Here is a 913767-nt window from a genome sequence, read left to right on the forward strand (position 1 = left end):
AAATGTTCGCATACCTTTAACCTTCTCGACGCGAAGGGGGCGATTTCCGTCACGGAACGCACAGGATTCATCCATCGTGTACGGAACATGTCGCGCCGTTGTGCGCAAAGTTTCATCGAAGAACGGGAACGTCTTGGCTTCCCATTGATCAAGTCGAAAGCAGGTGAGTCACATGCATGAATTATTACTTGAAATCGGTTTAGAAGAAATGCCGGCTCGATTCGTCCTTCAATCCGAAACACAACTCAAGGAACGCGTGACGCGTTTCCTTGAAGAAGCACGGATTGAGTTCACAAGCGTCGAATCCTTCTCGACACCACGCCGTCTTGCAGTATATGTCAAGGGTCTCGCAGCACGTCAAAGCGACCTCGAAGAGACATTAAAAGGACCCGCAAAACGGATCGCGATGGACGAAGCAGGGAACTGGACGAAAGCTGCAGAAGGATTCGCGCGTGGTAAAGGACTCACGACGGACGATCTCTTCCTTGGGGAAGAAAAGGGAGTCGAATACCTCTATGCGACGCGTAAGGAAACTGGACAAGCGACAGCCGATCTACTTCCCGGATTAAAACAAGTCGTTGAAGCGATGACGTTCCCGAAAAACATGCGTTGGAGCACACAATCGTTACGCTACATGCGTCCGATTCGTTGGTTAATTGCTCTTCTTGACGATCAAGTCATCCCGTTTGAAGTCGCATCCGTCGAAACAGGTCGGACGTCTCGTGGGCATCGCTTCCTTGGGCAAGACATCACGATTCTTCGTCCGAATGCCTATGTCGAAGCGCTCGCAGGAGAGCACGTCATCGTCAGCTATGAAGCTCGTCGTCAATTAATCGAAGAACAAATCGCGGCGCTTGCGGCGCGTGAACAATTCGAAGTACCGATCGATGCGTCTTTACTTGAAGAAGTCACGAATCTCGTCGAATATCCGACAGCCTTGTTCGGTGCATTCGATGAAGCGTATCTTGAGTTACCGGAAGAAGTCTTGATCACGACGATGAAAGAACATCAACGGTACTTCCCAGTCAAACGTGACGGTGCGTTGCTCCACTATTTCGTGACAGTACGAAACGGGAACGCAACCCATCTTGAAAACGTTGCTCGCGGAAACGAAAAAGTCATTCGTGCCCGTTTAGCAGATGCTCAGTTCTTCTATGAAGAAGATAAAAAAGCAGACATTGATGAACAGGCGAAACGTCTTGATAAAATCGTCTTCCATGAAAAATTAGGAACGACAGGTGAAAAAGTCCGTCGCGTACGTCAAATGGCACTCGCACTTGCTAACCGTGTCGGCGCAGACAAAACACGTGTCGAACGCGCGGGTCAGATTTATAAATTCGACCTCGTCAGTCAGATGGTCTATGAATTCACGGAATTACAAGGTCTGATGGGTGAACGTTATGCGAACATGAAAAACGAGGATCCGGAAGTCGCTGCTGCGATTCGTGAACATTACATGCCACGCTTCGCGGGTGATGCAAGTCCGGAGACACCGACAGGGACACTCTACGCGATCCTTGATAAGATGGACAGTGTCGCTGGATTCTTCGGTGTCGGCATGATTCCAAGTGGATCAGCGGATCCGTATGCATTGCGTCGTCAAGCACAAGGAATTGTGCAAATCTTATCGGATCGTAAGTTGAACTTGACATTGACTGAACTGATTGCCTTCGTCGTGTCTGAACAGGTAGCAGCAGGTCTTTATACGAAGGATGCCGAAGAAGTACAAGCCGCATTACAAGATTTCTTTGCACAACGCTTGAAATACCGTCTATCGGAAATGGACTTCCGTCATGATGTCGTCGAAGCCGCTCTTGACCATATGTTGACAGTCGAAGCGAATGAACAGCGTGCTGCCATGCTCGAAGAGGCGACGAAAAAAGAATCGTTCAAGAAAACGGTCGAACAATTAAGCCGTGTCTTGAACATCTCGAAAAAAGCAGAAAGTGTCACAACTGTTAATCCAGCGCTCTTTGAAAATGATGCGGAACGCGAATTGCATGAGGCGATTGAGAAAGCCTTACCAGAGGTCGATCAAGCTATCGCGTCACTTGACTATGCACGTGCACTTGAGGCACTTGAGGCAACCGTTCCATCGATCACAGCCTACTTTGACGGTACGATGATCATGACGGATGACGAAACGGTCCGTACGAACCGTCTTAGCGAAATGAAACGATTTGCAGAAGCAATCGAATCAGTCGCTCGGTTCAATGCACTCACTTTAGCGTAAAGAAAAAGGACGGATGAGCCGATGAAGTTAAATGAACGGCAAAAAAAGATACTCCAAATCGTCAAAGAGAATGGTCCGATCACGGGAGAGCAGATTGCTGCAGCGCTCTCCCTGACACGAGCGACGTTACGACCTGATTTGTCGATTTTAACGATGACCGGCATGTTAGAAGCGCGCCCACGTGTCGGCTATATGTATGTCGGAAAGAAAAATGCTTCCATGCTTCATGAGAAACTGGACACCTTGACCGTCGGCGAATTCATGTCATCAGCAAAGGTCATTCATGAAGGGATGACTGTGTATGATGCAATCGTCCATTTATTCCTAGAAGATGTCGGTTCGTTGTTTGTCGTCAGCAAGGACCATGCGTTGGTCGGTGTGCTATCACGTAAGGATTTTCTACGTGCGGCAATCGGTAATCAAGAATTAGACTCGTTACCGGTCAATATCATCATGACACGAATGCCAAATTTGACAGTCTGTGAAAAATCGGAAACGTTAATTGGTGCCGGCATGAAACTGATCGAAAAACAGATTGATTCGATGCCAGTCGTCGAAGAAGAGAACGGGGTCTTGAAAGTCGTCGGTCGAATGACGAAAACGAACATGACGAAAGTGTTGGTCGCTTTAGCACGTGATGAAGAAATTTAAGGGGGGCTCCTGATGCGTCAACGGATTTATGTCGTGAGTGATTCTGTCGGAGAGACGTGTGAACTCGTCGTCCGCGCAGCTGCTATTCAGTTCCCGGAACAAGCCATCGAAACGGTCCGCATTCCGTTCGTCGATGATGATCAAGTCATTTATGACTTGGTTCTTCATGCAAAAGAAGAACAAGCAACGATCGCTTTTACGATCGTTCATGCGACGCATCGTCGTTTGCTTGCAGACACAGCGCGTGCCCACGGTGTAAAGGCGATTGATCTACTTGGTCCATTGCTTGACACGATGGAAGACCGTTTGCAGATGCAACCGAAGGAAGAACCTGGATTAATCTATCGCTTAGATGAGGAATATTTCCGGAAAATCGAAGCGGTCGAATTCGCTGTTAAGTATGACGATGGACGTGATCCAAAAGGAATTAAACGCGCCGATATCGTTTTGATCGGTGTGTCGCGTACATCTAAAACGCCGCTCTCGCAGTATTTAGCCTTAAAGCGATATAAAGTAGCAAATGTACCACTCGTACCCGAATCGATTCCACCGGCAGAGCTATTCGATATTCCAAAAGAAAAATGTTTTGGACTACTCATCTCACCGGAAAAGTTGATCGATATCCGAATGGAACGATTGCGTTCATTAGGACTCAAACCTGAAGCAGCCTATGCGCAGATGGACCGAATCAATCGGGAACTTGAATACGCACGGAATTTATATGAACGAATCGGATGCCAAATTATTGATGTGACGAATAAAGCAGTCGAAGAGACGGCGAATTTGATTTTGACCGGAATTTCCGGGAAAGCGCATGACTAGTCAAGCAGTCAGGAACATAGTATACTTGTTTAGCTGATAAATGAGATAATGCCCTTTTTCTAATGAAACGGAACGAGTCATCGTTCCGTTTCATTGCGGGTATGGTCATGTAAGGATAAGTTCTCAAGGAAAGGGGAGAGGACGGAATGAAGCGAATTCCTGATGAAATCGTCGATCAGGTCCGCCAAGCAACGGACATCGTCGAATTGATTTCAGAACGTGTAGAATTAAAAAAACAAGGGAATCGATATTCAGGGCTTTGCCCGTTTCATTCTGAGAAATCACCTTCCTTTTCTGTTTCTCCTGATAAAGGGATGTACTACTGTTTTGGATGTGGTGCAGGAGGAAATGCAATTACTTTCGTCATGGAAACAGAAGGAATGAGTTTCAAGGAAGCCGTTTCGAAATTAGCCGACCGAAGCGACGTCACACTTCCAGAGCTAGAACCAGACCGATTCGAGCAGTCGGAATCGACGCCTGAACAGGAAAAGAAGTTCCGCATGCGCGAAGCGCATCGAATCGTCACCGAGCTCTATCACGAGGTGCTGATTCAAACGGAAGCAGGCGACGCCGGAAGAATCTATTTAGAAAATCGCGGTATACGCGAGGGGGCGATGCGTGAGTTTCGACTCGGGTATGCACCGGATCAAGATCGTTTTACAGTGGATTCCTTGGCACGACGTGGGTTTGATTTAGATGAGATGGTCGAAGCGGGATTGATTTCAATCGGACGTGATGGTGATTATCGAGATCGATTCAACGGTCGGGTCGTGTTCCCTATTTCCGATCGTGATGGCACGATCGTCGGATTTAGTGGCCGTTCGATTGACGGTCGTGACCCAAAGTATGTTAATACAGCGGAAACCCCTTTGTTCAATAAAAGTGAACTGTTATTTGGATTTGCTCAAGCACGAGGGGCGATGCGTAAAATTAAACAAGTCGTCCTTGTTGAGGGAAATCTTGATGTTGTGCGTGTTGCTCAAGCGGGTATACCTTATACGGTAGCTTCTTTAGGAACAGCGTTAACGCCTGTTCATGCCCAAAACCTGGCACGCATCGTCGATGAAGTCATTGTTTGTTATGACGGAGACAAAGCAGGACGCGCTGCGACGCTAAAAGCCTTACAGTTGCTTGAGGCCGTTGCTGTCGACTGTTCCGTCATCCGCTTACCGGATGGCGAAGACCCTGACTCTTTTATTGGGAACCAGGGAGAAGAGACGTTTTTACACTGGATCGAACAAAAACGGGTTTCAAGTCTTGAATTCAAATCTTTTTATTTTCGACAAGGAAAAAACTTGCGATTAGAAGGAGAACGCGTTCGATATATTGAAACTATGCTTGAAGAGATTGGTCGAACATCCAATCCGTTGTTACGGGACATCTATTTAGGAAAACTTTCTGAGGAATTTAAACTCTCGAAAGATTCCTTGATCGCACAAGTGCGTCCAACCGTCCAACAACCGAAAAGAGAACAAATCGTTTCCGATCGCCCGACCGCTGTACCGACAGCACCTCCTGATCGAACGTTCGCGAACTGGAAAAAGGCAGAACGCTTCTTGCTTGCCTACATGATCCGTTCCGAAGAAGTATGTCTAGAAGTGCGTGAGCAGCTGGGTGTCCAATTCAATGATCCGGCACATCAATTGATTGCCGGCAAGTTATATGAATTTTACGGGACAGGTACGCAAGGAAGTTCCGATCGTTTTTTGACGATGCTCCATGATGCTTCCCTGCAACGAATCGTAGTGGATCTAGAGTTCATGCTGATGCCTGAATATGATCCTGACTTACTCAGTCATTACATTCGTGCCGTCCAGAACGAACAGCAACGTCGATTGCTCGAAGAAGAAAAATCACGATTGAATCAACAAACAGATATCCGTGCCCAAGCGGAACTGATGCAGGCGATCATTGAACGAAAGCGTCGTTTAAAAGATCGATGACCTGCTGCATGATGTGGAAGGAGTGTATGGTTCGATGGCAGAAAAAGCAAGATCAGAAGCTGAATTACTCCGTCTCGCGAAAGAGGAACTCATCGCGCTCGGACATAAGAATGGTGAATTGTCGCACCAGAAAATCGAAGACAAACTGAGTTCGTTCGAATCAATGGATGCTCAGCAATTCGAGGAATTCCTTCAGTTGCTCGAAACAGAAGGTATCAAGGTTAACAATGACGGTACAGGAGATGAAAAGGAAGAGGCGGATTTGAACGATTTGTCTGTTCCACCCGGCGTTAAGATCAATGACCCTGTCCGGATGTATCTAAAAGAAATCGGACGCGTGGATTTGTTGAATGCAGAAGACGAAGTTGAACTCGCGAAACGAATCGAACAAAACGATGAGGAAGCGAAAAAACGTCTAGCGGAAGCAAATTTACGTCTCGTCGTTTCGATCGCTAAACGGTATGTCGGACGCGGTATGTTGTTCCTTGATTTGATTCAAGAAGGTAACATGGGTCTGATCAAGGCGGTCGAGAAATTCGACTATACGAAGGGATATAAATTCTCGACGTATGCAACGTGGTGGATTCGTCAAGCGATCACACGTGCGATCGCCGACCAAGCACGGACGATCCGGATTCCGGTTCATATGGTTGAGACGATCAATAAATTGATTCGTGTCCAACGTCAACTTTTACAAGATCTCGGACGCGAACCTTCACCGGAAGAGATTTCGAAAGAGATGGAAATCACGCCGGAAAAAGTTCGTGAAATCCTGAAAATTGCGCAAGAGCCGGTTTCTCTTGAGACACCGATCGGGGAAGAAGACGATTCACACCTCGGCGATTTCATCGAGGATCAAGATGCGACAGCACCACAGGATGCTGCTGCATATGAACTCTTAAAAGAGCAACTCGAAGATGTGTTAGATACACTCACGGATCGTGAAGAAAACGTCCTTCGTCTTCGCTTCGGACTTGATGATGGTCGGACTCGAACACTCGAAGAAGTCGGCAAGGTGTTTGGCGTCACGCGTGAGCGGATTCGTCAAATCGAAGCAAAAGCACTTCGGAAACTTCGTCATCCAAGTCGTTCAAAACGCTTGAAAGACTTCCTCGATTAATTCAAAGTGTGAAGAATATATGAAATTTTAGTGGGAAGGGAGAAAAAAGTTTCGTTTTTTTCTTCCTTCCCCGTTTTTTTTACAGTAGAATAGTAACGGGGAATACCATTCAGTCACCAACTTGGTTGGGTATAGAATATGGGGGGAATCCAAATGCGTAATCCATTAGTACCGTTTGCGGCGATCGCAGTCATCGCCATCATCGCAATGATTTCATTGTCTTACTTTGGGGTCGATCAGGTGAAGGAAGCTCGCAAAGGGCCGTCAACTGCAGAAATGAAGCCAGAAGACTTGTTTGCATCTAAAGGATGTACAGGATGTCACGGTGGAAACTTAGAAGGCGGCGTTGGTCCGAACTTAACAAAGATCGGCGCGAAGCTGAAAGAAGATGAAATCAAGGACATCGCAATGAACGGTAAAGGGCAAATGCCTGGCGGTCTTGCGAATGACGAAGAAGCAGCTGTTCTAGCTAAATGGTTAGCTGCTAAGAAATAAGAACAAGAGCATCTATCTCGTTACGAGATGGATGTTTTTTTATGGGCGGATGGTTTCTTTTTTACTGTAAATCCGCTATTTTAAAAGAGAGTTTTCGGAAAATAGGAAGGATGAAGAAGATGCAAATGAACGTCGTATTGGATCAACGACTCCAAAAAGTCGTGTCGTATATTCCACAAGGAGCCATCCTTGCAGATATTGGTTCGGATCATGCATTCGTACCGTGTTTTTGTATCCAACAAAATAAAATCGAACGCGCCATCGCGGGGGAAGTGAATGAAGGACCGATGGAAGCCGCAAAAGGACAAGTGGCACTTGTAGGACTCGAGTCCCAAATTGATGTCCGTCTCGGGAGTGGTCTATCGGTATTGAAACCGGGAGAAGCGACAGCGATCACGATCGCGGGAATGGGTGGAACATTGATTGCCTCAATCCTTGAAGAAGGGAAAGATCGATTGTCGGGAGAAGAACGTTTGATTCTACAACCGAATGTCGATGCAGTCGATGTCCGAAACTGGTTACTCGCACATTCGTATGCCTTATTGTCAGAAGCCATCGTCGAGGAGAATGGGAAGATTTATGAAATCCTTGTCGCGGAACGTGGCGAAGAAACCTTATATTCGGAAGATGAAACAACACGACAATGGGAACTCTTCTTTGGTCCGCAGTTGATGCGAGAGCGAGCGCCAGAATTCATTGCAAAGTGGCAAATGGAAAAACAAAAACGTCAGTATATTTTGGAGCAGATGAAACAAGGACAAACTACGGAAATCTTATCTGAAAAAATCATAGCGATCGAACGATTGATTCAAAAGATGGAAGAGGTGACAAGCTGATGGCGAATGGGAATTATGTCATTGAGCAGTTTGAAGCATTCGCTCCGAAAAAATTCGCGCTCGAGGGTGATCCGATCGGTTTGCATATTGGAACGTTGAACAAGGACGTAAAACGTGTGCTCGTGACACTTGATGTCTTGGAGTCTGTCGTTGATGAAGCGATTGAAAAAAAGGTTGATCTCATCATCGCGCATCATCCACCGATTTTTAGCAAGTTAGCGAATGTGACGGATCGTTCCGCAACAGGACGCATCGTCACAAAATGTATCAAGCACGATATTGCGGTGTACGCTGCGCATACGAACCTTGATGTGACACCAGGAGGGGTCAATGATTGGATGGCAGAGGCAATCGGTCTTGAGTCATGTGAAGTTCTCGCCCCCACATTTGAAAATACGCGCTACAAGTTGAGCGTTTTTGTACCAACAGAAGCTGCAGAGCGTGTCTCGACAGCACTTGCAAAAGCAGGAGCCGGGCAAGAAGGGGATTATAGTGACTGCCAGTTTCATGTCAATGGAACTGGGCAATTCCGACCGTCGCCTGAGGCTACGCCATATATCGGTGAAGCGAATCAACTCGAGCGGGTTTCTGAAGTCCGAATTGAGACGATCGTGACGGAATTGGATCAGAAACAAGTCATTCGAGCGATGAAGCAGGCACATCCTTACGAAGAGGTAGCCTATGATCTCATAAAGCAGGAACGTCCGGCAGCGCCACTTGGTCTCGGACGGATAGGTCGATTGCCGAAACCCATGACGTTGCGAGCATTTGCAGAGCACGTTCGGACGGTGTTTGGTGTTCAAAACTTGCGTTTCGTTGGAGACGAATCACGGGAGATCAATAAAGTCGCTGTTCTCGGTGGCGATGGGAATAAATATGTCTCGACAGCAGCTTTTGCCGGAGCCGATGTCCTTGTCACGGGTGATCTCTATTTTCATGTCGCCCATGATGCGATGGCACTTGGACTAGCGGTCGTTGATCCCGGACATCATGTAGAGTCGGTCATGAAAGAAGGCGTCGTCAACGAATTGAAGCGCCGATTCGATCAGAAAAAAATCGACGTTGAACTACTAATTTCAACAGCGAATACGAATCCGTTTCAGTTTTTGTGAGGCAACGAATCGAGTACGCTAAGGGTATCTTTTGAGCAGTAAAAAACCGAGTCGCGAATGATAATCGCGACTCGGTTTTGCTGTATCGATTGTTAGGATTAAAGTACTTTGACTTTAGGCAAAATCCGTCTTAGTTCAAGGAATGGTGTCTTGTCATGCGTACTAATATCAGTAGGATCATATTGTTGTAAGAAGTCGATGACTTTTTTCGTGATCGGTGTTGGCGTCGATGCACCTGATGTGACGCCGACTTGCTGTACACCTTCAAGCCATGATAAATCAAGCTCCGTTAAATCGCCGATTCGATGTGCAGGAGTTCCTGCGATATCAAAGGATACCTGGGCCAAACGGTTCGAGTTGTTCGAACGTGGGTCACCGACGACGATGACGAGATCACAGTCTCCTGCTTGATCCGCTACCGCTTCTTGTCGGACTTGTGTTGCGTTACAGATTTCATTGTGTACTTCCACATGCGGATATTTTTTCCGAACGTGTTCCATCAAAGCTTGGACATCCCATTGACTCATCGTTGTCTGGTTCGTGACGATGATTTTTTTATGAGCAAGCTGAGGAGGAAGTTCATCGATATCTTCGACTTTTTCGATGAGGTGAACATGTTCCGGCGCTACGCCGACGGCACCTTCAGGCTCCGGATGCCCATGTTTCCCGACGTAGATGACTTCGTAATCATCTGCGACGACTTGACGAATCAAGTCGTGGGTACGCGTTACGTCAGGACACGTCGCATCGACGACGTGTAAGTTCTTCTCTGCAGCACGAGCATAAACAGCAGGTGAAATACCGTGTGCTGTAAAGATGACCGTTCCCTCTTGAATCGTCTCTAAGGCTTCGAGGCGATCAGGACCATCAACAGTGATGACGCCCATGTTTTCGAACTCACGTGTGACGTGAGCATTGTGGACGATCATCCCTAAAATATGGATCGGACGTGGCAAATCTTTATTCAATGCCGCTTGTTGTGCAAGTTTCATTGCGTCGACGACACCGTAACAATAGCCGCGGGGGCTGATTTTTTTTACTAGCATAGTTATAGATTCTCCCTTTGTGAAAAAGAATGATTAGTTAGAGTGTACCATTGATTGAAGCTGAATGAAAATAGAGAAGTCTGTTTCAGCCACAGAACATGCTATACTAATGAAGTTGTCAATTATTCAAAAGGGAGGCGAAGGGATGGAGTCAAAGAAAATGATGCGGTCGTATTTTTTCCAAATCACCGCCGTCTTATTCATCCTGATTTGTCTTGTCATTTCAGCGCTTGCCTTCACTGCAGACCGGGTCACGATTTCCCGAGTCGAACAACAAACAGAGAAACAGAGTGAAAAAAGTGTTGAAGTCTCTGGGAATGCGATTCGCGACAATGTCGGGAATTTGCATGAAGAAATCATGAGCTTGCAGTTGAATGTCAAAAACCCTAAAAAGTTGAGTCGGAAAATTGAGGAGTCTAAATTGTTAGACATTGATACAGGGTTTAAAAGTCTCTTTTATTTTGACCGAAAGACGAAACAAATCACCTGGTTCTCAAGCGATGATCGTCGAGTGGAGAATAGTACCATCCTAAAAGACGATGATTTTGTGCAAACGTTGACGAGTACGGATTTTCATATGAGCAAGCTATATACGATGGAGTCAGATGCTGTCACGTACATGTTCGTCCCGATTCGAGACGGCAATGAGCGTGTCGGAGTCTTTGGTGGTGGATTAAGCGTCATGAATTCGATTGTTTTTCGAAATTCACTTGAATCGTTCGACGATCAGACCATTGCTTACCTCTTCAATAGTAAAAAACAATTGTTAGCCACATCCAGTAATCTCGTGACAGATGAAGAGCGCGTATTATCGAGAAGTGTGGTTGACCGTGCTTTTAAATCGCTAGAACCTTCCGAGATTTTTAGTACGAATCAAGATATGTATTACTTTGCGAAAGATTTGAAAGTGACGGATTGGAAAATACTCGTTCGAACGCCGCGAAATGTTTTTTATGAACCGGTCTATACGACACGACAACAATATTTGATCATCGCGGCTTTAACGCTTGTCCTCAGTCTAATTGTCGGCTATTTGATGTCGAAGCAGTTGACCGCGCCGATGCTTGAACTTGTAAATAAGATCGAGAAAAGCACCTCACCCAAACCGATCGTTCTTGAGCGAGCGGGATCTAATGAGGTCAAGACACTCGTTGCCGCCTATAACGAGTATGCACAACGGATGGAAAATGCGCGTCTTGAGCAATTGAGTCAGCAACAAACGATGTTACATCAAGAAAAATTAGCATCGCTCGGTCAATTAGCAGCAGGAATCGCACACGAAATCCGTAATCCATTGACGCCTGTTAAGATGACCTTACAGTTGTTAGCGACGGAAAAAGATCGTAATGCAGAAATGCTCGTTCTTGCTTTATCAGAACTCGATCGGGCGAATGGTATGATTCAAACGATGCTCGATCTGTCAAAAGGTGAGAACAATGCGCTTCAAAAAACGACGATTGATATGAATGATTTAATGAAGAAATTGACATATATCCTCGAAGCTGAAGCGCATCATTACGAGGCGGACTGCAAGATTTATACACCATCCTTTATGCCGAAGATTTATGCGTCAGAAGAGGGAATCTTACAAATTTTAGCAAACTGTGTCCGAAATGCCCTACAAGCTGTTGCGTTTAAAGGACCGGACGGCATATGTCATCTGCATGTCCATGTCTATCCAGAAGAGGTCGTATTCATTGTTCAGGATAACGGAATCGGTATGGACGGAGATCAAATCGAACATGTCGGTCAAGCATTCAAAACATCGAAAGTCGACGGAAATGGACTTGGGATCTTCATGTCGAAACAAATCGTCCGTGATCATAAAGGGAAAATGATCTTTGATAGTAAGCCGGGCGTCGGTACGACGATTCAAGTTCACTTGCCACGAAAGGAGCAAATGGAATGAAATTCAATAAGGCCTGGTTATTCGTCCTGATTGTCTGGATTTCATCCGTTCTGTTCATTTCCAACTTGTTCGTCAATCCAGATCCTAGTCCACGACGTCATCTCGTTGGATTTACGATCGTGAATGATAAGCATGAGTTCGCACAACGGCTCGTAGATGCGTTTAAAACGCAGGCAAAAATCAATAAATACGAAGCGGTCGTCACGACTTCCCATAACTCACGCATCAATGAACGGGAGCAGATTCAAGAGTTCATTCGGATGAAAGTCGATGCGATCTTCGTGACGACACTAGATGACGTCTATATCGCTAATACATTAGAAGAAGCGGCTCGTGCCGGGATTCCGGTTTTTGCCATCGATCGATTGATTCGTTCCGATGCAGTCGTCAGTTCAATCACTTCAAATAATCAATTGATTGGGGAACAACTTGCATCATTCATTAAACACGAACGTATCAAGCAGACGGGACGAGCTACCGCCAATATCATTGAAGTCGCAGGGACAGCAAACGTCAATACAACGAATGAACGACACCGAGGATTTTTGACTGGTCTTGAGCGTGAGCCGGAACTTCAGATTGTCGAATCCGTGAATGGGGATTATGACCCCATCACTTCAGAAAAGGTTATGACGCAGGTGATTGAGTCAGGAATTCCGTTTGATGCCGTCTATTGTCATAATGACGATATCGCGCTCGGTGTCCTCGAAGCATTGAAAAAAGCAGGCATCAAAGGAAAAATAATTGTCGGCATAGACGGGAATCGTGCTATATTAGAAGCTGTTGACATGAAATCGATGGATGCGACGGTCGTCCAGAGTGCTGATGAGATGATGAAAGTCGCCTTCAGTGCATTGAAGCTTCATACGAAAAACAAAAAGATTCCAAATCGTTTTTATACGTACTCCTATCTGTATGACGGTAGTAGACCCATAACCATGTTGAACTAATCGAGAGGCAGATGCCTCAGCAAATAAGGAAAGGACGGTGTCAATTCATGAATGGATTCAGCCATTATCAATTACACCCGTTCGTCATCGAAGCACTCGATGACGCCCGCATCACAAAACCGACCGACATTCAGTCGCGGATCATCCCAGCTGCAGTAAAGGGACGCGATATCATCGGTCAATCACAAACAGGAACAGGAAAAACGTTATCGTTCCTTCTTCCAATCGTTCAAAACGTCGATCCGAAGCTTCAAGAATTACAAGCGATCATCGTTGCTCCGACGCGTGAACTCGCTTGGCAAATCCATGAAGAACTAAAATCGTTACTCGTGAAAGAACCTGACTTCATCAAAACGAGTCTCATTACAGGTGGGATGGATCGCGAACGTCAAATTGGTCGTGTTAAAGTCTCGCCACAAATCGTCATCGGAACACCGGGACGTATTTTAGATTTATTCAAGGAACAGGCATTGAAGCCGCATTTCGTGAAGCACTACGTCATCGATGAAGCGGATCAAATGCTCGATATGGGATTCTTGCCAGAAGTTGACCGGATTGCTCAAGCTCTTCCAGAACAGCTTCAGATGATGGTCTTCTCAGCAACGATTCCTGAGAAATTGCAACCGTTTTTGAAAAAATACATGAACAACCCGCGTTACGCCCATGTGGATCCGAAACAGCAGACAGCGAAGAAAATCGTTCACCATACGATTCCAGTCAAGCACCGTGAGCGCTCAGAGTTGACGCTAAAAGTCGCGAAAGCGTTGAACCCTTATATCTGTCTGATCTTTACGAACACAAAAGCAGAAGCAATCGAAGTCGAAGCTTTGTTCCTAGAAGCAGGACTTAATGTTGGTTCTCTTCACGGTGATCTCCCGGCTCGTCGCCGGAAACAAGCGATCAAGGAAATCAACGATGCGAAGTACCAGTATGTCATCGTGACGGATCTTGCTGCACGTGGAATCGATATTTCAGGTGTCTCACACGTCATCAACCATGGTATTCCGAAAGACTTGGACTTCTACGTTCACCGTGTTGGTCGGACAGGTCGTGTCGATCAAGATGGATTGGCGTACACGCTGTTTGAAGATCACGAGAACGGTATGATCAATCGCTTAGAGGATCGTGGCATTCAATTTACGAACGTCGATGTCAAAGGCAGTCAAATCGTCGAAGTCAAAGAACGCCGCCGTGCGAAGCCGCACATGAAGACTGCCGTCTCGAAGACAGCGCATAGTCGCCTTTCGGGTGAAGCAGCAAAAGCGAAAAAACGTGTTAAACCAGGTTATAAGAAGAAACATCAATATAAGCTGAAAGAAACAGCAAAACGTGAACGCATCAAAGAACAACGTGGTGTCGGTCGCGCGCAACGTAAAGAAAACGCCCGCAAATCAAAATAACTCCATTGATGACACCCGTGAAATGAAAAAACATTTTTCGGGTGTCTTGTCGTTTTCAAGATTTGGTACACTGTAAAAAGAGAAAGGTGGAAAACAACATGAAAATAGGTTCACACGTCTCCGTTTCGGGGAAAAAAATGCTGTTAGGTGCCAGTGAGGAAGCAGCGTCTTATGGTGCAACGACGATGATGGTCTATACAGGAGCACCTCAAAATACACGCCGTAAGCCGATGGAAGAGTTACGAATTCCGGAAGCGTTGCAACATATGAGTGCGAATCGGATTGAAGAAATCGTCGTACACGCCCCGTATATCATCAACCTGGGGAATACGACAAAACCCGAGACATTCGAACTCGCGGTTTCGTTTTTAGGAGCTGAGATCAAACGAGCAGAAGCTCTAGAGAAAGCACGACACATCGTATTGCATCCAGGTGCGCATGTAGGTGCTGGGGAAGAGGTTGGAATCAAACGGATCGTTGAAGGACTCAATGAAGTATTGACAGGCGAAGAGCAGGTGAAGATCGCGCTTGAGACGATGGCTGGAAAAGGATCGGAAATCGGAAAAACCTTCGAGGAACTTGCTCAGATCATTGAAGGCGTCACACATCATGATCGTCTGTCCGTCTGTCTTGATACATGCCACGTGCATGATGCGGGATACGATATCGTGCACGACCTAGATGGTGTTCTCGAACAATTCGACCGAATCGTCGGACTGGATCGTCTTGGTGTCATCCATGTGAATGACTCGAAAAATGTCCGCGGTGCGCGGAAAGACCGTCACGAAAATATTGGTTTTGGTGAGATTGGATTTGATGCCTTACACCGTGTCGTGCATCATCCTGCCCTGGCTCATTTACCCAAAATTCTAGAGACACCTTACATTGGTCTCGATCCAAAGAAAAAAGTAGCACCGTATAAACAAGAAATCGATATGTTACGTTCGGGTGCATTTGATGCAGACTGGCGTCTACCGATTCTAGGAGCACCGGTCGAATAACTCATAAAGGGGTGTCAGTGATGTGTCATATACTCGTCGTCGATGAGACTAATTTTGCGATACGACAAGCTGTTGTCCACTATTATGAAACAAAGGAACCGTTTTATTTGCCGGCAGATCTGGCAGAGGGAGAAGAAGTATTTCTTGCGACGTCTGATGGAATCATTGCGTATGCAGAAGTCTTGTTCACGGAGTATACGACACGTCCAGAGGATCCGTTTTGGTTGACCGTTGCTGACGATTCGGAAGGGTCTTATGTATGTCTTGATCTCATCAGTGTGGATTTACGACATCCGTTACTTGGACGACCACTCGATCAACTTAGTCTTAAAACCGGACCAGTCGAAAGCGCGTTTCGCACACGTCTGCTTGATTCATGGCAGTATGGGTATTTCGAAACCGATGTGCTGACACTCGAACAATCTAAACAACGTCGAATCGAGCGCTTCAAGGAGCGAAATCATCTAGAACAAATTGCGCGTCAATGTGTTCATTGTGAGGAGTCTAGGCAGTCGTTACTCGAATGGCATTTGACATCAGAAGGATACCAGACGGTGTGTCCGACATGTCACCGGTGGTTACATCAACGGATGTTGCATGCTATGGATACGGCGGTGGCGACGGAAGAGAGTGAGTAAAAGCTTTTTCTATTCAAGCAGAGCTCGTATGACTGATCATCCAATCATTAAAACCTTAAAAGAATCAAAAAAACAGTTCTCTATCTGCGCTGGCAGTAAAGAGAACTGTTTTCATTTAGATTAGAAAAAGCGTTCTACTAAAAACAGATAGATTTTCATCCCAAGGAAGACACCAAAGATCCCGACGACGGCTGGGAAAACGGGTGGAGCAGGGATTGGTAATTTCAATGCGGTGAACACGACTCCGCAGATGACGCCTGCGAGAAGGGATAACAAGATTTGCTGAAGCATACATTTCGTCCTTTCTGCTGTAATCAGCATTTGAAGTAAAGTATATCTTAAATGTCAGGTGGCATTTTGATCAAGAATGACTTTGTCATCCTTCTTTTCGATTGTGATCCACTTTTGTTTCAATGGAGCTGTAAAACTTGGTTTTTGTTTTAATTTGCCGCTCGTATAATCTAGAATCAGCAACTGTGATTCGCAGCTCTGTTTTCCGTCTTTAACGTAATCATAGGATCCAGCGGCTGTCTGCTCACGCGCTTTGACATTATCAGCAAGGGCGAGGGCGAGACAATCCTTTAGATATTGTTTATGTTCTTCGTCCATAATCGGGAACAAGATTTCAATCCGTTTTCGCATGTTGCGTGTCATCCAGTCAGCACTTGACCCATACATCAAATCCTGCCCGTTGTGATGGAAGTAGAAGATGCGTGAATGTTCCAAATAACGATCAACGATCGAGATGACGCGAATGTTCTCCGAAACACCTGGAATGCCAGGACGCAGACAACAGACGCCACGAACGATAAGTTCGACTTGTACACCGGCGCGCGATGCCTTATAGAGACGTAAGATGATGTCTTTCTCCGTTAAACTATTCATCTTGGCGACGATTCGTCCGTTTCCGTGTTTTTGATGATGATGGATTTCTTCATCAATCAATGACAGGAACTTCTCAAGCATCGCGTTCGGTGAAGTTTGGATGACGTTCCATTCGGGTTGTTCCCCGTATCCGGACAACCAGTTAAAGAAGTTTGTCGCATCTTCGGCGATTTCTTCTCGAGCCGTCAATAATCCGACATCCGTGTATAGTTTCGCCGTCGAATCATTATAGTTGCCGGTACCAAGATGGACGAAACGCTGAATCTTTCCTTCGTGGAGTCGGACGACGAGCGTGATCTTCGAGTGTGTCTTTAAATCACTATATCCGTAGATGACATGAGCGCCGGCTTTTTCTAGCTGCTTTGCCCACTCGATGTTCTTCGCCTCATCGAATCGAGCTTTGAGTTCGACGAGGACAGTGACCTGTTTCCCGTTCTCGGCTGCTGTTTTTAAGGCTTTAATGATCGGTGAGTCACCAGATACGCGGTAAAGGGTTTGTTTGATGGCAAGAACGTTCGGATCATTAGCCGCTTGGACGATGAACCGGACGATAGGATCAAACGTATGATACGGATGATGCAAGAGATAGTCGCGTTCCAGTAATTGATTGAACAGATTTTTTGAACTATCGAGTGCGGGTGGGTCGACCGGCATGATCGTCTGATAGATCAAATGATCATATTCAACACCGATTTGACTGTAGAAGGCGAAGGAGAACGTCAAATCAATCGGACCATCCACAGCAAAGATATCGCGTTCCTGCAAATCAAGTACATCACGTAGCATGTTGAGTAGCTCAGTATTGATGGCAGCTTTTTGGACTTCAAGTCGAATTGCTACCCCCCAACGCCGTTTTTTTAATTCCTTTTCGATTAACTTCAATAAATCGTGTGTCCCTTCTTCGTGAAACGGAAGGTCGGCATTCCGGGTGATCCGAAATGGCATGGCAGACAACACGCGATAGCCTTTAAATAAACTGTCAATGAAGGCGATGATGACGTCTTCGAGTAAAATGACAGCCGTCGTCTCGTCATCTTCTACCGGTAAATCGACGAATCGCGGTAAAACAGCAGGTACTTGTACGAGTGCCAAATTTCGTTTCGTCCCGTCTTCTGCTTCAAGAACCGTTGCGATGTTAAGTGATTTTGAAGACAACATCGGGAACGGACGATAGGCATCGACAGCAACAGGCGTGAGTACCGGAAAGACTTGTTCACGGAAAAAGGATTTTACATAGGTCGTTTGTTCTGAAGTCAGGGCGTCGTATTTTAAGAATGTAATGCCTTCATCTGATAACGTCTGATTGATTGCTTGAAATGCTTCGTATTGCCGATCGACTAACTCTTTTGTTTTCAACGCGATCGCACGTAACTGTTGTTTAGGTGTCATCTGTTGTTTATTTTCCGGTTTATTGAACCCAGCGAGCACTTCATCCTTTAAGCCACCGACCCTTACCATATAGAACTCGTCTAAATTGGAACTAAAGATACCGAGAAACTTAAAACGTTCCATTAATGGATTGCGTGTGTCAAAAGCTTCACCCAGTACACGTTCGTTGAACTGGAGCCAGCTGAGCTCACGATTATTGAAATGTTCCGGTATGTCGAGCTTCATGAAGGAAGATCTCCTTTCGTTTCGAAGGTAATCGTACAATCAATGATTCGTTCCAGGTGTTTCTTTTGTTTTTCGGCTTTTTCGACTTCAAATCCATAATCGTGATCGCCTGTATCGAGGACGAATTGGAGTTGGTCCTTTTTAAGGAACAGTTCCAAATGATCGACAGCTTTTCGTTCCGTCACGTCGAGGGCATGGCTTAACTTGAGTAAAGAACCGAGTAAGTCGAAGCGGTCCAGTGATTCTTCCGTGAACCATTCTTTGAACGGCTTTGCTAATTGTTGCATCCGTTTCGCTGAAGAATAGGAGCTGACAAGGGAGAGCGCAACGCGATCCTTGTGCGTCATGCCATTCATTTCGGTGTTCGTCAACAAATAAAACGTTTGGTCTGATCGCGTATCCGGATTAATGTATTGACCGCAATAAAACAAACGACTTGCGGAATCGAGGAGGCGTAAATCGGACGCTCGTTCTGATACCAGGTCTAACGTGACGAGTTGACGGTACATCGATTTAGCAAGTGTTCCGATATACGACGCACGATCACGATTGACCTTATAATCACTTTCAAGCTGATAGAGGCTCTGCTCACGTACGTTTTCAATCCGGCGGTATGCTTCGTCCTGCACGTCGAACTCGTAAACAAGACCTTCACGAAGACCGAGATTGCTCATGATGAATTCTTCCGCTTCGATGTGTTGAGCTAACCCTTGGATCGCAATCAATGCCGGCAGGAAAATATCGATTCGATCCTTTGATAACCCTTCGATTTTCGATAGCTGTTTCGCTGATTTCCCTTCCAGATCATCGACCATCTTCGCGAGTTCCTTCGCCTTGATTTGATATTGATGAACGCTCCGAAGCGGATAATCCTGATTGGATTGATGGATACGAACGAAGTTTCGGGCAGAACCACCGACACCGATTAAAGGAAGCTTTTTATCACTTAGCCATGGTATCGATTCGAATTGTTCCCGTAAGAATTTCACCAACTTCTTCTTATCACTTGCACTAAGTGTCTCGTCGGAAACGAATTGCCGTGTCAATGTGACGGCGCCAAATGGAAAGCTATGATACGCTACCATCTCGCGATTTTCGATCAAGGTGACTTCCATGGAACCACCGCCGATGTCGACAGAAAACCCATCTGTCAGGAAGGTCGAATTGATGATAGCAAAATAACCATAGTATGCTTCTTGTTCGTCTGTTAGAACCTGAATGGAAAAAGGTGTGTTTTCAGTAACGGATTTAACAATTGCTTCTCGATTCGTCGCATTACGAATAGCAGCGGTCGCGACACAAATCGTCTCCTCGACCTCATGGGTGACACCGACTTCGTAAAATCGATGTAACGTTTCTTCGAGTAACGAGATGCCTGCGTCGTCAAGTGCTCCGTCTTTATTGATATGAGCAGATAAACGCGCGACGACTTTAATGTTAATCTTCTCGATGTAACGACCAGAAGCGATCGGATGGAAGATGACATAACGAATTGAGTTGGAACCGATATCGATAACTGCAAGTTCTTGTTTCAAGTGACCTCGACTCCTCTCTGCGATGCGTGCATTAAAAGATTTCCCTTCCTGAACAAGCCGGAAACAGCTAGTTTCTGTCTTTATTGTACCTTGATTATTTTCAAAGGAGGATAGGAAGTTGCTAGAGTTGCACCAATAATTAGCGAACGCTATAATAAGACAGTTGATTAAGACGTAATTATTCCGTTTTACGAAAACGGAAGGAGTGAAAATAAATGGAAACACCAATCATCGAGATTGATCAAGTCAGCTATGATTATCCAGATCGCCGAGTATTGAATCAAGTTTCGTTTCAGGTTCAACAAGGACAATTCTTAGCAATCGTCGGGGAAAATGGATCTGGGAAATCGACGCTGATCAAATGTATCTTAGGTTTATTGCAACCGAAAGGAACGATTCGCTTATTCGGACAACCCCAATCGCAATTCAATGAATGGTGGCGAATCAGCTATGTCTCGCAAAAAGCAGCTTCGTTTAACTCGGGTTTCCCGGTAACTGTCGCAGAAGTCGTCGAGATGGGGTTGTATGCTAAAAAAGGACTTTTTCGTCGTTTGTCACGCGATGATCGAGACAAAGTACGGACTGCCCTTGAAACAGTCGGAATGTGGGAACGCCGTGATTCAAAAGTCGGCGACTTGTCCGGCGGTCAACAACAACGCGTCTTCATCGCGCGTGCGCTCGTCAACGATCCAGACTTAATGATCTTAGATGAACCAACTGTTGGTGTCGATCAGCGATACGTGAAAGAATTTTATGAAATTCTTGAAGAACTGCGTCGAGATAAACGGCGAACGTTCGTCCTTGTGACACATGATATCCATTTCGTCAGCAAACTCGTCACGGATGTCATTCATTTGGTCGATGGACGTTTAGGTTGTAACTGTGGCATTAAAGAGTATTGGGAACTAGATGAACAGACGATCCGCTCCCTCTATCCAGTTCCGGGACGTGTCCTCGTTCACGAAGGGAAGAGTGTCCAATGATCGAAGCATTCATGACGTTAAAATTTTTACAGTATGCTTTAGTGGCTGCCATTTTAATTGGATTCACGGCCCCATTGATTGGCTCGTTCGTCGTCGTCCGGCGGATGAGCCTGATCGCAGATGCACTTTCGCACGTCACGTTAGCTGGGATTGCACTCAGTCTCTTGATTTCTGGTATGGTCGCGCAATTAGCGGACTTAAATCCACTGTACTTAGGAATCGTGACGTCGGTCATCGCGGCACTGACGATTGATTGGTTGCGCGCTAAATATAAGCATTTTCAAGAACTCGCGATTCCGATCATCATGGCAACAGGGATGGGGCTCGGTGCGACATTCATTAGTCTTGCGAACGGTTTTTCAATGGATCTCGTCTCCTTCTTATTTGGAACGGTTTCGGCTGTTGCCTTAACGGATGTGTACACGATTCTTATCGTGACGGTCGTGGTCGTCATCTTCGTCTTTGCCTTTTATAAGGAATTGTTGTTCCTCTCATTTGACGAGGAACAGGCACGTGTCTCGGGAATCCGACTTCGTTTAGTTCACATTCTCTTTATGATCGTCGTTGCGCTTGTGATCGCGATTAGTATGCGAATCGTCGGGATTTTACTTGTCTCGAGCTTAATCACGTTGCCGGTTGCGGCAGCACTTCGAATTGCAAAAAGTTTTAAGACGACGATCTTTTTAGCTATCATCTTCGGTGAGGTTGCAACAGTACTTGGACTCATCCTGGCTTATCAGTTTGATTTAGCACCCGGCGGAATGATTGTCCTACTTGCCGTGCTCGAACTGATCATCGTCATGCTATTAGAACGTTTTTGGATAGGAGGTAAAACACATGAAGACGAACATCGAACAAGCGCGTGAACGAATGAAGGCTTCTGGGTTTAAAATGACACCGAAACGTCTGGATTTGCTATCGTATCTGTTTGAAGTGAATCGGTATGTCAGTGCGCGGGAAGTGGCAGAAGCTCTCCGGACGTCTCATCCTTCGTTAAGTTATGATACGATTTATCGAAACTTGAATGATTTTTCGGAAATCGACTTATTAGAAGTGACGGAATTAGACGGTGAGATGAAATATCGGGCTGCCTGTGCTTCCGGTCATCACCATCATCATTTGATATGCCGAATCTGCGGCAAGACGGAGACGTTGAATGTCTGCCCGATGGAGTGGATTTCACCCGCTCAAGAGACTGGTTTTGAAGTCGAAGATCATAAATTTGAAATCTATGGACGTTGTGCGAATTGTCAACGCTTGACGTCTTAAATAGAAGGGAACGTCCATTCGGGACGTTCTCTTTTTTGTTTTTATACGACTAGTCCTGATTAAAACGGGAATAGTCGAACAGAGGTGATGAGATGATGATTTATGATACACAGGAAGCACGACAAATTGATGAGTGGGCACGGACATCTGGGCTACCGCTCGAGGTGTTAATGGAGCGAGCCGGAAGTCAGATCGCAACACGGATTAAAACGCGCCATTCGAAGAGGGAACGAATACTAATTTTGTGTGGAACCGGCAATAATGGTGGGGATGGTTATGTCATTGGTCGCGAACTGATACGTGACGGATTCGATGTCACGCTATTCACTCCGTTTGGAAAGAGTCGTTCGGATATTGCAACGATTCATACTCATTATGCAGAAGCGTTCGGACTTGTAGCCGAAAAACCATGTGGTCGATATGATGTCATTTTGGATGCCTTATACGGTACTGGATTTGATCCAGGTCGGATTACTCCAGAATTCGAGGCGCAGTGTACATTCGTATCGGAACAAAAGCAGCAAGGAGCACGCATCTATGCAATAGATATACCGAGCGGTGTGCCGACGGACCATACTATAGGATTCAAAGAGATAGCGATTCGAGCAGATGCGACATTTCAATTGCATGCGATGAAACGATCTACCTTTTTGATACGGACGGCACCGTTTTATGGAGAATCAGAAACGCTAGATATCGGATTACCGGCTTTTGGTGAATGGCGCGTCTCACCGAAGGATCTGGCTTCCTTGTTTAAGCGGGAACCATACGGTCACAAGGGGACATACGGAACGGCATTATTGATTGGAGGAAGTGACACGATGCCGGGATCCATTCAACTTGCGACACGGGCAGCCCTAAGAACGGGAGTCGGTAAACTACAAGTCGCGACGACGTCACTTGCGAAACAGGGGATCGTCGTCCAAGCACCGGAAGCGATGGTCGTGGACCAGACGTTACCGGCGATTCAGAACGTGCTATCTTCCATATCAGCAGTTGGAATCGGTCCTGGTTTATCGCAAGAAGTAGCCGAAACATGGGTGGATCATCTACTTGAGAGTGATTTACCGGTAGTATTAGATGCCGGAGCACTAATAAAAGAAAGTTACCCAGAACGAACCGCGCCGATCATCGTCACACCGCATATTGGCGAATTCGCTCGGATGACGAATCAGACTGTTGCAAGTATTCAAGATGATCTATTCGGTCAAGCAACTGAGTATGCCGTCTTGCATCAAGTAACTGTCGTTTTGAAATCCCATGTCATTTTAATCGCTAAACCAAATGGAGGTGGGTTTGTCATCTCTGGTGCATCGAGTGGTCTCGCAAAGGGAGGAAGCGGGGATACCTTGTTTGGAATTTTAACGAGTCTCCTTGCGCAACATCCATCAGGAGATGTCGAAAAAACGCTAGCGCTAGGAGCGGAGTGGTATGCGTGTGCTTCAAAACAAGTTGAACGACGATTACATCCAAGTAGTTTGTTAGCAACGGATGTCATCGAAGAGTTAGGACGATTTGGGTTATAGGACAATAAATGTTAGAGAAAAGTCTTCCACGACATGTATGAGGGAAGACTTTTCTTTTTAGGAAAGAATTGACACATTCGATACGATAGGAGTATCATCAAGCGATGTCGAAACCTATATACGAAAAAACTAATGGAAAGGAGGGAAATACATGGAGGACATTGTTCGGAAACAACAATGGTGGATCGGAAATTTTGCCCTTTTCATGATGCTTGTTGGCGCTTTAATCATTTATACGACGACGGAAGAGACGATAAAGAATGCATATTTAAGTCGTTCTGTCATTATTTCATTTTTAGTCCTCATGGGGATTTTTATTTTTTATATCAGTCGTCGTAAGATGGACGTGGTGTTGCAAACCCACTTATTGTCCTTGATGTTGCTCGTTGTTCCAATCACTTCGATTAGTTTTTTACCTTATGCGGCGGTCACCGTTTGGGCTAGCAGTTTTTTGTTTTTAATGATCGCTTTGATTTCGTATCAACGAATCATGATGTGGTACGCCATCATCATTGCCATCGCAACTAGTTTTTACGTCATGTGGAATGCCGATACCGTGACGGTGGAAATTGATCCGACTGATCATTATGGACGAATTGGCATGATTATAATTGGTGTTTCCATCGCCCTTGTCATCAATCACTTGCATATCCGTAATTTAAATCGTTTGAATGATTTGGCGATACAACTACACGATACGGCACGCTGTGACGAAGAAACAGGTGTTTTGAATCGTCAAGGATTGAACGAAGTCGATTTCCCAAGACCTGAAAAACAGCTCATTTTTGTCGGGATTCATTTAGAAAATTATTATGAGTTGGCACGGTATTTTGGAGAAGACATTCAGTCACAAGTGTTACGAGCATGTATTGAACGGCTCAAGCGAAAACTACCTCCTTATCAAGCGTTTGCTCGAATCGAAGCAGGAACGTTATTGATCGTCATGAAAAAGCCGGACAAGGTGGCATGTAAGGAAGCGATGGAAAAATTGAGTCAAGAAATTTCCATACCTTACGAAATCGAAGGGCATCACGTCTACGTCAACATATCCATCGTCATCGATAATGGAGAAGGGGCGACGGACAATCGGAAGCGTCGAGTACAGCAGTTATTGACTGCGCTACAGGAAGCCGCTCAACAAAATGAACGTGTGATGTGCATTGACCAAGCCTGGCGAAAGGATCAAGAATTGCGAGTCAAAGCAGCACAATCATTAGCACAGGCTAATATTGAAACGGACTTTCACCTCGTCTATCAATTGCAGTACGATGTTCGATCAGAACAATTCATTGGTCTTGAAGCATTGGTTCGCTGGAAGACCTCGTTGCAAGGAGCTGATCGACCATCCGTCTTCATCCCGATTGCTGAAAAAAGTGACTTGATGATTCGTCTAGGAGAATGGATTTTTGAGGAAGGGTGTAAGACGCGTAAAGCATTGATCGGTCTCGTTCCGGATGAATTTACCTTATCGGTTAACGTATCGCCACGACAATTGACGAGTGAGTCATTCATGCCATTCATTGAACGAACGCTACTCAAGTATGCACTAAAGCCGCAACAGATTAAGATCGAGATCACGGAAAGTCAGTCGCTTGATTTTGAGAGTCAATCGATTCATCGAGCGCTCAAGCGCATCAAAACACTCGATTTTCCAGTTTCTCTTGATGATTTCGGGACTGGTCATGCCTCGTATCACGTCCTCGAACGTTTATTACCGTTACGTCAATTAAAGATTCCAAAGCAATTCATTGAACAAATCGGAGCATCAGAGAAACGACAATCGATCCTTGAGTCGATTTTTCAATTGAGTCAGTCGATGCATGTCGAATGTATCGTCGAGGGGGTAGAGACGGGAGAAGAAGTACGCATTGCCAAAGAAATCGGGATTCATTTGTTCCAAGGCTACTTCTTCGCTAAACCGGTACCACTCGAAGAAATCATCTGTCTACTACAAAAAACGAATGAAGGAACGATTCATTAATCCCTAAAAAGCCACTTCAGTCCGAACCTTTCGGAGAGAAGTGGCTTTTTCATACAGTATTTATGATTGGTACAGTCGATATTGATTTCGACCTTGTGTTTTTGCTTCATACAAAGCAATATCTGCTTGCTTGAAGACCGTTTCAGCGGGTTGATGATGAGCGTAAGCAATTCCAGCAGATACCGTGATCGATACAGCGTGATCCTGCATGACAAATGGCGTTTGTTGAACGGCTGCCACGATTGTTTCTGCTAAATGAATAGGTTCGTAAAGGTCACAATCTGGAATGATGACGATGAACTCTTCACCGCCATATCGACCAACCGTGATAGGTGCGGGACAATGTTCATTCAATACAATCGAAAAATGGCGCAAGACGGCGTCGCCGCCGGCGTGACCATGTGTGTCATTCACACTCTTGAAGTGATCTAAGTCAAACAAGATGACGCCCCAAGAAGCTCTGTTTTTTTCAAGCGTCGTGACCTTTTCCAAAATGACATGTCGATTCGCAAGCCTTGTTAATTGATCGGTCGAAGCGAGATAGGATTGATAAGAGTAAAGAACAAAATGTTGTTGCAGGAGTAGTGACAAACGATAAAACAAAAAGGCTCCGCCAATCGTTAAGATGAAATAAGGAATATAAATCGTCCTCCAGGCATCTACAGGGGAATTACTCGTAATCAGTCGCCAAAGAACAAGTAGAGAACCGACTGTCACGATGGCGGTAAAAAAATATCCTTGCCGTGTAATGAACCGACGACAAATAAATGACAGCATCAAAAAACCGAGTAGCGTCATGACAGAACTAAGTAAGGCATTTATAGAATCGCCATTATCGATTAAAAAACGATAAATCAAAAGCATTAATCCCGTCACTGTGATACTGATGTTACCACCGAATAAAGCGGATAAAGCGAGAGGTAATAAACGCAAATCAATCAGTGCGCCGTTTAAATCAATCGCATGATGCATAAGAAGAATACCGGTGATCCCATTAGCAAAACCAAAATACAGCCGAGTAGATATCATCGAGTCGGGTTGAATCGGTAAACGATCACGAAGCAGATAAAAGGCGAACGTAGAAACGAGAAAAATAATACAAATATTAACAAAAAAGATATTCACTGTAGCAAGCATCATGAAGCACTTCCTATTTTAAAATTTAAAACGAAAATCATTGTAAGATATCTCAGAGTTCAATAACATGAAAAACGGAAAAAACAGCCTAATCGGCTGTTTTAACGAATCGGTGCAAATTTTTGAATCTCTTGAACAGCCTCATTCCATGAAGCGACACGAATAACATTATTCGGTACGGCTTTACGGTTATAAGGTGCGTCGAACAAAATCACAGGGATGAATGTATCTTCTGCAATCTGCACAGCATTCTCTAATCGATCTTCCATAAACAAATCGAGTGATAAATCACGGACGACTTGTACTTTGTCGTGTGATCCCGTCATGATTAAGGAATCAAGAGGAAGTTCATGTTGTTTGATCCACTCTTCAGTTACAGGACGAACGAGTTCCGATCGTGCTGTCACGTAATGGAGATCATATTGCTTCCGCAAATTCCATAAGTGGTGGCGAACATGTTCTTGAGGGATGGACTCACGATAAATTCCTGACTCGTGACCGGAGTTCACCATGTAGTCCCAAAATTCGATTTGATTCATATCCGTATACGTATGCAATTCATATTCAGACGCCTGATTGAAGTCAATCGACGTTCCGAGATGTTTATTCATGTAAGTGAAGCAAGAGGATGGATGTGTGATCGTTCCATCGATGTCGATTCCAATTTTCATTTACAGTCACCCACGTTCTAAGAATTTTTCTTCACTTAGTATAACATAGTCGAAATCGAGATACGAAAAAAGACTCCTCATCAAAGAGGAGCCCTATCTTATACGTGATTTGCTTTTTCGGCTTCTTTTTCAGCCTGTTTTTCGAGGACGATGGCATCGATTTCTTTTTTCAATTCTTCGACCATTGTTGCTTCTGGTACTTTACGAATGATTTCTCCGTGGCGGAACAACAATCCTTCGTTGCGAGCGCCGGCGATACCGATATCGGCTTCACGTGCTTCACCAGGACCGTTGACTGCACAACCAAGAACAGCAACTTTGATGTTCGCTTGAATATTTTCGATATAGTCTTCGATTTCTGCAGCGATCGACATCAAATCGATTTCGATCCGACCACATGTTGGACATGAGATCAATGTCGCAGCGTTGGCTGCGAGACCAAATGATTTCAAGACTTCTTTTGCGACTTTTACTTCTTCGACAGGGTCCGCTGAAAGAGATACACGAACCGTATTTCCGATTCCGCGTGAGAGGATCGCTCCAAGTCCTGCTGCTGATTTTAATGAACCAGAACGAAGTGGACCCGATTCCGTAATCCCTACGTGAAGTGGATAGTCAAACGATTCAGAAGCAAGTTGATATGCTTCAAGCGCCAACTGTACGTCTGATGCTTTCAATGAAACGATGATGTCATGGAAGTCGAGGTCTTCAAGGATCTTGATGTGGTGCAAGGCACTTTCGACCATACCACGTGCTGTTGGATAACCGTATTTTTCGAGAATGTGCTTTTCGAGTGAACCAGCGTTTACCCCAATACGGATTGGGATGTTTTTCGCTTTTGCTGCTGTCACGACGGCTTCGACTTTTTCGCGGCGACCGATATTACCTGGGTTGATCCGGATTTTATCGACGCCAGCTTCGATCGCCATGAGCGCGAGTTTATAGTTGAAGTGGATGTCTACGACAAGCGGGATGTTGATTCGGCTTTTGATTTCTGCAAGTGCGAGCGCATCACGTTCTTCTGGACAAGCGACGCGGACGATTTGGCAACCAGCTTCTTCAAGACGTAGGATTTCAGCGACTGTCGCTTCGACGTCGTGTGTTTTAGTTGTCGTCATACTTTGGATGATGACTTCATTATTTCCACCAATGACAAGGTCCCCTACACGAACGGGACGAGTCTTAGAGCGATGGACCATTTTCGGCATATCGAAAATCTCCTTTTGTGGCATACCGCCATATTGTTTATGTTTACCTTTTCTATCATATCGAACTATTCCCTAAAAATCGAGAAACAAGAACGAAAATCGAACATTTACAATTGTTTAATGAAAGTAAGGCGTCCGTCAATCCGTCGGACGCCTGATTTTGATACTCATCGAGATTTACGTGACGCGCGAGGTTTCGGGGAACGGGCAATCCATAATGGCACCAACGTGTAAATGAAGTGCCCGAGGATAAGTAAAGCGACTCCTATTTGATGATGCCCCAATTGGTAAAGAAGCATGCCAAGGGGGAAGGTCCATAGATTCGTTGCAACCGTGTAAGGGAACGTCTGACGATATGCCCATGGGCGGGGGAGTAACAGACGAACGAATCCTTTCGTCAAATATGCCATCAAGAGCAAATACAGTAAGACCGCAATAGCGATGAAGATGAAGTGGAGAACGAACCAAATCACGATTGGAATATTTTTTTGTAAAAAGAAGGAATCGATGATCGTCGTCCATAGTGAAATCCAAGCCAATCCACAGAAATACAAAGAAACATCTGATAGACGAAGTCGTAAAAACGAGCGGTTTGGAATTAATGAAGTTTGTAAGTAATTAATGAGTTGACGTAAAAAAGACAAGAATATCACTCTTTCCATTGTTTTATAACAGATTTTTTGGTTTGTCTATTTGTTCATAAATAAAGGAATTATTGTAGTGGTACAGATTAATAAAACCTTAACAATTGGATGTCGGGAAAACTGTTTACAAGTTCATTAGACCTTTACATAATAGGGGGGGGCGAAAAAATAAACTTTACAAACACATCAATCCACATCAAATAAAGGAGCTGGCAAGATGAACTATGATTTGCAGGAAATGATTTTTACCTTCATCGGTGGACTTGGGATTTTCCTTTTCGGTATTAAGTATATGGGAGATGGTCTCCAAAAAACAGCGGGAGACCGATTACGTTATATCCTCGATAAGTATACGACGAATCCACTATTAGGTATCTTAGCAGGTATCGTCGTCACGATATTGATTCAATCGTCATCCGGTACGACTGTCATCGTCGTCGGACTCGTGAGTGCAGGTCTGATGAATTTACGACAAGCAATTGGTGTCGTCATGGGAGCGAACATCGGTACGACGATCACGGCCTTTATCATCGGGTTCAATGTTAAAGAAGCGGCACTTCCGGCAATCGCCATTGGTGCTTTCTTGATCTTCTTCTTCAATAAAGAACGTGTTCAGTATATCGGACAGATTTTCTTTGGTTTCGGTGCATTGTTTTACGGTCTCACATTGATGGGGGACGGGATGGCTCCGCTCGAATCAAGTGCCTGGTTCCGAGAGTTGACTGTCTCGATGTCGGATAACCCATTGCTTGGTGTATTCGTCGGAACTATCTTTACAGTTCTTGTTCAGTCGTCATCTGCGACGATTGGTATCTTACAGGAGTTGTATGCTGGTGACATGATCGATATCAAAGCGGCACTACCGGTCTTGTTCGGTGATAACATTGGAACAACGATTACGGCAGTACTTGCAGCACTTGGTGCGTCGATCGCAGCCAAACGGACAGCCGCCGCACACGTCATCTTCAATATCATCGGAACAATTTTGTTCTTGATCGCATTACCAGTGTTCTCAAGCTTCATCGCATGGATTACAGACGCGCTTGGTTTAGAACCGAAAATGCAAATTGCTTTTGCACACGGAACGTTCAATGTCGTCAACACATTGATTCAATGTTGGTTCATCGCACAAATCGCATGGCTCGTTCAAAAAATCGTACCAGGTACGGATACGACGATCGATTCAAAACCGCGTCATCTCGATCAAAACATCTTAAATCAATCTTCTGCGCTTGCCTTAAACCAAGCGAAACTTGAAGTTTTGCGTATGGGTGAATTCTCAAAAGACGCACTTGCAAAAGCACACCGTTACACGCAATCGCATGATAAAAAAGATGTTTCAGAATCCGAGCAGATTGAATATGCGATCAACTACCTGAATACAGAAGTGACGAGTTATCTCGTTAAAATAGCAGCACATGATTTATCAGAACGTGAATCAAACGATCATTCGTTATTGATGCACGCCGTCAATGACTTTGAGCGGATTGGTGATCATGTTGAGAATATCGTTGAATTAATCGACTTCCAGATCGTCAACCGGATTCAGTTCACCACATCTGCGAAGCGAGAGCTTGATGAGATGTATGTCCTGACACAAGAAATCGTCGCTTGTGCGATTCGCGCCGTCGAAGAAGACGATGTCACGCGGGCACGAAAAGTTCTTGAACTTGAAGGGAAACTTGATGCATTCGAACGTTCATTCCGTAAACAGCATGTACTTCGCGTGAATGCTGGTGAATGTACAGGACAAGCGGGAATGATCTTCGTCGACTTACTTTCAAACCTTGAACGAATCGGCGATCACGCGGTGAACATCACGGATCTCGTCCTTGAACAGCGGACAGCATTAATGAACTAAGCGTAGACTTATTTTAAAACAGCTGATTTCGAAAAAAATGAAATCAGCTGTTTATTTTTTTGAAATAGCATATTGACAAGTTTCGTCACATCTCGTAATCTAATAAGAGTAAGAAACATACATCATGGCGGTGTAGCTCAGCTGGCTAGAGCGTACGGTTCATACCCGTGAGGTCGTGGGTTCGACTCCCTCCGCCGCTACTATTACTTAAGGACCCTTAGCTCAGCTGGTTAGAGCTGACGGCTCATAACCGTCCGGTCGCAGGTTCGAGTCCTGCAGGGTCCATTTGGTTGAACGCTTCTCGTTGCAAACGGGAAGCGTTTATTTTTGTTCGCTCGGGGAATAGTAAAGGTATTGTAATAATATTCATACTATAGTAACTAAGGGAGAGCGAAGAGAGATGGAACGTAACCATACGATGATGCAGTTTTTCGAGTGGCATGTAGAGAATGATGGAAAGCACTGGCAACGTTTGAAAGAACGAGCGCCTGAATTGCGTGCTGCTGGCATCACGTCCGTGTGGATTCCCCCAGCATCGAAAGGTCAGTCGGATGAAGATACAGGATACGGCATCTATGATGTCTATGACTTAGGCGAGTTCGATCAAAAAGGAACGGTCCGGACGAAATATGGCACAAAGGATGAACTGGTCGAAGCAATCGAAGTTGCCCATGAGAACGATATCGCTGTTTATGCGGATGTTGTCATGAACCATAAAGCTGCAGCAGACGAACTCGAAACGATTAAAGTAGTGGAAGTCAATCCAGAAGACCGATCGAAAGAAATTTCAGAAGAGTTTGAAATCGATGCGTGGACGAAGTTTACTTTCCCAGGTCGTAATGGAAAGTATTCGGATTTCGTCTGGACACACGAATTCTTCAATGGAACGGATTTTGACGCGCGCGAAGAAAAAACAGGGATCTTTAAGATTTCCGGAAATAATAAAGATTGGAACAACCAAGTAGATGATGAGTTCGGCAATTATGATTACCTCATGTTTGCAAACATCGACTACAATCATCCGACGGTACGGGAAGAAATGATCCGTTGGGGACACTGGTTCAAGGACACGATCGATTGCCAAGGCTTCCGTCTTGATGCAATCAAGCATATCAACTATGAATTTGTCCGTGAATTCGCGAAATCGATGATGGAAAGCAGCGAAGGCGATTTTTACATGGTCGGCGAGTTTTGGAAGTCAGATCTCGACGATTGCCGTCATTTCCTAGACAGTGTCGACTACACGATTGATTTGTTTGATGTTCCGCTTCATTATAAATTCCATGAAGCTTCCAAGCAGGGAGAAAAATTTGATTTAACGACATTGTTTGCGGATACGCTCGTCGAGTCGCATCCGACGAATGCCGTGACGTTCGTCGACAATCACGATTCACAGCCTGGCGAGTCGCTAGAATCATGGGTGGATGACTGGTTCAAGCAACATGCCTATGCAGCGATCTTGTTACGTAAGGACGGATATCCATGTGTCTTTTACGGGGATTACTATGGCGTCCAAGGACCGACCCCTGTCGAAGGAAAAAAAGAGATGATCAATGCCCTGCTCTATACGCGCTATCATAAAGCATACGGAGAACAACAGGATTATCTTGATGACCCGCACTGTGTAGGCTGGGTTCGTCTTGGTGTCGATGAAATCGAGAACTCAGGTTGTGCCGTGTTGCTTTCGAACGCCGACATGTGCGAGAAACGCATGTTCGTCGGTGAAGAGCGTGCGGGTCAAGAATGGTTCGACTATACAAACCATCAAGATCATCCAGTCGTGATTGACGAAGAAGGATTTGGTGTCTTCCCGGTTCCGGGCGGAGGCGTCTCTGTTTTTGCTCCGCAAGAAGTCGAGTAAATCCGAGGGTCTTGACTTGCGTCAACACAGGTACTTTTGCTAGTCTTAAAGGGTATTGAAGTTTTCGAAAATAGCACAAAGGGGGACATGAACATGTCAAAATTTGAATTACCAGAACTCGGCTACGCTTATGATGCGCTTGAGCCACATATCGATGCTCGTACGATGGAGATTCACCACACGAAACACCACAACACGTATGTCACGAACGTGAATACGGCGCTTGAGGGTACAGAACATGAAGGAAAGTCACTTGAAGAACTTCTTCAAAACTTGGATGCTCTCCCAGCAAACATTCAAACTGCAGTCCGTAACAACGGTGGCGGTCACTGGAACCACTCATTCTTCTGGAAATTGTTGAAGAAGAACGATGGCGCTGCTCCAACAGGGGAACTTGCAACAGCAATCGACGAAGCATTCGGATCATTTGATGCATTTAAAGATGCGTTCGCAAAAGCAGCAACAACTCGTTTCGGTTCTGGTTGGGCTTGGTTGATCGTTGACGGTGGGAAATTGGCAGTCGTTTCGACTCCAAACCAAGATACACCAGTCATGGAAGGCAAAACGCCAATCCTTGGTCTTGATGTTTGGGAACATGCATACTATCTCAACTATCAAAACCGTCGTCCGGATTACATCAATGCATTCTTCAACGTCGTTGATTGGGACCACGTAGCGAAGCTTTACGCTGACGCGAAGTAATGGAAAGAAGCGTATCGTTCAATTGTGAACGATACGCTTTTTTTAATGCGGAAAATCATGGGATAGGTTGTTATGGAAAGTTTCCTTCTATATAATGAAACAAGATGACTTTTGAACGATAGGGGAGTACGCCATGGCTAAACGAATCACCGTACGAGGAAGACGGCGTAATCATCTGCCGCTTCGTCTGAATTTAATGTTCTTCGTCGTTTTTTTATTGTTTGCGATTTTGATTTTCCGTCTAGGAGTCGTTCAAATCGTCAATGGTGAAAAAATTTCGCGGGAAGTCCAAAAAACGGAGATGACTGCATCAAAGTATGAAGTACCACGTGGTAAGATTTATGACCGGGATGGTCGTCTACTTGTCGATACAATTTCTAAATACTCCATTGTATATCGTCGCGCACAATCGACGAAAGTAGATGAACGTATTGAAATCGCGCAGCGTCTCGCAGCAATCATTGATCTGCCTAAAAAAGACTGGAAAGTCACGGAACGTGACATCAAGGATTTTTGGGTCGCGACGAACACGGAAGAGTCGGATCGTCGTTACCAAGCAGCAGTGAAAAAGAAGTATCCTTCAACGGAAGCACAAAGTAAGCTTTCGATTGCGGAACAAGATCAAATCCGCCTGGATGCGATCACGAAAAAAGATATTGATTACGATGATAAGACGATGGAAGTCATTGCGATCAAACATAACATGGAAGTCGGTTATGCGCTTGATCCACAACTCGTCAAGCTCGGTGCGTCTGCAAAAGAGATGGCAATCATCGATGAAAATTTAGAAGATTTGAAAGGTGTATCGGTTGAACCGTTTTACGAACGCTCTTATCCGTATGAAGGAACACTTCGAAACATCTTCGGAAAGTACTCGAAGATTCCGGCAGAACAACAAGCGGAGTTCAAAGCAAAAGGATATAGTTTGAATGATCGTGTCGGGACTTCGTTCCTTGAGCAACAGTACGAAGATCTTCTGCGCGGGAAACCGGCATACGATGTGTACGAAACGTTTAATGGAGAACCGGTCGGTGATCCAAAACGTGAAGAAGGCGAGTCCGGGAAGGACCTCGTTCTAACCGTTGATGCGGAATACAATAAAAAAGTAGATCAAATCATGCAACAAGCGATCAAAATGGGTCGTGGCATGGGTAGTCGTTATTTAAAAGAAGGATATGCCGTCGTCATGAATCCACAAACTGGTGAGATTTTAGCGATGTCAGGTCAAAAGCTTGATCCTTCGACTGGGAAGTTCACGGATGTAGCGATTAATAATGTCTTGACGTCTCTTCAAATCGGTTCAACGATCAAGGGTGCGACAGTTGCGATGGGACTACAGGAAGGTGTCATTCGTCAAAACGAAGTCATCAACGATGCGCCGATCACAATCGGAGGTACAAAAAAAGGATCATATGTTAACATGGGACCGATTACGGATTTAACGGCGCTTGAGCGCTCGTCGAACGTCTATATGTTTAACATTGCGATGCGGATGGCGAAATATCCGAGCAATGGGATTGCTGGTGCGAGCGTGGATGGAGCAGCTGCCATCATGCAGAATTACTATAGTCAGTTCGGTCTTGGGGTGACGACAGGTGTTGATTTGCCTTACGAAGCAAAAGGTGTTCAAGGGACGCCAGACCGTGTCACGTTGTTGATGGACCGAGTCATTGGTCAGTACGATGCCTTTACGCCGCTTCAAGTCGCGCAGTACATTTCAACACTTGCGAACGGTGGTTATCGAGTTCAGCCTCACTTCTTAAAAGAAGTATTGGCGTCGAACTCGATTGAAAAGGGTACGAAAAAAGTCGATTACAGCTTTAAAACGAATTATCTGAACCGGATTGAAGTCAGTCAAGATAATATTGATCATGTCCGGGAAGGGTTGCACCGTGTTGTAAAAGGTGAGCGTGGTACAGCCAAAGTCATCGCACAAACTGGAATCGATGCTGCAGCAAAAACAGGTACTGCACAGGTCAGCGTCTATGGGGATGACGGAATCGCCTTACGTGACGGAAGCGGGCAACCGGTTCGTTCATTGAACTCGAATCTTGTCGGTTGGGCACCGTATGACAATCCAGAGATGGCGTGGGCCGTGTTCCTTCCTTATATGGAACAAGAGACTGTCAACTCGAAAATCGGTCATGATCTTGTCAAAGCGTACTTCAACGTAAAGGACGTACCGTGGCAGACTAAGCCAAATTAACTAGAAACTAAGCGAGGGTGAGCAATCACTCTCGTTTTTTTTGTTTGTATTGACCTTTTTTTGTAATGGATTTCGAATTGTAAACACTAAAAAACACGCCTTTACAATTCTTTTACGTTGGATTCATTTCGTTTTAATAGTTCATCCGTAGTATAAGTCTTGTAAGGAAAACGGATAAAAAGTCGTAGCATCGTCAGCGACATACTTTCGAGGAGGAAAATTAATCATGTCTTGGATGAAAAAAACAGCACTCATTACAACGGTAGCATCAATCGCAGTAGTGGGGGCAGCATGTGGTAACGATAAAGGCGGTTCTGCTAGTTCATCTGATTTAAAAGGGAAAATCGCAATCGACGGTTCTTCTACAGTCTTCCCGATCATGGAAGCTGTCGGTGAAGAATATTCAACGGAACAACCTGACGTAAATGTCACAGTCGGTGTCTCTGGTACGGGTGGCGGATTCAAACGCTTCGTCGTCGGTGAAACGGATCTTTCGAACGCATCGCGTGAAATTAAAGAAGAAGAAGCAGCTGAAGCGAAAAAGAACAACATCGAATATACAAAACTTTCACTTGCATATGATGGTCTAACTGTTGCAGTCAGCAAAGATAATACATGGGTAAAAGAACTCTCGCTTGATCAACTCGAAAAGATTTGGCTCGACCCAAACGTTAAGACTTGGAAAGATGTTGATTCTTCTTATCCGGCTGAACCACTGAAGTTCTTCAGCCCAGGGAAAGATTCAGGAACATTCGACTTCTTCTCTGAAAAAGTACTTGAGAAGAAAGACATGCGTAAAGACGTTCAACTGTCTGAGGACGATAATGTACTCGTCAAAGGGGTTGAAGGAACGAAAGGTGCGATCGGTTACTTCGGTTATGCCTACTACGCTGAAAATAAAGATAAGTTAAAAGAAGTACCACTTTCAGCTGAAGGAAAAGATGCTGTCGATCCAACACCAGAAACAATCAAGGATTTATCTTACCCGCTGTCACGTGAAATCTACACGTACGTCAACAACAAATCATTGAACGATAAAAAACAGGTGGCAGACTTCGTGAAATTCACGAACGAAAACGCTGGAGATTTAGCTGAAGAAGTCGGTTATATCAAAATGCCACAAGATCGTTACGATGAAAACACAAAAGCAATCGAAGATGCAATGAAATAATCATCGAGTCATGAGGATGGCCCAACCGGGGAAGTCTGTACCGGTTGGGTCCCGTTCTCATGTCAAGAAGGAGTAGGGAGCGAAGAAGGATGAATTCAACACCCAATAAATCGGTTCGCGAGCTGATTCAACAGAACCGACAGCAAAAATTCAGTGTGAAAAACGTCATGGAACGCATCATGCCGATCGTTTTATTTCTGTGTGCGTTCGTCTCGGTCGTTACGACCATCGGCATCATTCTCACGTTAGTCATTGAAACCGAGCATTTCTTTGAAGTCGTTCCGTTCAAGGAATTTTTCGGCAGTACGAGCTGGTATCCACTGAACTCTCAACCAGAGTATGGGATTTGGCCGCTTGTCGTCGGTACACTTGAGATTACCGTGATTGCGATGCTAGTTGCCGTGCCGATCGGCCTCACGTCTGCGATTTATTTAAGTGAGTATGCGTCAGACCGTGCACGCCGTATCTTAAAACCGATTTTAGAAGTCTTAGCTGGTGTTCCGACGATCGTTTTCGGATTCTTCGCGTTGACGTTCGTCACACCACTACTCGTTAAATTAATTCCAGGCATTCAAATCTACAATGCGCTCAGTCCGGGGATCGTCGTCGGTATCATGATCATTCCAATGATCGCCTCGATTTCTGAGGATGCGATGAGCTCTGTTCCTAAAAAAATTCGTGACGGTGCGCTTGCTCTTGGTTCGACACGTCTTGAAGTCGCATTAAAAGTCGTTGTTCCCGCTGCCTTGTCCGGAATCATTGCTTCAATCGTACTCGGAATGTCTCGGGCAATTGGTGAGACGATGATCGTGACGATCGCTGGTGGTTCGAATCCGACAGCTGCTGTTAATCCACTCGAGCCGGTCCAGACGATGACTGCGTATATCGTTCAGGTCGCTTTAGGCGATGCTGGATTTGGAACAGTTGAATATTACAGTATCTATGCGGTTGGTACGCTCTTGTTCGTCTTTACGTTATTGATGAACTTACTCGCGAACTGGATCACACGCCGCTTCAGAGAGGAGTATTAAGATGGCCTTACCAGAAAAGCAACCTGTCACAAAAAAATTCATCGATCCGGTCGCAGTTAAGAAATCCATTAGCCAACGCCTCGTCGTCAACAATGTAACGAAAGTCATTTTCCTCGTCGGTCTGTTTTTCGGTCTCGTCGTCTTAGGTATTCTCCTATTCGGCGTCATCCGTGACGGTGCTTCGTGGTTATCACTTGAATTTCTACAAAACGCACCATCTCGTCGTGCGGAACGTGCCGGAATCTATCCAGCGTTAATGGGATCGATCTTCTTGATGCTCCTGATCATCCCGATGATTTTCATCATTGGTGTTGGAGCAGCAATTTATTTAGAAGAATATGCAAAAAAGAGTCGGATGACATCGTTCATCGAGGTCAATATCTCGAACCTCGCAGGTGTTCCGTCGATCGTCTTTGGTTTACTCGGATTAACGTTCTTCGTCCGTAATATGGGCTTCGGTTCGACGTTGATTGCTGGAGCTTTGACACTCGCATTGATGAGTCTTCCGGTCGTCATCGTTTCTTCTCAAGAAGCAATTCGCGCCGTGCCACAAGCGATGCGCCATGCATCACTCGCACTCGGTGCATCGAAATGGCAAACGACGTTCAAAGTCGTTCTTCCGGCATCACTTCCGGGAGTCATTACAGGAATCATCTTAGCTGTATCCCGAGCGATCGGTGAGACAGCACCGTTGATCATGGTCGGAGCTGCCATTTTCATCGCCCGTGCGCCAGAAGGGATCTTTTCAGAGTTCACGGCATTACCGATTCAAATCTATAACTGGACAAGTCGTCCACAAGCGGACTTCCAAGGTCTTGCAGCAGCAGGAATCATCATCTTGATGGTCATTCTCTTGACGATGAACTCGCTTGCGATCTGGATTCGGAACCGATTTTCTAAACGCTATTAATCGAACGAGATAGAAGGGATTTCTTTTAAGGAGGAAGACAGATGATGGATACGAAGCTGAATACGAAATCAGTCGTCACAGAAGGGGCAGAGCGTATGAACCAACCAGTAGTAGCACGCGAGAGCGTCTATAACGTTAAAAATTTAAATTTATGGTACGGTGACGATCACGCGCTTAAAGATGTCAATCTTGATATCAAAAAAAATGAAGTTACGGCAATTATTGGACCGTCAGGATGCGGTAAATCGACATTCATCAAAACATTGAACCGGATGGTCGAACTCGTTCCGATCGTGCGGACGAATGGTGTCATTGAGTATCACGGACGTAATATCTTTGAAAAAGAGTATGGTGTTGAAGAATTACGGACGTCTGTCGGAATGGTCTTTCAGCAACCGAATCCATTCCCAAAATCAATTTACGATAACATCGCATATGGTCCACGTGTCCATGGCGTTAAAAACAAAAAAATCCTTGATGAGATCGTGGAACGTAGTTTACGCCGAGCAGCGATTTGGGATGAAGTCAAAGATCGCTTAAATGAAAATGCCTACGGTCTTTCGGGTGGTCAACAACAACGTCTCTGTATCGCGCGTTGCCTCGCGATCGAGCCGGATGTCATTTTGATGGATGAGCCGACATCGGCACTGGACCCGATTTCTACATTAAAAGTAGAAGAACTCGTCCAAGAGTTGAAATCGGACTACTCAATTATCATCGTCACGCACAACATGCAGCAAGCTGCACGTGTATCTGACAAAACAGCATTCTTCTTGAATGGTGAAGTCGTCGAGTTCGATCAAACAGACCGGATCTTTGGAAATCCGACCGACAAACGGACGGAAGATTACATTTCAGGACGATTCGGATAAGAAGGGGAGACGAGACGAATGGCAGCGAACCGTACAATTTTTGGAGAAAACCTTGCAATACTCGATCAAAAAGTCTTTTTACTAGCACGAAAAACGATGCAACAAATCGCAACGACAGCAGAGGCGCTCGAAAAATATGATCAAGATATCGCACGTGGTGTCATTGCGAACGACAATGAACTCGATGATCTTGAACTCGAAATCAACGATGATGCGATCCTCTTAATCGCGAAGCAACAACCAGTTGCGACGGATTTACGACGGATCATCACAGCGATGAAGATTTCATCGGATCTCGAGCGGATTGCGGATTATGCAGGAAATATTTCAAAAGCAGTCCTTCGTGTCGAAACATTTCCATACGTCATCGATATCTCCTTGTTGAAGGAAGCGTTTGAGACATTACTCGATATGACGGAAACCGCAATCGTTGCATATCGTGATGGAGATGTCGAAAAAGCAAAAGCACTGTCTGATCTCGACAATGTCATCGATGAGACGACATACAAGGCGCTCCGTCAGTATATGCGTCATATGTCCTTGCAACCGATCGTTGTCGATGAAGTCATGCAATTCACGAACATTTGCCGATATATCGAGCGAATGGGTGACCACTTGACGAACGTCGGGGAACATCTGATCTATCTCGAAAAAGGAAAACATTATGATTTAAATGGGTGAACTAAGTAGGCAGGAGGAATTTCCTCTGCCTACTTTTTTTGTAAAGGGATTCGAAACACGTTTGTAGAATAGGAAAGAAGTGAATAATGACAGAGAGGTGATTGGGAATGCTTGAGCAAATCATTAAAATGAAAGAACAAGGGCTGACAACAAAACAAATCGCAGCTCAATTGGATACGACTGAAGGAAAAATTAAATATGCTTGGACCAAATATCGTAAATCATTGACAAATCAACCAACTGTAGAAGCACCGAAAGTAAAATCAAAAACTGTCAAACAGACCAAAAAGTCGACTGCACCGGTATTAGATGTCGTACCGTCTGTGCAAGTGATGCCATCACTCGAACGTGATGCGTTTGGAATGGCGACGCATTATGAAGATGATATTCTCCATGCAATCGTTCAGTCACCGACTGCGTTATATGTCTACTGGGAATTGTCTGAACTGTCGAAACAGTTGTTAGAAACGCATTATCACACGACATTTGATTCGTTCCGTAAAGAGTTACGCATCATTGACGTCACACTCGTCGATTACGAACAAGGACAAGCGAATCGTACGTATCAGTTCGAACTGCCTGAGATGACGAATGCTTGGTTCGTTCGACCAGTTGCCCCGAATACTACATACATCATTGAATGGGGCATTCAAACGATTGATGGAGATTTCGTTCCAGTACTACGTTCGAAACCAGTCGAGACACCACGTGACGAACCAGTCACAGACGGACGCTTCGCCGAAGTCGTGCATCATTGGCAATACGGTGAGGTCGAACAGCCGGAATGGGTCGAGGTATTACGCCCGTATTCTTATTTCGATCGCGTCCGATAATGGAATTAGAGAGAGGAAAGGAAGAGAAGCTATGCGAAAAGGATATTTTTCACTCGTCTTACATGCACACTTACCATATATCCGTCATGAAGAGGCGCATCGTCTCGAGGAACGGTGGATGTATGAAGCGATTTCAGAAACCTACATTCCATTATTGTGGGAAGTCGACCGCTTATCACGTCCGCTCGGTTGGACAGTCAGTATTTCACCGCCGGTCATCGAGATGCTTGCCGATCCACTGATTCAAGACCGCTACATCGAGCATATCGAGGACACATTACGTTTGATTCGTCAGGAACTGGAGCGAGAGCTTGACCAAAAGGAACGAGATGCTCTTTTATTCTATCAAGACCGCTATCAAGATTTATTGAATACGTTCCTTCACTGGGAAAAAGATTTGAACCGGGCATTCCGCCATTACAAAGAGCAAGGCTATCTTGATTTGATTACCTGTACGGCGACACACGGGTTCAGTCCTCACATGTTGTCTGAACAAGCGGCGCGCTCTGAAATTCAGACAGGCTTGAACTGTTTTGAACGCCATTACGGATTCCGTCCATCAGGTCTTTGGATGCCGGAATGTGCCTATACGCCAGGACTTGATCGGATTTTATATGAGGAAGGCATTCGCTATACGTTCGTCGATGAACATTCGATTTTAAACGCCGATCCAGCACCAAAACACGGAATCGGAGCACCCGTCTATTCTCCACACGGCGTAGCACTCTTCCCGCGTGATCAAATCATTTCCGGAAAAATCTGGAGTTCTGTCATCGGGTATCCGGGACATCCTGATTATCGTGAGTTTTATCGGGATCTCGCGTATGATCGGGAATGGGATCAAATTGCTGAGTTCATGCATCCGGAAGGCTTACGTTATGATACCGGGTTGAAATTGCATCGTGTAACAGGTGAGACGGATCAAAAAGACTATTACGTACGTGACTGGGCATGGCAACGAACAAGTGAGCATGCAGCAGATTTTGCTCAAGCACTTGGTGAACATTTAGATGCATATCAAGGACAAGACTTCCCGCCATTTCTCGTCACAGCACCATTTGATGCTGAATTGTTTGGTCACTGGTGGTTCGAAGGACCTGATTTCCTTGGTAAAGCGATGGAACGTCTAGAGGATCAGGCGATTGAGTCGATTTCACCAGCTATGTTCCTCGAACGTCACTTCCAAGACATCGATACGGCACATGTCGCGATGGGAACGTGGGGACGAAAAGGCTATGCGGAAGTCTGGATCAACGAGCGCAACGACTGGATGATTCGCCATCTCCACCAGCTCGAAAAGAGACTAGCAGGAATCGTTGCGCGAAATCGTCATCAAGATGCATTGACTGTCAAGGCGAAACGCCAGCTCATTCGAGAATATCTACTTGCTGTCTCAAGTGACTGGCCGTTCATTTTAGACGGACAGACGACAGCACAGTACGCTGCGAACCGGTTCCGTGAACATATCTTACGTTTTGAAGAAACCGAACGTCGTCTCGATGCACAAGAATTAACGATGGACTGGTTGGAAGGGCGTTATCAACAATATCCGTTCTTGCAAGATGAAGACATTGAACCAGATGTTTTCTTAACGGCTCATGACTATTATGTTGCGGTCAAACGCGATGCTGCTTTGAACAAGGATGGTATTCTAATGTTCACTCGGGATTACGAACAATCTCACCGTCCAGTTCGTGATGTAGCTAGACGACTAGCGGCAGCGGGAGAGAACGTCTACGTCGTAACGGAACATCCTGAAGCGTATCGATTCGAGGAGGGTGTGCATGTATACGGGGTACAAGTGACAGGTCTACCGCTCGTTCAAACATACAATCAACTGGCTGCGTTAAATCTAGCCTTCTTGCGTCAGGCGCAAGCCTTGGCGAAGATCGTTGACTTCCAAGTCGTCCATAACTTCAATATGGAAACAGCGTCAGCTGCCCAGGCAATCGCCAAGATGAAAGAGTTGCCACTCGTCAGTAATGTTTATGATGTCGAGAGTGAGCGTTCTCCGGATCGTTCAGGTGGTCTGGTCGTTGCGTTAAAACGACTTGAAGGAGACGCATTGCGTCAATCGGCTGTCGTTTATCTAGAACGGGAAGAGTCACGCAACGGGGTGGAACAGGAGTATCACGTTGAAAAGAAACCCCTTCGTTTTGAAGAGAACCTTGAAAAACCATATCAACACGTGACGAATCCGAAAAAGAACGGATGAACAGTTGCAATTCCTTTCCTTTCTTGGTACGATACTTGAGTATGCTTAACCTTATGTAAAGCAAAATCACTTGATACATCGAGAGCTAGATAGGAGGGAATTCCATGCGCGTTAAAATCACATTAGCTTGCACTGAAACTGGTGACCGTACTTATATCACTAAAAAGAACAAGCGTAACAACCCAGAGCGTCTTGAGTTGAAGAAATACAACCCACGTCTCCGTAAACACACACTTCACCGTGAAGTGAAATAATTGAGATGGAAGCCGTCACTTCGTGTGATGGCTTTTTTTGTGGAAAGGAAGACAGTTATGAACAAACAAGAAGTACGCCGTCTGATCAAAGAAAGATTAGATGTGATGGAGAACCGTGCTGAAAAGGAACGGTTAATACACGAACATGTTTTGTTATTGCCTGAATGGCAACAAGCGACTTGTGTCGCAATCACGTTAGCATTTCGAAATGAATGTGATACAAGCATATTGATTAAACAAGCGTGGCAAGAGGACAAGACGGTCTTGATACCGAAAGTAGTCGGAGAAGAGATGGTCTTTTATGAATACAGACCAGAAGATCAATTGCAGCATAATCAGATGGGAATCGCAGAACCAATGGATTCAGCTCGTCGCACTACACTTGATCAAGCGGGATTTTGTCTCGTTCCGGGACGCGCCTATCGACGGGATGGCTATCGCTTAGGGTGGGGAGGCGGTTATTATGATCGTGCACTCGTGACATACACAGGTTGTAAAGTATCCATCGCCTTTTCAGAACAGCTCTTTCCAGATTTTGAAGTGGAAGACTTCGATATCCCAGTTGATCTCATCGTCACGGACCAAGAGGTTATCCGATGTTAAGTGTTACGATTTTATTTTGTCTCATTCTCGCCTGGACTGGACGATATTTTCGCTTGTTGACGACAAGCGGGGCTGTCTTGACAATGCTCGTCGGCAGTGGTGTCTCATTTGGATTCGGCTTGAAAGGTTTAGTGGTGCTCTTACTCTTCTTTGGCAGCTCGAGTCTTTTATCGAAAATTGGGCGTTCTAGAAAAAAATCCGTGGACGCGATCGTCGAAAAAGAGGGTGCACGTGACGGATGGCAAGTACTTGCGAATGGAGGAGTAGCGTTCGTCGCTGCTATAGCCTACGCCATGACGATGAATTTTGCATATCTCTTGTTATTCCTATTCGTCATCGCGGCATCGAATGCCGATACATGGGCTTCGGAAATCGGTCCACTCTCAAGACGTGATCCATGGTCTTTGAAAACATTACGACGGGTACCAGCAGGAACGAGCGGAGCGATGTCGTTAATCGGAACGTTAGGAACAATTGCTGGAGCTGCGTTCATCGCTTTAGCAGCGCAGTGGATCTTCTCTCTTTCTTTGACAGAGGCCTTACTTGTGACAGGTATCGGTGTCCTTGGAAGTCTGCTCGATACACTATTTGGAGCAATGTGGCAACGCGTGTATGAATGTTCAGTTTGCGGGGAACGTACGGAAAAACGAGAGCATCATGGACAACCGACAGCTTACGTATCGGGTATTTGGTTTCTTGGAAATGATGCGGTAAACGTCATGACGAGTGGTCTAGCGAGTGGAATCGGGTTTATCATCGTCCGATTCTGGTAAGTGCAAAGTATGACAGGGTAATTCCTTATGTTAGGATATCGATGACACAAAATGGACAAATGTGATTAATTTCACATATTACAAAGAATGTGAAAGATGTTACAATTTATTTGTGAGATAGTTAACAAACTCTTAGAACGAATGAAAGGGTGGACATAACGAGATGGAATTACATGCGAAAGTAACACGGGTGGCGTTAATCGGAGCAGGTGCGGTCGGTTCAAGCTTTGCTTATCAGATGTCAACAGCCGGACTTTGTGAGGAACTTGTCATCATTGACGTCAATAAAGCAAAAGCAGAAGGTGAAGCGATGGACTTGAACCACGGAACCCCGTTTAGTTCTTCACCGATGCGGATCTGGGCTGGAGATTATATGGACTGCCGAGAGGCTGAGGTCGTCGTCATCACGGCGGGAGCTCCTCAAAAACCAGGAGAGACGAGACTCGATCTCGTCGCAAAGAATGCATTGATCATGAAAGAAATGATTCGTCAGATTATGGATTCTGGTTTTGATGGTCTCATCGTCGTGGCTTCCAATCCGGTTGATATCATGGCACATCTGGCTTGGAAATATTCCGGTCTTCCAAAATCACGCGTATTTGGATCAGGAACGGTGCTCGATACAGCACGTCTGCGTCAAATGCTTGGAGAATACTTTCACATCGATTCTCGCAATGCCCATGCCTACATTCTTGGAGAACATGGAGATACGGAATTCGCTGCCTGGAGTAATAGCCGTATTTATGGAAAAACAATTGATGAACTACTTGCTGAGGACGATCGTTATTCTCAAGCAGACCTTGATCAAATCTATATCAACGTTCGGGATGCTGCCTACCATATTATCGAACGTAAAGGAGCAACTTATTATGCGATTGGACTTGGACTTGTTCGAATCGTGCGTGCCATCCTTGGGAACGAGAACTGTTTGTTGACGGTCGGGGCGTATGTAGATGGGCAGTACGGGATTTCCGGCATTCACATCGGAGTACCGGCGATCATCAATCGTCAAGGTGTGCGGGAAATCATTGAAGTCGCGTTGACGGAAGAAGAAATGAAGAAGTTTCATCATTCTGCTGATGTATTGCGTCAGACACTCGAACCTGTCTTGCAAGATTAACGGCGCAAAGCATGACGAAAACCTCATAAATAGAGAGCTTAAAAACTCAAATGGTGATCCTGTATCTTAGTGTCCACCTTTGAGTTTTTGTTATGAGAAAAAAAGAGGCAAATATCACTACTGTATTTAAGTGAAATTAAAAGAGAAAAAAATCTAGGTTTTATTTTACTAGAAAAGGGTTAAGTAAGAGATAGAAGCGTTTTTCCGTTATTATTTGTACGTCATGAAACCCAAAAAAGGAGAGAATCGACAGTCATGTATACTTTTCGAAAATTAACTAAAGAGGATGCAGAACAATACTGGAATCTACGCCTTGAGGGATTAAAGAATCATCCAGATGCGTTCGGTCATTCGTTTGACGATGAACAGCAAACCCCGCTCCGCGAAGTACGAGAAGGTCTAGAAGGAGAACCCGACTCCGATGAGATTTGGCTCGGTATGTTCGACGGCGATGTATTGTTTGGGTTTGGTCAGGTCAAGCCATATGAACTGTCACGTGAATCGCACAAAGCGATGATTTCCGGAGTATATGTTTCGCCTGCATATCGTGGAGGGACCGGTCGTGCTCTAATGGAGGCCTTGATCGACGAGGCGAAGAAGTTACCAGACGTTGAGCAAGTCATTCTTGCCGTATTATCAGGAAATGAAGCAGCGCAAAGTCTTTACGAATCGCTCGGCTTTGAAGTATATGCCGAAGATCCAGACTCCGTAAAATTAGAAGATGGCACATACCGCGATGATATTTGGATGAAAAAATACGTCTAAGTTCATTATATGGTGTGGACAAAAAGCTGTAGCAAAAAAGTGCTACAGCTTTTTCGCGTAGTTCATGTAGGATATCAGTACCGACAAAGAATGAATATTTGTTATCATGAAAACAAAGCGGATAGCACGTTGTAGTCCGATTGAAAGGGAGCGAATGAACATGAAAGAAGTCATACGTACGATTGAAGAGCTGGTCTCGATTCCAAGTCCGACAGGTTCGACGAAAGAAGCGATTACATACGTAGAAAAGCGATTGATGGCAGAAGGCATCACGTATCGAAAACTCGAGAAAGGAGCCATCTTAGCGACTTTGCCTGGTGCTTCAACTCGCACGCGGTTACTGACGGCACACGTCGATACATTAGGGGCAATGGTAAAAGAGATTTTACCAACGGGACGACTCAGTTTATCACAATTAGGGGGCTATGCTTGGACAGCGATCGAAGGAGAGAACTGTCTCGTGCATAAGATGGACGGTCAAACAATTTCCGGTACGATTGTTTTCCATCATTCGAGTGTCCATACGTCACGCGAGACGAACAAAACGGAACGGTCCGCTGATAATATTGAAGTCCGACTTGATATTCGTTCGACGACAGCCGAAGAGACGCGCGTCGCGGGGATTGAAGTAGGAGACGTCGTGACGTTTGATCCGCGTTTCCTCTATACGGAAACTGGGTTTGTGAAATCGCGCCATCTCGATGATAAAGCATCGGTTGCTTTGTTGCTTGAATTGATTAAAGAATGGAAAACCATCGACCTGCCACACACGGTCCAGATCCTGATTTCAAATTACGAAGAGGTTGGGTTCGGTGGAAATGCTGGATTCACGGAAGAAGTCGCAGAATATGTCGCGGTCGACATGGGTGCGTTAGGAGATGGTCAGCATTCTGACGAATTCACGGTCTCGATTTGTGCAAAAGATGGTTCCGGTCCGTATGACTTAGCGTTACGTCATCAGCTAACACGTCTAGCACAACGCAATAGTATCCCATATAAAGTTGATATTTATCCGTTCTATAGCTCGGACGCTTCGGCAGCAGTGCGTGCGGGACATGATGTTCGACACGGACTATTTGGTCCGGGGATCGAATCGAGCCATTCTTACGAACGAACACATGAGACGTCATTACAAGCGACCTATGATTTGCTACATGCGTATGTAAAGGAGCCGATGGTCGATGAAGACACTGTATGATGTACAACAGTTACTTAAGACGTATGGAACCTTCATCTATCTAGGAGATCGAGCATCAGATATTGCGATGATGATGCTCGAACTTGATGAATTGCAAGAAGCAGGCGTTTTGGAGCAACGTCAGTATGATTCAGCAAAACTCATCTTACGACATGAATTAAAACGTTCACAATCCGATAATGTTTAAGGTTGCGCAACCCTTTGCGCAATGCGAGTGTGTCCGTTAAAATGAACAAGTAGACATTATATGAGCATAGGGGAGACAGAGCAATGAAATGGTTACTCGGCATTGATATCGGTGGAACGACAGTGAAGATGGCAATTTTGGATTTGCAAGGCATCATCGTAGAAAAATGGGAAATTGAGACGGTGATCCTGAATGATGGTGCACAAATTCCAGGAGATATTGCAAAATCATTTTTTGAGAAGTGTCAAGAAAGCAACAAACGACCAGAGGATTTTGTCGGAGCAGGTATTGGTGCGCCAGGATTCATCGACTTTAATACGGGTGTCGTTGAAAAGGCAGTCAACATCGGGTGGCATAATTTTGAACTCGTTGGTGAATTCGAACGGTTGACAGGTTTACCGGCAGTACTTGAAAATGATGCGAACGCAGCAGCGATCGGTGAGATGTGGAAAGGTGCCGGTAGTGGCGCAACAGAATTACTCGCGGTCACACTTGGTACGGGTGTCGGTGGTGGTCTGATCACGAACGGACAAATCGTTCACGGTACGGTCGGAATGGCAGGAGAAATCGGTCATATCACGATGTTGCCTGAAGGTGGCGTCATGTGTGGATGTGGACGTAAAGGATGCCTTGAGACGATTGCTTCAGCAACGGGTATCGCCCGTCTTGGTCTTGAGAAACGTAAAGGACAAGAATCGCTACTGAATGACATTAAAGCAGTGACGGCGAAAGATGTATTTGAAGCGTATGAAAAAGGCGATCGTATCGCAACGGATGTTGTAGAGGATGTGACGTTCCACCTCGGACTTGCGATTTCAAATCTAGCAAATAGTATCAATCCGGAAATCATCGTCATCGGTGGTGGTGTCTCTAAAGCAGGTGAAACACTGCTTGCACCGCTACGTCAGCAATTTGAACGGTTTGCGTTACCCCGTGTCTTTGGATCAACGACGTTCAAGATTGCTGAACTCGGAAACGATGCTGGAGTCATCGGGTGTGCATGGCTTGCTAAGCAAATGTTCTTGAAAAAATGATAATATTCAATTTCAATGAAAGGTTCGCTCCGGCGAATCTTTTTTTTGTTTACAAACGTATAGTAATTGTGTGATTGTTAAGTATCTTCCGGATTCCGGTTGCATTTTTGTAAAACTAAGCGTAAAATTTTCACGTGATATGGGTATATGTACATTATGATGTAAGTTGTGTGAACTGAAAGCAGAAGGCACATGTAAATTAGGAGGCAGGTTTTTATGCAGCAAGACGCAAACATCTGGTCGCGAATGCGCCTAAAGATGGGTCAAGGCGTTCGCAGTACTTATAAAGAGCATAAGCTTTTTTGGATTGCGACCTTATTGATTTGGTTAAAAACGTATTTAGCGTATACACTTTTCTTCAACGTTCCCGTAACGAATTCCGCGCAAGCATTCATTCTACTAATTAATCCAATTAGTTCAGCGCTCTTCATGTTTGGATTTAGCTTCTTCTTCCGAGGAAATGTCCAAAAATGGTTCATCTACGGTACACTGTTCGTCGCAACCATCATTTTATATGCGGACATCATTTTTTTCCGCTTCTTTAATGATTACTTGACGTTGCCAGTATTGTTCCAAACTTCGAATGCAGAGACGGTTTCCGCTTCACTCGCATCGCTTTTAAGTTGGGCTGATTTACTAATCGTCGGCGATTTGATCATCTTACCATTTTTCTTACGGAAAATGGATATGTCCAAAAACGTCGCGTCACGTGGGCGCGCAATTCTTGCATTCGTCGCAGCAGTCGTCGTCTTCCTTGGAAACTTGACGCTTGCTGAGACAGAACGTCCAGAATTATTGACACGTGCCTTTGACCGGGAATTACTCGTTAAGAATATCGGAACATTTAACTTCCATATGTATGACGCACTCATCCAGTCGAAGACATCTGCGCAAAAAGCACTTGCGGATAGCTCTGAGTTATCAGAAGTCCAAAACTTCATCGATTCGAAGCATGCTGCAGCCAATCCGGCGATGTTCGGCAAGTATAAAGGTAAGAACGTCATCGTCATCTCGTTTGAGTCAGCTCAATCATTTGCCGTTGGTTTAAAAGCACCAAACGGTCAAGAAATTACACCGAACTTGAATAAATTGATCAAGGAATCCCATTCATGGGATAACTTCTATCACAACACAGGACAAGGGAAAACGTCAGATGCTGAGTTCATTCTTGAGAATTCGATCTATCCACTTGGTCGTGGATCTGCATTCTTTACGAACGGAGAGAACGAATTCCGTGCAACACCTGAGATGTTGAAAGAAGATGGTTATTACTCAGCTGTTTTCCATGCGAATAACAAGTCATTCTGGAACCGGGACATCGTCTACAACAGTTTCGGCGTAGATCGTTTCTTCTCGGAGACGGATTATGATTTAGGGGATCCAGCAGATTTGACGGAGTGGGGCTTACTCGATGACAAGTTCTTTGAACAGTCACTTCCGATGTTAAAAGATTTACCACGTCCGTTTTATTCGAAATTCATTACGTTAACGAACCACTATCCATTCGAGATGCCAAAACCAGAAGATGAACTCGTACCACCGCTTGAAACGAGTTCTACGACACTGAACCACTACGTTCAGGCGCTAGCGTATCAAGATATGGCACTCGGTAAGTTTATCGAAGGTCTAAAAAAAGATGGTACGTGGGATGATACGATCTTCATGGTATACGGTGACCATTACGGTATTTCAACAAACCATAATGCTGCAATGGCAGAACTCATGAACAAAGATGAGTTGACTCCGTATGATGTTGCGCAACTGCAACGTGTACCGTTTGTCATTCATTTACCGGGTCAAACGAAAGGTGTCAAACACGAAAATGTTGCGAGTCAAATCGATATTAAACCAACATTGCTTCACCTGTTAGGTCATGATTTCAAGAATGAGATCTTGTTCGGTACTGATCTCTTCTCAAAACAACATAAAGACTATGCGTTGTTCCGTGACGGTTCTGTCGTAACAGATAAGACGGTCTACACGCAAGAAACATGTTATGACCGTAAGACAGGAGAAGAAGTGAAGGACGGGGAACAAGCGGAAATGTGTAAACAATCTACGAAACAATCTGAGAAAGAATTAGGACTCTCAGATAAAGTCATCTATGGCGACTTGCTACGTTTCCTTCAAACTTCAAAATAAGTAAGATAATACTGAGAGTAGGTCTACGTTCTAGTAGGTCTACTCTTTTTATAAAATAACAAAAAAGAGAGATGCTCGAGGCACCTCTCTTTTTAGCGTACTCTGATTACGATGGAATACCGCCGTAAATCAATGTCGCAATCCCAAACCAGCCGAATAAGACGACAGTTAGGGCTGCGAATACGAGTGGAAACATTTGGCGTTTCTTAAGTGAACGAACGACGGCCCAAACACCGACGAGTGCGACGAAGAAGAAAAGCCAACCGATTGGTTGATCCAAATGCATGACGTACTCCCCCTTAAACAATCACGTTATGAATTTCACGAAGATTTCACTTAAATCTCACTTTTTAGTTTATCCGACTCTCGGGATAAAGTCGAGAGGGCGTTGCAGGAACTTTCGACAATTTCGTGTATAGTAGGGGAAGAGTCTATTGAAAAGGGGTTTTATAGAATGGAAATCGTCATGATCACTTCCGGTATGGCATCTGAGAATGGCTACTTGTTATTTAAGGACAAGGAGTGTCTCGTCATTGATCCAGGAACAGAAGATATACGTTTTTTCGATGAAATTGAAAGTCGAGGAGCAACCTTAAAAGGAATCCTTTTGACCCATGCTCACTTTGACCACATTGGTGGTGTGGATATGTTACGACGCTTCACGGAAGCTCCTGTCTACGTTCATGCGGAAGAGGCAGGCTGGCTTGGTAATCCAGAATGGAATGGTTCGGCAAAATTCGGCATGCCGCCGATGCGCATGAAGCCAGCCGATCACCTGTTACAACCAGGACAATTGGCAATCGGTAACTTTTCAATGCATGTACTTGAGACGCCAGGACACTCACCAGGAAGTGTGACGTTCTATTTCAAGGGAGAACGAATCGCATTCGGTGGGGATCTCCTATTCCAACAAGGCGTCGGGCGAACGGATCTTTATGGTGGGAATCAAGACGTATTGATGCGTTCGCTTGATCGACTCATTGCGGAACTACCAGCAGACACGACAGTCTATCCGGGTCACGGTCCAAATACGACGATCCGACAAGAGATGAAAACCAATCCGTTTCTATAAGCAAAAAAACTCGCCATCCAAGAGGATGACGAGTTTTTTTCATTACATCTGGAAGTTCGACCAGTACGTAAAGACGATGAAAAATACAGTTAAGTAAGCTCCAAAGATATAGACATACGTTTTTTCAGTTAAACGCAAGTAACCAAGCGCTGCAAAAAAGACAGTTTGTGCCAAGAAGACGAAGCCCATGACTAAAAATGAATCCGTATGCTCACTTGAGCTTGCATCGCCACCCAATGCGCCGATAAATGCCATGACTGCGATGATACCAGTCCAGAAACCGAGTACGCGGTACATTCTCCCCATTCCTATAACCCCCTAAATCCGACAGATAGTCAATATACGTACTTATTTTACCAAGCAAACAATCATTCGTCTATCCTGTTCTAGTGATTGTTAAGGAATAACTGTGAACAAAAGATGAAGTTTCAAAAAAAGTTGTACAATAGTTGTACAAAAGGTGTACAAAGTCAAAATGTCGTGCTATAGTAACTGTAATGAAACCCCACACTTTGAGAGGAGGAGCAAAAATGGCGAATGAGTTAGTCTTTTTCACATATCCAAGCTGTACATCATGTCGTAAAACGAAATCATGGTTAAAAGAGGAACATGTTGATGTAGAGGAACGTCATCTGTTCAGAAATGCTCCAACAGTTGATGAACTCATGGAACTGTTAAAATTATCGACAGACGGGATTGAAAGTTTGCTCGCAACACGCAGTCAAGCCTTCAAAGATCTCGGCATTGATATTGAAGACATGAAACTCAGTGAGTTATTACGCCTCATGAGTGATAACCCGAAGTTGTTACGCCGCCCAATCATCACTGATGGAAAACAACTCGTTATCGGGTATGATAAACCGGGTCTTGAGACATTAGCGAAGCGTAAACATCGGACAATTGCACACGTATCGTAAAGAAGCCGGTTTGGTCGGCTTCTTTTTTTTGTGTATTGTTTGCTGTAGGGAGGTGAGTAGAAATGAAGGAATGGACGACACAACTCATGGAACGATTCGAAGCACTCGGTGCAACAGATGTTCATTTCGTTCCGAACGAGACTCGCGTCCGAATCGTTTGTCGAACGAGCGATGGGCTGTGTGAACAAGATGACGTAGAACTGACACGTTACCGGACGCTTGTCAGCCATATTCGCTATGAGGCGAACTTAAAGGAACAAAATGAACGAATTCCGCAAAGTGGCTTGTATCCACATGGGAAAAAGGGAATGCGTGTCTCGTTGTTACCGAGTCGACAAGGGGATGCGATGTCGTGGCGTTTTTATCGTTCGACAGTCTCTCGAGAAACGGCTTTACAAACGTTACATGATCAATTGGACTTCGCATGGTTAGCTGAACAACGACATGGGTGTATCGTCATTTCCGGATCGACAGGTGCAGGAAAGACGACGATGTTATATTCCTTGATGAGTGCAATGGAAGAAAAACGAATCATCTCGATTGAAGATCCGGTGGAATGTACGGTACCAAACGTCTTACAACTGGAACTAAATGAAAAAGCAGGCTTCACTGCTACGCGATGTTTTGAGGAAATACTGCGAGCGGATCCAGATTGGATTGCTTTTGGTGAGGTGCGGACAAGGGAGGCAGCACGTTTGACGATGAATGCTGCCCTTAGTGGTCACGTCGTGTTGTTTACGCTACACGCTGGAAGTATTGATGAAGCGCGATTACGATTGCGCAGTTTAGGTATCGAAGAGTCAGAGCTAGCTGTCTGTCAACGCATCATTCATCTCGAGCGAAAAGGAGAGGATGTCCGCTGTACCGTCAGAAACTTACAAGCCGCGATCAAAGTCGGTTCTTAAAACGATATCATCGCTTGTTATCAAAAGGAATTTCCGCGAAAGAGACGCTACTCATTTTAAAACGATTCGAGCGTCATCCGTTCTCGGAAGTGGTCGGAGAAATGGAGCAACGTCTTGAAAAAGGAGACTCCTTTGCAGCATCCCTTGAACCGCTTGCGTTAACGAATACCTTAAAACGACTTCTTTTTGTTGGAGAAAGGACAGAGCGACCATTGCTTGTTCTTCGCCAAATCGTGAAACTGCTCGACCTCGAAACAGAAATGCGATCGAAGTTTTGGAAGATGATCCGATATCCGCTTGTCCTAGCGACCAGTCTATTCCTGCTGTTCTTCTTTTACGCCCTCTACGTATTTCCATCTCTCCTCGAGATGTCGGACCCGAAAACTCTCCCCTCATTTCTTCATCTTCTTCTTCACCCTTCTGCGAAATATATGCTCGCAAGTATTCCCGTTATTTTGTTAACCTCCGGTTACCTCTTCTTTCGCTTCTTTCCATTAAACCGTATTTTACGACTGAAACCGTTACAGCGTTTGATTCGTCTCTACTACAGCTATTTATTCACGATCGAAGTAGGATCGTTTATCGATGCTGGCTTTTCGCTCGAAGAGACCTTTCGTCATCTAGAGCAAGGACAAACGAATAAAAAAGGTCATTTGTACGCTCGTTTGCATGCTAAACAACAGGCGGGGGAACCACTTGCAGAAGCGCTTGGCGAAGATGAGATCATCGAAGCCGAGACGATTGGAATCGTCCATTTAGCGCGAGAAAGTGGAGATCTTGGTCCGTTGTTGCTTGAACAAGCGACGCTCTTGCATGAGTCGATGGAAGAGGAGTTAGAGAAAAAGTTGTTATGGATCGAGCCGATTTTGTACGGGGGATTGACGATCATGACAGGAACGTTGTTTCTCATCTTATATTATCCGATTCAGCTAGCGATACAGCAGCTTCCATTTTAAACAGAGGAGACGATACGATGAAACAATTCTTAAAACGACAGGACGGATTCACTTTACTGGAGATGGCAGCCGTCTTATTGATCATTTCGTTGTTACTGCTCGTTTTGATTCCAACGATGACAAGTGGAAAGGATCAGGCGAAAGGTGTGAGTTGTGAGGCGAACATTCGAGTCATTCGTTCGGAGGTCAATTTGTATTACGCCAAAGAGAAAAAGTACCCAGAATCGCTCCAGACGATCAATCGGGGAACCGCCGATAAACCGAATGCCCTCGTCTGTGATCAGGAGACGTATACGTATGATCCGAAGACTGGCGAACTTACGAAGTGAACAAGGATTTACCTTATTTGAGATGACGGCGGTACTGACAATCATTGCTTGTTTACTTGTTTTGTTGTTGCCGGCACTATTTGAAAAACGACCGGACTGGATTCCGCTTGAACAAGAGGTTCGTCTAATGGAACAAGATATTCAGACGCTTCGGCTCATGCAGTACTCGAAACAAGATCAAGCATTAATGCAGTTTCGATTTCGAGGAGACGGGACAGGATACCTTGTACTTGCGGATGACCGGCTGTTATGGCAACGAACGTTCCAGAATGGGCATACATGTGCCGTTCCCCCGTCAAACCGCATCATCTACTTTAAGAGCTATCACTCGATTTATGCAGCGACGTGGTCTTGCCGTTCGGCAACAGCCGAGTATGAAATTAAATTCTTACTTGGGAACTATCAAATGGCAATCCGTAAAGTGAGGTGAGAAGTATGCAGGACAAACGACAAGCGGGTTTCTCTTTGCTCGAAGTGATTCTCTCTATCGTTGCGATGGGTGTCTTCATGATGCTAGCGATCGATCCTTATCTCGATTTACGAACGAAACAAATCAAATGGGAACAAGAGACGAAACAGCTTGAGCAGATGGCGACGGATCAAGTTGAAAACCGAACAGTGTCCTATGTTCTGAAGCAAGGAGCGTGGTGCAATGAAACGACATGTCTTGCGAGCAGAATCCGGAATGACCCTCCTCGAACTATCGTTCGTCCTGTGGATCAGTCCGTTGCTCCTGTTGGCGATTTTGACGCTGACACCACTCGTTCGCCCACCAGAAGTCAATCGAATGAATGAGGAACTGTTCTTTCATACCGTAGAACGGCTTATGTGGCGGAGTACGATGTGTGAACGCGTTGGAGATGAGATTCGCGGAATGGACGTTAATCCGGGAGAGATGGCTGAGAAATGGCGTCTCGTCCGTGTGCAGGATCAACTACGCCTCAAGAAAGAACAAGGAGGTGAACTGACATACGCTCGCGATGTCAAACAATACACTGTGACAAGCACTGCCGAGATCCTCTCAATTCAGTTGAACGACAGCAAACGTTCCTTCCGATGCGTCAAGACGGATTCATCTTGATTCAGACCTTACTGTTACTTCTGGGAATGGGAGTCGTGCTCTTAATCGCTTGTCAGCAAATTGACGAAGAAATGCGCCATCATCAGTTGGAACAAGAAGCACTACAACTCGAATCTCTCATCCGCGCGGCAAAAGCAGATTGTACGAAGGATGAGACCCTCCGCTATCCAATCGGGCAAGTCAGCTGTACAGTGACCGATAAAGGCTTTAAAATGGAAGCGAGATTAGATAATGGTCAAAGAATCGAGGCGGTCGTTACACATGAGTAAGGTTTATTTGATTGGCTTTATGGGAACTGGTAAATCAGCCGTCGGACATCGATTACGTGGACGATACACGGTCGACGAATTGGATGAACACTTCGAACAGAAACATGGACAAACGATTCCTTCTTTTTTTGCTGAGCATGGCGAAGCAGGGTTTCGTACACACGAGAACGAATTGTTAAGGAACAGCAACGCGGAAGTAGTCGTCACGGGTGGTGGAATCGTCGAACGAGAAGAGAACCGACTGTTCATGAAAAAAGCAGGGACAGTCATTTGGATTGATACGCCTTTTGATGTCATCTGGAAACGGATTGCTTCTGACTCGAATCGTCCACTCGTGACAGAACGGGAACAGGTGAAGCATTTATTCGATCGTCGCTATTCTTTGTATGCTGGAGTTGCCACTGTTCGCATTGAAGGAACGACATCAATCGAAGGGTTGGTTCATGCGATTGAAACTGTATTGGAGGAAAAGTCATGATTTGGATTACGTTAGGTATTATTTTATTGTCCATCGTAGGACTTGTGTTGTTCGGATTCATTCTTTATAAAAAGAAGCTATCTCAGGATATTCAACAATTAAAGCAATTGATGGAGCGCTTTACGATTCGTCAGAAAACCTTGCAGACGAACATCGATCATACAACGCACCGAATCGATCAAATCAAAGGGAACATCAACCGGATCACCGAAGAAGGAAATCGTGTGAAGCAGGGAACAAGCCAATTGGTGACGGAAGGGCGACGACTTCAAGAAGAAATCAAGCGAACTGCCGGAATCGATCAATTTTGAAATGGCTTTCATGGGAAGAATATGAAACAATAGGAGAGAAGGGACAGGGTCCTTTCTCTCTTTTTCATGTGTTCCTTTTTCCGAATAATACTAGATAATTATGATTTAAATTGGTAAGATGAATTTGAAAATAGAACATTAATGAGAAGAGAGAGTGAAAACGTTCGTAAATAGGGGGATTTGTATGAGTCAAACGACATTGAAAAGAACACCGTTATTCGAAACGGTTTCGCAAACCGGTAAGATGGTGGATTTTGCGGGATTTGAAATGCCAGTTTTGTTTTCCTCGATTAAAGAAGAACACGTTGCAGTAAGGGAGAATGTCGGCATGTTCGATGTCTCGCACATGGGAGAACTGTTCGTCAGCGGACCGGATGCTCTGACGTTTTTACAAGCTACATTATCGAACGATATTTCGAAGATTGCGGTGGGGCAAGCGCAATATAACGTCTTATGCCAAGAAGACGGTGGGACAGTGGATGATTTACTCGTCTATCGTTTGGCAGAAACGGACTATCTTCTCGTCGTCAATGCTTCGAACATTGAAAAAGACGAACAACATTTACGTCACTATCTAACAGGGGACGTCACGCTTGAGAATCAATCGGAACAATATGGTCAAATTGCGGTCCAAGGACCACGTGCGGAAGCCATCCTTTCCGGCATGACACCACTTGTCTTATCAGAGATCGGATTTTTCAAGTTCCAACGGGGGACGGTTGCAGGAGTGGAAATGATCGTCTCACGCAGTGGGTACACAGGGGAAGATGGATTCGAACTCTACATGGCAGCTGGTGACGCACCTGCTGTCTGGCAAGCACTGCTTGAGCAAGGTGTCGTACCATGCGGGCTCGGGGCACGTGACACATTACGTTTTGAGGCATGTCTGCCACTTTACGGACATGAATTATCAGCAACGATTTCACCAATCGAAGCGGGAATGGGCTTTGCGGTCAAACCACAAGTCAAACCGTTCGTCGGTTCAGAAGTCTTGTTGCAACAGAAAGAACAAGGAGCACCGCGACGCTTGATCGGTCTTGAATTACTCGATAAAGGGATTGCGCGTCAAGATGCACCGGTTTGGCATGACGGGGAAGTCGTTGGTGTGGTGACGACAGGTACGTTGCCGCCGACAGTCGGAAAAGCTATTGCTTGGGCACTCGTTCCTGCAGAAGTAGCGGAACAAGAGCAATTTGAAGTGGAAGTACGCGGAAAACGTTTAGCAGCGAAACGAACAGCGACACCGTTTTATCGTCGCACGAAATAAGGGGGATATTTCTATGGATTTTCGTTATTTACCAATGACAGCAGAAGATGAGCAGGCGATGTTACAGACGATCGGTGCAGCATCGATCGAAGATTTACTCGCTGATATCCCGGCATCCGTCCGTGATAACGGTACATTGGAAGAAGTCGGTGTGCCACTTCCGGAAACGGACTTGATTCGGACGCTATCGAAGCTTGCCGACCAAAACATGAATACGAAACAATATCCATCGTTCCTTGGCGCAGGCATCTATGATCACTATGCACCTGCTGTCGTCAATCATATGTTACTGCGCTCAGAGTTTTACACTGCCTATACACCATATCAGCCAGAGATTTCGCAAGGTGAGCTACAAGCGATTTTTGAATTCCAATCGATGATTTGTGAATTGACAGGGATGGATGTCGCGAACTCGTCGATGTATGACGGTATCACGGCGTTAGCGGAAGCGGCCATGCTTGCTTGTGCCCATACGAAGAAAAAAACGATCGTTCTTTCAGATGGCGTTCACCCGGAAGCGCACGATGTCGTTCGGACGTATGCGAACGGTCCAGGACTAAACGTCGAGACGTTGGCGCTTGAGCAAGGTGTCACACGGATCGATCAACTCGATGCCATCGAAGACGTCGCCTGTGTCATCGTGCAGTATCCGAACTTCTACGGTCGTGTCGAAGAACTACAAGCATTGGCCGATGCGACTCATGCTCGTGGTGCGCTGTTCATCGTCTCTGCGAATCCACTGGCACTCGGTATCTTAGAAGCGCCAGGTAAACTTGGCGCTGACATTACGATCGGAGATTGCCAACCGTTCGGAATTCCACAAAGCTTTGGTGGACCGACATGTGGTTATTTCACGACGACAAAAGCGTTGATGCGTAAGATTCCGGGACGTCTCGTTGGACAGACCGTCGATGAGAATGGGAAACGCGGTTTCGTTCTGACGTTACAAGCACGTGAACAACACATTCGCCGTGACAAGGCGACATCTAACATCTGTTCGAACCAAGCGTTGAATGCACTCGCTGCTTCGATCGCGATGAGTGCACTCGGAAAACGGGGTATCCGGGAACTCGCGACACGTAACTTGCAAACGGCACATGCATTAAAACAAAAGCTGAAACAGGCTGGCTTTACGATCGTTGACGATGGACCGAGCTTCAATGAATTCGTCGTTACGCTACCAATCGACGCGACACGTGCGAGTCAACAATTGCTCGATCACGGAATCATCGGCGGTTTACCGTTAGGATCGTATGACGCAGCGCGTCAAAATGAAATGCTTGTTTGTGCAACGGAATTACGGACGAATGAAGAGTTGGATCAATTCGTGACAGCGTTAGGGGGACTCACACATGAATGAGCAAACATTGATCTTTGAAATTTCTAAACCGGGTCGTATCGCCTATAGCTTACCGTTACCGACTGTCGATGAGGTGGCAGTAGAAGAATTGTTACCGACCTCGATGTTACGGAAGGAAGACGTGGCGCTACCGGAAGTATCTGAACTGGATCTCGTCCGTCACTACACGGCACTCTCGAACCGTAACCATGGTGTGGATTCTGGATTCTATCCACTCGGGTCATGTACAATGAAATACAATCCGAAAATCAATGAAGATATGGCACGCCTCCCTGGGTTTGCACACATTCACCCGCTTCAACCAGTCGAAAGTGTTCAAGGGGCACTCGGTTTGATGTATGATCTGCAAGAAAAACTCGCGGTCATCACAGGAATGGATGAAGTGACGCTTCAGCCGGCGGCGGGAGCACATGGTGAATGGACAGGTTTGATGCTGATTAAGGCATATCATCATGCGCGTGGTGATTTCAAGCGGACGAAAGTCCTCGTACCGGACTCGGCACACGGAACGAACCCGGCATCGGCATCAGTCGCTGGATTTGATACCGTGACGGTCTTATCGGATGAACGTGGTCTCGTTGATCTAGCAGACTTAAAGAAAAAAGTCGGTGACGATACAGCGGCACTCATGTTGACGAATCCCAACACGCTCGGTTTGTTTGAGTCGGATATCGTCGAAATCGCACAAGCGGTTCACGAGGCGGGTGGAAAACTGTACTATGATGGTGCGAACTCGAATGCGATCATGGGCATTGCTCGTCCAGGGGACATGGGCTTTGATGTCGTCCACTTGAACTTGCATAAGACGTTCACAGGACCGCACGGTGGCGGCGGACCAGGATCGGGTCCAGTAGGAGTCAAACAAGATTTGATTCCGTATTTACCGAAACCAATCGTCCGCAAAGAAGAAGAGCGTTATGTCCTCGACTACGATCGCCCGGAAGCGATCGGTCGCGTCAAACCATTCTACGGTAACTTCGGCATCAACGTTCGTGCCTATAGCTATATTCGGACGATGGGTGGGGCAGGTCTCGCTCGCGTCTCGAAAGAAGCGGTCTTGAATGCGAACTATATGTTGGCTCGTCTCAAAGGTGCGTATGACGCGCCATACGACGTCTATTGCAAGCACGAATTCGTCTTGTCGGGTAAACGTCAAAAAGCATTAGGTGTCCGGACGCTTGATATCGCTAAACGTCTGCTTGACTTTGGATACCATCCACCAACGATCTACTTCCCGTTGAACGTCGAGGAGTGTATCATGATCGAACCGACGGAAACGGAATCGAAAGAAACACTCGACGCCTTCTGTGATGCGATGCTCCAGATTGCAAAAGAGGTCGAAGAGACACCGGATGTCGTTTTGAACGCCCCACACACGACGGTCGTCAAACGGATGGATGAGACACTTGCTGCTCGCAAGCCCGTCTTACGCTATGAACCAAAACAAGAAGTACATGTATAAGCAAGAACCATAAAAAAAGGATCTCTCCTTCCGGAGGGATCCTTTTTTTGCGATGAACGAAGCATCAGCTCCGTTTGATTTTTCCTGACCACTGCTTGAATCCGCCTTTTAATTGATACAGATTCGTATAGCCTGCTTTTTTCAAAACTTTTGCAGCTTGTGAAGAACGCATGCTACCTTGACAGTACAAGTAAATCGGCATATCTTTCCGTAATTCCTTCGAGCGCATCTTCATTTGGCTGACCGGGATATTACGAGCACCAACGATGTGTCCACCTTTGAATTCCTGTGTCTCGCGGACATCGACGATTTGTGCTTTGCGATAGTTCGCACGGAATTCTTCCTGTGACAATTTCGTGATACCTTTGACCGGCATGAAACGCCAAGCGATGTAGGCGATCAGCGCGACCCATAGTACGATCGTAACGATAGTTCCAGTTTCCATATTCGACTTCCAACCCCTTCGTTCGTTTAACCTCTGTTTCATTATAGTCAACGAAATCGATTTCGGCAATCGACTCGTGATTGCGCGACCGAGAAAGGGTTTGATACACTAATACGGAAACGTTTTGGGGGTGCTGAAGTGAACAGAGAGTGGCAAGTATTGACGACGCCGGCGATGGAGCCGGCAATGAACATGGCAATCGATGAAGCATTGATTCAGTTCGTCGGGCGGGGGGAGATCGCACCGACGCTTCGTTTTTACTCATGGGAACCACGTGGATTAAGTATTGGCCATTTCCAACGAGCAACCCGTGATATCGATCGAAAGCGGATTGCAGAGCTCGGGATTCCGATCGTGCGTCGGATGACAGGAGGGCGCGCTGTCTTGCATGCAGACGAGTTGACATACAGTGTCGTCATCCCGGAAGATACAGAAGGTTTACCACGCACGGTCATCGAAAGTTACCGAATGTTGACGGAAGGGATTCGCAAAGGATACCATCACCTCGGCATTCCGGTCGAATTTTCCGTTCCGTTGACGGAAGAGGAAAAAGAAGAATTACGGAAGCCGAAATCAGCCGTCTGTTTTGATGCAGCATCGTATTATGAACTCGCTGTAGGAAAACGGAAAGTCGCAGGAAGTGCACAAGTCCGCCATCAAGGCGTTGTCTTACAGCACGGTTCGGTCCCACTCTCTGTCGATGAAGGTGAATTGTTTGATTGTTTCTTGTATGATGATGAATCGACGCGCGAGCGGATGAAAGCGCGTTTTTCAGGAAAAGCTGTCGCTTTGAATGAGCTAGCAGGTCGCGCTGTCGCATTTGACGAGGTACAAGAAGCGTTCACGAAAGGCTTCGAAGAGGCGCTTGATTTGTCGTTCGTTCCGTTGACATTCACGAGTGAGCAGTGGCAGGAGATTGAGCGTCTTGCCGAGAAATACCGTAGTGATGAGTGGAACTGGAAACGCTAATGAATGAAATGGGAAGGTGATGTCGTGCCAACTCCGAGTATGGAAGATTATTTGGAACAAATTTATAAACTGATTGAAGATAAAGGATACGCTCGCGTATCGGATATAGCGGAGTCGTTAGGAGTTCACCCGTCCTCGGTAACGAAGATGGTTCAAAAGCTCGACCGGGAGACGTACCTTGTTTACGAAAAGTATCGGGGTCTCATGCTGACACCTAAAGGACGCAAAATCGGAAAGCGTCTCGTGGAACGACACGCCTTACTTGAAGATTTTCTTCGTCTCGTTGGTGTGGATGAGGAACTGATTTATAAGGATGTCGAAGGAATCGAGCATCATATTAGTATCGAAGCGTTGGATAAGATTAACGGAATGATTCAGTTCTTTGCGGAACGTCCTGGTTTGAAAGAGGAACTGCATCGCTATCAACAAGCCCATCCAGAGGATTGAGGCTTGTTTTTTTATAGTTCCTTGCTAAAAAAAGTTCTCAAACACGAACGATCCATTACATTTTTATGATAAAGTGCGCATTTTAAGGTAGATATGCTATACTGAGCCTGAAAATGGACGAAGGGGGTGGCGGGTGTTCGCACCTTGTCATGGAAATCACGATTAAAGAAAAATTAGTGTCGGAGTCACAACTGAAAGAAAAGGTTCGTGAATTAGCACAACAGATCGAAGTGGATGCGGCTGGGCGTCAAATCGTTCTCGTCGTCGTGTTAAAAGGGTCGATGGTCTTTGCTGCGGATTTGATGCGCGAAATCAAAGGAAGCGTTCAAATTGATACAGTCGCGTGCTCTTCTTACGGAACAAAGACCGTCTCTTCCGGGCGTGTTCAGTTGAAGAAAGATCTCGATCTCGATGTGCAAGGGAAATATGTCGTCGTCATCGAAGATATCATCGACACAGGGCGGACGCTCCATTTCTTATGTGATCACATGAAATTGCATCAACCCGGAGTTCTCAAAGTATGTACATTGCTTGATAAACCGGCACGTCGTGAGGTAAAACTCGACGCAGACTATGTCGGTTTCGAGATTCCGGATTACTTCGTTGTTGGGTACGGAATCGATTGTGCGGAGGAATATCGCAATCTACCGTATATCGGTTGGGTCGAAACGGATTGAACACGAAAAAAGGAGGTTCGTCGCATGACGAATCTCCTTTTTAATGTACTTCTGAAATTAAAAAGCACGTTTTTTCTTTTTGCCTTTTTTTCCTTCGATCACTGTCAGATGAGGCGCTTTTGAACGATCGCGCAACGGTCTGACTTTATTCGATGCCGGCGCTTTTGAGGACTTGACCGGTTTTTTCTTAAAGTCTGTCCGGCGAACAGAATTCGAAGAGCCATGCATTTTTTTTGATTGAGCGACGGATTTTCGGTACTGAGCATTTGCGCCCGTTCCGACGCTTCGATTACGAGTCAGGAACTTAAAGAGCAAGAAGATGATCCCGGCGGTAATCCCGAAGAACAGCAATTGTGAAAACAGACTACTTGGATTATTGACGAGTTTATATCCAAAGCCGACAAAAGCGAACAGTAACACGACGAGTGCAAATGTAGAACCAATGCGTTGTCTGATCATAATATCACCCCTGTTATCGATTAACCCAGTGCATTCTCATGTAGGTTATGTTCCTGTTTTTCCAACGCTTCAAACGCATAAATCGCAACCTCGATCTGTGCATCGTTCGGTTCTTTCGTCGTCAAGTACTGTAACCATAGACCAGGCAAGGCGATAACACGAAGTCCTTTGATATGTTGTGCTTTATTCGTTAGCTGTAAGACTTCAAATGATAGACCGATGACGACCGGTAATAAAGCAATCCGGCAGACGAGACGCAACCAAAGTGGATCCGTTGGCACGATCAGATAGACGAAAAATCCGACGATGACGGTGAAGATCAAGAAACTCGAGCCGCAACGGTAATGAAGACGACTGCTGACGCGAACGTTTTCGACCGTGAGTGGGCGTCCTGATTCGACACAGTTAATGACTTTATGCTCAGCGCCATGGTACTGAAAGAGTCGTTTTACGAGTGGAGTCAAAGAAATCACGTAGAGATAACTAAATAGTAACGTTAATTTAATCACTGCTTCGATGATGTTTTGAACGACATGTCCCGATAAGAGCGGAAACACATCAAACAAAGACGCAAGGAAAGCAGGTAATAACGTAAAGAGTAATTTCCCAAAGAAAAAGGAAAGAATTCCGACGACAGCCACTCCGAGCCATTTCGTCAATGGACTAGCCGTTGACTCTTCTGGTTCTTCTTCACCGGGTTTGACGCCGTAGCGATCACTTGCGAAATTCATGTGACTTGCGCCATTCGCTGAAGATTCCATTAATGCAAAGAGACCGCGCAGGAGTGGAATTCGTTTTCCTTTGGCGATTCGTGGTCGAATCGGTTTTTGTTGTGCAAACGTCTCAATCGACGAATCATTTCGACGAATCGCAGAGACCGCATGGGTCGCATTTTGGAACATGACGCCCTCGACGATGGCTTGACCACCGACCGGCGGATTAGTCGTTTTCATAATAGAACGCATCCCGTCTTCATTAAAATTAGGTGTATCGTCAGTGTACTTGATTTACGACAAAAAAACTATGTTCGACTCGTCAAAACGAGGTAATCTTTAGGAGTCGGAAATCGGGTTATGATACAATGAAAAAGAATTCGAGGAGGTGTTTTTTTGCGTGTCTTGATTTTAAACGGACCAAACTTGAATTTACTTGGAACACGCGAACCGGATACATACGGAACGGCAACGTTAGCTGATTTAGAACACGAGCTTCGCGCTTATTTTCCGAACATTCAGTTTCGGTTCGAGCAATCGAACCATGAAGGACGACTGATTGATGTTCTTCACGAGGAACGAGGGGCGGACGGCATCGTCTTCAATGCGGCTGCCTACACGCATACGAGTATCGCGTTACGTGACGCGATTGCTGCAATCGAAGCACCCGTCATAGAGGTCCATCTATCGAATGTCCATTCACGTGAATCCTTCCGGCATCATTCGATGATCGCACCAGTCTGCAAGGGGGTCATCGCTGGACTTGGCATGACGGGATATCGTCTGGCAACAGAAGCACTCCAAGCTTTACAACAATCGGAATAAGGGGGAAATCAATCATGAAACAACGGATCGAGGCGTTACAAGCAGCTTTAAAGGAACGGGACCTTCCAGGATTACTCGTCACGAAAGCAGAGAACATTCGTTATATTTCCGGCTTCACAGGTTCAAGCGGTGCATGTCTCGTAACAGAAGAGCAAGCGTACTTCGTGACGGATTTCCGTTACACGGAGCAAGCGGCAGACCAAGTCAAAGGAATGGAAATCGTCCAAATTGAACGTTCGATTCCAGAGACAATGGGTGAATTGATGGCAGGGGCACGTGTTCGCGCGGTCGGCGTCGAAAAAGATGCGATGACACTCGGTGCTTTTGAAGCGTATGATCAAGCTTCTTCGATCGAACTCGTTCCGACGACGGGAATCATCGAAAACCTACGCTTGATTAAGGATTCATCAGAGATTAAGATGATTAAGGAAGCGGTGGAGCTCGCAGATGCGACCTTCCAGCATATCTTGACGTACATTCAACCAGGACGGACGGAACTTGAAGTATCAAATGAACTAGAATTCTTCATGCGTAAGCAGGGAGCGACGTCTTCTTCTTTCGATACGATCGTTGCATCGGGCTATCGTTCTGCCTTGCCGCACGGTGTTGCCAGTTCGAAGGTCATTGCGACAGGCGAACTTGTCACGCTTGATTTTGGGGCGCTTCTGAACGGTTATGTTTCAGATATCACACGGACTGTAGCAGTCGGTCCGATCAATGCTGAATTGCAGAAAATCTACGATACAGTCTTACAAGCACAACTAGCGGGTGTTGATGGTTTAAAACCAGGTATTACAGGGATCGAAGCGGACGCATTGACGCGTGATATCATCAAAGAAGCAGGATACGGCGAGTACTTCGGTCACTCGACGGGACACGGCATTGGTCTAGAAGTACATGAAGGACCTGGTCTATCTTTCCGCTCTGAGACGAAACTTGAACCGGGCATGATCGTCACGGTCGAACCAGGTATCTACGTGCCGCAAGTCGGCGGATGCCGAATTGAAGATGACGTCTTGATCACGGAAACAGGTCGAGAAATTCTTTCGTCTTCACCAAAAGAACTGATCACTCTCTAATTCAGAGTGACGGGACATTTTAGGAGGAACCATTCATGGTATCAGTAAACGATTTAAAAACAGGATTAACGATCAAAACTTCAGACGGTATGATTTGGCAAGTACTTGAATTCCAACATGTTAAACCAGGTAAAGGGGCAGCGTTCGTTCGGACGAAAATGCGTAATATCCGTAACGGGAACATCCAAGAGATGACATTCCGCGGCGGTGAGCGTGTCGAGCGTGCGCACATCGAGCGTAACAAGATGCAATACCTCTACCCAATGGGTGAGACATATGTCTTCATGGATACAGAATCTTACGAGCAGTTGGAATTGACGACGGCACAAGTCGAAGCAGCTCTTCCATACTTGCTTGAAAACATGGAAGTTCAAATCGCTGTTTATAACGGCGAAATCCTCGGTCTTGAATTACCTAACACGGTCGTCATGACGATCGTTGAAGCGGAGCCGGGCGTTAAAGGCGATACAGCTTCGAACGTCAAGAAAAACGCGACAGTAGAGACGGGACACATCATTCAAGTGCCACTCTTCATCGAAGCGGGCGAAAAAGTAACGGTTGATACACGTACAGGTGATTTCACAGGTCGTTACAACGGATAAGAACGAAACGACAAGACGTCTTTCACCTTTTGTTAGGTCGAGAGGCGTCTTTTTTCATCCAGCGTGACTTGCATCCAATGGTATGACCAGTTAATATAAGTATTTGAGTAGGCATTAGCACCTGGTATAATAATTGTGAATACAGCATAGATGGGGGAAGAATGACAGATGAAAATCGATCAGTTGAAACAAGTACTCGAAATGCTCGATCAGTCGAGTGTAAACGAACTCACACTTGAGACGGATACGTATAAATTGGAATTAAAGAAACAAGGAGAGACGGTAACGGTCTCACACCAAGCACCCGCTGCACCGGTAGCAACACCTGCTCCTGTGAAACAAACAGCGGCACCTGTTGAAGAAGAAGCAGTCGCTGACGATACGATCACAATCAATGCGTTAATGGTCGGGACGTTCTATTCTCGTCCGAATCCGGATAAACCGGCATACGTCAAAGTCGGGGATCAGATCGAAGTCGGTCAAGTCGTCTGTGTCCTTGAAGCAATGAAACTCTTCAATAACTTAAACTCGGAAGTATCTGGAACGGTCGTCGAGATTCTTGTCGCCGATGGAGATCTCGTTGAATTTGGTCAACCACTCTTCCGGATCCGTCCGTAAACGGGGGTGAACAGCATGGAAAAATTATTGATTGCCAACCGTGGAGAAATTGCCGTCCGCATCATTCGAGCGGCAAAGGAACTTGGAATACAAACCGTTGCTGTCTACTCGACGGCGGATAAGGAAGCGTTACACGTTCGCTTAGCAGATGAGGCATATTGCATCGGTGAAGCAAGTTCTGCTTCATCCTACTTAAACGTTACGAACATTCTTGCGATCGCAACAAATCGTCAAGTCACGATGATCCACCCGGGTTATGGTTTCTTAGCTGAGAACGTCGATTTTGCCGAGATGTGTGAAGCGTGTGGGATTAAGTTCGTTGGTCCGACGTCGGATGCGATTCGTCAGATGGGGATCAAGGATGTCGCGAAGAAGACGATGATCGAATGCGGAGTACCCGTCGTACCTGGTTCAGATGGAACGGTCACAGACGAAGAAGCGGTCGCACTGGCGCAAGAAATCGGTTATCCAGTCATCATCAAAGCGACAGCAGGTGGCGGTGGTAAAGGGATTCGGGTCGCTCGTTCGGAAGAAGAGTTGATCAATGGTCTAAGTGAGACGCGTCGTGAAGCGAAACAAGCCTTCGGAAACGGAGACGTATACTTAGAGCGCTTCATCGAAGAATTCCGCCATGTTGAAGTACAGGTACTTGCTGACCGTCATGGCAATGTCATTCACCTCGGGGAACGAGATTGTACCGTTCAACGCCGGATGCAGAAACTGATTGAGGAAGCACCATCTCCTGCGGTCAGTGAAGCAACACGGTTGAAGATGGGCGAGGCTGCTGTAAAAGCAGCAAAAGCGATTCAGTATACGGGAGCTGGAACGATCGAATTCATCTTCGTCGAAGAGACGGAAGAATTCTTCTTCATGGAGATGAACACGCGCATTCAAGTGGAACATCCAGTAACGGAGATGATCACAGGGTTCGATCTCGTTCAAGCACAACTCCAAGTCGCGCTCGATCATCCACTTGCCGTTAAACAAAAGGATATCAAGTTCCATGGTCATTCGATTGAGTGCCGGATCAATGCCGAAGATCCAGACCATGATTTCCGTCCGTCTGCTGGACGTGTCACACAATATGTGACACCGGGCGGAATGGGCGTGCGCATCGATAGCGCGGTCTATCCAGGGTATATGATTCCACCATACTATGACTCGATGGTTGCAAAGTTGATCGTTCATGCAGAAACACGGGAAGAAGCATGCGCGAAAATGGAACGTGCGCTAGCTGAATTTTGGATCGAAGGTGTTAAAACGACGATCCCGTTCCACGAACGGGTTCTCAGTCACCCGGTATTCCGTCGTGGTACATTTACGACGAAATTCGCAGAGCGTGAGTTAAAAGGTACGATCGTAAACTGAATCAGGACGGGAGTTTGTGCGACGAACTCCCGTCTTTTTTTGGCGTTCTCTATGTTTTTTAAAAGAGGAATGTGCTAAACTAACTGATTGAGAACGACAAAAAAAGGAGCACGCAAAATCATGATGAAACGACACATGGCACGCGAACTCGCAGTCCAATCTTTGTTCCAAATGGAACTTTCGGATCTGACTGCACAAGAGGCCATTGAATTCGCGGTAGAAGGTAAGGAATACGATACATTCGTCGAGCAATTGGTGAACGGTGTCGAAACGAACAAAGAAACAATTGATCAGCATATTCGAGAAGCGCTCGTCAACTGGTCGTTCGAGCGACTTGGAAACATCGAGCGGACGATTCTTCGCTTAGCCGTCTATGAATTGTTGTTCGAAACGAACATTCCGGTTCGAGTAACGATTAACGAAGCCATCGAATTGACGAAGGCGTTCGCAGATGAAGAAGCAACGAAAATTGTGAACGGTGTTCTTGGTAAAGTGGCACAAGGCGTCGTCAAAGAAAATTCATAAACCGATTTAAAACCGAATAGAGACAAACAGACAGAAGAGTGAATCGAACTTTTTGGGGGAGTGGACAAATCATGGCAGTAGTAATCGATGGAAAACAGGTAGCCCATTCATATCGTATGAAGCTGAAAGAAGAAGTCGCACGTCTGAAAGAACAGCGGATTCAACCGCAATTGACTGTCATCTTGATTGGTGAAGATCCAGCTAGTCAATCTTATGTACGCGGAAAAGAGAAGGCAGCGAAGGAAATCGGAATGGATTCAGAGTTGATCCGACTTCCGGCAGAAACAACGGAATCAGAACTCCTTCATTTGATTGAACGCCTGAACGTAGATGCGAGTGTCCACGGGATTCTCGTTCAATTGCCGTTGCCAGACCATATTGATGAGAGCAAGGTCATTTTTGCGATTTCTCCTGAAAAGGACGTCGATGGCTTCCATCCTGTCTCTGTCGGGAAGATGATGATTGGTGAACCGACATTTTTACCATGTACACCAAATGGTATTCTCCATCTCGTAAAAGAGATGAATGTACCGATCGCGGGTCAGCACGTCGTTGTCGTCGGACGGAGTCAAATCGTCGGAAAACCCGTCGGTATGTTGTTCTTGAATGAATCGGCTACCGTTTCATACTGTCATTCAAAAACTGCAGACCTCGGTGCGATGACACGCCAAGCGGATATCTTGATCGTCGCAGTCGGTGTACCGAAGCTGATTACTGCAGATATGGTGAAACCGGATGCTGTCGTCATTGACGTCGGTGTCAACCGTGTCGATGGTAAACTCGTCGGTGATGTTGATTTTGATACGGTACAAGACGTTGCATCGATGATTACACCTGTTCCGGGTGGCGTTGGTCCAATGACGATCACGATGTTACTGCATAACACGATCGAGGCCGCGCAATGAGTGAACCTCTTCACGTTTCCGATTTAGTCCACTATGTCAAACGTGAACTAGAAGGTGACGCCCTTCTACAACAAGTCCAGGTGGTGGGAGAAGTGTCGAACTTTAAACGACACTCTTCCGGTCACCTTTATTTTACGTTGAAGGACGAACAGTCACGGATGAAAGCCGTCATGTTTGCTCGGGATGCGAGTCGGGTCAAGACAGACATACGCGACGGCATGCGTGTCGTCGTCACGGCACGCTTATCTGTCTACGTCTCTTCTGGAGAAATGCAACTCTATGTCGAACGGATGACGGAAGATGGTGTGGGCGCGTTATACGAGGCGTTTTCTCGCCTGAAAATGGATCTTGAAGAACGTGGTTGGTTTGATCCTGCGATCAAACAACCGTTGCCTGCTTTTCCGGATCGGATCGGGATCATCACATCGCCAAAAGGAGCGGCGCTTCATGACATTGCAACAACACTCCGGCGTCGTTATCCGCAAGCAGCCATCGTCTTCGCGCCGGTTCTTGTACAAGGAGCAGACGCGGCACCCCAAATCAGTCGTGCTATTCAACTGATGAACGAGCATGCTGCCTGTGATGTGTTGATCATTGGTCGTGGTGGCGGTTCGATCGAAGAGTTGTGGGCATTCAATGAAATGTCTGTCGTGACAGCCGTGTTTGAATCCCGTATCCCAATCGTCTCTGCTGTCGGACATGAGACTGATTTTACGATCAGTGATTTCGTCGCCGACGTTCGTGCTGCTACACCAACAGCGGCGGCAGAACTTGTCACTCCGGAAGCAGAGGCACTCGTCCGTCGTGTCCAGGATGTAGAGCGACGTTTGGAACGAACGTATACACAACTCCTTAAGAGTAAACAGGAGCAAGTGACACGTCTAGCCGCGAGTTACGGTCTTAAATCGCCACGTGTTTTACTCGGACTAAAGCAGGAACAACTGGACCGGACGGAAATGTTGCTCCAAAAAGAGATGCAGTATATCGTGACTCAAAAACGACAGCAGGTGGAGCGTCTTCACACACGTTTAATGCGAATACCAGTACGTGATCGATTCGTACAACAACGAGCAACGATTGAACAGTCGCGTCGTCGACTCGAAATCGTGCGTCGGCTTTTGCAATCGAAACAACAACAAGTGCGTCATGTGCTCGCGCGACTCGACTCCGTCAGTCCGACGCATGTCCTGATGCGCGGCTATACGTATGTCGAACAGGATGGACAAATTGTTCGTTCCGCGAAGGCATTAACAGCGTCTTCGTTCGATATCCGATTCCATGATGGAACGATTCGTGCCAAACGAGAGGATGGGGAGTAAGGATGGAGACGGAACAATCTTTTGAAGAAGCACTAGAACGACTAGAAGAGATCGTCACGTTACTCGAAGAGGGCGAAGCTCCGCTAGAACAAGCGATGGCTCTTTATGAAGAGGGCGTCAAATTGACAGCTCTTTGCCAAGGAAAGTTATCCGTTGCTGAGAAAAAACTCGATCAGATCCTGGAGCAAGATGGTACGCTGCGGGAAAAAGGAGGAGCACAATGATTGCCTTGCATGAATGGAAGACACAAGTCGAAAACAAAATGGCAGAGTTCATGGAGCGACTCGATGCGCCCGACCGTTTACGTGACTCAATGCGGTATTCACTTGATGCCGGTGGGAAACGGATTCGTCCGGCCTTGATTTATGCAGTACTCGATGCCTTTTCAATCGACCGCTCAAAAGGAGATGCTGCTGCGGCGGCACTTGAGATGATTCATACATATTCGCTGATTCATGATGACCTTCCGGCAATGGACGATGATGATCTCCGTAGAGGTCGTCCGACGAATCATATTGCTTTTGATGAAGCGACAGCGATTTTAGCAGGAGACGCATTGCTCACGAACGCATTCAGCTGCCTCCTTGAGACACCAGCTTCGCCAGAAGTGAAGCTTGCGCTCGTCGAACGATTAGCGGCGGCGGCAGGAGCTTCTGGTATGGTCGGTGGACAACTCGATGATATGCTCGGTGAGCGTGGTGGCATAAATGATGTAGCGGAGCTAGAATCGATTCATCGTCGAAAAACAGGAGCACTTCTCGTCTTTGCGGTCGAAGCAGGCGGGTTGCTCGCCGCGGTTAGTCCGACAGATCTTGAGCACCTGCATCAATATGGTCGCCATCTCGGCATTGCTTTTCAAATTCAAGATGACATCTTAGACGTGACAGGAGATGCTGAAAAAATCGGCAAGCCGGTTGGTAGTGATGAAGAAAATGAAAAAGCGACGTATCCGAAACTCCTCGGTCTTGAAGGTGCGAAACGTGCACTGACAGCTCAGGTGGAAGCAGCAGAACAGGCGATTGAAGCACTATCGGTCGAAGCGACGACACTTAAGGAACTGCTAGACTTCGTGGTCAAGCGTGACCATTAAGCAGGACGACGCATCGTGCGTCGTCTTTTTCTATGCTGACAATGGCGCTCGATAGATTGTTCTAGTACAATGTAGGGTACAAACCCTATAAGATTGTAAGGAAAAGAGGCGGTAAGGTATGAAATTGACAGAAATACAGGATCCGTCATTTTTAAAGCGTATGTCGGTCTCCGAACTCGAAGTTTTCGCAGGCGATATTCGACGCTTTTTGATTGAAGAATTAGCGACGACAGGTGGGCACTTGGCACCGAATCTTGGAGTCGTCGAGTTAACGCTTGCACTGCATCGTGAATTCGACAGTCCAAATGACAAGTTCGTCTGGGACGTCGGACACCAAGCCTATGTGCACAAGATTCTCACAGGACGCGCGAGCCAGTTTGATACGCTCCGTCAGCATAAAGGACTTTGTGGATTTCCGAAACGCAATGAAAGCGTGCATGACGTCTGGGAGACAGGGCATAGCTCGACGTCCTTGTCAGCAGCAATGGGGATTGCTGTTTCAAACGAATTGAGCGGTAAGGATGACCGCGCAGTCGCGATCATCGGTGACGGGGCGTTAACAGGCGGTATGGCCCTCGAAGCATTGAATCACATCGGAGCAGAGCAACAAAACGTCATCGTCATCTTAAATGATAACGAGATGTCGATTGCACCAAACGTCGGTGCGATGCATCAAATGCTAGGACGGATTCGTTCATCGCGAAAAGTACGTTTTGCGCAAGACGAGCTTGAAGCATTGATCAAAAAGATTCCGGTCATTGGCGGACGTTTGGAAAAAGGAAGCGAGAAATTGAAAGAAGCCGTCAAGGGAGCGCTCGTTCCTGGGATGTTCTTTGAAGAACTTGGTTTCAACTATTACGGTCCGGTCGATGGACACGATCTTAATGATTTGATCGAACAGCTCAATTACGTGAAAAAAGAAGAAGGACCTGTCCTGCTTCATGTCATCACGAAAAAAGGGAAAGGTTATCGTCCGGCAGAGTTTGATGGGGTCGGTACATGGCACGGTCTTGGACCATACAAGATGGAGTCCGGCGAAGTCATCAAAGGAAAATCAAAAGCACCAAGTTATTCCTTTACGGTAGCGGATACCTTGACGAAGATGGCACGCGACGATGAAAAGCTGACGTTGATCACACCAGCGATGAGTGTTGGCTCAAAACTCGATTGTTTTGAAAAAGAATTCCCAGAGCGGATGTTTGACGTTGGGATCGCGGAACAACATGCTGTTACGTTCGCAGCTGGTCAAGCGACGCAAGGCATGAAACCCGTTGTATCAATCTACTCGACGTTCTTCCAGCGCGCATACGATCAACTCGTGCATGACGTGGCGCGTCAAAATCTGGACGTAACGTTTACGATTGACCGATCAGGTCTTGTTGGAGCAGATGGAGAGACACACCAAGGGGTCTTCGATATTGCTTTCATGCGCCACGTTCCGAATATTCGAATCGTCATGGCAAAGGATGAGAATGAACTACAGCACTTGCTCTATTCAGCTGTTAAATACGAAGGACCAATCGCCGTTCGTTTCCCGCGTGGCGAAGGACTTGGTGTACCAATGGATGAGACATTGCATGAAATTTCGCTCGATACGTGGGAAGTTGAACGTGAAGGAACAGATGTCGCCATCCTTGCATTCGGACCACAAGTGCAAGACGCGCTCAAAATCGCGGATCTCTTAGCAGGCGAATTATCAGTTCGTGTCATCAATGCCCGGACGATCAAACCGCTTGATGAGAAGATGCTGAACGCTCTTTACGCAGAGGGAATTCCACTTGTGACACTGGAAGAAGCCGTCCTAAAAGGTGGATTCGGATCAGCTGTCCTTGAGCATGCGAACGAGCAGGAAGCATTCCCACGCGTCAAACGCTTCGGTATTCCGGATTGGTATATCGAGCACGGCGGTGTGAATGAGTTGCTGGAAGAAATTGGACTATTACCTGGACAAATCGCAGAAGAAGTACGCGCTTTCGTCAATCAAGGAAAGAAACAGAGTGTGTGACGATTCATGGAAAATGTAAAGAAAATCCGCCTCGACGTTCTTCTCGTCGAGCGCGGTTTGTTTGAAACGCGTGAAAAAGCGAAACGGTCGATCATGGCTGGACTCGTCTTTAGTGGCACGGAACGATTGGAGAAGGCCGGTGAAAAGGTCAAGTCCGATATCGATTTGCACGTTAAAGGTCAGTTGATGCCTTACGTGGGGCGTGGTGGCTTTAAGATGGAAAAGGCACTTCAAGTATTCGATTTTGATGTCACGGGTAAAACAGGTCTCGATATCGGATCGTCGACAGGTGGTTTTACCGACTGCTCCTTACAAAATGGAGCAGCACATATGTATGCACTTGATGTCGGTTCCAATCAGCTGGACTGGAAGCTTCGCTCGGATGACCGCGTGACGGTGATGGAAAAAACGAACTTCCGGCATGCGACACCAGACATGTTCCCTGTCGCGCCGCAGTTTGCGACGATCGATGTCTCGTTCATTTCATTACGTTTGATGCTTCCGCCATTGAAGATGATCCTCGTTGAAGGAGGAGACGTCATGGCGCTCGTCAAACCGCAATTCGAAGCAGGTCGTGAGGATATCGGTAAAAAAGGCATCGTGCGTGATGAGCGGATTCATGTCCGAGTTCTCGATGAGATGATCGAATTCTTCATTCAACAAGGGTTCTATGTCAAGCAGCTCGACTATTCTCCGATTACCGGTGGAGAGGGCAACATTGAGTTCTTGTTGCATGCACGCCTTGGTCAACCAGGGCTTGATCCGTCCGTTCATGCGACGGAGACGGTCAAGCTAGCGCATGCTAGTCTTTAAACGAACAGACGATAACGAAGACGGATCCGGTTCATGGGTCCGTCTTCCTTGTTGTGTGGCACGATGAAAACCGGATAATAAAATGGGAAACGTGGACTTTTGATGATTTATTGGATTACAATAGTAACATCGAAGAATACTGTGAGGTGCAGGAATGACAAAGGGGCAACGGTTGATTAAGATTCGGGAGATCATCACCCAATCAGAAGTAGAAACCCAGGATGAATTGGTAGAGGAATTACGGAATGCAGGATATAAGGTGACACAGGCAACGGTATCACGAGATATCAAGGAACTCCATCTCGTGAAGGTCCCGTTGAATGATGGACGTTATAAATATAGCTTACCCGCCGACCAACGCTTCAACCCACTCGGGAAATTGCGGCGTCTGCTCGGAGATAGCTTCATCTCGATTGATTCTGCTCAAAATCTGATTGTCATGCATGTCCTGCCGGGAAATGCGAATGCAGTCGCTGTCTTACTAGACCATTTGAGCTGGAGCGAACTGCTTGGAACGGTGTGTGGGGACGATACGATCCTATTGATTGCACGAAGTGAGGGACAAGCGAAAGAAGTGACGGAACGAATTTTAGAAATGCTGTAAGGAGTTGACAGGATGCTAGCTGAATTATCGATCAAACAATTTGCGATCATTGACGAGCTACAGATCGACTTTAAAAAAGGAATGACCGTCTTGACTGGGGAAACAGGTGCCGGTAAATCGATCGTTCTCGATGCGATCGGATTATTAATTGGTGGACGTGGATCCGCGGAATTCGTTCGATACGGGGAAGATCGGGCGGAACTAGAAGGATTGTTTCTGATTGAAGACGACCATCTCGTCTATGATCTTGCAGAAGAGTATGGCATCGATATCGAAGACGGATTGATCATCTTGCGACGTGATCTGTTCGCGACAGGAAAAAGTGTCTGTCGCGTCAACAATAAGCTGGTCACACTGACGATTTTACGTGAGTTCGGACGTGTCCTCGTCGATATGCACGGGCAACATGAACATCAGCATTTAATGGACAGTACGTACCATCAAGCGATTCTCGATGACTTCGCGCAAGAGGCGATCGCGCCACTCCTTCAAGCCTATCAGTCCGGTTATCAAACGTATGAAGAAAAACGGACGGCGCTACAATCGCTCGCACAAAGTGAGCAAGAACTCGCCCAACGGATCGATTTGTTATCGTTTCAGACCGAAGAGATCGAGGGCGCAAAACTTCGAGCGCATGAGGAAGATGAGTTACTCGTCGAGCGGAATCGTCTTGCGAACTTCGAGAAGTTATATGCGTCGTTGAAGACAGCCTATGACGCCTTACACGATGAGATGCGCGGCATCGATTCCGTTGGAGACGCGATGCGTGAACTACAACAAGCATCAAGCATCGACGAACAGTTTTCTCAGCAAAGTGACGCGATCGCAAGCGCCTTTTATGGACTAGAAGAAGTCGGTTATGCCATTCGAGATCAACTCGAAACACTTGAGTTCGATTCCAATCGACTCGATGAGATCGAACAACGTTTGTCCGTCTTCCAACAGCTGAAACGAAAATACGGAGCGACGATTGAGGAAGTCATCGCTTACGGTGAGAAAATTCGGATTGAACTTGATACGATGACAAATCGAGATGAACGAATTGAACGCTTAAAAACCGAAGTCGAACAGCTCGAAAGCGAATTGTTTGAAATTGGTGGTCGACTCTCACAACAGCGTCGCAAAGCGGCAGTTCAATTAAGTGAAGCGATTCATTTGGAGTTGCGTGAGCTTTACATGGAGAAGGCGCGGTTTGAAATTCGTTTTCTTCAAGACGGAAAGACACCGATGCTACGCAAGAACGGGATCGACCATGTGGAATTCTTCATCATGACGAATGCGGGAGAGCCATTCAAGTCGCTCGGAAAAGTTGCATCGGGCGGGGAATTATCTCGTATCATGCTTGGACTGAAGTCGATCTTCTCGCGCTCGGTCGGAGTCGCCTCAATCATATTCGATGAAGTCGATACGGGTGTTTCGGGTCGTGTTGCACAAGCGATGGCAGAAAAAATCTATCGTTTGTCGGTAGACGGACAAGTGCTTTGTATTACGCACTTACCACAAGTCGCTTCGATGGCGGATCAACATCTCTATATTCGAAAGATTGAGGAGACGGATCGTACGACGACCCAAGTCAACGTCTTGTCTCAAGCAGATCGAGGGAACGAACTTGGACGGATGATTTCCGGTGCCCATATGACGGATTTGACATTACGGCATGCCGAGGAATTGATGGATCAGGCGAAGACGATGAAAGAATCGCTTAAAAATGGGGTGTAAGGATTGATTAAAGTCGGGATAGCAGATGATAATCGCGAAATGGTCGAACTGATTCGCCAGCATATCTCTGCGCAAGAAGACATGGAAGTCGTTTGCGTCGCCTACAATGGCGAGAGTTGTCTCGAACGCATGAAAGAACATGAGGTGGATGTATTGCTCCTCGACATCATCATGCCTCATTTAGATGGGCTTGGTGTGCTCGAAGAATTGATGAAGAAAAAGAAGAATCCTGCTGTCATCATGTTGAGTGCTTTCGGTAAGGACGAGGTCTCACAACAGGCGGTCACCCTTGGAGCATCATACTTCTTACTTAAACCGTTCAGCATGGATCAGCTCGTTCAAAAAATTCGTCTCGTGACGAATCAAGGACAAGCTCCGGCGATCGAAACGATTGATCTAAAAGTCGGCTCGACGCTTCGAGAAGTGGGGATCGCTCCGCATATCAAAGGGTTTACGTATTTGAAAGACGCTGTCTTAATGGTGCTTGAAAGGGAAGATCTACTCGGATTGATCACAAAGGAACTCTATCCGACGATTGCGAAAAAACATCAAACAACAGCTTCTCGCGTCGAACGAGCGATGCGTCATGCCATCAAGTCCGCCTGGAACGAAGGAATGCAGCAACACGAGTTGTTTAACGGTCGGATCGAACAAGAGAAGAGTCCAAAGAACTCGGAATTCATCTCGTATGTATCGAGTCATATGAATCAAGAACAATCCGGTTGAAGCCATATACCGTCTAATTCATAAAAGGCGCCAGACTGAAGATAAAGTGCAGTTTTTCTCTTGACGAGAAAGATTGCACTTTTTTTGTCCATCTCGAATCGCTACGCTTCTTTCCTCTTTCTTTCTGGTAAAAGGCAGAATCTAAACGATAACGGTTTATATTTGATTCTTATTTCGTTCATAGCGAATGATTGACACTCCGTTATCAAACGTGTGTTGTTCCATGACGTTCCAAGTGAGGGGAATCATTCTTTGATCGGGAAAGAGACGCTTACCGGAACCGATGATGACAGGATAATGGATCAAGCGAAGCTCATCGATCAAATCCGCTTGATAAAGTGTATGAACGAGTTCACTACTGCCCCAGATATGAAATGGTGGGCCATCCTGTTGTTTCAAAAGCTTTAGTTCAGAAGTCGGATGCTTCAAACAAGTTGTCGGCTGCCAAAGGACAGGTAGTGCATGACGCGTGGCGACATACTTCATGGCATGATCGGCAATCGGCCAGACATCTGAGTGGAGTGGCCAATAACTTGCCCATTGTTCGTAAGTCGCACGACCGAGCAACAGAGAGCAGTCCTCATGCATCCATCCGCGAATGACTTGACCGATCTCAGGATGTTGAAAAGGAACGGTCCAGCCACCATGTTCGAAATCGTTGCTTACATCCTCCTCCTTTCCACTCGGTGCTTGAACGACACCATCTAAAGATAGATGTTCGAATACGATGATTTTTCGCATACAAGATCTCCTTTCGAATGCACTCTTTCTACAGCATACGGTAGAGGTCAAAAAAAATAAAAGCGTTTGCAAATAAATATTGCATAAACTGAAATGTTTGTTATAATAAAGGTACCAAATGATTTGGCAAGACGTCAGATGAACGTCGAGTCGGCGAGGACTCCGGAAATCCCGTTGATGAATATCATCTCAGAACGCCAACTGTAAATGGCTCAAGAATGCCGGACGACATTCTCTTGGTAGAAGTCGTACCAAGGTATCTTGTTCATTCTAGATGGGAAATCTCGAATGAATGGGAGCTTCCATGATTTCGAAGCTAGGGAAAAGTGGAAGGTAACGGATCGTCTAAAATGAAAAGTACAGTTCGTGAAAAGGAGTGTTGTCTAGCAGTGATTGTTAGCAACCGAATGTTTGACTGCTTCAAGCGGATGACATTACGCTCCACCTAGGTCCCGAGTACAGTCAGATGATGGAACTGAAATACCATTCTATCGTTAGCTCGATAGCCAGATCTGATTTCTTTCCACCTCTTCATTAAGAGGAACACCTAAGGTTTTGGAGTACACGAATAGTTCTAACTATGAGAGGAGTTCATCCGTAAGTGAAACCAATTTTATACGAGTAAAAGGTCCCGCGCTTGAAATGAGTTCAAGAGATGGGGACCTTTTTCTGTGTTTATTTTTTTTGATAGCGGTCGGAGACTTTTCCACGTTTTCGATCGCGATAAAAGACATATCCTGCGACAAATCCAATACCACCCATCGCAAGAATCAACCCAACGAGACCTTGCAATACATATACGTAAGCCGCATCGCCTAAGTATTTAAACGGCACTTGCGCAATTAGAAAGACACTGTCGCGCATGAGCTTAATACCAATCGCGCCGATGATGCCGGGGATTAATAATGAGAGCAAACCAATGATACGCATAGGACGCCACTCCTTTCCAAGCGTATTGTATCAAAAAATCGATCGTTCTGCGAATCGGGTTTGCTTCCCTTTTTTATTCCGAGTAGGATAGAAATGTAAGCAGTTTCAAAGGGGGAATTTATATGCATCATCTACTCGTCGTCGGAGCAGGTCAAGGGGGAACAGAGGTCTTGCACGCATTTCAACGTTCACCACTATTAACGGTCATCGGTCTTGTTGATCCAAACATGGAGGCGCCTGGGGTAGCGCTTGCACGGCGCGCGGACATTCGGATCGAAACGAACTGGTCAGCATTCGAAGGAGCAGACGTCGATTTCATCATTGACGCTACGGGAGAAAGTGGCGTACTCGAACAATTAATCCATGATTTTCCGGGAGCGGCGGTCTTACCGGGTGAATTCGTCAGAGTGTTACTTGAGCGTCTGACTGAAAAAGAGAAAATGCTCGAAGCAATCATTCATTGTACGAGCGAAGCGATTTCCGTCGCCGATCAAGACGGACAGACGATGCTGATTAATCCGGCGTATACGCGAATGACCGGTTTCACAGAACGAGATGTCGTCGGAAAACCGGCTAGCGCCGATATCGGGATGCAGGAATCCGTTCATTTGAAAGTCTTGAACACAGGCGAGAACGTGCGAGATGTTCGTATGAAGATCGGACAAGATCAACGCGATATCATCGTCAACGCAGCACCTGTCATCGTCGATGGACAAGTCCGCGGTTCCGTTGGAGTCATTCGAGATATTTCGGAAATGAAGGCTCTAGCAAAAGAATTAAAGGCAGCGCGACAAAAAATCCGGACACTCGAAGCTAAATATACTTTCGATGATATCATCGCCGAGAGTGAAGCAATGCGCTTCGTCGTCGATCAAGCGAAGCTTGCGGCAACGATGCCAGTCAACGTCTTGATTCGCGGTGAATCCGGAACCGGTAAAGAACTGTTCGCACATGCGATCCATGCAGCGAGCGAACGCAAATATGAACAATTCGTCCGCGTCAACTGTGCGGCGATTGCACCGACGTTACTCGAAAGTGAACTATTCGGTTACGAGGAAGGAGCATTTTCAGGAGCACGGCGTGGCGGCAAGAGGGGATACTTCGAAGAAGCACACGGAGGTTCGCTGTTCTTAGATGAGATCGGCGAGCTGCCACTCGACGTCCAAGCCAAACTGTTACGGGTGTTACAGGAAAATGAAGTCGTTCGTGTCGGTGGCACGAAGGCAATTCCGGTTGATGTCCGGATCATCGCGGCGACGAATGCGAATCTAGAGCAAAAAATCATCATGAATGAGTTCCGAGAAGATCTTTATTACCGGATTAATCGTTTACCGATTCACATACCGGCACTACGTGAGCGTCCGGATGATATCGCACCGTTAACCTTACACCTACTCCGCAAATTGAATCAAAGTTATGGACGATCGGTCGGACGGATCTCGGATGATGTACTCGAAGCAATGAAGAAGCAACCGTGGAAAGGAAACGTCCGCGAGCTTGAAAATGTCATCGGTCGCGCATTGATTTTTACGGATAAAACAGAAACGGTCTTACGAAAAGGACATCTTCAACTTGTCGTGCCACAAACAACAAAAGTCACGACGAGACAGAAAAAGGAAATCAAACATTTATCCGACGAGATGTCTCACGTCGAAGAACGGTTGATCCGGGAAGCGCTTACTGCTTTTAACGGCAACAAAACAGAAGCCGCAAAACAACTTGGGATCTCTCTGCGGGCACTTTATTACAAAGTGGAACGATTTAACATTTATTCATGAAGCGCAAATTTTTGCGTGCAATATATTGCAAAAAATGCAAAAGCGTGCAAAATTAAAGACGTTCTTGCTTATTTTACCGTCTCTTTTGAATTGGCACGAAAATTGCTATTACTATTTATGTATGACAGGTAAGGGGGGAATACAGTGAGATTCAGTGAAATGGTCGAGCAGGCAGCTCGACTCGAAGATTCCGTCGTTGCGATTGCAGCTGCGGATGACGAAGAAGTGATGGATGCTGTCGCATTAGCAATTGAAAACGATTTAGCGCGTTTTCATTTGTTCGGGGATGCGACACGGATTCAGCAGATGATTCAAAAACGGACATTACGAGAGTCGCAGTTCGTGATCACCCACACCTCTACATCGCAAGAAGCGGCAGAGCGTGCCGCTCATGCCGTTCGCAAAGGGGATGCGAGTGTCTTGATGAAAGGTCTTGTTCCGACAGCGATGTTCATGAAAGCTGTCTTGAACAAAGAAACAGGTCTGCGTTCTGGAAATGTCCTGTCGCATGTCGCGTTGTTCGAAGTGCCAGGGCGTGAATCAGCGATCGGATTGACCGATGCAGCGATTCATATCCAACCGACACTCGAAGATAAGGTAAAAATTATCGAAAACGGTGTCTCCGCCTTACGAGCGCTTGGATACGGATTACCGAAAGTCGCAGTCTTAGCAGCCGTCGAAGTCGTCAATCCGACGATGCAGGCAACGATAGACGCTGCCCTACTGACGCAAATGAACCGACGTGGTCAAATCAAGGATTGCCTTGTAGACGGACCACTTGCGCTCGACAATGCCGTGAATCTCGTCGCTGCCCAGCAAAAAGGCTTGACGGGAGACGTAGCAGGGCAGGCGGATTTACTCGTCGTGCCGCAAATCGAAGTTGGGAACGTTATCTACAAATCGCTCATGTATTTCGCACATGCCTCGGTGGCGGCGATTCTCGTCGGAGCGCGGGCTCCAGTTGTATTGACAAGCCGTGCCGATACAGCAGAAGCAAAAATGTACTCACTAGCCTTTGCGCTATTAAATGCTCAACAGACGAAAAAAGTAAAACAAACAATCTGAGGAGGAACTTAAAATGGTCGAAACAAATGTAGAATCACGCTTCAGTATCTTTGAAACAATGGAGATGGAAGATTACGAACAAGTTGTTTTTTGCCACGATAAAGTATCTGGATTAAAAGCAATCATCGCGATTCATGACACGACACTCGGACCGGCACTCGGTGGACTTCGTATGTGGAATTATGCATCTGATGAAGAGGCATTGATTGATGCGCTCCGTTTATCAAAAGGGATGACGTATAAGAATGCAGCCGCTGGTTTGAACCTTGGTGGTGGCAAAGCTGTCATCATCGGCGATGCGAAGACACAAAAATCAGAAGCACTCTTCCGGGCATTCGGACGTTACGTCCAGTCACTGAACGGTCGTTATATTACAGCAGAAGATGTCAATACGACGGTTGCAGACATGGATTATATCCATATGGAGACAGATTTCGTCACTGGTGTCAGCCCAGCATTCGGATCAAGTGGTAACCCATCACCAGTTACGGCATACGGAGTCTACCGTGGTATGAAAGCAGCGGCAAAAGAAGTGTACGGAACAGATTCACTTGGTGGCAAAACGATTGCGATCCAAGGAGTCGGTAACGTTTCCTTCAATCTATGCCGTCATTTGCATGAAGAAGGTGCAAAGTTGATCGTCACGGACATCAACCAAGAAGCACTTCAACGTGCAGAAGAAGCATTCGGTGCCTTGATCGTCGCACCAGAAGACATTTATAGCGTCGAAGCGGACATCTTTGCGCCATGTGCCCTCGGTGCGACATTAAACGACGAGACGATTCCACAATTGAAAGTCAAAATCATCGCTGGTGCGGCAAATAACCAACTTAAAGAAGACCGTCACGGTGACATGCTCGAAGAACGCGATATCTTATACGTACCAGACTTCGTCATCAATGCGGGTGGTGTCATCAACGTTGCCGATGAACTCGACGGATACAACCGTGATCGTGCCATGAAAAAAGTTGAACTCGTCTACGACGCGGTCACAAAAGTATTCGAGATCGCAAAACGCGATCATTTACCGACATATCGTGCTGCTGAGAAAATGGCAGAAGAGCGTATCGCAACAATGCGTAGTGCCCGCAGCCAATTCTTACGTCGTGATAAAAACATTCTAGGATCACGCGGCTGATCAGAGGAGGATATCCATGAGCGAACGTATTTTGACGATCAATCCCGGTTCGACTTCGACGAAGATCGGTATCTTCGAAGGATCAAACCCGGTGTTCACGAAGACGTTACGCCATCCAGCGGAAGCGGTCAGAGGACCGCTTCCAGCGCAGCTGGAGATGCGTCGTCATGTAGTACTCGAAGTGTTAGCTGAAGAGCAGATTGATTTGAAAGCGCTTACTGCAGTCGTTGGGCGTGGTGGGTTACTCCGACCGCTTGTCAGCGGTACGTATGCGGTCAACAGAGAAATGCGAGAAGACTTACTCAGCGGTATTTTTGGCGTTCATGCATCGAACCTCGGTGGACTCCTTGCGGATGAGATTGCTCGGACACTCGACATCCCATCATTCATCGTTGATCCGGTCGTCGTTGACGAACTAGAACCGATTGCGCGTATTACAGGCTTACCTGAACTTGAACGAAAAAGTATTTTCCATGCCTTGAATCAGAAAGCTGTTGCGAAACGGTACGCGAAGGAAATCGGACGTCCATACGAGGAACTGCGCCTGATCATTGCACACATGGGTGGCGGCATTACAGTCGGCGTACACCATGAAGGGCGTGTTATCGATGTCAACAATGGACTCGATGGAGAAGGACCGTTTTCGCCAGAACGAAGCGGATCGCTACCTGTTGGTCAACTAGTAGAACTATGTTATAGTACCAAGTATAAACTTGAAGAGATGAAGCGTCTGGTCGTTGGGTCAGGCGGACTTGTTGCGCACTTAGGTACGTTTGACGCGGTTGAGATCGAGCGCCGGATTGAAGAAGGCGATGAAAAAGCGGCATTGTTATATGAAGCGATGGCGTACCGGATCGCGAAAGAAATCGCTGGTCAAAGTGCTGTCTTGTTCGGTCAGATCGACGCGATCATTCTAACAGGCGGACTTGCTTATAGTGATCGGTTGACGCGTATGATCGAAGAACGCGTCGCCCACCTTGGTCAAGTCGTGCGTAGTCCTGGTGAAGATGAGTTGCAGGCGCTCGCAGAAGGAGTGTTGCGTGTCTTACGTGGGGAAGAGGAAGTTAAGGAATATGGAGGCGAACCAACATGGCTAGAGAATTCGACGTCGTTGTCCTAGGTGGAGGACCCGGTGGATATGTCGCCGCGATCCGTGCAGCACAAGCCGGGAAGTCGGTAGCAATCGTAGAACAAGGAAAATTAGGCGGGACATGCTTACATCGTGGCTGCATCCCCTCTAAAGCCTTTTTGAAATCAGCAGCAGTCTATCAGACGGTCAAACACGCTACTACATATGGCGTGGACGTACCGGAATCGTTTTTACGATTCGAACAGGTCAAACAACGCAAACAAGAGATCGTAGATGGATTAGAGGCAGGCATTCAGCACCTGATGAAAAAAGGAAAGATTGAAGTCTTTCATGGTCGGGGTTCGATTCTTGGACCAAGTATCTTTTCACCGATGCCCGGAACAATCAGTGTCGAGCCGGAAGAAGGCGAAGGCGAGTTGATTCTTCCACGCCAATTGATCGTTGCGACAGGATCACGTCCACGTCCACTGAACGGTCTTGCTTTTGATTCAGAGTATGTCCTCAGTTCGGATGATGCGCTCGATATGGCAGATTTGCCAAAATCAATCGTCATCATCGGCGGCGGCGTCATCGGTGTCGAATGGGCATCGATGTTGACGGATTTTGACGTCGCAGTAACGGTCGTTGAATTCAGCGACCGGATTTTACCGACTGAAGATGCGGCAGTCAGTCGTGAAGTCGCCCGCCAACTAAAAAAGAGGGGCGTCAAGATTCATACGGGCGCAGCTGCACAAAGTGATACGTTCCGTATGTCAGAAGACGGCGTATCGATCGCGATCGACCGTAACGGAGAACAGACGACGCTTGAAGCGGATAAGTTGCTCGTCGCCATCGGTCGGATGGCGAATGTCGAAGGTATCGGAATCGAAAACACAAATATCGTCGTCGAAAATGGCTTCATCCAAGTGGATGACCATTTCCGGACGAAGGATCAACATATCTATGCAATCGGCGATGTCATCGGTCGCTTGCAACTCGCGCACGTCGCGTCAGCAGAAGGCGTCAAAGCAGTCGAGGCGATCGTAAACGGAACGACGACACCACTTGAATATGCGTTCGTACCACGTTGTATCTACAGCGTACCGGAAGCGGCATCGGTCGGTTTAACGGAAGACGAAGCGAAACGTGCCGGAATGGACGTTAAGGTCGGGAGCTTCTCGTTCAATGGGTTAGGAAAAGCGCGGATTGAAGGAGAAGCAGCAGGCTTCATCAAGCTCGTCTCGGATGCAAAGACAGATGATCTCGTCGGCGTTCACATCGTCGGACCAAAAGCAACGGAACTGATTAGTGAAGGTGGGTTAGCGCTCGTACTCAATGCAACGGCATGGGAAGTTGGACAGCTCGTGCATCCGCACCCGGCCTTATCAGAAGCATTTGGAGAAGCAGCACTTGCAGTCGACGGACTTGCGGTTCACGCCTAAGGAGGAATTACGGATGGAAAAGATAGAATTCAAAGAATTGGTAGAACTCGGATTAACGGAACAAGACGCGATTCACATGTTCGAAACGATGGTCCGTGCGCGGAAAATCGATGAACGGATGTGGAAGTTGAACCGAGCAGGTAAAATTCCCTTCCTCGTCTCGTGTCAAGGACAAGAAGCGGCTCAAGTCGGTGCAGCGTTCGCACTCGAAAAAGGAACAGATTACATTTTGCCGTATTACCGTGATTTAGGTGTCGTCTTGCACTTCGGTCAAACGTCACGCGATATCATGCTATCGGCATTCGCCAAAGCAGAAGATCCGAACTCAGGTGGTCGCCAAATGCCAGGACACTACGGTTCACGTGCCTTGAACATCGTGACAGGTTCAAGTCCGGTTACGACGCAAGTACCACATGCTGTTGGAATTGCACTGGCTGCGAAGATGCGTAAGGAGCCACTCGTTGCTTACGTCTCGTTCGGTGAAGGTTCTTCAAACCAAGGTGATTTCCATGAAGGAGCAAACTTTGCCGGAATTCATAAGCTTCCTGTCATCTTGTTCTGTGAAAACAATAAATACGCGATTTCGACACCACTTTCGAAACAGCTGTCAGCTAAACACGTTGCTGACCGGGCGATTGGCTATGGTATGCCAGGATATACAGTGGACGGTATTGATCCACTTGCTGTCTTCAAAGTCGTCAAAGAAGCACGCGAACGTGGATTACGGGGAGAAGGTCCAACCTTAATCGAAGTTGAAGTCGAACGTCTCGTGCCACACTCATCCGATGATGACGATAAATCATACCGTTCTGCTGAAGAACTCGATGCCTTAAAAGCACGTGACGGAATCAAACTCTTCCGTGCGCGTCTGATTGAAATGGGTGTCTTGACGGAAGAAACAGCGACTGAAATCGAACAAGCGATGGAGAAAGAAGTCGATGAAGCAACGGCGTATGCTGAAGCAGCGGCTTACGATGCGCCAGAAAATGCATTACGTTACGTGTACGACGAGGAGGAAACGAAATGACGACGTTAAGTTTAATCGAAGCGATCAATAGTGCAATCAAAGAAGAGATGGAGCGCGACGAGTCCGTCTTCATCCTCGGCGAAGATGTCGGTGTCCGTGGTGGTGTTTTCCGGGCGACACAAGGGTTGCTTGAACAATTCGGAGAAGAACGTGTCATCGATGCACCGCTCGCTGAGAGTGCGATTGCTGGTGTCGGAATCGGAGCTGCGATGTACGGTATGCGTCCGATTGCTGAAATGCAATTCGCTGATTTCATCATGCCAGCGGTCAACCAAATCGTCAGTGAAGCAGCGAAGATTCGATACCGTTCGAACAATGACTGGACGTGTCCGATCGTCATCCGCGCACCGTTCGGTGGTGGTATTCACGGGGCGCTCTATCATTCCCAATCGGTCGAGGCGATGTTCAACTCGACGCCAGGTCTGAAGATCGTTATCCCGTCTAATCCATACGATGCGAAAGGATTGCTAAAGGCAGCCATTCGTTCGAATGACCCGGTCTTGTTCTTTGAGCATAAACGGGGCTATCGTCTGTTAAAAGGGGATGTTCCTGAAGGCGACTATACGGTCGAAATCGGTAAAGCAGACGTCAAGCGTGAGGGCGAAGACGTGACGATCATCACTTATGGGCTATGTGTTCATATGGCACTTGAGGCAGCAACACGCCTTGAAAAAGACGGAATCGATGTTCACATCCTTGACTTGCGGACTGTTTATCCAATCGACCGCGAAGCAGTCGTCGAAGCAGCGAAAAAGACGGGGAAAGTCTTGCTCGTCACGGAAGACAATAAAGAAGGTAGCGTCATGAGTGAAGTGTCGGCGATCATTGCAGAAGAAGCATTGTTCGATCTCGATGCACCAATCGAACGACTCTGTGGTCCAGACGTCCCAGCGATGCCATACGCTCCGACGATGGAGAAGTTCTTCAACATCTCAAGCGAGAAAATTGAAGATAAAATCCGGACGTTACACGCATACTAAGGGGGAACTGACCGATGAAGACTGAAACACTTACGATGCCACAACTTGGGGAAAGTGTTACTGAAGGAACGATTTCGATGTGGCTTGTCAAACCGGGCGATACTGTCAAAAAATATGATCCGATTGCAGAAGTCATTACCGATAAGGTAACGGCAGAAGTCCCATCTTCGTTTGATGGTGTGATTGAAAAACTGCTTGCAGAAGAAGGCGATACGTTGCAAGTCGGTGACGCGATCGTCACGATGCAAGTCAGCGGCGGATCAACGGAAGTCGCGGCGACTGAACAAGAAGTGCCGGCTGTCGAAGAGACGACGTCGGCTGATACATCGATGAAAAAACGCTATTCACCAGCGGTCTTGAAATTATCAGGCGAACACGGCATTGATCTTGAACAAGTGACGGGTACAGGAGCGGGCGGCCGGATTACCCGGAAAGATCTCTTGAAATTGATCGAGTCTGGATCGATCCCGACACCACAAGCAACGGAACCGAAACCGGAAGCGCAAGCGGCTCCGGTAGCGCCTCCGGCAGAAGCACCACCCGCACCAAAACGTCCGGTCAGTGCACCACAACCGACGGAAACGGGCGACATCGAGATTCCGACTGCCGGTGTGCGTCAAGCAATCGCTTCGAACATGGTTCGCGCGAAACACGAAGCGCCACATGCTTGGTTGATGATCGAAGTCGATGTCACGAACTTGGTCGAAGCACGTAATCGTCATAAAGATGCGTTCTTCAAACAAGAAGGGGTCAAATTGACGTTCTTACCATTCTTCATGAAGGCGACAGTCGAAGGATTGAAGAAACATCCAATCATGAACTCGACATGGGCGGGAGATAAGATCATTCAAAAGAAAGCGATCAATCTATCACTTGCTGTTGCAACGCAGGACGCTCTGTTCGTACCAGTCGTCAAGAATGCGGATGAACTAAGCATCAAGGGGATCGCACGCGCGATTGATGACTTCGGGAAACGGGCACAAGCCGGCACGTTGTCGTCTGCAGAGATGCAGGGCGGGACGTTTACGGTCAACAATACGGGCTCATTCGGTTCAATCCAATCAGCACCGATCCTTAACTTCCCGCAGGCGGCGATTCTATCCGTTGAATCAATCGTCAAACGTCCAGTTTGGGTGAACGGCATGTTCGCAGCACGCGACATGGTCAACCTCTGTATGTCGATCGATCACCGGGTGCTCGACGGACTCGTCGCCGGACAGTTCCTACAAACTGTCAAACAAGCGCTCGAATCCATCGATCCAAACCAACTTTCCTTATACTGAGATTTTCCAGTTGACAGGGAAGTAGAAGCATCGTAATATAAGAAACAATTCAACACACGATAGCAAAGACGAAGAGAAGTAACTTGTGAAACGATTTAAGAGAGCTGATGGGTGGTGTGAATCAGTATCGGGTAACAAGCGAATGGCCTTCCGAGCTTCAGACCGAATCCTTTAAGTGGGTAGTAGGCTCTGACGGGTTCCTCCCGTTATTGGGGTCGACGAATCAGGACAATGGTCCGGTTCGTTTCAAAGGGGACGATGTCAGCATCGTCAACGAAGGTGGTACCGCGGGTCTTCCCGTCCTTCATGTTCTACATGAATGGGCGAGAAGACCCTTTTCGTATACAATTGAATCGAATAAATCGTAGAGTGAGTTAAGTAGCGAGGCAACATTGGCGTTTCAGAGAGCGGAAGAATGGTGCGACTTCCGTACGGCGAGGTTTCGTGAATGGTCTCATGAGAGCGTGGCTGAACGAAGAAGTAGGTCACGACGGATGCCCCCGTTATCGTAGGCTATGATGTCTCTTATTTAGACGCATCAGACAGAGTGGGAACGGTCGAACCGTTCCAATCGAGAGGTGGCACCGCGAGATCATCGTCCTCCATGCAGCATATGCTGTGTGGAGGACTTTTTTTATTCCAGGAGGCGAACAGAGATGGTTCAGACAGACACACTTATCATTGAACAACTTGAACTAAACGGCGACGAAATGACGCCGATCATGATTTTCCAACAACTGAGTGGAACACAGAAATGTTTACTTGAAAGCTCCGCCCATACGGATCATGGACGGTATTCGATCATCGGTGTCGATCCGGTGGAAATGATCCGCGCAGAAGGACGAACCGTGACACGGGAACAGTTGAAGACAGGTCGATTGACACAAGAAACAGGTGATCCAGTACGACTGATGCAACAGTTGATCCTCCGGGAGGGCGTCGAAGAAGATCTTCCGTTTTTAGCAGGCGGGATCGGATATGTCGGTTACGATATGATGCGGGCGTATGAGACACTCGGAGCGATTCCGGAACGAACGCGCCAACTACCGGACGCGCTACTCGCCGTCTACGACCAAATCATCCTGTTTGATCATCTCGAACATCGTGTTCATTTAATTCAAACGTCACTTGGTGGCATCACCGATCGTGATGAATTACGTCAACGTCTAGTAGATCGGAAAGCGCAACTCGAACAATCGCGAGAGCGAACAGACATCGAGCGTCCACTCCGGGATGTCGTTTATGAACCGTTGATGGATCAAGAGACGTTTGAAGGACTCGTCGAACAAGCGAAGAGACATATTCGGCAAGGCGACGTCTTCCAACTGGTTCTTTCGCAACGACTCGATGCGACGTTTACGGGTGACCCGTTCCAATTTTACCGAAAACTCCGTAAGGATAATCCGAGTCCCTATCTCTTTTATATCGACTTAGGCGAAGCAATCGTACTTGGGGCCTCCCCGGAAAGTTTGGTCCAAGTCAAAGGGAATCGAGTGACGACGAATCCGATTGCCGGCACACGTCGCCGGGGGAAGACGAAAGAGGAGGACGCGCGGCTAGCAGAAGAGTTGCTTCACGATGAAAAGGAACGGGCCGAGCACCGGATGCTCGTCGATCTTGGACGCAACGACTTAGGACGGATTTGTCAGATTGGTACCGTCGAAGTGACACGCTTCATGCAAATCGAACGATTCAAGAACGTCATGCACCTCGTCTCCGTCGTTGAAGGGACGTTAGCAGACGGGAAGACTGGAGCAGACGCACTTGTCTCTTGTCTACCGGCTGGGACGGTCACAGGAGCTCCGAAAATTCGAGCGATGCAGTTGATTGACCAGTACGAACAGGTCAAACGAGAAGTATACGCTGGAGCTGTTGGCTATTTCGACATTCGGGGGAATATGGATTTTGCTCTCGCTATCCGGACGATGGTCATCAAGGATGGTGTCGCTTCTGTTCAAGCAGGGGCTGGTATCGTCTACGACTCAATTCCACGCCTTGAGTACCAGGAGACGTTACACAAAGCGAAATCACTACTGGAGGTTTGGAAATGATCGTCCTGATTGATAACTATGATTCCTTTACCTATAACCTATATCAATACGCATCGGTTTATACGGCCGTCCACGTCATTCGAAACGATGCGGTTAGCATCGAAGAGCTCCGCGAGATGAAACCGGACGGTATCATCCTCTCACCCGGTCCCGGTCGCCCGGCTGATGCTGGCATCTGCATCGATCTAATTCGTCAATTATCGGGTCAAGTACCAATTCTCGGTGTCTGCCTCGGACATCAGGCAATCGGCGAAGCATTCGGAGGACGCATCGTCGAAGCACCGGTCATCATGCACGGGAAGACATCAATGATTCGACAATCGGGACAACTCTTCGACGAAATGACAGAAATGTTAGAGGTCATGCGCTATCATTCGCTGATCGTCGCTCGAAACGACTTACCGACGGAACTCGTCATCACGGCAGAAACGGAGGACCGGACGATCATGGCGCTCGAGCACAAGACACATCCGACATTCGGCATCCAGTTTCATCCGGAATCCGTCGGAACGCCTCAAGGGCAGCAGATAATTAAACGATTCATTGAATTGACGAAGGAGTGACGAACGATGAAAGAGACGTTATTGAAATTAGCAGAAGCCAAACATTTACGATATGAAGAGATGCAACAGGCAGCACGCGAACTGTTTGCCGAAGATGTTACTGATAGCGAAATTGCCGCCTTTCTCGTTGCTCTGAAAGCAAAAGGAGAGACAGCAGAAGAACTAGCCGGTCTCGCTTCGATCATGCGCGAAGTCGCGCTCGACATTCCAGTCACCGGTGATTTCATGGATAATTGCGGTACGGGAGGCGACGGCTCGCAATCGTTCAACATCAGTACGACAGCCGCTTTCGTTCTAGCCGGTGCCGGCATGAAAGTCGCGAAGCACGGGAACCGGAGTGTCTCAAGTAAGACGGGGAGCGCTGATGTACTTGAAGCACTCGGAGTGTCACTCGATGCAACACCGGAACACTTAGTAGAGCAACTCGAGACGAACGGAATCGCCTTCTTGTTTGCGCAACGGATGCATCCGCGCGTCAAGCAAATCATGAAGGTCCGACGTGATTTACGGATTCCGACGATCTTTAACTTGATTGGTCCGTTGACGAATCCGGTCCCGCTCAAGACACAACTATTAGGAATTTACCGGGAGGATATGCTCGAGACGATGGCGTTGACTTTACACCGACTCGGACGAAAGCGGGCGATCGTCTTGCACGGTGCGAACGGAATGGATGAAGCGTCCCTTGCCGGAACGAACCAACTCGTCTTACTCGACGAAGGCGAACTGATCCGCTTCAGTCTTCATCCGGAAGAAGTCGGACTAAAGACCGCACCGCTTGAAGCGATCCGCGGTGGAAGTGCACAAGAGAATGCGGCGATTTTACTGCAAGTCCTGAGTGGAGAGAATGGTGCTTATCGCGACACCGTTCTACTCAACGCTGGGATCGCTCTCTTTGCAGCAAATCGGGTGAAGACGATCGAAGAAGGAATCGCCTTAGCAACAGATAGCATCGACTCAGGACGAGCGATGGAACGATTGAACCAATTACGACAAATGACACGGGAGGAAGCAATCGGATGAATATCTTAGATCGCATCATCGAAACGAAACGGACAGAAGTCCTGCAATTGAAATTAACTGGCGTCGAACGGATCGACCGGGAGGCATTGAAGCCGTCGATCAAGCAACGACTATCGGGAACAGATTTATCCGTCATCGCGGAAATCAAACGAGCATCTCCATCAAAAGGTGCAATCGCACTCGATGTCGACGTCGTCGCTCAGGCAAAACAATATGAAGCAAGTGGGGCGACTGTCATCTCTGTCTTGACGGATGAGACATATTTTAAAGGATCGATGACCGATTTAGCGGCAGTCGCTGCAGCAGTCAACATCCCTGTCCTCTGTAAGGATTTCATGATCGACCGGGTTCAGATCGACCGGGCAAAAGCAAATGGAGCACGGTTGATTCTCTTAATCGTCGCCGCTCTCGAGCAGGAGACGCTTGCTGACTTGTATGCGTATGCTTACGCGGAAGGGCTTGAGGTCTTAGTCGAAGTCCATGACGAAGAGGAATTACGCCGGGCAGAGGCGATCGGTGCGCAAATCATCGGCATCAACAACCGGAACTTGAAAAAGTTCGAAGTTGATTTACAGACATCGGTCGGATTACTCGAACAGAAACAACCAGACGTCCGGTACATCAGTGAGAGTGGCATCAAGACGGTCGAGGAAGCACAGCGATTACATGCTGCGGGTGCAGACGGGATCCTCGTCGGTGAGACATTGATGCGGGCAGACGATCCACAAGTCTTCATCCGAGAAGTGAGTGGCGTTCGCGTATGACACGGATTAAGTTCTGTGGTCTCCGGGAAAGAGAACATGTCGAAGCGGCAGTTCGCTTAGCGGACTACATCGGTTTCGTCTTTGCTAAAAGTAAACGACAGGTCACGCTAGAAGAAGCAGCGCGTCTTAGACGCGACATTCCAAGTACGGTCCAAGTCGTCGGGGTCTTCGTCTCCCCGACTTACCAGCAGGTGACCGACGCCGTCGAGCAAGTCGAACTGGACCTCATCCAAATTCATGGGACGATTCCGGACGGCAAGCTACCGGTTCCGATCATTCAAGCGATTCCCGTGACGGACATCGCAGAAGTAGAGCAACAGACGGAGTATTTACTCGTCGACGCACCGGTTGCTGGAAGTGGCGAGACATTCGACTGGTCACGAGACATTCAAGCAGAACGTCCACTATTCATTGCCGGTGGCTTGACAGCAGGAAACGTCGGAGAAGCAATCAAACGATATCACCCGTTCGCTGTCGATGTCTCAAGTGGCATCGAAACGGATGGACGGAAAGATCCCATAAAAATGCAGGCATTCGCAGATGCCGTAAAGGAGAGAGAAGCATGAGTTACGCACAACCGGATACATTAGGGCAATATGGTAAATACGGAGGACGCTACATCCCGGAAACATTGATGCAGGCGGTGATTGAACTCGAAGAAGCTTATGCAATAGTAAAAGAGGATCCAACATTTCAAGCGCGGATGGATGAATTGCTGAAAGAATACGTCGGACGTGATACACCACTTTACTTTGCCGAACATTTGACGCAAACGATTGGTGGCGCAAAGATCTATTTGAAAAGAGAAGACTTGAACCATACCGGTGCCCATAAAATCAACAATACGATCGGTCAAGCGTTACTGGCTGAACGGATGGGGAAACGAAAAATCGTTGCTGAGACAGGTGCAGGACAACACGGTGTCGCGACAGCGACGGTCTGTGCCTTGCTCGATCTCGAATGTGTCATCTTCATGGGCGAAGAGGACGTCCGTCGTCAAGAGTTGAACGTCTTCCGGATGGAGTTACTTGGAGCAACCGTCATCCCGGTCACACAAGGCAGTCGGACACTCAAAGATGCCGTCAATGAAGCACTCCGTTACTGGGTCAAACATGTCGAAGACACGCACTACTTGATGGGTTCTGTTCTCGGACCACACCCATTCCCGCAACTCGTTCGTGATTTCCAAGCGGTCATCGGAAAAGAGACGCGACGCCAAATCATCGAAAAAGAAGGACGTCTGCCGGAGGCGATCGTCGCTTGTGTTGGCGGTGGCAGTAATGCGATCGGCATGTTCCATCCGTTCATCGATGATACAGATGTAAAATTATACGGAATCGAAGCGGCGGGCAGCGGAATCGACACAGAGAAACACGCAGCGACGATGACAAAAGGAGAGGTTGGTGTCTTGCACGGATCGATGATGTATCTCTTACAGGATGCACACGGTCAAGTACAAGAAGCGCACTCGATCTCAGCAGGACTTGACTATCCGGGCGTCGGACCCGAGCATAGTTTGCTCAAAGATATCGGTCGTGTTCAGTATGAAGCGGTGACCGACGAACAAGCACTCGAAGCACTACAGCTGTTGAGCCGCAAGGAGGGAATCATCCCGGCACTCGAGTCGGCACACGCGATTGCCTATGCGACTCAACTCGCTGCAGAGATGGACAAGGAAGAGATTCTCGTTATCTGCTTATCAGGACGTGGCGACAAAGATGTCGTTACTGTCAGAAACGCATTAAAGGGGGAAGAATGATGCGATTAGAAACAGCGATTCGTAACGTTACAAGTAAGGGCGAAAAAGCCTTCATCCCGTACGTCATGGGGGGAGATGGAGGGATTGATCGCCTTCCGGAAATCTTAGCGTTTCTCGCTGAATCCGGAGCGACAGCGATTGAAGTCGGCGTTCCGTTTTCGGATCCCGTTGCTGACGGTCCAGTCATTCAAGAAGCGGGACTCCGGGCGCTAGAAGCGAACGTCGGACTGAAGGATGTTCTTGAGGCGGTTCGCGTTGCCCGTCAGACCGTCGATGTTCCAATCGTCTTGATGACGTACTTAAACCCGATTTTCCGTTATGGATTAACAGCGTTTTTAGCGACATGTCGCGAAGTCGGGGTTGACGGATTGATCATTCCTGATTTACCACTTGAACAGAGTGAACAGTTCTTCGAACAAGAGGACAAGTCGGATATCGCGCTCGTTCAACTCGTCTCCTTGACGAGTCCAATGGAACGGATTCAAAAGATTGCCGATAAAAGCGAAGGGTTCCTTTATGCCGTTACGGTCAATGGGACGACTGGCGGACAGACGACGTTTGATACGGCGCTTGAAGAACATTTAGCAAATGTCGCAGCCCATAGCCCGGTACCGGTACTTGCCGGGTTCGGAATCAGTATACCGGAACACGTCAAACAGTTGAGTCGACCAGTCGCGGGTGTCATCGTCGGCAGTAAGATCGTCGACTTACTCCATCAAAACGATCGAGAAACGATTCAACAGTTGATGGCAGCACGGCTTGCGGCAACGCCTTCACATTAATGAAAAAGAGCAGATGATCATACGATCATCCGCTCTTTTTCGTATAGATGTCACTTTTGAACGAGTGACTTCTGCAAGTTCGTATACAGCGGTTCAAATCCGAGTTCTTCATAAAACGTTGCGGCCCGGTCGTTGACGGTCCAGACATTCAAGCGAACAGCATCCACCTTTTGCTCGAGTGCGAGTTCTTCTGCCACCTGCATCAACTGGCGACCGATTCCTGATGAACGATGGGAAAAGGTGACACCGACGTCAGTGATGTTCAAGATTCGGACAGGCGTAAACCGGTCGGGTGCCGGTGCCGTCCACTTGCCAAACAAGTAACCAATGAGTGTTTCTCCATCGAGCACTGTCAGACAGAGGTGTTGTTCTGCTTCTATCATCTGACTTAAAGACTCTAGCGTGTATGGTGTCGTTACATCTGGGTGAAAGTGAGGCGACAACCGCTTGTGATGCGCGAATGTCTCTGCCGTCAGTGTAAGCAGGGCAGGGAGGTCTGAAGTACAGCTAGTGCGGATCATCAAGAAGCGATCACTCCGATCATCGATTTTGTTTGAGTACTTCGGCGACAAGTCCCGACACGTACGGACTGCCACGATCTTCTTTTTCGACTGACTCGATCATGATGGCAACGAGAAGATCTTTTTTGTCGTTGTCGTATCCAACGAAGAAGCCATTCTCTTTGCCGTCGGTTTCGCCTGCCTTTTTCAATTCTGCCGTACCTGTCTTACCGGCAACATCGACTTCTTTGATATCAGCCGGAAGCGTATAACCGTTATGAACGACATCATACAAATCATCGCGGATCATCTTCGCGTCGTCTGCGTCGAGTAAATCCTTCTTAAAGACTTGCTTCGTTTTTTCCTCTTGTAAGAGTGTCGGACGATAGATTGTTCCATCCGTCAGGAAAATTTCATACATCGATGCTAAGTGTAGAATATTCGTCAACATCTGACCTTGTCCGTAAGACGTGTCCATCAGCTGTCCATCAGAAGAAATCGTGCCGTCGTTTGAGATCTGTGAGGCACGTAATGGATACGTGAACGGTAGCTTTTCACCGTATCCGAGCGCTTCAAGACCAGACGTAAATGCTTTCGTTCCGACTTGTTCGAGTGTCGAACGGGCGAAATAGATGTTGTCGGAATAGACGAGCGCATTATGCAGATTGACCGGGGCCGGTGTCTCATGAATGCGGGTGACGTTAAAACCATCGATCTTATTTTTCAGCCCATTGATTGTGTAGGCTTTTTCCGGGTCGAGCGTTTCGCTCTTTAATCCGACAGCAGCCGTCAATGGTTTTTGAGTCGAACCGGGTGCGAAGGCACTTGTGAATCGGTTCAATAATGGCTGGTCCGGGTCCTGCGTCAGTTCATCGAGTCGTGCTTGTGAGATTCCTGACATGAATTCAGAAGGGTCAAAGCCAGGAGAGCTGAGTAAGACACGGGTCTCGCCGGTCCGCGGATCAATCGCTGATGCTGTTCCGGGATCATCCTGCATCGTTTCATAAGTCTTTTTTTGAAGAGTGGCATCAATTGTCAACGCAATATCTTCGCCATCCGTCGGTTTCGTTTCGGCAACAGTAACGTTTGAGCCGTCTTTTTTCTGTAAAGTGATTGTCGCACCGGCTTTACCACGTAAGCGCTCATCGAGTACTTGTTCAAGTCCACGTTTCCCGACTTGCTCGCCAGCTTGGATTTGATTTTTTGATTGTTTAATCTCGTCTGCTGTCGCTGAACCGATATATCCAATCAAATGAGAGGTTGCTTTACCAAGTGGATACGTTCGGACTTCCGTTTCTTGGACACTGATTCCAGGAATGTCACGCAATTTTTCAACCATTGCTTCGTCGGTCATCGTTTTGAGCGGAACGAACTGTCCATCTTTGACCCAACTTGCCTTTAAGGAATCTTCGACTGAAGAGGTCGGGCGGTCGAGCAATTCGGCAACTTTCTCGATGTCTTTTAATTGTCCGGCTGTCGCGCCGACAGCAAATCCTTTTCCAGAGGTTGCGAGCGGTTTCTCATTCGAATCGAGTAAATCACCACGTTTGCCTTCAACGGTTTGTAGCTGGACTTTGTCATCCTTTTTAAAATCCTTTAGGACAAAAGAAGTATCCCAGTCGATGAACCAGTTTTCGGTCTCTCCTTGTTTCTCAAATGTCAGTGGAACTTGTTTATCGTAGGCAACGGTTCCTGCAACCGTATCAAAGGAAATCCGCACGGGAAGGGACGCTTTTTCGTCATGCGTTGCTTCCTCCGCTTTCTTTCGTTCGACGGATAACTTTTGAATATCAAGTGATTTCGACAATTGTTTCGTTCGCTCGATGAATTCTTTTTTACCGTATTCTTTTTTAGTAGCTGTACTCGCGTACGTATACATTTTATCGTAGTCCTGTTTCTCCCAAAGTTTGATATAGGCATCAAGACGTTCTTCAGGTGTCGGTTGATCTTGGCAACCGGCAAGCAGAGTCACGCCGAAAGATGCCGATAGAATCAAGGGAATGGTTCGTTTCATATGATTCGCCTCCTATATGCATGAGAGCCATGAATATACCGTACCACTCCTGTCAGAAGATTTCATCTGAAACAAAAAACCGGACTTCTCAAGATGAGAAGTCCGGCGAATCTGATTCAGTTGAAGTAATTGAGTGGATTAACGCTGTTTGCTGCAGACGTTCCACTGTAGACGTAAGAGCCGCGGTGCATTTCAAAATGCAAGTGAGCACCAAAGGCATTTCCTGTCGCGCCGACTGTCCCGATTTTTGTTCCTTTAGCAATCGTTTGTCCAACAGAAACAGCACGGCTGTTCATATGTGCGTAAACTGTCGTGTACTGGATGCCGTTAACCGTATGCGTCATCATGACATGATTACCGTATGCACCGTAGTAACGAGACGTGATGACCTTTCCAGCAGCTGAAGCATAGATGGGTGTACCCGTCGGAGCACCGATATCAATACCATTGTGGAACGTGTAACCATAAACACCGCTTGCCGCACCGTATCCTTGTGTGATCGGACCGCTTGCTGGACGCGAAAAACCAGTCGTTGCTTTTGTTGAAGTCGTCGTACTGTACTTTTTAACATATGTAGAAGAAACGTAGCGTGATGCGCCGCCGTATGAAATTTTTGTCCATGAACCAGAAACACCGAGATAATTGAATGTCTGTCCTGTATTGACGCTACCGACGATTTTATAAGCCGTTGATGGACCTGTCCGGACGCGTAGTCCGTCTGCCATGACTTTTACTTTATATGTCGTTGCGGCCTCAACTTTCGAAGCACTCGTTGTAGCAAAACCTGAAACTACCAAAGCTGTCATTGTCATTGTTGTAAGCAAACGTTTCATTAAGTGTATTTCCTCCTTAAAAATCTGAAGCGCCAGAACTGATCATTACAAAATTGTAAGATTTTATGTATATTTATTTATTTTAAAGAATGATTTTTCGCCTGAGATGATTATAGCATCGTCAATAACACAAAAATATTTCAAATATATTTCAAAATTACGCTTTGTTAACATATATTGTAATGGATTTTAAAGTAAAAAAGAAACCGACAAATCGTCGATTTCTTTTTTTACTCGTATAACGTTAGTCAGCAGAGAATGGTGAATATACAGTGAGATGTTGAGGGAGTACCTCGACAGTCACAGGAACATGACCTGCCGTATCACCATCGGCATTGATTGGTAACTCTTCTTTCGAACGAATCTCGACACGTGTCGTCGTGAAGTGTTCGATTTGATCCGCTTTTGATAACCCACCCGTGATGAGTTTAGGTAATGCTTGAAGCGCATCAAAGAATCCGAGCTTCGTAATGATGAATCCATGGAGTAATCCATCGTCGACTTTTGCTTCTTCCGCAAACGATTCGAATCCACCAACGGAATTCGTCAAGGCGATGATTAACAAGTGGGCTTCTCCATCAAATTGTTTTTCGGCAGAGTTGATTTCGATTGGATAAGGACTATGATCCTTAAAGGCTTTCAGACCTTCAATGAAATAAGCGACCGATCCAAGTGACGTTTTCTGTTCGATGCTCACTTCTTCGACGGCTTCCGCAATCAGACCAACCGCAATGACGTTCATGAAGTAATGATCATCATATTTACCGATATCAAGCGGGCGGGCAGGGGCATCAGCTAATATCTGAATCGCCTCTTCGGGGTCCGTCGGGATGTGTAACGCGCGTGATAAATCATTGACCGTCCCAAGCGGTACGATCCCAAGTGTTGGACGATGTGGTTGCTCGGCAATTCCAGTAATGACTTCATTGACCGTTCCATCACCACCCATGGCGATGACGGCGTCGTAATTAGACTGGGCGGCATGACGTGCGAATTCCGTTGCATCGTGTTCTTTTTCCGTGAATCGAACGTCGACGGTTTGAAAGCGAGTAGCAAGCGTCTCTTCAGCGAGCGTCGCGTGTTTTTTTCCGAGTTCTTTACCAGAAGACGGGTTGATGATCAACATAGCTTGAGACAAGATGAATTCCTCCTTTGACGTATCTGTTCCTATTTTCCCGAGTCAAAGAAGGACTAATCATTTTAGTTCAAGTTTCTAAAATTAAACGTTCATACAAACCTTCAATTTTTCGTAACAATGCTTCTTTTTCCATCTCGACCGTCATCCATTCTTCTTCCGCGGATACATGAGAAAGAACGGCATCAAGATGTACGACTTGAAGTTCCAGCTCTTCTATTTGCTGTTCAATGGACTGTTCTTTCGCAGGTGCTTTCGAACGCTTTGAAATTTTCGATTTCTTCTCATGATTTATCTGAGGTGGTGTGTCATGACTGGCATGTCGTTTCTCCACTGCGTAAGCATAGTTTCCAGTATACAAAGTAATTTGATGGTCAAGCCAAATGATTTTTGAAAAAAGACGATTCAAGAAATAGCGGTCGTGTGAGACGGCGATCAATGTACCAGAAAAATTCTCGAGTGCTTCTTCAAGCGTCTCTCTTGATTCAATATCTAGATGATTCGTCGGCTCATCGAGAATCAAAACGTTGATCGACGAATGAACGAGTACGGCAAGCTGCAATCGAACACGTTCTCCTCCGCTTAGTGACAAAATAGACCGAAAGACAGTCGGTCCAAAAAACAGGAACCGGGCAAGAATATGGCGGGCTTCCGCTTCTGGAACGGCAATGCGGTCTCTAAACCAGTCGATTAAGCGAGCATCCTCCTCGAAATGGGCATGCTGGGACAAGTAACCGATCCAGTTCGATGGTCCACGCGTGAGCGTGCCTGCGTCTGGTGACAATTCATCAAGCAACAGTGCGAGCAACGTCGATTTCCCGCTCCCATTCGTTCCGACGATTGCAACCCGATCTTGAGCCATGATTTCGAACGAGACAACATCGAAAATGCGACGGGAATCGTAAGCGAAAGAGAGCTCTTCAGCGCGAAAGACGACTTGACTCGTATGATCGGTAGAAGAAAAAGAGACATCAGCGGTTTTGGCTTCGAGTTGCGGTCGTTTGATCCGTTCGATTCGCTCGAGTGCCCGCTCCATCGATTTTGCTTTACGGAATAATTTCTCACTCGGTGGAGATGCTTCGTTTGCCCACTGCCGTAGTCGACGAATCGCTTCCTTCATCTTCTTGATTTTTTTCTGTTGTTCCTGATAGGCGTGGAACTGTTCCATCAAGCGACGTTCTCGTTCGACGACGAACGCGCTGTAGTTCCCTAGGTAGGAGGTCAGTTCACCATCTTCAAGCTCGACGATCGAGGTGACGACGGCGTCTAAGAAGACCCGGTCGTGAGAGACGAGCAGGATAGTTCCAGTGTAGTCCCGTAAGAATTGTTCTAACCATTCAACGGCAGCTAAATCAAGATGGTTCGTCGGCTCATCAAGGATTAGGAGGTGTGGTTCCATCAGCAACATGCGACCGAGGCAAATCTTCGTTTGCTCACCGCCGCTCAACTGATGGAAAGGGCGAGTGAGTAACGGACGTAAATGTAATCCGTTCACCATGCGCTCGATCTTCGAGTCGAGTAGATAGCCATCTTTTTGTTCGAATGCATTTGTCGCTTCCGCATATCGAACGAGTAGTGCATCCAGATCATCTGGCGCTGTCGCCATCAAAAGCTCCAACTGTTGCATCCGAGAACGGATTGCGAGGATCTCTTCAAACGCCGTCCAAAGGACGTCGAGTCCGGTCATTGTCTCGGCATAAGTGGGAAGTTGTTCCAAGTAGCCAATCGTCAAACCGTTCTTTTGATAGATGACGCCACCGTCCGGTTGGTCAAGGCGAGCAAGTAAGCGGAGTAATGTCGTTTTACCACTCCCGTTTCGTCCAATCAGACCGACACGATCGTGTTCGTTTAAGAAGAGGGAAACGTCCGTTAAAATCGTTTCGCCTCCGAATTGTTTTGTCAGATGTTGAATGTCGCAAATCATCATAATAAGTTGATCCTTTCGCGCGCATTAAAAAAAGGGAGAGCGCAAATAGCACTCTCCCTAGTGTGTGAAAGATGCGCTTTGCTGTATTTTTCAATCATGAAGTTCTAAAAAAGGGCAGACGGGTGCCTTAGAACGCCATTCCATGAAAAATCGCGCGCAACAGATACAATTGTTCCATTAACCAATGTTTGCACGCAGCAAAGTCCATCATTTCACACCACCTTTCGTTTCAGATACAACCAGTTTACCATTATCTTGTTAATTGAGGAAGTCTGAATTATTTGAACACACCAGCAATCGAACTGAAGAAGTCACTCAGACCATCAAATAATTTAGCGAAGAATCCTTTTGTCTCCTCGGACGTTGCAAACGCATGGATGTCTTGACCAGCATTTTTCAGTCCACTCTCGATTTGCCCCCAGTTGATGTTCGCTTGCTCCATTTGATTGAATAGATTCGTCAACCGATCCATCTGTGCATCAGACAGTTGGATGTTGTTGTTTTGAATGACTTGGACGATCAGGTTTTCGATCTCGACTTTTGTTTCCGGTTTTTGATTCGCGATTTCGGCCTTGATCTCATTCATCAAATCAGCGACTTTATCTGTCCCGACTGTCTTCCCGACGTCTGATGTGACCGATAATTCTTGCTGTGCTAAATCTTTCCGTTCGTCACTCAGCTTGATTCCGGTCTCAGCCGAAGTTTGATCATAGGCTTTCATGATTCCTGTCAGTGCCGATGTTCCAGTCACTTTATAAGGAGAAGTGATCGTGATGTCGGCATCTTTGACACCTGCCGTGACGAGAGCGTTCAAATACATATCCTTCGTCACCCACGTGATGTTTTCCGTCGCAACGGAAAGTCCGTCACCTTTTTCCGTCAATTCGATCTTAGCGGATGAATACATGTTGCCGCCCTTTTGTGACTGGGGGATGTTTTTCCCGAGGTATTTTTCTTCGTCTGCAGAGGTTGCGATGATCGGTGTGATACCTTCCGGTGCATTGAGACGTGAAAGCACCCAAGCCTTATCTTTTGCGCCGAGTGACTCACCGAGAGTGACGATCGTCTTATCGACGACCTGCTCGGCGGATGCGGCTGTCGGAAGTAATAAAGCAGAAGCAATAACGGCTGACGCCATGATTTTTGTTGGTGTATGCATAATGAAATCCTCCAATTGTAAGTAACAGAATGAATTATAGTATCAGGTACTAAAATTAGTGTACGAGAACGAAAGAAGTTCGGAATCGGTCTGTAGATGGAGACGATATCCGCCTTCTGACACTCCATAGTATAGCGAAAAGAGGACAACTTGACTTCCACTTTCAGCATGCTATAGTGGATTTGAATCGAATAATGACCACTAGGGGAGTCGGTAGGCCGACTGAGACGAACGAAGACGTTCGGACCCTTTGAACCTGATTAAGTTCGTACTTACGGAGGGAAGTGGCGTCAAGTCTTGTTCTTCTTGCGCCATGCCCGTGTGTTTCGGGGTGGTGTTTTTTTCGTTTCATAAAAACGAGGAGGATGAGATCATGACATTCACACAAGAAATCAAACAAGCAGCACAAGCGTATTGGGACAGTAGTTTTACGCACCCATTCGTTCAAGGAATCGGCGAGGGAACGTTACCGCTCTCGAAATTTCGACATTATGTCATGCAGGATGCGTATTACTTAAAACACTTTGCGAAGATTCAAGCGAAGGCAGCGTCAAAAGCAGATGACTTTGCGACGATCGCGACACTTGCCGAGCACGCGACTTCGACATATGGGGCAGAACTGAGCTTGCATCAATCATTTTTCGAGCCGCTCGGTATCACGGAAGCAGACCTTGAAGCATTTGAACCGGCACCAACGGCATATGCTTACGTCTCACACATGCATCATGCGAGTGAAGGGACGCTTGGTGAGACGATTGCTGCCATCTTGCCATGTTACTGGTTGTATTATGAAGTTGGACAACAATTATTGACGTGTACACCGGATGAAAAAATCTATCAGCAATGGATTGACACATATAGTTCGGAATGGTTCGAAAAGGTCGTCTTTGAACAGATTGCGCGGCTTGATGCGTTGGCGGAACAAGCAAGCCCGACTGAACGAGAGCGGATGAAACGGCATTTCGTGACGAGCTGTTATTATGAGTTGCTGTTTTGGCATATGGGATGGACGGAAGAGACGTTTACGTCGATTTACGAGACGATTCCAGCTCGCCCGGTATCTTCTTAAACCAGTAGATGGTAGAATTAGGAATACCATCTAGTGAAAGTAGGGATTGGAATGGAAATCATAGTCATCGCACTCGTGATCCTCGCGGCATATGTCGTGCAACAGGTGCTCGGAAAAGTGAAAGTTAGATTTGTTGGGTACATCATTCCCATATTGATGGCGGTGTACGGCACATATGCTACGATTCAGAATTTTCAGGTGTTGCTTCAGTTTGGTTTTACAACGGGGAGAACTATCGCAACTGTCCTGGTCGTCGTCCTCTATGCTTCGTTGACTTATTCACTTCATCGTGTCTACGAGCGTGCGAAAGCAGAAACTGAATCTTCATATCAATTATTAAAAGACCGAGGCATCCTTTAAAGGAGTCTCGGTCTTTTGGTGTATCATGTTCTCATTTTTTCCAATTTTTAAAGCCGTCACCGAATTCGAGATGCAGTTGATCGGTAAAGATACCGTTCTGAAAGACCGGCACATCAACTGGTAAGGTGCCTTGCGGTTTGAGCGTTCCGAAGATGGCTCGAATACCGGCAGGAAGATTTGGTCCCGCTGATTTCAGATTGCCTGCTTCGGAGTCCGGTCCGTTCGGATCCCCTTTAAAACCATAGACGAGGACGTGTGCCGGTGCGTCCGGTTGAACGGCGACATCGTATGGATTGCGGAGGCTAAGCAAGACGGATGGTATATCTGTTTGTTTCGCATACCGGAAGATTGAAGCCGGAATCGCTTGTTCTGGTGCAGTAGGCAGTAGTTTGGCACTCGTATTGACGTTTGAACCGACGATGATGTAATCTGCTGCATCGAGTTGTGCCCGTAGTGTCGGGTTTTGGTCGAGCGGTAGCGTAGTAGCCGAGTAATTCGCTGTCGTTACGTGCCAGTTCCGGTTCTTAGACAGGGAAGCAATCGTCTTTTTCATACTGTCCGTTTGATCCGTCGCAGGGGCAATCACAAGAACATTTGCATTTTTTTTCGGCTTGAAGGGTAACGTCCGTTGATCATTTTTCACGAGTGTGACCGCGGCTTCCGTCATCGCGCGTTCTTTTACTTTATGTTCGGGACTACCGACGATTTGGTTCGCTTGCGCGAGTTTATCTGCTAAGGATGTCGTATCCGTCGTGCCATTCCATATTCCGCGTTCTGCCTTCAGCGTCAGGATCCGCTCGACCGATTGATCAATCCGTTCCTCTGACAGACGTCCGTCTTTGACTGCCGCAATCACGTCCTTGAAAATCTGGTCGAGTTTTGTGACATCCTGCTCGGAACGAAGAATCGTTGGCATGAGCGCGATGTCGACACCGGCGTCAAATGTTTTCAGAACGGCTTCTGATTCCGTAAAATTGTCGGCGATCGCCTGCATATTCAATGCATCCGTGATGACGATGCCGTCGTAGCCGAGTTTTTCGCGCAGTACGCCCGTGATGACGTCATCCGACAATGTCGCAGGTAAAGGGAAAGTGCCGTTTTTTGACGTGACGACTTCAGACTCGATTTGCGGCATTCCGATGTGTCCTGTCATGATCATATCGATGTCTTCGGCGATGGCTCGCTTGAACGGGACGAGCTCGACTTGTTCCAGCTCCTCCAGAGACCGGTCGACAACTGGCAAGCCATAATGGGAATCGGTCGCGGTATCGCCGTGACCTGGGAAGTGTTTCGCGGTCGCTGCGACGCCTTCAGTTTGAATTCTTTTCATCAAAGCAGAACCGAGCGTTCCGACGAGCTCCGGGTCACTTGAGAACGAGCGAACACCGATGACGGGATTTCCAGGGTTACTGTTGACGTCAAGAACCGGACCGAAGTTGACATTGATGCCGAGCGCATGCAGTTCGGAACCGATGATATGACCGGCATCATTGGCATACGTGCTATTACGGGTCGCACCTAACGCCATATTGCCGGGTAAGTTCGTTCCTGTTCCGAGCCGAGTGACGATGCCACCTTCTTGGTCGATCGTGACAAAGAGCGGAATATCGTTGCTGTCATCTTGTTTGACGACTTCTTGCAGATCATGAACGAGTTTTGTCGTCTGTTCGGTTTCACTGACGTTCTCAGCAAACAAAATGACGCCACCTAAATCATAGCGGTCGATGATGTTCGCGACTTCCGGAGCAAGCGACGTATGGTTACTGCCATTCCACTGCCGGAAGTCCGGCATGATCATCTGTCCAATTTTTTGTTCGAGCGTCATCGTGTCGATTTTTTGACTGATCCGATCTGCTGAAGATCCTGCCTCTGCCATGACAGGCAAACTACTTGAAACGAGTACTGCTGCGAGTCCTGCTGTTAACGTGAATTGCCCGATCCTTTTCATGATGTACATCCTCCTCTAGTCAAACCACGACTGGAATTCTTTTCAATACGGACAGTATAGCAAGGTGCTTGTTTTAAAACAATATTTTATTTGAAAACGATTACATTAGCAAATAAGTTTTAATAATGTTTTTGTGCATTCCGATTTGAACAAAAAAATGACTCCCCTTAAAGAGGAATCACTTTTTAGTCATTCGATCGATCAGCTATAGCGCTCCACGATGTTTGTCAGCTGGCGTTCGACAAATGACTGATCCTGCAGTTCACTATTGGATAGGCGTAGTTTGATCATCGACTCATCCGCTCCAGCCATTTCACTGAACAATGATCCGAGACTATGCGCACGACGATCGACTTGGACGATTAAATCAATCCCTGAGCTGTCTTGGAGCATGATGATTTCGATCTCATCCAGTTTATGAGCGTAGTGTGTATTGCGTGCTGAGTATTCAAGTTCCTGAGCAATCGGTAAATCTTTACGGAATCGTCCAGGTAATTTTTCTGTATCGGCTTTCTTTAACCGGAAGCCAAGTGACTCCATGGCATCTAAGACCGTCGTTTGGTAACGGTTTGCTTCGACGATGACAGCGTCACGGTCCGACGGATCAACGGATTGTGCGATGTCAAGTCCGGTCTCGATCCATGATTTCGATTGGCTGACGGAGAGTGGCGTATTTAGTGGCACACGTAATGTGAATGGAATTTCCCGCTCGACACCCGCTTCGATCGTGAACTTCGCTTCATTTAAGGCAAACCGGTCGAGCGTAAAGGTCGTAAACGTCGTACTATCATTGACTTCTTGTTTGTACTGCGTGTTGAATTCAAGATAAATCCGGTCAATTTCTTGATCGACGTTTCCACCTTTGATATGGACGACACCGTGGATTTGACCGCCTGGTTCACAGCGATCATCCGTCAACCGTGTGTCGACCGTTGCAGCACCGATTCCGATTTGTGAGAGAATTTTTTTGAACATGATGCATTCCTCCTTTTAATTACGTACGAATGATGAAGCGTGTAAACTTGTCGAACAGGTACGAATTTGCTACAGTTTCGAAAGAACATTAGAAAAGGACGGGACGACTAGTGGAACTACATGAATTAAAAGCGAGCCTTGCTTCGAAAATCACGCAAGGAGTACTGATCCATGCAACGATGAGCAATCCGCGCCAAAAATCCAATGATCTCCGACGAATCAAGGTAAAACCGATTCTATTAAGAGATACGGTGATGATGCAGGTTGAGTTTCAATTTGAACGCGTCATGAAGCATGAAAATATTTTAGTGGAGGATTTCATCGGTCGACTCGATGACTGGTTCACGGAATTCCGGCAATTCCTCTTCCGTTTCGAAGAAGAAGAATGGCAGTTCCAGCTCTCGAAAAAGATGAAAGTCGCGATCAAGACATCCCAAAAGGAACCGATGAAAGCACTCTTGTCGCATGACCGAAAAAAAACCTATCTATTAGAAGACGGTGTACCGGTTCCGTTTCTGATTCGTCTAGGTGTGATGACGGAAGCGGGGCAAGTCAAAAAACAGAAGTACGATAAGTTCAAGCAAATCAATCGTTTCCTTGAATTCGTCGAGGATAGCATCGCCGCCTTACCAACAGGAAAAAAACTGCGGATTTTAGACTTTGGTTGCGGGAAATCGTATTTGACGTTCGCTCTCTACCATTATTTAAAAGTCGTCAAAGGATTCGACCTTGAAGTGACAGGTCTTGATTTAAAGAAAGAAGTTATCGAAGAATGTACGCAAATTGCACGTGATCTGGATTATACCGATCTGACATTCCGCGTCGGGGACGTTCATGATTATACAGGGGAGACGGAAGTCGACCTGATGGTGACGCTTCACGCTTGTGATGTCGCGACGGACGTCGCACTCGCACGAGCTGTCGACTGGAATGCATCAGTCATCCTAAGTGTACCGTGTTGTCAAAAGGAGCTGAATCGTCAATTGGACTGCGCTCCGCTTGATGTCATGCTCCAGCACGGACTGATCAAAGAAAAATTCGCATCACTTGCGACGGACTCGATTCGTGCCGAGTTATTGACGCTTGTAGGATATGAAGCGCAATTGCTTGAATTCATCGATCTTGAGCACACACCGAAGAACATCTTGATCCGTGCGTACAAACAAAACAAGCGACCAACGGAAGAAAAAATCGACCGGTACATCGCGTTCCGTGATCTGTTGCAGGCACGACCATTTTTAGAAAATGAATTAAGCGGCAGACTTGGACAGATTTCACCGAAACTCGTACAATAAGAAGGAGAACGAATCAAAGGAGGCAATACGATGGATTTCCAAATGTATTTTGAAGATGTCGTCCAAACAGCCCGCAAAGAAGCGCAAGCTGCTGGATTTGAAGAATTAACGACGCCAGAGAGCGTGGATGAAGCAATGAAACGGGAAGGTCTGACACTTGTCCTTGTCAATTCTGTTTGTGGATGTGCTGGCGGGATCGCCCGTCCTGCAGCAGCGTACGTCAATCGGAAAGAGGGCATCAAGCCCGATCATTTCGTCACGGTATTCGCTGGACAAGATCGCGAAGCGACAGACCGTGCGCGTGAATATTTCGAAGGTTATCCACCTTCATCTCCATCATTTGCGTTAATGCAAGATGGAAACATCCTCTCGATGGTCGAGCGCTTCGACATCGAATCGTTCACGGCGGAAGAAGTCGTCGAGAAACTTGAATCATTAATTGAAATCTACGCCTAAACGAAGAAGACTCCTGAAAAAGGAGTCTTTTTTTGTGTATTCATAAGACTAAAATAATAAATTTTAAATTTGAAAACGTTTGCAAAATTGTATAAACAGTCATTTATGCATGATTTATGAATAGAAAGTCAAAAAAATTTATATATTTATGCTTTACAGTGAATAAATATTCGTATATCCTAAAAGCAATAGAACAGGTCAGGCTTTTCGGTATTGAATTGGACATACACATAAGTCATACTATTGTTAAAGTTCTGACAATTGAGCGTTGGAAGGGGAAAACTCGAATGAAAAAATTATTAGCAACGGCAATGGCAGGCATTCTGGCAGTCACAATGGCAGCATGTGGCGCGTCGGAAGAATCAACAGGTGGATCAAGTAAGGATGATAAAGTATTAACGATGGGAACATCAGCGGATTACTTCCCATTTGAATACATCGATACGAAAAAAGGAGAAGACATCGTCGGCTTCGACGTTGCGATCGCCAAAGAAGTTACGAAAAATCTTGGATATAAATTAAAAATCGAAGATATGGAATTCGGTAGTCTACTTGGTGCGCTTAGCTCAGGTCGTGTGGATTTCGTCATGGCGGGCATGACACCAACGGAAGAACGGAAGAAAAATGCTGACTTCACGGACATTTACTTCGAATCGAAAAACTTAGTCATGACGAAGGATAAAGCGATCAGTTCAGAAGATGAACTCAAAGGTAAAAAAATCGGTGTCCAGCTTGGTTCGATTCAAGAGGGACTCGCGAAAGACCGCTTTAAAGACAGTGAAACGGTTCCATTGAACAAAATTCCAGAAATCATTCAAGAATTGAATACAGGTCGGATCGATGCCCTCATTATCGAGGATGCAGTCGCCGTCAAATACATGGATCAAGATGCCTCCCTGAAAACGTACCAGATTAAAGAAGATGGTCCAGCTGGTTCAGCAATCGCCTTCAAAAAAGGGGATAAGATGCGTGACGATTTCAACAAAGAGCTGAAGAAAATGATCGACAGTGGTGAAATCGATAAATTAGCAGAAGAGTGGTTCCAAAAAGAAGCAAAATAAGTCAAGTGCATGGGGGTGGGGGTAACCTCATCCCTTTTGTGCGACGTTAGGAGATTGATTATGATAGACTTTACAAAGATTCAAGATTCAATTCCATATATTCTCGAGGGCATTCCGGTCCTCTTCCAAGTCGTCATCGTAGCAGCCATTGCCGGGATGCTGATCGGAATCGTCGTCGCGGCACTAAAAATCACAAAAAGTCGAATCCTCCGTTTTATCGGTCATGCTTATACAGCGATTTTCCGGGGTACACCACTGATTTTGCAACTGGCAATCGTTCACTTCGGATTACCGCAACTAACTGGATATGTCACGACAGGATACCAATCAGCAATCATCGCCTTCTCTTTGAACTCCGGAGCGTATATTTCGGAAATCATTCGGGCAGGGATTCAGGCTGTTGATCGTGGACAATGGGAAGCAGCAGACGCGCTCGGTATTTCGTATTTCAAACAACTGCGTTCGATCATTTTGCCGCAAGCCTTTAAAAATATCCTCCCAGCGATCATGAACGAATTGATCACGTTGACGAAGGAGTCGGCGCTTGTCTCGACGGTCGGCGTGCTTGATGTCATGCGCCGGGCGCAAATCGTCGGAGGAGAAAAGGCAATCTATTTCGAACCGTTATTGTTTGCCGGATTCGTATATTTTGTTCTTGTCATGGGATTGAGCTTGATAGGCCAACAAGTCGAAAAAGCTATGAGAAAGAGTGGGTAATCAGATGGAACCTATGATCCAAGTCACCGATTTGCATAAGCAGTTCGGAAAATTAGAAGTATTAAAAGGTATCTCGACGACGGTTACACGCGGTGAAGTCGTCGCTGTCATCGGGCCGTCGGGATCTGGTAAATCAACATTTCTACGGTGTATCAATTTACTTGAACAACCAACGAGTGGGACGATCATCGTCGATGGTTTTGAACTGACAAAACCAAAGGCGAACATCTCGAAAGCACGTCAGAACATCGGCATGGTTTTCCAACAGTTCAACTTGTTCCCGCATAAGTCTGTCCTTGATAATCTGACGTACGCACCAATCAACGTCCTCGGGATTTCAAAGGACGAGGCGATTAAACGAGCGGAGACGTTACTGGAACGTGTCGGTCTAGCGGAAAAACGCGATAATTACCCGAATCAGTTGTCAGGTGGACAAAAACAACGGGTCGCGATCGCCCGCGCACTTGCGATGGAACCGAATGTCATGCTGTTCGATGAACCGACATCAGCCCTTGACCCAGAGATGGTCAACGAAGTGCTTGACGTCATGAAGCAGCTTGCTGAGAGTGGAATGACGATGGTCATCGTGACGCATGAGATGGGCTTCGCAAAAGAAGTCGCCGATCGTGTCTTGTTCCTCGATGAAGGAATTTTAATGGAAGAAGGTTCACCAGTCGAACTCTTCGACAATCCGAAGACGGACCGAGCGAAAAAATTCCTCGAAAAAGTTTTATGATCACCGTACGCTAACTCTGAAAAGGGGTTAGCGTTTTTCGATTTTTAATATAGAGGGGGATAAGAATGAAAAAACTGCTGGAAGGTCATCTTACTCGTCTGACACGTTTTCAACCGGAAGATACCGAAGTGATGCAACGATTGCTTGACGATGCGACATTCGCCCGTCATTTTAGTGCGACGCCATATCGTCATTTATCCATGGATAAGATTGAAAAGATGATGGCGACGGATGCACCGGAGACGTTTCGATTTGCGATTCGGAACTTTGAAGATGAACGGATGATTGGAGTCGTTGCATTAGAAGATATTTTACCGACACATGGAACGGCGTGGTTGATGATCGGCATCGATCCGGATTGTGAAGGGCAAGGGTATGCGACGGATGCGCTACAGACGATCCTCGAATACGCCTTCTTGGAGCTGAATCTGTACCGGATTCAATTGACGGTCTTTGATTATAATTTGCGTGCAATTAAATTATACGAGCGACTTGGGTTCGTGCAGGAAGGAAGATACCGTGCTTTTTTACGACGAGACGGAGAGCGGCATGACATGTTACTGTATGGATTACTTGAACCGGAATGGAGGGGTCGACAATGATTCAAGAAACGGAAATCTTCGTCCGGTCGTTTCATGCGACGGACTTTTCAGGTCATGATTATGCTCACATTGAACGAGTTCGCCGTTTAGCGTTACATATTGCAAAACAGGAAGGCGGGAATACCCGGATCATCGAATTAGCAGCCTTACTTCATGACGTAGCAGATAGCAAACTCGGGGGAACGGCAGAGACGGTCGCCACCTTTTTGCAAGGAAAGGTGACAGAGGAGGAACAGGAACAGATTTTAAACATTATCACGAGCCTGTCCTATAAAGATGGCACACGTCCACCAATGCGAACGATCGAAGGACAAGTCGTCCAAGACGCCGACCGTCTCGATGCGATCGGCGCAATCGGGATTGCGCGAACGTTTCAGTTCGCTGGTCGGTTCGGGGAGCCAATGCATGTGCCAGGACTAACACCACGAAAGCCGGGTGATCGAACAGGCGAGACAAGTGCCCTGAATCATTTTGAAGAAAAGTTGTTCCGACTAAAAGATTTAATGAATACGAAGACGGCCCATCATTTAGCGGAGGAACGGCATCGCTACATGGAAGAGTTCGTGGCTCGTTTTAAGGAGGAATGGGAGGGGGTTGCGGGAGGAACAGGTGAGTTTTAAATTGTTTAACACATAAGGCGTGTTGTCCGGTTCGTTTCCCAGACAACGCGCCTTATGTTGTATTTAACTAAGGATGATGGCAGTAATTAACCCAAGTGCTGCGAACAGACCAACGATCGCGCCGCCTTCCTCGTGAGCTTCCGGCATCATCGTCGAAGCGAGCATCGCGATGATCCCACCACTTGCGAAGCCACCGATCATGGCGAACTGCATGTCTGGTAGTTCTGCGAGAACCGTATAGCCGGCGAGTGAGGCGAGGGCGGAGATTAACCAGACGACTCCCCACATCAGCAAGACTTTTTTCTTCGAAAAGCCATCTTTTCGTAACCCCGTCGTACTCGATAAACCTTCCGGGATGTTACTGACGAAAATTGCCGCGACGAGTGCCGCGCTGACATTTCCAGATAACAGACTGGCACCGATCATGATTGATTCTGGGATGGCATCAAGAATCGTCCCAAAGAAAATCGCCGTCCCCGTGCCTTCATTCCCACCAGACGAGCGTTTCCGTTTACTCGCGCCGCGTGACGAGACGAACAAGTCAAAGCCCGTAAAGACAAGTGCCCCGACGATAAAGGAAATCGCGACGACGAACGTTGTTGATTTCTTTAATGCCTCATCGAGCAACTCAAATGTCGCTGCTCCAATCAAGATTCCTGTTCCAAACGACATGATGTAACCGATCAGTCGTTGTTTTAAGGGTAAGTACAGTCCAAACAAGGCGCCAATGACAACGGCGCCACCTGCTAACGCACCCCAACCGAACGCACCCCACATATGATCGCCTCCTTCTTGTACTTTCTACCTGTTCTATATAATTCATAAACATAGCGAAAAGAAAGAAAAATAATTCGAGACGAATGTAAGGGGCTGACTCCAAAAAAGAATGCCGCGTCTTTTCACGCTCTTTCCTCAGGCGAGACACAAGCTAGTTTTCCTGCTTCATTCAAGCAGGAAAGCAGATCTTGTTCGTCTCTGACAGCGCAAAAATGCGCTTTTTCCTGTAGGAGTGGCGTGAAACGCGTCATTCTTATCTTTGTGGAGAACGACTTCTTAAGTGATTAAATCTCAATCATCAGAATGGTTGTTTATTTAACCAATGACCACCGTCAAGAGCGATGCATTCTCCGTTCAAGTAGCGGGCTTGATCTGATACCATCCAGGTTGCGAGAGTCGCGATCTCTTCCGGTGTTCCGAATCGACCGAGTGGGACGTTGCGGCGAATTCGTTCCGCGTGTTCTGGTGATAAAGCGAGTTTGTCGGCACCACCCGTTCGTTCGATCGGTCCCGGACTGATCGCGTTGACACGGGCTTGATATTTATAGCCCCATTCGACGGCAAGCGTCCGCGTCAAGTTCAGCACGCCGGCTTTTGCAGCAGCACTCGGAGCGACACCAGCACCGGCCTGCCATGCATAAGAAGCGACGATATTGACGATTTGACCGCCAGCGACTTGATCTTCCTGCCAACCCTTGACAAGAGCGTGACAGCAGTTAAATGTCCCGTTGAGGACGATATCGATGACCGTCTTCCATCCATTCGGCGATAATTCGTCGGTCGGACAGATGAAGTTCCCGGCAGCATTGTTGATCAATGCCTCGAGACGACCGAACCGTTCGCGTGCTTGCTTGACAGCAGCAAGACAAGCGTCCGCGTCACGGACATCCATCTGAATCGTCAGATGCTCGCCTTGAATCTGTTCCAATGCTTCATCCATCAGTCGCAAGCGTTCTGCGTCACGTCCTGTGACGACGACGTTCCAGCCGGCTTCCTTTAAGGCGAGCGCCATCGCTTTCCCCATTCCGTTCGTTCCACCCGTCACCATGATCGTTTGTGTCATATTGCTTCCTCCTTTATGTAATGAATGAACAGCCATTCATATTCTTTATTCAAAAAAGAAGGAGCGAACTCCTTCTTTTTCTGACTTATTGTGTTGCAAGAGCTGTATCTGTTAAGACAGGAACGACTTGTTTCTTACGTGAAACGACACCTTCGAGGTAGACGAGGTTGTTCGTCGCTTCAAGACCGTAAGCACGTTCGACGAGATTCGCTTCTTTCCCGAGGACGAGTCCGACAGAGTTGTTCGTCAAGATATCCGTGACGATGAAGACGAACAGATCAAGTCCTTTTGCAAGGATGACTTCGTTGATCGCTGTTTCGAGTTCTTCTTGGCGAAGCAAGACTTCAGCTGTATCGACCGTGTTGACTTGAGCGATTTCGACTTTGAGTGTTCCCATCGTGAATTCTTTTGCATCAAGTGAGATCAATTCAGGAACGGATTTTTTCGAGAGATCAGCTCCAGCTTTGAGCATCTCAAGACCGTAGACGTTCGCATCGACACCAGCGATTTCTGCGAGTTCACGAGCTGCGATGATATCTTGCTCTGTGCAAGTCGGTGATTTGAACAGAAGCGAGTCAGAAATGATCGCTGATAGCATCAGACCAGCGATTTCTGGTTTGATTGCAACACCATGCTCTTTGTAGAGCTTGTTAAGGATCGTTGCTGTACAACCGACTGGTTCTGCCCGGTAATAGACAGGATCCGATGTCTCGAAGTTTGCGATTCGGTGATGGTCGATGACTTCTGTTACCGTAACAGCGTCGATATCGTTCGCACTTTGCTGACGTTCGTTGTGGTCGACTAAGATGACGTGTGACGCTTCTGTCGCGACTTCTGTCACTAGACGTGGTGCTGAAACTTTGAACGTATCGAGCGCGAATAACGTTTCATCATTCATCTCACCAAGACGGATTGCTTCGGCATTGACACCGAGCGCTTTCTTTAATTCTGCATAAGCGATTGCCGATGTGATCGTATCGGTATCAGGATTTTTATGACCAAATACTAAAACTTTTTCCATGACGTGTTCACTCCTCAATGATTGTTGTCTCGCCCTATAGTGTATCATATCTCGGATTTAGAAGGCGTTCATTTTCACTAGGATACCAGCGATTTTTTCACTCCAGAAGGGGTCTGACGCGTAAAAGACATTCATTCCTTTTTGTTTGTTCCCGAGGTACGCCCCACGGAAATAACGTCCATCCCGATCGAGATAATCTTTTGCGATGAATCGGCCGGTCTGCTCGATTGAATCCGTCAAGGATTTATAAGCAGTCGCATCTTCTCCCGGGGCAGAATCCGTCGCATTGACGCCGAATAGATTATTTTTTTCGCGGGCAATCTCAGACCGTCCATAGTCGGATTCGTGGATGGCGTGTGCAAGCAGGTAGGCTGCGTTGACCCGGTATTTCTTTTCAACGGACTTAAAGACTTTTCCTTTCCCGACCAAAGGGCTGTCCGGCGCTTGCTCCTTGATGAACGCATCGAGTTGTTTGGCACTCAGGCGCGTCGGTTTCGTCAAATCACGTGTCAGTGTCTTCGATTCGACGTATTTGCTCGTCCGAGACGTCGCGTTCGTCGCTTCACCAGCGACAATCAATCCACCAAGTCCACCGTCAGCAACGATGTAGTGAAGGAGTCGATTTCCCTTCGTCTGATAGTACGACGGATTCGAGACACGTTCTGCCGGGAACGGACGTAAGCGATCCGTTGGAACATAACCAGTTGCGCCTGCGACGCTGACGCGACTCGTCTGTTCACCGAACTGAAGCAATTGGACGCGTGTGCCGGAAGCGACATAGGTAAGCCGTTTCTTTAAATCGGCGTCATGATGAATCGACAGAATACCGCGATCATCGACGATCCCGGTACCTTGTCCACCGAGATAGACGTAGCGGTCGTCCGATGAACGCTTGACAGCACCACGCTGACCCGCATACTCCTTTGCCTCGGCGAACGTTTGGAAGTCTTGTTCGTTGATTGTACCTTTCTCATAGCGCTCAGCTGTATAAGGAGCCGGTGGGGATAAAACTGTCTTCGGTTCCTCACGAAGCCAAAAGAACAAGAGAATGCCGATGAGGAAAAAGAAGAGTAACCCTTTTAGTGAGCTAGTCCGGCGCACGGGGCGACCAGGACGGATAGTGCGTGTCGTCAAAGAAAATCACGTCCTTTAAAAAGCAATGGACATTCGTGTCCAACGTAGGTAGTCTAACAAAGAAAAACAAATGGGGAGGTGAATCTGATGCAAATCGGTTATCGAACGCTGAAGACCGCAGTCGCTGCCGCGCTCGCGATGTGGATCGCGGAGCGACTCAAGCTCGATTATTACGTTTTCGCTGCGATCATTGCGATCTTGAGTATCCAATCGACACGAAAGAAGACGTTTCGGTCTTCTTACGAACGGATCATGGCATCATTACTTGCCATCGTACTTGGATTCATTCTGTTCGAAGTCATCGGCTATCGTCCGGTTACGTTATTGATCTATTTCATTTTATTCCTTCCATCCGTTCAACGCCTCCGACTTCAGGACGGTTTCATCACGAGTGTCGTCATACTGACACATTTGTATACGGAACGTCAGCTCAACGCACACATCCTGTTGAATGAATCCTTATTGCTCGGAATTGGTGTTGGTGTCGGAATGCTTGTCAACATGTACATGCCAAGTCTCGATCTATTGATCGACGACCGACGGGAAAAGATTGATCAACGGATCGCGTCCTTATTCTATGAAGTCGCGGCCGCGATCGAGACAGGGCGAGTCAATCATCATGCGTTGACGCTTGACGAGACGGAACGGCTGTTACATGAGGGAAAAGATGCTGCCTTAAAACGGATGGGGAATGCGATCGGTCGACGTAATGACGATGAGGACTATGCCTATTTCCGGATGCGCGAACAACAATTCGAGCTTCTACGTGGCATCGTCCATCATGCGGAGGAACTTGTTCTCGTTGTCGAAGAAGGAAAAAAAGTCGCCGCCTTCTTTCGGACGATTGGCGACAATGTCCGACCTGAAGCCGACGCAATGGTATACATTTTAGAACTAGAAGCGCTATTGACGCGTTTTCGTGCCTCTGCCTTACCCGTCACACGGGAAGAGTTTGAGGTTCGATCTGCCTTGTTGCATATGCTGCAGGAAGCAGAGCAATATTTGCGTCTCAAACAACGCTACGTCAATCAAAAGAAATAGAACATCGTTGAAGCGAATGTTCCGAGTAGGAAAATCGCTAAGATTCCGATCGTCGTCCATTTAATGATCCGTTGTTGTTTCGATGGTCTTGCCATATCGTCATGTCCTCCTCTCTCATATCGACTGATTACTGCCATTGTACAAACAACCTTTCAGAAGTGCAAATAGCTGTCAGGATGGTATACTAATAAAGCGCTATTGGATTGAAGTATATTAGAGGAGGTTTTTGTCATGGTCAATGAACAACGCGTATTGGATACGTTTTTAGAGCTTGTCCAGATCGATTCGGAATCAAAAGAGGAAGCACGGATTTGTGCTCACTTGAAAAAAACGTTTGAGGATCTCGGATGTGACGTTTTTGAAGATGACGCTTCGTCTAAGACGGAACACAAAGGAAATAACTTGATCGTCACGCTTCCGGCAACAAAAGATGGGGTCGATAAAATTTATTTCACTTCCCATATGGATACAGTATTCCCGGGTCAAGGAATCAAACCAATCATCGAGGACGGTTATGTCAAGACGGACGGCACGACGATTCTTGGAGCAGATGATAAAACGGGACTCGCTTCACTAATTGAACTCGTTCATGTACTCAATGAGACAAATCAACCACACGGAAAAATCCAGTTCGTCATTACAGTCGGTGAAGAATCTGGACTTGTTGGGGCGATGGTCCTTGATTCATCGAAAATTGATGCGGATTACGGTTTCGCACTCGATTCAGACGGAAAAGTAGGGGACATCATCACCGCTGCTCCAACCCAAGCAAAAGTCAATGCGAAGATTTTTGGAAAAACAGCTCACGCTGGTGTTGCACCAGAAAAAGGGGTCTCTGCGATTACGATTGCTTCAAAAGCCATCGCGAAGATGCCACTCGGTCGGATTGATGAAGAGACGACAGCTAACATCGGACGGTTCAGCGGTGGTGGTCCATCAACAAACATCGTTTGTGATTATGTAGAAATTTTCGCGGAAGCACGTTCACTTGTTGCTACGAAGATGGAAGCGCAGACTGAGAAGATGAAAGCGGCGTTTGAAGAAGTAGCGGCAGAACTCGGTGGTCGTGCCGAAGTGGAAGTCAAAGTCATGTACCCAGGCTTCAAGTTCGAAGATGGAGATCAAGTTGTCGAAGTCGCAAAAGCAGCCATCGCACAACTTGGACGTACACCACGTCTCTTGCATTCTGGTGGCGGATCAGATGCCAATGTCATCGCTGGTTTCGGTATCCCAACGGTCAACTTGGCGGTCGGATATGAAGATATCCATACGACGAATGAGAAGATGCCAATCGAAGAACTCGTCAAAACAGCGGAACTTTGTGTGACGTTAGTCGATTACATCACGAACAAATAAGCTGATGGAACACAAAAAGAGTGTATCGCGACATTGCGATACACTCTTTATCATTGTACGATTAAACTACTTGAGGACGATCCACATATTCCATAGACTCTAAAACGAGTTCTTCTGTACATAATAAGGTCGAAGCGATTTCATCGATTTGAATCGACTTTCCGTATTTTTGCCGATAACTCTCGTTTAGTTTACGGGCTTCCCGGACGATCCGGGCATATGTCCGTTCAATCTTAGTCATGGAAAAAACCACCTTCCAAATCTGAATAGGTACAGTTTACCATGCTTCGACAGACGAAAGGTGTATTTTGTGTATAAAAAATGCTAATTTTACGAAAAGGGGAAAAAGATGGAATTTTATTTTTTAGGGACAGGAGCCGGTATGCCGTCAAAACAACGGAACGTTACTTCGATTGCCTTGTTACACCCCAAAATGACCTGGTTGTTCGATTGTGGAGAGGCGACGCAACATCAAATCTTACACAGTCCGATTAAACCACGAAAAGTCAACGCGATCTTCATCACCCATTTACATGGGGATCATATTTTTGGATTACCAGGATTTATCAGTACGCGAGCTGCCTTAGAAGGAACGACACCGCTAACGATCTATGGACCGACAGGGATTAAGGAATGGATGGATGCGACATTAAGGATTACAGGAACCTATTTACGTTATCCACTCCAGATCGTTGAAGTCGAAGATGGTCAAACATACGAACAAGATGGTTTCCGCGTGACGGTGCGGTCACTTGAGCACCGTTTTCCGGCGTTCGGGTACCGTCTAGAAGGACCAGAAGAGCGTGGGGCATTGCGTGTCGATGCACTGAAGGCACTTGGAGTTCCTTCCGGTCCACTCTATCGCCGAATCACACTGGAAGAAACCTTTGAATTCGATGGCACGGTCTACGCATCGTCTGACTTTTTAGAATCTCCCAAACCAGGTGTCAAGCTAGCGGTTCTTGGTGATACGATGCCGTGCGAGGCGTCGATAGAGCTCGCGCGAGATGTCGATGTATTAGTCCATGAAGCGACGTTTGCCGATCGAGAAGTCGAACATGCGGGACGCTTCGGTCACTCGACTGCTCGACAGGCAGCTGTCATCGCGGATACGGCGCAGGTAAAAAAGCTCCTCTTGACGCACGTATCTGCGCGTTATGTCGATCAAGAAGAAGTACTGGAACAAGAGGCACGAGAAGTATTTGCAAACAGCCATCTCATGTTTGATCACCGGGTCGTCCCGGTCAAAGGGTAAAAGATGGACTTTCTCATTTTATGGGCACTCTTTTTACTGGCTGCTAGTGGCTTAGCGTTTTTACTTGAACGGCGAACGGAAAAAGAAACATACTTATATATGAAGTTCATTTTTTATGCGTGTCTCGGCGCCGTGTCGTTTCCAGTCTATGATATTCAATTACCGCTCGGCATCATCATCTTTTTGATCGTGTTGCATCCGAAAAAGAATTCACGTTATAAACGATACATGGCATTATTCGGGTTCTTGTTCTTCTTGTTTCAACTGTTCCTCGGACCGTTTGACGCCGGAACGTTGCGGGAAGAAACTCAACAGATTGGTCGCGTGACCATCACGGATGATTCGTTCGATCGCTTTCTCGCACAAGTCGAACGCCGTGTAGGAGAAGACGGATTACGATTGGAACAAAGCCAGCTAATGTTCGATCGAGGCGGGAATCTACGGAATGCTTCGTTTGAGATGCTCGTCCAAACTCCGAAACGGTTCATTCGTTATGATGTCAGTTATCAAGAGTTGACCGGAACGATTTCCTATCGACCACGTGAAGAGTTGGCAACGAAATCATTGATATCGTATTATCAAAAACTGATTGATGCGAACCAATCGTTTGAGACGTTACGAAAACTCTCGATGCATGAGATTTTACATGATTCCAAAACCCCCTATGTCGAGATGGATCTCGATGGGCTCTACGAAACGTTTAGTCTGCAGGATGCGACAGTATTTTTGATTGATGACAAAGGAAAACTTATTCCGTATGTTAATACAGGGGACGATGTCTTAGCGAATGCGATTCGCCTGACCTATCTGCGGTCTGACGGTCAATCATTACGAGACAAAACCATTCTGTTATACAATTACAGCTTTGAGACCTCAAGGCGAAAAGGAGTCGTACGATGAAAAAATGGTTATTTGCTGCAAGTATCGTGTTACTTGCCGGTTGCGCAGAAGCAAAAGAGGAACAACAAACAGCGTCTTGTGAGACCGAAGTCAAGGTGTCGGTCGTGGATCACGTCAAGGATAAGACATTATTCGATAAAGACGTGTGTTTAAATAAAAAAGATACAGCACTGGATGCGCTTGAAGATACAACGCTTGATGTCGTTAAAACAGGTAAAGGTGAGATGGCATATGTAACGGCAGTCGATGGGATTCGTGAAAAGTCAGCTGGAGCAGGGAGTGGCTGGGTCTTCGGTGTCAACGGAAAACCCGGGGAAGTCGGTGCCGGGAGTTATGAACTGAAAAAAGGAGACCGTCTCGAATGGCGGTTTGAAAAAGATGCAATGGCTTATTTTGAGTAAACCAGAACGGGAGCGACTTCACCCAGTGAACGTCGCTCTCTTTTTCATCGGGATGATTACGATCCCGTTCGTCCTCACACACGATCAAACGATCATCGTGGTCTATCATCTACTCTTGTTCTTATTCGTTCAAGAGCGGACTATTTTTCGATATCTCTTACTTCCTGCTCTCTATGCCGTCATGATGTGTGTACCACTCCTATATGGAGCAAGCATCGATTCGTTTGCCATATATGAAACGACGATCCAGGTGACATTATTCGTCACCTCAAGTCAATGGATCTTCACGTTAGTTCGACTTGATCAGATGGGACCGTTGTTTCGTTTCCTACCCCGACTAACACGATTGACGGGTATGGTCCTGGCACTAATTCCCTCGTTTTTACGGACTTGGCCGGAGGTTAAGATGAGTCATCCTGATGCGTCGCTTGGCATTCGTCTGGAACGGATGGCGGCCTATCATATCATCCCGATCGAAGCGGCACCGTCTCGTTTACGACCGTTCGCGCGACGGGATGTTCAGACCGGAGTCCTGCTAACAATGGGAGTCCTGCTTTGTTTCACATCATGGGCAATCGCTTCGGCTCTGTTGCTACCAATATCATTATTAGTTACAAAGGGAGGAATGCGGGATGCCTATCATGTATACCGACAACGATCGAGAAGAGCGACTGCGACATCAGGCAATCGAACATGATCAATCGGTCTTGACACCAGAGCGCCTCCTACATGGACGTGTCCGGGACTTGCTTGCGACCGTCTCCTTGTTTCGAGCCGGAGAACTCGCGACCTTACTTGGCTTAGAAGCCTTTTTTGAAGCGGAGTCGAGTGAACTTTCGGCTGGGGAACAACAGCTCGTCGGACTCGGTCATGCCTTGTCTTCGTCACCGAAGACACTTTTTTTGTCGGAACCGTTTCTCTTTCTTGATCATGTCAGACGCAAGCGATTAATGGGATTGCTTGAAGAAATCGAACGACGGTTTGGTTGTCAGATCCATTGCTCGATGACGATCCAATCCGACTTGGCGATCACGAGTCGCGCCACTGAACTGACAGGTCGTGTCCTGAATCGGATCGAAAACGTCCAACACCGTTATCCGTTACAGACACGCTATGCACTCGTGACAGAAAAATTGTCGTTTCATCAAGGCGAACGGATTGCGATCATTGGTGCAAATGGTAGTGGGAAATCGACGTTACTCCGGCTCGCGCTCGGTGTCGAGCGACCGCTATACGGAAAAGTCCAGCGGTCGGGGGAGACGCATTATGTACCAGCGCATCCGATGCTTGCGCCATTAGACGATCGAAGCGGTAGTTTTACGACGCAAAAAAAACGTCTCTTGGACGGTATCGAATGGAGTAAAGACAGCTATTACTTTGATGAACCGACGGCTGGACTTGATGACAGCGCACGAATGGATTTTGTCGCATCGTGGAAGCAGAATCCAACGAATCTGATCGTTATGGCGACGCATGATCCAGTTCTAATTCGGGCAGCACAGCGGATCATCTATCTCGTGCACGGAGAAGTGGCTTTCGATGGACCAACGAAGCACTTTTTACAAGAAAGTCGGTTGTTCGTATGATCGTCGTAACGGTTCTGATCGTTTCTTTGTTCTTGATCATGTTTGAGAGACTTCAGGTGACAGATCAACGATTACGGTTCATCGCTATCATGACGGCAGCGGCAATCGTTGGACGTTTGTTGTTTTCCAGTTTGCCGAACATTCAGCCGGCAACGGCCCTCGTCTTATTAGTAGCCGTCTTCGTTCATCCAATCGCCGGTGCTATCTCTGGGATGCTCGTCGTCGTATTGACGAGTTTATTTTTAGGAAGCGGTCCGTTCGTCCTCTTTCAGGCACTGGCGTATGCAACGATTGCCAGTCTAGGATTCATTCCGTTTCTTCGATCCCGAATCGTATTAACCGGGTATGGTTTTTTTGCTGGCTTTTTATATGGATGGGTGAGCAATCTCGGTTTCTTGGTATTAACCGGGTTCTCGTGGCAAGCCTTTTTGACATTACTTGTGACCGGGGGAACGTTTGACTTACTTCATGGATTCAGTAATGCGGTATTCATCTGGATATTGTTTCCGATTTTTTTACGAATTTTGCATTCATTCGATGAAAAGAGGGGTACAGAATAGTAACATACCGAACAGGAGGGAAGGCATATGCTGGGATCATCGATTTCGCTTGCTTATGTCGTCATGTTACTCATCGTCTCGAGCGTCGGCTTAGTGTTTGGTAGTATTTTGTTGATGAAAGGTACCATTAGAGGACGCTACGCCGCTTGTTACTTACTCGCTGCCTCCGTTTTCCCGGGCGCCATGTTGATTACCTCATCAGAAGGATTACAATGGCAATATTTACGATTCGAGAGTTCATGGTTCCTCGCGATTGTTTCCTGGTTACTCGTCTTATCGACGGGGTACCTCGTCTCAATCACGGGTGCGCTCGTGGTTCGTTATCTGTATCATTATACGATGACATTTGATCGCGTCAAACGTTATGTGACGCGACGCTTTCGTCATCGCGAAGCGTAAATACAAAAACGGAAGAACCAGCTATCTGGCTCTTCCGTTTTTTCATGAATTCGCGTACAGGAGATCTTCTTCTGTCGAGGATTCTTGCTGACGTGCAGGATTTTGGATTCGTCCTGTTACTTCCGTTAGGAGACGACGCGGCAGGAGACGAGACAAGGAAACCATGGCCCGGTTGCTTACACCTGGAACGACGACGCGGCGTCCTTTGAGCATGCCACGGTACCCAGCGAATGCGACGAGGTGTGACGGCATACTCTTGAACGGTAGCGTGATGTTCGCCCGGTCGAAGAAGTTCGTATCGGTCGGTCCTGGGCAGAGACAAGTCACACTGACACCCGAGCCGTCGACTTCTGTCGCAAGTGCTTCCGAGAACGACAGGACATAGGCTTTCGTTGCATAGTAGACACTCATGTATGGTCCTGGCATGAAGGCAGCAACGGATGCGACATTCAAGATGCGTCCGAAGCCACGTTCGACCATTCCCGGTAAGAGACGTTTCGTCAAATCCGTCAAGGCGACGACGTTGACCTGGATCGAGTTAATGTCTTCTGTTGGATCGATTTCCGCAAAGCGTCCCGACGTGGCGAAGCCGGCATTATTGAATAATAGATCGACCGTCAATTCTTGTTCCTCTAAGTATTGCACGAGATGATCAACGCTGTCGCTTAGTGATAAATCAGCAGCGAATACATAGACCTTGATCTGATAGCGTTTTTCAAGGACCTGTTGAAGCTCCTTCAATTTTTTCTCATTGCGGGCAATAAGGACACAATCAAAACCATCGCGCGCTGCGAGAACAGCGAGATCGAGTCCGATTCCACCTGATGCACCGGTAATCAGTGCCGTTTTTCGTAACATAGGACATTCCTCCATTCGAAATCGTGAATCTGAGTCTAGTGTATACCATTCCATACCGTTCCCGCGAATCCTGTTTCATAAGCATTTACTTTTCTTATCACTGGTTCAACCAGTATGATAGAACAGTAGAGGGGAAGTGGAACAAATGAGGAAAAAAGTAACCGTCGCCTTGTTGCTCGCGACGTTTTTAGCCGCGATTGAGGGGACGATCGTTGCAACAGCAACACCTGTCATGGCGAGTGAATTGAACGGGGCGAAATTAGTCAGTTGGATCTTTGCTGGGTTCTTGTTGTTCATGGCGGTATCAACACCGATTTACGGCAAGATGGCAGATTTATATGGTCGAAAACGGGTTCTGTTATTCGGGATCGGCGTCTTCACCGTCGCTTCGTTAGCCTGTGGACTCGCTCAATCGATGGAGATGTTGATCGTTTTCCGCGCCGTTCAAGGAATCGGGGCAGGAGCTGTATTGCCGATCGCGATGACGATCATCGGTGATTTGTATACATATGAGGAACGAGGGAAAATCCAAGGAGTGCTCAGTGCCGTGTGGGGGATTTCGGGTGTCGCGGGACCACTTGTCGGTGGATTCCTCGTCGAATCGCTTTCGTGGCGGTATATTTTCTTACTAAACGTACCGTTTGCCTTATTATCGTTTTTCATGATCGTCGTTTACTACAAAGAGACGGTCAGGGAAACGGAGCGGAAAATCGATTACCGGGGTGCCTTATTGTTTGCGCTCGGGATGAGTGCGTTTCTTTACGGCTTATTGTCGGGCAGTGAGTCGGAGACGTTCTTGCGGCCGATCATTCTAGCGAGCTTTTTCATTAGTTTCGTATTATTGTTCACGTTTTATCGGGTCGAGAAAAAGGCGAGCGATCCACTCTTGCCACCAGCAGTCATTCGCCATCCGGTCATTCTCGTGATCAACTTAGCGGTCTTCTTTTCCGCCTGGGTGCTCGTCTCGATGTCAGCGTATATTCCGATTTTTGCCCAAGGGGTACTCGGGAAGAGTCCGACCGAAGCTGGTTTCATGTTGATGCCACTGTCGCTTTTTTGGACGCTGACCGCCATCATCGGTGGACGGACGATTGGTGTCGCCTCACCCCGGTACCGGACGATGACAGGAATGGGGCTGCTGATCGTCGGTACAGTAATTTTATCGTTGATCACGCGCGAATCAAGTGATGTTTTCATCTATCTTGCCGTTTCGCTGATCGGAATTGGTTTTGGTCTCTCGCAACCCGTCTTCATGGTCGTCTTGCAGACATCCGTCGATTGGTCACTTCGTGGTTCAGCGACGGCCGTCAACTCGTTCTTGAGTACGACGGGACAGACGCTCGGTGTTGCGATTTTCGGTACGATCTTCAACCTATCAATCCTTCGCTCGTTTGCAGCGTCGGACACGCTTTCAGGGTACGCGATTGATCCATTCTTCCAATCGAGTACGGCAAAAACGTTCGGACAGGACGTGCAGTATGCGGCAGAACTCGCGTTATCACATGGATTACGTTACGTCTTCATCGGTGGAGTCGTTTGTGCCATTCTCGCGTTCGCGATGACATGGCGTTTACCGAAAGTTCGACCTGACGATCCACGATCGTAACGAAAAAGCGAACCAGGATGATCATCATCCTGGTTCGCTTTTGTCATGAGGAAGATTGACTAGTGGCACTTTCACGCTGGGCGAGCTGTTCACGAATATCACGTTCATTGCGTCGGAGGAACAATCCGATTCCAATCAAGAGTAAAGCAGCACCGGTGATTTGAATCCATGTTAACTTCTCGTTAAACAGATAATACCCAAAGATCATGCCCCAAACCGCTTCGCCAAGGATCGTGATGCTGACGATGCTAGCGCTGACACGAGCGAGCGCCCAGTTGAATAAATTGTGACCGAGTAACGTTGGGAAGACGGCAAGAAGAATATACAGCCACCAGTCTTGTTGGAACGCAGCGACGAGATTCGTTGATTGAATCAATGATAACAAAAGCAAGACGAGCGACGCGACAGCGTAGACACCGAACGAATAGAGATTCGTCGAAACGCTTGTGCGGACGTGTTGACCGAGCAACCAGTAACCAGCGACTAAAATCGTTGCGAGCAAAGCAAGACCGTCCCCGATCAAGGCGCGCATGCCGACGGCGATATCTCCGTAAGCGACGAGACCGCCACCGAACAAGGCGACAGCGACGAACAGGAGTGCCTTGCGCGACGGGTGTTGTTTGAAAAATAACGCGTTACCGGCAAGGACAAAAATCGGACTTGCGGTCACGAAGAGCGTTGAGCTCGCAACTGTCGTATAATCAAGAGAGAGAAACCACAGCCAAAAATGCCCGGCGAGCAAAATGCCACTTAATAGCATATGCCGAATCGTCGACGAACTGAGTTGCAAAAGTTCCTTCAAGCGAATGAGTGGGAGCAACAATAAGGTCGAGAACAGCATGCGGTAAAAGGCGACAGCCTCGATCGGGGTCTCCGCCCATTTGACGAAGATTGCCGATGTTGAAATAAAGAATAAAGCCATGAATAACGTAAAATAGGGCATGGGTACCTCCACATGTCTGAAGTAAGGAAATGAGGGTGAAGCGTGTGCAATTGATCATTGCTGAAAAACCAAAACAAGCTGAAAAACTGGCAGCTCCGTATCCGTCTGTGAAGCGGGACGGCTACATCGAAATCAAACCGTGTGACCGATTTCCGCAAGGGGCAAAACTCGCCTACGCGGTTGGACATTTATGCGAACTGCAGGAGCCGGCGCATTATGACGCCAAGTGGAAACGATGGAACTATGACCATTTGCCAATTATCCCGGAACGATTTGATTACCGACTGGCAAAAGGTAAAAGTAAACCGTACCAAGTCATCAAAAAATTATTGAATGAGCGGACGACGACTTCCATCATTATAGCATCGGATGCCGAGCGAGAGGGAGAGGCAATCGTCCGATTGATCTTACGTCTCGCGAACAACGCAAAACCACTGCAACGACTCTGGATTTCGAGTTTGACGCCTCAAGCCGTTGACCATGGGTTTGCGAATCTGCTTGATGGAAAGGAAACAGAGAACATCTTCCATGAGGCGATGAGTCGCGCTTGCGCCGATTGGCTGATCGGGATGAATGCGTCCCGTGCGTATACGACGTTACTGAAGAAGAAGGGCATCGCCGACGTCTTTTCCCTCGGAAGAGTCCAGACACCGACGCTTGCACTGATCGTCGAACGGGAAAAACAGATCGAGGATTTCCGACCGGAGACATATTATGAAGTCGAGGCGGATTTTACGCGATACAAAGGAAAATATATCAATGCGCAGAAACAGACGAAGCTGAGTGATCGGGAACAGGCACAAGCAATCGTGGATCGGACGAAAGGAATCGGAATCGTCGCCTCCATCGAGAAAAAACGGCAGACGGAACGACCGCCATTTTGGTTCAGTTTATCGCTCTTACAAACCGAAGCGAGCCGACGGTTTGGTCTCGGTGCAAAAGAGACGCTCGATATCGCGCAAAAACTCTATATCCGTGGTTGGATCAGTTATCCGCGAACAGACTCGTCCTTCGTGACCAAAGAGGAAGCGGGACAGTTCCCAGTCATTCTTGATCGGTTATTAAAACAAGCGGAATATAGTCCAATCAAGGATGTCCTGACGAACAATCCGGCAAACGATAAACGCTACGTCAATCCGGCAAAGGTCAGCGACCACTATGCGATCATTCCCACAGAAGAGGCGGGTGCCGTCGCGAAGCTCTCTGGACGAGATGCGCAAGTCTACGATTTAATCGTTCGCCGTTTCCTTGCTGCCTTTGCACCGGACGCCGTCTCGGAGAAGACGGAAATCGTGACGACGCGTGAGATGGACCGTTTTTTGACACGCGGCAGTCGGACGATTGATCCGGGCTTTAAACAAGTCTTACAAATCGAATCAAAGGAAGTCGAATTGCCAGCCGTCGAACGAGGACAAGAGATGCCGATCAAAGGCTGTCGTCTGCTCGAGAAACAAACGGAGCCGCCGAAACGCTATACGGAAGGGACACTCATCCTCGGCATGAAAACAGCTGGTAAATTACTCGAAGATGAGCTGCAAGCGATTATGAAGGAAGTCGAGGGACTCGGGACGGAAGCGACCCGTGCCGGGATCATCGACGGACTAAAACGGCGGGAATACATCAAACTCGTCAAAAAAGAGATTCATCCGACGCCAAAAGGTCGGATATTGATCGATGCCGTGACGGGGAGTATTCTTGCTTCGCCAGAGATGACAGCGAAGTGGGAGAGCCGTCTCGAGCAAATCGGTAAAGGGGAAGCGTCTGCCGCCCAGTTCATTGAACAGGCGAAGAAACTGTCGGAGCATCTCGTCGTTGATGCCAAGCAACGGATCGAACAACTCGCTGTTGATCCGACGCAAGTCAAGAGTAAGGCCCCGCGTGGTGCGACGAATCGTCCGGTCGGGCCATGCCCGCTGTGCCAATCAGCGGTTCTTGATCGTGGGAAGTTCTATGGTTGTAGTGGGTATCAAAAAAACAACTGCGGCTTTACGTTACCGAAAACGATCCTTGGTGCTCGATTGACACAAACGGAAGTCAAAAAGGTACTCGCTGGACAAAAAACGAAGCCACTCGAGATGAAGAAGAATGCCCGCCAGTTCAAGGCGATGCTTTATCTCGAACGCGATCAATTAAAATTTGAATTCACGAAAGGGGAAGACTGATGCAATACGAACTGATTCAAAATCAAACGTTTCGTCCTGTCTTTGAACGACTTTTACAGGAAGGGCACCGCTTAACGGTCTGGTTTCCGGATCATATTGAGGTGCAGTCAGCAGAAGGACTCGTCGAAGAAGCAGAAGAACTATTCGGTGTGACAGCAGAAGTCATCGATGATCCACAATCATTCGGCAAGCATATCCTCCTCCCATACTTGACGGAAGTCGAGCACCGGGAAGATGGATTCATCCGCTATGAAGCTGAACTGACGGAGGAGTTACGTCATCTCGTACGCGAATTGACGTTACCGATGTTGACAGAGGGTGACTTTGAGGTGTTGTATTCGTATCAAATCGAGACGGAGACGGAACGGTTCTTCGTTGAAGACTGGTTCCAAGCCGAATTACAAAAACTACCTAACTAGGTGAAACTTTCTTGAAGAGGATGACGTAGGATAAGTGATCGTTATTATTCTATTCATTTGGAGGGCTCATCATGTTCACAGTAGCATTCATGGAAAGCGAATTGGGAGGCGACGGCTTCTTCTCGGGCATGCCGATTTTCATGGTCGGATTTTTTGTTCTCATCATCGGGTTCATTCTGTTCGGAGTTATCTCTGCAGCCTCAAAGGGAATCTCAACGAATTCATTGACGCAACAACTGCGCGAGCATGCGGCGCGTCTCGTCAGTCCGAATGAATCGGATGCACTGAATTACGTCGCTTACTTAGAAACGTTGACAAGTTTTCCGGTGGAAAAGACGAACCTTGAACCGTTACGGATTGCGACCGGTATTTTAAGGCTCATTCAAGGAGCAGATCAGATTTCTGAAACGACTGAAAAACAAGTCTTAGCCCAGTATTTACGACTTGGCATTTTGGATGCGGATCATTTAGCGGATGAACAGCCAGTTCGGAGCCATAGTCACCACCATCATCATTGAAAAGAGTCCTGCTGGGCTCTTTTTTTGTTGGAAACGATTGAATCGTGACATCTAATTGTCATATACAACGATTTAGATTAAAGTTGTATGAAATTGAAATCTTTTTGAGCAGAATGCTGTGTATCGATTGAAAAAAGTTTACAATGAATGGACGGGAATACCTTTATTGCTGGAGAAAGATAAAGGGAAAGGAGTTGAATTCCTTTAATGAAAACATGGCTGAATCGAACGATTGGACGGCAAATCATGTCTGCGTTTTATGTGATTTTTCTGACACTGCTGCTAACGACAGGTGGTGTCTACCTATATACGAAACAACAGGTGGATGAATCACGCCAAGAATTAAAGATGTTAAACGAACATCGGACACGGGCGACCGATTTGTACGAATCATGGCAAAGCATGCAGTACGAGATGCGTGGCTTCGTCTTGCTTGGTGACGAAGAGATGTTAAAAGAAATCGAAGCAAAGAAAAATGGCATCAATCAACAAACGACTTGGTTCGAGCGCAATGCACGCTTCAAAGAAGAACGGCAGTATGCAACGGACGCACGGGAACTCTATACAGCGTATACCCAACGCGTCATGCCGAGCCTCGTCAATTATGTCGCGGCGAAAAAAGACGGCAAAGTGACGGAACCGTTCTTGAAGATGCCGACGCTTGGAAAGGTCACGAAATCAAAACCACTCGATCCACAGCGGAAGTTCAACATCAAGACGAAGAGTGCGGCTGATATGAGTTCAAGTATCGTTGATATGGAGACGGTCTTCACAAAATATCGTAATTCCTTAAACGATCAAGAGATGGCGGCGCAAGAGCGGCTTGGTAAACAAGTCAACTCGTCGCAAATTCTCGGAGCCGTCAATATCGCAATCCTCTTATTGATTACTCTCGTTTTCGTCCGACCATTCGTCCGCCGCTTGACGCGTCAGTTGCGTCAGTTGAACCGGGAAAGTGGACGACTCGCTAAAGGTGAGGATGCGACACCGATCGTCATCACGAATCGTCAAGATGAGATTGGTGAGTTGACGACGACGTTCAACCAGATGGCAGCCGCCATTTCCGGGCAAAAACATCAACTCGTCGCAAGTAACGACGAACTACAAAGTCAACAGGAAGAATTAATTGCCCAGCAAGAAGAACTTCAATCGCAACAGGAAGAACTCGAAGAAGCACTCGACATCACGTTACGTAACGAGACCCATTTGCGTTATCGCAATGAGTTGACCGAGACACTTGCGTCTCGCGAAACGTTGACGGCGTATCCGGCGATCATCGAAAAATTGATTACGATCACCGATGCGGAGCTCGGAGCAATCGTCTTCCTAGAGCAAGACCGCTATACGGATCTCGTCTCTTACGGGATGACGGCAGCTCAGGAGCACCAGTTATTACATGCTTCGACGTCATTACTCGAACGCACACGTCTAAACAAACGCGCCGTTCGCTCGACGAAACAAGTCGCGAGTCATCATCCGCTCCCATATCCGTACGCGATGTACGAAATCGTCGTACCAGTGATGGATCCAGCGACGAACACAATGATTGCAAGCATTTATCTCGTCCGTTACCGGGATGCCTTTACGGAAGAGCAGACGAACGAAATCTGGTCGTTCTCCCGTCAATTGGCACTCTCCTTGCTCCGGATGCGTGTCTTTGAAGAAGTCGAACGAGAACGGGAAAAGACGTCCAAACTTCTCCATTCGATTCGGGAAGCGGTCATCTATATCGAAGGGGAGACGATTTTTGCCAATAAACCATTGCTCGCTTTATTCCATCATCCGGCGCACGATCAAGTGGCGGAAGAAGGATTGATGACGCTCGACGTCAAAATCGAAGAGTTGGCAGTGCAAGTCGATCAACATGAGGCGTTCTTAACCTACATGGATCATGTCTGCAGTCAGGAAATTCCGACGGAGAGCTTGGCGTTGTCCTTGAACAAGGAAGAGCGATTCGTCACGCTGTATGCAGAGGAAATTCATTACGGTGGTTGTTTCCGCGGTACGATGCTCGTCTTACGTGACGTGACGGCAGAGACAGCGATCGACCGGATGAAATCGGAATTCGTCTCGACCGTCTCGCATGAGTTGCGGACACCGCTTGCCTCGATTTACGGCTATACGGAACTGATGCTTGCGCGCGACGTCCAGGAATCAAAACGTCAACGGTATCTCGAGACGATTCATGCGGAAACCGAACGGTTGACGAACCTCGTCAACGACTTCCTCGATGTCCAGCGCATGGAATCGAGTCAGCAGCAGTATGACTTCAAACCGCTTGATTTGACGAAAGTCATTCAGGAAACGGTCGAGTTCCATACGGCTTCGGCAAAAGATCACGAGCTAGTCCTTGATTTTGAAGAAACGACGACGGGGCGGATTCATGCTGACGAACAAAAAATGCGTCAGCTGTTCACGAACCTGATCAACAATGCAATCAAGTATTCACCGGATGGTGGTCAGATCACGATCACGATGCGTCAAGTCGAAGATCGTGTCCAGCTGAAGATCGAAGATGAGGGAATCGGCATTCCGCGTCACGCGTTACCACAACTGTTTAGTAAGTTTTACCGAGTCGATAATTCGGATAGTCGAAAAATCGGCGGTACCGGTCTTGGTCTTGCGATTTGTCAGGAAATCGTTCGTTCGCACGAAGGAATGATTCATGTCGAATCAACGGAAGGTGTCGGGTCCGCGTTCATCGTCGAACTACCGATCGTCCAGTCCGTCGTACCGGTCACGGAACCGGTGGAGGATTGTTAATGTCAAAAACGTTCTTTGATTGAAAAATCAAAGAACGTTTTTTGTTGGTTTCATCTGCAAAACGGGAATTAACTACTATCAAATAGAAAGGAAGTGAGGAGATGCGGCGAAGCAGATGGCCTTGTTAAGTCCGACGATCGTTCATTCTTTGGATCCTGATCGAAGCCAGTAGTTCGTTCATTCCAGCGTATGTGATTGAGCGCTTTTACTGGGAAGAACGGGGAATGAGCATTGCCGACGTCGTCATCGCAGAAATCGTCTTTGCTTGGGTCATGTTGATTGGTGAGGTTCCGTTCGGTTTGTTATCCGACCGGTGGGGTAGAAAGCCGTTCATTCTGGCTGGTTTCGTATGTGAGTGGTTATCGTTTACGGTGTTGCTTGAAGCCTACTCATTACCTGCTTTCCTCTTGGCGATGGTCCTTGCTGGCATCGGTGGCGCAGCACTTAGTGGAGCGCTTGAAGCCCACGTCTATGAAACATTGCGAATGCATAGGAGAGAAGAGCGATTCGAGACGGTCTGGCGAGTGATTTCAATCGGTGGTTTGTTGACGTCTGGACTTGCGGCACTCGTCGGGAGTTACGCCGTGCGATCGGTAGACTTGATCTGGCACTATCACGTGTCTTGGTGGGTTTTGCTCGGAACAGTACTCCTGACGTTTTTCTTAAAGGAAGCAGCGCGAGAACAAGACGGAGAGACGAGTTCGTTGAAGACATTGCTAATAGGACTCTCGTTTCGACGCGTCTACGTCCGAATTCTTTGTCTTGTCTTGTTATACGGGGCGACGATTGATTTCGTTGATGAGTTTTGGCAACTCTATCTACGGGATCAAACGATACCGATGGTCCATTTCGGATTCGTTTTCGTGTTATTTCAAATCATGCAGGCGACCGGCGCGTCCTTATCTCGGTTCCGATCTCCGGTCGGATGGGCGATGATCTATATCGTGTGTCTTACCGGATTGTCGGTTGCCTCTCCGCTCGTCAGTATCGGGTTACTCGGGACGCTGTACTTGTGCTATGGCTGGGCTGAGCCTTATTTGACCACTGTCATCCAAGAAGTTGCGCCGCCAAATGGACGTGCAACGTTTACGTCGCTGATCTCAGTCATTGAACGTTTAGCTGTGCTTGGAACCGGTACGCTATTCGTCTTCGTCGAACGTGTCTTCTCGCTTCAGATGACCTATGCCGCGCTCGGTCTCGTCTCACTTATGTTGCTTCTGTTGTATAGTGTGACGCGCACGCGTCAGAACTGAATCAAAAAAAGGACAAAGGTGCATTGACCTTTGTCCTTTTGACTGTCATTTATTACGACACGTGTCGTTGCTCCTGAGAGGAATGTGCCAATAGCTGGCGAGCCGGTTGCCACATCAACAAGGAGAGGGCTCCTGCGAGCGCATAGACAAGCTCGATCGCAAACACATCGGCAAGCCATCCGAACAATAGACTGCCGAGGCAGAAACAGAGTGCATACACGGTTTGTTGCACGCTATAGACATACGGTAACCGTTCGAGTGGTGTCGTCTTTTGCAACAACGTATTCAGCTCAATCGCCCGGACTTGACTGGCAAACCCTTGGAACAGACAAGCGATCACGGCAAGTGTGACGATTGGAGCGAAAGCAAACAAGAAGGTCGCAGCAATCGAAAAGCCGATACTACGATAAAGCAACGAACGCGTTCCACGACGACGTAACATCATGTAACTGCCGGCAATCATGCTCAGCAGATAGAAGGCATTTAGAATGCCCCACCAGCGTTCCGATAGCTGGAAATGTGTATCGATGTAGACGAGGAACAGAGCAGAAATCCAAGCCGTACTGACGAACGCATCGATTCCGACGAGATACGTGTTGGCTTTCGCGAATGGATGCGCTCGCGTGTAGCGAATACTCGACCGGAAGGAAACGTCTTCCCCTTCCATCGAAGGGTCGGATAGAGAGCGGACGCTTCGATAGAACAGATAGCTGATGAGACTCGCACCTAAAAACAGACCGGCCGAGACGGACAAGACGGAAAGCGGCGATAACCAGCTGACCAGAATGGCGCCGAGCGGCCACATGATGAGCTGAATCACTTGATTCGAACCTTGTACGAGACTGTTAGCCTTTTGGACATCCTGACACAGTCGAGGGATGAAGGCACTTTCGATCGGACGAGCAAATCCGTCGAAGAAAGCGATACATCCAACGAGTGCGAGAATAAGTGGCAGTGGTAAATCAAGTCCCCAGATGATGCCTAAGAGAATCGTCTTGAGGAGTTGACTGCCGAACAACAACGAGGCATGGGGAACACGTTGAGCGACTTGGGCGAATAAGAAGCCGCTTCCTGTCATGCCTGCTGTGACGAGAACGGGAAACAGGGCAGCGAGACTCGCTTGCCCTGTCGTTTGATAGATCATCGCGATCAGAGAGACGATATAGAGCGCATCTCCCGCATTCGCAATCCATTGACTGACCAATAAAAGCGTAAACCGGTTCATTCTGAATGACCTCCATATCGTACGTATTTAGTTAGGAGTGAGAATTCAGAATGATTTACATTGGACGCCCTCATTTCATGTTTTTTTCTAGTGTAAGAGGAAAAAAATGGATTGTCAATCAGAATCGTGATGGGACTTCAGTGCAACGAGTGTAAAGGGATCAACCATCGACGTCGCGGCAGCTTCGTCTTGAGCACGAGATGCCGATAGCTTGATTGGTTTTAGTTGCTGGCGGAATCGGAAAGCCCGTTCGAGTCGACTCATGAATAGATTGCTGAAAAAGACGACTAATGCTAGTCCAATCAGTGGAACGAGGAACATATGGTTGAGCCACGACGTCGCCGAAAACTGATTGTAGTAATAGCCGAACATCGAGGACCACTCAAAGATTGTTGGCATGACACCCTCATATAAATTGACTGTTCCGGCGAAGAAAATACCTAAGAGCGATAAATGGATCAGCAACATTAGCGTTTGGATGAATTGTTGCATGAAGACGATCATCAACGTCGGAATGAGGTGTGGCAAAATATGGCGTCTGAAACGATGCCATGGACTACCACCAAGCGTCTGGGCGACTATCATGAACTCTTGACTAAGCAACTGACGAGTCTCAGCAATCAGGTAGAGTGATAACGAAGGTAGACCGAGTAAAATCAGGATGATCAATTCAAACGAGACACGATCGAATAATGATGGAACCACCGTCGAATCTATGAAAACAAGAGATGAAAATAAAAGCAGTAAAGAAACGAGAGACAGTGGTAAAACTAAAAACCCATCAAGAATAAGTTTCAAGTATCGATTGACACGAGCAGTTCGAAAAGCTAGCGGAATCGCGATGACCAGTGAAAGAAACATCCGACTAAGAGCAACGAGGATACAAATACCGACCGTCCACTTGAACCCTTCAATCATCAATTGAAAGAAGTCGTTGCCGGAACGGTCCGTACCTAGCCATTGATCACTTGACGGTTTTAAGGGAGACGTAGCAAGAAATGTGCCATCTTCAGCGTAACGATTCGAGATTTGATCAACTTGACCATCACGTAAGATCGTATTTCCGAAACTTAGGATCAGTAAAACGGTGAGCAAAAATAGACATAGCCAGAAGACAGGATCTCGCATTAGGGTGCGACGCATCAAATCCCTCCTTTCCAGGCGTTCGGGATCAACCATTCTGCAAGTAAATCCATGATGAAGATTGGTAAATAGATTAAGAACAAGACGACCATTAAAATCGGCATTTGCCCAAATTGAAGAACGAAACGAAACAGGCCTTGGACCTGAAAAGTGTACTCAATGATTAACAAACTTGATAGAATTGTAATAATATTGGCTCTGAAAAATAAATAAAACCGATAGACCATCGTCGGAAGTAAATGTTTCCAGAAAAGAGCGGTTGGCTGAATACCTTTTGCCCTTGCGAGTTCAAGGAACGGTGCAGATTCTTGTTCCAGTACTTGTGTCGTCAGCCATTTGATAAAGAAAAATAATGTTGTCAGCGTTAAGGTGGTAATCGGTAAGAAACGAATCGAGTCAGCATATGTTCCTGCAATCTCGATTTTGCTATATCCTGTCATTTTGAATAAATAGATGACGAGGAATTGCGAAAAAATGATCCAAAATAAGTCTGGAACCATCTCAAGTGTGCGTGTCGCCTGTTTCAATAGTGTCCGTGTTCGTTGACCACTTCGATAAAACAGATAGGCGTAAAGAATCGCACTGATCGCGGAAACGATCATTGCTATTGTAAAGATGATCAACGTCTCTTGAATATAGGGCTGTAAAGAAGGGAGTAATAAGACTTCTTTTTGAGCAGACACATTAAAATAAGTGATCTCATCAAGCTTTGCTAGTTGAGCGAATTGCTGTTTCAGACCTTCTATGTAGCTTGCTGGATTGAATTTCATTTGTGCGACGAGCGCCGGAAGGGCGCTGATCGCAATCAAGACAAAAAAAGCCACGATGAGCTGCATCGATTTTCGGGCGATAAAAGCCATGAAGTGAGAAACTCCTTTCTTTAGGGTCCTCAACCGATGGCGAGGATCCGGTCATTCCCAATTTGAATCAACTGACTATTCATATGCTTACGGCGAAGCACGTAGCGTTCGAAATGTTGCGTCGCGATGAACGAATCACGCGTCGAGACCGTCGAGAGGGTCATTAAGACATGCTTTAATTGTGGTTGGCCTTCTTGTAGCGAAAGATGAGTCATTCGGTTCGCTCCGTCGAGACGATTGAGAAATAGTTCGATCTTGCAGCCTTCCTTGATTAATTCACTGATCAGGAACGCTGCTTGTTCGATGAATGTCTCGAATTGTTGATGGAGCCCGTAACCGCTTGGTGCCGATAAATTCAAGGCAATCGTAAATGTATCCTGATTACTCGTTTCGAACACTTTTGCCTGCAATCGACCGGTCTTCGCTGTCGCATACCAATCGATCTCTTTTGACGGTTCTGCCGTATAGGGCTTTGCACCAAGCTGAACGAGCTTGTTCTTGAGTGGCGAGTACCGATCTGGTCGATCGCCGATACGTAAACGCTGTAAAAGAAGCGGCGTCGCCTGCGCCGTCAAGGACGGTAAGACTGTAAACGACGGATACGTATCGAACGTAAAGAGATAGACGCCCATCTTCCAAGGCAAACGAATCGTCAAGATGATCTCATCGAACTCCGCCGGTCCGCGGCGAACCGTCTGAATCGGTATTGTTAACGCGTCTTCAGAGTCAATCACCGCATGAAACGTCGCCGGGTGCAGCGGGTCCATCTCCGGGAAGATGACCCCACCATCCGTATGCAAACGAAGCGTCGCTTCGAGTCCGAGCTGACTTAAAGATTCGACACCGAAGACTTGTAGATGGAGCGATGTCTGTTCTTGGTTGAACATCAACGCTTCATAATGCTTCCATTCGATTGCCACGTCCCGTCGGAGCTGTTTTTCTGTTCGACCGACGACGAAATGAATCGTCGCCAAGGCGGCGAACAGAAAACCGAGGATCGACAGACGTGGAATGAAGAGGAAGATGAACGTCATCGCGACGTACAGTGGAAAGAGTCGGCGTTCAAGCCAAAACGGGACGGAACGTTCAATCTGCATGATTCGTCACCCCATCTCGACCGGAACCGGCACGTCGTCCAGAATATGCGTCAAGACAGCCGCTTTCGTCGTCTTGATTCCACCTTCAAGTGTCAGTGTCAGGCGATGAGACAGGACGTGTTTTGCAAGATATTTGATATCTTCCGGGATGATGAAGTCGCGTTGATTCAAGAATGCGTAGCTTTGCGAGGCGCGAAGTAATGCAATCGCTCCACGCGGACTGACGCCGACTTCAATGAGTTCATGGTTTCGTGTCGCTTGGACGATATGGAGCAAGTAATCGAGCACGTCTTGTGATGCATGGACGCGGCGTGCCTCTTCCTGCCAGGAAATCAAGTCACCGCCTGACGCGATGCCGACAGCTGACCGACGGACGTTCGTCAGAATCTCAGACAATAAGCGCCGTTCGTTCTCGAAATCCGGATAACCGACTTCAATTGCGACCATGAACCGGTCGAGTTGGGCGTCCGGTAATGGGAACGTTCCTGCTGACTCGATCGGGTTTTGTGTCGCGATGACGAAAAATGGGGCGGGCATCTGATAGGTCGTTCCACCGATCGAGACTTGACGTTCTTCCATCGCTTCAAGCAGTGCCGATTGTGTCCGCGGAACAGCACGGTTGATCTCATCAATCAAGACGACGTTCGCGAACAATGGACCGCGTTTATTCTCGAACTCCTGTGTCTTTAAGTTGAAGAAATCCGAACCGATGACATCGGACGGAAGCAAATCCGCCGTAAACTGAATCCGCGAGAAGGCACTTTCAAAGCTCTGAGCGAGCGCTTTGGCGAGCATCGTTTTCCCTGTTCCCGGTACATCTTCTAATAGAATATGTCCTTCTGCGATGAGTGCCGTCAGACAAAGATCGATGACGTCCGGTTTACCGAGATAGATGGAATTGAGTTGATCTTTTAATTGTTGTAGTTTCATAGGAAATCCCTCCAAGGTCAAATGGTTGAGTAGCGTGCTAGTTGTTGTTCGAAGCGTAGAATCTCATCGTCCGTGACGATCGTTTCCGACATGTCACCGTAGCGGATATTCCGATACAACTGAAAATCGACAGGGACCTCAATTCGACGTAACCAGTCTTCAAGCGTTTCGTTCGGACGACGTTGCTGACTGCGCGGTAAGTGTTGCTCAAAACGGATGACGAGATCACGGACACGTGAAGACGAATACGATGCATACAGATAAGATGATTTTCTTAAAGAAGCAGGATGAAAGATTGATTGAGCGAATGGAACGTCATCCGTTACGTCTCCTGTAGACCTGCGCCGTTTTTTCACGCGACGCGACTGAACGAGTTTCCAGACCATGAAACTAAATAAGCTGATTAAAATGACATATTGTAGATAAGAAAAAGGGGAGTCAGAGGCATCCGCTTTAAGGGATTTCCAGAGCTCTTTTGGACCAGGTCGTGGATCGATTGGTTCAAAAGGCATCTTGCCTTTTGTGTTAGTAGGTGAGTGACCGTTTTTAAAACTAATTTCGCCATTCGCTTCAGTTTCTGCAATCAAAGGCTTTTTAAAAGGATCCGGCATGATGTAATGCGTGTAAATATACGTCGCGGTAGTTTGAAACAAGAACAGACTAATTAGAATGACACCATGCGACATGATAAAGCGTTGCCGTAACACAAGCGATCCTCCTTCCTGTTTTTAAGGAAAAAATATCCATATGTACTTAGGAAGATTTTAGCATACACGCTTAACAAATAAAAACAATTTTCTGAAAATAAAGACAAGGTGAGACGATTCATTTTCAAGTGGTAAGGGTATGATTGAATCAGTGGATCTTGAAAGAGAAAGGATGTTTCGTATGAAACTGATTATTTTTGGAGCGACTGGTCAAACTGGACAAGAACTAGTCAAACAGGCGATTGATCACGGGCATGAGGTCACAGCATTTGTCCGCAGTCCAGAAAAACTGACACTACATGACGAACGGTTACAAGTCGTAAAGGGCGACGTGCTCGATCAAGAAGCGGTAACAGCTGCTGTTGCCGGACAAGATGCTGTCCTGACAGCACTCGGTACGGAGAGTCTTGCGTACAGTGGTTTTTTAGAACGAAGTCTCGTTCGGATCGTGACAGCGATGAAGAAACAGGGGATAGAGCGAATCGGTTATGTCGCGTCTGCCGGTGTCGATGATGAGTTACCGGGTGTGCAAGGGATGCTCGCTCAGCGGATTCTGAAGAATCCATTAAAAGATCACCGTCAAGCGATTTCACTCCTCCAGCAGGCGGATCTTGACTATACGGTAGCCCGTCCACTCCGTTTACTGAACGGTCCGTTGACTGGGCTTTATCGCCAAGCGGATACAGGTGTACCGGAAGATGCGAAACAAATCAATCGTGCAGATGTGGCACATTTCCTCTTACAGGCGATCGAAACAGAAGATCACATCAAGTCGAGTGTCGGTCTCGCTGAATGAAGAAGAAAGGTCTCGCCCGTCATACGGAAGAGACCTTTTTACGTGATTATTGTTGACGATAGACGGAAACCGAACCACCATTAACGAAGAATTGACCGTAGCCATCTTGATTGATCGTGACCGATGCCGTGTTGTTTCCAGTGATATCCGTCCAGACTTCTCCTTTGTTCTGAAGGCCGACGTACATCCATTTGCTACCGCCAGGGCCGTCTGAGAGGATTGTTGCAAGACCGGATTTTGCCCGATCCGAGACACCTTCACGTGTCCAACCGATGATGTCTTGGTTATCGAGATAATCGTTTTGTTTTCCGAACGCGAAGTCCTTCCGTGCTTTGAGCAACGGATCAATCTTCGAAGCAAGTGCTGGAATTTCGCGATTCGACGTACCTTTTGTGCCATAGTAATCGCCGTAGAAGACGGATGGATAGCCTTGTTCACGGGTCAGGATCATCGCGTAGGCGAGTGGTTTGAACCATGATTGAACCGTTGATTCAAGCGATTGTCCAGGTTGCGAGTCATGGTTTTCAACGAGTGTCACGGCTTGGACTGGATTACTCTTGACGAGTGTCCCGTCAAAGATCGTCCGCATGTCGTAGTATCCGCCACCTTTACTTGCTTGCTCGAATTTATAATGAAGCGGGGCATCAAAGACGGATTGTTGGTAATTCGTCCGGCTTAAGTAGTTTTGTAACGTTCCAAGATCGTTCTGCCAGTACTCGGCGACTGTGAATAGCGGTTTGCCCGTCGTCTGACGAACGTTCGCGAGCCAGTCCGCTAAGTAACCATGTTTGATATGCTTGACGGCATCGAGACGGAACCCATCAAGACCAAGTTCGTTGACGTACCATTTGCCCCAGTTCTTCATTTCTTGCTGAACTTCTGGATGATCGAAGTCAAGATCCGCATACATCAAGTAATCGTAGTTACCATTTTCAGTTGAGACATCCGTATCCCATGCTTTACCGGTACCGCGGAACTTATAGATGGCGCTTTTTGAACGCGATTGATCCCAGTCCGTGCCGTCGAAGTGGTACCATTTCCACTTGAAGTTCGAGTAGAGGTTATTTCGTGCTGCAAAATTGAAGCCCGTCCATGCCTGGATTTGATAATCGCCAGAGACTTCCTGATTGCGGTTGCTCGGATTGACTTCGACTGCCGTGACGGCTTCCGTGAAATCGGCGCCACCTTTATGGTTCATGACGACATCACCATAGACATCGATTCCAGCGGTATGCAATTGTCCGATCGCCGTTTTTAATTGCGCCTTTGTGCCGTATTTCGTACGAACCGTTCCTTTTTGGTTGAACTCACCTAAATCGTATAGATCGTAGGCACCGTAGCCGACATCGCTTTGTGAAGTTCCTTTGTAGGCAGGGGGAATCCAGACTGATGTAATACCGAGCTGATCCAGTTTCGTCGCGTCACTTCCGAGACGATTCCAATGGTTACCGTCATTCGGCACATACCATTCGAAATACTGCATCATCGTACCATTGTCAGCTGTTGCACCGACTGCAATCGGTTGCGCAAGTGGCGCTAAAAATGCAGCGGATGCGACGGTTGCTAAAATCCATCCTTTTTGTTTCACGAAAAGACCTCCTTATGATTTATGAAAACGCTTGCATGATTTATTATAGTGAAGCCTTAGAGGAAAGGAATATCGTCCCGGATTCTTATTTGTCAGTGTCTTTCGTTCGTGACTTTTGACCCTAGAATATTTCTTTCGAAGAATTATTTTGATGCAATTGATGTCTTGGACGAAAAAAATCAGGACCATCTAACCGTTGTCTTTCGATAAAGAATCTGAACGACGACTCATCTTCAAAAAAGCAGGTCTATCGTCCATCTTCCACCATGAATGGATTCGATGTGAAAATGAGCGTGTAACATCCGTTTTCATACATACCAATCGAGGGGGAACACGCATGAACTGGAAGTCAAAGGTCACAGGTGCACTTGCCGCAACACTTGCGCTCGGGTCAATCGTCTTTACACCGGTCACTGCAAAAACAGTCGATCCAAAACAAGTAGCGGCAGGTCCGCAGATGGTTACATCTCAATCGACGATCGATGCGTACTATCTACCGGCAGCAGGAAAGACAGGGGCAGCGTTGAAGGCATCGCTGCACGATATCATCGACAACCATACACAAGTGTCATACGACACAGTATGGACAGCACTGAAAGAAACGGATCAAGATCCAAACAATGCGAACAACGTTATCGAGTTATACACGGGGAAATCGATTGCGAAAAGTAGCAATGGTGGAAATGTCGGTCAATGGAACCGGGAACACGTCTGGGCAAAGTCGCACGGTGACTTTGGTACGACGAACGGACCGGGAACAGACTTGCATCACTTGCGTCCGGAAGATGTCGTCGTCAACAGCGCACGTGGGAATCTTGATTTCGACAATGGCGGTACGAAATATAGTGGATGCGATTGCTACCGTGATGGCGATTCGTGGGAACCACCGAACCGAGTCAAAGGTGACATCGCGCGGATGATCTTCTACATGGCAGTTCGTTACGAAGGTGGCGGAGAAATCGATCTCGAAGCCTCAGAAAACGTCAACAATGGAACGAACCCATTACATGGAAAATTATCGACGCTGAAAGCATGGAATAAGCTTGATCCAGTCGATAGCTTCGAAATGCGTCGTAACGACGTCATCTTCGAGAAGTGGCAAAAAAACCGGAATCCATTCATTGATCATCCGGAATACGTGACATCAATTTGGGGAAATTGATGACGAGTCAATCAATAGGAAAATGCGATGTTCTCGATTCAGAGAAGATCGCATTTTTTTGGAGGTAAAGCCCGTCAGGTTGAAACTTTTTGCAAGCATCATTCGTACAGCATACCGTAACCCATTTTTTAGCAGAAAGGTCGTACGGTATGATTAAACGCACGTTCAACAAACGAAATATCAAATGGATGGTTGGTGGAGGACTCGTCGCTTGTGTCGCCTTCTGGTACAGTGTCGGGATTTTCGTCAACAGAGGAGAACGACCACTTGCGGATGGGTCGTCGCCGTATGTCATCGTTCTTGGCGCAGGTGTCAAAGGGGAGAAACCGTCGCAAATCTTACATAATCGGATTCAGGCGGCAGCCGCATATGGGAAACAACACCCGAATGTCCGCTTCATCTTGAGTGGTGGACAAGGACCGGATGAGGATATCTCGGAAGCAGAAGCGATGCGACGCGGAATGGTGGCGTCTGGCATTGAAGCGGAGCGACTGGTTCTTGAGTCCAGTTCGACATCGACGACGGAAAATCTACAGTATTCAAAAGACTTGTTACCAAAGAATGTCCGACGTGTCTCAATTGTCACGTCAGATTTTCATCTGTACCGCGCTCGAAAAGAGGCGAAACAACTGGGGTTACTGACGGACGCGATTCCGGCAGAGACACCCCTTTCAGGTGTCCTTCGTTTCGGGATGCGTGAACGCGTCGCGATTCTTGTTCAATTCCTACGTTAAAAAAACCCCGACGTGTTGAACACATCGGGGAGAATGAAGAAGTACACCAAACGATTAGATGCCTTCACCTTTATTTTTTTCCTCAGAAGATTGAGCATCATTTGCTTGTTGATTAGAAGCATCGTGCTCAGCAGGTGGTTCTTCTTTGCCAAGTGCGACATCTTTCGCTTCGACGACTTTATTGCTGATAGAACTCAGGTCACCTTTTGTCTCATTGACTGTATCTTTCACAGTCGAAGCATCAGACTTCACTGTTTCAAGTTCTGTGTTCACTTTGTCATAGACGTTTTGAACGTCAGACGCCACTTCTTGGATGATACTTGAAGCACTCTTTACCTGATTGATAACTTGCGACGCTTTGCCCGACGGATCTTCCTTGATGGAAGACGCGAGTGTCGAGACGGAATCCTTCGCACCACGTAAGCTTTGTTTCGTGTTTTGACGGGACGAAGAACTAAGTAGCGTTAATAGTCCGCCGACAAGGGCACCGATTAACATCCCTGTGACAAGATTAACTTGACGACCGGATGATTCCTCCTGATCAAACTGACGATTCGGATGTTCTGCGTGCGTTGCGTGTGGATCATGTTGAAGATTCGGTTCCATAATAAACACTCCTTGAGATAGTATTTAACCATGATATGGATATACCCTTGTGAGCAAATCAAAAACATCTAAAAAAAAACATGTATTTGAAATGAATTTAAAAAGACCACCGTGATATGATGGTCTTAGAGGTTCATTTGTTGGATGAATCATCATCATTTTCGTGACGAAGTTTTCGGTTGATTTCATCATAATCGATTTCGATATCGTCCTTGTTGCCCTTATAGCCATATCCTTTTGAAATGACAATGATCGAGGCGACCAAGACGAATACGATGATGAGAATGGAGACGACATATAGCCACATAGTCCACTCCTCCTTTCATTCACTTTCTAGTATGACGGAAAAAGCAGCATCCGTCTAAACGAAATTGTAGGTTGTGTGCTAAACTGATTTCAGATAAACATGTTAAACAGAACGAGGTGACGACGGATGAGTATTTTGGTTGTAGATGACGAATTAACAAATTTAATGCTCTTAGAGCGATTGTTAGAAAATGAAGGATATGACGTCGTCAAAGCCATGAGTGGAGAAGAAGCAATCGAATTGATGGAGGATCCATTGTTCATTGAGCAATTAGATGTCGTCCTGCTCGACGTTGAGATGCCGGGAATCAGCGGAATCGAGGCAACACGTTTGATCCGAAAACGGTTTGGTCTTGATGAACTACCAATCCTGATCGTCTCGGGTCGATCAAACGAAGAAGATATCGTTGATGGATTGAATGCAGGGGCATCTGATTACACGACGAAACCGATTCGAAAAACGGAATTGCTCGCACGAGTTCGTAATGCGATCGGTCTGAAGCAAGCAATCGATGCACGAAAACGATATGAAAAAGTGCTACAAGAAGACTTTGATTTGGCGCAAAAACTGCAACAAAGTGTCCTTAGTGCCAATATCGAAGACGATGAGATCCGCATCATGGCGACCTATATCCCGTCTAAGAAACTAGCGGGAGACATGTATGCCTGGTATCGCATCTCTCAGAATAAATACGGCATCATCTTATTTGACGTCATGGGACACGGTGTCTCCTCTGCATTGATTACGATGGGGATGAGTTCAATCTTGTTTGAACTCGTGCACCGGATTGGTGATCCGGCTCAAGTGCTTGAAGAATTGAATCAACAGATGAGTCGACTGTTTCCGGGAGACGAGACAGAAATCTATTTCACTGCTGTCTACCTTTATATCGACTTAGATGAAATGAAACTCAGCTATGCGAACGCGGGGCATCCACCTGGTTTGTTGCGGATGAACGATCAAATCATTCCGCTTGAGAATACGGGACTTCCTGTTGGTATGTTCGAAGACTCGACGTATTCGAGCAAGACGATCGACATCGTCTCACCAGGATGTGTCTATCTGTACACGGATGGTTTCATGGAATTGTACAGTAAAGGTATTGATGAAGGAATTCACGCCATCCAAAATCTGATTGAACAACAAGGACCGAACATCCATCAGCTGATTCAACCGGATCAGAGCGATGAAGCGGATGATCTTTGTCTCGTGACAGTCGAAATCAATTAACATGTAAATGAAGAAGACTCAGCGACAGAAACACCGTCACTGAGTCTTTTTTGAGTCATACAAGTCTTGCGCTTACTTGAACTAGAAGAACCTTCTCCGCCATAAGATGAATGCAGCAAGACCAGAGAAGAAGATCATCATGCCGAAGACGATCCAAAAACCGATGACTTCTCCTTCCCAAGGGACATGGACGTTCATTCCGAACATCCCAGATATCATCGTCGGAATCGAGATGACGATCGTAATCGAGGCGAGGAACTTCATGACGAAGTTGACATTGTTCGAGATGACGGAACCGAATGTATCCATCGTCGAACTGATGATGTCTTTATAGATTTGTGCCATTTCCATTGCTTGCCGGTGTTCGACGAAGACATCTTCGAGTAAGTCTTCATCGTCTTCGTGTTTCTCAAGACTCGGTGTCTTGATGATTCGGTCGAGGACACCATCGTTCGATTTCAAGGATGTCATGAAATAGACCAATGATTTCTGAAGGTTCATGAGTTGAAAGATTTCTTGATTTCGCATCGAACGTTGTAATTCTTCCTCGAGTTCATCCATCCGTCGATCGATTTGGCGTAGGAAACGGAGATACGAGGAACTGACTTTATAGAGAATCTGAAATACGAAGCGCGATCGATAATTCGTCCGGAATCCTCGCAACTTACCACTCGAGAATAACGTCAGGACATCGAGCTGTTGCGAACAAACGGTGATGAAATGACGGGATGTCACGATGATACCGAGCGGAATCGTATTATAACGGCGTCCTGATGATTCTTCTTCGATGTAGGGAACGTCGACGATCATCAGTAGGCCTTCTTCATCTTTTTCAAAACGTGGTTTTTCTTCCACGTCCAAAGGGTCATAAATGAAATCCTCTGGAATATTCGTAGCAGCGATGACTTGGTCGGCTTCATCCTTGGTCGGATTGACAAGATGGATCCAGGAACCTTTCGTAAACTCCTGTATCTCGTTGACTGCCCCAGTGACATCGCTTCGATAAATCGTCAACATATTGTCTATCCCTCCTGCTCTTCACTGTCTCATTATAGAAATAGAAACGATGGCGTGTAAATGATTCTCCGATTTTTTTTTACGAAGATTAGTGATAAGATGAAAACAGAGGAGGGGAAGACATGCCTTTTTTTAATGCTAAGAAGCTCGAAGAACTTCAATCGATCGCGGGTGGGGATCACGCGTTCCTTCAAAAAATTGGAGAAACGTATATCGCGCAGTTCGATCGAAAGTTTCCTGAACTGAAAGATGCCGTCGCTAAACAAGATGCTGAGCAAACTGAAAAGCTCGCTCACTTGCTAAAAGGTGCTTCCTATTCCGTTGCCGCTGATGATTTAGCCGATGATTTCGAACTGCTTGAAAAAGAAGCAGAATCCGGTTCCATGACCGGTACGCAAGAAATCGTCGATCGGATTGAAGACAGCATGGTTGAATTCCGGGTCATCTGGCTCGATGTGTTTACTGGAAAAAATCTTGACGTACTGCGTTGAGGAATCGAATAGATTAAAAAAGCCGACATCTCGTCGGCTTTTTTTCTTTTTTCTTATAAGACGTATGAATCAACCGTTTCGATCAATCGACCGATTTCCGGTTTCGTGATTTGTGCATTGACACCAACGGACTCGCCTTTATGGCGTAAATCGTCGGAAATCAAGGAAGAGAAGACAATGATCGGCAGTTCTGCATAACGATCATCTTCACGGAGTCGTTTCGTTAAATGAAGTCCATCCATCTTCGGCATCTCGATATCGGTGATCAGGAGATCACAGTTGCTTCCGTTCTCAAACGCATCAAAAGCTTCCTTGCCATTGATGAACCACTTCAGTCCGTGGTAACCGGCTTCCTCGAGTGTTTCGATGATCAACGTCCGGAGCATTTCCGAGTCTTCGGCAATCCAGATGATTTTATCGGACCGGTCACGGGACTGGACGCGACGTCCTTCTTCGCGGGCGAAGATATCCTTGCGTGAGAGCTCAAGTGCGATTTTTTCGTAGTCGAGCAAGATGATCATCTTGTCGCCCGTTTTGACGACACCATTCGTTAACCCTTCGATGCCACGAGCGAGTTCGTTTGGTGTATCAATCTGTTCCCATGAGATACGACGGATTTCCGTCACGGAATCGACACGCAGGACGCTCTTTTCCCCATTGAATTCACAGATGATCAGTCGATCCTCGGTTGCTTCGTCGTGGGGAACACCGATGACTGTAGGCAAATCGATTACCGTCATGACTTCGCCGCGGAGTTCAATCAATCCTTTGACAGCATCCGGTGTACCCGGAAGTGGTGTCATCGGGAGCGGAACGATGATTTCCCGAACCTTCATGACGTTGATACCGAACGTATACGGACCACAATGGAAGATGACGATCTCGAGTTCGTTCGTGCCGGCTTCTAATAAAATATCGTGCTGATTGTACATATGGTTGTGCCCCTTTCCATTACCTTCACTTCACTTCTGACTAGTTATCGGCATGCTACGTTAAAAATTCTAGTTCTGAATCGACAAAAAAAGTGTTGTAATCGCTTTCATAATATGTTAAGCAAAAAGTTTGGCATTTGTCAGACCAATTGATTACAATAAGCTATGCAGCCACACACTGAAATGAGAGAGATAAAAATAAATGGAGGTAGAGTGGAATGACTACAGCAACAACCTACACGTTTTTACTAGATGGAAAATGGCATGAAAGTGAATCAAAAGAGACGATTGAAATCTCTTCACCATATAAAGAGGATCTTGTCGGTCGTGTTCAAGCGATGACAAAACCAGAAGTCGATCGTGCCATCGCTTCAGCGAAAGCGGCACAAGCAGAGTGGGCAAAACAACCAGCGAACAAACGGGCTGAACTGCTTCACGCTTGGGCAACGGAACTCGAGAAACGTGCGGACGAAATCGGTGAAGTCATCATGCGCGAAGTCGGTAAAGGACGTGCAGATGGCGTCAAAGAAGTCAAACGGACAGCTGAAATCATTCGCTACACTGCGGAAGAAGGTCTCCGTTTCGACGGTCAGATGATGCAAGGGGATTCGTTCCCAGGCGGTAGCGCGAAAAAAATCGCGGTCATCAAAAAAGCGCCACTCGGTGTCGTGCTTGCCATCTCACCGTTCAACTACCCAGTTAACTTGGCAGCAGCGAAACTCGCACCTGCACTCATGACAGGGAACGCCGTCGTCTTTAAACCGGCAACACAAGGTTCAATCAGCGGTATCTTAATGGTCGAGGCACTCGTCGCAGCAGGCCTTCCAGCTGGACTCGTCAACATCGTCACAGGTCGTGGATCAGTCATCGGTGATTACTTGACAGCTCATCCGGGAATCAACATGATCACATTCACAGGTGGTACAGGAACAGGACAACATTTATCACGTCAATCGGCAATGATTCCACTTGTCCTTGAACTCGGTGGAAAAGACCCAGCACTCGTTCTTGAGGATGCGAACCTGTCACTTGCAGCAGATCACATCATCAGTGGTGCATTCTCTTACTCAGGTCAACGTTGTACAGCAATCAAACGTGTCTTCGTTCTCGATCACCAAGCGGATGCGCTTATTGAAGAACTTAAGACTCGAATTGCAAAATTGACAGTCGGTTCACCTGAACAAGAAAGTGTCGTCGTACCGCTTATCGATACGAAATCAGCGGACTTCGTCGAAGGCTTGATCACGGACGCAACAGACAAGGGCGCAACGCTCGTCACAGGTGGCGGACGTACAGCGAACTTGATCGAACCAACACTTCTTGACAACGTGACACGTGACATGCGCGTCGCTTGGGAAGAGCCGTTCGGACCAGTTCTTCCAATTATTCGTGTTAACTCGGTCGACGAAATGATCGCATACTCGAACGAATCAGAATACGGTCTTCAAGCAAGTGTCTTCACGGAAAACATCGATGCTGCGTTTGCGGTAGCGGACGCGCTTGAAACAGGTTCTGTTCAAATCAATGGACGTACGGAACGTGGTCCTGACCACTTCCCATTCATCGGTGTTAAATCATCGGGTCTTGGCGTTCAAGGTGTCGGACGTAGCTTAGCTTCGATGACACGCGACAAATTAACAGTCCTCAACTTAAAATAAGTTTTTGACCGACCTTTCAATCTGCGGAAAGGTCGGTTTTTTGTGCATCCATTTCTTATACTCTAGCGTAAGCTAGACAACAAATATCATCCGTTGACGCACAAAGTTTGGCGCTATAGCTTCATTCTCTCTATAATGAAAGAAAATGGACGAGAGAAAAGAGGCGTGTAGGCATGACTGTATCAGACGAAATCATCCCGATTCCGATTCCCACACCATTTCCTGTAGGGGACGTGAACTGTTATGTGTTACGAACGGAAGGGGAAAACATCCTCATTGATTGTGGACCCGATACACTCGAGGCGTGGCAAATGATGCAACAGACGCTTGCGCGACACGATTTGCGGGTTGAGGATTTAGATCGTGTCATCGTGACGCATCACCATGCGGATCATGCTGGGATGGCACATCGATTTTCAGAGAAAGGCATTCCTGTCTATGGACATGCGCGGTTGCGCCCGTATTTGGAACAGGACGAGACGTTCCTAAACAATGGGGACGTGTTCTTACGTCGACTGGCGACTTCATTTGGTGTTCCGTCAGCGATTCAAGAGATGTTACCGAGCTATCAATCTGCCTTAAAATGGCTTGGAAAAGGTCAGCTTGATTTCATATTAAAGGAAGGCGACGCAATTACACCTTCTGGGCGATATCGCGTCATCGAACTGCCAGGTCATGCGAGTGACCAAATCGGAATTTTAAGCGACGATGGTATATTGTTCGCGGCGGACCATTTGCTGGACCGGGTCGAACCGAACCCGTTGCTTGAACAACCGCAACCGGGTGATGACGTGCTCGTGAAACGACCCGTTCTTGCGTATCTCGACTCCTTGGAAAAACTACAAGGAGAACAGATCCGAATTGCGTATACCGGTCATGGTGATCCGATTCGCGATGTCGCGGCACTCGTTGAAGAACGATTGATGCAACGCAAGGCACGCGGCGATCAACTGTTAAAGTATTTTTCAGAAGAGCATACGTTATTTGAATTAGCACAAGTGACGTATGGGAATCGATTAAAAAAATCATTCCCACTCGTCATGAGTGAAATGAAGGCACGTCTTGATACGCTTGTCGCACGTGGTGCGATTACGGTTGAGAAACGATCTGGTATCCTCTACTATTCGAAAATGGAGGAAGTTTAATGCAACTCATCAACCGGACGATCGTCATCACCGGTGCTTCAAGTGGACTCGGGGAGGCACTGGCGCGCACTCTGTATAAAGAAGGGGCAAACTTGATTTTAATCGCACGACGCGAGGATCGATTACAAACGTTAGCATCTGAACTCCAGGCAGACTACCTGGTCTACGATTTGGAAGTGGCGCCCGAAATTCTTGCGAAAACACTCGCAAATCGTTATGGACGAATCGATATTTTGATTAATAACGCAGGTTTCGGGGAATTCAGCTTCCTAGACGATACCTCGATTGAAACGATCGAATCGATGCACCGAATCAATGTCTTAAGTCCTGTTCGTCTAACGAAAGCGTGCCTTCCGTTACTTCGAGAAGGCGGCATGATCGTCAATGTCGCGAGTCAGGCAGGAAAGTTGCCGACACCGAAGTCGACGATCTATTGCATGACAAAAGCTGCTATGTTGCAGTTTTCGAATGCGTTACGTCTGGAGTTACGTCCAAAAGGCATCCACGTCATGACGGTCAACCCAGGACCGATTGCGACGGAATTTTTTGTTCGAGCTGACATCAGCCGAAAATATGAAAAAAACGTGGCTTCGATCGTCTTATCGAAAGAACAACTCGCACTGACCGTCGTTCGGGCGATGCGTCGCCGAAAGCGAGAGGTCAATGCGCCGTGGTGGATGGAGCTTTCCGCAAAAGGGTACGGCGTCATGCCGCGGCTGATTGAATGGTTAGGAAAATCAGGTTTTGACAAAAAGTGATGACGGAGGAGAACAACGAATGAAAACAAAAGTAATGAGCTTTCTTGCCTTAGGTACCTTGCTTGCCGGGTGCGGGACGCCGGATGCGACACCGGAACCGAAAAACGTTTTAGGAACCGCTTACCAGACGATTGAGAAAGAAGCAGAAAAATCAACGGTTCGGATGTACATGTGGGGGGGCGATGACGGAATCAACGCTTATATCGATGAATATGTGACGCCCCGTCTGAAGAAGGAACATAATATTACACTCGAACGCGTTCCGATCGAGACGGCAGATATTATTCAAAAATTACGTGCTGAGAAAAAGGCAGGTAAGGAAAAAGGCGTCATCGATGTCGTCTGGATTAATGGCGATAACTTCTTGAATGCTAAAAAAGATGAGTTACTTTATGGGGAAATTACAAAAGTTCTTCCAAACATGAAATACGTTGATGCTGCCGCCCAAAGTTCAGATAGCGGTACGAAAACAGACGGGCTCGAAGCCGCATGGGGAAAAGTCCAATATACGTTGCACTATGACGCAGCTGATGTAAAGTCGCCACCAAAGGACTTACAAGCGTTAAAGTCTTGGGTCAAGGAAAATCCAGGACGCTTCACGTATCCAGAAGTGACGGATTTTACAGGAAACGCCTTCGTCCGTCACGTCATGTATGGTGTCGAATCGAACGCGACCCTAAAAGACCCAAAAGCAGACTTCAAGAAGACATGGGCTTACCTGAACGAAATCAAACCGTACCTCTGGAAAAAGGGGAAGACGTATCCGAAAACGCTTGCGCAACTCGATCAGTTATACGCGAAGGGAGACGTCGACTTCACGATGGGCTTCAACGAACGACGGGCAGAACAAGAAGTGAAGTCAGGAACGTTTCCGAAACAAACGCGTCCGATTGTTTTGAAGGATGGCTCAATCGCATCGACCCATTTCCTTTCCGTGCCATTCAACGCACCGAACCCGAGAGGTGCACTCGTTACGATCAATACGCTGTTGTCACCAGAGGCACAATTGAAAAAATATGATGCGACTTACTGGGGCGATGGAACGAGTCTCGATTTGTCGACACTTGATCAGGCAGAACAAAAGCAGTTCGCTGATGTACCGGCCGCACCGTCGACACCGAAGCCGAGTGTCTTTGAAGGGAAAGTCCGGACGGAACTAGATCCATCGGTCTTCGAGATGATCCGTAAGGAATGGCCGTCTCGTGTGGCGCGGTAACGTATATCCTGCTGCAATTCTGATGGCAGGGATGGTCTTATACGGGCTGTGGGTCAGTGTTTCATTGACGTCACCCGCCGACTATCATGAGCTACTGACGGATGACGTCTTTTTAGAGAGTCTAACCGCCAGTAGTTACGTTGCCATCGTGAGTACGGGCATTGCCTTGATCATCGGTGTGATGCTCGCACGAATCTTGAGCAGAACACGGCTAGCGGTGTTGCTCGCGATTCCGTTATTCATTCCTCATCTAGGAGCGGCGTATCTTGCAATCCTCTACCTCAGTGATGTGCCGGTCATCGGACCGCATGAAGGGAACCACATCAGTGTCATCTTGACGTATCTATATAAAGAAATTCCGTTCGTCTTTTTTTATCTCTTACCGGTTGTACGACGTCTCGATCCACGTTACCAAGAACTCGGTATGATGCTCGATTTATCGCCAGTGCGCCGATTCTGGCATGCACGGGGTGTGTTCCTGCTCGTTCCCATGCTTGAAGCCGGCTTTATCTTACTTGCCTTTATTTTATTTGCGTATGAAATTCCGGCATTACTCGGCGTGACCTATCCGAAATTACTTGGCGTCTATGCCTTTGACTTATACACACAAGGTGATTTATCGGAACAACCGCTCGCTTTTGCGATGAGTGTCGTCTTGACGGGTGGACTTTTCCTCTTACTAGTGCTCATGACGGGTTTAACCCGCCCGTTGGCAACGAAGATCAGTAGGGGGCGAAGTGAATGAAAAAAACTAGCGTCATCGTATGTATTGTTCTTCTTTTCAACGTTCCATTGATCGGTTTAATTCCGGGAGAATGGAATTGGAATCCGCGTCTTGAAGCAACGCTTGGTACGACCATTGCAATGGTCTGTGCCGTTATATTGTTAAATCATCTCTTCGGATACATGGCAGGAAAAGCGATCGCTTTTCAAACCGGGACACGCATTCGTATAGCAGAGTTCTTGATTAGTTTGCCGCTATTCGTTCCCGTCTTATTGTTGTCGTTCGGTCTCTATTTGACATGGATCCGGCTCGGTCTGGCAGATCGTTTTTTCGGTGTACTGCTCGTGTTGCTTCTGCCGACATTGCCATATACAGTCCGTTTGTACACGAACGGATTTCAGACGCTCGGTGAGCGGATGCTCGAACAGATGGTCTTGCTCGAAGGAAATCGATTCAAACGTTGGTTTTATTTGACGGGACCGATGTTACGATCGACATTACAGTCCGTGACGTTGCTCGTCACCGTGATCACGATCAGTCAATATGCTCTTGTTGCGTTGATTGGAGGCGGAATCGTCCGCATGATCGCACTGGAAGTGTTCCCGGCGTATTCTGGTAATTCCCAGGAGGCAGCTCGTCTGGCGACACTTTGGTTGATTGGATTACCTATTCTTTTTTATGTATTACAAGCCGTTATTTTTTCTGGCTGGATACGAATCGTACGGAGGCGTTTAAATGGAAGTCACGATACAACAAGTCAATAAACGATTTGGAAGCAAACAAGTGTTGTCTGATATCGATGTAAGCATCGCGTCTGGACAATGCGTGGCTTTAGTCGGACCGAGTGGTAGCGGGAAAACGACGCTTCTCCGCCTGATTGCGGGTCTCGAACGTGTGACGAGTGGAGTGATTCGATTCGGGGAACGAGACGTCACGACACTCTCTCCGAATCAACGAGGTGTGACGATGATGTTTCAACGCTCTTTATTGTTTCCGCATTTGAACGTTGAACAAAACATTCGCCTCGGTGCGAAACAGTTAACACCGATCGAACTTGATTCTTGGTTATATCGCGTTGGACTCGAGGGGAGAGGACGAAGTGCCATCCACGAACTTTCAGGTGGTGAACAGCAACGTGCGAGTCTAGCTCGTGCGCTGGCGAGTCAGCCGGACTTCTTGTTGCTCGATGAACCGTTCTCGAGTCTAGATGTACCGAGACGACGAGAACTTCGGACATTGATCCGAAAGTTGACCGAGGAACAAGGCGTCACGACACTGCTTGTCACGCATGACCGGGAAGAGGCAATGGCGATGGCAGATGTCATTTATGTTTTGGAACAAGGACGGATCGTGGATCGCGGCACACCGATCACGCTCAGTCAGACAAGTCCGTTTTTCGGTGAAGGCATCTACATCGAAGCGACTTGGTATCCGTTGACGTCAGTTAACTTGGTCTCAAGACCGACGAAGGAAACGGATGAGCGTGTTACGATTACGAAAGAACTCATTCAATATGGCGTTCGGTTCTACGAAGTGGAACGGCCATCAGGCGAACGGCTCGTACTTTCTTCAGACGAGACGATTCATTCGATAGAAGGGTATATCGTTAGAAAGGAGGGGTGACATGTTAGATACGCGTGCGCGTAAAATCGTTCAACCCCTGTTTGATCAAGGGGCGACCTTATTTAAGAAAATTGGATTATCAGCGACGCAGGTGACGATCATTTCGGGCATCATCGGTGGTGCGACAGGCTTTTTCGTCTATAACGACATGATGGGAACGGCAATTGTCCTATTGTGGATCTCGGGTATGCTCGACGTTATTGATGGCACGATGGCAAGAAAAGAGAAGACAACACCAATTGGTACGATTCTTGATCTTGTTCTCGACCGAATTGTCGAACTGTCAGTGTTAATTGGTCTCGCACTCCGGTTTCCGGAAACGCAGGTTGTGATTCTGTTACTTGTCGCATCATTCGTCATTGGGATGACGATGTTCCTTGCGATCGGAGCAGTTAGTGAGAACTACGGTTACAAGTCGTTTCAATATCAACCAGGACTCATCGAACGAACGGAAGGATTTCTATTCTTGACGGCGATGATTCTGTTTCCAAGTGCTATCATCTGGATCGCAAGTGTCTTCTTGATCGCTGAACTCTATACGGTTGGAGAACGATTCCATCAAGCATCGAAGGTGTTACGATGAGTGAACAAGAGATGATCATGACGGTGGACCGAGCTGGGAATCCGCTCGGACCGCGACCGCGATCAGAAGTCCACGCAAAAGGTCTATGGCATGAAACGTTTCATTGTTTCGTCTATGATCCAACGCGGGACGTCGTGTTGCTCCAGCAACGTTCTGAACAAAAGAAGGACTTTCCGGGAATGCTCGATATCACGGCAGCCGGTCATCTGCTTGCAAATGAGACGGTTGAAGATGGTGTCCGGGAACTCGAAGAAGAGATTGGTTTAGCTTATACCTTTGATCAACTAATACCTCTTGGAGTTCAGGAGGAGGAGTTTCGGGATGCGACACTTTGGGATTGTGAACGATGCCATGTGTTTCTCGCACAAAGTGATCAAGCGTTAGAATCGTATATGCTCCAGGAAACCGAAGTGAAACGATTAATCGCTTTTTCGATTGAGCAGTTGGATCGCATCGCTGACGTGACGATTGAGCGTATTCAGGATAAAACAGGAGAATGGTTCGATCGTCATCAATTCGTTCCGCATCCTTCTTCTTACTGGAAACATGTCCAACAGGGAATCGAAAGATTACGTAACCTAAGCTAATCTTGAGAATCATGACACAGAACGACCTACGATCGAATGTGATGTCGACGTAGGTCGTTTTCATTCGTACATTTGTTCGACACGAGAGTAGCGAAATTCAGGTATATTTGAGATAATTAAGTATATATACAAAAGAAGGAAAGAAGGTGCAGCCAGTGGCATTACGATTTGCACTACTCGGGCTGCTGACCCAAGGGGAAGCGACCGGTTATGATTTGAGCGCGACTTTTAAAAAACAGATGATCCACTTCTGGACCGCACATCATACACAAATATACCGAGAGTTGTTAAAAATGGAAGAGGCAGAACTTGTGACGAGCGTTCATATCGTTCAAGAAGATCTGCCGGATAAGAAAGTCTATTCGATCACGGATAAAGGGCGGACGGAGCTCGTCGAATGGTTACGGACACCGAATGAATTCAAACCGAAGATGAAGGATGAGAACTTGATGCGTGTCTCGCTCTTGCATCTGCTCCCACCAGAGGAAGCTGTCGCTTATCTAGAAGAATCGAAGCGACACCATCAATTTGCCGTCGAGATGATGCAAAGTTGGCGTCACGATCATCTCGAGAACGGTGCGACACTAGGTGAGACCTTGACGAGTGAATACGGCTTGCGTATGATGTTGAATTACTTGGACTGGTGTGATTGGGCGATCGCGGAAATCAAAAAAAACGGAGCGAACGTCTAACAAAACTGGCTCGACTGTCATGTAGATGGCGGATTCGAGCCAGTCTTGTTTTTGATGAGATGAAGTAAGGAGTTAAACCATGTACTTTAATGATTACGAAGACTGGATCGAAGAAGAGGCAGAAGCGTTATTTCACCTACATGAAGAACCGTTGACGCGAGAAGCGACGTCGTATTCGCAATTTACGGCGTATGTAGAGGAGGCACTCCTCGAGCCATTATTACTCAAATTACGCTGGCTCGGAGAAGCGGAAGAAGAGGAGATTCTAGAACAGGCGGATCCAACCGTCTGGAAGAATGCTTCGGGCAATTCGGAAGCCTCACTTCGTCGAGATGTATTACGACGAGTCGTCGAGCGAGACTTGACGGCGCATATCCTTGCGTACCTGACACCGATTCTTGAAGCTAGACAAACAGCTTATGAGACAGAATTAGAACAGCTTCAATTGGCCCATGCTGAACAAATGGATGAGGTCAAACAGCATGAGCAACAGATTGAGATCGGACCACCACCTGAGAAAATTAAAAAGTGGTGGTATTTCAAAGAAAAAGAAGTAGCTCGTTCCTTTACAGAGGAAGAACGATCAATGCTGCGAGCTCAACAGCAACAACTTGAAAACGAGTTAAAGCGGCTTGAACGAAAAAAGCGTGAGACAGAAGCCAATCTCGAACGATTGGATTCACTTCATCGGTTATAATTCACGTGAAAAAATGGAGCAGGCGACATGATGTCGCCTGCTCCATTTTGTATAGAGACTACTCGATTAAGCCTGTGTAGCCAGTTTCGCAAGGACTAGTTTTGCGACTGCTTCACTTGAAGCCGGATTTTGTCCTGTAACGACATTGCCATCGATGACAGCGAACTCTTTACCAGCATCCGATGTCAGGAAAGTAGCCCCTTCACTGCGAAGTGTCGTCTCGAGCAAGAATGGTACTTTATCTTCGAGACCTGTTGATTTTTCCTCTTCATCTGTAAAGCCGTTGATTTGACGACCTGATACGAAGGGTTTGCCATCGATCATGACGTGCGCGAAGGCAGCAGGACCATGACAGACCGATGCGACGACGCCGTCTTTTTTGATGACAGCTTCGATGGCACTCGCCACTTGTGGGTTATTCGGGAAGTCGACCACCGCACCGTGACCACCTGGGAAGTAGACAGCGTCAAATGATGCTGGATCTACTTCAGAAAGTGCTTTCGTATCGTGCAATGCACGGCGAGCATCTTGGAATTTCGGTAAGATTTCTTTGACGATCGATGCTTTATCAATTGGAACATCTCCGCCTTTGATGGACGTGACCGTCACGTCATGTCCTGCATCTTTGAACAGGTTGTAGGGTGCTGCGAACTCCTCGAACCATAATCCTGTTTTGTGACCATTCATGTCATCTGCGCTTGTTGATACGATTAAAATACGTGCCATAATAAAACTCCTCCTCTGTATGAACGTTACAAAGAAGGAGATTCCCGGAGAAATGGAGTGTTAAACCTTACCGGTGTTCGGTATAGTGATGAACTGGCAGTGTAGCAAGCGCCTGGTCGATCTGAGCTTGCGAAACCGGCTCTTTCATCGCTTGGACGTTCGCTTGAAGTTGCGACACGCTTGACGCACCTGGAAGGACGATATCGACCTGTTGATCGATTGCTTGCAATGCAAGCGCTGGAAGCGGGAAGTTTTGTAATTGTTGTAGACTGGCTTCGAGCGTCTCTTTATCGAACTGTTCGAAACGATCAACCGACTGCAGGCGTGAGGCACTTTCGTGTGTCAACAGTCCTTTTGCCAGTGGACCGCGGGCAACGACTTGGATGTTTTTCTTTTTTAAGCGTGGTAACAACTCTTCGATGCGACGATCTAGCAATGAATAAGGCGTCATCAAGTAAGAGAAATTACTATGCTCAAGCCAATATTCGATGACGTTCGGTCGCAATGACGAGAGACCATATTCCTTGATTTTCCCCTCTGCTTTTAAGTCTTCCATCGCGCGAATCGATGCGTCGATATCGTCGTCCATCGTGCCACCATGGACGTAATATAGGTCGAGGTAAGGTGTTTCGAGTCGATTTAAACTTTCAAGACAGGCTTGCTTCAAATAGTCATAACTCGGATCCCAAGTCCAACCGGTTCCGGTCGCATTCATTCGATTGCCACCTTTTGAGGCAAGAAACAATCGACTACGATCCTCTTGCGCGAAGGTTTGACCGATAATCGATTCGACGGCTCCGTTTGCATAGACATCCGCTGTGTCGAAATGGGTGATACCCGCGTCGAGTGCCGTCCGCAGGATTGCTGCCGCTTCTTCCTGTCCGCGTTTTAAGATCGTCATCGTACCTAATCCTAATGACATGTTCAATTCCCTCTTTTCTTAAATGAACTGTAAGTTTGGAACTTCTGCATTCTAGTGTATCATATCTTATGAAAAAGACGGCTTGAAGTCTTGCGGCAATACGTCGGAAACGGCATACTAATCATGACAGAGAACGTAAACTAGGATAGAAGAGGGGAACACTACCGATGGAAGAAAAAACGATTGAACGTGAAGTGATCTATGAAGGAAAAGTTTTTGATGTCGAGAAACATGTCGTCACGTTACCGAACGGTAATACCTCGGTTCGTGAACTGGTCTATCATAATGGTGCCGTCGCCATCATCGCTTTTGATGAACAAGGGGATCTGATTGTCGTTGAACAATATCGGAAGGCGTTCGAGAGTCTATCGATCGAGATACCAGCGGGCAAACTCGAGAAAGGTGAAGATCCACTCGATTGTGCCGGACGTGAATTAAAGGAAGAAACAGGTTACGTCGCGAAAGAGTTACGACATGTCTTTGATTTCTACGGTGCGCCTGGTTTCTGTAGCGAACGTGTACATATCTATGAAGCGATTGGTCTTACTGCCGGTGATCGTCAGCTCGATGAAGATGAGTTCCTTGAGAACAAAACATTGAAGCTTGAACAAGCGCTCGAACTCGTAGCAAACGGAACGATTGTCGACGCGAAGACGATCATGGCGATTCAGCATTGGCAGATCCGTACTTTAAAATGATTCTCATTTAAATGATTTTCAGTTGATAATCATTTTAATTTGAAAAAAGACTGAGTTTCAGCTATGATAATAGCATCAGTTCGAACAAAGGGGGCGCTATGATGGAAAGTCGTGTAGAACGCATCAAAAAACAGCTAAGCGGTAAAGGATATAAGCTGACTCCCCAACGTGAAGCGACTGTGCGTGTCCTGCTCGAACATGAGTCGGATCACCTCAGTGCCGAAAATGTCTTTCTCCTTGTAAAAGAAAAGAACTCCGACATCGGACTTGCGACGGTTTACCGGACGCTCGAATTATTGACGGAGCTCGAAGTCGTCGATAAGGTCAACTTCGGAGATGGCGTATCCCGGTTTGATTTACGACAAGAAGGTGCGAGTCATTCGCATCACCATCTCGTCTGTATCGAATGTGGATCCGTCGAAGAGATTTTAGACGATATGCTTGAAGAAGTAGAGAAAGAAATCGTGTCCCGATTCCATTTCAAAATCAAGGATCACCGCCTGACATTCCATGGCGTCTGCCGTGTCTGCCAAGAGCGTCACGCTCGGGAAGCGTTGGAACAATCGCAAACACAAACAGTCTGACCGTCCGAGGAAATTTCGGATGGTTTTTCTTTTTCGATTTTTATAGGTCAGACCTCTTCACAACGGTTTACACCTTTGATATGATGGGAAAGTAAGCGATTTCGTAAACGAAGAGGATGAGTTCAGTGCGTGAACAACTGGAAGCATTTATCAACTATTTAGTGATTGAACGGCAAATGTCCGCGAATACGGCAGCTGCGTATCGAAATGATTTGAATCAATACTTACAGACGCTCGAAACAGCGGAAGTTTCTTCGTTTGAACAGGTTCACCGACATCATATCGTCGACCACATTGAACGATTGCTTGAAGCACGCAAGTCACGATCGACGGTCCGCCGGGCGACGAGCTCAATCCGTTCGTTCCATCAATATCTGGTCGAAGAGAAACTAACGACGCATGATCCGTCCCGTCATCTTGATTTACCGAAACCGGAGAAGAAGCTTCCCGTCGTCTGGAGTCAAACCGACGTCGAACGTTTACTTGATTCGGTCGTCGGTGTCGATCCGCTTACACGACGAGATGCAGCAATGCTTGAGCTTCTCTATGGAACAGGGATGCGCGTCAGCGAACTGCTACAACTGAAGTTGAACGATTTGCAACTCGAACTAGGGTATCTGTCGTGTATCGGGAAAGGGAACAAGTCCCGGATCATCCCGATGAGTTCGACATCGATTGAAAGCGTCAGGACATATCTTGACCTCGCGCGTAATAGTCTCGGTGGTCAACAGACGGACGATGTCTTCTTGAACAGTCGCGGTGATCGTTTATCACGACAAGGTTTTTGGAAGATGATCAAACGACGGGCAAAGGAAGCCGGTATCGAAAAAGAAATCACGCCGCATGTCTTGCGTCATTCGTTCGCGACCCATCTTCTTGAAAATGGTGCTGATCTACGCGTCGTGCAAGAGATGCTAGGGCATGCTGATTTGTCGACGACACAAATGTATACACACGTCAATAAAGCACGACTCCATGACGTGTATAAGAAACATCATCCACGGGCATGATGGTTCTATCTTTTAAAGGTCTGACTTCAGACAATTAATGCGTTTTGTCTAGTTCCTTTACGGGAAAATTCGTAACGGGAATCGCACAACTACAGCTCGTAATAGGAGGAATAGCAAATGGCTCAATCATTTAAACGTGTATTTTTGATCGTCATGGACTCCGTAGGAATCGGAGAAGCACCGGATGCTGAACAATTCGGAGATCTTGGTTCACATACGCTTGGTCACATCGCGCGTGAACGTAGCGGATTAAACATGCCGAACATGGCAAAGCTCGGACTTTCACATATCGAGCCGGTCGAAGGTGTCTCGGCTGAAGAAGCACCGCTTGCGGCATACGGGAAAATGCAGGAAGTATCTGCAGGGAAAGATACAATGACAGGGCACTGGGAGATCATGGGATTGCGGATTGATACACCATTCCGTGTCTTCGAAAAATTCCCAGATGATTTGATTCATCGCTTAGAAGAGTTCTCAGGGCGGAAGATCATCGGGAATAAACCGGCTTCTGGTACGGAAATCTTAGACGAACTTGGACAAGAACATGTTGAAACAGGCGCCTTGATCGTCTATACGTCGGCAGACTCTGTCCTTCAAATCGCAGCTCATGAAGAAGTCGTTCCATTAGAGGAACTGTACCGGATTTGTGAATATGCACGCGATATTACGCGGGATGACCCGTACATGCTCGGTCGTATCATCGCACGTCCATTCCTTGGTGAGGCAGGAGCATGGGTTCGGACAGCGAACCGTCACGACTATGCCCTTAAACCATTCGACCGGACAGTCATGAACGAACTTGAGACAGCTGGACTTGATGTCATCTCACTCGGTAAGATTGCTGATATCTATGACGGCGAAGGCGTGACCGATGCGATCCGTACGAAGTCGAACATGGACGGCATGGATCAACTCATGAAGCAACTCGATCGAGACTTCAACGGACTCTGCTTCTTGAACCTCGTCGATTTCGATGCGTTGTTCGGACACCGTCGCGATCCGCAAGGTTACGGACAAGCACTCGAAGAGTTCGATGCCCGTCTTCCGGAAGTGTTTGATCGCTTGAAAGAAGATGATCTCTTGATCATCACGGCTGACCATGGAAACGACCCGGTTCATGCTGGGACAGACCACACGCGAGAATACGTACCGTTGCTTGCTTATCACAAAAACAGTGTCGCAAAACCGCTCGGTATCCGTGAGACGTTCGCTGATCTTGGGGCAACGGTTGCTGAAAACTTCGGTGTCAAAATGCCGGCGCACGGAACAAGCTTTTTAACAGAACTATAATTCGAGGGAGCGATTCAGATGACAGTCAACTGGAATGAAACACGTTCGTTTTTAGAAAGCAAGATGCAGGCGAAACCGGAAATCGGATTGATTCTCGGTTCAGGACTGGGTGTCCTCGCTGATGAGATCGAAAACCCGATCGCAATTCCATACCATGAAATCCCGAACTTCCCGGTCTCAACGGTTGAAGGACACGCCGGACAACTCGTCTTCGGAACACTTGAAGGGAAACAAGTCGTTGCGATGCAAGGACGATTCCACTTCTATGAAGGATACTCAATGGATATGGTGACGTTCCCAGTACGCGTCATGAAAGCGATTGGCGTTGAGACACTGATCGTCACGAACGCAGCCGGTGCGTGTAACGAAGCATTCGAACCAGGAGATTTGATGTTGATCACGGATCATATCAATTTCTTCGGTACGAATCCGTTGATCGGTAAGAACGTCGACGAGATGGGACCACGTTTCCCTGACATGTCGAAGCCGTACGATGCGGAATTACTTCGACTCGCACAAGAAACAGCGGACGAGCTCGGTATTCGTGTTCGCCAAGGTGTCTACTTCGGAAACACAGGTCCAACGTATGAGACACCTGCAGAAGTCAAGATGGCACGGATGCTTGGAGGAGATGTCGTCGGTATGTCGACGGTCCCTGAAGTCATCGTTGCCCGTCATTCAGATATGCGTGTCCTTGGGATTTCGTGTGTCTCGAACATGGCAGCAGGCATTCTCGATCAACCGTTACATCATGATGAAGTCATCGAAACGACAGAACGTGTCCGGGCACACTTCCTATCACTCGTTCGCGGTTCGATCAAAAAAATGTAACGACTGTTTATAAAACTCACAAACCACTCCTGAGGAGGAACTAGATTATGCGTATGGTAGATTTGATTGCAACAAAACGAGACGGTGGCGAACTCGCAACAGCTGATATTCAAGCAATGGTAGAAGGATTCACGAATGGTGAAATTCCAGATTATCAAATGTCAGCGATGTCGATGGCGATTTTCTATCAAGGAATGTCAGATCGTGAAATCGCTGATTTGACGATGGCGATGGTCAAATCGGGTGACGTGATCGACCTTTCCCGCATTCACGGAAAAAAAGTCGACAAACACTCGACTGGCGGTGTCGGTGACAAGATCAGTCTGATTGTTGCACCACTCGTTGCGTCAATCGGTATTCCGGTGGCGAAGATGAGCGGTCGCGGCCTCGGTCACACAGGTGGAACAATCGACAAACTCGAAGCGTTCCCTGGTTTTGACGTTGAACTTTCAGAAGAAGCATTCGTCTCACAAGTCAACGACATCAAGATGGCGATCATCGGTCAAACAGGTAACTTGACGCCTGCAGACAAAAAACTCTACGCATTACGTGACGTCACGGCGACAGTAAACTCGATCCCATTGATCGCAAGTTCAATCATGTCGAAAAAAATCGCAGCGGGAGCAGACAGCATCGTACTTGACGTGAAGACAGGTTCAGGTGCCTTTATGAAATCGTTCGAAGATGCTAAAGCACTCGCGACAGAGATGGTCTCAATCGGTAAGAGCGTCAATCGTAAGACGGTTGCTGTCATTACGGACATGGATCAGCCACTCGGCTTTGAAATCGGAAATGCAAACGAAGTCAAGGAAGCGATTGAAGTCCTTCAAGGGAAAGATGTCCGTGACTTAAAAGTCATCGCCTTGACGATTGCATCACACATGGCAGTCCTCGGTGAATTCTACCCAACGTTCGACGAAGCATATGCGGATCTCGAAACACGTCTCGGTAACGGAGCAGCACTTGACGTCTTCAAGAAGTTCATCGCAGCGCAAGGTGGCGACGCATCACTCGTTGACGACATGACAAAAGCACTTGAAACGAAATACGAAAAAACATTCGTCGCTTCAAAAGCAGGTTATGTCTCTGAAATCATCGCTGACGAAGTCGGTGTTGCAGCAATGATCCTCGGTGCTGGACGCGCGACGAAAGCGGATGAAATCGATCACGCAGCAAGCGTCACGTTACACAAGAAAGTCGGCGACCGTGTCGAAGTCGGCGATGTCATCGCAACACTTCGTTCAAACAAAGAAACACTCGATCAAGCAATCGAAAAAATGGATCACGCGTACCACATCAGTGAAACGAAACCGGCAGAACGTCCGCTCGTTCACGCTGTCATCCAGTAAGCAATCCAATCAGCAATACTTGAGTAGTGGACTTCGTCCGCTACTCTTTTTTTGTGATAAAATCGAAAGTGTAAAAATATGGATATATCTAAAGGAGCGATCGCATGAAACGTTGGTTCATAGTAATTGCCAGTTTAGTTGGAGTCATCGGGGGTGGCGCATTGATGATGACGTACGCTTTTACACACGACATGGACTCGGATGAAACGAGAGAGGCTGAAATACAACAAAAAGCAAAGACTTACTTAGAGAAGCATCTTCCGAAAGCGAAGGTGACTGGCAGTATTTACGACAATATGGGTAATTTTTCGTTTGAGTACGCAGCGCGAGCAGTCGATGAAAAAACGAATACTGAGTTTTTCGTATATCAAGATGAGGAGTCGGGAAGGTTCGTCGATACGTATCATGCGTCACTTTGGGAAGATCAGTTAGAACGACGGATCACGTTGCCTACTCTTAATGATGTGAACGCGGAACTAGATATGGTGGTACTGTTTGATAACGATAAGATTCAACAGCTTGGTAATGCGCGTTTTGATTCAAAGGCTTATTTACGTACGGAAGTCGCTCCGACGATTTTAATTAGCGTTCCACGCAAGCAAAGCGAACAGGATAAAACGCAGATTACAGCGTGGGCAAAGTCGTTGCGCGAACAAAAGATCCTTCAATACATGACGGTCAAGGTTGACTATGTCTCGGAAAAAGGTGAGTTACTGGAGGACGGGAATTCGTTGTTCGTAACGCTATAAAATGGATTAAAAAATGAAAGTACGCGGTTCCCTTTCGATTTGTTATACTGGAAATACTTGTAATGAAAAAGGGGGAACTTTCATGAAACCACCACGCTTACAAAAAGGAGATAAGATTGCTATCGTCTCACCTGCGTCTGCTATTGCGGCATACGTGCCACGACGTCTCGCTCGCGGTATTGCAACACTTGAACAAATGGGGTTCGAGGTCGTCATGATGCCGAATGCAACAGCTGTTCATAGTCATACAGCAGGAACGATCGGCGAACGGCTGCAAGATTTACATATGGCGTTTGCTGATCCGTCGATTAAGGCGATCATCTCGACAATCGGTGGGTTTAACTCGCACCAATTACTCGATGAACTTGATTATGAGTTGATCCGAAACAATCCGAAAATCTTCGTCGGATACAGTGATATCACCGCATTGTTTGCTGGCATCTATCAGAAAACAGGATTGACGACGTTCGTCGGACCAGCGCTACTGACACAGTTCGGTCAATTTGATGGTCTTGATCCGTATACGGAAGAGTCGTTTAATCGTACGTTCATGCAGACGGAACCGATCGGTCGAATCGAAGCATCGGAAGAGTGGACGGACGAGATTTTACGCTGGGACGTCGCGGATGATCGCAGACGAGAGCATCAGCCGAATGCAGGGTACACGATCGTCAAGACGGGCGTCGCAGAAGGTCCGATTCTGACGGGGAACACGGGAACACTTTTGCTGCTTGCTGGGACACCATACTTGCCATCATTTGACGGTGTCGTCTTGATGCTTGAGGATGACGAAAGTGAGACACCAGAAACGATCGACCGGTATTTCACGCAATTGCGACACATGGGTGCGTATGACAAGATTGCGGCACTCGTCGTCGGACGCTTCCCGCGCAAAGTCGATTTTGATCCGGACTTCCCGCTCAAAGACATCATTCTGCGCGCGACGCGGGGCTATGATTTCCCAATCGTTCTCGATGCGGACTTCGGACATACGGATCCTGTTGTGACACTCGCGAATGGAATTCAAATTCGTGTCGAAGTAACAAATTCGGTGACACTTGATGTGTTAGAGGCAGCCGTCGAGTAAAAAGGTCTGCACGATGCCCTGAAATTTGGTACACTGTACCATGGAATCACGATCTTGAATCGTGACGAATCTCTTGCTGAAAAGCACGAAAGGTTGGTCAAACATGCAAAAAACTGGTCATATCTTATTAGAAGATGGAAATAAAATCGAATTCGAATTGTTCAACGATGAAGCACCGATCACGACTGAAAACTTCGAAAACCTTGCAAACTCGAACTTCTACGATGGATTGAACTTCCACCGTGTCATCCCAGGCTTCGTCTCACAAGGCGGATGCCCAATCGGAAACGGTACAGGCGGTTCAGGAAAAACGATTCCTTGCGAAACGTCTACATCATACCCACACAAACACAAAGCGGGTTCACTTTCGATGGCACACGCTGGTCGTAACACTGGATCAAGCCAGTTCTTCATCGTACATGAGCCACAACCGCACCTCGACGGTGTACACACAGTCTTCGGACAAGTGACTTCAGGTCTCGAACATGCACAAAAAATGAAGCAAGGCGCTGGCATCAAAGAAATCCGCGTCGAAGCATAAGTTCTTGCTCCTCTTCAAACGTTTGAAGAGGAGTTTTTCTTTTTTTAGAAGCGGGTACAATCAGTAAGGGAACTCAACTTGTAAAGGAGTGTTTGTCATGCGTTTAGAAGGAAAACGAATCATCCAAGTCGTCAGCAATGACTTCGAGGATTTAGAATTATGGTATCCTGTCCATCGCTTACGTGAAGAAGGCGCGATCGTCGACATCGTCGGTGAGAAGGCAGATGAGACGTATATTGGGAAGTACGGTGTTCCGATCAAATCGAATAAGACGTTTGATGAGATCAATCCAGCAGAATACGATGCGATTCTTGTTCCGGGTGGTTGGTCACCCGATCTGTTACGCCGCTTTGACTCTGTCCTGAACATGGTGCGTCACTTTGATCAGAACAAACAACCGATTGGTCAAATCTGCCACGCTGGTTGGGTGTTGATCTCTGCTGGCATCTTAAAAGGTGTTAATGTCACGAGTACGCCAGGAATCAAGGATGACATGACGAATGCAGGTGCGATTTGGCACGATGAAGCCGTCGTCGTCGACGGACATATCGTCTCGAGCCGTCGCCCGCCTGATCTACCAGATTACATGCGTGCTTTCATCCAAGTGATGGAAGAACAAGCATGACTCAGATGCAGGGGACGTCACATGACGGTCTCCTGCCTTTTTCATGGATTATGAAAAAAATGCAGTAATTCTGTGTGAGAAGGTGTAGAATGAATGAGTCTCAGTCGTTCATGCTCCTGAGAGTTGTTGAAATTAGGAAGGTGTAGAATCACATGCTAGTAAAATATAAGAAGTTGAATGAACGGACCGCGATGGGGCTGATCGCCTTTTCGTGCGAAGTGAAGGATCCGAAGTATTTGCTTGAAACGGTTCAAGCCTATGAACAGGAAGAAGACCAACGCTTGTATTTGTACAAACAAGATGAGGATTTCGTCGGTGTCATCGGGTTTCAATTAATGGATGGCCATGCTGAATTGAAACATATCGCATTATCACCGTCTTTCCGTGGAGAACGGATGTCGTATCTCCTACTCGATGAAGCAGCCAAACTTCTTCGAACGGATATTACGGGTGCGACCGAAGAGACGCAACGCCTCGTCGACAAATGGAAAAATCAATAAAAAGACCGGTCCATAGCTCAGATGGACCGGTCTCTTCGGTTTTGTAGCGCTTCTTGTCGTGCCGTGACGACATCCGTACGATCGCGCAAACGATGTTTATGCGTCACATAGTCGAGATCAGGTGCTGTCGCTTCCAGGGCGACGGTTCGGATGACGTCCGGGAAGACAGGTAACGGGATGTGCCGATAGACCTTATCCGTAAAATGGTCGCGATGATCGAGCAAATATGAGACGTCGATCCCGGACGCAATCAGCATAGCTCGGTGACGTTCGATCTTATCAAATGCTTTCGCATATGTCCGCTGTGCCCCAGTCGTATTGCCGCGGCGGTGATGATAGCGGGCGACGGCCAGCTGGATCAGACCGACAAGCGCCTCGTCCTGGCGTTGTCCTTCTTGCCAGACTTCCTCTAAGATTTCATGGCACTCGAAGTAATCGTGCCGGATGTTGAATTCAAATACGAATCGCTCGATCGGATTCATGGAATCACCTCTTCCTTGGAATATAACATAGTCGAACCCACCAGTTGTATGGTATACTAAGGCGCAAAAAACGTTGATGGGCAGGGAGAATCATGGAATCATACAGTGTAAAGATGGATGCGTTTGAAGGCCCGCTGGACTTGCTGTTACACTTGGTTGGTAAATTAGAAATCGATATTTATGATATATCCGTTTCCATGGTGACGGATCAATATGTGTCCTATATCCGTGCGATGCAGCATCTTGAACTAGATGTTGCTAGTGAATATCTTGTCATGGCAGCGACGCTGTTGCAACTGAAAAGCAAACAACTCTTGCCGATCGAACAGACGGAATACGATGAGATTCCTGATTTCGAGGAAGAACCGACACGAGAAGGTCTGATTCAACAGTTGATCGAGTATAAGGCATATAAGGAAGCAGCACTCGTCCTGAAAGAAAAGGAAGAGGCACGTCTTGAGCTATTTTCGAAACAACCAGAGGATTTGATGCGTTATCTCGACACGGATGCACAAGAGTATAATGGTACGTTATCACTGAGTGATTTATTACGTGCCTATGAAAAAATGCGCCAACGGGAAGCTTGGAAGGTACGTCGTTCGAAGACGGTCAAACGGGAAGAACGGTCGCTTGAACAACAGATGGAGTCTGTCGCCCGTTACGTCGCGACGCGTGAGCGTACGACATTCTTTGGCTTTTTTGTGGAGCAGCCGACGGTCGAAGAACTGGTCGTCAGTTTCCTCGCCGTCCTAGAACTCGTGAAGCAACGCGTCATTGATTGTGAACAAATGACCGATGACATTTTGTTGCGTAGCATGGTGAAGGAGGAGAGTCAGATTGGCGTATGAACAAATCATTGAAAGCTTGTTATTCGTCGTCGGCGATGACGGCATCGACCCACGTGGTCTCAGTCAAGCACTAGAGATCAGTGAAGCGGCGGCGCGTGAACAGTTACTGGCTCTTCAGACGACGTTTGAAGCGGAGCAACGGGTGTTGCAAATCGTAGAGTCGGGTGGCGTCTTTAAGATGGTGACACGAAAAGAGATGTCGCCGTATATTCAGGCGTATGCGGGTTCACTTGCAGAAGACTCCTTGTCTCGAGCAGCGATGGAGACACTCGTCATCATCGCGTACAAACAACCCGTCACGCGTGCTGATATCGAAGTCGTCCGTGGCGTCAAGACGGAACGCGTCATCCATACGTTAAGTGCAAAAGGTTTGATTGAAGAAGCGGGACGCGCCAAAGGCGTTGGTCGCGCGAAATTGTATAAGACGACGGATCATTTCCTGGACCACTTTGGTCTGAATAGTATTGAGGAGTTACCACCACTCGAGTTCGAAGAAACGTTCGAATCAGATGGAGATCTCTTCTTCCGGAATGATCCTTCATTAGAGGAGAGAGTGAATTAATGGAACGGTTACAAAAAATCATCGCACAAGCAGGTGTCGCTTCACGGCGTAAAGCAGAGGAATTGATCACAGCAGGTCGCGTTAAGGTCAACGGGAAAGTCATCACGGAGCTCGGAACGAAAGTTGGAGCGCGTGCTGAAGTCGAAGTCGATGGCGTCAAGCTCGAGCGGGAAGAACACGTTTATTACATGCTGTATAAACCAACAGGTGTCGTCTCGACGGTTGAAGACGATAAGGGGCGTAAGACGGTCGTTGATCTCGTACCACCGGGACACCGTGTCTTCCCAGTCGGTCGTCTCGACTACAATACGAGCGGTCTTCTGTTGATGACGAATGACGGTGAATTCTCAAACCTTCTGCTTCACCCGAAGTATAAGGTACCGAAGCGTTACATCGTCAAAATCAAAGGCGTACCGGAATATTTCCACGTCAAAGGTCTTGAAAAAGGCGTCGTCTTGCCGGACGGCTTTAAGACAGGGAAAGCACGCGTAGAGATGCGTGACATCGATAAGAAGAAAAACACGGCTATCCTCGAAATGGTCATCTACGAGGGACATAACCGCCAAGTCCGTCAAATGGTCGAGACACTCGGTTCAGAAGTCTTGAAGTTGAAACGTGAACAGTTTGGTTTCTTGACACTGGCAGGTCTTACTTCTGGCGAGTGGCGTGAACTTTCAAAAAAAGAAGTCAATCAATTGCGTGAGCTAGCGGATCCAGCCGCTCCACCTACGAAAAGACGTAAGAACACAAAAAAACGTTAATTTGTAAAGCGAGAAGCTCATCCTCCGGGTTGAGTTTTCTTTTTTTGTGACAAAACGATTAACGAATTTCACATTTTATCAACGTTTAAGCGATTTCAAGTACAATATGGGTGGAGGCGGTAAAATATGAAAAAAACAAAACAAAATCCGGAAGAACGCTTAGCAGCGGCCCAGCAAAAAAAGAAGAAACGCTCCTTCTGGCGTCTGATGATCATGACGATGGTCTTGTTTGCAGGCGCAGTTGTCATCATGCAATTCGTCGATCAGGCGACACGCGATAAAAACGGACGTGTCATGGCAGGCGATGATGCTCCTGGTTTCGCACTCGTCGATTTATACGGTGAGAAACAGCACTCGATGGATGAATACAAAGGAAAAGGACTTTTACTCAATTTCTGGGGGACATTCTGTGAACCATGTAAGAAAGAGATGCCTTTGATCAATGACAACTATCAGATGATGCAGGATCAAGGTGTCAATTTCGTAGCGGTCAATGTCGGAGAAACACCGGTTCGTGTCTCAAGCTTCATCAAGGATATCGGCGGAACGGACTATCCGATCCTCATGGATACGAATAGTTCGGTCGAGAAGGCTTACGGGATCTATAACTTACCTGTGACGTTCATCATCAATAAAAAAGGTGAGGTCGTCGAGAAATACGAAGGTGAGATTGATCAAGCGAAGCTGGAAGAGATGGTGAAGAAGGCGAACCAGTAACGCATCGAAGGGGGATTTAAGGATGCAGGAGCAAGAAGATTTTAAACAACTGGACATGCGTTACGAGGAAGCAGAACTTCGTTCGAAACGTAAAAATCCATCTTGGATCGACCGGGCATGGACGTTCTTCTCGTCCGTCAAGGTCGGGTTATGGCTGATCGGTCTGATCATCATCGCGAGTGGGGTCGGTACGATCTTCCCGCAAGAGATGTATATTCCGCAGGCAACACCACCGGAAGAATTTTATCAAAAAGAATACGGTACGGCAGGGGATATCTACTATACGTTAGGATTCCACAACCTGTTTGAATCATGGTGGTACATCGGATTAATCACACTGTTACTCTTATCGATCATCATCGTGTCGATTGACCGCTTCTTCCCGCTCTACCGAGCATTGAAGAAACAACCGGTCATCCAGTCGGACCGTTTCATGAATGGTCAGCGATTTGGCGCTGAAGCGACTGGAGACGTCAAAAAAATCGATGCGATCGCACCGTTACTTGAGAAAAAGGGCTATAAAGTTCGTCGGCAAGACGGGGCGCTATTAGCGGAAAAGCAACGTTTTGGACGATGGGGTCCTTACATCAACCATATCGGTCTTGTACTATTCTTCGGAGGGGCGATGCTTCGGGTCGTACCGGGCATGCATGAAGATGAACTGCTTTGGCTTCGTGAAGGAGAAACATTACCGATCGAGGCGACAGACAACAAGTATTACTTGAAGAATGAGGCGTTCAACATCGAGTTCTATGATCCTGAGAAGGTGGACGCAAAATTCAAGAAATCACTTGAAGCAGCGGGCGGAAATGTACCGAAAAACTACGACACGAAGATGACGCTCTATAAAAGAGTCGGAGAGACAAGTGATTTCAAACCGAAACTCGAAGAAGTCAAATCAGGTGAGACGGCAGTCAACCGTCCATTCGAATTCGATGATTTCCAAGTCTTCCAAGAACAATACGCGGCAGATCCAGAATTTAAGACGATGTCGTTTAGCATCGTCAACCAAAAGACAGGTAAAGTCGTGGATACGATCAAGGTCGATTTACGTGAACCAAAAGAGACCTACAAGTTGAAAAACGGCTATGATGTCGAATTGAAGGATTTCTTGCCTGATTTCGTCGTCAAGGATGGACAGCCGACGACCAATTCTGGACGTCCTGTCAATCCGGCGTTCGTCTTTAATATCAAATCACCGGAGCACCCAAAAGGGGAGCGTAGCCTGATTGGTATCAAGCTGAATGTCGGTGGGGATGAGAACCAGTACAAGATGGCGTTTGCCGGTACGGAGCTCTCAAACATCTCAGGTGTCCGAATCAAGAAAGACTTGACGCTCCCATTCCTCTTTGCGGGTGGCATCATCTTCATGGCAGGTCTATTGATCGGGATGTACTGGCCGCACCGTCGTCTCTGGTTACGTGAGAAGAACGGTCGCATTCAGATTGCTGGATTTACGAACAAAAACGCATTAGGGCTTCAAAAAGAAGCCAATCTCGCGTTGACGGAAGTTGGTCTACCAGAACTTGAGGACCGACAAAAGTTGCGGGAAGAGGGGGAAGCTAAATGAACATGCTTCAGTTGAGCAGTAATCTGCTCCTAACGTCATTCATCGTCTACCTCGTCAGTACAGGTTTTTTCGCTGTTGCGACGAGTGGTAAAAAAGGTCCGACACGTTCTGGTAAGATCGCCTATACGCTCGCGATCATCGGTTTTCTTGCTCAGTTAGGGTATTTCTTTACGCGCTGGGCGGGTGCTGGACACGTTCCGGTCTCGAACTTATACGAATACACGACATTCTTTGGTATGATGATGGTCCTTGGATTTTTAATCGTCTATGCCATCTATAAAAACAATGTCCTTGGCTTGATTGCAATGCCGGTTGCCTTGCTCGTCATCGCTTATGCGTCGATGTTCCCGGATGAGGTCCAACCCTTGATTCCGGCACTTCAAAGTGTCTGGCTCAAAATCCACGTTACGACGGCAGCGCTCGGTGAGGGGATTCTCGCTGTCAGTTTTGCGACCGGATTGCTCTATCTGGTCCACGCGACGGATTTCAATAAAGAATCGAAAACACGGACATGGCTTGAGATCGTCATGTTCTCACTCGTTTGTGTCGTTGGTTACATCCTCGTCGGCCTCTTGTTCAAAGCAACAGGTTCTGCATCAACGATCGAATACGTCGCGAAGAATGGTGCGAAGATGACACATGAATACACGATGCCGGTTCTGACAGGTCCTGAGAACGGAAAAGTCTTATCTGGTTCAGGTGCCGTCATTGAATTGCCGAACTTCTTGAATGCGAATAAGGTCAATACGGTCTTATGGTCAGTCATTGGTGGGGTCGTCTTATATGTGTTGCTACGTTTTGTAGTTCTCCGTAAGCGTGTCGCAGAGAGTCTGAAACCAATCGCGCGGAAGATTGATCTAGAAACAGCTGATGAGATTAGTTACCGTGCGATCGCGATCGGTCTTCCGATCTTTATCCTTGGCGGATTAATCTTCGCAATGATTTGGGCGCAAATGGCATGGAGCCGCTATTGGGGCTGGGACCCGAAAGAGGTTTGGGCACTGATCACGATGCTCTTCTACGTGTTCTATCTCCACATGCGCATCCAGCGTGGGTGGATCGGTAAAAAATCAGCATGGTTATGTGTTGGTGGTTTTGCCGTCATCATGTTTAACCTTGTCTTCGTCAACCTTGTCGTAGCGGGATTACACTCGTACGCATAAGGAAAAGAAAAGCAGCGGATCCGGAAACGGTCCGCTGCTTTTTCATGTTTCTCTGACAAAAGAGTATCGTTTAGGGGAAATCAGCCAGTGCAAGCCATTCTTTTCGTTTCATAGTATACTAAAAGAGTAGTAGGATAGAGGAGTAGAGTTTAGTTTATAGGAGGAGACAGCATGTCAGAAGAAGCACGTATTTTAGTCGTCGACGATGAGGAACGAATTCGTCGCCTGTTGAAGATGTATCTGGAGCGGGAAAATTTCACGATCGAGGAAGCAGACAATGGAGAGACGGCGCTTGAAATGGCGCTTGAGACAGAATACGATGTCATTCTCCTCGACTTGATGATGCCGAAGATGGACGGCATGCAAGTTTGTGAAGAACTACGGAAAACGAAAGCGACGCCGGTCGTCATGCTGACGGCAAAAGGTGAAGAAACGAATCGCGTCCATGGGTTTGAAATGGGGGCAGATGATTATATCGTCAAACCATTCAGTCCACGTGAAGTCGTTTTGCGTGTCAAAGCAATCCTTCGCCGAGCGAGTGCAACGAAATTCCTCCATACGGATGCGAAAACAAAAGATGTCATCGTCTTCCCACATTTGACGATTGATAATGACGCACACCGCGTGACGGTTGAATCACAAGAAGTCAATTTAACACCAAAAGAATATGAACTCCTGTATTTCTTGGCAAAACAAACGGACAAAGTATTCTCACGGGAACAACTACTCAAGGAAGTCTGGAACTATGAATTTTTTGGGGATCTTCGGACGGTCGATACACACGTCAAACGTCTGCGTGAAAAGCTGAATCGTTTGTCTCCGAACGCTGCTCAAATGATCACGACGGTCTGGGGTGTCGGATACAAGTTCGAGAATAGTCCGACCTGACGATGAAATGGTTGCAAAGTGTAGTCATCAAACTATGGGGCACGATCCTATTGCTTGTCTCGGTCGTCTTGATCGCCTTGACGATCTTGTTACTTGAATTTTTCAACTCTTTTCATATCGAACAGGAGCGGGGGCACCTTGCAAAGCTCGGTCAACAAGTCGAGACCGTCTTTCAGGCGCACTCCGGTATCGAGGAAGGATCGAGTACTGCTGTCGAAATCACGGATATATATGGCGCGACATTAATTGCGAAGACCCAGGACGATTCTGTCGAAGCGAATATTTCACAAGCGAAAGCGAACCGGATCATCAAGGAGCTCGAACGTCAGAACTGGAAAGCGATCGATGGTGAAGAAGGTGAAACGGCAATCGGTAATTACGAGACCTTCGATGGAAAGGCGGCACTCGCGTATCGAGCACCGCTCATTACGGATAGCGGCAACGGAACGATCTACTTGATCGAACAATTGACGAACATCGAGCAAGCGAATGAAGGCGCACGTCAAATCATTCAGCTCTGTGTCTTGTTAGCGATCATCGGGACGACCGTCTTTGCTTTCTTCCTATCGACACGGATCACCGCACCACTACGGACGATTCGTCAAGCCGTCGTTGAGGCCGGTGAAGGGAAATTCGATCAAAGCCTGACGCAACGTTCACGTGATGAGATTGGTGACTTAGCGCTTGCCTTTAACGAGATGAGTAGCCAACTCAATCAATACGTCACGGATCTTGATAAGGAGCGGCATTTGCTCTCCTCGATTCTGCGCTGTATGGCAGACGGCGTGTTGACGTTCTCAAAATCAGGTGAGCTACTCGCGACGAATCCACCAGCTGAAGCATTTCTTGCAGGTTCTCCCGTACCGGATGAACTGATCGAGCTGTTCCAGACAGTCATGAAGGAAGAGACGGAGATGACGGTTTCGTTTGAACGGGAAGGACGCTTTTACATCATCATCGTCAGTCCGTTACTCGAACAAGAAGAGCAGATCGGAGCGGTCGCTGTCCTGCGCGACATGACGGAAGCACAACAACTGGAGAAGATGCGGGCCGACTTCGTCGCGAATGTCAGCCATGAACTGCGGACGCCACTCGTCATGTTGCAAGGGTATTCGGAAGCGATCGTCGACGGGATGACGGAAAGTGACGAGGCGACGAAAGAATTTGCATCAATCATCTATGATGAATCGCAACGCTTGTCCCGTCTCGTCAATGATCTACTTGATCTCGCGCGGATGGAAGCCGGTTATCAGGAGTTACGGATTGAAGCCATCGAAACGGTCTCGTTTGCACAGCGAGTCATCAAGAAATTCAAACAAATGGGACGCGATAAGCAGGTCACTTTCTCGGTTTCCGGTCCGAACATCACATTTGACGCCGATCCGGATCAGATGGAACAAGTCTTAACGAATCTTCTTGGAAACGCCCTTCGTTATACGGAGAACGGAGAAATCAAGATTAAGATTGACGAAGATAGGGAAAACATTACATTATCCGTCATCGATTCAGGTGACGGGATTCCGGAAGAAGATCTACCTTTCGTCTTTGATCGTTTCTATAAGGCGGACAAGGCACGAACGCGCGGTAAGACCGGTACAGGAATTGGTCTTGCGATCGTCGCGAACGTCGTCCGTGCTCATGGTGGAGAGGTCGAAGTCGACAGCCGCTTAGGAGAAGGAGCGACTTTCCGAATCCGATTACCAAAAAAACAAAGGAAGCGAACATTATGAGTCGCTTCCTTTCGCTATAGGAGTGAATAAAACATGAAAATTTATACGAAATCAGGCGATGAAGGAGAAACATCCCTTGTCGGTGGGAGAGTCAAAAAAAATGATCGATTGATCAGCTTGATGGGAGAACTCGATGAATTGAATAGCTTCGTCGGACTTGCTCGTACCAAAGCATCATCGATCGAAGTACGAGAACAATTGACGGTCATCCAGCATGCGTTGTTCGACTGTGGCAGTGACTTGATGTATGTCGAACCTCGTCCATCACGGTTAAGTCAGGAAGCAACAGTTGATTTAGAAAGTTGGATTGATAGTTTAACGGAATTATCGCCACCACTCGACAAGTTCATCTTACCAGGCGGAACGGAAGCGGCCGCGACATTGCATGTGGCACGGACGGTCTGCCGTCGCGTCGAACGTTCGATGATCGATGTTCCCCAAGCGGCTCATTTGTTACCGTTCATCAATCGGCTCAGTGATTTCTTTTTTACAGCAGCCCGTTATGAGAATGCCGTTAACCAAAAAGCAGATATTGAATACGTTCGCAGTGCGCATGTGTTCAAACGAAAGGATGGAGAGTAATGAGTCAGTCATTTAGCACATGGAAAAAGGAAGGAACGAGCTTCCACCTCGTTCCGACCGATAAATTCAAGACGACGACGATCCTCGTCACGTTTTCAGCACCGCTAGAGGCGAAAACACTGACTAGCCGCGCGATTTTACCATACATCATGGAAAAATCGACAGCTGCTTATCCGTCGATGAAAGCATTACGTGAGCCACTTGAGACATTATATGATGCGGGGCTTTATGCGGACGCGTCGAAGTTCGGAGAAGAGCACGTCATCTCGTTCCAACTTGATGTCGTCCGTGGAGAACTCGTCCATCACCCGTCGTTATTAAAAGAAGCACTTGAATTGCTAGAGCAAATGGTGCTGTATCCAGACTTGACGGAAAGTGGTTTCCGCGAACAGTTCGTCAAACAAGAAAAGCGACTGCATGCCTTACGAATCAGCTCGCTGTACGACGATAAGATGCGCTACGCACAGCAGCGTCTCCTTGAATTGATGGCACCAGGTGAAGCCGTCTCGTTACCATCGCTTGGGACAATCGAAGAACTCGAACGGATCACTCCATCGTCCTTGCGTGATACATACCGTTCGATGATCGAAGACGATCGAATCGATGTCTTCGTCGTCGGACAGGTGACGAAGGAGGAAATGGAAGATGCGTTGTCCTTCTTGCCATCGCACTCAGAAAAAGTCAGCCATTACATCCCTGAACAAAAACCAGTCAACGGTGTGAAACGGTCGAGCGAAACGCAGCCGATCAAACAAGGGAAGCTGCACCTTGGTTACCGGATAGCGGTCGATCCGACGTCTGCCGATTCAATCCGGATGCAAATCGTCAACGGTCTGTTCGGTGGATTCCCACATTCGAAACTGTTCATGAATGTCCGTGAAAAAGAGAGTCTCGCGTATTATGCGGCTTCACGATATGCGGCATTAAACAGTGCACTCTACGTCTATGCAGGGGTTGACACAAAAGAAGCGGAACGTGCCGAGAAAATCATCCTAGAGCAACTCGTTGATTTGAAGGCGGGACAGTTCACGGATGAAGAATTGACACAGACGAAGGCGATGTTGATCAATGCGCGCCGTCAAATTCTTGATCAGCCGGGGCAATTGATTGGTTGGTTGAATGGTTCGAAGATGCGTGGACTGACACTTGAAGATGAGATCCACATCATCGAGACGGCGACACGTGAAGACGTCGTTCGATTAGCAACGGCAATCGATCTAGATGCCGTATATCTATTGCGAGGTGAAGCATGATGGAACAACTGACTTATCACGATACAGACGAAACGGTATACCACGAGCAGCTCGATAACGGCTTATCCGTCTATCTGTTGCAAAAAAAAGGATACGAAAAGACGTATGCGACGTTTACGACACGTTATGGTTCGATTGATCAACGATTTAAAAAAGGAGAGGAATGGATCACGGTACCGGACGGCATCGCCCACTTCCTCGAGCATAAGATGTTTGAATCCGAAAAAGGTGACGTCTTCCAAGAGTTCGGTCGTCTCGGTGCCTCAGCGAACGCCTTTACCTCGTTTTCACGGACAGCGTACTTGTTCTCAGCCACGTCATTGATCGAACAAAACCTCGAGACATTGATCGATTTCGTACAAGATCCCTACTTCACGCCGGAAAGCGTTGAAAAAGAGAAGGGGATCATCACGCAGGAAATTCAGATGTATCAAGATAATCCAGGGTGGCGTCTGTTCTTCGGTCTAATCGAATCGATGTATGCGACGCATCCGGTCCGAATCGATATCGCAGGAACACCGGAATCAATCAATCAAATCACAGCCGATGATCTATACACGTGCTATCGTACGTTCTATCATCCATCGAACATGGTGTTATTCGTTGTCGGAAACATCGATCCGGAAGAGACACTAGCGTTAATTAAAGCAAACCAGGCGAAGAAGGATTATACGGATCGCCCGGCGATCGAGCGGGATTATGGTCAAGAACCGCACGGCGTGCATCGTCCACGTCTCGAACTCGAGCTCGACGTCAAGACACCGAAGGTATTGATCGGTTACAAGGACGAATCTGTCCGCGGCGAAGCACAAGTCCGTCGTGAGTTGACGAGTGAATTATTATTGCACCTCTTATTCGATCAAACATCATCGACGTATTTGGAATTGTATGAAGACGGTCTGATCGACGATACGTTCAGCTTTGATTACTCGAGTGAGGAAGAGTTCGCCTTCGCGACGTTCGGCATGGAGACAGAGGATCCAGACAAGTTTATCCAAGCGTATGAGACACTTCTGCAAACGCGTCCTGACTTCACGGAAGACGAGGTCACGCGCAAACGGAACATGATGCAAGGGAAATTCCTCCGTGCCTTGAATTCACCGGAATTCATTGCGAATCAGTTCTCGCGTCACGCACTTGCCGGTACAAATCTGTTCACGCTTCCGACTTTGATTGCTTCGATTACGAAAGAAGAGATCGAAGCCCGTTTCGACGAGTTGTTCGCCATTGAAAACCGGGCGATCTCAATCGTCAAACCGTACGCGTGATGCGAATCCTCATCACCGGTGCGAGTGGCGCCATTGGTCTTGCGGCAGCAAAACAACTTGCTGCCGCCGGACATGAATTGGTGCTTCAGACGTATCGACAGCAAGCGGTTTTGGAACGGATGATAGAGGAGTGGCAAGGAGAGCACCACATCCTGACGGCGAATTTAGCGGATGATGAGGAGTTGCAGGCATTTTGTACGGCGTTACCTGTCGTCGATGCCTTCGTCCATTGTGCCGGAACGAGTTATAGCGGTCTGTTGCTCGATCAATCGGCAACATCAATGAGTGAACTTTGGAGAATACATGTCGATGCGTTGATGCGCATCAGTCAAACCGTGACGCGGACGAAACCGTTTACGTCGCAGCTGGCGATCGTCGTCATCAGTAGTGTATTAGGGGAACAAGGTGTCGCGGGTGAAGTTGCCTATTCGACGTGCAAGGCAGCACAGCTGGGCTTCGTCAAAGCATACAGTAAAGAACTTGGACCAATGCATGGACGCATCAATGCGATTACGCCAGGATGGATTGATACGCCGATGAACGCGATTTTTTCTGAGGATGAAAAGGCAGAAGCGATTGCTGAAATCCCTGCCGGACGATTCGGAAAAGCAGAGGAAGTAGCTTCCGCGATCCGTTACTTGGTGCAACCAGAATCGAGTTATGTGTCGGGAGCCATCCTTAAAATAGATGGTGCGTGGATGTAAGCATTGGAATTTCAGTTCAGGAATGCTTTTCATTTTTCAAAAAATCATTTAACATGAGGAATGGATAATCGTATCAATAGAGGAGGATGGGCGCGTGAGTGAGTTCGAGCAATGGTATCTCGAATATGAATTAAAGGTCAACCGTCCCGGTATACTCGGGGACATTGCTTCGTTGATGGGAATGTTACATATTTCGATCGTGACGATCAATGGTGTCGATCATCAACGGCGCGGTATGTTGCTCCAAACGAAACAACCGGATCAAATTCCACGACTCGCTGCTATTCTCAAGACGATGTCAACCATAGAGGTCATCAAACTACGAAAACCAAAACTGCGCGATCGGATCGCGATTCGTCACGGTCGTTATATTGATCAAAGCAGTGATGAACGAAAGACGTTCCGCTTCGTTCGGGAAGACTTAGGGATTCTCGTCGATTTCATGGCAGAGCTGTGTAAACAGGATGGGCACTTATTGATTGGTGTCCGCGGTATGCCACGAGTCGGGAAGACGGAATCGATCGTCGCTGCAAGCGTCAGTGCGAACAAGAAATGGTTGTTCCTTTCTTCGACGCTGATCAAACAGACGGTACGAACGTCGTTATTCGATGACGAACGGACTGGGGATTACGTCTACATCATCGATGCCTTGGTGTCGCAACGGAATTTCGATGAACGGCACTGGCAGATTTTACGCGAAGTCATGCGACTACCGGCGACGAAAATCGTCGAACATCCGGATGCATTCGTCAAATCAAGTGAATATACGTGGGATGATTTTGATTACATCATTGAATTACGCAACACGACAGAAGAAATCATTGTGACTGAACTGCCTCGTTCCCATGGGGGAAATGATTGGTTCAACTTTGAATAAGTATGAAAAATGGAAGGTGTGTTACCGATGACCGAGCTCGGAACCTACTTAAAGGAACAACGAGAGGCGCTAGGCGTCTCTCTCGAACAAATTCAAACGACGACGAAGATTCAAAAGCGTTACATCGTCGCGATTGAAGAAGGCAACTATGATCAATTACCAGGTGCTTTTTACGCCCGGGCCTTCATCAAGACATATGCGGAAGCACTCGGTCTTGACGTCGACGAAGTCTTCACGACCTATAAGCGTGATCTTCCGGAACCGGAGGCACAACCGGTCGTCGAATTATCACGACGCGCGACGTATTCGAAATCAAGTGCACCGAAGAAAAGCGTTGCAAAGCGCTGGATTCCGAACATCATCATCATCGTGCTGATTTTTGCGATTGGTGCTGCTTTGTATTATGGACTTCAGATGTTCCTCGACGGTAACGAAGAGGCAAAAACGTCTGCACCGAAGCAAAACGATGTCACGATCGACCAAGGAGACGCACCGAGTAAAGAAACGGATGCGCCTGCGAAGACAGAAGAAAAGCCGAAGGAAGAACCGGCGAAACAAGAAGAAACAAAAGAAAAACCTAAAAAAGAAGCGCTTGCTGCGAAGTCGACATCTGGTCAAGATGTCACCTATGAAGTCGCAACGAAAGATACGATGAGTGTCTCGATTCAAATCAAGAAAGATGCCTCTCCATCACCATTCGTTGGTGTGCGTGATACATCCCTTGAAGGAGAAGCACTCGCGCCAGATCACATCAACGCGTCGGATCCGAATCCGATCGTCGTGAAGGACGCGAAGACGGACTTGATCCGGATCCGGATCGGTTCGATTAAAGGGATTGATAAAATCGTCGTCAATGACCAAGAACTGAAACTGAACCGTTCGCTTCTCGTCCAAAACATCTATCTGAAGAAAGTAGCCACGCCGTAAACCGGCGTGCCTTCTTTTAGATGGCATATTCATCTACATATGAAATGAAGGAGGAGGGCGTTACATGAACTTACCGAATCAATTGACAGTATTACGCGTTTTATTAATTCCCGTGTTCGTCATCGTACTTGCGATTGATCCGAACTGGGGACAGTGGGATGTACTAGGAGCTGAACTTCCCGTCTCACACTTCGTTGCAGCCATCATCTTCCTTATTGCTTCACTGACGGACTGGCTCGATGGGTATATCGCCCGCAAACAAAATCTAGTAACGAACTTTGGAAAATTCATGGATCCACTTGCCGATAAGATGTTAGTCGCTGCTGCGCTCGTCTACCTTGTGGAACTTGAGTTCGTTGCGGCATGGATCGTCGTCATCATTCTCTGCCGTGAGTTCGCTGTCACAGGTCTTCGTCTTGTCGCATCTGACGAAGGCATCGTTCTTGCTGCCGGAAACTCTGGAAAAGCAAAGACATGGGTCCAGTTGACATCGATTACAGCGTATTTATTGCACGATATCGTTTTTGCGATGTGGAATATTCCATTCGCAGATATCACGATGTGGCTTGCTCTTATCTTGACGATCTATTCAGGCGTCGAGTATTTCTCGAAAAACATCAAGTTAATTACGAAATCCATGTAAGTTGGATCAATTTAGACTGTTCGTCATACCGAACAGTCTTTTCTTATACTTCAAGAAGGTGAGGAATCAACATGAAAGCAGAAATCATCGCAGTCGGAAGTGAGCTTCTCCTTGGAGAAATCGCCAACACGAATGCACAGTACCTTTCCGAATGGCTAGCCAGTGCAGGAATTGACGTTCATTATCATACAGTCGTCGGTGACAACCGCGAGCGGATGCAGGAAACGTTCCGTCAGGCGCAACAGCGGGCGGATCTCCTTGTCATCACAGGGGGGCTTGGACCGACCGAGGATGACTTGACGAAAGAGGTGCTCGCTGACCTGCTTGGGCGCGATCTCGTTCTCGATCAAGCAGCGTACGAAAGAATCGAAGGATTCTTGAAGACACGTCAACGGGAGATGACGAACAATGAACGGAAACAAGCATTAGTCATCGCTGGCGCGACGGTTTTACGCAATGATGCGGGTCTTGCTCCCGGTATGTCGGTGCAGACGGAGCACCACCAATATATCGTTTTACCCGGTGTGCCACGTGAGATGAAGCAAATCCTCAAAGATCACTTCAGTCATTTGTTCGGTCAAGAGACAATCCGTTCCCGAACACTACGTTTCTTCGGAATCGGAGAATCGGCTCTAAACGATCGCCTGGAAACGTTAATCAAAGAAGCAACCAATCCATCGGTCGCCCCTTATGCGGAACTCGCTGAAGTACGGTTGCGTCTGACTGCTAAAGCACTCGATCAACAGGAAGCCGCCCGTATGCTCGATGAACTGGAACAACACGTACTGGCTGAAGTGGGCATGTACTTTTATGGATATGGCGAGACAAGCCTGCCGGAAGTCGTACTGAAACGGTATCAAGAAGCAGGATTGACACTGTCACTCGCCGAATCACTGACGGGAGGAGCTGTCGCAAGTGGACTCGTTGATGTCAGCGGTGCGAGTCAAGTGTTGCGTGGGAGCGCCGTCGTGTATGATGATGCAGCGAAGCAAGGCGTATTATCGGTACCGGAAGTTTTGTTACGAGAGCATACTGCTGTCAGTAAAGAAGTCGCAATCGCGATGGCTGAAGGGGTACGCGAACTGTATCAATCCGATATCGCCGTCGCGTTGACAGGGGAAGCAGGTCCGACAAGCAACAGCGGAAAAATGGTCGGAACCGTCTATTGTGCTGTTGCGGACGCACATGGAACACGCATCGTCGAATGGCAATATCCATCGTTCGACCGGGGAATGATTCGACTGCGCGCCGTCAAGGATACCTATTTCCTTCTACTGAAACATCTCGAAAAAGCATCCGAGTGAGAAAATTGGTCAAAATGCAAGTATGCGAATAAATGTTCGTAAAATGCTTGTCATTCGGTCTCAAAAGAAGTACAATAATCTCAGTAAGATAATTAAAAGGAGGCCTGCTACGTGAGTGATCGTAAAGCAGCACTTGAGATGGCGTTACGCCAGATAGAGAAACAGTTCGGTAAAGGTTCCATCATGAAACTCGGAGAAAATGCGGATCAGAAGGTATCAGTGATCTCTTCTGGATCGATTACATTAGATATTGCCCTAGGTGCAGGTGGATACCCACGTGGACGGGTCATCGAAGTATACGGACCTGAATCGTCAGGTAAAACGACGGTAGCGCTTCATGCAATCGCAGAAGTTCAAAAACAAGGTGGACAAGCAGCATTCATCGATGCAGAGCACGCGCTTGATCCAGCATACGCAAATAAACTCGGTGTCAACATTGATGAGCTCCTCTTGTCACAACCGGATACTGGGGAACAGGCACTTGAAATCGCGGAAGCACTCGTTCGTTCTGGTGCGGTCGATATTCTTGTCGTCGACTCTGTTGCGGCACTCGTACCAAAAGCAGAGATTGAAGGCGAGATGGGTGACTCACACGTCGGTCTTCAAGCGCGTTTGATGAGCCAAGCGCTCCGTAAGTTGTCTGGTGCAACGAATAAATCGAAAACGATCGTCATCTTCATCAACCAAATCCGTGAAAAAATCGGTGTCATGTTTGGTAACCCGGAAACGACTCCAGGTGGTCGAGCACTCAAATTCTACTCGTCTGTTCGTTTAGAAGTGCGTCGTGCGGAAGCGTTGAAAAACGGTACGGACGTCGTCGGTAATAAAACGAAGATCAAGGTTGTCAAAAACAAAATTGCTCCTCCGTTTAAACAAGCAGAAGTTGATATCATGTACGGTCTCGGTATTTCGAAGGTCGGTGAGTTGATCGACATCGGAACGGATCTGGATATCGTTCAAAAGAGTGGTGCATGGTATTCGTACAACTCAGAGCGTCTTGGTCAAGGGCGTGAGAACGCGAAGCAATACATGGTCGAGCATCCGGAAGTCGCAGCAGAGGTCGAACGTTTGATTCGTGAACATCACGGTCTCGTCGATCGCGAAGAGCCGGTTGATTTCGAAGCAGAACAACCAGAAGATCTATTTGCTGAATAAACCGTTTCAGAGAGGATTCGTATGCGAATCCTCTCTTTTTTAGTGTAAAAGAGGAAAACAGTGGAATTCTTTCCCGTCCGTTCGTTGACAATGAACGAGTGCTATCCTTACAATATAGATGTACGTTTTTTAGACAGCTTCGATGAAATACCGAAATGAACTAAGAAACACCTTGCAAAGGGGAGGTGAACCCATGAGTACACTGACTTGGATTGTCATACTTCTCCTCACTTTGCTGATCGCATTCATCGTAGGCTACTTCTTGCGGAAATCGATTGCAGAAGCGAAAATTCAAGGCGCAGAAACGGAAGCGAATAAAATCGTTGAACGTGCGCGTGAATCGGCTGAGGCAACGAAAAAAGAAGCCGTACTCGAAGCGAAAGATGAAGCATTCAAACTTCGTAACGAAGTGGAAAAAGAATTGCGTGAACGTCGCCAAGAGCTAGCGAAACAAGAAGCCCGGTTGCTCCAGAAAGAAGAGACACTCGATCGCCGTGTTGACGCTATCGACCGTAAGGAAGATCAAATCAATACACGTGATGCAGAGATCGCGAAACGGAAGCATCAAGCTGAAGAACTAGAGCGCAAAGTAGAGGACCTGTATGAACAGGGACGTCAAGAGCTTGTCCGCGTCGCGAATTTATCGCAAGACGAGGCAAGAACAATCATCATGGATGAGACGAAACAGGCTGCTTTACACGACGCAGCCATTCTTCAAAAAGAAATCGAACAAAAAGCAAAAGAAGAAGCCGACAAGAAAGCACGTAATATCTTGTCACTTGCGATTCAACGGTTCGCCGCTGAACATATCGCAGAGACGACTGTATCGGTCGTCAACTTGCCGAACGATGAGATGAAAGGTCGCATCATCGGACGGGAAGGCCGCAACATCCGTACGCTCGAGACCTTGACTGGGATCGACTTGATCATCGATGATACGCCGGAAGCCGTCATTTTGTCTGGTTTTGACCCAATTCGTCGCGAAGTCGCTAAAATGGCGCTCGAGAAATTGGTTCAGGATGGTCGGATTCACCCGGCTCGTATTGAAGAGATGGTCGACAAATCCCGTCGTGAAGTCGACGAGCGGATTCGAGAAATCGGGGAAGAAGCGACGTATGATGTCGGAATCCACGGCATTCATCCGGACCTTGTCAAAATTCTCGGTCGCTTGAAGTACCGTACGAGTTACGGACAGAACGTCCTGTATCACTCACTTGAGGTTGCCCACCTTGCAGGTATGATGGCAGCTGAACTTGGAGAAGATGTCACGCTTGCGAAGCGTGCAGGTCTTCTGCATGATATCGGGAAAGCGATCGACCACGAAGTCGAAGGCAGTCACGTTGAGATTGGTGTCGAGCTCGGTACGAAGTACAAAGAGCATCCAACCGTCATCAACGCGATCGCATCACACCACGGAGATACGGAAGCGACATCTGTCATTTCTGTCTTGGTTGCAGCTGCGGATGCATTATCTGCTGCTCGTCCAGGTGCACGTCAAGAGACACTCGAAAGTTATATCCGCCGTCTCGAACGCCTCGAGGAAATCTCGGAATCGTTCGACGGTGTCGAAAAATCATTTGCGATCCAAGCGGGTCGTGAAGTCCGCATCATCGTTCGACCTGACGTCGTCGATGATGTACTGGCTCACAAGATGGCGAGTGACATCCGGAAAAAAATCGAAGAAGAACTCGATTATCCGGGACACATCAAAGTCACGGTCATTCGGGAAACACGAGCAGTCGAATACGCGAAATAAGTGGAGTGGCGGGCGACCGCCACTTTTTTTAATGAACGGAGGAACAGCAATGAAGATTTTATTCGTCGGAGACGTCGTCGGTGCACCCGGTCGACATATCCTGCAACAATTTACAGCACGCTTGAAAGCGAAATACAATCCGAACGTCATGCTTGTCAACGGTGAAAATGCAGCACACGGACGCGGCATCACGAAGTCGATTTATCATCAATTCCTCGAACTCGGATTCCACGGCATCACGATGGGGAACCATACGTTTGATAACCGTGACATCTTTGACTGGATTGACGACGCGGACCGGATCATCCGTCCTGCGAACTATCCGGAAGGCACACCAGGTCGTGGGATGATGATCGTTAAGGCAGGCAATAAAAAGATTGCCGTCATCAACGTCCAAGGAACGGTCTTCTTACCACCTCTCGGTGACCCGTTCCGTACCGTTGATGAACTGATTGCGGAAGTCGAAGGAAAAGTCGATGCGATCTTCGTTGATGTCCATGCGGAAGCAACGAGTGAAAAAATCGCGATGGGTTATCACCTCGATGGTCGTGTACAAGCTGTCGTTGGCACACATACGCACGTCCAGACAGCAGATGAGCGTGTTCTTGACGGAGGAACGGCTTATATCACGGATGTCGGGATGACAGGTCCGTTGAACGGTGTGCTCGGGATGCGTCAGGAAGATGTCCTACGAAAATTTAAGACACAGCTCCCAACGCGGTTTGAAGTTGCCGAAGGACGGGAACAACTTAATGGAGTCTTGATTCATATCGATGACACAACAAAAAAAGCAACGAAGATTGAACGGATTCATCTGACGGATCAGTCAGTATTCTTCGACTGATTGCCATTTCTGGATGGGGAGGTACACGCATGGACGTCCTGAAAGTATCAGCTAAGTCGAATCCAAACGCGGTAGCAGGTGCACTCGCGGGTGTCATTCGAGAGAGAGGTTCCGTCGAGATTCAGGCCATTGGTGCGGGAGCGCTCAATCAATCTGTCAAAGCCGTCGCCATCGCACGCGGATTCGTGGCGCCTTCTGGCATCGATTTGATTTGTATCCCAGCCTTCACAGACATTTTAATTGATGGAGAAGAAAGAACCGCCATCAAACTCATCATCGAACCACGATGATGAATTGGACATAGGTCCTATATTTACAAGTAGACCATTTACTCGACTGGAGTAGATGGTCTTTTTGCTGCGTTTTCGAATTTTTCTCACCTTTCCACCGAGGGAGCATTGTACTACTTCCGGTAAATCGGTATCATGAGGGAGGATAGAGAGAACTATCATTTCAGGGGACAGAGAAGGAGCGAACGTCGATGTATAATCAGTTATCATGGAAAGTTGGCGGTCAGCAGGGAGAAGGGATCGAATCAACAGGCGAAATCTTTGCGATTGCCTTGAATCGACTCGGCTATTACCTGTATGGCTACCGTCACTTTTCGTCACGTATCAAGGGAGGACATACGAATAATAAGATTCGTGTCGCGACACAGGAAGTCCGGACGATTTCCGATGATCTCGATATTTTGGTCGCATTCGATCAAGAGACGATCGACGTCAACTTCCATGAATTGCGTCAAGGTGCCATCATCATCGCGGATGCGAAATTCAATCCGACGAATCCGGACGAAGCACGCGCCTCATTGTATGCGATTCCATTTACGGAGATCGCAGCTGATCTCGGTACGGCTTTGATGAAGAACATGGTCGCGATTGGTGCATCGAGTGCGATTCTCGGCATTGCACCAGAGCGTTTCCAAGCCGTCGTCGAACAGATTTTCGGACGAAAAGGTCCAGATATGGTTGAGAAGAACTTAGCAGCAATCCGTGAAGGAGCAGCAGCGTTTGAAGCTCTTGCAGGAGAGGGCGAACGGTTCGTCTTAGAACCGGCTGACGGAAAACAACGGATGTTCATGATCGGAAACGATGCAATTGCTCTTGGCGCGATTGCCGGTGGAGCGCGTCTGATGGCAGCTTACCCGATCACACCATCATCTGAGATCATGGAATACTTAATCAAGAAATTACCGCAGTTCGGTGGAACGGTCGTCCAGACGGAAGACGAACTAGCAGCGGTCACGATGGCAATTGGTGCCAACTACGCAGGTGTCCGTGCTTTGACGGCGTCTGCTGGTCCAGGATTGTCACTAATGGCGGAAGCGATCGGATTATCCGGGATGACGGAAACACCGCTCGTCATCGTCGATACACAACGGGGTGGTCCGTCAACAGGTCTACCAACGAAACAGGAACAATCTGACTTGATGGCGATGATCTATAGTACACATGGTGAAATTCCAAAGGTCGTTTTGGCACCATCAACGGTCGAGGAAGCGTTCTACGATGCAGCAGAAGCATTTAACATCGCAGAAGAGTACCAATGTCCTGTCATTCTATTGACGGATTTGATGCTATCGCTCGGAAAACAATCGGTTGAGCCACCAGATATGTCACGCGTTGAGATCCGTCGCGGGAAGTTGATTCAGGAAGACTTACCGGAACTTGAAGGGAAAGCGTACTTCAAACGCTACGAAGTGACGGAAGATGGAATCAGCCCACGTGTCATTCCAGGCGTCAAGCACGGGATTCATCACGTGACGGGTGTTGAGCACAATGAGGAAGGGCGTCCGTCGGAAGCGACGAAGAACCGGGTCGATCAAATGACGAAACGACTTCGCAAGCTGAATACGTTCCGCTTACAGGATGCCGTTCTTGTAACGGAGCATCATGCAGAACCGGATATCTTATTTGTTGGTTTCAACTCGACACGTGGAACGATTGAGGAAATCATGCCACGACTCGAAACACAAGGGATCAAGGTCGATCACTTGCATATCCGTCAAGTCCATCCGTTCCCAAGTGAACTCGTCACGCCGCACTTAGAGCGGGCAAAACGAGTCATCGTCGTCGAGTACAATGCAACAGGACAACTGGCGAAGCTGATCCAGATGAACTGTGGACATGCATCGAAGATCGAGCATATCCTGAAATTCAATGGCGACCCGTTCTACCCGGCAGAGGTCGTCGAGCAGGTCGTAGGAGGGGTATATCATGGCAACCTTTAAGGATTTTAGAAATGATGTCAAACCAAACTGGTGTCCAGGGTGTGGAGACTTCTCGATTCAAGCAGCGATTCAGCGTGCTGTCGCAAACGTCGGGCTCGAACCAGAAGAGTTAGCATTGATTTCCGGGATTGGCTGTTCTGGTCGGATTTCCGGTTACATCAATACGTATGGCTTCCACGGCGTTCATGGACGATCTTTACCGATCGCCCAAGGTGTCAAGATGGCGAACCGCGAATTGACGGTCATCGCGTCTGGTGGCGACGGTGATGGATTCGCGATCGGCATGGGACATACGATTCATGCATTCAAACGGAATGTCGACATGACGTATATCGTCATGGACAATCAGATTTACGGCTTGACGAAAGGACAGACGTCACCTACTTCTGCACCTGGATTCAAGACGAAATCGACGCCAAAAGGATCGATTGAAAAGAGTGTTTCACCGGTTGAACTTGCTTTGACGGCTGGCGCGACGTTCGTTGCCCAGAGCTTCTCGAATGATTTGAAGGGCTTGACACAATTGATCGAGCAAGCGACGGCACATAAAGGATTTGCGTTCATCAACGTCTTCAGTCCATGCGTCACATTCAACAAGGTCAATACGTACGATTGGTTCAAGCAGAACTTGACGAAGCTGTCCGATATCGAAGGATACGACCCGTCGAACTTGGATCTTGCGAAACAGACCGTTCATGCACACGATGGTCTCGTCATGGGATTGATCTATCAGGATGAAACACGTCCTGATTACCAGTCACAAATCGATGGGTACCAAGAATCCGGTCTCGCATATGCGGATCTTGAGCTAAACGAAGAAACATTCGGTAAACTAGCGGCAGAATTCATGTAAGATAGAGGAAAGATGTGTTTGGTTTTTGGGGATGCTAAACATTTGGAAGTTCGCCACATATAAATAAACGTGAGCTTCCGCGAAGGAGTCGGGGAAAGATGACGAAATTAGTAACAGCGGTAGAAGAGACGACAACGACGAAAACGATGCGTGCACTTGTCAAAGAAGAGCGCGGATTCGGTGCGGCACTGAAAGAAGTACCCGTACCCGTACCGGATCGTGGAGAAGTCTTGATTCGAGTCGAGGCAACATCAATTTGTGGGACGGACGTGCATATCTATGAGTGGGATGCGTGGGCAGCGTCACGTGTCAATCCGCCGTATGTCTTCGGTCACGAGTTCTCGGGCGAAGTCGTCGAGCTCGGGGAGGGTACGAAACGCTTGAAACTTGGTGACCGTGTCTCGGCTGAGACGCATATCGTCTGTCATCAATGTAAACAGTGTCTTCGTGGGCAATATCATATCTGTAAGAACACGAAGATCATCGGTGTCGATACACAAGGCTGTTTTGCGGAATACGTCGTCATGCCGGAAGAAAACCTCTGGGTCAACCCGGAAGATATGCCAGCGGGAATCGCTTCGATTCAAGAGCCGATGGGAAATGCTGTCCATACCGTTCTTGCGAGTGATGTCAGCGCTAAAACGGTCGCAATCGTCGGTTGTGGTCCAATTGGTTTGATGGCAGTCTCAGTCGCTAAAGCAGCCGGTGCTGCGGAAGTCGTCGCGATCGACGTCAATCCATATCGTCTCGAGCTAGCACGGACGATGGGGGCGGATGTCGTCATCGATTCACGTCATGACGATGTCTTGGAGCGGATCGAGCGTATGACCGACGGCGACGGAATCGACGTTGTCTGTGAGATGAGTGGACATCCGGCTGCGATTCGTCAAGCATTCGAAATGGTGACAGCAGGTGGAGACGTCAACATCCTCAGTCTGCCGGTCAAACCGGTCGAAATCGATTTGACGAACCACGTTGTCTTCAAAGGCGTCCGGGTTCAAGGCATCACCGGTCGGAAGATGTATGAGACATGGAGTCAGGTTTCTGCTTTCTTATCAAGTGGAAAAGTTGATGTCCGACCGTTGATTACACACACGTTGCCGCTTGAGCGGTTCGAAGAAGGATTTGAATTGATGCGTCAAGGGAAATGCGGGAAAGTCGTATTACAACCAAGGGGGACGAATTAATGGGATTTGAACACTTACGGACAGAATTAGAAGAGATGAAACAGGCGGGCACGTTCCGCAACCTTGTAGCACTCGAGAGCGCGCAACACAATCGCGTGACGATTGACGGGAAGGAACTGATCCAACTGTCGTCGAACAACTACCTCGGACTCGCAGCACATCCGCGTCTTGCTGAACAAGCAGCGGAAGCAGCGCGGACGTTTGGTGCCGGAACAGGATCGGTTCGAACGATTGCTGGAACGCTCGAGATGCACCAAGCGTTTGAGCGGGAACTCGCGACATTCAAGCATACGGAAGCGGCACTTGTTTTCCAGTCGGGATTCGCAACGAATCTCGGTGTCTTATCAGCGTTACTCGGTCCTGAAGACGTTGTTATCTCGGATGAGTTGAACCACGCTTCGATCATCGATGGGATCCGTCTGACAAAAGCGAAACGCCGGATCTATAAACACGTTGACTTAGCGGATCTTGAAGCAGCATTACAAGAAACACAAGACGCACGGACGCGCCTCGTCGTCACGGACGGTGTCTTCTCGATGGATGGGAACATTGCACCACTTCCAGAAATCGTTGAATTAGCCGAGCGTTATGACGCGCTCGTCATGGTCGATGATGCGCACGCTTCAGGTGTTCTTGGGAAAGCAGGACGCGGTACGGTCAATCACTTCGGTCTTGACGGTCGGGTTGCCTTGCAAGTCGGTACACTCTCAAAAGCAATCGGAGTCCTCGGTGGATACGTTGCGTGTGAACAACACGTCAAAGATTACTTGATCCATAAAGGGCGTCCGTTCTTATTCTCGACATCACATCCACCAGCAGTCGTTGAAGCAAACCGGGAAGCACTTCGTGTCATGGAAGAAGAAACGGTCCTCTTTGATCGTCTGTGGGAAAACACGGAATTCTTCAAACAAGGATTACGGGATCTTGGATTCGATATCGGGACGTCTACGACACCGATCACACCGGTCATCGTCGGTGATGAGGCGCGTTGTCACGAATTATCCGATCGCCTCCGTCAAGAAGGTGTCTTTGCTCAAGGAATCGCCTTCCCGACCGTTGCAAAAGGAAAAGCACGTGTTCGGACGATCGTAACGGCGGAACATACACGCGAAGACTTAACGACAGCTCTTGCAGCGTTCGAAAAAGTCGGTCGTGAATTAAACTTGATCGGTTGATATCGATCACGGACGAACCAGGTCCGCATACTTTCAGGCAGCGGATCAGCGATCCGCTGCCTGAAGTGCGTCATGACGAAAGAATCAAAGTCGACCGTTTTTACTTTTGCGAGATAGGGAATAATAGATGAGGAAAGGATGTGACCTGATGAGTATGAAGAAGAAAGGGATACTGCTCTCATTTTTGATGCTGACACTACTCCTTGGGGGGTGTATTCGCATCCAGTACGATGCAACGATCCATACCGATCAGAGCGTCACCTTAAAAACGACATATGCCGCAAAGGAACATCCAGTGGCGCGTTTACTGAATCTAAATCCGAATTGGAAAGGTTATGTCAAACAGGCAGAAAAGAATGGCTATGCGGCAAAGACGTTCAAGACGAAGGATGATTACGAAGGCATCCGGATGCAGAAGACATTTGCGAACTTCAAGGACATGACGTCGATCAAAGACGAATGGAAGACGGGCATCGGTGGGATTCTCATTCCACCTGATACGAAGTTCGACATGAAAAAATCAGACGGATTTTGGTTTGATACGTATCGACTTGATACGAACATCGATCTCAGTATCGATCGCCTGAACATCAAAGGGTATCAACCGACGGGTCAAGTCAAGAAACTTGCTGATCGTTATATTCGCCAAGCCGATATCGAGATCAAGCTCCACGGTCCGAAAGTGATTGGTCTCCAAAACGGAGAAAAGATCGACTGGTCGAATTACCATGATGTGTCATGGAAATTATACGGAACGAAAGCAAACCAACTACAGTTGATTGCCTATGTACCAAATCCGACAGGCTGGATCATCACCGGTGTTGTATTATTGATCGGTGTTGGCTTATTGCTTTACTGGATCTTTCACCGTGTCCGTCGTTTGCGTCGGCAACAGTTGAAGACAATCAGTATTTCGCTCCTTGTCTGTTTGATTGTCGGAGGAGGGGCATGGTGGCTATTCGCGAAAGATACATCGAGTGCTCCACCGCCAACGCGTCAGATCGTTACGCAAGGAAAGAGTGAAATCGTACCGACGTTCCTCGTCCATGGATTGTTCGGTACAGAGCGGACGTTTGTCCCAATGATTCAGAACTTCACGAAAAAAAAAGTTGCCGATGATGGCGGTCGATGTGACGTGACTCGTTCTGGGAAAGCGACTTGTAGCGTCACACCCTCGCCAACCGGCTACCCGCTTGTCCGAATCGTCTTTGCAGACGACGAGGCGAGCCTTGCCGATCAACAAAAGTGGTTGAATGCAGCGATTGCTGCGTATGATGCGAAACAAAAAGCGACCTTTGCCGATATCCAGCTCGTCGGGCACAGCATGGGTGGTGTGGATGTCGTCGCCTATACGGTCCAAGAAGAGATGCCGTATCACGTCCGAAAAGTTGTGACGCTCGACTCACCAATCGCCGGCTCCGATTACGCAAAACTCGGGTTGACGCTCGCACCGCTTGGCACGAATACGAACAGTCCCGCCATTCGTGATCTCGCGAAGGGCTCACCAGCGATGAACAATTTAAATAAGCGGCTCGAGACGTGGCCGCGCGATGTACTCGTCTATTCGTTTGGTGCCAAAGGAGGCGATTTCAATCTGATTTCGTTAAAGAGTTCCTTTGCACTCGAGAACTACACGGATAATATCCAGACAAAATCGTATAAATATGATCACTTCACGATTCATCGCCGGGAGCCGGTCTTCCGCGAAATCCGCAATTTCCTATTTAAAGAAAATCGGGTCACGGAGGAGGAATCATCATGAAACACGTCGTCATCGTCGGCGGAGGAATTGCAGGTTTAACGGCTGCGGCTCTGATCGCACAAGAAGGCCATACTGTTACCGTCCTTGAAGGAAGTCGTGAATGGGGGGGATCAGCCGGGAAGTTCACGCGCCGGGACCTGACGTATCCGGTAGGGGCGACACTCGGAATGGGGTTTGAGCCCGGTGGTATTCACGCCCGTGTTCTTGATCATCTTGGAGTAACGCATCAGGTCGAGTCGCTCGACGTCGTCATGACGATTCGCATAGCAGGACGGACGATTCATTATTATCAGGATCGTGCTGCGTTTCTAACCGAATTGACGTCACATTTTCCGGAGCAGGCATCGTCGATTCAGGCTTTCTTTGCTGAAATCGAGCAGATTCACGAGATGATTCGTCCGCTAATGGCAGAACTTCCAGCATTACCACTTCAAGATCCAGCAGACGTCCGGCGGTTAGTCCGTCACGCGAAAAGTGTTGTTCTCTTGCCGTATTTTCCGCTGACGATTGGTCATTTGTTACGAAAACATCGACTAGCGGATACGTTATTCGCACAAGTGATCGATGGGATTTTGCTCGACAGCATGCAGACAGGGCAGGAGGCCTCAGCTTTACTAGGAGCCGTCGCCTTATCGATTTACCATGAAGGTGCTTATTATGTCCCGGGTGGATTATACCGACTGGCCGAGCAATTGAAAGAGACAGCAGAGGAGAGCGGGGCAACCTGTCTCCTTGGGCGAAAAGTCACGTCGATTCGAAAGACATCAGATGGATTTTTGATTGAGGATCGCCGAGGACGCTTGATGCTTGCTGATGCTGTCATCTGTGCGGTTCCACTTGAAGGCATCCGGGAAGTCGTCAGCATGGATATGCGACGAACGTTACGACGAACGTACCGACGACAGGAAAAATTACAGCAATGGGCGACCTTTACGTATTATGCGGCGATTCCAGAGGCACTCATTTTGTCTGACGAAGCATTCCGGCAAGTTCATGATCCGTCCTTACCTTCAGGTCATGCCTTCATCTCGCTGTCCCGTCCGGATGATCGATTACGTGCACCAGTTGGTCAGCGGACGCTAACGATGTCATGCCATGTTCCGATTGGTACGTTTGATAAGACGAACCGGAAACGCTATGACGGACAAGTCGAGACGATGTCGGCGATCTTCGAAGCCATTCTCGAACAGCAGTTTCCCGGCTTCGCGCAACAGGCAATCGAACGCCATCCGGGTGGACCAGGTGCATGGGTCCGCTATACGTTCCGTCCGGATGGTGGAGTCGGTGGATATCCGCAACGTCCGAGTACGAGTCTCCTATTCGCGGCACCGTTTCGAACAGGTGTCGATCATTTCTTTGCAATCGGCGATACCATCTTTCCGGGTGCTGGAACGATCGGTGCGACGACGTCTGCGATCCATGTTGCCCGACAGTTTGGAGTCAGATTGTGAGAAATCGTCGTAAAATGATGAAAGAAGCGACGCATCTGTCGCTTTTTTCACATTTGAGGATTATGATGAGGTAGAGTCGGGAACATGATATCCATGAACAAAAAGAGAGAAGGAGTGAAGAACCATGGAGACATTCGAGCAAAAATGTCAGTCGTTCATTCAGGAACGACGACCTGAAGTCGGTCCGATTCAATTCGAGTCGGCGCGTACGTTTCTCAATGCACGCGGTTTAAGTGTCTACGAACGGATTTATCAAGGGAAAGAAGAAGTCCGATTAGCGTTCGTTGAACAGACAAATGGTCAACAACTCGTTTCATTAATGGAAAATACATTCGGCAACGGACTGGTCTATTTTGTCTCAACGGCAACCGCGACATGGGATGGCGACCGTTTTGGTGAATACACGTTTTAAGTACATAGGGAGTCCCAGTCGATGACTGGGGCTCTTTCGTGTCGAAACCTAATCCTTGTCCCGTTCGTAAGGTAGATAAGTGACTCAGTTGAAGGAGGAAACGATGTGTCATCATTTGAACAACCTAAAACATCGACACGGCGGCTTGCAACCGTTTCGTTGATTTTCATGGCGGTCGGATTCGTCGTCTCATTGCCATTTAAAGAAAATGCGTGGGTCTTTTGGCTCCAGAGTGGTTTTGAAGCCGGACTCGTCGGTGGGATTGCCGACTGGTTCGCGATCACGGCGCTGTTTCGTCATCCGCTTGGCTTAAAGATTCCCCATACGAACCTATTGCCGAAAAATCGGGAACGGGTCATCGAATCGATTGTTCATATGCTCGAGACGGACTTACTGAACAAAGAAAGTATCGTTGCGAAGCTGCAACATATGACGCTTGCAGATCGTGTCATCAAAATTTTACGTTCGATTCTGGTCTTACCTGCCTTTCGAGCAACCGTCACCGAGCTGTTGATGGGTTTGATTCGGAAACTACCGAAAGAGGCAATTCTTGAGTTTGCGAATACACGGGTGACGGAGACGATCAAAGCGTATCCGTCCAAACGGCTGGCGGTCCGGGCGATGGAGTTGAATGAGGAACGTCGACTCGACGAGTGGCTGATGGATCAGTTACTCGATTACGGTCAACGTCTTCTCGAAGATCCGATCATTCGCGATCAGATTGGCCGCCTTGCTTATACGGCAATGATTGACCAAGAAAAGAATACGTTTTTGCGGGTGACGGCGCGAACCGTCCAAAAAGTTTATTCGGAAGAAAAACTCAGTCTGGTCATTCAAGGCGTCTTGTTGACGGTCATTCAAGATATGCGACACGTCCATCATCCGAATCGACTCGCGATTCTCGATCATCTGCGTCGTAACTTGGCACAGTTGTCGATTGATGAAGAGCGTCTCGCGAAAATCGATGCTTGGAAGGCAAGTGAGGTCGACCGGTTTGACTTCGTTCCGGTCATTGAACGTGCATATGACGCTGGTCTGATCGAGCTCGAACGCTATTTGACGTCAGACGCTTTCTGGACGGAACGGGCGATGCCGATGCTTTCGCGCGCTTTAGACGACTGGGAACAGCATCCGACGTTCAAGGATAGCAGTGATCAGTGGATGAAGGAGCAACTCGTACGTTTCGTCGAACAAAATCACCAAAAAATCGGCGGACTCGTGCGCGAGAACTTGAATCGGTTCGATACCGAGACACTCATTCACATGATCGAGGATAAGGTTGGCAGTGACTTGCAATGGATCCGGGTCAACGGAGCATTGTGTGGATTCATCATCGGTTTGATCCTCGGTGCCATCAAGGTGTTCGTCGGATGAGTCGGTGGACGTATGATCTGACGTTGTCGGAAGCATTTGATTTTAAAGGAATCGTGTCTCGTTTGACGGAAGACCCGTTACAAATCGAACAGAATGGGCGACTCGTTGTTCCAATCTTCGTTGAAGAACAGGCGTATATTACGACGGTTGAAGATATCGACGGCTTCACGTTACGGATTGACGGTTCAGGACCGCAAGCAGCGGTGTTGGCACAACTCAAGCGACGCTTTCGACTCAGTGAGCCGAATCCTGCGCAGCGTCTTAAGACGACGTCATTACATGCGATCGTCGAACAGTTCGGCGACGAACGGCTCGTTCTTGATCATTCACCGTTCACGGCCTTGATTCGTTCGATCATCCATCAACAAATCAATCTGTCGTTTGCGCATACGTTGACGGAACGTGTCTTTCGGACATTCGGAACGGTCAAAGATGGAATCATCCTACCGCCGACACCGCGCCAACTAGCGGCAGCGCGTCGCGAGGACTTGCTCGCTCTGCAACTATCAGGACGTAAAGTCGATTATCTACTCGGGGTAGCAACAGCAGAGATTAATTATGAGGAATTGACGTCAGCGACCGACGCAGAAATCGCTGAGACATTGATTGCACTGAAAGGTGTCGGACCATGGACGGTTCAAAACGTCCTGATGTTCGGGTACGGTCGTCCGGATCTTTTCCCGGCATCGGACATTGGGATATTACGGGCTTTTGAACGATTACTTGGATATCGACCGACAGTAGAAGAAGCGACGCGACTGGCAGAGGAATTCGCTCCTGTTCGCAGTCACGCTGCCTATCTATTATGGCGTTCGATTGAATAAGGAACTATTCTTGTCACTCTATCGTCAGAACGGTATAATGAATGCGATAGAACGAGGAATCGTTCAGAAATGCTAAGGGAAGCGACGTGTTCGCTAACGATAGAGGGGACGAATGTGGATGTATACAGATGAACAAATCATCGAAAAAGCCAATGAAATCGCCAAAATGATTTCAGAGACACCGGAAGTAGAACGATTCAAAGCGGCAGAAGCCAACATCAATGGGAATGAAAAAGTCCAAAAGATGATGAAACAAATCAAGTTCCTTCAAAAAGAGGCAGTCAACTGCCAACATTACGGCAAAACAGAAGCACTCGCACGTGTCGAAGCGAAGCTCGATAAATTGTTCGCTGAGCTTGATGAGATGCCTGTCGTCCAACAGTTCCAAGAAACGCAAGAAGAAGTCAACGGACTTCTCCAATACATCACGGTGACGATCTCGAACGGGATTACGGATCAAATCATCGAAGCAACGGACGGAGACGTTCTTGCAGGTAAGACAGGTAGCGGCATGGAAGCAGAAAACAAAAGCGGCGGTTGCGGCTACTAATCACGAAATGAACGAAAAGCCGACGGACATCCGTCGGCTTTTTCGACGAATGAGGTGGAAGAATGGAAGCAGTACACAACACACCGATGATGAAACAATACTTCTCGATTAAGGCAGATTATCCGGACGCTTTCTTGTTTTATCGGCTCGGTGATTTTTATGAATTATTTTTTGAGGATGCCAAGAAAGTCGCCCATGAACTGGAGTTGACGTTGACGGCGAAAAACGGTAAAAACGCGGAGCATCCGATTCCGATGTGTGGCGTACCCCATCACGCGGCGAACGGCTACATCGAACAGTTGATCGAGCGTGGTTATAAAGTGGCGCTTTGTGATCAAGTCGAGGATCCGAAGTTGACGAAAGGACTCGTCAAACGCGAAGTCATCCAAGTCATCACACCGGGAACGTTGATGTCTGCGTTGACGGAAAAAGAGAATCGGTACCTAGTAGCGGTCGTCGAACAGGACGGTCGTTTTGGGATTGCCCGCGGTGATGTCTCAACAGGTGAGAGTGCCTTGACAAGCGTTGCAACACTCGATGGTGTAATCAAAGAATTAAGCATTATCTTGCCACGGGAAATCATCGTCACGAAAGAGGAACATGAGACGGCACTTGCGTCCTTACGGATCCCGCTAACGCGCAGTTCACGACGCGAGACACATCCACATGGAGATCGCGCGATTGATACAGCCCAAGCGGAAGCCTTTGCTGTCCTCTATGCCTACATGCACGATACACAAAAACGAGTGTTGACACATCTGCAACCAGCCATTGTCTACGAAGCGAGCGATTTCATGCAACTCGAACCGAATACGGTCAAGAATCTTGAGCTCGTACGCTCGGCGCGGACAGGAGACAAAAAGGGTTCGTTGCTTGGTCTACTTGACGTGACAGGTACAGCGATGGGTGGACGGATGCTGAAACGCTGGCTGGAAAAACCGTTGTTATCGGAGCGAGTCATCACGGAAAGGCTCGACGCTGTCGAGGAACTGTTGCAACACTATTTCGAGCGTCAGCAATTAAAAGATACGTTACGGGAAGTCTATGATCTTGAGCGACTCGTCGCAAAAGTCGGTTACGGAACAGCGTCAGCGCGTGATCTCGTTCAATTGAAGTCGACGTTGCGATTGATTCCCCGTATCCAATCAGCACTTGAAGAGATGATGAGCGAACGTCTCGGTCAACTTAGTCTCGGACTCGATCCACACGACGAATTGAGCGATCTACTCGATCGTGCGTTCGTTGAAGCCCCACCGATCTCAACGAAAGAGGGCGGGATGATCAAGTCCGGTTATTCACCAGACCTCGACGAGTTACTTGTCGCTTCAAAAGACGGCAAGACGTGGCTTGCGACACTCGAAGCAAATGAACGAGCAGCAACCGGCATCAAGACGTTGAAGATCGGTTACAACCGTGTCTTCGGCTATTACATCGAGGTCTCGCGTGCAAATGCCAAACTGTTACCGGAAGGACGGTATGAACGGAAGCAGACACTCGCCAATGCTGAGCGTTATATCACACCGGAATTAAAAGAAAAAGAAGCGCTGATCCTAGGGGCGGAAGAGAAGAGTGTCACGCTCGAGTACGATCTCTTCTGTGGAGTGCGTGACGAAGTCAAAGGACATATCGAAAGCTTACAGCGCGTCAGTCGCCGGATTGCGGAACTCGACGTCCTCGTCGCACTGGCTGAGATTGCCGAAACACACGACTATGTCCGACCAATCACGACGACCGGACGAACGGTTGATATTCAGCAAGGACGTCACCCGGTCATCGAGACAGTCTTACCGCGCGGTGAATACGTCGCGAACGGGATTACCTTAAACGAAGGACGCGAGATGCTGTTGATCACTGGACCGAACATGTCCGGTAAATCGACCTATATGCGACAGTTCGCCTTGATTGCTTTATTGCATCAAATTGGCTCGTTCGTACCAGCTGCTCAAGCGGAACTGCCGATCTTCGATCAAATCTTCACCCGGATCGGGGCAGCAGACGACCTCGTCAGTGGACAGTCGACATTCATGGTCGAGATGGTCGAGACACAAGAAGCCTTGACGCGTGCAACGGACCGGTCTTTGATCCTGCTTGATGAAATTGGTCGCGGGACCTCGACGTACGACGGGATGGCACTCGCACAAGCAATCGTTGAACACATCGCCCGGCACGTTGGAGCGAAGACGCTATTTTCGACCCATTATCATGAACTGACGGTGCTCGAAGAATCGATTGATCGATTAGCGAACGTTCATGTCCGTGCCGTTGAACAAGATGGGCGTGTCGTCTTCTTACATGAAGTACGCGACGGAAAAGCCGACCAATCGTACGGAATCCATGTCGCACGGTTAGCTGATTTACCAGATAGTCTGATCGAACGGGCGCAAGTCCTCTTGTCCGAGTTCGAGCAGTCTGAGCCTGTTCCGGTCGCAGCACCTGTAAAAGCTCCTGTTCAGGAGGAGCCGATTGATCAACTCAGTCTGTTCTCAGATGCGGATCCGCTGCGTGAGACGATGGCGAGTCTTGATTTGATCAATATGACGCCACTCGAGGCATTGAATACGCTGTATCGTCTACAAGCCGAAGCGAGAAAGTGAGGAGAATGCAGTGGGAATCATTCGTGAATTATCCGATAGTTTAGCGAACCGGATCGCGGCGGGAGAAGTCGTCGAACGACCAGCGTCGGTCGTCAAGGAACTGGTCGAGAACGCACTTGATGCCGGTGCGACCCAAATCGATGTCGAACTCGAAGAAGCCGGAATGAAACGGATGACGATCCGTGACAACGGACACGGGTTTTACCCGGATGACGCTGAACTGGCTTTCGTTCGTCACGCGACGAGTAAGATTAAGGATGAGCATGACTTGTTCCGAATCAAGACACTTGGTTTTCGCGGAGAGGCCCTTGCCTCGATCGCGTCCGTCAGTAAAGTGACGTTGAAGACGAAACGCGAGGACGCGGAAGGGATTCAAGTGACGCTTGAGTACGGGACGGTCGTTCAGCGGACACCAGCTGCCATGAACCGAGGAACGGAATTGACAGTCGAGCATCTCTTCTTCAATACACCGGCTCGGCTCAAATATTTAAAGACGACGCATACGGAGCTTGCCGCAATCACGGACGTGTTGAACCGAATGGCGTTCGCCCATCCGGACGTCAAGCTTCGGGCTACCCATGAAGGGAAGACGCTGATTCAGACGAATGGATCGGGAGACGTCCGGCAAGCACTGGCGAGTGTCTACGGTCATCAAACGATCCAAGGGACGTTGGTCGCTAAGGGAGCGAATGCCGATTATCAACTGACATGTCATCTCGTCAAACCGGAAGTGACCCGTGCCTCGAAGAATTACATCACGTTGATTCTTAATGGACGTTCGGTCAAAAACTTCGCCCTGACGCAAGCGGTCTTGAACGGTTACCATACGCTCTTACCGATTGGACGGTATCCGATTGCCGTCATTGAGGTGACGATGGATCCACTCCTGATTGACGTCAACGTCCACCCGGCGAAACGGGAAGTTCGTCTCTCAAAAGAGATGGAGCTCTGCCAGTTGATTCAAGAGACAATCAAGATGACGCTCAGCCGAGAGACGTTGATTCCGAAGGTGACGCCACCGAAACCGAAAAAGGATCCGAGTAGTCAAGAGAAACTCGATTTTTCTTACGTCGCGGAACCGGTCGAGGAGACGTCATCGCGAGCAGTCTGGAATTATCCGATTCCGAAAAAACCGCAAGAGGACGATCGACCCTCTGTAGAGAAACCATTGCCGTTTAGTAACGAGGATGATCTATTCGAGCCCGTCGAACCGGTCAAGCAGGACGTTGTCGAACCGATGGAGGAATCCCACGCGCGTCCGCGCTTTCCACACCTCGACGTCATCGGACAACTTCATTCGTCCTATATCGTCTGTGCCGGAGAAGACGGGATGTATATGATTGATCAACACGCAGCCCAGGAACGAATCAAATACGAGACGTATAAAGTCATGTTCGGTCGACCACCGGAGCAACGGCAGCAATTACTCTTACCATATACGTTTGAAATCTCGTCAGATGACATGAAACGAATGGAGGAAATCCTTCCGTTGCTAAAAGACGTCGGTATCGAGTTCGAAGCATTTGGTCCACAAAGCTTCATCGTCCGAGAAGTTCCGACGTGGTTCCCGTCCCATCGACAGGAAGAGACGATTCAGGAATTACTCGATGAAGCATTGATGAAGCGAAAAATCGATCTCGAGACGTATCGGGAAGATGCCGCCATCATGATGGCATGTAAAAAATCAATCAAGGCGAATCATCCGTTGAACGATGAGATGATGCGCCGGTTGATTGATGATTTAGCGAAGACAGAGATGCCGTTCACATGTCCACACGGACGTCCAGTCATCATTGAATGGACGACATATGAACTCGAGAAGTTATTCAAAAGGGTCATGTGATCAAGAAGAGGAGTCGATCCCATTCAGGTGTCGTCTCAGATTATAGAAAAGGGAGCTGACTCAAAAGTTAGTTTCTACAAAGAATGACGCGTCATACGCAACTCCTACAGTAAAAAGCGCATTTATGCGCTTCAGAGACAAACAAGACCCGCTTTCCTGCTTGTATAAAGCAGGAAAACTGGCTTGTGTCTCGCCTGAGGAAAGTGCGTGAAAAGACGCGTCATTCTTTTTTGGAGTCAGCCTCTTTTTCGTTCGTCTCGAATCATTTATTGTACTGATACACGATTGAGTAGTTTTTGTTTGTTCTAATACAAAAAAAGTGTGGTTTTTCATGAGAACGGTTACTTCGGTTGATTCACTAGATTTCATTGATTGTTGAAGGAAAGAGGCGGATAATAGGACCCGAAACTGTTAACAAGGGGACCTTTATCATGCTGTCACGCGTTATGCGTATTATTCAAATCATTGCTCAAATCGCACTTATTTTTTGTTTTTCACTCAGTGGGGACTGGGTGAGCGAAACCTTTCAATTACCATTACCCGGTAACATCATCGGCTTGATTCTACTGTACCTGGCGTTAAAAAGCCGTCTGATTCCGCTTGTTGCCGTCGAACGGGGCGGGACATTTCTTCTGTTCGTCATGCCATTGTTCTTTGTTCCAGCACTGTCCGGAATCATGGATTATACCGTATTTCTCCGGACGTCCGGTTTACAGGTCGTGTTGATCGTCATCGTCAGTAGCCTTCTGACATTAGTCGGATCAGCATATATCGTCGATCGTTTAGCACACCGAAAAGAGGCGGTGACACGACATGAATGAGGCACTGTTTTGGATCATCCTGTCAATTGCATTGTTTAGTATCGCAATGTTCATCTATCAACGTTATCCTCGTGTCTGGACGTTACCAATCCTGACGGTAACGGTAGTTTTGATCTTAATTCTCGTCTGTTCTGGAGTCTCACACGCAGAATACATGCAAGGTGGACAATATCTATCGAAGATGCTTGGTCCGGCAATCACGGCATTTGCGATTCCGCTCTACCGCGTCCGGCATCACGTTCGGCGTTTTCTACCAGAAATCGGACTTGGTGTTTTGCTTGGAACATGTATTGCCATGAGCTCTGATTTGTTACTTGGTCTATTGCTTCATCTTGAGCGGACAACGAATCTTGCTCTGTTACCGAAGTCGGTCACGTTACCTGTCGCCTTGGCAATTTCACAAAAAGCTGGTGGGACGACGACGCTGACGGCTGCCTTCGTTTTATTGACGGGGTTAACCGGATCGATCGTCGGTCCGAAGCTCATGACGGGATTGAAGATTCGCCACTTCGTCAGCCGTGGAGTCGGTTTAGCATCAATCGCTCATGTCATGGGCGCGACGAAGTCGATGAGTCTCGATCAACGGGAAGGAGCGGTCGGTCTATTGACGATGGTCTTGACGGCCGTCTGTGCCAGTGTCATCGCACCGGTTTTAATCACATGGTTATATGGGTGAACACTCTGTTCTTTAGCAGAGTGTTTTTTTATCGTCGATTGAAACTTGTCGACTGTTTTAGCAGTATAGTACAACAAAAACAGGGTGGAGGAGAACAAGATGATCATTTGGATTAACGGTACGTTTGGCGTTGGTAAGACGACGGCAGCAAACGGATTACAACAACGTTGGAGCGGCTCACACATTTTTGATCCGGAAGAGACGGGTTATTTTTTACGAGCACAGCTGCCGACAAACAAAGATGACTTTCAGGATGAGCCGTTATGGCGCACGTTCAACCGTCAGCTCCTCGAACAGCTCGATACGGAAGAAGCGCGTATCATCGTACCGATGACCTTAACAAATCCGGCGTACTTTCAGGAAATCATCGGAACGTTGCGCGAAAACGGGCATGAAGTTCGTCATATCGCACTGATGGCGAAAAAGACGACTGTCAAACGTCGGTTGATTAGCCGCTTCGAGCGTCCGAACTCGTGGGGCGGTCAACAGGCAGAGCAACGCTTACGTCAACTGACCGATCCATTGTTCAGTCAACAGATTCAGACGGACGATCTGACAAAAGGACAAGTTGTCGATGCGATTGCTCTCGTGACTGGGATCGGACTCTCGCCTGCCCGACCATAAAGGATTCAAGAGAGATGTTTCCGGGAATCATTAGATGATAATAGATGAGGAGGAAACAATCTTGAACGAAGGGCAATATACTGCTAGGAGGATTTATGAACATGAAACACTGGATGACTGAGAAGTTAGGCAGACAGTTGATGGCAATTTTTTATAGTGTCTTTGCACTAAGTGTCATCACATCGGTTGCCAGTTATTTATACGTGGACAATGCAGACGGTCGGACGAAGGAACAAGTACTCGATCAGTTACAAAAGACACAATGGTTTTGGTTTTTGAACTTGATGGTTTTTTTATTTTGTCTATTGTTCATCGTCCGTCCGTTGATTCATCGTGTGACATCACAGCTCCGCGAATTGAATGTCAAAAGTCGTCGTCTTGCGGAAGGAAAGTCTATTTCGCTCGAGCATGATGTCGACAGCCATAATGAAGTCGGTCAATTGACGGCATCGTTTTACCAGATGGCACGGTCGATCTCATCACAACATGCGGAACTGTCAGCAAAGAATCAAGAAATGAAACGCAATCAGGAAGTACTGACGCAAAAGCAGGACGAACTTGAGCACGCTTTGGAAGTGACCCGGACGAACGAGTTGCATCTACAAGATCGGAACGAATTAATCGAAACACTTGCCTCAAAAGAGAGTTTATTTGATTATTCTTCTGTCATCAGTACGATCGTCCGATTGACGAAGACGGAATTTGGTGCCCTGTTGCTGATCAAAAATAATGAGATCGCCCAAGTCGTTCCTAAGGAGATGACGGAGGATCAGCAGGAGAGCTTAAAAACAGAATCATTGCTGCTGAAACGAGTCATGATTTCAAAGGAAACCGCACATTCCTCAAAAAAGGTCGCGAACGACGATCTCATCAAGTATCCGTATCACGTCTATGAAGGCGTTATTCCGATCATGGATCCGGCAAAAGAAGAATTGATTGCCTGTCTCTATCTAGCAAGGTTTGACGCACCATTCAACCAACAGGATCTAGCGGAACTGGAATCGTTCTCGAAACAAATCGCGATCTCATTGATGCGGATGTCACTCTATGAACAGATGGAATACGAACGAAAAGAGACGGCGCAACTGTTGAATTCCGTTCGGGAAGCGATTCTTTATATCAAACATGAGGAAAAGACGATCTTAGGGAATCAGGCATTATTTGATATCTTCCAGTCGTTACAGGTCGAGGAAGACAATGACTCGATGACGTTTCTTGAAGTCCGACCAGAGACGATGTTCGAGCAGATGGACCAGAAAGAAGCTTTTGAAGCGTACTTTGAAGAAGTTTTATCGGGTGAGATCCCTGAGGGCATGTTTTCTTTATCGATCGACCAGGGTGAATATTTCATTCAAGTTTATGCCGAAGCCATCGCGCATGGAGAACAGTCGAAGGGAACGATCCTCGTCTTTCGTGACGTCACGGCTGAGACAGAGGTTGATCGGGTCAAATCAGAACTCGTCTCGACGGTTTCGCATGAACTTCGAACACCGCTCTCTTCGATTTATGGCTTTACGGAGCTGATGTTGAAACGGGATCTGGATCCCGAGCGGAACAAGCGATACTTGCAAACGATTCATGATGAATCGAAACGATTGACCAATCTCGTCAGCGACTTCTTGAACGTCCAGCGGATGGAGTCAGGAAAGCAAGAGTATGATAAACAAATCTTTGATCTGAAAGAAATCGTCAAGGAACAAATTCAGTTTTATCAAGCAGCGACGGAACAACATAGTCTGCAGCTTGATTTGAATGACGAACAGGACTTTATGGTCGAAGCAGATGCGAACAGTATGAAACAGCTACTTGGAAATCTATTGAATAATGCGGTGAAGTACTCACCGGACGGTGGGGATGTCGTTGTGACGCTGACCCATCAGCACAATCAGATTGAACTAAGCGTCCGTGATTTCGGAATCGGGATTCCGAGTCATTCGATGCCGCATCTATTCAGCAAGTTCTATCGTGTCGATAACTCAGACAGCCGAAAAATCGGCGGAACAGGTCTTGGATTATCGATTTGTAAGGAAATCGTTCGAGCGCATGATGGCAACATCGAAGTCGAATCGATCTTGGGAGAAGGGACGGTTTTTCGGGTCAAGTTACCAAGTGCGACGGACGCGTTACTCGAAGCAGAATGAAGAGACGAAGAAGAGGCGATATCATGCGCCTCTTCTTTTTTGTCGTTTCACGTGTGAGATTCGTCCAAATTCATGCGCTTGGCTAAAACGAGTAAGATGCAGACATTTGAACGATAAATCGAACAGATTGATGACAGAACGGCTGAAACAGTTGAAAAAATCGTAAATTGTGCAGGGATTGCTAACGTTTCTCTACTCTCGCTATAGTGATTACAAAAAAGCGTGAGAGGAAGAAGAATCATGGAGAGCTTAGAAGCGTTACTCACACCACCGCAAGAGATCGAACAAGAGAATGCAAACATTGATGGCAAAACACCACTTGCGAAGTTACAACGGATTGCTGGGGAAGCAGCACGGCAGATGATGCGACGACATCTCGAAGCGGATGTCTTGCAGGCGCTTGACGACAACATTTTGTATATTCATGACGCCGATTATTATGTGACTGGGACGACGACTTGTGCCCAAATTCCGCTCGGTCAGTTACTCTCAAACGGATTTCAGACAACGCACGGTTCGATCCGTCCGGCGCAAGACATTCGTTCTGCCCTCGCCCTTGCGGCAATCATCGTCCAGGCGAATCAAAACATGCAGCATGGCGGACAAGCCTTCGCAACCTTTGATGATGATTTAGCGCCGTTCGTCGAAAAGACCTATCAACGGGAATGGACGAAACTAAATGACCTCGTTCCGCATTGGAAGCGGCGTAAGCGGGAGCGACATGCATGGCAGGAGACGTATGAAAAAACGTTTCAAGCATGTGAAGCATTCATTCATAATACGAATTCGATGCATTCGCGCGGTGGTGGACAGGTTCCGTTTTTATCCGTCAATTATGGAACGAATACGACGTATGCAGGGCGGCTCTTCCAACGTGCCTTGCTAACAGCGACGGAGCGTGGGCTGGGCAAGGGAGAGACACCGATTTTTCCGATTCAGATCTATAAAGTGAAACAAGGAATCAATCTGTCACCAATGGACCCAAACTATGATTTGTTTCAACTCGCTACACGTGTAACAGGAAAGCGATTGTTTCCCAACTTTGCATTTCTCGATGCACCATTTAATCACCAGGAGCAACCGGGAAAAGCGGAAGTCGCGTATATGGGATGCCGGACCCGTGTATTCGAGGATCGTGGAGACATACCGTCCGTCACAGGTCGTGGTAATTTATCCTTCACGAGCATCAATCTCGTCCGTTTGGCACTCCAGAGTCAAACCGTCGATCAAATGTTCGAAGTCGTCCAAGATACGACAAGACTTGCATGCCGGCAACTCATCGCACGGTATGAGTTCCAGGCAAGTCGAACGGCTGACGAGTTTCCATTTTTATATCAACACGTCTGGAAAGACGGTGAGACGCTAAGAAATACGGATCAGGTAGGTCCGGTCCTCAAACACGGAACGTTAGCGGTCGGCTTCATCGGACTTGCTGAATGTTTGTCCGTTCTGACGGGGAGTCATCATGGTTATTCCGAACTAGCACACCGGATTGGTCTTGCATTGATTCAAGCGATGCGGACGGTAGTCGACAATTTTGGCGAACAGACAGGGTTGAACTTTAGTTTACTCGCAACTCCGGCCGAAGGATTATCCGGTAAGTTCACACGTCGCGATGTCAGTGACTTTGGTGAGATCGAAGGAGTGACAGATCGACCGTATTATACAAATTCCTTTCACATTCCTGTCGATGCGCCCGTGACGATCCGTGAGAAGATTCAACTCGAAGCCCCGTTCCATGCATTATGTAATGGCGGTCATATCACCTATGTCGAGACGGATGGTGCGCTTGCTGGAAATCCGGAAGCAATCGAAGACATCGTTCGTTTAATGGCGGAGGCTGGAATCGGTTATGGATCAATCAATCATCCCGTCGATCGTTGTCTTGATTGCCGAACGGAGCAGACGATCGAGGATCAATGTCCGGTTTGCGGGAGTGGATCGATCGAACGCATTCGGCGCATCACCGGATATCTCGTCGGTACGCTGGACCGCTGGAATGAAGCGAAACGGGCAGAAGAGCAGAATCGGGTGAAACACGATGTTACGGGTCCTCTCGCTTCTTCCTGACTCCGTCGTCGATGGTCCCGGTTTACGAACGGTGTTATTTCTTGCCGGTTGTCCGCATCACTGTGCCGGCTGTCATAATCCGTCCTCTTGGGATCCTGCAGGTGGCGTAGCTTGGACAATTGACGAGACGGTCGCGCGGATTCAAGCAACCGGTCACCGGCGCCTGACGCTATCCGGTGGGGAACCGTTGTTACAAGCAATAGCGCTCTATCGGCTACTAGAACGACTCGGACCAGACTATGAAGTGATCTTGTATACGGGCTATGTGTTGGAAGAGATCATCAAGCATCGAGAATGGCACCCCTTGTTACGCCAACTAGATGGATTGATTGATGGTCCGTTCATCCTATCGAAACTTGACCGAACGACAAGCTTTCGGGGGAGTACGAATCAACGAATGTATGATCGACAGCATTTAAACAAACGTTTGGATTAGACAAAAACTCCCCCATCTTTTTAGACAGGGGAGAATCAAATCATGCATATTTTTGTTCTTGATCGACGGATTCGACGACTGCGAGTGTCGTTGTCCGTCGTTTTTTGATGAAAAACGATAAGATCAAAGCAGCAAGTGCGAGTAATGTCGCGATAAAGAACGTATCATTGATTCCTTCAATCATCGCCTGCATCTGCAACCATTCCGGATTTGCAGCTTCAGGTTGTGAAGCGAGTTCCGGAACGTGGTGTTTCGTCCGCGATGTCATGATCGTCACGAGCAGACCAGAACCAATCGCACCCGATACTTGTGACAACGTGTTGTTTAATGCCGTCCCGTGAGGTGTCAAATGTTGTGGAATATGATTCAATCCGTTCGTCATGACCGGCATCATGACCATCGAGATTCCAAGGAAACGTAACGTATACATGATGACGAGGAACGCGTATGACGTATCCGCAGCTAGCTGACTGAATGAGAACGTCGTCAAGACAGTCAGTGATAAGCCGATGATGGCAAGGATGCGAGCACCAAATCGGTCGAAGAGACGACCTGTGATTGGTGACATAATCGCCATAACGATCGCACCCGGTAACATCAAGAGACCAGAGTGAAATGGTGAGATGCCACGAATCGTCTGGATGTAGATCGGCATCAAGATCATCGCGGAGAACATTGACATGTTCAAGACCATTGAAATCCCTTGCGATAAAGCGAACATCGGATACCGGAAAATACCGAACTCAAGCATCGGTTCTTCGAGCATGAATTGACGTATAATGAAGGAAGTCAAACTGATTACACCGATGATCAATGATCCGATGACCGTCCAAGATCCCCATCCGGCAGAACCGGCGGAACTAAATCCATACAACAAACCACCGAAGCCGAAGCTTGAAAGGACGAGTGAGAACAAATCGAGCTTAAGTGAACTTTGAACCGTCTCTTTCTTCAATAAGAAAGCACCCGTGAAGAGTACGAGCAATGCGATCGGTGTGACGAGATGGAACAACATCCGCCACTCATAATGTTCAAGAATCCACCCGGACAATGTCGGTCCGATTGCTGGAGCAAAGGTGATGACGAGTCCGAAGATTCCCATCGCTTGCCCACGCTTTTCGATTGGGAAACCGGTCAAGAGAACGTTCATTAACAGTGGCATCATGATCGCGGAACCCGACGCCTGCATCATGCGCGCACCGAGTAGAAGCGGGAAGATGTGTGCTTGTCCGGCGATAATCGTTCCGAGTGAGAACAATGTCATCGCCGTCAAGAACAGTTGACGCGTTGAGAACTTTTGGACGAGGAATGCTGACGTCGGAATCATGATTCCATTGACGAGCATATATCCCGTCGTCAACCACTGGGCGGTGCTTGCCTGAATACCGAACGATTTCATGATCGATGGTAAGGCGATGTTGAGTAACGTCGAGTTTAGGACCGCAACGAACGCACCTGCCATGAGGACAGCTAAAATTAAATAAAGTCGTGATGATTGCTTGCTTGATTGCATTTCGTTATGCTCCTTTTGTACTACGAGTCTAAAATGTTAGACTTGAATTCTATGACTGACTTGGCTATCTTACCAGCAGAAGTCGAATGAGTTCAAATTATTTGCTTCATACACTAAAATAAGTGGTTGTCGAACCAATTATGAACAGAAAAGGACAAGACCATGAATCCAAAAAAGAAACAATTATTAGATGCTGCCTATCAACTATTCGTCGAAAAGGGTTATCAATCGACATCCATTCAGGATATTCTCGAACACAGTAACGTTTCTAAAGGGACGTTCTATAATTACTTCTCCTCTAAAAACGAATTATTCATTGATGTCTTTAATACCGTCTTTGAAAAAATGCGGATCGCGCGTAAGGAAATTCTCGTCGGACGGGATGTCTCGGATTACGAGACGTTCATTCAACAAGGAAACTGTTATTTGGAATTGATGCAAAAATATAAACTATATACATTGTTCGAAGAGGCGATTGCTTCGAACGAAAAAGAACTCAAGACGTTCATGGAAAACAATCGTCTTCTTGAGATCGAGTGGACGTTCGAACGATTACGTGATTTATTCGGTCAGACGAAGGAACCGTACCTTCTAGATTTAGCAGTCATTTATACGGGGATGTTGCAATATGCAATGTACTTCTTCCGTCAATCTGAGCCGAACACTCAACCAGAACGGGTCGTCCGCTATGTGTTCAATCGGTTGACGCATCTCGTCGAAGACGTCAGTCGGACGGAGGAACAGTTGATTCCGCCACGATTCCTATCGGTCTGGCTCGATCGTCCACAAGATGAAGTCGTCATCCGGAAGGATTTATTCGAAAAGACGAGCGCACATATGAAGCGTTTGATCACCTTGTCTTCGATTTCCGAAGAATCGAAGGAAGCACATGAAGAAGTTCTCGATTTCATCTATGAGGAATTGCTCGAACGTAAGAAACCGAAAATCCATCTCCTGCGCCGGGCACTCGAGACGATGGATGAAGATCCGGTCTTTGCGGGCCAGGAAATCATGGCGACTTATAAAACGATGGTCGATGAGATTGCCCGCATTCGGACCAAAACTTCCTAAAAAGGTTGCTTTTTGAAACCGAACCAATTACACTGAGATCATTCATGTTAGAAAAGGGGTCTCAATCATCATATGTTTACTCAATGGAAAAAAGAGTGGTTCTTGCAACCAAAAGCGGATTTGTTGTCCGGAATCGTCGTTGCCTTAGCACTCGTCCCGGAAGCAATCGCGTTTTCGCTGATCGCTGGTGTCAACCCGATGGTTGGGCTATACGCTTCCGTTATCATTGCAATTGTCATCTCGATTGCTGGTGGTCGCCCTGGAATGATTTCGGCTGCGACTGGCGCGATGGCACTCGTCGTCGTTCAGCTCGTCAAAGATCACGGTGTTGATTATTTACTAGCTGCCGGTATACTTGCCGGAATTCTACAAATCGCGTTCGGCTTTTTAGGAATTGCCAAGTTATTACGATTCATTCCTCGAGCTGTCATGGTCGGATTCGTCAATGCGCTCGCCATTCTGATTTTCTCGGCGCAATTGCCACAGTTCGAAGGGCAAAACTGGATTATGTATGCGATGGTCGCCGCGTCACTCGCCATCATCTTGTTATTTCCACGGGTTACGAAAGCGATTCCGGCGCCACTTGTTGCGATCACGATCATGACGGTATTAACAGTCGTCTTTTCGCTCGATACCCGTGTCATCGGGGATATGGGACAAATCGAAGCGGCGTTACCAAGCTTCTTCTTGCCAGATGTCCCGTTCTCACTCGAGACGCTTCAAATCATCTTCCCATATGCCTTGTCACTCGCATTCGTTGGTTTGATCGAATCGTTACTGACAGCACGAATCGTTGATGAAATGACGGATACGACGTCGAACAAAGCGATGGAATCGCGCGGACAAGGAATTGCGAACATTATCGCCGGTATGTTCGGTGGAATGCCAGGTTGTGCGATGATCGGGCAATCAGTCATCAATGTCACATCCGGTGGACGCGGTCGCTTGTCGACGTTGACAGCAGGTGTGTTTTTGATGCTATTGATGTTTACGATGAACGATCTATTGATGACGATTCCAATGGGAGCACTTGTCGGTGTCATGTTCTTCGTCTCGTATGCGACGTTTGACTGGGGCTCATTCAAGATGTTCAAGACGTCACCGAAAAGTGATTCTGCGGTCATGCTCGCGACCGTGCTCGTGACGGTATTGACGCATGACTTATCGATGGGTGTCCTTGTCGGGATCTTGCTTGCAGCGTTATTATTCGCGTCAAAAATTTCTCGCATCCAAGTCGAGCGTGAGGAGCAAACAGAACGAGTCCGTTATACGATCCGTGGACCGTTATTCTTTGCGTCGACGACTGCATTTGCGGAACAGTTCCAGCTCGATGCTGATCTATCATCGATCATCACGCTCGATTTCTCAGCGTGTCACTTATTTGATGATTCAGCCATCGAAGCGATCGAGAACGTCGTCTTGAAATATGAACGACTCGGCAAAAAAGTTGAATTGGTAGGATTAAATGAAGAGTCTCAGGCTCTTGTTGATCGATTAGCGCAACGGATTGCATAATGAATTTTATCAAAGGGGTAGCATTCCTAGGTACATGGGAATGCTACCCCTTTCTATTATCTTGACGAGTCATATAAGTACTATATATCCGATAGTTGTATGATGTGATAAGGTGTAAACTATTAAAGAAAGTTATCTGAACTAACGTTAAAAATATTAATTAAACTCACTATAATAAATAAACGAGGTTCACTAAATGAAAAATTACCACCTGAATAGAATAATCAATTTAAGGTCGGTCGAAGCATATTTTTTGAGAACTGGTTATTTAACACCACCTATTTATTGCATGATACTGATTGATTATCAACGTCCTAGCACAATTGACGATTTTCCTTATTTAAAAAATATTGATGGAATCTCGGAAGACGAATTCGGAGATGATAATTATATTAAGGCACTCATTATTTCATCTGAGGAAGTTACTCAAGAAACGTATGATGAGTTATGTATAGTGGCGGGTGGGTTTTTAGAGGATAAAGAAGAATGTCGATGGAACTTTGATGTTGAAGTTATTGATGATTTTAAACAAAAAAATAATTTGAACGACATTTTTCCATTACTTCAAAACATATTAGAAAAATACAATTGTTCAATAAACGTTGATCATATTCCTATAGAAAAGTTTAATTTCTTATCGCAAGAATAAACAATTTTAGGATGTTTCAATATTTAAATGTACTATTTGTTCAATATGATTCATGAGATAACTATTTATAACGGATGATTTCATAATTTTTCACCAGATAAAACGAACAACAAGATCGAGGAACGATTGAGTAACATGTATAGATGGTGCTCTATCTTTGAAAATAATAGTAAAATGATTTTAGGACTGAATATAGGCTGAAGAGGTTAGGTGCGACGGGTTATCCGTTTCGCTATACTAAAAATAAAGGGGGCATTTAAGATGAAATGGTTTCGATTTGAGCAAGACGGAAAAGTTGGCATCGGGGTTGAACAACAGGGCACTACATATGATGTAACAGGGCAAGTCTACACCGATTCATTGCTTGAAGTGATTTCACGTGAGTTTGATGTTGATCTTGATTTAGATATCGCACCACTACTTAAAGGGGATGTGCGACAACTCGCACCGTATGTACCAGCACGAAATGTCATTTGCGTCGGCAAGAACTATGCTGATCATATCAAAGAGATGGATACGGCGGGAGCAGGGAAATTCGTCTTGTTCACGAAAGCACCGACGTCGATCGTCGGTCCGTTCGAACCAATCGAACGGCATGCGGATTTGACGAAGCAACTGGATTATGAAGGAGAACTCGCCATCATCATCGGCAAGACAGGGCGTGATCTGACACCAGAAAATGCGCTTGATCATGTGTTTGGCTACAGTATTGTCAATGACGTGACGGCACGGGATTTACAAAAAGAACACGTCCAGTTCTTCCGTGGTAAATCACTCGATGGGTTCTGTCCGTTTGGACCGGTCATCGTCTCAGCGGATAGCTTTGATCCAAGTGACGTCCTCGTCGAGACACGTGTGAACGGGCAACTCCGACAGTCAGGATCAACCGCCTTAATGTTGCGTGACGTCGTAACGATTTTAGTGGAAGTGTCACGTGGGATGACGCTTGAAGCCGGAGATGTCATCGCGACAGGAACTCCAGCTGGTGTCGGACATGGTATGAAACCACCGGTCTACCTTCAGACAGGGGATGTCGTCGAAGTATCGATTGAAGGAATCGGTCGTTTACAAAATGAAGTCCAGTGAACGAAGATGACCGAATTGATTGAATTGCATTCACCGCTTTCCAAATTACTTTGGAAAGTGGTTTTTTATTTTGTGAAAATCGTCAAAAATTTAAAAAATGATTGATTTCAAAAAATAAAACAGTCATAAAATGACCGTTTTTGATGTATAATGAAACTATAAGAACGGTTTCATGTCGAAAAAAGTCGTATTTTGAACGTTTTATAAAGAATTTATATAAATTTTGAACGTTTTTGATTGATTTTTATATGTAAACGCTTTATATTAAAGATGCGGAGGGAAACCTTATGTTAACCAAAAAACGCCATCAACTCATCCTTGAGCTTTTAGCCCGAGAAGAAGTCGTCAAGATGCAAAAGATCGTCGAACAAACCGGTGCGAGTGAATCCACGATTCGTCGGGATTTATCACAACTCGAGACAGCAGGTCACCTGCGTCGAGTGCACGGGGGAGCAACAGCAAACCATTTGCAAATTGAAGAACTGAGTTACTTCGAGAAGAGTGATCAGCATGTCGAAGAGAAGGAACGGATCGCGCGAGCGGCTGCCGACCTGATTGAAGACGGTATGTATGTCTATCTCGATGCCGGAACGACGACGCTTGCCATCGTTCCGTATCTCGAAGAGAAGGCGATTACGGTCGTAACGAACAGTCTTCCTCTAGCGAACACGTTACTCTATCACCGTATCCCGACGTTCGTCGTCGGAGGGCAACTCAAGCATTCAACGCAGGCACTCGTCGGTTACAACGCACGTGAAGGAATGTTGATTTACCATTTTGATGTCGCGTTCCTTGGGATGAACGGTGTTCATCCGGCACAAGGTTTCACGACACCAGATCCGGAAGAGGCACTCGTAAAGAAGACAGCGATCGAATTAGCAAAACAATCGTATGTACTCGTCGATGAGACGAAGCTGGATGCGATCAGCTTCAGTCGGGTGGCGTCCTTGCAAGCGGCGACGATCATCACGACGACATCCAGTGAGCAAGCAGCGAAATACAGTCAATACACAGAGGTGGTGAACGCGAAATGATTTATACACTGACACTCAACCCATCAATCGACTATTATGTCACGTTACCGGTATTTGAGGCAGGACAAGTCAATCGTGTCGAACAGGCGGAAAAAGTGGCCGGAGGGAAAGGAATCAACGTCTCTCTCGTCCTAAAAAACTATGAGGTAGAAACACAAGCACTCGGATTCCTTGGAGGAAGTACCGGACAATTCATCCGGACGGAACTCGAGAAACGAGGCGTGTTAACGGACTTCACACCGATTCAAGATGAGACGCGGATCAACGTAAAGATTCGTGCCGATCAAGAATCTGAGCTGAATGCAGCGGGACCGAAGATTCAACCGGAAGAGCTGGAGCATTTATTATCCCGATTCAAGACGATGCAAGCCGGTGACATCGTCGTCTTCGCAGGTAGTATCCCAAGCAGTCTACCGCATGATCTCTATCGTCATATCGCGACGATCTTGAATGAACGGAACGTCCGCTTCGCTGTCGATACGACGAAGGAAGCGATGCTTGAAGTCTTACCGCTCGGTCCATTTTTAATCAAGCCGAATCACCATGAACTCGGTGAAATTTTCGACGTCGAGATTACTTCGAAGGAGATGGCCGTTCCATACGCGCAACAGCTCGTCGAGCGTGGTGCCGAGAATGTCGTCATCTCATTTGCAGGAGACGGAGCACTGCTCGTCAATCGTCAAGGTGCCTACACGGCAAACACACCGGCAGGAAAGCTCGTCAATTCCGTCGGTGCCGGAGATTCACTCGTCGCTGGATTCGTCGCCAGCCACGCGCTCGGCAAATCACCAGAAGAAGCGTTCCGCTATGCGGTAACGACTGGCAGCGCGTCTGCTTATTCCTTCGGTCTTTGTACGAAAGAAGATATCGATCGTCTCCTCGTAGACGTCAACGTCGTTGAACTCATTCAATCCTAAAAGGAGTGTGACTACTCATGAAAATTACTGATCTCTTGACACGTGATACGATTCAACTTGATTTACAAGCGTCATCTAAAGCCGCTGTCATTGATGAACTCGTCAACGTCCTCGATCGGGCAGGAAAACTAAACGATCGCTCGGCATATAAAGAAGCAATTCTCGCACGGGAAGCGCAAAGTACGACAGGTTTAGGAGAAGGTATTGCCATCCCACACGCAAAAACAGCAGCGGTCAAAACACCAGCAATCGCTTTCGGGCGTTCGGCAGGCGTTGACTACGAAGCACTCGACGGTCAACCAAGTCGGTTGTTCTTCATGATTGCGGCGGGTGAGAACGCAGATAATGCACACCTTGAAACACTCTCGAAACTATCCGTTTATTTAATGGATATGAACTTCCGCGATACGATCCTTGCGGCTAAAACGAAAGACGAAGTCATCGCAGCAATCGAAGCGAAGGAACGCGAAGAAGAAGGTCCAGTTGACGTCTCAAGCGACAACGTCGATCAAGACGCACCATATATCCTTGCCGTCACAGCTTGTCCGACAGGAATCGCACACACGTATATGGCAGCTGATGCCCTTCGTCAAAAAGCGGAAGAGATGGGTGTCCGTATCAAAGTCGAGACGAACGGATCGACAGGCGTCAAGAACGGTTTGACACAACAAGATATCAACGATGCGACAGCCATCATCGTCGCAGCGGATAAAGCAGTTGAGATGGATCGTTTTAACGGTAAACACGTCGTTGAAGTACCAGTTGCACAAGGAATTCGGAAACCACAAGAATTGATCAACCGTGCCGTCAAACAGGATGCACCTGTCTACAAAGCAAGCGGTTCAAGCGAAAGCTCAAAACCAGCTCGTGGCGGATTCTACAAACATTTGATGAGTGGGGTATCCGCGATGTTACCACTCGTCGTTGCAGGTGGTCTCTTGATCGCAATCAGCTTCTTCTGGGGTATCAACTCTGCGAACCCAAAAGATCCATCGTACAATGAATTCGCTGCGCAATTGATGACGATCGGGAAAGCCGCGTTCGGTCTCTTGATTCCGATCCTCGCTGGATTTATCGCGATGTCGATCGCTGATAAACCAGGTCTTGCTCCTGGTCTAATCGCTGGTTTCCTTGCAAGCAACGGTAACGCTGGTTTCCTCGGCGGATTGATTGCCGGTTTCCTTGCCGGGTACGTCGTACTCTTGCTTGTTAAAGTATTCAAAGGTCTTCCAGCAGCACTCGAAGGAATCAAACCAGTCTTGCTCTATCCTCTGTTTGGTTCATTCATCACAGGAATGATCATGTTGCTCGTCATCAATGAGCCGATTGCGAAGTTCATGACATGGCTCACAGATTCATTGAACGGACTCAGTGGTGGAAACGCAATCCTCCTCGGTATGCTCGTCGCAGCGATGATGGCAATCGACATGGGTGGTCCAATCAACAAAACAGCATACGTTTTCGGTACAGCTGCTCTTACAGCAGGTAACACGGAAGTCATGGCAGCTGTCATGGCAGGTGGTATGGTTCCACCACTCATCGTTGCCTTCTCATCCACATTGTTCGCACGTAAGAAATTCACGCCGCAAGAACGTGAAGCAGGTATCGCTGCTTACGCAATGGGCGCATCGTTCGTCACTGAAGGTGCGATTCCATTCGCTGCAGCCGATCCACTGCGCGTCATTCCGTCAAGCGTCATCGGTTCAGCGATCGCTGGTGCGTTGACGATCGTCTTCGGCGTCTTGCTCCCTGCACCACACGGCGGTATCTTCGTCTTCCCGTTACTTGATGGTCCATCAGGTACGGTCATGGCAATCGTCGGTTACGCGGGTGCGATCCTCATCGGTTCACTCGTCGGTGCGGCAATCCTATCCTTCCTCAAAAAACCGCTTGTTGACCAATCGGTCGCGAAAGCGGAAATGACAGAAGGAACAGGTACGAAAGCATCATAATTCACCTAAATCTCCTCTCCGTTTTTAAGCGGAGGGGATTTTTTGTTGAATTTTGACGGCTAACGGTGAAGAATAGAGGGCATACTGAATAAGAAGGAGGGATGGACATGGGTGGACAATCCTTACAAATCGGACCACGGACCATTAAGACAGGTCTTGCGGTCATCTTGGCGCTGTTGATCAGTAACCTGTTCAACCTCAGCCCAATCCTGCCTGCGATCTCGGCAGCGACGACACTCTTGCCTTCGGTCTATCAGACATGGAAACAATTTCTCGAGGAAGCAGAGGCCAACTTGATTGGTGCCTTTTTGACGTTACTCGCACTTTGGATTTTAGGCGATAATCCGGCGAATCCGCTTGCGATCGGGATCGTCATCATGGCAGCAATTTCGATTTTGCTAGCTTTTGGTTTCGGGCGGACGATTCCACACGTCGTCTTGATGATCATCGTCATTCTCGAAAGTGTCGCGACTGCGACCGAACCACTTTGGCAAGTCGTCTTGATCCGCTACTTGCTCGTCATGCTCGGGATCGGTTGTGCACTCGGCATCAATGCGTTGATTTTCCCGCCACGTTACGGCAATGTCTATTACCAGAAAGCGACGAAACTCTTTGAGAAACTACTCGTCGTCACGCGAGCAATTGCCTTTGAAGGCAAGGTCACCCCATATCGGGCAGCAATCGATAAGATGGGGCGTTCGCTCCTTGAGACACAAAACCTGTTCAACCTACACAAGGAAGAAATTCGAGGAACGCGTCAGAAGCATGCCTCGCTTCTACGGAACCTGCTGATCCTTAAACATATGCAATCGTGCCTCGAACGTGGCGTCGCGACGGCAGAGCGCTTCAGAGAACGAGAGAAGGCACTCGATTCGATTGCAGACGATCTTCGAAGTGAACTGTTCTATCACTTGATGCATATCGCCCAGCGACAAGAGAAAGTCTTGCTGACATACGATCTCCTGTTGACGGAAGAACCGCTCGCGATGGAGGATCTCGTCAAAGAGAACATTGCCTTCGTCAAGCACTCTTTTCTCGACCGTGATGAACTCGAGGAAGAAGTCATCATGGAAATTTTACCGATCGTCGTCTCGATGAACGAGTGGATACAAGAACTCGAATCCTTTGAAAAACGGCTCAATGGTGGGCTTCGTCGCCATATCACATCATTGACGATCGAACAAAAATCAGTCCGTGATAAAACATTTAATCGATTTAAACGTAAAAAAGCCATTGACGAAAGTAAAAAGTAAGCGTATAGTCCTCCTTAACGATACTTTACTTGCTAAAAGCATAACAGTATAACAGCATAACAGAACGAAAGATTAAGCGATGATGAAACCGAAGTAAAGACCATCTCCCTGTTTCAGAGAGCACGTGGCGCTGCGAACGTGTACACAGATGGTGTTGAATTACAGTTTCTGAGCTTCTTGCGTAAGCGAGCGGAGCAAACCGTTATCCCAATCATGAGTGACTCAGTTGATGACTGGGTAATCAGGGTGGTACCGCGGCTTTCGTCGCCCCTGTCGAACGATACGTTCGGCAGGGGCTTTTTTGTTATCTCACATTCATTCAAGGGGGAACTCATATGTCTACACCAATCATTCCAAGTCACTTACGTCCACATGTCGCACCACAGCACTACGAAGACTACACGCCAACGGATCATGCCGTTTGGAGATACGTCATGCGACTAAATTTAAATACGTTACAAGATACAGCACATCCAGCATACCTCGAAGGGCTTGCTGCATCGGGCATCAGCCCGGAACGGATTCCAGATGTACGTGAGATGACAGCGAACCTAAGCCGTGGAGGCTGGGGAACAGTCGCTGTCGATGGTCTCATTCCTGGCGTCGCCTTCTTCGATTTCCAAGGACATGGTTTATTACCGATTGCGACCGACATCCGGAAGGTCGATAACATTCTCTACACTCCAGCACCGGATATTCTGCACGAAGCAGCGGGGCATGCACCGATCTTAATGAATCCGGTCTACGCGGAATTCGTTCGTCGCTTCGGTGAGATCGGGGCACATGCCTTTAACCATAAAGCCGAGCATGACGTATTCAAGGCACTCAAGAAATTGACGATCGTCAAAGAGAGTCCATTCTCGACGCCAGCCGATATCGAGCAAGCTGAAATTGAGCTTGCGGAGACACGGACACACGTCAAAGGGATTTCGGAAGCGAACGAAATCTCACGTCTGTTCTGGTGGACGGTTGAATTCGGTCTGATCGGTGATATCGACAACCCACAAATCTACGGGGCAGGTCTTCTATCATCAGTCGGTGAAAGTCGCCATTGTTTGACGGACGCGGTCGTTAAACATCCATTCTCGCTTGAGAAAGCACTTGCGACGAAACATGACGTGACGAGCATGCAAAAAGAACTCTTCGTCTGTGAATCGTTTGAACAACTCCGCGACGCACTTGAAGAATTCGCTCAATCGATGTCCTACATTCGCGGTGGCATCCACGGACTGACGAAAGCCGTTGAATCGGGCAATCTGTCAACGCTCGTCTTCGACAGCGGTCTCTCACTCGTCGGTGTTCCTGAAACGCAAGAAATTCACGATTCGCTGCATATCGTCAAACTGACTGGACCGACAGCGTTGGCTGCAAACGGTGAAGTGTTGACAGGTCAAGGACTTGCAGATCATCCGGAAGGCTTTACACTCCTTCACGGCAAGGAATTGAACGAAGTATTGATGCAAGTCAAAGTCGGTGAACGTCTCGACTGGGCGGAAGGAAATGTTCACGTCACAGGTGACATCACAGCAATTCAAAACGTCAATGGTCACCGGGCACTCGTCGTTTTAGAAGCAGCAACGCTCTCGAACGATGGGAAAACGATGACGATGGACCGGATGGAATTGATCGTCGGTGACATCACGTCAGCATTCCCGGGAACGGAAGTTGAAGCACTGAAGCCAATTCCAGAAACGATCGAGTTCGAACGAATCGAGCGTCCGTTGACAGCGGCTGATCCAATCTTTGAAGTTGTTCGTGAGATTCGCGAAGGACGTGCTGGTCGGGAACGGTTGCCGCAACTGATCGACCAGACACTCGTCCAGTTACCGGACGCTTGGTTACTCCGCCTAGAATTACTTGAGTTAGCGGATGAAGTCGATCAACCACGTCTGATTGCAGATCTCGAGCGCTTAAAAGCGACATCTGAGCAGCGAGATGAATTGATCACGCGTGGGATGGCTTTACTCGACGTCGTTCATCAATGAGTCGAACTCCGGTTCTGAACCTGTTAGAATGGAGACATTCGGTAAAAGGGGATGATCGGTTATGACAAATTATTATCAAGACGTAAAGGAATTCCACCGTGTGTTTTCACACCCTGGTGCAACGACGCCAACACCAATGACGGTTGATCGTGGGATTAAACGCTCGACCTGGACGGCGGAAGAAGCGGTCGTTGAGTTCTTGCATCAAACGGCGACGAGTGAAGCAGAGTTCCTCGAGGCGATCGAACGTTTCAAGTCAGGGCTTGATACAGCGGTCGAAAAATCGCTCCAGATGAAACAACCTGAAACAGATGTCGAACGACTCGTTGGACAAGGGGATGCCTTGACGGACGCGCTCTACTTCATCATGGGAAGCTTTGTTGAGATCGGGCTTGATCCGGCTCCATTGTTTGAGATCGTTCAACGTGCCAATATGGCGAAGCTTGGACCGGACGGAAAACCAATCTTCCGAGAATCTGACCAAAAGGTCATGAAACCAGAAGGCTGGCAACCACCGGAACCACAGCTTGAAGCAGAAGTACGTCGACAAATTGCTGCGGCTTCGAGTATGTCAAAAGCTTGATTCAAAACAACAAAAAGAGGGATGACTGGTACATACACCGGTCATCCCTCTATTTTTCATCTATTCACTTCTTACTTGATAACGCGATAAATCGAGTTGACGGATTGTAAGGAACTCGACACCTTCTGCTTCAAGTGCCAGCCGTTGTTCATCGCCTTCGAGCGATAGTTTTCCGCCAGCAGCAAGGACGCGGTGCCACGGTAGACGTTCCGTCGTACTCATGCTGTGAAGAATCCGCGCCACTTGTCGTGCGCTACGCGGATGACCGGCGAGTCGAGCGACTTGCCCGTACGTCATGACCCGACCAGCAGGGATTGAACGGATGATGGTCAGGACATCTTGCGTGAACGGTGTCATGACTCGTCAGAAGCAACGACATACTGTTGAATCTTATCGTCTTCGTCAAAGCCGATCGTCACATCGATGATGCCTTGTTGCAAACGGATCTGCAGTTCAAGGCGGTCCTTGATGTCGTCTGCTTGAGCGATCGTCAACGTCGGATCAACTTCGATTTCAACTTCGACGTGGAAATGATCGCCTTCTTTAATAACTTCCAGTTTACTAATGTCTTTGACGTCTGGGTCTTTCATGATCAGTCCGCCGAGACGTGCTGCCATCGTCTCATCGGCTTCACCAAGTGCACCAGCTGCGTTTTGCAGGAAGACGTTTCCGACGACGTAAAACATCATCAGCCCGATCAGGATAGAAGCAATTCCTTCTGCCTGATGAAACGGTGTCACATGTGAGATGATGACGGCGATCATCGCGACGATTCCGCCAGCCGTTGCGACTAAGTCTTCAAGGAACACAAGGCGTGTCGCTGGTTTTGCTTGCTTCAGTGACCGGAAGCTGTCGAGGATGAGGCGTGGTCCTTTTGAGTCCAATTTCGCATCATGCGCGATTTCCTGCATTGCTTTAAAGAACACACCACTTTCTAAGACGACCCCTGCGAATAAAACGGATAACGTGATCCAGAAGCCTGTCGATTCTGTCGGTTCGATGATGTGGGCAATCCCTTCATGAATCGTTTCGTAGGCCATGATGCCGACAAAGAGGATTGCGCCTAACAAGACGAGATTGACGAGACGACCAAAGCCATTCGGGAACCGTTTCGTTGGTGCTTTTTTACTGAGGGCAGAACCGATGAAGACGAAAAATTGATTGGCAGCATCCCCGAGCGTATGCATCATTTCGGCGAACATCGCGACATTTCCCGTCAGGACGTAGGCAATTGCCTTGATGATGGCGATGATAGAGTTGACGATGCCTGCCGTCAACGCAGACCGGTTACCCCGGCGTAATAACGTAAAAAATTCTCCCATGATTGTACTCCTTTTAGTTAAGTTACGTATTAGTTCATTTTATTATGTTACATCATTTTGAGAAAAACGACTATCTTCACATGAAAAAACCCACGCAAGCTGCGCGGGTTTAACTCGTCAAGATAAGTCGACTGTTTTATTGATTTCGTTCTCATCGTCTTTGCCGACGACTTTCTTCAAGACTTGTTTGACGGACTTTGTCGTGTTTCCTGTTTCCCAGTACTCAGCAGCTTCCGTGTTGACCTTGATCAAGACGACTTTCGGATCTTCGTATGTCGTTCCAAGATATGCTTCGTAACGTGGGCTCCAGAGCTCTTTTTTTCGTTCGATGTCTTCGACGAGTTCTGCTGTCCCACGAATCGAGACGTATGATTTGTCGACGTACGCGACGTTAACACTCGGATTCTTAAGTAATTCTTGATACTTGTCCGTTTCTTTTGAAGTGAGGAACCAGAGGTCACCATCAAATTCAATATCCTGCGTTTGCATCGGACGCGATACGAGTCCTTCTGCTGCAATCGTCGTCAGCATCGCTGTCTCGATTTTATCGATCAGTTTCTTGACCGTTTCGACTGCTTCTTGATTCGTAGTATGCGTTGACATGTAGCTCCACCTCATTCGTTAGATTTTTATGCTCACGTAAGGATTGTTCCCTGAATTTTAAAATAAAAACGTCCCCATGACAGAAAGAAGCAGTTTCGTTGCACGGTACAACGAGGAGGCGTACAGTGTAAGTACGCATTCGAAAGAAAAAGGAGAGACATATATGAAACTTAGTATTTTAGACCAATCCCCGGTCTCTAAAGGACAATCCCCATCTGATGCCTTACACGAAACGGTCGAGCTCGCAAAAATCGCGGACGAACTCGGTTATCATCGCCTGTGGGTATCCGAGCACCACTTTGCAAAAACACTAGCCGGTTCGAGTCCGGAAGTCTTGATCGCGTATATGGCAGCCGTGACAAAACAGATTCGCCTTGGTTCAGGCGGCGTCATGTTGCCACATTACAGTGCCTACAAAGTTGCGGAGAACTTCCGTGTCCTCGAAGGACTTGCTCCGAACCGGATTGATCTCGGTCTCGGTCGGGCACCAGGTGGTATGCCCCTTGCGACGCGTGCGTTACAAGAAGGTTCGTCGCCACGGTTTGGTGGAGCTGATTATGGTGAACAACTTGATGATCTCGTCGACTACCTGAAAGACGGGGCACCTGCCGGACACCGGTTCGCGGGACTCGTCGCCACACCAGAAGTCGATACGACACCAGAAGGCTGGTTGCTCGGATCAAGTGGTGGTAGTGCCTTGAACGCCGCACAACGCGGATTCGGATTTGCTTTTGCTCACTTCATCAATGGACAGGGTGGTCAGGAAGTAATGGATTACTATCGTCATAATTTCATGGCGACGTCGTTTAATGAGACACCACAAACACTCGTTTCGATCTTCGTTACATGTGCCGAAACGACGGAAGAAGCAGAACGTTTGGCGTCAAGCCTTGATTTATCTCTGCTCTTACTCGAAAAAGGGGTCTCGTCAACAGGAACGCCGACACCGGAAGAAGCAGCAGCGTATCCGTATACGTTCCAAGATCAGTTCCGGATTGCTGAAAATCGGAAACGGATGATCGTCGGTAACCCGGAATCCGTTGCGAAACAATTACAAGAGCTTGCCGATTCGTATGGAACGGACGAAGTGATGATTGCTTCGATGATCGCAGACAAACAAGCAAAACAACAATCATTAAAATTAATCATGGACGCTGTCAAAGCGACAGTCTGATTTATACGCACGTCCTTTCTCACGAAGTGAGGGAGGACGTGTTTTTTGCGTCTACTACTGGAATGCGTTCGGATACGATGTCTTTACGCAATCGGAAGAATCCGAATAACGCTGCACCGAACAAGCCGACTGTACCGACTGCAAGTAGCACGATGATAGACACATGATCACTCAGTAAACCAAATAATAGGGTACCAATCGGCATCATCGCCATGGCGACCGATTCAAGGACACCGATGACACGCCCGAGGTAAGCTGGATCAGTCTGTTTTTGCACGATGAGTTGTAGCGGAATGTTCATCCGTAAGACGAGCATGCCGTCGATGAACAATAGAATCATGAAAAAGGGTAGTAGTAGAGCAGAGGGAACGTAGCCGAGTAAAGCAAGTGCAGGAAGCGCATAACAAGAGGCGATTAAAAAGAGCGACTCGAATATCGTCCGTAACGGACGTTTCACCGTAAAGCGAGGTAAAGCAAGAAGCAACGAAGCGACGAGAAGACCGGCACCTAGTGCGGACTCGACCAGTCCAAACCGAAATGGTGTGAATTGCAGTCGATCGAGCAAAATAATCGGTAACAAGATTTCAAAAGCAACAAAAAAGAAGTTCAGGACGATCGCCATCAGGACGAGTGTCGTCAATACTGGTTGACGGAACAGATAGCGGTAGCCTTCTTTAAACTCCGAGATGAAAGACGGAGTATCGGTAGTAACCAGAGGAGAGGTATCCACTGCAAGAAAGCGGAGGCGGCTATTCCACCAGGCAGCAGAAGCAAACAAGAGAAACGGTAAGATCAAGAATTGCGTGATGGAGACAGTGGCGATAAGCAGTCCCGCAACGAGTGGAGCAGTGATCGTTGAGGTCGATTGAATCGTCGAGAAGAGTGCGTTCCCGCGTTGTAACTCCTCTTCTTGTACGAGTCGCGGTAACGAGCTTGATAAGGTAACGGACAGGAACGTCGACAGGCTCGTCAAAAGAACACTAGCGATGATGTAATGAACGGTATGTAGAGGGGCTTGTAACGAATAGAGCAAAAGTCCAAACAAGACGAGTGCACTTAAGCTTTCGGTCATGACGATGATTCGTTTCCGGTTCCAACGATCAGCGAGGACACCAGCAACCGGTGAGAGCAAAATCCGTGGCACTGATCCTGCAAGCAAGACGAGCGCAAACTGAAAACCAGACGACGTTTCCCGTAAGACGGTCAGTCCGGCGACGAACGTAAAGAGACTAGCTGCGAATAATGAACAAAACTTTCCGAATAAGACACGCTTTAAATTAAATGACATCCTGTTCACTCCTTCTGAGTTAAATTTTATTGAACTTTAGTGTAGAATAAAGGAGTGGAAGAAAAATGTAAAGATAAAGTTCAATATAATTTAACTTTTATGATAAAAGGAGTGACCAGTGTGTTAGGGGAACGTATCAAACAGATCCGAAAACAGAAAAAAATGACGCAAACGGATGTTGCGACCGGCATCATCACGAAGTCAATGCTCAGTATGGTCGAAAATGGGAAAGCGACACCGTCTGTTCCCGCCTTACAGGCGATTGCTAGGCGATTACAGGTGACAGTCGAAGAATTAATGCTCGATCCGCGAGATGTTCAGATGCGGGAACTCATCGAAACAATCCGTTCGCGGCATACCCCATATTTTTCAGACGAAAAAATTCAGGAACTTCTAGAACCTTACTTGGTTCCGGAAACGACTTCCTATTGGCAAGGGCAGGTCTATCATAAATACGGCGATGCCCTCCGAGCGTCTGACCCGGAGCTTGGTTTGATATATTATGAGAAAGCAGAGCGGATTTTTCAACAGCTCGGTCGTCAAGATGAGCAGTTGCTCGTTCAGATCTCGAAAGTCTATTTTTTATTCAATCTCAAACGGACAAAGGAAGCGTATGAGCTGATCGAAGCAATGGATGTACCACGCGAGATTCCACTGGCGCCAAAAACCTATTTAAATTTCCAAATCTTGCGTGCGCTCCGAGCAAGTTTGTTCGATGATCACTATACAGAAGCGATCGCCTTATTGCGTGAAGGGGTTCAGTATATGCGGGAGCAAGATGTCTATTATCATGTCATTTCGTTTCAACGTTTCCTCGGATTGTTTTTATATCTAGAAGGGGAAATCGAACAATCACGGCAAGAGTTTGATCGATTGGAGCAGTTTTTTGCATTTAGTGAAACGACTGCCGTCGGACGAATCGAAGTCGATTTGACGAAAGGACTCATCGCGATTTTTGAAAACGATACGGACGGCATGCAAATGGCGTGGGAAAAACTCGTCACTGTGGCGATCGATGACGCGAAACATTACATCGGACAACTCGAAGTCCATCTCCTTGTCAATGGCATCGAATTACCGAATCAGACGCTGCAGCAGAGCGTCGATAAGATATGGGAGATGCAAGATGCCTGGCTTGCTGCGAGTGGATTCGACCAAGCGATGATGCTTCAGACGCTCGTACTGGCGATGCAACGAGGGATTGGTCAGGAACGACTGGAGGATGTTTTACGATTGAAGGATGACCTTCAAAGTGAACGGCTCAAAGGCGATCTTGAGCGAGAGATACAAGCATTGGTTAATGTTCAATGACGAAAAAACAGGCATGAAGCGCACTCGCTTCATGCCTGTTCGTGTGAGGATGTCGTTCTTCTGAAAATCAATAAGACGCATGCGGCGACGGAAACGATCAAGTGACCGATATAGACGTCTCCCGTCTGGATATAATGCAAGAGCATCGAGCCACCAAAAATCAATAAGGCAAGAAAGAGAAGTCGGACATAAAGTGTTTTGTAAGACATGCGGACACATCCTTTCCATATACAGTATATCCCAAAAAGGGGTGTTAAGACAAAAAAACATCCACCCCGAAGGATGGATGAAAAATGTCTTAAAGTGATTTAAAGCCTAACAGCTTTTGTGTCCAGTAACGTTCTGAAAGACGGCTGATGCCAAGAGCTGGTTCATTCGCATGGATGAACTGGTCGTTGTTCAGCATGATGCCGATATGTGTTGGACCAGCGGCATACGTGTTTTCGAAGAAGATGATATCGCCGCGTGTTGGCTGACGAAGTTTCGAAAGTTTCGCCCCAAGATAACGGTCATCATTCCAGTAACCGTTGACGTTCGTCCGTCCGACAGAATAGCCAGCAGCATTCAACGTGTAATTGATGAAACCAGAGCAGTCGAAGCCACCGTTGACTGGATTGCTTGAGCCCCAGCGATATGGCGTTCCAAGATATTGTTGCCCAATCGAAATCGCACGTTCCATCAATGTTGAACCAGGAACAGTCGTTACCGGGGGTGTCGTTGGAGTGACCGGAGGCGTCGTCGTGACGGATCCCGTCGTGATGTAACTCTTCGCGACATAGTAAAGACCAGTTCCAATCTTGATCTGGTACCAGCCGCTATCTTTTCCTGTCGTTTCACCCGTGACATTGACTGTCGAACCGTGTCCGACTTGTGTGAAGACTTTAGACGACGTCGAAGGTAACGTACGGACATTCAATCCAGTTGGTGCGTTGACGCGATACGTCTTCGAAGCATCAACCGGCGTCAAAGAGACTCCAGGCGTCGTCGGCGTTGTTGGTGGTGATGCTTTTGTTGAAGCTTTGACATAGGTCGAAGCGACATATGCTTCTTTTCCGTCGAGCTTGACTTGGTACCATGAATCAACGGCACCTGTGACATCAAGAACCGTTTGATGCGGTAATGTCTTGTAGATTTTTGCATTCGTCGCTGCAGCAGTCCGAGCATTCAAGCCTTCCTTCGCATTAACCGTGTAGACTTTCGATCGATCGACCGCTTTAACGACTTGTTTGACGGGAGTCGTCACTGGTGGTTTGGAATCCGTCATGACGTTTGATGTCTTTTTACTGACTAACGTCGCATGGACATAGGCCGTTTGTTTCTTATATGTGATTTGGTACCAATCACCTGATTGTTTCTGAACAGTCAAGACAGTATTCTTTGCTAGTTTTCCGAGTGATTTCGAACTCGTCGTTGCTTTTTGCCGGACGTTGACGGCATCGGTGTTCGTTATGTAGGTCGTAGTTGTCGGAGCCTTTTCCGTCGTTGCTTTGACGTATGCTGAAGTAATGAAAGCTGGTTTCGACTGATAGCGGATTTCATACCAGCTGTTGACTTTCTTGACAGCTGTCAGCTTCGTACCTTTTTTTAGAGTCGTGATGACCTTCGCGGAAGTCGAGGCAGCCGTGCGAATGTTGACGTTATCCGTCAAAGTCAGTGTCGTTGACGCGGCTGAAACCGGAATTGTGGTACCGACCAAAGCGAGCGTCGTGAGGGCGAGAACGGTCTTTTTCACGTGACATAGCTCCTTCCAAGAGATAGGTGAAAATCGTTGTTACCATTTTGTCATAAAAAGTGCTGATTCCCCTGAATTAAAAATATAATTTTTGTCTGGAAAACTGTAATACCGTTTTTCAAAAAAACGAATAGGTAGAAGGAGTATTTTCAAAAAAGTTCAAGTACACTAGAAGTACTCGGAAGGAGGCTACACATGTTACACCGTTTTTATCAGTATTATATCCCACATAAACGTTTATTCTGGCTCGATTTCACGTCTGCCTTATTCGTCGGGGTTTTAGAACTTGCGTTTCCACTCGCAGTTAAATGGTTCATCGACTCCTTGTTACCAAACGGAGAGATGAACTGGATCATCCTTGTCAGCGTCGGATTATTAGCGTTATACGTCATCAGTACGCTGATGCAATTCGTCGTCAACTATTTCGGACATAAGCTCGGGATTAATATCGAGACCGATATGCGTCGTCAGTTGTTTAGTCATGTCCAGAAACAGTCGTTCCGTTTCTTTGACAATACAAAGACGGGTCATATCATGAGCCGGATCACAAATGACTTGTTCGATATCGGGGAACTAGCCCATCATGGTCCAGAAGATGCGTTCATTGCCGTCATGACCTTGCTTGGTGCATTCTCGATCATGCTGACGATCAATGTGCCGCTTGCCCTCGTGACGATCATTGCTGTGCCATTCCTGATCTGGTTGATCAGTTATGCGAACGTTCGGATGAATAAATCATGGGACCGGATGTACGGTAATATCGCGGAAGTCAATTCACGCGTCGAGGACAGTGTTTCCGGTGTCCGTGTCGTCCAGTCGTTCACGAACGAAGCTTACGAAATCGAGCGTTTTGAAAAAGACAACGCAACGTTCCGTCAGTCGAAGATCAATGCCTACAAGGTCATGAGTAAGAGCCTGTCCGGCATCTACTTGACGACTCGTTTGATGACACTTGCCGTCTTAGTCGTCGGTGCGTACTTGACATATCGCGAAGCCTTAACGGCAGGAGAACTCGTCGGCTTCATTCTCTACATGAATATCTTATTGAAGCCAATCGATAAGATTACGGCATTGCTTGAGATGTATCCGAAAGGGATGGCGGGCTTTAAGCGATTCCTTTCGATGATTGATGAAGATGCGTCCTTACCTGATGCGCCAGATGCGCTCGTCGTTGATCGCTTGAACGGTGGCATCACGTTCAAGGATGTCGCATTCGGATATGAAGCGGATCGTCTAATCTTAGAACACATCAATCTGACGGTCGAACCTGGTCAGACGGTCGCATTCGTCGGAACATCCGGGGCAGGGAAGACGACGATCTGTTCGTTGATTCCACGTTTTTATGATGTTCTAGATGGCGCAATCACAATTGACGGAATTGATATCCGGCAAATGACGAAGGAGTCACTACGTCAACAAATCGGTATCGTCCAGCAGGATGTCTTCTTGTTCTCAGGGACGATCGCTGAAAACATCGCCTACGGTGATCTGAATGCGACGCACGAAGACATCGTGCAAGCGGCGGAACGTGCCCACCTCGGACCGATGATCGCGGATCTTCCAGATGGGTATGCGACACAAATTGGCGAACGGGGACTCAAGTTATCGGGTGGACAAAAGCAACGACTTGCCATCGCACGGATGTTCCTAAAGAATCCACCGATTCTGATTCTGGACGAAGCAACGTCTGCCCTTGATACGGAAACGGAAGCACTCATCCAAGAGTCGCTGGCCGAACTGTCTGAGAACCGGACGACCCTCGTCATTGCGCACCGTTTAGCGACGATCCGGAATGCGGATAAGATTTTCGTCGTCACGAAAGACGGGATCGTCGAAGAGGGCTCGCATGACGAGTTGATGGATCAAGGTGGTTATTTCTCCCGTTTGTTAGAGAGACAACGAGTTTGAATCGATTTGAAAGAATGTAAAAGCAATGGACATGTTCCGTTGCTTTTTTTGTGCGTTTAAAAATATGATTGTGCAAGCCATTTTTAGGGAAAACGATGCATAGAAAAGAAGGAGAGGTGGAAGGATGTACGGTCAATTCTGTGAGAATTATGATGAGAGCTATCCCGTCTTGCGGGAGGAATCGTCACATGATTTCCATCGTTTTTTTGCGCTGTCCTACACGATTCACGATACTGTCTTTGAGCAGAATGTCTACGAACGTCTGATGCGAACGATCAAACACCAGACATCTCGCTTTTCAGCGTTACGGAGCCGCTATACACCATTGCTCGTTGCCCATGTTCAACTGAATAGCACGGATCCTGATATCCTCATCGAAGAAATCATCGTCGCTGAAAAGAAGATTAAACATCGATTGATTCGTGATAAAGGAGTCCGACCATTTTTTGCACTCAATGAAGTACTGAACCGTCGACAAGGGATTGATGCGTTTCCCTACATGGAACGCTTGCATGCGACACGACCACATCTGAATGCTGCGAAGCAGTATGTCGTGACATCGACTTTGCTTGAACAGCACCCACTACCAGATACGTTTTTAGAACGCGTTGATACGTTTGAAGAGTGGCTTGCGCAATATATGGAACGGACGAGTGAACGTGTCATTACGGCGCAGATCTTAGCAGCGCATCCGGATGCGTCAGCGCAACAAGAACGAATCGTTGCTTGGCGGGAACTACTTGAACGGCGAGAAATCATTATTTGGGATCGTTTAATGCCGCTTCTTGCGTTATTACCATCGATGGAACGTGTTGATTGGATTTACGTGACCCGGATCGTCGATCGGGAGCGAGCACGGAATCGTTTTTCAGACGAAGTCAACTGGTTGATTGCCTTTCATCTGTTACTGGCTAAATCAGGAGTGACACGGGTGCAAGCTACGTTATTGTTACTGGCTGCACTAGAACTAACGAAAAAACCGTGACGTGAAACATTGAAATAGACAAAACGGACGAGGTATGGCGCGCACCATACCTCGTCCGTTTTACTGTATGCTCATCTGACTTAATCAAACGTCGTAAACGTCGCATGTTGTTCGACCGGATAAAGTTCCGTACCGGCGACAGCGTTCAAGATCAACTGATTCCGCGAAACAGACATGCCGAGATTATCAGCTGCTGGACCATGTGATAACTCTAAATTAGCGGTTGCGTAAAGATGATGCGCCGTCTCGACGGAACGCACGATTTGATAGTCCGCGTCGACTTTCCAAGCGTTGGGTGCTTCGAATACGATATCGAGTCGATCAATGAAGCTTGGAAGGGATGGCGAAAAGCCGGTTGCCGCGATGACAGCATCTGTTTTGGACGAGCGTTCATCTTCGAGCTCTTGATGTTGCATCGCAATCGTGAACCGTTCGTCATAGGTAATCTTTTTCACTTCAAGATTCGCGCGAATCGCGACTTGTTGCTGTTCTTCTTCCGTCAAATCATAGAGGTGGGCATAGATCGATTGCAGGGTCTCTGGACTGATGCCGTTCTGAGACCGGGCGAATTTCTTGACCGACTCTTGTCTTACTTCGAGTGGGAGTTGGTTGAAATACGTCACATAGCTCGGTGAAAAAATTTCTTCTCCGAGTTTACCGGTCTCGAGTGTCTCAAACAGTGTCGAACGCGCAATCCATTCGAGTTCAGGACGCTCTGGAGCAGGTGTCGTCAAAAGATCAAGGAAGATCTCGGCAGCACTTTGACCGGAGCCGACGATACTGATTTTTTTGCGCTGCAACAGTTCTGCCTTGTTCATGACATACTGTGTATTGTGAATGACACGCTCGTCAAACGTATCTGGAATCGCGGGCTTTGAGCCAGTACCGATGACGACGTTCCGTGCTTCGAACGTTTCCCGTTTCCCGGTTGTGACATCTTCGACGAGGACCTCGAAACTATCACCGGTATCTTGCACATCGACGACGCGGGTTGAAAATCGTAAATCATTAAGCTGTGTCGCCACCCAGCGTAAGTAATCATTGTAACCTTGTCTTGAAATCAGAAGTTTTTCATAGAAGTAAAACGTGTGGAGACGTTGGATCGATCGTAAGTAATTAAGGTAAGAAAATGCGCTCGTCGGATCAGCAAGTGTGACGAGATCGGAGATGAAGCTTGTCTGCATCATCGAGTCCTGAATCATCATGCCGGGATGCCATGAGAATTGTTCGCTTTCGTCAAAAAATAACGTTTTTAAATCTGTCGGATGAGCCAGTGCGCTCAACCCTAAATTCATCGGACCAATGCCGATGCCGATTAAGTCATACATAGAAAAAGCCTCCCAATTCGATATTGTTCTAAAACAATACCCGAAAAGGAAGGCGGACGAAACGTCAGGCTGAAGTTTACAGCTGGTCGGTCGTCGTTGTTTTTGTCTCGACCGTCATCGTTTTTCCGTCACGGATGATTGTCAGTGAGAGTGGACCGTCTGATTTGATGAGTGCCGTTTTGATATCGACGAATCCTTTAATCTCGGAGTCGTTGATTTTCGTGATCACGTCACCTGTTTTCAGTTTAGCCGCAGCGGCTGGACTGTTCGGTTCGACTGACATGACGACGACACCTGTTTTTTGACTCTCTGGTAAGTTAACTTGATCTTTTAAATAACCAGCAGGGAACGCCGCCACATCTTGTAAGGAAACACCGAGTGTCGGATGTTCGACTTTACCGTTCGTCTCAAGTTGTTTGAGGATTGGTAATGCATCATCGATTGGAATACTGAAACCGACACCTTCAACACCCGACTCGGCAATTTTCATCGAGTTGATACCGACGAGTTGTCCTTGTTCATTGATCAAGGCACCGCCTGAGTTACCAGGATTGATCGCGGCATCCGTCTGGATGACTGTTGTATTAAAGTCGTCTTGTCCATCGTTATTCGTATCGACCGGTACAGTCCGGTCTTTCGAACTGACGATTCCACGGGTAACGGAATTTTGGAATTCACCAAGCGGATTACCAATCGCAAGGACAGTCTGTCCGGCTTTTAAGTCAGCCGATTTCCCGAGTGTGATGACGCCTGGAACGTCGTTTGCGTCGACTTCTAACACGGCTAAGTCATACGTTTCGTCACTACCGAGTAATTTGGCTTGCAGTGTTTTACCGTTGTTAAGCGTGACATCAAGTTTTGATGCGCCATCGACGACGTGGTGGTTCGTAATGATGTATGCTTTTCCATTCTCTTTTTTATAAATGACACCAGATCCCGAGCCGGCAGCTGCTTCTTTTTGCGACATCGCATTACCGGTTTGATAATTCGTCACCGTTACAACGGATTTTTGAGCAGTGGCGACTGCATTCGTCACTGGATCATTCGACGTCGTCGAGACTTGTTTTGGCATTCCGTTTGAGAGTGGTGTGTCCGCGACCTGTTGTTCTTGATCGAGTAAAATCGGAAACGCGATCGTTGCCGTCAGAACGGCACCGATGATTCCTCCAGTCAATCCAGGTAAAAGTCCTTTTGTTTTTCCAGCCATAAGTCGTCATCCCTTCCTGTATGATTTCTGACTTCATCATAGCAAATGAAGCGACTTGTCACCTGATTACGGGAGACATTCCGAAATGACTCATCATTCCCCATAATTCGACGACAATTTCTAAAAGTTGAGATAATCGGATCAGTTCGATACACTGAAGCTGTTTCGAATGAATCCGTAAAGTGGAAAGAGAGAGTGAAAGATCATGCTATTACGTTTAGTCTATGGAGCAGGATTATTGTTTGCGGGAGTTGGTCATTTCCGCAACGAGAAAGGGTTTGTCAGCATCATGCCGTCGTTCATTCCGTTCAAGCGCTTTTTCGTCCAAGTAACGGGTGTGATCGAGATCGCTTATGGTCTCATGCTATTGACAGGAAAAGGAGTACATCTCGTTCGTAAGACGCTTCCGGCCTTTTTGTACGCGGTCTTACCGGCAAACGTCAATATGGCCGTCAATCCGAAACCGGTCAATGGGAAGCGCCTTCCATCATGGTTGCTCTGGACACGTTTGCCGCTTCAATGGGGACTCATTGCCTTGGCCAAACGCCTGAAATGAATCGGAACAAAAAGCCGCCATTTAGGCGGCTTTTTGTTTTAGAAACGTTTATTGACAGCAAGTAATGCGGCTTTTGCGATCTCTTCATAGGTAGAGTCGTTCGGATGGAACTGATCGCTTGATAAATCACGTTTGACGTCGCGAACGAGATTGAATGTGTCGATGATTTCGACGTCATATTCAATCCCGAGCGTCCGGGATTTAGCATTCCAGTCTTGCACGATCGCATCGAACGCCTCACCGTTTTCCGTTGCACGGAAAGGATTATAAAGTCCGACGTAGAAGATGACAGCATCCGGATTTTGTTCGCGCAGAATCCGGAACGTCTTTTTTAAGTTGTCTTGAGCCGTCGTAATCGTCGCGGCCGTTTTCTTTGCATCGAAATTCGTGACACCTTCGCCACGATTGAACAAGTCATTTCCGCCGATCGTCACCGAGATGACTTTCGCTTGACTGACTGAGCGTAGGACTTCTTTTTGTTTGAGTTGTTTTAATAAATTTTCCGTCCGGGCACCACTGACGGCAAGATTCTGAAAACGCTCGACCGTGTTCGCTTTGACAAGGTCGCGTCCGACAAGAGCAGCATAACTATTACCGTTCGATGCTCCAACACCACGCGTCAAGGAATCACCAAGCGCGACGTACGTTCCGCCTTTTTTGACAGGTTCTTCCTTTGTTGGTGTGAGGACGGCACGCTTCGGTGGATTGACGACGTCACTATAGGCGTTGACGAAACCGTAACCAAACAGTGCGGTCAGTAAGAGTGAAACGGTTAAAAACAGGGGCCAGCGTAATCGCTTCATGAACGTTCCTCCTTCTAGGTTCTATCCTGATTGTAGCAAATGTAGAAAGAATGTGCGGAAATGAAGTGTTCTGACAAGTCAAATGATTCATTATTCCGCTAGAATAGACAATAAGAGGTGAGAGACGTGAAACCAACAGTTAAATTAGAAGGTGTAACAAAGGTGATCGGAAAAAAAACGATTATCGATAATATTTCGTTTGAAATTCAACCGGGTGAGGTCTTCGGATTCCTTGGACCGAACGGGGCAGGGAAAACGACGACGATCCGGATGCTCGTCGGACTGATCAAACCGACGTCCGGTAAAATCACAGTCTGTGACTTCGATGTCCGCAAACAGTTCGTCCAAGCGATGGAGCGGATTGGTTCGATCGTTGAGAACCCGGAGTTGTATAAATATTTGACAGGTCGTGAAAATTTACAAGTCTTCGCCCGGATGTTACCGAATGTCGACGAGGCAAGGATTCAGGAAGTCATCGATCTCGTCGATTTGACGGCGCGGGTCGACGATCAAGTCCGGACATACTCACTCGGGATGCGTCAGCGTCTCGGTATCGCCCAAGCACTACTCGGACGACCAAGCGTCTTGATTCTCGACGAACCGACGAATGGTCTCGATCCGATGGGGATTCGGGATTTGCGTCAATTCATCCGCCGGCTCGTCGAGGAAACGGGACTGTCGGTCCTCGTCTCGAGTCATATTCTCGCTGAAATCGAGATGCTCGCCGATCGTGTCGCGATCATGAGTTACGGTAAAATCGTCCAAGTCGGAACGGTCAAGGAGCTGGTCGAGTCGCTTGCTCCTGGTGTTGATTGGCGTGTCGACGATGCCTTCAAGGCGAACGAGATTTTATCGGCTTCTGATTTAGTCCAAGTATCCGAAGTCGTCGATGCGAATACGGTCCATACCTTGATGGATGCTAGTAAGACGCCGGCACTCAACAAGCAGTTGCTTGAAGCAGGTGTTGAAGTTTGGACGATCGAACGGAAAGTCCAGACGCTTGAAGATCTGTTCATCACGTTAACGGGAGGCGATCACATTGCGTAATCCGAACATGATCGGTCTCGTCCGAAATGAAGTTACGAAAATCGCTTCGAAACGTCGGTTTGCTGTCGTTGCGATCATCCTCATCGTCCTCGTCTCAATGTTTACGTACGCACAGTATCGAGACATTCAAGAACAGATCAAAAAGCAAGGAACACTCGATTGGCGGGTTGAACTTCAACAAGATATCGTCGATACACAGAACCGTCTTGCTTCTAGCAGTATTCAAGATGAGTTCCGTCAGTTCCTTGAATTCGACCTAAAACAAAACCAATACTATCTCGATAACGACATCAATCCGAATTATCCGGGAGCCCCGACGTTCATCCGGATATTCTTTTCGCAAGGATTGACGCTGATTTTACCGCTGTTCATCATCGTCATCATGGCGGACATCGTCAGCGGGGAACAAAATGACGGAACGATCAAGACATTGCTGTCGCGACCGGTCCGGCGTTGGAAGATCCTCATGGCGAAATGGTTGACGGTGTTACTTTATACATCGATGCTGATGGCATTGACCGTCGTCGTCTGTTATGCGATATCCGGAATCGTCCTCGGTTATGACGGCTGGACCGCACCGATCTTGACCGGATTCCAAGCTTCACCGAGCGGAACGTTCTCGACTGAATTCGTGCATACGTTACCGATGTGGGAGTATCTGTTGATGGCGGTCGGTCTAGCCTGGATCGTCACGGCGGTCGTCGGGACGATTGCCTTGATGGTTTCCGTTCTCGTCAAGAATACGGCGACAGGCATCGGGATCATGATGGCAGTTTTGATTTCCGGTACGTTACTGACGACGCTCGGTTCAAGCTGGACGAGTTCGAAGTATCTCGTCAACGTCAACTTTGGACTGATTAACTACCTCGATGGTCAAGCGCCACCGATCGAAGGGATGACACTTCCGTTCTCGCTTGCTGTCCTCGGTTGTTGGACGGTCGCGGCACTAATCGTTGCCTTCTGGAACTTCACGCAAAAAGATATGTATTAAGAAAAACGGGTCCACCTGAAGAGGGGGACCCGTTTGTCATTATTTGTAAGGCAATTTGTCGTATGTTTCCATTATTTTTTGATACTGAAGCTGTGTTGGTATTGAAGCGTCTAAACTTAGAACGGGGGAAACCGACCGTTCCATTTGCAGTTGGTGTTCCGCGAACGTGCCGATCATCTTCGGGTCCGTCGCCGTATGATACGTCCGGCACCAGTCGAGGAACTCATTTGATCCTGAAAAGTCAGGATAACGTGCTGCTTCGCGTGCGATGAGCCGTTCCATCCGGAGCGATTCGTCGAGCGACAGGAAGACGAGCAAGTCCCGATTGGTGAAACCATCCGGGTGCCAGGCGAAGACGGAACCGGAGACGACGTAATCACGGTAAGACAGTATATCTGCTTCATACATGGAAAATCGCTCGGAGACGTCACGTTTTTCAGTGAACTTCGTATCTTTCCAGAGATAATGGTCGGTATCGATCCACGCAATCCGTTCCGATTGTCCGATGAATGCACCTAGTGTACTTTTTCCAGTACCAGACCCACCAATGATTTGAATGCGCACGAGAACCAGCTCCTTTCGAAATAATCTACTAGCACACAGAACAGGCCCGGGCATGATGCCGGACCTGTTCTGTGGAAGAAGGAAATCTTCCTATGTCGCCTCGTGCCAGCACAAGACATGGAATCGAGAGGCAGTGCCTCTAATAGGAAGCCGATGCAGGTCAGCCTCCGCGCTACGTACCAATCGTACTTTTATCATACTGATTCCAAGAATTGGTGTCAAACCTGCTCGAAAGGGTTTACAAACCATTCAAACCGTCAAAAGAGAGAATAACGATGACTAGAGGAGGAACGACCATGGCAGATTGGGGCATCATGCTGACAGGCGTCGTCATTTGTGGATGGTGCATCTTTAGTGCCATCTATGACGATTTCATCCGTCGCGTATAAGACAAGTAAGTGTGGAACCGTCCAAGGAGGACGGTTTTTTTGTGGATTTTTTTAATCCGAGTAAATGGCTGTGGTACACTCGAATCAAAAATGAAAAAGATAAAGAATGGGTGAAGCAGAATGAAGAAACAACCAGTTATCGTCATCGTCGGACCGACGGCAGTCGGAAAAACGAAGACAGGCATTGAACTCGCAAAACGACTAAACGGAGAGGTCTTATCCGGAGATTCGGTTCAAGTCTATCAAGGGATGGACATCGGATCGGCAAAAGTGACGACCGAAGAGATGGAAGGAGTGCCGCATCATCTGCTTGATCTCGTTACACCGGACGACGAGATGAGTGTAGCCCGTTTCCAAACGGTTGCCCGAGCAACGATCGATGAGATCGCGAGCCGTGGTAAGTTGCCGATCATCGTCGGCGGAACAGGGCTTTACATCCGTTCAATTTTATATGACTACCAGTTTACTGAGCAGGCAGAAGATCCAGCCTTACGGGCTGAACTCGAAGCGTATGCTGCGACACATGGAGCAACTGCACTACATGATCAGTTAAAGGAACTCGATCCGGTGCGCGCAGAAGCGATTCATCCGAATAACATCCAGCGGGTCGTTCGGGCGATCGAGGTCGCGCGGACTGGTCAGACACAAACGACTGGCAGTCAACCGGCACTTTACGAGAGTTTGTTGTTCGTTTTACACATGAAAGACCGGGATCGTTTGTATGACCGGATTGATCAGCGGGTAGACATGATGGTCGACAGTGGCCTTCTAGAGGAAGTGGCGCGTCTGGACGCTGCCGGGTATCGACAGACGAAGGCGTTGCAAGCGATTGGTTATAAAGAGATGTTACCTGTTCTTGACGGAGCACCACTCGATCCTGCTGTTGACATGCTAAAACGGAACACACGACGCTTCGCCAAACGTCAATTGACATGGTTCCGTCATCAATTTGATGGCGTTTGGGTAGATATGGGAAAGTTTTCATTTGAAGAAACGTTCAAAATTATCTATGATAGAACTGTAGAGTTTCTGAAAGCGGTTAAATAAGAGTTGCCCGAAGACAGAAACAGATAAAAAGAGGGGGCACGGGGAATCATGAAAGCGACATACAACATTCAGGACGTCTTTTTAAATCAATTACGGAAAGATGCAGTCCCAACGACGGTTTTCTTAATCAGCGGGTATCAATTACGGGGGCTGATCAAGTCATTTGATAACTTCACGGTCATTTTGGAGTCGGAAGGCAAACAGCAATTGATCTACAAACACGCAATCTCGACGTTCGCACCAGCGCGCAACGTGACGTTATATGAACAAGAAGAGACACAAGAAGTTTCTCGCTAATGAAAAAGACGACCGGGGGGTCGTCTTTTTTTAGGTTTCATTCAGGTGTGGGTCGTATTAAAAATTCGAGACGAATAACGAAAGAAGAATGACGCTTCGCAAGTGAAGCGAAAAATGATAGCTACTTTGCTCTCAGCGTAAATGTGTCATTACAGTAATGGTGTCAGTTCCTCGACCGCCTCTTCATAACGTCGAAGCGAGACATCCTTATAAAGACACGTCTTCTGCAGGCGTTCTTCCTTCGTCATCTCGTTCTGATATGTTTTCAGGATAAAACTGTTGCGTAACATCGACGGTGTCAAGACCCGTTTATTATCCGACCGTTCATTCAACTGACGCATCATCTTCGTGATCATGACGATCGATAGTTGCTTCGGTGCATTCTTACTGTAAACCCAGCGGAACGTCATCCGGGCGAAGTCGAAGGCGACGAAAAAGGGGTCGGTGCTGTGGTAACGGGGACGGACCGGTTCCGGGATCGTCTTCAAGTAACGCAACATGATGTCTTGATCCTCCCGCTCGAGGTGAAGCAGGTAACGATTACCGAGTCGGTCGTGGACGGTCATCTCTTGCTGGGCGAAATTGAGGTCATGCATCTTCAAACCAATGATGTGATGAACACGTAGACCGTAGCGATAAAACAATCGAAGGATCAGTTCGTTTCGATCGATTAAAAACGGACGTGCCTTCAATTGATGTTCCGTCAAGCCGCGATCGGATTGATTCGTTCGGACGAGTTGCTCGTATTCCTTAAAGGAAGCGACGTGTTTTGCCGTCAATTCATGTGTCGGTTGTGCGTATTCGATCAGCTTCGCCTTCGTTTGTCGAATTTGGTAATTGACTTGATTGATGACGGTGACGATTCGGGCGACCGTCGCTTGTTGGTAGAGTTTCTCTTCGATCAAGTACTCATTGATGAACGTCTTCCACGTCTCAATCGAAATCGCCTTGAAATCATCGATCGTCTCAAGTGGTTGATCGACATCCGTCATATAGCGGTGGACTTCGATTAAATCGTACCGATAGCGCCGGACGGTCGAAAGTTGTCGTCCGCTTGTCGTTAAATAAAATAGGTAGCGTTCAATGAACTCTGGAAGCGTATACGACTGTTCGCGTGCCATCGTTTTCCTCCCTTTCGTAATGGTGTTTCTTCCATCATAAACCGAACGGATGTTTCCTGTCCAAAAAAGTTCAGACGAACCGGTGGCTGTGGTATGATAAGGGGCGCAGTACGTCTTTACTCGTGAAAGGAATGATATTATGTCAGAACGCGTCATCGTCGTTGGTTGCCAGCTCCCCGGTGTCCCGGATCATGTCTATGAAGAATCGGTCGCGGAGCTCGAAGCACTCGTAACGACTGCGCATGGTGTCGTCGTCGGTCGTTTGGATCAAAAACGACAAGCAATTGACCGCCGTACGTTCATCGGAAAAGGAAAGGTTGAGGAACTCGTTGCGTTAGCAGACGAACTTGAACCTGATTTAATCATATTCAATGCTGAAGTCACGCCCGGTCAAATGAAAAATATCCGGATTGCCTTATCAGACCCGGAAGCGATCAAGTTGATCGACCGGACGCAGTTGATTCTCGATATCTTCGCTGGACGTGCCCAATCACGCGAAGGGAAATTGCAGGTCGAACTGGCACAGATGAGTTATCTGTTGCCACGTCTTGCTGGGCAGGGAACACAACTGTCACGTCTTGGTGGCGGAATTGGAACACGTGGACCAGGTGAGTCGAAACTCGAGACGGATCGTCGTCATATCCGGCGCCGCGTCGATGAGATTTCGAAACAACTCGAGACATCCGTCGCGCATCGTGCCCGTTACCGGGAACGTCGCAAAGAGAACCAGACGTTCCAAATCGCACTCGTTGGTTATACGAATGCCGGCAAATCAACGATCTTCAACCGATTGACTCAAGCCGACACATACGAAAAGGATGAGTTGTTCGCGACGCTCGATCCGTTGACACGTCAAGTCGATTTGCCAGAAGGTGGGCAAATCCTCCTGACGGATACGGTCGGTTTCATTCAAGATCTGCCGACAAAGTTGATCGCAGCGTTCCGTTCGACACTCGAGGAAGTGCTAGAAGCGGACTTGATCCTCCACGTCGTCGATGCGTCGAGTGAGCATTACTTGAACCAGATGCAGACGACGAACGATGTTCTCGATGAACTCGGTGCCGGTGACATCCCGCAGCTAGAAGTCTACAACAAGAAGGACCAGCTGAACCGTTTGTTTACAGGCGGGAAACTGTTGATCTCTGCACTTGATCCGCAGGACATCGAGCGTTTGATTGAAGAGATCGAACGGTCAATCAGTGAGATCCTCGAGTATCTCGAGATCCGCATCCCGGTTGATGGTTTTGCTCATTACAATCCGGCAAAGGAAGTCATGATGAACTTGAAGGAATCGTTCGAAGAAGATGGTTCTGTCATTCTTAAAGGTTACTTGCGTAAAGATACGCGTCTATATGCGACATTGAAACAATACGAGGTGTAAACATGTTTTCAGAATTAACCCATTACGAAACGCTTCGTCCGCTCATTGACCGGGCGGAGGAACAGATCGCTCCGTACGTCAAGAAGGCGCAAGAGGTCGCGGAATACAATCAATTCCGTGTCCTCGATGCGTTTCGGCGTCACAAGGTCAGTGATTTTCATTTCATGCCGTCAACAGGTTACGGCTACAACGATGAAGGACGCGATACGCTCGAACGCATCTATGCCGACGTCTTCGGTGCGGAAGCCGGTCTTTGTCGTCCACAAATCATCAGCGGCACCCACGCAATCGGTATCGCATTGTTCGGTTTATTGTTGCCGGGCGATGAACTGCTCTATATCACAGGAAAACCATACGACACGCTCGAAGAGATCGTCGGAATTCGTGGTGATGGACGCGGTTCATTAAAGGAACTGGGCGTCCACTATGATGTCGTCGAGATGAAAAACGCCGAGACGATCGACGTACCGGCCGTTCTCGAACGGATCACACCGCAGACGAAGGTCGTCGGGATTCAGCGTTCAAAAGGGTATGCGACGCGACGCAGTCTACCGGTCAACGAGATCGGAGAAGCGATCGCCACCATCAAAGCTGTCCATCCCCATGTCTTGATTTTCGTCGATAACTGCTATGGTGAATTCGTCGAGACGATCGAACCGACGCACGTCGGGGCAGACTTGATGGCAGGGTCGTTGATTAAGAATCCGGGTGGTGGTCTTGCGAAGACTGGCGGTTATCTCGTCGGTCGAACGGACTTGATCGAACGGGCATCGTTCCGGATGACGACGCCAGGGATTGGCGCCGAAGCCGGTCCATCGTTATCCGCACTTCCGGATATGTATCAAGGTTTCTATATGGCACCACATACGGTTAGCCAAGCGTTGATGGGTGCGATGTTCACGTCAAGCATGCTCGGTCAGTTCGGCTTTGACACGGCACCGCACCATACGGCAGAACGGACGGATTTGATTCAATCGGTCTCGTTCCATGCGCCGGAGCCGATGATTGCTTTCTGTCAGGCGATCCAAGCTGCTTCACCCGTCAATGCACATGCGTTACCGATTCCGGATTATATGCCGGGATATGCGGACGATGTCATCATGGCAGCAGGAACGTTCGTACAAGGCTCATCGATCGAGTTGTCAGCGGATGGTCCGATCCGTGCACCCTATACTGCATACGTCCAAGGTGGTTTAACGTATAGCCACGTCAAGATCGCGATTATCTCAGCCGTCAATCACTTGATGGAAAAACAATTAATTCCAGAAAAAAACGTTTAATACTAGCATATCTCGTGAAAACGACCTCTGAACGACTTCGAGTAAAGTGATTAAAAAAGTTGTGTTAACTTTTCTTACATCGCTTGACAAGTTGCCTGACAGAGGTTTATTCTCATGGAGTAAGGAAAAAGGAGGAACCACATGGCAGACTCATCACGCCAGTCCAAGCCACTATTTCCCATCGGAGTCGTTCAAGAGTTGACCGCGTTATCTGCCCGCCAGATCCGATATTACGAAGAACAGGGACTGATTAAGCCGGAGCGGACAGAGACGAAGCGTCGCCTCTATTCGTTCAACGATGTTGATCGCCTGTTGTCGATTAAGGAATACCTGGATCAGGGACTGAATATCGCAGGGATCAAATTGATTTTTGAAAACGATCTCGTCAAACGCGAACGCGTTGCGGAGAGCGTCGTCGAGACGCGTCCGGAACTATCTGACGGCGAATTGTATAAACTCCTGAAAAATGAATTGAAGGAAGCAGGACGACATGGAAAGACGTCGCTCATCCAAGGTGAGCTCGGGCGTTTCTTCAAGTAAGGACCTGTAACCATATAAAAACGAATCGGAGAGGGGATTTGTCACATGACACGTCGCAACATTACACGAGAAGACATTTTGAAAATCGCTAAAGCTGAGGATGTACGCTTCATTCGCTTACAGTTCACAGATATCCTCGGAACGATCAAGAACGTTGAAATTCCAGTAAGCCAATTGGAAAAAGCACTTGATAACAAAATGATGTTCGATGGTTCATCGATCGAAGGATTCGTCCGGATCGAAGAATCAGATATGTATCTCTTCCCAGACTTAAACACATGGGTCGTCTTCCCATGGACAGAAGATGGAACAGGGAAAGTTGCACGTTTAATCTGTGACATCCATAATCCGGATGGCTCGCCGTTCGCAGGAGACCCACGTGGTCAGCTCAAACGGGTACTTAAAGAGATGGAAGAACTCGGTTTCACATCATTCAACGTTGGACCAGAGCCAGAATTCTTCCTCTTCAAGAAAGATGAAAAAGGTCGTCCGACACTTGAATTGAACGACCAAGGTGGATACTTCGACCTCGCACCAGTCGATCTTGGTGAAAATTGCCGTAAAGAAATCGTCATCGAGCTCGAGAACATGGGCTTTGAAATCGAAGCATCACACCACGAAGTCGCTCCAGGTCAGCACGAAATCGACTTCAAATATGCGGATGCGATCACGACAGCGGATAACATCCAAACGTTCAAACTTGTTGTCAAGACGATCGCGGCGAAGCACAACTTGCACGCGACATTCATGCCAAAACCACTCTTCGGAGTCAACGGATCAGGAATGCACGCGAACATGTCGCTTTTCAAAGGCAACGAGAACGTCTTCTTCGATGAAGGCAACGAAGAAATGCAATTGTCGGATGATGCACGTGCCTTCACAGCAGGTATCCTCAAACACGCACGTGCCTTCACAGCGGTTTGTAACCCGACAGTCAACTCATACAAACGTCTTGTTCCTGGCTACGAAGCGCCTTGCTACGTCGCATGGTCAGCCCGTAACCGTTCACCACTCGTCCGTGTTCCTGCAGCACGTGGACTCTCGACTCGTATCGAAGTTCGTTCAGTCGATCCAGCAGCGAATCCGTACCTCGCGCTTGCGACATTGCTCGCTTCAGGTCTCGACGGAATCAAGAACAACTTGAAAGCACCGGCTCCAATCGACCGTAACATCTACGTCATGGACAAACCGGAACGCGTTGCGAACGGAATCGATGATCTTCCATCAACACTCAGCCACGCACTCGAAGTCTTGAAAGCGGATGACGTCGTCATGCACGCTCTCGGCGATCACATCGCAGAGCACTTCGTTGAATTGAAAGAAATCGAATGGGATATGTTCCGGACGCAAGTCACGGAATGGGAACGCGATCAGTACATGGTCTTGTTCTAATCCAACTCAAGCACTTCTGGACTTTTGTCTGGAAGTGCTTTTTTTCATGTCGTCGACAGGAATTGAGTCAAGGATATGGAAAGATACAAGAGTACAAAGAAAGGGAGACGATACATCATGAAAAAAGGATATGAAGGCAAAGAGATCACGGTCTATTTTGATTCGGAAGTCTGCATTCATTCCGGTCATTGTGTACGAAGTCTACCGACCGTCTTTGATGTCAAACGGCGTCCGTGGATTGAAGCGGACGGGGCGCCGGTGGAAGACGTCATGCGCGTCGTCGATGGTTGTCCAAGCGGCGCCTTATCTTACGAATGGAGGGAAGCAAATGGAGCTGAAACGAGCGGAACGTAAAATCGAAGCCCGTCAGGAAGGTGAAGTGATTGGGGAAATCACGTACAGCGATACGAACAACGGCATGTGGATCATCGATCATACGTATGTCGATCCCGCGCACCGGAATCAACAGATTGGGGAACAACTCGTTGCCGAGATCGTCAACTGGGCACGGGAAGTAAACGTCAAGCTACTGCCGTTATGTCCGTTTGCGAAAAAAGAGTTTGAACATCAATCGGATTATCAGGACGTACAAGCAAATACGTGATCACAAAAATCTCCTCCGGTCTCTCAAGACTAGAGGAGATTTTTTCGAGTCATTGTTTGTGATCTCTGACTTTCATTTTGCGAGAAACAACCATCGCACCGAAATAGGCGATGACGTACAACACGACCAGTCCTTGTTTTAGCATATAAGGTAGATCCATTTGATTCACAAGTAGAAAACTAGCGCACGATAAAATTAAAAAGGGTATTAGCCACTTGTTCGGCACATCAGCATCTCCTTCACTATCTATGTATTTCCATTTTAAGGATAACACAAAATATTTACCGAAATATGTTAAAGATGAATAATTTGCTTACAGATAACTCCTTAGAAACGCCATCGTGACGACACCGGTGACGACCGTCCAAGAAAGACTTTTACTGAAAATCGCGACTGCCATCGTCGGTAGGGCGGCGAAGACATGAAGCGTCGAAATCGTCGGGAACGCGTTGTCTTGCGCGATAAGTAAATTTTGAAAGAAGAGGGCGCCAAGCAGGCAGACGGGAATGAACGAGAGCCATTCCGTTACAAGGCGCGGTAACGTCAGTCCATGAAGGACGAGAAACGGTAAGATACGTGGAATCCAAGTGACGAGTCCACAAGCTAAAAAGAGACCGATTAATTCTGGGCGGATTTCCATCGTGTGATCACGACTCCTATGCTAGCGCCACCGAGTGTCGCGCAAAGAACGGCGACTTCCGCAGAAAAGTAGCGCATGGTGATGTAAAGCAAAAGTAAGACGATCAATAAGAGGCAACTATTCACGGCAATGCGGGTACGTTCTCCTTCAAATTGTAAGTACAATAAACCGATGAACATCGCCGTCAGAGCAAAGTCGAGACCGAAGCGCTCGGGATCAGGAAACCAGCTACCGACAAGTGCACCGAGAACGGTTGCGATAATCCAGCTAAGATACGCGGTCAGATTTAAGCCATGCATGAAGGACGGTGAGATCTTCCCTTTTTGCGCAGTATTCATTGCGACCGCAAACGATTCATCCGTCAGTAACGTCCCGGTACCGAGTCGATCACGAAGGTGGCGTGTCTCGACGTGCGGAGCGAGCGTCAGACTCATTAACAAGTGCCTGAGATTGACGATGAATGTCGTCAGAATGATGGCAGAGGCGGGACTATTCAACAGCAAGAGACTCGTGATGATGAATTGAGCGGCGCCGGCATAGATGAAGACGGACATGAATCCGACTTCAAGAGGGGATAAGCCGGAGGCACGACCGACGATCCCTGCCGAGAAGCCGATGCCGATATAGCCAAGGACGGTGGGTAGACAGGCGCGGACACCTGCTTGAAAGGCTGATGACATTCGATTCCTCCTCTTTTTTAAGAGCATAGCATTCGTGCGGTATATCGTCACTAACTGGTCAATATTTTCATCGTTTTTTTCGACATACTCGACTTGATTTGGTGGTAAAGAGTAAGTGGTACGGCAAAATCAGTTAGGTAAAGGAGCGTTTTTCATGCACAAATTAATGAAAGATTCAAACCGGTTCGTTTCAGACATGGTCGACGGACTCGTACTTGCTCACCCTGATTTGTATAAAAAAGTCGAAGGTGTTAACGTCGTTGCGCGGAAAGTACCACTGGACGGAAAAGTCGGTCTTGTCTCTGGTGGGGGAAGCGGTCACGAACCGGCACACGCTGGATTCGTCGGGGACGGTATGCTTGCTGCGGCTGTTTGTGGGGAAGTGTTCACTTCACCGACACCCGACATGGTGCTTGAAGGGATCAAGGCAGCTCATGGGGGAAAAGGCGTATTACTCGTCGTCAAAAATTACTCGGGTGACGTCATGAACTTCGATATGGCGAAGGAACTTGCTGAACTCGAGGATATTGAAGTTGATACGGTCGTCGTTAATGATGACATCGCGATCAAAAAGGAAGAGGATCGTCGTGGGGTCGCAGGAACTGTCTTCGTCCATAAGATTGCCGGTGCTGCAGCGGCAGAAGGAAAATCACTAAGTGAAGTCAAAGCAGTTGCGGAAAAAGTCATCAAGGGCGTTCGTTCGATTGGAATGGCACTCTCACCATGTTACATGCCGGAGAGCGGCAAGCCAGGCTTTGAGTTGCATGATGACGAGATGGAGATCGGAATCGGGATCCACGGTGAAAAAGGACTTGAACGAAAAGCAGTCGCTTCCGTTGATGCGATCGTCAAAGAGTTGCTCGATCGTTTGACGAAAGAAGTACCAGACAAAAAAGTCTCCGTCATGGTGAATGGGATGGGCGGAACACCAGAATCCGAACTGTACATCACGTATAAATATGTCGCGGAAGAACTTGAGGCGCATGGTTACGAGATTGCCCGCTCATTCGTTGGAAACTATATGACATCGCTTGAGATGCACGGGTTCTCAATCACGCTCTTACCAGTGGATGATGAACTGCTCGGATATCTCGATGCAGAAACGAAAGCGATTGGATTCTAATTCAAATAAACGGGGTGTAAAAACATGAAGTTGACGACGGAACAGTTGCAAAGCGCGCTCCTCAAAGCAGCGGAACAGATCGAACAGCATAAGGATGAATTGACGGACCTTGACCGGGAAATTGGTGATGGAGATCATGGAATTAACATGTCGCGTGGCTTCCAAGCAGTCCAGAAGACGCTAGAAGAACACGGCGAATATGAGGATTTAGGAGCTTTATCCAAAGAAGTCGGGATGACGCTGATCAAAACGATTGGTGGTGCATCCGGTCCTTTATACGGGACAGCATTCGTTAAGTTCGCCGGTGCATTCAAAGGGAAAACAGAAGTCGAAGGTGCGGATCTTGCAGACGCTTTCCGCGAAGCGACGGAAGGGATCAAATCGCGTGGGAAATCGGAATTCGGTCAAAAGACGATGGTCGATATCTGGACACCGTTCCAAGAAGCGCTCTCGCAAGAAGGGGACTTGAAAGCGGCAATCGATCAAGCACTTGCTGATACAAAAGCGCGTATCGCAACGAAAGGGCGCGCGTCCTACTTCGGTGAAGCGACGGAAGGCGTCCAGGACCCAGGTAGTTTATCGAGTGCTTTGCTACTCAGCGAAATTGCGGAGGTGCTTCATGGTTAATCTTGTACTTGTTTCTCATAGTGAAAAACTCGCGGCTGGGCTGAAAGAACTGTTGGCAGAGATGGCACCGGATACGCCAGTCTTAGTAGCAGCCGGTCTTGAAGATGGTAGCATTGGAACGGACGCAACACGAATCGAAGAAACACTGAATACACTAGACGACGATGGAGTCGTCTTAACGGATATTGGTTCTGCGACGATGAACACGGAACTAGCACTTGAATTATACAGTGGCGAACGGACGGTACGTTTTATCGACGCACCACTCGTCGAAGGTGCTTTTCTAGCAGCTGTTTTAAGTGGACAGTCGAAATCCGTCGATGAGATTGAAGACGGATTAAAAAATGAGTTTGGCAAATAAGTAATAAATCCCCCATTGCGAATAGGCGAGGGGGATTTATTTCAATTACTTCTATTCATATTAAAACTTAGTAGAGACTCTCATGAATCAAAACGACCGGAGCCACTCTTCTAACCACTCTCTAGGTAAGCAAACTGTAGCTAAATCAAGTGTTTGTAATGCATCCAAAGAATACGTGTTATAAAGAGAGAGATCCCATTGTGCATCGATATCGTTTGCTACTTCAGTCGCTTGTTCACTTAATGGATAAGTTCCACGTCCGTCAGTTGCAAAATGATAGTAATCATTATGGTAGACATTGATCATATACCGGTAACACCAATCTGCCAGTTCTTCATGCGTGATGTTGCCATCAAGCGCGAACTGAATGTATTCTTTTAGCTGTTGATCAGAATAAATGGTATTCATGAGGCACCTCACGCTATATTTTCTATAAGATATCAAAAACCCGGTCCCTCTGTAAAAGGGATCGGGTTATTAATTAACTTATTTCGATGGTTTAAAGACCATTGTCGCTTCCACTGCTTTTTGCCATCCAGCATAGCGTTGTTCACGATCGTCTTCTTTCATCTCTGGTTTAAACTGATGATCGAGCTTCCATTGTTGTTTGATTTCCGCTTTATCTTTCCAGTAACCGACGGCTAATCCAGCAAGATATGCTGCACCGAGTGCTGTCGTTTCGTTGATTTCTGGACGATCGACAGGAACGCCGAGGATATCCGATTGGAACTGCATCAAGAAGTTATTGGCTACAGCACCACCGTCGACACGAAGTGTTTTCAGTTCGATTCCAGAATCTTGTTCCATCGCTGTCAACACGTCGCGTGTTTGATAAGCGAGTGATTCAAGCGTTGCCCGAACGAAGTGCTCTTTATCTGTTCCGCGTGTTAATCCGAAGATCGCCCCACGAACATCTGAATCCCAATACGGTGCACCAAGACCGACAAAAGCAGGAACGACGTAAACACCGTCTGTTGAATCGACTTTCGTTGCATAGCCTTCTGAATCTTTCGCGTGTTTCAACATACGGAGTCCATCGCGGAGCCACTGGATTGCAGAACCGGCGACGAAGATAGAGCCTTCGAGCGCATATTCGACTTTTCCATCAACGCCCCAAGCAATTGTCGTCAAGAGTCCGTGGTCAGAAGAAACGGCTTTCTCACCTGTGTTCATGAGCATGAAACAACCTGTTCCGTATGTGTTCTTTCCTTCACCTTCTTCAAAACACGTTTGACCAAAGAGTGCAGCTTGTTGGTCACCAGCGATCCCAGCGATTGGCACTTCGTAACCGAAGAAGTGATATGGTACTGTTTTGTCGTAGACTTCACTCGATTGACGAACTTCTGGTAACATTGATGCAGGAACACCGAGGATATCGAGCAACTCTTCATCCCATTTTTGCTCATAGATGTTGTACATCAATGTCCGTGAAGCGTTCGTGTAATCCGTGATATGCGTTTTTCCACCAGACAATTTCCAAACGAGCCACGTATCAATCGTACCGAAGAGTAATTCACCGTTCTCTGCTTGCTCACGTGCGCCTTCGACATTGTCGAGAATCCATTTGACTTTCGTACCAGAGAAGTAGGCATCAATCAAAAGTCCTGTTTTATCACGGAACTTCTGATTCAAGCCCTGTTCTTTTAAATCGTCACAGATACCAGACGTTTGACGTGATTGCCAAACGAGCGCGTGATAAACCGGTTTACCTGTTTCTTTATTCCAGACGACTGTCGTTTCACGTTGGTTCGTGATTCCGATTCCGGCGATTTGCTCAGGTTTGATATCTGCTGTTCCGAGTGCTTCAGCCATAACAGCAAGAATCGAACCCCAGATTTCGTTTGCATCGTGCTCGACCCAGCCTGGTTGCGGGAAGTATTGCTTGAATTCCCGTTGTGCCGAGTTGACTATTTTCCCGTCGTGATCGAAGATGATCGCACGTGAGCTTGTCGTACCTTGGTCGAGTGCTAGGATATACTTGTTTTCCATTTCGAAATCCCCCTTGAGCGGTATGTGTTTGTGAAACGTGATCTTAGTAGATCAATTGATAGATGAACACGGCAAGCGCTCCGCCGATGATTGGACCAACAACTGGAATCCATGAGTAGCCCCAGTCAGATGACCCTTTATTCGGAATCGGTAAGATAGCATGTGCGATACGCGGTCCAAGGTCACGGGCCGGGTTGATGGCATATCCTGTTGTACCACCAAGTGATAGACCGATGACGACGACGAGTAAACCGACGATAAGTGGTTTTAAGCCGTCACCGAATGTCGTTAAACCGAGCGCCAAGATACCGAAGACGAGAACGAATGTCCCGATGATTTCAGAAATCAAGTTCGACGGCGTATGGCGAATCGCTGGACCTGTTGCGAATACACCGAGTTTTGCAGCTTGATCATCAGTCGCTTCAAAATGTTTCATGTAATGAAGCCAAACGAGAATGGCGCCGATGAAAGCTCCGACAAGTTGTCCGGCAATATAGACAGGAACGTCTGCCCACGGTAAATCAGAGTTTAAAGCAAGTGCAATTGTTAAAGCAGGGTTCAAGTGCGCTCCACTCTCAGCAGCGACGAATGCTCCTGTCATGACGGCAAGACCCCAAGCGAACGTGATGACAATCCATCCGCTGTTTTCGGACTTCGTCTTTCTCAAGACGACACCGGCGACGACACCATCCCCGAGCAGAATGAGGATCATCGTACCGATCATTTCCAATACAAAGTTATTCATGCAAAAACCCTCCCTTTGGATTAAAGCAAATAATGGTCTTTCTACTTTAAATTACTCCGATTTGATAACGTTTTCAATACATATAATTGAAATATAGGAATGGAAATTTTTTATTTTAATGTTTAAAGATACGAAAAATTGGATAAGAAAACACCTCGTCTTGCCTGCAAGCAAGCAAAAGAGATGTTAACGACGACGCTTTTTTCTTTTTTTAGGTCGAAACCAACTACTGGAATAATCTAGTAGGATATGAATTGTACTCGCCACCATGATACCAATGACAAAAGCGGGTAGGGAAGCGAACCAGGAATCAATGGTCTCTGACGCGATGACTTGAAAATACAAGCTGAGAAATAATAAGGGAATCACAAGTGCAGCACTATAAAGGAGTCGGATGACATCCCCAATGATCAATCCGTGTGACCAGATCGAGCGGTGGGGCATGATCTTCACATAAGGCATCCACAGGACTCGAAATGGTCCAAAGCGATAATACGGTTCTGACTTTAAATCGAGGTCAGGTGACAACCAAAGCGTACCGACAGCGATACCGATGGCAGTTGGTAACCAATCCGTTTGTTGCGTTGCGACCGAATACGCAACGTAACCCGTCAGTGCGACGGTATTGACGGTATCATGTACATTTCCTGAAGGCATGAAAAAAGACCAGCCGTAACTGGTCCCTCCGTCAATGAATCGTCCGATACACGCCGATTACCTTACCAAGAATGGAGACATTATCGAAATACATCGGATCCATCGAGTCATTTTCTGGTTGTAGACGTACCTGTTGATCTTCTAAGAAGAACCGTTTCACCGTCGCTTCGCTATCTTCGGTCATAGCTACGACGATTTCTCCGTTTTCTGCTGTGTTTTGTTGGCGTACGATGACGCGATCGCCGTCAAGAATACCTGCGTTAATCATTGATTCACCATCGATCGTCAACATGAAGACCGTTTCGTTTCCTACATAATGTGCAGGGAGCGGGAACTGTTCTTCGATGTTTTCAATCGCTGTAATCGGAAGACCAGCTGTGACTTTCCCGATGACGGGAACATGAACGATAGCTTCCGTGATTTCTTCAGGCTTATCAAGCAATATCTCAATCGCACGTGGTTTCGTCGGGTCACGGCGAATCATTCCCCGTTTCTCGAGTCGATCCAAATGACCGTGTACCGTCGAGCTAGACGCGAGTCCGACTGCTTCTCCGATTTCACGAACTGATGGTGGATACCCCTTCAGTTTCACTTCAGAGACGATGTAGTCGAGAATCTCTTGTTGGCGCTTAGACATTTTCCGCATACGAATTGCCACCTCTTTCTGGATTGAAGTTTGAAATGTAAGAATATATGTTTCTAAATTCACTATAACATAGAACAAATGAGCGTACAAACAATTGTTCGACATTTTGTGTTGACCGAACACGGGTTCTGTGTTTATTATGAATTATGCGAACAATTGTTCCGCGAACGTTTATTCTAACTCATTCATTTCATATTTGGAGGGATTCATGATGATTCATACGATTCGTACTCATGCTTTTTCTATTCTCTTCTATGCATTAAGTATTGCCTTCGTGATCTTTTTACTCACACCACGCCCAGATGAAAAGGTAGCACAATTGATGACGGCTTCCGTTACGGTCGATGAGAACGCTACAGTCGAACAAATTGCTGAAGTCTACAATGACGGTTCGATGTCAGATGAGGAATACGTCAACTGGTTGATCAAAAATAATGATGTTGAGACAAAACATGTCATCTCAAAAAGCAAAATCGTTGTACCAATCGCACAACAATGACAAAATGGAAAAGTTGTGAAAGAACGAACAGGGATGTGAGGTACGATGAAGGTCGTGATTTATTGTCGAGTATCGACCGAAAAAGAAGCACAAGATAGTTCGATTGAACGCCAACGGATGGAGCTTTCGAAGGTTGCGTCTCAAAAGGGGTTTGATGTCGTAGATATCGTCTCTGAAAAAGAGAGTGGATATGATGTTGATCGGGAAGGGATGCTAACAGTTCTTGATTATGTGACACGCGATACGGTAGATGCGGTCCTCGTGACGGATGATACACGGATTGGTCGAGGGAATGCAAAAATCGCTATTTTGCATACATTCAAAAAACATGGGGTCCGCTTGATGACGCTTGATTCAGATGGAGAATATCAACTTGCGGATGCAGAAGCGATGGTCCTTGAGATCGTCTCACTCGTGGAAGAATACCAACGGAAACTGCATAATGCAAAAATCGCCCGTGGCATGCGGCGAGCAGTCGAACAAGGTTTTCGCCCGGAACGAAATCTCAATCGCCAAGGAGAGAACGCAGGACGTAGTCGAAAAGACGTACCGATCGAAGAAATTGTACGTCTTCGAGAACTCGGATTGACGTTTTCTGATATCGCCATCACCTTGCGGGGGATGGGGCATGATATTTCAAAAGCAACGGTCAATCGTCGATATCTTGAATACCGCGAACTGACACCTAGCCCGGAATGAGAAGCAAGTAACCCGTCGACTGACGCGGTTAACTTGCTTTTTTTTATAAGCTCTTTTACAGTAAGAATACAATTGAACTACTCAAGTTTGAGTCATAAAGAAAGAGGGATTCCATGTTATCACAAGAACAATTAGATCGAATTAATGCATTAGCGAATAAATCAAAAGTTGAGCCGTTATCGGAAGCGGAAACGGCAGAGCAAAAAGAATTACGTGCAGCGTATCTCGCAGCATTCCGTGGATCATTCAAAAACCAACTCATGGGTATGAAAATCGTCGATGAAGAGGGAACGGACGTAACACCTGAGAAATTGAAACAAGCACAAGAAGAAGAACGGAATAAACAATAATCGTTCGTTTCTTTTATAGAAGAAAGAGGTCTCGCGTCAAGCGGACCTCTTTTTTGTTTAGAGCGAGTATCTTTTTTGTTTAGAGCGAGTATCTTTTTTGTTTAAAGTGAGTAGATGAGGAAACATTGTACGATAGCAATACATCTTAATAGCGATCTTTCATGGATTCATGCATCCTGTATGAGTCGACAGAACGGCTATAGATAGCGCATTCATTTTAATGTGACATACTATTTAGAAAAGTTGTATCACATTTAAGAGTGTGCTAAAATGAGTAGGAATTTGTGAAAAAGAGAGAGGATGATTGTTTTGACGAACATGACGACAGTAGAACAATTAGCAATTAATACGATTCGTACCTTATCGATTGATGCCGTACAAAAGGCGAACTCAGGTCACCCAGGTATGCCAATGGGAGCAGCGCCAATGGCATTCTCGCTTTGGGCGGATCATATGAACCACAACCCTAAAAATCCAGAATGGTTCAACCGCGACCGTTTTGTACTTTCAGCCGGACACGGTTCGATGCTTCTCTACTCACTCCTCCACCTATCGGGATACGATCTATCGATGGATGATCTTAAATCATTCCGTCAATGGGGATCAAAAACACCGGGTCATCCGGAATACCGTCACACGGCTGGTGTAGATGCAACAACGGGTCCACTTGGTCAAGGGATCGCGATGGCAGTTGGTATGGCGATGGCAGAACGTCATCTTGAAGCAAAATACAACCGTGACGATCTCAACGTCGTCGATCACTTCACATACGGAATTTGTGGAGATGGAGACTTGATGGAAGGTGTCTCAGCTGAAGCGGCTTCACTCGCAGGTCACCTTGGTCTTGGTAAATTGGTCGTATTGTACGATTCAAACGATATTTCACTTGATGGCGATCTCGATAAATCATTCTCTGAAAACGTCCAGAAACGCTTCGAAGCGTACAACTGGCAAGTCATTCGCGTAGAAGACGGAACGGATATCGATTCGATTTCGAAAGCAATCGCGGCGGCACAAGCAGAGACGACAAAACCGACATTGATTGAAGTCAAAACAGTCATCGGTTTCGGTTCACCGAACAAATCAGGGAAGTCGGCTTCTCACGGTGCACCACTTGGTGAAGCAGAAATCAAATTGACGAAAGCAAGCTACATTTGGGATCACGAAGAGTTCTACGTTCCTGAAGAAGTCAAATCATTGTTTGACGAGCGGGTCGTCCAACGTGGTGCTTCTGCAGAAGACGCATGGAACGAGACAATGAAACAATACGAAGCAGCGCACCCAGAATTGCATGCTGAACTCGTTCGCGCAATCGCAAACGAATTGCCAAGCAACTGGGAAGCAGACCTTCCGACATACGACTTGTCGTCGAAAAAAGCAACGCGTCAAACAAGCGGTGAAGTCTTGAATGGTCTCGCGAAGAACGTTCCGACATTGTTCGGTGGTTCAGCTGACCTTGCAGGATCAAACAACACGATGCTTAAAGGCGAAGCAGACTTCGATATCGATCCAAGCGGTCGCAACATCTGGTTCGGGGTACGTGAATTCGCAATGGCAGCAGCTGTCAACGGTATGGCACTTCACGGCGGCGTCATTCCTTACGGCGCGACATTCTTTGTCTTCTCGGATTACCTCCGTCCGGCAGTTCGTCTTGCTGCATTAATGGGACTTCCATCAATCTTCGTCTTGACGCACGACTCGATCGCTGTCGGTGAAGATGGTCCAACACACGAGCCAGTCGAACACTTGATGAGCTTCCGTGCAATGCCGAACGTCACGATCTACCGTCCAGCAGACGGAAAAGAGACGATCGCAGCATGGAAAACAGCAGTTCAAGCAAAAGATAAACCGACACTCCTCGTCTTGACACGTCAAGGTCTTCCTGAACTTGAAGGTACGACGACAGAGGGTGCTGAAAAAGGTGGTTATGTCATCGCTGGTGACGTTACGAAAGCTGATACACTCTTGCTCGGTACTGGTTCAGAAGTTCACCTTCTTGTCGAAGCACAAAAAGAACTTGGTGAATCAGCAGCTGTCGTTTCACTTCCATCATGGGAAGTATTCGAAGCACAATCAGCAGAGTATAAAGAATTGGTTCTTCCAAAACACATCACGAAACGTGTAGCAATCGAAGCAGGGGCTTCACTCGGTTGGTACAAATATGTAGGAACAGAAGGACAAGTCATCGGAATCGATCGTTTCGGCGCATCTGCTCCTGGAGACTTCCTCTTGAAAGAATACGGCATGTCTGTTGAGAACGTTTTAGCGACTGTCAAGCAACTCGGATAATCATTTCCGGAAAAACGGGTCCGATCTTACGTCGGACTCGTTTTTCATCTATTATCATCTATGCAAACAATTGGAATTATAGTATAGTAAAAAGCGACGTTTTAAGTTAGAGGAGGAAGCAACTTGGCTACATGGATTTGGATTTTAATTGCCCTTCTTTGCTTGGTAGCAGGTGTCGCCCTTGGTTTCTATATCGCTCGTCGATACATGATGAACTACTTGGAGCAAAACCCACCAATCAACGAAGATATGATTAAGACATTGATGATGCAAATGGGTCAAAAGCCATCACAAAAGAAAGTCAACCAAGTGATGCGTTCAATGAGTGGTTCAATGAAATCACCTAAAAAATAAGCTGTACGAAAGGGGACCAAATGGTCTCCTTTTTATTTGCTATTTTTTAGAAAGAGAACTAATCTAAAATGTGAGACTATTTCAAATAATCATAGGATTTAAAAAAGGGAGGGAGACTTGAATGGGAGTCTTCAGGAAACTCGGTTGGTTTTTCCGACGGGAATGGAAAGCGTATAGTCTTGGGGTCATCTGTTTGATTTTTGTGGCAGGGTTAGAACTTATTCCACCGAAGGTCATCGGGACGACAGTCAATGGTCTGAGTGAAGGAAGCTTGACGAAGAATGATTTGATTCGTCTAGCTGGTACATTGTTACTCATCGGGGTCGCGACGTATTTCATTCGTTATTTTTGGCGTTTTCACATTTTCGGTGCATCGATTCGCCTCGGGCGATTGTTACGCAGTCAACTGTATGGTCATTTTTCAGATTTGGATCAATCGTTCTATAAGAAATATCGCAGCGGAGATTTGATGGCACATGCGACAAACGACGTACAAGCTGTTTCGATGACAGCGGGAGCCGGCATTCTAACGCTCGTCGACTCGGTGACAATGGGGAGCTTTGTCATCATCACAATGGTCACGACGATCAGCTGGAAATTAACGCTCGTGTCACTTTTGCCAATGCCACTGATGGTTTATTTGACGTCACGCTACGGTAAGATGTTACATTCCCGTTTTCATGACGCGCAAGAAGCGTTCTCTGATTTGAACGATAAGGTCGCGGAGAGCATCAGTGGTGTCCGTGTCTTAAAAGCAACAGGGGAAGTCGAATCCGACGTGCAGACGTTTACCGATCTGTCTGATGACGTTGTTCAAAAGAATCGTCGTGTGGCGAAAATTGATGCACTGTTTGATCCGACGATTTTTGGATTAGTCGGTCTATCGTATATCATCGCGGTCGGCTATGGCGCCTACTTGTTACGACAAGGCGAAATCCGGATTGGTGATATCGTTTCCTTCACTACATATCTTGGTTTATTGACGTGGCCAATGCTCGCCTTCGGTTGGTTGTTCAACATCGTTGAACGGGGTCGTGCTTCCTATGACCGGATCGAACGGATGCTTGCGATCGAACCAGAAATTAAAGATGCGAAGGAAGCAGCAACGAGTGTCTCGTCACCAGAACTTCATGTCGGGATTAAACGATTCATCTATGACATGCAACCGGTCTTACAAGACATCGATGTGACATTGAAGCCCGGTAAATCGCTCGGAATCGTCGGAAAGACGGGTGCCGGGAAATCGACGTTCGTTCGCTTATTGTCTCGCGAATACGACGTCAAACAAGGCGCCATCACGATTGGTGGACGAGACATCAAACAATTGACGCGTGACACCGTCCGTCGTCAAGTAGCGATCGTTCCGCAGGATCATTTCCTGTTCTCGGCGTCGATTGCTGATAATATCGCCTTTGCAAAACCGGATGCATCAATGGAAGACATCATGGAAGCGGCACGTATTGCAGCAGTCCATGAGGACATTCTCGGCTTTAAGGAGGGATACGCGACGATGGTTGGGGAACGAGGTGTCACGTTATCTGGTGGTCAAAAACAACGGATCTCGATTGCCCGGGCGTTACTAGCAGACTGTCCGATTTTAGTACTCGATGATGCCTTGTCTGCGGTCGATGCGAAAACCGAAGAAGCGATCATCCACCACTTCCGTACAGCGGATCACGATCAAGCGCAAATCATCGTTGCCCACCGATTATCGGCTGTGTCGCATACCGATGAGATCATCGTCCTTGAAGACGGTCGGATCATCGAGCGAGGAACACATGAGCAATTACTCGCTCATGACGGTTGGTATAAAGAGACGTACGATCGCCAGCAACTAGAATCACTTGTTGAACAAGGAGGGCGTTCTGAATGAATCATGATATCAATGAAAAAGCCGTCCTGAAACGATTGCTTGATTTCGTCAAACCGTTCAAAAAGCAAGTCAGCATCGCTTTCATCCTGCTGTTCATTACGACAGCGGCAAAACTCGGGGGACCGTATCTCGTCAAGATTTTTATCGATGAATATGTCGCACCGGGTACGTATCCGGTAAAGGAAGTTGCACTTTTGTTTACGGCGTACTTGTTATTGCATACAACAGGGATCATCGTCGATTACTTGCAAGCATTTGAGTTCCAAAAGATTGCCTTACAAGTCATTCAACGCTTGCGTATCGATGTCTTCCGACACGTCATGCACTTACGACTCGCTTATTTTGATCGAACGCCTGCTGGGGTACTCGTCTCCCGGATCACGAACGATACGGAAGCGATTAAAGAACTTTACATCGGTGTCTTATCGACATTCGTGCAAAGCGGTGTCCAGTTGATTGGGACATATATCTTCCTCTATCTGTTAGAACCGCGACTCGCGACGATTGCGTTATTGTTGTTACCACTGTTTTATTTCATCATTTGGATTTACCGGAAGTATTCGACGAAGTATTACGCGGAAGTCCGCGATTTACTGTCGAAAATCAATGCCCAACTGAATGAATCGATCAACGGGATGGCGATCATCCAGCAGTTCCGCCAAGAAAAGCGTCTAATGGCAGAATTCGAAGAGACGAACGTCGCTCATCAAAACGGTCGTTACAAGAACTTAAAGCTTGATAGCTGGTTACTACGACCCATCATCGAATTGTTACTGGCGATTTCGATTGCGACACTTGTGACGTACTTTGGTGTCTTATCATTCTCGCAAACAGTCCAAGTCGGTGTCGTTTACGCTTTCATCAGTTACATGGAGCGAATTTTCCAACCGGTTCAGCAAATCATGCAACAATTGTCTGAGTTCCAACAAGCTGTCGTCTCGGCAGACCGTGTATTCAAGGTGCTCGATACGGATGAACCGGAACCAACGAAACAGCTCGAAGGGGATGCACGTGTGTCGGAAGGACATATCGTCTTTGAAGATGTTCGCTTTAGTTATGATGGAGAGAAAGATGTTTTGAAAGGAATTTCATTCGAGGCGAAAAAAGGACAGACGATTGCCCTCGTTGGTCATACGGGAAGCGGAAAAAGTTCGATCATCAACATCCTGATGCGATTTTACGCTTACCAATCGGGTCGGATTTTGATCGATGGTCAACCGCTCGAGCAGTTATCGGAGGAAGAACTTCGGAAGCATGTCGGACTCGTCCTGCAGGATTCATTTTTGTTTACGGGTACGGTCGCGGATAACATTCGATTGTTCGACAGTTCGATTTCCTTTGATCGTGTTGAAGCGGCCGCGCAGTTCGTTCAAGCCGACGGATTCATCAATCAACTCGATCAGCAATATGACAGTCCCGTCGCCGAGCGGGGTGCGACATTCTCCGCTGGAGAACGTCAGTTGATTTCCTTCGCACGCACAATGGCACGGGATCCGAAAATCCTGATTCTCGATGAAGCGACAAGTTCGATTGATACGGAAACGGAAGAAAAAGTCCAAGTGGCGCTCGAACGGATGCGCGAGGGTCGGACGACGATTGCCATTGCCCACCGATTATCAACGATTCAAGATGCTGATTTGATTCTTGTATTGCATCAAGGGGAAGTGATCGAGCAAGGTAACCATCAAGAATTGATCGCGCAAGATGGACTGTATAAGAAGATGTATCAACTGCAATCTGGTCATGTCACGGTCTCTTAAAAAAATAGCTATAAAAAAAGCCTGCCAGGCGATCTCGCCCGGCAGGTTGTTTATTTTGATTAGTAGACTGTAACTGTGACGTTTTGGCGACCCCAGTTGAGTGCTTCTTGTTGTGAACCGACGAGAAGATCAAGACGGTTACCTTGGATTGCGCCACCACGGTCGAGTACGATTGCTTCACCAATGCCTTCGATGTGCATACGTGTACCGATTGGATATTGCGAAGAAGCTGCTACGATACGCATACCATTGTACGTGATCGTATTTGTAACGTCATAACCGCTTGCTGTCAACGCACGACCATTGTAGAGTTGGCTACCATTGTTAGATGGGTCGTTCGTGTAAGCACTGACGTTCATCGTCACTTTTGTACCTGATTTTGCAGGTGTTGATTGTTTTGTTGCAGTTGCTGGTTGAGCTGCTGCTTTTGGTGCTGGCTTCGCAGCCGGTTGAGCCGCTGGCTTCGCAGCTGGTGCTTTCGCTACACTACCGAGTGTTGTATATGCACTGTGTACATAGCGTGTTTTACCGTCGATTGTTGTTTTGATCCATGCACCGACTTTACCTTCTACGTTGACTTTTTCACCTTTGTAGAGGTTACCGACATCTTTCGAGCTTGTCGTTGGTTGTGTGCGGACATTTAATACTGCCGTAGTAACTGTAGCTTTTTTAAAGTCGAATGAGCCTGCTGCAGACGTATACGCGCCATGGACATAACGTTTTTGACCGTTAATGTGTGTTTGGATCCATGCGCCAGAACGTCCTTCGACATTTAATGTTTGACCTTTATATACATTGCCTACGTCTGCTGATGCAGTTGTAGGTGCTGTGCGTACGTTGAGTACTGGTGTATTTACTGTTACCGTTTCTGAGGCAGCCTCTGTCTCTTGGGCAAATCCTACTGATAGAGCTGTTGCTGCAAGACCGGCAGCGAAAACTGCTTTTTTCATTATTGATGTCCTCCTGACATATGCTGTGTTTACTGTTCCTACTTTACACGGCAAATCTGACTTGTGCGTTTACAGGTCAATGTCATTCGAGTTACAAACTGAGCTTGTATGACAAGAAGATTGCAAAAGAACGGTTTTTGTCATCGGTAGGACATACTAATTATGAAAAATAGACGTTTATAGGTCTTTTGACTTACTTTCGATGAAATATTCGAACAATTTAAAAGGAAAAAGACTTAAATATAGAAACTATGTCATCCTTTTTATCGTCTAGTGATGAAAAAGTGAAATAGGTGATATGCAGATCAATACTTGACGATCGTCGTCACACCAAACGCTGTCAGATAGGAACGATGGTACAATTCCTGCATCCAATCGTTAGCGGAAAGCTGAAACGTGCCGTGAATCGTTTGGTATGTTCGTTGTTGAATATTGATGTCAATCGGCTCTACTAGTGGAGCGGACGGTAGATGGTCATGCATGCTGTCATTTTGATTTTCAATGTAGAGTAATTCGAGGACATCTCCTTCTTCCATATAACGCTCTAAGTAAATCATGAACTCCCATTGATCAGCACCATCAATCGTATAAAGGTAAGACATCGTGAATCGTCCTTGCTTCAAGGAGACATATTCAAGCGGTTCGACTTCATCTACGTATAATCGAGGAAGATCGTCAGGTACATAAAAGGGACGGGAACTAGCTAAGAACGTAAGAGCAGACATAAAGCACCTCCATCAGAAATAAGAAGTCATAAAAAAGTCAGCATTCGCACTCGAATGCTGACTGGATCGTGCATTAGGATAAGAGCGGTTCGTTTGAACCGTGAATGGTATAGTTTTGGACCGTCCGTGAATATTCTAAAAGTAGGACGTCGAGTTCATGGCTAAGTTGCAAAACACGCGGGGAGGTGAAGCTGGACTGGTCAGCTTGATGATATAATTCGCTACGTTTGGCTTCAATGGCTAACGTCAATAGTTGTTGTGTCGTCATAGCGGTCTCCCTTACATTGGTGTCGTATCCATATTCTAGCAAGTCCATTTACTAGGTGCAACGAGATTTCAGTAAAATTGACGAAATGTAATTTTTTTGTAATTTTGGCGGACACGAATCTTTTGCAACTTTCTATGAGATAATAGGTGCTAAATGCAGAGGAGTTTGGCAAAATAGAGAAGGAACTTCTTCTATAGTAGTAAAGAAAGGGGATGCTCATATGGAGCTCTCATTGTGGTTAGCGTTCGGAGCCGGTTTGTTATCATTCGTCTCTCCGTGTACGTTGCCGCTGTATCCTGTATTTCTCTCCTATATTACAGGAGTGTCGGTCACGGATTTGAAGGAACGAGGGGTACGAGAAAGGCGATCCCTGTTTCACACGTTAGCTTTCCTCGTTGGATTTGCGATGGTCTTCGCTGTGCTCGGACTCTCGACATCCTTGTTCGCAGATGTCTTTATCACATATCGGGATACGTTACGGATGGTCGGGGCACTCGTCATCTTCGTGTTCGGTGTCGTTCTCGTCGGGTTATGGCAACCGACATTCTTGATGCGTGAAAAGAAACTGAATCTTGGGGAACGAAAAGGGGGATACGTCGGAACGGTACTCGTCGGAATCGGTTTTGCGGCTGGTTGGACACCATGTACAGGTCCGATTCTCGCAGGAGTCATCGGATTAGCTGCGACCAATCCGAGCCAAGGTATGTTCTACATGCTCGCGTACGTCCTTGGGTTCTCGATTCCTTTCTTATTAATGGCATTTTTCGTAGGTCGTTCGCGTCTGTTCGTGCAGTATAGTCTGAAATTAACGAAATTCGGTGGAGCTTTGATGATGGTCTTCGGTGTCATGCTGTATTTTGACGGTCTCAGTAAATTCGCGGCATGGATGAGTGACATCGTCGGATTCACAGGATTTTAATCAAGGAAGTGATCGGATGATTTGGATATCAACTGGGGTAGCGCTCGTCATGGGTTTGCTGATCAGCTTTATTCGCGTGAAGGCATCAGCAAAACCGACGAACGCTAAAAAAATCTTGATCCCACCGTTTGCGATGTCAACGGGAATGCTACAGTTTCTATACCCAGCTTCCCGTCTGACATGGACGGAGGTAGCAGAAGCATTGCTCATTGGAGCCATCTTCAGTATCTTTTTGATCAAGACATCCAATTTTTATGAAGCGGAAGGGCAGATTTATCTGCAACGTTCGAAAGCGTTTTTCATCGTCTTATTCGGCATCTTATTCATTCGGACGATTGCGAAATTCTTTATCGGAGGGCAAATCGACATCTTCGAGACGGGTGGGATCTTTTATCTCGTCGCCTTCGGTATGATTGCCCCGTGGCGCTTCGCGATGTATCTCAAATACAAAAAGGTGAAATCGGGCACCGTGTCTGTAGCACATTTACCCCAATAAAAAACCGCTGAAGGTGACTTCAGCGGTTTTTTCGTGCATCCTTCAATTTTGGAAATATAATGCGTAGTCTCGCCAGTCGATGGCGTGCTCCGTCAAAGCTTTTTTCAAGAATTTATGATCGCGTTTCGGCGTCGCAGAAATATACCCTTTGACGACCAGTTCAGATGTCATCTCTGTCGCCCGTTCCTCGAGTGCGAACTGTCCGATCCGCCCGGCAATCTTGCGGCGTGCGACATCACGAAATGCCGATGGGACCGGCATGACGAGAGCGTTCAATAACTCCATCGTCTCATCCGTCCAAAGGTGTCGTGTCTTGTCGATGTACTCATCTTCCCAGTCCATCATCGATTTACCGTCTTCTTTCGGCAACTTCTTGAGGAACTTCCGGAACATGAAAAACCCGCCGATTGCCATGAGTGTAATCATGATAAAGCCCCAGAGCAGAATCCCGTTCATGAACCATTCCATGCGCGACTCATCCCCCTTTCACATCAAATATAGATTAGCATAAATCAGGTGGACGTGCTATGATGAATGACGGAGAAAGTGAGGCGAAAAAATGCTGCAACCATACGTACAATTGGACGAGACCGGACAGCCCCGTAAAGGTGTCTTACCTGAAACAGCGGACGGTCGGATCGTTGAATTCTATTATGATACAAAGGGTGAGGAGATTACAGTCATCTTCGTCACCGTTCCGGCAGAAGATGCGAGCCGGAAGCGTGCGTTTACGGTCGGGAAAACGTTCAAGACGGTCTCGACACTCGAAGACTTCACATTACTTCACTATGAATGGGCAAATGACCAGATTTTTGCGACACTCGAGATGTTCGCGGATGGGTCGAAACGTCAAATCGACGCTTCGAGATTGCTCGACTATTAAAAAAGAAGGAGATGCGGATTGCCGCGTCTCCTTCTTTTGATATTTAAGAAATATGAAGTCGGATGACCTCGTCATGAAGGTCAACCTGTCCACCGATCGGGAACGTAAACAAAGGACTCGTATGTCCAAAATCGACATTCGCAAGGACCGGGATCTGTTTTAGTGATGGGTAAAGTGAAATCAAGTAGCGCAGATGTTCTTCCGTCATCTTCGTCGCGAGTTGGAACCGCCCAAAGACGAGCCCACGAATTGTCTCGGCGCCTGGTTGCGCCATCAAAGAGGCGAAATCACGGGCGAACGTCGCTGGGTGGACTTCGTAATCGTCTTCAAGGAACAAGATTGTATCCCGCAAATCAGGGAAATGCGACGTGCCTTGAAGGAGGTTCAAGGTGCAAAGATTTCCACCGATCAGACGACCGCTCGCTTGTCCCGGAGATAAGAGTATCGGTCCTTTGTTCGGTAACGTGATGACATGTCCGCGATCCGAATCCCGCCAATGAATCGACGGCTTGATTGTAACCGGGTCCGTTGCGAATAAGACTTGTTTGAAATAATCAATCGTATAGGCGTCACGATCACGGAAAGCCCGTAACATTGGTCCAGAGTATGTCACTAAACCTGTATTCGTCAAAATGGCGTGACTGAGCGCCGTGATATCAGAGAAGCCACAAAGAATCTTCGGATGCGTCCGAATCAGTTCATAATCGAGTAAATCGACGAGTTCATTCGTACTGAACCCACCGCGAACGCAAAGGATCGCATCGACGTTCGGATCAGCAAACGCGGCGTGGAGATCTGCAACGCGTAACTCGGGATCACTGGAGCCGAACGGATTGACAGCACGCGCATGTTGACTGATTGAGACGCGTAATCCGAATGATTCGAGTGTCTCGATTGCATCGTCAATGATCCTCAGCTCGACTGTCGAGAGGCTCGAAGCGGGGGCGACTAGGCGGATATGTGAACCATCTGTCAGCTTCTTCGGCGTTAAGGTCGGAAGATGAGCGGAAATGATTTCCAATCGGTTACCGAATGGGTCCGCTGTAAAGAAACGACGGCGCGGAGCAAGTCGTGTATCATGCTCAACGGGATAACCTGCGGCTTGCAAGCGATCACTCATTTCTTCAAATGTAGCGACAGTCAATCCAGGATGCGCTTTTTTAGCAGGAGAGAATGGATCCTCGATGCCGAGGTGAAGCGCTGTACCGTGTTCTTTAAACCAGACACCACCACTTTTTTGAACACCAGCAGGTTTATCGACTTCCTTCATATGTAAAAGCCCGGCATAAAATGCACGGGCGCGATCTTCTTCGTTTTTCGGCATAGCGAGTTGGACATGATCTAACATGAAGACACTTCCTTTACGAATAAGATTTAAGCAACGAACTGGGTGATCCGTTTCAGTTCACGCTCGACGAGGTTCAAGTAGAAGACACCTTCGATCCGACGATCAAGAGATTGAGCGATTTCATATAAGTTCGTCCGGAGCGCTGCGAGATACGACGCTTCCTCACCAAGGGATTGTCGATGGGCAAATGCATAGTGAGCGAGTAGGAACTGGAGATATCCACGATCGGTTAAGAATGGAATCAATTGTTTTTTCTCTTCCATCAACCAGGTATAGTTTGTGTCGTAATACATCTTCGCATATAAATGATAGGGCTCATCGCCACCGGTAAAGAGTGTTTCGCCACGTTTGACTTCTTCAATCAAGCGTTCGCTCCAATCAAAACGCTCTTTTTTGCGACTAAGGAATAATGGCAGGATGTATGGATGAGCCTGATCTGGCATCCGTGAACAACCGCGTTCATGTCGCAGTGCCGCATAAAGAAGTAAGGCGCGATCTTCGAATCCACGTTCGATTGCATACGTCATCCGGCTGAAGGCTTCACAGGATGGGCAATCACTGAGTTCGTCGCTTGGTGCGTCGACCCATTCCGATAAATAGTGATCGGCTTGCTCCTCGTCACCAAGCTTGCTGTAAACCATGAAGCTAATATAGTCGCGTGTGCGCGCGAATCCATGCGCGTCACAAAAATCAATGAAGCGGTCAAGATCTTCTTCGAGAAGCGATACCGTCACGTCTTCTTGTTCTGCCATATAGATCAAATAGGACTTATAGTTCCAGTACAAATCAAGTTCTTGTTTTGGAGTCAGTGTCATCTCGTCTTTTCGGATCCATTCCATTAAGAGTGTGAAGGACACGAGAAATGACCGGAAGTGTCCTAGGTCAAATTGATTTTGTGAAAACGTCCATAAGGAGAGGAAGCGGAGTGAATCATCAGCTGTTTCCTCAAAGATGGCCCATAAGGCCTCACCGCGTGTAACGGAGGGTTCTTCTTCCTTTAAGCGAAGATATAAAAGATGGAGTTCTTCTTGAGGGTTCATCTGTACCCCTCCTTTCTTATATAAGTATACCACGAGCGTTTTAAGAAATCGCAATTGAGCGAGGACGGAATAAAAAAAGATTCCGAACCCGCTCAATTGCGGTTCGGAATCATTTCAAGTATTTGGGGATGAGTATTAGCTGTCGGATGTAGCAAATCATGTACTGTGTAACTATTGAGTACTTGATGGAACGCCGCAATGGCATCATCGAAAGCATCACGTGCCGGATTAAGCGAAGGGACCTCGTGAATGCCTTCTTGCGGATCGAGAAAATGAACGGTTGGTTCAAACAGTTGTACGACGTCACCGATATGAATTGCATCCGGAGGGCTCGCTAATCGAAAACCACCTCCACGACCACGGACAGATTCAATCAGACCACTCTGTCCTAAACGATAGACTACTTTCATCAAATGATTCTTAGAAATGTCGTAACAATCCGCTACTTCCTGGATTCGGACTAAACGATCGGGATGAGCTGCTGCGAACAGCAGGGACCGAATCGCGTAATCCGTATAACGTGTCATGCGCATTTTCATCACCTACTTAACACACATACTAGGGGGGGGCGCAAGCATTTACAACTTTCAATGTGCAAAAAATAAGATGTATTTTAGAGATTGTTTTTGAGAGTGGATTCACGCATAATGGATGGTGAAAGGTAGGTTAAATTATGCATTTCGATCAGGCATTACACCTTTTGCAACAGCTCGGTCCATCGATGGAGCAAAAGGGATTGCGGATCGCGACGCGCTTCTATGACTCGCTCGAGGCGACGTACGAAGAAGAATTGCGCGCGCTTCGAGAAGCGGGAGCTCAGGACGGAACTCGGGCACTGCGGATTTTACGCCTGAGTCAATTATTGAATCAGATTACAAACCAGCATGAATCGAGTGAACTGTTTAAATTGATTTTACTGAATGAAATCGATCAGACGAAATCGTTTCTGTTGACGTACCCTGACATCATCAGTCGTGAAATTCTTCAAGCTATTCAAATCGAATATGACCTTAAAGAAAATGCACCTTTACTTCAAGCATGGGCAATTGTTCACCATCAACTCGTCGATACATGTCGGCATTTTTGTAAATACCGCCGTGCTGAAAATTGGCGGCAACAAGATATCTTATTGATCGCAGAAGAACATCATCTAGGAGCCGTCATTGATGAAGCAAGGCATGCTCTCTTAAGCGGTCGGAAAACGACCTTATTACATGTCTCAGCTGAAGAACTAGCAGAACGAATGTTAGCAAATGTCGTATCCTTGACGACGAAAGGCATGATCGTCCACCACATTCGTCAAGAAGGATGGGAACAGCAGATGCAGGAATTCCTGACGATGATCACAGCGAATGATCCGATCGTCTTCGTCAGTGGATCGACGAACTTCATTGCAGACATTCAGCAACGACTCGATCCGCTACCGGTCCTGTTCGGTCCGTTCGTAGCGGCAAATCAATTACCTTCTTAACGAGAAAAGCGACGTGACATGTTCTGACAGAAGTCGGAGCATGACACATCGCTTTTTTAGGCTGATTTCGTTAAACGTTTCGCTCGTTGAATCGAACGATCGAGTGCGAGATAGACCCCACCTGAGACACAACAGAGCAGTCCGACGAATCCGAGCGCAAAATCACCTTTTCCGGTATCAAGGAATAAGGATCCGAGAAGCGGTGCGGTGACGCCACCGATCAACCACTGAAGACTCGCAGCACCGTTGTATGTTCCGCGGAGATGTTCCGGGGCGATTAAGGCGATGAATGTCATCTGCACAGGGGACATGATCATCTCACCGAGCGTATAGAATGCATAAATCGCAAGCAATACTGTCACGAGAACAACATAACTCGTTCCGAGTGAGAACAGGTAAGACGGCACGAATGCGAGGAAAATCATGCCGATTCCGAAGATCGAGGCACCGAGTAACATGACTTTTCCGAATGCCTTCCCTGACAAGCGAGCAGCAATCGGGAACTGGAATAAGACGACCATGATTCCGTTGAGTGCCATCAAGTAAGGAAACGGATTTTGTTTCGTCGGTAACCCCGGTAGTGCTTCTTTCAAGAAGACCGGTAACATACTCTCGACGAGGGCAAATCCCATCGAAATGAAGACACCCGCACCGATAAAGATTAAAAAGACGTGATCCTTCCGCAATACAGTGAGCGGTGATACTTTGACTTCGTCCGTCTTTTCGATATACTCCGGTTTCGTTTCTTCGATGAAGAAGTAGAGAACGAGTCCATACAGGAAAAAGACGAAGGCAGCGGAGTAGAAGATGAGCGAACGGTCAACAAACAGGACAGCACTTCCGAGAAGTGGACCGAACGCTGCGCCGACATTATGTCCCATCCGCAGCAGACCGAACGATTCATTCAGGCGTTCTGGTGGTGTGACGTCAGCGACCATCGCGCTTGCTGCCGGATGGAACAGTGAACTCGATAAACCGAGCAACGCGTTCAAAGCGAGCAGCGGTCCGAATGAATCGGCGAACGAGAAACCGATTAGCGCGATGACGTCACCGATGATCGAGAGAACCATCAGTGGTTTTCGACCGAATTTATCAGCGAAGTGGCCACCGAGAACGGCGCCGACGAGTGACATGATCGGTCCAGTCGCCATGATGACGCCGACTAGGAAGTAGGAATCGAGTCGATCCGCGTAATAGAGAACTAAAAATGGTGCAATCATGAACATCATGATTCCGGTGATCGTTTCCCCGACGAACCGGATCCAGATGTTGCGATCAAGCTGTTTGAGTGCGTTAAACATAGTGAAAACCCCTTATATTCCGTTTTTAGACAATAGAAAAGACGGATACGCACAAATATGGGCATACCCGTCCAAATATAAGAGGGCAGCATGTACGTATACGCATACGCACACCCTGCTTAATTAAAAATTAAACGATAGGGTGACGTACAGTTGTAGCCGATACAAAGACAGTGTGGACAGATGTCCGGGCTTGATGGAATACCATTGTACGTCTCCTCCTTCTGTAATAGTGAACTTCCTAGTCATCGTAAAGAAGATAGTGATGAATTGTCAACTTTAAATCTGAAAATTAAGTCAATGAAGTGAAATGGACGAGACCTTGAAAATTCGGTATGATAGACTAGTTGCGAAAAAGATTGATCGGACTTTTGAATATATCGGTGAAAGGAACTACCATACATGACAAACATTCTACAAACGGAAGTCGAAAAGCGTCGGATTTTCGGCATCATTTCCCACCCGGATGCGGGTAAGACGACACTAACTGAAAAATTCCTCCTACACGGAGGCGCGATCCGTGAGGCAGGTTCTGTCAAGGCACGGAAAAACTCGAAATTCGCAAAATCGGACTGGATGGAAATTGAAAAGCAACGGGGAATCTCTGTTACGTCTTCTGTCATGCAATTCGAATATGACAAAAAAATCGTTTCCATCATGGATACACCAGGTCACTCGGACTTCGGTGAAGATACGTACCGGATCCTGACAGCTGTTGACTCAGCAATCATGGTCATCGATGCGGCGAAAGGGATCGAGTCGCAAACGAAGAAACTCTTCCAAGTCTGTCGGATGCGCGGTATTCCGATCTTTACGTTCATCAACAAGATGGACCGTCAAGCACGTGATCCGCTCGAATTGATGGAAGAACTCGAAGAAGTCCTCGGCATCCCGTCGGTTGCTGTGACATGGCCAGCTGGTTCAGGTCAACAGTTCGAAGGAGTCTATGACCGTGTCAAAGGACAATTCCACTGCTTCAAAAATGATCGTAAGACGATCGAACTCGGCGAGGAAGGTCTCGCGAACGAAGAACTCGCGACGACGATCAACTCGGAAATGTACGAGACGTTGATGGATGAAGTCGACTTACTCGACGGCGCAGGTAACGAATACGATGAAGAATTGATCGCAAAAGGTGAACTGACTCCGGTCTTCTTCGGATCAGCACTCGTCGATTTCGGTGTCACACCACTTCTTGAACATTACTTGAACTTGTCTCCTTCACCGACACCACGTGAGTCAAACAAAGGAAAAGTCGAGCCGGCGCAAGACTTCTTCAGTGGTTTCGTCTTCAAGATTCAAGCGAACATGAACCCAAACCACCGCGACCGGATTGCGTTCGTCCGGATCTGTACAGGTAAGTTCGATCGTGGGATGGACGTCGTCCTGACACGGACAGGCAAGAAGATGAAGCTGTCGCAATCAACTCAATTCATGGCGGATGAGCGTGAAACGGTCAACGAAGCGTTCGCAGGAGATGTCATCGGGTTATATGACTCAGGCAACTATCAAATCGGTGATACGATCACGAATGGCGATCCATCGTTACAATATGAAGCACTCCCGACGTTCGCACCAGAACTCTTCCTGAAGGTCTACACGAAAAACGCCTTGAAGTCGAAACAGTTCCAAAAAGGTGTCGAACAGCTTGCACAAGAAGGTGCGATCCAGGTCTACAAAACGGAATACAACGAAATCATCCTCGGAGCGATCGGACAACTCCAATTCGAAGTCTTCGAGCACCGGCTCAAAGGTGAGTATGGCGTTGACATCTTGAAGGATGCCGCGAACTTCCAAGTCGCCAAGTGGATCAAGCCAGCAGAAGTCGCTGCTGTCAAAAAATTGACGGATTCACGGACGGTTCTCGTCTATGACCGCTGGGAGAATGCCGTTCTGTTATTTGCGAATGATTTCGTCTACGAGCGATTCGTTCAGAAAAACGAAGGAACGATCACATTGGTCGATTCACCGCAACAACTTTAATGTTTTCACGGACTACTTTTCGAAGTGGTCCGTTTTTTCGTTCTGGAAATCTCGTTTGATGACAAGCGAACAAGGGTAAAAATAGAGCGTGTTTGAATTCATATGAAAAAGGACGGTGTCATGTGATGGCGAAACGGTTTGTTGGGATTTATCAGGATCAATCGAGTCTGGAACGAAAAATTGAAGAATTGAAACAGCAAGGACATCATGATTCGGACTTTTCTGTCGTCGGTCGAGATGACGCAGCAGAAGAAGCATCAGGTGCGAGTTGGATTGATCAAGTCAAATCAACGTTCTCTAAAGAACCTCCGCTCCGTGAGACGTTAAAACGTGTCGGACATTCGGATGATGAGGCAGAACGGCATTACGCGGAAGTCGAGCGAGGTGGTCTTGCACTGTTCGTCAAGGATCGAGATCACGACCATGACCATGACCACGATCACCATCATGACCATGAGCATCATCATAACCATGACCAAGATCATCGGTACGATGATAATAAAGTCGAAAATCCAGGGAACAACGCCTATGAATCCAATCACCGTGAGGAAGGTGAGAAGAGCGACCGGGCGAAATGGAAAGCCGACGATATCGACTAATACCTAGAAGTGAAGACGCCATATTGGTGATCTTCACTTTTTTTCGTATCCGAAGTCGCTGGGCAAGATATGTGAGGAATCGTGGTGCTATACTGAGAGCATCGAAGAGGTGATAATACATGAAAAAAATAGTGACAGCTTTAGCAGGAATCGGTCTTGCCAGTGCTTGGTTCATCAACCGATACCCGGTGTTCGGGAAACGACCAAGCCGTGCAGAGCGGCGGAGTTTCGAACGATCAGATCGTTTTGTTGACGGGAAATTCAAAAATGAGATGGATTTCCAGTTGAAGATGGAATGGGACTCGATGAAAAGCATCTTAAAGGATTACGGACGAAACATTCCGAATCTGCGTCCTGTCAGAGCGTTGCCGACGCTTCCGTATCAGCGACGGCAAGACGATAGTGAGGCACCACGTGTGACATGGTTCGGACATTCGGCGTTTTTACTTGAACTCGATGGACAAACGATTTTCTTTGATCCGATGCTCGGTCGCGCACCGTCGCCGTTTCCGAAACTGGGAGGGGGACGGTTTCAAACGACACAGAAAGTTGACCTTGAACGCCTTCCGTTGATCGATGTCGTCGTCTATTCGCACGACCATTATGATCACCTGGATTATCCATCCGTCCTCGCTTTGAAAAATCGAGTCGGTCGCTTCATCGTGCCACTCGGGGTCGGGAGTCGTCTCCGTGGATGGGGCGTCTCGGCGGACCGGATCACGGAACTCGACTGGCATGAGTCGACGCAAGTCGGTGGCATTAAGCTGACAGCGGCTCCGTCGCGCCATTATTCAGGGCGAAATGGTCTTGATCAATTTTCAACGCTGTGGGCGTCATGGGTCATTGAAGGCTCGCAAAAAGTTTTCTTTAGTGGTGATAGTGGGTATGGTCCACATTTTAAAGCGATTGGCGAACAGTATGGTCCGTTTGATTTAACGATGATGGAATGTGGGCAGTATGATGTCCGGTGGTCCAATTCGCACATGTTACCGGAACAAACAGTTCAAGCACATCGTGATGTCAAAGGTCGCGTCTTGATGCCGATTCACTGGTCTGCCTTCATCCTCGCGTTTCATGCGTGGTTCGAACCGGTCGAACGGTTGCTCAAGGAAGCGAAACGCGATGAGATTCCTGTTCTGACACCAATGATTGGGGAAAGTGTGACACCCGAGAGCACGACACGGAAATGGTGGCGGGAAGTGCGTTGAATAGTTGATTTCCAATCTAATTCACAAGTTTTTATGAAAGAGCGCGGTTTAACAATCGCGTTCTTTATTATATCTAATAAAGGAGTGAGAAGATTGCAAGAATACTTCAAAGTGCTAGATGACTTATCAAGTTTTCGAAATAAAAAACAGATGGATGAATACTATAACTACATAAAAGAAGAAGTTAGTAAAAATCGTCAGATCACTGAGTTAATCAGATTGAAAAAAGGAAGGTTTAAAGAGTTCATCGAGGAATACATTCCAGCTTATATTTTTTCGAAATCAGTTTATTTTCCTGAAAATGCTCAAATTAAGATTATCATTGGGAACCAAGGATATGATGCATTGATGAAATTAGAAGACGGTTTAATCGAAAAACTCGAATTTACATCTTATATAGATGGTCCGAGAGAAGTTGAAATTGCAAAATCCTTAAATGAAAAGGGTATATGGAGAACTCGTTTAAGCAGTTTGGATACATTAGAAGAGAGACGGAAACACTTTTTAGAAGAAACCAAAAAAAACATTGATAAAAAAGCTACAAAAAATTACAGTGATGTAAGTTTAGTTTTTAGTATTCACATCATGGAACTAGAACAAATTCCAGAACATCATGACTATCGTCTTCAAGATAAAGTGAGAGAATATCTTCAAGCGAAAACATTCAATGCTAAGGAAGTATTTTTAATAATCGATGACGGTGGAACAACGGAATCGATAGATGATCGTGTCATTCGAATTAAATAAAATAAATAGCAAGGGAGCTCGATAACCGAAACACATTCGGAATCGAACTCCCTTGCTATTTGAATGATTCAGGACGAGATGCTCATCCTCGATCCTTACAGGAAAGCAAGGATGATGACATCGTCCGGACATACAATACCATTTAGCTCGCCAATCGATCCGCTTGTTTCGCACGACGTGAACGAACCTTTTCGACAATCTCGAAACCGAGCACAAGCATCGTTCCGACGAGTAATCCATTACTGAGGAAGGGACGAAGCGTCAAAGGCAGGACTTCAGCGATGACGGTCGATTGCAACAAAATACTGATGCCGATGACGGCACTGATTGCAAACGCATGGCGACGACGGCTGTTCTCCATGTTACTTTCCGCTGACTGCCAGGCAATTAAAAACATATGCGGCAATGTCGCAAGCAACGCGGCACTCGCGACGCTCCGCGGTAATGTCGCGATGATCCCGATCAAGCTTGGGAAGAAACCAATCAGTGCGATGACAAGTGAGGCAATCAAGAACGGGCGACGTTTCCGGCTTCCCGTTTGTGCGATGAATCCACTCGTGATGGGTAATGGCACAGGAACGAGCGTCGAGAACGTAGCAGCGAGTAAATGAATGACACCTTCGATCGACAAGCCTTGGTGCAGACGTCCTTGTTTTTGAAGTGTTGCTTCGACGGCGCTTAAGGCAGCGATCAAATTGACGACGAGCAAGATCGCGAACGGAATCGCGACAAGGAATGCACTGCCGTCAAACTGTGGCCATCCGAACGGTAACGCTTGCGGTGGTGCAAACAAACTAGACGACGTAGGAAGTGACGGACGGCTGACGAGCCAACCGACGAGAATTCCGATCATCAAGGCGAACGGACGTAAGCGACTCGGTCCGAATTGGCTGAGTCCGAGCACAAGTAAGAACGTGATGATACCAGCGAGACGTGTTGCTTCGACGGCGAGGACGGCACCAAGCATGACGCCTGTTAATTGAATACATAATAAAAGCAAAAATGTTCCGCTGACGAGCGGTGTGAAGACGGGTAATAAGTATTTCGTCCATCCTGTCAAACCGAGAATGATAAGGACGATACCGGCAATTACGACGGCTGCCATCGCAATCGTAAAGGCCGTTTTTGAATCGACCGGTAGTGCGGCGATGACGACGAAGATGCTGACCCATGATCCGGCAGGTCCCGATACGATCGGAAGCCGGTGGCCGAAGGCTCCGTGTAGGAAACAGGCAATCCCGCCTACAAAGAACGACCGTTGGACAAGGGCAGCTGTTTCGACTGAGGAGAGGTCGAACAGACTAGCGACGACGATCGGTAAGGCAATCGTGTTCGCAAGTAAGAAGACGATCCACTGGAAAGTAGAAGTCGTTTGTTTCATGAAAAAGCTCCTTTCTTAAACTGAAGATATTCCTGCATCATAGCATATGATTGATGTTATGATTCATATATCTTTATACATGAAAACATATGAAAGAGATGATGAGTATGGATTTACGTCAGTACCGCTATTTTTGTGCGGTCGTCGAGGAACAATCTGTCACACGAGCAGCGGAGCGCTTAAGAATGGCACAACCTGCCTTGACGCAACAAATCCGACGAATGGAAGAAGAGTTAAGCGTTCGTCTGATCGAGCGGGCAGGGCGCGGAATCCGGATCACACCAAGCGGCAACCGCTTATATGAAAGGGCGGTTTCATTGCTACAGTTTGAGCAGGAGACACGAATGGAATTAAGCGACATCGAAGCCGGACGAACAGGAATTTTGCGGATTGGTGTCAACACGTTATCAGCCAGTCGGCTTGTTGACTGGATCGAACAGATGAAACGACGGCATCCTGGTATTATCTTACAAGTCCACCAAGGAGAATCGAGTGCGCTCATCGAACGGTTAAAAGAGCGGTCGCTTGATGCAGCGTTGGTCCGTTTGCCGATTGATGCGCAAGGCGTCTCGATTGAATGGATGGAGGAAGAACCGTTTCATCAAGTCTGGCACCCTGATCATCCGACAGCGGATCTCATCATTCCAAGTCAGGAAGGACTTGGTGTCTTTCAGACATTAAGTCAACGGCTCGGTGTCGTATCGCAAGAGACATGTTCTGACGTCTTGACGCTGATCGGACTCGTCCGAAAGGGGAAGGCGGTGACCGTATTGCCGGAGAGTACGTTGCGGGAACTGGACACGGCAGGACTGCATCAGACATACCTGTCAGGTGCCGCGAGTACGACAGCCTTTGTCTGGTTGACGGAGACGGGACCGACGACACTGACGAAACAATTCATTGAAATCATGCAAGAAACAGCAAAATAATTAAATGGATAAGAAAGGAATAATCGAATGAAAACGATTCAAGGCACATATGGGGAAGCAAAGATTTTCACGGACAACGTCGACGAACTGACGATTAAGCAAGTAACAGCCATGTTGGAGGAACAATTTGCGACAGATAGTCGCGTTCGGATCATGCCGGATTGTCACGCTGGAAAAGGGTCCGTCATCGGAACGACGATGCATGTGACGGACGAGGTCGTACCGAATCTCGTCGGTGTCGATATCGGTTGCGGCATGTTATGTACACGACTTGCTGGACAGGGACCAATCGACTTTGCAGAGCTTGACGCAACGATCCAGCATCTCATTCCAAGTGGCATGTCGGTGCGTCAGCAAGCCCATCCATTGTCAGAACAGGTACCGTTTGATCAAGTACTTGCACCGTTCAACGAGACACGGGCACGGTTGTCGATCGGGACGCTCGGTGGAGGGAATCATTTCATCGAACTGAACCAGGATGCAGCAGGACAGCGCTATCTCGTGATTCATTCCGGCAGTCGCAACCTTGGGAAGACGATCGCTGAACATTATCAGGCAGAAGCCGAGACGGCACGCTTTCAATTTGATGCGGGTCAAATCATTGAGGAATTAAAGCAGCAGGGGCGCGAATCGGATATTCAGGCGACCTTGCAGCAATTGAAGGAAAAACGATCTACGTTTAACAAAGATTTAGCATCTGTTTCCGGAGAAACGATGGAGCGTTACCTCCATGATCTTAAGATCGCCCAACGATATGCAGCATTAAACCGTCAAGCGATGACCGAAGTCATTTTCGAGGTGATGGGATGGACGGTAGAGGATCAGTTCGATACGATCCACAACTACATTGATCTTGATGCGATGATTTTAAGAAAAGGTGCCATCTCTGCGAAAGCCGGCGAGCGGGCAATCATTCCGATGAACATGCGCGATGGCTCCTTGATCGTCGTCGGAAAAGGAAACCCTGATTGGAATTATTCCGCGCCACACGGAGCAGGACGCATCATGTCACGATCTAAAGCGTTCAAAACAGTTGAACTCGATGCATTCGAAAAGACGATGACCGATGTCTGGTCAAGTTCTGTCGTCGCGTCGACGCGTGACGAGTCGCCTTTCGTCTATAAACCGATGGACGAAATCATTCGCAATACGAAAGAAACGGTCGATGTCGTCGAGATCATTAAACCGCTATACAACTTTAAGGCAAAGTGATATCAGGGTGTTTTCAAAAGGGGAGGATAGTGTATGCTCTATAAGAGAAACATGGCGATCCTATTTTCGAGTGTATTTTTAAGTGTAGGATGTATGGATGAGGCGGTCACGACGGAACAGAAAAAAGTAGAAGTCAAAACTACTACTCATACGAATCAGAAGACAAAACATCATATCTTACATCCTGTTCAGTATGAAAAGCTGTTCAAGTACATGGATGAACACCTGAAGATGGATCAATTTCAGTTGCAGGCAAGTACGATAGGTTCAGATTTCACGGCTGTAGATCGATCATTGAGTTTTGGGAAGAGACGTTGGTTAACCGTTGACGGAACGATAGACACACCGTCGACACAAGAGACACTTTATTTTGAAAATCAAAAACAAGATACGCGATTAGCGATCCATTTTACTTATACAGATCGATACATAGGCAATGACGTGATGCAGTATCAATCAAGTGATGGCTACAAAGGGCTTAATCAAAAGCTATCGAATCAGTCTGATCTTATCATCATCAGCTACAAAAACATCCTCATATCCGTGCAACAAAATGCTTTATATAAAGTCGATCCTGACACGACGCAGGAGGCAGCAAAACAGGTGATTCACGAATTAAAAAACGCTCCCGTTTAAAACGAGAACGTAAAGATGACAACTTTGATTTGATTAGACGGCACCATCCGGCAATGTCTCACCTGTCCGGCGAATCGTCGCTCCGAGTTCAGCGGCAATCGCATTGACGGCTTCTGAATCTTCGTTGACTTCACTGATCAAGATGACACCGTAATGATTGGGATTGATCTGATTCAGTGTCCGGTTAAACAAATCAAACGAATCTCGTTCGTTTTTCTCATCCCGATTCGCACCAATCAAGTAGCCAGCGACGGAACCGACGAGCATCCCGAACGGACCACCGATGACACCAATTGCCATGCCGATCAATGAACCCTTGAACGATTGATCCTGTTGCGTGAAGTCGATCGCATCGATGAAAGAGAACCCCTCTGCTTCGTCGCGTTTTGCGAGAACCATCTGCTCCATGTCGATTTCCTTGATCGCTTCGAGGTCTTTGATCATCGCGAAGCCTGTTTGCGCTTTTTCTAAATCATTGAAAATAATCGTCGTAATGACGTGCGTTGCATCGCTTTTATATTTCGCCATAATAAACGCCTCCACAAGAATCGGATATCATACTACACTTTTTAAGTACCCTGAACATTCTAAATGGAAACGCATGACTGGAAATATGGCAAGAACAGGACAACAGAATAATTTTCTAATATCGGCAATAAGTAAAACTTATCGAAAGTCTTTTGTTCTTTCAAATTGTAACGGAATCCATATTATACTATGATAGAACTGTACAAGTAAGCGGTATCAGGGGCTTGATGTCGTGAACACTTAAAGGGGGAATCACCATGAAGCAAACAGATGTGTCGCAAGATGTCTTTGGCGCACGCCGTTCGTTTGAAGCAAACGGTAAGAATTATCAGTACTACAGTCTTGAAAAATTGGAAGAACTCGGATTGACGGAAGTCAAACGCCTTCCATATTCGATTCGTGTCCTACTCGAGTCAGTACTTCGTCAACAAGATGGTCGTTCGATCACACGTGAACACGTCGAGAACTTGGCGAAATGGGGAACAGCTCAAGTTTCGAATGATGTCGACGTTCCGTTCAAACCGTCACGCGTCATCCTTCAAGACTTCACAGGTGTTCCAACGGTCGTTGACCTCGCATCACTTCGTAAAGCGATGCAAGATCTCGGTGGAGACCCATCGGTCATCAACCCAGAAGTACCAGTAGACCTCGTCGTTGACCACTCAGTTCAAGTCGATGCCTACGGTTTTGCTGGTGCACTTGCAGAAAACATGGATCTCGAATTCGAGCGTAACGAAGAGCGTTACAAATTGCTTCGCTGGGCAACGTCAGCATTTGACAACTACCGTGCCGTACCACCAGCAACAGGAATCGTTCACCAAGTCAACCTCGAGTACTTGGCATCTGTCGTCCTTGAAAAGGAAACAGCAGACGGTACAGTTGATGTCTATCCGGACACACTCGTCGGAACAGACTCACACACGACGATGATCAACGGTCTCGGCGTCCTCGGTTGGGGAGTCGGTGGGATTGAAGCGGAAGCGGGCATGCTCGGACAGCCGTCATTCTTCCCAGTACCTGAAGTCATCGGTGTTCGTATTACAGGTGAGATGCACCCAGGAACGACAGCAACAGACGTTGCTCTTCGTGTAACGGAAATGCTCCGTCAAGAGAACGTCGTTGGTAAATTCGTCGAGTTCTTCGGTCCATCACTCCACTTAATGTCACTTTCTGACCGGGCAACAATCGCAAACATGGCGCCAGAATACGGTGCAACATGTGGATTCTTCCCAGTTGATACAGAGACATTGACGTACCTTCGTTTGACAGGTCGCGATGAAGCATTGATCGAAAAAGTCGAGAACTATTCGAAAGCAAACGGTTTGTTCTACACGCCACAAAACGAAGATCCAACGTTCACGAAAACGGTCGAACTCGATCTTTCAACGATTGTTCCTGCGCTTGCTGGACCAAAACGTCCACAAGACCGGATTGATTTGACGGATGTCCATACATCATTCAAAAAAGCGTTGACGGCTCCACAAGGAAACGCTGGATTTGGTCTTGCAGAAGAAGAAGCAAACAAAGTCGCTGTCGTTCAGTTCGAAGACGAAGCGGTTGAGATGCGTACTGGTGATGTGGCGATTGCTGCAATCACAAGCTGTACGAACACATCAAACCCATACGTCATGATTGGTGCGGGACTCGTCGCGAAAAAAGCGATCGAACTCGGTCTTTCAGTTCCGAAATACGTCAAAACATCGCTTGCGCCAGGATCGAAGGTCGTTACGGATTACCTCGAGAAATCAGGACTCCAAACGTATCTCGACGAACTCGGCTTCAACACAGTCGGTTACGGCTGTACGACATGTATCGGTAACTCGGGTCCACTTGACCGCGCTGTTGAAGATGCGATCCTCGGTTCAGACTTGCTCGTTTCGTCTGTCCTCTCAGGAAACCGTAACTTCGAAGGTCGTGTCCACCCGCTCGTCAAAGCGAACTACTTGGCTTCACCGCCACTAGTCGTCGCATATGCACTTGCAGGAACAGTCGACGTCGATATCATGAACGCGTCACTCGGGACAGGCAAAGACGGACAAGAAGTCTTCTTCGCTGACATCTGGCCTTCACGTGATGAGATCCAAACGATCATCAACACGGTCGTCACACCAGAAAGCTTCCGTGCAGAATACGATTCAGTCTTCACAGGAAACGAACGCTGGAACAACCTTGACGTGCCAACAGGCGATCAGTATGACTTCGACGGTGAGTCGACATATATTCAAAACCCACCATTCTTCGAGAACTTGGCGAAGGAAGCGGGTCAAGTCGAAGCACTCAACGGACTCCGTGTCTTCGGTAAGTTCGCTGATTCAGTCACGACGGACCACATCTCACCAGCTGGTTCATTCTCGAAAACGACACCAGCCGGTCAATACCTCGTCAACAAAGGGGTTGCACCAAAAGACTTCAACTCGTACGGTTCACGTCGTGGTAACCACGAAATCATGATGCGCGGAACGTTCGCGAACATCCGCATCCGTAACCAAGTAGCACCAGGTACAGAAGGTGGCTTCACGACGTACTGGCCAACAGGCGAAACGATGGCGATGTACGATGCTGCGATGAAGTACAAAGAAGATGGTACAGGTCTCGTCATCCTCGCTGGTAAAGACTACGGTATGGGTTCTTCACGTGACTGGGCAGCAAAAGGAACGAACTTACTCGGCGTCAAAGCCGTCATCGCGGAGAGCTTCGAGCGGATTCACCGTTCAAACCTCGTCATGATGGGTGTTCTTCCACTTCAATACGTGGCAGGCACAACAGCTGAAACACTTGGTCTAACAGGTGAAGAAGCGATCAGTATCGCAATCGATGAGTCTGTTCGTCCACGTGACATCGTTAAAGTCACGGCAACAGCGGTAGATGGAAAAGTCACTGAATTCGAAGCGATTGCTCGTTTCGACTCAGAAGTCGACATCGATTACTATCGTCACGGCGGGATCTTACCAATGGTCCTTCGTGAGCGTCTCCAACAAGCATAAGTTGTCTAATCAAAGGTGGGGGAAACCCCACCTTTTTTTGACGAGAGGAGGAATTCGATGAATCGATTCAAGAAGTGGTTTCAACCGAAGGAAGACCGACCGTTGCCGATGCGTGACGTGACGCTTGATGAAGTCAAACAAGCGACGCATGCGTTTGAATCTGAACTACCGAAAGGGACGAATCGGACAGTGCTTCTGGATAATGAGCAGCGGATCGACCTGAAACAGCTGGAGCCGTATTTGAAAGCACGCTCGACACAAGTGTTTTACATGTCGCGTGAGACATTCACCATCATGGAAGCAAAAGACCGGGAACTCGTCTATGAGATGGATCATGTCCAGGTTGCTGTCGATCGCTATTTTGACCGGGTGAAAAAACTTCCTTTAAAACCGTATAGCAAAACGTTTCAAGTCGACTGTGCGATGTTGTTTCAGGATGGTTATTTACGTGAAATGCCACATCATAGTTATTACTTGGTCGATGAGTCGATGATCGTCTCGCTGACGCCGAAGGAAGCGTAAACGTAATTAAGGGTGGACCGAATTCATTCGGTTCGCCTTTTTCTGTCGTCCTGAACGTTTTCTGATTTGTTCAAAAGTCTGACGAATTTACTCAGAAATCGTGAAATCTTGGACAAACCCTTTGTATTTCCCCTTTAAAACCGATACGATGATAGGGAATAGAGACTTGAGCTAGGAAGGTGTACATGGCATGACGAAACGAACGAGCACGTGGATTGCAGTAGCAATCGTGGCAATGGCGATCCTCCTTGCCTACAATTTTTATCTCTTGAACAAGACGCAGACCGCAAGCGATGAAAAAGCCGCAACGGTCAAACCGTTTTATACGATGACACGCATTCAATATGTCGAGAAGAAACTCGCAACGAAAAAAGATGAGCTCGAAGCCCGGACATATGAAGTCGTGTTTGACGACAAAGGGCATTTTCGGACAGAAGTCGTAGACGGACCGTCAAAAGGATCGCTTGCGATCTGGAACGGCACAATGTTCCGTGAGTATGATGCGACAGGGAAGTTAGTCAATGAGACGAAAGCAGGCAAAAGCGTCAGTGCGCCGCGTCCATTCCTCTCTCGTGGATTCAATGAACAGATTCTCGCCTTCATTAAAAAAGGGGACTTTGGACAAGTCGAGGGAGAAGCAGACATTGCAGGGATGGCTGCGGACGTTTACGTGAAAAAAGAACCATCGAGCACGGTTCCTGAAGAATGGATCAAACAGTATCCATCGATCTTCGATAAAGAAAACAACCAGGAACAAGCGACGTATTATATCGCATCTGACCGTTCGAAAGTCCTCGGTGCCGAATCACGCAATAATGGTAAATTGTTCTACTCTGTCAAGATGAAGAGTTTTGAGACAATTGATACGTTCGATAAGGAATGGCTAAAAGCAAAATAAACAAGAAACGACCGGCGATGACGCTACGAAACGGTAGCGGACAAAGTCGGTTTTTTCGAGACGCAGGAGGTTCAACATGGAAGCATTCTCGAAAGAGGAGATGTTCAATCAAATCAAGGCGTGGGAAGAGGGCGCAAAAGTTGAGGAGGTGCTTGCGCTACGTTATGCCCAAAGTAGTCGGCTACTTGGAGAAACGGAAGCACTCGTCCGTATCTTAGCGTTACTTGTCGAGCATCGCTATATCATGACAGGACGACTGGACGCCTTAGCTGAGAGCTGGATGCAAGAAATCCGTCAGCATGGTCGCTTGCCAGCACGTCTTGAGCAGTTATTAACGGAGCAACAACTACAAAGTACGTATCAGCGTCTCGTCGCGCATACGTTCCCGACGATTCGTGAGACGGACAATGCAAACGCGAAACGATCTGCGACAAAGGAACTGATTCTCCAAGCGAGCCAAATCGTCGAGGAGACGGATCAAATCGTCGAACTGACAGAACGACTTCGTCGGCTAGATGCCGAACGCTGGACGGAACTGTTCGATGCTGGAACGGCATTGCTACGTTCGAGTGCAACGCTCGAGCAGACGGCGCAGACATTCGTCGATAGCTTACAAGAACGCTTCTATTCCCGAGAAGCGTTCCGTGAGATGACGGAATTGAAGGCGACGACGATTCAGGATCTTAAGCGTGTCGTTGCCTTACTTCCCGTCGAAAGCAAACAAGTTGAACGATCAGCACTCGAGGAACTCGACGCGATGATTGGTCTCGAAGACATTAAACAACGGGTCCACCACATGTATCGTTTTTTGAAGTACCAACAAAAACGGTCGGAAGACGGCTATCGTTCAAGTGATCAACCATCGCTACACATGATCTTCATGGGGAACCCGGGGACCGGGAAAACGACGCTTGCCCGTTTGATGGCGAAGATCTACCATGAACTCGGACTACTCGAACGACCAGAAGTCGTCGAGACGGATCGTTCGTCGCTCGTCGGTGCCTTCGTCGGACAAACGGAAGAACAAGTCATGAGCAAAGTCCGGGAAGCTGTCGGAGGTGTACTCTTCATCGATGAAGCCTACGCCTTAAAGCGTGCCGGACAAAGTGGGAACGACTATGGGCAGGCAGCGATCGATACGCTCGTCGCTGCGATGACGAGTGGGGAATATGCGGGACGGTTTGCAGTCGTCCTCGCTGGTTATCCGGAAGAGATGCGTGATTTCCTGAAGGCGAACCCCGGACTACGAAGCCGTTTCCCGGAATCGAATCATTATCTGCTTGCAGACTATACGGATCAAGAGCTGCTCGCGATCGGACGCTCGATTGCGACGGCAAATGATTACGTCTTGACGGAACAAGCAGAGCGGGCGTTGCTCGGTCGGCTCGAGCGGGAGCGCGTCGACGCGAGTTTCGGAAACGGACGGGCGGTTCGCAATATCGTGCTTGATGCGATCTTCAAGAAGGGAGCAAGCCTTGGAGAGAGTGCCAGTCACGAAGACTTTGCCTTACTCGAACAAGAAGATTTCGAGATGGTGCAAGAACCGGACGCGACGGTGGAAGAACGGATCGCTTCGCTCGTCGGATTGTCTGATCTAAAGGATGAATTGAAACAGATCGAAGCCTTATTATCAATGCAAAAACGCCGTCGTGAAGCCGGTTATAAGGTATTACCGGTCGAACTGCATGCGGTCTTTAGCGGCAATAGTGGAACCGGTAAGACGACTGTCGCTCAGCTTTATGCCGATGTGTTACGACAATGCGGCTATTTAAAACGCGGACACTTGAAAGTCGTCAGCCGAGCTGACCTCGTCTCCGGATATGTCGGACAGACGGCGCAAAAGACACGCGACGCGATTCGAGACGCGCTGGGTGGTGTCTTATTCATTGATGAAGCCTATGCGTTAAACGGTGGAGCAAATGACTTTGGGAAGGAAGCCATCGATACGCTTGTGGATGAGATGACGAAACATCAAGACAATCTCGTTGTTGTTCTTGCTGGTTACGAGCAACAAATGAACGCCTTGCTCGCGAGTAATCCGGGATTGAAGTCGCGCTTCAAGCGGTCGTTCCACTTCCCCAATTATTCGCCAGACGAGTTGATTCAAATCATTGAAGGATATGCGGCACGATTCGGATATGAGCTGACGGAGGACGCGCGACAGACGCTTACCGAGAAAATCGATGTCGTTCCGAACGGAAACGCACGGGCGGCGATCACGATTGTCGAACAGGCGATCGCGAAACAATCGATGCGATTAATTGACAAAGTTAGCTTATCCGGTTCAGAATGGTCCTATCTTGAAAAAGAGGATTTTTAAGGGGGAAGCTACATGCATACGATTGAAATACCTGTTCGGTACGCCGAGACGGACATGATGGGCATCGTCTATCATTCGAACTATCTCGTCTATCTGGAACTGGCACGGACAGAATTAATCCAGTCCTTGGGTCTTAATTACAAGGAGATGGAAGATGCGGGTTATGTCTCCCCGGTTACGAATGTCAATCTCGATTATAAGCGCTCGTTGACGTACGGTGATACGGCGGTCGTCACGGTCTGGATTGATCATTACGATGGCTTACGGACGATTTATGGTTATACCGTCAAGCATCCAGACGGAAAACTTGCGGTATCGGCAAAGACGACACATGTCGTCGTCAAGAAGGAAAACTTCCGACCGATTCGTTTGCCGAAGGTGTTCCCAAACTGGCACGACATCTACGAGAAGATGAGTGAGACAGACGCAGCACTCTTAACGGAAGCGTGAAGATGTACAACAATAGCGGGATCGATTTTATTGAATCGGTTCCGCTTTTTTTTAATTGCACCCTGAACAGTAAAATTTAGCACTTGGTACTAACGACCGATGACAAAGTCAGAATCATTTGCGAAAATAAAGAAGCTGAAGTAAGGTAGGGTCTTAGTCCATCTGTTGGAAGTAGGCTCGACGGATGGAACAATTAGCGGTAACATAGAGAAGCATAAAAAGAAGAGGGGTCTTACTCATGAAAAAAATCGTAACCGTTAGTACGTTAGCGCTTCTCCTTGCAGGATGTAATCCTGGAGATCAACAAGCGGACGATACGACGAAAACTGAACAGAAATCAGATGAGACAACACAATCAAAAGACGAAACGAAAAAAGAAGACACAGCAAAAGACACGAACAAAGAAGAAACAAACAAAACAGACAAAACAGATGAAACAACGAAAGACGATACGTCAGAAGATGCAAAACAAGAAGACAAGTCATCTGAAGACAAATCATCCGATGAGACGACACAAGAGGACCAAGGATCTTCAGATGAGGCAACGAAGGATGAAACAGAAAAGAAAGAGGATACACCTGCAGCAGAGAACAAAACAGAAAACAAAAAGGACGAATCGACGGATAAACCGGATAGTTCGTCTCAGGATCCAGAGCAGGAAAAACCATCGAAACCAGAAGATGAGACGCCAGACGTCGATAAATCAGCAGATGCCAAAGCCGATCTTTCGCTTGGAATGCTCGTCGTTGTCAACAAGAAGTATAGCTTGCCAATCGACTACAAGCCGTCGGATCTCGTCGTTCCAAACGTCAGCTTCTCCTATTCGGGTGTACTTGAACAAAGCTACATGCGAGCACCAGCTGCGAAACAGATGGAAAAGATGTTCGCTGCTGCTAAAAAAGAAGGCGTGACATTGAACGCTGTCAGCGGATTCCGTTCCGGCGCACGTCAAAAAGTATTGTATAATAATTATGTCGCACGTGACGGCAAGGCAGCTGCTGATCAATATTCAGCACGCCCTGGTCACAGTGAACACCAGACAGGTCTCACTTTTGATATTTCGTCACCGAGCGTAGGTAATGGATTAACTGCCGCTCTTGGTGATACGAAAGAAGGAAAATGGATCGCGAATAACGCAGCGAAGTTCGGCTTCATCGTTCGTTACGACCGTGGTTTCCAGTCGCGGACGGGTTATACGTATGAGCCATGGCACATTCGTTATGTCGGAGTCGATGTCGCGACACAAATTAAAAATAACGGACAGACTCTTGAGGAATATATGAAAGTCGGTCACTAAGAGGTTGGAGGTTGACTATGATTGAAATCATAGGGATTTTGGTTCTTGGCTATCTGCTTGGTTCGATTCCGTTCGCATTACTTGTCGGGAAATGGGGACACGGAATCGATATTCGTCAACAAGGTAGCGGGAATCTCGGAACGACGAATACGTTCCGTGTCTTGGGGAAAAAGGCAGGAATCATCGTCTTGATCGGTGATCTTGGAAAAGGAGCCGTCGCGAGCCTTGTTCCGATCTTGATGGGCGCGGATGTGCATCCGCTGTTTGCTGGATTAGCGGCTGTCGTCGGTCATATCTATCCGATTTTCGCAAAGTTCAAGGGCGGAAAGGCAGTCGCGACGTCTGGTGGGATGTTGCTCGTGACGAGTCCGATTCTCTTCATCTTTCTGCTCGTATCCTTTTTGACGACACTTCGCCTGAGCCGGATGGTCTCGCTCAGTTCGATCGTCGCAGCAAGTGTCGGGATTGTCGTGTCGATCACGATCGGCGTCTTGACAAACGATTGGATCGTTCCGACCTTCTTTACGGTTCTTGCGTTGTTCGTCATCTTCAAGCACCGTGATAACATCCAACGGATTCGCCAAGGAACAGAGTCTAAGATTCCACTCTTTGCAAAGAAATCATCTGAATGAACGACTAATGACGCGTCTGCATCTCACTCATTGAGAGGCAGGCGCGTCTTTCGTTTGATGAAAGAGTCGGATAACGGACGAATTCAACGACATTTCATAGGAACTACACGTTTATTTACATCGGATTTACAAGACCTTTACAGACGTTCGCTACACTAGAACTAGAACTGGTCTGTAAAGGGGGAAGCGCACGTGTCGTTGTTAGGAGAAGAGCGGAAATCACGCATCATGGAATGGCTGGAAGAGGAAGGGAAAGTCATGACGAAGGATTTGATCGAACGTCTCGATGTCTCGGGAGAAACGGTACGACGCTACTTAGAGGAGTTGGAACGCGAACGTCAATTGAAGCGTGTCTATGGCGGTGCTATCTATCAAGGAGGAAAACGGGAGACGCCGATCTCACGGCGAACGGATCAGCTATCCCGCCGTTTAGCGCGCTATGCGAAAGGGTGGCTCAGTGACTATTCCTGTATCTTTCTCGGACGGGGAGAACCGGTCGAGCATTTGTTACCTTATTTAACGGGAAACGCGACGATTGTCACGAATTCACTGATCGTCGCCAGTCACTTGGAGCAGTGCCGTAAGACGGGACCGTTCACTGGGGAAATTCGATTGTTAGGCGGAACAGTCGATGCATACGGACAGACGGTCGGGGTCGAGGTATTGCAAGCGCTGGATGCCTATGCTTTTGATGCCTGTTTCCTATCGTTTGATGGTGCTGAGATTGAGCGAGGCTTCGTCAGTGATGATATCGAATCGTCACTTATTCAAAAAGCGGTCATTAGTTGCACAAAAGATGTCTACGCCTTCTTAGCCAATGACGAGTTCCAAGGAAATCGAAAATATAAAGTGGCAGAGTTCCGGCGCGCGAAAATCGTCCTCAGCCCAGCTTCCTATCCGCCATCATGGGAGATGAAACTGTTCAACGAACGCGTGAACTGGATGGTCGTCTCATGATACACTGATGCGGGAGGGATGTATCATGTTAGAAATCATTGCATCGACCGTAGAAGAAGCGGTCGCAGCAGAACAAGCCGGAGCGGACCGGATCGAGCTCGTTTCCGCATTATCCGAAGGGGGATTGACGCCGAGCTACGGACTGATCCGTCAAGTCGTCTCGACGGTCGAGATTCCGGTTCACGTCCTCGTGCGACCACATAGCAAATCGTTCGTCTATTCGAAAGCGGATGAAGAGACGATTATTACCGATATCGATTTGATTCGAGAACTCGGTGCAGCCGGGATCGTCGTCGGCTCATTGACAGCAGATGGTCGTGTCGACGAAGGTTTCCTCGGTCGCATCATCAAACATAAAGGGGAACTGTCATTGACGTTCCACCGAGCAATCGACAGTAGTCGTGATATTCTTGAAGCGGCAGAAGTACTCGCTGATTTTCCGGAAGTCGACCGGATCTTGACGTCAGGTGGTCAAGCGACGGCACTAGAAGGTAAAGAGACGATCGCACGCTTGATTGCAGACTATCCGGACTTGATCATCTTACCAGGATCCGGCATCACACTTGAAAATGCAGAGGCACTTCTTGAAGCAACGAAGGCGTCCGAACTGCATGTAGGATCGGCGGTCTTACAAGACGGTGCCATTCAAAAGGAACGCGTTGAGGCGTTGACACGACTCCTAGGATGATCATCGAGTGAATCAATCCATTTTTCTGATCTGTTGAGATGAGGGAAATGGATTTTTTCATGCGCTCGTGACGACTTTTCGACGATTCGCTTCAAGCAGATGAAAAGCAGAGTGGGAGAACTAGGTTTTTCAAAGGAACTGGGCTAAAATCAAAAGTGGAAATAGTGGATATAAAGGAGTACGACATGAACCCTAAACAATTGAAACAAGCTGCTCTTGGTACGTTAAAAGGACAATGGTTGGTCGGATTAAGCATCTCGATCATCTACTTCCTTATTTTTGCGCTCGCTGCAAGCCGGATGTCATTTGACCAAGATGACATTGATAGTATGGTTCGATTCATCGCACTGAACATGGTCGTCACGATCGTCCTGGCTCCGGTGACGGTGGGACGAACAATTGCGTACTTACGTTTCACGCGCGGAGAGTCTGCCGGAATCGGAACGTTATTCGAAGGGTTCTCTTCGTTTCGACGTGCTTTCCGGACGATTGCCGCATATGCGATCGTAACGGTATTGGTCTATGTTGGATCATTTTTGATCTTACCGGCACTATACTTTTACCTAGCATATCGTCTCGTTCCGTATATTTTAGTCGATCGACCGGAATTATCGTTTTGGCAAGTACTTGGTGAAAGCCGCCGGATGATGAAAGGGCATAAGCGTGAACTGATCATGCTTTACTTGAGTTTCATCGGCTGGGGGATCCTCGCACTACTTAGTACAGTGGGTGTCATCTTCTTGACGCCATACTTCGATACGACGATGGCACACTTCTATGAACGCTTGAAACCAACACGTTCCGTTAAGGGATGAACGTAAAAAAGCCTGTACATTACGTCAGTAGACGTAGCGTACAGGCTTTTGCTTATTCTACGGAAGCGCGTGAACGCTCAGCGAGCAATAGATAAAGCGCTTGTGTACCGGAATCGGCGTGACCCAGCTCAGCAAGTTGTTCGTATAAGTCTTTCGTGAGTGCGAGACCAGGTGTCGCGATACCCATCTCAGCGCCGCGTTCGAGGGCAAGGCGCATATCCTTGATGAAGTGTTTGACGAAGAAACCAGGTGAGTAGTTTTCGGCGATGACGCGCGGAATCAAGTTCTCAAGACTCCAGCTACCGGCAGAACCAGATTTGATCGTCTCGATGAACTGTGTCGGATCGATTCCGGATCGTGTGACGAACAACAACATCTCCGCTGTTCCAATCATCGATCCGGCGATTGCGATTTGGTTCGCGAGCTTCGCCGATTGTCCTTTACCAGGACCACCGAAGAGTGAAATCGATTTCCCCATCGCCTCGAATAATGGCTTCGCTTGTGCGAAAGCCGCTTCTTCACCACCGACGAGAATCGCGAGTGTTCCGTTCTTCGCACCGAGATCACCGCCCGTGACAGGTGCGTCAAGTGCCTGAAGACCGCGTGCTGTCGCTTCCTGCGCGATTCGTTCAGCAAGAGCCGGACTAGACGTCGTCATATCAATCAGAATCGTTCCTGGTGTCGCATGATCGAGTATGCCGTCTTCGAAGTAGATCTGCTCGACGTCTTGCGGATAACCGACGATCGAGATGACGACGTCGACATCCGTGACGACATCTTGAATCGTATCGACGATTTCGACACCATCTGCTTCAAGGACGAGTCCTTTCTCTTTCGTGCGATTGTATCCTTTGACTGTAAAACCTGCCTTACGCAGATTGCGGACCATGCCTTGTCCCATGACACCTAATCCGATGAAACCGACTGTCTTCATACGTGATTCCCCCTTGCACGTTCCGTGCCGATGAATTGTTGCGTTACGAGCTTATTATACAATGGATTGTCGACGACAAGTCGATCATGTGTCCCGATACCTGAAATCTGACCATCTTCAAGAACGATGATTTGATCGGCATGACGGACCGTCGCGAGACGATGGGCGATGACAAACGTTGTCCGTCCGACCATTAATCGCTCGAGTGCTTCTTGAACGACACGTTCCGACTCGGAGTCGAGACTGGATGTCGCTTCGTCAAGCAACAGAATTTCCGGATCACGGAGGAGTGCACGTGCAATCGCAATTCGTTGGCGTTGACCACCAGACAGTTTGACACCCCGTTCTCCAATCTCAGTCGCATAACCTTCCGGGAATCGTTCGATAAACGTATCGGCATTCGCCATCCGTGCAGCCGCACGGATTTTGTCTTCACTGATGTCATCTGTCAGACCGTAGACGAGATTGTCACGAATCGTTCCTGATAAGACGGGGGAATCCTGCGCGACATATCCGATTGCCTGTCGCCAAGACGATAACGTCAAATCAGAAATGGGTTGATCTCCGAGACGGATTTGTCCTGACGTCGGTTGATAAAATCGCTCAAGTAACGCAAATAATGTCGTTTTACCGGAGCCACTCGGACCGACGATTGCTGTCGTCTTGCCGCGTGGTAACGTAAAGCTGACATTCTGTAAGATCGACGTCTCATTGTATCCAAATGACAAGTGTTCGACCGTCACGTCCGTAAATGGACGAGATGCTACAAGCGTTCCAGGTGCTTCCGGTGATTCATCGAGAAGCTCGATGATTCGCTCTGTCGCACCGCGTGCTTTCTGTAACTTCGTGATGAATTCAGTCATCGTCACGAGCGGTGTCATGATTTGGAACAAATAGAGCGAAAAGGCGACGAGTTCACCCGCCGTGATCTGGTTCGTCGCAACGCGGTAGGCACCAAAACCGATGATCAAGATCAGCATCGTCGTTAGAGTGACGTTAAAGATCGGCAACAAGAGGGCTTGAATTCGTCCTTCCTTCACACCATATCCGTATAAGTTCTCAATCCGCGTTTTTCCTCGTCCCAGCTCATAGTCTTCTGTTGCTTGTGATTTGACGAGTCGGACCTCACCGAGCATCTCGGCAAAAAAACCGGATAGTCCTGCAAGTTCCTTCTGAGTCTCACGAGAAATCTTGTGTAATTTGCGGACGAGCGGAATGATGATCAACAAGGTCACGGGGACAGCGATGACCATGACGAGCGTCATTTGCCAATCGAGGAAGAATAGGATCGTGATTGCTCCGATGATTGAGACGAGTGACGTCAGCAAACGGACGAGTTGTTCCGATAGCAATTGCTGAAGTGTCGTTGCGTCACTATTGAGTCGTGAGACGAGCTCACCGGATTTTGTCTCATCATAGAACGGAATCGATAGCGTCAATAGATGCTTCCATAGAAGCGTTCGTAAATTGGCGACGATCCGTTGACCGACGATCTGTAACCAATAGATCGATAAAGCGTTCGCGACGACTTGGACGAGGAAAACAATCACAAATAGACTGATCAATTGTGGTGTCAGTCGATCGACAGTAAAACCATCAATCAACGTCTTTAAGAACCAAGGAATGGCGAGCGCAGCCAGCGCTTGGATGACGGAGACGGAAACGGCGGCAGATAATAAACCGACCGGTGGTTTCGTTTTTTTTAATAACAGGTAAAAAGATTGGAACGTCGCAGCGTTCATTTCAACACATCCTCTCTTTTCTATTGTCCGGAAGAACGAAGAGACGGTCAAATGGGAAGCGCGACTTGACAAAAAATCTTTCGATTTGTGACACTGATAGTGGAAACAATAAGGGAGGATTCAAATGTCTATTTTCGTAGATGCGGACGGATGTCCCGTTGTCGATCTTGTCATTCGACACCGACAGGGACGTGACGTCTTTTTAGTTTGTGATACGGCACACCAGATGATCCGAGAAGGAGCGACGACGATTACCGTCGGACAAGGACCAGATGCCGTCGACTATGCGATCGTCAATCGGATGAAACATGGCGATCTCGTTGTGACCCAGGATTTTGGTCTGGCAGCACTCGTCTTAGCGCGAGGGGGACTCGCAATTGATCAAAATGGTCGCCAGTTCACGAATGATAATATCGATTTATTGCTCCACACTCGCCATGTCGGACAACAAATCCGACGAGCAGGCGGGCGTACGAAGGGACCGAAAAAACGGACGCGTGATGCGGACCGTTCCTTTGAAGAATCATTTCGTACATTAGTGCAAACCAGCATGTAAGGAAGACAGTGCTGGAACTGTTGATACGGTACGGACCGTGATATAATTTGAAGCATGAATGAAATCAGAAAGGAGGATACACGTTGAAACGAATTTTACGCGACCACTCGAAGGATCGCCCTTACCGATTGCGCCAAGGAACGGTTCCGGCATCAACTGAGGCACGATTCACATCACTCGATCAACGTGAAATCAATCGATTACAACAGAATTTACGAAACGTCGAAGTGAAATTGAAGCAACGCAATGAAATCATGGAAGCGTTGGCGACACAAAATGTTGAAGCAGCCTGTGAGACTGTCTTGATGATCTTGTTGCAACTGCTTGAGGTAGAAGAAGGAGCTATCCTCTTGTACCGGCGGGAGCAGTTAAATCATTTCGTCGCACAAGGGATCGACGATATGGAGCTGATCGAAAAAGATCTCGATCAATATTCGGTCTTGCGTCGCGCATTCGTCATGCGTAAATCGGTCCAATTGCCACTCGGCGACCAATTCGAGTCAGCAATTCCCGTGCAGTCTCCAAGCAACGGACAAGTCGTCGGACTGCTATACATCCGCCATGCCTTCGCCCAGTTCAATTTAGAACAAGTCGGGGATTTACTTGATCTATCACGAAAACTTGGGATGACGCTTGAACGCCATCTCCTGTTCCATCAAATGGAGCATGAAAAAATCAAGACGTATCAGCTACTCGATTCGATTCGGGAAGCTGTCCTATATATCGAGAGTAGCGGGGAGCAGATTTATGCGAACCAGGCCTTATTGAATATGTTTCCACCAAAGCTCGTCAATCAGGCGCAAGGGTTCCGTCACGCGTATGAACGGGCGACGTCGCTGTTTGAACATGTCGATCAGCCGGAAGCACTTCATGATTACATCGGTCAACTGATGAACGGGGATATTCCGGGAGAAACGATCGAGTTATCGGCATTCAGGGGGAACTTGTTGCTCAGTGCCTACGCTGAACGGATTGCGATTGCGAACGTTGAATGGGGGATGATGCTTGTCTTACGTGACGTGACGAAAGACAAGGAGCTCGACCTTAAGCAGGCAGAGTTCGTCTCGATCGTTTCGCACGAGTTGCGGACACCGCTTTCTTCGATCATGGGCTTCACGGAGTTATTGATGAAACGAGAAGTCGATCCGAAGCGGCAGAAACGCTATTTGCAGACGATTCATTCGGAAACCGTTCGATTGGCGGAATTGATCAATGACATCTTGGAAATTCAAAAAGGGGAAGACTCGACACACGGAACACAAAAAGAATTACTTGATTTAAAACAATTGATGTTCGAGATGAAGCCGATGTTCGATCTTGCGAGTCGCGCACATCGCATCAGTGTCCAATTTAGTCCGGGATCCTATACGATTTCAGCCAGCAGTGAGAAGATGAAACAACTGTTTACGAACTTGATCATGAACGCGATTAAATATTCGCCCGAAGGCGGCGCGATTCGGATCAAAGGATCAAATCAGTCAGATCAATTACGAATTGAGATTTCAGATGAAGGGCTTGGTATTCCAGAAAAAGCGCTCCCTTACATCTTTGATAAGTTTTACCGAGCAGATAACTCGGATACGCGTAAAATTGGCGGAACGGGCTTAGGACTCGCGATTTGTCGGATGATCGTCCTCGATCATGGCGGAGCAATCTCCGTCCAATCGACGGAAGGGGAAGGCAGTACCTTCATCATTCAACTTCCGATCGGCGTATGACCGACGACAGACTCAGAAAGGAGGAAGACACGGTGAATAACTCACATATTCGTTATGAAGCATTACATCCACTCGTTGAGGAAATTCTTGAAAAGCTGAGTGAACGAATTGGCGTCAATACGTTATTTTTTGCATTGAACGACTCATACAGCAACTTTGTCGTCAAGGCAATCAATCAAGAACGTCAGTTGATCGAAGAAGGCTCGACCCATGTCTTCCAACATGTCCTCTGTAAGCTGGTCGTCGATGAGACGGACGGGAAGGTCTCGATCAATGAATTGCTCAACGATCCATTGACCGTCAATCATCCGGTTACGAAAGCTCTTGGTAACGGTAGCTTTTTAGGAGTAGCGATCAAAAATGCGGAAAATGAAAAAATCGGGACATTATGTGCCTTTGATGATCAACCATTCGACTTCAAGGAGCAGGATATCGCACTCGTCGAGCGGTATGCGGATATCATTAGTAAATCGATCAACGTCGAAACGTATGTCATCAAGGATGCGCTAACCGATGTCTATAACGAACGATACATGAATCGACTGATCTCGAGTGTGACGATTCATCCTGCTTTCTTAATGGTGTTGAACCTCGACCGTTTCCATGCGATTAATGCGACGCATGGGTACCGGGCAGGGAACGAAGTGCTACGCGAAATCGCGAATCGGCTGAAATATGTTCCTTTACCGAATCATGTCGTCGGTCGAATGGATGGGAATGAATTCGTCGTCTTAGCAGCACTCGAACAGGAACAGGAATTCGAACAATATGCGGAAGATTACGCTCGCATCGTCACGGAAGCGATTGAGCAACCGATCGTTGGTGTTGCAGCCGAACCGATTCAGGTGACGGCATCATCTGGCGTCAGTCTTCTGACCGGTGATATGGCAAGTCGCCAGACACAAATCTACGCAGCAGAAGCCTTGATGCAACAAGTCAAACACGAGGGGAAACAGCGAACCTCATTTGTCAATCCAAATCGGAATGCGGAACAGCATCCATTTGCATCAGTTCTTGAATCAGAGCTTTCGCATGCACTAGAACGGGGACAATTCGAGCTCTACTATCAATGGATCGTTGATGCGAAACAAGAACGCTACGTCGCGGTCGAAGCGCTTCTACGCTGGAATCATCCTGTGCTTGGGTTCGTCAGTCCGACGGATTTTATTCCGATTGCCGAGAAGATGGAGATTTTCCCAGACATCGGTCGATTTACGATCTGTCAGGCGATCCTGGATCAACGGCGCTTGGAGGAGACATTTGGACGTAAGATTTCCGTCGCCGTCAATCTATCGGCAAGTCAGTTCGAGTCGGATCAACTCTTTTCAGAATTACTGAGACTGACAGAAGAATCGTATTTCCCGGGCGAACGACTCATTCTTGAAATCCGGGAGGAAGTATTGCAGACGCGTCGTCGTTTTGCAATCAAACGTTTGGAGCAGCTGCGCCAAGCAGGCTACCGTCTGACGGTCGATCATTTCGGTAGTCACTACGCGTCACTTAATTCGTTATTGCGTTTACCAGTCCAAGCAGTCAAGCTCGATCCAATCTTTACACGTCGACTCGTGCAAAATCAGTTAGAGCGTTCGATGATTCGCTCTGTTCATTCCTTGACTTCGACGTTAAACATCGCGCTCGTGATTCAGGAAGTCGAGACCGCGTCGCAATTGCAACAGATTCAAGTGTTGGATGAGCAACTTTATATGCAAGGCTACGAGGTCCATCACCCTCAGCCGATTGAACAATTACTCATCGAGGACATCGTTCGAGGGCGTGCTGAGGTTTAACCGTTCTTCAGTCGGGAATACATTAAAATGTGGAACAAGTACATTTTAAGGGGGATGCCAAATGGCTGATCAACATGATAAAGAGACGGACCCGATTACTTCAGGAAACCGGATGACGAAGGATGAGATTGCCGGACGGGACCCGCAAGACAATACGGAGGTTCCGGAAAAATCGAAGGATGAAAAAGAAACGAAGCATCAAGATCAAGAAGCTGAGAAAACAGAACGACCAGATGACGAAGCTTCAAGTGAAGAGGCACCCGATTTGTCGCATGCTTCTGATGAAGATGGCGATGTCGAGCCATCCGATGAAGAGAACCAACAAGGTTAAGAATGACTAAAATAAAGGGCAATCGATGTCCGGCAGAAATGCCACACGTCGATTGCCCTTTTTAATGTATTATTTTTAAACGGTTACTCGCCACTCCCACCGCCATCACTTCCACCATCGAATCCACCGTCAATTCCGCCATCTGTCGCATGTGACGTATCGGTCAAATCAACAGGGAAGAGCAAGAACGGAGTCGCATCGGCGCTATCCGGCGGAAGAATCGAAGATGGGAAGAGTTGTTGCAGGATCGTTTGTTGACTCAAGTATAATCGGATCGCCGTCAAATAGACCAAGTCCCTCCGGTACTTAAAACGTAAATCGGAGCGTAACGTCTCTGCCATCTGTTGGAGTGCCGAAGCATGAATGTTGGGGTCGCCGAGTAGTGCAAGCATTCCGTGGAATGACAGCGGGACATGATGCTTACGATGTAATTTACGGGACGACTCCAATTGCGCGATATAACGATCCCAATCGTCCTCTGGTAATAAAGAGAATAACAAGGCGACGATATACGTCTGTTGAGCGCGACCGAAACGTCGTTTCAGTCGTTGATAGACTGCTTCAATACGCGAAGCGAGTTCGTCTAAATCACCGCGTGTCGCAGCGTGAAAATAGACGAAGGAGGTCAACAGCGGTGATACGATGAAACGATGCTGTTTTTTAAGAAGAGTGTATAACTGAACGGTCCGCTCGAGTACCGTGTCTTGTGGAGAAATACGACTAATGAACAGCGCAGTGGAGTAGGCATTCAGGGGATGCGACAAACGATGAGATTTAAAATAGCCGTGAAGCGACATCATCTCGGCGATGCGGCTCGGTGCATGGGCGTCAAAAGCATGGATTTTTGAAGCGAGCAGCAAAGCCTGCGTAGTTTGCGTGCGCAATCGTGTCGTTAAATCGTCTGCTGTCTCAAGTAACGTGCTTGCGGATACCTGCTCCGTTCCGATCGTCCGGTCAAATGCCAATTCGATGAGAATACCGTCCTGATACGTTCTGAATTCTGGTGCGATATGATCCAGTTGTCGCAAGAAAGTCGTCGCCATCTCCATGACTGTTCCTCCTCTGTTTTTTCTTATAGTGTATCACGCAGTGAAAGCGTTATCTTATTTTTTTAGTTGGGTATCGATCAATTGTTCCGCTGCACGCCGGTACAGATTACTCATATGAGCCAGCGCTAAAATCTGTTCCAGTGGATCGGTCGTCGAGGCGGTAAGAGCATCTTGTTCGGTGATGAAACGGGCTGTATTTCGTTCTGTCAGTTCAAGGTAAGTGCGATAAAAGTCTTCCAGATCGAGTTGATTCTGTTCGATGCCTTCGTTCAAGGGCGTTAGGATCGTCTTGATATCGTTAATCGAAAACGAACTTTTCAACTGATAAATCAAGCTAATTAAAATCAAGTGCTCCTTCGTATACTTTTTATTCGTAACCGGAAAAAATAATTTTTTTTTGGCATAATTGTTGATCATCGTCTTCGTCAGGATTGTCTCATCCGCATTCCGCGTCGTTTCCTCGAATGTTCGCTCAAACAGTTGGATGACTTGATCCATATAAAGATCAATGTTCGGGATATCTGCGAGCTGTAATTGACGATCATGTCTCGTGTCGTCAGAACGTGTCATAAAAAAACCTCCAAAATCGTTAAAATAGGACTTTCTACTTCTTCATCATATGATAGAATATGTATATAACGCCATGTAGTATTCAAAACTACATATCAGGGGAGGAACAAAAGTGAAAGCTTATATGAGAGAACCGATTAATGGATTAACACATCTGGGAGGGGCTGTCTTTGCTTTTGTCGGATTACTCGCACTCGTCATTAAAGCATCGTTAGAACGCGGAGCATCACTCGCCATCGTCGCAGCGATTATTTTTGGGGTCAGCATGATGGCACTCTATGCTGTTTCGGCAACGTATCATATGGTCCTTGCGAGCGACCGGGCGATTGCGATCTGGCGACGATTGGATCACTCGATGATTTATTTGTTGATTGCCGGTTCCTACGCACCGTTTTGTCTTGTCAGTCTGAATGGTCCGACGGGTTGGGTCTTGTTTAGCATCGTCATGTTGATTGCTGTTTCCGGAATTACCTTCAAATTAGTCTGGTTCAACAGTCCACGCTGGTTATCGACGACGCTCTACATCGGAATGGGCTGGATCATGGTGTTTGCGATCACACCACTCGCGCAAGTCTTATCACCGCTCGGCATCGGTCTATTGTTCCTTGGTGGTATCTTCTATACGATCGGTGGCATCATCTATGGACTCAAGCCGCGTGTCTTATCGTTTAAACATCTCGGATTCCATGAAATCTTCCACATCTTCGTACTACTCGGTAGTCTAGCGCATTTCCTATGTGTCTACTTCTTCGTGTTATGATGATGTCCTCCTTTAGTCAATGACTGAAGGAGTTTTTTTGTATCTATATGGAAAATACAGGAGAAATCGAGTGTCCTCACGAATGAAAGAACGGAAAGATCACGAAGAGGGGGAAATCACATGCAACACACACGATGGCAATTAGAAACACTCTATACGATTGATGACGTCAAAGCAGGCATCGCTTCCATACAAACAGCATTGTCGAATCGGCCGATTGATGTGGCAGAACAGGTCGAGCGTTATCAGCAAGTCGCGCGCGACGTCGAGGAATGGAGCGACTTCATTTATTGCCTGTACGCTGAAGATGTCACGCGTGTTGAAGTCCATCCATTGCTTGAAGAGATCGAAGTCGTCCAAGCGATGGTGCGCAGTGAAGTGGCAGCACTCGATACAAAGATCGCAGCACTGTCTCAAGAAGAGTGGGAAGCGCTCGTTACGGATTCACCGTACGCCTTTTTCTTAAACGAACGCCGTGACATCCAGTCCCGTCGTGCACCACTGGTTCAAGAACAATTGTTACAGGATCTCGGTGTGGATGGATTTCAGGGCTGGGGACAACTCTACGATCAGCGCTTCATGGCGTTACGGGTCGACTTGAACGGAAAGCAGGTCACGATCGGTCAAGGATTGCATGAAGCGATGTTCGCGCCTGATCGTTCGGCTCGTCTAGCGGCAGCAACTGCAGTTGACGTCGCTTGTGCCAAAGAAGCTGATTTGTTTGCGACGATCTTGAACCGGATCTCCGGCTTCAGATTGCAATCCTACAAGATGCGGAACTGGGAGCAACCATTGACAGAGTTGCTTGAGCAGAACCGGATCTCAGAAGCGAGCTTAAAAGCGATGATCGAAGCACTCGATCAGCACCGAGACCTCTTTCACGCCTATTATGCCCGCAAGATTGCCCAGGCAGAGCAGGTGACGGGAGAATGGCATGATTTTGAGACGAATACGTATCGTTCCGCGCGGCATGTTCCGTTTGAGACGGCACAGGCGATCGTAAGCAAACAATTCAAACAGTTGAATCCAAAGCTCGGTGCTTTTGCTGAAAACGTGTTTAACGAGGGATGGGTCGATGCGGAGAATCGTCCCGGAAAAGCGGAAGGCGGATTCTGCGCTGCCTTTCCGATTGCAAAAGAGAGCCGGATTTTCATGACGTACCGTGACAGTTATCCAGACGTCGCGACACTTGCTCATGAATTCGGTCATGCCTATCATAATTATGTTCTGCAAGATGAACCGTATTTAAACCAAGTCAAAGGAACGAGTATCGCGGAGACGGCTTCAACATTCATGGAGAATCTCGTCCTCGATGCTGCGATCAAAGAGACGACGGAGCGCGAGGAAGTACTTGCTCTCCTAGAAGTCAAGATTCGAGAGGGGCTGAAATATGCCAGTATCGTTCCCGGAATGTTCCGTTTCGAGCAACGTTTTTATGCGGAACGTCAGCATGGTACGATCAATGCTGAAAGGTTGAGTGAACTCTTACAAGAGGAAGAGCGCTTAGCTTATGGTCCAGTGCTGCCTGAACCAGCGCGCTACAAATGGATGTACATCAGTCATCTGTTTAATCCGAACCTTGCGTTCTACAACATTCCGTATACGATCGGTTATCTGCTTAGCAATAGTCTTTATCAGACGGTTCAAGCGGATCCGAGTCAATTTTCGACAGTTTTTGATGCCGTCATGCACGATTCCGGTCAAGCGACGATCGATGAAATCGTTAAACGTCACCTCGACGCCGATCCAACATCTATCGCGTTTTGGGTCGAAGCTCAGCAACCGCTCGTCCAGGCGATTGAGCAGTATCTGTCGTTAACGGAATCCTCTCTCTCCGTCGATTGAAGACGAATCGAAACGGGAACAGAAAAGTAGGGAGGGATGCGGATGTATGAACAGGAGAAACAATTAGTCGCTGAGGCAGCACTAACTTACGTGAAGGATGGAATGATAGTGGGTCTTGGGACGGGTTCGACGACGGAACGGTTTATCAAGGCGCTTGGTCCACTCGTCCAGGCTGGACTACAGATTCGTGGCGTGGCGACGTCGCTTGCGACGGTAAAGCTTGCTGATCAGTTACAAATCCCATTGATTGATCTGGAAGAGGGAATGGAAATCGATGTGACAGTTGACGGAATTGATCAAATCGACGGTCAGTTTCAAACCATTAAAGGCGGTGGCGGTGCACTATTTCGTGAAAAAATTGTCGCCCTGATGAGTCGCGAATTGCTCTATCTGACCGATTCCTCGAAGTTCGTCCATCATTTAAGCGGACCGTTACCGGTTGAATTGGATCCGTTTGCCTTACCGTATGTACGACAACGGTTGCGTGATAAGCATGTCTCCGCAACGTTGCGGCTGAAAGACGATCGTCCCTTCATTACAGATGGAGGTCACGTGATTCTTGACGTTGATGTATCAGCCATTTCGGACGTTCGATTATTCGCAAAAGAAGTGAAGAGCTGGTCAGGAGTGCTTGAGACCGGTTACTTCGAGCGACAACCCGATCATGTCCTGACGGTCGAAGAGGGAAAGGTCAAACGCATCGCGCATCCTCGCCTGCGTGACGGTGGTGGGTTGGTTTAAGAAAAGAAAGAAGGAAACCGTATGGGCTTGAAAAAACGGTATTTATTTGGAGCTGGCATCATTGCCGGAACGAGTCTACTTTTGTTAAGGAAGCGGGAACAGGGCACACAAACAGATGCACTACGTGAATATTTAGCGCATCTCGATCAGGATCCGAGTCCAGATGCTACGAAGGACCCGGATGAGGTCGGATTGACGAAACTCGATTCCATCTATCGAGCTGAGTGGCAAGCGAATGGGTTCCCGCGTTCGCGGGTGGAGCTAGAAGAGCTTGAAAAATAGTAAAAGCAGCGAAAGTGTTTTTTTCTGTTAGTTGAAAAAGTATTTAAAGGATTCTTTAAACGGCTTAAGTTCGTTATTTAAACGGACCTAAGCTGTTTTTATTAACGTCTACAGTAATAAATCATAGATAGCTGTAACACATTATATTTAGTTATTGTTCTAGTATCCTCTATTTTGTAATCCTAAATTATGTAATTTTTATGATAAGGTGGATGTATATTTTTAAGGGGGAATTCATTCCAGAGGGGGAACTAGAGTGACTTTATTTGTTAATGAGCTTAATTACATAGATCAGAAAGATCAAACGACAGTACTCGAAAAACTTACGTTTTCTATTTCTCCAGGAAAGTCATTGGCGATTAGTTCTAATATTACCCATCGTCAGCTAATAATAAAGATACTTGAAGGTCGTATCCTCAGTACAAATAAACATATTCAAGTAAACAATCATCACCCAGGAAATACTGTACAATATCGTTCGTCAATCAGTTTCTATTATGAGCATCCATATACATACGATAGATTAACCATCATGGACCATATTACTTTTTATAAAAAATTGTATAGCAGTTCAAAATCGATTTCAGAAACACTCGAAGTTACACAATTAAACGAGATAGCAAAGAAAAGAACAAACAAACTAGATCGTTCCCAAAAGAAACGTCTGCAACTCGCAATTCTTATTTTACAAGATACACCGGTGGTCGTTTTTGATGAACCGGATCAAAACATTGATCAATATACGAAGAATATTCTATTCAAAGTTATCGAATTATTGCTACAGGAAGAAAAGTGTCTCCTAATACTGACAGGAAGTACGGAAAGTGCAATTACTTTGTCCGAAGAATCTTATGTATTAAGTAGTAGTGGGCTTACACGCATCAATACAGAAATTGAGGAAGAAGAGAACGCAATCTCAGATAATGATGAAGAGATCAATGGACTTGAAAAATCCACTCCGTTTTCGCCTCTCGAACTGAATAAGATCGTTGCCAAACTTGAACGTAATCTTATTTTACTGGATATAGATGAGGTCAAATTTTTCGAGAGCGCATCGGGAAATGTTCAAATTCATGTGGCGGATACGATGTTACCGGGTCTATATACAATGAATGAGTATGAAACAACTCTTCAGGACCGGCATTTTTTCCGATGTCACCGTTCCTATCTCGTTAATCTGAAGAAAGTACGCGAGATTGTCACGTGGACACGGAACAGTTTTAGTCTGGTTCTCGACGATCGTACTGAAGTGCCCTTATCTAAGAATAAAATACACATTCTTAAAGAAATGCTCGGCATTAAGTGACGATCTTCTAGCAAGCTAATTACTCTTTTCATAAGCTTATTAACTCCATTCATCGTTAAAATAGTGCGATGTATAGCGCTCTCTACTATTCTAAGGTTAGAAAACGAGAGGAGAACTATACTATGGAAAAGGTAATCGAAATTGAATCATTGACGAAACACTTTTCAGATAAGACGGCTCTTGACGATTTAAGTTTCTATATCAAGCAAAAAGAAATTTTCGGGCTACTTGGTCCCAGTGGCTCTGGTAAAACTACCATGATCAAAATATTGACTGGTCAAATGAAACCGTCCACGGGTTCAACCAGTTTACTTGGAATTCCCTCTGAAAAACTCAAACAAAAGAACACTTTTCAGAAAGTAGGTATCATGACAGACAATAGTGGTCTCTACGATCGCTTGACGGTAAAAGACAATTTAAAGTTATTTTGCAAAATTTTTTCTGTCTCTGAAAACCGTATTCATCGTGCACTGGAGTTAGTCAATTTAGGTGATGAGCAGAATAAGAAAGTTGCCTTACTTTCGAAAGGGATGAAACAACGGGTACTGCTCGCTCGAACTTTTTTACATCAACCCGAAATCTTATTCTTAGATGAACCTACTTCTGCGTTAGATCCTGTCAACACTCAAGCCATCTATTCTGCCCTTAAAGATATGAATCGAGACGGTGCGACGATTTTCTTAACGACTCACGATATGGTAGAAGCGGACACCCTTTGCGATCGTGTCGCCTTCCTAAATCGTGGTCATATCCAGTTGTTGGGATCACCAAAATCGATCAAACAGCGTTTTGCTGATCAGACGTTGACACTCGAATCATTAGACGGCCTAGAACACGTTTTCGAATCGAATGAGAAAGATGCTCGTCATATCTATGAAATGTTACGTACTAATCAGGTTGTATCTATCCATTCTAACGAACCGACTCTAGAGGATGTGTTCGTAAAAGTAACAGGGAGTGACCTCAGATGATCTTTTCAATCAATCGTACAATGGCCATTTTTCAGAAGGATGTAAAAGACGTGTCAAGAAACGTATTTGTCGGTACGACACTGCTAGTACCTATCTTGATGGCGATTGTCTATAAGAATATTGGCGAAGTGACGTTAGAAATTCACTACACCGTCATCAATTTGACATTCTCTTCAGTAGCAGCATTCGTTCAATGCACATTGATTGCAGAAGAGAAAGAGAAGAACACGTTACGAAGCTTGATGCTGTCACCTGCCTCCACTCTAGAGATTCTAGGTGGCAAAAGTATATTGACTGCACTGATCACACTCTTCACCATAGTCATCAGTGCCGTCATTACGGGTTATGCTCCGTCACATCCTTTCATCATAATAATTGGACTTCTCGTCTCTTGCTTGTTCTACCTTGCCTTAGGGACACTTCTAGGATTGATGACTTCCTCTGTGATGGAAGCTTCTGTCGCTGTATTACCTGTCATGTTTTTATTCGGATTCGGAACGTTACTCCAGCAGGTTTCTGATAAATATCCGTTACTTTCGATTGTCGATTATTTGCCGAACTTACAACTGTTAGAGCTAGCTGAAAAGGTTGAGAATGGTGCCTCTTTCTCTTCGCTATCCATTAATCTAATCGTTATTTTGATTGCTGGTATATTATCTAGTGCTTTAGTCTTCATGATCTATCGAAAGAGAACATTAAAAGATTAATAGTCATTACAGCACAGAATACAAAAATCGATGGGGGTAAGAAATGATGAAAAAAGTACTATTAGCAATTGTAGGTATGATTTGTGGCACACTTATCATGTACGTCATTCAGAATGGGTTATAAACCGTGTTCTCATGGATTGTAGGCAAATTTGTAGGAGTCATTAATAGTAATCCAATAATATGAAAGTGGAAACAATCATGCTGAACCGTGAGGTGGATATGTGAATAAAGGACTATTAATACGATGTTATATTGCTTGTTTTATACTGTTTATCACGACAATGCTAATTGGTCGCTATGAACTCAACACAAATATTTTTATGATTTTAACATTTGGAGTTATTCTGCTCGTACTTAATTTACCTATCCGGCAGTTGGATCGGTATAACAGACAATCCTTATCTTACTGGGCATTTGTTTTCAAAATGATAACAGGTGCTATTTTAGCGGCTGTTGTATGTTTTTTCGTTATGGTGATGATTACTCCGTAAAATCATTTTACGTATCTATTCATTACAACGATGTTTGAAAAGCTTATCATGTACTGTGCAGATTGAATTCGTTCCTTACTCGAAACATTCATCTCAATAGCGTTAAAATGACCTGATTGCTACATCAGGTCATTTTAACGCTATTATTTTATTCTAATAAAAGCCCAGAGATGAGTACAGTCGCACATACTAGGAAAGACCAGATTAATATGTTTCTAAGTCGAATAGTTGCGATGTCATAGGTTACAAATAATATCATATAGATACTAATCGAGAGTGTTTTTACAAACGTGCTATATGTGGCACTATCTTTAAGTATAAAAAGCACGATACTTACTATAACAATAGATAAATTGACACCAATTACTAGTACTCGAAAATTTGGTTGCTCTACTTTTTTTGTAAAGGAAATAAGGATCGTAAGACTTGCAATAGCAAGATTGGTATACATTAGTATTTCGTTCATACTGTCTCCCTTAGTTAGATTTCATCGATAATTAACAAAATTGAATGTTTGACAACACTTTAGGTACAACGATATAAGATGCAGTCTTTAATTAATATATCATTTTCATCCCATAGACATCTAAGGATTCTAGTTTATTGAACGACACATTGGAAGGGAGTCATTTATTAGACGTACAAAGGAAGAGTCTTGACCGCGATTTAAAAGAGAACTATCTTACTTTAAATATTAAAAAAAGTGAAAAACAGCACTCAAAATCTCTTTTCCTAAAGCGCGGTCTGGTAAGATGTGGATTGTATCAATCATGATTCAAGGAAAAACATTGTTTTCGAAAGGAGATTCATTGAATGAAAACCTTTTTAAACATCAACATAGCTAGCTTTTTATATGCCATCGCTTTATTTGTTCCATTACAATTCATGCTAAATATCAATCGAATCATAAGACTTACTGATATGTCTTCAAGTATGTTTTGGACTCTGAATATCATGATCGGATGCATCACTCTAACCAGTATTCCATTTTTAATTAGACGGATCACCTTCAAGTCCACTCTACATAAGTCATTTGAACGAATCATCTGTCTTTCCTGGTTCGTCTATTTTGTTTTATTCACATATCTCATAAGTAGGATTATTCCAGTCACGAATGAGGGAGACATGCCAAGCCCTGGTTTAGGCTTCATTTTAATCACCATTGTATTAACGTATCCACTTTTTGTAATAGTTTCTAAATTTCTTATCGTGGATCAAAAGTCGATGAAGGATTGAAAAATTAGCAATTTGAAAGAAAGGAATGATGTTATGAGGAGTCTACTGCTCCCGAACATTTTTTACAGATCTTAATAGAAGGATGTAAGATACATAAAATTCCATAGCATTAAGGAGAGCGTATTTTGAAAAAACGATATTTATATTTCTATTCGACAGTCATTGTATTAATCGGGGGAAGCTTGTATTCGTATCAAGCAGGATATATCCCTTATACAACACCTTATATAGATAAAGAGCATGAGAAGTTGATGGATGCTAAGACCGTCAATTCAGTCAATCGAAAAGACTACATCGATAGATCGATGCGAGATATGGCTAACTTTGCACCTTATTCGACGGGTGATTCCATTACAAAGAATGTGACCATGAATGAACTGAGGTCGAAGATTGATACGATGCACCACATCGAAAAATCTTTCCAATTCAAGTCGAATGATCCAGAATCAGAATCTTTACGGAAAGTAGCAAAGAACTATACTTCTTATATCGAGGCGCTCGAATATGTTGCGAGCAACATGCATGGTAAGGAGTCGATGAACATCGATCAAGTAAACTACTTGAAGAGCGTTTGGAATGAGGTCGTCACACCTGCACGTCATATAAAAGGTGAGGTCGGTCGTTCACAAGAAGGCGAAGCCGTCATGTTTGAAAAAGAGATCACCACAGTCTGGTCCTAATATGTTAAGAGCTAATTGATAAGAATGTAGTAATATATAAGATATATCTCTATGAGAAATCCCTTCTTTTTAATACGAAATAAGTAGTTGATTATAAACTAAACAGCCCTAGATCAATGGATCCAGGGCTGTTTTCATGCGTTTTAATATGTAAGCGACCCAGCAATGATCAAACCGATCGAAATCGATAAGAAGAGGAGCAGCAAGCCGACTGCTTCGTTGTTCGCATCAATCTCTTTTGTCATGCTTAAACGTGGAATCAATAAATCCGCGAGATAGAACAAGACGATTTGTAAGACGATTGCGAGTGCACCCCATAAGACCATATCGAGAATACTGACGGAGTTCGAGATACTCGAATAGAGGACGATGGCGAGACCAAGAATACGTCCACCGAATGCATAAACGGCCGCTTTCTTACCATTACGGATTAATTCCAGTTCCTTTGATTTCGTCGTTACCTCGAAGAGGACGACACCAATTGCAAGGAGTACGGTCGCGACACCGATATAAGTAAGGGTCGAGAGGAATAAGTCACTGAATGTCATGTTGGTACCTCCATCATGATTTTTTATTTTTTTTGCGTTGTTCGTATGCGACATACAATTCAAGCAGTGCTCCGACGAGAATGCCTGCTGATACATACAAATAGAAGTTGTCACCAATGAATCCGAACACGAGTCCTAAGAGAAGACCGATCAGGATATAAGGACCTTTTGTTAACTTCATATCAATCACCTGCCTCTACTTTAAAGGTAGCGGATTTCAGAGGTGACGTCCATCGTTATTCTTGGAAGCTGACGGCGGATTCTGCATTAGGAGAAAACAGGACGACTTGATTCCGTCCTTGTTGTTTTGCTTGATAAAGCGCAGCATCCGCATCCGGTAAGAGATGGTCGATTTGAGATGTCGTCTCATCATACGCGGCTAAACCAAATGATGCTGTAAGTGGCAGATCGGTCGTCGCTAGTCGGAACGGGCTGCAGGCGATACGTTCACGTAATTGCTCTGCTAAAGGAATCACTTCAGCGAGCGGAACGCCTTCAAACAAGACGGAGAACTCTTCACCGCCGTTACGAGATAAATACCCGCTCTCTGCGACGCCATCACGCAGTCGGCTGGCAAACTGACGTAGCACTTCGTCACCCGCTTCATGTCCATACGTATCGTTGATCTGTTTAAAATGATCAATATCGATCGTCAATAACACGATGGACTGTTTGTTCAAGATCAATCGTTGTTTGAGATCCGTGAAGTATTCGTTAAAAGCACGTGAATTATTCAATCCCGTCAAAAAGTCGAGTTGTGCTTTCTGCCGAAGCACCCGTAACGACTGTTTCGTCAGGCGGATATCACGAATGATCAAAAGGGCGAGCCAACTGCTAACGAAAGAAGCGGGAATGACGACCGACATGACCTCGAGTAAGAGGATTTGTTTCGGTAAGACGATCCATAAGACAAGGGCGTGCAAAGCCGTCGCATAGAGCGTCACGAGTGTAAAGGTCCGTTTTGCGTAAGGCGGCATTTCACGAACAATCAGGCTCGTTCCGAGGGCGACAGCGACGATGAAACCAAATGCAGTGAATGCAGCCAAGTTCGTTCCCAGACTAAAGCGATAAACAATGATCGCGACCGTCACGATCGTTGTTGGAATAACGCCTCCAAAGTAGGCGGCGACAATGACCGGAACATGGCGCAAATCAATCATGACGCCGGGGGCTGCTTCGATTGTCATCTGCATGAGCAGTAAGGAGATCATGCTCAGGGCAAGACCATACAGTACGCGGGTGAGACGTGGAGATTCTCGCGTGATCGGAAGCGGTGATAATTTTCCAAGTAGATAAAAACCAGCCATTAATAGCGTCACGTTATGTAAGACGTCAAAAAGGATGCTTTTCATGAATCGTCCACCCTTTCGAAAAAAGTACGTTATTTAAGAAATATACGCCATAAACGGACTAACTCCTGTTTATCGAAAAAATAAACTCTTCCCATCAATTGTGTCTATAATGTGAACTTATGATTTCTATAAGCTGTACTTATGGTTTTAGGGAATTTGATTGACCTCCTCGACACTGCATTGTTAAATGATGAAGAAGCGGTATGAAAGCGCTTACTAAATTTGAAGGAGATCTTACTCATGGAACTCGTCATCATTCTTCTTGCCTTATCTTTATTGATGTTCGTTGCCTATCGTGGTTTTTCGGTCATCCTATTTGCACCAATCTGTGCCTTGTTCGCCGTCTTACTGACGAACCCTGACTGGGTGTTACCATTCTTCTCGAATATCTTCATGGAAAAGATGGTCGGCTTCATCAAAGCATACTTCCCGGTCTTCCTCCTCGGAGCGATTTTCGGAAAAGTCGTTGAGATGTCCGGTATCGCGGAGTCGATCGCAAAGACAATCATTCGTATGATTGGTGCGAAGCGCGCTATCCTTGCCATCGTCTTACTCGGCGCCATTCTTACATATAGCGGCGTCAGCTTATTCGTTGTCGTATTTGCTGTCTATCCGTTCGCTGCGAACTTGTTCCGCGAAGCAAACATCCCGAAACGACTCATTCCGGGAACAATTGCCCTTGGTGCGTTCACGTTCACGATGGATGCCTTACCAGGAACACCTCAGATTCAGAACGTCATCCCAACGACGTTCTTCAAAACGGATATCTACGCTGCGCCGATCATGGGTTCAGTCGGTGGATTGTTCATCCTAGTCGTCGGCATGTGGTATCTCGAGTCACGCAAGAAAAAAGCCCATCAAGCAGGTGAAGGATACGCTGGATTTGAAGCAACAGCGGCAAGTGCCGCACCGCAGATGGAGTTGAAGAACGAACCAGAAATGACGCTCGAGACGGATCGTCAACCAGTCTATCGCCAAGTCCTTGCCTTCGTCCCACTCGTCCTTGTTGCCGTAATGAACAAAGTCTTTACACTCTCGATTCCGAAATGGTATCCAGAAGGATTCGATTTTTCAGCAATCGGTCTAGAAGCATTCGGAAAGATCGAGACACCCGCTGTTCTTGCGATCTGGTCCGTTCAAATGGCGTTGTTGATTGGAATTCTCGCAGCGATGCTCTATGACTTCCCGAAGATCAAGACGAACTTCCAAGCTGGTCTGAACGTCAGTATCGGTGGTGCGCTCTTAGCGGTCATGAATACAGGTGCTGAATATGGCTTCGGTGGCGTCATCGCGGCGTTACCAGGATTTAAGTCCGTCTCAAGCGGAATCTCGGAGACATTCACGAATCCGCTCGTCAACGGAGCCGTCACGACGACGACGCTTGCCGGTGTCACTGGTTCCGCATCAGGTGGAATGGGGATTGCGTTAAGTGCGATGTCGGATAAATATACGCAGGCAATCACATCGGGTGGCATACCACCGGAAGTCATGCACCGCGTCATCTCGATGGCGTCCGGCGGAATGGATACGTTACCGCATAACGGTGCCGTCATCACATTACTTGCCGTCACGGGCCTAACGCACCGTCAGTCGTATAAAGACATCTTCATGATTACGATCCTTAAAACAGTGACGGTCTTCTTGATGATTGGATTGTATAGTTTGACTGGTTTGTACTAAGAGTTTAGAAGGGGGCATCATCAGATGAAACAAGGGAAAGTATACGCATCATTCGCGGAAGCGACAGCAGACATTTTTGACGGGGCGACGCTAGTCGTAGGGGGCTTCGGACTCTGCGGAATCCCGGAAAAATCCATTACGGCGTTACAAGAGAAAGGCGTCAAGGATTTGACGGTCGTCAGTAACAATTGTGGCGTCGATGATTTTGGACTTGGTCTCCTCTTGCAGACGCGACAAATCAAGAAGATGATTTCGTCGTATGTCGGGGAAAATAAGACGTTTGAACAACAGTACCTCAGTGGCGAGATCGAAGTCGATCTCGTTCCCCAAGGTACGCTAGCGGAACGTATCCGTGCCGGTGGTGCTGGTATTCCTGGTTTCTATACACCAACAGGCGTCGGGACACCGATTGCTGAAGGAAAGGAACAAAAGGAGTTCGACGGGAAGACCTATCTGCTCGAAGAAGGAATCGTCGGCGATTTTGCGATTGTCAAAGCATGGAAAGCAGATCGTCTCGGGAATCTTGTCTTTCGGAAGACATCACGCAACTTTAACCCGATCGTCGCGACAGCGGGAAAAGTAACGATCGTCGAAGTCGAAGAACTCGTCGAGGTCGGCGAACTCGATCCGAACGAGATCCACACGCCTGCTGTCTACGTCCAGCGCATCGTTGTTGGAACGGATTATGAAAAACGCATCGAACGCCGGACTGTCCGGGAAGCTTGAGGAGGAGATTGATATGAAAACGACACGAGAGATCATCATTGAACGCGCGCTTCAGGAAGTTGAAGACGGGATGTACGTCAACCTCGGGATCGGGATTCCGACATTGATCGCCAATGCGATTCCGGATGATATGCATGTCATGCTGCAATCCGAGAACGGACTTCTTGGCATCGGACCGTATCCACTTGATCATGAAGTCGATGCCGATGAGATCAATGCTGGCAAAGAGACAGTCACGGCACAATCCGGAGCTTCTTACTTCGACAGTGCTGAATCGTTCGCGATGATTCGCGGCGGACACATCGACCTCGCAATCCTTGGCGGTATGGAAGTCGATCAGAACGGTGATCTCGCGAACTGGATGATTCCGGGCAAGATGGTTAAAGGAATGGGCGGGGCGATGGACCTCGTCAACGGAGCAAAACGCGTCGTCATCATCATGGAACATGTCAACAAACACGGCGAATCGAAAGTCAAACAGTCGTGTACCTTGCCGTTGACAGGACGCGCCGTCGTCAATCGTCTGATTACGGACCGGGCCGTCTTTGATTTCACGCCTGACGGGATGGTCTTGATCGAGACGCTGAATGGTCAAACGGTTGAAGACGTCAAACAAGTCACGGAAGCACGATTCACGGTCAGTCCGGAACTCGAGCGCGTGACGGTAGGGGAGTGAAGCAGATGGTTCAAGGAGATATCGTACTCGTCACAGGTGCAGGAAGCGGAATTGGTTTAGAAATCTCAAAGGCGTTCGCTGCGGCAGGAGCGAAGGTCATCGTAACGGACGTCCGCGCGGAAGCAGCAGAGGAAGCTGCGGCAGCGATTCGCGGAGCTGGTCATGAAGCAGTCGGGATGACGTTAAACGTCACCGATGAAGCACAGGTCGAAGCCGTCTTGAAGCAGACGGTCGAACAGTTTGGTCGACTTGACGTCTTGATCAACAACGCGGGTCTTCAACACGTCTCACCAATTGAAGAGTTTCCGACAGAGAAGTTCGAATTGATGATTAAGATCATGTTGACGGCACCGTTCATCGCCATCAAACATGCTTTTCCGATCATGAAGGAACAAGGTTACGGACGTATTCTCAACATGGCATCGATCAATGGTTTGATTGGTTTTGCTGGGAAAGCAGCATATAACTCGGCGAAGCATGGATTGCTTGGTCTAACGAAGGTCGCAGCCCTTGAAGGAGCGGAATACGGGATCACCGTCAACGCGATTTGTCCGGGTTACGTTGATACACCACTCGTTCGTAATCAAATGGAAGACTTAGCGAAAACGCGACACGTCGAGCTTGAGAAGGTACTTGAAGAAGTCATCTATCCGCTCGTTCCGCAAAAACGTCTGCTTGCTGTCGAGGAGATTGCAGATTATGCATTGTTCCTTGCGAGCCGCAAAGCAAAAGGCATCACTGGACAAGCGAACGTCCTTGATGGTGGATACACGATTCAATAAGGAGATGGAGCAGATGAGTGAAGCAGTCGTCATCGTCAGTGCGACGCGCACGGCGATCGGAAATTTCAATGGAAGTTTGAAGGACGTCAAAGCAACGGAACTTGGAGCGACAGTCATCCGTGCAGCACTCGAAAAAGCAGGTGTCGCTGGGAATCACGTCGATGAAGTCTTTTTCGGTAACGTCCTCTCAGCAGGACTTGGTCAAAATCCAGCACGGCAGGCAGCCCTCGCTGCCGGGTTACCGGAGACATGCCCCGCGATGACCGTCAATAAGGTCTGTGGATCCGGTCTCTCTGCTGTCCATCTTGCGTATCAGGCGATCAAGTCAGGCGAAGCCGATGTCATCGTTGCTGGTGGGATGGAGAACATGAGTCAAGCACCTTACGTCCTCGCGGGCGCACGGTCTGGACTAAAGATGGGTGACCAACCACTCGTCGATACGATCATCCAGGACGGGCTCGAATGTGCCTTTAATGACTATCATATGGGGATCACGGCAGAGAATTTAGCAGACGTCTACGAACTTTCCCGCGAAGCGCAGGATCAGTTCGCCGCGACGAGTCAGCAAAAAGCGCAGACGGCATTAGCGGAAGAACGGTTCGTCTCAGAAATCACGCCAGTGTTGATTCCACAACGAAAAGGCGATCCGATCCGTTTTGATCAAGATGAGTTTCCGCGCGCCGGAACGTCCGTCGAAACGCTCAGTCGTTTGCGCCCGGCGTTTAAGAAGAACGGAACGGTCACGGCAGGCAATGCATCTGGCATCAATGACGGGGCTGCGGCGCTCGTCATCATGTCAGAGGCGAAGGCGAAAGAACTCGGCGTGACACCACTCGTTGAGATCGTCGCGAACGGAACGTCCGGTGTCGACCCGAGCATCATGGGAATCGGTCCCGTCCAAGCGGTCCAAAAGGCACTCAATAAAGCAGGTTTGACGCTTGAGGAGATCGATGTCATCGAAGCGAACGAAGCATTCGCGGCACAATCTCTCGCGGTCGATGCGGAGCTACAGTTCCCGCATGAGAAGCTCAACCGCAACGGCGGTGCGATCGCGCTCGGTCATCCGATCGGTGCGAGCGGTGCGCGGATTCTCGTCACGCTGATCCATGAACTCGAGCGGACGGGTGAGACGCATGGTCTTGCGACGTTATGCGTCGGTGGCGGTCAAGGGGTAGCGACGATCATTAAAGCATATGAAGTTAGCTAAGTAATGTTAAAAGCATCAGGCGTAGAGAGAATCACTTCCTATGTCTGATGTTTTTGCTGTTCTCATCAAGTCAGATGAACTTATGAATCCGGTTTCATACTTTGACGCGAAGACGTACCAGATTCTTTAAACTAAAGTGGCATCAAACTTTCTGCCGAATTTTCAGAATATTCTCCAGATAAACTCCTAGCACGAGCTCCTAAACGTATGTTATCCTTTCGAACGAAGTACTTCATCTGCTTAGGGAGCGGATGAAGTCGGAAATCATCAGTGGGGGTTTATTATGTCTAAAACTGTTCCAACATCATTTATCATCGTCATCGGCATGATGCTCTTCGCCTTGTTCTTTGGGGCAGGAAATCTCATCTTTCCGCCGATGCTCGGACAGCTCGCAGGGGAGCATGTCTGGGTTGCCAATGCCGGATTCCTTGTCACTGGTGTCGGTCTACCATTGCTTGCGATTCTCGCATTCGCGTTTTCAGGGGAACGCGATCTACAAGCGATGGCGTCACGTGTTCATCCTGCTTTCGGAATCGGGTTCTCGGTCATCTTGTATCTTGCGATTGGACCATTCTTCGCAATTCCACGTGCCGGAACGGTCTCGTATGAGATCGGAATCAAGCCGTTCTTCAGTGAATCGACGAGCCATTTGCCGTTACTGATCTTCACGATTTTGTTTTACACGATTGCTTGTCTATTGTCCTTAAACCCAACAAAGATCGTCGATGTCGTCGGGAAAGTACTGACACCGATTAAAATCACGTTCATCGGTCTCTTGATCATCGTTGCCGTTCTGCATCCAATCGGAAGTTTTCAGAATCCTTTGAAGACATATCGAACAAATGCTTTCTTTAATGGTTTCCAAGAAGGATATATGACACTCGATGCGCTCGGTGCCTTTGTCTTCGGTATCATCATCATCGCAGCGATCAAGGAAAAAGGTGTCACTTCGAAGCGGCAGTTGCTGCTGATTTGTACGAAAGCCTCGTTGATTGCCGCAGCCTTGCTTGCAATCACATACACGGCGCTTGCCTTCATGGGCGCGTCAAGTGTCTCTGAGATCGGACAGCTCGCGAACGGCGCAGAGATTTTGTCTGCTGTGTCGGATCATTACTTCGGTGAGTATGGGGCGATTTTGCTTGGTCTGATGATCACAGTCGCTTGTATGACGACGAGTGTTGGTTTGATCACGGCGTGTGCCGCGTTTTTCACGGCACTCGTCCCAAAAATCTCATACGTCAAATGGACGATTGGTCTATCGGTCTTCAGCGCACTCGTTGCGAACATCGGTCTGAATCAATTACTCGCTGTCTCTAAGCCAGTCTTGATGACGCTGTATCCACTGGCGATCTGTCTGATCTTCTTAACGTTCTTGCATCCACTCTTTAAAGGGAAGCCAGCCGTGTATCAAGGGGCGCTATGGATGACGTTCCTCGTCAGTTTATTTGATGGATTGAAGACAGCAAAGATCAACGTCTCAGCCGTCACAAAAGTGTTTGATGCGGTATTACCGTTTGCTTCCGTCAGTCTCGGTTGGGTCGTTCCTGCTATCATCGGTGGGGTGATCGGAGCGATCGTCGGTAAGAAAAAAGCGGAGACACGATCGTCGTCACGTGTGGCTTAAGTTGTCATGTATAAAGGGAAGCGGATTTTTGATCGTATGATCAAAGTCCGCTTTTTTTGTTCACTCGATTGTGGGTTTAAGCATAAGCGGAAACGGCAATTCCTCTACTGTATATCATTGACCATCGTGTCCCTTACAGAAAGGATGTTGAAACATGTCAGAACGTGTCTTCATTAGTCCCTCGAAGTATGTCCAAGGAAAGGATGTCATTGACCGGCTCGGTACATATGTGAGCCCGTTCGGTGAAAAAGCGCTCGTCATCGCGGACGATGTCGTCTGGAAAATCGTAAAGGAACGTGTCGAGCAGTCGCTGTCCGGCGAAAACGTCGGCATCGAGAAGGCAGACTTTAGTGGTGAAGCCTCACGGCATGAAGTAAAACGAATCGCTGAGCAAGCAAAAGCGGCGGATGTTCGTTTCGTCATGGGGGTTGGGGGTGGAAAGACGCTCGACACAGCAAAAGCCGTCTCGGATGAGCTGAACGTGTCCGTCGTCATCGTACCGACCCTTGCTTCGACCGATGCACCGACGAGTGCTCTGTCCGTCATCTATTCCGACGAAGGGATTTTCGAAAGCTATCGTTTCTATAAGAAGAATCCCGATCTTGTTCTCGTCGATACGAAACTGATTGCCCAAGCGCCAGCGCGTTTCTTCGCGTCCGGAATTGCCGATGCACTCGCGACGTGGGTCGAAGTTCGAAGTGTCGTCGCCTTTGGTGGACAGACGATGGCGGGAGGACGACCGACAATTGCGGCACAAGCGATTGCCAAACGTTGTGAGGAAGTCTTGTTCGAGCACGGGCGTCTGGCGTATGAATCCGTTCAGGCACAAGTCGTCACACCAGCACTCGAAGCCGTCGTCGAAGCGAATACCCTCTTAAGTGGGCTCGGCTTTGAAAGTGGGGGACTAGCAGCGGCGCATGCGATTCATAATGGCTTTACGGCACTTGACGGTGAGATTCACCACCTGACGCATGGAGAAAAGGTCGCCTTTGGTACACTTGTCCAGTTGGCGCTCGAAGAACATCCACAAGAAGAAATCGAGCGCTATATCGCGCTTTACACGGATCTTGGTTTACCGGTGACACTCGAGGACGTCAAGCTAAAAGATGCGTCACGTGAAGATATCGTCAAAGTCGGAGAGGCAGCGACCGCTGAAGGTGAGACGATCCACAGCGGATTCAACGTTACGGCGGACGAAGTCGCTGATGCGATCATCGCAGCCGATCGCTATTCAAAAGCGTATCAAGCAAAACGAAAACAATAAGAAAAAATAACCCTTGCCGAGACGGCGAGGGTTATTGTCATTTTACAGATAATCGAGTGGATTGACACTGCTACCAGCAGAAGTTGCGCTGTAGACGTACGATCCTTTATGGAGTTCAAAATGTAAATGTGTTCCGAAAGCGTTACCTGTCTCGCCAACTGTTCCGATCTTTTGACCTTGCGTGACGGTTTGACCGACCGAGACCGAGCGGCTATTCATATGTGCATACAGACTGATGAACGGCGATCCGTTGATCGTATGTGAAACCATGACATAGTTGCCGTACGCGCCTTTGAGCTGAGACGTAATGACCTTACCGCTAGCTGTCGCATAGACCGGAGTACCTTTTGCTGCACCATAATCGATACCGTTATGGAATGTGTAACCATAAGCACCACTAGAAGGTCCATAACCTTGCGTGATCGGACCGCTCGTTGGCGTCGCGAAGTTCTTTGATGTCGACGTTGACGCTTTTGATGCGCCACTGCTATTCGTCAGTGTCAAAACAGCGTATTTCGAGACATAGTCCGCATGAACGAATCGTTTATCTCCACCGTATAAGAACTTGATCCAATCGCCTGTACGACCGAGGTAGCGGAACGTTTCGCCCTTATCGACACTTCCGACGACTGTACTGCTCGTTGAACTGCTGCTACGAACACGAAGGTTGTCGACATTGACTTTAATCTTATAGATACGTGTTACAGAATATTTTTTAACATATGTAGAAGAAACATAGACTTTTTTTGAACCGTACAGAATTTTCGTCCAGTTGCCTGTCCGTCCGAGATACTTATATGTATCACCTTTTTCAAAGCTCGTGATCGTACCGTATGATGTCGAAGGACCCGTTCGAGCACGCAAACCGTCCTCCATGACTTTCACCTTATAGAACGTCGTTGCTGCATCCGCACGTGGGATGGCAAACGAAGCAAAACTTGCCACAGCGATGGCTGTCGCTGAAACACCTTTCCAAAAACCATGCATGATTCATTCCTCCTGAATATGTAATCTGTGTGACTAAACCGTTATGTAAATTTCATAGATGAGTATAACATTTACGAAAATGTTTAAATGTTACATTCACATTTCGATATTATTTCAATAAATTATATTTAAAGACATTAATTTTGTTTGTTTTCCATTTATCCATAAATTCCTTTGACAAGATTGGATGGAATTGGATATGATGAAATGCCCATTAAAAATAAGAAAGGTACCCCGGTTGAGGTACCTTAAATGCTTATAAAAAGGCGAGTGGATTGACGCTGTTTGCTGCAGAAGTACCGCTATAGACATAGTTACCGCGATGGATTTCGAAGTGAAGATGAGCACCTGTCGAGTTTCCTGTACTGCCGACTGCACCGATCGTTGCGCCTTTCGGGATCGTTTGACCGACGAAGACAGAGCGTTTGCTTAAGTGAGCGTATACCGTTGTGTACGAAATACCGTGCACTTTATGTTTGACCATGACATGGTTTCCATATGCTCCTTGGTAAGACGATGTGACAACTTTACCTGCCGCTGCTGCATGAACGGGCGTTCCGATTGGTGCACCAAAGTCGACGCCGTTATGGAACGTGTAGCCGAAGATGCCGCTCGTTTTTCCATAACCTTGTGTTACTGGACCGCTTGTCGGACGCGAGAAGCCATTTGATGAAGTCGAGAATGAAGCTTTCTTCGCTGTATGACCAGAAACGCGATATTTTTTCACATAACCTGAGTAGACGTAACGCTTATGTCCTTTATGAAGAATTTTTGTCCAGTTTCCGCGATGACCCAAGTATTTGAAAGTCTGTCCCGAATTGACGCCGTCGACGATCCGGTATTTAAGAGATGGGCCAGTACGAACGCGAAGTCCGTCTGCTTTGATTTTTACTTTGTACGTAGATTTCGTAGCTGCGTCAACCTTACCTGTACCCGTAGCTGCAAAACCTGAAACAACGAGCGCGCTCATTGCAAGTGTCGTGATTGTTCTTTTCATGAATGTTCCTCCTTGATGTAAATCGAGATCTTGTCGGAAATGACATGTATATAGAATGTGTGTGGTGTAAAGTGTGGTGAATTGAAGTAGATGATGCTGTCGTCATTTGACTAACGAGAGTATAGCATTGAAAAGTCAGACGTTTGTATTTCAATTCGATTGCTTAGATATATTTTAATAACAATTCTTGTAATGTTGAATATATATTCAATCTCAGAATCCCTTAAAATCAAGATGAATCCGTGTTACAACGAGATGAATTTGATGACAAAACGCAATCGTGGGAAATGATGAGAAAGTATGGGAATCTAATAAAAAGAGAGTAGGTAATGAGATGGATTTGACGTTTGCAGTTAATCAAAAAAAGCTTAACATTCGCGCAGTGGCGCTGTTGATTCAAGATGGACATCTTTTGATCCATCGGCAAGGAGAAGATGATTTTTGGTCATTACCGGGAGGACGGGTACAATTTGGTGAAAGTGGTGCCAAAGCGATTGAACGTGAATTATTAGAAGAATTAGGACAGTCAATCGAGCCACCGGTCTTTCGTTTCCTGCATGAAAATTTCTTTAATTACGCAGACCATCAGTTTCATGAACTGGGGATGTTTTATGAAGTAACATGTCGAGAACCACTACCACTTTCGACGGAAGACTTTTACGGCCCCGAAGGTGAAGAATTGACGTACCGGTTCGTTCCATTCGATAAACTGGATCAATATACATTGTATCCAAGCGGATTATCAAAAATGCTTCAAACCAATGTTTTTCCAACGCTATTGACGAATGACATCTGACTTTTCCGGAAAAACGTTTATAGATGTATCGCAAGGGAATGGTTAATCATGTAGTTCATTCCACAATGATAAGGGAGCTGATCGTTCATGAGAGAAGAGCAGTTCGAAGCGATGCATCAAGAAGCACGAGGGCAGACGCAGGAACAACAACCCGGTGTCGAGTACGCCATGAAACCGGAACCGATCTACGATGATCCGGATTATGTCGGTTCAGGAAAACTGACGGGGAAGGTTGCACTGATCACAGGTGGAGACAGTGGAATCGGTCGAGCCGTTGCTGTCGCTTATGCGAAAGAAGGGGCAAATGTCGCAATCGTATACTTAAATGAGGGGAAAGACGCAGAAAAGACGAAATCGTTGATTGAAGGCTACGGGGTCAAAGCCTTAAAAATCGCGAAAGATGTCAGTCAACCGGAAAATGCGCAAGCGATCATCGATACCGTCATTGCAGAATTTGGTCAATTGAACATTCTCGTTAACAATGCCGGAAAACAATTCCCGCAAGATGATTTCCTTGCGATCACACCAGATCAATTGAAGGAAACGTTCGAAACGAATGTTTTTTCGATGTTCTATTTGATTCAGGCTGCGCTTCCACATTTGCATAAAGAAGATGCAATCATCAATACCTCATCGGTGACAGCGTATCGCGGAGCACCGTCGCTTATCGACTACTCGGCGACGAAAGGCGCTATTACGACATTGACACGCTCGCTTGCTTCAAGCTTGATTGAGAAAGGAATCCGCGTTAATGCTGTCGCACCGGGACCGATTTGGACGCCTCTCATTCCAGCGACGTTCTCGAAGGAGAAAGTCGAGTCGCATGGGGAAGACACATTAATGAAGCGTCGGGGACAACCGTCAGAAAATGCACCGGCTTATGTCTATTTGGCTTCTCGTGATTCAAGTTACATCACGGGTCAGACGATTCATATCAACGGCGGCGATTACATCACGTCTTAAGGGGGAAAACATGATGAAGAAAAATCCGAATGAAGTGCCTGAACGTGAACCGGATCATCAACCTGACGAAGTTCCGCAAGCACCACCGAGCGAGGTGCCAGATACACCACAGGAAGATCCTGTCCGTCAACCGGAACCGGATACGTTCCCGGAACCAACTGAGATTCCCGATACACCGCAGGAAGACCCAAATCCCTATTGATATGTTGACCGTAGTCACCATCCGATTCTTGGATGGTGACTTTTTCGTGATTAAGAAGACAAACCAGCTTGACAGACAAACTGTATGGTGAGTATGATACAGAAGAGAAGTGTATTAATGTTTTAATACATTACACAGGAAAGGGAGGTCTACCGATGCAGTTCGACCAAAGAAGCCCGGTGTACCTGCAGGTCGTCCGTTGGTTCAAACAACGAATCGCGACCGAGGAATTGCAAAGCGGGCAAGAGATCCCGTCCCGCCGCGAAATCGCCGCACAGCTCGGAATCAATCCGAATACCGCACAAAAAGCATATAAAGAGATGGAGGAGCAGCAATTGATTACGACAGAACGGAATGTCCCGAGTAAGATTACACGCGATTCACAAGTCGTCCAAAAAGTACGGACCGAGATGCTTGAAGAAGCAGTCTCTGAATTCATCGATGCCGTCAAGGCGATTCAAATTCCACTTGATGAGGTCGTCTCGAAAGTTGAGACCGTCTATCAGGAAACGGAACGGAGGAAGATCGATGCTTGAAGTTCATGGCTTACAAAAGAAGTACGGAAAAAAACCAGTCCTTCAAGGCGTCTCGTTCTCGGTTCCGATGGATCAATTGACATGTCTGATCGGTTTGAACGGTGAGGGGAAATCGACGATCCTAAAGGCAATCGCAGGACTTGTTCCAGTCAACGCGGGAACGGTTCTCGTCGATGGCGAGATCAATCGAAATAAGATCGCCTTCGTTCCAGATATTCAGACGATGCCCGGTTACATGACGGTCGGTGACGCGCTGACATATATGGCAGATTATTATTCCGATTGGAACCAGGAGACTGCGAATGAATTGATGCGAATTTTTCAGCTACTTTCAACAGATAAGATTACCGACTTATCAAAAGGAAACCAGGCGAAGGTCAGCTTAATTCTTGGATTTGCTCTCGATCGTCCGTACTTATTACTCGACGAACCGTTCGCAGGAATTGATTTGTTTACGAAAGAACAGATTGCAGGATTATTCTCAAGCCACTTCATGGAAGGGCGCGGTATCCTGATGACGACACACGAAATTCAGGAAATCGAGCATTTGATCGACCGGGTCGTCTTCTTACAGGACGGTCGAATCATCGATGAACATGAGACAGAAGAGATGCGAGAACTGTACGGGAAGTCGGTTCAGGACCGGATGCGGGAGGTCTATCAGCGATGAAACAATACATACAATTGACGAATGAAGAGATTAAGCGGAGTTTTAAGCTTTATATGATCGTTGTGCTTGTGATGGCAGTGATTGAGTTAGCATCAATCGTTGCGCAAGTCATGTACCACGAGCGGAAAGTCGAGAATTTCATGGAACTTAATCGAGTATCTGTCGCAGAAGCACTTAAACAAATCGATACACTCGGATACTCTGAGGTATCCTCTTTCTTTAGTTATGTGATTCTGATCGGAATGGCGATTGTTGTCATCTATGCAATTCAAATTTGGTATCGGGATTGGTTAGGAGAAACAAAGTATATTTATCGTTTACTAATGCTTCCAGGAAATCGGGCAAGCATTTTCTTCTCGAAATTGACGACAGTCTTTTTAATCATCGTAAGTTTTATTGGCATTCAGTGGTGCGTATTGCAATCAGGTTTTTATCTATTTGATTGGTTGATTCAACCGGAATACCAAAATCGAAGTGACTTAAGTCCAGTCCGAAACGCGATGAACGATTTTTATACGATGAATCTGATCGACTTAGGAATCATTCTTGCCATTTCACTATTCATCGTCAGTTTTATTTTCTTGTTGGTTTTAATCGAACGTTCATTTCGTAAAGGAAAAGCCATTGTCAGAATTGGACTTGAAATTTTTGTTCCTGTTGCTTTAACCATTGGTATATTAGCATTTTTAGATGAAACACATTACTTACTAGAGAAAGAGACGATGTTTCTTCTGATCGGATTAAGTCTGTGTTACTTCGTGTACATGATCTGGAAAAGTCTTCGGTTACTGCAACGAAAAATTACGGTGTAAGGAGTATACTATGCGAACCTATAAATACGTGTTATGTCTTGGAGTCATTTGTATTTTGACACTTGGAGTGTATGTCGTGTACTCTTCTTCAACAGAGGAACCTACATTCACGGTTCAAACGATACAGGGAAATCCAGAGGATCAATCTGTGAAACAGCTTCAATTTAAATTCAATGATCCTGAAAATTATAAAACAGACTACGAAGTAATGTTAAAAGGAGGAGTTGAAAAAAAGCGAATGAATTATTTATCTGAGTTCGCAAGAGATTACTCTGATGTGACGGATGCCCCACGTAGTTTTAGGCATTTCATGAGCCAAATCGAATTATCACGTTATGAGCAAGACAAAGAAGTATTTGGATTACACGTCAATAAAAACGGATCATGGGAGCTACAGTCATGGAAACGTGGAACGGAAAAGGTGCAGACCTATTCTTTACCGAAACCGGCAAAGACTAAAGGCATCCACTATAGTCCGTTTCAACGAACGAAACAAAAGTTATATGTTCAACGTATTGGCGATGTTGTACAAAAACCAGGTACAAATCATATCTATGCTATTGATTTAAAGAAAAAAACAGTCCGATTAATGGATTTACCGCTTCAACTAACAGAAGATGATGAGGTACTCGCCATCTATCAGAATCGTGTCCTATACCGAAAGATGACTAATGCTGCTAAGACTAGAGTTTATCTCAGAGACAACACAACATCGACACGATTAAAGTTCCTTGAAGTTGAAGACATGTGGCAAACACGCGTGATAGACGAAGGTACGGTCGTAGGGATGACAGAGAACATGACTGAAACGAAAGTGAAATGGTCGACATACGACTTACGAACGAAGCAATTCACGCAGCATCGTTATGATTTACCTAAACGAGATGCCAATGAAGTTCAACGGCATACGTCGACAATCATTGAGAACAACCTAGTTTATTCCTTTATCGAAACAAAGAAAAATGGCGTATCGGTAATCGTGATAGATCCTCAGACAGAAGAGGTACGATATGAAGGAACGATTAAATACAATACACCTAAGAGTGACCTTCAGCTCAACGAGATGACTATCAACTGAATCACGAAAAAATAGTAAAATTTTTGAAACTTTTAGTTTTCTTCCAACGTATAAAGACTATACAAGGGGGGAACTCACATGCAATTCTTGATTTTTGTCATCTTCGCAGGTGCTCTGTATTGGTTCTACTACAGCTTCTTACTGGGGTATCGTAAGAAAAACATCACGCTGACGTTTGACGATCGGTTTTATTCACTCGACGAACATGTCGCAGCAATCGAACAAAAACTTGCAATGGATGGACGTTCAGCGCGTTATCTCGGTGACCGTCGCTTTGAAGTCGATGGCAAACCTTATCTGTTCCTCGAGCGGACAGTCCCAGTCGGTGGGGTTCCGACACAGCAGACGATTCTCGAGCAACAAAAAAAATAACTCTCCCGCGTTTGGGAGAGTTTTTTCGTTAGACCGGAATCCGGTCGAGGGGATGTGGTTGTTGCGACGAACGATACCAGCGCATGATCCAGTGATCAATACCGATTTGATACGCGTAGCGTCCTGCAGCAAGTAAGACGATTGAGGCAGCTAAGAACAACGGGTTTAACGCAATCGTTCCAGCAAGTAAGTAATTGAGATTCATGATGCTCCCGACGACCAGTGCAGGAACCGTCAATAGACTGAGAATCAACAAGATCCCGACAATGAGTTCCGCGAACGGAATCAAGACGTTGATCAGCCCGACGTTTGGTAAGGCGAGTTGCTCGATCCACGTCGCGTACCACGAACTGACGAGTGCGTCTTCGCCTATCGCTTTCGTTAGCGCCCTTTCAAGAAACGGTTTTGCATCAAAGCCATTGATGTACTTGCCGATCCCGGCGATGAACCACTGAATTCCGAGCCAGAGCCGGATGATCGTCAATAAACTAATGCCGATGATGTGTAATACTTTCACTTTCAGACACTCCTCTACTACAACATAGTCCCCATCATACTGAAAAATCATCAGTAAGATAGGGACTATCATCATAACGTCATCGAACCGTCATCGACCTGTTACAAAAAAGGATAAGGTAGCCGTTCATGACCGCTGATCGAGACGATGACTGATTGCAGTTAATAAAGCAGCGACAAGCGCAACAAGCCCACCGACCAGTGCCGTGTTCATCATCGGACCGTTCGCATAAACGATGCCACCGAGTGCCGAACCGAAGGCAATCCCGACATTACTTGCAACCGGCATCAAGGAAGCGGCGAGTCCTTTTGCTTCCGGATTGAACTTTTCGGCGAGGTCAATCAAGTAGATTTGTGTCGAAGTCGTCAATAAAATCGACATCAATGACATCAAGGCGATGTTAAACAGACCAAGTGAAAGGGATACTGTCGTGAAGTATAATGCAGCAAGGACGATTGCTTGCACGACGAAGACGAACCGTAAGCGACCCATCGGATTTTTACTTGCAATCTTGCCGGCAAGGATGTTACTGAAGATCGAGACGACACCGTAAGCGAGCAGGATCGGACTAATCCACGTCTTCGCGATGCCGAGTTCCGTTTGTAGAATCGGCACGAGATACGTATAGACGACGTAGGTTGCCCCGAATCCAAATGAAGGAATAAAGAAGGCGATTAGGATCCGTGGATTAGCGAGCAATCCAAGCTGCTCCTTGATTGAACCGGAGCCCGTCGATTGCTGGACGGGAACGATCTTCCACACAGCGAGGAACGCAATCATTCCCATGACTGTCGTCAGCCAAAACGTGGCTGCGAAGCCAGCGTGTTGACCGATGAACGTACCGATCGGAACACCGAGGACGTTCGCGAGTGTAAAACCACCAAAAATGAACGAAACGGCGACACCGCGCTTCGCGACAGGTACGCCATCGCTTGCGACGACCATTGCGAGCGAGATCAAGACACCGGTCAGGATGGCAGTCAGGATGCGGGTTGCGAGCAATACTTCGTAACTTGGAGCAAAACTACTGGCAAGGTTCAGTAAGACCCAAACGAGTAACAGACGTAGGATCAGGCGACGCCGTTCCAGGTGACCGGTCAGCGACATTACAATTGGTGTACCAATCGCAAAGGAAATGGCAAATGCCGAGACGAGCGTACCGGCTGTTGCGATCGTGATATTAAGAGCTGAGGAGATTTCAGCGAGGATCCCGACGATGACGAATTCGCTTGTTCCGAGAACGAACGTCAGGAGCGACAACGTGGCGATCAACAGCCAATCGCGTCGACTTAAACGAGTAGTAGGTGACATGGATGATTCCTCAATTCTGGCGCTTGCGCGCGAAACTATGAGTAACAGGATAGCATGAAACGATTTCGTCGGGTATCGCAAAGCGAGAATTCGGGAAAAGAACCATTATTCGAAATAGCGTGAGAATTTCCAGGCTTGCTGTTTTTTGCGTATACTACAGATGAAGACTACTGACAAAGGAGTGGAAACGATGCAAGCGACAGTGACATGGAACAAACAGATGGGGTTTAGTGGACAGACGGAATCAGGGCATCATCTTGCGATGGATGCAGCACCGGAGAACGGTGGCGAAAATCAAGCACCACGACCGACTGAACTGCTACTACATGCCGTTGCCGGCTGTACTGGAATCGACATCGTCTCGATTTTAGAGAAGATGCGCTTGACGATTACTCATTTCGAAATGGATATCGAAGGGGAACGGGCAGAGGATCATCCGCGGCGTTTTACGTCGATCTCGATTCATTACCGGCTTGAAGGTGATCTCCCAGAAGATAAGGTCCGTCGCGCCATCTCGTTATCAAAAGATAAATATTGTTCGGTCTCGCAATCCTTGAACGCTGAGATTTCCGTCTATTATTCCATCAATGGTGTCCGGAGCGAGGATCCTTTGTGAAGAAAGTAGCACTGATCGGTTGCCTGTTGCTTGCAGGGTGTGCGCAGGAGACGACGGAACCAACGAAACCATCACAACCAGCAACGAAGCAACCGACGGAGGCGAAGAAATCAAAGCCTGAGCCGACAAAGGAAGCACAACAACAAGCACGATTAAAGCAACAACTTGAAGCGATGTCGACGTCAGAAAAGATCGATCAATTGCTCTATATCGGAGTTGCCGGCACGGAACTTTCAGCAGCTGACCGGAAATTGTTGCAGACGCATGCGATCGGTGGGGTCTTACTGCTTGGTGGGAATATTACGTCAGAAGATCAACTCTTGACGTTCACGCGTGCCATTCAAGAAACGAACCAAAAACCGTATGCCTTCGTCGGGGTTGATGAAGAGGGCGGACGGGTCAGCCGGGTACCGGATCAACGATTACGTCTCCCGACTAGTCAACGGATGGCGCAAGGTGCAGATGCTGCAAAAATGGAAGATGTCGGACGTACGCTCGGTCACCTGTCACGATTTTATGGGTTCAACATGGACTTCGCACCGGTCCTTGACGTCAATAGCAATCCGAACAATCCAATCATCGGCGACCGTGCGTTAAGTGCTGATCCAAAGACCGTCGCGACTCTCGGTACGGCCCTGATGCATGGGATGCAAGAGACGGGAACGATTCCGGTCGTCAAACATTTTCCCGGTCACGGCAATACGAGTGTCGATTCCCATGTCGGTTTGCCGAAAGTGACAGCATCAAAGGAAGAACTGAAGCGAACGGAACTGTTACCGTTCCAAGAAGCGATTCAAGAGGGCGCCGAGATGGTGATGGTCGCCCATATTCTCTATCCCGCGTATGACGATCAAAATCCATCTTCGCTCTCGAAGCCGATCTTGACTGACCTCTTGCGTCAACAACTCGGATTCAAGGGTGTCATCATCACGGATGACCTTGTCATGGGGGCGATCACGAAACGATATGGTCTCGCGGAAGCGGCACGCCAGGCACTTGTCAATGGAGCAGATATGGCGATGTTTTCGGAAGCAGGTGCCTATCCGAAGGTCCACACCGAAGTGATGCAAGCCGTTAAAGAAAAAACGTTGTCGTCAGAGATGCTCGATGCTAAAGTGATGCGGATCCTGAAGCTGAAGCAGACCTATGCCGACAGCCAGAAGCAACAGCGACCGACGAAATCGGAGCTTGTTCAGCAAGTGGAAGCGCTCAACTAGGACTAGCGAAGCAAAGCGACTCATGCTAGACTAATGGGGCAAGCCAATTAAACACGAAAAGGCACTAGGGGAGTCTCGCAGCAGACTGAGACGGAAGTATCCGGACCCTTTGAACCTGATCTAGTTCGTACTAGCGGAGGGAAGTGGCTCGAAACCTTAGATATCCTTAGCGCTTCAGCGCATTTTCGGACCACTCCCTTCAACATCGGGAGTGGTCCTTTTTCGTATGGAAAGGAAGAACATGATGCGTCTACATCTGATTTCGACGGGATCCATCAATCCACGCGATGGAGTGGAAACCTTTCAATCGCTTCAACCATATACGGATCAGCTTCATCTTCGAGAACCAAATTTGTCGGCAACAGAATTGTTAGATCTGATTGACGCGCTCCTTGCAAAAGGGTATTCGTCTGATCAATTAACCGTTCACGACCGGGTCGACGTCGCCCATGTCGCTGGCATCGGTGTGCAATTGACGCGACGTTCCTTACGTGTCTGCGATGTTCGGCGACACTTTCCGAATCTCATCATCGGGAAATCCGTCCACTCTCTGGCAGAAGCACTTGCAGCGGAAGCGGAAGGAGCCGACCGACTGCTTTACGGTCATATTTATCCGACAGCGTCGAAACCAAACGTGCCACCGCGAGGGATCGATGCCTTGAAGCAAGTTGTCACTTTCACGACGAAACCAGTCATCGCAATCGGCGGGATCACTCCTGATCGCATTCCTGAGATCGCAGCGACCGGTGCAAGCGGAATCGCCGTCTTATCCGGTATTCTCGGTCAAGCGGACCCGCATGCTGCCATTCAGCGTTATCAGGGGGTACGGGTATGACGGATCACATCATCATCGGTGGTGGAGTCATCGGTTTGACGCTTGCTTACAGTCTCGCTTGTCAGAACGAATCCGTTCTTGTCCTTGATCGCGGAACATGCGGACAAGGGACGAGTCGGGCGGCTGCCGGGATGCTTGCGACGGACATCGAGCTGAGAGAAGAATTGCATACGCTTGCCGCGCGAAGTCGCCGTCTGTATCCGTTACTTGCGCGACGCCTCACGCGCGAGACCGGGATCGATTGTGGCTACCGGGAACAACCATTTTTATTGAAACAAAATGGGCAAGAATACTTATTTCCATCGGTCGGTCAAATCGACCCGCGACGACTAACGACTGCATTGATGCATGTCTTACGAAATCGTGGGGTACCAATCGAAGAACAGGTGGACGTCACGCGAATCGAGGAGAGTAATGATTTCATTAGGGTTGAGTCGAACACGGGAACGTGGACGGGACGAACGGTGACGGTTGCTGCCGGACGCGGGTCCCAAGCCTTGCTCGATACAGTTGGCATTTCGATTGCGACATATGGGGTCAAAGGGGAGTGTCTCGCAGTCCGTCTCGCGGGTCAGCCGTTACGCTCGATCCTGTTTGATGACGCCGTCTACCTCGTACCGAAAGCGGACGGACGGATATTGATCGGTGCGACCGAACTACCGCACGACGAGACGATCGGTGTTAGTGTCGCAGGAGTCACGTCACTGCTTCAAGCAGCAGAGCGTCTCTATCCACCGATCCGTGATGCTGTCATCGAAGAAGTCTGGTCAGGCGTACGACCACAAACAGAGTTCGGCTTGCCATATATCGGAGTCGCCGATTCATCCCGTCGGATCTTTATAGCGACGGGGCATCATCGGCATGGCATATTACTCGCACCGGCGACAGCGGAAGTCTTGGCAAACACATTACGGTTGATCCTAAAGGAGGAAGTCCGATGAATATTACGATTAACGGCAACGACCACACCATTGAACAGATTGAGACGATTGAGGACATGCTCACGCAACTTGGCTTAGGGGAAAAACTCGTCATCGTCGAACAGAACCGACAGATCATCGACCGCGGAGCTTACAATCAAACGGTCGTTCGGAACAATGACACATTCGAAATCGTTCATTTCGTAGGAGGAGGATAAAGATGTTGAAAATTGGAGAAAAGACATTCGAATCACGGTTATTACTTGGAACGGGGAAATATACGGATGCTACGGTACAGCAGGAGGCCATCGATGCGTCCGCTTCACAAATCTTGACGTTCGCTGTCCGGCGGCTCGATCTCTTCGACAAACAACAACCGAATTTCTTGGAGTCGCTTGATTTAACGAAGTACGATTTACTACCGAACACGGCTGGTGCGAAAACAGCGGAAGAAGCGGTTCGGCTAGCAAAGCTTGCGCGGGCATCCGGTATGTGTGACATGGTCAAGGTTGAAGTGATTGGGTGCGATAAGACATTACTACCTGACCCAATCGAGACGTTACGGGCTTCTGAAGAGTTACTTAAAGAAGGATTCATCGTTTTACCGTATACATCGGACGACGTCGTCCTTGCACGACGACTAGAGGAACTCGGCTGTCATGCCATCATGCCGGCAGCGTCACCGATCGGGTCTGGGCAAGGCATCCTCAATCCGCTCCACCTAAAGTTCATCATCGAGCAGACGACGGTGCCTGTCATCGTTGACGCTGGAATCGGTTCTCCAACTGACGTCGCCTATGCAATGGAACTGGGAGCGGATGGTGTCTTATTGAACTCCGCTGTAGCCCATGCCCAGGATCCAGTCAAGATGGCGCACGCGATGCGACTAGCCGTCGAAGCAGGGCGCTTCGGCTACGAAGCGGGAAGAATCGAGAAGAAACAGTATGCAGTCGCGAGTAGTCCAACGAGTGGATTGATTCGATGACACGTTATTCACGTCAAACTCGATTTCAACCGATTGGAGAAGCAGGACAAGCACGCTTCGCAACAGCAAAGGTACTGATCATCGGGATGGGGGCACTCGGAACAGCATCGGCAGAACAACTCGTTCGCGCTGGTGTCGGCGTCGTCCGAATCGTCGACCGCGATTATGTCGAGTGGAGTAATCTACAACGGCAACAACTCTATACGGAGGATGATGCACGGCACAGCGTACCGAAGGCGATTGCTGCAAAAGCGCGACTTGAAGCGATTAATTCGACGGTGACGATCGAAGCACATGTATTAGATGTCGACCGGGCAGCGCTGACATGGCTTCTCGATGATATCGATCTCATCATCGATGCGACGGATCATTTCGATATTCGTTTACTGATGAACGATATGGCATTGTTGCGCTCGATTCCGTGGATTTACGGCGGCTGCATCGGCAGTTACGGGATTACTTTCACTGTTCGCCCGGGAGAAACGCCATGTCTGCATTGTCTGCTCGATCAATTACCACGTGATCAGGAGACGTGTGATACGGCGGGAATCATCGGTCCAGCTGTTCAGATGGTCGCCTCTCTACAAGTGACGGAAGCGTTGAAGTGGTTGAGCGGGAAGACGGACGCGCTGCGGACACGTCTGCTTGCCTTTGACGTGTGGGCGAATACATTCCAACAAATCAACGTCCAGTCACTGAAGCAAACAGAGTGCCCCTCGTGCGGCATCGAGCCGTCTTATCCTTATTTATCGAATCAAACAGTGCGTTTCACGGCACTGTGCGGTCGCGATGCCGTTCAAATCCGGGGAGACGGGCAGCGGGATCTCGAACAATTAAAACAACGCCTCCAGCCGGTTGCGTCGATTTCCGCCCATAATCCATACTTGCTGGCGTTTACGACGGATGAGCATCGAATGGTCGCCTTTCGAGATGGTCGTGTCTTGATTCATGGCGAGGCGGATCTCGTTAAAGCAAAACGACTGTATCACGCCTATTTCGGATAAACGTTCATAAAACAGTAAAACTAATTTTAAAAATATATGTTTTAAATGTTTAAAAAACAGGTAAATAAGACTTCAGACATAAATCGGTCTACAGGTTTTGAACGTGAAGAGGAGTGATTCAGATGAAACAAGAATTCGATCCGATGAAGGATCAAGCACAGACGGAAGAAACACAGGCGGTTGTCCAGCAAGCCAACTGGAATCCGGACCGGTACCGGACGAACTTGAACCCATTCTATCTGTCACCTTGTAGTGTCGAACGTAGAGAAGATTTGCATCAGGATGCATCGAAGATTCTCGAAGTCGAGACGTCGTCGCCCCTCCAACAACTTTTTGAACACAATCAAGCAACGCATACATCCGAACCAACGGGCAAAAAATTTAAGACTGGCATCGTCGTCGGTGTCGGTGCGATCATCGGCGGATCAGTTTCTGTGATTCGTTCCGTCCAACGTTTTAGAAAGCAACGGACAAAGTAATACGCTCGTTGTGAAAGCGCAAAAAGCAGGAGGCATTCGCCTCCTGCTTTTTTTTTGGCAACCTCTTCATTTCACAAAGAAAAGAAGGGATTTTCGTATGTATATTGTTTCTATTTTGATATTTCTAGATTTATCAGTTCGTTATGTTATCAAGCGCGGTAGATTTACCGTTTACGTAAACATCGATGATTTCATGTTCAGGATCTAAAGTTAATTGATAGACGTGTTGTTGCGCATTCTTACTAGTATCGTTAGATTCATCTAATTTTATCTTCACCGTATCTTCTTGTGCTTCGAGATCAGTAGCAACTGATTTTTTTGTGTGATACACAACATAAGAAGTATCGTCCTTCGTGTTGATCAATTGCAAAGTAGAATCAGGATCAAGTTTCGTTTGTAAATCGTTAGGTATTGTCTTTAACTCACTAAAACTGAGTTTAGACTCGTTGATGCCACAGGCTGACAAAGTAGTACATAATACCGTCAACAGTATAAGTTTCTTCATGCTTTTCCCCCAAGTTATCTAATGAGATGTATGTATTGTATTTTAACAGTTCTTTAAAGTATGCTGGTCTCAAAAAATATAAAATTTTCTATAATAGACATATTATTGATTTATAAAAAACTGGATGATCGAGTACATATTTTTAATTTACTTCTTATTATGGTTATAAATAGAGATATAGTGTTAAAGTAAAACAATTATAAGTGAATTAGTAATTGGAGGGTTTGAATTGCGTAAGATGGGGTTCTGTTTTGTATTGGTAGCTTTAACTAAAATATGGCTATCTATATACTTAGCTGAGTTTTATTTTCTTAGAAAGCTAGAAGTATATAATAGTGTCGAAGGTGATGCGATGGATATGATTCCGAGTATTATTTGGTGGATCATTATTTTGGAATGTATCATTGGAGTTGCTTTGATTGTTTCAGATGGGAAAATAAAACTAAAACATACTGTAGATAAAGCGTAAGCATTTTATCTATTATCTATTGAACATAAAGTGTAGTTTTTCTCTTAATCGAGAAGAACTACACTTTGTTTGTTTCTTCAGTATGTACGGCTGATTCATTATGCAACACAATAACTTCTGCTTTTAGTGTTCCAAACGGATGTTCGTCGCAGAACGAACGCTCGCATGCTACACTTAAGCTACTATATTTAAAAAGTGAGTGTGATGAAGATGAAATGGATACATACTGCCGATTGGCATCTCGGTAAAATCGTTCATGGCGAGTCGATGCTCGGGAACCAACGGGCGGTCCTGAGCGAGTTTTTGACACTCGTCGATCGCGAACAACCGGATGCAATCGTCATTGCGGGTGACTTATACGACCGTGCCGTCCCGCCGACAGAAGCCGTTGAACTACTCGATGAGACGCTCGCTGCTCTGATTCTTGACCGGGACATACCGGTCATTGCGATCAGCGGAAATCATGATTCAGCCGAACGGTTAAGTTTCGGAACGACGTTACTTCAACGGGCGGGTCTACACCTTGTTGGAAAATTGACGCCGGTCATCAAGCCGGTCGCGATCAAGGGAGTATCATTTTACCCGGTGCCGTTCGCTGATCCTGCGACCGTCCGGTATGTGCACAATGATGAAACGATTAAGACGCATGATGACGCAATGCGGACGATCCTTGCCGGATGTGTCCCAGACGGACCAAGTGTTCTCGTCGGTCATGCCTTTGTCATCGGTGGACTCGAGACAGATTCGGAGCGGCAATTATCCGTCGGAACGGCAGGGCAAGTTAGTGCGAGCCAGTTTGCACCGTTTACCTATACAGCACTCGGTCATTTGCACAACCCGCTTGCAATTCAATCCGAGACGGTCCGATACAGCGGATCGCTCTTGAAATATTCGTTTTCAGAAGCACATCACGTCAAAGGCGTCGATGTGTTGACGTTGAACGATACTGGTACGTTCGATCGTCGATTCGAACCGCTTGCACCAAAACGTGATTTGCGAGAACTGACTGGTAGTCTCGATGAATTGACGGATCCTGCGTTCGTTGCGACGCAAGTCACGGATGATTATTTAAAAATCAACCTGACGGACGGCGAAGCCTTGATGGATCCGATGGGCAAGCTGAAAAAAATCTATCCGAACATCCTGCACCTCGAGCGAATCGGATTCGTCCGCGAGAGTACGCGGGCGGTCAAAGCATCGCGTGAGCAGGTCAAGGATGCTTCTGTTGCGGATCTGTTCAGTGAATTTTATGAAGCAGTTCGTGAGAAGAAGCCGACGGAAGCGATGCGAGCCGTCTTGAAGGAGGAAGCGACATGCGCCCAGAACGACTGACATTACGCGCCTTTGGTCCGTTTGCTGGTGAAGAGACGATTGATTTCACGGCACTTGCTGGACGGACGATGTTCGTCATTTCCGGGAATACAGGGGCTGGGAAAACGACGATTTTTGATGCATTGACGTTCGCCCTGTATGGTGAGACGTCCGGTGGCGAACGGGAAATGAGTGAGTTGCGAAGTCATTTTGCCGTACCTGAACAAAAGACGGAAGTCGAACTGGAGTTTACGCTCAAAGGGGAACGGTATCGCATCATCCGCCAACCGAGTCAACCGCATCCGGTCAATAAAACCGGCTATTCGCATGAAGCCGAGTTCGCTCGGTTCGACGGCGTGGCGTGGAAACCACTTGCCATCAAGATTCCGGAAATCAAGCAGCGCGTTCAAGAATTGATCCAGCTCGACCATAAACAGTTTTCACAAATTCTCCTGTTGCCGCAAAATAAGTTCCGGGAACTGTTGATGGCAGAGTCAAAAGATAAATTGCAGATTCTCAAACAACTGTTCAAGACGGAACATTATGGTGAGTTCCAACAACGCTTGCACCGACAAGCGCTCGATCTTGCGGCACGCATCAAGGAAACGAAGACGAAACAATGGGCCAAGCTTGAGGAGTTACCCCTGCAAGCAAACTGGAGTGAATTAACGGAAGCGGACATCCGGTTACGAATGGAAGCGTTGACGACGGAACGGGATGAGTGGTTGACAGCGGCTCATGAAGCGGAGCAACAAACACGTACGATCGTCGAGAGCAAAACGACACGGTTGCAACAGGGCGAACAACTCGAAGCAGCTTTCCAAGAGCAAGAGCAACTTCAACGGACGGAGCAATTGTTGCTTGAACGATCATCAGACATTAAGCGGATGCAAGAAGAAGCAACGGCTGCCGAACGTGCTCAAATCGTCGCACCATTTTTTGATCAATGGCAACAAGATCAAGAACAGCTAACACGACTTAAACGGCAACAGCAAGAAACCGAACAGCACGTCACGCGCTTGACAGAGTGGCAAGGCACCGTTCAAGACAAAGTAAATCGATTACTGGCGGAAGAACCGCAGATTGAACAACTGAGTCGTCGTCTTGAGAAAATTCAAGAAGAATGTGAACGGTTGGAAGCGGAGACCCTCTTACGGCAACAACAGCAACAACTGACAGAACGCTTAAAGCAACTTGATCCGGAACCGTTCAGGAAACAACTTGAACAAACGCGGACGGAGCGAAAGACCGTTCAGGAACAGCTACGACCATTGCAGAACGTCGGAGCAGAACGCTTACAGGCGCAAGAACGACGCTTCACCCTGCAACAGTTGGCGACGAAGTTCGCAGAGTATGACAAGTTGGAAGCAGAGCGACAACAGTTGATCGTCCGCGGTACAAGCGTCCGGAATCAAAAAGAGGCGGCAGCGCGTGCGTATGAAGTAGCTCGTAAAAGTGAACGGGAACAACTGGCTGCTGAACTTGCCAAGGGATTGACGGACGGGCTGGCTTGTCCTGTCTGTGGCAGTACGTCGCATCCGCAACATGCTGTCGCCGTCGCACAGGAACTATCGGTCGATGTAGCGCAACAGCGGTTCCTAGAAGCCCAACAAGCGCATCAAGAGTTACAAGCCTCGTACCGGACGGTTGCAGAGCGTCTGCAACAACTGACGATCGAGATTCAAAAGACGAGTGAAAACAAGTCATCTCATGCGGATGTTTCAGCACAGCTTCGGGAAGTCGAACAGACGGAAGCCCGATTAGCGTCAGCACAGACGGAAAAAGCGCGTCTTGAGACTCGCCTGCAACAACTCGAGCAATCCATGGATCAGCTACAACTGAAAATCGATGCAATGATCAAAGACCGGACCGTCATCGAATCGGAAATGGCACACTTGTCTGGTCGCCTAAGTCAATCAGGAGAGTCCACGAAATCGCTACCAGCACTCCGTGAGGAACAACAACAGGCAGAAACACGTATCGAGCAGTTCAAGCAAGACAAACAGCAACAGCTACACGAGAAGGAACAGCTCGATCGTGACTTCGCGGAACACCAAGGTCGATTCCGTCAATTGACTGAGGCATCTGCTGAACAAAGCGACCGATTAACGAGACGCGAAAAGGAATTACACGCAGTCTTGGCAGAAGAAGCGTTTCCGACGATTGAAGCCTTCCGCGATGCGAGACGGTCTCGTGACGAACTCCGTCACCTCCAAGAATGTTTGGAACAAGATCGTCTAGCGCGGCAGGAATTGAAGCTGAAGCAGGAACAAGCCCGTTTGAAGACAGAAGGTCAAGTGCGTCCGGATCTCGAACAGTTGCGGATGGATGTGAAGACGGCGTCGCTCGAACTGACGGAGCGGACCGACCGACGTGTCGGGCTTGAGAAGGAACGCGCACACATCGATCAATTGATTGCGGCTTGGGAAAGCTTGCAACGCGAGATTGAGGACGAGGATGCGAGATACGGAGTCATCGGCGAACTCGCTCGCGTTGGTGTCGGGGAGAATGCGCAACGGATGACATTCGAGACGTACGTCCAGACGGCATACTTCGATGAGATCTTGTTCGCCGCAAACCGGCATCTGCACGAGATGACCTCTGGTCGTTTCCAGCTTGAACGGAAAACGGAGGCGGGAAAAGGACTCAAGAAATATGGGCTTGATTTAAATGTCTTTGACGCGTACACGTCGCAAACACGTCACGTCAAGACGCTATCTGGTGGAGAAAGCTTCAAAGCATCACTTGCGCTTGCGCTCGGATTGTCGGAAGTCGTTCAAGAAGCAAGTGGTGGCGTGTCACTTGAAACGATGTTTATCGATGAAGGATTTGGAACACTTGATCCGGAATCACTCGAACAAGCGATCGAGACGTTGCTCTCGATTCAAGCGAGCGGCCGTATGGTCGGAATCATCAGTCATGTGCAGGAGCTGAAGTCACGTGTTGATGCGAAAATCGAGGTCAAGCAAGGAAAAACGGGGTCGACGATAGCACTAGTCGTCGAGTAAGGAGATAAGATCGATGGAAACACGAAACATGGTCACGAAATCACAAATCAAAGAGGCGTTACGCGAATTAGGTGTGACGCCCGGTATGAAACTGTTCGTCCATACGTCACTTAAACAAATCGGCTGGATTCCCGGTGGCGTACAAGCGTTGATCGAAGCCTTGCAGGAGGTCGTCACGACGGAAGGGTTAATCATGATGCCGGCGCAAAGTACCGATAATTCGGATCCGAAGAACTGGAGCCAACCGGCTGTACCGGAAGAATGGTGGGAAACGATCCGCCGGGAGATGCCGGCATATGACCTGGCAAAAACGGTCACACGCGGTATCGGTCGCGTACCGGAGGTCTTTCGAACGTATCCCGGCGTCGTTCGAAGCGATCATCCGATGTGGTCCGTGACGGCTTGGGGGAAAGATGCGGCGACATTCGTTGCCGATCATACACTAGAAAATGGCTTCGGTCCGGGTTCACCGATTGAACGCTTCATCGAGGCCGACGGTCAAATCCTGCATATCGGTTCGCCTTGGGATACGACGACCGTCTGGCATTATGCCGAATACGGACTGAATCGCCCGGACGTCGAGGACGGTTGTAAAGTCAGAGAAGGAACGACGGAACGGTTCATCCATTACCGACACCGTCAAGTCGATAGTGATGCATTTGGTCCGATCGGGGAAGCGCTCGAAGGGTCGGACTTCGTGACGTCCGGTTTGATTGGGCAAGCGAAATCACACCGCATCGATGCCAAAGCCTCGATCCCAGTCGTCATGTTGCAATTAAAAGCACTCGATCAATGGTTATTTTGAAACTTTTTCGGGAAGCTTTCGTAATACAAAGCAGAATCATAAAAAGGAGTGAATGCAATGGCTTCACGTTTTAAAGTTAACCCGGCATTGCGTCGTGGCTTCGATACGGCACGTGTCGGAGAACGACCGATGACGAAAAGCGGGACGATGAGTAAGATTTTCTTACTCCTCGCTCTCGTCACGGCAGCAGCAGGTGGAAGTTGGTTCTTCCTCGCAGAAAACCAAGGATTGTTGTTGCCAGCCTTGATTGGTGGACTGGTCATCGGTCTAATTCTTGCCTTGGTCATCACATTCAAACCGGCGACGGCACCGGTTCTTTCACCGGTCTATGCGATCGTTGAAGGGGTGGCAGTCGGAGCGTTATCGCTCATGTTCGAAAGCATGTATCCAGGAATCGTCGGGAAGGCAGTCGTTGCGACATTCGTCGTTGCATTTGCGATGTGGTTCGTCTACTCGACAGGCATGATAAAAGTGACGCAACGTTTCCGTTCTGCGGTAACAGCAGCGATTCTCTCGATCTTCGTCTTGTATGCAGTCAACTTGATTCTCTCGTTATTTGGTGTCGACCTCCCATTCATGACAGGTAGCTCACCGCTTGCGATTGGTATTCAGTTCGTCATCGTCATCGTGGCATCCCTGTCACTCGTGATGGACTTCGATTTTATCTCACAACAAGTTCGTGCGGGTGCTCCGAAATCGATGGAGTGGGTTGCAGCATTCGGATTGATCGTGACGATCATCTGGCTCTATATCGAATTACTCGATCTCTTGTATCGCCTTGCAGCACGAGATTAACAGCAACAGACGACGGATTCTCCGTCGTCTGTTTTTTGTCGCAAGCAGGGATAAATGTGTGAAATGAGAATTAATAGAATGGTGAAATAAGAAGGAGGATCTCGTATGAAAGAACGTATCGTTATTGGAGCCGGACCGTACTACAACAATCCCGGCTGGTATCATACACAGGAAGATGAGTTGAATCTGCTCAATCGGTCCGATTGGGAACGGTTGTGTTCGAACGACACGTTGCAAGCAATTCTTGCCGAACACGTCTGGGAGCATTTAACGTTTGAAGAAGGGATTGACGCGGCACGTCATTGTTATACATATCTTGCGCCAGGGGGATACGTCCGTTGTGCAGTGCCGGACGGTAATTTTCGAGATGAGGCATACCAAGCAATCGTTCAAGTCGGTGGCCCCGGTCCTGCTGACCATCCGGCGGCGAGTCATAAAATCGTCTATACATATGAAACGTTACAGCAAGTATTTAAAGAAGCTGGATTTCAAGTGTGCCTTCTAGAATATTTCGATCAGAACGGATCGTTTCATCAAGCAGATTGGAACGGAGATGACGGCATCATTTTCCGCTCGAAACGATACGATCCCCGAAATGCAGAACAGATGAAATTTCCTTCGTTGATACTTGATGCACATAAATGAATACATAGTTGGAAAAGACCATCTGAACTTCACTGTCAGATGGTCTTTTTAATCATAATCCGTGCTCGCTTTTTAGTTGATCGACATACTGTTTCGCTTCAAGTAAGGAGAAACCGAGTGATTCCCGAACCCGTTTGACAGCCTCGACCATTTTGCCTTCTTTAAGCAACTGAACCAGTTCGACTTGTAACGCTGCTTCTTCTAATGACACCTCATTCAGACCGAGGTGCTCTTCAATCCGTTGTAGCTTCTTCAGAATCGTTTGTTGACGGCGTTTCGCTTCGTCCGCTTTTTGAGATAAGGACATCCAGATAAAGAATAAAGCAATTAATGATGCGAACATGATGACAGAATCCATAGGGAACACCTTCCTTTGTTCCACCGTACCATAGGAGATGAATCATAACAAATAGTGGAAAATGATGTAGAAATTGATTATGCTGATATAGTGGAAAATAAAGGTTAATATGGAAGGGAGATTAATCTAGTGGACAATGTGTTAGTGACATTTTTGCCATTCTTGATTCAAGTTGGACTGCTCATGGTGCTGTTCTTCTTCGGAACGTTCGGTTTGTTCTTCTTCGTCAAACGAAGTTCATATCACAATAGCCGGTATTACCGACTGACACGCGAGCCGTTTTTACGGATTGTTCGTGATAAAGGAAAATGGGGCGAGTACTTGACGACGCGTCAACTCGATCAAGTGTCAGGGTACGGCACTTACGTCTTCAATACATACTTACCACGTGCACGCGGTGAGGGTACGACAGAAATCGATGTGACGTTTATTCATGAAAGTGGCATCTATGTGCTCGAATCAAAAAACTACAGCGGCTGGATTTTTGGACGCGAGCAGGATCGTCAGTGGACGCAACAGTTCCAGAACCGCTTCAAGCAACGGTTCTATAATCCAATCAAACAAAATGAAGGACACCTCAAGAGCATGCAACGCTTCTTGGAAGGAACGGATCCTGCACTCTTTCATTCCTTGATCATCTTCAGCGAGCGCTGTGAACTGAAAAAGATCACCGTTGATTCAGCGCATGTCCGTGTCTTGAAACGAAACGTCTTACGTAAGACGATCGAGCAACTCGCGACAGAAAAGCCGTTGACACCGAGTCAAGTCGATACGATTGCAGGAAAACTCGGTGTTCATTCACAAGTCGATCGTGCCACCCAACAAGCGCATATCGATGGGATTCGTCAACGACAGGCAAAATGAGACCGTTGACGAGCTCATTCTCCTTCAGGTATAGTGAGTAAATAATAAGTAGTGCAACTATATGGAGATGATGGGATGAAGGAATCGGAATGGTCACTCGGGATGCAATTATCCAGAAGCTATTACGCATTCAAACGTGCCGCTGCTAAACGGATGGAAGCGTTCGGTCTGACGCCGGAACAATTTTCTGTCTTAAGCGAACTCGCAAAACAAGATGGTGTTTCGCAAAAGCAACTGGCACTCGTTACGGAACGTGATCAGACGACGATTGGTAAGATTCTCGATAAGCTAGGAAAAAAAGAACTGATCGTTAGAACACCAGATCCTCGGGATCGACGAGCGGTTCTACTCTTGATGACACGAGAAGGGCGCGACATCGTCGATCGCCTTGGACCAGAGCTTGATCAGCTACAACTCGAAGCGTTCCGTGGATTATCGCGACAGCAAATCGAGCAATTGAAGGAAACACTCGAGACCATTCACCGGAATGTGACGTGAATGGTTTTCTCTCGGATATATAGTTGCACATGATATTATAAGTAATGCATATAAAAAGGAGATAGAAACATGAAAGCATGGAAAGATGTCTGGTCAATGACACAAACGAAAGTCGGGCTCGTCTTCGCGATCGTCGTCCCGCTCTTGTTCCTCGTTGTCTGGATGACGGGTTACCAAGGAACGACAGAACGTCTTGATCAATTAAATGTTGGGGTCGTCGGAGAAGCGAATGATTCGTTCATCCAGTCGTTGCAACAAGCACCGTTCACGGTTCAGGCGGTTGCAACAGAAACAAAAGGGTTGCAAGCACTTGATGCGAATCAAGTCGATCTCGTCTTACAAAAAGATGATGCAACGCATCGATTGACAGCACACGTCAGTCAGACGAATGCGGAATTCGCAAATGCAATCCTCGAGAGAGCAACGGAAACGATCAGCAAACAGTTGAATGGAAAGCCGACGTTCACGACGTCAATCGTTACGGAACATGCCGTCTCTGATTTTGCTTTATCAATGCTTCCGCTCGTTCTCGGTTTTGTCATTTACATCGCGACGATGACGATGGGGATACAATTCAATCTCGTCAGTACGATTTTAAAGAGTCGTCACACAAAATGGGATCTCTTTTGGAGTCGCCAACTCTTGCACGGCATCGTCTTACTCGTCGTACCGTTACTCCTCGTCTCGATGGCGCATCTATTGACAGATATCACGACACCGTTCGTGAAGTTATGGGCATTCGAGCTCCTCGTTGTTGCGACCTGTATCGCCGTCACGCAGATGAACTTTGCGATATTCGGACCGGTGGCGCCACTCATTAATGTCGCATTGATCCCGTTCCAGTTAATGACCGCAGGGAACATTGTTCCAGCGAAGATGCTGGCACCATTTTATCAATCGCTCGGAACGTTCCTGCCTGTTCCAAATGCCGTCTCTGGTTTCGGTCGATTATTATTCATGGATGGATCAGTCGGGACGCAAGTCCTTCATCTATCCTTACTTTTTGTTGGTAGTTTCTTGGTGACGTGTCTCATTACAGTCTGGAAAAGAGAGGGCGTTAGGCAGCAAGCCATGGCTTGAGAAAAAGTATAGTTTCAAAAAAAGCTCACGTCTCAATTTCCGAGACGTGAGCTTTTGTATTAGAACAACTCGTTGATTGGTGTGTCACCTTCGAGTAGTGTGACGACTTGTTTCGATGCTTTATCATGACCGATCGCAGCTAAAATAACACGGGCGACATCCTCGCGTGGAATTTTTTTAGTCGCTTGCTCGGACGGATCCGTCGTGACGTTTCCTGTTCCCGCTTCATCCGACAGTCCGCCCGGACGAAGAATCGTATAGTTGAGTGATGATTCCTTCAGGACACGATCCGCATAACGTTTCGCGATGTAATACGGCTTCATGCTGTCGGACCATGTTTCTGGCGAATCGGCATTCAAGGCACTGACCATGATGAACTGTTTCGCATGGATTGCTTCCGCTGCTTCAATCGATTTGACGGCACCGTCGAAATCAATCAGCATCGTTTTGTCCGCTCCTGTATGACCACCGGATCCTGCGGTAAAGACGATAACATCTGATCCTTGTAATGCTTCCGTGATTGTTGCGACGTCGGCTTCAAGATCAAGATGGACCGGGGTATGACCGAGTTTCTCAAAATCACTGAATTGGTCCTTGGAACGTAATCCTACTTTGACATCATGCTCCGAATCCTGCAGTAAACGAGCAGCGTGACGACCTACTTTACCATTTGCACCAATGATAAAAATCTGACTCATGTTCCATTCCTCCATTTCACGATTTGATGATTCTGTTTCAGTATGGAAAAGACGAGGGGATTCTGTAAAGAGAGACGACTTATGGAACTGTAACCGTCATCAAAACATCTTTTTAACGCTTTTATGCATAAAATCGTCAAATTATCTTGAAATCACGTGTAAGTGTGGTAGGATAATGACTATTACCCACACCGAAAATCGTTTAGGTTAAATTGTGGAAATATTCGGTGAATGGGCAACGACGAAACAGAAAGGAGAGATACGATGAGAAAGAAACCATGGCTATTAGCTGGACTTGTCCTGACAGGCGTTGCCGCTTGGATGATCTGGAATCAACAGACGAATGCCGAAGCACATGACATCTTCGAAGACCAAAAACTGGTTGTCGGAACGACGGGGGATTATAAACCCTTTACATACTGGAACGAGGAACGGAATCGTTATCAAGGCTTTGATATCGATGTCATCCAAGCGTTCGTAAAAGCAGCAAATCTTGATGTGACGTTCGTCAAGACGACATGGCCGACATTATCGGAGGATACGAAATCAGGCAAGTTTGATATCGCTGTCGGTGGCATCACGAAGAAAGTCGAGCGCGAGGTCGTCGGAGACTTTACATCGTCGTATTTCTCCTTTCAAAAAGCACCGCTCGTAAAGAAGAAAGATGTCGAACGCTTGAATTCGCTTGCTGCAATCAATGATCCAGCAGTCAAAATCGGCGTCAATCCGGGTGGCACGAACGAAGCGTTCGTGAAGAAGCATTTTCCGAAAGCAGATGTGACCGTCTTTGAGAACAACTTGGACATTCCGAAAGCCGTAAAAAGCGGACAAGTCGATGTCATGGTGACGGACGACATCGAGGCGTTGCATTACGCGACAGAACTCGATCTTGCGGTGCCGAAACTGACAGAGGCGTGGGAACCAGCTGAGATGGCGTATTTGATGAAACCGGATCAAAAACAGCTTGGAGATGTCTTCCGGGTCTGGATTGAAAGTGCGGAGGGACAAGAGCAGGTGCAACAACTGAAGAAAAAATGGAACATCGTCTCGACGCGTGAGACGGTCGGAGCGAAAGGAGCGGGAGCACATGAGTAAATGGGGATGGATCGTCGTCGGAGGTGGCGTCCTGTTTGCGAGCTTACTGACGCTATGGCAATCGGAGCAACCACGACGTGTACAAGCGAAGAACGTCTTTGCGACGAAAAAAATCGTCGTCGGAACGACCGGGGATTACAAACCATTCACCTACTTGAACCGGAAGACGAACGAGTACGAAGGGTTCGATATCGAAGTAATCCGTTCATTCGCGAAGACGACTGGTATCGACGTCGAATTCGTCCCGACGACATGGCCAACGCTATCTGCTGATCTTGCTAGCGGGAAATTCGATATGGTCGTCGGGGGCGTGACGAAGAACATCGAGCGCGAGATCATCGGCGACTTCACATCGAGTTATCTGTCGTTCCAAAAGACACCGCTCGTCCGTAAAGAAGATGCTAAACGTCTTGCTTCGATCGAACAAATCAATCGTCCAGACGTGACGATTGGTCTAAATCCAGGGGGAACGAATGAACAGTTTGTCCGTAAGACATTCACTAAGGCGAACATCGTCATGTATGAACAAAACCTTGATATCCCGCATGCGGTTGCGTCAGGTGAAGTCGATGTCATGATCACCGATACGGTCGAGGCGATTCATTATGAAGCGCTCGACAAACGACTCGCGGCACCAAGAATTCAAGAAAAATGGATTCCGGCGGAGAAGAGTTACCTCGTTCGAGAGTCGGAAGGAGACGTTGTTGATGTCTTCAATCTCTGGATGCAATCGCACGAAGGTCAAGAAGAGATGGAGCAATTAAAAGAAAAATGGCAAGTAGCGTCGTAAGTGGATCGTGTCTCCGTATAACAGGAGGCACGATTTTTTAGTGACAGGAATCTAATGGGAAAGGGCGAACAAGTAACATAGAAGCAAATCAGGAGGAATCGATATGTTGAAAAAGGGAACATCGAAACAATGGCTCATCATGACCGCTCTTTTTGCCTGTGTCACTTACACATGGCTCGTCATCGGAGATGTTTGGATTAATCCTACGTTATTGTTCGCAGGAGCGCTTGTATTTACGAGTGGCACGGTACTATCGTTTAGTCTCGCGTTAGCGCGAGCCGTTCGCTTAAAAGGAGTTGAGTTTAAGATGATGCTGGTGTCGGTAGTCGTAACGCTCGCCTTGTCTGCAGGTGCCGTATATGGTGTATACCAGATTGTAGAGTAATCGTTAGAGATTGAATCAAGGCACCGATTCAGGTGTCTTTTTTGATTTGCGAACAGAAAAAATAGGGAAATCTTGGACATGACTTTGAATTCATGGAAAGAAGGAATGAAGATGATTCATGTCGTGAACTTGACGAAGACGTACGATGGAAAGGATGTCGTCAAAGGGATTTCGTTTGACGTGCAAGCAGGGGAAATCTTCGCCTTTCTTGGACCGAACGGTGCCGGGAAATCGACGACTGTTCAGATGCTGACGACACTGATTAAACTGAGAATACCGATTAGGACGAGCAGGAAACGATTGAATCCGTTCATATTTCATCTCTCCTTTCTGTCGTTAAATTGTTTAGACGTTCGGGAAATCACGATTATCATGAATAATATGTGACGTCAAAATAAAAATACAGTGAATGAAAAAAACTCCTCTCATTGTGTCATGAGAGGAGTAGCAACAGTTTTATTTTTCGATTTTCGGTACTTTTACGATGTAGTAGATCGTACTTAAAATCAAAAAGGCGATTCCGATTAAGATTGAGACGCGTGTCTCGTCATTGAACAGCATGCCGACGAGTACTGTGATCAGCGCGACGATTGATAAATAGTTCGTCACCGGCGCACCTGGCATCTTGAACGGATGCGAGGCTGTCCGTTCACTTTCGAGTTTTCGGTAACGGATATGACTGATTAATATCGCGAACCACGGCACCATCCCTGGTAGTACCGAAGCGCTGTAGACATAAACGAAGATGTTCGTATCCTTTCCGAGAACGTGCGGGAGAATGATATCGAGAATGACACCAAAGAAAATCCCGATTGAAATGGCTAGAACTGTATAGAGCGGAATCCCACGTTTATTGACCTTTAAGAAGAAAGACGGCATTTGCCCTTTTTCCGCTAATGCATAGATCATCCGACTGGCGCTGAAGATTCCTGAGTTACAACCGGATAAAGCGGCCGTGATGACGACGAAGTTAATGATGCCGGCAGCAATCGTCACACCGACCTTGGCGAATGTTGCAACGAACGGACTTCCAAGATCGGATAATTCGTTCCACGGATACACCGTGACGATGATGAAAATCGCTCCAACGTAGAAAATCAGAATCCGCCAGACGACACCATTGATCGCCTTCGTGATGTTTTTCTCTGGATCTTTTGTTTCCCCAGCCGTGACTCCGATCAACTCGACACCGATGTAAGAGGCGAAAACAATCGAGAGGGCAAAGAAGAACCCGGTGAAACCGTTTGTGAAGAATCCACCGTTTGTCCAAAGATTCGAAAGACCGACTGGATTTCCTCCATTCCCTAGTCCAAAGAAAATAATGCCGAATCCAGCGACGATCATCAGAAGAATCGTCAGTATCTTGATCGAAGCAAACCAAAACTCGAGTTCACCGAACATCTTGACGGAAGCAAGGTTTGCGAGCGTCAAGAGAATGATGACGACGATCCCTGGAATCCATGTTGGTAGTTCAGGCCACCAGAAGCGTAAGTACGTTCCAACGGCGATGACTTCACTCATTCCGACGACGACCCAGTTGAAGATGTTGCTACTTGCTGTTAAAAAACCAGCAGCTGGATGGATATAATCGTTTGCGAACTTTGCGTATGATCCACTGTGCGGATGGGTGTAGACCATCTCGCCGAGTGCCCGCATGATGAAAAAGATAAAAACTCCGGCTAGCATGTACGCAAGTAAGACTGATGGTCCTGTCCAAGCAATCGTACTTGATGCCCCGAGGAAGAGACCAACACCAATCGTTCCTCCGAGCGCAATCATTTGTACCTGTCGTGCTGTTAAATCTCGTTTCAAATTCGAACTCATCGTTTCCCCCAAAAAAATCTGTGACGTCATAATGTTCAGACAACTTGTCGTAAGAACTATAAAGCTGAGTATACTATCCTCGGATAGGGCTCGGCTAGTCTTTTTGAAAATTTGAAATAGAGTTTTCAATAATCAGATATTCATGAAACAAATATGTAACAGCTTTCATTCGCTCATTAGTAGAGTGTCAAGTTGTTGACCTAGTCTACCAAAATACAGATGCTCAGCAGTTGCTAAGACGATCAAATCATCACGCATTGTAAGGTCACCTGACAGAGAATTTCCTTGTTCGGTCATGAAACGAATCGAACGAATGCTCTTAAAACGTGTTCCATTTCGTTCAAGTAAGTGTACGTCATCAGAGTATGCGGCAAGTAGATGATCATCGTACCGAGCGAACTGAGAAAAGGCGATCGTAGGAGCCTCACAAACGAGATCGTCCTCTTGATTAATACGGACGAAACGATAATCAGAGTAGTAGAAGAACCAGACTTCTGTTGATGAACAGACATTCAGAGCATAACAATCATCAATCGGATATTGCCGATTCTTATACTGCACTTCACCTGTATCGTCAAAAGCGACCAGACCGAAAGCACCATTTGAACTCGTGACGGCATCGGCATAGACACCTTCATCAAAATAACTGACCCAAATCCAACCTTGTTCGTCGATTTGCATATTTTGAATCCCGTCGTCTAAACAAAAGCTATTCAGTAACTGACCTTGAGGATCGTAGATAAAGGCGTTTGGCAACCATGTGCCGTCGATATCATCATCACAACGAGAAGCGACGAGTAACAGCCGTCCGTCTGGAAAACGATCAACGAGGGAAAAGTCGATGTCGTTTCTTTCGACGATCGTCGTCTTTCGCCAGTCATCCTTCAGTTGATGAATGGAGAGGATCTGTGTTTCACGAGATCCATCAATCGATTCTTCAACGATTAAAATATGTCCGTCGACAGTGATGCCAGTCGCGACCGGGCTTCCAGAACGATAGGATGCGGTCAAACGACGTAGCGGGAAATGGGAGAGTGGGTATGTGAGCATGGCACGACCTCCTGTGTGTTGTAAAAAGCAGTCCGTCGACAGACAGACTGCTTGGATGAGTTAAACCGACCGTTGACGGCGTTTATAGAAGAAATAGACGATAATTAAGGCGACGGCAGCAATCAAAACACCATTCGTATATGGTGCAGCGACTTCCTTGATCGAGCGCCAGTTCGTTCCGAGTGTTTCTCCAAGATAGAGGAACAAGATTGACCATGGAATGATGGCAAGAACCGTGTAGAGCGAAAATTTCGTTTGATCCATTTTCGCAAGACCAGCTGGAATCGAGATGGCATGGCGGACGACAGGAATGAAGCGAGCTCCGAAGATGACACCTTGACCGTACTTCAAGAACCAGCGTTCAGCTAAATCCAGATGATGTTCAGAGATCAGGACATACTTTCCGTACTTCAAGATCAATGGACGACCGCCATAGCGAGCAAACCAATATAAGAACAATTGCGACAACAATCCGCCAATGACGGCGGCGACGACAGCGAGTGGCCAGCTAATCGTTCCTTGAGAAATCATGAATCCGCCGTATGAGAGAACGATTTCGCTCGGTATGATTTCAATCATCAACCCGAGGGCGATACCGAAATATCCGAGATCGGCAAGTGAAAGCAAAATCTGGTTGACGATTTGAGATAACACGTAAGACAACTCCTTTGTAATCAGTACATTCCTTTATTTTAGAGAACCGAAGATCAAATGAAAAGGAAAAAAACGGAGACAATTAAAAAGACGGATCCACCATGATAGCGAATCCGTCTTGTTTTTATAACACGACCGCAGCAATCGTACCGAAGATGAGCAACGGAATATTGTAGTGTAAGAACGTCGGAATGACGGTTTCTCGCATGTGATCGTGCTGACCATCGGCATTCAAACCACTCGTAGGTCCAAGTGTCGAGTCTGAAGCGGGGCTACCAGCGTCACCGAGAGCACCAGCTGTCCCGATGATCGCAACCGTCGCTTCTAAGCTGAAGCCGTACTGGATACAAAGTGGAACGAAGATCGCAGCGATGATTGGAACAGTTGAGAAACTTGATCCAATGCCCATCGTGACGAGAAGACCGATCAAGAGCATGACGAACGCGGCAACAAGTTGGGAGTCGCCCATCAATGCTTTTGAGTTCTCAACGAGCGGTTCGATATCACCCGTCTTACGCAAGACGTTCGAGAATCCGTTCGCTGAGATCATGACAAAACCGATGAATGACATCATCCGCATACCACGCGTGATGACGTCATCTGCTTCACTGAATCGAACGAGACGAAGCAACAAGAAGAGGATGAGTCCCGTCGTTGCAGCAAGAATCATTGATTCCGTCTGCAGTTGAACGATCAATGTCGCGATGACGACGATACCACTTAAGATCAGTTTCGTTTTCGTGATGACCGGGATTTCATAGTCGTCCGGGGCGATATCACGAATTTCATACGTCCGCTCTTTCCGGTACGTATACAGACCAATCAAGAGACCGACGACCATTCCGAGTGCTGGAATCGCCATCGCTTCGATGACAGAAACTCCCGTCGTATCAAGACCATTAGCTTTCAGGTTTTTCAGTAAAATCTGATTCAGATAGATGTCTCCGAATCCGATCGGTAAGAACATGTACGGTGTGACGAGACCGAATGTCATGATGATCGCAATTCGACGTCGGTCCATCTTCAACTGAGAAAAAAGACCAAGAAGCGGCGGAATGATGATTGGAATGAAGGCGATGTGAATCGGTAAAGCATTTTGTGAACTGATTGCGAGTAACAGAATCGCGAACAAGACGAATCCTTTTAATTTCTTGACCGATGCGGCACTTGCGTTACCACGTGAACGTGCAATCAATGCGTGAGCGAGAGCATCCGGTAAGCCCGTTTTCGAGAGGGCAACAGCAAACGCACCAAGCATCGCGTAGCTAAGAGCGATTTCTGCCCCATCGCCAAGACCACCAGCAAATGCTTCGGTTGTTTTCGTTAAATCGAGACCGCCGACGAGACCGCCGGCGAACGCACTGATGACCATCGCGAGCACGATGTGGACGCGGAAGATCGCTAAGATGAATAGTAAAAAGACGGCAAACAATACGGCGTTAATCATTCGGTAAAACCACACTTTCTTTTGTTATCACTGCACTATACTAAAGTATCTTACAGCCATGTTGGAACACTGTCAAGGGTAAAAGTCTGACCTCGTATTAAAGGACTTCACGATAGGCTTTTTAGCTTTGCATAAAAAGTCACATTTTTTTATACCCGGAAGCATGAGATGAAAGGCGTATAGATTACTGAAAATGGCTCACACAAAAAAACGTGCCATCCTTCTCCATTACGAGAAAATGGCACATTATCTTTAATTTAAGACGGAGTAGAATATCCCGAGTCTATTTGAGTTTCTTCTATAAGAGAGCAATCAGCAATCGACGACGTCGAGTTTACCGGTCCCTGGATCGATGACGAGTCCGTGGACATTCGTACCAGGTGGCAGTAAGGGGTGGTTCTTCACGAGACTGACGGAGTGGGCGACACTCTCCTGAACTGACGTAAAGCCACGCAACCATTGATTTAAATCAACACCTGATACTTCAAGCGTGTGAAGAATCTGTTGGTCGATACCTCGATCCTTCATTTCGCTGATCATATGTTTAGGATCAATCGTGCTCATGCCGCAGTCGTGGTGACCGATGACGACGACTTCTTCGGCACCCAGTGCATACAATGCGACGAGAATCGAACGCATGACAGAACCGAATGGGTGCGATAGGATAGCACCGGCATTTTTGATGATCTTCGCATCCCCGTTCTTAAGGCCGAGTGCGTGTGGAAGAAGTTCCGTTAGGCGAGCATCCATACACGTCAGGATGACGACCTTTTTGTCCGGGAACTTATCCGAGACGAACTGCTCATACTGTTTTTCGGCGACGAATCGCTCGTTGAAAGCTAACATTTCCTGTACAACTGACATTTAAGTGTCCTCCTTTAGTGGTAGCTCTTAATATGTACCCCATAATCAGAATACAAGATGATGAAATGGCTATCAAGTCACGAAAATGCGAGTGTGATAAATCGCACACGTCTTCGTACATAGAGCAAAATGATGAAAAAGGAGAATCCACAATAGATGTAAACGTTACCAAGGGTGTGAGGGAATTCACAGGATGGTCATGCACAAAACAGGAAAAAGGGGTTATGATTGATTTGTGAAGGAAAGCACAAACTATTGAAAAACAGCTTGGCATTCCTGACATAATGGTTGGCAAATCAAACTCAGATTCGTTCCACGACAGGGAGGAAACCACTCATGGCTGTGAAAGAAAAAACAAAATCGACGGTAACGCCGGTCGAACAAGCAATTGGACAAATTGTTGAAAAAGGACAACGTGCATTACAGGAGTTATTGACATTCGATCAAGAAAAAATTGATACGATCGTCCGTGATATGGCACTTGCCGGACTTGAACGGCACGTCGAACTCGCTCGTCTCGCAACAGAAGAGACAGGGCGCGGTGTCTTTGAAGATAAGATGATTAAAAATATATTTGCGACAGAATACATCTACAACAGTCTACGTCATGAAAAAACGGTCGGGATTCTGGAAGAAGATGTCCAAAACGGCATCACCTATATCGCTGAACCGGTCGGTGTCGTCTGTGGTGTCACACCAGTCACCAACCCAACGTCAACGACGATGTTCAAAGCATTGATTGCGATCAAGACACGTAACCCGATCATCTTCGCGTTCCACCCGTCGGCACAACGGTGTTCCGTCGAAGCGGCGAAAACACTTCGCGATGCAGCCATCAAAGCTGGGGCGCCGAAAGACTGCATTCAATGGGTCGAAGAACCATCACTTGAAGCAACGAAAGTCTTGATGAACCATGAAAACATCGCCATGGTCCTGGCAACAGGTGGTGCAGGAATGGTCAAATCAGCGTATTCAACAGGTAAACCGGCACTCGGTGTTGGACCAGGGAACGTTCCTTGCTACATTGAACAATCAGCAAAAGTCAAACGGGCAGTCAGCGATCTCGTTCTCTCAAAAACGTTTGATAATGGGATGATTTGTGCGTCTGAGCAAGCCGTCATCGTTGACCAAGAAATATATGCAACGGTCCGTGCAGAAATGGAAGCACTCGGTTGTTACTTCTGTACACCGGAAGAAAAACAACGCCTCGAATCACTCGTCATCAAAACCGATACATGTGCCGTCAACGCGGACATCGTCGGGAAACCTGCGACATGGATTGCAGAAAAAGCTGGGATCGTTGTTCCGGAAACGACGGTCATGCTCGTCGCGGAACTCGAGCACGTTGGAGCAGCAGAACCACTGTCTCATGAAAAACTCAGTCCCGTCCTCGGTGCGTACCGCGTTGCATCCACCGAAGAAGCGTTTACGATTGCTGAACAGATGCTTGAAATCGGTGGTCTCGGTCATACCGCCGTCATTCATACGACGAACGATGATTTGATGACAGCGTTCGGACTCCGCATGAAAGCCTGCCGGATTCTCGTCAACAGTCCATCTGCTCATGGCGGAATCGGTGATCTTTATAACGAGTTGACACCATCACTGACACTCGGTTGCGGCTCATACGGGAAAAACTCTGTTTCTGAAAACGTGACAGCGAAACATTTACTCAACGTCAAGAAGGTGGCGAGACGACGCGTGAACATGCAATGGTTCAAAGTACCAGAAAAAATCTACTTCGAAAAGAACTCCGTTCAGTACTTGCGGTCGATGACTGACGTCTCACGCGTCATGATTGTCACCGATCCAACGATGGTACAGTTCGGTTATGCCGATAAAGTGATTCAAAACTTGCCACAGTCTGTCAGTTACCGAATCTTCGACCAAGTCGAACCAGATCCATCGGTGACGACTGTTCAGACAGGTGCCCAAGCCATGCGTGACTTCAAACCCGACTTGATCATCGCTCTTGGTGGTGGGTCAGCGATGGATGCTGCGAAAGGAATGTGGCTCTTCTATGAACAGCCGAACGAAACATTCTCAAACTTGCGTCAAAAATTCCTGGATATCCGTAAGCGTGCCTACAAATTTCCGACACTCGGTCGTCAAGCGAAGTTCGTCGCGATCCCGACGACATCGGGTACGGGTTCAGAAGTTACACCGTTCACCGTCATCACGGATAAAGAGAAAAACGTCAAATACCCGATTGCTGACTATGCCTTGACACCCGACGTCGCGATCGTTGATCCGGAATTTGTCATGACCGTCCCGGCTTCGATTACTGCTGATACCGGAATGGATGTCTTGACGCATGCGACAGAAGCATACGTCTCGGTGCTTGCGAACGACTACACGGATGGGCTGGCACTCAAAGCAATCAAGATGATCTTTGATTACTTGCCACGAGCGTACGAGAACGGATCTGACGCAGAAGCACGCGAAAAAGTACACAATGCGTCAACGATGGCAGGGATGGCATTCGCGAACGCCTTCCTCGGAATCAACCACTCGATCGCACACAAAATCGGTGGCGAATTCCACACACCACACGGACGGACGAACGCGATCCTGATGCCACACGTCATTCGCTATAATGCGTCACGCCCAACGAAACTGGCAGCATTCCCAAAATACGAATCATTCGTCGCCGATGAACGGTATGCCGACATCGCACGTTACCTCGGTCTTCCGGCAGCAACGACAGAACAAGGGGTCGAATCACTTATTCAAGCAGTTGCCGATCTTGGACAACGTCTCAACATCAAGATGTCATTCAAGGCGCAAGGTATTCAAAAAGCAGACTTTGAGGCAAAACTCGATAAGATGGCAGTCGATGCTTTCGAAGATCAATGTACGACAGCGAATCCAAAGATGCCGCTTGTCGCTGAATTACGGACGATCATGGAACAAGCATACGAAGGCATCTAATAGAGAAAAAAATACTATGGCAAAAGATCGTTCAACCGGCTTCTCACTCTGAGAAGTCGGTTTTTGTTTTGGAAATCGATGGAGACAGTCAGAGAAAAGGTGGGATATAATGGCTGTTGAATGAATTTGATGTTTTTGGTTTCGTTGTAGCAGGAATATTCAAACATCAGACATAAAAAGGAGGAAATGGGATGGAGTCAAGGCAAGAAAGGAAACAACGACGGTTTTCCGTCTGGGACGTCCTGTATGGCGTCCTCATCGGTCTCATCTTTTTCGGTGTCATCTACGGTGTGATGGCATTTTTGACTTCACAAATCACCTCATCCTCAGACTATCAGGATCTCGTGAAGCAGATGCAACAGGCGGATATCACATGGAAAGAAACAGACATCACTGTTTCGTTGATGCTTTTGTTCGTCGGTGGGCTGTCGATCACGATGCCGAGCGCAGTCCGAGAAGGGATCATCAATCAGGTGCTGGATGCAAGTTCTGCCGGCGACGTCTTATCGTTGTTTGGGATTGACTTAAAACAAGTCCTCGCGCCATTGACGTTCGATGTCTCTTACGGCACGTTGCTTTATTCTGTTTTTGGTATCGGATTGATCGTCCTGTTATTTTTAGTGTTACGGATTAAGGCAAGTCGGCTTGGGTGGACGATTCGATCGGTCAGTTTCTTTTTAACGGTCGGGATCATCTGGTTTGTTCTTGCCGGACGCGGAAACAGTGTCCCATTCCTTGCGTTACAAGACGGCTATGCGATGAGCGGGATCTTACCACTTCTCGTCGTCAGTCTGCTTGGTTGGATGGCGTTTTTCCCGCAAAAGTTATCCGGTCTGACAGCTGCTGGACGTGCCAGCTTGCTGATTTTGATGTTCGCGAGTACGCTCCAACTTGTCTTTACGGTGCAGGACGAAGCGGAGTATGACGGTGATTCCTCACTACGAACGGCATTGACCGTTGCGAGTCTGAACGCCGGAAGTGGAGGGATGTATGACTGGATTCATGGTGGACAAGTCGTGTATCAAGCAGACGTCCTTGGAGCGAATGCGGAAATCCCGGTCTCGATGCTAAACGGGGAGACCTCAACGGAACAGCTCAATGACTCGATTCAGAAAGTTGTCGATGGGATCGATACGAATCGGGTGACGGAACAATTGCTGACGTTAGTCGGTGGAGAACGTCCTGATTTATCAGCGACACAATTGAAGCTTGATCCTGTTGATTACGGTGTCGCACGACAGACGATCCAAGCAATTGATGCTGAATCGGCCGGAACGACGGCACCAAACATCTCAAGTGAGAGTGCGTATTGGGTGTTGTTACTCGTGACATTTGTGATTTACTTCGTCTGTAGTATCCGGAGTTTCAAGTCGATTATCGACCCATTCATTTTTGCGATCGCGATCGGTGTCATCAACTTCATCGTCAGTCAAGCTTCATATGTTCAGTTCGCGATGAAGTGGCGGAGTGACGTCTTATTCGAGTTCGCTCAACAGACGGCAGGTTGGACGGTTCTTTTCGCAACAGGACTTGCGTTACTTGGTGGAATTCTTGGTTATGTCGTCCGGCGGAAACCAGAGAAAACGGTGTAAGGGACGTGGAGTGGTGAAAATCTTATGCCATGAATCTGATCGAAGAACGTTTCTGTCATTTTCGTTTTCCACAGTCGGGTAAGCCGCGGTATCCTAAACTATGTTTCGTCTACCGGGTCTCACCTGACCCTGACGAAAGCGAAAAACGTGCTTTCTTTTCCTGTAGGAGTTGAGAATGAACAATTACGTTCTACATCAATTATAAACGATACGTTTTCAGGTTCATGTCCTGAAATGTATCGTTTTTTTTGTGGTGTATCTCCTTTTTTTACCATGTGAGCTCGATTTGTAAAGGTAAAATCAACAATGTTAAGCCAGTATTTGGAATTAGTTAAGTAGGTTAAATAAGACGGATGTCCGACCTATTTGAAAGGACTATTAGCTATAATCGAACCATGCTAAATTAATGAAGCAGTCAAAACTTCCTGGGGGGAAATCCAAATGAAAAAAGCAACGAAACTCGTCATCGCGTCGACATTGATCGCACCGATGCTCGTACCAGTCGTTCAAGTCAAGACACTTGCTGCCGACAACAGTGTCGTCAAGTTACGCTTCTTAGAAACAACGGATTTACATACGAACTCAATGAACTACGATTATTTCAAGGATGCGCAGGACGAAACGATTGGTCTCGTCAAAGCCGCTACAGTCATCAAAAAGCAACAAGCTGAAGTGGGCGTTACGAATAGCTTCTTGTTCGATAACGGAGATACACTTCAAGGAACGCCATTCGGGGATTACGTGAAGAACCAGTACGACAAAGGAAACAAAGGCAAACATCCGATGTACGAATTGATGGAGTACCTTGGTTATGACGCGGTCACGCTCGGGAACCATGAATTCAACTTCGGACTCGATTTCTTGAAGTCAGCGATGAGCGCTTCGAGCGGTTCAATCAAGTTCGTCAACTCGAACGTATTGGATGCGGTCACGAAAAAGCCGATCGTCTCAGACTACAACAAAGATGGAAAAGACTATCAAATCATCGAACGTCAAGTCAAGGATCAGAACGGTGACATGAAAACAGTCAAGGTTGGTGTGTTCGGAGTCGTCACGCCACAAATCATGGCATGGGATGCGGGGAATCTGACGGGGAAAGTCACGGCTGAAGATATCGTCCCGACTGCGAAAGCAACAGCGAAGAAATTAAAAGACGCAGGAGCGGATGTCGTCGTTGCACTCGCACACACAGGTATCGGGGATACAGTGGATCAAAAAGATGGCGATGAGAATGTCGGCTACGCGTTAACGAAAGTCGCAGACATCGATGTCTTGATGACAGGTCATCAGCACGGAAAGTTCCCAGATGCGAAATCTGCATTTAACGGATTACCAAATGTTGATGCAACGAACGGTCTGATTAACGGTAAACCAGTCGTCATGGCAAACACACAAGGAAAAAATGTTGGTGTTATCGATCTTCAATTGAAGCAAGTCGACGGGAAATGGGTCGTGGATACGTCTGGCGCAAAACTAGCGGACGTGACGAAAGATACGACAGCAGATGCAGGTGCAGTCAAATTGATTGAAAAAGCGCATGAAGGAACACTCGCTTATATTCGTCAAGAAGTCGGAACGATCAATGATGATATCCAGAGCTTCTTCGCTCTCGCACAAGATGATGATTCCGTTCAGTTCGTGACGAATGCTCAAAAATGGTATGTCGAGAAACAACTCAAAGAAAATGCGGATCTTGCGAAATATAAAGATCTCCCGTTGTTATCAGCAGGTGCACCATTCAAAACAGGTGGTCGTAACCAAGTCAACGCATCCGATTACACATTGATCAAAAAGGGACCGATCGCACTGAAGAACGTTGCCGATCTCTATGTTTATCCGAATACACTCGAAGTCGTCAAAGTAACAGGTGCTGACGTTAAAGACTGGCTCGAGATGTCAGCCGGTCAATTCAATCAAGTTGGTGCTGAGCAGACAGAGTTGTTGAACAAAGATTTCCGGAGCTACAACTTCGATATCCTCGATGGACTGACGTATGAAATCGACATCACGAAACCAGCAAAATTCGATTATAACGGTGGTGTCGCCAATAAAGATGCAAGTCGTGTTCAAAACATCAAATATCAAGGAAAAGCCATCACAGACGATCAAGAATTCCTCGTTGCGACGAACAACTATCGCGCTGGTAGTGCGACGTTCCCAGGTCTTGGCGGCGGAAAGAACATCGTCTACAAATCGGCTTACGAAACACGTAACGTCATCTCGGACTTCATCAAAGCGAAACAACCGGTTGATTATAAAGCGGACGACAACTGGTCACTCGTCGCAAGCAAACCGATGACGGTCAGCTTTGATTCAGCGGCTGCAGCTGCACCGTACGTCAAGCGGTATGAAGGCATCACGAATACAGGTGTAACACGTCCGGGCGAGACAGGTACGTTCCTTAAATTCAACATGAACGTGCCGATGAAAGACTTCACGGTCTCGGCAAAAGCAGTTAAACCAGGTGCGAAAGTCGTTACTGGTCAAGCCGTTCCGGGCGCAACAGTCACGGTCAAACTCGGTGATAAAGTCCTTGGAACAGCAACAGCAAACGAAGCGGGTCAATATGAAGTCGTGACACGTCCGCTTAAATTGCGTGATCAGTTGACGATTGTCTCAGAACTCAGCTTCATGAAGACAGAAACGAACGTCACGGTCGGAACAGGTGTCGTTGCGACACCGGCGATCGATAAAAAATCAGCAGTTTACGGATCAACTATCCTCCGCGGTAAAGCAACGGAAGGTCTTGACGTGACGCTCTATAAAGGATCAACGAAAATCGCGAAAGCGAAAACGACGGCAAGCGGCTTCAAGATTGCGGTCAAAAATGGTCTAACGACAGGTACGTACACGGTCAAGTCGACAGACATCTCGAACAAGATCACGAAAAAGGCGTCGTTCACGATTAAGAACACGTATCCGGTCAAAAAATGGTCAGGCAAAAAGACGTTGACAGGTAAAGTCGAAAAACGACAAATCGTCCGCCTCTACCAAAAAACAGAGTCTGGTTATCAATTGATTGCTCAAGACGTGGCGGATCAGCACGGGAACTATGTCTTGAAGATGCGTAAGGCATTGACGAACGGCTCGTACAAACTCAACATCTATACAGCGAAAGATCATCTCGATCAGTCACGCTACTTCATCACGAAGTAATATCTCACACGGATGTCTGCATATGCAGGCATCCGTTTTTATTTGATTAGATATGCGCGTTGCGAAAGTAGAAACAGTTTAATGCGTTCGTAGATGATTGCTTGCTCGACCGTCAATTGATCCGTCGCGTGCGACATGTAGAGTTGTGACGTAACGGTAAACACATCGTCTGTGATGAAAGGGAGTCCCATCTCGCGACAGACGGAGACGGGAACGAAGCTGAAATACCGTTGCTGGCGTAAGGCGAGTTGCAGCGAGACGTCATCAATATAGTGCGAGGTATCGGCATAGATGTTTAGTTCCGCCATCTTCAATTGGATGAAGCGGTTGTAGTCCTTATTGTGGGAGGGAAACAAAAAGGCAGTCTCCGTTGCATCCGTATAGAGTGCTGTAATCGCTTCTTTCTCTGAATAGGAAGCAGGGTAGGTGATGACGATCTCCTCTTCTACGATTGGTTCACTCGTAATGAGCGGATGTTTGAGTTCCATGAAGCTGATTGAGAAATGGAATTCTTGATGAAGGAGACCGCTCAGGATTTCGCGGTTCGAGAGGATGTCCGAGTTGAACAAGGGAGCAGTTTGTGGAAGAAGAAACTCCCGTAGAATCAATTGGATGAAACGACCATGTGAACTGGCAAGACTGAGTGGTGTTTTCGTTGATGCATCGTTTCGTACCATTCGTTCCTGAACACGTGTCAACTCGTGTTCGATTTTTTCGACAGACTGAAGTAACAGTCGACCATTGTCAGTCAAACTGATCGTTCTACCTTTTCGATGAAATAATGTCGTGTTCAATTCACGCTCGAGTTTCTTGATCGTCGCACTAAGGGCAGGTTGACTGATGAATAATCGTTCGGCAGCACGCGTCACGTTCAATTCCTCAGCAACGTGACGAAAATAATTTAAATGTAAGAGTTCCATGATATCCTCCTGACATAACCTATAGGTTATCAAAACATACAATTATATATATTTCTGTTTATGATGAAACTAGTATACCGTATATACCAGAGGTGATAGAAATGAAAATCGGAATTTACGGAGCAGGATCACTAGGAACCATCATGGGAGCTTATTTGAGTCAACAGTATGCGGATGTCGATCTGATCGATACGAACCGTGCACATATTGAGGCACTGAACACAACAGGGGCACACGTCATTGGTCCGGATTTAACGCAAGCTGTTCATGCAATTCATCCGGATGACATCTCAGAGACGTACGATATCATATTATTGCTGACGAAGCAGGTCTACAATGAACCGGTCCTCGCGAAAGTGCGGACGATTTTAAAGGAAGACGGTATTCTCGTCTCCTTGCAAAACGGTGTACCGGAAGAGTTCATTCAACAACAGATTCCAAGCGAACGTATCATTGCGGGATCCGTCGAGTTCGGAGCGACATACGTCGGACCAGGTGAGTCACGCCTGACATCAGATTACGAACATTTCAAGACGTATGCGATGCAAATCGGTGAACTGGACGGGAAGAAGACGGATCGGATCGTCCAACTGAAGGAAATCCTTGATCACATCGGTGGGACAGAAATCTCTGATAATCTACCGGGAACGAAATGGTCAAAACTCGTCATCAATAGTACGTTCAGCGGGTTATCCGCTGCGTGTAACGGTACGTACGGCGACGTTCTCGATCATCCTGTCTTGTTACGGGCAGCAATCCATACAATGAAGGAAGTTGTTGAGGTCGGTCACGCCCACGGCATCACATTTGCAATGATGAGTACGTTTGAGCCGGCAGCTTACGCAACACTAGACGATATCGATGAAAAACTGATCACCGTACCACAATTGATGCACGGGTCGCGTGACTTAGAAGCAAGCATGTTGCAGGACTTACAAAAAGGTCAACCGACCGAAATTCGTTTCATTAATGGGATCGTCACGATGTACGGCAACATGTACGATATCAAAACGCCGTTCAACTCGCTCATTCAAGAAATCGTCGAAGAAGCGCAAGCAGCGAAGACAGTTCCTGATTTTGAAACAAGTGTCACACGCTTTGCCGCATTGTTAAACGCATAAAGGAGGGATTCAAATGAAACAGAGCGATGTAAAGAACGTCGTCGCGACGCCGATCAATGCGCCGGTTTTTCCGGCGGTCGATATCTTCTTTCGGAATCGAGAATACTTGAACATCATCTATGAGACGGACATCGAAGCGTTACAAGCAGTCGTTCCGGAACCACTCGAGGTGCTGAGTAATCAGATCAAGTTTGAGATCATCAATATGCCGGATAGCACGGGTCTTGGGAGTTATCTTGAGTGCGGGCAAGTCATTCCGGTTCGGTATCAAGGGGAAATCGGTGAGTTCTACCTATCGATGTATGTCAACAATCAGCCGGCGATCGCCTCTGGTCGAGAAGTAGCTGCTTTTCCGAAGAAGTATGGTTCACCCCGGCTTTATCTCGACAATGATGTACTCGTTGGAACGCTTGACTATCATTCGCTCCGCGTCGCACAAGCGACGATGGGATATAAATACGTTCCGATGGCAGTCGAAGAGGCACAGTCAATTGTCGGTGCGCCGCAGTTCATGCTCAAACAACATCGCGGCTATCAAGGCGAGTTGATCATCTCTGAACTGACACGCAGTCAAATCACGGATCTTGAGATTAAAGAAGCATACCGTGGACCGGCTCGGCTTCAATTGTTTGAACATGTCATGGCACCACTCGCTGACTTCCCTGTTCGAAAGATCGTCGATGCCCAGCATATCATCGCCGATCTCCGACTGGGTGGACCTGCGAAACTGTATGATTATCTAAAGGATTAACGAACATCGGACACCATGCGTAACGAAACGACCTCCAAAGCGGATGGTCGTTTTGTTTTACCCCAAAAACTGGCATACTGAATTTAGAGGGGGAAACGACCATGCGACAAGTCATTGTGTTACCGTATCAATCAGAATGGGCGAGTGCATATACACGAGAAGCGGACCGGTTACGAGAGGTGTTTGGAGCACGTCTTAAGCAGATTCATCATATGGGAAGTACATCAGTTCCGGGACTCGCAGCAAAACCGATCATCGATATACTGCCCGTCGTCGATGCGCTCGAGGGGATCGAGCAGTTCGACGCACGGATGGAAGCAATCGGCTACGAGGCGAAGGGTGAATTCGGGATGCCGGGACGTCGCTATTACCGAAAAGGTGGAGACGAACGGACGCATCATATTCATCTCTATGCGACGGGAAATCCAGAAATCAAGCGTCATCTTGTCTTCCGGGATTACTTACGCAAACATCCAGAAGAAGCCGCTGCTTACGGGGCATTAAAGGAACAGTTAGCGACAACATATCCGCTTGATATCGAAGCCTATATCGCCGGTAAGGATGCGTTCGTCAAGGAACTCGAACTCCGCGCAATTGCTTGGGGGAACGCGCATGACTGACTGGGAACGTGCTCTCATTCGCCATATCAGTGTTGGTGTAAAGACGTCGAAAGTCTTGTTTGAGAAGATCGAAGCAAAGGACTGGAACACGCAACCGATCCCTGGGAAGCGGACCGTCGGTGAAGTCGCCGTCCATCTCGCTGTATTACTTGAAGCCGATTTGATGCTCGCAGAAGGAGCGACGGCAGAAGCGATGCAGGCATTTTATGCGGAACCGGTCATGTGCAATCAGTTATCAGAGCGAATCGATCAAGCGTTTCGGGTCTATCAAGAAAAAGTCACGGCCGGATTTTCGACGCGTCCGACGTACTGGGGAGTTACCGATTCGATGCATGGTTGGGCGATTGAAGCAGTCGTGCATCTCTATCATCATCGATCCCAGTTATTTGATTACTTGAACATCCTTGGGTACGAATTAGAGATCTCGTTATTTGAATGAATGGAAGTAGGGATAGCGTATGGAATATATCGTCGAAACATCAGCCGGTCGATTTGATACCCGGTTGACGGGAAGCGGGGACGTCACATTCGTCCTCGATCACGGGATGATGTCGAATCGGCATCAGTGGGGTTGGCTCCGAACTGAATTATTGAAAAGGGGACGGGTCTTTGAATATTCGCGTCTCGGTTATGGGCGGTCGAGTCGTGGCAAAAACAAACGACTCTTTACACATCAAGCGGATGAGTTGGCAGATGTTTTACGGATGCTTCGAGTTGAAGGACCGTATGTCTTCATCGGTCACTCGCTCGGAGCCTATATTTCGCTCGCGAGTGGACGATTATTTGCAGACGAGACACGCGGCATCGTCTTGCTTGATCCGTCGCACCCAGATGTCGATGCGGCATTGCCGAACTGGTACGAACGAACACAAGAAGAGTGGAATCGATTCCTCTATTTTCTTAGTCACATTCGACCGATTGCTTGGATGATCCCTGACCGTTTGGGAAAAAAGATGTTCAGTGTCTTACCGGAGGCTGATCAATTGCCGATGTGGCAGCATTTTGCGGCACCTGGACATTGGCGGGGAACGCTCGATGAATGGCAATCGGTAGAGGAGAACAATCAGATGATTCTTTCGTTGATCGAAGACGTGACGCAGCCGGTCCTCGTCCTGTCTGCTTCGAACTGGGCAGGCGGCATGCCGGAAAGTTGGTTGAATCCGGCATTGACCGAACAAATCAATGCGGCTCACGCTGAGTTCGCCGACAGTTTACCGAACGGGATGTATCATGTGATTGCAGATACGAATCATTACACGATTGCTGGTTTTTCGCATGAGGCAGCGGAGCGGATCACGGATTTGATCGGGACGACATGGGATTTACCGATTCAAAGTCAGTAGTAAGGTTACGTTTTTTCGTTTCGCTCGAATCGTTTTCCTGGGACAAGCATCGCGCCGCTTCACTTCGTTGCAGGGTCGCTCCTGCCTGTATTTCTCTAGGAAGCGATTACGAGCGAAAAAAGTTTCTTTTCTTGTGCTTCGGAATATCTGACGGAGCTGACTCTAAAGCCAGTATCTACAAAGAATGACGCGTCACACGCCACTCCTACAGGAAAAAGCGCATTATGCGCTGTCAGAGACAAACAAGACCCGCTTTCCTGCTTGAAGGAAGCAGGAAAACTGGCTTGTGTCTCGCCTGAGGAAAGGGCGTGAGAAGATGCGTCATTTTTTTGGAGCCAGCCCCGTCTACTCCTTGAGTCGACACTTATCAGCTTTTTTTTGGAAACAAAATAAATCGAAATCATTACGATTGACGTCAGTTAAAAAGTCGGTTACTCTATAAAACGTAACAATTACGTTTTAGGAGATGAATGATGATGCAACCGATATCGATCACCGTTTTATCCGGTTATTTAGGATCCGGTAAAACGACACTATTGAACTATTTACTACATAATCGCAAAGGGCGCCGCCTCGCGATCATCGTCAACGACATGAGTGAGGTCAACATTGACGCGGCATTGATTGAGCAAGGCGGATTCTCGCGGACGGAAGAGTCGTTCGTCACGCTCTCGAACGGCTGCATTTGCTGCACATTGCGTGATGATCTGTTGCTTGAAGTCAAACGCCTCGTCGACCAAGGCAATATTGACGGGATCGTCATCGAATCGAGTGGTATCTCGGAACCGATTCCGGTCGCCCAGACCTTCACGTATGAAGATCCGGACAGCGCAATCGATTTATCACATGTCACGAAAATCAATGCGATGGTCACGGTCATCGATGGGTACCGTTTCCTGAAGGACTTCGAGTCTGGTGAATCGTTGATTGAGCGGAAACAGGCAGTCGATGAGACAGACGTGCGCGAAGTCGTCGATCTACTCGTCGACCAAGTCGAGTTTGCGGACATCATCGTCTTAAATAAAGTCGATCGCCTGACACCGGAAGAACGCCATACCGTCATCGGCTATCTAAAGGCGTTGAATCCAGTGGCTCGTCTGATTGAGACGACGTATGGTCAAGTCGATCCGACAGAGATATTAGACGTTGATCTATTTGACTTCGAACAAGCAGCAGCAAGTGCCGGTTGGATCCGCGAGTTGAATGCCGAAGCACATATTCCGGAAACGGAAGAGTACGGGATCAGTTCATTCGTTTACAGGCGCGATATTCCATTCCATCCTGAGCGTTTGCTTGCCTTGATCGAAGACTGGCCGCAAGAAGTCGTCCGGGCGAAAGGATTCTTGTTCCTCGCGACACGTCCCGAGATGGCACTATTGTTCCATCAGGCAGGATATGCGTCGAACATGGAATACGCCGGTCGCTTTGCATCAGACGAGGATCGACGGACGGAACTGGTCTTGATTGGGATCGGACTAGAACAAGAGAAGCTCGAAGCGTTGTTTGATGCGAGTCTCGTCCAGGAAGACGAAACAGACTGGGCATCTCTGAACGATCCGATACCCGGTCGTGAGATGTACGAAGAAAACTTTTTATAAAAGGTCAATCTTTAGAGAAACCGTATCTGCGGTTTCTCTTTTTTGTTATATTTTCATAGTGAATGGGAAAAGAATACTAGTGAAGGTATGTTAATTGAAGGAGGAAGGTCTGTGCGCAACCGGATTTTACAATTCGCACTTGTATTTTTAGTCGCCGGCGGAATTATTTGGGGACTATATCAACTCGGCTATTTATTTTATGTCTTAACGATTTCAGCGACGGTTGTGCCGCTCGCCGTCATCATGATCATCTTCATCGAGAACCGGACAGCGGAATCAACGATCGCTTGGTTTCTCGTCCTGATTTTCTTACCGATTCTCGGTGTCATCATCTGGTTGATGTTCGGTCGGAATCCACGGCGTCGCCGCCGGAATCGTCGTTCGCATGACGAACGAAAATTGCTGAAACAAGCGATTCGTCCAGTCCGGTCGCTTGCCGTCAGTGAATTGCCACCGAATCATTTGAAGCTTGCGAACACGATTCGCAACTTCGGTGGTGGCGGGGTGGACGTTCATACAGCAAGTGAGATTCTGACGAACGGGGAAGAGACGTTCCCGGCGATTCTTGACGCAATTCGTCAAGCGAAACATCACGTCCACATCCAGTACTACATCTATCGAAACGATGAGACAGGCAAGGCAATCCGGGAAGCATTGATCGAGCGACTCGAAGCGGGAGTCGAAGTGCGGTTCATGTATGACGGACTTGGAAGCTATATGCTTGGTGAGAATTTCCTACGTCCGTTACGCGACGCTGGGGCTCATATCGCAGCCTATGATCCAATCTCGAGTCCCTTATTCATATTCACGGCGAACTTCCGCAATCACCGGAAAATCGTCGTCGTTGATGGGAAGGTTGGCTTCACCGGTGGACTGAACGTCGGTGATGAGTACGACAGCAAGAGTAAGAAGTTCGGGTTTTGGCGCGATACGCATTTACGGCTCGAAGGACGTGCCGTTAAGGAATTACAAGCGACGTTCCTCGACGACTGGATTTATGCCCAAATCGAATCGGACGACACATGGGAGACGTTTGCGGGGGAAGAGACAATCCACCAGTACTTCCCGAAACATGATGTTGCGTCCGACGGAGCGATTCAAATTGTCACGAGCGGACCGACCTCAAAGGATCCCGCGATTCGCAATGCCTTGATTGCGGCCATCATCTCGGCGCAACGCTCGATCTGGATTGCGACACCGTATTTGATTCCGGACAATGAGACGATGACGCTACTTCGACTTGCTGCACGTGCCGGGCTTGACGTCCGCATCCTGACACCGGGGAAAGGCGATAGTTTTACGTCTTACTACGGCACCCGTTCCTACTTTGGACCACTCCTGAAAGATGGGGTCAAGATTTACACGTACAACCGTCACTTCATCCATGCCAAACTGTTTCTCGTCGACGGCAAGATCGGTGCTGTCGGAACGGCAAACATGGACATTCGCAGTTTTGTCCTCAACTATGAACTAATGGCGTTCCTGTACGATACGGAAAGTGCCGAACAGCTCGAGCGTGACTTCATTGCTGATTTCGACGTCTCGATTCAGTTATCATCGAATGATTACGTCAAACGCCCGCTCCGCTTCCGGATTTTCGAGTCACTTTCGCGCTTGATTTCACCCTTATTATGACGTAACGTCCCGCATCTATTTTCAGGTGCGGGACATTTTTAGGTTGATTCTTCCTTGAAGTGGGAACATGAACTCTTATACACTAGATGTGTAATCGGTTGCACACTACTTAGCCTGGAAGGAAGTGAAAGGGACGGAAGTCCCGAACCCGTATGCGAACAATTGATGAATCCCATTTCTACACGCGCGACATGAAACCACAAGCACGACCAGACGCTATCATCCAAGGAGATGTCTACCGTTTCACGGTCTTGACGAGTCGGATGATCCGACTCGAATACGCGGCGGATGGACAATTCGAGGATCGACCGACCCAAACGGTCTTCAATCGTGATTTCCCGGTACCTGCTTACCGCATCGTCGAAAACGAGGAAGAATTGCAAATCATCACCGAGCACGTCCATCTGCATTATACAAAGGGACCGTTCGCTGCGAACACACTTTATATCGATGTCTTAGGGAACTTCAGTACCTATTACAGCCGTTATACGTTCGGCGGACCACTCCGGACGTTAAAAGGAACGGCACGGACGCTTGACCATGCGGACGGTGTCATTCCTCTCGAGGAAGGAATTGTCTCACGGCAAGGATACGCGGCGATCGACGATTCGAACGCCTTCGTACTGACGGAAGACCACTTCGTCGAACCGCGTCGCTCTGGTACGCATGACATCTATTATTTCGGATACGGTCACGACTACAAACAGGCACTGCGTGACTTCTACCACCTGACAGGACCGACACCGATGTTACCGCGTCAGGTACTTGGCAACTGGTGGAGTCGCTACTGGCGATATAGTGAGAAAGAATATAAGGACTTGATGACACGCTTCAAGACGGAAGATATTCCGTTCTCGGTCAGCGTCATTGATATGGACTGGCACGTTACCGATATTCCGGAACGATACGGAAGCGGTTGGACGGGTTATACGTGGAACCGTGATTTGTTCCCGGATCCACGCGGATTCTTGCAATGGTTGAAGGACGACGATCGGATGGTCACGCTCAACTTGCATCCGGCGGACGGTGTGCGTGGGTTTGAGGAAGCATACGAGGCGATGGCGGTCGCGATGGGTGTTGATCCCGAATCGGATGTCCGGATTCCGTTTGATTTTTCGGACCGGACGTTCATTGAGAACTACTTCACGAAGTTGCATCATCCGCATGAGGCGGATGGCGTCGACTTCTGGTGGATCGACTGGCAACAGGGTGCGAACTCGAAGATGAAAGGGCTTGATCCGCTCTGGATGCTCAATCATTACCACGCACTCGATATCGCCCGCGATGGTAATCGACCGTTGATCTTCTCACGTTACGCGGGACCCGGAAGTCACCGTTATCCGGTCGGTTTCTCGGGTGATACGATCATCTCATGGGCATCACTCCAATTCCAGCCGTATTTCACGGCGACGGCGTCGAACATCGGTTACGGATGGTGGAGTCATGATATCGGGGGTCACCAGCGCGGGGAAAAAGATGACGAGTTATCGACACGTTGGCTCCAGTACGGTGTCTTCAGCCCAATCATGCGTCTGCATAGTACGATGAGCATCTTCAATGGGAAGGAACCATGGCGCTATTCGACCGATGCGGCGAACGTCATGAAGAAATATTTACGACTTCGGCATCAGCTCGTGCCGTACATCTACACGATGAATGCCCGCAATCACTTTGACGGCTTGCCCCTCGTCTCACCAATGTATTATGAGCATCCAGAAGACGATCAAGCATACAATGTCCCGAATCAGTTCTACTTCGGAACGGAATTGATCGTCACGCCGATGGTCACACCGATGCACCGGAAACTGCACATGACGGCTGCGACTGCATGGTTGCCAGAAGGAGAATGGTTCGATTTCTTCAATGGGCACCGTTATCGAGGTGGCAAACAGATCCGTCTGTTCCGCTATCTCGAAGACCAAGGCGTACTTGCGAAAGCCGGTGCGATCGTCCCACTCGGTCGTCATCTCGAGCATTCGAATGCATTGCATAATCCGGACGATCTCGAAGTTGTCGTCTTCCCAGGAGCCTCGAACCGGTTTACGTTGTTTGAAGACGACAGCACAGGGATTGCACACCGCGATGGCGTCAATGTTGAGACGACATTCGCGCTCGACTGGGAAGCGCGTGAACTGACGATCGCTGCACCGACTGGACATCGTGACTTGCTACCGGAAAATCGGTCAATCACATTGATTTTACGCGGGGTCCACGAAGGTTACGTCCAGCGCGACGGGGAAAGTGTCACCGGCGTCTATGATCATGCGACGCAGTCACTTCGTGTCGAGCTCGGTGAAGTGACGGAGACGATCACGTTGTCGCTCCAAGTCGAGATGTCGACGAACGAGAACAAGATGGACCGGTTGTATGCGTTTCTCGACCAAGCGGAAATCAGCTATGACCTGAAGGATCGTTTGTATCGTCTATTGTCACAAAAGCTTGATCCGGTCAATATGATGCACCAGTTGCAAGCACTTGAACTGGAGAAGGATCTTGTCGACTGCCTGCTTGAGTTGATGTTGTCTTAAAAGATTTTATATGCATGCAAAAAGCCAGTATTCGTCATCCGTTTGGACGAGGAATACTGGCTTTATGGTTTAGGTCATAACTCTTCGTCTTTCTCTTCGTCCATCCAAGACAACAGATCCTCTGCATCGAGATCATCACCTTTGCTGAGGATCAAGGCAGTGACGACATCTCGTTTCTGGTCTAATAAATCCGGGTTGTTCGTCAAGACTTCTATGAGGTAATACGCATAAGAGCCAAGGAAATCAGGCTGGTCGTTTCGTTCGATCAGTGTCATGAACGCTTCAATGAGTTCTTCTTGTTCTTCATCGAGAATCATCCAGTGGGAGTAGGCGAGGAGTTTTTCGTTTTCATCATCTCCACGGAGAATGTCCTTGATTTCAGGTAACGTCAGAAATACGACATCCGGCATGACGACTTCCGGAACATCGCTACTCAGCTTCGTTAACCACTCGTCGTAGGTTGACGCAACGAAATGGGTCGTCTCGTCCGAAATGTCGAGACACCAGACAGTCGGCTCAGTATCTTCCGTAAAGTGGAAGTACCAAAAATAGCTACCTTCTCCTTCAGCGAACATCATGACGTTCCCTTCGACGTCCCATTCCCGGAGGACCGACAATTCGTCCAGATACCGCTCGAATGTCAATGATGTCATCGAGCAGAGCGGAAGGTATAGACCCGTTTCTTCGTCCGACCATGTATTCTCGAACTCGACCATCACGACCTTCGCTTCTGGAACTCCACCGTTTTGCTTTCGCATCTGTTTGAGGTAGCGAGCGGGGAGTCGACCGCTGACGGCTTGCTCGATTCGTGTGATGTCTGTTTCGTTGACTGAAATGATCGTTTCTTCTTGTAGATCTTCATCCCAAAATGGCATCATATGACCTTCCTTACTATGTAATGATTGATGTAGACCTTGATTATACGCAATATGTTTGGAAAATGTTTCGAAAAAAGACCCTATCCATTAAGGAAGGGTCTATTGTGTCATTTACGACGCAATTTTTTCGCTTTTTGTTTCATGTCGTTATACGTGATCATTGGACTATCGTCCATCGTCAAGCGCAGATGGTTCGGTTCACCTTTGTTCGTGATGCCGGAGCAATAGAGGATGTCAGCATATTGATCAAACAGTTCCTCGTATGCCGGCAGGTGGTGCATCAGACGACCAGGAGAACCCCAGCCACAGAGGACGACGCCATTTTTCGCTTTGACATCGGCAAGTGTCTTCGCGACGAACTCATAGTTCGTCTCATCGAAGCTTGCTTGAGCGAACGGTAGATCCTCGCTGACGAGAAGGTCCGGCATCAAACTGATGATGTCATATTGTTTGACGGGGTCATTGACATACTTCTTCATCAAATTGTACGCACGTTGTGTCGTCGTTCCAGAGAGAAAGGCATCCGTCGTCCGTGGTGTGTAAATTAAAGCGGCGACGTGCGTTCCTTCTGCGATGTCGTCAAAGATATAGCTGCGTAAATAGCGTTTCGTCTTGTCTCGATCAAACGTCGTCTGGACGCGGATCGACGATTCCTCAATCAAGAGTTCGGAAGAATCGGCTGGTGTCATGGGTGGTGCCTCCTTTTAATTGGTCAAACGTGAGCTGATGCGAAGGAAGAACGCGAGGGTCTTCTTCTTGAGGTCGAGGTCGTTCGCATCGATCGCCTCGACGTGTTGCTGGTAACGATCGTATTGGGCGAGCACGTCAGAGACATATTGTTCACTGCGATTGTATTCAAACAGTGCTGTCGCGAGCGTGTCTCGGTCGGATGTCTGTGTGACATCGTGTTGTTTCAGATATTTCGCTGCCGTGTGGGCGCTATCGACGAGACTTGTCGGATCGGCTTTCCCGTCGCCGTCCGCGTCCACTCCGAGACCACCATATTTCTCGATGGCTTCCGGATCCGTGACGTCAATGCCGTCATGCTCGATGTCACCGAGCGACGTGCCACCTTTGTATCCCCAACCGACCCATGTTTTCGGCATGAATTGGAACGGGCCGATGGCGCCAACGGACGATTGCATCGCTGACGAGTTCGAGAAGATCGTCTCGACGCGATGAATGGAGGCGAGTAGCTTCCAGTCGATGCCGTAACGTGCCGCGGCTTGTTCGTAGATGTCGATGTTCTCGGCAGGTACGCCATGCTGTCCATAATACGTACGATACATTTCATTTTGAACACGTTCCCGATTTTGCCAGTAGATGAAGCTACTGACGATGAGGGCGAACAGTACGAACAAGATGCTGATTCGAAAAACTTTTCGCATATTGTTCTCTCCTCTGTTTAGGATTCCACTGAATGGTATCATATTTTAGTAGGGTCTAATAGCACTTTCTGTGACGGGAGTGTGGAATCAAAAAAGGAGTCGAAGTCATGTATCTCTTCGTAAATGGGTTTTTACTCGGATTACTCGTCGTCCTTTCGATCATCGCAGCGGTCCGTCCGGTCGATTTGACGATCGTTTCTCGCAAGGAATTCTACCCCTCGATGGTCCAGTCAAGCGGGATCTTATGTTTGTTGCTCGTCGGTGGAACACTGATCAGCGGCACACAGTTGCCGGAAATCGGCTTGACGTTTTTTGTCCCAAGTGGTCCGGTCTGGTACGCGACGATCGGACTAATCGTCTTTCTCTGTATCGTCTTGCTTTTGACAGCGACCGTTCCGGCGTTTCGCAAACGTTTGTTGCCGCTTTATCAAAGTGAGGCGGAGCGACTGATTCTGCCACGAACGAAAGAGGAACGGACCGGGTTTCAGATGGTCGCGCTGATGGCAGGAGTGACGGAAGAGTTGATTTATCGCGGATTTCTCTTTCATGCTCTCGGATTATTTTTACCGTTTTCTGACGTCAGTTTCGTCTGGATCGGGGCAATCTTGTTTGGTGTCGCGCATCGTTATCAAGGGTGGTTCGCAATCCTCGTGACAGGACTAATCGGGGCGGGATTCGGTTACTTGTACCTAGCACTTGAGACACTCTGGCCGCTGATCATCATCCATGTCTTGATCGATCTCGTTGCTGTCTACATTTACAAGGACGATGTTAATTCCTGACATCGTCAAAAAGCGTTGAATTTGGTAGACTGAATGTCAAGCGAAGTCATCGTTTAAAATGGTCAAGTTGACGGTTGCAGAACAGGTCAAATGACAGGTAAAATGAGAAGGTAAACGCTTACACATCAAAAGGAGATGGATGAAACCATGCGAACGATCACTTCCACTGGCGAGCGAAAGAAGACGAGTTGGACATTGAATATCGGCAATCAGCCACATTTGATGATGGATGGTGTGACAGAACAAACGCTTGATGCCGAACAACGTGTCGTCTATAACGAATTTTTAATTCCGACGACGGACACTTTGATTCATCGGTTCAAAGCCCGCTTCCCGAACCATCTCTGCGAGAACGGGTATGATGTGTATGGCGCTGCCGCTTTTGACGAACAGGTCGTCGAACTGATCTCGAATTGGTTCATCGAGCTGGTCACCGTCTTAACAGCGATGCAGCGGACGAAAGGCATTCAGCATGTCCAGATTGAAGGCGGTGTCGCAAAACGGACCGACTTCTTACCGACCGTGCGTCGGACATGCCGGGCACTGGAGTCAACGATTGATATTTATTGAAGCACCAGTCACGTTTTCAGAGGGGGCGTCCGTTAGGATGTCCTCTCTTTTTTTAATCAACGAATCGAGAGAATTCGACGTCGTAAAGACAGTGTGCACTTTTTTGTTCATCTCGAATCGTTTTCCTGGGACAAGCATCGCGCCGCTTCACTTCGTTGCAGGGTCGCTCCTGCTTGTTTTTCCTTAGGAAGCGATTTCGAGTGAACAAAACGTCTCTCTTCTTTCATAAATTAAAAAGCAAAAACGAAGTCGAATACTCGCGGAGTCGGACAGGATTGTCCGGCTCTTTTTCATTTTCTGGATGATAGCAGGAAAAAAACAGGTTGACGCTAGACTGTATGGCATGTACCATACAGTTAACAGATGTACTATTGTCTTAATACAATGGTGATAATCAAGGAGGGTGAATCCGATGCTTGAGGTAAAAGGGTTACAGAAGCGATATGGACGAAAAAAACAGGTCTTACGTGACGTGACGTTCTCCGTCGGTCTAAACGAAGTGACATGTTTGATCGGCTTGAACGGGGAAGGGAAGTCGACGATCCTAAAAGCAATTCTCGGTCTGATTCCGGTAGATGCCGGGACGGTGACGGTCGACGGTAAAACATCGCGCGACAAAATTGCGTTCGTGCCTGATCTTCAGACGATGCCGAGCTACATGACAATCGGACAAGCGCTCGCATATATGGCAGATCATTATCCGGACTGGAATCAAGAGACAGCGGAACGGTTACTGCAGACGTTCCAGCTGTTTACGACGGATAAAATGGCGAACTTATCAAAAGGGAACAAAGCGAAGTTCAATCTCGTCTTAGGATTCGCCCTCGATCGTCCATACATATTACTCGACGAACCGCTCGCGGGAATCGATTTGTTCATGAAGGAACAGATTGCCTGGATTTTCTCAAGTGAGTTCATGGAAGGACGGAGTATCCTGATGACGACTCACGAAATCGCTGAAGTCGAGCAAGTGATCGACCGAGTGTTGTTCTTACGAGACGGTCAGATCGTCGAAGTCAAAGAGACGGATGAACTGCGAGGTCATCATCATCAATCGGTCCAAGACCGGATGCGGGAGGTATATCAAGGATGAAACGCTGGTTGTTATTAACGAATGAAGAACTAAAACGAAGTACGAAATTACTGGTGTTGTTGATTTCAGGCTTGATCGTCGCGGAAATCGCGTCACTGCTCTATCAAATTTACGATTATCAAAGCACGATCGAGAAAACGATGCGGATTGAACAGATATCAGAAATGGACGCAATTGCGCGAGCAGGTGGTGCGTTGACATTCGCACAAGCAACGGATTTTTACGATTCAGTCATTGTATTAGCGATGGGGATGATTATCTTGTTCGCGTTCTGGATTTGGTACCGCGACTGGATGGGTGAGACGAAGTACATTTACAGATTGCTATTGTTACCGGGATCACGCCGGGCGATTTTTGGATCGAAAATGACGGCACTCTTACTTGTCGTTACTAGTTTGATCGGAATTCAATGGGGGCTGTTGTTACTTAGTCGTAATCTCTACTTATGGTTGTTACCAGATGCTCAACAGGTCACAGCCAGCATCAATGAATACTCCTTCTACATGAATTTGTTCTATACGATGTATCCGAGTGATATTTTATTCATCTTACTGATGTCATTCATCGTCATCTCGTTCGTCTTCATGACAGTATTACTTGAACGATCGTTCCGAAAGGGAAAAGCGTTCTTGCTCGTCGGATTACATGGGATTGCGTTGATTGGCGGTTATATCATTTTAGGCTTAGCATTGTCAGCTATTTCGAACGATTTGAGTCAACTGCACATGCAATTTTATCTCGGGTACATCGTGCTCTTAACGTTATATGTGTCGTACAAAAATCTGCGGTTAGTCCAGACGCGTCTATCCGTCTAAAGGAGAAATCTCATGAAACGATATCGTCAACTTCTGATCTATGGAGTGATCATTCTCATAACAATCGGAAGCTACATCGGCTACACGCTGTCGATCAAAGGAGCAGACTTTTCGCTCGAGACCGTCAGTGGAAAACCTTCGCAAATCGAAAATTTTAATTTACGTCTTCAGACGAAAGGCATGCGTTCGACGATTTATGATGTCAACGCTAAGGGAGACATCGAAAAACAGTCAAATTCTTACGTCGGACAACTATTCCGTGAAGATAGCATGACGGATTTGCCAGATGAATATTACGAATTTACGACGCAAATGGAAACGAACGCTAGCAGTGATGGACAATCAGAGTATGCGATTCAGATCAAACACAATAAACTGCAATTTAAGATGTTTACGTTTAAGACGGAGGAGATGTTCGAGAAAACATTTCAGTATGATACAAAACTTGAGACGGGGATGGACATACAAGCCAGTGTCGTCGATAAACAGGCGATGAAGGTCTACATTCAACTCGATCGAGTCGATCAGCCAAGGGAAACGAAACTGCTTGTGCTCGATTTAACAAGCGACCGGGTTGAAGAGATCGTTCTTCAAAAGCCAGTAGCGCCTAAACACGCTCGTCAATTTTTAGCGATTCATCAAAATGAGGTCGTCTACACGGAACAACCGTCTGACAGCGATGAGGAGAACACTAAACTATCTTATTTCCTCGATGACGGCAAAAGCGTTCGTTCCATCAAGGAGTTGAATCAGCAGCAAATCGGTTATACGCCCTATGCGAACGGTCGTTATCTCATCGGCTTCCATCTGCCGGAAGGGGAGACGAAACGAATCGAATGGTCGATGTTCGACTTGGAAACGAAACGATTATCCGAGCATAGCGTAAGCAGTCCGCTCGTTTTGAAAAAGATTGATTGGTTGGATTCGAAGGATGAGATGCAACTTTATCTCTCTTCCGAGACAAACGATGGATTCCAAGTGTCCGTGATCGATCTGAAGAATGAGCAACTGATGTATCAAGGAGAAATCAAAGATGCGAATCGTAAAAAAGGAACGCGTATCTATGATTTTGCGGTTCAATGATCCACGAAAAGACGCTTCGTCCCGGAAAAACTTATCCGGTCCGAAGCGTTCTTTTTTTCGTTTTGACTAGGAATCGATACATTCTAGGGCGAAAGCATCAAGACGTGAAATTTTTCTCTGCCGCTTTACAGGCACGCAATAAGGCGTCCTTGAAGAAACGATCTTCCTGCGAAGCGAGTTGTTGTGTCGCTTCCTCGTCTCCGCGCAGTGAGCGGGCGAGCATCTGAATGACCTTGACCCAGCGCCGGACGTGATCAAGTTGCGGGCGACCCATCGCGACGTACACCGTGAACCAATCATTCTGATCGCGACGGATCATCCGTTGGAACAGTGATTTCGCGAGATCGACTTCTTCGGTCGTCGGGAGTTCGTTCGTCTCGAAATAACGACGTAACGCGGCAACGGCAGTTGCGTACGCTGCTTTGACGTCGTCTGACGGCTGATGCTTACCGTAGTCGGATGTCGACAGATGAAGTAAGGCAGGTTTTTTCTCGACACCCGTGATCCAGGCAGAGATCGTCTTATTGCCTTTATAGGCTTGACGGTTCGCGACCGGGAGCTTCGCCGTGACGTTTCCGACTTTCCCGATCAAGGTCACTTTGTTGTTGCGATCCTGAATTTCGGTCACTTTCAACTCGACCGTATCACCCATTTCATGAGGAATGGCTTTCGGCTGGAGCTTTTCTCCTGCCGAGAGCGGCGAACGCTTGCGGATCATCCGCAGTGCTTCTTGTTCAATCCGGTCGTCAAGCGACCACAGATGTTCCGGTGGGACGTTGCGGAACCGGCGACGTCGGACCTTGATGTACTGGTCAAGCGCGTCAGCAGCTTGCTCCCGCGTCGATTCACCACGTGCGACGGGGCCGATGATGTCTCGGAGCGTAATGGATTCGAGACGTTCCATGATGCCTTCGAACGGGATGAGTTCCATTACGTAGAGACTACAGACGACGAGTTCGCATTCGCGAGGAGTGAGTGGGCGTTTGGCCATAAATTGACTTCCTTTCAGCTGGTTGATGTTTCTAGTATACCAAAAAAAAGCCATCGTCACGTAATCCCGTGACGATGGACTGAAAAAGCTTACAAGACGAATGGCGATTCCGAACTATTTTGCAATTCAGCGGACGCGAGACGTGTGACACCGTTCATGAACGGGTCATGGGCGACGAACAAGTCACCGATTGCTTTGATCTCAGCCACGGTCGCATTTTCCTTCGCACCAGCGATCCGCAAGCGATACGGTTTTTTTGTCACCGTATCAAATGTCAGGACGATCGTATGTTCCATCAATGGTCACTCCTTTCATGAAATGTAGGGACGAGTTATGCCTTGAGTAGAGCGTAGTCACGGCTGATTTCCGTCAGCGCGTAGCGTCCGTCGAGTAAGCTGCCGACCGCTTGACCGATCGAAGCGACGACGTCTGCTGGAAGATTCGAACGTAAGCCGTTATAGCGGCGGCGAGCAACGACGGCATCACCGTTTGCTGTCACCTTGTCCTTCCGCTCGAAGACAATGACGAGACTCGTCTTGATTTCTTCTGCTTGTGTCATGTGTATCACCTCCTTCGCCCTTATTGACAGGGAAAGAGACCGGATTGTTCGAAAGGAATGAAAAAAAGATGGTCTGGTTACGTTTTTTACGAAAAGTATCGTTTTTACGCATGCGGACGCTCGTATATGCGTCCTTGATCTTCGTCTTTGGTGTCGCGGGCATCATGTATGCTCTTGAGCCAGAAACGTTCGGATCCTACTTCCGGGCCGTCTACTGGACGATGACGACCGTCGTCACGGTCGGGTACGGCGACTTCTTCCCGAATTCTGATACCGGTCGGATTCTGACGATTTTCGTCTTCATCTTTGGAATCGGGATCGTCGGGGGACTAATCTCAAAACTGGTCGACGGTGTCCAGTTGATTCGCAATCAAAAGGAAAGAGGGTTATTACAAGTGAAAGAAACAGGGCATACCGTCGTTTTCGGTTACAGTCGGCGTTCGAAGCACGTCATCGATTCATTACTCGAACATACGGATGTCGTCCTCGTCGATGATTTAGAGCGCGAGCCATTCAGTCACCCACGATTTCATTACGTCTGTGGTGATCCGGCACTGACATCGACGCTCGAACGGGCACACATCGAAAAGGCAGTTCGCGCGATCGTCCTCGCCGATCATTCGATTCCACCGGTCCATGCTGACGGACGGACATTGTTGATTGCTTCAAGCATCGAACGGGCGAATCCGAACATTTATACAATCGTCGAAATGATGCTTGAAGAACACCTCGACAGCTTCGAACAGGTTAAGGTTGATGAGGTGTTACTTGGTGATGAGACGATTGCCCGGATGGCGATCCTCGCGTCCCATCATCCTGGTGTGACGAAGGTCGTGACGGATTTGTTGACGAAGGACGGTGAGGGCATGTTCTCGATTCCGAGTAGACCGGAGTGGGGGACGTACCGTGACGCCTATCATGCTTTGCTAGAAGAAGGCGTCACGATCTTATCTGATGGAAAACGACTCGATTTGAACCGTCGACTCGATGAAGCGATTCCGAAAAACGGGACGTTGATCGTCTTGTGTTCGGAGGAAACCGCCCAACGAATTGGAGCGATTTAGAGAAGAAAGGATTTAACCAATCTTTTTTCGGGTATAGTAAATAAATTTACTAGACGGAGGAAAAAGATTATGACACAACCACAACCAGAATGGATTCAAGAATTATTTGAGACGGTCGATCAAGGCGAAATTAAAAATGCACCAAAATTACTCTATATGGCACTGACGCTTGAACCAAATTATTTTACAAAAGCAGTTAGCCGATTCAATCAACGGTTAGAAGTCGAACCATTAACGGACGTTTCGGAATTGTTGACGGTCTATCGTCAATTTTTCCTTTCAGCTAATCCATCAGAGGAGTACTGGTCACTTGCCTGGAACGAACTCATCCAGACGCTACAACATATGATCGATCGGCCGGAAGCACAGCAATTACTTAAAGAGCATGTCGATTTACTCGACTGGTGGTCGAGCGAATCGTTGCTTTCACTCCCGAGCTGGTTGACGATTTTAGATGTCGCTGAACGAATCGACGCGCTTGATCAATTTAGCAGTTATCTTCCAGATATCTTCGAGAGTTATGCGCTTGAAACGGCGAAGGACGAACCGTTTGCCCGTCTTGCCTGGTACGCACTCGCAAGCAATCAACAAGAGTTGCTTGCCCCTTACAGAGACCGGATTGAAGCCGGTTCTTCAAAGGAAATTCAGTCTCTTCGTCAAGCGGATCTCGTCGATCAAATTGAAACGACGCGGGTCGTTATGTTAAAGTCGAAAGATAACGAGCCGATTGAATTAACATTTGATCGAAAATGGACATTATAAATTATCGAAGAAAAAATGACACCTAGAAGCCGCACGAATTCAGTCCGAGGGGTGTAGGGATGATTCACGTCAATTTACCGAGTGGTGACTATGTCGTGTTAGTAGAAATAAATCGTGAAGTGCTGCTGTGTCATTCGATTGAAGAAGCGGAACAAGCACAACGCGACCGGTATGAACTGGTCGGACGGATGAGCGAACGCTTGCCGGCAGAAGTGATTGGACCCTCGATTGCGGATTTTGTCCGCTTTTCGACCGGGTTCATCGGCGAAGAAGTGACGTGGCATGAGGAGGAAGAAGCCTTCTTTTGCCAACAGTTCGAGACATTCGACGGTTCCCCGTTAGGTGAAGACCTGACGGGGATCGATGCAACGCGTTGGCGTGCGGTCCTTGCACGCTATTATGCTTACGTGACGATCGGAAAGATCATTCCTTTTGAAGTCAGCGAAGAACCGGACGGCACGGTTCCGCTTTAGTCCAGACGATTCTTCGGTCGGCGCGTAATCAGAGAAGGGCAGGGTTCCCATGAAAAAGCAACTTGCACTACTCACGCTAGCGACAATCGTCGCCATGCCAACGTCTGCTTTCGCGCAGTCTCAATACGTACAATATGATCCGACGTTTACAGAACAACAAAAACAAGAGTGGTTGGCGAATCAGGGGCTGACCGAGATTCGTGCCTTGAAACAAAAAGGATTCTCGCTCGTCGAGCCGCTTGCGCATCTCGAAGAAAAGGATATCGATGCCGATTTGATTCCAATCACGGACGTCAAGAGAGCAACGGATTCCGCTCAATTTCAACAAACGTATCTTGATCAGTCACGCATTCCGGCTTACTGGAAGTACAGCCGCGGAAAATCGGATGTTCGTGTTGCAATCATCGATGATGCAATCGATACGAAACACCGCGAGTTCAAGGACGTCATCTATAAGACGACGACGATTTCTGGAATCCGAAAACCAGACGACCACGGGACACACGTTGCCGGCATCGTCGCGGCGCGTGAAGACGGTCAAGGAATTGTCGGTGTCGCTTCTGGTGTCAAACTGATCGGGGCCGATGTCTTCGATGGAGACTTTGCTGCATCAATCGACATCGGCGACGGTATTTTGTATGCAATCGAGCAGGGAGCGGATGTCATCAATCTCTCACTCGGACAATATGAGTTTGATCCGTACATGGAAGCAGCGGTCAAAAAGGCGGAAGCGAAGAACATACTCGTCGTCGGAGCAGCCGGAAACGACGGGCGCAATAAAGTACTCTTCCCAGGATCGATGAGTCAAGTCGTCGGTGTCGGGTCCGTCGGAACGCTGGGGCGTGCCTCGACGTTCTCGAACTACGGTAAAGGAGTCAACATCATGGCACCGGGGGAAGGGATCTACTCGACAATCGTCGGCAACAAGTACGGCTACTTGGACGGAACATCGATGGCGACACCGGTCGTCAGTGGTGTGTTGGCGCTCGCGAAATCGAAGAACCCATTCGTCTCGAACACGACGATGCGCAGTAAGTTATATGCTGCAGCGACGAAAAAATCAGGTGATACGAAGTTGCATTACGGAGCAGGCCGCTTGAATGCCGGAATCTTAGCGACACTGCCGGCACCGATCTCGAAGATCTCGTTACCGGCAACGGTTAAGCCGAATCAGGCGTTTACATTCTATTTTGATGAGTATGCGAGTGCGAAGACGACGACACGTCTCTATAAGGACGGGAAGGTCGTTAAGACATTCACGCAATCGAATTTAACGAACGGTACGCATAAGTTTACGTATAAGTTGAAAGACAAGGGGTCATATAAGCTTGTCTTTACAACGACAGGTGGACGGCATACGCGGACCGTCGAACGCTTACTGACAGTCAAATAAAAAAGCGCCTCCCACTGAGTGGGAAGCGCCGTACGAGACCTGAAGGTTACTTCGGGTCTTTTCCTTTTTTATAGACGGGCGTCGGAGGCGTCAATGCCTCTCCAGTCCATGTGATCATCGCTTCCATCTTGTATCCTGTGTCATCCTCATGGACGAACGACAGGCGACTGGAATCGATCAATTGGTATAAACCATAAGCGACCTGGTCGGCCCAAGAGCGTAACGTCATCGCTTCATCATACATCGGGATTTGCTCAGGGAACCGTTCGTTCATAAGCAAGATATCGTGTTGATCGAAATGATAGCTACGTTTTGAGAGTGCATCGGGCGCCTTGACGTTGAACGGCTCGAACGCGTGGATGAGCTCTCCTTGACGATAGAAGGCGAAGATGCCGTTTCGCAGATGAAGTGCCTTGATCTCGTCGATCTCGATCAGGAATGTCAACTTGCGAACCGTTCGCCGGTTCGTACCAGAGCGTCGTTTTTTCATGCTGCATGCCTCCTTCTGAACTCTTGTACTATACCGTGAAATGAGGCAGGGACGCAACTTTTTCGTTTGTAAAACGAGAATTACCTCTTGCAGGAAAGCGGCATCTACGCTACACTCATAAGCAGTGACTATGTTGGTTCGGACAATCGCGGGGCATTTCGATGCTTTGAGGAAAGTCCATGCTCGCACAGCCTGCGATGGCTGTAGTGATCGTGCTACACTAAAAGATAAGTGTAGGCAGCGTCAAGCTGACGGCAGAAGGAACGCCTAAGTCTTCGGATATGGCCGAAACTTCTTGAAGGTGCCACAGTGACGGAGCTTCATGGGAAACCATGAAGGTGGAACGAGGTAAACCCCACGAGCGAGAAACCCAAATTTGGTAGGGGAATTTCCGGAGCGGAACTGAACGCAATGGAGAGCGTATGCAAATACGGAGATAGATGATTGTCGCCTGCGTGTGAGGGTCAAACCGTTTGGAACACTAAGGAACAGAACATGGCTTACAGGACCACATAGGCTGTTATTTTTAAGTTGAACGAGAGTCCAGGTCCACCCTGGGCTCTTTTTTTATTGCAATGAAACGATACTGTGGAAGAAACGATAAAGGAGTGAACGCGATATGGCAAAACGCTTAGTCATCGCGACAGCGGCGATGGGAATCGAAGCGCTCGTCGCAAAAGAAGTCCGTGCGTTAGGATACGAGTGTACGGTCGAAGACGGAAAGGTCTACATCGATTGTGAGATGGAGGACATTCCCCGTTTGAACATGTGGCTCCGGACAGCGGACCGGATCAAACTTGTCGTTGCTGAGTTCCGCGCGACGACATTCGAAAAATTGTTCGATCAAGTCAAGGCACTACCGTGGCACGAATTGATGCCGTGGGATGCGAACTTCATCGTCAACGGTCGTTCGGTCAAATCGAAGCTGTTCTCGATCCGTGACTGTCAAAAGATCACTGAGAAAGCGATCGTCTCGCACATGCAAGAGCAGTACAACAAAGGAACGGAATGGTTGCCGAAGACCGGCGCGAGCTATCCGATTGAAGTTGCTTTGTTAAAAGACATCGCGACATTAACGATCGATACGTCTGGCGACGCGTTACACAAACGTGGCTACCGTGAATTCCACTCGGCCGCTCCACTGAAAGAAACGATGGCAGCAGCGATGCTGATGCTGACGAACTGGAAGCCGGACATGCCGCTCTACGACGTCTTCACCGGTTCAGGTACGCTTGCGATCGAAGCAGCGATGATCGGGCGTAATATCGCACCAGGCATCAACCGTGAGTTCGTCTCACAAGAGTGGAAATGCATTCCGAAGAAGGCGTGGTTCGATGCGATCAACGAAGCGAACGAAAAAGCGGAGTGGGACAAACCACTGAAAATTTACGCAAGCGATGTCGATCCAGAGATGGTCAAGCTTGCGAAAACGAACGCAGAACTTGCAGACGTCCGCGATGCGATCAACGTCATGCAACGCGATGCAGCAGACTTCAAACCGAAGGAAGACTTCGGTGTCATCATCGGGAACCCGCCTTACGGGGAACGTCTCGAGGACGCGCGTGAAGTCCATCAGCTGTACCGCAAGATCGGAACAGCGTATAAAGAATTCCCATACTACAGTGTCTACATGATCACGTCGTATGTCGAGTTCGAAAAAGCCTACGGACGTCCAGCAACGAAACGCCGGAAGCTGTACAACGGGAACATCGAAGTTCAGTTCTATCAATATTATGGTTTGCGTCGAAAAAGACCGCAACAGTAAGCCGTTTCCGACTATCACCAGACCGCCATTGCACATTCATTGCACAGTTGGTCTGAAAAATACGTTTTTTATCAGGAGCCGCTCGGTTGAGCGGTTCTTTTTCTTTCCAATAAATGTTCGAACTGACTTGCCGTATCTGACTGCAAAGTGTGCAATACATGCGCATAGGTATCCATCGTCAAGGTGGCATCGGCATGACCGAGACGTTCCTGGATGACTTTCGCGTGGACGCCCATCTCCATCAATAAGGACGCGTGGGTATGCCGCAGACCGTGCAATGTGATGCTCGGGAGAGCTGCCGCTTTGACGGTCTCGATATGACGTCGGCGAAGTCCGGAGTGCCAGAGGTAAGCGCCATTGACACCGAGACAGATCAAGTCTTCTTCGTTCCGCCATCCCATCCGCAAGCTATTGTAGCGTTGCTCAGTCCGGATGCGGCGCAGTTCTTCCGCGACGTGCGGGGAAATCGTGACGACACGCACTTTCTTTCCTTTCGTATTTGAGAAGGCGTGCCCACCCTTGACCTCGATCGCTGTCCGTTTTACCATGATGACCATCCGTTCGAAATCGATGTCCGACCACCGGAGTGCTGTCGCTTCCCGAGCACGAAGACCGGTGTAGCTAATCAACATCACGGCAGCGTAGTTTCCGGTCGTCATCACGTCACGAGCAGTCCGTAGGTACGTAGCGAGCTGTTCAGCCGAATAGGTCTGCATCTCCTTTAATCCTTCGTTCAGCTTCGAGACGGCAGAGAAGGGGTTCGGTCCTTTGTAGTTGTTCATGCGGATCGCCCAACTGAACATGCCGACGAGAATGGCGCGACGGGAATTGATGGTTGATGCCTTCAATGATGTCCGGCTCCAATCGGCAAGGAGACGCTGAGCGTGAATTGCTTCGACGCGATCAACCTTCAACTTCATGAACCATTCCGGAATCTGTTTGATGATCGATTGATACGAATGATACGTCGTCTCAGCTTTCGTCAGACGGACATGGTCTTCAAGCCATACCTCGAACAGTTGCGCCATCGTCCGTACCTGTATGACCTTCCCGATCGTCCCGTCTCGTCGAGCGGTCATCTTCTCCGCAATCCAGAACTCGACCTCTTGCTTTCGTTTGCTAGAAAAATAGGCTTGAATCCGTTTCCCGTTTTTGTCCGTCCCGAGTGAGAGACGAATCCACCAGAGTCCTGTCTTTTCATTTTTCTTGATTGTTACCATGTTGCTTCCTCCTCTTGCGTACATACGTTCTATTCATGTCAGTAAGAAAAGGCACCTGAGTGCCCTTAGTTTAGCTTGATTAAGGTTTGTTCGCCAGCCTCTGTCCCGACGCCACCCTCGACGAGGACATCATAGCCGGATAGGTTCTGCGGGACTTCGTAGGCGATGTTCGCCGTGAGTGAGAGTCCAGGGTTGATCTTGTCGAAGAAGAGGGACGATCCGTCATTCGCATAGCGTGAGAGCGTCGTATCGGCTTCATACGTCTTGCCGCCTGCTGTGAGCTGGAACATCGAATCATCGATTGTACGTGCCTCGTTATCATCGTTCTGGACGGTCACTTGGACGAGGACGATCTTACCTTGCGTCTCGTCCGCACCTTCCAAGTACGTCCGCTCCTCGCTGCCCTCGACGGTGATCGTCAGGTTGTTCAACTTCACCGGTTGCCCGACGTTCTCGATCTTCACGCCGTCATCCTTAGCACCTTCCGCTTCGACTTGGTCACTCTTCGGATCTTCCACCACCTGGTTGTCATCCTGATTCGAAATCGCGACACCAAAGATGATGAAGACGATAGCAAGCAGAACACCGTTCATCCGGCGTTGATTGAGCTTCGCTTTCTCCTTGCGTTTCCGTTCTTCCCGTTCTTCTCGGTAAAATTCCTCATCCATGATATATCCTCCTTTATTCATTCCCTTGCTAATTCCGTTGAGTTCCAGTTATGTTATGTATATCCATACTCATTCTAACCCAAACTGGTTCCCGATATGAGGCGATTTTTTGCGATCAAGGAAATATCATTCGACAAAGTCTGACGTTTGGTGTCGAACGATTGTATACCAAAGGTGTGTAAATATTGTAATAGGTCTATTGCATTATTTTCCAAAATTATTTACTATGAGAAAAGAAACAAATGTAGTATAAATGTTCGTATTTCATTTCGAAACGAGGCGGTCTTGTGTTAGCAGTGAAGAAGGTAGTTGAATCGAATCCGTCAATTGAGTCCATTCTGAACACGCAGCGGATCAAGCACGTACTGAATCCGCAAACTGGAAAGCTAGAGAAAGTTCCCTACACCTTAAATGACATGATGATAGAGGCGTTAGCCCATGAGAAAAAGGACGAAGAGTGAGAATCCTCACTGCTCGTCCTTCTTTTTTTCGATATTATTACTATTATTATATTCGTTTAATGCTTCGTTCAATTGGAATCTATAAAAGTTAAATAACGTATTTAATCGTTCTCTACCTAAAATATCGGCTTCGGACTCGGATATATTCAATAACTTCAATAACGTCTTCTCTTCTGCCTTCAATATCAATTCTTGTTCAGACTTCGGATGGGGATCGTTGCTTCTAGAATATAGGTAATCAAAACTTGTATCTAATTTTTCAACTAAATCTGGCATGACATCAGCCGGTGGAAATCGTTCCCCTGATTCCCAAGCACCGTAAGCGGACTGGGCAGGCTACGGTCGAGCGGACATCAAAAAGGCGTTAGCGGAAGCGAAGCGTCTCGGCTTCGAGTGGGGTGGCGACTGGGCATCCTTCGTCGATAAGCCGCACTTGCAGTACAACTACAAAGGCTACGGGTCAGACAAGGTACTCGCGACACCTGCCGCTAAACCGGCACCGAAGCCAGCGAGCAAGCCTGCTGCACCACAAGGCGACGGCAAGGCAATCGTTCCATATCCAGGCAAGCCACTCTACGCCGGGGCGAAGGGCATGGTCAAGAAGGACATCGAACGCATCCAGCGTGCGGTCGGGGCGTCCGTCACCGGAAAGTACGATAAGCAGACGGAAGCGAAAGTGACGGCGTACCAGAAACGCAAGAAGCTCGATGCAGATGGTGTCGTCGGTAAAGATACTTGGAACATGCTCTTTTAATCCAAACGAAATGGGGAATTTCAGATGAATCAAAAAGCAATCGCCTTCGTACGCTTAGCTCTTCCGTTATACGCCTTGATCAATGCCTTGTTGCTGTCGCTGGGGTATAGTCCGATTCCATTCGCGCCGGAAAAGGTCGATACTTTTATCACTGGATTGATTGGTGTCATCAGCGTCCTGTGGGCCTGGTGGAAGAACAATAACATCACGCCGGAAGCGCAAGGGATGCAAAAAGCACTTGAAGATAAGAAAGCCTACAACAAACTCAAAGATATCTAACCCACGCCTACCCTCACGGGTGGGCTTTTTTTGCACAAAAAGAGTGCCCGTCAGGACACTCCCAGTTGCATCTTCAGTTGTTCCTCGAAGCGTTCCCGCTTCTTGCGGCTTGCCGTGACGTCGAGCTGCATCAAGTTCTCCGTCTGCTTCAGGACGTCGACCTGCAAGCCTTTCGTCAGACGGTCGAACGCGGCGAGGATCTCAGGTGCCTCTCCCGACAGTACGATCTGCGTCTTGTTCACGAGCAAAACTTTCATGTGCTCCTCCTTGTGTGAAACAGTCCGACGGTCAATGCTTATCTATACCCCGCGTGGGTATGAAGCAAACGGATTGCCCGCAGTCTCTATACGATTCATTGCACACCGATTGTTTTACAGGTGCATTGCATAGTCGATTGCACAGAAAGTGGGAGACACCTGACGATAAGGTAATGGGAAATTACCATTCCAAATCTTAGAAAGTACAGGAAAAGACACTGTAATTATGACGTATAGTTCTATCAATATTATGGTTTGCGTCGGAAACGTCCGCAGGCTTAAGCGATTTGTGGGAGGTGAATGGGGGTCAGTTCCCACTTACTTCCCACTTTTTTATTTTTTTTCGCCAAGATGTCACGAGCCGCTCGGTTGAGCGGTTTTTTTTGTGGTCTAATAATGCCTGGAACTGATTGATAGAATCATGTTGTGGATTGCTCTTAATAAATATGTTCTTTTTAAATCTAAAAGAAAAGGAATCTGAGTGCCCTTAACTGTACTAAGTTCAAGATGCTTCTTCATCGGCGTACTTCATCAAAAACGTACTGTAGGCGGAAATATCAGCTTGAGCGAGTTGTTTCATCGTACTGAAATTCTTTTTGATTTCTTGTGATAGTTGAATAGCGTCAGAATAATCTTGTTTGTCGACGCTATAAAACTGCGTCTGAAGTTGTTCGTAAATCCGGTTCATCTCATCCTGGTTAGCAGCTAACTGTTGCGTAGTAGCCGTCACGTCATCGGGTGCGCTCATTTTTTGAAGCGTGGCGAGTTCTGCACTGATAGGATCCATCATTTCTTTGAGTGAGAACAGCAATGAAGAAACTGGAGCAGTCACCTTATTGCCGTTTGTTCCGACCATTTGATTCAGCTCATCGATTTTGAAGGAGAGCTGGTCGTACATTTGTGAAACGTTGTAGATACTGGATAAAATTGTAGCTGTATCGTAAGCTATTTCCGTTTGAGAATTAGTATTACTCTCTTCCGTTACCGGCTCCGCGACGATCGGTTCTTCTTTTTCAATCGACTCTGGTTTTTTGACTACATCATTCGTCGCGTCCGGGTGCATGTCGTAACGGGACTCATCCATGTTTTCGAAATTGATCGGCGCATTGATCTTGTCGCTCAAGCTCTTCTTGAGGCTACGGAAAATACCGAGATGGATCCAGTAACCGTCTGCCTTCTGGAAATAGCGCTCCCGATCGACTAAGACCATGTCCGAGAAGTTATCGAGATTCATCTGGTCAAGCGTCTGTCGAGTGTAATACGATTTTAGGACCGGTTCGAGTTCTTCGTTGCCATTGTCGTCTGTCATGACCGTAGATCGTTCAAAGGCGAATAAATCGAAGTTCTTGTTCTTATAGAGGTCCTCCAACAAACGAATCGAATCCAAAGCATAACTTTCGGCCATCGTGTTCTCGCTCCAGAATGCAGAATCTTTATACTGAACAATCAACGTTTTGTTTTTCACCTTCGCACCAGTAATGTCTTTGCTGTACTTCTTTAGCTCGGCACTAATTGTTTTGGGTGTAGCGTGTTCGAGATCTGCTGTGACTTCCGGATTCTCTTTTTCTTTCTTGCCTTCTACTTTTACTTCTTTCTTCATTTCGGTTGGCTTATCATTCTGAGCGCTATAGATGCTACCGAACATACCTATGATGAGAACACCGAATATAGCGAATAACGTACCTTTTCCGCCCATACCAGATGGTTTCCGGTTTAAACGTCTTCTTCCTTCCAATTTATATCCTCCTTTATCAAGTATGTTGATAATTCTAATTCGAACCATTTATGTTGTTTTTATCCATATTTATTTTAACGCAAATAGCTTTCTAATACGACTCAGATTTAAGCGGTGGGACAAATATCTTCGCATCGAATAATCGTATATCTGCATATATGAATATTGAGATATAGTTATTGCATTATTTTTCAAGAGTTATAGTCTCCGTCGAGATAATTACAAGCTTAAGTTACAGTTGGTATTCGAGTGATCGCTGTTGGACAACCATTACATAGTTAAAGTGAAAATTCGAAAAAATTTCTTGAGAATCACTCTAGATTAAATTAATGCAATATCAAAAATCCCTTTGAAATGACATACTTAAAAAAAGTACAAACTTCGAAAGAGTTTTTGATTAGCACAAAGTATATTTTTAAGCAGGATGATACGAATAGTAGTCAAAAGGTAAACATTAATGATGTACTTATACATACTGAGGGAGAAAAACTTGACTAGGATCTGGATCGAAGAGTATGAAGTAACGGATGATTTAGGACGTCTATTTGGTCATTTTTAGATGTGGATGATTCAATTAAAACGGCATATTTAATAAGTCCGTCAGAGGGAGACGAATGTATTACACCGACGAAGAAAATTTTGTTTGAGTTTTTAGAGCATCGAAATGATTTTCCGCTGTATCTGTATTTTTCAGATGAATATGTATTAAGAGAAAGACGTCAGCAGTTATTTCAGCTACATGATATTGACTACACCATTCGAACAGTTTATCCGAATCGCAAACATCATATGGATCCGCTTGTCTATTTTACAGTCGAGTTAAAGAACAAGGAAGCACTCAGACGCGTCGTTCACGAGACGTACTGGTTAGGAGAAGAGAATGTCTTGTACGTGATTTCGAATTACGATAATTTAAAATTTACGTTTGTGGAAAGGCGGCATTGGGGGTTCCAACAATATCTGTCAGTTGCTTCGTTTGATCGAACCCATCCATCGGTACTTATCAAGCCTGGTCATGACGGTTGTGGTTTTTTCATATGCTCAAACGATGTATCGATGAACTCGTTAGAAAACGTCATCCAAAATATGCCGGAAGAAATAATTATTTATCAAATCAATGATGAACTGTATGAACCTGAGGATGAAGAGTAAATTCATTCTTCAACTATCGGAGGTAATATATGAAGCCAGCTATCAGACATATCAATCCATCGTCTAAACGTCCGGGTGTATCACTCGTCGAAATAAAACGAGCAGAAAAAATCCTCGGTGTAAAATTCCCGACGGATTACATTTCGCTTATGCAGGAATCAAATGGTCCAGCCTTTCATGACTGGCAACTCTATTCGATACCGACCGAATCGAGTCATGCTGAAGTAAAAGACATCATCCACCATTACGCAAATCGTCCAGATGGTTTACCGGAGGATATGATTTGCTTTGGCGAACATTTAGATGGTAGACGGTTATGCTACCGGATTCGACGCCGTTTTTTACAAGAACTCGTCTTTACGTGGCATCCGAAAAAAGGACTTGAAAAATATTGCGCTTCTTCACTTGACGCATGGGTGGAATCAGAGATGTTACGCGACCGAGCAAATAAAAAGATTTCAATTGGTACTTTTAATGTTAGTAGTCGAATGCTCGTGACGGATTCGAATGAACAGGACGCAGCATCGATTATCTTGGAACAAGTGAAATCTGGGGTATGGACGGCTTCTGTCACATATGCCTCGGATGGGACGATTCGTTTACTTACTGTGTATGAAGGGAATGACCAGCCGACGGGTAAATGGACGCGTTCGCATGAGATCGCGATTGATTCGGGATATGTACTGATAAGTGATGAGATTGCATTTCGTAAGCAAGAACTATCCGAAGAACTCTTTTTTGGTCAAGAAGACCTCCATTTGTTGCGAGCCGGTATCATGACCGAGTCCGGATACGGAGACGGCATCTATGATCTGAAAGTAAAGAAAAATCGAGATAAACAAATCATCGGGGTACGGATTAATTTCATGGAGTAGTAATGGAAAGACCGGACGAAGGAATGCACCTTCGTCCGGTCTTTTGCGGTATGTAGTTATTTGATGTTGTCGATGGCGTTGCCGTCTTGATCGACTTGAGTAGAAAGTCCTGTCCAGCCACGACCTTTTGTCTCCAGCCAGCTAGTGAATTCAACGAGAAATTCCTCGTGTGGTACATGTCCGCCATCTTTTTTGACGACGACATATCCGTCAAGCTTTACATATGACTCCTTCAGCGATTCCATTCGTAATCTCCTCCTAAGTAGCGGATGTGAAAGTAAGAGTATATCGCTCGAAAGATTCGTTTACAAATGATATCCATTTGTCATTAAATCTATCAAAAAATTGTGGAATCCAACTGAAGGCGGATATACCAATTAACAGATTCCAAATATAGTAAATAAAGAGGTGGAATAAGGAGGAGACGATTCAATGTGGATCATGCTTGGGTTAGTGGCGATTGGATTTACCGCGCTGAACATCATCTTTTATTTGATCGGTAAGGATTATCGTTTCCTGATGGTGCTCGGACTAAGTTTTACGGCACTTACTTTGTGCGCAGAATACCGTCTCGTCGCAGAATTCGTCGCACGGGAGGACTGGGCGGCATTACAAGACGTCGTACCGGGAATGGAGCGGGCGCTATGGGTGTTAACATTCATCTCAATCGTCTTGAATCTGTTGCCGTTAGTACTCGATTACCGAAAAAATCGATCGCGTTGACGAATCGAAGAGGAGCTGAAACACGATGAACTATGTCTTTTCACCGCTAACGCAACGGCAGGCAGAACAGATTGCCTACGAGTGGTAGTATGATGGTCCGTTTGCATTTTATGATATGCCAAACGACGTAGACGACTTAGCCGAATTTCTCAATCCAGAGGAGCGGACCGAGCATTACTTCGCTGTGTTGAATAGGGATGAATTGATTGGCTACTATGTATTCGAACCAAACGCAGACGTCGTTGACGTCGGGCTTGGCATGCGATCAGATTTGACGGGACGAGGAAATGGAGTGGCATTTTTAGAAGCCGGTCTTGCGTTCATCATGGACCGGTTTGCACCTAAACAAATTGAATTAGCTGTCGCGACATTCAACGAGCGGGCGATTCGCCTGTATACGAAAAGTGGCTTTCTTCCCGTCGAACGATTCCAACAGGCGACGAACGGTGGAAGCTATGAATTTTTGAAGATGCGTTTACAACCCATCTACTCGACGAAACCTTTTCCAAAATATGTAATTAGATAAATGAAAAGGAGATGATGTCATGGCACGTTGCACGAATTGTCAATACAAGTTCAAAACAAAAGAACTACTCGCTGTCAGTGTTGCAATACATGGTAAAGGCAAACCATGTCCGAACTGTGGCGTGAAACAATACATGTACCGGAAGTCACAATCTTATCTTTCACTCGGGAATATCAGTCTCTTGTTTGTCCTGTTCTTACCGTTTCTGATTCGATTGAGCGATCGGGAAGAATCCATAATATAAGCTGTCGGTTACCTCAATTTCATGAAACTTTTTCCTGAATCCACCAGTAGATACAGGGGAAGGGGATGATTAGATGGTGCGTTGTACGAATTGCCAGTATACGTTCAAAACAAAAGAAGTGCTTGCTGTCGGATTTGCGAAACATGGGAAAGCATGTCCGAACTGCGGCGTGAAGCAATACATTTCAAAAGACTCGCAACATTACTTATCGCTCGGATACGTCAGTCTCTTGTTCGTCTTGATCCTACCGTTCGTCATCAAACTGAGCGACAAAGAAGAGACGATCTGGTAAAGCATTACGCGCATGCCTGAAAACGACAGGGTGCGCGTTTTGTCTTATACTCGGGGCAAAGGAGCTGGGAAACATGCAAACCGTATACGATGCAACCGTACAAAAAGCAGCGGGAGAGACTGTTTCATTAGGTGACTATGCGGGGCGTGTCCTCGTGATCGTCAACACGGCAAGCAAATGTGGGCTCGTCAAACAACTTGGCGAACTACAGGCATTGTATGATAAATATGACGAGCAAGGAGTCACGGTGCTTGGCTTTCCGTGCGATCAATTCAATCAGCAGGAGTTCGCGAGTCAGGAAGAGACGATGCAGTTCTGTCAGCTGAACTATGGCGTGACGTTTCCGATGTTTCAGAAAATCGACGTCAATGGACCAAATGAGCATCCGCTCTATACATTTCTAAAACGCGAACGCTCGGGTCTACTGTCGTCAAAGATCAAATGGAACTATACGAAGTTTTTAATCGATCGCCAAGGACGTGTTGTACAACGCTTCAGTCCGATCGATTCCGTCCAGTCGGTTGAGAAAACCTTATCTTTGTATTTATAATCCAAATAACCGTCCGGCGCGAGTCGTTGGGCGGTTATGAATGAATGCGAGAGGTACATATGAAAATTAATTCTGTCTCAATCAGAAAAATGCAACATACCGATTATGAAATCATGTCTCAATGGTTAAGTACAAAAGAAGTGTTAGAGTTCTATGGAGATATGAACGCACCATTTACGTTACGACAAGTGATAGATAAATACGAACCGAGAGTAAACGGAGAGACACCTGTCGCTCCCTACATCGTAGAGTTAGATGATGAACCTATTGGATTCATGCAACGTTATTTGATAACGGACGAACAAAAAGAGGCATTTGGATATCCTGCGAATTTTATCATAATTGGAATTGACCAGTTTATTGGTTATCCTGAACTTTTTAATAAAGGTATTGGAACGAAAATGATAAAGTTATTCGTAGAAGATATCGCTCGAGGCAAGGAAGTAAATCGAATTATACTAGATCCTGACGTATCAAATCTTAGAGCAATTAAAGCTTATGAAAAATGCGGGTTTCAGAAAGTTAAAAAAATCAATGAAGATACGTGCTGGATGATGGAGTATACGATTGATCATCCATAATCTGCTCCTATGAATGTTCATAGAAAAGATCCACGAAACGAATATCCGTTTCGTGGATCTTTTGCGTATGAAAATGGTTCAGATCATTCAACGCTAAAAGAATCAAATGAATAGGTGACGATTGCATCGCTGCGCTTATGTCCGAAATCGGTCAGAACCGGTGGACGGGGGGACAAGACATGAAAATCCTGCTCGAACGCACGAAGCCAGTAATGAACCCAGTCTTTTGTAGGATCGAGATTCATCATTTCACGTGCGAATGTCAGTAGCTTTGAATCGGTCAGCGTCAGAAGTGGAATTGGGTTGATCTCGACATCTTCTTTTAGTTCATAGAGGTCCGGTGAACGAAGCAGAATCGCATCCGCCTCGAAGGTCAATCGGAAGTAATTACAGCTGTAGTCGCCGACGATGACCATCGTCTCCTCCGTATGCCCACGAAAATGAAAGATCAATCGGTTACCATTTGCGACATCCATCAAGAACTGATTAAGTCCGATGTGATAATCTTCGCGAAATTGTAGTTTCTCAAGCGTGATTTCTTGCATGATTTAGCCTCCAGTCCGAGTTTGTCGTTCTTCTGTCAAAACGGTTTGGCGCGCTGCTAGGCGAGACGAACCAATCAATAAGGCGATTCCGAGTAATAATAACGAGATTCCGAACCAAGCCGTACCACTTAATTCTTCACCAAGGACGAACACACCAAGTAAGGCGGCAGTCAGCGGCTCACCGAGCGAGAGCGTGACGGCAGTCGACGATGGTACATTCGATAGTCCTTTTGCGAATAACCAGTAAGCGATTCCGGTCGCAACGACGCCGAGATGGAGGCTGATTCCGGCACCACGTGACGTGAACAACCAGGAGAGATCGAATAAGAAGAGCAGAGGTGACAACAGTAAAGCGCTCGTCGTGAAAATGACGGCAACGACTGACAGCGGCGCGTGTGTCTTGACGAGGTTTCGACTGACGAACGTATACCCGGCAAAGGATAGTCCGGCACCGAGTGCAAGGACGATTCCGATTGGATCAATCGCGACCGTTCCTTGATTGTTCAATAGCAACAGACAGCCGGTGATCGATAGTCCGGTCGATGCCCACCACAGCAGCGCTGGACGTTTCTTTAGGAACAGCCACTCGATACACCCGGAAAAGATTGGTGCGCTACCGATTGCGACGACGGTACCGACGGCGACACCGGTCATCAATACAGCGGAGAAGAACAGCGGTTGGTAAGCCGCCATGCTGACGGCAGCGAGTAAAATCGTCCGCACCGGCCAGTCGCGTAACGTCAGCGTTCCTTTGAAGAGAACGAGACAGAGTAAGAACAGTCCACCGACAGCCAGACGAACGGCACCAATTGCAATCGGGTGTGCATCTTCTGGCGCAAAGGCTTGTGAGGTCCCCGTCGTGCCCCAAAAGATCGCAGCGAGTAATATGAGCAACATCGATGATGATTTAGACATGGGTCACCTCTTCGAATGCAATTTTTTAAATGATATTAGAACGAGAATACCATAGAACGATTAGGATAGAATACACCAAATAATTGAAAAAATGGTATGGTGTATAGGGTGAAGTCGTATCATTCACGAATACGAAAATGAAAAGGATGGGACCCATGAAAGAAATGAACCAAATCGAAGCGGTACTTGACGTCTTATCACAAAAAATCAATCACGGGTCGACCTTCATTCAGCGACGATACGATACAGGAGTCGCTCAATTCAATTTAAATGATCCGGTGACGGAACAGGCGATTCAGTCATTTGAAAAACAGTTCAAACTAACGTTACCAAGTGAATATAAGACATTCCTTCGTTTACATGACGGAGCGGAGTTGTTCATGATCCAAGGTCTTGGTATCGAACTCTACCCACTTGAAAAAGTCATTGAAATGACAATCCAGGCTAAAGAGGACGACCTGATCCATGAAGACTATGATCACTTCTTGATGATTGGCGAAATGAACGAAGGATATGTCTTGATCCAGACGGAAGATGCAAAGACGGATGAGACACCGTATATGCACTGGATGTTTCATGAGTTATCGACAGAGGAGACTGACCCGATTGGACAGAACTTCGGTACGTTCCTCGAGTATGCGATTATTGCGCAAGGCGATATGTTCTGGGAGTTCAAGGACTTCTCGATTGCAACAGATGCTTATTATGTAGAGAATCACAATTCTGAAGAGGAAGTGAACAAACCACGACCGATTCGCTTCGTCGACTCGGTTCGCGTTGAAATCGAGTATCCGATTGCGAAAAGGGATGCGTATTTCTCGGTTAAGATTTTCGAAGGGAAACAAGAAAAAGAACGTCTTGGCAGTAGCTACGACTCGGATTCGCGCTTTGAACAAGTGATGCAATCGGTTCGAGAATATCTAATGGCAGAGCGATTTCAGTATTCGTCAATCATGGTCTTTCAAACGGAACATCGGTTTTGGCAGAACGAGGACGAGAAAGGTGATCCGTTGATTCGTAATCACAATCCGCAACGTCAAGGACTGCGCTTCGATGGATATCGTGCCTTCGTTGAAGAGCAACCACGACCACTTCCAGGGTGGGAATGATTTAGAATTTCTTCACACAGAACGGAGTTTTACAAATGAAAAAATGGTTGTTGATCCCCATGATTCTTTGTTTAAGCGGTTGTATGATCCAACCGCAAAGTGGGAGTGAGACGAATGAGACGTCCTTCAAAGGGACTACGAAAGAGGGATTCGTCTTTGAATACAAATTGACGAACACAGGAGACCATGCATTTGATGTCGTAGCTCGCTCTGGACATTTATTGAATGTCGTCGTTCGTGAGAGCAAAACAAGGACTGTCGTCTTCGATTCAAGAAAACAGCAGAGTAAAACAAGCCAACAAAAGAAACGCGTCAAAGCATCAGAAACCGTCGTTCTCAAACAAACGGTACAAGGCGGGACAATCGAACCTGGTACATACGATATCAAATATCTCGTTGAGGAGAAAGAACAGTACAGCGACAGTTCTAGTTCAGTAGATGATATGGAAGTGAAATTAAAATGATTTACGCCTCTGGTGAACGACTTCTTTAATAAATATCTTAGAGCCTCATACAGGTTTCAGTACGAATGTTGTTATTAGCAACATGAGACGTACAAAAGTGGTCCATGTGAAGCTGGTTTTTGTCCGTTAGGCATCTAACGGGTGAAAATCAGCTTTTTATTCACTAATGATATTATGCGACGATTCGACGGGAGCGAATGTCTGCGTTACTGGACTTTGCGAATGAGGAAATTACGACAAGCAGGAAATCAAGAGACCGAGCCTGAAAAAGAAGGACAAAACCTTATTTTTATATATAGAAATTTAATTTCAAAATTAAATAAATAATATTGAATTAAAGTTTCTTGGTTGTATAATAAAGGGAGGGAAGAGAAAGGGTGAAGCAGATGTTAGATCAATTAGCAACGGAACGTCGGAATGAACAGACGATGCAACTCGATGAGATGACAGTCGAGGATGTCTTACGGGTGATGAACACTGAGGATCAAACGGTCGCGACGGTCATTCGGGAACAAATTCCTGTTATCGCGGAAGTCGTCAAACATGTCATTGCATCATTCAAAAACGGAGGACGCTTGATTTACATCGGTGCTGGTACGAGCGGGCGGCTCGGGATTCTTGATGCAGCAGAATGTGTACCGACGTTCGGGGTCTCACCAGATATGGTCGTCGGTTTGATCGCTGGTGGCGAACGCGCGTTGATTAAAGCCGTTGAGGGAGCTGAGGATAGTCGGACGCTTGCCGTCGATGATTTGAAAGCGCTCCAGTTAGAAGCACGTGATACAGTCATCGGGATCGCAGCAAGCGGTCGGACGCCGTATGTCATCGGTGGGCTTGATTACGCGAAGGAAGTCGGAGCGGTGACGGCAGCGATTTCTTGCAACACGGATGCGGTCATCAGTCGGCACGCACGCTATGCGATTGAAGTCGAAACAGGTCCGGAAGTCTTGACGGGGTCAACAAGACTAAAGGCTGGAACGGCACAAAAGCTCGTCTTGAACATGGTTTCGACAGCGGCGATGATCGGTGTCGGCAAGGTCTATCAAAACCTGATGGTCGACGTCCAGTCAACGAACGAAAAACTGGAGATTCGGGCGAAGCGGATGATCCGTGAGGCGACAGGAGTCGATGCCATAACGGCGGAGCGTGTCTTCGGGGAGGCACACGGGCACGTCAAGACGGCGATCGTCATGATTCTCGCAAATGTTCCGCATGCGGAAGCGGTCGAACGATTACAGCAAGCGAACGGATTTGTCCGAGACGCACTCTAAGGGGGAAACACGATGAAGAAGGAAGAAGTGCTGGCACACGCGATCCTCGAGCACGTCGGTGGAAAAGATAATCTCCGGCAGCTTGCGCACTGTATGACGCGGGTTCGTTTATCGTTAAAGGATCCGACGCAAGCCAATATCGATGCGTTAAAGCGGATTGATGGGGTCATGGGGGTCATCGATGACGAGACGTTACAAATCGTCGTCGGTCCGGGAACGGTCAATCGGGTAGCCGACCACTTAAGTCGCGAAACAGGACTCGCGATCGGGGAAGAGTCCGTTGATCCGAACTTGACGCCAGAAGAACGAGCCGCCGTCGAACGGCAAAAAGTAAAAGCGAAACAACAGTCACCGTTCAAGCGCTTCTTACGCCGGATCGGGAATATCTTCATCCCGCTCATTCCGGGTCTTGTTGCTTCCGGTATCATCAACGGGGGTGCGAACTTCGCGAAGAATGCGGGTGTCGACGAAACGCAGACATGGATGCAGATTTTACTACTGATTGGTGGGACGGTCTTTTTATATCTCGCAATCCTTGTCGGGTGGAATACGGCGAAGGAATTCGGTGGGACGCCGGTGCTCGGAGCAATCGCTGGTGGGATTTTATTCAACCCGGTACTTGCGGACATCACGATTTACGGGGAACCACTCGTTGCGGGCAGGGGCGGCTTGTTTGGAGTCATCTTCGCGGCTTGGTTGATGACATATCTTGAGAAGCATATCCGTCGCTTCATGCTAGCATCGATTGATATCATCTTTACGCCACTGTTGACGGTGCTGATCGTCGGATTCGCCTCACTCTATGCGATCATGCCGGTTGCGGGACTGTTGTCTGACGGAATCATGAAAGCAATCAATGCCGTACTTGAGGTCGGTGGACCACTTGCCGGGGCAGTACTGGCCGGCTTCTTCTTACCACTCGTCATGGTCGGTCTCCATCATGGACTGACACCGATCCATCTCGAGTTCTTGAATACGATTGGCAATACGCCACTCTTACCGATTCTTGCAATGGCAGGAGCGGGTCAAGTCGGGGCGGCAATGGCGATTTTCGTCAAGACGCGCAATCCGCGCCTGCGTAACATCATTAAAGGTGCGATTCCGGTCGGATTCCTCGGAATCGGTGAACCGTTATTATACGGTGTTACGTTGCCGCTCGGTCGCCCGTTCGTAACGGCATGTCTCGGCGCAGCAGTCGGTGGTGCCTTCCAAGCAACGATGAAAACGACGGCGCTTGGAGTCGGCGTATCCGGTTTATCATTGACACCGTTGATCGACAACGGGATGTACTTGACGTACATCGGTGGTCTCGTCATCTCATACGCGGCAGGATTCCTGTTCACGTATTGGTTCGGCTTTAAAGAAGAGATGGCAGACGGTATTTAAGGTATTGAAAGCAGTTGAATCCTTCGAAAAAGAAGGAATCAGCTGCTTTTTCTCTAAGTAGAGAAGGGAAGGAGTGAGTGGATGAAAGGATTATCAATCTATTTAAGTGAACCGATTACAGACGAGACGAGCGAGTGGCTACAGCGGATGCGCGCTGTCGGCTTTACGTCGCTCTTTACATCACTACATATTCCCGAGGACGATTCCTCACTGTACGTCGAACGCTTGCAAGCGCTCGGTCGTTTAGCACGTGAGCTCGGATTCGAACTCGTTGCGGACATCGCACCAGCGTCGCTCGCGACGCTTGGCAAGACATGGGAGACGGCAGCGACGTTAACGGACTGGGGTGTGACAGGACTCCGTCTTGATTACGGCATCAGTCCGCAGCAAATCGCGACGTTATCGAACCAAATGATGGTTGCGCTGAACGCCAGTACGTTAACAGCAGACGAATTGACCGAGATGAAGGCACAGGGTCTGCGAATCGATCACACGGAAGCGTGGCATAATTTTTATCCGCGACCGGAAACGGGGCTCGACCGGACATGGTTTGACGAAAAGAATGCCTGGTTGCAGACGCAAGGATTACGGGTTCAAGCATTCATACCGGGTGACGAGACACTCCGTGGACCGTTGTTCGAGGCGCTACCGACACTTGAAGAACACCGGCATGCGTCACCGTTCGCCAGTTATATCGATTTACAATCGACCGTCGATCGAATCCTCGTCGGAGATCCACGATTGACGGAGGCGACGATTCGGCAATTCGAAGCAGAGCAAGACGGAATCATCGTACTGCGGGCACTCGCGAACGGACAGCAAGCACAACGGGAGACGGAAACGAATCGGTTTGATCCAGCGCGGGATGTCATTCGATCCGTCGAGTCGCGGATGAAGCCGTCGACGATCGATCTAACACCGCAAGATCCGTCTGCCCGTCCGCTTGGAACGATCACGATTGATAATGAAAAATACGGGCGATACGCGGGCGAGGTTCAAATCACGAAACGTAATTTGTCGGCAGATGAGCGAGTCAACGTCATCGGACGCGTGATTGAGGCTGACCAACCATTGATCGCACGGCTTGGTCCAGGAAGTAAGTTCCGGATCGAATGGGTGACGCCATGAAGCAGCTCGTTGCGGAACGACTCGCCTATCTGTACCGAGGAGAATTGTTCACGGTCGTCACGATTTTACCGCTGAGTTGGTTTGGTAATCGTGTCTTTCCACGACTGCAGTTATTTGAACTCAGTGCCTTTTGGATGTCACTGTTTTTGTTTGAGCTGTTGTTGATTCAAGGAGCTTGGTATTGGTACAGCAAGTCAAAGCGTCTGAAGAAGGAAGGAACGTCAGTCACCCCGTTACCCGTCGTCCGACGATTACGTCACTGTCGTGTCATCAATCTGGCTTTGATCGTCCTGACAGCGTGTGCGTTCGGAATCGATTGGATGCGTTTCCGATCTGAGCTTCCTGTCTCCGGAATACAACTTGCCTTGTTATTATATGTATTCGCAATTCTTGAATATATCAATTATTTCCATATCCAACTTATGTACGATAACCGGTCAGATGTGCAATACTTAATACGGAACAGACGTTTGAAACGATCAGCATTGAATAAGGATATGCAACGACTTCGTAAAGTAGTCTAGGTGTTCATAGAAAATAGGAGGGATTGTATGCTCGATATGCTCATTCGTGGCTATCGAAAGTTAAGGAAGTTAAGAGGGCGTTAAGAGGGAGGATACTATCGATGAAGTGGATCAATCGACCGACACGTATTGAACAGGAGACACCGTTACGCTTCATGACGGATCCGGATACGGATTTTTGGCGCAACACCCATTATCAGTTTAATCGTCAGACGGGGCATGCGTTGTTGCAGGATGCTCCAAATGGAGAATTCAAATGCCGGATTGAAGTGAAATTAAAACCGAATGCTACATATGATCAAGCGGGGATTTTGCTATATGTGAACGATGACCACTGGGTGAAAGTCTCGGCTGAGTTCATTCCGGATGGTCCATCTCATCTCGGTGCCGTCGTGACGAGCTTCGGGTACTCGGACTGGTCGTGTCGGGATGTCGACAATACACTGTTTGATGCACCACTTGTCTTTGAACTTCATTATCTCAATCAGGACGTCACGTTGTATTACGTGACAGGAGAGCATAAAGAGCAACTTCGGATCGCACATTTGCACGACGTGACCGATTTGAAGATTGGACCATATGCCTGTAGCCCGGAGGTAGAAGCGACAGGGTGTGAAGTAATTGTTACAAGATTTAAAATACAATAATTTTTGAGGTAGAGTGATTTGTCTATTTTTTTATTCGTTGCAATTTTTGTTATACTCTTACATTTAACATCGTTAATAATTATAACTATCTTTAAACTAATGTGGAGTATACTAGTGTATCTGAAATCCAAATATTATAAAAAGTTAAAAAAAGGATTGGACAAAGGGAAAGCAAGAAAGTTCTATACGTACAGAAGAGGTGGAATTACTAGTTTTCTTATTTTTATAGTTTTTATGTCTTTATTAATTTTTACTGTAATAATGTTTATAAAATTTATAGAAACAGAGAAAATCTCCTTTCAAATTATAGGATTTATTACACTGTTAATTGATTTCTCAATTGTTCTATTTGTCGATAATATGTTAATTCCTCAGCAAAAAATTGTAGTGGAAATGGATAAAACAAATGCGAAATCAAAGAGGAAAATAAGTTACATAGCTAATAGAATTCATTTTTTTATAAACAACTCGATGCCTTCGTTTTATATGGTTGTTTGTGTACTATTAATAAGTACAGTAATTCTCACTAATGTGCTAAATAAAACCAATTCGAATTTACTCCTTAGCCTATTTATCGCTGCGTTTATCTTGTTAAGTTTATACTCTAATTCCTTCATAATAGAGAGTAGTTATTTTAATAATGAAGATGAAAATCCCTTTAAGTCTTATCAACAATATGATGTTTACATTGCTCATAAAAAAATAATTATCTACACCGGAGTATTTTTACTTTCATCATTTACTTGGTATCAGGAATTAATAGATTTAGAAAAAAATTTTGATGTAAAAAATTTTAGAGGGGATTTAGTTTTAATCACAACAATACTCTTGTTTTTACTATCGACTGATCGAATTTTCAAGTTAATTCATGATGACTATATAAAGTTTAAAAAAGAGATTCAGTAATACTTGTTGAAAATAAAAATATAATAGAGTAAATCATGTGGAAAATTGCAAATAAATGAAAGTGTAGTCTGTAGATTTTTCTCATGACGTGACGGGATTAAAATCGGAACTTATGTCTTTCCAAATTTAGAATTAGCAAGATGTGAAGTAGAAGTGCTGGAATTTACTTTAGAAAATGTTAAGGGATAAACTGATACAAAAAAGTGGACCGACGATTAGCGTCAGTCCACTTTTGTATAAGAGCAATTTCACTGATTAATAGACGTTGCAGCCATGAGATCAAAGAAGTATTTCGCTTCATTCGTCTTATGAAGTCCATACCATGCTTCTAACGTTTCTGGTGTAAATACATCGAGTGCTCGAATCATCTCATGGGCAAACTCTAATGCAGCCATTCCTGATGCGGTGATCAACGAATCATCACGGACTACTGGAGTATATTGATAAAAAGATGCACCTGAATAATTCGTGCAAACGGATTGTAAGTAAGATAAATCGTTACTTGTATGAAAACGCTGATTTAAGAATCCGCTCTTTGCTAATCCCTCTGTCGCCCCACAAATCGCAGCGATGAGCGTTCCATTACTCAGCGCGTCGCCTACTTTACTCAGTAGGGGATCATGAAGAGTCTCTTGCCACGTCTGTCCACCGGAAAGGATCAAAGCATCTTTTAAAGTAATCTCTAATTGAGAAACTGCGATATCTGGTAAAATACGCAGTCCTCCCATTGTCGTGATAGGGTGTAGCGTTGGTCCTACCGTAACGACATTTAATTGTGGAGCATCTGTTTTGAAATATCTTCGTGAATGTAACTCTGGCATCACGTAACCATATTCCCAGTCTGAAATTGAATCGAATACATATAAATAGACAATTTGAGTCAACATAACCGCTTCCTTTACTATATGAGATACATTTAGTATAGAAAAGCTACCTTGACAACTACTGTCAGTTAAAATAAATCATTGATGCGAAGCGATTAATTCGTTTAACCGATCAATGATTTTGCTTTTGATTTCAACTGGAGAAACGACTCGTATCGATGTTCCGTATGCAATAAGAAGACTCGGAACTTGTTCGTTTAAAACGCTTGTCTCAATCTTAAAGACGGCTCGATTACGATCTTGTTCAACCAAACAATACTTAAAGTACCAGTGTTGACAAATTGAATCGATGGTAGAAGTGTCACCAGTAAGAATTAATTCATCCTGTTGTTCTCTCTGCTTTGGTAGCAAAGAGTTCATAAAAGAAGATTGAACATCGAAGTCATTTGGAAAATCGAATTGTTTCAACAACAATTCAAAGCTTTTAATGCGATTGATTTTAAAATGACGAATTGCGCCCCTTAACTGACAAAAAGCAGTGACATACCAAGCGTGTTTCCAATAAATCAATTTAAGAGGATTGATGTGACGTGATTGAATATCTTCATTATTAGCGCGACAGTATTGAATATGTATGGTTGTTCGGCTGCGAATGGCTTGATCGATTTCCCGTAGTAAGGTTTCGGCTTCCAACGACCTTACGGGTTGATAGGGAATCACATCCAAGATCGGAACATTTGTCGATGGATCTAAAGCATGCTGTTTTATTTTTGATACCGCGCGATTTAAGGCTGCATTACTATAGTAACCGGCTTCCTCTGCAAAAAGAGCAGCATGATATAAAGACTGCCGCTCTTCCACATCGAAGAATAAAGGTGCTTCTATGAATTGAGGTAGTAAACTGTATCCGCCATGATGACCTGCTTCGGCAACAATCGGAACACCACTTGCTGAGAGAGTATCAATATAGCGATATACAGTCCGGATATTCATCTCAAGTTGTTTTGAGATGTATTGAGCCGTTACTTTTTTTCCGGATTGAAGCATCCAAAGAATTGCTAATAGGTGATCACTTTTCGCCAAAAGAGGTCCTCCAATCAATGAGTCATTAAAACTTAGCCGCTTTTTCTGGCATCGGACCCGTATACAACGATTGTGGTCTAAAGATTCGATTGTCTCCTGCTTGTTCAAGGATGTGTGCCGTCCAACCGATGATGCGGCTAGATGTGAACGTCGGTGTGAACAGTTCTTTCGGAATATCGAGTCCTTTTAAGACGGCTGCCGCAAAGAACTCAACGTTCGTATAGAGTTTTCTGCCCGGTTTGTACTCTTCGAGTAAATCAATTGCTGTTTGCTCCATTTGTGTAATCAGATTGAACCAATCGCTTTCTTGCGCGAGATCTTTTGAGACGACTTTTAAAGCTTCTGAACGCGGATCACGTGTTTTATAGACGCGGTGACCAAAGCCCATCAGTTTTTCGCCTTTTTCTAATTTGTTCCGGATCCATGGTTCGATGTTGTCGATCGTTCCAATTTCATCAATCATCGCGATGACTTCTGAAGGGGCACCACCATGAAGTGGTCCTTTCATGGATCCGATCGCGGCACAGACGCCGGAAATCATTTCCGATTCCGTCGAGACAACGACACGAGAAGCGAACGTCGAAGCATTCATGCCGTGTTCGATTGTTAAGATCAGATACGCTGTCAGTGCTTTGATCTCAACGTCACTTGGTAAGTGTCCCTTGATCATATAGATATAATTCGCGACGTGATCAAGTTCCGGATTCGGTTCAATGAAGTCAGCGCCTTGATTTTTTTGATACTTATAGGCGATGATCGTTGGTAAGAGTGCCGTTAAGTGCATCGCTTGATCGATTGTTGGTGGCCAAGCGAAAGCGGGTGTACCAAGCGCAGAGATTGCCGTGCGCATCGTGCTCATGACATCCATCTCGTTCGGCAATGTATCGAGAATCGTCTTTACGTAAGAAGGAAGTTCACGATAGCTTGTCATCTGTTCCTTGAATGTCAAAAGTTCCGATTCAGTCGGGAATGCACCGTTCCAAATGAAATACGCCACTTCTTCGAATGAATAAGATAATGCAAGTTCCTTTGCCCAGTGTCCACGATAGATAAGATGACCTAATGTTCCATCGACTAAACCGATTTGTGTTTCAGCGGCAATGACGCCTTCGAGTCCTTTTTTGTATTCCATCTTCAACACTCCTTTTCTAATACCTACTGTCAGTATGACTTACAACGATATCAAATCACCAGTTATTTGAATGCGTTTCCAAAATTATTCTTTGAAGCGCTATGATTAGAGTGCATTCTGTTTCATGAAACAAATCAAATAGATAGTAGCTATGAAGGAGTACATATGAATAAAGCCATGATTATTCGCTTATTAGGATTTTTCTTTGTATTGAATGTCTTTTTAATGATCGATTTGTTCTTATCGATGAGCCGAACGATTCTTGAGCCACTAGCATTAGTCGTTTCTTCATTGACCATGCTCATTCCTATAAAACGGCTTCAGCCTTTAGAGGACGAAACGTTGTCGGTTTTCAAATCGAGTATCGCTGTTATAGTAGGGATGCTCTTGATGAGCGGATTATTCTTACCTATTGTATTTATTTTCGGATAAGTGATCCTTTGTTCGTCATACAAAAAGAGACCGGGACAGTGTGAATGTCCCGGTCTTCTTCATGCCAAAAACGTATCCAATTGGTCTTGGCGTTTATCAATCATAATCTGAGCCTTTGGAATGTTAGCACCTTGTAACACGTTAATCGTATCTCGGAGAAATTCATCACTACCAACGATGTAGAACAAACCTTCCTTGTCCGCTATCATCGCTTTGACAGCATCGTAGTAGGCAGAGCGACTCGCGACATAAGCGTGACCAAACTGCTCATGTGAAGAAAGCTGAGTTTTGAATAGTTCAGTTCGCGTAGAATCAACGTTCAACGAGTGCATGTGCGGAATGCCATTTTTGTCAGTCTGATATTGCAAGATGATCGGACGAAACGTTGCCAAACCAACGCCTGCTGAGAGTAAGTACACCGTACGACCTTCCCGACGCAGTGGAATATTCGAATGTGTCTTAAACAAAGCAATCTTCTCACCCATTTTTAGTTGCTGAAGTGTCTGCTTAAAGACGGAACATGCCGGTTTGATCCGTGTCGTGATCCCGATCGTTCCTTCACGAGGGAGCGTCGAGATCGACATATGCCGGATCAGACTGCGGTTCGGCTTTTCTCCTGCATTAAAACCTTCTAGCGCTATATGCGTGTGTGCGCCTTCCTCCCAAACGAAATCATCTGGAAGTTTTAAATGAAACGTATAGGTATGTTCGCCTTCTTGCGTCACTTGTTCTAGGGATAGCCAATCGATCTGCATCGTTCATTCCTCATTTCAATTAAAGTATCAATAGACAGCAATCGGACCATACGGACCTTCGATGATCTCAAGTCGTGTCTCAAAGATCTCGGATAATAGCGCTTCATCCATGACCTCGGCGACTGTTCCGAAGGCGGCAATTTGTCCGTCCTTCATCGCACAGATGTGATCGGCGTATTTCGCGGCAAAATTGATATCGTGCAAGACGGTGATGATCGTTCGTCCAAACGTATCAGCGACGTGTCGTAGATAACCCATCATCTGGACTGAGCGGGCGATATCGAGGTTATTGAGTGGCTCGTCGAGTAAGACATATTCCGTTTCCTGACAAAGAACCATCGCAACATAAGCTCGTTGCCGCTGTCCACCCGATAATTCATCGAGATAGCGGTTCTCAAGCGATGTCAACTCGAGGAAATCAATGTATTTCGAAATGATTGTTTCGTCGTCCGTTGTCAGGCGACCTTGTGAGTAGGGGAACCGTCCGAAACCGACGAGCTGTCGGACCGTCAGCCGGGTCACGAAATGATTTTCTTGTCGCAAGATCGTGATGATCTTTGCTAAGTCTTTCGATTTGCTACTTGTCACGTCCATCCCGGCGACTTCGATCTGTCCGGCATCGAGATCAAGCAAACGGCCGATCATCATCAACGTCGTCGACTTGCCAGCGCCGTTTGGACCGATCAACGCCGTGAATCCACCTTTTGGGATCGTTAAGTCGATTGGACCGATTCTGACATCGTCTGTATACGATTTTTTAACTTGTTCGAGTGATATCATAGGGACCTCTTTCTAAGCAACACGATAAGGAAAATCAGCCCGCCGAACAGTTCGATGATGACGGAGACGACACTTGGCGTGTTGAAAATGTGATACATGAAGAAATAGGCAGTCGTTAAAACGAAGAAACCAATTGCGAATGCCATCGGGAAAACATATTTATGATCGTATGTCGCAGCGACTTGATAGCTGAGCGTCGCCACTAAGAAACCAAAGAACGTCAATGGTCCGATCAGAGCCGTCGACATCGACATCAGGAGTGAAATCAAAATCAAGAAGTAGATGACACTGCCGCGATGATTGACACCGAACGATGTCGCGACCTCTTTTCCGAGTGCGACGACGTTGAGTCGTCCGGACGAAAAGTAGAGCAACAGACCAACGACGAGGACGACCGGAATGACGATCGGGAAGTAAGCTGCGTCGGCATTCGTGACCGAACCGAACAGGCGCGCTTGTAAGATGTCGAACTCGGACGGCGCGAGCATCTTTCGCATGAATGACGATAGCGAGTTGAGACCAGTACCGAGAATGATTCCGACGAGTAACATCAATTGCAAGTTCGCGTACTTACCAGACAATAACCAGCCGTATAACAAGAGGCTCATCGCGAGCATGATCGCGACCTGTGTCAAAAAGGAGCTCGTGCCGGTAAAGCCAACGAGTGCTCCCGCACCGAAGAAAAAGATCATCGATGTCTGGATCGTTGAGTAAAGGGCATCAAAACCAAGCAGGGACGGTGTGATGATCCGGTTGCTCGTGATCGAATGAAAGGCGACGGTCGCGAGACTTTGGCAAATTGTTGCAATCGCCATCGTGATGACTGCCGTGATCCGGCGTTCGACGACCGGCCAAAAGGACGGAGAATCAACCGGAACCGGATTATTGTAGAGCAAGAGACCAATCGTACTGAACACTCCGCCGCTAAGGAACAGGATGAGGAGAATCCAGTAGCGGCGCTCGAGTCGTTTCGACTGAAAGGCAGACGCCCGGCGATTGGTTTCACGTGTAACGCTCGGTTGATTTCTTGTATGTTCTTGTTGTCTAATCGCGGTACTCATCTGACACCTCCAGTCTTCCGCCGACGTAACAGAATGATGATGAAGACGGCTGCTCCGACCGTTCCGAGAATCAAGGAGACCGGCAGTTCAAACGGGCGGATGATCGTGCGTGAAATCAGATCACTAATTAAAATCGTTGCCATGCCAATCAGACAGACCCACGGCAAATTACTACGAAGATCGTCACCGCGAAACATCGAGACTATGTTCGGAACGATCAAGCCGAGGAAGGGCAAATTGCCAATGACAGTCGCGACGACACCGACGGATAGGGCAATTAGTCCGGTCGCAATCAGCATCAGCCGGTTGTAGTTGACACCGAGACTCGTCGCGATGTCTTCGCCAAGCCCAACGAGCGTCAAGCGACTCGCAAGGAAGAAGATACAGACCGTGACTCCGATGATGATCCAGAGATACTCGTAGCGACCGATCTGAACGGACGCGAACGAACCGACGAACCAGCCTTCGATTGCCTGACTGGCACGGAAGAACAAGCCGAGGAACGTTGAAATCGCAGAGATGACGGCTCCGAGCATCAGACCGATGATTGGGACGATTAATGATGACCGCAGTCGGACCGAACGGAGAAACCAGAAGAAGACCATCGTCCCGATGAATGCAAACACGATGGCACCGGTCATCCGCATCATTAGCGACGGTGCCGGAATGAGTAAGTAAACGGCTAACAGTCCGAGTCCCGCCCATTCGATCGTTCCCGTCGTCGTTGGTTCAACGAGCCGGTTTTGGGTGATCAGTTGCATGACAAGTCCTGCCATCGCCATCGCAGCACCGGTCAGCATCAAGGCAAGTGTTCGCGGAACGCGCGTGATCCAGAACATATCGAAATCGTTCGCGGCACTCCGTAGTTCGTAGACGCCGGTGAAGAGGGACACCGTTGCGAGCGCTAAGACGAGACATAAGGTCAAGACGAACGGCTTCGTCCAAACGACAGAAAAGGAAGGTCGAGCGGGTGGCTCAACTCTTCCATTCATTTGTTGCTGTGCATGTGCCATTACTTCTTGAGCGCTTTCGCGATGTCAGTAAAGAATTCCGAGTACGTCTGGATCGATTCGTTTAAGTACGTATCTTTTGGTGCATAGACGATGTTGTCGTCTTTGATTGCTTTCGTTTTTTGCAGAGCAGGCGCACGGTCGATGACATCTTGCGCCGGTACGGCACCTTCTGCGTTTCCGAGTGGCGCGTCACGGTCAAGGACGAGTAGCCAGTCCGGGTTACTTTGAGCAATCGCTTCGACCGAGACTTCATCACCTTGATCGTTCCCTGATTTTTGTTTAACTTCGAGCGCTGGTTTCCAGTCGAACAAATCATACATCGGTCCGAAGACACGTCCACTCATCGGCGCTGAGAATCCAATATCGCCACCCGAGACGATGACCGACATGACGCTGTCCTGTCCGTTATACGATTTTTTGACGTCTTTGATCGATTGCTCGAGTGTCGTCACGAGCTGATCCGCTTCTTGTTTTTTATCGAAGATCTGTCCGAGTGTCTCAGTCGTATCTTCAAGTCCTTTGACGAGTAACTCACCTGGCGTACCAGAGTCTTCCGGTAATGCGATGTCAAGATCGATGACAGCGGCGTTTGGAACGAGTTTTTTGATGTCTTCATAATGATCAGCGAAACGCTGCCCGACGATGACGACGTCCGGATTGACACCAGCGATCGCTTCGAGGTTCGGTTCGAAGTGCATGCCGACATCGACGATATCCTTATCTTTTGCATAAGGTGACTCAGCCGGGAGCAGTCCGACTGGTGCTGCTGCGAGTTCGACGTCCCATGCGGCAAGCGTCTCGAATGTCCGGTTGTCGAGTGCGACGACTTTCTTCGGATCAACCGGAACGTTGACCGTTCCGTGTGCGTCTTTGATTTTGATCGTCTTTGGTGCCTCGGCGTCCTTCTTCGTGTCTGCTTCTCCTGCGTTCCCGCATGCTGCGAGTAAAACAGCAAGCGAACTCACGACGAGTGGTGTTTTCCATTTCCCCATGATGATTCAGCTCCTCATATTTGATTTGATAACACATAAATCACGGATTGAGCAGCAGATGGATTATGTATGACTACGTGATTAATCTGTTCTCAATAAGTGATAATGATTATCATTGTCATGTTCACTGAGAATCATAGCAAACGAATTCGGAAGACGCAACGCCATTTTCCAAGGAATTACCTGGAACGGTTTTTTACTTCTATAAACTATACAAAAATAAAAAAATGATAATCCTTCTCATTTGGATGTAGAAATAGGACCATCGGACGCTTTTAAGCAACAGAGGTTTAGACGACTTCAAAAAGAGAAAGTGGTAATATATGTATCAAATTTTCAAATCAGAGACACCGTAGAAGACGACTTTGAAATGAGGTGCTGTATGAATCAACTATTTGAAGAATTGAAGATGTATCAAAATTTTGATGAGCTCGCAGACGATGTACTCGATTTCGCAAAAGAGATTTTACCGGATCAGATGTTGTACTTATCAGCAATCGAAGCAGGGCAACAACGGATGTTAAAGATTGCAAACGATAAAGCAGATATTCCGATGGTAGAAGGCATGCAAATTGAATTGAACCAATCATTATGTAAACTGGTTGATTTCGAGACGAAACAGCCGGTCGTCCTCGAAGATATTCCGAACGCGGAACAACTCGGCGATTGGCGAAAAGGTTTGGAGGAGGCTCACGTCCGGTCCTATTTAGGGATTCCAATCGTCTTGACGAGCGGGGAAACGTTCGGCACGTTATGTGCGATCAATAATCGGGTCAGCTTGTATGAACAGAAGAATGTTCAGCTGCTGCAACGGATCGTCCGACTCTTTTTGTACTACTTAGAGCTTGAGCGTCATGCTTGGAAGGATGCGTTGACAGGACTGTATAATCGGCGGTACTTAACGAAGCAGTTCGAGGATCATCCCGGACAGACAGGGGCGGTGTTCTTCCTTGATCTCGATGGCTTTAAGCAAGTCAACGACGTCTTTGGACATGAGACGGGGGACATTGTTTTGCAAGAGGTCGCGCAACGTCTACGACAGTTCGTGCGCGAACAAGACGATGCGATGGCCGTGCGCCTAGGAGGCGATGAGTTCATCCTCCATTTCGGTCATGCTGATTCAAGGGAAGGGTGGGAGCGACTCGCGAAGCGGATCGTCACTTCGTTAAGTGAGTGGGAAACAGACTACCGAGTGTCGACAAGTATCGGGATTGTAATGTATGACACCGAATTTCGTCCAGAGTTAAAAGCCTTGCTACAGCAGGCAGATGTCGCGCTATATGCCGCTAAGTCGTCAGGAAAGAATACGTATCAATTTTACGAGTTAGTAAAAGAGTAAAGTCTACCATGCCCATGAATATTTGTTCGTTATAGAACAGGATGCTTGTTTTAGTATGGTAAAGTACAAATAAAAATTAAATTGCTTGTAAAACACTCATGTAGCGAATGAGTGTTTTTTTGTGTTGAGAAAGTAGAGACAGTTTTTTGTCATGAGCCAGAACAAACTTCAATCGTAAACGCTTACAAAAAGCAACTGTTTTCGTTTTATACTGAATGCGTAGGAGGGCCTCCACTAATGTTACTGAACGAGAAAAGCAAACGAATCCTTCATGTGATTCTTCATGAAGAGATCGTACAAATTCCATTTTTATTAACAATCTTACCGTATTCCAAACGCACTTTGGAGTATGAAATCGAACGTATTCAGGAATGGCTAGGATATCATCACTTCCCATTGATTGATGTGAATGGATCGATTTTAACGATTCCAGCTGATAAGGGGATTGGAGAAAAGCTAGAGAAGGCTGAATTAATCTTTTCAGAAGAAGAACGTGAGTTGTTGATCACGTTCTATACGATGATGGAAGACGATTTTGTATCTTCCGTTCATTATCAACAGTTGTTAAATGTATCGAAATTTACAGTGCAAGAAAGCTTAAACGCTGTGAAAAAAGATGCCGTTCAATTTGGAATTACACTCAATTATTCTCGAAAAGATGGATATCACTTCTACGGACATCTACAAACTATTTATTTGTATATGTATCGAGCAATTGAGCGCTTAATTCGACTTTCTACGAAAAATGATTTGATGGCTATGATCATTGATGATTGGTCAGAGCGTTTAATTAAAGCGAAACAACAAATCGAATCATATGAAGCACAACAACAATTTCAATTTGTAGAAGAGCATCGAGAAAAACTTTCTTATTTTTTGATGATGGGTCGATCGCTAGCAATAAAGGAAATCGTTCCGAGTGAAGAACCGCTGTTCATGAAAGACATTGATTCGACACTCATTTCGTATTTCGAAGAACGAACACTATTCGTTGATACGTTAGATCTCCTTATTCAAAGCGGTCCGAAGATAGAAGAGGAAATTCAAAAAGATCTTCATATTCGCCTTTCTGCAGTCATGCATGAGGTAATTACTCATTTTGAGACGATTTCTTGCACTTTCATTATCGAAAAAGAAGCTCTTTGTGAAAAGTTAGTACTTCACTCGAAAGCTACGATGCAACGCCTTTATTCAGGTTTGGAATCTTCATCGGAATTGAAGCGGTATGTCATGGAAGAACATCAAGTTTTACATGTTCTTGTATCGAAAGCACTAGAACCATTCCGCAAATTGATGAATCAAGATATACCAGATGTCGAAGTCATGTACTATACGCTTCACTTTGCTACACATCTAAATCAGCAAGGAGAGCAATTGGATAAAAAGTTAAAAGCAATTGTCGTCTGTCCAAGTGGGATTAGCGTATCGCATATGCTCGATTACATTCTCAAAAATCAATTTCCGGAGATTGTATTTTTACCACCGGTGTCACAACGAGAAGTCGGTCAATTCGTTGAAATCATCGATGTCATTTTTACGACAGTTCCGTTAGAAGAGAGCATTCATTTACAGGCAGATGTCATGCTTGTACCTACATTACCAACACGTTTTGAGCAAATTACATTAAGACGTTCGGTAGAGCAACGTTTTCTAAAACGAAACCAAGCAGATGGAATTCAATTGGAAGATTTAATTGCTGTCATCAAACAACATGCAACAATCGATAGTGAATCGGCGTTGCGACAGGCTTTAAATCAGTTGTTATTTCCAAAACAACAAAAACTGCTACAAGGAGGACAACCGGTGCTAAATGATTTAATCACAACAAACCAAATACAGCTACACCAACGTGTGGATTCGTGGATGGATGCCATTCGAGTGGCAGCAAGCCCTTTACTGCTCGAGAAGAAAATTCAACCGTCGTACATCGAGACGATGATTCAAAACGTTGAGTCTCATGGTCCATATATTGTTTTGATGCCAAATGTGGCGATTCCGCACGCACGACCAGAAGACGGAGTACTTCAACTAGGAATGAGTATTTTGAAATTAGAAGAACCTGTTTTATTTCCACAAGATAAAGAAGTCCGTCTGTTCTTTGTTCTTGCCGCCATTGATCAAACAACACATCTTAAAGCGCTAAGTCAGCTGACGAATCTTTTAGGAAATCAAGTGGATGTCACACGTTTGCTAGAAGCAAACTCTGTAGCAGAAATTGAAACAATCATCGAACCATATTCTGAGGAGGACTAAATCATGAAGAAAATTTTAGTAGTATGTGGAAACGGACTTGGATCAAGCTTCATCATGGAACTCAACGTTAAAAAGGCACTTGAACAAATGGGAAAAGAGGCAGATGTTTCTCATACGGATCTATCGACGGCTCAAACTGAACCTGCTGATATTTATCTAGGCGCAAAAGATATCATTGTTTCGCTCGACAACGGTACACGCGATATCGTTGCACTTGAAAATGTCATGAATATCGAAGACATCAAAACACAACTTAGTACGAGACTTTAAGTAAAAACACTTAAAAGAAGGGGGGACTGACCTTGCTTGATTTACTTATGCGAGATATTTTAGGAACGCCAGCAATCCTGCTCGGTATATTTGCTCTTGTTGGATTACTGTTGCAAAAAAAGGATATTGCGACAGTGGTTTCGGGAACACTCAAGACGATCATGGGCTTTATCATTATCGGCGCAGGAGCCGGTGTCATCATCGCAGCACTCGAAATCTTTAGTAAAATGTTCGATCATGCATTCAGCATTCGGGGAATCATTCCAAATAACGAAGCAATCGTAGCAGTTGCTCAAGATGCATTTGGTGTAGAGACTGCAATGATCATGGTGTTCGGAATGGTCATGAACATTGTTTTGGCACGGTTTACACCATTTAAGTACATCTTCTTGACTGGACATCATACGTTATTTATGGCGAGTTTACTTGCAGCAATTCTTTCAGTTTCCGGATTGAGCGGTGTTCTATTAGTTGTTGTGGGTTCGATTCTACTTGGATTATGTATGGTTCTTTTTCCAGCACTCTTACAACCATTCGTTCGACAAATCACTGGTTCTGATGACTTTGCAGTTGGGCACTTTGGTTCTCTCGGATACTTTATTTCTGGAACGATCGGAAAATATGCGGGAAATAAAGAACACTCAACGGAGCAAATCAAGGTACCTAAACAATTAGGATTCTTAAGAGATACATCTGTTGCCGTCTCTTTGACGATGACGTTACTCTTTGTTGTCGTTGCATTATTTGCCGGACCAGGATTCATTGAAAAAGAATTATCGAGTGGATCGAACTATATCGTTTTCTCTATCATTCAAGCTATTACGTTCGCGGCAGGAGTCTACATCGTACTTGCCGGTGTTCGGATGTTAATTTCAGAAATCGTACCAGCATTTAAAGGAATCGCGGATAAACTCGTACCGAATGCAAAACCGGCGCTAGATTGTCCAACAGTCTTCCCATTCGCGCCAAACGCGGTCATCATCGGTTTTCTATCTAGTTTTGTCGCTGGATTGATTTCAATGTTCTTCTTACCTTTACTCGGATTATCAATCATCGTTCCTGGATTAGTGCCTCATTTCTTTACAGGTGCTGCTGCCGGCGTATTCGGTAATGCGACTGGGGGAAGACGGGGTGCAATACTTGGATCGTTTGCAAACGGTATTCTCATCAGCTTTTTACCAGCCTTCCTTCTACCGTTACTCGGAAATCTCGGTTTCGAAGGAACGACATTCGGAGATTCTGACTTTGCATTCGTCGGAATTTTGATTAGTTGGATTGTTTCTCTATTTAGTTAAATAAGCGTATTGATTACTTAGCTCGTTATAAAAAAAATGAGCGATTCATTTCTACTCATCGAAAAAGACCTGACGCTTCTGAAATCATTCAGAAGCAGTCAGGTCTTTTTAATTGCTATGTAAGCGATGGACGATCCGAATGATGTCTTTTTTCGGACGGTCAGGAAACCTGAGACACAACGTCTCGACACACTTCACAGGATCCTCATTCTCTAACAAGCGGAGGGCTTCCTTTACGACTGGATCATGTGATTCGGTGACTTCGGAAGATTTAGCAGTCAAATCTCCTGATTGATGAATCAGGTAAAACAATACCGTATGTACGGACGCAAGTACGATTTTCGTCGCGAGAGAAATCGTGATGGACTCAATGTAGAGATCCATCCAAAGCAAGACACTTAAACTTACCCAAAAATTCACTACGGCAAAGAGTACGTTCGAGATAGGGCGCTTAAAAAGGCCACCGAACGCACGCATCGTTCCGTCGAAGATGACGCTAACAAGTAGACTCGCGAGATAGAAACATAAGAGAAACACAAGGCAACCAACGAACGAGTCGTAGGAAACATCTCCGACGGATAAAATCAGCCCATCGATCATTAGCAAAGGAAGCACCAAGAGGAGAGCGAGAAACACAAGCGAGACGGAGGAAACCAGTCGTGACATAACATCATTCTTTCAATACGAATCGTCTTGTTGCACAAGAGACATATCCTACAGATTAGGATACCGTTTAACGTATTTGATTACAATTATTTACAAAAAAGAGACGTGCTCAGAACGTTCTCTGTTAATTGTGGAAACCCTGTCAAAAAGCGCTTAAAGTCCAGTCAACATCTAGATTATTCATTGACAATCCTTATCTTTCCCTCTTACAATTGAAAATGATTATCAATACAAGTTGGGGGATCTGCTTACAATGAACGTTAACCGTAAAAAATTACTGATTTCTACCGTCTCGATCCTGTCTTTGACATCATTATTGATCGGCTGCTCGAACCCGGGCGAGTCGACAGGAGAGCGAAAAGATAAAGATACATTGACGCTCGCGTGGCCACGCGACGTTGGAACGATGAACCCACACGTCTATAACCCATCACAACTGTTTGCACAGTCGATGATCTATGAGCCACTCGTCCACTACGGCGAAGGTGGAAAGCTTGAGCCATACTTAGCCTCATCTTGGAAGATTTCTGAAGACGGAAAAACGTATACGTTCACGCTCCGTGACGGCGTCAAGTTCTCAGACGGTTCGACGTTCGACGCAGCCATCGTCAAAAAGAATTTTGATGCGATCCTTAAACAAAAAGCCTTACATAGCTGGCTTGGGTTCATCACGAAAATCGAGAAGACGGAAGCGGTTGATGCGAAGACATTCCGTCTGACATTATCCGAAGCCTATTACCCGACGATTCAGGAACTCGCGGTCGTCCGTCCGGTACGTTTCCTCGGAGAGGCTGGATTCCCGGAGAACGGCGATACATCGAAAGGTGTCAAAAAGGAAGTCGGGACAGGTCCATGGATGCTCGACGAGTACAAACCGGATCAGTATGCGACGTTTAAGGTTAACAAGAACTACTGGGGACCGAAGCCGAACGTCGATCACATCAAGGTCGACATCATCCCGGATGCGGAGACACGTGTCTTAGCACTCGAAAAAGGACAGGTTGATCTGATTTACGGGGAAGGGGCGATCAGCATCGATGCCTTCAACCAGTTGAAGACGGATAAGTCGTACAAAACGCAGATGTCTGAACCAGTCGCGACGCGTCTCCTCGTCTTGAACACGAAAAATAAACGTCTGTCTGACGAACGCGTCCGCCAGGCGTTACAGCACGGGTTCGATAAAGCCGCCCTCGTTGAAGGGATCACGTCGGGATTAGAAGCTCCAGCTGATTACTTGTTGCCACCGAACATGCCGTACACATCGAACTTGAAAGTGAAGCAACGGGATTATGACGTCAAGGAAGCGAATCGTCTTCTTGATGAAGCAGGCTGGAAACTGCCAAAAGGCGAGAAGGTCCGCGTCAAGGACGGTCAACCGTTGCAAATCGGGATGATGTATGACGCAGCCGAACAGGTCCAAAAGGCGATGGCCGAGACACTTCAGTCGGAATGGTCGAAAATTGGTGTCGAGCTGAAGACAGAAGCCGTCGAACTACCGGATCAAGTCCAGCGCTTCAAGGATAACCGGTTTGATATCAACTTCTACAGTAACTTCGGTGCACCGTATGATCCGCATACGTTCGTGAACCTGATTGATACGGATGGCTTCGGCTTCAAGGAAGCGATTTCGGCTTATCCGAATAAAGAACAACTCTTGCAAGAGATCAAAGATGTCTTGAAGACGACGGACGAAACAAAGCGTCAGAAGATGTACGCCGACATTCTGCCATCGCTCCAAGATCAAGGTGCGTTAATTCCAATCTCGTACTTGAAGAAGATGGCGATCTATCAATCGGATGTGACGAACTTCCAGTTCCCTGCGAACCGAGACGAGAGTCCATTCGCGCGTATCGGAATCAAGTAAAGGAGGGATGACATGGGGGTCTTCCTCGTCAAACGTATATTATCCGTCATCCCGATCTTGTTACTTGCTGTCTTGATTCTGACCGGGTTAATTCATTTGTCACCGGTTGATCCGGCACAGGCCTATCTATCTGCTGCCCATATCCAACCGACGGATGAACTGCTCGCGGCAAAACGAGCAGAATTCGGGCTCGATCAACCGTTTTATAAACAATATATCGATGCCGTCATCCGCTTGGCGCAGCTTGATTTCGGAACATCGTATCTATCGGGTAAACCGGTCCTTGAAGATGTCTTGCTCCGCTTACCACCGACAGTCGAACTGGCTTTGACGAGTCTGTTGCTGGCGCTTGTCATCAGTATTCCACTCGGGTTCCTTGCCGGCATTAAGAAAAATGGCTTCTTTGACCATCTGAGTCGGGGAATCGCCTTCATCGGGGCTTCGATTCCGTCGTTTTGGCTCGGATATCTGTTCATCTTTTTCTTTGCCGTAAAGCTTGATTGGTTTCCGGTCGGGGGAACAGGAAGCGTAATGCACTTGATCTTACCGGCATTGACACTCGCGTTTCCATTGATTGCCCTGTATACACGCTTGCTGCGCGGAAGTGTGATTGAAGCATTGAATGAACCGTATGTCTTGTTTGCCCGGACACGTGGATTAAAGGAAGGACGGATTCTTGGTAAACACGTCCTTCGGATGGCGATTCCGCCAATGATCACGGGTCTTGGGATGAACCTCGGGAAGTTGCTGACGGGAACGATCATCGTCGAGACCGTTTTCTCGTGGCCTGGCTTCGGTCGCTACTTCATCGAAGCGATCTTTGATCGAGACATGCCGGTCATCCAAGGCTACGTCTTTCTCGCGGCACTCGTCTTCATCGGCAGCAGTTTGCTCGTTGATATCATTCAAGCCGTGCTCGATCCACGACTAGCGAAAAAAGGAGGAGCAGTATGAATACGCCACTTCCAGCAACGATGATTCGGTCGCGATATACACCGCTTCTTTATCTCTGTGCCCTCGTCTTGATTGGCATGGCAGGCGTTGCGTTGTTTGCACCGTGGATTGCGCCGCATGATCCGAATCTAGTCGACTTGACGCAAAAGCTTCATGGACCTTCGTCAGCCTATCCGCTCGGAACCGACCAGCTCGGACGTTGTCTCTTGTCGCGCTTGATCTATGGTGCGCGGATCTCACTCGGGTGTGCCGTGTTGATTTTCATCGCCTCACTTGCAATCGGATTGTTCGTCGGAACACTTGCCGGCTATCGTGGCGGTTGGGTCGATCAACTCTTAATGCGTCTGTGCGACGGTGTAATGGCGTTTCCGAGTCTGATACTCGTCCTCGGTCTAGTCGGTATCTTTGGTCCGGGTCTCAAGCAGGTCATCATCGCCTTGATGCTCGTCCAGTGGGTTTATTACGCGCGGATGTTCCGCGGAATGGTCATGACGTTGAAGACGGAAGCGTTCATCGCGGCTGCTCGCGTCAACGGTTCATCTTCATGGAAGATCATCCGGACGCACATCCTGCCGAACATCTTACCTCCGCTACTCGTCATTGGGACACTTGAGATGGGCTGGGCGATCATGGATATCTCGGCGATGTCGTTCCTTGGGCTTGGTGTCCAGTCACCGACAGCCGAGTGGGGCGCGATGATTCATGAAGGAAAATCGTACATCCGGACGAATCCGGAATTGATGATTTATCCGGGACTTGCGATCATGCTCGTCATCATCAGCTTTAATCTAGTAGGAGAACAGTTAGCAGAACGATTCGGTGTATCAAAAACGATGAAATGAGAGGAGGTGCCCGTATCAAACCGATCTTAGCTGTCGACGGTCTGACCGTCCGTACGAAACAACAAGTAACATTGATCGAAGGGGTGACGTTCTCGATTCAACCAGGTCAAATCCTCGGTCTTGTCGGAGAAAGTGGTTGTGGGAAGACAGTGACGAGTCTTGCGTTGATGCGTCTGCTTAATCCGCAAACAACAGACGTGACCGGTGATATCCGACTGAACGGAAAATCAATCCTTCCCTTATCGGAACGCGCTGTTCGGTCGATTCGGGGTGGTGAGATCGCATTCATCATGCAAAATCCGATGAGTGCCTTCACACCGGTCTACTCGATCGGGCACCAGATGATCGAGACGATTCAAACCCATTCACGTTGTTCAAAGCGTGAAGCGAAACAGCAAGCGATGACGGCACTTGAAGAAGTTAATCTAACAGATGCCGCCCGGTTGCTCAAAGCTTATCCGTTCGAGCTGAGTGGCGGGATGTTGCAACGGATCATGATCGCTTTAGCCGTCGCCCTTCGCCCGAGCGTCCTGATTGCCGACGAACCAACGACCGCGCTCGACGTCTTCAATCAAAAGACGGTTCTTGAGTTACTTGAACGGATGCGGGCGACCTACGGAACGGCGATGTTACTCATCTCGCACGATCTTGGTGTGATCGCTGAACTTGCAGACGAAGTCCTCGTCATGCAACAAGGACGGATCGTCGAACAGGCGGATGTCTTTGAATTGTTTGATCGACCGCAGCATCCGTATACGCAGTCACTTCTCGCACAGCATATCGGAAGGGAGGCGTTCGGATGAGTCTACTGCAAATTGATCAAGTCTCGCATGTCTACAAGCGCCGGTTTCAACCAGCACAGATTGTCTTACACGAAGTCTCATTGACGCTTGAAGCCGGACGCTGTCTCGGGTTGCTCGGATCGAGCGGTGCCGGGAAAAGTACGCTCGGACGACTATTGCTCGGACTCGAACGTCCCTCGAGCGGAACGATCTGGTTTAACGGTGTCGATCGCCACGCGACAAAACGTCCGTTTCAAGGTGACGTCCAAGTCGTCTTTCAGGACTCGTTTGCTGCCGTCAATCCGAAACTGACAGCGGCTGATATCATTGCGGAACCGCTTGATAACTTCATTCGTTTAAAGGGAGATGCGCGGCAACAACGTCTCGTCACGCTTATTGAACAAGTCGGACTCAAGGCAACGGATTTGACGAAATATCCGGCGCAGTTCAGTGGCGGGCAACTGCAGCGGATCGCGATTGCGCGAGCGATTGCTGCCGAACCACGCCTGATCGTGTTAGACGAAGCGGTCAGTAGTCTCGACATGGTCAACAAACGATTGATTCTCGCTTTGCTAGCTGATTTAAAGCGAAAACACGGCTTAACATATGTCTTCATCACCCATGACATTAAAGCTGCCGAGCAACTCTGTGACAGCTTTGCAATTTTGGAGCAGGGACGCCTTGTCGGTCATTACCCGAGTCTAGTGGCGTTCGATGCTGCGACGGATCCTGCCGTTGAACGGATGCGTCAAGCGAAGCTTGCCATGCACCCAAGACAACGAACGATTCGAAAGACACAACCAAACAAAGGATAACGGACTGCTGAACGCCTCCGTTATCCTTTTTTGTTGTAGAGTCGGATCAGTAAGCCGTTTTTCGGAACCGAAGTGTCGACCAGCCGAGTGTGAGGACAATCCAAACGAGACAAGAAATGACACCGAACAGATGGGACGAAGAAAAAAGCGACGTACTCGATGGAACCGACAGAAGCGCACTAGGCATAAAGAATAGAATGTCTGGCATTAGTGAAGGCAGTGCAACAAGTAGTAAGGAAACGACGAGCGATAGGATGCCAATTGGTACAGCGCGTTGCAAGAAGGTGCTGATCAGTAATGTCAGACTAACGACGAATAACGTCCAAAGACTAAAATCGAGGATGATGCGTAGCGCAAGCATCGGCGAAAGGAATCCGAACCAATAGACGGTCAGACAATAGGACGTGAGTGCCCCGATTAGAATTCCGAATAAACTGATCATTCCGTGACTGAACCATTTCGATAGCAGATAGACATTCCGAGAAACGGGACGCGTTAAAATGAAATCCTGCATGCCGGTTTGGCGATCTGACGCTAGCAGTCCCATGAAGCTCATGATCAGAACGATCAAGCCAAGCTGATTGAACTGTCCATGAATCGTTGCGCTGAAGACGTCAAGTGATTGCGGAGCAGGACGATTTGGGTCAACAATGATGCCATCCGCGTTTCCGACGTGTGCGAGTAAGACATCCATATACATCAACAGTAATGGTTGCGTCACGCCGAGAGCAATGAAAAACAGCGGTAACCAGACGATTTTCCATTCTTTCCACGCTTCCAACCACTCGGTCAGCGTCAGTGTATAAAACGTCCTCATACGTCCGCCACCATGTCGAGGAACCGTTCCTCGAGTCCAATCGGTTGATAGGCGATCGAAGCAATCGACCATCCCTGTTGAATCAAGGTGGTCGCTAACTCTGAAAGATCAAGTGGCTGCTGTGCGGAGAACTGATAGCAGCATGGGTTGATTCGATTAATCTCGACTCGTGGAAATAGCGTCGCAGAAAACGGTAGGACAGGTGTAAGCGTCTCGACTTGAATCCGGTATTGATCCACGTTGCGTTGATTGTCGAGCGGACCAAGCAATTTTCCATGTTTGATGACGAGGAAGCGGTCGCAACATGTTTTCGCATCTTCTAAGAGGTGTGTCGAGACGATGATCGTCATCCGTTTCTTTAAACGGAGGATCAACTGATTGATATCATGCCGACCACTTGGATCAAGGGCGGAAGCTGGTTCATCGAGAATCAGAAATGTCGGTTCATGTAAGATCGCTTGGGCGATCCCGAGACGTTGGCGCATCCCGCCGGACAAGCATTCGATGACTTCTGCTTGTTGAGCGTGTAGTCCCACTTCTTGTAAGACAATTGGAATCCGCTTATTTAACGTTGCGCGATCAAGCCCCGACAAGCGACCGAAGAAACGCAGGGACTGTTCGCACGTCATCCAAGCTTTAAAGTCGGTCTGTTGTGATAAATAGCCGATTGATTGCTGCTGTTGCCGGATGGGGCGGGAAGACATCGTGATGGAACCACGATCACTCTCGATCATGCCGCTTAGACATTTCAGAAGTGTCGTCTTTCCGGCACCATTTGGACCAATCAGTCCGAGACATTCATGTTCGTGAATCGTAAAGGAAATATCGTCTAGAATGAGACGTCGTTGAAGTGAAAGCTGGAGATTGGAAATCTGAATCATGCCGTCGTCCTCCTTCCGATGACGAAGTAAAGAATCGAGCCAATCGGTTGGACGAGAAGAATGACCATTAACCATACCGCCGGTGTCGCAATCCGGTCCTTGCGTCTAAACCAATCGATACAGGCGCAGCTGAGTAGAATCAGGTTGATGGAGATGTAAATCAATAATAGGGGCAAAAAGCGTTCCCAGTCGATTTGTGATAAGGCAGAGAAATCTGTATTCATGAAACACCCTCCTTTTCTATTTCCATTATCAATAATGAAAATAGAAAAGTCAATAAAAGATGTACTGATAAAAAAACACTCTCCTGAATAAAGAGAGTGTTTACGGTAAGATGACGAGCGAGACAGTCCGTTCTTTTGCTTGGTCTTCCGTCTCTAAGTGATGATATTTTTCGAGCAAAGTCTGCATTTCCTCTTGGAAATCATTAAAGGTTTCATCCGTCAGTTGCAGTTTAGCAATCGAGAACGTCGAATAGTCCTGACCTTCCGTTTGAACGGTCTGTTCGAAGTATGTTTGGTACTGCTGTAAAACATACATGAAGTAGAACGAGACGAAATTCACTTTTTCGTCGTACGTCGCACTGTTCCAGTCTGCTTCGCTAATTTGATAACCGCTTGTGTTTAAGGCATAAATTTTCTCCTCGACTTTTCCGACACGATGGACGGCAACGACTTTCAACAACTGATCGTCCATCATCGCATTGACTTGCCGGTACAAGGTCGACTGCGGTACATCCGTTAAGCGTTGATTCAATTGCATGATTGATAAACCATCTTCGAGATCAATCAATTCGAGCGCAATCTTAAAACGGACATGGTTTTTGAAGAGATTAAAGTTCACGTCGTGTTCCCCTCCTTCATTTAATCGTTTCCTAAAACTATCTTAGCATGTTTTTGGAAACATTCTTAAAAATGATAATGAAAAAAGAGGAAATGTGATGCCTCTCTTGAATGATTTATACTAGAATATTGTAAAGAAAGGAGTCATCATATGAAAAATATAAGTTATCGCTATGGTACATATGCACTCGTTACTAGTTTTTTCTTATTCTTCATCGTTCAATTATTCCAAGCGTATATTGAATTATCACCCGAATTTCTAGGAGAAAACCTTGGAGAATACGGTTTATCGTTTTTCCCGATAAGTGCATTGCTCGTTGGACTCGTATTATTTATCCACGGCTGGTGGAGTGAAGATGAAAAAAAGCAGCATGAAAAACTAGCTGCAAAAAATCAGCAAGAATCGAAGGAATCGGTGTGAAATCATACCGTTGATAGAGAAGACCGACAACGAATTTTCGTTGCCGGTCTTTGTCATTTCATATGCCTTGTTTCGCAAATCGTTCAATGGCGAACGGTGCGATCGGTTCATTCGTCGATCGTTCCATGATCAATTCACTAAGGACTTTTCCGACCAAGCTGCTGAACTTGAATCCGTGACCGGAAAAGCCGGCGGCAATCGCGATGTGCGGATAGTCCGGGTGCAGATCGATGATGAAGTCCTCATCTGGCGTCATCGTATAAAGACATGTTTTGCCATGAGATAAGGTATCGATCGAGGGTATGAATGTGTTCGTGAACTGTCGTAAATCTGCCAGATCACCGGCTTCTTGACCAAATGGACGGCGTGGATGATTCGGATCAACCGGGATGCCGCCATCGTGGCGTCCGATTTTCAGACCGGCTTGAGCGATGCTTGGAAAACCGTAATAATAACCGGCGGGTGTATCAAAGGCAAAAGCAGGGAACGCCGCATCGTTAAATACTTCTTCCGCTGCTTCAAACCAGGCAAACGTCTTTCGGACCGGGCGAAGCGGTAAGGAGAGGCCGGTCTGTTCGAGCAACGGACCAGACCAAGCCCCGGCTGCGACGATCAACGCGTCAGCTGAATAGATGTCTGATCCAACCGTCACGTTAACACCAGTGGCATGAGCAGTAAGCGTCGTCACTGTTGCATTCGTCCGGATGTCGACACCGTTCGCGACAGCAAGATCGCGATACGCTTCAATACAATCCTCGCACTTCAATACACCAGACGTCGGTTCAAAACAACCGATATAATCGTCGGGCATCGTTAAGCCGGACCAGCGGGTTCTAACTTCCTCAGCCGTCAGGACCTCGAGCGGCAAATCATACTGCTCAGCACTCTTGATGATCGTCTGCATCGAGCGGGACGAGCGTTGACCAGCGTTCAAGACGCCAGTGTTTAGGAACAAGTTCCGACCGCTGATCTGTTCTAACTCGTACCATAAGCTTTGCGCAGCTAACGCGAGCGGTACATAGGCTTCACCTTCACCATAGGCATGGCGGATGATCCGTGTCTCCCCGTGATGACTTGCTTGATCATGTGGCGGATTGTGGGCATCTAACAGTAGAATGTTTTGATTGGTTTGTGAAAGATAGTAGCCGGCTGCCATTCCCATGGATCCGGCACCGACGATGATGACATCATATTGGGACATTTGGTTCGACTCCTTCGTATGTATATTCATATCAGTATAAAGTGAGAACCAAAACATGACAAATGTGACATCAAATCTCGAAGCGACGGGCTTCTTGTTCTAAGTGTTCCGTTCGTGCGTTTAAATCACCGACGAGCGTACGTAACGTCGTGATCGTCGCAATCATCTGTTCAGACGCAGCGGCGACTTCCTCGTTACTTGCCGTATGCTCTTCCGCAACAGCGGCAATTTCCGTCAAGGCATTGCGAATAAATCGCTCTGCCTGCAAGACGTCTTCCATCTGTTGCGTCATCTGCTGTGTTGCTGACGAGACGTGCGTGACTTGATCCGTCAATCGTTCGAACGTTGTATCCGTATCAAGGACGATCTGCTTACCGGCTGCTGTTGCTTCAACCGTTGTCTTGAAACTGTGTTGCATCTGCTGCGCACTGTCTTCAATCGACGTGACGATTGTTGCGATTTCACTGACACTACTTGCGACGTGGCTTGAAAGATTCTTGACTTCGGTCGCAACGACGGCGAAGCCTTTGCCTTGTTCACCAGCCCGTGCTGCTTCGATCGCGGCATTGAGGGCGAGTAGATTCGTCTGCTCGGAAATACCTCGGATGATGCCAACGAGTGTTTGAATATCTGATGATTGCTGTTTCAGAAGATCAATCTGTTCAGCAGACTGGGTGACGTGCTGGTGAATGTGGCGCATCTGTTCAACGGACGCAGACATTTGATCCCGTCCGACTCGTGTCAGTATTGCCATCTGATCCGTCGTTCCTTGAATTTCGACACCAGACTGATTCGTCGTCTCGATTAATGCTGCGAACTGATTCATCTCGTCATTCAATGAAAGCGTGACTTGCGTCTGACTTTCAGTTCCCGTTGCGATTTCCGACATCGTATGAGCGATTTGCTCAGATCCGTCGAGTACTTCTGATGTACTTTGATCAATCGATTGACTCGTCGTCGAGACGAGAGTGGCTGTCTGTTTAATATCAACGATCATCGTCCGCAGCATCTCATTCATATCACGAATCGAGGTCGCAAGCGCATAGATTTCGTCCTTTGAAGCGATTGTCAAATCGCTCAACGTCTGTTTCGCCTGATTCAGTCGTCCGTCGGCAATCAAGGCGGCGACTTTCTGTAACGTCTCGAGCGGACGTAATTTTCGACCGAGCACGATGTAGAGCAAGACGAGGGTGATCGTTAACAGCAGGAGCATTAACCCGATGAAAATCGGAGCGTTTTGTTGTAATAGATCCGTCGTAAGCGCATTGACTTCCTTCGCAGCGATGTCGGTTCCAAGAATACCGATGACTTGACCGGACGCATCTTTTAACGGAACGTAGATGCTCATATACTGTCCATTCACAGGATCATTAATGATGTCCGTCGCATGTGTGTCGCCTTTTAATACATCCTGCATATCCGCGACTTTTGCACCGCTTGCTGGCGCATCAATTTTAGCCGCATCTTTCTTTGGGAGACCGTCAATCAGCAAACGGACCTTATTTTGGTCGATGCGTACTGTGTATGCATACAGGAGTCCGTTTTGCTTACGTAATGTATCGAGTTCGTTTCGTAACGTTTCATATTGCTCAGACGCGATAGGCGATTGTAGAAATTCGCTGTAAGCCGCCGTGTCGAATGTCTTGCTGATGCGAAGCGCGTCCTTTTCGGCGGTCGCTTTAAGCGTTGAAACCGCAGTTTGCTTCGTATTGAAGTATAAGGCCAGACTACTAAAAACAAAAAAGGCAATCAAAATTAAACTAATCATTACTAAAAGGCGTGTTCGGATGGAATGGTTCTTGGTTGTGTTCTTCACGTGTAACTAGTCCTCTCAACTCATATTTTCTATCTATAATTCATTTATCGGTCGGTAAAATACATATTAAACAGGACCTTTTAACGATTTTTTTTATGCCACCGCTGGAAGACAAACTATTTCTTCTAAAAAAAGGATTTATCAAGAATGATTCAGGGCACATATTAAATAGAAAAAAATACAAATTGAGGGAAGAGGGATCGAGATGGAAAGTGAAGTCGATCATCGAATCAAAGCAAGACATGTATATGAAAATGAATTACGAAGACATGCGGTCAGCACAAAAAAGGCAACCTTTCGATTAATGACGTGTTTACATTGTCAATCGAAAATCCTGTTGAAACAGGGACATCAGGACACACATCAATGTGATAGGGCGTAAATTACTTGACGGACTGCAGGTTTCGTAATAGAAGTTGTTGGATGCAAGCAAGTAAGGAACCAACTGTCAAAGGGATAAGGATTAAACTAATACCAACGAGGATCAAGCCAGGTGCATCATCGATTTGACCGATGTAAAAAAAGACAGGGAAGACGCATAAGGTCATTACTGAAATCACGTAACAATTCAGCTTCAATGATTGGATGGAAGATGTGATTAAAGGCAATGGAAGCGGGTCCGTCACAAAGTATTGCAATAGCCGCAACATTTGAATCAAAATGAACAGGACTGGAATCAACACGATATAAGCCATGATCAATACGAAGTAGCCAGGGCGTTCGAAGAGCAATTGTTCTGAAAGTCCATGCCATACAAGAGGAATTCCAATACCAGCTATGCATAACAAACCGATCAGGATACAAATCATAATGAATTTTAAATAACGAACATGCCAAATGAGCCGGTTCATGATTCACGCTTCCTTTCAAGTCGGACACTTTCTTTTAGTATACTTCATAAAATAAAATGTTATTAAAATTTTAAAGGTAGAGTACATGTGGATCTCAAGCAAGTATTTAGAGATGAAACATACCGCAGAAAGGAGCTATACTATGCGACGAAATCAACATATCTCCCCGCATCCCAAAGGCGGTTATCAAGTGAAAGCAGCCGGAGCGACCCGAGCAACAAAACGATTCGAGACACAGAAAGAAGCTATCGCAGAAGGGCGACGGATTGCGAAAAAACAAAAAACAGAATTATTGATTCACAATAAAGAAGGACAAGTTCGTGAAAAGGATTCGTATGGGCATGATCCTTTCCCGCCAAAAGGATAAAAAGCACTTCCTGAATGTATAGGAAGTGCTTTTTTTTACTCTACTAAAAATCGGTTTGAATTATGTGTGGCAGGGAAAAATAATTTAAACAAGTATAAAGGAGATATGTTTTATGGCTGAGGCGAACTTTTCGATTGAACATACGAGACAACTGGATCACGGAGAACAATCCTATAAAGGAAACAATAAATTACTCAACAAAAAAATCTTAATTACAGGCGGAGATTCAGGTATCGGTCGAGCCGTTGCCATTGCTTATGCGCGGGAAGGGGCAGACCTGGTCCTTTCATACTTACCTGAAGAGCAAGCAGATGCCGAAGAAGTAAAAGCACTGGTAGAACAAGCAGGGCGTACAGCGTATTTAATTCCAGGTGACCTATCCGATGAAGCGTACTGCGTTCAACTCGTCCAAGAAGCACATCAATGCCTAGGCGGATTAGATTCGCTGACATTAATTGCAGGGACACAGAACCCTGTAGAGCATATTTCAAATCTTGAGACAAAACAACTTAAAAGAACATTCGAAGTCAATGTATTCTCTGCATTTTGGATGGTGAAGGCAGCAGTTCCATTTTTGAAGCCTGGATCGACAATCATAACGACTACATCGGTTCAAGCTTATCATCCAAGTGAAATATTGCTAGACTACGCATCGACAAAATTTGCTTTAAATGGCTTTACGCGAGGTCTTGCGAAACAATTAGCACCGAGCGGCATACGTGTCAATGGTATTGCACCTGGTCCCATTTGGACGCCACTTCAGTTCACAGGAGGATTACTGCCGGATCAGATGCAGGATTTCGGAAAAGACACGCCACTCGGGCGTTGTGGTCAGCCTGCTGAACTCGCAAGTACTTATGTGCTACTTGCCTCAGACGAAGCAAGTTACATCACAGCACAAATTTATGGAGTCACTGGTGGGATTGAATTAGCTTGATGGAGTGAGGAGGAAGTGGCATGGATCAGTTTGGTGTTCTGACACATTATAAATGCACAGAAAATGATCAGGAAGCTTTATTTCAAGTATTGAATGAGCTACAACAACTTGTCTTGGAACAATCCGAATGTATTTTATATACGATTAATGTGTCAGATAAACAATCGGAGACGATTCTCACATACGAGATTTGGAGTTCCGCAGCTGCGTATCAAGACTCGCTCTCGCATGAGCTACAAAAATTCGTTCCGCTTGCTCCTAGTCTACCGGTAGTCGTAGTAGAAGAAACAAATACTTTTCGAGTTCATATGTAAGAACATTTTAGTTACTTTCCATGTCAGACGATCAATCCTGAACGATAAAAAGAAATTCAAGCAACTTGAGATAAAGATCAAAGCACTTTCTGATGAACAGAGAGTGCTTTTTCATATTAAATTTGAATCTGAAATGTCAATAGTTTTTGACATGATGAGAGAAGTTCATTACAGTGGAGATGTAAAAAGAATTTGACACGTCGTGGAGGAATGAACGTGAGAAACCACATCAAGGAGCGACGTCTAGCAGCAAAATTATCGCAACAAGAACTGGCTGACCGCTGTCAGGTCAGTCGCCAGACGATCAATGCGATTGAAAACAACAAGTATGATCCGACATTACAATTAGCATTTAATATCGCCAAAGTCTTACGAACACAAGTCGATCATCTGTTCATTTCAGAACAGGAGGAATGAGATGTCTAAGAAAAAAACAGTTCTATTTTTAGTGACGCTCGTGATACTTGCGAGTCTTACTATCATTAGTATGATCTTCGAAAACAATGTAACGTTCTTCTCGCTCGTGCAATTGGCTATTCTGATGATCATGTTCTTCTCGTATTTTACGTGGGCACGGTCAGGAGAGGACGAGCGTCCGGTACCTGATGATGAGCTCGGCAAAAAGATTACGGCGGAGAGTGGACTTATTAGCTATAAAATCCTGATTGTCCTGATTTTTGGATGTATCTGTCTCGATTACTTTTTACATAAATCAGCGAATCTGTTATTGATCGTCTTATTCGCGATTGCTTTAGTTATCTTACCGATCATTGAGTTCATGAAAGCACGATCTTATCGATGAAAAGGAATGATAGTTGAGCATCTGTAGGAGAAATATTGTAATACATTATAAAAAGACACATTCTAAGTATTAAGAACATGTCTTTGTTAGTGGAAAATGTTGATGAACAATAGCGGATTTTCAATCGAGGAGGACAACCGACGTGGAAGAGTTAGAGTACCGGTTGCGAAAATATATTGCTGTGATGGACTTTGAGAAAGCAGCGAAACTATTTTTGGAGTTAACGGAAAAAAAGCGATTCGACATGATCCTTAGTGTAGGGTTTGAGACGTTTAATCTCACTATATATGCTTTTATGAATTATTTACTACAACACCATGAATCAAGTGAGATACATGATCTGACATCTTCATTGATGCTACATCCACTTTGTCATCTCGAGGGAGCTTGCGTAATCGCTTTATTCCATGCCAAAAAAGCAGCCGAACTAGATCCTGATAACATCGATTTGTATATCAGTTTGTTGATGTTTGAAAAGCATCCCGATGTCTGGTTTGCACAATCAGAAGTAGAAGAAGTCTACCGACGGATAAAAGACTTAGAGTCCAGAAATCTAATGTGAGACCTTAGACAGACCAATCACTCTGCAATAACGAGTACATATACAAATCATCAAATTGACCGCGTGTTTTTTCATATTGACGAAGCAACCCTTCACGCTGAAAACCAAGTCGTTCAAGCAATCGTTGCGATGTGGCATTATCGGGTAAAACGAGTGCTTCGATTCGGTTGAGCGAAAGTTCCTTAAAACCATATTCGATCACCGCAAGCGCTGCTTCCTTCGCGATGCCTTGTCCCTGATAGGCAGGGTTCAGCTCAAACCCGATTTCAGCCCGCTGATGGCGTTCCGATTGATTCAAGAAACCGCAACTACCGATGATGACATCGTCTTCTGATAAAGCGATCCCAAAACGGATGCCCGTACTCTCACGACGAATCGAAGCGTACCAATCAATCTCTTCGAGGGCGTCAGCTTCCGATTGAAAGGGAGCGAGTCCCATCTGTTTGACGACGTGTTCGTCTGATAAATAAGCAAGGACACTCGTAGCATCTGTGGGTAACACTTCGCGTAAGGCGAGACGGTTCGTTTTAAGCGTTGGGAAAGTATGTACCATTCAAAAAAACTCCTTTTCAAGAAAATGTAAAAAAAGTGTTGTTTAACGTTTAAGGCATATGGTAAGATTCTCCACAACAAGAGCATATCATTTCGTTGACGAGAAAGAGTAATGATTGTTTCTCTGCCTTACAGAAAACCGGGATTGCTGAGAACCGGTAGCCAGATCAATCATGAAGATCCTCTCTGAGAAGTCACGCTGAACCATTCAGTAAGTGTGACCGGGTGTCCACCGTTACATGGAATGCACATGATAGTGTGCAACTAAGTGCTGTCGAGAACAAGCATTCTCGACGGAATATGGGTGATATCGCGGTGAAGTCCGTCCCTGTCAAAGGGGGCGGACTTTTTTGTATTCTCTTAGTTACCGATTAAAGGAGCGAACAAGAGATGACGTCACAAAACCAAGCAGAAACCGTACAACAACGGGAGGACCGTATCCGAAACAGATGGAAACGAGACCAGGTCTTCGCACGATCGGTTGAGCAACGCACGGAAGCAGAATTTGTATTCTATGAAGGTCCACCGACTGCTGCGGCATGGGAACTGCGAACGATTCGCGAAGAGACGTGCAATTGTTATTTCTTTGAGAAGATGGGTTACCGATTGACCGGTGTCAGTCAACCGCTCAATGAACGAGCGACACTCGTTTCGTATCAAAAATCCGTGTCTCAGTGAGTTTGTTTTGTCGGAAGGAAGAACCACCACAGATTCGTCACCAAAGCAGAGAGAACGGCAAAATTAAAAAGATAAAGGCAAAAGAAGAAGACGAACTCGCCGATGTCCTCAAGGTTAGCTAACGGATTATCGACCAAGTACGATTCGTGACTGACCCCGAAGATGAATAAAGGAAAGAAGACATAGAAGTATCGTTTCCAAAAGAATGACGCACGACCGGTTTGAGACATATGAGTACCTCCTGAAGGAATGACACGCTTCTTCTGTCCGGAAGAAGCGTGTGTTCATTTACGATCAAGACGGTATACCGACAATCTCGACGTGCCGCGTGACAGTATCAAACAAGCGTGTCCGCGTATCGTTATGAGACAACAGTAACGGCTCACCGGTTTCGTCATAGACGAAGGCAATCGGAATTGAAAAACCACAGTTACGGTACGAACCATCGGCATGACTCGTCCCGATCATGAGCGCTTGTTGCGCCTGACTGATGATACGCGCTACACCGGACCACTCGACGTATTGTTCTTCACTAAACATGCCGACACCGATCGGATTGAAGATGAAATCAAGTTCGGATTCTTCGCGCAGTCCATCGTTTCTTAAGAAGATTTCGCGGCAAAGGACGTACCCATAACGGGACGACCCGTCGTTTACTGTTGATGGTGTATAAAGAGGTCCAGCTTCTGGTGTTTTTGCGCGATCAAGAAGAATTGTACCAGTCGCATCAATAATGACGGCGCGATCGAGATTCGTCGTATCTTTGTAACCTAGGACGACAGCTGTTTTGAACTGCTTGGCAAGATATTGTACGCGTTCGAGTTCATTGACCGTACAATACCCTTCCGGATAGACGATCAGATCGACTTCAGGATAAGCGGCGATTTCACGTTCGAATTGCTCGAGTCCGGTCTCGCGTTTTGGTTGAGCGATTAATAATTTCATCAAAACATCCTCTCAGGCATAAATATATCTGAAAAATCAGACTTTCCATTCGTAATGATTTTACCATTAGTGGTAAAATAAAGCATATCGCTTTTTGATAAATTTTACTGCAATTAAAGGAAGGTCATCAGCTTGAACATTTTAAAAACCATTCTTGTGACACGTCATCTACAAGCAATGAAAGATTTTTACATAAATCAGATCGGATTCCCGCTCGTCTCGGAAACGAACGATTCGTTTACGATGCAAATCGGTACGGATCAGCTGACATATCGACAGACGGATGATGTTGATACGCAATACCATATGGCGTTCAACATTCCGGAAAACGTCTTCCAACAAGGAAAAGCGTGGCTCGTAGAACGGACACCACTTTTGATCGAAGACGGACAGGATGAGATTTATTTTGACTTCACGGATTCGCATTCCTGTTACTTTTATGACCCGGATGAGAACGTCTTGGAACTGATCGCGCGGCATCAAATCAATCCGTCTAAAGCGGAACTGACGTTTGATGTATCCGACATCCTCGGAATCGGCGAGATGAGTCTGACGGTGAAAGACGTGCTTGAAGTGGGTGAGCAGTTAGCAGAAATCGGCGTTCTCGAGCGACGGGAACGTCCGCTCAACGGCGCGTCACTCAACTTCCTCGGACCAGTCGCGGATGGAACGCATATCTTGCTCGTCCCGGAAGGACGGACATGGTTGTTCTCACCGAAGACGGCGAAGGTCAGTCCGATCGAGATGGAACTCGACGGCAGACATCGGGTCCGGCTTGATGCAGCGGGCGTATGGCATCAAAGTGCCGTTTCTTCATAATTCATTATTCTAAAAAGTGAGGGAAGTAAGATGAACAAAGCGGTGAATGCGAGTATTGCGTTCGGATTATTGTTGTTCGTGTGTGGATTCTTTTTCTTGTTTGGCTATTTGACCCGGTCAATGCCGATTCAGCAAGGCGGTGACCCGGTCATCTTACCGGTCGCAGCACTCCTCGTTCTCCTACCGTTCGTGATCCGTGAAGGCATGCGCGTTTTGACGTATGTTACGTTGACACGTCGACAGGTCGGCGTACTCATTTTATTTGCAATCAGTGGAATCATACTAAGTAGTTGGATTGAGGTGCAGCAGAATGTTGCCGTAATCGATTTCCGTTCCCTCTTTACGATTCATACGTACGTACTGTTCGTTTCGGGCATCATCTTGTTATGTCTCCTATTGACGGGACTCAAACGGATGCGCGTCCGAACGAAAGTGATTTAAATGGAAAAGGACTGAATGACATGGGATACATCTCAGAATTACGCAAACTCGTCGGCACACGACCGCTCGTCTTGGCAGGGGCGTGTGTCATCGTCGTCAACGATAAACAAGAAGTCTTATTACAACTTCGGCAAGATAACGGTTGCTGGGGACTCGCTGGTGGAGCGCTTGAGATCGGTGAGACGCTCGTAGAAACAGCCAAACGAGAATTAAGGGAAGAGACCGGTCTTGAAGCGGAGCATCTCGAATTATTGAACGTCTATTCGGGTGATGCGTTTTACTATAAGTATCCGCACGGGGATGAAGTCTATAATGTCATCTCAGCATTTCTGTGTACGGCGTATACGGGTGAAATCGTTCGGGATCCGTCAGAAGTTGCGGAATTACGCTTTTTCGCTATCGATCAGCTACCAGAAAACCTCAATCCACCGGAACGACCGATCTTGATGGAGTATGTTAAAAAACAACGGACAGCGCATCACGTCTCTATTTGAAGCAAAGGGTAAAACAAAAATCTTGAATGAACTTTTCATTCAAGATTTTTTGTTGCACTGGGACGCGTTTCAGCCTGAAGCATCAAGAAGACGATAAAAGATGGAAAAGTGATGCGTTTATTAGAAGGATTGGCTGGATGATTTGAGAAACGATATAACGAAATAAGTGATAGGAGAAATATGGCGATGACTAACGTAAATAAAGGTTCTACCGCAACCGTGATGACAATCTCTGACGAACGAGTACGCAAATACTTCCGCGAATCGATTGAAACACAGCGAATCGTACAGGAATTTCGTATGCTTGAAGAACTTGAGCGGACGACTATCCCGACGCCAAACGTATATGCCGTTGAATTAGAAGATTCGCCGTGCATTGAGATGCAACGGATTGACGGCAACGAATTGTTAGACCTGTTTGAACCGGAGCGAATAACCGTGCTCCTCGCATCCTTCGCAATGTTACATCAAAAAATCCATCAGCATCAATTGCGTGTAGCACCTAGGTGGCACGATGTCGCCAATCAAAAAATACGTCATCTATCACCCCGGTTACGCTTGAAGGCGGAACGATTGTTAGAGACGCTTCACCTTCCACAACAGCAAGGATTGCTCCACGGGGACTTTCATTTTCAGAACATCCTCGTGACAGCGGATGAAAGGTTCGTCGTCATTGATTGGCATGATGCGATGACAGGTCCACCGATCGCGGATGTCGCACGGACATTGCTCTTACTGCGAATAGCAGGTGGAACAGCAGTGCCGGACGAGGTGCGACGATACGTCTGTCGCGAATACCTTGACCGCTATCAAGCTGTTTCGTCAATTCAGCTATCGAACCTTGCAGACTGGTTACGACTCATGACGATCATGAGGACACTTGAGCAAGTACCGGATGCTGAGCAAGTACGAATTAAGGAACTGATCGATCATCCAGATCTTATCGCGTATTTCCGTTGAGAAGCGAAAGACTGTAGATTATTTTTCGACATACCGCATTTCTTCCGATTCTTGAGCGTTAGTCGATTTAGCAAATAAATGATCCGTTACGATAACAGCGACTGAAAGCGTGAGCGCAAGTGCACCAATCCAGGGCAAGTACTGTAATAGACTATTCGTGACAGCGATACCGCCGATTCCAGCACCTGCTGCCATCCCGATTTGTCCAAATGAGCTATGCAGGCTCAAAACAATGCTTGCAGCAGCTGGTGCCAACGTAATCATCCGTAATTGAATCGGTGTACCGGAGGACCAAGCCGCCAATGCCCAAAGGATGAGGAGGATATAAAAGGCAGATGCGACGTGACCCATCAGTGGGAACAGTAGCAGTACGATGGCATGTAGTGCCGTCCCACCAACAAGCGTCCAAAACGTGCCCCATTTATCCGTACTGATTCCACCAAGTTTAGAACCAAACGCACTGGCGATTCCAAACAGGAACAGCGCTGTCGTGACGGCTTGATCACTCTTATGAAAGACATCTAAAAAATAAGGCGAAATATAGGTAAAGACGATTGAATAGGAACCTAACCAAAGAAACGTAATCAATAAATAAGCAGCGATTCTTGGCTGTACGAAGAAGTGAAGTTGTTCGCGTAACGGAACCGGTTCTTCTGCGACCGTTTGAGGAATCCAAAAGAATGTCAGGAGCGCTAAGATGAGTCCGATGATTCCAAGACCAGCGAAAATGACATGCCACTCATAGTGAAAAGCAATGACGCGACCAATCGGAACACCGATAACTAGCGCCGTACTATTACCCATGACGACAGTTGCGATGGCGTTTCCTTGTTTTCCTGGTGCGGCAAGGACAGCAGCGAGCGTTAATAGCGTGACTTGAATGACACCGGCACAAAGCGCAGATAAGATTCGTGCGCTTATCAGCAGCTCATAATTGGATAAGAAGGTGATCGATACGTTGATGATCGAGAACAAACTGAGCGCATAGACCAGTAATTTTTTTCGTTCGAGTCGTGCCGTCAAAGCAATTAAAAAGGGCGTGCCCGCTCCGAAAGCAATCGAGAAGACCGTGATCAACTGTCCGGCAGACGAGACGGATATTTGATTGGAATACGCGATGCGATCCAATATACCGGCAATGACATATTCTGATGTCCCGTTTAAAAAGCTGATGATGGCAAGTAAATAAATTTTTCCCATGTGTTTCATTATATCTACACCTCACTGTTTCTGTATATCTACACCTCACTGTTTCTGTATATCTACACCTCACTGTTTCTGTATATCTACACCTCACTGTTTCTGTTTCAATTCGTACCCCATTTCATTTAGACGTTTAAGAAGATTCATCTGTCCAAGTTGATTTGCGATACTTGGTCATAGTACAGTAGCGATTATGATAAATGAAATGCATCTTTCGCATAGGGGGTATACCAAAAACGTTATGAACAGAGCACAAATCGAATTGATTCTTCAAATTGCTGAGACGGGAAGTTTTACAGCTGCAGGGGAACAGTTACACATGACACAACCAGCGGTCAGTCGGACGATTGCCTCAGTCGAGGCACAACTTGGAACGAAACTAATCAAACGGGATAAGAAAAAAGGACTGTTTTTCACCGAGGTGGGCGAGCAGGTTCTCGTCATTTTAAGGCGCATCAATAGTGAATTTCATAAAGTGGATGAATTGATTGCGTCGGAACAAGGACTAGCGATCGGAAAGGTCCATGTCGGGGTCTATAAAACAGCGTATACACGTTTTTTACCGAAAATTATTCGAACGATGGATGAGCGATATCCGGGACTTGAAGTCAAACTGTGGGAAGGAACCATCGATCAAATCAAGCAATGGTTGCGGACCGACTGCGTAGATGTCGGAATCGTCACATCTATCGAAGAGGAATTTGATCGTTTTTCTTTTGTATCAGATGAATGGGTCGTCGTGTTACCCGAACACCATCGTTTAGCACATCAAGCATCGATCAGTCTGTTCGATTTGGCAGAAGAGTCGCTCTTGATTGAACAGATGGAGACGAAACAACAGGTGCAGATGTTATTTCAGGATCAAGGTCTCGTACCACATGTGCGTTATGAAATGAAACATCTCGAGACGGGACTTAAGATGGTGGAAGAAGGACTAGGTGTAGTCATCACGACCCGACAAAGTATCGCTGGATTACCGAGTGAAAGTCTAATCCGTCAACTAGAAACGAACGAAACACCAGATATTAAGATTGCAGTACGAAATAAGAAAGAGATGTCGAAGGCGACGGAAGTATTCATCGAGACAGCGCGATCGTTATTCGCTGAAACAGTGGATCGTCCATAACAAATCGTAATGAGCTAAAGGAGAAATATAATAACATGCATCGACATATCGTTTCGATTCAAGGCGGCATGGCATCAGGGAAGACGATGCTTGCGCAAGCGCTCGAAGACGCTTACCCGGAGTTGCATGTCTATTATGAAAATCCATATCCGATCGTTCTAAAACGAAAAGAGCTCGGATTAGACATTCGTACCGAAGACGGATTCGTTGAGAATCAGCGCTTGTTCATTCAGGCGGAAATCGAACGGTTTTGTCATTTTCCGGACCGACACATCGTATTAGACCGTGTTCCGGAAGATCTTGAATTTTATACGCTTCATTATCCGTTGGTACATGGGCATGACTGGGATATGGAATTCCGTTTAAAGACGGAACTAGAGGCATTAAGAAGGTGTCGATCCGACCTGATTATTTATTTACATGCACCAGACCATCTCTTACAAACGCGTCGGGATGCTGATCATACAAGAACTCGTCAATCTTTTGCACAGCACGAACCGCTCTGGGCACTTGAAGAGAAATGGTATAAACAGTTTCCGGTCTGTCCGATTGATACGACAGCGAAAACGCCGGAGCAAGTCCGAGAAGCAGCAGTTCATCAGCTGTCTTCCATCGGATTCTTAAGAAGGGAGAAAGAGATATGAAATGGAAAAGGACGACCTATCCCCTCATCGAGGGACAAGACGAAAAACAGATCTACTGGATAGAACAAGGAAAATCGGTTCAGATCGGACAGACCTACGAAACGATTCGGTTAGAAAAGACATCACATCAATCCATTCTAGTACGGGAGCAAAAATTGGTGTCAGAAAAAATCGGCAATCGAACGATCCGCCTGACGATTGATGCAGAAGACTATACGCCACTCGAATTCGTCGAGTACCAAGATGGCGTCCAAACCGTGCATGCGTTGTATCGAGCGGATGCAGTCGTAATTACGCGAGGCAATGAGCAGTCTGTCCTACCGATTCATACCGAAAGTGTTGATCTGTTTTCAATCGAATTGTTATTGCGAGCATTACCACTAACCGTTGATTCGACGTTTTCGTTTAGTGGCTTTAGTGCCGTTTCAGGACTTGCGGTACCGATTCAGGTGCGACCCTTGCGGCACGATCGATTGACGACTGAATTAGGCGAACACGTAGAGACGCTTTGCGCTCAAGTTGCGTTTGGTGAGCGTATTCAGTATTACTGGATTGATCCAGTCAAGCGGGAGTTGTTAAAACAGTCCTCACAAATCGCAGACGGAGTCTCGTTGGAATTTCGTCGATGAAAAAGGAGCAACGAAACGGTCTGCCGTCTCGTTGCTCCTTATTTGTTACAGCTGAAAATGATGTTGCATCGCTTCGAAAATCCGCTTACTTGCTTTTGTATCGTCAAACGCATAGATGTGACTGAGATTGCGCTTAAAGCGTTTCGGCATCTTCGATTCGCGTAGTGATTCCATCAAGGCGTCTCTTGTTTCAATGACGTCTCCCGGTAACAAATCCGTTGATTCGCCGGCGTTATCTTCGCCGACTAAGACAGGTGGACGGTAGTAGATGACCTTTTTATGCATCAAGGAGAAATCGAGACCGACACTCGAATAGTCGGTGATCAACACATGATGATTTTCAAGTAGCTCCTTGACTGTGAACGCATCCTGACTGATGACATCGATGAAGTCCGAGTGGAACAAGTGGCTGAATTTTTGGAAGTTGCGATGAAGGTAGAACGAGACTTCGTATTTGTTGTCCATCACTAAGCTTTTCAACCGTTCGTCCGTGATTAACGCTTGAAACTCCTGATAATAGTCACTTTCCATGAACTGTTCGTCTGGGTACGTATCGAGTTTCGGTCGCCACGTTGGCATGATCAACAGCTTTTTTCGGTTCTTATATCGCTTGAGCCAACGTGATCGTTCAGTGATTAATTGATCGAATCGGGCAAGACCTGTCACGATGATTTCGTCAGGATGAAAACCGTAATCGCGAGCGATGAGCTGCTTCTCCCGCTCCGAGGAGACGACGAATAAATCAGTAAATGGATGTGGCGATTTTTTACCGTAAATATGACTCACATCTTTTGACCCGATGACGCCGTGTTGTAGGAACAGCTTTTGTTTCGTTTGAATCAGTGCTTCCGTATGATAGGTAGCAAACGGTAAGGCATAACTCGATGAATGCGTATGACATAAAACGTCCGCAGCCTGAACGACCTCGATATTCTCCGGAGATTTATAGAACACGATATGGTTCTCATATCCGGCAAGATTTTTGAGGTCCGGACTCGACCGACTGATGATGTAGTAGATGTTGAACTGTTTCCGGTGCTGGTCAACAAGGTACTTGAAGAAAATCATCCCATTATCTTGTGCTTTATCCGGGTATTCATAACAGACGATCGTCTTCTTAGTTGGATCCAGTCCAAGTAACGGTCGGGGTTCTGCATAATATTCGACAGTCTCGACTGGCACCGGGATTAGACGCATTGCAAGGCGTTCCGACACGGTCGAATAGGGACGAACCAACACATCGTATTGCTCATTTAACGGCAACCAGTGCTCGTCATTCAAGAGTTCTGGATGATTTTTAAAGTGACGAATCCGAGGTGTGAATCCAGATATCGGCATCTCACGAATCGAAAAGCCAAATAAAAGATCATAGATGTTCGCGTTAAAGGCATCGTATGTATACCGGTCACCGAGCAACTGCTCAACGAGTTCTTTATCGATCACGGCTTCGACTTCGGTTCTGAAGCGACAGGCGTCGACTGGTGTGACTGTGAAGCGTTCGATCGGTAGAGCGATTTTTTGTTCCTGATGTCTGAATTTAACGAAACAACTCGGTTGCGCGACTGCGACATACTTCGAGTGAAACGAAAACTTCAACAGAAGCACGTCGTCTTGACGCGTCATGCCCTCAAACTGGACAACTCGGTCGTAAAAATTCATGATGGACGGTTTTTTGTTGTAGATCAGACTGAGCTCATCGTCTTGATCGATGAAAATGAAATAGGAATGTTTCCCTTGTTTGATGTAACTGTTCGGTGCGATGTCAAGGGGTTCGGAAAGATGTTTGAATGAGACTGGTGTTCCAAGTTCATCGACGAATTTAATAGGATGATTCTTTTTTCGGAAGATACTGAGTAACGCATCGACCGATAGCGAAAAACCTGTTTCTGTTTGTTGTACAGGTATATGTTGTTCGTTAATAGCTAAATATAGGGTTTGTTGCGGGAGATTCTCGATCAAAAACGTATGGTCACGACAGGTGATTTTCATTGATGCATGGCTTCCTTTCTCACTCTGAATCATATGGTATCTCTGTTACATCCTTCACCATACAATATCTTCCGATTTCTGCAAAGATGTAGTTTGAATGGAAATCAGTGAAGTGGCGTTTATCTTCTTAAACTTGTTGGATAGAACCGACCGATCGTTCAGCTTTGCAAACTACTAGTTGCAGAACCATGACAATGATTGGATATTATGCAAAAATAATTGACTTTGTTCGTAAAAAAGGGGATAAATAGAAATTGTATTGGTTTTAACTGTCTGAACAAGACACGTTTAGAAAATAGCAGATTCGGTAACATATATAGGTTGACCTCACACAAAAAAAGAGAGATCGATCTTAAAGGGTAGAGGAGAGTAATTACAGATGCTGTATACTGTTACATCGACATTACCACCGAAACACGGTGGGAGAACGAAATCACTGTTGAGTCGGATTGCACTCATGGAAAAAGAACTGAGTGTTGGTTCGACGATCGTCACGACGAACTACAATGCCAACTATATGGAAGTGTACGAACAGTTCCGAACGGAAGAAAAAGTCGGTCCAATGGTCCAATTCGAAAACATTTATGATTGGTTATCCGATTATAAATTGTTGAGCATTCCGACAACCCGTTTTCGGAACAAGCCGATCGTCAAAGAATCGGCGCGTGAAATCGAAGGATTGAAAAGCGTTGAGAAAAAAGGCAGTGATGCCGTTCGCTATTATGATGAAGAGGATGAATACGTCCTCTATCGTAAATTCTATCCGGAGACGCAAGTCGTCGAATTCGAAGATTTCATGACGAAAGCATCTCCTAAAAAGGTCGAGCGCTGGGAATACAACGTCTACGGTCAATTGCACCGCAAGACGATCTACTCACCCGTCCATCACGGGAAAATGATGGAGGAGTTGTATGATTCAGAAGGTGCTGTCTATTGTAAGAAGTTCTACAATGAAATGGCACGTCCGAAACTCGTCTTGATTCAATTATATCGAAACGGCAGAATGTACAAAGCGTTCAAAAAAGAAAAGGATTTGTTTGAATACTACTTCAACCGTCTGTTTAAAGATGGCGATGTTTTGTTCGTCGATGCTCGTTTACTCGATCGCTCGATTCTCAACATCAAAGCAGCCGTCAAACGGGTCATGGTCATCCATAACTCGCATCTAGACGGATCAAACGTCAAAGGATCGTACGCGACGATGTTCTCAGAGTCCGATAAAGTGACACGTTTCATCAGCCTGACGAATCATCAAAAAGAAGACATCTTAGAACGGTATAATATCCCGGAAGAGAAAATCTCAATCATTCCGCACTTCATCGTTCCAGAACAAGCGCAACGACGTGACCAGGTCAAAGATCAATTCTGTTTCATCGGTCGATTCGGTCTGCAAAAACAGATGGATCATTTAATCAAGAGTTATGCACTTTTCAAACAGTCAGGTCACGCGACGAAACTCGTCCTTTACGGCATGGATGAACAAGGGCAACTCGCGATGATGGAACGCTTGATTGAGGAGCTCGGTTTACAGGACGATATCGAAATCCACGGTTTTACGTCGAATCCGGCAGAAGTTTTCCGTGAATCGAAAGCCTCGTTGTTAACGAGTGAATTTGAAGGATTCGGGCTGACGGTCATGGAAAGTATCAATGTCGGCTGTCCGGTCATCTCCTATGATGTGAAATACGGACCACGCGAAATCATCGCTCATGGCGAAAACGGATATCTCGTTCCAGCCAATGACATGGAAGCCTTCGCACAAGCGATGGTACAACTCGTCGAACAACCACTCGAGCGGGTCGAGACGAAGCCATCCCTGTACCTTGAGACGGCTGTAAAGAACTATGGACGATTACTAGAAGAATTGAACAACTAAATCTACTACTTGAACGATGAAGAGGATGAACGATATGAAAAAGATCACAAAAGCCATTATTCCAGCAGCAGGACTCGGAACACGTTTCTTGCCTGCGACAAAAGCAATGCCAAAAGAAATGTTACCGATACTTGATAAACCAACGATTCAGTATATCGTCGAAGAAGCCGCAAAAGCCGGCATCGAAGATATCATCATCGTCACGGGTAAACATAAACGAGCCATCGAAGATCATTTCGATAACCAAAAAGAACTCGAAATTACGCTCGAAAATTCCGGTAAAACGGAATTGCTCGAGAAAGTTCAATTCTCAACGAACCTTGCGAACATTTTCTATGTCCGACAAAAAGAGCAAAAAGGTCTCGGACATGCCATTCTGACGGCAAAACAATTCATCGGGAATGAACCGTTTGCAGTCTTACTCGGGGACGATATCGTCGAGTCAGACAATCCGGCAATCAAACAATTGATGGACGTTTACGAACAGACGGAAAAATCGGTCATCGGTGTACAAGAAGTCCGTCCGGAAGATACGCATCGTTATGGCATCATTGATCCGGTCTCACAAGACGGACGACTGTATGATGTAAAACAATTCGTCGAAAAGCCGGCACACGGGACAGCACCATCAAATCTTGCGATCATGGGACGTTATGTGCTGACACCGGATATCTTTGATTACCTTGCGAATCAAGGAGAAGGGGCAGGCGGCGAAATTCAATTGACGGATGCGATTGAACGCTTGAATGCGGATAGCCAAGTCTTTGCGTATGATTTCGAAGGCAACCGCTATGACGTCGGGGAGAAACTCGGCTTTGTCAAGACGACGATCGAATATGCGTTGAAAGATGCAGAGATGCGTGACGAGCTGAAAGCTTTTATCAAGACACTAGATATTTAAATGACGAACCACCCTGACATGATGCAGGGTGGTTTTTTTGTAATTCATGAAACCAATCCGTCTAGTCGAAACGTAGAAAAAGGAGAAGAGAGGTGCTACATATGTTAACGTGGCTCGGTGTGAAGGCTGATAAAAAAGCAGAGCGACAATTTTTCGCAGGTGTCGAAAAGAAAACAATCTTCCTGATCTTACTCCTAGCGCTTGCGATCTTGAAGGGTGTGAAGTGGGGAATGACAGTACTCATCCCAACGGCATTTTTCAGTGATCCGATCGTTTCCGTGTTACCAGGCGTGCTTGGCGTCCTAACAGCAGTCGTTTTCGTACTTTTGGTAGAACGCTTCCTGCAGGATAAGTCGAGTGAAAAGTAAGAGATACACGGAAGATCACCTGAAGTTAGTCGATTCAGACTGAAGACAAAGTGCAATTTTTCTCTAATTGAGAAGGATTGCGCTTTTTCGTTCGTCTCGAATCATTTATCAGGGTCAAGCTTCGCACCGCTGCTCCTGCTTATTTTTCTCTAGAAGGCGATTTTGAGCGAAAAAAATGCTTATGTGATACTTTTTCTCAATTCATCCAAATCAAACGAGAAATTGTTGATTTCGTTCCATAAATTGTTAGGTAGAACGTAATTGTCTGCTCGTTAAAAATAGGATAAACCTTTTTTAAGTTGAATTGGTAAAAAATAAATGTGATTATATAAATATAGTAAAATTGAAATGTTTTACTTCTATAAAAGTAAAATAAATTATGGAGAATTGAGAGGTGATACAGAAAGATGAAAAATCAAATTTTAGAAAGTGTTTTCGCAGCAATGTTTTTTCTTATTTTTCTAATGTTTTTTGAAGGAATGCCGAAGTCGACTGATACATGGGTCGAATATGGAATAAAGTCTGTGGCAATTGCTGTCATTTTCCTAATAACGGAAGGTGTTTTTTCTAAAAAATCTCTCAAAAAAAACACATCAAATCAATAAAGTATTCAATTGTTTTAATGCTGAGTACACGATAGAAACAAAGCCCACATGTGCGTTATAATGTGGGCTTTCTTCAATGCAAAGTGATCGAGTGAAATATATTACGATACGACGAATCCATTATTTTCACGATGTTTATCTATGCTCTGATCATGATTATTTTTCTTTTAATTCTAACGATCTCCCTAAAATCAATAAATGTCATGAGTGACGAACTGAACTTGGTACAAAAGACATCAGATGTTCAAAGGCGTTTTTGCGCATGACAACTGATTGTTGTTGTAAAATGAGGAGGACAACGACGGAACAGGTAAGGGGCGAACGGACATGACGAAACGATCCATCCAAGATGCTGCTTTTTTGGGCAAACGAAAACAAGTAATGCGCTGCATCGAACGTGGTGACGATCTGAACGAACTGGATGAAGAAGGATTTGCGGCACTTCACTGGGCGATTCAGGAAGGGTACCTACGGATCGTCGAATTGTTGCTCGATCACGGTGCGGATGTCAACCTTCCCAATCAGGACGGGATGTCACCGTTGCATATTGCTCTGTATGATCAAAAGACGGACATTGCGTTGCTGTTGATTAAGCGCGGAGCCCATCTTGATTTAAATGAGTACGGCTTCTCAGCGCTTCACTTAGTAGCGGGGCGATCCGGCAATAAAAAAGTCTTACGGAAACTAGCGCAGAATGTGGAGTTGTTACATCAACGGACCGATGATGGAGCTGGGGTGACGCCGCTACATTACGCAGCGCAAGAAGGCAAGGCGAAAAAAATCAAACTGTTACTTGAAGCGGGAGCAGAGGTTGATGTTATCGGATTAGACGGTTTCACACCGCTGTATCTGGCAGTTGGGAATAATCATCCGAAAGCGGTCAAAGTGCTCCTAAAGGCGGGAGCCGATATCGAGGCGGAAAACGTCGCAGATGGTGATACGGCAGTGCTTGCTTTAGCGAGTGCTTACGGTTATGAACGAATTGTCCGTTTACTTCTCTCTTATGGAGCCGATCCACTACATCGAAATGAAGACGGGCGGACAGCACGTGGTGCAGCACTTGATAATGACCACCATCAGATTGCGGAAATTTTAAGACAAAAAGAGATTGATGCATTGTCTGAGGAAGAAAATAAGTGAGCGATTGACGACAACAGGAAACATCTGCGGATGCTTCCTGTTTTTATTTTTAAAAGGACTTTCAAATCGCTTTGTCAAAATAGAGATAGGAGAACACTTATTCGTCATCGAAAGGAAGGGTACATCATGAACGCAAAAGATTGGATGGTATGGAATTTAAATGAAGTGAGAAGAAGAAGCATCAAAGTCTGGTGCTCGATTCCTGAAGATAAGCTGAACTGGAAACCGGATGAGAACGCCATGACGTGTTTCGAAATGATTCGTCATGTGTTAGATAGCGAGTATTATTATTACTTAGCCTTACAAAATGGAGGCAGTCTATCGTCGTATGAGTCTCCGTTTGAAGGGCGTGACTTCGTATCAGTGCAAGAGGAGCTAGACTTTGCGGAGGTCTATCGGGAGGAATTCATGACATATGTCAGGCGACTACCGGAATCAGATTTAGCGACGGTCCAGATTGATCGTTCCGAATCAGGTTATGTCCGTTCGCTTGGTGATATGCTGTTACGAATTGCTTATCATGAAGCAGTGCATACAGGACAGCTACTCGATTATTTGAGAACAGCAGACATTGAGCGTGTGCGGGTTTGGGACTAAGGTAGGTGAATGAGAAAATAATGGTAGTACTATGAGCTACCGATGCTAGGGGGATGAAATTCTTGAATATACGTTTAGCCACGTCCAAAGACATGAAGGTAATAGCAAAAATTTACGTTGATACGTGGAGGACGACATACGCCGGTTTAGTACCCGATGTATATTTGAAACAACTCTCGGTTCAACGAGCTGAACAAAAATGGACACAGTTTTTGAACGATTCCTCACAAGATACGTTCCTATATGTGGTATTGAACGAACAGGGAATCACAGTGGGATTCGCAGCAGCTCAGATTCATGCTGATGATGGAGTACGGATAGGCGAGTTATCTGCCCTCTATATATTACCTGAAGCGCACGGTTTAGGGATCGGCAAAAAATTGATGGCGACTATCGCTGCTCATTTCCTGAAAGCAGATGTCTTCTCGATGCTGGTTTGGGTGATGAAAAAGAATGAGCCGGGACGAGCATTTTACAAACGACTCGGAGGTAAATACATAGATCATCGCCAGAGTCGTTTTGGGAATGTCACGGTTAAAGATGAAGCATATGAATGGCTGGATATTACCACGCTTGTCCGTCATCAGAATTAAAAACAAGGAGGAAGTACGATGCATCTGTACTTCCTCCTTGTATGAATCACAGACTCCATTTCATTAGTAATCCAGCTTGTGTCAAACCGCCACCAAATCCATATAATAGAAGCAAGTCACCCGTTTTGATTTTCCCTTCGGTAACACCTATATCTAAAGATAAGGGAATGGAGGCAGCGGAGGTATTTCCGAAATGGATGAGACTGTAAAGCGCTTTATCAAAAGGAACATTGCTTTTTTCGCAAATCGATTGAATCATGCGTAGGTTTGCACTGTGCGGAATGAACCAATCGATTTGATCCAAAGTCATCGATGCCTGATCCACTACTTGTTTCATTCCACGAGGAACCGTGCTGACCGCCCACTTGTAAACTTCGCGTCCATTTTGGATGAGTTTATTAGTGGGAATGATAGGATCTTCGAACATGTGATTTGACAAGTTCGAGCAATAGAGACTGGCTCCTTTTTCCCCTTCCGAGTTCAAGTAGAATGAAATAAAGTCAGACTGGACTTCATCGCGTTCCACAAGAACCGCTCCACTACCATCTCCAAATAAAATGCATGTGTTTCGATCGGCATAGTCAGTGATGTTAGAGAGTGTTTCTGCTCCGATGACGAGAATTTTTTTATGAAGACCAGATGAAATTAACCCGTTCGCCAGGTGTAATCCGTATGTAAATCCTGCACATGCGGCGTTCAAATCAATTACACCCGCATGATTGATACCGAGTTTTGCTTGTACCAATGATGCAGTACATGGTGTCTTAAAATCGGGTGTCATCGTACAGATGATGATCATATCAACATCTTGAAATTCTGTATTGTAACGCTGTTTTAAATTCATGGCTGCTTGATAGGCAAGATCACTTGTCGATTCAGTCTGACCCGCGATTCTTCGTTCTTTGATGCCTGTTCGTTGCACTATCCATTCATCATTTGTTTCTACTAGTTTCTCTAAATCATGGTTCGTCATGATTTGATTTGGAACGTAAGAGCCGATTGCTGTTACTCGAGCATGATATGCAGTCATAAATGGTTCCTCCCTGTAAAAAGATGTTATACCTGGTTTTAGTACTAGGTACTAATTTAAGTGAATTTTCTTTTAAACACAAGGAACATAACTTATCGTACACATCATCAATTCGATTAGATGAAAAAAAGAGCGGTCTTTAGCGGATGCTCGAAAGGAGTAAGGAAGGATGATTGGAATCAGCATCGTCACCACATGGGAGTTCGACGCGACGATTGCATATTTTCATGTCTCGCCTGAAGAAAGAATCGTCTATCCGTATGGTGAATACTTTACGCGCGAGATGAATGGGGAAACGCTCTTGTTTTATAGCACGGGCGTTCGAAAAGTAAATGGCATCGGAGCGAATCAATATATGATCCTCCGTTTCTCATTGACGAAGGTCATCGTTGCCGGAACGTGTGCCGGCATCGATCCGAGGTACGACGTACTTGACATCATCGTTCCAGATCGTGCCGTTCAATATGATTGTACGGTCAAAGAGATTGAACCACTCATTAAACCGTCATTCATCGTCAATCTCGACGTCTCAAAATATGGCAACGACTTTCATCTCGGAACGATCGGAACGGCTGATCGCGCTGTCGTCATGTGGCGAGACTATATCGAACTGCGAGATAACGGTCTGACGATTGCCGATACGGAGGCGGGGGCTGTCGCGTACATCTGTCAGAAAAATGCCGTTGAATGTATCATCATCAAAGGCATTTCCGATTTTCCGACCGAAGAGAAGAACGAGGGTGCTGTCGAAGCAAACGTCGAACAGATGCGGATCTATATCGAGAACACACCAAAAGTCATGCGACGGATTTTTAACGACTACTTGCATCGATTTCTAGCGTAATTCGTAACCGACGCACTTCTTTTACATATTTTCCAAGTTTCTTACGGCAATATAGTTCATTGGCATTGTATTTTTTGAAATATGTTCTATCATAGTGAATGGAAACGTTTTCTCGAAATGGTGAGTACATACCGAACTGTACAAGAAATGCGCTGCAATCGTCAGGAATCGTAGGTGTAGAAGTAGATGGAGGGACATAGAAGCATGCAAGAATGGAAAGTATCTGGTCAGAAACGGATTGATATCGAAAGCCGGTTTCGTCCAGAAATCGAAGGGCTACGCACGGTAGCTGCCTTACTCGTCGCAATTTATCACATATGGTTCAATCGTGTCTCAGGTGGTGTCGATGTCTTCTTCGTCATCTCGGGTTTTTTAATCACGACATCAATCATCTCGACGATCAACCGGACAGGAGAGTTCAAGTTCCTTCCGTATGTGACAAAGTTGCTGAAACGACTGTTGCCATCGGTTTTATTCATCTTAGGAGTCGTCTTGGTATTAAGTACGTTTTTATTACCAGCATCGATTCTCGGTAAAACGATTCGTGAAGTCGTCGCCTCGATGTTCTTTTATCAAAACTGGCAACTCGCCGTCTCAAGTACTGATTATTTGGACGCGACGCAAATGAAGTCACCCGTCGAACATTTTTGGGCGTTATCGATCCAGTGGCAATTTTATATGATTTGGTTCGTTTTGTTTTCGTTCATCTTATGGATGATGAACAAATATCAGATTCGGTCAATTAAAGCCGTCCTCAATGGTCTGCTTGGATTCTTGTTCGTCACGTCACTTGCGTACTCGATCTATCTGACTGAAATCAATCAGCCATGGGCGTATTTCATTACGCCGACACGGGTTTGGGAATTCGCCTTAGGTAGCTTGTTATGCGTGAACTTATCGGCGATCCGTATTCCGAAATGGGTGGCAACGATCATCGGCTGGGTTGGTCTGATCGGTTTGCTGACGACCGGTGTCCTGTTTAATGTCTCGCAAATGTTTCCTGGTTATATCGCACTCTGGCCGATGACATGCGCCTTGATGATCGTATTATCAGGGACGCAAGAGACACAGTTCGGATTAAAACGGTTCCTCGGATCTAAACCAATGGTCAAACTTGGGGGGATTGCCTTCGGGATTTATCTCTGGCACTGGGTACTGCTTGAGTTCTATCGCTACAACGTCCAACAAACACCTGGTCTGCTCGTCGGCACATTGATCATCGTCTCGTCGATCGGCTTATCGTATCTGATGACGGAATGGATTGAAAAACCGATCCGGACTTCAACCGTCAATCGGACAGCGTTCAAGAAATTAGGTGCGCTGTTGACGGTCAACGTTTTGTTAATCGGATCATTACTTGGATTCGCATATATGGAAGAACAAGAGCTGAAACAAGCCGTCAGTAAGAATAAATATCCGGGTGCCTTAGCAATCGAGCAGGCATTGTCTGTACCGAAGCAAGACCCATTCCCGTCATATGCGAACGTCTTCAATGACTTGCCCCTCGTCCATACGGATGGTAGCAACCAAGGGCTGCAAAAGACGGAAGCAAAAGTCGGCGAATACGGGAAGACGAAGGATTATAAAGCAACGATTGCACTCGTCGGTAGCTCGCACTCGGAGCAATGGTTCGGTGCCTTACATGAAGCAATCAAAGGGACGGACATCCGTTTACTCAACCTGACGCGGTCAGGAACACGTTTTTCAACCGGATATGAACCGGACTCGCTAAAAGAGATCTGGAATCAGAACGTCCTGAACTATTTGAAAGATGCCGATGTCGATTTGATCATCTCGCACGTGACGGCAGCGGATGCTTCAAAAGACAGCATCCATCAACAAATGGTCGACCAGATGCAGTTCGTCAAGGACGAGTATGGTATTGATGGATTGGCGCTTCGAGACAATCCACGGTACGATTTTAATGTACTCGAGGCACTGGAGACGACAAGCATCGCTGACACGACGAAACAGATGAACGCGCAACCGAATCAAACGGATGAGGCGTATTGGAAACAATTCGAAAAAACGAACCAGTCGCTCCATAAGCTGGATTTGACGCGTTACTTCCACGTCAAAGGCGAGTATCGTCCCGTTATCGGCAATGTCGTCATCTATCGCGATAACAGCCATATGACGAATACGTATGCGGAAAGTTTTGCTCCGATGTTTAAGAAAAAGCTCAACGAGGTCCTCGCAGAAAAATTAGCAACGGACGAATAAAATATGTAAAACGGCTTGCATCCAGAAAAGGGTGCAAGCCGTTTTTTCGTATCATCGCTCAAACAGAGTAACTGCCGTCGGGTTGTTCAAGTAATTCAAGGGTTTGAGTGCGCATCGTTTGATCCGTTTTGAAGTACGCATCGACGACACGAGAAGCGGCAAACCCATCCTCCATCGGACCGTACGTCGCACGGAATGCATCAAGTTGCGCTTGATACATTTTCGTCAGACGCGGAATGTCCGATAAGGCGTGAAGCAATGCTTCTTCCGTTTCTAAGATCGGTCCTGGAAGATCGTTGTAGTAGTCGAGGTAGAACCCGCGCAGCGTATCGCGGTAGAGATCAAGGTCATACGCATAGAACATCATCGGACGATTCATGTTCGCGAAGTCGAAGAAAACAGAAGAATAGTCCGTGATCAGTAGATCGGTGATCAAGTATAGTTCTTGAATATCCGGATAAGTTGTCACGTCGATGAACTGTTCCCGGTGCTGTGCCGGAATCTTCGGCTTTTTCGTGACGAGCACATGCGTCCGAATCAAGAAGACATACTCATCGCCTAACGCTTCTGCGACCCGGTCGAAATCAAACGGATAGTCGAAGTAGAACTTCCCTTTACCAAGCGACTGATGGTCACGGAAAGTCGGTGCATACAAGATGACTTTCTTGTCTTCCGGCAGTTGAAGCTGCGTCCGGATCCGTTCGATTGTCGCCGCATTATTCGCCGTAAAGAAGAGATCGTTTCGCGGATAACCAGATTCGACGACCGGTCCCCCGTACTGGAACGCACTTCTAAAGATGTTCGTCGCATAGGGACTCGGAGACAAGAGGACGCTCCATTGCTGGATCGCGTTCGTTACACGCTCGACATAGCCTTCGTCCCGTCCATGGATCTCGTCTAAGTCAAACAACATCTTCTTCAAAGGTGTGCCGTGCCACGTCTGGATGTAGGTCGTCTCTTTTCGCCGCGTCATGTAATGCGGGAAGTTCTGATTGTTGACCCAAAACTTCGCCGTCGCCATGTAATAGAAGTAGGCAGGAGATAAGCGTTTGATGACTTTTGCGTTCGGATCTCCGAGATAAAGCTTCTTGTTATAGATCCAGACGACTTTGTAGCCGAGTGCTTGTTTCTTCAGTTCCTCATAAATGTAACGCGGACTGTCCGCGTAATGTTTACCGAGCCCACTCTCGAAGACAACGAGTTTCGGGTCGACCGGCAAGACGCGTTGCATGAGTCGATATCCTGCCTTCATCGTCGGGAAGTAGAACCGGCTACGACGATAGACCTTAAAGAGGATGTTCGCCGCCTCGTTCGTCTGAATCTTCTCTAAAAGACTCGTCTGTTTCGTATAATTAGCGATTGTTTGATAGACCTGATCAGAGTAAGTCGTATCCGTTTTCGTCAAGAAGACGTCAGCGCGTCGTTTGTATTCATCCGCCATCTTAAAATCACGGCGTGCCGTCGCGTCGAGATCCTCGAACAGGTCATCAATCGTTTTTGAGATTCGACCCGGTAATTCGTTTTCGAGATCGAGATACGAACCGAGAGGACCGATGAAGCGTTTCGGGTCGAATTGCAGGTAATGGACCGGTCGCTTTAAGAAACTGAAGTCAAAAGCGACACTCGAATAGTCGGTGACGAGCAAGAGGCTCTCCTTTAACAATCCTTGAACATCGCGTTCGCCCTGATGGATGACCGTGATCGGTAAGTTCTCGAAGTGACTCGAATATTGCTGCATGTTTGGATGCAGGCAAAGAACGATCTCGAGACGATGCTGTTTCGCGTACGCATGCAAACGATCACTCGATAGGAACGCTTGGTACTGCTGATAGTATTCTGATTCGAAGAACTGGAGTGGCGTCTGTAACCACGACCGCCACGTCGGAATGACGAGCATCTGACGTTTGACCGGGACGTCATTTTTCAAGAGTGCATCAAAGCGAGACAAGCCAGTAATTTTGACCTCGCGCTCAGCGTATCCCATATCTTGTGTGACGAGTCGTTTTTCCCGCTCCGAGCTGACAAGGAACAAATCCGTGTCGAAGGCAGCAGCAAATTTCCCGTATTGATTGTTCATGTTCTTCGTTCCGAGAACCCCATGTTGGATGAAGACACGATCTGCACGCATCTTGCGTTTGAACGGCTCCGAGCGAAGCGGATACAAGTATTCCGCGTGGTGTGTCCCGATGACCTTCTTTGCCATCAAAGAGTGATAGATGTGTTCCTTCGATTTGATCGGCAAGACGTTTCCGAGCGGAGCGACTTGCGCATATTCGTTCGACGCCGGATCAATGACGTAATAGACCGGTCGCTCCGGATAGGTCTCGCGCATGTATTTGAAGAAGTGGTAACCATTGTCCTGCGCTTTATATGGACGTTCTCCGACGAGCCACGTGTTCTTCTCGGCAAACAGCCGGTAGAGCGGGGCAAACGTCATCAGATGATTCAGATAGGCGTAATTTTCATTCGTGAACTCGGTCATCTCAAATGATAGATTCCGGTGACCGACCGTGTAGTACGGAATGATATGCATCGTCGACGTCTCATCTTTCCCTAACGCTTCCGGTGTCAGCTGACGCGTGATATAACGGGCACGACCGAGACGGTGTAATTTCGGTTCCGATCGGTGATAGAAATCGAGCGTGATGAAAGCATCATAAACCCCTTCTTGCAATTGGGCTGCTTGGTAGAGGTGCGACCAGTGAATCTTCGCCGTGTAATGATAGCGATACAATCCGAATTTTTTCGCACTTACCTCGTTTTGGTACAACCAATCGATTGGGATAGGGACTTGATCGCCACTCTCTCGGTGAACAAGGAGCAACCGTCCCGTCTTGATGAACGCATGACGCGTAAAGGCTTTTCCGCTGATGACTGTCGTCGCCTTCGTCTCATTATGGACCGCATCGATTTGAATCTTCGGCTTCGTCTGCGGTTCTTTGTTCAGCAACAGACGCAGGTTGCCTTTTAGGTCCGTATACAACTGGACGAATTCGTTGAACGTCTCATCCATCAACGGTGCGAGCGGCGCAGGGATCTGCGTATCAAGGAAACGTCCTAGCAGAATCTCACGGGTGAAGACAGACGCGTCGAGCGTAGCATGACTCGGTAAGCCGTCAGATTCCCATTTCTGTAATTGCTCCGGTGTGAGGTGTTCAACTTTTTTCGTGAACGTAAGCCAAAGCGAAAAACGACCAATCGGATAGAGCGTATCTTGATCGGCTTCGACGGACTCGATCTCAGCGAGACCGTCTTCTTCGACCGTCGGAACGTCCGCCTCTTCTTGCATCTGAGCAACATGCTGACTCAATTGAGACACGATTGAATGCGACAGCTGAAAGGTGAAGCGATGATCGTCCAGTTGGTTCGGCACTTCAAGGACCGTCTCTTGCGATCGATCGCGGATACGTAACGACGTGATCGTCAGCAACGGATCATTCAATTGACCGGATAGCGTATAGTCTGTCGGCGAAGATTGAATCTTTAACGATTCTTTTAATGCCGATCGTTTAAGCTTTTTTTGTTTTTTCGGAAGTACGGAATGTCCAAATTGGAGCACCCGGAGAGCAGATTTAAAAAGCATGGAATCAAGGAACCTCCTACTAAAAGATGTTATATGAAAGCGTTATCTTCCCTTAGCATTCTATCATAATCAATAGCTAAAACATCCTAAAATTTGAAAAACAATGCGGACTTTGGTGGATAGACAAAAAAACCTCCTCACAGGGGAGGAGGTCGACTAACTATTCGTCGAGCTGATTCAAAAGCATCAGCCAATTTTTCGTGAAAAGATCATCCGAAAAACGCTCAACCGAATGCAAGGCGGCTTCGCCCATTTGACGTCTTAGGGATGGTTGCTCCATCAAGCGAATCGCTGCGTCAGCAAAGGCTGACGAGTCTCCAGGTGGAATGATAAATCCAGTCGTTCCATGCTCAATGATTTCACGGGGACCGTAACAAACGTCGTAGGCAATGACCGGAACACCGTGACCCATGCTCTCAAGGATTGCCATCCCGAACCCTTCGGATTGCGACGTAAAGATCGTTGCGACAGCACCATGATAAGCGTCTTGAATGTTCGTAACGAACCCTTTGAAACGGATGTGCTTCGTTAATGACAATTCCTTGATCAAAGCATGGAGATCCTTTTCGAGCTGATCGTTGTAACCGAAGCCATAGAAATCAAGGAAGGCATTGGGGTGGTGGTTGACGATCTTCCGCATGACACGGACACTCGCAGCGACATCCTTTTTGATTTGAATGCGCGAGACAACGATGAACCGATTCGGATCAGGTTCAGGAAGTACCGAGTAGTCGGCTTCCGGAACAGCACCAACACCGTGTGGAATCGCATGGAACGTTTCCGGATGACCGAACTGGTTGGTCATATGCGCTTGTTGACGAGGTGTTGCCGTGATGACATGATCCCACTCGTCGATGCGACCGAATAATGTATCCCAGACACCACTGACGGCTGCTGTCTCATTGAAGGGCGACACGAAGTGATTGCTATGCCCGAAGGCAATCTTTTTAATATTCGGATGCTTGATGTCTAGGATGACCGCATCCAAATTTTTTTTCGGTAGGTTGGCAAGACGATCCCGGTATTCTGATGAGATCAAGACCGCGTCATGTTGATCTAACAGCTTGTTCAAAACGAACGTATTAAAGATCGCTGGATCATTGAACTGTTTTTCCTGACCGGCTTCGAAATAAAACAGATGGCTCCAATCCGCCGAGTTGATTTTATGCCAAATCGTCAAATAACACGTTCCATCACTGTGGAAGAAGGAACGAGAGACCGGCTTATTCGATGTAAGCGAATACTGGATCGTCTGCACCAACTGCCCGTTATCAAGGTATTCCTCGCGGCGTAGGCGATGGCGATTCTCTGAAAAATAATCGATGAAGCTGAGCTGATTGTTAGCGTCAAACCGAGCGTACTGGACGTATGTACCATTGTCGAACAATCGATAGGAATCTTTTTCGGCACGGCTCGCATCGAGGAACAACGTATACCGTTTTTCCCAACGCGGAATCAATTCGGCTTTCGAAGAAACGACGGACCGTTTGTCTGCCTGGCGACGTGCTAAATAATTGATGACGTTGACGACCTGGATGCGAGGATCAAGCAACCGTGCTTCGACCATCTCTTGACGAATTGTTTCGAGATTCGGTTGAATCCCTAACGTCACGAGCGTCACGTTTCGCTCCGGATCAGCCGCGATGATCGCATTCGTGCGTTTAATGACTGCTTTTGATAAACCGCCACGCTGGGCTGCTAACGTATTCAATGTAAAAAACAAATCTCGTGTCATAGGGCATCTCCTTATATAGCGCTTACAATTTTATTTAGTAGCATAAAATATGGATCATATGGTGAACCTTGTCCATACTATAGCATACTTTGTTGGAATAATAAGGAACCTAGGAACGAGATCTCTCTATCCCTAGGTGTATTGTTAAGCTTCGTTGATCGGTTGAACGAATGATCGATTGGCTGTGATGTACATATCCTGAGCCGTTTTCAAGCGTGGTGTGCCTTTCGATGACAGGACGACCTTCTCAATTTGAACCACTGTATCGGGGGTGTTTTTCGTCGGTAGTTCATTTTTAAAGTTACGATCGGCGTACTGTTTACATGTCTTCAAAATCCGGACTGCTGCTGGAGGCGCAGTCAGATACGTCTCGTTATCGATCACAGGCGGAAGATGGACATATTTTTTGTTTGCCGTGACGTAAGCTCCATTAGCCGTGACGAGTCGTGGTGTGCCAGCAAGCGTCAACTGTAGATCACTGATTGTCAGGAGTTGACCGACTTCGAGCGCTGCTTGCTTATGCTCAAATTCGAGGTCATCATACAAAAAGGCTTTCTCGAGTACGACGACTTGCGTCGGTGCTTCGATATGATACTTCGTCGCATCAATTTTCTGTAACGGTGATTTTTGTTCTTCGGGACGAAATTCGACTTTAAGTTGCTGATAATGCAAATGCATTTCGTCGACACTACTCGGTAACGTCATCCGGACGACGAACGGATGATAGTCGTCATGGATCAGCATCAATTGGAATGGATCTGAACGCGGTTCGAGTGCCTCAGTCGGAATGAACAGTTCGTTCTCATCGATATGGAACGGAACGGCGGTTTCCGTTGCTTCATCGTTGGGTGCGATTAAGAGAACTTGATCAACCGAAGACATGTCGTCTTTGAGTAATTGTACGACTTCATAGAAGAGACCATCAACGAGACGCGTGCCTGCATACGAGGCAAAGAATGGCTCAAGGACAGGCCCGAGATGATGCAACGAAGCAGGCATTCGGTAATAGAGACGATTCTCCGATACATATCGCCGGGCTTTATGTTTTTGGACAAGGAGCGTGATGAAGGTGACGAAGCTGTCATAATCTTTTTGCTGAAGTAAGGCGTACTGTTTTTGAAAGATGTCATCAAAAATGAAATCCGCTGGATCTGCACCATGGCGTTCAAAAACGGCAATCATTTCGCGGAACAGGTCAAAAAAGGTCTGCTGTTGCGGATGCTCAAGGAAACGCTTGTTGTTGAACAGTCGGGAGAGGAAGTCCATCTCGATCAACCGACTCAATGCATGCGTTTTAGCAACTGCCGGAATATCAAGTTCGAGCGTTTTCTCAAGCACTTGTAAATTGAAGGTCGTCTTTTCGAAAATACTTGTTTGTCCGACAAGCGAATCATTCATCGCGAAACGATTGACGTGATAGACCGGTGCCGGATTCATCGAAGCCGTTTGGCATTTCGAGATGGCTTCAAAGAAGAAGAGTTTATCTTCACCGTACTGCATCGCGCTGAACCGAATGTTATGTTCAAGCAAGACGGAGCGCTTCAGAATTTTCCCCGGAGGTCCGACCGCGCGGAACACTTTGTCGATTTCATACGGAACAAGCTGATTCGCTGTCGTAAACGATGCAAAGCGACCAACCTTTTGAATCGACGTGTCGGTATGTTTGATCGTTTGACCGAATGCGATATCGGCATCATGCGAAGCGGCTTGTGCGACGAGTTGAGGGAATCCGACTGGGTCGAGACGATCATCAGCATCTAAGAACGTGATGTACGTACCTGTCGCTTCTTCAATTCCGACGTTTCGCGGTTGTGCAGGACTGCCCGTATTTTCAGGAAGTTCGATGATGCGAATGAAATCCATCGTTTGTGCAGCCGTGTGGAGAATCGATAACGATTCATCCGTCGAACCGTCATCAACGAAAATCGCTTCGATTGTTGAGTGATCGAGCAAGAGTTCTTGGATCGATGCGATACAAGTTGAGAGATATGTCGCCTTATTATATACAGGAATAATGATTGATGCGGTTCTTTCCATCAGTAATTCCCACCTTAAACTAAATATTAAAAAATACCCCCTGAACTGTGCCTTAAAACAGATGAAGGAAAGAGAAGGGTAAGAAAACACGAAAATGGTCGATGACTCCATTAAATAATAGAGTCATCGACCATTTAAACAGGTAATACATCAGCCTTATAGGATTGGAATTACTTGATTCCAATATTCTCAAGGTATTTTTTTTCAGAGGAATCAATTTTACGATTGATTTGTTTCGTATATGTCTTTCGCGCGTAATTTGATCCGTCTTTCTGATAAATGGCTGTCTCACGTCCAGATAATTGATTGTAATAGATTTCAATTAAATCTTGATCCTCATAGACGATGACTCCCGTTTCATCAGTGTTTCGCTTTAGTTGCTGGTTGATCTGTTGCTGCTTCAAGTACTGGTTTTCAGATTTGAAGACTTGATTGATGGCTGCATCGTATTTCTGTTTTGCTTCCTCACTAGTCGTATTTCCGTCTTGATCGTAATTGCTACATCCAGCTAGACAGACGATCGAAAATAGCAGTAAAAATAAAAGTTTACTTTTCAAATGCGAACCCCTCCGAAGTACACGTTCTGTATTACCGATAGTGTACATCAAGGCAACACTTCATATGTAGCTTACTTAAGAAAAAGGGAAGTGTTTCATGTTGGTCGCACTATAGTTCGATGGCATCGATGACGCCTTCAGGATACTCCCAGACATTGCCTTCAATGAGCCATTGATGATGGCAGTTCGGACAAGCGACTTCCGAAGAAAAGTCATACTGGATTTCGAGACCTAAGCGCCGGTCTTCGTACGCTACACTATGTAAATCTTCAATGAGAATCTCATCCTTGAATTTCTCGCGACAACGTGGACATTTGAATTTCGAATAATGACTGATGACCGTATCCATTCGATTCAACTCCTAAATAAAGAATAAGTACCGTATACAGTATAATGATAACGCTTACATAAAAGTGTTTTAAATTAAAATTGTAATCAAAATGGAATATATCATATGAATAAATAAAAATTCCCATAAATGGTTATGGCTTTTATAATGAAGAAGAGAAATTGATTTTTCAAGAAAACAACAAATGACAAGAAATTATAAATTTCATCGACTTATTACTTAAAGGGATCGTGTGACAATATGCAACTCATTAAACAAATCAACGGTCATAATCATTTTTGGTTGTTCGAGAAGGATGGACGGACACTTTACACGTTTCACGGCATTATGGGAGAGCGGTTAGAAGAAGCAATGAGCGAGCAGAAGTTCTCGCGATTTTTCAATCTGGATGCCTACATTCGGGAGCTCGTAGCTGAGAAAGAAAAAGACGGTTACTCCGCCGTTCAAGAAGCAGATTACTATGAGATTGTCGTCGAAATCTTTTGTCAGGATACAGAGTATGACATCATCTTTGAGCATCGTTCGAATATCGAAGACGACCTTCATACATTTCTTTTTCAAATCGGCAACGGTTATTTTGTTGAGGATGATTATGGTCCGGAAGCCATCGAATTCGTCCTTCATGTCCTCGAACCATCTCAGATCGTCCAACCCGTCATTGAATATTTTAAGAAACAGTATGGAGTGACACGGCTTCGGATGGGGCAGGCAAAAGTTCATTATGGCAGACGCTTGACCGGGCTCTATCCTGAAGGGAAAAACTTTAACCGAAAAAATTAAAGACAAAAATGTATAAGAAGGAGTCACATAGATGACATATCAAATCGGTTTACCAGGTGTTACTGAAGAGAGATTACAAGAGGTAGAAGAAGAACTTGGCTTTAAGCTTCCGAAAGAACTACGAAATAGTTACAAGCACGAAAATAAATTCAGCATCGGCGAATGGGAGTTTCATCCGATCAAGGACGAGCAGTATATCAAGCGGACATGGGACGACCTTGTTCGTGTTAACACAACGGATGCGGAGGACTACCCATCCGGTTTCTTACGAATCGCACATGACGGAACAGGTGACGAACTCGGGTATCAGCTTCCGGATACAGAGACAATCGTCTTATGGGATCATGAGGAACAAGAATTATTTTCGGTAGCACCAACGTTGAAGATATTCATTGAAAAGGAACAACAAGTGGATCGCAGTGCAGAACAAGCAGAACTCTTCGTACAAACGGTCATCGAGACAGGCGCCGTCTATGGTCTATCAAAATTTGAACAGTCGGGTTGGGCCTATTGTCCTTCGAATCAAGAGGAATCGGATGTATTGTTATTCTTTTCGTCGAAATCAGCGGCGAAAGCGCTACAGACGAAGGAATGGGCGGACTATCACTTGATTCGCTTGGATTTGGATCTATTCATGGATGGCTGGTTGCCGAACATGATTGACGATGGACTGTATTGTGGCTTGAACTGGGGACCGGAGCTCGTTGGACTTGAGCTGGATCCAGAAGATGTCCTAGCAGATCTGGAGGGTTAACATGATTCGGACGCTTCATAAACAAGTCGATGGAATGACAGCCGTTTGGCTCATCTATCGCGATGGACGAAAATTGTATACGTATCACGGTGTCATGAACGAGATTCATCAGGACGATATGAAACAAGTGATGGAAGAGCGCTACTTGTTCAGATATCAAGCGAAACGTCGGATGAATACGTGGATTTCGGAAAAACAGGCAGAAGGATACATATTCGAGGACGTATTCGGACTGACACCGAACCGCAAGAAAAGACAGACGTTCAAGCGTCGAATGATAGGACTCGCGTCTCTGCTGATTAGTGTCGGTTTGTTTCTGGTAGTGATGCCTTTTCTCGTCTCTCCAATTATCATCGCAGTGTTTGCGTTACTTCAAATGGGAATGGTCGTTTTCAGTAAAGACTATTTACCGGGCTGGCTACGCACGGTTTGTTTCATCAGTTGCTGTGTCATGAACATTGAATACCGAGAGGGGTTATATGCTGGTTTCGCGATTGGAACGGGTACACTCCTATTGTTTTATGTCCAAAACAGATACAATCAAACGGATTTTCTAGCGGAACAGCCGAACCATGCTTCTATTTAAAAAATTGCTACAGAAGACTAATTCAATTGATAAGGATGATAATTTAATGATTGTCACGCTCAGTAAGCAAGTGGATGGCATCATCTATTTCTGGTTCATGTACCGGGACGGTCGAACAATCCAGATGTATCACGGTGTCACCGAACAATGGAAAATCGATCAGGATGTCAGTGATTCAATTGAAGAACGATATACATTTCGGCGTCAAGCTAAACGACGACTGAAGGAATTAATTGCTGAGAAACAGGCTGAAGGATACAGGCAGGATGATATTTACGGGATGCAACCCGGACGGAAAGAGCGTGAGAAATTTCGCCGCCGGACGTCCTGGCTCGCATATCTTCTTCTGGGTCTCGGTCTGTTCCAGTTAGTGACACCGTTCACTATATTACCGTTTGTTGTATTAGGTATCGGTATCGCTCTGATGTTCTTAGCGTTTCTTAGTAAAGATCAGTTTCCGATGTGGCTACGTGTCCTCTGTTTCGTCGATTATTTCTTAATGCATATCAGTTTTCGGCAAGAGCAGTACATCCCACATCTATTTCCGATTCTGTCAATTGGAACAGGATTGATACTTTTATTATATCTTCGAAGCAAATACAAACGTAAACTCGAGAATAACGCCAATGATGGAGATGGCTACATATTATAAATGAAACAAAGAAATACCAGACCCATTTAAAGAACTATCCTGATAGAATTTTAATGCATTGTACAAAAGAATGTGAGGATGATCTCATGAAAATAATCTATTCCCATGAAGACTTACTCGCTCTCGAAGATCCCTTTGAATATGAAGTGGGTCTGCCGATTCGCATCAGAGAACTGCCGGCTTCCGTCATCGAAGAGGAGCTTCCGGATAGCCGGGAACAATTAGATCGCCTTCTGAAAGAGGGCTATACCTTGGTCATTCAAAAACCGCTAATTCCAAACCCTCCCGTATTCGCAGGGTTATCCGTGATAGCGGAGAACACGGTCATGAAATTATATGTCTACGAGGCGAATCATTGTGAGGATGCGTTATGGGATGTTCTGTCCGAGAATGAATACAATCAGCACTGGGCATATTTTTTATTGAAAAAATCGAAGGTGTCAGATTCGAATTGCCTTATACGAATAAAGCTCAAAGTTCGCTGAAACTGTCTAATCTCAAAACAAATGAACTCGTACATCTACGATTTGAAACCAATCAAAGCGTGACATGTCAGTGGGATTAAAAAAGGAGATGCTTCATGAAAACGTATCTTGAAGAGCATATCGATGCGACACGCATCTTTCCATGGCTTGCGGATGCGAGTTCATCAATTCGCTGTCTATGTGTGGTCGGTGAGATGCTTTTGGTTCCAGAAGACATCGTCCAATTCAAACAAATCAGTAGTGAGATGTTCCGTGATGAGCTAAAGCAAAAGCATGCGTTGAGTACCTATCGCTTTTATGTAGTAGTGTGTGTCGGAAATCAGTTCCAATCCAAAAGAATCTTTGATTATTACAAACTGTGGCGTCTACTCGAACGAGAAGAGATGCTCGATGGATTCACCTCCCGAATAGAAGTACCGGTTCAAGTGGGCAAAGAAGCGTACTACGTTGGGATTGCTGAATTTGGTATCGAACAGCTCACAACAGCCATCGAGATGATTAGTGATTCTCCAGCTATGTATACCATTATTTGTGGAAATCATGATCGACCGTCACACTGTCAGGAGTTACTTGATCAGGTGCTCGACATCGGCTTAACAGAGAGTGGAGGTTTGCCAGTCGTCGAGATGGTCACGACACTGACCGCACAAGGTTATGCCATCTGCACGTGGGGAAGTTCGAGTGAAGAACAGGAACTACAGTGTTTTTATACGGCAGCCTTCTTATAACAATGTAGAAAGAAGGAATTTGATGAGTCTGCGTGGCGTATCGTTTAAAATCTCGAATGAACCGGGACGTGTCTTGCTCGACATATTAAGTGCGATTGAAATGAAAGCGTATGACTGGTTTCTTCGTAACTTTGATTTTCCGATCCAAACCATGGATGGGGACTTGTATGACAGTTTAGAAGAGTTTTCAATCGATCGGATAGCGACAGGACATGAACTAGCGAAATGGCTAAGGGGACCAAGCAATTACCTGATTTTTGCTGAATTGTTTGCTTTTCAAAGTGGTCAGACTGAAGAAGTAGGAATGACGTATGAGTGGTTTCAGGAAAGCAATTGTCACATCGCGATGTTGGTGTATGACTGCACGTACGTCGATATTTATTGTAAGGAGCAGCACGTATCTGAAGCATTTTATGAGAACGCCGTGAGACGTGGATATACCGGAATTAAGTGGGTGACCGATGACAATGATCCTCGCACTCGTTTGTCGGTATGGTCAGAATAGGACGTTATTCGTACTAGCAGATATAAACGTATTGTGATGGAAGGGAGCGAAACCACTCATGATCCAACTGACAAAACAAAGCGGCTCGGATACACTCTACCAAACAATCTATACGGAGGGACGCCTCATCATTCAACATCAAGGAATCGTTGGAGAGTGGGTGAGAGCGGAAGACATAGGACAGATGCGTGTCTCGCGCTTCAAACGATTAGGTGTACAGATTTTGCAGCTGATCGAGAAGTTTGAACGTCAAGGCTATCGCGAGCTGAACGAGGCAGATTACCGGGAACTAGTCGTCCAGTTTCCTTATGACGAGGGTCAGGCAGAAGCAGCACTCGAGCGTCGCCATATGATGGAAGAGATAATCGATGAAGGTCTGCTTCATACAGGAAACGGCTACTGTGAAGGGGGAGATATAGGAAGTGGCACGACGAATATCTTTTACTATGTCCTTGATGTCGAGGCAGCCGTTTCTCTGATTTTTGAAGGGATAAAGGAACATGATGTGCAAGGCGAACTGATCATCGCGATATCAGAAGGAGAAGCGTACACCGTTCTATACCCTGAAGGAGCGCTATTCGATTTAATTGATGAAGGTAAACCATGGAGCTGGATTCCGATGACGCAAGCGGAGGATGAGAAGGTATGGCACGTCATTGATCAACAATTTCAATTCGCACCCAGTACGACAGTTTTCTCCTCATACCATGCCCCGAGTCCGTTCATTACATACAAAGTGGATTACGAGAAACGCGAAGAGATTGAGCAAACGTTAAAGCATATTCTGACCGAGATGACTGTTGAAGGGGAACGTGTCATGGCACTCGATTGGAATCATCAAGGGTATTGGATCGACCCAAGACGTCCGTTTCTTCGAAATGAAGAAGGAGACTGGATGATTCCAGCAGTTCCAGATGGCGATTACTCCTTTTTCATCGCTCGTGATTTTCGCTGGGGTTACCTCGGTCACCCGTGGGAGGGTAGCATCACGTTGTTTGGAGAAGATCTAATTACTGCGTTCCAAGGGACGGACAATTTTATGAACGAAATCCGGAGAGGATAAAAGGAGGACCGGAAGTGAGAACACCATACGACGAGTATCAAGTAACCGCATTATGGCAGATCATCTCGGAGACAATCAATGAATTAGTCGACAATGATGATCTCGAAGAACGGACGACGCATGAACATATCGTGGGTTATCTCTGTAGCAAACTAGAAGGTCGGATGAAAGATGAAAAATAAGAATAGGATGCTAGTCGAACGGGACGACTGGGTCGATGTGTTCCGGGAACTGCTGCCACGTGACGATTGGAAAGACCTCGTCCGTCTTCAAGTAAGTCAGCATTCGTATCCGTTTGAAGTGAAGTTACTAGAACGACCACTCAAGCAGAATCCAAATATTCATGATTTATCGGATTGGACGGTTCGTTCCCACTTCATCATGACCGATGCCGCGAAGCTTGACCGACTTCTCGAACATCTTGTCATCGAACAGCAAGAAATGGCAACTGAAGCAGAGGTGACGCTCATCATCCAAAAACAAGGACAAGGAATCGTCCGGGTTACGAACGATTGTGTCTCGATGTATGGAGTCGCATATGAAGAGCTCGATGACGTAGGGACAGAATATGAGAACTTTTTCAATGCGGTTTTACCACATGCCACGTTTCCAGTCGAGGTCGTCTTTTGTGGTCGAGATATTTTAGAAAATGATGATTCGATTCATGTGATGACGTTGCACGATTCCAATTGGCAAGCGGTGTTTGAAGAACATGTATTGCATTTGCTGAATCGAAAGGAAGTTACGTCAAGATTATTTTCGAAAGATGCACGTCCCACGCAGCAAACGCTTGAGAACTTCATGTCTGAATTCTCGTTATTGATGGCCTACAATTTCATCGTGACTCGCGATGCAACGGATCGATTTGGCATGCTCGATCACTTTTGTACGAATGGAAAAATCGCGCATTTTGGAAAGATAGACAATGGAAAGACGTCTTTCAATTAATGATGTAAACATCACACAGAAGGAGGAAGCATAATGAGCTTAGCATCATATATCTGTATGGAGAGACAAATTCCTGAACAGTATCTCAATTTAGATGAAAAAGGTGAAACCGTTCCTTTATATATCGGCCCCTGTTTTGCGGATCAAGACTGTCTGTATGAAGTAAAAACGAAGCATTTTCATAAATGGTATGTATATGAAATTTCGAGTCACTGGGGCATCGAGATCGTTGAACCTTTTGATTCCGAAATTGCACTGGAATCGAAAGAAAAGCTGCGTTATTTGTTTACGCTCATGAGTGACTTCTTAGACGAGGGCGAATCGTTTGAATTGTATACCTGTTGGATTGGGGAAGAGTCCGATCCGCAAGTGAAAAGTATGACGTTATCATTGGCACTTGATCAGTTAGAAGACATTGAGATTCCTGAAAGAACGCATATTTTAATCACGAAACAGAGTGAAAACTAAGAAGCCGCTGATTCATAGCGGCTTTGGTTTAAAAGGTTCACTTTGAAGTTTGAAATGACAAAAGTAAGACAGGGGTTAATTAAAAAAAGAGAGTAGTGCCAGTAATCGAATAGAAGCACTGTTTCCAGAAGATGAAATCGAGCGGTAATAAAGTGATTGAGGGAGGAGTGGAATCGTGTTATATGTCTATTTTGAGAAGCATATGAATCACGCACAAGTGTTTAAGGATAGATACTTGTACGTTGATCGACCAGAACGTATCGACTTCATCTATTCAATGGGTTGTCTACCGGATATGGAAACTAAAAGAGACTATCAAGGCGATTCAAATCGAGTCTTAAAACAATTTTTGATGCGTCTCAATCGCTACCCGATTTTCGTCACGTTCGGTGGAGGTTTTACGGACGAGGAGGTCGAGCCGTTTTTTCAAAAGCACGATCTATCGTATACAAAGGTTCGACCAAATAAGAACTTATACTATAGCGTTCAGGTGCATGATGCGAGCGAACTTGAGCTGTTGCTAGATGAGACCTATTGGTATGGGGCTGTGAACGAAAACTTCTTTATATCGTTTACGAATCTCTTGACGTTTGAGCTGAGAATGGTCAAAGGATGGTTTTTCAAAAAAGAACGTACCGTGCCCGTCATTCATGTGACAAAAGAGATGTCATTCATCACGATGGCACATGATTTCATGGGCTATTATCTGTTTTCGAATGAAGCCTGTTTTAATACCGAGGACAAGGTGAAAGCAATCTTTCCTGACGACGGTACCATTGAATTCTATTGATGAAACAAGCAGTTAGATGATGCAGATGGATCAAACAGAGTGCGCGGAGGGATTTCCATGTTATACATCGATTTCGAAGAACATACGAATCATGCAAAAGTGATCAAAGACCCGTTATCTCGAAATTGACCCACTGAGTGCTATTAAGTCGATTTATTCGATGGGATGTCTTCCGAATGACGAGAAACGAGACTATCAACGTGACTCGAACGATGTACTGAAGCATTTTTTGACGCGTCTGAATCGCTTTCCGCTATTTGTTACGTTCGGCGGTGGTTTTACCAATGAAGAAGTGGAACCATTTTTTCAGAAGGAAAATCTGTTATATACAAAGATTCAACCAGATAAGAGCAGCCCTTTTTATAGCGTTCAAGTGAACGATGCGAGCGAACTTGAGCATCTGCTGACGAAACGTATTGGTATGCAGCTGTGAACGATTTTTATTTCATATCGTTTACGAATCTCCTGACGTTTGAGCAGAAAATGGTCAAAGGATGGTTTTTCAAAAAAGAACGTATCGTTCCTGTCATTCGTGCGACAAAAGAGATGTCATTCATCACGATGGAGCATGATTTCATGGGCTATTACCTGTTTTCGAATGAAGCTTGTTTTGATACTGAAGACAAGGTAAAAGCGTTTCTTCCGAAAGGAGACGGCATCGACTACTATGATTGACATCCGGTCGGATGATAAAAGGGAGGACGATCATGTTTGGGATTAGTACGAGTCTAAAAGAAGTTCCAAAAAACGAAAAAGAGATTCTCTCATTTCCGATTCACGTCCAACGCTTTTTGAAAGAAGACTTCGCAAGGACATCTAATCGCTGTGACCTCTTGATTGATCTCGATCCTTACGGCGATAAGTTGTTCTTAGCGAGAGAAGTGAACGAGTTGATCGGAATTTGTGAGCTGCTTATTCAACGCTATTGCACACCGAAGAAAGCATGGTTGATGAATTAAACGAAGTATTATGCGAGTGAGCATTGGATGATGCATAAGTCAGATAAGCAAATTATGGAATTACATCAATTTTTAGAATTGTTGAAGCGGATGTGTATCGCGTTCGTCTATCAGAACGCGTTGATTTGCTTTTGGGGCGACTAAACGATTGAATATTAAAGAATATATATAAATTGGAGTTTTGAAAAGTGAGAAAAAAACTGAAGATAACGGGAATCATAGCAGGTGTAAGTCTTTCGATATATGTCGTGTGGATGATCTATCGACTATTTTTCTTGGTTGATATTAATGTTGTACCAAAAGAAGACTATATCTCAAAAAGTATCTCGCCCGATCAGGCGTATACGATTCGCTTTTACCGCGCGAATGGTGGCGCGACGGTGGATTTTGCAATGCTCGGCATCATGGAGAACAAGGACGGAGAAAAGCGCAGAATGTACTGGGAGTATCCTTGTCGAGAAATAAAAGAAGTCAAATGGACAAAAGATACGGTGACGATCAATGGCACTAAGATTAAGATATGGAGTCAAGTGTATGACTTCAGAGAGGGGATATACGAAGCAGATTAAGAGGAACATGGGGATAATAGTATTCATTCAGCAAATTAGAATATCAAATCCATTACATACACTCATTGAATTCATTTTACATGACAAGGAGCCAATTCATGAACTACCTATCTGCAGGATATTATCTTATCCTACCAACCCTTCGAAAGGAGTACATGGATAAAAAGATTGTTCCTGAATCCGTCCTATCCGTAAGTGAATGTATCTGTACGCATTATCCTGATATCAGTATCTTATGGGGAAACTCGGAAGTAAAGAAAGACCGTTATATGGAGCAACTCGGTCTTTCATCTAACACCTTTCAGTTACTTGAAAAATGGATAGAAGAACATCGGAAGACAGGAGATGTGTTGTTTCCTCAAGTGTTCTCTAACTTAGATGCTGCGCAAACGTTCGTAGATCGTTTTTTGAATCATCTTCCTGACATACGCCTCATCAGCATCGGTTTGCCCGAACAGTATAGAGTGGATTTCCTTGATGACGTAACGGCTTTTAGTAGTAAAAATCCTGAGCCTTATGGAGTAGAAAAAATCTTGCAACGGCAACTTCCAGTTAATATGGAGGGAGCCCAAATAATCGGGTACGAAGTGTTAGGATTTGATTCGAGATCATTTCATTCGTATTTGTGTAACGGACTGGAACGCGATTTCAGTCACTATTTTAACTTTTCATTAAACAGCCATGGTTTAATCCATACGTTCGAAGAAGCGGATCGTTACTCAGATTATTGTAATGAATTAGGCGAGGCAACAGAAGCAGTCTTATGGCTTCCGTGGGCGATTTTTGAATATGAACGCAGCAATTAGAAGCAAATAATCATAAATTTTATTTAATGGAGGTTGATTTAATGAACTATCTTGATCATTTAGAAAAGCATTGTGGAGAATTCACGGAAGCATTTCCAATCGAGGAACTTGAACAAAAGAACGTCCAAATCTTGAAATTCAAAGATGCGCCATTTAAGGAAATCTATACGATTGCATCCCTTGGATTACTTTTTCATACACTTCGAATGGAAGACGGTTCACTGATGCATCAAGAAATAATGATGTCAGCAGAACAACCAGACGTTCAGGATGAGATCATTTTTCTACTCTGGCAATTGGCTGAATACGCTATGAGAACAGGACATGCATTTGATGCAGCAGAATACTATCCACTCCCTGAAGGGATATTTGAAAAGTATCAGTTCTCATCTGTTTATGTCACAAGTCCTGTGTACTTTGATGAATCCTTCTGCCTATTTGAAACAGATTCTAATGTTGGAGGCGAGCCTGACACCGTTTTGCCAGTATGGTTTGTACCGATTTTTGAATCTGAGGAAAAGTACATTGAAAAACACGGTGCGGATCGATTCGAAGATCTTTTGTTTGAGACAGATGAGTTAGTAGATTTTAATCGTAAATCACTCGTGTAAATGGTTATTGATAGTTATTTGAAAGACAAAACATCAATCATACACGATCTGATTAAAAATCCTAGAGGTTTAGAGAATAAAGGAGAATCAAATGAAGAAGCCTCGTATACATGACATCATATCGAAATTAGAATTGGTTTTAGAAAATCAACTACTAAGGGAAGAAGCTTCAGAATGGGCTTACAAATGGATGATGATATCAGAGAATGAAGAGGGTTGGGAGACTACAGATTACGATATTTTAGTTTTCCGAGGCTTAACAAAAGTATATGGCATGGACATGCTCAATAATCCTACCGAATATCTTCATTGTGAGGAAGATATTCGTGATTGGGTGAAAGAACTCCAAAGTATCGAGAATAGTTATCATCAGAAGGATAGAAAACACTTCAACTAAAGTTTTGACTATATCGCAAAATGACAGTATTTCATCTAGTTTCTTAGCAAAAGCAAGTTAATACAGCAGGTGTTCCGTAATAGGGAAGATACTGAAGGTTTTTAAGTTAACTCTTCTGTTTTTTTCATTGAATGAAGTGGATGCTTGAACTCGTCAAGTGAAGAAGGAGAATTTCCGTAACTGTTTTAAAAACAGCAGGTATGAATGAATAAGAATCAAATCGTGGATTCTGGATGGAATCGTCAAAACATACGGTAGGGATGTATTCTTGCCTCAATCGCCCATGCTATCTTTGTCGCGAATAACCTCGATTTTGCTTATGAGCATTCGTGTGATGGTGATCATTACAGTACGAATGATGGTCAAGGCTGTAGAGGAACAGTAACATTTGGACGAACAATTTTTTTGGCAGGCTTTCGAAACGAAGAATTTTTTGAAGAGACTACAGAAGCGAACAATTTACTAATCGTAGCTCCAGAAAAGCACAAAGACTTGCTGCAGATGACACTTTTCAATATTTATTAGATGATGTTAAAGGAGTCATTCTCCCAGTCGTTACTACTGTCTTATGGGAATATGTTTATGTACTAAGCCATGAAAAAAATACTTTTATTTCTTCTATATCAAGTGTGGATGAAATTGTTCTAGGTTGCTATCTCTACAAACATGTAAAAATAGTTGATGAGTAATTAAAGAAAAGTGCAAGGTATCTTTTAACTGAGAAAACTTGCACTTTTCAGATTGTAGATAAACCCTCATTTCAATTACGAAATGAGGGTTTATCTTGATGTTTTAAAATTAAAATTCATACCAAGAAAACAGATATGTTGTAATTGTGAGAGCTCTGATCCAACAACGATTAAGATTCAAGCATCACGCGATCCAATTGATGCAAATACAGTTTGGTAGTAAGAAAAATAACAAATGAAAAGCCGAACAGTAAATAAAGTGGTGATTGATATGTTAAGACACTCAATGTTGCTAGTAGAAGAAATGAAAACAATAAAATGTATCCATAGCGTACTAGACTAAAAAGGGCTAGCTTAAGGGCATCCCTTTTTTTCAAGTCGTAATGCGAGAGAATCGGAAATAAGAAAACGGAAATAGCCAAGAAGAACAGACTGACGATTGAAAGACTCGTAAATAAGAAGGTCTGTCCTGTCTCTAAGTGACGAATGATTAAAAAATCAAAAAGTAAAAACAGTAAGATGAAGGTCCACAAAATGCCGAATTTAAAATGGGATTGCATCGCTTCTTTAAAAAAACGAATGTAGGCTCGAAAAACACTGTAATCTTGATGAACTGACCACTGTCTTGTGACGGCAGTTAGTGCATAAAGAGCTGGGAAAATCGTGATGACTGGTAAAAGGGTGATAAAAAAAATGAAGTTCAACTGTACGAGTCCAGTAGTGAATTCAAGTAGCTGGAATAGTTTGTTTTGTTCATGTCTTAAGTTCATAAGTACCTCCCCCGAAGTTCTGCTCAAAAATTAACTAGATTTAGATTCGAGACGATTGAATGGTGCTGTTGAGTTACGAATAATTAATTCCGGTTCATAAATGTGAGATGGAGGGGCTTCTTTTTTTTCCACCGCTGCAATAATCCGTTCTGCTGCAGCGCGTCCAAGTTCTTGTTTCGGGTGAATGATAGAAGTCAATTTCACTTCCGTTGCCACTGCAAGTACGGAATCATCATAACCCACGAGAGAGACATCTCGAGGAACAGATAGATGTAGCTTCCGTAACTGATCCAAGACACTTAATGCCAATTGATCATTGTAACAAACCACAGCACTTGGTCGATGCTTTCCATTTTCAAAGAGACGTCCAATCGAATCATAAAAACTTGGAATTAACTCTTCCGTTGTATAGGTAATGATTAATTCTGGCTCTAAAGGAATGTTGTATTCACGAAACGCACGAAGGAATCCACGCATTCGATAAACACCCTGTAAATCATCCGTCTTAAACAAGCCTATGATCCGTTCATGACCAAGGTTGATTAGATGTTCCGCTGCTAAAAATCCACCTCTTTCGTCATCCATCATAAGATGAGGAGGCATTAGTTGAGAGTAATATTGGTTGATCATCAAATAGGGAATGTTTTGCTGCTCAAGTTCTAGATAGTATTTGATGTTCGGATTATAGTTACTACTTTTAGTGGGTTCAACAATTAATCCATCAATTTGACGATCTAACATCATTTCGAGGCATTGACGTTCTTTGTCTACATCATTGTTTGTGCACGAAAGTGTCAGCGTATACCCTTTTGAAGCTAAATGCGATTCAATTCCTCGAATGATAGATGGAAAGATGTAATCAGACATATACGTTGTAATGACACCGATATTTTTTCCATTATTAGCACGTTCAGTTATCTCAGCTTCTAGTGTAGGAAGTACTTGAGAGCAGTAAGTTCCTGATCCTTGTTCGCGGTACAGATATCCTTCATTTACAAGTTCTCCAACTGCTTGACGAATCGTGTGGCGACTAACTTTAAAGGATTGTACAAGCTCACTTTCAGGAGGAATTTTTTCGCCCGGACGTACTGTGCCATCTTTAATCCAATCGAGAATATGATCTTTAACGATACTATATTTTGTCCGTTGTGCCATGAGGCGTCCCTGCTTTCTCTCTTGTAACAGCAAACTTATCCGTACAAGATGTGATAGTACTTACATATTAGCAAATATTTGTCCGGTTTGCTATGGATTTAAGAGAAAATCAATAGATATACTAATTAAATGTACGTACAAAAAAGAAATAAATGACAAAAAATCGAATTGACATGTCCGAATGTGTGTAATAGACTCAAATTGTGCAGAAAACGCTTTCATTGTTCATTTAACTCGTTTTAATTGTCTTTCTTATAGCGTTGTGTGGGCTTCGCTATAAAAAACATTGTTTTTACTTAAATAAATATGTACGTACATCTTAATTCCGCTTTGACACTGAAAACTAAATCAATGGAGGAATTCACAATGAACATTAAATCAAAGAAAATGTTTGCGCTAACCATGACTGCCTTGATGACTACATCGATAGCATTAGCTGGTTGTTCGGGAGATGGCAAAAGTGCTGACGGGAAAGTCGAACTCACATTCATGTTTCGCGGGAATCCTGAAGAATTAAAAGCGTACAAAGCAACAGTAAAACGGTTTGAAGAAGCCAATAAAGACGTTAAAGTGACAATGGTACAAACAGCTCCAGATCAATATGATACGAAATTAAAATCTGCAATTGCAGGACGGAAAGTGCCAGATGTCTTCTTTTACAATCCGGCTCAAGTCAAAGCTTACGTGAACTCAGGTGTACTACTAGATATTACAAAGAACGTCGAAGGATCAAAAGACATCCAGTTAGAAGACATCTGGAAAAAAGGGGTCGATAAGTACCGCTATGATGGAAAGGTACTTGGTAAAGGGGCTATATATGGTCTACCCAAAGATTTAGGACCATTTGCGCTTGGCTATAATAAAACGATGTTCGAGAAAGCGAAGGTACCGCTTCCGGATAAGGACAAACCGTACACATGGGACGAATTCATTCAAGTAGCTAAAAAGTTAACGAAAGATACGAATGGCGATGGAAAAATGGATCAGTACGGTACAGGATTTAATGTGAACTGGGCATTGCAACCGTTCGTTTGGAGCAACGGAGCAGATTGGATCAACGAAGAGGGAACGAAAGTAACGATTGACGATCCAAAATTCATCGAAGCTCTCCAATTTTTCGTAGACCAGCAACTAAAGCATAAAATCACTCCATCAATCGGAGAATCACAAACACTCGATACCTATCAACGCTGGATGAAAGGACAACTTGCGTTTTTCCCTGTTGGTCCTTGGGATATGGCAGCTTTTAAAGATCAATTGAAGTTTGAGTATGACCTTCTTCCGTGGCCAGCGGGATCAACAGGTAAACCAGCAGGGTGGGTCGGCTCACTCGGGATTGGTGTAGGATCAACGACGCAACATCAAAAAGAAGCAACAGAACTGGCTATGTACTTATCTGCTAACCAAGAAGGGCAACAAGCTTTAGTGGATGCGCAAGTTCAGTTACCAAACAGCATGGAAATCGCAAAAACTTGGGTGGAGGACACATCAATCAAACCTGCCAACAAACAGGAATTCCTTGATTTGATTAATGATTATGGACGTGGTCTCCCGGCAGAAAAAACGTATACTGCTGAATGGTATGACGAGTTCTTCAAAAACATCCAGCCTGTACTCGATGGAAAAACATCAGTTGAAGACTATGTAAAAAAAGAGCAACCAAAAATGCAAAAGTTGCTAGATGATGCCATCGCACAAGAGAAACAGGCGAACTAACTAGAGATGATGATTTAGGTGGCGTAAGTCGCCACCTGAATCTCTAGCGTAGAAAGGATGGAAGACAATGAAGACAAAACCGATTCCCAAGTTATATCGTACGGAGCAACGGTATGCCTATCTATTCGTTGCGGCTCCGGTGATTGGGTTCTTTCTATTTGCGTTAATTCCGTTAATGTATTCCTTCTATGGTGCATTCACGAACTGGAACGGACTCGGACAAATGAAGTTCATCGGACTAGAAAATTTTATTAATGTGTTTCAAGACGAGTATTTTTATAAAGCCATGTACAACACGCTGTTCATGATGATCGGGATTCCAATTGGCATCGTATTAGCACTTCTCCTTGCCCTCGCGTTGAATCGAGGGATTTTTGGTACTAATACGTTCCGCGTCATCTATTACATTCCCGTTATCTCTTCCATCGCGGCTGTCTCGATTTTGTGGCAGTGGGCATATAACGGTGATTATGGTTTGGTGAATCAATTCTTGGACTTGATTGGTATTGATGGTCCGAACTGGCTCCAAAATGCCAATACCGTTAAGCCGGCATTGATCGTTATGGCGATTTGGAAAGGTCTTGGCTATACGATGCTCTTGTATTTGGCAGCCTTGCAGAGTGTACCGCGTTCGTATTATGAAGCAGCAAAATTAGATGGGGCGAATGCGTGGCACTGCTTTTGGTATATTACGCTCCCAATGGTTAAACCGGTCACCTTCTTCATCATCGTGACAAATATTATTGGTGGGGCGCAAATCTTTACGGAAATCAACGTCATGACGCCGACAGGGGGACCGGAGTATTCCTCTGCTTCTGCCGTCTTCTACATTTGGCAAAAATCCTTCGGGAACTTCCAGCTGGGCTACGCTTCAGCAATGGCGCTCGTTCTCGGTCTTTTCATTTTCATCGTTACCTTGTTCCAATTCCGTATGAACGAAAAATCATCATTTGACTTGGATTGAGACATTCATACCTTAGAAAGGAGAATGACCATGCAGTTAGCCCTTACCCGTAAAAAAGAAAAAGTAGAGACGATGTCCGTGAAGAAAAAAGATCGAATTACTGATATATTCGTCTTCATCTTCCTTACGATGGGTGCAATCATCATGATCGCACCATTATTGTGGATGGTATCGACCTCTCTGAAGTCAAAAGATGAAGTGTTTTCCCTTCCACCGGTTTGGATTCCCACAGACATATCGTTCAATAAGTATATGGAGATTTGGAATATGGGTCCGCTGTTGTCTGGTATATCGAACAGTTTGATCGTCGCGTTATCTGTCACGATCGTTGGAACGTTCACCTCGAGTCTTGCGGCATTCGCGTTCGCTAAGTTGAATTTCAGAGGAAAAAATAAAATCTTTCTTCTTTTGTTCGCGTCTGTCATGATTCCGTATCCTGTCCTGATGATTCCGCAGTTTATGATGTTCTCGGAAATCGGGTGGGTCGATACCCTTCTTCCGTTGATCGTACCTGGTTTGTTCGGGAATATCTTCATGATTTTCTTCTTACGCCAATTCTTGAACAGTATTCCGAATTCTATCATCGAAGCGGCTAAAATTGACGGTTGTTCCTATTTTCAAATCTTTTATAAAATCGTCTTTCCATTGATCAAGCCCGCTGTAGCCGCACAATTGATTTTATGGTTCATGGCGATTTGGAACGATTATCTCGGTCCGATTCTTTATCTCAATTCTCCCGAAAAACAAACCCTGCAATTGGTCATCGCCAACTTTAATGCATCCTATGCTATTCAAAGTGATTATCCGTTAATCATGGCCGCGTCTGTTGTCGCCTTATTACCAATGCTGATCGTCTTCATGATCTTTCAAAAACAAATCATCGAATCGATTGCCATTTCTGGCGTTAAAGGTTGAGCTGTAACGAAAAGATGAAACACCCGTCTTAAGTAAAGGCGGGTGTTTGTGATTAAAGGAGGAAAAAAACAATATGAAAAAAATGACGATGGGGATCATTGTCTTATTCATTGCAGGGGGCTCTTTTTTTTGGTGGTCTACGAATGCGTCTCTCGAAGATTTGGAATTACCGAAAGCGCCATTCGATAAGGAAGTCGCAGACGTACAACCTGATATTTTGAATCAGGAAAAGAAATGGACTACAAACTTTGCGCATGACGGAGCGATCATAAAAGAAGGTGATACCTATTATGTGTTTTCGACAGATTATATGGTAGGAGGTCCACCGACACCAGGCATCCAGATTCGAAAATCAAACGATCTCATTAACTGGCAATTTACAGGACGTGTATTTGACGAAGTCTCTCAAGAAGCATTCAAATGGACAGGAGGAAATACGTTTTGGGCCCCTTCTATTACGAAGATCAAGGATACATTCTACCTTTACTATTCTGTCTCAAAAGTCGGGAGTCGTACCTCGTATATTGGAATGGCGAGCGCTTCAAATATTGAGGGTCCATGGCACGATCAGGGAGTCGTCATCGCCTCAAAAGAAGGAGATGGAAAAACGGTCAACGCGATTGATCCTCATGTGCTCCAAGATAAAACGGGGAAATGGTGGATGACGTATGGTTCCTATTTTGGCGGTATCTTCTTGACGGAAATCAATCCGAATACAGGAAAGCTGATGAAAAAGTCATCAGAAGGGGAGTTACTGGCTAAGCGAAAAGATATGACGATGGGAATTGAAGGCCCAGAAATTCTTTTCAACGCAAAGACAGGTTACTACTACTTGATGGTTTCATACGGTTGGCTAGAAGATTCGTATAATGTAAGGATTGGGCGCTCGAAATCAATCAATGGACCTTACGTTGATTCACGTGGTCGTGATTTGCGTGATACTTCAAATGAATCATTTGATACTGGTGTAAAAATTGTTGGCTCCTATCGTTTTGAAGGAGACGAGGGATATGTGGGGACTGGTCATTCTGCATTTTTACAGGATGGAAAAGATACCTTTATTATTCATCAAGCTCGACCAAGCGAAGATATCTACTGGTCGCAATTGCAGGTGAGGAAAGTGTATTGGACAAAAGATGGATGGCCAGTGGTTTCGCCCGAACGATACGCAGGTGAAAAGAAAATCAATGTTCAAAAAGAGCAGATCGTTGGAGAATGGGAGATCATTGCTTTCCCGCGCTTTGATGACGGTCAGCAACAATCAAGAAAGCTAAAGTTGCAAAAGGATGGCAGTCTTTTGGGTAAGAAGGGTTCATGGCAACTAAAGGGAAGCATCCTTGAATTACGCATAGGACAGGAGACATACGAGTTACAAGTTGGTGCAGCATGGGATTGGGAAAATTGGAAATCAACGATCATCATGACAGGTCTTAGTAAGGATGGAACAGCAGTTTGGGCAAAAAGACGTTGAACCCATCATTTGTACGGACAAGTGAATGTATTAAAGAAGGTTGATCATCTGATAGATAGAAAAAAACGTCAAAAAATGCGTATTTTTCTGAAAAATGATTGCATATTCTTAAATAATTGATACAATCATAGTGTAAGTTATACGTACAAATTTATTGTTTATTTAAATTTTCTGCATGGATTTTGATTATTTGTCCGGATGAAAACAAGAGAGTGCCCACACACTTTATTTTTTCTTCTGAAATGTAAGCGTATTCTTTTTGGGAGTAGGGTGATGAAATGTCGAAATATACAATCGGAATTGATTATGGCACGCAATCAGGTAGAGCCGTCTTGATTGACGTCGAAACAGGTCACGAAGTGGCGACTGCAGTCAAACCATACACACATGGAGTGATGGATCAATTTTTGCCTGATGGAAAAACACGGCTTGAACATGACTGGGCACTCCAACATCCGCGTGATTATTTAGAGGTCCTGGAAATGACGATCCCGGCAGTTGTCAAAGAGGCAGGTATCACGAAAGAACAAGTCATCGGGCTCGGCATCGATTTTACAGCTTGTACGATTCTACCGATCGATGCCGATTTAAATCCGTTGTGCTTCCATGAAGAGTATCAACATAATCCGCATAGCTATGTGAAGTTGTGGAAGCATCATGCAGCTCAAGACGAGGCAGACGCTTTGAACCGTATTGCGACTGAACGCGAAGAACCTTTTTTAAAGCGTTACGGCGGGAAAATCTCATCCGAATGGATGATTCCAAAAGTCTGGCAAATTCTAAACGAAGCACCCTCCATTTACGAGGCTGCTCACGAAATTTTAGAGGCGACGGATTGGGTCGTTTCTCAATTGACTGGAAAAGTGGTACGCAATAGTTGTACGGCTGGCTATAAAGCGATCTGGCACAAACAGGAAGGCTATCCTTCAAATGAGTTTTTTAAAGCGTTAGATCCACGACTTGAGAACGTAGTTGAAGAGAAGCTTTCCAATGACATCGCACCAATCGGGGCCAAAGCAGGAGAATTAACGATATCCTTTGCAGAACGAATCGGTCTCCTTCCGGGAACTGCCGTTGCAGTAGGAAATGTTGATGCGCATGTTGCAGTACCTGCCGTTGGAATCACGGAACCCGGTAAGTTGTTGATGGTGATGGGAACCTCTACTTGTCATATCCTGCTTGGTGAAGAGGAGCAGGTCGTACCCGGTATGTGCGGGATCGTCGAAGACGGAGTCTTACCAGGGTATATGGGGTACGAAGCTGGTCAGTCCTGTGTCGGAGATCATTTTGAATGGTTCATCGAAAACTGTGTACCAAGTGACTATTTGCAAGAAGCAACTCTTCAAGGAGTTAGTACGCATCAATTATTGACCGATAAGGCAACGATGCAACGCGTCGGTGAACATGGATTGATCGCACTTGATTGGTGGAACGGAAATCGTTCTACACTAGTGGATACAAATCTGACGGGTGTACTTCTAGGTGCAACATTACTGACAAAACCAGAAGATATCTACCGCGCATTGATCGAAGCGACGGCCTATGGCACGCGAACGATTGTCGAAGCGTTCCGCACAAGCGGTGTTCCCGTCCACGAAGTATACGCTGCAGGAGGAATTGCGGAGAAGAATGCCTTGATGATGCAGATTTATGCTGACGTTCTAAACATGGAAATCAAGATTTCAGCCTCTTCTCAAACCCCCGCTTTAGGATCTGCCATGTTCGGTGCCGTAGCCGCAGGAGCAGAACGAGGCGGTTATGCCACCATCACGGAAGCAGCGACGAAGATGGGACGTGTAAAAGAAAAGACATATCTTCCGATTCCAGAAAACGTTGAAGTGTATGAGGCGCTGTTCGCTGAGTATACGAAACTATACGATTATTTCGGTCGTGGAGAAAACGATGTGATGAAGCGATTAAAGAAAATCAAAGCTGAAGCGTCGCGTCAGAAGGGAGAACCTGTATGGTGAGTCGTCAATTAAAAGAAGAAGTGCTTGAAGCGAACCTAGCATTGCCAAAGCATGACTTAGTCACCTTTACGTGGGGAAACGTCAGTGGGATTGATCGAAATGCAGGTTTAGTCGTTATCAAACCGAGTGGTGTCCCCTATGACGCTATGACGATAGATGATTTAGTCGTAGTCGATTTAGAAGGCAATGTTGTCGAGGGTGATCTACGTCCATCTTCTGATACGCCAACACATTTGGCTTTGTATCGTGCTCTGCCTGAGATTGGAGGCATTGTCCATACGCATTCCCCTTGGGCGACAAGCTGGGCGCAAGCAAAACGAGCAATTCCTGCATTCGGAACGACACATGCCGACTACTTTTATGGAGAAATTCCGTGTACACGTGAACTCTCTGATGAAGAGATCGAGACGGCGTACGAGTTAGAAACCGGAAACGTCATCATTGAGACGTTGAACGAACTACACTTGGAAGCTGTTGCTGTACCAGGTGTGCTGGTCGCAAATCATGCACCTTTTTGTTGGGGGAAGCATGCGGATGAAGCCGTGCACAATGCAGTCGTACTTGAGGAAGTAGCCAAGATGGGTATTCATGCCTTGAATCTGAATCCAGGATTAGCACCCATCAAACAAAGCATCTTAGATAAACACTACTTGCGCAAACACGGAGCAAACGCCTACTACGGTCAGAAATGATAGGTGCACATAGCTAGATGAGGGGGATTTTAAATGTTGACAGCAAACACACACGAATTTTGGTTCGTGACAGGAAGCCAGATGCTCTACGGTGAGGAGGTAATTCGTCAAGTCGAAACACATTCAAAAGAGATGGTCTCAGGATTAGATGCAGCGGACGTCTTCCGGGATCGAATTGTTTACAAGGGAGTCGTCAAAAATGCAGAAGAAATTCGGCAGATGATGTTGCAGGCGAATGCTGATGATGCCTGTGCCGGTGTGATCACATGGATGCATACCTTCTCACCATCGAAAATGTGGATTAGTGGGATGCGTGTGTTACAAAAACCATTGCTCCATTTTGGGACACAGTTCAATCGTGACATCCCGTGGGATACGATCGATATGGATTTCATGAACCTCAATCAGTCGGCGCATGGTGATCGTGAACATGGTTTTATCACAAGCCGAATGAACGTGAAGCGAAAAGTGCTCGTCGGTCATTGGGAAGATGAACTCACACGTCAAAAGATGTCATCTTGGATGAATGTAGCGCATGCGTTAGCGGAAAGTAAGAACTTAAAAGTCGCGCGATTCGGTGACAACATGCGGAATGTAGCAGTGACAGAAGGTGACAAAGTCGAAGCGCAGATTCAACTGGGCTGGACGGTTGATGGGTATGGTGTCGGCGATCTCGTCACCTACATGAATGCGGTATCGGAGTCAGATTTAGATGACTTGATGGAAGAATATCGCACGCGGTATGAAGTGACGAATACTGGAATGGAAGAAGAAGCATTCCAGGAATCCGTTCGCTATCAAGGTCGCATCGAACTCGGCATGAAGGCTTTTCTTGAAGCTGGTGGATACACTGCCTTCACGACAACCTTCGAAGACCTACATGGCATCAAGCAACTACCTGGGCTAGCCGTTCAACGATTGATGGAGCAAGGGTACGGGTTTGCTGGAGAAGGAGACTGGAAAACCGCAGCGCTTGTTCGTCTTATGAAAATCATGGCGAGCAACGAACGGACATCTTTCATGGAAGATTATACTTATCACTTTGAACCAGGCAACGAAATGGTCTTAGGGGCGCATATGCTCGAAATCTGTCCGACCATTGCGGTCGATAAGCCTAGAATCGAGGTACATCCTCTCGGAATCGGAGATCGTGAAGCGCCAGCGCGGATGGTATTCGAAGGACAGAATGGCAAGGCATTGAACGCTAGTTTGATTGATTTAGGACATCGCTTCCGACTCTTGGTAAACACAGTCGAGGGCATCCAACCGGATGAAGCAATGCCGAATCTTCCTGTGGCACGTGTTCTATGGAAAACAGAACCATCGATGGCTCAAGCTGTCGAAAACTGGATCCAAGCCGGGGGAGCGCACCATACTTGTTACTCCTATGAAGTGACGACTGAACAACTACGCGACTTCGCAGAACTTCTGAACATTGAAATTGCTGTCATCGATAAAGAAACGGAGACGGTTCGATTTAATAATGAGTTACGTTGGAATGAACTGTACTATCGACCATAATTTATAGGGGCCTTCCTAGGTCCCTTTTCTTGGAGGAGATACTATGAATAACCAACTCGTCACATCAACACTAAATACAAAAGAAGCTGCAACACAACTAATCGTCAATGTAGATTTACCAAAAGGTAAAATCAGTAAGCATATCTATGGGCACTTTGCGGAACACCTTGGACGTTGTATTTATGAAGGACTTTGGGTTGGTCCAGAATCATCCATACCGAATACAGATGGCATTCGGAACGATGTATTGACAGCATTGAAGAAATTGAACATTCCGGTTTTACGATGGCCGGGTGGATGCTTTGCAGACGAGTATCATTGGAAAGATGGTATTGGACCAAATGAAAACCGAAAGCGGATGGTCAATACACATTGGGGTGGCGTCGTCGAAAACAATCATTTCGGAACCCATGAATTTATGCGCCTTTGTGAATTACTAGAGTGTGAGCCTTATATTTGTGGAAACGTTGGAAGTGGGACCGTCCAAGAAATGTCTGAATGGGTCGAATATATGACGTTCAATGGAGAATCACCGATGGCGAACTGGCGTCAGGAGAATGGCCGTACAGAGCCGTGGTCGCTTACGTATTTCGGTGTTGGTAACGAGAACTGGGGTTGCGGTGGGAATATGCGTCCGGAGTATTACGCCGATCTATATCGTCGCTATCAGACATATGTCCGCAATTATGATGGCAATCAACTCTATAAGATTGCTGGTGGTGCAAACATTGATGATTACAAATGGACTGAAGTTCTCATGCGTGAAGCGGGTACGATGATGGATGGTCTTAGTCTGCACTATTATACGATTCCGGGCGATTTTTGGTTAGGTAAGGGATCAGCGTTAGATTTTACGGAAGATGAATGGTTCATCACCCTAAAACGTGCTTATTACATGGATGAACTGATCACAAAGCATGGGCAAATCATGGACCAGTATGATCCAGAAAAGCGCGTCGGTCTCATTGTTGATGAATGGGGAACGTGGTTCGACGTTGAACCAGGAACAAACCCAGGCTTCTTGTATCAACAAAACTCAATCCGAGATGCACTTGTCGCAGCGATTCACTTCAATATCTTCCATAAGCATAATGACCGCGTTCACATGGCGAACATCGCACAAATGGTCAATGTGCTTCAAGCAATGATCTTAACGGAGGGTGACCAGTTCATTCTTACGCCAACGTACCATGTCTTTGAGATGTATCGCGTTCACCAAGATGCTGAACGAGTCGAGCTAGCAGCCATCACGCGTGACTATGTAGCTAAAGAAGAATCGATTCCTTCTGTAAACGCGACAGCTTCTCGCGATGCTGATGGTGTATTGCACATTAGCCTCTGCCAGCTTGATCATCAAAATAGCGATAAAGTAGAAATTGATTTGCGGGGAATGGGGACGATTTCTAACGTATCTGCACGTATTTTAACAGCAGATCATCTCAATGCCCATAACACGTTTGAACAACCAGATGTGGTTGCGCCGCGTGATCATGAGGTCCAGGTGACAGAAGACGGAAAGCTCATCATGGATGTTCCGGCGATGAGCGTCATCACAGTGGCGGTTCGCTAAGATGAAAGTCGTCGAGACAAGACGGTGTCGTACTTGTCCACCGACAAAAGTAGACACTGATTGGTTATTAACCATCGACGCGGAAGTCATGCCGCAAGTCACGGACGCTGAGTATCAGGAACGTCTTCGTCAATGTGCAGTCTGTCCGTTTTATCAGGACGATACCTGTTTGAAGTGCGGGTGCTATGTCTCTTACCGGGCACGCCTTGCAACAAAGCATTGCCCGGTGAAGGTTTGGTGAAAAAGGAGCGACTTGAGATGGAGCGACAAGAAGTAGTAGATCAGACGGCGTTTACGCTCGAGAACGATATGTGTCGTTTACGCATTTTGACATATGGAGCAACCCTGCAAGAGTTTTCGATTCAAGATGAGGGATGGAAAAATCTCATTTTGTCATACGATACGGTTGAAGAATACAAGACAGACACGTATTACTTGGGAGCGACTGTCGGACGTGTCGCTGGTCGAATCGAGGACGGGACATTCGATATGGACGGTGCAACGTACCATCTGCCTCAAAACGAAGGGAAGCATCATCTTCACGGGGGAGACGGTCTCCACTGTCAATTCTGGAAAATGGAAGACGTATCCAATACTCATCTCGTTCTTCGGTATGTAAGTCCTGATGGTGAGAATGGCTATAAGGGTACACTCGATGTCAGAGCATCGTTTGAATTGTTAGCTGACGGTGTCAAAATTACGTATGAAGCAATCAGTGACACTGATACGGTATGCGATATGACAAATCATACGTACTTTAATCTAAGTGGTGGAAGTCGTGATATTTTAGGACATGAATTGACGTTACCGGCTAATCAATTTGCTGAGCTGCGAGATGATTTGATTCCTACAGGACGCCTATTGGATGTCGATCAGACCCCTTTTGACTTCCAATCAGGACGAATGCTAGGAGATGGTCCAGCTTCAAGCCATCCACAAAATCAACTCGTCAATGGTTATGATCATCCATTTTTATTCGACGACCAACAAAAAGCGACGCTGTACGATCCTGAAAGTAAGCGTTCCTTGATGTTGTCTACGACTGCACCAGCTCTTGTGCTCTATTCAGGAAACCAGATGAATGAAGAAACGATCTTACGTGAGGGAAGCTCTCGAAAATATTATGGTGTTTGTCTCGAGCCGCAACATCTTCCGGACGCCGTTCATCACAGTAATTTTTCATCCATTCGATTATTAGCAGGAGAGACGTATCATTGGGAAACGGAATATCGCGTTGGGAAAGGAGTCAGTCGATGAACCTCGAACAGATACAAAAGCAGGTTGCTACTTGTTCGTGTGGAAATCTACATTACCCCATTACGATTGAACAAATCAGTGCCTCTGAAAAAGTATGGCAATCAGTGGTCGAGTTTGTGCAGCAAAAAGAGTGGCGGCACCTCCTCGTCATTGGTGATGTCAATACGCAGATGGTCGGTTATTCTCCACTGAAGAAAGCATTAATGACAGTAGGAATTGACGTATCAATAGTCACGCTCTCGCCGAACAAGCAAGGGGATGTCTTAGCTGATGAACTATCAGTTGTACAAGTAATGCTCGAGTTGGACGATAGTGTGGATGCGTTGATTGCACTCGGAGCAGGGACGATTCATGATGTGACGCGGTTTTGTGCTGCGAAAGCAAAAATCCCATTTCTGTCTGTTCCGACCGCTCCTTCGGTGGACGGGTTTACTTCGAAAGGAGCTCCCTTAATTATAAGAGGGAAAAAAATCACCTATCAGCTCGTCTCACCAATTGCCGTATTCATCCCAAGTGACATTATCCGTGATGCACCTCGGGCGTTAATAGCAGCAGGTGTCGGGGATATGCTTGGGAAGTACACTTCCTTACTGGATTGGCGTTTTGGTGCCTTTGATGGACAAGAACCCTTTTGTCCTGTAGTTGCTCGATTGACAGAAATTGCTTTATCCGATTGTGTAAAAGCTCTACCAGATATCTATGCAGAAAAAGCGGAAGGTTTGGATCAACTGATGGATTCACTGATCTTATCAGGAATTGCGATGTTGATTTTTGGGCATTCACATCCTGCATCTGGTGGAGAACACCACCTCTCTCATTATTGGGAGATGGATTTCTTAACGCATGACCGTCCAGCCGTCTTACACGGTACAAAAGTAGCGATTGCGACGATGGAACTTATCGATACTTATAGAGCGATGATCCAAGAACAATCTGATGTACCAAAGGAGCTAGGTGATTGGGTCACTCAAATGCCAACAAGACAGAAGTTGGAGTCCATTTTTAATTCGTTACAAGCACCTCTTCAGCCAGAGGAAATCGGTATTTCGTCTCTTCTCCTAGCGAGTAGCAAGAGAGAAGCATATCGTCTTCGAGAGAGACACACGTTGTTAAAACAGATGAGCTTACAGACGACCCACTTTGAAACAGAGGAGCGTTCATTATGACAGAGACAATCGTAAATCCAATCGTAGAACAACGCGCGGATCCATGGATCATGCGGCATACAGATGGCTATTACTACTTTACGGCGTCCTTACCTGACTTTAGCGGGATTCCGCTGCGTCGTGCTCAGACGATCGGGGAGTTGACTAAAGCAGAAGAGAAAGTCGTATGGCAGAAGCGCTCGACCGGAATCATGAGCGCTAACATTTGGGCGCCAGAATTACATCACATTCAAGGGAAATGGTATCTCTATTTCGCGGCGGCACGTGAAGATGCTATTTTTGATCATCGCATGTACGTTCTCGAAAATAGTTCAGCCAATCCGCTGAAAGGTCAATGGACGGAAAAAGGACAAATCAAGACACGGCAAGAATCATTCGCCCTCGATGCGACAACGTTCGAGCATGAGAACAGGTTATATTACATCTGGGCTCAGAAAGATCCCAAAATTGAAGGGAACTCGAATCTCTATATTTCTGAAATGGAGAATCCTTGGACATTGACAGGACCGCAAACGATGATTGCGACACCGGAGTATGCTTGGGAAAAAGTCGGCTTTCTTGTAAACGAAGGACCTGCTGTCTTAAAGCGAAATGGTTATATATATGTCACGTTTTCAGCAAGCGCGACGGATCATAATTATTGTGTAGGTTTTCTTCGTATCAATGAAAAAGAGGATGTGTTAGATGCTACTCATTGGGAAAAATACCCGCAACCCGTTCTTACGACGAATGAGTCAATCCGTGAATACGGACCAGGTCATAACAGTTTCACGACACTCGCAGATGGGACCGATATGATTGTTTATCATGCACGGAACTATAGAGAAATCGAAGGGGATCCATTATGGGATCCGAATCGTCATACGTATGTACGACCATTTTCTTGGCAGGGAGATGTGCCTGTTTTTGAAAACAGGATGGTCAACGAGGAGGTCACACGATGAACCAGACAGAGGATCGAAATCTTGTTTTAGAGCAACGGGCAGATCCATGGATGTATCTGCATTCTGACGGTTATTATTATTTTACAGCGTCTGTTCCTGAATACGATCGAATCGAATTGCGTCGTGCTAGATCTCTCCATGAACTAAGGGATGCAGAAGCGGTGACAGCATGGATTAAACCAGAAACTGGCCCTATGAGTGATCTGATTTGGGCACCCGAATTACATCGTATTCATGGGAAATGGTATCTTTATTTTGCGGCTGCGAAGTCACGCGAGATTGTAAACGGACTCTTTGATCATCGGATGTTCGTTTTAGAGAATAGTTCGGATAATCCTCTAGAAGGCGAATGGTTAGAACGCGGACAAATAAAAACGCAGTGGGATTCATTTGCTCTTGACGCGACCGTCTTCGAACATCAAGACGTTCATTACTTAGTGTGGGCACAAAAAGATCCTTCCATTGAAGGAAACTCGAACTTATATATTGCAACTTTAAAGAATCCATGGACCATTCAAAAGCCACAAGTCATGTTGACAAAGCCAGAGCTTGATTGGGAGACAAAGGGTTTTCTGGTGAACGAAGGACCGGCAGTCCTGAAGCGTCATGGACAAATCTTCATTACGTATTCCGCTAGTGCAACGGATGAGAATTATTGCATGGGTATGTTGAGTGCCTCAGAAGACGCAGACCTATTGAATCCGGATGCTTGGGAAAAATCATCGTCACCCGTATTTGCGACGAATGAAGAGGTTGGTCAATATGGACCAGGGCACAATAGCTTTACAGTAGATGAACAGGGACAAGATGTCATTGTATATCATGCACGGACCTACACTGAAATCGAGGGTGATCCTCTGTACGATCCGAATCGCCATACACGGGCACAGATCTTTACGTGGGGCATGGATAAAAAACCAAACTTTGATAAGCCAATCTGATTGCGAACAGAATAAACTTTTTTTATAAGAAAACGTAATTAATCTTGTACAGTTGATAATTTTTTGTTTAATAAACTTGAGGTCACAAAAAGCATCTCTTATGTAGATTTACTCTACAGAAGGGATGCTTTATCGCAAAAAGACGTTACTCTTCAATCTGGATTTTCACCTTCGTTTTCAGCGACATGCATAGAGGGATTCTTGACATCAGAGGCGACAATGGAAAATCCTTTTTCTTGCTCAGCAGCTCGTGCTGGTTCGATCGCTACATTCAAGACAGGTAGATTGGTTTGTTCAGAATATCATGAATGATAAAATAAGATTGAATTAGATGTAAATTACTTTATAGACAATATTTATTGGGGGTACTTTAAATGGAAAATAAAACTTGCTCATCATGCGGAAGTACTAATTTTCAAGAGGCAACAGATTATATTCCACTAAAGCCATCTAAAGGGTCATTTCATAGTGCTCAAAAAGTATTTTCGTTTTGTATGGATTGCGGTATCGTAGATGCGATTCGTATTGAGAACACAGAAATCTTTCAAAATAAAGAGTAAATATTCAATCTACAAAAAGAGCGTCCGATATGGATGCTTTTTTATAGAGAAAAAATGTAGTCGATCATGAAAAATAATTAGTTTTGTAAATAAGGAGTAATGTAGTGCCTATCTTTTTCTTAAATGGCACTGTAAATGCATATCTAACCAATGCAACCAGTCAGATGCACTTAACCAGCCAAGTTCATCATAATAAATCTTTTTTGAAGCATCTATAGTTTGAATATGCATTTTAACGCACTCCATTTGAGTAATTAATTATTTTGTGCTTTTTAGGAGAATAGCGTAATCCAGGTTACTTTCTAGTTCGATATTAAAATCATTTTTAAATTTACACGTACTTATGGAACTTCGTCATATAAAAAACAAAGTCTCCAAATCTTATTCTCCTTTTCGAAGGCTGATGAAGTAAATTTAAGAACCCAAAAGCATCGTATCTTTTCTTAACAGAAATGGTACGATGCTTCTTTGTAGTTCCTCGATAGAATTAAAAAAATCTATAGTTAGTCATTCATAAAAGGGAAAAGTAGAAAAAGAAGAAGAGGTCTGGTCAAGATTGATTAATTCTTCTAATCTCCATTTAACTAATTTATTAATTGAATTAACTTTAATTCTGAAAAGTAAATTTAATAAATGTCACCTATCCTATTGTGATATAAGGTATCATTGGAAATAGTTTCTTAGGGAGTATATACCATAAAGAAAGTTATAAGAGGAAAAGAACAGGAAATTGATTTCTTGAAACTACTAACAAAAGAATTAAATCTTAAAGTAGATGAAGGAGAGGTATGATGAGAGAAAAAACTCGCATATTAATAGGGCTGCTACTAGCTTGCCTCTATATTTTACCGATGGTCTTACTGGGGGAACATGCACATGTCCGTATTCATGATAATCTAGACTCAAACATCACGTGGTATAAAACATTGGTCGATACCAATAGTATTTACGCAAGCCTTCATGCAAATGTTCCTGACTTATTGAATGGGGTCGTCTCGAGAAATGCTTTCGTCAGTGAGTTTACAGGTATCGTGTGGCTATATCAATGGTTCCCACCATTTACGGCATACGTGATCAGTCAAACGTTGGTCCGAATCTTTGCTTTCTTAGGAATGTACTTATTACTACGTGATTATGCGAAAGGGGTTATTCCTAAATCATATGCGCTGTGGGTAGCAGTTCTATTTTCTTGGACACCATTCTGGCCATCGGGCATGCTCAGCACGCTTGGGATGCCACTCTTATTGTGGGCTTATTGGAATATCTGGCATGGACGGAAAATAAAATCGAGTGCATTCGTATTGTTAGTGGTTCCGTTCTATTCGAGCTTCGTGCTAGGAATCGTTTTCTTTTTAGCAACGCTTGCCATTTACCATATGGTGAAGGAGATACGCGCACGTAGTTTTCATAGCCGTTTTTGGATCGCCTATTGCCTTCAGGTCCTTTTATACTTATTAATTGAATATCGACTGGTCTTCTCGATGCTGTGGGAAGAAGAGCCTACGAGTCGAAATGACTTCGAAACAGGGAATAACGGATTTTGGGCAAGTATTCGTTTATTTTTTAAGAATTTGGTGTTTGGTCATACACATGATCGCGCAGTACAATCGCCCATCATCCTCCTAACACTTCTGATTGTTGGATTTCTAGTATTTCGTCAAAAAGATCATGCAGCAAGACGAATTCGAACTTTGATGTGGTTTCTATTTGGACTATCGCTGTGGTATGCGTTTTGGTTTTATGAGGGGTGGAATCCGTTAAAGCAACATGTCTCTCTCATTAGAACTTTCAATTTCTCACGATTCCACTTCCTTCAACCGATGTTGTGGTATGCATTGTTTTACTTGATGCTCGACTGGCTATGGCGAACTGCCAAACGAAAATGGGTGACTTGTTTGCTCGTAGCCCAAACCCTTGTCTTGCTTGCATGGAATCCCGAGTTCCTCTATCGTCATCATCCATCCTATGAAGCGTTTTATGCGACTTCTCAGTTTTCTGACATTAAACGCTTTATCAACCAACCAACGAAAGACTATCAGGTCGCTTCTCTCGGGTTGCATCCTGCGATCGCACAATACAATGGTATGCAAACCGTGGATGGTTATGTGAATTTTTATCCATTACGCTATAAAGCATCTTTCCGAAAGGTGATTGCTGGAGAATTGGATAAAAGTAAGCTATTACAACGTTATTTTGATACGTGGGGAAATCGAGTCTATGTGTTTTCATCTGAACTCGGTAAGGAATACGAGTACACAAAGGAGCATCAAGTACCGGTTCGACATTTATCTATCAATACAGCACAGTTGAAGCAAATCGGTGCGACATATCTTTTGTCTGCTGTACCAATCAAAAATGCTGCAGCCATTGGATTGCAGTACGAAAAAACATTTGAAGATCAACATTCTGCTTGGAAGATTAGGTTATACCGTATCCAAGCTACTACAGAGAATACGAAGTAAGTTCATTTAAGGAGGAGTAATGGTATGACGATGACGACAATCCCTACGCTAGGCGTAATTATTCCGTGTTATAACGAGACGGAAGTATTACGCTTGACGGTCCATACGATGCACCGTTTCTTAACAGAGTGGCGAGAACGACACCTCATTTCTGAGGACTCCTTTGTCTTGTTCGTAGATGATGGAAGTCAGGATGATACCTGGTCCCAAATTGAAGATGTACACGCACAAGATGGTCGGTTTAGAGGATTAAAATTAGCACATAACGTAGGACATCAAAATGCTTTGTTCGCAGGTCTTGTCGAAGGACACACCGATGCGGATTGTGTTGTGTCAATGGATGCGGACCTTCAGGATGACGTAAAAGTGATTGAACAGTTTTTAAGTGAATTTGCGAAAGGGAATGATATCGTCTATGGGGTAAGAGAAGATCGTCAGACCGATAGCTGGTTTAAACGGTCGACTGCTCAAGGCTTTTATCGCTTCATCGACTGGTTGGGTGTAGAGACCATCTTCAATCATGCAGACTATCGTCTCATGAGCAAACGAGCTGTCGAAACACTTTGTGCACATCCGGAACGCAATCTCTTTTTGCGGGGGATGGTACCTTCGCTTGGTTTTCAAACAGCAGAAGTGACCTATACACGTCAATCACGTCCAGCAGGCGAATCAAAATATCCATTACGAAAGATGATGGCACTCGCATGGGATGGGGTGACCTCGTTTAGTGTTCGTCCGATTAAGTTGTTATTTTTAGTCTCACTATTCATGCTCATCGTCTCGATCGGTTTTGTCGGATATGCTCTTTATCGTAGATATGAAGGAGAAGCGATGGATGGGTGGACGTCTTTAATGATGTCGATCTGGTTCATCGGCGGGCTTCAATTACTAGGTATTGGACTGATAGGAGAATACATCGGTAAAATATATCAGGAAGTCAAACGACGTCCTCGTTATGTCGTCGAGAAAAAACGAGAATGATGACCTTTCTTCGTTTCTTATTAGTAGGAGTTCTTAATACGCTGGTTGGTCTGACGCTGACACTGATTTGTTTTCATGTCTTGCATACTGGTTATTGGGGAGCGACGGCGATCGGGAATGCATGTGGTGTTTGGGTCAGCTATATGCTAAATCGTCGCTTCACCTTTCGTCAAGAGGCTGGAGGATGGCCCTATTGGATACGTTTTTTGATCGTCGTTTCGATTAGCTATCTCATCGCTTATCGTCTTAGTTTATGGGGAGTGCATTACGTATTGCCAAATCTACAAGAGACTGGAGCAATTCTGATCGGGATGATTATCTATACGGGGTTAAATTATCTAGGTCAGTCTTATTGGGTATTTCGCAAATCATGATGATAAAACAAGCTATCTATAGAGGTGGCTTGTTTTTTTATCCTCTCAATTGCACTTGCAAAAGCACAGTAGCAAATCAAAAGACTGACAAATGAATTTTCAAATTATAGAAATCAACCACTCAGATTAGAGTGATGAAAGTCATTTACAATTTGATAAGATGACGCATTCAACGTATGCATCACATAGTTATATGGGTGGATATGCTATTTCTCATGTAATCGACCATGCCTATTCCTTATTCATCGACTCCCTTCAGTCCACCACATTAAATGATAGTTGATGAACGAATCCCAAAAGAAGAATGAAAGTAAAGTATCCGTGAAATCTAATTTACAGACTTAAATTTATTACAAACGACATCAATAAATCGCAATTTCTTCTTGTAGTAAATAATTCTGTTAAAAATAAGAAATTTTTATTTTTTAGTTGGTCCGTTATTACTCCTTCTCGATAAAGTAAAAGTCTATGAACTTAAACGATAAGAAGCAGTTCCTGTCATGTAAAGACAGGAACTGCTTCTTATGGAACAATTATATCGTCGGTAATTCTAAAATTCTTAAGAGATAGAAAAAAGTAAGATAGAAAGATATGTCACTTCGTTTCAAAACAAACATACGTTCGTTTTACGTGACAATTTAAATAAAAGTGTCCTTACTTAATTTTCATAATATTAGTATAATCCATATCAAAATATAAGTCTATATCTTGATAACTATCTTCTCTATAGTAAAGCTACGAAAAGAAGACGCTATTCGTTAACTATGAGAGGAGTTATTATGAACAAAACTACATGGAATCCTAATGTGAAAGTCAGACTGATAGGAGAAGGTCTTTTCAATCTGCTATTTTGGATGTACTTTCCTTTTCTGACTGTCTATTTTGGTAAAGGACTAGGGTTACAGACTGCTGGATTAATAATGGCACTGCCCCCCTTAATAAGTATTGTCGGAAGTTTAACCGGAGGAAGCTTTGCGGATACGTTAGGGAGACGTCCTGTGATGCTGATCGGAACATTTTTGCAAATGACCATGTTTATTCTATTTGCTGTCTCTTCTTCTCCTTGGATTAATTATGTTGCCTTTATCGGAATTAATATAGGCGCAGCATTTTATCGTCCTGCTAGTTCAGCGATGATAGCGGACACAGTTCCAAAAGATGAATTGCGACAAGTGTATGCGACATTTATGACCGTGAACAATATTGGTGCCGTTTTAGGACCAATCATTGGAGCAGTCTTCTTTTTTCAACATCGTCAACTGTTATTGTGGACCTGTGCAATAGTTCTCTTTCTTTACTTCATAACGATCTATTTTATTGTTAGTGAAACCTTACCTGTCCAATCCAAGCAAAAAGATGTAACGACCCCACTTAAATATGCGTTTCAGTCTAAGTGGTCTGGCTATCGACTTATTCTCAAAGATCGTATTTTTCTGCTATACGTAATTGCGGGAACCTGTTCACTCTTCCCAGTGATGCAACTCGATCTCTACTTACCAGTTTACGTGATAGAGAATGTGCCTAAACAACCTCTCGTACCGCACTTGCTGGATTCTTTTCAGCTCACGAGCCAATCCATTTTTGGCTATCTGGTAGGCTTTAATGGTCTTTTGTTTGTCATCTTGATCCTTCCCGTAACGAATCGACTTAAAAATTGGTCAGAAAGACGTCTCTTCGTTGTTTCGACCTTACTTGCAGGAGGAGGTACATTTTTAATCGGATGGAATAACAACATCTGGTTTTTGTTTGGTTGTACGCTCATCTTCACGTTAGGTGAGATCATGCGTACACCAGTCACGCAGAGTTTCATCGGTCATTATGCTCCAGAGGAGGCAAGAGGTCAGTATCTAGCTGCTGATAGTCTTCAAAACACACTTGGTAAGACGCTAGCACCTCTCGCTATCTACGCATCAGGATGGATCGCCCCTCTTGGTATCTTCACTATCATTCTCCTTTTTGCTATCATTGGAGCTTGTTTATATCTGCAATTATTTAGACTGTATTCTCCCACTTGACAATCAGGTTGATAATACAAAGTGTACGATTACAAATAAAATATTAATTTAGGCTTTAGAATGATTTCACAAAAATAATAATTACTATAGATAATTAATATCAGATAAATGCTATCTAAAATATCTTAAATCAGCATGAACGAGATGATTTCGATTTCAACATTTCGCGACAATGAGTTGTCGACGTCAAGTAGAAATTGACGTTTTCTGCTCGATTGATATTTACACTTCTGTTGAAAATAAATTCTTACGATTTCTCATGCGATGACTGTCGTCATCGCTATGAATCACTTCGACACGATGTAAGAGACGGTCTAATATTGCAGTTGTGATTCCTTGATCACCAATTAGTTCGCCCCATTGATCCGGACTTTTACTAGAGTTCTAAATAAATTGAGCAAAAGTGTAAAGCGTCATCGAGCAAAAACCGTCAACTAAATTCTAGCGGTTACATACGTGTAAGTGAATTGGTATTGGAATCTTCTCGCATGATAAGTTATTTATTCTTCACGGATGTTCTTGATACCATGTAGTGTTATTGTTTCGTCCATTTCGCACTCCGACCAAGACCGGATGGGGCAATGATCCCCTCGTCACGTAAGTCACGCAATACGCGATTGATTGTCGCCTCACTGATGTCGGGACAAGCCTTCCTTACGTCTGCTTTCGTGAACGGTGTGATTCGTCCTTCAACGAAACGACGAATCCGATTGTTCTTGTTCTGACTACGCGTCGTGACCAATCCGACGCGATCTTCAAGCTCCTTATAAGCAGCAAGAATCGTGCTCAGCAAGTAGTTGATCCATGGAAACGGATCTTGTTGGTTTTGGTGCCAACGCACGGAAGAGAGACGGAGTGACTCATAATAATCTTCCTTCCGCGATTCGACGATCTTCTCAAGACTGATGTAGCGTCCGACCTCGAAGCCATACTGATAGAGCAGCAAGAGGGTCAACAATCGTACCATTCGACCATTCCCGTCATTGAACGGATGAATGGATAGGAAATCGAGGACGAACAAGCTCGTCAGGATGAGCGGGTCGACGTCCTCTTGTTGCCGACGCTCTCGTAGGCTGTCGCATAACGCCTGCATCGCTGCCGGTGTCTCGAACGCAGGGACGGGGATGAAGCGAGTCCGGCGCGTGCCATCCGGGAACGTCTCACTAATCTCGTTATCGACGTTCTTCCACCGCCCACCTTCGACGGGGACGAACTTATAGAGTTCCTTGTGGAGTTGCAACAGAATATTCGCATTGACCGGGATGTCCTGGGCTGAAGCGTTGATCAGGTTAAGTACGTCGCGGTAACCAGCAATCTCTGCTTCTGAACGGTCGGCAGGGTCGGCTGACTTTGACATGATGGTCTGAAGACGACTTTCCGTGACGATGATTCCTTCGATCGCATTCGAGGCTTTCGTCGACTGGATGACGGCGACATCGCGTAAGGTGTTAAGGATTTGAGGCGCTTGCTGTTTATAGAGATCCTGTTTGCCTTTATACTCATTGATCCGTCCAATCAAGCGGACGGTCTCCATCGGCAGGGCGAGCTCTTTGAGATAGGTATATGTATAGTCGCGCATTCGTCGAACTCCCTTCGCAAAATAGATCACTTTAGATTAAATATACTCATTTTTATATTATTTGACTATGTTTAAACTCATTATAATGTATTTAAAGTCGTTCAAACACATATAAACATAGTCAAATTATCATATTTAGACTATGTTTATTTATTTATGACCATGATTACTTGTCAATCCGAAAGTCGGACAATCCTGACTGATTTGAACGGAACAATCCTGACATGGAAAGCGTCTCATCGATTGCTTCCATATTTTTAACAGTTTTTCACTTCATTTGAATTCATCGAACTAAAATCAATCGTTTCAGTTTTTCTTCTGTACCGGATTCCTCGACAGGTGTATAGATGCTACATCGCAAGTCGTCTTCTCCCTGCACTTGAAGAGAGGTCAGGTCGAATAGCATCTTGCCAACTTTTCCATGACGGAATTCAATCAGGATTTCCGGAGCCTTACTGACCTGACTCTCCATCCAGAGTGATTTGAATTCAGGATACGTATTACTCATCTCCTGTATGAAGGACGTATACCATTCATCACCAGAGTATTGACCGTAGTATGTACGGAAAATGGACAAGAATCCTTTGGCGAAGTGTTCCCAATTCCCGGCAAGTACTTTAAATTCTTTCTGTGAGAACAAGAGGCGAATGAGGTTACGTTGTGATTCTGGAATGGTCGCAAAATCTACGAACACATGGGCCGCTGCAGGATTCCAGCCGACGATATGGCAGTAACGATCCGTAATGATCGTCGGACACGTCGTCAAGGCAGAGAGAATTTTTTCGAGTGACGGACTGATAGTCATAGGGGAAGCTTGAATTTTCATACTGACGACCTGCGTCCCTAATGCTAAATCGTTCAAATATTCGTGTTCATCCCTGTTCAGACATAACGCCTGGGCGATACAGTCTAAGACGCTTCTAGATACCTTAATATCTCTTCCTTGTTCTAACCAGGTGTACCATGTCGTACTGACTCCTGCTAATTGAGCAACTTCCTCTCTTCTCAAGCCAGGCGTTCTCCTTCTTGATCCAGGTGGTAGCCCCACTGATTCCGGTTTGAGCTGTGCTCTTTTCGTCTTCAAAAAATAGGATAGAGCTTCTAATCGATTCGAGTCGTCCATATACGTTCCTCCTGATTTCTCTCCATCCAAGTATCAATTATAATAGGATAAATGAACACTTGTAATAGGATATATGACACGTATGATTATCTCATACTATTACAAGGAGTGAAGAAAAATGGAGCGTGTAGTAATTACAGGAATGGGTGTCGTCTCACCAATCGGAAACGATGTGGAGTCCTTTTGGAATAATATGATTGCTGGAAATTCAGGCATCACGGAAATCGATACGTTTGATACGACTGATTTCAAAGTAAAGATTGCAGGGAGTGTAAAAAACTTTGATGCGGAAAAGGCGATTGGTAAAAAAGCCTCTCGTAACCTGGATCGCTTCGTCCAGTTCGCATTAGCGGCTGCTGACCAAGCCTGGAACGATTCTAAGCTAGGAGAATCTGATCTGGATCGGGAAAGACTTGCTGTATATGTGGGTTCAGGTGTAGGAGGGATTGAAACGTTAATTGACGGTGTTCATGCTTTACACCAAAAAGGTCCGAGAAGGGTCAGTCCAAGTCTCGTACCATCCATGATGTCTAACGCAGCAGCCGCTCAAATTAGCATCAAGTGGCAAGCGATGGGACCTTCCATGTCACCTGTATCCGCTTGTGCAATCGGAAACACGGCTATTGGTGAAGCATATCGACTCATTCGAATGGGAGAGGCTGATGCTGCATTCGCTGGTGGAACAGAAGCGGGTATCACTGAATTGTCTATAGCAAGCTTCGGTAATGCGACGGCATTGTCTACAAGAAACGAATCACCCTCTAAAGCGAGTCGTCCTTTTGACGCGACACGCGATGGTTTCGTGATGTCGGAGGGAGCAGGCATCTTGATACTAGAATCGTTATCGCACGCAAAGCAACGAGGTGCGTCCATCTATGCGGAAGTCGTCGGATACGGAGCAAGTTCCGATGCCTATCATATAGTAGCGACTCATCCAGAAGGTCAGGGAGCATACCTCGCTATGAAGCGGGCCGTTCAACAGGCAGGGATTGAGACGAATGACATCGATGTGATCAGTGCCCATGCGACGAGTACGATCGTCGGCGATCAGTCCGAGACACGTGCGATTAAAAAATTGTTTGCAGAACATGCGAACATACTACCGGTGACGGCGAACAAATCAATGCTAGGTCACATGCTCGGTGCTGCCGGTGGAGCGGAAGCGATCGCGCTTGCGAAATGTTTACAGGAAGGAATCATTCCACCGACGATTAATCTTGAAGTCGATGATCCAACGTGTGACCTGGATTATGTCGCAGAAGGGGCTCGTTCGCTGGAGATGCAGTACGGACTATCCAATTCTTTCGGGTTCGGTGGTCATAACGCCGCCATCGTCTTGAAAAAATATATGGATTAAGCATCAGAGTTTGGGTTCGGACAAGAGAACTCAATGAGTAAGTACTCGCTGAAAATGGATTGTATACATTTCGACGTCGAAATGTATACAATCTTTTTTGTGTATCCAATTCTTATTAAATGTTAGTGATTCGGAAACCTTCACTATTGCTGTGTCGTCATTCATCCAACGATTCATGACACGTTCTATCTATTTTACATAAAACGCGAATCATCAGTTCTAGTCAGAGTTTGCCTTAACTAGGACATCATGATCTTTATTTTAGTAATCCACCCTCTGAAGGGAGGTTTGAATCCACACCTAAAAAAATAACTGTATATGTTGTCATTCTAATTCTAGCTTCTTCATCATATCGTCAAAAAGAGAAGGCTTTTGATTGATTATCATGTACTTCCTAAGATATGAGTTTTAGATGCTTTATTTATAAATATCCCGACGATGTCCAATCTCAAGAATCAATATCACGACTTTCTCATCCTGGATGTCAGCAATCAGACGATAGTCGCCGATGCGATACCGCCATTCGCCAGAGCGATTCGAGACGAGTCCTTTCCCATGACGACGCGGATCATCCGTCCCGACAAGGTTCTTCTTGATCCAGGACATGATGATCCGCGCTTGTTGTGGGTCTATCTTCTTGAGAGATTTTTGAGCCCCGCGCTCGAATTCTACATTATAAGCTGTCATTCTAAATCAAGTTCCTTCATCATGTCGTCGAAAGATATCGCTTCTGATTTTTTACGGTGTGCTGCCATGGAATCATGATAGAGTTGCAAATCGATTTCGTCTTCGATACGGTCGAGGACGGCATCGCGAACGAGTGTAGAAATCGTGATGTTCTTTGCCTTCGCATATTCCTTGATAAGTCGTGTATCTTGATCATCTAGACGTACGGAAATGGTACTCATGATTATCAGCTCCTTTGTAATACATTGTAATACATATTAAGGTTTTAGTACATAGGGTTGAGAGCGGAAACCCTGAACGAATATTCTTTGAAGTGCTGAAATTCGGCTTTTAAATATCGTGGATGAGTACGATTAGATTAAAAAAGTGGATTAAATCATGGTCAAATTGAAGTAAACATACTCATTCATTTTTATTTTGACCATTTTTGGGAAGGCGATGATCTTTTATTCTACTCGTTTCCGACAATAGAATATGCATCTAAACGACGCCACGTATCGATTACAGAATATAAAAAAAGGTATGGATTTGTTTAAAGCATTTGTACCTTGATCTGTTTTTGTCATATGTATTGGTTTATTTCAAGATGTCATTGAGTTTGATAGAGAAAATCTCCCTACAACACGTAAACGGTTATTGTAATCCATCTGTCTGTTTTTTTATGGAATGCAACAAAGATATAATTCTCTCAGTGAAGTAACTTTTGGTATCTGTATCCTTTCAAAAGATCAGCTTCACCTTTAAAGGACCATTCCTCTATTTTAGAATCTGGATGTAATTTAAAATAATGGTCGAGGATATCGTGTCCTAAATTATAGTTACTCCAGCGGGGAATGTCTTTTAGTGGACTACCGCCTACAAGGTCTTCGTATGTAGCCTCACCAGTTTGAATCAGTTTTGCGACATGTTTTTTCGTCTTTTCATCCATTGGAGTATCCCATGGGGCCTTCACATCTTTGAGGACTCGGTCAGCAAAAGCATCCGCTTTTCCCTCGATAATGACCGAATCGAGTAATTTGTTCATCTGATATTTATTTCTGTCATGGAGAATCAAATGATGGTATTCATGCGCAACCGTATAAGCTAAAGCATCCTTATCGAAATTCGAATCCATATATAGAACAACCGCATCTTTATATGCCCCTGCTGCTACTCCGCCCATAGGTTCGGTCATCGACGTATATTCTGAGTTGATCGGCACGATGAAAATCGTGCTTTTTTTCTTCGGAAGTACTTTATGTGCAGCAGTGTAACTTTTTGTGATGATTTTTTTAATCTCGTCTTGCTGTTCCTCCAATGCCTCGATTCGATCAAGTAGCGCTTGCGGATAAGCAGTTGATTGCATCATGAAGAAACCTTTTAAGGAAGTAGTTTCAAAATCTTCTTTTTTTCCAATTTTATCGATATCGCTAAGTACATAGTTCATGTAATTTTTTTTGCTCACTTCAGTATCATCATCAAGTGAAGCTTTTAAGTACTTTTGATAGGGTGAGTAAAGTGGAACGATATTCAATTCACTGTCATGATTAATCTTAATGGACTCAGGTTTAACTTTTTCGCTCTGATTCTCTTGCGAACATGCGGTTAAAACGATTAATGGAACACATAAGAAAGGTACAAGTATTTTCTTCAAAACATAATCATCCTTTCACCTTATACATGAATAAAATGGAAGATTATTAAAAAATAAATAATCAATAGAATAAAAATACCATTTAATTTCTTAATAGTCAAAATATGTAGTTTAGTGTGAGAGGTTCATTTATAATGATTTTATCAAGCCGTAGCGGAACCTCGTTCAATCTTATAAAACGGACATCCAATGTAAGACTCAATTTTCGGTAATCGTCTGGAATTACCTAAACTCAAATGGGTCCGCTTCGCCAACTCGAGTTAGGTCGTGGGAAGATCCTGAATGCCACCATCCGATGTAACGCCTCTGAAAAATACTCCGTCTCTCTGCTCGTCGAACAGGAGGTTCACGAACTGCCGAAGACCGGTTCATTCTTCTGCGTCGACGTCGGACTGAACAACTTCGCCATCTTATCGGATGGCACGGTATACAAGAACGACCGCTGCTTCCAAACGCTTGAGAAGAAGATCGCATGTGAACAGCGCAAACTGTCTCGCCGTCAATTGCTTGCTTTGAATAAGAAAGTGAAACTCTCTGAGGCTAAAAACTACCAGAAGTAGAACCGTTGGGTTGGATAACTCACGAATCCTCCACCTCTAAGCAACGCGTAGGTGGAGGTAGATCAACTATGTCTCTACTCGATATAGCGTATCAAATCCATTATATATACTCACTGCGTGATAAGGAGGCGAATCGTGTGCTACCTATCTGCAGAATGTTATCTTATCTTACCAACTCTTCGAAAGGAGTACATGGACAAAGCGCTTGTTCCTGAATCTGTGCTATCCGTAAGTGAATGTATCTGTACGCACTATCCTAATATCAACAATTAGATTTCATGACTATCGAAATGTGCTTTCACGATCTTGAGAAATTCTTTGGAAAGAGGCGTCATTTTGTCTGATGATTTGACAATTAATCCGAGATGTCTAACCACAGGAGGATGTAAGGGTAATAGATGAACATGAGTCTCCCGTTTAGGAACTGCCAAGTTTGGCATAATACTAATACCTAATTTTCCTTTCACCATAGACAGTACAGTTTCATTCTCCTTACTATTATATGAGGTACGTAATGAAAGACCAGCTTTACGAAATTCCTCCTCGATAAGGACTTCACATCCAGATCGTAACATGATGAATGATTCCTCTTCGAAATCAGCTATCGTAACAACATCTTTTTCTATAAAAGGGTGTCCATCATATACGACAACAGATAAAGGATCTTGCGTCAGTGCTATACTCTCGAAACCTTTAACTGGTAATGCTGTAAAACCGAGATCCACCGTACCTTCTTCCACCCACTTTTCAATATCATCATAGCCACCCTCATACAACACCAATTCAACATTCTGGAAACGTTCTTTGAATATAGAAAACAAAATCGGTATAAAGGTAGCTGTAAAACTTGGGAAACTCCCAACAACAATCTTTCCTAATTCTAATCCTTGCAAAGAAGAAACTTTTTGCTCTATATGAGCCATGTTTGTCACAATATTGCGTATGTGTGGAATAATATATTCCCCTGCAGTAGTTAACGATGTCCCACCTCGTCCTCGATTCAAAAGTGTTACTCCTAGTTCAGATTCCAGTGTTGTAATGTTATGACTTACTCCAGATTGTGTCAGTCCAATCTTTTGACCTGCTTTCGTAAAACTACCACTTTCCACTACGTTTAAAAGCACTTCTAATTGAAATAAATTCAATGTACTTCACATCCTTTTCTGTATTATACATGAGAGATACAAATGATAAGAATGAAAAACATTCATTTTACTTATTTTATTTTTACAAATACACTAAAAACAGACAGATTGAATCAAAAAATAAAAAGAATTGGAGAGTGGATGTATTGATGAATCAGAAGTATGAAAAAATCCTTTCACCTTATACCTTGTCGAATGGAGTAACTTTGGCGAATCGAGTCGTTGTTGCACCGATGACCACCTATTCAGGAAATATAGATGGAAGCGTCTCTTCCGGAGAGTTGGATTACTATAGCAGAAGAGCACAAGGACCAGCTATGTTTATTACCGCGGCTGCGACCATTTCATCACTCGGGACTAGTTTTCCTCGTCAAATGAAAGCATATGGAGAACACAATATACCAGGTCTTTCGCAGTTGGCTAATAAAATAAAAGAAAAGGGAGCAAGAGCAATCCTTCAGCTTCATCATGGAGGTAGCGAGAGTCTAATCGGATACATAAGTGAAAGGCGAATGGTTAGCCCGAGTGGTATCGTGGCGAGCCTTTACAAGGATTCAAGTGATGATTACGTTCCACGTGCGTTAGAACACGAAGAAATTCTATCTACTATTCAGGATTTTGGACGAGCCACGGAGATAGCTATACGTGCAGGGTTTGATGGTGTGGAAATTCATGGAGCCAACGGATATCTGATTCAACAATTTTTTTCGAGATATTCAAATCTTCGAACAGATATGTGGGGAGGAACACTAGAAAAACGGATGTCCTTTCCATTAGCTGTTATTGAAGAAGTAAAACGAGTCCGAGATCAATATGCGAACAATAATTTTATTATTGGTTATCGCTTCTCACCAGAAGAACCAGAAAAGAATGGTTTGAACATGGAGGAAACAATCGCCTTTGTAGATCGATTGTCTAATCAAGGCTTGTCGTACCTCCATCTTTCAGTCAAAAACGTTTGGTCCATGCCTCGAAGTGGTTCAAATCAAACAAAAACAAGATCAGAGATTTTTCGGGATGTGATTGCGGATAGAACAAGTTTTCTGTCACTCGGTTCTATACACACACCAGATGATGCCTTGAACGTATTAGAACAAGGAATTCCATTATTCGGATTAGGAAGAGAGTTATTAATGGAACCAGATTGGGTTCGAAAACTAAAAGCAGGAAGAGAGGAAGAAATTCGTACGACCTTGTCACGCGATGATCAACAAATGCTCTCCATTCCGGATGAAATGTGGAAAAATATTCTTACGCGTGATGGATTGCCTGCACAACGATGAATAAATGTGTAAGCAAAAAGGGGAGATAGACGTGAACAAGAATGCTTTGTTTCAACTAAGTATAGCTATGACTATCTTTGGATCAATTGGCTTTTTTTCAACTTTTACAGGTCTTCCGGCAATTGAATTAGTGTGGGTTCGATGTATTTGTGCTGCTGTATTTCTTATAATGGCATGGATCGTATCTGGACGCTTTAAAAGGGAAAAATGGAATAGGAAAGAACTCATATACATTGCTTGTTGTGGTATGACGAATGTTTGTAATTGGGTGTTTCTTTTTAAAGCATTTGAAAGAACGTCCATTACAATTGCCATAACCTTATATCACTTAGCTCCTATTATTGTTCTCGTGATGGGTAGTCTTTTCTTTAAAGAAAAAAAGACGAAACTCATGTATGTATCTATGTTAGTTTGTTTTATTGGAACATTGAGTATTATAGGTACCGATGGTGTGCGGTTTGCTTCAGAAAGCTGGAGGGGGATCGTGTACAGCATCATCGCAGCATGTTTCTATGCAGCAACAATGCTATTAGGAAAGAGTATTACAAAAACTAGTGTATATGCGACCACTTTTATTCAAATGGTGATCGGTCTGATTGTGTTACTTCCATTCATTCATTTTAATAACTATCAAGCAATTGATACTTCTCAGTGGATGTACGTCACTGTAACCGGAGTTATTCATACAGGTATAGTTTATTTTCTGTTTTTCAATAGCATTCGTCATTTACCAACGACAGTTGTCTCTACTATGGTTTTTGTCGACCCTACAGTGGCTATTTTATTAGACGTTTTTTTCGGAAATGTGTATCTAAGGTGGCTACAGCTATTCGGTATATTGTGTATCTTTATCGGATTGTTTTATTCGCTTAAAGCAAGCAGTCATATTGCTAGTATCACTGAAGAAAACTATATTACTCGAACAGGAAAAGTAAGAAGGCAGTAATCTATATTCTTTTAAGAACCACTCTTTCTTTTTGATGTAAATAATCCTAAGAGACCTATGAATGTATGCAGAAAATCTATTCCATAAAATTAGGAATAGATTTTCTGTTTATTTCTACAAACTTGACGTCATGTTGAAACAAAATCCTTCATCTTATCACTAAAGAGATAGTTTTCAATTTTATATGGTAGTCATCTGACTAATTTATTATTTTAGGCAAAAAGATACATATGAAACCGAAAATACATTATCCATTTAATAGAAAAGTTAGTGATTGAAACTTAATAAAAAAAATATCGTATGTATTAGTTGTATAATAACTTTTATGAAAACATAATGACTTACTAAACGAAACAAATACATTTGCCGGAGGGAACATCTATGGTATTAGCTTTCCTTGGCCTTGGTATCGGATTCTTTTTATTAACGTTAGGCATCTATTTCATTCGGTCGAAGCATGCGTTGAAGACGCCTTTAGCAGGACACGGAGATAGCGTCGACACGGTGGATTCATTCGTACTCAGTATTATTTTGTCGATTGGTGTTATCCTATTTTGTTCGTTGACCGTCAGACATTACGGTTACGTTTGTGTCTTAGGTGGTCTGTTCATTTTATACGCCGTCAGTGCAGCTTGGTGAGACCTAAAAGAAGTTAGAAAGCAAGATAAAGGGAGCTCAAATCATGATTCAATTACTGAAACAAGTCGACGATCATGTGTATCACATCGTCTTTCACCAAGAAGGGCGTACTTTATTCTGCCGGGAAGGAATTGCCCGAAAAGAGCAGGCGATCGATAGCGAGGATATGATGGAAACGAATGAGGAGTCCGCAACGAAGCGGATCGTCTTCAAAAGTCCCTTGCGCGCGTATCGTCAGAAAAAAGCATGGGTACGTGAAAAATTAGACGATGGATACATGCGATCACCTTTTGCTCTGTCTGAAGTGATGGATTTTCGTTCAGATCGACGGATCATAAAGTTGCGCATTTTAAGCGCTTTACTCGTCCTATTGAGTGGATTACTGACGCTGACCGATATATTACCGATTCCGGGATACATAACACTCGTCGTTCTGATGCTTTTCTGGCCGATGCATCTCGAAGGGAAATCCGCGCATGTTCGCATGTATCGATGGTCAGGAGCACTTTTCATGTTCGCATTAGCCGGCTCATCGAAAAACTATTTATCACCGATCAATCTCTCGATTAACGGAGCAGTCTGTCTCATCTCAGGGTTCATCCTCCTGTTGTATGCGTCAGAACAATTACAGGAACTTGCGACGAAAGGAATCATATATCATGACGAATCAAAAAGCCAAGGTGATTGAACTCAAACGCGACAATGGTCAAACGACCGATTACTGGGTCAGTTACTGGATGGGGCGTACGCTCTATCAGGTATCCGTGCAAGAACAAGCGGATGGTCAAACGGATGAATGGGAGGTTGTCAAAGAACGTTTTCCGTTCTATTTCGGAATGAAAAAGCGGATGCTCGAGTTAGCAGAAGAGAAAGAAGCACTTGGTTTTAGACTGTTGACCGAAGAGGAAAAAGCAACGCCTGTCATCGAGGAAGAAGAACCGACGCTCGATCCTGCTTTCTTTAAGCCAGCTATTCGTTATGCCTGGTGGATGCTTGGTCTCGGAATCCTCCTGTTTCTCCTGCCTTCACCGATCCTAAACGGACTCGCGTTCGGACTCGGCTTATTCGTCTGGTATGAGACGTTTGGACAAGCCGGAATGCCGCGCAGCTATCAACGGTATTTCCACGGGATGCTCGCGGGATTGACGATTTTACAGGTGTTATCTGCGATTGAGTTGGAACGATTTGCTCAACCGTATTATGCGACGATCTGTGTGATATCAGCAATTGTGTTGGTTCTTCTAGTCGTACAGCACCGTTTGGAAGAAACTGATCACATCGGTCAGGGGGAAAGTGTTCGGGTTAGGAAAATGAAGGACCATTCTGACATAGATCTTTAAAAACGTATTCATTTAACTTTCGGAAGACTGGAAGACTTTTTGATGCTGTAAAATATAGGTATCACTTAAATCATTTTAGTCAGTCTACTGAAAAGGAGAATAGGGAATGGATGTCATACCAAATGATCAATATATTTTAGAACTGATCTTACTTGTCTGGGCGATTGGTGCACTCGTCATCATCATTACGCAAGCGCGAAACACACAAAGTCTAAAAAAGAGTTTGTTACGAAGTACAGTCGTAAATCTCGCGTATACAGTCATTATTTCTTTGACGTGGTTTTACGCAGTAGCTATAGATGGATTCAGTCAGGTATTTGGTCTTTATTTCTTTGTAGGGATATTTTTCATTCTTGAGGTGATATTATTCGTTGTTCTCTGGATTGTTAAACGTAAAAAATCAACTATCTCTTGAGGAGTAGAATTTCATTATGAACCGTTACAATTGGATTACCCATGCTGCTGTTGGGTTAGCAATATTTGATATGAGACGACGTGCGATTGATTTATTGTCGAGGCATGTCGAGCGGTTAGATGAACCACGAGCAAGATCAAGTACGATTCTTTATATCGGGATGTTGCATCTTGAACTCGGTGAAGAGAAAGAAGCAAGTCGGTGTTTCTTAGAAGGGTTGACGATCGTCGAGTCGATGGAGCTTGCGTATGCACCGGAATTTTTAACGATGTTACGAGTGATGAAGCGATATGAAGCTTCGGAAGTTATAGAACACTGGATTCAAAACTTCACCAATCGGATTGATGATCATCCGAAATTCAAGCGAATGATAAGAGGGATAGAAGCGATAACTGATTGAACTAAATTAGCTTTCAGCGTTATCAGTAAATTTCGCAATTCTAGAACGCCATCTCTAATATAAAAGTGCTTTATCGTAAAGACTCTATTTACGAGAAGCACTTTTTTTTATACTTTGAGTTAAATAAAATTGAACTTTTCACTTTACATTTTTCTTCCAGTCCTTTACTCTACAATAAAGTTCAATTAAATTTAACTGTTGAAGAGGAGGAAGTTGGTTGAATAAACAACTATCAGCTTTGTTGCTCGGTAGGATTTTGATGAATATATCAGACAGTTTTTATATGATTGCGATCGTTTGGTTCGTCAAGACAACGACGAATTCGCCATTCCTGGTTGGATTAACGAGCACGATTGCTGTGTTACCGGTAACGATTCAATTTTTGTATGGTCCGATTATCGATCGCTATTCAAAAAAGAAGATCCTGTTTTTCTCAGGCATTGGACAAGCGATTTTAGTCGGATTCATCACTTTACTCTATTTTAACGAGACGCTCTGGATTCCATTGCTGTTCATCATGTTGTATTTAGCGTTAACACTAGCGGAAATCTCGTATCCAACCGAAAATACACTCATCGAACGCCTGGCATCGAAAGATCAATTGACGAAGGTCAATTCGGTGTTTGCCTTTTCTTATCAAACGCTTGATTTGATTGCCGACGCGTTAGCAGGCATTGTGATTCTATTTGTCGGTGTCGGAATCGTATTCGCTGCGAATAGTATCGTATTGCTAGGGATCGGGTTCTTATTCTTGCTCGTACTCAAAATACCATCTTCAAAAAGAGAACAACCCATTTCCTCACGAAACTTTTGGAAACAGTATAAGCATGACTTCAAAGAAGGATACTATGTTGTCAAGCAACAAAAGAAATTATTGACCATCATTTATGGCATCATCGGAATGAATTTTCTTGCGACGATGGGACTTGCGGTGTTACCAATCATTTCTGAGACGTCAGCAGAGTATGGATTTTGGTTAGCAGCGATTTCACTCGGAACGATGATCGGGACTTTGATTTCAAGTCGTTTGGAGACGTTTGCTCTCAATCGTGTCATGCCGATTGCTGCGCTCTTGTCCGGACTGTTTTGGATTAGTTCGTTTTTAATGAAAGATGCTGGTCTGTTATCAATCGTCTTATTCGGAATCGCTTGGATCGGTATTGGGGTGAACAGTATATATTTATATACACTCATTCAGGTCAATCTTCCGTCTGATTATTTAGGAACAGGTTTTTCGTTTCTCTCTTCACTGTTAGGGTCGTTAAGTCCACTTGGTTATTTTGCGGGAGGTATGTTCGGAGAATGGTTTTCTAGTACAGCAATCTTATTGATCTCTGGTATCGGCTATTTTGGCTTTGCCGGTTATTTCTTAATTCATCCGACACTTAAAGCGTTAACGATACCTGTCAATACTAAATTCGAGAAGACTGCTGAAGAGAGAATAAAGGTCAATCAACATCTGTGAAACATTTTAGTTTACATAATGAAGTAGGAGAAGGAACGCATCTTCTTCTACTTTTTTTGTAATTATGCAATCGATTGCATTCGTATTCTTATTTAACATCCAGGAAAAGGAATTATATTTCTTGCGAAAAACTAGTTTTTATTTCTTAGGATTTATGTAAAAATAGAAAACAATAAACTGAGAGAATTTTTTGAAAAGTGAGCGACCAGATCATTCATCGTTTTGGAATGAGAGAGAGAAGTCCTCATTTTTCGAATTCTAATATCTTATTTTTTGAAAGCCTGGAGGGGAATGTATGAAATTGTTGAAGATGTGGAACCAAATCAGTTTAGTGAAACAAATCGCGATCGGCTTAGTCATTGGTATTATTTTAGCCGTCACGATTCCTGAAGTAGCGAGTTCATTGACCATCTTTGGAACATTATTTGTCTCCTCACTAAAGGCAGTCGCGCCGATTTTGGTCTTTTTCCTAGTCATGGCTTCGATTGTGCAACATAAAAAGGGACAGCAAACGAACATGAAATCAATCATCTTCTTATACCTGCTCGGTACTTTTTTAGCGGGTGCGATTGCGGTCATCGTTAGTTTCTTGTTCCCGGTTTCGATAACATTGACAGAGAGCACAGAAAAGCTGACAGCTCCTGGGAATGCCATCGAAGTCCTGAAGACGCTTGTCTTGAACATGGTCGATAACCCCGTCAATGCATTAGTCCAAGCGAACTACATCGGCATTCTGACGTGGGCGATCATCTTAGGATTAGCGCTTAAAAATGCGTCGGATTCTACAAAAACGTTCATCTCGAACTTCTCAGATGCACTTGCGAAAATGGTTGGATGGATCATTAAGCTTGCGCCACTCGGTATCATGGGGCTTGTCATCGGTTCAATTACAGAGAACGGACTCTCGTCACTTCTTGACTACGTGAGCCTGCTAGGGTTACTGATCGGGACGATGCTTGTCGTTGCACTGATCGTTAATCCATTGATCGTCTATATCAACGTCCGTCAAAATCCGTATCCGCTCGTTTTCAAATGTTTACGCGAAAGCGGCATCACGGCATTCTTTACTCGTAGTTCGGCTGCGAACATTCCGGTCAACATGGAACTATCGAAAAAGCTTGGACTTGATAAAGAGACGTACGGCATCTCAATTCCGCTTGGTGCAACAATTAACATGGCAGGGGCTGCAATCACGATTTCTGTCTTGACGCTTGCTGCGGTAAACACACTCGGTATTCAAGTTGATCTTCCAACAGCCATCATTTTAAGTGTCCTCGCTGCCGTCTGTGCGTGTGGTGCCTCTGGTGTTGCTGGGGGATCGCTTCTCTTGATTCCACTCGCGTGTAGCTTATTCGGGATTCCGAATGACGTCGCGATGCAAGTCGTTGCTGTCGGATTTGTCATCGGTGTGTTGCAAGATTCATTTGAGACAGCATTAAACTCGTCGACAGATGTCTTGTTCACTGCGACAGCTGAATATCGAAAACGGTTGAAAGAAGGCGAACACCTCTCGATTAATCGTCAATCGATGAATGAGGAAGTAGCAGAAAAAGTCGTTAACGGCTGATCAGATTCGCTATTATCTTAATAAGAAAAGGCATCCCAGTTGAGGATGCCTTTTCTTATAGACAACCCTCGTTTCGTGATTGAAATAAGGGGTTTCTACAAGTTGTAATCCATTTAACCTTCTCCTAAAGCAACGTATTTTTTTAATTTCCCTTTAAAACTCACCAAAAGAATTTCATTCCTTTCTTTCGTAGAGTATATGACGGTACCCTTTGAGAGCTTCGTAGCAGTTCCATTATCAAAATCGTATTGATCAGAACTCATTTTCTTGATTTCTCCGACTTTTTTACTCTTAGTGACTTCTGTTTTCTCTGCCCATTTTACATCTGATTTGTAGATCGTATCATTTAGTTGAAAAATGTCAGCAGTAGAATCTTCTCCTAATACGTCTAGTGCTGTCGGTTTTTCACTTGTATGTTGCATTTTCACTTCATTACTACAAGCAGCTAACGGCCATACAGTTATAATTGAGAGAGCGCATAACAAAACGATTCTTTTCATGACATAACCTCTTTCCCGTTTTTGTATGTTACTCCATGTCGACCATTTAACAACGGACTATCGGCAAAACAGGTCACAGGTTTCTGTTGTTCCATTCGTTTTAAATCCTGTCCGATGTATGCCCATCTGCTCACAAAACAGTCGAAGTGGGGCTCACCCGTGACACGCGCGTTTCAGGAAATCGTCTTGGAACAATTCTTGAAGTCAGAGTGAATCAATTATCTCGACCCAAACTTGATAATAGATCTCTTCATCGAGGTGAACCGTTGCCGAACGTACGCGATAGTCTGGATTTTCCGCTAAATAAAAAGTAAGAATCGTCGCAACTTTAAAGTCAGGGGTGCAATAACCGGTGATTGACCGACCATGGATCTCGTTCGTGATCGAGTCCGCCCAGACTTCTGCTTCACGAAGCGTCTCGAACTGAAGCATCTCTTCCTTCCAACGAATCGACATCTTTATGTCCTCCTCTACTGTAGTTAATGTTATTATATGGAAGAAATAGTATGTTGTTCAAGGGGGGGACGTCAGACATGAGTCGTTTTGGAATGCATCGGGAAGTAATCAATCCGCCGCTCGGTACTGCCTTCATCGGTTATCACCGAGAAGTCGGTATTGCAAGCATACACGATCCGCTATATGTCACAGCGAGTATCTTTGAAAGCGAGCAGACGACATCGGTCTTCGTCAGCATCGATAACATCGGTTTGCTCGTCGCCGATACGGATGTCATCCGTGAAGGAATCGCGGGTCAGCTAGACGTGTCGAAGGAACAGATTACAGTCGTTTACACGCATACGCATTCGGGACCAGCGACAGCAGGAAACGAACCGTTGACCGTCGCCTATAAAACGATTTTGACGCAACAAGCGATCGTATCTGCGGTCAAAGCAAGCGAAGTGATGCAGTTGGTCGAGATGGGTTGGGGTGTGACGACCGGAAAACTCGGAGTCAACCGACGGGAGAAAATAAATGGACAAGCGGTGATGGGAACAGATCCGTCTGGGGTGGCGGATGACCGAATTGGAACATTGTTAATTCGTCGGACCGGTGATGCAGGTCTCGTCGGAGCTTTCGTCTTTTGTACGGCGCATCCGAACGTCTTGAAATCAGACAGTGTCGTCTTATCCGGTGATTATCCGGGTGTCACTCGAACGCTACTCGAACAGGCACTCGGCTGCCCGGTCGTGATTGTTCAAGGCGCGACGGGGAACATCAATGCGAAATATCGTGGTGACCTAGCAAGTCTACAGAAGATGGCGTTTGCTCTAAGCGGACACGTCTTAATGACAATTCTGGATGTGTCGTTTCAACCGTTAACGCACCACCGGATTCAGTCAGTGATTTATCCGATGCGCTTAACAGAAGTACCGGCTGCGAACGTATTGCAAGACATGGCAACTTACGCTGAACAGACATGGGGCGTCAGCGCAGCACGATGGTTGGCGTACGTTCAGGAACGATCGGGAGCAACACTCACCATCCCGGTCGAAGTTCAATTGTTTGAACTAAACGAAGGGTCGTTCTCAGGCATCCCGATGGAGCCGTTCTGTGAGACAGCGCTACAGATAAAGTGGATGCGTCAAACGGAACTCGCCTTTTTCGGAGGCTATACGAACGGTTACATCGGTTATTTGCCGACAGCGGAAGAACATCCGTATGGTGGGTACGAGGTGGCAATCAATCCCGTCGTCTACGGTCCGGTGACGGGTCTTTGGATGCCACCTGTACCGGAAACGGCAAACGACATCGTGCATCGTATCCGACAACTCTATGAAACGAACAACAACCCGACTTCTCTCCTTTGAGAGGCCGGGTTGTTGTGATTACGACTTGATTTTTTTGATGATCCAGAATAAAGCGAAAACAAATCCGCATGTTAGGAAGATGAATAAAAAGAGCAGAATGAGTAAGTTAGACATTTGTAGCATCGGAGACCTCCGTGAATAGGTATAACATTATTTTCGAACGAGTCGAATGATATTAGGGTAACATACGATTTATTGGAAAAACGGCTTACAGAAGCGGTTTTGCGGATTTTTTCTAAAAAATGGATATGTTCGAAAGAGCTATGAGCGATTTAAATGGAACTCTGACCGAACCTTTTGAAGTGCATTTTGATAGAGTTCCGTTAACGAACAGTCGAGATGACGACGCACCAATCGCTCCATCATCAAAGTGCCTCCGTCGCGTAATATCGCAGGTAATACCGATTCCGTCACTGATTTGGAATCGATCGACTGGATGCCAAGGGCGAGGAGATATCCGAACGTATACGGAAAATTATAGAACGGTAGATCCGTCACGTAATAATGCGGGGTCCATATCCAGGCGCTACGCGGATGGTGCAACTGGAGTCCACCGAATACTTCATCATAGGTATTCACCATCAAAAGAGAGAAATCGATGTCCTGTTGTTTTTGGTGCGCCTCATATAGCTGCTGCTCAAATAAATAACGGACATCAAGAAACAAAACGTTCATCATGCTGCGGCGAATCCGTTGGTTCCGAACATCTTCTTGCAAAGCAGCGTCCCCAATCTGATCGAGATGATCAAGGACAAGCATCTCGGCGAACGTCGATACTGTCTCAGCGATTGACATCGGATAACTACGCAAGAGGGATGGAGCACCGTGCAACACGTGATTGTGATAGGCGTGCCCTAGTTCATGGGCGAGCGCAAGTAACGAAACGAGACTCTCATCGTAGGCGATCAAGATGCGAGATGCTTTGGAAGTTGGAAACGAGGCGCAAAAGGAAACACCATGCTCTTGATCTGGAATGACTTGTATCCATTGTTTCTCGAAGCACGATGTCGCGAACAAAGCCATCTCGATACTCGAAGAAGCAAAACTATCGATGATGAGACGACAAGCGGTTTCCCATGAAAATCGTTCTGTACTCTTTTGATGCCATACATCATAACTGTTCCAGGATGTCGCTTGCGTCAGCTGTTGCATGGCAGAGTGAAGTGACTGACGTTCTTGTCAGACAGTTGCCCACATCTCGTGTAAATCCTCGACCTGTAAGTGGTTCGCTGTCGCTGCGACATGCAACAATCCCTCCGGCGTCGGTGCGAGCTGTTGAAATCGGATCGAAGCGATTTCACGATAGAGTTCTTCGAATTCATCTTGCTGAAGTCGACATGCTTCCTCCAATCCGTCAAATCCAGCTCGACGAATCACCGGATCAGCATGACTTCTCAATTGAATTGCCTCTGATAGCGACAGTGGTTCCTCGCGTTGTTCAATATGTACTTTTAATCGTTGTGTTGCAGCTGCGTATCGTTGTCGCAGTGGTAAAAGATCTGCGACAACTTCAAGCGGTGGTATGTTTCGCCAAAAGTAAAACAGTTCGCTTAAAGAAGCATCTGTCACATCAAGTAGGATCTTGTCGAAGACATCGATGGAAGCTTCGTGTAAGTAGCAGTGAAACGCATCTTTAGCTTTCATAAAACGTTTTTTATAGTCATGAAGTTTCTGTAAGGGCCATTCTACCGAAGGAGAATCGACACATGTGATGTACGAATCGAGTTCAGAGCAGAGCGCGAGTCCATCTCCTACTAATGTACAGCGAAGAAGCGGATATTGATGAAATTCAAATGTATCAAGCCGCTGTAGCATCTTCTCCATCTGTTCGAACTCATCGTTAAATCCATTTGAAGGGGTGACAGGCGTTAAATCCCAAGTGAGGAGAAGTGACATGTGCAATGCATTCCTTTCTAAACAAAATGACGTATCCAAATTAGGTTTTTTCCTTATAATGGTAGTATAACCTAGTGCTGAAAAGTATGAAAACGAATCCTACAAAGCATGAATAACCAGTGATGAGTGAGGTGGAGGCGAATGAAGAAACTGATCGGAACAATCGTGACAGTGTATCTCCTATTGAGTGTACCCTCGCTGTTAGGAATCGGACGCGTCATTGATTGGGTACCTGAAGCAACAATATTGCAGATCATTCATGTGACGGTCGTGGAAGCTTTAACAGAGGACTTCTTCCTGAAAAGTACGATCGTAATCACGATTAGTCTCTTTATCCGAACTTTTTTAATCAAGCGAACATACACATGATGCCATCATCTTTACCTTGTCACATGGCGTTATTCGTTCGTATACTTAGTTCAACTAGATAACAATTGGTTTTCTAGGGTTCCGTAGCTATCAGCTGGACTGGTCCGAGAGAAAACGTATGATTTTCGAATCATATACACGGAAGGATAAAAGCCTGGGAGATGTCGTGACGACGTCCCTCAGGCTTTTTCTCATGAAGAGGAGGAATCAAGAATGAAAGTTTACGATCAAGGAACAGTAACCATTTATCAGAGCGCACTTTGGAAAACGACGAGCACGATCTACGAGGGGGAAGAATTCATTCTGCTTGTAGATCCGACATGGTTGCCACAAGAGGTCGAGGAGATTCGCAGCCATGTCGAGCGAATCCGCCAGGGGCGGCCACTGTATCTCTTATTCACACACGGCGACTTTGATCATATCATCGGCTACGGTGCTTTTCCGAATGCTCAGGTCATTGGAAGTGAGAAGATGCAACATCATCCGAAAAAAGACTACAAGCTAGGATTGATTGCTGACTTCGATCGCGAATATTATATCGATCGATCGTATCCGATCACGTTTCCGACGATTGATCATGTCATTTCAAGGAATGGTCAACAGTTGATGATCGGAGAGACGACATTGACGTTCTACTTGGCACCCGGCCATACACAAGATGGGCTCTTTACTGTCATTGAACCAGCAGGTGTCTGGATTACAGGCGATTATCTATCGGATTTTGAACTACCCTATTTATTTGATAGTGCCAAAGCGTATCTGAAGACACTGGACCAAGCAGAGGAAATCGTTGATCGTCATGGCATCAATTTATTGATTCCAGGGCATGGTGCCTGGACGACGGATCTGAATGAGATGAGAGAACGGACACAGCAAGGGCGCGCTTATCTAACGCGATTAATCGAAGCAGTACGGATGGACGATGCCTTGATGATGGAGCAAATCGGGCAAGAAATGGACTATCCGTCATCCTTTACAAGAGAATGTCATCAAGAAAATATCGCAATCATTAAGAAGGAACTAGCATTCCTGTAAGATAGGGGGGAATTTCCATTGAAATGTGAAACTTTTTAAAAATGATTACGTTTATTAGGTATAATCGGTCTACTAAAAGGAGAAGGTATAATGAGAAAGAGAATCGGCGCCATTGCTCTAGCGAGCGGCATGTTGATACTCGGAGGTTGCGGAACAGCGGAAACACAAACCGATCTATTTGAACAACAAGGTACATATCTAGGGATAACAGTAGCGTACGAGACATCGTCCAACAGCTACCACACGGTGATCAGTTAAAGAAAATGGAACTGTCGACGAAGGATAAACCGTATCAACTCACGAAATAGATTAGCCGAAGCCGAAAAGTTACTAGGCATCGAAGTACTTGATCATTTAGTAGTAAACAGTGATAACGGTTTTACTAGCCTGAAAGAAAGAGGATATATTTAAAAGGGAGAACAATTCCCTTTTTTCTTCTAGAATGATTCTGTACAATTTCTTCAAATGAATTTAGTAAAGTATTTTATGATAGAATAGAACTAGATAAATACCAAATAGATACATGATAAGATACAAGAATTTATCTCTTACTCTAAAAAAACAAAATTAAAAAACGTCTCATATTAAATATAACAAACGATAGAAGTGACAAAGAAAGGAGGGTACTATGTTTGAATGAGGAAATTATTAAATCTAAGCTTCGTGTTCAAAAACATGGAGAGGTATTTACCCCTAAAAGAATAGTAAAAAAAATGCTGGATATACCGGAGATAAAAGGGGCTTGTGAAAATTTAACAGCAACGTTTTTAGAACCGGCTGCTGGGGAAGGTGCATTTTTAGTAGCAATACTCGAGCGAAAGTTAAACATGGTATCTAAAAAATACAATAACGATTTAATTCAATATGAAAATTATTCTTTGCTCGCCCTGACAACACTATACGGAATTGAATTATTGGAAGATAATGCTCAAATATGTGTGATGAACATGTTTCAACAATATTATGATAACTACAAAGAACAAGTTGAACATCATAATGGAAAATTAAAGAAAAAAGTATTAGATAGTGCAAAGAAAATTATTTCATTAAATATTGTTAATGGTAATTTTTTAACGAGAAAGTCGAGAGATGGAAGTCCTTTAGTATTCAGCGAATGGCAACCTGTTAACATGAGGAAAACATCGAGAAATATTAAAATACAAAGAACAGAGTATACATCGGATGAAGTATATGGAAGTGTAAAAAAAGAAAATGGTCGAGCAATTAATAATTTAATACAGGAGACAGTACAACTAGATTTGTTTGATTTTGGGGAAGATGAAACTGAAAACATACATGAAGTTCAAAAAGAAATGCGATATACACCTGTCAAAATAATTGATGTTTATAAAGAGGAGATGGAGGAAGTAGATGGATAAGACAGTAATTAAGCCTTTTGAAGAAATTAAATATAAAGTGTATGGTTATACCTTACCCGAAGTCCCGAATCATAATGGTTATGTGAAAATTGGTGATACGACACGTGAGGTTGTTACGAGAATTTTTGAACAAGTAGGCACAGCTGGATTAAACCCTAAAATATTATTTGAGAAAGTAGCTCGAAAATCTGATGGAGAATGGTTTCGTGATAAGGATTTACATAGGTTTCTTATTTTAAATGGAATAGAGAAAAAGGATTTTAATAGTCGTGCTGATGAGTGGTTCTATTTTAATGGAACGCTGGAAAAGGCTGAAGAGTTAACGAATAAATTTATTAACCGTGATTATGATGAAATACAAATTGACGACAAACGTTCGGATTATGTATTAAGAAATGAACAACAACAAGCAGTTGAAAAATCTTATGAGTATTATCAAAGTAATCAGGAGCCAAAAGAGTTTCTATGGAATGCTAAGCCGCGTTTTGGGAAAACGTTAACAACTTATGATTTTATAAGAAATTTAAATGCAAGAAATGTTTTAATTGTAACCAATAGACCGGCAATCGCGAATTCATGGTTCGATGATTTTAACAAATTTATAGCATGGCAAGAGCCACAAATGAAGTTCGTATCGGAAACAGATGCACTAAATGGAAAAGCGATGACTAGAGATCAGTATCTTGAATTTATTGATACAACTTCTCATGCTAATCCCACGCAAATTGCCTTTATTTCATTGCAGGACCTAAAGGGTGCTGAATTTGCAGGGGGTGTGTATAAGAAACTAGAATGGGTAGCTGGACTAAACTGGGACTTGCTCGTAATTGATGAAGCTCATGAAGGAATCGATACTAGAAAAACTGATATAACATTTAGCCAATTAAAAAGAGACTTTACCCTGCATTTATCAGGCACTCCGTTTAAAGCCTTAGCTAAAGGTGATTTTTTTGAAGAGCAAATATTTAATTGGTCGTATGTAGATGAACAAGAAGCTAAAGAAAACTGGGATCCAACAATTGGTAGCAATCCTTACGAAAGCCTACCTACTTTAAATTTATTCACGTATCAAATGAGTAAAATGATAGAAGATGAAGTAACGGCAGGATTAACAATAGAGGAAGAAAAAAACGTTGATTATGCATTTGATTTAAATGAATTTTTTAGAGTGAAAGAAAATGGACGATTTGAATATGAAGAAAGTGTTGTTCGCTTTTTAGACAATCTATCTTCAGGGAGATTTCCATTTTCTGAAAAACAATATCGTAATGAACTAAATCATACATTTTGGCTTCTACCACGTGTGAATGCAGCAAAAGCACTTGAAAAATTATTAAACTCTCATTCAACATTCAAAGATTATAAAGTAGTACTTGCAGCAGGAGATGGTGTTAGTTTACATGATGGCGTAGAAGCAGAAGCGCTTGATTTGAAAGAAAATACAAAAAGCTTTGATAAAGTTAGAAATGCAATTGAGCAAAATGATAAGACAATAACACTTTCTGTGGGGCAACTGACGACTGGTGTGACGATTCCAGAATGGACGGCTGTATTAATGTTAAATAATATTGAGTCTCCTAGTTTATATTTTCAGGCTGCATTTAGGTCACAAAACCCTTACGAATATGAAGAAGATGGTAAACTTTTTAGAAAAGAAAATGCGTATATCTTTGACTTTTCACCAGATCGAACATTAAGACTTTATGATGAATTTGCTAACAACTTGTCTAGTGGTAGTTCTAAAACAAGCGAAGAAAGAAAGCGAAAAATAAAGAAGTTATTAAATTTCTTTCCAGTAATTGCTGAAGACGAAGAAGGTACAATGCATGAAATAGATGCATCTGAAGTACTAACGATACCTACACGAATTACTTCACGAGAAGTTGTTAAACGAGGCTTTATGAGTAACTTACTATTTGCTAATATATCAGGTATCTTTTCAGGAGATTCTCCATTTAAAGAGATTTTAGATAAAATACCACCTGAGAAAAATAAAAGATTAGAGAAACGGAGAGAAATACCTGTCACAGATCCACATTTAAATGACGATGGAGAAGTAGAAATACCAAAAGAAGTAGTGATAGGAAAATCGAAGGAACTATTTGGTGAAAAAATATATACAACAATCGAGGTTGTTGATGATGTTGTATCTTCATTAGAAGAAGCTGAAGAAAAGCAGAAAGAATCTATTAAAAAATTAGCTAAAGATATAACAGAGTCATTTTCAGAGGGCTTTACTAGGCTAAAAGATTCTTTTAATTTAAATAAAGGACAAACTGATAAATTAAAGGATTCAGTAAATACTTCTATCGAAGATATTATAAGTGAAAAGAGGTTAACTTTAAGTAATCAAGTAAAAGAATTAGAAAAAGAATATGAAAGCAAAAAACAAGAAGCAGAAACAATAAAAGATGAGAGTATATTAAAAGCAGCAACTCAACAATATGAAAAAGAGAAACAAAAAATTGAAGAGTCTTTTACAGAAGAAATTAACAAAGAAGTAGAAAAAACGATCAATACCGTTGTGGAAGAACAAATAGAAAAAGTGGAAGAAAAGAAAAAGAAAAAAACAGAAGATGATGTTCGTGACCATTTACGAGGATTTGCCCGTACAATTCCTGCTTTCCTAATGGCATATGGGGATAACCAGACTAGATTAGAAAACTTTGAAATGAATATTGATGAAGCTACCTTTGAAGATCTTACAAGTATCACAATTGAAGAATTTAAGAAGCTTCGCGATGGTTTCGAATATGAGGATGATAAAGGCAATATAAAAGTCGTTCATGGCTTATTTAATGAGGTAGTTTTTAATGCAAGTATCCAAGAGTTTTTAGACACTAAAAAGCGGTTAGCAAATTATTTTGATGATAGTTTGCAAGAGGATATTTTCGATTACATTCCTCCACAAAAAACAAATCAAATTTTTACACCAAAAAGAGTAGTAAAAAAAATGGTCAATACATTAGAAGAAGAAAATCCAGGAATTTTTTCTGATAAGACTAAGAAATTTGCTGACTTATATGTAAAAAGTGGTTTGTTTATTACAGAGATAGTAAAGAAATTAAACGATGGATTGAAAGAACAAATTCCGAATCAGAAGGAACGTATTAAATGGATACTTGAAAATCAAGTATATGCTTGTGCACCGAGCGATATAATTTACAACATAGTTAAAAGTTTCATATTTAATGAATTAGATTTTGTATTGTCAAGAAATTTAAAATTGGCAGAAACAATGCAGTTAGCAAGCGAAGAAGTACTAGCTTCAAATATTAATGTAATTTATGGAGATGATAATTTGAAGTTTGATGTTATTATAGGGAATCCCCCATATCAGGATGAGACAATCGGTACTAGTGATAATCCAATATATCACTTGTTTATGGAAGAATCATATAAGATTGCTGATAAGGTAATGCTAATTACCCCTGCTAGATTTTTATTTAATGCTGGTAAAACGCCAAAGGCTTGGAATAGAAAGGTTTTAAATGATGAACATTTAAAAGTTGTCTATTATCAACAAGATAGTTCAAAGGTATTTCCAAATACAGACATAAAAGGTGGGGTAACTATAACCTATCGAGATGCTAATCAGCAGTTTGGAAAAATAGGGACATTCACACAATTTCCAGAGCTAAATTCATTATTGGAAAAAGTTACTCTTAAAAAAGACTTTGAGTCCATTGTAGACTATGTGTTTACACAAAATAAATTTGATTTGGATGTTTTATACAAAGATCATCCTAAATATAAAAATATTATTGGTAGTGGAGGACGTGAAAAAAGACTCACTACTTCAATAATTGAGCAACTAGATATCTTTACAGATGCACCTACATCACCAGAGGATATAAAGTTGATTGGACTTATTAAAAACATACGAGTGTATCGATATATACAACCTAAATATATTGAGGAACATCAAAATCTTCACTTGTACAAGGTTATTTTACCTAAAAGTAATGGTAGTGGGACTTTAGGAGAAGTCTTAAGTACACCACTGTTAGGGAATCCATTTTTAGGTTACACCCAATCGTTTATCAGCATTGGCGCGTTTGAAACAGAATTTGAAGGAACTGCAACTTTAAAATATATTAAAACTAAATTTGCTAGAACTTTGTTAGGGACTCTTAAAATAACTCAAGATAATAATAAAGATACATGGCTTAATGTCCCTCTTCAAGATTTTACGACTAATTCAGACGTTGATTGGTCCAAATCAATAGCGGAGATTGATCAACAATTATATAAAAAGTATAATTTAAATGAAGAAGAGATTAGCTTTATAGAAGAAAAAGTAAAATTAATGGAATAGAATTAGGGTCTCATAAAAATTGTATTCAACTAGCATCTGTAATTTTTGTGGTTCAAATTGGTTCAAGTGATGTCAATTTCAATCCTTTTTCATACATTTGCATCCATATAACAATTCCTAAAACGTTGATATAAATGGATTACAAAGGATTTGACATACTTAAAATTCATAAGTATATTTCACGTTACATTATGCTGGATACGAAGAAGGACAGGTCGAACAAAAAAGCAATCGTACGGCAATCTACAATGCAACAGCACTGTTCACATTGATTCCGAATGTCGACCGTGTCAACATGACGATCGAGGATGCTTCGTATCACTTTAAGAAACAACAGCTGCGCGATTGGTATGGAAAAGACTTTACGACGTACGATAATGAGAAAGCACTGAAGGCGTTCACGAAGCCTTTTATCGAAGATTCGAAGAAAGTAAGCGACTTATTGAACTGAACCGACCGAGCACGCTCTTGAAAAGGAGTGTGCTTTTTTGTTGATTCATTCCCATAAGTTTTAAAAAGTACTTTGCATTACAGAGTAATTCAGTTTATCGTTAAGGAACTGAGACATCCAGAATAAGGAAGGGGTTGTACGAGATGGAAATCGATAAAGAATTATTAAAGGGGCACGTCGACACGATCATCTTGTCGTTGCTGAACGAACAAGACCGATACGGGTATGAAATCGCGAAGACGATCCGGCAAACGTCAGACGAGCAGTTCGAACTGAAAGAGGCGACACTCTATTTGTCACTCAAACGCCTTGAGAAAAAAGGATTCGTCATATCCTATTGGAGTGACGAAGCAGCGGGCGGCGGACGACGTAAATATTATGCGCTGACGACTGAAGGAAAAATCCTTCTTGCGAAAAAACGACTTGAATGGCGTTTTCTAAAGCAGCTACTCCCGAAGTTTCTTGAAGAGGGAGACGGCGCGCTTGAATAAACTCGATCATTTTGTCCATGACTTGTATCAAGATGCGGATGTGACGGATCCGGAAATCTTCGACGTCATGGAAGAGACGCGAAGTCATCTTGAACAATCGGTGCGAGACTTGATGATTCAAGGTTATTCGGAAGAAGAAGCGACGAAGCTTGCCATGTATCGTTACGGTAGTAAGGAGCATGTCGATCAGCTCTTGACGTGGGTCTATCGAAAAGAGCGGACGTTCGCTTCGTGGTTGCTCCGCATCGGAATCAGCATCGCCGCTGCAACGATAGTGTTCTTTATCGGCACGATGATGTTGAGCCAGCATCAGTCGCTCGCCTATGCGGATGCCTTTTATGGCAATGAACGTTCGATTGAATCTTACGAACGCATTTTAGAAGAGCATCTGTTACTAATATCGATTTCCGGACAAGACGTTTCGTCCTCGCGTGACTTCACGGTTCACCGATCGATTTGGTTACCGGAGCTGTTCACTTCGCATGGCATGTATCTGATTGACGAACAGCACCTGACAACGACGGAAAGTTTCAATGTTACGAAATTCGGTGCTGTACTTGCGCTAGTCGGCTTGACGATTTATCTCGTGACATCAATCATTTGGAGCGTCATCAAGCTTTATCATGCAGGACGATTGCATCTATTAAGTATCGTCTCAGTCGTATTCTTTAATGTACTGGGTTATTGGTTTTGGGCATTACGAAAATAGGAGGGGTCATATGTCGCAACAAATTAAGCTGATTTGGTCACAAGCATTCACGGTGAAGCAATGTGTACTCTATCTTTTGATCATCCTCGGTTTACCAACTCTTCAGTTCAGTTTCATTTATAAGAGTTACCAGTTCTTCCTACCGACAGAAGTATTCGAAGAGACGCTATCAGGAACGATCCCGATACTGTTTCCGATACTTGCAGTCTTGATTTTCTTGCCGATCTTCATCGCTGAATACAAGGATAACTATCTGACATACGTTCGAACGCGTGCCAGTCTAAAGGATTATCTATTTGCGGTCGGTTTCGTCAATGTGATGCTGACAGGATTTGTGTTCTTTTTAATGACAATCGTCACGTTCGTCCTCATTCGTTATGTCGAACCGTTTTTCGGTCTAGTCAATTACGCGCCGCTAAGCGAAAAGACGCATGACGTAACGAATGCATTTTCATTCTTGGTGGACATTCACCCGTTACTCTATGCCGTTCTTTACGCCGCTTGGATTGGACTCAACGGAGCAGTGTACGCGACACTTGCTTACCTGTTGATCTTATCGCTCGAACAAGTCTATCTCGCAATTTCATTACCGTTCTTCGCCTACCATATCTTTAACTTCGTCGCTGGTATGATGCAAGCTCCACAATTCTCACCTATCAGTACGGTCTTTCCGTTTAACATCACGGAGCAGCCGCTTTGGACAGTGTTCGTACCGTTTACTGTTTTAATCGTTGTTAACTTCACGCTCTACCTGACGATGATTCGACCGAAACCGGAGTGGATCTTTCAGTCATGATGAAGACACGGAATATTTTGATTGTACTGAAGAGTTTATTCATCCTCGTGATCAGTTACGTCGCATGGTATAGACGGCAAGAAGTATTGACGAAGGCGCAGGAGTTCGGCAGAAACGTCAACGCGTGGGACATCACGTTTGCGATTCAAAATGATATGTACCTGTTACTCTTTTTCCTGATGCCGTTACTCTTGTTCCTCTCGTTTCGAATGATTGAACAGCAATATGAACCGTCGATTTTGATTCGGGTCGGCTCATTTCGGAACTGGCTATACTACTCGACAAAATGGTATTTACGTGCCGTCCTACCCTTGTTCGGATGCGTCTTGCTACTGAGTCTTCTTAGTGCCAGCGATCAATCGTTTACGTTGCAATGGAGTACATACAGTCAAATCTCGACTAGTGGCAACATAAGTCATCATCTCAGCGCGACTTTTCGCTCACCACTGTCAGTGATTTTTTTACAACCGATTCTTTGGTTGCTTGCGAGCATTATGTTACATGGGTTCATGTGTCTTGCGTTTCTATTGCATGAAAAGCATAAGGGCTTGTTGCTACAGGCGACAGTGGTAGTGATTTGGTGTATCTTCAGTTTTAAATCATCGTTTGCAGTAGGAGAGTTCTTTTCAGCCGCCGCGTATTTCTCTGTCGGGGCTGTATCCAATAGAATGCATCCTTGGATGGCACTCATCGTCCTCAGTATTGCGATTGCGCTGATCTATCTATCGGTCCAATGGATGCGACCGCTTCGTCAGCTACTGACTTCACGAAAGGAGTTCGTACCGTATCTCACCTATGCGATGATTGCCAGTCTGTATATCTTCCTCAGTAGTAACCGAGCGTCGACTGAGCTACAAACGATCGGTGATCTCTTCGTCGTCGCATTTTACGGTGTCAATGCAATGGACAGTTCGTTTCTTCAACTCATGTCGTATCTGATTCTTTTTTTCGGACTTGCTTATTTAAGTCAATTGCGTCTGCAAAATCAAATGACGGCAATCGAACCATACACGTGGATGCGTTACCAACGGCTCGAGAAATGGGCGTTTCACGTCTTCGTAAGGGAAGGACGTTTCTATCTACTTGCCCTCGCGTTTCTAATCATCGGAACAACAGGTATCGGAATATTGCAAGGGTTATCGTTGTCACTTTCGACTAGTCTCTTATCGATTTCGTCGATGCAATTGCTTCTACAACTGATCGGTATCTCGATGCTTCAACTGATGCTTTATTCGCTTTTGAGCTTCATCTTACTGTGGCAATTTCCGGACGGTTACGCGATGCTCGGGTTGTTTGGTGTCTTATCCGTCTTCTTGTTGCCAAACTTCAATCAATACGGAATCTTTCCGTCCGGACTGAACGGATTCGCTCAGCTTCAGTCGTTCAGTCTGACACATCTATTGTTCGTCTTGCTGATCTATCTTGGGCTTTCACTTGTCTGGTTATACTTTCTGTTTCAAAAAAGCATTCGTATATAAGGAGGACGTTTCGTGGAAATGATTAAACTAGAGCAGGTCACGAAAGGGTATCAAGGCAACCCCTTGTTCGAAGATATCGATTTGACGATTCAAAAAGGAGATATCGTCGGCATCACTGGACCAAACGGTTCAGGGAAATCGGTCTTGTTCAAGATGATTTGCGGCTTCATTCATCCGGACGCGGGAACGATCACAGTTCGAAATGAACAGCTCGGTCAGACGCGACGCTTTCCGGAAAACGTCGGTGTCATCATCGATCGACCGGGCTATATCGCCCATAAATCAGGATTTGAGAACTTAAAACAACTCGCAGCAATCCGGAAAGTGGTCACCGATGCCGAGATTGAACAGGCGATGCGGACCGTCGGCTTACAGCCCGGTAATCGGCAGAAGGTCAAACAGTATTCGCTCGGGATGAAACAAAAGCTCGCGATTGCCCAAGCCATTATGGAAAAGCAGGACATCTTGATTTTGGATGAGGCATTCAATGGGCTCGATCACGATAGTGTCCTGCGTCTGCGAGAACTATTATTGTCCTTCAAAAAAGAAGGGAAGACGATCATCTTGACGAGTCATAATCAACAAGACATCGATGCGCTTTGCGACTCCGTCTACCGCATCAATCAAGGTCGGATTGAACAGGTCGGCTAACATAAACAGGGAGTGGATCAACGGATCCACTCCCTGTTGCTGTACGATAGATTATTTTCCCGGCTTCGTTTTGTAGAAGCTGTAGAAGACGCTGATCAGGATGACGAGGACTATCGTACCGAGCGACATCCAGATTGGCATTTTGTAGACGTCACTGAAAATCATCTTCGCTCCGATGAAGACGAGCATGAAGCTTAAACCGTGTTTCAAGTAGTAGAAACGATCAATCAAGTTCGCGAGGACGAAGTAGAGACTACGAAGTCCAAGGATTGCCATGATGTTCGCATAGAAGATGATGAACGGATCACGCGAGTACGCGAAGCTTGCAGCGACTGAGTCGACGGCGAAGACGATATCTGATACTTCGATGAAGAGTAGGGTGATCAAGAGAGGCGTGAAGAACAACTTCCCATCAATTCGTTTTGCGAACTTACCAGACGAGATGTCTTGTGTGATCGGTAAACGTTTCTCTAACCAACGAATCGTTCTGTTCTCTTCGAGCGACGTCTCTTGACCGATGTTCTTGTACATCATCCAACCTGTGTAGACGAGGAACGCTCCGAAGATGTAGTACACCCAAGCGAAGTTCTCAAGTAGCGAGACACCAGCGACGATGAAGATGACGCGGAAGAAGATTGCACCGAGAATACCCCAGAACAAGACTTTGTGCTGGTACTTCAATGGAATTGCGAAGTACGCGAAGACGAGTGAGAAGACGAAGACGTTATCAATCGCGAGAGCCTTCTCGATGAAGTACACACTCGTATATTCGACAGCAGCGGCGCTACCTTGATCAATATAGAGCCAGCCTCCGAAGGCGACAGCGATCGCGATCCAGACGAACGTCCATGTCCACGCCTCCCGAAGCGAAACTTCATGTGCCTTGCGATGGAAGACTCCAAGGTCAAGGGCGAGCATGATGAAAACGATGGCTAGAAAAGCAATGAGTAGTGTCAACAGCGCTTCCTCCTTTAAGGTGATTAGTTATCTTGAGTTAATTATAAGTTCATAAGAACTCAAAAGTAAAGGGATAAGTGTGCTCTTTTTTGAAATTGTGAACAAAATCCGCCAAAGGTACTGTTCATGCGAACAGTGCCTTTGGCGGATTACGTGAGTGGTAGAGAATGCAGTTCAACATACAGAGCGAGAGTATCGATGATTGTAGCCGAGCTCATCGTACACTCATGCGATCGTTAAGCATAAAAATCTTCTTTTACTACCGTTCGAGACGACGTGAGACACCAGTCAAGATGACGGCAAGAATGACCATGATACCGCCGACCCATGGCGTGTGGACGAGTCCGATCGTATCGGTGACAAGACCACCGATCGTTGCGCCAAGTGCGATTCCGATATTGAAAGCTGCAATATTTAAGGCAGAGGCGACATCGACTGCTGCTGGGACGTATTTTTCAGCCAACTGGACGATATAGAGTTGGAGTCCGGGGACGTTCATGAAGGCAAGAAGTCCCATTAAGATGATCCCGATGATGCCAGCGACCTTGAACGGAATCATGAATGAGAGGGCAATCATGACAATGGCATGGATGATGAACATATAGAACAATGCTTTAATCGGGTTACCATTCGCGAGTTTTCCGCCAACCGTATTCCCGATTGCGACGGCGATTCCGTAGACGAGCAGAATGATACTGATTAAGCTCGGACTGATTTTCGTGACGTCCTGCATGATCGGTGTCAAGTACGTAAAGGCGACGAACGTTCCACCGTAACCGAGGGCAGTGATCAAGAAGCCGAGCATCAAGCGTCCGTTCGTCAACAATTTGAACATGTCGGAGAACTTAGCAGGTGGTGATTGTTTCAAGTCTTTTGGAATCAAGAAGAAGCTTGCGATGATCGCAATGATTCCGAGTGCAGCAACCGCAAAGAACGTCGCGCGCCAGCCGAACGATTGACCAATGAATGTACCAAGCGGGACACCCGTGACGGTCGCGACCGTCAGACCGGTAAACATCAAGGCGATGGCACTTGCTTTTTTATGCTCCGGTACGAGCTGGACAGCAATCGTCGCACCAATCGAGAAGAAGACACCGTGCGAGAACGCCGTGATGAAACGGGCGACGATCAACAATTCAAATGTCGGTGAGATGGCGGAGATCAGGTTACCGGCGATGAAGACGACCATCAATGCCATCAGTAACGTTTTCCGGTTCATCCGGTTCGTCAGTGCCGTCAAAATAGGTGCTCCGACGGCAACGCCAATTGCGTAACCAGAGATGATGAGACCAGCGAGTGTGATACCGATATTTAAGTCACGAGCAATCGCTGCGAGCAGTCCGACAGGAACGAATTCCGTCGTACCGATCCCAAAGGCGCTGATTGCTAAGGCAAGTAGGGCAAGTCCGCCGTTTCTTGGAGCCTGTTCCTCCTGTACCTGTTGATTTAATTGATTCATGGGGATTCCTCCTAAAATGATTTCAGTAGGGATCGTGTCCGGTGGGCCCGACTAAACATGATCCGCTTGACATGACCCCAGCATAACGGGGGTTGTTCCTTTCGGGAAGTACGTACTTTAAAGTGCGATAGGCACTAAAAAGTACCCTACTCGTTCTTTTGGATGCAAGGTCTAAAAGGAGATTGTACTTTCCGTTGACAATTGCTATCATATAGCCAGCCAATCCGCTTGGGAAGTACGCACTTTCAAGTACGATAGGCACTAAAAAGTGCCTATGTTCTCAACGGAATCTCGAAAGGATGGATCGCACATGCCATACAATATCCCGGTCGAAGCAACACTAGAAGTCATCGGTGGAAAGTGGAAGGTCGTCATCATGTGTCATTTAATCAAAGGCGAGCGCCGGACGAATGAGCTTCGTAAGCTGATGCCGACGATCACGCAAAAGATGCTGACGCAACAATTACGGGAGTTAGAAGAAGACGGTGTCATCATCCGGACGGTCTTTGAACAAGTCCCACCAAAAGTCGTCTACTCGTTATCCGAGTACGGCTGGTCGCTGAAGCCGATTCTTGACGCGATGTGTGCATGGGGTGAAGGACATATCAATTTGACAGGCGGAGAGGTTGTTTCGTCTTAATCGCCAGAAAAAAGGTTCGACATTATGGTCGATCCTTTTTTTGCGCTCAAATTGTCTGGAAATAAATAAGTTGTACAGTAAGTGATCATTAGAAAAATCTTTTATTATATTTACTCCATCAACTGTGAAAAATCCTTAAATTTTTTGGGCGGTTTTTATCAGATATCAATAAAACAAGTCAATAAAGTACTAGTATTGAGAAATCCCTTGATAAGAAAGTCATGAATACAACATGATTGATTTGAGTCTATAGGGCGGGTTCCTGATTTTGGAATATTTGTTACGATCAAGTGGAAGAAAGTTTTAATTTTCTCTTTCAAGAACTAATGCCATGTTTCATCAGAGTGAATGACTTTCTATCTTGACAGAGAAAGGAGGAGTTCGGATGTCTGCTATGTTCGTGTCGTATCAATTATCTTTGGAAGAAAAGTTCTTCAACATGATCGAAAACAAATGGTTCTGGATGGTTTTCGCTCTTGTCATTTTAGTAGGAGTATTTGCATATGCGTTCTATTGCACAAGTCGAGGTTACAGCTTTAATGGAAACGTGAAATTAAACTGGCCAAAGTTCTGGCAAATGGGAATTGGCTGTAAAGCCTCGTAACGTACTTAACTGGCGGGGGCTCGTAGAGCTCCCGCTTCTTTCAGGAGGTAGAAACATGATTGAAATCGATGATTTGACAAAATCATTTAAAAAGAATCGCGTTATCGATGCGTTATCAGCATCATTTTCTTCAACGGGTGTCTCTGTCATAGTTGGAACAAATGGCAGTGGAAAGACGACACTATTGAATATGTTGACGAATTTGCTAGAAGCTGACGGTGGCGGCATTCGAATTGATGGTATTCCACCTGGTAGTCAGGCATACAAATCTAAATTTTTCTATCTTCCTTCTGACTTTTATTTACCAGGCTACATGACTGGTAAGGAATATGTACAGTTCGTTTTAAGTCGATATGAGACCAGTGAAGAGGGTAAAGCTCCTCTTTTAATGGACTTACTCGATTTGGCGGACGGTCAAAATAAAACCATTGAGTCGTATTCCTTTGGTATGAAGAAAAAAATTCAAATTGTCGCAGCCATTGCTGCCAATACTGACTATATAATTGCTGATGAAATTTTCGGCGGACTTGATTTTGATACGTCTTTGCTCGTTCAGGAACTGTTTGCAGCAGTCAGTACGACGAAAAAAGTGATTATCGTCTCTCATGAACGAAATACGATTGATCGTTTTTCCGAAGATATACGACTTATGAGACAAGGTTCACTTGTCAATTTTGAAGGAACTCCAGAGGAATTGACGGATGTTATTAAACAAGAGGAGGTCTTACGTGAAAAGCTCGACATCGTCAGCAAACATTTTATGTCTACTGAAATTCTTCTTTAATGATACGTTTCATGGACTTTTCAATCGTCCTTTTTTCAAAAGTCGGATGAATCGGTACGTGTTAGGTATTCTTCTAATGGGTCTCTATCTTGGATACTTTTATCTAAACATGGTTCAGCTCTCCACCCTATCGAATAATGCAGTGGAAGCAGATGAGACAACACGATTGCTGGCAGGGAAGATGACGCTCAGCAGTTATTTTAATGTCGTCTTTATTTTAGGTACCTTTATGTTCGTTTTAATTAATGGAACCGTCTCATTGAATCGGAACTCTTTATTTTTTGCGAAGACACTTCCATTCTCAGAAAGAGAAGTCAATATCAGCCAGCGATTATTTAAACTCTCTGTTGCCCTAGTCTTTTTCGAATTACTGATGATCATCGTTGCACCAGCACTGAAACTAATTCCTATGCGCTTGGGAACGGCACTGCTTGTTTTAATAACACTTCATACTGTATTCATCAGTAGCTTTTGGTTATTGGATTGTCTCCATGCAGCAGTATTGCATCGTTTATCAGGTATGAAGCGTACTATTTTCAGTTTCATTCTTGATCTAGTATTAGTGGGTCTCGTGACACTTCATTTATTAAAAACACGATTTCAGGTTGATGTATGGGTTAGTACGTTACCGTATTCGATTTTAACGATCACGCTAGTTATGTTGATGACGAGTCTTGTCGTTGGCACGATTGCCTATACTCTTCATGCAGTTTTCTTTGCTCGAAACCATTTGTATGTCCGGCAGAATTACTTCAAGTTAGGATTGCCTGCTTTCAATATTGGTTTAGCGACTACTATGCCTGCAATCATCCGAAGTAAAAACTTTCTGTACTTTTGGGCATTACTTGGTGTGATGTCAATCGGAGCATGGTACCAAGTCGGGTGGGGGGGAACTTTTCAACTCTGGTTGTTCTTATTGCCGATACTTGGAGTAGTGACGATTACATATGCAGACGCAACATTAGCAGTTAGAAAGTTGTACGGACTGTACCGGATCCATCCCTTGATGGAACTCATGTCACTCCTTGCTGTCGCCATCATCTTGATGGCACCTGCACTATATGTCGGTATCATTGAGACAAACAGTTTGAATCCATATATGTATGGAATCAATATCTTTTTCGCGGCTACAATTGCAGGATTTTTATTTCCGAAATCTCAAAGTAATATCAATGAGACGATTGCATCCGTGTTGACGATCATTTTAATTGTCTTACTGTCTGTCCTCGTCAGTATCGATGGGGCATTGTATCCGACTTTAGCGATCTTACTTGGTGTTTTATATCTCATTTTAAAGAAAGAATACGAGGTGGCAAAATGAAAATCACGAAATTAATTGGTGTTGGTACTGTTTTGTGGGCAATTATTTTTTTGGTCGATTATATTTATGAATTGTTTCAAATCAATGAAACGAGTGTCGTGACGACGATGACAGGATTAAAAATTACAACGGTAATGACTAAAGAGGAATTGAATACACACTTCGCGTTGACACTTCAAGCGCTTGTTCTCTATTTAGTGTTTATCGTTTTATTCACATTGTTTGGTGTTTTCTTACAGAAGCGGCGAACGTTAGCGCGTCATGACAGCTGAGACAGTTCTGCATCTTATCAGCTATATTCTTCTGATTTTCATTGTCGTAGCGATACACGAAATGATCCATTTATTGTTCGCATGGGTGTTTCGACGGCGACCGACAGTGAAACTCGATCGATTTTTAACGCCAATCGTCCGCTATGAGAATAATCAGAATGACTGGCAAAATTTAATCATTGCTGCTTCTGCACCTGCGATTTTATTTTCGTTCGGTATTTGGATAGAAGGAGATGGCGGTGGATGGGTCTTAGTTAAAATTTTATGTTTATCAAATGTATTTAATTTTTTCCCGGTGACAACAGACGGCCAGATGATCCTGTTATCCTGCTTAAGAATGATTAGAAAAGAACAGCGCAGAAATGACGCTCTGTAATATTTGTGCATTTCTATGCAAATAACCCCTCATTCCTCGAGCGGAATGAGGGGTTATTTACATGGAAAAGATTCTAGCGAAGATAAATTTGGTATCCGGCGTTATTTTTGAGCGATATACCTCTTTTGATCGAAATCATATTTAAATGCAACGATCATTAATGCATCACCCGTTGGATTTCGATACGAGTAGAGAAGCGTCCCCTGTTTTTCTCGGTACACGACTGTGCCTTCAGCATAGACTTCTCCAATCGTAGAGTAATCTTCTGTATGATGAAGCGTCATGACACCAAGTCCTATACCTGAAAGAACACGATCGACGTCAGCTAGCGTCATGCCGGGCTTGATCTTCTTTCCAGGTAAGAGTCGTTTCTTTGACGGTGTTTTAGGGATGTATTCCTTCTCTGCAAGGTATAAGGTGTGACCGTTTTGTTTCGTCTTGAAAATCAGATGCATTCTTTGCTTAAACCAATGATCGTCTGTTACTTCATAGGGATAAAAGGCAAAAGCGTACAAAGCATAGTCATCTTCAATTTCTCGTAATGCAGCTTTTTGTTTGAGTGTTGTGACGCCATGCTCTTTCTTTATGTATTTCTTATATGATTTTCCGTAGAGCGATTTTGCAACGTTTGTCGCAGTCATGCCGAGTTTTAGCTTCTTGTAAGACGCATACTCCTTTGTCGCTGCGTCGACAGAATGAGGTGCGAAAACAGCACCAATCATCGAAAGTGTGAACAGAAGCGCGAAGAGTACTTTCAACTGAACACGGTGTGACTTTTTCGGACGTATCATCATAATTGTGTCTCCTTTGATGAGCTTATTAAAAACCGTGCGATTCTTTTCGTTTGAGATACCAGAGTAGTCCTGTGGTAATGCAAAGACCCATCGCACCTAGTATTCCGATGTACAAGAAACCATTGAGATCATTTCCGATATTCTTTTGAAAAAAATAGGATGAACCAAAAATCGCAGTGGCAAGCATGAAAATATTGCGTAGATGGCGAAGTATTTGGAGCATTGTGGACAATCCCTTCTGATTCAGTTGTCTGCTCGACGGATTTCAATCGCGACAGTCGAGTCCTTTGCAAACGTCACTTGAATCGTGTCACCCGTCTGAATGTCAGCCGTGTTATCTGTTTTGCCATACACGATCGTATCCGTTGTGACGCGAATCTTTGTCAAAGCATACTGTTCGTCCGGTTTTTGTTCGCTCGGAGCGACGAATAACGTGTCCCCTGTAATCTCTTCGACAACACGTGCATCGTTCTCGTGTGTACAGGAACCAAGCGGCATACAAAGGAATAGAATAAAAGCGAAAAGCCAACGACGCGTCGGCATGAACCAGGCACCTACTTTCGTCAGTTAATAGGGTTAGATGAAATCGTATTATTATATAAATTTTACCAGTTGTGACACCGATTGATGCAAATCAGAAAAATCTTTCTTGCTTTGAAATGAAAGGAATTCAGGCATAAACTACGTATGATTGATAAAATACCCTCATCTCGATCAGAGGAGGAATTACGATAAAGCTAGCCATCTGTACCTGCTACGAACCACTGGATGTTGTGCATATTAGAGTGATACCTCGTTTGGATCCGAAATCAACTGTAGTACTCATCAAAGTGTATGCATCTGTCGTCCACTCCAATCTTGATTTACGTTGCATCGTGCGCTGCCGGAACGGCTGCTGTTCGAATCGCAAAAGCAAAAGGGCTGCAGGTGACGGCTGTCTGTAATGGACAAAATGCGGAGCGGGTCAAAGCGCTCGGTGCCGATCACGTCATCGATTATACAAAGGACGGCTACGATGGATTGTTGCTGAAGTACGATGCCGTCTTCGATGCGTCTGGAAAGATTAATAAGACGAAAGCGAAACGGCACGTCAAACAAAACGAGTCTTTGCATCCGTCGCGGGGTAAGGTGTGGCGAGAGAACGGAAAGAAGATATACACTATTTGAATAAACTGTTTGAAGCGGGACGATTTAGAGCCGTCACGACCATATCTGTTCACTTGATGAAATCGTCGAAGCGCACCGTTATGTCGACACCGGGCGAAAATTCGGTAACGTCGTCGTTTTAATTGCAGAAGAATTAAGTTGATTTAGTGGGTTGGACGTAACTGTTTTTGAGCATTCAGTGCTCGAAAGTAAGTTTGGAAATTACTAAGAAAACGTAAAAAAACTGACAACGTCTACCATACATGATGTCATGTAAAGAAGCCTTCTCGATTGTATCGGGAAGGCTTCTGCTTTAATTTCGGATTGGTCAAAAAAACGGTATTCATTGATTACAGACTTTTAAAGCGTCGCGATTTTTGACACCAGATGCAGAATGGAGTGAAACAACGAATGTTGAATCATTTTTCTTTATGACGGATGACACATTACACCAAGCTGAGTAATAGTTGAGGCTGTTGGGAGAGGAAGTCGTCGTTTTCGACGTAGCGATGATAAGACAATGACGAATCGTTCATATGAAAGAGCGTCAACTGTTGACTCTCGAAGTCGACTTCTTCAATGTAGACAAGTTCTGCAGCGTCACCGGAGTGATGGGGAAGAAGCAGTTTTAAGGATAGTCTCTCCCGTAAAGCAATGAATAACATGACTTCCATTTTATAAGTCGCCGAAATGGAAGAATCATTGTGAAGAATAACGGATGAATCGATGGAGAGGCAAATAAGCGGATTCATAGTAGATAACGACACCGGATGAGTGATTTCTTTTTGAAGGTGCTGCATGATGGACCTCCTTATAATAAGAACGTATGTTCATATTATGGGGGATGAATCCATTTTTTGCAATCCTATATAACGTTAATAGCCTCATGATGTCTCATTCATAATCGTTCGAGTTTCACTGTGAGATAGCGGAATCTACTTTTCGAAAAGAATGCTGAAATTCTTATATATCTTGCGATAACCGAATCATATCCGTGCACCGGATCCCGTTTTCGATGATCACCTCTTCATAGTGTCTCAAGAAGAAGTTTAAATCGACTCCAACGATTCTGAATCCACATTTTTGGTAAAGTGCTAGCTGTCCAATGCTTGAATTGCCCGTCCCGATTTCAACGGTCGTATACCCCAGTGTTTTCGCTGTGCGAATCGCATGTCGTAAAAGATTTTTTCCGATACCTTGTCCTTGATGCGACTCATCTACTGCGATATTTACGATTTCTATCGTTTGAGGTCTTGTCGGGAGAAGTACATATACACCAATCCATTGGTCATTCCTTTCAGCGACAAAACAATAACCTCTTTTTGCATAGCTTTCGACTAACTTTTGAGACGGGTCCGCTGCTAGCAAGAGGTCCATCGGTGGATTTTCATGGACGGATAATTGTCGGATGTTCATATTCATTCTCCTCACGGATCGATTGATATATGTTTGTCTTAGGCTTCAGTTTCACTCTGCTGCCACAATAGCTGATGTAGAAGCGTTACGAAAGTACCTGTGAACTTCTGTCCTTCTTAAGAATACAAAACAGCATGTAAGAAAAAAAGTCGTTATCCGTATCGAGTAACGGAAAACGACTTTCTTTTGTTAGATTAAGATCATGATCGTTTAGTTAGACGGGAGAAGCTTTACGACATGCAAGGTGGATTTTTTCCCGTTCGTGATGGAGTAAGTGAGTTTCCCATCTTGCAGTAGAGGAACCGATACCAACTCTTCAAAGTCCGTCAGAGGAGCGACGGTCTTCGCTTTTAAGTCCGCATACATCAACTGATTGATGCCTTCTCGGAAGACGATTTGTGTGTTCGAAAGGAATTGAATACCGTTAATCAACGTTTGGGCACTGGAAGCAGAATAGTTCAGCGTCTTTTCGTCCAATCCGATGGGTTGGAATATGGCGTCGCCTTCTGTGCCGAGAGCGAAATAGGTGCCACTACGACTGAAATCAATTAACCCGGACATCTCTTTTTTGTAGGCACCATCCAGCGTTTCAAGCACACGGACGTTCTTTCCGTTGTTAAAGTGAGACGTGTATAAGGTCACGCCGTCATCGCTATCGCGGTGCTCGTATGTGAATAGACCGTCTTGTACCTTTCCTGTTTTTAAGATGAAGGACTGGAGTGGTGTGATCTTTCCGGTTTTTAACGAATACGTCTTGATCGTGGAAACCGTTTTTTGTGCAGTCGCTTCTTGCGTGATCCAGGAAACCCGAGTTGACGTGACATCGATTCTCGGAGGAGATGTATCGAAGCGACTTTCGCCAGTATCCAGCGTTGTCACCTGATTCGTTGTAATTCTTAGTTGACGAATCGACCATTTCACACCTGTCTTTGTCGGCTGTTCCGTTTCGACCCATAGTAAAAATTCACCTGTACCCGTCATCATCGGGATTGCATTCTTCGTCGCACGGACGATTTTGTTATGCTGTCGTTTCGTATCGTATGTATAGATGACACTCTTGTTTTCTTGTAGGTCAAAGTAGAAGATCTGGTTTTGGTAGAAATACTGTGGATCGATCGAGACACGGTGTTTGCTCAGTAATGAAGAAAGGTCGTACGTTTTCGTTTGACCTAACGTGACGCGCTTCGTTTGCTTTTCTAATTCGATTGCTTGTTGGTTATTGGAGTCGGTCGTTGCTTTCTTCAAGGAAGTGTTTACTTGTTCAGGTGACGCGATATTTTTTTGTGCTACACGCGGTGTCGCTTGTTCTTCCATCATGGTACAACCCGCTGTCGTCCAAACGATGGTCGAGAGGAAAAAGACGGATGCGAATCGATGTAATTTCATATCGGATAGCTCCTTCGAAGATTTTTGGAAATGTAGTTCATTGCTGTACCTCATGTGAAGAAGGACTCGAACGACGGGTGTAAAGAAATACGAGATACCACCACTTTAATGTGTAGGCGAATAAGAAGATACACATCCATGCCCACGGTCGCAGTGTCGTCAATCCTTCGTAAAAATGTTTGAATTCTGTAATGTCAAGACGGTACAAAGAGTTCCAAATGAATAGTGCATACAGGAAAAGCATCGCTACCACCGCTCGGATCGACGCTTTTCTCAAGGCTGGATGCTTGATCGCGACGAAGATTGCACTGATAAGCGTGATGAAAAAGAATGCGTAGGAAAGTACCCACACCCACATGTCATTGGTTGGTCCCATATGTATTTTCCTCCTCAGTTAATCATGGATGCGTCTAGACGATCGTCTAAACAAAACAGAAAGAATGACATCAATTAGTAAGCCAATCAAGAACCAACTGATCAAGGTCAGGCTGTAGATCAGGAACAGTGGGACATGGAAGGAATCTAGCCACGTTCCAAGAAAGGATCGTGATTCGAGAAGCCAGAAAACAGGGCTCGTCAGAAACAACAAGATGTTTTTATCATCGTAGCCGAAGGCATTGAACAGACAGACAGCAAGTGAGAGCAAGGGTAGCCAGAGTCGAAAACCTTTACGCATTATTATTCATCTCCTGTTTGAGTGAGGTTGGTTTTATCGGACCTGAATCAAAAAGGCGGATAGACCGTCACCATGTTCGTTCCATCCGGCAACGACCTCATAGGTATACGTACCTTGAGCAGACGGTGCGCTAAGAATGTCGTTTATTAATGAAACCTATTCACTTTTCGTTTTCGAATCCCAGCGTACGACTTCGAGCGAATCGGGTTTACGATCAAACGAGAGATGAATTTTGTCAGAGGGTGAGACGATGACGGGTTTACTTTTTTCAGTCATGTGTAAAGCATCCACATAGATCATGTCCGCACATTGAGCACTGAACAAACTGGACCAGCAATAAGAACCTTGGACAGTTGGAATCGCTTTACCGTTTACTTCGACGTTTGGGTCATAGGGTTCGATCCGAAATGGCTCAAAATAGATAAAAAAAGCAATCACGACAAGTAGTGAACCAATCAAAATGAATTTAAGGATACCAGCTCCTCCTTTATTGAATAATTAATAGTGTTAAATCGGAAATTAAAATCAATCAAGTCATATATCATGCAAAAGAATCTTCATATAGAATCATTTTCCACAATAAACTATCAAATCCCTTCAAATGGATGAAGGGATTATGAATGAGGCACACGTGTCTCTTTGAGATGACTAGGTTTTGGGGAAGTCATTTTCCTTTTACGAAGAATAGAGGAATCAATGCTTCTCCCAGTGGGCTTGATAATCGAGAATATATTGACTTAGGGGAATCGGCTCAGTACCAGTCACCTCGCGGAACTGACGGTTCGTTCGTTTCGTGAGTCCAAGACTAATCGGGAGGTGTAACATGATGACTTCATTGACGTAGCTTTTCGGATATCCTTTTTGAACCATCTTCATTTGGAAGAATGGAATCGAAGGGTTCGTGTAACGGATCGTCTTTCCTAAGAGTAGCGTCATCAGACTTGCGATTTCATGGAAGCCGAAAACTTCCTCGCCATGCAACGTATAGACACGATTGAAATGGGGGGCAGGATGTTCGAGGCAATGGATGACGAACGTCGCGATATCCCGGATGTCAATCATGCTTGTCTTCCCAAGACCAGCGGGCGTAACGATCTGCTCGTGAAAACGGATGTCATCACGCATGAAGAGATTCAAATTTTGCATGTAGTATCCGGGACGGATGATCGTAAACGGGATACCGGTCTCTTGAATGATCTTTTCGATCGTATGGTGAGGTGTCAGCGGAAAGATTGGAACATCCTTGAACGAGAGATAAACAATGTGCCGGACTGAGGTGAAGCGCAAATAGCGCAGAAAGAGATGGAACTGTCGTGTTGATACTTGGGACGGATACATCAAAAAGAGTTGATCGACGCCTTTTAACGCTTGTGAAAACGTTGAGATATCGGCGTAGTCCAGGTGACGATAGTGAAAAGCATTGCCGAATTTCTCTGAAGCAGCTGCTGGGTCGATGACAGCCGCATGAAAGGGAATATGTCGCTTCATCATTGCATGACCGACGGCTAGTCCAACGTTTCCTGTGAATCCTGTTACTAAAATCGTCATGTGTAACGTCCTTCCTGTACACTTGACTGAACTGCTGTTTGATGAGAAGTAAATCATGATATGTCTAAGAAAAAGTGAGGTGGTAAATCATCCGCTAATTGCTTTATCGTAACTTGATTGAGCGTATTAAAGAATGAAATCAGTGCAACATCTAATAGTTGATCTAACGCACATACCTGATAACGCGTTCCCGGAAAAAGCGGACGTTCGAATAACGCGACGACATCTCCGACCCGGACAGTATGACTCAATGGGAGGAGTTGAACACCGCCTTCTCGTCCAGCATGGGTTCGTAAAAGACCTGCTCTTCCTAAAATTGAAATGATTTTCGTGAGATGCTCGTACGAGATGTTACATTGAAGCGAAATGTCTCTCGTCTTTACGTATTCTCCTCTTCGTGTCATCGATTTTGAGGTGTGTGCCAAAAAAAGTAATGTCAGTAAGCCATGTTCCGTAGCACGTTTCAACCGCACGACCGCATCTCCTTTCATTTTTGACTGACGATGATATCAGACAATCAAGAGACAATATCGCGTCATGGAGGAAAAGGGCGCTTTCGTCATGTAAACATGCGTGTAGGAATCATCGAATGTGATCAAAGCAGAAATGAGGTGGGCGCGAATGTACCGACAGGAGAGGCTTCGCCGTTGAGGCGTAATCAGTTCATCTCTTCGAGAATCGAAGTCGAGCAACAATTGCAATGGGTACTCTGTGAATATCGTCACCTGACAATGAATGCCGAGCCGGTGATAATAATCGACGATGCATTGACGAACGAACAGTGCTCGTTCATGAGTAATCATATGCTTTGCCCTCCTCTTCATTTACCCAATCGGATAGGTGGTCTTTTATATATTGCCGAAGGGTGATCGGTCGTTCACCAATTAGTTCTAGAAAGTGGTTATCCGTCTCATCCGCTAGACCTAATAAGATCGGCACATGAAGTTTGATGATTTCATTGGTTTCTTCGTAAGACAATCCATGTTGCATCATAAAGGACCGGAAAAAATCAATCGACGGGTTCGTATACATGATCTCTGTTTCAAGTTCTTCTCCGAGAAGCCGGGCGACTTCGTAAAAATTGTAAGCCGCTTCACCGCTGATCGTATAGATTTTATTGAAGTGAGTGGCTGGGTTTTCAAGACACGTCATCACGACGGTCGCTACGTCACGGGCATCAATCATGCACGTCTTACCAATTCCTGCCGGTGCGAAGAGGTGTGCATGATCTCGTAACATATCTCGCATGAACATGTTTAAATGCTGCATGTAGTAGCTAGGACGAATGGTCGTGTAGGGAATGTCGGTTTGGCGAATGACGACTTCAATACGATGATGTGGCGTGAATGGGAGGGATAGTGCGTCTTTGGCTGAGAGGTAGACGATGTGTTGCAGGGCAGTCTGTCTGAGATAATGAATAAAATATTCGAATGTCTCCAAGCTCGCGTTTGCAGGAAATTCGAGAAAGATTTGATCGCAACCTGCGAGTGCTTCTACGAACGTCGAGCCATCCTGGACATCGAATCGACGAAAGTCAAAATGCTCTCCATATAATTCGGAAGCGGCTTGTGGATCGGATACCCCAATGCAAAAAGGCTGTTCTTCCGTGCGCATACGTTGGCTGACGAGCTGCCCGATCGGTGAAGAAAAGTCCGTAATGAAAATCATGGGAAGGTTCCTTTCCTCTCTTAGGTGAACGAGGCATCACTGATGTTGGAAAATGGTAAATAAAATACTTGTATTAGTTATATAATACCCTAATTATCCTTCAAATACTGGATAGATGATAGTTCCTGCTAAAAACATAAATAAGTATTCCATTTATTCAATATATGAACCTTAATAATCAAAAAAATTAATTATTAATACTTATGTTTACATATCTAGGTTTATTATGAATATTACTTTTCGTACTTGTTGTGAAGGCTATCGTAAATGTACGCGTATGTTTCCTTGAGTGTCTTAATCGCATTCACGTCTGTTCCGATGACATCCACTACATCAGTCGACACATACAAAAGGAAATCCGAGTCATAGAAGACGATATAAACTGGCGTGTGCCCTCGATAGACGCTTAAGCAGTAGGAGATGATTTCATCTAGCTTTATATGTTTCACATGTGCATATACGACACCCGTATGAGCTACTTCATCTTCCACGATATACTCTTTCCAGTTTCGAATCGTGATCGATGAGCATACTCGTGCCTTTGCTAAGTAGCGCCGATGATAATGGATGTATGCAGCAACGAATAGAAGGTGGATGGATCTGTCTTCTTGAAAAATCGTCTGAAGAATTTCTTTCAATTACGAGGCATTTAGGTCTTCCATTAAAAAGCGGATACGGCGTTCTGGTGTTGACTGAAAATAGGGTGTTGGTTTCTTGATATCAAGCTCGATCTGGAACCGAGATAAATCAAGCATATAGAAGTCTCCTCATTCTATTAAAGTTTTGATGACGAATAGGGAATGTGACGGATGAAGGCATCCAGCTGAATGTCGAAGTACGCTTCAAGATCGAATCGAAGTTGCCTTTCTAAATCAGACAAGCATGTCACCAAGGTGTCGAGAGGAATAACAGTGTTCATCCGTTCGTCGCCCCATATCGATTGAATGCGACCTTGATCCGTGAAAGGGACCATCGATACGATTGCCCCTTCTTCATCATGATCAAACTCCACCGAGTAATAAGAGAAGGCAGGAATGAAGATCGACGTCACCTGTCTTTTCCACCGATACAACGATTTATAAAACTCGAAGATGGCTATCGATGTTTCGAGATATAGTGCTTGATCAATGATGATTTTGACATTCGCTTCAATCGACAGAATGGTGAGGGTGTCCCTTGCTGAAGAATTTGAAATAGAGTTCGGTGAATTTAAAAAATCATACGTACATCTAATTTGAGAAGACATGTTCATCACTCCGGTTCATGAATTGACATTAGCTGAATACTTTATTTCGTTGCCGAAACGGACGAATCCCTAGAGCAACCGAAGCCCCGATGCAACTAAATAGACACCCGATGATTAAAGGAAGAGACAGCGTCGATTCACCGATCAATACTGAAGCAACACCACCGATTAGAGGGAATAGTGCCACCATATAGCCGCTCTTCGCACCACCGATCCGTTCGACGAGTTTCAAATAAAACAGCCAGGCAAGAAATGATGCGATCACGGTTAAATACAGTAAAGCAGAAAGATAGGTGACGGTTGTCGGGAGCGTAAGCGGTGTTCCTTGGAACCAGACGATAGCGCCCATCAGTAGACTCGCGACAGTAAATCCAATCGCGTTGGCGTGGACCGGGTTGATTCGTTGTTTGGCGTTACGCGCTGAACTGGCGTCACCCACTGACGTCAATAGCGTGCCGACCAAGGCAATCAAGACCCCTTTTAAATCGGTCAGTCCATCGATGCTACTTAGACTCGGAACAATCAGGACACCGACGCCGATGATACCAAAACATCCGCCAATCCAAACGCGCGCATGGAGGGTCTCTTTTAAAAACAAGCGCAGAGCGATTGGTGTCAAAATGACCTTGAGTGAGAAAATCAACGTCACGATGGCGGCAGAACTTAAGATCGTCGCGTAATAAAGACATAAGTAACTCAGAGCGAAGTTACAGACACCGAATACGACGATGAAAGGCATATCCGTCGCGCTAGGTTTGTTCGTTCGTTTAATGAATAACGCGAATAGGATGAAAAGAACAGCGGTCATCGCTAATCGATAGGTCAGGGATACTTCCAAGGCGACAGGTGTTCCTTGGATTTTGACAGCAATGAAATTCAGTCCCCAGACGATCAAACAAAATAGATACATGAAATATGTCATGGTTCGTCTCCGTTCTAAATATGTCGTAGTGTAACTTCCATGACTCAGTGTATCAGAGAAGCATGGTATTCGGTTTGCTGAAGTGACGTTCGAAGTAATGAAATGGGGCTGACTCAAAAGTCAGTCTCTAAAAGATAAGGGTTGCAGAATGATGATCTTCCACCCTTATCTCATGACAAAAAGAATGACGCGTCACACGCCACTCCTACAGGAAAAAACGCATTTATGCGTTGTCAGAGACGAACAAGACCCGCTTTCCTGATTAAGTGAAGCAGGAAATTGGCTTGTGTCTCGCCTGAGGAAAGGGCGTGAAAAGACGCGTCGTTCTTTTTTGAGTCAGCCTCTTGCGCAGAAAACAGGTTTAATTGGTTCGCTTCTGTAGATCAATTTTAACGGTGATTTTTTTACCGACTGCAGCCCCGTCCGCTAACAGTACATAGGTCGCTTTTTTGTCTGGCACGCGATAGACCAAATCTACTTGAGAGCGATACGGAGGATAATACTGAAAAGCATTGACCCATGCTTTTTCATTGTGATTGACGTAATCGATGGGTTCATAAGCATGTCCTTTCGCATCTTGAAGCGTGAAAGTGTTCGGTCTGTAGACCGCATAGCCGATGTCACTCTCTCCCTTTTCATGTAGGATGACTGGCACCGTTACATAACGTTCATTCTTGAGTGTCGGTAAATCGAGCGACGGGGGTGGTGTCCGAATTAACCGATCCACATGGAAAGTACTCTGTTTATGGAGCGGATCACCGGGATAGGTTTGAACTAAGCCTTGATCCATCAGTTTGTCGATGGTCGTCGCAGTTGACTTAGACGGTGCTTTTTCAGTTGGCTTTGAATCATTTTTCATATCGCGTAACTTACTTCCCGTCGTTTGGACAGTTGGTATTTTTGAAGTGACCGGAGTCGTCGATGTATCAGTATCCTCAGACGACGCGAAGAAGAAGAGGGTGAAGACTGCAGCAAGTAAGACGCCACCCGTCGTTCCAAGGGCGATTTTAAAGCGACGCTCTGTCGCTTTCGAGTTGATGACCACACTCCCAATAGCAGCATTTGGTGTAATTCGTACGGCGCGTTGTGCAGGGAGCAATGCACCGAGGACACCAGTTAACATCGGGATCAATAACATCGTACTTAAGAAGCCGAGTTCGCTGACCGGGAACTGATTGTAGACAAAGCCAATCATCCCGAGGGCGACGAGTAGACCGAGTATGCCGGCAAAGAGTCCGGTCATCATCCCTTCAATCAGGACGAGCGAGCGGATGTACCCATCTCGCCAACCGGTGGCTTTTAAGACGGCAAGTTGTGTTTTTCGTTCATTGACGTTCTGCCACATGATTTCCGTCGTCGTCAAGATAGCGATTAGAAATGCGACGCCCATTGCGACATAATGCATCGTTCCGACTTCAAGGGCGACGAATTCACCGAGCCACGTCGCATATAAGACACCTTTTAAGCGGAACGTGACGAACAGGAAGAAGATGAACAGGCTTGTAGGTAAGGCAATCACAATGATCGACAGGAGCGTCCGTTGCCAATAGGTCGCGAGCTGGTTGATGCTCATGCTGACGATGCCCCGAGCACGGACAATCCGGCGTCCTTTTGAAACTTCCCCCGACTTCATGCTCTCATAAGGACGAATTTTCCGAATGAGTGCCATCGGAACAAGCGTGCCGCCCCAGTAGATGAGAAGACCCACGAGACCAATCAGGATGATACGTCCTACTGAAGTCGCATGGCTCGTCGTCAACCAGAATGAGCCGAGGATCGCCCAAGAAATCAAGGTGACGAAGCTTCCTAAGAGAGTCGCTTCAAGGAACAATAACTTCGAGAGTTGACGCGGGCGCCAACCGAGCGACAGCAAAATCGCGAATTCCTTTTTCCGAGCAAACAGCAAAATGATGTTCGAACTAAAGACATACACTAAAGCAACCGCGATGACGCTTAAGATGACCCCGCTCATCCCAACCTTGGCTTCTTGGAAAATCGCCATCGAGGAGCCGAGCTTGATCCACGGCTGTTGCACCCAGCCGAGAGCCGATTCTCCTTTTAAACCAGGTAAGTAGGTCAAAGCGAGTTGTGGCGAGGAACCGAGTGTGACGTCTGTGATCAGTCCTGTTTTATCTTCGATTTCTTGCGCGACCGCTTGGAGTTTCTTTTCGCTCTCTGCATTCATCGTCTCGACACCTTTGACATTGACGCGAATGACAGAGATTGCTTTTTTGCCTCGTAACTTGAAGGCAGCATCCAGTGTCGTCAGCATCGAAGGCGGTTTTGTCAGGAAGTCATAGGCATCATTCGTCGGTTGGACATCACGTGGTGGATTAACTGGACGATCCTTCTTATCCATGACCCACTGAGCCTTCGCTGGGAAGTAGGTCTCCATTGGTAGTTCCGTTAACGGATCTTTTGAAATGTCTAGCTTTTTCGGATCAAAGATACCAATGTAATTAAAACGCATTTTAGGCATGTTGTTGATGTCTGTTCCAAATAGACGTGCTTCACGGTACATCGTTCGTTTGGCGAGTAGGCTATCGTTTGTGACTTCATATGGTTTGACCTGGTAGCTGAATGGCCACCGGGAGGGGTAGGGGCTAGCGACACTCTGATAGGAAATCGGTGATGGTTTGAGTGCTAGCCAATTAAAGCTTCCGGGTGGCTCTTCTGGAACCGTATGTTTTAGAATGTCATTCACTAATGTCTTCTGCGTATCCGAAGTCGTGACTTTATATGTTTTTTTATCCGATAAAGGTAACGTGTTCAGGTACTTGTAGCCACCTTTTTGAATAACTTGCTCCATCGTCGTATTGATCGAATCGTTCTGTAAGGGGAGATCAACTTTTTCATATTTATATGTCCGGAAGGCATCAACGTACTCGCGCTGATTTAATAAGATCGGGATTTGATAGACGTCACTCCCCATGTCAACGGGACTGTCATCCGTTTTAAAATAGCGGCTGTATGTAGCGGATTTAGTCGATTGATCCAGTCCGACCATTTTCGCCTCGGCTTCCGGATCAATTCCAGCGAGCATCGTCGCACTACCATAAGCGAATAATGGTTGTTCTCCGAGTTCTAATAAAGACACGCCTTTCACACGTGTCCCGCTTGGAGGTTCCCAACCGGCAGCAAGGAACGAAGTCGTCGTATCTTTTTCCATCCTCAGACCGGTATTTTGGGAGTCGGTGATCGTCAGTTTATAGATGCCGGGATCGGTGATCGTGTGGGTACCGACGTTCGCATCGATATAACTATTTCCGATCATCGCAATCGGGGCAGCGACTTCGACATCCGTAATTTTTTTGATCGTCTCATATTGTTTACGCGCGATGCCGCCGTCAAGACCACTTGTATAGTTTGGTTCAAGCAACTTCAAATCTTCCGTCACACTTCGGCTGTCTTTCGGACGAACGACAATATCGTAGGACGATCCCCAACGTTTTTGAAGTTCGTCGACGACTGTTCCATTATTGGCTTGCGTCGTCCCAATCAGATAACTCAGTCCGGTACTGACGATCAGGACGCCGACGAGAAGAAGAATGAATCGTTCTTTGTTCCGCCACCAAGAGTTCCAGATGAATCTAAGCATTGATGATGACCTCCTTTTGTAAGTCGAGTTGGTATGTAAGACGATCGTGCGGTTTACTCTTCATGAATCCATGCTTTAGGTGTGAGAAAGATCAGATTGTTTATCAGAATCTGCTCTTGAATGAAATCTGAGCAAACAACCATATATTTCATTATAAATCCAATACTTTACTATTGAAACCTTTAATAAATCCTTGGAGTTCAAATAATTAAGTATGAGTCATTTGTATATCCTGTAGTTGTAAAGCAAAAAATAAGCCCATCATCTAGCTTGATGATGGACCGAGATAGCAAAAGGTCATAATTTGATTTTAACGGTGTAGAGAAAACCAGTGAATCCTGTTTTTACGTTCATGACGAAGGTATTTTCATTTTTAGGTACGATGTAAATGACATCAATTTTTGAGTGTAACGGAGCGTAATAACCTAAGCTTTCTGAATAGGCTTTTTTGTTCAGATTGATCGTTTCTTCAGGCGTGTAGCTTTTCTTGTGACGATCCATCAATGGGAAAGAAGAGGGTTTATAGTCGATATAAGAGTCAGCTGAATCTTCACCCTTTACCTGCATCTCAAGTCTGACAGATACGGCTTGTTTATCTTTCGGAAGATTCTTAAGTGGAACACGTTTCGCCGAACTGACCATGAACCCACGTTCTTTCATTAAATTTTTATCACCAGCATAAGTCTGAAGACCACCTTTATTCATCAGTTCTTCGATGGCGTCTGTATTCTTTTTCTTTGACTGTTTCTTTTGTCCGGTCTTCACGGTGGTTGATGTAACATCTACAGCATCGACTTCGATTTTGACGGTCGTCGGCTTCGCAATGGCTTCGCTTGTCGCGAGAAGCACATACGTATTTTTATCACTTGGTACACGGAATACAAGGTCGACTCGAGAAACGGAAGGAGCAAAGTAGCGATAGCCATCCTTCCATACATCTGGATTACGATTCTCATAATCAACCGTTTCGTATACTTTCCCGTTCGTATCTTCTAGGGTAAATGTGTTCGGTTTATAGATAGCAGGTCCACCTTCTACGTTACTATCCTTGTAGTTCTCTAAAATAACCGGTACCGTGACATATTGTTCGTCATCGAGAGTGGGCAATTTCAACTCTTTTGGTGGTGATAGGAGAAGTTTATCAACGCGGAAAATATTTCTCTTCGCTTTCGGGTCTCCCGGATAGGTTTGAACGACCCCACGCTCCATTAGTTGATCGAGCTTGCTCGAATTGACTTTTTTAGTAGAGGACGCCTTCTTTTTCGTGTCTTTTACGTCTGCCAATTTCGTTCCTGTCGTCTTGACCGTTGGCGTAGCTGTTTGTATCGGTTTCGTGGACGCTGGTCCTTCTTCTGTCGTAGCAAAGAAGAACAGGGAAGCGACACCAACGACAAGGGCACCACCAACTGCGGATAAGGCCAGTCGGAAACGTCGTTCCGTCGCTTTCGTATTCGTCGCGACACTTCCAATCGCAGCATTTGGTGTAATACTGACGGCGCGTTGAGCGGGTAAGAGGGCACCGAGAATTCCCGTGATGGCAGGAATCAACAACATGACACTCAAGAAACCGAGCTCACCTGTTGGGAACTGGTTATAGACGAAGCCGATCATCGCAAGAGCGATCAGTAAGCCGATGATTCCAGCGAACAGTCCCGTCATTAATCCTTCACTTAAGACGAGCGTCCGGATTTGACCGTTCCGCCAACCAGTTGCCTTCAAGACGGCAAGCTGACTCTTTCGTTCGTTGACGTTTTGCCACATGATCTCCGTCGTCGTCAGGATAGCGATAAGTAAAGCGACACCCATCGCAACATAATGCATCGTGCCGACTTCGAGTGCAACGTATTCGCCGAGCCATGTCGCATACAAGACACCTTTCAGTCGGAAGGTGATGAATAGGAAGAAAATGAACAGACTCGTCGGCAAGGCGATCGCGATTGTCGAGAGGATCGTCCGTTGCCAATACGTTGCAAGTTGGTTGATGCTCATCCCAAGAACACTTTGTGCCCGGACGAAGCGACGACCTTTTGAGACTTCACCAGAACGCATACTTTCGAATGGTTGAATCCGGCGGATGAGCGTCATCGGGACGAGCGTACCGCCCCAGTAAATCAATAGACCAGCAAGTCCAATCAAGATGATCCGTGATAAGGCAATCGGATGATCCGTCGTCAGCCAGAACGAACCGAGGATCGTCCAAGAAATCAAGGCGACGAGTGTGCCGAGTAACGTTGCTTCCAGGAACAGAAGCTTCGAGAGCTGACGTGGACGCCAACCGAGCGACAGTAAGATCGCGAATTCCTTCTTGCGGGCATAGAGTAAGATGATGTTTGAACTAAAGACATAGACGAGCGCAACAGCGATGACACTTGCGATGATGCCGCTCATTCCGACTTTCGCTTCTTGGAAGATGGCCATCGATGAACCGAGTTTGATCCACGGTTGCTGGATCCAACCGAGTGCCGATTCACCTTTTAATCCAGGGAGGTATGTCAGCGCGAGCTGTGGCGAGGAGCCAAGCGTGACGTCGGTGATCAGACCGGTCTTGTCCTCGATCTCTTGAGCAACAGCTTTCAACTTTTTCTCACTCGTCGCGTTCATCGTCTCGACACCTTTGACGTTGACACGAATGGCAGAGATGGCTTTATCACCACGTAACTTAAAGGCGGCGTCAAGCGTCGTCAGCATCGATGGTGGTTTCGTCAAGAAGTCATACGGGTCGTTCGTCGGTTTGACTTCCCGGACTGGATTGACCGGTTTTTCATTCTTGTCCATGACCCATTGGGCTTTCGCCGGGAAATAGGTCTCCATCGGCAGTTCCGTCAATGGGTCTTTCGAGATGTTCAATTTCTTCGGATCAAAGACACCAATGTAGTTCAAATGCATTTTCGGTACTTTATCAAGGTTACCCGTGTTGTCACCGAAGACACGAGCTTTTCGATACATCGATCGTTTCGAAATGAGGACGTCCTTATCGACCTCTTGAGGTGTTACTTGATAGGTGAACGGCCAACGTTTGGCAAAGGGACTAGCAATCGTTTGATACTCGACAGACGATGGCTTTAAAAACATCCAGTCAAAGCTACCACTTGCTTTTTCCGGAACTTTATCTTCGAGAATGTTCTTAATAAGTTGCTTTGATGCTTGCTCTGTCGAAATATAGTATTCCTTCGTATCTTTAACAGGAAGCGTCTTGAGATAGGATTCGCCACCTTTTTTCATGATACTGCGTACTGTTTCAACCATTGAATCTTTGACGAGCGGGATATCGACTTTCTCGTAGCGATAGGTCCGCGAAGCATTGACGTACTCCTGACTGTTCATGATCAATGGGATGTCCCAAACACCGTCACCATAATCGTTCACGACATCGTCCTTCGTGAAATAACGACTATGCGTAGCCTTTTTGGTTGCCTGATCGAGTCCAACGAGTTGTGCTTCTGCTTCCGGATCAATCCCGGCAAGCATCACTGCGCTCCCGTAACCGTAGATAGGAAACTCGCCTAATTCTTGCGGTGAAACATCTCGATTCAATCCGTCACTCTCAGGAGGGAACCAACCGGCTCCGGCAAAGAATGAATAAGATTCTGTTTCTTTCTTTAGCCCAGTATCTTGCATATCCGTAAACGAAATTTTGTAAATGCCCGGTTCTTTGAAATTATAGGTATCCGTTTCAGCATTCGTATTGTAGTTCCCAATCATCGCAATCGGTGCTGCGACTTCTACGTCAGCAATCTGCTTGATCGTCTCATATTGTTTGCGGGTGATCCCGCCGTCGAGCCCACTCATGTAGTTCGGTTCGAGCAGGTTCAAGTCTTCTGTCACGCTCCGGCTGCCTTCCGGACGAACGACGATATCGTACGACGATCCCCAGCGTTTTTGCAGTTCATCGACGACCGTTCCGTTGTTGGCTTGCGTCGTACCGATTAAGTAACTTAGTCCGGTACTGACGATCAGAACGCCGACGAGGAGCAGAATGAACCGCTCCTTGTTGCGCCACCAGGAATTCCAGATGAATTTAAGCATCGACAAAACCTCGATTCCTTTCAATGATGGTACGACCCATGTCAAATTCCTCCTAGTGATTAAATGATTGTTTCGTCAGATCGATTTTGACGGTCGTTGGTTTGGGAAAAGCTGGATCAGAAGCGAACAGAACGAATCGCTTCTGATCGATTGGTACTTGATAAACCAACTCCACTCGTGACTTGTACGGTGCGAAATATTGAAACCCGTTTTTCCAGGCTTTCTCATTGCGATTCACATAATCGATAGGTTCATAATCGGTTCCTTGTAAGTCTGTCAAGGCATACCGATTGGGACGATAAGTGATGAATCCTCCCAGATCATCCCCTGTATCTTGCATGACGACAGGGATCGTCAAGAAACGATAACCAGCACGTTGCTTTAGATTCAGTTCTTTTGGTGTGTCAATCAATGCCTCGACATGAAAACGATCAGATTGATGTCTCGGATTCCCGGGAGTTGTTTGCGTGACACCTCGCTTCATCAATGTTTTTAATTTTTCCGTTTCCTCTGTTGAAGGAGTAGTAGCTGACGTATTCGCTTTTTTGATATCGGCTAGCGTGATCTTGACGGTCGTCGTTTTTTCGACGGCCTCATCTTTTGCAAGCAAGACGAACACCTTTTGGTCAACCGGTACTTGGTAAACAAGATCGACCCAGGATTTTTTCGAATTGATGTATTTGAATGCATTTATCCAAGCCGTTTTATCGTGATTGACATAATCGACGGGAGTGAACTCTTTTCCGTCAAGAGCAATCAACGAGAAGGTTTGTGGTCGATACGACGAAAACGAACCTGCAGCTAATTCATCCCGGTTATGAAGGAAAACTGGAATCGTCACGAAACGATATCCTGACTTCTCCTTGAGCTTTAACTCTTTTGGTGTTGAAACGAGCTTTTTAACAGAGAAGTCATAATTCTTCGCCGCCGGGTCACCCGGGTACGTCTGAATAGCGCCTGCGTTCATCAATTGCTCCAGTGCCGTGTTGTCTTCGGCAGTATGTTTCTTATCGTCAGGATCTTGAGCGAGATTTTTTAATTTTTGTCCGGTCGTTTGTACTTTTGGTGTCGTTATTTCTTTTTGAGCCATTCTCGTTTCAGGTGCAGCGAGGAGAAATAAACTCGTCGTTCCGATGACGAGCGTAGCAGCGATGCTACCGAGTGCCCATTTGAAGCGACGTTCGGTCAATTGTTGATTATCGTTTACGCCACCGATGGCTGCGTTCGGCGTGATCCGCACAGCACGCTGTGCAGGAAGCAAAGCACCAAACACACCAGTCGTTACCGGAATCAGGAGCATAAGACTTAAGAAACCGAGTTCACTGGATGGGAACTGATTATAGACGAAGCCAATCATTGCTAAGGCAACAAGTAGACCGACGATTCCAGCGAAGAGTCCAGTCATCACACCCTCGCTTAAGACGAGAAGTCGGATTTGACCGTTCCGCCAGCCTGTCGCTTTAAGGACAGCGAGTTGATTCTTTCGTTCGTTGACGTTTTGCCACATGATCTCGGTCGTCGTCAGGATGGCGATGAGTAAGGCGACGCCCATTGCGACATAATGCATCGTACCGACTTCGAGCGCGACGTATTCACCAAGCCATGTCGCATATAAGACGCCTTTCAGTCGGAACGTGATGAACAAGAAGAAGATGAACAAGCTCGTCGGTAAGGCAATTGCGATGATGGACAGTAGCGTGCGTTGCCAGTAAGTCGCGAGTTGGTTGATGCTCATTCCAAGAACACTTTGTGCTCGGACGAAACGACGTCCTTTTGAGACTTCGCCAGAGCGCATGCTTTCAAATGGTTGAATGCGTCTGATGAGTAACGTCGGAACAATCGTCCCGCCCCAGTAGATCAAAAGCCCGGACAATCCAATCAAGATGATGCGTCCGAGGGCAATCGGGTGATCAGCTGTTATCCAAAATGATCCGAGAATCACCCAGGCGATGAGTGCGACCAGCGATCCAAGAAGTGTTGCTTCTAGGAAGAGGAGTCTGGATAGCTGCCGTGAACGCCATCCGAGCGAGAGTAAAATCGCGAATTCTTTTTTTCGAGCATAGAGCAAGATGATGTTCGAACTGAAGACGTAGACGAGCGCGACAGCGATGACGCTCGCGATGATGCCACTCATTCCGACTTTCGCCTCTTGGAAAATCGCGATCGACGACCCGAGTTTGATCCACGGTTGCTGGACCCAACCGAGTGCCGATTCTCCTTTTAGACCGGGTAAATACGTCAAGGCGAGTTGCGGGGAGGAACCGAGTGTGACGTCCGTGATCAGACCCGTCTTATCCTCGATTTCCTGTGCGACAGCTTGCAATTTTTTCTCACTTGTTGCGTTCATCGTCTCGACCCCTTTGACGTTGACGCGAATCGCAGAAATTGCTTTATCCCCGCGTAACTTAAAGGCAGCGTCGAGCGTCGTCAGCATCGATGGTGGTTTCGTCAGGAAGTCGTAGGAGTCGTTGGCGGGCTTGACGTCACGGACTGGATTGACCGGACGATCATTTTGATCCATGACCCACTGTGCTTTTGCCGGGAAGTAAGTTTCCATTGGAAGTTCAGTCAACGGATCCTTTGAAACATCGAGCTCCCGGGGGTTAAAGACACCGATATAGTTGAGATGGACTTGTTTCCATCCTTTAAAGCCACCTTCGAATTCACGTGCTTCGCGATACATGCTTCGTTTGAAGAGTAAGGATTCCTTGGCGACCTCTTTTGGTTGAACTTGGTAGGTAAAGGGCCAACGGGAACCGTACGGACTCTTAATTGTTTTGTATTCAACCGGTGAAGGTTTCAAAGTAATGGAAGACAGTGAATCACTATTGTTCGCATCGCCTGTTGATAAGGTGTTTTTAAGGATACCGTCCACGAGCTTTTTTTGGACGTCTTGAGTCGTGATCGAATAAGAGGTAGGCTCTCCTACTGGTAGTTTACTCAGGTATGTTTTCCCACCTTTTTGTTCAATCTTTTGGACCATGTCTGCAACGCCTGTTGCAGTGAACGGAAGCTCTACCTTTTCATATGTATAGGTGCGCATCGCATCGACGTATTCACGAGAATTCAATAGAATCGGAATCTGCGTCGCTTGATCACCGTACGAAGCGGGAAGATCCGTTTCGCTGAAGAAACGGCTATATGTTCCGGTAGTGGTCGCTTTTTTCAAACCGACGAGCTGGTCTTCGGCAGCAGGATCGATTCCGGCAATCATGACTTCTGAGCCGTAGTCATAGAGGGGTTGTTCACCAAGTTTTAAAGGGGAGACGCCTGTGCGCGTTGCGTCACCCATTGGTTCCCAGCCAGCAGCAAGAAACGTTGTCATGGTATAAGATTCGTTTTGGAGTCCCGTATTTTGAGAATCCTTGATTTTCAAGCGGTAAATCCCTTCTTCTTGAATCGTATGGGTACCGACGCTACTCGATGTCGATGTATAACCAATCATCGCGATTGGTGCTGCGACCTCGACATCAGCAATCTGCTTGATCGTCTCGTACTGCTTGCGGGTGATCCCACCGTCGAGTCCGCTCATATAGTTCGGTTCAAGCAGGTTCAAGTCTTCCGTCACACTCCGACTGCCTTCCGGACGGACGACGATATCGTACGACGATCCCCAGCGTTTTTGCAGTTCATCGACGACCGTTCCGTTGTTCGCTTGCGTCGTACCGATTAAGTAACTCAGTCCGGTACTGACGATCAGGACGCCGACGAGGAGCAAGATGAAACGCTCCTTGTTACGCCACCAGGAGTTCCAGATGAATCTCAGCATGTTCTCCACCTCATTTCGATTTGGTTAATTGAGCATTGTATAAGATGCCTTTCGATAAGATATTCTTTTATCCATATATTTCTTTTTATTTTTCCATTATATACAAATAAGAGTGAATTGACTAAAAAATCTGTTAATTATGGATATTAATTTTAAGGAAATAGAAATAGCACCTCACGGAGGAGGTGCTACATCAGGATTGACTCTTTAAACAACGCGTGGATTCCGTTTCCGCATGATGATCTCGTCAAACGAAACGCCATCATACAGTAAGGCATCAGGAATCATTTCAATGATTTGAAAACCGGCTTTCTTATAAGCTGCAATTGCTCGTTCATTGTGCGAAAACACTTCGAGTTCAAGTTGACCCAGCTGAAGTTCTTCGAAACAAAATCGAAAGATACACGCGATTGCCTCTGTCCCGTATCCTTGACCGGTCCAGGGGAGGGCACGCAGTGAAATCCGAAATCCAGCGATTCCTGAATCCAAATCGATATCAAGAATCGAACACTCGCCAATCATCTCACCCGACGTCAGGCAAATTGCAAAATCATGACGCGTCGCATCAGCTTGAATCGAGAGAATATGCTGTTCAATCTGTTCGAGCGAAAACGTCGCTGTCGTTCCGGTCAGGTAACGTAATGTCTCATTTTGTGTTTGTTCGAATAAGACGTGCGCGTCCGTCACTTCAATCTGGCGTAGAAAAATTCGTTCTCCAGTCAACTGCATGAATATCTTCCTTTCCTTCTCATGACGAAAGTTTAATCGTTTCATCGGTTTCCGTCGTAAAATATTGACGTTTCGTTCGGTCTTGCACGATGAAGACGATCAAGCCACCAATCAGGAGGAAGCCAACTGAAGCGACGGTATACGTCAAGCGGATCGATGTCTCGGCATATAGACCAATCAAGGCAGTCAGTAGAATGACACCAGTCGATTGTACAACGTGGATGCTACTGAGGAACCGTCCCATCAATTCGACCGGAATGTGTGTTTGAGCAAACGTCATGAAGCCAGTGTTTGCGAATGCAAGGGCAAAACTTAGCAAGAAAAAGCCAATCGCTGCAATCAAGAATGACGTCGCCGAGGCAAAGATCAAGTAACCGACAGGCGTCATCAGTGCCCCAAACTGGATCAAGAACCGGAGCGACAAGCGATGCGTAAAGGTTGCATTGACCGCGGAACCACAGATGATGCCGATTCCGGCGATACTGACGAGGAATCCATACGTACTCTCATCCATCTGCAAAACGATCGTCGCAAACGAGGCTTCAAGCGAATCGAGACCGCTCATCAGGACGATCATTAACGCATAGAAGGCATAGACGAGCGTGATATAGCGCCGTGTTCGTGCAAACTGAAAGGTTTCTTTCCAGTCCTTAAGAATCACTCGGAGTGAAAAGGGGACTGCTGTAGTCGCCGCCAAGCGGACGTCAGGCAAGACGGATAATAAAGTGGCAGAACACAACAGTGCTCCCGCGTTCAATACGATTGCTGTTTCTGGGGAACCGACCAAAAATAAGAACCCGGCAATTGACGGTCCGAGAATGAAACCGGCCGACTGAATGAAATTCTTTAATGCATTGAACCGTTGGCGACTAGTCTCTGGCACGAGCTTCGTCATGTAGATCAATGAGGATGTCTCAAATAGCGTGTTACCGATGTTCAGGATGAAGACGAGCGCATAGAGAACATGCAATGAATCGATCAATGTCAGTGAAAAGACGAGCGCGGCGCGCCCGACGTCAAGCATTACGAGCAAGCGACGTTGATTGATTCGATCGACGATACTGCCGGACCAAAGACTCGTCAACAGCGCGGAGATCGGTAACAGGATATAGAGAACGGAGACGGCGAACGCCGATCCCGTTCGTTCGAGGACGATTAAATTCAAGGCGATGAAGTAGACCCAAGCTCCAATGTTCGAGACACCGACACCAAGTAACAGCAATCCAGGGTATTTCCAATTCGACATATGACACACTCCTTTTTTAATTGTGTTTTAAGCCAATAAAAAAATCCCACCTCCAAGACGTTGGTCTTGGGGACGAGACTGTGCGTGTCGTGGTGCCACCCCTGTTCGCGAAACCGTCACCGGTACCGCCTTCATCGGTACGACCGCTTTTAAACGGCAAATACCTGAGCTCGATAACGGGAGCACCCGTCACGATATCCCCGATTCGGTTCCACCGTGCTGCTCAGAGGCTTGGTTCGGTCAATGACTTTTGCTCCTTCCCACCAATCGGAGCTCTCTAGGAAAAATCGAAATGACGTACTGTTCTCTTCAATGCGTTTGATTCATATGATTTGTCTCATCCTAGCATATGCCAAATGAAATCGTAAAGAATTTTTATCATTTTTTTACAATTGTTGAAAAAAGTACATAGGTATCAAAATTTGAAAAATGATAAAAGTGGTAAAATATGTAACGTGCTATATGTTACATTGTCTTAGTTATGTGTTCACTTTAAAGAAAGGTGTATGAAAGGTGGGAAAAAAGTGAAACGTTTGATTTTTTTCATATCTCCACTCCTGGTTCTTAGCGGAGCTGTCTTTTTCACGACGTTCCGTCCAGTCGAGCAAGCGATCTATTTCTTAATCTTATTTTTACTGACCTGTCTGTCAGCGATGACATTAGTGGAGCGTCTCGTCAAACGTCATGATGTGATCCGACGACTAAACACGATCCATCCACTTATAGGGATTGTATTGGGTACCCTCATGCTTGCCGTATTCATTGGTTGTATTTTGTGGCTAGCTCCATCACTTACGCAACCAAGTCTCGTTGGTCTTCTCGTCTCGTTCCTTTTCATGTATGGCGGGATGTTAGTCCTCGGTTTCATAATCAGTTGTTTCTTCGAAGGCATTACGCGTCAACCGAAGGATCAATTGATTCGCCCAGTCTTTCTGTTCATCGGAACAGGATATCTCATCTTGACCGTCTTCGGAATCTTGCAACTGTATCGTCAAACCGGATGACAGCAAACCCCACTGAAGTCATGAGACGACAGTGGGGTTATTGTATTTACTGCACTTTCAGTAAGAATCCGAATTGTCCGTCTCCTTGTTTCCAGCGCGAATTTAATTCATACGCATAGAGACCGGGTTCTGTTGGTGCATTGAACTGATCATCTTTTAATACAACACGAGATTTCTTTTTCTGTTCGTGCCATTGTGTTAGCTTAACTTGTTCTGGATTGCCGGATAATTCGACACGGACGATTGATCCGGAAGAGACATTAACCGGTTTTTGTTCTTTTGCCATATCGAGTCCATCGCGATAAACTTTATCACCACATTGACTGCGGAGTAAGCTGTCCCAGCAATAAGACCCTTGAACGGTCGGAACATCCTTTCCGTTCGCCTTAACTTCAGGGTTCGGTGGTGCGCCACGGAATGGTTCGAAAACGATGATGCACACGACTAGAATCAATAGGACGACCAATACTAAGCCACGTTTCATGAGGGACCTCCTTGGTATTTTCTTTATTTTACCAAAATATAAAAATTAAATAGAAGAGCTTTTAAATGAAAAGATATTCAGTTTTTAATTTTTTGTGAGTTTGATCATTTATTTGACGTGGTGTGTATGTAAAACAAAAGGGTAAAGGATAAAAGAATCTATATCTAGACCAAAAGAAAGTGAGGCAAAAACATGAAGGCAGTCACGGTCACAGGACATGGTGGGCTAGATCATCTGAAGTACATTGATATGCAAACACCTCAACCGAAACAAGGCGAGGTGCTGATTAAAATCAAAGCCTGTGCCTTGAACAATACAGAAATCTGGATGCGGGAAGGCACTTATGGTGCGGAGAATGAGTCGGGCTGGAAAGCGGAAGGTGTGCAATTCCCCCGAGTTCCCGGTTCAGACATTAGCGGACGGATCGCCGCGGTTGGAGGCGGTGTCGCGGAATCAGAAATCGGACGAGACGTCGTCTTATTCCCGTTCACGGCGAGTGGAGAAATCGCTGACGAACAAAGTGCCGAGGACTTATCGTTTATCGGTTCCGAGTACGACGGCGGATACGCGGAGTATGTCTGCTGGCCGCTCGAACTCTGTTACGACATGCCGCTTGCTTCCTATACGGACAGTGCGGTCTTCTCGGTCAGTGGATTGACGGCGTGGCACATGGTCGAACAACTTAACTTACAACAAGGACAGACGTTACTTGTAACAGGTGCCAGTGGTGGTGTCGGCTCACTCAACGTCCAGATTGCGAAACGTGTCTTCGGTGCCCGTGTCGTCGCACTCGTCGGTGACTTGAAGCTGACGGATCAATTGCAAGAACTCGGGGCGGACCTGGTCGTTTCCTACCGTGAGCCGGACTGGGATCAGCAGGTCATGCAAGAAGTTGGTCCGGTCGATGCGATTCTCGACGTCGTCGGCGATGCGGTGTTTAAACAAGGACTGGATCTGCTGAAGCGCGGCGGAACGTACTGTATTTCCGGATCGTCCGGGGGACAGGTGACGTCGCTCGATTTTCGGACACTTTACTTGAAACATATCCGTCTACAAGGATCCGTCCTTGGCAATCGCCATGATTATGAGAAATTACTCGAGGCGGTTCGGGCGCAGACGATTCAGCCCGTCATCGACCGGACGTTCTCGCTCGCTGAAGCGCGAGAAGCCCAAGCGTACTTTAAACAAGCTGGCAAATTCGGCAAGGTCGTCTTGCTACCATAAGAAAAACCGAACAAAACGAGCTATCCTCTTCCTGTGATGGAAAGGATAGCTCGTTTTCGTGTCAATTTAAGGGCTAGGCAAGATGTAAAAAAGCGTGACGGTCGAGCTAAAAGGCTCCTCTTCCGTGTAATCGATGAATTCCTCCCGTGATTCATGAATCGTATACCGGTTGTTCGGAAAGAGTTCCGTTACCCAGGTCGGAACGTGTGAAGCGAGAGGGAACGACTGAATCCGCTCAAGTGGGAATAGGGTTCCGTCCGGATTCGTCGTGTGGACATGTAGTGCGTCTTGTGAAGCATCCTCGAGGACAATCGTTATGTAAAGCTGATGTTCAATCTGTTTTTCCTCTAGTTTTTGTTGCATGTCCTGCATAGCGCTCAATGCGATCCGAAGATGTGCTTTACGAATACGCAGACTCGCGTTGCCATGTCCATAAAAGTCAGGATGCTCGTGCCATTCGTTAAACCAGACGTCTGTATCAATATAGGAGGGAGAAGAAAAACTTTTGAATTCAAGTTCGAGATTTTTAAAATAACGGCGTTTGCCGCGGAATTTTTTCATGAGCAATGTACCTTTCAGTAAAGGGATTTTTTCATAAGGGAAATAAGGCGAAGACACTAAAAATGGGTAAATAAAAACCAATGACTTAAATGGTGTGACTCGTTTCTGAGTGACGAACTGATTGCGCGGACGTTCCCGGTGTCATAATCGCCACCGTCTTGCTACTATCGTCGATAACGCCATTGCGAATCAGAACATGACCTACGCGCTCGATGCAGATATCTGTTCCTGATCAACTGTAGTTTTATTTTGATCGCGACGTTGCTAGGTGTCAAATAGCTCCTACGGACGGATAAAAGCTTACAAATCCAGTCATCAAAACGAATCGATTGTTTCCTGATCTCTGACTTGAATCAACTTGATCCTGACCAACTAGAGAAATTGTTCAATGAACGTGTGCCGTGATGACGGAACTGAGGAGGAGAGAGCATGCTGGCGTTCTTTATCTTGATCCGAAATTTTTTTCATGTCATCCGTATCTTATTCAAGCAAGAAGAACAGAAAGCATTGATGATCATGGTCGGGGCACTTTTCTTGATTGGGACGGTCTTCTATCACAATGTCGTACAGTTCAGTATTCTAGATGCCTTTTATTTCTCCGTCATGACACTCGCGACTGTCGGATACGGGGATCTCGTCCCACAGACAGCGTTCGGTAAATTGTTTTCGATCGGTTACGTCATGCTTGGTGTCGGTGTTCTCAGTGCCGTCATCGTGAACTTTAATATGGCATAAAACAATATCACCAGGACAAGAAGAAGAAGGAGGAGCAGAAATGAAACCACATCTGACGCACTTCTTGCATTGTCTGATCCTCGGAGCAATCGTCGGATTGACGGCTGCCTTGTTTTTAAGTGGTGTGAACGCATCGATTCATTATGTATGGGAGTGGTTACCGTCTGTACTCGATGTATCTTTCTATGGACTTGGCGTCGGTCTACTCGGTGGTATCGGTGTTGGTCTTATTCAAAAGTCGGTAGGTGATTACCCGAAGACGATGCATGAGACGCTTGCTAACTTCAAGCAAGAAGGTCGTGTACCTTATCGCGGTGCTCTCTGGAAAAACACCGTTGCCGCATGGATCGTGCTGACGTGTGGAGCGAGTTTAGGACCGGAAGCTGCGTTGATCAGCATCTTAGGGGGAATGGTGACGTGGATCGGTGATCGGTTACGGTTGACGGAGCCGGAGCGGCAAAGTTTCTTGCAGACGGGATACGCTGCGATGTTAGCGACGATTTTTCATGCCCCGTTCGTCAGTGTCTCTGAAGCGATCGAGGAGGAACCGATGCAGCAAGCAACGTCACGCTGGCAAAAGGTACAACGCATCTTTTATTACGGCATTTGTACGCTCGTCGCTTTTGCCTGTTTTCGTTTCATCATGCACCTCGTACCCCATGACCGCGTGTTCGCTATTAAGATACCACCGATTACGTGGAATGCGACTGTCATGTGGTTCATCCTTCCGGCGATTCTCCTCGGGATCGCGTTTGGACTTTTCTTCATATGGACGGAGCGGGTGACGAACTGGATGGTTTCCCGCGTCGGAAATCCAATCCTTCTCGCACTCATCGCGGGAATCGCGATTGGTCTTGCATCCATGATTTCCTCTTACTTATTGTTTTCTGGTGAATATGACATCTTCGATTTTACGAAAGAGGGATCCTCCTGGACAATCGGTGCCTTATTGTTGCTTGCGATCGGAAAGGTGGGGTTGACGCATCTTTGTTTTTCCTGCGGCTGGAAAGGCGGAAAGATATTCCCGTTAATTTTTTCGAGCACAGTCATGGCATTCTGTCTCAGCCAATTAAGTCCGTTCATGCCTGGATTGATCGTGACACTTGTCGTTACGGCAAGTTGTACTGTCGTCTTGCGTCAGCCACTCGTGACCGCTACGCTTCTCCTCTTTCTATTCCCGTTGCAGTTCTTTCCATTGATCCTACTTGTCTGCCTTGGCGTTCAACAATTCATGAACTACTACGGAAACCGTCTTGCATTATCCGATAAATAAATTTATGACTTACTAAATTATTCGTTATTTGTCTTATAGATTGAATGGAACTATACTTTATAGGAAGACCAAGCAAAAGGAGAACATACATGATTGATTTTGAATGGTACCGGAGTTTCATTCACGTTTACCAACAGCGTTCCGTCTCGGCGGCGGCAAAATTTCGTTTTTTGACGCAACCGGCGGTCAGCCAGCATATCGCGGCACTGGAAGCAGAACTTGAGACGACCTTGTTCATCCGTGCGCCACGGCAAATGATTCCGACGGACGCGGGAACAGCCCTCTATACACAAGTCGTCGGATTGATCGACCGGCTCGAGGAGTTATCGCTTGAGATGAAATACGAAGCAGGGGAGCAATCTCGTCCGGTCTTGAAGTTCGGGGGACCGACGGAATTCGTGACGCATGGGATCGTACCAAAGCTACCGCTCGACGTCGCACAGTTCACGGTAGTCTTTGATTTGACGGTTCCCTTGTTGCAACGCTTGCTTGCGAATGAGCTCGACTTCATCATCGCAACGAAGCGGATCGATGAACCGGGAGTCCAGTATGTCCCAATCGCTGACGAACGCTTTCATTTGATCGCTCCAATCGGATACGATGCTCCGGAAACGGATCTAAAGGAATGGATGGACCAACAACGCTGGATTAGCTATGGACTCGAGTTACCAATCATTCGTCGGTACTATCAGACGCAGTTCGGAGAACGACCTGGGATTCGTCCGGAAATGATCTTACCGAACGTCGATGCGATACTAAAGGCGATCGAAGTAGGACACGGGATTAGCATCTTGCCCGATTATCTCGTCGAAGCAGCGGTCAGCGCTGGACGGGTACAACGGATTGCACCGGAACGATTCGCGACGAATCAGTTATATGTCGCTTATCGAACGGACTCGCGCCACGATCCGGTTTTGCAACAGGTGATTGTTGTCTTACAATCGTAATGAAAGAGGCTAATTAAAAAAAGAATGGCAGATCATCATTTTGCATCACTTCCCTTATGTAGAGACTGACTTTTGAGTCAGCCTCTTTTTCTGTTCAAAAAGAAAGACTATTCCGATAATTTGCAATGTGACAAATTGTAAATATAACATAATTTATCCAAAATAAGAGTGGTTCTTTTAAATCCTTCAAGGAGGCATCAAATGCTGAAGTTCATCTGGAACGCATGGTGGCGAAACAAAGAACGATTTATCCTGTTGCTAGTTGGTGTGCTGATCGTCAGTACGGGACTGAGTTACCTCATCGGTACCTCTCAAGCGAATAAAGGAACGGTCGTCGATGCATTGCAACAGCGCTGGCACTCTTCCTACGATATCGTTGTTCGACCAGTGGGGAGTCGAAGTGTCACGGAAGACTTGAAGTTGCTCGAGCCGAATTACATGAGTGGTCTTGATGGCGGTATCACCCGTAAACAATATGAGACAATCAAACAGATGACCGACGTCGAGGTCGCGGCACCGATCGCAATGATTGGTGGAACGTATATCGGAACACCCATCGGTACGCATACGATTAAGAAACAAGGCATCTATCGGTTGCGAATTAACAGTCAACAAGATACTGGTCTGAAAACGGAGCAATATATCACCGATCATTATTTAGGCGCTGGTTGGGAGCCTTTAAAAGATGCTACAAAAACGGGTCTTTCTCCGTTAGGCGTCGGGAAGGTGCCGTTGTATGAGCAAGGTACATACGAGATGATTGCCGGTGTGGATCCGGAAGCAGAAGCGAGACTCGTCGGTCTGAAGGATGCGGTCCATACGACTGCGCACAGCCGCTATTTTGATCCGAACACGAAAATCACGAAGCGCGGAGACGGTGCCATACAAATTCCGGTTCTCTTGAACGAACAGGAATATTCAACCGTCAAGACATCGTATACCTATGAAGACGTCCTGCTTCCGCTCCAGGATGATTCAATGAATGCGACCGTTAATATGATTGAACAAAAAGGGGGAAGGGAGTTCCTCGAGACACTAAAAACGGACCATCCGAAAACGTACACGATTACAAGTCGCCAAATCCGAAAACAACTCGTCACGGATATTTTGAACGGAAATCATGAACCAAACGGTGCGAGCGAGTTCGACTGGGTCAGTCAAAAGCCGTCCCCTGTAAAGTATCAACCGTTGAAGAGTCCGTTCGGGAACCGCTGGCCGTATACGTATCAAGTCGAACCACAACGGGTCGAAGCAGAGTCGCTGCTGGCAAAACGAGCGATGTATCGAAAACCGAATAAGTTCGGACAGACGAGTGACGATTGGATCAAACTAGACATGAACTACATCGGCGTTTTTAATGCGAAAAAATTGAAACTGTCCAAAGATCCATTGACCGAACTGCCGATGGAGACATACTTCCCGGCAAAGGCACAGTGGGTCATGGATGCACAAGAACGACCGGTCAATCCACCGCGTGATGTCGAAGCGATGGACGATCCATTCGATTTCCTGACGAAACCACCGTCTGTCTTGACGACACTCGATGCTGCGTTTGCGATCCGGGGAGATAAAGCGATCTCTGCGATCCGAATTCACGTCAAGGGAGTCGAGACGTTGAACGAACAAAGCGAAGCGAAACTGCAAGCGGTCGCGCGAGAAATCGAAGATAAGACGGGACTGATCACCGACGTCACACTTGGATCATCGCCGCAACTGGCCTTGACCTACTTACCGGGACTTGACGGGAAAAAAGCTCTCGGTTGGATTCAACAACCATGGATCAAGCTTGGCTCTTCCATCTCAATTTTCGAAGAAGCAAAAGTCGGAATGGGTGGTGTTATCGCCAGTGTCATCGCTGTCGCCATCGTCTATGTTTTCAGTTCGAACATCATTTTACTCTATGCACGGAAAAAAGAGTTCGCGATTTTACTGTCGCTTGGTTGGCGACCGCGTCAACTGTCAACATTACTCTTGCTCGAGGCGACCTTACTCGGAATACTCGTCACGTTGATTGCCTGGCTGATTCTCGGCGGATTTTCATTAATCGGGAACGGTGGGACGAGTCCTGAACGCGTTCTTTTGGTCGGTCTTGCCGGTCTTTTGATCTACTGGGGCGGTACGCTCGTTCCGATGGCATTGATTCGTTGGATTCGACCGTATGAGACGATGCGAGCCGGAGAGGCGACAAGTGGACGACGGTTCGTCCGTTCGACAGGGGTACTTGGCATGAGTCTCAATCAATTACTGACCTATTGGCAACGAACCGTTTTATCGATCATCGCGATCGCTTTACCGACGAGTCTGTTCATGTTCTTCCTGTTCGTCACCTTCCGTCTCAAAGGCGTTCTGTATGCGACATGGCTCGGTGAGTTTGTCGCCCTTGAGGTCGGCACGATGCATTACATCGCAATGGGTGTGGCTTTGCTGATAGCGATTTTGACGACAACGGAAATCCTCTGGCAAAACGTCAATGAACGGAAAAGTCAGCTCGCCGTCTTGAAGGTCACGGGGTGGCATGATCGCCGGATTCGATTACTCGTTCTGATTGAAGGCGGTTTGACGGGATTATTAGCTGGAATGATTGGTCTCGCCGTTGCACTTGTCTTGATTTGGCAGACGTATCATACGTTCCCGACAGCAGACATCGGCTTTCTTTGCCTGACATTAATGATTCCACTCGCAACGGGTGTCGTCGGTGCGCTCCTACCGGCAGCACGAGCTGTCCGCATTACACCGAGTGCTGCCATTAACCAGACCGTCGTCAACAGTAAAGCAACAGAAAAACGGTTCAAGATTGCCCTTGGAACGATTGGAGGTGGTTTAGTCGCAAGCATCTTGATCCTCGGCTTCTTCGTGGTTGCGAAGATACCACCTGCTCCGGCTAAACCTGTCACCAAACCGACGAAAGTGATCCAGACGACAGGGGCGAAACTTCACGATCAACAGTCACAAAAGGAGCGCGTCTTGCCTAAGAAAAAGTCGGTCAAGGAGAGCAATGAAACACTCGAAGCCGTCTTACAAAAGGCAAGCTTCCGGACGTATCCGGGAGATACGAACGTCAAACGGTACAACGATCTGGAAGTGAAGGAAGCGCGGACGTTGACGAATCTTAAGTCACCTGCTGGACAAAAAGCAATCATGATACGGATTGAGATGCAGGATTCAGACGAGATGGTGGTAGGCAGTTTCTATACGTATGAACCACAGTTCTTCACATTGACGAACGATCAATCGGGAACACATGATCCAATCGACGTCATTAATCGAAATCCAAAAGCCTGGATTGAGCAGTCGAAGTATTTGCCGCCATATAAGTCCCGCGTCGACTTGATCTATCATGTTCCAAAAGCAGCAAAAAAAGCCGTCTTATTCTTAAATGGTGAATGGACAGCACAGACCTACGCCTTTGAAATGAAAATAAAGTAAGTAGGGTAAACGGAAAAATCCCAAGATTGTCCTCAAGTGAGGGGATAATCTTGGGTTTTTTTCATTCAGATGTCACGTAAGAACGCCACGTTTCGATCAGCGACGAGATGGGCGATGTCCGCACGATACGTATGATAGTGCGGTGAGGTGACATGCTGATCGAAAGCGTCTTGATCACGCCATTGTTCGTAAAAGTAGAAGACGTTCGGATCATTGATAGCGTGGTGTGCCTGATAGGTCAGGCACCCTGCCTCGGCACGCGAAGGGGCGATCACACCTTCGATGATGGAAGCGAGCTGTTCGCCTTGATTCGGACGCGCTTCGATCCGGGCGATCAGTTGAATCATCGATAGAACCTCCTATGAAAAGAGATCCTTCATCCAAAGGATCTCTTGAATTGATTAGTTGAGTGTGGTGATGACAGCTTTCGCAACAGCGATCGTGGACTGTGGATTTTGACCTGTGACGAGGTTTCCGTCTACTTGGACGTTCTCTGTGAAGTTGTCAGCCGTGATGATGTTTGCGCCAAGTTCACGAAGACGCGTCTCGAGCAAGAATGGCATGTAGACGTCAAGTCCTGTCGCGCGTTCTTCTTCATCCGTGAACGTTGCGATCGTTTTTCCTGCGACGAGCGGTGTTCCGTCTGAGAGTGTCGCACTAACGAGTCCAGCTGGTCCGTGGCACACTGCAGCGACTGTCTTGTTCGCTTCAAACAATGTACGAAGGGCGTTGTTCAAAGCATTACTTTGTGGCAAGTCGAACATCGTACCGTGTCCGCCTGGCATGAAGATCGCATCGAATGCCGAGAAGTCTTGGATTGATTTTAAATCAAGTGTCTCTTTCAAAAGTGGAGCTGTTGCTTGAATCTCAGCTGGGACTTCGTCTTCCAGGCTCCGAGCGTCGATTGGTGATTCACCGCCGCTCGGACTTGCGACCGTTACGGTATATCCTGCGTTCTTGAATTCGATGTATGCTTCCGCGAACTCAGACAACCAAAGTCCTGTCGCGTGACCTTCCTTCATTTCTTTTGCGTTTGTGACGACCATTAAGATGTGTTTACTCATGATATGTTCCTCCTTTTTCGTTTGCCGATTGGCTACGTGATTAGAATACGCCCAACTTTAACGAAAAACAAATTAATAAAAATGAGCTTATCGATAAATAAATTTATACATAAAAATAAAAGCTGCTTCCTACCATGATGGCGGAAGCAGTTTGAAAGATAGATTAACGTACGTCAGAAGAATAGTTAGCTAAAATCGAGTGACTTCGCACTGTCACGATGACACTGGTAAGACTCGCGACTGTTCCGAGGACCGCTACAATAAGCGTTGATGAGCCGTCTGGAATTAAGAAACCGACTGGAATCAGTCCGACGAAACTGAAGACGATCAAGGATTGATAAATGACATTGACGCTCTTCAGTACAGGGTTTTCGAAAAACGATAGGATGAATGGTGGTAGGAATAAGACGACAATTAGTCCAATCGCAATATAGAGCGATAACGGCTCCTTAAACGAGATGGTATTGCCTGTTGAATGGCGTGCTGCGACGAGCACGGCGACGATCGCGACGCATAAGGTTACACAAACGAACGTTAACCGTTTTAACATACGAACCCCTCCTTTTTACTTTAATTCCATAATAAACCAATTTCTAAATGGAATACAATCTTTTTCCGGGCAACCAATGATGACGAATCGCCTTAACGATGACATCGGGACGATCCCAGTGTAATAGATGTCCTGTCTCCGGAACGAGATGGACCGTCGCTTGTGTTATCTCATGTAATAGGTTCGTCGCCTGCTGACGGATCGATGCTTGATCTGTCGGTAACGTAGCGACGTACAACTGAATGTCCGCTGGTGGAACGTCCGGTAGAAAATTAAGAACATCCTCGTGATGAAGCGCGCGTACGATTGCAGCAGCCGTCTCTCCTCGCGCATGCCAGTGGAATCGTCCTTCCTCCATCCGAAGAAGATCGACTCCGGCTTGATCAAGGGAGTGCGAGCGACGGGCATTCGGGGCATAGACGGCAACGTCTAAAAATTCCTCCCATGTCGAAACTGAATCCTCGAAGTCTTGTTCATAAAAGGCGACTTCTTCCTCTACGGAACGACCGTAGAGTCGTTTACTGTGATAGCCGCCGTCAATCAGGATCGTGCCGAGCACACGGTCCGCATGTTCAATCAAATAATAAAGCGAGAGAACACTGCCCCACGAGTGCGACAAGGCATAGAACCGCTTGATATCGAGGATATGTAAAACCTCATCGATCCAGTCTGTGAGCGGCTTCATGCGATAGTGTAGAGGATCTGTAAATGCTGGTGTTTTGCCGTGACCGGGTAAATCAATCGCAATAAGGCGAAATTCGTCTGAAAGGGCTTCAGCGATTTCGATGAAGCTGAAACTCGTGCTGCCGAGTCCGTGAAGACAGACGATCGTCGGAAGATGTTTGTTTCCCCATTCCGTAATGTGGACAGGTTGCTGCTGACAGGTGACTGTATAACGTTTCATGTGCCGTCTCCTTTTTCTTTTACTGTACCACGAGGAGAATGTTGGAAATTGAAAAATAAGGAAACTTTCTTTAAGAAGTAGCGTAGAGATAGAGGACACATCATTTACATAAAGGGGAATTCTCATGGAAACAATTATCACAATGCTCTTAACAGCCGTTACCTTATGCGGACTCGGAGTCGTTGTCACAAAAGTAAAAGAACGCTTGCGTTAATCAAAAATATGTCCAAAGGAGTCCGTCATGTTTCCAATCGTAAAACAAGAATTCACGAGCAGCTTCAAAAGCATCAAAGCGATTCTATTGATTCTTTTTCTGACGATCACGTCCGTCTTCACAGCATCGTATTTGACGAGGCATCCGGAACTGCTTGCTGGCGTTAATCAACCGTCTGCCTATACTTCAAGCATTAAGTTCTTCATCCTGTTCTTCGGTTTTTTGTTCGTGGCTGCGTTATCACACGACATCATCAATCGTGAAATCGAGACGCGGACGATTCGTTTACTGGTCACGAAGACGTCGCGTCTGCGAATCGTTTTGGAGAAGTTTCTCGGTTCATTGTTGTTCTGGTGCGCAACGCTTACGATCAATTTCCTCATTGTCTCGCTCTACGCGCAGCAATGGTTCTGGATGGATTATCTGACGGTTCTGATCGTCATCCTATATATCACGAGTTTCAACATCTTTTTATCTACGATGATTACAAAACCTGGTTTGACGATGTTTCTCGGTATTTTTCTCGGTATTGTCGTCCCGATCATCGGTCTCTGGTCAGCGTTCTCGGAAAAATGGTATCTAATACCGTTTCAATACATCTTGCCATACCACGCTGTCATCATGTCTGGAACATTATTACTGTTACCTGTTTTATGGAGTGGATTGTTTTTGATGATCTCCTATCTCACGTTAAAGCGAAAGGATCTATAATATGAATGCGATTGAAGTAAGAGGATTAAAGAAATCGTTCGGCACAAAAGAAGTCTTACGAGAGGTGGATTTGACGGTCGAACGAGGAGAAATTTTTGGTTTTTTAGGTCGTAATGGGGCCGGTAAATCGACGTTTATTCAGATTATGAGCGGGATCACACACTCGACAGGCGGAACTGTCGCACTTCTCGGTGAACCCGCTGATCGACTGGATGCCATCAAACAACTGATTGGAGTTATGCCGGATACATCGAATCTCTATCATGACATGACGGCACGTGCGTTTCTTGAATATATGGCGGGATTATCCGGAGTTCGTATCAGTAAACAAGAGGTTTTAAGGTTACTTGAGCAGGTCGGATTAAGCGGAACGGAGCGACAAAAGATTAGGAGCTTCTCGTTCGGGATGAAGAAAAAGATCAGTATCGCTCAAGCGCTCACCGGAAATCCGGAATTACTCTTTTTAGATGAACCGACGTCCGGTCTTGATCCAGAATCGGCGATCGATATCCAGCGATTGTTGCTTGCATTAAAAGCGGAAGGAAAAACGATCTTCTTGACCTCGCACAACTTGAATGAAATCGAAAAGATATGTGACCGTGTTGCCATCATGGCGGAGGGAAGAATCGTCCGCTATGGAACCGTTGCGTCCTTACAAGAAGCAATGAGGCAGGAGATTCAAATCCGTATTCGGACTGTTCCGCAATTATCGCCATCGCATTTGCCAGCATACGCTCGACTTTTGTCGCAAACCGATGACTGTACACAGCTTGATTTATCGACGGAAGAGGATATTCCAGAGTTACTCGTCATGCTTGCGAAACAAGACGTCAAAGTCTACGAGGTGCAGATCGAACGTCAATCATTAGAAGAGATTTTCTTAGCGGTCTGACCGACTATCCTCTGATTCCGTCTCCGGAACATCTTCGAATAAAAGACGACCCCCGTCATTCCACTGGCCGTACATCTGATTCCGTTTCGTTTTTTCAATCAACGTCTGCAGACGTTTTTCATAGAGAGCGGGATCCTTACGTACACTTTGAATCGTATCAATCCGGATGCGTCGATAGAGCTCCGGGAAGTCATTAAACTTTTCATGGACGATTGGGTCTTCTTGTAGACGCGCCTGGATGGCGTCATCGATAACGAACGTATCAGTACGCATGTCTGGTAGAACCTGTCGTCCGGACGGTTGCATCAAGCCGAGACGCTCTAAGCGACGGACCCGTTCCTTGTTCAGTTCGGTCCAGTTACTGTTCTTTCGACGCGGTGTGAATCGTTGCGCCAGTTCACGGTCCACTGTCTTCTTCACAATTCCATCAATCCAGCCGAAACAAAGTGCCTCCTCGACGGCATCAAGATAGAGTAAACCTTCTCCTGTCTGTTTTCGACTGAGGATTACCCAACAAAACGACTTATGTTCCGCGTGTTCTGATAACCACTGTCTAAAGTCCTCGCGATTAGTGAACCGTAAGACGTCCGTGATCTCCATGCTCGTTCCTCCTTTTCATATCGAAATCCCCCTTCGCGTTACACGAGGGGGGATTTCACTTTTTTATCGTAACGGGTCATGATGAAAGACACAATTCCGACCACTCTTTTTCGCTTGATAGAGAGCGGCGTCTGCCTGCTGGATTGTCTGCAGAAAATTATAGCTCTCAGACGGTTGATGGGTTTGGCGAGACACACCAATCGATAACGTCACTTGTAGCGGTTCCGTCGCTGATAACTCATACGTTCGCGTGGCACTGGCTTCACAAATTTGTTCCGCGATTCGACGCGTCTCAGGCAATGAATATTCCGGTAACAGCATCATGAATTCTTCACCGCCGAATCGCCCTAGCACACAAGAAGGGGGACAATAGGACGTAAGCAAGGCACTGATTTGTCGTAAGATATGATCCCCTCGGTCATGACCGTATGTATCATTGACCTGTTTGAAATGATCGACATCGATGATCATGATTGAAAAGTTCATCTGTTGTGATTTATATCGTTGGACCGTCTCTTCTAAATGGCGCCTATTATCAAGTCCCGTCAACATATCCGTCAAGGCGAGACGCCGATGCATCCGGACTTGATGGAAGTGCCAGCGGACTTGATGCAGAATACTGTGTAGCAGGAGACCGGCACAGCCGTTTCCGACGAGAAATACCGTCATCGCCGTCACGTCATTCGGACGAACATGTTGAACGAATGGTAAACAAAGAATGAGTGCGATTGAAAAAATGATCGGAAACGAGATAAAGCGATCCGGTGCTTCATTTTGTAAGTATAAGACAACGATGCTGACGATTAGATACGTACCGACAAGCCAAAATGCATGATTGGAATGAAAAACAAACGTTTGAAGGGAAGCGAAGACGAGCGTCGTAATGAAGCCGCTACTGATGCCTCCATAAATGAAGGCGATGACGATTAAAGTAATCGACAAATCGAAACGAAATTCCTCATAGGTGATGGCATTGTGAATGACCCAGTAGCCGGCACCGGTTGCAAGAATTAGCACTAACAGATTTTTTTTCAGCCAACTGTCGAGCGTATTTCGGAATTGAAACCGCTTAAAAAAGAATAGAGAGATGAGCACGAAGAAAAAGGTTAAAGCGACGTTGAGGATGAGATGATTCAATGTATTCCACATGTTCGTGTTCCTCTCGAATGGTTTCTGAAAGATAATTACAATAAAATGATTTACTTAGTAAATATTTATTCTATAAAACCAACGATACCCTAAAGGTGTATTAAAGTATCGTAATTACCTTATCTTTAAAAAAAGATAACAGGTTCTCTTCTAAATCAATAATACTCTGAGATTTTCTCGCGTGAAGACTCGATTAGATAATCAAGTGAGACGAAATTATGAATGAATGCAAACGAGCCAATTTCCTTGATGGATACCCCTAATCTCTCTGCATCTTGATTGCGGAAATCTTCATTCGAGTGCAGAATTTCAAAACCTGCTGCTTGAATTCTCTCCCCGTCGAATTCGAGGGTGACGATATCTCCATCTTGCCACTCACTCTTTAATTGATGAAAGTGCATTTGGTACGCTTCGCTTGGAGGATCGACTTCAAACGCGATCCAGCCTTTTGGTGCGTCGACTTGGAATGCCGGCGATAATCCTCCGCGTGACACGATGGATTTCATATGATGCCGATGTGTCATATGACGTAATAGCATGGTCAGACCACTCCTTTTCATCTATTATTACGCGACGGCGTCAGAATATCGAGAAAAATTTACAAAAGAGAAGGAAGAATCTTGAATTTTTCTGATAGACAACGTTCGATTAGTCTGCACTTACTATTTGCTTCGCTCGTTTACGTTTCGGTTTCGATTTATGCGGGAGAGATCGATGCGAGCGGTATCCTGCAAGCATGATTGATTCAAATCGAGTGTTTGATCAGATTTTCGTCATTTTGAGAGTCATGTTTATACGTGCAATCCGGAAAGTGAAGGTGTTCGGCGGATGAGACGATACAGAAACTATACTGATTGTATGCAAAAAGTCATTTAAGGACATGATGGAATACCGAATTGATTTCCTGATTGTTGTCCAGGAGGTTAGGAGAAGATACGAAACAGCGCGTTTTATATTTAATGAAATATCAGATTGGACAACTAGGGACGCGCAACGATTATACAGGAGTATAAATATAAACACGAGATTCGATGGTAGCAGTAGAATCGAGTAAAATTCAAAGCCATCTGAAAAATAATCAAAATCGGATAACACATTTCCTTGATTCCTGAAAAAGGAAATTTCAAATATCCCCTTATTGTATAATGAAGGTAGTCATATTGATTAGGAACACTTTTTAAAGGAGGGTATGATTGGATGAGAATCGTGAAGGTAGACCGATTGATAGTAGCATTGAGCATCTTTAGTGGACTTCTTGTATCCTTGGGTCGCTCGACGCAAATATATCCACAACAAATCAGCGGCAATGGGAATCTAGGGTTTCTTCCGCTTCTGTTACTTCTGTTACTTTTTCCGATTGGGATCGTTCTGATGTTGAAATGGATAAGAGAAGCGCAGTTACGTTTTTTATCCTTGATTGGTCTATCCACCAGCACGACAATCTATCTTGTGTGTGGCATCCTTTATCAAATCGAACAGTTCAGCCAGTATCAAGTGTTGGTCAAACAACAAGTCATTGCAGATCGTGGAACGATTGATGGGGACTATTTAACGAGTATTACGTCGATGCCTTCGCCCTATATGAACAGTCAATACTTTAACGGCAATACCTTCTTGATTTACTGGACAAGCATCTTATTAATGGCGAGCTTGATCGCATGGTGGACTCGAGAGGAATGGCAAATATCTGAGTCAGATTAAAAAATCGCGCGACATGATGTTACCAATGAATAACAAAAAGAGTCCTTCTCTCTCCTGTACCGTGCAGAAGAGAGAAGGACTTGCAAAGTTTTAGCGACAGAAGTATTTAAAAATGATCGCTCTGCATCTTATGCAGCAATTGATCAAACGTTTCGTGGTCCTTTGATGTAAAGGCGCGGAAATAACGATCATCGATTTCCTCGATTTCAGGAGCGGACGTTTGGATCAACTTCGTTCCCTGTTCTGTCAACAAAACCCGCTTTTCTCGATTGATCCGTTTCCGGATGACGAGATGTTCAGCAAGTAATTTCTTGACCGTTTGTGAAATGGCGCCACTTGAGAGTTCAAGCGTTCGTTCAAGTGATTTTTGCGTCGCACTTTCTTGGTGATACAAGGTCATCAATAAATCGAATTGGGACTTCGAGAGTCCTTTTGGTTTCAACACATCGTTGACTTCTTTCGAATAACGGCCATGGAGTCGCTGAATGGCGTTCCAGTGCTGCATCGAGGATTCGAATGTGAAGGTCATATTTTTTCCTCCTCTTTCGTCACGCAGGGTTGAGCTTATCGAAGAAACGGATCAATTCTTCTTGTTGTCGAGCCGTCAAAGCGGCGAATTGTTCTTGTTGAAAACGTTCGTAGGCGGGCACCACTTCTTGTAGGATGGCTGTTCCTTTTTCCGTCAGCAGAAGATAGTTCGTCTTCCATTTCCGTTGACGCGTGATCAGTTGCCGGTCGAACAGTCGTTTGATTCCGTGTGAAATCGTGCCATCGGTCACTTGGATCCGTTCGGCGATTTCCTTCTGACTCGTGCATGAGGTCGTGTGTAAGCAACGTAATACTTCCAGATTCGTATGGGACAGATCCCAGTGTTTTAAGAAAGCGTTGACGCGCTTGATTTGTTGATTATGATAGGTCGCAATTGTATGCCAGCATGCCATTGGATATGTCTCTGTAGTTGTTGTCATGGAGAACCTCTTAAATATAGAATGTACTGCTGTTGAACTAGTTTCACCATACCATATTAAAAATATCTCGTGCTACTAGTTTGAGCGAAAAACCATCACTTTCCATTATTTCGATATACCTATAAAAAAATCCTGATCGAATCAAATCCGATCAGGAAGTATACCGCTTGATAACGTGAGATACGAATCCTTCAATCGGAATCCATATTTCGTAAAGCACTTCTCAGAGACGCGTCCTTGTAAGGTGATCGTCGCATAGTCGCCACGAATGACAAAAGACTTGAATTTTTTCACAATGTCTTGAATCAAAGCCTCGAGCAACAAACCGCGTTCGCCAAGACCTTCTTCTCTGACATTGATTTCAATTAAAGAAAACGTACCATATTCTGTATTTTCCGTCTGTTTCATACCTTCATAAAGAACGGTCAAATAGGATCGTTTCGAGACAAGCGACCGACTATTCGGTGGTTCAAGAATCGTAACGTAATAACTTAGTGAAGGGAGACGCAAGTTTCGAGTGACCTCAACAATCTGGTGTTGATTATTATATGCAAGCCCAACGATTTGTTCTTGTGGATGATTCGGCACTGTCAATCCTTCTTGCTTACAAACGGTTTGCCACTCGGCTTCTGGAATCCAGACAGCCTCTTCGGTTTTCGCTAAAGCTTTAAAGAACTTCACGTTAAACGGATGACCTCCTATATAAAATGACTAATCCCATCATGCCTGACGGGTAGATGAAAAACGAGTTACAATCTGACGACAAATTTGTCTTCTTTTGCTATAAGTATACCTTGAAATTTCGTTTTGAAACAGACTACATCTCGATGAATCTACTGTCTATACTGAATGTATCAAGTCAGGAGGCGAGTATATGAAAACAGTCGAAGGTCCATTTTTCCATGGTACGAAAGCGACACTTCAAATCGGTGACGAATTAAAGCCGGGACATGCATCGAATTTTCGAGTACATCCGCTTCAACATATCTATTTCACGGCAACGCTCGATGCTGCGAAGTGGGGCGCGGAGCTCGCACAATCTGACGCTCCAGAGCACATCTACCTCGTCGAGCCGCTCGGAGCGTATGAAGATGATCCGAATTTGACGAACAAACGATTTCCAGGCAATCCGACCAGGTCGTATCGTTCGACTGAACCTGTGAAGATCATCGCTGAACTCGGAACGTGGGAACGGCATACGGACGAAGAGATTGAGACGATGAAAGCATCGCTTCAGCGGTTACGAGCAGAAGGGAAGGATACAATCATTGACTAAAAGACGGAGAGAAGACGTGTCTATACATGATTTCAAATCGATCAAGCCAAAGACCATGATCGCTATTGATCAATTACTAGTCGATCACTTTCATGCCATTCGCCTGGATCGAGACGACGAGCTATTGATCACGATTATGGAAGATCCGTTCGTTCCACCTGATGAAACGATCTTTGGAGTCTATTGTATCTACCGGAAATCAATTCTCGAACTTTTGCAAGGTAGGATTTTCAACATCGATTCGTATGACTTTCAGAAAGCATCTGCAAAAGACAAATTCCTGACAGCAGAGGATGTCGAAGGGGTCCTTGATATGGCGACATTCGTCGTCATTGCTTCAGAAGACAAGGCATATATGTCCCACTATTTCATCGGTGGTGACACAGAGAAACTCAATTCAATATTGAATGTATGCTTTGGTCACCCGAATTTATTAGCGGACCAAGCATCGAAACGTTCAATCAAACGTTTTGAGCAAGATGTTCTGATCGTTGAAAAGATGAGGTGCATGAAATTTCTTCGAAATGAATAATGAAACTAATTAAATCTAAGATAAGCAATACCGCGTATTCTTTTTGGCATAATGCACTACAAAGTGAGTATGGAATGGTACAATATGTAAAAAGGGGGTTATTCGATTGTCTCTCTACAAACAAGAAAAGAAACAAACACTCGATCATCTACGCGATGGTGTTGATCAAGGTCTTGGTAGTGCCGTACCTCGTGGACAAAACGACGGAATGCGCGGACTTGAGATGCTTGCAGTCGTCGTAATCCTTGGTGGAGGATATTTGCTATACCAATGGTTTTTCTAAAGTAAGAAGCATCATCCATTCGAGGACGATGCTTCTTTTTGTTCGATTTCATTGACGATATCATCAAGCGTGACATGAGCCAGCACTTTCTCAAGGGCGGATTGCGCGAGCTCGAAGATTGGCGTGACCGTCGATTGGATGTTTCGTCCGACCGGGCAGTCTGGATTCGGTGCTGCATGGACGCCGAACAATTCCTTGTCCGGTACGACAGCGACAGCGTGATAAACGTCAAGCAGCGTGATGCTAGACAAAGGACGAGCGAGCCGTGCACCGGCAACACCCGGACGAACTTCGATCAAATCGGCTTTTTTGAGCATGCTCATGATTTTACGGATGACAACCGGATTCGTATTGACGCTGCCGGCAATCAAGTCGGATGTCATTTTCTCGTCGGTCGCAATCAACGAGAGAATGTGGATGCCGACGGAAAAACGTGTACTGATGGCCAACGGATGACCCCTCCTTCTTAAAAACAGTGTTCTCTTATTATACGTCGTATTGTTCATTTGGCAAGAAACGGGGAATAGAGACAATAATGTTGACAAACACTTTATTTGTAACTATATTGGTTACATGTAATCGAAGTAATTACATATCAAAAGGAGGAATCATCATGAACATTGGAGTTATCGGTGCAACAGGAAAAGCAGGGCAATTGATTCTACAAGAAGCAATCGAGCGCGGGCATGACGTCACAGCAATCGTCCGTAATGCGGCAAAAGTGACGGCTAACGTCACGATTCTCGAGCGCGATGTCCTCGCGCTGACGAAAGACGACTTGAACGGGTTTGACGCAATCGTCAATGCGTTTAACGCAGCACCCGGTGAGGAGACGAAACATATCGAAGTCGGGCGTCACTTGATCAATCTGTTAGCAGGTAGTACGACGCGCCTATTCGTTGTCGGTGGTGCTGGTAGTCTATTCGTTGACGAGAGTCACTCGACACGCGTCATGGAAACACCTGATTTCCCGGAAGCGTATTATCCGACAGCCTCGAACATGGGGAAAAATCTGATCGAACTACAAGGACAGCAAGACGTGACGTGGACGTATCTCAGCCCCGCTGGATTCTTTGATCCGAGCGGTAAACGAACAGGAACGTATTCGGTCGGCGGCGAGCAGATGATTCTAAATGCAAAAGGGGAGAGCTACATCAGTTACGCGGATTATGCCATTGCTGTAGTGGATGAGCTTGAAAAGGGACAACACCTCAACGAACGGTTTTCCGTCGTTGGTGAACAAGGATAACGTTGTCAGACCGACGTATCTAGTCGGTCTTTTTTGATGGGCGGAGTGAGAGATACAGCGGAGGACGGATGGCGAAGTGGCGCGGTTTGCTTAAAATGAGAAGAGAAATAACAAAAGGAGCATACATTATGATGCGACGATATTTTAGTATCATCAGTCTGTTAGCTGTCTTGATCGTCTGTACGACGTCGACGCAACCGTCTCGGTTCGAACGTTCCGAACCAGTCGCGACGATTGAGGATCATTACGCAGGACAAATCAATTGGCCGAGTGACACCGATCCGTTGCTAGAGCTTCATGCCAAACCGTGATCTACATATGACCGATCAAAGCCCGTCTCCTTAAAGAAGACGGGCTTTTTGGTGACGTTAAATGACAGTCATTGCGCTCAAGAAGACGAAGAAGAACGTGATGCCGCTCGTCAAAATCAAAAAGGGGAGGACGATCAGTAATTCGAGATGCGGACGAAGACCGTAGTAAAGCAGAAAGAACAGTGTCAAACAGGCGGTCGTGATCGTCAACGCAAGAGAAGTCATCAAGAGATGAAGAGGTTCGACGAACGGAACGAGAGACGATCCTGTGATTGTATCGAAAGCTAAACCGAAGGACAAAAAAATGAGTAAATACAGAAGCGATTTTTGACGAAACATGCGGCATGTCTCCTTTTACTAAACGATACATTTAGTATAAAGCGTAGGTCTTCTTGTTTTACCTAACAAAAATGTAAGAAAGTGGCTGATTTCAAACAGCTGAATCTTTCTTGTATAACAATGTCAAACGCGTCATCAAAAAGTAAAGGAAAGCGGCGCTACTCGCGATTGCCTGAAAATAGATCGGTTGAAACAGACCTTTGAATACAAGTAACAGTACGCCACCGAGTAATAAAGCGATGCCTTGATTCAGGAGGAGGTGTGTTATCCAAGGTAGTGGACGTGAGCGAAATCGGAAGTAACGAATCGCGTCGGTCAGGATGCCACCGACCGTGATGACGATCACAAACGACAGCAAGGTCTCAAAGACACCTGAATAATACCCAGAGTCTGTATCGGGCATGAGTCGTGGTGATGACGGAAGGTGTTGATAAACCATCAGAAAAATCCAATTACTCATCAGAAGTCGAAATGACAGACGGATCATGGTGTTCCTCCTTTCCAGTCTTCATGAGGATGAATAGACGGGTGATCATTACATATAAAAAGGTAGCGACTACGTTTCCGATGAAAAATAGCGCGGGAAGTGAACTGAACAAGATGAACGCACCGGCAAACACGAAGATCGTACCTTGATGAACGAGGAGATGCCTCATCCACGGTAGCGAACGTTTCGTGAAGCGGACAGCTAACAGAGCGTCAGCAATCAAGGTACCGCTGAAGAATAATAGCATGACAGCATCCAACTGTTCATTGTCGAGCTGCACCGCGTAAGACAAAAACGGAACCATCATCGTCATCGAGCCAAACAATTGGAGAAACAGAAAAAAGCTGAAGACGGTCCGACCGAGCCACCCGAACAGATAGGGGAGGAATGACGGATACTTTCGCGCCGACTCGGAGACGGTGTAATAAATCAACGCTACACCAGAACAGAATAAGATGAGAACGAGCGAAAACGAATTTGGTTGCATGAGCAGATAGAGGACGATGCTTGCGAATAACGCGACGATTTGATTGAGGATGACCCGTTGTGCAAATGAAATATCCGAACGAAATAACAGGCGCGGAAGCCCTTCTGTTAAGAGTGCACCGATCAGAATGGCGGGACCGGCAAACAATAGACCAATCATAAAGAAGTCAGTGAAGGAAGTGCCGTATATTGCTGGGTCACCCATCTCAAACCCAGCAATGAGTGCATACAAGAAAGCGAACAATATCGCGGAAATGAAACTGTTCTTTACGATAGATAACATGAGATAAGCCCTTTCCGACTGACGTTCAAAATAGTTTATACCAATACAATGTCAGGTCAATATGTGGATTGGCGAATTGTTTTAAACTATCGACACCGCCGAGCACGAAACCTTCTCGTTCGTAAAAACGGCAAGCAATCAAGTTATCGTCCTGTGCTTCGAGTGACAGACCACTCAACTCACGTTGCTGTGCCCATTTTGACGCAGCGACAAGCAATTGGTGTCCGACGCCTAGTTTACGAAACGCTTGTTTGACCGCGATGTTTTCGATGTAGGCGAAACGGTTCCAGTCACGAACAAGACGAATCTGTCCGACACAAGAAGTGCCGGAAAAGGCGAGGAGGACGATTCGATTCTCGTTTTCGATATACGTCGCCCAATCGAGTCGATCGTCAGGAAAACGGGTTTCAGTAGCGGTTTCATAGAGTTCTTCCGTATAAGACCATGCGGTACCAGAAAACTGCGGAACGATGCGTCCGATGATCGGGAATGAATCGTTGGCATGATTGACGAATGGAATGCTCTCGAACGATAGCGGTTGAATCGTCAGCTTTTCAGTCTCTTTCATTGTCATCCTCCTTCTTTCTATAGAGATCTACTTCACTCTATTCATCATCTCCTACAGACTGAGCATTGTCACGAGGAGAGATGCGAGAACAGGTCAATTTTCGAATGAACCAGGTTTTAATTTTTCTAAAAAAGGAATTGCTTCAACAGGAACGAATACATAGTCAGAAGACGTTGAAACAGTACAGAAAGACAGCAGTAGAGGACGTGACGACATGAACATGGATACGGTCAATCAGTATCTCGATGCCTATGGATACGGCGTTATTTTTATTTTTTTATTTTTTGGCATCGTCGGGATTCCAGCACCGGAAGAATCCTTACTCGTCCTGATCGGCATCTTAAGTGGTCAAAACGAAGAACGTTTAATCTATTCGATCTTGACTGCGTATGCTGGGACGTTCGTCGGTATGCTGACGGCATATGGAGCGGGGCGCTTCTTCGGACCGACTGTCCTGCGATACGGTCGATTCATCGGATTGACGAAGGAACGCTGGGAGCGGGTCTCAAACGGCTACATGGAACGAATCAATCGAACGATCATCGGCGGTCTTTATATTCCGGGGGTGCGACAGATCAATCCATATTTTGCAGGCATGAAGCGGATTTCTTTCGGTCGGTACTTCTTTGTGTCAGCAATCGGTTCCGCGCTGTGGGTCGTACCTTTTGTCTTACTCGGTCACTTTGCAGGAAAGACATTTCATATCAAGCCGGAAGTCGTACCGTATTTCGGACTTGCCTTACTCGTATTGTTCCTGCTCGGAGTGCTCGTGAAATGGCTCAAGCGGAAGCGACTTGAGAAACGCGTCGTTTCAGGGAAAAACGAAGCGGGAAAAGAAGACTAAACGTTACTTCTTTTTTGAAGGATCGTCGGAACAGTTTGAAGGAGTGGACAAACGATGCAAAAAATAGTGATCTTTCCTTTTTTAAGGATGCGATCCGGTCATCATCTGGTTGCCGAAGCGATCGCCGAACGACTGCAAGGTCCAGGGGTTGAAGTCAAGGAAGTAGAATTGCTCAGTACGATCAGCCCGTTTGCGGAATGGGTGACATCAAAGTTTTACCTGAACTGGATTCGACACTTCTCAAACGGCTATAGCCGTTTTTATCATCAGCATATTGCCGGACGTTCGAGCAATGCCCGGTCGACAGGGTGGACGTCGCATTATTTCCAACAACAGATGTTACGGATCATCCGGACGGAACAACCGGACGTCATCATCTGTACACATGCGTTTCCCTCCTATCTCTTGAATCAATTAAAAGAACGAAACCTTTGTGACGTACCGGTCATCAATGCCTATACGGATTTATTCGTCAGCCGCGTCTGGGGAAAGACGCATATCGAGTATCATCTGTTGCCGAATCGTGAGGCAAGGCAAGAATTGCACGAGCATCATGCTGTACCCATTGAGCGCTTGTTCGTGACGGGTATCCCCGTCCATCCAGCAATCGCTGGCGGTTCCATTTTTCGCTCGACGCAGTCACGCAAACAAATTCTTGTCGCAGGCGGAAACGGTGGACTAGGTCAACTCGAGACCTTACTGACGCAGATCGAACAGTGTCCAGAAGCAGATTTCCATGTCTTATGTGGGAAGAACCAAACATTGTATAAACGACTAGCTTCGCGACGTCATCCACATATCCATCCGCTTACCTATATCGATTCACGGGATGAGATGAATCAGCTGTATGAACGAATGGATGCGATTGTTACGAAACCGGGTGGCGTGACGGTCAGTGAAGCATTCGAAAAACGTGTACCGCTGTTCATTCAACACGTCCTACCGGGACAAGAAGAGATCAATCGTACGTATTTGATGGAGAAAGGACTTGCGTTCGCATTTCATCAAACGGATACACTCGCGGACGTCATCCGTCGGACGCTTGAGAACCCAGACGTCATGCATGCTTGGCAACAAGCAGTCACGCAGTATCAAAATGATCGCGTCATGGCCGATCAGCGGTTCTTCGCGGAACGGATTGCGGGTTGCCTGCAAGACCGTCGCCGAAAAGTAAATGAATAAAAGGGAGTTAGTTTCTATGCGTTCACGTCTTATCACAGCAGGAATTCTCGCGACACTCGCCTATACGGTCGTCCCGTACGTGGCGTCACGCGTCTTTGGATGGCGCGTGACAAAATCACTGAACTCACGATACGTCGCCTTAACGTTTGATGATGGTCCAGATCCCGTCTATACGACAGAACTGCTCGATCTCTTAAAACAAGAAGGCATTCAGGCGACGTTTTTTGTCGTTGGTCATAAAGCAGAAGCACATCCGGACCTCATTCGCCGGATACACGACGAAGGGCATCAACTCGGTATCCACAATTACGTCCATCGACCGAACTGGTCGATGCGACCGTCGACGGTCCGGGCAGGAATCGAGCGGACGGCTATGATCATTGAACGGATCACCGGTGAACGTCCGACGGTCTATCGTCCACCGTGGGGTGCACTCAATGCCGGAGATGTCCTCTGTCCAACCGCTTACAAGATGATTCTCTGGTCGAAGATGGCGGAAGACTGGAAGGTAGAAGGCGGGACAGTAAAAATCAAGAGGCTACTATCGAATGTGTCAGAAGGAGATATCATCTTGCTCCACGATAACGGGGATACGTTCGGCGCGGACCCACAAGCACCTGTGCAGACGATTGAAGCGCTTCGTGAACTCTTGCCGAACTGGAAAGCACGCGGCTTACAGTTTCGTCGCATTGATCAAACGTAAAAAAAGAGGAGCTATCCGGTGCCGGATAGCTCCTCTTTTGCATGGATTATGCTTCGCGTGACAAGTCCTCATCTTCTTGACTATGATGGAGAATCAAGCGCCGCACGACGAACGAGCGTAAGAATAGGATGAAGGTGATGACCGGAAGTAGTAACCACCAAGATTGCGTCAAAAATAAGTCGTCGAACGTCGTGATCATGACGAAATGACGACCAATGTAAAGCCACATGAAAAAGGAACTGACGAATAGAATTGCTTCCGCCGTTGTCATGAACTCAAACTCATTTTTCATTGAACTACTCCTTATGGATGTATTTGGTTTGTTTTACACTATCCACCATATCACAAGACCGATACCAATGCCCCAACAACCTAATACGAACGCTAGACCATAACGTCGGAGCAATGGAAAGGAACGAGTTCCTTGTTGTTCAAGTCGTCGTTGTGCTTGTGTCAAGATCTCTTTAGGAATCGAACGGATGATGAAGTAGATACCGAGTGGAACGAGTAAGAGATCGTCGAGAAGACCGATGACAGGCAGAAAATCTGGTATCAAGTCGATCGGACTGACAGTATAGGCGATTAAGGCGATGATTCCCCATTTGATATGACGAGGTAAACGAGGATGTTCGATTGCATAAGAGAGGACTGATAATTGTTGCTTCATCCGTCTAGCGATGCGTTTCATTCGCTCTAACATATGCGAGTACTCCTTTCTTATGAGCGAACCGGTTCCCGTTCGTTTGTCGTGACGGCTGCCTCTTCATCCGCTTCATACAGAATGACACGATTTCGTCCTTGTTCCTTTGAGGCATATAATGCGTCGTCCGCAAGAATATTCATTCGTTGAATGGCGATATGTTTCCCGTGAGCGATCCCGACGGATGCCGTGATGGCAATCGACGGGGATCCGTCGAGCTGAAAGTGTGTGTTCGCGATCCGTTCTCGAATCCGGTTAGCGACTTTCGTAACTTTTGGAGGCGTGAGATCATAGATGAGGACCATGAATTCTTCGCCGCCAATTCGAGCAGTGATATCATGCGGACGTGTCTCTTCCTGCAAGATCCGTGCAAACTGTTGCAAGACGAGATCACCGTTCGCATGACCGTACGTATCGTTGACATGCTTGAAATGATCGATATCGAGCGCGAGCACATTGTAGACGCGTCCTTCTGCTTCAAGCAATGTCGTCCGTTCGTCCCAGACACGCCGATTGTACAGTCCTGTCAAGTGATCGAGTTCTGCTGATTGTTTATAACGCTGGACCTGTTCGTTGAGCAACTGAAAGTCGATTGTCAAGAGACTCGATAACAGTCCAACTGCAAGTCCGATCGTCCACGTTGAAGCAAGTAAACGAAGAGCGGCGTCACTGAAGCCGAGATTGATCGAGACAGCGATCGAGATCATAAACAATGACCAGACGTTCATGATCAGGTTTTGCAAGAGCGGTCGATGGAGTAACCGCTTATGAATGAAGTACATCCCGGTGCTGATGCCGAGGACTGCGAGAAAGGCGACGATTGATTGCGGGGTCCAGCCGAAGTAAAATCGAGAACAACCGATGATCAGCGTCGCGATGATGAGAGGCGAGCGAACGCCATAAAAAGCGAGCAGGACGAGCGGTAAATGACGTAAGTCCATCCGTAACGATTCATTGACTGCAATTCCTTTAAACATCAATAGCACACCGAGTAGTCCGGTCGCAAGACCAACGATGAGGGACTTCATTCTGCTCGATGCGAGGCGTTGACTATAGATGATTTTAGCGATTAAATAAAAGCCGGTGAAGGCGATACAGGCATTCAATAACAACTCGGCAATGAACATGAGTTCCACATCCTTGAGTATGATACTTTTACGATAGCAGTTTGATAAGGGATGTCAACGAGAGAGACTCAAAATTTTAAAGATTCAGGAAAAGTCTTGCTCTATTGAAAGTATTTGGTAAAATAAGAGAGCTTCAGGAAAAGGGAGGGATGAAGTGAAATTAAAACGTCTTATGATTGAGGCACGGAAACTCGACGGACGTCCGCACTATTCGTGGGATGGATATGTCCTAAAGCAGACAAAAGACTATCTACTCGTCGCGAATATTCCAGGGCGGACGCTTCATCATCATCGTCGCGCAACCGTTTATACATACGACAACTATAGTCTCGAATTCTATCCGTTTGAAGCTGATTTCACGGTTGGTCTCGATATAGAACGGACGGGAGAGATGAGCTATTATTGCAATATCTGTCTTCCGTCAGTCCTTCAAGATGAAACATTATCGTTCATCGATCTGGATCTTGATCTCGTCTATCGAAACGGAGTGTGGCAAGTCGTCGACGAGGACGAATTTATGGAGAACCAACGGCTCTATCACTATCCGGTCGAATTGATTGAACGAACCCGTGCGTCATTGCTGAACCTTCAAGAACGGATCGCGCAGCAACAGTTTCCGTTTGACGGCTATTTAGATGCTTTCATCCCGACCGTCATGAACATGAATGATGGAAAGGATACCCAATAAAAAAACCACGATATCACGCATTTAGTCTGTTCGCTTTTTGTCGCAAGACGTTTGAGTCGGTCTATACGTTGACTCTCTTGATTCTATCATTAAAGCTAGGGGTCCACCTGTTTGTCTCGTCTTAGTAGAGTAATTCGATATAGTTCATTGAAATATCCTGTAGTGAGAGTATCGTCGTCTACGTAACGTTATGGAAGTCGCTGAACCTTCGTTTGTGATCCAAGCGTACTTTAAACAACGAACAAACGGCTTGAGTCCGGTAAAGTACCGAATTCAAGCCGTTTTAAGGGACATTCGTTTATCTGTTAACGATTCATTCATGAAGTAACAATATGTTTCTTCATCATGTATTGCATGCAATTAAAAAAGGCACTGATGGCTAGTGGGATGATGACGATACTTATTCCTACAAGCACTAATCCAGGAGCATCATCTAACTGACCTATATAAAAGAATACGGGAAGAATAGAAATCGCTAAAATAGCAATCACGAGGAATGCCTTTTTAATGCTATTCGACGATGAAGAAATACGAATAGCCGCGTCCTGACTTTTTGTAAAGGCGCTTAAAATACGGAAACCGTGAAAAATAGAAGCCAATAGCGGTATAAGAGCAATATAAGCAACGATCAATACGACATATCCTGGTTTTTCAAAAATGATTGAACTCTTGATTCCGTTCAGCAATGTAGGGATTGCATAGCCCGCTAAACCCAGTAGACCAAGAGATAGTACAAATAGGCATGACTTTAGTAAAAAAACACTTAACTTTGGGGGATTCATGGTAGCAATCCTTCTTTCCATATGACTTTTCATTTAATGATATATGTAAAGTGTATGATGAAATACGAACTATTACGTAAGCCTTTAGACTGATTTTGTAACGATTAATATAAAGTTAACCGCATTACCGCGTTCTTTAGATATCAATATGTTTAAGTGTCATTGTGATAAAAAATAAAAAATGTAAAAGAGAAGTAAAGGGAGGTATGATAAATGAAAACGATTCGTTGTCACCGTGCATTTGGAGTCTATGGCTTATTAATGAAAGAGGATGCTTTACTCGTAATCGATAAAAATGGTGGACCGTACATCAATCGCTATGATTTACCAGGGGGTAGCCTAGAAGAAGGGGAGACACTCGCTACGGCGATGCGCCGTGAGTTCACAGAAGAGACAGGGCTTGAGGTAGAGCTCGAACGACAGATCGGCGTCGCTGACTTCAAGCTCCCGTGGGACTGGCGGGAGTTCGATGAAGTCCATCATATCGCCGTCTTTTATCTCGTTCGACAGACCGGTGGAACGCTTGGCATTCCCGAGCAATTCGTCGGACAAGACTCACTCGGTGCGCGTTGGGTCAAGGCGAGTGAAGTTTCAATCGACAATGCGTCACCGCTCGTACTTGAAGCATTCCGCTGGATTGAGGAACAACAACTCGATCTTGAGGTACGACACTTTTCGAATTGGGATGTCTTAAAATGAATCGAAGCGCTCTTCGCATGCGGAGAGCGCTTTTTCATGTTCAATTGGCTAGCGCAGCGTCGAGTCGTCGTTTTTGATGCCGGTGATGCGCGAGATGGTACGAGACGAGGGCATACCACTCGGCAGCGTTCAACCAGCCCATCCCACCGTGTTGCGTCTTTTGATCAACGGGTGTCGCCTGAGCAATCGTTGCGAGCGTTACGTGACGATCAATCAGTTGCAACCAACGTGTCCGTATTTGTTCAACCTGATCCGTCTCATCCGGTGGGGCGTTCATCGCATCCGGTAACCGGATCGGTGTCGTCGGAAATGCACCAGCAGCAAATAACTGTTCACCGAACGGTGACTTCCCGGACGTGGTCACGCATGCGAACTGGCACGACTCGACTTCATCCAAATACTCATGACTGACGACGATCAAATGATCATACATTTGACTAATCGACCACGTGTCATGGTCGAGATGATGAATCAACGCCTCCGGCTCATAGCGATCAAGTTCTTGTAGATAATAGGTGAATAGTTCGTTCATCCTGTCACTCCTTTCAAAAATATCTTCTTCACTCTTTTCGAACAATCCACGACTTCTTCCTGTCATATTTCCTAGAAAGGAGGAATCACCATGCAAGCTCCATATCTTCCGGTTCCCCATACGCTCTTACGGAGCGGGACGGCATTAGCGTCCGTCCATGAAAAAATGATCTACCTGATCCTTGAAAGCTTCAGTGGTCAAGATGGTCAAGCATTTCCGTCCTATCAGACGATTGCCGATGCTGTTCCGTGCAGTAAATCGACAGTCAAGTCGTGTATCCAGTCCTTGATCGCAAGTGGTCGGATCGAGAAAGTCGAACGGTTCACGAAACACGGAGGACAGACCTCGAATGCTTATCGTGTCCTGCCCCATGTCGATACGCCATCCCCGGCGAGTCACGAGACGACTGCCCCCGAGACTTCTGCTGACTCCGAAGAAGAAGTCTTGAAGAAGACGTCTTTAAAAAAGGAACTGGTGCAGCAGTATGAGTCGAATCTTGGAAAGGCGACACCACGAATCGAACAAGAGTTGCTGTTGCTTGCGAACGAACATCCAATCGAGCGAATCCAGTACGCAATTGAAGAAGCGGGACGGGCGAACAGTCGTCATTTCGGTTACATCGAACAGGTCGTTAAGCGTCTTGCAACCGGATCCGAGTCAGAACGTCCGAAACAAGTAACCAAACGTTCGAGAAGGAATAATTCATTATTTCAATTACCGAATTGGGTAGAACGTGAAAAAGAAGCACAACGCGCATACGAGGCAAAACAACAGGAACGACAAGTCATTCCTGACGATGACGAGATTGCTGCTTTATTACATACATTGACCAGGGAGGGAGCCTGATGCAACTAGAAGAATTACTGCGACGCGCGAATCAAAAACTAACCGTTCCCGGCATGCATCCGTCGGTCGTCCGGATTGCCCGTGACGTGATTCAAGAGCTTTATCCGCATGGGATCAAACTCGGTATAGCCCAAAGCTTTCGGAGCATCGCGGAACAGAACGTGTTATACGCAAAAGGACGGACGACCCAAGGACCGATCGTGACGCAAGCCCGTGGTGGACAATCAAACCATAATTTTGGTGTTGCAATTGACGTCTTCCTTTACCAAGATGGTGCATTATTTCTTTCTCCACCGGACGCGCGACTTCGTCGAATCGTTGCGGCAATGAAACGGCGCGGAATGGACTGGGGAGGCGATTGGTCCCGTTTTCCCGATTATCCACATTTTGAATTGTACGATCATGTCAGTCTTGCGCGGCATCACGTGCCAAAACCAGGACACTATCTACGCGAACGAATTCAAGCACCGGAACTCGTCCGAGCGATTGAGAAGCGATTGGGTCTGATGGTGACAGGAATCTTTGATATACGTTTGACGCGAGCCATCCAAGCGTTCCAGCAGACATCTCGACTTGCGGTTGACGGGATTGTTGGACCGCAAACATGGCGTCGTCTCTTTCCGGTGTCGCCATGATTCGTTTTCAAGCATGGCTCCGCCTCATGATACCGCTCTATGTCTTTCTAGAGTTATTCTTACCGACGCTCGGATTTACCGCTTTACCGGTGTCATCGAATGACGTCGAACGATTCGTGACCGGTCTGGTTGGGGTAATCGGTTTGTTCGTCGCTTGGTGGAAGAATAACGACGTGACCGAGCGGGCATTAAGACGACGTCAGTCGCAAGTACAGCTGGAAAACACATCCTTAACCGATTGAACGGTCGGGAAGCGTTTGGATTGTGTCAGCAACGGGCATTATTTCATACAAATGACTAATTGTTTGACTTCAAGATACTGATAGAAGAAATTGACTTTAGTCAAGTAGATAGAGAAAGAAAGGTCGGTCTTCTTGTGAAATGGTCAACGTTGCAACGGTATTTGTTTTTGGCACTCTGTGCGCTTTTATTTACAAGTGTTTGGAGCTATCAAGCTTTCCTAAAAATCGAACGAGAAAACGCCCGTATCTTAAAAGAAGCTATTCCGATCTCGACGGAAGCAGCAGAACTGTTTCCAGCGTTGTTGAATCTAGAACTCAGTGTCCGGAGTTACATCCTTTCACCGAACAAAACGGATCTAGCACAGTATGAACGGACGATTAATCAGCTGGATCAAACGATCACGCGGCTGAACCGGCTCGATGCGAACCATCCCATCATGCGAAAACTCGTTCGGACGGAGGCAATTCCCCGTATCGAGACGGCGACGCAGTTTTACGACACGCAATTTGAACTCGTCAAGGACGGTGACAGAGCTTCAGCAGAGGCAAGACGATATCAAGGAATGCAGTTCATCGAAACGTTCCGACCGATTGATGCCCGTTTGCGAACAGACGTCAACCGAATCATTGCGGAAGCAACACAACGCTCCGAGCAAGCATCGAGTGCTGCGAAATGGGTTATCGTTGTCGTCGCGAGCATCGCTGTTCTTGTTTTGATTGCCTTCATCCAGACGTTTCGAATGGAACGAAGCAAACAAGTCTTGATTCATCGTTCCTTGCATGATGCATTGACCGGCATCCCGAATCGGCGAGCGTTCGATGAACGATTGGAGAAGCTTCTCGAAGAAGCCAAACAAGAGCAGACACCGCTCTCCTTAATACTGATTGATGTCGATGCCTTCAAGTCCTACAATGACACGTATGGTCACTTAAAAGGGGATGAATGTTTGAAGGAAGTGGCTCGCGTCTTAAAACGGCAGGCTCGGCATGGACAAGTCGCACGATACGGAGGAGAGGAGTTCACGGTTTTACTGACGCGTGGCATAGAAGAAACCCGTCATATCGCAGAACGGATTCGACAGGACATTCTTGATTTGAACATCACACACGAGCAGTACGAACCCCTTTGCCGGGTCAGCGTCAGTCTTGGCTTGACGTCACTTGTACCCGAAGCACAGACGACAGAGAAGGAAATCATCGACCAAGCCGATCAAGCACTGTATCGAGCGAAAGAGAACGGACGGAATCAGATTGGGGACTTGGCAGGGTGAATACGATAAAATCCCCCGCGTGAGTGTTTGCTTCTCACACGGGGGATTTTTCATTGTAAGATGACGCAATACGATCGATCGGAAATGAGAGGCGCCGATATGACATAAACCGTCCTGACAGGTTCACCACCGACACGCGCATTAAGTTGTGTGAGCTGGGAACGAATCTTACGGCTTAAGCCATATCGTAATTCAGTACTGAGCTCATCAACATCTTCCTGTACGTGCAAGAGAAGTTGGAACGGTTCAAGCGAAAAGATTGAAAAATCACAGGAAATCCGTGGATCCTCGAATTTTTCATTCAATTCCTTCTTAATGTAATAGGCTTCTTGTGCACTAATCAACTTTTCTCACCTCACTCTCCTGATAAATCAGCTCTTTCTCTACTATAGTCTATATTACCCATTTTTCTGGCAAATAATCGTCTGATTTTGAAAAAAAGTCAATCCGAATTTTGAAATCATCCAAAATCTATTTTCAAGAAATCCTCTTAAACTCCGCCAAAAAAACGCCAAGCTTCAATGAGCAGGGCGGAAGGAGAGAAAAATTCAAGATATCGAAGACTGGACATGGCATTTCTTTAAATATTGTTCCATAGCTTGGACGAAGAAGGTCAGTTGATGAGTGGAGATGACGGGTACCTTTCCGTACCGCACTTCAAAATAAAGCGGATCAACAGGTGACGGAAAAGCGATTCGCTCGAACCATTCCGTCACGGTCTCATGTGTCCTGCGCTGTAATGAAAACGGAAGTTGCTCATTAAAACGAACGAGTTGTTTTCGAATCGAGTCAGCAGGTAGGTCTTTTGTCTCATAAACGAAAATCGGGAAGCGTGGTGGAAGTACATGACCCGATGCATCAAGTCGCGGACGACGCAACCACTGGAGATAGTGCCATAAAAACCAGCTACAAAACAGGAGAACGAGACATAAGATGAGAAGATAAGGAGGTGTCGTCACCGAAGAGTCAAAACCGGTCCGGAACCAAGGCGTAGGTGGATCGGCTTCACTAATCGTGACAGTACTTCCGTCTCCGCCGTATGAGGTTCCTTCCTCGACTGCACTAAACATCGATGCTTTCGGACCACAGCGATCAATGCAGTATGTATTTGTTGCTGGATCGATTCGTCCAAGTAGTGACGTGTAGAATGACGGGACGAATTGTTGGATGGCAAGCAGTAGAAGACAGACGATTGGAATAAGAAGCAACAGGCGAGTGCGGAGCGTTTGCACGATAGGGACACCTCCTTTGACGAGTACGTTTAACAGACGTTCGCTACACAGTATAGCAAAAGTGGAGATGGAATATTTTGATTTTTTCAAAAAATAGTCATTGATTTAGAAAGGAATGAATAGTATGGATTTACGATTGAGTTACCAAAAAACGACAAAACGATTGGATGGACACGGAAGTCGAACCATCGGAGTATTACAAGAAGCGTTGCAAACCGTTTCTGCCGATCAACCAAGCGATATGTATGGAAACGGCGAATTGATTAAAACGTTTGAACGTAAGATAGCAGACTTACTCGGGCACGACGATGCGATCTTTTTTCCGAGCGGTACGATGGCGCAACAAATTGCGTTACGGATCTGGTCTGATGAACGGAATAATCGTAAGGTTGCCTACCATCCCCTTTGTCACCTCGAGATTCATGAGCAGGATGGGTTGAAGGAATTACACGGGATTAAACCAGTACTAGTCGGAGAAGTCGATCGCTTAATGACGATAGACGACGTCAAAGCCTTGCCGGACGTCAGCTGCCTGTTACTCGAACTGCCACAACGCGAACTCGGCGGACTGCTTCCGTCGCGTGAGGAACTTGAAATCATTTGTGCATATGCACGGGAACAAGGAATTCGTCTGCACTTGGATGGGGCTCGCCTACTTGAAATCTTACCGTACTATGAGGCATCGGCAAAAGAAATCGCAGAGTTATTTGACAGTGTCTATATCTCTTTTTATAAAGGTCTTGGCGGCGTCGCAGGAGCGATCTTAGCCGGACCGGAAGCATTTTGTCGCGAGGCTCGCATCTGGAAACGTCGCTATGGCGGTGATTTGATTAGTCTCTATCCGTATATTCTATCCGCGGATCATTATTATGAACAACGAAAAGACCGGATGGCGGAGTACTATGTAGCCGCAAAAGCACTAGCGAGCAGCTTGAATGCGATACCAGGCATCTCGACTCGTCCCCTTGAGCCGGTCTCAAACATGTTTCATCTTTACTTTGAGGCAGATAAAGCAGTCGTCGAGGAAAAATTGATTGAAATCCAGTTGCACGGAAAAGTTGGTATCGCCGGCTATCTTGTCAAGAAAGAAAAAGGCTGCGCAACGGAAATCAATATCGGCGATAGTTTTCTTGCATTGACGACTGACGAACGCGAAAGCGTCTTTCGTCAATTGACGGAGGCGTTCTCAGAGGATTGAATGACATCAGGAGCGGGAATCGTAGGATGGAGGCGACGATAGGTGTCGACTTTTTCTGCGATCATTCGCTCCGTTTCTTGTAATGCTGCCAGTTGAGCTAAGACGTTTGCATGGTGTGCTTCAAGCAACGCAAGGCGTTCGCGGGTCGTATCCTGCTCGCCGTGAGCAAGAAACAGTGACACATACGTACGGATTTGCTCGATCGGCATATGCGTTTCACGTAAGCGGAGGACAAATCGAAGCCACGTCACGTCTTGGTCGTCATAACGTCGTTGGCCATTCTGGCGCTTCGGAAAGAGTAATCCTTCTTTCTCATAATAGCGAATCGTATGGGCACTCGTCATCGTCAGTCGACTGATTTCAGAAATCGTATACATGAATCTCACCTTTCTGCTTGACTTAGAGTTCACTCTAAGGATTAGACTCTGACTATACCAAATCGAAAAGGGGATATGCTAGATGAAGTACACGGTCATTACAGGAGCAAGTTCAGGAATTGGGTATGAGACGGCAAAACTACTCGCAGGAAAAGGAAAGTCACTCGTCCTCGTCGCGCGCCGGACGTCAGAGCTCGAAAAACTTCGAGATGAAGTCAAACAGATTTCACCAGACAGTGATGTCATCCTCAAGTCGATCGACCTTTCTGATAACCAAAACGTTCATGATCTTTATGAAGGCTTAAAAGAACTTGAAATTGAAACATGGATCAATAATGCTGGATTTGGTGATTTTGATCTCGTCCAGGACATCGATCTCGGAAAAATCGAGAAGATGCTCCGCTTGAACATCGAGGCACTGACGATTTTGTCGAGTCTGTTCGTCCGCGACCATCATGATGTCGAAGGAACGACGCTCGTCAATATCTCGTCAGCTGGCGGCTACCGGATTGTACCGAACGCCGTCACGTACTGCGCGACGAAGTTCTATGTCAGTGCCTATACGGAAGGACTCGCGCAAGAACTGCAAAAAGGCGGCGCAAAACTCCGGGCGAAAGTGCTCGCACCAGCTGCGACCGAGACAGAGTTCGCCGATCGTTCGCGCGGGGAAGTAGGGTTCGACTACAGCAAGAACGTTAAGAAATATCATACGGCGGCTGAAATGGCAGGCTTCCTGCATCAGTTAATCGAAAGTGACGCAATTGTCGGCATCGTCGACGGCGAAACGTATGAATTTGAATTGCGTGGTCCATTGTTCAATTACGCAGGATAAAAACTAAGTAAGGTCCCTTTCTCAATTGAGAAAGGGACCTTACTTATGTAAACATTATATATACGAATTTCATGAATGCATCAAAAAAGACATCAATTACTTATTTTTTTAAGAGTTTCTTCGCAAGCTTCCATACGACATAGACGACTGCGCCGATAATCAAAAGATTTATTAGAGCGCCGAAAATCATAAATTGTCCCACGATTACATACGTTTTTTGAGGCGTAAGCATTCTATTTACGTTTTCGTTTTGAGAACCTTAAGCCTATAAAGAATAACGCCATTAGAACTATTGCAATGTTCACGGCTAATGTTAATCGCTCATTATCAATCACTTGACCATTTAAGAAGTTCAAAGTAAGAACAATCACCATAAATAACAATAAAAAGTATTTTATGGATTTTTTATCATAAATAACTTCCTTTTCTTGTGTTCTTCTATTAGTTTAAACATATCGACATTTTAAAAACAAGGAGAATGTCTAATACGAAGAATGACACAGAAACGATACTCAGGAGTGATGAAATGAAACGAACCTTTATATCGATTACGTTATTGATGATTCTAGGAGTCGGCATCATCGGTGCTTCAGCCTATAAGTCGTTGTACTATGATGAAAAACAAGAGGTCACTCAGTCAATCAATCACTATCTGACGCGACAGAATTATATGACACACGTGAAGAACAAAGAAATTCGCTATGATACGAGCACAGGTGAATTCTTCGCACGCGTCGTGTTCGAAGATGAACCGAATAATGAATATGAGATTTATCAATCGGGATCGAATCACATTGACGTCACGGGATATAAAGACGGCGTACAGATTATGAACAAACAAGAAGGACGGTATATTTCAAAGGATTGACAACACGTTAAATCCATTGAAGAAACGAGGTGATAGAATGAAAAACATGATCTTTTTAGGAAGCGTCGTTGCTCTACTAACGGTACTTTTTTCACTTCATTACGGAGTACGCCTTATCGATGATACAACGCTTAAAATATCTCTGTTGATTTCGCTAATCGTTGTATTGATTGCGCGGAAGAAATGGAAGATTGCGTTTACTACAGCGGAATGATCTTGAGAGTGTATGAAGGATTGGGAGAGATAAAGGATGAATGAGAATGAATTCTTTGACTGGAAAATCAGCTTGGATGATGAACTATATGCCGTCATTGATGAGAAGGCGAGAAAAATGGTAGTCATGGGAAACTTCATCGAACTAACTGCAGTCTTGTGGTTGGATCAAAAAGGCACACTGCAATTAAAGCCGACGTGGGGTTGTGTCATATCCATCGATGATGCTGCAAAACAGATTACGATCCGCTCGGCAGAATCATTGAACATGAAAGAAGAATGTTAAGTTACCAAAAACGAGTCCATTCACGAAATTCGTGGAGAGGACTCGTTTTTGATTTGAAAAGACAAGTTACTTTAATTCATGTTGACCAGGGACAGTCACTTCAACATTATGCTGGTCGTATACGGTCGTCAGTACATGCCCCTCAATGATTTCATAGTAGTATGTATGATCCAGTTCATTCGTGTATGTGATTTTCATCTCATATCTTCCAGTTTTTGAATCATAGACCGTTTCTTTTTTAGAGATATCCTGATCGTATCCTGTTTCAGCCAACAAACGTTCAATCTTGATTTCCGTAATCACCTTAGATCCTAATCGATATGTTGGATAGGCGGCAATTAGCATGACGAGAACGACAAGGGTATAGACTAGTGGACGTACTTCTTTTTTCATGCGATCACTTCCCGTCAATTTGATGGTATAGATAGAAAAGTCGTTTGAAAAAGGTCGCTCGTCTGCGTCATTTAACGAAATCGAATTATTTGTATCAAACGAATCATGGTAGAAAGAAGAAGATACAAAGCGGACGCGGTCATTAATACCAAACAGATATATATCAGAAATGTGTTCAGATTAAAAAATTGTGAGTTTAGATAAATGGAGAATCCGACTAAAACATCATCGATGTAATCTAAAGCTAATCCGGCATCAATCATATGTTGTCTTTTGAGATGCTGATATGTAACGTAGCTTTCCCGCTGATGAAAATAACCGATGTAAGTATAGATAGCGGCTAAAATGATCGTAGTCATCAAAGAGAGGGAACGAGCGTCAATCAAATAAAAAAGAACGATGATTCCTAATACGATAAGTGGAAACAGGAAAACGATGATGTAAGCAAATAAAATTCCTGGATTGCCGTTTCCGCTGATCTGATGAGAACTTACTTCAAATCCATGTCCTGCCCAGAAGAAAAAAGCACAAATCGTTATTAACACTAACAAGACAATCTGTAACTGTTTCAAACGGTTCATTTGCTGACTCCCTCCATAAAAAAACGTCTATGTATAGTATTACATGTTTCTCTGATTTCATAGTGTGGGATTTCAGTGATAAGGGATATCGGAAATTTACTTTTCAATCATTCTCCTTTCGCAAACGGATGCAACGCATGTTACGGGACTTGATCTCTTCGAAGACAATGGTTCGTTCTGCGACGCTTCCTAATCGACAAGCCATTCAAACAAACCGAGCGACGATTCAGCGAGCCAATCTGATTCACTTGAAGTTAGTGCATGAGACGGTCGAAGGTATTTATAGTATTCGTACGATCTATTTTTGGGAATCCGTCGATCGAACGCTTCAAGAAATGTATCGAGCCTTACGACCAGGCGGACGATTCGTTTTAACATACTGTGATGGAAAAGCAGGGGAAGAGGGGGAAGAACTACATGAGCGGATCGAACGGGAATTCATCCCGCTTGCAAACAAAATGGGATTCGAATCAGTCATTTTGAAACGTGGACCAGTCATTCGTTCGTTTCATACGGTAGCGCTTGTGGGATATAAAGGATGAGCCCGTTGACCAAAGAACAGTGGCACGTTATAATTCAAATAGACGTTTGAATGAAAGGTAAAAGGGGGCAATGTCATGGCACATGATCATCATCATCACCATCATCATACGGACAATAAAAAGGTACTCGGCCTGTCGTTCCTGATCATTACTGTGTTCATGATCGTCGAGGTCATCGGCGGGATTTGGACGAACAGTTTGGCATTGTTATCAGACGCCGGGCACATGTTAAGTGATTCGATTTCACTTGCGATTGCCCTGTTAGCCTTCCAGTTCTCGAGTCAAGCACCGGATGCGAACAAGACGTTCGGTTCAAAACGCTTTGAAATCTTAGCCGCAATCCTAAATGGCGTGACGCTGATAGTCATCGCTCTCTATATTTTCATTGAAGCCATTCAACGCTTCATCGATCCACCCGCTGTCGCAACGACGGGGATGCTGATCATTAGTGTCCTCGGGTTGCTCGTCAACATTTTAGTTGCCTGGATCATGACACGCGGCGGTGGGCACGAACATAACCTCAACATGCGCGGTGCGTATCTGCACGTCTTAAGCGACATGCTCGGATCGGTCGGTGCGATTGTAGCCGCCTTGCTGATCCTATTCTTCGGTTGGGGATGGGCGGATCCACTTGCGAGTATCATCGTAGCGATCCTCGTCTTACGGAGCGGTTATTACGTGACGAAGGCATCCGTTCACGTCTTGATGGAAGGAACGCCGAGTGATGTCGACATTGATGAGGTCGTTTCGACGATTCAGACGAACGAAGCCGTTCTCGGACTACATGATCTACACATCTGGTCGATCACGAGTGGGTATAACGCGTTATCGTGTCACGTCGTCGTCAAGGAGAACATGACCGTCCGGGAGTCGGAGTCGATTCGCGAACAGATTGATCACGACTTAAAACATGTCGGTATTAACCACGCGACCATCCAGGTCGAGACGGATCAACATGCACATGGCAATACGTTGTATTGTGACGGCAAACACGAATCGCATACGCATTAAAAAACGAGCACACGTCCTAGTCAGACATGTGCTCGTTTGCTTATGCTCAAATGATCGGCACCGTTGGTAGAAACAGCGTCGCGAACAGACTGATACTCAAGAACATCGAGTATCCGAAAAAGGTCGTTTTGGCATTTCCAGCAGCTCGGTTACCTAAGTACATGAAAAAGACGATGGATAAGAACGTCAAACCCGTCAATACGGACGAGTGGTGTTGATCCGGCGAAGGAGCAAGCGACTGGACAAGATGCGCGAGACCAAGCGGCAGGACAATCAAAAGAAAGTAGTAGCCTAGACGTGCCTCAGACGGGACGTCGACCTGTTCCTGTTCGGTTTCATAGTCATAACGCGTTTGCGTTTTCATGGATCTTCACCTCCCTATGCGTTTTAGTATAGCGAATGAACATGTCGGCTCTGTTACAGATGGGTAAGAATGCCTTAACAGACGATGACGATGTGATGACGAAAAAAGAATGGGCAGCAATTGAGAAAAATTGTAAGATGAACAAGAAGTCGTTTTAGGAAAGGAATAAAGCATCATGTCACGTGCGTTTCGTTTTATGTATGTCTCCGATTTGTTATCGACTGTCGGGACGAGTTTTGTTTATATTGCGATTTACTGGTTGAGCGCGGAACAGATTAGTGCTTCAGGTGTCGCCTTGCTTGCAACAGGTGTGTTTTTGATTCGTTTTCTCGTCTCAACGTTCGTTGGACCGTGGATTGACCGTTTCGTCAGCGCATCGTTGTATCAAACGTCCTTACTCATTCGCTTGCTAGCGCTTGGTATTACGTTAGTGGGAATCGGTCTGACAGACGTCGTCTTACCGTGGTTACTTTGCTTGCTCGTCGTTCAGACGATCCTGCAAATCGTTGGTGGAAATGCTGTCTTCACGTGGGTCGTTGATCTAGTCGAAGATGACCAATTGCCGCAAGCGAATGCCTATCTCGCAACAATCGAACGGATCGGGACGTTAAGCGGATTCTTACTTGGTGGGATGATGGTTGCCCACTTCTCGATTGCGAGTATCTTGTGGCTCGATCTGGGACTGCATCTCGTTGCCTGGTTGCTCGTCCGACACATGACGGGACAGGTCGCAGAAGGAGCGCGTGTCGGATCGTACCGCGAAGCGTTACTCGAAGGGATTCATTACGTCGCGCGTGACGGTCGCTTAAAATGGATCCTTGGTTGTGCGATCCTTGCGAACTGGATGATCACACCGATGAATACCTTACTTGCGCCATATGCCAAGAACGTCTTATCGGGGAATGCCCAAACATTTTCCGCACTTGAGCTAGCGACGGTGATCGGGGGGATCACGATGTCGCTCCTTTACGGGAAGTGGGTCGTCTCGATCAGACAGGATAAGCTGTTTCGGATCGCAGTCGTGCTGCAAGGACTCGCGATTGCAATCGTTGCTTATATGTCGTCCGTGCCCCTTGCGATTGGCGGATTCGTTTTACTCGGCATGGCGCTGACATTGTTCGGGATTCCGTTTGCGACCTTGTTACAACGCTCGACGCCTGCGCACTTGCTCGGACGGGTTCGAACAGCGATGGTCGCAGCATCAACGGCGTGTTCTGCACTCTGTTACGGATTATCATCGTACTTGACGTCGCTCTTTAACATCTCGTTTGTTTTCCTACTGTTTTCCTTAAGTGGTCTCGTGTTGACAGCTATCTGGTTACTCATTCATCGTAACGTTTCCTTTACCGAGGCACGACAGGACAAGGTCGGATGAAATATCCGCCTTGAGGTGGAGGTAAGCGGTTTCGCGCTTATGTACACTAGAGATAGAAATGAACGATGAGGAGTGGAGTCGATGGAGAGTTTATGGATCACGGCATTATTGTTTTTGATTCCGATCAGTGGGATGACGGTCTTCTTGAATGTACTGTGGCGCCGAATGGCAACGGAAGGCATTTCGGAGTAATCATGAACTAAACAGTGCGCCTGCTTACCGAGATTAGATCGGATAGCAGGCGCTTTTTTCATTTGAGTCATGACTGGTCGTAGAAGAATAACCTCAGATTCGTTAATTCAGCGATTCGCGTGTAAACTGAAGTAGCAAGTGGTTTTATGATTTTTTCGATCGAAACTAAGGGGGATGAATCACAATGAAAGCAATCATTACAGGCATGAACGGAACGGTAGCACCCGTCGTTGCGGACGTCTTAGCAAAGCACGACATCGAGACAGTCGCGTGGGATCGGACGAAAGTCTCGACGACTGACGAGTCTCAGATGCGGACGTTTTTAGAAACGGAACGACCGGATTATTTCCTACATATTGGGATGGGGTCCGTCAGTTGGACGGAAGCGCTCGTTCGCTTGTGCCAAGAATATAAGATTCCGTTCTTCTTCACGAGTACGGTGTCTGTCTTTTCGGACGACGTGCCGGCACCGATTGACAAGGACGCTGTACCGGATGCGACCGATGAGTATGGTGCCTATAAGATTGCTTGCGAGCAAGCGATTCAAGCAATTGATCCTCAAGCAAAAATCGTCCGAATCGGCTGGCAGATCGGGACGGAGGCAGGTTCGAACAACATGGTCGACTTCTTTACGAACGAGATGAAGCAACACGGTGTCATTCAAGCAAGTCGAAACTGGTATCCGTCGAGTTCGTTGCTTGAAGATACAGCAGAAGCGCTCGTTACGATTTTACTTGAACGCGAAGCGGGGCTCTATCAGTTGAACGGAAACGATCGTTATTCGATGTACGATTTAGCGCATGCCTTAAATACACTCCACGCGAAAAACTGGACGATTGAACCAGTCGATGAACCGCGCCGAGATAACCGGATGGCGACAGATGTCGTTTTGGTCCGTCCGTTGTCAGAACGATTGCCACTCTAATCAAACATCCCGCTCTCCTTGACGTGTATCAAAGAGAGCGGGATGTTTTTTACTGCGTGACTGGCGTTTCCGTTGCAAAAGCGAGTGCCGGTCCAAAGATTTCGTAATGTAGTTTGTCCGAAGACGCCGTGAAGTGTTTAATGACGTATTGAATCATTGCTTCCGGACCACAGACATATGTCGGATCCGTGATGCTTGCGATGACGTCTTTCGGTAGACGTCCCGCTTGATCCGTCGCCTGGTGCTCTGCGTAACGAATGACGCGAGCGCCACGCTGCTCAAGCAGGGCGAGTTGTTCTGTAAACGGACGATTGCGTTCATCTTGGACGGCGTGATGTAACGTCACGTGGCGACCAGCAGCTAACGCTTCGTCTGCCATTGCAAGCATCGGTGTGATGCCGATTCCACCAGCAATTAGAACGACGGGTTCACCTGATGCATCAAGCGTGAAGGCCCCAGCTGGCGCACTGATTAACACCGTATCACCGATTCGAGCTGCATGTAAGTAGTTCGAGACGATGCCTTCTCGTTTGACACCAATCGTATAAGTCGTCGTGTTTGATGCTGACGTCAGACTGTATTGACGATTGTGCCATAAGCCGTCGCTATCCTGAATCCGTACCGTGATGTATTGCCCTGCTCGATAATCAGGGAGCGGACTGTCCGTTTTGAAAGTCAGCGAGCGGATGCCGTCTGCTTGTTCCTGGATATCCGAAATCTTGACGGACTGATAACCGGAAAAGTCTTTCGCCTGTTCGTCCTGCGTGTATAGTTCGGCTTCGAGTGTGATGAACAAATCGGCAATCTCCCCGTACGCTTCACCCCACGCTTGCAGGATTGCAGGCGTTGCGGCTTCCCCTAAGACGTCTTGCATCGCTCCGAGTAATTCTTGACCGACGAGTGGATACATCTCCGGCTTGATTTGAAGACTCCGGTGTTTATGCAGCACTGGTAATAAGACTGGTTTTAACGTCTCGAGTCGATCGATGTGAGCAGCAGCGGCATAAACGGCTGTAGCGAGTGCTTGCGATTGTCGGTCACTCCGTTGATTCGATTGATTGAAGACATGTTTGAGTTCTGGATGAGCTTGAAATAAACGTTGATAAAAGACTTTCGTAATTGCGGCGCCATGCGATGCAAGGACCGGGACGGTTGATTGAACGATTTGAATGGTAGAGGTTGATAACATAAGACCACTTCCTTTTCACTAAGTAATGAACACAGTCTTAGTATTTCGTAGCCTCGTCATTAATGCAACATTTAAAATACTAGATTAAAGAACTTCGTGCGTTTTGTCACAAGCAAGTCAAAATATCGACAAGGATTCGTCACGATTGATTGGATATCCAGAGCTTTGAGAAATCAAAATAACCGAACGAGTCGATCGTGATATTTTGCAGCTCGATCGGATACGGAATTAGTCGTGTATCGTGATAGAACGGGATGAAATACGATTCGTTAATCAAGTAGCGTTCGATTGCTTGATGAATCGGAAGCCAGTCTTCGAACGGGGTTGCATCGTATTGTTCAATCCATGTCAGCATCTCGGGCATCTGCTGAAATAGCCGGATCGGTGGTGAAAAAGTATTCGTCATGAACTGATAGAAGGCGTACTGGACATTCCGCTCGAACACTTCGGCATGAATGGCGAGATCGATCGTATCGTAGACATGAAAATCCGTAATACTCTCTTCGAATCCGACTTCGACGAACTCATACGGAATCCCGTCCTGATCAAATCGCTGACAGAGCCAACGTGTTACTTTGTCCGTAAAATCAGTCAACTTGATCCGAATTGGTTGCGTGAACAAAACAGCAGGACCGTCCGGGACGGTATACGATGGACTATAGGACTCAAGAAAACCAGAGTCGTTCGGTTGTGTCCGTTCATGGAAGTCATGAATGCCATCACGGACTTCCTTGATGAGCCGATGGATATAATGTCGCGCTGCTTTTGATTCAAACGGACCACCGGCGCGTGGATGGAGAAAGACGAGACCAAATCCGGACTGCGTCGCAATCGTATCAATCGGACTGGAGTCAGATGCTGATGTCCGGTAGACCGGGTCATATTGCTCCGGCATCTGGATGAACTCAATTCGGTCGAGCAGGGCGCGGATGCCAAAGTAATTCGGAAATGCCGTCAGAACGGTTTTCTTATCGTCATGTTGCGTGAGTTGAAATGGTCCCGTTCCAATGCCATCTTTGATGATGCTCGTATGTATCGAGGCGAGCTGCGGCAAAATCGAACTCCTGCGCTGATCGAGTGTGAGATCGACCCGGTACGGACCGTTTGAGACGATCTGTTTGACGTGCCGATAAGAAGAGGCATAAGCCGGATAGTTGATCAGAGCACGGAGACTCTTCGTCACTTCCTTACTCGTCAGGAGGGAACCATCATGAAAGCGGACGTCCTTACGTAAGAAGAGACTGAGCATCGGACCATTCCAGGCATAGTGATGTGCCAGTTCGCCTTGGATGTTGCCGTCGACGTCAATCGTAAACAAACGGTTGAAGACGTTTTGGACGAGGTGAGCACTATGAATGTCAGCTGCTTCTAACGGGTGTGTCGTCAAGAAGTTACGTTTCCGAGGAATCAGCAAGGCGTCCGATGTCGTTTGCGTATAGCCAAACTTTCGCTCGAGTTGGCGCATGAAGCGTCCTGCTTGTGCCGGTGACCAGTCCCACGACAGTTCTTCCGTCACTGATTCGATCGAATCACGGTCGATCCGCTCGAGCATCCGTTTCGCATACTCCCGTTCGACGTGGCGTAACCAGACGAGTTCACTTAAGTTGCCCCGTCCGCGACCACTCGTGTAATTCATCCAGCCTTCTTCCTGCCATTTATTGAGATATCGTTTTGTTTGTTTAGGACTTAAATGGATCGCTTCCGCGAGTGTCGTGATCGGATAATGTCCATTTCGGCAAGTCTTCCATAACATAAAAAGATAAGCATCCATCATGTTCATCCTCCTTAAAAGGGGACATCTTTTTTATATGACGTCCATTTTTCTTATGTATTGTCTTGTTTATGATACAGGTAGAGAATGGAAGGTGACAATATGAAATGGAAAGAAATACCGAAACCAATTAAAGTACGTCTCATCACATCGTTTTTCAACCGCGCTGTCTCGTTTTCGATCATGCCGTTCATGGCTCTCTTGTTCGTCAAGGCATTCAACGAAGTCATCGCCGGTGCGTTTTTGATCGCGATGGTCTTCGTCAGCTTCATCACCAATCTACTCGGCGGATATCTCGCCGACCGCTTCTCTCGTAAACGCCTACTCGTCACGACATCTGCGCTCACGGCGTTGACGTTCATCACGATGGCGATCTCGTTGACGCTCGACTGGATGCTGCTGTTCATGGTCATTTACGCCGTCTTCTCGGTGACGAGTAATCTTGGTCGTCCGGCAATGGGGGCGATTATCATCGATGCGACGACGAAGGAGAACCGCCAAGCGGTCTACGCGCTCGACTACTGGTTGATCAATCTCTCGATCGCCATCGGAACGGCGCTCGGAGGTTGGCTCTACGTCAGTAATCAATTGCTGTTGTTTTGGATCTTGAGCTTTACGTCGTCCGTTTTACCGATTGCGTACTACCTGTTTCTCGACGACACACCACAGACGTGGCATCGTCAGAAACTACGTGGTGTCATCACGGATATCTTTACAAGCTATCAACTCGCTTGGCGGGACCGTCCGTTCGTCAAGGTCGTCTTTGGTTCGATGTGTATCTTAGCGGCTGAGTTTTCGATGGGGAGTTACGTCGCTGTCCGCCTCGCTGATTCGTTTGAACCGATATCGTTTGCCGGGTGGTCGATCAACGGGATTCGGATGATGAGTATCATCAACATCGAAAATACGTTGCTCGTCGTCACGTTGACGTTCATCGTCCAGCGGCTTGCGAAGCGTCTGTCTCCGCACCGGACGCTCGCTGCAGGTCTGATGCTGTACACGATCGGTTACGTTGTCGTGACGAGTGCTAACAGTATGACGGCACTGATGCTTTTTATCTTCATCGCAACGATCGGCGAGTTGCTCTACTCCCCGGTCTTGAACACTCAAAAAGCGAACATGATGCCAGCCGATCAACGCGGGGCGTACTCGGCCTTCGCCGGAACGTCATTCGCAGGAGCTGATTTGCTTTCTCGGTCGACGATTTTAGTTGGGACATTTTTAATCCCGTCGATGATGAGTGTTTACCTCGGATTGATTCTTTTGACGGGCTTTGGTTTAGTCTATACAAGTCTTTTCGTGAAGGAATCGGTCGAACGACAGCGAAACGTATCTTAATAAGGGGGAATCGACATGAATTTACCAGATACACTAGAAACAACACGGCACGTGTTGCGTCGTTGGCAAGAAGACGATGCAGCAGCACTTTACGCTTACGCAAAAAATCCAAATGTCGGGCCGAAGGCAGGCTGGGCACCGCACGCGTCGCTTGACGAAAGCCAGGAAGTGATCGGGATCTTTCAAGCGTCGCCCGGCGAGTATGCCGTGACCGATAAGGAAACGGGTGAAGTGATTGGGAGCTTCGGATTTCACTTTAATCGTCGGCCGGACGATTCAATCACCCATGACCGTCAAGTCGAGATCGGCTATATCCTCGCGCCTAACTACTGGGGAGAAGGGCGGATGCCGGAAATCGTTGAAGCAATGATTGATTTCATCTTCCGGGAACTGCCGATCGATGTCGTTTGGTGTGGTCACTTTGATTTTAATGACCAGTCACGCCGTGTCGTTGAGAAACTCGGTTTTACGCATGTCCTTGATCGACCATTCGTATTAGAGCGAATTGACGGACGGACCGTGACGAGCCATGTCTACAACTGGACGCGTGAGCGGTATGAAGCAATACAAGGGAATTGATAAATAGATAAAATAAAAAGGCGTGCACCGGTGCACGCCTTTTTATTTTATATAGTGATTTCTGAATAGACATAAAAACGAATACATTCTGTTATGGCTTAACTTTCATATCTTCATACCAAAAAAGAGAATAATCCATCATCAATGAGGATTCATTTTGCTGCCTTAACATGGTAGTAATGTTCCCCAGGTGATACGTACCGTGATTGGCTACATGTAAAAGAATTTCTTCAAAAGTCGTTTCCCGTGGACCAGACCAAGGATTATCCACATGTATCGTCATAGTAAGATTTGAGTTCTGATTTAAAAATAGTTGATACTTTGATGCTATATTTTTGAATGCTGTTTTGAATTCTTCAATTGTATATGCATCAGTTAATGGTAATTGACTCATCGCATCTTGTAGCGCTTGTTGAAATTCTACTTTTTCTAAAACATGAATCCACATAGTATCAACTGCAAGAATATGACTAAGTGTTTTAGCGATTGTCGGATAAGAGCTTTTCACCTCTTTATTTAATAGATTTTCAGGTAATGCATCCATATGATCTAACATCAACTGCATCGCCCAGTTGTGATATTCATACATCGTTTTTCCGGCATTCATCCAAATCGCTCCTTTAATTGTAGTAAGAACTGTCTAACTACGTTCATTATAAAAAAGGATATATGACATCTGAGTGTCATATATCCTCATATAGATTAACTATTTTTTTGGCTTCGTTTCTTAATATGTCTTGTAAGTACAAGGGATGAATAACAACTACACCTGATCTGAAGCTTAATAAAATGTTGATTAACCATTCCGCATGTAAAGGTGAAGGTAACAATAAAGTCATCGTCACACTACCATCTTCTTCAAAAACCATCGATTGATGCTGAAAATGGTTTAAGACTACATGAATGGATTCAGGATGAACTCTTAACGTGATACTTTCTCGTGCGGGTTTCACGACAGCTCTGTCTCCAGGAATGGGATGGTTATCCTGAATAGATGTTGAAAGTCTTTGAAGGTTGAGCATATGTGACACTTTGAATTCGCGGTAATCATTTCTTAAATAACAATAAGCATAAAGGTACCATGTACGAAATTTATATCGTAGAAAAATAGGATCTACTTCTCGAATGGTCTGTTCCTTTTGAGCACTGATGTATTGAAACAGAACTCTTTTTGATTCTTTGATACTCTTTTGAAGATCAATTAAGAAAGTAGGCTCAATGGATTGATCAGCTAAATCAATGTGTAAATGGTTATTTTGTTCTTCTGTCGTAAGAATCGATAGCCGTTCTAGCGTATTTTTTAAATCTTGATCATGTAATTGCGCTGATAAACTTTTCATTAAAGATAGAACATCGACCATAGAAGACGCATTTAAAAAGGTCTTATCCCATTTATAATTCTCAATAATACCGAAACCTCCATTAGTTCCATGATAAGAAGTAACGGGAATTCCAGCTGCACTAATGGTTTCGATATCTCGATAAATCGTTCTCTGAGAGACATTTAATTCACTAGCTAATTGAGCGGCCGAGATCGTAGAGCGATGCAGTAACTTAAATATGATAGTCAGTAATCGTTCGAGTTTCAAAAAATTCTCCTTTGTATTAAGCACGACTATAGTGTGAACCGTCATTCCATACAAATAATTACGTTTAGTATAATTGATTTATTCGTTCTATGGAGAGATTAAAAAGTACTTCGTAATGAATTGAATCAAAATCCAAAGAAAAAAGTATGCATCGCGCATACTTTTTGTGGTTTTCCTTATCTTATTAGATATGTTTGAGTTGTGAATCTAATTCAATATGTAATTTTGACCTATTTCTTTAAGAATTTATTCGGCGATAAGACAGCTACCACTTTGAAGTCGGGAAGCTAACACCAAAAAAATGAAAATTACTTATGAATCATAAAAATGTAAAATCAAGGGTTACGTATGGAAAAGGAAGTATGTTAAAATTCGGTTCAATTCAAATAAAGTCCTTATCTAAATAAGAAGGAGAGTGGGAAAAAATGAATCAGGTTGCAGCCATAAGTATGCTAGGAAACGTCTTTATTTTTATAGTCGTTTTATACTTTATTTACAAAATGATTCAATACATTCGACTGAAATGATCCGTCATCCTATAAAATGAACAATGGATGGTTCGATAAAAAAATAATGAGATACATTTTAATGAAACATAGTTGAAAGTGAATGCTAAAGAGCAAAAAAGTATGCGCCGGCGCATACTTTTTTGTAGAGGATGACAAAAGATCTCTGCTAAAAAATATATTATGGAGATACGGGACGCTTGAGCGTTAACAATTCATCGTCGAGTGACGCGAATGACTTAACACAGCCGCATGAGCGTCTTGAATTCCAATATTATAAAAGTGAATAGCAACTGACTCTTTGATGAAATCAAAAACACGTTCTGCGGCGAAGTCAGATGGCACTTCTAAGAAAAAATCTTGAATAGACTGGATAATTTGTTGTTGTTCTTTACTAAATCGATTGAACATAACGACACTCTCTTTATTTTTGTTGATCTCTGAATGATCTAAAAAAATTACAAGAGAATGTATTTTAAAATCACAGTCTATATTTTGTCGTAAAAAAATGTACATGCCTTCCTTTAAAATGTTGCTTTCAATTTCTGAAGCATCCCATCCCAACCTTGGTCCATAAAGTTACGGACACGACCTTGTGGCTGATTTGCTTTCGGCACAAGGTCATCAGCGTTTTTCCATCCGCTGTGTGTCACAGTGAAAAGGGTAAGGTCGTTCAATGGAGTTAGGGAGAAGGTCACGATCCATCCATCTTCATCCCAACTAAACGATAATTCTCTTTCTGGTTGTACGTTTAATACCGTGCAAGGAGATGGACCAAAAGGAGATTGAATATGAAACACACATCCTGTTTGTGCGACAAGGTCGTTTGGCATAAACCATTTAGATAAAGAGCGAGCCGTCGAGACATTCGCCCATACCTGTTCAATGGGATTGTTGATCTTAATGGAATGTTGAATATCTTTCACAGATTGATTCATCGTTTACAACCACCTATTCTTTTTTAATATATTTTATTCTAATTCTATCCTCAATTTTTTCTCAATGATATACAAAAATGATCTTAGCGCTGAGGTCATTTTAAGTATCAGAACCAAATCGTTGCTTCAGTGCTTTGAGACGTTTGACTGATCTTGTTTAGATTCGCGAATAAAAGCGACTGTCATTGTAATGGCAGCAACAGCATATCCGACGAGTACAGAGGTCAATTCCGACCAATCAAATACAGAACGGAGAATGATTTGGGGAACAAAATAGACGAGCAATGCAATCGGCAAAATCCATGTCTTCGTCTTCCATGCCGTGACAAGAATCCAGATAATCAATAGGGCACCAATCATCCAGCCGACGCTTGGGAATAACGTGATCTTTGGTGAATCAACAAGTCCGTTGACGATCAATAGTCCGATGATTAACAGAAAATGAATACTACCATGAATGCCGTAACGCATGATAAGAGGGCGCGCTCCATCACGTAAAGCATCTTGACGGAAGAGAAACGCCAAGGTGGTCAGGTAAACGGCACTAATCAACAGGAAACCGCCAACGAGCAAGATACTGAACGTCGTTGTACCATTCAAGAGGTTTTGAAGATAGAGAAAACTGGATGCGCCGAGAAAAACTTGCAAGACGATCCAAAACGCTTCTTTTGGATCAAATGCCATCTCTTTAGAAATCGATTGGATGTAATCGGCGGGACTATCACCCGTGATCGCGCGAACGGATTTTCCGTCTGCTTCCGCTTCGATCAGGTGATCCTCGAGTTCGTTGACAATCTCGTTCGTCGCCAATTCATTTTTACCCGAAGCAAGTAGGTATACCTTTAAGTCTTCCAAAAATCGTGTTGATTCCGTCGATAGGGTCATCTCATTCGTCCTCCTTTAAAATGCTTTCGACACTCGTTGAAAGGTGATGCCATCTTTGTTTGAAAGCGGCGAGTTCTTCAACACCGCTCGTCGTGATCGAATAATACTTTCGTTTTGGACCGGACGGGGAGACGCGAGAGGTTGCTTCGATCCAGTCCAGTTTTTGCATCCGAATCAATAGAGGATAGATCGTTCCCTCACTGATGTCGGCGAATCCGTACGCTTTCAGTTTCGTCGCCAGTTCATAGCCATAAATCTCTTCTTCCGCAATCAGTGCGAGTAAGCAACCGTCGAGAATTCCTTTTAACATTTGCGTCGATGACATCCGCATCTTCCTTTCGCTACTTGGTATTACAAGGTAATGATACGCTATGCTATTTTGTATTGCAAGGTAGTGAGTAAAATAAATCCAATGAATTTTAGGATGGTGCTTTCGCGATGAATTGATATGTAATATATTACTTGTATGAAACCTACAAATGATTTAGCCATTGTACGACTTCCTTTAAGTGAGGAAGTGTATCGACGCTTGCAACACCACATCATCACCTTACGTCTTGCCCCAGGAGAAAAGGTGAACGATCAAGCACTCGCGGAAGCGTTCGGTGTCAGTCGGACACCGGTCCGCGAAGCCTTGAAACGACTCGAAGAGGAGGGATTGATTTTAGCAAAACGGGGTTCACGGACGATCGTGACGGAACTCGATGCCGAACAGGCACAGCAAACCTATCCAATCATTGCGACACTGCATGGGTTAGCGGCGCGTTTAGCAGGACCAATGCTGACGGATGACGATCTAACGAGTCTAAAGTCGATTCATCAACAATTCACGACGGCAATTGATCAGCAGGATACAGAGGCGGCACTAGCACTTGACGATGCCTTTCACGATGTCTTCGTGCAGCGCAGTCAAAACGATCAACTACGAGAGACAATCCGTCGGTTGACACCGTTGATCCGCCGGCTCGAATATGCTCAGTTTGATCGTCTCGGACGCCAGTCGATTGCCGACCATGCAGCGATTTTAGATGCATGTCAACAACAGGATGTCGAGCAGCTCGTCCAGGCGACGGAGCATAATTGGAACGGGCTCGGGCGTCTACTCGTCTCGACACTAAAGGAGGAGAGCTGATGCGACCGATCATTTATGGAATTTTAGCGGCAATGTTTTTTGCCGTCACCTTCATCTTGAATCAATCGATGCAAGGGGCAGGCGGTCACTGGATTTATAGTGCGTCGCTCCGCTTTTTCCTGATGTTGCCGTTCTTTATCGTCATCGTCATGATGCGACGGGGGATCGGGCGCGTCTTCCAGGCGCTTCGAGCCGATATCGGCTTTTGGTTACTGTATGGAACGATCGGCTTCGGACTGTTCTACGGCAGCATCTGTTTTGCTGCTGACTACGCACCAGGCTGGTTGATTGCCGGGACATGGCAGTTGACGATTTTAGCGGGACCGTTGCTTGCCCCCTTGTTCAACCAACGGATCCCGTGGTCAGCACTGAAGTATTCCGTCCTGATCGTCCTCGGTGTCGTCGTCATGCAACTATCGGTCGCGGGAAGCCTATCGCTGCAGTCACTGTTGTTCGGTGCCTTACCGGTCCTCGTCGCGGCAATTGCCTATCCACTCGGGAACCGGAAGATGATGGAACGCTATGGGAACGAGCTCGATGTGTTTGAACGAATTATCGGAATGACACTTGCTAGTCTACCGTTTTGGATCGTTCTTTCCGTGATTGCCTACATACAGGTCGGATTGCCGAGTGTCAATCAAGTGACCCAGTCCGGATTCGTCGCGTTGTTTTCCGGCGTCATCGCAACGTCGCTTTTCTTCTACGCGACGTCGCTCGTTCGGACAGATCCGGTCCGGTTAGCAGCGATCGAAGCAACGCAATCGTTCGAGATTGTCTTTACCATATTCGGAGAGATTCTTTTCCTTCACGCGGCACTACCAACGGGACTCGCAACACTCGGGATCATCCTCGTCATGCTCGGGATGACGTTGCATAGTTTGAATCAGGCAGAGCGAACCGTCGTTCGTTCCGCTAAACGAAAAATCAATTGAGAAAGTAGGCTGTCAGATGGTTTTAACAGGTACACTCGTCAATACCGTCCTGATCATCATCGGGACGTTGCTTGGATTAATGTTCCACCGGATTCCGGAACGCATGAAGGAGACCGTCCTGCAGGCGATTGGACTTGCTGTCGTCGTGCTCGGAATGCAGATGGGGATGAAAAGCACGAACTTCTTGATCGTCATCGGTAGTCTTGTTCTCGGTGGTGCAATCGGCGAGTGGTTCCGGCTCGATGAGAAACTCGACCGGATGGGAGCGTGGCTCGAACGTAAGATCAGTCGCGGTCGTCCGTCGAACATCGCGGAAGGATTCGTGACAGCGACGTTAATTTTCGTCATTGGCGCGATGGGTGTGTTAGGAGCCCTCGACGGTGGATTACGTCAGGATCACGACGTCCTTTATACGAAAGGATTGATTGACGGTTTTACGGCACTCGTTCTTAGTTCAACGCTCGGGATTGGTGTCATGTTCTCAGCGATTCCCGTCTTTCTCTATCAAGGGGCGATTGCATTAAGTGCCGTTGCGATCACGAAATTCATTCCCGACGCCGCACTGCAGGAATTTATTCTTGAGATGACGGCGACTGGTGGGGTGATGATTGCGGCAATCGGTCTTAATCTCGCTGGCATCACGAAGATTCGTGTTGCGAACTTGTTACCAGGTATCGTCATCGTCGCAGTTATCGTCACCGGTCTCCATCTGTTCTCATGAAAAATCCCCACTTGTCCGAAAGCGGACGAGTGGGGATTTTCTGTTTATGTCTCGATCAATTCGTGTGTCTCGTAAGCAGTGATTGTATGTCCATCGTAATGGAAGTCATGCAACAACGGTTGATCCGTCGACAAAGCGACCGGTAAGTAATGCCGGAGATTGCTGATGATTCCTATGTTTTCATCGTTTAAGATCCAGTCGAGTGTTTTCCAATCAAGGATACCTTCGATCGTCATGACCGGTGTCGGAAACGGGCGGTCTTCTAGTTCAGCAAGATAGAGATACATGCCAGACGTTTCTTCCCCGTGTAAGCGAACGATGCCTTTTGCTGTCACTTTATTGAGCGTGATGCCCGTCTCTTCGAACGTCTCGCGGATGACAGCAACTTCCGGTGTCTCGCCCGGTTCAATCTTGCCGCCGACACCGTTCCACATGCCCATCGCTGGTCGTTTTTGGCGGTTGAAGAGTAAAAAACTATCCGCGTGGCGAATTAAACAAAGCGTATATCGATCCATGTTCATTACTCCTGTCCTAAAAAGTGAGTCTGATACAGCATCTCGAATTGAGCGGGACCTGCGACCGGCAATTCGGTCGTCGTCGTGTCTTCGATTCGTAACGTCCGTTCGGTCAACGTCTTTTGACCGCTTGGAGTCCGCATTGCGATGAGACGACCTTTGTTGAACGGTGAAGCTTCGCTCTGCTGGATGATCTGTTCCATCTTCGATAAGTCACCCTTTGTAATTGCCTTCTCACGGTCGAACTTGTAGCCAGTCACGAACTCGGCTTGTCCTGTCCGCTGCATTTCGAGAACGTCACCTTTGCCAATCCGGTAACTACCGCTAGCGGAATGAACCGTCTCCCCACTCAAGGGAACCGGAACGAGCGGTAAATTGACACCGAAGCCGGTATCAAGTAGGTGTGTCTCATTCCAAATGATTGCAACGTGTGTCGGTCCCGTCGCTGACCAGGCTGCTGATTTCTGATCATAGACGGTCGCTTGTACGAGGCGAACGGGACAATTTAGTTCTTGTAGGACCCGGTGCAGCAGTCCGTTCAAGTCATAACAGACACCACCACGTCGCTCCGTCAGAAACGTTTCAATGAAGCGCTCGTCGTTAAACGGACGGATTCGTTTCTCAAGGACAGTCGTATTCTCAAACGGTAACTGGTAGGCAAAGGCTTCGAGTAAGCGAGGTAACTGATCAAACGTGATCGTCTCGAGCGGAAATCCGAGCCGTTGTTCCAAGTCCTTCATCCAATCCATCTGTAATCCCTCCTTTATATACTACCTGATTATCCCATATTGCTTCAGAAAATGTGGATTTGAGCATATATTATCTGAAAATAAGGATAACCCTTTTGTTCGATGGGAATCTTTGATATGCTGAAACAGGATTAATTAAGAATGATTCTCAATGTCGAATCACGAACTAAAGGAGGTCTCATCATGAGACGGAAAACTTGGATGACAGCGTTGACGCTCCTCGTGTTGAGTAGTTTGATGCTTGCGGCCTGTTCAGGTCAAGCAGAACAAACAAGCGAAAAGACGCGGACGATTACGCATGAGGCAGGAAAAACGAAAGTGCCGGAGCACCCGAAGAAGGTCGTCGCACTTGAATACTCATTCGTTGATGCGTTAGACGAACTTGGGATTACACCAGTCGGAATCGCACAAGAAAATAAGACCGATGTCTCCGGATTACTCGGAAAAGAGATCGCGTTCACGGAAGTCGGTACACGTCAACAACCGAATCTTGAAGTAATCAGTTCCTTGCAGCCGGATTTAATCATCGGCGACTTCAACCGCCATAAAGGAATCTACAAGCAACTGCAAAAAATCGCACCGACGATCATCTTGAAGAGTCGGAATGCGACGTACGAAGAGAACATCGAATCGTTCAAGACGATTGCGGAAGCAGTCGGGAAAACTAAACAGATGGATGACCGACTTGCCCTGCATGAAGAACGATTGAATGTAGCGAAGAAAAAGGTGGATCCAAACGACGACCGAAAAGTGATGGTTGGTGTCTTCCGCGCCGATTCACTGACGGCACACGGTGAGACGTCGTTTGATGGTGAATTACTCGAGAAGATCGGTATCGAGAACGCTGTTACGAAAACAGCGGAACCTACCGTTACGATTACGTTAGAGCAGATGGTCAAATGGGATCCGGACGTCATCTTCATGGCGGAAGCCGATCCGAAACTGCTGAAGGAGTGGAAAAACAACCCGCTCTGGAATCAGATCACAGCGGTTAAGAACAAAGAAGTTTATGAAGTCAATCGTGACCTTTGGACACGCTATCGAGGACTTGACGCTGCAGAACAGATCGTTGACGAAGCGATTCAATTGTTACAACAGAAATAATGAACGACAAAAGCCGGAGCAATCTGGCTTTTCGTCTTGATGAAAGGGGAACCATCCGGTGCAGCGGAAACGTCTGATTTTTGTACTCATATTACTCGGTTGCTTGGCGGTTTATAGTAGCCTGTTCTTTGGCATCACACAGATGAATCCGATTCACTTAGTCCAGGAGTGGATCAGTGGCACGACATCAAAAGCAGGACTCGTCCTGACAAATCTGCGCTTACCGCGGCTCTTACTCGGATTGTTGCTCGGAGCGAATCTTGCCGTTGCAGGGGCAATCATGCAAGCCGTGACACGAAATCCGCTCGCTTCACCGCAAGTCTTTGGTGTCAATGCCGGTGCGTCATTTCTCGTCGTCTTAAGCCTGCTCGTCTTTCCGTCGCTCGGAACGGCAAATTTGATCTACTTCGCCTTTGCCGGTGCCTTAGTCGGTGGAGTGCTTGTCTTTTCGTTCGCCTCCGTTCGCGGGATGACAGCATTAAAACTTGCCCTCGTCGGGATGGCGATTCATCTCTTGTTGACGTCGCTGACGAAAGGCTTGATTCTCTTTAACGACCGGATCACGAACGTCTTGTACTGGTTGTCCGGTTCGCTCAGTGACGCGAGCTGGCTTGAACTACGGATCGTCCTCCCATGGTCGATTGCTGGTTTGCTTCTTGCGGCGAGTCTCGCGAAATCGCTCGCTGTCTTCCAACTGGGGCAAGACGTCGCGGTCGGTCTCGGGCAAAAAGTGACGCGAATCCGTTTGCTTGCCGGCATCAGTGTCGTCTTACTCGCAGGCGTCACCGTTGCCGTCGCCGGAGCGATCGGTTTCATTGGATTAATGGTTCCGCACATCACGCGGCGCCTCGTCGGGGAAGATTACCGGATCGTTCTGCCGGTCGCTGCCGTCATCGGTGGACTTCTGCTGACGTATGCCGATGTCCTCGCGCGGTTCATCGCCTATCCGTATGAGTCACCGGTCGGCATCGTGACGTCATTGCTCGGTGCACCATTCTTCCTTGTTCTGGCACGTCGTCAGATGAAAGGGGGATTACGATGAAAGACATGCGTCGGATTTTGATTGTTGCGGTGCTCGTGTTCTTCGCGAGTTTTGCCTTACTGTCGGTCGGCTCGATTCAGTTATCGTTATCGGAACTATGGCAGTCGTTCTTTGGTGGAAAGGATGCCTTCATCGTCCAAAATTACCGTCTGCCGCGAACTGTCCTTGCTTTCTTAGCAGGTGCGAGTTTCTCACTTGCCGGAGTCATCTTACAAAGTGTCATCCGTAATCCATTGATTTCGCCTGACGTGATCGGTGTGACGAATGGTGCGTCACTGTTCGCCGTTTTAACGATTGCCCTCGTGCCGGATGGTCCGCTCTTGTTAACACCAATCGCTGCTTTCATCGGAGCAGCACTTGTCATGATCGCCTTAATGATGCTTGAGCGGGGCGGGAATGTCTCTCGTAGTTCGTTTGCGTTACTTGGAATCGCGGTCAGTGCGATTTGTGCCTCCGGGACGGAATGCTTGTTGATCAAGTTTCCACTTCAGACAAACGATTCACTCGTCTGGCTCGCTGGGAGTCTGTTCGGGAAAGGGTGGCAGGAAGTGATGATCTTAGCGCCCGTGCTCGTCGTGATTGGTGCAATCATCTTCTATCGCCATCGTCAACTCGATGTCTTATCACTCAGTGAAGAAGTCAGTATCGGTCTTGGGTTACCAATTCAGCGGACGCGGCACATCTTCTTGGCGCTCGCGGTCATTCTAGCTGGTGTTGCCGTCGCGACGGTCGGTGCGATTGGTTTCATCGGACTGATTGCGCCACATATGGCACGGCGTCTCGTTGGTCATAAGCATCTTGCTGTGTTGCCGATGGCGCTGTTGCTCGGCGGAGGGTTACTCGTCGTCGCGGATGCACTCGGTCGAGGGATACATCCACCACTTGAAGTACCAGCCGGATTGATCACAGCGATCATCGGTGTGCCGTATTTCCTGTATCTTTTACGGAGAGAACGGACGGCATGATGTTCGATCTACCAAAATGGAGTCCTAGCGATTACGCGAAGGACTCCATTTTTATGAAAGGAAAGAAGTACGCACTTGACGAATCATGGCGACATCTTTCTATATTTATTTGGCTACAAGTTGGTTTGATTTTTCTACTTCCTCTTTATACTTTTCTAAAAATTCATCAACTGAAACGTTATTAGCGTTTGGATTCGATTCAATGGTTAATTTACTCGAAGAAACCGATGTGCTTTGATCGTCTACATGTGATGGAATTTCAAGTACCAATTGATCACCTAAACCCGTTTCAAGACCACTTTTTCCGAAGTTAAAAGTTCGTGTGACATACGCTTCAGCATAATTTTTTTGATTCTCTGAATAGACTTTGACATCAGAAATGTTGTATTTGAATGAATTCAGCTGAATTTTATCGACTTCCGTAGTGGATAGAAAAATCAATACGGCCTCGTCCCCTTCAGATAACTTTGAAAGGTTAGTATGCGCTAACGGAGTATTGTTCAAGAAATCTGCTTTTTGTTGCTCAAGCACTGTAGTGAAAAAATTGAAGGCTTGTTCCTCGGTGATGCTACTCTTAGATTTTTCTTGTGCAACATTAGAATCGGCAATCGCATTACTCCATAAGAAACCAGCATATAGGATGACACCTAAAGTGAGGGATGAAAAAATAGTTTTTTTCACGATCGCGACCTCTTTCTATTGTTTGATTCATGTTATTATATAACAAAAAAAACCAAAAAAGGAAAGGTTATAAAAATGAGTAAATCGAATTTTGAGAAAAAAAGGAAAAAGAAAGTATTGGTACTATTTTTAGGAGTTATAGCCCTCATTGTATTACTCATGCCGGTACTATCACCTATTCTGTTCACAGATGCTACGCCTAAAGGTGCTCTTAGACACGAACTATACAAACAAGGCTATTACTATCAAAATTACTTTGCGGTCATTACGGAACAAGATCCTGTTGCAGAACGGTATCATATGTTTTGGTATGATTGGAAAAGTGAAACGGGAGGAACACCTTTTATCTGTTATTCAAAGAAAGTAAACGCGGAAAAGTATGCTGTTTCCTGCGGTACGGGTCCTTAAAGTGGTATCTTATATAAAATAGAATTGAGCTACATAAATCAGGCTTTCTGACATCGTATATTCACGATGCTAGGAAGCCTGATTTTTAATTCATAATGTATCGATTCAAAACGAGTGTTTAAGCCGAGCGACTTTCTGTGCCTAGATTCAAGAAGATTTCTTCTAAGGACGCTTCTTCTACTTCGAGTCGATAGACATGGATCTGTTGTGAGACAAGATAAGAATTGATTGTCGCAATATCCTGTTCACTTTGGACGATGAACGTTGACTGAGTCGGGGAGACATTGACGTCTTTCGCAAGCGTCGACAACTTGGACTGCAAGTGTAGTTGCATCTCATTGTCGAGCAACGCATGTTTGACATGAACAGTGATGTTTTTCTCATATTGTTCCCGTAACTCCTCCATCGTACCTTGCGTTTGGATTGATCCAGCCTGCATGATTGCAATCTCCGTACATAGTTTTTCGACCTCGTCCAAGTTGTGGGACGTTAGAAATATCGTCGTTCCGTCTGCTGCAATCTTGCGAATCAAAGAGTGAATTCCGAGAATCGAGTTGGCATCAACGCCAGATGTCGGTTCATCTAAAAATAAGATATCCGGTCGATTGATTAAAGCTTGGGCAATGCCGAGCTTTTTTTTCATCCCGAACGAGTAGTTCTTCGTTTTCATATCGATCGCGTCTTCGAGTTGTACATCACGCAGAAGTTGCTTCAACTCGTTGATCGTCGTCTTCAGACCAAGGACTTTACTGAAATACTTCAAGTGATCGAGCGCCGTGAAGTTTTCGTAAAAGGTCGAGTAATCCGGTAGAACACCAATCCGTGTCCGGACATCTTTCAAGGAATCGTTCGGCGCTCCGAGTAACTCGAATGTTCCGGACGTCGGGCGGACCAGTCCAGTGATCATATTGATGAACGTTGATTTACCGGCGCCATTTTGACCAAGGAATCCGAAGATGGCCCCTTGCTCGATCTCGAGATTCAACTGGTTGACGACGGTCTTATTGCCGTATTGTTTCGTTAAATTGGTTGCACGAAGGGCTAACATCAGAGATCTCTCCTTTTAAAGATAATCAGAGTCGTCAAGACGAAAACAGCGATATGAATCAAAACAAGGTAAGTATAAGCAGTGTTTTCTTGCGTATAGTAATAATACGGCGTTAAGTAAGACAACGTATCAACGATGACATTCTTCGAAATAAGACTCCACATCCCGATGACCGGAAGCGCGATCGAGATGAAGATTCCGACGAACATCGTCATCGAGGAATTATTGACGACTGTTGAAAGAAACAACGACAATCCAATGAAATAAGAGACGAAGATGATGCTTTGAATCAAATCGACGAAATGAAACGACTTTGAAAAGGGAACGATTAATATGAGGGCAACTGTCAGGCAGAGGACCCAAAACGATACGTTGCCTAAAAACTTCCCGAAAATGATGTTTTCACGGGACGTTTTTGTTGCAAGAAAACGAATCGTCTTCGACTCGATCTCTTTATTGACACTACTATGAGAAATACTTGTCACGAATAAAGGAGCAGCTAAAAACAGAAGTAACATCAATCCGATGATATACGCATTGTTACCTAGACCAAGATCACTGAGTTGCCCTTTGAACTGGCTGACGAGTTTAGCAGAACCAGTCGTCACGCCGAACAAGACGACGATGATGAGGATGGCGCGGATGCTTTGAAAAAGTGATTTGAATTCGCGAAGCGTAATGGCAAACATATGTAGACACACCTTTCTCTAAGTAAGATTAATATTGTCGCGCTAGCTTCTTATTCTTTGATACATTCGTGATACCGGCAATCAAGTAAGCGATTGAACCGAAGGCGCCGGCGAGTAACGTAAAGATTCCCCCGAGAATCGCTGTAATGATCAATAGCTTTCCAGCAGAACCGTTTTTGCGAATCCGGACGATTGAGAAGATGCCTCCTAATGTACATAAGAGCGAGACGGCACCAAGGTACAAGAAGAATTGTTGAAAGGATGTGAGGATTTGATTCGCCGTGACATCCGTGATGTTCTCATCGCGAATGAATTGATCGACCAAATCTTTCATGCCAGCGTGATCCGCAATCGAGCCAGACAATAGAAAACCGCCTAAGCACAATGATCCAAACAAAACGATACCGATGACTGCAAATATGTACTCTGTTGTTCTTTTCAAGTAAAACACTCCTTTTCCTTATTTTTCCGATTTGACATTCCTAAACTACCATGACTTGAATCTCTATGACAAGTGGGAAAATGAATATATTTTAATTTTTTATTGGTTAAATGTTTAATTAATATCAAAAATACTTTAACTTTATTTAAATAAATGCTATTGTGAATACATGGGAGGGAAATGGTAAATGAAGAAAGATGATGTTCCCGATTGGATTTTATCTCTAGAATTGGAAGAAGTGGAATTCGTGAAAAAATTCATCGTAAGCTCAGGTTCCTTGAAGGAACTAGCAAAACATTATGATGTGTCCTATCCGACCGTCCGAATTCGTGTCGATCGTATCATTCAGAAAATCGAAGTGAATGAGAAAATCGAGAATGAACCGTTCATCGCATACATTAAACAAATGGCCATCGAAGACCGGGTCACGATTGAAGATGCCAAAAAAATCATCGAAAAATATCGACTTGAGAGGGGTAACAATCAATGAATTTCTTCGTTTCTGCTCTACTTATCAGTATCTGTTTAGGAATACAATATTTTTTATCGAGTCGTCACAATCCGTATCTCGGTATCATCATGCCGATCATTTTAGTGATCGTGATGACGTGGCGTTACTTTGATGGTAGATATAATAGCCTATTAGCCTACGTGTTGATTTTAGGAATCGGGTTGATTTCACTTTGGGAACAATGGTCGCGTGGTCGAAAAGCTTTAAAAAAGAATCAAGAAAAAGAACTAGAACGAATGCGAGTCCACGATACGCTGTAAAGTCATACATATCGTTTCACATGAAGACGATCTTAAAAGAGATTGTTTTTATATAAAAGAGAGTAGCCTCTGTTTTGATGAAACAGAGGCTACTCTCATTTACGTGTTACGAGCTAGATTTATATTCCGTTCATTTTAATCGAGTTCAACCTTCACTGTCGTATTCTTTGGAAAAGCTTCATCCGCAGCAAAGAGAACGAATACCTTCTGGTCATCAGGAACTTGATAGACTAAATCAACGGTTGACTTATATGGTGAGAGATACTGATAACTGTTTCTGAATGCTTTCTTATTATGATTGACGTAATCAACGGTTTCATATTCTTTTCCGTCGAGCGACGTCAATGTAAAGGTGCCAGGTCGGTAAATAGCATAAGCGCCTTTTACTCTATTATCGGGATCGTACATGACAACAGGAACCGTAACGAACCGATAACCGCTCTTTTCCTTTAAATCGAGTTCTTTCGGTGTTGGAATGAGTGATTTAGCATAGAACAGTTCAGAAGTTGCTTCCGGATCGCCCGGATACGTTTGGATGACTCCTTTCTTCATCAGTTTTTTAAGTGCCGCCTCCTGCTTGGTTGTTTTCTTGTCAGCGGATGTTTTTGGATCAGAAGCCAAATCCTTTAATTTTTGACCGTTCGTTTGTTGCTGAGGAGCACTCTGTGGTGCTGTCGTTGAGGATTCCGTTGAGGCGAACAAGAACAGGCTTGCCACTCCGATACACAAGGAAGCAGCAATCGATCCGAGAGCCCATTTAAAGCGCCGTTCTGTTGCTTGCGTATTTTCGACGATGCTACCGAGTGCCGCATTCGGTGTGATGCGGACGGCACGCTCGGCAGGAAGCAAGGCACCTAATACGCCAGTGATCACCGGAATCAAGAGCATGATGCTAAGGAAACCGAGCTCTTGAACCGGGAATTGTCCGTAAACGAAGCCGATCATCCCAAGTGCAGTCAAAAGACCAATCACACCAGCACAGAGTCCTGTCATCATCCCTTCACTCAATACAAGTAAACGGATTTGCACGTCTTGCCAGCCCGTCGCTTTAAGAACAGCAAGCTGACTCTTGCGTTCATTAACGTTTTGCCACATGATCTCCGTCGTCGTCAGGATGGCGATCAGTAGAGCGACACCCATCGCGACGTAATGCATCGTGCCGACTTCAAGCGCGACATATTCTCCGAGCCACGTTGCGTACAAGACGCCTTTGAGTCGGAACGTGATGAACAGGAAGAAGATAAACAGACTCGTCGGTAAGGCGATCGCGACGACCGAGAGTCCTGTCCGTTGCCAGTACGTGACGAGCTGATTGATGCTCATCCCGAGCACGCTACGCGCGCGAACGAAACGACGACCTTTTGAGACTTCACCGGAACACATGCTTTCGTACGGTTTGATCCGTCGGATGAGCGTCATCGGCACGAGCGATCCACCCCAGTAAATGAGTAAACCAGCAAGACCAATCAATAAAATCCGACCGATTGCGATCGGGTTATCCGTTGTGACCCAAAACGAACCGAGAATCGTCCAAGCAATCAAGACGACGAGTGTACCGAGTATCGTTGCTTCGAGGAACAGCAGTTTCGAGAGTTGATGCGGACGCCAACCGAGCGAAAGTAAAATCGCAAACTCTTTTTTTCGCGTATACAGCAAGATGATATTCGAGCTGAAGACATAGACGAGTGCAACGGCGATGACACTAGCGATGATGCCGCTCATCCCGACTTTTGCTTCTTGGAAAATGGCGATCGAGGACCCGAGCTTGATCCACGGTTGTTGGACCCAGCCGAGCGCTGATTCGTCTTTTAGTCCCGGTAAATAGGTCAAGGCGAGCTGCGGCGAGGAACCGAGTGTCACGTCCGTGATCAGTCCGGTCTTCTGTTCGATTTCTGTTGCGACTTGCTGGAGCTTCTTCTCGCTAGCAGCGTTCATCGTCTCGACACCTTTGACGTTGACGCGGATGGCTGAAATCGCTTTGTCGCCACGAATCTTGAATGCGGCATCGAGCGTCGTCAGCATCGATGGTGGTTTTGTCAGAAAATCATACGGATCATTCGTTGGTTTGACGTCTCGGACCGGATTGACGGGACGTTCATTCTTGTCCATCACCCACTGAGCTTTCGACGGGAAGTACGTCTCCATCGGCAGTTCTGTCAGCGGGTCTTTCGAGATATTCAATTTCTTCGGATCGAAGACCCCAATATAGTTCAAGTTGACTTTGGGCCAATCCACGCTATCTTTTCCGAACAGCCTCGCTTCCCGGTACATGCTGCGTTTAGCGAGCAAGGAATCTTGGTCGACTTGTTTTGGTTGGACTTGATAAGTGAACGGCCAACGTGAAGCGTAAGGACTTTTGATCGAACGGTAGTCGATCGGAGACGGTTTTAAGGCAATCCATGTAAAGGAATTGCTGTTCGTCTCTTCAGCGGTCGGTAACGTGTGTTTCAAAATATCATTGACGAGCTTCTTCTGGACATCTTGTGTCGTGATCGTATAACGTTTCGCATCGCTTGTCGGTAAGGAGTCTAAGTATTCTTTTCCGCCTTTTTGTTCGACTTGTTGTACCATGTCGTTGATGGATTTCTTTTTAGATGGAAGCTCGACTTTTTCGTACGTGTAGATGCGTGACGCATCGACATATTCACGATTGTTCAACAAGATTGGGATTTGAACACCGTCTTCCCCGAACGAGATGACCTGATCATCTTTTGAAAAATAGTTACTATAGGTTCCTTTTGTCGTCGCTTGGTCCAAGCCGACGAGTGCGGCTTCCGCTTCGGGATCAACCCCTGCAATCATGACTTGGCTCCCATACTCAAAAAGTGGCTGCTTTCCAAGGAGGAGGGGAGACACCCCTGATTTTTTTGCATCCCCTGTGGGTTCCCATCCTGCTGCTAAGTAGGTGACCCCACTCGATGATTCGTTTTGTAATCCGGTATCTTGCGTATCTTTGATCGTCAGTTTATAAATCCCTTCTTGATCGATCGTGTGCGTACCGACACTCGAAACTGTTTGATTGTAGCCGATCATCGCGATCGGGGCAGCGACCTCGACGTCAGTGACTTTTTTGATCGTCTCGTATTGTTTGCGGGTGATCCCACCATCGAGACCACTCATATAGTTGGGCTCAAGTAACTTCAAGTCTTCCGTTACGCTCCGGCTGCCTTCCGGGCGGACGACGATGTCGTAAGAAGATCCCCAACGCTTTTGTAGCTCATCGACGACAGTCCCGTTATTGGCTTGCGTCGTACCGATCAAATAACTCAGTCCGTTACTGACGATCAGGACACCGACGAGCAGCAGGATGAAGCGCTCTTTATTGCGCCACCAGGAATTCCAGATGAACTTAAGCATCGGCAAAAACCTCCTGCGTTTGAATGTACGGTCTCGTTATTAACGGATTTCGATGAATCGATCTTGCGTTAAGCATCGACTGAAGTGAAGTATGACTGAATGCGTGTAACGAATTGGTCATACGTAAAACCTCCTTAATGACGATTTAAATTACATATGTAAGTAAATAAATCCAATACCTACCTAATTATAACCATGGATAAAATGAAAAGAGAAAGTTAATAACTGAAAAATTAGTCAATTTACATATTTACCAAATAAATGGACTAGGATGAGCGACTGTTTTTCTGAAATGTAATGGATGAATTATTAAACGAACGTTGTCAATGTTTTACAGAACTATACGTTATGTTAAGATAGGTGAATCGAACGATAAAGACAGTAGGAACCTCAGTTCATAGAGGCTTTTACTGTCTTTTACTATTTTCGAAAGGGGGAGGCATCTATGAAAAAGCGAGTATTGCAGAAAATGAAGGCAATTCTGTTGATGAGTCTTCATTTTGGATTCATCTATTTATTGATGAATCCAGTGAACCTCGGGAGTGTTGAAGAAAATCTGTTCATGACGATCTTCGTTCTGATCGAGGTCTATGTCGTGACGGTCTTTTATACGAGTTTGATTTTTTTAGGTATCGGGACACCGCTATCATTAGGGATTGAATATATCGTGAGTCAGCAAAAGCATAAGCGTAGATGGTCGATCGTCCTGCATCTGCTGTTAGGAGGAGTTCTGACATTATTAATTCTTCTTCTATTTGGCATCTTGCCACCATTTTCAGCGTGGATGGATACGGAGATTCTATTGAAAGTAATCTTCTTATTGTTCTACCCAGTAGGATCTCTTCTCGTATTTGAACGAATGATCAATCGTCGGAAGTCTGCTCGTCAAGAGAAATACCAACAAGCAGGAAACCGTTGAGCAGTCATCGACCGACAAACAATCCCTCACTCTAATCAGAATGAGGGATTGTTTCGTTTCATCTATTAGACCGTCAATTCAATCACATTACCTTCCGGGTCCGCGATCGTACTTTCATAATACCCGTCACCCGTCGTCCGAGGACCGTCAAGATGTTGTATACCTTCATCCTGTAACCGAGCTGTCCAGTCATCGACTGCTTGTTTACTGCCGAGCGAAAAGGCGAGGTGGGCATAACCGAGCGCATTCATCGTCCGTTCCGTGATATCCGTCCGTTGCATCAATTCAAGACGCGCACCACTCGAGAACGTCAGGAAATATGACGTGAACCCTTTCATCGGATTATGATATCGCTCGCCTGTCGTAGCATCAAAATGTGTTTCGTAGAATTGACGCATCCCTTCCAGGTCTGCCACCCAAAGGGCGATATGTTCAATCTTCATCTCCATTCCTCCTTTTTTCAAGACGCTTTTGCCAATCGCTGTCTGAATAACATCCGGTTCAATCCTTCCGTAGCGATCAGCATCAAGAAGATGAGACTGATCGTGAACCAATGGAACAACGATAAGGAGTAGGACGTCGCCAGCCATCCGAACAATGGCGGCATGAAGGTACTACCGGTATAGGCGAATGCCATTTGTACCCCCATCAGCCGTTGCGCCGCGGCCTCCCCGAAGCGAACCGGCGTCTCATGGAGCATTGCCGGATAAATCGGTGCGAGACCAAGCCCGACAAGTACGAAACCAAGCGGCATCCAGGCAGTAGGTGCGAGGATGAAACAGGCGGCTCCGACGAATGCCGTCCATTGACCGACACGAATCAAACGACGATTCGACCAGCGCAGCGATAGAAAACCACTGATGAAGCGCCCCGCGGTGATACTTCCGTAGTAGACGGAAATCCACGTCGCTGCTGATGTTACGGAAAAGGACCGGACTTGGACGAGATAACTGCTGCCCCACAGCCCGACGACCGCTTCGACGCCGCAATAAAAGCAAAACGCTGCGAGAGCGGCAATCAATCCGCGTGGTTTTCCTGACGACGTACTCACGGTCTGAACCTGTTCAGACACGTGTTTCGGAGCCCGCTTCCAGAGGGGTAAGCTGACGATCAAGATGATCATCAAAACGAGTTGCAATACGCCGACGACGAGGTAACCAACACGCCAACCGGAATCGAGCAATACGCCAGCCATGATGAGTGGACCAGCTGTCGCACCGATGCCCCAGAAGCAATGGAGCCAGTTCATATGATGCGCTTGATAATGCGTGGCAACAAAATGATTCAACGCCGCGTCGACGACTCCAGCGCCCAGTCCGAGCGGAATCGCAAGGACGAAGAGCCAAATCAAGGACGGAGCAACGTAAAAACCAATCAATGCCAGAGCCGTCAAACCGGCAGAAGCTGCCGTGATCGGACCTGTTGAATAACGTTCGATCAGTCGACCGCTAAACAGACTCGAGACGATCGTTCCGGCAGCGATCGTCATGAAGAGCCAACCTGCCATGTCGAGCGGGGCGTCGAGATCGAGCCGCATCACAGGCCACGCCGTACCGAGTAACGCATCCGGAAGACCAAGACTGATGAAAGCGAGATAAATCAAAGGTAATAGTAGACGGGTCATCGGGCGAGACCTCCTAACGGAATTTGTTCAATGAATGACTGGATGCTGAGTTGCATCAAACCATCTAAATAATCGGTTTCCCAGTCGCCTTTTCGCAACTGAGGTAATTTGCTGAGCGGAAAGCGCTTGGCGCATCGATCCGTCAATCGAGCTAACCCGTCATCCGAGACATCTGACGCTGCGAACAAGATGACATCCGGATTTAAGGTGGCGCTAAACGAGAGGATGATTCGACTTAACGCCTCATACCAGTCGTCAGAGTGTGGTGTAGTCGTCGCGAGGGCTTGTCCGACATTTCGCTTGTCGTCAAACGGGATGAACGAGATCTCTCCAGCGAAGTGATGCGCTCCGTGGACGACATTACCTGAAACGGCGACACCGGCTCCCGGTCCGTTCATTCCGAGATACATATAGACGGTCGTCTCGTTATCAGAAGCTTGCGCACGGACCGCAGCGTTCATATCATTTTCGACGATGACGGGTCGCCCGAACCGTTCAGTCAGTTCTTGTTGTAAGGGGCGACCGTCTAGCGTCGGATAATCCGGGGCGAATAGGATTGTGCCAGTCGTATCAACGGCACCGGCGACACCAATCGCAAGCGTCTGAATACGTGGATGATCGTTAAGTAATGCTGTCAGCGTGCTCAATAAAACAGATCCATGATCCGTCGAATCGAAGTTCAGGCGATCCGTTGCGATCACATGTCCACCGACGTCGTGGATGCGATACTGCAGATACGTCCGTTCGAGATAAAGAGCGAGTCCGTGAAAGTGATTCACGCGATAGCGATACCGTTTTGCCGGACGACCACCGCGAACCAATTCAAGTGGTGTCTCTTCAATTTCCCGAGCAGTGATCATCTGATCAATCTGTTTGCTCGCAGTCGGAAAACTGACGTCTAGGACGTTCCGAATCACCGGAATCGTATCGAGATGGTCGATCAAAAAAGCGTGACGCGTACGAGAGAGGACTTCAGTCAAAGGATAAACCTCCAATTTGGATTACTTATTAAAATATTTTAATAAGTTTTGATTTAAGTATAGCAGGTCGGGAAATATAGACAACAAAAAAGAGGAAAGAAATAAATCCACTGAAAATCATGTTTCATTCTTACTCTCTCTGGATAATAATAAAAGAAGTGAAAAAATTTTAGTCATATATCTTTAATTCATACTATTCCGATTTGTAATATCTTGGATAGCCTGTAACGGGAGGTAGATGGCGAGAGGAGCTTGTAATCATGACCACCCAACTTTCAACCGACCTAGGATCCCAAGATATTGTAGCCTCCCTGCGAGATAACGTCGCGATGATTCGATTCGATCGGCAACGTCGTGTCGTCGATGTCAATGGTTTGTTCGCAAAGACGATGAAGTATAAACGAGAAGAGATGATCGGGATGCAGCACCATCTCTTCTGCACGACGGAGTTTGCAATGAGTGACAGTTACCAAGCATTTTGGCAGAAGCTGTTTAGTGGCTTCAGTACGGCAGATAAAATTGAACGGATCGATGCGTATGGTCAATCGATTTGGCTAGAAGCGACCTATATGCCGATTTACGATGGAACGGAAGTGACCGGTGTCTTGAAGATTGCCTCCGATATCACCGATCGTCAGCAGACGATTCAACAATTCGCGACTTCGTTTGATGCGATCGCCAGTGATCTGAACACGCGGTCGACGCATGGCGAGCGGGAGAGCAATGCGTTACGGCAAACAATCGAGCAGATGGCTGAGACGACCCGTGATAACCATCAGACGATTGAACGCTTGCAGCGCCAGGCGCAAGATATCGCCCAAGTGACCGAGACGATTAAAACGATCGCGTCCCAGACGAATCTCTTGTCACTCAATGCCTCGATTGAAGCAGCACGAGCCGGTGAACACGGGAAAGGGTTCAATGTCGTCGCGACAGAGGTCCGCAATCTCTCGAAACTCGTCGAGCAAGCCGTCGTTGATGTCCGGCAAACGACACAGCGAATGAACGATGAACTACAGCGGATTGCCCGTGCGATGACGCAAGCAACGTCGGATGCACAAGCAAGCGTCACGGTCGTCGCGGAAACGGTCGATCGCTTCCATGACGTGCAAAGTGCAGCATCGTCGTTAACGGAGACAGCGCGAGATTTTACAAAAGCAATTTAAGTGAGGGACGGCATTCCGATAAACGGAGTGCCGTTTTGTATAAAAAGTATCCCTACACTTTGGAATAATATGTTAATATACTACAAAACGAAAAGGGAGCGAATTTCTGATGAATATCCGTACTGCCCGCCCTGACGATTTTCAGGCGTTGATTCCGCTATTCCAACAAATTCATGAGCAGCATGTAGCTTTACGCCCCGATCACTACCGTCCGCACGAGATGCCGGTTTCGGAAGACTTATTTTTGTCGCAACTCGACCGATCAGATTTCGAAATCCTCGTCGCGGAATACAAAGGACTTGCCGGTGTGATCGTCTTAAAGGAAGATATCATCGAAGGGAGCGGCTTCGTCTTTGATAAACATTACTTACGGGTCATCAGTCTCGTCGTTGCGGATACGCATCAGAAGCAAGGCGTAGGCAAGCGGTTGATGCAAGCCGCTTACGCGCATGCGGAAACAATTGGTTGCGACCGGATCGAACTCGGCGTCGATGACGCCAATCAAGAAGCGATCGCCTTTTACGAGGCACTCGGAATGTCTGTCCGCTCAAGACGGATGGAATGGAACGTGACGTCTAGCAGGGAAACGACGTCGTGACGTCAAACAACAGTTACTAGAAAGGGGAGAGGTCATGTTCAGGTTACAAGTGTCCGATCACGTATCGCTTCAATTGTTCGAACGGCACCATGCGGAGACATTATTCGCCCTTGTCAATGCCAATCGCGCACATCTTCGCGAATGGCTCGGTTGGGTTGATGGTACAACAGATGCCATTACATATCAGGAAGTAGTCATCCCAGCATGGTTGCAACAGTTTGCCGATGGTAACGGGTTTACGTGTGGCATCTATCTTCAGGAGGAGCTCGTCGGAACGATCGGTTTGCATGCAATCGATCGGCATCTCGGGCAAACGTCGATCGGCTATTACTTAGGAGAAAAGGGACTCGGGAAAGGTGTCATGACGGACGTCGTCCGGTTCGTCACGCATTATTGTTTCGAGACGCTCGGCTTGAACCGCGTCGTCATCGAGTGTGCGACTGGAAACGTCCGGAGCAGACGGATCCCGGAACGACTCGGGTTCACGGAAGAAGGCGTCTTACGGGACGCTGAGAAATTGTACGGGACTTATCACGACCTCCAGGTCTATGCGATGTTACGAAGGGACTGGACGAAAACGCAGGAGGTAGCAGCATGCGCATCGAGCCAATGAAACAAGCGACCTATGAGGTGTATCTACCCGTGGCAATCGAGGAGTATGCGGCAGATAAGTGTCGCGCCGGTACGTGGTCAGAGAACGAGGCGCATAATAAGTCGACAGATGAGTTTGCGACGTTGTTGCCTGAAGGTCTGAAAACGAAGGATCATTATTTGTTTACGTTTCGTGACGAGACAGCCAGCGACATTGGAATGGTCTGGGTTCACGTAAAAGAAGAATCACGCGGACGTTCCGCTTTCATCTTCGATGTCAAGATTACGTCCGATAAACAAAACCAAGGGTACGGCAAAGAAGCACTCCGATTACTGGAAGTGATGTTAAAACGGATGAACGTCAAAAAGATTTCGTTACACGTCTTCGCGCATAACGAACGGGCGATTCATGTGTATGACTCGCTTGGGTATGAGAAAACGGATTATTATATGTCGAAACGACTAGACGTTTCCCAGTAAAAAGATGCCTCTTGCGCAAGCAGGAGGCATCTTTTTCGTTTAACGCCATGTCTGAAGTGTATTTGCAAACTGGATGGTCGTCTCAAGTTCTCCTGTGATTTCACTTGCTGTGAAGTCATTGCCGGCGAGCCAGTCAGCAAAGTCGAACGTGACCGGTTCCTGATCACCACCGAGCGCGAACCATACCTTTAACTCTTCCGGGAAGTAGGCAGACGTATGGATCGTTCCTGCCCACTGCGCATATAAATCAGCGAAGACGCCTTTATCAGTATCGTTCAAGAGTCGGAAAGCGGATTCCGCATCTTGAATCATATGTTGATGTGTCTTTAGCTCCATCATCCGACGTTTTGAGTCATCCAGGTGATAGCGGTTTTCGTGCTGTAGCAAATCGAAGTGATTGGTACACATGTTCGATTCCCGCACTTGGACGTCGCGTGCCGTCGCCTCGATGACAAACGAACGCGCGGATTTATCGTGGACGACGTACGTGAACGATCCGCGATGTGGAATCTCTTTGACGAGTGAGATCGCATCGTCGACCGACGTACACATCTCGAGGATGATCCGTCCGATCATGAAGCTGACGAATCCATCTCCCGGCCGCCGACGATTGATGAAGTTATAACCCATCGCAAGACCGTGTTCGTTCATCCCATCCATCCGGCCTGTCACCCGTGAAGCCGGACCGATGATCGCTGAACCACCATCGTTCGGTTGGAAGACGGAAAATCGTCCGTCATATGTCATCGGATGATAGTCATAATTGCGAACGAGAAAATTATCACCGGTCATGATCGAACAACCGCTTTTCGGTCCTTCGACCCGGTAATGTCCGAAATGGAGTAATGTGTCTGGCAATGATAGTTCGAGTTCGTCTTGCAGTCCGAGCAACTCGTCCCAGATGTGCGGAGCATACCGAAGGAACATCTCCTTCGTCTCGACCGGATCGACTTGAAAGCGAGGAACACGGATTTTCCAGTTGTCCTCTCGGTTATGGAGCAACTGATTTCGTTTGACGTAACGCCCTTGTTCGCGACCGAACTCATAATGACTGCCGCGGAATTGCGTGATTTCATTGGCTACTCGTTGCATGGGACTCATCCTTTCTTCAACTGCTGTATGCTGATTATATCGAACGCAAGGGAGAAAGTCGTATGGCAAGTCTTTACTAAAGCACATCTAAAGTATGGGAATATTGAAAAAATAGTCAACTTTTTCAATCCTGAACCGATAACAAAAACGGGAGGGGATGGAATGAAACATATGTCAGTCAGACGGAAGATACAAGCTTTGATCGCAACAGCCGTCGTTGCGATGCTACTCATTGCGGGAGCAGGACTCTATTTCTTGAACCAGATGTCAAACGCTTCCCGAGCGATGTATCAGGAGAACTTGATTCCGATCCAAGAAGTGGCACAGATTCGGATCGATACACGGGCTCTCGATTCCTTTTTAGTGGAGATGATCCTAACGAAGGATGAAGCACGAATCACGGAACTCCAAGCCGATATCGATACGCGACAGGCTCAGATTCGGTCGTCAGTCACGAAGGTTGAAAAAACGGGACAATTTGATGCGCGAGAAAAGAAACAACTCGAGGAGTTGAAGGATAATGTCCTCGCCTACGACAACTCGATGACGCTCGTTCAAGATGCGGCGACACGAAATGAAGAGGAAGAAGCCTACACGGCGTATTCCGATGGTTTGGAACAAGTCCGGGATAACGTCGCGAACTCGGCAAAAGCATTAATGGCTTCAATGACTAAACAAGCGAAGATGTTAGATGCCCAGAATCAAGCGGAAAAACAAACCGCCTTTTACTTAATGCTCGGTATCTTTTTACTGGCGGTCCTCTTGTTTGCAGGACTTGCCTTATACATCACACGTCTCATCACACGTCCGATTCGTCAACTGCAGGGTTGGATGAATCAGTCAGGTAAAGGTGACTTGACTGTCCGAGGTCACTATGATTCGAAAGACGAACTTGGTCAATTGACGACATCGTTTAATGAAATGATCGCCTCACAACAACAAGTCGTCCTTGAACTTACGGGAACGGCAGACCGCGTCGCCGTTGCGTCGGATGAGCTTAGCGTCAATGCGGAATCAACGACGAAAGCAACAGAGATGGTCGCTGTGACGATGGAAGAGATGGCAAGCGGTGCAAGTCAACAGCTGCATCAAGTGTCCGATGCTTCACGGACGATTGAAGAGTTGACGACGTCCGTCCGCTACGTCGCCGGCAATGCGCAACAGATGACGGAACGGACGGCGGACGCGATGGAAAAAGTTGCCCACGGTGGAAAGGTCGTCGGTACACTTGGAACACAGATGGGACGCATTCAAGAAGACGTGTCGCGTCTCAGCCAAGTCATCGATGGTCTAGGCAACCGATCACAGGAAATTGGTCAAATCACGGATTCGATCAAAGGTGTCGCGGCACAGACGAACCTTCTCGCTTTAAACGCAGCAATCGAGGCAGCACGCGCTGGTGAACAAGGACGCGGATTTGCCGTCGTCGCAGCGGAAGTCAAGACGCTTGCGGAACAATCGGCGGTCTCGGCAAAACAGATCGAGTCCTTGATTCGGGTCATCCAACAAGAGACAGAAGCATCGGTCGCCTCGATGGAGAAAGTCTCGACCGAGATGACGAGCGGGATTGCCGTCGTCGATCAGGCAGGGACATCCTTCTCGGAAATCGAGACAGCGATCACCGACGTGACAGGGCACGTCGAAGATGTGTCCGGCGCCGTTCAGGAAATGGCGGCAGCGAGTGAACAAATCGCTTCTGTCATGCGGACGATTCAAGCGGTGACGGAAGGAACCGCTGCTGGGACACAAAACATCTCCGCTTCGACCGAGGAGCAGATGGCGTCGATGGAAGAAATTTCGTCTGCATCGCAATCGCTCGCGACGATGGCGGATGATTTAAAACAAGTCACAGGCAGATTCAGCGTGTAAGATATTGCACTACGACCATGAGGGGTAACCGTCATGGTCGTTTTTTTATTTGTGGTAATGACTGGAAAACGGGCAGGAGAGTAAATTTGTTTCGTCGTATGTACATCACTAAGGATGACGAAAGGTAACAGATGAACGGATGTTATGAAAGTGATTGAAGAAACTGTTTGACAGCGCGGCGGGACCGCAAATGAACGATTTGTTTATCGGACGTCGCTTTAAGCGTTGAAAGGATACTCGGTCGCTTATCGATCGGAAACCGCCAAATCCATTTCAGAAAATCAAGCGACAGTTTCTCGGGACAGCCTGCCGCCATATCCGGTCGGCCGGTCTTACGATAGCGCAAGGTCCGTTTCAGCGCACGGTACAGACAAAGCGTCCGCGGCAGATCAAGGAAGATGACCGTATCAGCGGCATCGATTCGTAAGTCAAGCGTTCCACCGTAATTACCGTCGATGATCCATGGATCACGCGATATGAGTGTTTGTTGAATCTGGCGTTGTTCCTCACGCGAAACCGCCTCCCAGTTCGGACGCCACAATAAGCTGTCGAGGTGATCAACGGGATAACTTAGTTTTTTGCCCATCTCGCGGGCAAGCGTCGATTTACCGGACCCACCAGAACCAATCAGGATGATTTTTCGCATCATAGACCTCCTATTTTTTGTCATAGGAATTGATCATATCACGGTTTTCTAGTCGAGGATAGAACGAAAGGAGTGAATGAGATGGTACCAAATTTCATAATCGAAGGGATGACGATTGTTTTTCTATTTCTCTTACTGGGATGCAGAACAAGCGTATCTGAAACAAAGCTTTATGAATCGGTGTCGGGTTATCTTGAGCAGCTTTTGTGACATTCGTAAACAGCAGTTAAGTGATATATAACTAAGCGATACAACTGATGACATATTCAAGAGGAGCGGGGTCGTCACGAGCCAGTCGATGTAGAGGGTTTCAGTCAGAAAGCCATCAATTTTCGATAATGATCCGGAGTCACCAACGGCTTGTTTCATGAAATAGCAACTGACGATACAAACTTCAGCCACCACTTCGAAACGCTCTAGATGTGCTTTCTATCAACGTTTTGAAAAAAACATTTTGACACACTTGAGGAGGAATGACGGATGCCAATTAAACGAACGGATCATATCAGTCTGAACGTCGTGAACCTAGAAGAAGCGATTCACTTTTTTTCGCTTTGCGGGCTCGAAGTACGTGGACGATGGGAAATGGAAGGGAAGTTGCTCGATCGTTTGTTGAATCTAGACGGGGCAAAGACGGAATGTGTCGCTCTTGGGTTACCAGGTGAAGCAATCTGGCTCGAACTGGTTCGGTTCAAACGACCAGTTGAGACGTCCACTGTCGTTCAGCACGTTTATTCCAGTGGATTGCGTCATCTCTGTTTTGAAGTGACAGGACTCGATACACTCCTCGAACGGTTAGCGAATCATGGATATCAACCGATTGGGGACGTCGCGAATTACGAAAATGAGTATCGCCTATGTTACGTAAGAGGACCTGAAGGTGTGATCATAGAGCTAGCAGAAAAAATCGATTCCGTATAAACACGGGATCGATTTTTTATTTCTTGTTGTATAACCAAATGGTTATATTATATCCTGATGAAGAAAGGACGGGAAACTCATGACACGATTTGATCCAGAAATAGAAACGATGAGTCAGTATCTCAAAGGGTTAAGTGATCCGGTACGGCTGGATATCTTACGTCGATTACAGGTGCGCGAACACTGTGTCTGTGATTTGACTGCGGCATTCGATATTTCACAACCCGCGATCAGTCGACATTTAAAACGACTTCGAGAACAAGCGATCATCTCCGAACGCCGCGATCGGCAATGGATCTATTATCGCTTAAATCGGGAACATCCTTATTACGGTCAACTGGAATGGATGCTAAGACGGCTGGATACAGCAGATGTGCGCTCCAGTTCCTGTACCGTATTAGAAATCTAACAGAAATGAAGTGAATCAATTGACAGCATCACAATGGCTTGCGATCGGAATATTTCTGATCACCTTATTTTTGATCATCAAACAACCGAAAGGGCTAGGTATCGGATACTCAGCGATCGGGATGGCGATTGTCGCGCTTTTAACGGGCGTTGTCGAACTGGGAGACGTCGCGACCGTCTGGGGGATCATCTGGAACGCGACGTTCACCTTCATCGCCTTGATCGTCATCTCATTGATCTTAGATGAGATCGGCTTCTTTGAATGGGCCGCGTTACATATGGCCCGAATCGCCCGCGGTGGCGGTCTTAAACTATTCATCTACATGACGTTACTCGGTGCCCTTGTCTCGGCCTTGTTCGCGAATGATGGGGCTGCCTTGATTCTGACACCGATCGTCCTCGCGATGGTCCGTCACCTGAAGTTACCGGATGCGGTCGTCCTGGCATATGTCTTCGCCTCCGGCTTTATCGCCGACACGGCAAGTCTTCCGTTCGTCATCTCGAACCTCGTCAACATCGTTTCGGCGGACTTCTTTCACATCGGTTTTACAGAGTATGCGGCACGGATGGTCTTCGTCAACGTCTTTTCGGTCGTTGGTAGTCTGCTTGTCTTGTACTTCTATTTCAAGAAGCAGATCCCGAAAGTCTATGCCGTCGAGGATTTGGCGAAACCGACGTCTGCGATTCGCGATATGCGGATGTTCCGTGCTTCATGGATCGTCCTTGGCTTGTTGCTCGTCGGATACTTTACGAGTGATGCGATTGGCATTCCGGTCAGTCTCGTTGCTGGCATCATCGCTGTCTTTTTCTTATTCCTGGCGCAAAAATCACCGAGTGTTCCGACGAAGAAGGTCCTTGCCGGTGCCCCGTGGGCGATCGTCTTCTTCTCGCTCGGTATGTATATCGTCGTCTACGGTCTGCGCAATGCGGGACTGACGCAAGTCCTTGCGGAGTTGATCGAGTGGATGGCGACGAACCTCGCATCGGCGACGTTCGGGATGGGCTTCCTTGCCGCTCTGTTGTCTTCTGTCATGAACAATATGCCGACCGTCATGATCAATGCGTTGTCGATCGAGCATACGGCAACGACGGGAGCGATTCGTGACGCCTTAATCTACGCGAATGTCATCGGTAGCGATCTCGGTCCAAAGATCACGCCGATCGGAAGTCTTGCAACCTTACTGTGGCTCCATGTCTTGCGCTCGAAAGGGGTCCGGATCGGTTGGGGACAATATTTCAAAATTGGTACCGTCTTGACGATTCCGACGCTCGCCATCGCGTTGCTCGGACTCTACATCAGTTTATTACTCTATTAAGAGGAGGACATGAATATGGCGAAACTACTTATCATCGGCTCGGTCGCTGCCGGCACATCAGTTGGGGCGAAGGCACGCCGTAATAGCGAAGACTTAGAGATCACGATCTACGACCGGGACGAGGACATTTCCTATTCCGGTTGTGGGATTCCCTATTTCGTCGGCGGTGAAGTCGCTGAGCTCGATGAATTGACGCCACGCGACGCAGCGTTCTTCAAGAAACGTTACAACATCGACGTTAAGACGCGTCATAACGTCGAAGCGATTGATCACGAGACGAAGACAGCGACGATCCGTCATCTGGATTCGGGTGAGACATTCACGGATACGTACGATACGCTCGTTTTCGCGACTGGTGCCTCTAGCATCATTCCGCCGCTACCGGGCGTCGATCTCGAAAACGTCTTCCCGGTCCGTAACATCCGCAATGCGGAAGCGATTCGTCGGTACGTCGACGCGCAAGCTCCAAAACGTGCTGTCATCGTCGGCGGCGGATTCATCGGACTCGAGATGGCAGAACAGTTGACATATCGCGGAATCGAAGTGACGCTCGTCGAACGGTTGACGCAAGTCATGCCACCGCTAGACGTTGATATGGCAAAACGCGTTAGTGACCATCTTGAAGCGAACGGCGTCATCTTGCGACTCGGTGAGTCCGTCGCTTCGTTCGAAGGGGAGAAAACGGCTCGTGCAGTCGTTCTTGCGAGTGGCGAGACGATCGAGACGGATCTCGTCATCCTGTCAGTCGGTGTCAAACCAAACACGCAACTCGCACAAGAAATCGGTGTGACGATTGGGCAGACGGGTGCGATCGCCGTCAATCGACAGATGCAGACGAACATCGAAGGCGTTTATGCGGTCGGCGATGTCGCCGAGAGCTTTTCGCTCATCACCGGTCAACCCCTTTACCGCCCGCTTGGTTCGACAGCGAACAAGATGGGGCGGATTGCTGGGATGGTCATCACTGGTGAAGCGATTGAACACCGGGGAATCCTTGGAACGGGAATTTTTAAAGCATTCGATTTGACGGTCGCCCAGACCGGATTGACTGAAAAAGAAGCCCGCGACGCCGGGTATGATATCGAAGTGTTACACAACATCAAGCCGGATCGCCCGGAATATCTCGGCGGCAAAGAAATGGTCATCAAGGCGATTGCAGATCGGAACGATGGTCGTGTCCTCGGTGCCCAAATCGTTGGTCCGCAAGGGGTCGATAAACGGATTGATGTCCTTGCGACCGCAATCAGCTTCAAGGCAAAAGCGGAAGACTTATTCCATCTTGATCTAGCCTATGCGCCGCCATTCTCGACGACGAAGGACCCCGTTCTTTACACCGGGATGGCCCTCGATAACGCAATCAAACAAAACGCACGCTTGAAAACACCGAATGCTTTGATGGAAGAGGTCGCTAAGGGTCAGGTCTTCCAAATCATCGATACGCGCTCACGCGCTCAGTTCGAGAAGAGTCATGTCGACGGGGCAATCCATATTCCGCTCGGTGAGTTACGTGAGCGGGCGCAGGAACTTGATCCGACGGTACCGACAATCGTTTACTGCAATAAAGGTGTCACAGGAAACGCGGCACAGAACGTCTTGAAGAATCTCGGGTTCAGGGACGTCTGTAACTTATCCGGTGGCAATCAAAACTATCAACACATCAAGTCATGTCTCTGACAAGGAAAGTCTTCGCGAAAGCGGAGGCTTTTTTTGTTTACTTCGGATTAGAATCAGGAAAGGATTAAGGACGAGGAACATGTCAATTCAAAAGGGGAGGATGAACGGATGGTACGCGCTTTATTTTTGAACTGTACTTTAAAAGCATCACAAGAACCATCGAACACGGAAGCGTTGATTCGCGACGTGATTTCGTACTGGGAGCATGAGGACGTCGATTCAGAAATCGTTCGAGTCGTCGATCATCAAGTCGCATTCGGTGTGACGGAAGATGAAGGGAACGGCGACGAATGGCCGGCACTCTTCGACAAAGTCAAACAGGCAGATATCGTCGTCATCGGGACGCCGCTGTGGCTCGGTGAAAAAAGTAGTGTCGCGACACAAGTCATCGAACGGTTATACGGGGGAAGTGGCTTGACGAACGACGTTGGACAAGCCATCTATTATAACAAGGTCGGTGGTGTCATCGTCACCGGCAACGAGGATGGGGCGAAACACGCGTCCGCGTCGATTTTATACGGTCTGTCGCACATCGGATTCACGATTCCCCCCAATGTCGATGCGTACTGGGTCGGTGAAGCGGGACCTGGACCGTCTTACATCGAAGCCGGACGTGACAATGACTTCACGAAACGGCATGCCCAGTTTTTAGCTGCCAATCTTTTGCATCTTGCTCGGCTATTGAAAGCGCACCCGATTCCAGCAGAAGGGAATGTGATGGAATGAAGAGAGGATATGTTACAGGATACGGTGTTGCGACCTTATTTGCGATGAGTCTAATGGTAGCAGGATGCGGGAACGACGAAACGGCGTCGGACAAGGTCGAGGACGGATCTACAAACTCGAATACGACCGACAATACGATGAAAGATAAGGATGCGGTCACGAAAAATGCAGATACGGATTATGGATTCACCAGTTTATCGATTGAAGCGGACGTCAACGGGGATATGGACGCAATCGACATCAGCTATGACCGAGAGAATGACGGCACGGAAGCCGAATACCAGTATAAAGATGAAAACAAACGCGGGGACGCGGCGATGACGGAACTCGACGCGAAGTTCAAGAACTTAAAAGTAGATGCGGATACATCTGAGAAAGATGTCATCGCGGAAGTGGAGCGTGTATTTGCGATTCAAGATGCGTCCCGCCTCGAGGTGGAGATCGACTTCTCGGACGGAACAGAAAAAGAATACAAAAAATAAACGACGGGGCTGACTCACATGTCGTCCTCTAAAGATAAGGGTGGCAGAATGATGATCTGCCACCCTTATCTCGTAAAAAAATGACGCGTCACACGCCACTCCTACAGGAAAAAGCGTATTATGCGCTGTCAGAGACAAACAAGACCCGCTTTCCTGCTTGAATGAAGCAAGAAAACTGGCTTGTGTCTCGCCTGAGGAAAGGGCGTAAAAAGACGCGTCATTCTTTTTTGAGTCAGCCTCGTCGTTTTAGTGAATCGTCATATGAGCGAGGACCCCATAATGATCACTTGGTATGACGTGATGGGGCAGTCGTTCATGTCCGATCAATTGAACGCGTTGTAAGGTTACTGGTGCCGGTGATCGTTGACACAGCAACCAATCGTACCGGGCAGGTGTCGTGATTCCGTCATTCTTTTTAGCATACGAATTCGTCATAGGATCAAGAGTCACAGGAGCAAGTTGACCGGTCCGCATGGCAAAACTGTCAGCGAGATCGACCCACTCCTTAAGCGTTGCTTGATGCAGAGAAGAATTTGGACAATCATTAAAGTCACCACCAAGGAACTCGACCGTCGCGTCATCCGTCTGTGAGGCAATCCATTCGTTGACGAATCGAAGTTGATCGAGTCGAATGTCTGAAGCACGCCAGTTGAAATGAATGTTCGTCACGGCAAAACGAACACCTTTAATCGAAAACGGAATCCGAATCGCACAGTGATGATTGATGTTTGCTGTCGCGGCGGCACTCGAATCCGTTCGCTCAAACGGCAGTTTCGTTAAAATGGCAAGTCCTTCATCCGGTGAATCCATATAAGGATCCATCATCCAATAAGGATAACCAGTCGCCTCTGCGAGATGTTCGGCGATTGAGACGAACGGTTCATCCGGATGAAACGTCGACATCACTTCCTGCAGAAGAAGAACATCCGGTTGATGCTGATTGATTTCCGCACACAATGCCGCAAACCGTTCCTGACGCTTGTATGGATGATGCCAAATGTTATACGTCGCGATCGATAATGAGAAACTCATAACGCTAAGCCCATCAGGACAGTATCATAATAACAGCCGTCCGACAGCAACCGATCGTGGCGTAGTCGTCCTTCTTCTAGGAAACTGTGACGTTGGTAGAGTCGGATCGCCCCGTGATTCGTCTCGACGACTTCGAGTTGGATTTTCAGAAGCGACTGCGTCTTCGCCCAAGCGATCATCCGGATCGTCAATTGGGTGCCGATTCCTTGTCCCCAATCCGAACGCAGGACCCCTAAGCCGAACGATGCTTTATGAGCAAAGCGCTTTAATGCAAATCCACGACACCTGGCGTAAGCAATGAGTTGTTCCTCCCGTTCAACGACGAGGATTTGATCCGGAACCGATGAATTGTGTAACTGATCAACGAAATCGGTCGCCGTCATCACGTCCTCACCAGGCATCCGGTCGAAGTACTCCGTTTCCGCGTCAAGTGCTTGACGTAGTGCAGCAAGTGCTTTAGCATCACTAAGACGAGCCGGACGAATGTGGTAACGTTGCGTATTAAATGAGTGGTGCGTCGTCTGCATATATTAGCCTCCCATCTAGATAGAATATGCCAGCATTGTGGCATTGTTGTCGGATTAAAATCGGTCACATGTATATGCTAGGGAAACGGTGTATCACGAATAGGGTCAACTGACGGACCATCCGGAGCAGGCGCAAACTCAATAGTCCTTCGTCAAACGATGTTAGCGGCGAACGTGGACGATCCAAGCGGTCATATAGGTAAGGGTTCCAACCGATAGGACGAGCGCGATCGCATAAAACGGAAACGAAGGATACCGTTCAAGTAGTGGCTGTTCAAATAAAAAGGCAATCATCAGGATAGGAAGACTGGTCAAAAAAGCAACGTACGCCGCGCGGGTCGCCTTACCAGTGATAAGGGCTTCTCGTTCGTCCGAGTCAGAGAATTCTGCTGTTGACGTCGACCATTTTGAAAATGACCGGGAGCGATCCGTTCGTGAGAGATAGCCAATGCATGAGACGACAATAGCGATGATGATCAGTGGCAGCATGATGCTGAGATCGAGCTCAAACGACAGACCGGTACCGGATACAGGATCATCTTGAAATAATTGAAGTTTGTCATGAATCGCACTGATGAGAGACGCAGCTAAAAAATAGAGACAACAATTTAAAACAGATTGGGTTATGACGCGGTTCATCAAGACTCCTCCTCTAATTGAAATAATTCCTCTACTGGTCGATCGAAGACGCGAGCAATTTGCATTGCGAGTAGTAAGGATGGCGTATAGCTGCCTTTTTCAAGCGAGATGACGGTCTGGCGTGTCACGCCGATCCGTTCAGCGAACTGTTCCTGAGTCCACTTCTGTTGTTGGCGATAAATCCGGACTTGATTCGTCAGCTTCATCCAGCGACCTCCTTTCCAGTTATCTATATTGTAAAGTCTGTTTTACATTTTGTAAAGTATACTTTACTTTTTAAGTGAGAAAAAGCCAATGAATCAAGACGATCCATTGGCGTAGTCGTAAGCGATACATTCAAATTGGTTTATATTGCAACGGGATTGAAGCGAGCCATTTGCAAACATTACATGACGTGCGGCGTTACAATGATGGCTACGAGACACACGAACGTCGTAATGACGTGATTTCGTCGTAAGGACAAGGGAAGCAAAACAAGCCCTGTGATCGTGACACCGGTAACGATCCATCCTAAAAGAAATTCCGTGTCATGGGAAGCGATCGGAATACTCAATAGATACGCTGTCGCGTGCGGAAAGTAGCCCAGTGCATCGAAAAGGATCCCGCTAAAGACACCCATCAATAGCAAACCGATCGCTAGCTGAAACCGTTTTTTGGATTTAATCATATAAATGCTCCTCATCTGTTTGTTTGACGCATGACTTCGTGATCGGTGCGTCTATCTTCTAGTCATTCGTCAAAATGAATCGAATTCCTGACTGTTATCTTTCTTGGAACTTTATCAAAAATCCTTGCTTCTACGCACCAATCGGAATATTCAGATAATAATCGGGTATCATCATGAAAACACCATCGCCGATTCAGTGGAAAGGAGAAGAGAAGATGATGCCTGAACTGATACCGGATGACCGGGAGCTCGAACGAAGGATTCGAATCGTCCATCTGTTGCGAAAACTGGGTAAAACAGACGAAGCGATTGCAAGGTCCCTCTATGTACCGATTGAATGGGTCCAGTCGATTTATGAAGAAGACGACTGGCAGCAAATGCAATCATCCTAAGGCAAGGGCGTCTCGTCCTTGTTTTTTCATCTGTTCTGGTAGACTTATCTTATAAAAATGAAGTCAAGATGTCAGAAATCAAAGACACATAACAACACGTTGCGTGATCTGAATACTGGACAGGAGGAGACAGATGATTGAAATATTGCACTATGATGTGTTTACGGCGACACCCGGAACCGGTAATCCAGCCGGAGTTGTCTTAAACGCCGATCGATTGTCGGAGCTTGAGATGCAATGGATTGCTCGGACGAGTGGATTCACGGAAACGACATTCATCCTCTCTTGCGAGCAGGCAGATTATCAAATGCGTTTCTTTGCACCGGAACGGGAGATGGACTTGTGTGGACATGGTACGATCGCTGCATTGACGGCGATCGATTCACATATTGGTGTACCTGCAACATGTCAAATCAAGACAAAATCAGGCATCTTGCCTGTGATTCGTTTAGCGCATGGCATGTTTCGTTTACAACAAGGGCGACCTTGTCTGCACCCATTTAATGGTGACGTTGAGGCAGTCTTAGCATCGATTGGATTAGAAATGAAACATTTAGATGAACGATTTCCGGTCGTTTATGGAAGTACCGGGAATTGGACGCTTGTGTTGCCGATTCGCCGTCTCGTCGATTTTCAACGGATGGTGCCAGATCATCAACAATTTGCATCCGTTTTGACTGACTATCCTCAAGCATCGATTCACCCCATCTGTTTCGATACATATGATGCGCAGGCGATTTTACACGGGCGTCACTTCTCAGCAACGGGATCAGGCAGCATCGAAGATCCGGTAACAGGAACGGCGAGTGGTGTGATGGGTGTCTATTACCGAAAATTCATGAAGCCATCCGTCTCAGGAACGATGATCACTGTCGAGCAAGGACATGAGATAGGACGATCAGGTCAGGTAAAAATTCATGTCTCCGGTGAAGGACTTAATCACAACGACTGGAAGGTTGAGATGGACGGGCAAGCCGTCTTTGTTGGTGTAAAGAAAGTGGGAGAGGAAGAGGCAGATGTTGAAACACTTCATTTGGGATTTTGACGGTACCTTGTTCGATACATATCCGGTGTTGATCGATGTTTTCGTGGACATGCTCGAGAGCGAGGGGCAATCGGTCGATCGAGAACGTGTCGCTGAGTTGATAGCGATCTTGGCTAAGACGATGTATGAGGCGTTTGCGGTGTCCGAAGCATTCATTACGAACTACAAACAACAAAAGGCGACGATCGAGCGCGAACGGTCCGGTCCGTTTCCGGGAATTCATGAATTGCTTGAGACATTATCGGCAAGTGGTGCGACGCATCATATCGTCACCCATCGTGGAACATCCATTCATGCGTTGCTTGCAAAGCACGAATTGACGCATCATTTTCAAGACATCCTGACTGCAGCACATGGCTTCGTCCGTAAGCCGGATCCGGAAGCTGTCACGTACTTGATTAATCGGCATCAGATGGCTCTAGACGAGACGATCATGATCGGGGACCGGGAACTCGACGTCTTAGCGGGACATCGTGCGGGTATTGCCACATGTCTGATCAACGAACGACCAAATGAGACGGTAGCGACCTATACGGTGCCGACGCCTGAACAATTACACGAACGATTGCTGACATAACGACAGCCCCGCTTCCAGTGATGGGAACGGGGCTGTTTTTTAAGAAGACAAACGATCGGTTTCAGTTACTTCAGTGCGTGGTGCATGCCAGAAGTATGTCAGTAAAATACCGACTGCAAGCATCATCGTCGCGAAATAAAACGGATAGTTGAGGTTGACGTCAAACAATAATCCGCCGACGATCGGTCCGAGAATATTCCCGATACTCGTAAACATCGAGTTCATTCCACCGACAAAACCTTGTTCATCCCCGGCAATCTTCGAAAGATAGGTCGTGACGGCAGGTCTCATCAAATCAAAGCCAACGAAGACGACCATCGTCACGAGAATGATCGAGACATAGTTCGTCACGAACGTCATCAAGACGACGAGCAACGTCGAACCGATCAAGCTGTAACGGATCAAGCGAATCTCGCCGAACCAACGTGTCAAACGATCGAACAGCCCGACTTGGACGATGACGCCGACAATCGCACCAAGGGAGATCGCAAGCGCGATATCTTTCGCCGTGAAACCGAACTTCCGGTCAACGAAAAGCGCGAACAAGGACTCGAACGAGGCGAGGCCGAACGACGAAATCAATAGGACTAGGAAAGCGATGAAATAGAGTGGACTAAATACTTTCCGAAAACCCGTCTGTTGTTTGATGGTCGTCGCCTCATAATGACGGTTAGGTTCCTTGAGCGTAAAGATAGATAACACCATTGCCGTCAGACCGAACGCGGCAGCAAAGAAGAACGGCGTCCGCGTGCCGAGGTCAGCAAGGAACCCGCCGATCCCGGGTCCGATGATGAAACCGGTCGAGATGGCGGCAGACATATAGCCAAGCGCTTTCGGACGGGTTTCGTTCGTCGTGATGTCAGCGATGAAAGCGGTGACAGCTGGCATGATGAAGGCCGCACTGACACCACCGAGAATCCGCGACGCGAACAGGACTTCGACCTGTTGACCGAGACCGAACAAGAGCTCAGACATGCTAAAGATGAATAAACCGATGATGATCATTGGCTTGCGTCCGTACTTATCGACGGCACGTCCTGCAAGCGGGGACAGAATCAATTGCGCGAAGGCAAAGGCAGATACCATGTAACCGACCGTCGCCCCGGAAATGCTTAACTCATTCATGATCGTTGGTGTGACAGGAATGACGAGTCCGATTCCGAGAAAAGCGATGAATAAGTTGAGCAGGAGTGTACTTAAAATCAATGTATTGTTTTTCATAGGTCACCTCAATTGTTTGGAATCGTTTTCGACATGCCACGCCAGACGATTGGCCATACGGCTTGCTGTCTAGCATGAAAGGCGTCGACGCCGTTATAGACAAGTTCTGTCAGCGTACCTTCAGCGACCGTCAAATAAGCAAGCGCTGCACTTTTGTAATCCGTCGAATAGAGGATCTGTTCCGTTCGGTCACGTTCGCGTAACAGACGCGTCAATAAATCATGCAGTGAATCGAAGAACGGGTTGAAGCGATCGGTCATCTCTTGTTCGAGTTTTTCTGGTGGAAAATAGGCTGCCCGAAGGATGAATCGCATCAGGACATCATCCTGTTGCTCTAAAATGAACCAATCGAAGAAGCCGTGCAAGGATTGCTCGAGCGGTTGCTGTCGTGTTTTTGTGAAATACGTAGCGAAACAACGCTTTTGTTCCTGCAAGGCATATGTCGTCGCTTGCAGAAAAAGGTCGTCTTTGCCTTTATAATGCGCGTAGATGGACGGTTTTTTGATGCCGACTTCTGTTGCGATCTCTTGTAGCGATGCTCCTTCATAACCATGCGCTGCAAAATGATGGATGCTCGTCTGTAACAATTGTTGCGCTTTCAGATAAATCACCTTCCTAACGGTCGTTAGGTAATACTGTAACAGGAAATTTCATGGGCAGTCAATGAGTGTGTCCTACCGCACAAAAAAACTGACTCCGCCATGGCGGAATCAGTTTTATAAGGAATCATTATTTATTCATGACACGACCGCGTGTTGCGACGCGTGAACCGACAATCCCAGCGAATGATGTGAAGATCAGTGTCAGAAGGAGACCGACGAACGCCCAGATCGAAACTTTCGATGCCGTTTGTGTCGCTTGTTCCGTTTGCTGACGAACATCTTGAACCGTTTTCTTCAAGTCAGCTGATGTCTCGTCAAGTGTTTGTTTCGCATTATTGATTTGTTGCGTTGTTTCTTTTGTTGCCATGTTTAAACCATCGACAATGTTTTGCGTCGCTTTATCTGCCTCGGCGCCTGTAAGATCCGTGTTCTTCGCAACAGCGTCAGCGATTTTCTTTTCATCGACGGATTTCTCGATTTTCTCAGATCGTGCTGTCAATGAATCACCGAGATCCTGAACGATTTTGTCGAAGTCTTCTGGTTTCGTAATAGCCTCTTTACCGGCAGCCGTGACGTCATCTTTGACAGCATCCAGTTGACCTTGCAGGTAATTAGGTTGTAATTCTTTGATGTCTGTATCCTTAAGAATTTCTTCGACGTTGCCATCGAGTTCCTTCGTATCAATATTTGAGACGTTTTTTGTGACTGAGTCGAACCCTTTCGTCGCAGCGTCTTTTGCAGTCGACGCGACAGACCCGATGCCGCTACCGGCAGCTCCACCGACTGTTCCGAGTAATGAACCGACCGATTGTAACGTATTGACGGTCGTAAACGTCAAGAGAGCGAACAAGAAGATGACGCTCGTCGACCAAGTCAAAAATCCGTGAATGAGACCGGCTCGAGCTGACGTCACACCAGAGACGAATCCAGCAACGAATAACGAAATGAGCAATGACAGAATCGCCCAGATGATCAAGCCTGTTCCGACGCCATCGAATGGGTTATTCGACGTGACGTCCGTGACGCCGAGACCGATCGCCGATCCAATCAGACTGAAAAGAATCAATAAAGATAAGAATGATACCACACCGGCAAAAATTGAACTCCATGAAATGTTACGACCCGCACCGTCCGCTTCCGCTCGGAAGTGGGATGAAAAGCCTTTATTTGTTTTTTCCATAATCAGCACTACCTCTCCCAAAATTAATCTTTCAAGTTTGAGATGTTCATGAATAGCAAAGCTTCACCTCAAGTTTCTTACGCGCATAGCTCTTATATTTCCGGGAAGTAACAAAGAGAAACCTAGTATTACAGTTACATGATTAATGATCGTATGAACTTCAAAATATACGGAATATTCCAACATGTAGTTACCATGACATGTAGAAAGAGACTAACGTTTCCCTTTAAAGGTCAATCAACGGTGACGATATAAGAGGTGAAGTGAAATTAAAAACAAGGAGATGAATATATGAATTGGTTTAAGAAATCACCTTCACCTTCCTTTGACGCGCTCATTGAAGTCGAACGCTCTCATGTCATATTGAATGTTCCAGCATCTTTACATGAACAATTACGTCTAATCGGTCTACACGCCATCGATTTACAAATTGCACGAGTCATCCGCGAGGATGTTTCCCGTTGGATGCCGAGCATGGTCGATGCGTTCTACGAGGAGTTAGTCCGGGTTCCGTCTCTCCGTCAGTTGATTGAAAAACATTCGACACTCGAACGATTGAAAGGCACCCTCGCTCGGCACATCTTACAAATGTTCGATGGTCAGGTGACAATGGACTACATCGAAGCCCGGCGCCGGATTGCTGAACGGCATGTTCGGATCGGTTTGCACAATAAATGGTACATCGCTGCCTTCCAGAAAGTCTGGAATGTTCTCAGCGAGAAGATTGACGACAGTGCTTGGCCGGAAGCAGAGCGCGTCCGAATCATGCGGGCAGCGGGAAAACTATTCAACCTCGAACAACAGATCGTCATGACGATGTATGAGGATCAAATCGATGAAGAACGCCAAGCGATCGCGACAGCAAAACAACACGTCGGGGATGGCGTTCAAAAATCGACCGAGGAACTCGCTGCGATGAGTGAGGAGTCGTCAGCGAACTTCCAAGAGATTGAACGGCACGCTAAACACGTCTCAACGACGACAAACGCGATTTCGATCCAGTTGACGGAAGCGGTCAGTGAAGCAGAAGCGGGTGTCGTCCTGGTTGAAGAAGAGACACGGCGCTTTGAGCATGTCGTTGAAGATTTATCACGGACGACCGAACAAGTCGCTGAACTGTCCCGTCTGTCGCAGGAAATCGAACGGATCGCTGGGATGGTGACGACGATTTCTGATCAGACGAATCTACTCAGTTTGAACGCCTCAATCGAAGCGGCACGTGCCGGGGAGATGGGACGCGGGTTCACCGTCGTTGCGCAAGAAATTCGGAAGCTTGCCGAAGAGAGTAAACAGTCGGCAACAGAGACGTCGCGGATCGCCCAAGAGATTACGCAAAAGATGCTCGTCGTCTCAGAGCGGATGGGAATGACGGAGACAGCGGTCGTCCGGACGACGACAGAGATGCAACAAGTCGTCCGTGCCTTTTCACGGATTTCGGAACAGACCGACAATGTCTCGCGGCAAATTCATGAACTATCGACTGATACGAAGGATGTCGCCGGCACGATCGAAGGCATGCGTAAGATTGCAGAAGCGATTGCTGAGACAGCGGATGATTTACAAGAAGTCGCCGCGACCCTCTGATTTAGTCCTCCTTTCCATGTGAAAGGAGGACTTTTTTGACGTTTTATGGAAAAATAAAGTTGGAGGTGTGAAAGGTTTATGGTGCAGAGTCTATTATTGATTGTTTTATGCTTTTTCGCTTTGATCGGACATTACCTGACGACAGGGGAACTTGCTCCACGTGAGTTTTATGGATTACTTGGTTTAACGGGCGTCGCTTTCTTGATCGGTGGAGTCGAATGGTGGCAAATCCGGCGTGATTTGCGTTATCGTGGACGAGAGGCAGGGGTGTCCGTTCACTTAGCGGACCGGGCGACCCAAAAGACGAATACGGTTTTTCTCGCGCATGAACAATGGCTGACGTTCTCACGACGTTATGCCACGTGGTGGCAGGCGATCCTTGTGCGCTTCAAGAAGTTTGAATCGTTTTTCCTCGATGTAACGTTCGACGGAGAAGGAACCCTTCTGCAAATTAAAGAAACGAGAACGGAATGGCTTCGCAATACGACACATTTCGTGATTCGTAAAAATGGACGTGACGTCGGTACAATCCGTACCGATCCGGCACTTCGTCAGCAATTGCGACTACAAGAAGTCTTACTCGTCTCGTATGCCGGTCAGGAGTATCAAATTCGTTCCTCAACAGTCAAAAGAAAGATCGGCGTTTATCAAAACGGGGACTGCATTGCGACGGGTTCACGACACGGGGCGCAACTTGACTTTGATTGTGAGACGAATATACGTCTAGTAGCTGTCGCAAGCATGATCGTCTTTCGACTTGTTTATTCAAAATGATTTTATTTCAAATACCTTATTGCTGTTAAAATAAAATGAATCGGTTTCAAGGGAGTACGGCATTACATACTAAACGGCTCCGATTACGAAAAATCCGACTGGCTGATACGGAAGCGATGTTTAGAACGGATTGTGGAACAATGGAAATGGTAGCGAGGCATTAGCTGCAGTCCTTGTCTTTGGTTTTCAAGAAATGCTCCTTTATAAGGTTTCAGTCGCCCATAATATCGATAAAGCTCCAGCAGGAGGAATCATGCAGAAGGTCGGTATGATTCAAGAAGGACTGTATGGGTGATGATTCGCGATGCGACTGGAAAATATAAGGATTGTGCAATCGATGGGCTGCTTCGTGAAACTTATGATCTAAAGAGAACAAATAACGAATGAGGTGTGGTACGTTGCAAGAAATGACACTGTATCGGAATTTTAACGAACTGGCAGATGATGTATTGGAATTAGCGAAAGAGATTCTACCTGATCAATTGTTATATTTAACAACGATCGAAGAAAACAAACAGATGATTTTACGACTCTCAAATGATCATCAACGAATCGAGATTCGAGCAGGACAAGTGTTTGAGATGGAAAAGACACTTTGTCGTCACATCAATTTCGAACAGAACGAACCCATCTGGTATGAGTCCATTAGCGATGACGAGCGCTTAGAAGATATGCAGGACGCATTAAAAGCGTTACAGATCGAGTCCTATCTCGGGATTCCAATCAGTTTAACGAATGGTCAAACCTTTGGTACGTTGTGCGCTGTCCATGATGAAGCAAGTCAATTCGAAGAGAAGAGCATTCAACTTCTCCAACGGATCGCGAAACTGTTTTCGTATTACCTTGAGCTCGAACAATTTGCTTGGAAGGACACGCTAACACAATTGTATAACCGACGTTATTTAACGAGACAGTGGGAAACGGAACAGCAACATTCCGGTGCACTGTTTTATCTTGATCTCGACGGATTCAAGCAAGTGAACGACGTGTATGGGCATGAGACCGGCGACCAAGTGTTGGTCGATGTCGCGAAACGACTACAGGATAGTACACGTTCTTATGAAGACGCGTTTACTGTCCGGATCGGGGGAGACGAGTTCTTGATTCGTTTCACCCATCAGAAGACGAAAAAGGAGTACGAACGAATTGCGCAGCAGCTCCTTCAGAAACTTGGAACATGGCAGACGCCATACGCTGTCTCGACCAGCATCGGGATCGTGCTGTTTGATGATGAAACCATTAAGCTAAAAACAATCATTCAACAGGCAGACCGTGCGTTATATGCCGCAAAAAAAGACGGTAAGAATACGTTTCGTTTTGCGGATGCTGTCTCACATCGCATCCAATAATCAACGAAAAAACGCGATGTTTCCTCACAAGGAGGAGCATCGCGTTTTCAATTAACCGGTCTTTCGAATCGATTCGAACAAGCGTCCCTTATAGACATCAGCGATCGTATTGAGGAACGTCTCGCTCAGTTTTTTCGGGAAGAACGGTTTTGCATAGACATACTGGTAGGCTTTCTTCAAATCATCCCATTGTGTACACGGTTCGGTTTGACGGAACCTTGCGACATCGATGATCCGTGTTCCATTTGCCGTTAACAAAATATTGCGTAGATGAATATCTGATGGATTAAGACCTACGGCGCGTGCCTCTGCTAGCGCTGCATCGACTGTCGTTAAGACGGATTCTGGAATATAGGTCCCGCTGACGAGGCATTCGAATAACGTTTGTCCCTCGATGTATTCGAGCACAAGGTAATCGGGTCCATATTCGAACATCCTCGCATACGTCGAAAACGTCGTCAGTTGTTCATAAATGCCGCCTTCTAACTCAGCGAGAGGACGAAATGACGGATAGAACTTCTTGATGACGCGGTCGGTGCCACGAACCCGGAATACATAGGCGCTACGACCGGTGCCGATCCAGTCAAGCTCTTTTGGGAGATGTTCGATCGTACAGACCGGTCCCGTTTCTTTCAACTGAATCAAATCGGCTAACTTAGCGTCTGTCTTCACTGTTGCCACTTCCTTTCGCTCTGCTTGATCGTATGTTCAATATACGCTCATCTGACGGGAAAAGTTTCAAAAATCATTCGTGTGTGAAAGTTTTGAACATTTTGTGATATGCTAAAAATGCTACACTGTTACATACTTCAAGGGGGTCTCTAATCATGTCAACGACACAACAATGGCGCGACCATTTTGATGGTCTTCGCGCATACGAAGAAGCCGTCGCATTACTATACTGGGATATGCGGACATACATGCCGGATCAAGGTGCAGCGAACCGTTCCGCTTCAATCGGATTCCTCTCAACAGAGAGCTTCCGTCGCCGGACAGGAAAAACGTACCAACAATTACTGGCAGCGATGGAGCAAGAGACGCTGACGGGCATCGAAGCGATCTCGTTCACGAAAGCAAAAGAAGCATTCGATCGCGACTCGAAGATTCCAGAAGCCGAATACCAAACGTTCATCACGTTGATCTCTGAGGCAGAGAGTGTCTGGGAAAAGGCGAAGGACGCGAATGATTGGTCGATGTTTGAACCGTACCTCGAGAAAATCGTTGCGATGGAACGCCAGTTTGTTGAGTATTGGGGTTATGACGCGCACCCGTACGACGCGCTCCTGCATGACTATGAGCCAGGGATGACGGTCGAAACACTCGATCCATTGTTTGCGGAACTTCGTCAAGCAATCATTGGTTTGCTCAGTCAGCTTGAAGGAAAAGACTTCCCGACGCTTGATTGGTCAGCGGACCGCGAGACACAGATCGCCTTGAATCAAGAATGGCTCCGCGATATCGGTTATGACTTCACGTCCGGTCGATTGGATGAGACGGTTCACCCGTTCCAAACGACGATCAACCGGAAGGATGCGCGGATCACGACGAAATATGATGAGAACGACTACCGGAACTCCGTCTTCGGCACGATGCATGAAGCCGGGCACGCGACGTATGAGCAAGGTATCGAACCGGAACTCGATTCACTTGGTCTCGGTGAAGGTGCTTCGATGGGGATCCACGAATCACAATCACTGTTCTTCGAGAATTTCATCGGACGTAATCAAGGCTTCTTATCAGCACGTTATCATGGTCTACAACAAGCAATCCCGTCGCTTGCTGATGTCCCGTTTGAACGCTTCTATGCAGCGGTCAACGAAGTCAAGCCGTCACTCATTCGGATCGAAGCCGATGAATTGACATATGCCCTTCATATCATCATTCGGTATGAGCTTGAAAAGCGCCTGATGACGAAAGAACTCGAAGTGAAGGATCTCCCGCAAGAATGGAACCGTCTCTATAAAGAGTATCTCGGCGTCGATGTCCCGAGTGACGATAAAGGGGTCTTACAAGACGTCCACTGGCCAGGAGGCTCGTTCGGTTACTTCCCAAGTTACGCGCTTGGTCTCGTCTATGCAGCACAATTGAACGAAGCGCTTCGTCGTGACGTCGAAAACGTCGATGGTCTGATTGCAGCTGGTACACTCGCACCGATCAAAAGCTGGCTGAAAGAAAACATTCACCGTCACGGGAAATCGAAGACACCGGCTGAACTGATCGAAGCAGCAACGGGTCAATCGATCTCGGTCGCACCCCTCGTCAACTACTTGACGAAGAAATACACGCGTGTCGTCGAGGCACTCTGATGTTATGGTTTGCACACCGCGGTGTCAGTGACCGTTTTCCTGAGAACACGCTTGAAGCAATCGCCGCTGCGATCGAAGACGAAGTCGATGGTGTCGAGTTCGATGTCCATTTCTCAAAGGATGGTGTTGGTGTCATCATTCATGACGAGACTGTCAACCGGACGACGAACGGGACAGGGCGTGTGATCGACATGACGGTCGCTGAACTGCAAGCACTCGATGCCGGAGCACGTTTCAAAGGGGAAGCGCTCAAGACGAAGATTCCGACGCTTGACGAAGTACTAGCAATCCTCGCACCAGCGACACTGCGGCTCAACATCGAGCTGAAGACGGATACGATTCGCTATGATGGCATTGAAGCGTATGTCCTCGAGCGTTGCGCGGCGCACGGCATTGCGACGGATCGGTTGTTGTTCAGTTCGTTCAACCATTATTCGGTTGCTCTGATTCGCAAGCTTGACCCAAGCGTCGAGACGGCGATTCTGTATCCGTATCCGATCTATCATCCGGAAGAACAAGCCCTCCGGATCGGTGCGACAGGGATTCATCCCGATTACCGACGCGTGACGGAGGCGGATGTCGCGTTCGCTCACGCAAAAGACGTCACGGTTCGGGTCTATACCCCGAAGACGATCGACGATGTCCGTCAGATGCAAACGATCGGTGTTGACGCCGTCATCGTCAATGATCCAAAAGGAATGCGCGACACACTCGAAGGATGAGGAGGAGGAAGGGATGCGCAAGGAATACGTATTCGTCATCAGTTTGTCGCTCGTCGCTTTATTCGTCGGTCTCCAGCTCGGCTTTGCCCGCTTGCCGGAACCAAAACCGAAACAAGTGACGACGACACCGATGCGCCCTGCGGATTATGAGGCAGGACTTGCATCAGCGAAACGTGAATTGAAGCAGATTCAGCGCTTCACCTTGAAAAGCACCCTTCCTGCTAATAGAACGACGGTGACTTGGATCTATGAGACCCCATCCGATGAACGGATTGCGGTCGATTGGTACTATGTTGAGAGTTACCCGGAAGCCCAAGTCCAGATGACACGTAATGAGACGTCCCGGATCATCTCGTATGAACGCTACTTGATCGTCATCCGACCAATATACGGGACGGTCGTTGATAGTGAACTAGAACAGTTCGCGCTCCGCTTTACAGGTTATTTCACGACACAACAATAGGGGGAAAACGATGTCAGGTAAAATCATTCTCTTGATTGGTGGATCGGGCAGCGGAAAGTCTTCCCTAATCAAACGTCTGCGGACGGAATACGCACACGTCCGGTTCATCCCGTCCGTGACGACACGACCGAAACGTCCGACGGAACTTGATGGAGCAAGCTATCACTTCGTCGACGTCAAGACGTTCCAGCAACTGATCCAAGAGGACGGGTTCATCGAATACGCCCATGTTCACCGCGCGTGGTACGGAACACCACGGCAAGCGTATGTCGATGTCCTCGAGCAGGATCAAATCGTCATCAAGGACATCGATCCAAAAGGAGCAGCAAACTTTAAACGTCTGTTTGGTGACCAAGTCATCACGATCTTCGTCTCGGTTCCACCCGATTTGATGAAGGAGCGATTGTTGATGCGCGGTGATACACCGGAGTTCGAAGCGCGACTCAATGATTACGAGGAAGCGTGGAAAGACCGCGATCACTACGATTATATGATCGAAAACATCGATTTCGAAACGGCGTATGCCGATCTGCTCGAGATCATTGCCGGCTATATCCCACAGGCATGACGAAGAGGACGCAAGTAAGCGTCCTCTTTTTGTCTTCAGAAAGGAGTCTTCATGCTACCAGATCATCCATTACTGACTGATATCGATAGCGTTAGACGGCTTACCGGACGCTCGCATCAAGCCGTCTGGTCCGTCAAGACGGCAACAGCACACTACATCGTCAAGGTCGTGACGGACCCATTAAGTCGTCAGTTTGAACGTGAGGCGGCTTTAATGATCCCAGAACAAAAGGGAATTTCTCACGCCTTACCGCTAGCGACCGGACGGACTGCGACGACCGCGTACGGCATTTATCCATACCTACCCGGACGAACCGTTCGAAGCGTGCTTCTCGAGTCACCAGAATTAGCCCCTCGACTCGGTCAGGAGGCAGGGCGAGCGTTGAGATGCATTCATGACGTGATAGCACCGAGCGGGACGGCGGCATGGAAGGAACGTTGTCAGGCGAAACATGACCGCTATCGCGCAGCGGTTGATGGGTTGCTTGAGCCAGAGTGGATCGAGCGACTCGATCGGTTCATTCTTTTGAGGCTCTCCCTTTTAGCTGAGCGTCCGAATCAACTGCAACATGACGATGTCCATCTTGATAATCTTCTTGTTGAGAATGGACATCTCTGTGCCTTCCTCGATTACGGGAACCATGATTACGGCGATCCGTGGCATGACTTCGTCAAATGTGGGTTGTTTCAAGTCGAGACGAGTCCCGTCTTTGCCCGTCACATGATCGATGGATACTTTGAGAACGAAGTACCTTCTAACTTTTGGCAAATCTACAGCCTTTATATGGCGATGGTCGTCTTCTCGTCTCTCGTCTGGGCAAAACGGTTCGATGTAGACGGATTGGAGGCAATGCAACGACGTGTTCAGCGGATCATCCGAGACCACGATGGGTTTCAGTGTGAAATACCGCTTTGGTATGAGAGGCAAAGCCATGACTAAAAAATGGATTCGTCTCTCACTTGAAGAGAAACGAATCCATTATTTTTTGAGTGGACCTTTAAATGAAAAGGGAGATTACCATTCGAATCCTTCTTCACTATACTTGCCGTTCGAATTGAAGAACCGTTCTTCTGTTTTACCGTTTACCGTATTCGTATAAATCACGTAGACGTCGAGATGATCGTTTTGATCCGCCATCTTCTTAGCGGCTTTCTTAGCATCCGCTTCAGTCGTATATGTTTCTGACTTACTTGCCTTGCCGTGTTTTTCTTGCCCTTGTTCTTCATAACCTTCTACTGTCCATACTTTTTTTGATGACATCATTAACTTCCTTTCCTGCCAAAAGCGAGTCCGCTTGGCTGTTACATTATGCTGTGCGAACCAATCCATCGTCAACTGTTGTTTTATTCCGTGTCGATCTCGTCCAAATGATCGGCATAATAACGAAGTGCCCGGTTAAATGTCTGAATCGAGGCGTCCGACGACGTCGCAGCAAGACTCTTGAGTAACCGACCGACAGCCTGATTGACTTGACCAAGGTTGTACTCCGTCATCGCGAGGAATGCTTGTAAGGCGTGGGCGTCTGGAAATTCAAGCAACGCGCTTCGGAAAACGCTTGATGCTTCTTTGAACTGACCGATGACGCGGTATGTACTGCCGAGCCCGATATAAGCTTGCAAGCGGTCCTCACCAGCAAGACCGAGCGCAAGTGCTTGTTCATAGTAGGGGACAGCAGCCTGTTCCTCACCAAGACTATCATGACACCAGGCCATCTGATAGAGGACCGTCGGATCGTTAGGGGCTGTTTCGACATACTGACGGACGAGTTCCTTTGCTGCTTCATACTGCCCTGTCTTTCGTAAGTGTTGCACTGATTCGAAATCAAACATCGTGTTTCCTCCTAATCGATTACTAAAAAACGGATCCGATCGCTTTTGACCGGATCCGTTCCATCGAACAGCTTAGACTGTTTTTTCAAGCTTCGTTAAGAGCGAACGGAACAACTCCAGTTCCTGATCCGAGAAGTCCTCAAAGACGTCTGCAAGGTAATCCATCTTCATCGACTCGAGTTTTTCGTAAAGCTCAATGCCTTTCGGTGTTGCCCGCAGTTCGACGACGCGACGATCGAGCTCGCTCCGCTCACGTGAGATCAACTCTTTTTTCGTCAATTCGTCTGCCAGAGCTGTAATCATGCTTGCTGAAAACTGGAACTCTTGTGAGAGCGCTGAAGCAATTTGAGGACTGTTCGCACAAAGTGATTTTAAGATGAAGAACTCGTTACGTGTCAAGTAAGTCGTAAACATGCTACGTACGTCCTTTTTGATCGCGCGGTAGTTCATCCGTAATCCTTTTTCCGTATCAACGATCAGCTGATCGCGTAGTGCTACTTCTAGTGTAGTTGCCATGTATCCTTCACTCTTTCTATACCGTAGTTTCTTTCACTCGTGATTTAGTATAGTGAAAAATTTTAGTTTAATCAATATTTTTCTCTTGAATCATCTGACTCGACGACACGGGCGACTTGGGCGACGATTTCTTCGACGTTACGTAACTCCGGATAGAAACGGCGAAAGAAGTAGTCAATGCGGTGCGTATCTTCGCCAGCGATCGTCAATGCCATACAGATATAGGCGATCCCGATTCCTTGACGAGGCAAGAATGGGTTCGGCATGACCTTTGCACAACGTAAGGCGAGCGGACTATGTGTCGAGACCGCTTCAATCAGTTCACCGTACGTCCGGATATCGACGTAATGGAACATCCGAATCAGTTCGTTGATCAGTTGTTGATCGGAATCGAGCATCATTTGCGATGTAACGAGTCGTTTATCGAGCTCGTTGATGACCGGGGAATGATCGATGAAGTAATTCAAGTTATCTGCTGTGATCCGGACTTGATGGGGATCAGACAAGATTTGTTGGACCGTCTCATCTTCAAATTGTTTCAACTGTTTCTTGATGTTGACGAACTCCTGATCGGCGATCTCTAGAAGTCCTGCCACTCGACTGAAGCTGCGCCGAACTTCTGCCGGGACACTGTTCGGATTTTTATATCCGAGATCATGTTCGATCTCCGCCCAAGCGTGTTGCAGGATTGAGCGGATCTGAATCTCTGCCGTATAGTCCTTGAAACGACCATACTCGCTCAGGGCAAGCCGCTGATCGCTCAGTGAAGCGACGAAGTGGACCGAGAGATAACCGAATTCTGTCGTATCGAGCAACGTTGACTTATCGACCGATTGATCGCGATCGATTGCGAACTCATTCTCGATGATGCGTGCCGCTTCCCGGACATCGTCATGGAAATAAGTGACGATCCGGATCCCGGTCAAGTCATGGACGTCTTTGAGGGAACGGTATTTATTCGGTTGCCGTAAGACTTTTTGATACAGACTCTCGGAGTCTTTCGTCCGGGCGACGATCGAATGGTACTTGATACCTGCAGCATCCAATAACTCAGACAAAAGCATCTTCAACTTGTCGGCATAGGCATCGTATTCTTCCTTATCATTGACGTATTCGAGCATCATCGTATTTAAATCTTGTGATTGCACCGTTTCGCACCTTCCTCATTCTGTAGTCATCTAGCCATATTGTAGCACTCTGCTTTACTAAACGCACAAGAAGACCCTGTTTGAAGCAGTACGATTCGTGGGAAAAAGACAAGTAGTACGTGTCCGGGAGGAGATTAATCATGGAAATAGTGGATGCCCGTGCTTTACCCGCCGATCATATGGATGTCTTGCATGTCACACCGTCGTCGATCTATTTTCGACGTCGCCTCGATGACGCCCGTTACCACATCAGCCGGTATGATCTTGAAGATCAAGAACAAATCGATCTGACGCAGCAGGCTTTGACGGATCATGGACCAACCCGTCCGTTTGTTCGTCATGGAAAGGTCTATTGTCTGAATGAATATACGCAAGAGCAAGGCGGAGAGACGGAAGTGCTCGTCCTCGATCTCTTGTCCGGGAAACGCGAGCAGATTGCGTCGTTTTATGTCGAAGGGGATTTGACGCTCTACTGGGTGCTCAATGAGAACTATCTCGTATTCTTACAAACGACCGATACGACGTCCGCGTTTTTGTATGACGTCAAGGATGAATCGCGGCAGACGATTCGCGATCCACGTCTCTACGGGATGACGGAGAATTACCGGGAACTCTATTTCTTTCTCGTCACGCTCGAAGACAAGGAGTACATCGTCTGTAACGCTCGGCTCGATGAGTTCTCGTTCTATGACGCCCTTGAAAGTGGTGTCATCTCACCAGAAGATCCGATTGATCACTCCGAAAGTCTGTTGATCGCACCACTGTCGACCTTGATTGAGGAGATTAAACAAGGTGTCGAACATTTATCATTTGCGACACTACTGAAATTAGATGGGGAAGGGGATACCGTCCAGTATCTCGGGGAACAAGAAGGGCATCTCATCTTCAGTGCCTATACCGATCGTCTGAACGAAGAAATCTTTTACCGGATTGATACGGAAGCGAGTGTCGAAGAGGTCGCCCGGATCCAGTGGAGTGACTATGAACCGCTTGACTTCACGTACGATGACGTTGAGTCGACGATCTTCATCGTTAATGACCGTTCCGAGCACCATCATGAAGTAATCAACTTACGCAACGGTGCCCGATTCCTTGATAAAGAACCGTTCGAACGTGTCTTACGCGGACGTTTCTATCTACACGAAGCGGTTGGAGACAACGCGGAACCAATGGTCACCGTCTATGACGCAGAACATAATGAACGCTATCGCTTCGAAGATGCCTATTATGTCACTGTGTCCGGGGAACTTATCATCTTATCGGTCCATCAACTTTAAAAAAAGGCGGTTGTTCTTTTTGTAAGAGCAACCGTTTATCATCTAGAATAAAATTATTTCAACTACCAAAATTAATACAAAAAATAAAAACCAACCGAGAGTAAACCTCAGGCTGGCTAGAAATGCTACACTTATTCTGCGTCAGTCGTACGTGTGTAGACGTCGACTTGAATGTTTCCAGCAGTTGCACGTGAGTAAGGGCAGACCGTATGCGCGACTTTCGCAAGTTCAGCCGCTGCTTCTTCCGAGATCCCACGGACGAGAACATCGAGTTCGACGGAAAGCATGAATCCGTCAGCTGCTTCGTTTAATGTCACGTGTGCTGTGACTTCACTGCCATCGTGTTTGATCCCTTGTTTGCGAGCGACCATGTTCAAGGCAGAGTCGAAGCAAGCAGAATATCCTGCAGCAAAGAGTTGTTCTGGGTTCGTTGCTTGTTTTTTCGATCCTGGTACTGGCATTGCGAGGGCGACGTCAAGGATTCCGTCCTCCGATACGACGCGTCCGTCGCGACCTCCGACAGCTGTTGCAGATGATGTGAACATTGGTTTCATGTGTGTAACTCCCTTTCGTTGTTAGATTCAAATAAGTAGCTTACAATTAGATTGTATACAATTTAAATCGAAATGCAACTCGTTTGCTCACGATAGGAGGAATTTTTTATGAACCCGTTAGCTTTAGATGAACAACTCTGTTTTCCGTTTTATGCGATTTCGCGTGAGATCACGCGTCGTTATCGTCCGTTACTTGAACCCCTCGGTCTGACGTATCCACAATATCTCGTCATGCTCGTCGTCTGGGAGGAGGAGGGACAATCGCTTAAAGCCATCGGCGAACGGCTCCATCTTGACTCCGGTACGTTGACGCCGTTACTAAAGAAACTCGAAGCAGCAGAACTGTTGCGACGCGTCCGTAAGCCGGAAGACGAACGGCACATCCAGATTTTTTTGACAGATGCCGGTCGTGCGTTACGGAAACAAGCAGAGACCATTCCGCTTGATCTCGTCCAAACACTCGACGTCGATGAAGAAGACTTACGCGTCGTCAAAGCGGCACTGAATCGTCTCGTCATGACAATGAGCGACCCGGATTAACCGGATCGCTCATTGTCTTATTTACGGCGGAAGCCTTCTTCTTCAAGATAATTCGCTGCTTCCTTATACGAGTTGAATGCACCGTCTAAAAGATCACCGGCGTAGACGAGCCACGTGTCGATGTCTTCATTGAGTAACGTCAATTCGAACTGGTTATCGTTGACCCATGTTTCTTCGAGTGTTTCGACCGATTGGACTGTTGAGAGTGCTTTGATTGCATCTTCTAATAAGAGAATTAAAGCAGGCTCTGAGAATTCACGGATGTTGACGAACCCTTTTTCGTCCGTTTCATAACCTGGTAGACCAGCGGCATAGACGAAGCCGTTACCGTTCGGATGTAAATGATAGACGAGATTCTTCTTCTCGTACTGACTGTCCGGAAATTGGAAATTGACACGCTTCAGTGAGACATCTTTTCGGACGAGTTGCGGGAACGTCTCGATAATTCGTAGTTTTTCTTCAAAAGTTAACATGGTTCCTCCTTGGTGTTACAGTTCTTCACTTCTATATATGCGATGAATTCAAACAAAATGTCAACCGCTGTCTGAAACCAAGCGACGTTTTTAACCGTAAATGGAAACGAAAGGAAGTGTTTTTTGATGTCTACTGTACAATGGCATACGCTGCCAGAACGATCGATTCGAGCAGAACGGCTCGGATTGTTGCCGTTACACGGCTTAATCGCCGTCATCTTGATCGGAACGACGATCACCCAAGTCATGTGGCTCGACCTGACACCTTGGTGGATGGGCATCGTCGGTCTGCTTTGGCTGATCTATTTCATTCCCCGTATCGTCTACATACCCGTTCTTCGCTTAAAGTATATGCGTTATCGCATCGATGAGGAATTTCTCGTCGTCCGCAACGGCATCTTCTTCCGCCGCGAAGTCACCGTGCCGCTCGTCAAGGTGCAATTGATCGATAGCCAAACGGGACCGATCCTGCGTCGCTATGATTTGATCACACTTGATATTCGAACGGCATCCGGCTTCGTCACGTTGTCAAGACTCGATCGTGCTCAAGGAGACGCACTACGCACACAAGTCGAACGATTCGCGAAACTCGAGGAGCGGGAGGAGGAATCGTTATGACCCGGCGCGTCCACCCGCTGTTCATCGTGATGTCGAGTATCTCGATCATCCGCTCGCTCCTGATTCCGTTCGCCGCCTTGATTTTAAATGCGATCCGAAAAGGCGAAATCAACACCTATACGTGGATCGGGATCAGTGTCGGGATTGTGTTCGTCCTCTTATACGGGATCGCCTCCTGGTATTTCTATACGTTCACGATTGATGCCGAGACGATTCGGGTCCGCAAAGGAATTTTCCAAAAAAGTGAACGGACGACGCAACGTAAACGGATCGAGTCGATCGGCATTCAGCAAAACGTCATCGAACGACTGTTGCGTCTTGCGACGTTGACCGTCGAGACATCGTCCGAGAGCGGAACACCGGAAGTCGAACTAAAAGGGATCCGTCTTGATTTTGCGAAAGAACTGAAGTCGTCGATCAAAAACGAGGGACAGCTCGTCGTCGAAGAACAACAGGCGGAAGTCGCCTATACGATCCCTGTCCGCGATTTGGCATTAGCCGGTGCCTTGTCAGGACGCGTCGGACTAGCACTCGTCGGGATCGGGACCGCCTATCAATTCATCGATCAGTTCATTGAACGTTATGTCGATCGACTGTTCTCGGAACTCGCTCATTTATCGTTGTTCGTCTTGACGGGACTTGGCGTACTCGTCTTACTCGTCATCTACATCGGCTCGATCATCGTCTATATCTTGAAATACGGTTCGTACCGTGCCGTCTTGCAACACAACCGATTGTTGATCGGGTACGGGATGTTGAACCGGACCGAGGTCGCGTTTCATGCTGATAAGATTCAAGCCCTCGTCATTCAGGAAAGCTGGATTCAGCGTTTGATCGGACGAGCGAGCCTGTCCTTGCACATCATCTCGGCGACCGGAGAGAAGGAGCGACTGTTGCTCCATCCGTTCATCCGGACGAACGAGATTGATCCGTTTCTGGCGACATATCTGCCGCGCTTTCGACAGTTCAGTCCGCAGCATGAAGTCGCACCGATTGGCTTTCGCTACCGGGTTCGTTGGCCGTTACTCGGTTATGCGCTGTTGTTTACTGCATTAAGCAGTGTTGTCATCATCGTCCTTGATTCCTCATGGCGCTTCTTGATCTTGCTTCTGTTCATCTGGTTACCGTTCTATTACTTCGCTGTGCGCAGCGGTTATCGAAAGACCCGTTTCGGAACCGGCCACGATCTCTTGATGTTACGCAAACAATGGGTCCAAAAAGAGACCGTCTATACGCCACGACTGAAAATCGAGGAATTGACCTGGTCCGTTTCTCGCTGGCTCGAAGCAAAGGAGATTGCCCGGATTGAGATTCAACTACGGGGCAATACTGCTTTTAACGCGCTTTATTTCGAACGAACGGATATCGATACCTTACAGCGCTGGTATAAACAATCGTTCCTTTCGACCCCGTTAGCAGGGGAAGTGAAAACCGACGACGAATAAGGAAAGACTCACTGTCGGAAAGGAAGCGAAGCACATGCGCAAATGGGGAATCGGCATCGTGTTGCTCGTCACGTGTCTGCTACTGTTCATCGTCTATGATGGATACCGGATGCAAGAAACATTGATCGGTCAGTCGGACGCTTCTCCGATTCTGAAGACGACGAGAACGGACGGACAGGTGACGAAAGACGAGACATGGTTCAAACAAACGAGCGAGACACAGCAATGGTCGAAGAACGGGCTCGTCCGCTTCGGTCGTTATCTACCTGTTGACGGTAGCAAACAGACAGTCCTCCTCGTCCCGGATGAGATGATGTTTTCACAGACCGGTGTTTATGCGCTTGCCCGCTATTACCATGAGGCTGATTTCAATGTCCTACTCATCGAACGGCGTGGGCAGGATCGAAGCGGTGGCGTCCGGAACTACGGTTGGCTCGATCGACTGGATGTCTTGGAATGGACGAAACGCCTGCTTGCTGAAAACGGAGACGATACACGGATCGTCTATCACGGACTCGGTGTCGGCGCATCGACCGTCTTACTCGCTTCTGGCGAGACCGTACCTACACAAGTCCGGGCGATCGTTGCTGAAGGAGCTTACGCCCGACTCGACGACTGGTTCAGTCTACTCGCGGATGAACAAATCCTTTACCCGGCACTGCCGTCTCTGACGGTCGCGAGCATGTGGAACAAAGGTGAGCAGGATTTCTTTTATGGCGACGTCTCGGTGACGCGCCAAGCAACGAAGAGTCGGGTTCCGACGATGTTCATCCACGGACTGAAGGACGATCTCGTCCCGGTTCGGATGATGTACGAACTGTATCAAGCAAAAACGGGATTAAAACAATTGTATCCGGTTCGAGATGCCGGTCATGACGAGACGTATACGATGGACCCGGACAACTATGAAAAACGATTGAGTTTGTTCCTGCAACCTTACTTGCGGGATATGTAAAGAAGGGAAGACGGAAGCATGCAGACGACACAATCATCCTACTACTGGGTCGGATCCGACGAACCATTCGTTGACACGAAGCAGATCGACCAGATTGGTCGGGTGACGCTCGGTCGATTCGGAGGCTGCTCAAGAAGCGGTCAATATAAAAACGAAGACGGGGCTGCCATCTTGATCGGCGACGATTGGGAGATGACCGTCGTCTTAGACGCTCATAAGACAGCGGATAGTGCAGCACTTGTCTTAGAGCAGTTGGCACAACACGAGTCGCGTATTCGAGATGATCTAGATGCCCCACTCACGGAAGCATTCCGACGGATCGAGACGACCATGTTGGATCTATTTCAAGATCCGGACTTTTTAGCGGCGTGTGCGACGTTGCAAGGGGAGACGGCGTGTCTGATTGCCGTTCGCAAAGGACGGTTCATCTGGTGGTTCTCGGTCGGTGACGTCGTCTTGTATCTGTTTCACCCGGAGCTGATGAAGATGGGACAAGCTGCCTTGAACCAGCGTCAATTCTATGAATGGATTGGACGCGCGAACACGTTTGCGTTACCGGTGCCGAGTTACGCGCGTGGGATCCGCGAATTGCGTCAAGGCGAGAATCAGTTGTTCTTGACGACGGATGGTTTGCTTGAGTGCCCGGGAACCCCATATGCTGACGCGTTGCAGATCGAGAAAACTTTACGATCAGGTGGTGTCAAAGAACTTCTCTCGACAATCGAGGCACAGGGCGTTCGTGACAGCACGACGGTCGTTACTTGGACCGTCACGATTGACGAAAGCGTCACCCAACCAAGTGATACATGAAATAACCCGCGCTCCTGCTTGAGCGCGGGTTATTGTTATTCTGTTTCAGGCGTTTGTTCCTGTTGCTGATCGAGTTCGACCGGTTCTTGGTCAACGGGTGGCTTCGCTTCAGCCAACGGGAAGGCGATGCCCGCACTTGTCAGTAAGGTGATCAAGGCGGCGCTCGTCAATGTTTGACGCATGGTTCGACACGTCCTTTCTGTCTGATTCCGACACTATATTTTAATAATTCTGAACATTCTTCATCGTTTCGTCAAGCAATCTTTTACTTCCACTACGTATTTTTCCCAAAAACCCAGTATACTTAAACATGAAAAAGGGGGAAATCGATTGAAATTAACGAAAGCCAACACACGTCTATTAGAAACCGTATTACCACGCTTGAATCTGAACGTTGCAGAACCGGACCGGACGGAAATTGAAGACCGTCTGCGGGCAGATATCTACGAAGCCCAGCGGAAGCAGCGTCCATTCGAAGAGATTCACGGTCTATCCGTCGAAGCACGCCTCGATCAGATGATCGCTGAGTTACCACAACGACATCGGATGGAGACGCAAAAACGCTGGACACGAAACTATGTCTCCTCAATTCTGATGTTCATCTTCATCGAAGGGATCGACGGATTGTTCCAATTCGCCCTGATCGATTACTTATTCTTCTCAATCATCGCTCTTTTCTTGATCGATGCGATGTCACAAGTCATCACGGCACCTAAGATCAAACAAGTCAAGTCGCGGGTCTGGATTCAATTCGTCATCAGTTTCATTTTATTCTCAACCTATAAGGCACTGCTCGTGACGGTCTTCCCGGCACCGGACGTCTTGATTCAAGTCAGCGGAATGCCGTCTTATCTCATCGGCATCGCGGGACTCGTTGGTCTCTACATCTACTGGTCAAAGAATCCGTTACGAAAACGCGGCGCATAATTCGCGAGAGGGGATGGTTGCGTGGAGTTCACACATTGGAAACGACGGTTGCAAGATCATTTCGAACGAATGGGATTTTCCTTACTGACGGAACGCCTAGCGATGCAAGACATGGTCAAACTCGAAGCGACACATGGTGCCTTCCTGTTCTTCCCGGTGACGATTCATCTCTATGAACGGTCCGGCTGGAAGATGGTCGCGTTTGAGGCAGAGACGGGGGAGGATCCGCAACTCGTCGAGCAGCAGATTGCCTCGTTGTTCCAACTCTTGATGGTGACGTTCCAAGAAGAAGAGCGCGAGTTCTTACTCGGATTTCATGCGAATACCGGTCGTTACCTGACGGACCGTAATGCACCCGTCGGACGGCTCGTCCGTCTGATCGAAGAGTGCTGGTATGACGGTGACGTCCTGCGAGTCGACACATTCGATCCGTTTCCGGGACTGTTCGTCGCACCACCTTTTGCCCATCAAAGTTATGCCTTCATGCCGGAAGAACGGACGTGGCGCTTATCCGTCGGGCGTACTGGACGTCCGGCGAACGATTATCGTTTCGACGGAACGATTTTGTCCCCACACCGCTTACCGGAATCGGAATTATTTACTGTGACAACAAAGTCGGTACCGTTAGAGGATGAAGAGGCGATCCGAAACTTACTGGAAACGGAACGACAGACGATCGCTAAGTTCCATGATCGTGCCATGGCGACGATTCGGGCGTACGACCCATCATTTGGTTTTGCTTGGCGCGGGACGCAGACATTTTTCCACGGTGTTCCGGTCAATCCATTCGCACAGCGCTTGTGGCTCGAGAACGGCGTGACGCGTTACCGGATTCTACAACAAGGATCGACGCGATTGCTTGCTTCCGGTGAGACTTGTGACGCTGTCATCGAAATGCTCGATGCTGCCGTCAGCAGTGAAGAACCGGATGGTCAATCCGTCAGTCCGATTGGTCAACTGATCCTCGGGATTTGGCAACAGATCGAGTCGGACGAAGCAACGTATATCACGAACGTTGATTGCCGCGGCATCTCGCGTACACAAGCCGATAACCGGATCCGCCACGCGCTAGCAAGGCAAGAGACGATCGAGTGGGTGCACCGGGCACCGAACGAAGATGATATTTGTCGCTTTGCCGGTCTGACGTTGACCTTCCCGCATCGTCCACCGGGTGTCATCACGATTGAACGAACGGAAGCAGAATAACACGAACAGGCACGTCCGCGAGTAAGCAGACGTGTCTGTTCGTTTTTTTAGTGCGCGTGCTGTGACAATCGATTAAAGACGACGGACAGGCTGTAATAGATCATTGCTGTCAGAGCAGCGATCGTAAAAGAAAGCGGCAGGTCAAATGCGTCCTTCGTCGTCAAGAGAATCAGGAGACTCGCGATCACGATACCGTACACTCCGTAACCGAGGACTGTCGGCACATACGCTAATGTCGTCGATGACCGGTTGATGATCATGCCGATAAGGAAGTCGAGTAAGAAGCCGGACATCAGGATGATCGGCAAGGTCGCTAAGACGTAAAACAAAAATGTTGAACCGAATGATTCATACATCGTATCCGATGTCCGATCTCGGAGCGGTGTATAGGATATGTATGCTAGGACGGTGCAAACGAGCGTGGTGGTCAAGATGACGGCAAGTAATCGTTTCAACATCAAGGTTCCTCCTTTATTTTCCTTTTTGAGTATATCAATCTACATCAAAAAACACACCCTACTGGAGGATGTGTCAAATGATCTATAATCCGAGCGACGCGATCAGCCGTCGCACGTCCTGATCCGCTTGTTTAGGTGTTAAAATCAACAGTTGATCGTCTACGAGGACACGTGTCTGACCACGCGGCGTCAGGATTTCATCTTCACGAATGATCGCAACGACGAGCACATCCTGGGGCATCTCGATATCCTGTAACGTTCTTCCGGCAATCACACTGTTTGTCGAGACCCTGACCTCGATGATCTCCGCTTGCGGATGGGTGACGGTCATGAATTTCAGGAACGGTTCGACCGTCGTGTCGGGCTGTGTCTCTAGCCCCATTCGCCGGACGATCCACGGCAAGGCCGTTCCTTGCAAAAGAGCAGACGTCATGACGGTGAAGAAGACGATATTGAAAAGAAGCGGCGCTTCAGAAAGACCACTCGAAAGCGGATAGGTCGCGAGAATGATCGGAACGGCGCCCCGTAATCCGGCTGCCGTGATGACACTCTGTTCTTTGACCGTGTACCGAAACGGAAGTAGCGATAAGACGACGGCAAGTGGACGAGCGAGCAGGATCAACGTCAGGACGATGACAGCCGAGACGAACAAAGTCCGAGGATCAAGCAATTGTTTTGGAAAGACGAGCAATCCGAGCATGATGAACATGCCGATCTCTGCTAGATGCGACAAGCTACCACTAAATCGTTTGAGCGTCTCGCGGTAGATCATATCATGATTGTTGATCCAGATTCCGGTCAGATAGACGGCGAGAAACCCACTGGCGTGCAAAATCGTCGCGAGACCATACGAGAAGAGCGCCCCACTGAACAGAAGCGTCGGATAAAGGGCGGACGATGGCAACTCGATCCGGTTCAGCAGTTGCGTGACGAGATACCCGATCGCAAGACCAACTAGTGTCCCAAGTCCCATCTCGTAGATGAAGGAAAGAATACCGGCACCAATCGAGAACGTTTCCGGTGCCAATGCAAACGATGTGAATAAGATCGTGAGAAAGACAGCCATCGGGTCATTCGTTCCAGACTCCGCTTCAAGCGTATGTTTGACCTTAGCATCGACCGGTCGTCCACTTAACAGAGAAAAGACAGCCGCCGCATCGGTTGAGCCGACGAGTGCGCCGATCAGTAACGCGACCGGCCAAGAAAAATCAAGCAGATAATGTGCGACGAAAGCGATGATTCCTGTCGTTGCGAGGACTCCGATGGTCGCGAGCGACAGGGCGGCGGGGAGAATCTTTCGGAAATGCGTCCATTTTGTATGCAAGCCGCCGTCAAATAGAATCAAGACGAGCGCCATTGTCCCATAGAGACGCGCTTGTTCAAAATCACCGAAGTTGATGATTCCTGAAACGTCGGACCCTGCGACGATACCGACAACGACGAATAGGATCAACGTCGGTACATTTAACCGGACAGCGAACTTCGTCGTGATGATTGCAATCAGTAATAGTGTGCCTGCGACGAACAAAATCGTACCTTCTTCCATCCCACCACCTCTTTCTTGATGACATGCTCTCTTCTTAGTATACGTTATTTTTCGAAAATTTCGAAAAATAACACCAAAATAAGGTGTATAAACGAATAGAAAAAGGAAAACTAGAAGCAGGACTAGTGCGTTCAAAATGGAACATCAAGGAGGAAGAGGGATGAACATCTGTATCGTCACGGGTGCCAATTCTGGTATGGGAATGGTCACGATTCAAGAATTACTGGAGCGGGGAGATCGTGTCATCGCGACCGTCCGGTCTCAGAAAAAAGCGACGGCACTCGTTCAACTGTTGCGGGAAAACGGTGTATCGCATACACAACTGGAAATCGAGATTGTGCAACTGGATCAACTTGACTCCGTCCGTCGTTTTGCGGATCGCCTGTTCGACATGGTGGGTCGAATCGACCGTTTGATCCTCAATGCTGGAGTCATGGTACCGCCGTATCATGTCACGAAGGACGGCTTTGAATCGCAATTCCAAGTCAATTACTTGAGTCACTTCTACTTGATCGAGCGATTGTTACCTTTACTCGAAAAAGGACAAGATCCGCGCGTCATCTCGATTTCCTCTCTCGCCGGTGAAGGCGGCTTGATCCGGACCGACGTCGAACTTGAGGCGATCGCGCACGTCAAAAAAGAACATTACAGCCCGATGCGTTCTTACCGCGAATCGAAGCTCCTGCAAATGATTCATATGCGTGAGCTAGCTGAAAAGCACGGCGACCGGATCACGTTCGTCAGCGTCCACCCGGGGATCGTCAATACGGATCTGTTCTATCGCGGCAAGTACGGCAAAGTGATGAAGACGTTACTCAAACCAGTCGCGCAAGTCGGATACTGGACCGGAAAACTTTATACACCGGAATACGGTGCGAAGACGGCGCTCTATCTCGCAACAACCGACGATCCACTTGACAACGGCGGCTATTATGCGGATTCCGCTCCTCGACTCAGCAATCCGATCGTCGAAGATGACGAGTACCGGGCACAAGCACGGAATTTGTCGCGCCGCTGGGTCGAATTATCCTGAACGCCAAAAAAACGACCGGCTCGTGGGAAGCCGGTCGTTTACCGTTGTGACGACTGGGGGTCAGATCACTCCTAAAGAATACGTTACATCGAAATAAAATTGTGGAATATGAAAAAAATCACAAAATAATGGGCAAACATGAAATCTTGAAGCAAAAAGGTTTTCTTCTCGCTTCGCATTCGTTAGGATAGAGAAGAATTTTTTTGTAACAGGAGGAATAACATGATACGACAAGCTACATCAAAAGACGTTCGAAACATCGCAACCCTACTTGAGCAAAAAGCGCTCTCCCTTAAAGCTGGTGGCAGTAGCCAGTGGTCAGCTTATCTTGAGCAAGACATCGAGCAACTCGTCGTGCGAGATTTAGAAGCCGGTCGCCTGTATGTCTTTGAGGATCAGAACGAGCTGCTTGGTTCCGTTGCCCTGCTTCCTTCGCTCGAATGGGATCAATCCTTGTGGGATGATGTAGAAGGTCTGTATATCCATCGAATCGTCGTCAGCGACCGCGCAAAAGGACGTGGAGTCGGTCGGAAACTGCTGGAACATGCGATTGCTGTGACAGAGGACGAAGGGGAAATCCTACGACTCGACTGTGTCGCTTCAAACGAGTTTCTCAATGCGTATTACACGTCATTCGGCTTCGTCTATCAAGGAACACGGGACGGGTTCGCGATTTACGAGTATGAACGCATCGAAGCGACGGCCTGAAGCGGTTCAATCAAGACAACGGTCGTTTCGTTTGGTATGGTAAGAGAAAAAGAACGGTTCAAGGAGTGATCGGATGCGATTGAATATCGGCTTCATCGGCTTTGGCAAAAGTACGACCCGTTACCATTTACCGTACGTGATGATCGAGGACAACTATCACGTCACCTGGATTTACAATCGGAAGGAAAAACCGGAGCTGTTCGCGTCCTATCAGGATCGACTGCCAGATGCACGTTTTACGACGGATGTGTCTGAGATGCTCGCTGACCCGGCACTTGATGTCGTCGTCATCAATACACCACCGACTACCCATTTCGAATACGCGTTGCTCGCCTTGCAACATCAAAAGCACGTTCTCGTCGAAAAGCCATTTACGGTGACGGAAGAGGAGACGAAGCGTTTATTTGCGGAAGCACATGCGCAAGGCGTCAAAATTCTCGCTTATCAAAACCGCCGTTACGACAGCGACTTCCAAGTCGTCGCCCAAATCATCCGTTCCGGAAAACTCGGACGACTTGTCGAAGTCGTCTCGCAGTTTGATTTGTTTCGTCCCGAAGCAGCGTCAGCTGATGCGCGCCATGAGAACGGCGCACTCTACGGACTCGGTGTTCATACGCTTGACCAAATCATCGCCTTATTCGGAAAACCGGACAAGGTCGCCTTTGATGTGCGCAGTGTTCGACTGCCGCATAATCCAGACGACGCGTTTGCGATTGATCTCTATTATCCGGAGCTCAAGGTCAGCGTCCGGACGAGTCATGTCGCACTTGCCCCGGCACCCCGGTGGATGTTACACGGCACGAACGGCACGTTCATCAAACAACACGTCGACCGGCAAGAGCTCGACCTGAAAGCGAACTACTTCCCGGGAGAAGAGGGGTTCGGTGAGGATTCAGAAGACGATTATGGGCGTTTGATTTATCATGATGAACACGGTCACTTACAAGACGTCCGGATTCCGAGTCCCGTCGGTGATTACGGCAAGCTGTACCGTGCCTTTTACCGCAGTATCGTCGAAGATGCACCGCTTCCGGTGAAAGAAGAAGATACCTTGTTTGTTGCCCACCTGCTCGAACAAGCTTTTGCGCAACCGTCACCTTATATCTTGACGATCCAAAATTAAATTTTAATTTGATTGCAGGTTGATGACAACTCGACTGTGCCCATAGGCATGGTCGGGTTTTTTTGATATAAAGAACAGGTGCATTCCTTATTTTTCAGATTTTTCTAAAGAAATGTTGATTATTTTTTCAAAAAGTTGGGAATAAGGGAATGTCTCACCAAATTTAAACATAGGGGGTCTATCATGAAACGATTCTTATCCGCATTGCTCGTAGCGGTTGTCATCGTTGGCGTACTCAGCCCTTCGTTGATCGCTGAGGCCGCGACGAAGTTGACCGTGACGACGGATGTCTTACGCGTCCGCGAGAAACCGTCGACATCGAGTAAGATTCTCGGTAATGTCTACAAAGGGAACGTCTACACATCAAAGGGAACGTCCGGCAGCTGGTATAAAATCAGCTACAAATCCCGCACAGGCTACATACACAAGAACTACGTCAAATCGTCTTCGTCGAAATATACGTCGACAGGAACGAAGTATACGACGGTCGGCACACTCAACGTCCGGACGGGTGCTGGAACGAAGTATAAAGTCGTAGGACAGCTGAATAAAGGGGTTGCCGTTGCGACATACGGCACGTCAGGGAGCTGGACACGGATTCTCTACAAGGGAAGCTACCGCTATATCTCGACGCAGTACGTTTCGAAGTCAAAACCATCGACGACGACGAAGAAGCTGAACGTCCCATACTACAATCAATATTCACTCGGATATCCGTCTGGTTGTGAGTTCGTCTCACTGAAGATGGCACTCGAATACAAGAAAAAAGCCGTTTCTGCTGCGTCACTCTATAATCAAATGCCGAAAAGCATGAAGAACGCGACGTATAAGAACGGGAAGTATTACTGGGCAGATCCACAAAAGATGTTCACAGGTAATCCAGCCGGAACGCTCGACTACTACAAGAACTGGGGCATCTATCCGAAAGGGATCCTACCACTTGCGAAAAAATACCGCAGTGGTGCCGTTGATATCTCAAAACAAGGCGTCTCGAAAATTGAGAGTGAGATTCGTAGCGGTAACCCGGTCATCGTCTGGGCAACGGTCGATTTCAAAAATCCATACGGTTACTTCTCTTGGATTAAACCAGACGGTAAAACATTCACAGGGTACCGTAATTATCATGTCATGCTTGTGACGGGTGTCTCGAGCGGTTCGTTCTACGTTTCAGATCCATATCGTGGCAAGTATAGTGTCAGTCGTTCGCAGTTCACGTCCGTCTTCAATCAGACAGGACAATATGCGTTATCTGTTCGTTAAATCCTCATCCGGTCGCCCCGACGCGACCGGATTTTTGTCATTTTCAGGCATATTGATACGAAAACTACTGTAAAATGAAGGAGTTCACCTGCTAGGTGTGTAAAAGAATGACAATGTATCCATGAAAGGAAGTGAAGAGATGGAAGATCCACGGATCACGCGTCTCGAGCAGGAGGTCGCGGCGTTACGACAACGAGTGGCTGCCCTTGAAGGACAGCACACTTCGCCTGTCGCCCCTGAACCGAGCGAACCAGAAGTGAGCACGGTCGCTCGCCCAGCCCCGCGTCCTGCCTTTACGAAACGAAAGCCGGTTGTTCCTCAACCAACATTTAAGGAAAAGCGCTCCCGCGAAGACTGGGAACAGGTCATCGCAACTGTCTGGTTACCCCGAATTGGAGCCATATTCGCCGCACTTGGGGCTTTGTTCCTCTTTTCCTACGCCTCGGTTGCCGGTCTGATCAGTCCGCCTGTCCGCATCGGAAGTGGGGTATTGATCGGTTTACTCGTCATCGCCCTTGGAGAATACCAGTATGAGAAGAAACGACGTGAACTTGGGGTCGGGCTCGTCGCGACCGGTACGATCGTCGCCTTGGCAGCACTGTTCGCCGGAATGGCCTTATATCAATTCTATCCACCGTCTTTAGCCTTCTTACTTGAGCTCGTCGTCGTCTTCATCGTGTACGGTTTGATGCTCTGGATGCGATCGCAAGCCTTGCTCGTCCTCGTATCCATCACCGGTTTCTTATTACCGTATCTACAATTATCGGACGACCCGAACTTACCGCTCTTCTTATTGTACGAAGTCGTCTTGTTCGCAGCGATCTTCTTTGCGGTTGACCGACTGAAGGCCAAAAAAGCGTTCGTCTTCGCTTGGGTGATCTTTACGATCGCACTCGCGTTCGGTCTACTCTCGTTAGAGCTCTACTGGCTTGATGAACAGGTACCACGACTTGATGAATGGTCTCTCTTACTTGCGACATTCTTCGGCTACGGTGCGACTTCCTTCGTCGGAAAACGGATTCAGTTTGAGAAGAACGTCCCAAGTTGGCTCGCTGGGGGTGTCGTCTTACTGACGTTACTGATCCTTGACTGGTCGTTCGGTACACTGATCGCGATTCTGTTCGCTGGCACTGCCTACCTGCTCGCTGAACGATTGAAGGATTCCGCTCAAAACGGTGTCGGTCACGTCGCCTTACTCGTCGCCGTCCTCTTGATTCCGGCAGATGCCCTCAGCTGGACGTATCAACTGCGCTACTTTTTGATTGCTGGATTAATCGCTGCATTCTGGTTCGTTCCACGAGCGCGGATGCCACACCAACGGTTATTTAACGTCGGATTGTATGTCGTCTTCATCTTCTCGGCTGTCGTTGACTATGAAACCTATCAAAACCTAGGTTTATCCTACGCCTTGACCGTTCTAGCGATGGTCCTAGCTTCGACGGCGTTCGTCTTACTCCTCGTTCAGACACATCGTGATCCGGGTTGGAAAGGGTCGTGGCAACTCGTACTTGTCCTAGCGGCGATCGGTGTTTTTACGACCTACACGTTGATCATCATGGAGTTACCGTTCTATCGCGGTCTTGAAGAGACAGCGCGTAGTACGACGTTATCCGCGGCTTATATCGTCCTTGCCCTCGTGCTCGTCGCGATCGGTCGGATGCGGACGTCGTCGACATGGCGGTTATCCGGGTTGTTGCTCCTGACGATCAGTGCCGTCAAGCTTTTATTGTTTGACTTGTCATTCCTCACCTTGTTCCAAAAAGCGTTCGTCTTCATTGGCTTTGGGATTGTCACGTTCATAATTTCACGGACCTATTTCAAAAAACGAAAAAAAAATACCTGACAAAGCGCTTGGATTGGTCAAAAATGACTAATTCAAGCTTTTTTTATTACGCAAAAATTTTTATTGATAACGATTATCATTGTCGTCTATACTGATGAAGGAACTGACTTAACCATTTACAGGGGGAACGATAGATGAAACAAGCATTGTTGATGACAGGCGCACTCGCGGTCGTCTTAGCGGGTTGTAGTGAAGCCAAACAAGCGGAGAAACCAGCACCGAAAAAGGAGAATTTCGATCAGGTCGTCACCGATTACCGGACGTATGCAATCAATGAAATCGATACGTTCGTTCGTGAGACAGAAAAATTCACCGATGCCGTTCAAGCGGGCAAACTGGAAGAAGCGAAAGCATTGTACGCACCGACGCGGATGTATTACGAACGCGCGGAACCGATCGCGGAAGTGTTCGGTGATCTCGATCCGAAAATCGATGCGCGAGCAGGCGATGTCAAAGCGTCGGAGTGGGGTGGCTACCACCGGATCGAACAAGGGTTGTTTGAAAAGGGAACGACAAAAGGCTATGAAGCGTACGCGAAGCAATTGATGAAAGACGTTCATTTACTGCGGGCGAAGGTCGAGACGGTCGAGGTGACACCGGAATTACTCGTCACGGGGGCGACGGATCTATTAAACGAAGTCTCGACGTCAAAAGTGACAGGCGAAGAAGACCGTTATTCACATACGGACTTATATGACTTCGCAGCAAACGTCGAGGGGGCTGAAAAAATCTATGACTTGTTGAACCCGGCGCTGAAGAAACAAGATGCGACGTTATCAAAAGAGATCGCTGCTCGCTTCAAGGATGTCCATGCATTACTTGACGCGAAGAAAAAGGGTGACGGGTATGTCCTCTACACGAGTCTCTCGAAACAAGACGTCAAACAGATGAGTGTCGCAATCAATGAACTCGCGGAACCGCTCTCGAAGATGGGCATCGTACTGGAGGGATAAGCATGAAACCAATACAAGAAGGCGTCACGCGACGGGATGTCCTGAAGGTCGCAGGCTTGACGAGTCTCGGGGCCGCCCTGTATGCCAGTGGTCTTGAGAAGTTTCTTCCGCGGACATTAACTGTTGAAGCAAGTGATCAAGAGCCGTTCTACGGGACGTATCAAGCAGGCATTTTGACACCACCACAAAACCACGTCCAAGTCGTAGCGTTTGATATCAAGACGGAGCGACGCGATGAACTCGTTGATTTATTAAAACGCTGGACACGGTTATGTGCCCGACTTGCGGCTGGGTTACCATATGGCGATTCCGACTCCCGTTACGTCCCACCGGAAGATACGGGGGAAGCGGACGGATTATCTGCCGGTCATTTGACGTTTACGTTCGGGTGCGGTCCAAGTCTATTTGACGGTCGCTTTGGTATTCAGCATAAACGACCGGAGGCGCTTAAACCGTTGCCGACGTTCGATCTCGATCGTTTAGATGAAAAATGGGGCGGAGGTGATCTTGTCGTTCAAGTTTGCGGTGATGATGCGCAAGTCGTCTTCCATGCAATTCGTAACCTCGTCCGTGTTGGGCGCGGAACGGTCGCGATGCGATGGTCGCAAGCTGGCTTCCAGCGCAGTAAAGCAGCAGATGCCTCTGGCGGGACGCCGCGCAATCTATTCGGCTTCAAGGATGGCACGGGAAATCCCGACGTCTCGAAGCAACAAGTCCGGAAAGAATCGCTCTTTTGTCAGTGGCAGGACGGGACGCCGTGGTTAACGAACGGCTCGTTCCTCGTCGTCCGCCGCATTCAGATGCATCTCGAAGTTTGGGACCGGACGATCCTGAAGGAACAGGAACGGACTTTCGGACGCGAACGTGCTTCCGGGGCACCGCTCGGCTCAACAGACGAGTTCGCTTCCGTCACCCCAGCGAAACGACAAGCTCGTGGCGAAGCTGCCTTACCGGTTGACTCGCATACCGCTGTCGCGCATGGAGACGGGAAGACAGCGATCCTACGCCGTTCCTACTCTTATCAAGACGGCATTGATGAGAAGACAGGTGCCCTCGATGCTGGACTACTCTTTTTATCGTATCAGCGTTCGCCAAAACAATTCATCGCGATTCAGCGCCGTCTTGCCGCGCAGGATCGACTGAATGAATACATCACGCACCGTGGAAGTGCCATTTTCGCCTGCTTCGGTGGGATCTCGAAAGGAGGCTACATCGGTGATGCGTTATTTGCGTAATCTTGTCCTTTTACTTGTACTCCTTGTAGCTGGTCAACACGCGGTGCCTGTCCATGCTGCTTCGACGGATGATCTCTATGTCGCAATCGGACAAGCTCTGTCTGCCGTCGCAAGTGAAGATCGCACGGCACTGAATCAAGCCATCGATGAATTAGGGCAAGCTGCTCAAGATTTACCTGATCAACAAGCGGCAATCACGAAAGCCGTCAAACAGGTCGATGCAAAACGATCGGCAACGTTTCCTGAAGTCCGCGAGCAACTGACGGCACTCTCTGCTGCCGTTCGGAAGCAGGAAGAAGCCACGAAACCGAAGACAGATCCGGTTGCGAAAGCAAAGGTGAAGCAATTGCTTTCGTTGACAAAAGAGATGCGTCAAGTCAAAGTGAGCGATCGTCCGGCAGCGGAACAACGATTGTTGACCGCTTGGGCAACGCACGAAAGTCTTGTCCGTAATGACAGTATCGGTCACTATGGCAACATCGAGATGGCGCTTGCGTCGATTCGGATCGCCGCGGCGCGAAAGCCTGCGGATACGAAGGAGTGGAAGTCGGCACTTGATCAATTCGACAATGCAGTCCAGTCCTTCCTCGACGGAGAACAAGTCCAAGCGAAGAAAACAGGACTGCAGTCACTGCTGACACCGCTTGAAGAGGCGCAGACCGCGCTTGCAGCAAGTGATTTGCCGCAAGCGAAGCTGGCACTCGAATCGTTTCTGAAGACCTGGCCGCGAGCCGAAGGTGAGGTCCGGACACGAAATGAAGGTCTCTATTCCCAGCTTGAATCAGACGTACCACTGCTACTTGCTCGGCTGACGCCGGAAACTCGGCAAAAGACGGCACAAAAACTCCAGTCGTTCGAGAATGCTATTGCACAATTACAAACAAAGACGCATTATACGTTCATCGACGCGATGCTCGTGATGCTCCGGGAAGGTTTGGAAGCATTATTAATCGTCAGTGCACTTGTTGCCTTCGCACGGAAAAGCCGAACCAAACAAGAAGGTAAGGTCTGGGCAGGTGCCGGGCTTGGTCTGATCGCAAGTGGTCTGTTAGCCCTCATCCTGCAGACAGTCTTTCAAGCCTCATTCGCAGCAACAGGTCGCGAACAAATCGAGGGTTATACGGGAATCGTCGCGGTCGTCGTCATGCTGTTCGTCGGCTACTGGTTGCACTCGAAAAGCGCCGTCGCGAAACGCAAACACTTTTTGTCGACGCTCTCAACGACGTCCTTGTTCTTCGTCAGTTTCTTGACGATCTTCCGGGAAGGTGCCGAGACGTTGTTATTCTACATCGGAATGGCACCAGCGATGACGAAGACTGCCTTGTTGTCCGGGATTGGTCTTGCAATCGTCATCATCGGACTCGTCTCGTATGCGGTCATCCAGATCGGTGTTCGTTTACCGATCCATCGTTTGTTCCAAGTCGCATCCTGGTTAATTTATCTGATGGCATTCAAGATTCTTGGTACGAGTCTGCACGCGTTGCAGCTGACAAACGTCTTACCGATCCATCCGATCAATGGACTCGGAACCGCCGGCTGGATCGGCTTCTATCCGACGATCGAGACACTCATCCCGCAAGTCGTCCTGATGATTTTGATTGCGATGTTTACGATCTGGCAAAAACGACGCACAGCAGCAATCCAGACGGCTGCTTAATCCATTTTTCAATTTCAGGTTTTAACTATTATGTTTCGGGTATAACTTCTTATCAGCAGCTTGCTGCATGAAGGAGAGGGATTTTTATGCTTGAAACGCGCATCGTACGAAACATGACCGCTGTCGACGCAGAAGTGACGAGCCTTAAATCAAGTGGTTATTCGAATAAACAGATCTATATCTTTGCGAAAGACGAAGAACTCGCGGAACGCATCGCGAACGATACGCAGACGTTACCGTATCGCGTGACGAAGAAGTCGTTCTTCGAGACCTTATTATCAGCCGTCCGGAGTAACCGGAAAGACCGGATCGCTCAGTTGTCCGAGCTTGGTATGACGAAGGATGTCGCCGAGGACCTAGAAGATGAAGTCCGACACGGTCGGATTGTCATCGTTGGTTCGAAGTCTGATTTACTGAATCCAGCGTTTGCGGCATCGTATGTGGCGGATGAAGCAACCGATTATGGTGCTGGCGTCCCGAAACTCGAAGATGAGGAAACGACAACAACATTACCAGCCGATCAAAATGTCAAATTAAAAGATGAATGATACGTAAGCCTCCTGTTTCTCAGTATAGAGACAAGGAGGCTTTTGTTTAACCTTCTCTTGGAAGGGAATGGAAAGGATGAAAGGAGGAAAGATGATGCAATTCTTATATGTTGGCTATTACGATGCAGACCAGATGGATGCTTTATCGAAGGAAGAGATTGACGCCTTGATGTCGCGTTGTGATGCGTTGATGAACACCTTTAATAAACAAGTGAACGTTTTATCAGACTGGCACCCGGGTCTAGCGACACAAGCATTTTACTGGCGAGATGGTGTCGTGCAGACGAATGATGAACCAGATCGCTCGAGTGGGGAGCAAATCGGCAGTTTGATCGTCTTTGAAGCACGTGATTTAGATCATGCGATGGAACTAGCTTTCCTTCATCCGACGACTCAAGTCGCAGAAGGGGAATCTTACGGTTGGCGAGCGGAAGTTCGACCGTTATCAGGTACCTCATGATGTATGGATTATGGACGACATTTACGACTCAAAACGGACAACGCGACAACGTCATTGCCCTGTTGCTTGAAGCTGCGGCTTCTCTTGCGACGCATCCGGGCTGCCTGCACTACATCATCAGCCGTTCTGACGAGCCAGATGTTTTGCATGTTCGCGAAATTTGGACGGATTCGGCTACTCATCAAGCATCCTTAACTTTACCGGTGACGCAGCACTTGATTACGCAAGCGCGTCCGTTACTTGAACATGTTGAACGTGTACTGGAAGATCAACCGCTCGGTGGCAAAGGACTCATATAAATCAAAACCCCTTCTCTCATCGAGAAGGGGTTGAATGCTGTTAGGTTGCTTTCCACTTGATATCGATGACGTCTGACGCTCGTACCATTCGGCGCATACCTGTCGATGTGACGAGTTCAATCGTTCCACGGTCATGAAAAATCGCTTGGATTGAACCGGATACCATATCCAGTTGTTTCAATCGGACGTGGACCGTCTGTCCGGTCCGGACTGCACGTTCCATGATGTGTTGCAAGGAGAGGCGATCACGAACAATCGTCTCTTCGCGAGATTGATACAAATGTTCAAGATGAAGGATATGCTGGCGTGAAGTCAGTTGTTTCCACTTGCGATTCGATCGTTTTTTAGATGCGAACATGGCTGACCACCTCCTGAATTGAGTCGTACGCTAGACAGTCGTGCGCTCTGCTTCAGATAATTCCCTTCAAGATCCGTGCTTAAACACGTGCACCTGACATTTTTTCGCGAAACGCCTCGATGGCCACAATTGCTTCTTGATCGTGTTCGACCTCACCCGGTGCATTCCCTTCGGCAAGAATCGTTGTCTCAAGCGTCGCACCGAGGAACGACGCGATATGCTTGAACTGCGTGACGAGTGCTTGTCCTTTGAGGCGCGGATCGTCTCCACCGACGGCAATCAAGTGGAATCGTTTCCCCGCCATTCGGCTTTTGAAGTCAAGTTCTTCGTCGCGCAGTGACTCGCTGAATCGGTCGATGAATAATTTCATCTTCGTCGACATCGAGTACCAGTAAATCGGCGTGATGAACAGGATGTCATCGTGTTCAAGCATCTCTTCGACGATCCGGCGATAGTCATCGCCAATCGGCAAAAAGCCTCCATGATGACGGCGGTCTTCAATCGGCTGAATCGAGACGTTCGCCAAATCGACAGCAACATGAGGGATGCCTTTCAACGCTTGTTCCCCGAGCCATTCACTGTTTCCTTTGCGTGAGCTACCAAAAATCGTATACATATCGTGCATCTCCTTTTGAATTCGATTGTTTTATTCTATTCCAAACTTCACTGTCAATACACCGATATGCTCACAATTGGTTTTGAATAAGGGTTTTGCGGAAAAAGACAAGAAGACGAAAAACAAATAGGGGAGGAACAGTCGAATGGAGAGAAGTACGCTCATTGCGCTAGAAAAACACTTATATGCCATCCATCTCGAAATGGATGGACTGGCGCGGCTGATTACGAAACAATTGATTCATTTGAGCCAAGTGGCTGCATCCGTCGAACATTTTCGGCGGACGAGCTTTGATATCTATAAAAATCGGACGTCGCTCGAACAGATTCCGTCGCAAGTCTTATATGAGACGGCTCTCGATTACGAAGATTGGCTCGAGGAAGAGTTTGATGAGATTCCTGCTAATTGGCAACTGGCGACGAAAGAAGAAGAGGCACTCGAGCAACTCTGGTGGTTCGAATTCTCACGGATTCTAGCGGAACTCGAAGAATGGCTCAGTCTCTATCTGATTCGCCGAATTCGAGAAGATGTCCGCTATATGCCACCGGTGATCGAGAAGAACGCCTACGCCTTGTCGGAAGATGCCCGACATGTCTTTTGGCGACTTTTGCAACGTTCTGTCGCGAAGCCTTCATCAAAAATCAAGGCCAATCAATTATCGTGCCGAATGGGGATCGCCGAGATCGCCCGCTGTGCCCGGCTCAATCAAGATCGAACACGTCGTGCGATCGGTGAACTGAAGAACCGTGGACTGGTTGCGATCGAGGAGGACGACGAGAAGTTGAAGATGCGGCTTCGGCTTCAAGTCATCTGATTGAAAGCGATGAAGCGTTCAATCATGCGTTCATCCCGACGCGCGGATGGACCAATCCAAATGAGATGACCGGGGCTCTTCGATTCGATGAACTGTGCATGCGGAATGCTTCGTCGAGCGTGTTCGGCGTGTTCGAACGGAACAGCACGGTCTGACTTTGAATGGACGATCAAAACCGGACATGTGATGGCTTCGAGTCGCTCTTGTCCTAAGTCTTGCGTGATATCGAACAACACACCCCGTCCTGGACCATTTTGAAGACCGACCTCATATAACAACGAAGCATCCGTCTCACTGATGCGAGTACGGATTGTTTCGCGTGGTAAAAGACTCGTCATCTCGACCATCCGGACGGCCGCTTCTTCAGGAAACTTCCGAATTTTATCCTTCACATACGCCCAAATCCCCCATTGAATGAACTGTAAGGGACGCTGCAAGACCGGTTGGATGAGTAGGCGATGATAGGGAAGTGAAATCCGATGCGTCATCGCACATGCTAAGACGAGGGCATGAACGCCCGTATCCATTCCGGCAAGGGCGATCGCCGTTGGTCCTCCGGCTGAGATGCCGTAAACGGTATAGTGTTCGATCTGACGGGATGCGAGCCACCCGGCGTAAAATGTCGCGAGCGCCTCTGGATTTTCTGCGAGTTGAAGTGGTGTTCGCCCATACCCCGGACGCGATGGTACGATGACACGATACCCTGCAGCAATCAATTTCTCGACATGGTAGATTTCCCGATAGTCCGACTGCGTCCCATGAATTAAAAGAATGACGGGACCGCTTCCGCTATCCCGGTAATCAAAGCGCTGACCGTTCCATTCTGCTATACAATGCATCCAAATTCTCCTATCTCTTAATATTTACCATTTTATTGTTAATCTAATTTTCTTTTTCATGTATACTGTAAAGTATAACCAAACCATTGTGACTTAGGAAATGAGGATGCGTAGTGTCAAACGAAAAATTAACAAACCGTGACCGCTTACTTGCTGTACGAGAAATCTTCGAACGTCAGTCGGATGAAGATCATACGTTGACGCTTGAGGAATTAAGCATGGAACTCTCAAAACGAGGCTTAATCGAGAAGCTATCCCGAAAATCGTTAAAGGATGATATTGCAGCACTTGCTAAATCAGGCTTCGACGTCGTGGCGGAAGAGACGAAGAATGGACTTGCCATTCCGTATCATCTCGTCAGTCGTCCTTTTGAACATCATCAGCTCCGATTGCTCGTCGATGCCATCGCTAGTGCGAAGTTCATCTCGGAAAGTGAGACAACAGCTCTCGTCAAGACGCTTCAATCCCTGACGAGTGATAAGATGGCGGAGTCACTTCAGCCGGTCCTACATACTGTCAAAAAACCAAAAGGGATGACGTCCCGCTCAATCGATACGATTCAGAAAGCAATCAGCGAAGGTTTCGTCATCAGCTTCCAGTACCAAGGGAAATTCAACGAACGGACGCGAAAGTTCGAGTTACGCAAGGATGGCGAGCATTATCTCGTTTCACCAGCACATCTATTGATGGATAACGGAAATTACTATTTGATCGGAAGAGACGAACGGATCAAAGAGGTTCGAACGTATCGGGTCGATCGAATCGTTGATTGTAAAGCGTTCGAACCGATGGAAGAACCAGTCTATGTCGAGCCAAGTTACTTAAGTAATATGTTCAACATGTATGGAGGAGAGAACGAGCAATTGACGCTTAAATTCCAGGAGAGTCTGATGCCGACCGTCGTTGACCGGTTCGGGACCGATATCCGTTGTCGTCGTCTCGATGACCTCTGGTTCGAGGTTAAGGTCGATGCGCTCTTTTCTGACGGCTTCATGATGTGGCTGATCCAGTTCGGCAACCAAGCAGAAATCATCGCACCTGTCGAACGCCGAGAGGCATTCAAGAATAAAGTAGCGGGTCTTGCGACGATGTACCAAGTCGAAACACCTGCTCTTTAAGAGGTAAAGCAAGGTTCATTTGACCATGGATCTTGCTTTTTTAATTATTGAATAAAAAAATGTCGTTTTTTGTCGGATATTCATATTTGAATATTTTAAGCGAATAGTTCCAGTTACTATTATAGGTATCTGATACTTATGTAGGAGGAACGACATGCAACAGATGGAAAAAAGCCGATCAAACGGGATGCGGAAATTAGGTGCTTTCCTGTTCTTCGTTTGTTTATCCTATACATCTTGGTACTTATTCTCACTTTTTGTCTTTCGTCTCGTGTTACCAGAAGATGTCATGACATCACTCGACATCGTCGCGTTCGGATTCAGTCCGGTTATCGCTCTTGTTGTCACCATCGGATCGCTACGTTTGATCGAACGGCGCATGAAACCTAAATTTACCCCCCTTTTATTCATCGGGTATATGCTTTCAACAAGTGTTTTGATCTATTATTCAGTTGCCTACGCGCTTCTACCCCGACTGTGACTTGCAACTCCCCAGCAATTGGCATATGCTACGCTTATAGCTTGCTAGGTAAGGGGGGATACGATGAACGCACAGTATATCCTCGACTGGATGCCGCTCGTGATTCCTGTCGGTGCCATCGTCTTTATTGTCGTCATTGCGCGTAAGGCTTCAAAAATCGATGCTGAAAAGTAAGAAGACTCCAGCTAGGGAGTCTTTTTTTATCGGGTTCCGTTGACACTTTATTTACGCGATTTCCCTATTGTTCGAAAACATAACGCCACACATTTAATGGTATAAAAAAACTAGGTGAAAGACCTAATATCAGGAAACCATGGATGGACGGATGAGCCAAAGAACCGTCATGACTTTACTTGCACTCAGTCTACTGCTTACGGTGTGTATGTTGAAAAAATCGACGTTGACGCCAAAAGCTAGTACCATCGATCTCACCATCGCTGTCGTCGGAACGGCTCCGGTTCTTACACAATCTCCGGACTTCCACTCAATTGATCTGCAGGAAATCAAAGGAGATTTACGTCAATATGACGCCGTCATGATCATGCCGGAGTACTTACATAAGGCAGCAGGACGTGACTATGCCTCCGTCTACCGGAAAGCACATATTCCATTTTTCTTCATCGGCTCTCAAAAATCCATCGAACCGTTTCTTGATCCGAGTCTCTCCTATGAGGGAAGCATCTCGGTGCCGAATCCGACGTTTGCAGCTGGTATGCTCTATGACGATACGCAAGAGACGACCTGGTTGTTCGGAGAGGGGATCGAACGACCGAATCGTTCGGAGCAACTGAGGATCTATCAATCGATTTTTCAAACGATTGAACAGAGCCACCTGGAAAATTAACGCTTGAAGGAAACTAAACCGAAAGTGTCCGGAAGTGTACTCATTTCTTTTCGCTTCGGTCTGTTTTTCGTCCATCGAAATGTTTTGTTGGCGCTAAGACGATTTCCCGGATATTGACATGTTGTGGTGGCGCGATGGTGGATCAAACCGTCTCTGCGACTGGTGACTTGCGACGACACTACGCAATCAATTGATGCGCACTTAATGCGACAAAAAGCCCTTGCTCCACGAGCAAAGGCTTTTTGTTAACGTTCGATTTGTTCGCGTACTTGACGCCGGAACGTTTGGATATCATAGGCGGGTTCGCTTGTACTGAATTCAATCCCGTCGATTAAACGCGCATTGGATGACGCATCCGGGAACTCAATCCGCATCAACCACTCAAGCGTCGTCTCCTCATGACGTCTTGGGAAGGCTTGTTCAAGTTGCGAAGCAATCTTCAGCAACGGGTGATGACTATAACGTTTTGGAGCATGCGTTCGTACCTGTTTGGAACGTTTGACAGTCTGTTCCATTTCAATCGGAATGACTTTTCGCTTCCGGATGACGTACAGCGTGATTGCAACGAACAATACAGTCACGATTGCCGTCACGATCCAAATCCAATGTGACGTTCCCGCTTGGACCGTTGCTTGTTTGACGTCTTCCACGCTTTTGATGTTTTCAAGTCCCATCGCGCGGTTCGTCATGTTGTCCGCTTTTCGTCCGAGTGGCTCCGTCCAAAGGAAGAGGGAGCCAAATGCTTCAAACAGCGGTCGGATCGAATTCGTCACGGACCCTACGAGTGCTTCCTTCATCAATCGAAATAGACCGGCTAACAGGAGCCCTAACGTCAGCATCAGACCAACTGTTGAGAAGATACGTCGCCATTCTGTCATATAGGTGACGACGAATGGATACGCGACGACAAGGAAGAGGAGCAAAAAGGCACCAAGCGGTGGAGTCACACCTGGGAATAGAATCATCACGCCACCGACGATCAGTCCACTTGCGGCGTAACGCCAAGCTGACTCGACCGTATCAAGAAATGCGGTCCAGGCGACGAAGATAAGAGCTAAAATACAAGCAACCGGAGATAGAATGAACAATAATCCCGCTGCGAGTAGCTGTAGTCCAATCCGAAGCGAGCGGTGCGGCACGAAGGCAAGTGCCGGGAAAACGAGTGCTAGATAGAACGGAACGGGTAACAGACTCGCTAGGAAAATCCACCAGAGAATCATGCGCTCACCCCTTTCTGCCGATGACCGAGATGGATCTCTGCCGTCGTTGACGGAACGCTCCGTTGTAAGCGTTTCGTGAAATAGCGGCGCTCGAGTGGTAAGTCATATTCCGAGATCCGGGCAAGACATTCCATCGTCCGCAGGAACTGATGTTTCCCCGTACCGGACGGGACATGATACCACTGACCCGTTCGATTGACCATCGAGATCCAAAGACTGTAGGAAGCGCCTTGTTTTTCGAGTTCGCGGATGATTGTTGCGGCACGCGATAAGAGTTTCTCGAAGTCAGAGCGGAGGGCGAGCCCGTCTGCTGACAGACCATCGACGATCACGGCATAATCATGATTACGTTTCCGATCATATTGATACGAATACAGTTCGTTTGTCTTTGCATAGGCAGACCAATAGATCGATTTCGCATCTCCGGAATAGGGAACGACTGAATGAAAACTCGAACGATCCGAAAACGGACTCGAACGATCAATCGTCTCACCCGGAATCATCCGCTCGTTCCACTCGACGGACGCTGGTGCGAAGTCCGGGAAGACATGCCCAAGTTCCTGGATGTCGAGCGTGATATAGATCGTCATCAGATGAAACGGATCCGAGATCATGATGTCAAACGATTGAATCCGAATCGTTCCTCGCTGTGCAGCAATGACATCGATTGAAAACGGAACAATCGTCTGTTTACCAACGTACATGTGTTGACGCCAAAACTGACTACTCGCGTCAGGAAGCTTGATTTGATCCCCGAGTAGACCGGAAATCGTAACCCGTCCAAGCGGCAACTTCGTCGGATTCGTCAGCTCGAACGGAATCTGGTTTGCTTCTTCCCGGAAAGCACGGACTGTCTCAAGGAGACGGATGTGAATCCGTTTCGCGACGTATTCAAGATAATACGGCATCACCCAGCCATATATCGTATAGGCGAATAACAAAGCCGCAATCCAGACGGGACCATAGAGTCCGACGATGATCCCGCTCGCGCCCGTCATGGTGAGAATGATGAGGTTAAAAGTCTTTGGTGTGATCAATTGCATGATTACACCTCAGTCGGAACGGTGAGTGAATCGAGAACCTGCTGGACGAGACGTTCGTTCGACAACTTCAACGTCGCTTCGAGTGTCAGGACGAGTCGGTGAGCGAGAAGCGGTGTCGCTAAGTGTTTGACGTCCTCTGGTGTGACGTACGTCCGCTCCTGCATCCAAGCGCGTGCTTTTGCTGCTTTTAAGAGTGCGAGTGTCGCTCGTGGACTCGGCCCGATCTCAACGTCACGATGGGCGCGGAGTGCATCACAGACATCGAGTAAGTAGTTTTCGACGCTGTCTTCGATCGAGACGGCGACGACTTCCTCTTTCCAGTCATTGAGTTGTTCGAGCGGAATCTGTAGTTCGGCTGCTGTTAAGTGCGCTCCACGTAATAATGCCTTCTCCGCCTGACGTGTCAGCGGAGCGAACGACAACTTAAACAAGAAACGGTCGAGTTGGGCATGCGGCAGCGGGAATGTACCGTGTCCATCAAACGGATTTTGTGTCGCGATGACAAGAAAGTGTTGCGGTAACGTATAAGACGTATCGCCGATCGTCACTTGTCCTTCCGCCATTGCCTCGAGCAATGCTGATTGTGTTCGTGGCGTCGTCCGGTTAATTTCATCGACGAGGACGATATTCGCGAATAGCGGACCAAACCGTTGTTCAAACGATCCTGTCAGCGGGTTGAACAGCTCCATCCCAAGTAGATCAGTAGGTAACGTATCCGCTGTACATTGAATACGTGAGAACTTCGCTTCGAGTGTCTGCGCCAGCGCTTTTGCTAGTGTCGTCTTACCGGTCCCCGGACGGTCTTCGAGCAACACATGGCCTTCCGCGAGCAAGCCCATCAATAAATGATCAATCACATCGTCCTGACCAAGGACAGATTGTTTGAGTGATGTCCGTAACGTTTGAAACATGGATGATTCCCCCTTTAAGATACATCGTATTTCTAAAGTGTACGAAAATTCAGAAAAAACTGCTAGTGATTTTCCAGGAATCACGCATAAAGAAATACGTCTATCTTTTATACTACCAGTTTCATCCAAAAGTTTCGTGAAATATCAAAAAATTGAAACAGGATAATGAAGTCACTTAGCGAATAAAATATATAAGGTTGTTAAGAAAAGGGGGAATGGACCCATGAAACACCATACTACGGAATCCGCTACTACTCCAAGCAATCAACATGACATTGCCCATAGTCCGCTCGATGATTACCAACGTATCGTCGCTGGAGGACCCCCGAATCGCCGAGCCTTTGCCGCGATTCGTCGGCTCCCGATCGGGTTACGACTACTCGCTTATACATTAGGTACTTTATTCACAGCAAGCATCCTCACTGGACTCATCATCAGTCTACTTGATTAAAAAAGACTCCCTCAGCGCACCGAGGGAATCCCATCATTCTTCAAAGAGATCATCCATCAGCTCGGTGATCTCTTTTTTACGCTCGTTCGTCTCATTGCGTAAGATCCGAATCGAGCGTCCGCTCCAATCGAGTCGGTCGCCAATCGTCGCTTGGCGCGGTAAACGACTTTTCGGTAACGTGATCGTCTCACGGTCGTCGGTCTCACAAATTGCTAGATCATCTTCAAAATCAGCTACGGTCAATCGCATCTGATACACCTCCGCGTCTAGTTATTCCGGTCGTAAATCAGGCCGGTTCGATTCCTTGATACCGTCACCAGTCGAGATATACTGAATCGTTCCACTTTGATCGGTTCGGTCAATCGTAATCCGTTCTGCCTTCAGTTCTTGTAAGACGGAAGGACGTGGATGACGATAGGCATTGTCCTTTCCGGCTGAGATCAAGGCACGTTTTGGTGATACAGCCTGTAGGAAGGGCAGGGAGGACGATGTGTCTGCCCCGTGATGTCCAAGCTTTAAGACATCAGCACGTACATCGGTGTTTGACTCGAGTAATTGTTGTTCAGTTCGGATCGGCGCGTCGCCCATGAAGAGGAAGCGGTCTTGTCCATGTTCGACCCGGAGGACGGCACTCCAGCTGTTAAGATCCTGTGTCCCGTCTGTTAGAGGAGCAAGGAACGTAAAGCGTGCGGCTTCACTCGGTATTTCAAGACCTGCCTTAACTGACTTGATCGTCACCCCTTCGCGTTTGACGGCAAGGAGGAAATCGCGATACGTCTCCGTCGTATGCGTGACTCGCGGGGCATAGACGCTGTCGACTGGAAAGGCATCGAGGACGGTATCGAGTCCACCGATATGATCGGCGTCCGGATGTGTCGCAATGACCGCTGTTAAACGTTTGATACCCAATTTTTGCAGGTAGCGGACGACATCCTCGCCTTTGCCGTTATTCCCACCATCAATCAAGATCGCATCTTCCTTCGTTCGGATGAACGTGCTATCTCCTTGACCGACGTCAAAACCATAGATTTCCATCTGTCCTGCCGTCGGGGCAGGGGGTTCTTCGTCCCGTGTCGTATAGAAGATGACGATTAAACAGAGTGCTAATAGAATCGTTGATCCCCATTTCAACATGTCGGTTCCTCTTTCTCGAACAGATACAGCATGCCATTGCGCGGATGACCGAACCGTGGTCCGCTGTAACCGCGTCGTTTTAAGGCAGCGCGCATCAGAATCATCATGCCGCCGTGACCGACGAGTAGAACCCGTTCGTCGTCTTCGAACATTAATTGATTTAAGAGCACTTCAATCCGTTCATTCGCATCCTTGATTTCGGCTTGAATTCGTTTACTGAACGGGGCTGCGAATCGACCGAGAACCGCCCAGCCGAGGAACGGTAATCGGAGATTCGACCGAATCGTCGGAAACGGCACTTCACGCAGCAGATCCGTCACGATGATTTCTTGATCATAAACGCTTTGCGCTGTCTGAACGGCACGCGGCATGCTACTGGCATAACAGACTGTCCAGTCAATCTGACCGAGCTCGACCGGTTGAATATCGATCTCTGACGTATCATACCGTTCGATCCATTTTTCAATATCGCTAGCGCTAATCCAGCCTTTCGTCGGGTATCCTTCCGTCACCCGGTGATGCCTGACTAATCCAATTTGTTTCATATGTCGTGCGACGGATAAAACCGTCTCCCTCACTTTCATTCATCGTTTACAAAGCGACACGGATTGCCAGTCCACATAAAATCGCTCCTAAGATACTGAGCAAGCTCCCGATGATGTAATATTCCGCAAAGCGGCGATCTTCAAACTGTTTAAAACGAGCTAATGCCTTCAAGGCAATGATGAAGCCAATGGCTCCAGTTGCATTCGTGACAACGAGCAGGGTGATGATTGCGCGTTCGACGAGACCGATATAACGTCCGATCCCGCTTAATTCCGTCGTATAACTGCGCGCAGAATCTTCGACTTCGTGCGTGACGGTCCGCGAGATGCCGTCTAACTGCTCTTTGCGTGTCACTGTCCGCTCGAAATGCGCTTCAATCAACCGCGGCGCGAATGGTGCGAGCATCAAGGCGATTCCGTGACCGAGTAACTCCGTCGTCACTAAACTAAAGCAAAGAATCCACAGGATCTGCTCTGGTCGCGAGAACGACAACGACCAATCGATCGGAACGAACACCCATGTCAAGGTGATGATGGCAACGATATGTAACGCTTGATCGATCCAGTACGCTACTGCTTGTTTGACGCGGCGTTTGAGCGGGGAAGCATCGAGCAGAGCGTGAAACACGAGAATGCTGCCTCCAAGCCATCCGGCGATGTCGATGGTCAATTCCCCTTGGATGACGAAGAACGCAAGCACAAGTAGCATCAGAGCCGTATGAACGGCAAGATGTTGGAGTAAGATGCGTTGGTGTCGATGTTTCAGTTGTGCCATTCGTTTCGTCTGTAATGGAAAATCAGCAAGTAGATGGACAAGTAAAAGACTAAGTAAGACGGTCACCGAATCGCCTCCCAGACTTGGAATTGCTCCAGTGCCTGGGTCAAGGCAGCTTCAAGTCGCTTCCGTTGCTTACGCTGCGAGCGGGAGACGAGTTTTGCGACATTTACGCGGGCATCTTGTTCCTTGAAGCCCATCTTCAGTCCGATCTCTTCATACGTATCATCCGGATATCGATCCATCAACCGGTGCAGTTCAATCTGACGGTCCGTCTTCCCGAAGTAAGCCGGATACAGCATCTCGAGATAACCGTTCAGCAAGGCAGTGGGTAAGTAGGGCGGTCCAGCAAAAGCAATCCGCGATGGAAGCGTCTTCGCTAATTCCTGTGCTTCGAAAGCATGAATGATCGCACTACCATTGGCTTCTTCAGCCCGCGTCGTCGAAATCGTCTCATATTGACCAAATCCAATCCCGATGTAACCTGGCAATTCTTGATTCAATAAGTGCAGAATGACCGGATAACTAACCGGATAATCCGCGAATACCGCTAGTAAACTATCGCCGGATTTGATTTGAAACGGAACAATACTCAATGGAAATGCTGTATTCAAATCGTTCGCGAGTACACGAAGCGCTTGAAGTAACGCTTCTTTGCTCGGATAATCGCGGGAGCCTTTGACATCAAACGACAAAGCAACAGCTTGCATGACGATTCCTCCAATTCATTTGTTACCACAATGATGGAAACATTTAATTTGTTACCGTTAAAAAGGTAACATTTGCAGTGTTACTGTTATTAGAGTAACAAAGAATAAGGAGGAAGACCAACAGGACGATAGACCGATTTTTACACGACAGTGGGAATGGATGAATCTGACTAAAAGATCTTTTTTTTATTCAAGTTAACATAACAAATATTATCAATAGTTATAAGAATTCGTCTCATAATCAAGGTAAACTTAAGATAGTGAGACAAAACAAAAAAACACGGGATTAACCGTGTTTTCGACAATCATACGGACGTGTCCGTTCCAATCGATGAATCAAACGATCCAAGAATATATGATGGCGGCGTTCGAGTTGCGTGATCCGTTCAAGCGGCAACCACGCGAAATCAAAGAAATCACCGCAATCCTGACCGTCACCAGCAACACAATGCGTCCAGCGGTTCTCTTGGCATTCAATGTGCGCATGATAGAAATACGTGTAATGCACCCGCATTCGCTCCGGATAACGCATCTCTTCTTCGCCGATGTACTGGACGGATGCTAACGAGAGACCACTTTCCTCAAGCGTCTCACGGACAGCCGCTTCTTTTGCGATTTCAGCATCTTCGATCGTACCTGCAGGAATCTGCCAATCACTCTCAGGAGCCGATTGTGGATGAAAAACAAGTAGTTCCCATCCGTTAGGTTTTTCCCGAGTGATATAGATTGCTACTTTTTCGCGACGTCTGAATTTCATCTTCATCACCTCTCCAAGGTCGGCAGATTGCACAACAAGCAGCTAAAGGGACGGTCCCGTAGCTGCTTGATCAATTGACGCTATAAGCAAAGCTGCGGAGACGCGTGACCCGACGCTTGTTCATGACGAATCGTGACCTGACTATTTCTTCTATTGTAGCTGTTATTGGTCAGTGTTTCAATTTGTAAACGATATTTCTAGCGATAAATCTCAAAATTCCGAGCATTCGTCTCAAAATTCCCTCTCCTGCCCTGCTAAATCTAAAAAAGCTCCCCCGTTATCCGGAGGAGCCTTATCTCATCGTGTATACCAGTCGAGCAATGGACCGAATTTCTCTTCATCATAGGCGAATGAACCGTTCGATAAGCGGTCGAGGAACGATAACGAACCGATTTGGATCGTTTTCTCCTGCTCTTTTCCGCTGAGGACCAATTCTTTCGCTTGTGTGACGTCGATCAATGCTGCGACCCGGTGTGGTTTTGACTTCAAATCACGCAGTAACTGTAAGCCACGGAGCGCACGGCTCGAGACTTGGAACTGATCCGCGAGACGCATTTTCTTCAAGGCACCCCGTTGCGTCAAAAGAACGATCTGCGGCGCTTCCTTGAAGCCAATCGCACCCGCGACGACGTCCTGATCCTTCAGGTTGATCGCCTTGACACCGGCAGCCCGGACACCGACGACCGGGACATCATCTTCCGTGAACCAGAGCCCGAAACCGTTCTGTGTCGCAAGGAAAAGATCCGTTTGACCCGTCGAGACCTGAGCGTACAAGACTTCGTCGTCTGCCTTCAGACGGACGCCTTGGAGTGGTTTTGACTTCCGCTGGGCATTGTAATCACTCAGTTTCGAGCGTTTGACCATCCCTTGACGGGTAACGAACAAGCAGTGATGGGCTTCATCGAACGAGCGGACGAGATCCGCTGAAAGAACCCGGTCACCCGGTTCGAGAGGGACGAGGTTCGCGACATGTTGACCGCCATCTTTCCATTTCGTATCCGGCAATTGGTGGACCGGAATCAGCAAGTAGTTTCCGCGAACGGTCCAGACAATCAAGTGATCGGTCGTCATCGCTTGCCCTTGGAGCAACGGACGATCCTGTTCCTTCAAGTCCGGTAAGTCGTTCGAGGCACCGAATGAACGGAGTGATGAACGTTTGACGTAACCGTTCTTCGACAGGAAGACCATCGTTTCCTCGACAGCAATCATGACTTCCGTCTTCAGCTTCAGTTCTTCTACTTCCGCTTCGATCGTCGAGCGACGTTTGTCCGCGACTTGTTCTTTCAAGACCGTCAATTCCTTGATGATGAGACGATTCCGTGTCTTTTCATCGTTGAGGATCTTCTCAAGACGAGCGATCTCCTTCTCGAGTTTCGCCGCTTCTTCCTGCAACTCGACGATATCGGTATTCGTTAACCGGTAGAGTTGAAGCATGACGACGGCTTCCGCTTGACGGTCCGTGAAGTTGAACCGCGCAATCAGCTTGTCCTTCGCATCTGCTTTATTCGATGCAGAACGGATCAAGGCAAGCGTCTCATCGAGGACAGAGATTGCTGTCATCAAGGCAGAAACGACTTCCTGGCGGCGTTTCGCTTGCTCAAGATCAAATGCTGTCCGACGGATGACGACTTCCTTGACGTGTGCGAGATACGCATCGAGGAGCGTCAAGACGCCCATTTGCCGCGGTGTCCGCTCGTGGATCGCGACCATATTGTAGTTATAGGCAATTTGTAGATCCGTTTGTTTGAGATAGAAGTGTAAGACACCTTCCGCGTCCGCTTCCTTTTTCAACTCGATGACGACCCGTAAACCGTCACGATCAGTCTCATCACGGACTTCGGCGACACCTTCAACCTTTTTATCAAGACGGAGTTCTTCCATCCGTTTGACGAGGTTCGCTTTATTGACCTCATACGGGAGCTCAGTGATAACGATTTGCTGGCGACCGCCCCGCAATGTCTCAATCGTTGAACGCGAACGGATGATAACTTTCCCACGTCCTGTCTCGAACGCCTTTTTGATGCCGTCAAGCCCTTGGACGACACCACCAGTTGGGAAATCAGGGCCTTGCATGTGCGTCAATAAGTCATCGACGTTCTGAACCGTACCGGAGATTCGACCGATCGCAGCATCAAGGACTTCCCCCGCGTGGTGCGGTGGAATCTCGGTTGCGTAACCGGCGGAAATCCCCGTCGAACCGTTCATCAGCAGGTTCGGTAGTAATGATGGTAAGACGAGTGGTTCCTCCGTCGTATCATCGAAGTTGAGCGTGTAATCGACAGTCTGTTTATTGATCCCGTCGAGAATGAGACTCGAGACTTTCGAAAGACGGGCTTCCGTATACCGCATCGCTGCCGCGCTATCGCCGTCGATTGATCCATTGTTTCCTTGCATATCGATCAACGGATAACGGAGCTTCCACTCTTGGCTCAAGCGGACCATTGCTTCATAGACCGATGAGTCACCATGCGGATGGTAGTTACCGATGACGACGCCGACCGTCTTCGCCGATTTCCGGTAAGCACGGTCGAACAGGTTTCCTTCCGTATTCATCGCATACAAGATCCGGCGTTGTACTGGTTTCAGACCATCACGGGCATCCGGTAAGGCACGATCTTGAATGATATATTTCGAATAACGACCAAACCGGTCGCCGACGACTTGCTCGAGCGACAGGTTCAGGATGTTTTGTAGATTAGACATGTTCGTTCACACTCTCTTTCGTCACGTGCTCATTCTCGATGATCGAGAGGTCTTCTGCGAGACCGAAGGCGACATTGTCCTCGATCCACGTCCGGCGGTGTCCGACGTTATCTCCCATCAGGACAGAGACGCGTTTTTCCGCTACGGCAGCATCGTCGATCGTAACCCGGATCAATGTCCGTGTCTCGGGATCCATCGTCGTTTCCCAGAGTTGCGGTGCGTTCATCTCCCCAAGTCCTTTGTAACGCTGGATCATATAACCTTTACCGAATTTCTTCGTCGTTTTCTTAAGTGTCTCTTCATCCCAGACGTATTCGAACTTCTCCGATTTGCCTTTCCCTTTTGAGACACGGTAGAGCGGTGGTAAAGCAACGAAGACCTTCCCAGCGTCAATCAATGGGCGCATGTAGCGGAAGAAGAAAGTCAGCAATAAGACTTGGATATGCGCGCCATCGGTATCGGCATCGGTCATGATGATGACTTTGTCGAAATTACAATCTGACAAGTCGAAATCAGCTCCGACACCGCCGCCAATCGCGTGAATGATCGTGTTGATCTCTTCATTCTTCATGATATCGGCAAGTTTCGCTTTCTCTGTGTTCAAGACCTTACCACGAAGTGGAAGGATCGCTTGGAACGTCCGGTTTCGTCCTTGTTTTGCAGAACCACCAGCAGAATCACCCTCGACGAGGAACAATTCATTCTTGTCCGCGTTTTTTGAAGCCGCAGGTGTTAGTTTTCCGTTCAAGATGCTCGAACGTTTTTTCTTTTTCCCGTTTCGTGCTTCTTCGCGCGCTTTCCGTGCCGCTTCCCGGGCTTGCGCAGCGCGAATTGCTTTTTTGATCAACAGCGTCGCCGTTTGTGGATTCTCTTCCAAGTACGTCGAGAGACGACGACTGATGACAGCGTCACAGCTCGTCCGCGCTTCCGGTGAGCCGAGTTTCGACTTCGTTTGCCCTTCGAACTGGAGGAATTCTTCCGGGATCCGGATCGAGACGATCATCGTCAACCCTTCGCGGATATCATTTCCGTCAAGGTTCTTATCCTTTTCCTTCAAAAGCGTGTTTTTCCGGGCATATTCATTCATGACCCGTGTCATTGCTGTTTTTGCCCCGACTTCATGTGTGCCGCCGTCGCGTGTCCGGACGTTGTTGACGAACGAAAGGACGTTTTCCGAGTACGCATCCGTGAACTGGAAGGCGATATCGACTTCGATCTCGTTTTCCGTTCCTTCGAATGCAACTGTCGGATGAAGCGTGTCTTTATCATCGTTCAAGTACTGGACGAATTCGCTGACACCGTCTTGGTACTGGAAGATGTCCTGTTTGTCGGACCGTTCGTCCGTCAACGTAATCTTCAGACCTTTTAGCAAGAAGGCTGATTCGCGTAAGCGTTCCGCAAGCGTATCGTAGTTGTATGTCAACGTACTGAAGATCGAGCCATCTGGTTTAAAGTAGACGCTCGTTCCTTTTTGGCGCGTCGTACCCGTTTCAAGCAACGTCGTCTTCGGAATCCCGCCGTTTTCAAACGTTTGCTCATATTGTTTCCCGTCACGGAAGATCGTTACTTTCAAATCCGTTGATAAGGCGTTAACGACCGACGCCCCGACACCGTGTAAGCCACCGGACGTCTTATATCCACCTTGACCGAACTTACCACCAGCGTGAAGGACCGTGAAGATGACTTCAGCAGTCGGTTTTCCCGATGCATGCATCCCCGTCGGCATCCCACGTCCATGGTCACGGACCGTGATCGCATTATCTTTATGGATCGTGACATCAATTTGTTCCCCGAATCCTGCGAGTGCTTCATCGATCGCGTTATCAACGATCTCGTAGACGAGATGGTGAAGTCCACGGTGATCGGTAGAACCAATATACATACCTGGGCGCTTCCGGACTGCTTCGAGTCCTTCGAGCACCTGTATGGCATCATCATTGTAGTTATTTAAGTCTGTCGCCATTCATTTCACCTCAAAATTCAAAATTACGACGTCGTTTTTACAAACGTTCGTTCGTTATTTCAAGTAGTCTGTCTCTAATTGTAGGCATCTTCTTGCTTCCTGACAAGCATAACCTGTAATGGGCATGAAAAAAGACACCTTCACGAACGGGTGAAGATGCCTAAAGTCGTGCGATGACTTACAGGTATTGATGCTCGATTTTGATGCAACGATTCTCAATATATGGAATGCCAGCGCCGAGCGCCAGGCTCTCTGCTTCGACACTTGAGAGACCAAGTTGATTCCAGATCATCCCGACGTCACCGTGAGCGACAGCATCTTTCGCGACATCCGCCAAAAACTCAGACCGACGGAAAACGTCAACGATATCGATGTGTCCTGGAATGCTTGCAACACTTGGATAGACTTTTTGACCGTTCCACTCGTTTAACGTTGGATTGACCGGAATGACTTCGTACCCGTGTTGAGCCAAGTAGTCAGCAATCCAGTTCGCCGTCTTCCCAGAATCACTTGAGACACCGACGACTGCAATGCGTTTCGCATCCTTCAAATACTGACGTGCTTCTTGATCGGTAATCATTTAGAACTCCCCCTTATGAAAATAACTCTTACCTAACACTCTATACCCAAACCAAGATGAAGTATGCGAAATCGAGCACGTTTTCGATGTTTTTCAGAAATCGTCTTGAAATCAAATGAGTCGACCAATGACCCATCAGACGTCTTCTCGATGCAACTGAGAGCGAAATTGACTATTCATTCTTTTTTAGTTATTTAGGTGACATAATACTATTATTGTTATTAAAGAGACTCTACAACCCTTAAATCTCTAAAAATAGGTTAAATTCTCACGTGCATCGAGTTGACCAACGACCCATCCGATGCATTGTCGATGCAACTGAGCGCTCCCTGTCTGACAATTTAACATTGCGTGAAATAACTATTTCACGCAAACAAGTGCCTGACGTATCAACGTTTGGTATACTACTACTAGAGGGGTGATTGTCGGATGAGTTTATTTAAAAACCTAGGAAAAACAATACATAAAACGACCGTTTCGGCTACAGCACCAGCGATTCCCGGTTATGAGCGGATGCCACGCTTCATTCAATCCTATTTAGATCAGTTAGCAGCCAAACATTTCTCATTAGCAACGATGCGCCGCTACGTCTACGATTATGAGGCGTTCTTCCAATTCGTCGCTGTGGCGTCAGGTGAAAAGGTAACAGCGCGAGATATTCCGCTTGAAGCATTTGTCGAGATCGATGCAGCAGGAATCGAAGCCTACGCCGAATACCTTGCCTTAACGAAACAAAATGCACCGAGCGTCATCAACCGGAAGTTATCAGCGTTACAGTCACTGTTTCGTTATTTGGTCGATACCGGTCAGTTGTCAGAAAACCCGGTCGCCAAAGTCAATCGACCGAAACAAGCCAAACGGGAACCGGTTTATCTGACAAAACGCGAATGGGACGAATTGATTCAGTTATTACCGTCAAACGTTGAGATGAATGCCCGTGAAGCGTCGCATTATGAACGGGATCGTGTCCGCGACGTGACGTTATTCCAATTACTTGGCTATAGCGGGATGCGTTTAAGTGAGATGACGCAACTCGTCTGGAACGATGTCGATTTCCACGAAAATACGCTCCGCGTCATCGGGAAAGGCAATAAAGAACGATTGATTCCACTTGCGAAACCAGCACGAATTGCCTTACGCAAATACGCGATCCATTATCAGATGCCAACGAGCGGCGCCGTACCTGTCTTCCAAAAACACGGGAAACCACTCAGCCCACGAGCAGTCCAGCATATTTTGCAGCGGCACACGGAACGGCTGAAGCCAGTCCTCCCCTTTTTAGAGCGCAAAAAAATTACGCCACATAAACTGCGGCATACGTTTGCGACACGACTTGCGACCGGCGGGGTCGACGTCCTGACGATCCAGCAGTTACTCGGTCACGAATCCGTCGCAACGACGCAGGTCTATGCCCATATCGGTGATTCGGAGAAAAAACGCGCCGTCGATTTGTTTGATGGTGAACGATAATAATATTATGTTAACTAAAGGAGGGATCTCATGAATTACGGGCTCAGTGAACGTAAAATCAAACAGATGTCTGATGCCTATGCCTTTCGACGGGGAAAGAAGTATGTCGCTGCCCGAAAGGTCACGTTACACAATTACCGGATGGGTGATGAGCTAATTGAAGCGAGCGTAGACGGTAAGGAACGATTCACGGTGACGGTCCGCGTCAAGGCGCACGGCGTCGACGCTGGCTGTAACTGTCCGTCGCTTGCGATGGATACGTCATTTTGTGGACATATCGTCGCTGTTTTGCTGGCGATGCATCATGTGCAGGCACACGGCACACCAACACCGCTCTCGCCGCAAATCCGCCCTTTTACGGCAATTCAAGTCGACGACGCAGGCGCGCGCAACTATTTACGCAGTCTCACACCCGATCGTCGGGTGGCGATTCATTTCGAACTGACTGGACCCGTCGTGACGCTCAAACGATTGACGGATAAACAGCAGCATCAACTGTCCCTGCCCTACTTCGATCGTTTGCTTGGACAGACAGAGTATTTGCAGCGGGTTGCGGATGTTTCGTTCAGTCCTGATTTACAGGAACGGATCGTTTCCGGTACACCGATCGCTAAGCTCCATCTCGATCGAACGGCTCAGAAAGTTGAAGTCCGCGTGTCGTTTGATTATCAAGGGATTCAGCTGAATCCGCTCGATGAGACGATTTACGCTGGGCGCGATCAGGTAACGGAGCAAAGTGTCTTACGCTATTTACGTGAATTCCAAGCAACACCATCGAATTCGCACTATGTCATCACCAGTGATGCCGCGCAGTATGCTTTTTTGCGGAGTCTGCTTGACGAACGGGTTGCGCTCGGTCAACTGGAGTTATTTGCAACGCAAGCCATCCGAACGACGTTACCAAAAGGACCCTTTCATCCGCGGATCGAAGTCGACGTGACAGACCGCCTCGACTGGCTCGTATTCAACTTTTCGATGAATGGGATTCCGGAAGACGAGCTGAAACGTGTCCTGAAGTCGCTCGTCTTACAAAAACGCTATCATCGCTTGAAATCCGGACAGTTCGTATCTTTAGAGACACGAGCCTTTCAGCAGTTGCAACGGGTTCTCGCCCAGATGGAAGCGAGTGAACGCGACTTACGCGACGGGCGACTCGTCTTACCTGCCGTCCGGAACATGAAGCATCTGATCGGTGCCTCCATCCTGCATCTCCATGCCGATTTGCTCGAGAAATGGTTCGAATTGAAATCCGGACAAGGATTCCGGCTCGACTTGCCGAATTCATTAGAGTCACAACTCTATCCGTATCAACGGACGGGCATTCAATTTCTGAAGAATTTGGACGCGCAAGGATGTCACGGCATCTTGGCCGATGAGATGGGGCTTGGAAAGACAATTCAAGCGATTGGTTATATAGCAACGATTTCGGATAGTCGTGCACTGATCGTCGCACCAGCATCACTGCTCCGCAACTGGGAGGCGGAACTGAAGCGCTTTTTACCCGGTCGACCGGTTCATGTCGTGACGGGATCTCAAACTAGCCGACTTTCCGAACTGAAGTACTTGGCTGAAAACACAGTGACGATCGTCTCCTATACGACGCTTCGGACCGACGTCCGTCGCCATCCTGTATATGACGTCGTTTTCTTTGATGAAGCACAGCACTTGAAGAATCCGCAGTCACAAACGGTCAGTCAACTGCGACATCTGCAAGCAAAACGCCGGTTCGCCTTGACAGGAACACCACTTGAGAATCGGCCGCGCGATATCTGGTCGATCTTCCATGTCTTGTTTCCGGAATTACTGCCGGATCTAGCGACGTTTGAGAAATGGTCGTTTGATGACATGCAACAATTCATTCAACCATTTTTATTACGGCGTGAGAAAAAAGATGTCTTACAGGACTTACCAAAGAAGCAGATCGAGCATCATTATGTCGAGCTCGGACCGAATCAAAAACGGTTATATGCGTCGTATCTCGCCAAATTGCAACTCGAGACGCTGCAGCATTTAGACGAAACGAAACGTGAAGATCGTTTGAAGTTACTGGCGGGCTTAACGCGGTTGCGGCAAATTTGCAACGATCCGGGATTATTCGTCGAGGGGTACACAGGGGAAGCAACGAAACGAACGCGTCTGCTCTCACTGATTGCAGAAAAACGAGCAGCCGGAAAACGGATCTTGATCTTCTCGCAGTATACGCAAATGCTCGAGCGCATTCGTTCGGATCTCGCGCAACGTCACCTCCCCCACTTCCTATTGACGGGTGAGACACCGCTCGAAGACCGGGTCGCGTTATGCGACCGGTTCAATGACGGTGAAGTCGATCTCTTCTTGATTTCGCTTAAAGCTGGCGGAACGGGACTCAACCTCGCCTCCGCTGATACCGTCATCCTGTTTGACAGCTGGTGGAATCCGGCCGTCGAACAACAGGCAGCCGATCGCGCCCATCGGCTTGGACAACAGTCTGACGTGACGGTCATCAAATTGCTGACACGCGGAACGATCGAAGAGAAGATGACGGAATTACAAGATCGAAAAGCCAAAATGGTCGATGCCGTCCTGACGGCTCCAGACAGTGACGCCTTGACCGTCAAGGAACTCGTTCATCTCGTAACGACAAAGGAGGAACAACGGTGATCCTTGATCTCCTGCTTGGTTATCTCATCGGTAGTATTTTAGGTGGTACGCTCTTTAAGTACATTAGTCGTACTGATTTGGCACAGGTCGGTTCCGGAAACATCGGTGCCCGCAATGCCCATCGTGCCGGTGGGCTTCCGGCTTTTTTATTCGTTTATCTGTTTGATGCCGCGAAGACAGTCTTTGCGTTGCAGATCACTGACACGTTTTATCCGGTCGCCCTCGCCGTGCTCATCGGTCACTTGTTTCCGTTGTTTCACCCACGACGCGGCGGTAAAGGGTACGCTGTATTTTCCGGAATCGTCTTCGCTATCACGCCATGGGCATATCTTGCCGGATTAGGCATACTCGGTTTGTCTTATCTCGTAACGAAAGATAGTGTCAAAGCGGGGCTTATTCCGGTCGTTTTACTTCCGTTACTACCCGTCTTCTTAGACGCAGGGTCAGTCAATATCTTGTGTACCGTTGCCGTAAGTCTACTTGTCCTGTGGGCTCATGATGCACTCCACAAGCCAGCCATTACATAAGGAGGACGTCTCCATGATCGACTTTTCCATTGCAACTGCGGACGACGCGGAAGCAATCCATGAATTGAACTACCTCACCTTTACAGAAGAGATTCCGCAACATCAACCGAACATCGAACGGAAACGAATTGATCGATTCCATGATCAGAACACTTACTTGATCGGTAAGGAAGACGATCGACTCGTCGCGATGATCGCCATTCGAAAGCATCGTCCCTTTTCGCTTGAGGAAAAGGGCGTGACGCTAGAAGAGACACTGACGGACCCAGCGGAAATCCGCTTACTTAGCGTTCGTCCCGAATACCGCAATAGTCGTACGTTCATGCAATTGATGCGCTTTTTAATGGTCTACCTCGAGCGGGAGACGATTGATCATGTCTATATCAGTGGTACGACGCGGGAAGCAAAACTATACGCGCGGTTCGGCTTCACACCGATTGCAGCTACGCTTGGTAGTGGTGACGCCCAGTTTGTACCGATGTTGTTGTCGCGCGCAACATACGAACGATCCGTCATCGCGGATGTCTTACGTCCCCTGCATTTTCTAGCCGGTCCGGTCGAGGTTGCGCCGACGGTTCGTCAAGCGGCGCAACAAGCACCGCGTCCACATCGGACGGCCTCGATGCGGCAGCTCGATCAAGATTTACGTGGCCGAATGTGTCAGTTGCTGGATTTGCCACATGTCTCGATGGCCGTCGGCAGCGGTACGCTCGCCAATGATATTGTCGCGCAACAACTCACTGGACATGGATTGATCCTGAACGGCGGCGAGTTCGGTCAACGCTTGATTGATCACGCGTCACGTGCCGGCAAGTCCTTTGATGTCCATACGCTTCCCCCCGGTCACCCGATCGACTTGAAGCAACTCGCTCATCAATTGAGGCAAACGGCATACAACTGGATCTGGTTGACGCATTGTGAGACGTCAACGGGTGTTCTCTATGATCTTGATGCAGTAAAAGTGCTGTTAGATCAACGAACCGCACTCGTCGTCGATGCGATCAGCGCTGTTGGAACCGGACGTTTCTCATACGCTGGTTGCAAATTCGTCACGACTGTTTCCGGGAAAGCGATTGGTGGTTTACCGGGTCTTGCGTTCATTGGTCACGCAGATCGCGTCCTACCTTCTCTCTGTATTCCCCGTTATCTGGATTTAGGACTCTATGCGGAAGGGGTTGCCTTTTCCGGCTCGTCGAACCTGTTGCTTGCCTGTCAGGCAGCGCTTGATGCCCTCGATCTTAATCAAGCAGCAATCAAGATGACCTATCTCGAACAAGCCGTCCGCGCAACTGGATTCCAACTCCTCGCACAACAAGAAGCACAAGCGCCGGGAATACTGACGATCGTTCATCCGTCCGCAACCGCTTTAGGCGACGCTCTGCGCATTCAGGGGTATCACGTCCAGTACGAAAGCGACTATCTCGTTTACAATCAGTGGCTGCAAATTTCGACGATGGGACAGACGACGATGCGGCAAATTGAACGCCTCGTTCGTGTTTTAGTTCGTGAAAATCAACGAATCATCATAAAGAATGAAAAAAACGAAAGACCTCTTAACCCCTGATTTCAAGCGGTTTGGAGGTCTTTCGACTTCAAAAAGATAAAAAAAGAGGTTTATGGATTTAAAACATAGGGGTATAAACTCATTAGCACCGCATCAAACCGGTGACTTACTCACACATGTTTCTCAATATCAGCGTAATGACCTGGGAGAGAAATGCAAAGTCACGAAAGCGTCAGATTCATGAGAGTCTGAAACCGATTGTCTTAGCATGATTCATATTGTTCAGGATTCGTCCTGCTCCTACATTCATTACCTTTTGAGGGCTATACCAAATTCAAGGGGGAAATGAACATGTCAGTTAATTTAACAGCCGAAAAACGCGAGGTACGTCCACGCTCACTCCGTAAACAATTGCGTCATGAAGGAAAAGCTCTTGGCGTCGTGTATGGTTACAAAGTGGAAAGTACACCAATCGCATTTGAAGAAAAAGAATTGCTTAAAATCGTCCGAGAAAACGGTGAAAACGTCTTGATTTCACTCAAACTCGACGGTAAAAATATTAACGTCTTGATCAATCGCCGTGATATGGATGTCTTCACACCAACAGTCGATCACGTTGAATTCATCGCCGTGAAAATGGATGAAGAAACAGAAGTCGAAGCAGACGTTGTACTTGTTGGCGAAGCAGCCGGTGCAAAAGTTGGTGGTTTCCTATCACAAACACTCTTTAAAGTAACAGTCGCCGCTACACCAGATAAATTACCAGAGAACGTCGAAGTCGACGTCACGAACCTCGAAATCGGCGATTCGATTTCTGTAGCCGATCTTCCAGAACAAAAAGATTTCCGCATCGTTACAGAAGGCGATATTCAAGTCGCAGCTGTCGTCGAATCGACACTCGAGCAGGATCTTGAAGAAATCGAGGAAGCAGAGGCACAAGCAGAAGCTGGCGAAGACAACGAAGCGGAAGCAACAGAAGCGTCTTCAGAAGAAACAGCTGAAGAGAACGAAGACAATAAATAAGTCGTTTAACGATACGCCCTTTGCGGCGTATCGTTTTTTTGTGTCTTGACAACAGACGCTGGATTGCCTAAAGTGAACAGCGTATCACCTATTACCATATCCACTAGGGGAGCCCAATTGGCTGAGACGATTCACTTCGGACCCTTCGAACCTGATCTAGTTCATACTAGCGTAGGAAAGTGGAGCGATCACATCCAATGACTCCTGCTGCGCGCAGTTTTTCTGAGGACCGCTCTCTTTTTTACGGAGGGCGGTCTTTTTGGCGTCTCCCCCATTCAAAGGAGGACGTATCTAATGCAACACTGGAAAATGAAAGAAATCATGGTCATGATGATGCTCGCCGTCGCTTGCGGCGTCATCTATCTTGGTTGGTCAACACTCTGGTTGCCGATCTCAGCGATCTTCGGTCCTGTCGGTGCCAACTGGATGTTTGGCATCTGGATCATTGCGAGTCCGCTCGTCGCAGCAATCATTCAAAAGCCAGGTGCCGCTTTAATTGCGGAAGTCGTCGCGGCAGCCGTCGAACTGTTCACAGGTAGTCATTTTGGTTTATCCGCTCTTCTGATCGGAGTCTGCCAAGGACTTGGTGCGGAACTCGTCTTCGCGATGACGCGTTACCGTCGTTATGACACATGGACCTTGATGTTATCGGGTGTCGGAGCCGCGATTGGTAGCATCGTTTATAGTCTAATCGCGAACGGATTCGGTTACTACACAACGACGACGTTGCTTGCGACAACTGGCTTACAATTGATCAGCGGCGCATTACTCGGTGGCTTGCTTGCAGCCATTCTCGTCCGTCGCCTTGTTGCGACTGGTGTCTTGAACGGGTTTGCGGCAGGACGTGCGAAACGAGAAATCGCATGATTACTGTCGACGACCTCAGCATCCGCTATCCCGGTCAGATGAAATCGGTGCTCAATCATGTATCGCTGACGATTGAGCAAGGGACGACCCTTCTGCTCGGACGAAGTGGTAGTGGCAAGACGACATTACTTCATGCCCTTGCCGGACTGACACCGGAAACGATTGAAGTCGAACAGACTGGTACCGTTACCCGGTCCGGTTCGGTCGGAATCTTGTTTCAAAATCCAGAAGAACAGTTCTGCATGGAGACGATCGGACGCGAAATCGCTTTTAGTTTAGAAAATCGCTCGATTCCGCGCGTGGAGATGGATGAACGAATTGAACGCTTACTCGCACTCGTCGGTCTCCCCCTCCCCTTCTCGACACCGATCGCGAGTCTATCCGGTGGAATGAAACAGCGTCTCGCGCTCGCAGCGGTCCTAGCACTTGAGCCGACGATCTTATTACTCGATGAACCAACGGCTCAGATTGATCCAATCGGACAACATGAGCTGATGGCGTTGATTTTTCGGATTCAAAAAGAACACGATTTAACGATCGTCTTGATCGAACACCAACTCGATGTCTGTTTGTCGTACGTCGACCAGGTCGTCTTGCTTGAGGACGGATCGATTACTGCGACAGCAGATCCACGGGATCTGTTCCCCCAGGATTACAAAGAGCTTCAAACGAAAGGTATTGCCGTTCCCTCTTTGTATCCGTATACGTTAGAGACATTACCCATAGATGGACCGCAAGCGGCGCGACTTCATGTGCCTTCCCCCGTCGCTACAGCTGGTCGCTCTTTATTACACGTCTCTGCATTATCGACGAAAGCACCATATCCGCTGACCGATGCGACATTTTCCCTGCAGACAGGAGAATGGGTGATGCTGCTTGGGGCAAATGGATCCGGGAAAAGTACATTGCTTGCGACACTCGGGCGGTTGCTTCCCAATCGTGGAACGTATCAGCTCCAGGGACGTCCGGTTCATCGTTACTCCCGGCGTCGCTTTTATGAGCACGTTGGCTATGTCTTTCAACAACCGGATCTGCAGTTTCTTAAGCTGACGGTCGAAGCGGAAATCGACTGGAGCCACCGGGCAGCGACGAACGTTAAGCGCGCGGCGTTGCTCGAACGGCTGGAACTGACATCTGTCAAACAGCAGTCACCACTTGCTCTTAGTACGGGGCAACAACGACGGCTCAGCGTCGCAACGATGCTCGGACAAACGAAAGACTTATTGTTGCTCGATGAACCGACCTTCGGACAAGATGGATTGACGACACGACGCTTAATGGAACAGTTACAGATGGAACAACAGAACGGTACGACACTCGTCATGGCGACGCATGATATGGAGCTCGTCGCCCGGTATGCGGATCGTGTCCTCGTCATGGAGCAAGGACGGATTGCTTTTGACGGTCGCCCAAGCAAGTTATTCGCTGACGTTCCATTACTCGAGCACTGTCAGCTACAACGTCCACTTTCGTACCAATTCCAGGAGGTGAAACGTGATGCAAACGAACGTGTCCCCGTTTGCTAAACTCAATCCCGTCATTAAAGGAAGCGGATTGTTTTTGATCATGTTTGCCTTGATTGCAACGAATGACTGGGTCAAAACGTTAGTATTCCTGAGTTTTGCTATCACAATGCTACTCCTTTCCGGATGGGGTCCTTTGGATTTCTTGAAGCGACTTGCGCCGTATAGTCTATTATTCTTATTGACGTTCTGGATGATGGCGGCTTTCGGCAAAGGAACGAATACTCTTTGGTCGTTTGGTTGGTTTCATGTCACGTCGGAAAGCGTCGCGCACGGCTGGTTACTTGCCTTGCGGATGGCCACGTTCGTCTGCTTGAGCCTCGCTTTCGTCACGACGACCGACGCGACCCGTTTCGTAATGAGCTTGATCCATCAGGCGAAGTTATCGCCCCGCTTTGCTTACGGATTCCTTGCCGGGATTCGCTTTCTGCCGCAACTGGTCGAAGAAGTCCGCGTTTTGCGGCAAGTCCGGATGATTCGCAATGTGCACAGTCGCTTTCCTGGTGATGGATTTCTTTCAATTGGCTTACCGCTCTTCTCACGATCGATCCAGCGGGCAGAACGGATGGCGATTGCTCTCGAAGCCCGTCACTTTTCAGCAGAGCGAACGTATTACGAGGTACCGGTCGTTCAGCGTCAGGATATTATTTATCTCGTGGTCATCCTCCTATTCATCAGTCTTGTCTTTTGGCTATGATTACCGCCACCCGTATCCGGGTACACTCTAGCAAGACAGATTGAAGGAGAACGACATGAAACGTATCCTCTTGATTGGTGCAGGTCACGCTCACCTGCATTGCATTACAAACGGACCAACAGAAGACGTCGAGTGGCTGGTCCTGAACGCCTCGACGTACCAATATTACTCGGGCATGTACTCTGGACTTGCTGACGGAACATACGACATGGATGAGATGCGTATTGACGTCGCCGCCTTATGTCGTGCCTATGATAAACCATTCATCAAGGAGGCCGTCATCAAAATCGACCCTGTTGAAAAGGTCGTCTTCGCTGCATCCGGCAGACGTTACACCTATGACGTTGTCTCAACGAATATCGGCTCATTCGACTGGTCGGAAGATACGACGCGATTATCGATTAAACCGAACTACCGGTTACCGGATACATTAAAGCGACTGCAACAAGCAAAGCGTCCGGTCGTGATGGGGAGCGGAGCAGCTGCCGTCGAGATGGCGGTGTCCTTGAAAGCGGCGGGTGTACCGATCACATTGATCTCGGATCCAGATATCCTTTCTCGTCATCCGGCAGCGGAAGCCATTACGAGACGGTTAAAAGAACTCGAAGTGTACTGGATCCGGGAACGTCCTATAGATGACGAACTACCACTCCGCTTTACGCATCATCCACCAATCGAGTCAGATGCAATCATCCGCTTGACGGGTGCCAAAGCTCCGGCATTGTTTGCAGACAGCAATCTCTTCACGGAAGACGGATTTTTACTCGTCAATGAACAGTTACAAGCGCTCAATCATCCAAGTTTGTTTGCTGCGGGTGACGCGGCGACCCTCGTCGCCTACCCCGACATTCCGAAGAATGGTGTCACAGCTGTCCGACAAGCGCCAATTTTGCTTACGAACCTTTTACGATACCTAGAGGAAGAAGCACTGCAAACCTATCGTCCGCAAACGAACTATTTGACGATTTTATCGATGGGACCGCGTCATGCGGTTTCCCTATATGGTCGTCATTATTCAACTCACCCGTTCGGTTGGTACCTGAAGCGCTGGATCGATCAACGGTTCATGCGGAAGTATCGCTCTTAAAAGCGTGCGCCGGCGCACGCTTTTTCTGTACACAAAAACAAGCCATGGACGCGCGTCCATGGCTTGTTAGATTAATTTCCTTTAACGTACGTCAGTAATGTCTCGTTGAACTTCTCTTGTTCGTCAAGCAACATCCCGTGTCCACTCTCTTCGAAGACTTCGAGTCGTGCATGTGGGATTTCTTTTTGCATCTCTTCCGCAAACTCGAACGGACAGACTTGGTCTTTTTTACCGTGGATGATTAACGTATCGACTTTGATGTTTTCGAGTTTTCCACGTAAGTCTTCGTCACGCAAGGCGATTGCTGACTGAATCGTTCCGTGGGATGAAGCGGCGATGCTAAGACCATGGAACCATTGTTGCAGCGGTTCTGGATGTTCCTTCGCAAAGAAGATTTCACCGAATCCTTTGAGCATCGACGGACGATCCTGTTTCGTATCGGCAATCAAAGCATCGACTTCTTCTTTCGTCATCCCATATGGGTAGCCGTCACGTTGCGTAAAGACTGGTGCCGCAGCTCCAGCGAGAACAAGCTTACTGACTTTTGAATCCCCATATTGCAAGAGATAGGACAAGGCGATTCCTCCTCCCATCGAGAAGCCAAGCAACGCGACATTTGTTAATTTCAGCTGTTCGATGACTTCATTGACATCGGACGCCATCGTCTTATAGTCATATCCCGTTGCCGGTGCATCTGATTTGCCATAACCACGATAATCGATTCCGACGTAACGGTACCCTTCTTCGACGAGCAGGTTCTTTTGATACTCGAACATGTTGTTGTTTGCTGGCCAGCCGTGTAAAAAGACGACCGGTTGACCCGATCCGACATCCTCAACGTAAATCTTCGTGCCATCAACTGCTTGAATGAATGTACCCATCATAAAACCCCCATAGTAATAGATTGACCATGCATGCATCTATTATTCCCGAGTCGAGGGATGTCAAACATCTTAATGTTGAAACGTTATAGAAAATTCTGTCTATTATAGAAAATATGGTAAAATACAGACAATCGTATAGAGGAGGTTTTTCATGAGACGCTATATACATACTGGTATTCTCGCAGGAGCAGTTCTTCTTGCCGGATGCGGAAAAGAACGATACTTAGATCTTACATATGATGCCAATTACTGGGGTGGTATCTCGACTACCTTTGATGGTCAAGAGATACCGGATCTCCCGAAAAAACAAACGGCGGCTTTGTTGAAGGTTTGTCAGCAAAAACCTGACATGATGCGCTTGCCTGATCGATATGTGCAACACGAAGGATTTGATTTATACTTCCTGCCTCCGAGTGTCCAAGGGCGCGAGTTCCAACACGTCCGTTTCCTGTCAGACGAAAAAAAGGACTATCTGGCGTGTCAGCCGATTCGCCATGCGGATTATGCGATCCACCAAATCAAGCGCAGTGATTACCCATTCGTCGATTGGTCGAACCAACCGCTTAAAGCTAAATCGACAGACGTTCGCTTTAAACCTGTCCCAAAAGAAGTGATGGATCAACAAAAACAAGAAAATGAAGAAAGTAAAGACACGAAAGGACTTGGTCGTTACCTTTTCCCATCGTATCAATTGTCCTTACCACCGGAAGGACAATTCGTTCTCTTCATGAAAGACAAAAATAAGGATAAAGAACAAACACTTTTTGAGACGACCGAGTCCCGAGCCGGTTCCGAATTGAATTTAGCTTTTCGTGTCATTCCGAATAGTGGTTTGCAGCACACATCGATCGAACTCATGACCAGTGGTGATCGTATCGGAATTCCATCCGTCATTCAAGACCATGTAATGGGGCAATCGTATCAAATCAAGCGAAAACAACTTCCTGCTACGCTTTCAGTGGGACAGACGGTTCCTTTTGCGACTGTTTGGAAGAAAGAAGGAGGCAAAATCGTTCAAGAAACATCGCTATATATGCGTCTCAATCAGACCTACAAAAAACCTGCGAATTACAAATATGGCTTTCTTGATGCATCACCAACCACATATGTCGGCTACATTCACGAGTCACCAAAGCAGCTCGTCGATAACGATTTTAAATTCATCTCGGCCATTCCGGATAAACTAGCAAAAAAAATGGCTCAAGAATTAAAAGAGACCGATGTGATGGAGCCACAAGGAACAAAGCTGAAACAGAAAAAATTGACCTTGATCCGCAAAGGAAAAAGTCAAACGTTCGAACTATTCGAACGCAAACGAGCTAAAAAGCTTGAAATCTATGTGGTCAAACCGGGATCAAAGAAAGGTGCGAAGCTGTCAGGTACGACAAGTGAAGCACTTAGTGAGGTGCTCAATCAATGAATAAACGTTACTGGATCGGACTAACACTTGGTGCGACGCTAGCATTAAGCGGTTGCCAAAGTGACGCCCCGAATTTTAAATGGGATTACTTATCACAAATGTATGATGGAGGGCAATTCAACGAAAAAGAATCTCGCACTTTGTCAGCTAAAGAGCAAACCGTCATTCAAAAAACGTGTGCGTCTAAAGCGAGCGATACACCCGTCAATTACGCTGTCGGTAACATCTATTCCGTCATGATGACGAATCCGTTCGAAGATTATGATAGTCAAACCGTTCGTTACGTGAAAGCTGGGAAAAAGACGTATTTATATTGTCAGACATCGTCTAAAGATGGGTATTATCCGTTACCAAAGAAAGAAGACATCTTCAAGAATACTACTCTGACTCCACAACGGAAGAACTTTAGCATGAAGCCTGTTGTATTAAAAAAAGACGACTGGTTCAATCCTGATGAGAAGATCGCAGACCATTCTGCTCGAAAATTAGAACTTCCAGGATCAGGTTACCTCGTCATCGAGGCAACGGATGTCACAAAAAAAGATGCACGGACGACGACTTTCGCATACGCGAATTCTCTGACACCGTTCACCCGTGATGTCAATCTCTATCTCGTCTACAATCAACAATACGATTCGACATACGACGTTTCGGTTCGTATACCGCAGTTGTATGGTGGACGCCGTGCGGAACACCCGATCCATTCAATGAAACAACCAGGAAAGGTCCGATTCGTTCCGGGTGACGGCACGCCGGAGCATTATGGAACGGTCATCGCAACGGAGAAAAACGGACGCGAATTCCGCTACCAATTATCGATTCGCCATACGATGCAACAACCGACTGAACTCCAAGTCCAAGGACCGGATCGAACAACAGACGACGACGTTGCGGAAAACCAAAACGAGACACTGTTCCATCAAAAACAGTTTTCGCATATCCGTTTTGAAGAAGATGATCGAGGAAATCATTATTCGGAAAAAGATATTGATTGGGAAAACATGATCATGATGACAAGTGATGAATCCGGGAAATTAAAAAAAGCGATCAAGACGAGTGAACAGGCTGATGTGCGGGGCAAGAGGGCGAAGTGGAAATACTTGACGTTCCGAAAAGGCGTGACTGGTCAACAGTACGAAGTCTATCTTGATAAACGCGTCAAAAAGACTGACATCTACTTAAAGGATCCAAAGCGTGACGTATCAATCCACTTATCAGCAACGGGTCGTGACATCATCCTCCCTTTATTCGAGCAGTATGAAAAATGACTTATGTCATGAAGACGAGGTGTTGCAGTAAATAAATCAAGGAACACCAGAAGATGAAGGCGATCCCCTCTCGCAACCACTCTTTACGTGTCAACGGTTCACGTAAGAAGGAGACGCAAGCAAACAGTAAGACGAAGAAGTAGAGATAAATGAAGCCACCGCTCGTCAAGAAACCGAAGAGCAGGATCATACCACCGAGGACGGATAGGCTAGAGACGACAGGTTTACGATAGACCATGCGATGCCACCTCGTTTCATCTAGTTTGTTAGAATATACCCAGATTACGGTAAAACAATCTAATGTAATATTACACACAAGACCCCCGAGAAGAATTCTCTCAGGGGTCTTGTATTTATTCGGTTGCAGCGCTATGGTCGGCGACGATCGCATATTCCGTGACGGTATTCGACGTCACGAGCGGTTTGACTTCGGACGTTCCGTTATCTCGTTTATGGTGAACCCCTTTATACGCTTGACTCTCCTGCCATGCATGAAACGCCGCTTGATTCGACCATGTCGTCATGATCGTGACGATGTCTTCTTCTTCCTGACTGATATCGACGAGGACTTGCATCCGGTGGAACCCTTCCATCCGTTCAATTCCTTTCGTCGTCTTAAAACGCGCTGCGACTTGATCTGCTGCGCCCTTCACGACGTGTAGCTGATTCATGACGATCCACATGTTCTTTTCCCCCTTTTTTCGTCTTCAGTATACTAAAAGTCACGGGTCATAGAAAACGCAGATGCGTTTTCGCTTAATGACGTCAAGCGTTGGATCGTCTCTTTTCCATCCATACGCGTCGCGATCATTTCGAAGTAGAGCGTATGCGGGAAGGCATCCGGTAACGGTTGGATGGTATGGAAACGTTCCTGACCCGCGACGGTTAACGAGCGCTGCATCGGACGTAATGGTACTTCCCCATCAGCCGTCATCTTATACGGCTCGAACCGAATCGTTTTCATTTGTTTTGAGCCATTCATGCCGTAGGCGACGAGATACCGACCTTCCGGTGTCGCAAGTAACCGTCCCTCGAACCAATCCGCCTCCGTCGTCTGCTTGGTGCGAATGATTCGATCGATTCGTTGTGCCTCATCGGTTTGTTGCAGGAGCAGAAACAAGCGATCATGTTTCGCTTCAAGATATGCGACGGCATAATGTTCAGACAATCGTTCGACGAAGTAGACATCACGCGATTCGATCGACGTGTTCGTCATTTGTTTATATAACTTCGTGACCGTTTTTGCAGTGAAGGAAGGGGTCTCTGGACGCTGGTACATCCCCGTCAATGCTCCGAGTACTAATCCAATAACTAAGATAAAAAGAAGTTGGCGTTTCATCGGTCGACCTTCTTGACGAGCAGGTGATAGCTAGCACAAGGAGGATAATCATCGATTCGTCCGACTTCGATGAATCCCTGTCGTTCATAAAACGAGAGCGCTTGAAATGAAAAGGTCTCGACACGGATTCGGTCGATTCCTGCTTCTCGTGCCCATGTTTCCAATCGATGAAATAACGTCGTGCCGAGTCCACTTCCCCGCTCCTCCTTGACGACAAAGAACCATTCAATATGTAACCAGCCCCAATACGCATCTCCTGTGATGCCACCGATCGGTTGATCGTTTCGCTTCGCAAGCAGAGTGACGGCTTGTGTTCCATTTGACCGTTTTATGGCATGAAACGGCGAAGTCTCGACGTTATAGCGTCGCACCTGTTGTCTGATCCAATCTTGTCCGTCTTCATTTTCATTGAGTTGAAATTGCAGCATATCCGGACTCCTTTCTTGCTATAGTAGTAGTGGAGGTGAATACGATGGAACCTACATTCCAAATTGATTGTACAAATTGTTTTGGTTTATGTTGTACGGCACTCGCTTTTTCGAAATCCAGTGATTTCGGTCATGATAAACCGGAAGCGACACCGTGTCGCAATCTTGACGCGGATTACAGCTGCCGCATCCATGACCGGTTACGCGATAGCGGCTACAAAGGCTGTACCGTCTATGATTGTTTTGGTGCCGGGCAACATTTGTCACAGCGGACGTTTCAAGGCGATGATGCACCAAAGCGACGCCAAGCGATTTATGCTGCCTTCCCGAAGATGGTTCACTTGTTTGAGATGATGTGGTACGTAACGGACGGAAAACGTGATGTCACGCGTGACATCCACAATCAACTCGATGAGATGCTTGCCGCATTGACCCGATACGCTGCCTTACCGGCGGATCAATTTGCACGGCTTGACCTGATGTCAATCCGTCAAACCGTCCGACCCCTCCTTGAAATGATCGCTTCTCGTGTTCAAGTTCAGTATAGCGGAAGACGCGACCAGACACCACGCGACTGGGTCGGAAAACAGCTACAAGGACGAGATTTTTCAGGTGCCAGCGTTCAGAACCAGTGGTTGCTGGCGACGAACTTGTCGAATAGCCGTTTGTGCGGTGTCAACTTTCTCGGAGCTGATCTGCGAGACTGTAACGTCAAAGACGCGGATTTGACAGACGCGCTCTTTTTGACACAAGCACAAATCAATGCCGCAATCGGCAATGCAGCGACACAGTTACCGCCGCGTTTGCTCCGTCCGTCCCATTGGCGTTAAACAGAAGCGAACGATAAAGAGACACGTTTTCGGATCATCGACCGAAAACGTGTCTCTTTTTATATGCTTGTTATCTTTTGCCGAGCATAAAGCCGTCAAAATAACGCCCGCCAAACGGTGCGAGATAATCGTCGACTAACGCGATGACGGCTCGGCGGTCATTCGACTGATAATACAACTCAAAAGCCATTGTGTGTCGACTGGCATATTCTTCGTCAAACTCCGCAAGAGCACGAATTGTCCACTTCCCTTGTCCGATGTAGCGTTGATTGGCACGAAGGACGAATTCGATGCTCTGTTCATATAAACGTGATGCAATCGCTAGACCTTCTGCGCGGTTCGTCACACTCTCGAAGTCGTCGAGCAAGTCACTTAAAAAATAACGCGCGCGTTGTTGCTCCGGATTCGACCACGCAACAGGTCCATCCGCCAATTGTTGAACGGCTTCCTTGCGGATAGAGGCAAGGTGTGGATGATCCTCGATCGTCCAGCTGTCAGCAATCATGCGTTGCAAGGACGGGCGACCACGTTCCCGGTCACTCTCGAAAAAATGCGCGATCGTCTCAAAGGAATGGACGAATGCTTCGATCGGGACACCGTCATAGGTAAACGATTCCCGATATGCCTGCCGTCGCCTTGCTTCAAAGATGATTAAATCGACATCTGATTGTACGGTCGCTTGTCCTCGCGTATGACTACCGGCAAGTAAGACGGCACAATGATCCGGATAACGTGACGCGACGAGCGGCATGATCCAATCACACCACTCCATGCGTGTCCACTTAGTCTTCAACTTGTTCACCAATCCCGGAGAAGACGGCTAGTTCGTCACCCGGTACGGCAACGATCGTCGCGTCGGCTCGGTGTGGCGCGAGACCGATATCGATCGCCCACGATTCGTAATATGTATCCGATCCGTTCAGGACGAGCGTTTGTCCGTTACTGAAGGTCAAGAATAAATGTGGTGCCGTCTTGCCGATCCGGACACCCGTGATCCGTTCCGCGTGCAATGAGACGATCAAGTGTAGCATCTCTTCCTTTGTTGCATGGCGAACGACCCAATTCTGTGTCGTCTCGACATCACCATAAAATAGACGGTCCGTCTCGATCCGAAGTCGCAGTTCAGGCGCTGTCGTATCGAACAAATTGATGAATTCGAGCGTGACGTAGCCTGCGACATGAACCGTCGCCAATTGTGTTCCGATGAAATAGGTCGTCAAAAGCTGACGGGCGAGTTGATGATCTTCTTTGTTCATGATGAGCACCTCATTTAAAAAGAATGAATGGTATAAGGATGAGTCCGAGAAACTTACTTCCACTCAATTTACCACAAATTAGTCGATCCGAACATGAGAAGAAAGGCATGTTTTCGGTTTTCTACGGCACGAAGGTGAGAATACGGTATACTGATGAGGAACTGACGTCGATCGTGATCGACAGAGAGGAGCTCCATCCATGCAATATTTCTATATGAGACCCTATCCGGATGATCCAGACTGTTCTGCGCAACAAGCAGAGGCGGATCAGATTGATGTGACGGTACGTGTCGTTGAGGCCCATGATTCGGCCAAACGCCGGACGGAACTCGAACAGATGCTTGAGGCGCTGCAAGCGGGAGACGAAGTCATCGTCACGCATCTCTATGTCTTAGCAGACTCGACGCGGCACTTGATTGAGATGCTCGAACAAATGGAGACACGTGGCGCGACACTGTGGTCGCTCCGCGAACACATTCGCACGAGCGAACGGACATCTTTGTCGTTCCTTGAAACGGCCCGCCACCTGGTCCAGTTGCAAAGTGATGTCATCAGCATGTCAACGCGTGCCGGACTCTCAAAAGCAAAAGAGCAAGGAAAACAGACCGGTCGACCGCGGAAACCCGATGAAAATGTCCGCCGCGCGATTGCGATGTATCAAAGCAAAGAGTATTCGCTCGCTGATATCCGAGAACAGACCGGTATTAGTAAAAGTACGTTATACCGATATCTCGAAAGCGAGACGATCGATGCAACGGATAAAGGCTGACTCCATTGTGGAATCAGCCTTTTTTGTCAGCTATTTTGCTTTAATGTGTTGCCGAGCCATTTTTGGAGGGCTTTACCGCCTTCATAGAACGAACAATCCCGTAATTCATACGTATGACCGCCTTGTTCAATCAAGTCGAGGAACGTATTCCCGACGTCCCGGTTTTCCCATTTCCGCTGATCCGTCAAATACTTGAAGCCAAAGTTACACTCGACGTTGAAGATGATGTGGAAGGGTTCCTTGAAAGATTGGACGGCGCGGATCATCTCGATCAAAATCATTCGTTTTGGTGAAGACGCTTCGAACGTATCGAACAGTGTCGTCCGGCGTCCGTGAAACTCGATGACACGGATTGCGCGTCCTGTATCAGCTTTAAAGTCATAACTCGTCCGAATCGAGACGATGATTTCACGTTGGTCTGGTTGTACTGGCATGGTGTATCGCTTCCTTTCTCTCGGTCGATTATAGCATGGACCTGTTCAATTTTAATAGATGTCAACGACTCGGTCTCAAGAAGGATTGTCGTAACCCAAAATTTGTCTTATACTAAAATTACCAAATACATAAAGGAGCGTTTTCGTGAAACATCTATTTTCGATACTCCTCTCGGCGAGCCTCTTGTTCACGGGTTGCTACTGCACTCTCGACGAACGGACGGACGAGCCACACTTCAAATCACGTGCCCGCTCCATCTCCTCGTATCATACTTTCGACATCGAATACGCGAAAGGACTACGTAAGGAACAAGTCTCAAACCGTACGGTTACCGTGACGGATTCAAATGGTGAACGGATGCAAACGGAGATTGAAGTCCTAGACGGCAAAGAAATCCGAATCAAACCACCGCGTACTGGATATAAAAAAGGACGTCGCTACATCATCCATATTCTGGATTCAATCGACGCCCGGAAAGAAGTACATACGAATACGATTCGGGAACGAACCTTCACTGTCGACCGCTGACAGCCAAGGTTCGTTTTTATTTAGAGCGAGCTGGAAAAACGGTATAACTCATCGAGATGACGCCATCAATCACAAGAACGAGTCCCCACAGTTGTAACGTCCGCAAGAGGCTTTCGGTTTGTTCGGTATTTCCGAGCCAGAGAATCATTGCTCCGAGTAAGGCACCACCAATCAAGAATGCCAGGATGTGCCGATAGAATCCGTTGCGTTCCCGTCGCGCACGCGATATGCGTTCTTTTGCTACTTGTTCCCTGAGGATCACCCGGCGATACACCCCATCCGCCCAAGCAATCATCTGCTTCCCAAATGCGAGCGATACGCCGATGTAAATCGCAGCAAGTCCGTGTGCAAGCGTTGCTGTGCTACCGCGACTTAAGTCAAACAATGTTAAGACCAGTAAGACGATATCAATCACGGGTGACATCGCCATCAATCGAAAACCAAGCTTCTCTCGTCTGAATCCATAACGCACGATCAGTCCTGCGACGATGAATACCCAAAATAGAATTTCACAACAAACGATTGCCCAAGCGACGAGTTGCATCGTGATCCTCTCCTTTTTTAATACGACTGTATTATAAAGATAACATCACATTCGTCACTTGACTAGTCTTTTTAATACATTCGTGCTAAAAAAGCTGATATACTTAATGTATGCCAAAACAAGTCAATCACGAAGAACGAAAACGCCTCATCGCAAAAGCAACGTGGCGTACGATTTCTAATGTCGGTATCGAACAAGCTAGCGTCCGGACGATCGCCAAGGAAGCAGGTCTGTCCCTTGGTGCCTTACGGTATTATTTCACGACCCAAGAAGAATTGCTCCGTTTCTCGATGCAACTCGTTCAAGAACGGGTCCAAGAACGCATTACAACCATTTTCGAGAGAGGAGGAACACCAGAAGAGACGTTATGCAACGTCTTACTAGAAGTCTTGCCGTATGCACCTGAGCATCAGCTTGAGATGCAGGTCTGGTTCCAATTCATGATGTCTGCATATGCGTCTCAATCAACAGAGAATCCAGACGACATTTACCACATGTGTCTGGTATTACTGACACGGATTCCGGACGGTACGTTCCGAGCAGATATAGACATCGAGCTTGAGAGCGAACGTCTCGCAGCACTCGTTGATGGATTAGCCTTTCATGCGCTGTTTCGACCAGAACGTCTCCCGAAAGAACGATTGCGTCATGTCCTTGTCCATCACTTGAATGCCCTATTCGTCCGCCCTTTAGCGATCGACGACAAATAACCCGAAGTTCCTTCATCTGCATGAGGGAATTTCGGGTTATTCATTGTTTCGCTTCTACGAGGATCAACGATAAGGAGCGGATTAAAAAGAACGTCAGAAATGCTGCCCAGACTCCTTGATTGTCAAAACTTGATGTCGACAGCAGCACAATCGCAAAACCGATCCCTGCTTGAATCATCGAGTTCCGGACTGGAGTTGCCTCGACACGACCAGCAAAGATTCCTTCGTAAATCATCGCCCACCCGGCAATCAGCGGTAGGATGATGATCCAGAGATAATAGTCGCGCGCCGCGTCTAGGATCGCTTCTTCTGAAGTGAACAACTGAAGCAGCGGTGTTTCAAGGAATAGGAGCACAAGTGACCAGAACACGACTGAGTAGAATCCGAACGTCCGTGCCAAACGGACACTCGTCCGGTATGCTTCCTGATTTTGATGCCCTCTCGCCCGACCGACAAGAACGGTTGACGCATGACCGAGTCCACCGAACCAATAGGAGATCAGATACTGAATCTGCAGTAGGATCGCATTGGCTGCAAGGATATCTGGTCCGAATTGTCCTCCCGCTCGTGTAAACCAGCCGGTAACGAGTAACAGGAAAATCGTTCGAATGAATAAATCTCGATTGACACGAAAGAATTGACGGTAGGCGTGCCAATCCGTCAAGGCACGCAGTTCGTCGCGCGTCATCGACAAATGACTCCGAATCAGATAGAGACTGCAGGCGACAATGCTGATTTCCGCGATGACGGTCGCAAGCGCAATTCCAGCAACACCGGTGTTCAATCCGTAGACGAATCCAATATCGAGTACGACGTTGACCCCGATACTGAATAATTGGACGAATAAAGCATGTTTAACTTGTCCCGTTCCGATTAACCAGCCAAGTAACGCATAACCCATCAAGACGAACGGTGCGCCAATCATCCGGTACGAGATGTATGTCTTGACTGCATCCAGCAAATCAGCGGGTGGCGCAAGTAAATAGAGTCCAATCTGTTCAAGCGGCTGGCGGAATAACAAAATGAGCAAACCGATACAAGCTGCTAGGAACAGCGGTCGGTAGAGCGAAATCCGTAAGGCATGGGCGTCATTCGCGCCGCTTGCCTGAGCACTGAATCCTGTCGTACTGACTTTTAAAAAGCCGAACAACCAGTAGATTGTATTGAAGAAGACGGCACCAACAGCAATGCCACCGATCGCGCGCGGATCACCCGATTGACCGATGACGACCGTATCGGTCACACCAAGCAACGGTGTCGCAATACTTGAGAGAATGAGCGGATAGGCAAGTAACCAAAACGTTTTGTGGTTCGGTTGAGTACTCACCATACTAGTTGGACCTTCATATGTAAGACAAATGATGTAGTAGTTGGTTCAAAAATCATTGGTTCACATCCTTTCAAAGTAATTTTCGAACATACAAGGTATGTAAGCCCTAAGGATATCAAACTCTTTTTCTAAAGACTATGGTTTTAGTAGCATGAACCAATTGTATAGATTAAACTTTATGTCGGATTTAAAATTATAAGAGTAAATTTGGTAAGTGAAATAAATAGTGTGATATTTTCTTTATTTGCGATCTTTTCGTATTCTTTTTCTACCTCTATAACAGCATTGCATTGCTAATTGTTTGCCATATTTTTTTGTAAATGCATAAAAAGAAGCCGGACCTAGGGTCTGACTTCTTAAGTCTATTTAAATAGTGTCACTCGTTCATAAGACATCGACGAATTGTTTTGCCTGGTGCTCCAGTTGTTTCGCAGAATCAGCCAATTGATCGAACTCACTCACCGTATGTTCAAGCTGACCGGTACTGTCCTTTACCTTGCTTGAAATCCGTTCGATACTGTGCGAGACCTCCTTGATCCGCTCAACGATCCCTTCGATATTCTCCTTGATTTCTCCGATCGAATGCGAGACTTTATTCGACAGGTTTCGGACTTCGGTCGCGACGACATCGAATCCGCGTCCATGTTCTCCAGCACGTGCTGCCTCAATGGCCGCATTCAAGGCGAGTAGATTCGTCTGCGCGGCAATTTCACGGATCGTCTTGACGATGTCAGTGATCGAGTTTGCATCTTTACGCAAGGCGACAAGACTCGATAAGTTCTCGACGGATTCCGACTCGATTTGTTGGACAGTCGCAAGAACGTTCAAACCGTCTTGTCGACCACTTTCCGATTTGACCGTCAAGAAGGCTGATGTCTCGTTGAGTTCGGCCGCCATTCGTAAAACGTCCTGCTGGCGAATCGTGATGTCCGATGCAATTTTCGAGACCCCGACGACCCGACGTCCGTCATCCGAGTAAATCGGCATATATGTCGCTTCGAGCCACTTCTGTTGTCCGTCAGCAGTCCGGCGTTCAATCTTATCCTGATACGTGATGCCTTGCATCAATTTTCGCCAAAACAACTCGTACTCTGGACTATTAACGAAAGCCGGAAAACAGAGATCACGATGGTATTTACCGATTAACTCTTCCACTTCGTACCCCATCGTCCGGGCAAACAACTCATTTACGTATGCGACTTTGCGTCGATCGTCAAAACGAATGATGGCTAGATTTTGTTCGATTGCCCGGATGACTTGTGTGTCGGTGACCTGTGTTACTTGCTCACGCATCGACATGCCGATTCCTCCCTGGATTCAAACTAAGGTCATGATTTACCTATTGTCATATTATCCCTTATATCGACAAGTTCCTGCTATTTTAAATTAAAATCTAGTAAATAAAGTATTCAATTTAATACGCACTCCATCCCCCATCTGCGACGACGATTGCCCCGTTGATGAAACTCGCCTCGTCGGACACGAGAAATAATGCCAAATTTGCGATTTCATTCGGCTGACCGGCTCGTGGATTGAGACCCATGCCAAGCATCGCGCGCCCCATCCCGAATTCATTCAGGTTCGACATCGATTGTCCGATGTTCGTCTCGACAGCGCCAGGTGCGATTCCGTTACAGCGAATACCATCTCCGGCATAAAAGAAGGCGGTATTCTTCGTCAGACCGATGACGGCATGTTTGGAAGCCGTATAGGCTGCTCCTGCTCGGGCACCGTTCAGACCGCCAATCGAGATGTTGTTCAGAATCACGCCACCTCCGACTTCTTTAAAGTGTTTGACCGCTTCGCGCATCAGACGCATCGTTCCTGTCGTATTGACTGCAAGGATATGGTCCCAACGTTCATCTGAGATGTCTGCCACGCCCTCCATCCCGTCCATGATCCCGGCATTATTGACGAGAATGTCCAGTTTACCGAAAGCGTCGATTGCTTGTTTGATGAGTTGTCCTGCTGCCTTTTGTTGTGCGATATCACTCGCAACAGCCATCGCTTCTCCGCCCGCTTCCTTGATTTCAGAGACGACCCGTTCAACGGTTTCCAATCGAATGTCCGCTGCGACGATTCGTGCGCCTTCTTGTGCAAACAATTTTGCCATGGCTTCACCCATTCCTGAGCCGGCTCCGGTGACGATGATCGTTTTTCCTGTTAGTCGCATCTTGAATCATCCTTTCGTCTATCATGATACTAATCTATTCCCGTTCTCATCATCAAATGTATCAAACGTCATGTCGATTCCATGAAAAAAAGACCCGACGAGTTTGTCGGGTCTTTCGACTTGCTTATTGCAGTTCGCGGCTTTTTTCTTCTTGTTCGTTGTTCGATTTATTTTTAGCTTCGAACTCGGCACGTGTCATGACGTCCTCGACATGCATATTGACTTCAACGACTTCAAGGCCTGTCATGTCACTGATTGATTTTTTGATTTTAGCGACTGTCTCTTGGAAAATTGACGGAATATTTTTACCGTATTCGACGATGACTTTCAAATCGAGTGCGACTTGACGTTCTCCCACTTCAGCGCCAATTCCTTTTGTGATGTCTTCCGTGCTCCGGAGACGATCCGTCAGTCCACTCATGAATCCACCACTCATTGACAAGATGCCTGTCACTTCGTTCGACGCGATCCCAGCAATTTTTTTGATGACTTGATCTTCGAATGTCAATTTATTCTCGCGTACCACTTCGTTTTCAGTTGTTGGGTTTACTTCGTTTGCCATTTGAAATCTCTCCTTTTAAATGTTTAGTAAGTTATATATGAATCAGTCCTTTTGAAAGAACTGAATCCACCCTTCAATGTCGAGCGCACCATCGCGCCATTTTCCAATTAAAAATCCAATTGCTGCGAAGGCAACGATAAGGATTGTCGGACCAAAGCCAATCGTCAGGAATAAGATGGCGAGGATTAGACCGGCAAGTCCCCCGATCAGTCGGAACCGATACGGATAGAGTGCTTCTCTTGTCTTCATGTTCCCTCTCCTCCTTTAGACGACACGTTCCGATGTTTTCGTTTTCGTGTCACTGATCGTGACTTTCGTACTCGTTACTGGCAACTCAAGTAAGGATTCGACAGCTTGTTTAGCTCGTTCTTGAATATCCTTCGCAATCGTCGGTAACCCATCTTGTCCAAAGACCGAGCAGTCGACTTTTAAAGCGACCGTTTCTTTTTTCGAATGGATATCGGCATGGACACGCGGTGTCCGTACACCACCGATCCCACGAATCGACTCTAAAGCCGTCCGTTCGATCGTCTCCTTCGAAATCGTAATCGTTCCGTCACCCGTTTGAATCAACAGTCGTTGACCTTTCGAGCGGCTAAATAATCCTGTGAATAATAGAATGACGAATACGAATGCTAAAAATCCTCCAATGGATAGAACGGTATAGCTATACCATTGCTGATCCTGCCACTGCTCGATTAACGAACTAAGCCGTGGAACATCATACACACCGAGCACAAGCAGCCCGACACTGATTAGTCCGAGTATGCCTATGATGACGAGTAAGAATCGATTGAACCCATTCATCTGCACCTCTCCTTTACGATTATTAACTTCTTTCACCTAGGTGATTCAACACATGAAATATTATGTGTATGGTGTGTCTATTCCCGTTCATTAGAACCCGAAACATCTAAATACACTTTCGTTAAAATGTTCATATATTCTGATTATTCAGACTAAATCAATCAAAACTAGTGCTTTATTTACTATATTTCACGAAAAAAACCTCTTCCAACTTAAGAAGAGGTCAGTATTCGATTTATTTATCATTAAACATATATCCTGTCAATATGTTTTTTCTGTTTTTCATTTCACATCAATTGGAAAGGCAAAATCGCCATTACCTTCTTTCCAATCGGCTTTAATCTGATAGACATACTTTCCGGGAGTCGAAGGAACGGTAATCCGCTCAATCTTCTTATATGTTTTCATCTCTTTATGATCTTTGACCGACCATAAGACCATCGCGACGGACTTCGGAGCTGGTCCGTCTTCAAAACGAATCGTCAATCGATCTTCAGGATTGGCTCGCGTACTCGAATCACCTTTTACTAAATCGACGGCTTCGGCCTTTGCATCAGCTGTTTCCCCGCGAAACATGCCTGACCAACTATAGGTACCTCTATAAACCTTTACTTCACGGTTTTCGATTGTCACGGTAGGTTCTGGTGGTTGATGTCGAAATGGATCACGTGAAAAAAACCATCCGACTGCAATCGCAATCATAATCAATCCAATAAATAGAAAACGTTTCATAGACAAACCTCCTACGTGATGTTTTTAAATCAACAAAAGCGGCAATATCTCTCAAGGAGTACGTTATTCAGAAGGAGGAGTTCAGATGATTCAAGATAAAGTCGTCATCATTACAGGGGCATCAAGCGGTATCGGGGAAGCAACCGCGAAAGAACTTGCGAAACAAGGAGCAAAACTCGTTCTTGCGGCACGTCGGGAAGATCGTTTGCAAGAGCTTGTCAAAGCGGTTGAAGCTGAAGGTGGTCAAGCCGTTTATCAAGTGACGGATGTTACCGATCGTGAGCAAGTTGATGCGCTCGCAAAACTTGCGAAAGACAAGTTTGGTTCTGTTGATGTCATCGTCAACAACGCTGGATTAATGCCACTATCGCACCTCCATAAGAATCAGCAGGACGAATGGAACACGATGGTCGATGTCAACATTAAAGGCGTCCTCCATGGAATCGGAGCAGTCCTGCCGTATATGCGCGAACAAAAAAGCGGACATGTCATCAACATCTCTTCTGTCGCCGGTCATGAAGTCATGCCGTCGAGCGCCGTCTACAGCGGTACGAAATTCGCGGTGCGCGCCATCACGGAAGGTCTTCGTAAGGAAGAATCGGTCGACAATCACATCCGTGCAACAATCATCTCACCGGGAGCGGTCGATACGGAATTGAAGGACCATATCTCGGATGAAGAGATCAAACAAGGAATTGGTGACTTGAAAGCCATTGATGCGAGCGCGATTGCGCGTGCCATCGCATATGCTGTCAACGAACCAGAAGATGTCGCGGTCAACGAGATCTTAATTCGTCCGACAGCGCAACGTTAATTGAATGTAGATGTGTAGACAGGACCCCTCATTAGCAAAACAGCTATTGAGGGGTCCTGTTCTGTTTAAAGAAGTCGCTCCGCGATGAGCTGGTACGACTGCAATCGCTTTTCTTGATCAAAGGCATTGTTGATGAGTAAAAACTGATCTGTTTGATAACGCGTTGCTAATGCTTCAAGCTCCTGCGCAACAACGTCCGGTGTACCGACAATCGCTCGCCGTCGATCTTTACGGATCCGTTCCGCTTGAACGTCATTCCAGATTTTTGCTTCAGTCGAGGCAAACGACGGAACGATTGAATTGCCGAGTCGAACGCCTTGAATCCAGGCATCTTGAGTTCGAGCGAGACGTTCTGCTTCTTCTTGCGTCGGGGCACAGATAACGAAAACGCAGACGATGACGTCTGTTCCTCCTGCCTCACGATACGTAGAAAGTGTCTCTTCCCAACGATCTGGATTAATAAAGTGACCAAAAACGAGACCACGGTCTTGTTCTGCAGCAATTTGCGCACTACGTGGCGACAGACCAAGGATTGAGATCGGAGACGCTTGCCGATCACGCGGTGTCGTCTTGACGATCCGGTACGGGTGTCGATTCGATAGACTATCTGTCAAGAAGCCAGCCGTTTCCTGAACGAGTCGACTAAACTCAGCTGCCCGATTTTTTTCACCATCTGTCAAGGCAAGTCGTGTCCGCTCACTTCCACCCGGAGAATTGCCGATCCCAAGTTCGATCCGTCCCGGATAAAAGGCGTCGAGTGTTGCAAAACTCTCGGCCACTTTTAGCGGATGATATTGCGGTAACAACACTCCACCTGAACCAAGTTTGATTTTTGAAGTCTGCGCACCCATTCGGGCAATGAACAACTCCGGTGATGCACTGAGCAAACCGTTCGTATTATGGTGTTCTGCGAACCAGTACCGTTCGTAACCGAGTCGCTCGGCTTCTAAGACGAGTCGTTCCGTCGCTTCCATCGTCGCTTCGACCGTATCATCCTCATGCAATGGTACTTGATCCAGTATTCCTAGTCGCATCACGCATTCCTCCTCTACCCTCTTAAGTGTAAAGGGTGGAGGAACGGAGTTCAAAAACGAGGCTCAGACACGGACGAGACGATCTTCGATAATAACGCCGTCTCGCATCTCGATCGTTCGATTCGCCCGTTCCGCAAGTGCCGGGTCGTGGGTGACAAACAAGACGCCACACCCTTTCTCTTCGTTTAATGACCGTAAAAGATTGAAGATGATTTCTCCCGTATCTGTATCGAGGTTCCCTGTTGGCTCATCGGCAAGCAACCATTTCGGTTCATGAACGAGTGCTCGGGCAACGGCGACCCGTTGTTGTTGTCCACCGGAAAGTTGCGACGGCAAACTGCCTGCTTTATCGGCGAGACCGACTTGCGCGAGTAACTGCTCGGCGCGTTCTTTTTTATCATACGGTACTTTCCGACCGAACAGTGGCGCCATGACATTTTCAAGCGCCGTCAGCGTCGGAATCAAATGAAACTGCTGGAAGATGAAGCCGATGTTTTCGAAGCGAAAGTCGGATAATTCTTTACTGTTCAATTTGTTGATTGGTTTCCCGTCATAATGCAACTCCCCACTCGTCGGTCGATCGAGCGTGCCGATTAGACTGAGTAACGTTGATTTTCCAGATCCCGAAGGTCCGATGATCGAAATGAAGTCGCCCGCCTCAAGTGTCACGTCGATGTCTTGTAACGCTTGTGTCTCGACACCGTCTCCTGAAAATGATTTTCCCATCTGTTTGCATTGAAATGTTCCTTCCATATGTACCCCTCCATTATTCTTGATAACGTACTATTCAAGAATAGATTGGTAATTCCTTCTAAATGAAAGGAAATAAAAAACAGTACTCTTATGGAACAAGAATACTGTCAGGAAACTCTTGGTTGAATAGAAACGAAATTTTTACGATAGACGATCTCATACGGTAAGACGAACAATATACATGCAAGAGTCGTGAACTGAATCATGCTACCGATTGGTGGTAGTGGAGACAGCGATGCTTCGTGCCATACTTCATATAGACCAATGAACAAAAACAGAACGACGCTACTCGTCGTCACGTAGATAAGCAACCGAAGGGTCAATGGATAATGTCGGACAATCCATAACATCGGTAACCCAAAGATAAAATAGGATAACGTCATCGCAAACGTCCCGAACTGATAGACGATCTCAAAATCAATCGTTGTCAGGAACGAATACGCCGTGAACGCTAAGAACGAAAGAATCGTCACAACAGCCGCATAACTGATCCAGCGCATACGGTTGGCTCCTCTCCTGAATGTTATTCCTGTACACGCGATCGTGACAGAAACCAAATATGTACAATTAGTGTAGGTAGTTCGATTTCATTTGTCAATTATCTTCAGATTAACTTATTCAGTCTATGTACGATTGCAATGAGAGCGAATTCATAGAATAATGAAAAAAGTGAATAAGAAAGTGAGGTTTTATCGATGGATGAACAATTAACGGTGTTTCGTGATCGCTTTGAAGCTACACCTGATTACCACGATGGTCTTTCGTTTATTGAGGTCGAGTCACGCCTGACACCTTCAAAACGAGCAGCACTCGCTTGGATGGAACAAACAGGAGGAGAACCGAATATCGTAAACCTTGATGGACGATTCGTCATCATCGATACGGTCAAAGAGAGTCCAGCTGGTCGACGAAGCGTTTGTTTTGACGAAGTTGCTCGACTCGGTCGAAAGAAAAATGCGCCCGGAGCTAGTGTCGAGTCAATGATTGAAGCACTCGAACTCGACCTGTTGACACCAGAACAATATCAAAAACTTCAGACACAGTTTTCGTTTGACGAAAAGACCTCCAGTTGGCTCGCAACACCAGACGTGATTCGTCAAAAAGGTGGCGCTTTGTTTGGAGATCGTCGTTATGAGACGACATTCATCTATCACAACGGAGTGGACTCCTATTATGCGAGCCGCGGATTTCGTGTTATACTTGAATTGGAATAAGCCAAAAAACCGCTTCGTAGTCCAAACGAAGCGGTTTTTTACAATAATAGGGAATAATACCCAATCGTGATATGATGGACGATGAGTACAGGAGGTGGACGTCATATTTGTATTGGGATTGATTATGGGTAGTCTTTTAATGTTGCTCAGTTTCCGGTTATTCCACCAGCAACAACCGGATACAATTGCGTTATGTAAAGATATCTTCTATGTGTTTGAAGTCCATCCGGAATATCGATTCCGATATATCAGTCCGTCCCTCGATGACCATATCGGCAAGGGAGTGGCAACAGCCAGCTATATGGATCCGGATCAGTGTTTTGCAAGGATTCATCCGGAAGACATCGAAGTCTTGATGTCGAAGATTTCGGGCGACTGTGACTACGATCAACCGTTCCGGCAACGCTGGCGGACAAATGACGGGACGTACGTCTGGTTCGAAGAATATGCGACACCAATTCGCGAAAACGGACAGATTGTTGCCATCCAAGGGGTGATCCGTAACATTGACGAGCAGTTGAAATCACAACAGGCACTGCTCGATCAATACCGTATCGATGCCTTGACACGGCTTGGGAATCGCCATGCCTTCAACGAGGCTGTCCGCGATCTCGATCAAGAGAAGACGACGTATGGATTGATTCTGCTTGACTTGAATGAACTAAAGGAGCTTAACGACCGGTTCGGTCACGCGGTCGGTGACGCCTTGCTTGAACAAACAGGACTTTGCATCCGCCGCTTAACAGATCATGGTTACCGGATCGGTGGTGATGAATTCGTCTTGATTGACGATAGTGCGTCAATTGACACGTTTGAGGCATTCGTCGAACACGTCCGCTCGACGTTCGCGACGCACGAGATTGGACTCGCGATCGGTGCCGTTCATTCGACAACAGGACGCCGGATCGACGACGTCCTGCATGAGGCAGATGCACGGATGTATCAAGAGAAGATGTTAAGTCGTCAGCATGGATTGATGCGCTTGAAGCAATAAGGCGTTGAAGCGTTCTGGTTGATCGAGATTCGCTGTATGCCCTGCTCCCTCGACTGGTAAGACGATGACGTTCGGCACGTGTTCCGCAACGAACGCGGTTGCGTCGACTTCGTACGTTTCATTCGTTCCGTTTAGGATGACGACCGGCAAGGTGATCGACTGCAACATCGTTTCCGTCAGTGCCGGGAAACGGAACGTCATCAAATCGAGGACTGCCCGTGCTGTCGTTTTCCAGGCAGGACCATGCAACTGTTCAAATTGGTCGGCAATTTCCGGTGCTTGCTGATCGATGTTAAGGAAAAACTCTCGTTGTTCGCGCATCAGCGGTTCCATCGCTTTAGGAATGAATGGTGAAAAACCCGTGATATATACACCTTCGAGTTCGTTCGGTGGGTCGAGTGCCAGTTGCATCGCAAGCGTCGCGCCGAGCGACAACCCGAGAATCCATCCTGGACCTTCCTGTGCCATCCGTTCGCGGATGGCACGTGTTGCTTGTTGTAAGTAATCCTCCGTTGCCGGTTCCGTCGTCATTCCGTGACCAGGTAGATCGATCGGAATGAACGTAAAATCATCCGCTAGAGCGGATAGTTGTGGCGCAAAGTGTGTCGCTGCCGTTCCCATTAACCCATGCAGTACGTACATGCGTGTCATACGGTAAACTCCTTCGGTTGATGTAGTGTTAATATCGCGTTTACGATGACGTCCGGACGATCGCGATGCATCAGGTGAGATGTGCCCGGAACGAACGTCACGTTCGCCTGATAGGATAGATTCGCCTGTCGCCATATTAATTCCTGCCATTTATTTTCCATTCGTTCGAGTTCATCTTCCGGAAAACCAGCTGTTATCATCGTCTGGATTGAGTTCGTTTTATCCCGACCGAGAACGGTCAGCGGGAACCCAAGGTCACGCATGAGTGGCTGAAGCGCCTTCGCATCACTCTTCCACTTTGAAATGATGGCATGCATCGCCTGATAGTACGCTGGGTTCCAGTCCGTACGTTCGTCACCATCCGGGAAACGGTCACGTAAATCGGTTGCTGTCGCTAATTCCGCGAATCGTTCGATCCAGACGGCGTCGTCCCCTTCCTTATCGAGCGTCGGTGTATCGAGCTGATCAAGTTCTGCTAAGTCAATGGATGTCGCCTCAACAAGGACGAGACCAGCGACACGTTTCGGATAATGTAAAGCGAAAGCTTGTGCGACGAGACCGCCGTAGGAATGCCCGACGAGTGTGACCGGTGTCGTGATGTTCGTTGCGCTGAGAAACTGGTCGATTTGCTGTAAGATGCCTGTCGTTCCGTTCATATAATCGTCCGACCATTCGTGCGGATGGAAGCTGACGACGCGGTAATCCGGTGTTAGTTTCGTCAAAATGTCCGCCCAGTCCTGATACGTTCCACCGAGTGATGGTAATACTAACAACGGTCGACCTGTCGAACCGTCATCGTAGTACGTCACTTGTTTTCCCTGATGTTGCATAATTCGTTCCATTATAATCACTCCTTTATACTTTGAAAGATGGTGTTTACCTTGATTCGTGCTTTATTGTTTGATTTAGATGAGACGTTACATGACCGGTCCGGTTCTCTTCCCTATTTCCTTCGGGATCAGCATCAACGTTTTCGTGAAGTTGCGCATGTTCCGATCGACGACTACATCACGACGTTCTTATTGCTTGATCAAGAAGGACGCGTCTGGAAGGACGTCGTCTATACGGAAATGATTCGTCGCTTCGAATTGTCGCTTTCTGTTGAAGTACTGCTACACGACTACGTGACGCGTTATCCGATCTTCGCACGGAGCTTTCCGGGAGTCGACACCTTTTTTGCGCAATTACCGCCTGAGCTACCCATCGGCTTACTGTCGAACGGTCGGACGACGTTCCAACGTGCCGTCTGTGACGCAATCGGACTGTCTCCCTCCTTTACGCAGATCGGGATCTCGGAACAAGAAGGCGTCCGTAAACCGGATCTGGCATTTTTCTTGCGCTTAACGGACCGTTTAGGTCTTCGCCCGGACGAAGTCCTTTATGTTGGCGACCATTACGACCACGACATCTTACCGGCGCGCGCCCTCGGCATGCAGGCGATTTGGAAGCGCACAGGCGATGTTCCGTTGACCGACACGCAATTTTCGGACTGGCGCCAGTTACCTGCTCCACTCCAAGATCTGATACGAAAGGAGAACCAGCCATGACGGAACAGATTCGCCGTTTCCAACCTGACGATTTTGAGCAGATTCATCGATTGAACGCATTAGAAGGGTGGCAGGATCTCCTGGCAACCCGTCAATCTGCTTCCTTTTATGAACAACAAGGATTTCGTGCTTTCCATGGTTTCCGTAAATCACGATGAAGCGAGTGATTTCGAATAACTCGTGCTCGTTACGCTGTAGCCCATTGCTTGATAAAAGTGATGGGCTGCTTCGCGTTCCGGTCGATTGCCACTGTTCAGCAAGACAGCAGTCGCTCCTCTTTCGTGTGCCCAGTCTTCCGCTTCTTGGATCAAGCGGCGACCGATTCCCCGCCGACGATGTTTCGCACTGACGACGAACGCGACGATTCGGACATAGGTCGTATCATGCTCGAACGCTTGCGCCTGAAATAGACCGACGCAGCCGAGAAGCATATCGTCGTCTTCTAGCACAAGCAATTCATAATCCGGATGACGAGTGATCCGCGAAAATCGTTCGCGTAAGACGTCCTCGCTTGCCGGATAACCAAGGTGCGTCATCAATCCGACCAATTGCGGTAGATCGTCTTCTTTCCAAGACCGGATGGTCATATTTCTCTCCCCCCTTATCGTGTGGGCGACAGAATCATCACCCGTTTTCGACCCTCTTCCTCACCGACGACCAGTACGTGCTCAGATACCGGATCGTCCTTGATTTGATAGACGGTAAACGCATCAAGGTTCGACGCAAAATCAGATGTGTCCTGTTCCAGTTGCGTATCGGTCAAGACATCATCCGTGACGCCGAGTCGCTTCCCTTTCAGCTGTTGCCAGTCTGGATCAGTAATTTTTTTGGCTACCGTGTATAACTGTTCATCATAATACATGCCGACCACCATCGATTGCGACGATTGCTCGGGAACGGTCTCATGCAAGGAACTAAAGCCGATGATCGTCAGACCTGCTGCGAGGCAAACAGCTTGTACCGAGCGCCGGCGCCGTTTCGCTTTGCGGATACCCTGAATTGTTCGTTGCCTGACGGATGACGGTACGTCGATCAAGAATTTTGGCTCGTGATTCATAGACTCATCCCCTTCTGTCGTCGTACTTTCTCGAGTGCGCGGTACAACGTACTTTTGATCGTACTCAGTGGCACATTGAAGGTTTGCGCAATCTCTTGCAATGACAAATCTTCTTCATACCGGAAGTAGACGATCGAGCGCTCGGTCGGCTCAAGGACATCCAGTAAATCGTCCAAGTACAAGCGATCGACGAGACGCTCTTCAAACGACGTCGTTTGACTCGGTTCGATCGCGAGCGGCTGAAACGACGCTCGATGTTGCTGGAAAGCGCAATTCATCGTGATGCGCGTCAACCATGTCTTAAAATACGAAGCATCCCGTAAACTCTTTCGCCCACGCCATGCCCGGTACGCGACCTCTTGGACGTTCTCAAGCGCTGCCGTCTCCTCTTTCAGATAAATGAAGGAAATGCGATACACATAGTCTTCTTCTGCGAATAAAGCTGCTTCAAAAGCAGCATCGGATAATGCTGCTTCAAAAGCAGCATCGGATAATGCTGCACCTGACTTTCGAAACACATCGGCATCCTCCTTTTTTGCAATCACTCCCTTATTAGATACGCAACACATTTAAAAAGTTTCATTTTTTTCAAATTTTTCTTATAATTCCCTTTTCTTGAGTGAATGAATTCGATAGGATGGGACACAGAGAGATAAAAAAGGAGGATGTACGACGAATGAAACTCTATATCGCTTCTCGCTTTGACCACATTTTGACCGTCCGCTGGCTCCGGGATGAACTCCGCTTGCGTGGTCACGATTTAACATACGACTGGACGAAGAACGACCGGGCAGAAGATTCTGAAGCATTAAGAAAAATTGGTCTTGCGGAATTCGAGGCTGTCAAGCAAGCGGACGCCTTCGTCCTCGTGTTACCAGCAGGAAAAAGTAGTCACGTCGAACTCGGGATTGCGCTCGCGACGCATCGCCCGATTTACTTATGTATGCCGAATGCGACCTACTTCACCGGACCATTGGCCAGTACGTTTTATCATATCGGGCGAACGACTCCTTGCTTCGGAACGAAAGAAGACTGGCTCGCGCAGATTCTCGCCGATCGCTTACCGGAAGAACAACTGACGTCATGAGGACCGTCCTGTTGACGATTGGATCGACCCATGCCGGGAAAACGACGTTCGCACGACAGCTTGCTCAACGTCTACCAGCAAGCCTTGTCATCGATCAAGATCTTCAAGCACGTTTTTTGCTCGAACATTATCCAGACCTCGTTCCAACAGAAGGACCGAATCAGATCAAACATGACTTGACGGGATGGTTGATCGAAAAGGCGATTACTTCCTCCTTTGAGACAATCATTTTATGTAATGCCAACACTACAAGGACCGGTCGGAAACAGCTGTTAAATCAATTTCCCCTTTCGACGTTCCGCTCGATCCTCGTCTGGTTCGATTTACCCGAAGCCATCCTTTCAAACCGACTGACTCACTCCAAACGCGATGGACGAGAAATTCGTGGCGAATCGTCGTACTACGACATCTATCAGCAACAACGAATCGAGCCGCCAGTTACAGGTGAAGCGGACAAAATCGTTCGTCTTCGTTCGCCGGAAGACGTTGAAGCATTCCTCGATCATGTCACGGATTCGTCGCATGACTTTCTTTTCGATGAAGTGTCGACTGATTGAATAACATTACAATCGCAAGTAAAGCATGAACAATGAACATGAGATTCGACCTTCTTTCGACTCTTTGACCGTCGATTCCAGGCTCGTGGTAAAGACAATTCGTTTCTCTTAAGCGGATTCATAATGACCAGTCGATATGTAACCGATTACAAATGAAACAAAGAAAGTAGGAACGATTATGTCTGAAGAACAACGATTGACTGGCGGAAATGTCTCCGCTGTCTATCAAAAAGGCAACTATGTCTATCGTACACAAAATGAGAACAGTCCAAATGTTCACCGTCTATTACGCCATTTAGAAGCGAAACATCTATCCGGTGTTCCGCGTTTCGTCGGCATCGACGAACAAAATCGAGAGATTCTGACCTTCCTCCCCGGTGAGACGGCTGACTATCCGCTAAAAGCGTACATGTGGCAAGACGATGTGTTGGACGATGTCGCACATCTGATGCGCAAGTATCATGACGCTACAGTCGACTTCGAAACCAGTGACTGGGAGCCATTGATCAACACCCCTATTCCATACGAAGTCATCTGTCACAATGATTTTGCTGTCTATAATACGATTTTTCAGAATCAACGTCTTAGTGGCGTGATCGACTTTGATTTTGCAGCACCCGGACCACGTGCATGGGATATCGTCTACGCGCTCTATACGTTCGTCCCGCTCAGCAGTAGACGGCAAGCACCTGACGGATCCGTTCTTGCCTATTCACCGGAGCAAGATGATGCACGCTTCGCCGAACGAGTGAGTCGATTCCTTGATGCTTATGGTTATGAAGGTCCGCGTTCCGAATTGCTACCGATGTTATTGTTGCGCGTCGAAGCGCTATATCTGTTGATTGATCAACGAGCTGTCGACAGCGATGTTGCCTTCATGAAGATGAAAGAAGAGGGTCACGATACACATTATCGAGCAGAACATCGTTTTATCGCGGAACATGGTCCGAAATGGTTCATCGATAAAGATTCATCAGAAAAATAACAGTTTATCTTTCACGTTAGATGTCCGTAATCTTCATAGAGGAGTGATTTCCCCTGAAAACGATTGATCTTGATTTTTTACTGACGACTGAAGAATACGAACTTGAACTGGATAGGATGTCGCTAAAGGCAAATGATCATTATGCGATTGATTTCTATTTTTATGGGGCTGACGAAGCGTTCAAGCTTATAATCAACGATCCTTCGCGTGATTACTTTTTGATGCGTTTTGAAAAGTACGCCGTCTTCCTAGGAACGTTACAAGAGCATGGCATCATCGACGAGAAACTTCGGAAGCCGTATCCAGTCGTGAAGTCAAAAGAATCGATGTTCGGTGATTTTGCTGCGAAGTTTATGAAAACGGACGAAATCTATACTGAACGGGGAGACTTGCACTTATTTGCCGTCAGGACACATGAACAGGATTTTTACATTTTGTCCTACAACGATCCGATCGTCATTGATCATATGGCGAAAGAGGATTGATATAGAAAGCAGTTGTTACATCATAAAAAAGGAGGATGAACGTAACTTGAAAAAATCATTGATATTACTTTTAACTGCACCCCTTCTGTTTTTGTCTGCTTGTACAGAAGATCAAAAGACAACACAACCCACTACTGAACTGTTATCAAAGAGTACAAAAGTAAAATCCGAATCTGTAAAAATCGATGCCGAAAGTAAATTGAACATTGTTTTTCTTTATGAACCATACAAACAATATCTACAATCGTCCTTAAAAAACAATGATCCTGAAGAAGATAAAAAGAATTATGCGAAATATGTCTTAAGCTATATCGACAAAATCGGGGAAAAGGAGCAGTTTGCGACAGCCGACTTGAAAGGTTTCCCGATGTTGCAATCAACCGTGTACGAACAAGAGCTACTCGACAAAATCGAGAACTTGATGAAACAACAAGATGACATTACAAAAATCATTAAAAAAAATTACATCGCTTCTCATAAGATCCTTCCCAAAAAGAAAAGTACCATCATCGTCGCTCCGGTTAATCCTGAATCCTCTTTCGATCTTCAGTCAATGAAAGGTGTTACAGGAGCAGCCTATAAAGATGCATTCATTCTCTATCTGGATACAAACTACGATAAAGACATCCTGGCATATTCGACGGCACACGAATATCATCACTTAGTCCTCAAGGATACACCTGATTTTAGTTTAAGTACGACTCTTAATTCCGTCATCGTTGAAGGAAAGGCAGATGCCTTTGCCGACCGAATCGTCAAAGGCGTCTCCCCTCCATGGAATGTCGAAATGGATGAAGCAACGAAGAAACATGTCGTACATCTGGTCAACAGCTATGAAGTATCACAACTCGACTTCGTCGTAGGTAACGAACAAAAAGAGATTCCTCGCTGGAGTAACTACATTTTGGGGCGTGATATCCTCAATCACTATTTTGAGTCGCATCCAGATCAGTCCATTACTGACTGGACCTATACGAATCAAGCAGATATCTTAAAAGGGTACACGTATCAAAAGATTCTTGAACAATGAGGTGCTTTCATGAAATACATATGTCCCGTCTGCGGATATGCGCAAATGGACGACGTTGCTTATGACGAAAATGGTGACGCTTCGTTTGAACTTTGTTCTTGCTGCGGCTTTCAGTTCGGAGTAGACGATAATGTCGAAATCGAGGACGGTATCTTTTTATCGAGAAGTGAGACACATGACTTGTATCGCTCAAACTGGCTCAAAGAAGGTGCTAAAGTCTTTAGCCCTTATGCCTTTGAGCCTGGTACAGGAAAGGGTGAACCTTTAGCGAGAACGGCTTTGAAAAAACAATTACGAGCAATTCATATCAGACTAGAAACATAAAAAAAAGAGCGCCACACTTCACGAAGATCTCGTGTGAGTTCGCGCTCCTTTTTTATGTCATCATGCTCGAATCTCGTGCATCATCAACAAAACGGTCACGATAGTTCCTTGATGCAGATGATTCTCAATCGTTACCTCACCATCATGTGAATCGATCATCCGTTTGACGATTAACAGACACGTCTAGTAAATCAAGGACAATTCGAAGTGATTTCTTCGTCCACTGTCGTTCCAATATTAGGTGTGACGTCCGAGGTTGTTTATCGAGGCGGTACCGTTTCCTTTCAATGACCGTCTACCGATTTTTTGTTTCAAGCGTTTATGAGAAATAGAAGAATATTTTTAATGTCTTCGACTCCACTACTCTTTTCGTTCCTTATGCCTCTCATCGTCCTAAAAAAATGGTGGTATCGATTCACAGGAGCATCAGCATGATTCTTCCACTGATCCATAGCCTTTTCTTGCGTATTCATTTCATTTTAAATATCTCCCTAGATTGGGGTTAATCCAATCTTAGAGAGAAGTTATGAGAAAAACATAAATGAGTAAGGATTTCGAAAATAAAAACACAATAGACAAAATTTTCTAAAAATAATACACTGTATTTAACCAAATTATGTAAAAGGAGTGGTCACATGAATATTACCTTTCAAGATGTTTCGCACTCGTTCGAGCGCAGCGATGTCCGGACCGATGTCTTGCATCAACTAAACGGACAATTTTTGCAATCGGAAGTAACGGCACTCGTCGGTCCGTCCGGGTCCGGAAAATCGACGTTCCTTAGTCTCCTTGGTTCGCTCGATCGTCCGTCGTCCGGTCAGATTCTCTATGACAGACAGGACATTACGTCTTGGAAGAACAAACGGTTATCACAATTCCGCTCGCAAGAGATCGGCTTCATCTTCCAGCAGTTTCATCTCCTACCGTCACTGACGGTATCTGAAAACCTAAAGGTCGCCTTGTTAAAACAAAAGACGTCGTTTAATCAAGACGAGCGAATCCTCGAGCTGCTCGATCGGGTCGGACTCGACGACAAACGAAATGCTTTACCTGCTCAACTATCCGGCGGGCAGCAACAACGGGTGGCAATCGCCCGCGCCTTGTTGCATCATCCGCAATGGATTCTTGCAGATGAGCCGACTGGTAATCTTGATTCCATGACCGGTGACGCGATTTTTGAACTGTTGCTAGAGCTGCATCGTGAAGCCAAATGTGGCGTTTTATTTGTCACACACGACTTAGAACTCGCCGAACGCGCTGACCGAATTCTCTTCATGCAGGATGGTCGGATCGTCGAAGACCGCCGAAAACGCACGGTGCAAAGTGTCTAAGTACTGTTTATGAGGAGGTGTCTGCGATGCAAACGTTTCGAAGCAAACTGATTGCGAGTTTCATTGGCTCTATTGTCGTTTTTCTATTGTTGTCCGTATCGACGCAGTCTGCGTATGAAGCGTTTCGGAATGCGGACTTCTCGGAACAAGAGACGACGATTGTGCGAGATTGTAATCATGATGACTTATCAAAACTTATTTTCAAAAAAAATAGTTGTACATTCGATAATACGATCGACGAAAATTCCGACGGTGAAATTTTAGGTGGTAGTACAGGAAAAACGGAAAAAACGAATGGGACAGCACGTGGTAAAGCCAATCCTTCAAAGTCGCCCGGCTTTTTGGAATCAGCAAAAGAAAAAGCGAGTTCTAATTTTCCGGTGTTCTTTGTCGTAGCACTTCTTGTAACAGGTTGCGTCATTTGTTTCGTAATCAAGAAACGAAAGCGATCTATAGGAAAATATACTCTCGAAGCTACGGATATTATACAAGATCAATCTAGCCTTCCTTTCAAGAATAGAACGTCTAAAGCAACGCAAACAAATTCCACACCACCTGAAGAATCATTACGCTTAATGTTATTTGATTTTAATCAACGCTTACCACGCGCCCTCAAGCGACGAAGCCATGAATCGTTGACAGACTGGACAGAGCGCATTCATCTGATGACGCCACTCTCACCTTATTTCGTCACTCGCTACGCGGCGCAAGCAGAAGTAGAAGCACTCGACGCACAAGAAATTCACCATTTCGAACAAGATCTTGCGCACTATTTAAAGACAAAGCTCTCCCACTAAACTACAAAGGAGACTACATATGCTACGATTCGTCATCAATCAATGGCTTCGGCAGCGCGGGAAATTCATCCTGACGCTCGTCGGTGCCCTCATCATCAGCGCCGGACTCAGTCTGATGTTCAACTTGACGGACTCCAGTCAAGGCACGGTCGAACAGACGTTACAGAAAAAATGGTCATCCGCCTACGATATCGTCGTGCGACCGAAAGGCAGTCAGATGACAACGGAATCAAATAAGTTACTCGAACCGAATTATCTCAATGGGATCAATGGTGGAATTTCGTTTAAACAATACCAACAAATCAAACAAATGAATGCGATTGATATCGCAGCCCCGGTTGCTGTCATGGGATATGCCAATATCGGCATCTCAATTCCAAATCAAATCCACTTTCCGGACAAGCCTGGTATTTATCGACTGAGTAATTCACATTATGGTGCTGGTGGATTTTCAAAAGAACTCATTGCACAGGATAGTGCCTACTTTTCAACTATTGAAGAACCGCTCGTTCCTCCAAACACGCGATTGATCAGTCTTCAAGATCCGCAAGATTTTTCATCCGTACAACCCTTTACCTATAGTCTTATCGTCGGAATCGATCCGGAGGCGGAAGCGCAACTCGTCGGTTTGGATAAGAGCATCCTGAATCAGAAGAAGTTTCGTTACTTCAATCAAGAGGATGTTCCCTCAGCCAGCAAGGAGAGTTCTAACGCATTCAACATTCCGGTATTGATCAATCCAAAATCCTTCAATACGGGATATAGTCAATTCAAGTTAGAACAAGTTAACGTCGATCTGAAAACGAAACAAGCACGTGATACATTCTATCAACGACTAGCTCAATCGAACGATCCTCAACCTCTCGATCAAGAAAAACGCAAGATCATTCAAGACATTAAAGTCGATGCCTCTAAAGTCGAGAGCGTTTATTTCGATTCTCTACTCGGTCAAAAAACTAAGGTACTTCCGCAAGCAGAAGCATATACTAACGCTCAACTCGTCGCCCAGACAGGCTCTTTGACATATCAAACGGTGAAGAGTCCGTTCCCTACACGCTGGGAGAATGCTTATGAAGTGCATACAGCACCTACTGCATTCAAAAACGCTATATTACCATCCTCTTATCTTCCGAAGCGCGGCTTCCGGACCGTAGATTCTTATGAAATAAAAATGAAAAAATCGGATCAATCTGATTTTAAGTCAATGAATCCTTATCTGACTTTTAATGTCGTCGGTTTGTATGATCCGAACAAGATCAATGTGTCCAAAGATCCATTGAACGAATTACCGATGGAGACCTATCGACCATCGGCTGCGAGTATCGTACTTGACTCAAAAAATGAACCGGTCAATCCTGCCCAACCGATCAATACGACCGGGAATCCAGTTGGTCTGTTGACGAACTCTCCAAACGTTCTCACGACAGTCGATAGTGTCAAAAAGGTGATGGGCGATCAATCGATTTCATCGATCCGGTTGAAAGTAAATGGTACTTCTTCTGTCGGTGAACAGTCGGATAAAACCTTACAGCGCATCAAGTCGGAAATCGAACGAGATACTGGTCTTATCGCTACGATCACCAAGGGTTCCTCCCCTCAACCGGTCGTCACGAAGGTCATCGATGACGGCAAAACGCTCGGTTGGATCGAACAGCCGTGGATCCATATCGGGGCCGCGATGACAATCTTCCGTGAGACGAGTGTCGGTTTCTCAGGAGTCATCTTCGCGATGCTCGCAGTCGCCATCGTTTATGTCCTTGCAACGAGCTACGTCTCGATGCTCGCTCGCCGGAAAGAGTTCGCTGTTTTGCTCGCACTCGGTTGGCGGACGAAGGATCTCTATAAAATCGTCTTGATTGAGGCGGCGATACTCGCTGGATTCGTTTCAACAATCGCCTTGATCGTCGAAAGCATCTTCTCATATGTCCGTAATGAAGCGATGAACGGCTGGAGCCTTCTCTGGATCGCACTGTTCAGTCTTGTCATCTACCTCGCCGGCGCCGCCTGGTCGGCGTGGATGATTCGCCGCATCTCGCCGTACGAAGCTATCAAGACTGGCGAATACGCGAAAGCGGCTCGTGTCGGACTGAAGCTTCGTTCGACGATGACACTTGCACTAAAGGAACTGATCGGGAAATGGAAACGCAATAGTTTGTCCGTCCTCTCGATCGCTCTACCAACGGCACTACTAACGTTCTTCTTGTTCGTGACGTTCCATCTACAAGGTGTTCTTTACACGTCATGGCTCGGTCAATTCGTTGCCCTGCAAGTCGGTCCGATGCATTACGTGACGATGGGTGTTGCCATCACAATCGCCATTTTGACGACGGGTGAGATCATGTGGCAAAACGTCACCGATCGCCGCGCCTCACTCGCCGTCCTAAAAGCACTCGGCTGGACGAACGGTGCGATCCGTCAATTGATTGTCCTTGAAGGTTTCCTTGTTGGTCTGATTTCTAGAGTGATTGGGCTGATTGTCGCCTACACGACGATTTATGTCTTGTACGATCTTGTTCCATGGAATGAACCGTTATTGATAGGCGTGTCGCTTGCCTTACCGATTCTGTTCGGTGTCATCGCCGCCTTCATCCCAGCACAATTGGCAGCACGTGTTCAACCGTACCAAGAACTGAAAGATGCTTCGTAAACTAAGGAGTTGTACACATGAATTCTATTCAAGCAATATTTTTTGACCGAGACGGAACGATTGGTGGAGATAACACCGTCCACTATCCCGGAACGTTTACGTTATTCCCTCACGTCGCTTCACTAATGGAACGCTTACGTAACCAAGGTATATTATTGATTGCGTTTACGAATCAGCCTGGTATTTCAAAAGGACTCGCGCGTGAAGAGGAGTTCCGGACAGAATTACAGGACTTCGGCTTTGATGACATACTGATTTGTCCGCATGCAGCGGAAGATCGCTGCACTTGTCGCAAACCATCACCAAATTTATTATGGCAAGCTCAAGTAAAACACGATCTCCAACTCGAGCAATGTGTCGTCATCGGGGATCGCTGGAGTGATATGGTGGCAGCTGCGCAAGCTGGGTGTATCAAAATCTTAGTCCGAACCGGTGCCGGAGAGAGCTCCATTCGTGATTACGCTGATCGGGTGGAACAAGCAAACGTCGACTATATTGCCGACGACTTGACGGCCGCGATCGCTTGGCTCGATACGCAAATCTGAACAAACGAAAAGGCGCAATTCCGTAAACGGAAGTCGCGCCTTTTGTTATTTCTTGGAACGTTTCGATTGAGAAGCTACGAAGATACTGTTCGCTAACACAAATAAGATTGCAAACCATGTCCAAAATGACATGTCATCGCCTCCTCATAAATGATGCGTAAAGTACCTTAACTGTCTTCTTGTTATAACCAATACGTTCCTGCAATCATTTATTAGCGATTTTTCGTAATAGATAGAGTGCGTAGATGATTGATGGGACCGCCATCGCCATGAGAATGATATGGACACTTCCAAATAAAAGATTCATTGCTAGACTAAAATCTGACACTTTTGTTTCCTCCTACGTTTCAATGGTCCTTATATTTATTTCACTATAATAATACATTAATCTATATTCTAATTCTTACAATTATGTAATAATTTTCAATTCCGTTTCATCACAAGGAGATTCACGTTACACTGAACGTACGAAATAGAGGTGAATACGTTGCATGCTTTAACGAAACAGCTGACTGATTATATGCTCGAGAAATATCATTTAACTGATTATGTGCTCTATGAATCGTCCTACACGCAAAACAAAATGAACGACCAAACCGGTTACTCTTTCGAAACGTTCTGGATTCCGCGTGGTACATCGGTCATCGAGGAAGAGGATGGCACCATGCTTCCTGAAGGAACGGTGCAGATTACGATAAATCCTGTCACGAAACGAACGACGACGTTATCCTTACACGGTCCGACCTCGATTCATTCCGTGCCTGACGATTTACGTGATCCAAACACTCGGATCGCTTGGATCGAATCAGAGACCGATATGATCCATGGTACGCATTTCATGATCGAAGAAGAAAACGACACTTTTTTCAGTTATGTGAGTTGTCACGAAGGGATTCGACTGTCTCCCGGTTGTTTCATTCACTTAACGTTAACGGAAAATGGTCAACTCGATGAGTTGTTCCTATACGGTCCTCATCCGAGTGATCATCATGTGAAACAGGAATCTTTCGCTTTAACGCTCGAGGACATCGACTCGCTAGCTAAACAACAAATAAAGTGGTTCTCCTATACAAAACCAGGACATCAATGCGCGCATACTGTCGTCGAGACGATCGTGACGCAAGAAGCGTCTATCCTTGTTCCAAGTAAACTAGATTTCACATCATCCATCGAAGTGAATGATGTGTTATCTTGGACAGGTTTATCGTCTAAGACGCATGAACGGTATCCGTTTCAATCTGGAGAAACCGTGACCGCGAATGACGTGATCACGCAGACCGAACATCCGGATTTTCGTCCGATTCCGCAGGAGACTGCGGACGCTTGTCGCGCCGTGATCAAAGACATCATACAAAACGAGTATTCTGCCGATTCCGGACAATGGATGCTTCGGCACATTTACCGACAAAATCCCTACCTTGCTGTCACGTTGTCACACGCGCATCCGACGTCCTATGTCGATCAGCATCGGCGCGTCACGATTCTCCTTGACGCAAAAACACTTCACTGGATTAGCTTGACCGACGATCAGGAACTCCATACCGTGTTCGATTCCGTTAGCGCACCGGAGCTCGAGGATGAGCAGCAAGACATCATCTTCAACGCATTACGTCCGTACCTTTTACTCACGCCGCGTTATGTGTTTGCCGCTTCAAAAGGTCAATACGTTCTTTGTGGCTTGCTTGACTCGAATCATGCTTACTTACCGGCAACAAATGAAGTCGTTTTATTGCGCAATCTATAAAGTGAAGATAGATACGAAGGAGTGAACGAGTTGCATCCATTAACGAAAGATTTAATCTCCCATATTCAAGATAAATATCAACTGAACGATTATGTCTTACATGAATCCTTCTATCACCGCGAAAAATTTCATGGTGAAACGCAATATTCGTTTGAGACATGTTGGTTCCCCATCAATCACGGTCCATGGTCTGAAGACGAGAGTTATCCAGACGGTACGATAGAGATCCAAGTCGATACGGCTACAAAACGAACGACTTCGATCCACAAAAATGGCGCTGTCGCGATTCATTCTCTTCCAGAGGATTTACGCGATTCAGACATACGGATTGCTTGGCTTGAGAAAGAATTAGGAATGACGTTCGAGAAGCAGTTCATGTTCCTTACGCATCAAGATTCCCTGTATCAGTATGTCAGCTGTCATCACGGAATTCGCCTCTCCCCTGGTCTGTTCATATCGCTTGAGCTAACGAATGAAGGAGCGCTCGATTCTTTCAGTGTCTATGGAACCCCCGCGCTGAGTAACAAGTATTCGACTGAACCGTTCACATTGTCACCTATACAAATCGCACCAATCATATCAGAACAAATACGGTTCTTTTTTGCACCTGATGAGCAACAACCAATACAAGCGCATGCAATTGAAGAAATCTTTGTTTCTCAAGACGGCTTGCGCACGTATCTTCTAAGTAATCCCGAAACTTCGTCCGTTGCCATGAACGAGATCGTGACATGGGACAAACCGTCCACCTTCTCCTATACGCGCAAATTGATTAAGCGGCGAGACGCTGTCACGGCACCGGATGCCGAAGCTCAAACGCCACATCCGGATTACCGACCGTTGACTGACGAGATGCTGGAAACATGTCAGTCGATTGCTGTAGATCTCATCGCTGCCGAATATCCGGAGGAGTCCGGAGCGTGGACGATTCAAGAAATCCATCGGAATTTTCCATTCATTAACGTAGTAGTACGCCGGACTCGTCACGACATAAATCTCGCTTACAAACGTCGTTTAACGATTCTTTTGATCGAAGATACTTTTGAAGTCAGCCTAATCGTTGATAATGAAGCATTTATTGACCTCTATCATGACTCGACACAAGGATTGCCTGATAGCGTTCCGGAAGAAGTCATACGTCACGCACTCATGCCTTACCTGACATTGAAACCGTATTATGTTTTCGACCGGGCACTTGACCACTATGTTCTCTGTGGTTTGCTTGACTCGAACCACGCTTACTTACCGGCAACAAATGAGGTCGTCTTACTCGAAGACCTGTATGTCATTTCAACCACTGATTGATTCGCTTCTTTACTATTTGCGGAAGAACGAGGCTTCTCAGCTGTTCGAGACGCTTACGGTCCACTTCCTGTTTTGTAAATACGTCTTCAATCATCGTGACCTTTTGTTCTCGTCCTGGAATCAGTTGATAAATGACATACCAATCAACGAGTGACATGAACGGACGTCCAGCTGAATCGATTGATTGTTCATCAAACGGATAGATGAACACGCCCTCGCAATGACGAATCTGCAGTCCGCTCATCAAATCGATATCGATTCCTTCAATGATAAATTCCTGGAACACTTCCGTCGCGTAAAGTGACGTCTTGTCTTGTTCGACGACAGTCCCCATGTCCGCTAACAGTTGGACTGCTCGTTCGGCGTCCTCTAACGCGACGACGAGATCGATGTCGCGCGGTACAACTGGTAGTCCATGCTGCGCCAACAATAATGAACCACCGATACCAAAATGAATCCGTTCTTGCTGCAAACATGCGACGACTTTTTCTAAGACTTGCTCAAGACTCATCGCCGGAACCCCGCTGCTCGAAACGGTCCTTCCATCGAAATCGTAAAGATGATTCGCGCAATTTCATCCGGTGATGTCTCATTTGGGTGGCTCAACCAGGATTCGATGACACCGAGATGGGCGGCTGAGAGATAGGCAATGAGATAATTTTCTGGAACGAGCCGTTCTCCTTGTTCCGGTAGTCCCGAGAACAGAATCTGTTGCATGTAATCACGGACCCGCTTCCGAAACATCCCGTCACTCGTCGGACTGAGTAAGATCCGCATCAGCGTCCGGTGTTCATAAAGAAACGTTAGAAACGGGATGATTCGTCGGTATGGTGAGTCCTCCGTTTTGTTGATCAGGACGAATGGAATCTCGCGTTCGAACGTCGCTTCGATCTTTTCAAAAACCTCATTCGTCATCCGCTCGAGCAGTTCGTATTTATCCGCGTAATGATGGTAGAACGTCCCGCGATTGACTTCCGCCCGTTCCGTCAACAACTTAATCGTCACGGCGTCAAAACCGACTTCGTCGATCAGCTGAAGGAACGTCTCGCGTATCCTCCGGTCGGTCCGGATAACGCGTAAATCCTGTTTTTTCATCGAAATCGCCTCTTTCTTCAACAGTTTTTCAGGAAGTGTCGCTTAAGCGACAGATGAACATTAACTGGTCATTGCTCCCAGTTTCTCTCCCTTTTATAATGAAATTAATCAACACATTGTTCAATAATTATTTCATAACAGGAGGGAGAATACGATGGATTTACGATTACAAGGTGTATCAAAATCATTTCATCAACAGAACGTCCTCCAACAGATTGATCTTTTGATTCCGTCCGGTGAAATTTGTGGTTTGCTCGGTCCGTCAGGTTCTGGTAAGACGACACTGATTCGTTTGATGATTGGTGCGATCCAGGCAGACGCAGGTTCGATTCAGATTGGTGACACTTCGATGCCAAGCTTCAAGATGTTATCGCAGATTGGTTTCATGCCACAAAACGATGCTTTGTATGAGGATTTATCGGGGCTTGCGAACCTGCATTTTTTCGGTTCCTTATACAACATGTCCCGTCAGGATTTAGCAAAACGCATCGAGGAGGTCTTGACACTCGTCGATTTAACGAATGATCAAAAAAAGCTCGTTCGTCATTATTCCGGCGGGATGAAGAAACGATTGTCCCTCGCCATCTCAATCCTACATCGTCCAAGTATTCTATTCCTGGATGAGCCGACCGTCGGGATTGATCCCGTGTTACGCCGCCAGATTTGGAATCAATTCCAAGCGATTCGTGCGCAAGGCACGACGATCGTCGTCTCGACCCACGTCATGGATGAAATCAATGAATGCGACCAGGCAGCATTGATCTATAACGGTCGGATTATCGCTTACGATCCGCTCGCTCGTTTGCTAGAACAGACAGAAAATGGAAAAATCGAAGAACTATTCTTGCTCGCTGGAAAGGACGTGACGTAATGTGGCAACTCGCACGACGGGTCATCCGTCAAACGTTGAACGATAAACGAAGCGTCGGACTCATTTTGCTTGCTCCATTACTAATCTTCACCTTGATCTATTTCCTACTTGGAAACGATGATTACACGCCTGTCGTCGCTATCAGTCAAGATGTACCGGCTCCAGTCTCTCAAGCGATCGAAAAACAGGATCTGTCGATTAAAACGTATAACGGCAGCGATGCTGACGCCTATCTCAAGAATTATGAAACGGTCGACGTCGTCTTAGATATGAAAGACAATCAGCTAGCGTTGAACCTCCGCGAACCTTCAACGAAAAGTTCAAAAGCGTTACGTGAGATTCAAGCTGGACTGGCGACCCTGCAGCCGACGATGCAACTCGAGACGAACTATCTGTACGGAAATGTCGATCAATCGACCTTTGATGCGCTTGGTTTTGTCTTTTTATCCTTGTTCTCCTTCTTTTTCGTCTTTATCTTATCGGCAATGGCACTCGTCAAGGAACGCAGTGGCGGCACGCTCGAGCGATTGATGATGACACCAATTCGCCAAACCGACGTCATCTTCGGCTATACGCTCGGCTATAGCGTCTTCGCTTCCATCCAGGCAATTCTTGTCGTCCTGTACGCGACTACCGTTCTTGACTTACCATCTGAAGGCTCGATCATCTGGGTCTTTCTGACGATGCTTGGACTTGCCGTCGTCGCGGTCTTGTTCGGCGCAACGATTTCGATTTTTGCGCAGTCTGAGCTACAGGTCGTCCAGTTGATTCCCTTTACGATCATTCCGCAGATTTTCTTCTCGGGCTTGATTCCGCTTGATTTAATCCCGTATGGACTCGGTAACATCGGATATATCACCCCGATTTTCTACGGAGCGAGCGCGATCAAGGAGGTGCTCGTCTACGGCAACGGTTGGTCAAGCATCTGGCCGTACTGGCTCGGACTATTTCTTTATGGAGCAGCACTGTTCCTCTTAAATATGCTTGCTCTTAATAAGTATCGCGGACACCAAAAAAGACACGGCTGATTACACGAGCCGTGCCTGATTTTGCTTAAGCTGTTCGAGGAAAGCAGTCCGTCGAGAGGGATCGAGTGTCTGCTCATCCACGTCGGCATAGCGAACGAGCTGATAGATCTCATGCGGGACTGTGACTTCTAAGCGTGTTAACAACTCCGTCAGCGTCTCATGTGTCCGTCGTTGCTGCGCTAAAGCAAGTGACCGATTGAATGCGCGCACTGCTTCACGAATTTCCGACTCAAGGAGGCTGTCTTCTAAGGAGAACTGGACTTCAGGCGTTAACGGAAGCGATAAAGCGGTTCGCTTCCTTTGATGTAACGATGGGAATGACCACTGCATACGGTTGAATCGTTGTCGACGATAGAGATAGATGATCATCACTAGAGCGACCATCCAAGGAGCCATGCGAGTGATTTGATTGATTGCATCCGTCCATGATCCCTTTCCCACTTCAACAACAGGTTTCTTATCCGGCTCTTTCCGATATCCTTTGTGCCCATTTTTTGAAAAGTCCAGTGCCTTTGTGATCAAATCTTTTTTCGCATAGATGACTTTTTTAGTCGGTAAGATCGTGCTTGAGACATGTACCCAGTTTCCCGTCGACTGATCGATCGGAGGATCGACTAATGCTTGATACGACAGTTTTACACCAACGACGCCTAAAAATAGCAATACGCATGTCATGAAAGTCGTTCCAATGATTCGACGTCTCATTTCATCCTGCACCTCCAAACCGACTTAAAATCCTTGACACAAGACCTTTTCCCATATGTTACCATGAAAGGAGGCGATTCAGATGAGTTACGAAAAAGTATTTCAAATGCCGATGCAGCAGCTGTATCAGGTATACTGTCAAAAAGTCGAGCGCAAGCAACGGACGCAAGACGAGCTTGATGACGTGCTGTTCTGGTTGACCGGACACACGCAATCAACTCTTGAACAAGCCATACAAACCCAAACTGTCGCAGCCTTTTTCGAGCACGCACCCGACCTGAACGAACGCCGACTTTTAGTCACTGGCGTCATCTGCGGGATTCGTGTGGAAAATCTAACGGATCCGCACATTCGTAACATCCGGATTCTCGACAAACTCGTCGATGAGTTGGCGAAAGGAAAAGCGTTAGCTAAAATCTTACGATAAGGAGGAATGCTGATGTCTACTTTACTCAGTACACTGGCGATCCTCGTCATGGTGACCAGTGTGACCTATTTCATCGTCTATCAAGTCAAACGAAATAAAGGAACCTATCGTTCACCCGTCTATCGACTTGCTTTTAGTGGTCTGTTGGTCGGCTTGATGGTCAGTTATTTTTTGTTGACGTGAGTCGTGATTTTTAGTTTTTGATTTAAACAATAAAATCATTAATACAGTATTTGAAATAATGAAGGAGGTATACGATTGAAGATTCGAAAATGGATTCTTCCGCTTTCGCTACTCATCTGTCTCGCCTCACCGAATGCCGCAACGACATATGTGAAATGGACGGTCGCTCCGACGGGTCACTATCTCGAACGTCTTCAAGCGGCTGACATTCCTTATAAAGTCCGCCAACACACGCTTTACATTCAAGAAAAGGATCTGCGCCGCGTCACGTCGTGTTGTACATGATAACGATAGAAAACCCCCTCATTTCGCCTAAATGAGAGGGTTTTCTGATCAATCACGATTTAGCGAATTGTTTTTAACGCCGTTGCCCACGGAATGACTTGATCGAGCATTTGGTTGACCGATGTTTCTTGAACGGCTGCCGCTTTTAAGACCGATCCGTTCTCGAAATCCGTGAACAAGGATAACGCCGGATGCACACGGACATCGGCAATCAATAACTCACCGAGGATACCGCGCAGGTGTTCCGCTGCCCGTGCCCCACCGACGGAACCGTAAGAGACGATTCCTGCCGCTTTGTTATTCCATTCGATCCGTAGATAATCGAGCGCGTTCTTGAGTGAGGCTGCGATTGAGTGGTTGTATTCCTGAACGATGAAGACGAATCCGTCTTGTGCTGCGACATCCTTCGACCAAGCAGCAGCACCTGATGCATCCGCGTCTTTTTCACCTAGAAGCGGTAATTTGTAGTCGGCGATATCAAGAATCGTATAGTTCGCGTCACCTCGTTGATCAGCCAGTTGTTTGACCCAGTTCCCGACTTGTGGGCTGAGACGTCCTTCACGTGTAGATCCTAAGATGATACCAATGTTTAATTTCTCCATTTTTATTTCCTCCTCTTATTTAGATGCTGTCAGTTCACTTTCCTATTAAAGATATTCTTTTTCGATGTTGCGCGTACTCCGGACCGTATCGATTGGACGGACCATTTGTTCGATCTGTGCTCGTTGTGGCTCGAGGAATGGTGGTAATGACAATTTCTCCCCGACCGTTTCGTATGGCTCATCACCCATGAAACCAGGACCATCTGTTGCCCATTCGAACAAGACACCGCGAGCGACACGAGCGTAGAGCGATTCGAAGAAGAAGCGATCGACGTAACCGGACGTGTTGAAGCGTAGCTGTTGCATCCGCTCGATCCATTCCTGTAAGGCAGCCGTATCTTCGACGCGGAAGGCGACGTGGTGCACCGTTCCGAATCCTTGACGTCCGCTTGGTAGAACGACGTTATGCTCGACGATGACTTGGGCACCATTTCCGCCTTCACCCATCTCGAACAAATGCAGTGAACCAGCTTGATCGACTTCGCGCATCAACATCGCTTGTTCGAGTACCGCTTTTAAGTTGTTAAATTCCGCGATCCGGATGTGAATTGGACCGAGTCCCGTGATTGCGAACTCGAGTGGCACCGGACCGTTTTGCCATGGTGTGCCGGAAGCGACACCTTGATTGTGCTCGTCAGAGATCAACATGTATTGTTGCTCATCGAAATCGACGAACGAGAGCGTCTGCTTGCCGAATTGTTCTTTGATACCACGGTGCTTGACGTCGTATTTGTCAAAGCGTTTAATCCAGTATTCAAGTGCCGCATCCGTTGGAACACGGAACGCCGTCTTGAAGATTTCATTCGTTCCGTGTGATCCTTTTTGAATACCAGGGAAATCAAAGAACGTCATATCCGTGCCGGCAGATCCTTTATCATCGGCGAAGAATAAGTGATACGTCTGGATGTCATCCTGATTGACGGTCTTCTTGACCAATCGCATTCCTAGGACGTTAGTAAAGAAGTCATAGTTTTTCTCGGCACTGCTCGTAATCGCCGTCACGTGGTGGATTCCTTTTAGTTCATTCATGAAAAATCGCTCCTTTAATCGTTATTATCTCGAATTCGAGATATCAGTCTAAAAAATTTTATTGTTTTTTTGCTTGATAGCCGATTGTTTTGGCTGTCTCGATGAATGCTTCGAGGTCTGACGGGGCTATCCCTTGAAATACTTGATTAATCGCTTGCTCGTGCTTTGGAAAAATCGTTTCCATCAGTTGTTGCCCTTCAGAGGTCAGTTCCGCAAATGTCACGCGCCGATCTTCTGGACATGCTTTACGGAAGACATAATTCTTTTTTTCGAGCTTATCGATGACATAGGTGATGCTACTGCTCGTAATCAAGACTTTTTTCCCAATCAATTGAATCGGTTGCCTGCCCCTGTGAAACAGCAACTCAAGAACCGAAAAATCCGTCGGGTTCAGTCCCCACTGCGCAACGTCCTTCTTGATGACTTCATGTAACGCATCGACTGCGCGCACCATGACTGTCAATGCTTTCAAGTTCGGATTCGGTCGCGTCATTTCGTTCACCTCTTTTGTATCTTTAATTCGTATATCTTTAATTCGAGATAAATATAGCATCTCAATTTTTGTTCGTCAACTGTTTTGATTCACTTTTAATCACGATGATGAACACAACGGATGTTCGAAGCGTTCATCATTATTTAAAACAAAGCACGTGCCCTTCTCCTAATCGAGAGTGATCGGTCTCAGATTGAATATACGCCGTATCGTCAGGTAAACCGATTGCATTATCTATTTGAGACAAATGTTCCTGAAAACGAGCTGCCCTTCTTTCTTAATTTAAATGCGGACAGAGACAACCGCTCAGCCAGCCTTGCCCCGAATCCAGGCAATAGCCCGTTCCACCCTCACTCGTTCGGATCCCGTATGTCATCGAATAGATTGCTCTAGCGCTGACACCGACGTACCATGCTGTGATTCGGTATACGGTCAAAGTTCCCCCTTGCTCATCGAGCTTTTCACGTCCTCGATCTCCCCCGTCAGTTGTTCGATCCGTAAACGTGTCGCCTCCATCATATCGTATACCCCGTGAACGGAACCGGTGTCGACAATCGAATCCAAGTCGATGGTTTACCAAAGACAGACGCGTCATCGAGAAAACGTTCTAAAGTTGCAACAGACGTCGTTTGCAACTTGACCATGAAGTTATAGCTACCTGTCAGACGGTGGCACTCGACGACTTCTGGATGTCCTTTACAAAATTCAATTAAGCCTGCGCAACGTGTCTCTTCGAACATGACGATCGCGAGTAACCCTAGCGCTAGTGCTTCTGGATTAATGACAGCGCGGAATCCTTCGATGATCCCCGCGTCCTCCATTTTTCGGACCCGTTCTATGACGGCAGGTGCCGATAATCCGATCTGACGTCCGAGTTCCGACCATGGAATCCGGGCATCGTCTTGCAGAATCCGGACAATCTGTTGATCAATTTGGTCCATTTTTCATCTTCCCTTCGAATTAAAACCACTTTCTTCAAATTAACATGGAATCAAAGGGAAATATAGCCTTTTTCTATGTTCTCCTACTGTGCTCATCAAAATGCTTTTCTTATACTAGTAACAGGAGGTGATACGCATGGAACCAACCTGTGTCCGGTGCCAAGAAACGATTGAAACGACGGTCTATCAATGTTCACATGCTTGTACGTTTTGCGAACCGTGTACAAAAACGCTCGATCATATTTGTCAAAACTGTGGGGAGCTGCTCGAACCCGCCACGCCAGTCACTACATAAAAAGACGGATGCCTCGGCACCCGTCTTTTGTCTATTCAGATCGTCTCTTGCGACTGTCGTTCGGCTAATCGTCCTTTCGTTTGTTCTTGATGCGGTTTGATCGCCGACTCGCCAAGTGCTTTCGCAAGACCACGTGTCGGAAGATTGACATACATCGACTCATAATTGTTGACCTCGAACGTCTCGTGAAAGATCCCGACCGCTTCTGATTGAATCGTTTCCACGCCGTCAAATGGCGCGAACCATGGGCATATGCCATCAACTCTTCTGTTGAACGCCAGTATTGAATCAACGTCACGGACCGCCAGCCGACAAGGGACTCATGCGAAATCAGTCCGACATCGTTCGCATAACACTCTTGCAGCATCGGTCCCATCGTTTGGACCGTCGGCAACCATTGCCGGACGGAGCGCAGGCGATTGATCCGTAACCCGATGATGAACACGACGACGTCTTTGTTCGGAGTCGCAATGATCCGTTTCATGTCAATTTCCTCCTTCAAGGGTCTCAAGGGAAGCGTCACACCAGTCGAGTAACGCCCGTGTTTTTCGAATGCCATAATCAAGCGTCAGCAACCAATAAAACGGCGTCATTCGAGTCAGGATGGGAAGGAATCATCGCATCAATTGCTTGAAACGTCTCGAGCCGCTCTTCGAACAAGCGTGCATGATCCTGAATCTTCTGCATCGTGACGTCTTTTGAAACATAGCGGGCAAAATAGAGCTTCAACAATAAGTCATTTCGTTGCACTGGCAAATCAACGGATGGTTCAGCGACCCACCGCTCGAGCTCCGCATCTTCGTTTTCCGTCACGGCGAATTGTTTTCGTTCCCCATCCGTGACCTCTTCAACGATCAATCCTTCCGCCTCTAACCGTTTAAGCGTCGGATAGACTTGTCCGAAGCTGATCTTCCAAAAGTGGTTCAAGCTCGTTTCGATCGTATGTTTCATCTCATAACCAGACGTACATCCGCTGGCGAGGAGTCCGAGAATCGCATAACGGGTCATGTTTTCTTTTGGCATCAGTCCCTCCCCTATCTAAAAGTTACTATCTTTTAGATAGAGCTCCCATTCATTCGAAAGACAAACTGGAAATTTTATGGATGAAGCAGGAATTCGTGTTTTAAAACCGAATACCTGTTCATATACCTCATTCAAAGGAGTTCTCACATGACATACGCTAAAGCTTCTATCTTTTTCAGTCTGATTGGTCTGTTCATTGCCTATATGATTTTCCCACCAATTAACTGGCCATTCGCTCCAAACTCGATGATTACGATTCCGATCGGACTTGCCATTTATCTGTTCGGAATCGGTCTTGGGATCGTCGCTTTCAGACGACGCGAGCCCGGGATTCTTAAATATGTCAGTCTCGCCTGTGCCATTCCGCTCGGCGTGCTGCTACTACTCTTTCTCGGTTTCATCTTCAGCGGTCAAATTTAATCGTCTTTCTATAGATGTTCATGAGACGCTTTCTTGAGGGCATCGAATGTCAACCTGTGAATCGCTGGACTCGACATGGCATCTAACCATTCGTTCGCCGCTCGCCCAGTATATTTTTCAAGAACTAACGCCAATACAAGTCCATGTGTCGCGACAACCACTTGTTGATTCGGATGCATGTCATGGAGCTTTTCGATGGCTGCTACAGCACGATCAAGTGCCATGCGATTCGACTCTCCACCAACTTCAGAGTAATCGGCGTCTAAAAATGACTGTCTCAATACTTTCTCGAGTCTCTCAGTCGTTAATCGTTCATCGATTAGTTGAAAAAGTCGCTCTTGAAATGGAACCGTTATGACCTGCATGTTCCTCTGATTCGCAAGTAGACGAACGGAATTCATCGCCCGTCGCATTGGACTCGAATAAATGGCGTCAATCGGTATCGTTCTAAAGAACACCACTAGTTTCTGCGCTTGCTGTTGACCTGCATCGGTTAAACCTCGTTCACGATCACTCCCCGTTTTGACCGATTCACAATGTCGGACGAAATAAATCGTTGTCATTGCAATTTGACCCAATTTCCTTCAGATATCACTTCGACGTTTGAACCGATTACACGGATCGCTGTCGCGTCGTCGATCGCGTACGCTGGATTCGTCAGCCTCTTTGCCCACTCTTTTGCTGCTTGCATGTGATTGTCTGGTAACTGCGGGTGATCGAGATGCGGGAAGATCGAAAAATCAACGAGACCGAGTGTTGCGTCCGATTGCTCCGGAGTCTTTTGCCATTCGACGAACTCCGTTCCGATACGGGGAGTGAGCACCATGCTACCGGCACTCATCCCGACATAAACACCGGTCAGTTGCGGTAATAGTCGATCAAAGCCCGATTCGACGAACCAGTGATGGAGAAATAGCGGATCCCCACCATTGACGAGGATGACATCCGCTTGTTCGACCGCTGGTTGCCAAATTGCTGGATCAATTACCGAGACCGCTGATAATTCCAACAGACCGACTGACTTCCATCCTACATCGACCATTGGTGCCTCATCTTTTCCTTGAATGAAGTTGACAGCGAGGTCCATCCCCCTTTTTAGTGCGTAAGACGCTGTCGTGATTGCAATGGCATGACATTCTTCAATCGGTTTTCCGAGCATCTCCAGTAACGCTTGATGAATCGATGCATTTTGTATCCCATCGGAAGTTAAGAGATACTTCATCATGACACCTCCTGTTCTTTGCTTCAGTTTACAATATTTAAGCGTTTTTGATATGCTTACTTTTATTAACAAATCACTTATTAAGGAACTTTTATCCAATTTTATTCGTATAAGAATAGACAGCATCATATTTTTATGAACGGGAGGCACATATGTATTCGATTCCTAGCTACTTCATACTTTACTTAAAAATCATGCTGACGGATAAGATTCCGGTCTTTTGGTCGTTGATCTTCCCATTGATTCTCGCGTTCGTCTTCGGATCACGACTCGACTTCACCGAGAACAGTTTCCTCTCATTCCTCGCGCTCTTTTGGGGCTATATCTTACTTTCGATTTATGTCAACGGCATCGGTCTCCAACTTGCCCGGATGCGGGAACATGGTTTGATGAAGACGTATATCATGATTTCCGGTAGTAAGATTGGTTGTATTCTCGCACTCGTTCTCGTTCAGCTCGTGTTTGCAGCCGTTAGTTTAACGGTCTTTACGACGATTCTGATGCTTGTGTTCGGCTTCTTCTCACCTTTGACGTTGTTACTCGCTTATCTCGTCTTGGTGCTCAGCATCCCGCTTGCCTTCGCGAGCATCGCTTTGACGATGCTGCCGGCAAAGATTTCGAGTATGTCGACATTGCTCAACATCGTCATGTATCCTCTGTTCTTGTTCGCGAATAGCCAACCGGATCGCTGGTACAGTTACTTGAATCCTTTTTATGTCATGAAAACACTTGGTCTCGCTGTCTCTGAGCACGTTACGGGAGCATCGTTCCTTATCTTGACCGTCGTACTCGTCGTTTATCTGTTACTTGGTCTATTCTCTGTCAAACGTTTTAATCTCATGTCATTACTGACCCGATAGGAGGATTCAGATGCACGTTCAACACGTACGCTTCAACTATCCGAAATCACCTGATCTGTTACACGATGTCTCCTTTTCGCTTGTTCCCGGGAAACTGAACGTCTTGATCGGGATGAACGGTGCCGGGAAAACGACACTGTTTGATTGCATGACCGGTGCCTTACCGATCACGTCCGGAGAACTGGACTTACCCGATATCTCGGACATTCTCTATTTGACGCAATTCATCTATTACTCGGATGAATTAAAGGGCAAGGATGTCGCCGTCTTCGTCGGTCGGCTCGCTCGTTTGAAAGCATATCGCAAACAAGAAACCTATACGCGTCATCTGAAACAGCCACGAGAGCTCGATTTATTCGCTCATCTGTGGGAGATGAAAATCGGTAAGATGTCCGCTGGCGAAAAGAAATGGTTGTTCGTCACCCTATTGACGACAGTACCACGTTCGCTCTACATCTTTGACGAGCCGACGAGCGGGGTCGACCCGGCTACACGGCTTCATATCATGCGACGCTTCGAGCAGATGACAGCAAACGGTCAAACGTGCCTCTTCTCGACGCATCAATTACACGATCTATTGCATACCGATGCCCATGTCATCTTCCTTCATCAAGGTCGTATTTTGTACGAAGGCGACTTTAAGGATTGGTTGAACCGATTCGAGACGACGGATCCGGACGTCGCGTTCGTCCAAATGCTTGAACTAGCAGGATAACGTTAACCACCTCTCTTTTGGAGGTGGTTTTTTGTAATATTTGAAATATAGGTTTTCGAAAAACATGTGCAGGATATACACATTATAAGAAAGGAGGTCGTCCGATGAACTTCATTTCCGGTCAAGCATTTATCACGATGATGGATTCACTTTTCAACGAAGAGGAATGGAATCGACACGTCTTATACATCACTGCGAATTCAGCAACGATCCACTTGCAAAAACGATCTACTACCATTCTCTCGCAGCCTTTGGAATGTCAGATTTCGTTTCTCGTGCATTTACCAACGCTAGAAAAACGACTGATCGTCAAAACGAATCAACAGGAGACGCGTCAATTTTTCTTTGATTCAATGGCTTCCATCGATTGTATGTGCACTAGTTTGATGCCATGGACGAATCCAGGGCGATTCAATAAGGAGGAAAACGTCCATGTCCACCAACACTCTTGAACAACGCATGAATGCCGTCCTCGATTGTTTGGCGGCCGCAAAGGACTACCAACGCATCGCCGGACGGCATGATGTGTCGTATCAACAATTGTATAACTGGGTCCGGCGCTATGAGAGCGGCGGTATTCCTGCCCTGACGGATCGCCGTGGTCGGAAGTTACGAAGCGAACGATTTACTTCGACTCAGCATACGCCTTGAACCGATCAAGGATCGCCTGCCAACCCGCTTGTTGCATCTCAGGCGGGTTGATTGTTTCGGCATCAAACGATTCGACGACTTCGGTCTGTTCCCCGTTCCGAGAGAAGTCGATCGTCACCTGACGACCATCCTCGAGGACATACGCAATGCGTTCGTAGGGAACGATTGTCTCGTATGTACCCGTGAAATCAAATCCCATGCTACCGTCTTTTGCTTCCATTCGATTCGTGAATTGACCACCGACCGTCAAATCATTCGTTGACGCCGTCGTATGCCAATCATCAGACGCTGCGTTCCAGCGTTTGATGTCTTCCGGTGCGTTCCAGATCTCCCACACCGTCTCGACTGGACGGTCAATCACAGCTTGAATCGTTAGTTTCGTCATCTTTTTTCCTCCTTACTAATTGAAGTTCCCTCCCTATTTCGAGGACGATTAAATGAATTCCTTGTTATTATCGATTAATTCAGGTGTTATTTTGAACGCTTTGTTTTCCATACCATGAACAATAGAATCGCCGGAATGAGACAGATGATTGCATCGGTAACGGTCGGCAGTCGTAACGCCGGACTGGTTAAAAACCGAACGCCTTCCACCGTCCAAATCGTTAACATACAGGCGGTCAATGCTGCAAGCCGCCAGCGTCTCGGAATCCGGATCCAGTAAGCGAGGAGGCGCTCCGATAACTTCATCTTCCTTCCACCTTTCGGACCGCTTTCAGAAAGCTTTGTTCCGTTTTATAGGAGGCGTCGCGCCACATGAAACGTTTTGTATGCTTGAACGTATTTTTTTCAAACTGATTTCCCGAACTCGTCTTGAAGTAATGGGCGACACTTAACGAACCGTCGAATGTGTTCCCGATGATCGTGTTGTCATGGACATCGTGCTGGACGAGCAATTGACCACCCTCGAGCCCTTTCGTATCATTCCCGATCAGCTGATTTTGCTCGATCCGGACACGTTTTGTACCGCCTCGCTTCGTGTCATACCCACCGATCGCAATTCCGGTGTAGACATTTTGCCGTACATCATTCTGGCGGAGGATGACATCTTCTGCGTACCGTCCGGCATGTTCACTCGTCACTTCAATCCCGATATCACTCGCTTCGACGAGATTCTTCTCAATCGTCAAATTCTTCCCACCATCGACATAGATGCCGGCTGCGCTGTATTCCTTCCCGTAAGCAGGATTGCCGTAGCTCGACGTCCGGTAGACACGATTTTCCGACACGACGCCCTCACGGACGTAGTCGTCTTTTTTCGACTGAGCAATCCCTTCGTGTCCGATCAAATCAATGCCGATGTTGTCGTTATCCCGTACGACGTTCTTCGTCACCCGGAAATGTTTGACGTTCCCGTTTAAGACGAGGGCTTCACTGAAACCGAGACGATTCTGCTCGACTCGGTTACCGGTGATTGTCAGGTGACGAATCGCTCCCGTTCCGTAGACGGCGATGCCGTGTGCATTCCCATCTTTCGCGAGCGTCTTGATGTGGCGGACCGTATTGTTCTTCAACGTGATGTGTGATCCTGATCCCGTGACCAAAATGCCGATTGGCGTCGCGTCCGTTCGTTTCGACTGAACGGCTTCGATCCTCAGTCCTTGAATTGTTACGTATTTCCGATCCTTGATCTGGATGATCGGTAAGGTTGCGTCTCGATCTTTAATGTTTTCCCCATTTAAGACGACTCGTTCTTGTTTATAATTCCGAAAGACGATTGGATGTTGTTTCGTTCCACTTTGCCTAACGTTCAGCTTCTCGTGATACGTTCCTTTTCGCAAGTAGACTGTCGTACCCGCAGTCGCTTTTAGTGTCGCCTGTCGGATCGTTTTAAACGGATGCCTCAACGTGCCGGTATTTTTATCACTGCCGTTCGGTGCGACGTATAACGATTTTGCCGTCGATTCGGCCTCTTCCCCCGTCGAGGCACAACCGACGAGCAGGACGGTTGCTAATAACCATTTGCCTTTCATGATTTCCTCCTTTATTTAGCAAGAACATTGTTGGTATAATCTAGGTATCATTTCTAATTTTTTGAATATTTTATTTTTTCTCGATTCACTATGACTACGGAAAAGAGGATCACGTCATGAAATACGCGCTCTTATTCACCCTTCCCTTCTTGCTTGCTGGTTGCACAACGGAAGCAACCGTCCTTCCTAAAGAGACCGTCAAGATCAAGAAGTCGTACTTTTCGATCACACCTTCTACCGCAAAGGACGAGTCGCAGCAACAGCGGACATTTTTCTTAACTGGTGCACTCGATCGCCCGCTCCAGCTCAAAGCGGTCCAATTTGAAGATACAGAACCACCAAAGGTGCTGATCGACAAATCGATTCCTGCCGGTACATATGATCGCACACCGTTCCAATTGACGTATGATTTGAACCTGCTCAACGATTCGCATGCCTTCACCTATTCGCTTGATACGAAGAATGGTATTCCTGAGACGAAAACGGTCTATACCTTACCTCAAAACGTCCAGACTGACAGCGGTCAATTCAATGATCAGAAACAGACGAATGCTTTGTTCTATCCCTTACTCCTCAAACGCTATACGACAGGAGAATCGATCATCGGTCGCTCGATCGACACGTTATCCTCTCCTCACCTAAAGGTCAGAAAACAAGAAGGCGCAATTTTGATCTATTTGACGAAATCACGATAAGGAGAACGGCGGACCGAGAAAAAGTCCGCCGTTTTTTTAGTCCGCTATGACATGCGACATGTCAGCTTCTAATCGAATCACGGCTTCCCCATCCCTGTATTCGACGATCGTCAAACTCGTTCCATGAATGAACGGCGGATCCCATAATGTCGCGAACGGCTTACGTTGAAGATATGTCAGCAAGATGTTAAGGAAGATGCCGTGGGTGACGATTAAGACGTTTTCGTCTTCTTCATGGTCTGCCAGTCGTTCCAAAAACGATAGGATGCGCTCGCGGACCGCGTCAAAGGATTCTCCACTCTCCGGTATGTAGGTATGCGGCGTTTGCCAAAATGCAGCATGAGCAAGCGGATGCGCGACTTCAATTTCCGCCGCCGTCCGTCCTTCCCAGGTTCCCATGTGCATTTCACGCAATCGATCGTCGATGGTGACCGGAATCGCTGGATCAAGATCCATCATTCGAACTGTTTCTCGGACGCGACCAATCGGACTGATATAGAGATGATCCAGATGAATTTCACGTAAGCGGTGACCAAGGTCCCGCGCATTCTGTCTGCCCTTTGCTGTCAAGGGAGAGTCTTCCCAGCCTTGCATTCGTTTTTCTAAGTTCCATTCCGTCTCGCCATGACGCGTAATGTAAAGTGTTGGCATCTGTTCCATCCTTTCGATTTCTAGTTTCTTTCAAAAGTGTATCAAACTCTGGCTGCTTTTTCCTGCAACTAGAGAAAACGAATCCAGAAGAGAAATTCACCAATCCGTTCGGTATGATGAAGATAGACCTAAAGGAGGAATTCGATGAATCGCCAAGAGATGATTGACCTTGCCAAACAAATCCGCTCAGATGAGGAACGTCCTCAAGTCACACCTCCTCATCCACCGCAAGCGACCACGACTACGCTACAAGTGCCGACTTCAGTCGGAGATATCCGAGTGTTGCGCCACTCACCGATTGATGCAGTAGAACCGTTACCTGGATTCATCAGTTTCCATGGTGGTGGTTTCATCACCGGAACGCCAGAGATGGATGAACCATGGAATCTGTTTCTCGCTGAAACCGCCAACTGTCATGTTCTCAATGTCGAGTACCCGTTAGCACCGGAGCATCCGTTTCCTGTTCCGGTCCACGTCACCTTCGAAGTCGTTCAATGGATTTTCCAACATGCTGAGACGCTACATCTCGATGCGGCGCGCATTACGATCGGGGGACATAGTGCCGGCGGGAATCTTGCGACTGCCATATCGTTATGGAACGCCGAGCAGACACATCCGGTTCCGCTCATCGCTCAAATCCTTGACTACCCTCCACTCGATCTCGCGACGGACCCAGCGGACAAACCGTTCTTCGAAGAAGCGATACCAGCTGAACTGGCACGTCAGTTCAATGCGATGTACATCGCTCGCGCGGAAGACGCGTACCATCATCTCGCTTCACCACTTTATGCGGCTCAACTCGAAGCATTACCGCAGACGCTCGTCCTGACGGCGGAGCTCGACTCGCTGGCGCAGGAAGCGCGGCAGTATGCGAAACGTCTTCAAGCGGCAGGTGTCGCTGTGGAGCACCAGGAATTCGCCGGTCAAGCTCATGCCTTTACACACCACGGTGACATCGACGCGGCGCTTCAGGCGTGGCAACGGATTGCTGATTTTCTTAGACATGTCTTTCAGTCCGCTAAACGTTCGTAACGTTGCATCACAAATTCATGAAAAGCAACAGTCCCTCACTCCGTCGAGTAAGGGACTGTTCGTTTTATCGTCATTCTTTTTTGTCATCTTCTTTCCACCACAGCGCATCTTCTGGATTTTTTGCGACTTCATGTACTTCCTTTTCCGAAGCAACCGTCGGATGTGATCCTTTGAGCGCCTTACCTGCTGTGTTCTCAAAGAAAAAGAAGAAAGTGATGAAGCCAATGACGCTGACGGCTGTCAGGTAATAGGCTGGAGCGAGTGGATCTTCTGTCGTGTGCACAAGCCAGGTCGAGACGAGTGGGGTCGTCCCACCAAAGATCGACACTGCGATATTAAAGGTAACGGAAAGCGTCCGGTATCGCACATCTGAATAAAAAATACTTGGCAACAGACTTGGCATTGTTCCCTCGAAAATTGACAAAAAGAAACCAATAATGAAGATCCCGATGCCGACGAATAACAACCAGTCTTGCCCGATCAGGAAGAATGAGAGGATCGATGTTAAGGCTAACCCCGTCAATCCAAGCAGTACCAATCGTCGATTGCCGCGTCGATCGCTCAAGCGACCGAACGAGAAAGCGAGCGGAATCATGATGATCATGACACCGGTGATTAACATCGTACTCGTTGCACTCGGTAGACCGATGATTTCATCCAGATAAGACGGCATATAGGATAACAACATATAGTTCGTGATGTTATAGAAAGCAACGGCGATAAAGCAGACGATGATGTCTTTCCGGTGTTCTTGGATGATCGTCCGAAACGTCGCTTGTTCCTGTTCACTCTCATCGATCTCATTCTCGAAAATCGGTGACTCATCCAAGTGTCGCCGAAGATAAAGACCAAATAATCCGAGTGGTGCGCCTAAGATGAAGGGAATACGCCATCCCCAAGATGACATTTGATCGTCTGATAGAGAGACGAACAAGATCGTCGCTAACACGGAAGCAAGAATATACCCAGCTAATGTTCCAATTTCAAGACCACTACCGTACGCGCTCCGGTGTTTATCGGGTGAAGACTCGGCGATATAGACCATCGCACCAGCATATTCACCACCAGTCGAAAAGCCTTGCAAGATCCTTGCCAACAGTAAAAGAATCGGTGCCCAGACACCGATTTGATCGTAGGTCGGCAGCAGACCAATCAACAAGGTCGAAAATGCCATCATGACGATCGTCGTCGTCAAGACGACTTTTCGTCCCAGACGATCGCCCATTCGTCCAAAGATCAATCCGCCGAGTGGTCGCATCAAAAAGGCGATCGCAAACGTCGCAAACGTAAAGACCAGCTTCAGTTCATCATTTTCTACACCACTAAAGAAATTTTGACTGATGATGACGGCGAGGTAGGAGTACAACCCAAAATCAAACCATTCCATCGCATTGCCGATTCCGGTCGCATAGACACTCTTTTTCGTTTGCGCCGGATCAACGACATTGACATGTTCCCTTCTGAATCGCATGAAGTTCTCACTTCCTTTTCTATGAATGCGTTACGATTAACAACTCACCTCACCTGTACGACCATCGATCGTTTCATTATTTTCAACATATGATTGCATGAATAAGATTCCCGCTATGCTTCACAGATAAACGCCCCTCGACCTCAACCATGTACAATTTCCAACTGGGTCCTAAAAAAAAGATCCACCGTGGCGGATCTAAAAGTCATCGGATAGCTCCGAAATCGGACTGTCTGGAAATGCCGTGATGAGTCGAAGCAGAACTTTTTCTGGTCGATCACTGATGAGCCAGATGACGGAGGTCCCGTTTTGATAGGCAAGATTAAGCTGTTTCCCTTGCTTTTGAATATGTACTTTCAACCCGTTGATAGTGCGCGTTCGTTCTCCGAATCGAGCTGGAATACGCTCACTTTTCAGTCGTGTCTCGATCATCGTGTAATGACGATTCGTGACAATTTTCGTCGTCATTTTTTTCTTGTTTCCTTCCCACGCTAGACTCCCTTCGATCGACTCGCCTTTCGTGGATTGATCCCGAATGAGATCCATCGAACTGCTTAACATCCAGTTCGACTTCTTTTCATAAATCATTAGCGAATCATATCGTCCATCGATGACGCTTGCTAGCAGTAAATTATAGTCATCGAATCGCGCGTCCACTCGGAAATCGTCTTGCTTTAACGTATAGGTGGACTTGTCACTCAAGTCATATTTAAACTGATGCTCGGCCGTCTCTACAGCAGTCGGATAGGACCCGCTGTCAAACACACTTGTACCATCAACGTGAATCTTTTCCTTCACTTCGATATTTTTTTCTGGCGCGCAACCGCTGATACAGAGGAGTCCCAATAGTATGAGCGGTATTGTTTTTTTATAACTGATTCTTTTCATCGCATAAGCTCCTTCTTATCTCATGTACATATATGTAGACCTGGATCGTCTTGCCATCCTTTTTCGATCACCCGTCGCTGAAAAATCGAATGACGCGCGGTGCCGGTTTGAAAAGATGGTGTCGGGCGAATAATTCGATCTGTAAAGTCATCTGCTCCATATGGAAGGTAAAGTTCAAAGTCTGGTCGTCTCGTCACGCCGATTGCTGTGACGGTCTCAGGAAACTGTGAAATCGCATCCTTTGCGGACTGATAAGGTGGTAATCCATTGACGAGATGCATTCGCGTTTGATTTTTAACAGACCACGGCAAATCCAATAATTTTCGTAACTGTTCTTCATGACGTTTTTCCGTGGCTTCCGAAAGATCAATAGGATCGAAATAGACGATATCGATGTCCGATGTCGCCTGTCGTTCGACGTTCCAAATTTTCGAACGTAAGACACCGGCACAGATCCACCAATCAGGCAAGTGGAGTGTCGCTACCAACGCTAGCATCTCTTGTAACTCATGATCGTTTCGTAATCGCTGTTCAATTTCTTTATGATCCACACTCATCTCCTCCGATTCGTAGAACTATTTTCCCTTGATACTGTCGGGATTCCATCAACTGATGTGCCTCTTGCACTTCTGATAGTTGAAACTCGTGAATCATCGGCATCTTCAATTTCTTATTTTCGAGTAGAAGCAGGATATGGGATGCAGCCCGTTTAATCCGATTTGGATCCAATTGACGCGTCGTTCCAAGGCTAAATCCACGAATCGTCCGGCAACTGGCATGGACATCAGTCGTCGAGAGTTCACCTGCTGATCCGCTACTGTTACCAAATTGTACGAGTGTCCCGTAATTAGCGAGACAATCAAGACTTTTTCGCGTTACGTGACCTGCGACAGAATCAAAAATGACATCTGCTCCCTTCCCATTCGTCAACAAAAGGACGTTTTCGGCAAAATCATCATATGTGAATACATGTTCCACACCAAACGATTGTACGTATTTTATTTTCTCAAGATTTCCTACTGTTGCGATGAGTTGCTTCACACCTCTATGTAACGCAAGCTGAATCAATGCAGTGCCTACTCCACCTGCTGCACTATGAATAATGATTGTGTCCGTCGGCTTCACTTGACCAATTTCAGTCAATAACATCTCGCTCAGAATTCCTACTGTAGTAAATAAGATTGCTTCCCGCAACGAGATCGATAGTGGGACTCGATATACGAGTCGCTCGTCCGCTCGAACGATTTCGGCATATGATCCGGTTTTTGCAAATGCCATGACACGATCGCCTATTTGAAATGCCGAATTTGGGTTAGAAGCTATTACAATGCCGGTTACGTCTAAACCAAGTACGACCGGAAATGTACCCGTTGCTTTTCCTCCTCGGCGTTGTTTTATATCAGCAAAATTCACACCCGCCCAAGCAACTCGAATCAAGACCTCTCCAGGGTTAAGTACTGGATCCAAACATTCATCTTGTTGAAGCACGTTAGCCTCTCCGTATGTATGTTGTATGATACGTCTCATCTTATTCCTCCTTATCACCCTTTCATTTTACCTCATATTTCCATTTAACAACATAAAAATAGACATCTGCAACCGACGGATTGCAGATGTCTTTGATTTACAGCCGAATCAATACGATACCACCAAGCATGATGAGCAAGCTGACGATTTGCACACCTGTGACCGGTTGTTTCTTTGCACCGAACCAACCGAAACGATCAATCAACAGACTGCCAGTCAGTAAACCAATCGTGACGATCACGACAGCGAGACCTGTACCGACGAGCGGAACGATGAAGGCATTGCCGGCAACGAATAATGCACCAATCAATCCCCCAATCCAAATCCATGCGGGAAGTGGTTGGGTGCGATCCATTTGCCACTTTGTTCGTAGGATCAGATTTAGCAGCAGTAAGGTAACCGTTCCGATGACGAACGAAATCAAGGCACCTTTCACAGCTGAACCGAGAACACTTCCAAGATGACCATTGATAGCCGTTTGAGCAGCACCCAACGTACCAGTCAGAATCCCGAACACACGCCAGAGAAACAACGATTTTTCTGTTGATGCCATCTGTTGCTTGTGGCGCCGTGCTAAATAGTCACCGAGCGCGACCGTTCCGACGACACCGAGTAACACAAGCGTTGCACCGATGATCCGCGTTAACGAAAGTGTCGTGACGTTCGCTTCAAACAATCCGAAATGATCAATCAACAGTCCCATGATGACCTGACCAAAAATCGGCATGATGACCGTTTGGACGCCTCCGAGTCGCGGAAACAACAAGATGTTCCCGGTCAAATAGATGACACCGAGTACCCCTCCAGCCCAGATCCAGTACGGTTCATCGGCAGCAGCTGTGAGACCTGTGAGGTTCCCGTCGACCAGCAACACAAGAATCAATAAGAATAATGAGCCAATCGAAAAGGAAATCAGCGAAGCGAGGAATGGCGAACCGACGACGCCCCGCAATCGCGTATTGACACTCGTTTGAACCGGTACGAGCAAACCGATGATAAATCCAATGATGATTGCAAGCATACGAGGACCTCCTTATTCATGTGCCCTTTCATCATACGGCAGTCTCGCACGCTGAAGCGACCGGAATGCTCAAAAAGGAGCCGGTTCAACGACCGGCTCCACGAATTAAATCTTTTTCCACGTCTTCGGATACGTCCGCAATTCCTTCTTTGTCGGATGCTCGACATCGAGCCGCTTTCCATTACGTTCAAGTAGCATATCGGATACGAGCAAAGCGATAGCAAACACGACGTAGACGGCAAAACTTAGGAAAAATGGTAAATCGAATACGATTAGTATTGGAAAGAATAATCCCATTAAGATGACGAACAGAAAATCCGTTACATACTGCCATTGAATGATTTTCTTCATCTGTGGTTCTATCGTTAAAGCCATATCACGTTCGACTTCTTGCGAGTGGATCCGCGCAATCCAGACTAGTGCTACAAATAATAAAAATAGTGGCCAGTACATGTCCCGATTGGCGACGAACAACAGGATGCTAAAGCCGTACAGTAACGAGCTGTACAAACGTGGTTTAGCGAGTTGACGTTTTTCTTCTTGAATGAACGCGATACGTTCGGCTTTCGTTTTCATTTAAATCCCCCAACTGATTCAACGTACCTGTTTAATCTGATCGAACGGTTCGTGATCGACCAATGTATTCGACCTTATTCTGAAATACGCGGTACATCCGGTATTCTCCAGTCGGTGCCGATTTCAATTGAACGGCAATCTGGTGACGTCGTGATTTTGATGATTCGGACGCTACGAAATAAGGTTTGACTGACGCGATATTGTCGCGCCCGAACTGCTTCGTCACGTGCCGAACGACTTGCACTTCAACAATCTGCTCATAGGTTGCATCCCGTTCATCTGCGATCATCCACCAACCAACACCGCCAATCACTACAAGTAATAAAATCGCCCCGATCGTTTTTCGCAATTCGATCCCCCCGGTTCACTTGCCCATACTTACTGTTTCAATTCGTGAACGAGGTTTTCCTGCTTCCGTCGGGTGACGAACCAAGCGATGGCTAGGACAAGCACCACCAAACCGGCAATAGTTCCAGCAATCGTCGGGACGTTGAGATAGAATGATCCTGTATCATCAATCCGTGTCACGAAGATTGTCGCACCAAGACCACTGATCAGTCCAAAGATGATGCCGCTCCCAATGAACAAGAGCATTTGAATGAGTGTCAATTGACGCAGCCTGTTTCGAGTCAGCGCAATCGTTCGTAGCAAGGCATACTCGCCTCGTTTTCCACTCACGAAACTGAGTAAGGCGTTTGCAAGTCCGAACCAGACGGATCCACTCATGACGACAAGCGCAATGATGAAGACGAACCAACGTTCCGTCGTTTGTTGCTCCGCATCATGAAGCGCGTCAGATAGTCGATTCATTTGCAATGTCGGATAACTTTGCGTGATCTCTGATAATTTTTTTGTCACTTGCGCCTTCTTTAACTCGGATGGAACGTCGATAAAGACATTCAAGATGTGATCGCTTGGTTGCCGTAGCTCCTCATTCCGCCAATCCACGAGGATGTCTGGTGCTATCTTCTTTTCGATTCCAACGATTCGGAATTGACCGAGCGAAACGCTTCGCTCTTGTTCCCCATCCCATCGGCCGAGCGGCAACGTATCGCCTTTTTGGAGACTATGTTTTTTAGCGAAGGTACGTGAGATGATGATTCCGTCTGTGTCACTCGTCTGTTCTCCCTCTAAGACGTCAAGACGACGATAGTCCGTCACTTCGTACTCGATTGAGACATCTTCCTGAAGCAACTGGTATTCAAAGGAGCTTCGAGACGATAGGAAGGTCGCTTTTGCGCCAGGTAACTCGGTTTCAATCCGTCGAATCAATTGTAGCGGGTCTCCTTGCGATCCTTCATCTAAACGACTCTTTAAGACGACCTCCGTCGGATATTGGCTGATGATGTACTTCCGCTCGTTTTGTTGCACCGTCTCAAGGAACGTCGATCCGATGACGACGATGATCATTAAGACTTGAACGATCAGCATCAACCAGGCATTTTTCCGAAGTTGCGGCAACACGCCCCGGAAGGCGACGAAACTCGTCGGTCCCGCTAACCGACGAACGATCGGTTCCGCTCGATGGAGCACTCCTTTCAAGAGGAGCGGCGTCGCGAGATACATCGTCAGTAAAAAAGCGACGGTCGCACCAAGCCAGGCGATCGCCCGTGACCCACCCGTACTGGCAATCACTTCAGCGAATAATACTAAGCTGCCGGTCAATCCACTACTAGCAAGGACGAGACGTTTTCGCCGGGTCGGTCGTGACGCCGTTTTCAGATTTTCTCGCAAAACGTGGAGTGGTAACACATCTCGTTTTCGATAAGCCGTACTCGCGAGCAACAGCAGAATTAACAAGGCACTACCTAACGTGATGAGCATCAAGAACGCTCCCTGATCAATCATGAGGGAGACGATCATTTTACCCTCTGTCGGCCATACGAGTTGACCAAGTAACGGTAAGCAAATACTGCCTAGAATCGTAAGCATCATTCCGGCTAAGACAATCAACCCAGATTGAACGAAGAACAGCTGGAACAGTTGTCGTGTTGTCGCTCCAAGCGTCCGCATGATCGCAAATTGGACAGCATGTTTGCGTAAATACAAGTCGAAGTTCGCCATCAAGATGAAGCCGGAGACGACAAGGATCAGTACTGACAAGATTCCGATGTAGCCGTTCAGCGCCGGTGAGAGCGCTTGCCCCTCCGCAAGTTCAACCCGGAGCTTCGGATTCGCTTTGACGAGTGTATCGGCATAGTGGACGAAATCCACCTCTTTTTTTAGATTGAGCAAGACGGCTTTCGTTTCGATTGGATGGTTCTTTTTCAGATCAGCATACGAAAGCAAGACTTGATCGTGCGAAGCTTCAGATGTTTTTGTATTTGGTAAAATCTCACGGATTCGATACGTCGCTTCTCCAACGCGAAGCGTTTGTCCGACACTACGATCAAGCGACGTCGCGAGTCGAGCTGACACGATCGCTTCTCCCTGTTTCAAATCGTTCGTGAAATGATACCGACTTTTCGCCAGGGCATCCGAATGAACTCCCATCGTTTCCACGTCGGCCATCGTTTGACCAGCGACGCGCGCTGTCGTCTGTAAGATCGACTCTGCGTCCAAGACATCGTGATCCTTTTTAAGTTGCTCAAACACGGACTGATCCGCCTGCTCATCTTCAGGTGTATATTTGACCGTCAGATCGACTTGACCGTATCTTTGTTCACGATCCGCTTCGATTGCGGCTTGATTATGTAGTAAAAAAATGACCATCGTTAAGACGAGACCAATCGAAATCATGACGCTTCCGATTGAGGTCAATAGAATCATCGGACTTTTACGGTACAGTCGGTGAGAAAGACGGAAGAGATGTTGTCGTTTCATACAGCCCCCACGAACTGCTCGTATGTTTCTAAGATCGGTGCCACGTCTCCGGTCGACAGCTGATCGGCGACGATCTGTCCGTCATGGAAATACAGCACACGTTTCGCATGAGCCGCTACGGTCGCATCATGGGTCACAAGCAGGATGCTCGTTTGTTGTTCGCGATTGAGTTCTTGAAGCAACTGCATGATTTCAGCAGATGTCTTGAAATCGAGGTTCCCCGTCGGCTCATCCGCTAAGATGATCGGTGGTCGACTGATCAAGGCACGTGCGATCGCGACACGTTGTTGTTGTCCACCCGACAGCTCTTGCGGTCGATGATTGTTCCACTTCGTCAGTCCGACTCGTTTGAGCCAAATCTCTACCTCTTGGTTGATCGTTTTGTCATCCATCCCCTTCAACATCAACGGTAAGGCGATATTCTCATGGACCGTCAAATCATCAAGCAGGTGAAACGATTGAAAGATAAAACCGATGTGCTGCTGACGATACAGTGTCGCAACAGGTTCAGTGAAGATATCGCGTTGTCGTTTTCCCTTTAGCGTCAACGTTCCACTAGTTGGTGTGTCAAGTGCCCCTACTATATTCAATAGTGTACTTTTTCCGGAGCCACTTGTTCCCATGATGGCGATGAAACCACCTTCTTCTAACGTGAAGGAGATTTGTTTTAATGCCTCGACCGTTTCTGTTCCCCGCGTATAGGTTTTTGATAATCGTTCTATTTCTAATAAACTGTCCACCAAGATCCCTCCAGCAACATGATATTATTATAATAACCAATATAAGTATTTTTTAGAAGTAAATACATAAAAGCTGTTATACGCAAATTATCATGGGAATAAAAGGAATTGTACTCATTTGAACGAGCTAGTCCTAATAAGGAAAAGGCAAACATACAAATTAGAAAGTAAGTGAATAGATGATTTGCACGTTAGATCACTCTATTCAAGAACAAGCTATTTCTCAATCGATCTCTGGATTTTCGCTAGCGAGCGTCAAAGATCAGGAAGTCGTCTACTCCAATGGATTTGGGATGACAAATCTTAAGGATAGCGGGGTTCCCGTCACAGCGAACACATTTTTTGAATTTGAATGGAACCGAGATGACACTGTGTATGCACCAGGACAATCTATACTTCACTCAGGATACGGATGAAAATCCAATTGTGACAATCGGTTTTGTCGAGAATATAATCGAGGACGTCCATTATATGGTTCTAAATGGACAAACCTGCAATCGGATTGAACAGGGATTACTCGAAATAAGGGAGAATGAACACTGCAATACCTTGATTGTCCAAGGCAGTTGGGAGTTTGATTAACTGGGAATCAAATCGAGCCCCATCTAAGCTAATCGACTTTTACCTCATAAATACGAAAGGACCTCCCTATCATTTGATAAGGAGATCCTGCGTTTTTCAGTACTGTTACCGATTTACATCATCTCAGCCTCGGTTTCTGAGAATATTTTGCAAAATCCGTTCCACCCTATACTTTCTACATATTTTCTGACGACGTTATTTTTCGGTGCTACACTTCACAATTCTTACTTCGTACGGTTGTAGTAACATAGTTCCGATGAGTCGTTCTTTCGTCAAGTATTCTTCGACTGGATTTTTCAGTTCAATCGCTTTGACTTCTTCCGAAAAATTCATGATAAATCCGTAGATAGACGACGCATCGATTCTCACCTGCACCGAGACACCTTCTGGATGTTCAATCTGAAGAGGCGATAGCAAATTCAACGAAGAGATGATTTCTGCATAAAAATCGTTTTGGAATCGCTCCTCCAACCTTCCACCAATGTACCAAGCGACGCCCTCTCCGTGATTATTCCGCGTCACTGCCGCTGTCTCAGCATAAAAGTCTTCTGTATAAACTCCAACTGTTTCAGCTGTCACTACTTTCAAGACTGTCGCATAATCCTTTAGTTCATATGTCTTATCGCGGAACTTCACTCCATTTTTATCCATTGGGTATAGCGTATCGTTTTCAACTGGCTCGATTCCGAACATCGTTTTTAACTCACTTGGCCATCCACCAAAATAAGTTAAGTCAGATTCATCAACTAGCCCGGTCAAATACGTCGATATGAGAGTCCCACCTTGCGCGACGAATCGATTTAACCGTTCGATTGTCTCTTGACTGACTAAATAAAGCATCGGAACGATCAACAGTTTGTAACCATCAAAATCTTGTTCTTTTGTAATGACATCTATCGGAATATCACGCTCGTAAAACGCCCGGTAATGTTCTTGGAGTGTTTGGGGATAACGCTTCGTGTCATTCGAAAATCCTTGCGCATCGTCAAATGCCCAGTTGTTCTCCCAGTCGTATAAAATCGCAACTTCGGCTGGACGATGTGTACCAACGACTTCATCTAATTGTTCTAACAAACGACCGACTTCTGCAACTTCTTGAAAGACACGATTTTCAGAACTTCCATCATGATCGACGACTGCCCCATGAAATTTTTCAGATGACCCTCGAGATTTACGCCACTGGAAGTAAAGTACGCTATCCGAACCATGGGCAATCATTTGCATCGAAGATAACAAATGCATTCCTGGTCGTTTAGCTTTATTGACAGGATGCCAATTAACGGCACTCGGCGTCGATTCCATTAACAAGAACGGTTGTTGTTTTAGATTACGAAATAGATCGTTAATAAATCCGACCTTCATCGCCAAACGACTCGTTGACTCCCTGTCGTTATGCCAAGCTGGATACGCATCCCAGCTCACGACATCAACATATTTCGCGAACTGACTATAATCAAGCGACTGGAAGGGAATCAAGTCATCCGTATCTGCCATGAAATTGGTAGTCACCGGTATATTCGGAGTCACTTCGCGTAATGGCTGAATTTCATTTTGATAGAAATTAATGGTTTGATCCGTGATAAAACGACGCCAATCTAAATTTAAGCCGTGGACCATGCTTTCGCCGATTGGCGACGGCGATTCAATCTGCGACCATGCGTTGAACGTATGGCTCCAAAATGCTCCCCACCAAGCAGCATTCAGCCGATCAAGTGTTTTATATTTTTCTTGTAACCAGACACGAAAAGCGGATTGGCATTGATCACAATGACACTCTCCCCCGTATTCATTCGAGATATGCCACATCAATAATGCCGGATGTTTCCCATAACGATTCGCCAATAGTCGATTGATGTGTTGCGTTTTTTGCCGATAAACACGCGAACTGAAACAATGATTATGACGTCCGCCATGAAGCTGTCGAACCCGTCGTTCATCGACGCGCAATACTTCAGGATATGCTTGCGATAACCATGCGGGCCTTGCTCCACTCGGTGTCGCTAAAATTACATTTCCACCATTTTGATGAATGTCATCTATGATTCGATCCAACCACTCGAACGTGTAAACCCCCTCTTCCGGCTCTAATGCACTCCAGGCAAAAATGCCGATGGAGTACGTATTCGTATGAGCGAGACGCATCAATTCGATATCTTGGCGTAAGACATGCGGAACATCCAACCATTGATCCGGGTTATAGTCTCCACCATGGAGCATTCGCCTAGCAGACGTTACATAAGATTTACCTGATTTCTCCATAGATATTCCTCTCCTAAAAAAACTGATTTCTATCTATTACCCTTTTGTTCCACCAGCCGTCAAACCGGCTACGAAATGCTTCTGGAGCAGAACGAAGACGACAGCGATCGGAATACTAATCAAAATCGCACCTGCTGCAAATGTCGTATAACTTGCTCCCATCGCTTCATTCACTAAGTTAAATAGACCGATGGGTAACGTATAGGATTCTTGCGTTCGAAGTATCGTCGATGCCAAAACAAAGTCTCCAAGTGGTCCGGTGAACCCATTCATCGCAATGACCGCTAACATTGGTCGACATAATGGCATGATGATTTGAAGGAATATTCTTGTATTACTTGCACCATCCAACTTTGCACTTTCATCTAAGTCTAATGGAATTGAGTCCATATAACCCTTCATCAAGTACGTATTCATCGGAATTTGCCCGCCTATGTACAATAAAATTAACAACCAATGGCTGTTCATCATCCCTAGAATTTGCGCTAGCACGAACAACGCGATTAAAGCCGAAAATTGAGGAATCATTTGAAGTAACAAAAATAAAGTCAATGCTTGATTACGTCCTTTGAAACGAAAACGCGAAAAAGCATATGCAGTGAAAGAGACACTAATGACAGTTCCAATCATCGTAAACAAACTGATTTTCAATGAGTTCATGTACCACTGACTATATTGAAGACTTTCTTTTCCAGCAAATAATTCGCGGTAGTGATCAAGTGTAGGATTTTTCGGAATGAGCGATGTACTGACCAAACTATTTCCTGGATTAAAACTCGCACCAATCGTCCATAGGAGTGGATAAAAGATGGCGAGCGATACGACTAACAAAATGACATAGGTGATCGTCATACGAATGAAACGTAGTCTTTTTATATTCGACACTAGCGTCACGCTCCTTCCTTAAACGAATTTGTTCGTCTAAACTGCCAAAGCGCAATCGTAATGACAAAAATCGATAGTAAAATCGTTAAAGCCGCGGCTAGTGCATATTGACCTGATTGCATCGTCAATTTGTAAATCCAAGATACTAGAATATCGGTCCCTCCTGCATTTGATCCAGGTACAGACGGACCACCACCATTGAACAGATAAATGATATTGAAGTTGTTGAAATTAAATGTAAACTGCGTAATGATGATTGGCGACATCGCAAGTAATACCATCGGCATCGTGATGAAGCGGAATTTTGCAAAGAATGAAGCGCCATCGATTGTCGCCGCTTCATATAAATCTTCAGGAATCGATTGCAAGACTCCTGTCGTGACAAGAAACACATAGGGAAAGCCTAACCACCCTTGCATGAATACGAGTGCTACCCTTGTCCACTTTTCGTTCGTCAGCCAAGGTATGGCGTCGATGCCAAAAAATGCGAGGACATCGTTGTTAATTGAACCAAAACTATCATTGAATAGTCCCGCGAATACTAGAATCGTCACGAATCCTGGAACTGCCCAAGGAAGGACGAATATTGTTCGAATGACTTTTTTAAAACGAACTTCTTTCTGGTTGACAAGAACCGCTAAAAATATCCCGACTGAAATTTGTAAGGTCGATGCGACTAATGTCCAAACAATCGTCCATGACAACACATCAAAGAATGTCGATCGCCATATATCGACTGTGAATATTTGAAGAAATGTAGAAAAACCGACCCAATCAGCTAATTTTGCTGGTGGAGAATGATAAAGATCGTAGTTCGTAAAAGCTAACGCAAAACTAAATAAAATCGGAAAAATAACCGCAAAAATCAAGAGAAACAATGCTGGACTACTTACTAAATAAGGGTATCCTTGTCCAATCAGGTTCAAGTAATCTGATTTGAATGAACTTATATGTAATCCATCGTCTCTTTTTTGTCCTGTTCGATATGCATCTCGAAGATTATAAAAATATAGGGCAAGACCGAACATCAATACAATAATAGCGATGATACCTTGTGCTAGTAAGAATATAGAGTTGTCTCGCGGCACTTCCGTACCAAGCGTCACGATACCCCACAACCCCATATTCAACAAGTCAGCGAACGCAATTAAAAATGCAATACTTACCGTAAATAACAACACGCCTTTAATCCACTGACGATGATACAATTGCCCGAGTCCGGGAATCACTGACAAAAGCATACCTATTCTACGATGTTGCACGCCTTTCACCTCTTCACAAATTATTTAGCAACAGACTGCATCAATGGGCTAACCGACGGATCGGAGTCATCCTTCTCATTTTGAGCTGTGCTTCGCTTTAATTTGTCCTTCAATGGTATCAACGGCTTGAGTCATCGCTTGTTTCGGTTCAGCTTTTCCTGTTGCGATAGTTTGAAGGGCTGCATCGACTGGTTTCCAAACTTCATTCATTTCTGGGATATTTGGTGTCAACTCAGCAAATTTTGATTGTTCTGCCACGGCTTGAGCTGCTGGACTTTTTGTAACAATCGGATCATTCGCTAATGCACTGATGGCAGGTACTTCTTTTGTGATTTCGAAGCGTTTTTTTGAATTTTCTTCGTTCGTTAAATAGAGCGCTAATTTTTCAGTAAGCTCTGCGTGTTTTGAATAGCTACTAACGTTATAACTTTTTACACCTAAAAATGAACTCATATTTTTCCCATTTTCAAGCTCAGGAAGTTTGGCGACCCCAAAATCGATGCCCGCTTTCTCAAATGGTCCAACATTCCATGGACCAGAGATGATAGCTGCTGCCTTTCCTTCCATAAACAGTGATTCCAAAACGTTAATCCCTTGTTCACCAATAATTCCCGACGGAAACAGCTTCTCCTTGTAGAATTTTTGAATGTGGTTTGCTCCTTCGATTGCGCCAGCATTCGCTAAACCGATGTCTTTTGTGTCGTATACTCCACTTTCCGAACGCTTGAATATGTAACTGCCATATCCACTCATGACACTCTGCGCATAATAAACTTGGTCAAACAATGCTAAAAAACCGAACGACTTTTCAGTTTTCATCTTTTTCGACAATGTATACCAATCTTCTATCGTTTTAGGTAACGCTTTATCTGAGACTAATTTCTTGTTGTAATATAGAATCGTCGTCTCCACAGCTTTAGGCACGCCGTAGATTTTGCCCTTGACGATTTGTGAATCAAGTGCAACATCCGTATATTGAGACTGGACGTTTTTCGGAACCTTTATTTCTTTTATGATTCCTTCCGTTACTGCCGTTCCGATTTGGTCTCCAGGCATCGTCAATAAATCGGGACCTGTTCCGGCAGGTCCGTCCAACCGGAGATCTTCAATTTGTTTTGCGTACGGTTTTTCAACAACTTTGATGTTAACATCATTCTCTTTTTCAAATCGTTTCACAGCAGACTTGATTCCTTCGCTTTTTTCGATATCTTCCCAAACAATCAATTTGATTTTTCCATTTTGAGTCTCTGTATTTTTTGCTTCATCTTGCGGACCACACGCAGCTAACGACATACTCAATACAAAACCACTAAGCACAGCAGAATATTTTAATTGTTTTTTCATAAAAAAACCAAACCTCCTTAGAGAATTGTAAAACACAAATGAAAGCGCTTTAACAAATAAAATATAACACTCTAAAAAGATTTAGTAAATAATTTTAGTAAAAATTTTACTAAAATTAAATAGTGCTCTTTCTCATAATTAACTCAGAACCTATATACAATGTTTTTACTACTTTTCGTTTTTCAATGATTTGTTCAAGTAATAAGTGAATCGCGTTTTTACAAATTTCTTCAATATCAATATTGAAAGTCGTCAAGGGAGGCGAAACATACTTCGCGATACTCGTATTATTCACACTGATCAGGCTGACGCGGTTCGGGACATCAATTTGTTTTTCGTGAAGTGCTTGCAGACAGCCGACGGCGATTGGATCTGCCGCTACAAAAAAAGCGGTTGGCATATTTTCACCAAGGCGTTCAATCGCTTGACTCATTAAAAAATAGCCATTATCAACTGAAAAACCATGATGACAGAAGATAAATGTCTCATTTAGCATTCCTTCTTGCTGCATATACTTACGAAAAGCACGTTCCCGCCCATCCATTTCTTCTACATTTGTATCAGCATTCTGAAAAGTTCCACCGATAAATCCAATTTCTTTATGTCCCTGCTGCTTCAGAACTTCTATTGTCTTTCGTGTGATTTGGTCAAGGTCTGGACGCACCGAATCATAGTGTTCAGCATCTGGTGTCGAATCTATGAAGACTCCATTAGTCGTCAACTCTCTTAAATATTCCAGTTCTCGATCCATAAAAGAACCCACTGCAATAAATCCCTCGATGTTTAGCGGAATCTTTTCAATCCCATCCGCTACTTTGTAGGTCGTTAACTCCATGTTATTCTCCCTAGCCAATCTCTCGATCGCAATTCGCATCGTGTGAAAATAAATATCTTCAAGCTCCTCTTTATCTGTCAACCAATACAAAAAAGCAATATTTTTAACGAGTGATTTCATCGTCTTTTTTTTGTAACCAAGCTCTTCAGCCACCTCAAATATCCGCGTTCGCGTCTCATCACCAACCGATAAACTTAAATCATTATTTAATACTCGTGAAACTGTCGAAATGGAACAACCTACTTTTTTAGCAATATCTTTAATCGTCGCCAAATGATAACACTCCTTTTAAATTTAGATTTAAGTAAAATTTTTAAGTAAAATTACAAATTTTATATTTTTAAATTATACCTTTCTTTTTTTATATTACTTCATAATTCATAAAAAGAGGAAGGAAACCATAATGAGAAGAAAAGAATACATTAACGATGTTGAGCTTTTTTCAATTACAAAACTAAGTGTTCTACAAAAAGAAAAACGAAGAAACTACACATCTCAGACGATGATAGTTCCTTCGTTTCTTTTTTAAATCAACGAATTTTTTTCCATTCTTATAATCACGAACGAACATATTTAAGTGGAATTAAGTCTGCAATCCGCACTTTCGTCAACTGATCGTCGATCTTCAAGAGGACAAACGCGTCCGGTGCATAATCGGAAATCAATTCGCGACACATGCCGCACGGACTGACGACATGAATCGTTCGGTCCGTCTCATCCGAATAGGGATGTCGAACTGCGACGATCGTTTCAAAATCTGTCAATCCATCCGTGATGGCGGAACCGATTGTGATGGCTTCCGCGCACACCGTCACTCGTCCGATATAGGCTTCGACGTGAACGCCCACTTTCGTCGCGCCATCTTTCGTCCGTAACGCAGCTGCGACGTGATGTTTATCGTCAGCATAGCGGCTTTGAATCGTTTCGGTTGCTAGTTCGACCAGTTGCAGGTCGGCTTCTGTAATCGGATAAGTCTGCATAACGTGCTCCTTACATATCTTTTTTCTTAAAGGTCAAACCGATGAATTGTGCTTTTTCATTGAATAGTCGACGGTAGGATAGAAAACCAACGAGGACCGATGCCATCGCCGCCGTCGTCAAGATCAGGAATAGAATCAATAGTTGATAAAGGACCGCTTCCATTGGATCCGCGCCACCGATGATCAACCCACTCATCATCCCTGGCAATTGGACGAGGCCCATCGTTTTTTGCGCTTCAATCGTTGGAATCATACTTGTCCGGATCGCGCCTTTTAAGCTCGTATCAATCGCTGTCTTCGCATCTCCACCAAGCGAAAGAATCAGTTCGATGACCTCGTCGCTTCGTTCGACCTCGTCCTTGAACTTATTAAGAAACAACAAGGACAAAATCATACAGTTCCCAATGACCATCCCGCTGATCGGAATGACTTGCTGGGCTTCGAACGGAATGATTCGTAACCCAAGCAAAATGCCCATCGTCAATGCTTCGACCGCAATCAGTGTGAACAAGATGATCCACTGGATCCCGGGAATCCCGTCCCCTTTACGGATGACGTTCAGTGTCGCTGCACCGATCATCAACAGAATCATCAGTAACATGAAAATTGGACTGCCGCTTTCAAAGACGAACGTCAAAATATAACCGATGATCAGCAGCTGTACAATCGATCGAACGGTTGCGATGATGATGTCCTTCTCTAAACCCAACCGTAACGTCCGCGCTAAGACAAGAGGGATCAGAATGAAGATGAGCGAAGTTGCCAGTTGGAGGTAACTCATATCGATTCCCCCTTCAAGAATGCTTGTGTCTGTGCTTGACCACCTGAAGCGAGTTCTTTAAAAGCACCAGACTCGATCAATCGTCCATCCTTTAAAAACCAGACGTCGTCGCTGACCCGCTTGGCTTGCTCTAAGTCATGCGTAATCCAAATGATCGTCGTCTGTAACTCCTGCTGTAAATCAAGAATCAGCTTCTCAATCTCCTGTACCATCCGGTAATCGAGACTTGCCGTGATTTCGTCAAGCAACAGGACGTCCGGTCGATTGACGAGTGTCCGTGCGATTCCGAGTCGGCTCCGTTCACCACCGGACAAATCTTTGACCGGTCGCTCAAGTTCGACGGATAGGTCAACTTGTTGTAGCAAACGTTCCGCTTCTTCGCGCGGTAACGATTCACCGAAGATCGATTTCGGCAAATTGATATTATCGTAGACAGTACCCGGAATCATCGGCGCGCTTTGGAACGCCATCCCGATCCGTTTGCGGACATCGAGCAGATTCATCTGCTCAAGTGGTTCGCCCCGAAAACAAATTTCGCCGCGATCGGGAGAAATAAGTCCGTTGATGTGTTTCAATGTCGTCGATTTTCCGGCACCACTTGGTCCGACGAGCGTCGTGATGACACCTTCGCGGAACTCACCGGTTAGTTCATGTAAGATGTGTTGATAGCTGACTTCGTGAAACGTAAGAATCGACATACTGTGTGTTCACCTGACTTTCTGCAAATTTCGGGTAAGGCTCCTGTAGTGTTGTACCCGAAAATCCGTCACCTTAGTACGTCAAGTAACACTTCCTTACGTATGAACGATTTCTCCGGCAAAATCATATGGTACCGTTCGACCAGCAAAAAGCGACTCTTTTGACGCTTCCGGTAAATTAAGATGTTTGAACGCTTCTTCACGGTCCATCCAGACGAGTCCGGAAATTTCTTCTGGAACATTCGTCTTCAATTGACCGGAAGTGATTTCTCCCGCGAAGAAGAAAAACAGACAATGTTCCCCCGCTTGCGGGAAGAATGCTTCCGCCACATGAACGATATCCCCTGGAATGATGGTAAAGCCCGTCTCCTCCAACACTTCGCGTGTAATCGCAGTATGTAGCGTTTCGTCATGTTCGACGGTTCCTCCCGGCAGTGTATAGTAGTCACCGTGTTCGCCACGGTTCTCGACCATCAATATCTGACTGCCTGTAGTATTGAATAACGTCGCATAGACAATGTTTTTACGTATATTCATGTTCGTCCTCCTATCGTTTTGTACATCTATCGCTCCGGATTAAGACTTTCTCTTTTTAACATCTTCGTCGTCTGATTGATCTAACTCATTTATCCAAGCTTCGATTTGACCTTCTAGAAATGTCAGCAACTCTCTCATTTTCGCATCACTCGGTAAGAATGACACACCCGCTCTGGCATAGATGTCTTGCACCGAATGGGTTTGACTAAGCGCTAAAGCTGCGATGAAGTCTTTCATTGTTTGGTTAGGATCTTTCGTAAAACGATGATACAACTGAAGAGCAGCAATTTGGGCGATCGCATATTCAATGTAATAAAATGGCGTCTCAAAGAGATGAATGACACTCATCCATTCGAGTCCTTTCCAATCGAGCGTTTCCGACCAATCGAGGATGTCCGTATCATACGTCTCCCGGAGACGTGCAAAAGAAGCTTGTCGTTCTTCCGGCAAATGGTCAGGGTGAGCATAGAGCCACGACTGGAAACGATCAACGATGATCGTTTGCGGCAAGAACTCCACTATCGAACGGATCTGTTCGAGTTTCGCTCGAGCAACGTCTCTTTTATTTGGAATCACTTGGTGCCACTCGTTCATCATCAACAGCTCAAGCGACATGGCGGCGAATTCCCCGACTTCGAGCGGAATCGGTTGAAGTCCGTCATACGTCTCTTTCATTGCATCATGATGGACGGCATGCCCCATCTCGTGCATGAAAATGACGAGATCATCGAACGTCTGCATGCGATTCATGAACAAGAATGATTGACGTTCGACGGGTAAATACTCACAAAACCCACCGCCAGCTTTATTGGACCTGGCCCCGATATCGAGATGATCCCCTTGGCGCATCTCTTTTAGCAGATCAGCAAAAGACGGATGAACATTCTCAAGGATCGCTTGTGCCTTGTCTAAGAATAAAACGTCAGAACCGGTTACTTGATGATCAATCTGCGTATAGGCTGATTGGCGGACGTCCCACGGATGAAGCGCCTGTTTGCCAAGAAACGTTTGTTGCTCGAGCTGAAATAGCTGTTTAACCGGTCGGAAATAAGTTTGAATGATGCTGGCGTAATGATCGACATCCTTGCTTGTATAATCGATACGTCCAAGTTCCACAAAAGCCAATTCTTCGTAACCCGCCTGATGGTTTGCAGAAGCACGCTCTTGTCGCAAATCGACGAGTTGCGAAAATAACCGTTGAATGACAGATTCATTCGTCCGGAACGCTTCCTCAATCGATAAGAGTGCTTGTTTCCGTGTCGGTTCATCTGCATCAAATAAGGCAGTATACAGATCAGAAACCGCTTCTCCCGCTTGTGTCAACATCGTTGCCTCAATCCGGAGATACTCTTGGATGAGACGTGCTTCCTCTTCCGTCACGCGCGTCGATCTGAGGGACTGTTTCCAGAGTGCTTGCGTTCGGGGTGCGACATCGTCGCGCGAGATAAGATCCATTTTTACCGAACGTTTTAGCGTATCGAGTTTATCTGATAGTTGCTGACGTCCTTGTTCGTATGTATTAATTGCGTCCGAGTCTGTCACGTCTTGGAGATAGGTGATTTTTTGTTTGAGTAGTGTCTCTTCGATTTGTAGAACCGAAGCGATTCGGCACGCAACATCCTCATCATGATAAAAAACATCGTTTACAGATGACTGAGATTTCATCGATGTGTTTCACATCTCCTTTCGACTTATTCTAGTATACAATTTATCCCATCGATATGATTGATTTACATATTAATGACCATCATATTATCTTTTTTGACTATTATCGTTGTCAAAAAGACTATGATAAGTTACATTATATAGGAGGTGAATCCCTATATGAAATCCCGCTTAAAAGAATTACGTGCTCGTCACGGATGGAATCAGTCTGAACTGGCGCGGCGTGCAAACATTTCACGCCAGACAATTAGCTTAATCGAGCGTGAAGAATTCATGCCTTCGCTATTGATTGCTGTCAAAATTTCTCGTGTGTTTGATACCCCGTTAGAAGAAATTTTTTATTTCGATGAGGAGGAATTAATATGAAAAAAGAAGCAATCAAAGTCATCATCGCAGCACTGCTCGGTTTCATTAGTAGCTATATCGTCATGTCTGTCTTCAAACATACCAGCTTTTCAAAGTTTGAACTATCGCTCTATCTTAATTACATATTCACTGGTCTTTTCATTATCTTGACGGTTCTTACCCTCAGTTATATCGTGCGCTATTTGCAAATTCGTCAATTGACTCGACGTCCTGTTTCTTCAGACGACGAGGATGCGATTGACGGTCAAGTGAATCGATACTATGCGGATGGCATGATGATGGTTCAGGTTTCTACTCTTCTCAGCATCGGTCTCGCATCTTTTAGCATCATCGAAAATCATTTCGGACTTCATTTGTTACTAAGTGGTCTCTTTTTCATCATCAGTAGTTTTGCATCCTATTATTATCTTAATCTTATGCGTCACATCTACCCAAACCGTGATTTCCCAAAGTACTCGGAAACAAACTATGTCAAAAAGCTATTTGCCGCCTCAGATGACGGAGAACGACATGTCATGTTAGAAGGTCTCATTCGTTCACAATCTTCGTTGCAACTCCTATTGATGGGTGTCATCGTCGTATTGGTCATTTATTCGTATGAAACCGGACAGTCTCAGATCTTCGCAATCAGTTTATTGATTATCGCCTTAATTTGGAGCAACGCGAAATATTTCCTTTATGTACGCAATCGCTAAAAAGGAGCATACAGTCAATCGACCGGATGCTCCTTGACATGCCTTCAAAAATCACGATGATTTTGCTGCTGATGGACGTCGTGCTGGTTCAGCGTATACTCCTGATCATCGAGCGAACGATGTTTCGACTGACTGCGCGCTGAAATGAACCAGACGACTCCACCGACGGCGAGAAAAATAGCAATGAAGATCATAAACATCCTCCTTTAGATTCCTTTTTTACTTTATTCTTCCAACACCCTTAATTTTCCTTTACGATAAGGTAGAAGATAAAAATATATAGGGAGCGATAGGATGTTTGGTAAAGAACCGACATGCATTCATTGTGGCAAAACGATCGAAGGAAACGAAAAGGTTTATATCCAGATGCGTTATCCAAAATATCGCGGGATGACGGAAGTAAAAGCTTACTTAAAAAGCGAAGGTTGTTTCATTTGTGAGAAATGTTTCGCTGAAAAGACAGAGTCAAAGGAGTAAGCATCATGAACTTAAACGAGAGTACGATTTTGATTACAGGGATGACCGGGACGCTTGGCTCACGTGTCGCGCGACGTTTTCTTAAAGAAGCGTGTGAAGTTCGAGGACTCTATCGTTCTCAGGAACAGGCGGATCACTATTCAACAAATGACGTTATTCCAATCATCGGTGAGCTCGGTAATCCGGCTTCGCTTCTTGCAGCACTTCAAGGCGTCGATCTCTTGATCCACTGTGCTGCCTACCTTGGGGATGACCCCGACTTAGCGGAAGAAGCAAACGTCACAGGTGTGAAACATCTCGCCGATGCTGCAACAAATGCTTGTGTCAAGCGCATCATACATATCTCGACGACTTCCGTTTACGGAGAAGTGGTAAGTGGACACTTTACGGAAACATCACCGCTCCTACCGTCAGAGCACGTCTACATTCATACAAAGCAGTTATCGGAAAGCCTGTTACAGGAATATACACCCGATTCCGATTTAATCATCCTCCGACCTGGTTCTATTTGTGCCGAGGAACAATCCTACTGGTGGGATCGACAAGTCGAGCGGATGAAGGAGGCGGATGTGATTACCTGGGTGCATCCGGATGATGTCGTCCCGTGGGTCCATACGGATAATCTAGTCGAAATGATCGTCCTTGCCGCAACGAATGCGCATAATGGGGATATCTTCAATGCGATCGATTCGAATCTACCTGAGACGGATTTCCGGATGAAGTTGATCACAGCAAGTGATAAGCCGTACCAAACACCGAAGCGTCCGGCGGAATGCGCTACTTTCTCAAACGAACGAATCAAACGACTCGGATATGTTCCGATTCGTACTCCTGAATCAACTATTGAACAGTTGGTCAAATCGTTTTAATAACGAAGAGGCATCGAATCGAGTGATTCGGTGCCTCTTTCTTATGATCATCTTGCTATTATCCACTTAATCCAGAGATTCCGATCGTGAACCTGTAGTTCTTTTATCGTTAAAAGGACCTGCTCTGTTCCGAGCGTTCGTTCCGCTTCAGGAACACTGCGTTTCCCGAGTGAACGATCCAGATTGAACTTTAGCCAATCCAACTTTCCTTGGACACTGATATCGATGACATGAAGCCAGTCGACATCAGGCAAACGTTGATTTATCGTATAACCAGCAAGAACTGCGTTAAATCGATCACGATCAAACGTATCGTCTTTACGTTTTGACCAATAACAGGCGGTTTCAAATACGTCGACGGCTCGATGAATCAATCCTGCAGACTCCCAGTCGATCAAAACCGGACCATTCGTTGTCCAGAGAACATTTTTCGGATCAAGATCACGATGGCTGACGATCCAGTCTTCAGGTAGTTGCAGTTTTGCTTCCAGTACTAATCGTTCCAGTCGTTGTAGCTGTTCCTGTTCTTCGACTAGCAACTGTAGCCAGTCTGATTGCTGTCGCTTTCCTTCTTCTATATATCCCTTCCAATCGATTGGCATACTGGAGGTATCCGGCTGTGAAAAACCAGTCGTCGCCACGGAAAGACCGTGTAACCTTCCTAGTTGAACTCCGATTTGTCGTGCATGTGTCGGTCGAATTTGATCGGCTGATAACGTCTCGCCATCGACCCAATCAAACAAAAGGTAATCAGAACCATTAATCGTCTGTACCACTTGATCGTTGATGCGACGTGCTGGTAATGCTGCTAAGTAAAGAGATGCTTGCATCGCAACGTCTTCTGACATTTTAAAGTTGTTTCGTGCTTCAGAGCGTCGCATGATTTCCGGATTCAATCGTTTTAAGACATAGAATCCTTTCGTTGTCTGTAGTCGCCACGTCTCATGCAGAAGACCACCCGTCAATCGGATAGGTTCGCTGATCGTTTGCCCTATCGAAAAACGTTCACACATCAAATTTATGGCATGTTGCATCTTATTCTCCATTTCTATCACTCCAACTGATCCGCGAAATGCTACACTAGTTCTGCATGATTTCATTGAACACGAAGGAAGGTTTTAGTATGAAACAAATTCATCACATCTGTATTCAGACGACGGACTACGTCGCATCCAAACAATTTTATGAACAGCTCGGGTTCACACTCGTTCAAGAAACACCCGATTTTCATGACCGCGACTTTAACAGCTGGTTACGACTCGGTGATTTCTATATCGAGTTACAGACACCCAAATCCGGTCAACCGTTCACCGATTACACGAAACAAGCAGCGGGTCCTGTTCATTTCGCCCTCTATGTTGACGACTTGCAAGAGGAAGTAACACGACTGGAACAACTCGGGATGCCTTTTTTACCAAAACACGGTGGAAACATCTATTTCGTCGTCGATGGACATCTGAGTAAATTAAAAGCACCGGAAGGAACGATCATTGAATTGCGCGATACGTTTGCGATCGAGGGTTGAATCGTGATCATGTCGGCTTTCATTTTCTTTATTGCTGGTTTAAGTGAGATTGGTGGCGGATATCTGATTTGGCTATGGCTAAGAGAGGGACGACCTTCGTACTTCGGTCTGATTGGTGGATTGATCCTGATTTTATATGGCATCATTGCTACGTTTCAGCAATTTCCAACATTCAGTCGCGTCTATGCAGCTTATGGTGGTGTATTAATCGTCATGTCCGTATTTTGGGGCTGGATCGTAGATCGTAAATCACCAGATACCTATGACATAATTGGTACCTTAATCTGTTTAATCGGTGTCAGCATCATGCTGTTTGCTCCACGCCACGGTTAAAGTAACATAACTTCTTACTACATATCATTAATAATAGCTAAATAGCTAACGACGCGTATCTTAGAAGTACTCAGGTACGCATCGTTAGCTATACTTTTATTTAATTTTAATATGTTTTTGATCTTCTATACAGGCACCATTAGATGCAATTACTTTTTTATACCAATCAAAGGACGCCTTCTTCCGTCTACTATTCGTTCCGCTACCATCATCATGACGATCTACATAAATATACCCATACCGTTTTGCATATTCACCGGAAGACGCACTGACGAGATCGATACATCCCCAACTCGTATAACCGATGAGTTCTACTCCGTCTTGTATCGATTCGTACATTGCTCGAATATGATCTGTTAAATAAGAAATCCGATAGTCATCTTGAATGTTTCCTTCTCCATCCAATTCATCAAATGCACCTAAGCCATTTTCAACGATGAATAAGGGAAGTTGATAACGGTCGTATAGCTGATTTGCCGTTAGACGGAGTCCTTTCGGATCAATCGTCCATCCCCATTCTGATTGATTCAAATATGGATTTTTGACAGTCGGGAACACATTCCCCGCCGTCATTTTATCCAGTATTTCTGGATCAGTACTGATACAGCGACTCGAATAATAGCTAAAACCAATAAAGTCCACTGTGTGGTTGCGTAATAGTTCAATATCACCTGGTTCCATCTGAATTTCAATACCAGCCTCTTTCAATTGTCTTAATGCATAACCCGGATAGGCACCGCGAGCTTGTACATCAATGAAGAAGAAATTCTCACGATCACGTTCCATTGCTTTTTCGACGTCATCTGGATTACAGGTATAAGGATACGTCATGGCTGCTGCCAACATACACCCTACTTGAAGATTCGGATTGATCGTATGAGCAATTTCCACGGCACGCGCACTCGCTACCAATTGATGATGTGCCGCTTGATACTGAATCTGTTGTCGATTCTCTCCTTCTGCGAATACTAATCCAGCTCCCATGTAAGGAAGATGGAACAACATATTTATTTCATTGAAAGTCATCCAATAACGTACTTTCGAATGATAACGAGATACGATCGCCTCAACATATCGTTCGAAGAATGTGACCATTTTTCGATTACGCCAACTTCCATAATGCTCTACTAAATGAACGGGTACATCAAAGTGTGCCATTGTAACGACTGGCTCAATTCCATATTTTAATAATTCATCGAACACCTCATCGTAAAACTTCAATCCTTGTTCATTTGGTTGTTCTTCATCACCCTTTGGGAAGATACGTGCCCATGAAATCGATAAACGAAGCGCTTTAAACCCCATTTCAGCGAATAGAGCGATATCCTCCTTATAACGATGATAAAAATCAATCGCCTCATGGGATGGATAAATTAATTCTGGAAGGGGCTCATAATGCGATAATTCTCCCTTCGTAACGGCTCTTCGAGTTGAACCACTAGGAATTAAATCAACGGAAGATAATCCTTTCCCATCGGATAAATAGGCACCTTCTGCTTGATTGGCCGCAATAGCGCCACCCCATAAAAAGTTTTTTGGAAATTGCATCGTCTCATCCTTTCTTATGCAAAAGCAGGTTTATTGTATTCACTTACTGAAATTTGATCTTGATCAATCGTAATTTGTCGTTCTTCTGATAAATTCGTGAAAATCACAGGTGTGATGATGTCATATCCTTCCGCTTGAATCGATTCAATATCAAAAGTGATTAATACATCTCCTGGTTCGATTTTCTGGTCTTGTGCGACGTGTAATTCAAAGTGAGTTCCATCTAAGCGTACCGTATCAATCCCAACATGAATGAGGATTTCCATCCCATTCTCTGATCGAATACCAATCGCATGCTTGCTTGCAAATATAGCAGTTACTTGACCTGATACTGGGGCGATTACTTTTCCTTCAGTTGGAACGACTGCGAAACCTTGTCCCATCGCTCCACTCGCAAATACACTATCAGAAACTTTTTCGAGAGAAACGATTTGACCTGAAACTGGGCTTGGAAGCGTCATATCTGTTGATGCACGAACATTTTTTTCTGCTTCTTTTTCAATCGGATCATCTTCAAATCCAAGGATGTATGTTAAGACCATCGATAAAAAGAATGAGACACCGACACCAATTAACAACCCGTAAAATGCTGTCATACTATCGCCAATGAAGACGGGTAACGTCAATAATCCCGGAGGACCAGAAGCTACTGCTACACTTCCAAAATGCCCTACGATCCCTCCACCCACTGCTGCACTAATGACAGCTGCAATGAAAGGACGCTTTAAGCGTAAAGTGACTCCATATACGGCAGGTTCTGTAATACCGAATAACGCGGTAATTCCCGTAGAACCTGCTAATGTTTTTAACTTTTTATTTTTTGAACGAAGCATGACACCGAACGATGCTCCTGCCTGTGCAAAAATTGCTGGAGCAGTTGCCGGTTTGATATAGTCATATCCTTTAGTGGCAATGTTATTGATGAAAATCGGAACGACTCCCCAGTGAATACCGAAAATGACGAGGACTTGCCATACACCAGCAATGAACGCCCCTGCTAAAATTGGGTTAAATGCTAATACCTTTAGAATGAAGGCAGCAATCAAGTCGCCTGACGTGACACCGATTGGTCCAAACACGATTAACGTTAATGGAACGATTGTAATGAGAGCAATCAAAGGTGTAACAAAATTTTTAACACTCTCATGGACATGTCGATTGAAGAATTTTTCAACATAACTCATAACCCAAACGGCAAGAATGATTGGAATGACCGTAGATGTATATGACATCATCGTCACGGGTATACCGAAGAATGTCGTCGCGACTGCATCCGTCTTCAGTTGAATGATTGTTGGATAAATCAAAGCACCCGCTACTGTCATGGCAACAAATTGATTGGCACCAAACTTTCGCGCTGATGTAACCGCTAACAAAATAGGTAAAAAGTAAAAGAGACTATCCGCTGTAGCATTTAAGATGATATACGTTGTTTCAGTAGGAATTAACCAACCTGCATTCGTCGCAATCGCAAGTAAACCCTTTAAGATACCAGCTCCCGCCATGACACCAAGCAATGGCGTAAAGATACTTGAAATAATATCGATTGCTCGACCAAAAATGTTTCCTTTTTCATTTGTCTTACTAGTTTCTGTCGACTCCTCCATCAGCTTTGTTTGTTTTCCAATTGCTTGATATACCTCAGGTACTGTATTTCCGACAACGACCTGAAACTGCCCTCCGCTCTCTTTTACAGCAATGACACCTTCTAGTTTTTCAAGTTTTAATTTATCAGCCTTTGCTTTGTCTTTAAGTACGAAACGTAGTCGAGTCGCGCAATGAACAAGTGAACTAACGTTTTGTTCGCCTCCGACAGATTCAATGATTTCTTTTGCTAATTGATCGTATTTCATAAGACACCTCCATAGTTGATAGACACAAAAAGAAACCTAGATGAGAACAAGTAACGTATTTCATGAAAATACGTCTTGTTTCACCTAGGTTTCGCCTGCTTGACCAGTAACAATCCCAATAAATATATATTTAATAAACAAATAATAACATTTTTACTTTTATATGTCAACTACTCTTTTTTTCTTTAATTAATCTTGTGATATGAACCGTTAGGTATAATTTTTCTTCATCCGTCAACCGATAATCATATTTTGTCTGAATAAAGGAAGAAATTTTTTCAGTACAAATATAGGACTTGGGATATTGCATTTTCACTAGATCAAAAAGCGCACTCTCATCTCCTTCATATTCGGTTCGCGTCACGAGTCGTTGTGCAAAAAATTTGAGATGAGTAACAAAACGATGATAGGCGAGAGTATTCTCATCCCACTCCAGTGCAAAGTGGTATTTTACGAGATTCAATACTTCTTGAATGACTTTTGTCATTGAAACGATATTCGGCATCTCTTCGTTTAATTCAGCATTCACGATATGAAGTGCAATATAGGCTGCTTCGTCTTCAGGTAATTTAATATTGAATTTTTCTTCAACCAATTTAAGCGCTTGCAAACCTACATTAAACTCATCTTGGTATAAACGCTTAATCTCCCAAAGCAATACATTTTTGATCTCTAAACCTTTTTCATGACGTTCTAATGCAAAATGCAAATGGTCGGCAAGAGCGATGTAGACAAGTTCATTGAGTTTTTTTCCAAGCGTCAATTTAGCAATCGTTACGATATCATCAGTCAAGACGATGATTTCTTCAGGAATTTCTTGAAGTAATAATTTAAATCGTTCATGATTACCTGCATCATCGAGATAAAAGACTTTTTCTACATCTGAGGCTAATATCGTCTGTCCTGAATTCCGCTTAAATCCGATTCCCTTCCCCATGACGACTCGCTCACGCCCTACTTCGTCAAATACACTAATAACATTGTTGTTGAAAATTTGGTGAATGATCATCGGTGACCTCCTTTCAAATCAGGAAAAATAGAAAAACCCAAATCAAACGTCACTCACGGTTTCAGTGATCGCTGATTTGGGTTTCGCCTGCTTGACCAGTAACAATCCCTATTCTATTACATTCTATACCATTGTTGATAACGGTTACAAGTATCATTTTATAAACATTCAGTTCTTCAAATCTTTCGATTCACGTACAACAATGTAATTGGGAAGAGTAAGATATGTCCTCCTAATGCCAATAACACCGCAAATTGAATGTCTTGAATAATCGATAGATTGACGAGTACTAAAATCAAGTAAAGATAACCAATACTAATTATATAGGCGATGTGTCCACTACGCGTCTTCACCTCTCTTTGTCGCTCGTCGTATGGTTCGTTTGCTGAGAAACTCATGCTTGTGATAAATGATGTGATACCTGCTAAAATCAGTACGATGCCAATCGTTTTTATTTCTGGAATTTCCTTCGTCATGTATATACCTATTACGATTAGAGCAATTTCAAACAATGTATTTAATCGTTTCATTTTACTCCCCCTTCGCTCGTTCGTCTCGGTGTAAAGATGTCTTCGATTCGTTGCTCAAACAAATCAGCCAGTGCAAAAGCGAGGTCAAGTGACGGATTATACCGCTCTTTTTCGATGGAAATGACCGTCTGACGCGATACGTTCAATCGTTTTGCCAGTTCGCCTTGCGACCAACCTCGTCCCTCGCGCATCTTCTTGACCTGATTTTTCATAGTTCCACCTCACTTATTCCACTATATGTAAATAACGCACCACCTGTCAAGTTTCCTTTACACCTACTTCAAACGCTCCCACATGATATACCGATCGTCGCTCCCAATCTGAATCAATTCCGCTTTTTCAAGCACCCTGATCGATGCTTGATTCGTCAAATCCGTCTTTGCGAGTACAGCCTTCACTTCGGTTTGGTCGAACACCCAATCAATCAAGGCTCGGACGGCTTCCGTCGCAAAACCTCGATTGAGAAACGCTGGTAACAAACCATAACCGATTTCGACTGCTTGTCGCGAGTCTGGTTTCCCTTTGAATCCAATATCTCCGACTACCTGCCCGTCTTTTGTCATGACGAGCCAACTTCCCCAGTACAACATCGATGGATCTGACGCGAGTAACGTCAAGTGATGCTGTACTTCAGGTCCGTTCTCGTATTGCTGTTGTTGTAAACGCGTTACGTCTGTCGCTGTGCATGGATAAATCGTCAATCGTTCTGTTTGAAGGGTTACCATCGCTTTCTCTCCTTTTCCGTTACGTCTGCCACCACTGTTGTAGATAACGTTGAACATACCAAAAGACGATAAAAAAACTCGTTGCACTAACTATACTGTAAAACACTGGAATCCCTAAGCGAATGAGCCAATACAAGACAGCTAGCAATAAAAAATGTCGCCGTTAACCCGAGTAACACACTCTTTAAAAATGTACTGAGCTCGGTCCGTTCACTTCCTTGTTTGACGAGCCAGGCGAAACTGATCAGACTAACGACCGGCAACGCGGACAATACGCCACCTAGTGACGGTGAACGACGGGCAACTTCGGTAACGACACCGATGACCACTGCGCTTGACAATACCTTAACGAGAAAAGCAATCATCTGCAGCCTCCCGCAATAATCGAAACGCCTGTTCAATCGTCTGTTGGTCTGTTTTTGACATCGTAGCAAGCACTCGATTCAACCGTTCAGGATCAAGTTCTTTGTGAAGCCGAACGATGGTATCTCCATCGTTTGTTAAATCGATCGTTACTTGACGTTGATCTTCCGGATTCCGTTTTTTTCGATATAACCTAATTTCTCCAACTTTTTGACGTGCTCGGACGTCGTATTATGTGAGAGGCGAAATGCCTCGGCAATCTCCTTGATCGTCGGATTCGTCGCAAATTGAATTTGTTGGAGAATACGTACACTCTGGTGAGATAGATTTCTTTGAACCGTGACTGTAGTCGGTTGTAAATTTTTTTCAAAATCAGATGAAATCATGATGCTCCCCCTTATATCGCATAACCCGAATATATCGAAATTACGATATATAACTAGAAAAAGAGGTGTGTTTCATGAAAAAAGTTTTAGCTACTACAATGTTAATTCTTCTTTGTCTCAGTGGATGCCAGGAAGAGACGACGATTACAACGACAGACCTCATCGCGGCTGAAGCCATCGAACAAAATCAAGATGTGATCCGCTTAAATGACCGTGTTTATCGACTGGATCAATTAGTAACTGTCTCGGATCTCTCCTTAACACCTGGTCCACGTATCAAAAAAATGCGATCCGAAACGACACTCAAGGACGGCATGGCGAATCGACTTAAGAGCGGTACGGTCATCTATCAAGAAAAAGATGATACGATGTTTTTATATGTGCAGCGAAACGAGACCTGGTATCGCTATCAATCAATTCCTGAAGGATGAGGAGGAAAACAGATGCAGTATCCAACGACATTTGGCATGAAAAATGGCTACATCCACAATCCAACTTCCGCTGAAGCAATTCCTGTCCGTTATCGTACCGTGATTCGCGACGTCGTCGCCTATGTACAAACCTTATCCGCATTTCATGGCGTGTACTTGTATGGCAGCGTTGCAAAAGGAACGGCTCGTCCCTTTGAATCCGATCTCGATTTTACACTGATTTTGACAGAACCGTTGACGGAAGAAGAACACATGCAGTTAGATGAACGGACAGAACATTGGCTGACGAACTATCCATTTGTCACCAAAATCGATTATGACATCGGTCTGCTTGGCGACGTCATACGGGATGACGAAGCACTTCGCTGGGGCGTCTGGTTGAAGTCCGTCAACTTATTTTTGGCAGGCGAAAATCTCCAAAGTCGATTTCCGTCTCTTCGTCCGACATGCGCTCTTGGTTTCGCGTTAAACGGTGGGTTATGCGAACAGTTGAAAACTGATTTATTTCTCCTAGAAACAGGTCAGGTCGCTCTGCTTGATTCGGATTCAATCGTGAAACGGATTGTTCGGAGCGCCTATCACCTCATCTTAGAGAAAGATCAAAGCTTCGTGCATGACCTAGAGACACTCCGACCGATCCTGTTTCATTATTTTCCTGACGAACCGCGCTTTTTGTCACTGTTCGCCGCTTACGATACGCAACAAATCGTCTCTCTGGAAGATGTCCGTTATTTTATTGATTGGTTCTCAACTCGGATGTCGGACGAGTCAATTCTTTAATCGAAACAAACCGGTCCACAGTCCAGCATGATCAAATAATGCCTCTGAATTGTCGACGGGTTTCATTTCCGTTAGTTCGATGATGTCAAATGCATCGAATATGGAGAGTAATCGCTCTTTCGTATAGCCAAGTCCACCTTGGAGACTATTTTCCTGATAGACTTCCCAGTCCGTCAACGTCGCCCCGCCAAGCGGTCCGCCCGCAATAAAACAGGTCAGCCCAAAATATCCTCCTGGTCGTAGCATCTCTTTCAGTCGCGTCACGTAGGTCAAACGGCGATGTGGCGCCATATGGTGAAAACAGCCTGAATCGTAAATGAAATCATATGTATTCTGTTCCGTCGTCTCTAGAAAATCTTGCTTTCGAAACGCAACATGCGCTCTAGTCTGTTGTGCTTGTTCCGTTGCCCATTCTAACGCGGTTGCTGAAAGATCCAGTCCTGTCACCGAGAAATCGTGTGTTGCGAGATAGATCGCATTTCGCCCCGGTCCTGTTCCGAGATCTAGAACGTCATCTGGCGAGATCCAACCCTGTTCGACATAGCGAACTAAGTTCTCATCAGGAATATTCTTAAAAAAACGGGACCGGTTTCTTCCGATCTTCATAAAACTTGTCCCAAAACGGTCCTGGTTCACGCAGTCGCGCATCGAGCATCTTTAAAATATCCTCCATCGTATCAATCGTCTAAATTTCTGTCCTTGATCAGTCACCCCTCTTTTCTTCTATAATAAAATATTCGTATATCACCTCTGATTCCCCTGTATTTCCTGGATGAGAATGCGCTATTTTTCTTACCTTACGATATTGTTAGTATGTTCTCGAAATCGCTCATGCTACACTAGCCTTTAATTGAAACAACCATTCAAAAGGGAGATATCTTGCATGCGTCAACATCCGACTTCCACTTCTACCTTAGCAACGGATGAGAAGATCATCCGCTTGATTCAAGGTCTTCATCAAATGCACCATTCACCTATGAAAGCTACCCATTATCAAAAGTTAGCGGCTCAACTTCCTTACCCATCACTTGAAGAAATCAATGCACGATTCGGCTCGTGGGCACACCTTTTAGAGAAAGCTGGCATCGTCAAGGCTTCTCACTTATCGACCAAAGACCGGATGACGTTGAATCGCCCGGCTGCGGTCAAACGAACGAAACGGTGGTCAATCGAAGAAAGCGTCGCCTTTTATGTCGCACAAAAAGGAACGAACATGACGATTCGCTCCTACACGGAATTACGGGATTTACATCCAGAGATGTTAAGTGCGAATACGATCATTCGTCGGTTCGGTACGTGGAAAAAAGCCTTAGCACACTTCGACCTCACCTCGAACGGTTTCTTCACTGACCAAGACTGCCTAGAAGCACTTAAACAAGCTGCAGAAACTCATGGACCGCTATTGACGAGTCAGCAGTATGCTAAGTGGGCACGTGCGCACCAAGCACCTTCACTGACTTTATTGATTGAACGTTTTTCAAGTTGGCGTGAAGCTTTGCGTCGTCTTGATAGCGAATGAAAAGGATCGTGCCCGCTGATCATTTCGACGGGACACGATCCTTTTTGATTATTGTTTTGGTAATCGTAGCAATTCATGATCCGTTCCTTCAGCGCATTTACTTAACGTATAGATTGCCTCTTGCTTCACGATCGTTTTATCGAGTTGCTGACAGACTTCATTCTTTCGATCGTCGTCTGTTGAACCGAACTGATCACGTGATGCATCAGACGAATACTGATACGTCTTGCCGTCATACTCGACGTCATACACAATCGGATCTCCCTCGGTCGTGTAGGCTGTGATGCGAATCTGATCTGATTTTCCTTGCTTCGACTTATTCAAAAAAGACTCGAATCGGTCGCTGTTCTCAACACCTTTCTGGACGATGATGTCGCCGTTCTCCTTTGCCTCTTCCATCGTGTATTTTCCGCAACCTACTAAGAATAGGATACATAAAGCCAAACCGATCTTCCGCACCAAAACATCGACTCCTTCTTACTGTTTCGTCAATAGGTGATCTAGGCGATACAGTTGCGACGTGAAACCTTCCTTCATTCCCATCCCCAGCACTTCTTGCACAGCTGCTTCCGTTTCGTAGGTCGATTCAAAGACAATCAAGGTCGTTTCTCCATGGTCAATGAATGTCGTGACATTTTCACTACCTGGTAAATTTTCAGAGATAGCTCCTGACGCGTCGGAGAAGTAATCGGCATGACTATAGGTGTTCGGGGCATCGATATGTCTAAAAATTGCTTTCCCCCACGACTCCATGCCATAAAAATCACCTTGTGTTGGATCGACACACCGCATGCAATAATGCCAAACGCCGTCCGGTTGAAATTCGAACGTTTTGATTGTCGTCTCCCAGCCTTCTGGTCCCCACCAGGCTTCGAGTTGCTCTTTTTCCGTGAATGCGGCAAAGACGATTTCTCGCGGTGCCTCACAAACCCATTCCATTCGTAGCACCTTACCATCAATCGATGTCTTCAGTTCCTTTTTCATTCGTCTCGTCTCCCTTCGCGGATGATTGCATCCGCTGCAAATGTTCATCTAGACGATACATGCGTGCTTCCATCTGAGCCATTGTGTTACTCCACGTGACAAGTTCTCGAAAAGCTTCTGGACGAAGGCTATACAAGCGACGATTCGCCTGCCGCTCGACAGTGATTAGTTCTGCGTCAAGCAACAGCTTTAAGTGCTTCGAGGTTTGCGGTTGGCGTAAGTGTAGTTGATCGGCTAACTCATTGACGGAGCGAGGACCATTTCGTAATGCTTCGATGAGTTGTAATCGTATTGGGTCGCCGAGTGCTGAAAATCGTGCGGACATCTGCTCGTTCATATCCGTTCACCTCTTTATTTTATATATTCCCAATTCAGAATATTCCAAACCAAGAATATAAAAAGTGCAAAATGATTGTCAGACGCGTTCAAATAACGTACGTTCTAGACAACCTGTATGAAAAGAGCGTGAACCAATGAAGACCGAATGGATGGAAGCATTTCTCGTCACTGCAGAAACCGGAAGCCTGACGAAAGCAAGCGAAGTACTGCATATGACGCAACCGGCATTAAGTAAACAAATCAAGAGTCTTGAGAGTGCGCTCGAAGTCTCGCTGTTGCATCGATCAGCACATGGTGTCACGTTGACGCCTGCAGGCGAAATCGTCTTTGAAGAGAGCCGTGAACTCCTTGACCGGATTGATCAAATGAAACAGCGGATTGGTACGATCGATGAACGGACGACGCTGACGCTCGGATCATGGCCGAGCGTCGCGATGACGTATTTACCGCGTCATGTCTCACGTCACGCGACGGCCCCGGATCTCAAGTTGAAGACGGCGCATACGACGATCGATTTGATGCAAGGGCTTGAAGAACGCCGATACGATGCTGTTTTACTCGACGATCGTCATCATATCCATCCGTATCATACGACGCATTTATATACGGAGATTTTTTTGCTTTACGTGCATCAAGACGATGAACGATTTATAGGCTGCACGTCAGTTGCGTTTGATCAAATTCGAAATGCCTCTTTTTTATCGCTCCCGATTGATTGCGATTCGACGAACATCCTAAAAGACGCGTTCATCGAACGAGGTGCCGTCTATCAGGCAGAAAACGAGATGGAATTCGGATCGAGCGTCCTCGGTTTCATTCGCGCCGGGCTCGGCATCGCCCTGTTACCGGAGATTTTTCAAGACGGACTATCCCCTGAAATCAAGACGTTACCGGTTGATGGGTTTGATGTCGTCCGCAAATTGTCACTTGTCTCACGAGACGCCTCCCATCATGCCATCCTGCTTGATTTACTCGGTCAGTCGCGTTGAAGATGCACTTGTAGTTCATTCCTTAGATCATCGACCTGATCTTGCGAAATCGCCGAGTCCGGTGTCTCACCGTACCGGACGAGATGATAGATCGATGGATCGAGCGTGACATCAATCCGCTGTAACCATTCGCCGACCGTCTCTTCGGAGCGGCGGCGTTTTTGTCGTGTCAGTTTTCGATCGAACGTTTGTAACAGACGGCGAATCTCTGACTCTGATTCTTCACCAACAAGTGTTTGTCGTATCGAACGATTTGGGGAAAACACTGGCGGCGGCTCCATTAAATCGTCGATTACATTCTCTCGTCTGCGTCGTTTTTGCAAACGCTTCAAGAAGTAACGTACACTGAAGAGGACGATCAGTAGTATGACAAGACCGACGACACCGTAAAAGGTAACAACTCCTAATGCATCCTTATCCGCAAATCCCTCGCTTCGTACATCTATCTTTTGTTTGGTCGGTTTACCTTCTTCTCCTCCTCCATTAACTATAATTTGGGCTTGAGAAGTTGCCGGATCATAAAAGAAATAACGGTAGACTTCCGTTCCGACCAATTGAATAGCTAAAAGACTCACGAGTGCTATACATAATGTCACAACTAAACCACGCTTCATCTCATCCCTCCTTTTCAATATTTTACCATTATCATTTCGGAATGCATTGATTTTTCTTTCTTTTCAGTCTATTTTTCATTAGAGTAAGGAGTGACTCTCAATAAAAGGACGTGACATCATGTATCTTCCTAGTTTTTCGTTAACGAATCAAACATTTCTCATCACCGGAGCTGGGCGAGGCATTGGACGGGCACTTGCTATCGGGATGGCAGAAGCTGGTGCCGACATCATTCTCGTCGCCCGGACGGAACGCGACTTAAAGGAAACAGCGCAAGAAATCGAACGACTCGGTCGAACGGCTTACATATTCCCGTGCGACATCACTGACCGTAAACAAGTCGTCGAGACGGTAGCTCGGGCTTATGAACAAGTGCCGCAGATCGACGGGCTTGTCAACAATGCTGGGATGAACATTCGCTCGAAGGCACTCGATGTGACGGAAGAAGAATGGGAAACGATTCAACAGACCAATCTGAAATCTGCCTTCTTCTTTGCTCAAGAAATCGGGAAACGGATGCAAGAGACAGGTGGAAGTATTCTGAACATCGCCTCCGTCGCGGGTCACGTCGCCTTACGGACCGGTGTCGTATATGCGACGACGAAGGCGGCGATGATTCAGATGACGAAGGTATTAGCCCTTGAATGGGGACCACAAAACATTCGTGTCAACGCGATCGGACCGTGGTATTTTAAAACACCGCTGACGGAACCCTTACTAAAAGATCCTACATATCTGCAGGAGATCGTTGACGTGACACCACTCGGTCGGGTGGGTGAATTAGAAGAGCTCGTTGGTCCAGTTGTCTTCTTATCATCTGACGCTGCCCGTTACGTGACGGGACAAACACTTTATGTTGATGGCGGGATGACGATTAAAGGATTTTAAAACAGAAGAAGACGGATGCGCATCTGCCCATCCGTCTTCTCATATCTGAAAGGAGTTTCATCATGCCAAAACGTATTGCACTCGTAGCTGGCGCCTCCCGTGGCGCCGGACGTGGCATCGCTTATGCTTTAGGTGACGCCGGAATGATTGTTTACGTCACGGGACGAAGTACGAATGAACAGACGACGGACAATCGTAGCGAGACGATCGAAGAGACGGCTGCTGGTGTCACGGCACGCGACGGACTTGGCATCCCGGTCGTTTGTGACCATACAAGTCTTGATGATATCGATCGTCTCATTCAGCAGATCCAACATCAACATGGTCGAATCGATCTCCTCGTCAACTGCGTGTTCGGTGGTTCGGAAAGCCACTTGCCGTCTGGAACCGGACGACGGTTTTGGGAGCGACCACCGGAACATTGGGACGCGATGATGTCTGCCGGACCACAAGCGTATTTGTGGACGATTCGGGCTGCGATGCCATTACTGCAACAGAGTCCAGCCGCGCTCGTCATCAATCTGACGTCATTCGCTCCAGATCAGGTGGCAGGAAACCTCTATTATGATTTGGCGATGCAAACGATTAATCGAATGACACACGTCATGGCGCAGGAGTTAGCTCAGACGACCATTTCTGTCATCGCGCTCTGCCCCGGTTTCATGCGAACGGAACGGGTCGTCGATGCTGGATTCGCGAGTGCCGCGACTGAATCGACGACCTATATCGGACGAGCCGTTGCAGCGCTGATGGCGGATGACGCCGTTAGCCGTTATTCTGGACAAGCCATCTTCGTTGCCGATCTCGCGAAGACGTATCAATTTACAGATCAGGACGGGACGCAGCCACTACCGTTTTAATTGCTTTACTCGATGGATTAACTAGTTTTCAATCACTCACTTCCGTTCCGGTCGCGCTGGATCAAAGACCTTTTTCGCATCAAAGAATGGATCGAGGACACTCGTCTTTCCAGCAACGGCTTGACGTAGACGAATCCCGTCAACGTTGATTCGGGCTTGACGGAAATAGTCGGGACCAACTTGTTTCCACGCATGTTGACTCGCATCCACATTAAAGAAATAGCGGAAACCGCTATCGATGAGCAAACGATATTTCTCACCCGAATAATCGTGCCAATCTCCGACATCACTGCCGTACGGATAAATCAATTGCGGCGTTTTTCCGATCAGCGGTGCTACGTCTTGTTTGTAGCGTTTAAGATCAGCGCGAATCGTCGTGACTGATTCTTTCCCGACCCAAATATGTCCGTACGTATGACTCGCGAACTGCCAGCCGTCCTGTTTTAATGCGACGGCGGTCTGCTTCGCTTGATTTCGTGCCGTTTCGACCTGTTTATTGTGTCCGTATTGGTTGTAGGAGGAACGATACCCGAGCACCCCATTATAACCTGTAATACCGAGCAACCCTTTTGCTCCTTTATAGGAAAAGCTAGGATGAGACTGGACGAACGCATCGACGATCGGTACGAGATCATAGGCACCATCGGGTTTTCCGACCATCGTGTTGACGATTTTGCCGTCCTTCACTTTTAAATTCTTCGCAAATCCGTCGCCTTCCATGTATTCATAATAATTGACGTCGTCCTGCGACAACACGAGCGGTTGTTTTCCTTTTGGTAAACGGACGGGTGTCTCGACGATCTTTCCGTTCACCTCTTTTGCTAAATCCGTCGGTCGGACGAGTACGTAATCGTTTTTATACAATGCATCCAAGATCCGTTCGAACTCCTGTTGCGTCACCATGTAATCATCGTATCCTGCTTCCTTCCGGTCGCCGTCAAATGCTCGTTTTGGATCGGCAATCAATGAATGGAAAAAGAGATGCGGCACAGGTTTCGTCACAGGCAGGAGCGCCTGCTTTTTCTGTTCGTATTCTTTCGTTCTTTGTATTGTCTCTTTTGTGCGTACAGGTTTTAATACCTTGATTGCTCGCTCATATTCGTACTGGGCAGCGTAACGCTCGGCACGCTGTATCGTCTTTTCTATGTATGCTTGTTGCGAAGCTTGTCTTTTTTGATGTGTCTCACGTGGTTTGTCCGACTTTTTATCAACGACTTCTTTTTCCCCACATCCACTTAGCAGTAGGCTCAGCGCCACACCGCCAATGATCCAGTTTCGTTTCATGTCTTTCGACCCCCTTCATTAATTTTGACATTTTCATACTCTATTATTTTAACTGTTCCCGATTGTTCAGTCGATTAACTATTTTTTGAGTCATTCCGTTTTGTTATGACTGTCCATCCAAAGCGGAACTTCCGTTCACTCGTCTTGAGGTGTTTAATAAAGAACGTAACGAAATTCACGGAGGTGCAACAAGATGATTGAAAAGAACTTGATTAATGGGGAATGGTACGATAAGTCAGAAACGATTCCGGTCTATGACCCAGCAACGAAAGCGTTACTCGGACATGTTCCGGCCAGTTCAGCGGAAGACGCACAACGTTCCGTTGATGCAGCGAGTGAGGCATTCGTGAAGTGGTCAAACGAAACCGCAGACATACGTGCGAATTTAGTCGACGCCTGGTATCGCTTGATCAACGAACACCGCGAGGAACTCGCCCGAATCATGACGACGGAACAAGGGAAACCGTATGTCGAAGCGCTCGGTGAAGTCGATTACGGCAATCAATATGTCCGTTGGTACGCTGAAGAAGCACGTCGGATTTATGGTGAAACGATTCCGGCTTCCGTTCCAGGAAAGCGACTGTTCGTTGAAAAAGAACCGGTTGGTGTCGTTGCAGCAATCACACCGTGGAACTTCCCGGCAGCGATGATCACACGTAAACTCGCACCGGCTCTTGCAGCGGGTTGTACGATTGTCCTTAAACCATCGGAAGAGACACCGTTTACAGCACTTCGCCTCGTTGAACTAGCAGAAGAAGCAGGTATCCCTAAAGGTGTCATCAACGTGCTAACAGGTGATGCAGCAACCATTAGTGGCGTCTGGCAAGCAGATTCCCGTGTTCGCAAAATTACGTTCACAGGTTCAACAGCCGTTGGGAAATTGATCATGCGCCAAGCAGCCGATACGATGAAAAAACTATCACTTGAACTCGGTGGTCATGCGCCATTCATCGTCACGGAAAATGCGGATCTCGATAAAGCTGTCGAAGGGGCAATGCGTTCAAAATTCCGCAACGGTGGTCAAGCGTGTGTCGCGACGAACCGTTTCTATGTGCAAGCATCTGTCCTTGATGCATTCACGGAAAAATTCACAGCAGCCGTCAAACAACTACAAGTCGGGAACGGCATGGACGCTGATTCGACAGTCGGTCCATTGATTAATGCGAAAGCCGTTGCAAAAGTCAAAGCACACATCGATGACGCTGTCGCAAAAGGAGCAACAATTTTGACAGGTGGTACGATTGACGAATCGGTCGGCTATTTCGTTACACCAACGGTACTTGCCAATGTCACGGAAGACATGCTCTGCATGCAGGAAGAGACGTTTGGTCCGCTCGCACCGATCTCTGTCTTTGAGACACTTGATGAAGTCATCGAACGGGCGAACAACACACCATACGGACTTGCAGCTTACGCGTTCTCAGAACGCATCGATGAAGCGTTGCTGCTCGGAAAACGACTCGAATACGGAATCGTTGGTCTGAACGATGGCGCACCATCTGCTGCACAAGCTCCATTTGGTGGCTATAAAGAGAGTGGTCTTGGCCGCGAAGGTGGCGTCTACGGCATCGAAGATTATCTCGAGGTCAAATACTTGTCACTCGGTTAATCGATTAAAAATTTCGCTTGAAACAAACGATTTTTGCTCATAGGTCACCCCTCATTTCTATATCGAAATGAGGGTTTTTGTATGGCTGATGCTTGCATACGACATTTAAGGTATGATTGACATCGAACGATTTTAGGGGAAAGGAGCTACGGAAAAATGGATGTCATCACCTTCGGGCAGAAAGAACAGAATCAACACTACATCACGAGGTATGCTGTTTATGCGGTCATGCGCGATCCTCAAACAGATAAAATCGCCGTCATTCAAAAAAAGGACGGCAAGTTGTTTCTTCCGGGTGGCGGTATTGAGGCCAATGAGACGCCAGAAGAATGTTTAAAAAGAGAGGTACTTGAAGAAACGGGAATGGACGTCAATATCGGTGATTTCATCGGACGAGCCAATCAATATTTCTATTCACAAAATGAAACGACATATTATTTGAACTAAGGGCAATTCTATCGTTGTGATGCTGGAGAGGAAGTACAAAGTCCAATCGAGGATGATCATGTCTTACAATGGATCGATCCGGCTGATGCAATCGATCATCTATTTCATGAACATCAAAGATGGACTGTTCAGAATGCACTAAAGAAAAAATATAAAAGTGTGTAAAAAAAGTAAAATCAGGGACTATCAATTGGCTGTAAATTCATGATTGCTCCGTAGTATTGAGATGCTGTACAAAACGTAATGAATGCACATAATTCACTGATTTCTGGAATAGTAAATGTTTCATTCATGAGTAAAAATATTGAATCAGGGATATTTCCTTTCACCTTTAAAAAAAGATCTGCAAATCCAGTTGCTAAAATCATTTTTTCATCCATCATTTTTTTCTTTGGCTTTCCTTTTGCCTTGCAATATGCACATCCATTTGATTGCGCTAATGTTCTTCTAACTTGTTCTTTCACATCCGAACTTAAGGCTCCCTCTTCAATCAAATCTTTTTCTAGCCTTGTCCAACTGGATAAGATTTTAGGATTATGACCTAGTAATTTTTGAAATGGTGTTTCTCCTATTTGGGATAAAGGTATTTTTGTCATTTTATTCACTCCTTCTACAATAATTTTATATAATGATTAAAAATTATCACATTTCATTTGAAACAAATATCGAACTAATACTTTATATCCAACAACTTATTTTGAAGGAGGATTTACATTTGAAAATCGATATGATTGATCGACAAATATTAAATGAACTGGCTCAAGATAGTCGACTGTCGATGCGTTCATTAGCTAAACGAATTAATTTATCAGCTCCTTCCGTAACAGAGCGTGTCCGACAAATGGAATCTTTTGGACTCATTAAAGAATACAGTTTAAAAATCGATTACGAAAAGCTAGGTTCTCCTATTGAATGTTTAGTAGAAGCAACCATTAAAGAAGGACGGTACGATTCATTTAAAAATCATATTCAGCAACTTACTAACGTTGACTTTTGTTATCGAATATCTGGTGATTCTTGCTTCATGCTAAAATTACATTTCCAAACGTTTCAAGAGGCAGAATTTTTTATAGAACAAATCCATCCTTATGCGCATACAGTTACTCGTTTTATTTTTTCAGAAGTTGGCACTCAAGTCGTGATATAAAAAAAGACAAGAAGAGCATTAAAAGTTTGCTCTTCTTGTCTTTTTTTAAATATTATTCAACGTATTCGTAGAGAACGACACTCTCGATATAGTGAATGAAGCGGCGTAACTCCTTCTCCTCTTCGTTCGAGAGATCCCCTTCTTTTGACATATTGGCGATTTCAAGACGCTGGACTTCGATGGCTTTCAAGCAGAGCTCTTCCTTCTGCTGATCGACGTCCTTGCCACCGATTGGTGATGACCAACGCGTATGTTTGAAACGAAGTCGTTTATAGAACTCAAGCACACTTTGAACGACGTCTGGTGGATAAGACGTGCGGCAATTCTCGAGACGTTCGATGACTGTGCCCATGACCTTTTCATACAGATCATGCTCGACTTGCGTCATTTGAATTAACGCATCCGACGACATGTTCGATCGTTTCCGTTTCCACCACAATTTACGAATCGGCTGGACGATCTGGAAACGCGAATCCTTACCGATCGCCTTGCGACGATTTTCAATCGAGCGGAAAACATCCTTTTTCAGCAGATCCGGCACCTTGTTCTCAGCGACGAAACGTTTTGATTCTTCCTTTTCCCACTGGACGGCTTCAAGACGAAGTGCCTTCAACTGATCATTGAATTGATCGAGCTCTTCTTGACTTTTTTCCTGCGCGCGCAACAACCGGAGCATCACATGATACTCATTGAGCAAATCAAACGCAACGACCGCATTGTCTTCGTCCGTCACTTGTTTGATCTCTGAGATCGCCCGGCGAATCATCCGTTGTTTTTGGGCATTCAGGTCGAGTGCGATCGGCGTTGCCGCCTCACCACGGTTCAATACCGGTAAGAGAATCGTCGCGAGAACGAGCGTATAGATGATGACACCCGCTGCAAGGAAGATAATCAATGAGCGTTCCGGGAAGGCTTCGCCGGACTCCGTCAAGAACGGTAATGACAAGACCCCGACCATCGTGATCGTTCCGCGAACCCCGACCAGTGTCGTGATTAAATCTTGTTTGAAGGACGGTCGACGATGATCGCGGTCCTCTTTTTTAAAGAACCGATGATCGAACCAATTGAAGAACATCGTCCAGACGAGACGGATCGCGAGAATGAATGAACCGATTTCGATGACATATAGCATGAGACGCCAGTTGTTGATCGCGTCATCCGCAAAAATCTCGCGTGTCGCTTCTGGCAACGTCAAACCGAGCAATAAGAAGATAATCCCGTTTAACGTATACGCAATCATCGTCCAGATGTTATCCGTCAACGTCTGCTCTTGCGCAAAGAACGTTTCTGTTCGTTCTTTGATCAAGGCATGCAAGATACCACCTGTGACGACGGCGATGACGCCTGATGCATGAAATCCTTCTTCAGCAACGAAGAAGATGATAAATGGTGTCAGGATTTGCAGTAAAGCGTAGAAGACGACATCTTCAATACCCGCTCGACGCAAGCGTACCTTGAGAAAGTTCATCGTGAGCGAAATCAACAATCCGATCAAGGCTCCAACGAAGAACATGTAAAAGAACTCTGTTGTCGCACTCTGAATCGAGAAGTAACCCGTGACAACAGCGGCAACAGCATAACTGAACGCGACTAATCCCGATGCATCATTGATCAGCGATTCTCCGCGAACGAGTGTCAAGATTTGTTCTGGAATCTGGACACGTTTTGCAATTCCGTTGACGGCAATTGGATCCGTTGGCGATAAGATTGCGGCTAAGGCAAACGCAGCAGCAACTGGAATGACCGGAATCAACCAATTGATGAAGTATCCTCCGACGATCGTCGTCAATAAGACGAGGATGATTGCATTACCGAAGATCGCTGTGCGCATCCGCCACAAATCTTCGCGCGGAAAGTGAGAGCTATCGTTATAAAGTAACGGAGCAATAAATAACAGGAGGAACCATTCGGATTCGACCTCAATCGTCAAGCCACTCATCAGGAGAGCGGCGACGGTTCCGGCAATGATTTGGATCAAAGCCGTTGGGATGAAACGGATGTAATGTCCGACGACTTGCGTCAGTAAGATGAGCGCAAGCATCAATAAAATCAGTGATAGTGTTTCCATGGAAGACCCCTTCCTCTATTGTTTCTTTCTAGCTATATCGTAACATAGTTTTTTGATCAATTCTGTCCGAACGGCTTATCGGACTGTTGCACAGCGATCATTTTTTCTGCTTGACGAATCAATTGTTCGCGGAGATCCTGCGGTTCAAGGACTCGAACTTCCGGACCTAGCCGCATCAATTGTCGTCCTAAAAAAGTGAGCTCGCGAATCGGAATTTGCCATGTTCGGTCACGACGAAGAGGTAAAATGCCTTCGAGCATTCGTTCACCTAAAGAAGTTAATTCTAGTTTCACCGTCGTCATCGGTACATGTGTCATGTTCTTTTCTAAATCAGAAAAGGTCAAATCAGTTGCAGGCAACTCATGAAGCGATACACCTAGAACTCGGTCGACACGGAACTGCCGAAATCCACGGTCAGTCCGTCCATAAAAATACCAGCGATTGTGTTCGAACGATAAGCCGATCGGATCCACTACGATCGACTTTTGACCTTTTGTCGTCTCATAGAGAATATTCCCCATACGTCCGCTCTCTAAAAGGTCGAGTAACGCAGGATTTCGCGGTGACGGTGGTGTATCGACCGCTTTAAATCGAAAGCGGTCTTTCCATTTTACAATCTGTTGCTCCGTCATCTTCGGTAACTCGTTCGCATAGCGTTCAGCGACTTCCTGGCGGATCGTCCCGAACGGAAAATCTGGAATCTGACCGACCCATTCGAGTAGCATGAACAAGACAATCGTCTCTTCATTTGTCAAAACGAGTGGCGGCATATTCCGGTGCGGCAGCATCCGGTAGCCCCCGGCTACGCCCGGTTCACTATAAATCGGATAACCATTTGCTTCAAGAACCGTCATGTCTCGTTGAATCGTCCGGATCGATACCTTACATTCTTCCGCTAGCATACGTGCAGAAAAGTGTTCCCCCCGGTTTAATAAACGGACCAAACGCCATTGTCTCGTATTCATAAAGTTCCTCCTCAAATGACGACATCTTTTGTCGTCATTATACGCTAAGATGAAGTCACACAAATCCTAAGGAGGAATTTTAATGTCTCAATCTACGACCGTACTGTATATCGCTTGTAGTCTTGATGGAAAAATTGCTAGACACGATGGTTCCCTCGACTGGTTATTTGCTGTTGCTGGAGACGGTGATAATGGCTATCAAACTTTTTATGAACAGATTGGTGCCGTCATCATGGGTCGAAAAACGTATGAGGAAGTCCTTCAACTCAGCGAGACGTATCCATACGCGGATATTCCAAGTTATATTTACAGCCGGACGCAACGAACGTCAGAGACGGTCACCTATACGGATGAACCGCTCGATCAATTACTTGAGCGGATCACACCGACAATTGATGGCAAGGTCTGGCTTGTTGGTGGCGGCGAATTGATTCAAGAAGCGCTACGGTTACAGTGCGTCAGTTCAATCGAACTCGCGATGGCCCCTGTCATTCTCGGAACGGGTATCCCGTTATTTCCAGAAGGAACCGTTGAAACGAATCTTCACTTGAAGGACAGTCGTCAATCGGGACAATTCCTGATGGCGACATATGATGTCTTGACTTAAACAAAACAACAGCCAGTTCGAGAAATCCGAACTGGCTGTTCGTTTACATCGTATTACGCATTTTTCTTTGTCTTTTTCTCTTTCGGTTCCGTCCATTTGAAGATTTTATTCATGACGTTGTAAATGCGTTTCGATTCCTTTGTCATCAGTGGTCCGAGAATCGCGAGAATCAAGACGTACAGAGCCGAAAATGGTGACAAGATATCCATCAATCCACCGGCGATTCCGAGATTCGCGACGATGATCGAGAACTCCCCGCGCGAGACGATCGTCAAGCCGATGTTCGATGAAGCTTTATGCGAAAGTCCTGCTTTACGTCCTGCAATCATTCCCGCGACATAGTTTCCGACAATCGTGATGACGACGGCACCAAGTGCGAGCCAGACAGCATCTAAGAGCATCGTTGGATCGATACTCAATCCGAAACTAAAGAAGAAGATGGCACCGAAGAAGTCACGGAACGGGACGACAAGATGTTCGATCCGCTCTCCTTGATCGGTTTCCGAGAAAACGAGACCGAGTAACAAGGCACCAATTGCTTCTGCGACATGAATCGTTTCCGAAAAACCAGCAACGAAGAACAGGGCAGCAAAGACAACGATGATGAAGACTTCATCCGAAGCGATTTTTAGCATTTTGTTCAAGAGTGGTGTCGCTTTTCGAGCAATGATGAAGAACAACAACATATACCCAAGAGCAATCAAAATCGATGTGACAGAAGACATTAAGGTTGTTCCGTCACCAAGCAAGAGTCCAGATAAAACAGACAAGTAAACTGCTAGGAAAATATCCTCGAACATAATGATTCCAAGGATCAATTCTGTCTCCGTATTACCAGTCCGACGTAAGTCGACTAAGACTTTTGCGACGATCGCACTCGAGGAAATCGTGATGATTCCAGCGATGATCAACACTTCGTAAAGTGGGAACCCGGCGATGAATCCATAGAGTAGACCACCCGTAAAGTTAATGGATAAATAAATCGTTCCACTCGTAACGATTGATTTCCCAGACCGGATCAATTTACCAATCGAGAACTCGAGTCCGAGATAGAATAAAAGGAACAGGACGCCGATTCGTCCGAGAAAACTGATGAACTCAGCACTTTCGATGAACTTGAAGTCTAGTATCCCGATTGTCGGAGCGTGCGGTCCAACAATCATTCCTAAAACAATTAAAAACGGAATGATCGAGAAGTTAAGTTTGTTCGCGAGCAACGCCGCGATCGCCACTAAGATAAGCGCGGTACCGACTTCAAATATGAGATGATCCATATATTATCCGCCTCCTTCGATTGAGAATAATGCTTTCGTGATGTGACGGACGTTTTGACGCTCACCTGATAAGACGATCGTATCTCCCACTTCAAGACGCGTTTCTGGTCCAGGATTCAGCGATTTTGAACGGTCATGCTTGAGCACGGCAATAATCGAGATATCGTACTGGTTGCGGATATCGAGTTCCCCAATCGTTTGATTGTTGACTTTTGAATCCTGACCAACTTTAAACCATTCGATCACAAGATCATCAAATGCTAATTCGATTTTCTCGAGATCTTTCGGCTTATAGGACAGTCCTCCGAGAATTCCTGCCATTTGACGAGCTTCTGCGTCATTAAACGTCACACTCGAGATGCTCTCATCAAAATCATCGTCATCATAATGATGGACCTCTCGACGTCCGTCGTCGTGAACGATGACGACCACCTTATCTCCTCGTGTCGTGATGCCTTCGAACTTCCGTCCGATTCCTGGTAAATCTACTTCTCGCATATCCATGTTATATTTCCTCCTATTTTTAAATTTTACAAATGGTGATTCGCTTTGTGGATGAGTGCCTTGAACGTCTCATCACTCAATATATCTTGAAGATCATGCAGCTGTTTCAAATCCGCTTTCGCCATGATGACAAATCCGTCCTCCTCAATGAATGCCACGCGATCTCCTTCCTCCACTTGCAAGGCTTGCCTAATTTTTTTAGGAATGGTGATCTGTCCTTTTGACGTTAACTTTGATAGCTCCATTACGAACTTCCTTCTTCCTGTGTTTTTCTTGTATTCCTTACTTCCTTACTTTTCTTATTTCCAGTTTAACATGTTTCTAAACTTATTCCGAGTATTTTGCTTTGAATAAAAAAATTCTCTGAATTCAAAAAAATGAATGCAGAGAATTTTTTTAATATTTATTCACTTTTTATTTTTGGTTTAATCAAATCTTCGACGATTTTTATCAATCGATCCTTAAAATCTTCAATTTCGTAAACGTGATCTATTTTATTTCGAATATTCGGTTCATCTCTAAGAGTAATGTATTTATTATTTACAGAATTTAAATGAAGACGACAAATCCATTTTCTATTACTATCATCTATTAGAATATTAAAATAACTGGCGTTATCACGATAAAAAATTCTATTTTTATCAATTGCAGATCCTAATAAAACCTTTACTGTGGCGTATCCTTCAATTTCTTCTTGAGTAGTTTCAATTGATTTAGGAATAGGAATGTCATTATGAATTTCAGTTATTTCTTGATTTTCTACATTTCTTTCCATTGAATCTATTGTTGTTTCTTGTTCGCCTGAGATAACATTTTTAAGTTTTTCATTCAAACTTTCATTTATAAACTGGTTGAAAGACTTTTGAACAATAGGTCTAAATTTATCAATTACTGCTTGAGTTTTAATTCCTTGATACGAATCTTGTATCAACATTTTAATGAAATCATCACTTGGAGTTTCTGAAATGGTTTTTAACTGATCTTTTATAGCATTTAAATATTTAAGTTCTTCAGCAGTAGAAAGAATTGTATCAACATTAAATTCCTGTTTCTTAAACTTTTGAAGTTCTTTTATATCACTATCCTTTATTGCGGATAGTGTGATTTCAAAAAACGGGACTGAATCCATAACATTTGGTGTTTCTAAATCTGTGTAAAACCTATAAACATCTCCGTTAGTTAGTATTGCAAATTTTGCGTTTGTAGTACCAAAATATCTAAATAATTGAGAATCATGTTTTGTTAGACGTTCTTTTATAGACTTTGCCTCAATTAAGATTGTCGGTATTCCTTGATTCATGATTGCATAATCTACTTTTTCTCCTTTTTTTATTCCAACATCTGCAATATATTCTGGAGTGAACTCTGCAGGATTAAATACATCATATCCAAGCATTTGAAAAAAAGGCATAATTAGAGCAGTCTTGGTAGCTTCTTCAGTAGAGATTGAATCTTTCATTTGATTTATTCTTTGTGAAATATTTCGAATTTCCAATGCGAAGTTTTCCATTTGTTCCACTCCTTATAAATATTAGTTGCATTAATTATACACTATTATAAATACTTATCCTTTTAAAAATAAAATAACTATTATTTCCTTTTGATATAATCTTCTTTTATAATCGCATAAATCTTTAAATCCCAGAAACGCTCTTTAACGTACAAAGCACTCCGAGAGACGCCTTCAAATGTCATGCCGATCTTTTCCATGACACGAGCTGATCCGTCATTCGCAACAAAACAGCGTGCTTGAATACGTTCAAGACCGAGCGTCTCGAAACCGTACTGCACAAGACGCGCTGCTGCTTCCGGCATCAAACCCTTTCCCCAGTTGTCGCGCGACAGCGCATAACCGAGTTCTGCTTGGTGTTGCTCAAACGACACTTTGATGAAATCAATCGTGCCGATAACTCGACCGCTTGCTTTGTCTTCGATAGCCCAAGGTGCAGGATTACCTTGTTCGTATTGTCGGAGGATGTATTCAACGAATTTCTCCGAATCCGCGAGCGTCTCATGGGCATACCAGCTGACATATCGCGCCGTCTCTTCGTCTTTCGTATAGGCATAGATATCTGCTGCATCTTCTGTGCGAACTGGTCGCAAACGGAGTCGTTCCGTTTCAAGTACAGGCAAAGCTTGATATAAATCGATGGTCGTTAACATGATCGAACCCTTCTTCCTTTGATTTTTTCCAAGTATACCCACTCTTTCTTAAAAAGTATAGAGATATATGAAAACGTTATCTGAATTTTCTGGTATACTATTGGAAAATGATGTAAGAAAGGATGCTGTCATGTCTTCTCGTGAACGGACGCTCTTAAGTGCGCTCGGTATTTCACAGTTCGGTGACTTCATTTATCTTGTTGCGATTAACGTTTATATTTATCGCTTAACCAGCTCCGCGTCCGCTGTTGCTACGCTTTGGATCATCAGTCCAGTCGTCTCTCTCGTCATCAAGTCGTTCGCAGGTAGTTGGGTCGACCGATCCGACTTACGTCGCTTATTGATTCAGACCGATTTACTCCGTGCAATCTTGATTGGCATTTTGCCATTTCTACCACTATCCATGCTCTACATCAACTTGCTTGCCTTAGCCGTCATTAAATCTATCGTCGAACCAGCGACCTTAACCTATATCACGACGCTTGTACCGAAAGACGACCGGACATCATTTAATGCCTATCGTAGTCTGATCACGTCAGGTGCCTTTTTGATTGGTCCTGCTCTCGCTGGAGGATTGCTCTATGTTGCTTCTGCCGACGTTGCCATTTGGCTCAACGCTGTCTCGTTTTTCGGATCAGCTGTTCTGCTGATGCGCTTGCCGCGTTTTACCGCTTCGGTCGAACGAGGGATGCGGCTGCAAGACATTATATCCGATTGGCGGCTTGTCTATCAGTTCAGTAAAGACGCGCATTATGTGACTGGATTGTATGTCCTCGCGATGCTAATGATGATTGCGACGCTTGCACTCGATACGCAAGAAGTCGTCTTTTTACAGCGAAGCATCGGCTTATCAGAAACCGACTACGGCTTACTCATGAGCCTGACGGGGATTGGTTCTGTTGCCGGTAGCTGGATCGTCGCTCGCTACGCTAAAACCCTTTCCGTTCGGATGATGCTGACGATTGGCTATACGTTTGTCGCTATCGGTTATATGCTGTACGCAAGTGCAAATTCGTTTTCAATCGTCTGTACTGGTTTCTTGTTGCTCGGATGTTTCCACGCATTTGCAGGAACCGGTTTTCTGACGTTCCAACAGACGAATATTCCGCTTCATTTGATGGGACGCTTTACGAGTCTTTACGGTGTCGGCGTCAGTCTGCTCCAGATTCTAGCGATCGTCAGCATTGGTCTACTCGGCGATATTTGGTCGTTTCGCTTCAGTACGATCCTGTTCGCTGGTTTGCTCGTGTTGGTGACAATCTGTTTTCTCGGATTGGTTCTCCTCCCGAGCAAGCAACGGTACTTTACGACGAACGAAGTTGAAGCAGAACGACACGCCTAAAAAACAGGGAATCCCGTCAGCGCGGTGTTCCCTGTTTAAATTGCTGTTCTAGCCGTTCTTTTATCACTTCTGCGTGTGTGACGAGCAGAAAAGTTCCATTTTGTAGTTGTTTCTGCAATTGTTTAGCTTCCACCCAAGCAAGCGTGTATTCCGCTTCTGAGATAATCCCTTGCTCCTGCGCTGCTTCCAGTTCGTCCGCATCGACTAATAAGACTTCTCCCGATGGCAAAACGATCAGATCGAGAAACAGATCGTCCCAGTAGACACGTCCGTTTTCCATTCCAGTACGAAGGCAGATATCAATATAGGTTTGTACCAACTGACCTGAAGCATCAAACATCGAGGTCACGGCATAATGTGCATCACTTGGAAATTGTTGTACCCAAACGTAACCAGCGTCAGCGATTTGAATCGTTTCGTCGCCATAACGGACGTCTAATGGTGAAGCGACTTCAATAAGTTGAAGAAGCGTCACTTGCCCTTGAAACACTTCATTCTCGACCTGTTCTTGAACATAGTGTCGTTGTGTGATGCGACGCCAGTCACGCCGATCAGCATATCGTTTTTTGATCATCTATTTATCCTCCGTTTTTCTTTAGTGTGCCATACCCCGTCTCTTTTTCATTCCAATCCTTAAAAAAAGAGGCAACGGATTTTTCCGTTACCCCTTGCTTCATCATTTTGCTGTCTCTGAACTGTGTAACGCAGTACCATTCGTCTCAATGACGTGACGATACCAGTCAAACGAATCCTTCTTCATCCGTTCCATCGATCCGTTGCCTTCGTTATCTCGGTCGACGTAAATCATACCGTAGCGTTTTTTCATTTCCCCCGTCGTAAAGGAGACGATGTCGATGACGCCCCACGGCGTATACCCAATCAACTCAACACCATCTTCGAGGACGGCTGCTTTGAACGCTTCGATATGCGCACGCAAGTAATCGATTCGCGCCGTGTCATGAATCTGACCATCCTCGATTGTATCAATCGCACCAAAGCCGTTCTCGACGATGAACAACGGAATCTGGTAGCGGTCATAGAGACGATTCATCGCGTATCGAAGACCAACCGGATCAATCGCCCAGCCCCAGTCACTCGACTGGATGTACGGATTCTCAACACCTTGTGCGAGACCACCGTTAACGATGTTACCTGTATTATTGACGACGGCATCATGTTTGACAGTCGTCGACATGTAGTAACTGAATCCGAGATAGTCGACCGTTCCGTTACGAAGAATCTCCGCATCACCGTCTAAGATTGGAATGTCATATCCTTCTCGTTTGAACTCATTCAATGCGTAAGACGGATAATAACCACGGACTTGAACATCCGGGAAGAAGTAACGCTGACGCATCGATGTCTCAGCAAGTAGAATATCTTCCGGGTGCGATGAGTACGGATAGATTGGCACGTGCGAAACCATTGCCCCGATCTCGAAGTCTGGGTTGATCGCTTTCCCTTTTGCGACGGCAAGCGCACTTGCGAGCAATTCATGATGTCCCGTTTGATACATGACTTCCATCGCGTTCTCTTCCGGATCGAGGAGGACACCTGAATTCGTCCAGAGGAACAGTGGATTGCTGACATCCATCTTGTTATTGATCTCATTGAACGTCATCCAGTACTTGACCTTGTCTTTATAGCGCGTGAAACAGACTTCTGCGAATTTCTCGAAGAAAAATGCCACTTTCCGATTACGGAAACCGCCATATTCACGCGCAAGGTGAAGCGGCATCTCAAAATGTGACAACGTAATGATTGGTTCGATACCGTATTTGAGTAGTTCGTCAAAGACGTCATCATAAAACTTCAGTCCTTCTTCGTTCGGTTCAGCTTCGTCTCCGTTCGGGAAAATCCGGCTCCAACCGATCGATGTCCGAAGGCACTTCAGTCCCATTTCAGCGAACAGCGCGATATCTTCTTTATAACGGTGATAAAAATCAATCGCCTCGTGATTCGGATAGAATTCATTCTCCTCTACCTGATCCGTGATACGTCGTGCGACGCCGTGTGCTCCTGCCGTCAATACATCAACGACACTCGGTCCTTTGCCACCAGCGTTCCAGCCACCCTCAAATTGATGCGCTGCTAGCGCACCGCCCCATAGAAAATCGTTTGGTAATGTCTTCATCTTCATGTCCTCCTTCTATTTCTCTTACTTGATGATCGTTAAAATCTGTGTGTTTGCCGTCGTGACGGTCTCGTCCGTCGGTAAGATTTGCGCATAACTTTGGGTGTTCGTGATGATGATCGGCGTAATCGTCTCGAGTCCATGCGCTTCAATTGCTGTCGCATCAAACGTCAACAAGCGGTCACCGGTCGTCACAGCTTCACCTTCTTTGACGTGTAACGTGAACGGTTTACCGTCGAGCATCACCGTCTCGAGACCGACATGGATCAAAACTTCGACGCCAGTCGTTGACCGTAGCCCGATTGCGTGACCGGACGGGGCAATCATGACGATAGTCCCATCAAATGGTGCGGTTACCACATTGCCAGTTGGACGAATCGCTACTCCCTGACCCATTGCCCCCGAAGCAAAGACGGGATCCGGTACATCCGATAAGGCAACGATTGTTCCTTCAAGCGGTGCACGCAGCGTCTCTTCGTTCGTTAGTGTCGCACTGACTTCTTGTTCAGCAACAGGGGTCGCTGTCGTTTCCGTTGCGACGACAGGTGATGCTTGTTCACCGAAACCGAATACTTGAATCAAGACAATCGGCAGGATCAAGGCAATCGCTGTTCCAATCAATAAACCGATGATGGACGACGGGTAGTCGGAATCGATTCCATTGACGAGCGTCAATGGTCCCGGTAATCCGGCGTAAGCAAAGTAATACGGTTTAAAGAAACTCGCCGTGACGGCGCCGATCGCACCAGAGATACAACCGTAGATGAACGGTTTCTTAAAACGAAGCGTCACACCATAGATGGCTGGTTCTGTAATGCCGAAGATACCTGTTAGTCCTGCTGAGACACCGACTTTTTTTGTTTCTTTGTTGCGTGCTTTCAAGATGACGCCGATGACAGCACCGATTTGAGCGATGACGGCAATCGTTTGGTACGCCTGGAATGAATCACGACCATATTGTTCGAAGTTCGCAAGCACCATCGGCGTGACACCCCAGTGGACACCGAAGATGACGATGACTTGCCAGAAGCCACCAATGATCAGACCAGCGACCGCAGGAGCATTCTCTGCTAAGTAGTTATACCCATTTGCAATCCCTTCTGCACCAAGTGTCGTAATTGGTCCGATCAAGAGAATCGTGAATGGAACCATCAACACCATACTAAAGAATGGCACGAACAATGGACGAACGACTTCGTGGATCGTCTTGTTCAGGAATCGTTCGACGTAGGACAAAATCCAGACGAGGAATAATGGAGGTAAGACCGATGATGTATAAGTTGTTCCGGATAAAGCAATTCCTAGAAACGTGATGGATTCACCTGCAGTAATGCGCGCCGCGATGTCTGCCCACGTTGGACTGACCAGTGCCGCACTACACGCAACGGCAATGAATGCATTGACTTTAAAATGGTTCGCTGCCGTGATGGCAATGAAAATTGGCAAGAATGTAAAAGGCGCCCACGAGATAAAGCTGAAGACTTCATAAGTGCCCGTCTTCGCGAATGCCGGAAAAGCAAGTGTCGCTAAAATCAATGTTCCCTGCAGAATCCCTGCTGCAGCTAAGATATAAACGAACGGTGCAAAAACGGCTGACATCGTCGCTATGATTCGGTTAAGGACCGTCCCTTTCGGTGCCTCTTCCGTGTCCGGTTGCTCTAGATCGACGAGTTTCACAAATTCTTGATGGACTTCTCCAACGTGTTGACCAATGACGATTTGAAATTGCCCGCCAGACTCAACGACCGTAATGACGCCAGGTAATGCACTGACCGTTTCTTTGGCTACTGGATCTGAACGTTTTAAGACAAGACGAAGTCGTGTAGCGCATCGAACAGCACTGATGATATTCTCTTCTCCTCCGACCGCTTCTAAAATCGAGTGCGCCAGTTTTTGATAATCGCGAACCTTGCCCATATTGTGTACCTCCCCTGAATATGACGCGTTGAATACCCTTTCATTTTAATTGTACATGCACAATTAATCAATACATAAATAATTTAATTAACTATTCTATTTTGGAGACATCAATAATATGCTAAACTCACATTAGAAATCAGTTCGTGAGAAAAGAAGGTGTCCTATGCTGAAATACCAGCAAACTGCCGATGAAATCGAGCAATACATAGAAAAACATGAGTTAAAGCAAGGAGACAAACTACCCATCCTCGAAGAACTAATCCGGCAGTTCGCCGTCAGTAAAACGACGATGACAAAATCACTCGAATTGCTTGAACGAAAAGGCATCATCTTTCAAGTCCGTGGAAGCGGGATTTTTGTCCGTAAGACGAATCGGACCGGCTATATTCGACTGTTCTCGACTCAAGGATTCAAGCAGAATCTCGTCGGTCATACGATTGAGTCAACTGTTCTCGTACTCGAACCAATCGATGCAACGGATAATATCGCGAAGAATCTTGGGATCGAATCGGGTGAGACAGTCTATTACGTTAAGCGAATCCGTTTCATTGACGGCAAAATCCTCTGTCTCGAAGAGTCTTATTATCGTCAATCGATCGTTCCGTACTTAAATCGCGAAATCGTCGAACAATCGATCTTCGAATACTTAGAGACAGCACTCCAATTGAACATTGGATTCTCGGATATGTACATGCACGTCGGGAAATTAAGCGCAGAGACGGCTCGTCATCTGGATCTCGCCGAGGGCGATCCTGGATTGACGATCGAGACAGTCTTTCACTTAACGAATGGTCGTCCGTTCGACTATTCCGTCATAACCTACCACTACGAACATTCACACTTCGTCGTCCAGGCGAACGGACTATATTTATGAGGAACGGAGCAAACTTGAATGAATGGTGAACTTATTCAATACTATGGAATGCTCATCCTCGGAATCATTACACTTTTTGGCGGCGTTTTTTTACGATTAGTACATGGAAAGACTCAACAGAATCATTTAAAACCAAACTTCAATTCATCTTGATCACGTTATTTGGAGTTGGACTACTCTACTGGACGGTTCCTAGCCTTACGCAGATCGTTTTCAAGAACCATGCTGTCATCAAAGGTGACTGTTATGTAGAGGAAAACTCGGGTAAGACTCACTCCATTTCTATTATTTTCGACTCAACAGAGGATTATGAGGATTTCACCTTCCTAGAAAATCCGGAATTAGGAGCGTACGGAGAAGACGTGCCCTATTATTGTCGCGTCATTTCAACGAAGAATCATCAGTTCCCGATTTCCTATAAAATTTATGATTCTAAGACCCATAAACAACTCTCCTCTTCTAAAGACGATTAAAACAAAAAGGATTGCATGAGCCAGTGCCATGCAATCCTTTTGAAGTTCTTACAGCAATGATCCAATCATGTCCTCATTTTGTGATTTTATAATCGAATCTCTTCTTTACTAGAATTTTCGAGGTACAGTTCCCCATCAAACGTCGTCAAGGCAACCACTTTCCCGTCTTTTTCATACCACGCTGTTGCGCCTTCACGATCGAGTTCTTCCCAACCGGCTTGTCGGATCCGAGTTCCATACAGTAAACCCGGTCCATCGGTTTCCGAGACAAGTCGAGTTTTGATCTTCCACTCACCTTGTTTTTCAATTGCCGTAGCAAATCGCGGCACCGGAAAACCGGATACTTGTGATTCTTGAAAACTGACATACCAACCACCGATTATTACAATGAGACCGATAACCAGGATTGCGATCCATTTCTTTTTCATATGTACTCCTCCTTCACTTTTCCATCTGCATTTTTAACTTACCAAAATATGGTCCTCCTGCCCTCCTTCTATAGGCGGATTACTGATTTTTTAAATTATGAAAACACATGAAAATAGTTTCGATTTTAAGAAAACATCTAAAAAAAATTCAATTTTTTTCATAAAAAATGCACACCCCTGTTCGTCCTTAGAGCATCAACGGTTTGACAACCCCCGGCATAGAGCCGTTTTCAGTCATTTTCAATTGGTTAAGCCCATTGGTAACTTGACTTCATTTCTCCCTATGGTACGATACAAACTTATCAAAGGGAGTGAACAGAACTTATGAAATTCAGAAAAGAAAAAGTCAATGTCGTTGACATGCAGCAAACCAAAAAGAGTGTCTACGCGACCGGAATTGGGAATGCGATGGAATGGTTCGATTTTGGTCTTTATTCCTATCTCGCAATCATCATCAGTCAAAACTTCTTTAGCGCTGTTGAAAATGATGAACTGAAGCTTGTCTTTACTTTTGCGACCTTTGCGATCGCTTTTTTAATGCGACCAATCGGCGGAATCGTCTTTGGACGCATCGGAGATCGACTTGGACGGAAGGTCGTCTTAACGACGACAATTGTTATGATGGCCGGTTCAACGCTTATCATCGGATTATTACCGACCTACGATCAAATTGGAATTTGGGCACCCATCCTTTTACTATTAGCCCGCATCTTACAAGGGTTCTCGACTGGCGGAGAATATGCCGGAGCAATGGTCTACATTGCCGAGTCGTCACCTGATAACAAACGGAGTGCTCTTGGAAGTGGTCTTGAAATCGGAACACTCGGTGGGTACATTCTTGCCTCATTACTTGCTACAACACTTTTTGTCACTTTATCAGATGATCAAATGGCATCTTGGGGATGGCGGATTCCATTCATCCTTGGAGCACCACTCGGTTTATTCGGTCTCTATTTACGTCGTCATTTGGATGAGTCGCCAATCTTCGAAAATGAGATTAATGAAAATACAGAAGAACCCGCGACATTCCGCGAAATCTTACGCGATCATAAGCGTGATATCATCCTTTGTTTCATTGCTGTCGCGTTCTTCAACATTACGAACTATATGCTCTTGTCCTACATGCCATCATACCTTGATGAAGTCATTGGTATGTCAAGTTCGACAAGTACGATTCTCATCACCGGTGTCATGGTGATCATGATTCCACTCGCTTATTTCTTCGGAAAACTAAGTGATAAAAAAGGCAATCGCAATATCGTCCTCTTCGCGTTAGCAGGACTATCGTTGCTTTCGATCCTGTCGTTCTTCTTGATTGGTCTTAAACCACTCTTGTTCGTCGGAATCGGAATCTTCATCCTCGGATTCTTCTTGGCGATCTTTGAAGGAACGATGCCAAGTCTGCTACCAAGTATCTTCTATACGGATGTCCGCTACCGGACACTATCCGTGACGTTCAATGTCTCGGTCTCGATCTTCGGTGGAACGACGCCACTCGTTTCGACTTGGCTCGTCCATGAGACGCAAAATCCGCTCGCTCCTGCTTTCTATCTAACGGCAGTCAGCGTCATCGGGTTCGTCACGTTCTTCTTCCTCTTTAAAAATACAGCCGGTAAAGCACTTAAAGGATCGCATCCGACTGTATCGAGTGAAAAAGAAGTCGCGTCGATCGCAAAAAAACCAGACGATGCCCTCTGGTGGGCAGAATAATTGCTACAAGTAAGAGCCGTCTTCCGCAGAAGATGGCTCTTTTTAGTAGACAGCACTCAGCTCTGTTACGATTCGGTCCGCAACTACGAGTTCCTGCTCTTGCGCAAAATCGAACTGGCAACCGATTGCTACTAGTCCGTTCGCTTGCGCTGCTTTGAAATCGGACAAACGGTCACCGACGACGTATCCGGACGAGATATCGTGCGTCTTACAAATCTCTCGTACGAGTGCTGATTTATCACCGGAACGAATGTCTTCAATGCTATAGACATGATCGATATACGCCTCAAGACCATACGTCGTTACGATCGCTGATAGGTAGGACGGCCACCCGTTACTAGCGATATAGACCGAGTGACCCGCTTGTTTCAAACGAGCGAGCAACTCGACCGTTCCTGGATATAGACAACCATGCCCGGACTTGACTGCCTGCTCTAAGCTATGTCGAAACTTTTGATCCACAACCTGTTGGTCTGCGGCTGAAAAATCCGGAAGTAATGTCTCCCATACTTTCGGTAGCGAGACGCCCATGATCTTCTGATAGAGCGCGAGTGGAGTCTCTCCTTCCCAGCGCCCCGTCTGACGCAATTCATGAAAGACCTCTTCTAACGTATGCGCAAGCACAGCATTTGTTTGAAACAATGTTCCATCCATGTCAAAAATATAGTGTGTCATTGACTCTCTCCTATCTGCTCACGCTTTATTATCTGAATCATGGCTTCTATGGATCTATCCTCAGCAATCAGACGATCCGTCGGGCGGTGATCCTGATCAATCCACCAGCGTTTCATATCCGTCTCAGAAAACTCCGTCGGCTGGCGCATTGCGTGGCGACGGACGGTTTCTTCGAATGAAACGTCAAAATAATATGCCACGTACCGTGAAGTAAAGCGTCGTTCCAACCGGTCAATCATCTCACCGTACCAATCCTGTGCGAGAATTCCTTCTAGCAGAATCGTCGCATGACGTCCGTCAGCAAGTCCAACCAACTCCTCGATCCAGCGAATCGTCGGATTTCCTGGTCCATCTTTTACGTTCAACATTTCTCTACGGATGACATCTTGCGAAAACAGGATACTATCCGGTAAGACCGATCGTAATGCCTTAGCTAGCGTCGTTTTTTCACTACCGGAGTTTCCACGGATGACGATCAAGCGCGACTTCATGTCGTGAACCAGTCTCCGTTCAAGGCAGCAATGTACCGCTCTGCAGAGCGCGCTACAGCTTCAGACGCACCGGTTTCGATCTTCCGATAAAAGGCGTCATATAATTTTTCAAAGCGAAGCGGGCGTATCGTTTCTGCCATGCGCGCGACCGTCTTTGCAGGAAGCGGAATCATATTCGGATAACTGTACATGAAACTGACCCATGCCCGATCGGCAACGATTCGAATGATGTCTCCTGTCAACAAAAGTCCTGCTGACGCATCTTTTCGTTCACAGATGACTGCTCCTTTGAAGTGACCACCGACGCGATGTAACATCAAATCTTCCGTTAACTCCAAGCGTTCACCACTCCAGAATACGATGCGCTCACTTGGTCGCGTCACGAACGACGCATCGTCTTCATGAATATAGATCGGTACGTCAAAAGCCTCTGCCCATTCGACTTGTGTCGCGTAATAATGCGGATGTGATAAAGCGATCGCCTGAAGCCCGCCTAATTCGTCAAGCTGCTCTTTCGTTGCGGAATCAAGATATGTAATGCAGTCCCATAACAGGTTAAACGATTTTCCTTGGACGAGATATGCCGTTTGACCGATGCCGAATGCTGGTGTCGTCTGAATCGCATAGACACCTGCTCCGTCGTCCATAATGATATTTTGGTACGTTCCTGACGCTTGCATGGCAGCGAGTGTCGTCCATGTTTGACCGGTCGGATTGACATACTGTCGTTCTTCTAAGCAAATCGGACACGTTTCGCGATGCGGATTGATTTGTTCGACACCACACGTCGTACAGATGATGGTTTCCATATCATCATTCCTTTCCAATTCGTAAATGATTTTCCTGATATATCATAACATATTCCAATTATAGGGATTGAATCTAGGGATTAAGATGCGCTCGCCGAAATGAACATGTATGAAGAATGAGATTATTATACCGATTTCGCCTCCTCTCATTGCGCGCTGGCTTACTTTATTCCTAAGGCAACGTCTTGATGCTCTGCACAGGGTAAGACAAAAGCAGGTCGAACCACTGATGTGGCTCGACCTGCTTTATTTAATAAGACGTTCGATCGTCATTTATGACGCTTTGAAAATGTTCTGTGAATCGATTGATCGCTTCTTCTGTATCAAGATTTCCAGAAAACCAGATCTTTTTGTCTTCTGAAAATGTAAGATGCAATGAGCCGTCTATTGTTGACTCCACTTTAAGTGTAGCAATCGTATCTGACTTCATTAATGTCTTTTGTGATAGAGTGACCAGTTCATTCGTCAACGTTTCGCGTGTATCTTCTGACGTCTTTTCCTGGAGAAGATCAACTGTCTTATGAAGCAATACGGCTTTTGAGACTCGCGATAGATTCAACTCTCGAATTTCAAACATGTAGGCGTTCTCATGTTCATGCTGACGCTGGACGATGAATCGTGGAGAATGCACTAAATGTTGAACGAAGTGAACGAACATTTCGATGGTCATTTCGGACATACCGAAACCCTCCCTTTTGCATGGATCAACGGACGAATGCCTTTAATCCTTTATGTGAATGGACAGTAAGAGTCCTGTATGAAATCAAGCAGGTGAATTGGGGAAAAAACCTCCCTTCTGTAAAGTTATACCACAAAAACAAGTACAAAGTGTACATGTTTATGTTTCAAAACTAAGATTCGAATAGCCTCCGAATCTTGTTTATAGTAACATAAAAGATACTAGTTTTAATCATAATTAACATACTCATTTGATAAAAAACTATATGACTGAATTATGTACACGGATGAAGAGTCAGAGATCATCTATCCCTCTCTGACTCTTACATCAGTCATTCATCGTTGGCGCGATTAAATCTTGTAACGTGTATGCCTGCAGCGCATCCGTAAAGGACGTGAATGCTTGATCGAACGCTTGTCGTGTGTTTTGCAAACTACCATTTTTATTTGGAACTGTCACATTTTCAAGATAGGATACTTCTTCAAATAAATGAACGATTTCTCCTAACGTAATCGTTTCTGGGGATTTTGCTAATTTGAAACCTCCATTACGACCTTGTACGGAAATGATGAGACCAAACCTGCTCAATGAATGGACAATCTTCATCAAATGATTTTTAGAAATATCATAATGGTTTGCCACTTCTTGAATTTGTACGAGTCGAGTCGGATGCGACGCTGCGAAAATAAGCACACGAATGGCATAGTCCGTAGAGCGAGTCATCTTCATCCATTTCACCTTCTTTTTCTTTCCTTTATATAGACATAGTACAGAAGCTCACTCATTTTCACAATCAATAGTATGGCTTAAAGTGTCGTTCATAGTGATTTTGCACATATGTATATCTTTTATCTTAAAGGATATGAAGTGTCAAAATCTAGGGATTTCTCGGAAAAAGTAAAATGATATTTTAATTCGATGAAGTAAATCATTCAGACTATTCAATGTCTATGATAAGATTCTTTTAAACATGTACGTTTCAAGTTTGTTTATATATTTGTTAGAAAGAGGTTTAGTCATGAAGTGGCTCTCATCAAGTATGTTCCACCGGTTTTATATTTTATTGTTTTCAAACTTCTTAATTTTTGCAAGCATCGGCGTCTTGACATTTTACTTCGCTCAAAAAGAGCTAGAGCAACACCGAACTTCATCACAGAAGATTACATTACAAAAAACGCAAGCTCGCACGCTTTGGAATGAAGCACAACAAGTCAATCTCCAAGTCCAACAAATCGATTTTAATGATCAAGATGATCTTAAGCAGGTCAATAAAAGATTGAAACGTTTACAAAAAAACGTTGAATCGTTCAGTCAACGTTATTCAGATCCATCAGACGACCGATTTTCGCATCAACTCGTTCAATTTTCAAGATTTTTGGAACAGGAAGTCACTTTGCAAATACCTACGGATAATCAAAAGCTGGTTCAGCAGTCTGACTTCGTCGTTAACGACTACTTTCGAATGATTCATAATGAAGAGAAAAACGCACAGCAGTCGCTACAACAAAGAACCGCTGAAGTATTACGCTACGCCTTTGGTGTGATGATCATCGCTTTTTGTCTTCTCAGTTACTTGATTTTAAGACTTGTGCGGTCTTTTCGAACAGATTTACTCGATCTCGTCGATCAAACGAAACAGCCTGATCGATTGGAACAGAATGATTTTCAGAACCGTTACGATGAGATTGGTACACTTGGGCGATCGATGCAACAAATGACGACGTTGCTCGCATTTGAACACCAGCAAACACAAGTTGCTAATTTACAACTTCAAGAGTCTTTATACCAACAAAAAACAATCGAGCGACAACTTCAATTTCAAAATCAGTTAGCCACTCAAATTTTGCGTCATCAATCTACTTCAGGTCTTCACACCTGGCTACAAGTAATCGGTAGTCATTTTCGGGCGGCTCATATCTATTTTTCACCGCAGTCGGAGAATTTTGAACCTGTCCATATCGCACTATCAGACGAACCAATTTATGACAAAGAACGGTTGGAGTTAGAAGCGAAGACCGAGCTAGATACATCCATCCATCTAATCGAGAAGGAGCAGTTGACGTTATGTGCTCTCCCTTTACACAGTCCGTCAAAATTCATTGGTTCATTGACGTTACAATTTCATCATCGTTTTACTGAGACTGTCGCACTTCAGAAAACGACTCATTTATTAAATATCGGGTTGATGCGATTGCTTGATGACATCCGTATAAAAGAACACCATCAATTGATTCAGCGCATTTTAAATGGTTTACGAGAAGCTATCTTATTCGTCGATGTGACGAATACGAATATCTTTACGAATCGCGTGTTTCATCAATTATTTCCGAACTGGTCACCTTCTGAAAACCAATCTGAAAACTTAGCATTCGTCATCGAAGCCTTCGAACCGTTGATTCTCGAAACAGAGGCGTTATATGCATATGTCGAACAAATCAAAGCAGGCTTTGACCACGCATCAGTTATTCCAGCTCAGGATTTTTCAATGCCAGACGATCGTCATTTACGACTTTACACAGAATTTTTACCCGAACGTCAAGGTATTCTATTTGTTTTTCGTGAACGCACAGTTGAAGTCAACCATGCTAAAAAGGAGCAAAACTTCATTTCGGTTTTATCACATGAGCTTCGAACGCCACTTGCATCCATCGAAGGGTTCAGTGAATTAATGTTACACCGGTCGTTATCTCCTTCAAAACAGCGAAAATATTTAGAAACCATGCGGAGTGAGACACAGCGACTCAGTCAACTGTTAACCGAATTCCTAGATTATCAGCGACTTAGTCATCAAAAAGAATCCTATCAGTTAGAATCATTTTGCATCGAACATATGCTCATCGAGTTAACAGAGTGGTTGAACGTTGCGACATCGACGCATCATTTACAAATCCAAACTGACGGTCCTTGCCTGATTACGGCTGACCAAGAAAAAATCCGGAGGGTCTTATTAAACATCTTAAATAATGCGATAAAATACTCTCCCGTTGATTCAAATATCCAAATCTCGTTAGCGTGCTGTGAAGCTGAAATCGTCATCACCATTAGCGACGACGGATATGGTATCCCAAAACAAGATCTTCCCTACCTCTTTGATCCGTATTACCGTGTCGAACAAGCAGACCACCTCCAAGTTCAAGGAACAGGTCTCGGTTTACCGATTTGTAAGGAAATCATCGAAGCGCATGGTGGGAGAATCACCGTTCATTCAGAAATCGGAAAAGGATCTGACTTTTTTATCCGTTTACCTCGTGATGAAGAGTGGAACACAACCAATAACATGTACAATAACAGTATGAATAATCTACAACTAGGAAGTGAAGAACGTGGAAGCTGATTTAAATCAAATCGTTCACTGTTTAAATCAAGATTTTAAACAGCATAAAACTGTCTTCAGTGCAATGGCACTGAAAGAAACCAACCCCTGCATCGTCTTGATGGAGGATCACCGCAAAAGAAGATTGAATGATGCTTTGTATCAATACTCTGATTTCATCGCTGAATTGGAATCACTTATTTATCGCTGTTTAATTGATGTCCGGGGAGCCCGTGAATCAGCCTCCCCTTCCGAGATTTTTATCTCTAAAGCCCAACTCTATTCGCCTTATCATTATTTGATTACTTTTTTATGAGAGGAGTCCACCATGACTGTTCAAGAAAATACAGCATTGTTGATCATTGACGTCATTAATAAGATGGATTTTGAAGGAGCTGAGCAGTTAATGCAACAAACGCTCCCTATCCTCTCACCACTCACAAAATTAAAACAACATTATAAACGTCAAAATATTCCCGTGATTTACGTCAATGACAATTTTGGTCTGTGGCAGGAAAATGTCAATCAAATCATTGATGAGTGCCGCGGAGGTCTTGGGGATGTACTCATCGAAGCACTCCATCCAGAAGAGGATGATTACTTCATCATCAAGCCCAAGCACTCAGGTTTTTTCGGTACTCAGCTCGATATTTTATTGAAGCATTTGGATGTCTCGCGTCTTATCATCACCGGTCTAACGACCGACATGTGTATCTTATTTACAGCAAATGACGCCTATATGCGGGAATATGCCATTCATGTCCCTGCAGACTGTACGGCAGCAGAAACCGCTGTCGCAAAAGATCATGCCTTAGAAATTCTCAGTTCGACATTATCACTGGATTGCTCCTCGAGTTCATGCTTGATGAATAAGGAGGAATAACCATGCTTCATTATTTTTCTGGAACGTATGAATCAGCACGCGAACGTTTCAATGAGACTGCACAATGCATTCTTTCTCAGCATTATCCGAAGCTAACGCATGATTCACTGGAACAACAAGCGTCACTCTATTCCGATTGGTGGCACGGCCAGTCCGGTAATAATTCAACATTACTGATCTTAACCAGTGGATTACATGGAATCGAAGGGTACGCAGGGAGTGCCATGCAGCTCCAGTTTTTATCAGACCATATGAAACAGGTAAATACGGGAGAAGTCGATATTTTGCTGATCCATGGTATTAATGCATATGGGATGAAACATCATCGAAAAGAAACACAGCATAACCTCAATTTAAATCGAAACGCGATTCACGATTTTTCAAAGGCAGATTTACGCAATCCGGGTTTTGATGAGTTGCAATCTTTGTTTATAAAACGGTCAGGTTCAGGACGGCGTCTGGATTATATACCGTTTACACTGCATGTCTTATACGACTTGCTTCGTCTAGGTCCACACGCTTTTTTAAAGGCTGCGACACTTGGACAATTCAAGCATCCGACCGGATTCTATTATGGCGGACATACGCAAGACGCTTACTTCTCCGATGTGTTAAGTCGGCTCGTCGATACACTATCTGCTTACCAACATGTTGTGATGCTCGACTGCCATACGGGTTATGGACCAGCGGGTCAAGTCCAACTCGTCATGTCATCGGAAGATCCACGACACGCTAAGGAGGTAGAAGCATACACACGTTATCCGATCGTCGATCAACCACGAGATCAACAGTTTTATGCAATCGAAGGAGAATGGTTAAATTATCTGTATGAAGAAACAAAAAAGCGGCACATCGGTTTTTTAGGTTTAACCGTAGAATGTGGAACGCTTGGAAAGCATCCTTTTGCCCTACTCCGAACGTTAAAAGCAACGATCGATGAAAATCGTCTCTTTTTCAATCAAGCAGTTGCCCCTCGACGGATTAGAGAGCGATTCGACACACTTTACATCCCTAAAAATAAACAGTGGCGACGGTCCATCTTGAACGAGACATCCTTCATCTTTAACAACATCACTGAATGGATCAATGATCCAAAAAGTCATTCTTTGATTAAACGTTCACTTCAACCTATCGAAAAATAAGGTAAAACAGGTTTGAAAGAAACTGATTAAGGTATATAACATGTGTAACTCGCATATGTTTAAAACTTAAAGGGGGTCTTTTCATGTTTCGCCATCAAAAAGAATTACAATTCGAAGTCAAGGTTGATCGACCCGATCCAAAGCTTGCTCGGGCCGTGCAAGAGGTACTCGGTGGACAATTCGGTGAGATGACGGTCATGATGCAATATCTTTTCCAAGGCTTCAATTGCCGTGGTGAAGAAAAGTACAAGGATATGCTGATGGATATCGGGACGGAAGAAATCGGGCACGTTGAAATGCTGTGTTCCCTCATTTCTCAATTGCTCGACGGGGCGTCACCGGATGATCAGGCAGAAGCTGCCAAAGATCCAGCGACGGCAGCAATTCTCGGGGGGATGAATCCACAGCATCTTCTTGTCAGCGGTCTCGGTGGACTGCCATCGAACGCCAACGGCATTCCGTGGAACGGATCTTATATCGTCGCGAGCGGTAACTTATTGGCAGACATGCGTTCGAATCTACATGCTGAATCACAGGGTCGTCTTCAGGTCGCTCGCCTCTATCATATGACGACGGATGAAGGCGTTCGCGCTACCTTCCGTAAGATGCTCGCTCGCGACCGATATCACCAGTATCAATGGATGGCTGCGATCGAAGAACTGGAGACGAAAAACGGAGTTGTCGTGCCTGCTACTTTCGCACCGGAAGATGAGATGGAAGCGCAACCGCATGCTTATGAGTTCTGGGACCTATCGGAAGGCACAGCTTCAAAAGAAGGTCGCTGGGCTCAAGGGGAAGCGCAGGATGGAACCGGTGAATTCGTTCATCTAGAAAATCCTGCACCGCAAGGAAATATTCCGAACATGAAGGTACCGGCACACAAACTTCACCACGACCTAGCAGAAAAAACAGGAATGCAAAACGTCAAAGATACTGTCAAACGTATGTTACATGATAAGGAGTGAGATCGATGGCTAAATCACCACTTGCAATCCATGAAACACTCGAAATCCATGAAATCATGACGATGAAACAAGCCTGTCTCGTTAAAGCTGTTGCCGTACGTTCTTTCGTCAAAGATGAGACGCTTGAAAAATTGATTGCTCAAGACATCAAAGATAGCGAACAAGCATTAAACGATTTACAAAAGCTATTGGCAGATCATGAAGGAGGCGGTTTGCATGAATGAAGCTCTTCAATCCATTAGCCGTCCCAGTAAAAAACGCGACGAGTTGATTGCGACAGACTTCTTGATCAGCAGCAAATCACTTGTCCGCGCTTATGCTGTTGCAATTACGGAAACAGCTTCTCCTGACGTTCGAAAAGTCTTGACTGAACAGTTGAACAAAGCCATTCAGACTCACGCAGCAATCGCCGGATACATGATCGATCATGAGATGTATCACGCGCATGACTTGAAAAAACAATTAAAACACGATCAAGAAAAACTAGAAGTCGCTAAAGGCTTACTATGACGTTCCCCCTTCCCTTCTGATTTTGAAGTGGAAGGGGTTTTCTTTCAGAATTCGTGTAAGGAGCGATCAGTCTCATGATTGACATCAATCATATTCAAATCAAACAAAGTGGAGAAACTGTTTGTCTCAACTGGGAAGGGACAAGTAACGTCCGTCTCTTATTGAATGGTAGACCGTGTTTCATTCAGAACTCGAATAGCTATCAAACGGAGACACTTCCTTTATTTGAGCCTTTGTCATTCGAACTGATCGATTCAGATTCGAAGACACGTATCGTCACCGCTCTTGTTTCAAGTACAGATGATTTGTTCTGGAACCGAAAAATGACTGTCCTGATCCAACAAGATCATGCTGTCCGACTGTTGTGGGGTGAAATCCCAGAGGTATCGCATTATACGGTATTTCAAGATGGGCATCGATTAGGTCAAACTGCGTCACCTGAATGGCAAGGAACGATTAACCCTGAACAATTTACACGTTTCGAAATCCGGGTGCTCCGTCCTATTTCCAGAAAATCGATGCCGTTCGCACGGATGATTGAGACGTTCGCCCGCGTTACGAATCAGATAAAACAGGAACAAGACCGGGAACGAGAATTCGAACAGTTCGTGCTCTATTTTTCTTTGTACCCGCTATCCGCTTCACATACGAAGGTTTCTTCTTACCGATTGCGTGTACTGACGTTCATTGCTCCTCCGATTCTCATGAACCCGAATCCGTTTTCTCCGCATCGTTATTTCGAAGGCGATGCGCGACAATATTCGCCTTTTTCAAAAGAGTATCGCACCTTTACAGAAGTCCTGACATTTGATGGTGAAACCACTCATCAACTATCAAAACAAGCAAACCCTACCCGATCTTTTGATGCTCGTCATCAGTTATATCGAGAAGATGTAGCGTCGACTCAACGGGTCTATTTATCAGATCAATCAAAAGCACGATATACGCTCCACCACTCTGTCGGCAATCCGCTCGTCGTCTCACCTAATATCGACTACGAAATCAAGGTAGCGCATCATTCAAATCTTTGGCGTATCGCAGGAACACATCTCCAATCACCGCACCATGAAGTATATCTGGATGAAGGAGACGATTGTTTTGAAACAATCCACCAAGCCCATGATTTAGGTTTAAGTTTCCTCGGCAACCCGTTGCCAAGTTGTCACTGGTTGCATGTGACCAACTAATGAACAGAAGAAAACCGCGACCGATTCGTCGCGGTTTTTCATATTTAGTCGTGAAATCGAGCACGTGTCTCCGGAGACGGCAGTGCACACTGCTGCTTTTGTCCAAACCAACGATGACGATTGTTTGCAACGAAATCATAGATGCGATCCCGGAGTGAACGTGGAACAATGCGAAGCACTCTCAACAGACGCCATCCACCTCCTAAATGACCGGCAATCCGTAACGCAGCATCCGATTTGATATACGGTACACCCCGGTCAATTACGACGACACTGTCAATCGTTTCCGGGAGATGGTGGCGCTTTACGAGTTCTTGCCCTGTCTCCCCTTGTAACGATGCAAAATCATGGTACCCCTGGTCTCGTTTTAAGATGAACTGGACGCTCGCGTCACAGAGATTGCATTCTCCATCGAATAAGACGATTGCTTTCATGATTGATTCACCCTTCCCTACCTGTTTAACGAATGATTTTGTACACTTTTCCTTTACCACACTTTGGGTATAAACATGCAATTATTTAGTATGTTAAATCATGATAACGCTTTCTCTTCTTCTCTTCATTCCGTTATACTGATTCTGTAAACATTTGGTTTTTACAAATCCATCTACTTAAAGGAGCATATATATGACAAAACGATCGATTGCCATCGTGACCGGTGCCAGTCAGACACGCGACATCGGAGCTGCAATCTGCCGCCAACTTGTCTCTTCCGGACATGACCTGGTCTTTACTTATTTTAAAGCAACAGCGGATTGGGCGGCTAGTTTTACAACCGAACTCGAAAATCAAGGTGCCCGAGTCCTTGCGATTGAACTTGATTTAAGTCAATCAGATGCTGCTGACGAGTTATTCGCACGCATAGAAGATGTTGGAGCACCAAGCATCCTGATCAATAACGCTGCTCATTCGACAATGACAGATTGGCAAACGCTCGATGCAGCAAGCCTCGACCAACACTATGCCGTTAATCTCCGGGCACCGCTATTACTCGCGACACGTTTTACAAAGCGATTTGCTGAAGCACATCTAACTTCCGGTCGTATCATCCAATTGACGTCCGGACAAGATCTCGGTCCAATGCCTGACGAGATTGCGTACGCTACGACGAAAGGTGCATTGTCAACATTTACGAAAACGTATGCGGCAGCCGTAGCACCGCTTGGTATCACCGTTAATGCCATCAATCCGGGTCCGACTGACTCGACTTGGATGGATGAAGCAACACGGACAGCGCTTAAACCTAGTTTTCCATTTGGGCGAATCGGTGCGCCGGAAGACGTTGCACGATTGATTCAATTCCTCGTTAGTCCAGACGGTGGCTGGGTGACCGGACAAGTCATTCATTCCGAAGGCGGATTCGAACGCTAAACGTGTAGCATGCAAAAACATCCCTCTGACGTCAAAATCAGAAGGATGTTTTTCATTATCGAAAGACCGGACCCATTTCCGTCAAAAAATCGTTCCAGGCGACTTGATGCAAGTCGCTATAGAGTTCTGGCATCTGGTCTCTTTCAAAAAAGGCAATGTCCAATGATTCATTGGAGTCGATCGTTAACTGTCCTCCATTGACTTGGCAAACAAAAAAATGAACGATTGGTTGGGCGACATCCCCATTCGGATAAATCTCTTCGTACTGCGAATAAACACCACTCAAACGTTCAATCGCGACATGAATTCCGGTCTCTTCGAAAATCTCACGCTTGGCTGCTTCGACAATCGACTCTCCGAGTTCCAGTGCGCCGCCGGGAAAGCCCCACGCTTGTTGCTCCCGCCGTTTTTGTAGAAGAATGCGTCCCTCTTCGTCGAAGACGATGCCACCTGCAAAGTTCAACATCACTTTTTCCTGACCGACCTTACTGCGGAGAAAACGTATATAGTCCATCTGTCGCCCCTTGAAGTTTGACTTGCTTCACCCAGACAATCAGTTGTTCGATCATCGCCTCCGTCACAGTATGATTCACACCCGGAAAAACACATAATTCAGTCGTTTGCGTCATACCTGCTTGAACTGCTGTTACGTGATAGTACTGCTGGATTGATAGTGGAATAATGTCATCAGCATCCCCGTGCAGGAGCAAACGCGGACGCTCATCCATCACATCGATCGGATCGATCTTCCATGGTACATCTGTTTCTTTGATAGCAGGTCGTCCGTCGCGCGTGCGGAATTGATGCTCCGCTTCAAGAAAGGCACCGCCCCCATTGATCGCAACGAGCGCTTTAATCGGCAAACGCGCCATGATTCCGTGGGCAATGAACCCACCCATCGAGACGCCGATCGCGATCACATCTGAAACATGCCAGCCTGATTGTTCGATGATAGCTGTCGCTTCCTTGATCGATTGTTCAACGACCGTCCAAAAATAGGTCGTCGATACTTCTAGATCAAACGGATGATCAAACGGTTCACGTTGATCGTGTCGAATAAGTTCCGGGATAAAGACATCGAACCCTTCTTCAGATAACTGTCGTGCAAACTCTAGATAAGAAACAGCCGTACCGCCCCAACCATGGTAGAGTAGAATGGCTCCTGTTGGGTGAGAGGAGCGGACGCTATGGACATGAAAATCAAGCTTCATTTTTTAGCTTCTCCTGGTTCAAGCGGACGATCGTCCTCGCAAAGTCATCTTCCGGTAATCGTTGTCCGTTCTCGAGAAATGGTTTCCAGTACGGTCGAATCTTAAACAACGAGACCGTATCGCGATAAACTGTTCGACGGACGATTTGTTTCGTCGTCAACGGCAATCCGTTCTCGCTCTCGACCTGTATGCCACAGATCTGACCACCAACCGTTTTTCCATTCAACAGTTTTAATTGCGCGACTTCTCCTAGAAAACTGATCGTCGGTTGTGTCACGACGGCGTGAACGACTTCTGACTTCACACGTCGTAATACCGTTTTTTCGATGACGACGGAAAGTCCGAGATAGACAGCCTGGTTGATGATATACGCACCGATTCGTCGTTTTGTTGTTGAGTGCATGGATGATCCTCCTTATACGTTAAAATAGACGACAGCGCCGAGTGCACTGACAGCAATCAAATAAAAGACGATCGCGAGTCGTTTGTTTGCGGTAGAGATATCTTTTCGGACGAGGATTTTACTATACCGATACGTCAAGAATGCGAACACGAGCAATGCCAAAATCAATAATGGTTCCATTCGACCTCCCCCTTCCCTTACTTATTCTACCTCATTTCTGGTTTCGAATTGTTATATTTTACAAGTAAAGTGGTATATGCTTGATCCATATGTCATCAATCCAACAATGAAATGAGGTTTACATGTTGAACACTACAACGATTTGCTGTCTTGTGGAGTCGAAGACACCTGGTTATCTTGTTCGGGAACTACCGCCGCTCGGCATCCATGACGTCTACGTCCGCACTCTAGCCGGTGCCATTAGTATCGGTGCCGAACTTCCCCAATGGCTGGAACAAGACATGACCGAAACCAGCTATGACTATCCGCTCGAGACCGGATATGAAAGTTATGGCGAAGTGCTTGCAGTTGGTGACGCCGTCCAAATCGTCAAGCCCGGAGATCGGGTCGTCGGCTTCTATGGTCCTCAAGATCAAGCGGTCGTACCTGAGTCGAAGGTCATTTTGGTTCCTGCTTATGTCTCACCACGTGAAGCCTTGCTACTGATTCTATCTTGTGACGCGGCAAAAGGCGTCCGAAAACTGACATTGACGCCCGATACAAGAGTCTTAGTTTCTGGAATGGGTACGATCGGTTTGTTGACGGTACATTACTTACGGCATTACGTTAACGTTCGCCAGATAGATATCATCGAGCCGCTCGCCTCCCGAGCTGAATTAGCACGTCAATTAGGCGCACACATCGTCACGCCGGATTCAGATACGTATGACGCCGCCATCGAATGTTCCGGACGTCAAGCGGCCTTTGCCGAACTTCAATCCGCTGTCCGTCCTCATGGTGCAATCTGCGTCTTATCGGACGGCAACCGTGAATCTTTGACGTTGACGCCCGCGTTTCACACAAAGGAATTTCAGATCATTGCATCGAGTGACGGTTGGAACTACCGGCAGCACGCAGACTGGCTTTTTTCCAACGATCGTCACGCGACATTACCTGCTTTGTTCGAACAGGAAACTTCGTTTTCGGAGCTCGCCAACTGCTTCGCTGCCTTAATGGCATCGACCGATCTCCCGATCAAAGTCTTCGTTGATTATGAGCAGACGAGCTGAACACCGTTCGGATCCGTGCCTGCTAGCGATACGTCGGAAAAGACTGCTTCTTGCAAGACGGTCTTCTCCCCGCGGACGGTTTGGATTTGCGGAACCGGTTGATCGAACAGTTTCGCTAAATCCGCCTCTAATCCTTCGAGCGGCGTCGCTAGGATCAGACGCTCAAGTGTCGTTCCATCAGTATCCGCAATCGCATCTTCATGGATTTGCAGTTCAATCCGTAATCCGTATGGTGTCTGCAAAAACGTCCGACGCTCATTCGGTTGGACTGTAAACGAAAGTGTTTCTGCACGGTCAAGGATCATTTGCAAGTCATCTGATTGAATCAAAAATCCGATGTGGTCGAAGCGAATGACCTTCCCGTACCCGATAGTCACGTTCACTGCCCCGCGTTTCATTTCAATGATCCGAAACACAATCTTATCCGTTCGAAAATCGTTCCATGTCAGAGGTGGATTAAACGAAGAAAATTCTCCATTTTTCTTCCCAATGCGCTGAGAAACGTGAAACCCGCGTGCTGTATACCAAGCTTCTGTTTCCTCCAAATGTGGTGTCCAAATATGGTAGTGAAATAGCATTTACATACACTCCTTATCGTTGTTCCAATCGCTCCATGTCATCACTACAACTTGGTTCGATTCATTTAAGTATTGTCTTAATAGCGGAAGATGCGCAGCACCGTACAAACAGACGATTCGCTCGGTCGTCTGGGCAAGTTGCAGTAGACGATCGGCAATCTTTTGATTACGGGCATGCCAGTAGCGTTCGATCCAAATCCGCCCGTTTTCCAGCTGTTCGATTTGATCGTAGACCTTAGCGGACGCTGCAATCGTCTCTTCAGCGTGCAATCGATCGAGCCACTCGGAAAAGGATAACTGCTCCATCGCGTTCTCTAACTGTTCAGTCCGCTTCATCTCAGCAGTGACGATTGTCTCGAAAGCTTCCGGATGATGTGAACGGACTATTCCTAAATCCGGTACGCCTGGTACGATTTCGTTCCAATCGATTCCATGCAACTGTGCTAATCCTGCCATCCGGGCTAGGCGAAAGCCGATTTGTTGCCGTTCATTAGCGGTTAAATCACTCTCGTGTTGATAGGTGTCATATGTATAATGCAGGTCACTTATGCGTTCAGGTGACGTTTCAAGAGCAATGCAAGTCGGTTGAAATCTGTTCAATCGAACAACGACTTCCTTAACTTCCTGTTGCCGTCTCTCTGATGCGACATCAAAAATTACTGGACGAATCAGATCACCATTTGCCGGTCGATCGAGATGGAACATGCCCAACAATAAAATCCGAGGTTTCATCTATCTCCCTCCTTTTCCTGATTTTACCTTATACTTGGTAAAGGAAGCGACTTTTACCTATCATGAATTTACATTACTATTCAACGAATACTTATATAAGGAGGTTCCGATGAAAAAGATATTCGTCATTGTGTTCATTGGATTTTTATTCGGATGCAATCAAACCGGTATAGAGGATGAAACAAGTTATGCCATGATCGTCATTGTGAACAATAAAGAATATAACGGAACAGAAGCTGAATTGGACGCATCTAAACAACAAGGAGAAAAAATTAGTACGATATTAAAGAAAACAAAAGCTCATGAAATGCCCCAAGCGAACAGTCAATCGAATCTCTTTTCAGTCGGATCCACCATCTATGCTGTTAAAGGAACAGAAGATTTTATCATCGTAAAAGACAAAGAAAATAAAAAATGGCTTTTACAAAAGGGAAGAGATATCGAAAATAATTTGAATGACTGAGGTAATCTAACATACCCTTAAAGTGGTACACCTTTAGAAGTACTAATAACGCGTGTATTTTAAAATATATGTTTAAACGAGGTATGATGAGAAATAATTAGAAGGTGGACAGCTGGTAGAGAAATAGAGGAAAGCGATTGTAGATTACTCTTTGATACCCATGTCCTCGTTACTTTACGATACCTGCTATATCTGACAGGAATAGGACAAAATCAGCGAAGAGTGAACCCTGACAAATTGTGTTTGCCTTGGACAGGTCAGTTGCTCATTGCACCAATATACTAAAGACAAGGAGGTGACAAGATGTGGCTCGAATCCATTCAACGCGTCATCGATTATATCGAGGATCATTTAGAGGAACCGCTTGATCTCAACGTTTTAACAAATGTTGCTCAGATACAGGCATATCCTTTACAACGAACGTTTTCCTTACTTGCGATGATGACCTTACCTGAATACATCCGGGGGCGACGTCTGACGCTTGCTGCACAACATTTGACACAGACGGATGAAAAAATTATCGATCTCGCCTTACGTTTTGGATATGAGACGCCGGAAGCTTTCACAAAAGCTTTCAAACGTCAGCATGGTTGTTCCCCGACGTTGATGCGAAGCGAGCGACGTCCGATTCACGCCTATAACCGCCTGAGCATTCAGGTGACCTTGAAGGGACTGGAGCAAATGGATTATCAACTCATTGAACGACCGGCTTTACAGATTTCAGGATGGCGAAAACACTTTCCAACACAAGATGGTGCCCAACAACAGCTGATTCCGTTGTTTTGGAATGATGTCAACGATTCTGGACAAGACGCTGTCTTGTTCCAACAAAATGATGGACAAATCGAAGGTGTCGTTGGTGTCTGCTCCAATTTCACCGAAGCATCGATGGATTATTGGATCGCGACGACAACAACGGAAGTCCTACCCGGTCAGGAAACGATGACGATTCCTGCTGGTCTTTGGGCGACGTTTCCGGTCGTCGGTCCAATGCCACACGCCATTCAAGTGATGTGGCAACGTATCTATCAAGAGTGGCTTCCTTCACATGGTTATGAACCGTTACTTCATGCAGAACTCGAAGTCTATTCGGCAGGCGATCCATATGCCGCCGATTATCAATCAGCAATTTGGGTCCCGGTTCGTCCGCGATCATAATTCGAACGGTTTACGAGATATTCGAAAAACGAGACACCCCATCTTAGGGGCGTCTCGTTTCTTATATTTTTGCATGAAATGTTTCATCCAGCGTATTGTTGTTTAATTAGTAATGTTTTTCCACTGATTTCTTTCGGAATTTCGGGTACGGCACGCATGACGACATTCAGTTGTCCTTCAAACAATCGGTCAAGAACGAAAAAGAGTTTCTTCTCGTGTTCTTTTTCGAAGCACCGTTCATCTGGTACATACAATAACACAATCTCATCCCGCGTCTCTTGAATATATTGCACACGTTCGATACAGTTCGGGAACGCTCGAACGATTCCTGAGAGCTCCCCTTCAAAGACACGGTGTCCATTTCGTAATTGGATGAAACTTCGTCCTCGTCCGTCAATCGAAGCGATGATCGGACCTTGGTGACCACAAGGACACGTTTCCTGGCTGAGCGTCATGCGATCTCCAACTCGATAGCGAATAAGTGGTGTGCCGTGCGTATCGAAGCTCGTCACGAGAATTTCGCCATCCTCATCGCGTTCAATGATTCCCATCTCATAATGTAAATGTTTTTTGCCATACGGACATTCCGCGACGATCGGAGCCCCTTCTGAAGACGCATACTGATCATAGATTGGCGCATGGAAAACATCCTCGACAAGTGCTCGCTCTTCTGCCGTCATCATCTCAGCCGTCGGAAAAATCGCTTTTGGACGAAATGTGCAAGTCATGCCATATTTTTTAGCATATCGTGCAACTTCGATCATTCCTGAAGGCAAACCATCAATCGATTCCGGCTGAAACCGATTGAGCTGTTCAATATATGCGGCTGCGGTTTTCGGATTGATGTTTTTGATCGAGAACAACATTTGATTGATGACTTTATTTGTCCGCCAATAAACCGGTGCCTTTTGTTGAGGCGAGGCAAGGGTTTGACCGGTAAAACTCGCGCGGCGCATCCCTTGATCGACGCCATGTGTCCATTTGAAAAAGTCGAGATGCGCCATGCGGATTTGCATGTCTTCTTTCGTGTAATGGACTTGAATCGATTTGCCGGTCGTACCGCCCGTTTTCCCGAGAATCGGAGCATGGACGCGCGCATGGACATCCTCATTTTGTTGTCGTAAGATTTCTTTCGTCAAAGGAGGAATTTGTGTTAGTTCGTCAATCGATCGTAGAGGGAGCTCTAACGCAAGAGAGGAAAACAATTCCTGATAATACGGACTATGCATTTGGCAAAAAGAAAGGAAGTCGTTTAATCGATGCAACTGTTCCGCCCGTATGTCATTCGGTCGTCCTAACTTCTGCTTCAGTTCTTGTAGGCGTTGTTGATAGGCTGGACCATATCGTTCGTGGAACAGGCGACGTCCTTGTAAAGTCGTCAACAAGTTTTGGATGAAGATCGGTGAGTGAAAGTAGATCGATTCTTTGAGCTGCATGATGTCACTCCTTCCATAGATAAACCACCTTTTACTGATACTTTCATCTTATTTCCAGTCGTCGCCCACCTCAATTAGTTCTTCGTGAATAAACTTAGCTTTTATTTTCAGGACGATTTATTTTATTGAACTCTGATTTACGAACATCTTCTCATCGATTCTTGAACTTACAACTTTTCTTCCACAATAAAAAATCCGACCGACGAATCAGGAAATCTCTTCGTCGATCGGATTCATATACGTGTACCATTACGATTTCGCGACTTTTTGTAGCATCTGACACCCGTAAGCCCGTAATTTAATCGATTCGAGTACAAGCGACATCTGTTGTTCATCCAATCGTTCAATCAACTCGATGATCGTTATCGTCGTTCGCCCATTATATAATTGTACGATCAAGTGGATGATTGCTTCTAACGCTGGACTTGGATAGGGTTCTGCCAGAAATTCACGATCAAAAAACTCACCACTATCCGGAAAGAAATAATCCGAGAATCGTTCGAGCACTTGTGGCTGTCCTGTTGCGAGATACAGCATCGAGACCATCGCTGCATCTTCTCGTTGTTTCGGCTTTAAGCGTCTCCACAACAGATCGAATCGTCGTTCATGTTCCGCTTGCATGAATTGTATCGTCTGCATGGTTGAAGCCTCCTTTGTTTTTCATTCTTCCTGTTGATTCTTTTCCTTATATTTTTATTCCCTATTCCATCCAACTGAATCATCTCAGCGTATCCTCTTACGATTGAACTGACACGATTGGGGGTACATTACAACAGATATAAGAGAGGAGTTTACACCCATGCCAACGCGCCTAGCTTTAGCCGGAGCTACCGGTTACATCGGTCACAATCTACTGAACGAACTGAAGAAAAAATATGACGTCATTGCCCTTTCTCGAAACGGCGATGATAAGGACAATGAGGAACGTGTCGAATGGCGATCGTGCGATCTCTTTTCTCTAGACGATACGATTGCTGGTATGAAAGGAGCGGACATCGCTGTCTACCTCGTTCATTCGATGATGCCTTCTGCTAAATTGACACAAGGATCGTTTGAAAACATGGACTTACTGTTAGCCGATAACTTTGCCCGTGCAGCAAAAGAAAATGGTATCCGACAAATCATTTACTTAAGTGGTATCATTCCTGAGGAAACAGAAAATCTATCGCGTCACTTAAAGAGCCGACTCGAGGTCGAACGCGTTCTTGGTGCTTATGGCACACCGGTGACGACGATCCGTGCCGCATTGATTGTCGGTCCAAAAGGCTCATCTTTCCCAATCTTATCGAAGCTCGTCAAACGCCTCCCCGTCATGGCACTCCCACGATGGACACGTAACAAGACACACCCCGTCGCTTTACCGGATGTCATTCATGCACTTGGTGAAAGTGTCGATCGCGATGATGTTAAAGACCGGGCAATCGATATCGGTGGACCGGAAGCGATGACCTATAAAGAGATGATCCTTCGAACTGCTGACATCATGGGAAAACGACAACCGACCATCGATATTCCTTTATTGACCGTTAAATTATCTCGACTTTGGGTGACGCTCGTGTCTGGAGAACCAAAAGAAACCGTCTATCCACTCGTTGAAAGCATGGTTCATGAGATGGTTGCAGATCCAGAAAAAATGGTTCCAGGGATCAGTGACGGAAAAATTACATTCGAACAATCGGTCCGTGATGCGCTAAAAGAGGAGGAAGAAAAAAAAGGTTCTTCTTCCTCGTCGTCTTCAACACCAGACGCCCTTGACGTTCGTTCAGTTCAACGTGTTCTTTTGCCGAAGGATCGCGATGCCGACTGGGCAGCTGACGATTACATGGATTGGTTATCTTCGTTTGCGCGTCCTTTCCTATCATCAACTATGAAAGATCAAGTCGTTGGAATAAACATTCCATTTTACGAACAACCCCTACTTGAATTGACGAAGGAACCGGTTCGTGATCGACAAATGGCGACATACCGGATTACCGGCGGACTATTCGCAAAAGTCGAGGAAGATAGCCGGGGTCGGATTGAATTTCGGCAAATTCCCGGTACACAGGAATGTATCATTGCCATTCACGAATTCGTCCCTGCTTTACCGTGGATACTCTATAAGGTGACGCAGGCGAACGTTCACTTGCTCGTCATGTATCTCTTTAAATTACACTTATTGCGTCGAATTCATTCGACGGAACAAGAATCAACACACGCAGACGAAATCGTTCCGTCATCTTGATCCCGATTAAAACGATCCGCCTCTTCCTTGGCGGATCGTTTTTTGTCGCTTGCAGAAGGATGACGAAACTAAAAAAATCGTGATACACTGAACGATGACTGAAAGAAAGGGGTTTCATTGCATGCGCTCATTTGAGGAACGATTATCGAACCAACTCGAAGCGACAGCTTCACTCGCCACGTTGATTCAACCTTCAACGGATCAACTCCGTTTAGATAAACTAGATAAATTCGCTATGAAACTATTGAAACGAGAGTTCACGATTGCTTTCGCTGGTCATTTCTCGGCTGGAAAGTCAAGCATAATCAACGCCTTGACGGGTGAATCGGTCTTACCGACAAGTCCGATTCCGACGAGTGCGAACATCGTGACACTTCAACAAGGGGACACTGATTCAGCGATCGTTCACTTTCATGAACAGCCTTCTGTTCGTCTAACAGCAACAGAGCAAGAGGAGCATCTTAAAACACTTGGGAAGAGTGGTGATGTCCGTCAAATCGATTTGACGCATGCTGCGTCCGATCTGCCTCCTGGTCTCGTCTTGATGGATACACCAGGCGTCGACTCGGTCGATGATGCCCACCGTGTATCAACGGAATCCGCCCTTCACTTGGCTGACATCTTGTTTTACGTCATGGACTACAATCATGTTCAATCTGAATTGAACTTCATGGTGACGAATGAATTACAAGCTGCCGTACCGGAACTATATTTAATCGTCAATCAAATCGATAAACATCGTGAAGATGAACTATCATTCGACGCCTTCCGCCGCTCGGTCCATGCATCTTTCGCTGAACATGGTGTCGCGCCGAAAGGGATCTTCTTTACAAGCCTGCGGAAACCAGATCATCCGTATAACGATTTCATGGAAGTCGAACAGCTCGTCAAACAAAGCATTCGTGATGCTCAACCGAAGTTGTTGGCTTCTGCCGCTTTAACGCTTGAAAGTCTTCATCAAGAGCATACACGTTATCTCACACGTCTCGTCTCAGAAGCCCACGAGACGATGGCTGAACAATTGAATGACGCTGAACGACGTGATCCAGAGACGATCGAAACCGAATTAGCCCACGTTTCGCAACAATTAGAAGCACGTCAGCCGGACCGCTGGGTACAGACGTTTTCGTTGCATCGAGATCAACTATTGAAAAATGCGACATTGATGCCGTTCGAATTACGCGAGAAGATGCGCCGTTTCCTCGAGTCACGCCAACGCGACTTCAAGGTCGGATTGTTCCGAAGTACAAAAAAAACGGAAGCGGCTCAAGCAGAGATTGCACAAGATGTGTTGCGTGCCTATCAGACGGTGACCGCTTCCGAGATTTCGCTCCATTTACGTAACTTGATGAAACAATCGTTACGCGACCTTGGTCTCCTGCAGGATATGCATATCGTCGCGATCGATCAGCTTTCACTCGCCCCGCCGCTTTCCGTACTCGAGAGTGCCCTGCCGACTGGCATTACGATCACGGGTGAATCGGTGCTCCAGTTCACGAATCGTGTCGCCGAACAGACACAAGCTTGGTTCGTCAAGGAAACGAATGCGTGGCGGGAGCATGTTCGACTAGAGTTGACATCAACTTTCCCGAAAGAACAAGCTGAGCTATTGCAACAACAAACGTCACTACAGCATAAATGGGACAACGTTCAAGCATGGCAACAGGCTATCGTAGCACTCGAGCGATATGAGCATGGCGTTGCCAATCCATCTGACCAACAGCTCGAACAGGCTCGGACACAAGTTTCAGTCTGGGAAGAGCAATTGATTCAGCAAGAAGTGACAATCGTTTCCTTTACCGGGTATGAATCGGTGACAGAAACAACTGCGTTTGAGCTCGCGAAGACGATCAGTGAGCAACAATCCGTCCGGTTTGCACCAGAAGATGTTGCTCAAATCCGTCAGCAGCTGAATGGTCTACAGGGCTTTGAAGAAGCCGTCGCTTATTTAAATGACAAATTGGATCGACTGACACACCAATCGTTCACGATTGCCTTATTCGGTGCCTTCAGTGCCGGAAAATCATCGTTTTGCAATGCTTTGCTCGGAGAGAAGGTACTACCCGTCTCTCCGAACCCAACGACCGCGTCCATCAACCGGATTCATCCCGTTGACACTGCACACTCGCACGGCGTGGCAGAAGTCACATTCAAGTCGGAAGCAGCGATGCTTGAAGACTTAAATGAAGCGATGGTCGCAACGATGACGTTCGAGTCAACGAAACAGGCATACGATACGCTCTTACCACGTGCCGCATCGCTGACGGATCCGTTCTTGCGTGCTTTCTTGACAGGATTCCCAACCGTTCAATCATTCATCGGTACCGTCCAGACGGTCGATCAAGAAGCTTTTAAACAATATGTCGCACAGGAAGAGCGAAGCTGTTTCGTCGATGTCATCGATTTCTATTATGATAGTCCCTTAACTCGTCTCGGCGTGACACTCGTTGATACACCAGGAGCGGATTCAATCAATGTCCGTCATACCGATGTCGCCTTCGATTACATCAAAAATGCGGATGCAATCTTGTTCGTCACGTACTTCAACCATGCCTTTGCTCGCGCTGACCGTGAATTCTTGATTCAACTCGGTCGTGTCAAAGATGCGTTCGAACTCGATAAGATGTTCTTCCTCGTCAATGCGATTGATCTCGCTGCTTCAGAAAGCGAACGTCAGGATGTCTTGAACTATGTCGCTACGGAACTGCAACGCTTCGGGATTCGGTCGCCCCGACTGTATGGAGTCTCGAGCTTACAAGGACTCGCCGAAAAGCAGCAAGAGCGAACGGATTCAATTTCCGGTTTACCCGAGTTCGAGGAAGCATTTCATCAATTCCTAGCGGAGGACTTGACCGGTCTCGCCAAAGTATCGTTGTCTGAGCAGACGGAAAAGACCGTCGAGCGCCTCGAACGGTTCATCGTTGCGACTGAAGCAAACCTCCTGCGAAAAGAAGAACGGCTGGCTGAACTGTCTACTTTAGAACAGCAGGTCACCGATCGTTTCGAGGACAATCGTGCTACTTTGATCGAACCTGCACTCAAAGCAGAGATTCATGAACTGTTGCACCATGTCGTACAACGCATTTATTACCGTTTCCCTGACTTCTTCAAAGAAGCCTATAATCCCGTTCGTTTTGCTCAAACGAGTAAAGGAGTAGCACTACAGGAGGCCTTGACGGAACTGTTGACATTCCTCCGGTTCGACTTTGAGCAGGAGCTCCGGGTCACGCATTTCCGCGTCGACCAATGGCTTGAAGCGGCCTTAGTCCGTCGTCAGCAAGAGGAGCAACAGTTGCTTGAGCAATGGAACGAATCCTTCCAGCTGGCGCCTGTCACGGTCTCTCGGTTGAACGAAATGACGTTCGACGGACCCTTCGAGGATGCAACCCCTTATATTGGTGTCAAACGCCACTTCCGGAATGCGAAAGCCTTCTTTGAGAAGAATGAGAAAGAACAACTGAAGGAAGAACTGGCGACGTTAACTAAACAAGAAGCACTCGCATACACTACTGCTCAAGAAGAGCGTTTGCTGACAGTCGCGACGGCACATCTAGATGTCTCTTTAACATCCCTTTCAGAGCACCTGTTACGCCAAGCACTCGAACAACTCGAGAGTGAACGTGCGACGTTACAGGCACAAGAGACACTGACACCTTATAAACAAGCTGCCGCAAAAATTCGCAATCTGACGCAGCACGTCACGTCATGAAACATGATCAATCCATACAAAAGACCGGAGCGCGACGCGTTCCGGTCTTTTGTATTTTCTTCACCGCACAGGCGTTGGCCAGAACGATTGAAAATAGTGGACGATGTATTGATGGACGTGCCGGACGACTGGGCGTAATTCTGTCCCGACAAGTCGGTTCAACGAGACATCCCATAACATCGGCGGCTCGAACGGGATGATTTTAATGTCATCCGCATGATGAAACCGCAGAATCGGTTCCGGTAGGATCGAGATGACGTCGAGTTCTTGAACCATCCCGATCAACAAGTCCCATGCACCAGACATGAAGAAGATATTCGGTTCTTGTTGCACTTTGCGAAACTCCGATAGTATTTGATGATGTAACATGAATCGATCATTTAAGATGACGAGTGGTTCATTTCCGATATCACTATAAGATAGAGCTTCTTTTGCTTGAAACGGATGATTTGGGCGAACGGCAACGACGACTTCATCTTCAATCAATCGAAAACGTTCAATGCCATAGGATTCACCTGGTTCGATCAAAATGGCCAAATCGAGTTCTTCAAGTAGCAGTCGACGTTTGAGTTCAAACGCCCCTTCTTCGATGATTTCGAGTTCAATCCCAGGATGTTCCGCCATGAACTTCGGGATTAACTGTGAAAATAACACAGGGAGAATGACAGGCGGGATTCCAAGACGGACTTTCCCTCGGACGACGTTTGAGCGTTCGCGCAGATGCCCCATCAATGCTTGATGACGTGTCAGAACGATCTTCGCATCTTCATACAATTGACGTCCCGTTTCCGATAACCCTGTCAACCGTCCGTGCTTTCGAATGAATAGTTCCACTTGCTCCAGCTGTTCGAAGTCGCGAATCATCTGACTAAGCGCCGGTTGCGAAATCGACAAGTGTTTCGAAGCACGCGTTAAGTTATAGCCTTGCTCGACAATTGTCGTAAAAAAAAGTAACTGTCGAATATCCACTTACATCTCTCCTTATTCATCAAACCAACGATTTTTTTTGAAGAACAGAATCATCCCTAAAGCAAGGAGTCCCATTGCCCCTAACGTCACGAAATAACCATACCGGGTGGTCAGTTCTGGCATATGTTCAAAGTTCATGCCATATATACCAGCGATGAACGTCAACGGCATGAAAATCGTCGTAAAGATCGTTAACGTCTTCATGATGCTATTCATCCGGTACGAGTTGAGGGAAATGAAGTTATCCCGAAACTCAGATGTCATCAATCGGTTGTATTCAATCATTTCGGATAACTTTAGTAAATGATCATACAAATCGCGAAAGAATGCTTGTTTCTTCGGATGAATCGATAACCGCTTCGATTCGACGACCCGATACAATAAGTCCCGCATCGGCATGACCGTCCGTGAGATTCGAAGTAACTGCGCTCTTAGTTCGAAAATTTCTTCCATCAACCGACGATCGTTTCCGCGTGATCGATAGCGTTCTTCAAGCGCAAACAATTCATCTTCTGTCGCATGGACGATCGGAAAATAACCGTCGACGATCTTATCCATGATTTTATGTACGAGATCGACCGTTTCTTGTGTGTGTAGGCAATGACTGTATTGTTCAAACACGACGTCAATTTCCGGCGAGGATTGCTCATGGTAGCTAACAAGATGCCGATCACTTGCGAACAAATTGATTTCACGACTCATCAACGTTCTTTCATCAAGTGCATGAAGGACAAAAAAACTATGATCCGCATAATACTCGAGCTTCGGACGTTGTAAATAATGAAAACAGTCTTCAATCGCCAACGGATGAAAATCAAAGGCATCGATCAATTTTTGCTTTTCTGTATCTGTCGGTTGATTAAAATCAACGAAATAGCGTTTGATACCCGGCTCTTGTATCCGAAATATATCATCTGTCAAAATGATCGTATCGTTCGCATCGATCAATATACAACGAATCAAGTTCCTCTCCCCCCTTTTATTATTTAAGCGTACTATATTTTTTCAAATGCAACAAAAAAGGATTCCAGAAAGGGAATCCTTTTTCTTATAGACGATCAACCATGTTCAATATAAAAACCGCTCCAATATACTTGACGATACGTAAATTCTTTACCGCTTTTCGTCGTTACAAGCATTTCATCTTCTGCCATGACGGCGATTTTAATCGGAACTTCACCGTGATCCGTCAAATAATTGAGGATCTCAAGGTGTCGATTCAACCAGAGACGACGACGGAACCATCGAAAACGACTAAACGCTGCACTGAAGTGGAGTAAAGCGAGTGACAGAATAATCAAGGCAAATGGAAGTGGAATATCGAACAAAGCAATCAAATATACATCTGCGATGAGTAAAGATAGCGAGAGACCCATTTCCGTCATCTCCATAAAAGATGCTTTATAGGTCGCGAAGTAGGTCATCACGCGAAACAACAAGATGACCGTTAGATACGGTACGAAATACATTTGAAACACATGGTCCGTGCCACTGTTGACGAACATGAGCAGTGGCAGGAAGAATAGCAATTTCCAGATTAGGATGGCGGAATAAAATAAAGTATGATCCGTGTAGCGTTTGCGTACGATGGCTTGACTCATATTCATTGCCTTCCCCTCCTTCATGATGGACCGTTTCAAAGTCAATGATGACAGGACATGATGCCTATAAGGGTATGTTTCCAAATTCAACTGTTTCTAATCATCTAATTCACAGTTTATAGAAACTGTATATTTAGTATACGTGATTGGTTTCGAAAAAGTTCACTTTCCCCATCATTTCCCATTATTCGATGTGCTACCGATCCGATTCTCACTCTTGCTAGTCGCCCGGATCTTCTACTGCTACAATATAAGATATTCCAATTGAATAGAATCGAGTTGAATTTTTCATGTACACCCATATCATTGTCGGTGCCGGAATTCTTGGTGCCTCGACAGCTTATCATTTATCAAAGGCTGGTGAACGCGTCTTACTCGTTGATCGGAAGGAACCCGGTCGCGCCTCCCATGCGGCAGCGGGCATCATCTGTCCATGGATGACACAACGACGCAATAAAGCATGGTACAAGTTAGCGAATAACGGTGCTCATTTTTACAAGACATTGATTCCTGAACTCGAAGCACTCGGCGAGACGAGCACAGGTTATCAGCAAGTTGGAGCGATCGCCTTACACGAAACATCAAAAATCGATAAGATGGAGACGATTGCGCAAAACCGCTTTCCAGAAGCCCCTGCCATCGAACGGATCGAACGACTCGATCAAGAACGTGTCAAAACGCTGTTTCCGCTCGTTGAACAGATCGAAGATGCCTTATTCGTCTCTGGCGGTGCACGTGTTGATGGACGTGCTTTATGTGCCGCTATGATCCGTGGGGCTGTCGAACACGGTGCGACTGTACTAGAAGGAGACGCTTCTCTTGTCGTAGACAAAGGAGTCGTCACCGGTATAACCATGGAAAACGAACAGTACTCGGCAGACCACTTCATTTTAACGGCAGGCGTTTGGTTGAATGACCTTCTTCGGCCGCTTGACCTTAAAATCGATTTGCACCCAGAGAAGGGACAAATCCTACAACTCGACTTGACGGATTCTACATCAACGACGTGGCCTGTCGTCATGGGACAACGCGGATTGTACCTGGTTTCGATCCACGAAAAGAAACTGATCGTCGGTTCGACACACGAGAAACAGACCGATTACAACTTAAAGCCGACCGTCAAAGGAATGCATGCTTTATTGAATCGTGCTTTACCTGTCTTACCAAGTCTCGAGGAAACGACAATTGATGAACTCCGTATCGGCTTACGTCCCTATACAAAAAACTCGTTACCAGTAATCGGACCGCTTCAAAATCATCCAAACGTGTTCTTAGCAAACGGACTCGGCGCATCCGGTTTGACGATTGGACCTTATCTCGGTAGCCAATTAGCGAAGCTTGCAAATCATCAAACGCTTGATATCGAATGTCAGACCTATGAGCCGACATACGTCTCTTTCGACTCCTAACTCACTTTATGCTTTCTGAAAGGAAGTACGTCATTGTCCATGAAACCAGTAGTTTCACTTGAATTATTTGATGCTTTAGATATTCGTGTCGGTACGATCCAGTCGATTTCGAATCGCACGGATGGCTCAATTCAGCTTGAGCTACAATTCGACGGATTTACACGTTCTTTTTCACTCGCTTGGGATTCACTACGACCTGATGTCCACGAGCTGCTTGGAAAACAAGCGATTGCTGTACTCAACGTACCTGGTCGTACGCCAGAAGAGTCCGGACGAGTGCTTGAGATTGGGCGTTCAGAGCAATGGATGCCGATTCTCGTCGTGCCGGAACATCCGATACCTGAAGGTGCACGGATCGAATAAGACACTTTAACCTATGAAAAACACTCCCCAGTCATGCTTTTAACGGAAGCTTACGTGTAGGAGTGTTTTTTAGTTATGACGCCGTTACATTTTTTCTAAATAATGCACGCTAAATCGTTTGTCATTATCAATCCAGCAATTGACCGGATGAAAACCACTTTGACGAGCGAGAGTCTCAAACTCTTCTTTACTGTATTTATAGGAGTTCTCCGTATGAACCGTCTCCCCCTGTTTAAACGGAACCGTCACGTCTCCGACTTGTACTAATTGATCAAGTTGACTCCGAAGATGCATTTCGATTCGTCCTTTTTCTTCATTATAAAAAGCATGATGTTTAAATCGGGTCACATCAAACGTTCCATCGAGCATCTGGTTCAAGTGCGTCAACATGTTCAAATTGAATGCTGCCGTGACACCGGCTACATCGTTATAAGCACGTTCAAGGACATCGGTCGATTTTTTTAGATCAACGCCGATCAAGAATCCATCTCCACTTTCAAGGATCCGCGATGAATGACGTAAAAAGTGCATCGCTTCCTCCGGTTCAAAGTTCCCGATCGTCGAACCCGGGAAAAAGATGACCCGTTTTTGAGACTCCTCTACCGGTAAGGAAATGGCTTGTGAATAATCTCCACAAACAGCTTTAATATGCAATGCAGGATACCGCTCCGATAATTGACGAGCAGATTCCATCAAAAAGTCTTTTGAGATGTCGATCGGCATGTACGTATCCAAGTGCGTAAACGTCTCAAGCAACATCTGGATTTTACGACTGCTTCCGCTTCCATATTCGATCAGTGTATGCACATCCCCAATACTCTGAGCGATTTCCGCTCGGTGTTGCTCCAAGATAGCAAGTTCCGTTCGTGTCGGATAATATTCCGGTTGTTGCGTGATCTGCTCGAACAACTGGGAGCCGATATGATCATAAAAATATTTCGCCGGTAAGACTTTTTGTTCGCGCATCAGACCTTCGATGACTTCTAAACGCATGTTTTGTTGCGGAGTATATAAGTCGTAGCCAATGACCGTCTCGCGCATCACATATCACCCGCCAATCGGAAGCCGCCAAATAACCAGCGTTTATCGGGTGGGAAGAAGTTTCGGTACGTCTCGCGAATATGATCGTCAGGCGTCACACACGCTCCTCCACGGAGTACCATTTGATTACACATGAACTTCGCATTGTACTCTCCAAGTGCTCCCTCGAGTGGTTTACTGCCTGGGTACGAACTATAAGGACTTGATGTCCATTCCCAGACGTTACCGAACATGCTCGCAAGTGTCGTCTCTGACTCTTTGACTACGACTGGATGAAACGTACCGTTTCCCATCATGTTGCGCTTCGTAACGGAATCGACTTGACGAGAAGCCCATTCCCATTCCGCTTCTGTCGGCAAACGCTTCCCTTTAAAACGGCTGTAAGCATCCGCCTCATAAAAGCTAACGTGACAGACTGGTTCGTCGAGCCTCAATGGTTCGACGCCATTCATCGTAAAGATCGTCCATTCTCCCGCGTCATCCTTCATCCAATATAATGGCGCTTTCCAGCCTTCTTTTTGAACCGTCGCAAAGCCATCAGATAACCAATACTCTGACTTTTCATAGCCACCTGCTTCAATAAATGCCAAATACTCCCCGTTCGTGACAGGACGTGTCGCTAATTCAAACGGATGCAGCCACGTTTTATGGCGCGGACTCTCGTTATCAAACGCAAAACCGTCTCCTGTATGACCAATCTCGACGAGTCCTTCCTCAAATGGAATAAAGGATGTTTCCATGAGTGCATTTTCAGGCACATCCGGTTCTAACGACTTTGACTGATAGGCAGGTAATAACGGATTCGTGAAAAAGTTATACTTCACGTCCATCAAAATCAATTCCTGATGTTGTTGTTCGTGTTGTAGTCCCATCTCGACCAATGCTTCGATTTTTCGTTGATCTTCTGGAGTCCGTTCTTCTTTCAAGAACTCGATCATTTGTCCATCGACATATGCCCTGTAAGCGATGATGTCCTCGACGGTCGGACGTGACAACATTCCCCGTTGTTGACGAGGTTGATAAGGTCCGATTGAATTGTAGTACGAGTTAAACAAATAATTGTATTTCGGATGGAAGACTTGATAGTTTTCACTATATTCCTGTAGTATCATCCGTTCAAAAAACCAAGTCGTATGAGCAATGTGCCATTTTGGCGGACTCACGTCTGAACTAGCTTGAATGATGAAATCCTCTGCTTCGAGCGGTTCGATTAAGGCGATCGTTTGGTTGCGAACGGTTGCGAATTTTTCAATTAAGTACGATGTCGTTTCAAATAGCATGTCAATCACTCCCTATCCAAAATATTCCGAATTTTTTGTTCCATTTGACTTATACCCCTCCTATGGAAGAGTTATGCTAAGGAAACAAAAAAAGTCCGCTCTGTTAAGAGCGGATTCATCATACTTAAAATACTTTATCACCGTTGAAGATCGAGTTTTTGACGACAACGTAGTCGACCGTCCGAATCGCCTTCAATTTATTTCCACCAGCGTATGAGATCGCTGATTGCAAATCTTGCTCCATTTCAATCAATGTATCTGCTAGACTTCCTTTATGCTCGACGAACATCTTTTTCCCTTCAACATTCTTGCGTTCGCCTTTTTGGAACTCAGAAGCAGAACCGAAATATTCCTTGACGAGCACCCCGTCCACTTCATGTGTCTCACCAGGCGATTCTTCATGCCCTGCGAAAAGTGAACCGATCATGACCATCGAAGCACCGAACCGAACCGACTTCGCGATATCCCCATGCGTCCGAATCCCACCATCGGCGATAATCGGTTTGCTTGCTGCCTTCGCACACCAACGAAGTGCTGCGAGTTGCCAACCACCTGTACCGAACCCTGTTTTAATTTTCGTGATACAAACTTTACCTGGTCCAATCCCGACTTTTGTTGCGTCTGCTCCTGCGTTCTCAAGTTCGCGTACCGCTTCCGGTGTACCGACGTTTCCAGCAATAACGAAACTTGTTGGCAAAAGCGACTTGATGTGGCGAATCATCTGAATGACTGCTTCCGAATGACCGTGTGCGATATCAATTGTGATGTATTCAGGAGTTAGCCCCTCTGTCGCGAGCTGTTCGATCAGCTGATATTCTTCTTCCTTGACACCGACGCTAATCGAAGCGAACAGTTGACGCTCTTGCATCATACGAACGAACGCTAGGCGACGTGCCGGTTCGAATCGATGCATGATATAGAAATAATCGCCTTCAGCTAAGAACAAAGCAATCGATTCATCAATGATCGTTTGCATGTTTGCGGGTACGACCGGAAGCTTGAAACGACGACCGCCGAACTCGACTGACGTATCACATTCCGAACGACTACCAACGATTGATTTTGCTGGAATTAATTGAATATCTTCATAATCGAATACTACATCCATGAATAACACCTCTAATAACGAATATTTTTTGTATATCGGCGATAATCTTTCGCCCCTTGACCACTATAACGAACTGTCATCATGGTGTCAAAGAAATTTTCGTGTTTTTAAGGTTTTTCATGAACTTTTTTAGTAAACAACAAAATAATGTTCGGATTTTAACAATATTGTTGTTGTAAATCAGTCAACCATTGTTCTTCCCACTCGAAATAACTCGATGCCTCCGATTTCTCAAACACTTGATCAGGATAAGGCAAGGCAAGTGGCGGACGCTCATTTTTTGGAAAATAAGCCAGTTGCTTAGATTCCCCATCAATGGCCTCGAGCGTCCCACTGACTACCTCACATTCGAACATCGTTGCTACATACTCGACCTCGTTTCCGTCAGGGTACGTAAGTCGAAACGATTCCCCACCAAATGTCGCGATTAGTCGGACGGGTCGAACGAATAGACCCGTTTCTTCATAAACTTCGCGAATGACTGCTTGTGCAGGGGATTCTCCTAGTTCAATCGCCCCGGCAGGCAAACTCCAAAACGGACCACCTGGATCTTGGAAAAGGATATGCCCTGCTTCGTTTCGAATGATTGCTGCGACGCATGGTGTAAACAGACGTTGTGTTCCGACATATCGCCGTAGATTGGCATAATAATCAGAGATTGGCATGACGTGACTCCTCCCGGTCTTCTTTTAATAGAGCAAACAGAATAAAATCTTCCCAGGCATCATTGATGAAGAGATTTTGTTTCGCGATTCCTTCTTTACGAAATCCGACTTTTTCAAGAACTCGGATTGATCCGATGTTCCCCGGCATGACCTCAGCACGAATCCGGTGGAACTGATGGACATCAAATAGATGGTCTACGAACAATCCGACTGCTTGAGCCATATATCCTTTTCCGCCATAAGCTTCATCTAACTGATAGCCGATCATGCACGTCTCGGCTGGTCCACGCTGGATGAACATCGCTGAGACATCGCCAATCAATTGATCATTCTCCGTTAAATAAACACCATAAGCATAATACGCATCTTGTTTCATCAACTCTTGATGACGAAAAATTCGTTCCCGCTGCCCCTCTAACGTGTACTGTTCGGGTAACGGCTTAACTGGCATCCAGTATTCGAAGTGTTCACGATTTCGTAAGTTCATCTCAAGAATAACTGCCGCATCATCTAAGACATACGGACGAATATATATAGGTAACATCATTTTTCCTCCTTTAGATCATTATCTTTAGTTCAAGAAGTTTGTGTGTTTCATAATTCATCCAGCGGGAATCTACATAATAGTTCATTACATTACAGTGACAGCATGCTATAAAGAAAACTGTCGAAGAAGGAGTGACCTATGTATTCAGACACTGATTTGCTCAATCAAATCAAACGGCGTGATTCTGTCGCGCTCGAACGATTATACGATCGTTACGAAAAAACACTCTTTCTTTTATTTCGTCGTACACAGGTTGATGAAGCACTTATTCATTCTGCAATGACCGAGTTATTCCGCACTGTTTGGGAACAACCGACACGTTATCCGAACTTCCAAGGATTCATTTTGCATACATTACGACAACTCAGTAGTAAAAGAGAACATATTCCGACTTAATTGAAAGAATCAGTTATACTCTTTCGACACAGGTAAAATGAACCCTTTAATTCAATGATGTATTTAGAGAAGAACAGCTTACTTTGTTCTTTTTTTGTTTTGTCCTTTCTTTTTCGATACGGGCATGCTATATTATTAAGTAATTATTGTTGTTCGGTGGAGATACGAAGTGTTTCACTTTATATTCGATGAAATTGATCACGGTAGTAATAATCAGTGTGCCAGTCACACGCAGGAGGCAATACACATGGAACAAGGTAAAGTAAAATGGTTTAACGCAGAAAAAGGATTCGGCTTCATCGAGCGCGAAAGCGGAGACGACGTATTCGTACACTTCTCAGCAATCCAATCTGAAGGTTTCAAATCACTTGACGAAGGTCAAGAGGTTTCTTTCGAAGTTGAAGAAGGTCAACGCGGACCACAAGCAACTAACGTTGTAAAACTTTAATTTCTTTTAGACCCTGCTCCGGCAGGGTCTTTTTTTGTTTAAATATGCTACACTGGCGATTCAAGAAGAAAGGAGATGTAACATGACACTCGAACAAACCGTGCAACATCTTAAAGATGCTATGCTAAAAGGAGATTCATCACAAGTCTCACATCTATTATCTCCCGAATTCACGTTCATCGATGCGTTAGGGCGATCGTTCGACGCCGAAACGTATCTTGATCATTACGTTGACCCTGCGAATATCCGCTGGTTATCCCGGACCGATGATTTTTCATACATCGATCACTTTGAAGATACAGCGATTCAGTATAGTTTAATAGAAGATCGTTTTGAATACGGGGCAACTCAATACGTAGGACGTTTCCGGATCGTCTCAATCTATCGTGCTACGTCAGATGGTTGGAAATGGCACTTTGGTCAATTAACATCTCTTGATCCGTCGTGACGGATTCAAGAGATGTTTTTATTTTCATTTTCCATTCATCGTTAGTTAGAATTGCTTCTCATTTTTCATTCCGTTACACTGAAGTGGTACATATTTTCTGAAAATTCAAGAAGGAGTGTATCTCATGACGGTTTATAACTTTTCTGCCGGTCCTGCAGTCCTTCCTGCCCCGGTCTTAATGAAGGCTCAATCTGAACTACTTAATTATGAAAATTCAGGACAATCGGCTCTTGAAATGAGTCATCGTTCGCCAATCTTCGAATCGATTCGAGATGCAGCCGAACAATCATTGCGAAGGCTCATGTCGATTCCTGATACGTACTCCGTCTTGTTTCTTCAAGGGGGAGCTACACTTCAGTTCGCGATGTTACCTCAAAATCTAGCGACGAAGACCAGACGGATTGATTTCATCGATACCGGCGGCTGGTCAACGAAGGCGATTGCAGATGCTAAACTGTACGCCACGGTCAATGTGCTCGCCTCTTCTGCTGATCACGGTTATCGTTTCATCCCAGAAGGTCCGTTCACGTCATCAGCCGACTATTTGCACATCACTTGGAACAACACGCTTGAAGGAACGACGTATCAAACACCGCCTCACGTCGATGCGCCACTCGTCGTCGACGTTTCTTCTTCCATTTTGTCTGAATCTTTGCCAATCGAGGCATTTGATGTGTTGTACGCCGGTGCTCAAAAAAACCTTGGCGTCGCCGGTTTAACGGTCGTCATTCTGAAGAATGAGTTGCTAAATCGTGTTCCTGACACGATTGGTGCCTACTTACGGTATGACGTCCATGCCAAACAGCGGTCTCTGTATAACACGCCGCCGACATTCAGTCTTTACATGACGAAATTAGTACTCGATTGGATTGAAGAGACGGGACTCGAGACGATTGAGGCAAGAAACGTCTCACAAGCACGCATGTTATATGAAGCAATTGATCAATCCGATCTATTTCATAACCATGTAGCCATCAAAGATCGAAGCCGGATGAACATTCCATTTTCGACCGGAAGTGAGACGGAAGACGCTGCTTTCTTGACCTTCGCTGCGCGTCACGATCTAATCAACCTTGCCGGTCATCGTTCGATTGGTGGAATGCGCGCGAGTCTTTACAATGCGATGCCGACCGAAGGGGTTACGGCACTGATTCACATCATGCACCGTTTTGAACAGGGGGAACGTTAAATGTATCAAGTCCAACTATGGAATGATCTATCGGATAAAGGATTAAAACGATTCACAGACGACTATCACGTCCAGCGAGAAACGGAGCAGCCAGACGCCTTTCTCGTCCGCAGCAAGGATTTACATGACATGCGCTTTCCGGACAGTCTTAAAGCCGTCGCCCGAGCTGGCGTCGGCGTCAATACGATTCCACTCGATCAACTTGCGAACCGCGGGATTCCCGTCTTTTCGACACCAGGCGCTAATGCAAATGCCGTCAAGGAACTAGTCATCGGCAGTTTATTCCTGACGGCGCGAAAGCTCGTCCCTAGTCTGCTTTGGACGAACAACTTACGCGGACCGGATATTCCGGAGCGGATTGAAGCGAACAAAAAACAATTTGTCGGAACGGAGTTGCTTGGGAAACGAATCGGAATCGTAGGACTTGGAGCAATCGGCGCGAACTTAGCCAACACTCTCCATGAGCTTGGCATGACCGTTACAGGCTATGATCCACATATGTCCGTTGAGTCCGCTTGGCGCGTCTCAAATCAGATTCAGCGGGCAACACAGCTCGAGGATCTGCTCGCGACAAGCGACTACATCACCTTGCATCTTCCGCTCGTTGACGCAACGACAGGTTTACTCGATGCCTCACTCTTGTCGAAGATGAAACACGGCGCGACGTTGCTTAACTTCTCTCGTGGCGAACTCGTCGATGAACAAGCGTTAGCCGATGTACTCCGGTCTGGTCGTCTGGCCAATTATGTGACGGATTTCCCGAATGCCTTCATCTTGTCCCTTCCACGGGTCATCGCTTTGCCACATATCGGGGCATCAACGAGTGAAGCGGAGGAAAACTGTGCCATCATGGCGGTCGATCAACTGCGTCTGTTCCTTGAGACAGGAAACATCCGTAATGCTGTCAATTTCCCAGCTGTCGAGTTACCGTTCACCGGAAAACGACGGATTACGATTGCTCACCACAACATTCCGAATATGGTCGGTCAAATTGCCTCCGTGTTAGCACAAGAGTCGATCAATATCGCGAATATGATCAATGGTAGTAAAGATGCTATTGCCTATACGATCATCGATATCGATAACCATGCGGATGAGTTGATTTCGCTCGACCGACTGAATCAAATTCCTGGCGTCTTGAAAACACGTCTACTCTAAAAGGAGTGATCCCCATGCCAACGTTCGAACCTTTTGCCGCGTTACGACCGGATTCAAAATATGCAGCAGACTTTGCTGCTTTGCCCTATGATGTTTATTCTCGCGAAGAAGCACGATCTGAGATTCGTCGTCATCCGCTGTCTTTTTTACGGATCGATAAAGCAGAAGCCACGCTTCCGTCATTAATCGCTGAAGATGATCCACGCGTTTATCAGCAAGCAGCTCTTGCCTTCGAAGAGAGTCAAACAAATGGCATCTTACAGCTCGACACGGACGAGACGTATTACATTTATCAACTGTCTGACGGGACACATATCCAATCCGGTTTCGTCGGGTGTGTTTCCGTTAGCGATTATGAAACGAATCAAATTCGTAAACATGAGTTCACGCGTCCGGACAAAGAGCGCGATCGTGTCCGACATGTCGAACATCTAAACGCTCATACGGGACCGATTTTACTTGCCCATCAAACGGATGCCCAGCTTCAAGAAATCGTCTCGACGATTACTGCAGGTGATTCTCTATACGACTTTACTGTCGATGGGATCACACACCGAATTTTTAAAGTCATCGATCGCCATCATCTGTTGACGATCGGAAGCCAGTTCGCGCGCCACGACGCCCTCTATATCGCTGATGGTCACCATCGTGCTGCAGCGGCAGCCATCGCTGCCAGTCGGACGGATCAGGAAGAAGCCCAACGCTTCCTTGGTGTCTCCTTTCCACAGGAACAATTACGAATCCTCGGCTATCATCGGGTCGTCGAAGATCTGTACGGTCAATCCGTCGTTGATTTCCTTGAGCGATTAGCCCATCGCTTTACGATCACAAAAGGACGTGCCGAACAAACAAAACGTCACCAAATCGAGATGTATCTCAACCGGCAATGGTATACCCTTTCGTACGATTCTGAACGAACAGGGACGAAAGCGAATCTCGACGTGTCGATTTTACAAGAAGAGTTGTTGACACCGTTACTCGGTATCGAAGATCCACGGACGGACGCACGTATCCAGTTCGTCGGTGGTCATAAGGGGTATGCCGGTCTTGAGCAAATCGTGGATTCCGGACATGCCGCGGTCGCTTTTCACTTGCATCCGACTTCGATCGAAGATTTAATGGCTGTGGCTGATGCGGGAGAAGTAATGCCGCCGAAGTCGACTTGGTTCGAACCGAAACTCCGGAGTGGTTTACTGATCCATCCGTTTGATTCATAATGCACACGCACTAAAAAAGCAAGTCGCGGATTCGATATCCACGACTTGCTTTTTCTTATACGTGTCGCAAAAGAAGAGCCGACACAGCTTCTACTTGAATAGTTCCCGACAACGTCGTTGCGTCTAACAGACTTTCATACGTTCCCTCAAGCGAAAGAGATTGTGCCTCTTCACTTACGTTGACAACGAGCAAGTAAACCTGTTCGCCCTGACGTCGCTCGACGACAAATGTCTGTTTTGTATCATCGATCCTTTGGAAATGATACGTTCCGGAATTTGCTAAAACCGGATGCTGTTTTCGAAGGGCGATCAACTGTGCAGCGTGATCGAACAAATCACGGTTCTGCTTCGTCTCATCCCATTCCATACACGCACGGTTTGCTGGGTCTTGCCCCCCAGTCATTCCAATCTCATCGCCATAATAGATGACGGGTGAACCCGGAAACGTCAACAGTGTAGTGAAGAGTAACTTCATTCGATCGATATTCCCTTTCGCACGCGTTAGAGCACGCGGCGTATCATGCGAGTCAATCAAATTGAACATGACCTCGTTGACATTTTGAGAATGCCAGTTTAAATTCCGGATGACTGCATGTGAGAAATCACGAACGCTCGTCTCGCCCGTCGCAAAACAAGTCAAAAAGCTCTCTGTCAAACCGTAATTCATGACGGCATCAAATTGATCGCCGAGGAGCCATGGTTGTGAATCCGTCCAGCATTCACCGACGATATAACATGTTCCGTTCGCAGCCCGGACTTCCTTTCGAAAATCACGCCAAAACGCATGATCGACTTCACTAGCGACATCCAGACGCCAGCCGTCAATTCCGAATTCCTCGACCCAATGACGTCCGACATGAAGCAAATAGTCTTTGACGTCCGAATGGGCAGTATTCAACTTCGGCATGTTCCGTTCAAATGCAAACACTTCATAGTTTGGAATCGATGGATCGACCGGGAAGGAATCAATCGTAAACCAGTTGGCGTATTTTGAGTCTTGTCCCTTTTCTAAGACATCTTGAAATGCTGGGTGCTCTTCACTAATATGATTAAAGACGGCATCGAGTAATACACGGATACCGTTCTCATGTAGCACATCAATCATCTTGCGGAACGTTTTCTCGTCACCGAACGCAGGATCAAGCTTCAAGTAATCAAGCGTATCGTATTTATGATTGGATGGTGCCTCAAAGACTGGGCAGAAGTAGACACCCGTGACGCCGAGACGTTGTAAATGATCGACGTGATCGATGACCCCTTGAAAATCTCCACCGAAGAAATTCTGAAAAGCTGGTGCTTCACTTCCCCACTCCTTCGTTCCCGCTGGATCGTTCGTGGGATCGCCATTTGCGAATCGTTCCGGGAAAATTTGATACCAGACCGTATCTTTCACCCAATCCGGCGTATCAAAGACGTCCGTCGCATGAACATATGGAACAGAAAAATAATAGCCAGGATGATCGAGTGGCGCTTCGTCATACCAACCACGTTCAGTCAAAGTGGCTGTCGTTTCGCCATGAACCTCGAACCCATACCTTACCCGCTTCCGTTCTGGACGGATTGCAATGAACCAATAGTCATACGTCGCGTCACTTCCATTGTATTGCATCGACTTCCGTTGCACTTTCCAGTATTTTTCTTTATCCGGATCAAAATTCCAATCTCGGTCTTCTTCTTTTTCCGCTTCCCATTCATACGGATCACCATATATCAATTCGACTTTTTCAATATCGTCTTTAGCCGTCATCAGTCGAACATGAACGGTCTCTTGATCATAGGCATAAACGAATGGTGATAATGCGCGATGAACTACTCCAGCCTGGTTCAAATACTGTCACTCTCCCTTAAATTGATATTTCTCTATCGGTAAAGTTCCTTTCTTCCGCATTGCTTAAACGCATTTGGTAGAAATTCAACTGTTCGACCGACATTTTAGTTCAGTCTATCAGGTAGTTTAAGGTATACTGATAACGCATAGGAAATCACAGATTTCTGACATTACGGAAAGAGAGTGGATACGCAATGGGTCGTAAATGGAACAATATCAAGGAAAAAAAGGCATCAAAAGACAAAAATACGAGTCGGATCTACGCAAAGTTCGGTCGTGAGATTTATGTAGCGGCTAAACAAGGTGAGCCCGATCCAGAATCAAACCAAGCATTAAAGGTCGTTCTCGAACGAGCGAAGACATACAACGTGCCCCGTGCCATTGTTGATCGGGCGATTGAAAAAGCAAAAGGTGGAGCGGAAGAGAACTATGATGTACTTCGTTATGAAGGATTTGGTCCAAGCGGTTCAATGGTCATCGTCGAAACGTTGACGAACAATGTTAACCGGACGGCTTCTGATGTGCGTGCTGCATTCGGAAAAAATGGCGGAAACATGGGTGTGAGCGGATCCGTCGCTTATATGTTTGATGCGACGGCAATCTTTGCCTTCGAAGGTAAAACTGCGGATGACGTGCTCGAATTGATGATGGAAGCGGATATTGATGTGCGCGACATCCTCGAAGAAGACGAATCTGTCATCATCTACGCTGAGCCAGAACAATTCCATGCTGTGCAAGAAGCGTTAAAAGCTGCAGGGATTACCGAGTTCTCCCTTGCTGAACTCGTTATGCTTGCACAAAACGAAGTGGCTTTGTCCGAGGACGATGTCGCACAATTCGAGAAGATGATTGATGCACTTGAAGATCTTGAAGATGTGCAACAGGTGTACCATAACGTAGAGTTATAATCAAAAAGACAAGAGGATGGTTACGCCCATCCTCTTGTCTTTTTGATTATACAGTTTCTGTATCGGCTAACGCCCGCAATCGGTTACGCACCGTCTGTCATCATCATAAAGTATGAAACGCGTTTCATAACAAGATTAAAAAAGATTCATTTTTGATGTTTATTTCTTCAATTTAATGGGAAAAGTAATATTCGGAGTTAATTATAACTTATCTTGTTTTGGAAGAAATAAAGGGAGGAACGAAAGATGACATATTCTTTGATTGAAACATTTAAGCACATCGTAAGCGAGGCGACCCGTTTCAAGCGTGTTGATTTCGGAGGTTACGATATTTATATGCAGACGACAGACGGACGGACGATTACGGCACATATCCGCTATGACGGTGGTGGCACTGATTTTAATGAGGCTTATCTAATGCTCGAATCCAGCACTGGGCAACGTCGTACAGCAACCTTAACGCTTTATCAGTTCGAACACCTCTCTTCTTATACAGCACACAGTGAACGGACACGTGCCCTTGTCACAACGAGTGCTTGATGATTATAAAACACGCCTCTCGTGCGAGAGACGTGTTTTTTAGTTCTCTTCTCGTTCTAAGCGTTCGAGTTCAGCATGGGTTTGTGGAAATCCATTCGCTTGCCAGTCTGCGCGATGAATGGAATCGAGTTGCGTCAACCCTACCTCTGCCGGATCACGCTTTGCATCAACACTTGGTCGATGATCAATATCGTTAGAAGTCGTTTTTCGCTGTTGGTATTGTTGATAAGCGATCGTTGCAATCGCCGCTAGACCACCTAAAACGACACCTGTCTTAAATGTTGCTCGCATGAATTTTCCCCCTCTGTGATCGATACGTATACTCTTGATAACTGTACCCATGTTCATTGATTTCAAATCCTTTTCATCTGAAATCGCTTGATTTTCAAAAAAATTTTTTAAAAATTTTTGCTCTTTTTTACCGTGTTCCTACATATTTAACAAGCAAATGAAGAAACGGCTCCATCCCTTATGCTTCAACGCTTCACGTCATGCATGAAGGAAAAAGATACGCTATACTTGATTCAGAAACATCTTCGACGAACAAAATGAATCGTGTCTTCTACTGGACAGTTCCGAGCTTCAACAGCTTGCGTTCGCGTCCCTTTTTCATTTTTGGTCGTCGATGTCACAAAGGAGGGAATTTCGTGTCCGTGATGCATGGGGCGATCCTACTGCCCATATTGATCAGTCTTTTCATCCCGCTTTTAGCGAAGCGCCTTCCGAACATTCATACCGGTTGGTTTGTACTCGTCGTACCTGTACTGCTCGTTTCGTATTTTAGCCGCTTTCTCCCTGGTACGATGTCAGGTAAGACCTTTACGGCACGCATGCCGTGGATACCATCGCTTGGAATCGATTTCGTCACGTATCTTGACGGACTCGGCTTATTGTTCGCATTATTGATCACAGGAATCGGCACACTCGTCGTTCTCTATTCCATTTTTTATTTAGATGCGAAAAAAGAAGCACTCGGTACATTTTATGTCTATTTATTGATGTTCATGACCGCCATGCTTGGTGTCGTTTTGTCAGACAACATGATCGTCCTCTATCTGTTTTGGGAATTAACATCGATTTCGTCATTCTTATTGATCGCCTACTGGTACGAGCGGGAACGTTCTCGTTACGGCGCTCAAAAATCGATGCTGATCACCGTCTTCGGTGGACTAGCGATGCTCGGTGGAATCGCCATTCTCTCAACACTTAGCGGATCGTTTAGTATTCGTGAGACCTATGCGTCGCTTGAGTCGATTCAAAGTGAACCTTTCTTTACAGTCGCCCTTGTTTTATTCTTGCTAGCCGCCTTCACGAAATCGGCTCAGTTTCCGTTTCACATCTGGCTTCCGGATGCAATGGAAGCACCGACCCCTGTCAGTGCCTATTTGCACTCGGCAACGATGGTTAAAGCAGGATTGTATCTTATCGCTCGTTTCAGTCCGATTTTCGCAGGTGAGTCACTTTGGTTTTATCTCGTCTCATCTGTCGGAATATTCACCTTATTCTGGGGTTCACTCAATGCGGTGAAACAACATGATTTAAAAGGGATTCTCGCCTACTCGACGATTTCTCAGCTTGGATTAATCATGTCCTTACTTGGACTCGGAGCAGCTGCCTTGCACGTCGACGCGTTAGACGATGGACTGTACACGATTGCAACAGTTGCTGCAATCTTCCACCTGATCAACCACGCGACGTTTAAAGGCAGTCTCTTCATGATGGCGGGAATCGTCGATCACGAGACTGGTACTCGCGACATTCGGAAGCTCGGTGGTCTTGCGCAATTGATGCCGATCTCGATGACGATCGCAATGATCGGGACCCTTTCGATGGCTGGAATTCCGCCGTTCAATGGTTTCTTAAGTAAAGAGATGTTCTTGACGGGTGTTCTTCAAGTATCAGGATCAGACTTGTTCCACTTACCGTCTTACGGATGGATCATTCCTGTTCTCGCCGTCGTCGGAAGCATTTTTACATTCGTCTACAGTCTCTTGATCGTCCGCAGAACCTTCTTCGGTAAACGCCAAGACGACCAGTTGCCGAAAACACCACACGAGGCACCGATTGGTATGTTGATCCCACCACTCGTCCTTGTCTCGCTCGTCGTCATCATCGGACTTTTCCCGAACATATTGTCGAATGCGTTGATTCGACCAGCAGTCGAAGCGATCTTACCGCAAGTCGTTAATGCCGGTGGCAAGATTGATGTCCATATTTCAATGTGGCACGGATTCAATACCGAGTTATTTCTGACACTCGTGATCATCAGTGCTGGCATAATCTTGTATAAAACACTCCCACGCTGGCAATCGCTTTACCACCGGATGCCACGTGCCGTCTCACTGAATCATCAATATGACGCCTTGTTACGTCGTGGTGAACAGACATCGACACGTATTCACGATACGGTCATGACGGGGTATATGCGGTCGTATCTCGTCTACATCTTCGGATTCGTCGTCATCTTGATTTTGACAGCACTATACGGGTTCGACGCTTTCCGCTTCGCGGTAGATCCGATTAGCTCGATTCATGCTTATGAGATTATTCTCGCTCTCGTTCTTGTTTCAAGTGCTCTCTCGATCACTTTTGCACGATCACGACTGACATCGATCATCTTACTCGGTGTGACAGGTTATACAGTTGCCCTGTTCTTTGTCTTATTTCGAGCGCCAGACCTCGCCTTGACGCAACTCGTCATCGAGACGGTATCGGTCGCTCTGTTCCTGCTCGTTTTCTATCGTTTACCGGAAATCAGCCGGAAAGAAGAGCGCATTCCGTTCAAGCTCGGCAACGCCTTGATTTCGGCACTCGTCGGATTGACAGTGACCCTTGTTGCCCTTGCTTCGCTCAGTCAGCGATCGTTTGCTTCGATTGCCAAGTACTACATTGACAATGTCGCAGATCTTGCCGCCGGTGGGAACATGGTCAACGTCATACTCGTTGACTTCCGTGGCTTTGATACGTTGTTTGAGATTGCCGTTCTCGCACTTGCCGGAATCGGTATTTACACGATGATTAAATTCAGACGAACAGGAGGGATGGATAAATGAAAAAGCAGGCAAAAAAGCATACGAATGACGTCATCTTAGAGTCCGCGACTTCCTTCATTACGTTCATCATCTTCCTGTTTGCTGTCTACTTGTTCTTTGCCGGGCACTATACACCAGGTGGCGGTTTCATTGGTGGTCTCGTGACGGCGTCTGCTCTCGTCTTGATCTTACTTGCTTATGATATCAAGACGTTGCGCCGGATTTTGCCATTTGATTATAAATGGATCACGGCGCTTGGCATGTTGATTGCCGTACTGACGGCTTCAGGAGCGCTTATCTTTAACGTACCGTTCTTTACACATGCCCATGACTATTTTAACCTGCCGTTGTTCGGTAAGACATCGCTACACACCGCGATGTTGTTCGATCTTGGCGTTTATCTTGTCGTCGTCGGTGTGACGATGACGATTATTCAAACAATTGGGGAGAGTGAATAATATGGAAATCATCATGGCGATCGCCGCAGGCATCCTGACGATGTGTGCCATTTATCTCATTCTTTCTAAAAGTATTCTTCGTATCATCATCGGAACAGGGTTGCTCAGTCACGCTGCCCATCTGCTCGTCATGACGATGGGGGGATTAAAACGAGGCGCGGCTCCGGTTTTAAAGGACGGCGTGACTTCCTATACGGATCCACTGCCGCAGGCACTCGTCCTGACTGCCATCGTCATTAGCTTTGGTGTCACTGCCTTCTTCTTGGTGCTTGCGTATCGCGCTTATCAAGAGCTCGGGACCGATAATATCGAAGAGATGAAAGGAACCGATTCGAATGATTAACTTACCGCTATTACCGATCATCATTCCTTTGTTGACCGGTGTCATCTTGATGTTTTTCCCGCGACACCTCAAAGGACAACGGATCGTTTCCATCATTTCGACGATTTTAACTGTCTGTGCTTCCATCTATCTAGTGCTGACTGTCCGGTCGAATGGCATTTTAACCGTCACACTCGGTAGCTGGCCAGCACCTTTCGGGATTACGCTTGTCTCTGATATGCTGTCTGCCCTACTCGTCACGACGACGAGCATCCTCGTCCTTTGTATCATCTGGTATGCCATCGCCTACTTGAGCGACGCCTATCAACGGTACTACTATTTCATTGCCGTACAGTTCCTGCTCGTTGGGGTCAACGGTGCGTTCACGACAGGTGATATTTTTAACATGTTCGTCTTTTTCGAAGTCTTCCTGATTTCGTCTTATGTCTTAATCGTTCTCGGTGGAAAACCGGCCCAATTACGAGAATCGCTCAAGTATCTTTTGATTAACGTCATCTCGTCCGCGTTATTCGTCATGACGGTTGCCTTCTTGTACGGGATCATCGGTTCACTCAGCATGGCGGACATCAGTCAGAAGATCACAGAGATTGGACAACCAGCGATTCTAAACGTCATCGCCTTGTTGTTCCTGATCGTTTTCGGATTAAAAGGCGCGATTTTCCCACTCTACTTCTGGTTACCTGGTTCTTATCAAGTACCACCGACACCTGTTCTTGCCTTGTTCGGTGCCTTGTTGACGAAGGTCGGGGTATACGGAATTTTACGGACGTATAGCTTGTTCTTCTCAAATGAGATTGGAACGATTCATCAAATCTTAAGTGTCCTTGCCCTCAGCACGATCATCATCGGTGTGATTGGCGCATTAGCGACACGGGATGCGAAACAGATCATCATCTACAACATCATCGTCGCAGTCGGGGTCATCTTGTATGGGGTTTCCCTTATGACACCGCAAGCACTAGAAGGTGCGATTTTTTACCTGCTTCACGATATGGTGATCAAGGCTGCATTGTTCCTGCTCGTCGGCATCATGGTCGGAATTGCCGGATCAACTAAACTAAAGGATATGGGTGGCATGATCAAAGCCTTTCCGGTGCTGGGTTGGACATTCTTCATTGCAGCGTTATCGCTTGCCGGCATTCCACCGCTTAGTGGGTTCATTGGGAAGTTCTTGATTGTTCGTGGCGGCATTGAAGCTGGTGAATTGGTCGGACCGATCATCGTTTTGCTATCGAGTCTGCTCGTCTTGTATTCGGTCGTCCAACTGTTCATGCGTGCTTTTTGGGGGATACCCAAACCGTACTCAGGTGAGAAGCAAGCGCTCGTTTCTCGACTGCTAGCACCTGCGATTGCCTTAGTTGCGCTTAGCGTCCTCTATGGCGTAGGCGCTGAGGCGATGCGTCCACTAATTCAACAAGCCGTTGAACCTCTGACGAATCCAACGCTCTATATCGATGCCGTACTCAAAGGAGGTCGTTAATTCATGGCATTTCAAGTCTTGCTCAACTTATTACTTGCATTCTTGTGGATGTTTCTTGCGAATAATTTCTCGGCCTCCGGTTTCGTCATCGGCTATGCATTAGGTCTGATTGCGATGTTCGCTTTCCGTCGCGGCTTTAAGGGTCGTTTTTATCTCGGACCTGTCGTCGCACTCGTCTTGTTGTTTTTCCGCTTTCTCTATGAACTTGTCGTAGCGAACATCGATGTCCTAAAAATCATTTTAAAGCCGAAGTTAGATATTCAGCCTGGTATCTTTGCCTATGAGACGGAACTCGATCAACCGTGGCAAGTCACATTGTTATCGATGCTGATTACCTTGACACCTGGAACACTTGTCGTCGATATCTCGGACGATAATAAGATACTCTATATTCATGCGCTTCATATGCCAGAAGTCGACGAAGCCGTCGCATCGATTCGCGATAGTTTTGAGAAAGCCATTCTGGAGGTGAGTCGGTGATGTTCGATCTTTTAATCTATATCGCACTCGGGGGTGTCTTCCTCTCGATGCTCGGTCTATTCTACCGTGTCATTAAAGGTCCAAGTGTTGCGGATCGTGTTATCGCCTTAGATTCGATTGGTATCAGCTTGATTTCAATCGTTGGTCTTGTCTCAATCATCTTACGGACGAGCGACTACCTCGAAGTCATTCTTTTGATTGGTATACTCGCCTTCATCGGTACGGTTGCCTTTTCAAAATTTATAGAGAAAGGAGAGATCATCGAACGTGATCGCAATCAATGAATGGATCGTCGCGGTCTTCGCCTTGCTCGGTATGGGATTTAGTCTCGTTACCGCGCTCGGTTTGATCCGCTTACCCGATGTCTATACGCGTGCGCATGCCGCATCTAAAAGTGCGACATTAGGCGTCATGTCGATTTTGATCGGCGTCATTATTTATTTCGTCACTGAAGATGGATTTTTCTCCTCTCGTGTCGTGCTTGGTATCCTATTCGTACTCATCACGGCACCGATTGGTGGACATTTAATTGCGCGTGCTGCTTACTATAGCGACGTGCCATTATGGAAATCGTCTGTCCGTGACGACCTGTCTAAGAATAAAGAACATGTGGAACCGAAGAAACGCCAAGATGACATGTGAGTATATCGACATGACAAAACCCTCGCTTCCGCTTACGGAAACGAGGGCTTTTGATTAGGAACGCTGTAAGGGTGAAGCAGCAAATAAGAGCGCCAACTCATCACGATTATCAAGCAACTCTTCTAGTGTATGCTGTTCCAGTTCTCGGATAAAGGCTCGCAATGCTCGCCCAAGCACACCTTTTAATCGACACCCAGGTTCGATGACACAATGACCGTTGCTTCCGAAGCATTCAACGATATCCATCGGTTCCATTTCACGAACGACTTTTCCGATGTTAATGTCCTTTGGATCACGAATCAAACGGAGTCCCCCTGAGCGACCTCTCGTTGATTCGACATATCCAAGTTTCGCTAACTGTTGTGTCACTTTCATTAAATGGTTGGATGAGATGCCATAATGCTGGGCAATCTGCGGCATTGGTGTGATAACATCCCGGTGCACACCGAGATACATCAACACGCGTAAACCATAATCCGTATACTGTGTAATTCTCACAATCCTCACTCCATTCCTTCCCAAAACTGCACTGTTATCGTAACATGAAACACTCTAACGACTACATAGTTTTGTCTCACTATTCATCTCATAATTCGAATTTGTCATCATGCTCTACACAGATTACGTAAGGAAGGAAATATTGGATTTAAAATACGAGATTTCATCAAAAAAAGAGCAATTCCTTATTTCGCATTCGAAACGAGGAATCACTCTTTGAATTATTTTGAAATTTTTTTGGACGATTCTTTAATGACTGCATTAAAGCGATCCGCGTAGTTCGTGAAGACACCTGTAACACCATAGTCAAGCAAGCGAACCATTTCGACTTTTTCATTTACTGTATACGGATGCAACAGCAAGCCCTGTTGACGAATTGCTTTAACATTTTCACGTGTCAATGCTTTATATGAAGGACCGACTCCAACTGCATATTTACGGATTTCCTTTAATTTCGTACTGGTTAAGGAAGACACCTCCTTTGCTTCCATCAATTGAATCAACGGGACTTTTGAATCGATGGATCTGACTTTTTGAAGACTTTCTGCACTAAACGACTGAATCAAGACTTGTCCTGATTTCACACGATCACTAGACAATCCGTTCCGTTTCAATAAATCGAGTAATTTCTTTTCCATTCCTGGGTATACTTCAGGGGACTTCGTCTCAATGTAGTAATTCGCATGTTTCCCGTACTTATTCACGACTTCTTGGAGTGTCGGGACTTTTAATCCTACATATGATTTTTTAGCGAGTGTTGGATTTGCTTCATTAAACCAACTACCCGCATCAAGTTTCTTGATTTGAGCTAATGTCTTCTCTTTGACAGCACCCGTTCCGTTCGTCGTCCGATCGACGGTTTCGTCATGCATCGCAATCAAATGACCGTCTTTTGTCATCTGTAAATCAATTTCGATGTAATCTGCTTTAAATTTCTTATGTCCCATTTCGTAAGCTGGCATCGTATGCTCCGGCGCATAACCTGAAGCTCCACGATGAGCAACGTTAATGATTCGATTTGAATCGAGTAACGATTTGCCTTTTGATTGTGCACCGACATCTTCTGTCGGAAGTCCTGTACTTAATACGGCTCCCGCTACCATCGTCAATCCGATTTGTTTCAGCATCATCTATTCCCCCTTGAAATATTCTTACAACACTTATCTTAAATTGTTTGTATGAAGATGATATAGAGAAGCTGTTAACGTCATTTCTTGATTTGATGACAAAACGATATCATTCCATAGAAAAAAGACCCGCATCTAAAACGGGTCTTTTAATGATTACGCTTCGAAAATCAATGACTCTGGATCTTCAAGAAGATCTTTAATGTGTTTCAGGAACGTAACAGCTTCTTTTCCATCCACGATCCGGTGATCGTAAGAGAGAGCAACATACATCATCGGACGATTTTCCATGCGTTCTGCATCAATGGCAATAGGGCGCAGGTTGATTGCGTGCATGCCGAGAATCGCGACTTGTGGACCGTTTAAGATCGGCGTCGACATGAGTGAACCGAACGTACCACCATTCGTGATTGTGAACGTACCACCCGTTAAGTCAGATAGACCAAGTTTATTATCACGCGCTTTGACCGCTAATTGAATGATGTCCTTTTCAATTTCAGCGAAGTTCTTTTTGTCCGCATCACGAACGACTGGAACAACGAGACCGTCTGGTGCTGAGACGGCAATGCCGATATCATAGAATTTCTTCAGGACGATTTCATCGCCTTGAATCTCAGCATTCAAGTATGGCATCTTTTTGAGTGCTGCGACTGCTGCTTTCGTAAAGAATGACATGAAGCCGAGTTTAACTTCGTTTTCTTTAACAAACTTTTCTTGACGGCGTTTACGGAGCGCCATGACAGCAGACATATCGATTTCATTGAATGTCGTCAACATCGCTGCCGTTTGTTGAACTTCAACAAGGCGATTCGCAATCGTCTTCCGGCGACGTGACATCTTGATTCGCTCTTCTGGTTTCCCAGGAGCAGCCGCTTGAGCTGGTGTCGGCGCAGCATGCTTCGTAGGAGCAGGTTTTGCTTGTTCACGTGGCGCTACTTCAAACGTCGCGACATCTTGGACACGGATCCGACCAAGTGGATCTTGCGTCGCCACTTGTGCTAAATCAATTCCTTTTTCACGAGCCAATTTACGGGCAGCAGGTGAAGCAATCGGACGATCTGCAACGGATGTACTTTCCGTCGCTGCTGCAGCCACTGGTTGTTCCGCTTTTTCTTCTGCTTTTGGTGTCTCTTTTGGAGTTTCTTGTGCTGTTTCTGTTGCAGCCGGTTTTGAAGCTTCGCCACCAGCAGAGATGACAGCAATCGTTTCCCCGACGCGGACTGTATCTCCCTCAGCAGCCATTACTTCCGTTAACGTACCCGCTTCATCTGACGGTACTTCGATGTTGACCTTATCTGTCTCGAGCTCAACGATGGCTTCCCCTTTTTCCACGTGATCACCTGGTTGTTTTAACCAAGATGCCACCGTTCCTTCAGTAATTGATTCGGCAAGTTCTGGTACTTTGATTTCCATCGTATTCTCCCCCTATGACTCGTTTCTATCTTACGTTATGATGTGTGATTCGATACGTGTGATGGTGCTGTTGGTGTAGAAGCCGTTGCTGTGAGCGCATCATTGATGATACGTGCTTGCTCTACTTTATGACCTGCCGGGTCACCTTCTGCTGTACTTGAACGGCGACGACGACCAATGTAACGAACATTTTGAATTCCGTTCGGTGCGACAGTTTCAAGCCGTGGTTCCATAAAGGACCACGCCCCCATGTTTTTCGGTTCTTCTTGCACCCAGACCATCTCTTCGACGGATTCATAGCGCGCAATGACTTCTTGTAAGGCTTTCGCTGGGAACGGATACAGTTCCTCAACCCGGACGATTTGTAACCAGTCGAGATTTTCCTCTGATTTCGAGACCGCTTCCGCTAAATCAATTGCCATCTTACCAGAACAGAACACAAGACGTTTGACACGATCTGGTGCTTCTCCAAGTCCCGCTTGTTCAATGACACGACGGAAACTACCCTCCGTCAATTCAGAGACGTCAGATGTCGCAAGCGGATGACGCAAGAGACTCTTTGGTGTCATGACCACGAGCGGTCTAACTTCCTCTTTTCCGAGGATTGCTGCTTGTCGACGCAACAAATGGAAGTACTGCGCAGCACTCGATACGTTCGCAACTGTCCAGTTCTTCTCACCGGATAACGTCAAGAAGCGCTCTAAACGACCACTCGAGTGTTCTGGTCCTTGTCCTTCATAACCGTGCGGAAGCAACATAACGAGACCTGACGTTTGTCCCCATTTGGCTCGGCTCGCAGAAATAAACTGGTCAAAGATGACTTGACCTGAGTTTGCGAAGTCTCCGTATTGCGCTTCCCATAAGACAAGCGTTTCTGGTGCAAAGACATTATAGCCGTATTCAAAGCCAAGAACACCCGCCTCAGAGAGTGGACTGTTATAGACCGAGAACGAAGCTGTTGCCGTTGATAAAGCATGAAGTGGCGAGAATCCTTCTCCCGTTTTCACATCATGAAGATTGATATTCCGTTGTGCAAACGTTCCCCGTTCAGAATCTTGCCCGCTCAATCGGATTGGTGTTCCATCCGAGAGAATTGAAGCGAATGCCAATGTTTCGGCGTGTCCCCAGTCAATCCCGTTCTTCGTCGAGAATGCATCTGTCCGGCGCTTCAGGACTTTCTCAAGTTTATGGAACACTTGGAAGCCATCTGGCCACTGCAACAATTCTTCATTGTATGCAGTTAATGTTTCGATCGCTACTCCTGTTTCGATCGTCGGAACGCCTTTAAAGACGACGTCCGGCATGACCCCACCATACTCTTTCTCTACATTTGGGACTTTTTCTCGAGCCGCCTTCATGTGATCATTGATTGACGTCTCAATCGATTGAATTTCCTCAGCTGTCGCATCCCCGTTCGCGACAAGCGTCTTTCCGTACAAGACACGAATCGGATCATGCTTATGGATCAAATCGTATAAGACCGGGTTTGTATTCATCGGTTCATCCATTTCGTTGTGTCCAAAACGACGATATCCGATTAAATCGATCATGACGTCTTTCTTGAATGTTGCACGGTACTCGCTCGCGAGTAGCGCAACAGCGAGACAGCTTTCAGGTTCATCGGCGTTGACGTGGAAGACTGGAATCTCATACCCTTTAGCCAGGTCACTCGAGTAACGCGTCGAACGCGAATCTGTCGGTTCCGTCGTGAAGCCGATCGTATTGTTCGCGATGATGTGAATCGTTCCGCCTGTGTTATATCCTTTGAGGTTTGCTAAATTCAAGGTTTCAGCAACGATTCCTTGACCTGGGAACGCTGCATCCCCGTGAATCAGGATCGCAGCAGCGGCTGCCTGCTCTTGACGTGGTGCGCCTTTTTGGGTCCGGTCATCTTGTGCCGCACGCGTGAAGCCCTCGACGACTGGGTCGACGAACTCTAAGTGCGACGGATTGTTCGCGAGCGTCATCCGGATGTCACGTGTCTTTTGCTCGAGTTTCCGGTTTAGTCCGAGGTGATACTTCACGTCGCCCGTCCAACCGTATGTGATACCGATTGATCCTTCAGACGGTACGAGATCATGATTTGGTGCATGCTGGAACTCAGCAAAGATCATTTCATATGGTTTACCGAGTACATGAGCTAAAACATTTAATCGTCCACGGTGCGCCATTCCGATATTAATCGTCTCCGACCCGTTTGAAATGAGGTGTCCGACGATCGTATCGAGCAATGGCACCATCGCATCGAGCCCTTCGATCGAGAATCGTTTTTGACCGACATATGTTTTGTGCAGATATTTTTCGAAAAGGTCCGTTTCAGCCAAGCGTTTGAACAATTGTTTCTTTTGCTCAGCATCAAGCGTCGCCGTCAAAGCACCTTGTTCGATTTTTTGACGGAGCCATTTCTTTTCCTCTAAGTCATCAACATGCTGGAACTCAACAGCCGCTGCTCCCGTATATTGCGCTTTCAAGTGCTCGATGCCTTCAAATGCATCTTGAACACCCGCTGGCGGCTCAGGACAGACGAGTGAAACCGGCATTTTCCGAAGATCTGCCTCTGTCAGTCCAAACTGATTTAGTTCGAATAATCCTGTTTCTCGCGGATGGTCCTTCAGCGGATAGATATCCGCCGCAAGATGTCCTTTTGCACGAATTTGTTCCGCTAAACGATTCGCCGCAAGATATTTTTCGAAATCTCCCGTCTCGACTTGCATCGGTACTACTGGTTCCGTCACAGGTGCACCATGCTCTTCGAAATAAGTACGTGTCTCCTCATCGACGGATGTTTTGTCTTCTAAAAAACGCTCGTACAATTCAATGATGTAGCCAAGGTTTGGTCCATAAAATGCTTGTTGATCTTGCTCGTGGCCTGCCATGTACGGTTCCCCCCGTTTCTATATTTCTCCCCTCACATTTAGCATCGGCTAAATGTGTTTCCAGCCCTCTACCTGTTAGCGCTTTCAAAAGAAATTGCATGAATGATGCGCTAAAACGTCATGAGAAGGAACGAACGTGCCATTCTTCCATGAAAGTGCCTTCGTTACTATATTACTACTCTTTTCCTGCGTGTGCATTTCGAATTCCCAAATTCTCACGCTTAAATGTATAAGTTTTTCTTATGAGCGCTTAGCCAGTAATTTATGAATAAGCAAAAAACCGGCGTATCTGCATTTAGATACGCCGGTTTAATCATAACACTTTACTGAGGAACGATTGCGTCCGTTCATGCTGTGGAGAATCAAAGAGCGCTTGTGGCACATTCTCTTCGACGACATACCCACCATCCATAAACAACACGCGGTCTCCGACTTCACGAGCAAATCCCATCTCATGGGTCACGACGACCATCGTCATCCCTTCGAGAGCAAGTTGTTTCATGACGGCAAGCACGTCCCCGACCATTTCCGGGTCAAGCGCTGACGTTGGCTCGTCAAACAACATGATTTTCGGATTCATCGCGAGCGCTCGGGCAATTGCGACCCGTTGCTTTTGACCCCCGGATAATTCGCCTGGATAATTATTCGCTTTTTCCCGTAACCCAACTTTATCGAGTAGTTCCAAAGCTCGCTTTTTCGCCTGGTCCTTATCCGATTTACGTACTTTGATCGGTGCGAGCGTGACGTTCTCAAGCACGGTCTTATGCGGGAAGAGATTAAAATGCTGAAAGACCATTCCGACCTCCTCCCGAACTTTGTTGATATCGACCTTCGGATTTGTGATGTCGAAATCATCGATAATGACCGTTCCACCCGTAATCTCCTCCAGTCGATTCAAACAGCGTAAAAACGTACTTTTCCCAGATCCCGACGGACCGATGACACACACAACTTCTTTTTCGGCTATCGAGACGTTAATGTCTTTTAAGACTTCGTTCGAGCCGAATGATTTCTTTAAATTCTTCACTTCAATGATACTCATCGTAATGTAAACCTCCGTTCCAAGAACTTCGCCACTAATGACAAGAGATAAATGATGACGAAGTACATCAATCCGACGACAGACCAAACGATGAATGGCTCAAACGTCGTCGATTGCTGAACTTGACCTTGTTGCGTCAAATCAGCGATGCCGATGATCGATAACAACGATGTATCTTTTAAACTGATGATCGATTGATTCGTAATCGTTGGTAACATCCGTCGGAATGCTTGCGGTAAAATGATTTGAACCATCGTTTGACGTCCTGTCATCCCGAGTGAACGTGCGGCTTCTGTTTGTCCCTTATCAATCGACTGGATACCTGCTCGAATAATTTCCGCGAAATAAGCACCAGCATTGATCGCGACCGTCAGTATCCCTGCATACATCCGGTCCATCGATAACCACTCAAGCGAGTTGAGTCCAAAGTAGATGAAGAAAAGCTGAACGATGAACGGTGTACCACGAATGACATCGATATAGATGATCGCGATTGCGTTCAAAATCTTTAACGGTGACAACCGCATCAATGCGACGACTAAGCCAATCAGAAAGCCGACGATGACCGCAATGATGAAAATATACAATGTAACTTGAAGCCCTTCCAAGAAAAATGGAAATGCGGTTTTGACCACTTCCATTGGCTATCCCACTCCCTTATCGCCTTGCGACTTATTTCAGATACGTGTCAACGATTTTATCGTATTCACCGTTTTCTTTCAGATTCGCAAGTCCTTTGTTGATTTTCTTCAGCAGATCCTTATTCTCACCTTTTAAGACAGCGATCCCGTAGTTATCACCGTTGAGACGATCACCGACAAGTTTCAATCCAAGGTTTTGTTGTTTGTTTGCATATGAGATGACCGGATAATCTTCAATCAAGGCAGCTGCGTTACCGTTCTTTACTTCTTGGAACATCGCTGGACTATCATTGAACTGTGTAACAGTGAAGCCAAGTTTATCCGCGTTGTCCGTTGCATATTTTGCACCCGTCGTTCCCTTTTTGACGGCTACTTTTTTCCCTTTAAGATCGTTAACGGATTTAATACCATTCTCATCTTTTTTGACGACTAAAATAAGACCAGCTTTGAAATATGGGTCTGAGAATGTGACGACTTTTTTCCGTTCTGGTGTAATACTCATACCGGCAATGGCAACGTCCAATTGATTTGCTTGAAGTGCTGGAATGATACCGCTGAAATCCATTGCTTCAAATTTAATCTTGAAGTTTTGATCCTTAGCGATTGCTTTCATAAGATCGATGTCGATTCCTTTGTACGTGTCCCCGTCTTTGTACTCAAATGGTGGATACGTGACGTCGATACCAACTTTATACGTCTTTCCTTCTGAAGACCCTTCATCCTTCGAACCGATACTACATGCACCAAGTACGAGAATACAGCTCATCAAGAGCGCTAGCAAAATACTTCCTTTTTTCATGTTTGTTTCCCCTCTCCTATGTGTTAAAGATTGTCGACTCCACTTAGTACTTTCCCTGAAGAGTACCCTCTTTAAAACGTATTTTACCAGAAAAGTTCTAAAAAGATAAACATTTCTGAATTTTTATTCGATGCAACCGTTTTCTATTCATTATCAAAAAAGGAGGCAACCCCTTGATGGGATTGCCTCCTTCAATCATTTATGCCGCCGAGAGGACTTGAACCTCCACGGTGTTGCCACCACTAGATTCTGAGTCTAGCGCGTCTACCAGTTCCGCCACGACGACGTTGATTTATGATATTAATATAGCGGGTAACGAACTGAGTTGTCAATCATTTCGCAAGATGTTCCGGACGAACTTCTCAACGACGTCATCATATAATGCCGGATCCTCGAAATATGCCATAGCGTGTGCGGCATTCGGAATGACGACCAGTTCCTTTTCCGTTGGACAGGCTTCGTACAGCTCATACACCATATCTGTCGGTACGAACGTATCCGCACCACCATGAATGAAGAGAATCGGAACCTGTGCCTTTTTGACCTGTTTCAGCGCTGATGCTTCACGGAACGTATAACCTGCCTTTAGCTTCGTCAATACGCTCGTCATCCCTAAAAACGGGAAGTGTGGTAGTCGATACATCCGCTTCATCTGATACGCAAGAACAGCATTGACGGACGTATAGGCACAATCAGAAATGATTCCTTTGATTTGTGGTGGAAGTTGTTCGCCACTCGTCATCAATACGGTCGCCCCTCCCATCGACACACCATGTAAGAACAGTTTCGCATCCTGTCCAATCCGTTCAATCAGATAGTTCGACCAACTGAGACAATCTTCACGATCATGCCATCCGAATCCGATATAATGACCGTCACTCATTCCGTGTCCTCGATTATCGGGCATCATGACATGGAAACCGGCCTGATGGTACAGATAGGCGAATCCGGCTAAATCCGTTCCGACGCCTCCGTATCCATGCACGAGAATGACAATCCGGTCTGACGGAACAGGAGACGGGAGGAAATGTCCGCGTAACGTTAAACCATCTTTTGCTTCAATCTCGATCCGCTCGAGCGGCTGCTCCTTGATCCATGTCTGTCCAGGTTGCATCAACCGGACCATCTCATCACTCAAATCCCGATTATTCGATAAGAACGGCTTCGGATTCGTAGCGATTGCCATCTCATAAAAATAATAACTCGCTGCTACTAATCCGGATCCGATGACTCCGATTCCAATTTTTGTTCTGCGACGCATCTGCCCCACTCCTTCTTTCCGTTATAGCTCGATCTTCAGTTGAGCAGCATGGTCATCCTCTTCATCCTGCAAGACTTGTTGACGTAATCGTTGTTCCTGTTGCTGACGCCGGTAGGCAAACTCTTGGACAAGCTCTGTACCCGTGAATCCATCTTCTACGAGTTCACTCAATAAATCCGTTTCTGTCTCGACGACTTCCCCCGGACGACGCATGACGAGAACATCTCCGACTTGTGCAATCAGCAATTCATCTTCTAGACGAAGTGCATCGTAAAACGGTTCCGGTAACGTCATTCGACGTGTTTCCGGGTTAATATGGACGCGTTTATAAACGCCTAATGCTTGAAACTTACGACGTGCCATTGCGTGCTCTCCTTTTTAGTTGAACGTAAGATCGATTCGTGAATCTTTTCCTTGAATACGAACCGTACCCGTCGCTCCATTGATTAACGTTAACTGTGGTGGCTGATGACCGATGTCAAGATCATATAAGACTGGTAAGCCCGTTTCATCGGCTAGATAGTGATACACGTCTAGCCATGTCAGATCTTCTGTAATCCTTGCAGACGTACGGCCAAATAAAAAGCCAGCCGCATGGTCGAACCACCCAGCATACGCCATTTGTCGAAGCGTCCGATGCACCTCGGCAGAACTCGCTTCAGACACCTCGAAGTACCAGAGAATCGGTTCTCCGTTGATCTCTTCATGTTGGAAGCGCTTCACATCTCCGTACGGTGTCCCAATCAGATGGCGAATCGTCTCCAGACAACCCCCAAGTAACCGTCCGGTCACTTCTGTTCGCTCATCAAGTGCTTTCCATTCTGTCGCTTCCGTCAGCTGAAATAACGAACCTGCTGGACGTTCTTCGTCTGTCCACGCGGTTTGATAACGATCGGAAGCCCACTGTGTGACGGTTTCTCCAGATGGCGTCGCGAGAACCCGTCGCCAGGCACTTGTCGTCTCGTCCCATTCTTTACTCCGAAGCTCAACGAAGTTCGGACCATGTGCTGTCGCAATTCCCGTCTGAAGCGTCAAACTGAGCAATAACGTACTGATATCGGAATAGCCAAGCAACCATTTTGTTTGGTAAGCAGTTGGTGTCAACTCGGGTAAAAGATCAATGGCGCGTTCCCCACCAAATGGCGGGATAACAGCATCAATCGTCTCATCCGTCATCATGTGATTGAATTCTTCGGCGCGTTGTTTGACCGGTGCACTCTCAGCAAGTTGATGCGACCAAATCGTTTCACCTAAACGGACGTTCATTTGCCGTGCTTGTACCTGTTCAACTGCTCGTTCGACCCATTCCTGTTGCTGTTCACGTAATCCGGAGGAGGGCGCCGTCACTCCGATCGTGTGACCTGTCCAACCTAAAAATGGATATTTCATGGTGACCCCCTAAATGTCATAGTATGAAAAAATCTTCTCGTCAAAATATGAGTTCATTATACCGTTCTTATGCCGCATTACCAACTTTTATCCTGTTAGAACGCTGTAATACGAACAAAAACACGATTCTGTACAAGCGACCTGAATGAACAAGTCGCCTAGACAAAATCGCGTTTATATCCTTCATTAACTTGATGCTGATAGTTCAGCGTATTCCTCTTGCGTGAACGCACGGGAGCGTGTCAAAAAACGTTTTCCTTCGACACCCTCAAGAGAGAACATTCCGCCTCGACCATCCACGACATCAATGATGAGTTGGGTATGTTTCCAGTACTCATATTGATCTTCATGAATATAAAACGGGCAACCACCGATCTCTCCTAGTTTTTTATCCTGATCTCCCAGGAATAAATCGCCCTGCGCAAAACACATCGGGGAACTGCCATCGCAACAACCACCAGATTGATGAAACATCAACGGACCGTGTTTTTCTCTCAACTGGTCGATCAACTCAAGACAAGCTGCTGTCGCCTGAACACGTTCCACCATTTGCATCCACGTCCTTTCCGACTTAGAAGAAACCGAGTTTATTCGGGTTATAGCTAACGAGTAGGTTTTTCGTCCGTTGGTAATGGTTGAGCATCATCTTATGGTTCTCGCGTCCGATACCTGACATTTTGTAACCACCAAACGCCGCGTGAGCTGGATATTGGTGATAACAGTTCGTCCAGACGCGCCCTGCTTCGATCGCACGACCAAACCGATAAGCACGGTTCATGTCACGTGTCCAGACGCCGGCACCAAGACCATATAACGTATCATTCGCAATTTCGAGTGCTTCTTCTTCCGTCTTGAATGTCGTGACCGATAGAACCGGTCCAAAAATTTCTTCTTGGAAGATGCGCATCTTATTGTGTCCTTTAAAGATCGTTGGTTGAATGTAATATCCTTCTGCGAGATCTCCTTCGAGCATGTTGCGCTCTCCACCGATGAGACACTCTGCGCCTTCCGACTTACCGATTTCAAGATACGAAAGGATTTTCTCCATCTGTTCGTTCGAAGCTTGAGCACCCATCATGACGTCGGCATCAAGAGGATTTCCGATTTTGATGGCTTTGACGCGCTCTAAAACACGTTCCATGAACGGTTCGTAAATCGATTCTTGAATCAAGGCACGCGACGGACACGTACAGACTTCCCCTTGGTTCAACGCAAACATCAATAATCCTTCGATTGCTTTATCAAAGAATGCATCGTCTGCCTGCATGATATCTTCAAAGAAAATGTTCGGTGATTTCCCACCGAGTTCAAGTGTGACCGGGATCAAGTTCTGCGAAGCATACTGCATGATCAAACGTCCTGTCGTTGTCTCACCCGTAAAGGCGATTTTGGCGATTCGTTTGCTTGAGGCGAGCGGTTTCCCTGCCTCAAGACCGAATCCATTGACGATGTTGAGCACACCTGGTGGAAGTAAATCTTCGATGATCTCAACGAGTACCATGATGCTCGCTGGTGTTTGTTCTGCTGGTTTTAAGACAACACAGTTTCCTGCTGCGAGAGCTGGTGCTAATTTCCAGACAGCCATCAGGAGCGGGAAGTTCCACGGAATGATTTGACCGACGACGCCAAGTGGCTCATGGAAGTGATACGCAACCGTATCTTGATCGAGTTCGCCGACTGAACCTTCTTGTGCACGAATGACCCCAGCAAAATAACGGAAGTGGTCGATCGCGAGCGGTAAATCGGCGTTAAGTGTCTCACGAACGGCTTTTCCGTTCTCAAGTGTTTCCGCATAAGCGAGCATCTCGAGATTTTCTTCCATTCGATTGGCGATCTTATTTAAAATATTCGAACGTTCCGTTACAGACGTTTTCCCCCATGCTTCTTTTGCCGCATGTGCTGCGTCAAGAGCGAGTTCGATATCTTCCTTTGTAGAACGAGCGACTTGGCACAACACCTTACCAGTAACAGGTGTCACATTATCAAAATACTCTCCCCCGACTGGTGCCGTCCATTTTCCATTAATGTAGTTTTCATACCGTTCCTTGTACTGTACTTTTGACCCTTGCTTGTTCGGAATGTCATAAATCATGCGTTATTTCCTCCCTCAACTAAAATGGTCAAGCAGTGAGACGGATGCTTGTATGCGCTTACATTTTAATATAGGCTAAAAACAGTCCTCTCGATACCATCGTACCAAAATTATATGAAAAGTCAAAAAATTCTGGTAAATACATGTGATATTTTTTCGAAAAAAAACATCTCCATTTTCGGGAGATGTTTTGCTGGTCAAGACCGTGTCGGATCGATTCCATCTTCTTGATCAGACGGTGTATCAGAACTACCAAAGTCACTCACTTTCGAGAATCCGTCCGTATCACCGTCGATGTCTTTCCCGCGAGCTGTTACAGATGGATCTAGTACATCTTCTTCGCTTGGTCGCGAATTCGGATCGTTCTCGTTTTGTTCTGCTTCTTCTTTTGCATGCTCAATGCATAATAGGGTTTCTGGAATGATATCAAGGCGTTCGATTTCAATCTCTTTTCCACAGACTTCGCAAATGCCATACGTTCCGTCCTCGATTGCTTTTAAGGCGCGATCCACATCTGATAGCATATCCTCTTGCATATCCGTGATTGCTTGATCACGTTCCCGCAAGAACAATTCATCGCCGGAATCGGCAGGATGATTATCGTAACTCGACAATTCACCTTCATCGTAATCGGTATCGCGTTGTTCGATGTTTGATGTCGTCTTTTCTTTTTCCTTCAATAACCGTTGCTTGAATTCTTCCGTCTGTTGTTTAGATAACATGATTGTTCGACTCCCCTTCGTTAGAACCTCTGTTAAGAATGTAGCCTATTCGAAGAAGAATTAAACCATCACGAACACTTATAAGACCGAATTGATCCGTGAAGATCACAGATAACCGTCATACATTCATTCCCATCGTTAAAACAAATCTGATGTGATCGTCCATTCTTGGATGTCGTGATGTCATCAATCCACAGTTGCGAAGCATCTGCTGAAGACAGCATCGCGATTTTGTCGCGAATCATGAATAAATCAAACGGTAACAGATTCAAGGATTGAATCGTCAAACCATGTTTACGGAAGAGTGGATCAAGCTGATATTGCGAGAGACTGTACAAACACTTCTCGGCCCCACCAATCAACAACTGAATCGAATGGGAGGGTTCATGACTATCGATTCGCTCCTTGTGCAGGATAATTCGTCCTCGAACACCAGACTCATTGAAAATTCGTTGCGTATCCTCTTGTGAAAGACGTGGTCCACCTTCCTTAACCTTTAAGACGATGTGAGCGAATTCTGCGAAATCTGGTTTTCCGATTTCAAGCGCTGGGATATGACGAACTTCTTCACGTTCAATGATTTCAATCAAGTCACGCTCGACTTGGATGCTGACCGTATCTGTTGAAAAGACACGGACGTCGATCACGAATTGATCAAGTACCGCATTTACTTCGATCGTATACGTTAAATCCAGGTTTTTTTCTTGCTCAACCAACAATCGATTCAAGATGAGTTGATGCAATAAATGGACTGGTGTACGTGAAGAAAACTGACTCGAATAGATCAAATGCTTCGGTCCGGTTCCTTTTGTTGCTTTTGGTCGTGCTCCGTTTAATCTATATACATTCACTTTATAATTTAACATATGATCACCTTCTCTTACCTGAAAAATCGGAATAGAGATGTTCCGTTCATATAGCGTACAATGTATTTTAATCGCTAAATATTCGTTTTCGAATATTCCAAATTTAATATACAAATTGTAATCAAATTGTGATAGTAAGATTTTTAGAAACTGCTTGTTTCGTTGATACCAAGACATATTTAAATCGCAAACTAAAAACACCCTCCACAGATATGAAAGGTGTTCGGCTTACAGAGTTATTCATTCTTAAGCAATCGAGTTGACTTGTTGTTGCATCGCTTCATAATGTTCAACGATCCGAGATCCAAGTGGATCCGTTGCTGACAGTTGTAGATATGCGTTCAGCGCATCTTCGATTCCATGTTTCGTAATATATGCATTTAATTCTGAAGATTCTGAATCATTTGGATCGAAATAGGTTAAGGCTGCTGCGATCCCACGTGCTAATCCATCTGCTTCGATCCCACGCTCCATCAATTCCTTCGCTGGTTTGACGAGTCGGTCACTTGGACTCAGTTTACGAATCGGTGAACGGGCGACACGAATGATTTCATCATGAATTCGCGGGTTTTCAAAACGTTTCATATTCTTTTGAATGTACGCACTATGATCGACCGGATTAAAGCCGTACTTTTCAAGTAACAACCACCCTGTTTCGTAAAGTGCTGTCTGGACACCCCGACGGATGCGTGGATCCGTTAGACTTTCAGCGATCGTCTCTTTATGAAAGAGTGCTCCGAGGTACGAAGCAATCGCATGTCCTGTGTTGACAGTGAACAGCTTCCGCTCGATGAACGGTTCGATGTTCTCGACATAGGTGACGCCTTCGATCCGTGGATAGGCTTCCGGTAGTCCAGTCGTTTCGATCACCCATTCGAAGAATTCTTCCACTTCGACGTACAACGGGTCTTCGTGATGCTGAAGTGGAACAATCCGATCAACCGCTGCATTCGGGAAATGCCAGTTCTCCGCTACCGGTTGATGTTTCGCCACCTCTGCTTGTAAGTGTTTTGACCCACCAATCATGTTTTCACACGCAATGACGTAGACAGGTGTCTGTTGATCACGTTGACGTAACCCTTCCGCGATCAAAGGAGCTACTTTCGACAACAAGCTCGGTCCGACAGCTGTCGTGATTACATCTGCTTCACGAATCGCTGCAATGACCTGATCAGGTTCAGTTAAACTGTTGAGCGCCGTAACGCCGTCGACCCGTTCACGCCCTCCGCTTTCAGAGGCATAACCCACCTCATAGGTATGTCGTGCTTTTAATGCATCGACGACTGTCGTATTGACATCTACGAAGCATACTTCGTAACCCGTCTTGACGAGTTGTAAGCCAATGAATCCTCGTCCGATATTACCGGCACCAAAATGGATGGCTTTCATAATTACACCTCCGCTGTCAATAACGCGATGATTTCTTCTTTTGATGTCGCTGCCACGATGCGCTCGACGTTCTCCTCATCGGAGCAAATGACTGCGATATTTGATAACAACTCGAGGTGTTCATCCCCGACGCCAGCGATGCCGATAACGAGTCGTGCTTGTTCCGTTCCGAACGCTACGCCTTGCGGTACTTGTAGAATCGATAGCCCCGTTTTCTTGACCTGTGATTTAGCCGACTCTGTTCCGTGTGGAATCGCGACATGGTTGCCAATGTAGACCGTTGATAAGGCATGACGTTCCTGCATTGAATCGATATACCCCGCCTCGACATATCCGTGATCGACGAGGAGTTGACCGGCAGCCTTGATGGCTGCCGTCTCGTCTGCGAATTGTTGATCAAGTAATACAAGTTCCGGTGAAAGGTTCATTGTCGTTGTCATGTTTATTCCTCCTTGAGTGTCTCTATCTTTATCTTTAAGAAATCTTATTTCTTGCTGTTTCGATCTCATGGACGAGTTGATCATAATATCCGGCATTTAAGAAATTATCGACTGATCGGTGTTCTGCCGTTGGTACCTGTTCCTTCGCCCGCTCCGTCAAATCACGGTGCGTGATGATCAGTTCGGCGTTTTGCGGCAATTGACTGATCGACGTATTCGTTACCTTGATCGGTAAGCCCGCTTTGTTGATCTTATTGCGAAGGACAGATGCTCCCATCGCACTCGATCCCATACCAGCGTCACAAGCGAAGATGATATGTTCGACTTCCGCAAGTGGTTTGGCATCAGCTGAAACGAGTGTCGAGGCAATCGATTGTTTTCCTTTCATCGCACTGACGTTCGCGCTCGCCTCTTCAAGCGACGTTTCTTTTGCCTTGCTAGTTTTTAGCAGGACAGTCGAGACAACAAATGTCACAGATGCTGAAACAAGTACACCTGCAATCAATCCGACGTAAGAACCGCGTGATGCCATTGCGAGGACCGCGATGATACTACCTGGTGAAGCGGGTGCGACTAATCCGACATCAAACAGGACGAAAGTGAGGATACCACTCATGCCACCTGCAATCATCGCAAGCAACAAGACTGGCTTCATCAAGACGTATGGGAAATAGATTTCGTGAATTCCACCGATAAATTGGATAAATGCTGCACCGGGTGCTGTCTTCTTCGCTGCACCAGAACCGAAGAACGAGTAAGCAAGTAACAATCCAAGACCTGGACCTGGGTTGGCTTCGAGTAAGAACAGAACTGATTTACCCGCCTCGTTTACTTGGTCGAGACCAAGCGGGCTTAAAATACCGTGGTTGATCGCATTATTTAAGAACAAGATTTTTGCCGGTTCGATGAACAAACTCGCTAATGGTAGCAAATGTGCGCTGACGATCGCACCAACTGCTGCGGCCATGATGTCGTCAAGACCTGTCATGAGTGGTCCGAATACTTTGAATCCACCGAGCATCAACAAACCACCGATGATTCCGACTGAGAAGTTATTGACGAGCATCTCGAGACCTGGTTTGACTTTTCCTTCAATCAACTGATCGAACTTTTTGATGACGTATCCACCAAGTGGTCCCATGATCATGGCACCGAGGAACATCGGAATCTCTGTTCCGACGATAACCCCCATCGTCGCAAGCGTCCCGACAACGCCTCCCCTGACGTCATGCATTAATTTCCCGCCCGTGTATCCAATCAGCAACGGTAAGAGATAGGTGATTGTCGGACCGACAAGTTCACCGAGTTCCTTATTCGGTGCCCATCCAGTCGGGATGAAGAGTGCCGTGATGATCCCCCAAGCGATGAATGCACCGATGTTCGGCATGACCATACCGCTTAAAAAGCTACCGAACCGTTGAACTTGTACACGGATACCCCGTGCTCCATTTTGAGCTGTCGCCATTGCGTTAGCCTCCATTTCGTGTATGAGTTGATAAGATGATTGCTTTGCTATGCCCTTATTGTAAGATCATTGCAAGCGCTTACTCAATCTTTCCTAGTTCAGTCTTTGTCCAAGAAGTTGGACAGACTGGAAAGAAGCCTGCCTGATCCAAGAAAAAATCCCTGCCACTTCAAGGATCAAGTGACAGGGGTTTTTCAAGTATTGCCTAGGAATTGATCAATTACCGTTCGAAACGTTCGATTTAAAAGCAGACGAATTGCATGTTCCTCTCCGAACTCAAATTGATCCATTTGTTCGGGACTTTCAATGATTGCGGCACTAATCGAACTGAGTAATTCAAGCAGTTCGTTCGAGGTCTCTTCCGGTGCGACAAGGACAAGAAGCCGTTCGACGGATTGCAACTGTTGATCCATCCCGAGTAAGTCGATTGGTTCAGGCAATTCAAAAATGAGAAATCCTCCTCTTTGAATTGTCGCATCACGTCCGTGGAATAAAGCAAGCCGTGTTCCTGGAATACCAAGACCCGACATCTCATGACGACGCAACAATTGCGCCGAGAGTGAAACAGCTGATTTTGCTAATCCTTGATCGACCATTCGTGTGCTGATCTCAAATAATAACGATTCAATCCCATCGTCCACACGCTCCAACCGTTCCATTTGAAATCCGTTCGACACTTGAATCGACGATGCAACGAGCCGATGCAATTGCTCGAGATCGAGCCATTCTGTTTTCGTCTGCCGTGGTTCTGGTTGGAAGGATTTTGGTAAGGCAAGAATCAATTTTCGGATCCGTTCGACCTCATCCTGAGGGAGCAACGGGTTGACAAGAAGATGTGGTGGGCGGATGTCAGGCAACGGCACGGTCGATAAAACGAAGTCATACGATTCAATCGGTAACCGTTCAATGCCAAACAGCGACGAGTTATCGATATGTTCAAGTTCAGTAAATTCTTGCCGTAACCGATTCATCAATAACTTTGAAGAGCCGAGTCCAGCAGAGCAGACGACTAAAACGCGATATGGTAGTTTAGGTGTCGGTTTGCTGAGAACAGCCCCGAAATGCATGACCCAAAATGCTAAATCCACGTCTTCAAATGTCGCATCTGTGAAGATCGACAGCGCTGCTTGTTTGACCGCATCGAACAGACGTGGATACTCCCGTTCAATTTGTTTGATGACATAGGACGGATTGACGCTATTTTGACGCGTATAGGATTGAATATGCGAAACGAGCCCCCGCTCCAAAGCATAATCTTTCGTAAAGTTCGTTCCATATAATAAAGAGACGTGTTCAATCAATCGTTTCACACGGAGGCGTGTGACGAGTTCTTCCGTATCTCCTGCGTCCGATTGAAAAAACGCGCGCAACTCTTCTGATAACCATTGACGTTCGGCAATCGACAATGTGTCAGGTAATCGCTCTTCGACGCGTTCCACCCATTTGAGAATTTCGACTGGGTACGCTTTTAACTCGTAACGCATCGGAAACTGATCTTTGCGCAACGCTTGTAAAGCTAAGCTGAGTGTGGCACGCATGATTTGTCGGTCATTGAGACGTCCTTCTTTCGTCAACGGTGCAATGACTGCATACGCTTGATTGATCATCTCAAGCCATGATGTTCGGTTCATTTGTAACAGATGGGGTAACTGATCGACATCTCCTTGCAACAACCGATAGAAAGCAAGAACATCCCATTGTGTAAAGATCAATGAGATCAATAAGCGTCGTTTGTTGATCTCTTCGCCGATGACTTCGGCACCAATGCCTTTTTTGCGCTTGATTTCAAGGTCATATTGCATAAACCACTCATCAATCCGCTCTAAATCCTGGCTGATCGTACTCGGTGCCACGTACATCGCATGGGCGATCGCCTGTAATTTGACCATCCCGTCTTCTTGCAGTAGCCGATACGCTAACTCGACTTGGCGATCCTCAGCAGTCGGTAATTGTTTGTGTGATAACAATAATTGGTCCCGTAGTACGTGTTTGGCTTCATCCGTTCCCTCAATCAACAGACCTCTACCGCGGACATATGTCAAACGTAACTCATGGTCTTCTAAAGACTGGGCAAGACGATCCCGTTCACGCTGAATCGTTCGTTCCGATGTCTCGAGCGTTTCCGCGATTTCTTGTATTTGAACAGGTTCCTCACGTGATAAGAGGAAAAATAAGATATCGTGTTCCCGTGGTGTGAATTCAGTCATGTAGCCTCACTCTTTTCCGCCAAGATTCGAGGATGACGTCATATGCAGTCGGATCCAGAATCCGATCGACTGGATGAACAGAACAATACGCTTTCCAGACGTGTCGATGGATAAGTTGTGCTTCTCCGACGATAAAAGATGCCTGATCAGGAAGATCTACGATTCGACATGTCTTGACGTCTGTCGTAATCCCACATTCAAGTAAGCGTTTTCTAAAAATCGTAGCCGCTATGACACTACTTGCCATTCCACTCTCGCATACGAAATAGATGATTTCTGGATTCATCCGTCATTCCTCCCCTTCATTTTATAAGAATATCAGAAATAGTTTCGGGGTTTTACCTTGAAACAAAATCAATAGTTATTTTTGAACTGGCAGATTTCCTTGCCAAACACAAAAAAGCCTGGATTTCTGAAGATGCCAGAAAATCCAGACTGCGTGATTTAGCCAGTTTGTTGCATTGTTCTTAAATATTGACCGACGGCTTCCGCCACTTCACGACCTTCTCGAATTGCCCAGACAATGAGCGATTGACCACGTCGTGCGTCACCTGCGGCAAATACACCTGAACGGTTCGTCGCATAACGAATCGTCTTGATTTTTCCGCGTTCCGATGCAACCGCTAAATGCTCGAGTATACGCTCTTCCACACCGCTGAATCCGATAGCGATCCAGACTTGATCGACCGGGAAGTAACGATCGCTCCCTTCGATTTCCTCAAAGATCACCGCACCCGATTCATTTTTTGTTTTTGTCGTCTGAATCGTCCAGACACCGGTGACTTGACCCGATTCACTTGTCGTGAATCGCTTGATGGCGATCAAGTATTCACGGGGATCTCGACCGAATTGTTGGAATGCTTCCGCATATCCATAATCGATCGAATAAAGCAAAGGTGTATCCGGCCACATGTTTCCTGTTGCACGTGTCGTACCTGGTTGTTCATGCTTGCCGAATTGGACGACGGAGCGGCAGCGTTGACGGAGCGCCGTCGCTACACAGTCCGCTCCTGTATCGCCGCCACCAATGACAAGAATATCCTTATCTCTCGCATCGTGATCAGGAGACAACGGTTCTTTCGAGAGCACGTGGCGTGTCACTCCAGTCAGATAATCCATCGCATAACCGACTCCTTGCGTTGGTGCTTCTGTCAATTTTCGTGGTTCCGTCGCACCGACACACAAGATTACAGCATCATACTCTGCTTCAAGTGTCTCGAGCGTGATATCTGCGCCGATCGTAACATTCGTCCGAAAGTGGATTCCTTCTGCTTCAAGCAAATCAACACGACGCTGTACGACCTCTTTATCGAGTTTCATCGCTGGTATACCGTATGTCAAAAGCCCGCCGACGCGGTCCTCTCGTTCAAAGACGGTGACCTGGTGCCCTGCTTGATTCAGCTGATCAGCAGCTGCAAGACCGGCAGGACCAGATCCGACGATGGCAATAGAATGCGACGAACGTATCATTGGAATTCGAGGCACAACCCATCCTTTTTCAAACCCGATATCAATGATCGATCGTTCAATATCCTTGATTGCAACTGCAGGTTCATGAATTGATAACGTACACGATCCTTCGCACGGCGCTGGGCAGACGCGACCCGTGAATTCAGGAAAATTGTTCGTCTCAAGCAGTCGATCGAGGGCCTCTTGAAAACGACCTTCTTCTACAAGTAAATTCCATTCTGGAATTAAGTTATAGACTGGACAACCGATCTTCACTTGATCAAATACTTCCCCTACATGGCAAAACGGGGTGCCACAATCCATACATCGACTTGCTTGTTGACTCGCTTCCGCTTCCGTCAAAGCCGTCTTGTATTCACTAAAATCCCCCACCCGTTCGCTTGGGTGTCGTTCCGCTCCGCTTGAACGAGCAACTGTCATGAATTGATCGCGTCGTTTCATCGTACTCCTCCTGTTCTTCGACCAAGATGTGTCTCGAATGCGAGTAACATCGCTTCTTCAGTGTTATGTCCTTGTTTTGCGAAATCAGCCATCAATGTTGTCACTTTCTCGTACGTCGATGGAATGACGCGGATGAACGAATGGATGACATGATCCCAGTTCGCTAGAATCGCATCGCCCTGCTCACTTCCGGTCCGTTCGACGTGCCGCTCGATGAACGTCTTCAGTCGCGTGATCTCTTCGGCATGCGTGACGGGTCCAGTCGAGACGAGTTCGCGGTTGACACGTTGTAAAAATTGTTCGGGATTACGCGGTAAGACATAAGCGACACCGCCTGACATACCGGCTGCAAAGTTTTTTCCGATATCGCCAAGGACAACGACAGATCCACCGGTCATATACTCGAGTCCATGATTGCCGATTCCTTCGACGACGGCGACGGCTCCACTGTTTCGAACCGCAAATCGCTCACCTGCCTGACCGTTGACATAAAGTTCTCCACTTGTCGCTCCGTAAAGTGCGACATTACCGATGATCGATTGATCGGACGAGACGAACGAAATCGAGCGTGGAGGATGAACTGCGATGATACCCCCGGACAACCCTTTCCCTACATAATCATTCGCTTCTCCCGTGACATCAAGCGTCATCCCACGTGGGAGATACGCACCTAAACTTTGCCCAGCAGATCCCTGCAGTTCAAGTTTCAATCGATCCGTCGGAAGACCAAGTGCCCCAAATCGTCTGGTCAGCATCGCACCGGTCTGCGTGCCAATCGCACGGTCTGTATTTTGAATCGTTAAACGTAGTGTCTGTGGTTGACTGAAATCTGCCGACTCTAAATACGGTGCGACTTCACGGGCGTCAAAGGAACGCTCGACGTGATGCTGTTGTTGTTCAGCCGGACCGTGTGACACATGAACGAGGAGACGAGAGAAATCAAGACTTTTCGCCTTCCAATGCGTTCGTTGTCGTTCCGATGGTTCGAGTAAATCCGTACGCCCTACGAGATCTTGCAACCGTCTCACACCGAGCTTTGCTAAATGTTCTCGTACTTCCTCAGCGATAAATGTCATGAAATGGACGACGTCATCGGCAGATCCGGTAAATTTCTTGCGGAGCTCTGGATCCTGTGTCGCGACACCAACAGGACACGTATCGAGATGACACGCACGCATCATGATACAGCCGACAGCGATAAGTGGTGCTGTCGCAAACCCATATTCATTCGCTCCGAGCATTGCTGCGAGGATGACATCACGACCGGTCAATAGCTTTCCGTCCGTCTCGAGAACGACACGCTCGCGTAACCCGTTTAATGTCAACGTTTGATGTGTTTCAGCAAGACCAAGTTCCCATGGCAGTCCGGCATGTTGAATACTCGTCTTAGGTGAGGCGCCCGTTCCGCCGTCATGACCACTGATGACGATAACATCTGCTAACCCCTTCGCAACGCCAGCAGCAATCGTTCCAACGCCTCCTTTGGCGACGAGTTTGACGCTAATCCGGGCTTGATCGTTGGCACGTTTTAAGTCATGAATCAACTGGGCTAAATCTTCAATTGAATAGATATCATGGTGTGGAGGTGGTGAGATCAATCCAACACCCGGTGTCGATGCACGCACCCGTGCGATCCACGGATAGACTTTTTCACCAGGCAATTGACCACCTTCTCCGGGCTTCGCACCTTGTGCCACCTTGATTTGTAATTCATCGGCATGTACCAGATAATGACTCGTCACTCCAAAACGACCAGAGGCGATTTGTTTGATTCGGCTCATCCGGAAGTCACCATTTTCATCCCGTTCGTATCGTTCCTCCTCTTCACCGCCTTCACCACTATTACTCTTTCCACCTAAGCGGTTCATCGCGATCGCAAGCGTCTCGTGCGCTTCTTTTGATAACGAGCCGTATGACATCGCACCCGTCTTGAAGTATTTGAGGATTTCGCTGACAGGCTCAACTTCTTCGATCGGGATCGCCGTCGTCTCCTTGAACGTCAACAGATGTCGTAGCACCGTTGCCGGTTCCTCCTGAATGCGTTGAGCGTACTTTTGATAGAGCCGGTAATCATTCGTACGGCATGCGTGTTGCAACAAATGAATCGTCGCTGGATTAAACGCATGATGTTCTCCTGCTTGACGGTACCGGAAGACACTGCCGGACTCTAAATGAATCCGTTCATCTGCAACCTGTTGTGCTCGTCGGACTTCTTCTTCCATCAGCTCAAGCGTCATCCCACTCAATTGAGAGACCGTGCCAGTGAAATGCTGTTCGATGACAGAGCGATCGATTCCGACTGCTTCAAAGATTTGAGCACCCCGATAACTGAAGATCGTCGAAATGCCCATCTTCGACATGACTTTGACGACGCCTTCCGTGACTGCTTTTTGATAACGTTTGGCTACATCCGTAAAACGATCCCCTACTGCTTCTTCAAGCGTCGCATATGCAAGGTACGGATAAATCGCATCCGCACCATACCCGATCAACGTGGCGACATGATGGACTTCACGAATTTCTCCACCTTCAACGATCAAGCTGAGATTTGTACGTAATCCCTTACGAATCAGCGCATGATGAATCGAACTCGTTACTAAGAGGATTGGCATCGGTAATGTTCCAGGGCGAACGAGACGATCCGATAACGTCAATAATTCATACCCGTTTTGTGCAGCGGTCACAGCCTCATCAACGATCATGTCAAGCGCTTCTTCAAGCGAGTCGGTGAACGTCGTTGAGATCGTTTTCTGCTTAAGTCCACATTGTTTAAGCACATGGGCTTCGTCTGGTCGCAGGATCGGCGTCTCTAAGCGAACACGACGACAGTTCGCACGGTTCGGCGTCAGCAGCTCCCCTTGTCGACCAAGCCATGTTAGCGTCGAGGTGACGATCTCTTCGCGTAACGCATCGATCGGTGGATTCGTGACTTGTGCGAATAGCTGTTTGAAATAACGGAACAAGGATTGAGGACGTTCACTTAAGACCGCTAGCGGTATGTCCGTTCCCATCGCGCCTAACGGATCCTTTTGTTCTTCGACGAGTGGAATCAAGTATTGATCGATATCTTCACGCGTGTATCCAAAATGCCGTTGTTTCGTTCCAAGTTCAATGAGTGTTTCCTTGAAGTCGTTACTTGAGAGGGAAACGACTTCTTGAGCGAGCCACTCCGCGTAAGGGTGACGTGTCGCTAGCTCCCGCTTGATCTCTTCATCTGCGATTAACTGACCGGACGCAAAATCGAGTAAAAGGAGTTCACCCGGTGCTAATCGTTTTTTGTACAAAATGTCTTGTTCACGAAGAGGGAGTACTCCTGCTTCTGACGACAACATGAAGTGACCATCGCGTAACAATACATATCGAGCCGGGCGTAAACCATTTCGGTCAAGCGTCGCACCAATCTGTTTTCCGTTCGTGAAGACGATGGCAGACGGACCATCCCACGGTTCCATCATGCTACTGTGATACTCATAGTACGCGCGCTTCGCCGGTCTGATTTCGGCATGTTCGAATGGTTCCGGCACGAGCATCAGTGCTGTCTCAGCGAGAGAAAGACCTGACAGATGAAGAAACTCAAACGCATTATCAAGCATTGATGAGTCGCTACCTGTCTCATCCAATATCGGTAACACTTCCTCTGCCCGATTACCGTACGTCGTCTCAGCAAGTCGACGTTCTCGACCGCGCATTGCCCGAATGTTTCCTTGCAACGTATTGATTTCGCCATTGTGAATCAAATATCGGTTTGGATGGGCACGTTTCCAACTTGGGAACGTGTTCGTACTAAAACGTGAATGTACAATACCAAAGCCTGACTGATAGCGTTCGTCTCGTAAATCATCAAAGTACGCACGTAGTTGATCCGTCGTCACGAGTCCTTTATACACGATTGTTTCACTCGAGCTACTCAAGACGTATTGCTCGAGACCGAGTTGCTCCGATTCACGTTCAAACGCTCGTCGAATCAAAAAAAGTGTTCGTTCAAATGTCAATCCTTCCATCGCCTGTGCACCAATGAAGCATTGACGAATGACTGGCTCCGTACGACGTGCACCTGATCCAAGCACTTCGGACCGAACAGGTACGGTCCGCCACCCTAATACGTCTTGTCCTTCTGTCAAAATGATTGACTCTAACGTTCGTTCGAGTCGCGTCCGTTCCCGTTCCTCACGTGGCAAGAACATCATGAAAACGCCATAATCCCCTTTTTTAGGGAAGGAAATGTGCCGAACCGTTTCACGAAACAACCGATCTGGTAATTGCGTTAAAATACCCGCCCCGTCTCCAGTCTTCGCATCACTCCCTTGTCCACCACGGTGTTCCATTTGACAAAGCATGGCCAATGCATGTTCAACTATTTCATGACTCGCTCGTCCTGTTTGATGTGCGTAAACCCCGATCCCACACGCATCATGTTCCATACGAGGGTCGTATAAGCCCTGCTGTTCAGGGTATTTATGAAATGTCATAGTAGCACTCTCCTTGCCTTCTTAATTTTCTGTATATTCAGTTAAGTTACACTTTACACCCTTTTATGTTTATTCGCTACTATGCATAATCACCATCTTGTCCACCCTCAGGAGGTAGAATTACCATATATCAACATTGATAACGCTTACATAAACTTGGATATTCATTCAATATTTTTTTTAATTAAATCCAACACTTTATGCGCGTATTGCTTTGCCCGAACATGTGATTCCGTGGTATTTTTAAGTAGGAACAGCGTTACTGATTACGGAAATAAAGAGAGGAATAATACGATGAAAAAAACAATGCAATGGACGGGACTCTTGATTGCAGGAAGCTCGATTCTATTAAGCGCATGCGGTCAACAAGACGAGAAAGCAACCGCATACGATAAAATCCAAAAAGAAGGCACAATCGTCGTCGCAACAGCAGGTACACTTTACCCGACGTCCTATCATGATGAAAAAAGTAATAAATTGACGGGGTTTGACGTTGAAGTCGTCAAAGAAGTAGCCAAACGGCTTGATTTGAAAGTAAAGTTCAAAGAGATGTCTTTCGACGGTATGTTGACAAGCGTTAATACAGGTCAGGTTGACCTTGCGGCTAACGACATTACGATCACCGATGACCGTAAAGAAAAATTCGCTTTCTCAAAACCATATAAATA

General features: G+C 46.4%; 987 protein-coding genes, 3 tRNA genes, 1 other RNA gene, 6 pseudogenes, 4 riboswitches and 5 other annotated features (2 of these 1006 cut by a window edge). Of the genes and pseudogenes, 609 read left to right on the plus strand and 388 right to left on the minus strand.

What is annotated here, in order from left to right; genetic code table 11:
* The 9 genes from glyQ to Q7C19_RS00920 form a co-directional block, all read left to right on the plus strand.
* Positions 1 to 180, plus strand: partial view of a glycine--tRNA ligase subunit alpha gene (glyQ, locus tag Q7C19_RS00880; RefSeq protein WP_029341034.1) — the 3' end only. Its footprint begins 711 nt before the window's first position; the window shows 180 of its 891 coding nt (coding positions 712-891); its start codon lies off the left edge, out of view; its stop codon occupies positions 178 to 180.
* Positions 173 to 2233 carry a glycine--tRNA ligase subunit beta gene (gene glyS, locus Q7C19_RS00885; RefSeq protein ID WP_375091426.1) on the plus strand — a complete coding sequence of 687 codons (2061 nt, stop codon included), beginning with the start codon at positions 173 to 175 and terminating at the stop codon, positions 2231 to 2233. The genes glyQ and glyS overlap by 8 nt, the downstream gene beginning before the upstream one ends.
* Before the next feature lie 21 nt (positions 2234 to 2254).
* Positions 2255 to 2884, plus strand: a complete 630-nt coding sequence (gene ccpN, locus Q7C19_RS00890) for a transcriptional regulator CcpN (protein WP_029341036.1) — start codon at positions 2255 to 2257, stop codon at positions 2882 to 2884.
* 12 nt (positions 2885 to 2896) lie between these two features.
* On the plus strand, positions 2897 to 3706 hold the full coding sequence (locus Q7C19_RS00895; protein WP_035409206.1) for a pyruvate, water dikinase regulatory protein: 810 nt from the start codon (positions 2897 to 2899) through the stop codon (positions 3704 to 3706).
* Between the two features lie 146 nt (positions 3707 to 3852).
* Entirely contained in the window at positions 3853 to 5649 is a 1797-nt protein-coding gene (gene dnaG / locus Q7C19_RS00900; protein WP_290748831.1) for a DNA primase, read from the plus strand.
* A gap of 34 nt (positions 5650 to 5683) precedes the next feature.
* Entirely contained in the window at positions 5684 to 6769 is a 1086-nt protein-coding gene (rpoD, locus tag Q7C19_RS00905) for an RNA polymerase sigma factor RpoD (protein WP_023467512.1), read from the plus strand.
* A gap of 153 nt (positions 6770 to 6922) precedes the next feature.
* Positions 6923 to 7264, plus strand: coding sequence for a cytochrome c550 (gene cccA, locus Q7C19_RS00910; RefSeq protein ID WP_056060134.1), 342 nt, complete (start codon positions 6923 to 6925; stop codon positions 7262 to 7264).
* 119 nt (positions 7265 to 7383) lie between these two features.
* Positions 7384 to 8100 (plus strand): tRNA (adenine(22)-N(1))-methyltransferase, encoded by a 717-nt coding sequence (locus Q7C19_RS00915; RefSeq protein WP_056060136.1) that lies wholly within the window; start codon positions 7384 to 7386, stop codon positions 8098 to 8100.
* Complete coding sequence (locus tag Q7C19_RS00920; RefSeq protein ID WP_035409201.1) at positions 8100 to 9212, plus strand: Nif3-like dinuclear metal center hexameric protein; 1113 nt, start codon at positions 8100 to 8102, stop codon at positions 9210 to 9212. The genes Q7C19_RS00915 and Q7C19_RS00920 overlap by 1 nt, the downstream gene beginning before the upstream one ends.
* A gap of 98 nt (positions 9213 to 9310) precedes the next feature.
* On the opposite strand, the gene Q7C19_RS00925 is transcribed toward Q7C19_RS00920, so the two are convergent.
* Complete coding sequence (locus tag Q7C19_RS00925; protein WP_035409199.1) at positions 9311 to 10258, minus strand: 4-hydroxy-3-methylbut-2-enyl diphosphate reductase; 948 nt, start codon at positions 10256 to 10258, stop codon at positions 9311 to 9313.
* Positions 10259 to 10403: 145 nt separating this feature from the next.
* Here Q7C19_RS00925 and Q7C19_RS00930 point away from each other — a divergent pair, with 145 nt between their 5' ends.
* The 5 genes from Q7C19_RS00930 (at position 10404) to Q7C19_RS00950 (ending at position 16156) form a co-directional block, all read left to right on the plus strand.
* A complete protein-coding gene (locus tag Q7C19_RS00930; RefSeq protein ID WP_035409197.1) occupies positions 10404 to 12167 on the plus strand; it encodes a two-component system sensor histidine kinase NtrB in 1764 nt (587 codons plus the stop codon).
* Entirely contained in the window at positions 12164 to 13117 is a 954-nt protein-coding gene (locus tag Q7C19_RS00935; RefSeq protein ID WP_056060147.1) for a sugar ABC transporter substrate-binding protein, read from the plus strand. The genes Q7C19_RS00930 and Q7C19_RS00935 overlap by 4 nt, the downstream gene beginning before the upstream one ends.
* 47 nt (positions 13118 to 13164) lie before the next feature.
* Positions 13165 to 14517: a DEAD/DEAH box helicase gene (locus Q7C19_RS00940; protein WP_035409194.1), complete on the plus strand. Its 1353-nt coding sequence runs from the start codon at positions 13165 to 13167 to the stop codon at positions 14515 to 14517.
* Between the two features lie 98 nt (positions 14518 to 14615).
* Positions 14616 to 15518: a deoxyribonuclease IV gene (locus tag Q7C19_RS00945; RefSeq protein WP_375091427.1), complete on the plus strand. Its 903-nt coding sequence runs from the start codon at positions 14616 to 14618 to the stop codon at positions 15516 to 15518.
* Between the two features lie 20 nt (positions 15519 to 15538).
* A complete protein-coding gene (locus tag Q7C19_RS00950) occupies positions 15539 to 16156 on the plus strand; it encodes a hypothetical protein (protein WP_375091428.1) in 618 nt (205 codons plus the stop codon).
* 120 nt (positions 16157 to 16276) lie between these two features.
* Here Q7C19_RS00950 and Q7C19_RS00955 read toward each other — a convergent pair whose 3' ends face one another.
* From Q7C19_RS00955 to Q7C19_RS00965, 3 genes are read right to left on the minus strand one after another with little or no spacing between them, the layout of a single operon-like run.
* A complete protein-coding gene (locus Q7C19_RS00955; protein WP_023467523.1) occupies positions 16277 to 16447 on the minus strand; it encodes a XapX domain-containing protein in 171 nt (56 codons plus the stop codon).
* Positions 16448 to 16501: 54 nt separating this feature from the next.
* Entirely contained in the window at positions 16502 to 18655 is a 2154-nt protein-coding gene (locus Q7C19_RS00960) for an RNA degradosome polyphosphate kinase (protein ID WP_375091429.1), read from the minus strand.
* Positions 18652 to 20190 (minus strand): Ppx/GppA family phosphatase, encoded by a 1539-nt coding sequence (locus Q7C19_RS00965; RefSeq protein WP_056060152.1) that lies wholly within the window; start codon positions 20188 to 20190, stop codon positions 18652 to 18654. The genes Q7C19_RS00960 and Q7C19_RS00965 overlap by 4 nt, the downstream gene beginning before the upstream one ends.
* A 215-nt stretch (positions 20191 to 20405) precedes the next feature.
* Here Q7C19_RS00965 and Q7C19_RS00970 point away from each other — a divergent pair, with 215 nt between their 5' ends.
* The 5 genes from Q7C19_RS00970 (at position 20406) to Q7C19_RS00990 (ending at position 25949) form a co-directional block, all read left to right on the plus strand.
* The gene (locus tag Q7C19_RS00970; protein ID WP_035409184.1) at positions 20406 to 21173 is read left to right on the plus strand and encodes a metal ABC transporter ATP-binding protein; all 768 of its coding nucleotides are present in this window, start codon (positions 20406 to 20408) and stop codon (positions 21171 to 21173) included.
* Positions 21170 to 22039 carry a metal ABC transporter permease gene (locus Q7C19_RS00975; protein WP_313489914.1) on the plus strand — a complete coding sequence of 290 codons (870 nt, stop codon included), beginning with the start codon at positions 21170 to 21172 and terminating at the stop codon, positions 22037 to 22039. The genes Q7C19_RS00970 and Q7C19_RS00975 overlap by 4 nt, the downstream gene beginning before the upstream one ends.
* Positions 22011 to 22442 carry a Fur family transcriptional regulator gene (locus Q7C19_RS00980; protein ID WP_035409180.1) on the plus strand — a complete coding sequence of 144 codons (432 nt, stop codon included), beginning with the start codon at positions 22011 to 22013 and terminating at the stop codon, positions 22440 to 22442. Before Q7C19_RS00975 ends, Q7C19_RS00980 begins: the two co-directional genes overlap by 29 nt.
* A 95-nt stretch (positions 22443 to 22537) precedes the next feature.
* Positions 22538 to 23968: an NAD(P)H-hydrate dehydratase gene (locus Q7C19_RS00985; RefSeq protein WP_375091430.1), complete on the plus strand. Its 1431-nt coding sequence runs from the start codon at positions 22538 to 22540 to the stop codon at positions 23966 to 23968.
* Between the two features lie 151 nt (positions 23969 to 24119).
* Positions 24120 to 25949: a bifunctional diguanylate cyclase/phosphodiesterase gene (locus tag Q7C19_RS00990; protein ID WP_375091431.1), complete on the plus strand. Its 1830-nt coding sequence runs from the start codon at positions 24120 to 24122 to the stop codon at positions 25947 to 25949.
* Positions 25950 to 26009: 60 nt separating this feature from the next.
* Here the strand turns inward: Q7C19_RS00990 and Q7C19_RS00995 are convergent, their stop codons facing one another.
* The 4 genes from Q7C19_RS00995 to Q7C19_RS01010 form a co-directional block, all read right to left on the minus strand.
* Positions 26010 to 27089 carry a GGDEF domain-containing protein gene (locus Q7C19_RS00995; protein ID WP_290748863.1) on the minus strand — a complete coding sequence of 360 codons (1080 nt, stop codon included), beginning with the start codon at positions 27087 to 27089 and terminating at the stop codon, positions 26010 to 26012.
* A 98-nt stretch (positions 27090 to 27187) separates the two neighbouring features.
* The gene (locus Q7C19_RS01000) at positions 27188 to 27757 is read right to left on the minus strand and encodes a 5' nucleotidase, NT5C type (RefSeq protein WP_231496878.1); all 570 of its coding nucleotides are present in this window, start codon (positions 27755 to 27757) and stop codon (positions 27188 to 27190) included.
* 98 nt (positions 27758 to 27855) lie between these two features.
* On the minus strand, positions 27856 to 28965 hold the full coding sequence (gene ispG, locus Q7C19_RS01005; RefSeq protein ID WP_035409173.1) for a flavodoxin-dependent (E)-4-hydroxy-3-methylbut-2-enyl-diphosphate synthase: 1110 nt from the start codon (positions 28963 to 28965) through the stop codon (positions 27856 to 27858).
* 167 nt (positions 28966 to 29132) lie between these two features.
* The gene (locus Q7C19_RS01010; protein ID WP_056060164.1) at positions 29133 to 29618 is read right to left on the minus strand and encodes a hypothetical protein; all 486 of its coding nucleotides are present in this window, start codon (positions 29616 to 29618) and stop codon (positions 29133 to 29135) included.
* A 208-nt stretch (positions 29619 to 29826) separates the two neighbouring features.
* Between Q7C19_RS01010 and Q7C19_RS01015 the strand changes: the two genes are divergently transcribed.
* From Q7C19_RS01015 to Q7C19_RS01120, 22 genes are all read left to right on the plus strand, one after another.
* Positions 29827 to 31470 carry a Na/Pi cotransporter family protein gene (locus Q7C19_RS01015; protein ID WP_035409170.1) on the plus strand — a complete coding sequence of 548 codons (1644 nt, stop codon included), beginning with the start codon at positions 29827 to 29829 and terminating at the stop codon, positions 31468 to 31470.
* Positions 31471 to 31596: 126 nt separating this feature from the next.
* Positions 31597 to 31670: transfer RNA gene (locus Q7C19_RS01020), tRNA-Met, on the plus strand.
* An 11-nt stretch (positions 31671 to 31681) separates the two neighbouring features.
* Positions 31682 to 31755, plus strand: a tRNA-Ile gene (locus Q7C19_RS01025).
* A 115-nt stretch (positions 31756 to 31870) separates the two neighbouring features.
* Positions 31871 to 33331 (plus strand): alpha-amylase, encoded by a 1461-nt coding sequence (locus Q7C19_RS01030; RefSeq protein ID WP_035409168.1) that lies wholly within the window; start codon positions 31871 to 31873, stop codon positions 33329 to 33331.
* A 93-nt stretch (positions 33332 to 33424) separates the two neighbouring features.
* Positions 33425 to 34033 carry a superoxide dismutase gene (locus Q7C19_RS01035; RefSeq protein WP_035409166.1) on the plus strand — a complete coding sequence of 203 codons (609 nt, stop codon included), beginning with the start codon at positions 33425 to 33427 and terminating at the stop codon, positions 34031 to 34033.
* Positions 34034 to 34166: 133 nt separating this feature from the next.
* Positions 34167 to 36239, plus strand: coding sequence for a peptidoglycan D,D-transpeptidase FtsI family protein (locus Q7C19_RS01040; RefSeq protein WP_056060174.1), 2073 nt, complete (start codon positions 34167 to 34169; stop codon positions 36237 to 36239).
* Between the two features lie 226 nt (positions 36240 to 36465).
* Positions 36466 to 37410, plus strand: coding sequence for a PstS family phosphate ABC transporter substrate-binding protein (locus Q7C19_RS01045; protein WP_035409162.1), 945 nt, complete (start codon positions 36466 to 36468; stop codon positions 37408 to 37410).
* A gap of 89 nt (positions 37411 to 37499) precedes the next feature.
* Positions 37500 to 38441, plus strand: coding sequence for a phosphate ABC transporter permease subunit PstC (pstC, locus tag Q7C19_RS01050; RefSeq protein WP_035409160.1), 942 nt, complete (start codon positions 37500 to 37502; stop codon positions 38439 to 38441).
* 1 nt (position 38442) lies between these two features.
* The gene (gene pstA, locus Q7C19_RS01055) at positions 38443 to 39351 is read left to right on the plus strand and encodes a phosphate ABC transporter permease PstA (protein ID WP_035409158.1); all 909 of its coding nucleotides are present in this window, start codon (positions 38443 to 38445) and stop codon (positions 39349 to 39351) included.
* A 95-nt stretch (positions 39352 to 39446) separates the two neighbouring features.
* Positions 39447 to 40223 (plus strand): phosphate ABC transporter ATP-binding protein PstB, encoded by a 777-nt coding sequence (pstB, locus tag Q7C19_RS01060; RefSeq protein ID WP_052019099.1) that lies wholly within the window; start codon positions 39447 to 39449, stop codon positions 40221 to 40223.
* An 18-nt stretch (positions 40224 to 40241) separates the two neighbouring features.
* The gene (gene phoU / locus Q7C19_RS01065) at positions 40242 to 40904 is read left to right on the plus strand and encodes a phosphate signaling complex protein PhoU (protein ID WP_035409154.1); all 663 of its coding nucleotides are present in this window, start codon (positions 40242 to 40244) and stop codon (positions 40902 to 40904) included.
* Positions 40905 to 41011: 107 nt separating this feature from the next.
* A complete protein-coding gene (locus Q7C19_RS01070) occupies positions 41012 to 41737 on the plus strand; it encodes a DUF4912 domain-containing protein (protein ID WP_035409152.1) in 726 nt (241 codons plus the stop codon).
* Positions 41738 to 41768: 31 nt separating this feature from the next.
* The gene (locus tag Q7C19_RS01075; protein ID WP_035409150.1) at positions 41769 to 43952 is read left to right on the plus strand and encodes a 1,4-alpha-glucan branching protein domain-containing protein; all 2184 of its coding nucleotides are present in this window, start codon (positions 41769 to 41771) and stop codon (positions 43950 to 43952) included.
* Positions 43953 to 44056: 104 nt separating this feature from the next.
* The gene (rpmG, locus tag Q7C19_RS01080; protein ID WP_012369771.1) at positions 44057 to 44206 is read left to right on the plus strand and encodes a 50S ribosomal protein L33; all 150 of its coding nucleotides are present in this window, start codon (positions 44057 to 44059) and stop codon (positions 44204 to 44206) included.
* Between the two features lie 57 nt (positions 44207 to 44263).
* Positions 44264 to 44809, plus strand: coding sequence for a 5-formyltetrahydrofolate cyclo-ligase (locus Q7C19_RS01085; protein WP_035409149.1), 546 nt, complete (start codon positions 44264 to 44266; stop codon positions 44807 to 44809).
* Entirely contained in the window at positions 44803 to 45582 is a 780-nt protein-coding gene (locus Q7C19_RS01090) for a DUF92 domain-containing protein (RefSeq protein ID WP_056060181.1), read from the plus strand. The genes Q7C19_RS01085 and Q7C19_RS01090 overlap by 7 nt, the downstream gene beginning before the upstream one ends.
* 163 nt (positions 45583 to 45745) lie before the next feature.
* On the plus strand, positions 45746 to 46702 hold the full coding sequence (locus tag Q7C19_RS01095; protein ID WP_035409145.1) for an L-lactate dehydrogenase: 957 nt from the start codon (positions 45746 to 45748) through the stop codon (positions 46700 to 46702).
* 255 nt (positions 46703 to 46957) lie between these two features.
* Positions 46958 to 47467: a GNAT family N-acetyltransferase gene (locus Q7C19_RS01100; protein ID WP_035409143.1), complete on the plus strand. Its 510-nt coding sequence runs from the start codon at positions 46958 to 46960 to the stop codon at positions 47465 to 47467.
* A gap of 160 nt (positions 47468 to 47627) precedes the next feature.
* The gene (locus tag Q7C19_RS01105) at positions 47628 to 48665 is read left to right on the plus strand and encodes a M42 family metallopeptidase (protein WP_081780393.1); all 1038 of its coding nucleotides are present in this window, start codon (positions 47628 to 47630) and stop codon (positions 48663 to 48665) included.
* Positions 48649 to 48852, plus strand: a complete 204-nt coding sequence (locus Q7C19_RS01110; protein WP_035409139.1) for a YqgQ family protein — start codon at positions 48649 to 48651, stop codon at positions 48850 to 48852. The genes Q7C19_RS01105 and Q7C19_RS01110 overlap by 17 nt, the downstream gene beginning before the upstream one ends.
* An 83-nt stretch (positions 48853 to 48935) precedes the next feature.
* Complete coding sequence (locus tag Q7C19_RS01115; protein WP_375091432.1) at positions 48936 to 49886, plus strand: ROK family glucokinase; 951 nt, start codon at positions 48936 to 48938, stop codon at positions 49884 to 49886.
* 216 nt (positions 49887 to 50102) lie between these two features.
* A complete protein-coding gene (locus Q7C19_RS01120; protein WP_035409136.1) occupies positions 50103 to 52028 on the plus strand; it encodes an LTA synthase family protein in 1926 nt (641 codons plus the stop codon).
* A gap of 106 nt (positions 52029 to 52134) precedes the next feature.
* Here Q7C19_RS01120 and Q7C19_RS01125 read toward each other — a convergent pair whose 3' ends face one another.
* Positions 52135 to 52314 carry a DUF2759 domain-containing protein gene (locus Q7C19_RS01125; RefSeq protein ID WP_035409134.1) on the minus strand — a complete coding sequence of 60 codons (180 nt, stop codon included), beginning with the start codon at positions 52312 to 52314 and terminating at the stop codon, positions 52135 to 52137.
* 168 nt (positions 52315 to 52482) lie between these two features.
* On the opposite strand from Q7C19_RS01125, the gene Q7C19_RS01130 reads away from it, so the two are divergent.
* Positions 52483 to 53100 (plus strand): MBL fold metallo-hydrolase, encoded by a 618-nt coding sequence (locus Q7C19_RS01130; RefSeq protein WP_375091433.1) that lies wholly within the window; start codon positions 52483 to 52485, stop codon positions 53098 to 53100.
* 42 nt (positions 53101 to 53142) lie between these two features.
* Here Q7C19_RS01130 and Q7C19_RS01135 read toward each other — a convergent pair whose 3' ends face one another.
* Entirely contained in the window at positions 53143 to 53406 is a 264-nt protein-coding gene (locus tag Q7C19_RS01135; RefSeq protein ID WP_023467555.1) for a DUF2626 family protein, read from the minus strand.
* Positions 53407 to 53630: 224 nt separating this feature from the next.
* Here Q7C19_RS01135 and Q7C19_RS01140 point away from each other — a divergent pair, with 224 nt between their 5' ends.
* The 13 genes from Q7C19_RS01140 (at position 53631) to gcvPB (ending at position 62435) form a co-directional block, all read left to right on the plus strand.
* Positions 53631 to 54017, plus strand: a complete 387-nt coding sequence (locus Q7C19_RS01140) for a Spx/MgsR family RNA polymerase-binding regulatory protein (protein ID WP_035409130.1) — start codon at positions 53631 to 53633, stop codon at positions 54015 to 54017.
* 62 nt (positions 54018 to 54079) lie between these two features.
* Positions 54080 to 54922, plus strand: a complete 843-nt coding sequence (locus Q7C19_RS01145) for an ATPase, T2SS/T4P/T4SS family (RefSeq protein ID WP_056060197.1) — start codon at positions 54080 to 54082, stop codon at positions 54920 to 54922.
* Between the two features lie 14 nt (positions 54923 to 54936).
* Positions 54937 to 55878, plus strand: coding sequence for a type II secretion system F family protein (locus Q7C19_RS01150; RefSeq protein ID WP_290748904.1), 942 nt, complete (start codon positions 54937 to 54939; stop codon positions 55876 to 55878).
* Positions 55879 to 55895: 17 nt separating this feature from the next.
* Complete coding sequence (locus Q7C19_RS01155) at positions 55896 to 56207, plus strand: competence type IV pilus major pilin ComGC (protein WP_023467559.1); 312 nt, start codon at positions 55896 to 55898, stop codon at positions 56205 to 56207.
* Complete coding sequence (locus Q7C19_RS01160; RefSeq protein WP_035409128.1) at positions 56176 to 56637, plus strand: prepilin-type N-terminal cleavage/methylation domain-containing protein; 462 nt, start codon at positions 56176 to 56178, stop codon at positions 56635 to 56637. Before Q7C19_RS01155 ends, Q7C19_RS01160 begins: the two co-directional genes overlap by 32 nt.
* A 5-nt stretch (positions 56638 to 56642) precedes the next feature.
* A complete protein-coding gene (locus Q7C19_RS01165) occupies positions 56643 to 57002 on the plus strand; it encodes a type II secretion system protein (protein ID WP_081780392.1) in 360 nt (119 codons plus the stop codon).
* The gene (locus tag Q7C19_RS01170) at positions 56893 to 57288 is read left to right on the plus strand and encodes a hypothetical protein (RefSeq protein ID WP_329470334.1); all 396 of its coding nucleotides are present in this window, start codon (positions 56893 to 56895) and stop codon (positions 57286 to 57288) included. The genes Q7C19_RS01165 and Q7C19_RS01170 overlap by 110 nt, the downstream gene beginning before the upstream one ends.
* Entirely contained in the window at positions 57264 to 57557 is a 294-nt protein-coding gene (locus tag Q7C19_RS01175; RefSeq protein WP_035409126.1) for a hypothetical protein, read from the plus strand. Before Q7C19_RS01170 ends, Q7C19_RS01175 begins: the two co-directional genes overlap by 25 nt.
* Positions 57550 to 58035 (plus strand): shikimate kinase, encoded by a 486-nt coding sequence (locus tag Q7C19_RS01180; protein ID WP_375091434.1) that lies wholly within the window; start codon positions 57550 to 57552, stop codon positions 58033 to 58035. Before Q7C19_RS01175 ends, Q7C19_RS01180 begins: the two co-directional genes overlap by 8 nt.
* Positions 58032 to 58346, plus strand: a complete 315-nt coding sequence (locus Q7C19_RS01185; RefSeq protein ID WP_375091435.1) for a hypothetical protein — start codon at positions 58032 to 58034, stop codon at positions 58344 to 58346. Before Q7C19_RS01180 ends, Q7C19_RS01185 begins: the two co-directional genes overlap by 4 nt.
* A 184-nt stretch (positions 58347 to 58530) precedes the next feature.
* Positions 58531 to 59613: a glycine cleavage system aminomethyltransferase GcvT gene (gene gcvT, locus Q7C19_RS01190; protein ID WP_035409121.1), complete on the plus strand. Its 1083-nt coding sequence runs from the start codon at positions 58531 to 58533 to the stop codon at positions 59611 to 59613.
* 13 nt (positions 59614 to 59626) lie between these two features.
* Entirely contained in the window at positions 59627 to 60973 is a 1347-nt protein-coding gene (gene gcvPA, locus Q7C19_RS01195) for an aminomethyl-transferring glycine dehydrogenase subunit GcvPA (RefSeq protein WP_056060214.1), read from the plus strand.
* On the plus strand, positions 60966 to 62435 hold the full coding sequence (gcvPB, locus tag Q7C19_RS01200) for an aminomethyl-transferring glycine dehydrogenase subunit GcvPB (RefSeq protein ID WP_035409117.1): 1470 nt from the start codon (positions 60966 to 60968) through the stop codon (positions 62433 to 62435). Before gcvPA ends, gcvPB begins: the two co-directional genes overlap by 8 nt.
* A 64-nt stretch (positions 62436 to 62499) precedes the next feature.
* Here the strand turns inward: gcvPB and Q7C19_RS01205 are convergent, their stop codons facing one another.
* Positions 62500 to 62880 carry a rhodanese-like domain-containing protein gene (locus Q7C19_RS01205; RefSeq protein ID WP_035409116.1) on the minus strand — a complete coding sequence of 127 codons (381 nt, stop codon included), beginning with the start codon at positions 62878 to 62880 and terminating at the stop codon, positions 62500 to 62502.
* Positions 62881 to 63018: 138 nt separating this feature from the next.
* Between Q7C19_RS01205 and Q7C19_RS01210 the strand changes: the two genes are divergently transcribed.
* The 3 genes from Q7C19_RS01210 to hpt all read left to right on the plus strand — a co-directional run bounded on the left by Q7C19_RS01210 (position 63019) and on the right by hpt (position 64973).
* Positions 63019 to 63849, plus strand: a complete 831-nt coding sequence (locus Q7C19_RS01210) for a lipoate--protein ligase family protein (RefSeq protein WP_375091436.1) — start codon at positions 63019 to 63021, stop codon at positions 63847 to 63849.
* Positions 63850 to 63873: 24 nt separating this feature from the next.
* Positions 63874 to 64296 (plus strand): transcriptional regulator MntR, encoded by a 423-nt coding sequence (mntR, locus tag Q7C19_RS01215; RefSeq protein ID WP_035398709.1) that lies wholly within the window; start codon positions 63874 to 63876, stop codon positions 64294 to 64296.
* A 149-nt stretch (positions 64297 to 64445) separates the two neighbouring features.
* Positions 64446 to 64973 (plus strand): hypoxanthine phosphoribosyltransferase, encoded by a 528-nt coding sequence (gene hpt / locus Q7C19_RS01220; RefSeq protein WP_064300287.1) that lies wholly within the window; start codon positions 64446 to 64448, stop codon positions 64971 to 64973.
* A 57-nt stretch (positions 64974 to 65030) separates the two neighbouring features.
* Here hpt and Q7C19_RS01225 read toward each other — a convergent pair whose 3' ends face one another.
* Together Q7C19_RS01225 and Q7C19_RS01230 are read right to left on the minus strand one after the other, a co-directional pair.
* Entirely contained in the window at positions 65031 to 65432 is a 402-nt protein-coding gene (locus Q7C19_RS01225; RefSeq protein WP_023467573.1) for an SA1362 family protein, read from the minus strand.
* 20 nt (positions 65433 to 65452) lie between these two features.
* Complete coding sequence (locus Q7C19_RS01230) at positions 65453 to 66385, minus strand: DUF1385 domain-containing protein (RefSeq protein WP_375091437.1); 933 nt, start codon at positions 66383 to 66385, stop codon at positions 65453 to 65455.
* 156 nt (positions 66386 to 66541) lie between these two features.
* Here Q7C19_RS01230 and aroQ point away from each other — a divergent pair, with 156 nt between their 5' ends.
* From aroQ to spo0A, 15 genes are all read left to right on the plus strand, one after another.
* A complete protein-coding gene (gene aroQ / locus Q7C19_RS01235) occupies positions 66542 to 66970 on the plus strand; it encodes a type II 3-dehydroquinate dehydratase (protein WP_035409105.1) in 429 nt (142 codons plus the stop codon).
* 14 nt (positions 66971 to 66984) lie between these two features.
* Entirely contained in the window at positions 66985 to 68049 is a 1065-nt protein-coding gene (locus Q7C19_RS01240; RefSeq protein WP_290773362.1) for a M24 family metallopeptidase, read from the plus strand.
* A gap of 35 nt (positions 68050 to 68084) precedes the next feature.
* Positions 68085 to 68651 carry an elongation factor P gene (gene efp, locus Q7C19_RS01245; protein ID WP_023467577.1) on the plus strand — a complete coding sequence of 189 codons (567 nt, stop codon included), beginning with the start codon at positions 68085 to 68087 and terminating at the stop codon, positions 68649 to 68651.
* A gap of 168 nt (positions 68652 to 68819) precedes the next feature.
* A complete protein-coding gene (accB, locus tag Q7C19_RS01250; RefSeq protein ID WP_035409101.1) occupies positions 68820 to 69269 on the plus strand; it encodes an acetyl-CoA carboxylase biotin carboxyl carrier protein in 450 nt (149 codons plus the stop codon).
* Between the two features lie 15 nt (positions 69270 to 69284).
* Entirely contained in the window at positions 69285 to 70637 is a 1353-nt protein-coding gene (accC, locus tag Q7C19_RS01255; protein WP_035409099.1) for an acetyl-CoA carboxylase biotin carboxylase subunit, read from the plus strand.
* 123 nt (positions 70638 to 70760) lie between these two features.
* Entirely contained in the window at positions 70761 to 71162 is a 402-nt protein-coding gene (gene nusB, locus Q7C19_RS01260; protein WP_035409747.1) for a transcription antitermination factor NusB, read from the plus strand.
* 71 nt (positions 71163 to 71233) lie between these two features.
* Entirely contained in the window at positions 71234 to 72067 is an 834-nt protein-coding gene (gene folD / locus Q7C19_RS01265) for a bifunctional methylenetetrahydrofolate dehydrogenase/methenyltetrahydrofolate cyclohydrolase FolD (protein ID WP_081780391.1), read from the plus strand.
* On the plus strand, positions 72064 to 73386 hold the full coding sequence (gene xseA, locus Q7C19_RS01270; protein ID WP_375091438.1) for an exodeoxyribonuclease VII large subunit: 1323 nt from the start codon (positions 72064 to 72066) through the stop codon (positions 73384 to 73386). Before folD ends, xseA begins: the two co-directional genes overlap by 4 nt.
* 2 nt (positions 73387 to 73388) lie before the next feature.
* Positions 73389 to 73610 (plus strand): exodeoxyribonuclease VII small subunit, encoded by a 222-nt coding sequence (gene xseB, locus Q7C19_RS01275; protein WP_023467583.1) that lies wholly within the window; start codon positions 73389 to 73391, stop codon positions 73608 to 73610.
* The gene (locus Q7C19_RS01280; RefSeq protein WP_313491220.1) at positions 73607 to 74476 is read left to right on the plus strand and encodes a polyprenyl synthetase family protein; all 870 of its coding nucleotides are present in this window, start codon (positions 73607 to 73609) and stop codon (positions 74474 to 74476) included. Before xseB ends, Q7C19_RS01280 begins: the two co-directional genes overlap by 4 nt.
* 118 nt (positions 74477 to 74594) lie before the next feature.
* Entirely contained in the window at positions 74595 to 76481 is a 1887-nt protein-coding gene (dxs, locus tag Q7C19_RS01285) for a 1-deoxy-D-xylulose-5-phosphate synthase (protein WP_056060225.1), read from the plus strand.
* A 6-nt stretch (positions 76482 to 76487) separates the two neighbouring features.
* Positions 76488 to 77294, plus strand: coding sequence for a TlyA family RNA methyltransferase (locus Q7C19_RS01290; RefSeq protein ID WP_035409090.1), 807 nt, complete (start codon positions 76488 to 76490; stop codon positions 77292 to 77294).
* A 154-nt stretch (positions 77295 to 77448) separates the two neighbouring features.
* Positions 77449 to 77898 carry a transcriptional regulator AhrC/ArgR gene (gene ahrC, locus Q7C19_RS01295; RefSeq protein ID WP_035409088.1) on the plus strand — a complete coding sequence of 150 codons (450 nt, stop codon included), beginning with the start codon at positions 77449 to 77451 and terminating at the stop codon, positions 77896 to 77898.
* 12 nt (positions 77899 to 77910) lie between these two features.
* Complete coding sequence (gene recN / locus Q7C19_RS01300; protein ID WP_035409085.1) at positions 77911 to 79617, plus strand: DNA repair protein RecN; 1707 nt, start codon at positions 77911 to 77913, stop codon at positions 79615 to 79617.
* 3 nt (positions 79618 to 79620) lie between these two features.
* Positions 79621 to 80343 (plus strand): sporulation transcription factor Spo0A, encoded by a 723-nt coding sequence (gene spo0A / locus Q7C19_RS01305; RefSeq protein ID WP_035409083.1) that lies wholly within the window; start codon positions 79621 to 79623, stop codon positions 80341 to 80343.
* A 156-nt stretch (positions 80344 to 80499) separates the two neighbouring features.
* On the opposite strand, the gene Q7C19_RS01310 is transcribed toward spo0A, so the two are convergent.
* Together Q7C19_RS01310 and Q7C19_RS01315 are read right to left on the minus strand one after the other, a co-directional pair.
* Positions 80500 to 81084: a dihydrofolate reductase family protein gene (locus tag Q7C19_RS01310; RefSeq protein ID WP_375091439.1), complete on the minus strand. Its 585-nt coding sequence runs from the start codon at positions 81082 to 81084 to the stop codon at positions 80500 to 80502.
* A 675-nt stretch (positions 81085 to 81759) separates the two neighbouring features.
* A complete protein-coding gene (locus Q7C19_RS01315) occupies positions 81760 to 82014 on the minus strand; it encodes a DUF2627 family protein (RefSeq protein WP_023467590.1) in 255 nt (84 codons plus the stop codon).
* Between the two features lie 122 nt (positions 82015 to 82136).
* Between Q7C19_RS01315 and Q7C19_RS01320 the strand changes: the two genes are divergently transcribed.
* From Q7C19_RS01320 to trpA, 15 genes are all read left to right on the plus strand, one after another.
* Complete coding sequence (locus tag Q7C19_RS01320; protein WP_035409079.1) at positions 82137 to 83792, plus strand: sigma-54-dependent Fis family transcriptional regulator; 1656 nt, start codon at positions 82137 to 82139, stop codon at positions 83790 to 83792.
* Positions 83793 to 83936: 144 nt separating this feature from the next.
* Positions 83937 to 84857, plus strand: a complete 921-nt coding sequence (gene yqiS / locus Q7C19_RS01325) for a phosphate butyryltransferase (protein ID WP_035409077.1) — start codon at positions 83937 to 83939, stop codon at positions 84855 to 84857.
* Positions 84858 to 84870: 13 nt separating this feature from the next.
* Positions 84871 to 85995 carry a Leu/Phe/Val dehydrogenase gene (locus tag Q7C19_RS01330; protein WP_375091440.1) on the plus strand — a complete coding sequence of 375 codons (1125 nt, stop codon included), beginning with the start codon at positions 84871 to 84873 and terminating at the stop codon, positions 85993 to 85995.
* A gap of 16 nt (positions 85996 to 86011) precedes the next feature.
* Entirely contained in the window at positions 86012 to 87115 is a 1104-nt protein-coding gene (buk, locus tag Q7C19_RS01335) for a butyrate kinase (RefSeq protein ID WP_375091441.1), read from the plus strand.
* Positions 87085 to 88506, plus strand: coding sequence for a dihydrolipoyl dehydrogenase (lpdA, locus tag Q7C19_RS01340; RefSeq protein WP_035409071.1), 1422 nt, complete (start codon positions 87085 to 87087; stop codon positions 88504 to 88506). Before buk ends, lpdA begins: the two co-directional genes overlap by 31 nt.
* A gap of 13 nt (positions 88507 to 88519) precedes the next feature.
* On the plus strand, positions 88520 to 89533 hold the full coding sequence (locus Q7C19_RS01345) for a thiamine pyrophosphate-dependent dehydrogenase E1 component subunit alpha (RefSeq protein ID WP_056060235.1): 1014 nt from the start codon (positions 88520 to 88522) through the stop codon (positions 89531 to 89533).
* Entirely contained in the window at positions 89530 to 90513 is a 984-nt protein-coding gene (locus tag Q7C19_RS01350; RefSeq protein ID WP_023467596.1) for an alpha-ketoacid dehydrogenase subunit beta, read from the plus strand. The genes Q7C19_RS01345 and Q7C19_RS01350 overlap by 4 nt, the downstream gene beginning before the upstream one ends.
* Positions 90514 to 90527: 14 nt before the next feature.
* The gene (locus Q7C19_RS01355) at positions 90528 to 91796 is read left to right on the plus strand and encodes a dihydrolipoamide acetyltransferase family protein (protein WP_075642029.1); all 1269 of its coding nucleotides are present in this window, start codon (positions 90528 to 90530) and stop codon (positions 91794 to 91796) included.
* Positions 91797 to 91852: 56 nt separating this feature from the next.
* Positions 91853 to 92104, plus strand: a binding site (T-box leader).
* 48 nt (positions 92105 to 92152) lie between these two features.
* Positions 92153 to 92402, plus strand: a binding site (T-box leader).
* 50 nt (positions 92403 to 92452) lie between these two features.
* Positions 92453 to 93847: an anthranilate synthase component I gene (trpE, locus tag Q7C19_RS01360; protein WP_375091442.1), complete on the plus strand. Its 1395-nt coding sequence runs from the start codon at positions 92453 to 92455 to the stop codon at positions 93845 to 93847.
* Positions 93844 to 94410, plus strand: a complete 567-nt coding sequence (locus Q7C19_RS01365; RefSeq protein ID WP_375091443.1) for an anthranilate synthase component II — start codon at positions 93844 to 93846, stop codon at positions 94408 to 94410. The genes trpE and Q7C19_RS01365 overlap by 4 nt, the downstream gene beginning before the upstream one ends.
* A 6-nt stretch (positions 94411 to 94416) precedes the next feature.
* A complete protein-coding gene (gene trpD / locus Q7C19_RS01370) occupies positions 94417 to 95433 on the plus strand; it encodes an anthranilate phosphoribosyltransferase (RefSeq protein ID WP_329470355.1) in 1017 nt (338 codons plus the stop codon).
* On the plus strand, positions 95430 to 96197 hold the full coding sequence (trpC, locus tag Q7C19_RS01375; protein ID WP_375091444.1) for an indole-3-glycerol phosphate synthase TrpC: 768 nt from the start codon (positions 95430 to 95432) through the stop codon (positions 96195 to 96197). The genes trpD and trpC overlap by 4 nt, the downstream gene beginning before the upstream one ends.
* Positions 96194 to 96763, plus strand: coding sequence for a phosphoribosylanthranilate isomerase (locus Q7C19_RS01380; RefSeq protein ID WP_375091445.1), 570 nt, complete (start codon positions 96194 to 96196; stop codon positions 96761 to 96763). The genes trpC and Q7C19_RS01380 overlap by 4 nt, the downstream gene beginning before the upstream one ends.
* Positions 96760 to 97956, plus strand: a complete 1197-nt coding sequence (gene trpB, locus Q7C19_RS01385) for a tryptophan synthase subunit beta (protein WP_329470360.1) — start codon at positions 96760 to 96762, stop codon at positions 97954 to 97956. The genes Q7C19_RS01380 and trpB overlap by 4 nt, the downstream gene beginning before the upstream one ends.
* A complete protein-coding gene (gene trpA / locus Q7C19_RS01390) occupies positions 97956 to 98738 on the plus strand; it encodes a tryptophan synthase subunit alpha (RefSeq protein WP_375091446.1) in 783 nt (260 codons plus the stop codon). The genes trpB and trpA overlap by 1 nt, the downstream gene beginning before the upstream one ends.
* A 50-nt stretch (positions 98739 to 98788) precedes the next feature.
* Here trpA and Q7C19_RS01395 read toward each other — a convergent pair whose 3' ends face one another.
* The 6 genes from Q7C19_RS01395 to Q7C19_RS01420 all read right to left on the minus strand — a co-directional run bounded on the left by Q7C19_RS01395 (position 98789) and on the right by Q7C19_RS01420 (position 106306).
* A complete protein-coding gene (locus Q7C19_RS01395) occupies positions 98789 to 99259 on the minus strand; it encodes a GNAT family N-acetyltransferase (RefSeq protein WP_081780390.1) in 471 nt (156 codons plus the stop codon).
* A 19-nt stretch (positions 99260 to 99278) separates the two neighbouring features.
* Positions 99279 to 101252: a penicillin-binding transpeptidase domain-containing protein gene (locus tag Q7C19_RS01400; protein WP_375091447.1), complete on the minus strand. Its 1974-nt coding sequence runs from the start codon at positions 101250 to 101252 to the stop codon at positions 99279 to 99281.
* Positions 101253 to 101368: 116 nt separating this feature from the next.
* The gene (locus Q7C19_RS01405) at positions 101369 to 102085 is read right to left on the minus strand and encodes a peptidoglycan DD-metalloendopeptidase family protein (protein WP_035409046.1); all 717 of its coding nucleotides are present in this window, start codon (positions 102083 to 102085) and stop codon (positions 101369 to 101371) included.
* A gap of 244 nt (positions 102086 to 102329) precedes the next feature.
* The gene (locus Q7C19_RS01410) at positions 102330 to 103223 is read right to left on the minus strand and encodes a diacylglycerol/lipid kinase family protein (RefSeq protein ID WP_035409044.1); all 894 of its coding nucleotides are present in this window, start codon (positions 103221 to 103223) and stop codon (positions 102330 to 102332) included.
* Positions 103224 to 103290: 67 nt separating this feature from the next.
* Positions 103291 to 105147, minus strand: a complete 1857-nt coding sequence (gene abc-f, locus Q7C19_RS01415; RefSeq protein ID WP_375091448.1) for a ribosomal protection-like ABC-F family protein — start codon at positions 105145 to 105147, stop codon at positions 103291 to 103293.
* A gap of 277 nt (positions 105148 to 105424) precedes the next feature.
* Positions 105425 to 106306, minus strand: a complete 882-nt coding sequence (locus Q7C19_RS01420) for a DUF1002 domain-containing protein (protein ID WP_214855133.1) — start codon at positions 106304 to 106306, stop codon at positions 105425 to 105427.
* Between the two features lie 193 nt (positions 106307 to 106499).
* Positions 106500 to 106606: riboswitch (TPP riboswitch) on the plus strand.
* Between the two features lie 73 nt (positions 106607 to 106679).
* On the opposite strand from Q7C19_RS01420, the gene tenA reads away from it, so the two are divergent.
* Both tenA and Q7C19_RS01430 read left to right on the plus strand, forming a co-directional pair.
* Positions 106680 to 107375, plus strand: coding sequence for a thiaminase II (gene tenA, locus Q7C19_RS01425; protein WP_375091449.1), 696 nt, complete (start codon positions 106680 to 106682; stop codon positions 107373 to 107375).
* Positions 107376 to 107426: 51 nt separating this feature from the next.
* A complete protein-coding gene (locus Q7C19_RS01430) occupies positions 107427 to 107735 on the plus strand; it encodes a hypothetical protein (RefSeq protein WP_290749002.1) in 309 nt (102 codons plus the stop codon).
* Between the two features lie 31 nt (positions 107736 to 107766).
* Here the strand turns inward: Q7C19_RS01430 and Q7C19_RS01435 are convergent, their stop codons facing one another.
* The gene (locus tag Q7C19_RS01435; RefSeq protein ID WP_375091450.1) at positions 107767 to 109683 is read right to left on the minus strand and encodes a glycoside hydrolase family 3 protein; all 1917 of its coding nucleotides are present in this window, start codon (positions 109681 to 109683) and stop codon (positions 107767 to 107769) included.
* 201 nt (positions 109684 to 109884) lie between these two features.
* The gene (locus Q7C19_RS01440) at positions 109885 to 110658 is read right to left on the minus strand and encodes a sporulation protein (protein ID WP_035409037.1); all 774 of its coding nucleotides are present in this window, start codon (positions 110656 to 110658) and stop codon (positions 109885 to 109887) included.
* Positions 110659 to 110768: 110 nt separating this feature from the next.
* Here Q7C19_RS01440 and Q7C19_RS01445 point away from each other — a divergent pair, with 110 nt between their 5' ends.
* From Q7C19_RS01445 to Q7C19_RS01475, 7 genes are all read left to right on the plus strand, one after another.
* Positions 110769 to 111953: a class I SAM-dependent methyltransferase gene (locus Q7C19_RS01445; RefSeq protein WP_056060286.1), complete on the plus strand. Its 1185-nt coding sequence runs from the start codon at positions 110769 to 110771 to the stop codon at positions 111951 to 111953.
* A gap of 30 nt (positions 111954 to 111983) precedes the next feature.
* A complete protein-coding gene (locus Q7C19_RS01450) occupies positions 111984 to 112409 on the plus strand; it encodes a BrxA/BrxB family bacilliredoxin (protein ID WP_023467616.1) in 426 nt (141 codons plus the stop codon).
* A gap of 287 nt (positions 112410 to 112696) precedes the next feature.
* Positions 112697 to 113470, plus strand: coding sequence for a transporter substrate-binding domain-containing protein (locus Q7C19_RS01455; RefSeq protein ID WP_035409033.1), 774 nt, complete (start codon positions 112697 to 112699; stop codon positions 113468 to 113470).
* A 57-nt stretch (positions 113471 to 113527) separates the two neighbouring features.
* Positions 113528 to 114187, plus strand: coding sequence for an amino acid ABC transporter permease (locus Q7C19_RS01460; RefSeq protein WP_035409731.1), 660 nt, complete (start codon positions 113528 to 113530; stop codon positions 114185 to 114187).
* A 13-nt stretch (positions 114188 to 114200) separates the two neighbouring features.
* A complete protein-coding gene (locus tag Q7C19_RS01465; protein WP_035409728.1) occupies positions 114201 to 114923 on the plus strand; it encodes an amino acid ABC transporter ATP-binding protein in 723 nt (240 codons plus the stop codon).
* Between the two features lie 65 nt (positions 114924 to 114988).
* Positions 114989 to 115525 carry a GNAT family N-acetyltransferase gene (locus Q7C19_RS01470; protein WP_375091451.1) on the plus strand — a complete coding sequence of 179 codons (537 nt, stop codon included), beginning with the start codon at positions 114989 to 114991 and terminating at the stop codon, positions 115523 to 115525.
* A complete protein-coding gene (locus Q7C19_RS01475; protein WP_375091452.1) occupies positions 115507 to 116145 on the plus strand; it encodes an HD domain-containing protein in 639 nt (212 codons plus the stop codon). Before Q7C19_RS01470 ends, Q7C19_RS01475 begins: the two co-directional genes overlap by 19 nt.
* Before the next feature lie 63 nt (positions 116146 to 116208).
* Here Q7C19_RS01475 and Q7C19_RS01480 read toward each other — a convergent pair whose 3' ends face one another.
* From Q7C19_RS01480 to Q7C19_RS01495, 4 genes are all read right to left on the minus strand, one after another.
* Positions 116209 to 116922, minus strand: a complete 714-nt coding sequence (locus Q7C19_RS01480) for a ZIP family metal transporter (protein ID WP_035409029.1) — start codon at positions 116920 to 116922, stop codon at positions 116209 to 116211.
* A 298-nt stretch (positions 116923 to 117220) separates the two neighbouring features.
* Positions 117221 to 117985, minus strand: coding sequence for a 2,4-dienoyl-CoA reductase (gene fadH, locus Q7C19_RS01485; protein ID WP_214855146.1), 765 nt, complete (start codon positions 117983 to 117985; stop codon positions 117221 to 117223).
* 85 nt (positions 117986 to 118070) lie between these two features.
* The gene (locus tag Q7C19_RS01490) at positions 118071 to 119006 is read right to left on the minus strand and encodes a manganese-dependent inorganic pyrophosphatase (RefSeq protein WP_023467624.1); all 936 of its coding nucleotides are present in this window, start codon (positions 119004 to 119006) and stop codon (positions 118071 to 118073) included.
* Positions 119007 to 119063: 57 nt separating this feature from the next.
* Positions 119064 to 120140: an N-acetylglucosaminidase gene (locus Q7C19_RS01495; RefSeq protein WP_035409023.1), complete on the minus strand. Its 1077-nt coding sequence runs from the start codon at positions 120138 to 120140 to the stop codon at positions 119064 to 119066.
* An 87-nt stretch (positions 120141 to 120227) separates the two neighbouring features.
* Here Q7C19_RS01495 and Q7C19_RS01500 point away from each other — a divergent pair, with 87 nt between their 5' ends.
* Both Q7C19_RS01500 and Q7C19_RS01505 read left to right on the plus strand, forming a co-directional pair.
* On the plus strand, positions 120228 to 121181 hold the full coding sequence (locus Q7C19_RS01500; RefSeq protein ID WP_035409021.1) for an aromatic acid exporter family protein: 954 nt from the start codon (positions 120228 to 120230) through the stop codon (positions 121179 to 121181).
* A 231-nt stretch (positions 121182 to 121412) separates the two neighbouring features.
* Positions 121413 to 122537: a M20/M25/M40 family metallo-hydrolase gene (locus Q7C19_RS01505; RefSeq protein WP_375091453.1), complete on the plus strand. Its 1125-nt coding sequence runs from the start codon at positions 121413 to 121415 to the stop codon at positions 122535 to 122537.
* Positions 122538 to 122598: 61 nt separating this feature from the next.
* On the opposite strand, the gene Q7C19_RS01510 is transcribed toward Q7C19_RS01505, so the two are convergent.
* The gene (locus Q7C19_RS01510; protein ID WP_023467629.1) at positions 122599 to 122778 is read right to left on the minus strand and encodes a hypothetical protein; all 180 of its coding nucleotides are present in this window, start codon (positions 122776 to 122778) and stop codon (positions 122599 to 122601) included.
* A gap of 108 nt (positions 122779 to 122886) precedes the next feature.
* Between Q7C19_RS01510 and rnz the strand changes: the two genes are divergently transcribed.
* Genes rnz through Q7C19_RS01545 form a run of 7 tightly spaced genes read left to right on the plus strand, consistent with a single transcriptional unit; the run spans position 122887 to position 127638 of the window.
* Entirely contained in the window at positions 122887 to 123792 is a 906-nt protein-coding gene (rnz, locus tag Q7C19_RS01515; protein ID WP_290749033.1) for a ribonuclease Z, read from the plus strand.
* Positions 123793 to 123795: 3 nt separating this feature from the next.
* A complete protein-coding gene (locus tag Q7C19_RS01520; protein ID WP_035409016.1) occupies positions 123796 to 124692 on the plus strand; it encodes a hypothetical protein in 897 nt (298 codons plus the stop codon).
* Complete coding sequence (locus Q7C19_RS01525) at positions 124689 to 125093, plus strand: DUF4430 domain-containing protein (protein WP_035409014.1); 405 nt, start codon at positions 124689 to 124691, stop codon at positions 125091 to 125093. Before Q7C19_RS01520 ends, Q7C19_RS01525 begins: the two co-directional genes overlap by 4 nt.
* Positions 125071 to 125790, plus strand: coding sequence for a hypothetical protein (locus Q7C19_RS01530; protein ID WP_290772714.1), 720 nt, complete (start codon positions 125071 to 125073; stop codon positions 125788 to 125790). The genes Q7C19_RS01525 and Q7C19_RS01530 overlap by 23 nt, the downstream gene beginning before the upstream one ends.
* Entirely contained in the window at positions 125726 to 126679 is a 954-nt protein-coding gene (locus Q7C19_RS01535; RefSeq protein WP_313489353.1) for an ATP-binding cassette domain-containing protein, read from the plus strand. The genes Q7C19_RS01530 and Q7C19_RS01535 overlap by 65 nt, the downstream gene beginning before the upstream one ends.
* Complete coding sequence (locus Q7C19_RS01540) at positions 126676 to 127239, plus strand: ECF transporter S component (protein WP_313489355.1); 564 nt, start codon at positions 126676 to 126678, stop codon at positions 127237 to 127239. Before Q7C19_RS01535 ends, Q7C19_RS01540 begins: the two co-directional genes overlap by 4 nt.
* 27 nt (positions 127240 to 127266) lie before the next feature.
* Positions 127267 to 127638, plus strand: a complete 372-nt coding sequence (locus tag Q7C19_RS01545) for a hypothetical protein (protein ID WP_056060317.1) — start codon at positions 127267 to 127269, stop codon at positions 127636 to 127638.
* Positions 127639 to 127680: 42 nt separating this feature from the next.
* On the opposite strand, the gene Q7C19_RS01550 is transcribed toward Q7C19_RS01545, so the two are convergent.
* Positions 127681 to 128496, minus strand: a complete 816-nt coding sequence (locus Q7C19_RS01550; RefSeq protein WP_313489356.1) for an SDR family NAD(P)-dependent oxidoreductase — start codon at positions 128494 to 128496, stop codon at positions 127681 to 127683.
* A 145-nt stretch (positions 128497 to 128641) separates the two neighbouring features.
* Between Q7C19_RS01550 and Q7C19_RS01555 the strand changes: the two genes are divergently transcribed.
* Complete coding sequence (locus tag Q7C19_RS01555; RefSeq protein WP_290749052.1) at positions 128642 to 130102, plus strand: MDR family MFS transporter; 1461 nt, start codon at positions 128642 to 128644, stop codon at positions 130100 to 130102.
* 43 nt (positions 130103 to 130145) lie between these two features.
* On the opposite strand, the gene Q7C19_RS01560 is transcribed toward Q7C19_RS01555, so the two are convergent.
* On the minus strand, positions 130146 to 131045 hold the full coding sequence (locus Q7C19_RS01560) for a DMT family transporter (protein WP_035408998.1): 900 nt from the start codon (positions 131043 to 131045) through the stop codon (positions 130146 to 130148).
* Between the two features lie 35 nt (positions 131046 to 131080).
* Between Q7C19_RS01560 and Q7C19_RS01565 the strand changes: the two genes are divergently transcribed.
* From Q7C19_RS01565 to Q7C19_RS01585, 5 genes are all read left to right on the plus strand, one after another.
* Complete coding sequence (locus Q7C19_RS01565) at positions 131081 to 133207, plus strand: type IA DNA topoisomerase (RefSeq protein WP_375091454.1); 2127 nt, start codon at positions 131081 to 131083, stop codon at positions 133205 to 133207.
* Entirely contained in the window at positions 133207 to 133626 is a 420-nt protein-coding gene (locus Q7C19_RS01570) for a hypothetical protein (protein WP_375091455.1), read from the plus strand. The genes Q7C19_RS01565 and Q7C19_RS01570 overlap by 1 nt, the downstream gene beginning before the upstream one ends.
* A 71-nt stretch (positions 133627 to 133697) precedes the next feature.
* Complete coding sequence (locus tag Q7C19_RS01575; RefSeq protein ID WP_290749063.1) at positions 133698 to 134144, plus strand: hypothetical protein; 447 nt, start codon at positions 133698 to 133700, stop codon at positions 134142 to 134144.
* A gap of 207 nt (positions 134145 to 134351) precedes the next feature.
* Positions 134352 to 136907, plus strand: coding sequence for an ATP-binding protein (locus Q7C19_RS01580; RefSeq protein WP_375091456.1), 2556 nt, complete (start codon positions 134352 to 134354; stop codon positions 136905 to 136907).
* Positions 136908 to 137086: 179 nt separating this feature from the next.
* Positions 137087 to 138160, plus strand: a complete 1074-nt coding sequence (locus tag Q7C19_RS01585) for an MFS transporter (protein ID WP_375092135.1) — start codon at positions 137087 to 137089, stop codon at positions 138158 to 138160.
* A 52-nt stretch (positions 138161 to 138212) separates the two neighbouring features.
* Here the strand turns inward: Q7C19_RS01585 and Q7C19_RS01590 are convergent, their stop codons facing one another.
* The 6 genes from Q7C19_RS01590 to Q7C19_RS01615 all read right to left on the minus strand — a co-directional run bounded on the left by Q7C19_RS01590 (position 138213) and on the right by Q7C19_RS01615 (position 144122).
* Positions 138213 to 139385, minus strand: coding sequence for an MFS transporter (locus Q7C19_RS01590; RefSeq protein ID WP_375091457.1), 1173 nt, complete (start codon positions 139383 to 139385; stop codon positions 138213 to 138215).
* 114 nt (positions 139386 to 139499) lie between these two features.
* A complete protein-coding gene (locus tag Q7C19_RS01595; RefSeq protein ID WP_375091458.1) occupies positions 139500 to 140528 on the minus strand; it encodes an ABC transporter permease subunit in 1029 nt (342 codons plus the stop codon).
* Positions 140528 to 141388: an ABC transporter permease subunit gene (locus tag Q7C19_RS01600; protein ID WP_035408984.1), complete on the minus strand. Its 861-nt coding sequence runs from the start codon at positions 141386 to 141388 to the stop codon at positions 140528 to 140530. The genes Q7C19_RS01595 and Q7C19_RS01600 overlap by 1 nt, the downstream gene beginning before the upstream one ends.
* 29 nt (positions 141389 to 141417) lie before the next feature.
* The gene (locus tag Q7C19_RS01605; RefSeq protein ID WP_375091459.1) at positions 141418 to 142485 is read right to left on the minus strand and encodes a DUF58 domain-containing protein; all 1068 of its coding nucleotides are present in this window, start codon (positions 142483 to 142485) and stop codon (positions 141418 to 141420) included.
* A 6-nt stretch (positions 142486 to 142491) separates the two neighbouring features.
* Positions 142492 to 143415, minus strand: a complete 924-nt coding sequence (locus Q7C19_RS01610) for an AAA family ATPase (RefSeq protein ID WP_029341157.1) — start codon at positions 143413 to 143415, stop codon at positions 142492 to 142494.
* Between the two features lie 17 nt (positions 143416 to 143432).
* Positions 143433 to 144122, minus strand: coding sequence for a hypothetical protein (locus Q7C19_RS01615; RefSeq protein ID WP_375091460.1), 690 nt, complete (start codon positions 144120 to 144122; stop codon positions 143433 to 143435).
* 181 nt (positions 144123 to 144303) lie between these two features.
* Between Q7C19_RS01615 and Q7C19_RS01620 the strand changes: the two genes are divergently transcribed.
* Complete coding sequence (locus Q7C19_RS01620) at positions 144304 to 144918, plus strand: NAD(P)-dependent oxidoreductase (protein WP_375091461.1); 615 nt, start codon at positions 144304 to 144306, stop codon at positions 144916 to 144918.
* A 46-nt stretch (positions 144919 to 144964) separates the two neighbouring features.
* Here Q7C19_RS01620 and amyS read toward each other — a convergent pair whose 3' ends face one another.
* Positions 144965 to 146488: an alpha-amylase gene (gene amyS / locus Q7C19_RS01625; protein WP_375092136.1), complete on the minus strand. Its 1524-nt coding sequence runs from the start codon at positions 146486 to 146488 to the stop codon at positions 144965 to 144967.
* A gap of 355 nt (positions 146489 to 146843) precedes the next feature.
* Here amyS and Q7C19_RS01630 point away from each other — a divergent pair, with 355 nt between their 5' ends.
* Together Q7C19_RS01630 and Q7C19_RS01635 are read left to right on the plus strand one after the other, a co-directional pair.
* Positions 146844 to 147668, plus strand: coding sequence for an endonuclease I family protein (locus Q7C19_RS01630; RefSeq protein ID WP_290749088.1), 825 nt, complete (start codon positions 146844 to 146846; stop codon positions 147666 to 147668).
* Between the two features lie 149 nt (positions 147669 to 147817).
* Positions 147818 to 148402, plus strand: coding sequence for a YdcF family protein (locus Q7C19_RS01635; RefSeq protein WP_290749091.1), 585 nt, complete (start codon positions 147818 to 147820; stop codon positions 148400 to 148402).
* A gap of 54 nt (positions 148403 to 148456) precedes the next feature.
* On the opposite strand, the gene Q7C19_RS01640 is transcribed toward Q7C19_RS01635, so the two are convergent.
* Together Q7C19_RS01640 and ytzI are read right to left on the minus strand one after the other, a co-directional pair.
* Entirely contained in the window at positions 148457 to 149008 is a 552-nt protein-coding gene (locus tag Q7C19_RS01640; protein ID WP_290749095.1) for a hypothetical protein, read from the minus strand.
* A 133-nt stretch (positions 149009 to 149141) separates the two neighbouring features.
* Positions 149142 to 149315 carry a YtzI protein gene (gene ytzI, locus Q7C19_RS01645; RefSeq protein ID WP_023467656.1) on the minus strand — a complete coding sequence of 58 codons (174 nt, stop codon included), beginning with the start codon at positions 149313 to 149315 and terminating at the stop codon, positions 149142 to 149144.
* 126 nt (positions 149316 to 149441) lie between these two features.
* Between ytzI and Q7C19_RS01650 the strand changes: the two genes are divergently transcribed.
* The gene (locus Q7C19_RS01650; RefSeq protein ID WP_035408959.1) at positions 149442 to 150545 is read left to right on the plus strand and encodes a PP2C family protein-serine/threonine phosphatase; all 1104 of its coding nucleotides are present in this window, start codon (positions 149442 to 149444) and stop codon (positions 150543 to 150545) included.
* An 81-nt stretch (positions 150546 to 150626) separates the two neighbouring features.
* Here the strand turns inward: Q7C19_RS01650 and Q7C19_RS01655 are convergent, their stop codons facing one another.
* Positions 150627 to 151562 carry a magnesium transporter CorA family protein gene (locus tag Q7C19_RS01655; protein WP_023467658.1) on the minus strand — a complete coding sequence of 312 codons (936 nt, stop codon included), beginning with the start codon at positions 151560 to 151562 and terminating at the stop codon, positions 150627 to 150629.
* A gap of 122 nt (positions 151563 to 151684) precedes the next feature.
* On the opposite strand from Q7C19_RS01655, the gene Q7C19_RS01660 reads away from it, so the two are divergent.
* Positions 151685 to 152053: an Hpt domain-containing protein gene (locus tag Q7C19_RS01660; RefSeq protein WP_035408957.1), complete on the plus strand. Its 369-nt coding sequence runs from the start codon at positions 151685 to 151687 to the stop codon at positions 152051 to 152053.
* Between the two features lie 53 nt (positions 152054 to 152106).
* Here Q7C19_RS01660 and Q7C19_RS01665 read toward each other — a convergent pair whose 3' ends face one another.
* Entirely contained in the window at positions 152107 to 152985 is an 879-nt protein-coding gene (locus Q7C19_RS01665; protein ID WP_035408954.1) for a chemotaxis protein CheV, read from the minus strand.
* Positions 152986 to 153203: 218 nt separating this feature from the next.
* On the opposite strand from Q7C19_RS01665, the gene Q7C19_RS01670 reads away from it, so the two are divergent.
* From Q7C19_RS01670 to Q7C19_RS01720, 11 genes are all read left to right on the plus strand, one after another.
* A complete protein-coding gene (locus Q7C19_RS01670) occupies positions 153204 to 154643 on the plus strand; it encodes an NADP-dependent glyceraldehyde-3-phosphate dehydrogenase (protein ID WP_035408951.1) in 1440 nt (479 codons plus the stop codon).
* A 173-nt stretch (positions 154644 to 154816) separates the two neighbouring features.
* Positions 154817 to 155788 carry an MBL fold metallo-hydrolase gene (locus tag Q7C19_RS01675; protein WP_035408946.1) on the plus strand — a complete coding sequence of 324 codons (972 nt, stop codon included), beginning with the start codon at positions 154817 to 154819 and terminating at the stop codon, positions 155786 to 155788.
* On the plus strand, positions 155788 to 156546 hold the full coding sequence (locus Q7C19_RS01680; protein ID WP_375091462.1) for an SDR family NAD(P)-dependent oxidoreductase: 759 nt from the start codon (positions 155788 to 155790) through the stop codon (positions 156544 to 156546). Before Q7C19_RS01675 ends, Q7C19_RS01680 begins: the two co-directional genes overlap by 1 nt.
* Before the next feature lie 19 nt (positions 156547 to 156565).
* Positions 156566 to 157762 (plus strand): ABC transporter substrate-binding protein, encoded by a 1197-nt coding sequence (locus Q7C19_RS01685; protein ID WP_035408940.1) that lies wholly within the window; start codon positions 156566 to 156568, stop codon positions 157760 to 157762.
* Positions 157749 to 158507, plus strand: a complete 759-nt coding sequence (locus Q7C19_RS01690) for an ABC transporter permease (RefSeq protein ID WP_308101220.1) — start codon at positions 157749 to 157751, stop codon at positions 158505 to 158507. Before Q7C19_RS01685 ends, Q7C19_RS01690 begins: the two co-directional genes overlap by 14 nt.
* Positions 158504 to 159250, plus strand: a complete 747-nt coding sequence (locus Q7C19_RS01695; RefSeq protein WP_329470414.1) for an ABC transporter permease subunit — start codon at positions 158504 to 158506, stop codon at positions 159248 to 159250. The genes Q7C19_RS01690 and Q7C19_RS01695 overlap by 4 nt, the downstream gene beginning before the upstream one ends.
* Positions 159222 to 160109: an ABC transporter ATP-binding protein gene (locus tag Q7C19_RS01700; protein WP_035408932.1), complete on the plus strand. Its 888-nt coding sequence runs from the start codon at positions 159222 to 159224 to the stop codon at positions 160107 to 160109. The genes Q7C19_RS01695 and Q7C19_RS01700 overlap by 29 nt, the downstream gene beginning before the upstream one ends.
* Position 160110: 1 nt before the next feature.
* On the plus strand, positions 160111 to 160692 hold the full coding sequence (locus tag Q7C19_RS01705) for a CDP-alcohol phosphatidyltransferase family protein (protein WP_035408929.1): 582 nt from the start codon (positions 160111 to 160113) through the stop codon (positions 160690 to 160692).
* Positions 160689 to 161279: an NUDIX hydrolase gene (locus Q7C19_RS01710; RefSeq protein ID WP_035408926.1), complete on the plus strand. Its 591-nt coding sequence runs from the start codon at positions 160689 to 160691 to the stop codon at positions 161277 to 161279. The genes Q7C19_RS01705 and Q7C19_RS01710 overlap by 4 nt, the downstream gene beginning before the upstream one ends.
* A gap of 155 nt (positions 161280 to 161434) precedes the next feature.
* On the plus strand, positions 161435 to 161971 hold the full coding sequence (locus Q7C19_RS01715; protein WP_035408921.1) for a PadR family transcriptional regulator: 537 nt from the start codon (positions 161435 to 161437) through the stop codon (positions 161969 to 161971).
* Positions 161972 to 162050: 79 nt separating this feature from the next.
* On the plus strand, positions 162051 to 162668 hold the full coding sequence (locus Q7C19_RS01720; protein WP_375091463.1) for a hypothetical protein: 618 nt from the start codon (positions 162051 to 162053) through the stop codon (positions 162666 to 162668).
* Between the two features lie 66 nt (positions 162669 to 162734).
* On the opposite strand, the gene Q7C19_RS01725 is transcribed toward Q7C19_RS01720, so the two are convergent.
* A complete protein-coding gene (locus tag Q7C19_RS01725) occupies positions 162735 to 163394 on the minus strand; it encodes a type 1 glutamine amidotransferase domain-containing protein (protein ID WP_375091464.1) in 660 nt (219 codons plus the stop codon).
* Between the two features lie 67 nt (positions 163395 to 163461).
* On the minus strand, positions 163462 to 164316 hold the full coding sequence (locus tag Q7C19_RS01730; protein ID WP_308101223.1) for an aldo/keto reductase: 855 nt from the start codon (positions 164314 to 164316) through the stop codon (positions 163462 to 163464).
* Between the two features lie 167 nt (positions 164317 to 164483).
* Between Q7C19_RS01730 and Q7C19_RS01735 the strand changes: the two genes are divergently transcribed.
* From Q7C19_RS01735 to Q7C19_RS01785, 11 genes are all read left to right on the plus strand, one after another.
* Positions 164484 to 165014, plus strand: a complete 531-nt coding sequence (locus Q7C19_RS01735) for an NUDIX domain-containing protein (RefSeq protein WP_035408909.1) — start codon at positions 164484 to 164486, stop codon at positions 165012 to 165014.
* A 101-nt stretch (positions 165015 to 165115) separates the two neighbouring features.
* A complete protein-coding gene (fur, locus tag Q7C19_RS01740; RefSeq protein WP_023467675.1) occupies positions 165116 to 165598 on the plus strand; it encodes a ferric iron uptake transcriptional regulator in 483 nt (160 codons plus the stop codon).
* A 125-nt stretch (positions 165599 to 165723) separates the two neighbouring features.
* Entirely contained in the window at positions 165724 to 166608 is an 885-nt protein-coding gene (gene xerD, locus Q7C19_RS01745) for a site-specific tyrosine recombinase XerD (RefSeq protein ID WP_056060398.1), read from the plus strand.
* 117 nt (positions 166609 to 166725) lie between these two features.
* On the plus strand, positions 166726 to 167898 hold the full coding sequence (gene deoB / locus Q7C19_RS01750; protein WP_375091465.1) for a phosphopentomutase: 1173 nt from the start codon (positions 166726 to 166728) through the stop codon (positions 167896 to 167898).
* Positions 167899 to 167916: 18 nt separating this feature from the next.
* Entirely contained in the window at positions 167917 to 168729 is an 813-nt protein-coding gene (locus tag Q7C19_RS01755; RefSeq protein ID WP_029341181.1) for a purine-nucleoside phosphorylase, read from the plus strand.
* Between the two features lie 47 nt (positions 168730 to 168776).
* Positions 168777 to 170078, plus strand: a complete 1302-nt coding sequence (locus Q7C19_RS01760) for a pyrimidine-nucleoside phosphorylase (protein ID WP_313290241.1) — start codon at positions 168777 to 168779, stop codon at positions 170076 to 170078.
* Positions 170079 to 170182: 104 nt separating this feature from the next.
* Positions 170183 to 170827, plus strand: coding sequence for a hypothetical protein (locus tag Q7C19_RS01765; protein ID WP_375091466.1), 645 nt, complete (start codon positions 170183 to 170185; stop codon positions 170825 to 170827).
* Between the two features lie 82 nt (positions 170828 to 170909).
* Positions 170910 to 171914, plus strand: a complete 1005-nt coding sequence (locus Q7C19_RS01770; protein ID WP_375091467.1) for a S66 family peptidase — start codon at positions 170910 to 170912, stop codon at positions 171912 to 171914.
* Between the two features lie 103 nt (positions 171915 to 172017).
* Complete coding sequence (locus tag Q7C19_RS01775; RefSeq protein WP_023467682.1) at positions 172018 to 172455, plus strand: peptidylprolyl isomerase; 438 nt, start codon at positions 172018 to 172020, stop codon at positions 172453 to 172455.
* 97 nt (positions 172456 to 172552) lie between these two features.
* Positions 172553 to 173080 carry a type 1 glutamine amidotransferase domain-containing protein gene (locus Q7C19_RS01780; protein WP_035398198.1) on the plus strand — a complete coding sequence of 176 codons (528 nt, stop codon included), beginning with the start codon at positions 172553 to 172555 and terminating at the stop codon, positions 173078 to 173080.
* A gap of 152 nt (positions 173081 to 173232) precedes the next feature.
* The gene (locus Q7C19_RS01785) at positions 173233 to 173580 is read left to right on the plus strand and encodes a GNAT family N-acetyltransferase (protein WP_023467684.1); all 348 of its coding nucleotides are present in this window, start codon (positions 173233 to 173235) and stop codon (positions 173578 to 173580) included.
* A gap of 17 nt (positions 173581 to 173597) precedes the next feature.
* Here Q7C19_RS01785 and Q7C19_RS01790 read toward each other — a convergent pair whose 3' ends face one another.
* Positions 173598 to 174062, minus strand: coding sequence for a DUF309 domain-containing protein (locus Q7C19_RS01790; protein WP_329470427.1), 465 nt, complete (start codon positions 174060 to 174062; stop codon positions 173598 to 173600).
* Between the two features lie 92 nt (positions 174063 to 174154).
* Between Q7C19_RS01790 and Q7C19_RS01795 the strand changes: the two genes are divergently transcribed.
* The 38 genes from Q7C19_RS01795 to Q7C19_RS01980 all read left to right on the plus strand — a co-directional run bounded on the left by Q7C19_RS01795 (position 174155) and on the right by Q7C19_RS01980 (position 216637).
* Entirely contained in the window at positions 174155 to 174910 is a 756-nt protein-coding gene (locus Q7C19_RS01795; protein ID WP_035408886.1) for a segregation/condensation protein A, read from the plus strand.
* Positions 174900 to 175472: an SMC-Scp complex subunit ScpB gene (gene scpB / locus Q7C19_RS01800; protein ID WP_023467687.1), complete on the plus strand. Its 573-nt coding sequence runs from the start codon at positions 174900 to 174902 to the stop codon at positions 175470 to 175472. The genes Q7C19_RS01795 and scpB overlap by 11 nt, the downstream gene beginning before the upstream one ends.
* The gene (locus Q7C19_RS01805; protein WP_023467688.1) at positions 175472 to 176233 is read left to right on the plus strand and encodes a pseudouridine synthase; all 762 of its coding nucleotides are present in this window, start codon (positions 175472 to 175474) and stop codon (positions 176231 to 176233) included. Before scpB ends, Q7C19_RS01805 begins: the two co-directional genes overlap by 1 nt.
* Before the next feature lie 126 nt (positions 176234 to 176359).
* Positions 176360 to 176950 (plus strand): redoxin domain-containing protein, encoded by a 591-nt coding sequence (locus Q7C19_RS01810; RefSeq protein ID WP_035408882.1) that lies wholly within the window; start codon positions 176360 to 176362, stop codon positions 176948 to 176950.
* A 22-nt stretch (positions 176951 to 176972) separates the two neighbouring features.
* Positions 176973 to 178520, plus strand: coding sequence for a cytochrome c biogenesis protein ResB (resB, locus tag Q7C19_RS01815; protein WP_081780387.1), 1548 nt, complete (start codon positions 176973 to 176975; stop codon positions 178518 to 178520).
* Positions 178517 to 179683, plus strand: coding sequence for a c-type cytochrome biogenesis protein CcsB (ccsB, locus tag Q7C19_RS01820; protein ID WP_035408879.1), 1167 nt, complete (start codon positions 178517 to 178519; stop codon positions 179681 to 179683). The genes resB and ccsB overlap by 4 nt, the downstream gene beginning before the upstream one ends.
* Before the next feature lie 171 nt (positions 179684 to 179854).
* Positions 179855 to 180571, plus strand: a complete 717-nt coding sequence (locus tag Q7C19_RS01825; protein WP_035408876.1) for a response regulator transcription factor — start codon at positions 179855 to 179857, stop codon at positions 180569 to 180571.
* Positions 180572 to 180573: 2 nt separating this feature from the next.
* A complete protein-coding gene (locus Q7C19_RS01830) occupies positions 180574 to 182301 on the plus strand; it encodes an ATP-binding protein (RefSeq protein WP_290755436.1) in 1728 nt (575 codons plus the stop codon).
* 33 nt (positions 182302 to 182334) lie between these two features.
* Positions 182335 to 182883 carry a cob(I)yrinic acid a,c-diamide adenosyltransferase gene (locus Q7C19_RS01835; protein WP_035408870.1) on the plus strand — a complete coding sequence of 183 codons (549 nt, stop codon included), beginning with the start codon at positions 182335 to 182337 and terminating at the stop codon, positions 182881 to 182883.
* Positions 182883 to 184136 carry an EF-P 5-aminopentanol modification-associated protein YfmF gene (gene yfmF / locus Q7C19_RS01840; protein ID WP_375091468.1) on the plus strand — a complete coding sequence of 418 codons (1254 nt, stop codon included), beginning with the start codon at positions 182883 to 182885 and terminating at the stop codon, positions 184134 to 184136. Before Q7C19_RS01835 ends, yfmF begins: the two co-directional genes overlap by 1 nt.
* Positions 184133 to 185404, plus strand: a complete 1272-nt coding sequence (gene yfmH / locus Q7C19_RS01845) for an EF-P 5-aminopentanol modification-associated protein YfmH (protein WP_231496875.1) — start codon at positions 184133 to 184135, stop codon at positions 185402 to 185404. The genes yfmF and yfmH overlap by 4 nt, the downstream gene beginning before the upstream one ends.
* Positions 185404 to 186108: an elongation factor P 5-aminopentanone reductase gene (ymfI, locus tag Q7C19_RS01850; protein WP_290749163.1), complete on the plus strand. Its 705-nt coding sequence runs from the start codon at positions 185404 to 185406 to the stop codon at positions 186106 to 186108. Before yfmH ends, ymfI begins: the two co-directional genes overlap by 1 nt.
* 94 nt (positions 186109 to 186202) lie before the next feature.
* Positions 186203 to 186985, plus strand: a complete 783-nt coding sequence (locus Q7C19_RS01855) for a DUF3388 domain-containing protein (RefSeq protein WP_023467698.1) — start codon at positions 186203 to 186205, stop codon at positions 186983 to 186985.
* 9 nt (positions 186986 to 186994) lie between these two features.
* A complete protein-coding gene (locus tag Q7C19_RS01860; protein WP_308101230.1) occupies positions 186995 to 187912 on the plus strand; it encodes a helix-turn-helix domain-containing protein in 918 nt (305 codons plus the stop codon).
* A 64-nt stretch (positions 187913 to 187976) separates the two neighbouring features.
* A complete protein-coding gene (gene pgsA / locus Q7C19_RS01865) occupies positions 187977 to 188555 on the plus strand; it encodes a CDP-diacylglycerol--glycerol-3-phosphate 3-phosphatidyltransferase (RefSeq protein WP_375091469.1) in 579 nt (192 codons plus the stop codon).
* A 71-nt stretch (positions 188556 to 188626) separates the two neighbouring features.
* On the plus strand, positions 188627 to 189859 hold the full coding sequence (locus Q7C19_RS01870) for a competence/damage-inducible protein A (RefSeq protein WP_375091470.1): 1233 nt from the start codon (positions 188627 to 188629) through the stop codon (positions 189857 to 189859).
* Between the two features lie 111 nt (positions 189860 to 189970).
* The gene (recA, locus tag Q7C19_RS01875) at positions 189971 to 191014 is read left to right on the plus strand and encodes a recombinase RecA (RefSeq protein ID WP_023467702.1); all 1044 of its coding nucleotides are present in this window, start codon (positions 189971 to 189973) and stop codon (positions 191012 to 191014) included.
* Positions 191015 to 191207: 193 nt separating this feature from the next.
* Positions 191208 to 192770: a ribonuclease Y gene (rny, locus tag Q7C19_RS01880; RefSeq protein ID WP_023467703.1), complete on the plus strand. Its 1563-nt coding sequence runs from the start codon at positions 191208 to 191210 to the stop codon at positions 192768 to 192770.
* Between the two features lie 49 nt (positions 192771 to 192819).
* A complete protein-coding gene (locus tag Q7C19_RS01885) occupies positions 192820 to 193614 on the plus strand; it encodes a TIGR00282 family metallophosphoesterase (RefSeq protein WP_035408850.1) in 795 nt (264 codons plus the stop codon).
* A gap of 29 nt (positions 193615 to 193643) precedes the next feature.
* Positions 193644 to 193904: a stage V sporulation protein S gene (locus Q7C19_RS01890; RefSeq protein ID WP_023467705.1), complete on the plus strand. Its 261-nt coding sequence runs from the start codon at positions 193644 to 193646 to the stop codon at positions 193902 to 193904.
* 191 nt (positions 193905 to 194095) lie between these two features.
* A complete protein-coding gene (locus Q7C19_RS01895) occupies positions 194096 to 195844 on the plus strand; it encodes a 2-oxoacid:acceptor oxidoreductase subunit alpha (protein WP_056060443.1) in 1749 nt (582 codons plus the stop codon).
* Positions 195831 to 196697 carry a 2-oxoacid:ferredoxin oxidoreductase subunit beta gene (locus tag Q7C19_RS01900; protein WP_023467707.1) on the plus strand — a complete coding sequence of 289 codons (867 nt, stop codon included), beginning with the start codon at positions 195831 to 195833 and terminating at the stop codon, positions 196695 to 196697. Before Q7C19_RS01895 ends, Q7C19_RS01900 begins: the two co-directional genes overlap by 14 nt.
* Before the next feature lie 98 nt (positions 196698 to 196795).
* A complete protein-coding gene (gene tdh, locus Q7C19_RS01905; RefSeq protein ID WP_035408847.1) occupies positions 196796 to 197884 on the plus strand; it encodes an L-threonine 3-dehydrogenase in 1089 nt (362 codons plus the stop codon).
* Entirely contained in the window at positions 197884 to 199059 is a 1176-nt protein-coding gene (locus Q7C19_RS01910; RefSeq protein WP_035408845.1) for a glycine C-acetyltransferase, read from the plus strand. Before tdh ends, Q7C19_RS01910 begins: the two co-directional genes overlap by 1 nt.
* A 145-nt stretch (positions 199060 to 199204) precedes the next feature.
* A complete protein-coding gene (locus Q7C19_RS01915) occupies positions 199205 to 200821 on the plus strand; it encodes an alpha/beta hydrolase (protein ID WP_483867427.1) in 1617 nt (538 codons plus the stop codon).
* The gene (locus Q7C19_RS01920) at positions 200818 to 202272 is read left to right on the plus strand and encodes a phytoene desaturase family protein (protein ID WP_375091472.1); all 1455 of its coding nucleotides are present in this window, start codon (positions 200818 to 200820) and stop codon (positions 202270 to 202272) included. Before Q7C19_RS01915 ends, Q7C19_RS01920 begins: the two co-directional genes overlap by 4 nt.
* A 124-nt stretch (positions 202273 to 202396) precedes the next feature.
* Entirely contained in the window at positions 202397 to 202684 is a 288-nt protein-coding gene (locus tag Q7C19_RS01925; protein ID WP_029341204.1) for a hypothetical protein, read from the plus strand.
* 105 nt (positions 202685 to 202789) lie between these two features.
* Complete coding sequence (locus tag Q7C19_RS01930; protein WP_035408840.1) at positions 202790 to 204058, plus strand: DUF445 domain-containing protein; 1269 nt, start codon at positions 202790 to 202792, stop codon at positions 204056 to 204058.
* Positions 204055 to 204882: a DNA-3-methyladenine glycosylase family protein gene (locus Q7C19_RS01935; protein ID WP_290786298.1), complete on the plus strand. Its 828-nt coding sequence runs from the start codon at positions 204055 to 204057 to the stop codon at positions 204880 to 204882. Before Q7C19_RS01930 ends, Q7C19_RS01935 begins: the two co-directional genes overlap by 4 nt.
* A 112-nt stretch (positions 204883 to 204994) precedes the next feature.
* Positions 204995 to 205432, plus strand: a complete 438-nt coding sequence (locus Q7C19_RS01940) for a YlbF/YmcA family competence regulator (protein ID WP_023467714.1) — start codon at positions 204995 to 204997, stop codon at positions 205430 to 205432.
* Positions 205433 to 205494: 62 nt separating this feature from the next.
* Positions 205495 to 208026: a DNA mismatch repair protein MutS gene (mutS, locus tag Q7C19_RS01945; RefSeq protein ID WP_375091473.1), complete on the plus strand. Its 2532-nt coding sequence runs from the start codon at positions 205495 to 205497 to the stop codon at positions 208024 to 208026.
* 10 nt (positions 208027 to 208036) lie between these two features.
* On the plus strand, positions 208037 to 209869 hold the full coding sequence (mutL, locus tag Q7C19_RS01950) for a DNA mismatch repair endonuclease MutL (RefSeq protein ID WP_375091474.1): 1833 nt from the start codon (positions 208037 to 208039) through the stop codon (positions 209867 to 209869).
* Positions 209870 to 210300: 431 nt separating this feature from the next.
* Positions 210301 to 210690, plus strand: coding sequence for a CidA/LrgA family protein (locus tag Q7C19_RS01955; RefSeq protein WP_375091475.1), 390 nt, complete (start codon positions 210301 to 210303; stop codon positions 210688 to 210690).
* Positions 210683 to 211366: an LrgB family protein gene (locus Q7C19_RS01960; RefSeq protein WP_375091476.1), complete on the plus strand. Its 684-nt coding sequence runs from the start codon at positions 210683 to 210685 to the stop codon at positions 211364 to 211366. Before Q7C19_RS01955 ends, Q7C19_RS01960 begins: the two co-directional genes overlap by 8 nt.
* Before the next feature lie 99 nt (positions 211367 to 211465).
* Positions 211466 to 211990, plus strand: a complete 525-nt coding sequence (locus Q7C19_RS01965) for an AAA family ATPase (RefSeq protein ID WP_375091477.1) — start codon at positions 211466 to 211468, stop codon at positions 211988 to 211990.
* A gap of 101 nt (positions 211991 to 212091) precedes the next feature.
* The gene (locus Q7C19_RS01970) at positions 212092 to 214131 is read left to right on the plus strand and encodes an ATP-binding protein (RefSeq protein ID WP_375091478.1); all 2040 of its coding nucleotides are present in this window, start codon (positions 212092 to 212094) and stop codon (positions 214129 to 214131) included.
* 240 nt (positions 214132 to 214371) lie between these two features.
* Positions 214372 to 216201, plus strand: a complete 1830-nt coding sequence (locus Q7C19_RS01975; RefSeq protein ID WP_035408818.1) for an anaerobic ribonucleoside triphosphate reductase — start codon at positions 214372 to 214374, stop codon at positions 216199 to 216201.
* Positions 216173 to 216637, plus strand: a complete 465-nt coding sequence (locus Q7C19_RS01980; RefSeq protein WP_375091479.1) for a 4Fe-4S single cluster domain-containing protein — start codon at positions 216173 to 216175, stop codon at positions 216635 to 216637. The genes Q7C19_RS01975 and Q7C19_RS01980 overlap by 29 nt, the downstream gene beginning before the upstream one ends.
* A 40-nt stretch (positions 216638 to 216677) precedes the next feature.
* Here Q7C19_RS01980 and Q7C19_RS01985 read toward each other — a convergent pair whose 3' ends face one another.
* The gene (locus Q7C19_RS01985) at positions 216678 to 218150 is read right to left on the minus strand and encodes a DHA2 family efflux MFS transporter permease subunit (RefSeq protein ID WP_035408812.1); all 1473 of its coding nucleotides are present in this window, start codon (positions 218148 to 218150) and stop codon (positions 216678 to 216680) included.
* A 162-nt stretch (positions 218151 to 218312) separates the two neighbouring features.
* Here Q7C19_RS01985 and Q7C19_RS01990 point away from each other — a divergent pair, with 162 nt between their 5' ends.
* The 10 genes from Q7C19_RS01990 to Q7C19_RS02035 all read left to right on the plus strand — a co-directional run bounded on the left by Q7C19_RS01990 (position 218313) and on the right by Q7C19_RS02035 (position 230195).
* The gene (locus tag Q7C19_RS01990; RefSeq protein ID WP_035408809.1) at positions 218313 to 219221 is read left to right on the plus strand and encodes a TetR/AcrR family transcriptional regulator; all 909 of its coding nucleotides are present in this window, start codon (positions 218313 to 218315) and stop codon (positions 219219 to 219221) included.
* A 72-nt stretch (positions 219222 to 219293) separates the two neighbouring features.
* Positions 219294 to 220736, plus strand: coding sequence for a SulP family inorganic anion transporter (locus tag Q7C19_RS01995; RefSeq protein ID WP_375091480.1), 1443 nt, complete (start codon positions 219294 to 219296; stop codon positions 220734 to 220736).
* Between the two features lie 196 nt (positions 220737 to 220932).
* Entirely contained in the window at positions 220933 to 221385 is a 453-nt protein-coding gene (locus tag Q7C19_RS02000) for a hypothetical protein (RefSeq protein WP_375091481.1), read from the plus strand.
* A gap of 261 nt (positions 221386 to 221646) precedes the next feature.
* Entirely contained in the window at positions 221647 to 222471 is an 825-nt protein-coding gene (locus Q7C19_RS02005) for a fumarylacetoacetate hydrolase family protein (RefSeq protein WP_035408799.1), read from the plus strand.
* A 287-nt stretch (positions 222472 to 222758) separates the two neighbouring features.
* The gene (locus Q7C19_RS02010; protein WP_035408796.1) at positions 222759 to 223505 is read left to right on the plus strand and encodes a DeoR/GlpR family DNA-binding transcription regulator; all 747 of its coding nucleotides are present in this window, start codon (positions 222759 to 222761) and stop codon (positions 223503 to 223505) included.
* A complete protein-coding gene (pfkB, locus tag Q7C19_RS02015; protein WP_035408794.1) occupies positions 223502 to 224422 on the plus strand; it encodes a 1-phosphofructokinase in 921 nt (306 codons plus the stop codon). Before Q7C19_RS02010 ends, pfkB begins: the two co-directional genes overlap by 4 nt.
* A gap of 17 nt (positions 224423 to 224439) precedes the next feature.
* Positions 224440 to 226374: a PTS fructose transporter subunit IIABC gene (locus Q7C19_RS02020; RefSeq protein WP_035408791.1), complete on the plus strand. Its 1935-nt coding sequence runs from the start codon at positions 224440 to 224442 to the stop codon at positions 226372 to 226374.
* Between the two features lie 107 nt (positions 226375 to 226481).
* On the plus strand, positions 226482 to 227627 hold the full coding sequence (locus tag Q7C19_RS02025; protein WP_035408788.1) for an FUSC family protein: 1146 nt from the start codon (positions 226482 to 226484) through the stop codon (positions 227625 to 227627).
* Positions 227628 to 227697: 70 nt separating this feature from the next.
* Positions 227698 to 227902, plus strand: a binding site (T-box leader).
* 60 nt (positions 227903 to 227962) lie between these two features.
* Positions 227963 to 229612, plus strand: a complete 1650-nt coding sequence (locus Q7C19_RS02030) for an aromatic amino acid hydroxylase (RefSeq protein ID WP_375091482.1) — start codon at positions 227963 to 227965, stop codon at positions 229610 to 229612.
* Between the two features lie 61 nt (positions 229613 to 229673).
* Positions 229674 to 230195, plus strand: a complete 522-nt coding sequence (locus tag Q7C19_RS02035; protein WP_052019063.1) for a pyrophosphohydrolase domain-containing protein — start codon at positions 229674 to 229676, stop codon at positions 230193 to 230195.
* A 60-nt stretch (positions 230196 to 230255) separates the two neighbouring features.
* Here Q7C19_RS02035 and Q7C19_RS02040 read toward each other — a convergent pair whose 3' ends face one another.
* The 3 genes from Q7C19_RS02040 to Q7C19_RS02050 all read right to left on the minus strand — a co-directional run bounded on the left by Q7C19_RS02040 (position 230256) and on the right by Q7C19_RS02050 (position 232120).
* Entirely contained in the window at positions 230256 to 230552 is a 297-nt protein-coding gene (locus Q7C19_RS02040) for an MGMT family protein (RefSeq protein WP_035408778.1), read from the minus strand.
* The gene (locus Q7C19_RS02045) at positions 230549 to 231517 is read right to left on the minus strand and encodes a cation diffusion facilitator family transporter (RefSeq protein ID WP_035408776.1); all 969 of its coding nucleotides are present in this window, start codon (positions 231515 to 231517) and stop codon (positions 230549 to 230551) included. Before Q7C19_RS02045 ends, Q7C19_RS02040 begins: the two co-directional genes overlap by 4 nt.
* A gap of 117 nt (positions 231518 to 231634) precedes the next feature.
* Complete coding sequence (locus Q7C19_RS02050; protein WP_035408773.1) at positions 231635 to 232120, minus strand: pyridoxamine 5'-phosphate oxidase family protein; 486 nt, start codon at positions 232118 to 232120, stop codon at positions 231635 to 231637.
* 163 nt (positions 232121 to 232283) lie between these two features.
* Here Q7C19_RS02050 and Q7C19_RS02055 point away from each other — a divergent pair, with 163 nt between their 5' ends.
* Positions 232284 to 233294 carry an LLM class flavin-dependent oxidoreductase gene (locus Q7C19_RS02055; protein WP_035408770.1) on the plus strand — a complete coding sequence of 337 codons (1011 nt, stop codon included), beginning with the start codon at positions 232284 to 232286 and terminating at the stop codon, positions 233292 to 233294.
* Between the two features lie 19 nt (positions 233295 to 233313).
* Here the strand turns inward: Q7C19_RS02055 and Q7C19_RS02060 are convergent, their stop codons facing one another.
* Positions 233314 to 234582 carry an MFS transporter gene (locus tag Q7C19_RS02060; protein WP_313491329.1) on the minus strand — a complete coding sequence of 423 codons (1269 nt, stop codon included), beginning with the start codon at positions 234580 to 234582 and terminating at the stop codon, positions 233314 to 233316.
* A gap of 120 nt (positions 234583 to 234702) precedes the next feature.
* Between Q7C19_RS02060 and Q7C19_RS02065 the strand changes: the two genes are divergently transcribed.
* Complete coding sequence (locus tag Q7C19_RS02065) at positions 234703 to 235893, plus strand: helix-turn-helix domain-containing protein (RefSeq protein WP_375091483.1); 1191 nt, start codon at positions 234703 to 234705, stop codon at positions 235891 to 235893.
* Between the two features lie 29 nt (positions 235894 to 235922).
* On the opposite strand, the gene Q7C19_RS02070 is transcribed toward Q7C19_RS02065, so the two are convergent.
* Positions 235923 to 236102, minus strand: coding sequence for a hypothetical protein (locus tag Q7C19_RS02070; RefSeq protein WP_174316089.1), 180 nt, complete (start codon positions 236100 to 236102; stop codon positions 235923 to 235925).
* Between the two features lie 89 nt (positions 236103 to 236191).
* Positions 236192 to 237625 carry a C40 family peptidase gene (locus Q7C19_RS02075; RefSeq protein ID WP_375091484.1) on the minus strand — a complete coding sequence of 478 codons (1434 nt, stop codon included), beginning with the start codon at positions 237623 to 237625 and terminating at the stop codon, positions 236192 to 236194.
* A 195-nt stretch (positions 237626 to 237820) separates the two neighbouring features.
* Here Q7C19_RS02075 and Q7C19_RS02080 point away from each other — a divergent pair, with 195 nt between their 5' ends.
* Together Q7C19_RS02080 and Q7C19_RS02085 are read left to right on the plus strand one after the other, a co-directional pair.
* On the plus strand, positions 237821 to 239533 hold the full coding sequence (locus tag Q7C19_RS02080) for an ABC transporter ATP-binding protein (RefSeq protein ID WP_035408758.1): 1713 nt from the start codon (positions 237821 to 237823) through the stop codon (positions 239531 to 239533).
* 124 nt (positions 239534 to 239657) lie between these two features.
* A complete protein-coding gene (locus tag Q7C19_RS02085; protein WP_375091485.1) occupies positions 239658 to 240518 on the plus strand; it encodes a DUF4003 family protein in 861 nt (286 codons plus the stop codon).
* 80 nt (positions 240519 to 240598) lie between these two features.
* Here the strand turns inward: Q7C19_RS02085 and Q7C19_RS02090 are convergent, their stop codons facing one another.
* Positions 240599 to 241846, minus strand: a complete 1248-nt coding sequence (locus Q7C19_RS02090) for a lysine N(6)-hydroxylase/L-ornithine N(5)-oxygenase family protein (RefSeq protein ID WP_056060509.1) — start codon at positions 241844 to 241846, stop codon at positions 240599 to 240601.
* A gap of 76 nt (positions 241847 to 241922) precedes the next feature.
* On the minus strand, positions 241923 to 243053 hold the full coding sequence (locus Q7C19_RS02095; RefSeq protein ID WP_313491964.1) for a S1C family serine protease: 1131 nt from the start codon (positions 243051 to 243053) through the stop codon (positions 241923 to 241925).
* 205 nt (positions 243054 to 243258) lie between these two features.
* Here Q7C19_RS02095 and Q7C19_RS02100 point away from each other — a divergent pair, with 205 nt between their 5' ends.
* Entirely contained in the window at positions 243259 to 243609 is a 351-nt protein-coding gene (locus Q7C19_RS02100; RefSeq protein ID WP_035408747.1) for a DoxX family protein, read from the plus strand.
* Positions 243610 to 243647: 38 nt separating this feature from the next.
* On the opposite strand, the gene Q7C19_RS02105 is transcribed toward Q7C19_RS02100, so the two are convergent.
* Positions 243648 to 244412, minus strand: coding sequence for an SGNH/GDSL hydrolase family protein (locus Q7C19_RS02105; protein WP_056060514.1), 765 nt, complete (start codon positions 244410 to 244412; stop codon positions 243648 to 243650).
* A gap of 126 nt (positions 244413 to 244538) precedes the next feature.
* On the opposite strand from Q7C19_RS02105, the gene Q7C19_RS02110 reads away from it, so the two are divergent.
* Positions 244539 to 245459 (plus strand): ABC transporter ATP-binding protein, encoded by a 921-nt coding sequence (locus Q7C19_RS02110; protein ID WP_023467748.1) that lies wholly within the window; start codon positions 244539 to 244541, stop codon positions 245457 to 245459.
* Positions 245452 to 246450, plus strand: a complete 999-nt coding sequence (locus Q7C19_RS02115) for an ABC transporter permease (RefSeq protein WP_035408742.1) — start codon at positions 245452 to 245454, stop codon at positions 246448 to 246450. Before Q7C19_RS02110 ends, Q7C19_RS02115 begins: the two co-directional genes overlap by 8 nt.
* A 39-nt stretch (positions 246451 to 246489) precedes the next feature.
* On the opposite strand, the gene Q7C19_RS02120 is transcribed toward Q7C19_RS02115, so the two are convergent.
* A complete protein-coding gene (locus Q7C19_RS02120) occupies positions 246490 to 247014 on the minus strand; it encodes a P-loop NTPase family protein (protein WP_290786262.1) in 525 nt (174 codons plus the stop codon).
* Positions 247015 to 247523: 509 nt separating this feature from the next.
* Here Q7C19_RS02120 and miaA point away from each other — a divergent pair.
* Positions 247524 to 248450: a tRNA (adenosine(37)-N6)-dimethylallyltransferase MiaA gene (miaA, locus tag Q7C19_RS02125; RefSeq protein WP_375091486.1), complete on the plus strand. Its 927-nt coding sequence runs from the start codon at positions 247524 to 247526 to the stop codon at positions 248448 to 248450.
* A 48-nt stretch (positions 248451 to 248498) separates the two neighbouring features.
* Positions 248499 to 248747: an RNA chaperone Hfq gene (gene hfq, locus Q7C19_RS02130; protein WP_023467753.1), complete on the plus strand. Its 249-nt coding sequence runs from the start codon at positions 248499 to 248501 to the stop codon at positions 248745 to 248747.
* 149 nt (positions 248748 to 248896) lie between these two features.
* Here hfq and Q7C19_RS02135 read toward each other — a convergent pair whose 3' ends face one another.
* A complete protein-coding gene (locus tag Q7C19_RS02135; RefSeq protein WP_375091487.1) occupies positions 248897 to 249868 on the minus strand; it encodes a tyrosine-type recombinase/integrase in 972 nt (323 codons plus the stop codon).
* Between the two features lie 139 nt (positions 249869 to 250007).
* Between Q7C19_RS02135 and hflX the strand changes: the two genes are divergently transcribed.
* From hflX to Q7C19_RS02165, 6 genes are all read left to right on the plus strand, one after another.
* Positions 250008 to 251249, plus strand: a complete 1242-nt coding sequence (gene hflX, locus Q7C19_RS02140) for a GTPase HflX (RefSeq protein ID WP_034785946.1) — start codon at positions 250008 to 250010, stop codon at positions 251247 to 251249.
* A 2-nt stretch (positions 251250 to 251251) separates the two neighbouring features.
* Positions 251252 to 252529, plus strand: coding sequence for a methionine gamma-lyase family protein (locus tag Q7C19_RS02145; protein ID WP_375091488.1), 1278 nt, complete (start codon positions 251252 to 251254; stop codon positions 252527 to 252529).
* A gap of 141 nt (positions 252530 to 252670) precedes the next feature.
* Positions 252671 to 253069 (plus strand): MerR family transcriptional regulator, encoded by a 399-nt coding sequence (locus tag Q7C19_RS02150; RefSeq protein WP_023467758.1) that lies wholly within the window; start codon positions 252671 to 252673, stop codon positions 253067 to 253069.
* 45 nt (positions 253070 to 253114) lie between these two features.
* Positions 253115 to 254461, plus strand: a complete 1347-nt coding sequence (gene glnA, locus Q7C19_RS02155) for a type I glutamate--ammonia ligase (RefSeq protein WP_056060529.1) — start codon at positions 253115 to 253117, stop codon at positions 254459 to 254461.
* A gap of 117 nt (positions 254462 to 254578) precedes the next feature.
* Complete coding sequence (locus Q7C19_RS02160; protein WP_375091489.1) at positions 254579 to 254815, plus strand: (4Fe-4S)-binding protein; 237 nt, start codon at positions 254579 to 254581, stop codon at positions 254813 to 254815.
* On the plus strand, positions 254790 to 255065 hold the full coding sequence (locus tag Q7C19_RS02165; protein ID WP_375091490.1) for a GNAT family N-acetyltransferase: 276 nt from the start codon (positions 254790 to 254792) through the stop codon (positions 255063 to 255065). Before Q7C19_RS02160 ends, Q7C19_RS02165 begins: the two co-directional genes overlap by 26 nt.
* Before the next feature lie 313 nt (positions 255066 to 255378).
* Here the strand turns inward: Q7C19_RS02165 and Q7C19_RS02170 are convergent, their stop codons facing one another.
* Together Q7C19_RS02170 and Q7C19_RS02175 are read right to left on the minus strand one after the other, a co-directional pair.
* The gene (locus Q7C19_RS02170) at positions 255379 to 255705 is read right to left on the minus strand and encodes an AzlD domain-containing protein (protein ID WP_375091491.1); all 327 of its coding nucleotides are present in this window, start codon (positions 255703 to 255705) and stop codon (positions 255379 to 255381) included.
* Positions 255684 to 256385, minus strand: a complete 702-nt coding sequence (locus tag Q7C19_RS02175; RefSeq protein WP_035408725.1) for an AzlC family ABC transporter permease — start codon at positions 256383 to 256385, stop codon at positions 255684 to 255686. The genes Q7C19_RS02170 and Q7C19_RS02175 overlap by 22 nt, the downstream gene beginning before the upstream one ends.
* Positions 256386 to 256539: 154 nt before the next feature.
* Here Q7C19_RS02175 and dhaK point away from each other — a divergent pair, with 154 nt between their 5' ends.
* The 3 genes from dhaK to dhaM are packed head-to-tail and all read left to right on the plus strand — an operon-like array spanning position 256540 to position 258496.
* On the plus strand, positions 256540 to 257508 hold the full coding sequence (gene dhaK, locus Q7C19_RS02180) for a dihydroxyacetone kinase subunit DhaK (RefSeq protein WP_375091492.1): 969 nt from the start codon (positions 256540 to 256542) through the stop codon (positions 257506 to 257508).
* A 24-nt stretch (positions 257509 to 257532) separates the two neighbouring features.
* On the plus strand, positions 257533 to 258135 hold the full coding sequence (gene dhaL, locus Q7C19_RS02185; protein ID WP_290749278.1) for a dihydroxyacetone kinase subunit DhaL: 603 nt from the start codon (positions 257533 to 257535) through the stop codon (positions 258133 to 258135).
* Positions 258128 to 258496 (plus strand): dihydroxyacetone kinase phosphoryl donor subunit DhaM, encoded by a 369-nt coding sequence (gene dhaM, locus Q7C19_RS02190; RefSeq protein WP_035408716.1) that lies wholly within the window; start codon positions 258128 to 258130, stop codon positions 258494 to 258496. Before dhaL ends, dhaM begins: the two co-directional genes overlap by 8 nt.
* Positions 258497 to 258583: 87 nt before the next feature.
* Here the strand turns inward: dhaM and Q7C19_RS02195 are convergent, their stop codons facing one another.
* The 5 genes from Q7C19_RS02195 to lexA form a co-directional block, all read right to left on the minus strand.
* Positions 258584 to 258904 (minus strand): hypothetical protein, encoded by a 321-nt coding sequence (locus Q7C19_RS02195; RefSeq protein ID WP_375091493.1) that lies wholly within the window; start codon positions 258902 to 258904, stop codon positions 258584 to 258586.
* A gap of 78 nt (positions 258905 to 258982) precedes the next feature.
* Positions 258983 to 260485, minus strand: coding sequence for a glycerol kinase GlpK (glpK, locus tag Q7C19_RS02200; protein WP_035408709.1), 1503 nt, complete (start codon positions 260483 to 260485; stop codon positions 258983 to 258985).
* Positions 260486 to 260528: 43 nt separating this feature from the next.
* On the minus strand, positions 260529 to 261230 hold the full coding sequence (locus tag Q7C19_RS02205) for an MIP/aquaporin family protein (RefSeq protein ID WP_035408708.1): 702 nt from the start codon (positions 261228 to 261230) through the stop codon (positions 260529 to 260531).
* 186 nt (positions 261231 to 261416) lie between these two features.
* Positions 261417 to 261887 (minus strand): metal-binding protein, encoded by a 471-nt coding sequence (locus Q7C19_RS02210; protein ID WP_035408706.1) that lies wholly within the window; start codon positions 261885 to 261887, stop codon positions 261417 to 261419.
* Between the two features lie 31 nt (positions 261888 to 261918).
* Positions 261919 to 262533, minus strand: a complete 615-nt coding sequence (gene lexA, locus Q7C19_RS02215) for a transcriptional repressor LexA (RefSeq protein WP_023467770.1) — start codon at positions 262531 to 262533, stop codon at positions 261919 to 261921.
* Between the two features lie 211 nt (positions 262534 to 262744).
* Here lexA and yneA point away from each other — a divergent pair, with 211 nt between their 5' ends.
* The 7 genes from yneA (at position 262745) to Q7C19_RS02250 (ending at position 270357) form a co-directional block, all read left to right on the plus strand.
* Positions 262745 to 263032 (plus strand): cell division suppressor protein YneA, encoded by a 288-nt coding sequence (gene yneA / locus Q7C19_RS02220; RefSeq protein WP_023467771.1) that lies wholly within the window; start codon positions 262745 to 262747, stop codon positions 263030 to 263032.
* A 45-nt stretch (positions 263033 to 263077) separates the two neighbouring features.
* Entirely contained in the window at positions 263078 to 263731 is a 654-nt protein-coding gene (locus tag Q7C19_RS02225; RefSeq protein ID WP_035408704.1) for a YneB family resolvase-like protein, read from the plus strand.
* Between the two features lie 113 nt (positions 263732 to 263844).
* On the plus strand, positions 263845 to 264081 hold the full coding sequence (locus Q7C19_RS02230; protein WP_035398122.1) for a DUF896 domain-containing protein: 237 nt from the start codon (positions 263845 to 263847) through the stop codon (positions 264079 to 264081).
* A gap of 318 nt (positions 264082 to 264399) precedes the next feature.
* A complete protein-coding gene (gene tkt, locus Q7C19_RS02235) occupies positions 264400 to 266370 on the plus strand; it encodes a transketolase (RefSeq protein WP_375091494.1) in 1971 nt (656 codons plus the stop codon).
* 123 nt (positions 266371 to 266493) lie between these two features.
* Entirely contained in the window at positions 266494 to 266724 is a 231-nt protein-coding gene (locus Q7C19_RS02240; protein WP_012370001.1) for a YneF family protein, read from the plus strand.
* Between the two features lie 121 nt (positions 266725 to 266845).
* A complete protein-coding gene (locus Q7C19_RS02245) occupies positions 266846 to 268597 on the plus strand; it encodes an ABC transporter transmembrane domain-containing protein (RefSeq protein WP_375091495.1) in 1752 nt (583 codons plus the stop codon).
* The gene (locus Q7C19_RS02250) at positions 268594 to 270357 is read left to right on the plus strand and encodes an ABC transporter ATP-binding protein (RefSeq protein WP_035408695.1); all 1764 of its coding nucleotides are present in this window, start codon (positions 268594 to 268596) and stop codon (positions 270355 to 270357) included. The genes Q7C19_RS02245 and Q7C19_RS02250 overlap by 4 nt, the downstream gene beginning before the upstream one ends.
* A 59-nt stretch (positions 270358 to 270416) precedes the next feature.
* On the opposite strand, the gene Q7C19_RS02255 is transcribed toward Q7C19_RS02250, so the two are convergent.
* The 3 genes from Q7C19_RS02255 to Q7C19_RS02265 all read right to left on the minus strand — a co-directional run bounded on the left by Q7C19_RS02255 (position 270417) and on the right by Q7C19_RS02265 (position 272300).
* Positions 270417 to 271307 carry an SH3 domain-containing protein gene (locus Q7C19_RS02255; protein WP_368915257.1) on the minus strand — a complete coding sequence of 297 codons (891 nt, stop codon included), beginning with the start codon at positions 271305 to 271307 and terminating at the stop codon, positions 270417 to 270419.
* A 305-nt stretch (positions 271308 to 271612) separates the two neighbouring features.
* Positions 271613 to 272032, minus strand: coding sequence for a hypothetical protein (locus Q7C19_RS02260; protein WP_035408690.1), 420 nt, complete (start codon positions 272030 to 272032; stop codon positions 271613 to 271615).
* Between the two features lie 73 nt (positions 272033 to 272105).
* Positions 272106 to 272300 (minus strand): aspartyl-phosphate phosphatase Spo0E family protein, encoded by a 195-nt coding sequence (locus Q7C19_RS02265; RefSeq protein ID WP_023467779.1) that lies wholly within the window; start codon positions 272298 to 272300, stop codon positions 272106 to 272108.
* 220 nt (positions 272301 to 272520) lie between these two features.
* Here Q7C19_RS02265 and Q7C19_RS02270 point away from each other — a divergent pair, with 220 nt between their 5' ends.
* Positions 272521 to 273219 carry a cytochrome c biogenesis CcdA family protein gene (locus Q7C19_RS02270; protein WP_035408688.1) on the plus strand — a complete coding sequence of 233 codons (699 nt, stop codon included), beginning with the start codon at positions 272521 to 272523 and terminating at the stop codon, positions 273217 to 273219.
* Between the two features lie 16 nt (positions 273220 to 273235).
* Positions 273236 to 273715: a CcdC family protein gene (locus tag Q7C19_RS02275; protein WP_035408686.1), complete on the plus strand. Its 480-nt coding sequence runs from the start codon at positions 273236 to 273238 to the stop codon at positions 273713 to 273715.
* Between the two features lie 42 nt (positions 273716 to 273757).
* Here the strand turns inward: Q7C19_RS02275 and Q7C19_RS02280 are convergent, their stop codons facing one another.
* On the minus strand, positions 273758 to 274183 hold the full coding sequence (locus tag Q7C19_RS02280) for a DUF2621 family protein (RefSeq protein ID WP_035408684.1): 426 nt from the start codon (positions 274181 to 274183) through the stop codon (positions 273758 to 273760).
* Positions 274184 to 274274: 91 nt separating this feature from the next.
* Between Q7C19_RS02280 and Q7C19_RS02285 the strand changes: the two genes are divergently transcribed.
* The gene (locus Q7C19_RS02285) at positions 274275 to 274598 is read left to right on the plus strand and encodes a hypothetical protein (RefSeq protein WP_023467783.1); all 324 of its coding nucleotides are present in this window, start codon (positions 274275 to 274277) and stop codon (positions 274596 to 274598) included.
* 43 nt (positions 274599 to 274641) lie between these two features.
* On the opposite strand, the gene Q7C19_RS02290 is transcribed toward Q7C19_RS02285, so the two are convergent.
* From Q7C19_RS02290 to Q7C19_RS02300, 3 genes are all read right to left on the minus strand, one after another.
* Positions 274642 to 275946 (minus strand): VOC family protein, encoded by a 1305-nt coding sequence (locus Q7C19_RS02290; protein WP_368915254.1) that lies wholly within the window; start codon positions 275944 to 275946, stop codon positions 274642 to 274644.
* Between the two features lie 26 nt (positions 275947 to 275972).
* Positions 275973 to 276986 carry a hypothetical protein gene (locus tag Q7C19_RS02295; protein WP_290755537.1) on the minus strand — a complete coding sequence of 338 codons (1014 nt, stop codon included), beginning with the start codon at positions 276984 to 276986 and terminating at the stop codon, positions 275973 to 275975.
* Positions 276987 to 277078: 92 nt separating this feature from the next.
* Positions 277079 to 277513: an RrF2 family transcriptional regulator gene (locus Q7C19_RS02300; protein ID WP_375091496.1), complete on the minus strand. Its 435-nt coding sequence runs from the start codon at positions 277511 to 277513 to the stop codon at positions 277079 to 277081.
* A gap of 146 nt (positions 277514 to 277659) precedes the next feature.
* Between Q7C19_RS02300 and Q7C19_RS02305 the strand changes: the two genes are divergently transcribed.
* A complete protein-coding gene (locus Q7C19_RS02305; RefSeq protein WP_056060567.1) occupies positions 277660 to 278457 on the plus strand; it encodes a hypothetical protein in 798 nt (265 codons plus the stop codon).
* Positions 278458 to 278513: 56 nt separating this feature from the next.
* Here Q7C19_RS02305 and Q7C19_RS02310 read toward each other — a convergent pair whose 3' ends face one another.
* Entirely contained in the window at positions 278514 to 279758 is a 1245-nt protein-coding gene (locus Q7C19_RS02310) for an MDR family MFS transporter (RefSeq protein ID WP_023467788.1), read from the minus strand.
* Between the two features lie 402 nt (positions 279759 to 280160).
* Here Q7C19_RS02310 and Q7C19_RS02315 point away from each other — a divergent pair, with 402 nt between their 5' ends.
* The 4 genes from Q7C19_RS02315 to Q7C19_RS02330 all read left to right on the plus strand — a co-directional run bounded on the left by Q7C19_RS02315 (position 280161) and on the right by Q7C19_RS02330 (position 284295).
* Positions 280161 to 281741: a peptide chain release factor 3 gene (locus tag Q7C19_RS02315; protein ID WP_290772404.1), complete on the plus strand. Its 1581-nt coding sequence runs from the start codon at positions 280161 to 280163 to the stop codon at positions 281739 to 281741.
* Between the two features lie 125 nt (positions 281742 to 281866).
* Complete coding sequence (locus tag Q7C19_RS02320; protein ID WP_375091497.1) at positions 281867 to 282340, plus strand: YflT domain-containing protein; 474 nt, start codon at positions 281867 to 281869, stop codon at positions 282338 to 282340.
* Positions 282341 to 282459: 119 nt separating this feature from the next.
* Positions 282460 to 283548, plus strand: a complete 1089-nt coding sequence (locus tag Q7C19_RS02325; protein ID WP_375091498.1) for an MBL fold metallo-hydrolase — start codon at positions 282460 to 282462, stop codon at positions 283546 to 283548.
* 93 nt (positions 283549 to 283641) lie between these two features.
* Entirely contained in the window at positions 283642 to 284295 is a 654-nt protein-coding gene (locus Q7C19_RS02330; protein WP_375091499.1) for a hypothetical protein, read from the plus strand.
* A gap of 142 nt (positions 284296 to 284437) precedes the next feature.
* Here Q7C19_RS02330 and Q7C19_RS02335 read toward each other — a convergent pair whose 3' ends face one another.
* Positions 284438 to 285676, minus strand: coding sequence for a purine/pyrimidine permease (locus Q7C19_RS02335; RefSeq protein WP_035408666.1), 1239 nt, complete (start codon positions 285674 to 285676; stop codon positions 284438 to 284440).
* A 107-nt stretch (positions 285677 to 285783) separates the two neighbouring features.
* Between Q7C19_RS02335 and Q7C19_RS02340 the strand changes: the two genes are divergently transcribed.
* Genes Q7C19_RS02340 through Q7C19_RS02350 form a run of 3 tightly spaced genes read left to right on the plus strand, consistent with a single transcriptional unit; the run spans position 285784 to position 288453 of the window.
* Positions 285784 to 286605, plus strand: coding sequence for a LysR family transcriptional regulator (locus tag Q7C19_RS02340; RefSeq protein ID WP_035408665.1), 822 nt, complete (start codon positions 285784 to 285786; stop codon positions 286603 to 286605).
* A 27-nt stretch (positions 286606 to 286632) separates the two neighbouring features.
* Positions 286633 to 287817: an RtcB family protein gene (locus Q7C19_RS02345; protein ID WP_375091500.1), complete on the plus strand. Its 1185-nt coding sequence runs from the start codon at positions 286633 to 286635 to the stop codon at positions 287815 to 287817.
* Between the two features lie 51 nt (positions 287818 to 287868).
* A complete protein-coding gene (locus Q7C19_RS02350; protein ID WP_375091501.1) occupies positions 287869 to 288453 on the plus strand; it encodes a hypothetical protein in 585 nt (194 codons plus the stop codon).
* 33 nt (positions 288454 to 288486) lie between these two features.
* Here the strand turns inward: Q7C19_RS02350 and Q7C19_RS02355 are convergent, their stop codons facing one another.
* Entirely contained in the window at positions 288487 to 288981 is a 495-nt protein-coding gene (locus Q7C19_RS02355) for a hypothetical protein (RefSeq protein WP_290787624.1), read from the minus strand.
* Between the two features lie 257 nt (positions 288982 to 289238).
* On the opposite strand from Q7C19_RS02355, the gene acnA reads away from it, so the two are divergent.
* From acnA to Q7C19_RS02405, 10 genes are all read left to right on the plus strand, one after another.
* Complete coding sequence (acnA, locus tag Q7C19_RS02360) at positions 289239 to 291965, plus strand: aconitate hydratase AcnA (RefSeq protein ID WP_375091502.1); 2727 nt, start codon at positions 289239 to 289241, stop codon at positions 291963 to 291965.
* Between the two features lie 57 nt (positions 291966 to 292022).
* Positions 292023 to 292487, plus strand: coding sequence for a DUF3939 domain-containing protein (locus tag Q7C19_RS02365; RefSeq protein WP_035408653.1), 465 nt, complete (start codon positions 292023 to 292025; stop codon positions 292485 to 292487).
* 190 nt (positions 292488 to 292677) lie between these two features.
* Positions 292678 to 293385: a hypothetical protein gene (locus tag Q7C19_RS02370; protein ID WP_035408650.1), complete on the plus strand. Its 708-nt coding sequence runs from the start codon at positions 292678 to 292680 to the stop codon at positions 293383 to 293385.
* A 76-nt stretch (positions 293386 to 293461) separates the two neighbouring features.
* The gene (locus Q7C19_RS02375) at positions 293462 to 295705 is read left to right on the plus strand and encodes an AAA family ATPase (RefSeq protein ID WP_035408647.1); all 2244 of its coding nucleotides are present in this window, start codon (positions 293462 to 293464) and stop codon (positions 295703 to 295705) included.
* Between the two features lie 12 nt (positions 295706 to 295717).
* On the plus strand, positions 295718 to 296155 hold the full coding sequence (locus Q7C19_RS02380; protein WP_035408645.1) for an acyl-CoA thioesterase: 438 nt from the start codon (positions 295718 to 295720) through the stop codon (positions 296153 to 296155).
* A gap of 238 nt (positions 296156 to 296393) precedes the next feature.
* Positions 296394 to 297452, plus strand: a complete 1059-nt coding sequence (locus Q7C19_RS02385; protein ID WP_375091503.1) for a M15 family metallopeptidase — start codon at positions 296394 to 296396, stop codon at positions 297450 to 297452.
* Positions 297453 to 297469: 17 nt separating this feature from the next.
* A complete protein-coding gene (gene plsY, locus Q7C19_RS02390; RefSeq protein WP_035408639.1) occupies positions 297470 to 298084 on the plus strand; it encodes a glycerol-3-phosphate 1-O-acyltransferase PlsY in 615 nt (204 codons plus the stop codon).
* Positions 298085 to 298276: 192 nt separating this feature from the next.
* The gene (locus Q7C19_RS02395) at positions 298277 to 299041 is read left to right on the plus strand and encodes a DeoR/GlpR family DNA-binding transcription regulator (protein ID WP_056060593.1); all 765 of its coding nucleotides are present in this window, start codon (positions 298277 to 298279) and stop codon (positions 299039 to 299041) included.
* Between the two features lie 25 nt (positions 299042 to 299066).
* Positions 299067 to 299729: a copper homeostasis protein CutC gene (locus Q7C19_RS02400; protein WP_375091504.1), complete on the plus strand. Its 663-nt coding sequence runs from the start codon at positions 299067 to 299069 to the stop codon at positions 299727 to 299729.
* A 185-nt stretch (positions 299730 to 299914) separates the two neighbouring features.
* Positions 299915 to 300544, plus strand: coding sequence for a DUF975 family protein (locus tag Q7C19_RS02405; protein WP_035408632.1), 630 nt, complete (start codon positions 299915 to 299917; stop codon positions 300542 to 300544).
* 52 nt (positions 300545 to 300596) lie between these two features.
* On the opposite strand, the gene Q7C19_RS02410 is transcribed toward Q7C19_RS02405, so the two are convergent.
* Both Q7C19_RS02410 and Q7C19_RS02415 read right to left on the minus strand, forming a co-directional pair.
* Positions 300597 to 301478, minus strand: coding sequence for an NAD(P)-dependent oxidoreductase (locus tag Q7C19_RS02410; RefSeq protein WP_214857215.1), 882 nt, complete (start codon positions 301476 to 301478; stop codon positions 300597 to 300599).
* The gene (locus Q7C19_RS02415) at positions 301475 to 303220 is read right to left on the minus strand and encodes an ABC transporter ATP-binding protein (protein WP_056060602.1); all 1746 of its coding nucleotides are present in this window, start codon (positions 303218 to 303220) and stop codon (positions 301475 to 301477) included. Before Q7C19_RS02415 ends, Q7C19_RS02410 begins: the two co-directional genes overlap by 4 nt.
* 124 nt (positions 303221 to 303344) lie before the next feature.
* Between Q7C19_RS02415 and Q7C19_RS02420 the strand changes: the two genes are divergently transcribed.
* The 4 genes from Q7C19_RS02420 to Q7C19_RS02435 all read left to right on the plus strand — a co-directional run bounded on the left by Q7C19_RS02420 (position 303345) and on the right by Q7C19_RS02435 (position 307612).
* Entirely contained in the window at positions 303345 to 303776 is a 432-nt protein-coding gene (locus tag Q7C19_RS02420; protein ID WP_375091505.1) for a YaiI/YqxD family protein, read from the plus strand.
* Between the two features lie 83 nt (positions 303777 to 303859).
* Positions 303860 to 305494, plus strand: coding sequence for a sensor histidine kinase (locus Q7C19_RS02425; protein ID WP_231496873.1), 1635 nt, complete (start codon positions 303860 to 303862; stop codon positions 305492 to 305494).
* 32 nt (positions 305495 to 305526) lie between these two features.
* Entirely contained in the window at positions 305527 to 307281 is a 1755-nt protein-coding gene (locus Q7C19_RS02430; RefSeq protein WP_290749385.1) for an EAL domain-containing protein, read from the plus strand.
* Between the two features lie 61 nt (positions 307282 to 307342).
* Positions 307343 to 307612 carry a hypothetical protein gene (locus Q7C19_RS02435; protein ID WP_035408622.1) on the plus strand — a complete coding sequence of 90 codons (270 nt, stop codon included), beginning with the start codon at positions 307343 to 307345 and terminating at the stop codon, positions 307610 to 307612.
* Between the two features lie 83 nt (positions 307613 to 307695).
* Here Q7C19_RS02435 and Q7C19_RS02440 read toward each other — a convergent pair whose 3' ends face one another.
* Both Q7C19_RS02440 and Q7C19_RS02445 read right to left on the minus strand, forming a co-directional pair.
* Positions 307696 to 308661, minus strand: coding sequence for a DUF4003 family protein (locus tag Q7C19_RS02440; protein WP_368915238.1), 966 nt, complete (start codon positions 308659 to 308661; stop codon positions 307696 to 307698).
* 54 nt (positions 308662 to 308715) lie between these two features.
* On the minus strand, positions 308716 to 309231 hold the full coding sequence (locus Q7C19_RS02445; RefSeq protein ID WP_035408615.1) for a DUF1836 domain-containing protein: 516 nt from the start codon (positions 309229 to 309231) through the stop codon (positions 308716 to 308718).
* Positions 309232 to 309343: 112 nt separating this feature from the next.
* Here Q7C19_RS02445 and trhA point away from each other — a divergent pair, with 112 nt between their 5' ends.
* The 8 genes from trhA (at position 309344) to Q7C19_RS02485 (ending at position 318253) form a co-directional block, all read left to right on the plus strand.
* Positions 309344 to 309991: a PAQR family membrane homeostasis protein TrhA gene (gene trhA / locus Q7C19_RS02450; protein ID WP_053453003.1), complete on the plus strand. Its 648-nt coding sequence runs from the start codon at positions 309344 to 309346 to the stop codon at positions 309989 to 309991.
* A 120-nt stretch (positions 309992 to 310111) separates the two neighbouring features.
* A complete protein-coding gene (locus Q7C19_RS02455; RefSeq protein WP_375091506.1) occupies positions 310112 to 311836 on the plus strand; it encodes a M3 family oligoendopeptidase in 1725 nt (574 codons plus the stop codon).
* A 42-nt stretch (positions 311837 to 311878) separates the two neighbouring features.
* Positions 311879 to 312577: a ribose-5-phosphate isomerase RpiA gene (gene rpiA / locus Q7C19_RS02460; protein ID WP_214729552.1), complete on the plus strand. Its 699-nt coding sequence runs from the start codon at positions 311879 to 311881 to the stop codon at positions 312575 to 312577.
* 21 nt (positions 312578 to 312598) lie between these two features.
* Entirely contained in the window at positions 312599 to 312859 is a 261-nt protein-coding gene (locus tag Q7C19_RS02465) for a hypothetical protein (protein ID WP_035408609.1), read from the plus strand.
* Between the two features lie 256 nt (positions 312860 to 313115).
* Positions 313116 to 314165, plus strand: a complete 1050-nt coding sequence (locus Q7C19_RS02470; protein WP_308101278.1) for a LytTR family transcriptional regulator DNA-binding domain-containing protein — start codon at positions 313116 to 313118, stop codon at positions 314163 to 314165.
* A gap of 122 nt (positions 314166 to 314287) precedes the next feature.
* The gene (locus Q7C19_RS02475) at positions 314288 to 315136 is read left to right on the plus strand and encodes an ABC transporter ATP-binding protein (protein WP_035408605.1); all 849 of its coding nucleotides are present in this window, start codon (positions 314288 to 314290) and stop codon (positions 315134 to 315136) included.
* A 20-nt stretch (positions 315137 to 315156) separates the two neighbouring features.
* The gene (locus Q7C19_RS02480; RefSeq protein WP_231925719.1) at positions 315157 to 315843 is read left to right on the plus strand and encodes an ABC transporter permease; all 687 of its coding nucleotides are present in this window, start codon (positions 315157 to 315159) and stop codon (positions 315841 to 315843) included.
* A 1855-nt stretch (positions 315844 to 317698) separates the two neighbouring features.
* Positions 317699 to 318253 (plus strand): hypothetical protein, encoded by a 555-nt coding sequence (locus Q7C19_RS02485; RefSeq protein WP_375091507.1) that lies wholly within the window; start codon positions 317699 to 317701, stop codon positions 318251 to 318253.
* A 143-nt stretch (positions 318254 to 318396) separates the two neighbouring features.
* Here the strand turns inward: Q7C19_RS02485 and Q7C19_RS02490 are convergent, their stop codons facing one another.
* The 3 genes from Q7C19_RS02490 to Q7C19_RS02500 are packed head-to-tail and all read right to left on the minus strand — an operon-like array spanning position 318397 to position 320153.
* The gene (locus Q7C19_RS02490; protein WP_214729562.1) at positions 318397 to 318801 is read right to left on the minus strand and encodes a DUF350 domain-containing protein; all 405 of its coding nucleotides are present in this window, start codon (positions 318799 to 318801) and stop codon (positions 318397 to 318399) included.
* 13 nt (positions 318802 to 318814) lie between these two features.
* Entirely contained in the window at positions 318815 to 318982 is a 168-nt protein-coding gene (locus tag Q7C19_RS02495) for a hypothetical protein (protein ID WP_197026221.1), read from the minus strand.
* 55 nt (positions 318983 to 319037) lie between these two features.
* Positions 319038 to 320153: a GGDEF domain-containing protein gene (locus tag Q7C19_RS02500; protein WP_056060621.1), complete on the minus strand. Its 1116-nt coding sequence runs from the start codon at positions 320151 to 320153 to the stop codon at positions 319038 to 319040.
* A gap of 240 nt (positions 320154 to 320393) precedes the next feature.
* Here Q7C19_RS02500 and Q7C19_RS02505 point away from each other — a divergent pair, with 240 nt between their 5' ends.
* The 7 genes from Q7C19_RS02505 (at position 320394) to Q7C19_RS02535 (ending at position 328112) form a co-directional block, all read left to right on the plus strand.
* Complete coding sequence (locus tag Q7C19_RS02505; protein ID WP_375091508.1) at positions 320394 to 321833, plus strand: GntP family permease; 1440 nt, start codon at positions 320394 to 320396, stop codon at positions 321831 to 321833.
* Positions 321834 to 321857: 24 nt separating this feature from the next.
* Positions 321858 to 322559 (plus strand): CoA transferase subunit A, encoded by a 702-nt coding sequence (locus tag Q7C19_RS02510; RefSeq protein WP_029341303.1) that lies wholly within the window; start codon positions 321858 to 321860, stop codon positions 322557 to 322559.
* 13 nt (positions 322560 to 322572) lie between these two features.
* Entirely contained in the window at positions 322573 to 323235 is a 663-nt protein-coding gene (locus tag Q7C19_RS02515; protein WP_056060629.1) for a 3-oxoacid CoA-transferase subunit B, read from the plus strand.
* A gap of 5 nt (positions 323236 to 323240) precedes the next feature.
* Positions 323241 to 324017, plus strand: coding sequence for a 3-hydroxybutyrate dehydrogenase (locus tag Q7C19_RS02520; RefSeq protein WP_375091509.1), 777 nt, complete (start codon positions 323241 to 323243; stop codon positions 324015 to 324017).
* Positions 324018 to 324030: 13 nt separating this feature from the next.
* Positions 324031 to 325224 carry an acetyl-CoA C-acetyltransferase gene (locus tag Q7C19_RS02525; RefSeq protein ID WP_375092137.1) on the plus strand — a complete coding sequence of 398 codons (1194 nt, stop codon included), beginning with the start codon at positions 324031 to 324033 and terminating at the stop codon, positions 325222 to 325224.
* A gap of 283 nt (positions 325225 to 325507) precedes the next feature.
* Positions 325508 to 326848 (plus strand): branched-chain amino acid transport system II carrier protein, encoded by a 1341-nt coding sequence (gene brnQ, locus Q7C19_RS02530; protein ID WP_035408585.1) that lies wholly within the window; start codon positions 325508 to 325510, stop codon positions 326846 to 326848.
* A gap of 154 nt (positions 326849 to 327002) precedes the next feature.
* The gene (locus tag Q7C19_RS02535; RefSeq protein ID WP_375091510.1) at positions 327003 to 328112 is read left to right on the plus strand and encodes a glycerol dehydrogenase; all 1110 of its coding nucleotides are present in this window, start codon (positions 327003 to 327005) and stop codon (positions 328110 to 328112) included.
* A 42-nt stretch (positions 328113 to 328154) separates the two neighbouring features.
* Here Q7C19_RS02535 and Q7C19_RS02540 read toward each other — a convergent pair whose 3' ends face one another.
* Together Q7C19_RS02540 and Q7C19_RS02545 are read right to left on the minus strand one after the other, a co-directional pair.
* On the minus strand, positions 328155 to 329099 hold the full coding sequence (locus tag Q7C19_RS02540; protein WP_035408580.1) for a peptidoglycan DD-metalloendopeptidase family protein: 945 nt from the start codon (positions 329097 to 329099) through the stop codon (positions 328155 to 328157).
* A 256-nt stretch (positions 329100 to 329355) separates the two neighbouring features.
* Complete coding sequence (locus Q7C19_RS02545) at positions 329356 to 330096, minus strand: peptidoglycan DD-metalloendopeptidase family protein (RefSeq protein WP_035408577.1); 741 nt, start codon at positions 330094 to 330096, stop codon at positions 329356 to 329358.
* A 334-nt stretch (positions 330097 to 330430) separates the two neighbouring features.
* Here Q7C19_RS02545 and Q7C19_RS02550 point away from each other — a divergent pair, with 334 nt between their 5' ends.
* The 8 genes from Q7C19_RS02550 to Q7C19_RS02585 all read left to right on the plus strand — a co-directional run bounded on the left by Q7C19_RS02550 (position 330431) and on the right by Q7C19_RS02585 (position 335525).
* On the plus strand, positions 330431 to 330892 hold the full coding sequence (locus Q7C19_RS02550) for an NUDIX hydrolase (RefSeq protein WP_069201455.1): 462 nt from the start codon (positions 330431 to 330433) through the stop codon (positions 330890 to 330892).
* Between the two features lie 87 nt (positions 330893 to 330979).
* The gene (locus Q7C19_RS02555) at positions 330980 to 331855 is read left to right on the plus strand and encodes an SDR family oxidoreductase (protein ID WP_035408573.1); all 876 of its coding nucleotides are present in this window, start codon (positions 330980 to 330982) and stop codon (positions 331853 to 331855) included.
* A gap of 13 nt (positions 331856 to 331868) precedes the next feature.
* The gene (locus tag Q7C19_RS02560) at positions 331869 to 332057 is read left to right on the plus strand and encodes a hypothetical protein (RefSeq protein WP_035408570.1); all 189 of its coding nucleotides are present in this window, start codon (positions 331869 to 331871) and stop codon (positions 332055 to 332057) included.
* A gap of 155 nt (positions 332058 to 332212) precedes the next feature.
* On the plus strand, positions 332213 to 332593 hold the full coding sequence (locus Q7C19_RS02565) for a GntR family transcriptional regulator (RefSeq protein ID WP_375091511.1): 381 nt from the start codon (positions 332213 to 332215) through the stop codon (positions 332591 to 332593).
* The gene (locus tag Q7C19_RS02570; protein ID WP_035408568.1) at positions 332586 to 333263 is read left to right on the plus strand and encodes an ATP-binding cassette domain-containing protein; all 678 of its coding nucleotides are present in this window, start codon (positions 332586 to 332588) and stop codon (positions 333261 to 333263) included. The genes Q7C19_RS02565 and Q7C19_RS02570 overlap by 8 nt, the downstream gene beginning before the upstream one ends.
* Positions 333260 to 334075: a hypothetical protein gene (locus Q7C19_RS02575; RefSeq protein ID WP_375091512.1), complete on the plus strand. Its 816-nt coding sequence runs from the start codon at positions 333260 to 333262 to the stop codon at positions 334073 to 334075. The genes Q7C19_RS02570 and Q7C19_RS02575 overlap by 4 nt, the downstream gene beginning before the upstream one ends.
* Positions 334076 to 334313: 238 nt before the next feature.
* Entirely contained in the window at positions 334314 to 335153 is an 840-nt protein-coding gene (locus tag Q7C19_RS02580) for a hypothetical protein (protein ID WP_375091513.1), read from the plus strand.
* A 78-nt stretch (positions 335154 to 335231) separates the two neighbouring features.
* Positions 335232 to 335525, plus strand: a complete 294-nt coding sequence (locus Q7C19_RS02585) for a hypothetical protein (protein ID WP_056060657.1) — start codon at positions 335232 to 335234, stop codon at positions 335523 to 335525.
* A 28-nt stretch (positions 335526 to 335553) separates the two neighbouring features.
* Here Q7C19_RS02585 and Q7C19_RS02590 read toward each other — a convergent pair whose 3' ends face one another.
* Both Q7C19_RS02590 and Q7C19_RS02595 read right to left on the minus strand, forming a co-directional pair.
* On the minus strand, positions 335554 to 336042 hold the full coding sequence (locus Q7C19_RS02590; protein WP_375091514.1) for a DoxX family protein: 489 nt from the start codon (positions 336040 to 336042) through the stop codon (positions 335554 to 335556).
* Between the two features lie 126 nt (positions 336043 to 336168).
* Positions 336169 to 337353: an MFS transporter gene (locus Q7C19_RS02595; RefSeq protein WP_056060664.1), complete on the minus strand. Its 1185-nt coding sequence runs from the start codon at positions 337351 to 337353 to the stop codon at positions 336169 to 336171.
* Between the two features lie 190 nt (positions 337354 to 337543).
* Between Q7C19_RS02595 and Q7C19_RS02600 the strand changes: the two genes are divergently transcribed.
* From Q7C19_RS02600 to Q7C19_RS02635, 8 genes are all read left to right on the plus strand, one after another.
* Positions 337544 to 337969, plus strand: coding sequence for an OsmC family protein (locus Q7C19_RS02600; RefSeq protein WP_023467853.1), 426 nt, complete (start codon positions 337544 to 337546; stop codon positions 337967 to 337969).
* A complete protein-coding gene (gene nagZ / locus Q7C19_RS02605; protein ID WP_375091515.1) occupies positions 337966 to 339186 on the plus strand; it encodes a beta-N-acetylhexosaminidase in 1221 nt (406 codons plus the stop codon). Before Q7C19_RS02600 ends, nagZ begins: the two co-directional genes overlap by 4 nt.
* A 56-nt stretch (positions 339187 to 339242) precedes the next feature.
* A riboswitch (TPP riboswitch) is annotated at positions 339243 to 339345 on the plus strand.
* Positions 339346 to 339427: 82 nt separating this feature from the next.
* A complete protein-coding gene (locus Q7C19_RS02610) occupies positions 339428 to 340021 on the plus strand; it encodes a thiamine phosphate synthase (protein WP_329470574.1) in 594 nt (197 codons plus the stop codon).
* Positions 340018 to 340962: an FAD-dependent oxidoreductase gene (locus Q7C19_RS02615; RefSeq protein WP_375091516.1), complete on the plus strand. Its 945-nt coding sequence runs from the start codon at positions 340018 to 340020 to the stop codon at positions 340960 to 340962. Before Q7C19_RS02610 ends, Q7C19_RS02615 begins: the two co-directional genes overlap by 4 nt.
* Positions 340959 to 341159, plus strand: a complete 201-nt coding sequence (gene thiS / locus Q7C19_RS02620; RefSeq protein ID WP_035408549.1) for a sulfur carrier protein ThiS — start codon at positions 340959 to 340961, stop codon at positions 341157 to 341159. The genes Q7C19_RS02615 and thiS overlap by 4 nt, the downstream gene beginning before the upstream one ends.
* A 2-nt stretch (positions 341160 to 341161) precedes the next feature.
* On the plus strand, positions 341162 to 341926 hold the full coding sequence (locus Q7C19_RS02625) for a thiazole synthase (protein WP_056060677.1): 765 nt from the start codon (positions 341162 to 341164) through the stop codon (positions 341924 to 341926).
* Entirely contained in the window at positions 341923 to 342930 is a 1008-nt protein-coding gene (locus Q7C19_RS02630; protein WP_375091517.1) for a ThiF family adenylyltransferase, read from the plus strand. Before Q7C19_RS02625 ends, Q7C19_RS02630 begins: the two co-directional genes overlap by 4 nt.
* Positions 342931 to 343052: 122 nt before the next feature.
* Positions 343053 to 343409, plus strand: coding sequence for a hypothetical protein (locus Q7C19_RS02635; RefSeq protein WP_290749475.1), 357 nt, complete (start codon positions 343053 to 343055; stop codon positions 343407 to 343409).
* A 133-nt stretch (positions 343410 to 343542) separates the two neighbouring features.
* Here the strand turns inward: Q7C19_RS02635 and Q7C19_RS02640 are convergent, their stop codons facing one another.
* On the minus strand, positions 343543 to 343914 hold the full coding sequence (locus Q7C19_RS02640; RefSeq protein ID WP_375091518.1) for a hypothetical protein: 372 nt from the start codon (positions 343912 to 343914) through the stop codon (positions 343543 to 343545).
* 229 nt (positions 343915 to 344143) lie between these two features.
* Between Q7C19_RS02640 and Q7C19_RS02645 the strand changes: the two genes are divergently transcribed.
* The 6 genes from Q7C19_RS02645 to Q7C19_RS02670 all read left to right on the plus strand — a co-directional run bounded on the left by Q7C19_RS02645 (position 344144) and on the right by Q7C19_RS02670 (position 350947).
* Positions 344144 to 344383, plus strand: a complete 240-nt coding sequence (locus Q7C19_RS02645; protein ID WP_375091519.1) for a hypothetical protein — start codon at positions 344144 to 344146, stop codon at positions 344381 to 344383.
* A gap of 210 nt (positions 344384 to 344593) precedes the next feature.
* Positions 344594 to 345715: an exonuclease SbcCD subunit D gene (locus Q7C19_RS02650; RefSeq protein WP_035409684.1), complete on the plus strand. Its 1122-nt coding sequence runs from the start codon at positions 344594 to 344596 to the stop codon at positions 345713 to 345715.
* The gene (locus Q7C19_RS02655) at positions 345697 to 348702 is read left to right on the plus strand and encodes an AAA family ATPase (RefSeq protein ID WP_375091520.1); all 3006 of its coding nucleotides are present in this window, start codon (positions 345697 to 345699) and stop codon (positions 348700 to 348702) included. The genes Q7C19_RS02650 and Q7C19_RS02655 overlap by 19 nt, the downstream gene beginning before the upstream one ends.
* 13 nt (positions 348703 to 348715) lie before the next feature.
* Positions 348716 to 349507, plus strand: a complete 792-nt coding sequence (locus Q7C19_RS02660) for an AAC(3) family N-acetyltransferase (protein WP_290787536.1) — start codon at positions 348716 to 348718, stop codon at positions 349505 to 349507.
* Between the two features lie 57 nt (positions 349508 to 349564).
* On the plus strand, positions 349565 to 350302 hold the full coding sequence (locus Q7C19_RS02665; protein ID WP_375091521.1) for a Bax inhibitor-1/YccA family protein: 738 nt from the start codon (positions 349565 to 349567) through the stop codon (positions 350300 to 350302).
* A gap of 105 nt (positions 350303 to 350407) precedes the next feature.
* Positions 350408 to 350947, plus strand: coding sequence for a class I SAM-dependent methyltransferase (locus tag Q7C19_RS02670; RefSeq protein WP_329470590.1), 540 nt, complete (start codon positions 350408 to 350410; stop codon positions 350945 to 350947).
* A gap of 52 nt (positions 350948 to 350999) precedes the next feature.
* Here the strand turns inward: Q7C19_RS02670 and Q7C19_RS02675 are convergent, their stop codons facing one another.
* A complete protein-coding gene (locus Q7C19_RS02675) occupies positions 351000 to 351290 on the minus strand; it encodes a hypothetical protein (RefSeq protein WP_375091522.1) in 291 nt (96 codons plus the stop codon).
* Between the two features lie 144 nt (positions 351291 to 351434).
* Between Q7C19_RS02675 and Q7C19_RS02680 the strand changes: the two genes are divergently transcribed.
* The 3 genes from Q7C19_RS02680 to Q7C19_RS02690 all read left to right on the plus strand — a co-directional run bounded on the left by Q7C19_RS02680 (position 351435) and on the right by Q7C19_RS02690 (position 353747).
* Complete coding sequence (locus Q7C19_RS02680; RefSeq protein WP_290775189.1) at positions 351435 to 352169, plus strand: nuclease-related domain-containing protein; 735 nt, start codon at positions 351435 to 351437, stop codon at positions 352167 to 352169.
* 75 nt (positions 352170 to 352244) lie between these two features.
* The gene (locus Q7C19_RS02685; RefSeq protein WP_053453045.1) at positions 352245 to 352667 is read left to right on the plus strand and encodes a MarR family winged helix-turn-helix transcriptional regulator; all 423 of its coding nucleotides are present in this window, start codon (positions 352245 to 352247) and stop codon (positions 352665 to 352667) included.
* Between the two features lie 69 nt (positions 352668 to 352736).
* On the plus strand, positions 352737 to 353747 hold the full coding sequence (locus Q7C19_RS02690; RefSeq protein WP_375091523.1) for an ABC transporter permease: 1011 nt from the start codon (positions 352737 to 352739) through the stop codon (positions 353745 to 353747).
* A gap of 59 nt (positions 353748 to 353806) precedes the next feature.
* On the opposite strand, the gene Q7C19_RS02695 is transcribed toward Q7C19_RS02690, so the two are convergent.
* Positions 353807 to 354445, minus strand: a complete 639-nt coding sequence (locus tag Q7C19_RS02695) for an SDR family oxidoreductase (RefSeq protein ID WP_375091524.1) — start codon at positions 354443 to 354445, stop codon at positions 353807 to 353809.
* 264 nt (positions 354446 to 354709) lie between these two features.
* Between Q7C19_RS02695 and Q7C19_RS02700 the strand changes: the two genes are divergently transcribed.
* The 4 genes from Q7C19_RS02700 to Q7C19_RS15650 all read left to right on the plus strand — a co-directional run bounded on the left by Q7C19_RS02700 (position 354710) and on the right by Q7C19_RS15650 (position 357102).
* Entirely contained in the window at positions 354710 to 355540 is an 831-nt protein-coding gene (locus Q7C19_RS02700; RefSeq protein ID WP_375091525.1) for a transporter substrate-binding domain-containing protein, read from the plus strand.
* A complete protein-coding gene (locus Q7C19_RS02705; RefSeq protein ID WP_058705140.1) occupies positions 355533 to 356330 on the plus strand; it encodes a transporter substrate-binding domain-containing protein in 798 nt (265 codons plus the stop codon). Before Q7C19_RS02700 ends, Q7C19_RS02705 begins: the two co-directional genes overlap by 8 nt.
* Positions 356331 to 356433: 103 nt before the next feature.
* On the plus strand, positions 356434 to 356715 hold the full coding sequence (locus tag Q7C19_RS02710) for a hypothetical protein (RefSeq protein ID WP_375091526.1): 282 nt from the start codon (positions 356434 to 356436) through the stop codon (positions 356713 to 356715).
* Positions 356716 to 356826: 111 nt separating this feature from the next.
* Entirely contained in the window at positions 356827 to 357102 is a 276-nt protein-coding gene (locus Q7C19_RS15650; RefSeq protein ID WP_290749531.1) for an ATP-binding cassette domain-containing protein, read from the plus strand.
* A gap of 69 nt (positions 357103 to 357171) precedes the next feature.
* Here Q7C19_RS15650 and Q7C19_RS02720 read toward each other — a convergent pair whose 3' ends face one another.
* The 5 genes from Q7C19_RS02720 to Q7C19_RS02740 form a co-directional block, all read right to left on the minus strand.
* The gene (locus Q7C19_RS02720) at positions 357172 to 358539 is read right to left on the minus strand and encodes an amino acid permease (RefSeq protein ID WP_290749534.1); all 1368 of its coding nucleotides are present in this window, start codon (positions 358537 to 358539) and stop codon (positions 357172 to 357174) included.
* A gap of 165 nt (positions 358540 to 358704) precedes the next feature.
* Positions 358705 to 359589: a hypothetical protein gene (locus tag Q7C19_RS02725; protein WP_375091527.1), complete on the minus strand. Its 885-nt coding sequence runs from the start codon at positions 359587 to 359589 to the stop codon at positions 358705 to 358707.
* 60 nt (positions 359590 to 359649) lie between these two features.
* Entirely contained in the window at positions 359650 to 360243 is a 594-nt protein-coding gene (gene uptA, locus Q7C19_RS02730; protein ID WP_035408496.1) for an undecaprenyl phosphate transporter UptA, read from the minus strand.
* Between the two features lie 124 nt (positions 360244 to 360367).
* The gene (locus tag Q7C19_RS02735; protein ID WP_375092138.1) at positions 360368 to 361687 is read right to left on the minus strand and encodes a Na+/H+ antiporter family protein; all 1320 of its coding nucleotides are present in this window, start codon (positions 361685 to 361687) and stop codon (positions 360368 to 360370) included.
* 315 nt (positions 361688 to 362002) lie between these two features.
* On the minus strand, positions 362003 to 362554 hold the full coding sequence (locus Q7C19_RS02740; protein ID WP_023467896.1) for a beta-class carbonic anhydrase: 552 nt from the start codon (positions 362552 to 362554) through the stop codon (positions 362003 to 362005).
* A gap of 336 nt (positions 362555 to 362890) precedes the next feature.
* Between Q7C19_RS02740 and adhE the strand changes: the two genes are divergently transcribed.
* The 3 genes from adhE (at position 362891) to Q7C19_RS02755 (ending at position 370233) form a co-directional block, all read left to right on the plus strand.
* The gene (gene adhE / locus Q7C19_RS02745) at positions 362891 to 365485 is read left to right on the plus strand and encodes a bifunctional acetaldehyde-CoA/alcohol dehydrogenase (RefSeq protein ID WP_375091528.1); all 2595 of its coding nucleotides are present in this window, start codon (positions 362891 to 362893) and stop codon (positions 365483 to 365485) included.
* A gap of 191 nt (positions 365486 to 365676) precedes the next feature.
* Positions 365677 to 367077: a hypothetical protein gene (locus Q7C19_RS02750; RefSeq protein WP_375091529.1), complete on the plus strand. Its 1401-nt coding sequence runs from the start codon at positions 365677 to 365679 to the stop codon at positions 367075 to 367077.
* A gap of 441 nt (positions 367078 to 367518) precedes the next feature.
* Positions 367519 to 370233 (plus strand): bifunctional 2',3'-cyclic-nucleotide 2'-phosphodiesterase/3'-nucleotidase, encoded by a 2715-nt coding sequence (locus Q7C19_RS02755; protein ID WP_375091530.1) that lies wholly within the window; start codon positions 367519 to 367521, stop codon positions 370231 to 370233.
* Positions 370234 to 370271: 38 nt separating this feature from the next.
* Here the strand turns inward: Q7C19_RS02755 and Q7C19_RS02760 are convergent, their stop codons facing one another.
* Entirely contained in the window at positions 370272 to 371153 is an 882-nt protein-coding gene (locus Q7C19_RS02760) for a LysR family transcriptional regulator (RefSeq protein WP_375091531.1), read from the minus strand.
* Positions 371154 to 371254: 101 nt separating this feature from the next.
* Between Q7C19_RS02760 and Q7C19_RS02765 the strand changes: the two genes are divergently transcribed.
* The 8 genes from Q7C19_RS02765 (at position 371255) to Q7C19_RS02800 (ending at position 380749) form a co-directional block, all read left to right on the plus strand.
* On the plus strand, positions 371255 to 372274 hold the full coding sequence (locus tag Q7C19_RS02765; protein WP_375091532.1) for a ketopantoate reductase family protein: 1020 nt from the start codon (positions 371255 to 371257) through the stop codon (positions 372272 to 372274).
* 13 nt (positions 372275 to 372287) lie between these two features.
* Positions 372288 to 373025 (plus strand): acetoacetate decarboxylase, encoded by a 738-nt coding sequence (locus Q7C19_RS02770; RefSeq protein ID WP_375091533.1) that lies wholly within the window; start codon positions 372288 to 372290, stop codon positions 373023 to 373025.
* A gap of 101 nt (positions 373026 to 373126) precedes the next feature.
* Positions 373127 to 373645, plus strand: a complete 519-nt coding sequence (locus tag Q7C19_RS02775) for a GrpB family protein (RefSeq protein WP_375091534.1) — start codon at positions 373127 to 373129, stop codon at positions 373643 to 373645.
* Positions 373638 to 374084: a DinB family protein gene (locus tag Q7C19_RS02780; RefSeq protein WP_375091535.1), complete on the plus strand. Its 447-nt coding sequence runs from the start codon at positions 373638 to 373640 to the stop codon at positions 374082 to 374084. The genes Q7C19_RS02775 and Q7C19_RS02780 overlap by 8 nt, the downstream gene beginning before the upstream one ends.
* Positions 374085 to 374103: 19 nt before the next feature.
* Positions 374104 to 374988: an alpha/beta fold hydrolase gene (locus Q7C19_RS02785; protein WP_290787472.1), complete on the plus strand. Its 885-nt coding sequence runs from the start codon at positions 374104 to 374106 to the stop codon at positions 374986 to 374988.
* Positions 374989 to 375464: 476 nt separating this feature from the next.
* Positions 375465 to 376586 carry a GTP-binding protein gene (locus Q7C19_RS02790; RefSeq protein WP_375092139.1) on the plus strand — a complete coding sequence of 374 codons (1122 nt, stop codon included), beginning with the start codon at positions 375465 to 375467 and terminating at the stop codon, positions 376584 to 376586.
* 111 nt (positions 376587 to 376697) lie between these two features.
* The gene (locus Q7C19_RS02795) at positions 376698 to 378221 is read left to right on the plus strand and encodes a cardiolipin synthase (RefSeq protein WP_035408477.1); all 1524 of its coding nucleotides are present in this window, start codon (positions 376698 to 376700) and stop codon (positions 378219 to 378221) included.
* A gap of 152 nt (positions 378222 to 378373) precedes the next feature.
* Positions 378374 to 380749 (plus strand): glycoside hydrolase family 31 protein, encoded by a 2376-nt coding sequence (locus Q7C19_RS02800; RefSeq protein ID WP_375091536.1) that lies wholly within the window; start codon positions 378374 to 378376, stop codon positions 380747 to 380749.
* Positions 380750 to 380823: 74 nt separating this feature from the next.
* Here Q7C19_RS02800 and Q7C19_RS02805 read toward each other — a convergent pair whose 3' ends face one another.
* The 3 genes from Q7C19_RS02805 to Q7C19_RS02815 all read right to left on the minus strand — a co-directional run bounded on the left by Q7C19_RS02805 (position 380824) and on the right by Q7C19_RS02815 (position 383015).
* Positions 380824 to 381624, minus strand: a complete 801-nt coding sequence (locus Q7C19_RS02805) for an SMI1/KNR4 family protein (RefSeq protein WP_375091537.1) — start codon at positions 381622 to 381624, stop codon at positions 380824 to 380826.
* Between the two features lie 110 nt (positions 381625 to 381734).
* Complete coding sequence (locus Q7C19_RS02810) at positions 381735 to 382316, minus strand: DUF1643 domain-containing protein (protein ID WP_035408471.1); 582 nt, start codon at positions 382314 to 382316, stop codon at positions 381735 to 381737.
* Between the two features lie 15 nt (positions 382317 to 382331).
* Positions 382332 to 383015, minus strand: a complete 684-nt coding sequence (locus Q7C19_RS02815) for a lytic transglycosylase domain-containing protein (protein ID WP_056060751.1) — start codon at positions 383013 to 383015, stop codon at positions 382332 to 382334.
* Positions 383016 to 383122: 107 nt separating this feature from the next.
* On the opposite strand from Q7C19_RS02815, the gene Q7C19_RS02820 reads away from it, so the two are divergent.
* From Q7C19_RS02820 to Q7C19_RS02840, 5 genes are all read left to right on the plus strand, one after another.
* Complete coding sequence (locus tag Q7C19_RS02820) at positions 383123 to 383797, plus strand: CPBP family intramembrane glutamic endopeptidase (RefSeq protein WP_375091538.1); 675 nt, start codon at positions 383123 to 383125, stop codon at positions 383795 to 383797.
* 147 nt (positions 383798 to 383944) lie between these two features.
* Complete coding sequence (locus tag Q7C19_RS02825; RefSeq protein WP_035408466.1) at positions 383945 to 384367, plus strand: hypothetical protein; 423 nt, start codon at positions 383945 to 383947, stop codon at positions 384365 to 384367.
* Positions 384368 to 384779: 412 nt separating this feature from the next.
* Positions 384780 to 385460 carry an ABC transporter ATP-binding protein gene (locus tag Q7C19_RS02830; RefSeq protein ID WP_056060756.1) on the plus strand — a complete coding sequence of 227 codons (681 nt, stop codon included), beginning with the start codon at positions 384780 to 384782 and terminating at the stop codon, positions 385458 to 385460.
* Entirely contained in the window at positions 385457 to 386275 is an 819-nt protein-coding gene (locus Q7C19_RS02835) for a hypothetical protein (protein ID WP_075642148.1), read from the plus strand. Before Q7C19_RS02830 ends, Q7C19_RS02835 begins: the two co-directional genes overlap by 4 nt.
* 12 nt (positions 386276 to 386287) lie before the next feature.
* Entirely contained in the window at positions 386288 to 387358 is a 1071-nt protein-coding gene (locus Q7C19_RS02840) for a hypothetical protein (RefSeq protein ID WP_375091539.1), read from the plus strand.
* Positions 387359 to 387455: 97 nt separating this feature from the next.
* Here Q7C19_RS02840 and Q7C19_RS02845 read toward each other — a convergent pair whose 3' ends face one another.
* The 3 genes from Q7C19_RS02845 to Q7C19_RS02855 all read right to left on the minus strand — a co-directional run bounded on the left by Q7C19_RS02845 (position 387456) and on the right by Q7C19_RS02855 (position 388908).
* Positions 387456 to 388349, minus strand: a complete 894-nt coding sequence (locus Q7C19_RS02845; RefSeq protein WP_035408459.1) for a hypothetical protein — start codon at positions 388347 to 388349, stop codon at positions 387456 to 387458.
* An 89-nt stretch (positions 388350 to 388438) separates the two neighbouring features.
* Positions 388439 to 388645 (minus strand): DUF2922 family protein, encoded by a 207-nt coding sequence (locus Q7C19_RS02850; protein WP_035408457.1) that lies wholly within the window; start codon positions 388643 to 388645, stop codon positions 388439 to 388441.
* A 35-nt stretch (positions 388646 to 388680) separates the two neighbouring features.
* On the minus strand, positions 388681 to 388908 hold the full coding sequence (locus Q7C19_RS02855; RefSeq protein WP_035408455.1) for a DUF1659 domain-containing protein: 228 nt from the start codon (positions 388906 to 388908) through the stop codon (positions 388681 to 388683).
* Between the two features lie 68 nt (positions 388909 to 388976).
* Here Q7C19_RS02855 and Q7C19_RS02860 point away from each other — a divergent pair, with 68 nt between their 5' ends.
* The 4 genes from Q7C19_RS02860 (at position 388977) to Q7C19_RS02875 (ending at position 392600) form a co-directional block, all read left to right on the plus strand.
* Positions 388977 to 389972, plus strand: a complete 996-nt coding sequence (locus Q7C19_RS02860; RefSeq protein ID WP_375091540.1) for a potassium channel family protein — start codon at positions 388977 to 388979, stop codon at positions 389970 to 389972.
* A gap of 69 nt (positions 389973 to 390041) precedes the next feature.
* A complete protein-coding gene (locus Q7C19_RS02865; protein WP_313122931.1) occupies positions 390042 to 390734 on the plus strand; it encodes a hypothetical protein in 693 nt (230 codons plus the stop codon).
* A 59-nt stretch (positions 390735 to 390793) separates the two neighbouring features.
* On the plus strand, positions 390794 to 391207 hold the full coding sequence (locus Q7C19_RS02870) for a hypothetical protein (protein ID WP_023467922.1): 414 nt from the start codon (positions 390794 to 390796) through the stop codon (positions 391205 to 391207).
* 49 nt (positions 391208 to 391256) lie between these two features.
* Entirely contained in the window at positions 391257 to 392600 is a 1344-nt protein-coding gene (locus Q7C19_RS02875; protein ID WP_375091541.1) for a S8 family peptidase, read from the plus strand.
* A 46-nt stretch (positions 392601 to 392646) separates the two neighbouring features.
* Here the strand turns inward: Q7C19_RS02875 and Q7C19_RS02880 are convergent, their stop codons facing one another.
* Positions 392647 to 393090, minus strand: coding sequence for a hypothetical protein (locus Q7C19_RS02880; protein WP_375091542.1), 444 nt, complete (start codon positions 393088 to 393090; stop codon positions 392647 to 392649).
* Positions 393091 to 393224: 134 nt separating this feature from the next.
* On the opposite strand from Q7C19_RS02880, the gene rnpB reads away from it, so the two are divergent.
* Both rnpB and Q7C19_RS02890 read left to right on the plus strand, forming a co-directional pair.
* Positions 393225 to 393598: RNase P RNA component class B (gene rnpB / locus Q7C19_RS02885), an RNA gene on the plus strand.
* 111 nt (positions 393599 to 393709) lie between these two features.
* Positions 393710 to 394855: a THUMP domain-containing class I SAM-dependent RNA methyltransferase gene (locus Q7C19_RS02890; RefSeq protein WP_290714656.1), complete on the plus strand. Its 1146-nt coding sequence runs from the start codon at positions 393710 to 393712 to the stop codon at positions 394853 to 394855.
* A gap of 71 nt (positions 394856 to 394926) precedes the next feature.
* Here Q7C19_RS02890 and Q7C19_RS02895 read toward each other — a convergent pair whose 3' ends face one another.
* The 3 genes from Q7C19_RS02895 to Q7C19_RS02905 form a co-directional block, all read right to left on the minus strand.
* Positions 394927 to 396075, minus strand: a complete 1149-nt coding sequence (locus tag Q7C19_RS02895) for a tyrosine-type recombinase/integrase (protein WP_375091543.1) — start codon at positions 396073 to 396075, stop codon at positions 394927 to 394929.
* Positions 396076 to 396140: 65 nt separating this feature from the next.
* Positions 396141 to 396743, minus strand: a complete 603-nt coding sequence (locus Q7C19_RS02900) for a DUF4352 domain-containing protein (protein ID WP_375091544.1) — start codon at positions 396741 to 396743, stop codon at positions 396141 to 396143.
* 467 nt (positions 396744 to 397210) lie between these two features.
* Complete coding sequence (locus Q7C19_RS02905) at positions 397211 to 397480, minus strand: hypothetical protein (RefSeq protein WP_375091545.1); 270 nt, start codon at positions 397478 to 397480, stop codon at positions 397211 to 397213.
* 76 nt (positions 397481 to 397556) lie between these two features.
* Here Q7C19_RS02905 and Q7C19_RS02910 point away from each other — a divergent pair.
* The 3 genes and pseudogenes from Q7C19_RS02910 to Q7C19_RS02920 all read left to right on the plus strand — a co-directional run.
* A pseudogene (locus Q7C19_RS02910) lies at positions 397557 to 397604 on the plus strand (hypothetical protein); the annotation flags it as partial.
* A 33-nt stretch (positions 397605 to 397637) separates the two neighbouring features.
* Positions 397638 to 397958 carry a peptidoglycan-binding domain-containing protein gene (locus tag Q7C19_RS02915; RefSeq protein ID WP_375091546.1) on the plus strand — a complete coding sequence of 107 codons (321 nt, stop codon included), beginning with the start codon at positions 397638 to 397640 and terminating at the stop codon, positions 397956 to 397958.
* A 24-nt stretch (positions 397959 to 397982) separates the two neighbouring features.
* A complete protein-coding gene (locus Q7C19_RS02920; protein ID WP_375091547.1) occupies positions 397983 to 398237 on the plus strand; it encodes a phage holin in 255 nt (84 codons plus the stop codon).
* Positions 398238 to 398287: 50 nt separating this feature from the next.
* Here Q7C19_RS02920 and Q7C19_RS02925 read toward each other — a convergent pair whose 3' ends face one another.
* The gene (locus tag Q7C19_RS02925) at positions 398288 to 398494 is read right to left on the minus strand and encodes a hypothetical protein (protein ID WP_375091548.1); all 207 of its coding nucleotides are present in this window, start codon (positions 398492 to 398494) and stop codon (positions 398288 to 398290) included.
* Positions 398495 to 398996: 502 nt separating this feature from the next.
* On the minus strand, positions 398997 to 400229 hold the full coding sequence (locus Q7C19_RS02930; protein WP_375091549.1) for a hypothetical protein: 1233 nt from the start codon (positions 400227 to 400229) through the stop codon (positions 398997 to 398999).
* A 639-nt stretch (positions 400230 to 400868) separates the two neighbouring features.
* Here Q7C19_RS02930 and Q7C19_RS02935 point away from each other — a divergent pair.
* Together Q7C19_RS02935 and Q7C19_RS02940 are read left to right on the plus strand one after the other, a co-directional pair.
* Positions 400869 to 401381, plus strand: a complete 513-nt coding sequence (locus Q7C19_RS02935) for a hypothetical protein (RefSeq protein WP_375091550.1) — start codon at positions 400869 to 400871, stop codon at positions 401379 to 401381.
* Positions 401382 to 401410: 29 nt separating this feature from the next.
* Positions 401411 to 402256, plus strand: coding sequence for an SMI1/KNR4 family protein (locus tag Q7C19_RS02940; protein WP_375091551.1), 846 nt, complete (start codon positions 401411 to 401413; stop codon positions 402254 to 402256).
* A 56-nt stretch (positions 402257 to 402312) separates the two neighbouring features.
* Here Q7C19_RS02940 and Q7C19_RS02945 read toward each other — a convergent pair whose 3' ends face one another.
* Entirely contained in the window at positions 402313 to 402501 is a 189-nt protein-coding gene (locus Q7C19_RS02945; protein ID WP_029341400.1) for a hypothetical protein, read from the minus strand.
* Positions 402502 to 402688: 187 nt separating this feature from the next.
* Here Q7C19_RS02945 and Q7C19_RS02950 point away from each other — a divergent pair, with 187 nt between their 5' ends.
* The 6 genes from Q7C19_RS02950 to Q7C19_RS02975 all read left to right on the plus strand — a co-directional run bounded on the left by Q7C19_RS02950 (position 402689) and on the right by Q7C19_RS02975 (position 405172).
* Positions 402689 to 402979: a hypothetical protein gene (locus tag Q7C19_RS02950; RefSeq protein WP_375091552.1), complete on the plus strand. Its 291-nt coding sequence runs from the start codon at positions 402689 to 402691 to the stop codon at positions 402977 to 402979.
* Positions 402980 to 403094: 115 nt separating this feature from the next.
* Positions 403095 to 403505 carry a GNAT family N-acetyltransferase gene (locus Q7C19_RS02955; protein ID WP_375091553.1) on the plus strand — a complete coding sequence of 137 codons (411 nt, stop codon included), beginning with the start codon at positions 403095 to 403097 and terminating at the stop codon, positions 403503 to 403505.
* Positions 403506 to 403524: 19 nt separating this feature from the next.
* The gene (locus Q7C19_RS02960) at positions 403525 to 403749 is read left to right on the plus strand and encodes a hypothetical protein (RefSeq protein WP_375091554.1); all 225 of its coding nucleotides are present in this window, start codon (positions 403525 to 403527) and stop codon (positions 403747 to 403749) included.
* A 73-nt stretch (positions 403750 to 403822) separates the two neighbouring features.
* Entirely contained in the window at positions 403823 to 404041 is a 219-nt protein-coding gene (locus Q7C19_RS02965) for a hypothetical protein (RefSeq protein WP_174316165.1), read from the plus strand.
* A 73-nt stretch (positions 404042 to 404114) separates the two neighbouring features.
* Positions 404115 to 404591, plus strand: coding sequence for a glutathione peroxidase (locus tag Q7C19_RS02970; protein ID WP_375091555.1), 477 nt, complete (start codon positions 404115 to 404117; stop codon positions 404589 to 404591).
* Positions 404592 to 404680: 89 nt separating this feature from the next.
* Entirely contained in the window at positions 404681 to 405172 is a 492-nt protein-coding gene (locus tag Q7C19_RS02975) for a GNAT family N-acetyltransferase (protein WP_375091556.1), read from the plus strand.
* Between the two features lie 83 nt (positions 405173 to 405255).
* Here the strand turns inward: Q7C19_RS02975 and Q7C19_RS02980 are convergent, their stop codons facing one another.
* Positions 405256 to 405717, minus strand: a complete 462-nt coding sequence (locus Q7C19_RS02980) for a hypothetical protein (protein ID WP_375091557.1) — start codon at positions 405715 to 405717, stop codon at positions 405256 to 405258.
* A 3-nt stretch (positions 405718 to 405720) separates the two neighbouring features.
* On the minus strand, positions 405721 to 406632 hold the full coding sequence (locus Q7C19_RS02985) for an EamA family transporter (protein WP_375091558.1): 912 nt from the start codon (positions 406630 to 406632) through the stop codon (positions 405721 to 405723).
* Positions 406633 to 406787: 155 nt separating this feature from the next.
* Between Q7C19_RS02985 and Q7C19_RS02990 the strand changes: the two genes are divergently transcribed.
* From Q7C19_RS02990 to Q7C19_RS03025, 8 genes are all read left to right on the plus strand, one after another.
* Positions 406788 to 407741 (plus strand): SMI1/KNR4 family protein, encoded by a 954-nt coding sequence (locus Q7C19_RS02990; protein WP_375091559.1) that lies wholly within the window; start codon positions 406788 to 406790, stop codon positions 407739 to 407741.
* Between the two features lie 35 nt (positions 407742 to 407776).
* Positions 407777 to 408205 carry a BsuPI-related putative proteinase inhibitor gene (locus Q7C19_RS02995; protein WP_375091560.1) on the plus strand — a complete coding sequence of 143 codons (429 nt, stop codon included), beginning with the start codon at positions 407777 to 407779 and terminating at the stop codon, positions 408203 to 408205.
* 386 nt (positions 408206 to 408591) lie between these two features.
* The gene (murQ, locus tag Q7C19_RS03000; protein WP_375091561.1) at positions 408592 to 409476 is read left to right on the plus strand and encodes an N-acetylmuramic acid 6-phosphate etherase; all 885 of its coding nucleotides are present in this window, start codon (positions 408592 to 408594) and stop codon (positions 409474 to 409476) included.
* 12 nt (positions 409477 to 409488) lie between these two features.
* On the plus strand, positions 409489 to 410862 hold the full coding sequence (locus Q7C19_RS03005; protein WP_133208152.1) for a PTS transporter subunit EIIC: 1374 nt from the start codon (positions 409489 to 409491) through the stop codon (positions 410860 to 410862).
* Positions 410863 to 410943: 81 nt separating this feature from the next.
* Positions 410944 to 411990: a DUF871 domain-containing protein gene (locus Q7C19_RS03010; RefSeq protein WP_375091562.1), complete on the plus strand. Its 1047-nt coding sequence runs from the start codon at positions 410944 to 410946 to the stop codon at positions 411988 to 411990.
* On the plus strand, positions 411987 to 412514 hold the full coding sequence (locus Q7C19_RS03015) for a general stress protein (protein WP_375091563.1): 528 nt from the start codon (positions 411987 to 411989) through the stop codon (positions 412512 to 412514). The genes Q7C19_RS03010 and Q7C19_RS03015 overlap by 4 nt, the downstream gene beginning before the upstream one ends.
* 101 nt (positions 412515 to 412615) lie before the next feature.
* Positions 412616 to 413161 carry a DUF1349 domain-containing protein gene (locus Q7C19_RS03020; protein ID WP_375091564.1) on the plus strand — a complete coding sequence of 182 codons (546 nt, stop codon included), beginning with the start codon at positions 412616 to 412618 and terminating at the stop codon, positions 413159 to 413161.
* A 114-nt stretch (positions 413162 to 413275) separates the two neighbouring features.
* A complete protein-coding gene (locus tag Q7C19_RS03025; protein WP_375091565.1) occupies positions 413276 to 414067 on the plus strand; it encodes a hypothetical protein in 792 nt (263 codons plus the stop codon).
* 248 nt (positions 414068 to 414315) lie between these two features.
* On the opposite strand, the gene Q7C19_RS03030 is transcribed toward Q7C19_RS03025, so the two are convergent.
* The 3 genes from Q7C19_RS03030 to Q7C19_RS03040 all read right to left on the minus strand — a co-directional run bounded on the left by Q7C19_RS03030 (position 414316) and on the right by Q7C19_RS03040 (position 417106).
* The gene (locus Q7C19_RS03030) at positions 414316 to 414954 is read right to left on the minus strand and encodes a type 1 glutamine amidotransferase family protein (RefSeq protein WP_375091566.1); all 639 of its coding nucleotides are present in this window, start codon (positions 414952 to 414954) and stop codon (positions 414316 to 414318) included.
* A gap of 75 nt (positions 414955 to 415029) precedes the next feature.
* Positions 415030 to 415974 carry a helix-turn-helix transcriptional regulator gene (locus Q7C19_RS03035; protein ID WP_375091567.1) on the minus strand — a complete coding sequence of 315 codons (945 nt, stop codon included), beginning with the start codon at positions 415972 to 415974 and terminating at the stop codon, positions 415030 to 415032.
* A 25-nt stretch (positions 415975 to 415999) separates the two neighbouring features.
* Entirely contained in the window at positions 416000 to 417106 is a 1107-nt protein-coding gene (locus Q7C19_RS03040; RefSeq protein ID WP_375091568.1) for a citrate/2-methylcitrate synthase, read from the minus strand.
* A 165-nt stretch (positions 417107 to 417271) separates the two neighbouring features.
* Between Q7C19_RS03040 and Q7C19_RS03045 the strand changes: the two genes are divergently transcribed.
* Entirely contained in the window at positions 417272 to 417538 is a 267-nt protein-coding gene (locus tag Q7C19_RS03045; RefSeq protein WP_375091569.1) for a hypothetical protein, read from the plus strand.
* 59 nt (positions 417539 to 417597) lie between these two features.
* Here the strand turns inward: Q7C19_RS03045 and Q7C19_RS03050 are convergent, their stop codons facing one another.
* From Q7C19_RS03050 to Q7C19_RS03070, 5 genes are read right to left on the minus strand one after another with little or no spacing between them, the layout of a single operon-like run.
* Positions 417598 to 418293, minus strand: coding sequence for a dihydropteridine reductase (locus tag Q7C19_RS03050; RefSeq protein WP_375091570.1), 696 nt, complete (start codon positions 418291 to 418293; stop codon positions 417598 to 417600).
* Between the two features lie 27 nt (positions 418294 to 418320).
* Complete coding sequence (locus Q7C19_RS03055; RefSeq protein ID WP_375091571.1) at positions 418321 to 419073, minus strand: iron ABC transporter ATP-binding protein; 753 nt, start codon at positions 419071 to 419073, stop codon at positions 418321 to 418323.
* A complete protein-coding gene (locus Q7C19_RS03060) occupies positions 419070 to 420134 on the minus strand; it encodes an iron chelate uptake ABC transporter family permease subunit (protein ID WP_375091572.1) in 1065 nt (354 codons plus the stop codon). The genes Q7C19_RS03055 and Q7C19_RS03060 overlap by 4 nt, the downstream gene beginning before the upstream one ends.
* A complete protein-coding gene (locus Q7C19_RS03065; RefSeq protein ID WP_375091573.1) occupies positions 420131 to 421126 on the minus strand; it encodes an ABC transporter permease in 996 nt (331 codons plus the stop codon). The genes Q7C19_RS03060 and Q7C19_RS03065 overlap by 4 nt, the downstream gene beginning before the upstream one ends.
* A 20-nt stretch (positions 421127 to 421146) precedes the next feature.
* Entirely contained in the window at positions 421147 to 422139 is a 993-nt protein-coding gene (locus Q7C19_RS03070) for a siderophore ABC transporter substrate-binding protein (protein ID WP_375091574.1), read from the minus strand.
* 382 nt (positions 422140 to 422521) lie between these two features.
* Here Q7C19_RS03070 and Q7C19_RS03075 point away from each other — a divergent pair, with 382 nt between their 5' ends.
* From Q7C19_RS03075 to Q7C19_RS03090, 4 genes are all read left to right on the plus strand, one after another.
* Positions 422522 to 423478, plus strand: coding sequence for a sensor domain-containing diguanylate cyclase (locus Q7C19_RS03075; RefSeq protein WP_375091575.1), 957 nt, complete (start codon positions 422522 to 422524; stop codon positions 423476 to 423478).
* 237 nt (positions 423479 to 423715) lie between these two features.
* Positions 423716 to 425731, plus strand: a complete 2016-nt coding sequence (locus tag Q7C19_RS03080) for a BglG family transcription antiterminator (protein WP_375091576.1) — start codon at positions 423716 to 423718, stop codon at positions 425729 to 425731.
* A 3-nt stretch (positions 425732 to 425734) separates the two neighbouring features.
* A complete protein-coding gene (locus Q7C19_RS03085) occupies positions 425735 to 426001 on the plus strand; it encodes a PTS sugar transporter subunit IIB (RefSeq protein WP_290775141.1) in 267 nt (88 codons plus the stop codon).
* 32 nt (positions 426002 to 426033) lie between these two features.
* Positions 426034 to 427296, plus strand: a complete 1263-nt coding sequence (locus Q7C19_RS03090) for a PTS ascorbate transporter subunit IIC (protein ID WP_290775143.1) — start codon at positions 426034 to 426036, stop codon at positions 427294 to 427296.
* A 108-nt stretch (positions 427297 to 427404) separates the two neighbouring features.
* Here the strand turns inward: Q7C19_RS03090 and Q7C19_RS03095 are convergent, their stop codons facing one another.
* Complete coding sequence (locus Q7C19_RS03095; RefSeq protein ID WP_375091577.1) at positions 427405 to 427962, minus strand: hypothetical protein; 558 nt, start codon at positions 427960 to 427962, stop codon at positions 427405 to 427407.
* A 253-nt stretch (positions 427963 to 428215) separates the two neighbouring features.
* Between Q7C19_RS03095 and nikA the strand changes: the two genes are divergently transcribed.
* The 5 genes from nikA to Q7C19_RS03120 are packed head-to-tail and all read left to right on the plus strand — an operon-like array spanning position 428216 to position 433219.
* On the plus strand, positions 428216 to 429826 hold the full coding sequence (gene nikA, locus Q7C19_RS03100) for a nickel ABC transporter substrate-binding protein (protein ID WP_290787387.1): 1611 nt from the start codon (positions 428216 to 428218) through the stop codon (positions 429824 to 429826).
* Positions 429827 to 429838: 12 nt separating this feature from the next.
* Positions 429839 to 430780: a nickel ABC transporter permease gene (nikB, locus tag Q7C19_RS03105; protein ID WP_290757121.1), complete on the plus strand. Its 942-nt coding sequence runs from the start codon at positions 429839 to 429841 to the stop codon at positions 430778 to 430780.
* The gene (gene nikC / locus Q7C19_RS03110) at positions 430777 to 431622 is read left to right on the plus strand and encodes a nickel ABC transporter permease subunit NikC (protein WP_374120232.1); all 846 of its coding nucleotides are present in this window, start codon (positions 430777 to 430779) and stop codon (positions 431620 to 431622) included. Before nikB ends, nikC begins: the two co-directional genes overlap by 4 nt.
* Complete coding sequence (locus tag Q7C19_RS03115; RefSeq protein ID WP_375091578.1) at positions 431619 to 432425, plus strand: ABC transporter ATP-binding protein; 807 nt, start codon at positions 431619 to 431621, stop codon at positions 432423 to 432425. The genes nikC and Q7C19_RS03115 overlap by 4 nt, the downstream gene beginning before the upstream one ends.
* Entirely contained in the window at positions 432422 to 433219 is a 798-nt protein-coding gene (locus tag Q7C19_RS03120) for an ATP-binding cassette domain-containing protein (RefSeq protein ID WP_375091579.1), read from the plus strand. The genes Q7C19_RS03115 and Q7C19_RS03120 overlap by 4 nt, the downstream gene beginning before the upstream one ends.
* A 46-nt stretch (positions 433220 to 433265) precedes the next feature.
* On the opposite strand, the gene Q7C19_RS03125 is transcribed toward Q7C19_RS03120, so the two are convergent.
* From Q7C19_RS03125 to Q7C19_RS03140, 4 genes are all read right to left on the minus strand, one after another.
* A complete protein-coding gene (locus Q7C19_RS03125; RefSeq protein WP_375091580.1) occupies positions 433266 to 434036 on the minus strand; it encodes an ABC transporter permease in 771 nt (256 codons plus the stop codon).
* Complete coding sequence (locus tag Q7C19_RS03130) at positions 434033 to 434917, minus strand: ABC transporter ATP-binding protein (protein ID WP_375091581.1); 885 nt, start codon at positions 434915 to 434917, stop codon at positions 434033 to 434035. Before Q7C19_RS03130 ends, Q7C19_RS03125 begins: the two co-directional genes overlap by 4 nt.
* A complete protein-coding gene (locus Q7C19_RS03135) occupies positions 434914 to 435141 on the minus strand; it encodes a PLDc N-terminal domain-containing protein (protein ID WP_290787375.1) in 228 nt (75 codons plus the stop codon). Before Q7C19_RS03135 ends, Q7C19_RS03130 begins: the two co-directional genes overlap by 4 nt.
* A 100-nt stretch (positions 435142 to 435241) precedes the next feature.
* Positions 435242 to 435760, minus strand: coding sequence for a transcriptional regulator (locus tag Q7C19_RS03140; protein WP_375091582.1), 519 nt, complete (start codon positions 435758 to 435760; stop codon positions 435242 to 435244).
* A gap of 150 nt (positions 435761 to 435910) precedes the next feature.
* Here Q7C19_RS03140 and Q7C19_RS03145 point away from each other — a divergent pair, with 150 nt between their 5' ends.
* On the plus strand, positions 435911 to 436180 hold the full coding sequence (locus tag Q7C19_RS03145) for a hypothetical protein (RefSeq protein WP_329470694.1): 270 nt from the start codon (positions 435911 to 435913) through the stop codon (positions 436178 to 436180).
* 58 nt (positions 436181 to 436238) lie between these two features.
* Here Q7C19_RS03145 and solA read toward each other — a convergent pair whose 3' ends face one another.
* The 3 genes from solA to Q7C19_RS03160 all read right to left on the minus strand — a co-directional run bounded on the left by solA (position 436239) and on the right by Q7C19_RS03160 (position 440048).
* A complete protein-coding gene (solA, locus tag Q7C19_RS03150) occupies positions 436239 to 437381 on the minus strand; it encodes an N-methyl-L-tryptophan oxidase (RefSeq protein WP_375091583.1) in 1143 nt (380 codons plus the stop codon).
* 70 nt (positions 437382 to 437451) lie between these two features.
* On the minus strand, positions 437452 to 439149 hold the full coding sequence (locus tag Q7C19_RS03155; protein ID WP_375091584.1) for a methyl-accepting chemotaxis protein: 1698 nt from the start codon (positions 439147 to 439149) through the stop codon (positions 437452 to 437454).
* A 431-nt stretch (positions 439150 to 439580) separates the two neighbouring features.
* A complete protein-coding gene (locus tag Q7C19_RS03160) occupies positions 439581 to 440048 on the minus strand; it encodes a DUF2975 domain-containing protein (protein WP_290787355.1) in 468 nt (155 codons plus the stop codon).
* A 142-nt stretch (positions 440049 to 440190) separates the two neighbouring features.
* Here Q7C19_RS03160 and Q7C19_RS03165 point away from each other — a divergent pair, with 142 nt between their 5' ends.
* From Q7C19_RS03165 to Q7C19_RS03190, 6 genes are all read left to right on the plus strand, one after another.
* Positions 440191 to 440415, plus strand: coding sequence for a DUF2188 domain-containing protein (locus Q7C19_RS03165; RefSeq protein WP_375091585.1), 225 nt, complete (start codon positions 440191 to 440193; stop codon positions 440413 to 440415).
* 112 nt (positions 440416 to 440527) lie between these two features.
* A complete protein-coding gene (locus Q7C19_RS03170; RefSeq protein WP_290787348.1) occupies positions 440528 to 441352 on the plus strand; it encodes an SDR family oxidoreductase in 825 nt (274 codons plus the stop codon).
* A gap of 20 nt (positions 441353 to 441372) precedes the next feature.
* Complete coding sequence (locus Q7C19_RS03175; protein ID WP_290787345.1) at positions 441373 to 441666, plus strand: putative quinol monooxygenase; 294 nt, start codon at positions 441373 to 441375, stop codon at positions 441664 to 441666.
* Positions 441667 to 441876: 210 nt separating this feature from the next.
* Positions 441877 to 442083, plus strand: a complete 207-nt coding sequence (locus Q7C19_RS03180; RefSeq protein ID WP_375091586.1) for a helix-turn-helix transcriptional regulator — start codon at positions 441877 to 441879, stop codon at positions 442081 to 442083.
* 1 nt (position 442084) lies between these two features.
* A complete protein-coding gene (locus Q7C19_RS03185) occupies positions 442085 to 442468 on the plus strand; it encodes a hypothetical protein (protein ID WP_375091587.1) in 384 nt (127 codons plus the stop codon).
* 142 nt (positions 442469 to 442610) lie between these two features.
* Positions 442611 to 443030 carry a hypothetical protein gene (locus tag Q7C19_RS03190; RefSeq protein WP_375091588.1) on the plus strand — a complete coding sequence of 140 codons (420 nt, stop codon included), beginning with the start codon at positions 442611 to 442613 and terminating at the stop codon, positions 443028 to 443030.
* A 4-nt stretch (positions 443031 to 443034) separates the two neighbouring features.
* Here Q7C19_RS03190 and Q7C19_RS03195 read toward each other — a convergent pair whose 3' ends face one another.
* Complete coding sequence (locus Q7C19_RS03195) at positions 443035 to 443583, minus strand: GNAT family N-acetyltransferase (protein WP_375091589.1); 549 nt, start codon at positions 443581 to 443583, stop codon at positions 443035 to 443037.
* Positions 443584 to 443669: 86 nt separating this feature from the next.
* Positions 443670 to 443915, plus strand: a binding site (T-box leader).
* Between the two features lie 57 nt (positions 443916 to 443972).
* On the opposite strand from Q7C19_RS03195, the gene Q7C19_RS03200 reads away from it, so the two are divergent.
* Positions 443973 to 444260: a hypothetical protein gene (locus Q7C19_RS03200; protein ID WP_375091591.1), complete on the plus strand. Its 288-nt coding sequence runs from the start codon at positions 443973 to 443975 to the stop codon at positions 444258 to 444260.
* On the opposite strand, the gene Q7C19_RS03205 is transcribed toward Q7C19_RS03200, so the two are convergent.
* Both Q7C19_RS03205 and Q7C19_RS03210 read right to left on the minus strand, forming a co-directional pair.
* Positions 444254 to 444490: a hypothetical protein gene (locus tag Q7C19_RS03205; protein WP_375091592.1), complete on the minus strand. Its 237-nt coding sequence runs from the start codon at positions 444488 to 444490 to the stop codon at positions 444254 to 444256. The genes Q7C19_RS03200 and Q7C19_RS03205 overlap by 7 nt on opposite strands.
* A gap of 64 nt (positions 444491 to 444554) precedes the next feature.
* Positions 444555 to 445205: a hypothetical protein gene (locus tag Q7C19_RS03210; RefSeq protein ID WP_375091593.1), complete on the minus strand. Its 651-nt coding sequence runs from the start codon at positions 445203 to 445205 to the stop codon at positions 444555 to 444557.
* A gap of 132 nt (positions 445206 to 445337) precedes the next feature.
* On the opposite strand from Q7C19_RS03210, the gene Q7C19_RS03215 reads away from it, so the two are divergent.
* The 4 genes from Q7C19_RS03215 (at position 445338) to Q7C19_RS03230 (ending at position 447919) form a co-directional block, all read left to right on the plus strand.
* On the plus strand, positions 445338 to 446024 hold the full coding sequence (locus Q7C19_RS03215; protein WP_235513996.1) for a glyoxalase: 687 nt from the start codon (positions 445338 to 445340) through the stop codon (positions 446022 to 446024).
* 30 nt (positions 446025 to 446054) lie between these two features.
* Positions 446055 to 446465: a hypothetical protein gene (locus Q7C19_RS03220; RefSeq protein WP_035408367.1), complete on the plus strand. Its 411-nt coding sequence runs from the start codon at positions 446055 to 446057 to the stop codon at positions 446463 to 446465.
* Positions 446466 to 446485: 20 nt separating this feature from the next.
* A complete protein-coding gene (locus Q7C19_RS03225) occupies positions 446486 to 446959 on the plus strand; it encodes an NUDIX hydrolase (protein ID WP_375091594.1) in 474 nt (157 codons plus the stop codon).
* Between the two features lie 186 nt (positions 446960 to 447145).
* Positions 447146 to 447919 carry an aminoglycoside phosphotransferase family protein gene (locus Q7C19_RS03230; RefSeq protein ID WP_375091595.1) on the plus strand — a complete coding sequence of 258 codons (774 nt, stop codon included), beginning with the start codon at positions 447146 to 447148 and terminating at the stop codon, positions 447917 to 447919.
* A gap of 18 nt (positions 447920 to 447937) precedes the next feature.
* Here the strand turns inward: Q7C19_RS03230 and Q7C19_RS03235 are convergent, their stop codons facing one another.
* Positions 447938 to 449119 carry an MFS transporter gene (locus tag Q7C19_RS03235; RefSeq protein ID WP_375091596.1) on the minus strand — a complete coding sequence of 394 codons (1182 nt, stop codon included), beginning with the start codon at positions 449117 to 449119 and terminating at the stop codon, positions 447938 to 447940.
* 244 nt (positions 449120 to 449363) lie between these two features.
* On the opposite strand from Q7C19_RS03235, the gene Q7C19_RS03240 reads away from it, so the two are divergent.
* From Q7C19_RS03240 to Q7C19_RS03250, 3 genes are read left to right on the plus strand one after another with little or no spacing between them, the layout of a single operon-like run.
* A complete protein-coding gene (locus Q7C19_RS03240; RefSeq protein ID WP_375091597.1) occupies positions 449364 to 450248 on the plus strand; it encodes a LysR family transcriptional regulator in 885 nt (294 codons plus the stop codon).
* 35 nt (positions 450249 to 450283) lie between these two features.
* Complete coding sequence (locus Q7C19_RS03245) at positions 450284 to 450892, plus strand: ATP-binding protein (protein WP_375091598.1); 609 nt, start codon at positions 450284 to 450286, stop codon at positions 450890 to 450892.
* Complete coding sequence (locus Q7C19_RS03250; protein ID WP_375091599.1) at positions 450889 to 451521, plus strand: DUF3108 domain-containing protein; 633 nt, start codon at positions 450889 to 450891, stop codon at positions 451519 to 451521. Before Q7C19_RS03245 ends, Q7C19_RS03250 begins: the two co-directional genes overlap by 4 nt.
* A gap of 45 nt (positions 451522 to 451566) precedes the next feature.
* Here Q7C19_RS03250 and Q7C19_RS03255 read toward each other — a convergent pair whose 3' ends face one another.
* Complete coding sequence (locus Q7C19_RS03255) at positions 451567 to 453510, minus strand: CDP-glycerol glycerophosphotransferase family protein (protein WP_375091600.1); 1944 nt, start codon at positions 453508 to 453510, stop codon at positions 451567 to 451569.
* Between the two features lie 379 nt (positions 453511 to 453889).
* On the opposite strand from Q7C19_RS03255, the gene Q7C19_RS03260 reads away from it, so the two are divergent.
* The 7 genes from Q7C19_RS03260 to Q7C19_RS03290 all read left to right on the plus strand — a co-directional run bounded on the left by Q7C19_RS03260 (position 453890) and on the right by Q7C19_RS03290 (position 459590).
* The gene (locus Q7C19_RS03260; protein WP_056060879.1) at positions 453890 to 455386 is read left to right on the plus strand and encodes a glycosyltransferase; all 1497 of its coding nucleotides are present in this window, start codon (positions 453890 to 453892) and stop codon (positions 455384 to 455386) included.
* 34 nt (positions 455387 to 455420) lie between these two features.
* Positions 455421 to 456287, plus strand: coding sequence for a UTP--glucose-1-phosphate uridylyltransferase GalU (gene galU, locus Q7C19_RS03265; RefSeq protein WP_056060882.1), 867 nt, complete (start codon positions 455421 to 455423; stop codon positions 456285 to 456287).
* 92 nt (positions 456288 to 456379) lie between these two features.
* Positions 456380 to 456655 carry a hypothetical protein gene (locus Q7C19_RS03270; RefSeq protein ID WP_156358977.1) on the plus strand — a complete coding sequence of 92 codons (276 nt, stop codon included), beginning with the start codon at positions 456380 to 456382 and terminating at the stop codon, positions 456653 to 456655.
* Between the two features lie 407 nt (positions 456656 to 457062).
* On the plus strand, positions 457063 to 457260 hold the full coding sequence (locus Q7C19_RS03275) for a hypothetical protein (protein WP_056060887.1): 198 nt from the start codon (positions 457063 to 457065) through the stop codon (positions 457258 to 457260).
* A 327-nt stretch (positions 457261 to 457587) separates the two neighbouring features.
* A complete protein-coding gene (locus tag Q7C19_RS03280; RefSeq protein WP_375091601.1) occupies positions 457588 to 458400 on the plus strand; it encodes an ankyrin repeat domain-containing protein in 813 nt (270 codons plus the stop codon).
* 126 nt (positions 458401 to 458526) lie between these two features.
* Positions 458527 to 458997, plus strand: coding sequence for a DinB family protein (locus Q7C19_RS03285; RefSeq protein ID WP_375091602.1), 471 nt, complete (start codon positions 458527 to 458529; stop codon positions 458995 to 458997).
* A gap of 62 nt (positions 458998 to 459059) precedes the next feature.
* Entirely contained in the window at positions 459060 to 459590 is a 531-nt protein-coding gene (locus Q7C19_RS03290; protein ID WP_290749788.1) for a GNAT family N-acetyltransferase, read from the plus strand.
* A gap of 46 nt (positions 459591 to 459636) precedes the next feature.
* Here Q7C19_RS03290 and Q7C19_RS03295 read toward each other — a convergent pair whose 3' ends face one another.
* On the minus strand, positions 459637 to 460620 hold the full coding sequence (locus Q7C19_RS03295; protein ID WP_375091603.1) for a ketoacyl-ACP synthase III: 984 nt from the start codon (positions 460618 to 460620) through the stop codon (positions 459637 to 459639).
* Between the two features lie 169 nt (positions 460621 to 460789).
* Here Q7C19_RS03295 and Q7C19_RS03300 point away from each other — a divergent pair, with 169 nt between their 5' ends.
* A complete protein-coding gene (locus tag Q7C19_RS03300; RefSeq protein ID WP_375091604.1) occupies positions 460790 to 461464 on the plus strand; it encodes a 5'-methylthioadenosine/S-adenosylhomocysteine nucleosidase family protein in 675 nt (224 codons plus the stop codon).
* A gap of 204 nt (positions 461465 to 461668) precedes the next feature.
* Positions 461669 to 463687 carry an acyltransferase family protein gene (locus Q7C19_RS03305; protein WP_375091605.1) on the plus strand — a complete coding sequence of 673 codons (2019 nt, stop codon included), beginning with the start codon at positions 461669 to 461671 and terminating at the stop codon, positions 463685 to 463687.
* Between the two features lie 58 nt (positions 463688 to 463745).
* Here the strand turns inward: Q7C19_RS03305 and Q7C19_RS03310 are convergent, their stop codons facing one another.
* From Q7C19_RS03310 to Q7C19_RS03330, 5 genes are all read right to left on the minus strand, one after another.
* Entirely contained in the window at positions 463746 to 467270 is a 3525-nt protein-coding gene (locus Q7C19_RS03310) for a CDP-glycerol glycerophosphotransferase family protein (RefSeq protein ID WP_375091606.1), read from the minus strand.
* A 160-nt stretch (positions 467271 to 467430) separates the two neighbouring features.
* Positions 467431 to 469005: a glycosyltransferase gene (locus tag Q7C19_RS03315; protein ID WP_375091607.1), complete on the minus strand. Its 1575-nt coding sequence runs from the start codon at positions 469003 to 469005 to the stop codon at positions 467431 to 467433.
* A 144-nt stretch (positions 469006 to 469149) separates the two neighbouring features.
* Positions 469150 to 471042, minus strand: a complete 1893-nt coding sequence (locus Q7C19_RS03320; RefSeq protein ID WP_375091608.1) for a DUF5776 domain-containing protein — start codon at positions 471040 to 471042, stop codon at positions 469150 to 469152.
* A 170-nt stretch (positions 471043 to 471212) separates the two neighbouring features.
* The gene (locus tag Q7C19_RS03325) at positions 471213 to 471599 is read right to left on the minus strand and encodes a hypothetical protein (RefSeq protein WP_375091609.1); all 387 of its coding nucleotides are present in this window, start codon (positions 471597 to 471599) and stop codon (positions 471213 to 471215) included.
* A 109-nt stretch (positions 471600 to 471708) separates the two neighbouring features.
* Complete coding sequence (locus Q7C19_RS03330; RefSeq protein WP_035408336.1) at positions 471709 to 471948, minus strand: hypothetical protein; 240 nt, start codon at positions 471946 to 471948, stop codon at positions 471709 to 471711.
* Between the two features lie 240 nt (positions 471949 to 472188).
* Between Q7C19_RS03330 and Q7C19_RS03335 the strand changes: the two genes are divergently transcribed.
* The 18 genes from Q7C19_RS03335 (at position 472189) to Q7C19_RS03420 (ending at position 483049) form a co-directional block, all read left to right on the plus strand.
* Entirely contained in the window at positions 472189 to 472728 is a 540-nt protein-coding gene (locus Q7C19_RS03335; RefSeq protein WP_375091610.1) for a hypothetical protein, read from the plus strand.
* Between the two features lie 31 nt (positions 472729 to 472759).
* Positions 472760 to 473482, plus strand: coding sequence for a DUF2750 domain-containing protein (locus tag Q7C19_RS03340; protein ID WP_375091611.1), 723 nt, complete (start codon positions 472760 to 472762; stop codon positions 473480 to 473482).
* A gap of 1 nt (position 473483) precedes the next feature.
* Entirely contained in the window at positions 473484 to 474068 is a 585-nt protein-coding gene (locus Q7C19_RS03345) for a hypothetical protein (protein WP_052019043.1), read from the plus strand.
* A gap of 46 nt (positions 474069 to 474114) precedes the next feature.
* Positions 474115 to 474720, plus strand: coding sequence for a hypothetical protein (locus tag Q7C19_RS03350; RefSeq protein ID WP_290749821.1), 606 nt, complete (start codon positions 474115 to 474117; stop codon positions 474718 to 474720).
* An 86-nt stretch (positions 474721 to 474806) separates the two neighbouring features.
* Positions 474807 to 475205 (plus strand): hypothetical protein, encoded by a 399-nt coding sequence (locus Q7C19_RS03355; protein ID WP_375091612.1) that lies wholly within the window; start codon positions 474807 to 474809, stop codon positions 475203 to 475205.
* 95 nt (positions 475206 to 475300) lie between these two features.
* The gene (locus Q7C19_RS03360; RefSeq protein ID WP_375091613.1) at positions 475301 to 475933 is read left to right on the plus strand and encodes a hypothetical protein; all 633 of its coding nucleotides are present in this window, start codon (positions 475301 to 475303) and stop codon (positions 475931 to 475933) included.
* Between the two features lie 22 nt (positions 475934 to 475955).
* Entirely contained in the window at positions 475956 to 476438 is a 483-nt protein-coding gene (locus Q7C19_RS03365) for a DUF2691 family protein (protein ID WP_035408322.1), read from the plus strand.
* A 58-nt stretch (positions 476439 to 476496) separates the two neighbouring features.
* Positions 476497 to 477501, plus strand: a complete 1005-nt coding sequence (locus tag Q7C19_RS03370; protein ID WP_375091614.1) for a DUF2716 domain-containing protein — start codon at positions 476497 to 476499, stop codon at positions 477499 to 477501.
* Between the two features lie 14 nt (positions 477502 to 477515).
* Positions 477516 to 477683, plus strand: a complete 168-nt coding sequence (locus Q7C19_RS03375) for a hypothetical protein (protein ID WP_375091615.1) — start codon at positions 477516 to 477518, stop codon at positions 477681 to 477683.
* 7 nt (positions 477684 to 477690) lie between these two features.
* Positions 477691 to 478449, plus strand: a complete 759-nt coding sequence (locus Q7C19_RS03380; RefSeq protein ID WP_056061933.1) for a hypothetical protein — start codon at positions 477691 to 477693, stop codon at positions 478447 to 478449.
* Positions 478450 to 478482: 33 nt separating this feature from the next.
* On the plus strand, positions 478483 to 478917 hold the full coding sequence (locus Q7C19_RS03385) for a hypothetical protein (RefSeq protein WP_035408320.1): 435 nt from the start codon (positions 478483 to 478485) through the stop codon (positions 478915 to 478917).
* 175 nt (positions 478918 to 479092) lie between these two features.
* Positions 479093 to 479707: a hypothetical protein gene (locus Q7C19_RS03390; RefSeq protein ID WP_375091616.1), complete on the plus strand. Its 615-nt coding sequence runs from the start codon at positions 479093 to 479095 to the stop codon at positions 479705 to 479707.
* 429 nt (positions 479708 to 480136) lie between these two features.
* The gene (locus tag Q7C19_RS03395; RefSeq protein WP_375091617.1) at positions 480137 to 480382 is read left to right on the plus strand and encodes a hypothetical protein; all 246 of its coding nucleotides are present in this window, start codon (positions 480137 to 480139) and stop codon (positions 480380 to 480382) included.
* A 32-nt stretch (positions 480383 to 480414) separates the two neighbouring features.
* A complete protein-coding gene (locus tag Q7C19_RS03400) occupies positions 480415 to 480666 on the plus strand; it encodes a hypothetical protein (protein ID WP_375091618.1) in 252 nt (83 codons plus the stop codon).
* A gap of 188 nt (positions 480667 to 480854) precedes the next feature.
* Positions 480855 to 481235, plus strand: a complete 381-nt coding sequence (locus Q7C19_RS03405; RefSeq protein ID WP_375091619.1) for a DUF5412 family protein — start codon at positions 480855 to 480857, stop codon at positions 481233 to 481235.
* A gap of 98 nt (positions 481236 to 481333) precedes the next feature.
* Complete coding sequence (locus tag Q7C19_RS03410; protein WP_375091620.1) at positions 481334 to 482041, plus strand: hypothetical protein; 708 nt, start codon at positions 481334 to 481336, stop codon at positions 482039 to 482041.
* Positions 482042 to 482082: 41 nt separating this feature from the next.
* Positions 482083 to 482652: a suppressor of fused domain protein gene (locus tag Q7C19_RS03415; protein WP_375091621.1), complete on the plus strand. Its 570-nt coding sequence runs from the start codon at positions 482083 to 482085 to the stop codon at positions 482650 to 482652.
* Positions 482653 to 482743: 91 nt separating this feature from the next.
* The gene (locus Q7C19_RS03420; RefSeq protein WP_375091622.1) at positions 482744 to 483049 is read left to right on the plus strand and encodes a hypothetical protein; all 306 of its coding nucleotides are present in this window, start codon (positions 482744 to 482746) and stop codon (positions 483047 to 483049) included.
* Positions 483050 to 483908: 859 nt separating this feature from the next.
* Here the strand turns inward: Q7C19_RS03420 and Q7C19_RS03425 are convergent.
* A complete protein-coding gene (locus tag Q7C19_RS03425; RefSeq protein WP_035408312.1) occupies positions 483909 to 484508 on the minus strand; it encodes a DUF624 domain-containing protein in 600 nt (199 codons plus the stop codon).
* A 30-nt stretch (positions 484509 to 484538) separates the two neighbouring features.
* The gene (locus Q7C19_RS03430) at positions 484539 to 485663 is read right to left on the minus strand and encodes a GntR family transcriptional regulator (protein WP_047395681.1); all 1125 of its coding nucleotides are present in this window, start codon (positions 485661 to 485663) and stop codon (positions 484539 to 484541) included.
* Between the two features lie 372 nt (positions 485664 to 486035).
* On the opposite strand from Q7C19_RS03430, the gene Q7C19_RS03435 reads away from it, so the two are divergent.
* From Q7C19_RS03435 to Q7C19_RS03495, 13 genes are all read left to right on the plus strand, one after another.
* Positions 486036 to 487379: an ABC transporter substrate-binding protein gene (locus tag Q7C19_RS03435; RefSeq protein WP_156358989.1), complete on the plus strand. Its 1344-nt coding sequence runs from the start codon at positions 486036 to 486038 to the stop codon at positions 487377 to 487379.
* A 67-nt stretch (positions 487380 to 487446) separates the two neighbouring features.
* Positions 487447 to 488343, plus strand: coding sequence for a carbohydrate ABC transporter permease (locus Q7C19_RS03440; RefSeq protein WP_035408306.1), 897 nt, complete (start codon positions 487447 to 487449; stop codon positions 488341 to 488343).
* Positions 488344 to 488415: 72 nt separating this feature from the next.
* Positions 488416 to 489258: a carbohydrate ABC transporter permease gene (locus Q7C19_RS03445; protein ID WP_375092140.1), complete on the plus strand. Its 843-nt coding sequence runs from the start codon at positions 488416 to 488418 to the stop codon at positions 489256 to 489258.
* 217 nt (positions 489259 to 489475) lie between these two features.
* The gene (locus Q7C19_RS03450) at positions 489476 to 490729 is read left to right on the plus strand and encodes an arabinan endo-1,5-alpha-L-arabinosidase (RefSeq protein ID WP_375091623.1); all 1254 of its coding nucleotides are present in this window, start codon (positions 489476 to 489478) and stop codon (positions 490727 to 490729) included.
* Between the two features lie 278 nt (positions 490730 to 491007).
* A complete protein-coding gene (araB, locus tag Q7C19_RS03455; protein WP_056060963.1) occupies positions 491008 to 492699 on the plus strand; it encodes a ribulokinase in 1692 nt (563 codons plus the stop codon).
* Positions 492693 to 493391 (plus strand): L-ribulose-5-phosphate 4-epimerase, encoded by a 699-nt coding sequence (araD, locus tag Q7C19_RS03460; protein ID WP_375091624.1) that lies wholly within the window; start codon positions 492693 to 492695, stop codon positions 493389 to 493391. The genes araB and araD overlap by 7 nt, the downstream gene beginning before the upstream one ends.
* A gap of 33 nt (positions 493392 to 493424) precedes the next feature.
* A complete protein-coding gene (gene araA / locus Q7C19_RS03465; RefSeq protein ID WP_375091625.1) occupies positions 493425 to 494912 on the plus strand; it encodes an L-arabinose isomerase in 1488 nt (495 codons plus the stop codon).
* A gap of 43 nt (positions 494913 to 494955) precedes the next feature.
* Positions 494956 to 496482: an alpha-N-arabinofuranosidase gene (locus tag Q7C19_RS03470; protein ID WP_052019041.1), complete on the plus strand. Its 1527-nt coding sequence runs from the start codon at positions 494956 to 494958 to the stop codon at positions 496480 to 496482.
* A 1-nt stretch (position 496483) separates the two neighbouring features.
* The gene (locus tag Q7C19_RS03475; protein ID WP_158513336.1) at positions 496484 to 496723 is read left to right on the plus strand and encodes a DUF6171 family protein; all 240 of its coding nucleotides are present in this window, start codon (positions 496484 to 496486) and stop codon (positions 496721 to 496723) included.
* 17 nt (positions 496724 to 496740) lie between these two features.
* Positions 496741 to 497739 (plus strand): aldose epimerase family protein, encoded by a 999-nt coding sequence (locus Q7C19_RS03480; RefSeq protein ID WP_375091626.1) that lies wholly within the window; start codon positions 496741 to 496743, stop codon positions 497737 to 497739.
* Positions 497736 to 498905 (plus strand): sn-glycerol-1-phosphate dehydrogenase, encoded by a 1170-nt coding sequence (locus Q7C19_RS03485; RefSeq protein ID WP_375091627.1) that lies wholly within the window; start codon positions 497736 to 497738, stop codon positions 498903 to 498905. Before Q7C19_RS03480 ends, Q7C19_RS03485 begins: the two co-directional genes overlap by 4 nt.
* Positions 498902 to 499849: a glycoside hydrolase family 43 protein gene (locus tag Q7C19_RS03490; RefSeq protein ID WP_375091628.1), complete on the plus strand. Its 948-nt coding sequence runs from the start codon at positions 498902 to 498904 to the stop codon at positions 499847 to 499849. The genes Q7C19_RS03485 and Q7C19_RS03490 overlap by 4 nt, the downstream gene beginning before the upstream one ends.
* Positions 499846 to 500790 carry a glycoside hydrolase family 43 protein gene (locus Q7C19_RS03495; protein WP_214769672.1) on the plus strand — a complete coding sequence of 315 codons (945 nt, stop codon included), beginning with the start codon at positions 499846 to 499848 and terminating at the stop codon, positions 500788 to 500790. The genes Q7C19_RS03490 and Q7C19_RS03495 overlap by 4 nt, the downstream gene beginning before the upstream one ends.
* 152 nt (positions 500791 to 500942) lie before the next feature.
* Here the strand turns inward: Q7C19_RS03495 and Q7C19_RS03500 are convergent.
* A pseudogene (locus tag Q7C19_RS03500) lies at positions 500943 to 501077 on the minus strand (hypothetical protein); the annotation flags it as partial.
* Positions 501078 to 501164: 87 nt separating this feature from the next.
* On the opposite strand from Q7C19_RS03500, the gene Q7C19_RS03505 reads away from it, so the two are divergent.
* The 5 genes from Q7C19_RS03505 (at position 501165) to Q7C19_RS03525 (ending at position 507182) form a co-directional block, all read left to right on the plus strand.
* Positions 501165 to 501350 carry a hypothetical protein gene (locus tag Q7C19_RS03505; RefSeq protein WP_313586880.1) on the plus strand — a complete coding sequence of 62 codons (186 nt, stop codon included), beginning with the start codon at positions 501165 to 501167 and terminating at the stop codon, positions 501348 to 501350.
* 791 nt (positions 501351 to 502141) lie between these two features.
* A complete protein-coding gene (locus Q7C19_RS03510) occupies positions 502142 to 503812 on the plus strand; it encodes a DUF6044 family protein (protein WP_375091629.1) in 1671 nt (556 codons plus the stop codon).
* A 24-nt stretch (positions 503813 to 503836) separates the two neighbouring features.
* Positions 503837 to 504793, plus strand: coding sequence for a glycosyltransferase family 2 protein (locus Q7C19_RS03515; RefSeq protein ID WP_231496861.1), 957 nt, complete (start codon positions 503837 to 503839; stop codon positions 504791 to 504793).
* A complete protein-coding gene (locus Q7C19_RS03520; protein ID WP_052169496.1) occupies positions 504790 to 505167 on the plus strand; it encodes a GtrA family protein in 378 nt (125 codons plus the stop codon). Before Q7C19_RS03515 ends, Q7C19_RS03520 begins: the two co-directional genes overlap by 4 nt.
* 779 nt (positions 505168 to 505946) lie before the next feature.
* Positions 505947 to 507182: an MDR family MFS transporter gene (locus Q7C19_RS03525; protein ID WP_375091630.1), complete on the plus strand. Its 1236-nt coding sequence runs from the start codon at positions 505947 to 505949 to the stop codon at positions 507180 to 507182.
* Between the two features lie 222 nt (positions 507183 to 507404).
* On the opposite strand, the pseudogene Q7C19_RS03530 reads toward Q7C19_RS03525, so the two are convergent.
* From Q7C19_RS03530 to Q7C19_RS03540, 3 genes and pseudogenes are all read right to left on the minus strand, one after another.
* Positions 507405 to 507563: pseudogene (locus Q7C19_RS03530) on the minus strand (ATP-binding protein); the annotation flags it as partial.
* Between the two features lie 154 nt (positions 507564 to 507717).
* Positions 507718 to 508761, minus strand: a complete 1044-nt coding sequence (locus Q7C19_RS03535) for a Fic family protein (RefSeq protein WP_375091631.1) — start codon at positions 508759 to 508761, stop codon at positions 507718 to 507720.
* Positions 508762 to 509044: 283 nt separating this feature from the next.
* Entirely contained in the window at positions 509045 to 509884 is an 840-nt protein-coding gene (locus Q7C19_RS03540) for a helix-turn-helix transcriptional regulator (RefSeq protein ID WP_035408292.1), read from the minus strand.
* A 118-nt stretch (positions 509885 to 510002) separates the two neighbouring features.
* Here Q7C19_RS03540 and fabF point away from each other — a divergent pair, with 118 nt between their 5' ends.
* A complete protein-coding gene (fabF, locus tag Q7C19_RS03545) occupies positions 510003 to 511241 on the plus strand; it encodes a beta-ketoacyl-ACP synthase II (RefSeq protein WP_375091632.1) in 1239 nt (412 codons plus the stop codon).
* Positions 511242 to 511658: 417 nt separating this feature from the next.
* On the opposite strand, the gene Q7C19_RS03550 is transcribed toward fabF, so the two are convergent.
* From Q7C19_RS03550 to Q7C19_RS03570, 5 genes are all read right to left on the minus strand, one after another.
* Positions 511659 to 511928, minus strand: coding sequence for a type II toxin-antitoxin system RelE family toxin (locus Q7C19_RS03550; protein ID WP_214860488.1), 270 nt, complete (start codon positions 511926 to 511928; stop codon positions 511659 to 511661).
* Positions 511925 to 512149, minus strand: a complete 225-nt coding sequence (relB, locus tag Q7C19_RS03555; protein WP_026829710.1) for a type II toxin-antitoxin system RelB family antitoxin — start codon at positions 512147 to 512149, stop codon at positions 511925 to 511927. Before relB ends, Q7C19_RS03550 begins: the two co-directional genes overlap by 4 nt.
* A 467-nt stretch (positions 512150 to 512616) precedes the next feature.
* Positions 512617 to 513561: a DUF2268 domain-containing putative Zn-dependent protease gene (locus Q7C19_RS03560; protein ID WP_375091633.1), complete on the minus strand. Its 945-nt coding sequence runs from the start codon at positions 513559 to 513561 to the stop codon at positions 512617 to 512619.
* A 346-nt stretch (positions 513562 to 513907) separates the two neighbouring features.
* A complete protein-coding gene (locus tag Q7C19_RS03565) occupies positions 513908 to 514048 on the minus strand; it encodes a hypothetical protein (RefSeq protein ID WP_375091634.1) in 141 nt (46 codons plus the stop codon).
* Positions 514049 to 514390: 342 nt separating this feature from the next.
* Positions 514391 to 515266 (minus strand): LysR family transcriptional regulator, encoded by an 876-nt coding sequence (locus tag Q7C19_RS03570; RefSeq protein ID WP_290787175.1) that lies wholly within the window; start codon positions 515264 to 515266, stop codon positions 514391 to 514393.
* Here Q7C19_RS03570 and Q7C19_RS03575 point away from each other — a divergent pair.
* The 9 genes from Q7C19_RS03575 to sstT all read left to right on the plus strand — a co-directional run bounded on the left by Q7C19_RS03575 (position 515266) and on the right by sstT (position 523321).
* On the plus strand, positions 515266 to 516549 hold the full coding sequence (locus Q7C19_RS03575) for an NADH-dependent flavin oxidoreductase (RefSeq protein WP_375091635.1): 1284 nt from the start codon (positions 515266 to 515268) through the stop codon (positions 516547 to 516549). The two genes, Q7C19_RS03570 and Q7C19_RS03575, sit on opposite strands and share 1 nt — an antisense overlap.
* A gap of 4 nt (positions 516550 to 516553) precedes the next feature.
* Entirely contained in the window at positions 516554 to 517495 is a 942-nt protein-coding gene (locus Q7C19_RS03580; RefSeq protein ID WP_375091636.1) for a DMT family transporter, read from the plus strand.
* A gap of 381 nt (positions 517496 to 517876) precedes the next feature.
* Positions 517877 to 518134 carry a hypothetical protein gene (locus Q7C19_RS03585; protein WP_290773696.1) on the plus strand — a complete coding sequence of 86 codons (258 nt, stop codon included), beginning with the start codon at positions 517877 to 517879 and terminating at the stop codon, positions 518132 to 518134.
* A 43-nt stretch (positions 518135 to 518177) separates the two neighbouring features.
* Entirely contained in the window at positions 518178 to 518822 is a 645-nt protein-coding gene (locus tag Q7C19_RS03590; protein WP_375091637.1) for a hypothetical protein, read from the plus strand.
* Positions 518794 to 519474: a hypothetical protein gene (locus Q7C19_RS03595; protein WP_375091638.1), complete on the plus strand. Its 681-nt coding sequence runs from the start codon at positions 518794 to 518796 to the stop codon at positions 519472 to 519474. Before Q7C19_RS03590 ends, Q7C19_RS03595 begins: the two co-directional genes overlap by 29 nt.
* Before the next feature lie 106 nt (positions 519475 to 519580).
* Positions 519581 to 519889, plus strand: coding sequence for a hypothetical protein (locus tag Q7C19_RS03600; RefSeq protein ID WP_375091639.1), 309 nt, complete (start codon positions 519581 to 519583; stop codon positions 519887 to 519889).
* A 16-nt stretch (positions 519890 to 519905) separates the two neighbouring features.
* Positions 519906 to 520289 carry a hypothetical protein gene (locus Q7C19_RS03605; protein ID WP_375091640.1) on the plus strand — a complete coding sequence of 128 codons (384 nt, stop codon included), beginning with the start codon at positions 519906 to 519908 and terminating at the stop codon, positions 520287 to 520289.
* Between the two features lie 217 nt (positions 520290 to 520506).
* Complete coding sequence (locus Q7C19_RS03610) at positions 520507 to 521754, plus strand: MFS transporter (protein WP_375091641.1); 1248 nt, start codon at positions 520507 to 520509, stop codon at positions 521752 to 521754.
* 295 nt (positions 521755 to 522049) lie between these two features.
* Positions 522050 to 523321, plus strand: coding sequence for a serine/threonine transporter SstT (sstT, locus tag Q7C19_RS03615; protein ID WP_035408270.1), 1272 nt, complete (start codon positions 522050 to 522052; stop codon positions 523319 to 523321).
* 113 nt (positions 523322 to 523434) lie between these two features.
* Here sstT and Q7C19_RS03620 read toward each other — a convergent pair whose 3' ends face one another.
* Complete coding sequence (locus tag Q7C19_RS03620; protein WP_290749925.1) at positions 523435 to 523821, minus strand: hypothetical protein; 387 nt, start codon at positions 523819 to 523821, stop codon at positions 523435 to 523437.
* A 204-nt stretch (positions 523822 to 524025) separates the two neighbouring features.
* Complete coding sequence (locus Q7C19_RS03625; RefSeq protein ID WP_375092141.1) at positions 524026 to 524271, minus strand: hypothetical protein; 246 nt, start codon at positions 524269 to 524271, stop codon at positions 524026 to 524028.
* An 83-nt stretch (positions 524272 to 524354) separates the two neighbouring features.
* On the opposite strand from Q7C19_RS03625, the gene Q7C19_RS03630 reads away from it, so the two are divergent.
* On the plus strand, positions 524355 to 525629 hold the full coding sequence (locus Q7C19_RS03630; RefSeq protein ID WP_375091642.1) for an alkaline ceramidase: 1275 nt from the start codon (positions 524355 to 524357) through the stop codon (positions 525627 to 525629).
* Between the two features lie 261 nt (positions 525630 to 525890).
* On the opposite strand, the gene Q7C19_RS03635 is transcribed toward Q7C19_RS03630, so the two are convergent.
* Positions 525891 to 526781 (minus strand): M3 family metallopeptidase, encoded by an 891-nt coding sequence (locus Q7C19_RS03635; RefSeq protein WP_375091643.1) that lies wholly within the window; start codon positions 526779 to 526781, stop codon positions 525891 to 525893.
* Positions 526782 to 526808: 27 nt separating this feature from the next.
* Entirely contained in the window at positions 526809 to 527525 is a 717-nt protein-coding gene (locus Q7C19_RS03640; RefSeq protein ID WP_375091644.1) for a hypothetical protein, read from the minus strand.
* 141 nt (positions 527526 to 527666) lie between these two features.
* Here Q7C19_RS03640 and Q7C19_RS03645 point away from each other — a divergent pair, with 141 nt between their 5' ends.
* From Q7C19_RS03645 to Q7C19_RS03705, 13 genes and pseudogenes are all read left to right on the plus strand, one after another.
* Positions 527667 to 527894 carry a hypothetical protein gene (locus Q7C19_RS03645; RefSeq protein ID WP_375091645.1) on the plus strand — a complete coding sequence of 76 codons (228 nt, stop codon included), beginning with the start codon at positions 527667 to 527669 and terminating at the stop codon, positions 527892 to 527894.
* A gap of 62 nt (positions 527895 to 527956) precedes the next feature.
* Positions 527957 to 528057: riboswitch (guanidine-I (ykkC/yxkD leader) on the plus strand.
* A gap of 50 nt (positions 528058 to 528107) precedes the next feature.
* Entirely contained in the window at positions 528108 to 528929 is an 822-nt protein-coding gene (locus Q7C19_RS03650; RefSeq protein ID WP_375091646.1) for an MBL fold metallo-hydrolase, read from the plus strand.
* Positions 528930 to 529019: 90 nt separating this feature from the next.
* Positions 529020 to 529187 carry a hypothetical protein gene (locus Q7C19_RS03655; protein WP_375091647.1) on the plus strand — a complete coding sequence of 56 codons (168 nt, stop codon included), beginning with the start codon at positions 529020 to 529022 and terminating at the stop codon, positions 529185 to 529187.
* Entirely contained in the window at positions 529154 to 529237 is an 84-nt protein-coding gene (locus Q7C19_RS03660) for a hypothetical protein (protein ID WP_375092142.1), read from the plus strand. The genes Q7C19_RS03655 and Q7C19_RS03660 overlap by 34 nt, the downstream gene beginning before the upstream one ends.
* The gene (locus Q7C19_RS03665) at positions 529221 to 529340 is read left to right on the plus strand and encodes a JAB domain-containing protein (RefSeq protein ID WP_375092143.1); all 120 of its coding nucleotides are present in this window, start codon (positions 529221 to 529223) and stop codon (positions 529338 to 529340) included. The genes Q7C19_RS03660 and Q7C19_RS03665 overlap by 17 nt, the downstream gene beginning before the upstream one ends.
* 221 nt (positions 529341 to 529561) lie before the next feature.
* Positions 529562 to 530308: an N-6 DNA methylase gene (locus tag Q7C19_RS03670; protein ID WP_375091648.1), complete on the plus strand. Its 747-nt coding sequence runs from the start codon at positions 529562 to 529564 to the stop codon at positions 530306 to 530308.
* On the plus strand, positions 530301 to 534626 hold the full coding sequence (locus Q7C19_RS03675) for an Eco57I restriction-modification methylase domain-containing protein (protein ID WP_375091649.1): 4326 nt from the start codon (positions 530301 to 530303) through the stop codon (positions 534624 to 534626). The genes Q7C19_RS03670 and Q7C19_RS03675 overlap by 8 nt, the downstream gene beginning before the upstream one ends.
* A 196-nt stretch (positions 534627 to 534822) precedes the next feature.
* Positions 534823 to 535077: pseudogene (locus tag Q7C19_RS03680) on the plus strand (DUF4825 domain-containing protein); the annotation flags it as partial.
* Positions 535078 to 535220: 143 nt separating this feature from the next.
* Positions 535221 to 535568, plus strand: coding sequence for a PadR family transcriptional regulator (locus Q7C19_RS03685; RefSeq protein ID WP_290749936.1), 348 nt, complete (start codon positions 535221 to 535223; stop codon positions 535566 to 535568).
* On the plus strand, positions 535561 to 536277 hold the full coding sequence (locus Q7C19_RS03690) for a hypothetical protein (protein ID WP_375091650.1): 717 nt from the start codon (positions 535561 to 535563) through the stop codon (positions 536275 to 536277). The genes Q7C19_RS03685 and Q7C19_RS03690 overlap by 8 nt, the downstream gene beginning before the upstream one ends.
* A gap of 10 nt (positions 536278 to 536287) precedes the next feature.
* Positions 536288 to 537073, plus strand: a complete 786-nt coding sequence (locus Q7C19_RS03695) for an ABC transporter permease (RefSeq protein ID WP_375091651.1) — start codon at positions 536288 to 536290, stop codon at positions 537071 to 537073.
* Positions 537070 to 538551: a hypothetical protein gene (locus tag Q7C19_RS03700; protein WP_375091652.1), complete on the plus strand. Its 1482-nt coding sequence runs from the start codon at positions 537070 to 537072 to the stop codon at positions 538549 to 538551. Before Q7C19_RS03695 ends, Q7C19_RS03700 begins: the two co-directional genes overlap by 4 nt.
* Before the next feature lie 18 nt (positions 538552 to 538569).
* Entirely contained in the window at positions 538570 to 539202 is a 633-nt protein-coding gene (locus tag Q7C19_RS03705) for an ATP-binding cassette domain-containing protein (protein WP_375092144.1), read from the plus strand.
* Between the two features lie 51 nt (positions 539203 to 539253).
* On the opposite strand, the gene Q7C19_RS03710 is transcribed toward Q7C19_RS03705, so the two are convergent.
* Complete coding sequence (locus tag Q7C19_RS03710) at positions 539254 to 540159, minus strand: TerC family protein (RefSeq protein ID WP_035408262.1); 906 nt, start codon at positions 540157 to 540159, stop codon at positions 539254 to 539256.
* Positions 540160 to 540418: 259 nt separating this feature from the next.
* Positions 540419 to 541618 (minus strand): MFS transporter, encoded by a 1200-nt coding sequence (locus Q7C19_RS03715; protein WP_375091653.1) that lies wholly within the window; start codon positions 541616 to 541618, stop codon positions 540419 to 540421.
* Between the two features lie 310 nt (positions 541619 to 541928).
* Here Q7C19_RS03715 and Q7C19_RS03720 point away from each other — a divergent pair, with 310 nt between their 5' ends.
* The 6 genes from Q7C19_RS03720 (at position 541929) to Q7C19_RS03745 (ending at position 545615) form a co-directional block, all read left to right on the plus strand.
* Entirely contained in the window at positions 541929 to 542258 is a 330-nt protein-coding gene (locus tag Q7C19_RS03720) for a winged helix-turn-helix transcriptional regulator (RefSeq protein ID WP_056061015.1), read from the plus strand.
* 385 nt (positions 542259 to 542643) lie between these two features.
* A complete protein-coding gene (locus Q7C19_RS03725; protein WP_035408256.1) occupies positions 542644 to 542862 on the plus strand; it encodes a hypothetical protein in 219 nt (72 codons plus the stop codon).
* Between the two features lie 55 nt (positions 542863 to 542917).
* Positions 542918 to 543646, plus strand: coding sequence for an ATP-binding cassette domain-containing protein (locus tag Q7C19_RS03730; protein WP_290787151.1), 729 nt, complete (start codon positions 542918 to 542920; stop codon positions 543644 to 543646).
* A gap of 46 nt (positions 543647 to 543692) precedes the next feature.
* On the plus strand, positions 543693 to 544967 hold the full coding sequence (locus Q7C19_RS03735; protein ID WP_375091654.1) for a hypothetical protein: 1275 nt from the start codon (positions 543693 to 543695) through the stop codon (positions 544965 to 544967).
* Positions 544964 to 545239, plus strand: a complete 276-nt coding sequence (locus Q7C19_RS03740) for a hypothetical protein (RefSeq protein WP_035408250.1) — start codon at positions 544964 to 544966, stop codon at positions 545237 to 545239. Before Q7C19_RS03735 ends, Q7C19_RS03740 begins: the two co-directional genes overlap by 4 nt.
* A complete protein-coding gene (locus Q7C19_RS03745) occupies positions 545229 to 545615 on the plus strand; it encodes a DUF3267 domain-containing protein (protein ID WP_290773723.1) in 387 nt (128 codons plus the stop codon). Before Q7C19_RS03740 ends, Q7C19_RS03745 begins: the two co-directional genes overlap by 11 nt.
* Before the next feature lie 101 nt (positions 545616 to 545716).
* Here Q7C19_RS03745 and Q7C19_RS03750 read toward each other — a convergent pair whose 3' ends face one another.
* Both Q7C19_RS03750 and Q7C19_RS03755 read right to left on the minus strand, forming a co-directional pair.
* A complete protein-coding gene (locus tag Q7C19_RS03750; RefSeq protein WP_375091655.1) occupies positions 545717 to 546409 on the minus strand; it encodes a hypothetical protein in 693 nt (230 codons plus the stop codon).
* A gap of 243 nt (positions 546410 to 546652) precedes the next feature.
* Positions 546653 to 546952: a hypothetical protein gene (locus Q7C19_RS03755; protein ID WP_375091656.1), complete on the minus strand. Its 300-nt coding sequence runs from the start codon at positions 546950 to 546952 to the stop codon at positions 546653 to 546655.
* A gap of 291 nt (positions 546953 to 547243) precedes the next feature.
* Here Q7C19_RS03755 and Q7C19_RS03760 point away from each other — a divergent pair, with 291 nt between their 5' ends.
* Complete coding sequence (locus Q7C19_RS03760) at positions 547244 to 547576, plus strand: zinc-binding dehydrogenase (RefSeq protein ID WP_290749979.1); 333 nt, start codon at positions 547244 to 547246, stop codon at positions 547574 to 547576.
* A gap of 425 nt (positions 547577 to 548001) precedes the next feature.
* On the opposite strand, the gene Q7C19_RS03765 is transcribed toward Q7C19_RS03760, so the two are convergent.
* The 18 genes from Q7C19_RS03765 to Q7C19_RS03850 all read right to left on the minus strand — a co-directional run bounded on the left by Q7C19_RS03765 (position 548002) and on the right by Q7C19_RS03850 (position 569785).
* Positions 548002 to 548355, minus strand: coding sequence for a hypothetical protein (locus tag Q7C19_RS03765; protein ID WP_290773731.1), 354 nt, complete (start codon positions 548353 to 548355; stop codon positions 548002 to 548004).
* Positions 548356 to 548518: 163 nt separating this feature from the next.
* The gene (locus Q7C19_RS03770) at positions 548519 to 548971 is read right to left on the minus strand and encodes a GNAT family N-acetyltransferase (protein ID WP_035408230.1); all 453 of its coding nucleotides are present in this window, start codon (positions 548969 to 548971) and stop codon (positions 548519 to 548521) included.
* A 210-nt stretch (positions 548972 to 549181) separates the two neighbouring features.
* Positions 549182 to 550357, minus strand: coding sequence for a hypothetical protein (locus tag Q7C19_RS03775; RefSeq protein WP_375091657.1), 1176 nt, complete (start codon positions 550355 to 550357; stop codon positions 549182 to 549184).
* 37 nt (positions 550358 to 550394) lie between these two features.
* Positions 550395 to 550733, minus strand: coding sequence for a hypothetical protein (locus tag Q7C19_RS03780; RefSeq protein WP_290750002.1), 339 nt, complete (start codon positions 550731 to 550733; stop codon positions 550395 to 550397).
* An 18-nt stretch (positions 550734 to 550751) separates the two neighbouring features.
* Positions 550752 to 551033, minus strand: a complete 282-nt coding sequence (locus tag Q7C19_RS03785; protein WP_375091658.1) for a hypothetical protein — start codon at positions 551031 to 551033, stop codon at positions 550752 to 550754.
* A gap of 156 nt (positions 551034 to 551189) precedes the next feature.
* Positions 551190 to 551492: a hypothetical protein gene (locus tag Q7C19_RS03790; protein WP_375091659.1), complete on the minus strand. Its 303-nt coding sequence runs from the start codon at positions 551490 to 551492 to the stop codon at positions 551190 to 551192.
* Between the two features lie 234 nt (positions 551493 to 551726).
* Positions 551727 to 552581 carry an NmrA family NAD(P)-binding protein gene (locus Q7C19_RS03795; protein WP_375091660.1) on the minus strand — a complete coding sequence of 285 codons (855 nt, stop codon included), beginning with the start codon at positions 552579 to 552581 and terminating at the stop codon, positions 551727 to 551729.
* A 53-nt stretch (positions 552582 to 552634) separates the two neighbouring features.
* A complete protein-coding gene (locus Q7C19_RS03800; protein WP_290750013.1) occupies positions 552635 to 553054 on the minus strand; it encodes an RrF2 family transcriptional regulator in 420 nt (139 codons plus the stop codon).
* 36 nt (positions 553055 to 553090) lie between these two features.
* Positions 553091 to 553384: a hypothetical protein gene (locus Q7C19_RS03805; protein WP_023468121.1), complete on the minus strand. Its 294-nt coding sequence runs from the start codon at positions 553382 to 553384 to the stop codon at positions 553091 to 553093.
* Positions 553371 to 554249: an NmrA family NAD(P)-binding protein gene (locus Q7C19_RS03810; protein WP_375091661.1), complete on the minus strand. Its 879-nt coding sequence runs from the start codon at positions 554247 to 554249 to the stop codon at positions 553371 to 553373. Before Q7C19_RS03810 ends, Q7C19_RS03805 begins: the two co-directional genes overlap by 14 nt.
* Positions 554250 to 554482: 233 nt before the next feature.
* The gene (locus Q7C19_RS03815; protein ID WP_375091662.1) at positions 554483 to 554887 is read right to left on the minus strand and encodes a hypothetical protein; all 405 of its coding nucleotides are present in this window, start codon (positions 554885 to 554887) and stop codon (positions 554483 to 554485) included.
* Between the two features lie 137 nt (positions 554888 to 555024).
* Entirely contained in the window at positions 555025 to 555495 is a 471-nt protein-coding gene (locus Q7C19_RS03820; RefSeq protein ID WP_375091663.1) for a DUF7878 domain-containing protein, read from the minus strand.
* Between the two features lie 28 nt (positions 555496 to 555523).
* A complete protein-coding gene (locus Q7C19_RS03825) occupies positions 555524 to 556417 on the minus strand; it encodes a DMT family transporter (RefSeq protein ID WP_290750026.1) in 894 nt (297 codons plus the stop codon).
* Positions 556418 to 556778: 361 nt separating this feature from the next.
* Complete coding sequence (locus Q7C19_RS03830; protein ID WP_375091664.1) at positions 556779 to 560015, minus strand: ABC transporter permease; 3237 nt, start codon at positions 560013 to 560015, stop codon at positions 556779 to 556781.
* Positions 560016 to 560312: 297 nt separating this feature from the next.
* A complete protein-coding gene (locus tag Q7C19_RS03835; protein WP_375091665.1) occupies positions 560313 to 564041 on the minus strand; it encodes an ABC transporter permease in 3729 nt (1242 codons plus the stop codon).
* A 52-nt stretch (positions 564042 to 564093) separates the two neighbouring features.
* Complete coding sequence (locus tag Q7C19_RS03840; protein ID WP_375091666.1) at positions 564094 to 567810, minus strand: ABC transporter permease; 3717 nt, start codon at positions 567808 to 567810, stop codon at positions 564094 to 564096.
* Between the two features lie 207 nt (positions 567811 to 568017).
* Positions 568018 to 568539 (minus strand): GNAT family N-acetyltransferase, encoded by a 522-nt coding sequence (locus Q7C19_RS03845; protein WP_290750038.1) that lies wholly within the window; start codon positions 568537 to 568539, stop codon positions 568018 to 568020.
* A gap of 19 nt (positions 568540 to 568558) precedes the next feature.
* The gene (locus Q7C19_RS03850) at positions 568559 to 569785 is read right to left on the minus strand and encodes an MFS transporter (protein WP_375091667.1); all 1227 of its coding nucleotides are present in this window, start codon (positions 569783 to 569785) and stop codon (positions 568559 to 568561) included.
* Positions 569786 to 569850: 65 nt separating this feature from the next.
* Positions 569851 to 570107, minus strand: a binding site (T-box leader).
* 202 nt (positions 570108 to 570309) lie between these two features.
* Here Q7C19_RS03850 and Q7C19_RS03855 point away from each other — a divergent pair.
* Positions 570310 to 570789: a hypothetical protein gene (locus Q7C19_RS03855; RefSeq protein WP_375091668.1), complete on the plus strand. Its 480-nt coding sequence runs from the start codon at positions 570310 to 570312 to the stop codon at positions 570787 to 570789.
* A gap of 46 nt (positions 570790 to 570835) precedes the next feature.
* Here Q7C19_RS03855 and Q7C19_RS03860 read toward each other — a convergent pair whose 3' ends face one another.
* Positions 570836 to 571273, minus strand: a complete 438-nt coding sequence (locus Q7C19_RS03860) for a hypothetical protein (protein WP_375091669.1) — start codon at positions 571271 to 571273, stop codon at positions 570836 to 570838.
* A gap of 192 nt (positions 571274 to 571465) precedes the next feature.
* Here Q7C19_RS03860 and Q7C19_RS03865 point away from each other — a divergent pair, with 192 nt between their 5' ends.
* A complete protein-coding gene (locus Q7C19_RS03865) occupies positions 571466 to 572497 on the plus strand; it encodes a zinc-binding dehydrogenase (protein WP_375091670.1) in 1032 nt (343 codons plus the stop codon).
* Between the two features lie 66 nt (positions 572498 to 572563).
* On the opposite strand, the gene Q7C19_RS03870 is transcribed toward Q7C19_RS03865, so the two are convergent.
* The gene (locus Q7C19_RS03870) at positions 572564 to 573058 is read right to left on the minus strand and encodes a hypothetical protein (RefSeq protein ID WP_375091671.1); all 495 of its coding nucleotides are present in this window, start codon (positions 573056 to 573058) and stop codon (positions 572564 to 572566) included.
* Between the two features lie 429 nt (positions 573059 to 573487).
* Here Q7C19_RS03870 and Q7C19_RS03875 point away from each other — a divergent pair, with 429 nt between their 5' ends.
* The 4 genes from Q7C19_RS03875 to Q7C19_RS03890 all read left to right on the plus strand — a co-directional run bounded on the left by Q7C19_RS03875 (position 573488) and on the right by Q7C19_RS03890 (position 579439).
* On the plus strand, positions 573488 to 573793 hold the full coding sequence (locus Q7C19_RS03875) for a potassium channel family protein (protein ID WP_375091672.1): 306 nt from the start codon (positions 573488 to 573490) through the stop codon (positions 573791 to 573793).
* Positions 573794 to 573833: 40 nt separating this feature from the next.
* A complete protein-coding gene (locus Q7C19_RS03880; protein ID WP_375091673.1) occupies positions 573834 to 575066 on the plus strand; it encodes a chloride channel protein in 1233 nt (410 codons plus the stop codon).
* An 89-nt stretch (positions 575067 to 575155) separates the two neighbouring features.
* Positions 575156 to 576013 carry a LysR family transcriptional regulator gene (locus tag Q7C19_RS03885; protein ID WP_375091674.1) on the plus strand — a complete coding sequence of 286 codons (858 nt, stop codon included), beginning with the start codon at positions 575156 to 575158 and terminating at the stop codon, positions 576011 to 576013.
* Between the two features lie 201 nt (positions 576014 to 576214).
* Entirely contained in the window at positions 576215 to 579439 is a 3225-nt protein-coding gene (locus tag Q7C19_RS03890; protein ID WP_375091675.1) for an ABC transporter permease, read from the plus strand.
* Between the two features lie 65 nt (positions 579440 to 579504).
* Here Q7C19_RS03890 and Q7C19_RS03895 read toward each other — a convergent pair whose 3' ends face one another.
* The 4 genes from Q7C19_RS03895 to Q7C19_RS03910 all read right to left on the minus strand — a co-directional run bounded on the left by Q7C19_RS03895 (position 579505) and on the right by Q7C19_RS03910 (position 581957).
* Positions 579505 to 579786 (minus strand): putative quinol monooxygenase, encoded by a 282-nt coding sequence (locus Q7C19_RS03895; RefSeq protein ID WP_375091676.1) that lies wholly within the window; start codon positions 579784 to 579786, stop codon positions 579505 to 579507.
* Positions 579787 to 579840: 54 nt separating this feature from the next.
* Positions 579841 to 580503, minus strand: coding sequence for a type 1 glutamine amidotransferase domain-containing protein (locus Q7C19_RS03900; protein ID WP_375091677.1), 663 nt, complete (start codon positions 580501 to 580503; stop codon positions 579841 to 579843).
* 163 nt (positions 580504 to 580666) lie between these two features.
* A complete protein-coding gene (locus tag Q7C19_RS03905) occupies positions 580667 to 581053 on the minus strand; it encodes a hypothetical protein (protein WP_375091678.1) in 387 nt (128 codons plus the stop codon).
* Positions 581054 to 581096: 43 nt separating this feature from the next.
* Positions 581097 to 581957 (minus strand): alpha/beta fold hydrolase, encoded by an 861-nt coding sequence (locus Q7C19_RS03910; protein WP_375091679.1) that lies wholly within the window; start codon positions 581955 to 581957, stop codon positions 581097 to 581099.
* Between the two features lie 241 nt (positions 581958 to 582198).
* Between Q7C19_RS03910 and Q7C19_RS03915 the strand changes: the two genes are divergently transcribed.
* Complete coding sequence (locus tag Q7C19_RS03915) at positions 582199 to 582882, plus strand: ABC transporter permease (protein ID WP_375091680.1); 684 nt, start codon at positions 582199 to 582201, stop codon at positions 582880 to 582882.
* A 1-nt stretch (position 582883) separates the two neighbouring features.
* Entirely contained in the window at positions 582884 to 583774 is an 891-nt protein-coding gene (locus tag Q7C19_RS03920) for an ABC transporter ATP-binding protein (protein ID WP_375091681.1), read from the plus strand.
* Here the strand turns inward: Q7C19_RS03920 and Q7C19_RS03925 are convergent.
* The 3 genes from Q7C19_RS03925 to Q7C19_RS03935 form a co-directional block, all read right to left on the minus strand.
* Positions 583763 to 584374: a YdeI/OmpD-associated family protein gene (locus Q7C19_RS03925; protein WP_375091682.1), complete on the minus strand. Its 612-nt coding sequence runs from the start codon at positions 584372 to 584374 to the stop codon at positions 583763 to 583765. The genes Q7C19_RS03920 and Q7C19_RS03925 overlap by 12 nt on opposite strands.
* A 63-nt stretch (positions 584375 to 584437) precedes the next feature.
* Positions 584438 to 585523: a GGDEF domain-containing protein gene (locus tag Q7C19_RS03930; RefSeq protein WP_375091683.1), complete on the minus strand. Its 1086-nt coding sequence runs from the start codon at positions 585521 to 585523 to the stop codon at positions 584438 to 584440.
* A 155-nt stretch (positions 585524 to 585678) separates the two neighbouring features.
* Positions 585679 to 586062 carry a hypothetical protein gene (locus Q7C19_RS03935; RefSeq protein WP_375091684.1) on the minus strand — a complete coding sequence of 128 codons (384 nt, stop codon included), beginning with the start codon at positions 586060 to 586062 and terminating at the stop codon, positions 585679 to 585681.
* A gap of 658 nt (positions 586063 to 586720) precedes the next feature.
* On the opposite strand from Q7C19_RS03935, the gene Q7C19_RS03940 reads away from it, so the two are divergent.
* Positions 586721 to 587224 (plus strand): hypothetical protein, encoded by a 504-nt coding sequence (locus Q7C19_RS03940; RefSeq protein ID WP_375091685.1) that lies wholly within the window; start codon positions 586721 to 586723, stop codon positions 587222 to 587224.
* 106 nt (positions 587225 to 587330) lie between these two features.
* Here the strand turns inward: Q7C19_RS03940 and Q7C19_RS03945 are convergent, their stop codons facing one another.
* From Q7C19_RS03945 to Q7C19_RS03955, 3 genes are all read right to left on the minus strand, one after another.
* Positions 587331 to 587753 carry a MarR family winged helix-turn-helix transcriptional regulator gene (locus Q7C19_RS03945; protein WP_035408199.1) on the minus strand — a complete coding sequence of 141 codons (423 nt, stop codon included), beginning with the start codon at positions 587751 to 587753 and terminating at the stop codon, positions 587331 to 587333.
* A 19-nt stretch (positions 587754 to 587772) separates the two neighbouring features.
* A complete protein-coding gene (locus Q7C19_RS03950) occupies positions 587773 to 588192 on the minus strand; it encodes a MarR family winged helix-turn-helix transcriptional regulator (RefSeq protein WP_052019029.1) in 420 nt (139 codons plus the stop codon).
* Positions 588193 to 588333: 141 nt separating this feature from the next.
* Positions 588334 to 588873 (minus strand): hypothetical protein, encoded by a 540-nt coding sequence (locus tag Q7C19_RS03955; RefSeq protein WP_375091686.1) that lies wholly within the window; start codon positions 588871 to 588873, stop codon positions 588334 to 588336.
* A gap of 193 nt (positions 588874 to 589066) precedes the next feature.
* Between Q7C19_RS03955 and arr the strand changes: the two genes are divergently transcribed.
* The 3 genes from arr to Q7C19_RS03970 all read left to right on the plus strand — a co-directional run bounded on the left by arr (position 589067) and on the right by Q7C19_RS03970 (position 590283).
* Positions 589067 to 589468 carry an NAD(+)--rifampin ADP-ribosyltransferase gene (gene arr, locus Q7C19_RS03960; protein WP_290750074.1) on the plus strand — a complete coding sequence of 134 codons (402 nt, stop codon included), beginning with the start codon at positions 589067 to 589069 and terminating at the stop codon, positions 589466 to 589468.
* Positions 589469 to 589523: 55 nt separating this feature from the next.
* Positions 589524 to 590000, plus strand: a complete 477-nt coding sequence (locus tag Q7C19_RS03965; RefSeq protein WP_375091687.1) for a hypothetical protein — start codon at positions 589524 to 589526, stop codon at positions 589998 to 590000.
* 106 nt (positions 590001 to 590106) lie between these two features.
* On the plus strand, positions 590107 to 590283 hold the full coding sequence (locus tag Q7C19_RS03970) for a hypothetical protein (RefSeq protein ID WP_375091688.1): 177 nt from the start codon (positions 590107 to 590109) through the stop codon (positions 590281 to 590283).
* Between the two features lie 11 nt (positions 590284 to 590294).
* Here Q7C19_RS03970 and Q7C19_RS03975 read toward each other — a convergent pair whose 3' ends face one another.
* Positions 590295 to 590732, minus strand: a complete 438-nt coding sequence (locus Q7C19_RS03975; protein ID WP_375091689.1) for an Rrf2 family transcriptional regulator — start codon at positions 590730 to 590732, stop codon at positions 590295 to 590297.
* A gap of 164 nt (positions 590733 to 590896) precedes the next feature.
* Between Q7C19_RS03975 and Q7C19_RS03980 the strand changes: the two genes are divergently transcribed.
* Both Q7C19_RS03980 and Q7C19_RS03985 read left to right on the plus strand, forming a co-directional pair.
* Positions 590897 to 591532: an NAD(P)-dependent oxidoreductase gene (locus tag Q7C19_RS03980; protein ID WP_035408193.1), complete on the plus strand. Its 636-nt coding sequence runs from the start codon at positions 590897 to 590899 to the stop codon at positions 591530 to 591532.
* Between the two features lie 128 nt (positions 591533 to 591660).
* Positions 591661 to 591843 carry a hypothetical protein gene (locus Q7C19_RS03985; protein ID WP_035408191.1) on the plus strand — a complete coding sequence of 61 codons (183 nt, stop codon included), beginning with the start codon at positions 591661 to 591663 and terminating at the stop codon, positions 591841 to 591843.
* A gap of 57 nt (positions 591844 to 591900) precedes the next feature.
* Here the strand turns inward: Q7C19_RS03985 and Q7C19_RS03990 are convergent, their stop codons facing one another.
* From Q7C19_RS03990 to Q7C19_RS04005, 4 genes are all read right to left on the minus strand, one after another.
* On the minus strand, positions 591901 to 592182 hold the full coding sequence (locus Q7C19_RS03990; protein ID WP_056061134.1) for a hypothetical protein: 282 nt from the start codon (positions 592180 to 592182) through the stop codon (positions 591901 to 591903).
* Between the two features lie 91 nt (positions 592183 to 592273).
* Entirely contained in the window at positions 592274 to 592642 is a 369-nt protein-coding gene (locus Q7C19_RS03995; RefSeq protein WP_375091690.1) for a hypothetical protein, read from the minus strand.
* On the minus strand, positions 592635 to 593438 hold the full coding sequence (locus Q7C19_RS04000) for a hypothetical protein (RefSeq protein ID WP_375091691.1): 804 nt from the start codon (positions 593436 to 593438) through the stop codon (positions 592635 to 592637). The genes Q7C19_RS03995 and Q7C19_RS04000 overlap by 8 nt, the downstream gene beginning before the upstream one ends.
* Before the next feature lie 25 nt (positions 593439 to 593463).
* On the minus strand, positions 593464 to 594006 hold the full coding sequence (locus tag Q7C19_RS04005; protein WP_290787055.1) for a GNAT family N-acetyltransferase: 543 nt from the start codon (positions 594004 to 594006) through the stop codon (positions 593464 to 593466).
* A 214-nt stretch (positions 594007 to 594220) separates the two neighbouring features.
* Between Q7C19_RS04005 and Q7C19_RS04010 the strand changes: the two genes are divergently transcribed.
* The 3 genes from Q7C19_RS04010 (at position 594221) to Q7C19_RS04020 (ending at position 596735) form a co-directional block, all read left to right on the plus strand.
* On the plus strand, positions 594221 to 594850 hold the full coding sequence (locus Q7C19_RS04010) for a DedA family protein (protein WP_290757852.1): 630 nt from the start codon (positions 594221 to 594223) through the stop codon (positions 594848 to 594850).
* A gap of 87 nt (positions 594851 to 594937) precedes the next feature.
* Positions 594938 to 596032, plus strand: coding sequence for an MGDG synthase family glycosyltransferase (locus Q7C19_RS04015; RefSeq protein WP_375091692.1), 1095 nt, complete (start codon positions 594938 to 594940; stop codon positions 596030 to 596032).
* A 16-nt stretch (positions 596033 to 596048) separates the two neighbouring features.
* Positions 596049 to 596735, plus strand: a complete 687-nt coding sequence (locus tag Q7C19_RS04020) for a polysaccharide deacetylase family protein (protein ID WP_375091693.1) — start codon at positions 596049 to 596051, stop codon at positions 596733 to 596735.
* Between the two features lie 46 nt (positions 596736 to 596781).
* On the opposite strand, the gene Q7C19_RS04025 is transcribed toward Q7C19_RS04020, so the two are convergent.
* The 3 genes from Q7C19_RS04025 to Q7C19_RS04035 are packed head-to-tail and all read right to left on the minus strand — an operon-like array spanning position 596782 to position 598562.
* Positions 596782 to 597027 carry a hypothetical protein gene (locus Q7C19_RS04025; protein WP_035408177.1) on the minus strand — a complete coding sequence of 82 codons (246 nt, stop codon included), beginning with the start codon at positions 597025 to 597027 and terminating at the stop codon, positions 596782 to 596784.
* 33 nt (positions 597028 to 597060) lie between these two features.
* Positions 597061 to 597435 carry a YkvA family protein gene (locus tag Q7C19_RS04030; protein WP_035408175.1) on the minus strand — a complete coding sequence of 125 codons (375 nt, stop codon included), beginning with the start codon at positions 597433 to 597435 and terminating at the stop codon, positions 597061 to 597063.
* Positions 597436 to 597452: 17 nt separating this feature from the next.
* Positions 597453 to 598562 carry a GGDEF domain-containing protein gene (locus Q7C19_RS04035; RefSeq protein WP_290750111.1) on the minus strand — a complete coding sequence of 370 codons (1110 nt, stop codon included), beginning with the start codon at positions 598560 to 598562 and terminating at the stop codon, positions 597453 to 597455.
* Between the two features lie 154 nt (positions 598563 to 598716).
* On the opposite strand from Q7C19_RS04035, the gene Q7C19_RS04040 reads away from it, so the two are divergent.
* The gene (locus Q7C19_RS04040) at positions 598717 to 599250 is read left to right on the plus strand and encodes a DUF402 domain-containing protein (RefSeq protein ID WP_056061160.1); all 534 of its coding nucleotides are present in this window, start codon (positions 598717 to 598719) and stop codon (positions 599248 to 599250) included.
* Between the two features lie 317 nt (positions 599251 to 599567).
* On the opposite strand, the gene Q7C19_RS04045 is transcribed toward Q7C19_RS04040, so the two are convergent.
* Complete coding sequence (locus Q7C19_RS04045) at positions 599568 to 600032, minus strand: hypothetical protein (RefSeq protein WP_375091694.1); 465 nt, start codon at positions 600030 to 600032, stop codon at positions 599568 to 599570.
* 213 nt (positions 600033 to 600245) lie between these two features.
* Between Q7C19_RS04045 and Q7C19_RS04050 the strand changes: the two genes are divergently transcribed.
* Entirely contained in the window at positions 600246 to 600731 is a 486-nt protein-coding gene (locus Q7C19_RS04050; protein ID WP_069940596.1) for an NUDIX hydrolase, read from the plus strand.
* A gap of 40 nt (positions 600732 to 600771) precedes the next feature.
* On the opposite strand, the gene Q7C19_RS04055 is transcribed toward Q7C19_RS04050, so the two are convergent.
* Positions 600772 to 601263 carry a DinB family protein gene (locus Q7C19_RS04055; protein ID WP_375091695.1) on the minus strand — a complete coding sequence of 164 codons (492 nt, stop codon included), beginning with the start codon at positions 601261 to 601263 and terminating at the stop codon, positions 600772 to 600774.
* A 90-nt stretch (positions 601264 to 601353) separates the two neighbouring features.
* Here Q7C19_RS04055 and Q7C19_RS04060 point away from each other — a divergent pair, with 90 nt between their 5' ends.
* The 4 genes from Q7C19_RS04060 to Q7C19_RS04075 all read left to right on the plus strand — a co-directional run bounded on the left by Q7C19_RS04060 (position 601354) and on the right by Q7C19_RS04075 (position 604257).
* A complete protein-coding gene (locus Q7C19_RS04060; protein ID WP_375091696.1) occupies positions 601354 to 602109 on the plus strand; it encodes a helix-turn-helix domain-containing protein in 756 nt (251 codons plus the stop codon).
* On the plus strand, positions 602109 to 602744 hold the full coding sequence (locus tag Q7C19_RS04065) for a M15 family metallopeptidase (protein ID WP_375091697.1): 636 nt from the start codon (positions 602109 to 602111) through the stop codon (positions 602742 to 602744). Before Q7C19_RS04060 ends, Q7C19_RS04065 begins: the two co-directional genes overlap by 1 nt.
* Positions 602741 to 602986: a phage holin gene (locus tag Q7C19_RS04070; protein WP_035408161.1), complete on the plus strand. Its 246-nt coding sequence runs from the start codon at positions 602741 to 602743 to the stop codon at positions 602984 to 602986. The genes Q7C19_RS04065 and Q7C19_RS04070 overlap by 4 nt, the downstream gene beginning before the upstream one ends.
* A 134-nt stretch (positions 602987 to 603120) precedes the next feature.
* Positions 603121 to 604257, plus strand: coding sequence for a GGDEF domain-containing protein (locus tag Q7C19_RS04075; protein ID WP_375091698.1), 1137 nt, complete (start codon positions 603121 to 603123; stop codon positions 604255 to 604257).
* A gap of 50 nt (positions 604258 to 604307) precedes the next feature.
* Here Q7C19_RS04075 and Q7C19_RS04080 read toward each other — a convergent pair whose 3' ends face one another.
* Both Q7C19_RS04080 and Q7C19_RS04085 read right to left on the minus strand, forming a co-directional pair.
* Positions 604308 to 604601, minus strand: coding sequence for a hypothetical protein (locus Q7C19_RS04080; protein WP_035408158.1), 294 nt, complete (start codon positions 604599 to 604601; stop codon positions 604308 to 604310).
* A 204-nt stretch (positions 604602 to 604805) separates the two neighbouring features.
* Entirely contained in the window at positions 604806 to 605489 is a 684-nt protein-coding gene (locus Q7C19_RS04085) for a hypothetical protein (RefSeq protein WP_375091699.1), read from the minus strand.
* Between the two features lie 124 nt (positions 605490 to 605613).
* Here Q7C19_RS04085 and Q7C19_RS04090 point away from each other — a divergent pair, with 124 nt between their 5' ends.
* Positions 605614 to 606687 (plus strand): threonine aldolase family protein, encoded by a 1074-nt coding sequence (locus tag Q7C19_RS04090; RefSeq protein WP_375091700.1) that lies wholly within the window; start codon positions 605614 to 605616, stop codon positions 606685 to 606687.
* Here Q7C19_RS04090 and Q7C19_RS04095 read toward each other — a convergent pair.
* A complete protein-coding gene (locus Q7C19_RS04095) occupies positions 606657 to 607064 on the minus strand; it encodes a MerR family transcriptional regulator (protein ID WP_214853527.1) in 408 nt (135 codons plus the stop codon). The two genes, Q7C19_RS04090 and Q7C19_RS04095, sit on opposite strands and share 31 nt — an antisense overlap.
* Before the next feature lie 82 nt (positions 607065 to 607146).
* On the opposite strand from Q7C19_RS04095, the gene Q7C19_RS04100 reads away from it, so the two are divergent.
* From Q7C19_RS04100 to Q7C19_RS04110, 3 genes are all read left to right on the plus strand, one after another.
* A complete protein-coding gene (locus tag Q7C19_RS04100; RefSeq protein WP_035408149.1) occupies positions 607147 to 607896 on the plus strand; it encodes an SDR family NAD(P)-dependent oxidoreductase in 750 nt (249 codons plus the stop codon).
* Between the two features lie 526 nt (positions 607897 to 608422).
* Positions 608423 to 608764, plus strand: coding sequence for a DUF3139 domain-containing protein (locus tag Q7C19_RS04105; protein ID WP_375091701.1), 342 nt, complete (start codon positions 608423 to 608425; stop codon positions 608762 to 608764).
* A gap of 250 nt (positions 608765 to 609014) precedes the next feature.
* Positions 609015 to 609263: a hypothetical protein gene (locus tag Q7C19_RS04110; protein WP_375091702.1), complete on the plus strand. Its 249-nt coding sequence runs from the start codon at positions 609015 to 609017 to the stop codon at positions 609261 to 609263.
* A 66-nt stretch (positions 609264 to 609329) separates the two neighbouring features.
* On the opposite strand, the gene Q7C19_RS04115 is transcribed toward Q7C19_RS04110, so the two are convergent.
* Together Q7C19_RS04115 and Q7C19_RS04120 are read right to left on the minus strand one after the other, a co-directional pair.
* The gene (locus Q7C19_RS04115) at positions 609330 to 609656 is read right to left on the minus strand and encodes a DUF3139 domain-containing protein (RefSeq protein ID WP_214853536.1); all 327 of its coding nucleotides are present in this window, start codon (positions 609654 to 609656) and stop codon (positions 609330 to 609332) included.
* A gap of 71 nt (positions 609657 to 609727) precedes the next feature.
* A complete protein-coding gene (locus Q7C19_RS04120; RefSeq protein ID WP_375091703.1) occupies positions 609728 to 610237 on the minus strand; it encodes a hypothetical protein in 510 nt (169 codons plus the stop codon).
* Between the two features lie 128 nt (positions 610238 to 610365).
* On the opposite strand from Q7C19_RS04120, the gene Q7C19_RS04125 reads away from it, so the two are divergent.
* Both Q7C19_RS04125 and Q7C19_RS04130 read left to right on the plus strand, forming a co-directional pair.
* The gene (locus tag Q7C19_RS04125; RefSeq protein WP_375091704.1) at positions 610366 to 610779 is read left to right on the plus strand and encodes a methyltransferase domain-containing protein; all 414 of its coding nucleotides are present in this window, start codon (positions 610366 to 610368) and stop codon (positions 610777 to 610779) included.
* 75 nt (positions 610780 to 610854) lie between these two features.
* Positions 610855 to 611790, plus strand: coding sequence for a cation diffusion facilitator family transporter (locus tag Q7C19_RS04130; protein ID WP_308101486.1), 936 nt, complete (start codon positions 610855 to 610857; stop codon positions 611788 to 611790).
* A 46-nt stretch (positions 611791 to 611836) separates the two neighbouring features.
* On the opposite strand, the gene Q7C19_RS04135 is transcribed toward Q7C19_RS04130, so the two are convergent.
* On the minus strand, positions 611837 to 612154 hold the full coding sequence (locus tag Q7C19_RS04135; protein WP_023468204.1) for a hypothetical protein: 318 nt from the start codon (positions 612152 to 612154) through the stop codon (positions 611837 to 611839).
* A 175-nt stretch (positions 612155 to 612329) separates the two neighbouring features.
* Between Q7C19_RS04135 and Q7C19_RS04140 the strand changes: the two genes are divergently transcribed.
* Together Q7C19_RS04140 and Q7C19_RS04145 are read left to right on the plus strand one after the other, a co-directional pair.
* On the plus strand, positions 612330 to 613529 hold the full coding sequence (locus Q7C19_RS04140) for an MFS transporter (RefSeq protein WP_375091705.1): 1200 nt from the start codon (positions 612330 to 612332) through the stop codon (positions 613527 to 613529).
* Positions 613530 to 613905: 376 nt separating this feature from the next.
* Positions 613906 to 614646 carry a sugar nucleotide-binding protein gene (locus Q7C19_RS04145; RefSeq protein WP_290773213.1) on the plus strand — a complete coding sequence of 247 codons (741 nt, stop codon included), beginning with the start codon at positions 613906 to 613908 and terminating at the stop codon, positions 614644 to 614646.
* A gap of 49 nt (positions 614647 to 614695) precedes the next feature.
* Here Q7C19_RS04145 and Q7C19_RS04150 read toward each other — a convergent pair whose 3' ends face one another.
* On the minus strand, positions 614696 to 615835 hold the full coding sequence (locus Q7C19_RS04150) for a globin domain-containing protein (RefSeq protein ID WP_313490104.1): 1140 nt from the start codon (positions 615833 to 615835) through the stop codon (positions 614696 to 614698).
* Positions 615836 to 615974: 139 nt separating this feature from the next.
* Positions 615975 to 617609, minus strand: coding sequence for an ABC transporter substrate-binding protein (locus Q7C19_RS04155; RefSeq protein ID WP_375091706.1), 1635 nt, complete (start codon positions 617607 to 617609; stop codon positions 615975 to 615977).
* Positions 617610 to 617708: 99 nt separating this feature from the next.
* On the opposite strand from Q7C19_RS04155, the gene Q7C19_RS04160 reads away from it, so the two are divergent.
* Together Q7C19_RS04160 and Q7C19_RS04165 are read left to right on the plus strand one after the other, a co-directional pair.
* Positions 617709 to 618944, plus strand: a complete 1236-nt coding sequence (locus tag Q7C19_RS04160; RefSeq protein ID WP_375091707.1) for an MDR family MFS transporter — start codon at positions 617709 to 617711, stop codon at positions 618942 to 618944.
* Positions 618945 to 618959: 15 nt separating this feature from the next.
* A complete protein-coding gene (locus Q7C19_RS04165; RefSeq protein ID WP_375091708.1) occupies positions 618960 to 619523 on the plus strand; it encodes a GNAT family N-acetyltransferase in 564 nt (187 codons plus the stop codon).
* A gap of 91 nt (positions 619524 to 619614) precedes the next feature.
* Here Q7C19_RS04165 and Q7C19_RS04170 read toward each other — a convergent pair whose 3' ends face one another.
* The 6 genes from Q7C19_RS04170 to Q7C19_RS04195 all read right to left on the minus strand — a co-directional run bounded on the left by Q7C19_RS04170 (position 619615) and on the right by Q7C19_RS04195 (position 623766).
* Complete coding sequence (locus Q7C19_RS04170) at positions 619615 to 620130, minus strand: DinB family protein (protein WP_375091709.1); 516 nt, start codon at positions 620128 to 620130, stop codon at positions 619615 to 619617.
* A gap of 76 nt (positions 620131 to 620206) precedes the next feature.
* Entirely contained in the window at positions 620207 to 621112 is a 906-nt protein-coding gene (locus Q7C19_RS04175) for a helix-turn-helix transcriptional regulator (RefSeq protein ID WP_035408125.1), read from the minus strand.
* Positions 621113 to 621825: 713 nt separating this feature from the next.
* Positions 621826 to 622134, minus strand: coding sequence for a DUF2164 family protein (locus tag Q7C19_RS04180; protein ID WP_313490113.1), 309 nt, complete (start codon positions 622132 to 622134; stop codon positions 621826 to 621828).
* Between the two features lie 8 nt (positions 622135 to 622142).
* Positions 622143 to 622556 carry an SRPBCC family protein gene (locus Q7C19_RS04185; protein ID WP_035408123.1) on the minus strand — a complete coding sequence of 138 codons (414 nt, stop codon included), beginning with the start codon at positions 622554 to 622556 and terminating at the stop codon, positions 622143 to 622145.
* Between the two features lie 126 nt (positions 622557 to 622682).
* Entirely contained in the window at positions 622683 to 623441 is a 759-nt protein-coding gene (locus tag Q7C19_RS04190; protein ID WP_375091710.1) for a hypothetical protein, read from the minus strand.
* 1 nt (position 623442) lies between these two features.
* A complete protein-coding gene (locus Q7C19_RS04195; protein ID WP_056061231.1) occupies positions 623443 to 623766 on the minus strand; it encodes a PadR family transcriptional regulator in 324 nt (107 codons plus the stop codon).
* A 141-nt stretch (positions 623767 to 623907) separates the two neighbouring features.
* Between Q7C19_RS04195 and Q7C19_RS04200 the strand changes: the two genes are divergently transcribed.
* Genes Q7C19_RS04200 through Q7C19_RS04210 form a run of 3 tightly spaced genes read left to right on the plus strand, consistent with a single transcriptional unit; the run spans position 623908 to position 626226 of the window.
* Entirely contained in the window at positions 623908 to 624573 is a 666-nt protein-coding gene (locus Q7C19_RS04200) for a GntR family transcriptional regulator (RefSeq protein WP_290773196.1), read from the plus strand.
* Entirely contained in the window at positions 624573 to 625505 is a 933-nt protein-coding gene (locus Q7C19_RS04205; protein ID WP_375091711.1) for a DMT family transporter, read from the plus strand. Before Q7C19_RS04200 ends, Q7C19_RS04205 begins: the two co-directional genes overlap by 1 nt.
* A gap of 16 nt (positions 625506 to 625521) precedes the next feature.
* The gene (locus tag Q7C19_RS04210; protein WP_035408116.1) at positions 625522 to 626226 is read left to right on the plus strand and encodes a DUF554 domain-containing protein; all 705 of its coding nucleotides are present in this window, start codon (positions 625522 to 625524) and stop codon (positions 626224 to 626226) included.
* A 44-nt stretch (positions 626227 to 626270) separates the two neighbouring features.
* Here the strand turns inward: Q7C19_RS04210 and Q7C19_RS04215 are convergent, their stop codons facing one another.
* A complete protein-coding gene (locus Q7C19_RS04215; RefSeq protein ID WP_375091712.1) occupies positions 626271 to 626741 on the minus strand; it encodes an NUDIX hydrolase in 471 nt (156 codons plus the stop codon).
* Between the two features lie 5 nt (positions 626742 to 626746).
* A complete protein-coding gene (locus tag Q7C19_RS04220; protein WP_290773187.1) occupies positions 626747 to 627490 on the minus strand; it encodes an arylamine N-acetyltransferase family protein in 744 nt (247 codons plus the stop codon).
* A 183-nt stretch (positions 627491 to 627673) separates the two neighbouring features.
* On the opposite strand from Q7C19_RS04220, the gene Q7C19_RS04225 reads away from it, so the two are divergent.
* The 3 genes from Q7C19_RS04225 to Q7C19_RS04235 are packed head-to-tail and all read left to right on the plus strand — an operon-like array spanning position 627674 to position 630601.
* Positions 627674 to 628594, plus strand: coding sequence for an ABC transporter substrate-binding protein (locus Q7C19_RS04225; protein ID WP_375091713.1), 921 nt, complete (start codon positions 627674 to 627676; stop codon positions 628592 to 628594).
* A gap of 58 nt (positions 628595 to 628652) precedes the next feature.
* A complete protein-coding gene (locus Q7C19_RS04230) occupies positions 628653 to 629636 on the plus strand; it encodes a FecCD family ABC transporter permease (protein WP_290773181.1) in 984 nt (327 codons plus the stop codon).
* The gene (locus tag Q7C19_RS04235; RefSeq protein ID WP_375091714.1) at positions 629633 to 630601 is read left to right on the plus strand and encodes a FecCD family ABC transporter permease; all 969 of its coding nucleotides are present in this window, start codon (positions 629633 to 629635) and stop codon (positions 630599 to 630601) included. Before Q7C19_RS04230 ends, Q7C19_RS04235 begins: the two co-directional genes overlap by 4 nt.
* A gap of 105 nt (positions 630602 to 630706) precedes the next feature.
* On the opposite strand, the gene Q7C19_RS04240 is transcribed toward Q7C19_RS04235, so the two are convergent.
* The gene (locus Q7C19_RS04240) at positions 630707 to 631282 is read right to left on the minus strand and encodes a hypothetical protein (RefSeq protein WP_375091715.1); all 576 of its coding nucleotides are present in this window, start codon (positions 631280 to 631282) and stop codon (positions 630707 to 630709) included.
* A 75-nt stretch (positions 631283 to 631357) separates the two neighbouring features.
* On the opposite strand from Q7C19_RS04240, the gene Q7C19_RS04245 reads away from it, so the two are divergent.
* Positions 631358 to 631690 carry a hypothetical protein gene (locus Q7C19_RS04245; protein ID WP_375091716.1) on the plus strand — a complete coding sequence of 111 codons (333 nt, stop codon included), beginning with the start codon at positions 631358 to 631360 and terminating at the stop codon, positions 631688 to 631690.
* A gap of 118 nt (positions 631691 to 631808) precedes the next feature.
* Here the strand turns inward: Q7C19_RS04245 and Q7C19_RS04250 are convergent, their stop codons facing one another.
* Genes Q7C19_RS04250 through Q7C19_RS04260 form a run of 3 tightly spaced genes read right to left on the minus strand, consistent with a single transcriptional unit; the run spans position 631809 to position 633869 of the window.
* The gene (locus Q7C19_RS04250; RefSeq protein ID WP_375091717.1) at positions 631809 to 632738 is read right to left on the minus strand and encodes an ABC transporter ATP-binding protein; all 930 of its coding nucleotides are present in this window, start codon (positions 632736 to 632738) and stop codon (positions 631809 to 631811) included.
* Positions 632738 to 633427 carry an ABC transporter permease gene (locus Q7C19_RS04255; RefSeq protein ID WP_290750222.1) on the minus strand — a complete coding sequence of 230 codons (690 nt, stop codon included), beginning with the start codon at positions 633425 to 633427 and terminating at the stop codon, positions 632738 to 632740. Before Q7C19_RS04255 ends, Q7C19_RS04250 begins: the two co-directional genes overlap by 1 nt.
* Before the next feature lie 28 nt (positions 633428 to 633455).
* Complete coding sequence (locus Q7C19_RS04260; RefSeq protein WP_056061264.1) at positions 633456 to 633869, minus strand: DUF4064 domain-containing protein; 414 nt, start codon at positions 633867 to 633869, stop codon at positions 633456 to 633458.
* A gap of 187 nt (positions 633870 to 634056) precedes the next feature.
* Between Q7C19_RS04260 and Q7C19_RS04265 the strand changes: the two genes are divergently transcribed.
* Both Q7C19_RS04265 and Q7C19_RS04270 read left to right on the plus strand, forming a co-directional pair.
* Positions 634057 to 634359: a DUF2089 family protein gene (locus Q7C19_RS04265; protein WP_375091718.1), complete on the plus strand. Its 303-nt coding sequence runs from the start codon at positions 634057 to 634059 to the stop codon at positions 634357 to 634359.
* Positions 634356 to 634640, plus strand: a complete 285-nt coding sequence (locus Q7C19_RS04270) for a hypothetical protein (protein WP_035408095.1) — start codon at positions 634356 to 634358, stop codon at positions 634638 to 634640. Before Q7C19_RS04265 ends, Q7C19_RS04270 begins: the two co-directional genes overlap by 4 nt.
* A 135-nt stretch (positions 634641 to 634775) precedes the next feature.
* Here Q7C19_RS04270 and Q7C19_RS04275 read toward each other — a convergent pair whose 3' ends face one another.
* A complete protein-coding gene (locus Q7C19_RS04275; protein ID WP_375091719.1) occupies positions 634776 to 637997 on the minus strand; it encodes an ABC transporter permease in 3222 nt (1073 codons plus the stop codon).
* A 445-nt stretch (positions 637998 to 638442) separates the two neighbouring features.
* Between Q7C19_RS04275 and Q7C19_RS04280 the strand changes: the two genes are divergently transcribed.
* Entirely contained in the window at positions 638443 to 638916 is a 474-nt protein-coding gene (locus Q7C19_RS04280) for a hypothetical protein (RefSeq protein WP_375091720.1), read from the plus strand.
* A 65-nt stretch (positions 638917 to 638981) separates the two neighbouring features.
* On the opposite strand, the gene Q7C19_RS04285 is transcribed toward Q7C19_RS04280, so the two are convergent.
* Genes Q7C19_RS04285 through Q7C19_RS04295 form a run of 3 tightly spaced genes read right to left on the minus strand, consistent with a single transcriptional unit; the run spans position 638982 to position 641520 of the window.
* On the minus strand, positions 638982 to 639359 hold the full coding sequence (locus tag Q7C19_RS04285) for a VOC family protein (RefSeq protein ID WP_290773163.1): 378 nt from the start codon (positions 639357 to 639359) through the stop codon (positions 638982 to 638984).
* A gap of 17 nt (positions 639360 to 639376) precedes the next feature.
* Complete coding sequence (locus Q7C19_RS04290; protein ID WP_375091721.1) at positions 639377 to 640540, minus strand: MFS transporter; 1164 nt, start codon at positions 640538 to 640540, stop codon at positions 639377 to 639379.
* Positions 640537 to 641520 (minus strand): ROK family protein, encoded by a 984-nt coding sequence (locus Q7C19_RS04295; protein WP_375091722.1) that lies wholly within the window; start codon positions 641518 to 641520, stop codon positions 640537 to 640539. Before Q7C19_RS04295 ends, Q7C19_RS04290 begins: the two co-directional genes overlap by 4 nt.
* 260 nt (positions 641521 to 641780) lie before the next feature.
* Between Q7C19_RS04295 and Q7C19_RS04300 the strand changes: the two genes are divergently transcribed.
* The 4 genes from Q7C19_RS04300 (at position 641781) to Q7C19_RS04315 (ending at position 644355) form a co-directional block, all read left to right on the plus strand.
* Entirely contained in the window at positions 641781 to 642686 is a 906-nt protein-coding gene (locus tag Q7C19_RS04300) for a methyl-accepting chemotaxis protein (protein ID WP_375091723.1), read from the plus strand.
* 109 nt (positions 642687 to 642795) lie between these two features.
* Positions 642796 to 643284 carry a GNAT family N-acetyltransferase gene (locus Q7C19_RS04305; protein ID WP_214853615.1) on the plus strand — a complete coding sequence of 163 codons (489 nt, stop codon included), beginning with the start codon at positions 642796 to 642798 and terminating at the stop codon, positions 643282 to 643284.
* A gap of 34 nt (positions 643285 to 643318) precedes the next feature.
* The gene (locus Q7C19_RS04310; protein ID WP_375091724.1) at positions 643319 to 643897 is read left to right on the plus strand and encodes a GNAT family N-acetyltransferase; all 579 of its coding nucleotides are present in this window, start codon (positions 643319 to 643321) and stop codon (positions 643895 to 643897) included.
* Positions 643879 to 644355, plus strand: coding sequence for a GNAT family N-acetyltransferase (locus Q7C19_RS04315; RefSeq protein ID WP_375091725.1), 477 nt, complete (start codon positions 643879 to 643881; stop codon positions 644353 to 644355). Before Q7C19_RS04310 ends, Q7C19_RS04315 begins: the two co-directional genes overlap by 19 nt.
* A 39-nt stretch (positions 644356 to 644394) precedes the next feature.
* On the opposite strand, the gene Q7C19_RS04320 is transcribed toward Q7C19_RS04315, so the two are convergent.
* Positions 644395 to 645447: a C45 family autoproteolytic acyltransferase/hydrolase gene (locus tag Q7C19_RS04320; RefSeq protein WP_035408076.1), complete on the minus strand. Its 1053-nt coding sequence runs from the start codon at positions 645445 to 645447 to the stop codon at positions 644395 to 644397.
* A gap of 162 nt (positions 645448 to 645609) precedes the next feature.
* Between Q7C19_RS04320 and Q7C19_RS04325 the strand changes: the two genes are divergently transcribed.
* The gene (locus tag Q7C19_RS04325) at positions 645610 to 647316 is read left to right on the plus strand and encodes a methyl-accepting chemotaxis protein (RefSeq protein ID WP_375091726.1); all 1707 of its coding nucleotides are present in this window, start codon (positions 645610 to 645612) and stop codon (positions 647314 to 647316) included.
* A gap of 142 nt (positions 647317 to 647458) precedes the next feature.
* Here the strand turns inward: Q7C19_RS04325 and Q7C19_RS04330 are convergent, their stop codons facing one another.
* A complete protein-coding gene (locus Q7C19_RS04330; RefSeq protein WP_056061296.1) occupies positions 647459 to 647962 on the minus strand; it encodes a DNA topology modulation protein in 504 nt (167 codons plus the stop codon).
* A gap of 480 nt (positions 647963 to 648442) precedes the next feature.
* Between Q7C19_RS04330 and Q7C19_RS04335 the strand changes: the two genes are divergently transcribed.
* The 6 genes from Q7C19_RS04335 (at position 648443) to Q7C19_RS04360 (ending at position 653489) form a co-directional block, all read left to right on the plus strand.
* Positions 648443 to 648883 (plus strand): VOC family protein, encoded by a 441-nt coding sequence (locus Q7C19_RS04335; RefSeq protein WP_375091727.1) that lies wholly within the window; start codon positions 648443 to 648445, stop codon positions 648881 to 648883.
* Positions 648884 to 648962: 79 nt separating this feature from the next.
* On the plus strand, positions 648963 to 649292 hold the full coding sequence (locus Q7C19_RS04340) for an ArsR/SmtB family transcription factor (RefSeq protein WP_052019022.1): 330 nt from the start codon (positions 648963 to 648965) through the stop codon (positions 649290 to 649292).
* A gap of 10 nt (positions 649293 to 649302) precedes the next feature.
* Positions 649303 to 650607, plus strand: coding sequence for an arsenic transporter (locus Q7C19_RS04345; protein WP_375091728.1), 1305 nt, complete (start codon positions 649303 to 649305; stop codon positions 650605 to 650607).
* A gap of 15 nt (positions 650608 to 650622) precedes the next feature.
* Complete coding sequence (locus Q7C19_RS04350; protein WP_375091729.1) at positions 650623 to 652281, plus strand: FAD-dependent oxidoreductase; 1659 nt, start codon at positions 650623 to 650625, stop codon at positions 652279 to 652281.
* Between the two features lie 108 nt (positions 652282 to 652389).
* Complete coding sequence (locus Q7C19_RS04355) at positions 652390 to 653007, plus strand: flavodoxin family protein (protein ID WP_056061306.1); 618 nt, start codon at positions 652390 to 652392, stop codon at positions 653005 to 653007.
* Entirely contained in the window at positions 653004 to 653489 is a 486-nt protein-coding gene (locus tag Q7C19_RS04360) for a YusW family protein (RefSeq protein WP_290750264.1), read from the plus strand. Before Q7C19_RS04355 ends, Q7C19_RS04360 begins: the two co-directional genes overlap by 4 nt.
* Positions 653490 to 653735: 246 nt before the next feature.
* Here Q7C19_RS04360 and Q7C19_RS04365 read toward each other — a convergent pair whose 3' ends face one another.
* From Q7C19_RS04365 to Q7C19_RS04385, 5 genes are all read right to left on the minus strand, one after another.
* Complete coding sequence (locus Q7C19_RS04365) at positions 653736 to 654521, minus strand: endonuclease/exonuclease/phosphatase family protein (protein ID WP_290750267.1); 786 nt, start codon at positions 654519 to 654521, stop codon at positions 653736 to 653738.
* Positions 654518 to 655048 carry a GNAT family N-acetyltransferase gene (locus Q7C19_RS04370; RefSeq protein ID WP_375091730.1) on the minus strand — a complete coding sequence of 177 codons (531 nt, stop codon included), beginning with the start codon at positions 655046 to 655048 and terminating at the stop codon, positions 654518 to 654520. The genes Q7C19_RS04365 and Q7C19_RS04370 overlap by 4 nt, the downstream gene beginning before the upstream one ends.
* 162 nt (positions 655049 to 655210) lie before the next feature.
* Positions 655211 to 655687, minus strand: coding sequence for a DUF2178 domain-containing protein (locus Q7C19_RS04375; RefSeq protein ID WP_375091731.1), 477 nt, complete (start codon positions 655685 to 655687; stop codon positions 655211 to 655213).
* Entirely contained in the window at positions 655687 to 655893 is a 207-nt protein-coding gene (locus Q7C19_RS04380) for a helix-turn-helix transcriptional regulator (protein ID WP_035408056.1), read from the minus strand. Before Q7C19_RS04380 ends, Q7C19_RS04375 begins: the two co-directional genes overlap by 1 nt.
* Before the next feature lie 179 nt (positions 655894 to 656072).
* A complete protein-coding gene (locus Q7C19_RS04385; RefSeq protein ID WP_375091732.1) occupies positions 656073 to 656354 on the minus strand; it encodes a hypothetical protein in 282 nt (93 codons plus the stop codon).
* Between the two features lie 173 nt (positions 656355 to 656527).
* Here Q7C19_RS04385 and Q7C19_RS04390 point away from each other — a divergent pair, with 173 nt between their 5' ends.
* From Q7C19_RS04390 to Q7C19_RS04400, 3 genes are all read left to right on the plus strand, one after another.
* A complete protein-coding gene (locus tag Q7C19_RS04390) occupies positions 656528 to 656746 on the plus strand; it encodes a hypothetical protein (protein WP_155960153.1) in 219 nt (72 codons plus the stop codon).
* A 133-nt stretch (positions 656747 to 656879) separates the two neighbouring features.
* On the plus strand, positions 656880 to 657791 hold the full coding sequence (locus Q7C19_RS04395) for a PhzF family phenazine biosynthesis protein (protein ID WP_375091733.1): 912 nt from the start codon (positions 656880 to 656882) through the stop codon (positions 657789 to 657791).
* Positions 657763 to 658368 (plus strand): HAD-IA family hydrolase, encoded by a 606-nt coding sequence (locus Q7C19_RS04400; RefSeq protein ID WP_375091734.1) that lies wholly within the window; start codon positions 657763 to 657765, stop codon positions 658366 to 658368. The genes Q7C19_RS04395 and Q7C19_RS04400 overlap by 29 nt, the downstream gene beginning before the upstream one ends.
* A gap of 39 nt (positions 658369 to 658407) precedes the next feature.
* On the opposite strand, the gene Q7C19_RS04405 is transcribed toward Q7C19_RS04400, so the two are convergent.
* The 3 genes from Q7C19_RS04405 to Q7C19_RS04415 all read right to left on the minus strand — a co-directional run bounded on the left by Q7C19_RS04405 (position 658408) and on the right by Q7C19_RS04415 (position 661371).
* Positions 658408 to 659589, minus strand: a complete 1182-nt coding sequence (locus tag Q7C19_RS04405; protein ID WP_375091735.1) for an MFS transporter — start codon at positions 659587 to 659589, stop codon at positions 658408 to 658410.
* Between the two features lie 8 nt (positions 659590 to 659597).
* Positions 659598 to 660200 (minus strand): TetR/AcrR family transcriptional regulator, encoded by a 603-nt coding sequence (locus Q7C19_RS04410; RefSeq protein ID WP_375091736.1) that lies wholly within the window; start codon positions 660198 to 660200, stop codon positions 659598 to 659600.
* A 118-nt stretch (positions 660201 to 660318) separates the two neighbouring features.
* Positions 660319 to 661371: a hypothetical protein gene (locus Q7C19_RS04415; RefSeq protein WP_375091737.1), complete on the minus strand. Its 1053-nt coding sequence runs from the start codon at positions 661369 to 661371 to the stop codon at positions 660319 to 660321.
* Between the two features lie 291 nt (positions 661372 to 661662).
* Between Q7C19_RS04415 and Q7C19_RS04420 the strand changes: the two genes are divergently transcribed.
* From Q7C19_RS04420 to Q7C19_RS04435, 4 genes are all read left to right on the plus strand, one after another.
* On the plus strand, positions 661663 to 662955 hold the full coding sequence (locus tag Q7C19_RS04420; protein ID WP_290775068.1) for a globin-coupled sensor protein: 1293 nt from the start codon (positions 661663 to 661665) through the stop codon (positions 662953 to 662955).
* A gap of 78 nt (positions 662956 to 663033) precedes the next feature.
* Positions 663034 to 663729 carry a hypothetical protein gene (locus Q7C19_RS04425; protein ID WP_375091738.1) on the plus strand — a complete coding sequence of 232 codons (696 nt, stop codon included), beginning with the start codon at positions 663034 to 663036 and terminating at the stop codon, positions 663727 to 663729.
* Positions 663730 to 663859: 130 nt separating this feature from the next.
* On the plus strand, positions 663860 to 664024 hold the full coding sequence (locus Q7C19_RS04430) for a GNAT family N-acetyltransferase (RefSeq protein WP_375091739.1): 165 nt from the start codon (positions 663860 to 663862) through the stop codon (positions 664022 to 664024).
* A gap of 112 nt (positions 664025 to 664136) precedes the next feature.
* Complete coding sequence (locus tag Q7C19_RS04435; RefSeq protein ID WP_375092145.1) at positions 664137 to 665078, plus strand: sensor domain-containing diguanylate cyclase; 942 nt, start codon at positions 664137 to 664139, stop codon at positions 665076 to 665078.
* A 51-nt stretch (positions 665079 to 665129) separates the two neighbouring features.
* On the opposite strand, the gene Q7C19_RS04440 is transcribed toward Q7C19_RS04435, so the two are convergent.
* Positions 665130 to 665750 (minus strand): serine/threonine protein kinase, encoded by a 621-nt coding sequence (locus tag Q7C19_RS04440; protein WP_375091740.1) that lies wholly within the window; start codon positions 665748 to 665750, stop codon positions 665130 to 665132.
* A gap of 155 nt (positions 665751 to 665905) precedes the next feature.
* Between Q7C19_RS04440 and Q7C19_RS04445 the strand changes: the two genes are divergently transcribed.
* The 5 genes from Q7C19_RS04445 to Q7C19_RS04465 are packed head-to-tail and all read left to right on the plus strand — an operon-like array spanning position 665906 to position 670076.
* Positions 665906 to 667384 carry a carboxypeptidase M32 gene (locus Q7C19_RS04445; protein WP_375091741.1) on the plus strand — a complete coding sequence of 493 codons (1479 nt, stop codon included), beginning with the start codon at positions 665906 to 665908 and terminating at the stop codon, positions 667382 to 667384.
* A complete protein-coding gene (locus tag Q7C19_RS04450; protein ID WP_290775072.1) occupies positions 667384 to 668106 on the plus strand; it encodes a glycerophosphodiester phosphodiesterase in 723 nt (240 codons plus the stop codon). The genes Q7C19_RS04445 and Q7C19_RS04450 overlap by 1 nt, the downstream gene beginning before the upstream one ends.
* Positions 668107 to 668119: 13 nt before the next feature.
* A complete protein-coding gene (locus Q7C19_RS04455; protein ID WP_375091742.1) occupies positions 668120 to 668569 on the plus strand; it encodes a hypothetical protein in 450 nt (149 codons plus the stop codon).
* A gap of 10 nt (positions 668570 to 668579) precedes the next feature.
* A complete protein-coding gene (locus tag Q7C19_RS04460) occupies positions 668580 to 669137 on the plus strand; it encodes a guanylate kinase (RefSeq protein WP_375091743.1) in 558 nt (185 codons plus the stop codon).
* A gap of 51 nt (positions 669138 to 669188) precedes the next feature.
* Positions 669189 to 670076 (plus strand): aminoglycoside phosphotransferase family protein, encoded by an 888-nt coding sequence (locus tag Q7C19_RS04465; protein WP_290750322.1) that lies wholly within the window; start codon positions 669189 to 669191, stop codon positions 670074 to 670076.
* A 75-nt stretch (positions 670077 to 670151) separates the two neighbouring features.
* Here the strand turns inward: Q7C19_RS04465 and Q7C19_RS04470 are convergent, their stop codons facing one another.
* The 4 genes from Q7C19_RS04470 to Q7C19_RS04485 all read right to left on the minus strand — a co-directional run bounded on the left by Q7C19_RS04470 (position 670152) and on the right by Q7C19_RS04485 (position 672630).
* Positions 670152 to 670466, minus strand: coding sequence for a hypothetical protein (locus tag Q7C19_RS04470; protein WP_368914962.1), 315 nt, complete (start codon positions 670464 to 670466; stop codon positions 670152 to 670154).
* Between the two features lie 14 nt (positions 670467 to 670480).
* Positions 670481 to 670966: a tetratricopeptide repeat protein gene (locus Q7C19_RS04475; RefSeq protein ID WP_056061357.1), complete on the minus strand. Its 486-nt coding sequence runs from the start codon at positions 670964 to 670966 to the stop codon at positions 670481 to 670483.
* 72 nt (positions 670967 to 671038) lie between these two features.
* Positions 671039 to 671482 carry a MarR family winged helix-turn-helix transcriptional regulator gene (locus Q7C19_RS04480; protein WP_035408025.1) on the minus strand — a complete coding sequence of 148 codons (444 nt, stop codon included), beginning with the start codon at positions 671480 to 671482 and terminating at the stop codon, positions 671039 to 671041.
* 71 nt (positions 671483 to 671553) lie between these two features.
* Positions 671554 to 672630, minus strand: coding sequence for a GTP pyrophosphokinase (locus tag Q7C19_RS04485; protein WP_290775079.1), 1077 nt, complete (start codon positions 672628 to 672630; stop codon positions 671554 to 671556).
* Positions 672631 to 672770: 140 nt separating this feature from the next.
* On the opposite strand from Q7C19_RS04485, the gene Q7C19_RS04490 reads away from it, so the two are divergent.
* Positions 672771 to 673907: a Six-bladed beta-propeller, TolB-like protein gene (locus tag Q7C19_RS04490; protein ID WP_375091744.1), complete on the plus strand. Its 1137-nt coding sequence runs from the start codon at positions 672771 to 672773 to the stop codon at positions 673905 to 673907.
* A 131-nt stretch (positions 673908 to 674038) separates the two neighbouring features.
* Here the strand turns inward: Q7C19_RS04490 and Q7C19_RS04495 are convergent, their stop codons facing one another.
* Complete coding sequence (locus tag Q7C19_RS04495; protein ID WP_023468292.1) at positions 674039 to 674461, minus strand: organic hydroperoxide resistance protein; 423 nt, start codon at positions 674459 to 674461, stop codon at positions 674039 to 674041.
* A 108-nt stretch (positions 674462 to 674569) separates the two neighbouring features.
* Between Q7C19_RS04495 and Q7C19_RS04500 the strand changes: the two genes are divergently transcribed.
* Positions 674570 to 675001, plus strand: coding sequence for a MarR family winged helix-turn-helix transcriptional regulator (locus Q7C19_RS04500; protein WP_375091745.1), 432 nt, complete (start codon positions 674570 to 674572; stop codon positions 674999 to 675001).
* A gap of 17 nt (positions 675002 to 675018) precedes the next feature.
* Here Q7C19_RS04500 and Q7C19_RS04505 read toward each other — a convergent pair whose 3' ends face one another.
* The gene (locus Q7C19_RS04505) at positions 675019 to 675474 is read right to left on the minus strand and encodes a hypothetical protein (protein ID WP_023468294.1); all 456 of its coding nucleotides are present in this window, start codon (positions 675472 to 675474) and stop codon (positions 675019 to 675021) included.
* A 126-nt stretch (positions 675475 to 675600) separates the two neighbouring features.
* Between Q7C19_RS04505 and Q7C19_RS04510 the strand changes: the two genes are divergently transcribed.
* Genes Q7C19_RS04510 through Q7C19_RS04525 form a run of 4 tightly spaced genes read left to right on the plus strand, consistent with a single transcriptional unit; the run spans position 675601 to position 679302 of the window.
* Positions 675601 to 676092, plus strand: a complete 492-nt coding sequence (locus tag Q7C19_RS04510) for a PH domain-containing protein (RefSeq protein ID WP_035408021.1) — start codon at positions 675601 to 675603, stop codon at positions 676090 to 676092.
* Positions 676089 to 677537 (plus strand): PH domain-containing protein, encoded by a 1449-nt coding sequence (locus Q7C19_RS04515; protein WP_069940683.1) that lies wholly within the window; start codon positions 676089 to 676091, stop codon positions 677535 to 677537. Before Q7C19_RS04510 ends, Q7C19_RS04515 begins: the two co-directional genes overlap by 4 nt.
* A gap of 34 nt (positions 677538 to 677571) precedes the next feature.
* The gene (locus tag Q7C19_RS04520) at positions 677572 to 678492 is read left to right on the plus strand and encodes an alpha/beta hydrolase (RefSeq protein WP_375091746.1); all 921 of its coding nucleotides are present in this window, start codon (positions 677572 to 677574) and stop codon (positions 678490 to 678492) included.
* An 18-nt stretch (positions 678493 to 678510) separates the two neighbouring features.
* Complete coding sequence (locus Q7C19_RS04525; RefSeq protein ID WP_375091747.1) at positions 678511 to 679302, plus strand: PP2C family serine/threonine-protein phosphatase; 792 nt, start codon at positions 678511 to 678513, stop codon at positions 679300 to 679302.
* Positions 679303 to 679337: 35 nt separating this feature from the next.
* Here the strand turns inward: Q7C19_RS04525 and Q7C19_RS04530 are convergent, their stop codons facing one another.
* A complete protein-coding gene (locus Q7C19_RS04530) occupies positions 679338 to 679484 on the minus strand; it encodes a hypothetical protein (RefSeq protein WP_023468299.1) in 147 nt (48 codons plus the stop codon).
* 148 nt (positions 679485 to 679632) lie between these two features.
* Here Q7C19_RS04530 and Q7C19_RS04535 point away from each other — a divergent pair, with 148 nt between their 5' ends.
* Positions 679633 to 680229, plus strand: coding sequence for a hypothetical protein (locus Q7C19_RS04535; RefSeq protein WP_056061377.1), 597 nt, complete (start codon positions 679633 to 679635; stop codon positions 680227 to 680229).
* Between the two features lie 21 nt (positions 680230 to 680250).
* Positions 680251 to 681435 (plus strand): hypothetical protein, encoded by a 1185-nt coding sequence (locus Q7C19_RS04540; RefSeq protein ID WP_375091748.1) that lies wholly within the window; start codon positions 680251 to 680253, stop codon positions 681433 to 681435.
* A gap of 47 nt (positions 681436 to 681482) precedes the next feature.
* Here the strand turns inward: Q7C19_RS04540 and Q7C19_RS04545 are convergent, their stop codons facing one another.
* Both Q7C19_RS04545 and Q7C19_RS04550 read right to left on the minus strand, forming a co-directional pair.
* Complete coding sequence (locus Q7C19_RS04545; protein WP_329468248.1) at positions 681483 to 681893, minus strand: hypothetical protein; 411 nt, start codon at positions 681891 to 681893, stop codon at positions 681483 to 681485.
* 82 nt (positions 681894 to 681975) lie between these two features.
* Positions 681976 to 683439: a potassium/proton antiporter gene (locus tag Q7C19_RS04550; RefSeq protein ID WP_375091749.1), complete on the minus strand. Its 1464-nt coding sequence runs from the start codon at positions 683437 to 683439 to the stop codon at positions 681976 to 681978.
* A gap of 160 nt (positions 683440 to 683599) precedes the next feature.
* On the opposite strand from Q7C19_RS04550, the gene Q7C19_RS04555 reads away from it, so the two are divergent.
* From Q7C19_RS04555 to Q7C19_RS04605, 11 genes are all read left to right on the plus strand, one after another.
* The gene (locus tag Q7C19_RS04555; protein WP_035408008.1) at positions 683600 to 684472 is read left to right on the plus strand and encodes an SDR family NAD(P)-dependent oxidoreductase; all 873 of its coding nucleotides are present in this window, start codon (positions 683600 to 683602) and stop codon (positions 684470 to 684472) included.
* A 222-nt stretch (positions 684473 to 684694) separates the two neighbouring features.
* On the plus strand, positions 684695 to 685180 hold the full coding sequence (locus Q7C19_RS04560) for a GNAT family N-acetyltransferase (RefSeq protein ID WP_214853766.1): 486 nt from the start codon (positions 684695 to 684697) through the stop codon (positions 685178 to 685180).
* Positions 685181 to 685253: 73 nt separating this feature from the next.
* Positions 685254 to 686303 carry an oxidoreductase gene (locus tag Q7C19_RS04565; protein ID WP_375091750.1) on the plus strand — a complete coding sequence of 350 codons (1050 nt, stop codon included), beginning with the start codon at positions 685254 to 685256 and terminating at the stop codon, positions 686301 to 686303.
* Positions 686304 to 686486: 183 nt separating this feature from the next.
* Positions 686487 to 687563, plus strand: a complete 1077-nt coding sequence (locus Q7C19_RS04570) for a C39 family peptidase (RefSeq protein ID WP_290750378.1) — start codon at positions 686487 to 686489, stop codon at positions 687561 to 687563.
* Positions 687564 to 687702: 139 nt separating this feature from the next.
* Entirely contained in the window at positions 687703 to 689406 is a 1704-nt protein-coding gene (locus Q7C19_RS04575; RefSeq protein WP_290750382.1) for a DUF2339 domain-containing protein, read from the plus strand.
* A gap of 134 nt (positions 689407 to 689540) precedes the next feature.
* Positions 689541 to 690359, plus strand: coding sequence for an iron uptake system protein EfeO (efeO, locus tag Q7C19_RS04580; RefSeq protein ID WP_035407998.1), 819 nt, complete (start codon positions 689541 to 689543; stop codon positions 690357 to 690359).
* 2 nt (positions 690360 to 690361) lie between these two features.
* Positions 690362 to 691594: an iron uptake transporter deferrochelatase/peroxidase subunit gene (gene efeB / locus Q7C19_RS04585; protein ID WP_369792028.1), complete on the plus strand. Its 1233-nt coding sequence runs from the start codon at positions 690362 to 690364 to the stop codon at positions 691592 to 691594.
* Positions 691578 to 693251 carry an FTR1 family iron permease gene (locus tag Q7C19_RS04590; protein ID WP_375092146.1) on the plus strand — a complete coding sequence of 558 codons (1674 nt, stop codon included), beginning with the start codon at positions 691578 to 691580 and terminating at the stop codon, positions 693249 to 693251. Before efeB ends, Q7C19_RS04590 begins: the two co-directional genes overlap by 17 nt.
* An 86-nt stretch (positions 693252 to 693337) precedes the next feature.
* Positions 693338 to 693799, plus strand: a complete 462-nt coding sequence (locus Q7C19_RS04595) for a YflT domain-containing protein (RefSeq protein ID WP_035407992.1) — start codon at positions 693338 to 693340, stop codon at positions 693797 to 693799.
* A gap of 94 nt (positions 693800 to 693893) precedes the next feature.
* Complete coding sequence (locus Q7C19_RS04600; protein WP_035407990.1) at positions 693894 to 694259, plus strand: YciI family protein; 366 nt, start codon at positions 693894 to 693896, stop codon at positions 694257 to 694259.
* Positions 694256 to 694558, plus strand: coding sequence for a putative quinol monooxygenase (locus tag Q7C19_RS04605; RefSeq protein ID WP_214853777.1), 303 nt, complete (start codon positions 694256 to 694258; stop codon positions 694556 to 694558). The genes Q7C19_RS04600 and Q7C19_RS04605 overlap by 4 nt, the downstream gene beginning before the upstream one ends.
* 40 nt (positions 694559 to 694598) lie before the next feature.
* Here the strand turns inward: Q7C19_RS04605 and Q7C19_RS04610 are convergent, their stop codons facing one another.
* On the minus strand, positions 694599 to 694916 hold the full coding sequence (locus tag Q7C19_RS04610; protein ID WP_290750393.1) for a hypothetical protein: 318 nt from the start codon (positions 694914 to 694916) through the stop codon (positions 694599 to 694601).
* Between the two features lie 79 nt (positions 694917 to 694995).
* On the minus strand, positions 694996 to 695532 hold the full coding sequence (locus Q7C19_RS04615) for a flavodoxin family protein (protein WP_375091751.1): 537 nt from the start codon (positions 695530 to 695532) through the stop codon (positions 694996 to 694998).
* Positions 695533 to 695677: 145 nt separating this feature from the next.
* Here Q7C19_RS04615 and Q7C19_RS04620 point away from each other — a divergent pair, with 145 nt between their 5' ends.
* The gene (locus tag Q7C19_RS04620; protein WP_375091752.1) at positions 695678 to 696346 is read left to right on the plus strand and encodes a hypothetical protein; all 669 of its coding nucleotides are present in this window, start codon (positions 695678 to 695680) and stop codon (positions 696344 to 696346) included.
* Here the strand turns inward: Q7C19_RS04620 and Q7C19_RS04625 are convergent.
* Positions 696334 to 697185, minus strand: coding sequence for an alpha/beta fold hydrolase (locus tag Q7C19_RS04625; protein WP_375091753.1), 852 nt, complete (start codon positions 697183 to 697185; stop codon positions 696334 to 696336). The two genes, Q7C19_RS04620 and Q7C19_RS04625, sit on opposite strands and share 13 nt — an antisense overlap.
* Before the next feature lie 113 nt (positions 697186 to 697298).
* Between Q7C19_RS04625 and Q7C19_RS04630 the strand changes: the two genes are divergently transcribed.
* The 3 genes from Q7C19_RS04630 to Q7C19_RS04640 all read left to right on the plus strand — a co-directional run bounded on the left by Q7C19_RS04630 (position 697299) and on the right by Q7C19_RS04640 (position 699628).
* Positions 697299 to 698303, plus strand: coding sequence for a helix-turn-helix transcriptional regulator (locus Q7C19_RS04630; protein ID WP_290783857.1), 1005 nt, complete (start codon positions 697299 to 697301; stop codon positions 698301 to 698303).
* A gap of 154 nt (positions 698304 to 698457) precedes the next feature.
* On the plus strand, positions 698458 to 698784 hold the full coding sequence (locus tag Q7C19_RS04635) for a hypothetical protein (protein WP_214853793.1): 327 nt from the start codon (positions 698458 to 698460) through the stop codon (positions 698782 to 698784).
* A gap of 313 nt (positions 698785 to 699097) precedes the next feature.
* Entirely contained in the window at positions 699098 to 699628 is a 531-nt protein-coding gene (locus Q7C19_RS04640; protein WP_375091754.1) for a hypothetical protein, read from the plus strand.
* Between the two features lie 245 nt (positions 699629 to 699873).
* Here Q7C19_RS04640 and Q7C19_RS04645 read toward each other — a convergent pair whose 3' ends face one another.
* Genes Q7C19_RS04645 through Q7C19_RS04655 form a run of 3 tightly spaced genes read right to left on the minus strand, consistent with a single transcriptional unit; the run spans position 699874 to position 702802 of the window.
* Entirely contained in the window at positions 699874 to 700848 is a 975-nt protein-coding gene (locus Q7C19_RS04645) for a hypothetical protein (RefSeq protein ID WP_375091755.1), read from the minus strand.
* Positions 700845 to 701891 (minus strand): DUF58 domain-containing protein, encoded by a 1047-nt coding sequence (locus tag Q7C19_RS04650; protein ID WP_375091756.1) that lies wholly within the window; start codon positions 701889 to 701891, stop codon positions 700845 to 700847. The genes Q7C19_RS04645 and Q7C19_RS04650 overlap by 4 nt, the downstream gene beginning before the upstream one ends.
* 2 nt (positions 701892 to 701893) lie before the next feature.
* Positions 701894 to 702802: an AAA family ATPase gene (locus Q7C19_RS04655; protein ID WP_375091757.1), complete on the minus strand. Its 909-nt coding sequence runs from the start codon at positions 702800 to 702802 to the stop codon at positions 701894 to 701896.
* Between the two features lie 223 nt (positions 702803 to 703025).
* Here Q7C19_RS04655 and Q7C19_RS04660 point away from each other — a divergent pair, with 223 nt between their 5' ends.
* On the plus strand, positions 703026 to 703253 hold the full coding sequence (locus tag Q7C19_RS04660; protein WP_312086695.1) for a hypothetical protein: 228 nt from the start codon (positions 703026 to 703028) through the stop codon (positions 703251 to 703253).
* 33 nt (positions 703254 to 703286) lie between these two features.
* On the opposite strand, the gene Q7C19_RS04665 is transcribed toward Q7C19_RS04660, so the two are convergent.
* From Q7C19_RS04665 to Q7C19_RS04705, 9 genes are all read right to left on the minus strand, one after another.
* Positions 703287 to 703502, minus strand: a complete 216-nt coding sequence (locus tag Q7C19_RS04665) for a DUF3006 domain-containing protein (RefSeq protein ID WP_290750423.1) — start codon at positions 703500 to 703502, stop codon at positions 703287 to 703289.
* A gap of 21 nt (positions 703503 to 703523) precedes the next feature.
* Positions 703524 to 704384 carry a ComEC/Rec2 family competence protein gene (locus Q7C19_RS04670; RefSeq protein ID WP_483867428.1) on the minus strand — a complete coding sequence of 287 codons (861 nt, stop codon included), beginning with the start codon at positions 704382 to 704384 and terminating at the stop codon, positions 703524 to 703526.
* Positions 704381 to 704932, minus strand: a complete 552-nt coding sequence (locus tag Q7C19_RS04675; protein ID WP_035407960.1) for a histidine phosphatase family protein — start codon at positions 704930 to 704932, stop codon at positions 704381 to 704383. Before Q7C19_RS04675 ends, Q7C19_RS04670 begins: the two co-directional genes overlap by 4 nt.
* A gap of 46 nt (positions 704933 to 704978) precedes the next feature.
* A complete protein-coding gene (locus tag Q7C19_RS04680; RefSeq protein WP_375091759.1) occupies positions 704979 to 705773 on the minus strand; it encodes a DUF3307 domain-containing protein in 795 nt (264 codons plus the stop codon).
* Positions 705770 to 706417: a hypothetical protein gene (locus Q7C19_RS04685; protein ID WP_035407956.1), complete on the minus strand. Its 648-nt coding sequence runs from the start codon at positions 706415 to 706417 to the stop codon at positions 705770 to 705772. The genes Q7C19_RS04680 and Q7C19_RS04685 overlap by 4 nt, the downstream gene beginning before the upstream one ends.
* Positions 706418 to 706703: 286 nt before the next feature.
* The gene (locus tag Q7C19_RS04690) at positions 706704 to 707174 is read right to left on the minus strand and encodes an NUDIX domain-containing protein (RefSeq protein WP_230088538.1); all 471 of its coding nucleotides are present in this window, start codon (positions 707172 to 707174) and stop codon (positions 706704 to 706706) included.
* A gap of 297 nt (positions 707175 to 707471) precedes the next feature.
* Complete coding sequence (gene parC, locus Q7C19_RS04695; protein WP_375091760.1) at positions 707472 to 709877, minus strand: DNA topoisomerase IV subunit A; 2406 nt, start codon at positions 709875 to 709877, stop codon at positions 707472 to 707474.
* The gene (parE, locus tag Q7C19_RS04700; protein WP_035407952.1) at positions 709870 to 711840 is read right to left on the minus strand and encodes a DNA topoisomerase IV subunit B; all 1971 of its coding nucleotides are present in this window, start codon (positions 711838 to 711840) and stop codon (positions 709870 to 709872) included. The genes parC and parE overlap by 8 nt, the downstream gene beginning before the upstream one ends.
* A 178-nt stretch (positions 711841 to 712018) precedes the next feature.
* Positions 712019 to 712420: a CoA-binding protein gene (locus Q7C19_RS04705; protein WP_375091761.1), complete on the minus strand. Its 402-nt coding sequence runs from the start codon at positions 712418 to 712420 to the stop codon at positions 712019 to 712021.
* Positions 712421 to 712849: 429 nt separating this feature from the next.
* Here Q7C19_RS04705 and Q7C19_RS04710 point away from each other — a divergent pair, with 429 nt between their 5' ends.
* From Q7C19_RS04710 to Q7C19_RS04750, 9 genes are all read left to right on the plus strand, one after another.
* Positions 712850 to 713890 (plus strand): tyrosine-type recombinase/integrase, encoded by a 1041-nt coding sequence (locus Q7C19_RS04710; protein ID WP_375091762.1) that lies wholly within the window; start codon positions 712850 to 712852, stop codon positions 713888 to 713890.
* A 30-nt stretch (positions 713891 to 713920) separates the two neighbouring features.
* Complete coding sequence (locus tag Q7C19_RS04715; protein WP_375091763.1) at positions 713921 to 716530, plus strand: DEAD/DEAH box helicase; 2610 nt, start codon at positions 713921 to 713923, stop codon at positions 716528 to 716530.
* Complete coding sequence (locus Q7C19_RS04720) at positions 716527 to 717057, plus strand: glycerol-3-phosphate acyltransferase (protein ID WP_290771953.1); 531 nt, start codon at positions 716527 to 716529, stop codon at positions 717055 to 717057. The genes Q7C19_RS04715 and Q7C19_RS04720 overlap by 4 nt, the downstream gene beginning before the upstream one ends.
* Positions 717058 to 717070: 13 nt before the next feature.
* Positions 717071 to 718621: a GNAT family N-acetyltransferase gene (locus tag Q7C19_RS04725; protein ID WP_375091764.1), complete on the plus strand. Its 1551-nt coding sequence runs from the start codon at positions 717071 to 717073 to the stop codon at positions 718619 to 718621.
* Between the two features lie 291 nt (positions 718622 to 718912).
* Positions 718913 to 719584: a 50S ribosomal protein L25/general stress protein Ctc gene (locus Q7C19_RS04730; protein ID WP_214728666.1), complete on the plus strand. Its 672-nt coding sequence runs from the start codon at positions 718913 to 718915 to the stop codon at positions 719582 to 719584.
* Positions 719585 to 719679: 95 nt separating this feature from the next.
* Positions 719680 to 719779, plus strand: a riboswitch (TPP riboswitch).
* Between the two features lie 99 nt (positions 719780 to 719878).
* Entirely contained in the window at positions 719879 to 720451 is a 573-nt protein-coding gene (locus tag Q7C19_RS04735) for an ECF transporter S component (RefSeq protein ID WP_035407914.1), read from the plus strand.
* Positions 720448 to 721977, plus strand: a complete 1530-nt coding sequence (locus Q7C19_RS04740) for an ABC transporter ATP-binding protein (RefSeq protein ID WP_375091765.1) — start codon at positions 720448 to 720450, stop codon at positions 721975 to 721977. Before Q7C19_RS04735 ends, Q7C19_RS04740 begins: the two co-directional genes overlap by 4 nt.
* Positions 721949 to 722671: an energy-coupling factor transporter transmembrane component T family protein gene (locus Q7C19_RS04745; RefSeq protein ID WP_375091766.1), complete on the plus strand. Its 723-nt coding sequence runs from the start codon at positions 721949 to 721951 to the stop codon at positions 722669 to 722671. The genes Q7C19_RS04740 and Q7C19_RS04745 overlap by 29 nt, the downstream gene beginning before the upstream one ends.
* Positions 722672 to 722726: 55 nt before the next feature.
* Positions 722727 to 723758, plus strand: a complete 1032-nt coding sequence (locus Q7C19_RS04750) for an NAD(P)/FAD-dependent oxidoreductase (protein WP_375091767.1) — start codon at positions 722727 to 722729, stop codon at positions 723756 to 723758.
* A gap of 71 nt (positions 723759 to 723829) precedes the next feature.
* Here Q7C19_RS04750 and Q7C19_RS04755 read toward each other — a convergent pair whose 3' ends face one another.
* Entirely contained in the window at positions 723830 to 724639 is an 810-nt protein-coding gene (locus Q7C19_RS04755) for an alpha/beta fold hydrolase (RefSeq protein WP_375091768.1), read from the minus strand.
* 154 nt (positions 724640 to 724793) lie between these two features.
* On the opposite strand from Q7C19_RS04755, the gene Q7C19_RS04760 reads away from it, so the two are divergent.
* Complete coding sequence (locus Q7C19_RS04760) at positions 724794 to 726062, plus strand: hypothetical protein (RefSeq protein WP_375091769.1); 1269 nt, start codon at positions 724794 to 724796, stop codon at positions 726060 to 726062.
* Positions 726059 to 727330, plus strand: a complete 1272-nt coding sequence (locus tag Q7C19_RS04765) for a hypothetical protein (protein WP_375091770.1) — start codon at positions 726059 to 726061, stop codon at positions 727328 to 727330. The genes Q7C19_RS04760 and Q7C19_RS04765 overlap by 4 nt, the downstream gene beginning before the upstream one ends.
* 1 nt (position 727331) lies before the next feature.
* Here the strand turns inward: Q7C19_RS04765 and Q7C19_RS04770 are convergent, their stop codons facing one another.
* The 4 genes from Q7C19_RS04770 to Q7C19_RS04785 form a co-directional block, all read right to left on the minus strand.
* The gene (locus Q7C19_RS04770) at positions 727332 to 727568 is read right to left on the minus strand and encodes a hypothetical protein (protein ID WP_308101559.1); all 237 of its coding nucleotides are present in this window, start codon (positions 727566 to 727568) and stop codon (positions 727332 to 727334) included.
* Between the two features lie 115 nt (positions 727569 to 727683).
* Positions 727684 to 728013, minus strand: a complete 330-nt coding sequence (locus tag Q7C19_RS04775; RefSeq protein ID WP_035407890.1) for an antibiotic biosynthesis monooxygenase — start codon at positions 728011 to 728013, stop codon at positions 727684 to 727686.
* A gap of 32 nt (positions 728014 to 728045) precedes the next feature.
* Complete coding sequence (locus Q7C19_RS04780) at positions 728046 to 728669, minus strand: hypothetical protein (RefSeq protein ID WP_375091771.1); 624 nt, start codon at positions 728667 to 728669, stop codon at positions 728046 to 728048.
* Complete coding sequence (locus tag Q7C19_RS04785; RefSeq protein WP_375091772.1) at positions 728666 to 729097, minus strand: GNAT family N-acetyltransferase; 432 nt, start codon at positions 729095 to 729097, stop codon at positions 728666 to 728668. Before Q7C19_RS04785 ends, Q7C19_RS04780 begins: the two co-directional genes overlap by 4 nt.
* Before the next feature lie 44 nt (positions 729098 to 729141).
* Here Q7C19_RS04785 and Q7C19_RS04790 point away from each other — a divergent pair, with 44 nt between their 5' ends.
* Positions 729142 to 729927 (plus strand): pentapeptide repeat-containing protein, encoded by a 786-nt coding sequence (locus tag Q7C19_RS04790; protein WP_214853877.1) that lies wholly within the window; start codon positions 729142 to 729144, stop codon positions 729925 to 729927.
* 70 nt (positions 729928 to 729997) lie between these two features.
* Here Q7C19_RS04790 and Q7C19_RS04795 read toward each other — a convergent pair whose 3' ends face one another.
* Both Q7C19_RS04795 and Q7C19_RS04800 read right to left on the minus strand, forming a co-directional pair.
* Positions 729998 to 730699, minus strand: coding sequence for a nucleotidyltransferase domain-containing protein (locus Q7C19_RS04795; protein WP_035407881.1), 702 nt, complete (start codon positions 730697 to 730699; stop codon positions 729998 to 730000).
* Between the two features lie 10 nt (positions 730700 to 730709).
* Positions 730710 to 731183, minus strand: a complete 474-nt coding sequence (locus Q7C19_RS04800; RefSeq protein WP_035407879.1) for a hypothetical protein — start codon at positions 731181 to 731183, stop codon at positions 730710 to 730712.
* A 199-nt stretch (positions 731184 to 731382) separates the two neighbouring features.
* Here Q7C19_RS04800 and Q7C19_RS04805 point away from each other — a divergent pair, with 199 nt between their 5' ends.
* Positions 731383 to 731952, plus strand: a complete 570-nt coding sequence (locus tag Q7C19_RS04805) for a recombinase family protein (protein WP_035407877.1) — start codon at positions 731383 to 731385, stop codon at positions 731950 to 731952.
* A gap of 26 nt (positions 731953 to 731978) precedes the next feature.
* Here the strand turns inward: Q7C19_RS04805 and Q7C19_RS04810 are convergent, their stop codons facing one another.
* The gene (locus Q7C19_RS04810) at positions 731979 to 732386 is read right to left on the minus strand and encodes a hypothetical protein (RefSeq protein ID WP_035407875.1); all 408 of its coding nucleotides are present in this window, start codon (positions 732384 to 732386) and stop codon (positions 731979 to 731981) included.
* Between the two features lie 145 nt (positions 732387 to 732531).
* On the opposite strand from Q7C19_RS04810, the gene Q7C19_RS04815 reads away from it, so the two are divergent.
* Positions 732532 to 732915, plus strand: coding sequence for a hypothetical protein (locus Q7C19_RS04815; RefSeq protein ID WP_035407873.1), 384 nt, complete (start codon positions 732532 to 732534; stop codon positions 732913 to 732915).
* Between the two features lie 16 nt (positions 732916 to 732931).
* On the opposite strand, the gene Q7C19_RS04820 is transcribed toward Q7C19_RS04815, so the two are convergent.
* Positions 732932 to 733459, minus strand: a complete 528-nt coding sequence (locus Q7C19_RS04820; RefSeq protein WP_290750514.1) for a hypothetical protein — start codon at positions 733457 to 733459, stop codon at positions 732932 to 732934.
* A 110-nt stretch (positions 733460 to 733569) separates the two neighbouring features.
* Here Q7C19_RS04820 and Q7C19_RS04825 point away from each other — a divergent pair, with 110 nt between their 5' ends.
* The gene (locus tag Q7C19_RS04825; protein ID WP_035407868.1) at positions 733570 to 734169 is read left to right on the plus strand and encodes a TetR/AcrR family transcriptional regulator; all 600 of its coding nucleotides are present in this window, start codon (positions 733570 to 733572) and stop codon (positions 734167 to 734169) included.
* Positions 734170 to 734209: 40 nt separating this feature from the next.
* On the opposite strand, the gene Q7C19_RS04830 is transcribed toward Q7C19_RS04825, so the two are convergent.
* From Q7C19_RS04830 to Q7C19_RS04860, 7 genes are all read right to left on the minus strand, one after another.
* Positions 734210 to 735499, minus strand: coding sequence for an MATE family efflux transporter (locus Q7C19_RS04830; protein ID WP_375091773.1), 1290 nt, complete (start codon positions 735497 to 735499; stop codon positions 734210 to 734212).
* A 384-nt stretch (positions 735500 to 735883) separates the two neighbouring features.
* Positions 735884 to 736792, minus strand: coding sequence for a methyl-accepting chemotaxis protein (locus Q7C19_RS04835; RefSeq protein ID WP_375091774.1), 909 nt, complete (start codon positions 736790 to 736792; stop codon positions 735884 to 735886).
* Between the two features lie 121 nt (positions 736793 to 736913).
* Positions 736914 to 737672: an SDR family oxidoreductase gene (locus tag Q7C19_RS04840; RefSeq protein ID WP_375091775.1), complete on the minus strand. Its 759-nt coding sequence runs from the start codon at positions 737670 to 737672 to the stop codon at positions 736914 to 736916.
* Positions 737673 to 737796: 124 nt separating this feature from the next.
* The gene (locus Q7C19_RS04845) at positions 737797 to 738234 is read right to left on the minus strand and encodes an Asp23/Gls24 family envelope stress response protein (protein ID WP_035407860.1); all 438 of its coding nucleotides are present in this window, start codon (positions 738232 to 738234) and stop codon (positions 737797 to 737799) included.
* 42 nt (positions 738235 to 738276) lie between these two features.
* A complete protein-coding gene (locus tag Q7C19_RS04850; RefSeq protein ID WP_290750526.1) occupies positions 738277 to 738483 on the minus strand; it encodes a DUF2273 domain-containing protein in 207 nt (68 codons plus the stop codon).
* 15 nt (positions 738484 to 738498) lie between these two features.
* On the minus strand, positions 738499 to 739041 hold the full coding sequence (gene amaP, locus Q7C19_RS04855) for an alkaline shock response membrane anchor protein AmaP (protein WP_290750529.1): 543 nt from the start codon (positions 739039 to 739041) through the stop codon (positions 738499 to 738501).
* A 282-nt stretch (positions 739042 to 739323) separates the two neighbouring features.
* A complete protein-coding gene (locus tag Q7C19_RS04860) occupies positions 739324 to 739773 on the minus strand; it encodes a hypothetical protein (RefSeq protein ID WP_375091776.1) in 450 nt (149 codons plus the stop codon).
* Positions 739774 to 739858: 85 nt separating this feature from the next.
* On the opposite strand from Q7C19_RS04860, the gene Q7C19_RS04865 reads away from it, so the two are divergent.
* Positions 739859 to 740587, plus strand: a complete 729-nt coding sequence (locus Q7C19_RS04865) for an SDR family oxidoreductase (protein ID WP_035407846.1) — start codon at positions 739859 to 739861, stop codon at positions 740585 to 740587.
* A gap of 65 nt (positions 740588 to 740652) precedes the next feature.
* Here Q7C19_RS04865 and Q7C19_RS04870 read toward each other — a convergent pair whose 3' ends face one another.
* The 3 genes from Q7C19_RS04870 to Q7C19_RS04880 all read right to left on the minus strand — a co-directional run bounded on the left by Q7C19_RS04870 (position 740653) and on the right by Q7C19_RS04880 (position 742874).
* Positions 740653 to 741621: an LLM class flavin-dependent oxidoreductase gene (locus Q7C19_RS04870; protein ID WP_290750538.1), complete on the minus strand. Its 969-nt coding sequence runs from the start codon at positions 741619 to 741621 to the stop codon at positions 740653 to 740655.
* Between the two features lie 63 nt (positions 741622 to 741684).
* Complete coding sequence (locus tag Q7C19_RS04875) at positions 741685 to 742374, minus strand: ABC transporter ATP-binding protein (protein WP_052019014.1); 690 nt, start codon at positions 742372 to 742374, stop codon at positions 741685 to 741687.
* A gap of 107 nt (positions 742375 to 742481) precedes the next feature.
* Positions 742482 to 742874 carry a hypothetical protein gene (locus Q7C19_RS04880; RefSeq protein WP_290750545.1) on the minus strand — a complete coding sequence of 131 codons (393 nt, stop codon included), beginning with the start codon at positions 742872 to 742874 and terminating at the stop codon, positions 742482 to 742484.
* A 195-nt stretch (positions 742875 to 743069) separates the two neighbouring features.
* On the opposite strand from Q7C19_RS04880, the gene Q7C19_RS04885 reads away from it, so the two are divergent.
* Positions 743070 to 743588 carry a DUF4256 domain-containing protein gene (locus Q7C19_RS04885; protein ID WP_375091777.1) on the plus strand — a complete coding sequence of 173 codons (519 nt, stop codon included), beginning with the start codon at positions 743070 to 743072 and terminating at the stop codon, positions 743586 to 743588.
* Positions 743589 to 743712: 124 nt separating this feature from the next.
* Positions 743713 to 744582: a sensor domain-containing diguanylate cyclase gene (locus tag Q7C19_RS04890; RefSeq protein ID WP_375091779.1), complete on the plus strand. Its 870-nt coding sequence runs from the start codon at positions 743713 to 743715 to the stop codon at positions 744580 to 744582.
* Here the strand turns inward: Q7C19_RS04890 and Q7C19_RS04895 are convergent.
* Together Q7C19_RS04895 and Q7C19_RS04900 are read right to left on the minus strand one after the other, a co-directional pair.
* Complete coding sequence (locus tag Q7C19_RS04895; RefSeq protein ID WP_313491483.1) at positions 744544 to 745233, minus strand: alpha/beta fold hydrolase; 690 nt, start codon at positions 745231 to 745233, stop codon at positions 744544 to 744546. The two genes, Q7C19_RS04890 and Q7C19_RS04895, sit on opposite strands and share 39 nt — an antisense overlap.
* Entirely contained in the window at positions 745230 to 746075 is an 846-nt protein-coding gene (locus Q7C19_RS04900) for an alpha/beta fold hydrolase (RefSeq protein WP_375091780.1), read from the minus strand. The genes Q7C19_RS04895 and Q7C19_RS04900 overlap by 4 nt, the downstream gene beginning before the upstream one ends.
* A gap of 39 nt (positions 746076 to 746114) precedes the next feature.
* On the opposite strand from Q7C19_RS04900, the gene Q7C19_RS04905 reads away from it, so the two are divergent.
* Positions 746115 to 746780 carry an HAD family hydrolase gene (locus Q7C19_RS04905; protein WP_375091781.1) on the plus strand — a complete coding sequence of 222 codons (666 nt, stop codon included), beginning with the start codon at positions 746115 to 746117 and terminating at the stop codon, positions 746778 to 746780.
* Positions 746777 to 746938, plus strand: a complete 162-nt coding sequence (locus Q7C19_RS04910) for a hypothetical protein (RefSeq protein ID WP_313491489.1) — start codon at positions 746777 to 746779, stop codon at positions 746936 to 746938. Before Q7C19_RS04905 ends, Q7C19_RS04910 begins: the two co-directional genes overlap by 4 nt.
* On the opposite strand, the gene Q7C19_RS04915 is transcribed toward Q7C19_RS04910, so the two are convergent.
* Genes Q7C19_RS04915 through Q7C19_RS04925 form a run of 3 tightly spaced genes read right to left on the minus strand, consistent with a single transcriptional unit; the run spans position 746930 to position 748355 of the window.
* Complete coding sequence (locus tag Q7C19_RS04915; RefSeq protein ID WP_375091782.1) at positions 746930 to 747367, minus strand: GNAT family N-acetyltransferase; 438 nt, start codon at positions 747365 to 747367, stop codon at positions 746930 to 746932. The two genes, Q7C19_RS04910 and Q7C19_RS04915, sit on opposite strands and share 9 nt — an antisense overlap.
* 14 nt (positions 747368 to 747381) lie before the next feature.
* Positions 747382 to 747837: a type 2 periplasmic-binding domain-containing protein gene (locus Q7C19_RS04920; RefSeq protein WP_313491417.1), complete on the minus strand. Its 456-nt coding sequence runs from the start codon at positions 747835 to 747837 to the stop codon at positions 747382 to 747384.
* Entirely contained in the window at positions 747834 to 748355 is a 522-nt protein-coding gene (locus Q7C19_RS04925; protein ID WP_313491419.1) for a sigma-70 family RNA polymerase sigma factor, read from the minus strand. The genes Q7C19_RS04920 and Q7C19_RS04925 overlap by 4 nt, the downstream gene beginning before the upstream one ends.
* A 158-nt stretch (positions 748356 to 748513) precedes the next feature.
* Here Q7C19_RS04925 and Q7C19_RS04930 point away from each other — a divergent pair, with 158 nt between their 5' ends.
* The 10 genes from Q7C19_RS04930 (at position 748514) to Q7C19_RS04975 (ending at position 757625) form a co-directional block, all read left to right on the plus strand.
* On the plus strand, positions 748514 to 748924 hold the full coding sequence (locus Q7C19_RS04930; RefSeq protein ID WP_313491420.1) for a group-specific protein: 411 nt from the start codon (positions 748514 to 748516) through the stop codon (positions 748922 to 748924).
* Complete coding sequence (locus tag Q7C19_RS04935; protein WP_375091783.1) at positions 748921 to 749481, plus strand: AAA family ATPase; 561 nt, start codon at positions 748921 to 748923, stop codon at positions 749479 to 749481. Before Q7C19_RS04930 ends, Q7C19_RS04935 begins: the two co-directional genes overlap by 4 nt.
* A 178-nt stretch (positions 749482 to 749659) precedes the next feature.
* The gene (locus tag Q7C19_RS04940; protein WP_375091784.1) at positions 749660 to 750466 is read left to right on the plus strand and encodes a phosphotransferase; all 807 of its coding nucleotides are present in this window, start codon (positions 749660 to 749662) and stop codon (positions 750464 to 750466) included.
* Positions 750467 to 750582: 116 nt separating this feature from the next.
* On the plus strand, positions 750583 to 750951 hold the full coding sequence (locus Q7C19_RS04945) for a hypothetical protein (RefSeq protein ID WP_313491423.1): 369 nt from the start codon (positions 750583 to 750585) through the stop codon (positions 750949 to 750951).
* Positions 750952 to 750997: 46 nt separating this feature from the next.
* Positions 750998 to 751981, plus strand: coding sequence for a DUF2268 domain-containing putative Zn-dependent protease (locus tag Q7C19_RS04950; RefSeq protein ID WP_375091785.1), 984 nt, complete (start codon positions 750998 to 751000; stop codon positions 751979 to 751981).
* Positions 751982 to 751990: 9 nt separating this feature from the next.
* On the plus strand, positions 751991 to 752305 hold the full coding sequence (locus Q7C19_RS04955) for a hypothetical protein (protein WP_290786799.1): 315 nt from the start codon (positions 751991 to 751993) through the stop codon (positions 752303 to 752305).
* Positions 752306 to 752940: 635 nt separating this feature from the next.
* A complete protein-coding gene (locus Q7C19_RS04960) occupies positions 752941 to 753636 on the plus strand; it encodes an ABC transporter ATP-binding protein (protein ID WP_375091786.1) in 696 nt (231 codons plus the stop codon).
* 26 nt (positions 753637 to 753662) lie between these two features.
* On the plus strand, positions 753663 to 754433 hold the full coding sequence (locus Q7C19_RS04965; RefSeq protein ID WP_375091787.1) for a hypothetical protein: 771 nt from the start codon (positions 753663 to 753665) through the stop codon (positions 754431 to 754433).
* Between the two features lie 19 nt (positions 754434 to 754452).
* A complete protein-coding gene (locus Q7C19_RS04970; RefSeq protein WP_375091788.1) occupies positions 754453 to 757080 on the plus strand; it encodes an ABC transporter permease in 2628 nt (875 codons plus the stop codon).
* A gap of 17 nt (positions 757081 to 757097) precedes the next feature.
* The gene (locus Q7C19_RS04975) at positions 757098 to 757625 is read left to right on the plus strand and encodes an HAD-IIIA family hydrolase (protein WP_375091789.1); all 528 of its coding nucleotides are present in this window, start codon (positions 757098 to 757100) and stop codon (positions 757623 to 757625) included.
* Between the two features lie 205 nt (positions 757626 to 757830).
* Here the strand turns inward: Q7C19_RS04975 and Q7C19_RS04980 are convergent, their stop codons facing one another.
* Positions 757831 to 757953, minus strand: coding sequence for a hypothetical protein (locus Q7C19_RS04980; protein WP_375091790.1), 123 nt, complete (start codon positions 757951 to 757953; stop codon positions 757831 to 757833).
* Positions 757954 to 758103: 150 nt separating this feature from the next.
* On the opposite strand from Q7C19_RS04980, the gene Q7C19_RS04985 reads away from it, so the two are divergent.
* Together Q7C19_RS04985 and Q7C19_RS04990 are read left to right on the plus strand one after the other, a co-directional pair.
* Positions 758104 to 759369: a hypothetical protein gene (locus Q7C19_RS04985; protein WP_375091791.1), complete on the plus strand. Its 1266-nt coding sequence runs from the start codon at positions 758104 to 758106 to the stop codon at positions 759367 to 759369.
* 30 nt (positions 759370 to 759399) lie between these two features.
* Positions 759400 to 760674, plus strand: a complete 1275-nt coding sequence (locus Q7C19_RS04990; RefSeq protein ID WP_375091792.1) for a hypothetical protein — start codon at positions 759400 to 759402, stop codon at positions 760672 to 760674.
* On the opposite strand, the gene Q7C19_RS04995 is transcribed toward Q7C19_RS04990, so the two are convergent.
* Together Q7C19_RS04995 and Q7C19_RS05000 are read right to left on the minus strand one after the other, a co-directional pair.
* Positions 760655 to 761185, minus strand: coding sequence for a nucleotidyltransferase domain-containing protein (locus Q7C19_RS04995; protein ID WP_290750621.1), 531 nt, complete (start codon positions 761183 to 761185; stop codon positions 760655 to 760657). The genes Q7C19_RS04990 and Q7C19_RS04995 overlap by 20 nt on opposite strands.
* On the minus strand, positions 761182 to 761769 hold the full coding sequence (locus Q7C19_RS05000; protein WP_197484507.1) for a TetR/AcrR family transcriptional regulator: 588 nt from the start codon (positions 761767 to 761769) through the stop codon (positions 761182 to 761184). Before Q7C19_RS05000 ends, Q7C19_RS04995 begins: the two co-directional genes overlap by 4 nt.
* Positions 761770 to 761923: 154 nt before the next feature.
* Here Q7C19_RS05000 and Q7C19_RS05005 point away from each other — a divergent pair, with 154 nt between their 5' ends.
* The gene (locus Q7C19_RS05005) at positions 761924 to 762640 is read left to right on the plus strand and encodes an ABC transporter ATP-binding protein (RefSeq protein ID WP_375091793.1); all 717 of its coding nucleotides are present in this window, start codon (positions 761924 to 761926) and stop codon (positions 762638 to 762640) included.
* Entirely contained in the window at positions 762640 to 763668 is a 1029-nt protein-coding gene (locus Q7C19_RS05010) for an ABC transporter permease (protein WP_375091794.1), read from the plus strand. Before Q7C19_RS05005 ends, Q7C19_RS05010 begins: the two co-directional genes overlap by 1 nt.
* Here the strand turns inward: Q7C19_RS05010 and Q7C19_RS05015 are convergent, their stop codons facing one another.
* Positions 763669 to 764343 carry a hypothetical protein gene (locus tag Q7C19_RS05015; protein WP_375091795.1) on the minus strand — a complete coding sequence of 225 codons (675 nt, stop codon included), beginning with the start codon at positions 764341 to 764343 and terminating at the stop codon, positions 763669 to 763671. It abuts the gene before it with no gap.
* 112 nt (positions 764344 to 764455) lie between these two features.
* Between Q7C19_RS05015 and Q7C19_RS05020 the strand changes: the two genes are divergently transcribed.
* The 3 genes from Q7C19_RS05020 (at position 764456) to Q7C19_RS05030 (ending at position 765268) form a co-directional block, all read left to right on the plus strand.
* Positions 764456 to 764800, plus strand: coding sequence for a DUF2200 domain-containing protein (locus Q7C19_RS05020; RefSeq protein ID WP_375091796.1), 345 nt, complete (start codon positions 764456 to 764458; stop codon positions 764798 to 764800).
* A gap of 12 nt (positions 764801 to 764812) precedes the next feature.
* Positions 764813 to 764983: a hypothetical protein gene (locus Q7C19_RS05025; protein WP_375091797.1), complete on the plus strand. Its 171-nt coding sequence runs from the start codon at positions 764813 to 764815 to the stop codon at positions 764981 to 764983.
* Positions 764984 to 765058: 75 nt separating this feature from the next.
* Positions 765059 to 765268, plus strand: a complete 210-nt coding sequence (locus Q7C19_RS05030; protein ID WP_290786758.1) for a hypothetical protein — start codon at positions 765059 to 765061, stop codon at positions 765266 to 765268.
* A 59-nt stretch (positions 765269 to 765327) separates the two neighbouring features.
* Here the strand turns inward: Q7C19_RS05030 and Q7C19_RS05035 are convergent, their stop codons facing one another.
* From Q7C19_RS05035 to Q7C19_RS05055, 5 genes are all read right to left on the minus strand, one after another.
* Positions 765328 to 765870, minus strand: coding sequence for an NADPH-dependent FMN reductase (locus tag Q7C19_RS05035; RefSeq protein ID WP_375091798.1), 543 nt, complete (start codon positions 765868 to 765870; stop codon positions 765328 to 765330).
* Positions 765871 to 765915: 45 nt separating this feature from the next.
* A complete protein-coding gene (locus Q7C19_RS05040) occupies positions 765916 to 766899 on the minus strand; it encodes a ring-cleaving dioxygenase (protein ID WP_290786754.1) in 984 nt (327 codons plus the stop codon).
* Between the two features lie 58 nt (positions 766900 to 766957).
* Positions 766958 to 767392 carry a MarR family winged helix-turn-helix transcriptional regulator gene (locus Q7C19_RS05045; protein ID WP_214860082.1) on the minus strand — a complete coding sequence of 145 codons (435 nt, stop codon included), beginning with the start codon at positions 767390 to 767392 and terminating at the stop codon, positions 766958 to 766960.
* Positions 767393 to 767669: 277 nt separating this feature from the next.
* The gene (locus Q7C19_RS05050; RefSeq protein WP_375091799.1) at positions 767670 to 767828 is read right to left on the minus strand and encodes a hypothetical protein; all 159 of its coding nucleotides are present in this window, start codon (positions 767826 to 767828) and stop codon (positions 767670 to 767672) included.
* A gap of 79 nt (positions 767829 to 767907) precedes the next feature.
* Positions 767908 to 768333: an Lrp/AsnC family transcriptional regulator gene (locus Q7C19_RS05055; RefSeq protein WP_290758685.1), complete on the minus strand. Its 426-nt coding sequence runs from the start codon at positions 768331 to 768333 to the stop codon at positions 767908 to 767910.
* A gap of 136 nt (positions 768334 to 768469) precedes the next feature.
* Between Q7C19_RS05055 and Q7C19_RS05060 the strand changes: the two genes are divergently transcribed.
* A complete protein-coding gene (locus tag Q7C19_RS05060) occupies positions 768470 to 768628 on the plus strand; it encodes a DUF1272 domain-containing protein (RefSeq protein WP_081780359.1) in 159 nt (52 codons plus the stop codon).
* A 35-nt stretch (positions 768629 to 768663) separates the two neighbouring features.
* On the opposite strand, the pseudogene Q7C19_RS05065 reads toward Q7C19_RS05060, so the two are convergent.
* The 3 genes and pseudogenes from Q7C19_RS05065 to Q7C19_RS05075 form a co-directional block, all read right to left on the minus strand.
* Positions 768664 to 769112, minus strand: a pseudogene (locus tag Q7C19_RS05065) (DUF4188 domain-containing protein).
* Between the two features lies 1 nt (position 769113).
* On the minus strand, positions 769114 to 769221 hold the full coding sequence (locus Q7C19_RS05070) for a virulence activator alpha C-terminal domain-containing protein (protein ID WP_375091800.1): 108 nt from the start codon (positions 769219 to 769221) through the stop codon (positions 769114 to 769116).
* Positions 769190 to 769651 (minus strand): PadR family transcriptional regulator, encoded by a 462-nt coding sequence (locus Q7C19_RS05075; protein WP_375091801.1) that lies wholly within the window; start codon positions 769649 to 769651, stop codon positions 769190 to 769192. Before Q7C19_RS05075 ends, Q7C19_RS05070 begins: the two co-directional genes overlap by 32 nt.
* Positions 769652 to 769798: 147 nt before the next feature.
* Here Q7C19_RS05075 and Q7C19_RS05080 point away from each other — a divergent pair, with 147 nt between their 5' ends.
* Positions 769799 to 770071 (plus strand): hypothetical protein, encoded by a 273-nt coding sequence (locus tag Q7C19_RS05080; protein ID WP_375091802.1) that lies wholly within the window; start codon positions 769799 to 769801, stop codon positions 770069 to 770071.
* Between the two features lie 8 nt (positions 770072 to 770079).
* Here Q7C19_RS05080 and Q7C19_RS05085 read toward each other — a convergent pair whose 3' ends face one another.
* Together Q7C19_RS05085 and Q7C19_RS05090 are read right to left on the minus strand one after the other, a co-directional pair.
* Positions 770080 to 770634, minus strand: coding sequence for a histidine phosphatase family protein (locus Q7C19_RS05085; protein ID WP_375091803.1), 555 nt, complete (start codon positions 770632 to 770634; stop codon positions 770080 to 770082).
* A complete protein-coding gene (locus Q7C19_RS05090; RefSeq protein WP_375091804.1) occupies positions 770631 to 771293 on the minus strand; it encodes a Type 1 glutamine amidotransferase-like domain-containing protein in 663 nt (220 codons plus the stop codon). Before Q7C19_RS05090 ends, Q7C19_RS05085 begins: the two co-directional genes overlap by 4 nt.
* 152 nt (positions 771294 to 771445) lie before the next feature.
* On the opposite strand from Q7C19_RS05090, the gene Q7C19_RS05095 reads away from it, so the two are divergent.
* From Q7C19_RS05095 to Q7C19_RS05110, 4 genes are all read left to right on the plus strand, one after another.
* Entirely contained in the window at positions 771446 to 772153 is a 708-nt protein-coding gene (locus tag Q7C19_RS05095) for a hypothetical protein (protein WP_375091805.1), read from the plus strand.
* A gap of 10 nt (positions 772154 to 772163) precedes the next feature.
* A complete protein-coding gene (locus tag Q7C19_RS05100) occupies positions 772164 to 772868 on the plus strand; it encodes an AAA family ATPase (RefSeq protein ID WP_023468433.1) in 705 nt (234 codons plus the stop codon).
* 104 nt (positions 772869 to 772972) lie between these two features.
* On the plus strand, positions 772973 to 773320 hold the full coding sequence (locus Q7C19_RS05105; RefSeq protein WP_313491866.1) for a hypothetical protein: 348 nt from the start codon (positions 772973 to 772975) through the stop codon (positions 773318 to 773320).
* Complete coding sequence (locus tag Q7C19_RS05110; RefSeq protein WP_223040385.1) at positions 773301 to 773519, plus strand: helix-turn-helix domain-containing protein; 219 nt, start codon at positions 773301 to 773303, stop codon at positions 773517 to 773519. The genes Q7C19_RS05105 and Q7C19_RS05110 overlap by 20 nt, the downstream gene beginning before the upstream one ends.
* On the opposite strand, the gene Q7C19_RS05115 is transcribed toward Q7C19_RS05110, so the two are convergent.
* The 3 genes from Q7C19_RS05115 to Q7C19_RS05125 all read right to left on the minus strand — a co-directional run bounded on the left by Q7C19_RS05115 (position 773494) and on the right by Q7C19_RS05125 (position 775492).
* Positions 773494 to 773904: an SRPBCC family protein gene (locus Q7C19_RS05115; RefSeq protein WP_290774795.1), complete on the minus strand. Its 411-nt coding sequence runs from the start codon at positions 773902 to 773904 to the stop codon at positions 773494 to 773496. The genes Q7C19_RS05110 and Q7C19_RS05115 overlap by 26 nt on opposite strands.
* Positions 773905 to 773990: 86 nt before the next feature.
* Positions 773991 to 774209, minus strand: a complete 219-nt coding sequence (locus tag Q7C19_RS05120; protein ID WP_375091806.1) for a hypothetical protein — start codon at positions 774207 to 774209, stop codon at positions 773991 to 773993.
* Positions 774206 to 775492, minus strand: coding sequence for a right-handed parallel beta-helix repeat-containing protein (locus tag Q7C19_RS05125; RefSeq protein WP_375091807.1), 1287 nt, complete (start codon positions 775490 to 775492; stop codon positions 774206 to 774208). The genes Q7C19_RS05120 and Q7C19_RS05125 overlap by 4 nt, the downstream gene beginning before the upstream one ends.
* Before the next feature lie 116 nt (positions 775493 to 775608).
* Here Q7C19_RS05125 and Q7C19_RS05130 point away from each other — a divergent pair, with 116 nt between their 5' ends.
* Positions 775609 to 776187 carry a hypothetical protein gene (locus Q7C19_RS05130; RefSeq protein WP_375091808.1) on the plus strand — a complete coding sequence of 193 codons (579 nt, stop codon included), beginning with the start codon at positions 775609 to 775611 and terminating at the stop codon, positions 776185 to 776187.
* A 36-nt stretch (positions 776188 to 776223) separates the two neighbouring features.
* Here Q7C19_RS05130 and Q7C19_RS05135 read toward each other — a convergent pair whose 3' ends face one another.
* The gene (locus Q7C19_RS05135; protein WP_375091809.1) at positions 776224 to 776838 is read right to left on the minus strand and encodes a histidine phosphatase family protein; all 615 of its coding nucleotides are present in this window, start codon (positions 776836 to 776838) and stop codon (positions 776224 to 776226) included.
* Between the two features lie 144 nt (positions 776839 to 776982).
* Between Q7C19_RS05135 and Q7C19_RS05140 the strand changes: the two genes are divergently transcribed.
* Positions 776983 to 777870, plus strand: coding sequence for an alpha/beta hydrolase (locus tag Q7C19_RS05140; RefSeq protein WP_375091810.1), 888 nt, complete (start codon positions 776983 to 776985; stop codon positions 777868 to 777870).
* 70 nt (positions 777871 to 777940) lie between these two features.
* Here the strand turns inward: Q7C19_RS05140 and Q7C19_RS05145 are convergent, their stop codons facing one another.
* The 19 genes from Q7C19_RS05145 to Q7C19_RS05235 all read right to left on the minus strand — a co-directional run bounded on the left by Q7C19_RS05145 (position 777941) and on the right by Q7C19_RS05235 (position 798744).
* Positions 777941 to 779341: an MFS transporter gene (locus Q7C19_RS05145; RefSeq protein ID WP_375091811.1), complete on the minus strand. Its 1401-nt coding sequence runs from the start codon at positions 779339 to 779341 to the stop codon at positions 777941 to 777943.
* A 198-nt stretch (positions 779342 to 779539) separates the two neighbouring features.
* Entirely contained in the window at positions 779540 to 780229 is a 690-nt protein-coding gene (locus tag Q7C19_RS05150; protein ID WP_375091812.1) for a hypothetical protein, read from the minus strand.
* Positions 780230 to 780249: 20 nt separating this feature from the next.
* Positions 780250 to 780780 carry a nucleotidyltransferase family protein gene (locus tag Q7C19_RS05155; RefSeq protein ID WP_375091813.1) on the minus strand — a complete coding sequence of 177 codons (531 nt, stop codon included), beginning with the start codon at positions 780778 to 780780 and terminating at the stop codon, positions 780250 to 780252.
* Positions 780770 to 781756, minus strand: coding sequence for a quinone oxidoreductase family protein (locus Q7C19_RS05160; protein ID WP_329468480.1), 987 nt, complete (start codon positions 781754 to 781756; stop codon positions 780770 to 780772). Before Q7C19_RS05160 ends, Q7C19_RS05155 begins: the two co-directional genes overlap by 11 nt.
* 97 nt (positions 781757 to 781853) lie before the next feature.
* Entirely contained in the window at positions 781854 to 782777 is a 924-nt protein-coding gene (locus tag Q7C19_RS05165) for a DMT family transporter (protein ID WP_375091814.1), read from the minus strand.
* A gap of 105 nt (positions 782778 to 782882) precedes the next feature.
* Complete coding sequence (locus tag Q7C19_RS05170) at positions 782883 to 783353, minus strand: hypothetical protein (protein ID WP_375091815.1); 471 nt, start codon at positions 783351 to 783353, stop codon at positions 782883 to 782885.
* 31 nt (positions 783354 to 783384) lie between these two features.
* Positions 783385 to 783702: a hypothetical protein gene (locus tag Q7C19_RS05175; protein ID WP_035407705.1), complete on the minus strand. Its 318-nt coding sequence runs from the start codon at positions 783700 to 783702 to the stop codon at positions 783385 to 783387.
* Positions 783703 to 783731: 29 nt separating this feature from the next.
* Positions 783732 to 786176, minus strand: coding sequence for an ABC transporter permease (locus Q7C19_RS05180; RefSeq protein WP_375091816.1), 2445 nt, complete (start codon positions 786174 to 786176; stop codon positions 783732 to 783734).
* Positions 786173 to 786919 (minus strand): ABC transporter ATP-binding protein, encoded by a 747-nt coding sequence (locus Q7C19_RS05185; protein WP_375091817.1) that lies wholly within the window; start codon positions 786917 to 786919, stop codon positions 786173 to 786175. Before Q7C19_RS05185 ends, Q7C19_RS05180 begins: the two co-directional genes overlap by 4 nt.
* A 774-nt stretch (positions 786920 to 787693) precedes the next feature.
* Positions 787694 to 789757 carry a beta-galactosidase gene (locus Q7C19_RS05190; RefSeq protein WP_375091818.1) on the minus strand — a complete coding sequence of 688 codons (2064 nt, stop codon included), beginning with the start codon at positions 789755 to 789757 and terminating at the stop codon, positions 787694 to 787696.
* A gap of 36 nt (positions 789758 to 789793) precedes the next feature.
* Positions 789794 to 790609 carry a galactooligosaccharide ABC transporter permease GanQ gene (gene ganQ / locus Q7C19_RS05195; protein WP_214854717.1) on the minus strand — a complete coding sequence of 272 codons (816 nt, stop codon included), beginning with the start codon at positions 790607 to 790609 and terminating at the stop codon, positions 789794 to 789796.
* A 38-nt stretch (positions 790610 to 790647) separates the two neighbouring features.
* Positions 790648 to 791904: a carbohydrate ABC transporter permease gene (gene ganP / locus Q7C19_RS05200; protein ID WP_214854061.1), complete on the minus strand. Its 1257-nt coding sequence runs from the start codon at positions 791902 to 791904 to the stop codon at positions 790648 to 790650.
* A gap of 75 nt (positions 791905 to 791979) precedes the next feature.
* On the minus strand, positions 791980 to 793248 hold the full coding sequence (ganS, locus tag Q7C19_RS05205) for a galactooligosaccharide ABC transporter substrate-binding protein GanS (protein ID WP_375091819.1): 1269 nt from the start codon (positions 793246 to 793248) through the stop codon (positions 791980 to 791982).
* Positions 793249 to 793363: 115 nt separating this feature from the next.
* A complete protein-coding gene (locus Q7C19_RS05210; protein WP_214854065.1) occupies positions 793364 to 794356 on the minus strand; it encodes a LacI family DNA-binding transcriptional regulator in 993 nt (330 codons plus the stop codon).
* A gap of 284 nt (positions 794357 to 794640) precedes the next feature.
* Positions 794641 to 795063, minus strand: coding sequence for a cytidine deaminase (locus Q7C19_RS05215; RefSeq protein WP_290786701.1), 423 nt, complete (start codon positions 795061 to 795063; stop codon positions 794641 to 794643).
* Positions 795064 to 795073: 10 nt separating this feature from the next.
* Complete coding sequence (locus tag Q7C19_RS05220) at positions 795074 to 795844, minus strand: ABC transporter permease (protein WP_375091820.1); 771 nt, start codon at positions 795842 to 795844, stop codon at positions 795074 to 795076.
* Positions 795841 to 796542 (minus strand): ABC transporter ATP-binding protein, encoded by a 702-nt coding sequence (locus Q7C19_RS05225; RefSeq protein WP_375091821.1) that lies wholly within the window; start codon positions 796540 to 796542, stop codon positions 795841 to 795843. Before Q7C19_RS05225 ends, Q7C19_RS05220 begins: the two co-directional genes overlap by 4 nt.
* Positions 796543 to 796638: 96 nt before the next feature.
* Entirely contained in the window at positions 796639 to 797079 is a 441-nt protein-coding gene (locus Q7C19_RS05230; protein WP_290773883.1) for an NUDIX domain-containing protein, read from the minus strand.
* Between the two features lie 39 nt (positions 797080 to 797118).
* On the minus strand, positions 797119 to 798744 hold the full coding sequence (locus tag Q7C19_RS05235) for a M3 family metallopeptidase (RefSeq protein ID WP_375091822.1): 1626 nt from the start codon (positions 798742 to 798744) through the stop codon (positions 797119 to 797121).
* Between the two features lie 159 nt (positions 798745 to 798903).
* On the opposite strand from Q7C19_RS05235, the gene Q7C19_RS05240 reads away from it, so the two are divergent.
* Positions 798904 to 799110, plus strand: coding sequence for a helix-turn-helix transcriptional regulator (locus Q7C19_RS05240; RefSeq protein ID WP_035407684.1), 207 nt, complete (start codon positions 798904 to 798906; stop codon positions 799108 to 799110).
* Entirely contained in the window at positions 799107 to 799805 is a 699-nt protein-coding gene (locus tag Q7C19_RS05245) for a DUF3169 family protein (protein WP_375091823.1), read from the plus strand. The genes Q7C19_RS05240 and Q7C19_RS05245 overlap by 4 nt, the downstream gene beginning before the upstream one ends.
* 44 nt (positions 799806 to 799849) lie before the next feature.
* Here the strand turns inward: Q7C19_RS05245 and Q7C19_RS05250 are convergent, their stop codons facing one another.
* The gene (locus Q7C19_RS05250; protein WP_023468457.1) at positions 799850 to 799999 is read right to left on the minus strand and encodes a hypothetical protein; all 150 of its coding nucleotides are present in this window, start codon (positions 799997 to 799999) and stop codon (positions 799850 to 799852) included.
* Positions 800000 to 800099: 100 nt separating this feature from the next.
* On the opposite strand from Q7C19_RS05250, the gene Q7C19_RS05255 reads away from it, so the two are divergent.
* Together Q7C19_RS05255 and Q7C19_RS05260 are read left to right on the plus strand one after the other, a co-directional pair.
* Complete coding sequence (locus tag Q7C19_RS05255; RefSeq protein ID WP_375091824.1) at positions 800100 to 800282, plus strand: Fe3+ hydroxamate ABC transporter substrate-binding protein; 183 nt, start codon at positions 800100 to 800102, stop codon at positions 800280 to 800282.
* A 5-nt stretch (positions 800283 to 800287) separates the two neighbouring features.
* Positions 800288 to 801151, plus strand: coding sequence for an NAD-dependent epimerase/dehydratase family protein (locus tag Q7C19_RS05260; RefSeq protein WP_375091825.1), 864 nt, complete (start codon positions 800288 to 800290; stop codon positions 801149 to 801151).
* A gap of 47 nt (positions 801152 to 801198) precedes the next feature.
* Here Q7C19_RS05260 and Q7C19_RS05265 read toward each other — a convergent pair whose 3' ends face one another.
* Positions 801199 to 802185, minus strand: coding sequence for a phosphotransferase (locus Q7C19_RS05265; protein WP_375091826.1), 987 nt, complete (start codon positions 802183 to 802185; stop codon positions 801199 to 801201).
* Positions 802186 to 802274: 89 nt separating this feature from the next.
* On the opposite strand from Q7C19_RS05265, the gene Q7C19_RS05270 reads away from it, so the two are divergent.
* Positions 802275 to 802676, plus strand: coding sequence for a VOC family protein (locus Q7C19_RS05270; protein WP_375091827.1), 402 nt, complete (start codon positions 802275 to 802277; stop codon positions 802674 to 802676).
* 9 nt (positions 802677 to 802685) lie between these two features.
* Positions 802686 to 803009, plus strand: coding sequence for a YnfA family protein (locus tag Q7C19_RS05275; protein WP_375091828.1), 324 nt, complete (start codon positions 802686 to 802688; stop codon positions 803007 to 803009).
* Positions 803010 to 803105: 96 nt separating this feature from the next.
* Here Q7C19_RS05275 and Q7C19_RS05280 read toward each other — a convergent pair whose 3' ends face one another.
* The 8 genes from Q7C19_RS05280 to Q7C19_RS05315 form a co-directional block, all read right to left on the minus strand.
* Positions 803106 to 804557 (minus strand): 6-phospho-beta-glucosidase, encoded by a 1452-nt coding sequence (locus Q7C19_RS05280; protein WP_375091829.1) that lies wholly within the window; start codon positions 804555 to 804557, stop codon positions 803106 to 803108.
* 14 nt (positions 804558 to 804571) lie between these two features.
* Positions 804572 to 806410 carry a beta-glucoside-specific PTS transporter subunit IIABC gene (locus Q7C19_RS05285; protein ID WP_375091830.1) on the minus strand — a complete coding sequence of 613 codons (1839 nt, stop codon included), beginning with the start codon at positions 806408 to 806410 and terminating at the stop codon, positions 804572 to 804574.
* Between the two features lie 166 nt (positions 806411 to 806576).
* Complete coding sequence (gene licT, locus Q7C19_RS05290; RefSeq protein ID WP_290773905.1) at positions 806577 to 807419, minus strand: BglG family transcription antiterminator LicT; 843 nt, start codon at positions 807417 to 807419, stop codon at positions 806577 to 806579.
* Between the two features lie 176 nt (positions 807420 to 807595).
* Positions 807596 to 807949 carry a DUF2178 domain-containing protein gene (locus Q7C19_RS05295; RefSeq protein WP_290773908.1) on the minus strand — a complete coding sequence of 118 codons (354 nt, stop codon included), beginning with the start codon at positions 807947 to 807949 and terminating at the stop codon, positions 807596 to 807598.
* Positions 807946 to 808161, minus strand: coding sequence for a helix-turn-helix transcriptional regulator (locus tag Q7C19_RS05300; protein ID WP_290773911.1), 216 nt, complete (start codon positions 808159 to 808161; stop codon positions 807946 to 807948). The genes Q7C19_RS05295 and Q7C19_RS05300 overlap by 4 nt, the downstream gene beginning before the upstream one ends.
* 63 nt (positions 808162 to 808224) lie before the next feature.
* Complete coding sequence (locus tag Q7C19_RS05305; RefSeq protein WP_290758777.1) at positions 808225 to 808674, minus strand: GNAT family N-acetyltransferase; 450 nt, start codon at positions 808672 to 808674, stop codon at positions 808225 to 808227.
* Between the two features lie 86 nt (positions 808675 to 808760).
* Entirely contained in the window at positions 808761 to 809039 is a 279-nt protein-coding gene (locus Q7C19_RS05310) for a hypothetical protein (RefSeq protein ID WP_375091831.1), read from the minus strand.
* Positions 809040 to 809186: 147 nt separating this feature from the next.
* Complete coding sequence (locus tag Q7C19_RS05315; protein ID WP_312086312.1) at positions 809187 to 809423, minus strand: MarR family transcriptional regulator; 237 nt, start codon at positions 809421 to 809423, stop codon at positions 809187 to 809189.
* 74 nt (positions 809424 to 809497) lie between these two features.
* Here Q7C19_RS05315 and Q7C19_RS05320 point away from each other — a divergent pair, with 74 nt between their 5' ends.
* Positions 809498 to 809854, plus strand: coding sequence for a hypothetical protein (locus Q7C19_RS05320; protein WP_375091832.1), 357 nt, complete (start codon positions 809498 to 809500; stop codon positions 809852 to 809854).
* Between the two features lie 12 nt (positions 809855 to 809866).
* A complete protein-coding gene (locus Q7C19_RS05325; RefSeq protein WP_375091833.1) occupies positions 809867 to 810634 on the plus strand; it encodes a nucleotidyltransferase domain-containing protein in 768 nt (255 codons plus the stop codon).
* On the opposite strand, the pseudogene Q7C19_RS05330 reads toward Q7C19_RS05325, so the two are convergent.
* Positions 810623 to 811307: pseudogene (locus Q7C19_RS05330) on the minus strand (SAM-dependent methyltransferase). The gene Q7C19_RS05325 and the pseudogene Q7C19_RS05330 sit on opposite strands and share 12 nt — an antisense overlap.
* Positions 811308 to 811517: 210 nt before the next feature.
* Here Q7C19_RS05330 and Q7C19_RS05335 point away from each other — a divergent pair.
* The gene (locus Q7C19_RS05335; RefSeq protein WP_290750796.1) at positions 811518 to 812153 is read left to right on the plus strand and encodes a homing endonuclease associated repeat-containing protein; all 636 of its coding nucleotides are present in this window, start codon (positions 811518 to 811520) and stop codon (positions 812151 to 812153) included.
* 48 nt (positions 812154 to 812201) lie between these two features.
* On the opposite strand, the gene Q7C19_RS05340 is transcribed toward Q7C19_RS05335, so the two are convergent.
* From Q7C19_RS05340 to Q7C19_RS05350, 3 genes are read right to left on the minus strand one after another with little or no spacing between them, the layout of a single operon-like run.
* On the minus strand, positions 812202 to 812597 hold the full coding sequence (locus tag Q7C19_RS05340) for a DUF4362 domain-containing protein (protein ID WP_375091834.1): 396 nt from the start codon (positions 812595 to 812597) through the stop codon (positions 812202 to 812204).
* 33 nt (positions 812598 to 812630) lie between these two features.
* Positions 812631 to 813137 carry an SRPBCC family protein gene (locus Q7C19_RS05345; protein WP_056061754.1) on the minus strand — a complete coding sequence of 169 codons (507 nt, stop codon included), beginning with the start codon at positions 813135 to 813137 and terminating at the stop codon, positions 812631 to 812633.
* A complete protein-coding gene (locus Q7C19_RS05350) occupies positions 813109 to 813462 on the minus strand; it encodes an ArsR/SmtB family transcription factor (RefSeq protein ID WP_375091835.1) in 354 nt (117 codons plus the stop codon). The genes Q7C19_RS05345 and Q7C19_RS05350 overlap by 29 nt, the downstream gene beginning before the upstream one ends.
* Before the next feature lie 148 nt (positions 813463 to 813610).
* On the opposite strand from Q7C19_RS05350, the gene Q7C19_RS05355 reads away from it, so the two are divergent.
* Complete coding sequence (locus tag Q7C19_RS05355) at positions 813611 to 814465, plus strand: LysR family transcriptional regulator (protein WP_375091836.1); 855 nt, start codon at positions 813611 to 813613, stop codon at positions 814463 to 814465.
* On the opposite strand, the gene Q7C19_RS05360 is transcribed toward Q7C19_RS05355, so the two are convergent.
* Positions 814453 to 815079 carry a hypothetical protein gene (locus tag Q7C19_RS05360; protein WP_375091837.1) on the minus strand — a complete coding sequence of 209 codons (627 nt, stop codon included), beginning with the start codon at positions 815077 to 815079 and terminating at the stop codon, positions 814453 to 814455. The two genes, Q7C19_RS05355 and Q7C19_RS05360, sit on opposite strands and share 13 nt — an antisense overlap.
* 118 nt (positions 815080 to 815197) lie before the next feature.
* Between Q7C19_RS05360 and Q7C19_RS05365 the strand changes: the two genes are divergently transcribed.
* Together Q7C19_RS05365 and Q7C19_RS05370 are read left to right on the plus strand one after the other, a co-directional pair.
* On the plus strand, positions 815198 to 815965 hold the full coding sequence (locus tag Q7C19_RS05365) for an SDR family NAD(P)-dependent oxidoreductase (RefSeq protein ID WP_375091838.1): 768 nt from the start codon (positions 815198 to 815200) through the stop codon (positions 815963 to 815965).
* Positions 815966 to 816027: 62 nt separating this feature from the next.
* Positions 816028 to 816825: an SDR family NAD(P)-dependent oxidoreductase gene (locus tag Q7C19_RS05370; protein ID WP_375091839.1), complete on the plus strand. Its 798-nt coding sequence runs from the start codon at positions 816028 to 816030 to the stop codon at positions 816823 to 816825.
* A gap of 36 nt (positions 816826 to 816861) precedes the next feature.
* Here the strand turns inward: Q7C19_RS05370 and Q7C19_RS05375 are convergent, their stop codons facing one another.
* On the minus strand, positions 816862 to 818109 hold the full coding sequence (locus Q7C19_RS05375; protein ID WP_375091840.1) for a polysaccharide deacetylase family protein: 1248 nt from the start codon (positions 818107 to 818109) through the stop codon (positions 816862 to 816864).
* A gap of 193 nt (positions 818110 to 818302) precedes the next feature.
* On the opposite strand from Q7C19_RS05375, the gene Q7C19_RS05380 reads away from it, so the two are divergent.
* Complete coding sequence (locus Q7C19_RS05380) at positions 818303 to 819718, plus strand: NAD-dependent succinate-semialdehyde dehydrogenase (protein WP_375091841.1); 1416 nt, start codon at positions 818303 to 818305, stop codon at positions 819716 to 819718.
* Between the two features lie 156 nt (positions 819719 to 819874).
* On the plus strand, positions 819875 to 820165 hold the full coding sequence (locus tag Q7C19_RS05385; protein ID WP_375091842.1) for an NUDIX domain-containing protein: 291 nt from the start codon (positions 819875 to 819877) through the stop codon (positions 820163 to 820165).
* Positions 820166 to 820341: 176 nt separating this feature from the next.
* Here the strand turns inward: Q7C19_RS05385 and Q7C19_RS05390 are convergent, their stop codons facing one another.
* Positions 820342 to 820761: a carboxymuconolactone decarboxylase family protein gene (locus tag Q7C19_RS05390; protein WP_035407609.1), complete on the minus strand. Its 420-nt coding sequence runs from the start codon at positions 820759 to 820761 to the stop codon at positions 820342 to 820344.
* Between the two features lie 119 nt (positions 820762 to 820880).
* Between Q7C19_RS05390 and Q7C19_RS05395 the strand changes: the two genes are divergently transcribed.
* Positions 820881 to 821312, plus strand: coding sequence for an Lrp/AsnC family transcriptional regulator (locus Q7C19_RS05395; protein WP_035407606.1), 432 nt, complete (start codon positions 820881 to 820883; stop codon positions 821310 to 821312).
* A 52-nt stretch (positions 821313 to 821364) separates the two neighbouring features.
* On the opposite strand, the gene Q7C19_RS05400 is transcribed toward Q7C19_RS05395, so the two are convergent.
* Both Q7C19_RS05400 and Q7C19_RS05405 read right to left on the minus strand, forming a co-directional pair.
* On the minus strand, positions 821365 to 823380 hold the full coding sequence (locus Q7C19_RS05400) for a Na+/H+ antiporter (protein WP_035407603.1): 2016 nt from the start codon (positions 823378 to 823380) through the stop codon (positions 821365 to 821367).
* A 56-nt stretch (positions 823381 to 823436) separates the two neighbouring features.
* Positions 823437 to 824345, minus strand: coding sequence for a helix-turn-helix transcriptional regulator (locus tag Q7C19_RS05405; RefSeq protein ID WP_375091843.1), 909 nt, complete (start codon positions 824343 to 824345; stop codon positions 823437 to 823439).
* An 82-nt stretch (positions 824346 to 824427) separates the two neighbouring features.
* On the opposite strand from Q7C19_RS05405, the gene Q7C19_RS05410 reads away from it, so the two are divergent.
* Positions 824428 to 824952: a dihydrofolate reductase family protein gene (locus Q7C19_RS05410; RefSeq protein WP_035407598.1), complete on the plus strand. Its 525-nt coding sequence runs from the start codon at positions 824428 to 824430 to the stop codon at positions 824950 to 824952.
* 53 nt (positions 824953 to 825005) lie between these two features.
* Here Q7C19_RS05410 and Q7C19_RS05415 read toward each other — a convergent pair whose 3' ends face one another.
* From Q7C19_RS05415 to Q7C19_RS05435, 5 genes are all read right to left on the minus strand, one after another.
* Positions 825006 to 826226, minus strand: a complete 1221-nt coding sequence (locus tag Q7C19_RS05415) for a cation:proton antiporter (protein WP_035407596.1) — start codon at positions 826224 to 826226, stop codon at positions 825006 to 825008.
* A gap of 3 nt (positions 826227 to 826229) precedes the next feature.
* Positions 826230 to 826730 carry a cation:proton antiporter regulatory subunit gene (locus Q7C19_RS05420; protein WP_035407594.1) on the minus strand — a complete coding sequence of 167 codons (501 nt, stop codon included), beginning with the start codon at positions 826728 to 826730 and terminating at the stop codon, positions 826230 to 826232.
* 26 nt (positions 826731 to 826756) lie between these two features.
* Positions 826757 to 826975, minus strand: a complete 219-nt coding sequence (locus Q7C19_RS05425) for an AbrB/MazE/SpoVT family DNA-binding domain-containing protein (RefSeq protein ID WP_035407592.1) — start codon at positions 826973 to 826975, stop codon at positions 826757 to 826759.
* Positions 826976 to 827133: 158 nt separating this feature from the next.
* The gene (locus Q7C19_RS05430; protein WP_375091844.1) at positions 827134 to 828240 is read right to left on the minus strand and encodes a type I restriction endonuclease; all 1107 of its coding nucleotides are present in this window, start codon (positions 828238 to 828240) and stop codon (positions 827134 to 827136) included.
* Positions 828241 to 828320: 80 nt separating this feature from the next.
* Positions 828321 to 828893, minus strand: coding sequence for a GNAT family N-acetyltransferase (locus Q7C19_RS05435; RefSeq protein WP_290773965.1), 573 nt, complete (start codon positions 828891 to 828893; stop codon positions 828321 to 828323).
* A gap of 130 nt (positions 828894 to 829023) precedes the next feature.
* Here Q7C19_RS05435 and Q7C19_RS05440 point away from each other — a divergent pair, with 130 nt between their 5' ends.
* Complete coding sequence (locus Q7C19_RS05440) at positions 829024 to 830235, plus strand: MFS transporter (protein WP_290773969.1); 1212 nt, start codon at positions 829024 to 829026, stop codon at positions 830233 to 830235.
* A 16-nt stretch (positions 830236 to 830251) separates the two neighbouring features.
* Here the strand turns inward: Q7C19_RS05440 and Q7C19_RS05445 are convergent, their stop codons facing one another.
* The 3 genes from Q7C19_RS05445 to Q7C19_RS05455 form a co-directional block, all read right to left on the minus strand.
* The gene (locus Q7C19_RS05445; protein WP_290773972.1) at positions 830252 to 830809 is read right to left on the minus strand and encodes a ribonuclease FAU-1 family protein; all 558 of its coding nucleotides are present in this window, start codon (positions 830807 to 830809) and stop codon (positions 830252 to 830254) included.
* Positions 830810 to 830911: 102 nt separating this feature from the next.
* Complete coding sequence (gene bglA / locus Q7C19_RS05450; RefSeq protein ID WP_056061789.1) at positions 830912 to 832369, minus strand: 6-phospho-beta-glucosidase BglA; 1458 nt, start codon at positions 832367 to 832369, stop codon at positions 830912 to 830914.
* Positions 832370 to 832393: 24 nt separating this feature from the next.
* The gene (locus tag Q7C19_RS05455) at positions 832394 to 834286 is read right to left on the minus strand and encodes a beta-glucoside-specific PTS transporter subunit IIABC (RefSeq protein ID WP_313586827.1); all 1893 of its coding nucleotides are present in this window, start codon (positions 834284 to 834286) and stop codon (positions 832394 to 832396) included.
* Positions 834287 to 834452: 166 nt separating this feature from the next.
* Here Q7C19_RS05455 and Q7C19_RS05460 point away from each other — a divergent pair, with 166 nt between their 5' ends.
* Positions 834453 to 835163, plus strand: a complete 711-nt coding sequence (locus Q7C19_RS05460) for a GntR family transcriptional regulator (protein ID WP_035407572.1) — start codon at positions 834453 to 834455, stop codon at positions 835161 to 835163.
* Between the two features lie 559 nt (positions 835164 to 835722).
* Here the strand turns inward: Q7C19_RS05460 and Q7C19_RS05465 are convergent.
* Entirely contained in the window at positions 835723 to 836064 is a 342-nt protein-coding gene (locus tag Q7C19_RS05465) for a hypothetical protein (RefSeq protein ID WP_056061795.1), read from the minus strand.
* A 324-nt stretch (positions 836065 to 836388) separates the two neighbouring features.
* Here Q7C19_RS05465 and Q7C19_RS05470 point away from each other — a divergent pair, with 324 nt between their 5' ends.
* Positions 836389 to 837774 (plus strand): MFS transporter, encoded by a 1386-nt coding sequence (locus Q7C19_RS05470; RefSeq protein WP_035407564.1) that lies wholly within the window; start codon positions 836389 to 836391, stop codon positions 837772 to 837774.
* Positions 837775 to 837816: 42 nt separating this feature from the next.
* Here Q7C19_RS05470 and Q7C19_RS05475 read toward each other — a convergent pair whose 3' ends face one another.
* The 5 genes from Q7C19_RS05475 to Q7C19_RS05495 form a co-directional block, all read right to left on the minus strand.
* Entirely contained in the window at positions 837817 to 838449 is a 633-nt protein-coding gene (locus Q7C19_RS05475; protein WP_308101666.1) for an HAD hydrolase-like protein, read from the minus strand.
* Positions 838446 to 838940, minus strand: a complete 495-nt coding sequence (locus Q7C19_RS05480; protein WP_375091845.1) for an AAA family ATPase — start codon at positions 838938 to 838940, stop codon at positions 838446 to 838448. Before Q7C19_RS05480 ends, Q7C19_RS05475 begins: the two co-directional genes overlap by 4 nt.
* Positions 838937 to 839749, minus strand: a complete 813-nt coding sequence (locus tag Q7C19_RS05485) for an MBL fold metallo-hydrolase (protein ID WP_308101667.1) — start codon at positions 839747 to 839749, stop codon at positions 838937 to 838939. The genes Q7C19_RS05480 and Q7C19_RS05485 overlap by 4 nt, the downstream gene beginning before the upstream one ends.
* 250 nt (positions 839750 to 839999) lie before the next feature.
* Positions 840000 to 840428: a hypothetical protein gene (locus tag Q7C19_RS05490; RefSeq protein WP_375091846.1), complete on the minus strand. Its 429-nt coding sequence runs from the start codon at positions 840426 to 840428 to the stop codon at positions 840000 to 840002.
* Between the two features lie 327 nt (positions 840429 to 840755).
* Complete coding sequence (locus tag Q7C19_RS05495; protein ID WP_308101669.1) at positions 840756 to 841151, minus strand: RrF2 family transcriptional regulator; 396 nt, start codon at positions 841149 to 841151, stop codon at positions 840756 to 840758.
* A 295-nt stretch (positions 841152 to 841446) separates the two neighbouring features.
* Here Q7C19_RS05495 and Q7C19_RS05500 point away from each other — a divergent pair, with 295 nt between their 5' ends.
* From Q7C19_RS05500 to Q7C19_RS05535, 8 genes are all read left to right on the plus strand, one after another.
* Positions 841447 to 843762, plus strand: coding sequence for a sensor histidine kinase (locus Q7C19_RS05500; protein ID WP_308101670.1), 2316 nt, complete (start codon positions 841447 to 841449; stop codon positions 843760 to 843762).
* Positions 843752 to 844057, plus strand: coding sequence for a hypothetical protein (locus Q7C19_RS05505; RefSeq protein WP_035407545.1), 306 nt, complete (start codon positions 843752 to 843754; stop codon positions 844055 to 844057). The genes Q7C19_RS05500 and Q7C19_RS05505 overlap by 11 nt, the downstream gene beginning before the upstream one ends.
* 12 nt (positions 844058 to 844069) lie before the next feature.
* Positions 844070 to 844624 (plus strand): cysteine hydrolase family protein, encoded by a 555-nt coding sequence (locus tag Q7C19_RS05510; RefSeq protein WP_375091847.1) that lies wholly within the window; start codon positions 844070 to 844072, stop codon positions 844622 to 844624.
* A 2-nt stretch (positions 844625 to 844626) separates the two neighbouring features.
* The gene (locus tag Q7C19_RS05515; protein ID WP_375091848.1) at positions 844627 to 845766 is read left to right on the plus strand and encodes a M14 family metallopeptidase; all 1140 of its coding nucleotides are present in this window, start codon (positions 844627 to 844629) and stop codon (positions 845764 to 845766) included.
* An 83-nt stretch (positions 845767 to 845849) separates the two neighbouring features.
* The gene (locus Q7C19_RS05520) at positions 845850 to 846731 is read left to right on the plus strand and encodes a manganese catalase (protein ID WP_058264888.1); all 882 of its coding nucleotides are present in this window, start codon (positions 845850 to 845852) and stop codon (positions 846729 to 846731) included.
* Between the two features lie 5 nt (positions 846732 to 846736).
* Positions 846737 to 846955: a hypothetical protein gene (locus tag Q7C19_RS05525; RefSeq protein WP_056061826.1), complete on the plus strand. Its 219-nt coding sequence runs from the start codon at positions 846737 to 846739 to the stop codon at positions 846953 to 846955.
* Entirely contained in the window at positions 846948 to 847241 is a 294-nt protein-coding gene (locus Q7C19_RS05530) for a spore coat protein (RefSeq protein ID WP_056061829.1), read from the plus strand. The genes Q7C19_RS05525 and Q7C19_RS05530 overlap by 8 nt, the downstream gene beginning before the upstream one ends.
* Positions 847242 to 847315: 74 nt before the next feature.
* Positions 847316 to 848428, plus strand: coding sequence for a hypothetical protein (locus Q7C19_RS05535; RefSeq protein ID WP_375091849.1), 1113 nt, complete (start codon positions 847316 to 847318; stop codon positions 848426 to 848428).
* 44 nt (positions 848429 to 848472) lie between these two features.
* Here the strand turns inward: Q7C19_RS05535 and Q7C19_RS05540 are convergent, their stop codons facing one another.
* A complete protein-coding gene (locus Q7C19_RS05540; RefSeq protein WP_056061834.1) occupies positions 848473 to 848862 on the minus strand; it encodes a thiol-disulfide oxidoreductase DCC family protein in 390 nt (129 codons plus the stop codon).
* Between the two features lie 187 nt (positions 848863 to 849049).
* Between Q7C19_RS05540 and Q7C19_RS05545 the strand changes: the two genes are divergently transcribed.
* Positions 849050 to 849799, plus strand: coding sequence for an SDR family oxidoreductase (locus Q7C19_RS05545; RefSeq protein ID WP_156358985.1), 750 nt, complete (start codon positions 849050 to 849052; stop codon positions 849797 to 849799).
* Between the two features lie 55 nt (positions 849800 to 849854).
* Here Q7C19_RS05545 and Q7C19_RS05550 read toward each other — a convergent pair whose 3' ends face one another.
* From Q7C19_RS05550 to Q7C19_RS05565, 4 genes are read right to left on the minus strand one after another with little or no spacing between them, the layout of a single operon-like run.
* Positions 849855 to 850313, minus strand: coding sequence for an NUDIX hydrolase (locus Q7C19_RS05550; protein WP_056061840.1), 459 nt, complete (start codon positions 850311 to 850313; stop codon positions 849855 to 849857).
* A complete protein-coding gene (locus tag Q7C19_RS05555; RefSeq protein ID WP_375091850.1) occupies positions 850285 to 851010 on the minus strand; it encodes an alpha/beta fold hydrolase in 726 nt (241 codons plus the stop codon). The genes Q7C19_RS05550 and Q7C19_RS05555 overlap by 29 nt, the downstream gene beginning before the upstream one ends.
* The gene (locus tag Q7C19_RS05560) at positions 851000 to 851413 is read right to left on the minus strand and encodes an RDD family protein (RefSeq protein ID WP_214854197.1); all 414 of its coding nucleotides are present in this window, start codon (positions 851411 to 851413) and stop codon (positions 851000 to 851002) included. Before Q7C19_RS05560 ends, Q7C19_RS05555 begins: the two co-directional genes overlap by 11 nt.
* A gap of 12 nt (positions 851414 to 851425) precedes the next feature.
* Complete coding sequence (locus tag Q7C19_RS05565) at positions 851426 to 851593, minus strand: hypothetical protein (protein WP_308101675.1); 168 nt, start codon at positions 851591 to 851593, stop codon at positions 851426 to 851428.
* A gap of 122 nt (positions 851594 to 851715) precedes the next feature.
* Between Q7C19_RS05565 and Q7C19_RS05570 the strand changes: the two genes are divergently transcribed.
* Positions 851716 to 852642 (plus strand): zinc-dependent alcohol dehydrogenase, encoded by a 927-nt coding sequence (locus Q7C19_RS05570; protein WP_375091851.1) that lies wholly within the window; start codon positions 851716 to 851718, stop codon positions 852640 to 852642.
* Here Q7C19_RS05570 and Q7C19_RS05575 read toward each other — a convergent pair.
* A complete protein-coding gene (locus tag Q7C19_RS05575) occupies positions 852624 to 853220 on the minus strand; it encodes a hypothetical protein (RefSeq protein ID WP_056061855.1) in 597 nt (198 codons plus the stop codon). The genes Q7C19_RS05570 and Q7C19_RS05575 overlap by 19 nt on opposite strands.
* Positions 853221 to 853952: a DUF5694 domain-containing protein gene (locus Q7C19_RS05580; RefSeq protein WP_375091852.1), complete on the minus strand. Its 732-nt coding sequence runs from the start codon at positions 853950 to 853952 to the stop codon at positions 853221 to 853223. It abuts the gene before it with no gap.
* Between the two features lie 109 nt (positions 853953 to 854061).
* On the opposite strand from Q7C19_RS05580, the gene Q7C19_RS05585 reads away from it, so the two are divergent.
* Both Q7C19_RS05585 and Q7C19_RS05590 read left to right on the plus strand, forming a co-directional pair.
* Entirely contained in the window at positions 854062 to 854415 is a 354-nt protein-coding gene (locus Q7C19_RS05585) for a hypothetical protein (RefSeq protein WP_375091853.1), read from the plus strand.
* 303 nt (positions 854416 to 854718) lie between these two features.
* Positions 854719 to 855573: an AraC family transcriptional regulator gene (locus tag Q7C19_RS05590; RefSeq protein ID WP_290758895.1), complete on the plus strand. Its 855-nt coding sequence runs from the start codon at positions 854719 to 854721 to the stop codon at positions 855571 to 855573.
* Positions 855574 to 855656: 83 nt separating this feature from the next.
* Here the strand turns inward: Q7C19_RS05590 and Q7C19_RS05595 are convergent, their stop codons facing one another.
* Positions 855657 to 857009: a phenylacetate--CoA ligase family protein gene (locus tag Q7C19_RS05595; RefSeq protein WP_375091854.1), complete on the minus strand. Its 1353-nt coding sequence runs from the start codon at positions 857007 to 857009 to the stop codon at positions 855657 to 855659.
* A 249-nt stretch (positions 857010 to 857258) separates the two neighbouring features.
* The gene (locus Q7C19_RS05600; RefSeq protein WP_290758901.1) at positions 857259 to 857648 is read right to left on the minus strand and encodes a hypothetical protein; all 390 of its coding nucleotides are present in this window, start codon (positions 857646 to 857648) and stop codon (positions 857259 to 857261) included.
* Between the two features lie 160 nt (positions 857649 to 857808).
* Here Q7C19_RS05600 and Q7C19_RS05605 point away from each other — a divergent pair, with 160 nt between their 5' ends.
* Positions 857809 to 859233, plus strand: coding sequence for an NAD(P)H-binding protein (locus Q7C19_RS05605; RefSeq protein ID WP_290750952.1), 1425 nt, complete (start codon positions 857809 to 857811; stop codon positions 859231 to 859233).
* A 121-nt stretch (positions 859234 to 859354) separates the two neighbouring features.
* Positions 859355 to 862942: a dynamin family protein gene (locus Q7C19_RS05610; protein WP_375091855.1), complete on the plus strand. Its 3588-nt coding sequence runs from the start codon at positions 859355 to 859357 to the stop codon at positions 862940 to 862942.
* Between the two features lie 60 nt (positions 862943 to 863002).
* Here the strand turns inward: Q7C19_RS05610 and Q7C19_RS05615 are convergent, their stop codons facing one another.
* The 3 genes from Q7C19_RS05615 to Q7C19_RS05625 form a co-directional block, all read right to left on the minus strand.
* Positions 863003 to 863911 carry a LysR family transcriptional regulator gene (locus tag Q7C19_RS05615; RefSeq protein ID WP_035407494.1) on the minus strand — a complete coding sequence of 303 codons (909 nt, stop codon included), beginning with the start codon at positions 863909 to 863911 and terminating at the stop codon, positions 863003 to 863005.
* 12 nt (positions 863912 to 863923) lie between these two features.
* A complete protein-coding gene (corA, locus tag Q7C19_RS05620) occupies positions 863924 to 864874 on the minus strand; it encodes a magnesium/cobalt transporter CorA (RefSeq protein WP_308101684.1) in 951 nt (316 codons plus the stop codon).
* A gap of 95 nt (positions 864875 to 864969) precedes the next feature.
* A complete protein-coding gene (locus Q7C19_RS05625) occupies positions 864970 to 865518 on the minus strand; it encodes a hypothetical protein (RefSeq protein WP_035407488.1) in 549 nt (182 codons plus the stop codon).
* A gap of 284 nt (positions 865519 to 865802) precedes the next feature.
* Here Q7C19_RS05625 and Q7C19_RS05630 point away from each other — a divergent pair, with 284 nt between their 5' ends.
* Positions 865803 to 866921, plus strand: a complete 1119-nt coding sequence (locus tag Q7C19_RS05630) for an NAD(P)/FAD-dependent oxidoreductase (protein WP_375091856.1) — start codon at positions 865803 to 865805, stop codon at positions 866919 to 866921.
* A 39-nt stretch (positions 866922 to 866960) separates the two neighbouring features.
* On the plus strand, positions 866961 to 867284 hold the full coding sequence (locus tag Q7C19_RS05635) for a hypothetical protein (RefSeq protein WP_056061877.1): 324 nt from the start codon (positions 866961 to 866963) through the stop codon (positions 867282 to 867284).
* Positions 867285 to 867368: 84 nt separating this feature from the next.
* Here the strand turns inward: Q7C19_RS05635 and egtD are convergent, their stop codons facing one another.
* From egtD to Q7C19_RS05660, 5 genes are all read right to left on the minus strand, one after another.
* Positions 867369 to 868325: an L-histidine N(alpha)-methyltransferase gene (gene egtD, locus Q7C19_RS05640; protein ID WP_375091857.1), complete on the minus strand. Its 957-nt coding sequence runs from the start codon at positions 868323 to 868325 to the stop codon at positions 867369 to 867371.
* Entirely contained in the window at positions 868325 to 869605 is a 1281-nt protein-coding gene (gene egtB / locus Q7C19_RS05645) for an ergothioneine biosynthesis protein EgtB (RefSeq protein WP_056061882.1), read from the minus strand. Before egtB ends, egtD begins: the two co-directional genes overlap by 1 nt.
* A 124-nt stretch (positions 869606 to 869729) precedes the next feature.
* The gene (guaC, locus tag Q7C19_RS05650; RefSeq protein WP_035407471.1) at positions 869730 to 870713 is read right to left on the minus strand and encodes a GMP reductase; all 984 of its coding nucleotides are present in this window, start codon (positions 870711 to 870713) and stop codon (positions 869730 to 869732) included.
* A 158-nt stretch (positions 870714 to 870871) separates the two neighbouring features.
* Positions 870872 to 871378 (minus strand): NUDIX domain-containing protein, encoded by a 507-nt coding sequence (locus Q7C19_RS05655; RefSeq protein ID WP_052019000.1) that lies wholly within the window; start codon positions 871376 to 871378, stop codon positions 870872 to 870874.
* Positions 871365 to 871922 carry a GNAT family N-acetyltransferase gene (locus Q7C19_RS05660; protein ID WP_035407467.1) on the minus strand — a complete coding sequence of 186 codons (558 nt, stop codon included), beginning with the start codon at positions 871920 to 871922 and terminating at the stop codon, positions 871365 to 871367. Before Q7C19_RS05660 ends, Q7C19_RS05655 begins: the two co-directional genes overlap by 14 nt.
* 141 nt (positions 871923 to 872063) lie before the next feature.
* On the opposite strand from Q7C19_RS05660, the gene Q7C19_RS05665 reads away from it, so the two are divergent.
* The 6 genes from Q7C19_RS05665 (at position 872064) to Q7C19_RS05690 (ending at position 876781) form a co-directional block, all read left to right on the plus strand.
* On the plus strand, positions 872064 to 872321 hold the full coding sequence (locus tag Q7C19_RS05665) for an RNA polymerase sigma factor (protein WP_035407462.1): 258 nt from the start codon (positions 872064 to 872066) through the stop codon (positions 872319 to 872321).
* A 247-nt stretch (positions 872322 to 872568) separates the two neighbouring features.
* Entirely contained in the window at positions 872569 to 872769 is a 201-nt protein-coding gene (locus Q7C19_RS05670; RefSeq protein WP_023468529.1) for a cold-shock protein, read from the plus strand.
* An 82-nt stretch (positions 872770 to 872851) separates the two neighbouring features.
* Entirely contained in the window at positions 872852 to 873217 is a 366-nt protein-coding gene (locus Q7C19_RS05675; protein WP_035407460.1) for a nuclear transport factor 2 family protein, read from the plus strand.
* 124 nt (positions 873218 to 873341) lie between these two features.
* On the plus strand, positions 873342 to 874406 hold the full coding sequence (gene serC, locus Q7C19_RS05680; protein WP_375091858.1) for a 3-phosphoserine/phosphohydroxythreonine transaminase: 1065 nt from the start codon (positions 873342 to 873344) through the stop codon (positions 874404 to 874406).
* Positions 874407 to 875564 carry a phosphoglycerate dehydrogenase gene (locus Q7C19_RS05685; protein WP_056062043.1) on the plus strand — a complete coding sequence of 386 codons (1158 nt, stop codon included), beginning with the start codon at positions 874407 to 874409 and terminating at the stop codon, positions 875562 to 875564.
* Between the two features lie 14 nt (positions 875565 to 875578).
* On the plus strand, positions 875579 to 876781 hold the full coding sequence (locus Q7C19_RS05690; protein WP_035407452.1) for a DUF1015 domain-containing protein: 1203 nt from the start codon (positions 875579 to 875581) through the stop codon (positions 876779 to 876781).
* Positions 876782 to 876836: 55 nt separating this feature from the next.
* Here Q7C19_RS05690 and Q7C19_RS05695 read toward each other — a convergent pair whose 3' ends face one another.
* Positions 876837 to 878609: a glycoside hydrolase family 13 protein gene (locus tag Q7C19_RS05695; protein WP_375091859.1), complete on the minus strand. Its 1773-nt coding sequence runs from the start codon at positions 878607 to 878609 to the stop codon at positions 876837 to 876839.
* A gap of 194 nt (positions 878610 to 878803) precedes the next feature.
* Here Q7C19_RS05695 and Q7C19_RS05700 point away from each other — a divergent pair, with 194 nt between their 5' ends.
* Both Q7C19_RS05700 and Q7C19_RS05705 read left to right on the plus strand, forming a co-directional pair.
* Positions 878804 to 879517, plus strand: coding sequence for a YebC/PmpR family DNA-binding transcriptional regulator (locus Q7C19_RS05700; RefSeq protein WP_023468535.1), 714 nt, complete (start codon positions 878804 to 878806; stop codon positions 879515 to 879517).
* A 246-nt stretch (positions 879518 to 879763) separates the two neighbouring features.
* Positions 879764 to 880057 (plus strand): hypothetical protein, encoded by a 294-nt coding sequence (locus Q7C19_RS05705; RefSeq protein ID WP_035407444.1) that lies wholly within the window; start codon positions 879764 to 879766, stop codon positions 880055 to 880057.
* Positions 880058 to 880096: 39 nt separating this feature from the next.
* On the opposite strand, the gene Q7C19_RS05710 is transcribed toward Q7C19_RS05705, so the two are convergent.
* Positions 880097 to 880348 carry a hypothetical protein gene (locus Q7C19_RS05710; RefSeq protein ID WP_290750994.1) on the minus strand — a complete coding sequence of 84 codons (252 nt, stop codon included), beginning with the start codon at positions 880346 to 880348 and terminating at the stop codon, positions 880097 to 880099.
* A gap of 356 nt (positions 880349 to 880704) precedes the next feature.
* Here Q7C19_RS05710 and Q7C19_RS05715 point away from each other — a divergent pair, with 356 nt between their 5' ends.
* The 7 genes from Q7C19_RS05715 to mnhG are packed head-to-tail and all read left to right on the plus strand — an operon-like array spanning position 880705 to position 886492.
* The gene (locus Q7C19_RS05715; RefSeq protein ID WP_375091860.1) at positions 880705 to 883110 is read left to right on the plus strand and encodes a Na+/H+ antiporter subunit A; all 2406 of its coding nucleotides are present in this window, start codon (positions 880705 to 880707) and stop codon (positions 883108 to 883110) included.
* Positions 883107 to 883547, plus strand: coding sequence for a Na(+)/H(+) antiporter subunit B (locus Q7C19_RS05720; RefSeq protein ID WP_308101695.1), 441 nt, complete (start codon positions 883107 to 883109; stop codon positions 883545 to 883547). The genes Q7C19_RS05715 and Q7C19_RS05720 overlap by 4 nt, the downstream gene beginning before the upstream one ends.
* A gap of 1 nt (position 883548) precedes the next feature.
* The gene (locus Q7C19_RS05725) at positions 883549 to 883890 is read left to right on the plus strand and encodes a Na(+)/H(+) antiporter subunit C (protein WP_023468540.1); all 342 of its coding nucleotides are present in this window, start codon (positions 883549 to 883551) and stop codon (positions 883888 to 883890) included.
* Positions 883883 to 885370, plus strand: a complete 1488-nt coding sequence (locus Q7C19_RS05730; protein WP_375091861.1) for a Na+/H+ antiporter subunit D — start codon at positions 883883 to 883885, stop codon at positions 885368 to 885370. The genes Q7C19_RS05725 and Q7C19_RS05730 overlap by 8 nt, the downstream gene beginning before the upstream one ends.
* Positions 885371 to 885373: 3 nt before the next feature.
* Complete coding sequence (locus tag Q7C19_RS05735) at positions 885374 to 885850, plus strand: Na+/H+ antiporter subunit E (protein ID WP_375091862.1); 477 nt, start codon at positions 885374 to 885376, stop codon at positions 885848 to 885850.
* A gap of 47 nt (positions 885851 to 885897) precedes the next feature.
* Complete coding sequence (locus tag Q7C19_RS05740; protein ID WP_375092147.1) at positions 885898 to 886134, plus strand: Na(+)/H(+) antiporter subunit F1; 237 nt, start codon at positions 885898 to 885900, stop codon at positions 886132 to 886134.
* Positions 886118 to 886492 carry a monovalent cation/H(+) antiporter subunit G gene (gene mnhG, locus Q7C19_RS05745; RefSeq protein WP_035407423.1) on the plus strand — a complete coding sequence of 125 codons (375 nt, stop codon included), beginning with the start codon at positions 886118 to 886120 and terminating at the stop codon, positions 886490 to 886492. The genes Q7C19_RS05740 and mnhG overlap by 17 nt, the downstream gene beginning before the upstream one ends.
* A 54-nt stretch (positions 886493 to 886546) precedes the next feature.
* Here mnhG and Q7C19_RS05750 read toward each other — a convergent pair whose 3' ends face one another.
* The 22 genes from Q7C19_RS05750 to gltB all read right to left on the minus strand — a co-directional run bounded on the left by Q7C19_RS05750 (position 886547) and on the right by gltB (position 913099).
* Positions 886547 to 886990: an Rrf2 family transcriptional regulator gene (locus Q7C19_RS05750; RefSeq protein WP_035407421.1), complete on the minus strand. Its 444-nt coding sequence runs from the start codon at positions 886988 to 886990 to the stop codon at positions 886547 to 886549.
* A 221-nt stretch (positions 886991 to 887211) separates the two neighbouring features.
* On the minus strand, positions 887212 to 888117 hold the full coding sequence (locus Q7C19_RS05755; protein WP_375091863.1) for a glycerophosphodiester phosphodiesterase: 906 nt from the start codon (positions 888115 to 888117) through the stop codon (positions 887212 to 887214).
* Between the two features lie 156 nt (positions 888118 to 888273).
* Positions 888274 to 889530: a 2-oxoglutarate dehydrogenase complex dihydrolipoyllysine-residue succinyltransferase gene (gene odhB / locus Q7C19_RS05760; protein ID WP_375091864.1), complete on the minus strand. Its 1257-nt coding sequence runs from the start codon at positions 889528 to 889530 to the stop codon at positions 888274 to 888276.
* A gap of 35 nt (positions 889531 to 889565) precedes the next feature.
* A complete protein-coding gene (locus Q7C19_RS05765) occupies positions 889566 to 892406 on the minus strand; it encodes a 2-oxoglutarate dehydrogenase E1 component (RefSeq protein ID WP_290786597.1) in 2841 nt (946 codons plus the stop codon).
* A 313-nt stretch (positions 892407 to 892719) separates the two neighbouring features.
* The gene (locus Q7C19_RS05770; RefSeq protein ID WP_035407405.1) at positions 892720 to 893448 is read right to left on the minus strand and encodes an amino acid ABC transporter ATP-binding protein; all 729 of its coding nucleotides are present in this window, start codon (positions 893446 to 893448) and stop codon (positions 892720 to 892722) included.
* A complete protein-coding gene (locus Q7C19_RS05775) occupies positions 893445 to 894089 on the minus strand; it encodes an amino acid ABC transporter permease (protein ID WP_035407403.1) in 645 nt (214 codons plus the stop codon). Before Q7C19_RS05775 ends, Q7C19_RS05770 begins: the two co-directional genes overlap by 4 nt.
* Positions 894090 to 894120: 31 nt before the next feature.
* On the minus strand, positions 894121 to 894888 hold the full coding sequence (locus tag Q7C19_RS05780; RefSeq protein WP_035407400.1) for a transporter substrate-binding domain-containing protein: 768 nt from the start codon (positions 894886 to 894888) through the stop codon (positions 894121 to 894123).
* A 202-nt stretch (positions 894889 to 895090) separates the two neighbouring features.
* Positions 895091 to 895174 (minus strand) — tRNA-Leu (locus tag Q7C19_RS05785).
* Positions 895175 to 895216: 42 nt separating this feature from the next.
* Complete coding sequence (locus tag Q7C19_RS05790; protein WP_029341930.1) at positions 895217 to 896149, minus strand: alpha/beta hydrolase; 933 nt, start codon at positions 896147 to 896149, stop codon at positions 895217 to 895219.
* Positions 896150 to 896170: 21 nt separating this feature from the next.
* A complete protein-coding gene (locus Q7C19_RS05795) occupies positions 896171 to 896512 on the minus strand; it encodes a hypothetical protein (protein ID WP_023468553.1) in 342 nt (113 codons plus the stop codon).
* A gap of 15 nt (positions 896513 to 896527) precedes the next feature.
* Complete coding sequence (locus Q7C19_RS05800) at positions 896528 to 897538, minus strand: S66 family peptidase (protein ID WP_035407398.1); 1011 nt, start codon at positions 897536 to 897538, stop codon at positions 896528 to 896530.
* Positions 897539 to 897724: 186 nt separating this feature from the next.
* Positions 897725 to 898087, minus strand: coding sequence for a DUF779 domain-containing protein (locus Q7C19_RS05805; protein WP_023468555.1), 363 nt, complete (start codon positions 898085 to 898087; stop codon positions 897725 to 897727).
* Positions 898088 to 898109: 22 nt separating this feature from the next.
* Positions 898110 to 899630: an aldehyde dehydrogenase gene (gene adh / locus Q7C19_RS05810; protein ID WP_056062075.1), complete on the minus strand. Its 1521-nt coding sequence runs from the start codon at positions 899628 to 899630 to the stop codon at positions 898110 to 898112.
* A gap of 197 nt (positions 899631 to 899827) precedes the next feature.
* Positions 899828 to 900352 (minus strand): TraR/DksA C4-type zinc finger protein, encoded by a 525-nt coding sequence (locus Q7C19_RS05815; RefSeq protein ID WP_035407390.1) that lies wholly within the window; start codon positions 900350 to 900352, stop codon positions 899828 to 899830.
* A gap of 68 nt (positions 900353 to 900420) precedes the next feature.
* The gene (locus Q7C19_RS05820; RefSeq protein WP_035407387.1) at positions 900421 to 901218 is read right to left on the minus strand and encodes a hypothetical protein; all 798 of its coding nucleotides are present in this window, start codon (positions 901216 to 901218) and stop codon (positions 900421 to 900423) included.
* Positions 901219 to 901464: 246 nt separating this feature from the next.
* A complete protein-coding gene (locus Q7C19_RS05825; RefSeq protein WP_375091865.1) occupies positions 901465 to 902607 on the minus strand; it encodes a mannitol-1-phosphate 5-dehydrogenase in 1143 nt (380 codons plus the stop codon).
* 2 nt (positions 902608 to 902609) lie between these two features.
* On the minus strand, positions 902610 to 903047 hold the full coding sequence (locus tag Q7C19_RS05830; protein WP_231496845.1) for a PTS mannitol transporter subunit IIA: 438 nt from the start codon (positions 903045 to 903047) through the stop codon (positions 902610 to 902612).
* A 34-nt stretch (positions 903048 to 903081) separates the two neighbouring features.
* Positions 903082 to 904512, minus strand: coding sequence for a PTS mannitol transporter subunit IIBC (locus Q7C19_RS05835; protein WP_035407382.1), 1431 nt, complete (start codon positions 904510 to 904512; stop codon positions 903082 to 903084).
* A 194-nt stretch (positions 904513 to 904706) separates the two neighbouring features.
* The gene (locus Q7C19_RS05840) at positions 904707 to 906719 is read right to left on the minus strand and encodes a BglG family transcription antiterminator (RefSeq protein WP_290786595.1); all 2013 of its coding nucleotides are present in this window, start codon (positions 906717 to 906719) and stop codon (positions 904707 to 904709) included.
* Positions 906712 to 907005, minus strand: a complete 294-nt coding sequence (locus tag Q7C19_RS05845; protein WP_290751047.1) for a PTS sugar transporter subunit IIB — start codon at positions 907003 to 907005, stop codon at positions 906712 to 906714. The genes Q7C19_RS05840 and Q7C19_RS05845 overlap by 8 nt, the downstream gene beginning before the upstream one ends.
* Positions 907006 to 907163: 158 nt before the next feature.
* Complete coding sequence (locus tag Q7C19_RS05850; RefSeq protein WP_056062080.1) at positions 907164 to 908630, minus strand: glutamate synthase subunit beta; 1467 nt, start codon at positions 908628 to 908630, stop codon at positions 907164 to 907166.
* Positions 908627 to 913099 (minus strand): glutamate synthase large subunit, encoded by a 4473-nt coding sequence (gene gltB, locus Q7C19_RS05855; RefSeq protein WP_375091866.1) that lies wholly within the window; start codon positions 913097 to 913099, stop codon positions 908627 to 908629. The genes Q7C19_RS05850 and gltB overlap by 4 nt, the downstream gene beginning before the upstream one ends.
* Before the next feature lie 294 nt (positions 913100 to 913393).
* On the opposite strand from gltB, the gene Q7C19_RS05860 reads away from it, so the two are divergent.
* Positions 913394 to 913767: the 5' end (the start) of a transporter substrate-binding domain-containing protein gene (locus Q7C19_RS05860; protein ID WP_035407369.1), read on the plus strand. It continues 469 nt past the right edge of the window; 374 of the gene's 843 nt are visible here — the first part of the coding sequence; the start codon lies at positions 913394 to 913396; the stop codon falls past the right edge of the window.

The sequence above is a fragment of the Exiguobacterium sp. PHA03 genome (assembly GCF_041945985.1).
In the GTDB taxonomy this organism is placed as follows: Bacteria; Bacillota; Bacilli; order Exiguobacteriales; family Exiguobacteriaceae; genus Exiguobacterium_A.

What these genes read in the sequence shown, in the direction of transcription:
- glyS (WP_375091426.1), top strand. Translation starts at nt 173, where the DNA reads ATGCATGAATTATTACTTGAAATCGGTTTAGAAGAAATGCCGGCTCGA.
- ccpN (WP_029341036.1), top strand. Translation starts at nt 2,255, where the DNA reads ATGAAGTTAAATGAACGGCAAAAAAAGATACTCCAAATCGTCAAAGAG.
- Q7C19_RS00895 (WP_035409206.1), top strand. Translation starts at nt 2,897, where the DNA reads ATGCGTCAACGGATTTATGTCGTGAGTGATTCTGTCGGAGAGACGTGT.
- dnaG (WP_290748831.1), top strand. Translation starts at nt 3,853, where the DNA reads ATGAAGCGAATTCCTGATGAAATCGTCGATCAGGTCCGCCAAGCAACG.
- rpoD (WP_023467512.1), top strand. Translation starts at nt 5,684, where the DNA reads ATGGCAGAAAAAGCAAGATCAGAAGCTGAATTACTCCGTCTCGCGAAA.
- cccA (WP_056060134.1), top strand. Translation starts at nt 6,923, where the DNA reads ATGCGTAATCCATTAGTACCGTTTGCGGCGATCGCAGTCATCGCCATC.
- Q7C19_RS00915 (WP_056060136.1), top strand. Translation starts at nt 7,384, where the DNA reads ATGCAAATGAACGTCGTATTGGATCAACGACTCCAAAAAGTCGTGTCG.
- Q7C19_RS00920 (WP_035409201.1), top strand. Translation starts at nt 8,100, where the DNA reads ATGGCGAATGGGAATTATGTCATTGAGCAGTTTGAAGCATTCGCTCCG.
- Q7C19_RS00925 (WP_035409199.1), bottom strand. Translation starts at nt 10,258, where the DNA reads ATGCTAGTAAAAAAAATCAGCCCCCGCGGCTATTGTTACGGTGTCGTC.
- Q7C19_RS00930 (WP_035409197.1), top strand. Translation starts at nt 10,404, where the DNA reads ATGGAGTCAAAGAAAATGATGCGGTCGTATTTTTTCCAAATCACCGCC.
- Q7C19_RS00935 (WP_056060147.1), top strand. Translation starts at nt 12,164, where the DNA reads ATGAAATTCAATAAGGCCTGGTTATTCGTCCTGATTGTCTGGATTTCA.
- Q7C19_RS00940 (WP_035409194.1), top strand. Translation starts at nt 13,165, where the DNA reads ATGAATGGATTCAGCCATTATCAATTACACCCGTTCGTCATCGAAGCA.
- Q7C19_RS00945 (WP_375091427.1), top strand. Translation starts at nt 14,616, where the DNA reads ATGAAAATAGGTTCACACGTCTCCGTTTCGGGGAAAAAAATGCTGTTA.
- Q7C19_RS00950 (WP_375091428.1), top strand. Translation starts at nt 15,539, where the DNA reads ATGTGTCATATACTCGTCGTCGATGAGACTAATTTTGCGATACGACAA.
- Q7C19_RS00955 (WP_023467523.1), bottom strand. Translation starts at nt 16,447, where the DNA reads ATGCTTCAGCAAATCTTGTTATCCCTTCTCGCAGGCGTCATCTGCGGA.
- Q7C19_RS00960 (WP_375091429.1), bottom strand. Translation starts at nt 18,655, where the DNA reads ATGAAGCTCGACATACCGGAACATTTCAATAATCGTGAGCTCAGCTGG.
- Q7C19_RS00970 (WP_035409184.1), top strand. Translation starts at nt 20,406, where the DNA reads ATGGAAACACCAATCATCGAGATTGATCAAGTCAGCTATGATTATCCA.
- Q7C19_RS00975 (WP_313489914.1), top strand. Translation starts at nt 21,170, where the DNA reads ATGATCGAAGCATTCATGACGTTAAAATTTTTACAGTATGCTTTAGTG.
- Q7C19_RS00980 (WP_035409180.1), top strand. Translation starts at nt 22,011, where the DNA reads ATGAAGACGAACATCGAACAAGCGCGTGAACGAATGAAGGCTTCTGGG.
- Q7C19_RS00985 (WP_375091430.1), top strand. Translation starts at nt 22,538, where the DNA reads ATGATTTATGATACACAGGAAGCACGACAAATTGATGAGTGGGCACGG.
- Q7C19_RS00990 (WP_375091431.1), top strand. Translation starts at nt 24,120, where the DNA reads ATGGAGGACATTGTTCGGAAACAACAATGGTGGATCGGAAATTTTGCC.
- Q7C19_RS00995 (WP_290748863.1), bottom strand. Translation starts at nt 27,089, where the DNA reads ATGATGCTTGCTACAGTGAATATCTTTTTTGTTAATATTTGTATTATT.
- Q7C19_RS01000 (WP_231496878.1), bottom strand. Translation starts at nt 27,757, where the DNA reads ATGAAAATTGGAATCGACATCGATGGAACGATCACACATCCATCCTCT.
- ispG (WP_035409173.1), bottom strand. Translation starts at nt 28,965, where the DNA reads ATGCCGAAAATGGTCCATCGCTCTAAGACTCGTCCCGTTCGTGTAGGG.
- Q7C19_RS01015 (WP_035409170.1), top strand. Translation starts at nt 29,827, where the DNA reads ATGAACTATGATTTGCAGGAAATGATTTTTACCTTCATCGGTGGACTT.
- Q7C19_RS01030 (WP_035409168.1), top strand. Translation starts at nt 31,871, where the DNA reads ATGGAACGTAACCATACGATGATGCAGTTTTTCGAGTGGCATGTAGAG.
- Q7C19_RS01035 (WP_035409166.1), top strand. Translation starts at nt 33,425, where the DNA reads ATGTCAAAATTTGAATTACCAGAACTCGGCTACGCTTATGATGCGCTT.
- Q7C19_RS01040 (WP_056060174.1), top strand. Translation starts at nt 34,167, where the DNA reads ATGGCTAAACGAATCACCGTACGAGGAAGACGGCGTAATCATCTGCCG.
- Q7C19_RS01045 (WP_035409162.1), top strand. Translation starts at nt 36,466, where the DNA reads ATGTCTTGGATGAAAAAAACAGCACTCATTACAACGGTAGCATCAATC.
- pstC (WP_035409160.1), top strand. Translation starts at nt 37,500, where the DNA reads ATGAATTCAACACCCAATAAATCGGTTCGCGAGCTGATTCAACAGAAC.
- pstA (WP_035409158.1), top strand. Translation starts at nt 38,443, where the DNA reads ATGGCCTTACCAGAAAAGCAACCTGTCACAAAAAAATTCATCGATCCG.
- pstB (WP_052019099.1), top strand. Translation starts at nt 39,447, where the DNA reads ATGAACCAACCAGTAGTAGCACGCGAGAGCGTCTATAACGTTAAAAAT.
- phoU (WP_035409154.1), top strand. Translation starts at nt 40,242, where the DNA reads ATGGCAGCGAACCGTACAATTTTTGGAGAAAACCTTGCAATACTCGAT.
- Q7C19_RS01070 (WP_035409152.1), top strand. Translation starts at nt 41,012, where the DNA reads ATGCTTGAGCAAATCATTAAAATGAAAGAACAAGGGCTGACAACAAAA.
- Q7C19_RS01075 (WP_035409150.1), top strand. Translation starts at nt 41,769, where the DNA reads ATGCGAAAAGGATATTTTTCACTCGTCTTACATGCACACTTACCATAT.
- rpmG (WP_012369771.1), top strand. Translation starts at nt 44,057, where the DNA reads ATGCGCGTTAAAATCACATTAGCTTGCACTGAAACTGGTGACCGTACT.
- Q7C19_RS01085 (WP_035409149.1), top strand. Translation starts at nt 44,264, where the DNA reads ATGAACAAACAAGAAGTACGCCGTCTGATCAAAGAAAGATTAGATGTG.
- Q7C19_RS01090 (WP_056060181.1), top strand. Translation starts at nt 44,803, where the DNA reads ATGTTAAGTGTTACGATTTTATTTTGTCTCATTCTCGCCTGGACTGGA.
- Q7C19_RS01095 (WP_035409145.1), top strand. Translation starts at nt 45,746, where the DNA reads ATGGAATTACATGCGAAAGTAACACGGGTGGCGTTAATCGGAGCAGGT.
- Q7C19_RS01100 (WP_035409143.1), top strand. Translation starts at nt 46,958, where the DNA reads ATGTATACTTTTCGAAAATTAACTAAAGAGGATGCAGAACAATACTGG.
- Q7C19_RS01105 (WP_081780393.1), top strand. Translation starts at nt 47,628, where the DNA reads ATGAAAGAAGTCATACGTACGATTGAAGAGCTGGTCTCGATTCCAAGT.
- Q7C19_RS01110 (WP_035409139.1), top strand. Translation starts at nt 48,649, where the DNA reads ATGAAGACACTGTATGATGTACAACAGTTACTTAAGACGTATGGAACC.
- Q7C19_RS01115 (WP_375091432.1), top strand. Translation starts at nt 48,936, where the DNA reads ATGAAATGGTTACTCGGCATTGATATCGGTGGAACGACAGTGAAGATG.
- Q7C19_RS01120 (WP_035409136.1), top strand. Translation starts at nt 50,103, where the DNA reads ATGCAGCAAGACGCAAACATCTGGTCGCGAATGCGCCTAAAGATGGGT.
- Q7C19_RS01125 (WP_035409134.1), bottom strand. Translation starts at nt 52,314, where the DNA reads ATGCATTTGGATCAACCAATCGGTTGGCTTTTCTTCTTCGTCGCACTC.
- Q7C19_RS01130 (WP_375091433.1), top strand. Translation starts at nt 52,483, where the DNA reads ATGGAAATCGTCATGATCACTTCCGGTATGGCATCTGAGAATGGCTAC.
- Q7C19_RS01135 (WP_023467555.1), bottom strand. Translation starts at nt 53,406, where the DNA reads ATGGGGAGAATGTACCGCGTACTCGGTTTCTGGACTGGTATCATCGCA.
- Q7C19_RS01140 (WP_035409130.1), top strand. Translation starts at nt 53,631, where the DNA reads ATGGCGAATGAGTTAGTCTTTTTCACATATCCAAGCTGTACATCATGT.
- Q7C19_RS01145 (WP_056060197.1), top strand. Translation starts at nt 54,080, where the DNA reads ATGAAGGAATGGACGACACAACTCATGGAACGATTCGAAGCACTCGGT.
- Q7C19_RS01155 (WP_023467559.1), top strand. Translation starts at nt 55,896, where the DNA reads ATGAAACAATTCTTAAAACGACAGGACGGATTCACTTTACTGGAGATG.
- Q7C19_RS01160 (WP_035409128.1), top strand. Translation starts at nt 56,176, where the DNA reads ATGATCCGAAGACTGGCGAACTTACGAAGTGAACAAGGATTTACCTTA.
- Q7C19_RS01165 (WP_081780392.1), top strand. Translation starts at nt 56,643, where the DNA reads ATGCAGGACAAACGACAAGCGGGTTTCTCTTTGCTCGAAGTGATTCTC.
- Q7C19_RS01170 (WP_329470334.1), top strand. Translation starts at nt 56,893, where the DNA reads ATGACCCTCCTCGAACTATCGTTCGTCCTGTGGATCAGTCCGTTGCTC.
- Q7C19_RS01175 (WP_035409126.1), top strand. Translation starts at nt 57,264, where the DNA reads ATGCGTCAAGACGGATTCATCTTGATTCAGACCTTACTGTTACTTCTG.
- Q7C19_RS01180 (WP_375091434.1), top strand. Translation starts at nt 57,550, where the DNA reads ATGAGTAAGGTTTATTTGATTGGCTTTATGGGAACTGGTAAATCAGCC.
- Q7C19_RS01185 (WP_375091435.1), top strand. Translation starts at nt 58,032, where the DNA reads ATGATTTGGATTACGTTAGGTATTATTTTATTGTCCATCGTAGGACTT.
- gcvT (WP_035409121.1), top strand. Translation starts at nt 58,531, where the DNA reads ATGAGTCAAACGACATTGAAAAGAACACCGTTATTCGAAACGGTTTCG.
- gcvPA (WP_056060214.1), top strand. Translation starts at nt 59,627, where the DNA reads ATGGATTTTCGTTATTTACCAATGACAGCAGAAGATGAGCAGGCGATG.
- gcvPB (WP_035409117.1), top strand. Translation starts at nt 60,966, where the DNA reads ATGAATGAGCAAACATTGATCTTTGAAATTTCTAAACCGGGTCGTATC.
- Q7C19_RS01205 (WP_035409116.1), bottom strand. Translation starts at nt 62,880, where the DNA reads ATGGAAACTGGAACTATCGTTACGATCGTACTATGGGTCGCGCTGATC.
- hpt (WP_064300287.1), top strand. Translation starts at nt 64,446, where the DNA reads ATGGAAATCACGATTAAAGAAAAATTAGTGTCGGAGTCACAACTGAAA.
- Q7C19_RS01225 (WP_023467573.1), bottom strand. Translation starts at nt 65,432, where the DNA reads ATGATCAGACAACGCATTGGTTCTACATTTGCACTCGTCGTGTTACTG.
- Q7C19_RS01230 (WP_375091437.1), bottom strand. Translation starts at nt 66,385, where the DNA reads ATGAAAACGACTAATCCGCCGGTCGGTGGTCAAGCCATCGTCGAGGGC.
- Q7C19_RS01240 (WP_290773362.1), top strand. Translation starts at nt 66,985, where the DNA reads ATGAAACAACGGATCGAGGCGTTACAAGCAGCTTTAAAGGAACGGGAC.
- efp (WP_023467577.1), top strand. Translation starts at nt 68,085, where the DNA reads ATGGTATCAGTAAACGATTTAAAAACAGGATTAACGATCAAAACTTCA.
- accB (WP_035409101.1), top strand. Translation starts at nt 68,820, where the DNA reads ATGAAAATCGATCAGTTGAAACAAGTACTCGAAATGCTCGATCAGTCG.
- accC (WP_035409099.1), top strand. Translation starts at nt 69,285, where the DNA reads ATGGAAAAATTATTGATTGCCAACCGTGGAGAAATTGCCGTCCGCATC.
- nusB (WP_035409747.1), top strand. Translation starts at nt 70,761, where the DNA reads ATGAAACGACACATGGCACGCGAACTCGCAGTCCAATCTTTGTTCCAA.
- folD (WP_081780391.1), top strand. Translation starts at nt 71,234, where the DNA reads ATGGCAGTAGTAATCGATGGAAAACAGGTAGCCCATTCATATCGTATG.
- xseA (WP_375091438.1), top strand. Translation starts at nt 72,064, where the DNA reads ATGAGTGAACCTCTTCACGTTTCCGATTTAGTCCACTATGTCAAACGT.
- xseB (WP_023467583.1), top strand. Translation starts at nt 73,389, where the DNA reads ATGGAGACGGAACAATCTTTTGAAGAAGCACTAGAACGACTAGAAGAG.
- Q7C19_RS01280 (WP_313491220.1), top strand. Translation starts at nt 73,607, where the DNA reads ATGATTGCCTTGCATGAATGGAAGACACAAGTCGAAAACAAAATGGCA.
- dxs (WP_056060225.1), top strand. Translation starts at nt 74,595, where the DNA reads ATGAAATTGACAGAAATACAGGATCCGTCATTTTTAAAGCGTATGTCG.
- Q7C19_RS01290 (WP_035409090.1), top strand. Translation starts at nt 76,488, where the DNA reads ATGGAAAATGTAAAGAAAATCCGCCTCGACGTTCTTCTCGTCGAGCGC.
- ahrC (WP_035409088.1), top strand. Translation starts at nt 77,449, where the DNA reads ATGACAAAGGGGCAACGGTTGATTAAGATTCGGGAGATCATCACCCAA.
- recN (WP_035409085.1), top strand. Translation starts at nt 77,911, where the DNA reads ATGCTAGCTGAATTATCGATCAAACAATTTGCGATCATTGACGAGCTA.
- Q7C19_RS01310 (WP_375091439.1), bottom strand. Translation starts at nt 81,084, where the DNA reads ATGCGAAAAATCATCGTATTCGAACATCTATCTTTAGATGGTGTCGTT.
- Q7C19_RS01315 (WP_023467590.1), bottom strand. Translation starts at nt 82,014, where the DNA reads ATGCGTATCATTGGTTTGCTCTCATTATTAATCCCCGGCATCATCGGC.
- Q7C19_RS01320 (WP_035409079.1), top strand. Translation starts at nt 82,137, where the DNA reads ATGCATCATCTACTCGTCGTCGGAGCAGGTCAAGGGGGAACAGAGGTC.
- Q7C19_RS01330 (WP_375091440.1), top strand. Translation starts at nt 84,871, where the DNA reads ATGGTCGAAACAAATGTAGAATCACGCTTCAGTATCTTTGAAACAATG.
- buk (WP_375091441.1), top strand. Translation starts at nt 86,012, where the DNA reads ATGAGCGAACGTATTTTGACGATCAATCCCGGTTCGACTTCGACGAAG.
- lpdA (WP_035409071.1), top strand. Translation starts at nt 87,085, where the DNA reads ATGGCTAGAGAATTCGACGTCGTTGTCCTAGGTGGAGGACCCGGTGGA.
- Q7C19_RS01345 (WP_056060235.1), top strand. Translation starts at nt 88,520, where the DNA reads ATGGAAAAGATAGAATTCAAAGAATTGGTAGAACTCGGATTAACGGAA.
- Q7C19_RS01350 (WP_023467596.1), top strand. Translation starts at nt 89,530, where the DNA reads ATGACGACGTTAAGTTTAATCGAAGCGATCAATAGTGCAATCAAAGAA.
- Q7C19_RS01355 (WP_075642029.1), top strand. Translation starts at nt 90,528, where the DNA reads ATGAAGACTGAAACACTTACGATGCCACAACTTGGGGAAAGTGTTACT.
- trpE (WP_375091442.1), top strand. Translation starts at nt 92,453, where the DNA reads ATGGTTCAGACAGACACACTTATCATTGAACAACTTGAACTAAACGGC.
- Q7C19_RS01365 (WP_375091443.1), top strand. Translation starts at nt 93,844, where the DNA reads ATGATCGTCCTGATTGATAACTATGATTCCTTTACCTATAACCTATAT.
- trpD (WP_329470355.1), top strand. Translation starts at nt 94,417, where the DNA reads ATGAAAGAGACGTTATTGAAATTAGCAGAAGCCAAACATTTACGATAT.
- trpC (WP_375091444.1), top strand. Translation starts at nt 95,430, where the DNA reads ATGAATATCTTAGATCGCATCATCGAAACGAAACGGACAGAAGTCCTG.
- Q7C19_RS01380 (WP_375091445.1), top strand. Translation starts at nt 96,194, where the DNA reads ATGACACGGATTAAGTTCTGTGGTCTCCGGGAAAGAGAACATGTCGAA.
- trpB (WP_329470360.1), top strand. Translation starts at nt 96,760, where the DNA reads ATGAGTTACGCACAACCGGATACATTAGGGCAATATGGTAAATACGGA.
- trpA (WP_375091446.1), top strand. Translation starts at nt 97,956, where the DNA reads ATGCGATTAGAAACAGCGATTCGTAACGTTACAAGTAAGGGCGAAAAA.
- Q7C19_RS01395 (WP_081780390.1), bottom strand. Translation starts at nt 99,259, where the DNA reads ATGATCCGCACTAGCTGTACTTCAGACCTCCCTGCCCTGCTTACACTG.
- Q7C19_RS01400 (WP_375091447.1), bottom strand. Translation starts at nt 101,252, where the DNA reads ATGAAACGAACCATTCCCTTGATTCTATCGGCATCTTTCGGCGTGACT.
- Q7C19_RS01405 (WP_035409046.1), bottom strand. Translation starts at nt 102,085, where the DNA reads ATGAAACGTTTGCTTACAACAATGACAATGACAGCTTTGGTAGTTTCA.
- abc-f (WP_375091448.1), bottom strand. Translation starts at nt 105,147, where the DNA reads ATGATGATTTGCGACATTCAACATCTGACAAAACAATTCGGAGGCGAA.
- Q7C19_RS01420 (WP_214855133.1), bottom strand. Translation starts at nt 106,306, where the DNA reads ATGCATACACCAACAAAAATCATGGCGTCAGCCGTTATTGCTTCTGCT.
- tenA (WP_375091449.1), top strand. Translation starts at nt 106,680, where the DNA reads ATGACATTCACACAAGAAATCAAACAAGCAGCACAAGCGTATTGGGAC.
- Q7C19_RS01430 (WP_290749002.1), top strand. Translation starts at nt 107,427, where the DNA reads ATGGAAATCATAGTCATCGCACTCGTGATCCTCGCGGCATATGTCGTG.
- Q7C19_RS01435 (WP_375091450.1), bottom strand. Translation starts at nt 109,683, where the DNA reads ATGAAAAGGATCGGGCAATTCACGTTAACAGCAGGACTCGCAGCAGTA.
- Q7C19_RS01440 (WP_035409037.1), bottom strand. Translation starts at nt 110,658, where the DNA reads ATGTTCAAAAAAATTCTCTCACAAATCGGAATCGGTGCTGCAACGGTC.
- Q7C19_RS01450 (WP_023467616.1), top strand. Translation starts at nt 111,984, where the DNA reads ATGGATTTCCAAATGTATTTTGAAGATGTCGTCCAAACAGCCCGCAAA.
- Q7C19_RS01455 (WP_035409033.1), top strand. Translation starts at nt 112,697, where the DNA reads ATGAAAAAATTATTAGCAACGGCAATGGCAGGCATTCTGGCAGTCACA.
- Q7C19_RS01465 (WP_035409728.1), top strand. Translation starts at nt 114,201, where the DNA reads ATGATCCAAGTCACCGATTTGCATAAGCAGTTCGGAAAATTAGAAGTA.
- Q7C19_RS01470 (WP_375091451.1), top strand. Translation starts at nt 114,989, where the DNA reads ATGAAAAAACTGCTGGAAGGTCATCTTACTCGTCTGACACGTTTTCAA.
- Q7C19_RS01475 (WP_375091452.1), top strand. Translation starts at nt 115,507, where the DNA reads ATGGAGGGGTCGACAATGATTCAAGAAACGGAAATCTTCGTCCGGTCG.
- Q7C19_RS01480 (WP_035409029.1), bottom strand. Translation starts at nt 116,922, where the DNA reads ATGTGGGGTGCGTTCGGTTGGGGTGCGTTAGCAGGTGGCGCCGTTGTC.
- fadH (WP_214855146.1), bottom strand. Translation starts at nt 117,985, where the DNA reads ATGACACAAACGATCATGGTGACGGGTGGAACGAACGGAATGGGGAAA.
- Q7C19_RS01490 (WP_023467624.1), bottom strand. Translation starts at nt 119,006, where the DNA reads ATGGAAAAAGTTTTAGTATTTGGTCATAAAAATCCTGATACCGATACG.
- Q7C19_RS01500 (WP_035409021.1), top strand. Translation starts at nt 120,228, where the DNA reads ATGCAAATCGGTTATCGAACGCTGAAGACCGCAGTCGCTGCCGCGCTC.
- Q7C19_RS01505 (WP_375091453.1), top strand. Translation starts at nt 121,413, where the DNA reads ATGGTCAATGAACAACGCGTATTGGATACGTTTTTAGAGCTTGTCCAG.
- Q7C19_RS01510 (WP_023467629.1), bottom strand. Translation starts at nt 122,778, where the DNA reads ATGACTAAGATTGAACGGACATATGCCCGGATCGTCCGGGAAGCCCGT.
- rnz (WP_290749033.1), top strand. Translation starts at nt 122,887, where the DNA reads ATGGAATTTTATTTTTTAGGGACAGGAGCCGGTATGCCGTCAAAACAA.
- Q7C19_RS01520 (WP_035409016.1), top strand. Translation starts at nt 123,796, where the DNA reads ATGGACTTTCTCATTTTATGGGCACTCTTTTTACTGGCTGCTAGTGGC.
- Q7C19_RS01525 (WP_035409014.1), top strand. Translation starts at nt 124,689, where the DNA reads ATGAAAAAATGGTTATTTGCTGCAAGTATCGTGTTACTTGCCGGTTGC.
- Q7C19_RS01530 (WP_290772714.1), top strand. Translation starts at nt 125,071, where the DNA reads ATGCAATGGCTTATTTTGAGTAAACCAGAACGGGAGCGACTTCACCCA.
- Q7C19_RS01535 (WP_313489353.1), top strand. Translation starts at nt 125,726, where the DNA reads ATGCCTATCATGTATACCGACAACGATCGAGAAGAGCGACTGCGACAT.
- Q7C19_RS01540 (WP_313489355.1), top strand. Translation starts at nt 126,676, where the DNA reads ATGATCGTCGTAACGGTTCTGATCGTTTCTTTGTTCTTGATCATGTTT.
- Q7C19_RS01545 (WP_056060317.1), top strand. Translation starts at nt 127,267, where the DNA reads ATGCTGGGATCATCGATTTCGCTTGCTTATGTCGTCATGTTACTCATC.
- Q7C19_RS01550 (WP_313489356.1), bottom strand. Translation starts at nt 128,496, where the DNA reads ATGTTACGAAAAACGGCACTGATTACCGGTGCATCAGGTGGAATCGGA.
- Q7C19_RS01555 (WP_290749052.1), top strand. Translation starts at nt 128,642, where the DNA reads ATGAGGAAAAAAGTAACCGTCGCCTTGTTGCTCGCGACGTTTTTAGCC.
- Q7C19_RS01560 (WP_035408998.1), bottom strand. Translation starts at nt 131,045, where the DNA reads ATGCCCTATTTTACGTTATTCATGGCTTTATTCTTTATTTCAACATCG.
- Q7C19_RS01570 (WP_375091455.1), top strand. Translation starts at nt 133,207, where the DNA reads ATGCAATACGAACTGATTCAAAATCAAACGTTTCGTCCTGTCTTTGAA.
- Q7C19_RS01575 (WP_290749063.1), top strand. Translation starts at nt 133,698, where the DNA reads ATGTTCACAGTAGCATTCATGGAAAGCGAATTGGGAGGCGACGGCTTC.
- Q7C19_RS01580 (WP_375091456.1), top strand. Translation starts at nt 134,352, where the DNA reads ATGAAAACATGGCTGAATCGAACGATTGGACGGCAAATCATGTCTGCG.
- Q7C19_RS01590 (WP_375091457.1), bottom strand. Translation starts at nt 139,385, where the DNA reads ATGAACCGGTTTACGCTTTTATTGGTCAGTCAATGGATTGCGAATGCG.
- Q7C19_RS01595 (WP_375091458.1), bottom strand. Translation starts at nt 140,528, where the DNA reads ATGCGTCGCACCCTAATGCGAGATCCTGTCTTCTGGCTATGTCTATTT.
- Q7C19_RS01600 (WP_035408984.1), bottom strand. Translation starts at nt 141,388, where the DNA reads ATGGCTTTTATCGCCCGAAAATCGATGCAGCTCATCGTGGCTTTTTTT.
- Q7C19_RS01605 (WP_375091459.1), bottom strand. Translation starts at nt 142,485, where the DNA reads ATGCAGATTGAACGTTCCGTCCCGTTTTGGCTTGAACGCCGACTCTTT.
- Q7C19_RS01610 (WP_029341157.1), bottom strand. Translation starts at nt 143,415, where the DNA reads ATGAAACTACAACAATTAAAAGATCAACTCAATTCCATCTATCTCGGT.
- Q7C19_RS01620 (WP_375091461.1), top strand. Translation starts at nt 144,304, where the DNA reads ATGAAACTGATTATTTTTGGAGCGACTGGTCAAACTGGACAAGAACTA.
- Q7C19_RS01630 (WP_290749088.1), top strand. Translation starts at nt 146,844, where the DNA reads ATGAACTGGAAGTCAAAGGTCACAGGTGCACTTGCCGCAACACTTGCG.
- Q7C19_RS01635 (WP_290749091.1), top strand. Translation starts at nt 147,818, where the DNA reads ATGATTAAACGCACGTTCAACAAACGAAATATCAAATGGATGGTTGGT.
- Q7C19_RS01640 (WP_290749095.1), bottom strand. Translation starts at nt 149,008, where the DNA reads ATGGAACCGAATCTTCAACATGATCCACACGCAACGCACGCAGAACAT.
- ytzI (WP_023467656.1), bottom strand. Translation starts at nt 149,315, where the DNA reads ATGTGGCTATATGTCGTCTCCATTCTCATCATCGTATTCGTCTTGGTC.
- Q7C19_RS01650 (WP_035408959.1), top strand. Translation starts at nt 149,442, where the DNA reads ATGAGTATTTTGGTTGTAGATGACGAATTAACAAATTTAATGCTCTTA.
- Q7C19_RS01655 (WP_023467658.1), bottom strand. Translation starts at nt 151,562, where the DNA reads ATGTTGACGATTTATCGAAGCGATGTCACTGGGGCAGTCAACGAGATA.
- Q7C19_RS01660 (WP_035408957.1), top strand. Translation starts at nt 151,685, where the DNA reads ATGCCTTTTTTTAATGCTAAGAAGCTCGAAGAACTTCAATCGATCGCG.
- Q7C19_RS01665 (WP_035408954.1), bottom strand. Translation starts at nt 152,985, where the DNA reads ATGTACAATCAGCACGATATTTTATTAGAAGCCGGCACGAACGAACTC.
- Q7C19_RS01670 (WP_035408951.1), top strand. Translation starts at nt 153,204, where the DNA reads ATGACTACAGCAACAACCTACACGTTTTTACTAGATGGAAAATGGCAT.
- Q7C19_RS01675 (WP_035408946.1), top strand. Translation starts at nt 154,817, where the DNA reads ATGACTGTATCAGACGAAATCATCCCGATTCCGATTCCCACACCATTT.
- Q7C19_RS01680 (WP_375091462.1), top strand. Translation starts at nt 155,788, where the DNA reads ATGCAACTCATCAACCGGACGATCGTCATCACCGGTGCTTCAAGTGGA.
- Q7C19_RS01685 (WP_035408940.1), top strand. Translation starts at nt 156,566, where the DNA reads ATGAAAACAAAAGTAATGAGCTTTCTTGCCTTAGGTACCTTGCTTGCC.
- Q7C19_RS01695 (WP_329470414.1), top strand. Translation starts at nt 158,504, where the DNA reads ATGAAAAAAACTAGCGTCATCGTATGTATTGTTCTTCTTTTCAACGTT.
- Q7C19_RS01700 (WP_035408932.1), top strand. Translation starts at nt 159,222, where the DNA reads ATGGAAGTCACGATACAACAAGTCAATAAACGATTTGGAAGCAAACAA.
- Q7C19_RS01705 (WP_035408929.1), top strand. Translation starts at nt 160,111, where the DNA reads ATGTTAGATACGCGTGCGCGTAAAATCGTTCAACCCCTGTTTGATCAA.
- Q7C19_RS01710 (WP_035408926.1), top strand. Translation starts at nt 160,689, where the DNA reads ATGAGTGAACAAGAGATGATCATGACGGTGGACCGAGCTGGGAATCCG.
- Q7C19_RS01720 (WP_375091463.1), top strand. Translation starts at nt 162,051, where the DNA reads ATGTACTTTAATGATTACGAAGACTGGATCGAAGAAGAGGCAGAAGCG.
- Q7C19_RS01725 (WP_375091464.1), bottom strand. Translation starts at nt 163,394, where the DNA reads ATGGCACGTATTTTAATCGTATCAACAAGCGCAGATGACATGAATGGT.
- Q7C19_RS01730 (WP_308101223.1), bottom strand. Translation starts at nt 164,316, where the DNA reads ATGTCATTAGGATTAGGTACGATGACGATCTTAAAACGCGGACAGGAA.
- Q7C19_RS01735 (WP_035408909.1), top strand. Translation starts at nt 164,484, where the DNA reads ATGGAAGAAAAAACGATTGAACGTGAAGTGATCTATGAAGGAAAAGTT.
- fur (WP_023467675.1), top strand. Translation starts at nt 165,116, where the DNA reads ATGGAAAGTCGTGTAGAACGCATCAAAAAACAGCTAAGCGGTAAAGGA.
- deoB (WP_375091465.1), top strand. Translation starts at nt 166,726, where the DNA reads ATGGCTCAATCATTTAAACGTGTATTTTTGATCGTCATGGACTCCGTA.
- Q7C19_RS01755 (WP_029341181.1), top strand. Translation starts at nt 167,917, where the DNA reads ATGACAGTCAACTGGAATGAAACACGTTCGTTTTTAGAAAGCAAGATG.
- Q7C19_RS01760 (WP_313290241.1), top strand. Translation starts at nt 168,777, where the DNA reads ATGCGTATGGTAGATTTGATTGCAACAAAACGAGACGGTGGCGAACTC.
- Q7C19_RS01765 (WP_375091466.1), top strand. Translation starts at nt 170,183, where the DNA reads ATGAAACGTTGGTTCATAGTAATTGCCAGTTTAGTTGGAGTCATCGGG.
- Q7C19_RS01770 (WP_375091467.1), top strand. Translation starts at nt 170,910, where the DNA reads ATGAAACCACCACGCTTACAAAAAGGAGATAAGATTGCTATCGTCTCA.
- Q7C19_RS01775 (WP_023467682.1), top strand. Translation starts at nt 172,018, where the DNA reads ATGCAAAAAACTGGTCATATCTTATTAGAAGATGGAAATAAAATCGAA.
- Q7C19_RS01780 (WP_035398198.1), top strand. Translation starts at nt 172,553, where the DNA reads ATGCGTTTAGAAGGAAAACGAATCATCCAAGTCGTCAGCAATGACTTC.
- Q7C19_RS01785 (WP_023467684.1), top strand. Translation starts at nt 173,233, where the DNA reads ATGCTAGTAAAATATAAGAAGTTGAATGAACGGACCGCGATGGGGCTG.
- Q7C19_RS01790 (WP_329470427.1), bottom strand. Translation starts at nt 174,062, where the DNA reads ATGAATCCGATCGAGCGATTCGTATTTGAATTCAACATCCGGCACGAT.
- Q7C19_RS01795 (WP_035408886.1), top strand. Translation starts at nt 174,155, where the DNA reads ATGGAATCATACAGTGTAAAGATGGATGCGTTTGAAGGCCCGCTGGAC.
- Q7C19_RS01805 (WP_023467688.1), top strand. Translation starts at nt 175,472, where the DNA reads ATGGAACGGTTACAAAAAATCATCGCACAAGCAGGTGTCGCTTCACGG.
- Q7C19_RS01810 (WP_035408882.1), top strand. Translation starts at nt 176,360, where the DNA reads ATGAAAAAAACAAAACAAAATCCGGAAGAACGCTTAGCAGCGGCCCAG.
- resB (WP_081780387.1), top strand. Translation starts at nt 176,973, where the DNA reads ATGCAGGAGCAAGAAGATTTTAAACAACTGGACATGCGTTACGAGGAA.
- ccsB (WP_035408879.1), top strand. Translation starts at nt 178,517, where the DNA reads ATGAACATGCTTCAGTTGAGCAGTAATCTGCTCCTAACGTCATTCATC.
- Q7C19_RS01825 (WP_035408876.1), top strand. Translation starts at nt 179,855, where the DNA reads ATGTCAGAAGAAGCACGTATTTTAGTCGTCGACGATGAGGAACGAATT.
- Q7C19_RS01830 (WP_290755436.1), top strand. Translation starts at nt 180,574, where the DNA reads ATGAAATGGTTGCAAAGTGTAGTCATCAAACTATGGGGCACGATCCTA.
- Q7C19_RS01835 (WP_035408870.1), top strand. Translation starts at nt 182,335, where the DNA reads ATGAAAATTTATACGAAATCAGGCGATGAAGGAGAAACATCCCTTGTC.
- yfmF (WP_375091468.1), top strand. Translation starts at nt 182,883, where the DNA reads ATGAGTCAGTCATTTAGCACATGGAAAAAGGAAGGAACGAGCTTCCAC.
- yfmH (WP_231496875.1), top strand. Translation starts at nt 184,133, where the DNA reads ATGATGGAACAACTGACTTATCACGATACAGACGAAACGGTATACCAC.
- ymfI (WP_290749163.1), top strand. Translation starts at nt 185,404, where the DNA reads ATGCGAATCCTCATCACCGGTGCGAGTGGCGCCATTGGTCTTGCGGCA.
- Q7C19_RS01860 (WP_308101230.1), top strand. Translation starts at nt 186,995, where the DNA reads ATGGAAGGTGTGTTACCGATGACCGAGCTCGGAACCTACTTAAAGGAA.
- pgsA (WP_375091469.1), top strand. Translation starts at nt 187,977, where the DNA reads ATGAACTTACCGAATCAATTGACAGTATTACGCGTTTTATTAATTCCC.
- Q7C19_RS01870 (WP_375091470.1), top strand. Translation starts at nt 188,627, where the DNA reads ATGAAAGCAGAAATCATCGCAGTCGGAAGTGAGCTTCTCCTTGGAGAA.
- rny (WP_023467703.1), top strand. Translation starts at nt 191,208, where the DNA reads ATGAGTACACTGACTTGGATTGTCATACTTCTCCTCACTTTGCTGATC.
- Q7C19_RS01885 (WP_035408850.1), top strand. Translation starts at nt 192,820, where the DNA reads ATGAAGATTTTATTCGTCGGAGACGTCGTCGGTGCACCCGGTCGACAT.
- Q7C19_RS01890 (WP_023467705.1), top strand. Translation starts at nt 193,644, where the DNA reads ATGGACGTCCTGAAAGTATCAGCTAAGTCGAATCCAAACGCGGTAGCA.
- Q7C19_RS01895 (WP_056060443.1), top strand. Translation starts at nt 194,096, where the DNA reads ATGTATAATCAGTTATCATGGAAAGTTGGCGGTCAGCAGGGAGAAGGG.
- Q7C19_RS01900 (WP_023467707.1), top strand. Translation starts at nt 195,831, where the DNA reads ATGGCAACCTTTAAGGATTTTAGAAATGATGTCAAACCAAACTGGTGT.
- tdh (WP_035408847.1), top strand. Translation starts at nt 196,796, where the DNA reads ATGACGAAATTAGTAACAGCGGTAGAAGAGACGACAACGACGAAAACG.
- Q7C19_RS01910 (WP_035408845.1), top strand. Translation starts at nt 197,884, where the DNA reads ATGGGATTTGAACACTTACGGACAGAATTAGAAGAGATGAAACAGGCG.
- Q7C19_RS01920 (WP_375091472.1), top strand. Translation starts at nt 200,818, where the DNA reads ATGAAACACGTCGTCATCGTCGGCGGAGGAATTGCAGGTTTAACGGCT.
- Q7C19_RS01925 (WP_029341204.1), top strand. Translation starts at nt 202,397, where the DNA reads ATGGAGACATTCGAGCAAAAATGTCAGTCGTTCATTCAGGAACGACGA.
- Q7C19_RS01935 (WP_290786298.1), top strand. Translation starts at nt 204,055, where the DNA reads ATGAGTCGGTGGACGTATGATCTGACGTTGTCGGAAGCATTTGATTTT.
- Q7C19_RS01940 (WP_023467714.1), top strand. Translation starts at nt 204,995, where the DNA reads ATGTGGATGTATACAGATGAACAAATCATCGAAAAAGCCAATGAAATC.
- mutS (WP_375091473.1), top strand. Translation starts at nt 205,495, where the DNA reads ATGGAAGCAGTACACAACACACCGATGATGAAACAATACTTCTCGATT.
- Q7C19_RS01955 (WP_375091475.1), top strand. Translation starts at nt 210,301, where the DNA reads ATGCTGTCACGCGTTATGCGTATTATTCAAATCATTGCTCAAATCGCA.
- Q7C19_RS01960 (WP_375091476.1), top strand. Translation starts at nt 210,683, where the DNA reads ATGAATGAGGCACTGTTTTGGATCATCCTGTCAATTGCATTGTTTAGT.
- Q7C19_RS01965 (WP_375091477.1), top strand. Translation starts at nt 211,466, where the DNA reads ATGATCATTTGGATTAACGGTACGTTTGGCGTTGGTAAGACGACGGCA.
- Q7C19_RS01970 (WP_375091478.1), top strand. Translation starts at nt 212,092, where the DNA reads ATGAAACACTGGATGACTGAGAAGTTAGGCAGACAGTTGATGGCAATT.
- Q7C19_RS01975 (WP_035408818.1), top strand. Translation starts at nt 214,372, where the DNA reads ATGGAGAGCTTAGAAGCGTTACTCACACCACCGCAAGAGATCGAACAA.
- Q7C19_RS01980 (WP_375091479.1), top strand. Translation starts at nt 216,173, where the DNA reads ATGTTACGGGTCCTCTCGCTTCTTCCTGACTCCGTCGTCGATGGTCCC.
- Q7C19_RS01985 (WP_035408812.1), bottom strand. Translation starts at nt 218,150, where the DNA reads ATGCAATCAAGCAAGCAATCATCACGACTTTATTTAATTTTAGCTGTC.
- Q7C19_RS01990 (WP_035408809.1), top strand. Translation starts at nt 218,313, where the DNA reads ATGAATCCAAAAAAGAAACAATTATTAGATGCTGCCTATCAACTATTC.
- Q7C19_RS01995 (WP_375091480.1), top strand. Translation starts at nt 219,294, where the DNA reads ATGTTTACTCAATGGAAAAAAGAGTGGTTCTTGCAACCAAAAGCGGAT.
- Q7C19_RS02000 (WP_375091481.1), top strand. Translation starts at nt 220,933, where the DNA reads ATGAAAAATTACCACCTGAATAGAATAATCAATTTAAGGTCGGTCGAA.
- Q7C19_RS02005 (WP_035408799.1), top strand. Translation starts at nt 221,647, where the DNA reads ATGAAATGGTTTCGATTTGAGCAAGACGGAAAAGTTGGCATCGGGGTT.
- Q7C19_RS02010 (WP_035408796.1), top strand. Translation starts at nt 222,759, where the DNA reads ATGTTAACCAAAAAACGCCATCAACTCATCCTTGAGCTTTTAGCCCGA.
- pfkB (WP_035408794.1), top strand. Translation starts at nt 223,502, where the DNA reads ATGATTTATACACTGACACTCAACCCATCAATCGACTATTATGTCACG.
- Q7C19_RS02020 (WP_035408791.1), top strand. Translation starts at nt 224,440, where the DNA reads ATGAAAATTACTGATCTCTTGACACGTGATACGATTCAACTTGATTTA.
- Q7C19_RS02025 (WP_035408788.1), top strand. Translation starts at nt 226,482, where the DNA reads ATGGGTGGACAATCCTTACAAATCGGACCACGGACCATTAAGACAGGT.
- Q7C19_RS02030 (WP_375091482.1), top strand. Translation starts at nt 227,963, where the DNA reads ATGTCTACACCAATCATTCCAAGTCACTTACGTCCACATGTCGCACCA.
- Q7C19_RS02035 (WP_052019063.1), top strand. Translation starts at nt 229,674, where the DNA reads ATGACAAATTATTATCAAGACGTAAAGGAATTCCACCGTGTGTTTTCA.
- Q7C19_RS02040 (WP_035408778.1), bottom strand. Translation starts at nt 230,552, where the DNA reads ATGACACCGTTCACGCAAGATGTCCTGACCATCATCCGTTCAATCCCT.
- Q7C19_RS02045 (WP_035408776.1), bottom strand. Translation starts at nt 231,517, where the DNA reads ATGGGAGAATTTTTTACGTTATTACGCCGGGGTAACCGGTCTGCGTTG.
- Q7C19_RS02050 (WP_035408773.1), bottom strand. Translation starts at nt 232,120, where the DNA reads ATGTCAACGCATACTACGAATCAAGAAGCAGTCGAAACGGTCAAGAAA.
- Q7C19_RS02055 (WP_035408770.1), top strand. Translation starts at nt 232,284, where the DNA reads ATGAAACTTAGTATTTTAGACCAATCCCCGGTCTCTAAAGGACAATCC.
- Q7C19_RS02060 (WP_313491329.1), bottom strand. Translation starts at nt 234,582, where the DNA reads ATGTCATTTAATTTAAAGCGTGTCTTATTCGGAAAGTTTTGTTCATTA.
- Q7C19_RS02070 (WP_174316089.1), bottom strand. Translation starts at nt 236,102, where the DNA reads ATGTCTTACAAAACACTTTATGTCCGACTTCTCTTTCTTGCCTTATTG.
- Q7C19_RS02080 (WP_035408758.1), top strand. Translation starts at nt 237,821, where the DNA reads ATGTTACACCGTTTTTATCAGTATTATATCCCACATAAACGTTTATTC.
- Q7C19_RS02085 (WP_375091485.1), top strand. Translation starts at nt 239,658, where the DNA reads ATGTACGGTCAATTCTGTGAGAATTATGATGAGAGCTATCCCGTCTTG.
- Q7C19_RS02090 (WP_056060509.1), bottom strand. Translation starts at nt 241,846, where the DNA reads ATGTATGACTTAATCGGCATCGGCATTGGTCCGATGAATTTAGGGTTG.
- Q7C19_RS02095 (WP_313491964.1), bottom strand. Translation starts at nt 243,053, where the DNA reads ATGGCTGGAAAAACAAAAGGACTTTTACCTGGATTGACTGGAGGAATC.
- Q7C19_RS02100 (WP_035408747.1), top strand. Translation starts at nt 243,259, where the DNA reads ATGCTATTACGTTTAGTCTATGGAGCAGGATTATTGTTTGCGGGAGTT.
- Q7C19_RS02105 (WP_056060514.1), bottom strand. Translation starts at nt 244,412, where the DNA reads ATGAAGCGATTACGCTGGCCCCTGTTTTTAACCGTTTCACTCTTACTG.
- miaA (WP_375091486.1), top strand. Translation starts at nt 247,524, where the DNA reads ATGAAGAAACAACCAGTTATCGTCATCGTCGGACCGACGGCAGTCGGA.
- hfq (WP_023467753.1), top strand. Translation starts at nt 248,499, where the DNA reads ATGAAAGCGACATACAACATTCAGGACGTCTTTTTAAATCAATTACGG.
- Q7C19_RS02135 (WP_375091487.1), bottom strand. Translation starts at nt 249,868, where the DNA reads ATGGCACGCGAACAGTCGTATACGCTTCCAGAGTTCATTGAACGCTAC.
- hflX (WP_034785946.1), top strand. Translation starts at nt 250,008, where the DNA reads ATGTCAGAACGCGTCATCGTCGTTGGTTGCCAGCTCCCCGGTGTCCCG.
- Q7C19_RS02145 (WP_375091488.1), top strand. Translation starts at nt 251,252, where the DNA reads ATGTTTTCAGAATTAACCCATTACGAAACGCTTCGTCCGCTCATTGAC.
- Q7C19_RS02150 (WP_023467758.1), top strand. Translation starts at nt 252,671, where the DNA reads ATGGCAGACTCATCACGCCAGTCCAAGCCACTATTTCCCATCGGAGTC.
- glnA (WP_056060529.1), top strand. Translation starts at nt 253,115, where the DNA reads ATGACACGTCGCAACATTACACGAGAAGACATTTTGAAAATCGCTAAA.
- Q7C19_RS02160 (WP_375091489.1), top strand. Translation starts at nt 254,579, where the DNA reads ATGAAAAAAGGATATGAAGGCAAAGAGATCACGGTCTATTTTGATTCG.
- Q7C19_RS02165 (WP_375091490.1), top strand. Translation starts at nt 254,790, where the DNA reads ATGGAGCTGAAACGAGCGGAACGTAAAATCGAAGCCCGTCAGGAAGGT.
- Q7C19_RS02170 (WP_375091491.1), bottom strand. Translation starts at nt 255,705, where the DNA reads ATGGAAATCCGCCCAGAATTAATCGGTCTCTTTTTAGCTTGTGGACTC.
- Q7C19_RS02175 (WP_035408725.1), bottom strand. Translation starts at nt 256,385, where the DNA reads ATGTCATCAGCCTTTCAAGCAGGTGTCCGCGCCTGTCTACCCACCGTC.
- dhaK (WP_375091492.1), top strand. Translation starts at nt 256,540, where the DNA reads ATGCACAAATTAATGAAAGATTCAAACCGGTTCGTTTCAGACATGGTC.
- dhaL (WP_290749278.1), top strand. Translation starts at nt 257,533, where the DNA reads ATGAAGTTGACGACGGAACAGTTGCAAAGCGCGCTCCTCAAAGCAGCG.
- dhaM (WP_035408716.1), top strand. Translation starts at nt 258,128, where the DNA reads ATGGTTAATCTTGTACTTGTTTCTCATAGTGAAAAACTCGCGGCTGGG.
- Q7C19_RS02195 (WP_375091493.1), bottom strand. Translation starts at nt 258,904, where the DNA reads ATGAATACCATTTATTCTGATCAACAGCTAAAAGAATACATTCAGTTC.
- glpK (WP_035408709.1), bottom strand. Translation starts at nt 260,485, where the DNA reads ATGGAAAACAAGTATATCCTAGCACTCGACCAAGGTACGACAAGCTCA.
- Q7C19_RS02205 (WP_035408708.1), bottom strand. Translation starts at nt 261,230, where the DNA reads ATGAATAACTTTGTATTGGAAATGATCGGTACGATGATCCTCATTCTG.
- Q7C19_RS02210 (WP_035408706.1), bottom strand. Translation starts at nt 261,887, where the DNA reads ATGCCTTCAGGAAATGTACATGATACCGTCAATACCGTCGCACTGACG.
- lexA (WP_023467770.1), bottom strand. Translation starts at nt 262,533, where the DNA reads ATGCGGAAAATGTCTAAGCGCCAACAAGAGATTCTCGACTACATCGTC.
- yneA (WP_023467771.1), top strand. Translation starts at nt 262,745, where the DNA reads ATGATTCATACGATTCGTACTCATGCTTTTTCTATTCTCTTCTATGCA.
- Q7C19_RS02225 (WP_035408704.1), top strand. Translation starts at nt 263,078, where the DNA reads ATGAAGGTCGTGATTTATTGTCGAGTATCGACCGAAAAAGAAGCACAA.
- Q7C19_RS02230 (WP_035398122.1), top strand. Translation starts at nt 263,845, where the DNA reads ATGTTATCACAAGAACAATTAGATCGAATTAATGCATTAGCGAATAAA.
- tkt (WP_375091494.1), top strand. Translation starts at nt 264,400, where the DNA reads ATGACGACAGTAGAACAATTAGCAATTAATACGATTCGTACCTTATCG.
- Q7C19_RS02245 (WP_375091495.1), top strand. Translation starts at nt 266,846, where the DNA reads ATGGGAGTCTTCAGGAAACTCGGTTGGTTTTTCCGACGGGAATGGAAA.
- Q7C19_RS02250 (WP_035408695.1), top strand. Translation starts at nt 268,594, where the DNA reads ATGAATCATGATATCAATGAAAAAGCCGTCCTGAAACGATTGCTTGAT.
- Q7C19_RS02255 (WP_368915257.1), bottom strand. Translation starts at nt 271,307, where the DNA reads ATGAAAAAAGCAGTTTTCGCTGCCGGTCTTGCAGCAACAGCTCTATCA.
- Q7C19_RS02260 (WP_035408690.1), bottom strand. Translation starts at nt 272,032, where the DNA reads ATGTCTGCTCTTACGTTCTTAGCTAGTTCCCGTCCCTTTTATGTACCT.
- Q7C19_RS02265 (WP_023467779.1), bottom strand. Translation starts at nt 272,300, where the DNA reads ATGACGACACAACAACTATTGACGTTAGCCATTGAAGCCAAACGTAGC.
- Q7C19_RS02270 (WP_035408688.1), top strand. Translation starts at nt 272,521, where the DNA reads ATGGAGCTCTCATTGTGGTTAGCGTTCGGAGCCGGTTTGTTATCATTC.
- Q7C19_RS02275 (WP_035408686.1), top strand. Translation starts at nt 273,236, where the DNA reads ATGATTTGGATATCAACTGGGGTAGCGCTCGTCATGGGTTTGCTGATC.
- Q7C19_RS02280 (WP_035408684.1), bottom strand. Translation starts at nt 274,183, where the DNA reads ATGGAATGGTTCATGAACGGGATTCTGCTCTGGGGCTTTATCATGATT.
- Q7C19_RS02285 (WP_023467783.1), top strand. Translation starts at nt 274,275, where the DNA reads ATGCTGCAACCATACGTACAATTGGACGAGACCGGACAGCCCCGTAAA.
- Q7C19_RS02290 (WP_368915254.1), bottom strand. Translation starts at nt 275,946, where the DNA reads ATGTTAGATCATGTCCAACTCGCTATGCCGAAAAACGAAGAAGATCGC.
- Q7C19_RS02295 (WP_290755537.1), bottom strand. Translation starts at nt 276,986, where the DNA reads ATGAACCCTCAAGAAGAACTCCATCTTTTATATCTTCGCTTAAAGGAA.
- Q7C19_RS02300 (WP_375091496.1), bottom strand. Translation starts at nt 277,513, where the DNA reads ATGACACGTTATACGGATTACGCGATTCGGTCCCTGCTGTTCGCAGCA.
- Q7C19_RS02305 (WP_056060567.1), top strand. Translation starts at nt 277,660, where the DNA reads ATGCATTTCGATCAGGCATTACACCTTTTGCAACAGCTCGGTCCATCG.
- Q7C19_RS02310 (WP_023467788.1), bottom strand. Translation starts at nt 279,758, where the DNA reads ATGTTTAACGCACTCAAACAGCTTGATCGCAACATCTGGATCCGGTTC.
- Q7C19_RS02315 (WP_290772404.1), top strand. Translation starts at nt 280,161, where the DNA reads ATGACAAACATTCTACAAACGGAAGTCGAAAAGCGTCGGATTTTCGGC.
- Q7C19_RS02320 (WP_375091497.1), top strand. Translation starts at nt 281,867, where the DNA reads ATGGCGAAACGGTTTGTTGGGATTTATCAGGATCAATCGAGTCTGGAA.
- Q7C19_RS02325 (WP_375091498.1), top strand. Translation starts at nt 282,460, where the DNA reads ATGAAAAAAATAGTGACAGCTTTAGCAGGAATCGGTCTTGCCAGTGCT.
- Q7C19_RS02335 (WP_035408666.1), bottom strand. Translation starts at nt 285,676, where the DNA reads ATGAAACAAACGACTTCTACTTTCCAGTGGATCGTCTTCTTACTTGCG.
- Q7C19_RS02340 (WP_035408665.1), top strand. Translation starts at nt 285,784, where the DNA reads ATGGATTTACGTCAGTACCGCTATTTTTGTGCGGTCGTCGAGGAACAA.
- Q7C19_RS02345 (WP_375091500.1), top strand. Translation starts at nt 286,633, where the DNA reads ATGAAAACGATTCAAGGCACATATGGGGAAGCAAAGATTTTCACGGAC.
- Q7C19_RS02350 (WP_375091501.1), top strand. Translation starts at nt 287,869, where the DNA reads ATGGCGATCCTATTTTCGAGTGTATTTTTAAGTGTAGGATGTATGGAT.
- Q7C19_RS02355 (WP_290787624.1), bottom strand. Translation starts at nt 288,981, where the DNA reads ATGGCGAAATATAAAAGCGATGCAACGCACGTCATTACGACGATTATT.
- acnA (WP_375091502.1), top strand. Translation starts at nt 289,239, where the DNA reads ATGAAGCAAACAGATGTGTCGCAAGATGTCTTTGGCGCACGCCGTTCG.
- Q7C19_RS02365 (WP_035408653.1), top strand. Translation starts at nt 292,023, where the DNA reads ATGAATCGATTCAAGAAGTGGTTTCAACCGAAGGAAGACCGACCGTTG.
- Q7C19_RS02370 (WP_035408650.1), top strand. Translation starts at nt 292,678, where the DNA reads ATGACGAAACGAACGAGCACGTGGATTGCAGTAGCAATCGTGGCAATG.
- Q7C19_RS02375 (WP_035408647.1), top strand. Translation starts at nt 293,462, where the DNA reads ATGGAAGCATTCTCGAAAGAGGAGATGTTCAATCAAATCAAGGCGTGG.
- Q7C19_RS02380 (WP_035408645.1), top strand. Translation starts at nt 295,718, where the DNA reads ATGCATACGATTGAAATACCTGTTCGGTACGCCGAGACGGACATGATG.
- Q7C19_RS02385 (WP_375091503.1), top strand. Translation starts at nt 296,394, where the DNA reads ATGAAAAAAATCGTAACCGTTAGTACGTTAGCGCTTCTCCTTGCAGGA.
- plsY (WP_035408639.1), top strand. Translation starts at nt 297,470, where the DNA reads ATGATTGAAATCATAGGGATTTTGGTTCTTGGCTATCTGCTTGGTTCG.
- Q7C19_RS02400 (WP_375091504.1), top strand. Translation starts at nt 299,067, where the DNA reads ATGTTAGAAATCATTGCATCGACCGTAGAAGAAGCGGTCGCAGCAGAA.
- Q7C19_RS02405 (WP_035408632.1), top strand. Translation starts at nt 299,915, where the DNA reads ATGAACCCTAAACAATTGAAACAAGCTGCTCTTGGTACGTTAAAAGGA.
- Q7C19_RS02410 (WP_214857215.1), bottom strand. Translation starts at nt 301,478, where the DNA reads ATGAAGACAGTCGGTTTCATCGGATTAGGTGTCATGGGACAAGGCATG.
- Q7C19_RS02415 (WP_056060602.1), bottom strand. Translation starts at nt 303,220, where the DNA reads ATGAACGCTGCGACGTTCCAATCTTTTTACCTGTTATTAAAAAAAACG.
- Q7C19_RS02420 (WP_375091505.1), top strand. Translation starts at nt 303,345, where the DNA reads ATGTCTATTTTCGTAGATGCGGACGGATGTCCCGTTGTCGATCTTGTC.
- Q7C19_RS02435 (WP_035408622.1), top strand. Translation starts at nt 307,343, where the DNA reads ATGGCTGATCAACATGATAAAGAGACGGACCCGATTACTTCAGGAAAC.
- Q7C19_RS02440 (WP_368915238.1), bottom strand. Translation starts at nt 308,661, where the DNA reads ATGGAGATGGCGACGACTTTCTTGCGACAACTGGATCATATCGCACCA.
- Q7C19_RS02445 (WP_035408615.1), bottom strand. Translation starts at nt 309,231, where the DNA reads ATGACACGTTCTGACGACACGAGACATGATCGTCAATTACAGCTCGCA.
- Q7C19_RS02455 (WP_375091506.1), top strand. Translation starts at nt 310,112, where the DNA reads ATGCAACACACACGATGGCAATTAGAAACACTCTATACGATTGATGAC.
- rpiA (WP_214729552.1), top strand. Translation starts at nt 311,879, where the DNA reads ATGTATGAACAGGAGAAACAATTAGTCGCTGAGGCAGCACTAACTTAC.
- Q7C19_RS02465 (WP_035408609.1), top strand. Translation starts at nt 312,599, where the DNA reads ATGGGCTTGAAAAAACGGTATTTATTTGGAGCTGGCATCATTGCCGGA.
- Q7C19_RS02475 (WP_035408605.1), top strand. Translation starts at nt 314,288, where the DNA reads ATGGAAAAGGTAATCGAAATTGAATCATTGACGAAACACTTTTCAGAT.
- Q7C19_RS02480 (WP_231925719.1), top strand. Translation starts at nt 315,157, where the DNA reads ATGGCCATTTTTCAGAAGGATGTAAAAGACGTGTCAAGAAACGTATTT.
- Q7C19_RS02490 (WP_214729562.1), bottom strand. Translation starts at nt 318,801, where the DNA reads ATGACATTCAGTGACTTATTCCTCTCGACCCTTACTTATATCGGTGTC.
- Q7C19_RS02495 (WP_197026221.1), bottom strand. Translation starts at nt 318,982, where the DNA reads ATGAAGTTAACAAAAGGTCCTTATATCCTGATCGGTCTTCTCTTAGGA.
- Q7C19_RS02500 (WP_056060621.1), bottom strand. Translation starts at nt 320,153, where the DNA reads ATGAAAAGCATCCTTTTTGACGTCTTACATAACGTGACGCTATTAATG.
- Q7C19_RS02505 (WP_375091508.1), top strand. Translation starts at nt 320,394, where the DNA reads ATGGAACTCGTCATCATTCTTCTTGCCTTATCTTTATTGATGTTCGTT.
- Q7C19_RS02510 (WP_029341303.1), top strand. Translation starts at nt 321,858, where the DNA reads ATGAAACAAGGGAAAGTATACGCATCATTCGCGGAAGCGACAGCAGAC.
- Q7C19_RS02515 (WP_056060629.1), top strand. Translation starts at nt 322,573, where the DNA reads ATGAAAACGACACGAGAGATCATCATTGAACGCGCGCTTCAGGAAGTT.
- Q7C19_RS02520 (WP_375091509.1), top strand. Translation starts at nt 323,241, where the DNA reads ATGGTTCAAGGAGATATCGTACTCGTCACAGGTGCAGGAAGCGGAATT.
- Q7C19_RS02525 (WP_375092137.1), top strand. Translation starts at nt 324,031, where the DNA reads ATGAGTGAAGCAGTCGTCATCGTCAGTGCGACGCGCACGGCGATCGGA.
- brnQ (WP_035408585.1), top strand. Translation starts at nt 325,508, where the DNA reads ATGTCTAAAACTGTTCCAACATCATTTATCATCGTCATCGGCATGATG.
- Q7C19_RS02535 (WP_375091510.1), top strand. Translation starts at nt 327,003, where the DNA reads ATGTCAGAACGTGTCTTCATTAGTCCCTCGAAGTATGTCCAAGGAAAG.
- Q7C19_RS02540 (WP_035408580.1), bottom strand. Translation starts at nt 329,099, where the DNA reads ATGCATGGTTTTTGGAAAGGTGTTTCAGCGACAGCCATCGCTGTGGCA.
- Q7C19_RS02545 (WP_035408577.1), bottom strand. Translation starts at nt 330,096, where the DNA reads ATGAAAAGAACAATCACGACACTTGCAATGAGCGCGCTCGTTGTTTCA.
- Q7C19_RS02550 (WP_069201455.1), top strand. Translation starts at nt 330,431, where the DNA reads ATGGATTTGACGTTTGCAGTTAATCAAAAAAAGCTTAACATTCGCGCA.
- Q7C19_RS02555 (WP_035408573.1), top strand. Translation starts at nt 330,980, where the DNA reads ATGAGAGAAGAGCAGTTCGAAGCGATGCATCAAGAAGCACGAGGGCAG.
- Q7C19_RS02560 (WP_035408570.1), top strand. Translation starts at nt 331,869, where the DNA reads ATGAAGAAAAATCCGAATGAAGTGCCTGAACGTGAACCGGATCATCAA.
- Q7C19_RS02565 (WP_375091511.1), top strand. Translation starts at nt 332,213, where the DNA reads ATGCAGTTCGACCAAAGAAGCCCGGTGTACCTGCAGGTCGTCCGTTGG.
- Q7C19_RS02570 (WP_035408568.1), top strand. Translation starts at nt 332,586, where the DNA reads ATGCTTGAAGTTCATGGCTTACAAAAGAAGTACGGAAAAAAACCAGTC.
- Q7C19_RS02575 (WP_375091512.1), top strand. Translation starts at nt 333,260, where the DNA reads ATGAAACAATACATACAATTGACGAATGAAGAGATTAAGCGGAGTTTT.
- Q7C19_RS02580 (WP_375091513.1), top strand. Translation starts at nt 334,314, where the DNA reads ATGAATTATTTATCTGAGTTCGCAAGAGATTACTCTGATGTGACGGAT.
- Q7C19_RS02585 (WP_056060657.1), top strand. Translation starts at nt 335,232, where the DNA reads ATGCAATTCTTGATTTTTGTCATCTTCGCAGGTGCTCTGTATTGGTTC.
- Q7C19_RS02595 (WP_056060664.1), bottom strand. Translation starts at nt 337,353, where the DNA reads ATGTCACCTACTACTCGTTTAAGTCGACGCGATTGGCTGTTGATCGCC.
- Q7C19_RS02600 (WP_023467853.1), top strand. Translation starts at nt 337,544, where the DNA reads ATGCAAGCGACAGTGACATGGAACAAACAGATGGGGTTTAGTGGACAG.
- Q7C19_RS02610 (WP_329470574.1), top strand. Translation starts at nt 339,428, where the DNA reads ATGATGCGTCTACATCTGATTTCGACGGGATCCATCAATCCACGCGAT.
- Q7C19_RS02615 (WP_375091516.1), top strand. Translation starts at nt 340,018, where the DNA reads ATGACGGATCACATCATCATCGGTGGTGGAGTCATCGGTTTGACGCTT.
- thiS (WP_035408549.1), top strand. Translation starts at nt 340,959, where the DNA reads ATGAATATTACGATTAACGGCAACGACCACACCATTGAACAGATTGAG.
- Q7C19_RS02625 (WP_056060677.1), top strand. Translation starts at nt 341,162, where the DNA reads ATGTTGAAAATTGGAGAAAAGACATTCGAATCACGGTTATTACTTGGA.
- Q7C19_RS02630 (WP_375091517.1), top strand. Translation starts at nt 341,923, where the DNA reads ATGACACGTTATTCACGTCAAACTCGATTTCAACCGATTGGAGAAGCA.
- Q7C19_RS02635 (WP_290749475.1), top strand. Translation starts at nt 343,053, where the DNA reads ATGAAACAAGAATTCGATCCGATGAAGGATCAAGCACAGACGGAAGAA.
- Q7C19_RS02640 (WP_375091518.1), bottom strand. Translation starts at nt 343,914, where the DNA reads ATGAAGAAACTTATACTGTTGACGGTATTATGTACTACTTTGTCAGCC.
- Q7C19_RS02650 (WP_035409684.1), top strand. Translation starts at nt 344,594, where the DNA reads ATGAAATGGATACATACTGCCGATTGGCATCTCGGTAAAATCGTTCAT.
- Q7C19_RS02655 (WP_375091520.1), top strand. Translation starts at nt 345,697, where the DNA reads ATGCGCCCAGAACGACTGACATTACGCGCCTTTGGTCCGTTTGCTGGT.
- Q7C19_RS02660 (WP_290787536.1), top strand. Translation starts at nt 348,716, where the DNA reads ATGGAAACACGAAACATGGTCACGAAATCACAAATCAAAGAGGCGTTA.
- Q7C19_RS02665 (WP_375091521.1), top strand. Translation starts at nt 349,565, where the DNA reads ATGGCTTCACGTTTTAAAGTTAACCCGGCATTGCGTCGTGGCTTCGAT.
- Q7C19_RS02670 (WP_329470590.1), top strand. Translation starts at nt 350,408, where the DNA reads ATGAAAGAACGTATCGTTATTGGAGCCGGACCGTACTACAACAATCCC.
- Q7C19_RS02675 (WP_375091522.1), bottom strand. Translation starts at nt 351,290, where the DNA reads ATGTTCGCATCATTAATTGCTTTATTCTTTATCTGGATGTCCTTATCT.
- Q7C19_RS02685 (WP_053453045.1), top strand. Translation starts at nt 352,245, where the DNA reads ATGAAGGAATCGGAATGGTCACTCGGGATGCAATTATCCAGAAGCTAT.
- Q7C19_RS02690 (WP_375091523.1), top strand. Translation starts at nt 352,737, where the DNA reads ATGAAAGCATGGAAAGATGTCTGGTCAATGACACAAACGAAAGTCGGG.
- Q7C19_RS02695 (WP_375091524.1), bottom strand. Translation starts at nt 354,445, where the DNA reads ATGAGTCAGATTTTTATCATTGGTGCAAATGGTAAAGTAGGTCGTCAC.
- Q7C19_RS02700 (WP_375091525.1), top strand. Translation starts at nt 354,710, where the DNA reads ATGAGAAAGAAACCATGGCTATTAGCTGGACTTGTCCTGACAGGCGTT.
- Q7C19_RS02705 (WP_058705140.1), top strand. Translation starts at nt 355,533, where the DNA reads ATGAGTAAATGGGGATGGATCGTCGTCGGAGGTGGCGTCCTGTTTGCG.
- Q7C19_RS02710 (WP_375091526.1), top strand. Translation starts at nt 356,434, where the DNA reads ATGTTGAAAAAGGGAACATCGAAACAATGGCTCATCATGACCGCTCTT.
- Q7C19_RS15650 (WP_290749531.1), top strand. Translation starts at nt 356,827, where the DNA reads ATGATTCATGTCGTGAACTTGACGAAGACGTACGATGGAAAGGATGTC.
- Q7C19_RS02720 (WP_290749534.1), bottom strand. Translation starts at nt 358,539, where the DNA reads ATGAGTTCGAATTTGAAACGAGATTTAACAGCACGACAGGTACAAATG.
- Q7C19_RS02725 (WP_375091527.1), bottom strand. Translation starts at nt 359,589, where the DNA reads ATGCTCACATACCCACTCTCCCATTTCCCGCTACGTCGTTTGACCGCA.
- Q7C19_RS02740 (WP_023467896.1), bottom strand. Translation starts at nt 362,554, where the DNA reads ATGTCAGTTGTACAGGAAATGTTAGCTTTCAACGAGCGATTCGTCGCC.
- adhE (WP_375091528.1), top strand. Translation starts at nt 362,891, where the DNA reads ATGGCTGTGAAAGAAAAAACAAAATCGACGGTAACGCCGGTCGAACAA.
- Q7C19_RS02750 (WP_375091529.1), top strand. Translation starts at nt 365,677, where the DNA reads ATGGAGTCAAGGCAAGAAAGGAAACAACGACGGTTTTCCGTCTGGGAC.
- Q7C19_RS02755 (WP_375091530.1), top strand. Translation starts at nt 367,519, where the DNA reads ATGAAAAAAGCAACGAAACTCGTCATCGCGTCGACATTGATCGCACCG.
- Q7C19_RS02760 (WP_375091531.1), bottom strand. Translation starts at nt 371,153, where the DNA reads ATGGAACTCTTACATTTAAATTATTTTCGTCACGTTGCTGAGGAATTG.
- Q7C19_RS02765 (WP_375091532.1), top strand. Translation starts at nt 371,255, where the DNA reads ATGAAAATCGGAATTTACGGAGCAGGATCACTAGGAACCATCATGGGA.
- Q7C19_RS02770 (WP_375091533.1), top strand. Translation starts at nt 372,288, where the DNA reads ATGAAACAGAGCGATGTAAAGAACGTCGTCGCGACGCCGATCAATGCG.
- Q7C19_RS02775 (WP_375091534.1), top strand. Translation starts at nt 373,127, where the DNA reads ATGCGACAAGTCATTGTGTTACCGTATCAATCAGAATGGGCGAGTGCA.
- Q7C19_RS02780 (WP_375091535.1), top strand. Translation starts at nt 373,638, where the DNA reads ATGACTGACTGGGAACGTGCTCTCATTCGCCATATCAGTGTTGGTGTA.
- Q7C19_RS02785 (WP_290787472.1), top strand. Translation starts at nt 374,104, where the DNA reads ATGGAATATATCGTCGAAACATCAGCCGGTCGATTTGATACCCGGTTG.
- Q7C19_RS02790 (WP_375092139.1), top strand. Translation starts at nt 375,465, where the DNA reads ATGCAACCGATATCGATCACCGTTTTATCCGGTTATTTAGGATCCGGT.
- Q7C19_RS02800 (WP_375091536.1), top strand. Translation starts at nt 378,374, where the DNA reads ATGCGAACAATTGATGAATCCCATTTCTACACGCGCGACATGAAACCA.
- Q7C19_RS02805 (WP_375091537.1), bottom strand. Translation starts at nt 381,624, where the DNA reads ATGCCATTTTGGGATGAAGATCTACAAGAAGAAACGATCATTTCAGTC.
- Q7C19_RS02810 (WP_035408471.1), bottom strand. Translation starts at nt 382,316, where the DNA reads ATGACACCAGCCGATTCTTCCGAACTCTTGATTGAGGAATCGTCGATC.
- Q7C19_RS02815 (WP_056060751.1), bottom strand. Translation starts at nt 383,015, where the DNA reads ATGCGAAAAGTTTTTCGAATCAGCATCTTGTTCGTACTGTTCGCCCTC.
- Q7C19_RS02820 (WP_375091538.1), top strand. Translation starts at nt 383,123, where the DNA reads ATGTATCTCTTCGTAAATGGGTTTTTACTCGGATTACTCGTCGTCCTT.
- Q7C19_RS02825 (WP_035408466.1), top strand. Translation starts at nt 383,945, where the DNA reads ATGCGAACGATCACTTCCACTGGCGAGCGAAAGAAGACGAGTTGGACA.
- Q7C19_RS02830 (WP_056060756.1), top strand. Translation starts at nt 384,780, where the DNA reads ATGCTTGAGGTAAAAGGGTTACAGAAGCGATATGGACGAAAAAAACAG.
- Q7C19_RS02835 (WP_075642148.1), top strand. Translation starts at nt 385,457, where the DNA reads ATGAAACGCTGGTTGTTATTAACGAATGAAGAACTAAAACGAAGTACG.
- Q7C19_RS02840 (WP_375091539.1), top strand. Translation starts at nt 386,288, where the DNA reads ATGAAACGATATCGTCAACTTCTGATCTATGGAGTGATCATTCTCATA.
- Q7C19_RS02845 (WP_035408459.1), bottom strand. Translation starts at nt 388,349, where the DNA reads ATGGCCAAACGCCCACTCACTCCTCGCGAATGCGAACTCGTCGTCTGT.
- Q7C19_RS02850 (WP_035408457.1), bottom strand. Translation starts at nt 388,645, where the DNA reads ATGGAACATACGATCGTCCTGACATTTGATACGGTGACAAAAAAACCG.
- Q7C19_RS02855 (WP_035408455.1), bottom strand. Translation starts at nt 388,908, where the DNA reads ATGACACAAGCAGAAGAAATCAAGACGAGTCTCGTCATTGTCTTCGAG.
- Q7C19_RS02860 (WP_375091540.1), top strand. Translation starts at nt 388,977, where the DNA reads ATGGTCTGGTTACGTTTTTTACGAAAAGTATCGTTTTTACGCATGCGG.
- Q7C19_RS02865 (WP_313122931.1), top strand. Translation starts at nt 390,042, where the DNA reads ATGACACAACCACAACCAGAATGGATTCAAGAATTATTTGAGACGGTC.
- Q7C19_RS02870 (WP_023467922.1), top strand. Translation starts at nt 390,794, where the DNA reads ATGATTCACGTCAATTTACCGAGTGGTGACTATGTCGTGTTAGTAGAA.
- Q7C19_RS02875 (WP_375091541.1), top strand. Translation starts at nt 391,257, where the DNA reads ATGAAAAAGCAACTTGCACTACTCACGCTAGCGACAATCGTCGCCATG.
- Q7C19_RS02880 (WP_375091542.1), bottom strand. Translation starts at nt 393,090, where the DNA reads ATGAAAAAACGACGCTCTGGTACGAACCGGCGAACGGTTCGCAAGTTG.
- Q7C19_RS02890 (WP_290714656.1), top strand. Translation starts at nt 393,710, where the DNA reads ATGGCAAAACGCTTAGTCATCGCGACAGCGGCGATGGGAATCGAAGCG.
- Q7C19_RS02895 (WP_375091543.1), bottom strand. Translation starts at nt 396,075, where the DNA reads ATGGTAACAATCAAGAAAAATGAAAAGACAGGACTCTGGTGGATTCGT.
- Q7C19_RS02900 (WP_375091544.1), bottom strand. Translation starts at nt 396,743, where the DNA reads ATGGATGAGGAATTTTACCGAGAAGAACGGGAAGAACGGAAACGCAAG.
- Q7C19_RS02905 (WP_375091545.1), bottom strand. Translation starts at nt 397,480, where the DNA reads ATGCCAGATTTAGTTGAAAAATTAGATACAAGTTTTGATTACCTATAT.
- Q7C19_RS02920 (WP_375091547.1), top strand. Translation starts at nt 397,983, where the DNA reads ATGAATCAAAAAGCAATCGCCTTCGTACGCTTAGCTCTTCCGTTATAC.
- Q7C19_RS02925 (WP_375091548.1), bottom strand. Translation starts at nt 398,494, where the DNA reads ATGAAAGTTTTGCTCGTGAACAAGACGCAGATCGTACTGTCGGGAGAG.
- Q7C19_RS02940 (WP_375091551.1), top strand. Translation starts at nt 401,411, where the DNA reads ATGAAGCCAGCTATCAGACATATCAATCCATCGTCTAAACGTCCGGGT.
- Q7C19_RS02945 (WP_029341400.1), bottom strand. Translation starts at nt 402,501, where the DNA reads ATGGAATCGCTGAAGGAGTCATATGTAAAGCTTGACGGATATGTCGTC.
- Q7C19_RS02950 (WP_375091552.1), top strand. Translation starts at nt 402,689, where the DNA reads ATGTGGATCATGCTTGGGTTAGTGGCGATTGGATTTACCGCGCTGAAC.
- Q7C19_RS02955 (WP_375091553.1), top strand. Translation starts at nt 403,095, where the DNA reads ATGCCAAACGACGTAGACGACTTAGCCGAATTTCTCAATCCAGAGGAG.
- Q7C19_RS02960 (WP_375091554.1), top strand. Translation starts at nt 403,525, where the DNA reads ATGGCACGTTGCACGAATTGTCAATACAAGTTCAAAACAAAAGAACTA.
- Q7C19_RS02965 (WP_174316165.1), top strand. Translation starts at nt 403,823, where the DNA reads ATGGTGCGTTGTACGAATTGCCAGTATACGTTCAAAACAAAAGAAGTG.
- Q7C19_RS02970 (WP_375091555.1), top strand. Translation starts at nt 404,115, where the DNA reads ATGCAAACCGTATACGATGCAACCGTACAAAAAGCAGCGGGAGAGACT.
- Q7C19_RS02975 (WP_375091556.1), top strand. Translation starts at nt 404,681, where the DNA reads ATGCAACATACCGATTATGAAATCATGTCTCAATGGTTAAGTACAAAA.
- Q7C19_RS02980 (WP_375091557.1), bottom strand. Translation starts at nt 405,717, where the DNA reads ATGCAAGAAATCACGCTTGAGAAACTACAATTTCGCGAAGATTATCAC.
- Q7C19_RS02985 (WP_375091558.1), bottom strand. Translation starts at nt 406,632, where the DNA reads ATGTCTAAATCATCATCGATGTTGCTCATATTACTCGCTGCGATCTTT.
- Q7C19_RS02990 (WP_375091559.1), top strand. Translation starts at nt 406,788, where the DNA reads ATGAAAGAAATGAACCAAATCGAAGCGGTACTTGACGTCTTATCACAA.
- Q7C19_RS02995 (WP_375091560.1), top strand. Translation starts at nt 407,777, where the DNA reads ATGAAAAAATGGTTGTTGATCCCCATGATTCTTTGTTTAAGCGGTTGT.
- murQ (WP_375091561.1), top strand. Translation starts at nt 408,592, where the DNA reads ATGTTAGATCAATTAGCAACGGAACGTCGGAATGAACAGACGATGCAA.
- Q7C19_RS03005 (WP_133208152.1), top strand. Translation starts at nt 409,489, where the DNA reads ATGAAGAAGGAAGAAGTGCTGGCACACGCGATCCTCGAGCACGTCGGT.
- Q7C19_RS03010 (WP_375091562.1), top strand. Translation starts at nt 410,944, where the DNA reads ATGAAAGGATTATCAATCTATTTAAGTGAACCGATTACAGACGAGACG.
- Q7C19_RS03015 (WP_375091563.1), top strand. Translation starts at nt 411,987, where the DNA reads ATGAAGCAGCTCGTTGCGGAACGACTCGCCTATCTGTACCGAGGAGAA.
- Q7C19_RS03020 (WP_375091564.1), top strand. Translation starts at nt 412,616, where the DNA reads ATGAAGTGGATCAATCGACCGACACGTATTGAACAGGAGACACCGTTA.
- Q7C19_RS03030 (WP_375091566.1), bottom strand. Translation starts at nt 414,954, where the DNA reads ATGTTGACTCAAATTGTCTATTTATATGTATTCGATTCAATTTCAGAC.
- Q7C19_RS03040 (WP_375091568.1), bottom strand. Translation starts at nt 417,106, where the DNA reads ATGGAATACAAAAAAGGACTCGAAGGCGTCATTGCCGCTGAAACACAA.
- Q7C19_RS03045 (WP_375091569.1), top strand. Translation starts at nt 417,272, where the DNA reads ATGAATAAAGCCATGATTATTCGCTTATTAGGATTTTTCTTTGTATTG.
- Q7C19_RS03050 (WP_375091570.1), bottom strand. Translation starts at nt 418,293, where the DNA reads ATGCAGATCGATTGGCTATCCCTAGAACAAGTGACGCAAGAAGGCGAA.
- Q7C19_RS03055 (WP_375091571.1), bottom strand. Translation starts at nt 419,073, where the DNA reads ATGATATCACTCGAACAAGTTAAAAAATCGTATACAGACGATGTCAGA.
- Q7C19_RS03060 (WP_375091572.1), bottom strand. Translation starts at nt 420,134, where the DNA reads ATGAGTACCGCGATTAGACAACAAGAACATACAAGAAATCAACCGAGC.
- Q7C19_RS03065 (WP_375091573.1), bottom strand. Translation starts at nt 421,126, where the DNA reads ATGAATGGAAGAGTTGAGCCACCCGCTCGACCTTCCTTTTCTGTCGTT.
- Q7C19_RS03070 (WP_375091574.1), bottom strand. Translation starts at nt 422,139, where the DNA reads ATGGGGAAATGGAAAACACCACTCGTCGTGAGTTCGCTTGCTGTTTTA.
- Q7C19_RS03075 (WP_375091575.1), top strand. Translation starts at nt 422,522, where the DNA reads ATGAATCAACTATTTGAAGAATTGAAGATGTATCAAAATTTTGATGAG.
- Q7C19_RS03080 (WP_375091576.1), top strand. Translation starts at nt 423,716, where the DNA reads ATGTTACTGAACGAGAAAAGCAAACGAATCCTTCATGTGATTCTTCAT.
- Q7C19_RS03085 (WP_290775141.1), top strand. Translation starts at nt 425,735, where the DNA reads ATGAAGAAAATTTTAGTAGTATGTGGAAACGGACTTGGATCAAGCTTC.
- Q7C19_RS03095 (WP_375091577.1), bottom strand. Translation starts at nt 427,962, where the DNA reads ATGTCACGACTGGTTTCCTCCGTCTCGCTTGTGTTTCTCGCTCTCCTC.
- nikA (WP_290787387.1), top strand. Translation starts at nt 428,216, where the DNA reads ATGAACGTTAACCGTAAAAAATTACTGATTTCTACCGTCTCGATCCTG.
- nikB (WP_290757121.1), top strand. Translation starts at nt 429,839, where the DNA reads ATGGGGGTCTTCCTCGTCAAACGTATATTATCCGTCATCCCGATCTTG.
- nikC (WP_374120232.1), top strand. Translation starts at nt 430,777, where the DNA reads ATGAATACGCCACTTCCAGCAACGATGATTCGGTCGCGATATACACCG.
- Q7C19_RS03115 (WP_375091578.1), top strand. Translation starts at nt 431,619, where the DNA reads ATGAGAGGAGGTGCCCGTATCAAACCGATCTTAGCTGTCGACGGTCTG.
- Q7C19_RS03120 (WP_375091579.1), top strand. Translation starts at nt 432,422, where the DNA reads ATGAGTCTACTGCAAATTGATCAAGTCTCGCATGTCTACAAGCGCCGG.
- Q7C19_RS03125 (WP_375091580.1), bottom strand. Translation starts at nt 434,036, where the DNA reads ATGAGGACGTTTTATACACTGACGCTGACCGAGTGGTTGGAAGCGTGG.
- Q7C19_RS03130 (WP_375091581.1), bottom strand. Translation starts at nt 434,917, where the DNA reads ATGATTCAGATTTCCAATCTCCAGCTTTCACTTCAACGACGTCTCATT.
- Q7C19_RS03135 (WP_290787375.1), bottom strand. Translation starts at nt 435,141, where the DNA reads ATGAATACAGATTTCTCTGCCTTATCACAAATCGACTGGGAACGCTTT.
- Q7C19_RS03145 (WP_329470694.1), top strand. Translation starts at nt 435,911, where the DNA reads ATGAAAAATATAAGTTATCGCTATGGTACATATGCACTCGTTACTAGT.
- solA (WP_375091583.1), bottom strand. Translation starts at nt 437,381, where the DNA reads ATGTCCCAATATGATGTCATCATCGTCGGTGCCGGATCCATGGGAATG.
- Q7C19_RS03155 (WP_375091584.1), bottom strand. Translation starts at nt 439,149, where the DNA reads ATGATTAGTTTAATTTTGATTGCCTTTTTTGTTTTTAGTAGTCTGGCC.
- Q7C19_RS03160 (WP_290787355.1), bottom strand. Translation starts at nt 440,048, where the DNA reads ATGAACCGGCTCATTTGGCATGTTCGTTATTTAAAATTCATTATGATT.
- Q7C19_RS03165 (WP_375091585.1), top strand. Translation starts at nt 440,191, where the DNA reads ATGCGACGAAATCAACATATCTCCCCGCATCCCAAAGGCGGTTATCAA.
- Q7C19_RS03170 (WP_290787348.1), top strand. Translation starts at nt 440,528, where the DNA reads ATGGCTGAGGCGAACTTTTCGATTGAACATACGAGACAACTGGATCAC.
- Q7C19_RS03175 (WP_290787345.1), top strand. Translation starts at nt 441,373, where the DNA reads ATGGATCAGTTTGGTGTTCTGACACATTATAAATGCACAGAAAATGAT.
- Q7C19_RS03180 (WP_375091586.1), top strand. Translation starts at nt 441,877, where the DNA reads ATGAACGTGAGAAACCACATCAAGGAGCGACGTCTAGCAGCAAAATTA.
- Q7C19_RS03185 (WP_375091587.1), top strand. Translation starts at nt 442,085, where the DNA reads ATGTCTAAGAAAAAAACAGTTCTATTTTTAGTGACGCTCGTGATACTT.
- Q7C19_RS03195 (WP_375091589.1), bottom strand. Translation starts at nt 443,583, where the DNA reads ATGGTACATACTTTCCCAACGCTTAAAACGAACCGTCTCGCCTTACGC.
- Q7C19_RS03200 (WP_375091591.1), top strand. Translation starts at nt 443,973, where the DNA reads ATGACGTCACAAAACCAAGCAGAAACCGTACAACAACGGGAGGACCGT.
- Q7C19_RS03205 (WP_375091592.1), bottom strand. Translation starts at nt 444,490, where the DNA reads ATGTCTCAAACCGGTCGTGCGTCATTCTTTTGGAAACGATACTTCTAT.
- Q7C19_RS03210 (WP_375091593.1), bottom strand. Translation starts at nt 445,205, where the DNA reads ATGAAATTATTAATCGCTCAACCAAAACGCGAGACCGGACTCGAGCAA.
- Q7C19_RS03220 (WP_035408367.1), top strand. Translation starts at nt 446,055, where the DNA reads ATGAACAAAGCGGTGAATGCGAGTATTGCGTTCGGATTATTGTTGTTC.
- Q7C19_RS03225 (WP_375091594.1), top strand. Translation starts at nt 446,486, where the DNA reads ATGGGATACATCTCAGAATTACGCAAACTCGTCGGCACACGACCGCTC.
- Q7C19_RS03230 (WP_375091595.1), top strand. Translation starts at nt 447,146, where the DNA reads ATGACTAACGTAAATAAAGGTTCTACCGCAACCGTGATGACAATCTCT.
- Q7C19_RS03235 (WP_375091596.1), bottom strand. Translation starts at nt 449,119, where the DNA reads ATGGGAAAAATTTATTTACTTGCCATCATCAGCTTTTTAAACGGGACA.
- Q7C19_RS03240 (WP_375091597.1), top strand. Translation starts at nt 449,364, where the DNA reads ATGAACAGAGCACAAATCGAATTGATTCTTCAAATTGCTGAGACGGGA.
- Q7C19_RS03245 (WP_375091598.1), top strand. Translation starts at nt 450,284, where the DNA reads ATGCATCGACATATCGTTTCGATTCAAGGCGGCATGGCATCAGGGAAG.
- Q7C19_RS03250 (WP_375091599.1), top strand. Translation starts at nt 450,889, where the DNA reads ATGAAATGGAAAAGGACGACCTATCCCCTCATCGAGGGACAAGACGAA.
- Q7C19_RS03255 (WP_375091600.1), bottom strand. Translation starts at nt 453,510, where the DNA reads ATGAAAATCACCTGTCGTGACCATACGTTTTTGATCGAGAATCTCCCG.
- Q7C19_RS03260 (WP_056060879.1), top strand. Translation starts at nt 453,890, where the DNA reads ATGCTGTATACTGTTACATCGACATTACCACCGAAACACGGTGGGAGA.
- galU (WP_056060882.1), top strand. Translation starts at nt 455,421, where the DNA reads ATGAAAAAGATCACAAAAGCCATTATTCCAGCAGCAGGACTCGGAACA.
- Q7C19_RS03275 (WP_056060887.1), top strand. Translation starts at nt 457,063, where the DNA reads ATGAAAAATCAAATTTTAGAAAGTGTTTTCGCAGCAATGTTTTTTCTT.
- Q7C19_RS03280 (WP_375091601.1), top strand. Translation starts at nt 457,588, where the DNA reads ATGACGAAACGATCCATCCAAGATGCTGCTTTTTTGGGCAAACGAAAA.
- Q7C19_RS03285 (WP_375091602.1), top strand. Translation starts at nt 458,527, where the DNA reads ATGAACGCAAAAGATTGGATGGTATGGAATTTAAATGAAGTGAGAAGA.
- Q7C19_RS03295 (WP_375091603.1), bottom strand. Translation starts at nt 460,620, where the DNA reads ATGACTGCATATCATGCTCGAGTAACAGCAATCGGCTCTTACGTTCCA.
- Q7C19_RS03300 (WP_375091604.1), top strand. Translation starts at nt 460,790, where the DNA reads ATGATTGGAATCAGCATCGTCACCACATGGGAGTTCGACGCGACGATT.
- Q7C19_RS03305 (WP_375091605.1), top strand. Translation starts at nt 461,669, where the DNA reads ATGCAAGAATGGAAAGTATCTGGTCAGAAACGGATTGATATCGAAAGC.
- Q7C19_RS03310 (WP_375091606.1), bottom strand. Translation starts at nt 467,270, where the DNA reads ATGCTTTTTAAATCTGCTCTCCGGGTGCTCCAATTTGGACATTCCGTA.
- Q7C19_RS03315 (WP_375091607.1), bottom strand. Translation starts at nt 469,005, where the DNA reads ATGACACGAGATTTGTTTTTTACATTGAATACGTTAGCAGCCCAGCGT.
- Q7C19_RS03320 (WP_375091608.1), bottom strand. Translation starts at nt 471,042, where the DNA reads ATGGAAAGAACCGCATCAATCATTATTCCTGTATATAATAAGGCGACA.
- Q7C19_RS03330 (WP_035408336.1), bottom strand. Translation starts at nt 471,948, where the DNA reads ATGGATACGGTCATCAGTCATTATTCGAAATTCAAATGTCCACGTTGT.
- Q7C19_RS03335 (WP_375091610.1), top strand. Translation starts at nt 472,189, where the DNA reads ATGCAACTCATTAAACAAATCAACGGTCATAATCATTTTTGGTTGTTC.
- Q7C19_RS03340 (WP_375091611.1), top strand. Translation starts at nt 472,760, where the DNA reads ATGACATATCAAATCGGTTTACCAGGTGTTACTGAAGAGAGATTACAA.
- Q7C19_RS03345 (WP_052019043.1), top strand. Translation starts at nt 473,484, where the DNA reads ATGATTCGGACGCTTCATAAACAAGTCGATGGAATGACAGCCGTTTGG.
- Q7C19_RS03350 (WP_290749821.1), top strand. Translation starts at nt 474,115, where the DNA reads ATGATTGTCACGCTCAGTAAGCAAGTGGATGGCATCATCTATTTCTGG.
- Q7C19_RS03355 (WP_375091612.1), top strand. Translation starts at nt 474,807, where the DNA reads ATGAAAATAATCTATTCCCATGAAGACTTACTCGCTCTCGAAGATCCC.
- Q7C19_RS03360 (WP_375091613.1), top strand. Translation starts at nt 475,301, where the DNA reads ATGAAAACGTATCTTGAAGAGCATATCGATGCGACACGCATCTTTCCA.
- Q7C19_RS03365 (WP_035408322.1), top strand. Translation starts at nt 475,956, where the DNA reads ATGAGTCTGCGTGGCGTATCGTTTAAAATCTCGAATGAACCGGGACGT.
- Q7C19_RS03370 (WP_375091614.1), top strand. Translation starts at nt 476,497, where the DNA reads ATGATCCAACTGACAAAACAAAGCGGCTCGGATACACTCTACCAAACA.
- Q7C19_RS03380 (WP_056061933.1), top strand. Translation starts at nt 477,691, where the DNA reads ATGCTAGTCGAACGGGACGACTGGGTCGATGTGTTCCGGGAACTGCTG.
- Q7C19_RS03385 (WP_035408320.1), top strand. Translation starts at nt 478,483, where the DNA reads ATGAGCTTAGCATCATATATCTGTATGGAGAGACAAATTCCTGAACAG.
- Q7C19_RS03400 (WP_375091618.1), top strand. Translation starts at nt 480,415, where the DNA reads ATGTTTGGGATTAGTACGAGTCTAAAAGAAGTTCCAAAAAACGAAAAA.
- Q7C19_RS03410 (WP_375091620.1), top strand. Translation starts at nt 481,334, where the DNA reads ATGAACTACCTATCTGCAGGATATTATCTTATCCTACCAACCCTTCGA.
- Q7C19_RS03415 (WP_375091621.1), top strand. Translation starts at nt 482,083, where the DNA reads ATGAACTATCTTGATCATTTAGAAAAGCATTGTGGAGAATTCACGGAA.
- Q7C19_RS03420 (WP_375091622.1), top strand. Translation starts at nt 482,744, where the DNA reads ATGAAGAAGCCTCGTATACATGACATCATATCGAAATTAGAATTGGTT.
- Q7C19_RS03425 (WP_035408312.1), bottom strand. Translation starts at nt 484,508, where the DNA reads ATGAACTTAAGACATGAACAAAACAAACTATTCCAGCTACTTGAATTC.
- Q7C19_RS03430 (WP_047395681.1), bottom strand. Translation starts at nt 485,663, where the DNA reads ATGGCACAACGGACAAAATATAGTATCGTTAAAGATCATATTCTCGAT.
- Q7C19_RS03440 (WP_035408306.1), top strand. Translation starts at nt 487,447, where the DNA reads ATGAAGACAAAACCGATTCCCAAGTTATATCGTACGGAGCAACGGTAT.
- Q7C19_RS03445 (WP_375092140.1), top strand. Translation starts at nt 488,416, where the DNA reads ATGTCCGTGAAGAAAAAAGATCGAATTACTGATATATTCGTCTTCATC.
- araB (WP_056060963.1), top strand. Translation starts at nt 491,008, where the DNA reads ATGTCGAAATATACAATCGGAATTGATTATGGCACGCAATCAGGTAGA.
- araD (WP_375091624.1), top strand. Translation starts at nt 492,693, where the DNA reads ATGGTGAGTCGTCAATTAAAAGAAGAAGTGCTTGAAGCGAACCTAGCA.
- araA (WP_375091625.1), top strand. Translation starts at nt 493,425, where the DNA reads ATGTTGACAGCAAACACACACGAATTTTGGTTCGTGACAGGAAGCCAG.
- Q7C19_RS03470 (WP_052019041.1), top strand. Translation starts at nt 494,956, where the DNA reads ATGAATAACCAACTCGTCACATCAACACTAAATACAAAAGAAGCTGCA.
- Q7C19_RS03475 (WP_158513336.1), top strand. Translation starts at nt 496,484, where the DNA reads ATGAAAGTCGTCGAGACAAGACGGTGTCGTACTTGTCCACCGACAAAA.
- Q7C19_RS03480 (WP_375091626.1), top strand. Translation starts at nt 496,741, where the DNA reads ATGGAGCGACAAGAAGTAGTAGATCAGACGGCGTTTACGCTCGAGAAC.
- Q7C19_RS03485 (WP_375091627.1), top strand. Translation starts at nt 497,736, where the DNA reads ATGAACCTCGAACAGATACAAAAGCAGGTTGCTACTTGTTCGTGTGGA.
- Q7C19_RS03490 (WP_375091628.1), top strand. Translation starts at nt 498,902, where the DNA reads ATGACAGAGACAATCGTAAATCCAATCGTAGAACAACGCGCGGATCCA.
- Q7C19_RS03495 (WP_214769672.1), top strand. Translation starts at nt 499,846, where the DNA reads ATGAACCAGACAGAGGATCGAAATCTTGTTTTAGAGCAACGGGCAGAT.
- Q7C19_RS03505 (WP_313586880.1), top strand. Translation starts at nt 501,165, where the DNA reads ATGGAAAATAAAACTTGCTCATCATGCGGAAGTACTAATTTTCAAGAG.
- Q7C19_RS03510 (WP_375091629.1), top strand. Translation starts at nt 502,142, where the DNA reads ATGAGAGAAAAAACTCGCATATTAATAGGGCTGCTACTAGCTTGCCTC.
- Q7C19_RS03515 (WP_231496861.1), top strand. Translation starts at nt 503,837, where the DNA reads ATGACGATGACGACAATCCCTACGCTAGGCGTAATTATTCCGTGTTAT.
- Q7C19_RS03520 (WP_052169496.1), top strand. Translation starts at nt 504,790, where the DNA reads ATGATGACCTTTCTTCGTTTCTTATTAGTAGGAGTTCTTAATACGCTG.
- Q7C19_RS03525 (WP_375091630.1), top strand. Translation starts at nt 505,947, where the DNA reads ATGAACAAAACTACATGGAATCCTAATGTGAAAGTCAGACTGATAGGA.
- Q7C19_RS03535 (WP_375091631.1), bottom strand. Translation starts at nt 508,761, where the DNA reads ATGCGCGACTATACATATACCTATCTCAAAGAGCTCGCCCTGCCGATG.
- Q7C19_RS03540 (WP_035408292.1), bottom strand. Translation starts at nt 509,884, where the DNA reads ATGGACGACTCGAATCGATTAGAAGCTCTATCCTATTTTTTGAAGACG.
- fabF (WP_375091632.1), top strand. Translation starts at nt 510,003, where the DNA reads ATGGAGCGTGTAGTAATTACAGGAATGGGTGTCGTCTCACCAATCGGA.
- Q7C19_RS03550 (WP_214860488.1), bottom strand. Translation starts at nt 511,928, where the DNA reads ATGACAGCTTATAATGTAGAATTCGAGCGCGGGGCTCAAAAATCTCTC.
- relB (WP_026829710.1), bottom strand. Translation starts at nt 512,149, where the DNA reads ATGAGTACCATTTCCGTACGTCTAGATGATCAAGATACACGACTTATC.
- Q7C19_RS03575 (WP_375091635.1), top strand. Translation starts at nt 515,266, where the DNA reads ATGTACTTCACATCCTTTTCTGTATTATACATGAGAGATACAAATGAT.
- Q7C19_RS03580 (WP_375091636.1), top strand. Translation starts at nt 516,554, where the DNA reads ATGTGTAAGCAAAAAGGGGAGATAGACGTGAACAAGAATGCTTTGTTT.
- Q7C19_RS03585 (WP_290773696.1), top strand. Translation starts at nt 517,877, where the DNA reads ATGGTATTAGCTTTCCTTGGCCTTGGTATCGGATTCTTTTTATTAACG.
- Q7C19_RS03590 (WP_375091637.1), top strand. Translation starts at nt 518,178, where the DNA reads ATGATTCAATTACTGAAACAAGTCGACGATCATGTGTATCACATCGTC.
- Q7C19_RS03595 (WP_375091638.1), top strand. Translation starts at nt 518,794, where the DNA reads ATGACGAATCAAAAAGCCAAGGTGATTGAACTCAAACGCGACAATGGT.
- Q7C19_RS03600 (WP_375091639.1), top strand. Translation starts at nt 519,581, where the DNA reads ATGGATGTCATACCAAATGATCAATATATTTTAGAACTGATCTTACTT.
- Q7C19_RS03605 (WP_375091640.1), top strand. Translation starts at nt 519,906, where the DNA reads ATGAACCGTTACAATTGGATTACCCATGCTGCTGTTGGGTTAGCAATA.
- sstT (WP_035408270.1), top strand. Translation starts at nt 522,050, where the DNA reads ATGAAATTGTTGAAGATGTGGAACCAAATCAGTTTAGTGAAACAAATC.
- Q7C19_RS03620 (WP_290749925.1), bottom strand. Translation starts at nt 523,821, where the DNA reads ATGAAAAGAATCGTTTTGTTATGCGCTCTCTCAATTATAACTGTATGG.
- Q7C19_RS03630 (WP_375091642.1), top strand. Translation starts at nt 524,355, where the DNA reads ATGAGTCGTTTTGGAATGCATCGGGAAGTAATCAATCCGCCGCTCGGT.
- Q7C19_RS03635 (WP_375091643.1), bottom strand. Translation starts at nt 526,781, where the DNA reads ATGCAACAGCTGACGCAAGCGACATCCTGGAACAGTTATGATGTATGG.
- Q7C19_RS03640 (WP_375091644.1), bottom strand. Translation starts at nt 527,525, where the DNA reads ATGTCACTTCTCCTCACTTGGGATTTAACGCCTGTCACCCCTTCAAAT.
- Q7C19_RS03645 (WP_375091645.1), top strand. Translation starts at nt 527,667, where the DNA reads ATGAAGAAACTGATCGGAACAATCGTGACAGTGTATCTCCTATTGAGT.
- Q7C19_RS03650 (WP_375091646.1), top strand. Translation starts at nt 528,108, where the DNA reads ATGAAAGTTTACGATCAAGGAACAGTAACCATTTATCAGAGCGCACTT.
- Q7C19_RS03655 (WP_375091647.1), top strand. Translation starts at nt 529,020, where the DNA reads ATGAGAAAGAGAATCGGCGCCATTGCTCTAGCGAGCGGCATGTTGATA.
- Q7C19_RS03675 (WP_375091649.1), top strand. Translation starts at nt 530,301, where the DNA reads ATGGATAAGACAGTAATTAAGCCTTTTGAAGAAATTAAATATAAAGTG.
- Q7C19_RS03685 (WP_290749936.1), top strand. Translation starts at nt 535,221, where the DNA reads ATGGAAATCGATAAAGAATTATTAAAGGGGCACGTCGACACGATCATC.
- Q7C19_RS03695 (WP_375091651.1), top strand. Translation starts at nt 536,288, where the DNA reads ATGTCGCAACAAATTAAGCTGATTTGGTCACAAGCATTCACGGTGAAG.
- Q7C19_RS03700 (WP_375091652.1), top strand. Translation starts at nt 537,070, where the DNA reads ATGATGAAGACACGGAATATTTTGATTGTACTGAAGAGTTTATTCATC.
- Q7C19_RS03705 (WP_375092144.1), top strand. Translation starts at nt 538,570, where the DNA reads ATGATTAAACTAGAGCAGGTCACGAAAGGGTATCAAGGCAACCCCTTG.
- Q7C19_RS03715 (WP_375091653.1), bottom strand. Translation starts at nt 541,618, where the DNA reads ATGAATCAATTAAATCAACAGGTACAGGAGGAACAGGCTCCAAGAAAC.
- Q7C19_RS03720 (WP_056061015.1), top strand. Translation starts at nt 541,929, where the DNA reads ATGCCATACAATATCCCGGTCGAAGCAACACTAGAAGTCATCGGTGGA.
- Q7C19_RS03725 (WP_035408256.1), top strand. Translation starts at nt 542,644, where the DNA reads ATGTCTGCTATGTTCGTGTCGTATCAATTATCTTTGGAAGAAAAGTTC.
- Q7C19_RS03730 (WP_290787151.1), top strand. Translation starts at nt 542,918, where the DNA reads ATGATTGAAATCGATGATTTGACAAAATCATTTAAAAAGAATCGCGTT.
- Q7C19_RS03735 (WP_375091654.1), top strand. Translation starts at nt 543,693, where the DNA reads ATGAATCGGTACGTGTTAGGTATTCTTCTAATGGGTCTCTATCTTGGA.
- Q7C19_RS03740 (WP_035408250.1), top strand. Translation starts at nt 544,964, where the DNA reads ATGAAAATCACGAAATTAATTGGTGTTGGTACTGTTTTGTGGGCAATT.
- Q7C19_RS03745 (WP_290773723.1), top strand. Translation starts at nt 545,229, where the DNA reads ATGACAGCTGAGACAGTTCTGCATCTTATCAGCTATATTCTTCTGATT.
- Q7C19_RS03750 (WP_375091655.1), bottom strand. Translation starts at nt 546,409, where the DNA reads ATGATGATACGTCCGAAAAAGTCACACCGTGTTCAGTTGAAAGTACTC.
- Q7C19_RS03755 (WP_375091656.1), bottom strand. Translation starts at nt 546,952, where the DNA reads ATGCCGACGCGTCGTTGGCTTTTCGCTTTTATTCTATTCCTTTGTATG.
- Q7C19_RS03760 (WP_290749979.1), top strand. Translation starts at nt 547,244, where the DNA reads ATGCATCTGTCGTCCACTCCAATCTTGATTTACGTTGCATCGTGCGCT.
- Q7C19_RS03765 (WP_290773731.1), bottom strand. Translation starts at nt 548,355, where the DNA reads ATGCAGCACCTTCAAAAAGAAATCACTCATCCGGTGTCGTTATCTACT.
- Q7C19_RS03770 (WP_035408230.1), bottom strand. Translation starts at nt 548,971, where the DNA reads ATGAACATCCGACAATTATCCGTCCATGAAAATCCACCGATGGACCTC.
- Q7C19_RS03775 (WP_375091657.1), bottom strand. Translation starts at nt 550,357, where the DNA reads ATGAAATTACATCGATTCGCATCCGTCTTTTTCCTCTCGACCATCGTT.
- Q7C19_RS03780 (WP_290750002.1), bottom strand. Translation starts at nt 550,733, where the DNA reads ATGGGACCAACCAATGACATGTGGGTGTGGGTACTTTCCTACGCATTC.
- Q7C19_RS03785 (WP_375091658.1), bottom strand. Translation starts at nt 551,033, where the DNA reads ATGCGTAAAGGTTTTCGACTCTGGCTACCCTTGCTCTCACTTGCTGTC.
- Q7C19_RS03795 (WP_375091660.1), bottom strand. Translation starts at nt 552,581, where the DNA reads ATGACGATTTTAGTAACAGGATTCACAGGAAACGTTGGACTAGCCGTC.
- Q7C19_RS03805 (WP_023468121.1), bottom strand. Translation starts at nt 553,384, where the DNA reads ATGATTACTCATGAACGAGCACTGTTCGTTCGTCAATGCATCGTCGAT.
- Q7C19_RS03810 (WP_375091661.1), bottom strand. Translation starts at nt 554,249, where the DNA reads ATGATTTTCATTACGGACTTTTCTTCACCGATCGGGCAGCTCGTCAGC.
- Q7C19_RS03820 (WP_375091663.1), bottom strand. Translation starts at nt 555,495, where the DNA reads ATGTCTTCTCAAATTAGATGTACGTATGATTTTTTAAATTCACCGAAC.
- Q7C19_RS03825 (WP_290750026.1), bottom strand. Translation starts at nt 556,417, where the DNA reads ATGACATATTTCATGTATCTATTTTGTTTGATCGTCTGGGGACTGAAT.
- Q7C19_RS03830 (WP_375091664.1), bottom strand. Translation starts at nt 560,015, where the DNA reads ATGCTTAGATTCATCTGGAACTCTTGGTGGCGGAACAAAGAACGATTC.
- Q7C19_RS03835 (WP_375091665.1), bottom strand. Translation starts at nt 564,041, where the DNA reads ATGCTTAAATTCATCTGGAATTCCTGGTGGCGCAACAAGGAGCGGTTC.
- Q7C19_RS03840 (WP_375091666.1), bottom strand. Translation starts at nt 567,810, where the DNA reads ATGCTGAGATTCATCTGGAACTCCTGGTGGCGTAACAAGGAGCGTTTC.
- Q7C19_RS03845 (WP_290750038.1), bottom strand. Translation starts at nt 568,539, where the DNA reads ATGCAGTTGACTGGAGAACGAATTTTTCTACGCCAGATTGAAGTGACG.
- Q7C19_RS03850 (WP_375091667.1), bottom strand. Translation starts at nt 569,785, where the DNA reads ATGTCGAATTGGAAATACCCTGGATTGCTGTTACTTGGTGTCGGTGTC.
- Q7C19_RS03860 (WP_375091669.1), bottom strand. Translation starts at nt 571,273, where the DNA reads ATGAAACGTGGCTTAGTATTGGTCGTCCTATTGATTCTAGTCGTGTGC.
- Q7C19_RS03865 (WP_375091670.1), top strand. Translation starts at nt 571,466, where the DNA reads ATGAAGGCAGTCACGGTCACAGGACATGGTGGGCTAGATCATCTGAAG.
- Q7C19_RS03870 (WP_375091671.1), bottom strand. Translation starts at nt 573,058, where the DNA reads ATGAAAAAATTCCGCGGCAAACGCCGTTATTTTAAAAATCTCGAACTT.
- Q7C19_RS03875 (WP_375091672.1), top strand. Translation starts at nt 573,488, where the DNA reads ATGCTGGCGTTCTTTATCTTGATCCGAAATTTTTTTCATGTCATCCGT.
- Q7C19_RS03880 (WP_375091673.1), top strand. Translation starts at nt 573,834, where the DNA reads ATGAAACCACATCTGACGCACTTCTTGCATTGTCTGATCCTCGGAGCA.
- Q7C19_RS03885 (WP_375091674.1), top strand. Translation starts at nt 575,156, where the DNA reads ATGATTGATTTTGAATGGTACCGGAGTTTCATTCACGTTTACCAACAG.
- Q7C19_RS03890 (WP_375091675.1), top strand. Translation starts at nt 576,215, where the DNA reads ATGCTGAAGTTCATCTGGAACGCATGGTGGCGAAACAAAGAACGATTT.
- Q7C19_RS03895 (WP_375091676.1), bottom strand. Translation starts at nt 579,786, where the DNA reads ATGATTCAACTGATCGCCCGGATCGAAGCGCGTCCGAATCAAGGCGAA.
- Q7C19_RS03900 (WP_375091677.1), bottom strand. Translation starts at nt 580,503, where the DNA reads ATGAGTAAACACATCTTAATGGTCGTCACAAACGCAAAAGAAATGAAG.
- Q7C19_RS03905 (WP_375091678.1), bottom strand. Translation starts at nt 581,053, where the DNA reads ATGTTAAAACGGTTAACGTTCGTTTGTGTAACCTTATGCGTCGCGATC.
- Q7C19_RS03910 (WP_375091679.1), bottom strand. Translation starts at nt 581,957, where the DNA reads ATGAAACGTTATACAGTCACCTGTCAGCAGCAACCTGTCCACATTACG.
- Q7C19_RS03915 (WP_375091680.1), top strand. Translation starts at nt 582,199, where the DNA reads ATGTTTCCAATCGTAAAACAAGAATTCACGAGCAGCTTCAAAAGCATC.
- Q7C19_RS03920 (WP_375091681.1), top strand. Translation starts at nt 582,884, where the DNA reads ATGAATGCGATTGAAGTAAGAGGATTAAAGAAATCGTTCGGCACAAAA.
- Q7C19_RS03925 (WP_375091682.1), bottom strand. Translation starts at nt 584,374, where the DNA reads ATGGAGATCACGGACGTCTTACGGTTCACTAATCGCGAGGACTTTAGA.
- Q7C19_RS03930 (WP_375091683.1), bottom strand. Translation starts at nt 585,523, where the DNA reads ATGTGGAATACATTGAATCATCTCATCCTCAACGTCGCTTTAACCTTT.
- Q7C19_RS03935 (WP_375091684.1), bottom strand. Translation starts at nt 586,062, where the DNA reads ATGCTATTACGTCATATGACACATCGGCATCATATGAAATCCATCGTG.
- Q7C19_RS03940 (WP_375091685.1), top strand. Translation starts at nt 586,721, where the DNA reads ATGAGAATCGTGAAGGTAGACCGATTGATAGTAGCATTGAGCATCTTT.
- Q7C19_RS03945 (WP_035408199.1), bottom strand. Translation starts at nt 587,753, where the DNA reads ATGACCTTCACATTCGAATCCTCGATGCAGCACTGGAACGCCATTCAG.
- Q7C19_RS03950 (WP_052019029.1), bottom strand. Translation starts at nt 588,192, where the DNA reads ATGACAACAACTACAGAGACATATCCAATGGCATGCTGGCATACAATT.
- arr (WP_290750074.1), top strand. Translation starts at nt 589,067, where the DNA reads ATGAAAACAGTCGAAGGTCCATTTTTCCATGGTACGAAAGCGACACTT.
- Q7C19_RS03965 (WP_375091687.1), top strand. Translation starts at nt 589,524, where the DNA reads ATGATCGCTATTGATCAATTACTAGTCGATCACTTTCATGCCATTCGC.
- Q7C19_RS03980 (WP_035408193.1), top strand. Translation starts at nt 590,897, where the DNA reads ATGAACATTGGAGTTATCGGTGCAACAGGAAAAGCAGGGCAATTGATT.
- Q7C19_RS03985 (WP_035408191.1), top strand. Translation starts at nt 591,661, where the DNA reads ATGATGCGACGATATTTTAGTATCATCAGTCTGTTAGCTGTCTTGATC.
- Q7C19_RS03990 (WP_056061134.1), bottom strand. Translation starts at nt 592,182, where the DNA reads ATGTTTCGTCAAAAATCGCTTCTGTATTTACTCATTTTTTTGTCCTTC.
- Q7C19_RS03995 (WP_375091690.1), bottom strand. Translation starts at nt 592,642, where the DNA reads ATGAGTAATTGGATTTTTCTGATGGTTTATCAACACCTTCCGTCATCA.
- Q7C19_RS04000 (WP_375091691.1), bottom strand. Translation starts at nt 593,438, where the DNA reads ATGTTATCTATCGTAAAGAACAGTTTCATTTCCGCGATATTGTTCGCT.
- Q7C19_RS04005 (WP_290787055.1), bottom strand. Translation starts at nt 594,006, where the DNA reads ATGAAAGAGACTGAAAAGCTGACGATTCAACCGCTATCGTTCGAGAGC.
- Q7C19_RS04010 (WP_290757852.1), top strand. Translation starts at nt 594,221, where the DNA reads ATGAACATGGATACGGTCAATCAGTATCTCGATGCCTATGGATACGGC.
- Q7C19_RS04015 (WP_375091692.1), top strand. Translation starts at nt 594,938, where the DNA reads ATGCGATCCGGTCATCATCTGGTTGCCGAAGCGATCGCCGAACGACTG.
- Q7C19_RS04020 (WP_375091693.1), top strand. Translation starts at nt 596,049, where the DNA reads ATGCGTTCACGTCTTATCACAGCAGGAATTCTCGCGACACTCGCCTAT.
- Q7C19_RS04025 (WP_035408177.1), bottom strand. Translation starts at nt 597,027, where the DNA reads ATGAAAAATGAGTTTGAGTTCATGACAACGGCGGAAGCAATTCTATTC.
- Q7C19_RS04030 (WP_035408175.1), bottom strand. Translation starts at nt 597,435, where the DNA reads ATGTTAGAGCGAATGAAACGCATCGCTAGACGGATGAAGCAACAATTA.
- Q7C19_RS04035 (WP_290750111.1), bottom strand. Translation starts at nt 598,562, where the DNA reads ATGTTCATTGCCGAGTTGTTATTGAATGCCTGTATCGCCTTCACCGGC.
- Q7C19_RS04045 (WP_375091694.1), bottom strand. Translation starts at nt 600,032, where the DNA reads ATGAATCCCCCAAAGTTAAGTGTTTTTTTACTAAAGTCATGCCTATTT.
- Q7C19_RS04050 (WP_069940596.1), top strand. Translation starts at nt 600,246, where the DNA reads ATGAAAACGATTCGTTGTCACCGTGCATTTGGAGTCTATGGCTTATTA.
- Q7C19_RS04055 (WP_375091695.1), bottom strand. Translation starts at nt 601,263, where the DNA reads ATGAACGAACTATTCACCTATTATCTACAAGAACTTGATCGCTATGAG.
- Q7C19_RS04060 (WP_375091696.1), top strand. Translation starts at nt 601,354, where the DNA reads ATGCAAGCTCCATATCTTCCGGTTCCCCATACGCTCTTACGGAGCGGG.
- Q7C19_RS04065 (WP_375091697.1), top strand. Translation starts at nt 602,109, where the DNA reads ATGCAACTAGAAGAATTACTGCGACGCGCGAATCAAAAACTAACCGTT.
- Q7C19_RS04070 (WP_035408161.1), top strand. Translation starts at nt 602,741, where the DNA reads ATGATTCGTTTTCAAGCATGGCTCCGCCTCATGATACCGCTCTATGTC.
- Q7C19_RS04090 (WP_375091700.1), top strand. Translation starts at nt 605,614, where the DNA reads ATGGATTTACGATTGAGTTACCAAAAAACGACAAAACGATTGGATGGA.
- Q7C19_RS04095 (WP_214853527.1), bottom strand. Translation starts at nt 607,064, where the DNA reads ATGTATACGATTTCTGAAATCAGTCGACTGACGATGACGAGTGCCCAT.
- Q7C19_RS04100 (WP_035408149.1), top strand. Translation starts at nt 607,147, where the DNA reads ATGAAGTACACGGTCATTACAGGAGCAAGTTCAGGAATTGGGTATGAG.
- Q7C19_RS04105 (WP_375091701.1), top strand. Translation starts at nt 608,423, where the DNA reads ATGAAACGAACCTTTATATCGATTACGTTATTGATGATTCTAGGAGTC.
- Q7C19_RS04110 (WP_375091702.1), top strand. Translation starts at nt 609,015, where the DNA reads ATGAATGAGAATGAATTCTTTGACTGGAAAATCAGCTTGGATGATGAA.
- Q7C19_RS04115 (WP_214853536.1), bottom strand. Translation starts at nt 609,656, where the DNA reads ATGAAAAAAGAAGTACGTCCACTAGTCTATACCCTTGTCGTTCTCGTC.
- Q7C19_RS04120 (WP_375091703.1), bottom strand. Translation starts at nt 610,237, where the DNA reads ATGAACCGTTTGAAACAGTTACAGATTGTCTTGTTAGTGTTAATAACG.
- Q7C19_RS04125 (WP_375091704.1), top strand. Translation starts at nt 610,366, where the DNA reads ATGCAACGCATGTTACGGGACTTGATCTCTTCGAAGACAATGGTTCGT.
- Q7C19_RS04130 (WP_308101486.1), top strand. Translation starts at nt 610,855, where the DNA reads ATGGCACATGATCATCATCATCACCATCATCATACGGACAATAAAAAG.
- Q7C19_RS04135 (WP_023468204.1), bottom strand. Translation starts at nt 612,154, where the DNA reads ATGAAAACGCAAACGCGTTATGACTATGAAACCGAACAGGAACAGGTC.
- Q7C19_RS04140 (WP_375091705.1), top strand. Translation starts at nt 612,330, where the DNA reads ATGTCACGTGCGTTTCGTTTTATGTATGTCTCCGATTTGTTATCGACT.
- Q7C19_RS04145 (WP_290773213.1), top strand. Translation starts at nt 613,906, where the DNA reads ATGAAAGCAATCATTACAGGCATGAACGGAACGGTAGCACCCGTCGTT.
- Q7C19_RS04150 (WP_313490104.1), bottom strand. Translation starts at nt 615,835, where the DNA reads ATGTTATCAACCTCTACCATTCAAATCGTTCAATCAACCGTCCCGGTC.
- Q7C19_RS04155 (WP_375091706.1), bottom strand. Translation starts at nt 617,609, where the DNA reads ATGATGGATGCTTATCTTTTTATGTTATGGAAGACTTGCCGAAATGGA.
- Q7C19_RS04160 (WP_375091707.1), top strand. Translation starts at nt 617,709, where the DNA reads ATGAAATGGAAAGAAATACCGAAACCAATTAAAGTACGTCTCATCACA.
- Q7C19_RS04165 (WP_375091708.1), top strand. Translation starts at nt 618,960, where the DNA reads ATGAATTTACCAGATACACTAGAAACAACACGGCACGTGTTGCGTCGT.
- Q7C19_RS04170 (WP_375091709.1), bottom strand. Translation starts at nt 620,130, where the DNA reads ATGAATGCCGGAAAAACGATGTATGAATATCACAACTGGGCGATGCAG.
- Q7C19_RS04180 (WP_313490113.1), bottom strand. Translation starts at nt 622,134, where the DNA reads ATGTACATTTTTTTACGACAAAATATAGACTGTGATTTTAAAATACAT.
- Q7C19_RS04185 (WP_035408123.1), bottom strand. Translation starts at nt 622,556, where the DNA reads ATGAATCAATCTGTGAAAGATATTCAACATTCCATTAAGATCAACAAT.
- Q7C19_RS04190 (WP_375091710.1), bottom strand. Translation starts at nt 623,441, where the DNA reads ATGACCCTATCGACGGAATCAACACGATTTTTGGAAGACTTAAAGGTA.
- Q7C19_RS04195 (WP_056061231.1), bottom strand. Translation starts at nt 623,766, where the DNA reads ATGTCATCGACGCAAATGTTAAAAGGAATTCTCGACGGTTGCTTACTC.
- Q7C19_RS04200 (WP_290773196.1), top strand. Translation starts at nt 623,908, where the DNA reads ATGAAACCTACAAATGATTTAGCCATTGTACGACTTCCTTTAAGTGAG.
- Q7C19_RS04205 (WP_375091711.1), top strand. Translation starts at nt 624,573, where the DNA reads ATGCGACCGATCATTTATGGAATTTTAGCGGCAATGTTTTTTGCCGTC.
- Q7C19_RS04210 (WP_035408116.1), top strand. Translation starts at nt 625,522, where the DNA reads ATGGTTTTAACAGGTACACTCGTCAATACCGTCCTGATCATCATCGGG.
- Q7C19_RS04215 (WP_375091712.1), bottom strand. Translation starts at nt 626,741, where the DNA reads ATGGATCGATATACGCTTTGTTTAATTCGCCACGCGGATAGTTTTTTA.
- Q7C19_RS04220 (WP_290773187.1), bottom strand. Translation starts at nt 627,490, where the DNA reads ATGGATTGGATGAAGGACTTGGAACAACGGCTCGGATTTCCGCTCGAG.
- Q7C19_RS04225 (WP_375091713.1), top strand. Translation starts at nt 627,674, where the DNA reads ATGAGACGGAAAACTTGGATGACAGCGTTGACGCTCCTCGTGTTGAGT.
- Q7C19_RS04235 (WP_375091714.1), top strand. Translation starts at nt 629,633, where the DNA reads ATGAAAGACATGCGTCGGATTTTGATTGTTGCGGTGCTCGTGTTCTTC.
- Q7C19_RS04245 (WP_375091716.1), top strand. Translation starts at nt 631,358, where the DNA reads ATGAGTAAATCGAATTTTGAGAAAAAAAGGAAAAAGAAAGTATTGGTA.
- Q7C19_RS04250 (WP_375091717.1), bottom strand. Translation starts at nt 632,738, where the DNA reads ATGTTAGCCCTTCGTGCAACCAATTTAACGAAACAATACGGCAATAAG.
- Q7C19_RS04255 (WP_290750222.1), bottom strand. Translation starts at nt 633,427, where the DNA reads ATGTTTGCCATTACGCTTCGCGAATTCAAATCACTTTTTCAAAGCATC.
- Q7C19_RS04265 (WP_375091718.1), top strand. Translation starts at nt 634,057, where the DNA reads ATGAAGAAAGATGATGTTCCCGATTGGATTTTATCTCTAGAATTGGAA.
- Q7C19_RS04270 (WP_035408095.1), top strand. Translation starts at nt 634,356, where the DNA reads ATGAATTTCTTCGTTTCTGCTCTACTTATCAGTATCTGTTTAGGAATA.
- Q7C19_RS04275 (WP_375091719.1), bottom strand. Translation starts at nt 637,997, where the DNA reads ATGCTTAAGTTCATCTGGAATTCCTGGTGGCGCAATAAAGAGCGCTTC.
- Q7C19_RS04280 (WP_375091720.1), top strand. Translation starts at nt 638,443, where the DNA reads ATGAAAAAGCGAGTATTGCAGAAAATGAAGGCAATTCTGTTGATGAGT.
- Q7C19_RS04285 (WP_290773163.1), bottom strand. Translation starts at nt 639,359, where the DNA reads ATGAAGATTGAACATATCGCCCTTTGGGTGGCAGACCTGGAAGGGATG.
- Q7C19_RS04290 (WP_375091721.1), bottom strand. Translation starts at nt 640,540, where the DNA reads ATGACCCGTCTACTATTACCTTTGATTTATCTCGCTTTCATCAGTCTT.
- Q7C19_RS04300 (WP_375091723.1), top strand. Translation starts at nt 641,781, where the DNA reads ATGACCACCCAACTTTCAACCGACCTAGGATCCCAAGATATTGTAGCC.
- Q7C19_RS04305 (WP_214853615.1), top strand. Translation starts at nt 642,796, where the DNA reads ATGAATATCCGTACTGCCCGCCCTGACGATTTTCAGGCGTTGATTCCG.
- Q7C19_RS04310 (WP_375091724.1), top strand. Translation starts at nt 643,319, where the DNA reads ATGTTCAGGTTACAAGTGTCCGATCACGTATCGCTTCAATTGTTCGAA.
- Q7C19_RS04315 (WP_375091725.1), top strand. Translation starts at nt 643,879, where the DNA reads ATGCGCATCGAGCCAATGAAACAAGCGACCTATGAGGTGTATCTACCC.
- Q7C19_RS04320 (WP_035408076.1), bottom strand. Translation starts at nt 645,447, where the DNA reads ATGCAACGAGTAGCCAATGAAATCACGCAATTCCGCGGCAGTCATTAT.
- Q7C19_RS04325 (WP_375091726.1), top strand. Translation starts at nt 645,610, where the DNA reads ATGAAACATATGTCAGTCAGACGGAAGATACAAGCTTTGATCGCAACA.
- Q7C19_RS04330 (WP_056061296.1), bottom strand. Translation starts at nt 647,962, where the DNA reads ATGCGAAAAATCATCCTGATTGGTTCTGGTGGGTCCGGTAAATCGACG.
- Q7C19_RS04335 (WP_375091727.1), top strand. Translation starts at nt 648,443, where the DNA reads ATGCCAATTAAACGAACGGATCATATCAGTCTGAACGTCGTGAACCTA.
- Q7C19_RS04340 (WP_052019022.1), top strand. Translation starts at nt 648,963, where the DNA reads ATGACACGATTTGATCCAGAAATAGAAACGATGAGTCAGTATCTCAAA.
- Q7C19_RS04350 (WP_375091729.1), top strand. Translation starts at nt 650,623, where the DNA reads ATGGCGAAACTACTTATCATCGGCTCGGTCGCTGCCGGCACATCAGTT.
- Q7C19_RS04355 (WP_056061306.1), top strand. Translation starts at nt 652,390, where the DNA reads ATGGTACGCGCTTTATTTTTGAACTGTACTTTAAAAGCATCACAAGAA.
- Q7C19_RS04360 (WP_290750264.1), top strand. Translation starts at nt 653,004, where the DNA reads ATGAAGAGAGGATATGTTACAGGATACGGTGTTGCGACCTTATTTGCG.
- Q7C19_RS04365 (WP_290750267.1), bottom strand. Translation starts at nt 654,521, where the DNA reads ATGAGTTTCTCATTATCGATCGCGACGTATAACATTTGGCATCATCCA.
- Q7C19_RS04370 (WP_375091730.1), bottom strand. Translation starts at nt 655,048, where the DNA reads ATGCAGACGACGCACCACTCATTTAATACGCAACGTTACCACATTCGT.
- Q7C19_RS04375 (WP_375091731.1), bottom strand. Translation starts at nt 655,687, where the DNA reads ATGAACCGCGTCATAACCCAATCTGTTTTAAATTGTTGTCTCTATTTT.
- Q7C19_RS04380 (WP_035408056.1), bottom strand. Translation starts at nt 655,893, where the DNA reads ATGAAGCTGACGAATCAAGTCCGGATTTATCGCCAACAACAGAAGTGG.
- Q7C19_RS04385 (WP_375091732.1), bottom strand. Translation starts at nt 656,354, where the DNA reads ATGATTAAATCCAAAAAACGGTTTCAGCTAGCGATCGGTTTGCTATTG.
- Q7C19_RS04390 (WP_155960153.1), top strand. Translation starts at nt 656,528, where the DNA reads ATGAAAACACCATCGCCGATTCAGTGGAAAGGAGAAGAGAAGATGATG.
- Q7C19_RS04395 (WP_375091733.1), top strand. Translation starts at nt 656,880, where the DNA reads ATGATTGAAATATTGCACTATGATGTGTTTACGGCGACACCCGGAACC.
- Q7C19_RS04400 (WP_375091734.1), top strand. Translation starts at nt 657,763, where the DNA reads ATGTTGAAACACTTCATTTGGGATTTTGACGGTACCTTGTTCGATACA.
- Q7C19_RS04405 (WP_375091735.1), bottom strand. Translation starts at nt 659,589, where the DNA reads ATGAAAAACAATACATTGATTTTAAGTACACTCCTGCTCAACTTATTC.
- Q7C19_RS04415 (WP_375091737.1), bottom strand. Translation starts at nt 661,371, where the DNA reads ATGGAAAAAACAAATAAAGGCTTTTCATCCCACTTCCGAGCGGAAGCG.
- Q7C19_RS04420 (WP_290775068.1), top strand. Translation starts at nt 661,663, where the DNA reads ATGAATTGGTTTAAGAAATCACCTTCACCTTCCTTTGACGCGCTCATT.
- Q7C19_RS04425 (WP_375091738.1), top strand. Translation starts at nt 663,034, where the DNA reads ATGGTGCAGAGTCTATTATTGATTGTTTTATGCTTTTTCGCTTTGATC.
- Q7C19_RS04435 (WP_375092145.1), top strand. Translation starts at nt 664,137, where the DNA reads ATGACACTGTATCGGAATTTTAACGAACTGGCAGATGATGTATTGGAA.
- Q7C19_RS04445 (WP_375091741.1), top strand. Translation starts at nt 665,906, where the DNA reads ATGTCAACGACACAACAATGGCGCGACCATTTTGATGGTCTTCGCGCA.
- Q7C19_RS04450 (WP_290775072.1), top strand. Translation starts at nt 667,384, where the DNA reads ATGTTATGGTTTGCACACCGCGGTGTCAGTGACCGTTTTCCTGAGAAC.
- Q7C19_RS04455 (WP_375091742.1), top strand. Translation starts at nt 668,120, where the DNA reads ATGCGCAAGGAATACGTATTCGTCATCAGTTTGTCGCTCGTCGCTTTA.
- Q7C19_RS04460 (WP_375091743.1), top strand. Translation starts at nt 668,580, where the DNA reads ATGTCAGGTAAAATCATTCTCTTGATTGGTGGATCGGGCAGCGGAAAG.
- Q7C19_RS04465 (WP_290750322.1), top strand. Translation starts at nt 669,189, where the DNA reads ATGCTACCAGATCATCCATTACTGACTGATATCGATAGCGTTAGACGG.
- Q7C19_RS04470 (WP_368914962.1), bottom strand. Translation starts at nt 670,466, where the DNA reads ATGGATTGGTTCGCACAGCATAATGTAACAGCCAAGCGGACTCGCTTT.
- Q7C19_RS04475 (WP_056061357.1), bottom strand. Translation starts at nt 670,966, where the DNA reads ATGTTTGATTTCGAATCAGTGCAACACTTACGAAAGACAGGGCAGTAT.
- Q7C19_RS04480 (WP_035408025.1), bottom strand. Translation starts at nt 671,482, where the DNA reads ATGGCAACTACACTAGAAGTAGCACTACGCGATCAGCTGATCGTTGAT.
- Q7C19_RS04490 (WP_375091744.1), top strand. Translation starts at nt 672,771, where the DNA reads ATGGAAATAGTGGATGCCCGTGCTTTACCCGCCGATCATATGGATGTC.
- Q7C19_RS04495 (WP_023468292.1), bottom strand. Translation starts at nt 674,461, where the DNA reads ATGAAACCAATGTTCACATCATCTGCAACAGCTGTCGGAGGTCGCGAC.
- Q7C19_RS04500 (WP_375091745.1), top strand. Translation starts at nt 674,570, where the DNA reads ATGAACCCGTTAGCTTTAGATGAACAACTCTGTTTTCCGTTTTATGCG.
- Q7C19_RS04505 (WP_023468294.1), bottom strand. Translation starts at nt 675,474, where the DNA reads ATGTTAACTTTTGAAGAAAAACTACGAATTATCGAGACGTTCCCGCAA.
- Q7C19_RS04510 (WP_035408021.1), top strand. Translation starts at nt 675,601, where the DNA reads ATGTCTACTGTACAATGGCATACGCTGCCAGAACGATCGATTCGAGCA.
- Q7C19_RS04515 (WP_069940683.1), top strand. Translation starts at nt 676,089, where the DNA reads ATGACCCGGCGCGTCCACCCGCTGTTCATCGTGATGTCGAGTATCTCG.
- Q7C19_RS04520 (WP_375091746.1), top strand. Translation starts at nt 677,572, where the DNA reads ATGCGCAAATGGGGAATCGGCATCGTGTTGCTCGTCACGTGTCTGCTA.
- Q7C19_RS04525 (WP_375091747.1), top strand. Translation starts at nt 678,511, where the DNA reads ATGCAGACGACACAATCATCCTACTACTGGGTCGGATCCGACGAACCA.
- Q7C19_RS04530 (WP_023468299.1), bottom strand. Translation starts at nt 679,484, where the DNA reads ATGCGTCAAACATTGACGAGCGCCGCCTTGATCACCTTACTGACAAGT.
- Q7C19_RS04545 (WP_329468248.1), bottom strand. Translation starts at nt 681,893, where the DNA reads ATGTTGAAACGATTACTTGCCGTCATCTTGACCACCACGCTCGTTTGC.
- Q7C19_RS04550 (WP_375091749.1), bottom strand. Translation starts at nt 683,439, where the DNA reads ATGGAAGAAGGTACGATTTTGTTCGTCGCAGGCACACTATTACTGATT.
- Q7C19_RS04555 (WP_035408008.1), top strand. Translation starts at nt 683,600, where the DNA reads ATGAACATCTGTATCGTCACGGGTGCCAATTCTGGTATGGGAATGGTC.
- Q7C19_RS04560 (WP_214853766.1), top strand. Translation starts at nt 684,695, where the DNA reads ATGATACGACAAGCTACATCAAAAGACGTTCGAAACATCGCAACCCTA.
- Q7C19_RS04565 (WP_375091750.1), top strand. Translation starts at nt 685,254, where the DNA reads ATGCGATTGAATATCGGCTTCATCGGCTTTGGCAAAAGTACGACCCGT.
- Q7C19_RS04570 (WP_290750378.1), top strand. Translation starts at nt 686,487, where the DNA reads ATGAAACGATTCTTATCCGCATTGCTCGTAGCGGTTGTCATCGTTGGC.
- Q7C19_RS04575 (WP_290750382.1), top strand. Translation starts at nt 687,703, where the DNA reads ATGGAAGATCCACGGATCACGCGTCTCGAGCAGGAGGTCGCGGCGTTA.
- efeO (WP_035407998.1), top strand. Translation starts at nt 689,541, where the DNA reads ATGAAACAAGCATTGTTGATGACAGGCGCACTCGCGGTCGTCTTAGCG.
- efeB (WP_369792028.1), top strand. Translation starts at nt 690,362, where the DNA reads ATGAAACCAATACAAGAAGGCGTCACGCGACGGGATGTCCTGAAGGTC.
- Q7C19_RS04590 (WP_375092146.1), top strand. Translation starts at nt 691,578, where the DNA reads ATGCGTTATTTGCGTAATCTTGTCCTTTTACTTGTACTCCTTGTAGCT.
- Q7C19_RS04595 (WP_035407992.1), top strand. Translation starts at nt 693,338, where the DNA reads ATGCTTGAAACGCGCATCGTACGAAACATGACCGCTGTCGACGCAGAA.
- Q7C19_RS04600 (WP_035407990.1), top strand. Translation starts at nt 693,894, where the DNA reads ATGCAATTCTTATATGTTGGCTATTACGATGCAGACCAGATGGATGCT.
- Q7C19_RS04605 (WP_214853777.1), top strand. Translation starts at nt 694,256, where the DNA reads ATGATGTATGGATTATGGACGACATTTACGACTCAAAACGGACAACGC.
- Q7C19_RS04610 (WP_290750393.1), bottom strand. Translation starts at nt 694,916, where the DNA reads ATGTTCGCATCTAAAAAACGATCGAATCGCAAGTGGAAACAACTGACT.
- Q7C19_RS04615 (WP_375091751.1), bottom strand. Translation starts at nt 695,532, where the DNA reads ATGTATACGATTTTTGGTAGCTCACGCAAAGGAAACAGTGAATGGCTC.
- Q7C19_RS04620 (WP_375091752.1), top strand. Translation starts at nt 695,678, where the DNA reads ATGGAGAGAAGTACGCTCATTGCGCTAGAAAAACACTTATATGCCATC.
- Q7C19_RS04625 (WP_375091753.1), bottom strand. Translation starts at nt 697,185, where the DNA reads ATGCATTGTATAGCAGAATGGAACGGTCAGCGCTTTGATTACCGGGAT.
- Q7C19_RS04635 (WP_214853793.1), top strand. Translation starts at nt 698,458, where the DNA reads ATGCAACAGATGGAAAAAAGCCGATCAAACGGGATGCGGAAATTAGGT.
- Q7C19_RS04640 (WP_375091754.1), top strand. Translation starts at nt 699,098, where the DNA reads ATGGATGGACGGATGAGCCAAAGAACCGTCATGACTTTACTTGCACTC.
- Q7C19_RS04645 (WP_375091755.1), bottom strand. Translation starts at nt 700,848, where the DNA reads ATGATTCTCTGGTGGATTTTCCTAGCGAGTCTGTTACCCGTTCCGTTC.
- Q7C19_RS04650 (WP_375091756.1), bottom strand. Translation starts at nt 701,891, where the DNA reads ATGCAATTGATCACACCAAAGACTTTTAACCTCATCATTCTCACCATG.
- Q7C19_RS04655 (WP_375091757.1), bottom strand. Translation starts at nt 702,802, where the DNA reads ATGTTTCAAACGTTACGGACATCACTCAAACAATCTGTCCTTGGTCAG.
- Q7C19_RS04660 (WP_312086695.1), top strand. Translation starts at nt 703,026, where the DNA reads ATGAAACACCATACTACGGAATCCGCTACTACTCCAAGCAATCAACAT.
- Q7C19_RS04665 (WP_290750423.1), bottom strand. Translation starts at nt 703,502, where the DNA reads ATGCGATTGACCGTAGCTGATTTTGAAGATGATCTAGCAATTTGTGAG.
- Q7C19_RS04675 (WP_035407960.1), bottom strand. Translation starts at nt 704,932, where the DNA reads ATGAAACAAATTGGATTAGTCAGGCATCACCGGGTGACGGAAGGATAC.
- Q7C19_RS04685 (WP_035407956.1), bottom strand. Translation starts at nt 706,417, where the DNA reads ATGCAAGCTGTTGCTTTGTCGTTTGATGTCAAAGGCTCCCGCGATTAT.
- Q7C19_RS04690 (WP_230088538.1), bottom strand. Translation starts at nt 707,174, where the DNA reads ATGAAATTCAGACGTCGCGAAAAAGTAGCAATCTATATCACTCGGGAA.
- parC (WP_375091760.1), bottom strand. Translation starts at nt 709,877, where the DNA reads ATGTCTAATCTACAAAACATCCTGAACCTGTCGCTCGAGCAAGTCGTC.
- parE (WP_035407952.1), bottom strand. Translation starts at nt 711,840, where the DNA reads ATGGCGACAGACTTAAATAACTACAATGATGATGCCATACAGGTGCTC.
- Q7C19_RS04705 (WP_375091761.1), bottom strand. Translation starts at nt 712,420, where the DNA reads ATGATTACCGATCAAGAAGCACGTCAGTATTTGAAGGATGCGAAACGC.
- Q7C19_RS04710 (WP_375091762.1), top strand. Translation starts at nt 712,850, where the DNA reads ATGAGTTTATTTAAAAACCTAGGAAAAACAATACATAAAACGACCGTT.
- Q7C19_RS04715 (WP_375091763.1), top strand. Translation starts at nt 713,921, where the DNA reads ATGAATTACGGGCTCAGTGAACGTAAAATCAAACAGATGTCTGATGCC.
- Q7C19_RS04725 (WP_375091764.1), top strand. Translation starts at nt 717,071, where the DNA reads ATGATCGACTTTTCCATTGCAACTGCGGACGACGCGGAAGCAATCCAT.
- Q7C19_RS04730 (WP_214728666.1), top strand. Translation starts at nt 718,913, where the DNA reads ATGTCAGTTAATTTAACAGCCGAAAAACGCGAGGTACGTCCACGCTCA.
- Q7C19_RS04735 (WP_035407914.1), top strand. Translation starts at nt 719,879, where the DNA reads ATGCAACACTGGAAAATGAAAGAAATCATGGTCATGATGATGCTCGCC.
- Q7C19_RS04740 (WP_375091765.1), top strand. Translation starts at nt 720,448, where the DNA reads ATGATTACTGTCGACGACCTCAGCATCCGCTATCCCGGTCAGATGAAA.
- Q7C19_RS04745 (WP_375091766.1), top strand. Translation starts at nt 721,949, where the DNA reads ATGCAAACGAACGTGTCCCCGTTTGCTAAACTCAATCCCGTCATTAAA.
- Q7C19_RS04750 (WP_375091767.1), top strand. Translation starts at nt 722,727, where the DNA reads ATGAAACGTATCCTCTTGATTGGTGCAGGTCACGCTCACCTGCATTGC.
- Q7C19_RS04755 (WP_375091768.1), bottom strand. Translation starts at nt 724,639, where the DNA reads ATGGGTACATTCATTCAAGCAGTTGATGGCACGAAGATTTACGTTGAG.
- Q7C19_RS04760 (WP_375091769.1), top strand. Translation starts at nt 724,794, where the DNA reads ATGAGACGCTATATACATACTGGTATTCTCGCAGGAGCAGTTCTTCTT.
- Q7C19_RS04765 (WP_375091770.1), top strand. Translation starts at nt 726,059, where the DNA reads ATGAATAAACGTTACTGGATCGGACTAACACTTGGTGCGACGCTAGCA.
- Q7C19_RS04770 (WP_308101559.1), bottom strand. Translation starts at nt 727,568, where the DNA reads ATGGTCTATCGTAAACCTGTCGTCTCTAGCCTATCCGTCCTCGGTGGT.
- Q7C19_RS04775 (WP_035407890.1), bottom strand. Translation starts at nt 728,013, where the DNA reads ATGTGGATCGTCATGAATCAGCTACACGTCGTGAAGGGCGCAGCAGAT.
- Q7C19_RS04780 (WP_375091771.1), bottom strand. Translation starts at nt 728,669, where the DNA reads ATGAAACGCCAACTTCTTTTTATCTTAGTTATTGGATTAGTACTCGGA.
- Q7C19_RS04785 (WP_375091772.1), bottom strand. Translation starts at nt 729,097, where the DNA reads ATGCTGCAATTTCAACTCAATGAAAATGAAGACGGACAAGATTGGATC.
- Q7C19_RS04790 (WP_214853877.1), top strand. Translation starts at nt 729,142, where the DNA reads ATGGAACCTACATTCCAAATTGATTGTACAAATTGTTTTGGTTTATGT.
- Q7C19_RS04795 (WP_035407881.1), bottom strand. Translation starts at nt 730,699, where the DNA reads ATGGAGTGGTGTGATTGGATCATGCCGCTCGTCGCGTCACGTTATCCG.
- Q7C19_RS04800 (WP_035407879.1), bottom strand. Translation starts at nt 731,183, where the DNA reads ATGAACAAAGAAGATCATCAACTCGCCCGTCAGCTTTTGACGACCTAT.
- Q7C19_RS04805 (WP_035407877.1), top strand. Translation starts at nt 731,383, where the DNA reads ATGCAATATTTCTATATGAGACCCTATCCGGATGATCCAGACTGTTCT.
- Q7C19_RS04810 (WP_035407875.1), bottom strand. Translation starts at nt 732,386, where the DNA reads ATGCCAGTACAACCAGACCAACGTGAAATCATCGTCTCGATTCGGACG.
- Q7C19_RS04820 (WP_290750514.1), bottom strand. Translation starts at nt 733,459, where the DNA reads ATGCAACTCGTCGCTTGGGCAATCGTTTGTTGTGAAATTCTATTTTGG.
- Q7C19_RS04825 (WP_035407868.1), top strand. Translation starts at nt 733,570, where the DNA reads ATGCCAAAACAAGTCAATCACGAAGAACGAAAACGCCTCATCGCAAAA.
- Q7C19_RS04830 (WP_375091773.1), bottom strand. Translation starts at nt 735,499, where the DNA reads ATGGTGAGTACTCAACCGAACCACAAAACGTTTTGGTTACTTGCCTAT.
- Q7C19_RS04835 (WP_375091774.1), bottom strand. Translation starts at nt 736,792, where the DNA reads ATGCGTGAGCAAGTAACACAGGTCACCGACACACAAGTCATCCGGGCA.
- Q7C19_RS04840 (WP_375091775.1), bottom strand. Translation starts at nt 737,672, where the DNA reads ATGCGACTAACAGGAAAAACGATCATCGTCACCGGAGCCGGCTCAGGA.
- Q7C19_RS04845 (WP_035407860.1), bottom strand. Translation starts at nt 738,234, where the DNA reads ATGGCAAACGAAGTAAACCCAACAACTGAAAACGAAGTGGTACGCGAG.
- Q7C19_RS04850 (WP_290750526.1), bottom strand. Translation starts at nt 738,483, where the DNA reads ATGAAGACAAGAGAAGCACTCTATCCGTATCGGTTCCGACTGATCGGG.
- amaP (WP_290750529.1), bottom strand. Translation starts at nt 739,041, where the DNA reads ATGAATGGGTTCAATCGATTCTTACTCGTCATCATAGGCATACTCGGA.
- Q7C19_RS04860 (WP_375091776.1), bottom strand. Translation starts at nt 739,773, where the DNA reads ATGAAACGTTTTCTATTTATTGGATTGATTATGATTGCGATTGCAGTC.
- Q7C19_RS04865 (WP_035407846.1), top strand. Translation starts at nt 739,859, where the DNA reads ATGATTCAAGATAAAGTCGTCATCATTACAGGGGCATCAAGCGGTATC.
- Q7C19_RS04870 (WP_290750538.1), bottom strand. Translation starts at nt 741,621, where the DNA reads ATGCGACTAGGAATACTGGATCAAGTACCATTGCATGAGGATGATACG.
- Q7C19_RS04875 (WP_052019014.1), bottom strand. Translation starts at nt 742,374, where the DNA reads ATGGAAGGAACATTTCAATGCAAACAGATGGGAAAATCATTTTCAGGA.
- Q7C19_RS04880 (WP_290750545.1), bottom strand. Translation starts at nt 742,874, where the DNA reads ATGCGCTGGATCAGTTATGCGGCTGTTGTGACGATTCTTTCGTTCTTA.
- Q7C19_RS04885 (WP_375091777.1), top strand. Translation starts at nt 743,070, where the DNA reads ATGGATGAACAATTAACGGTGTTTCGTGATCGCTTTGAAGCTACACCT.
- Q7C19_RS04890 (WP_375091779.1), top strand. Translation starts at nt 743,713, where the DNA reads ATGGGTAGTCTTTTAATGTTGCTCAGTTTCCGGTTATTCCACCAGCAA.
- Q7C19_RS04895 (WP_313491483.1), bottom strand. Translation starts at nt 745,233, where the DNA reads ATGACACGCATGTACGTACTGCATGGGTTAATGGGAACGGCAGCGACA.
- Q7C19_RS04900 (WP_375091780.1), bottom strand. Translation starts at nt 746,075, where the DNA reads ATGGAACGAATTATGCAACATCAGGGAAAACAAGTGACGTACTACGAT.
- Q7C19_RS04910 (WP_313491489.1), top strand. Translation starts at nt 746,777, where the DNA reads ATGACGGAACAGATTCGCCGTTTCCAACCTGACGATTTTGAGCAGATT.
- Q7C19_RS04915 (WP_375091782.1), bottom strand. Translation starts at nt 747,367, where the DNA reads ATGACCATCCGGTCTTGGAAAGAAGACGATCTACCGCAATTGGTCGGA.
- Q7C19_RS04920 (WP_313491417.1), bottom strand. Translation starts at nt 747,837, where the DNA reads ATGAATCACGAGCCAAAATTCTTGATCGACGTACCGTCATCCGTCAGG.
- Q7C19_RS04930 (WP_313491420.1), top strand. Translation starts at nt 748,514, where the DNA reads ATGAAACTCTATATCGCTTCTCGCTTTGACCACATTTTGACCGTCCGC.
- Q7C19_RS04935 (WP_375091783.1), top strand. Translation starts at nt 748,921, where the DNA reads ATGAGGACCGTCCTGTTGACGATTGGATCGACCCATGCCGGGAAAACG.
- Q7C19_RS04940 (WP_375091784.1), top strand. Translation starts at nt 749,660, where the DNA reads ATGTCTGAAGAACAACGATTGACTGGCGGAAATGTCTCCGCTGTCTAT.
- Q7C19_RS04945 (WP_313491423.1), top strand. Translation starts at nt 750,583, where the DNA reads ATGTCGCTAAAGGCAAATGATCATTATGCGATTGATTTCTATTTTTAT.
- Q7C19_RS04955 (WP_290786799.1), top strand. Translation starts at nt 751,991, where the DNA reads ATGAAATACATATGTCCCGTCTGCGGATATGCGCAAATGGACGACGTT.
- Q7C19_RS04960 (WP_375091786.1), top strand. Translation starts at nt 752,941, where the DNA reads ATGAATATTACCTTTCAAGATGTTTCGCACTCGTTCGAGCGCAGCGAT.
- Q7C19_RS04965 (WP_375091787.1), top strand. Translation starts at nt 753,663, where the DNA reads ATGCAAACGTTTCGAAGCAAACTGATTGCGAGTTTCATTGGCTCTATT.
- Q7C19_RS04970 (WP_375091788.1), top strand. Translation starts at nt 754,453, where the DNA reads ATGCTACGATTCGTCATCAATCAATGGCTTCGGCAGCGCGGGAAATTC.
- Q7C19_RS04975 (WP_375091789.1), top strand. Translation starts at nt 757,098, where the DNA reads ATGAATTCTATTCAAGCAATATTTTTTGACCGAGACGGAACGATTGGT.
- Q7C19_RS04995 (WP_290750621.1), bottom strand. Translation starts at nt 761,185, where the DNA reads ATGAGTCTTGAGCAAGTCTTAGAAAAAGTCGTCGCATGTTTGCAGCAA.
- Q7C19_RS05000 (WP_197484507.1), bottom strand. Translation starts at nt 761,769, where the DNA reads ATGAAAAAACAGGATTTACGCGTTATCCGGACCGACCGGAGGATACGC.
- Q7C19_RS05005 (WP_375091793.1), top strand. Translation starts at nt 761,924, where the DNA reads ATGGATTTACGATTACAAGGTGTATCAAAATCATTTCATCAACAGAAC.
- Q7C19_RS05010 (WP_375091794.1), top strand. Translation starts at nt 762,640, where the DNA reads ATGTGGCAACTCGCACGACGGGTCATCCGTCAAACGTTGAACGATAAA.
- Q7C19_RS05015 (WP_375091795.1), bottom strand. Translation starts at nt 764,343, where the DNA reads ATGACATGCGTATTGCTATTTTTAGGCGTCGTTGGTGTAAAACTGTCG.
- Q7C19_RS05020 (WP_375091796.1), top strand. Translation starts at nt 764,456, where the DNA reads ATGAGTTACGAAAAAGTATTTCAAATGCCGATGCAGCAGCTGTATCAG.
- Q7C19_RS05025 (WP_375091797.1), top strand. Translation starts at nt 764,813, where the DNA reads ATGTCTACTTTACTCAGTACACTGGCGATCCTCGTCATGGTGACCAGT.
- Q7C19_RS05035 (WP_375091798.1), bottom strand. Translation starts at nt 765,870, where the DNA reads ATGGAGAAATTAAACATTGGTATCATCTTAGGATCTACACGTGAAGGA.
- Q7C19_RS05040 (WP_290786754.1), bottom strand. Translation starts at nt 766,899, where the DNA reads ATGAATGAACTAAAAGGAATCCACCACGTGACGGCGATTACGAGCAGT.
- Q7C19_RS05045 (WP_214860082.1), bottom strand. Translation starts at nt 767,392, where the DNA reads ATGACGCGACCGAATCCGAACTTGAAAGCATTGACAGTCATGGTGCGC.
- Q7C19_RS05055 (WP_290758685.1), bottom strand. Translation starts at nt 768,333, where the DNA reads ATGGACCAAATTGATCAACAGATTGTCCGGATTCTGCAAGACGATGCC.
- Q7C19_RS05060 (WP_081780359.1), top strand. Translation starts at nt 768,470, where the DNA reads ATGGAACCAACCTGTGTCCGGTGCCAAGAAACGATTGAAACGACGGTC.
- Q7C19_RS05070 (WP_375091800.1), bottom strand. Translation starts at nt 769,221, where the DNA reads ATGACGCCGTTTTATTGGTTGCTGACGCTTGATTATGGCATTCGAAAA.
- Q7C19_RS05075 (WP_375091801.1), bottom strand. Translation starts at nt 769,651, where the DNA reads ATGCCAAAAGAAAACATGACCCGTTATGCGATTCTCGGACTCCTCGCC.
- Q7C19_RS05080 (WP_375091802.1), top strand. Translation starts at nt 769,799, where the DNA reads ATGACATACGCTAAAGCTTCTATCTTTTTCAGTCTGATTGGTCTGTTC.
- Q7C19_RS05085 (WP_375091803.1), bottom strand. Translation starts at nt 770,634, where the DNA reads ATGACAACGATTTATTTCGTCCGACATTGTGAATCGGTCAAAACGGGG.
- Q7C19_RS05090 (WP_375091804.1), bottom strand. Translation starts at nt 771,293, where the DNA reads ATGAAGTATCTCTTAACTTCCGATGGGATACAAAATGCATCGATTCAT.
- Q7C19_RS05095 (WP_375091805.1), top strand. Translation starts at nt 771,446, where the DNA reads ATGTATTCGATTCCTAGCTACTTCATACTTTACTTAAAAATCATGCTG.
- Q7C19_RS05100 (WP_023468433.1), top strand. Translation starts at nt 772,164, where the DNA reads ATGCACGTTCAACACGTACGCTTCAACTATCCGAAATCACCTGATCTG.
- Q7C19_RS05105 (WP_313491866.1), top strand. Translation starts at nt 772,973, where the DNA reads ATGAACTTCATTTCCGGTCAAGCATTTATCACGATGATGGATTCACTT.
- Q7C19_RS05110 (WP_223040385.1), top strand. Translation starts at nt 773,301, where the DNA reads ATGTCCACCAACACTCTTGAACAACGCATGAATGCCGTCCTCGATTGT.
- Q7C19_RS05115 (WP_290774795.1), bottom strand. Translation starts at nt 773,904, where the DNA reads ATGACGAAACTAACGATTCAAGCTGTGATTGACCGTCCAGTCGAGACG.
- Q7C19_RS05120 (WP_375091806.1), bottom strand. Translation starts at nt 774,209, where the DNA reads ATGAAGTTATCGGAGCGCCTCCTCGCTTACTGGATCCGGATTCCGAGA.
- Q7C19_RS05125 (WP_375091807.1), bottom strand. Translation starts at nt 775,492, where the DNA reads ATGAAAGGCAAATGGTTATTAGCAACCGTCCTGCTCGTCGGTTGTGCC.
- Q7C19_RS05130 (WP_375091808.1), top strand. Translation starts at nt 775,609, where the DNA reads ATGAAATACGCGCTCTTATTCACCCTTCCCTTCTTGCTTGCTGGTTGC.
- Q7C19_RS05135 (WP_375091809.1), bottom strand. Translation starts at nt 776,838, where the DNA reads ATGCCAACACTTTACATTACGCGTCATGGCGAGACGGAATGGAACTTA.
- Q7C19_RS05140 (WP_375091810.1), top strand. Translation starts at nt 776,983, where the DNA reads ATGAATCGCCAAGAGATGATTGACCTTGCCAAACAAATCCGCTCAGAT.
- Q7C19_RS05145 (WP_375091811.1), bottom strand. Translation starts at nt 779,341, where the DNA reads ATGCGATTCAGAAGGGAACATGTCAATGTCGTTGATCCGGCGCAAACG.
- Q7C19_RS05150 (WP_375091812.1), bottom strand. Translation starts at nt 780,229, where the DNA reads ATGAAAAGAATCAGTTATAAAAAAACAATACCGCTCATACTATTGGGA.
- Q7C19_RS05160 (WP_329468480.1), bottom strand. Translation starts at nt 781,756, where the DNA reads ATGAGACGTATCATACAACATACATACGGAGAGGCTAACGTGCTTCAA.
- Q7C19_RS05165 (WP_375091814.1), bottom strand. Translation starts at nt 782,777, where the DNA reads ATGCTTGCAATCATCATTGGATTTATCATCGGTTTGCTCGTACCGGTT.
- Q7C19_RS05170 (WP_375091815.1), bottom strand. Translation starts at nt 783,353, where the DNA reads ATGAAAACGAAAGCCGAACGTATCGCGTTCATTCAAGAAGAAAAACGT.
- Q7C19_RS05180 (WP_375091816.1), bottom strand. Translation starts at nt 786,176, where the DNA reads ATGAAACGACAACATCTCTTCCGTCTTTCTCACCGACTGTACCGTAAA.
- Q7C19_RS05190 (WP_375091818.1), bottom strand. Translation starts at nt 789,757, where the DNA reads ATGGAGAAATCAGGTAAATCTTATGTAACGTCTGCTAGGCGAATGCTC.
- ganQ (WP_214854717.1), bottom strand. Translation starts at nt 790,609, where the DNA reads ATGACGATCACCTATGTCATTTTGTTAGTCGTATCGCTCGCCATCTTT.
- ganS (WP_375091819.1), bottom strand. Translation starts at nt 793,248, where the DNA reads ATGAAAAAACAATTAAAATATTCTGCTGTGCTTAGTGGTTTTGTATTG.
- Q7C19_RS05215 (WP_290786701.1), bottom strand. Translation starts at nt 795,063, where the DNA reads ATGCAGACTTATCCGATTACAGAAGCCGACCTGCAACTGGTCGAACTA.
- Q7C19_RS05220 (WP_375091820.1), bottom strand. Translation starts at nt 795,844, where the DNA reads ATGAGTTACCTCCAACTGGCAACTTCGCTCATCTTCATTCTGATCCCT.
- Q7C19_RS05225 (WP_375091821.1), bottom strand. Translation starts at nt 796,542, where the DNA reads ATGTCGATTCTTACGTTTCACGAAGTCAGCTATCAACACATCTTACAT.
- Q7C19_RS05230 (WP_290773883.1), bottom strand. Translation starts at nt 797,079, where the DNA reads ATGAATATACGTAAAAACATTGTCTATGCGACGTTATTCAATACTACA.
- Q7C19_RS05235 (WP_375091822.1), bottom strand. Translation starts at nt 798,744, where the DNA reads ATGAAATCTCAGTCATCTGTAAACGATGTTTTTTATCATGATGAGGAT.
- Q7C19_RS05240 (WP_035407684.1), top strand. Translation starts at nt 798,904, where the DNA reads ATGAAATCCCGCTTAAAAGAATTACGTGCTCGTCACGGATGGAATCAG.
- Q7C19_RS05245 (WP_375091823.1), top strand. Translation starts at nt 799,107, where the DNA reads ATGAAAAAAGAAGCAATCAAAGTCATCATCGCAGCACTGCTCGGTTTC.
- Q7C19_RS05250 (WP_023468457.1), bottom strand. Translation starts at nt 799,999, where the DNA reads ATGATCTTCATTGCTATTTTTCTCGCCGTCGGTGGAGTCGTCTGGTTC.
- Q7C19_RS05255 (WP_375091824.1), top strand. Translation starts at nt 800,100, where the DNA reads ATGTTTGGTAAAGAACCGACATGCATTCATTGTGGCAAAACGATCGAA.
- Q7C19_RS05260 (WP_375091825.1), top strand. Translation starts at nt 800,288, where the DNA reads ATGAACTTAAACGAGAGTACGATTTTGATTACAGGGATGACCGGGACG.
- Q7C19_RS05265 (WP_375091826.1), bottom strand. Translation starts at nt 802,185, where the DNA reads ATGCAACATGCCATAAATTTGATGTGTGAACGTTTTTCGATAGGGCAA.
- Q7C19_RS05270 (WP_375091827.1), top strand. Translation starts at nt 802,275, where the DNA reads ATGAAACAAATTCATCACATCTGTATTCAGACGACGGACTACGTCGCA.
- Q7C19_RS05275 (WP_375091828.1), top strand. Translation starts at nt 802,686, where the DNA reads ATGTCGGCTTTCATTTTCTTTATTGCTGGTTTAAGTGAGATTGGTGGC.
- Q7C19_RS05280 (WP_375091829.1), bottom strand. Translation starts at nt 804,557, where the DNA reads ATGCAATTTCCAAAAAACTTTTTATGGGGTGGCGCTATTGCGGCCAAT.
- Q7C19_RS05285 (WP_375091830.1), bottom strand. Translation starts at nt 806,410, where the DNA reads ATGAAATACGATCAATTAGCAAAAGAAATCATTGAATCTGTCGGAGGC.
- licT (WP_290773905.1), bottom strand. Translation starts at nt 807,419, where the DNA reads ATGATCATTCACCAAATTTTCAACAACAATGTTATTAGTGTATTTGAC.
- Q7C19_RS05295 (WP_290773908.1), bottom strand. Translation starts at nt 807,949, where the DNA reads ATGAAACGATTAAATACATTGTTTGAAATTGCTCTAATCGTAATAGGT.
- Q7C19_RS05300 (WP_290773911.1), bottom strand. Translation starts at nt 808,161, where the DNA reads ATGAAAAATCAGGTCAAGAAGATGCGCGAGGGACGAGGTTGGTCGCAA.
- Q7C19_RS05305 (WP_290758777.1), bottom strand. Translation starts at nt 808,674, where the DNA reads ATGGTAACCCTTCAAACAGAACGATTGACGATTTATCCATGCACAGCG.
- Q7C19_RS05310 (WP_375091831.1), bottom strand. Translation starts at nt 809,039, where the DNA reads ATGATTGCTTTTCTCGTTAAGGTATTGTCAAGCGCAGTGGTCATCGGT.
- Q7C19_RS05315 (WP_312086312.1), bottom strand. Translation starts at nt 809,423, where the DNA reads ATGATTTCATCTGATTTTGAAAAAAATTTACAACCGACTACAGTCACG.
- Q7C19_RS05320 (WP_375091832.1), top strand. Translation starts at nt 809,498, where the DNA reads ATGAAAAAAGTTTTAGCTACTACAATGTTAATTCTTCTTTGTCTCAGT.
- Q7C19_RS05325 (WP_375091833.1), top strand. Translation starts at nt 809,867, where the DNA reads ATGCAGTATCCAACGACATTTGGCATGAAAAATGGCTACATCCACAAT.
- Q7C19_RS05335 (WP_290750796.1), top strand. Translation starts at nt 811,518, where the DNA reads ATGCGTCAACATCCGACTTCCACTTCTACCTTAGCAACGGATGAGAAG.
- Q7C19_RS05345 (WP_056061754.1), bottom strand. Translation starts at nt 813,137, where the DNA reads ATGAAAAAGGAACTGAAGACATCGATTGATGGTAAGGTGCTACGAATG.
- Q7C19_RS05350 (WP_375091835.1), bottom strand. Translation starts at nt 813,462, where the DNA reads ATGTCCGCACGATTTTCAGCACTCGGCGACCCAATACGATTACAACTC.
- Q7C19_RS05355 (WP_375091836.1), top strand. Translation starts at nt 813,611, where the DNA reads ATGAAGACCGAATGGATGGAAGCATTTCTCGTCACTGCAGAAACCGGA.
- Q7C19_RS05360 (WP_375091837.1), bottom strand. Translation starts at nt 815,079, where the DNA reads ATGAAGCGTGGTTTAGTTGTGACATTATGTATAGCACTCGTGAGTCTT.
- Q7C19_RS05365 (WP_375091838.1), top strand. Translation starts at nt 815,198, where the DNA reads ATGTATCTTCCTAGTTTTTCGTTAACGAATCAAACATTTCTCATCACC.
- Q7C19_RS05370 (WP_375091839.1), top strand. Translation starts at nt 816,028, where the DNA reads ATGCCAAAACGTATTGCACTCGTAGCTGGCGCCTCCCGTGGCGCCGGA.
- Q7C19_RS05375 (WP_375091840.1), bottom strand. Translation starts at nt 818,109, where the DNA reads ATGAAACGAAACTGGATCATTGGCGGTGTGGCGCTGAGCCTACTGCTA.
- Q7C19_RS05380 (WP_375091841.1), top strand. Translation starts at nt 818,303, where the DNA reads ATGATTGAAAAGAACTTGATTAATGGGGAATGGTACGATAAGTCAGAA.
- Q7C19_RS05385 (WP_375091842.1), top strand. Translation starts at nt 819,875, where the DNA reads ATGGATGTCATCACCTTCGGGCAGAAAGAACAGAATCAACACTACATC.
- Q7C19_RS05390 (WP_035407609.1), bottom strand. Translation starts at nt 820,761, where the DNA reads ATGACAAAAATACCTTTATCCCAAATAGGAGAAACACCATTTCAAAAA.
- Q7C19_RS05400 (WP_035407603.1), bottom strand. Translation starts at nt 823,380, where the DNA reads ATGGAAACACTATCACTGATTTTATTGATGCTTGCGCTCATCTTACTG.
- Q7C19_RS05405 (WP_375091843.1), bottom strand. Translation starts at nt 824,345, where the DNA reads ATGAATACGAGACAATGGCGTTTGGTCCGTTTATTAAACCGGGGGGAA.
- Q7C19_RS05410 (WP_035407598.1), top strand. Translation starts at nt 824,428, where the DNA reads ATGTCTCAATCTACGACCGTACTGTATATCGCTTGTAGTCTTGATGGA.
- Q7C19_RS05415 (WP_035407596.1), bottom strand. Translation starts at nt 826,226, where the DNA reads ATGGATCATCTCATATTTGAAGTCGGTACCGCGCTTATCTTAGTGGCG.
- Q7C19_RS05420 (WP_035407594.1), bottom strand. Translation starts at nt 826,730, where the DNA reads ATGGATATGCGAGAAGTAGATTTACCAGGAATCGGACGGAAGTTCGAA.
- Q7C19_RS05425 (WP_035407592.1), bottom strand. Translation starts at nt 826,975, where the DNA reads ATGGAGCTATCAAAGTTAACGTCAAAAGGACAGATCACCATTCCTAAA.
- Q7C19_RS05430 (WP_375091844.1), bottom strand. Translation starts at nt 828,240, where the DNA reads ATGGAAAACTTCGCATTGGAAATTCGAAATATTTCACAAAGAATAAAT.
- Q7C19_RS05435 (WP_290773965.1), bottom strand. Translation starts at nt 828,893, where the DNA reads ATGTTAACGACCATCGATTTATATCAAGCTTTGCCTGTACTTGAAACG.
- Q7C19_RS05440 (WP_290773969.1), top strand. Translation starts at nt 829,024, where the DNA reads ATGTCTTCTCGTGAACGGACGCTCTTAAGTGCGCTCGGTATTTCACAG.
- Q7C19_RS05445 (WP_290773972.1), bottom strand. Translation starts at nt 830,809, where the DNA reads ATGATCAAAAAACGATATGCTGATCGGCGTGACTGGCGTCGCATCACA.
- bglA (WP_056061789.1), bottom strand. Translation starts at nt 832,369, where the DNA reads ATGAAGACATTACCAAACGATTTTCTATGGGGCGGTGCGCTAGCAGCG.
- Q7C19_RS05455 (WP_313586827.1), bottom strand. Translation starts at nt 834,286, where the DNA reads ATGGGCAAGGTTCGCGATTATCAAAAACTGGCGCACTCGATTTTAGAA.
- Q7C19_RS05460 (WP_035407572.1), top strand. Translation starts at nt 834,453, where the DNA reads ATGCTGAAATACCAGCAAACTGCCGATGAAATCGAGCAATACATAGAA.
- Q7C19_RS05465 (WP_056061795.1), bottom strand. Translation starts at nt 836,064, where the DNA reads ATGAAAAAGAAATGGATCGCAATCCTGGTTATCGGTCTCATTGTAATA.
- Q7C19_RS05470 (WP_035407564.1), top strand. Translation starts at nt 836,389, where the DNA reads ATGAAATTCAGAAAAGAAAAAGTCAATGTCGTTGACATGCAGCAAACC.
- Q7C19_RS05475 (WP_308101666.1), bottom strand. Translation starts at nt 838,449, where the DNA reads ATGACACACTATATTTTTGACATGGATGGAACATTGTTTCAAACAAAT.
- Q7C19_RS05480 (WP_375091845.1), bottom strand. Translation starts at nt 838,940, where the DNA reads ATGAAGTCGCGCTTGATCGTCATCCGTGGAAACTCCGGTAGTGAAAAA.
- Q7C19_RS05485 (WP_308101667.1), bottom strand. Translation starts at nt 839,749, where the DNA reads ATGGAAACCATCATCTGTACGACGTGTGGTGTCGAACAAATCAATCCG.
- Q7C19_RS05490 (WP_375091846.1), bottom strand. Translation starts at nt 840,428, where the DNA reads ATGTCCGAAATGACCATCGAAATGTTCGTTCACTTCGTTCAACATTTA.
- Q7C19_RS05495 (WP_308101669.1), bottom strand. Translation starts at nt 841,151, where the DNA reads ATGACTCGCTCTACGGACTATGCCATTCGTGTGCTTATTTTCGCAGCG.
- Q7C19_RS05500 (WP_308101670.1), top strand. Translation starts at nt 841,447, where the DNA reads ATGAAGTGGCTCTCATCAAGTATGTTCCACCGGTTTTATATTTTATTG.
- Q7C19_RS05510 (WP_375091847.1), top strand. Translation starts at nt 844,070, where the DNA reads ATGACTGTTCAAGAAAATACAGCATTGTTGATCATTGACGTCATTAAT.
- Q7C19_RS05515 (WP_375091848.1), top strand. Translation starts at nt 844,627, where the DNA reads ATGCTTCATTATTTTTCTGGAACGTATGAATCAGCACGCGAACGTTTC.
- Q7C19_RS05520 (WP_058264888.1), top strand. Translation starts at nt 845,850, where the DNA reads ATGTTTCGCCATCAAAAAGAATTACAATTCGAAGTCAAGGTTGATCGA.
- Q7C19_RS05525 (WP_056061826.1), top strand. Translation starts at nt 846,737, where the DNA reads ATGGCTAAATCACCACTTGCAATCCATGAAACACTCGAAATCCATGAA.
- Q7C19_RS05530 (WP_056061829.1), top strand. Translation starts at nt 846,948, where the DNA reads ATGAATGAAGCTCTTCAATCCATTAGCCGTCCCAGTAAAAAACGCGAC.
- Q7C19_RS05535 (WP_375091849.1), top strand. Translation starts at nt 847,316, where the DNA reads ATGATTGACATCAATCATATTCAAATCAAACAAAGTGGAGAAACTGTT.
- Q7C19_RS05540 (WP_056061834.1), bottom strand. Translation starts at nt 848,862, where the DNA reads ATGAAAGCAATCGTCTTATTCGATGGAGAATGCAATCTCTGTGACGCG.
- Q7C19_RS05550 (WP_056061840.1), bottom strand. Translation starts at nt 850,313, where the DNA reads ATGGACTATATACGTTTTCTCCGCAGTAAGGTCGGTCAGGAAAAAGTG.
- Q7C19_RS05555 (WP_375091850.1), bottom strand. Translation starts at nt 851,010, where the DNA reads ATGAAGCTTGATTTTCATGTCCATAGCGTCCGCTCCTCTCACCCAACA.
- Q7C19_RS05560 (WP_214854197.1), bottom strand. Translation starts at nt 851,413, where the DNA reads ATGCACTCAACAACAAAACGACGAATCGGTGCGTATATCATCAACCAG.
- Q7C19_RS05565 (WP_308101675.1), bottom strand. Translation starts at nt 851,593, where the DNA reads ATGGAACCATTATTGATTTTGGCATTGCTCGTGTTCGCATTCTTGACG.
- Q7C19_RS05570 (WP_375091851.1), top strand. Translation starts at nt 851,716, where the DNA reads ATGTTGAACACTACAACGATTTGCTGTCTTGTGGAGTCGAAGACACCT.
- Q7C19_RS05575 (WP_056061855.1), bottom strand. Translation starts at nt 853,220, where the DNA reads ATGCTATTTCACTACCATATTTGGACACCACATTTGGAGGAAACAGAA.
- Q7C19_RS05580 (WP_375091852.1), bottom strand. Translation starts at nt 853,952, where the DNA reads ATGAAACCTCGGATTTTATTGTTGGGCATGTTCCATCTCGATCGACCG.
- Q7C19_RS05585 (WP_375091853.1), top strand. Translation starts at nt 854,062, where the DNA reads ATGAAAAAGATATTCGTCATTGTGTTCATTGGATTTTTATTCGGATGC.
- Q7C19_RS05590 (WP_290758895.1), top strand. Translation starts at nt 854,719, where the DNA reads ATGTGGCTCGAATCCATTCAACGCGTCATCGATTATATCGAGGATCAT.
- Q7C19_RS05595 (WP_375091854.1), bottom strand. Translation starts at nt 857,009, where the DNA reads ATGCAGCTCAAAGAATCGATCTACTTTCACTCACCGATCTTCATCCAA.
- Q7C19_RS05600 (WP_290758901.1), bottom strand. Translation starts at nt 857,648, where the DNA reads ATGCAGACGATACAATTCATGCAAGCGGAACATGAACGACGATTCGAT.
- Q7C19_RS05605 (WP_290750952.1), top strand. Translation starts at nt 857,809, where the DNA reads ATGCCAACGCGCCTAGCTTTAGCCGGAGCTACCGGTTACATCGGTCAC.
- Q7C19_RS05610 (WP_375091855.1), top strand. Translation starts at nt 859,355, where the DNA reads ATGCGCTCATTTGAGGAACGATTATCGAACCAACTCGAAGCGACAGCT.
- Q7C19_RS05625 (WP_035407488.1), bottom strand. Translation starts at nt 865,518, where the DNA reads ATGAATATGAGTCAAGCCATCGTACGCAAACGCTACACGGATCATACT.
- Q7C19_RS05630 (WP_375091856.1), top strand. Translation starts at nt 865,803, where the DNA reads ATGTACACCCATATCATTGTCGGTGCCGGAATTCTTGGTGCCTCGACA.
- Q7C19_RS05635 (WP_056061877.1), top strand. Translation starts at nt 866,961, where the DNA reads ATGAAACCAGTAGTTTCACTTGAATTATTTGATGCTTTAGATATTCGT.
- egtD (WP_375091857.1), bottom strand. Translation starts at nt 868,325, where the DNA reads ATGCGCGAGACGGTCATTGGCTACGACTTATATACTCCGCAACAAAAC.
- egtB (WP_056061882.1), bottom strand. Translation starts at nt 869,605, where the DNA reads ATGCTATTTGAAACGACATCGTACTTAATTGAAAAATTCGCAACCGTT.
- guaC (WP_035407471.1), bottom strand. Translation starts at nt 870,713, where the DNA reads ATGGATGTAGTATTCGATTATGAAGATATTCAATTAATTCCAGCAAAA.
- Q7C19_RS05655 (WP_052019000.1), bottom strand. Translation starts at nt 871,378, where the DNA reads ATGCCAATCTCTGATTATTATGCCAATCTACGGCGATATGTCGGAACA.
- Q7C19_RS05660 (WP_035407467.1), bottom strand. Translation starts at nt 871,922, where the DNA reads ATGTTACCTATATATATTCGTCCGTATGTCTTAGATGATGCGGCAGTT.
- Q7C19_RS05665 (WP_035407462.1), top strand. Translation starts at nt 872,064, where the DNA reads ATGTATTCAGACACTGATTTGCTCAATCAAATCAAACGGCGTGATTCT.
- Q7C19_RS05670 (WP_023468529.1), top strand. Translation starts at nt 872,569, where the DNA reads ATGGAACAAGGTAAAGTAAAATGGTTTAACGCAGAAAAAGGATTCGGC.
- Q7C19_RS05675 (WP_035407460.1), top strand. Translation starts at nt 872,852, where the DNA reads ATGACACTCGAACAAACCGTGCAACATCTTAAAGATGCTATGCTAAAA.
- serC (WP_375091858.1), top strand. Translation starts at nt 873,342, where the DNA reads ATGACGGTTTATAACTTTTCTGCCGGTCCTGCAGTCCTTCCTGCCCCG.
- Q7C19_RS05685 (WP_056062043.1), top strand. Translation starts at nt 874,407, where the DNA reads ATGTATCAAGTCCAACTATGGAATGATCTATCGGATAAAGGATTAAAA.
- Q7C19_RS05690 (WP_035407452.1), top strand. Translation starts at nt 875,579, where the DNA reads ATGCCAACGTTCGAACCTTTTGCCGCGTTACGACCGGATTCAAAATAT.
- Q7C19_RS05700 (WP_023468535.1), top strand. Translation starts at nt 878,804, where the DNA reads ATGGGTCGTAAATGGAACAATATCAAGGAAAAAAAGGCATCAAAAGAC.
- Q7C19_RS05705 (WP_035407444.1), top strand. Translation starts at nt 879,764, where the DNA reads ATGACATATTCTTTGATTGAAACATTTAAGCACATCGTAAGCGAGGCG.
- Q7C19_RS05710 (WP_290750994.1), bottom strand. Translation starts at nt 880,348, where the DNA reads ATGCGAGCAACATTTAAGACAGGTGTCGTTTTAGGTGGTCTAGCGGCG.
- Q7C19_RS05720 (WP_308101695.1), top strand. Translation starts at nt 883,107, where the DNA reads ATGAAAAAGCAGGCAAAAAAGCATACGAATGACGTCATCTTAGAGTCC.
- Q7C19_RS05725 (WP_023468540.1), top strand. Translation starts at nt 883,549, where the DNA reads ATGGAAATCATCATGGCGATCGCCGCAGGCATCCTGACGATGTGTGCC.
- Q7C19_RS05730 (WP_375091861.1), top strand. Translation starts at nt 883,883, where the DNA reads ATGATTAACTTACCGCTATTACCGATCATCATTCCTTTGTTGACCGGT.
- Q7C19_RS05735 (WP_375091862.1), top strand. Translation starts at nt 885,374, where the DNA reads ATGGCATTTCAAGTCTTGCTCAACTTATTACTTGCATTCTTGTGGATG.
- Q7C19_RS05740 (WP_375092147.1), top strand. Translation starts at nt 885,898, where the DNA reads ATGCTCGGTCTATTCTACCGTGTCATTAAAGGTCCAAGTGTTGCGGAT.
- Q7C19_RS05755 (WP_375091863.1), bottom strand. Translation starts at nt 888,117, where the DNA reads ATGCTGAAACAAATCGGATTGACGATGGTAGCGGGAGCCGTATTAAGT.
- odhB (WP_375091864.1), bottom strand. Translation starts at nt 889,530, where the DNA reads ATGGAAATCAAAGTACCAGAACTTGCCGAATCAATTACTGAAGGAACG.
- Q7C19_RS05765 (WP_290786597.1), bottom strand. Translation starts at nt 892,406, where the DNA reads ATGGCAGGCCACGAGCAAGATCAACAAGCATTTTATGGACCAAACCTT.
- Q7C19_RS05770 (WP_035407405.1), bottom strand. Translation starts at nt 893,448, where the DNA reads ATGAGTATCATTGAAGTGAAGAATTTAAAGAAATCATTCGGCTCGAAC.
- Q7C19_RS05775 (WP_035407403.1), bottom strand. Translation starts at nt 894,089, where the DNA reads ATGGAAGTGGTCAAAACCGCATTTCCATTTTTCTTGGAAGGGCTTCAA.
- Q7C19_RS05780 (WP_035407400.1), bottom strand. Translation starts at nt 894,888, where the DNA reads ATGAAAAAAGGAAGTATTTTGCTAGCGCTCTTGATGAGCTGTATTCTC.
- Q7C19_RS05790 (WP_029341930.1), bottom strand. Translation starts at nt 896,149, where the DNA reads ATGCGTCGCAGAACAAAAATTGGAATCGGAGTCATCGGATCCGGATTA.
- Q7C19_RS05795 (WP_023468553.1), bottom strand. Translation starts at nt 896,512, where the DNA reads ATGGCACGTCGTAAGTTTCAAGCATTAGGCGTTTATAAACGCGTCCAT.
- Q7C19_RS05800 (WP_035407398.1), bottom strand. Translation starts at nt 897,538, where the DNA reads ATGAAATATCCATTTTTAGGTTGGACAGGTCACACGATCGGAGTGACG.
- Q7C19_RS05805 (WP_023468555.1), bottom strand. Translation starts at nt 898,087, where the DNA reads ATGGTGGAACGTGTTCAGGCGACAGCAGCTTGTCTTGAGTTGATCGAC.
- adh (WP_056062075.1), bottom strand. Translation starts at nt 899,630, where the DNA reads ATGATTTATGACATTCCGAACAAGCAAGGGTCAAAAGTACAGTACAAG.
- Q7C19_RS05815 (WP_035407390.1), bottom strand. Translation starts at nt 900,352, where the DNA reads ATGTTATCTAAACAACAGACGGAAGAATTCAAGCAACGGTTATTGAAG.
- Q7C19_RS05820 (WP_035407387.1), bottom strand. Translation starts at nt 901,218, where the DNA reads ATGTTAAATTATAAAGTGAATGTATATAGATTAAACGGAGCACGACCA.
- Q7C19_RS05825 (WP_375091865.1), bottom strand. Translation starts at nt 902,607, where the DNA reads ATGAAAGCCATCCATTTTGGTGCCGGTAATATCGGACGAGGATTCATT.
- Q7C19_RS05830 (WP_231496845.1), bottom strand. Translation starts at nt 903,047, where the DNA reads ATGACAACGACAATGAACCTTTCACCGGAACTTGTATTACTTGATCAA.
- Q7C19_RS05835 (WP_035407382.1), bottom strand. Translation starts at nt 904,512, where the DNA reads ATGGCGACAGCTCAAAATGGAGCACGGGGTATCCGTGTACAAGTTCAA.
- Q7C19_RS05840 (WP_290786595.1), bottom strand. Translation starts at nt 906,719, where the DNA reads ATGACTGAATTCACACCACGGGAACACGATATCTTATTTTTCCTCTTA.
- Q7C19_RS05845 (WP_290751047.1), bottom strand. Translation starts at nt 907,005, where the DNA reads ATGAATCCAGAAATCATCTATTTCGTATGCGAGAGTGGAATGGCAAGT.
- Q7C19_RS05850 (WP_056062080.1), bottom strand. Translation starts at nt 908,630, where the DNA reads ATGAAACGACGCGATCAATTCATGACAGTTGCTCGTTCAAGCGGAGCG.
- gltB (WP_375091866.1), bottom strand. Translation starts at nt 913,099, where the DNA reads ATGACATTTCATAAATACCCTGAACAGCAGGGCTTATACGACCCTCGT.